Below are 920036 nucleotides of genomic sequence, written 5' to 3'. Positions count from 1 at the left end.
TCTGCAGAGCTACTTCGCGAACTTTATCAAAACCGGCAACCCCAACGGCAAAGGCTTGCCCGCGTGGCCCGCCGCCCAGGGCTCGGGTCCCGTGCCCGTGCTGCGCGTGGACGTGACGACCAAAGCCGAAACCGAAGCCCACCGGGCCCGCTACCAGTTCCTGGACCAAGCCTTCAGTAAGTAGCACCGGCAAGTTGCGTCGGACCAAGAGTTGGAAATCACCCGGGTTGAACGTCGGCCAAGTGGCCCATGTAACCAGCCCTGGGGCAGGTCGGGCTGTTGAGCTTAACCAGGAAAATTTATACTGACCCCAGCCCGGGCTTCACCTGTGGATAATAAGCTCTGGCCGTTCAGATGGAATAAAGTCCGATTCATCTAGAATTTGCTGCTACTCAGCGACAACGCCTGCCTGGGAAAAGGCAAAATGCTGAACTTGCCCCCGATAGTTTTTTTAATGGTGAGTGAGGGTTTCTCCGGGTGCTGCCTCTGCAAGGGCAGCACCTAGGCCCACCAACTGCCCGCGGCCAAGCCGCCACTACCCCGCCCAACCTTCTTTTCTGCTGAACTTTACCGGCTACAACAGCCAGTAGAGCAGAGCTGCCGTTAGGGCGCCCACCGCCGTATTGAGAGTATTCACGGCGTTGTTGCTCAGGTACGCCCGCCGCTCCACCGTGGCCCCCAGCAGCGAATCGGCCAGGTTGCCCGCGGTACCAGCCACCAGCAGCCAGACAAAATCCCGGCTCCAGCCCACGCCTAGGCAGTAGAGTACCGCAATCAGCCCGCTGCCGGCCAGGCCCAGCAGCGTGCCTTCCAGGCTTACCACGCCGTTCAGGCCGCGGGTGTCGGGCCGCCAGGTCCAGGCGTTGTAGTAGCGGCGCCCGTACACGTTGCCCAGCTCCGAGGACAGGGTATCGGCCGTGGCGGCGGCAAAGCTGCCGGCCAGCATCAGCTGGAAAACAGCCTGGTGCGCGGGCCACCACCACGCCAGCAGGCCCGTCAGGGCCGCTACGCCCCCGTTAGCCAGGGCCTGGCCGGTGGTGCGCCGGCCCTTGTTTTCTTCGGCCAGCCCCAGGCGGCGCTTCTCGGCCACTTTCCAGGCCGACGCGCCCGTGCCCAGCGCGAAAAACAACGCCAGTTCGCCCACGCCCCAGAAGCCGGCGCCCAGAAAAATCAAAATGCCGAGTACTCCACCGGTCAGGCCCGCGGCTACCGTAAGCTTGCCCGCCCGCACGCTCCAGGCCATACCGGGCAGCAGGATGGCCAGCAATACAGTCCATTGAAACACTGGAGTCATGGGTGGGGTGGAAAGCACGGTGAAAGGGGAGGAGCGGCTGCCGCTAAGACGCCGGCCCGGTGAAAATACGGCGCCGTTTGGTCTTGCCCCAGCGGCTACCGCATTTCGGGGCGGGGCCCGGCTGGTAGCTGGTTGGTACTGACAACGTTGCCGGGAACGTTTGCGGAGATAAAAACGGCGGTTTGCTTCAAACTCCGCCGGAATCCTGCCAGCTTAAGCAGGGTAACGCCGCCCGGTTGTAGCAGCCCGCTGCGGGCCGGACTGCGGCGCCCCATCCGTTCCTTCTAAGCTGCCAATTCCCATGCATCGCCGAAATTTTCTCCAAACCACCGGCACGGCCCTGGCCGGTACTTTATTGACCGACAACGTGCTGGCCGCCGCCCTGGCCGGCTCCCGCAAGCGCGTAGCCATGGTAGGCACCGGCCACCGCGGCCTGAGCATGTGGGGCACCGCGGTGCTCAAGGAGTTTGGCGACCAAATCGAGTTCGTGGGCCTCTGCGACAGCAACCCCGGCCGGGTGGAAACCGGCAAGAAAATGCTGGGCGTCAGCTGCCCCACCTTCACCAACTTCGACCAGATGATGAAGCAGACCAAGCCTGAGCTGCTCATCGTGACCACCGTGGATGCCACCCACAACGAGTTTATCATCAAGGGCATGGAGTACGGGGCCAACATCATTACCGAAAAGCCCATGACCACCGACGAGCAGAAGTGCGAAGCTATTCTGCAGGCCGAAAAGCGCACGGGCAAAACGGTGATGGTGACCTTCAACTACCGCTACTCGCCCCACCGGCAGAAGCTCTACGAGCTGCTGCGTAGCGGCGTCATCGGCACCGTCACCTCGGCCGACTTTCACTGGTACCTCGACGTGTACCACGGGGCCGACTATTTCCGGCGCTGGCACCGCCGCCGCGAAAACAGCGGCTCGTTGCTCGTGCACAAGGCTTCCCACCACTTCGACCTGCTCAACTGGTGGCTCGACTCCGACCCGGAATCGGTGTACGGCAACGGGCAGCTGAACTTCTACGGCAAGAACAACAGCTTCCGCCACTCTCACTGCCGGCCCTGCCCCCACAAGGACAAGTGCCAGTTCTACTGGGACATCACCAAGGATGAGCGCCTGACCAAGCTCTACGTCGACAACGAGAAGTACGATGGCTACCACCGCGACGGCTGCGTGTGGCGCGAGGACATCGACATCTTTGACAAAATGGCCGTCCAGATCAAGTACGCCAACAACGTGCAGGTCAGCTACTCGCTCACCACCTACTCGCCCTACGAGGGCTACCGGATTTCCTTTAATGGCACCAAGGGCAAAATTGACGCCTGGATCAAGGAAAAGCAGCCCTGGGAAGCCGAGAAGTTCGACGAGATTCAGGTCACGACCAACTTCGGCAAGCGGGAGCTGATCCAGATTCCCAATACCGAAGAAGGCCACGGTGGCGGCGACGTGCGCCTGCGCAAGCAAATCTTTAACCCCGGCGGGCAGGACCCTTTCCGGCAGGCCGCCCGCAGCCGCGACGGGGCCCTGGCCGTGCTCATCGGTATTGCCGCCCGCAAAAGCATCGACAGCGGGCAGCCCGTCCGCATTGCCGACCTGACCTCGCTCAAACCCCAGGCCCAGCGCGCCTAACGGGCCCGAAGCAAAACCGGCCGCAGCTCCGAAAGAGCTGCGGCCGGTTTTGCTTCGGGGATGCTAAATAGCGTTTCGGCTTCGGCCGTCCAAGTCCGGTGAGGGGGCGTGACGCCTGTGCCGGCACACTTACCCCCGCCTACTCGCCGGGCTGCAGGGTGCTGATGGTGTGGCGGATAACGGCATCCATTTCTCTTTTGCGAGTTGCCGGGTACTGCCAGACGAACGTAGTCAGGGTGCCGGCTTGCAGCACTGCTTTTTCGTAGAAGATATCCGGGCCCAGCGTCCCGGACAAAACGAAGCCCGTAGCCAGTTTTTGGTCCAGGACCAGCGTCGCCTTTTTCCCTTGCCAGTGCCGCCGCGACAGTTGCTGGTACTGGGCCAGGCCCCCGTCCAGCACATCGTAGCCCGCGTAGGCCGTCAGGCTGGTTTGCCCGTCGGCGGAGACGAAGCGGCGGCCGTCGGCATTATCGGCTTCGGGCTGGGGCCGCAACGTAGTCGGGTAATCGATACTGAAGCCGAAACGGGCGTTGTGGTAGGTCTTGTAAGTCGGTGGGGAGCCCAGTAGGCTGCCGAGCACTACGAACAGTTGCAGGAAAAGCTGAACCATGAGCCAAAGCGCTACTGCAGTACCTGCGCCTGCAGAATCAGATTCGGGTCGGGGCAGAGCTGGGCCCACTGCTCCCGTTCGGTGGGCAGGGCTACGCCGGGAAAGTCGCCTTCCCAGCCCAGCATATTGGCCATAACCTGGAAGTGGAGGTGGGGCGGCCAGTCGCCGTTTTCGGGGTGGGGGCCCACCTCGGCAAACTTCTCACCTTTTTCCAGGGTCATGCCGGCGCGCAGCAGGGCCACTTCGGCCCGGCCCAAATGGCCGTAGAGGGTGTAAAACGTAGTGTCTTCCAGCTCGTGCTGCAGAATCACGGTGGGGCCGTAGTCGCCGAAATGGTCGTTGTCGGCCACGCTGTGCACTATGGCGTCCAGCGGGGCCAGCACCGGCGTACCGGCCCGCAGCCACACGTCCACGCCCAGGTGCAGGGAGCGGGCCTGCACGGTGGGGTCGCCAAACTGCCCGGGGCTGCGGCGGTAGATAACCCGGTTTTCGAGGTAGCCGCCCACGCCAATCAGCGCGTTTTGCTCTTCCAGCAGCCGGGCCACCAGCGTTTCAAAAGCCTCCGTGTCGCGCAGGTCGGCCGTGGCCAGGATGGGGTTGGCGGCCGTGAAGTCGAGGCGGGCCACTTCGGGGGCATTCAGGTCGACGGGCAGCACGGGGCCGAACTCGTGCTGGTGGCGTTCGAGCAGGGCCGCAAGGTCAAAACCAGACATAGCTAAAATCGTTATTTCAACAGAAGAAGGTAGGAGGGGCGCAAGCTAAACCCAATGCGCATGCCGACCAAGCCGCCCCATTTGCCGTACTTTGCACGCCCGGCGCCGAAACGCTGCCGTAAACCCTGATTTTTCCTCTCCAATCCCCGAAGCAGTACCCCCGATGAGCAGCCCGTACCTGATGCTTAACGTTGTGGAAATCACCCACGAAACCGCCGACGCCGCTACCATTCACCTCGAACGGCCCGACCGCCAGCCCGTGGCGTGTGAACCCGGCCAGTTCCTGACTTTGATTCTGCCCTGCGGCCCCGGCGGTAAAAAAGAGCGCCGGGCGTACTCCCTCAGCAGCACCCCTTCGGAGGCCCCGCGCCTGTCGGTTACGGTGAAGCGGGTCGTTGGTGGCTTGGTCAGCAACTACCTGCTCGATACGGTAAAAGTGGGCCAGCAGCTGGAAGTAATGGCCCCGCTGGGCAACTTTACCCTCAAAACCAGCCCCAAAGCGGCCCGCTCCATCGTGCTCGTCGGCGCCGGCAGCGGCATCACCCCGCTCATGTCGATTCTCAAGGCCGTCGTGCGCGACGAGCCCCAGAGCCACGTGCTGCTCGTGTACGGCAACCGCAACGAGGAATCGGTGATTTTCCGCCAGCAGCTGCAGCAACTGGAGGCCCAGGCCGGCGGCCGGCTGCAGGTCGAGCACGTGTTTAGCCAGCCCACCAGCCCCACCTCGGGCCACCGCCACACCGGCCGCCTCAACCGGACCACGCTGCTGCGCATTCTCGAGCAGCGCCACCAGTTTCCGGCCCAGCAGGCCGAATACTACCTCTGCGGCCCCGAGGGCCTGATGACCGAAGCCCGCGCCGCACTGGATTTGCTCGGCGTGCCGGCCGCCCGGATTCAGCGCGAGAGTTTCGTGGCCGCCGCCGAAACCATTGAGGCCGCCGCCGGCCAGGCCAACGGCCACGGCGACGTATCGGACGCGGCCGACGATAAAATCACGGCCCGCACCGTCACCATTCACTACGAGGGCGCCGAGTACGAAATCGAGGTGAAGCCCAGCCAGACTATTCTGGAAGCGGCTCTCGACCAGGACATCGACCTGCCCTACAGCTGCCAGGCTGGCTTGTGCACCGCCTGCCGCGGCAAGTGCCTCTCGGGCAAAGTCCACCTGGATGAGCGCGAAGGCCTGTCTGACTCAGAAATGAAGCAGGGCTACGTGCTCATCTGCGTGGGCCACCCCGTCACCGACGACGTGGTTATCGAAGTCGACTAGCCGGCCAATTCTGGACCGTATCCTAGGTTAGAACGTCATGCTGCGCTGGTCGAAGCATCTCTCCCGTCAAAGTAACTTGGTTACTACTGCGGTAAAGATGCTTCGGCAGGCGCAGCATGACGTTCTGTCTTTACGCCGAATAACGTCACAACATTTCCCGCCCGACTGAGTTAAACTTTGCCGCATTTTCTCATCCAAACAGGTCAACGACTTTTCCTTGCCTGCCGTAGAAACAAGGTTGCGCACCGGCCCGGGCACACAAACCCTGATTTTGCGGCCGGCTGCTTCTGGCTAAAGCTGTTTAAAGTTTAGCTTACATTCGTTTCGTCTACCGACGTATCTTGCTATTGATGATGAATACCGCCCCCGAACCTGCCCTCGCTTCGGCCACTGATACGCAGCGCCCGCCGCGTCAGTATTTGCCCGAGTCATTCTCCGTAACCGACTGGGAATCACTTGAGCCCTATTTCATTGAGCTCCGCGACCGGCCCCTGGGCTCGGCCCAGGAGCTGGAGCGCTGGCTGCTCGACCGCTCGGAGCTGGAAAGCGTGCTGAGCGAAGACCTGGCCTGGCGCTACATCCGCATGACCTGTGACACCCAGGACCAGGAGCGGGCCGACTCGTTTCAGTATTTCGTGAGCGAGATTGAGCCCAACGTGGCGCCCTACGACCACGCCCTGAATGAGAAAATGATGGGTTCGGAGTTCCTGGAAGGCCTCGACCCGCAGCGCTACCGCATTTTCGTGCGCTCGGTACGGCAGGCCCTGGAAATCTACCGGCCCGAGAACATTCCGCTCAAAACCGAAATCAGCACCAAGCAGCAGCAGTACGCCGCCACCGTGGGGGCCATGACCGTGACTCTCGACGGGGAGGAAATGACCCTGCCCCGGGCCGCCGACCGTCTCAAAAGCCCCGACCGGGCCGTGCGTGAGGAAGCCTACCGGGCCGTGCAGCAGCGCCGCCTCCAGGATTCCAAGCCCCTCGACCAGCTCTTTACCGACCTAGTGAAGCTGCGCCACCAGATGGCCCAGAATGCGGAGTTCGCCAACTTTCGCGACTATATGTTTGCCGCCCTGGGCCGGTTCGACTATACGCCCGAGGACTGCTTTGCCTTCCACCGCGCCATTCGGGAAACCGTGGTGCCCCTGATTGATGACATCGACCTGGAGCGCCGCCAGGACCTGGAACTGGCCGAGCTGCGCCCCTGGGACCTCGACGTGGACGTGACCGGCAAAGCCCCACTGCGGCCCTTCGAAACCGGCGCCGAGCTGCTCGACAAGACCATTACCGTTTTCGAGCGCCTCGACCCGTACTTGGGCGACTGCCTGAAAACGATGCGGCAGATGGGCCACCTCGATTTGGAGTCGCGCAAGGGCAAGGCCCCGGGTGGCTACAACTACCCGCTCGACGAAACCGGGGTGCCGTTCATCTTCATGAACGCCACTTCCTCCCTGCGCGATGTCATTACGATGCTGCACGAAGGCGGCCACGCGGTGCATTCCTTCCTGACCCGCTCCCTGCCGCTGTCGGCCGACAAGCACCCGCCGTCCGAGGTGGCCGAGCTGGCCTCGATGAGCATGGAGCTGATTTCGATGGACCAGTGGGACTTGTTCTTTCCCGATGCCGACGAGCTGCGCCGGGCCAAGAAAACCCACCTGGAAAGCGTGCTGGAAACCTTCCCCTGGGTAGCCACCATCGACAAATTCCAGCACTGGGTGTACGAAAACCCCGAGCACACCGAAGCCGAGCGTCACGCCCAGTGGACCCGCACCTTCGACGAGTTCAACCAGCGCACCGTGAGCTGGCAAGGCCTGGAAAACTACAAGCCTTACCTGTGGCAGAAGCAGCTGCACCTCTACGAAGTGCCCTTCTACTACATCGAATATGCCATGGCCCAGCTCGGCGCCATTGCCGTGTGGCGCAACTTCCGCCAGAACCCGCAGGAGGGGCTTGAAGCCTACAAGCGCGCCCTGGCCCTGGGTTACACCGCGCCCATCGGCGAAATCTACGCCGCGGCCGGCATCCGCTTCGACTTCAGCACCGAGTACCTGCGCACCCTGGCTGATTTCGTGCGCGAGGAAATGGCCAAGCTGTAGCAGCACAAGTTGTCCTCCCCGTGTCTGTCAGCCTGAGTAGAGCGAAGGACCTTTCTCACCTCGGTGACAAAGCTTATGAACTGCAAAAAAGCCCTTTACCACGCGTGGTAAAGGGCTTTTTGCGTTGGCAGAAGCCGCAGTGGGGTAGGTGAGGAAGGCCCTTCGGCTCCGCCTCAGGCTGACAGAAGATGAATTCGCTACTCTTTTAACTCAAACAGGGGCAGGGGCTGGAGCTTGCTGTACTTGCCGCCGAGCTTGCCCAGGGCTTCCTGGTGAAGCTGCAGGTAGTTGTTGAACTGCTTGGCCGCCCGGTCGTAGTTCACGCGGTAACCCACGACCTGCCCGTCGGCGGTTTGAATGTCGGTGGTGAGCTGCTGCACGGTGGCGTCGGGCTGGCCGGCGGCGGGCTGGGCGAAGTTGTAGACGGCGCGCAGCACCGAGTCCTGAGCCGAGTCGTAGGCGTCAATCTGCTCCGAAACGCTCATGCTCTGCTGGTCGTAGCGGCGGCTTTTAAGCTTGCCGTTGGCCCGGGCCAGGGCTTTAAGCTGGGCTTTGTCGGCGCCGGGCTGCTTTTCCAGGGCTTGCAATACCTGGCCGGTGGCCTGCATCTTGGCGTCGTCGCTGGCTGTCATACGGCTCCAGCGGGCGTCCACGGAGTCGCGCAGCACGTCGAGCTGGGCCTTGGCGGCGGCGGGAGAAGTGGGGTCAACGGTTTTGGGTGAACGGTCGGTTTTGCAGGAGTTCAGATTGCTCAGCAAAACGAGCAAGGCGAGCGGCAGGAAGAGTTTCATAGCGGCAAAAACGTCAATAATCCCTAAAATATTCCGTGGCCAGGAAAGTTGTGCGGAATTTATGGATGACGAGTCGTGGCCCTACGTCCAAAGCCGGCGCCGGGACTGGGGCCACTGTTTATTTGCCAGCAACCCCAGTCCTGAACTATGTTTCGTTAGCCAGCGGCCGGCTGCAGAAAGCCCAGCACGGCGGCCAGCACCTGCGCGGGTTGTTCCTCAAACATATAGTGGCCGCTGTCCAGAATGCCGATGACCTCGACATTCTCAGCTACGTAGGGCAGGCTCATTTGCAGGTAGCTGTACGACACGTGGCTGCCAATGCCCAGCACCGGCATCGGCAGGCGGCCGTAGGTGTTGGCGTCGGCAATATCCTGCTCCAGGGCCTGGTACCAGGCGTTGGCCGCCCGAATGTTTTCGGGCTGGTTGTATACGGCCGCGTACACGGCCCGGTCGAAGGCCGACATCCGGCTCTCGTCCAGCATCACGTAGCGGAATAGGTAGTCGAGCAGAAACTCAAACCGCCCGGCCAGCAGCTGCTCGGGCAGCTCCTTCACCTGGTTGAAAGCCATCCACCAGACGTAGGGCTGCTGCCCGTCCATTTTGCCCGTAAAGGCGCCGGGCGCCGGCAGCAGGGGCATCTGCCGCAGGCCTTCACTGGGGTGGGCTCCGTCGGCCAGAATCAGCTTCTCGGTGGCCTGCGGGTAGTTGAACCCGAAGCTGCTGGCCACCATGCCGCCGATGTCGTGGCCCAGCAGGGAGGCTTTTTCCAGGCCCAGGTGGCGCAGCAGTTCATAAATATCCTGGGCCATGGTCTTCTTGTCGTAGCCAGTGGCGGGCTTCTCGGAGCTGCCCATGCCCCGGATATCCACGAGGATAACCCGGTAGTACCGGGCCAGCTCGGCGGCAATGGGGTGGTAGGAAAACCAGGTCTGGGGCCAGCCGGGCAGGCACACCAGGGCCGGGCCCTGGCCGCCTTCCACGTAGTGCAGGCGCACCCCGTTGACGGTGGCGTAGTGGTTGGTAAAGCCGGGCAGGCGCTGGATGAGCTCCTCGTCGGAGTAGGCCCCCAGGGAAGGGGCAGGAGTGGTTTGCACGGCGTTACGCAGTTAAAAAAGTGACGGGATTGGTCCAGGTCAGGTCCGGGTAGCGGCCATTGTCGAGCGGGTTGTTCTGCACGCTGAACATGCTCAGCATGTATTGCATCTGCTGCCAGTCGGCGTACAGCTGCTGCTCGCCGGCGGGGTTGGCGGCCCGCGCGTGCTGAATGGCCGCGGCCAGATCCTGGCGGGCGCCCAGGCGCCCCAGTGCAAACTGCCCCCGGCCGGCCTGCTCGGCAACAGTTACCAACTCACGGGGGCTGGGCTGGAAGCTAGCAATGCGCAGGAAGCGGGGCGTGGCCGGGTCCAGGGCCGCCGCCGCGGTAAAGGCGGCCGTGTCGTTCATGGTCGTGAAGTCGATCTGCCAGTCGGCATCTTCCCAGTACCCCACCTGCTGCTGCCGGAAGTCGAGCAGGGGAATGTTGTAGGTCAGCACTTCGGCAAAGGCCCCGTTGAGAATGGAGGTGGCCGCAATGGGCGCCTGGTCGAGGCGGGCCTGGAACTCGCGCCGCAGGTCGAAGTTGCGGTTCAGGCCCGGGGCCTGCTGGGTGTAGTCGCTGGCAAAGTCGGAGGGAATAAAGCGGGGCACGCCGGCGGCCACGGCCGCGCTGAGCAGCTGGGTTTGAGTATCGACGATAACCTCACGCAGGCCCGCCAGCACCGATACCACGCAGCTGGCCCCGGCGCAGGCCCGGGTGAGGGCCGCCTGGTCGGAAAAATCCACGTGCTGCACCTCGACGCCGAGCTGGGTCAGGTAGTCAACTTTGGTCGGGTCGGCTTCGGACCGTACCACGGCCCGCACGGTGGCCCCGCGCTGCCGCAGGGCGCGGGTGATACGGCCGCCCAGGTCGCCGGTAGCGCCGGCTACTAAGATGAAAGAGTCCATGTAAGGAGAAAATAAGGGTGAGGCCGCCACCGGTTGGCCGCGGCTTTAACTACCCCAAAGGTCCCCCAACGCTTGCCGGCGCAACGCCTGATTCCTGCGCATTACTTACCTATTCTTGCGCTTTTGGCGGGCCGCCTAGCTTTGCTGAAATGCCCGCGGACTCTGACCCACGGCCCGCTTGAAGGCGGCCGCAAAGTGCGCCGGCGAGGCAAAGCCCAGGGCGTCGCCGATGGCGGCCACCGGCAGCTCGCCGGCCCGCAGCAGGGCCCGCGCCCGCCGGATTTTCCAGTCCAGCACGTACTGGTAGGGCGAGCGGCCGGTGGTGTGCTTGAAGCGGCGGGCAAAGTGAAACACGCTCAGGTTCGCCAGACCGGCCAGTACTTCCAGCGTAATGGGAGCTTCCGAGTGAGCTTCCAGGTAGGCATCTACCCGGCCCAGCACCACCGCCGGCAGTCGGCCCCCGGCGCCAGCGGCTAGGCGGCGCTCGAAGGTGGCGTGGTGCTCGATGAGGTGGTAGCAGAGCGTCGTGACCAGCGACTCGGCGTAGAGCTGGCCCAGCGTATGGGCCCGGCCGGCGGCGGCCAGGAGCTGCTGGCTTAGCTGGGCCAACAGTCCGTCCTCGCAGCGAAACCGCTCGTGCAAGGTGAAGTAGCGCAGGTCCAGGTCGCGGCGGGCCCGGGTTTCCAGCATTGGCGCATCCAGGTGCACCTGAATGATGTCCACGGGGCCATCCCAGCCAAACGGACCGTATTCTCCGCCCGGATACAGGCCTACATCCCCGCTCCGGAACTGGTCGGCTTCCACGCGGGAGCCGGTGCGGCGGCTGGCCACCACGGGCTGGCTGCCCTGGTGCACGAGCAACAGGTGCTGCTCGTGGGCATGGGCGGGCAGGGTGGTAGCGGGCAACTGGTAGCGTTCCAAGCGCGCGCCCGGCCAGTTGAGGGCGCTACTGCTGGCCAGGGCCGGCTGCTCGTAGAGCTCCGAGGTGTAGGTACACGTGGTATAATCCGGCATAAGTGGCAAGTAACAGTTTGGGGCGGCGAATAGTTAACCCCCAGCGCACAATGGGGCTGGTAGGCCGCCGCTAGTTGCTCTGCCTTTTTTCGACTTACTAAGAAGGTAGAGCAAAGCCACTGGTACCCGGCTGCTTAAACCGGCCTGGCCGGCCTTGGCCGTAAATCCGTACCAGTTGCACTATCCTATGCTTCGAACGCCGTACTTTTGCCCGCTATGAGTGACATCACCCCCCTGGAAAACCTTGGAGAGTTTGGCCTGATTCGCCGGATTCAGGAAACCGTGACCCTGCGCCAGCCCAGCACCAGCCTCGGCATCGGCGACGACGCGGCCATCCTAGCTCCCGAAGCCGGCCACGACCTGGTCGTCAGCACCGATATGCTGGTCGAAGGCGTCCATTTTGACTTAACCTTCTGCCCGCTCAAGCACGTGGGCTATAAGGCCGTGGCCGTCAACGTGTCGGACATTGCCGCCATGAACGCCACGCCCACTCAGATTGTGGTTGGTCTGGCCATCGGCAGCCGCTACTCGGTGGAGGCCATTGACGAGCTCTACGAAGGCATGCGCCTGGCCTGCGAGGCCTACAACGTGGACTTGGTGGGCGGCGACACTACCGCCAGCCGCGGCGGCCTCACCATCAGTATCACGGCTATGGGCCAGGTAGCCCACGGGCAGGCCGTGCGCCGCAGCGGCGCCAAGCCCAACGACCTGCTCTGCGTCACCGGTGACCTGGGCGGGGCGTTTCTGGGCTTGCAGGTGCTGGAGCGCGAAAAAGCCGCCTGGACCGCCGACCCCGACATGCAGCCCGAACTGAGCAAATATCCCTACGTATTGCAGCGGCAGCTGCGCCCCGAGGCCCGCATGGACGTGGTGCACGAGCTGCGTGACCTGGGCGTAGTGCCCACCAGCATGATTGACGTGTCGGACGGACTGGCCTCGGAAGTGCTGCACCTGTGCAAGGCCTCGGGCACCGGGGCCAGGGTGTTTTCCGAGAACCTGCCCGCCGCCAACCCCATGCTGGAAGTAGCCGACGAGTTCCAGCTCGACCCCATTATGTGCATGCTCAACGGCGGCGAAGATTACGAGCTGCTCTTCACCATCTCGCTCAAGGACCACGACAAAATCAAGAACCACCCCGACATCACCGTCCTGGGCCACATGACCGAAGCCAGCGACGGGGTAAACCTGGTCACCAAGCAGGGCCAGCCTATTCCGCTGCGCGCCCAGGGCTGGCAGCACTTTTAAGCCCGGAGCGTGAAGACGTTCGTGCTTATACTAGGGCTGCTGTTCTCTTTGGCCTTCGGTGTATTTGGCTCGGAAGATGCTGCATACATTGAGCAGCTGCTGAAAAACGGTCAGACAGTTCAGGTCCCCGTTGCGAAGATGGAAGTCGACCGTAGTCGACACTCGGTTTGGTTCTTGCTGAACGGCAACCTGAAGCACCTGCCGGTGTCCAGAACCGAATACAATTTAATTACGCTGGGCGACTCTATGTCGGTAGTGTATGACCCCAGCACGGGGCATCTGATGTGGCCGGAGGATGTTACCAGTAGTGCGCTACGCAAGAAGCGCCAGCAGAAATCAGCCTCCTTCTTGCTAATGGCTGTCTGCGGTGGGTGGCTGTTGTGGCGGATAAAGCCCCGGCCCGTTGCTCAACCTGAATGGTGATATAGCAAAAAGGCCACCGGTTGCGGTGGCCTTTTGGGTTTTAGCGGCTGAGGCTGAGCGAGTCGCGCCAGCGCAGGTCGGCGTTGCCGTGGGTGCGCCAGTAGTCGAGCAGGATGGTTTTGCGGCGGGTAGCGCGGGTGGTCAGGCGCACGGGCTGGGCGGTGCCGGCCCGGTCGGGGTAGGTTTCTTCCCAGCCCAGAATGGTGTGGGGAAAGGCCTGCGTGAAGTAAATAACCAGTGTCCGGTCCAGCGGGGCGGGGTAGCGGACGGTGTACGCCCGGGCCGGCGCCGGGCCCAACTTACCGGCCGGCGCGTCGGTCAGCGTAAGGGTGGCCGGGGTAGGCCGCAGGGGCTGGTGCTGCAGGCGGCAGTAGATGGTGCTGGGTATCAGCTGCTGGGGGCCTTGGGGCAGGGCTTCTGGGTGCAGGCGAATCTGGTTCCAGAGGCCATCTTCCAGCACGGCCGGGCCCAGCTTGTTTTCCACGTCGCCCTCGGATTCGAAGTAGGATTTCTGCGACAGGGCGTAGCCCGCGCCGCGCTGGTTGAGCTGGGTAAAAGCGTTGCCGCACCATTCCTGCACCGACGTGCTGACCTTAACTGTGCTCAGCTTGGGGTTGAGGGGGGTGAAGACTGAGGTGAGGATGGAGTAGGGGTAGATGCCGGTCAAAAACTTCTTGCTCAGATTCAGTTTGAGCACCGGCAGGGCGTCTTTGGGCGTAGCACTGGGGTTGTCCAGCTTTACCTGCCTGGTCCGCGACAAATCCTCCGTCACGAACACCAGCACCGCCTCGCCCGGGCGCATTTCACCGTAGCGGGCCTGCTCCAGGGTGTAGCTCGTTAGCTCGGCCTTGCCCTGCTGCCAGTACTGGCTAAACTCGGGCGTGGGCGAGAAGCCGCTGGTTTCTTCGGCCGTAGATGGGGCCGAGGAGCAGCTGAGCAGCAGCAACGGGAGCAGGGCGGGTAGGCAGGTGAGGCGCATAAGCGGAAGGCGGTAGTTGCGAAGCAACAACATAACAAAAGAACGTCATGTCGAGCCCTTGCGAGACATCTCGCGTGCAGTAGTAATCTAGTTACCATTGCAGGCGAGATGTCTCCCGCTGGTCGACAGGACGTTCTGTTAATCCGGAGTAGAATGCCGGTTAATCCTCGGGGTAGGGGATGAAGACGAAGTTGGTGAAGTCTTCGTCGAGCACGAAGAGGCAGCAGTACTCGTTGGGGTCCTTGTAGGTTTGCTCAAAGGCTTCGATGCCCTCCTGGCCCACGATGCCCTGCTGCACGAACAGCTCCAGGTAGGAGGCAAATACGTGCCACTCCAGGTTGGCCTCGTCGGCATTGACGAGCAGGCTGCCCAGGGGAATTTCGCGCTTGGCGAAGATGAAAATCGGGTATTTCGAAATGTCCATCTTCCGCACCTGGGAAGAGGCCTCCATGATGGTGTCGGAAACCATGGCGAAGTCCTTGGAGATGGTACCGAGGTATTTGCCGTTCAGTTCGGGGTCGTTGGCGTAGTCCATTGGTGGGTGTGCGGGTGTTGTTTAGCGTGTCATCCTGAGCTTGCGAAGGACCTTATCACGTAGGCGCATCTGGCTGATTACGCCTGCAGAAATGCCCATTCAGCATTATTAGTAGCAATGAGGGCTTCCTTTTTGGCCCGCGTCCAACCTTTCAGCTCTTTCTCGCGGGCAATGGCGGCTTTGCTGTCGGTATACTCCTCGAAGTACACGAGGTTATAGCAAAAGTAACGGCCGGCAAAGGTTTGGTCGGTGCTGCGGTTGGCGTAGTGCTGTGCCATGCGCTCCGGTAAATTATTGGTGATACCGATGTAGAGGACGGTCTTGGCGGGGTTGGTCGTGAGATAGACGTAGTAGGGCATAGCTATAGTGATGAAGGACTACACAATATAGTGTCATCCTGAGCTTGCGAAGGACCTTACCACGTCTAAGCTAGCCTAACAACGACTCGTGCCGACGTGATAAGGTCCTTCGCTTTGCTCAGGATGACAGATGCCTCCTGCTCCTACCAACTGCCGCTACTTCAGTTCCAGCAGTACCACATTTTCCACGTGGTGGGTGTGGGGGAACATGTCCACCGGCCGCACGCGCACGACCGAATACGCCTCGTCGAGCATCTCCAAATCCCGGGCCTGGGTGGCGGGGTTGCAGCTGACGTAGACGATGCGGGGGGCGCGCATTTCGAGCAGGCGGGCCACTACGTCGGGGTGCATGCCGGCCCGGGGCGGGTCGGTGATGACGACATCGGGGCGGCCGTGCTTCTGGATAAACTCGGCGTTGAGCACGTCCTTCATGTCGCCGGCGTAGAACTCGGTGTTGGTCACGCCGTTGATTTCGGAGTTGATGTAGGCGTCTTTCACCGCCGACTCCACGTACTCCACGCCGACTACGTGCCGGGCCTGCCGGGCCACGAAGTTGGCAATGGTGCCAGCCCCGGTGTAGAGGTCGTACACCAGCTCGGAGCCGGTGAGCTGGGCAAACTCGCGGGTGAGCTTATACAGGTTGTAGGCGCCCTCGGAGTTGGTTTGGTAGAACGACTTGGGTCCCACGCGGAAGCGCAAATCCTCCATCTGCTCGTGAATGTGGGGCTCACCCTTGTAGCAGACCACGTCCAGGTCGTGGAAGGTTTCGTTGCCCTTGTTGTTGAGCACGTAGTTGAGCGAGGTGATTTCGGGGAACTTCTCCTGCACGAAATCCAGCAGCGGAAACAGGGCCTCGTGGGCGTAGTAGCACTGCAGAATCACCATCAGGTCGCCGGTATTGGCCGTGCGGATGATGAGGTTGCGCAGGAAGCCTTCCTGGGTCACCAGGTTGTTGAAGGGCAAGTCGTGCTCGAGGGCGTAGTTGCGGATGGCCAGCCGGATCTGGTTGCTGGGGTTGGGCTGGAGCCAGCAGTGCTGCACGTCGATGATCTTGTCGAAGCGGGCGGGGGTGTGGAAGCCCAGCACCCGCCGCTCGATTTGCTCGCCGGCCTGAATCTGCTCGTTGGTCAGCCAGCCGTTGTGGCTGAAGGTGTATTCGAGCTTGTTGCGGTAGTATTGCAGGGCCGGGGAGTGCTGAATGGGCTCCAGCTCGGGCAACGCCACCTTGCCGATGCGCTGCAGATTGTCCTGCACCTGCTGCTGCTTGAACTTGAGCTGGGTGTCGTAGCCCAGGTGCTGCCACTTGCAGCCCCCGCAGGTGCCGAAGTGCTGGCAGAAGGGCTCCACGCGCAGGTCGGAGTACTTGTGGAAGTGGGTGGGCACGGCTTCCAGGAAGCTTTTCTTGGCGCGGGTAATGCGCAAGTCCACCACGTCGCCGGGGGCCACGCCCGTTACGAAGATGACCAGGTTGTTGTGCCGTACCAGGCATTTGCCCTCGGCCACCATGTCGGTGATTTCAATTTCGCGGAGCGTTTCCGCCGGGTATTTTTTCGATTTCCTCACGAGGGCAAAGGTAACCACGGATTAGAACGGATGTTGAGGAGCGGGCGGATTTTGTGGCCGGCCCCGGGCGAGCCGCCAACTCTTGCTCAGCACTTGGACAACTCTTGCTCAGAAGTGGCCCAACTGTTGGGCAAGAGTTTTAATCCCACCGAACAAGACATGCACCCTTACCGCTAAGCTTGACGCGTGACATAACTATGTCACGTCAGTGACATCAGGATAATGGCGAGTGGTGTAGTAAGCAGTAGCGCGAGTTGTAGCGCGAACTTTGTAGTTCGTGTGCCCCGCGCCATACGGGTCGTTCTGGCACGCGAACTACAAAGTTCGCGCTACTAAGTGGCGGGCCGGGATAAAATGAGAAAAGGCGGCCTACGACGGGCCGCCTTTTCAGGAACGAGTAATAGAGGCGGTGCTGGGTAGCCGACCAGGCCCGCCGTGCTATTCCGTGGTCCTACTTCACGACTTCAAACCAGCCCTTGTAGGACTTGCCGTTGGAGAGCTTGAGCAGGTAGTAATACACGCCGGCGGGCTGACTTTCGGCCTGCCAGTCGTTGTTATAGCGCGAAGTCTGGTACACTTCCTTGCCCCAGCGGTTGAAGAAACTCATTGAGTAGCCCGAGTAGAGGTCGATGTTGCGGATGGTAAAGGCGTCGTTGATGTGGTCGTTGTTGGGGGTAATGATGTTGTAGAACACCAGGTCGTTGGTGAAGTTGACGCAGGCATCGTTCGACGAGGCCGTAATGGCCGGGTTTTGGGCACTGACGGCCACCACGCGGAAACACTGGTCGAAGCCGGCCGAGCTGCTGGGGAATTCCCGGTCGAGGGTGGTGCCGGGCAAGGTGGTGAGGAGTTGGGTGCTCCCATTATCGGCCGCCCGGAAGAGCTGGTACTCCTTGACTTCAAAGCCCTTGTAGGCATTCCAGCTCACCTTCACGCTGCCTTCCCGGCGGCCGTCCTGGCTGCCTTCGGTGGCCAGGGCCTGGGTCCGGATGGTGGTGTGCTCCTGGCTGGCCAGGGTGGTACCGCAGTTGTTGAGCAGCTCCAGGCGGTAGTCGTAGGCCCTGGCGTCGGGGTCTACGGTGGTATCGGTGTAGCTCCCGGCCGAGTTGGCTACGCTGCCCACCGTTGCAAAGGCCGCCGTGGTGCCCGCCTCGCGCCGCAGTACCCGCACCTGGTTGGTGTTGCTGGTCGGATTGACGACCACAAAGCCAATCGAAATGCTTCGGTCGTCGGTAGTCACGGAGGCCGTCCGCAGCCCCACGCCCACATTGTCGGGCCGCACGGTAAGAGCCGCCACCGGCCCCGCGCAGCCGAAACGGGAGCTTTCCGTCACGGCTACGGTCCGGTCCTCGGCGCCCGCCGTGAAGTTTACGGTAATGGCGTTGGTACCATTGCCGCTGGCAATAGTGCCGCCCGTGACCGTCCAGGCGTAGGTTGAGCCCGCCGTATTGAGCACCGCATACTGTTGGGGTGCGAAGCCAGCGCCGTTGGGCCCGGGGCAGATGCTGGCCGGACCGGCAATGGTAACGGCCGCGGGCCGCGGATCGACGGTAAACTGCTTGGTAAATACCGGGCCGGCGCAGGCGCTGGCGTTGGTTTCCTGGGCCGTGAGCTTGTAGGTGCCGGCCGTGGGCGTGGCCAAGGTCACGGTATTGCCCGAGCTGGCTACCGGGGCTCCTTCCAGGGTAAAGGCATAGCTGGAGCTCACCGCGCCGGGCAGCGAGAAGCTGACCGTGCCCCCGGCGCACACCCGGTCGGGACCGGCAAGGGTCAGGTTGGCGGCCGGTGAGGGCAGAATAGTCACCGCCAGGGGTTTGCTCTGGCCGAAGCAAGTGACGGCGCCGCCCTGGGGGGTGCTGGTTTCGGTCACGAGGATGGTACCGGTGCCGGGGCCGTTCCACTGCACCTGCACCGTGCCGGGGCCGGTGCCGACTTGGGTGCCGCCCGTAATCTGCCAGGCGTAGATGGAGCCCGTCGTGGGGGCCACCGAGTAAGTGTTGGGGCCATTGGCCAAGCACACGCTGGTCGGGCCCTTGGGGGTTTCGGTGTCGAGGCGCTGGTTGATGGCGACTGGGAAGCTCGTCGGATCGGCGTCGCACTGGAACTGGTTGCGGGCCACGGCCTGCACGCTGGCGTTGGCATTAGCCCCACCCCAGTTCACGGTAATGCTGGCCGTGCCGTCGCCGCCGGTAATGGTGCCGCCCACCACCGTCCAGCGGTACTCGGTGCTGCGCGGGTTCAGGATGCTGTACACCACGCCCTGGATGGTGGGGCAGACGGAGGCCGCGCCCTGAATGTTGTCGACCCGGGGGCGGGGGGTAATGGTCACCACCACCTGGTCGGTCTGGGAGCAGCCCTCGGCGGTAGTAGCCGTGACGGTGTAGGTGCGGGTAACGGGGCTCTGAGTAGTGTTTACGGCCGTCAACTCGGGCCGGGTGGCAGTGGCGCTGCTCAGGCCCGTGGCCGGGCTCCACTGATAGGTATAGCCCGTCAGCGCCGCCGTGCCCAGGGTTACTTTGCGCCCGTCGCACAGGGCGGCATCCGGACCGGCATTGGCCACGGCCGCCGGGTTCAGGGTCACTACGACGACGTCGGTAGCCGTGCAGCCTTCGGCGGTAGTAGCCGTCAGGGTGTAGGTGAACTGCTGGGCTGCCGTGCCGGTGTTCGTGAGCAAAAACGTCGGCTGGGCCGCCGAGGTGCTGCTCAGGCCCGTGGCCGGGCTCCACTGGTAGGTGTAGCCCGTCAGCGCCGCCGTGCCCAGCGTCGTGCTTTCCCCCGAGCAGGCCGCCACATCCGCGCCAGCGTTGGCCACAGCCGCCGGATTCACAGTTACCGCCACCGTTTTGGCATCGGTGCAGCCTTTATCAGTCGTAACGCGCAGGGTGTAGGTTGTGGTAATAGGGGCCGAAGTCGTGTTGGTCAGCGTCACGGTCGGGGCCAGGACCGTGGTGCTGCTCAGGCCCGTGGCCGGGCTCCACTGGTACGTGCTGCCGGCCACGGCGCTGGCCGGATTACCGAGCTGGGCTGAGCCGCCCGAACAAAATGCCTTACTGGTACCGGCATCGGCCACGGCCGCCGGGTTGAGGGTTACTACGATGACGTCGGTAGCCGTGCAGCCTTCGGCGGTAGTAGCCGTCAGGGTGTAGGTGAACTGCTGGGCTGTCGTGCCGGTGTTCGTGAGCAAAAACGTCGGCTGGGCCGCCGAGGTGCTGCTCAGGCCCGTGGCCGGGCTCCACTGGTAGGTGTAGCCCGTCAGCGCCGCCGTGCCCAGCGTCGTGCTTTCCCCCGAGCAGGCCGTCACGTCCGCGCCAGCGTTGGCCACGGCGGCCGGATTCACGGTTACGGTCACTTGGCGGGAAGTCGTGCAGATGCCATCCGTGCTGGTCACGGTGTAGGTTGTGGTCTGGGTGGGCGCCACGGTAAGCGTCGGGCCGGTAATGGGTTGGCTGCCGCCGGTCCAGGTGTAGGACACGCCGCCGCTGGCCGTCAGGGTGGTGGAAGCACCCCGGCAAATGGCGGCACTGGTGGGCGTTACGGCCAAGCCGCTGCCCGGCCGGATGTCCACGTCCCGCGTAACCGAGTCGGAGGGGCAACCCAGGGCCGAGATGCCCTGCAGGGTGAGGTGGCCAGTGCCCGTAGCGTTCCAGCGCACCTGCACCGAGCGGCCGGCGTTAGAACCCTGAATTAAGCCGCCGCGCACTTTCCACTGGTAGGACGCCGGGGTGGGGCCCGTTGCGGAGTAGGTGCTGGCCTGGCTTTGGTCGCAGATGATGTTGTCGCCGTCGATGCCGGTGGGGCCGGCGGCGCGGTTTACCCGGATCTGAAAGACCTCCGCTACGCTCTTGGCCCCGCAGGCCTGGTCGGTAGCCGTTACCACCACGTCGTACAGGGTGCTGCGTCCGTTGCCGCAGCGCGAGTTGAAGCTAAACTGGCCACTGACGCTCCCGCCCGCGCCCGTTATGGTGACGCTGCCGGTGGGGTTGCCCAACTGCACGACGCCCTGGCTGCCGCCGAAGCTGGCATCGTAGGCGCCGGGACCATCGAGCAGCACGCTGTTTACTTTCAGACTAACGGCGTTACCGTCGGGGTCGGTGGCGGCCAAATTGAAGTTCAGCGCTTCCCCCTCCTCAATGGTAAAGACCTTGTTGGCCAGCGTGGCGGCCGTAAACTGCGGGGAGCGGTTGGGCTGGCAGGTGCGGGAAACCAACTGAATTTCGCGCCTGGTTGAGCCAATGAGCACCTCGTTGCCATTGATTCGGCGGAACTCCTTGACTTCGACGGCCACCACGAAGCGGCCCTGCTGGGTGGTGGCGTAGCGGCTCAGGCCCGTGCTGGCGTTCAGAAAAGCGTAGTTGCCCACTCCGTTGCCAAACGGGGCCGTGGCCGAATAGCCGGCAATGTAGGTAACGCTGGGCGGGGGGGGCGTAAAAGTGGTAATGGAGACGTTATTGCTAATGTTGTAAGGCGTGCTGAAGCTGTAAATCAGCCGGTCCCCGTCCAGGTCCACCGCGTTGTTGACCACGATGCTGGTATCGCCCTGGCAGATGACCACCACGGCCGTATCCGAGAAGGTGGGCGAGCTGTTGGGCAGCAGCGGGGGCGCCATGTCCATGTAGATAGTTTGGTTCTGGTTGTCGGGCTGCTGCAGGTTGTTGATGGAGCGGTTGCGGGTGCCATCCGTATACACCACGTAGTACCCATCGAACGAGACGGGCAGTTCCACGATGGTCTCGTAGCGGCACAGGCGCACCGGGGGCGGTGGGCCGCCGGGCAGGGTGCAGCCCCCGGGCAGGGGCGGAGTAATCGAAGGGTTAGAAACCCGGGGCAGCCGGTACGAACCCTGGGGCTGTACCTCCGCCTGCGACGGTCGGCCGGTACAGGTTACCTGGTTGCAGGTGAAGTTCTGCGCCACTTGCCCACTGTTGAGGCGGGCGCCGTTCTGCTTGTTGTAAATATTGACAAAGATGTTGCAGCGCCCATCGGGCACGTTCGAAGCGTCCGTCGAGGCGGTGTTGCACTCCCAGTTGATGTAAAGCAGCACCGTAATCCGGTACCGAAAGGGCGTGCCGGGCGCGCCGTTGGCGTCCAGGTACTTGTAGCTCATCTCCCCGCCTACCAAGTGGGAGGCGGCAGCCGGCGCCGCACCCAGGCCAAGCACAAAAAGCAGGAGCAGCAAGCCGCGTAGTAAAAGTGTTTGCATGTCAATGGGTGGGTAAAAGCGCGTAGCCCGCTACCGGGTAGCGGGCTAGTGCAGGGTAGGACGGGCAGAAAAAACGTTACTGGCGCTCCACGCGGCGCACCGCCGAGTGGCCCGCCGCATCGGTCAGGCGAATCAGGTACAGGCCCCGGGGCAGGGTCGTCAGGTCCAGGTCAGCATCGGCGGCCGGGTGCAGGCGCCGCGTGGTCGTCAGCAACTGGGCGCCTAGCACGTTGTGCACTGAGATGGTGTAGAAGCCTGCCGCCGCGGCATCGGCCAGCCGCAGGTGGAGCTGCCCGCTGGGCGTGGGGTTAGGAAAAATACTTAGCGCCGGCAGCTGCTGGGCCTCAGCCGTGCTGCTTATCACCTCGAGGCGCACCGAATAGTCCTCGGTTTCGGAGTTGGGCTGGTTGAGCACGCAGGCCTGGGGCTGGTTGCCGTTAGCCCGCATCTGCACCCGCATGCGGGTGAAGCCCAGCACGCTGGCGTTGTTCGGAATTGTAAACGCGCTGGCTGAAACCTGGGCCGAAGTGGCATTGATCAGCAGCTCACTGGTTTCAAATATGCCATTACGGTTCAAATCCAGCCACATGGAGGTCGTCCGCTGAAAGTTCTGGTTGGTGGTAGTCGCCAGCGTGTAGCTCTGACCCAGGCGCAACCCAATCGTTTGGCTGATATAGTTGCCGTAGCCCGAGGCATCAGCCCCCGACGGGTTGCTGAAGCCCACGGCCGGCCCCGTTACCGACACGTTGGTCAGCCACACGTTAGCATTCTGGCCGGTTGAGGCGCAGTAAGCCACGCAAGGCACCGATACGGTCAGGTAGCTGGCTCGCGTCAGCGTGTGCTGGCCGAAGACATTGGTGGCCGTTAGCGTCACGGAGTAGGTTCCCGAGGCCAGGTACTGGTGCGAAGGGTTTTGGGCCGTGCTGGTGGTGTTGTCGCCGAAGTCCCAGCGCCAGGCCGTCGGCGAGTTCTGGCTCTGGTCGGTAAACTGCACCGGATTTACGCAGGTAGTCGGCACGTAGCTGGAAGTGAAGGCGGCTACCGGCGGTTTGGTGTTGGCCAGCACCGTCACGGTGTAGTCTTCGGCCTGGCCCAACTGGGGGTCGGCGCAGGGGCTGGCCGGCGCGCCCACAAAATCGGATAGTATGCGCAGGCGCAGCGGCTGACCCTTCACGGCGGAAGTAGGAATGGTTATCGTACCGCTGGGGTTGGTGCGGTTCAGGGCCTGGTACAGCAGCTCGCCCGAGGCAAAGCTGCCGTCGTTGTTCAAGTCGAGCCATATCCGCGTGTCCTGGGGGTTGCTGGGGCCCGTTGTTACGTTCAGGGTGTACGTATTGCCCTCGGTGAGCTGCACCCGGCTAGTGCAGGTAAAGTCCTCGTAGCCGGCTTGGCCGTTGGCGGAAGCATTGCTCAGGGAGCCCAGCGTAAACTGGGTGATGCCGTAGCCGCAGCAGTAGGCCGAGGTGTTGGGAGTGCAGCTGGCCGCTACCGGCACGGCCGCATCGTAGACAATATAGTTGCTCCGGGTCCGCCCATTGGTCCCGGCCGCGTTGGTCGCAGTCAGCGTCACACTGTAGGTGCCCGGGCTGGCGTAGCAGTGCCGCGGACTCTGGGCCGTGCTAGTGGTGTTGTCGCCGAAGTCCCAGCGCCAGGCCGTCGGCGAATTCTGGCTCTGGTCGGTAAACTGCACGCAGCCCGAGCACGTCAGGGTTTGGTCGGCCACGAACTCCGCTACCGGCGGGGTAGTATTGGCGCTGGCTACCACCGTATAGTCCTCCGTTTGGGAGTACAGTGGCGTCGAGCAGGGCATGGGGTAGGGCGAGTTGGCGTAGTCGGCCGCCACCCGCAGGCGCAGGCGGGTATTCAGGGTGGTGCCCACGGGCAGGCGCACGGTGCCGGTATGGACTTTCTTGGCGTTTGAGCTGAAGACTAGCTCCGTAGTACTATTTAGCGTGCCGTCGTTGTTGAGGTCAATCCAGACCCGCACGTTCTCGTCGGTGTTGGTATTGGTCCGGATGCTGAGGGCGTAGTCGGTGCCCTCGGTTAGGGCGGTGGCCAGGGTGCAGGAGTAGTCCCGGTAGCCGTCCTGCACCCCGTTGGTGGTGTTGTTGATGCTGCCCAGCGTCACGTTCAGAATGCCCATTCCAAAGGCGTAACTGCTGCTCGGGGCCGAGCCCGGCGTGCAGGCCGAAGCTGCCGCCGGGCACTGAGCCCGGGCGGGGGGCGCCAGTAGCAGTCCCCCGGCCAACAGCAAATACCCGTTCAAAATTGGCGTCCAGCGCCACGCGCGTAGAGTTCTTATCATACAATCGACCGGAAATGAAAGCTAATCCCCGCTCCTAAATATAACGAGTAAATCCTATTTCTGAAATACTGGTGCCGGGGTCTGGCAGCCAAAAACAGTCGGCGAAAAAGTGGCGTAAAGCCTGTAAAAAGCCGTAGTTTTGGCCCGTGCCGGCTCCTGTTTTGGCCGGCAATCATCCAATTTATAGCAACATGAAAGGAAAAGTGGTGCTCATCACGGGTGCTACCTCGGGCATCGGCCGGGCCTGCGCCCTGGTATTTGGCCAGGCCGGCGCCCAGGTCGTAATCACCGGGCGCGACGAAGCCCGCCTGGCTGCCACCCGTCAGGAACTCGAGCAGCAGCATATCGCCTGCCACGCCGTGCGCGCCGATGTGGGCGTAGAAGCCGATTCCGAGCGGGCCGTAGCCGAAACCATCACCGCCTTTGGCCGCCTCGATGTGCTGATCAACAACGCTGGTATTTCCATGCGGGCGATGTTTCAGGATGCCGACCTGGGCGTAATCCAGCGGCTGATGCAAACCAATTTCTTCGGTACGGTCTACACCACCAAGTTTGCCCTGCCCCACCTCTTAGCTTCCAAAGGCTCCATTGTGGGTATTTCCAGCATTGCCGGCTACCGCGGCCTGCCGGGCCGCACGGGGTATTCGGCCTCCAAGTTTGCCATGCAGGGGTTTCTGGAAGCGTTACGCACCGAGTTGCTGCCCCAGGGAGTGCACGTGCTGGTAGCCTGCCCGGGCTTTACCGCTTCCAATATCCGGCAGACGGCCCTGGCCGCCGACGGTTCCGCCCAGGGCGAGTCGCCGCGCGACGAAGGCCAGATGATGACCAGCGAGGAAGTCGCCCACCACTTGCTGCGGGCTGTGCAGCAGCGCCGCCGCGACCTGGTGCTCACGGCTCAGGGCAAGCTGACCGTGTTCCTGAATAAGTGGCTGCCCGGTTTGGCCGACCGCCTGGTGCTTAATCATTTCCGCAAGGAAGAAGGCTCGCCGGTGAAGTAACGGTGGCCACTGTGAGCAGGCCCAAAAAAGCCCCGTCGCTACGAGCGACGGGGCTTTTTTGAGGTGACTAGCCAGTCCATTAATCAACCAGTAATACGTCGTTGCGGCGAATAAATGCGTCGCGGTTCCGCCACTCTACCCGGTACCAAATGTCCTGTTGGTCGCGCACTAGTAGCCGGTCGCCGGCCCGGGCGGTGGTTAGCCAGGCGGCGCCGGCACTGGGTCCGCCCATCAGGGCCGCATGCGGCCGGGCCACCAGCCCAATCGTGCTGGGGCGCAAAAAATTCAGGTAAAACCCTACCCCCAGCAAATACAGGCCGTAGCTCAGCCACAAAAACCGGCTGGCGCGGTGGCGCACCAGCAGAAATACCCCCGCCAGCACCGCCCCGAGCAGCAGCCCCTGCAGGCCAGTATAGTAATAGCGGCGGAACGTTATCAGCAACTTGGTTTTCCAGGTATCCGGGTAGCCTGCCAGACGGTAGCTCTGGGCTAGTTCCGTCATTTTGCGCCAAGTTGCGTACGTCGGATGCCGGCGGTGGGCCAGGCTCAGGTAGTACAAGGCCGCCGGATAATGCCCCAGGCCTTCCTGAATATAGGCCATGCGCAGCAACACGCGCGGGGAGGTGAGCCCCCGCCGCAGCTCCTGGCGGTACAGCGGATAAGCTGCCTCGTACTGATTCCGGAAAAACAGGGAGTCGGCCCGGCTAATTGCGGGACTAATATTCTGACTGCAAACCGGTTGAAGTCCTGACAAGACAAACAGTAAAAAAAATAGAGCGTTTTTAAGCAAGGCGTTTGGAAGTTTAAGGGGATGCTTCTACTTTTGCATCCGCAATCAGGGAAGAGAGTTCCCGAGTGCAAATAAACGATTCTGTAGCTCAGCTGGTAGAGCAGTACACTTTTAATGTACGGGTCCTGGGTTCGAATCCCAGCGGGATCACCAAAACCCTTCTTGCAATTTGCAGGGAGGGTTTTTTGTTGTGTGGCAACAGTAGGAGCATAGGTGTAGTGGCCATACTTTGGGGCCGGTCGGCGGGCAAAAGCCGATTTTGGCTAATACGGAAATAAGGCTGCTGAGCGGGTAATCGGTTTCCCTATTCCGGGTAACGACAGCCGTTACGCCGCTGTTCGATCTGCGTACCCAACTCACCTACGTCATACTGGTCCCAATGGTGCCACCCGCGCCGTAGGCAGTAGCTAGGCACAGAATTTTACTATTGGCCGCGGCCCAAACCGGCCCGCCGACTATAAAATATCGTAGAGCTAGCGGGACAATGTGCTGTTTCCCGTTGTTATCTACTTTCTATGCCGACAACCGACTCCTTTCGCCGCCCCGATCTGCTGCGCCTGCCCTACGACGATTACCGCGCCCTGCCCGCCATTGCTAACTCCGACCTCTCGCGGCTGCGCGACGCGCTGAACGGCCGCTACCAGAAACCCTCGTCCATGAACGGGGCTCTGGGCCTGGGCACAGCCTTTCACACGGCCCTGCTGGAGCCCGAACTCTACCAGGCCGGACAGCCCGGCATCAACGACTCACTGATTTGGTGGATGGTGGAAGGCGTGAAGCTCGACCCTTACCTGCACGATTTGCTGGTGCGCGGCACGCCCGAGCCCAGTTGCATCTTTACCGAGCCCACCACCGATACCGTCTGCAAGCTGCGCGCCGACCTGGTGGCCCCCGACACTGACCGGGGCTATACCATCATCGACTTCAAAACCACCATGGCCCGCGACTACAGCCACTTTCTGGCCCAGTGCAGCGGCTACGACTACGACCGGCAGGCCGCCTTCTACCTCGATGCCCTGCGCGCCGACCGGTTTCTGCTCGTGGGGGTGCAAAAGGCTGAGCCCTTCAGCTTGTTTACGGTGGAAGTACCGGCTTATATGCTGGAAGAAGGGCGGGCCAAGTACCTGCGGCTGCTGCAGTTTCTGCAGCCCGGCGCCGAGGTGCCCAGCTACCTCACCGAAGCCGTGCGCGATGTGCGCGAAGGCCGCACGAGCGACTCAGAATAGCTGTTTTTACGGGCTAACGCACGTTCGTAAGTAATTAAGCGGCGAAAAAATAACACGTTGTTTTTTCAGGCAATGTTTGGAAGTGTAAATTATTGTTTCCTATTTGGCAACGCAAAGACAATAGCGCAAGCCATGCAATTCTTCAATAACGTGCGTTTCAATAATAACTCGAACAATAATTTGTTCCGGGATTGGAAGGCCGTTGTTCACATATAGGAAAAAGAACAACTTGTTTAAAAAGCCTTCCGAATGACGGGAGGCTTTTTTTTTGCCTTTACCACCCGCTAGGAAATTTCCCGGAACTCAAAAAACTGCCTTCGGGGCGGACGGCTTCTTATTGCCTTTTTCGTCCCAATTCACGCTGCCAAACCTTCACTTCATAACCCTTCTACCCGTATGGAAACCGTTCTGCAAACCCCAACCCGCGCCCTGACGCCCGCCGCGCTACTCAAAACCGAAGAGGCCATCGGCTTCGTCAAAGATGCCTTCGTCCGGGAACTGAGCCGCGAGTTGCACCTAGTGAAAGTGTCCGCGCCCATTGCCGTGCTCGACGGTACTGGCATCAACGACGATTTGAACGGCATTGAGCGGCCCGTGCACTTCCCCATCAAGGCCCTGGATGAGCGCCGCGCCGTGGTGGTGCACTCCCTGGCCAAGTGGAAGCGCCTGCGCTTGCAGGAGCTGGGCATCGAAGCCGGTAAGGGCCTGCTGACCGACATGCGCGCCCTGCGCCCCGACGAAGACTATTCGCCCATTCACTCAATTTACGTGGATCAGTGGGACTGGGAAAAGCACATTACGGCCGAGCAGCGCACGATTTCCTACCTCAAAGCCACCGTGGAGAAAATCTACGGGGCCCTGCAAGCCGTGGAGCAGCAGGTCAGTGCGCAGTACCCCGAAATTGAGCCGGTGCTGCCCCCGGCCATTACTTTCCTCTACGCCGAGGAGCTGCTGCAGCGCTACCCCGATCTGACGCCCAAGCAGCGCGAGCACGAGGCCGCCAAGGAGTACGGCGCCATCTTCCTGATCGGCATCGGTGGGGAACTGAGCCACGGCGAAATCCACGACGGCCGCGCCCCCGACTACGACGACTGGAGCACCCCCAACGAAGCCGGCTACTACGGACTCAACGGCGACATCGTGCTTTGGCACCCGATCCTGGAAACGGCCTTCGAGGTGTCGTCAATGGGCATTCGGGTGGATAAGGCGGCCCTCACGCGCCAACTCGAGCTGCGCGGCTGCCCCGAGCGCCAGGACCTGCACTTCCACAGCCTGCTGCTCCAGGACGCGCTGCCGCAGAGCATCGGCGGCGGCATCGGCCAGTCGCGGGTGTGCATGTTTATGCTGCGCAAAGCCCATATCGGCGAAGTGCAAGTCAGTATCTGGCCCGAGGCTGTGCGCCAGGAGTTAGCCGCCAGTGGAATTGAGTTGCTGTAAGTAGCTGACTAAATAAAAAAGGAATAGCCGTGTAAATTATTTACACGGCTATTCCTGTTGCTGATTACTTCGTGTTTCTATTTAAGGGAATCGAATAAATTTAATTAACACTTAAGTTAATAGTTAATTAAGAAATGCCGCAGCTATTTATTGCACAATAAGCTTTTTCGAGGACACCGTTTGCCCGCTGATTAGCTGCACCACGTACAGGCCAGGCCGTACATTGAGTTGCATCTGCACCGCGGGTTGGTTCCGGAGCGTCACTTCCTGCACCAGCTGCCCGCGCACGTCGAGCACGCGCACGGTGTTCAGATGGGCGGTGCCACGTAGCGTAAACTGCCCGTTAGCCGCCGGGTTGGGAGCGAGGCTCACAACTGCGTCGTCGGTTTTGGTCGTGCCCAGCACGGTGGTCTTCACGTAGCTTTTGAGCCACACCATGGCCGAGCGTTCCGAGTTGTCGTCGTTGACCAAAAAGGCGCCTTGGGTCGTGCGCCAGTGCCCGGGACGGTAGCCCCACATGGTCACGCCCTTCACGGCCGGGTGCAGCCAGAATACGGGGAACACACGCTGGTATTCGGCCAGCTGCACGGCGTCGTCCAGCTGGTTTTGGGCATTCACGCCGTCAATATCGAGCTCGGTGATGTAGAGCGGCAGGCCCGCCGAAGCCAGTGTGTTCAGGTTGGTAGTCAAGTCGGCGGCGGGCAGGCCCCGGGTCGAAAAGGCGTGGCCCTGAATGCCGACCACGTCAATCAGGTTGCGGGCCTTGAGCAGGTTGATAATGCCGAGGTAGCGCTGGGCGCTGGCGGCCGAATTTTCCACGCTGTAGTCGTTCATCATCAGCTTGGTGGTCGGGAAATACTGGCGCGCGAGCTGGAAGGAGGTAATCACCCAGTCCCAGCCGGTAGTGCCGCTGCCGCCGAGCGCTTCGAGGTAGTTGCCGCCGCCGCTGCTCGGGCCCGGGGGCTGGTGGGTGGGCTCGTTCACTACTTCCAGAAAGTCGATGGCGGGGTAGCGCTGGGCCACGGCGGCGTACCACTGCTTGATTTCGGCCAGCTGCTCGGCGGCGGGCAACGTCGCAATCCAGGTGGGCTGCTGACTGCCCCAGGTCAGCACATGCATGCGGAAGGGGTAGCCGTTATCCTTCGCCAGCTTGTAGGCCGCGTCCAGCTCGGTCCAGTTCATCACGTCCCGGGTGGCTTCGACCGAGCCCCACTTGCCGGCATTTTCGGGAACCACCTGGTTCCAGTAGGCCGAGAAGTTGGGCAGCTGCGGGGTGCTGTACACGCCGCCCAGAAACTTGGGCTTGCCCGTGGCCATAGGTGGCCCCACCGGCGTGAAGGGTGGGGGTGGCGGATTCACCGAGCCTTGCTGCCCGTTGTCGAGGTTGTTGACGGTGAAATACAGGCCCGTTTGCCCAAATATTACTTTATCGATATCAAAACCATCCTCCCGGGCTCCGAGCTGGAAGGTTTGAGTGAGGCTACCGGCGGCCACGGTAAAGGAAATCGGGGTTTCGGCGCCGCCAATCTTGGACATGTTCACCCACTTCCAGACGTTGTTCTGGGCCGAGCCAGCCCCGTCCACAACCTGGGTGCCGGTGGTGTAGCCCACGCCGGCCACCTGGTTGATGGTAATCCAGTCGTTGTCGTCAGTGGGCGACTTTGTGCCGAAGCCGTTGCCGTAGTAGAAGCTGTCGTCGTTGGCCGTGGCCGCGCCCACCCGCACCCGGGCGTAGAGGTCGTAGGTGCCCGGGCCGGGGAAGGTGACGCTGTAGGTAATGACCCGGGCGGCCGTGCCGGGGTTCTGGCTGGCAATGGTAGCCGTGGGCACTACCGTGACGTAGGTGACGCCGGCGGCGGTAGGCGTGGTCCAGTCGGCGCCCAGAGTGCCGGCTTCGGCTTGCAGCGGCACGGGCGCGTTTTGGGCGGAAGTGCCCGTGAGGCCGGCCAGGAATAAGGCCGCCGAAAGCAGACAGGGTCGGGGTGTAATCATGAAAAAGGGATGGGAAATTGGTGAGAAGGAATCAGGTCGGGAGAATCGTAAAAATGCTATTTAACCGCTCTCCGGTGCTAAAAATAGGCTAGGGTAGGGCTCAGGCAATCAGCTGAAAAGCACGAGATTGGCAGAAAAACTATGCAACCGTTTGTGATAGGGCATCGGGAACGGTTGTGATAGTTGAAGCCGCTGAAAATATTTTACTGCACCAGTAGTAAGCACACACTCACCTAAGGCGCGTTGCGGAATATTCGATAATAAGCGGAGCAATTTCTGCGTGCTAAGGGCCGCGTTTGACTCCACGTAAAAGCCCTTTGTCAGCAACTTTTAAAGCGCTTTGTCATGTTGGCATGAGCCGTAGTGGGGCAGGAGAGGAAGATCCTTCAGCTTTGCCTCCGCGGGACAAGAAAAGCGGGAGTGGCCCCGGCTTCTCTGGACCACGTTGCGGATTTTGCCGGACGCAAAAAAGCCTGTCCCGGCCGGCGTACTGCGGCAGAAACAGGCTTGTAGAAGCGGAAACCTCTGGGGCTTAGAACTCCATGAAGGAAGAGAAATCGACCAGCTTGCCCGACTGGAGCAGCTTGAGCTCGTCCTTCAGGTTGCTTTGGCTGCTCTTGGTCGTGTACTCGGTGTCGAGCTTGGTCAGGTCGGGCTTGCCGGCGTTTACCCAGGCCGTGTACCAGAAGTTGGCGGCGGCCTGCGCGGCCGTGCGCAGCTGCCGCTCTTCCATGTGCCGGAGCGAGTTGTGGAAGCTTTCGGTGTAGGCGGCCGTGCGCACGTTGCTGTTGAACACGTTCTTTTTGGGCTGCCCCTGGGCGTTCATCTCGTACATGTTGGTGGGGCCCACCTCGGTCTGCAGCTTTTTCTCGATGGTCAGCAGCGTGTCGGCCGCGGCGTGGCTCTGGGCAATCAGGCGCCAGGCTTCGGCCACCGGGTCCTGAATCAGCTGGGGCTCCTTGAGCTTGAAGTTGTAGGTTTTACCAAACTTCTCCACCATTTGCGACTCGTAGAAGGCGTGGACACCCTTTTGGCCGGTGAGCTGGCCGTCGTGGTTAGAGGAGGTGTGCAGGGGCTGGGTGGCGTCGCCGAGGTAGTGGGCCAGGTCGGCGGCAATGAAGAGGATGTCTTCCTTGCGGCCGTTTTTCATGGCCTGGGTTAGTTTGCCCTGCATGTCCTGAATAAACCAGGGCAGGCGGCCATTTTTGTCGAGAAAAGCCGGCTCATACTTGGCGTAAGCTTCCTGCGAGGCCTGGGGAATCTGGCTCATCTCCCCGTAGTTTTCCAAGTCGATAAAGTGGCGCGGACCCTCGGCTTTGTCGCTGAGCGTGTACTTGCGCAAGTCGGGCACTACCGACTCCTGCACCATAAAGTCGACGTGGTTGTAGAAGAAGGTGCGCAGGGCCGGCGGCAAGGCCAGCACGGCGGCGCGGTTGATGCGCTCATGCCCCCAGGTGCCCCAGGCGAAGAGGATGGAGGGCGTAATCAGAAACAGGGCCGTGACGGAAAGCCAGCGGCGGGCACGACGATAAAAGTGCTGCATTGCGGTGGAAAATGACTAGAGACAAGACGGCAAATGTGGGGGCTTTGGCGCCAAGAAAAAAGTCCGGCCCCCGGAAAAGTCCCGGCCCGGCCGAAGACGTTTTAAATGTTCAATTGCGGCTGGCCTGACTACCATTACGGTTTCGGAGCCCGTCCCCCGCTGCTTAGCCGGTACGCCGGTCCGTCACAAAAACTGCCGCCGCGCCAAAAGTTGTGACAGCCTAGGCTGCTGACCCAGCGGGGACGGCCCCGGACTAGGCTAACGCCTGGAGCAGCTGCCGCGCTACCTGCTGCCCGCTGTGCAGGGCCGCTTCCACCGTGCCCATGGCCGGCCCGGCGTACAGGCCTTCCCCGGCAAAAAACAAGGTGTCTTCCACCGGTGCGGCCAGTAGCTGCCGGGCCGCGGCCGAACCTACCGTGGCGTAGGCGTAAGCGCCGCGGGCAAACGGGTCGGCGCCCCAGTTAACCACCCGCTGGGCCACGAGTTGGGTGCGAAGAAAGTCGGGGGAAGTGCCCAGCAGGTAAGCCAGGGCCGTCAGGCTTAGCGCCAGCACCTGCTCGTCGGGCGCGGCGCGGAGCTGGTCGGCGGCGGGGCCGGCCAGCCAGCCGGTGAGCAGGGGCCGGGAGCTGGGCTGCTGGCTCCACCAGGTGGGCACGGCGGCGTCGGAAAACAGAAAGCCCAGCCCCGGCAGGGCGTGGCGCACTTCGCCCGATTCCTGCTCCCAGAAAGCAGTTTGGAATTCGAGCATAACCTTGATGACCGGCCCAAAGCCCAGCTCGGCCACGGCCTGGCGCTGAGCCGGTAGTTCGGGGGCAAAAGCTACGTGGCCCGGCTCTTCGGAGGCGGCCTGCAGCACGCCCAGAGGCAGCGTAATAAGCACCCGCGGCGCCTCGTAGCGGCGGTTGCCGTTGCAGCCGATACTCACGCGGCTCCGTTGCCAGCGGATGTGCTCTACCACGGTGTTAAGCTGAATAACGGCGCCGGCAGCCTGCGCTTCGCCGGCCAGGTGGTCGAGCAGGGGGCCGTAGCCGCCCTCGGGCCGGGGCGAGTCTTCGGCCCCGCCGCCGGCCCACTCCTCGCGCAGGGCAAACGAGCTGGCCCGGCGGGCGTCGGCGGCATCGTAGCCCTCAGCAAAGCCGGTGATGGTGGCGCGCAGCGCCCGGTACTCGTCGCCGGAGAAGTATTGAGTCAGGAAGTCGGCCAGGGGCAGGTCGTGGGGCAGGGCGTCGAGCTTTTCCAGCAGCTGGGGCATGTCTTCCAGGAAGCTTTCGGCCACCGAGACCCGGCCCTGGTGCACTTCGTAGGTGGTGCCTTCGGTGTCGTGGCAGGCCGTGCCGGTGGCGGCGAGCAGCTCCCGGGTCAGGGGCACCGGGCCGTGCAGAAACTCAGCCCCGGCCTCGGTGAGGCCGCTGAAGCCGCCCCCAGTGAAGGTGTGAATACGGCCGCCAAGGCGGCTGCGGGCTTCCAGCACCAGCACGCGGCGGCCGGCCTGGGCTAGCTCCCGGGCGGCCAGCAGGCCCGCGGCCCCCGCGCCGATAATGATGATGTCGGGTTCAATCATGGATTAATAGATAAGGATCAGGACTTCAGCGGACCATATTGACGGTGCTGTCGAGGCCCTGGGTGATGAGCAGCTGGCGGAACTGCTGGCGCAGAATGGCCTGCTGCTGGCGTTGTTCGTTGCCTTTAAACAAGCGCACGGAGTAGCGGCTGGCCGGGGTGAGGCGCTGCAAATTCACGTAGGTGAGGCGGTGGTTGGGGCGGCGCAGGGGCTCACTCTGCTGAATTCGCTCGATGCGCTTCTCGTTGTCGCCAAACAGGGCCTGCATGGGGTTGAGGCCGATGTAGAGGTTGGCCCGGCCGTTGAGGAAGTAGCTGCCGCTGATTTGCATGTTGCTCAGGTTGCTGTTCAGGTTCAGGTCCGGAATCAGCACCTGCCCGCGGTTGAGGCCAAACTCGCTGCTGAAGGGTTCAAAAAACAGGTGGCCGGTGCGCTCCTCGCGCATAAATTTCAGCGCCTGGCTCAGGGCCTCCACGTTGAGCAGCTCCAGGTCGCGCATGGCGGCCCGCACGTAGCCCACGGTTTGGTCGAGGCGGGGCAGAAAGGTCGAGTCCAGGTCGGTGCGCAGGTCGGCCGCGCAGCGCATACTGCCCCGCACGTTGTCCTGGTCGGGCAGGGTGAGGCCAATGGCTAAGCCGGCGGCAAACAGGTCGGGCAGCTCCACGTCCTGCAGCCGCATCTGCACCTGCAGCGGGTGGTGCTGGCGGTTGACGTTGAGCAGCATGTGGCCCTGCAGGTCAACCAAGCCCCGAAACGCGCGCAACGAGCATTTGTCGACCCGGGCCACCCCGTCGCGCAGGTGCGACACCAGCTCGAAGCTCCGGCCCCGCACGGCGCTGTAGTTGACCCGGTCGGCCTGCACGTGCACCACAGCCTGCAGTACGCCGTTGGTAAGAATGGAACCGGCCGCCTGCTGCTGCCGGCGCGCCCGGCGCTCGGCCCGGCGGGCCAGGCGCAGCACCGGCACGGGCACCGACTTATCCTCGGGGTTGAGGCTGGCCAGCAGCTGCAGCAGGCGCTGCACGTCCAGATCCTGGTAGTGTAGGTTCAGGTCGACGTCGGCGGCGGTGAGGTGAATGCCCTTGATCTGGACCACGGCCGAGGCGTGGCCCGACCCCCCGCGGGTGGTGGAAAAATCCAGAGCCGGCAGGCGCAGTTCCGAGCCGGTCTTGACGAGCTGCAAGTGCAGGTTTTGCAGGTTTTCCTTGGCGTCGAGCTGCACTGTGGTCATGTCGCAGCTCAGCGTGCCGTTGGCGGCCAGCAGCAGCTCGCGCAGGGCCGGGCTGGCCGGGGCCTGGGCCGAGCGGCGCGGGGGCCGGGCCAGGCGGGCCATCAGGCGGCGGTAGTTTACCGTGTCGTAATGCATATCGAGGGCAAACTGAATGGGCGCTACCTGCTGCAGCGTGTCGGTGGGCCATGACACTTGGCCCCGCATTTGGGCGCCCCACACCCGGGCCGTCAGGTGTTGCAGCTCTACCCGCTGGCCATCGTGCAGCACCGTCACGCCCACCTGCTCCACGGTGTCGGCCGGCAGCACCAGGCGGGCGCAGCGCAAGCCCACGTGCAGGCGCACGCCAGGCGGAATCAGGCTGCCGCCCAGGGTGGCTATTTTCGTGGAGGCGGCCTGGGCCCGCTGCCGGGCCAGCAGGCGAGTAGCCGCCGCCGAAGGCCGCAGCAGCTCCCGCAGGCGCTGTACGCGCAGCTCATCCACGGCAAAGTTGCCGGTTACCTGCATCGTAAGCTGCTGCCCGGTCAGGTAGTCAAACAAGTGAGTAGTGGTGGCGCTGGCCTCAAACCGCATGTGGTCCAGCACCCCCGAGGCCCGGGACAGAGTCCAGATACTGTCCCGCAAGCCCAGGCGCACGTTCAGTTCCGAAAAGTCGGCGCGGCGGTCCAGCACCACGAACGAGGCGTTTTGCAGCGTTACCTGGCCCTGCACCGACAGGCTGGGCTGACTGACCACGACGGTGCCGCTGCCGTCATCGGTGGGGGGCAGCAGACCGTGCAGGCGCACGTCCATTTCGGCCGTGCCGTGGCGGGCCCGCCACTGGCCCGGGGCCACCACCACGGCCAGCTGGGGCAGCTCGGTGCGGCCCCGGAACCGCCCGCTCACGAAGGGCCGGGTGAAGTCGCGCAGGGTCAGGGCCACGTTGAGCTGCCCGGCCGACGAATACAGGCGGCAGTGCTGCACGGTGAGGGCCGTGGTTTTGAGGGTATGGGCTGCGCCGTTGTCGTAGGTGGCCTGCAAATCCCAGTGGTCGATGCGGCGCTTGGGGTCGGGCCAGCGCAGCTGGGCGCGGCGCAGGGCGAAGGTCAGCACGTTGCGGGGCCGCACGGTGGGGCCGGTCAGCCCCGAAATCGTGTAGCGGATGTGGGCTTTACTCGGGCTGCGGGCCCCGGCAATGTAGGGCTCCAGGTTGGCGGGCAGGGCCGCGTGCAGCACTTCCATCAGCGGCTGCTCGCCCTCAAACTGGAAGTGCAGGCGGGTGCCGGGCTGATTGGCCACCGTTTGGTGGGTGCCCCGGATGCGGATGGTGTCGCCGTTGAGCGTGGCCCGGGTGTTGCGCAGCGTGCCCTGGCGCTTTTTGAATTCGAGCCGGTAATTTACGGTGGCCCACACCGGCTTGTGCTGAAACAACAGGCCGCGGCTGTTGCGCAGGTAGCTCAGCTCGCCGTGCAGCGTGCCCCGGGCCCGTAGCAAGCCCCGGTGGATGGAGGCCGCCAAGTGGGCCTGGCGTACTTCGGCCCCGAAGGCGCTGTGGGCAAAGTCGTTGCGGGTTTGGATGCGGAAGTTGTAGACCAGCAGCGAATCCAGGGTTAGGTCCAGGGGCGGACCGGTTCCGGTGCTGGTGTGGCGGCGCTTGCCGTGCAGGCCCCAGGTGCGCCCCAGCGAATCGACCTGCTCCCGAAACAGGACGTCGTGCACCGTGAGGCGGGTTACGCGGAACTGCTTGTACCAGAGGCGCCGCAAATCCAGGCGCAAATTGGCCCGGCCCACGCGTAGTACCTCGTGCTGCTGCCGAAACGACGTATCGGTCAGGCTGACGTGGTGAATAGAGGCCGTTAGGTGGGGAAAGTCGTGCCAGAGGGAAAAGGTAATTGTAAACGGGGCCAACACCAGCTCCGAGCGGTGGGTTACCTGCTCCCGTACCCAGGTTTCGAGGCGGCGCCGGCCGTAGTCGGTGCCCAGCAGCCACGCCAGCAGGCCCAGGGCCGCGAGTACCAGCAAGAAGACGGCCAGCAGCACGCGCCGGACAAGCAACAATTTCATAGAGACGAGCTGCTACTTCCGCATACACCGCATAATAGCATGGCTTCCTGAAAACCAAATTTACTTCCTATACGCAAACCTAGGGGATTAGCTGCCTCGGGGCGGGAGCCCCGTAGCAGCCCGGAATATAGGCTATAAGTGGCTTACCGAAAACTGGGGCAGTGCCCGCCCAAGCTGGCAGCTTGCCTGTAACCACCTGGGACTTCTGAGTTAGGTGAATGCCGGAATAACACGCTACAGATGGAGTTTGCAAAAAATAAATTATTTTTTGCAAACTCTTGCTATTGTGATTGTCGTCTCCTATGTTTGGATCAGATAACGCTACCACTACCGAATACTACTAGTTTATTTTATCTTTACTTAACCCATCTATCAATTTATCTCTCAAATTATATCTGCTATAAAATCTGCTGCTGGAGTTAATCCATGCCGGCCCCAGCCTGATTAGAAGGCTCTCCTTTTTCTACCGTACATTATCCGCCAAGTAGTCAAACTTGTGCGTGAATGATAGTGACTTGCTTTGTGAGTCATTGAAATCTTGGCTAGTAATCGGGTGCAGAGCTGAGTGTGCCGGCAAATTGACTGTTGTTCTACCGCGGGCCGGTACTCGTCAAGAAGTCGGGAACTGCTCGCTTGAGAAGAAGGTCTTATCTGTAAGCGCTACAGCAATCGGGTTGCAAACCCCGATGAGTTTAACTCTGGATTTTAGAGGATCGGTTACTAATCGCCGCCTTTAAAGCTGATAAACTACCGCGTCTTTTTATACTTAAAATATCTACCGCAAAGACTCCCCCGGGTCTTAAAGTAGAGTGTGTGTTTATTACTTTTTACTTTTTTTCTTTTTAACATTTTTAACTCATTTATCATGGTTCACTATTTCCGTAATGCCGTTTTTACCAAAGGACTGAGCGCGCTGCTGGCCACTTCTTTCCTAACTGTTAGCTGCTCGAAAGACGAGGTGGCTGCTCCCAAAAGTGAATTAAACCAAGTAGCTACCAAAGGCTATACTGGTGAGCAATTGTTCAGAGGGGTTTTGTTGCTCGAAGGCGAGGTAGCTGCCAAACTGCCCACCCTGCAGGCCTTCCGGCTGGCCCTGGAAAAAGAGCAGGCTCAAAATCCCGCGTTTGCCCAGGCCCGGGCCGAGCATAATGCTGCGGTGGTAACGGCTGTGAGTAAGCTGGATCCAGGTTATTTTGCCGAACTGCAGAAAGCCGTAGAATCCAAAAACTTCGACGCCATCAATACGGCCCTGCGCAAGGGCGGCTCGCTGATTCAGGCAGTTAAAATGACCGGCACGGGCAACAACGAAAAGGTAGCCAAGCTGCAGGAGGGCCTCAAGTCGATCAACCTGAAAAAGTATGACTTCTCCAAACAGGAGGAAGTAGCCCGCTTCATGCAGGATGCTAAAACCAAGGTTGGTATCCAAGATTCGGGTTCTGAGCAGGGCCTGCAAGACCAGGTCAGTATAGCCTGGGCCTTTGACATTGCTGTAGCCATCGAAATTGCCGCAATTGTAGTTGTTGTAATCGTGGCCGTACTCGGTGCCGACCAGGATACTTCTGCTCCTTCTTCGTTTGAGCATGAGAACCTGGTGAAGGATATTGCCTTCAACCTGGGCTAAACAATGGTATAATTCCGGGGGATAGTAAAAAGGTCTTGGTGTTCTTTCGTTAGAGTGCCAAGACCTTTTTTTAAGTTTTATAATTAGAATTATACAATTATGAAAGCGAGATATATTATTCTTTATAATAGTGTGCTGATGATCTTTGGCTTCCTATTGCTGAAGGTTGTATTCGCGGCTGCCGGACCCAATGTCACCGAGTCGTCCTTTAAGGAGAATTATAACGTAGCGACTTTCTTTCCGGAAGGCTGGGGCTTTTTCACCCGTAGTCCGCGCGGGGATAAATACGCTCTTTACAAGGTAGAGCAGTCCAACAAGTTAACGCCGGTGCATTTTAAAAATGCCGATGCCAAGAGCCTCTACGGCTTTTCGCGCAAGAGTCGCCGGATAAATATGGAAATAAGTCGGGTAGCAGCTTTGGTCAAAAAAGACAGCAGCTGGGTACGGGTAGAAGATAAGGACGAGGTAATTAGCCGAACCCAGTTTACGGAAGTCGAAATCACCCGGGCCAAAGCCGACCCCGAAAGGCTACGGTTTATTACGCCCGGCACCTATATTCTGAAGAAGTATAAGATAGCGCCCTGGTCCTGGGCCAAGTATCCGGACAATTTCAAGAAATCAGCCTACGTAACTAGCATTATACTGCAATGAAAAACGGCCTTATTCACTCGTACGTAGGCTTTCTGGATGGTCTGGCCACCCGGAAGCCCTTGTTTTTATTCGTGGCGCTGAGCCGCACTTTTCTCGCTATCGGCACGCTGATTACGCTGGTGCTGAGTGGGCCGAGCATTCTTTTTGATGAGCCTACGTTCGGGAAGCTCAGCTTTAACCCAACCCTGGAATACTTCAATATTTTTACCTACTTCGGGTTTGCGCACATCACGGTCTACTACGCCGTGTGCATTGCCGTGCTACTGGCGGTGGTTTCGGGCTTCTACCCCCGGCTGACGGGGGTGCTGCACTGGTTGGTGTCCTTCAGCCTGTTTCGCTCGGCCCAGATTCTGGAAGGTGGCGACCAGATTACGGTAATCATTACCCTGCTGCTGATTCCGGTAACGCTCGTCGACGCGAGGCCCAACCATTGGCAATTAGGTCGGGAGTACGCACTGGGCCGGGCTAATTATTTTGTTGCCAATGTATCCTGGGCCGTGATTCAGCTGCAGATGGGTGTCCTGTATTTGCAGGCCAGCGTCGAGAAAGTCTACAAGCTGGAGGAGTGGAAGAATGGTACCGCTATTTACTATTTTCTGAATGACCCCATATTTGGGTATCCGGCGTGGATGGAGCGGCTGCTGGCCTCGGCTTTGACCAATGCCTACGTCGTATCGGGCCTGACGTGGGGCACCATTCTCTTCGAAATAATTCTGGCCGGCGCCATTTTTATGCGCCCCAAAAACCGGGCGAAGCTCTTGCTGCCCGCCGTGGGCTTTCACCTGTTCATTGCGCTGGCCTTTGGCTTGGTAAGCTTCTTTTTCGCCATGGCCGGGGGCTTACTCGTGTTTTTGGCTACCAAAAAGACCGAGGCCAAACTGGCGCAGACCCTGCGTCGCCTTGTTCAGCGTTCCGGCTCGACGCCGGCCGCCGTTAGCCCCCATATGGTGGCTGCCTAGCCGATTCCGGCGGGGAGAGTTGGCGCGGGCTGCAGAAGTCAACCCAGCGGCGGTTTGTACGTTGAGAAGCTGAACAGCGCATGTTTCACCGCTTGTAACCGTAACCGCTATGGCAATTTCAACCTCCGCGCCAGCCCCAACCGCCGCCGCTCCGGATCCTAAGCAGCAAAAGCCGCAGCCGACAGCCGCCGAAGCGGCCCAGAATGACTCTGATGCCGCGGCAGCGTCGGGCAGCGCGGCCGAGCAGGAAGGCAGCGGCTTAGCAGATTCTGCGCCGGATACCGGTCAGGATTCTTCCCTGGAACTCACCGACCCGGGAGCCAGCCGCAACGACGACGCCCACCCGCTGTAAGCCGGCCGCGGGTGGTAGCGCCTCATTTTGTCCGAACTTAATCTACCGTGCGCCCCGCAAAAAGCCGCCTCCGGGATACGGCCTTTTTGCGGGGCGCACGGCTGCTTGCTGTTGGACCAGTGGCAAATAGGTACGCTAGGGGCAAAGGAGGCAAAACCAAAAAATGCAACTTTGCCCGCGGCAAGTAGGTGCAGGAGCGGGCAATAATGCGTAATCTTACCCGGTCAACACGAATTTTCCGTTTTCTGCCTAGTTCTTCCCATGACGAAATTCTCCTACCTGCCGCTGGCCGCGGTCCTGCTTTTGCTGGCCGGCTGCAACCAAACGCCGCCCGCCACCGAGCAGTCGGCTCCCGCGGAAACTGCCGCTACGCCCACTACGCCGGAGGCTGCACCGGCCGCCGATACGGCCACCGCTCCCGCGGCAGCTCCGGCTACGCCCGCCGCCGCGCCGGCTGCCAGCACCACCCAGAACCTGACCATCAGCTTTGCCTTTAAGCCCGGCGCGGCCGGCCCCGACCGTAAAACGGCCGCCCACCTCGTGGTGAAAGGCGCCAAAAACCAGGATATCGACCTGGGCCAGTTCAGCGGCAAGCCCGACGTCGTCGACAAGGAAAAAGCCAAGCTGGCCGGCTTCCCCGGCGACATGCTCATGGGCTTCCGCAGCTACGACCCCGGCTCGGGCACCAGCTATGACCTGGCCGTGATGAACGTGGGCGGCAACACGCTGCGCATCGTGCAGCGCAAGGTGGAAGAGCAGGCCGACAAAGCCCCCGAGTTCCAGACCTCGCGCGAAGTGCCGCTGCCCGCCAACTCGGTGGTGCAGGTGGCGCCGGCTAAGAAATAGCGGGCGTTACGCCCCACGCAAAAAGCCCTGACCACGGCCGTGGTCAGGGCTTTTTGCGTGGGGCTGGGTGGTGCATTGGATACGGCCGGTAAGCTGAGCAGTAAGGAGTTAGCCGGAAAAAATCCGGCTGGGGATGGAAACGCGCCGGGCCAATGGGCGTAAGCAAACGTATTGTCTGCTACCAACCTAACCTAAAAAACACTATGGCTAACGAACAGAAATTTGCCCTCGTCACGGGGGCCACGAGCGGTATTGGCTACGAGCTGGCCAAGCTCCTGGCGCAGGATAAGTACAACCTAGTTATTGTGGCCCGCAATCAGCCGGAACTGGCCAGCACAGCGGCCGAGCTGACCCAGCAATACGGCGTGCGGGTGGTGCCCCTGGCCAAGGACTTGTTTCAGCGCCAGGCTCCGTTTGAGGTCTACGAGGAAGTGAAGGCCCAAGGCATCGAGGTGGAAGTGCTGGTCAACGACGCCGGCCAGGGCCAGTACGGCGAGTTTATCGAAACCGACATCAACCGGGAATTGGACATCATCCAGCTCAACATCGGGGCCTACGTGGTGCTCACCAAGTGCTTTTTGAAGGAAATGGTGGCCCGGGGCTCGGGCAAGATTCTGCAGGTGTCGTCCATCGGCGGGGAATTGCCCGGGCCGCTGCAGTCGGTGTACCACGGCACCAAGGCCTTCGTGACGTCCTTTACCGAGGCCATCCGGGAAGAAACCAAGGATTCGGGCGTGACCATTACGGCCCTGCTGCCGGGCGTGACGGACACCGACTTCTTCCGCAAGGCCGACATGGAGCAGTCCAAGCTGGTGGCCGAGGGCAGCAAGGCCGACCCGGCCAAAGTGGCCAAGGATGGCTACGAAGCCCTGCTGGCCGGCAAGGACAAGATTGTCTCGGGCCTGAAAAACAAGGTGCAGGTGGCCATCAGCAACGTCATTCCCGATGACCTGGTGGCGGCCAACATGCACCAACAAGGCAAACCCGTGGACGACGAGAGCAAGTAGCCCCGCCGCCGTTAGATGAGCAAAGCCGGCCCTGCCCAGGGCCGGCTTTTTTCGTGGACTAGTACCCGACCTTCCCGCCTGGAGCCGGCAGTTGGCCGGGCTCAAGCGCGACTATAATTCGGACCTGGGGCTTGCGCTTTAGCTGAAAAGTCCTATATTACCCTTGCTTTTAGGCGGTTAAGGCCAGGGTTTTAATCTGTCAGTTCTATTTGTTCTACCTGTAATCCTACGCGTATGCCTACCCCAGAATCACTGCTTGGTCCGATGAAAGGTGCTACCCGCCGCGAAGTAGGCGGGGTGCAGGTGGATGTGGTTCAGACCGGGGCAGCCCGGGTGAAGCGCATCGTGTACCCGGTCGGGTTTCGGTGGTCCCGGAACCTGAAGGAAATTGTGGGCACCCCGCTGTGCATGCACGCCCACGTAGGTTTTCTGGCTGCCGGCCAGATCAACATTCAGTACGCCGACGGGGTCGTCGAGGAGTTTGTGGCCCCCCAGGCCGTGGCCATCGAGCCCGGGCACGACGGCTGGGTAGTGGGCGAGGAGCCGGCCATCCTGATTGAGTTCGACTTCGAGGGCGAAACCGTGGACCGCCTGCAGCTGCCGCTGCTGCACAGCCCCAGCGCCATTTCGTAGCGCGCCGCCATTTGTAGTAAAGAGCCGTAAAATCAAAAGCCCGTCCTGCTGCGCGTAGTGCAGCAGGACGGGCTTTTTGCGCCGGGCTCGGGCTTACCCGGGGTTGGTGGCTTCGTCGGCGGAGGGGCCGTAGATGTAGGGCACGGGCACCTCGAGCAGGCGCAAATACACGCTCAGCTGCCCGCGGTGGTGAATCAGGTGGCTGAGCAGGTGACGCACGATGTCGGCCCGGGGCTGGCTGAGCAGCACCGTGGGGCCGTGGCGCAGGGTCCAGGGCTCGGCAAAGTCTTCGGTTGTAGCGTTGCTGATGGCCTCGGCGGCACTGGCCCCGCTGGCTTCCAGCCGGGTCAGCAGCTCGGCCAGGGTGGCGGCCGGCCCGTCGTTGACGGCGTCGTACTGCTCCAGATCCAGCTCGGTGCTTTGCATGGTCATGGCAATGCCGCCGAGCAGGTCGCTGATGTGGGTGGCCAGCACGGTGAGCGTCATCGACTTGGGGTGGGGCTGCCAGCCAAACTGGGCTTCGGGCAGGCGGCTGAGCACCCGGCGGGTGAGGGCCAGTTCGTGGTCGAGTTCGGGCAGCAGGGCCTGGGCAAGGGGGGTAAGGGTGGCAGTCAGCATGGCAGAGAAAAGGTTTGGGGTGAATGATGCCTCAAACCTAGCGGCGCCCAGTGACAGCCCTATGTCAGCAGGAAACGGGTGGGTGCAAAAATAATTTCCGGAGCTCCGCGCCTCAGCCAAAATGCTGAAAGGCCTGCTGGGCCAACTCCCGCACTTGCTCCCGCAGCTCCGGCGGCGAAACGATGGTGGCCTGGCCGGCAAAGAGCAGCAGCCAGCGGGCCAGGTAGCAGGGCTGCCCGGTCAGGAAGGTGATTTCCAGCTCCCCGCTGGCCGTGGTCAGCTCCTGGGCCGCCCCGAAGTGGTGCTTATTTTCCTGCACCCGGGCCACCGCGCAGGGCGCAAACCGCACCACCAGGGGCTGGGTCTGGCGCCGCTCGGCCAGCTGCTGCCAGTAGGTCTGGAGCGTGTCGGGGCGGGGCGCGAAGTGCTCCGGGCGCAGGTGCAGGCCCACGATTCGGTCGAGGCGGAAGTCGCGGAACTCCTGGCGCAGGCGGCAGAAGCCCACCACGTGCCAGTAGTGCCCGAAATACACCCCGATGGGCTCAATCTCGCGCTGGGAGGCCGTGGCCTGGTAGCCGGCCCGGTAGTCGAGGCCCACGACGCGCTTTTCGGCAACGGCCTGGAGCAGAGCCTGGTGAGTATTGGAAGCCGGCGGAATGACGGGCGTGCCGGGCCGGCCGGTTTTGAGAATGGTAATGCGCGGACTCAAATCTTCGAGAAAGTCCCGGTCGGTGCGGCGCAGCACGGCCCGCAGCTTGTCCATGGCCGAGCCGTTGAGCTGGGCCGTGTGGGCATCGGTGAGCTGGGAGGCCAGCTTTTCGGCCGTGAGCAGGGCCGTGGCTTCCTCGCGCGAGAACATGACCGGGGGCAAGCGGTAGCCCTCGGCCAGGCTGTAGCCCACGCCCGCCTCCCCGCAGAGCGGCACCCCGGCTTCTTCCAGGGTGCGTAGGTCGCGGTAAATGGTGCGCAAACTCACGCCGTAGCGCTGGGCCAGCTCGGGGCCCTTTACCACGCGCTTGGCCTGGAGCTGAATGAGGAGGGCGGTGATACGGTCGAAGCGGTTCATAGCGGCCGAAATGTACCGATTCTGCCCGAAGCCAGCCCAGAACCCGGGCCCGAATATCGGCCCACCCACGCAGGCCCGCCGCCCCCGCCGCTGTTGCTTAGGCTACCCGGGTGCCCAGCTTTGTGACTTGGGCCGCTGCCAAGGGTGCCCGGGTAGCCGGCTTTGCGACTCAGGTCGCCAAAAAGAATACTTGGGTCGCTAAAAAGAGTACTCGGGTTGCCGTTTTGGCCACTCCGGTCACCACATTTGCAGCTTGGGTCACCAGTTTGGCCACTCGGGCCGCTTCGGAAGCTGCTTGGGTACCCTTGGGGGGTACTCGGGTAGGGGGTGGGGATACCTGAGTACCCCAAACCAGCCCGGGCCATCCTCCTTTGCAAGTAAAGCGGCCCGCCGCCGGCCCGTTGGCGAACCTGCGGCCGCTGTTCCCGCGTTTAGGCCAGTACCCTAATTCCAATCCGCTGTTTTATTTCTCTGCGCTATGCCTACTTCCTTGCCAACGATAGATACCGCCCCGTTTCAGAACTCCTTCGTGGACGAAATGCGCGGCGAAGCTTCCTTCGACAACCGCCCGCGCCAGGTGCCGGGCTACCACTATTCCCGGGTGCAACCCACGCCCGTGCAGGACCCGCGCCTGCTGGCCTGGTCCGACGAGCTGGCCGCCTACCTGGGCCTGGCCCGGCCCGCCGAGCGGGGCCCGGCCGTGGATGCGTTGGCCGGCAACCTGGTGACGGATACCATGAAGCCCTTTGCCGCCCGCTACGGCGGCCACCAGTTCGGCTCCTGGGCCGGGCAGCTCGGCGACGGGCGCGCCATTTCCCTGGGCGAAGTCACGGCCACCGATGGCACGCCCTGGGAAATTCAGCTCAAGGGCGCCGGGCCCACGCCCTACTCGCGCCGGGCCGACGGGCGGGCCGTGCTGCGCTCCTCCCTGCGCGAATTCCTCTGCAGCGAGGCCATGCACTACCTGGGCGTGCCCACCACCCGGGCCCTGAGCCTGGTGCGCACCGGCGACCTGGTGGTGCGGGATATGTTCTACAACGGCAACCCCCAGGCCGAGCCCGGCGCCATCGTGGCCCGGGTGGCGCCTACCTTCGTGCGCTTCGGCAACTTCCAGATGATGGCCTCGGCCGGGGAGCTGGACAACCTGCGGGCCTTGGCCGACTACGTCATCCGGCGCTACTACCCCGAGCTGGGGGAGCCCACGGGGCCGGAGGTATACGTGCGCTGGTTTGAGGAAATCAGCCGCCGCACGGCCGTCATGCTAGCGCACTGGATGTCGGTGGGCTTCGTGCACGGGGTCATGAACACCGACAACATGAGCATCCTGGGCCTCACCATCGACTACGGCCCCTACGGCTGGCTGGAGCCCTACGACCCCGACTGGACGCCCAACACCACCGACTTCGGCTCCCGGCGCTACGCCTACGGGCAGCAGCCCAACGTGGGCCTCTGGAACCTGTGGCAGCTGGCCCGGGCCCTGGCGCACCTCGTGCCCGACCCCGAGCTGCTGCGCCCCGGCCTGGATTTGTACTCCTCTACTTTCGAGGCCACCCGCCACGCTATGATGCTGCGCAAGCTGGGCCTGACCAGTCGGAACGAGGCCGACGACAAGGCCCTGTTCGAAGCTTTGCACGAAGCCCTGGCCGAGTCGGAAGTAGACATGACCCTGTTTTTCCGCCACCTTTCGCACGCCGCCCCCGCCGTGCGGCAAGACCCGGCCGCGGCCGCGGCGGCGTGGCGGGAGCTGCTGGCGGCGGCCACCTACTCGGCCTCGCCCGAGGAAGAACAGAAGCTGCGGAGCTGGCTGAGCCACTACCAGCAGCGCCTGCAGCAGGAAACGGCCGCGCCCGAAGCCATCCGGGAAATGATGCTGGCCGCTAACCCCAAGTACGTGCTGCGCAACTACCTGGCCCAGCAGGCCATTGAGGCCGCCGAAGCCGGCGACCTGACGGTGCTGGAGCGGCTGATGACGGTGCTCAAAACGCCCTTCGCCGAGCAGCCCGAGCACGAGGAGCTGGCCGCCAAGCGCCCCGACTGGGCCCGCGAAAAGCCCGGCTGCGCCACGCTCTCCTGCAGCTCGTAGGGCGGGGTTTGACCGGGCGGGGCAAGGGCTGAGCCCAAGCCCCGGGCCTGGTCTGCGCCTTAAGCCAGTCCGGCTCTTATTCCCGCTGTAAAAAGCCCCGGCCACTCTGGCCGGGGCTTTTTTGCGGTAGTATTGACCTGCCGGGCAGCCGGCGGCCGGTTACCCGTTAAAGCCCCGGTTTGGTGCCGAGGGGCTAGGCGGCGGGCAGCAGGTGAAACACGTCGGTGAGCTTGAGCAGGGCCAGGCAGTGGTAGAGCACCGGGTTTACGTTGCGCAGCCACACGTGGGCCCCGGCCCGGTGCAAAACCAGCAGCTCGGAAATAACGTGGCTGACTCCGAGCGTGCGCAGGCACCGGAGGCTGCCGCAGTCGATGAGGAGGCGGGGCGGGGCCTGCCGGGTGCGCTGCAGGCGGCGCACCAGCTGCGTGGCCGGCGTGGTATCCAGGTTGACGAGGGTGGTGGGCAGCAGGGGCTGGACCGACGAAAAATTCTGAGGAGTAGGACGCATAGGAGTCAGGCCGGAATGGGTGGTGGAAAGAATAGCTGAAAAACAACCTGTATCCGCGGGACAGGGCCCGGAAAAGCAGGCACTACAAAGCTAGGCTTCCTGACTCCCAGAAAGATGCGTCTAAATCCTGATTTTGCGCTTACGTAGTTGCCGCCCGGCAGCCGGGTAGTTTTCCTGGGCGGCCCCGGTCTTTGCCGCCAGAGCGGGGCTATTGGTGACTTCCCGCCGGGGGCCGCGCCTACTGGCCCATGGCGTAGCGGATGCCGCCGAGCAGGTGCTGCAGAAACAGCGGGTCCTGGTAGCTTTCCGGGGTGTGGCCGCCGGCGGTGTAGAAGGCCCGGCCGCCGGCGTAGGCGTGGTACCAGGCGAAGGGGTGGGTGGGGCCGTTGGTACCGCCGGCGTAGGTTGTCTCATCGACGGAGGCCAGGATGGTGAGGTCGGGGGCGAGGTTGCGGAAGTTGTACCACTCGTCGGTGCGGGGCCAGGCGGCGGGCAGGTGGGCCGTGGCCGGGTGCTGCCGGTCGAGGACGCGCACGGTGGCGGGCTGCACCTTGGGATGATTCACGAAGTAGGCCCCGACCAGGCCGCCAAACCAGGGCCAGTCGAACTCGGTATCGGTGGCGGCGTGGATGCCCACGAAGCCGCGGCCGCGGCGGATGTAGGCTTCGAAGGCGGTTTGCTGGGGCGGGGTTAGTACGTCGGCGGTGGTGTTGAGGAAGACGACGGCGCGGTAGGGCTTGAGGCCGTGGGCGGTGAAGCGGGTATTGAGGGCGGTGGTATCGACGCGGAAGTGGTTTTCCTGGCCCAGTTGGAGCAGGGCGCGCAGGCCGTCGGGGATAGACTTGTGGTGGAAGCCGGCGGTGCGGTAGAAGACCAGGATGGCGGGCGGGCGGGTGGGCGGTGGCGCGGAAGCCGTAGGAGTGGTGGGCGGGCTGAGCAGAGTGGTTAGCAGGGAAAGCAGCAGCAGGCTTTTCATAGGGCTGGCGGGAATAGGGCGGTGCGTGGCAGATGAAGCGCCGACGAGGGAATCCCCTGGTGGGGGGCGTCGAAGTACGTGAAAAAGCGGGAAGATTTTGGCTGACTCAGCGGCTGCTACGGGCATGTTGTCGGGCCCCGAGGCTGGAGGGGAATACGGGGCCGCAGGGCGGGGGCGGCAACGCAAAAAGCCCCGGCCAGGGCCGGGGCTTGGGGTAGTGGCAGCGGTGACGGGACCGGACTTATTGGTAGTCCTTGTCAGCTAGGTGTTCCATTACGAAGCCGGGGAAGGCGTGGCTTTGGTCGTAATCGGCGAGGACGCGGTAGAGCTTCTCATTGCCGAAGCGGGCCAGCTTGCCGATGCCGATGCCCCCGAAGATACCCAGCAGCAGGCCGTAGCCCAGGGGCGTCACGGTGACGGTGCTGGTGCCCCCGGAGCCGTTGCTTTTGGTACCCGTTTGGCTGGCTACCAAGCCGATGACGCCCGCGCCGGTGGCGAGCCAGATAGCGCCGCCGGTCTTCTTGCGGCTGTAGAGGTGGATAACGGCCCGGGCCTCCTTGTCGTCGGCGTAGCGCTTAGTGAGGTAGTCCTTATACTTCTCGGTCGTGACCTGCAGGGGCGGAAGCAGGGGCGAGGTGAGCGGGGCCGGGGTCGTGGTTGGGGTCGGCGCGGGGGTAGTTTGGGCGAAGCTCGCCAGGGCCAGGCTACTTACCAGGGCAGCAGTAAGGGTGCTGCGGCGTATAAATGACATCAAATTAAAAAGATAAGCTGAAAATGAGGAGAAGACGAAAGGCGTAAACATACCCGGTTTTGGCTTCGGGTGGGGCGGCGCGGGCTATTCCCAGATGCCGAGCAGGCGGCGCAGCAGGATGAGCTGGCCGAGGTGGTAGCTGTTGTGGTCGGCGATGAGCATGGCTTCGCGCAGCAGGCTCTGGCCGGTACCGTGGGGGAAGGGGGCCAGTAGGTCGAGGGCGGGGTCTTGGAGGAGCTGGAGAAACTCTTCCCGGTCGTGGCTGATCTGCTGCACGGTGCGCTGGAAGGCGGCCTCGTCGGCGGGCTGGGCGGGGTCGGGCCAGTAGGCAGCGGGCCAGTCGAGGGTTTCGTAGGCGGGGTTGCGGCTGAAGTCGAGGATGTCGTACTGGGCAATGCGGATGTGCTCGACCAGCTCCCAGATGGTGTAGGGCACCTGGGGCAGGCGCTGGTTGAGCTTATCGGCGGGGATGCCCGCGCAGGCGTCTTCGAGGGCGCCGTGGGCAAAGCCTTTTTCGAGCAGGTGGCGCAGCTCAGTGACGAGGGTAAGGCGGGTCGCGTGGTCCATGATAGTTGTTGGTTGTTGGTTGTTGGTTGTTGGTTGTTAGTTGTTGGTTGTTAGTTGTTGGTTGTTAGTTGTTGGTTGTTGGTTGTTAGAACGTCATGTTGACCAGCGGGAGACATGACGGGTTTATGTAGGGGTGCGGCTTTATTGCTTTACCACTTCACTGCTTCATTACTTCATTACTTCACGGTTACCGGGTGTTGCTGGCTGGCTGGCTTAGTCGAGGTGCTCGACCAGGACTTTGGCGTCGTAGAAGGTGGTGTTTAGGAAGAAGGCTTCGATAGGAGTGTCGATGCTGAGGGTGATAAAGCCGCCGGCGGGATCTTTCAGGATTTTGAAGGGGTAAAAGCGGGTTTTGCGGGTGTGCAGCAGCGGGTGGGGCGCCTGGAGCCCGAAGGCGTAGATGCGGCGGTCGGTAGTGCCGGCGTACAGGGTTTGGGTGGCCGCGTCGGGGCCGTAGCAGGTGAAGGTGGTCGGGAGCCGGGGCAGGCCGGAGAGGTAGGCGGTGGTTTTGCTGTAGACGTCGCCGTAGGCCCCGCTGATGTAGCGCTGCCCGTCGGGGAAGAAGGCGAAGATGCGGCCGTCGGTCTGGTGGTTGCGCTGCGAAACGTTTTGTTGGGTGCCCAGGAAGGCGCCGCCGGCCGAGAAGCTGTAGTAGGTGTGAAACATGGGAAAGACGTACTGGGCCATGCCCACCAGCTCGGTGTCGCTGGTGCCGGGCACCGGGTAGAGGCGCTGGCTGTACCAGTCGAGGTTGTTCTGGTAGGGGAGCGGGGCCTTGGTAGCCCGGTCGTAGACGCGCAGGGTGGGGCCGTTGTAGGGGCCGGTACTGATGTAGAGCCGGTCGTGGCTGGCCAGCACCGAGGTCAGGCCGTGGGGCGCGGGCACGGGCTCCACCCGCAGCTCGTCGAGCGGGGTGAGGGTGGCCGCGTCGTAGATGAGCACGCGGCCGTTCTGGGTGGGCAGGTAGAGCTCCCGCCGCCCCCGGAAAGTGGCCAGGCTGCCGTAGTTGATGTTCTGGCCGACCTGGATGGTTTTGGTTATCTGCTGGAACGCCAGGCTGTACTGACTGATGGTGCCGGTGTTGCCGACGAAGTACAGGGTGCGGCTCGGCTCATCGAAGAGCACGTCGTAGATGGGGGCGCGGGCAATATGGACGCCGGGGCGGTGCAGGGTAACGGTGTTGCTCTCGATGGTCTGGCCCGAGGTCAGGACCCCGACCACCTGGTACTGGACGTCGTCGGCGTAGGGCAGGGTGGCGTCGGGGTAGGCAACGGTGGGGCTGCTGAGGCTGTTCGGGCGTACGGTAAAAGTGGCCGCGGTGGGGTCGTTGAGCACTTCCCAGCGCTTGAGGCGGTACTCCTGGAAGTTGGGGTTGTTCAGGGCCGACCAGCTGAGCTGGGCGGTGCTGTCGTTGAGCAGCACGGGTGCTTGCAGGGCAATGCTGGTCGTCAGGGGCGCGGGGTCGGCGCCTTTGTCATCGGCGGAGTTGCAGGCGGTAGCAAGGAGAAATAGCAGTAGCAGGTAGGGTAGCGTCTTGAGCATAGGGGGTAAATGTAGCGGTTGGTTGTTGGTTGTTGGTTGTTAGTTGTTGGTTGTTGGTTGTTAGTTGTTGGTTGTTGGTTGTTAGTTGTTGGTTGTTGATGTCTGGCAGGCAGTAGTTGTTATCTTACTAATGGTAGTTGCTAGGTGGCGAGTGGTAGTTGCTGTCTGGCATGTGGTAGTTGCTAGGTGGCGAGTGGTAGTTGCTGTCTGGCATGTGGTAGTTGATGGCTGGCATGTGGTAGTTGATGGCTGGCATGTGGTAGTTGATGGCTGGCATGTGGTAGTTGATGGCTGTCACTTGGTAGTTGCTATCTGTCAAGTGGTAGTTGGTATCTGTTACCTGGTAGTTGGTATCTGGCGGGTGGTAGTGGGTTGCTGCTGTCCAAAAATAAAGTGCGGGTAGCGGTTGAATATAGGGTTGGGCTTATGAATAATAATGGTAGCTTTTGTGGCCATCCCTGACCGGGTGGATGTAGTTCACTCTAACTTATTTACGCGTCCTTTTATGACTACCAAACAGCAGAATCAGGTAACGATGTACGGGGCGGTACTGCGCTTCTTCGAGGAGGCGGGCAAGCCGCTGGCCACTATCAAACGGATTGAGGCGGGCCGGGCCGCGCTGGCGGGCCTGGTGGCCCGCATTGGGCAAACGACGGCCGCCCAGGACCACGCCACCACGGAGGTAACGCGCGACCGGCAGGCGGTGAAAACCGAGGCGGGGCAGAAAGCCGAGATTCTGCGGCTGCTGGCGGTGGCCCTGACGCCCGACGCGGCCCTGCGCGGGGAATTGAAAACGCCGCTGAGCAAGAAGCGCCTCGGTAAGGATGCCGACCTGCTGACCTACCTGGCCAAGATTGACCAGGCCATCGGGACGCTGGCCCCGGCCGACCTGGCCGACGCCGGCTACGACCCCAAGGTGCGCCAGACTCTGCAGGCCGACTTGCGGGAGCTGACCGCCACCCAGGGCCTGGCCCGGCAGATTGAAACCGGCACCAGCACGGCCACGGCCACCCTGCCGGAGCTGCTGGCCCAGGCCAAGGACACGCTGGAAACCGCCCTGGACCCTTTCGTGCGGGCCCAGCAGCTGGCCCAGCCCGAGCTGGTGCGCCAGTACGAGGCCGTGCGCACGCCGGTAAGAACGGCGGCCCGGCGCGCGGCCGAGTACCGGGGCGTGGCGCAGTACGGCCGGCCCACGCTGGTTTTTGATAGGCGGGAGGCGGGGGTGCCGGCCCCTACGCTGGGCAACCGCAGCGGCAAGGGCCTGAGCTTGCGCTACTACACGGCTACTTCGGCCACGGCCGCCCCCGCGCCGGGACAGGGGCTGGTGGTGAAAAACAAGGCGGAAGTGCACTTGGCGGACTATGCCAAGCTGGGGGTGGAGGAAGCGCCGTACCTGCTGGTGCTGCTGGAGCAGGTAGATGGGGAGGGGCGGTGGGTGGTGCGGTAACCCCACCCCCCGGCCCCCTCCCCTCTGGGAGAGGGGGAGCCTGCCGATTGGGGTTTTTGGTAGAAATGGAAAGGCCCCGGCAACCGCCGGGGCCTTTTTTTGGTTTGGGGGGTTATCGCCAGCTCCATTTTATTCCTACTTTGGAATTGTTTAGTAGGCGGGGGACTTTTGCTGTGATTATTTTAAAATTTAGACAGCCGTTGTCGCGGCTTTCTACTAGTACGGGGTCTAGCGTAATTTCTTTGCCATCATCAGTGCTGAGGATTACGTCGTTTTTGGCGGGGGTATTTAGGTCCAAGCTTCTGCTTATTATCTGGAATTCCAGCTCGCCAATGACGTCGTCTTCGTTGTTGGGATAGTAAAAGATATCGGTGTTTGTGCCGGCTATTATTTTGTTGAAAAAGGTTCTTTGGGCCGGGAGTGTGTTGTAGATAAAGTCGGCTCTAGTTGTTATGGTTCTTCTTTCGTACTTCTTGAGAGTGGAGGTGAGCTGATAGGTTAGAATAGCGGGTTGGGGGTTGGCGTCCTTGCCTTCTATTTCGCTGCCTGGCTCCTGGAGCACGTCTATTGCGTCAATAGCGTTGTAGTATTCTTCAAATAATTTCTCGGAGTTGAAATCCTTGAGGGCAATGATTTCATAGTCGATAGAGACTAGTGTGCAGTAGTTTATTCCTTTTCCTTTGTAGATGTTATTAATTAGAGCGACGCCGTTTCGGGACTCAGAGTATATTTTAAATACTATTCTTGGAATGACATACTGCTTGTTCTTTTTAAGGCCTTCTCTTATTAGTTCTCTTTCGGTAGTTGGGAAATAGTTTTTATCGAAGTAAGTGGCCTTGGACAGGAAGAAAAATCCTGTGAATAGGAGGAGCTGAATTGCTACTGCGGTAGCGAAAAAGCGCAGCCATTTCTTGCGTTTGAGGGAAGTGTCGTCGTCGGGCAGCGGTTTTTCAGGGGTGGTGTTGCCGCTAATCTGCGCATAGAGCTTTTCGACTATTTGGGTGAGCAACGGTGCAAAAAGTCCGCCTACCAAAATGACGAGCAGGGGCTGTAGGATATCCTCCATGATGGTCGGGGTTACGTGTGGGGCTGTTGAGTAAGTATAGTCCTGCTTGGTAGAAGATACGTCAGTAGCAGCACTGAATATGCGCTTGGAAGCGAGGTGCTTAGACACGCAAAAAGCCCCTTGCTACCGCAGTAGCAAGGGGCTTTTCAGTGGAGGGTAGCTCAGCACATCTCAGGGCACGCATGGCTTCGCACTGCTCGCCATAACAGACGGGAGTTACGGGCGCACAAGCTGGCAGGGAGAGGTCAGACCTTGGGTGGTGCGGATGCGGGCGGAGTAGAGGCCGGCGGGGTATGGAGTGAGGCGCAGGGTGTAGGACTCGGTTTGGGGGGCGGGGGTGGCGCGCAGGATGAGGCGGCCCAGGGCGTCGTGCACTTCTACTACCCGGTGGGAGCCGGCGGGTAGCTGGAGGGTGAATTCGCCGGTGGGGCTGGGGTTGGGGTAGGCCGTGAGCTGGGGCAGGCGGGCGGGGGCAGCGGTGGGCAGGATGTTGCTGATGTTGGCCTGCCACATGTCGGCGAGGGTGGAGGCGTTGGAAGCGGCGGTGTTGCCACCCCAGACGTAGAGCTGGTTGTTGAGGATGGCGGCGGCGGCGTTGCGGCGGCCGGGCAGGTTGGAGGTGAAGGTGCGCAGCTGGCCGGTGCGGGTGTTGTAGGCGGTTAGGTAGGTTTGGGCGGTGAAGTCGCCAATCATCCAGAGCCACTCGCCCTGCACCACCAGGGCCTGGTTGGAGACGGTAGTGGGCAGCGGGGCCAGGGTTTGCCACTGGTTGGTGGCAATGTCGTAGGCGTCGATACGGTTGGAGTTGACGGCGCCGTCGAAGCCGCCGAGGACGTAGATTTTGCCGTTGACGGCCGCGCCCTGGGCCGATTTGGCTTCGGGCATGGGCGCCAGGCTGGTCCAGATGCGGGTGGCGGGGTCGAAGCGGCGCAGCTCGTTGGTGAAGGCGCCGTTGGCCAGCACGCCGCCGAACGAGTAGAGCAGGCCGTTCCAGGTGGCCGTGCCGCCGTTGGAGGCCACCGTGCCCCCGGTGGAGGTGGCAATGGCCTGGCCGGTGGTGGCATTCAGCACCGACATGCTGGTCATGGGCCCAGCGGAGGTGGCGCCTTGGAGCACGTAGAGGCGGATGGGGTTGGTGCCGTCGGGCAGGAGCACGGCTTTGCCGAGGCGGTGGTCGGGGACCTGGCCGGTGCTCAGGGGGCCGGTGCCCCAGCTGTTGGCGGCGGGGTCGTAGCGGTATACCTGGCTGGTAAAGGCCGTGGCGGGGCTGCCGCCGCCCACCATGTAGAAGTAAGACTGGTCCTGGCAGTAGCCCATGGCGTAGCGGCCCCCGTCGGGCAGCGGGGCGCGGGCGGTGAAGGTCAGCGCGGTTTGGGCCTGGCTGGGGGCGGCGCAGGCCAGGGCCAGGAGCAGGGAGGAGAGGTGCTTCATAGGGCTGGGGCTATAGTCAAGTAAAGCTATACTTTTTGCCGGGTTGGCGCGAAAGGGGGGGGTGAGGATAGGGCCGCGTGGACCTGACGGGTTGATTCCGTAGCTTGCCGGGGCCTACGCTGCCCGAGCAGCGGCGCGGGCGCTATTCGGGTTTCACCTTTCTCTATTCCGTTATGCTGCATTCTTACCGGGCCGCGGGGGCCTTGCTGGCCGTTCTGGCGTTGTTAAACAGTACCGGGGCGCAAGCCCAAACACCACAGTTCACGTCCTACGCCCAGTTCAACGACACACTGGTGGCCCGCTTCAACCGGGGCGACTTCAAGGGCATTGAGGCCTTCGGGAGCGAGGCGCTGAAGAAGCTGGAGCCGGCCGGCAGTATGGCCGCGCTGCTGGGCAAGCAGCAGGCCAAGACCGGGCGCATCGTGAGCAGCCGGGGGCTGCCCGGGCGCAACACCCAGCGCGAGTTTGCCTGGCAGGGCGAGCGGCAGAACCTGCGGGTAAGGCTGGTTTCGTCGGCTCCCGGCGTCATCGACGACTACTTCATTTCCGATTTCCTGGCCCAGCCCAACGCCCGCGCTACGCCCCTGGCTACCGACAACCGCCGGCGTACCCCGCTCGACCAGGCCGTAGACCGGGCCGCCACGCTGTATATGCAGCACCCCGACGCGGCGGGCCTGTCCATTGGGGTGTACTGGCAGGGGCAGAGCTACTTCTACAACTACGGGGAAGTCACGAAAGGCTCGGGCCGCCTGCCCACGCCGGCCACGTACTACGACCTGGGCTCGGTGGCCAAAACCTTCGTAACGACCCTGCTGGCCCAGGCCGTGGTGGATAAAAAGGTGCAGCTCACCGACGACATTCGGAAGTATTTGCCGGGGCAGTACCCTAATCTGGAGTTTGAGGGGCAGCCGGTGCGGCTGGTGGATCTGGCCACCCACACCTCGGGGCTGCCCAGTACGGCCCGGCAGTACAGCAAGGAGAAGAAGGCCCGGCTGGACAAGGAGTACGCCGACCTGGGGGTGCGCATTGCCCACTACAACCGCTACACGGCCGATAGTCTGCTCCAGGATATGCACGCCTTTCAGCTGAGCACCAAGCCCGGGGTAGTGTACCGCTACCAGAACCTGGACGTGCTGATTTTGCAGCTGGTGCTGGAGCGGGTTTACCAGCAGCCCTACGAGCAGCTCATCACCCAGTACGTGCAGAGCCGCTTCGGCATGAAGGACACCAAGCGGGTGCTGTCGGCCCCGGAGCTGCCGCGCTTCGCCACCGGCTACGACGAAACCCTGCGCGCCCAGACCCACGCCAACTACACCGGCTACTGGGGCGGGGCCACGATGAACTCTACGCCCGCCGACCTGCTGACCTACGTGCGGGCCAACCTGGCCGAGAAGGAGCCGGCCGTGAAGCTGGCCCACCAACCCGCCTGGGGCACCCGCATCGGGCTGGGCTGGATGCTGGACACCGACCCCGACGGGCAGCGGCGCATCTTCCACAACGGGCACTCCATCGGCTTCAACACCCGCTGCGTCCTGTATCCCGGGCAGCAAACCGGCATCGTGGTGCTGGTGAACGAGGCCATCAGCCAGGACCGGGTGACGGAAATGGAGGAGTACCTGAAGCAGCAGCTAGCCCAGCTTCCGGCCCCGGGCAGCAAGCCGGCTAAAGCCGTCGGCCGGCGGTAGCAATAGTTGTTAGTTGTCCGTTGTTAGTTGTTAGTTGTTAGGCCTGTCATCCTGAGGCGGAGCCGAAGGACCTTCCTCGCCTACCCCACTGCGGGTAGTGCCAACGCACAAACGCCCTTTACCATCGGCGCGGTAAAGGGCGTTTGTGCGTTTACTCAGGTTTGTCACTCAGGGGAGGAAGGTCCTTCCCTCCGCTGCGCTGCGCTCAGGATGACAGGCCTAACAACTGACAACTGACAACTGACAACTAACAACTAAGACCTGCTGCGGGGCCACACCAGCAGGCCCACTGCCAGGCCGGCGGCCAGGGCGGCGCCCAGCCACTGCCCGTTGCGGGGCGTGGTGGGCCGGCGCCAGCCCCCGGAAATGCCGGTGCCGTGGGGGGCGGGGCTGGGGGTGAACAGGCTGTTGTCGCTGACCGGCGCGGGCCGGGCCTGGGCAAAGTAGGTGTCGAAGAGGCGGCGGCTGAGGCGGCCTACCGGGCCCGGGGCCAGGGAGTACGACCAGCGCAGGAGCTGGGCCGGCCAGCCGACCAGCGTGGTGGGGCGGGGGCGGTGGGCCACGGCCAGGATGGTGTCGGCCACTTTTTGGGCGGGAAATACCGGCGGGGCGGGCTTGATGACCTTGCCCACGTAGTTGGCCCCGTGCTGGAAGCCGGGCGTGTCGATGTAGGACGGGTGCACGTCGCAGACGTGGATGCGGGGCGCGTTGCTGAGCTCGGCCCGCAGGGTGTCCATCAGGCCCCGGGCCCCGTACTTGCTGGCGCTGTAGGAGGCCGTGTAAGGCTCGGGCAGCCAGGCGCCCAACGATATGACGTTGATAAGCGTGCCGTGGCCCTGCTGCCGGAAGTAGGGCAGCACGGCGTGAGCCCCGTAGAGGTAGCCCAGCAGGTTGAGCTTGAGTACCTGCTCGTGGGCGTCCAGGGGGACGTCCTCGAAGCGGCCCACAGCCCCGCTGCCAGCGTTGTTGACCCAGATATCGATGCCGCCGAAGTGCTGGGCGGTCTGGGCCAGGCGGGCTACGGCCAAGGGGTCGGTAACGTCGGTGGGCACGGCCAGGGCGGGGGCGCCGAGCTGCTCGCACTCGGCCGCTACCTGGGCCAGCACGTCGGGGCGGCGGGCGGCCAGAATCAGCTTGGCCCCGTGCCGGGCGAAGGTCAGGGCCGTGGCGCGGCCAATGCCGCTGCTGGCGCCGGTGATGACCACGACGGCGCCCCGGAGGGAAGATTTTTTCATAGCTGCAGCAAACGTTAGCGGACAAGGTAAGCCTAGTCTAACGCTCGGTAGCGGCGGGAGTTAAGGTAAAATTAGGGGCAAGTAATCCTGGGGCTCCCGAATCCGGGCCCGCCGCTTGGGTATCGCGCCCACGCGCCGATGGCCCGGACGGGGCCGTGGGCGCGTGGGCGGGAGGGGGTGGTCCGACGGCTCGAAAAAAGCGAAAATTCTGCTTGACTCGCCCCTTACGTCATAGTCTACCTTTGACGGGTCAAGCACTTAAACCGGAGTCCGATGGCGGCAACTTTTCTTTCCTGTCAACAACTGGCGCAGCTGGCCGGGGTGAGTGTGCGCACGCTCCACCACTACGACCGGATTGGCTTGCTGCGGCCCTCGCAACGCACCGAAGCGCGGTACCGGCGCTACGGCCCTCCGGAGCTGCTGCGGCTCCAGCAGATTCTGTTTTACAAGGAGCTGGACTTCACGCTGGAGCAAATTCAGCAGCTGCTCGACGACCCGGCCTTCGACCTGACTACGGCGCTGCAGCGCCACCGCCAGGCCCTGCAGGCCCGCCACGCGCGGCTGGGCACCCTGCTCAGCACCCTCGACCAGACTATTTCCCACCTCAACGGCACCCGAACCATGCTTACCAACGAAGAACTCTACGCCGGCTTCCCCAACGACCAGGCCGAAGCTTACCGCCGCGAAGTAGTGGCCAAATACGGCCCGGCTACCATCGCAGCCGCCGAGCAGCACCTGCGCCAGCTCGGCAAGCCCGGCCTCGACCAGCTCATTGCCGAGCAGAAAGACATCAACCGCACCCTGCGCCACCTGCGCCACCTCGACCCGGCCAGCCCCGCAGTGCAGGCCCAGGTAGCCCGGCACTACGCCAATATCGTGGGTTTCTGGGGCCCGGCGGTGGCCGAAGCCGACCGGCCCGCCGCCTACCAGGGCCTGGCCCAGCTCTACCTCGACGACCCGCGCTACACCAAGCAGCACGACGGTGAGGACAGCCCCGCCTACGCGCAGTTTCTAAGTGCCGCCATCCGGTGCTTTGGGCAGTAGCAAATAGATTGCCCGCAGAGTCTCGCAGTGGATGGCGCAGAGTCTCGCAGGGTTGTTCTGCTGGGCTGCCGCGTAATACCCTGGTAGGCCCAGCGGAGCTTTGCCTGGCGCCCCGCTAAAAGGATATAGCAGAATCCGAATTCAGTTGTACCTTGACCGACAAGTGAATTTACGTCCTCTAAATCCTTAAGTCTGATGCTGCTACGCTACCCTCGTTTTGCCCTGCACAATGCCCTGCGCCGCCTGGGCTGGCTGTGGCTTGTGCTGCTGACCAGTGCCGGGCCCGCCCTGGCCCAGCTGGAGCCCGCCGCCCAGTACACCAAGCTCTCCGTGGCCCAGCTGCTGGCCTGGACGCCCACCGGGCCCACGGCCGTGCCCCAGAACGTGAGCCGGGTAACCCTGGCCGGGCGCCAGAACACGCTCAGCACCCAAATCAACCCGGCGCAGAGCTTCAGCCACAAAATCAACTACATTCCCGACGGCATGAGCGGCTTTGCCGGCTACCTCAACGAGCAGAACCGCTTCAACCTCTACAACTTCACCCACTGGCAGTACATCGACGTGCTGACCTGGTTTGATGGGCCCGTGGCCCTGCCGACCCGGCCCTGGGTGGAGGCCGCCCACCGCAACGGGGTGAAGGTCATTGGCTCGGTCTTCACCTCGGCCGCCGACGTAAACCTGCTGATTCAGAAAGACGGCAACGGGGAGTACGCCGCCGCCCAGAAGCTGGTGGACGTGGCCACCTACTACGGCTTCGACGGGTGGTTTTTCAACCAGGAGTCGTCGGTGCCCGCGGCTACGGCCATCGAGCTGCGCAACTTGCTCAAGCGCCTGCAGCAGCTGCGGCCCGCGGGCATGGAAATCCACTGGTACGACGCCATGCTGCCCGGCGGCAGTATTTCCTACCAGAACGCGCTGAACGCCAACAACCAGCTCCTGCTCCAGGACGGCCCGGCCCGGGTCAGCGACGCTATGTTTACCAACTACTTCTGGACCGGCGCCACCAACATCAACACCTCGGTAACCACGGCCACCAGCCTGGGCCGCAGCCCGTTCGACGTGTACATGGGCGCCGACCTCTGGCCCAACCGCAACCCCCAGGCCCTGTTTACCCGCACCAACTGGCTCGACAACTACTTCGCCGGCGGGGACCGGACCCAGCCGCTGCTGTCGGTGGGGTTGTTTGCCGCCAACCTGACTTTCAATGGCGGCTTCAACTCGTTCAACAGCTCGGCGGCCGACTACGCGGGCTTTTACCAGACCGAGCAGCGCCTCTTTGCCGGCAACGACCTGGACGTCACCACCGAGGATGCCACCGGCTGGAAGGGCTTCGGCAGCTACGTGCCGGTGCGCAGCGTCATCAACTCGCTGCCGTTTGATACTTACTTCTCAGTGGGCCAGGGCAAGATGTTCGCCAACAACGGGGAGCAGCTCGTGAAGGGCTGGACCGACATGGGCAAGCAAAGCCTGCTGCCCAGCTGGCAGTGGAACAAAACCGGCACGGCGCCCGTCACCGTGGATTACGACTTCAGCCGGGCCTACTACGCGGGTACGTCGGTGAAGCTGCAGGGCAGCCTGAGCGGCAGCAATAGCGCCACCGTGAAGCTGTTCCAAACCAAGCTCCCGCTGCCCGCCGCCACCATTACCAGCCTCGACGTGACCTTTAAAACCGGGGCGGTCGGGCCGGCCAACGCTAAGCTGCTGCTCTACTTCGCCGACGACCTGAGCAACCCCGCCGCCCTTGACCTGGGTACCACCACCGACACGCTCTGGACCACGCGCACTTTTGTGCTGGGCAACCACGCCGGGCGGGAGCTGGCCCTGATTGGGGTGCAGGCCACGGCGGCGGCGCCCGTGGCCAGCTACCGGCTCAACCTGGGCCGCCTCAAGCTCTACTCCGGCGCGGCCGTCACGACCAAGCCCACGGTGGACTTTGCGGCTAGTGCCACGGTGGTAATTCCCGGGCAGCCCGTCACGTTTTCCAACGCCTCCACCAACGCCAGCATTTACCGGTGGACGTTTGAGGGCGGCACGCCGGCCGCCAGCGCGGCCGTGTTTCCGGGGGTAAGCTACGCCGCGCCCGGCACCTACAGCGTGAAGCTCCGGGCCACCAACGCCGCTGGGCGCGACTCGCTCACCCGCACCGGCTACATCACCGTGGTAAATCCGAACAGCTCCGGCGGCAACTCCAGCCTGAGCTTCGACGGGGCCAGCAAGTACGTGGATGCGGGGCCCGTCAACCTGACCGGCGCGGCCCTGAGCATGGAGTGCTGGCTCAAGCCCACTGGGTTTAAAACCGGCTCCCCGTTCATTTCCAGCGTGATGGGCATGGAGGATGGCGCCAACACGGCCCTGGTCCGCCTCGGCGACGCCAACCAGGCTGCCAACCGCCTGCAGTTTGTGATGCTCGTCAATGGTATTACCCGCAAAGTCAACTCCCCGACCGACCTGACGGCCGGCACCTGGTACCACGTGGCCGCCACCTACGACGGCACGGCGCTGCGGCTTTACCTCAACGGACAGCTCAATGCCTCGCTTAATGCCACCGGCTCCTTCGTGGCCAACAGCAACTTCTTCCTGGGCCGCAACTTCGACAACAGCCGGGTCCTCAACGGCAGCCTCGACGAGGTGCGCACCTGGACCCGGGCCCTGACGGCGGCCGAAATTCAGGCCAATATGTGCGCCGTGCCCGCCACTACGGCGGGTTTGGAAGCCTACTGGTCCTTCAACGAGGGCAGCGGCCTGGTCACCCTCGACCAAACCGGCCACGGCCACCAGGGCACCCTGGTGAACATGGTGCCCACCGACTGGTCGAGTAACGTGCCGGCGGCCTGCGTGACGCTGGCCGTGCAAGCCGCCCGGGCTGCCGCGCCGCTAATCGTGGCGGCGGTGGTAAACCCGGTGCCTGGCCAACAGGCCGAAGTGGAAATCCGCGGGGCCCAGGGCCAACCCACGCAGGTGCAGCTACTGAATCTGCTGGGCGCGGTGGTGTGGCAGCAGCAGGTCCAGCCGGGCCGCGCCACCGAGCGGGTGGCCGTGCCGCTGCCGGCCGCGGCGGGCCTCTACGTGGTGCGGGTAAGCACCAGCACGAGCACGGCCACGGTGAAGCTGCTCAAGCAGTAGCAGAAATGGGCTAGTCGTTCCATACAACTGCTTCGGCTGTCATCCTGAGTGCAGCGCAGCGCAGGGAAGGACCTTCCTCCCCTGAGTGACAAACCTGAGTAAACGTAAAAAGCCCTTTACCACCGGCGTGGTAAAGGGCTTTTTACGTTGGTATCTAGTTGTAGTGAGCTAGGCGAGGCAGGTCCTTCGGCTCCGCCTCAGGATGACAGGTGACAGATAAAGGCGCAGGCAACAGCAATGGAAGATCAGGCAAAAAGCCAGATATACAGGCCCGAGCCCAGGAAGATAACGCCAAAAACGACCAGGCTCCAGACGTCCTCGTCGGGGCCGGTCGGGACGATGAAAAAATCCCGGGGATTTTCCGGATTGTAGAACAGCTCCACCTGCTGGCCGTGGGCAAACTCGGCCGGGTAGCGGCCGTGCTCGTAGCGCAGCGTCAGCGACTCCTGGGGCGTGGCGAAGCGCACCACGGGGTAGAGCTTAATGTCCTCCTTATCATCCAGGTTCTTGTCCAGCCGAATCACCGTGCCGCCAGTCAGGACGCCGGTTTCGCGCAGGTGGGCCCGGTGGCGGTAGAGTTGCCGGGCCGCCTTTAGGGAAATCAGCCCAGCGGCTGAGCAGGCCAGCCCCAGGACCAGCTTGGCCAGAATTTCCTCGGGTGGGCGCAGCGGCATAGGGCAGGATGCTTTTAATAGGCGGATACTATTGTTCCGGTTAGGGCCGCACCTGCACTAGTCCTATGGAGGTAGCGCCCCACAACGTGCCGTTGGCGTCGAAGGTCAGGTCACTAATCGTCGTGCTGGGAACGGCCGAATTAGCCGGGGTAAACAAGCTCCACCGGTTCCCGTCGAAGCGCACGAGGCCCACCTGATAAACGCTGAGCCAAATGACATTCGTTTGCGGCTCACAGGCCACGTCGGCAACCGTCTGGTTGGGCAGCCCCGAATTGGCCAGCGTGTACGAGCTCCACTCGCCGCGGGCCGAGTAGCAGGCCAGGCCCTTCGAGCCGGAGCCGCTGAGGGCAAACCAGATGTTGCCGTCCTTGTCTTCGGCGGCGTTGCTGAAGGCCAGCTTGCCCCAGGGGTATTTCGGGTCCGTGTGCGTGGTCGTCTGCGGACTGTCGAAGCACACGGTGCCCTCGTCGGCGCTGATCCAGGTGCGGTGGTGGCTATCGACAAATACGGTGCGGATAAAAAAAGAGGGCAGCGCGGAGTTCTGGCGGGTGAGCACCGTCCACTGCTGCCCGTCGAAGCGCGCCAGCCCATCCCGAATCACAAACCAGACGTTGCCCAGCGCATCCGCAAAGAGCCGGCGGCAGTAGTGCAGCGGACTATTGGTCAGATCAAACAGCGTCCACTGCCGGCCGTCGAAGCGGTAGACCTGGGTGTGAGTGGCCAGCCACACGTGGTTGTGGCTGTCGACGGCCAGGCTCAGTACCGAAACGTTGTTGCCAATGGGTGGGCGGATGGGGGTGTTGGCCGTCGTGAAAACCCAACGCTACCTGCCGGCCCCGGCATGCACCAGCCCGTTCATGGTCCCGGCCCACAGGGTGCGGTCGGCAGCGGCGGCCACGGCGAAGGTCTGGTCCCAGGGCAGGGCCGAGTTCTGCGTTGTAAACGCCTGCACCCGTATCCGGGCCGGGGCCGGCAGGTAGCGTTGGGTTTTGTTGGCAATATGCAGCGGCGAGGGTACGCCCGACGTGCGCGGATTCTCATCATGGTCGTCGCGGTCATTATAGTCGACGGCCAGGGCCTGGTTGCCGAAGGTAAAGCGCAGCGCCACGCCCATGTTGACGGGCTTGCCAGAAAGGCGGGCCGGGCTCCAGCGGGGCATGGCCCCAATGAGGGCGGGCAGGTTGAGCAGCGCGGGGTCCGAGCCAAAGGTATGGTCGGCCAAGCGCAGGGCGCAGGGCTGCCCCAGCGAATCGACGTGCACCTCGACCAGCACCAGGCCTTTAAAATTCCGGTACAGGCGGGTCGGAATCCGGTTGGTGAAGTAGGCCGTCAGGTCTTGGCCGAACTGGGCCCGGGGCTGGCCCCGGTCGAAGTGGTAGAAGGGCCCGACTCGGCAAGCCGACGGAAGCGGCTTGTAGGCATATTGGGCCCGGGCCAGCGGGGGCGCTAGCAGCAGCGCCAAGCAGCAGAGTAAGAGGCGGTGCATGCGGCAGATCAGCTGTTTACTTCCCGCGCTTTACCGGCGGCTTGCGCACCGGCTTCACCGGGGCGGGTGGGGGCGGGTTCAGGACCAGCTGGCGGCGGGCTTCCTCCTGCTGGTAGAAGGCCAGCTCATTCTGGTAGGGTGCATAGTCCCAGCTGGGGCGGGCGGCGGCAGCGGTGCGGGCCGCCGCCACGGTGGCCTCGTAGCGGGCCGCGGGCAGGAAGGACTGCGTGGAATCGGCCAGCAGGTCGGCGTGGGTTTCGTCGAGCAAGGCTTCCAGGGCCAGGATTTCAGCCTGCCCCTTGCCCTTGAGCTGGGCGGCCGGGGTGCGCTGGTGGGAAAAGCTCTGGCCCCGGTACGAAACGGGCGCTACCAGCTTGACGGGCGGTAGCACCACGGCGGGAGCTTCCTCGGCTTTTTCCTTAGCCTTGCCTTTGGCGGAGTTGGGCTTCCTCTTGAGGTGCGACAGATTGTAGGCGGCCTGGGCTCCGCGCATGCCCATCAGTACCCCCTGAATCTGGGCCTCGGCGGCGTGCATGGTCAGCAGCAAAATAGCGGCAAGCAAGTACTTCATAACAAGCAATAGGAGAACGGGAATTAGCTACAGGGTATAGCCCGAATCAAAGCTAGGCAATCGGCCTGGATATTAGGGCCGGGGCAAGGGGGCGGGAGCCGGCGGCGGTAGTCGCCTGGCCTTCCCCATGCCGGTACTCCCAGCTCCCCGTCGGGTTACTTTTGAATCAAGCCGGCAGAAGTTTAGCCCGCCGCCGGCCGGAGCACATACGGCACGGTGTAGCCTTTCAGGGCCTGCTGCACGGCCGGGGCCACGTCCGTGCCGGTGGGGCCGGTGGCGTCGATTTCGGCTACCAGACCCAACTGCTTGTCGTCGCGCACGAGGATGGGCTGCACCTGCAGGCCGGCCTGGGTGAGGCGCTGGGTGAAGACGCGGGCAATTTCCTGCTTGAGCAAGGCCGGCTTGAAGATCTTGCCGATGGCGGTCAGGGGCAGCTCGTCGGCCAGGTAAATGCGTTTGGGTACCGCGGCCCGCTCCGAAATGTGGGCCGCGGCAAAGGTCAGCAGCTCGGCTTCCGTGACGGCGTGGCCGGGCACCCGGGTGACGTAGGCCACCGGCAGCTCGCCCGCGTCGGGGTCGGGGCTGCCGATGGCGGCGGCCAGGGCCACGCCGGGGTGCTGCTGCAGGGCATCCTCAATCAGGCGCGGGTCGATGTTGTGCCCGCCCCGGATGATGAGCTCCTTCTGGCGGCCGGTGATGTAGAAATAGCCGTGCGCATCCTGCCGGCCCAGGTCGCCGGTGTTGAAGAAGGGAGCCTGCCCGTCGCCCACGTCCACGAACACGCCCTGGTTGTGCCCGGCCTGCAGATAGCCCCGGAACACGTTTTCCCCCCGAATCAGAATGGTGCCGCTTTCGTTGGGCTCGGCCGGGCGCTGGTAAAGGCCGGTTTGCGCGTCCAGCACCCCAATGCGCACGTCCTGGTAGGGCAGGCGCAGCCCGATGGAGCCCGCCGGACCGTCGCCCCCGAAGGGCGTGAGCGTGTTGATGCAGGAGCACTCGGTGGAGCCGTAACCCTCGGCAATGCGCAGGCCGGTGCGGCGCTCAAACTCCAGAATCAGCTCCCGCGACAGGGGCGCGGCCCCGCAGATGGCGTACTGCAACGAACTTAAGTCGCGGCCGGTGGTGGGCACTTCCAGCAGGCGGCTAAACACGGTGGGCACGCCGCTGAACAGCGTGATGCGGTAGTGCTCGACCAGCTCCCAGAAGTTGGCCACGATACCCGGACCGCGGTAGCCGGCCGGGCTGCCCAGCACCAGCGTGTGCCCCATGGACCAGGGCGCGCAAATCGTGACGACGGCCCCGTTGATGTGGAACATGGGCAGGCCGCAGAAGTACACCAGCGGCCCGGTTTCGGCGGCCGTACCGGTCATAAACTCCGTCAGGCCGGTGATGAACGTCAGATTGCGGTGGGTGAGGGGCGCAATCTTGGGCGTGCCGGTGGTGCCGCCGGTGTGGAAGTAGCAGGCCGCGTCGGTGCTGGCAATGGTGCGGCCCGAGGTGAGGCGGTCGGCGGGCTGGCGGCGCAGCTCCCGGCCAAAGTCGAGCACGCGGCGGCCGGGCAGCTGGGGCGTGGCCTGCGCGAGGCGCAGGGCCCCCACGGCCAGGCGCTGGGGCAGGGGCAGGTAGGGCCGCAGGTCCACGGTCAGCACGGTTTCCAGGGTGGGTACCAGGGCGGCCAGGGCTTCTACTTTCTGCCAGATGTCGGTTTTGGGAAAGGCCCGCAGCGTGACCAGCACCTTCGTGCCGCAGGCGTTGAGGATGTCGGCAATCTGGGCCGGCTCCAGCAGCGGGTTGATGGGGTTGACGATGCCCGCGGCCTGGGCGCCGATAAAGGTAAAGGCCGTTTCAGGCAGGTTGGGCAGCAGGTAGGATACCACGTCGGTGGCGCCCACGCCCAGCTCGTGAAGCAGGTTGGCGGTTTGGTGCAGGCGGTCCAGTACCTGGGCGTAGGTGAAGTCCGTCGACCGGGTGGGCTGCTCGCCATTCAGCACGAAGCGCAGGGCCAGAGCCCCGGGGTTGAGGGCCGCACCCTGCTCCACCATGGCAAAGGTGTTGGGCGCACTAGGCCGCTCCCGCAGCGGCGTTTGTTCAATAGCGGCAAGATCGGCCAGACTCTGGTAACCGGGCATAGATGGAGCTGAAAGGATAAAGCAAGCCGCAAAGCTAACCCGGAATGGCGGAGCAGCCGGAAATGCCGCCGCTTCGTCCGGCTTCTTTTTTCAGCTGGCGGCCCTTTGCCTAGCTGCTTGGTGCATTGGCCAGCCCCGCGCTGCCAATGACCACCCGGGAACAACGGCCGGGCAGGGCAACGACAGGCGGAAAAAGCTGCCCGCCGCGGCAGGTTTCCGGCCAAAAGAAGCCGCTAAACTGCCGGCGTGAAACGCGTAAAAAATGCTCCGTACGGTGGAGCTTATAGGCTACGCGCCCTAACTTTTCTCATCTGTGAAGCCTACTCGTTCCGTAAGTGCTTATTCGAACCCCATAACCAACCAGAAACACTATTCACTATGAAAGAGGAAAACAAGCTCAGCCGCCGCCAGATTATCAGCGGATTGGGTGCCAGCCTGGCCGTAGCGGCCGTAAGCCCCGTGTTTGGCGCCGAAATTGGCACTGAGGGTGGCGGCAGCGCCCCGGCCGAAACGGCCGCCGAACCCCTGCGCGACCCGACCACCGCCTACCCCAAGCCACCATTCAAAAGTCAGAGCCAACCCTGGCCGGGGCTGGCCTCGCAGATGGACCCCAAGCCCGACCACGGCGAGAAAAGCTACAAGGGCTCGGGCCGCCTTAAGGGCCGCAAAGCGCTGATTACGGGCGGCGACTCGGGCATGGGCCGGGCCGCGGCCATTGCCTACGCCCGCGAAGGCGCCGACGTGGCCATCAACTACCTGCCCGCCGAAGAAGCCGACGCTAAAGAGGTTATTGCCCTGATTAAGGCTGAGGGCCGCAAAGGCGTGGCCATTCCCGGGGACTTGCGCGACGAGGCCTTCTGCAAAAAGCTGGTGGACGAAGCTGTAAAGCAGCTCGGCGGCCTGGATATCGTGGTCAACAACGCGGCCCGGCAGCAGCAGCGCCAGTCGATTCTGGAGCTGACGACCGAGGACTTCGACGCGACGATGAAAACCAACATCTACGCCCCGTTCTGGATTATCAAGGCCGCGCTGCCCCACCTCAAGCCGGGCTCGGCCATCATCGGCACCACCTCCGAGCAGGCCACCGACCCCTCGGAAAACCTCTACGACTACGCCCAGACCAAGGCCGCTACCACCAACTACGTCCGTTCCCTGGCCAAGCAGCTGGCCCCGAAAGGCATTCGGGTGAACGGCGTGGCCCCGGGCCCCATCTGGACGCCCCTGCAGGTTAGCGGCGGTGCCACCCAGGAGAAGCTCGTCAAGTTCGGCGGCGACACGCCCATGAAGCGTCCCGGCCAACCGGCCGAGCTGGCTTCCATCTACGTGCAGCTCGCCGACCCCATGGCCAGCTACGCCACCGGCCAGGTGTACGGGGCCAGCGGCGGGGCCGGCATGCCGTAGCCAACTCTGCAACTCGATGACGCACAAAAATGCCCCGGCAGTTGCCGGGGCATTTTTGTGTGGAGATGGGCACGAAAAATCCGGACTTTAGCTCCCGCTGATGCAACCTTACCGGACCCCGGCGACTCTACCAAGTAGGGGCGGGCCGCTGGCGGCCCACCCATCGTGTCACATTTCATCGGTATCCATTTGAAACCAACCCCTACGCCATGAAATTACCCCAAGCATTACTCGGTGCCATCCTGCTGGGCGTGGTGGCCCAGGCCACAACCGGCTGCAAAAAAGATGCGCCCAGCCCCAAGCAGGAGGAAGGCAGCGGCAAAGGCAAGCCCGTACCTATCAACTGCCCCGCCTGCGGCATGGGTTAAGCCATGAGCACGCCCGCCGCCGCCGCCGAGCCCGGCATTCTGGCCACTCTGGCCTGCAACCTGGACGCTGACATGCTGTCGGCGTCCTTTCCGTTGTTGGAGCAGGGTCGGGTGGAAGCCCTGGAATGGTCGTTCGACGCGCTGTTCTGGGCCGAGCAGATTCCGGAGTGGTTTACCGAATTGCTCCGCGCCTTTGCCGCCCAGAACCGGCTGGTGGGCCATGGGGTGTACTTTTCTCTGCTCTCGGGCCGCTGGACGCCCGAGCAGCAGCAGTGGCTGAGCCAGCTGCGGAAGCTGGCCCAGCAGTTTCGGTTCGACCATATCACCGAGCACTTCGGCTTTTTCACGGGCCAGAACTTCCACGCCGGGGCCCCGCTGCCTATTCCCTACACCAGCACCGCCCTGCGCCTGGGGCAAGACCGCCTCTGCCGCATTCAGGAGGCTTGCGGGTGCCCGGTCGGACTGGAAAATCTGGCCTTTGCCTATTCGCTCGACGAGGTGCGGCGGCACGGCGAGTTTCTGGCCCAGCTCGTGGAGCCGGTCAATGGTTTCCTGATTCTGGATTTGCACAACCTGTTCTGCCAGCTCCACAACTTCGGCGTGTCTTACGAGGAGCTGATTCAGCTTTACCCCCTGGAGCGGGTGCGGGAAATCCATATTTCCGGTGGCAGCTGGGAAGAATCCGGGCAGGAACCGGGCCGGCAGGTGCGGCGCGACACCCACGACGGGGCCGTGCCCGACGAGGTGTTTGAATTGTTGAGCAGAACCCTGCCGCGCTGCCCCAACCTGAAGTTCGTGGTGCTGGAGCAGCTGGGCAACGCCCTGCAGACCGAACCTAGCCGGGCCCAGTTCCGCCGTGACTTCGGCCGCCTGGAAGCCATGGTCCATGAGCACCGCGCCCAGGCTCCAGCCGGGGGCAGCCCGCTGTTTCTGCCCCAGCGTCCTCTACCGACGGGCCCGGTGGCCGAGGATGCCCGCCTCCACGAGCAGCAGCAGCAGCTAACCCACATCCTGGAAACGGCCCCATCCTACGACGAGGCCCGGCAGCGGCTGGCGGGCTCTAGTCTGGCCCATTCCGACTGGCAGATTGAGCAGTGGGCGCCCCATATGCTGGAAACGGCCCTGCGCATTGCCCAGAAGTGGAAATAGAGGGAGTGGAGGCGGTAGGGGCAAATCCCACTCGTAGAGGCCTAGCCGGAGCAGGACGTTTGCCACCGGTTTAGCAGCGCGTAACCCTTTCGTGCTCAGATTCGAAGCCGAAGCTGCGTCGATGCGGGATTCCTGGATTATGTCTTTATATTAGATAAAATATATTCTTGCCGCCCGAGTGCGGGCGCCGCAATGAAGGGTGCCGACCGTAAAGACGGGCCGGTTCCGGCGGCCCGGGCAGTTGTACCTCAAGCTGTAGTCGTTACCCCATGAAAAGAACCCACTTCGTGCAGGCCTGCCTGGCTACCGGGGCGCTGCTGACCCTGCCCGTTTCTCTCGCCGTTGGGGCCATCCGGCGCTACCGGGCCGGCAAGGGCTTCCTGGTGAAAGCCGGGCAGGACCGGGCCAGCCAACCCATGGCCTTGTTTGATGGCGACACGTTTCTGACCAAGATTGCCGCCCAGGATACCGAGGGCGACATCTACGTCTTCGAGTCGAGCCGGGTGAAGGAGGGCGGCCCCGCCCACCACTACCATTTCGACCAGGATGAGTGGTGGTACGTGCTGTCCGGGGAGTTCCTGATTAAGGTCGGTGACACGGTGTACGAGGCTAAGGCCGGCGACAGTGTGTTCGGGCCCCGCATGGTGCCCCACAGCTTTGCCAAAGTAGGCGCGGGAGAAGGGCGGCTGCTGATGATTTTTCAGCCGGCGGGCAAGATGGAGGAGTGCTTCCGCAAAATCAGCCAGGGCCTGACCCGCAACATGTCCGAAGCCGAGCAGGATGCCTTTCGGGTGGCCCACGGCTTTAAGCGGGTGGGCCCGCCCCTGCGGCAGCCCAAACCCATGACGGACAAGTAAGACAGAGCCGAAAAGCTCGGCGCTCGGGCGCTCGGGCCCGGGTCCGCTTAGGTGGCCCCAGCGCCGAAGGAGTCCAGAAAGGCCCGGACGACGGTGGCAAACGGCGCGGGCTGGTCGAGGTGCAGGGCGTGACCGGCCTCCCGGATCCGCTCTACCCGCAGCCGGGGATTCAGCTCCTGCAGCTCCTGGGCCACCGCCCCCGACACGACGCCCTGCTCCCCGACGACGAGCAGGCCCGGCACGGAGAGCTGCCCGATTAGCTGCCGGTAATCGGGGTTGGGGGGCGTGAGTACCTCGAAGGCCCGCGGGCTGGTTTGCAGCCGGGCCCGGGCCATCAGCGCCAGGGTTTCGGCCGGCCGGTGCGGGTGCCGGCGCCGGGCATCGGCCAGTACTTCCTCCAAGGGCAGCTCCAGCACGCGGCGGTGCTGCTCGACCACGTCGCTCTCGTACACTTGCTGCTGCATGGCGGGGCTCAGGAAAGTGGGGTCGGCCAACACCAGGCCCCGCAGCAGGGCCGGAGCCTGACTGGCCACTACGGCCGCCGTCATGCCGCCCATGGAATGGCCCAGCAGAAACACCGGTGGCAGCTCCAGGGCCCGAATCAGCCCGGCAATATCGGCGGCGTGGTCGTCGTAGCGGTAGCCCGCGGCGGGCACTCCCGACTCGCCGTGGCCCCGGGCGTCGGGCATTATTACGTCGTAATCGGCGGCCAGGGCGCGGGCCAGTTCCGTCCAGCACCGGCCGCTGGTCATCAGGCCGTGGAGCAGCAGTACGGGCGGCTTGGGGCCCCCGGTGCGGGTATAATGCAGGCGAATGCCGTTGACGGGGCAAGTAGCGGTGGTCCAGGGCATCATGGTCTGTTTCGGGCGGGAATAACGTTTGGCGGGGCCCCGGCCCGGCGTTCTGTCGCGCCATAGCTAGCCGGCGGCAGCGGGCGGGGTTCCGGCAGTTTCAGGGCGTCAGGCACTAGCGGCCCAAGGTAGCAGTAAGCGTTGAGCAGTACGCCCGTGGCGGTGGCCGTGGGCAAAGCCTTGGGCGTTTTCGGGCTGAATCACGCCATCCGGGCAGGTGGGCGCCATGATTCTAATCTTTCTCAATAGGGTTTGCTTAGGAGCTTAGGGGGAGGACCGGCCCAAGATTACCACCGCGGCGCCACTCGCCGGCGGGGCCATCAGGACCAGTAGCGGGGCCGTTTGCGACTAACGGCCGCGGTTTTTCCACCGGGGCGGCCCACCTTTGCCCGGGCGACTCGGGTAGCAATGGCCCGATACGCGCGGGCCGGCTTATTTTGGCGGCTCAACCACCTTTTGCAAACCCGCGTGGTGCCGGGCTTGTTAGCCCACCAGTTCAATATCCTGTTCGAGAGCCATAGCCCCTCCGTTTTATGTCCATTACCTCGCAAGAAGAACTAGCCGGCCTGCAGCGCATCAGCCAGGCCGTGGGGATTACCCTGAAGCAGATGCGCGACTACGCCCGCCCGGGCATGACGACCAAGGAGCTCGACGAGTACGGGGGGCGCATTCTGGCGGAGCTGGGCGCCAAATCGGCCCCGCGGCTCACTTACGGCTTCCCGGGCTGGACCTGCATCAGCGTCAATAACGAGGTGGCCCACGGCATTCCCTCGGCCCGTAAGGTGCTGCAGGAAGGCGACCTGGTAAACGTGGACGTGTCGGCTGAGCTGGCTGGCTACTGGGCCGACAACGGCGGCTCCTTCGTGCTGGGCGCTGATCTGCACCAGCATCAGCCCCTGGTCGACGCCTCCCGCCACATCCTGCGCACGGCCCTGAGCCAGATTCGCGGCGGCGTGCGCATTGCCGATATCGGTGGGCTCATCGAGAGCGAGGCACGCAAGGCCGGCTACCGGGTCATTAAGAACCTGGTGGGCCACGGCGTGGGGCGCAGCCTGCACGAGGAACCTTCCGAAATTCCCTGCTACTACGACCGCCACAACCTGAAGCGCTTCAAGAAAAACTCGGTGGTGGCCGTCGAAACCTTTATTTCCACCCGCGCCTCCATTGCCCACCAGCTCGGCGACGGCTGGACGCTGGCCACCCGCGACGGCAGCTTCGTGGCCCAGCACGAGCACACCATCGTCATCACCGACGGCCAGCCGATTATTCTAACCGAGGCCAACGGCATCTGGGACTAAGCCGCCGCTTGAACCCCGGCGAAGTGGTAATGGCGTACCCCCGCGGGGGGCATTAACGCATCCTGCCACCCCTGCCAAGCGGGAACGTCGTTAACAGAGAACGTCATGCTGAGCTTGCCGAAGCATCTCTACCGCAGTGGGAAAACAGCAGGTCCGGCCCCGACTAGCAGCTGCTGGTCGGGGCCGGACCTGCTGTTTTCCGCGGCCCCGCACCTGCCTGGTTTGGGCCTGCCGTGCTATTTTCCTGTTGCTCTGGGGCCCGAATGCGGCTTGGGTTCACTGGTAATTAGAAGTCAGCTTATTGAGCAGCAGCAGCAGGCGCCGGAGTGGTGCAGGGTAGCAAGAGTGCTTCAGCGCCAGGGTAGGACTTAAGTTACTTATCCGGCGCATTATCAAGTAAGCAGAAGGCGGAGGGCCGCCGGAGCATCGAGGCGGGAAGTAGCGCCGGATTCCGGCTGCAGCCCGGCGTTGGCAGCAGAGGGCCAGGAGGCCTAGCGCTGGTTGGCATCGATAAACTCGGTAATGAACTTTACCGGTTGGTCCTGCTCATCCAGGCCCACGTAGGTGGCATAAAAACCGTCGCCGTAGCCCGACTGAAACACGGCCACGTTGTTTGCCTGGGCGGGGTAGGGCTGCAGGGTGCAGTATTGCTGGCTGCCGGATTCGGGGTAGAGCAAATCGTCCACGTAGTCGTCGTAGTAGCTTACGTACTCGTCGCCCAGCTCAGCTTGCAGGTCGGCGTCGTGCTGCTCGACCAGAGCCAGGGTGGCGTGGTCCATAAAGCAGCCTAGGCCGGCCGAGACGGGGTAGCCGAATATTTCCCCCGGGGCTAGCGAAGTCAGGTTCTGCTGGGCCGTGACGGCCATTTCCCAGCGGCTCACCGGGGCTTCGCGTAGCCGCACTTCGGCGTAGGCAATGCACGAGTCCTCGGGCAGCTGGTGAATGTAGACTGGGTAGCGGCCGGGTGCAAAAGTCTGGCGGAAGGGTTGCGGATGGGAGTAGGCTACCGGGTCGCAGGCCAGGAGCTGCCCGGTGGGCAGAAACAGCTCGGTAACCAGGTGCGGCGTTAGGGCAGTAAGGTGGGCAGAATCGGAAAACAGGCGGGCCAGAGTAGTCATGCGACGTGAATACGGAACTGGTAGTGGGGCCGCAATATAAACAGGCAGAAGCCCCGGGCAGGAAGGTGGCCGGCGGGGAGCCGACCACCTTCCTGCCCCTAGCGCAGGCCGTAGAAGGTAGCGGCGTTGTTGTAGAAAATGTCCTGCTTTTGCTTTTCACTCAGGAACGGGGCTTTTTCCACGCTTTCGATGGAAAGGCCGATGGCGTCGGGCCAGGCCATCTGGTCGGAGCCGTACAGCAGGCGCTGGCCGTAGCCGGCCGTGACCAGGGCTTGGAGGTAGCTGTAGAACTCGGCCCGGGGCAGGATCCAGTTGGTGACGGAAATATCGGCGTAGAGCTGGGGGTAGATGTAAAGCAGGGCCTTGGTTTCGGCCAGGTAGGGGTAGCCCATGTGCATAAGCTGGAGCTTGAGCCGGGGGTGGCGAATCAGCACTTCCTCCACCAGCTGCGGGTTGCCGAGGCGGGTGCGGAAGTTGCGGCAGCAGTCGTTGTAGGCAATGCCGGGAAAGCCCAGGCCGGTGTGCAAGGCCACCGGAATACCGCGCCGCTCACAGATGGCCAGGTAGGGTTCCAGGGCGGGGTCGGTGAGGGTTTTGCCTTCGTACTGCAAGCCCAGCTCCCCGAATACCCGAAACTGGCCTTCGGCGAAGAGGCGGCGGAAAGTGGCCGTATCGGGCAGCGGGGCGTGCTGGTTGTCGGGGTAGTCGAGGGCCCCGATGATGCGGGCCGGGTCGGCGGCGAGGTAGGCGGCTACCCGGGGCTGGCTGCCGGAGGTAACGGCCCGCACCACGTGGTGGCGCTTCAGCTCGGCCAGCGTTACGGCCACCACCTCGGCATCGGTGCGGTAGGCGGGCACCCGGCCGCTGACCGGGTTGGGTGGCGGGGTGGGGCCATAATCAGCGGCGGCGCGGGCGTGCAGGTGCACGTCGATGATGCGGCGCACGGGCGGGGCGGGTTGCTGCTGCGCCCAGCCCAGCCGGGCCGCCGACAAACAGACGAGCAGTGCGATACGAAGGTAGAGGTGGGGCATGCTAGAAAGGGGAAGTGAAGCTACAAGCATTAACTAGCGTAGGTATGGCGGCCGACACTGCGGAAAAGTAAATGAACTCGGCTATTTCCTTCGACTCTGTTCTTCCTGGTGCTGAGTGAAGCCCCGTGGCTGTTAGTTACCTGCGGCCTGGCTCAGATGCCGGTGGGCTTGCCGTCGAGGCTGCGGCCGTTGCGGTTGTGCCAGTACTGCTCCACCTGCTCGGGGCCGCGCTGTTCCATGTAGTCGTTTAGCTCGTCGCGCTCAGCCCGGTAGTCGAGGAAGGGCACGGCCATGCCGCAGGAAGTCTGCACCAGCTCCACGTCGACCACCAGAATCTGCCGGGCCCCGGGCAGGGCCGGGAACAGGGGCAGCAGGTCGGCCCATTCGGCGTCGCGGGGGTGGTAGAGGCTGGCCGTGCCGTAGAGGCGCAGGATGCTGGGCGGACCCTCGAAGGCGCACCACATCAGGGTAATGCGGTTTACTTCGAGCAGGTGGGCGGCGGTTTCGTTGCCGCTGCCAGTCAGGTTGAGCCAGGTCACGCGGTTGGGACCCAGCACGCGCAGGGTATCCTGGCCCTTGGGCGAGATGTTGACGCGCCCATCCGCGGCGGCCGTGCCCACGAAGAACACGTGCTGCCGCTCGATAAAAGCCTGGGTGTCGGCGCTGATGGCGGGGTATTGCTTGCCCATAGCGGAAGGGGAGGTTAGCGGGGGAGCAAGGTAGGACTGCCGGGCGCGGGGACCAAGCTTACCGGCGGCAAAACCAGTACGCCGGGCGCCTGCTACACCGACCACAACCCCAGACTCAGCCAGCCATAGGATGCCAGGGCGGCGGCCAGCCAGCCCAGGGCCCCGTAGGTAAGCAGCAGGTACCAGGCCACTATCCGGCTGCGGAACTGGCCGAAGCGGCGCAGCGTGAGTAGCAGCCCGGCGAGGCTGAACACGGCAAAGGCGAGCGGCCCCGCGCTGATGAGCACCGTACTCAGGCTGACGTGCCCGGCATCCCAGAGGTGGCTGGCCAGGCTGGCGAAGGCCCCGACAGCCGCCAACAGGGCCGTAATGGCCAGCAGGGGCAGCAGGCGGGGCAGCACCTGGGCGCGGGGCAGCCGCCGACGCAGGGCCAGAACGAGCCAGACCAACCCCGCCACGCTGGCCGTGAGCACCAGCAGCAGGCTCAAGCCCAGCAGGGCCGGCCGCAGCCACCACCAGCCCGCGCTGGCTTCGAGGAAGTAGCTCTTGGCCGTAACCAGGGTGCGGCGGCCGTCGTGGTCGTGGGTGAGAACGATGGAAGCCGCCTGCTCCCCGGGCCGGCGAAAAGTGAGCGGGCCGGTGGCCAGCAGGGTGTCGGGCTGGCCGATGAGGGGCTGCAACAGCAGCAGCTGCCCCTGCTGGGTGAGGTGCTGGTCGCCGAGCAGGTAGTCGGCCAGGCCGAAGATCTGGTTGCGGGGCGCCGCATTCTGGTAGTGGCCCAGGTAAGGCGCTACGGCGGCAGTATTGAGGGACACAGCCCGGGGCTCGGGCGGGGTGGGCGCCTGGCGCAGCAGAAATTCCCGCACCACCTTATCGATGCTGGTGGTGCGCTGGTCGCCGTTGTTGGATAGGGCATAGCCCACGCCCAGGGCCCGGTTGTAGGCAAAGGAGGAAAAGAACCCGTCAATGCTGCCGCCGTGACCCCGAAACACGGCTTTGCCGCGCCAGTTCATCGGCATGTTGGCCAGGCCGTAGCCGGTCGTCAGGCCGGCGCGGGCTTCAAGCGGCGTGTGGGCCGTTTCCATTTCCTGCCGGGCAGTGGCGGGAAGCAGCGCCGTGCCGTCGGGGGCCCGGAAGTCGTGGAGGAAGAACTGCACCCAGCGGGTCATATCGGCGGCGGAGGCGCTCAGGGAGCCGGCGGGCCCGGCGTAGATGGGCAGCGGCCGGATGCGCCGGTACTGGTCATCGGAGTAGCGGTAGCCGCGGGCCAGCAGGGGGTTGGCGGCGGGGCGCAGGTCGGCCGTCGCGTCGGGCATGCCCAGGGGGCGGAGCAGGTGCTGGCTCAGGTAGTGCTCGTAGGGCTGGCCGCTGCGCTTTTCGAGCAGGTAGCCGGCCAGCTGGTAGCCCGAATTGGAGTAGGACATCCGCTCGCCGGGCCGCCAGCGGCAGCGCAGCTCGCGCCGGAATACTTGCACGGCGGCCGCCCCGCGCGGGTCGGTAGCGGTGGTGTTATACATGTGGTTGAGACTGATGTCCTCAAAGCCGGCCGTGTGTTCCAGCAGGTGCACCACCCGCACCGGATCGGTGGCTTCCCAGGGGTTGTCGATACCAATTTCGGGGGCCAGCTGGCGTACTTCGTCGTGGAGGCTGAGCTGGCCCTGGGCCACGAGCTGCAGCAGGCCGGTGGCCACGAACATCTTGGTGATGGAGCCCAGCCGAAACAGCGTATGGGCCGTCACGGGCCGCTTGTTTTCCACGTCGGCCAGGCCCAGCCCGCCCTCGAACAGCACCGTGTCGTGAGCTACTATGGTAAGCATCAGCCCCGGCATGTGCTCCCGGCGCATGATGCCCTGGATGGAGTCGGTGAGCTGGGGCAGGGTCGTAACGGTTCGGGCCCCGCGTGTGGGTTGGGGGACCTGTCCTACGGCCGAGTTGAAGGCTCCAAGTAGGGCAAGCAGCAGAAGCTTTTTCAAGGCAGGTGCGCGTAGAGGTGGAATAGAAGGGCGGAAGATAAAGGTTTGGCAGAGAGTATAGCGGTTTGTGAATAAATGCGGGGCGACGGGTGCGGGGAGAGTAGCCGCAGAGGCGGGCCGGCACCCGAGTGAGGCGTTGGGGTAGGAGGTGCTGTAACAATGGTACGCACCGGTGCCAAAGCATTTACCGGCGCGGATTTAGGCGCAGCCGTGGTTCAGACCAACCTTGATAAGAGGCTGGGCGCCCCGCTAAAACGAGTACGCCGCCCGGGTTTCTCCAGGCGGCGTGGGTTCGGTTTGCCGCTGACGCGGCAGTGGAGGTACAACCTCCACGTTATGGCTGGTCACGAGTTACGCTGCGCTAAACTCGCACCAGCGGGAGGAGTCAGGAAGTGTACTAGATGGTAGAATCGAAAACCACGACGGAGTGATTCAGAGGCATGTTTCTCTGGCTTTTGTTCCTACCTTCGCCGCTGTAAATGGGTGTAGTTTCAATTTTAGATTGTATAATCCTGTGAAAGCTTTTCTTTGTTTTTGCGCACTTGTATTCACTCATTTCTGTGCTGTTGCGCAAGGGGATAATCCCTTGCTTATTGGGTTTGAAGAAACTATTTCTTCGAAAATATTAGGGCAAAAACGCACCGTGCTGATTCATATTCCTACAAGCAACGGAGGAAATAAGGTTAAAGACCGAGGGCGTTATCCCGTGGTTTATTTATTGGATGGAAGTGATAATTTCAACGCAGTAGTAAGTATCCTGGAACATATGGAGGAATCAAGCCTGTGCCCTCCCACGATTGTGATTGGGATTGTACATGCAGATAGGCTGAGTGAGCTCACAACCGGCACTGAAAAGGAGTTCCCTAACTTTGTTGGCAGCGGTGAGAAGTTCATGTCCTTTGTTGAAAAGGAATTGATTCCCTATGTCGACGCAACTTATCCAACTACAACGTACAGGACCCTTATTGGTCACTCAGTTGGAGGCCTGACAGTTGTGAATACGCTTCTTCACAATCCAAGCTTATTCAATTCGTATGTTTCTCTCGATGGGGCGTTGTGGTGGAATGATCAAAAGGTGGTGAAAGAAGCCAAGACGATTTTACCCGCTCACAACTACAAAGGGAAGAAGTTATTCCTGGCGATGGCCAACCGCTTGGAAAGGGGAGTTGATACGCTAAGTGTTCAAAAAGATACAAGCAGCACTACGGCTCTTATTCGCAGCAATCTTACGTTCATTCAAGAGCTTGCTAAGAATAGAAAGAATGAGTTACGCTTCAAATACAAGTATTACGAAGCTGATGATCATTCTTCCGTAAGGCTGATTGGCGAGTATGACGCCCTTCGATATGTCTACGATTTTTACAAGCTAAGAATTTACGATAGTGAATTAAAAAACCCTGACTTTGCTCTGGAGTCATTATTAGTTGCCCACTACAAGCGGGTGTCTGAACAGATGGGCTATACCGTCAAGCCAAGTGAAAGCCAGGTGAATAACCTCGGTTATCAAATGCTGCGAACTAAGCAGTTTAAAAAAGCCGAGTCTCTATTTAAACTTAACGTAGCCAACAATCCGAGCAGCGCCAACTGCTATGATTCCTTAGGTGATTTTTATCTTGAAACAGGGCTTAAAGCTAAAGCTGTTGAGTGCTTTAAAAAGGCGTTAACTCTGCAAGTAATTCCGGAAACAAAAGTTAAGCTAGAGGCACTATTGAACGATAAAAAAACCGGCAAATAATTGTTGTTCTGATCTGAATTAAGAGTAGGCTGAAAATAGAAAAGGATTTTACTCCCGCTTCAGTGCCTCCCGAATATTGCTCAGGCTCACTGTCAATATTCTCCAGCTTGTTGAGCAGCTGCTAGATCTGGCCGGCGCAGGAGTGGCGTAGGTAGAAGAAGCAAGGATGCAATTAGTCTATTTTGGAAAAGAACCCACCCAGAATAAAGACAATACCCAAGACCATGAAAAGCAGGGGAGTTGCCTTATGCTCCGTAGTGGCAAGCACGAACTCCCGCGGCTTTTCAGAATTGTAGTAGACGCCAATGGTGTCGCCGTCCCGATGGTAGCTACTTGAGGGACTAGCGGCAGATTGTCCGGATACCGGTTTTTGGTCCTGGGTATAGAACCGCACGATTGGGCCGTTGTCGTGGCCGATAACCGTGCCCGTCGTAAACTGCCCGTGGCGCACAAGCCGCTGCCGTTGCCGCCAGAGCCACAAGCCCCACACAAACAGGATGGCGCCGGAGAGAAGAAACACTGGATTATCTGTATTCAAGGCTTGCACGATGATGTCCGTTATTCTCGCTTTAGTGCTTTTCAACTTACCTTGCCGCAGTCATTTGGCGGGGCAGCAAGGTAAGGCCGGCGCAGGTTGGTGCCAAGATCATTTGCAGTAAAAGGTGCTCCTCATGGGCGACCGTCGCCGGAGGGCAGCCACAAAAAAACGACCCTAGTCCGCAAGGCTAGGGTCGTTCGGGAGGCTAGGCTGCCGGCTCGGGGCCGGAGCCGCTTAGGCGCTAAGCGTGGCCCGGTGGCCGGCAATACCGGCCAGCACGCCAGTCAGGACCGTAACCTGGGCTTGGGTCTGCACCCCATTGACGCTGCCCAGAAACCGGTTGGTGCCGGCGCTGACCCGGTTGTTTTTCAGAATCTTTTTGCGCTGCGCCTGGAGCAGTTCCAGGGCGTCGATGGCATCCTGGCGTTGCAGGTTCGTGAGGCCGGCCGCGTTGACCTCGCCCTGGGCCCGCAGAATTTCAGCATCCTTTTTCGCCAGGGCTGCCGCGCCGCTGGCCTTGCTGCGGTCGGCGCGGTCGTCGGCCAGGTCCAGGCCGGAATCAATGTGGGTAAAGGTCTTCAACTCGAAGGTGACCTCGGCGGTAGCATCGTCGCACTCGGCCTGGGTGGTGAGAAAACTGTAATCGGGTTCCATAGGTAACAAACAATAGAAAAGTGGAAAAAAGAGAAATAATACGATGTATGAATATTGAACGTAATCAGCAGATTTACAAGGGTTGTTTATAAAATAGTTGCCAGCGCCTCGGCCTCGGCCAGCAGCCCGGCGGCCTGGGCCCGCAACCGGTGCAGGCGGGTAGTTTCCGCCACGGTGAGGGGCCGGGCGCGGTGGTGCAGCCAGCTGCGCAGCCAGCGGGCATGGTCGAGGGCCCGCTGGGGGTCGGTGGGGTCGGCGGCCTGCTCCAGGGCCGCCGCCAGGGCCTGCGCCGCCGGGGTAACGGGCTCGGCCGGGTCAGCGGGCGGCGCACCGGGGTCGGGCGGGAGCAGGGCCGGCAGGGCCGCTTCCCAGCGGGCCGCCACATGAGCCCGCCCCGCCAGCACCTCGGCCTGAGCCAGCAGCCCCGCCGCCCGATGCAAACACTCCCGCCGTCGAAAGTCCAGATCAGCCGCATCAGGCGCGGGCGTAGCCGGGGGTAGCGGGGCATCGGTGGCCGGAGCAGCCGGCACCTCCGGCGGGGGCAGCCGAAGCAGCAGCGGCAGCAGGGCCACGCGTACGGGGTGGGTGAGGGGCCGCTGTCCGGCCTCAATGGCTTGCAGCAAGGATTGACTCACGCCCAGGTATAAGGCCAAATCGGTTTGGGTAAGTCCCAGCCAAGCCCGCACCCGAGCCGGTAAGGAAGTGGAAGCGCGGCGCGGCATAGAGGGTTGTGGTAATTTTCTTGAATTGTGCAGAAATTACCACAAATGGGAAAGGGATTTTGTGGTAATTTCTATCAAAATATAAAATTTTACCACAAATAGCCACACTGCCTGGCTACTTACTTTAACCCAGCTTGTCGCAACCCTTACTGATAAAATGAGCCACCGTTAAAACGAGTACGCCGCCTAGAGTTCTCTGGGCGGCGCGGTATCGGTTTGCCGCTGGCGCGGCAGTAGAGGTACAACCTCCACGTTATGGCTGGTCACGAGTTATACTGCGCTAAACTCGCGTCAGGGAGGGGTGTTAGGTCTTTTACTGCGGCTTCTATGTTGATTCAGCTTCTTTATATCGATTTAGCTGAAATTTTGTTGGTTACGAGCTGCAAGCTTGCGGCAATTGAGTTACAGTTGTTTAATTCTGTTTGTAAGAATAACGTTCGAATTCGGGGTCGTAAACTACGGGAAGTAGGTAAGTTTTATCATTGCCTTTATCACGCTTGTCTGTTACTAATACATCATGAACATTCTTGCTTTTATCCATTAATGCTTTGCTGTATTCACGAGCTCGGTTAAGAATGCCAATGAAGTTATCGTATATAATCATAGTAGTGTGAAACTTTTCTGTCCATTCTTGAAACGAAATAGCTCTTACTTGAGAGTGTGGGTCATCTTCTATGTAATTACCGAGCTGCATGTAATCTCCTTGAAATATAAAATTAGAATGAGCAATTGAATTTCTTAGTTGAGTGAAGTATGAAAGCTTTAGAGCGTCATAAATCTTAGGTGAGAATTTTTTTATTTTATCACGTATGTACTTGCGGATAATGTCATGGCGTACACCTGTTGCGCCAGAATCACGCGCACTCTCATAAATCCTAAAATTCCAATCATAAGGTTTTCCTTCCAACATTCTTGCAAATTCATACAAGGTTTTAATAAAGTAATCCGATTCCCATATTTTAAGATAAACTAGTGTCTCAATGTGTATGGTTGAGGCTTCAAAATCAACATGTTTGTCTCTCTCATTCCAGTTTTGAGCTTCAATTAGTTCTTGTATTTTTGCTGTCCATTCAACGTGAGTAACCTTAGCAGTCTGCGTTTGTCTATACTGATTAATGAATTGATAATGGGTATAATAAGACCATCCAATGCGGCCCGGTCCTATCACGTGAGGATTAAGGGTTACTCCTTCAAATCTTGTTACTGAGGGGTCATAGGTGCCATTCTGATGAAGTAATATTATGTCGCCCGGATGGTTCTGATTAACAATAGCTAGGTTGAATAGCTTTTCAAACTCGGGGTTTAATTCTTGCGCCTTGGATTTGGTTAAGTCTGAGAACAACATAAAGTGTTGGTAAGTGTGTGAAAAAGTTGAGAGTTTGTTGGAGAATTAATATGGCTCCCTATAACGCCACCATCAGCCCTAATTGCTGGCTCTAAAATTCCCAAGAGACTCTTAGTTGATAGATGGGCGTTTTATCGCCTCTCGAATCCCACTCAGGCCCCCAGCAATGCTTTCCAATTTATCTAGCATCTGCAGAAGCTGGCCGGCACCGGAGTTGCGTAGGTTGCTAAGCTATTCAAAAAGTCAGACTCGGCCGTAGCTTCGGCGGCCCTGCGCGGGATGCTCGCGGCGGAGCCGCTCCGGCGAAGGCGTCACTCGGCACAGCCGAGCAACTAGGAGAAAGTAGGGCTATTAGGTGTTGGGACCAAAGTCATACAAGGGTAATTACAGCTAGTTAAATCTAGATAGCAAGTAGTTAGCCTCAGATTCAAGAGCTTTAGTGTAAACAGCTGCTACTTTAATTTCAGGTTCTTCTTTGTGGTATATTCTTCTTGTAATAATAAGGATAGTGTCTCTACATACTTTGTTGTATACGTTCTTGAGCATGTCTACATCGAAAGAAGTTTCTGTTTGAAATATGTCCATATCTAAGCTTGGGAATATTTCTGTATCAATAAATATTATCTTGTTCTTGTAAATGGAATTTATATGCTGCTTTTTCTTCTCTTTAAGAATATTTTCCAGTTTTTTATATATCGCAGTCTGAGGAACTTGGAACATACTTTGCGTACCGCCAATCAAATGTATCATCTCACCCTTGTTTTCCTTCGGAGATAAATAGAATAGTACGTCGTAGTTTTTTATTTCTTTAGCTTCAATCAGAGATGCTTCATTGTAATTCGTTGCTGTAAAGGTTCCTGTTCTGTCTTCAACTGTGTAATCTATCTCATTAAATCCAGTATGCTTGTTGAAATTATCAAAATAAGTGCTGATTTTTTCTTCAAATGATTGACGATAATTTCCAGTAATAGGTCTAGTCATTTTAATGCCGCATATCATACCTATACCTTTGTTTATCTTTCTGGACTTGATGTAGAAAACCTCCATGAGTCTTTTCTTTATATCTAATTCTTCTATCTTAGGCATAAATACTTTTCTGCATTCAAATAAAAATATTTTGCCGTTAATGATGCATGTTCCCTCTATTTCTTGTAGCCCAACAGTGAATTTCTTTTTGTTTTCGATTTTGCCTTTGTCTAATATATTGAATATAAATAATTCATAAAAAAATGTCCTAAGGTTTCTGGGATTGTTTTTTATTCTGCGTATCTCATCATAAATGTTGCTTTCTAGCGTATGGGCGTATTGTATCAGTAATGCTATATGATACAGTGCTCCGATACTTCCCAAGTGGTTCATATTAGCTAAGAGCTGATGTATCCATATGGTTTTATCGAGTGGAATGTCAATACCTGTTTTTAGATAGAAAAATTTTTCTCCGAAACCAGCTTTCAGTTGTTCGTATATAAAAGTTATTTTTTCTCTAGAAACATTTGCTTTGATAAGATAAGGTGACGATATAAGAAGGGCATTCTTATGCCACTGTTCGAGTGTATTGATTAAAGTCATACCTATTACTTTTTCAGCGCCTCCCGAATCCCGCTCAACCCGCCGGCAATATTTTCCAGCTTATCGAGCATTTGCAGGAGCTGGCCGGCGCCGGAGTTGCGGAGGTTGTCGAGGTAGGTTTGCTTGATTTGCTGCCAGCGGGCGGCTTGCTCGGGGGTGAGCCAGCTCAGCAGCTCGCGCAGCTTGAGCAGGTTGGCTTCGGTGGCGCTGGTCAGGGTTTGGGCTTCGCTTTCGTAGTGGGCGGCCAGGAGCTGTTCGATTTCCTGGTCGTTCATCACGGGGCGCACTTTCTCGGCCAGCTTGTTCATGTTGCGGTAGGAGCCTTGCAGCTTGAACGGCGGCTCGGTGCGGTAGGCGTCGGCCTGGGCGGCGCTGGCAATGTAGGCCGCATTGACGCGGGCCACTACGTCGCGCAGGCGCAGCAGCTTTTGCAGCACGGCTACGTACTCGTTGAGCTCCTCGGGCGTGTGGTTGCCCTCGAAGCTGAGGCCGTCCTGCTGCCCGGTTTCGGCGAGGCGGATGAGGGCGGGCACGTCCTGGGGGCTTTGGGTGGCGAGGCGGGCCAGGGCGGCGTTGCTGGTGAGGGCGTTTTCGAGGTAGGAGAGGCGGAAGGCGTCTTCGGAGCCGGCCGTGAGAATGTCGCCCAGGTTGTAGATGTCGGCGCGGTTGGCCAGCATGTCGGGCAGCTGAAATACGTCGCCGCTTTCGGTGTAGGGGTTGCCGGCCATCACCACGCACACCTTGCGGCCGCGGAAGTCGTAGGTGCGGGGGCGGCCCTGGTACACGCCCTCAATCTTGCGCTGGGCGTCGCAGAGCGAGATGAACTTCTGCAAAAACTCGGGGTTGCAGTGCTGAATGTCGTCCACGTAGATCATCACGTTGTCGCCCATCTCGAAGGCCAGGTTCAGCTTTTCCAGCTCCTGCCGGGCCCCGGCGTTGGGGGCCTGGGCGGGGTCCACGCTGGTTACGGCGTGCCCGATGGCCGGCCCGTTAATCTTCATGAAAATGAGGCCCAGGCGGTTGGCCACGTACTCCATGAGGGTAGTTTTGCCGTAGCCGGGCGGCGAGATGAGCAGGAGCAGGCCCATGAGGTCGGTGCGCTTGCCTTCCCCCGCCGTCCCGATCTGCTTGGCCAGGTTGGCCCCGATGATGGGCAGATACACCTGGTCGATGAGGCGGTTGCGCACGAAGGACGTGAGTACGCGGGGCCGGAAATCTTCCAGGCGCATATCCTCGGCGGCCCGGGCCAGCAGCTGCTTCTTCACCTCCTGAAACTGCTCGTACTGGGCCACCGTGGCGCGGTCGTAGTGCAGCAGGCGGCGGCGAAAATCGGGGAAGTCTAGGGTATAGTTGTTGGTTGTTGGTTGTTGGTTGTTAGTGGTGATGATGCGCGGGTGGGTGCCCTGGAAGCCTTCGAGGGTTTCGCGCAGGGGCGTGTGCACTACGCGGGCGGGGTCGTAGGTAGCAGTCAGCAGCAGCACGGCGCACTCGTTGCAGAAATCGGAAAGGGTAGCGGCAGCCGGCGCCTGGCGCAGGTAGGCCTGTAGCCACTGCCGAATCAGGGGCAGCTGGGCGGCGGGCTGGTCCTGCAGGCCCGTCACCGACTGCTGGAACAAGTCGGTGGCCTGGCGCTCCTGCAGCTGCTTCTGGAACTGCTGGTACAGCTCGGCGGCTTCGGCGGCAATGATAAAGGTGCCGGTGTGGGTCAGCTCGTGGAAAAGGTAGTCGCCGGCTTCCGCTACCTGGGCAGGGGTGAAAAGGCCGGTTTGCTCCGCGAAGTGGTCCACGGCGGTTTGCAGCTCGGTTTTGAGCTCATCGAATTCCTGGGAATCGGGGAAGACCTGGAGCAGCACCCCGATGCCCTGCAGCTGCCGCTCCCAGTGGGCACGCTGGTCGGGGTTGGCGAAGCGCAGCCAGTAGAGAGCCGCGGCGGCGCGGGTGTCGGCCGGGTAGCGGAGTAAGTCGGCGGTGCGGGTGAGGCGCACCAGGGCCGTGAGCAGCAGGGCCGCGTCGTGGTCGTGCACGCCTTTGAGGTAACCTTCCTGGTAGCGCGCGGCCATAAACTGCTGCACGTAGGTGAGCAGCTCGGCGGCACTGAGGTGGCCTAGCTCCGTTACCGACAGCACCGCAACGCGGCCGGTTTCCGGGTCGGCGGGGGTAGGGTGCTGGGCGGCTTGCAGGATGCGCCAGGCCAGAAACTCGGCCCGGTACACGTCCTGGTTTTCCGACACCACGGTTTGCTCCCACACGGGCTTGGAGGCCAGCAGGGCGGGGTCGGTTATCTTCTGGAAAAAGTTGGTGCCGGTGAGGTGGTAGTGCAGGTCCCCGTCGCGCAGCACCACGGTCAGCTCCAGGGGCTGGGTGTTCACCGTGAAGGCGTGCGGGCCAAACTTGAGTGTCTGGCCGCCGTCGGCGAAGAGGTCGGCCCGGTCGCGGAGCTGGCGCACAGCATCCTCGCGCAGGGTTTTCAGCCGGCTCTGCACATCATCCGACTTCACCGAGTCGCCGAGGTTAAGCAGCTCCTGGGCGGTTTGGCGCACCTTTTCCACCATCACGTCGGCGGCAAAGTACCCGTTGATATCCGCCACCGATTCCAGACGGCTGAGGCGGCTTTGCACCGCTTTTAGCAGCCGCTCGGCGCTTTGCAGCAGGGCCGTGGCGTGTTGGTTGCGGGCCGCTACCAGGGCGGTTTTCTTGGACTCAAAGGCTTCGACTACCTGCTCGCGCCGGGTGGTGAGCTGCTCGATGAACTGGTCGAAGTCGGGAAACTTGCCTTCCAGTTCCTCCAGCTGCACCATGAGCTTGGTCAGGTACTCGTCGCACTTGGCGGGCGTGTCGGCCAAATCCAGGTAGTTGGTGAGGGCCTGTTCCAGCAGCTTGAGCTGGGCGGTAAACTCGGCTTGGGCCTCGGTGCCGGCCAGGGCCTGCCGCCGCCGCTTCAGGGCCGCCCGAATCTGGTTGAAGCGGGCGTACACTGTCGAGATGTTGTCGATGATGGCCGTGGTCTGGGTCGGGTCGGGGATGGGTAGGTTGCTCACCACCTCAATCAGCAGCTCCAGCTCCTGGGCCACGGCGGCGGTTTCCTGCTCGCGCTGGTCGGCCTCGATGGTTTTCTGCACCTGCTCCACGCCGTCGGCAATGGCCTGCACGCGCTGGGAGTAGGGGGCCAGGGCATCGGGCTTGAGCAGGAAGTCCACGGTTTGCAGGGCCACTTCCTTGCTCAGGGCTTCGAGGTCAGCGGCGTGCTTCTCTACCGCCGGCAGCTCCACGTAGCGCAGCTCCTTGAGGGAAATTACCTCGCCCCGCACCCCGCGCAACTCCCCCAGCAGCTGCACGAACTCCGTGACGGAATCGGGGGCCGAGCGGCGGATGCGGCCGGTCAGCTCCTCGGCTTTCTGGAACACGGCCGCGGTTTGCTGGGCGGTGTTCTTGCGGATGCTCTGCACCTTCTCGAACTCTTCCACAGCCGCCGTGGCCGTCTGCCGGATTTCACCCAGGGGCTCGGCCAACGCCTGGGCGGCCGGTTCGCGCAGCCAGTGGTAGCTGTCGGTGAGGGCGGTGGTTTGGCGGATCAGGTCGAGGTAGAGGCCGGCGTAGGAATCGTCCTTGCCGGTCAGCGTCAGCACTTCCTGCACCTCGCTCATGGCCCGCACAATCTCCTTGTTGCCCAGCTTGTAGAGGTAGGAATCGGAGGTGACGGGCAGCTGGAAGTCCGGGGCGGTGTAGGGCGTTTGCCAGATCTGCACGGCGTGGTGCTTCTTGGGCTCGTCATCGGCCCGGAAGTAGCACAGCTCCCCGTTCTCGAACAGGGCGTAGCCGTGGCACACAATCGGGTTATCGACGCGCTGGGCAATGCGGTTGTAGCTCAGCAGCAGGTAGGTGCCGTGGTCCTTGTTGAAGAACACGTACAGGAAATCCTCCCCGTTCGGCGACACCACCCGCTTCTCAAACAGCATGTCGCGCAGGCCATTATCGAACAGCTTATTGTCGCCGGTTTGCAGGTAGAAGCCGTGCGGGAAAATCAGGCCTTGCCCATCGGGCAGCAGCACGCAGGCGTCGGCCAGGGCGTCGAGGCGCTGGGCGGTTTCAAGCTTGTGGTTGAAGATGAAGTAGCGGTACTGCTGCTCCTGGTAAGGCCGGATTTTGAGCAGAATCAGGTTGCCGATGGCCGCGTAGTAGATTTCCGAATCGTCCAGCGTCTGGTCTTTGTTATCGACTGCCTCGCTCAGAATACCGTGGCCGGTGCTGGTGTTATCCTCGACTTTGATGGTCAGATCGCCGCCAATGGTTTCCACAAACACCTTGTCCTCGATGCTGATGTGCGGGTGCTTGCCGCCGCGCTGCATGTCACGGGTGGCGCGCTTCCACTGGAACTCGTGCTGGGGCGGGAAGGTGTACTCGTGGTCGGAGCGGTTGTCGATGTAGGTGAGTGTTTCGCCCTGCATCAGCCACTTAAACGTCTTCACGTCCGAGGCACTCTTGCCCACCCGAAACACCATGAACAAATGCACGCCAATGACGGCGAACTTGACGAACTGGGTGTTCTTGTAGTAGCGGTACAGGTTGCGGAACTCCTCCAGAAACTGCGGATTCTGCAGCAGCTCCAGCCCCAGCGGCCGGAAGTCGTGCGCGGCGTACTCGTACACCCCGAATACGTCGGCCAAATCCGGCTCCGCCTTCAGTCCCAGCACCACGTTGTAGCCGAAGATGAAGCGCTGGCCCACCGGCACCATGTCCCAAGGCACGCAGTTGTTTTCGGTGGTAATGCGGCCGGTGCCCAGCAGGCGGGTATCCACGGCCCCGAACACCTGCTTCCGCTCGGTATTGAGCAGGTCGAGGCGCTGGCGCAGGTCGGTGCTGCTTTTGAGCAGGCGGTTGCGCAGGATTTCGTAGGTGCCGGTTTCGAGTTGGGTGGGGGCTTGAGCTTCCATAGGAGGGCAAGGCACAGATCCTTGCAAGGAGAAAAAACGGCTGATTAGTTGGTCGAAGGCCGCAGCTTGGCCTTCAGAATAGCGCTGGATGGATCGGCTTTAGAATAGATGACGGCGGTGGTGTCGCCTTTTTGGTGGGTGCGCAGAAAGTTTCTGGTTACCCTGGCTCTGAGAGAATACTCTGCGCCGGCCACGGTGTACTGCACGGTTACACGCCTGCCCTTATAGGTTCTTCTGCGGGTGATGATGCCCGTAGCGTACCCCGGGTTTTTCAGAATCAACGCCCGCGTTTTGTCCCTGTCCGCTTTGATAAAGTAGACGACCCCCGCAAAGAAGGCAATACCGAGAACCAGCCCAAGGACGATGCTGATTACTTGCCGGGTTGTAGTGGGCTGGTTGGTAGAATCGGGTGTTTGCATGGATAGGTGGCTAGCGCTAAAAACTAGTTCCCCTCCTCAGATGACTCGGCGCATAAAGCCGACCGGGGCTAGGGGTGGTTGACTGATCGTTGAACAGGTTTTAGAATCTAGCTCTAGTAGTTGTTCTGGTGTTTCAACCACCCCAACCCCGGTCGGCTTTATGCGCCGAGTCATCTGAGGAGGGGAGCTAGTTTTTAGCGCTAGTTTAAGAGAGGTCTATTTTCCTTACTTCAGCTCCAGCATCTTGGCCGGCTTGTCGCCAATACCCAGGGCCACGGCCGTGCTGGCCAGCTCCGTGATGGTGTTGCGCGTGGCGTCGTCGCCGGCTTTGTTCATCATCTTCAGCAGCAGGGCCGACACGCTCAGGTTCTTTACTTCCTCGGCCGAGAAACCGAACTGGTCCACGAAGCGGCGCAGGTTGGTTTTGAAGTCGCCGCCGCCGTCCAGCGAGAAGAAGGCGTCTTTCACGGTGCCCAGCACTTCGCTGTTGTGCACGGTCCGGTCCACCATCTTGCCCTTGGTAATTGAGCCGATAATTTGGTCGAAGAACATGGTTTCGCCGCCCACAATGTCGATTTTGGCAGCTTTGAGGGCCTCGCCAATCACCTCGGCCTGGGAGGCGGCAATGTCCTTCTGAATGTTGATCTGGGCCAGCTCCACCGACTTGTCCTTGTCGAGGCGCAGCTTGAACTCCTCGTGGTCTTTGCCCACCCCGTCGAGCTTTTTCATGGCGTCGGCCTTGGCTTCGATGCCCTTGGCTTCCACCGCAAACTTCTGCTCCGATACGGCGGCTTCGGCCAGGCCCTTCTTCTGGTCGGCGTCGGCGCGGGCCTGGATGATGTCGGCGTCGGCCAGGCCTTTTTCGCGGTTGATTTTGGCCGCTACCAGGCCCAGCTTCTCGTCGGCTTCGGCCTGGGCCCCGGCTTTGGCCTGAATGGCCTGGGCTTCGGCCGTGGCGGTAAGCTGCAATACGGTAGCCTGGGTTTCGCCTTCCTTCTGGCGGGCGGTGGCCTTGGCCTGCATCACCTGGGCCTCGGCCAGGCCCACGGCCGTGGCCTTGCTGGCTTCGGCTTCGGCCAGAATCCGGATGGCCTGACCCTTGAACTCGGCGGCGGCTTTTTCGGCTTCGGCGTCAATCAGGGCCTGCTTGGCGCGGAATTCGGCCCCCTGCTTCTCCATTTCAGCGTTGCCCACGAAGTTGATGGTGGCCGTGTCGTTCTGCTGCTGGGCGGCGGTGAGGGCCACCAGCTTTTCGCGCTCGGCCTGGGCCTGGGCGCGGGTGTCCTTGATTTTCTCCTCCTCCTGCACCGTGGCTTTTTCCACCACGATTCGCTCCCGGATAATGGTCTGGATGTTCTTTTTCTCTTCTTCCAGGGCCTTTTCCTTCTCAATCTGGGCCAGGGCCACAATCCGCTCCCGCTCGTTGGCTTCCAGGGCTTTGGCCTGGGCTACCCGCTCGGTTTCCACCGCGTCGGTGCGCTGCTTGTTGCGCTCGGCTACCAGCACCTGCCGGTCGCGGTTTTGCTGGGCAATGCCAACTTCCTCTTCCGTCGCAATGCGGGCTTTTTCAGATTTGAGCTTCTCTTCCTGCTGCACCTTCTCGGTTTCGGCCAGCTCGCGGGCCTTGATGTTGGCAATTTCGCGCTTCTGCTTTTCCTGATTTTCCACCAGCTGCTTATCGAGCTGCAGAATGGTTTCCTGGGCTTCCACGTCCTGCTTCTTGATGGTTTTCTGCATCTCGCGGGCAATGGAGTTGGCCTGAATCTTCTGCTCCGAAGTCAGGGCCACAATCTTCTTGATACCTTCGGCATCCAGAATGTTGTCCTGGTTGAGGGCCGTCAGCGGGGTTTGCTCCAGGTAGTCGATGGCGCAGTCGTCGAGTACGTAGCCGTTCAAATCGGTGCCGATGATGCGCAGGATTTCCTGCTTAAACTGCTCCCGCGAGTTGTAGAGCTCAATAAAGTCGAACTGCTTGCCCACCGTTTTCAGGGCTTCCGAGAACTTGGCGTCGAACAGGTTTTCCAGAGCCGTGGGGTCGGAGGCGCGGCGGCAGCCAATGCTCTGGGCCACCTGCACCACGTCGTCGTGGGTTTTGTTGACGCGCACGAAGAAGTTGACTTTTACGTCGGCCCGCAGGTTGTCTTTGCAGACCAGGCCCTCGGAGCCAGCCCGGGCAATGACCATGTTTTTGAGGGTGATGTCCATCACCTCGAGTTTGTGCAGCACCGGAATCACGAAAATACCGCTGAACGAGACTTTCGTGTCGCCCAGACCGGTGCGCACCAGGGCCTCGCCCTGTACGGCCTTTTGGTACATGCGCACCACAATGGCGATGATGCCCAGCAGCAAAACCCCAAGCACTACCAGCACGGCGAAAGAGAGTTGACCAATCATAAAAAGGGGAATAGAAGTACGGGCAAATGAAGGAGTTGAAAAACGAAAGACGGGTTTGGGGTAGGCGGCGCAGCAACGTGGCCGGCGAAATTATTCCAGCACAATTGCCGGGTTGAGCTGTTGCAGGGCCGCTACGAAAGCAGCTTTGTCGCGGGGCGAAATCAGGAGCTTGTTAAAGGTATGATAACTGATTTCGAGTCGGTCGAGCGAGGGCGCCGGGGAGCTGAGCGGGTTGTGCGTGGGCCGGATTCGGGTAATGCTCTGCACCGGTACTCGCCAGGCAAACGGCCCTGCCGTCACGTGCAGCTCGGCGTCGGTGAGCGTGTAGCGCGTGCTCAGCAGCAGAAAGGCGACAAACGCCCCGGCACTCAACGGAATCAGGGCTTTCAGCCACTCGCCGGCCAGCACAGCGTAGGCCGCGTTGCCGAGCAGCAGCGCCAGGATGGGGCCGAAAAGCCACCAGCTAATTTTGGCGGGAAATACACGGGTAGTCATACTAGGGACGGTAGCGGTTAGGATAAGAATGCCGGGTTAATGGGAGTCGTAGGGTTCGATAAGGTAGCAGCGGCCGGTTGCGCTGTAGTCGATAACCAGGGCGGTGTCGCCCTTAAGCAGCTCGGCGTCGGAGGCCACTTTCACGTTGAGCATCAGCGTGTCGCCGTTGGTTCGGACCACGGCTTGGCCCAGGTGGTGTTGCGAGGCCGGCAGCAGCACCGTGCAAACCTTGCCAATGGGATTGGTAGCGCCGGCCTGGTCTTGTTCCAAGGTAGCAAAGAGCCGCACAAACGGCGTGGTTAGCACTTTGGCCACGAGCAGGCTGCCCACCAGCAGCGGCAGCAAAAACGCCAGGCCCAGCAGCCAGGAAGTGTTGTGGGCGTAATAGTTGAGCAGAATGCTGCCGGCCCAAAGGGGCAGAGCCACAAAACTCAGAAACACCATCAGCGGTACCCGGCCCAGGTTGAAAAACGCCAGGGCGTGATTGAGCCAGCTCACGCTCAGGGCGGCATCGTGGGGCACGTCGTGGCCGCCCTCAACGTGCAAATCCAGGGTTTTAAAGTCGAGCAGGCCCAGAATAACCGTGAGCCAGTAGAGCAGCACGAAAATCAGCAACCCCGTTGCCAGCAAATTTGGCGGTAAAACGGCGGCTTGGGCTAATTCGGTCATCGGCATAGGGAGGGCAGCTTAAAGGTAGGAAAAATGCTGCGCGGGTCAACCCGCCACCCCGAAGTCCCAGCGGGGGCCGGGCCAGCGGGCCGGGGTTACTGCGGCGGCGAATTGAGTCCCAGCTTGTCCTTGAGAGCCTGCAGGTCGGTGGCGACCTGCCCGGTGCTGCTCTGCTGCAGGGCCTTGTCGATTTCCTGGTCGACGGAGCGGTTTTGCTGGGCAATCTGTCCGTAGGATTCGGCCAGGGCTTCCTCGGCGGCCACGCGCTCCTTCATCCGCTCGAGCAAGCTCACCGTGCCCGAGGAGTCAATCTGGGCCAGCTGCTGGTTGATGGTCTTCGTGGCGGTGCTCACCGTGACGCGGGCCTTGAGCGTTTTGAGCTCGTTTTCCCACTGACTGATGGTTTGCTTGAGCTGCTGCACGTTCTGGTCGAGCTGGGTGGCCGAGGCGGCAAGCTTCTCCTGATCGGCGGCCGCGCGGGTGGCGTGGGCCTCGTTTTCGGCTTTTTTCAGCAGGGCTTCGCCGGCCAGCCGGTCGGCCTCGGCCGTGGGCAAATCACCCTTGTGGGCCCGCTGGAGCAGGAGCACGGCCTTGTTTTCGTAGTCCAGGGCCTTGGCGCGGAAATCGGCCCCCTCGTTGCGGGCCCGGATAACCATAGCCTTCACTTCGGCCAGGGCGTGCAGGCTTTTGTCGAGGTCCTGGCGCAGGTCGCGCAGGCCCTGCTCGGTCATTTTGATAGGATCTTCCAGTTGGTCGACGGCGGAATGGGCTTCCGACTGCCCGATTTTGAAGAGGCGGCTGAAAATGTTCATGGCGGGTTGGACTACGGGGTTTAGGCTTTCGAAAAGGCAATCAGCTCGTCGCTGAATTCGCTTAGCAGCAGGGCTAGGGAGTTGAATACCGCTTCCAGCTCGGGCAGGTCGAGGTATTCGAGCTGCAGCGTATCGCGGAAAATGACCTTGCGGCCCGAGTCGTCGAGCACGAAGGCGCCGTGAATGATGTCGCGGTTTTTCTGGAGCAGGCGCTGGTACACCTCGCAGCTCGGGCCAGGCAAATCCAGCAGGTGTTGCTCCAGAATCAGCAGGGGCTCACCGCAGCCCAGCACCAGGTGCTCAATGCCCAGTTCGGGCCGGCTCACGACCAGAATGTTGGTGGCCGGGTCCTGGTGGTGAACGGCGAAGCCGAGCTCCAGTAAGTAGCGGTGAATTTTGGTGAAGTAGGCGTCGGCCATATAAAGCAATGAAGTGGAAGAATAAGCAGAAAGTAGCAAAAGCTGGATAGAGTATGAGCAGGGGGGCGGATTTTAGCTAATGGCTCAAAAAAATAGCGGGCTTAGCAACCAGGTTCTGGGTTATGTGGTAGCTTTACGGTGCAAGAGTACTCAAAGTTTTAGATGTGCTCAAGCTTTGAGCGAAATATTTTTCCCCTGCTATGTCCTACGTTGGTAAGAACATTCGCAAGATCAGAACGGTTAAAAAGCTGAGTCAGGCGGCTTTTGCGGAATTATTTGGCCTGGCCCGGCCCAGTGTGGGTGCTTATGAAGAAGGCCGCTCCGAGCCCAAAATGGAGACGCTGATTCAGATTGCTCAGCATTTTGGCTTATCGGTAGACTTGCTACTTACGAAAGAACTGACCGTAAACGAGCTCTACCACTTCGATATTTACCAGAAGGAGGCTGCGCCGGTGCCGGCTGCCAAACCCGCCGCCCTGGCCGACCAGCAAGCCGCGGTAACGCCTTTCGTGCCCGCCCGCCGCCTGCTCGAATACATTGTGCAGCACCACAACGCGGCCTTTCTTGATGCGCTGCCCCCGCTCACGTTTCCGCACAGCCTGGGGCCGGCCACCCGCGCCTTTGAAATCGTCGGGGCCGAAATGCAGCACCAGCAGCAGGGCCTGCGCCACCAGGACGTAATCCTGTGCCGCCGCGTGGACCTGGCCGCGCCCAACCTGCGGGTGCAGCGCATTTACGCCTTCGTGACCCAGAGCAAGCTGCTGGTGCGCCGCCTGGCCGAGCGAATTTCCGATACCCACCTACGGTTGCGGGCCGACAATCCCGACTACGGCACCGAGGAGTTTGCCCTCGACCAAGCCCTGGAAATCTGGGAAGTGAAGGCCGTATTTACCACCCATTTGCGGCCCCCGTCCACGCTGGAGGAGCGCCTGACGCGGCTGGAGCGGCAAGTGGAAGAGCTGCTGGCCCGTCTCAGCGAGCAGGAAGACTAAGCTCGTCGGCCGGCCGCTGAGTCGGCGGGAAGTGCGGATATTTGCCGCCATGACTACTGCTACCACGTCCGCACCGCCCCCGGTACCCCCGGCTCTGAAGCTGCTGCGCCTGAAGTTTCGGCTGTTGGCGGCCGTATCCACGACGGCCGCGTTTCAATCAGCCTGGCGGCTGTTTACCACGCCACGCCGGCTGCCGGTGAAGGCCTGGGAAGCCGCCGCCCTGGCTGAAGCAAGCCGCTTCGAGGTGGCCTTTGGCCAGGGGCAGCTGGTGGCCTACGAGTGGAACCCGGCCGGGGCCTGCACCGTGCTGCTGGTGCACGGCTGGGAGCATCGGGCCAGTTTCTGGGGCGCCCTGGCGCAGGGACTAGCCGCCGCCGGCTACCGGGTCGTGGCATTCGACGGGCCCGCCCACGGGGCCTCTTCGGGGCGGCGCACCACGTTGCCCCTGTTTGGGGCCGCCATTCAGGCGGTGGCCGACGCGGTGGGGCCCATCTGGGGCGTGGTGGCTCACTCGTTTGGGGCGGCGGCCACGGCGGGGCTGCCGGTGTACTTCAATGGTGGGCAATTGCTGCCGCGGCTGGTGCTGCTCAGCGTGCCGGGCAGCACGCCGGCCGTGTTCGGGCGCTTTGCCGAGTTGCTACAGCTGCCGGCCAAGGTCGCCGCGCGCCTGGTGGAATTTGCCGAAGCCCGCCACGGCCGCACGGCCGAAAGCTACAGCCTTACCCAGGTCGGCCACCAGGTGCCGGCCGAGCGGGCCCTGCTGCTCCACGACCGGGCCGATGAAACCATTCCTTTCCAGGAGGCCGAGGCCATTGCCCGCAGCTGGCCCGGCCTCGACTTTCGGCCTACTCAGGGCCTGGGCCACAACCGCATCATGCGCGACCCGACGGTTTTGCAGCAGGTGGTGGAGTTCCTGGGTGAAGGGTAATGGGCTAATTTTTAATGTGGGGAATGTGTAGAATGTGGGGAATGGGTAGAATGTGGGGAATGGGTCATGGCGAGCGAGGTGCGGCCACCCATCCGCTACGCAGGTCGTCTCGCCCTTTTACCAGAAAGCTCTTTCCCGTAGCAACGAGAAAAAGCTTTTTACACTAGAAGGCGCCGCACATTTCAGCGGACGACGTGCTTCGGATTTCGGCCTCGCAAGGACACGGGTATTCATTCCGCACATTCTCCACATTCCACCACATTAACCATTCGCACATTAAATGCTGTTTCCTTCGGTGGCGAGCTGGCGGAGCAGGTCGCGCAGGTTTTCGGGGTCTTGGATGAGTTGCTCGACGCGCTGGAGGTACTCGGCTTCGGCTCGCAGGTGGCGCTTGACTTGGCGCAGCTCGGCTTCCTGTTTTTTGCCCGTGGCGGCAAAGGCGCTGCTGGTGCCGTACTTGAGCTCGTTCATGCGCTGCTTGAGCTCGTCTTGCTGCTGGCGCAGGGCCTGGGTGTAGCGGGCCAGCAGGTCTTCCGATTCGGCATCGGCCTGGCCCGGGGCGTGTTCCGAGAGCAGCTGCAGCAGCGTGTAGAGGTCGTTGGCCTCGTAGGCCCGGGTGATGCGCTGCATCCGCTCCGTCTTTTCCTGGGCCAGCAGCGGGTCCCGCTCCAGGTCGGGGTGGTTGGCGCGGGCCAGCTGGCGGTATAAGTTCTTGGTGTTGCCCAGCAGCTTCTGCTGCTCTTCCTGGGCGGCTTTTTCGGCTTCCCGGGCCTTCTTGCCCTTGGTTTTGCGCTTGGTCGGGCCGGCCTCTGCTCGGGCGTCGGTGGTGGGCCCCGCCTGCGGGCCGGTGGTGGGCTCTTCTGCGGCCGGAGGACTAGCCGTGGGGGCGTGGCGCTGAAAGACGTCGGTGACGTCCTCCCCAAACCGCTCGTGCAGGGATTGGGCGTTGTGCAAAATCAGCTCCTCCAACTGCCGCAACTCGGCCCGGCTGAAGTAGGGCAGGAGCAGAGCTTCTTCCAGAGGCGCAAACAGGCCGCGCCGGGCCGCTACCACCGTTTGGGCCAGCGGCCCGACCTGCTGCCAGTACCGCCGCCGGGCTTCCGATTGGCCTTCTTCCAGCTCCCGTAGCCGTTCCCGCAGGTTTTCCACATCCTGAATGGCTTGGCGAAAAGCCTGCTGGGCGGGCGTACCCGGGGCCGGCTCCGGGGCCCGGACGGGCAGGGAGTTGGCGGCAGGAAGGTCGGTGGCGGGGTTGTGCAGGTTCATAAGGCAAAGGTAAGCAGGAAGGCAGGCGCCGTACAGCTGCCCACTAGTCCATCAATTTCTCCATTCACCACTTCACTTATTCACCATAGAGCTCATACGCCACCCGAAAGGTATTGCAGTGCGCATCCACGATGTCGCCGATTCGCTCGGAGTAGCCGCCGCCCATGCTCACGGCCACCGGCAGGCCGCGCTGCCGGCAGAGGCCCAATACGAATTCGTCCCGGGCGCGGCAGCCGGCCTTGGTCAGGGCCAGCTTGCCGAGCTTGTCGGTGGCCAGCACATCCACGCCGGCCTGGAAAAAGATGAAGTCGGGCTGCACGCTGTCTACCAAGCTGGGCAGCACGCCGGTGAGCTGCCGCAGGTAGCCCGCGTCGTCGAGGCCCAGGGGCAGGGCCACGTCCAGGTCCGACTGCTCCTTGCGCAGCGGATAATTGGCCCCGGCGTGCATGCTGAAGGTAAACACCCGGGGCTCGTGGCGGAAAATGCTGGCCGTGCCGTCGCCCTGGTGCACGTCCAGGTCCACGACCAGCACCTGCCGCGCGAGGCCGTGATGGAGCAAATGGGCGGCGGCAATGGCAATGTCGTTGAGCACGCAAAATCCTTCGCCCCGGTCGGCAAAGGCGTGGTGGGTACCCCCGGCCAGGTTCAGGGCCACCCCATCCCGCAGGGCCCGCCGCGCCGACTGCACCGTGCCGGCCGAGCTACTCAACGACCGGAGCACCAGCCGCTCGCTCTGGGGCAAGCCCAGGCGACGCACCTCGGCGGCCGAAAGCTGCTGGTCGCGCACTTTGTGCCAGTATTCCATGGTGTGCACCCGTAGCACGTCTTCCTCGGCACACAGGCCCGGGTCGTAGAAATCGTGGGGTGGGGCAATGCCTTGCCAGAGCAGTTGCTCCCGAATCAGCTCGTACTTGGCAATGGGGAAGCGGTGGCCGACGGGTAAGTCCAGGGTGTAACGTTCGGAAGTGGCGAGGCAGGGCATGCGGGAGCAAAACGAAGCGGATGAGCAGACTCTACGAATATGAAGGCTAAAAGGGCCGCCGAAGGAGCTGGTACTCCGGCCCTAAAACTGCACGCATAGCCTTGCTTGCGCAGGAAACTAACCCGAAGCAGGCTCCGTGACCCCGCAAACCGGGACAAAATGGCGGCGGTGCCGCAGCTGCGCCGCAACCAAAGCCCGCCAGCTTAGTACACCGTTAGGAAGAATCCTCGCTACTGGATCCGAACTTCCCACCCATCTTACCTTCCAGGTCATGGCAACTTCCTTCTCCGACCCCTCCGCCAACAACACCCAGCTAGTCCGCTACAGCATTGAGGTGCCCGTCATGACCACCCCGGAAAGCCTAGTAACGGTGCGCGAAATCCTGCAAAACCACCACCTGCTGGTCGACCAGATAACCGATGGGCAGGTCCACGTGGCCTCCGCCACCGGTGCCGAGCCCGACTGGCCCGCCATCAAGCAGGCGCTGGAAGAAGCCGGCTACCCGGCCACCCACACCACGACCAGCGAGGACTAACCGCTCCACTTTTTGCGTTCTACTAGACTACGGGTAAAACAGAAAAGAGCCTTCCGCATCGTGCAGAAGGCTCTTGTTGCTGATTATAACCGGCTGGTTAGCGGGCAATGATTCCCTTGTAGGGATTGTCGATGTAGTTCAGGTCGAACGAGCCCAGGTTTTTGAAGTAGCTGTTCACGAGCTTAGCCGGGTCGGTGGCCAGCTCGCCGCGGCCGGGTACGTCGTTGCCGTCGTCCCAGGCCCAGGGGGCGTTGGCCCCGCCGTTGCCCTTGCTTTTCACGAAGCCGCCGTCGGGGCTGGTAAACAGGGCCGTGTTGAAGCGCTGCTCCCAGAGGCCGTTGGGCTCGAAGATGTCGACGAGCTTGTAGCGTACGTCCCGGTCGTCGGCCGAGGCCGGGGCTTCGGCCACCGTGGCCGAGGGGAAATACTTGATACCGTCGCCGTTGAGCTTGTAGTACGGGAAGGCCTTCAGACCGTGGCCCTTGGCCTCCTGGGCCGTCACGGGGTGCAGGCCGCCGTTGAACTGCTCCATCGTCAGGCTGCCGTCGAGGTCCTCCTGATTAGCTTGCAGCGGCGAGCCAGCGGGCACGAAGGAGTAGAAGTCGGAGTGGGCTACCGTGACGATGCCCTGCAGGTTGCCATAGGTGCTGCCGTCCTTTTTCACCACGGCCAGCAGGCCTTCCAGGTCATTCTCGTGCTCGTCAATGTTGTAGAGCAGCACGTTGTCGGTCCAGTCGCGGGGGTGGAAGAAGGCGTAGGTAATAAACCAGTGCGTGCTGGTTTCGACCACCGAGTAGTAGCCGTGCGCCGCCGCCGTGCGCGAGGCCAGGTTGTTCCAGTTGTTGGTGCCCACCCAGTCGCCGTCGAAGTTGATGGCCGTCAGGTAGTCGCCTTTACCGCTCAGACCATGGTCCCCGGTTACGTCGGTATCCTGGTAGTGCACCGGGGCCCAGCGCAGGGCCAGGCCGGCTTTGAAGGCGGCTGTAGCAGCTGCCGACTGCGCCGCGGCTTTGGGCGCTACGTCCGGCTGCTCGGCGGTTTTGTCGCAGCCCGTCAGGGCCGCGAGCGTGAGGCCCGTGGCAAGCAGGGCCGCCTTGGAAAAGAATGGTTTCATAGGGGTTGGTTGGGGTTGAGGGTGAAAGAAGGTTAGTAGTTGGGGTTCTGCTTGAGGCGGACGTTGAGCGTCAGCTCGGTGGTGGGGATGGGGAAGATGCGGCGGTAGGTTTCGGCGTTGGTTTTCAGACCCTGGCCCCACACGGCTTCCCACTTGCCGAAGCGGATCAAGTCGGTGCGGCGCCAGCCTTCCCAGGCCATTTCGCGGCTGCGCTCCTCGAAGAGGCTGGTCAAATCCACGGTCGTCAGGGCCGGCACCTGGGCCCGGCTGCGGACCTGGTTCACGAGGTCTTTGGCCGTGGCGCCGTCGGGGTCCTGGCCGCCGCGGAGCAGGGCTTCGGCCTTCATCAGCAGCACGTCGGCGTAGCGCAGCAGCACCAAATCGTTGCCCTGGTCGCGGGAAGTGGACGACTTGTCGGGGTAGTACTTGATGTTGCGCGTGCCCTGGGCCTTGCCCAGCTCGTCGTTGCCCACGTCGAACTTGGCCGCGTCGCGGAAGGTGAGCTGGTTGCTGAGCTCCAGGTGGTAGTTGATTTTGTCGTTGCCGTCGGCCCCGGTGTAGCGCGAGTCCAGGCCCTTCTTGGTGGTGGCAATGAGCACGGGCGTGCGGCCGTCGGCCAGGTACTGCTTGCCCGAGAGCCACTGCTGGTTGCGGGTGTCGGTGGGCTCCTTATACAAGGCAAAGAACTCGGGCCAGGTCAGGCTGGCGTTGCTGGGGGTGAAGAGCAAGCCGAACTTGTTCTTCATTTCCTGGTGCAGGGCAAAGCGCGACATCATGTTGCCCTGGGCCAGGTTGGCGTCGAAGGGCACGGCGAAGATGATTTCGTTGACCTGGGGCCCGTTTTCCACCGCAAACACGTCCAGGTAATTGGCCGCCAGACTGTACTTCTTGCCCTTGATAAGGGCGTTGCAGGCCGCAATGGCCTCGGTGTACCGCGCCTGCCCGGTGTAGACTTCGGCATTCAAATACAGCTTGGCCAGCAAGGCCTGGGCCGTGCCCTGGGTGGGCCGCCCGTAGGTCTGGGCCGACACCTCGGCCGACAGGTTGGGCAGGGCCTCCTTCAGTTCCCGCTCGATGTAGTCGAACACCTGCTGGCGACTGGCGTTGGTCGGCTGCTCGGTGGAGCCAAACTCGGGCACCAGCGGGATGTTGCCGTAGAGGTCCATCATCATGTAGTAGTACAGGGCCCGCATGGTGCGCAGCTCGGCCGTAAACTGGGTTTTAAAGGCCCCGTCGGCGGTATTCTGAAACAAGGCCAGGGTGCGGTTGCAGGTGCTGATGCCGCTGAAGCCCCATTCCCAGGCCACGCGCACGAATTCGTTCTGGGGGTTCCAGGTGTGCAAACTCAGCTGCTGGTAGCGGGCCCCGTCGTAGTAGTTGCCGTTGCGGGCCACAATCACGGCCTCGTCGGTGCTGAGCTCCTGCAGGTTCCAGTAGGCTTTGGCTACTTCCCCGCGCATCTGGCTATACACCGGCCCGGAGGCGGCAATGAACTGCTCGGGCGTGGTCAGGAAGTTGCTGGGCGTGTATTCCGATTCGATGGGCGCGTCCAGGTCGGTGCAGCCGGCGGCGGTGAGCAGCGCGGTCAGGGCCGTGGCCAGGGTCAGGAAGCGGGCAGTATGGTTGGTCGGCATGGAGAGGTTTGTAGAAAATCTAGGTAGGTTGTCATGCTGAGCGAAGGCGCAGCCGTAGCCGAAGCATCTCTACCGCTTCGTTGGGCAGGCGTTAAGAAGTAGCACTGCGGTAGAGATGCTTCGACAGGCTCAGCATGACGGTCTTTATGTGTGCGAATCCTGTCCGGCTCTAAAAGTCCAGGTTCACGCCCAGCACGTAGGAGCGGGTCTTGGGGTAGAAGTTGTTGTTGTCGAGGCCGGGGGTGAGGCCGCCCAGGTTCATTTCCGGGTCGATGCCGCGGTACTTGGTAATGGTCAGCAGGTTCTGGCTGCTCACGTAAACCCGGGCCCGCTTCACGTACTCGCTCTGCAGGGGCAGATTATAGCCCAGCGTCACGTTGTCGAGGCGCAGGTAGGCGCCGTTTTCGAGGTAACGGTTGGAGTAGTAGTTGGCCCGGTTGTCGGCGTAGGGCTCATCCAGGGAAAAGGCCGGCAAGTTGTTGGCCGTCGACTGGGCCGGGATGTTGAGGTTGGCCAGCGTGGCGTTCAGGATCTTGTTGCCCTGTACTCCGCGCAGGAAGAAGTTCAGATCCAGATTCTTCCAGCTCACCGTGTTGCTCAAACCATACAGCAGCTTGGGCTGGGCATTGCCCTGGTAGCGGTAGTCGGCCAGGGCCGGGGAGCCGGTGGTGGTGCCGTCGGCCTTGTAGAAGAGGGAGAGGCCGTTTTCGTCGCGCCCGGCGTATTCGGGCAGGAAAAACTGCCCAATCGGGTAGCCCGTTTTCACCACCTGGGTCGAAATGCCGCTCTGGCCCGAGCCGCCGGGGTAGGCCGTGTACACCTGGTCGAGGCGGAATTGCTCGTTGGCCAGCTTCTCCACCTTGTTCACGTTGTGGGCCAGCGTGCCGGTCAGGCTCCACTGGAAGCTGCGGGTTTGCACCGGCGTGGCGTTGAGCGTCAGCTCCAGACCTTTGTTGCTGATTTCCCCCACGTTGGCGTAGAGTGTGTTGACGAAGTACTGGGTCGTCGACACCGGGTAGTTCCAGATCAGGTCCGAGGTGCGCTTGTCGTAGTACTCCACCGTGCCGCTGAGGCGGTTGTTGAACAGGCCGAAGTCCAGGCCCAGGTTCAGCATGGCCGTCGATTCCCACTTCAGGTCGGGGTTGGGATTTTGGGTTGGCCCGATGGCCTTGATGAAGGAGCCGTTGTAGTAGAAGGTGCCCACGCTGCTGTAGCGCTGGGTGGCAATCAGCGGGTCGAAGCCCAGGGAGTTGCCGGTCACGCCGTAGCCCACGCGCAGTTTGAGCTCGGTGAGCTTGGGGTTGCCCGAGAGGAAGTTTTCCCCGGCCAGGTTCCAGGCCAAGGAAGCCGCCGGAAACGTGCCCCAGCGGTTATTCACGCCGAAAGCTGAGGACCCGTCGCGCCGCACCGACACTTGCAGAAAGTAGCGGTCTAGCAAGCCGTAACTGAGGCGGGCGTAGCCCGAAATCAGGCGCAGCGTGCTGATGCCCAGGCTGTAGCCGGCAATGGCCGCGTCGTAGGTGGGCGTCACGCCGCCGGGGTTGCCCAGGCTCAGGTTGTTGTAGCCCAGCTGGTCCGACACGAAGCCGCGGGTATCGGTCTGGAACCCGTCGCCGTTTTTGTCTTCCTGCCAGGAGTAGCCCACCAGCACCTTCAAATCGTGGGTTTCGGTGTTGAGCGGGTTGTAGGTCAGGTAGTTTTCCAGGATTTTGCGGGTGTTGTCCACGCTGTAGCGCCGGGCCAGGCCCTTGGCGGCCAGGCCCGTCACGTTGTTGCTGTTCGGCACCGGCGACTCCCGGCCCTGGTAGGCCCCGCCCTTCACCGTCTCGTTCTGCATCGAGAGGCTGAGCGTGTTCGTCAGGTTGGGCAGAATGGTGAGCTGGGCGCTGGCGTTGCCCAGCAACGTGTTGATTTTGCGCTCCTCCTGGTTTTGCTCCAGCAGGGCCACCGGGTTGTAGTACTGGGTGCGGGTCAGGTTTTCCTTGTAGCTGCCGTCGGGGTTTTGAATGTTGGTGGTGGGCAAATGCGTGAACATGTTGCGGTACACCAAGTCTGAAATCAGGTGCTGCTTGAGCAGGGAGTTGGTCAGCGTAAAACGCAGCTGGAGCTTGTCCTGGAGGGTTTTCTGGTCGAGGTTGATTTTGCCGATGAGCCGCTCACTGTCGGAAGTGTTCATCACGCCCTCCCGCTTGAAGTAGTTGACGCTGGCGTTGAAGGCCGACTTCTCCGAGCCCCCGCCGTAGCTGACGGTGTGGTTGTGGCTGATGCCGGTGCGCATCACCTCCTTTTGCCAGTCGGTGCTGGTGCCCTCGTCGTTGTCGGCCGGACTCAAACTCTTGCTGTTCTTCTCCAAATAGCGGCGCAGCTCGTCCCCGCTGAGCATGTCAATCGTGTTGGAAACCTGCTCCACGCCCACGTAACCGCTGTAACTCACGGCCGCGTTGGGCTTCTGCCGGCGGGTCGTAATGATAATAACCCCGTTGGCGGCCCGGGCCCCGTAGATGGCCGTAGCCGAGGCGTCCTTGAGCACGTCGATGCTCACGATGTCGTCGGGGGCCACCAGGTTGATGCTGGCCGCCGGCACCCCGTCGATGACGTAAAACGGCTCCTGGGCCGGGCCCGTGCGCAACGACGAAGCCCCGCGCAGCACCACCGAGGCCGTGGCGTTTGGGTCGCCGCTGCGGGTGATGTTCAGGCCGGCCACTTTGCCCTGCAGAATCTGGTCGGGGGTGGCTACCACACCGCGGTTGAACTCGCGCGGATTCACGGTGGTAATCGAGCTGGTCACCTCGCCCTTCTTGGCCGAGCCGTAGCCGATGACCACCACGTCATTCAGTACTTTGGTATCCACGGCCAGGGCCACGTCGAGGCTGGCCCGGTCGCCAAGGGCTACTTCCTGGGCCAGGTAGCCCACGAAGGAAAAGACCAGCGTGGTGGCGTCCCCGGGCACTTCCAGGGTGAAAAAGCCCTCGGCGTTGGTCACCGCGCCCACGGTGGTGCCTTTCACCAGCACCGTTACGCCGGGCAGGGCCGTGCCGCTGCCAGCATCAGTCACTTTGCCTTTAATTTCCCGGGCGGCCCGGCGGCTGGGCGCGGGGGCTGGAGTAGCAGCAGGGACGCTGGGCTGCAGAATAATCACGCCCTGCTTTTCCTCGAAGTTCAGGGGCTGGCCCCGCAGTAGCTGGCGCAGAATCTCGCTGACCGGGGTGCTGCGAAACTCGGTGGCTTCCACTTTGGCCTGCTGTAGGTCGGTGGCCTCATACACGATGTTGACGCCAGCCTCGCGCTGCAGGCGCTGCAGGGCGGTGCTCAGCGGGCCCGCTTGCACGGCGAAGTAGGCTACCTCGCGGCTGGCTTTCTGGGCCTGACTGAGGTGGGGTATACTGATGGAAGTCAGTAGCACGGTGCTGGCCAGCAATAGGTTGCGGCCGCGGGGGCGGGCGGCGTGTAGGGAGTGAAGGTGCATCATACGGGGGTAAGGTTCGGGCAAGGCGCGGCCCGGCAGGCCGGGAGCCTGTTTCAAAAAAGGAGGAAGGAAGAAGCCGAAGGCGGCGTTAGTGGATCTGGTAGGTAGTGGCCGTGCGCTTGGTAATATGCAAGTGGTGGCGCTGCAGCAGGGCGTTGAGCACGTCCGTCAGCTGGTCGGCCGACAGGCTCGGGTCCAGGCTGCCGGTCAGGGCCACGGTGGGGGCGTCGCGGCCTAGTTCGAAATGAATCGGGTAGGTATTCTCCAGCAAGAGCAGGATTTCGGGCAGGGAGGCCTGCTCAAAAGTCAGCAGCCGGCTGGTGGGCAAAAGGTCGGAATACTCGTTCTGGGTAATTGCAAGCTGCTGGGTAATGGTATTATAGAGAAGCTGGTCGTGGGGGCGGAGCACGCCCAGGATGCGCTGCTGCTGGGCCACCTGCACCCGGCCGGTGCGGACCAGCACGGTCGTGGTGGGCAGGGCGGCGTAGGCTTTCACCAGGAAGGAAGTGCCCAGAACCCTTACCGCCACCTTGCCCGTGTGCACCACAAAAGGATGCTTGGGGTCCTTGGTAACTTCGAAGAAGGCCTCGCCCCGCAACTGTACGGCGCGCACCTTCCCAAACGTAGCGGCGCAGGTCAGCTCCGAGCGGGGTCGGAGCCAGACGTGGCTGCTGTCGGGCAGCACCACTTCCCGATGCTCGCCCACGCCGGTGGCGTAGTGCAGCGGTTGGGGAGTCTGCAGCCGGGGCCAGAGCACCGCCGCGGCTACCAGCAACGGCAGCAGCACGGCGGCCACCCGCAGCCCCGGCCACAGCGGCAGCACCCGCGCCGAGGGCTGGGTGCGGGCCCGGATTTCCTCCAGAATCCGGGCCCGCCGCTCCGCCTCCCGCTCCCGCGTGATGAGCTCGTCATCGTCGGGGGTAGCCGCGGCCAGTTCGTCCAGCCACTGCTCCCGCCGCTGCTGCCGCGGCGAGGTAAGGCGGCTGCGGAGGTAGCGTTGCAGGCGGGCGGGCAAGTGGTAGAAGGGGGAATTGCGGGGCTTCATAACAGAGTTGCACAAACCGGGCGGAGTAACCATCCCCGGGGCCCGATGTAATGAAAGCGTAATATGAACGGGCCGAACTACTTGCGCCGCTTCTTCGAACTCGCTCCCGGGCTAAGCACTTCCACGATGGGCTGCCCAGTGCAGGCGCTGGGCAGCTTGCTTTCGACCAGCATGGCGGCCGTAGGGGCAATGTCGGTAATGGCGTGGTACTCGTAGCTAATGCCCGGGCTGATGCCGGCCCCAAACCAGAGCAGGGGCACGTGGCTGTCGTAGAGGTAGGCCGAGCCGTGGGTGGCGCCCACGCCCAGTTCCCAGGTCCAGCCGGGCTCCAGCTCGAAGCGTACGTCGCCGAAGCGCTGGTAGTAGAGGCCGTTCTGGAGCTTGGTTTCCAGGAAAGCCCCCGTGCTGCTGGTCAGCAGCTGGGCGGTGGTATTCACCTGGGCAATGCCGGGCTGGCCGCGCAGGAAGTCGGCCAGCAGATTTTGCACCCGGGCCAGCTCCAGCTTGCGGCTGGCAATGAGGGACCGGTTGAGGTAGTACATATTGTTGCGCTCCGTCTCCAGCCACGCCCCGGGCCCGAGCTGCTGCACGAGGAAGTCGGCCGCGCCCTTGTTGAGCGTGGCGTGGTTCTGGGCCCCGCTGGGCGCCTGGTGCTGGGCCAGGTACTTGGGTACTTCGCTGGCCCCGTGGTCGGCAGTCAGGAAGACGGTGTAGTTGCCCTTGCCCACGGTTTTGTCCAGGGCCTGCAGCAGGCGGGCAATTTCCAGGTCCAGGCGCAGGTACACGTCATTTTCTTCCTTCGACAGCGGTCCGAAAGTGTGGCCTACCGGGTCGGGGCTGGAGTAGCTGAGGGCCAGCAAGTCGGGCACCTCGTCGCGGCCCAGGTCGGTGCCAGCCAGGGCGGCCAGGGCCAGGTCGGTGAGCAGGTTGTTGCCGAAGGGCGAGATGTTGACCGCCTCGTAAGCCGGCGGGTTCAGCGGGGCCAGCTTGCTAAGCTCGTAGGGAAAGGTTGCGGCGGTTTTGCCCTTGAAAATCCGCTCAAACGCGTTGGAATCGGCCACGCTGTTCCGATACGCCTCAGGCCCGCGCAGCGGGGTCCAGGTTTGCTGGCGGTAGTAGTCGGCCTTTTTCTGGGCGTTGAAGTCGGCCACCCACTTCGGCAGCGTGGGCATGTAGTAGGTGCTCGAAATAAAGTCGCCGGTGTTGCTGTCGAACCAGAAAGCCCCGTCGGCCATGTGCCCGGCCGGCAACGCCGAGGCCCGGTCTTTCAGCGACAAAGCCAGCACCTTGCTGCGCCCGTTCGTCACCATCTTCATTTCGTCGCCCAGCGTGGTGCTCACCTGGTTGCGGGCCGACACGCCCATGCCCTTCGCCGTGCCCACGAGCTGCACCGTCGAATCGTCGGTGCAGTACACGTCGCGGCGCAGGCGCCGGTCGTACCAGGAGTTGCCCACCACGCCGTGGTAGCGGGGCGTGGTGCCGGTATACACCGAAGAGTGGCCCGGGCCCGTCACCGTCGGTACGTAGTTGTAGTGCGTGTTGCGGCACTGAAACCCCTCGCGCAGCAGCCGCTTGAAGCCGTCGTTGCCCATCTGGTCGTAGAAGCGGGGCAGGTAGTCGGCCCGCATCTGGTCGACCATAATGCCGACCAGCAGTTTAGGTTTGGCGGTGCCCTGGGCGTACGAAGAACTGGCGCTGCTCAAAAGCAGCGCGGAAAGCAGAATTTTTCGAATCATGGGGGAAAGGCGGCCCCGGCGCCGCCGGGGCAAAAGAAGAGGGGAGGACTAGGCCCCAGACTGCGGAGTACAGTCCGGGTGGAGAAGAAAAGCCCCCGGGCCGGGAGCTTGCCGGCCGGGCGGCCATCCGCAGCAGTAGTTGCAGAGGCCGGCCCTTCTAACTATGCTTCCTGGTTGATTTAACCCAGCCGTAACACGGGCGCTTAGCTCAGCAGCTTGGTCAGGAAGGGGGAGAGCTTGTGCAGGGCGCTGCTGAGCTGGTTGCGCACGGTCTGCTCGGAGGTGGCAAACCGCTCGGCTATTTCCTTGACCGAGAAATCATCGACCATGCCCAGCAAAAACACCTCTTTCTCCTTGGGCGGCAGCCCCTGGGCCTGGTGCTGAATGGCCTGCAGCGTATCCTGGCTGACCAGGCGCCGAAACGTCAGCTCGGCTCCTGGTTCCTGCGCGGCCCCAATGACCTTGTGGTGCCGGGCCCGGATGTCGGCGTCGCGGAAGCGGGTCAGGATTTTCTTGCGCAGGGCCCCCAGCAGGTAGCCCGCTGCGTTGGTGCGCACCCGGAGCTGGCCGCGGTTGGCCCACAGGTCACAAAACAGCTCCTGGGTGAGGTCTTCCGCGTCGGGGGCGTCGCGCAGCACCTTGTGGGCGTAGCGGTACAAATCCCGCCACTGGGCCTCAAACAGGAGCTCGAAGGCCTGGTAGTCGTCGTTGCGGATCCGCTCGAGCAGCTCGAGTAAGTTGTCAGTAGCCACGGCGCGTTGTTTGCGCCAAATGTAGACGGCACCGGCGGGGAAGTAAGGGCGTTGCGGCAGAGGTTATAGAATCTTCATCTACCGATAATACAGCCGTAACGCAGCGCCGGCCCTACCCTCCAGCCCCGGCGGTAAACCCGGACTGGCGTAGTGCCGTAGAGGGCTGCTAAATTCGCCCAGCAAAAGGCTGCGCATTTTAAAAGGGATTTTGCTCGGTTATTTACGGGAGCTAAAAAGGAATTGCGCAATAATAAAACCGGGGTTTCGGCTGCGTATTGTGAAGGCCAGAAAACCGTTGATTTATTCTAAATAGAAAAATATTTAAATTATTTTTCGAACTAATTTGGTGGATACAAAAAGTCCCTTCATATTTGCATCACTCAACCACAGAAAAACAACCAAAACCATGCTACGCCACTTTAACTACACCAGCAAGCAAGACGGGATGAAGCCAGAGGCTTCGGCCGCGGTTCGGTATAGCTAAGTAGCAGCAGGTTTTTCCTGATACTTTCGCCACCCGAACCCCAGAAGGTTCGGGTGGTTTGTTTTTCACCCCCTTTCCATTCTTCGGCCATGCACTTCGCGCAGAACTGCTTCTACTCCCAACCCCAGCCCAAACGGACATCGCGCCGGGACTGGAAGGATTGCGGCCGGGATTTTTCGTTGAACATTTCTCGTAGGTAAATACTACGTGACTGATTCGTGAAAAAGGCCCGGCTTCTCCCCAGAAACCGGGCCTTTTTCATACTATGTATTCGCCGAAAACTAATTTACGGCGACGTGGAATAGGTATGCCTTTTTGGTAAAGAATTAAATTAAATATCAGGTTGAATTTGCGGTAAACGTGAATTCATTTTCCTCACCCCTTAAAGCAAAGCATCATGTACGAAAGCGTCAGAATTCTGCTCAGTGTGCCCGCCTTCGGGCCCAATCCTCAGTCTGATTTTTCAATCGGTAACCACCCTCGCGCAGGGAATTCACCCCGATGTCCAACCGAAATAAAGCCGTATCCCGCCAAACCCGGGACGCCGAGCAAGCCCTAGTAGCCCTGGCCCGGCACGCCGACCGCCGCAAGTGGTCCGCCGGGCAGCAAATTGACTTTCTCTTTTCCTGCGCCACCATCCAGGAGCTGCACGCCCAGGTCCCCGCCGACTCGCCACTGGCCCTGCGCTACCAGCACTGGGTGATGAACCGCAACCACACCCAGCGGCTCCGCACCCGCCAGGCCCTGCTGGAACTGGCGGCCAAGCGTAGCGGCCTACTGGAGCGCCCCGAACTGGTGCCGATTCTGGGCGTACTCACGGCGCACTTGCTGTGCCGCAAGCGCGCCGTGGCCGACTGGCAGCCCCGCACCCGCAACGTGTACCGGCAGCTGGAAAGCCTGGTGCGCCACCTCTACGACGACTACGGCGACGTGCCCGGCTGGGTGCTCGAAGCCTGGGCCACCGGCGAGCTGCACTGCGCCGGCGTCAACCTGGCCGAGCTGACCATTCACCTGGGCTGCGGCCGGTCGTTGCGCAGCTTCCCGGGCTTGCCCCAGCCCCTGACCAAGAAGCTGGAGCACGCAATGCGGCAGGCCCCGGCCGGCTGCACCTACATCGAAGCCCTGCGCTACGGGCAGCTGGCCTGCCGCGGGGCCCTGGAGTGGATTGGCCCGGTGCTCCAAACCGAGTGGAGCCGCACCGTGGGGCCCGACGACGACTTCTGGCTCGGCGTGGTCGACTTTTTTGCCGCCGCGCCCATGGTCGACCCGCAGCAGTTTGGGCCGGTGTGCGACTGGATTCAGCAGAAGCGCACCGTGGGCATCAATGGCGAGCCGCCCCAGCCGGGTTTTTCGCTCAAGGGCCGCACCATGGAAAGTGTGCTGGCCCGCACCGAGCAGTGGCACCGGGGCCTGGCTCACATGCGGCGCCACGCCGGCGAGCTGCTTTCCACTACCTGGAACCCGCTGCCCGTGAACGACTTCACGAGCGGCGACGACCAGCGCATCCGCATCACCCAGCTCCGCACCTACGAGGAGCTCGTCGACGAGGGCCGGGCCCTGCGGCACTGCGTGGCTTCCTACCTGTACTCCTGCCAGCAGGGGCGCTGCGGCATCTTCGGCTTCAAGCTGGACGGGGCCCGCACCCTCACGCTTGAAGTACTCCGCAACCGCACCATCGTGCAGGTGCGGGGCCGTTACAACCGGGTGATGACCGAGGCGGAGCGGTTCTGGCTGACCCGCTGGGCCACCGAAGCCCAGCTGAGTTTGTCCAAGCACATCTGAGAATTCTGAATGATACATTCTGAATTCTGAATAGCACCGACTTTTTCCAATTCATAATTCACCCTTCAGAATTCAAAATTCCCCGAGATATGCGCTTCAATCTACCCTTCCGCAAAGCCACTAACACCGTCCTGAACCACGCCGGCGCGGTAGCGTACACCCTCACGCCCCAGCTGGAGCTCTACGCCGCCGTTGCCACGGCCGCCCTGAGCGACCAGTTCTACGAAAAGGCCGACACTCGTTTGCAGCGCCTGCGCGAGTTGGTGGCCCGCAACGACCCCGAGTTTGTGGCCCGCCTGGCCGTGTACGCCCGGGAGCAGCTCTACCTGCGCACCGTGCCCTTGGTGTTGACCGTGGAGCTGGCCCGCCAGCATAGCGGCAGCAGCCTGGTGAGCCGCCTGGTAGCCCGGGTGGTGCAGCGCGCCGACGAAATAACGGAGCTGCTGGCCTACTACGCCCAAGCCAACGAGCGGGCCGGGGTAAAAACCCTCAACCGCCTCTCCAAGCAGGTGCAGAAAGGTCTGGCCCTGAGCTTCAACCGGTTCGACGGCTACCAGCTGGCCAAGTACGACCGGGCCGGGCAGGTACGCCTGCGCGACGCCCTGTTCCTGGTGCACCCCACGGCCCGGGACGCCGAGCAGCAAGCCTTGTTCGACCAGCTCGTGCAAGGCACCCTGCCCACGCCCTACACCTGGGAAACCGAGCTGTCGGCGTTGGGTCAGCAGGCCTTTGCTTCGGCGGAGGAGCGCACGGCGGCTTTTCGCACCGCCTGGGAAACCCTGATTACCAGCGGCAAGCTGGGCTACATGGCCTTGCTGCGCAACCTGCGCAACATCCTCGAAGCCGACGTGTCGGCCGGGGCGGTGGAGCGGGTGTGTGCCACGCTCAGCAATGAGCAGGCCGTGAGTCGCGCCAAGCAGCTGCCCTTCCGCTTCCTGGCCGCCTACCGCGAGGTACTGGTGGTGCAGTCGGGCTACGTACCACTGGTGCTGGAAGCCCTGGAAACGGCCATTGCGCACAGCACGGCCAACCTGCGCGGCTTCGATACCAGCACCCGCGTGGTGGTAGCCTGCGACGTGTCGGGCTCGATGCAGCAGCCCGTGTCCCCGCGCAGCAAAGTGCTGTTCTACGACGTGGGCCTGGTGCTCGGCATGCTCTTGCAGGGCCGTTGCGGCCACGTAGTCACCGGCATGTTCGGCGACTCGTGGAAGCGCATCAGCCTGCCCCGGGGCCGGACTTTGCAAAACGTGCAGGAGTTCTACCGCCGCGAAGGCGAAGTAGGCTACAGCACCAACGGCCACCTGGTAATCAAGGACCTGTTGCAGCGCCGGGAGGTGGTAGATAAAGTGATGCTCTTCACCGACTGCCAGCTCTGGAACAGCACCGGCGACGGCGGCAGCCTGGCCCAGGCCTGGCTGGACTACCGCCGCACCGTGGCGCCCCAGGCCCGGCTTTACCTCTTCGACTTGGCCGGCCACGGCGCGGCCCCGCTCGAAGTGCGCGAAGGCCACGGCGTAGCGCTCATTGCCGGCTGGTCGGATAAAGTATTCGACGTGCTGCAGGCCCTGGAAAACGGGGGCTCGGCCGTAACTGAAATTGACAAAATAGACCTGTAGGAGGGAAGCCGGCTAATCGTCAGACCTCCCAACTCACTTCACCCTCTGCGACCCTTAAAGCGGTACGGAGCGGCGGCAATCCGGCCGCTGCTCCCCGCCTTCAAGGAAGTTCGATTAATTCCTGCCCCGTTTATGAACCGTGAACATCGTCAACAACTGGCCCGCCTCACCCTCGAAGCCCTCGACACCGGCCGCTACCACACCAGTAGCGGGACCGAAGTCAGCATCGAGGCCTGGCAACACGCTGCCGTCTCTGGCAGCCTGCTCTACCGGCCGGCGGACGCCGAAGCGGTGGGGCAGGAACCCGGACTCAGCAGCAATACTCCGGCCGAAGTGCGGGTCTACCAGGCTACTACCCTCGAAGCTGCCACCCGGCTGAGCCGGGAATTCAACCGCGTCGGGGTGCTCAACTTCGCCTCGGCCCGCAACCCCGGCGGGGGCTTTCTGGGCGGCAGTCAGGCCCAGGAAGAAAGCCTGGCCCGCTCCTCGGGCCTGTACCCGTGCCAGCTGCAGTTTCCGGAGATGTACCAGCACAACGCCCACCTCAATGGCCTCTACAGCGACTACGCCATCTACTCGCCCGGCGTGCCGGTGCTGCTCGACGATGCCGGCCATTGGCTCCCGGAGCCCTACCGCGTCGACATCATCACCTCCCCGGCCGTGAATGCCGGGGCCCTGCGGCGCAATTCCCCCGAGCTGCTGCCCGAGCTGGAACCCACCATGCGCCGGCGCATCCGGCAGGTGTTGGGCCTGGCCCTGCGCCACGGCTGCGAGGCTCTGGTACTGGGGGCGTGGGGCTGTGGCGTCTTCGGCAACGACCCGGCGCAAGTTGCCCGGCTGTTTGCCGAAGTATTGCTGGAACCGAGCTGGCGCAATAGTTTCCGGCGTATCGACTTTGCCATCTTCGACCCTAAGCCCCCGCACGAAGTGCTCCGGGCCTTCGAAGCGGAGCTGGCTGGCCGGTAAGGCACTCGCTGAACAATGTAGAGACGCAACCTTGCGTCTCAGCGTTGAACGACAATCGTCAGGGTGGCGCGGCCGACGAGACGCAAGTATGCGTCTCTACAGTACCTCTTCACGCTTAAAACCAACCTTGTCGGGGGCCTAAACGCCCGGCCAAACGGGCCGGGCCCGCCTCCGACTACTCGATGACCAACTCTTGGGCCAGGTGCCGTCGCCGGGCGATACTTCGCTTGGTGAAGCCGGCTGTCTTCGGACGGCTCGGCCTGGGTTCGACTCCCGCTGCGCTGTTTTCACGAGCAGCGCCGACAACGTCTGGCGCCCGTAGCCCTGGCCCGGGGCTTGGTTTATCGAGTACAATATCCCGCCGGGTGTCGTCGGGAAGCATTTCTTCGGGTCGCGGGTTCGAGTCCCGCCTGTCGGTGCCGGGTTTTCCCGGCGGCGGCAGTAGCTCAGCTTGGTAGAGCAGAATGGCTTCGGCCGTGCTTCCCCTTTATTACCCCGGTTGGTCTGTTCTTACCCATTCTTTTTTTCGGGTGCCGTAGGGGCGCAATCCTTCGTCGTTACCTGGTGCCCGCAAGGGCGTGCGGGTTCGACTCCCGCCTGCTTGCCGCGCGGTGAGCAGTGGCGAAACGTAGACGCGCCAGTAGTTAGGGCGCCCCGTTTGTTGCCCCGAAATCAGAATGGAATAGGCTCTCGTTGGGTGCCGTAGCCTAGCCTTACTTCGCACTGTTAATGCCCGGGTCGGGGGTTCGAATCCTCCTCGTCGTTCTGCGGAGCGGCGGTAGCTCAGCTGGTTAGAGCAGGATAACGGGCTGGGCACCCAGTTGCCCCAACGAGTTTTGTATAGGGTTGATTGTTGGTTGTTGATTGTTGTTGGGACCACACGCCAGAACGGACAACAACCAACAATCAACCAACATCCCGCAGTGGTGCCGTAGGGCAGCCTTACTTCGCTAGGGGCACTGGGGTCGAAGGTTCAAGTCCTTCCTGCCGCCAGGCAGTAGCTCAGTTGGTTAGAGCACAGTTTTAGGGGCTGCCCGCCCCGTTGCCCACTGCAGGAGCCGGGCCGGAAACGGTGTCGTCGGGTAGTATTCCTTCGTTTGAAAATACGCTCCCGGACTACCCACCTTGTTACCCGTTTCCGTCGCCTGGCAGCTCTTTTCCGCCGGCTCACGTCTGCTCGCACCTTGCGTCCGCGCCGCCCGGCTCCCCTCTCCCGGAGGGGAGGGGTCGGGGGTGGGGTCCTGCGGATCAGCTTTTCTACACGCGGCCCGGCGGCGGCACCGAATTGTGGGTGCCGCCGCCTTACTGCCGGCCGTTTTTCCTTCAACTTCACGTCTGCGGACACTCTTTTTTATGGCCCAACAACTACGCGGCAACGACCTTCGGCAGCTTGGCTTCCCCGAAGGCCGCGCCATCGGGCTTGCGCTGGCCCAATTGCAGCGCAAGCACCTCAAGAAAATTTCCCTCACCGACCAGCTGGCCCTGCTCCAGCACATCCTGGCCGCGCCCCACGACTTTGCCACCCACCTCGACTGGAGCCACGTGGCCGCCGCATTAGTGCCGCCCCCGTCCCGCCACATCGAGCTGGTGGCCCGCAAGCCCTACGCCCTGTATGGCGCTGAGCACATCGAGCCCGGCGCCCTGCACCAGATGGACACGGCCATGAAGCTGCCCGTCACCGTGGCCGGGGCCCTCATGCCCGATGCCCACCACGGCTACGGCCTGCCCATCGGCGGCGTGCTGGCCACCGACAACGCGGTGATTCCCTACGCGGTGGGCGTTGATATCGGGTGCCGCATGGCGCTGTCGGTGTTTGCCCTGCCGCCCAAGTTTATCAGCCAGCGGGTGCAGGAGCTGCAAAAGCTGCTGCTCGACCACACCCGCTTCGGCAACCGTACCGGCTTCGACCGGGGCAAGAAACTCGGCCACGAGGTGCTCGACAGCGACACGTTCCGGGCCGTGCCCTTCCTGCGCAACAAGCAGGCCACCGCCGCCGAGCAAATCGGCACCTCGGGCTCGGGCAACCACTTCGTCGAGTTCGGCGTGGTCGACATCACCGACCCCTCCAACGACATGAACCTGCCCGTGGGCCAGTACGTGGGACTATTGTCGCACTCCGGCTCCCGCGGCCTGGGTGCCAGCGTCGCCAACCACTACACCAAGCTGGCCATGGAAAACTGCCAGCTGCCCAACGAGGCCAAGCACCTGGCCTGGCTGGGCCTCGATGGCGAATTGGGCCAGGAGTACTGGGCGGCCATGACCCTGGCCGGCGACTTTGCCTCGGCCTGCCACCACCAGATTCACCACCGCTTGGCCAAAGCCCTGGGCGAGCGGCCCCTGGCCAACGTGGAAAACCACCACAACTTCGCCTGGAAAGAGCGGCTGGCCGATGGGCGCGAGGTAATCGTGCACCGCAAGGGCGCTACCCCGGCCGGCCAGGGCGTGCTGGGCATCATCCCCGGCTCGATGACCGCCCCCGGCTTTATCGTGCGCGGCCGGGGCGTGGCCGAGTCCCTGGCCTCGGCTTCCCACGGCGCGGGCCGGCTCATGTCGCGCACCCGGGCCAAGCAGGAGCTCGGCGAAGCCCAGGTGCGCCAGTACCTGAAAGACCACGACGTGGTGCTGCAGGGTGGGGGAGTAGACGAAGCCCCGATGGCCTACAAGGACATCCACGCCGTGATGCAAAGCCAGCAGGAGCTGGTGGACGTGCTGGGCTCGTTCACGCCCAAAATCGTGCGCATGGACGGCGCGTAAGACCGTAAGTAAGAAAAAGAGGCCCCGGGCGGGGCCTCTTTTTCTTACTTAAAAGGCAAAGCCTGGCCCCAACCGTCCAAAGCCTGGCCCCAACCGTCCAAAGCCTAGCCCCAACCATCCAAAGCCTGGTCTCAAGTCTCCAAAGCCCGGTCCCGACTGTCCAAAGCCCGGCCTCAATCGTCCAAAGCCCGGTCCCGACTGTCCAAAGCTTAGCCTCAACTGTCCAAAGCCTGGCTCCGACTGTCCAAACACTTGCTTCAGTGCTCCAAAGCCTGGCCGCAGTCGTCCAAAGCCTGGCCGCAGTTTCTCAACCCCCGGATTCACTCTTTCTGGGGCCTAATTCAGCGGTAATGGCTCTTTTTCTACCTCTTAATTCCATTCTATTTCCGTGAAATACACCGCCCTCACCAACTCCATCTTCCTGATTGAAGACTTTCTTACCCGCCAGGAATGCCTGGAATACATTGCCCTGAGCGAAACCCTGGGCTACGAGCTGGCGGCCGTCAATACCGCCGCCGGGGCCCGTGTCAAACCCCACATCCGCAACAACAGCCGCGCCTTTTACCAGAGTGAAGACCTGGCCACCCGGCTCTGGGACCAAGTCCGGCCCTTCGTGCCCGCCCAGCTGGGCCCTGGCCACGCCTGCGGCCTCAACGAGCTGTTCCGGTTCTACCGCTACCAGCGCGGCCACCAGTTCCGCGGCCACTTCGACGGCAGCTACCAGCGCTCCGCCACCGAGGCCAGCTGCTTCACCTTTATGGTGTACCTCAACGACAACTTCCAGGGCGGCGACACCACCTTTCGCGACCTGCGGGTGCAGCCCCGGCAGGGCATGGCCCTCGTATTTTTGCACAGCCTCTACCACGCCGGCAGCGAAGTAACCCAGGGCGTCAAATACGTCCTCCGCTCCGATATTATGTACCGCTGGCCGGCGGGTAGCTAAGCTGGCCGGCGGCAAAAAGAAACGTGCAGAAGCTTGCGTAGTCACATAGCTACGCGTATACTTGTAGTCACATAGCTACACGATGAATCTACGCCGCGACGCCTTCCAGGCCATTGCCGACCCCACCCGCCGGGCCATTCTGCTGCTGCTGGCCTCCCAGTCGCTCACGGCCGGGGCCATTGCCGCCAGCTTCGACTCGGCCCGGCCCACCGTGTCCAAGCACCTGCAAATCCTGACCGAGTGCGAGCTGCTGACCCAGGAGCAGAAGGGCCGGGAAATGTACTACCACCTCAACCCGGTCGGCATCAAAGCCATAGCCGACTTCGTTGAGCCCTTCCGCCAGATGTGGGATGAGCGGTTCAACCAGCTGGAAGCCCTGCTCAAAGCGCGCCACCCCCAAAACCCCGCATAAGATGGAGCCCAAAACCCGAGTCAAGGCCGAAGATGGGCAGCAGGATTTGCTCATCACCCGCACCTTCGAGTTGCCGCTGCCCCTGCTCTTCACGGCCTACACCGACCCCGCCATCATCGAGCAGTGGATGGGCACCAAGGTGCTCAAGCTGGACAACCACAAGCACGGCGGCTGGCAGTTCGAAACCACCAATGCCCAGGGCCAGGTGGTGTTCCGGGCCGGGGGCGTCATCCACGAGTTTGTTCCCGACCAGAAAATCACCCGCACCTTCGAAATCGAGAATGCGCCCTTCGGCCCCCAGCTGGAATTCCTGGAGTTCGAAAGCCTTCCGAACGGGGCCGGCCAGTTGCGCATGCACATCGTCTACCGCTCGGTGGCCCAGCGCAACCAGCAGCTGCAATTGCCCTTTGCCAAGGGCCTCAACCTGGCCCACAACCGCCTGCAGGATATCGTCGGCCAGCTGCTCACCCGCTAACCCCTCCCCACAATGGCTCCCTCCGTTGACTTGTATTTTGCCGATGGCTGCGGCCGTTGCGCCCTGGTTGCTACCCCCGCCTGCAGCGTCCGAAAATGGCAGCCGGCCCTGCATGCCCTGCGCGCCCTGGCGCTTGGGAGCGGCCTCACGGAAGAGCTGAAGTGGGGCGTGCCCTGCTACACGCTCGGCACCAAGAACGTCGTGCTCATCCACGCCTTCAAGGACTACTGCGCCCTCAACTTCTTCAACGGCGCCCTGCTCAGCGACCCAAACAGCCTGCTCGTGCAGCAAACCCCGAACGTGCAGGCCGCCCGCCAGATCCGGTTTACCGACGCCCAGGAAATACTCCGGCTGGAGTCCGTGCTGCACACCTATATCCGGGAGGCAATTGCCGTTGAGGAGGCCGGCCTGAAAGTGGCGCGTAAGCCAACCTCCGACTTCCCCCTGCCCGAAGAGCTGCACGATGCCCTGGCCGCTAATGCCGCGCTGAAAGCCGCGTTCCACACCCTGACGCCCGGCCGGCAGCGCGGCTACCTGCTGTTTTTTGCCGCCCCCAAGCAAGCCAAAACCCGGGCGGCGAGAATTGAAAAGTACACCCCGCACATTCTCAGCGGCAAGGGACTGCATGACTAAGCCCCCCCGAACCATACTCACCCGTACTCCTGCTTGCGCCAGGGCGGGCTACCGTTTGAGGCTCCTCCAAACCGCGTATCTTAGAGCTGCCGCCTAGCCCGCCGAGCCGGAAAGCTCCGCGGGCTTTTTAGTTTTGCGCTGCCAACCCCGCCCCATGCCCCACCCCGCCCCGCCTGCTTCCTCGCCCCGCCCGCCCGCTTTGCTGCGGTATGGGACGCTACTGCTGGGCCTGGTGCTGGCGGTGCTTACCGGTTGCACCCCCCAGGCCCCGCCGCCAACGTACCGCATCGGCTTTTCGCAGTGCACCAACGGCGACGCCTGGCGGCAGGCCATGCTGGCGGGCATGAAAAAGGAGCTCAGCTTCTACCCCGAAGTCAGCTTCACCATCAAGGACGCCCGCTACAACAGCGCCCTGCAGGAGCAGCAGATCAAGGAGCTGCTCCGCGAGGGTATCGACCTGCTGATTGTATCGGCCAACGAGGCCGAGCCCGTCACGCCCATCGTGGAGGAAGTGTACAACCGCGGCATTCCGGTCGTGATTCTGGACCGCCGCACCACTTCCAAGCTCTACACCGCCTACGTGGGCGGCAACAACGTGGAAGTGGGCCACACGGCCGGCAACTACGTGGCCTCCCTGCTCAAGCAGCGCGGGCAGGTGCTGGAAGTGCTGGGCGCCCCCGGCTCGTCGCCGGCCGTCGACCGGCACCGAGGCTTCGTGCAGGCCCTGGCCGCCTACCCCGGGATGCAGCTCGTGGCCCAGGTCAACAGCAACTGGGAGCGGCCCTCGGTGCTGGAGCGCCTGCCGGCCGTGCTCCAAGCCCACCCCGAAGTCGACCTGATTTTTGCCCACAACGACCGGGTGGCGCTGGGCGCGTACCAGGTGTGCAAGCAGCTGGGCCGCCAGAATCAGGTCAAAATCGTGGGCGTGGATGGCCTGCCCGGTATGCGGGGCGGGATTCAGCTGGTCCAGGATGGCATTCTTACCGCCACGCTGCTCTACTCGCCCGGCGGGGAGGATGCCATCCGCACGGCCCTGAAGATTCTGCGCCAGCAGCCCTACGACAAGGAAAACATCCTCGGCACCATGGTCATCGACTCGACCAACGCGCTGACCATGAAGCTGCAAACCGAGAAGCTGGGCAGCCAGCAGCAGGACATTCAGCGCCAGCAGCAACTCCTGCAGCAGCAGCGCGACACCTACGCCAGCCAGCAAACCGTGCTCTACGTGCTGGCCGCGGCCCTGCTCGGGGCCGCCGTGCTGGGGGCCGTGGCCTTCCGGGCCTTCCGCGTGAATCGCCGCATCAATGAGCAGCTGGAAGGTCAGAACGAGGAAATCCGCCAGCAGCGCAACCAGATTCAGGACTTTGCCGAGCGGGCCAAAGTCGAAACCGAGGCCAAGCTGCGCTTCTTCACCAACTTCAGCCACGAGCTGCGCACTCCGCTGACGCTGATCCTGGGTCCGGTGGAGGAAATGCTGACCAGTGCCCCCGACCTGCCCGCACCCCACCGCCACGACCTGAGCCTGGTGCGCCGCAACGCCCAGCGCCTGCTGCAGCTGGTGAACCAGCTCATGGACTTCCGCAAAATCGACGTGGGCAAAATGCCGGTGCGGGCCACCGAGGGCAACCTGGTCGGCTTCGTGCGCGAAATCATGGACGTGTTCGAGAAGCCCGCCCGGCAGCGCGGCATCAGCCTGCGCTTCCTGCCCGCCGAGCCCGTGGTCCGCCTCTGGTTCGACGTCAACATCCTCGACAAGGTCTTTTTCAACCTGCTCTCCAATGCCCTCAAGTTTACCCCCGAGCGGGGCCAGATCAGCGTCAGTATCCAGCCCGTGCCCGCCGATAACGTCGTGCGCATCAGCGTGGAAGACTCCGGCCGGGGCATCTCGGAACAGGACCGGGCCCACATCTTCGAGTGGTTTTACCAGGGCAACCAGTCGGCCGCCAAAGGCTCCGGCATGGGCCTGGCCCTGGCCCTGGGCCTGACCCGCCTGCACCTGGGCCAGCTCACCTTTACCAGCCAGCCCGGGCAGGGCAGCACCTTCGTCGTGACCCTGCCCCTGGAGCTGCCCGCCGAGCTGAAGTCGACCGAAGCGGCCTTGCCCGTGCCCGCGCTGGCCATCGACGAAGGGCTGAGCGCGCCCCCGACGGAAGAGGCCCCGCTGGCGGCCGGGGCCCACCGCGAAGCCCTGGTGCTGGTCATCGAGGACAACGCCGACGTCAACGCCTTTGTAACCCAGAAGCTGCAGCCCCACTTCCAGGTCGACACCGCCCCCGACGGGGAAAACGGGCTGCGCCTGGCCGCCGAAACCATTCCCGACCTGATTGTGTGCGACGTGATGCTGCCCGGCATCAGTGGCCTCGACGTGGTGGCCCAGCTCAAGGGCGACTGGCGCACCAGCCACATTCCCATCGTGCTGCTCACGGCCCGCAACGCCCCCGAGCAGCAGGTGGAAGGCGTGCAGGCCGGCGCCGATCTGTACCTGATCAAGCCCTTCAACCCCACGTTTCTGCTCGAAAGCCTGCGCACCCTGTTGGCCAACCGGGACCGGCAGCGGGAGCATTTCCGCCGTGAGCTGAGCACCGACACCGTTACGGTGGCCCCCCAGCGCGTCGACCAGAAATTCCTGGCCGACCTCACCGCCATTGTCGAAGCCAACGTGTCGCGCTCCGACCTCTCGGTGGAAGACGTGGCCCGCAGTCTGGGTATTTCCCGGGTACAGCTCTACCGCAAAGTCAAGGCCGTGCTCGGCACCGGCGTCACCGACTTCATCCAGGGCGTGCGCCTGACCAAGGCCCGGCAGCTGCTGCTCACCGACGACCTGACCATTGCCGAGGTAGCCTACCAGCTGGGCTTTTCCTCGCCCTCGTATTTCTCCACCAGCTTCAAGGCCCGCTACCAGGTTTCGCCCTCGGAGTTCCGCGCCCTGCACACCACCGCCGGCTAGAAGGGAAGCCCACATTGTTTTAAAAGCTACTGCTAGTTCCCCTCCTTTGCTGAGAAGGGGTTAGGGGTGGTTGATGACCGTCAGAACAATTTTTAGAACTACATCTAAAAGTCGTTCAAGCAAAAGTCAACTACCCCTAACCTCTCCTCAGCTAAGGAGGGGAACTAGCTTTTTAGTTTTTAGACCCGCAGCTACCTGAAGGCCGCTCCAAAGCATGTATCAATTTTTGAAAACAGGTATCAATTCTGATAGTTGGGCTTTTGATGGCGGAGTTTGTTTATTGTTAAGTTGTTGATTGTTAGGTGATTTATGGGAATGGTGGGGATGAACCAATTCTGCAATTCTTTGAACGAATAGAGGAAGCTTCCGCAACCGTTTGCACCCACCTTTGAGTCGAAGCCCGGTGGCAATGGCGCCGCCCAGGGCCGGGTGGCTCCGGCCGCTTAGCCCGCCGCCCGCAACCGTTTGCGGCCCGCTGCCGGGCCCGGGTCCGCCGCCCGCTACGGCTTCTCTACTCGCCTCTTCCCAATCCCAATTCCCATGAGACAATCCGTACGTACCCTGCGTCAGGCCGTGGCCGCGACGCTGCTCACGGCCCTGCCGCTGGCCGCCGTGGAGCCTGCGCAAGCCGCGGAATCCGGCGCCGAAACCCGCGCCGCCCAGCCCGCCGATACCAAGATTAGTGGCCGCGTCGTCGACGATAAAGGCGAGGGCATGCCCGGCGTAACGGTCGTGGTGAAGGGCACCACCAACGGCGTCTCGACCGACCCCGACGGCCGCTTCACCCTCACCGTACCCGATAATGCCACCCTGGTCGTGTCCTCGGTGGGCTTCCTGACCCAGGAAGTAGCCGTGGGCCCGAGCACCGAGCTGACCATCCGGCTGGCCCCCGATACCAAGGCCCTGGACGAAGTAGTGGTGACCGGCTACCAGACCCAGCGCAAGGCCGACCTGACCGGGGCCGTGGCCGTCGTCAAGACCGACGAAATCAAGGATATGGCTTCCAACGACGTGACCCGCAACCTGCAGGGCCGGGTGCCGGGCGTGCAAATCACGACCGACGGGGCACCGGGCAGCGCGGCCACCGTGCGCATCCGCGGCATCGGCACGCTCGGCAACAACGACCCGCTCTACGTCATCGACGGCATCCCGACCAAGGAAGGCATCAACCAGATCAACCAGAACGACATCGAGAGCATCCAGGTGCTCAAAGACGCGTCGGCGGCCAGCATCTACGGTTCCCGGGCCGGCAACGGGGTGATTATCATCACCACCAAAAAGGCCAAGAAAGGTGCCACCCGGGTTAATTTCTCGACCTTCTTCACCGCCCAGACGCCCGGCCCCCACCTCGAGCTGCTCAATACCCTGGACTACGGCCGGGTGTACTGGCAGGCCAAAACCAACGACGGCGGCACGCCCAACTTGCCCTACTACACCTTCCAGACCCACCAGGGCCCCAACGGCCAGCCGGTGCTCGACGGGGTGGGTACCACCGAGTTTATCGACGCCGACAAAACCATGCGGGCCGCCGATACCGACTGGTTCAAGGAAACCCAGCAGAACGCCCTGATTCAGAGCTATAACCTGGACGTGAGCAGCGGTGGGGAGCGGGGCGGGGCCTTGTTTTCGGTGAACTACTACCAGAACTCGGGCACGCTCAAGTACTCGGGCTTCGATAGGATGACGGCCCGCCTCAACTCGGACTACAACTTCCTGGACGGGCGGCTTAAAGTCGGCGAAAACCTGACCTTGGTCAAGTCCCAGCGGGCCGAGTTTGACCTGAATCTGGTGCGCGACCGGACCACCCAGCTGCCCAGCATTGTGCCGGTGCATACCGTGGATGGCGTGGGCTGGGGCGGGCCGGTGTCGGGCATGAGCGACCGGGACAACCCGCTGCGCCTGCTGGCCGACAACGAGCAGAACCGCTCCACCACCGGCCGGGCCTTTGGCAACTTTTTCGCCGACGCCGAAATTATCAAGGGGCTGCACCTGCGCAGCAGCTTCGGCATCGACTACAGCATCTACAAGTTCCGGCAGATCTACAAGACCTACAAGGCCGGCTTTTTGTCGGAGCAGAACAACCGGGTAACCAACAACGAGCGGTTCTGGGGCAACTGGGTGTGGCAGAACACGCTGAACTACACCGTGCTGCTGGGCGCCAAGCACCAGCTCGACTTCCTGGCCGGGGCCGAGCGCATCAGCTACTACGACGAGAGCAGCTACGCCTCGCGCACCAACTTCGCCAGTGAGGACCCCGACTACGCCTACCTCGACGCCGGGGCCGCCAACAAGGACAACGGCGGCGGGGCCACGGCCTACCGCCTGGCGTCGAGCTTCGGCAAAATCAACTACTCCTTTGCCGATAAGTACCTGCTCTCGGCCACCTTGCGGCGCGACGGATCCTCCCGCTTCGGGCAGGACAAGCGGTTCGGGGTGTTTCCGGCCGTGTCGGCGGGCTGGCGCCTGAGCGAAGAAACCTTCGTAAAAAACCAGGCCGCCTTCTTCTCCGACTTGAAGCTGCGGGCCGGCTGGGGCCAGACCGGCAACCAGGATATTGCCAACTTCGCCTCCCGGGGCCTGTACCAGAGCCTGCTGGGCACCTTCGACCCCAACTTCGACTACGACCACGGCACGGCCTACGATATCTACGGCAACGACACCAACCTGCCCTCGGGCTACCGCCGCTTCCAGCGCGCCAACCCCGGCCTGAAGTGGGAAACCACGACCCAAACCAACGTCGGCGTGGACTTCGGCCTGCTCGAAAACCGCCTGAGCGGCACCGTGGATTACTTCGTCAAGAACAGCAAGGACATTCTGGTAAACCTGCCGTTTCTGGCGGTAGTGGGGGAGGGCGGCGACCAGTTCGTCAACGGGGCCTCCATCCAGAACCGGGGCTGGGAATTCCTGCTCGGCTACCAGAATGAGCTTACTAACGGGCTGACCTACAGCGTCACCGGCAACCTGTCGACCTACCGCAACGAGCTGACCTTCCTGCCCACCGAGGTTATCAACGCCTACGGGGGCAACGGCCAGGACGTCACCCGCCTGGGCCACTCCATCAGCGCCGTGTACGGCTACGTGGCCGACGGGCTCTACCAGAACACGGCTGATGTAGCCAACGGCCCGACCCAGGTGGGCGCCGCGCCCGGCCGCATCCGCTACAAGGACCTGAACAACGACGGCAAAGTCGACAACTTCGACCAGACCTGGCTAACCGAACGGGTGCCCGACTTCAGCTACGGCCTCAACCTGGGCACCGGCTTCCGGGGCTTCGATCTGCAGATTTTCCTGCAGGGCGTGCAGGGATTGTACGCCTACAACGACGCCAAATTCCGCACCGACTTCGCCTCCATTGCCTCCAACGAAAACTGGGGTGCCCGCCTGCTCGACGCCTGGACGCCGGCCAATTCCGGCTCCACGATTCCGGCCGCCACGCTGATCAACAACAACAACGAAGGCCGGTCTTCGACTTACTTCATCGAAAACGCCTCCTACCTCAAGCTGCGCAACATTCAGCTGGGCTACTCCCTGCCCGCCGTGCTGACCAGCAAGATTAAGCTGCAAGGTGTGCGGGTGTACGTGCAGGGCCAGAACCTCTTCACCCTCAAGAGCCAGGAGTTTACCGGCGCCGACCCCGAGGTAACCAATTACCAGTATCCACTGCCCCGGGTGTTTACCACCGGCCTGAACGTTTCTTTCTAACCACGCCCTAGCTCCTTAATTCCCATGAAACTCTTCAAAACCAGTCTATTGGCGCTTTCCCTGCTTGGGCTTACGGTTAGCTGCAACGACAAGGAATTTCTCGACGTGCAGCCCATCGGCGCCCTGAGCGACGAGCAGCTGAACACGCCGGCCAATATTGAGAAGCAGGTCATTGCGGCCTATTCCCAGCTCGGCAACGACGTGTACCGGGCCCCCTACACCAGCATGTGGCCCTACGGCAACGTGCGCGCCGGCGACGCCTACAAGGGCGGCAACGGCACGGCCGACGTGGACGCGTTTCACTTCTATGAAACCTTCTCCTTCAACCGCGTCGACGTGGGCAACACCGACGAGCTGTGGTTCCTGCTCTACATCGGCGTCTCGCGCTGCAACGACGCGCTGCGCCGCCTCAACGCGGTGGATGCCGCGGCCATGCCCACCAAGGCCGTGCGCCAGGGCGAGGTGCGCTTCCTGCGCGGGCACTACTACTTCCTGCTCAAGGAGCTCTTTAAGCGGGTGCCCTACCTCGACGAAACCGTGCCCACCGACCAGTACGCCACCGTGTCGAACGTGGCCCTGAGCAACGACGAGCTCTGGACCAAAATTGCCGGCGACTTCCGCTTTGCCGTCGCCAATTTGCCCGACAATCAGCCCGAAATCGGGCGGGCGAATAAGTCGGCGGCCCAGGCCTACCTGGCCAAAACCCTGCTTTACCAGGCCTACGTGCAGAACGACGCCAACGCGGTGAGCAGCATCGACCAGACCAAGCTCCAGGAAGTCGTGGCGCTCTGCGACCAGGCGGGTGCGAAATACTCCCTGCACCCCGACTTCGCCACCAACTTCCTCACCGCCGGCGACAACGGGGTGGAGTCGGTGTTTGCCATCCAGTTTTCGCGCAACGACGGCACGCCCAAGGGCCGCACTCAGCGCGGCAACGAGCTGAGCTACCCCATGAACCCCGACTACGGCTGCTGCGGCTTCCACCAGCCCAGCCAGAACCTGGTCAACGCCTTCAAGACTGACGCCCAGGGCCTGCCCTTGTTCACGACCTTCAACAACCAGGACCTGAGCAAGCCCGAGGACTTCCAGACCAACGCCGTGGACCCGCGCCTGGACCATACCGTGGCCATTCCGACCCACCCCTACAAGTACTCGCCGGGCTTCATCTTCGAAACCAGCTGGCTGCGCGACCAGAACACCTACGGGGTGTACATGTCGATGAAGGAAACCGTGCTGCCTTCCGACCCGAGCTTCCAGAAAACGCCGCCCTTCATGAGCACCTCGAAAAACTGGACCATCATCCGCTACGCCGACGTGCTGCTCTGGAAGGCGGAAGCCCTGATTGAGCTGGGCCGCGCCGCCGAGGCCCGACCCCTCATCAACCGCCTGCGGGAGCGGGCCCAGAATAGCACGGCCCGCCTCAAAACCACCGCCGGCCAGTCCATTTCCAACTACCGCATCGGGCAGTACCCGGCCGCGGGCTGGAGCCAGGACTACGCCCGCCAGGCCCTGCGCTACGAGCGGCGGCTGGAGTTTGCCATGGAAGGCTACCGCTTCTTCGACCTGGTCCGCTGGGGCATTGCCGGCGACTACCTCAACACCTACTTCGAGACCGAGAAAACCAAGCGGCAGTACCTCAAAGACGCCCGCTTCACCAAGGGCCGCGACGAGTACCTGCCCATCCCGCTCAACCAGATCAACTTCAGCAAGGGCCTCTACAAGCAGAATCCGGGCTGGTAGTAAGGTTTTGAATGTGAGAAATAGGGGAAATGTGCAGAATGTGTCATTGCGAGCAAAGCGAAGCAATCCGTCCTCTGCGAAGGTAGTCACTGCCTTTCCCCGGAAAGCCCTTTCCAACAGCACAATAGACTAACTAACGACTGAGCGCGTGCAAGGCGCCCCTGCGACGCAAACGTCAGCGCTTTTCACTTCAGGGGACGCAGCACATTTCGGAGGACGAATAGCCACGGCTGCGCCTCGCAAGGACAGCTGATTAGCACATCAGCACATTCCAACACATCAGCACATTAACTTTTTCCTGTCGTGAAAAACAGCAACGTCTTTTTCTGGTCTTTGGTCGTGGCCCTGGGAGGTTTCCTCTTCGGCTTCGATACGGCCGTTATATCCGGGGCCGAAAAGGCCATTCAGCAGCTTTGGCACCTGAGCGCCGTCGAGCACGGCTTCACCATTGCCGTGGCCCTGATCGGCACCGTATTCGGGGCTATTTTCGGCGGTATTCCCTCCGATAAGTTTGGCCGCCGCCACACGCTCATCGGCATTGCGGTGCTGTATCTGGTGTCGGCGGTGGGCGCGGCCGTAACCGCCAACTGGGTGCTGTTCATGGTCTTCCGCTTCCTGGGCGGGCTGGGCGTGGGTGCCTCCTCGGTGACGGCCCCGCTCTACATTTCGGAAGTGTCGCCGGCCGCCAAGCGGGGGCGCATGGTGGCCATGTTCCAGTTCAACATCGTGTTCGGCATTCTGACGGCCTATTTGTCGAACTACCTGCTCACCGGGCTGGGCGACAACGACTGGCGCTGGATGCTGGGCGTGCAGGCCGTGCCGGCCCTGGCGTTTTTCCTGCTCCTGTTCCGGGTGCCCGAGAGTCCGCGCTGGCTGCTGGGCCAGGGCCGGGTCGAGGAGGGGCGCGCCATCATGCACCGCATCAGCCCCGCTACCGCCGACGCGGAAGTAACGACCATCCTAACCACCAACGCGGCCGACGAAGCCGCCGGCGGCGAGTCGCTCTTTGCCCGCCAATACCGCGGCCCGGTGCTGCTGGCCGTGCTGTTTGCCGTCTTCAACCAGGTGTCGGGCATCAACGCCATTATCTACTACGCCCCGCGCATCTTCGAGATGACCGGCCTGGGCAAGGGCTCGGCGCTGCTCTCCTCGGCCGGTATCGGGCTGGTCAATTTCCTTTTTACCTTGCTGGCCATGAACTTCATCGACCGATTTGGCCGCCGCAAGCTCATGCTCATCGGCTCCTTCGGCCTGATTGCCACCCTGGGCCTGGTGGCGCGCTCCTTCTACAGCCAGGATTTCAGCGAGCTAAACGGCCTGCTGGTGCCGGTGCTGCTCTTCGTCTACATTGCCTTTTTTGCCTTTTCACAGGGCGCCGTTATCTGGGTGTTCATCTCCGAAATCTTCCCCAACACGGTGCGGGCCAAGGGCCAGGCTCTGGGCTCGAGCACCCACTGGATTCTGGCCGCCGTCATTGCCTTTGCCTTTCCCTACTTCGCTGAGAAGCTGGGCGGTGGCCACACCTTCCTCTTCTTCTGCTCGATGATGGTCTTGCAGCTCATCTTCGTGTGGCGCTTCATGCCCGAAACCAAGGGCACCAGCCTCGAGCAACTGGAAAAAACACTGGTTATTCATTAAAAGGCGGTAGAAACGCCTGAATCACACCAGAACGTCATGTCGAACATTCTGCGCATGAAGCAGAGAGTGAGACATCTCGCGTGCTTACGCTTGATTACTAACTCAACTAAACACGCGAGATGCCTCGGCTCCGCTCGGAATGACGTTCTTCTAAGCTCTAAGTTCTCATGGCTAAAAACATAGTCTGCTTCGGAGAAATCCTGTGGGACGTGCTGCCGACCGGTAAGCAGCCCGGCGGGGCACCCTTCAACGTGGCCGTGCACCTGCATCAGCTCGGCGTGCCGGCCCGGCTCATCAGCCGCGTCGGCGACGACGAGCTGGGTACCGAGCTGCTCGATTTCGTGACCAGCAAGGGCCTGGGTACGGAGCTGGTGCAGCGCGGCAAAACCCACCTGACCGGCGTGGTCAAGGCCAACGTGGACGACGCCAACGAGGTGACCTACAAGATTGTGCACCCCGTGGCCTGGGACTACGTGCAGCACGAGGCCGCCCTCGATACGCTGGTCGCCGATGCGGATATGTTCGTGTTTGGCAGCTTGGCGGCCCGCAGCCCCGCCACCCGCGAAACCCTGTACCGGCTGCTGGAACACGCCCAGTTCCGGGTGTTCGACGTGAATATGCGCCCCCCGCACTACACCCGGGAAGTGGTGAAATACCTGCTGGGCAAGGCCGAGCTGGTAAAAATGAACCACCACGAGCTGGCCGAAATCATGAGCTGGTTTGGGCTGGAAACCGACCAGCCCGCCGCCATGCAGTGGCTGGCCGGGCGGTTTCACCTGCAGGCCGTGTGCGTAACCTGCGGGGCCGACGGCGCCCTGCTCTGGACCAACCAGCAGCTCTACCGCGCCCCCGGCGTGCGGGTGCAGGTCAAAGACACCATCGGCAGCGGCGACTCCTTTCTGGCGGCCCTGCTCAAGGGCTGGCTGCAGGGGCAGGAGCCGGGCGAGTGCCTGCGCTTCGCCTGCGCCACCGGGGCGCTGGTAGCCACCCACCTGGGCGCCACGCCCGCCGTGAGCGAAGCGGAGGTGCGCGAGCTGCTGACCGGCCAGCACGTTGCGTGACCAGGTAAGCTCAGAACGTCATGTATCCCAGTGGTAGACAGGACGATACAGGCTTCGCTATACGCGGCATGACAGTCATTATACACAACCGACCTTCCGTATTCCACCCATGAAAAACTCCTTGCTGCTGGCCTTGTCCTTGGCGCTTACTACCCCGCTGGCCCAGGCCCAAACCGCCGCGCCCCTGCCGCCGGCCACGCCCCAGTACCGCCCGGCCTACCACTTCTCGCCGGCCCAGATGTGGATGAACGACCCCAACGGCATGGTCTACTCCAAGGGCGTATACCACTTGTTTTTCCAGCACTACCCCGACGCCATGGTCTGGGGCCCGATGCACTGGGGCCACGCCACCAGCAAGGACTTGGTGCACTGGCAGGAGCAGCCCATTGCCCTCTACCCCGATAAGCTGGGCTGGATTTTCTCGGGCAGCGCCGTCATCGACGAAAACAACACGGCCGGCTTCGGCAAGAATGCCATGGTGGCCATTTTTACCCACCACAACGACCCCGAGGAAAAGAAAAAAACCAACAAGCACCAGTACCAAAGCCTGGCCTACAGCCTCGATGAGGGCCGGACCTGGACCAAGTACGCCGGCAACCCGGTGCTGCAAAACCCGGGCATCCCCGACTTCCGCGACCCGAAAGTGAGCTGGAACACCGTCGCCAACAAGTGGATTATGACCCTGGCTACCAAGGACCGGATTACGTTCTTCTCCTCGCCCAACCTCAAGGACTGGACCAAGGAAAGCGAGTTTGGCGAGCAGCTCGGGGCCCACGGCGGGGTGTGGGAGTGCCCCGATTTGTTTCCCTTGATGCTGGATGGTCAGCAGCAGTGGGTTTTGCTGGTCAGCATCAATCCCGGCGGCCCCAACGGCGGCTCGGCCACCCAGTACTTCATGGGCCAGTTCGACGGCAAGAAGTTTACGCCCGCCAGCACGGCCACCCGCTGGGTCGACTACGGCAGGGACAACTACGCCGGCGTGACGTACGCGGGCACCGGCACCCGGCGCATTTTTCAGGGCTGGATGAGCAATTGGGACTATGCCAACCAGGTGCCCACCTCGCCCTGGCGCAACGCCATGACCGTGCCCCGGGAACTGGCCCTGCGCAAAGTGGGCGCCGAGGTATTTCTGACCTCGCAGCCGGTCCGGGAAATCGGCCAGAGCCTGTCGGCCGGCGCCGTGAAGCTCCCGCCCCTGACCGTGGGCAAGGAGCTGGATCTGAGCGGTAAGCTGCCCAACCTGGGCGACAAGTTCCAGCTGAAAATGAGCACCACCCAACTGGCCGATTTTGCCCTGGTCCTTTCCAACACCCGCGGGGAGGAGCTGGTCATCGGCTACGATAAAAAGGCCAACGAATATTACGTGGACCGCAGCAAAGCCGGGCCGGCAGCCTTCAGCGCCAAGTTTGCGGGCCGCCACGCCGGCCCGCGCCGCGCGACTACCGCCGCCGCCGACCTGACCTTGCTCGTCGACGCTACGTCGGTGGAGCTCTTTGCCGACGGCGGCCTGACGGCCCTGACGGAGCTCTATTTTCCCAGCGCCGTGCTCAGCACCCTGCGGCTCAGGTCGGCGCCCGGGCTGACGCTCACGGAGCTGAGCTACGCCCGGCTGGCCGCCGAGGTGAAGTGACGCCTGAGTTGCGGAGCTGGTCAGGATTGATTACAAGCGCCTTGCCGCCGGGTTTGCTAAAGAAAGCAGCCCCGGTGACAAGGCGCTTTGGCGTGGCAGGCCTCCGGTTAGCCGCGCAGTTCTTGTGGGCTTGACAGCTACGGGCAGAATGCGGCGGGCAATAGTAGCCTATCAATATATCCGCTACTTTTAAGGCCCAAACCACACCTCCCCAACTCGCTATGAGCAACCTGATTCAGTTTGTCGCCAACCACGACGACCTGTCCACCGACAAAGGCTTCCAGTTCAAATTCTACTGCGACAAATGCCGCAACGGCCATATGTCGCGCTTCAGCCCCAACAGCATCGGTATTGCCGGGGAGCTGATGCGGGCCGCCGGTAGCCTCTTCGGGGGCCACTTCTCCGACGCCGGCAACGCGGCCTACCACGTGCAGCGCGCCATCGGGGGCAAGGCCCACGACGCGGCCCTGGAAAAAGCCGTGCAGGAAGGCAAGCAGTACTTCAAGCAGTGCACCCGCTGCGGCCACTGGGTGTGCCCCGACGTGTGCTGGAACCACAAAGCCGGCCTCTGCGAAGACTGCGCCCCCGACGAGCACGAGGAACTGGCCTCCCAGCAGCGCCAGGCCGCCAAAGAGCAGATCTACACCAAAACCCGGGAACAGGACTACACCAACAACCTCGACTTCCTCAACAAGGGCGCCGTCGTGCAGTGTAACAGCTGCCAGGCCACCCTCGACGCCAACAAGAAGTTCTGCCCCGAGTGCGGCACGCCCAACGTAGCGGCCCAAACCAAGGAAAAGTTCTGCGCCGACTGCGGGGCCAGCGTCAAGCCCGGCCAGCGCTTCTGCGCCGAGTGCGGCAAGCCCCAGTAGCCCTGGTATATACGACAAATAAGCCCCTCCGGACTAGTGCTCGTCCTTACCCAAACGTTAAAAGCGTTTCAGCCCTAAGCTGAGACGCTTTTTTCATTATTGTTGGCTCCCTCTCTAAATGGAAGTCATAGCACGGTGAGCGACATATACTGCTCTTGTAGTGAAAACCACCGTTTCGCTGTACGCGGTTAGACTACATGCCTAAGTCCCTGCTGCCCAAACACCACTCGACCAAAATCACAGTGCGTTTCTTCGCGGTATTCGTTTTCGCCACTGCTATAGCTGCACATAGAGTAGATTCTTTCTCCTGACTTTATAGAGCAGCCAGTTACGCTACTTCGGAGAATAGCGGTAGGTGCGCACCGTGTAGGTTTTTCACAATTACCTTCCCACCTTGCGACCGAAAAGGTCTGTCCTTTAATCTCCACGCCGTTGAACAGGCAACCGTTTCCCAGACAATCAATGTCCTTCCTGGTGGCTAACGGCCACCAGCCGCACCACGGCCAGCCGGCCCTCGTAGACACTATGCGGACGTCCGCGGTACACGTTCTGATGACTACGGCAGATCACCAGTTCGTCAGTAGGGCTTCCCGGTTGGAGACGGGGACTTTGAGGTCGTGGGAGGCGGTGTAGATGGTCTTCGAATCATTATCGATTAAGAGCATGCTGTTGAGGGGCAGCATAGCTACCGTCTTACGCACGGCCCAACCTACAGCCGGGTATAGCAACTGGATTACGAAGGAAAGTGTATCCGAAAAGTAGAGCCTTGGTCGAGCACACTGTCCACCTCTATACGGCCGCCCGCGTTTTCGATTATTTTCTTGACCATGTACAGGCCCACACCGGTGCCTTCCACGTGGCTGTGCAGGCGTTTGAACATGCCAAAGAGCTTCTCCTGGTCTTGTGCCAGGTCCAGGCCCAGGCCATTGTCGCGTACTTCCAGCACCTGCCCTGCCGCCCGTCGGGCATAGGTGACTCTCACTTCCGGAGCCCGATCGGGGTGGCGATACTTCAGGGCGTTGCTCATCAGGTTGTACACGACCGAGCGCAGGTTCTTCTCAGAAAAGTTGATGCGCACGTCCACCGGCACGTCCACGGTTACGCGGGCCTGGCTCTGCGTAATCAGCGGGGCCAAATCCAGCTCCACCTCCTGCACGACCCGGGCCAGCGAAACCGGGGATGGGGCCTGGTCGTGCTCCTGCTGCAGGCGCGAAATGTCGGTTAGGTGCGCGATAGTGCGGCCGAATCGCTCCACGGCCTGCTGCATCAGGTGCAGCATGGTCGGCACTTGGCCCACGCGGCCGGCGGCCGGCAGTTCGTGTTCGACTGCGCTGAGCAAGCCCTCAATATTGGCGATGGGCGCTTTCAGGTCGTGGGAGGCCGTATAAATGAAGTTGTCCAGGTCCACGTTGGTGCGCCGGAGCTGCTCGTTGGCCTGCTTGAGCTCGGTGATGTCGATGGCCGAGCCCACGTAGCCGTAGAGCTCACCGCCGGCCAGGTAGCTTGGAGCCCCTTGGCTGAGCAGCCAGCGGTACTGCCCGTCGTGGCGCCGCAGGCGGTGTTCCATGCGAAAAAGCGTGCCGGCCGCAATAGCCGTCACGAAGGCCTGTTGGGTGGCCTCTACGTCGTCCGGGTGCAGATAGGGCACCCAATTCTCGGCCACAAACTGCGGCAGCGAAATGCCCAGGAACTGAAGAAACGTGTGGTTGACGTAGCGTACGGACGTATCCGGATTCAGGGCCCACACGAGGTTGGGTGCGGCATCGGCCATGGTGCGGAAGCGCGCTTCACTTTCCTGCAGCTCGGCGGCGTAGGATTCGATGCGCTGGCGAGCCTGGACCAGGTCAGTCACGTCGACGGCCGTGTTCAGGAGGCCGTACACCTGGCCCTGGGCATCCCGAAGCGGAATGAAGCTGTAGTTGTAGTAGAACGTCTGCGGGGTACCATGCATCAGCACCTCCAGGCGTTGGTCACGCAGGTGTAGGGGCTGTCCCGTGGCCAGCACCTGGTGCATTTGCTCAATCACGACCGAGTTCTTCAGTTCGGGCAACACGTCGGCGTAGCGCTTGCCCAGCACATCGGGTCCCTTGCCCAAGCCGTTCAGCATGGCTTGGTTGGCCAGCTGAAAACGCAGCTCCGGCCCCACGTACACGCCCATGAGAAAGGGCGCGTTTTCCACCAGGGCCCGCACCTGCTGCTCGTTTTCCTCCACCAGGCGGCGGGCCCGGACCTGCTCGGTAATGTCGTAGACAAATACGAGCATGCCGTCCACGGCGCCCTGGGTGTTGCGGCGGGCCTGGTAGGTGAAGGTGCAGAAGAGCTCCACTAATGCCTCCCCCTCGGAGCGGGCCATCATCAATTGCATTTCCTGGGCCACGTAGGTTTCACCCGTTTCGTACACTGCTTGCAAGAGGGCAGGAACCGGGGAGTTGACCAGTTCGGGCAGCGCTTCCAAGACCGGCTTGCCCAGCAGTTCGCGGCCAGGGAAGATGCGCTGATAGGCCGGGTTGACCAGCTGGTAGACTAAGTCGGGGCCGTCTAGGATGCAGATGGGTGCCGGGGCCTGCATGAACAGCCCGTGCAGCTGTTGCCGCTCGGCCTCGCGCTGCTGGCGGGCGAGTACCTGCTCGGCCACGTTATAGGCAAAGGTGGAAATGCCCACAATCTGGTCGTTTTCCCGCAGCGCTTGGTAAGTAAAGGTGAAGTACATCTGCTGCGGCGGACCCTCGGGCTGGGCGATGAGCAGGGGAAGCTCCTCGCCGTAGTAAGTCTCGCCCGTTTGGTAGACGCGGTCGAGCAGGGCAACCACGCCGCTGTCCACGGTTTCGGGCAACGCTTCTGCCACAGTCTGGCCCAGCAGCTGCCGGCCGGGGAAGAAGGCCTGGTAGGCCGCGTTGGCGTACTCGTAGCGGTGTTCAGGCCCGCGCTGAATGCAAATGGCGGCCGGGGTTTGCTCAAATATTCGGTAGAACATTTCGCGCTCCTGCACCTGCCGCTGAGCCGTGGCCAGCACCTGCGCTTGCAGGGCTTCGGCCTGCCGGCGGGCCTGTACCTGCTCGGTCACGTCGACCGCGACGTGAATTGTGCCGGTCACCTGCCCCTGCTCGATAAACGGCGTATAGGAGACGTTAAAAAAGTGAACTTGTAATTCATCGTTACGGCGTAACGTGACCGGAATTTCACTTCCCCGGAAAACCTGTCCGGTTTCGATTACCTCCTGGGCCCGGCGCAGAATGGTTTGAGACTCAATCTCGGGCAACACCTCGACCATCCGCCGGCCCAACACGGCTGCAGCCGTAGGTTGGTGCATCATGCGCAGCATGGGCTCGTTGATGGCTTCGATGACGACCTCCGGGCCGCGGGTGAGGCACATGGCCACCGGAGCCTGTTCGACCAAGGTGCGGAAGCGTGCCTCGCTTTCGGCTGCCTGCTGCATGGCGCGCCGCTCGTTGGCGGCCCGTTGCTGGGCCGTCCTGTCCACACTGGTGAACAGCAGGTACAGCACCGCGCCCTGGGCATCCAGCACCGCTTGGCTGCGGCCTGACCAGTAGCGCTCCTCAAACGTACCATCGGCAGCCGGTACGTCGTAGCGCACCAACGGCAGCTCGTGCACCTGCTGGTCACGTAAGGAGGCATCCAGGGCCGTACGCATCTGCGTCGGGCCGGTATTAGCGACTTCTTCAGGGTTTTCGGGATACGCCACAAAGACACTGTGGCCGACGACCTGCGCCGGCTCACGGCCGGTCTGGCGCAGTAGGTCTGCGCTCATGGCCACGATGGTATAGGTCGGCGCGTCTGGCTGCAGCAGGATAAAGTTGCCGGGCAGCGCCGCGAGGATGGCATGAAGAACATGAGCCGGATCTTCGGGCAAGGTAGACAAGGGCATAGGTAAGGAGAAAAACCTCACGAAAACGGCCCCTGTAAGTCAGGGGCAGGTGTACGAAGTTAAGTAGAACACCTGAGGGCAGCACGAAGAAGATGCCCCACCGAACGGTGGGAATAAATCCATGTTACATTCTGTTAGTTCAAACCCATGGGAAAAAGAAGTGATATGGCGGGCTAGGAAGTGCCAGGGTAAGGCCGGGAGGCAGAAGAGGTACAGTAGGCTAACTGGGCTAGCGAGGAGCTATTAACAAGGGCGATTTGGCCCAGCGAGATGGGTTCTAGAGGGTATAGCTGAGGGTTTTCGAGCTGCTACCAGATCAGGCAGTTGGTCAGGCGGGTTCAACCGGCGGATTGAACGGCGAGTACTCCTCGAACACCCACCGCAGCGGCAGGGCGTGGAGCAGGGTGCGGACCTCGGTCAGCTGAAACCGGACTAGCCGCTCGGCCCCGGGAAAGGCCCCGGCGTGGTCCGCGTCCCAGTCGACGTGGGCCTGGCCGGTGAGCTGGAGCACGTGCCCGGTGCCGAAATCGGGGAACAGCAGCCCGGCCCGCGGGTCCAGGGCCAGGTTGCCCAGGGTCTGAAACATGCCGTTGCCGGCGTAGTCGGGCCACTGCAGGGTGTGGGCATCCAGCACCCGCACGAAGCCCGGCTGCCCGCCCCGGTGCGACACATCGAGGCCGGCCCGGGCGTGGGCCGAAGCCAGGAAAAACGTGTCGGCGGCCGTAATCCAGGTTTGAAGCGCCGGGGTTAGGGCGGTGGCCCCGGGGCCGGCCAGCGGGGTTTCGGCGCCGGGAAGCAGCTGCCACTCCCGGGCCTGGATGTACTTGGGGCAGTTGAAAAACACCTCGTCCAGCGCCACTGTCACGCCTTCGGTACTTAACCGGGCCCGGCCGTTGAGGCGGATGCGCCGCCGCTTCGCAAAGTCGACCACCGTGGCCCCGATGGGAGCTTCAGCCGCCAGGTTGGCTTGCAGCACGTCGCCGGTTACCGGCTGGGCGGCAATGCGCAGAGTGTAGGCGTCAGGAGTTTGCAGAAACCCCGGCGTGCCGGCCAGCGCCGAGGCCCACAGCCGGCCCTGGCCGTCGGCGCTGGCCACGACCACCAGGGGCTGGGCGGCCAGAAAATTCCGGGCCGGGGTGGGCAGCTCGGTTTGCAGAATCGGGGCCAGCTGGGCGGCCTGGGCCCGGGTGCCGGCCTGTTCCTGCACGGCTACCTCGCCGCGGTGGTAAGAAATGGATTTCATGGGCTGACGAACGGTGAAGTACGCACAAGATAAAGTTAGGGCTGGCGGCCTGCTGCGTGCTCGGCGGGCCGCCCGGCCAAGAATTTGTAGCGCACCCAGCTGCGGACGCCAAGGAGCACCGGCACCAGCAAGAGCCCGGCCACGAGGCCCAGAAAAGCCAGGGTCGGGAGGTGAGGGGCCAGGGCCGGAACCAGCAGCAGGGCCGCGCCGGTGCCCAGCAGCAGGCGCGCCACCGGCCGGATGTAGGCCCGGTCTTCCTCCTCTTCCTGCATAATCCGGGTCAGGCCCACTATCATCCAGACGATAACCGCCAGGGCCGCGCAGAACATCCACTGCAGGTTCGGCGGGGGCATAGTTTCGGCCAGGGCCAGCAGGTCCTTGAGGCAGGCGCCCACCACGCTCAGGGCGGCCAGCAGGGGCAGATGCAGAAGCAGAAAAATCAGCCCCTGTAAGTAGCCGTAGCCGGTCTTGGTTTCCTGCTCACTGGTCATGTCGAAATACAGGCACCAGAGCAGAAAGGCAATCAGGATGGCCAGGGTAAACGCGCCCCAGGCCGCCGGGCTCTGGTGCGGCCCGCCCGCCAGACCCGTAACGGCCCCCAGAATACTTTCGGCCAGCACGATGATGGTAAACAGCCCAAACCGCTCCACGATGGCCGCCGACGCGGTAAACACCTGCCCGCGCCCGGCCAGGATGCGCACCAGGCGCCGGGCTCCCACCAGGGGCGGGGCCAGGTTGAGCAGCAAGGCGCCCACCCACAGCCCGGAAGCCGTGGCCGCCGGCGTGAAAATCGACCAGGTGAGCAGGCCAAAGGCCAGGCTGAAGCAGACGGTGTAGGGCAGGTTCAGGGTCCGGTGCGAGGGGTCGTAGAGGCCCACGCTCCACCAGAGGTAGGTTATCAGGCTTTGCAGGCAGAGAAAGGCCAGGGCGAAAGGGGCGGGGTGGCCGGCAAAGGCGTCGGGAATGGTAATGGCCACGGCCGCCACGGCCAGCATCTGCCAGAAGGTGAGCAGCCGGGTCCGGATACTGTCGTTGCCGTGCAGGTCGTAGTACTGGCTGCCGTTGATCCACGACCAGAACACCAGGCAGAACAGCAGCAGGGCCCGGCAGGCCACCGGCCACGACGGATGGGTGGCCAGCTGGTGGGTGAGCTGGCCAATGGCGGCAGCGTACACCAGGTCGTAAAACAGCTCCAGCCAGCTGATTTTTCGCTCGTAGCGCCGGTCGTCAAAGTGGGTGGGCGGGCCCCACCAGAGGTTGGAAGGCTTGTTGTGCATAGGCGGCCTGCTTGGGGCCGTCAAGGTACTGAATCCGGGGAAACGACCCGAAGCTGGGCCGTAACCCCGCGCCCGGAATCCGCGCTACAACCTAGCTCCACCCAACTTCTCCCGGCTATGTCCAAGCAAACGGTGCGCGGCAACGACCTGCGCAAGATTGGTTTTCCCGAAGGCCCCGCCATTGGCCGCGCCCTCGACGTGCTCGAAGGCCGCCAGTTTAAAAAGCTCGACAAAGGCAGCGCCCTGGCTTTGCTCCAGCAAATCCAGGCCGACCCCTACAAGTTTCTGCGTGACGAAACCTGGCGCGATGTGGCCCAGGAGCTCGTGCCCCAGCCCGATAAAAGCGTGGGCCTCAACCCCGAAATCAAGGATTACCGGCGCTACGGCGAGGAGTTTATCGAGGATGGGGCCCGCAAGCAGATGGACACGGCCATGCAGCTGCCCGTCACCATTGATGGCGCGTTGATGCCCGACGCCCACCAGGGCTACGGCCTGCCCATCGGCGGGGTGCTGGCCGTCGATAATGCCGTCATTCCCTACGGCGTGGGCATGGATATTGGCTGCCGCATGGCCCTGTCGGTGTTTCCGCTGCCCGAGCACGAGCTCTATCAGCGGGCCAAGGAATTACGCAACATTATCCTGGCCAATACCCGCTTCGGGAGCAAGTTCAGCGCCTTCGATAAGAAGCTGGACGACGCCATTTTCGAGCGGCCCGAGTTCAAGGAAATAGCCGTGCTGCGGGGCAAGCGCCAAACCGCCGTCGAGCAGATTGGCACCTCCGGCTCGGGCAACCACTTCGTCGAGTTCGGCGTGGTCGACATCACCGACCCGGATAATGAGCTCGACGTGCCCGTGGGCAAATACCTGGGGTTGCTCAGCCACTCCGGCTCCCGCGGCATCGGGGCGGCCGTGGCCCAGCACTACACCAAGCTGGCCATGAATGCCTGCCCGCTGCCGCCCGAAGCCCGCCACCTGGCCTGGCTCAGCCTCGACTCCCAGGCCGGGCAGGAATACTGGGCCGCCATGAACCTAGCCGGCGACTACGCCTCCGCCTGCCACGACCAGATTCACCGCCGCATCAGCCGGGCCCTGGGCGAAAAGCCGCTGGCCAAGGTCGAAAACCACCACAACTTCGCCTGGCGCGAAACCCTGGCCGACGGGCGCGAGGCCATTGTGCACCGCAAGGGCGCCACCCCGGCCGGCAAGGGCGTGCTGGGCGTGATTCCCGGTTCGATGACCGCGCCGGGCTTTATCGTGCGCGGCCGGGGCGAGCGGGACTCCCTGCAGTCGGCCTCCCACGGGGCCGGGCGGCGCATGTCGCGGGGGCAGGCCCTGAAGACGCTGAAGGAAGGCGACGTGCGCCGGGAGCTCAAAGACCACGGCATCGAGCTCATGGGCGGCGGCCTCGACGAAGCGCCGATGGCCTACAAGGATATTCACCAGGTAATGGCCCACCAGCGCGACCTGGTAGATGTGCTGGGCTCGTTTACACCCAAAATCGTGCGTATGGATGCCGGCGGCAAAGGCGGCAAAGGCGGCGAATAAAGGTCAACCAGCCACGCAAAAGCCCGCCCGGAGCAACTCTAGGCGGGCCTTTGTGTGTTTGCGAAGCCAGTCAAAAGCAGCCGGTAACGGGTTTACTTGCTGCGACGCATGCCAAACCCGGCCCGCAACCGTCGGAAACGGCTATTCTTCCTCGCCGGCGTTTTTGAGCTTGCTCAGCAGCGAATAAGCGCCTTCCGTGACGTACTGCGCCTTGGAATCGGCCACGCTTGCTCCCGGAATGAATACTTCGCTGTAGCCGTCGGCCTGCTCGCCCCGGCGCACTTCCAGCATCCGGAATACCTGTTTGCCGCCCGCGCCGGGCTCCTGGCGGAACACGTACTGCTTGCCTTCGTAGTCGACCACGGCCTTGTCGGGCAGGGCGGCTACGCGCCGGTTGGTGGTTTCGACCACGGCCCGCACGAACATGCCGGGCAGCAAAGCGGGGTCGTTTTCCCGGTCGAGGTGGCCGTGCACGCGCACGGTGCGCTGCTGCTCGTCTACGGCCCGGCTGATGAGGTAGACCGAGGCAGTGCGCTCCGAGCTGCTGTCGTTGGGCAGGGTGAAGCGGATGCGCTGGCCTTGCTTGAGCAGGGGCACGTCCCGCTCAAATACCGTCAGCTCCACGTGCAGGTGCTCGGGGTCGACGAGCTCGAACAGGGCATCAGTCGGCGTCACGCTTTGCCCCACGGTCACGTTGACGGTTTTGACGAAGGCATCCTTCGGGGCGCGCAGCGTGGCCGTGCTCACGAAGGGCCGGCGGCCCACCGGCAGGCCCGCCAGCCGCAGCCGGGCCAGCTGGCCGGCCGCCTGGGCTTGCAGCGCACCGTACTCGGCCTGGGCGCGCTGCAGGTTCTTGGCCGGGGCCACTTCCTCGCGCACTAGCTCCCGCTGGCGCTCCAGCTCCGCCCGGGCAAAGGTTAGCTGGCTCTGGGTTTCGAGGTAGCTCTGCTGAAGCTGAATAAACTCGGGGTTGCGGATGGTAGCCAGCACCTGGCCCTTGCGCACCCGCGTGCCCTGCAGCAGCGAGGTACTTTCCACAATACCGCCGAGCGGGGCGCTGATGGACACCAGCTGGTCCGGGGGCACGTCGAGCACCCCGTTGACTTTGAGGCCGGCACCCAGTACGCGCTGGGTCAGCGGACCGGTGCGCACGGCGGCCAGCTGCTGCTCATCGGCGGTAAGCGTCACTTGGTCGGCGGGGGCAGCCGTGCTGTCCGCCGAGGCGGTGGCCGGGGCGTCGGCCGTTTCGGGGGCGGATTCTTTGCTGGTGCAGCCGGCGCTCAAGAGCAGGATGAGCACGGCGAGCTTATAAAGCGTGATTTTCATATTTAGGAACGGATTCGGAAAGGCAAGGAAGGTTCGGCTAGTCGCCGGTGCTAAGCAGGTAGTCCAGCTCGATGACGGTTTGGTTGTGCTGGAGCAGGGCGTCGAGGTAGTCGGTGCGCAGGCGCTGGGCGCGGTCCAGATTGAGCAGGTACTCGGTGTAGCCGTTTTCCCCGGCCTTGAAGGCCTTGGTGGCCACGCGGGTAATGACGGCGGCCTGGGGCAAGCCGGTCTGCTCGTAAAACTGCAGGCGCTGCTGCTGTTCGGCGCGCTGGGCCAACAGCTCATCCACGCGGCCCGCCAACTCGGCCTGGTAGCGGCTCAGCCCGGTTTGGGCCACTTTCTCCTGGAGTCGGGCCGCCTCTACCCGCGCTTTCTGCGGGCCCTGAATCAGCGGCACGGCCACGGTGGCCTGCACGCCCTGAAACCGGTCGCCGGCCCCGTAAGTGCGCGTGGTGCCATCTACCACCTGGGGACCAATGATGGACTGGTTGAAATAGCCCACGCTCAGCCCGGGCTTGTTCTGAGCCTGGGTGAGGCGGGTTTCGGCTCGGGCTACGGCTACCTGCTGGCGGAGCACTTGCGCCAGCAGACTGCGGGTCAGAAACGTCGTGTCGCCGGGGACGGCGGTTATTGTTGGAGCCAGCGCTGTGAGCGTGCTGTCGGCTACCGTAATGGGCTGGGGGCGCTGCAACAGGGCCTGGAGCTGGCGCACGGCCACCTGGTACTCGGTGCGGGCCCGCGCCAGCAGCGCCCGGGTTTCGCCCTGCTGAGTCAGGGCCGTGGCTACTTCCAGGCGGGCCGTTTCGCCAGAGCGGAAGCGCAGCTGGGCCGCGCGCGCAAACGCCGTGTACAGGCTGTCCTGAGCCCGCAGGGTGCGCAGGCGGTGGCGGGCGTGCACGGCGGCTTCATACTGCAAGCGTACCTGCCGCCGCACCTCGGCCCGGGCTAAGCCTAGCTGCTGCTCTTTGGTAGCTACCTGCGCTTTAGCCAGGGCCGAGAGGGTGCGGTAGTAACCCGGCCAGGCCAGGGGCTGGGTGATGGTAAACAGGTTGTCGTTTTTAACGGAGTTGTACTGCCCGTAGCTGGCCTGCACGGTGGTGCGGCCAATGTCGCGGGCGGCCCGCCCGCTGGCCTGCTGGGCGGCGAGCTGCTGCTGGGCCCCCAGCACCGTGCCGCTCTGGCTCAAGGCGGCGTCCACGGCCTGGGTGGCATTCAGCGCGCCATCGGCCGGCGTGCCGGGCTGCTGGGCTTTCATCGTGCCGGGCAGCAGCGCCAGCCCCAGCAGCAGCACACTGGCTACTCCTAGTTGGGGAGCCGATGGCCCCGCTTTGCGCTGGGCCCGCCGGGCCGTCCAGGTTTCTTCCAGGTAGTAGAGCACGGGCAGCACCAGCAGCGTGAGCAGTGTGGCCGTCACCAGCCCGCCAATAACCACCGTGGCCAGGGGTTTCTGCACCTCGCCGCCGGCGGAGCTGGACAAGGCCATGGGCAAAAAGCCCAACGAAGCCACGGCGGCCGTCATCAGCACCGGGCGCAAACGTACGTGGGTACCGGTCAGAATACGGGCCCGCAGGTCGGTCAGGCCTTCTTCCTTGAGCTGATTGAAGTAGCCGATAAGCACGATGCCGTTGAGCACGGCCACCCCGAAGAGGGCAATGAAGCCCACACCGGCCGAGATGCTGAACGGCATGCCCCGCAGCCACAGGGCCAGCACCCCACCGATGGCCGAGAGGGGAATGGCCGTGAAAATCATCACCGACTGACTAATAGAATTAAACGTGGCGTAGAGCAGCAGGAAAATGAGCAGCAGCGCGACCGGTACGGCAATCAGCAGCCGGTCGCGGGCCGACTGCAGGTTTTCGAACTGCCCGCCGTAGGTGGCGTAGTAGCCGGGCGCAAACTTGACGCGCTGCTCCAGGCGCTGCTGCACTTCATTGACCAGGCTTTCCACGTCGCGGCCTCGCACGTTGAAGCCGACGATGATGCGGCGCTTGGCGTCGTCGCGCTGAATCTGGCTGGGCCCGGAAATCAGCTCCACCTTGGCCATCTGCTCCAGCGGAATCTGGCGGCCGTCGGGGGTGGCCACGAACAGCTGGCGCAGGTTGCGGATGTCCTGGCGGTAGCTTTCCTGCAGGCGCACGACGAGGTCGAAGCGGCGTTCCTTTTCGAAGACCTGCCCGGCCACTTGCCCGGCAAAGGCGGTTTGAATCGTGCGGTTCACGTCCTTGACCGAGAGGCCGTACTGGGCCAGCTTGTCGCGGTCGAGCTGGGCCACAATCTGGGCCTGGCCGGTGGCGCGCTCCACGTAGAGGTCGGTGGCGCCGGGCAGCCCCTTGATGAGCTCCCCAACCTGGGTGGCGTAGTCGTCGAGCTGCTGCAGGTCTTCGCCGAAAATCTTGATGACCACGTCCTGCTTGGCCCCGGAAATCAGCTCGTTGAAGCGCATCTGAATGGGCTGCTGGAAGCCGAAGGTGACGCCGGGAATGCGGGTAAGCTGGGCCGACATCTTCTCGACCAGCTCCTCGCGGGAGTCGGCCGAAGTCCACTCGTCCTTGTCCTTGAGCACGATAATCAGGTCGCAGGCCTCGGTGGGCATGGGGTCGGTCGGAATCTGGGAGGAGCCGACCTTGGCCACCACTTCCTTGACTTCGGGGAAATTCTTGAGCAGAATGCCGGCCGCCTGCTGGGCCTTCTCGGCGGTGTAGGTGATGGAGGAACCGGGTAGCACGCGGGTTTCCACGGCGAAGTCGCCTTCTTCCAGGGTCGGAATAAACTCGCCGCCCAGGGTGCGGAACAGCAGCCCGGCGCCCACCAGCAACGCCAGGGCCGCGGCCAGAATCAGGGTTTTGGCCCCCAGGGCCCAGGCCACCACATTCTGATAGCGCAAAGCCAGCCGGCCCAAAATCTTGTCGGAGAAGCCGTGGCGGTCGGTGCGCCGGCTCAGGGCCAGGGCCGACATCATGGGCACGTAGGTCAAAGACAGAATAAAGGCGCCCAGGATGGCAAAGGCCACGGTCTGGGCCATGGGGCGGAACATCTTGCCCTCGATGCCGCCCAGGGCCAGCAGCGGCAGGTACACAATCAGGATGATAATTTCACCAAAGGCGGCCGAGGAGCGGATTTTGCTCGACGCGTGGTAGACCTCGTCGTCCATTTCGGGGCGGGTCAGCTCCTTGATTTCGGCCGGGCGCCCGAGCGTGGCCACGCGGTGCACAATGGCTTCGACGATAATCACGGCCCCGTCGACAATCAGGCCGAAGTCGATGGCGCCCAGGCTGAGCAGGTTGCCCGACACGCCAAAGAGCCGCATCAGGCCGATAGCGAAGAACATGGCCAGCGGAATAACCGAAGCCACCACGAGGCCGGCCCGCCAGTTGCCCAGAAACAGGACCAACACGAAAATCACAATCAGGGCGCCCTCGGCCAAGTTCTTGGTTACGGTGCTGATGGCCTGATCCACGAGCTTGGTACGGTCCAGAAACGGCTCGATGACCACGCCTTCGGGCAGGGTTTTCTGGATGGTGGCCATGCGCGCCTTCACGGCCTTGATGACGGCCGAGGAGTTGGCGCCCTTGAGCATGAGCACCAGGGCGCCCACCACTTCGCCTTCCTGGTTGCGGGTCATCATGCCGTAGCGCACCGAGTGGCCGAAGCGCACCTGGGCCACGTCGCGCACCAGCACCGGCACGCCGCCGGCCGGGGTGCGCACCACCATGCGCCCCACGTCTTCGAGGGAGCCGGCCAGGCCTTCGGAGCGGATAAAATAGGCCGCCGGGTTTTTGTCGATGTAGGCCCCGCCGGTGTTTTCGTTGTTCTGCTCCAGAGCGTTGTAGACGTCGGCCACCGTGACGCCCATGGAGCGCAGCCGCTCGGGGTCGAGGGCCACTTCGTACTCTTTCACGTAGCCGCCGAAGCTGCTCACGTCGGCCACGCCGGGCGTGCCCAGCAGCTGCCGGCGCACCAGCCAGTCCTGCATCGTGCGCAGTTCGGTGGCCGGGTATTTCTGCTCGTAGCCCGGCTTGGCGTGCAGCACATACTGGTAAATCTCGCCCAGGCCGGTGGTGACCGGGGCCAGCTCGGGCGTGCCGGTGCCGGGCGGAATCTGCCGCTCGGCGTCCTTGAGGCGCTCGGTTACCTGGTTGCGGGCCCAGTACACGTCCACATCGTCGGGAAAGACGATGGTGACGACCGAGAGGCCGAAGCGCGAAAAGGAGCGCACTTCCTGCACCTCGGGGATGGTAGCAATGACCTGCTCGATGGGAAAGGTAACAAGCCGCTCCACGTCGGGTGCGCCCAGGGAAGGCGTCTGGGTGATGACCTGGACCTGGTTGTTAGTGATGTCGGGCACGGCGTCGATGGGCAGGTGGGCCACCGAGTAGCCGCCCCAGGCAATCAAGGCCAGCGTGAGCAGGCCGATGAGCAGCTTGTGGGTGATGGAAAAATGGATGATTCGGTCGAGCATGGGGTGCTAAACGAAAAGAAAACCAGAAAAAGAGGGGAAGCGGCCGGCGCTAGGCACGCAAAAAGGTCCGCGCCGGAACGGGCATAGCCATTCCAGCGCGGACCTGAGCAGGTGCGCAATATCAGATTACCAGGGAGCCGAGAAAGATTCGGAGGTCGGGAATTTTGGGCTTCAGGTGGGCCGGTGGCACCAGCACCACGGCCTGCTGCCGGTCCCAGACCCCGGCCGCTCCGAAAAGAAAGCTCACCGCCGCTGGGAAAGTCAGCACGGATGGAGCAGTCAGAAGTTTGACTACTAGCGGTGTTAGGCTGGTTAGCTGCTGCTCGTCGGCGCCGGCGTAGGCCCGGTGGGGGTGGGCGGGCTTGGTCGTGCGGTGGTGGCCCACCCGCGCCGCCGATTCGGGCCGGTGCTCATCCTCGTGGTGGTGGTGGGCCTGGGGCATGCCCGGCAGGTGGACATGCTCCCGCGGGGCGGCCCCGGCCAGCGCCACCACGGGGCCCAGCAGCGCACTCACAAACACGACCAGCAGGGTCGAGGCGGCAAGGCGAATGGTGGAGCGGCTAAAGCGAAACATGGCGGACGGGCAGCGCGCAAAGGTAAGGCAGTTTGCTTACTTTGGCGCCTAACTCGTCCGCGGGCTGGCGCCCGGCTTCCTGAGAAAAGGCGGGCAGTAGGTGATTATTGGGCCGATTGGGCGCCCGTGAATCCTGCTGCGCCGATGCCCCGCGCCGCGCCCTTTTCTACTCGTACCCCGTATGCTGCACGCCGCCACCTTTACCTTTCTTACCGACTTACGCGCCAACAACAACAAGGCCTGGCTCGACGCCAACCGGCCCGCCTACGAAGCGGCCAAAGCCGACTTTCTGGAACTCGTTACCCAGGTGCTGGGCCAGCTCGAAGCCAGTGACCCGGCCATTGCCGAGTCGCACCTGCAGCCCAAGAAGTGCGTGTTTCGTCTCAACCGGGACATTCGCTTTTCCACTGACAAGACGCCCTACAAAACCAACTTCGGGGCCTGGTTCAACGCCGGCGGCAAAGCCTTGGCCTCGGCCGGCTACTACTTGAACCTGGAGCCGGGCGGCTCCTTCGTGGCGGGCGGCATGTACATGCCCGAAGCCAAAACCCTAGCCACCCTGCGCCAGGAAATCGACTACAATCTGCCCGCCTTCGAAGCCCTGCTCACGGCCCCCGAGTTTCGGCGCCACTTTGCGGGCCTGAGTCAGGAGCACCGGCTGCAACGCCCGCCCAAGGGCTACGACGCGGCCAACCCGGCTCTAAATTACCTGCGGCTTAAAAGCTTTACGGCCTCGCATGCCCTGCCCGATGCGGCCCTGCAGAAGCCCGGGGCCAGTCAACAGATTACGGCGGCCTTTGCGGCCCTGCAGCCGCTGGTGGGTTTTCTGAACCAGGGCCTGGACTAAGGCCGGACCTACGCCCGAAAATGAGTCGGCGCCGCTGTTTCCAGGGTTTGGAACCGCGGCGCCGACTCGTTTTCAGTCAGTATTCAGCTTAGCCGGGCAGGTGCAGCTCGCCTTCGTCCTCATCCTGCCAGTACTTGAGGCGGTTGGCCTGCACCCGAATCAGCACAATACCGGGCGTGTCGATGCCGTCCTTGAACCACCGCTCCACGTCGGGCACCCAGTGCTGCTGCAGGGTGGGCTTGTGGCGAATAAGAGTGGCCCGGCCGGTAATGGAAATGTAAAGCCGCTTCGGCCCTTCGAAGGTGAGACCCACGTGCGGGTTCTGTTCGATATCCCGCACCGTGCGCGACTCCGCATAGGTGAAAAAGTAGGAGTTGCCGTCGTATTCCACGTCGCCGTTGTTGCTCATGGGGCGGCTGGCAAACTGCCCGCGGCTGGTTTCGGTGGTGAGCATGGCAATATCAAGCTTGCGCATTTTCTCGGCAATGTCGGCGAGGGTTTTGGTGGCCATGGCTGGGGAGTTAGGTAGGAATACCTGAAGTACGCAGCCTTAGTGCCGAGGTTGGAAAGAGCCAGCAAGTTGGCCGGCGCCCGAGCCCGGCCTCAGCGCACGGCGTACACGCGCTGCACCCGCCGGCTTTGGCCCAGCTGCTGAGCCAGGGCACCCATCGTTTGGGCGGCGGCTTCGGGGGTGCGCAGCACCTGGGCCAGGGCCCCGTTCAGCTGCCGGGCCGTGCGCTGGCACAGGCCGTTACCGCGACTCAGATCCAGGCACAAACCGGTGAGGCGCTCCTCGTAGAGCAGTTCCTGCCGGTCGTTGTAAAAGCGCACGATGGTGTAGTCGCGGGTAACAAGGTTGGTTTCCAGGTTCCAATAGCCCGGCAGGGCAGGCAGGGCGGCACGGGTTTGGGCCGGGGCTGGCACGGCCAGTAGCAAGAAGAACAGGTTGAAGGTGAACAGGGCAAGCAGGGAAGTTTTCATAGAGAGAATAAGTTGAGGAAGGAGGGTGGACAGTGCTGGTAGTCAGGTGGAAATGCGGCTGGGGTTATTGGCCCACGTAGCGGGTCTGGACGTAGGTACCCTGGCCGGAAATGGCGCGCCAGCCGGCGCCCTGGTGCTCAAAGACCGTGGTGCGGCGCACGTAAATGAACTGCTCGCCGGCCGGGGTGCGGATTTTGATGCGCTTGGTGAGCGTGAGCGAAGCCAGGTTGCCGGCGAAGGCAAACACGTCGAACTGCGGGGCCATGCGCTGCACCGTTAGCCAGGGCCCGTGGATCAGGGTCTGGATTTCGGCCGCCTTGTCGTTGAGCTCGTTGTTGGGCGTGCAGTTGAAGTAGCCGGGAGCGAAGTGCCCGGCGAAAAAGGCCGAGTCGTGGCCCGCCATGGCGCGGTTGTGCTGGTCGTCGAGGGCGTAGAAAAAGGTGCGGGCCTCTTCCGGGGAGCTGAACTCGGTGGTCGTGGTCGGAGTGGCCGGGGCCTGGTCGTTGCAGGCGGCCAGGGGCAGCAGCCAGAGCAGGTAGAAGAGCTTTTTCATCGGCGTAAGGGGTTAGTTGTGAGCAAGGTGCGGCGAAGCGTCGGGCCGTTGACGTCCGTAAAGATGGCCGGCTCCAATGTCCGCTGCCCGGCTATTCGCCCGGCGGTGAAAACGCGGCGCAATACGACAAATCAGCATCGACCAACGGCCCGGCCGGTCGTTGGTCGATGGAAAACCGCTGTTAGTCTACAAGTCAGATAGCGAGGCTATTACCTGGGTTTGAATGGGTATATTCACCCTGGGTAATGAAAAAAACGATGCTACCGACGCAAACAGGAGGGCTGAGCTGGGCGCTGCGGGCCGTGGACCAGCACCGCGGGCTGCGGCACGGGCTATTCTGGCTGGCCGATACTGGGTTTCTGCTCTGGCTGTTTCTGGGCGTGCATACCCTTACCATCAACCCCGCCCTGGCCCTGCGCGACGCGCTGCTGCACGTGGTGGGCATGCACCTGCCGGCCACCTACGCCTTGCTCTACGGCGTGCTGCCGGTGCTGTGGGCCGAGCCGCCGCGGCGGGGCCGCTTCGGGTTGCTACTGGCCCTGTGGTTTTGGCTGGCCCTGGTCCTGACCTACGCCTTCCGCTTTTTCGTGCTGGTGCCCTTACGTACCGGGGCCACCTCGGCTTTTCCCGATTTTCACGTGGTCATGGCCACCGGCAGCCACATGCCCCTGCTGCTCATTGCCGGGGTGGCGGCCTGCCTGCGGGTGTACCGGCAGTGGCGGCAACGAGAGCAGGCCAACGCTGAGCTTACCCGGCAAAACTACCAGGCCGAGCTCCAGCTGCTGCAGGCCCAGATTCACCCGCACTTTCTCTTCAACACGCTCAACAACCTCTACGCCCTGACGCTGAAGCAGTCGGACCAGGCTCCGGCGGTGGTAGAGCGGCTCACCGGGCTGCTGCACTTCGTGGTCGAGCAGGGCAGCGCACCCACGGTAGCCCTGGCCGAGGAAGTGACGCTGCTGCGCAACTACGTGGCCCTGGAGCAGCTGCGCTACGGCCCCCGGCTCACCCTCCGCTTCGAGGCGGCCGACATGCCGGCGGCGGGCCGCATTGCCCCGCTGCTGCTGCTGCCCCTGGTCGAAAATGCCTTCAAGCACGGCCCCGCCGAGCAGGTGGGTAGTGCCCGCATTAGTTTGATTATGAGCGTGCAAGGTGCCTGGTTTAGCTGCCTGGTCATGAACTCGAAGAATGCCGAGTCCCCGCCCCGGAGCGGGGCGGCGGGCATCGGGCTGCGCAACGTGCGGCAGCGCCTGCAGCTGCTGTATCCGCAGCGCCATCAGCTCACTATTGAGGCCCACGACGACACCTTCACCGTGCGGCTGCGGCTGGAGCTGCCCGAGCTGCTGGCCGCTCCGGCCGAAGAGCCGGCAAGGAAGCCGGCCGCCGGGCGGATAGCCGCGCCATTGTCCGGCCGGCCGGCTCCCATCGTAAGCTCCTGGCTCCAATGATGGCCTGGCTACAACACCGGGTAGTCCGGCACGGGGTATTTTGGGTGGGGGTGATGCTCACCTGCCTGCTGATTCAGCTGCCTGCTTACTGGCTGGCGGGGGCCCGGCTCTACGGGTGGGGGCTGGTGTTCAATCAGCTGCCGGCCGCGCTGCTGGTTACCTACCCGCTGCTGTACTGGGTGCTGCCCCGCCTGCTGCGGCAGCGGCAGCTCAGCCTGTTTCTGCTGCTGCTCGCGGGCTGGGTGGTGGCCAGTGCCCTAGTCAGCATCGGCACCGACCTGTTCTTCAACCAAGTGGTGCTGCCCGGCCTGTTTCACGCTCCGCCCGCCCTATCCGCGCACCGGACCAGCTACTGGAGCCTGAACTACACCTTCTTCATGAATCTGGTGACGGCCGGCGGGGCCGTGGCCATCAAGGTCGTAAACAACTGGTACGAGCAGCGCCGGCTCAGTCAGCAGCTGGAGCAGCAGCGCCTGCGCACCGAGCTGGAGCTGCTCAAGGCCCAGCTGCAGCCCGCCTTCCTCTTCGTCACCCTGGGCACCCTGAGTACCCTCACCCGGCGCAAGGCGCCCGAGTCGGCGGGGGCGGTGCTGAGCCTGGCCGGGCTGCTGCGCTACATGCTCTACGCAGGCCCCCAGGACACCGTGCTCCTGGCCGACGAAGTGGCCATGCTGCGCGACTACGTAGCCCTGGAGCAGTTGCGGCTGGGAGGCCGCGTGGAGGTTTCGCTCAGCGTCAGTGGTCCGCAGCAAGCCTACGCCCTGGCCCCACTGCTGCTTTTGCCCTTGCTGGAAAATGCCTTCAAACACGGGGTGGCCGAGCCGGTAGAGTGCCCCTGGATCAGCATCGACCTGGTCGTCAAAAACAACCGGCTGGCGGTCAAAATCATTAACAGCCACGAGCCCCCGCCCGGCGGCTGGCAGCCCGGCCCGGGTCTGACGGCCCTGCGCCAGCGCCTGGAGCGCCTCTACCCGGGCCGGCACGAGCTAAAGCTGCTGGCCGACCCGGACACGTTCTTCGTTGTGCTGCACCTGCCCCTGACGCCGGTGTCAGACCGGGCAAACGTGCCGGCGCCGCCCCTCGTTTCGGCCGCGCCCCGCCCTGCTTTCTTTCCCGCCTAGCTAAGCTAACCCCGCCTATGAAACTGCGCTGCCTGGTAGTCGACGACGAGCCCCCGGCCCTGGAGGTGCTCGAATCCTACATTCGGGAAGTAAGCCACCTGGAGCTGGTGGGCAGCTGTGCCAATGCCCTGCAGGCCTTCGACGTGCTGCAGCAACACCCTGTGGATCTGCTCTTTCTCGACATTAAGATGCCCAAGATGCTGGGTACCGACTTTCTGCGCAGCCTGCGCCATCCGCCCCAGGTTATCTTCACCACGGCCTACCGCGAGTATGCCTATGAGGGCTTCGAACTGGATGCGGTAGATTACCTGCTCAAGCCCGTTTCCCTCGACCGGTTTCTCAAGGCTGTGGCCAAGGCTGGTAAAACGGAGGCGGGGCCGGCCCCCGCGGAGCCGGTGGCCCCAACTAACCCCGAGGCCTTTCTCTACTTTCGCATCGACCGGAAGATGGTGAAAGTAGTGCTCCACGACGTGCTCTACGTGGAGGGCCTGAAAGATTACGTCAAGATTCACACCGTGCTGGGGCCGCCGCTGGTGGTTAAGCAAACCGTCAGCGGCATGGAGGAGAAGCTCTCGGAAAGCAACTTCCTGCGCATTCACCGCTCGTTTATCGTGGCCCTGGACAAGGTCCGGACCTACAGCGCCCGCCACATTGAGGTAGCGGGGGAGGAGCTGCCCATCGGCCGCCTGTTTCGCGCCCGGGTGGAGGAGGCCCTGCGCTAGGCCGCTGCTGGCCCCGGAGACGAAATCGGCGGTAACGGACGCCACCAAACGGCGGGTGTTGCGTAAGGTATAGGTACCAGCCCGACCATTGCGCTGCCCTACCTCTATGCTGTATCGTACCCGTTTCCGTGCCGCCGCCGCGCTGCCCCTGCTGCTTGCCCTGGGCGCCTGCAGCCTCGACCTCAACGAGCGGCCCAACGCTACCAACGACGCCACTGCTACCACCGTGCCGGCCGCCACCCTGCAGGAAGTGCGCTGGGAGCTGGTGGAACTCAATGGGCAGCCCGCCACGGCTGCCGCCCAAACGCCCTACCTCGTGCTGCAGGGCGGCCGGGCCCGGGCCGAGGGGCGGGCCGGCTGCAACAAGTTTTCGGGCCCCTACACCCTGGCCGAGGACGGCCGCCTGCGCCTGGGGCCGCTGCTGACCACCCGGAGTACCTGCCCCGACATCCAAACCGAAATCAGCTTTCTGCAGGCTCTCAACCAGGCCCAGCGCTACCGCATCAGCGGCAGTACCCTGCGCCTCTATGCCGCCGATACCCTGGGCGCCCCGCTGGCCCGGCTCAAGGCGGTGAGTGAGTGAGTTTGATCAACTGGTGAAGTTGTGAAATGGGGAAGTAGCAGGAGTAGCTTGGGTTGCGCCGGCGCTTCGGTGGCTTTGGGCTGGCTTTTTTGATGCGTACTGCTGCCCGCTTTTCCTTTGTCTTGGGCCCGGTCCGGCTGATATTTTTGTTGGTTCTGGCCTCGTGGGGCGGCTCTTCGGAAAACGGTGGGCCGGCGCCCACTGGCCATTCCCTCGGCGAAGCCCCGGCGGCTTTTTTTGCCATGAGTACGCCCTCCGTGTGGCGCTCCCGGCGCATTAGTAGTCACCTGGGCCTGGAAGCGCTGGTGGACGGGGTATTTCTGCACGAGCTGATGCATACCCGGCAGTTCTATTTCGTAACGCCCCGGTTGGCGGTGCTCACCCGTTCAGGCAAACGGCCCGAAAAGCAGCCACCCCTGGCTTAGTGGTCCAGCCAGTGCTTAAAGGCCGGCGCGCGGCCGGCGCTGACGACCAGGGCCTCCCCGGCGACGGGCGGGGCTACCTGCAGCACCAGGCGGCCCTTGAAATACGGCCGGATTTCCTGCACTGCCCCGATACTCAGGATAAACTGGCGGTTGATGCGAAAGAAGCTTCTCGCCTCTAATTGGCCTTCCAGCTGGTCGAGCGTATCGGTAATGATGAACCGCTTGCCGGGGTGGGTAACGAGGAACACCACGCCCTCCTCGGCCAGAAAGTACGCCACGTCGTCCACCGGTACGGCTTTCAGCGCCGACCCAGCTTTTACCAGGAAGCGCGAGCGGGGCGTGGCCTGTACCAGGCGCTGCACGTTCTCGACGGCAGCCGGCAGCGTGGCGGGGTGTAAATTTTCGTACTTCTGCAGGGCGCGTTCCACCTCGGCGGCCTGCAAGGGCTTGAGCAGGTAATCCACGCTGTTCACCTGGAAAGCCTGAATGGCGTAGGCATCGTAAGCAGTGGTAAAAATGACGGGCGCCTGCACGGCCACCTGCCGGAAAATGTCGAAGCTGTTGCCATCCGACAAGTGGATGTCGCAGAAGAGCACGTCGGGGGCCGGCTGGGCGCGCAGCCATTCCACAGCTTCTTCCACCGAGCCCAGCGCCGCCAGGATGCGCGTGGCGGGCCGCAGGCGGGTAAGCACGGCGGCCAGCGCCTGCGCGGCCAGGGGCTCGTCTTCAATAAGCAGGACGTTCATACGGCAGAGGCGGTAAGGAGCGGGAGGCGGACGACGAAGGATTCCGGCGTGGGCACAATTTCCACGGGGCGGTCCGTGAGGTGGTGGTAGCGGCGCTGGATGTTCTGCAAGCCCGTATGGGTAGAGGCCACCGCGTCGGTGCGGGGCTGCCGGTTATTTTCGACCACCAGCATTCCGTCGGCGGCAGACACTTTTATAATCAGGGGCTTGCGCGGAGTGGAGCCGTTGTGCTTGATGGCGTTTTCGAGCAGCATTTGCACGGCGGTGGGAGGCACCAGGGCCTGTTCCCACACCGGGGCCACGTCCCATTCCACGCGCAGGGCCGCGCCAAAGCGGGTTTCCATCAGGTGGGCGTAGGCGCGCACCAGGTCCATTTCGCGGCGCAGCGGCACCAGCGTCTGCGCCCCGGTGTCGAGCAAGGCCCGGTAGACATCCGACAATTGCCCCAGGAACTGCCCGGCCCGGTCGGCGTCGAGGTGAATCAGCGAGCCGAGCACGTTGAGGCTGTTGAAGAGGAAGTGGGGGTCCACCTGGTTTTTCAGGGCCTCCAGCTGCGCCTGGAAGGTTTCTTTTTGCAGCTGCGCCACCCGAACTACCTCCTGCTGCAGGTGCTGGCGGCTGTGCTCGCGCTCCACGAAGTAGTAGAAGAACAAGGACAGCACCGCGCTGATGGCCAATGAAAGGCGCAAAACTTTGGGCGTAATCTCCGCCGTGGGCACCAGGTAGTGCTGCGGGAAGGTGAAGAACAGCAGCCAGAAAGCCACGCTGACGAGCACCACGCACTGCCCTTCCAGCAGAGCTTTGGCCGTGGCGGGCAGCGTCGTCAGCCGGTCGGCCCCGAAGAGGCGGGCAATGTAGGCGTGGGCCCAGAAGGTGGGCAGCAGAAAGGCAAACACCAGGAGCAGCTCCTTATAGCCGGCCAGGGTACCAACCCACAAGGTGCCAAACTCGATGAACACCGCCACGTGGAACACCGCTACGGCAGCCAGGGCCGCCAACGCAATTTTTCGAATCATGAGGCCGGGTTGAGGTGGCGCATTGCGCCCGGGCAACGGCCGCAGAAACAGGAAAGTGGGGGCAACTGCCCCCTTCGTCGGGCCGGAAGCCTGGTTACCGTGCCGGAGCCCTAGGGCAAAAGTACCAGCTGCCGGATGAAAAGCCGCACGGGGCCCGCCACTTCACCCGGCTTCTATCCCGATTCATTGCCCCGAAATCCTGCTTCAGCAGATTCTACTTCCGGACAACTGAAAAGCGCGGCAGTTTTAGCCCATCCTTCCAGCAGCCGGATGCTGCATTTCCTTTTTTCACGCTGACCCCTATTTCCTATGCAGCTTCCTTCGTTTGCCAAACCAGTGCGTATTTCCCGCTCCCAGGTTATGTGGAAAATGGCCAAGGCCGCCCTCGATAAGGACCGGCCGGTGCTGGTACAAATCGTGGTGACCCGCCGCTGCAACCTGGCCTGCGGCTACTGCTACGAGTACGACAAAGTGTCTAAGCCCGTGCCGCTGGCCGAGCTCAAAGCCCGGGTAGATGCCCTGCGCAAGCTCAAAGCCGTGTTTGTGACCCTTAACGGCGGCGAGCCCCTGCTGCACCCGCACATTGCCGAGCTGGTCCGCTATATCGCCGACTCGGGCATGGTGCCGATGATCAATACCAACGGCCACGTGCTCAAGGCCCCGCTAATCAAGCGTCTGAACGAGGCCGGCCTGTTTGGCATGCAGCTGAGCTGCGACAGTTTGGAGGACAATGAGGTAACTGAGAAGAGCATGCGCCGGCTGCGGCCCAAGCTGGAGCTGCTGCGCGAACACGCCCGGTTTATGGTGCGCGTCAACGGGGTGCTGGGCTCCGGCAACCCGGCCGAGATGGAGGAAGTGGCCAACATTGTGGTCGGCTTCGGGTTCGGGTTCCAGTGCTCGCTGATGCGCGACAGCCAGGGGCAGGCCCTGCCCTTGAGCGAAGAAGCCCTGCAGGCCTACCTGCGGATCAGGGCCATGAAAGGTCGTTTGCCGCACGTGCTCCACGACAACTTCCAGCTGCCCCTGGCCCGGGGCGAAAGCAAAAACTGGAAGTGTCGGGCCGGGGCCCGGCATTTTGAGGTCGATGGGGCGGGCCTGGTGCACCTGTGCCAGCCCAAGACCGGCTCACCGGCTAAGGCGCTGCTGGACTATTCCGTCGAGGATATCCGCGCCCAGTTCGACTGCGGCAAATCGTGCTCGGCCCGCTGCCCCATTGCCTACGCCCACCTGGGCAGCCGCCTCGACGGGTTCCGGAGCCAGCAAAGCGCCCGGGCCTGATGCTGGAGCTGAGTTTGATTATTCCGGCCTTCAATGAGGCGCAGCGCATCGGGCCCACGCTGCGGCGCGCGCACCGGTTTCTGGCCGCCCGCCCGGCCAGCTTCGAAATCCTGGTGGTCGACGACGGCTCGACGGACGACACGGTGGCCCTGGTTACGGCCCTGGCCGGCGAGTTGCCCGGCCTGCGCGTGCTCCGCTCGCCGGCCAACCGGGGCAAGGGCCACGCCGTGCGCCGGGGCATGCTGGCCGCCACGGGCCGGATTCGGGTATTTTCCGACGCCGACGGCTCCACGCCCATTACGGAGCTGGACCAGCTGCTGCAAGCCCTGGCGGCCGGTGCGGATATTGCCCTTGGCTCCCGCTACCTGGCGGCTTCCCAAGTTACGCGGCCCCAGCCCTGGCAGCGCCGGGTCTGGAGCCGGCTCGTCAACCGGGTGGTGCAGCGCGTGCTGCTGCCCGGCGTAGCCGACACCCATTGCGGCTTCAAGGCCTTTACGGCCGCCGCAGCCGAGCAAAGCTTCGGGGCCTGCACCGTGGATGGCTGGTCGTTCGACCTGGAAGTGCTGGCCCGGGCCCGGGCTCAGGGTCTGAGCCTGCGGGAAGTGCCCGTGCGCTGGGAAAACGATGAGCGCAGCAAGGCCCGCCTCCGGCAGCTCCCCCGGGAGTTTGGGCACGTGTACCGCCTCCGCCAGCAGCTGCGGCACGCCGAAAAGAAGGCCGCCGCCCGCCCGTGGCGCTGGCTCGGAATACTGAATTCGTACTTCGGTTTTGCCCGGGGAGCAGAACCCGGTTCAGCAAGTGCCACCGAATAAGAAAACCAGCTTTTAGAGAATTGTAAATGGAAACACCCCTGGAAACACCGCCGGTCAAGTCCGCTTATACCCAACCCCTGCTAGTCAACACGGTTGCGTTGGTACTGGTGGGCTTGATGCTGCTCCCCATCGTAGCCGGCCACGGTCTTGAGGCCATCTGCAATTTCATTGTTGCGGCCTTCTTACTCCCCGTCGTTAATTGCTGCTTTTTCTTGTCTGCGCTGGTTTCCCGCAACTGGAAAAGAGCCTTCGTGTATGGCCTGTTGACCGTCGGATTTCTGGTGCTGGCCTGGGAAGTAGGTTCGCTGATGGCCGGGGCCTTTCACAAGATTGGCGGGTGAGGGCTTGGTTCAGCTAAACGGGCATGTATAGCTGGAAGGAGTGGGGCGCCGCACAACGAGTTATACCTGCCCTGTTTGGGGCAAGAGCCCCAATAGGGCTAAGTTAAAAGCGTTTCAGCCGGTAGCTGAAACGCTTTTAACAAGTGGGGTCAGAAGAGCCGCCGCAAGAGCTTTTAGGTAATCTGCCGGTGCCGCTGCCGACCCGACCGAAAAGTTAGCGGCTGCTGGGCTCCTCCATGTTGAGGTCTTTGTCGAAGGGGCTTTTGGTGAAGGGGTGCTTGAGCTGCTTGAGGTAGCCCTTGGGGTAGGAGCCTTCCCGCACCCCGGTAGCTTCCGGCCACTCGTTGCCGGGCAGGTAGTAAGTGCCGAAAATCCGGTCAATCAGGGGGAAGTGGATGGCGAAGTTCTTGCCGTAGTGGGCCGGGTCTTCACAGTGGTGCCAGTGGTGAAACTGGGGCGTGACGAGCAGGTACTTCAGCCAGCCGAAATTGAGGCTGGTGTTGGCGTGAATCAGCACCGCGTGAATGGACACGAACAGGATGTAGGCGTTAAAGGTCAGCTCCGAAAACCCCAGCACGTAGAGCGGAATAAAAGAAATGGAGCGGGTCACGAAGATGTCGATGAAGTGGGTGCGGGAGCCGGCCAGCCAGTCCATGGCCTGGGTGGAGTGGTGCACCGAGTGAAACCGCCACAGGTACACGTGGGAGTGAAACAGGCGGTGGGCCGCGTACTGAAACAAATCGGTGACCAGCAAGGCCAGCAGAAAGCCCGCCACGAAGGGCAGCTGCTGCACCCAGTGCTGCAGCGGGGCCAGGCCCATCCAGCCGAAGAGCAGCTTGGCCGGGGCCTGGGTAATGACGCCGAAAAACTGCACGAACAAGTGGCTGATGGCAAAGTACACCAGGTCGGTGCGCCACTCGGCGTGGAAGCGGGCCTGCTTCTCGTGCCGGGGCCAGGCCATTTCAATGGGCACGAAGATGACGGCCATCAGCAGCAAGTCGAGCAGGAGCCAGTCGAGCCCGATGTGCCAGAAGGTTTTCTCCACCGCCCGGGGCTGCACCGAAAAGCCCCCGATAACCACGGCCATGGCCGACAGCACGATGCCCATCACGGCGTGCTGCTTGCGCTGGCTGAGCAGAAAGCTCAGGGTGGCAAAGAAGAAGGATGCCACGATGACGGCCACCAGTAGGGTTTTCATCAGCTCCCCGGTGTAGATTTCCCGGAACTCGGGCGTGGTCAGGTACTCGGGGTAGTGAAAGCACAGCACCGCGCACAGGGCCAGCATCGAGAGGAAAATCGAGATGTAGCCACTCACGTAGCCCTGGCCAAAGTAAAAGCGTTGCTTAAGGGAAGTAGTGCGGGTCGGCATGCGGGAATAGGGGATTAGACGGGCAAGATGCAAAAAGTGCCGCGGCAAGTATAGGAGAATCTGCATAAACCTGCGCCAGCCGGCCCGGCGTGCTTGGCTCATGCCCGGGTAAGCTGGAAAAGGCCAACCCGGCAAATAGCAACGGCCACCCCAGAACCCGGGTGGCCGTTGGAGAAGTCTGAGGCTTCCGTAAAGCCCCTGCTGCCGAAGCTTTACTCCACCAGCACCCGGTCCGCTACTGGCCGGCCTTGTCCATCGGTGGCGCGCAGCAGATATACACCGGGGGCCAGGTAGCTTTCGTAGCGGGTCGGGCCCGCCACGGTAGCCGCCCCAAACGAGCACGCGCCCCGGGTGAAGCCGTACACGTAGCCCGCGCCAACCTCGTACGGTGGCAGCAGGGTAAGCCCGGGCTTGCTTCCCGGCCCGAATTGTCGACTTTCGCGCCGTATATCCGGTTCCGGCCCCTGCTTTATCTGCCCCTGATGAAATCCTGCCTGTTTCTGTTGCTGTTACTATTCCCCGCCGCCCTGTTTGGGAAAGACCTCAAAACCATCGAGCGGGAGCTCGTGCGCGACGCCCGCCGCATCAGCTACTGGGCCAACCACAACGACACGGCGGCCTCCGTCAGCGGCATCGACTCGTTGGCCCGGGCCAATGAGCGGTTCACGGCCCGCCTGCTGCGCTACACCGCCACCGAGCCCGCCACGCTGAGCTACGCCTTTACGGCCCTGCAGCAGGAGCACGTTACCATCACGACCGCCCCCGACGGGCGCCTGCGCCTGTATTCCTGGGACACCGAGGAGGGCGGCACCATGCACTACTTCGAAAACGTGGTGCAGTACCGGGCTGCTACCAAGGTGGCTTCCCGGCGCCTGATTATTCCGAAGCCCGACGACAACCCGGACGCCGGCCACCTCTACTTCGCCATCTTTCCGGTGCAGCGCGGCGCCCAGACCTACTACCTGGCCTGCGGGCAGGGTATTTACTCCAGCTCCGACTGCTACCAGCACGTGAAGGCCCTGACCATCGAGAACGGCCAGCTCAACCCCGACGCCCAGCTGATCCGGACTTCGTCGGGCCTGAAAAACACCCTGGGGTTTGCATACGACTTCTTCTCGGTTGTCGACCGGCCCGAGCGGCCCGTGCGCCTGATTACCTACGACGCCAAGACCCGGGTGCTGGAAATTCCGGTGGTCTGGGCCGGGGGCAAGGTGACTCCCAAGCGAATTCGCTACCAGTTCAACGGGACGGTTTTCGAGAAGGTGAAGTAAGCGGTTCGACCCGGCCCATTCAACTGCTCCGGCCCCGGCCTGATCGAAGCTGTCGGTTTGCCGGTTTGATTCGTACACTTGCCCTATGCAACCACATTCCCTTGCCGCCTTCTACGAGGCCTGCGCCCCGGCCCCCGAGTCCGCCGCGGGCGTCTTGCCGCCGCCGGAGTTGGGGCCGGGCCGGGGGCATTTCAACGTGTTTCCGCTGGCCGACATCCCCGTCGGGCCCCCGATGGCGTTTACCCGGCGGGCCTACCACAAAATCACGCTCTGCCGGGGGCGCAGCCAGGTGGAGTACGCCGACCAGCCCCCGCACGTGGGAGCTAACACCCTGTTTCTGGTGACCCCGCGCGTGCCTTACCGCTGGCTGCCGCTCACCGACTCGCCCGCGGGCTACTGCTGCCTCTTCGACGACGCCTTTCTGCTGCCCGCCCGGACTGGGGTGGTACTATCGGAGCTGCCGATTTTTCGGCCCGGGGCCTACCCGGTGTGGGAAGTGCCCGAGGCCGACTGCGCCGCGTTGGAAGCTATTTTCCGGAAGATGGCCCAGGAGCTGCCGTCCGGCTACGCCTACAAGCACGATTTGCTGCGCACCTACCTCTGGGAGCTGATTCACCTGGTGCAGAAGCTGCAACCGGCCCCGGCCCGGCTGGCCGCCCACAGCGCCGCCGAGCGGGTAGCGGCCCAATTCACGGAGTTGCTGGAGCAGCAGTTTCCCCGCCCCAGCCCGCAGCCCCCGCTGCGCCTGCGCACCGCCACCGACTACGCCGACCAGCTCGCCGTGCACGTCAACCACCTCAACCGCGTGCTCAAGGAGACGACCGGCCGCACTACGACCGCCCTCATCAGCGGCCGTCTGCTGCAGGAAGCCCGGCTCTTGCTCAGGCAAACCACCTGGAGCATCTCCGAAATTGCCGACAGCCTGGGCTTTGCCGACGTGGCCCACTTCTGCACCTTCTTCAAGCGCCACGCCGCCCAAACCCCGGGCGACTTCCGGCGGTTAGCCGGGCTCGGAAGCTAATCAGGCCAGGCTGCAGAATGGCTGCCCGAGCCCCGGCGGGGCAACATATCGGTAGCCTAATGGTCCGGCTGTTCTTGCCAAAGCCCCAGCGGGGCGACACTTGTCGAGCGAGCATCGCCCCGCTGGGGCTTTGGGCATTTTCTTCCTGTACTACCGATAGGTCGCCCCGCTGGGGCTTAGCTGGCTACTATGAAGTCTGAGCTGAGCAATTGTTTGAAATCTAAAACAGACGGGTTGATTGGCGAAGTTTAGCGCCCGTCTGCCCGCCGGACCTTTGGGGCGGATCAACTCTCTACCCACGGGCAATATGGCAAATACGAAAATAGCGCTGGTCACCGGCGGCAACAAAGGCATTGGTTTCGAAATTGTGCGGGGGCTGCTGCAGGCGGGCTGCCGGGTGTACCTGGGCGCCCGCGAGGAAGCCAAAGGCCAGCAAGCCGCCGCCGCGCTGGCCGCCGAGGGCGACGTCCGCTTCCTCGCACTAGACCTAACCAGCCCGGCCACGCTCGATGCGGCAGCAGCCCACCTGCAGCACGCGGAAGGTCGTCTCGACATCCTGGTCAACAATGCGGGCATCAACGCGGCCGGCGACGGCACCGCCAGCACCGCCGCCGTGGGCAGCGTGGAGCAGGCATTGCAGACCAATTTCCTGGGCGCGTTGGCCGTCACCCAAGCGTTGCTGCCGCTGGTACGGCAGGCCGCAGCGGGGCGCATCGTCAACGTATCCAGTCCGTTGGGCTCCCTGACCCTGAGTGGGCAGAACGACTGGGGCTTGCTCGGATATTCGGCCTCGAAGGCTGCCCTGAACATGCTCACCGTGCAGCTGGCTTACGAGCTACGCGACACGGCCATCAAGGTCAACTCGGCCGCGCCCGGCTACACCGCCACCGACCTGAACGGCTTCGCGGGCACCGATACCCCCGCCCAGGGCGCGGCCGAGGCCATCCGCCTGGCCCTGCTGCCGGCGGATGGCCCGACCGGCACCGCTTCCTCGTCGGCGGCGGGGGTTCTGCCCTGGTAGTAGCTTAGAAGCGGAGCCCGGCCTGGGCGCCCACCCAGGCCCGGGTGTTGGTGCGGCCGTGGGTTTCGTTGAACAGCTCCAGGTGCTGGCCGCCCAGGCGGGAGCCGTAGCCCGGCTGTTCTGCGTCGCGGTAGCGGGAAACCATGACGTTGAGCGTAGGGCCCAGCAGCAGGGTGGTCCGGCCGCCCGGCGTCAGGCGCCAGCCCAGCAGGGGGCGCAGCTGGTTGAGCAGGTTCAGCTCGTCGGTCCAGCCTTTCCTTTCATTGACCTGAGTGGCCAGCGCATCCACGCTCAGCGTCAGGCGCCGGGAGAGTTCCACTTCGCTGCCCACGCCGTAGCCCAGGCCCCAGCGGAAGGAGCTGCCGGGCTGCACGCCCACGGCCAGGATGTTGTAGAACTTGCGGGAGCCGCCCAGCTTGAGGGCCGCATTGGCCGGCAGCGCGTCGCTGGCCCACACCTCGGCGCGGTGGTAGCCGTGGCGCACCAGGCTCAGAATTCCGATGCTGGCCCCTGCTACCGAATCGGCAATGTTGAACGGGGCCAGCTGCAGCCCCCGCACGCTGCGGGCCACGTTGAGCAGGCCCGCGACCTGCACTCCCCGCACGTTGCCGGGCGTCACGTTGGCCAGGCCGGCTACCTGGGCGGTGCGGGTTTCGGCGGCCCCACCCTGGTAGTTCACCATCCCGGCTAGCTGGGCACCTTCCACGGGACCCACGGCCACGTTGAGCAGGCCCGCCGCCTGCAGGCCGTGGGCGTCGGCGGTTATCAGGTTGCCGAGGCCCGCCAGCTGGGTGCCCCGCACCGGCCCACCCACCAGATTAACCATGCCCGCGGCCTGCACGCCCTGCACGGCGTCGCGGTCCACGTTGAGCAGGGTGCCCAGCTCCAGGCCCTGGACGCCGGCGGCGTAGCCCGCCAGCAGGTTCAGCGACACGGTATTAACGGTGCGGCCACTAGCCAAACCATTGGTGCCCAGGGGCGAAACCACGCTGAACTGAAACGGCTGCCGCTGCCGGTCGGCGGCTGGGGTGGCCGGGGCCCCGTGGGCGGCCGAAGCGGCCGGGGAGTCGGGGGCGGCACCGGGCGCCGCGGGCGTCTGGGCGCGGAGCAGGGCGTGCGACCCCAGGTAGCAGAGGCCGGTAGTGAAGAGTAGGAATGCAAGTTTCATTAGAAGAAGGCTAGTGGTGGAGGCCCGCGGGCGGGCTGTTAGGGGAAGGGGGCTGTGCCAACCTACCGGGAACCCCCGGGGGCCAGTAGGGCCGGGAGGGTTCTGGGTGGTGGGCAAGCCGGCCCGGCTGATAGGGCAGCTGCCGCGTACAGCCGCCCGGTTTGAAACGTTTCCCCTACAGGACTCCCAACCCGGCCCGGACCCCTACGCCGAAAAGAAAAAAATATCCTGGCCGCCAGTGGGGCGCCCTGCCCAAGGCCCGATATACAGCGGCGTAGAGGCTTGCCGGGCCGGCTTGCCGATTTGCGCAGCGTGCTGACCGGTGCGGCCCTACTGCCCGCCGCCTCAGAAGGGCAACGGCTGCGTCTTTGCGCAGGTAAAGCAAGCCGGCTGCCGGCCCGTGGGTGGGCAGCTGAGCCCGTTTGCCCGGGCAAGCCCGCCAGTGGGCAAAAAGGGCTCAGCTGGCATTGCTAAAAAACTTGTCGCAAACGACCCGCAGGTTGTCGCATTCAGCCGCCGTGCGGAGCCGCTTTGGCCGGTATTTTTGCTCTGTACCCACTTAACCATCACGCACATGGCAACTAATATTTTTATCAACCTGCCCGTCAAGGACCTGAACGCTTCGGTGGCATTCTTTACCCAGCTGGGGTTTGAATTCAATCCGCAGTTTACCGACGAAAAGGCCACCTGTATGATCATCAGCGACACCATCAACGTGATGCTGCTGGTCGAGTCGTTTTTCTCGTCGTTCACGACCAAGCCCCTGGTCAATGCCCACCAGGCCAACGAATTCATCCTCTGTCTGTCGGCCGATAGCCGCGCCGAGGTCGACCGCCTCGCCGACGCGGCCCTGGCCGCCGGGGGGCAATCCGTGCCCCAGGAGCCGCAAAACGAAATGGAATTCATGTACGACCGCAACTTCCAGGACCTCGACGGCCACCTCTGGAATATCATGTACATGGACCCCACCTTCGCCCAGCAGCCCGCCACCCCCGAAGTGGCCGCGCAGTAGTCAAGGTCCTGCCTCCCCTAAAGTGGCAACGGCCACTCCGGATTCCGGGGTGGCCGTTTTGGTGAGTGAGTGAGTGAGTGAGTGAGTTGTGGTGACGTCTTTAACTCTCGGCTGTCATCCTGAGTGGAGCGAAGCGGAATGAAGGACCTTCCTCACCTCAGTGACCAGACTTGTTAAATGTAAGAAGCCCTTTACCGCATAGGTGGTAAAGGGCTTTGTCACGTTAGCAAGTAGCGGCGGTGGGGTAGACCTTCGCTCTGCGTACGCCAGACGAAGGATGACAGAACGACACTTACTCACTCACTCACTCACCACCAGCTTACCGCTGCAGGGGCGACCCTGGGCCGTGGTGGCGTGCAGGGTGTAGAGGCCCGGCCGCAACCCTTGCACCGATACCTGGCCCGTGCCCGACACCTGGGTTTCCCGGGCCAGGCGGCCCAGCGGGTCGAGCAGCTGCACGCGGGTGCCGGCGGCCAGGCCCGGCAGATGCACCTGCGTGGTGGCCGGGTTGGGATAGAGCCCCGACAGCGCCCGGGGCTCTACCCCAACCCGAGTGCCCAGGACCGAGTTTTGCAGCACGCCCACAAACAGCTCCCCCGCCGCCGCGCTGCTGCCGAGCACCACCGGGCCGAAGACGCTGCCGTCGGCGAAGCTGCCTAGGACGTGCACGTCGGTGCGGGCGTCCAGGCCCAGGAAGTAGCCCCCGTCATTGCCGGGCCCGCCCGCCCGCTGCACCCAGCGCAGCTGCCCCTGGGGCGAGTAGGAAGCCACGGCCACGTCGGTGCCCCCGGCCGAGGTCAGGGCGGTGGTACCGACGGAGGCCGTCTGGGCAAAGCTGCCCGTCACGTACACGTTGCCCTGGGCGTCCAGGTCCAGGTTGGCCCACCGGTCGGGGCCGGGGCCGCCGTCGGTGTGCAGCCATTCGACCTGGCCCTGGGGTGAGTATTTGAGCAGGAAGGCGTCGTAGTCGCCGCGGCTGGCTACCGTGGCGCGGCCGTTCTGAATCTGGCCATCAAAGCTGCCGGCCAGGTAGAGGTTGCCCGTGGCATCGGCCCGGCTCTGGTGGTCGTAAAAGCGGTAGGGGCTGGCCCCCAGGTCGGTGCGCTGCACCCAGGCCACGGCGCCCGCGGCACCGAGGCGGACCGCTACCAGGTTGCTGCTCCCAGTGCTGGGTAGTGAAGTGGAGCCCAGCTGCAGGTCCTGGTCGTAGCTTTGCTGCAGCACAAGGTAGTAGTCACCGTTGGGAGCCAGGGACAGTGTCGGCAACTCCATCCCGGCCTGACCGGTGCGGCTGTACCAGTAGGCGGGCGTCAGGGTCAGCAGCTCGCCGGTGGCCCCGTTGAAGCGGGCCAGAAAGGAGCCGTGCTTAGCGGGGTTGGGCAGCGTGGCCGTCGTTGGGCCAACGCCGATGCGGCCGTGGCACAGGCCCGCGACGGCCACCGTGCCGCTGGCATCCACCACCAGCCCCGAGCTACCCACCAGATTGTCGGGGTCGACGGTGCTTTGGCGGGCCCACTGGGCCACGCCCTGGGGCGAGAAGCGGGCCACGAAGAGCTGGGTGATGTTGCGCTGGTCGATGTTGCCCTCATTGCCGGCCAGGGTTACATGATTGCCCAGGTCCAGGCTGCTGGTGAAGGAGCCGGTGAGGTAAACGTTGCCGGCCGCATCCAGGGCCACGTTGGTGGCTGCATCCTGGCCCGCCGACCCGAGCTGACGCACCCAGGCCAGGGCGCCGCTGGGGGCGTACTTGGCCAGATAGGCGTCGTAGCCGCCCGCGGAGGTCAGCGTGGTGGAGCCCACCACCCGGGTCCCGGCGAAAATACCCACGCGGTAGAGGTTCCCGGCCGCGTCCACGGCCCCCGTAACCGTCTCATCCTGGTTCGACCAGCGGCTGCCCGCCCGCGTAGCCGTGGACCAGGACGGGGTGGTTTGGGCCTGGGATTGGGCACCGCTGGCGGCAACCAGCAGCGAAAAAAGCAGGGCGGCCCGACGGGGCAAGAAGTGCAGCATCAGCAGGATAGGAAAAAGGGGACAGAAAGCACGGACAGGGCCAGCCGGCGGCGCCCGGGCCCATGACCTGACGGCCGGCCCAGGCGTTGCACAAGGGCCAAAATAAAACCGCCGGCCCGGTCGCGAGGACCGGGCCGGCGGGCTAGTACGTGCACCGAAGCCTTTAGCGCCGGCGGCGCAGGGCGGCCCCGATACCGCCGGCGGCCAGCAGCACGGCCGCGGCCAGGGGCAGGCCGGCCGTGGCTGGGCCCTGGGGAGCGGCGGCCGTGGCGGCCAGGGCCCGGCGCTCCAGCTCGTCGAGGCGGGTGCGCAGCTCCTGGTTTTCGGTTTGCAGGGCCCGGAGCTGGGTGGCCTGGGCGGTGGTGCGGGCGTCGAGGGCCTGGACCCCGGCCAGGGCTACCCCGTCGGCGTCGATGGTGCTGATGCTGATGCTGTCGGGGCCCAGGCCGAAGGCCTTGCGGAAGTCCTGGGCCATGGGGCCGAGGTGGCGCACACTGGCCGCGTCGTCCTTGTAGCTCCAGCGGGTGAGGGGCACCCGGCGCAGGCGGGCCAGCACGTCTTCACCCGCCACGGGCTCGAAACGGTGCTTACGGTTGCGGTCGGAGGAGTTGGTCCAGGTACCGCCGGTGCTCAGGTAGGCCCCGGTGGAGGTCGACATGGCCGCGTCGGTGCGGTACCAGCTGGGCGTGTTGTCGCTGAGGGGGGCCGTGTTGCCGTAGCGGAAAATCACGCCGGTGCTGCGGTCCGAAGAGGTGTAGATGCGGAAGCCGCCCGTCACGCGCCAGTTGGCCGAGTGGTTGGCCCCGGCCTTGAAGGATTCGTCGGTTACAAAGTTGCCGTCATCTGTCACCGACCGGTCGGCGAAGACGAAGGAGCCCTGGCGGGTGTTGGTGTGGGCGTAGTAGCCCAGGGCTACCGAGGCCGCGCCCGAGGCCGTGCAGAACTCGCCCAGGGCGGTGCTGCTGACGTTGGCCGCCACGTTGTCCTTGCCGAAGGCGGTGGCGTAGTCGCCGGAGGCGCGGGCATTATAGCCGGCCGCAATGGAGTAGAGGCCGATGTTGGCATCGTCCCACTGGGTGCCGTTGATGTAGCCGGCCCGGAAGGAGGCTTTGCCCGGATACCACATCAGGCGGGTGCCCGAGCCCTCGGCCGGAATATTGGGGTAGGTGAAGCCGCCGTCGTAGTCGCCCCCGGCCAGCAGGGCCCCGTTGGTAAAGATACTGAAGCGGGTGACGGGCAGGGAGTTGCTCACCCGCTTGCGCACGGCCATCAGGGTGTCGGTGCCCTGGGCCTGGGCGGCCAGGGGCAGCAGGGTAAGGGCCAGCAAGCCGGCCCGCCGGGTAATGGGAGAGAAGAAGTTGTCCATGAAAAAAGGTAGGGAGTGAGCAGGGCGAATTCTGGCAAAGGTAGTAGGAATCATATAGCGGAAGTAAGATAAATGACCGGTTGCCGGCCGTCATTTTGGCGGGCCGTAACGGGTGGCGGCTCTTGCCTCAGGGCTGAAACCACGACTGGAAGCGGAAAACCCGGGGGCCCTCTGGCATCCGCCGGCCGGGGGCGGCAGCCAGGGCGCGAAGCGGCTCGGGGGAGGCTGCTTATATACCACTACCCGCGCAGCGGCTTGCTACAACCCGAAAGCACGTTTCTGCCGGGCCTAGGTCAGGTCGATGAAAAAAGTGGTACCCCGGTTCTCATAGCTTTCCAGCCAGATCTGACCCTGGTGCAGCTCCACAATCTGCTTGGTAATGAATAGGCCCAGGCCGGTGGTGGTGTCGCCGTAGAGGCCGGGACGCTTGGCTGAGCTGAACTTATCGAAGACGTGGGGCTGCAGGGCTTCGGGAATGCCCAGGCCCGTGTCGTGCACTACCAGGCGAATGTGGCCCGGGTGCTTTTCCAGCCGCACCGACACCCGCCCGCCGGCCGGGGTAAACTTCAGCGCATTGCTGAGCAGATTGTCTAGGATGCGGCCAAACTTGTCGGGGTGGATATTGGCGTGCTGGGCTTGGGGCGGCAGGGTCAGCACCAGCTCGATGCCCCGCTCCCGGGCGGCCAGGCGGAAGGCGGCCAGCCGCTCGTCGAGAAAAGCGTTGAGGTCGGTGTGGTGCTCTTCCAGGCGGGATGCTTCAAGCTGCCCCAGGTAGAGCACGTCGTTGAGCAGGGCGTGGGCCTGGTCGCAGGAGTGGTCTACCAGATTCAGAAACTTCAGCACGCCCTCGGGGTTGCTGGCCGAGTGCAGGGCCAGCACGGCCTCGTCGCGGCGGAGCAGCTCCACCACCATCTGAATATGGGCTATGGGGTTGCGCAGGTCGTGGGCCACCAGGTGCAGAATCGTTTCCTGGGCGTCGTAGAGCCGCTGGTGGGAGAGGGCCAGCTTTTTCCGGTCACTGATATCCTCCAGGGTGGTGTAGCCCAGCTCGCCCCCATCGTCCTGGAAGAGCACGGCCGTAACCTGGCACCAGAAGGAGGTGCCGTCGGGCCGGCGCAGGCAGGTTTCCAGGGTGAAGTTGGGCAGCTTGTGGGCCCAGAGCCGGGTCTGGAGCTCGTGCCAGCCGGCGTTATGGTCGGGGTCGGCAAACTCCAGAATCCGCCGGCCCACCAGCTCCTCGGGGCCGGCCAGGCCCAGCATGGCCGCCAGGGCCGGGTTGGCCTGCAGAATGGTCAGGTCCGGAGCAATGATTTTGTGGCCCAGCGGCGAGTTTTCGAATACCGTACGAAAGCGGGCCTGGCTCAGCTGGTACTGCGCGTCGAGAGCCTGCTGCCGGGTGGCGGCCGTCCGGAGCCGGGCGTTTTCCGCGCGCAGGGCCTGGAGTTCGGCCTCCAGGGCGGAAGAAGCGGGCTGGGAGGGAGTAGCTGAGGACATAGAAAAAAACGCGCGGCACCAGAGCCGGGCGGTAAGGTACAGCAAAGCCGCTGGCAATTGCCGAATCCGGCAAAAGAAGCCGCCGGACCCGCCCGGCCGGCAAGCTGGCCCAACGAAGCCTCGTGGCCCGCTGAGCAAAGCAACTTCGGCCTTGTAAGCAAAGCGCCCCGAGTGCCGGCCGCCTACCTTTGTAGCGTCGGGCAGCCCTTCCCGCCGGGGGCCGGGGCCGGCCAAAACTGCTTCACCACTCACCACGCACCGCATCCTCCTATGCCAACCAAGCAGCTCAACCGCTACGCGGAAATGGTCGTCGTCTGTAGCGGCGACCAGCGCTACGGGGGCGAAATAGCCGCCGAGGATGCCGTGCTGGTGGGGGTGCTGGCCGGCGAGCTGCGCGTGGTGCAGGCCGAGCGCACCCTGCGCTGCGGCCCCGGCGACACGGTGCTGTTGCCCCGCCGGCAACCCGCGACCCTGCTCAAGTATCCCAAGGACGGTGTTGCCTACCAGGCCGTGGTCATGAAGCTGCCCACAGCCCTGGTGCGGGCGTATTACGCCGAAAACACTCCGGTACCCGCCGGCCGGCCGGCCGCTTCCGGCATGCGGCTGTTTGCCAAAAGCCCGCTGCTGCAAAGCCTTTTTGCTTCCCTGCTGCCCTACCTGGCGCTGGAGCACCGCCTGCCGGAAAAGCTGCTGGCCGTCAAGATTACCGAGGTAATTGAGATACTGCGCAGCCTCGACCCGGGCAGCGACGCGGTGCTGGCCGACTTCACCGCGCCCGGCAAGCTCAACCTGGTCGAGTTCATGGAGGCCAACTACATGTTCAACCTGCCCCTGACCAAGTTCAGCTACCTGACCGGCCGCAGCCTGACCACCTTCAAGCGGGACTTCAAGAAGGCCTTTCAGCTGAGTCCTCAGCGCTGGCTCACCCAGAAGCGCCTGGCCCTGGCCCACTACCAGCTCCTGGAAAAAAGAAGGAAGCCCGTGGAGCTCTACCTGGAAGTGGGCTTCGAGAACCTGGCCCACTTCTCCTACGCCTTTAAAAAGCACTTCGGCTACTCCCCAACCGCCCTGACCGGGCCCGGTCAGGGCCCGCGGCCGGCCCCCGGATAAGCCCGCGGCCTACCCCGGGCCGCGGCGTAACCCGCCCCGCCAGAGCCGGGCCCCAGTAGGCGGGGCGGCCGGGCTCCTCCTGTTCTTCTGTCAGCGCTTTACGGGTCCCATAAGGGCCTTACCGCTACGGGTATGCCCCGTGGCCCCGTTGGCCGGGCGGAATGGTTCCGCCGGTTTCTTTCCTTACCCACACCGTTAGAGTACCTCCCCCCATGAAGTCAGCATTGGTAACCGGCGCAAACAAGGGCATCGGCCTGGAAGTCGCCAAACTACTCGCCCAGCAGGGCTTTTTCGTTTACCTCGGTAGCCGCAGCCTGGCCGCCGGTCAGGCCGCGGTTGCCCAGCTCCGCGCCCTGGGGCTCACCCACCTGGCCGCCGTGCAGTTGGATGTTACCAGCCCCGAATCCATCCGGGCGGCCCGGGCCACGATTGGGGCTGCCACGCCGGGGCTGGACGTGCTCATCAACAACGCCGGCATCAGCGGCGGCATGGAGCAGGCCGCCCGGCAGGCCAGGCTGGAACAGTTCCGGAGCGTGTTCGAAACCAACGTCTTCGGGGTGGCCGGCGTCACCCAGGCCTTCCTGGACCTGCTGGCGCAGTCGGCCCAGCCGCGCATCGTCAACGTGAGCACCGCCATGGCCTCCCTGACGCTCTACGCCGACTTCGCCAACGAGAACTTCGCCTACCGCTTTCCCGTGTACCAGGCCTCCAAAACGGCGCTGAATATGTACACCGTGCAGCTGGCCTACGAGCTGCGCGACACGCCCTTCAAGGTCAACGCCGTGTGCCCGGGCTACACCCGCACCGACTTCACCGGCCACCAGGGCAGCAGCACGGTGGAGGAGGCCGGGCAGCGCCTGGTGAAGTACGCCCTGCTGGGTCCGGACGGCCCCACGGGGCAGTATTTCAGCGAGGAATACTTCCCCGCCCCGGCCACCTGCCCGTGGTAAGCGGCCGAAGGATCTTGGCCGTCACATACTGGCGCTGAGGGTCCTTGGGCCCTTTGCTGCCGGGCCAGCTGGGCTCCGGCCGGAAAAAATAAAGCCTCTTCCCGGCGCGGGAAGAGGCTTGTTGCGATAGGCGTATAATGCTAGGGCAGGGCAGGGCTACAGGGCCGCTTTGCGGGCCGTCACCTCCGCCACAAAAGTGTTGATTTCGGCAATCTGCACCTGTACCTGGCGCAAGTCCAGGGCCCGGGTCAGGGCCGCCACGGGGCCGCGGAGCTGCTGGTTGGCCGTCAGGTTTTGGTGGCGCTGAGTAGCGTGGCGCAAATCGGCCTCCGTATTGATCCGGGCTTTGCTGCCCGCGGGCAAGTTGGGGACTATCGGCGCCAGCGCGGCGATGATGGCGGCCTGGGCCGCCAGATCAGCCGTGGTGTCGGTAGCGCTTTCACTGGTGCGCTCCCCTTGCGCAGCCAGCACCGTTTCGCGCACCCTCAGGTCGCGCAGCTCCTGCTGGGCCGCTTCCAGCAGCGCGTCGCACTCGGGAGCGGAAGTCAACAAATTAATAGGATAAGCCATTGTAGTAGAAGGTAAGAAAGTGAGATGAAAAAACGGCCTGGCCCCCGCGCCGCGGCCAAGCTGGTCTATAGTTACTACTATATTCGTGAAACGCTATAAAACTGAGGGTGAATATTTTTCGGGGTCGTATCCCCCTCTTTTCGCCCCGGTTTCAGGCGGCTTTGGTGAGCAGTTGCGCCAGGGTAGCGGCTTCGGCCTCGGCGGCCGCCAGCCGCACCAGCAGCAGGGCCAGGGCCGTGGCCGGATCAGGCCGCAGGGCGGGAGCCGGGGGCAGGGCGGCGGCCAGCTCGGCCAGCCAGCGGGCCAGGTGCTCCTGCTCGGCGGGCGGGGCCAGGTCGGTAGCGGAGAAAGTGAGGGCCGTGGGAAGCACGGCCAGGGCCCACCGGCGGCGCTCCTGCGCCTCGGACCGCCCGCCGAGCACGTGCAAATCACGGCGCAGCAGCACAATGCGGCGGGCGCACTGCCGCTGCCGTTTCAGCAGCGCCGCGGCCGCCAGCGGGCCGGGCAGAGCCTGCTCCGGGCCAAACAACGCCGCCGGCACCGCCGGTGGTGAGTAGGCCGCCTTCGGGGCCGCCGACCCAAAGCCCTCGGGTGGGGGCAGCAGCCGGGCCAGCCGCGCCAGGCGCAGCGTGGCCAGGGGCGTGGCCGAGCGGCGGCCGGCCTCGATATTGCCGATCTGTTGAGCATTCACGCCCAGGTAGCGCCCCAGCTCAGCCTGGGTAAGCCCAAAATGAGTCCGAATGGCCATTGCCAGGCTATTAGACGGGATGGAGTTGCTAAGAGCGCGGGCCATCGTCGGCAGCTGTGGGGAATATAAAAAAATATGTTGCTTTCCCTTCAACGTTGTGGGGAATGCAATGTTTTATTACAGATTCCCCACAAGATGACGGTGGTTGTTGTGCCACCCTGACCGAACGGTGGTTAGGAAGTTGCTTGTTGCACGTTATCAAATAGGATTAGCTGTCTGGCTATTTCCTCGCGCAATGGAGAGGGATGAGGTGGCTGGCCATGCACATTCCGGTATTCGTCTGCTTCGTTGGCAAGCTGTTCGAAATTGGCATGGGTCAGGCGGCGCAGAGGCATAAAATAGACGGCTCGGAACATACCGAGAATGGCGCGGCGCTGCTCAGAAGGCAGAGGCGACGCGTTACTCTGAAAAGCCTCAAAAAAGCTAAGGGTGGCGCGCAGGTCCTGGAGAGCGAACCAGCGTTCCTGCGTATCGTCCGTTTCTTCCATGTAATCAAAGGCATCCGGATCAAGCAGGCTGAGCTGGTCTTCTTCCTGCAATAGACGTTCGAGATTCTGGCGGTTGTCTTTCCAGGAAGACCGAGTTTCATCGACCAGACGCAGGGCTATGGTATAGGAGGCTTCCTCTTGCTGCCCACGGCGCTGGTCGCGGGTGGCTACGAACTGCTCGCGTAGAGAGTAATAGAGCACCAGTAAACCAGTCAGATTGAGGGCTGGGCCCAGAATGCCGCCAATGGTGTCACCGACGTGAGCGGTGTTCTCATCAAACACGATGGGACCGCCCGTACGAGTGACCACGAAGAGGATAATGATGGCCCACACGCTGCCCGCCCATAATACCTGAGCGGCTTTCTTTTTATTGTTCATTGCCCCAACACGGAGATTATTTGAGTAGTCTTTTTTGACAGTTGGCTTCCCGGCAAAGCCAAGGCAGTGCCGCTGCCTGGCCGCAACGCGAATATGCATCTCTACACGGCGTAGCCTTCCTCGGTGTGGCGAATCAGGCTCAGCGCGGCCAGGGTGGCGAGCAGGGGCTCGACTTTCTCGGGCTTGAGGCGCTTGAAGCGGGCGGCGAGCTGGGCGGCGGTTTGGGGCTGGCCGGCTTGCTGGAGGGCGTCGCGCAGGGTTTGCATCTGCTGGGCCAGCTCGGTGGGGAAGGTTTCACCGGCGCGGGTGGGCGCCTCACCCCCGGCCCCTCGCCGAGGGAGAGGGGAGCCAGCCGACTTGGGTTTCTTCGTCTTGGTTCCTTGCTCTTGCTCTTGCTCTTGCTCGGGGAGCCAGACGACAAGTGGAGCTGGCCGGCGCCGGCCACTTCGAACCCGACCAAGCCGAATACGACCAGGGCCGCTCCGGAATTCTGGCCGAGCTAGGCTACCGCGTCCTGCGCTTCTCCAACGAGCAGGCCCTCCACGAAACCGAACAGGTCCTGCAAGCCATCAAAGCCCAGCTATAACCCAGCCCCGTCGCTATCAATCCCTAAGTGCAAGCCGCTTGGTTCCCCTCTCCTTGTCGGAGACTCTGCGCATAAAGCAGATGCGGCCGGGGGTGAGCCGCCCGCCAAACCACAACGGCCGCCCCGGATTCCGGGGCGGCCGTTGGTCTGATGGGAAAGGCGGCGCTTACACCGCTACGCTGTCGATGCCCTTTTGCAGGGCGGTAGCCTGGAAGTCGGGCAGCTTGACGCCTTCGACCCGGGCCAGGGTGACGTCGGTGAGCCCCAGGAACCGTAGCACGAGGCGCAGGTAGGGCGTGGCAAAATCATAGGCCTGCATGGGGCCGTCGGAGTAGATACCGCCGCTGGCCACGGCCAGGTACACCTTCTTGCCCGTAATCAGCCCCTCGGGGCCGGTGGGGGTATAGCGGAAGGTGATGCCCGCCCGGGTAAGGTGGTCGAGCCACGATTTGAGCGAGGAGGGAATGCTGAAATTGTAGAACGGCACCCCGATGACGAGCACGTCGGCGGCCATTACCTGGGCAATGGCTTCATCGGAGTGCTGCACGGCTTGCTGCTGCTCGGGCGAGCGGCCTTCGGTGGGCGTGAGGTAGGCCTGCAGGTGGGCTTCTTCGAGGTGGGGAAACGGCTGGGCGGCCACGTCGCGCACTACGACGCGGCTGCCGGGCTCGGCGGCCAGGAGCTTGTCGATGATGCCCTGGCTGAGGCGGGTGCTGAAGGAGTTGGCGCCCTGGGCGCTGGAAATGATTTGCAGAATCTGCATACAAAGGGGGGTAAGAAAGGTGATGAACTGCGGGCTAGCTTCCGTGGGCCTACCGGCCCGGGAAAGCTGCCCGCCCACGGAGGAGCCCGGCCGGTGGCCGGGTACTCTGGTTACCTCAAGTAATCAGCTAGCCATTTGTTCGTACCTTGCTACCACTTCAGATTACGTGGCGGTAGCCTGATTACCCGCTGGTAATCAGGGCTGCCACCGGCCGCTTACAGTGCTTTTTCGCTGCTCTCATGACCAACTACGACCACTCCCAATGCGCCCTGACGATGCAGGGCCTGCGCCACGCCCTGCTGGTTGTCAACGGAAAGTGGAAGCTCCAGATAATCGTGGCGCTGAGCTCGGGGACCCGGCATTTTCGCGCGTTGGAGCGCAGCGTGCCGGGTATCTCCACCAAAGTGCTGGCCAAGGAGCTAAAGGACCTGGAAGCCCATCAGTTCATTACCCGCACGGTGCACCCGGGCCCACCCGTACTCGTGGAGTACCACGTCTTGCCCTACGCCCGCACCCTGGACCCGGTGATTGAGGTCTTAAAGGTGTGGGGCATGCAGCACCAGCAGCGCTTAGACGCGGGGGCTGGGGAAGCAAAGTAAGGCCCGTGCCAAAACGACCCGGATGGCTGCTTCCCGGTACCGAACTGGCAGAGGGGTGTTGTAATGGAATGATTTGAATAAATTATATTGATATACCGCTTAAAGCTCTACCTTTATTAAGGTTGGGCGGCGCTATAGCGGTTGCCTGCTGGGCTCCTGGTAGCCGGGCCTTCGGGCCGACAGCCGCGGCGGGCCTGTTTTCTTACTCGTGTTTCTGGAGTTGGTGCGCCTTGCTTGGGCGGGCACCTTCCCGCCATCCTTCTTACCGGGTGGCCACTGGCTGACTATGCCTGAACATTTCCCTTTTTTCTTCTATTCATGTGGTATAATCATTACTCCCGCTTAGTTTCCCGCACTGCCGGCGCCTGGTGCCTGCTGTGCTGCTTATGCGTCGCCTTGCCACTGCGGGCCCAGCAGGTTACCGAGCAGTGGGCGGCTCCCTACGAGGGTCCCGGAAACACGAATTCCAGGGTTGTGGTGGCGGTAGACAATGCCGGCAACAGCTACGTGGCCGGCACAGTGGAGGGTGCTACCCCAAACTCATTTAAGGTGGTGACAATAAAGTACTCGCCGGCCGGCCAGCAGCTGTGGCTAAGGGAGTACAACCAGGGCGCGGCCGCCGACATTGCCGTTGACAACACCGGCGGCGTCTACGTCGTGGGTACCAACTATACTACCGGCCTGCGTAGCTTCCTGACGGTGCGCTACGATGCCGCCACGGGTGCCCAGAGCTGGGTCCGCCTGTACCACGGCCTACCCGGCGAAAGCAGCGGCGGCGATTATGCTACTGCTCTCGCCGTGGATAAGAGCGGGGGCGTGTACGTCACGGGCACCAGCATCCGGGGGCGGACAACCGACTACGCGACGGTGCGCTATGAGGCCGCCACCGGGGTCGAAACCTGGGGCGGTGGCCGGACCGGCGGCTTTCGGGCCTCAGCCGTGGATATTGCCGTGGACAACGCCGGCAGCGTCTACGTGACGGGTACTACCAACGAAATTGCCGGTTCCAGCATCAGCATCGGGAGTCATCCCAGTACGGTTTGTTACGACGCGGCCACGGGCGCTCAGCGTTGGTCCCGCGGATTCGGTGCATCCCGCACCTTTTCCTCCGCCGCCGCCCTGGCGGTGGACAATACCGGCGGCGTCTACATGACGGGTATCCTCTACGAGGGCGCCCTGGGAGGAGGCTATAATACGGTGCGCTACGAGGCCGCAACCGGCGTCCAAAGCTGGGTCAGCAGATACGACAGCCCCGGGGGCGGCGATACCGACCGGCCCGTGGGCATTGCCGTGGACAATGCCGGCGGCGTCTACGTGACCGGCAGCAGCCACTGGACGACGGCTAGCGACTGCGCGACGGTGCGCTACGATGCCGCAACGGGGGCGCAAAGCTGGGTCAGTACGTATAACAGCCCCGATAACGGCCCCGACTATGGTGCGGATCTCGGGGTAGATGCTGCCGGTGGAGTGTACGTGGTCTGCCTCAGCAGCAAAATCACGTCGGGGGCGGGCAGCCTGGTCACCCTGCGCTACAAGGCAGCCGATGGCGCGGTGGTGTGGACCACCCAAAAGGATGGCTTATTCGGGAACGGGAGGCTGGCCGTGGACCGGAACGGCAACGTCCTGGTGGCGGGCGTTAGCAATGAGGTCGTGGCCAGCCCCAGAATCCTGACCATTAAATATAGCCAGGGCCAGTGCCCGGTCCTGGCGGACAAGGCCATTCTGGGTGCCCTGACCGTGCCGGTGGGCACTTCCGACTCGGCCCTGGCCCTGGACAGCAACAGCGGGGCCACTTCCTTTCAGTGGAGCATCGAGGGGGAGCAGCCCGTGCCCTTCACCGGGCAGGGCACCGCCTGGGTTGTGCCCGCCTGGCCGGCCACGGCGGGGGTGTATAAAGTCAGCGTGGTGTACGGCGGCGGGGCCGGCTGCCCCCAGAAAACCAGCGTGCAGTACGTAGCGGTCTACGACCTCAACGCGGGCTTTATAACGGGTGGCGGCTGGGTGAATTCCCCGCAAGTAGCCGGCTACCAGTATATGAGCCAGGCCACCAAAGCCAGCGTTGAGCTGCAGGCCAGGTATGCCAAAAACGCCACTGCGGTGACGGGCAGCACCCGGCTGACCCTCGACGGCGTGTTGGTCTTCACCAGTGCCGCCAATACGGCAGCCCGGCTGGTTATTTCCGGCGACAAAGCCAGCTACACCGGCGTGGGCACCCTGGCTACGTACAGCGGCTCCCGGCTGACCCCCGACCCCCGGCAGTTTGGCTTCCTGGTAGCCGCTACCGACGGCCAAGCCAAGCGCCGCACCAGCCCCGACAAGATTCGCCTGAAGCTGTGGGTCCTCAACGCGGATGGTAGCGCGGGGGCTACGGTGTACGATAACCAGGCCGGCTGCGGCAGTGCCCAGCTGGATGAAAACAGCGAAGCCTGCACCCCACTGGGCGGCGGCTCCATCGTCATTCACTCGGGTGGCAAAGGTGAGGCGCCTGCAACTACCACTGCCGTGGCGGCGGTGGTCCGGCTGTCGGCCTACCCCACGGTGGTGTCCGACCAGGCCACCGTGGCATTTGTGGCCGAGCAGGAGGGCCAGTACGAACTGGCCTGCTACGACGTACGCGGGGTGCTGGTGCGCACCTTAGCCGCCGGTACGGCCCACGTCGGCTGGCTTCAGCAGGCCACCTTTGATGCCGCCGGTTTGCCGGCCGGCCTCTACACCATCCGGCTGCAGGCGGGGACTCACTCCCAGCACGTGCGGGTGCTGGTGCAACGCTAAGGCCCAAGAGCCCGGCGCGGCTGGTAAGCCACTCCGGTCACCCCGTCGCCCTGCCTGCGTACGCGCAAAAACCAAGCGGCTACCCGGAACAGGGTAGCCGCTTGGTTTTTGCCCCGGCGTGGCTTGGCTGGAGAAATAAGCCGCCGCCTCTTTTGGGTTAGAAGCCTAGTGCTACTGAAGGCAGGGCCGGCCCCTACAGCCGCTGCCGCACCTGGCCCAGGATGCGCTGCATCTCGTTGCGGGTGGGCTGGTCGTCGCCGGGGATGCCGTTGTTAAGGAACGTGACGGCCAGCAGGCGGCCGCTGCGGGTGCGCACGTAGCCGGCCAGATTGCAGGTGTGGGTCAGCGTGCCGGTCTTGCCCCAGAACCAGGGGCCCTGGGCGTCCTTGTAGCGGTAGTGCAGGGTGCCCTGGCCGCCGCCCCCGGCCAGCAGGTTCAGCAGGCGGGGCTCGGGTACCTGCTGGTGCAGCAAGACCAGCAGGGCACTCAGGGAGCGGGGCGTGACCAGGTTGAGGCGGGACAGGCCCGAGCCATCCACCCAGGGCAGCTTGTCGGGCAGGGTCTGGAAGTAGGTGCGCCGGGCGTGGCGAATCACGCGCCAGCTGCTGAGCGAGTCCCGGGGCGGCCCCAGCTGGGTGGCGCACATGAGCAGCAGCTGCTCGGCCAGGAAATTGTCGCTCACCCGCAGCATGCGGCGGTAGAGCGAGTCCACGGGCAGGCCCGGCAGGGTCCGGATGGAGTCCTGGGGGCGGGGGTGCCAGGCAGTGTGCACCACGGCCCGGCGCAGGGTGTCGCCGAGCAGGCGCAGCAGCAGGGTGCGGCTGGTGCGGTAGGGCACCTCATCCACCCACTTTTTGGGGGCCGGGAAGTAGGTAAAGCGGTTATCGAGCTGGGCCCGGCCCACGTGCTGGTCGGGGTTGTGACCCGCCCACTCGTCGGCGGTGGCGGGGCCGGTGAGCGGGGCAAAGGGGCGGGGCAGCACCCGCACCCGTTGGGGCCGGGCGGGTACTTTGCCGCGGGCCGGCGCCGGGGCACTGGCGTAGAAGCGCACGGTGTTGCCGTACAACGGAAAGGCCGTGCGCTCGGGCTGAAAGTAGTAGTTGAAGTCGTCCCAGGCCCAGCTGGGGCCGTAGGGCGGCGGGGTGGCAATGTCGCAGTAGGCCAACATATGCTCGGGCCGGCGGGCCAGAAAGGCGTAGGCCCGGCGCGAGGGCACGTCGCCGTGCAGGAAGGTCGGGTCGCCGGTGCCCTGGAAAAACAGCGTATCGTGGCGGCTGAAGTAGCGCAGGCTGGGCAGGGAGTCGCCGAGCAATTGCAGGCCGGTGTAGAAGCTAAAGAGCTTCATCACGCTGGCCGGGGTAAAGTAGCGGGCCTCGTTGAGGCCGTACACTACTTCCCCCGTGGTGGCGTCGGTGATGCTCAGGCCCACCTGGTGCTGGCGCAGGGCCGGGGCGGTGGTCAGCAGGGAATCGAGCCAGGGCAGCGGGGCCGCGCCGGGCTTGAGGCTGTCGGGCGCGGCGGCGGGCTTGGAGCTCTGGGCGCAGGCCAGGGGCTGAGCCGAGCTCCAGAGCAGCAGAAGCAGGAAGTAGACGGGTCGTAGTAGCAGCACAGCCCGCAAGTTAGGCAGGGAAGCCGGCTAATTCCGCGTCCGGCGGCGGGAAGTGCGTCCCGGGCCAGCTCAGATACTCTCGGCCAGCTCCAGCACGTTGCCGTGCAAATCGGCCACAAACCCGCAGCGCTTGCCGATGGCCGGCACGCTGAACGGCTCCCGGATGACGCGCACTGCCCGGGCCCGCAGCTCGGCCAGGGTTTCATCCAGGTGGTCAACTTCGAAGCAAAGATGCTGAAAGCCCGCTACCAGGGGCGGGCCGGAGCCGGGGCCAGCCGCGGGGTCGTGAATGATTTCGAGCCAGAACCGGTCGTCGTTAGCCGGGGCCAGAAAGGCCAGCTGCAGCGCCCCCACGGTCCACTCCTTGAGAATTCGAAAGCCCAGCTTCTGGGTGTACCAGCGCAGGGTGGCCGCGTAGTCGGGGGTGCGCAGGCCGACGTGGGCCGCACGGAGCCGGCCGGTGCCGCCGGCCGGGTTTTTTGGCGGGAGTTGGATGTTGTTCATTGCTTGGGTTACGGAGGAAGGGTGTACAAGCAGAAATGCCCGGCCGGCCCGGGCATTTCCTTAGTCACATGCACTGGGCGGTTTTACCAGGGGCTGATGCCGGTTTCGGGGGCGTTGTCGTCGCTGAAAAACTGGCTGGTGGGGCCGTCGGGACCCAGCAGGGCGGCCTTTACCACGCGGGCGGCAGCATCCGGCACCGAGCCCGGGCCGCTGTGGTGGTTGAAGTCGGTGGCGGTGTAGCCCGGGTCCACGGCGTTGACCTTGAAGCTGGTGTCGCGCAGCTCGTAGGCCAGCATGATGGTGTAGGCGTTCAGGGCCGCTTTTGAAGGCATGTAGGCCGCGCCCTTTACCGGGTAATACTTCCAGGTCGGGTCGGTGTGCAGGGTCAGGGAGCCCAGGCCCGAGGTGACGTTGACGATGCGGGGCGCGGCCGACTCGCGCAGCAAGTCCAGAAAGGCCTGGGTGACTTCCATAACCCCAAACACGTTGGTTTCGAACACCTCCTTCACCACGCTGACGGCGGTGGTCAGGGTCGGCTGGGGCATGCCCCCACTGATGCCGGCGTTGTTGATGAGTACGTCCAGGACGCGGGTGTGCTGGCCCAGCTCGGTGCGGGCAGCGGCAATGGAGGCGGGGTCGGTGACGTCAATTTGCAGGGCCGTCACCGCGGCGTGGCCTTCGGCTTGCAGTTGGTCGGCGGCCTGCTGGCCTTTTTGCAGGTCGCGGCTGCCCAGGTACACGTGGTAGCCGAGCTGGAGCAGCTGGCGGGCGGTTTCGAAGCCGATGCTTTTGTTGGCGCCGGTAATCAGAGCGGTTTTCATGGGGCTGGTAAATAGAGTACTGAATGAACAGCACAAAACTACCGGGCCGCCGGGGCGCGGCTGGCACCCATTCCGCGGTATTACTGGTACATTTCGCGGATGCTGCTGCGGTACTCGGCCGGGGTCACGCCCACTTCGCGCTTGAAGAAGCGGTTGAAGTAGGAAGCGTCGGAAAAGCCCAGGTCGAAGGCAATTTCCTTGAGCGAGAGGGACGTGTAAAACAGCAGGCGGCGGGCCTCGAGCACCAGCCGCTCGTGAATGTGCTTGCTGGCCGGCCGCCCGCTCTGGGCCTTGACGACCTCGCTCAGGTGCCCGGCCGAAATGTGGAGCCGCTCGGCGTAGGCGCTGACCTCGTGCAATTCGCGGAAGCTTTCCTCAATCCGGGCCCGGTAGGTGCGCAGCAGCAGCTGGTCGGCCGTCAGCTCGCCGCCGGTAAACTGCTCGGTGTAGAGCCGGCTCAGGTAGGTGAGCAGCACCGTCAGGTAGGCCGTGAGCATGCGGTGCTGCCACTCGCCGGGGCGCTGGTACTCGGCGGCCAGCTTGGCCAGCAGGTCTTCGGCGAAGGCCCAGTCGGCGTCGGAGAGCAGCAGTTCGTGGCCGTGGTGGGGGTTCTGAATCAGGGGCAGCTCCCGCAGGGCCGCGTGCTGCTGCAAGCTCAGAAACTCGGGGGTGAAAGTCAGGTAGGTGCCCCAGAACGGCGTGGGCGCTTCTTTCACCAGAATCTGGTGGGGAGCCGTGAAGTAGAGCGTGCGGTTTTTGCGCTCGTAGGAAGTCATGTCCACCCAGTGCCGGCCCTGGTTCTGCTGCACAAACACGAGCAGGTAATAGGCCTTGCGGTGGGGAATCAGCAAATCCTCCTCGTACACCAGCGCCCCTTCCGACTGCACGATGGTGAAGGGCTGGCTGCCTTTGCCGCCGGTAAGGCCGTTGTGCTCGGACGTATAAACCGGAATAAGGGGCTTGCTGGAAAACGAATACATGCTCTGGGGAAGGCTAACTCAGGGGCAAAGTACGAAAGCCCGACTAGCCCCAAACCACGCCCGGCCCGAATGGTTGGCGTGGTACGAAGTTTACCCGTCCCCGGCACTGGCGTCAGCCCGAATCGGCGGGACGCAACAAAGCCGGCTCCCGCTTCCCACCCGTACGCAACGGGCCGGAGGGCCGGGAGCCGGCTTTGTTGGCAAGCTGCGAGCTTACAGACTGGCTATGTCGATGACGAAGCGGTAGCGCACGTCGCCTTTCACCATCCGCTCGTAGGCCTGGTTGATGTCCTTAATGTCAATCAGCTCGATGTCGGACACGATGTTATGCTCGGCGCAGAAGTCCAGCATTTCCTGGGTTTCGGCAATGCCGCCGATGGTGGAGCCCGACACGCTCTTGCGGCCCGGAATCAGGGCGAAGGCCGGAATTTCCAGGGGCTTGGGCGGGGCGCCCACCAGAATGTGGGTGCCGCTGGTCTTGAGCAACGACAGGTACATGGGCACGTCGTGGTCGGCGGCCACGGTGTCGAGGATATAGTCGAACGAGCCCTGCACGGCCTTGAGCTGCTCCGCGTCGGAAGTCACCACGAAGTGGTGGGCGCCGAGGGCTTTGGCGTCGGCCTCCTTGGAAGGCGAGGTGCTGAGCACGGTCACATCGGCCCCGAAGGCCACGCCGAACTTGACGCCCATGTGACCCAGGCCGCCCAGGCCGACCACGGCCAGCTTATGGCCCTTGCCCACGTTCCAGTACTTCAGGGGCGAGTAGGTGGTAATACCGGCGCAGAGCAGCGGGGCCACGGCGGCCAGGTCGAGCTTGTCGGACACGCTGACCACGAACTCCTCGCGCACCACGATGGTGTTGGAGTAGCCACCGTAGGTCGGCACCCCGTCCCGGCCGAGGTTGTTGTAAGTCTGGGTGTTGCCTTCCACGCAGTACTGCTCCAGGCCGTCCTTGCAGTTGTAGCACACCTGGCAGGAGTCGACCATGCAGCCCACGCCGGCGAGCTGACCGGCGGCGAATTTCTTGACATGCTCGCCGACTTTGGTGATGCGGCCCACGATTTCGTGACCAGGCACCATGGGGAAGATGCCGGGAAACCATTCGTTGCGGATCTGGTGCAAATCGGAGTGGCACACGCCGCAGAAGGCAATTTCGATCTGCACGTCGTGCGGCCCGACGTCGCGGCGCTCGAAGGTCCAGGGGGCGAGGTCGGTGTCGGGCGTTTGGGCCGCGTAGGCTTTCGTTTCGATCATGAGGAGGTTTGGTTGAGCAGAATGAGGAATTGATGGCAAAAGTAGAACTCCCCGCCGCACTGGCTTATAGCCCTTGCGAAGGCAGTAGTACACATTTCACAGAATCCGCCGGCGGAAGACGGCGGGCAGTAGGCAAAAAATCGTCTGTCATGCTGAGCCTGTCGAAGCATCTCTACTGTTTCGTTGCAAGGGTAAAATTTGATTACCAATGCGGGAGAGATGCTTCGACAGGCTCAGCATGACGGCCTACTGTTCGCAGGTAATTTATACCCCGAAGCAACGTACTTAATGGTCGAAGCGGTACTTGAGCCACACCACGTCGTTGTCGAGCGGCTGTACCTGGGTGAGGCGCAGGCGGGTGGCGGGGCCCTTGGTCAGGTACTCGCTGACTTCAAAGGTGGTGGGCGACTTGGGCGTGCCGTCGGCCAGGGGCAGCACGAGCAGGCTGAGCTCGTCGATGAGGCCGGCGTTGAGCAAGGAGCCGTTGAGGTGGCCGCCGCCTTCGAGCATCAGCGTCTCGATGGGAAACAGGGCGGCCAGCTGCTCCAGCACGGCGGCAAAATCGACTTCCGTTTTTCCGGCAAACAGGTAGGAAATCTGCTTTTGCTGCAGGTAGTAGAGGTAGTCGTCGCTTACCTGCTCGGTCAGCACCTCGATGATATGGTCGCCGCCGGTTTCGTTCGAGTCCCAGCCCAGCTTGCCGCGGGCATCCACGGCCACGGCAAAGGAGGTAGCGTCTTTATTGCCGATAAACGGCTCCCGGGCCAGGGGCTGGGGTGGAGCCTGCGGGGCGGGCTGCACGCCGCCCGTAAAATCCCGCTCCATGGTAATGCGCCCGCACATCCAGGCCTGGCTGGTAAACGTGGCGTGGTACTGCTCGAAGTAGCCGGCAAAGGTGTCGTAGATATCGTCGTCCTGCCAGTTGCTCGACAGGATTTTGCCGTCCACCGACGACATCATGTGGCAAATTACGTGGGGTCTTTTCATAGCGGGCTTATACGGCCACGACGGCCGTGCGGCGGAAGGTCAGCGGGGTGGCGGCAGTATGCTTTTTAAAGAAGCTGTTGAAGTAGGTCGGGTACTCGAAGCCCAGGCTATAGGCAATGTCACTCACGCTCCAGGCGGTGTGGGCCAGCAGCAGCTTGGCCTCGGTTACGAGCCGCTCGTTGATGTGGGCCGAGGTCGGTTTGCCGGTTACTTCCCGCACCATGGCGTTGAGGTGGTTGACGTGCACGGCCAGGCGGTCGGCGTAGTCGCCGGGGCTTTTGAGCACCGGCTCCCGCCCCTGGGCCGTCACGGGAAACTGCACTTCCAGCAGGTTCATAAACAGGGAGGTAATCCGCTCGGCGGCATTGGCCGGGGCGTGCTGGGCCGAGGCCGGCTGCAGGCGGGCCGCTTCGTGGATAATAATGGAGAGCTGGTTGCGCAGCAAATCATCCCGGTGGGCGTAGTCCGAGGCCAGGTCGCGGCGCATGCGGGTGAAGGCGTCGGTGAAGTAGCGCAGCTGCTCGGCGTCGAGAAAGTACACTGGGTTGCCGTCGGCTTTGTAGAGCACCGTGTCTTTGAGGCTCACGCCCCGCATGGCCGAGTGCAGGAAGGCCTCGGAAAAGCAGCAGATGTGGCCCTGCTGCTCGGCCTGCCCGATGGTTTCCCAGGCGTAGGGAATCAGGCGGTTGGTAAACACCAGCGCGGGCCGGTCAATAACGAAGCTGCGGGTGGCGTAGTGCAGCTCGTTGGCGCCTTCCATCACCAGCACCACCTTGAACAGGTCGTGGCGGTTGAAGTTGCCCATGCCGCAGCGGGCTTCCCGCATGGTTACCAGGTCTACGTCGTGGACGGCCGGATACGTTGCGGTGGAAGGGGCAATTCGGGCGTCAGGCATCGGGTAGCGTGGCGCCTGGGTCAGCCGGCGCCGTTGGTGAGAGCCTATAACAGCTGCCGGGAGCTGGGGTTTCATTTTCGTCGGGAAGAAAATGGCGCCCCGCCCAGTGCGGGTTGTTGCCGCCGCGCCACTTATAGCTGTTGTATTCCTGCTCGGTGACGGCCCGGCCCCAGCTCACCACGCCCTTTTCGGTGTTGACGTTGAGGGCAATATGAGTTAGGCTCTGCTGGGGCGAGGCGCCGTGCCAATGGTCTACGCCGGGCTGGGCCTTCACCACGTCGCCCTGCCGCAGGAGCCGGATGGGCTGGCCTTTTTCCTGGTAGTAGCCCACCCCGGCCGTGACCATCAGAATCTGGCCGGCCGGGTGGGTATGCCAGTGGGAGCGGGCTCCGGGCTCGAACGTGACGCTACTGCTCACGCAGTTAAAGGCCGGCTCGTCTCGGACCAGGGGGTAGACGTACACCGTGCCGGTAAAAGTCTGGGCCGGGCCCCGCTCCCCCTTCGGAAAGATGGAGCCGGCCGCCGGGGCGGCCTGGGGTGGAGCCGACGATTGGGACGTAGGCTGGGCAAAATTGGCCAGGCCCAAGCCCACGGCCAGGGTGGCCGCAGCCAGTGCAATACGCTTCATGGCGAAAGGATAAAAAGTGAAAAGAAGCCGCCGGGATGCCGACAATCATAAGTGCTTGACCACCCGGGCCGGGACGCCGGCCACAATGGTATTGGCCGCCACGTCTTTGGTGACAACGGCCCCGGCCCCCACAATGGCGTTTTCGCCGATGGTCACGCCCGGCATCACCGTCACGTTGGCCCCGAGCCAAGCCCCTTGCTTGAGCACGATGGGCAAAGAAATAGTGCTGCGCCGCTGCCCGGGCTCGGTGGGGTGGTTGGTGGTAATCAGGTTCACCTTGGGGCCTACCAGCACATTGTCTTCCAGCGTGATGCCGCCCCGGTCCATGAAGGTGCAGGCGTGGTTGACGAAGACGTGGCGGCCAATGCGGATGTTGTGGCCGAAGTCGGTGTAAAAGGGCGGAATAAAGAAGAAGGTCTCGTCCACGGGCTTGTTGATCAGCTCGCTGAACACGCGGTTGACTTGCTCGTTGCTTTCCACCGTCAGGGCATTTAGCTCGGAGGTAAGCCGGATGGCCTTGCGGATGATGGCGTAAATCAGCGGGTATTCCGGGTCGTCGAGGGAAATGACCTCGCCGGCCAGCTCCCGCTCGAAAATGCTTCGGGGTTGGGTTTTCATATGCTGTAGGGCGTACTACTGGGCAAAAGCGGGGTAGGAAAATCGGGGGCTCCGGCGGAGAGCGAATGTTGCTACTGCTTCACCTGCACGGCAGGCACTAAAGGGTCGGTTTCGACCAGCTCCAGGGACTTCACCATTGCCTGGGTCCCGTTCTTGTACTTCCGAAAATGCGGGGTCAGCAGATGCGCTTGGTAGGCCTCGTGGCTGGCGTATATTTCCAGAATGGTAATTCGGGTTGGGTTAGCCTTTTCTGCTACGGCGTAGAGCGTCAGCACCCCGGGCTCCAGCCGTAGAGAATTCTCGATTTCCTCTTTCAGGGCAGCTCGGTAGCGTTCCAATTCGGCCGGATGAATTTCGAGCTTGGCTAGCCGCACCAGCTGACCGCTCGACGGGACTTGCGCCGCGGCGCGGCCGTTGGCCAGCAACGTCAGCAGGCCGGCCGCCAGCATGAGAATGAGGAGGGGAAGTACTTTGGTTTGCATGAGAAGAAGTTTAGTAGTGGCTGTAAACCCAGTAATTAAGCCACCAGGGCCGCTTATGCGTGAGCGGCCTGGTATTCGGCCTCGGTAACCGGGGCGCCCCAGGTGGCCACGCCCTGACTAATGCCGGGGTTGATGGCCAGGTGGGTAAAGCGGCTGCTGGCCGTGGCCCCGTGCCAGTGCACCACGCCGGGGGCAATGCTCACTGCCTCGCCGGGGTGGAGCAGGCGGGCCGGCTGGCCCTGCTCCTGGTAGTAGCCCGCCCCGGCCGTCACGACCAGAATCTGGCCGCTGGGGTGGGAGTGCCAGTTGTTGCGGGCCCCGGCCTCGAAGGTTACTTCGCCCACGGTGCAGTCGGTCGGGTTGCCGGCCCCGACCAGCATTTTAACCCAGGCAAGGCCGGTGAAATTGGCGGCCGGGGCTTGCGTAGCGCCCTGCGGCGCGGGCAGCGGTTGTTCTTGGTAGCTCATAGCGTTGTGTTATTGCTCAATGGTACAAGGGCTTACGGAGTATCATATTGCTTGGGTAAAGGTCAGGCCGGCCGGGGTGGAATAAAAAAACGATTCAAACGGGTTGCTATACAATCCAAAGAACCAGGTGGCCACCGCCGGTGCTGACTGGCAGCGCGGCTGGCGAGTTAGGCGCCGGAAAGCTCGGTGCGCTGTTACCTTTGCGCTTCCGCCAGCCGGTTAATTGCCCCTGCTTTCACTTCTTCCCGCCTGATGATTATCTACGGTACCAATGGCTCCCTCGTGCGCACGGTGGGAGCTGAGCCCGAGTTGGCTTGTCCGGCCTGCACCACGCCCCGGGCTATGCGGCTGAGCGTGTTTAGCCGCTACCTGCACGTGTACTGGATACCGCTGCTGCCCTACACCAAGCCCGCCGTGGCCCAGTGCACGCGCTGCGGCGGCGCCTGGGAAGCCAGTGAGCTGCCCCCCGGGGCCGGGGAAGTACAGCAGGCGCTGCGCCGCCTGAAAAAGGAAACCCGGGCCCCGTGGTGGCAGTGGTCGGGGCTGGCGGTGCTGGGGGCCGGCCTCGGATGGGGCCTGCTGGCCAACAACCAGGATGAGCGCGACACTGCTGCCTACGTGGCCGCACCCCAGGTGGGCGACGTCTACACCATCCGTAGCGCCGACAGCACCGGCCACGCCCAGTATTCCCTGCTGAAAGTGGTGGGCGCCCAGGGCAACGGGGTGGAGCTGGTGGCCAATGAGTACGTCACCGACGACGCCCACCCGCTCCAGCAGCTCAACTTCCCGGAGCGCTACGCCCAGGAGTCCTTCCCGCTGACCAACCTCGACCTGCGCATCATGCTCAACAAAGGCGAGCTGACCGACGTGGACCGGCTCGGGCAGTAGGGCGAGGCAATCTGGGTAATCCGGGGCGCGGTATGCGGGTTTCCGGGTTCGGGGCTTACCTTCGCGGCTTAACCACCTCCTGCCCGATGAACAAAGCCCTGTGCGTAGTAGCGGCCCTCGGGGGCCTAGTCAGCCACCACACCGCCCGTGCCCAAACGCCCGGTACCTGGGGCAACTGGTACATCGGCACGCTCGTGCTGCCGGGCAGCGTGGAGAAAAAGTGGGGGGGCTACGTGGAAGTGCAGGCCCGTTCCAATGGTTTGTTTCGGCAGTACTTCTACAACGAGCTCAAGGGCGGCCTGAGCTACGATCTGGACAAGAACTTCACCGTGCTGCTGGGTGGGGGGCGCTACGGCACCTTTGCCGCGCCGGGGCCCATCAACGTGGAAAAGCGCCTGTGGCAGCAGCTGGTCATCAACCAGTTTCTGAGTCGCCTCAAGCTGGAGCACCGCTACCGGATAGAGCAACGCTGGCTGACCTACAAGGCCGAGGACAGCACCGCGTTTCGGCAGCGCCTGCGCTATCGGCTCAACGCCTTTCTGCCCCTGAACAAGCGCACCATCACCGACCACACCGCCTTCCTATCGGTCTACGACGAGATTTTCCTGAATCCTAAGGGGCCCGTATTTGAGCGGAACCGCGTGTACGCCGGCCTGGGCTACCAGTTTAGCGCCCACCTGAACCTGCAGCTGGGCTGGCTCCGGCAGGCCAACTACAGCCAGCCCCGCCTGCAACAGGGCCAGCTGACGCCCCTGAGCACGTCGGCCAAAAATAACCTGGTGCTGAGCGTGATGTACAAGCTGGCCCACCGCGCCTCCACGCCCCGGCCCGAGTCGGTGCCGTCCCAGCCCGACTAAGCCCGCGCTTAGCCCCGTGGCCGGTTTGGTCCGCCGGCGGGTGGTAGGCCGGGAAAAAGGCCGAGCGAGGCGCAGTGTAGAATTGCCGGCAACATCTATCTTGTGCCCCGGCCCGCGGCCGTGCTCCGCGGCTACTGCTCTTCCCACTCTCGTTTTCCCCGCATGCAGCCCCTGATTTCTGCCCCCGAACTCCGCCAGCGCCAGGCTTCCGAAACTCTTGTTCTGCTCGATGCCCGCTCGGGGCCCGAGGCCCGGGCCCGCTACCAGGCGGCCCACCTGCCCGGTGCCCTGTTCGTGGATCTGGAGCAGGACCTGGCCCGGCCCACCGCCGATGCGGCCCAGGGCGGCCGGCATCCGCTGCCCCCGGTCAAGGACTTTGCCCACCTGCTGGGCTGCCTGGGCATTACGCCCGAGACGCCCGTGGTGGTGTACGACGATAAAAGCGGGGCCAACGCCGCGGCCCGCACCTGGTGGATGCTGCGCAGCGCCGGCCACGCGGCCGTGCAGGTGCTGGATGGGGGCCTGCCCGCCGCCCTGGCCGCCGGCTTCGAACCTACCGCTGCTGCCGAGCAGGCCAACCCCGTGGCGCCCTACCCGGTCACGGGTTGGCAGCTGCCGCTGGCGCCCACCGATAAAGTCCGGGAAGCTTCCGAAACCGGCTCGGCCCTGATTATCGACGTGCGCGAGGCCCCGCGCTACCGCGGCGAAACCGAGCCCATCGACTTGGTGGCCGGCCACATTCCCGGGGCCGTCAACGTGCCTTTCGCCGGCAACCTTGACGAAGCGGGGCGGTACTTGCCCGCGGCCGAGCTGCGCCAGAAATACGAACAGGTACTGAGTGCCCGCACCCCGGAGCAGGTCATTGTGCACTGCGGCTCGGGCGTCACGGCCTGCCACACTCTGCTGGCCTTCGACCAGGCCGGCCTGCCCATTCCCCGCCTCTACGTGGGCTCCTGGAGCGAATGGTCCCGCAACGACTTCCCCCAAGCCACCGGAGAGGAGTAGGGAGTTGTCAGTTGTCAGTTGTTCGTTGTCAGTTGTTCGTTGTCAGTTGTCAGTTGTCAGTTGTTTGTTTTCTGTCCTAACAACTGACAACGAACAACTACCATCTACTTCCGCAGGCCGTTGAGCAGCAGCGTCAGGGTGTAGGTCATTTTCTCCTGCACCGGGCCGTAGTCTACCTCGTGGGCAAAGCGGGTGCGGGAGCGTTGCACGGCCTCGTGCTTCAGGCCGTCGGCCACGGCCAGCAGGGCGTCGGCGGCGCGCTCGGGCTGTAGCTTCAGAAACTCCCGGTCGGCGACGCCCTCCCGCAGCAGCTCGCCGAGAAAGGCCAGCTCCTGCTCGCGCACGGCCTGGTACACGTCGTCGAACATGGGCTCCAGGCGCTGCAGGCTCTCGATGCTGAGCTGGTGCAGATTCAGCACCAGCCGGTAATAGTCGAGGCGGCCGGTGAGGTAGGCTAGGATTTTGTCGGTGGCCCGGGTCAGGGGCTGCACCTGCTCTTGCAAGGCGCTCAGGTAGCGCTCCGCCTCGCGCAGCACCACCTGAATGAAGAGGTCTTCCTTGTTTTTGTAGTAGTAATACAGCGAAGCCTTGTTGAGCCGGGCCGCGTCGCCGATGTCCTGCAGGGTGGTTTTGTCGTAGCCGAACCGGCTGAAGCATTGGGCCGCCGCCTGCAGAATCTGATTACGCTTGTCGTCCCGTTTTTCTGTCATGATGCGACAAAAGTAAGCTGACTATTTATTGTTTCAAACAAAAAGTAAAAACGTTTGAAAATTCGAAAAGTTGGTTTGCCGTTGCTTAGGGCCAGCTTTTATTCAGTTAGCCGTAAATCGTTTGCTTACTGGTCGGCGGCCGGCGCTTCGGCGGGCAGCACCAGCACGGCGTCGCCCACGCGTAGTAGGCCGCCCCGGATGATGCGGGCCGTGAGGCCGCCGTGGCCCCGCATGGCGTTATAGCCGCCGGGTCCCAGCTCTTCCTCCATGCGGGAGCAGGGGTGGCACTCGCCGGTGATTTCGAGGATAACTTCCTCCCCGAACTGCACCCGCCGGTTTTTCAGGGCCAGCAAATTCAGGCCGCTGACGACCAGATTGCGGCGTAGGCGGCCGGGGTCTACGGGCGTCGGCTGACCCAAAAAGCCCGCCACGGCCATCAGGTGCTCGTGCTGCACCAGCGTCACTTGCCGCTTGCCGCCGGTTTTCACCCGGGCATGGTCGCCCTGCAGGCGGGCATCGGTGAGCACCTCCACTTCGGGCACACTCACCAGCGGCTCGCGGCGCACCGGCCGGATACCAATCCATTCCACCCGGCCCTGCTGGGGCAGGGTGGCCAGCATTTGCGCAATTTTCGATTTATCGTCGCCGAAGAAAGGGAAGGCCATGGCAGGGAAGGTTAGGGACCGAAATGAATAGTGCTACGGCTAGCCGCCGGCCGCCGGCGAAAAAACGGCCCCGGCCGTACTAAAATTCTGCCGGCCGAGGGCGGAAAGCTAATTTACTCACTAAACTGCCGGGCCACGAAAAAAGCCGCCCCGGCGGCCAATGCTCCGATGCCGGCCATCTTCAGGGCCCCGGTGAGGGGCGGCTGCCCGGTGAGCCGGCTTTTCAGGTAGCCAAACAGCAGCAAACAGACCAGGGTAATAACGGCCGACCACAGCAGGCCCTCGGTGGGCGTCGCCGTAAAAAAGTAGGCACTCAGCGGGATGAGGCCCCCGGCGGCGTAGGCCAGGCTGATGGTGGCGGCGCTTTTGGGCGCCTGCCGCGGGTCGGGCTTCTCCAGGCCCAGCTCGTACTTCATCATGAACTTTACCCACTGCTCGGGGTCGGCGGTGAGTTCCCGCACGGCCAGCTCCCGGGTGGTTTCCGACAAGCCGATTTCGGCCAGCAGGTCGCGCACTTCGGCCCGCTCCACCTCGGGCACTTCCCGCACTTCCCGGTACTCGCGGGCCAGCTCGGCCGCGTAGTGGTCTACCTCGGTGCGGCCGGCCAGGTAGCCGCCCAGGCCCATGGCAATGGAGCCGGCCACGATTTCGGCCAGCCCGGCCGTAATCACCAGCGCCGACGACTGCACGGCCCCGCTCAGGCCCGCGGCCAGGGCAAAGGGCACGGTCAGCCCGTCGGAGAGGCCAATGACGATGTCCTGCAGCATGGCCGAGCTGGTCAGGTGGTCTTCGGGGTGGGGGTGGGGGTGAACGTGCGACGCCATAGAAATAAAGAGCTGTAGTAACCGGATACCGGGCTGAAGGTAAGCCTGGATTTGGGTCCGCAGCTACGGTTGAGCCTGGAAGCGGCAACAAAACCCCGAACCTAGCGCGGCAGCACTCGTAAAGCCTTGCAGCGGCTGCCTCGGCGGCCAATCATTTTTCCGCTACTCTACCTACTAATGGCTACTACCAACACCACCAAGAAGCCCGCTGCCACCAAGGCCGCGGCCCCCAAGAAATCTGCCGCCTCCGCCGATGGCGTTGCTGCTGGCAAAGCCGCTGGCAACGGCCAAGCCGGCCCCAGCGTGCAGCCTATTCTCAACCAGCAGTTTCATGCCCCGGCGCCCCTGCAAAAGTACGGTACCGTGTCGCAGCGCCTGCCGATTGGGCTCGATGAAAAAACCCGCGAGCAAAGCGTAGCCAACCTCAACCAGATGTTGGCTGATACTATTACCCTGCGCGACCTCTACAAGAAACACCATTGGCAGGTGGTAGGCCCCACGTTCTACCAGCTGCACCTGCTCTACGATAAGCACTACGAGGAGCAGAGCGTGCTGGTGGATACCATTGCCGAGCGTATCCAGATTCTGGGTGGCGTGGCCGTGGCTATGGCCCACGACGTAGCCGAGCTAGCCAGCATCCCGCGCCCGCCCCGTGACCGGGAAGAGGCTCCCATTCAGGTCTCGCGCCTGCTGGAAGCCCACCAGATTATCCTCAAAAACTGTCACGATTTTGCCCAGCAGGCGGATGAGAGCGGCGACGACGGCACCAATGATTTGTTGATCAGCGAAGTGTTGCGCGCCAACGAAATGCAGGTCTGGTTCGTGTCCGAGCACGTGGTGGATACGCCCCTGGCCCGCGCCGAATAATACGAGGCTCCGCCTTCAGCAAAAAGCCCCGGTACCGTTGCGGTACCGGGGCTTTTTCGTGCCCTAGCCGTGGTGGGCCACGGCCTTCTTGCTGTGGTGGGCCTCCACCTTTTCCTGGTGGTTTTCCTCGGCTTCTTCCACCGTGTGGGTTCGGCCCAGGTCGTTTTCCTTCTGGGCCTTTTCGGCCAGCAGGCAGTAGTACTGGTGCAGAATGTTGATTTCGTCCTCCGTAAAGTCCTGGGAGTTGATCAGGCGGTTGCTGGCGCCCTTGGTGGCGGCAATCAGCTCGTTGAGTTTCAGGTGCAGCACCAGGGAATCCTTGTTCTGGGCCCGCTGAATGAGAAATACCATCAGGAAGGTAATGATGGTGGTACCCGTGTTGATGACCAGCTGCCAGGTCTCGGAGTACTGGAACAGCGGCCCGGTGAGGGCCCAGAGCAGCACCAGCCCCAGGGCCAGGCAAAAGGCCAGGGTGGTGCCCGAAAACTTGGTGATGCGCTCGGCGAGGTGAGCAAAGAAAGCAGCCGTGTTACTCGTTGGCTTTACCAACGCTTCCCGGGTCTGATCCATAAAGTAGTGCGCGTGAGGAGGTGAGGAAAAAGGGCCGCAGAATCTGATCTGTGGCGGCCCGCCCGGTTGCCCGGGCTAAAGTTCAGCTGTCGGGCATGAACCGCAAATGAACCGCGGCTACGAAGCTCAGCCGTTCGGGGCCGCTTTGCAAAGAGCGTGCAAATTTTTTTTGACTCCTTGTATCCTGATTACTAGTTCGTCAGCGGCTGTGAGGGCCGCTTGACACGCCTTTTTCGCAGAAAAAACCTGTTTCCACTTGCGCCGTTTGGGTCAACCAACTACTTTTGTCCCCACTTCGCCGCCTCAGCGAAGTCAGCCGCTTCCGAGTTGCTGCTGCGAGTACCGCTTTTTTTACCCTCTGCGCACGTGGTGAAACTGGTAGACACGCCATCTTGAGGGGGTGGTGCCTTCGGGTGTGGGAGTTCGAATCTCCCCGCGCGCACAACGCCAACCGGCCGGTTCCTTTTCCAGGAGCCGGCCGGTTTTGTTTTGGGAGCTATTCTGGAGCAGGCAGTGAGTTTGGAGCTGCAGCTAAGATGGGAGGTAGCTGTTTTCGGTGCAAATCCAGTCGTTCCGGGCTTTTTCTGCCAGCGTCAGTCTGGAAACTGACCTCGTGCGCGAGGCTGGAAGTCCGCCGCCTGCAGCGGCTGAAGACTTCCGCCAGATGGGCGACCTACGCCCGGTACGTTAGCCGTTGCGCTCAAACGGGTTGGCGGGCACCACCAGCACCACCCGTTCCCGCTCCACCACTACCTGTCCGGCCACGGCACCCTTGCGCTTGCGCACAAATTTCTTGGGCGTCACCGTCACGGGACAGAGGGAGTCGTTTTTGCGGCGCGAATACCAGGCCGCCAGCTGTGCCGCCCGCTCGATTACCGGCTCGGGTGTGGGCTGCCCGGGTTTCTGCTTTATCACCACGTGGGAACCCGTCACATCCTTGGCGTGCAGCCACAGGTCGTCCTTGTGGGCGTAGCGCTGGGTGAGCAGGTCGTTGTTCTGGGCGTTGCGGCCCACCAGAATGGTATAGCCACCGTCGGAAAACACCTTGAAGGGCAGCTCCGCCGCTTCCTGGGCCTTGGTGGCGGGCAGCAACTCGTGGGTTTTGCGCCAGGTGCGCAACGTGCGCAGGTCGGCAATGGCGGCCAGCTCCTCGAGACGCTCCAGGCACCAGAGGGCCTCCGTTTCGCGCCGCTCGATGCGTTCCTGCAGCTGCTCGGTTTCAATCTTCTGATTTTTGGCTTTGCGGTACAGGTTCTGGGCTGTGCGCTGGGGCGTTTCCGTCGATTTAAGCTTGATGGTGCGCAGCTGGTTATCCTGGTAAAAATCCTCGACTTCCACCTGCGCCGCCCCGGCCGGAATGTTGGTCAAATTGGCCATAATCAGGTCGGCCGTTTGCCGGTAGCCGGCCGTGTGCTCCAGGGCGTAGAGCCGGGTGCGGGCCTGGCTGGCGCTGACGGTAGCTTCCTCGGCCCGCTTCTCCAGCTCCTGCCGCACCTGGCGCAGCTCGGTTTCGTAGGCCCGGCGGCCCAGGATGAGCGGCACAAACAGGCGCAGGGCTGCTACCGGGTCGGGCGGTAGGGTTTGCTCTACGTCGCCCACCGGCAGCAGCGTCAACCGGGTTTTACCCTCCACGGCCGTCAGGTAGAAGTGCGGCGGGTTTTCGAGCAGGGCCACCACGTCCTGCACCATGCGGAGCCGGGTGGGCAGGTCGGCCGCGTCGTAGCCGTGGGCACGCAGGTAGCGGGGCGGCACGTCGCCCAGGCCCGGGTAGCTGCGCAGCGGATTGAGCAGGTCGGGGAGGGGCTCGGGCGCGGGCGTCAGGTCGGCATCGGCCAGGTAGCGCTGGTGAAACAACTCGGCCGGAGCTTGCGGGTTCGGACGGAACACGGCGTTGGGCCGGGGGCCAAACAGCTTGAATAGCAGCGTGGCCCCGCCTCGGAAGTGCAGGCGCAGCACCCGGTCGTGGGAAAACACGCTCACCGCCTCCACCACCTGCCCCAGCAAGCCGGGCAGTAGGTCCACGGAATTGGCCCGGGCCCGGTGAAAGGTTTCGGGTAGGGCCAGGGCCGGAAACGTCGCCGACAGCTGGGCCTTGAGCCAGAACTCGGCTTCGCCCTTGGTCAGGCCAATGACCAGCTCGTCTTTTTCCTGGGAAAAGCAGCTGGCTACCGCAAAGCCGGCCAGCTGCTGGGCCAGGGCGGGAGCCAGCTGGCGCAGGAAATAATAATTGTTGTGCATGGGAAAAATAAAAGCGGCCCCGGTGCCGCTATGCAAGGTAAAGCCAAATACTACGAAGGCCGCATGCAACCATTGGCCCGGGGATTCGCTCACCCTCCCGAGCCTGCGTGCGGGCTGCTCCTACTCATTACCCCTCCCTGTTGCTATTGCTTGCCTGATGAAATCTACTGTACTCGTATTGGCCCTGGCACTGGGCTTGGGCGCCTGCCAGAAATCCACCGTCGACCCGCAGCTGCCAGCGCCGGACTTCGCCGTCGACTTTGACAAGGACTTTGCCCTGCACTATCGGCAGCAGGCTTTTCTGCCCGGCACCGGCAGCCGGGAGCTTACCATTCAGCTTGAGGACCTAAATACGACGTACTGCCCCGAGGGCTTGCAGTGCGCCGTGGGGCCTTCGGCCTGGCCCGTGCTGGCCATTACCGATGCGCAGGGCCAAAGCCAGCAGCTGCGCCTGCCCGACGGCCCGCAGCGCTCCGCCCTCGGCGCCTGGCTCGACACGACCAGCATTCGGGCCAACGGCCGCCGCTACCTGCTGACCTATACCGTGTGGGACATCGACAAACAGCCGGAAAAAGGCAAAATGCCCGCTCTACAGGATTGGGCGCTGTGGTTCAACGTAACCAAAACGCCCCGGTAAGGTCAACCGCCGCGGCCTAAAGCCACTTACTAAAAGTCCAGGCGTATCGGGACTGGCCCGCGGCCGGCTAGGGCGGCGGGGGAGGGGTGGCGTGTTGCTCCAGCAATGTTATTGCTCGTCCTGCAGTTCCACCTGCAGTCCGTCGTAGGCCAGGCGGATAAAGCTGGGTAGCGTGGCTTCTACCTCGCGGTGCTTGCCCAGTTGGTGCCCGATGTGGGTGATGTAGCCCACGCGTGGGGCCAGATCGGTGAGAATGTCTACCGCCTCGGGCAGAGAGTAGTGCGAAATGTGCTCCTCGTGGCGCAGGGCGTTGAGCACGATGATTTCCGAGCCCCGCACCCGCTCCAAGGATTCCGGTGAGAGGTAGTTGGCGTCGGTGATGTAGGTGAAGTTGCCGATGCGGAAGCCCAGCACGGGCAGCTTGTAGTGCAGGGCCCGGATGGGGTGCACTTCCACGCCTTCCACCCGGAAGCTTTCCGTGTCGCTCAGAATCGGGATGGTCTGCACCTTGGGCACGCCGGGGTACTTGTGCTCGGCAAAAATGTAGGCGTACTCGCGCCGCAGCTGGTCCAGTACCCGGGGCTCGGCGTACACGGGCATGTCCTGCTGCTGCTTAAAGTTGTAGGCCCGGATGTCGTCCATGCCGGCCGTGTGGTCCTTGTGCTCGTGGGTAAATACCAGCGCGTCCAGATGGTCGATGCGGGCCCGCAGCACCTGCTGGCGAAAGTCGGGCCCCGAGTCGATAATCAGGCTCTTGCCCTGGGTTTGCACGTGCACCGACACGCGCAGGCGCTTGTCGCGGTAGTCTACCGAGGTGCACACCGGGCAGTGGCACCCAATCATGGGCACCCCCTGCGACGTCCCCGTGCCGAGAAAAGTAACTTGCACTTTGGTTGAATGATGAATGGTGAATGCTGAATTATGAAGTAACCGTTAGCCGGAAGCGGAGTAGCGTTTTCAATTCATAATTCAGCATTCACCATTCAAAATTACGCCTTACCCAACGTACTGCTTTACCACGCGCACCAGGGCGTCGAAGTCGAGGGGCTTGGGCAGGTAGTCCGTCACGCCGGCCTCGCGGAACTGCTCCATGGAGTAGTTGTTGGCGTTGCCGGTGATGGCAATAATCGGAATCTGGGCGATGCGCGGGTCGGCGTTGCGCCGGATTTCGCGGGTGCACTCCATGCCGTCCTTCACCGGAATGTTGATGTCCATCAGCACGCAGTCGATGGGCTGGGACTCAACTTGCTTGATAACTTCCCCGCCGTTCTTGGCCGATACAATTTTATATTTCTGGAGCTCCAGAATTTTTTTGGTCAGGTTCAAAATAACAGAGCTGTCCTCTGCTATCAGGATGGTTTTAGAATCAGCCATGGAGAAGAATGTTTAGGGTCGGAGGAGAAAGGAAGGTCAGTCAGAAGGTTCTACGGGAACTACGGGCCCTGGGTAACAGCCGGATACGAATGCACAAAGGCCGTAAAGTGCCGCATAATAGTGCGAAAATCTTGTTCTACGTGGTCAAGATGCCCTTTTTTTAGGTCATGTTCCAAGCTTTTCACGCATTCGGCCAGCTCATTGATGCCCAAGGTGAAGCCCGTGCCCTTGAGTTGGTGCAAATGGGGCAGGATCTGCGCGTACTGGTGCTGATCCACTAACTGCTGAGCTTCACTGAGCAGCTGCCCGGCTTCCTGCTCGAAGTCGCTGTAGAGCTGGGCGGCAAACTCGGCCCCGCCCAGCTCCCGCAGCTGCTTGACTACTTCGGGGTCAATGAAGGTGGTTTGGGCCGGTTCGGCCAGGGCCTCGCCCACCGGGGTGTAGGGCGCGACGGGCTCCGTCACGTCGGGCGTGGGCGGTGTTTCGGGGGCCGCGCTCAGGTGCAGGGCCGCCATCCGCTCGGCCGCCCCGGTCCAGCGCAGCAGCACGGTGTAGAGGTCCTGCGACTTGACGGGCTTGGAGATGTAGTCGTCCATGCCCTGCTGCACAAACCGCTCGGCGTCTTCCTTCATCGAGTAGGCCGTCATGGCCACGATGGGCGGGCAGCTGCGGCCCAGGCGCTGCCGGATTTCGTGCATGGCCGTGATGCCGTCCATTTCGGGCATCTGAATGTCCATGAAAATCAGCTCGTACTCGCCGGTGGGCGCGGTAGCTTTGCTGATGGCCTCAAACCCGTCGTTGGCCACGTCGATCTGGCAGCCCAGCTTGTCGAGCAGGCGCACGGCCACTTTCTGGTTGATGGGGTTATCGTCGACCAAGAGTACCCGCGGAGCCGTTTCCAGGCGCATGATTTCGTGGCTCCGGTCGCGGGAGGCCACGCGCTCCTGCACGATTTCCTCCTCGTTGTAGGCCACCCGGCAGCGCATCGTAAACCAGAAGGTCGAGCCGTCGTCGGTGTTGGAAATCATGCCGATTTCGCCGCCCAGCAGCTCGGCCAGTTGCTTGCTGATGGCCAGGCCCAGCCCCGTGCCCCCGAAGGCCTTGGTGGGCGTGGTGTCGAGCTGGGTGAAGTTGGTGAAGAGCAGCTTGGCGTTCGAGGGCGAAATACCGATGCCCGAGTCCTGCACGGCAAAGCGCAGCGTGTGCTCCACCCCATCGGTGCTTACCGACGAGACGATGATGCTCACCGTACCGGCCGAGGTGAACTTGATGGCGTTGGACGTCAGGTTCGACAGAATCTGCAGCACCCGGGTTTCGTCGGTGATGATGAAGCGCGGGGTATGGGGCGTGATGTGGTAGGTGAACTTGAGCTTTTTCTGGTTGGCGCGGTTGGCAAACAGTGAGTGAATCTTGTCCAGGGTGTAGTACAAATCGATGCCCGACTCGTTGAGCTGCAGCTTGCCGGCCTGAATCTTGGACAGGTCCAGAATGTCGTTCAGAATGGCCAGCAGCGCATCCGACGACTTCCGCAACGTGTCCACGTACTCTTCCTGCTCCTCGGAGGCCACCGTCTGGTGCAGCAAATCAATCATGCCGATGATGCCGTTCATGGGCGTGCGCAGCTCGTGGCTCATGTTGGCCAAGAACTGGGTTTTGGCTTCCAGGGCCGTTTCGGCTTCCTCTTTGGCCCGGCGCAAGTCGTCCTGCATCTGCTTGAACTCGGTGATGTCGCGCCCGATGCCTTCGGTGCCGGCCGGCCCGTCGTTCACTTGCCGCGCATTCACTAGCACGCTCACCGAGTGGCCATCCTTGTGGCGCATGTCAATCTCGATGTTGCGGGCCTCGCCGTAGTTCTGAATGCTGTTCAGCAGCTCGTCGCGCTGCTCGGGCCGCACGTAGTAGTCCATGATGGGCGTGCCGATGACCTCCTCGGGCTTGTAGCCCAGCATGTCGTACACCGAGGGGCTGAGCAGGGTGAGCACGCCCTTGCCGTCGGTGCGGTAGTACACGTCCTGGAACGACTCGAAGATGGCCCGGAACTTCTCTTCCTGGGCGGCCAGCTCCAGCTGGGAGCGTTTCTTGTCGGTAATGTCGTGGGCCATGCCCGAAATTTCCTCGAACGTACCATCGTCGAGGTAAATCGGGTTGAGGTAGATTTCGCGCCAGGTATCCTGCCCGCGGGAGTCGCGCAGGCGCACCTCGAAGCGCTGGGGCTGGCCCTGAAACGCGCGCCGGTAGTTCTCAATAAAAGCCTCGCGGGCGTCTTCCTCCATCATACCCAGGTCGGCCTGCCAGAGGTTCACGTTCAGCGACGGATACACCCCGTTGCGGCGCAGGAAGTAGGCCGAGTAATTGCGGTTGAACGAGGTCAGGCGGGAGTGCATGTCCACGGACCACATCAAATGGGAGCCGCTCTCGAAAATGGCGTTCAGGCGGGCGTTCTGCTTGTTGATCTGAACCTCGTTGCGCTTGCGCTCAATGGCCAGGGCCACCTGGTTGGAAATGAAGTGCAGAATCTCGATGTCGGCCGCGGCGTAGGCGTCGGCCTTGTGGTAGTCCTGCACGGCAATGACGCCGATAATCCGCTCGCCGATGCTCAGCGGCGAGCAGAGCATCACTTCCGGCATCAGCCCGTAGGCCGTAATCGTGCCGTTGGCAATGAGCTCCTGCAGCTCGGCCTTGAGCATAAACATGGGCCGCCCGGTGCGGATGATGTATTCCGACACGCCCGACGAAAACGGCCGCGACACCAGCCCCTGCTCGCCCTGAATGTTCTGGTCGACGAAGTAGCTGAACTGCAGCTGGGTGCGGGCGTCGTCGCAGAGGGCAATGTAGAAGTTATTGGTTTCGATGATCTTGCTCAGCTCCCGGTGAATGGCCCCGTAGAGTGACTGTAAGTCCTTGGAGCTGATGGCCAGGTTGGCAATGCTGTAGTAGACCTTCTGCAGGCGCTCGGCCTTGATACGGTCCGTAATATCGTGCAGAATGGCGCGGGTGCTCACCGGCTCGTCGTCCTGCCAGGAGCAGCTGATGGAGCCAATCAGGTGAATCGGCTTGCCGGTCTTGGTCAGGAATACCGTTTCGAGCTTGTTGACTTTCTCGCCCTTATACAGGTTACGCAGCTGGTAGAGCAGCTTGGCCTTGTAGTAGGGGTGCACCACGTCGCCGAGCGTCATCTGCGACAGGTCTTCGTCGCTGAAGCCAAGCTTTTCCTTCCAGGCCTTGTTCACGAACAAAAACCGGTTGTCGATGCTCAGGTTCTGAATCAGGTCGTGGGCGTTGTCGAGAAAGTCCTGCAGGCGGTGACGGTTGTCGGTAAGGGCCCGGGCCGCCACGTGCCGGTCGGTGTAGTCGCGGCCCACCACGAAGATGCCGGTCACCTGGCCCTGCAGGTCGCGCGAAAACTCGGCGTGCCAGTACACCATGCGCGTCTGCCCCGATTTGGTCACAATGACCCGCTCGTAGAATTCCTGGAGCTGCTCGGTGGCAATGCAGGTCAGAAAGTTCTGGCGCATCCGCTCCTGGTCGGCGGCCGGGCAGAAGGTTTCGTGAAAACTCCGGCCAATAACTTCGGACCGGGAGTATTCGGTGTAGTGCAGAAAATGGTCGTTCACGTCGACCACGGCGGCCTGCCGGTCCACGGCTACGTAGCTCAGATTGGTGCGGCTAAGCAGGTCGCGCAGCTGAGCCTGCGACAGATCCAGGGCCTGCTGCCGGGTGATGAGGTCGGCTGCAGAAAGGGCTGGGGCGGGTGTTTCCACCGCCTCGCGCAGGGTCAGCTGCACGCGCACGCCGCCCTCGGGCGAGCTTACCCGGTGCAGGGTCGCTAGGGCTTCTACGGTTGTCGCATCGGGCCGCTGGCCAGTCCAGCGCCGGGCGCCGCGGCTGCCCGTGTGCGCTACTTCCCGCACGGCGGCTCGCAGCTCGGCCGCCGACTGCCAGGCCTCGGCCCCGGCTGCCGCGTGGGGGGCGGCAAAGGCCATCAGGCCCGTGGTCAGCAGCTCGGGCCGGGTGGTGCCGAGCAGGCGCAGGGCCGTCTGGTTGCAATCGACCAGCCCGCCCTGCTCGTCGTAGAGCAGGATGGCGTCGTAGGCTTCCTCAAACAGGACGCGGTAAAAATCAGCCGCCGGGGCCGGAGGCGTCCCCAGGGCTGCAGCGTCAGCCGGTGATACAGGAGTAGTCGACATCGGGTAGAATAGGTGGTCGGCGGGGAGCTTGGTCTACGTCCTTTGACCAGTACGCGAGTTTTAACTTCTTAAATTTGTCAAAAATATCCCAGATAGCGCGTTTCGGCGGCAGATTCCTCCGCGCCACCCGCCGCCACCCGCCCGTATGCGCACTCTTATCTTCACCGTTACCACCGATTTAAACTACGACCAGCGCATGCAACGAATTTGCGGCAGCCTGGTTTGCCGCGGCTACGACGTGCTGCTGGTGGGGCGGCAGTGGCCCACTTCCCGGCCCCTGACGGAGCAGCCCTACCGGCAGCACCGGCTGCGGTGCTGGCTGAATAAAGGCAAGCTGTTCTACCTCGAATTCAACCTGCGCCTGCTGGTCTACCTGCTCGGGCAGCAAGCAGCGGCTTGGTGCGCCATTGATTTAGACACCGCCCTGCCCGTGTGGCTGCGGGCCCGGCTCGGCGGGCAGCCCTTCGTGTACGACGCCCACGAGTTGTTTACGGAGGTGCCCGAAGTGGTGGCCCGGCCGGCCGTGCAGCGCCTGTGGCGGGCCGTGGAGCGCTTCATCGTGCCCCGCGCCACGCTGGCCTACACCGTGGGCCCGGCCCTGGCCCGGGTATTCGAGCAACGCTACCACCGGCCCTTCGAAGTGGTGCGCAACATCAGCCGCCTGACTCCGGCGGAGCTGCCGCCGGCTCCCGCGGCCGCGCCCACTGATGGCTACATTCTCTACCAGGGCGCTCTGAATGCCGGCCGGGGCCTGGAAGCCCTGCTCGACGCCATGCCCCAGGTGGCGGGCCGGCTGGTGCTGTGCGGGGAAGGCGACTTATCCGCGGCCCTGCGGGAGCGGGCCGCCACCCTGGGCCTGCTCGATTCCGGGAAGGTTGACTTCCGCGGCTTCGTGCTGCCGGCCGAGCTGCACGAAATTACCAGCCAAGCCACGGTAGGCATTATGCTGCTCGAAAACCAGGGCCTGAGCTATTACTATTCCCTGGCCAATAAATTCTTCGACTACCTGCACGCCGGTATTCCGCAGCTGATTGTGGATTTTCCCGAGTACCGCCACCTCAACGAGCAGTACGAAGTGGCCGAAGTCGTGGAACTCACGCCCGCCTCCATTGCCGGGGCCCTCAACCAGCTGCTGCACCACAATCCCGGCCGCTACCACGCCCTGGCCCAGAACTGCCGCCGCGCCCGCCAGCAGTTCAACTGGCAGCGTGAGGAAGAGCACCTCGGGGCGCTGTATCAGGCCCTGTGGGCCGCCCAACCTGTTTCTGTATGAATCTACTACCCGGCCTGGCGCCACTTCATCCTACTTTGCTGGTCATTTCGGGCCCCACGGCCGTGGGCAAAACGGCGCTGTGCGTGGAGCTGGCCCGGCACTACCACACCGACATTATTTCGGCCGACTCGCGGCAGTTTTTCCGGGAGCTGAGCATCGGGACGGCTAAGCCCACGGCGGCCGAAATGCAGGGTGTAACGCACCACTTTATCGACTCCCACAGTATTACCGAGGACTACAACGCCGGCCGCTTCGAGGCCGACTGCCTGGCTCTGCTCGACGAGCTGTTTCAGAAGCATAAAGTGGTAATTCTGACCGGCGGCTCGGGGCTGTATCTGCAGGCCGTAACCGAAGGGTTGGACGAAATGCCCCGGGCTGACCTCGCCGTGCGGGCCGCCCTGCAGCAGGAGCTGGCCGAGCACGGGTTGGAGCCTTTGGTGGCCGAGCTTCAGCGCCTCGACCCGGTAACCTACGCCCGCATCGACCGGCAAAACCACCAGCGGGTGGTGCGGGCTCTGGAAGTGACGCGCAGCACGGGCCAGCCGTTTTCCAGCTTCCACACCCCGAAAGTAACCAAAGAGCGGCCATTTCAGACCGTCAAAATTGCCCTCAACCGGGACCGGGAGGAGCTCTACCAGCGCATCGACCAGCGGGTAGACCAGATGCTGGCCCAGGGCCTGCTGGCCGAGGCCACGGCGCTGCTCCCGTACCGCCACCACAACGCCCTGCAAACGGTGGGCTACCAGGAAATCTTCGGCTACCTCGACGGCCTCTACGACTGGCCCGAAGCCGTGCGCCTGCTCAAGCGCAACACCCGCCACTACGCCAAACGCCAGCTCACCTGGCTCCGCCGCGACCCGCAGTATCAGTGGCTGCACCCGGAGGCAGTGAAGTGGTGAGATGGTGAACTAGTGAGTTTTTGTTCTGACAGCGCGAGAGGTCGTTTTTCCTCCTGAGGCGTAACCGGAGGACCTTCCTCAGCTGAGTGAGTAGCTTGATTCAACACAAAAAAGCCCTTTGCCGATTGCGCGGTAAAGGGCCTTTTCGTGTTGAGGCAAGCGGTACTGGGATAGGGGAGGAAGGTCCTTCGCTCTGCTATGCGCCGCGCAGGATGACAGCCGTTAAAAAACGTTAGAACGACAACTCACCAGTTCACTATTTCACCGCTACACCGAGAGAATCTCGACCATGCGCATGAAGGTTTGGTTGATGAGCTTCTTTTTGTGAATTGTGTCGGAGAAGGGAGTGTAAACCAGCTTGCGGTCCACGATGCCGGCCATGACGTTGCGCATGCCGTTCATGAGGCCCTCCACGGCGGCAATACCGATTTGGGAGCCCAGCAGGCGGTCGGCGGCGGTGGGGGAGCCCCCGCGCTGCACGTGCCCGATGATGGTCACGCGGGTGTCGAGCTCGGGAATGGCGGCCTTCACCTGCTTGGCTACCGAGTGGGAGTTGCCTTCCTCGTCGCCCTCGGCCACTACCACGATAAACGAGGTTTTGGAGCGTTTCCAGCCCGCCTGCAGCGTTTCAATCACGGCTTCGGTCGACATCTGGGTTTCGGGAATCATCACGATTTCGGCCCCGCCCCCGATGGCGCAGGGAATGGCAATGTAACCCGAGTCGCGGCCCATTACCTCGATAAAGAAGCAGCGGTCGTGGGAGTCGGCCGTATCCCGGATTTTGTCAATGGCTTCGAGGGCCGTGTTCACGGCCGTGTCGTAGCCGATGGTGTAATCGGTGCCGTAAAGGTCGTTGTCGATGGTGCCCGGGGCGCCCACGGTCGGGATGCCGAACTCCTGCTCGAAGATGGTGGCGCCGGTAAACGTGCCGTTGCCGCCGATGGCCACCAGGCCGTCGATGCCGTTGTTGACGAGCTGGTCGAAGGCCTGCTGCCGGCCTTCCTTGGTCATGAATTTCTGGCTGCGGGCCGACTTAAGAATCGTGCCGCCCTTCTGCACGGTGTTGGCCACGGAGGCCGAGTCGAGCTTGACGAATTCGCCTTTAATCATGCCGCTGTAGCCGCGCATGATGCCATAGACCTCAATGCCGTGGTACACGGCCGTGCGCACCACGGCCCGGATGCAGGCGTTCATACCCGGCGAGTCGCCGCCGCTGGTGAAAACTGCAATACGTTTCATCATAATTCAGGTAATCGGAACTGCCCAGTGCGGGCGGGGCAAAGGTGATAAATCCAAATTGAAAACAAAGCCTTTGCCGGCAGGAAAGGCAAAAAAACAACGCAGATTACGGCTGTGGTCTGGCTGTTTTTTTTGCAGTTGCGTATTGCAACAAAGCCCCTTGCCGACTATCTTAACAGCCCCGTTGCCGGTTTTGGGCAGCGCCGCCGGCCCAGTTCTTTTCCTTCACCGTTACTTAAGCAACGCCCCTATGTTTGGCCTTTTCGAAAACGAGCAAACCAAGAAAGTGAAGAGTCACCTCATGAATCTGGCGGCCCTGGCCAAAGCCGACGGCCACATTGACGAGCGGGAAATGAACTTCATCGTGGCGGTGGGCAAAAAGAACGGCATGCGGGCGGATGACGTGCGTTCCATCGTAGCCAACTCGGGCGCGGTAAACCTGGTGCTACCCGACAACGACTCGGAGCGGTTCGACCAGATTTTCGACCTGGTGGACATGATGCTGGCCGACGGCATCGTGGATGACCACGAAATGGACTTCTGCATCGGGATGGCCGAAAAGCTGGGCTTCCGCAAGGCCATTGTGGGCGTGCTGGTGCGCAAAATCTCCATCGGCGTCAAGGATGGCCTGCCCCGGGAGCAAATCAAAACCGAGTCGGAATCCTTCCTCAACTACAACGGCACTCATCCCAAAGGCAGCGGCTTGTAGGAGGTTAGTTGTCAGTTGTTAGTTGTCTGTTGTTAGGCCGGAAGGCCAACAATGCGAGCAATAGAACGACCTGATAACTAACAACCAGCAACTAATTACGGACAACTATTGCTTCAATAGCCCGCAGCAGGGCCGCGCAGCCTTCCTCGATTTCAGTTTCGGAAATGGTTAGGGGCGGGGCAATGCGCAGGGAATTGTCGCAGAACAGGAACCAGTCGGTCAGGATGCCTTCGTGCGCCAGAGCATGGTCGATAATGGGTTTGAGCACGGCGAAAGAGTCAAATTCCACGGCCATCAGCAGGCCGTGGCCCCGCACCTGCCGGATGGCCGGGTGCTGCAGAAGCCGCCGAAACAGGGCGGCTTTTTCGTGGACGCCCGCCAGCAGATGTTCTTCCTGAATAACCCGCAGCGTAGCCAGTGAAGCCGCGCACGACACCGGGTGGCCCCCAAACGTGGTGCAGTGCCCCAGAATCGGGTTGGTCTTGAAACCGGCCATAATTTCCTGCGACGAAATAAAGGCCCCGATGGGCATGCCGCCGCCCATGCCCTTGGCACAGACCAGAATATCGGGCTCCACCCCAAACTGCTCGAAGGCCCAGAACGAGCCAGTACGCCCGAAGCCGCACTGAATTTCGTCGAGAATGAGCAGGGCCCCGACCTGCTGGCAGCGCTGCCGCAGCGCGGGCAAATAGCCCGGCGCCGGCACTCGCACCCCAGCCTCGCCCTGCACCGTCTCAACGACTACGGCGGCGGTGTGCTCAGTAATCAGCGCCAGGTCGGCCAGGTCGTTGAAATGGATGTGGCGCACGTCGGGCAGCAGGGGGCGGTAGCTGTTCTTGAAGCCCTCGGAGCCGGTGATGGACAACGCGCCGTGCGTGGAGCCGTGGTAGGCATTGTGGCAGGAAATCAGCTCGGTGCGGCCGGTGTGGCGCTTGGCCAGCTTCAGGGCGCCCTCAATGGCCTCGGCCCCGGAATTGGTGAAGTACACGCTGTCGAGGTGCGCGGGCAGGGTTTGGTGCAGGGCGTAGGCTAGCTCGGCCGGCGGAGCCTGCACCAGTTCGCCGTACACCATCAGGTGCAGGTATTTATCGAGCTGGTTTTGAATGGCCTGCAGCACGCGCGGGTGGCGGTGGCCCACGTTGCTGACCCCGATGCCCGAAATCAAATCCAGGATGCGGCGGCCGGCCGTGTCGTACATGTACACGCCCTCGGCCCGCTCAATTTCGAGCAGGAGCGGAAAGTCGGACGTTTGGGCCTGGTGGCGCAGAAACAGCTGGCGCGGAGTAAGCATGGTAAGTCAGATTGAGCCCGCAAAGATAGCAGGGGCGCGTGGCAAGCGCCCGCCGGAATCATCCTCGTCCGGCCTCTTACAACCACCGAAAACCAAAACAGGCTGCACTAGGCAGCCTGTTTGATGCAATAGAGAGTGCGGAAAAAAAGCTAGTTGTCCTCGGGTGGACTGGCAAACTGCCCCGCGCCCCCGGCCGCGCCGCCGCGCCGGTCGGCCACGCGCTTGAGTACTTCCTTGGTGAAGTCGCGCTCGGCAATGAAGAGCTTGCCCACCTGGCGGATGGTCAGCACCTTCTGGAATTTATCGAAGTATTCCTTTTCCAGGTTTACCTCACTCTGGCGCAACGCCAGGGCCTGGGTCAGGTTGTCCTTGATTTGCTGGTCGGAGAGGCCATCGGGGTTTTCGGTGCGTAGCTGCCGCATGCGGCGGGCCACGTCGCGGCGCTTGTCCGAAAACTCGTTGTAGAGCGGCCAGAAGCGCTGGGCCTGGTCCTGGGTCAGGGAAATCTTGTCGGTCAGGTAGGCAATTTTGGCGTTTTCCAGCTGACTCAGGCGGCCACCCGGGCCCTGACGACGGCCACCCTGGGCCAGGCTCGGCGCGTGCAAAACCAGGAGCAGAAGCACGGCCAGGGCGCCGCGGAGAAGATATTTCATGGGAGAGAAGGACAAAGCAGCGGCAAAAATAAGGATTACAGGTAGGTATCGTCGGCGGGCTGGGCGTCCAGGGCATCTTGCAGCTCATCGGGGGAGGCTTGCAGGAAGCTGTCGGTCAGGCTCCGGTCGGTGGCGGGCAGCTCGGCCAGGTCGGTGAGGGTGAGGCGGGAGTCGGCGGCCAGCAGGTACTGCACCATCTCGGTTTGGGGCACTGCTTCCAAGGCTGCTACCGGCGCCGAAGTAGCAGGTCCGGCGGCGGGCTGGCTCAGGAAAAAGCTGGTGGCAAAGCCCCCCAGCACCACGGCCGAAGCCAGGGCCGTACGCACGGGCCCGGAAAGGGCCGCCAGCCAGCCCAGCAGGGCCGACTCGCGCGGGGCTTCGGGCTGCACCCGGGCCATAATCCGGCGGGGCAGCCGCTCGAAGTAGTCGGCTGGCGGCGGAGCCAGGGGCTGGGCGCGCCGCTGATGGTCATCCAGACGAAAGGGAGTGTTCATATAGCTTAGATGCGGCCCGGGCCGCGGGGTTTAATCGTGGTGGGACTCTTCGTTGACGTATTGTTCAATTTTCTTGACGGCGTGGTGGTACGAAGCCTTTAGCGCCCCTACGCTGGTACCGGTTATGTCGGCCATCTGCTCGTAGGTTATTTCGTCGTAGTACTTCATGTTGAACACCAGCCGCTGCTTGTCGGGCAGGCGCAGAATGGCTTTTTGCAGGCGCAGCTCGATTTCGTCGCCGGCCAGGCCGGGGTCGGCCTCTACTTTTTGGGTCAGCTCGGCCGCCACATCGTTGAGGGGCAGAAAAAACTTGCGCCGTTTCGACGACAGGAAGTTCAGGCACTCGTTGGTGGCAATGCGGTAAATCCAGGTGTAGAGCGAGGCATCCTGGCGGAAGTTGCCCAGGTGGTTCCACACCTTCACAAACACGTCCTGGGTCAGGTCGTCGGCATCGGCGTGGTCGATAACCATTTTGCGCACGTGCCAATAAATCTTCGACTGGTACTTGCGCACCAGCTGATTAAAGGCCACGTTACGGGCAGCGGGGTCGGCGAACTTGGCGAGGATTTCCTGGTCTTCCAAGCAGGGGAGCGGGTTAGGAGCGGCGGGGCTGTGGTGGGTTAGAAGAGCAACAACGGAAATAGTTTAATAGCCGCGCCAAAATTATGGCGCGGCTTAGGCAGTATTGTCCCGGGAAGCTCCGTTCTACCGAGCCAGTTCCCGGCGGAAAGCACTGCTATGCTTCTCATTTATACTATATTCCAGGCCTAATATCTATGCTGGCCTTCCCCGCTGGCTTCTTCTATTCTCCGGTTATGCCCACGCCCGCCTTTAAAGCTGCAACTCCCGGCCCGGCCGCCGCTGCTGATTTACTTCCACCGTCGGCTCTTGCCGCTCCCGCGACGACGGGCCTTGGGGCCCGGCCCGCGCCCGTGGCCCAGCGCAAACTGCCCACTAGCGGGCCGGTCGGAGTGCCGGGGCCGCAGGTGGGCGGGCTGCAGGAAATGGCCAACGCTAGCCCGAAGGTAAGGCAGCTGCGGGCTTTGCAGGCCCAGGCCGATACCTACGCCACCCAGACGCGGCCCCTTCCCGGTACCGCGGCGCCCATACAGCAGAAGGCCAACCGCACGGGCCTGCCCGACGAGCTCAAGGCGGGGGTGGAAAGCCTGTCGGGTCACTCCCTGGACGAGGTGCGGGTGCATTATAATTCCAGCCAGCCCGCCCAGCTGCAGGCCCACGCCTACGCCCAGGGCACCGACATTCACCTCGCCCCCGGCCAGGAGCAGCACCTGCCCCACGAAGCCTGGCACGTGGTCCAGCAACAGCAGGGCCGCGTGCAGCCCACCAGGCAGCTCCCAAACGAAGTGGCAGTGAACGATGATGCTGGGCTGGAGCACGAGGCCGACGTGATGGGCCAGCAGGCCCTGCAACTGAGCAGCTCCTGGACGCCGGAAGTTGCGCCGCTACGTCCTCAGCCCGCCGTGCGGCAGTTATATTCAGCCGTAGTGCAGCGCCGCACCACCGGGCTAACCACCATCAAAACCACTCCCGAGCACACGGGTACCCGCCAGCGGGAGCAAGCAAGGCCCGGCGGAGACTCCGAAACGGTGGTGCAGCGCCTAGCCACCCAGATTCGGACCCAAGCCGGGGAAAAAGGGGCGCCGGTTATCCGCCAGGTGGTGGTGCGGGGCCGGCCCTCGGCGGTATATGGTAACTCGATGGGCGACCATACCACGGCCTTTATTGTGCACGTGGAAGGACTCAACGTCAACCTGGTGGGCCAGACTATTGCCCAGGGTATTGTTTTCATGAACGGCATGGCGGACCACCTGCGCGCCTTACCCGGCTACCAAAGCCTGGTCCTCCACGACGATAACCAGCCCATTCGCCAGCGTTATACCGAAGCCGAAAACAGTTTGCGGGCCAACCTGGCCAGTGCTTCCGTTACCCCGGATGCCCAGGTGCAGATGCACCTGCTGCAGGAGGCAATTGGGGCCTACCTGGAAGCCCGGGAGCTGATTCCCTTCAGCACGATAAACGTGGGGGAGAAAAGCAAGGGCAAATCGGGGAAGGGCCACGGCGAATCGGGGCCGGCCGGGGTGCTCAGTGCCGCCGAACAGCTGGTCCGGGCCAAAAAAGGGGGGTGGGATAAAGCCAACGTGGTGGCGGCCATCTACGGGCTGTTCGACTTTCAGTCGGCCGGCATGGCCGCCTCGGAAGTTAACGATGGGCAGCTGGCCCGCATGACCGGCGGCATCGACTTCCGGACCCGCAGAGAAGGAGCCCCGGTTCGGGTGGAGAAACCCCTGGAGCGGCTGACCATGATGTGGCGGCAACACCAGCTGAGTATCGGGCAGCTGTATCCGGAGGTGTTTGCGCTGGTCAAGGACGGCCTGAGCGAGGATCATCTGATAAAGGCTATGGATAGTTCCATTAATCTGGACTTTGAGTACCTCATGGCCGATGCCACCCGCTTTATCAAACAGCTTAACGCCGAATTTCACAACCTGAGCCAGTACTTTAACTACGGGGCCAAAGGCCTGAGCTCGGGCGAAAATATCGTCATTGCCCGGGCCAAGAAGCTCAATGCCGTGTACGCCAACCAGTCGGGGCTAATGCGGATAATTGCGGAAATGCACACGCTGAACAAGCTGGCCGGCGGCCGGTTCACCAACCATATCTTCGGCTTTGAAGCCCAGGTCAAGCAGTACCGGAATTTAGACGAAACCCTGCCCCACTTCAGTTTTGACAAAGAGGGGGAAGCCATGTCGAATACCATCCAGGACCAGATCAAGAATGCGGAAGCTGGCCGGGCCAAGGCCGAGGGCTATGCCGGCCCCGGGCCCGTGAAGAATCTGGGCGAGCTGGGCTCCGCTATTACGGGCCGGCCCATTGAGAATTTCCTGGGGCAGATTAGCGCGCCGGTTAAGTCCGAAGACAAAGACGAGGAGACGGAAGACACGGAGAGTTTTGCCGTCAACAGTTCCAAAACTTCCACCCTGAGCAGCGCCATGCACTCCATGTCGATTCAGGTCATGCTCAACGGCGCGGGCCGCATCAGTGGGATGCTGTCGGCCGGCCGGCCCGACTCACCCTTCAAGGGCACCATGGGGGCGCACTCCACGGCCTGGGCCGCGCACCTGGACCGGGTCCGGGCTGCCATTCGGAACCATACGATTCCCGACGCCTACGCCGCCTTGCAGGGGCTGAGCGACCGGGTAATGGAGTTGTACAACGCGCAAAAAGGCAAGCCCCTGGGCAACAATGCCCAGGGGCTGATAAAAGATACCTGGCAACGAATGAACCAGTTGGGGGGCCTGAAGCCCACTACGGCCGACTTGTCAAGCTTGCAGCAGTTTATTGAAGCTATTCTCTCCTTCTACAACCTGATTCCCGGCGTTTCCCGGGACCGAATCGATACCACCGGCAAAGGCGAGGGTACCTACCGGGCCCGCCTGCTGGCCTTCGAAACCAGCGGAACCGGCACCAAAGAGAGCATTGATGAGGCCATAAAGGGAATGTTTGACGGCAAGGGCCGCACCGGGGTGCTGTGGGAAAACCACATGCGGGTTATTGCCGAAGCCTACCCCAATTCGTTTAACCTGATCAGGAGCAACACCCCGCACCCCAACCCCAACACCGCGTCAGCATCGGCCCCGGCCCGGCAGGAGCAGGAGGAAGACGCCGACGAAATCCAAACCCTGAGTCATGAGCAGGTCGGCGAAATGGAGCAGGCGCTGAAAGTAGACAACAGCTGGTTGCTCCACCAGAATAACTGCCTGATAAACGCCGTGGCCAGCGCCAATGGCACGCCGCTGCCGCTGCCAGTGCAGACCATTGTCGCTATCCGGGCCGAAATTGGCGCCAATCTGGGGACGATGCTGTTTGCCTCCCCGCGGGTGCTGGATATTATTGCCCGCCACCTGGGCCTGCCCAACGGCGTCGTGGTGGTATACCACCGCAGTGGCTACACGGACGAAACCACCGAGGTGCGCAACGGCGGCGGCAACCCGGTATACATCTTCCACGACGGGGTGAACCATTTCACGCCCCTGCGGTAGGCCGGGCCGGGGCGGCCCACCGCGGGGTAGCAGGCCGTTTGTCCGTAAGTTGCGGCCCCAATCCGGGCGTAGCCAGCCGTTGGCCGGCCCTTTTTTAGCTGTATCTAATTCGTTCCGCGTGTCTCTTTTTTTGCGCCCGTTCGCCGTTTACGGCTCTATTTGCGGCCTCACCCTGCTAGCGGCCTGTTCGACCAAGCAAGCCGACAACTCCGCCGCCCAACCGGCCCCGCCACCCGTGGCCGCCGCTGATTCGGCGGGCCCGGCGCCCGGCCCGGCCGCTCCGGCTACCAAGCCGCAGGTGGCCGACTCAGCTAACCTTTCCCCCAAGTTCTTGCAGGGCCTGCGCGGGCTGGGCGGGGCGGGCACTTACTCCGTGCGCGGGCAGTGGCTGCGCATGGGCCAGGACGACTCCGTGCGGTTTCCCCTGGACTTACCCGCCGGCAAACCCGTCGTGTACACCGGCCGGCAGGGCGCCCAAACCATTACCCTCACCCTGACCCGCTTGAATTATACCAGCCTGCGCTTTGCGGCCGACGCGGTGGGTGGCAGCACCGGCCCGCAGCACGAGGAAGGCGTGGCCGACCTGAACCCCGGGTTTCTGCTGGCCGCCGAAGTGCCCGAAGACACCGAAAGCCAGGTTTCCTACGGGGCCAACGAGTACCTGGGTGAAACCCCGACCCGCAACTTTTCCATCCTGGTGGGCATTGGCCCCGACGCCGACAAGGCCGAGCTGAGCATCGTTGATGCCACGGGCAAGCCCCTGGCCCAGTGGCAGAGCGTGCCCACCCTGCGGCGGCCCACGCTCTAGGTTGGCCGCGGCCCGCCCCGCTTACTTCGTGCTAAAGGCCACGCCCACCGTCACGTTGGTGTTGTCGGTGGGCTTGCCTTCCAGCACCCGGCTTTCGAAGGTGTAGGTATAGGTACCGGTCAGGGCGAAGCGGGGGCTGAAGCGCAACGCCAGGGTGGTGAGCTGGGTGGCGCGGTAGTCGGCCGCGTTGCGCAGGTTGGGCTGGTAGAGGGTGGTCGAGTTGAGCGAGAAAACCCGGTAGGAGTACACCAGCTTGAGGCGGGTGGAGCTGCGCGAAACGAGCCGCTCGGTGCCATTCTGAAAGTAAGTGGCTTCGCGCAGAAACAGGTTGCTGACGGCCACTTCCCGGCCCAGGGAGTCGGCGTAAAAGGCCCAGCCCGGCCCCAGGCCCAGTTGATACCGGTTGGTGATGCCCCGCAAGTTGCTGCGCTCGTAGCCCCCGATGCCGTAGAAGCGGAACCGGCCCTTCCAATAGTAGGGCGTTGCGTTGAAGGTCCATTCGCGCTCCTTGAGCAGCTTGTCCTGCTTGCCAAACAGGAAGCTGCCGGTTAGGGGAGCCCCGAAGTGCAGGCCCCGCAGAATGGTGGCCGAGTGGGAGGTCGAGAACAGGGTGCGGCTGACGCCCCCGGCCGAGTACTGCCCGGCCAGCTGCCCGCTGTAGCGGATTAGGGTCGTATCGGCCTGCTGGGCGCGGGCCGGCCGGAACGCCCCGAGCAATACGGCGGGCAGAAGCAGGTAGCGAAACGTCATGCCGAGTGCGGTAGGGCAGCTATGGTGAGCGGCAAAGGTAAACAGGCCCGCCGAAGCCGCTACTTCTAGCCAATTTCTATATCTTCCGCCGCGCCGGCTGCCCGGCGCCATAAGCAGCTTACAAATAGCTTAGTTATACCCCGCTAGATGAATCCGTTACTACTTGCTTTGGGCCTGCTGCTCGGCGGCGGCCTGCTGGGCCAGCCCGCGGCGGCCCCCGCCACTCCGGCCCCGGCCCCGCCGCTAGCCCAGGACGCGGATTGCGTGCGGGGGGCCGCCGAGCCCATCGTGAAAAAGGCCGTCTTTCCCCGCTCCACCTTCCGCCTGCTGCCCGACAAGATCAACGGCATCGAAACCATAGCCTGCCCCAACGGTGACCAGGTCGTCATCTACAACGAGGGCTGCGAGTATTACATGCTGCGGTTTCTCATTACCACGGCCCGGTTTGGGCCGCCCACCACCAACCCGGCGCCCTGGTTTCGCCACGCCGCCACGCTCATGAGCGGCCTGCTGCCCGGCCTGCAGGCGCCCATCGACCTGCCCCAGGGCATCCGGCTGCTGACGGCCCGCCTCAACCAGGACCAGAAAAAGCCGGGCCGCCCCCTGGCCCTGGGCGAAGATATTTTCTACGGTTCCAAAACCATGCGCAGCTCCGTGTCCATTGACAGCCTGGCCCGGGGCGCCGGCAACCAGACGGTGGTGGCAGTGACGTTTGCCATTGGCCCCTTGTAGCGGGGCGTAAGCCCGGCCCGGCTGCCGGAGCCGGCCCAATACCGCCAACCTACTATATTGCCGCCGGCTCCCCGCGCCGCCAAGAAACTCCCAGGATATTCCCCCGCTATGTTGCCGCGCTATTTACCGTATTGCCTCTTGCTGCCCGCCACCGTACTAGTTGCCGCCTGCCAGTCGGCGCCGGCCGCTGCGCCGCCCCAGCCCGTACCCGCGCCGGCCTTGGCCGCCAGCCCGGTCCCGCCGAGGGCGGCGCCGGTAGCGGCGGCCAAGGCCGCCGAAGCAACTGCCGTAGCCGAAGACGCCCCGGCCGACAGCACCAGTGCCGACTACGCCACCTTCTTCGTGGTCGTGGCCGACACCAGCCGCTCGTACCCGGCCCTGCGCCGCCATATGCTGGGCCTGAGCCAGCAGTACGCCCTGCCCATTGATACGCTGGGCCGCTACTTCGACGCCCGCAAAAACCAGATTATCCTGCCCGCCGATGACGAGGACGAACTGTACGCCGGCGAGTATTACCCCCGCCGCTTCCCGGGCCACACCCTGAGCCTGGAGTACCTGAACGAGTATAAAGACCAGGCCGGCGCCAAAACCATGGCCCTGGTCACGGGCATCTACCAGCAGGAAGCCAGTGCCGACAGCGCCCTGGCCGTGCTGCGGCGGGCCGACCAGAACGCCTTCAAGCTTACCTCCCGCATCTACGTGGGCTGCATGCACTAGCCCGCCGCCAACGGCCATACGGCTAGTTATGGGCTGTTTGGAGTTCCCGCCCTTTTCCCCCTTTATCCGCTCACTTTACCCGTATCCGTATGCGCTACCTTCTCGCCCTGGCCCTGTGCAGCTTCACCGTGCTGCCCTCCGAACCGCTGCTCAACCCCAGTAAGTCCCTGGTCAACGCCAAGCTGCCGTCTTATACCACCAAGCAAGAGCTGCTGCGGGCGCTGGGCCCGCCGGCCCGCATTGCGGCGGTGGGCGAGGAGTGCCACACGAGCCGGGAGGAGGCCGCCGCCAAGGTGCGCCAGCGCTACTACTTCGCCGGCAAGACGAGCTTTTTTCTCGACCACGACCAGGCCGAGCTCGAATTGCTGGATTTTCGCTCCGGTAAATACACCTACCAAACCCCCACTATCACCCTGACCGGCAAAACTACCCTGGCCGATTTGCAGAAAGTGTATCCGGCCGCCGTGCGGGCCGCTTCCATCTCCAAGCGCGGCACGGAGGTGAGCCTGATGACCTGCGCCAACTGCGACGACCGGGTTCACCTCTTCTTCGAACAGGGCCGGCTGGTAGAACTGGAGCTCTGGGAGCCGTGCTAACCCTTGCCGCGCTTTGGTCGCCGGTAGGTCGGGGCCACTTACTCCGCCTCGGGGCTTTGCTGCTGCTGTTGCCCGGCTGCGGGGTGCTGCCCCAGGGGCGCCAGGCAGCCTGCGGGTGCTGTGCCCCGGTCTACCAATCCATAGAAAGTGCCCAGCGCTGTTTGGAGCCGCCGCCGGGCCCCGGCCGCGCCGCCGATTCGCGCCTGCTGCTGCTGGCCTTCCTGGGGCCCGACCAGCCCGCCACCCCGCCGGCCGACTGGCGCATTCTGGGCTCGCCCGCCCTGGTTGCCTACGCCCAAAAGCGGTACTTATTGGTAACCCTGCCCGCCAACGCCCGCCTCCGCTACCCGGGGGCGCCGGTGCCGGAGCTGGAAGAGGTGCGCCAGCGCTACCCCGGGCAAACGTTCTTTGTGCTGGTCAACCAGGCCTTGTACCCCTTTGCCGACTGGCCCGCCACGGCCGACGAGTCCTTTATCCGGAGTCGGCTCAGCAACGGCAACGGACCCTAACCCCGCCAAACGGCCCCGGCTGCATCACGCAGCCGGGGCCGTTTCGGTTTATTCGGATTGTCTGGTGGGGCTACGCGGTGGGCTGGGCCGGAGCCTGCTTGCCCGCGCCGGGCTGGTGCTGGTTGAAGTACCTTTTATCGAAGTAGGAGACGGCCTCCCGGGGCTGCTCGTCGAACACCAGGCCCAGGGTGCGGGCGTTGCGCGAGAGCTGCCGGGTGAGCAGGGCCCGCTCGGCGGCGCTGCCCACGCTGGCGTCGGCCTGCTGCTTTTTCACCCCGCTCTGGGTGGCCAGGGCTAAGAGCAGGGCGTCGCGGTGGCGTTTGTAAGCGGCCTTCACCTCGGCCTCGAAGGGGCCACCCAGGTCCTCGAAAGCCGTATCGAGGCGCTCCAGCAGGCCGGGCCACTCGCCGTGACGGGCCTGGTGGTACTCGGAGTTGCCGCGCGGAAAAAAGCGCAGGCGGTCAGCTTCCTTTTTAAGCTTGTAATAAATGGCTTCCTGGCCCTCGCCCACCAGCCAATCGGTCATGGCCTCCATGGCCTCATGCAGCGTGAGAGTAGTACCCTTGCCCGTGCTGCTGGCCGTCGCCGACTGACTACGCCGCCCAAAATACGCGGTGTAGCACGCCTCGGTAGCCTTTATCAGGTCCGCGAACCGGTCCTTTTCGTTGCCCTTGCGCAGGCGCTCCAGGTGGTCCCGGGTCCCGGCTTCGAGGTCGTCGAAGCTCAGCTCAATATCAGCGAACCAATTGCTAAAGATCTTTTCAAACGAAAGCATAATGGGAAGTAGATAAAAGGATTGAAGATGGGTCTAGGTAGAGATAATAGTTGAGTTAACCTAACTGAAAAACAGCGCACTACCCGCCACACGCGTGATAGGCGCTGCGAAGTTTTCCGGAGCACCCATCACAGCTGTGATAGGTAGGGCGAAGTTTTCCGGAGTGCCTATCACAGTCGTGATGGACGGTGCGAAGTTTTCCGGGGCATCCATCACAGTCGTGATGGGTGGGGTGAAGTTTTCCGGAGTACCTATCACGGCTGTGATGAGTGAGGCGGAGTTTTCCGGAGAGGCTGTCACGGGTGTGGTGGGGGAGGTGGAGATTTTCCGGAGGGATGGGGAAGGGTTTGGTGGGGGTGGGGTTAATACTGGCTGAAATATGTATTCAATAAAATAAAAACAAAGCATGTCATACACTAAACTTATATTGCCTAACCATAGTATTTACTGTTGCTTCTTGCAGTGCAAATAATAACTGAAAGCCTTATGAAACCTCAAGTAATTAACAGGAGAAAAGATGTTTCAGATGATGATTTAGAAATCGTTCTCCAAGATTTAGGAAAGCTTGAGAAGCTATTTATTGAAGAGGCTAGGTTGTTCCTGCAGATCGGTGGAAATAAAGGGCATCTTCATACGATGGATTTATTTGTTTCTGCTATTATAAATAGGGCTATTTCTTTAATGAATGGTTTTAAAACATTGGCATATGTAAATAATTATATATCTGCTGTTCCTCTGATTAGGATTCAGGTTGATAATTGCCTTAGATTTTACGCATCAACATTGGTAAAAGATTACAATGACTTTTTTATTGAATACTTGAAAGGGGGTCATATTAGAAATATGAAGTCTGCCTCTGGTGAAAAAATGACAGACACTTATCTAGTTACCAAGTTAGATAAAGAGTTGTTTCCTGGTATTCATAATCTCTATGTGAATACATCTGGACATATTCATCTGAGCAATGAGCATTCTTTTTTACAAACAAAAATAGTTTCAAATGAAGGAAGAACTATATCGACAAGAATAGGAAATTTTGATTTCTTTGCTATTGATGAAAAAGTTGATTTTGCATTTAATATGTTTAAGGCGAGCCAAATGCTTCTACAGCTAACGCAAAGCTGGAAGTTTCAAAAGGCCAAAGTTGAAGCTAAGATGTAAAATAAATCATATCTAATCAATGAATCTAGTGCCAACGTCAGGTATAAGTTTTCTGAATAGTGATAATAAAAACGGCTCCGGTTGCGCGATGCAATCGGGGCTATTTTTATTACCACTAACTTGAAGAACCTATTTGGCCTTGCGGGCTAGTGCTTTCTCCACGGCCGCCAAGATGTTGTTTCCAATCAGGCCGTATGGAAGTGCCAACCTCGCCACCTGAGCCATGCCCGGCCACCATGTCCAAGGGCAGGAGTAATCAGCAACCCGTTCCCGCGGGTGATTTTATCCCAGACCATCTTTATTACATTCCTACTATATTGACTTGCCATCAGGTCAATAGCGTGCTGCCCGGGCAGCAGCAGTGGCCCGGAGTGATTCACTTGGTTCACCACGTATCTCAGTATGAAAAAGCTCCTTGCCATCCAGCTGCTTACCATCCTCTTCGCGCTGCTGTGGCACCCGGTAGCCGCCCAGCAGGCGGACCAATCGAAGGACGAGGCGGCCCTCCGGCAGGTGGTAGCCGACTACGAAAGCGCCTGGAACCGCCACGACGCCAAGGGCCTCGCCGCCCAGTACCACCCCGATGCCACCTGGGTGAATTGGTTTGGGGCGTATTCCAAAGGCCAGCCGGCAATTCAGGAGCACTACCAGACGGTGCACGGCACGTACTTCAAAACCTCGCACTACTACACCCGCGCCATTGAGGACGTGACGTTCGTCAAACCCGACGTGGCCATCCTGCACGTGCGCACCGGCCTGAGCGGCGACGAGCGGTACCCCGGGCAAACCTTTGAGTTTCGCCGCACCCTGGTGCTTACCAAGCGCGCCGGGGCCTGGCGCATTTTGGCGGGCCAAAACGCCAAGCTGAACGAAGGCATTAAGTAAAGCGCCACGTTAAACCCGAAGCGCCATCCTAACGACGAAGTTTACTCCTCGCCTTATGACTGAAACGCGTTTTTCCAGGCTTAGCCGGTATTGCACCCTGCTCGTGACGGTGGCTATTTGGGCGCTGCTGGCCTGGAGCCATTTCCACGGCGGTGTGCCGAGTCATCATTTCCTGGCTCAGCAGGAGCTGCCCGCCGTTTCCAACGGGTGGGGTGGGCTCTTGCTGCCGGTGCTTACGTGGTTGCTGCTGTCCCGCATCCGGCAGCGGGTTTTCGGCCCCACCCGGGCGGACTCCGACCCAACCCCGGCTTTGCGGCGGGCGCTGTACGGGTTTGCGGGCGCTTTGCTGTTCGGCGTTTTAATCTCGGGGCTGTTTACGGCCGGCGAGCCGGATATGGCGGGCAATGTAATGCTGGGCTTGTTTGCCCTGGCCTTCTTCGTCCCGATTTACCGGCCCGAGTGCCTGCTGGGCTTTGTGCTGGCCATGACCTATACTTTTGGGGCCGTGCTGCCCACCATTATCGGTACCGTATTGGGGCTTATTGGCTGGGTAGTATACGGCGTTATCCGGCGCGGCCTGGTGTACGTGGGGGCAAAGATTTTGCAGCGGCTACCGGCTACACAATAATACCCTCGCTCTGGAATATGGTGGGGTAATAGGAAGCAATGTTTCCCGGATACATAACGCTTGTAGCTTTCATTCCTACAGAAACGGCCCCGGCTGCATGGCGCAACCGGGGCCGTTTTGATATAAAATAGCAAGTAAGAGTGACTTGCTAAAAACGTCTGTCATGCTGAGCGAAGTCGAAGCATCTCTACCGCAGTAGTAATTAAATTACTGTGACAACGAAGCAGTAGCGATGCTTCGGCTGCGCTCAGCATGACGTTCTGGTCATTGGTGAAGAACTACTTGGCCTTGTGGGCCAGTACTTTCTCCACGGCGGCTACGATGTCGTTTTCCATCAGGCCATATTTCTCCAGGAGCTGGTTGGGGGTGCCGGACTCGCCGAAGCCTGCTGCCGCCACCGCTCTAGAGTTTGCTGATGCGGAAGCTCGTCTTCAGCCCGGGGCCGGTTTGCACCACGTACAGACCTTCCGGCAGCGCGGCCACCGATACGGCGGCACCTTCGCCTTGCAGCAGCACCCGGCCCATCAGGTCGCAGATGCGGAACTTGGAGGCACCCGGCAGATGCAGTAGGTCCGTGACGGGGTTAGGATACGCGGTGGCCGGCTGCGCCGCGTCGGGTTGCGGCGTGCCCAGTACCTGGCAGGCCTGCTGCACGGCCGCGTTGGTGTTGCACCCGGTGGCGTTCTGGGTGAAGTAAGCCAGCCCATTGCGGTTCAGGTAGCTGCAAATCCAGGGTACGGCGCAGATGGCCAGGGCCGTATTGTATTCTATGCGCAGGGTGGAAAGCGGAGTGTAGCTGGAATAAGCAAAGGCGTCGATAATGGAAGTCAGCCGCGGGTTAAATGATACCTGAATCAAACTCGGCGCCGCGGTGCCGCTAAAGCCACTGATTCGCTGCAGCTTGGCATTGTCGGTAACTTGTACCGTATTGGTGAAATTCGCGTTTTTAAAGCCCGTTACCGCTTCCAGGGCCGGGTTGCCGCTAATACTGGCCGTCACGCCTCTGCTACCGGCAAAGCCGGGAATTTCCTTCAGGGCGTTATTGGTATGAATAGAAAGGGACTGGGTATTCAGGCCGCTGAAGCCCGTGATGCTCGTGAGCTGCTCATTGGTGTTGATATTAACGATGCCAGTTTCGCTGACCACCAGGCCGCCGTTAAACCCCGAAAGGGTGGTCATGGCCGTGTTAGCACCGATGTACAGATTCGTCAGGGATTTTAGGTTGTTGAAGCCCGTAAGTTCCTTGAGCGCCGGGTTCATGAAAATCATCATACTGCCCGAGGTAGCCAGCGCGCCCAGGCCGGTAATTTCCTCCAGCAAGGGGTTATCGGTTATCGACACGACGGGCTCGGGCAGTTGGGTCGGGGGATTCGTGGGAATTGGCTGGACGGTCGTCAGAGCATTTAGGCCGCTAATGGAACGCAGGGATGCACACTGGCTAATGCTGAGCGCGCCCGTCTTGGAAAGTGAAGTGAAGCCGGTTATGGCGCCCAGGGCGGCATTATTACTGATTGTTACCGTTCGGGATTTGCTCAGCAGCGGGAAGCCGGCTATGAGCGTCAGGGAGGGATTGTTCATGATAATCACATCCCCCCCAACCGTTGCCAGGCTTTGGAAGCCGTTGACCGGTATAAAGTTGAGCGCAGTGCCACCGGTAATGTACAAGCCACCGCCAATCTGCGTGATATTGCTCAGGGGCCCGATATCGGTCAGGTCATGCAGGCTGATGGACACCGAACCCGTAACGGACGTAATACCGGCCAAGGGGCTCAGGTCGAAGATGCCGTCGGTGGGTTGTCCCACTACTCCGCCGGTTATGGATAGGTTGTCGATGCCAGTGCAGGTCATGTTCCTGAAAGCGTCTACCTCGGTCTGGGTTCTTAATTCGAGGTTGCAGGTATGAGCCTGGGCCTGGGCTTGCTGGGCAAAAATCAGCAGGCTGACAATGAGTAGGAGTTGCTTCACCAGGAGGGTAGAAAAAGGTAGAATAGGAGCCTGGCCTTTAGGCAGGCAGTAGAAGTGGCTTTGGCAATGGAGCTATTACAGCGGTACAGCCGCCGAGTAGCCGGAGCTGCACCACTGGCCCGACGCTACAAATGCCAGCCTAAAAGTACTGCCTTCCAGGTGGCGTTTTTATACCCACTTCTAGGTATTTTGGCCGTATACAGCCAGTATTGGCACTTGTCAGCTTTCTGATACAGGTACTTTAGCAAACAAACCGGCCCCGGCTGCATGGCGCAACCGGGGCCGGTTTGTGTTTTTAGCAAGGCAACAACCGTCTTGCTAAAAACGTCTGTCATGCTGAACGAAGTTGAAGCATCTCTACCGCTTCGTTGCAACGGCATTTGATTACCACTGCACGCGAGATTCCCCGGCTTCGCTCGGAATGACGTTCGGGAGTTACTTCGCCTTGCGGGCCAGTACTTTCTCCACGGCTTTCACGATGTCGTTTTCCATCAGGCCGTATTTCTCCATGAGCTGGTCGGGAGTGCCGGACTCGCCGAAGGAGTCATTCACGGCCACCATTTCCAGGGGCAGGGGCTCCTCGCGGGCCAGCAGCTGGGCGATGCTGTCGCCGAGGCCGCCGTTCATCTGGTGCTCTTCGGCCGACACCACGCAGCGCGTCTTGCGCACCGAGGCCAGGATGGCCTGGGCGTCGAGGGGCTTGATGGTGTGGATGTTGATGATTTCGGCGTCGATGCCTTTCTCGGCCAGGATGTGGCCGGCCAGGATGGCCTTCCACACCAGGTGGCCGGTGGCGAAGATGCTCACGTCGGCGCCTTCGTTGAGCATCACGGCTTTACCGATTTCAAACTTCTGGTCGGCGGGGGTGAAGTTGGGCACCACGGGGCGGCCGAAGCGCAGGTACACGGGGCCTTCGTGCTCGGCAATGGCGATGGTAGCGGCCTTGGTCTGGTTGAAGTCGCAGGGGTTGATGACCGTCATGTGGGGCAGCATCTTCATCATGCCCAGGTCTTCCAGAATCTGGTGGGTGGCGCCGTCCTCGCCCAGCGTGACACCAGCGTGCGAGGCGCAGATCTTCACGTTCTTATCCGAGTAGGCAATGCTCTGGCGGATCTGGTCGTAGACGCGGCCGGTGCTGAAGTTGGCAAACGTGCCGGTGAAGGGAATCTTGCCGCCGATGGTGAGGCCGGCCGCAATGCCCATCATGTTGGCTTCGGCAATACCCACCTGGAAAAACCGCTCGGGGAAGTCCTTTTTGAAGGCATCCATCTTGAGCGAGCCGGTGAGGTCAGCCGTGAGGGCCACCACGTTCGGGTTGCTCTTGCCCAGCTCGTGTAAACCCACGCCAAAGCCGGAGCGGGTGTCTTTTGATTCGGTGTAGGGGAAATCTTTCATGCGGTATGGGAAGGTTTTGAGTTCTATGTTTCGTGTGTTGTCGTTTTCGTCTGTCTTCCTTGGACTCAATGGGCGGTGATACTGTCAGCAACATCTACTTCAGATGGATACTGAGGTGAAAATTTTATCAGGATTGAATCACCCTCCGCGTATCTGGTTCCGCTGTGTCCTTGGGCATCATATAAGCTGTCTTTGTACCGGTAACGGACGTCTACGGTCCAGACGGAACCATCTACGAATGTGCTGGTAACAACTGCTTTTCGATAAATACCAGCTGTTTTTATCGCCGCCCTCACGGTTTCGACGTGCTGATAAAACAGAAGTCCACCAATAATCAGAACTGGCCAAATAATAAGGCCAGAGTAATGCCGAAGCCAGTCATCAAGTTGCTTCCAACTCATCACTTACTAAACATACTCACCGAGCTAGTTTGGCCGCTGCGGATGGTGAAGTTGCGCACGTCGGTGAACTTGCTGCCGGTGGCCGTGGCGGTGCGAAACACCAGGCGGTAGGCCCCCGGCTGCATCGGCAGGTTGACTTTGCTGCTGCCTTCGGGCAGGTTGTACACCCAGGTCTGCGACTCGTCGTTGTTGAGGCGGTAGATGCTGCCGTAACCTTTCAAATCCGTCACGATGTTGAGCGTGCCGGGCGCGTCGTAGGTTACGGCCGTTTCCTGGCCCTGCCGGATGCTGATGCGGCGCACGATGCGGGGCAGGGTGAGCAGCTCCACTTCGTAGTTGCCGGCCAGCAGCTTTTGCTTGGTACCCACGTTCAGACTGACCACCGTGGCCGGGTTGCCCTGGGCCCGCACCACCGCCTGCACCTTGCCGTAGGGATTCGGCGAAATGTTCGGCGACTGTAAGGCCAAGGTTCCCTGGGGCGTTTTGTAGGTCAGCACGTTGGCCTTGCCGGGCCGGATGGGCAGGTTGGCCTGCCGCACCGGGGGCACCGTGTTGATGACCAAATCGTAGCTCTGCAGCGCGTCGATGTCGAGCACGTCGGGTTTGCCTTGCGCGTCGCGGTAGTGCACGTAGTTGTACTCCGGCGTTTCCGTGACGTTGTTGACGAAGGTCATATTCACGTTGCTTTCCACGGGCTTACCCGCCTCGTCAGTCAGGTTGATGCTGACCGTGGTTTTGGTCAGCGTCTGGGAAATGACGTTGTCGAGGATGGTGCGAAAGGTGCTTACGTCGGCCGCGTTGTAGTACTGGCCCAGGCATTCGAGCTGCTTGCCAAAGTCCCGCTCGGCCCCGAGCCCAATAATAAACGGGCGCAGGAATACGTGCTTGCGCTGCAACGCCACCGAGGTAGCGCACGGGTCGCCCTTGCACGATTCCAGGCCGTCGGTTATCAGAATCAGCACGTTACGGGAGCTTTTGTCGGTCGGGAAGTCCCCGGCCGACTGCAGGATGGAGTAGGTAATCGGGGTGTTGCCCTGGGCTTTCAGCGTGGCGAGGCGGGCCTTGATGGCCTTGGCGTTTTTGGGCGCGAAGGGCACTTCCAGCTTCGAGTCCTCGCAGTTGTTTTCCGAGTTGGGGTGCTGGTGCCCGTAGGCGCGCAGGGCCAGCTCCAGGTTGGGGTAGGCGTTGAGCGAGTCCACCATCTTCGAGAGCAGACTGCGGGCCACGTCCCAGCGGGGCTTGCCTTCCCAGGGCGCCATCATCGAGCCCGAGGCATCGAGTACGAACAGGATGCGGGTGACCTTGGGCTTTTCCGGCGGCACGTTTTGGGCAACTACAGGAGCCGCTAGCCACAGCGTGACCAGCAGCAACCAGTACTTTTTCCAAAACGCACCTTTCATGGCTACTCAGCTTGAATTGTTTGTGCGGATGTGCTGGCTGGCTCGACCGGCGTTACGACAAGTGCCATAAAGCCAATAATGGCGACGCCAGAGCCAATCAGTGTCAACAGCCGGGTTGGCTTAGGTTTATTGACAGTGACCGTAAGCAACAGCAAGGCTACACCAGCTGCTAGTACAGCGGCGCACAAGCTTGGTACGAAGCCGTACTCGCCCTTAATGGCCATTGGTACTGAAACTACCCAAATTGTGTAAAGAATGGGAGAGTAGTATTCCCCGACTAGCTTGTCCATGACAGCCCCTAGTAGTCGCCGGCTTCTTCTACCAGCAGCTGCTGCAGGGCTTTTTCGAGCTGCTCGTCGTTCGGAGCGGTGCCGTGCCACTTGTGGGTGCCCATCATGTAGTCCACGCCGAAGCCCATCTGGGTGTCCATTAGGATCATCGTGGGCTGGCCCTGGCCGCTGAGCTTACCGGCTTCTTCCAGAGTCGGAATCAGCTTTTCGAGGTCGTTGCCGTTGGTTTCCAATACGCGCCAGCCAAAGGCTTCGAACTTGGCGCGCAGGTTGCCCAGGTCCATGATTTCCTTGGTCGAGCCGTCAATCTGCTGACCGTTGCGGTCCACGATGGCAATCAGGTTATCGACTTTGTGGTGGGGGGCATACATGGCCGCTTCCCACACCTGGCCTTCTTCCAGCTCGCCGTCGCCCATGAGCACGTACACGAGGCGGTTGTCGCCGTTGAGCTTTTTGGCCTGGGCCGCACCGATGGCCACGCTCATGCCCTGGCCCAGGGAGCCCGAAGCAATGCGGATACCGGGCAGGTGCTCGTGGGTGGCGGGGTGCCCCTGCAGGCGCGAATTCAGCTTGCGGAAAGTCGCCAGCTCACTGACGGGGAAGTAGCCCGAGCGGGCCAGCACCGAGTAGAAAACGGGCGAAATGTGGCCGTTCGACAGGAAAAACAGGTCTTCGCCTTCGCCTTTCATGCTGAAGCTGGGGTTGTGCTTCATGATGCGGAAGTAGAGGGCAACCAGCAAATCGGTGCAGCCAAGGGAGCCGCCGGGGTGGCCGGAGTTAACGGCGTGCACCATGCGCACGATGTCGCGGCGCACCTGGGCCGCAATCTGCTTGAGCTCTGCCGTGCTTTTCGGTGCGGCAGTGGTAAGGGTGTTTTCCTGGGACATGGAATTAGGAAGAGGGTTTAGATGGGCAAAGGTAACGGTCTTGGCGAAGGCGCCCAGCCCGAAAAGCAAGGCTTCTTACCACAACCGATAACGATAGGCGGGGTTAATGTGCTCAAGTGCTAATGTGAGTGAATGTGCTAAGGCTGAATGTGGGAAATGTGGTTGAATGTGGAAAATGTGTCCTTGCGAGCTTACGAAGCAATCCGTCCTCTGAAGTGTGCGGAGCCTTCTAGCGTAAAAAGCCCTTTCCCACGCAGGTAGGAAAGGGCTTTTTGGTAAAAAAACGGTTCGTACTGCGTAGCGGACGGATGGCTTCAGCCTTTGGCTTCGCAAGGACAGAACCTCATTCGCACATCAGCACATTCTCCACATTCGCACCTTAAGAAAGCAGCTGGGCGGCGTGGTTCTTGGTGTCGACTTTCTCGATGACCTTTTCGATGATACCCTGCTCGTCAATCAGGAACGTGTGGCGCATGGTGCCCATGTACTTGCGGCCGTACATCGATTTTTCCTGCCACACGCCGTAGGCTTCCACAATTTTCTTGTCGGTATCGACCAGCAGCGGGAAGGGCAGCTCGTACTTCAGTACGAACTTCTGGTGGGACTTGGCGCTGTCGACGCTCACGCCGATGACCTGCACGTTTTTGGCCGTGAGTTCGTCCTGGTGGTCGCGCAGGTTGCAGGCCTGGGCCGTGCAGCCGGGCGTGTCGTCTTTGGGGTAGAAGTAGAGGGCGACTTTCTTGCCGCGCAAGTCTTGCAGGCGGATGAGGTTGCCATCCTGGTCAAGGGCTTCAAAATCGGGGGCGGGGGTGCCGGGGGTAAGGGCCATGAGGCGAAGGGGTAAGGGCGGTTACGGTTTGCCAGCCATGGGCTGGGGCGTAAAAATCAGGTTTTCCGTCGGAAAACCCAGCGAATGGGCCAGGCCCACGAGCCGGTCCCGGATGGGGCGCTCCAGGTGGGGCGTGCGGCTCAGCAGCCACAGGTTCTGGCGGCTGGGCTCCCCTACCAGGGCGTAGCGGTACTCGGGGTCGTGGTCCAGGATCCAGTAGTCGCCCTCGAAGGGCCAGAAAAAGCTGACCCGCAGCTTGGCGTTGGTGGTGGCGTCCACGATGCGGGCGGTGCCTTGGGCCGTTTCCACCGGGCCGTTCAGGTCATTTTTGTGGCAGGTGTTGAGCACCGATACTTTGCCATCGGGCCGCAGCTTATACTCGGCCGTGACATGGGCGCAGCCTTTCTCGAAGCGGGTGGGCAGGCGGGCAATTTCGTACCACAGGCCCATGTAGCGGTGCACGTCCACGTGGGGCGACACGGGCAGCGGGGCGTGAAGCTGGCGGCGGAAATACGCGTAGGCCGCCACGCCGGTGGCGACGGTAGCTACGGCGGCCCCGAGCAAAACGGGCTGGCGGCGTTTGGGAAATTTGGCCATGATAGTGAGTGGGTTGTAGCGCGAACTTTACAGTTCGCGTGGCAGAACGAAAATCGTTGTAGAGGCACGAGCCGTAGCGCGAACTACCAAGTTCGCGCTACAACTCTACGGGCAGAACTGTTGAGAAGATGCCCACGAAAAAAGGCGGACCACGCGGCCCGCCTTTTCTTATGATTTCTACAAATTAAAGCTCAGTACTTTTTCATTACCGGCCTGGTCGGTGATGCGCAGCGTGGCCGGGCCGCGCAGGGGCGGGCCCACCGTGTCGTTGGGCTCGGTGAAAAGGGTGGAGTTCTTGTACTCGTAGCGCAGCAGCCGGAACCGGCCGCCCACCAGCAGGGTGTAGCTATTCAGGCCCGAGAGGTTGTCGCCGACCTGAAAAGTAAGGCCGCCGGCACCCTTGCGCACCAGCCGCGCCGAGGGCGGAATGGTGTCGGAGAAGATGCGGAACTGCCCGAACACCTTGGCCGGAAACGTTACCTGGTTGCCTTCCCACTTGCCGCCCACGTAGCTACGCCCCCCGCGGGCATTGACCAGATACACGGCCGAATGCTCCTTGTCGGCCACCTCGGTTGGGGGCTTGAGCGTGATGCGCAGCGGCAGATACAACGACTGCCGCGGGCTTTGCACGGTCCAGGCCCCGTCCTTGTAGCTGGTTTGCAAATACAGCGTGTCGAACAGGGTCTGGGGCGCGAAGCTCAGATTCAGAAAGTTGTCGGCGAAGCCCTGCTCGGTGCCGGCCGGAATCAGGGCCTGCCGGTCGAAGCGCTTGGTGATGCCCCCGAAGCGGATGGAGTCGGGCAGGCCGGCGCGCAGGTCGTAGAGGTACACGTTCTGGCTCTGGGTGGTGTAGCTGGGCTTGAGCTCCAGGCGGCGGGAGCCGCGCAGCAGCACGGCGTTGGCGCCCTGACTGGCCGTGTCGGGGTCGGCGGCAATAACCTTGAGAATATTGCGGGTTATTTCCCAGCGCAACGCCGGCTTTTTCACCGCTGCGCTGCGGGTTTTGGTGTACTCCGGCTTCTGCCCGCGCAGCACGAACGACAAGGGCGTGGTGTTGCCGTAGGAGTCGCTCATCAGCACTTCCACGCTGTAGAGCTTCCCGTCTTCCACCCGCAGCTTGCCCTTGCCGGGGCCGGTGGTGTACATACTCAGGTCGTTGCCGTCGTCCACGAAGAGCTTCTGCAAGGTGCGGCCCTGGGTCATCATCCACTCGTAGTCCACGTGCTGGTTCACGGTGCGGGTGCCGCTGGGAAAGGGCACGTTGTCAACCGTGTGGGCGTAGTGGGGCTGGCCGTTCACCTTCACCTCGACTTTCTGCAGGCCGTTCTTGTTCCAGGCATTATCGTACCGGTCGAAGGCCTGGAGCAGGATGCCCACCGTGCCGTAGGCGTTGATGGTATCGGGCCAGGCGGTGGCTACGCCGGCCGCGGGGGCCACTTTGGGCACCAGCACGGCTTTGTCGAAGCGGCCCTGCACCCGGGCGTCAATCGTGAGCGGCTCCACGGCAAAGGCCTGCAGCGTCGGAGCAATGTGGTCCTGAATTTCACTGAACCCGCCCCACTGCAGGGGGTTGAGCTGGTTGTCCTGGGCGTCGCGCACTTCCCAGTGCAGGTGGGGACCGGCCGAGCCGCCGGTGTTACCCGACAAGGCCACGACTTCGCCCCGCTTCACCGGAAACTGGTCCTTGGTAAAGAACATTTCCTGCTCGTAGCTCTGCTTTTCGTACTGCTTCTCCCGCAACGCCGCCGCCACCGGACCCATAAAGCGGTTCAGGTGCCCGTACACCGTCGTCAGCCCGTTGGGGTGGGTGATGTAGAGCACGTTGCCGTAGCCGAAGGCCGACTGCTTCATGCGCGAGACGTAGCCGTCGGCCGAGGCGTAGACGGGTAAATCCGTGCGGCCGTCGGTTTTAATGTCGAGGCCGCCGTGGAAGTGGTTGGGGCGCAACTCGCCCATACTGGCAGCCAGAAAGTTGGGCTTGCCCGGCTTAATCGGGAACAGAAAATAGCCCGGCGCCACCGCGGAGCGGGGCGAGGAGCCTTGCTTGGCTGCGGGCTTGGTCAGCGAATCGGGTTCCTGGCCGGCCATGGGGGCGGGGCGCAGACCCATCGTGGTGAGCAGCGTAAGCAGTAAAATGGGGGCCTTCCCCCGGAAAGGTGTGTGCAGCACTCGACTCTACTTTACCGACAATTCCAACAACTTCTCATCCTCCAAGTAGCCCGTCAGCTGGTCGCCAATCTTGACGGGGCCCACGCCGCTGGGCGTGCCAGTAAATATCAAATCCCCCATTTTTAGGGTGATAAAGCGCGAAATATAGGCAATCTGGGCCGCGAAGTTGTGCAGCATCATGCCCGAGTTGCCCTGCTGCTTCACCTCGCCGTTCACCTCCAGACGGAAGTTGATGTTGGCCAGGTCAGCAAAGTCCGCCACGGGCTTAAACGTAGCCGACAGGGGCGCCGAGCCGTCGAAGCCCTTGGCCAAATCCCAGGGCAGGCCCTTGCTTTTGGCCTTGCTCTGCAGGTCGCGGGCCGTGAAGTCGATGCCCAGGCCGATGGCGTCGAAGTAGGTGTGGGCAAATTTCGGGTCGATGTTCTTGCCGTTTTTGCTTACCCGCAGCACCAACTCGATTTCGTGGTGAATGTCGGTCGAGAAATCGGGGTAGAAGAAGGGCATGCCGCGCTGCAGCAGGGCCGTTTCGGGCTTGGTGAAAATGACGGGCTCGTCGGGCGTTTCGTTGTTGAGTTCGGCAATATGTTCGGCGTAGTTGCGGCCTATGCAGAGTATTTTCATGGAGGGGGAAGTCGGAAGAAAAGGTGTTTGGCCAAAAATAGCGCTTATTCGCGGCCCGGAAAATCAAAATGCCGCCTACGTAACGCGGCGGCGTCCCGTTGGCCTGCCCGGGCCTAAACATTTTACCCGCCGCTATTCGTATAGCAGCACACCCGGCCGCGGCGGCTGCTACGGTTCTGCTGCCGCGCCATTGTCCTTTCCAATTCCGACGCTACCATGATAAAAAAAGTCATGCTGGCCGGCTGCCTGTTTATGGCCGCGGCCTGCTCTACCGTCCCGATTACCGGCCGCCGGCAGCTCAGCCTGGTTTCCGACGCCGAAATCAACGCCCTGGCCGTGCAGCAGTACCAGGAAGTGCTGCGCACCAGCAAGCTTTCCACCGATGCCAACGCCACGGCCATGGTGCGCCGCGTGGGCCAGCGCATCGAGCAGGCCGTCGAAACCTACTTCCGCAGCCAGAATCAGCAAGACCAGCTGGCCGGCTACGCCTGGGAGTTCAACGTACTTGAGGACAAGCAGGAAAACGCCTGGTGCATGCCCGGCGGCAAGGTGGCCGTGTATACCGGGATTCTGCCCATCACCCAGGACGAAAACGGCCTGGCCGTGGTCATGTCCCACGAAATTGCCCACGCCGTGGCCAAGCACGGCTCGGAGCGTATGAGCCAGGGCCTGCTGCAAAGTTACGGCGGGCAGGCCTTGTCGGCAGCCTTGGCCACCAAACCTGAGGGTACCCAGCAACTGGCCCTGCAGGCCTTTGGCGTAGGTTCTTCCGTCGGGCTGCTCAAGTACGGCCGCAACCAGGAGTCGGAGGCCGACCACCTGGGCTTGATCTTCATGGCCATGGCCGGTTACAACCCCGACGGCGCTATTACGTTCTGGCAGCGCATGGACGCCCGCGAAAACCAGGCCGCCCCGCCCGAATTCCTCTCGACTCACCCCTCCAACGGTACGCGCATCGCCGATATTCAGCGGGAGCTGCCCGAGGCGCGTAAGTATTACAAAGCCCGCTAATTTCGGGGCTTCGGCCCTTGCTCAATGAAAGTATTCTCCCGTTCTGCGCTGTATCTGGCCCTGCTCACGTTGCCCTTGCTGGGGATTGTGGCGGGCTGCGAAACTACCAAGCGCGGTTTTCCCGAAGTAAGTTCTCCCGGCAAAGACCCCGAGGAAGAAGCCAACCGCCGTAAGCGCGAGGGCGTCAGCACCCAGCTGGCCCGTCTCAATGAGGGCAAAATCGAGTACATCATGCCCCGGGCCCAGCTGGCCACGGCCTTTATCCGGGAGTTCAACGATGGCACGGTGGTCGACAAAACCATGATCCGTAAGGTGCAGGAAAGCCCCAAGGACAAGCCTATTTACTACTTGGTGGGTATGGGCCTGCGCGACGGAATGTTCCGCTCCATGGCCCTGCCCCTCATCACTTCCACCGACCAGAGCCTGTACCTGAGCTCCCACGCCGAGCGCTACACCATTACCAGCGTGGGCTGCTCGTTCTGCTACTTCTCCTTCGAGAAAAACCAGATTACCGGTACCACCTGCGGCGACAACAGCGGCGGCAGTCGCTGCGACCTGGTCGTGGAAAACAGCAACAACCTGTTTCGTAAGTAATGAACCGCAAATGGCTGCTGCGTCTCGGGCTCACGGCCCTGGCCCTGCTGGTCACCACCGACCGGCGCCGTTCCCAACCCATTCGGCCTCAACCACCGGAGCCCCCGCGCCCCGATGATGCAAACGAGGCAAAAGAAAAAGGCCCGCTTACTTCGTAGCGGGCCTTTTTTTGGTAGTTTAAAGCCTTTCAAACCAGAAGTTCGATGAAGTACCGACGGCTAATCCTGAGTGCGGTATACGGCGTGATGCTGCAAGCCATCCTGGCCCTGCTGACTGCGCCTTTTCTGCTGTTGTGGGGCGCCCAGCCCGCTTGGTGGCAGCAGGTTCTGCTGTTTGTCCTAACGTATCCGGTGCCGGTCAGGCTGCTCCCCGAGAGCTGGACGCTGCCGGTGATTCTGCTCAACGGAGCCTACTGGGGCATGCTCGGGTACTCCGTGGTCCGCGTGCTGCGTACCCTGTGGCGGGAGCTTAAGCCGCGCCTGCACTAAAGCGGCGGATGCGCTGCCCCAGCTCATCAGGGTTGACGCGCTCCAGCGGGTGGGGGGTATTCATCAGGATTTCAAACGTGGCCTGGGGCAAATAGGAAGCGTAGAGTGAGGAAGCATCTACGCCGGCGGTTTTGTCGAGCTCTCCCACCAGAATCTGCACCGGAACGGTGATTTTGGTGAGCCGGGCGGGCGTCAGGGGCGGCTGCTCACTCAGGGCCGTCAGCAGCTGGCGCGTGGCCTGCACCACGGCCTTCCAGTCGGTAGGAGCGTGGGTTTGGGCGAGTTGCTCGGCAAACTGGGGGACTTTCTCCTGCATCGTGGCCGCGTCTAGCATCCGGGTTTCGGCCGCCAGCGTCTCGGCCGACCAGTCGAACTTGGTGCCCAGCGTCGTCACGGTCTTGATCAGGCCGGGGGCTTCCGCGGCGGCCAGCAGGGCCACGTAGCCGCCCATGCTGTAGCCAAAGACGTGGACGGCCTCCAGGTTTTGCTCCCGGAGGTAGCCGATAACCTCCTGGGCAAACGCCGGTACATTGAACTGCGCCGGCTCAATTTCCCGCCCCCCGTGCCCACTAAACGAAAACGTGTGCACCTGAAAGTACTGCGACAAGTCGCGGGCCAGGCCGCGCAGTTGCTTATCCGAGCCCAAAGCGCCGTGCAGGAGCAGAAGGTTTTCTTTCATGGGGAGAGGGGTGGGGTAGAGTTAGGGTTAAAAAAGCCTGTCATGTCGAGCCTTAGCGAGGTATCGCGCATGCCAAAGTAATCAGATTACCATGGCACGCGAGATGTCTCCCGGTGGTCGACAGGACGTTCTGCGGTTAGACGAAAACCTACTTTGTCACCTCCGTCGCCAATTGCGTCAAATCGAGCCCGTCGAATGTGCCGGAGCTCATCATCAGCAGGTTAGCATCCTGCCAGCGCTGCTGGTGCAGAAATTCAGCCAGGGCTTTGCTGTCGGTGAACACCTGCAGGTCGGGGCGCTGGAAGGCTTGCTGCACGGCCTCGGCGGGCAGGGCGGGCAGGCGCTTGTGTTCCAGCACGTGGGGGTTGAAGTAGACCACGGCCACGTCGGGCGCGTCGAAGGTGTGGGCGTACTGGGGCAAAAACGCGGGGTTAAGCGAGCTGAAGGTGTGCAGCTCCAGGCAGGCCACCAGGCGGCGCTTGGGGAATTGCTTCTTAAACGCCGTAGCCGTGGCCTTGAGCTTGGACGGGGCGTGGGCAAAGTCCTTGTAAACCACCGACGAGCTGCCTTCGCGCACCAGCTCCAGGCGGCGGGCCGCACCTTTGAAGGTCGCCAGGGCCTCGTAGAAGTCTTTGCCCTTGATGCCCAGCTGCTTGCAGACTTCCTTGGCGGCCGAGATGTTGCGCAGGTTGTGCTCCCCAAACACCTGAATCGGCACTTCCTCGTCTTTCTTGGTGATGAGCACCGTCTTGCCCTGGCGCACCTTGTTTTCGTGCGGCCCGTAGCCGATGTAGGTCACGTCGGAGGTGGTGGGCACGGTTACGAGCTGCACCTGCTCGTCGTCGCGGTCATAAATCAGCACCCCGGCCTTGGGCGTCATCTCGGCGAAGATGCGGAACTGCTCCCGGTAGTCTTCCTCGGTCGGAAACACGTTGATATGGTCCCAGCTGATGCCCGAAATAACGCCGATGTGGTGCTGGTACAAGTGAAACTTGGGTCGCCGGTCGATGGGTGAGGACAGATATTCGTCGCCCTCGATGATGATGATGGGCGCGTCCTCGGAGAGCTGCACCATGAGGTCGAAGCCTTCGAGCTGGGCGCCCACGGCGTAGTCGAACTTGCGGTGGTGGTAGCGCAGCACGTGCAGAATCAGCGAGGTAATGCTGGTCTTGCCGTGGGAGCCGCCGATGACGACGCGCTGCTTGTCCTTGGACGCCTCGTAGATAAACTCGGGGAAGGAGTAGATGCGCAAGCCCAGCTCCTGGGCCCGGAGCAGCTCGGGGTTGTCGGCCCGGGCGTGCATACCCACAATGACGGCGTCGAGCTCGGGCGTTATTTTCTCCGGAAACCAACCTTCCTGGGCCGGCAGCAGACCGGCGGCGGCCAGGCGGCTTTTGGCGGGCTCAAAGATTTCGTCGTCGGAGCCAGTGACCTGAGCGCCACGGCGGTGCAGGGCCAGAGCCAGGTTGTGCATGATGCTGCCACCGGTGGCAATCAGGTGTAGGCGCTGGAGAGAAGTGGGCGTTGGAGCCATTTAAGAAAACTAAATCAGAGCGGATGGGCTTTAAGAGCCGGGCGGCAAAGGTAATAAACCGGGGCCGTTGTACCGGGTCCTGATTGTGGAGCATCGTGAGAGGGGCCGGGGAATATACCGAAAAGAAAGGATGGAGCCCATCAGATAATGTGCGTTTCAGCCGTTAGCTTTGTGCCCCTTTTGCGTTAGATTTGCTGAGTACCGATGAATGACCGGATGGATGACCGCCTAAAACAATCTGCCTCGCGGGCCAAAGCCGCCTGGAACAGCCGCCCCCCGCAGCTGTCCATGGGCACGCCCTCGGGTAAGCTCCCGCCCCAGGCGCGGGAGCTGGAAGCCGCTGTTTTGGGTGCCCTCATGCTGGAAAAGGATGCCCTGACCACCGTCATCGACATCCTCAAGCCCGAGAGCTTCTACGACGAGAAGCACCGGCGCATCTTCAAGGCCATCCTCAATCTGTTCGACAAGTCCGAGCCGATTGACATCCTGACCGTGACCCACGAGTTGCGGGAAATGGGCGAACTAGAAGCCGGCGGCGGGGCCCACTTCGTGGCCAACCTGACCTTCAAGGTCAACTCGGCGGCCAACATCGAGTACCACGCCCGTATCATCACCGAAAACGCCATTAAGCGGGAGCTGATCAACATTGCCAGCACCATTCACCGCGACGCTTTCGAGGATACCACCGACGTTTTTAACCTGCTCGACAGCACCGAACAGGCTTTGTTCGAAGTTTCGGAATCCAACATCCGCAAGAACTTCGACGACATGCGCAGCCTGATGGGCAAGGCCATCAAGGAGCTGGAAGAAAAGAAAAATCAGAAGGATGGCCTCACTGGCGTACCCTCGGGCTTCTCGGCCCTGGACCGGGTTACTTCGGGCTGGCAACCATCTGACCTGGTGATTATTGCGGCTCGCCCGGGCATGGGCAAGTGCTTGGGCAAAGGCACCAAGGTGCTGATGTACGACGGCACGCTGCGCAACGTGGAAGACGTGCGCGAAGGCGAACTGCTGATGGGCGACGACTCCACGCCGCGCCGGGTGCTCAATATTGCCCGCGGACGGGAGCGGATGTACTGGGTGCGTCAGAACAAGGCCGAAGCCTACCGCGTCAACGAAAGCCACATTCTCTCGCTCAAGCGCAGCCGCACTGAGGGCCCGCACCGCCACGGCGACGTGCTCAACATCACCGTCAAGGACTGGCTGAGCAAGTCGGAGAAGTTCCGCTCGAACTACAAGGGCTACAAAGTGCCCGTGGAGTTTGCTGCTCAGGAAGTAACGGTTGACCCGTATTTCCTCGGCGTGTGGCTTGGTGATGGTTCGTCCGACAACTGCCGCATTACCGGGCAGGATCAGGAAATCATCGACTATCTGCACGAGTACGCCAACGCGTTGGATATGCAGGTAACGGTGGGCGTAGTCGAAGGGCGCTGCAACAGCTACGGCATCACGCGGGGCCGGCAGGGCGGCAGCATCGCGCAGTATTCGTTGCAAGATGAGCTGCGGCAGCTCGGGGTGCTCGGCAACAAGCACATTCCCCAGCAGTATTTGAGCAACTCGACCGAGAACCGCTTGCGGCTGCTGGCAGGCCTTATTGACTCCGACGGCCACCTGGACCCGGTGAGCAACGGCTACGAAATCACCCAGAAAAACCACCGTCTGGCCCGGCAAATTAAGTTTCTGGCCGACTCGCTGGGCTTCCGCACCTCGTTAAAGAAAAAGCGGGCCGCCATTAGCAGCATCGGCTACGAGAGTGAGGTGTTCCGGGTACGGATTTATGGCGACATCAACCGCGTGCCGGTGCGTATCGAGCGGAAAAAGGCGCAGCCCTGGGCCAGCAAGGTCGATTGGCGCATGACCGGCGTTTCGGTCGAGCTCGATAAGGAAGACGACTACTACGGCTTTGCTATTGATGGCAACCGCCTGTTCCTGCTCCAGGACATGACGGTGACCCACAACACGGCTTTCGTAGTATCGGCGATGCGTAATGCGGCGGTGGACCACAAGAAGGCAGTGGCGATTTTCTCGCTGGAAATGTCCTCGATTCAGCTCGTGAATCGTCTGATTTCGGCCGAGGCGGAGCTGGACTCCGAAAAGATTAAGAAGGGCAACCTGGCCGACTACGAGTGGGCCCAGCTCAACCACAAGATTGCCGGCTTGTCGTCGGCCCCGATTTACATCGACGACACGCCGGGCCTGAGTATCCGGGAATTGCGCACGAAGTGCCGCCGCCTCAAGGCCCACCACGACATCCAGATGATCATCATCGACTACCTGCAGCTGATGACGGGTAACTCGGATGGGGGCAAGGGCGCCGGCAACCGCGAACAGGAAATTGCCTCGATTTCGCGGGCTCTGAAGGGTATTGCCAAGGAACTCAACGTGCCGGTGCTGGCCCTGTCCCAGCTTTCGCGCTCGGTGGAAACCCGGGGCGGCGACAAAAAGCCCCAGCTCAGTGACCTTCGCGAATCGGGTTCTATCGAGCAGGACGCCGACATGGTAGTGTTCCTCTACCGCCCGGAGTACTACAAGATTACGGAGGACGAAATGGGCAACCCGACCCAGGGCACGGGCGAGGTAATCATTGCCAAGCACCGGAACGGCTCCCTGGAAACGGTGCAGCTCAAGTTTATTGGTAAGTTCACCAAGTTTGCCGACCTCGACGGGGGCGGTTTTGGGATGGACGCCGAGTACAACACCGGGGCCTTCCCGGCCAGCACCTTCGACGACGAGCCCGGTTTTGCGCCGAATACCATCCGGCTGGGCAGCAAGATCAACGAGGGGGGGCCGGGGCCCGTGCCGTTCCCGAAAAGCAACTTCGGCAACGACGACCCGCCGTTCTAAGCCCGGATTCAGGTATGAAAAAAGCCTCCTGCTACAATGCGGAGGCTTTTTTGTTGGCAGTGGTCGTGCTGGTTACCTCGTACGGGTGAAGTACGGTGTCGAACGGGTGAAGTGCGGTGTCGAACGCCTGAAGTGCGGTGTCGTACGGGTGAAGTGCGGCGTCGTACGGGTGAAGTGCGGCGTCGAACGCCTAAAGTGTGGTGTCGAACGCCTGAAGTAGGGCTTCGAACGCCCTCGAAGCGGCGTGGTACGGGTGAAGTACGGCGTCGAACGGACCTTAGGCGTTGTCGAGGAGGCTCTTTATGGCTTCGTCCCGGAAGTCGGGGGCGAAGTGCAGGATGTTGGGCAGGTGGGCAAACTCGCTCGGCTCGTGGGTGGTGGTGAGGATGACGGCCTTCATGCCGGCATTGCGGGCGGCTTCGGCGCCTTTGGGCACGTCTTCGAAGACGAGGCAGTCGGAGGGAAGAACGCCGAGCTGCCCGGCGGCTTTGAGGAAGGTTTCGGGATGGGGCTTGCTGCGCGTCACGTCGTCGGCGCTGACGATGGCCCGGAAGTAGGGCCGGATGCCGAGCGTGTCGAGCACGAAGTCGATGTTGAAGGGAATGGCGGCCGAGCCGATGGCCATTGGAATTCCTTGCTGGTGGGCCCGCGCCAGAAACTCGGGCAGGCCGGGCAGCAGGGCCAGGTGGGGCCGGAATTCCTGCTGGTAGCGCTGTTCTTTGCGAAAGGCCAGCTCGTCCATTTCGGCGGCCGTAAACCGGTCGGGGCCGAACATCCGCACCAGGACTTCCTGGTTTTTGCCGTACATCTGGGGCTTCACCTCTTCGCGGGTAAAGTGGCCACCCAGCTCGTGGTTGAACATGTGGTGCCAAGCATCGGTATGATAATCCATGTCGTGAATCATCGTACCGTTCAAATCAAACAGAAAGGCTTTCATAGGTAAGAGCTACACAAAAAGTTGGGGCAAACCTTGCGGCCTGCCCCAACTCGTGTTTGGTACATAGTATTTTCAAAGACGCGCATCTGCGGCGGTAGGAGCGTCGTCACACGACTATTGGTCAAGGACCAGACGCAACTATGCGTCTCTACTGCAGCACGTCCAGGGCTTCCTTGAGGCGGGGCAGGGCGGCTTCCATGCTTTCCAGGGAGGCCCCACCGACCGACATGCGGAACCAGGTCGAGGTTTCGTCGGTGCCGAAGGCGCCGAAGGGCACCACGGCCAGGCGGGCCCGGGAAATGAGGTAGAAAGTAATATCCTTGTTGGTGGCCAGCAGCTTGCCTTCGGGCGTGGTTTTGCCTAGGGCGTTGATCTGGGCCGTGAGGTAGATGGCGCCCTGGGGCACGACGGCATCAACGGGGTAGCCCTGCTGTTTGAGGTCCTGCAGGCCGTTGTAGAGCGCGTCGAGGCTGCGCTGCACCTTCTGCTTGAAACCGGCCAGGAACTCATCTACGGCGGGGCCTTGCTTGAGGTATTTGGCCGTGGCCACCTGCTCGGCCTTAGGGGCCCAGGCGCCCACGTGGCCCAGGATGGACTTCATCTTGTCAATCACGTTGCTGGGGCCGAAGGCGTAGCCCACCCGCACGCCGGTGGCGGCAAAGCACTTGGAAATACCGTCGATGTAGATGACGTAGTCGCGCAGCTCGGGGCGCAGGTTTACCGGGTCGTAGTGCTTCGTCTCGCCAAAGGTCAGCATCCAGTAGATCTGGTCGTACATGATGTACAAGGGCTTTTCGCCGGCGCTGCGGGTCTTGTTTTCGGCAATGACCAGGTCGCAGATGGCCTCCAGGTCTTCCCGGGAAAACACGGTGCCCGTGGGGTTCAGCGGGGAGCAGAGGGCCAGCAGGGTGGCACCCTTCAGGTGGGGCGCTACTTCGGCCGCGGTGGGCATAAAGTTGTTTTCCACCGAGGTTTCGACCATGATGGGCTCGGCGCCGGAGAGGTGGCAGTAGTGGTTGTTGTTCCAGGAGGGCACCGGAAATACCACTTTGTCGCCGGCGTCAATCAGGGCCAGGTAGGTGGCGTAGATGAGGGGGCGGGAGCCGCCGGCCACCAGGATGTCGTTGACGGAATAGGTGAGGCCCAGCCGCTCGGTCGTGAATTCGGCCACGGCCGTGCGCAGGTCGGCCATGCCGTTGGCGGGTGGGTAGTTGGTTTGGCCGGCGGCGTAGGCGGCGGCAATTTCCGTTTGCAGGCCGTCGGGGATGGGGTAAATCGAAGGGTCGAAGTCGCCGATAGTGAGGTTGCAGATTTCCTCGCCCTTGCGAATCATGTCGTTGACCTCGTTCCCAATCTTGATAATCTCGGAGCCAATCAGGCTGCCGGCCATTTTAGAAACCATCATTACGTCGTTTTTTGCCAAATATAGGGGCGGCGCATTTTGTGCGGCCGAATTAATTGCGGCCGTTATGATTTCTAACGGCCGGGGAAGGTACGGGGCGCTGCTTAATGGGTTGGGGCGGGGCCGGCCGGAAAGCAAACAGGCCCGGACAAACAGCGTTGCCCGGGCCTGGTCGTGAAATTCTTCACGCTAAAAGACTTAGGCGGCCACGGCGGCTTGTTTCTGCTGCTTTTTCTTGGCCTTGCGCAGGCGGTTAAGCCACATAATTACGCCCGTCACGGGGAAGGTAACGCCCAGCAAGCACACCACCACGGCTACGATTTTCGAGGGGGTGCCGAAGATGGCGCCGGTGTGGACCGGCTTGAAAGTGCGGCGCACGCGCTGGCCCAGGTTGCGGTCGGCGAAGTTCAGTTTGCCCAGGGGCTGGCCGGAGTACTGGTCGAGGTACAATTCGTCGGTGGCGCCTTCGTAGGCCGCGTTGGCGGAAGTCGTATTAACCCGCACGGCCTCGGTGGAGTCCTTGGGCAGGGAAATGGCGTACGACAGCGCGCCGGGCACCTGCTGCCGGGCCACGGTGTAGGCCTGGTCGAACGTGAGCTTGCCGCCGTTGAGGACCAGCGTGGATTTGGGCGCCTCGGGGCCTTTGGGGTCGGAATTGGTCACGGCGAAGATGCCGTTGTTGAACCACTCAAACGACCAGGCCAGGCCAGTGAAGGCGAATACGAACAAGAACAGGGCGCTGTAGAAGCCCAGCACGATGTGCAAATCGTGGTTGAGGCGCTTGAAGCTGGCGTCCCACTTGATGGTCAGGCGCTGCTTCACGATGTTGCGCGTGGCGGGCCACCACAGCACGATGCCGGTAGCAATGATAAAGAGGAAGAGCAGGGTGCTGACGCCCACCACGAGCTTGCCCACCGGGCCGCCCACCATGCCGCGGTGCAGGGCCATCATGGTGAAGAAAAACGTGTCGCGGTAGTTGACCTTGTCAATAATGGCGCCGGTGTAGGGATTTACGTACAGCACCGGGCCGCGGCCCCCTTCGCCACCACCGCCTTTGCCCTTCTCGCCCTTGCCTTTTTCGCCCCGGGGGCCGTGCTCAGCACCGCTACCTTGCTCAGCGCGGGCCTTGCCACCTTCGGCTTTGCCTTCCCGGCCGCCTTCGGGCTTGCCGCCCGGGCCGCCGGGCCCACCGGCCAGGCTAATCTCCACGGTGCGGGCGGGGTCGGCGTACACTTTCACCCCGCCGATTTTGGCCTTGGGGTCGGTGGCCTTCACGCCGTCGAGCAGCTGGGCCAGGGGCAGGCGCGGCTGGCGGGCGGGCGGCGTCACGAAGAACCGCTCGGGGTGCCAGGCCTGGTCGAGCTCCTTTTCAAAAACCAGCACGCCGCCGGTGAAGCAGACAATGGCGATGATCAGGCCCGAGGCCAGGCTCAGGTAGAGGTGAATGTTGCGAAACAGGATTTTCATAAAACGGTCGGTCGAGTCGGAAAGACAAAGATCGGGGCAAGGGGTTTATCGGCAACAAACCCGGAAGGCAACCAGTTGCAGCTGGCACCTTCCGGGCTTGGTTCACCTATTCACTCAAGTTAATTCACCTTACAAACGGTAGCTGGCCGTGGCCGAAAAGTTGCGGGGGGCAATGGGGTTCACGCTGTTGTCGTCGTGCAGGTTGTAGCTCAGCTCGTTGAGGATGTTGGCCAGCTTCACCCGCAGCGAAAACCGGTCGTAGCTGTAGCCCAGGGAGGCGTCGAACTGCACGTAGTCGGGGATGGAAATCAGGCGGAAGGCGTCGTTGGCCACCGTGGTGCGGGTGTTGCGGCCGGCCAGCTTGTCGCCCACGTAGTAGGTCGTGAAGCCGGCGCTCAGGCCGCGCAGCATTTTATTTTCGCCGAACGAGGTGTTGAAGTTGTAGAACACGCTCAGGTTGGCCGTGTGGGCGGGGTTGTAGCGCAGGCGGCTGCCGTTTTCGTAGATGTTGCTCTTGGTGTAGGCCGTGTTGTTGTAGCTGTAGCCGCTGATGAAGGTCCAGCCCAGGTAAGGCTTGCTCTGAATGTCGACTTCCACGCCTTTGCTGGTTACTTCGCCGGCCAGCTCCTGGGCGCTGGGCCAGGCCGAGTTGTAAGCCGGGTTCGGCTGGCGCACGTCGTTGTTGAGGTACTGCTGAATCACCTGGGCCTGGTTGCTGTTCACGATGCGGTAGGCCGTGACGTTGGCCGAGAGGGCGCCTTTGAACAGGTCATTCTTGATGCCAACTTCCACCTGGTCGATGACGGAGGGCGGCAGGCCGTTGCCCTGGTTGTCGGTTACGGTGTTGGCCTGGGGCGTGAAGGAGTTGGAGTAGGAGGCAAACAGGGCCGTGGTTTTGATGGGCTGGTAGACCAGGCCCACGCGGGGCGAGAAGGCGCTGTCGAAGCGGCGGTTTTCGCGCACGGTTACCGTTTGCACGGCGGCCGTCGGGGGCGTGTAGGTATACACGTCGCTGGGCGTTTCCTGGTAGCTCCAGCGCAGGCCGGCCAGCACTTTCACTTTCTCCGAGAGGCTCAGCAAATCCTGCACGTAGAAACCGGCGCGGCGGGTGTTGCCCAGCGTGCGGGTCACCAGCGGGAGCTGGCTGTAGTCGCGCACGGCATTGCGGGGCTGGGTCACCACTTTGGTGCGGTCCAGGATGTTGATGGAGTCGTAGGGCTGGGCGGTATAAGCCAGCAGGCGGGTGTTGTACTGGTCGGCGTCGGCGCCCAGCAGCAGGGTGTGGCCCAGGAAGCCGGTGCGGAAGCTGCCCGTTACGTCGAACTGGGCCAGGTAGTAGTTTTCGGCGGTGTTGCTGCGCTGCAGGCTGCGCAGCTGGTTGCCGTAGAATTTGCCGGGCTTAAACACCGAGCCGGCGGGGCGGGAGCTACTGAACTGCTCGTTGGCGTAGCGCTGGAAGCCGGCAATGGCCCGCACCTGCCACTTGTCGCTCAGGCGGCTGGTCAGCGTGGCGGTGGTGCTGGTTTGCTGGGTGGCGTTTTTGGCGCCGGGCGTGTTCAAAAAGCGGCTGCGCGAAGGCTGGATTTCGTAGTTGATGGCGCCCACGCCGAAGTCGGGGGTGCGGTTGTCGCGCAGGTAGTCGCCTTCCAGCACCAGGGTCGTTTTGGGGCTCAGCTCAAACAGCAGGGAGGGGTTCACGTACACCCGGTCCGACTTCACCTCGTCGCGGAAGCTGTTGGCTTTCTCGAAGGTACCGTTCAGGCGGAAGGCCACTTTGTCGCTCTTGCCCACGGCGCCGTACACGTCGAAGATGGGCTTCCACAGGCCGAAGGAGCCCACGCGCAGGCCTACCGAGCCGCCCCGTTCAAATTGAGGCTTTTTGGTTACCAGGTTGAGCACGCCGCCGGCCGCCACGTTGCCGTAGAGAATGGCCGCACTGCCCTTGAGCACTTCCATGCGCTCCAGGGAGCTGGCTTCGGGCATGATGCCGTTGTTGAACCGGACGCCGTTCTTAAAGGTGTTGCTGCTGCCGTAGGCAAAGCCCCGGCTGCCAAGCTCTTCCTGCACGCCGCCCGTGGTGCTGGTCACGTACAGGCCGCTCACGTTTACCAGGGCGTCGCTCAGGTGCAATACTTGCTGTTGCTCAAGAACTTGCCGGTCGATGGTAACAGCGGCCTGGGGCAAATCCAGCGGGGCAATGGGCATCTTGCTGACGCTGGCCGGCCGCTGGTTGAGGCCGCGCTGCTCGGTGATTTTTACTTCCGACAGCTCGTGCTGGTTGATTTGCAGCGTAATGGTCGGCAGCGTAATGGTTTTGCCAGCCACTACTTCCACCGCCGTTTCCTGGGTTACGTAGCCCAGGCCGCTGATGTGCAGCAGTTGGGTACCGGCTTCGGCCTTGAGCTTGAAGCTACCGTTGGCTTCGGTGTTGACGCCGGTGCCGGTTTTTTTCAGGCTCACCGAAATGTTTTCCAGCGGGGCCCCGTCGGCACCCACCAGCTTCCCGACAATCAAGCCACCCAACGCCTGGGCCCAGCTGGTAGCTGGCAAAAGAAGGGTGAGCAGCAGAATCGACAGGAGTAGGGGGCGACGCATAACGCTATTTAGAATGATTAAACTTAAGGCAAAGATGGGGGTTGTTTAGAATCCATCCAAATAAAATATCGATTTTTTAGAATGATTCTACCCGGTGGGCTACGCCAATCCGGCGCCCTACCCGGGAACAAATCAGGAAAAAGCAGTTAGCTGCTTGAGAACAGCGGAGTTAGCGGCGGGCTGCGTAGGGCCGGGCCGCCGACGTAAACTTGCGCTGTCATTTGTCGTTCCACTCCTTACAAGTATGCTCGACCACCTGCGCACCTATCTGCAAGCCAAGCTACCCCTGCTGACCGACGAGCAGTTTGCCGTCCTGGCCGCCCAGCTGCAGCCCCGGGAGCTGGGCCGGCAGCAAGTGCTGGTGCGGCAGGGCGAAATAGGCCGCCACGGTGCTTTCGTCGTGCAGGGCTGCCTGCGCAGCTTCGTGGTCGACAAAAAGGGCAAGGAGCACGTGCTGCAGTTTGCGCCCGAAAACTGGTGGGTGGCCGACCAGCACGGCCTGCTTCACCACGAGCCGGCCCTGTTCAGCATCGACGCCCTGGAAGATTCCCGGGTGCTGCTCTTCGGCCCCGGGTTTTACCAGCAGCTCACTCAGCTGGGCCCCGCATTTCAGGGCTTTTTCTACGACCTGCAGCAGAACAGCGTGCGGGCCATGCAGAAGCGCCTGATTGCCACGCTCAGCGCCCCGGCCGAGGAGCGGTACCTGGACTTTCTGCGCACCTACCCGTCCCTGGCCCAGCGCCTGCCCCTGCGCCTGATTGCAGCTTACCTCGGGGTCACGCCCGAGTCGTTGAGCCGCATCCGTAAGGAGCTGGCTGGGCATAGGTAGGGGGGTAATGTGCTACTGGTTAATGTGCTAATGTGGAGAATGTGCTGATGTGCTAAGGCAGAAACTCGTGTCATTGCGAGCAGCGCGAAGCCATCCGTCCTCTGCTAGTGACCAACGTTCTTTTACCAGACAGTTCCTTGCTACGCGTGGTAGCAAGAGGCTTTTCACATATAAGCACTTGGTATATTTCAGAGGACGGATGGCTTCGTCGTTCCTTTTCGCAAGGACACAAGGCATCAGCACATCAGCACATTCATTTCTTATCCTACATCAAGGCGGCTGGGTGGTGGGAGCGGTACTTTTGGGAGGTACTTATACAAGCGCCGGATGCACCGCTTATCCTTTCTGAAAGCCCTGGCCATCCTTCCTTTTGCCTCCGCTATGAACTTGCACGACATTCATAAAACCGCCACTTCCTTCCCCAAATCGGAGAAAATGCCCGTGCTCTTTATTGGGCACGGCTCTCCGATGAACGCCCTGGAGGACAACCCTTTTACCCGCCGCCTCAAGCAGCTGGGCCGGGAAATCCGGCAGCGGCAGATGCCCCACGCCATTCTGGTGGTGTCGGCCCACTGGCTCACCCGCGGTACGTTTGCCGGCATCAACGCCCGGCCCGAAACCATCCACGACTTCGGCGGCTTTCCGCAGGAGCTGTTTGCCATGCAGTACCCGGCCCCCGGGGCGCCCTCGTTTGCCCAGTCCATTATTGAGCACGTGCACGACGTGCACGGTTCCGACGAGTGGGGCCTCGACCACGGCACCTGGACCGTGCTGCACCACCTGTTTCCCGAGGCCAACGTGCCCGTGTTTCAGCTCAGCCTCGACGTGACCAAGTCCATGCAGCAGCACTTCGACCTGGCCCGGCAGCTGCAGTTTCTGCGGGAGCGGGGCGTGCTTATCGTCGGCAGCGGCAACATCGTGCACAACCTGCGCCAGAGCATGCCCAAGCTGATGATGGGCGACGCGACGCCCTACGACTGGGCCACCGAGTTTGACGAATGGGTGAAGGCCAAAATCGACCAGCGCGACTTTGCCAGCCTGGTCAACTACCAACAGCTGGCCGGGGGCAGCGGGCAGCTCGCGGTGCCCACCACCGACCATTACCTGCCCGTGCTCTACAGCCTGGGCCTGGCCGACAAGGACGAGAACATCACCCACACCTTCGAGGAAGTCAGCTACGGTGGCCTGAGCATGCGCACGTTTATGGCCGGCTAGTCCCCGAATCCCGGGCTTCCCAACCCCGCGGCCCCGCTTGACCGACGGTCGGGCGGGGCCCCTGTTTTTAGGCTAAATTCCGCAGATTGCGGCCATGAAAGAGCTGCTGCACCCGGAATTGATGTTTCGCCTGAACGGCCGCCTGTGGCTGGAAGGGCCCACCGACCGGATGATGGGCATCGGGCGGCTGGAGCTGCTGGAAAAGATTCACCGCCTGGGCTCCATTTCCAAGGCGGCCCAGGAAATGCAGATGTCCTACAAGCGGGCCTGGGACCTGGTGGCCTCCATGAACCAGCAGGCCCGGGAGCCGCTGGTGAGCACCCAGGCCGGCGGCAAGCGCGGCGGCGGGGCCGTGGTAACCGAGGCCGGGCAGCAGATGATGCGGGAGTTTGCGGCCCTGCAGGACCGGTTTCAGGCGTTTCTGGCCACCGAAACGGCCCGGATGCTGTAGTAGCGCCCGGCGGCCGAAAACCATTCGGTGGATTAGGCGTTATGTTTGGGAAAATATAACGCCTGGTTTCATCCTTTACTGCTCTTTATGCGGCTTTTTACCCTGTGGCGCCCTGAGGGGCGGGCCGGCTACCTCGGCCTGTTGGCAATTTCGGGCGTGAGCAACCTGGCCTGGGGGCAAACCGCGCCGCCCGCCAGCCGCCCGGCGGCCGACACCCTGCGGCGGGTGCAGCTGAGTGAAGTGGTGGTGGCCGCTTCCCGGGTGGAGGAAAGCTTGCTGCAGTCGCCGGTGACGGTGGAGAAGCTCAGCGGCCGGGCCCTGCGCCTGACGCCGGCGCCCACGTTTTTCGACGCCCTGGAAGGCGTGAAGGGCGTGCAGGTTATTACGCCCAGTCTGGGTTTTAAAGTGCTCAATGCCCGGGGTTTTGCTAATACGACCAACGTGCGCTTCGTGCAGCTCGTGGATGGCATCGACAACCAGGCGCCCCACATCGGCGGCCCCATCGGCAATGCTTTGGGGCCGAGTGATTTGGATATTGGCAGCGTGGAAATCGTGCCGGGTTCGGCGGCGGCGCTCTACGGGCTCAACGCCATCAACGGGCTGGCCAACTTCAGCACCCGCAGCCCCTTTACCTCCGAAGGGCTGAGCGCGCAGCAAAGAACCGGGCTCAACCACGTTAATGACCCGCTGGTAGGCGCTAAGCTCTACTCCGAAACCAGCGTGCGCTACGCCAAAGTGCTGCGGCCCCGGCTGGCCCTGAAGCTCAACGGCACTTACAGCCGGGGCTACGACTGGATTGCCAACGACCAGACCGAGCTTAATGCCGCCGGCAACGCCACCACCGGCCTACTGGGCGCCGACAACCCCGCCCGGGACCCGGTCAATAGCTACGGCAACGAGTCGTCGGACCGGATTACGTTCCGGCGGGGGGGCAAAACCTACTCGGTGGCCCGCACCGGCTACGACGAGCGGGAGGTGGTGGATTACGGCCTGCAAACCATCAAGGCCGACGCGGCCCTGCACTATAAGCTGGGCCGTAGTGCGGAGCTGGCCTACACCTACCGCCTGGCCGTGCTCGACAACGTGTACCAGCGCTCCAACCGGTTTCGGCTCCAGGACTACCGTTTGCAGCAGCACGCCCTGCAGCTGACAGGCCCCGTGGTGCAGGCCCGGGCCTACGTGACGGGCGAAAACACCGGCCGTAGCTACAACCTGCGCTCCGCCGCCGAAAATCTGGACCGCACCTACAAGCCCGACAACGTCTGGATTGACGACTACGGGCGGGGCTACGACCAGGCCCTGGCTGGAGGCCAAACCGTGGCCCAGGCCCACGCCGCCGGCCGCACCCAGGCCGATGCGGGCCGCTACCAGCCCGGCACGGCACTTTTTCGCCAGAAGCTCAGCGAGCTACAGGACATCAACAACTGGGACCAGGGCGCGGCCCTGCGGGTGCAAGCCAGCCTGGTGCACGCCGAGGCCCAGGTGAATGTGGCCGAGGCCCTGCGCCGCGGCGGACAGGACTGGCTGCCCGCCGCCGTGGACGTGCTGGCCGGCCTGGACCACCGCACCTACGTCATCGTGCCCGACGGCAACTACTTCATCAACCCCGAACCGGGCCGGGACCCCCTGCGCGACAAGCTGACCTACGGCAAAACCGGCGGCTTCGGGCAGGCCGGTGTGCGGCTCTGGCAGCAGAAGGTGCGGCTCACGGCCACGCTGCGCGCCGACAAGAACGACTACTTCGACGTGCGTTTCAACCCGCGCTTTACGGCCGGGTACTCGCCCACCCAGCGCCACAACTTCCGGGTGAGCTACCAGAGCGGCTACCGATTTCCGAGCTTGTTCGAGGCTTTTTCCAACGTCAACAGCGGGCAGGTCAAGCGCATCGGCGGGCTGCGGGTCATGTCCGACGGGGTGTTTGAGAACAGCTATTTGCGCAGCAGCATCGATGCCTTTAATGCTGCCGTAACGGCCAGCGTAAATGCCAATACTTCCCCTACGCTCACCCCGGCCCAGAAGCAAAGTTTGGCCATTGAGCAGAACCAAGCCCGCTTGCAGCGCAACCCCTACACCTACCTGCGGCCCGAGCAAATCCGGTCCTTGGAGCTGGGCTACAAGGCGGCCCTGCTGCCCGGGGGCCGCCTGCTGCTCGACGTGGATGCCTACTACAATGCCTACCGCGACTTTATTGCCCAGGTCGAAGCCTACGTGCCCAAAACCCTGAACCCCGACTCGGCCGCCATTTACCTCAGCATCCGGGCCACCCAGAACCGCTACCGCCTCTGGACCAACGCCCAAACCCGGGTGTACAACTACGGCGGCTCGGTGGGGCTGCGCTACGAGCGACCCGGCGGCCTATTGCTGGGCGCCAATGCCACCTACGCCCGGTTGGCCCGCACCGAGTCGGGCGACGGGCTGGAGGACGGCTTCAACACCCCGCGCTGGATGGCCAACCTGAGCCTGGGCCACGAACACCTGAACCACAGCAATATTGGCTTTGGAGTAAGCTACCACTGGCAGCAGCACTACTATTCCCAGACGTTCCTGGTGAGCGGGGAAGTGCCGGCCTACGGCAGCCTCGATGCCCAGCTAACCTACGTGGTGCCCGCCCCGCAGCTGCGCCTCAAGCTGGGCGCTACCAACGTGCTGAACCAGTACTACGCTTCCTTTCTGGGTGGCCCCGGCGTGGGCGGGCTGTACTACCTGGCCCTGACCTATACCGTGGAGTAGGCCCGGACCCGCGGCTGACCGGGGCGGCCCGTGCAACTGCGGCGGGCTTTAGGTGTTATTGACAGCCTGGGCGGCCGATTTACACATGTTTATGTGAGGCGGCGGCCGGTGCAGTTCTGGCTTTCGTGCTACTTTTGTGGTTTCGGGGCCGGCCCGTTTCTTCCTCCCAGACCTTGTCGTCTTTCTCTTTTCCTGATTATATGCTGAAAAAGTGCGTTGCCCTGTTTTGCCTGAGCCTGTTGCCCGTGAGCCTGATGGCCTGGGGCGTGCAGGGCCACCGGGTAGTGGGTAAGATTGCCGAAAACCATTTGTCCAAAAAGGCCAAGGACCAGGTAGCCCTGCTGCTGGGCGCCGAGCGGCTGCCGCTGGTAACCACTTGGGCCGACGAAGTGCGCTACTCGCCCGAGTACTCGGCCACGGCGCCCTGGCACTTTATCAATACGGCCCTGGGCCTGCCCTTCGCCGAGTACACCGGCGTAGTAACGGCCATGCAGGAGCCCAACGCTTACCTGGCCCTGAATCAGAACCTGGCCGTCCTGAAAGACGCCAAAGCTACGAAGGAGCAGAAAGTCGTGGCCCTGAAGTTCGTCATTCACATCGTGGGCGACGTGCACCAGCCCATGCACGTAAGCCGGGCCGAAGACAAGGGCGGCAACGCCATAACCGTGAAGTACCAGGGCAAGGACACCAACCTGCACAGCCTCTGGGACAGTGGCCTGCTCGACTACGAAGGCATGACCTACTCCGAACTGGCCACCCTGCTCGACAAGCCCACGCCGGTGCAGGTGCAACAGTGGCAGAAGGACGGCATCACGCAGTGGCTCTGGGAATCGTACTCCATCAGTCAGCAACTCTACGCCGAAACCGAGAAAAGCGCCACTTTCGACTATAAATACGTGCCCGCCCACCTGCCCACCGTGGAAGACCGCCTGCTACAGGCCGGAGTCCGCCTGGCCGGGCTGCTCAACGGCGTATTGGGGTAAGCCTCCGCCCAATAGAGCCACTGTAAAAGCCGCAGCAATTTGCTGCGGCTTTCTGGTTTTGGGGCCAGTTTAGGCTGGAATACAGGGTAGTAAGCCTACTCAGGCAGCTACTACCAGGGCCTGGGGCGCGGCTTGCTTGATGCGCCCCAGCAGCCAATCCAGCTGCCGCTTGGTTTCGGCCTCGCAGGCGGTGCAGGTGGCTTCCAGCTCCTTGTCGCGCAGGGCCAGGGCGGCGTTGCCGATGATGTCCCAGCAGAGCTTCACCTCGTTGGTCAGCAGCCACAAGTCGTGCAGGTCGCGCAGCAGGGCCAGACTGCCCGACCGGGGCTGGCCGAAAAGCACCTTTTCCATGGCCGCCGGCTCGGGACTGCGGCTGTCGGCGTAGCGCACCAGAAACGGCTGCAGCTGCCCGCCGTGCCGCACCGACCAGGCCGAGAGCTTCTGGCACATCTGCTCGATGTCGGGCTCGTCCTGGTGGTGGCGGCTTACTTTGTCGAAGGCCCGGGCCAGTTGCTTTTCGCTGTTTTCGAGCAAGCCCAGATAGTTTCCTAAGTGCATGGGGGCGGGGTTAGACTTTGCGAATCCGGACGGCGGCATACTTAAAGTGGGGCTGCTTACTGACCGGGTCCCACTCAGTGAGAGTCAGTTCGTTGGCCGCCCGGGGCGGGTCCTGGTCCTGGTCCCAGTAGCCGTAGTGGAAGGGCATGAACACCAGCCCCGGCTCGATGCCCCCGATGCGGGCCGGCTCGGTGGCCTGGCCCCGGCGCGAGGTTACTTCCACCAGGTCGCCCTCCCGAATCCCGTAGCAGGCCGCATCTTCCGCGGAGAGCTGCACGAAGCCCTCGGGCGCGGCCTCGTGCAGGGCCTTGGCGCGGCCGGTTTTGGTGCGGGTGTGGAAGTGGTAGACCACCCGGCCGGTGGTAAACCAGAGCGGATACTGCTCGTCGGGCTCCTCGTGGGGCGGCTCGTAGTCGGCGGCCTTGAGAAAGGCTTTGCCTTTGGGGTCTTGGGCTTTGTATTCTTCGGGTTGCTTTTCGGTGCCCGTCACCAGGTCGTAGCCGTAGGTTTCGCAGTAGTCGGCGTGGGTGTTGAACTCGTGGTCGGTGTAGAGGTGGGTGGCCCCGTCGGGGTACTGCTCGTTGCAGGGCCACTGAATGCCCGAGCCGCCGGTCAGTTTGGCGTAGCTCAGACCCGAATAGTCGCAGGGGCGGCCCTTGCTGCAGGCTTTCCAGGCCTCGAAGGCTTCTTCCGGAGTGCTCCACTTGATGAGGGGCTGCCCGTCCTTGTCCCGGAAATCCATGCGGCGGGCGTAGTCCAGGAAGATGTCGAGGTCGGCACGGGCCTCGCCGGGCGGGTCGATGGCCTTGTAGGAAAGGTGCACCGTCCGGTCGGTGTTGGTAAAGGTGCCGGTTTTCTCGCCCCACAGCGCGGCGGGCAGCACCACGTCGGCCAGCTGGGCGGTTTCGGTCAGAAAGGCGTCCTGCACGACGACCAGCAGGTCTTTCTGCCGCAGAATCCGGCGGATGCGGGCCAGCTCGGGCATGCTTACCGCCGGGTTGGTGGCCTGAATCCAGAGCAGCTTGATGGAGCCCGTTTCGCAGTAGCGCCAGATCTGCATGGCGTGGGTCGGCGGGGCCCAGTGCGGAATCTTGTCGGGGTCCACGTTCCAGAGCGTAGCCAGCTCCTGAATGTGGGCCGGGTTGCCCCAGTTGCGGAAGCCGGGCAGGTCGCCGTCGGCTCCGCACTCCCGGGTGTTCTGGGAGGTGGGCTGCCCGTTCATCTGCAGAATGGCGTTGCCCGGGGAACCAATCAGGCCCCGCAGCAGGTGGATGTTGTTGATTTGCACGGCCGCCGCCGTGGCCTGCATCGACTGGTACACGCCCTGCAGAGCCGTCGAAACCAGGGTTTTGCTCGTGCCGATAATCAGGGCCGCGGCCAGCAGCTGCTCGGCCGGCACCCCGCTGAGGGCTTCCACCCGCTCGGGCGTCCACTTCTCCACCGTCTGGCGCAGCTCGGCATAGCCCACGGTATGGGCCTTAATAAACTCGTGGTGGAGGTAGTCATGCTCAATCAGCAGGTGTAGCAGCCCGTTGAGCACGGCCAGGTTGGTGCCCACCCGCGGGGCCAAGTGCACGGTAGCCTTTTCGGCGGTGTAGGTGCGGCGCGGATCAATGACGACCAGCTGGGGCGGGTTGGGGCCGGCGAGGCGGTCCAGGATGCGGGCCCAGAGCACGGTTTGCTGGGAAGCCATGTTGTGGCCCACCAGCAGCACGGCCTCGGTCGTGTTCAGGTCGGTGTAGGAGCCGGGCTGCCCGTCGGTGCCGAAGGAAATCTTCAGGGCCGCCGCCGCCGTGGCCGTGCACAGGCGGGTGTTGCCGTCCATGTGGGGCGTGCCCAGGCCGGCTTTGCCCAGCACGCCCAGGGTGTAGTAGTCCTCGATAAAGAGCTGCCCGGAGGTGTAAAAGCCGAGGGCCCCGGCCGTGTGCTCCCGAATCAGCTGCTTGGATGTATCGACAATCAAACTCATGGCCTCGTCCCAGGTGGCGGGCTGCAGCTGGCCGTGGCGCCGGATCAGGGGCGTCGTCAGCCGGTCGGGACTGTGGTTGGCCTGCCAGCCGTGCAGGCCCTTGGGGCCCAGCCGCCCGTGGTTGACGCGGTCCTGCGCCCGGCCCCGCACTCCCACGATGCGCCCGTCCTTCACCCCGATATCGAGGCCGCAGCCGTTGGAGCACAGCACGCAGGCCGACTGCACCCAATTCTCGGCCGGCTCGGTGAGCTGCTCGTCGACGCGGATGGGCCACGGGCCTTCGTAGCCCGTGCGCGGGCCCCAGATATCGGTAATGCTGTTGCGGGTTTCTTCCATCGTCGGGCTAGGCTGGGTAAAAACAGCGGCTGAGTTCCGGGCCCCGGACCGCCGCAATGCAGCGGCCCGGGCGGGACCAGCGTGAGCCTACTACGGAGGAAAATTGCCGGATGGTTGCTTCCCGGCCGAGGTATTTTAATCTTATTTTAATTCATGAAAGGGTCCTAGCGGCCTGCTAGGGGTATGTATAGCCGAGCTGGGCGCCGGGGTAGCCGTCCGCGGGCGGTCCCCGCAACCGGCCTGGTACTCCGCCGCTACTCGGGCAGCGGGTGGCCGAAATGGGTGTGCAGCACTTCGTAGATCTTATCCTTAGTCAGGGGCTTGGTCAGGAAGCCGGTAATGGGCAAGTCCTGCATGCGCACCACGTCCTGGGGGTTGAGCGAGGTGGTGAGCATAATCAGGACCGACTCGCGCTGCGCGGCCGGCAGCTGCACGTAGGCTTCCAGAAACTCGAAGCCGTCCATGACGGGCATTTTCATATCGAGCAGAATCAGGCTGGGGAAGGGCGGGCCCTGGGGCGTGTCGCAAACCTGCAACTGGTTGAGGGCGTCCTGGCCGTTGAGGGCCACGAGCAGGGTCTCGGCGACGCCGAGGCGGTTGAAGAGCAGCTGGTTGAGGTAGTTGGTTGTATCGTCGTCGTCCACGAGCAGGACGCAGGGTAGTTTGAACATGGGGGCAGGGTAGAGGCGGCCAATAAGGAGCTAGGCCGAGGGGATGGAATAGAGTTTGAAGTAAACGGAGAAGGTGGTGCCCAGGCCCGGCTGGCTGCGAACCTCGATGCGGCCCCCGGCGTTTTCCACCATCTTCTTGACCATGTAGAGCCCGATGCCGGAACCCTCCACATGGTCGTGGAAACGCTGGAACATGGCGAAGAGCCGGGGCAGCTGGGCCGCCTCGATGCCCAGCCCGTTGTCGCGCACTTCCATGACCATGTACTGCTCGTCGGAGTGGCAGCGCAGCTCCACCCGGGGCGGCCGGTCGGGGGCGTGGTACTTGAGGGCATTGCTGAGCAGGTTGTAGACCACCGAGCGCAGGTTCTTCTCCGGGAACAGGATGGACGGGCAGCCGGCCACGTCGAGCACGAGCTCGGCGTGGGTTTCGCGCAGCAGGGGCTCCAGGTCTAGGCGCACGTCGTCGATGACCAGGGCCAGGTCGACGGGCTCGGTGGCCGGGGCGTGCTCTTTCTGGAGCTTGGACACCTCCGTGAGGTGGCTGATGGTGCGCTTGAAGCGGTTCACCGAGTCCAGCATTCGGCTCAGGATGGGGCTCACGTTGCCGGTGCGGCTGACTTCGGCCGGCAGCTCCTCGCCCAGGGCGTAGAGCAGGCCCTCGATGTTGGAAATGGGCGCCTTCAGGTCGTGGGAGGCGGTGTAGATGAAGTTGTCCAGGTCCACGTTGCTGCGGGTGAGCTGCTGGTTGGTTTCGAGCAGTTCCTCGTTGGAAGCCTGCAGCTCCTCGTTGATGGCGGCCAGCTCCTCGTTGAGGTCCTGCACCTGCTCGCGGGCCCGCACCTGGTCGGTGATGTCGGTAACCAGGCTGTAGAAGCCCAGCACCTGCCCGTCCTGCACGTCGGGCACGTAGCTGGTGTGGATGTGGCGCACGAAGTCGGCGCGGTAGGGCATGCGGGCGTCGAAGTCGACCTGCTCCCCGGCCAGGGCCCGCTGGATGTAGGGCCGCACGCCAGCGTAGGCCGTGGGGCCCACGACGTCTTCCACGGGCCGGTCGAGCAGGGCGGCCGGGTCCTGGTTAAACCAGGCCTGGTAGGCCTGGTTGGCAAACTGGTAGCGCTGCTGCTGATCCACGTAGCCGATGAGCACGGGCAGAGCGTCGGTGAGCAGGCGCAGGCGGCGGCGGCCGGCCTCGCTGGCCTGGCGGGCCAGCACCTGCTCGGTGACTTCGAAGGCGAAGACCAAGACCCCGTCGATGCGGCCGTGCTCGTCGAAGCGGGCCTGGTAGATGTAGTTGAAGTAGCGGTCTTCCAGCGGCCCGTCGGGGGTGCGGGCAATGGGCACCAGCAGGGAGTCTTCCTGGTGGGTGATGCCGGTGTGGTATACCTGCCGCAGGGTGCGGAAGACGTGGTGGCCGGCCAGCTCGGGCAGGCTCTGGAGCAGGGGCCGGCCCAGCAGGGGCCGGCCCGGGAACAGGGCCTGGTAGGCGGGGTTGACGAGCTCAAAGACCAGCTCGGGGCCGTCGAGGACGCAGATGGCGGCCGGGGCCTGCATAAAGAACCGCTCCAGGCGGGTCCGCTGGCGCTGCTCTTCGAGCTGGGCCAGGCGCAGCTCGGCGGTGCGGGCGGCCACGCGGGTTTCCAGGTCGGCGTTGAGCAGGCGCAGCTCCTGCTGGGCCAGCACCAGCTCCTCGTTGTTGGCCAGCACTTCCTCGTTGGAGGCGTAGAGCTCCTCGTTGGTGGCGGCCAGCTCCTCGTTGAGCACATTGGTCTGCTGCTCCTGCTCCTCGACGCGGCGGCGGCTGAGGACCTGCTCGGTTACGTCGTAGGCGAAGATGAAGACGCCGGTGATGGTACCGGCCGCGTCGCGGGCGGCCTGGTAGATGAAGTTGAAGTAGATGGCCTCGGGCCGGCCGGTGTTCTGGCGGTCGATGTAGGCCACCTGCTCGTTGCCGAAGTAGGTTTCGCCGGTGCGGTACACGCCTTCGAGCAGCTCCAGAAAGCCCTGGCCCTCGAGCTCGGGCCAGGCCTGGCGCAGGGGCTTGCCCAGCAGCTGCCGGCTGCCGACGAGCTGCTGGTAGAGGGGGTTGACCAGGGTAAAGACCAGCTCGGGGCCTTCCATGCTGGCAATGCTGGCGGGGGCCTGCATGAGCAGGTGGTGGAGCTGCTGGCGCTGGGCCTCGGCGTCGGCGCGGGCGGCCTGCTCGCGGGCCTGGCTTTCGCGCAGGGCTACTTCGACGGGGGAGCGGGGCTGGTCGGCGGTGTCGGTGAAGCTGACCAGCAGGCCCGGGCCGGCGCGGCGGGCCACGAGGTGGTAGAAGTTGTCGTAGCCGTCGGCCTGGTAGTTGACTTTATACTCGCGGGGCTCGTCGGTGCGGTAGGCCTCAACGTGGAAGTCGAAGGTGCCGTGCTCCTTGCTGTGGGGCCACTGCTGGTTGTGGGTGAGGGTGGGGCGCTCGGGCATGCGCATCATGCGCTGGGCGGCGGCATTGAGCAGCTCGAAGCGGAAGTCGACGATGGTAGTGCCGTCGGCCGGGTCGTAGATGGGCGTATAGAAAATCAGGCCGGTGACGGACATATCCACCACGAGGCGCAGCAGTTCATCGGGGGGCAGCCAGGCGGGTAAAGCTGGGGAAGGCGTAGCGGATGCGGACATTACGAGCGGATAGAAGCGGGGCGGCACTAGCCCGCCCGGCAAGGTAGCATCTGGGGAATACGAATTTCGGGCGCCCGGGATTTGCCGTGGAGCCTAAAGCGCAGCTACCGGCCGGAATAAGCAGGACGGCAAACCGGCGGGAAGGCTGCAATAGGGGCCGCAAAAAAGCCCTTGCCCCCGGGCAGGGGCAAGGGCTGAAGCGTAAAGTGAAATAGTATTTTGCCGGGGCCTCGGCCGGGGAAGATGGCGGGGAGATGGCTAGAAGGTCCCAACAAGAGCGCAGGGTCCCAAAAAATAAAATAGGATCTTACCGCGAGGCCGGGGTTAGAGTTTGGCTTCCTGCACCGTCCGGTTGCCGGGGCGGTCGGCAACGATGACCGTAATTTTGTCGCCGTCGAGGGCCGTGTTATTTACCTTGGCCGTAAACCGGAAAGTATAGCCATCGGGCTCGGGCTGGGCGGGGCCTTCTTCGACCAGGGAGCCGTCGGGATTCTGGATGCGGACCCGCACCTCGGTGACGGCGAAGTTGTCGGTGGCCTGCACCAGGATAACGTCGCCGGCCTTGCCGTAGTAGGCGGTGAAGTCGACGTGGCGGATGCTGGGGGCGCTGAGGTAGTCGGCCACGGCTACTACGTAGCTGCTGGTGGTGGTGCCGTCGACGCCGGTTTCGTAGGCCGCTTTTAGGGCGGGGTCCTGCTGCATGGCCCGGCCGTAGAAGGCGGCCTGCTGGAAGCGCTGGCGCTGGGCGGTGGCTTCTTCGGTGGGCACTTTGGAGGAGGGGCGGGGGGCGTCGCCGACGCTGACGGTGCCGTTGGCGTTGCGGCGGAATACGAGGCCCGATACTTTACCGGACAGACCCTGGGTGAGGGCATTGGTGGCTTTAGCCATGAGTAGAGAAGATAAAAGGGTAAAAATGAAGGGAAGAAACCGGGGCTTTTGACGGAAAAAAGGCCGGGGACTATAGCAATAGGAAGGGGTAGGATAGGCAGGCGCAGCGACGGGCAGTAAGGTAGGGCAAACGGCGGAGCTTACCAACTGATAGGGAGACGAATACGGAGTGGGGCCGCGGGGCCGCGCAAGGGCTTTTGCGTGTTTGTGGCGGGGCAAATTCCGTAGTTGGGCGGAGGCGGGCCGGGGCGGAAGTTCGGACCTTTGTTGAAACCCTTGTAACGGCCTTAGGGCCCTATCCCAGACTATGGCATCCGGTTATGATTCGAAGTATGGGCCCTGCGCCCAGACCCCCGCGCAGCGGGCCTACGTACTCCGGCAGATGCAGGCCACGAACCCGACGCTCTACAAGCGGGCCTCGGGCTACGTGCAGCGGCTCTACGCGCGCTACGTGGCCGGGGAACTGAGCTGGCCCGACGTGTGCGCCCTGCGCGAGGCGCCGATGTACCTGCCTTAGGCAGGGCCCGTTAGGTTGGTTGCGGGGCCGTTGAGCTTGTCGTGGCGCGGGCAATTGTTTACCTTCATTGCGTAAGGGCTATATTTTGTCCCCATATTCCAGGACCAAGCTTGCTGGTTTTGGGAGGGTGATGCTCTCACCCGGCCCTGCTCTGCTGCGGAGTCGTTACTCCGCGCCGATGCTGAATGACCGTGCTGCTGCTGCCCCCCCGCCGGGCTTTTCCTATTCCCCGACCTGGGCCGGGCCGGTGCTGGACTCGATGCCCTGGGCCGTGCTGGGCCTCGACGGGGCGGGGCGGCTGCAGCTCGTCAACCCGGAGGCGGCCCAGCTGCTGGCCAGCACGGTAGCGGAGCTGCGGGGGCGGCCCCTGGAGCAGGTGCTGCCGGCGGGCTTTCCGGCCGAGCTGGGCGAGGCCCTGGGCGAGGCCCAGCGGGCACCCCACCCCGTGCGGGGCACGTTCTGGCTGCCCTACTGCCAGCGCTGGATTGAGATGAGCACGGCCCCCGGGGCGGGGCAGGTGCTCGTGTTCTGGCAGGACGTGACCCAGGCCGTAACCCAGCGCCGGCAGTACCAGGCGGTGGCCGACCACCTGCCCGACCTGATTCTGCGCTGGGATGCCGACCTGCGCCTGCTCTGGGCCAATGCCGCCCTGGAGCAGCGGCTGGGCCGGCCCGTGGCCGAGCTTCTGGGCCAGACCTGGGCCGAAATGGGCCTGCCCGCCGGCCTGCAAGGGCCCTACGCCGAGCACCTGCGCCAGGCGTTGCACGCGGGCCGGCCGGTGGACTACTATTACCACCTGCCCACGCCCCGGGGCGAGCGGCACTACCACTCCCGGATGGCGCTCGAGCAGCCGGAAGGCGAGGGGCTGCGGGTGCTGGAAATTGCCCGCGACATTACCTCGGTGGTGGAAGCCCAGGCCCGGCAGGCGGCCAGCGAAACCCTGCTGCGCGAGGCCGAGCAGGCGGCCGGGGCGGGCAGCTACCACGTGGAAGTGGCCACGGGCCGGATGCAGGCCTCGGACGGGCTCTACCGGCTGTTTGGGGAAAAGCCCCAGTCGTTCACCTTTACTCTGGACTTCATCAACACCCGCTCGGTGCCGGAGGATGTGGACGTGGTGCAGCAGGCCCTGAACCGGGCCGTGGCCGGGTGCGCGCCCTACCACTACCGGCGCCGCATCTACCGGGCCGACGGGCAGCTGCGCACCCTGGAGGCCCACGGGCAGGTAGTGTGCGACGAGGCCGGCACGGCCGTGAAGCTGCTGGGCCTGGTGCAGGACGTGACCGAGCGGGAGGCGGCCGAAACCCGGCTCCGGCGCGCTACCCGCACCATTCAGCGGATGCTGGACGGCTCCCCGGCGGCCATTTGCCTGCTGGAAGCCCAGCGCGCGGCGCCGGCCGGGCCCATCACCGACTTTATCTTGCGCGGGGCTAACCACGCGGCCGAGGTGCTGAACCAGAAAACCGAGGCCGAGCTGCTCAGCCACGGGCTGCTGGAGCTGTTCCCGGGGGTGCGCCACACCTTCTTCGACGACTACGTGCGGGTAATGGAAACCGGGCACCCCTGGCGCGGCGTGCGCCGCTATTCCGGCGAGCATTACCAGGACCGGTGGTTCGACGTGTCGGCGGTGAAAAACGGGGGCGGGCTCATCCTGACCTTCCTCGATATAACGGCCCAGAAGCAGGCCGAGGAGCGGCTAGAGCAGGCCAATGCCTGGCTTACGGCCCTGCTCAAGGGCGGGCAAACCCTGATCTGGTACTTTCAGGCGGTACGGGACGAAGCCGGCCGGCCGGTCGACTACCTCGTCGACACGATGCAGACGGGCCCCCTGACGGGCCCCGGGGCGCTGGATGAGCCGGCGCCCCGGCTCACTCAGGCCCTGCCCGGCATCGAGGAGCACCCGGCCTGGGAGCATATCCGGCAGGTGATGGAAACCGGGGAGCCGCAGCGCCACGAGGTGCAGTTTGACTTTCCCAACCTGCGGGGCTGGTTCGACGTGGCCTACACCCGGCTCGGCGACGGGTTCTTCATTCAGGCCTTCGAAATTACCAGCCGCAAGGAAGTAGAGCAGGAGCTGAGCAAAAACCTGACCCTGTTGCAGCAGTCGGAGGCCGTGGCCCAGCTCGGCAGCTGGGAGTACGAGCTCACGACGGGCGTGTTCCGGTGGTCGGCGGGCATGTACGGGCTGTTTGGGCTGCCCCAGGGCACGGCCGTGAAGCCCCACATCTACCGGGAAATGGCCGTGGCCGAGGATGTGGCGGTGGCCGAGCGGCTGGTGGGCCAGATGCTGCGGGGGGCGCCCAAGCTGGAAGAAACCCTGCGCATTCGGGTGGGCGGGCAGCAGAAAACCCTGCGCATCAAGGCCCGGACCATGCTCGACGCGCAGGGGGAGCCCCTGCGGGTGCTGGGCGTGGACCTGGACATCAGCGAGGTGCAGCGCCTGGAGGCCGACAACCTGCGCATGCGCCTGGAGCAGCAGCAGCGCCTCTTCGATGCCGTGCTGGACGCCCAGGAGGCCGAGCGGCGGCGCATGGCCGAAACCCTGCACAACGGCGTGGGGCAGGTGCTCTACGCCACCAAGCTGCGCCTCGACCAGCTCAGCGGCCTAGCCCTGCCGCCCCCGGGCCCGAAGGCCCGGCAGGAAGCTGAGTACCTGTTGGTCGAAGCCATCAAGCAAACCCGGGCCCTGTCGCACGAGCTGGTGCCCTCGGTGCTCCGGGAGTTTGGGCTGGAGGTGGCCCTGCAGGACATCTGCCGGCAGCTCAGCAGCCCCCAGCTGCGGATGCAGTGCCACATCGTGCTCGACGAGGAAGTGCCGCCCCTGGCCACCTCCCTGCAGCTGGCCCTGTACCGCATGGCTCAGGAGCTGGGGCAAAACATTGTGAAGCACGCCCAGGGTGCCACCGAGGCCAGTCTGGAGCTCGAAACCATGCCGGGCTTCGTGGTGCTGCGGGCCGAAGACAACGGGGCCGGGTTTGTAACGGACCCGGTGGCCAAGCCCGGCCTGGGTTTGCGCGGCATCCACGACCGGGTGCGGCTGCTGGGCGGCAGCGTGGACGTGGGCTCGTCGGCCAAGTTCGGCACCTACGTCCGGATTCGGGTGCCGCTGCCGGCGCCCCCGGCCGCGGACTGAGGCCGGCGGGGCTTCAGCGGCGCACTGCCCGGGCCGTCGGCAGCAAAGCCAGGCGAATAAGGCCACCCACGGCGAAAATAGCCCCCGCCATTCGGCCCAGCTTGGGGTAGGGCCCGCAGGAAGCTCGGCCCGCGTGGAAAGGGAAGTGCCTGTACAGATGATACGATACTGTTACTCTGCGGCGGAGGCGTAGGAATTGCGATGCCCATTCTTCACCTTGCACCCACTAATCCTTATACACGCCGGGGATACTGTTGTATCTCCTTCTGCAACTACTGCTGACGATGTCCCGCCGGACTTGCCGCTGCACCACGGCATCGTAGCAACTGCCCTGATCTTACGTGTTGCGCAACGCCACAAAGGCGCTGCTTTTCTCACTTTTATTTTTTTATCTATGAAGCATTTCTTCAGGAAATGTCTGCCCTTGGCTATTATGCTGGGCGGAATCAGTACCGTGGGGGCCGAAGCCCAGTGCCGGCTAAGTTTTGACAATAATGTGTGGAAAGTGGTAGCGGAAGACCAATTCAATGCGTCAACGCTCAACACCGCTTTCTGGCAAACCACTAACACCAGCGGTGACATGTATGATGGCTGGGGCAGTGAGTGGTACGACGGTACGGACCCTTCCCTGGTGACGCTGCCCGGCGACGGGGTAGTGCACCTCAAATCCAAGCGGTGGCGCTATCCGGATGGTAGCCTAAGAGAGCTGCAACACGGTTCTCGCCTACTCCGCTACCGGTCGGGCATGCTGCGCAGCCGACACGGACAAGGGGGCTTGATGCAACAGGACGCGTACGGAGCCTGGGAGGCCAGTATCAAACTACCGACTCAAAATGCTTGGCCAACTTTCTGGCTCAACTCCTGCCCAACCGACATTCTAATGCTCGATGGGCTGAACACGGACAATGCCGGCCCGCACCCGGGGATGCTTTGCGGGGTGATGGACAACCGGGTCGAACACCAGGACATGGGGGCTTGCAATACGGATTTGACGGAATATCCTGGTTTGCGGCCCCACGGGGGGGGGCGGGTGAAAATTTGGTCCCCGTACCAGTACTCCACGCTGCTCAGCGACGGTTTCCACAAATACACGGTGGTATGGACGCCAAACGAAGTCACCTTTTTCCTCGACGGCCGGGAAATCCGCACGGTGCCCAAGTCCGTGGTGACCACCGTCGGGCATGATAAAACCGGTAATAACTTCTTCAACGACATCATCATTGCCTTGCAAATGTGGGCGTGGAGCGGGGAGGACGATGCCGAAATGCAGGTGGATTACGTGCGAGTTCTCAAGCCCAAAAACGCTAGCGGCGTAATTGACTACTCGTTAGCTACAATTGGCTCCTATAAGACAGCCAATGAGTTTATAAACCATGACGTGAGCGTGACTGGTATCGAACCTAACACGCAGGCTCGGCCAGGTATTGCCAACCTGAACTCGGCCCCGGCTTCGATTGCAGTCAATCCGGGCAATGCCAATCAGGTCTTCTACCGCGGCACCGATAATAAGCTCTACGTGTCCGCTCGTACCGGCAACACGTGGAACGTAAGTCAGCTGCCCAGCGTGACCAACGGCGACGTGCTAGGGGATGTAACGTACCTGCCGGGTCTGAACTACGTGGTCTATAAGGGCAGCAACAACACGGTGCAGGCCTATTATTACGACGGAAGCTGGCAGCATATCTGGATTACGACCACCTCGGCCCCGGCCGTTTCTACTACTGCCGGCTCCATTGGCGTGCGGACGTCAGACAACTGCATTGTGTACGTCGGAGCCGATAACCAGCTGCATTACTGCTACGCCAATGGGGCGGTCAGCAACCCCTGGCAGGTTAGCACGATTACCAATACGGAGGGTGGCTTTGCTTACGTAAACGGTAACCTGACGATTGAGCAAGGCTCTGGCTCCATCTTTTACCGGGGCGCCGACAACCGGATTCAGTACTACTACCGCTGGAACGGAACGTACTACCACGCCTTCGTGGACGCGAACTGGTCGACGACGGCGTATACCATTTCCGGGGAGCCGAAATCAATGGCTATTAACGGTAGTACGGTGTACTACATTGGCCAGGAGGATAATGCAGTCCACCAGTTTGCTTACAACAATGCTACCAGTGGCTGGGACCACAGCTTCTTTCCCGCCAGCACCGGCAATGTGCAGGCCCAAAAAGCCCACGGTGGACTCGACGTAAGTTCGGACGGCTTGCGCGTGACTTATCTGGGCTACGATGGCCGCATTCAGGGCTTCTATCAGGATGCCAACGGTTGGAATCATACCTGGCTCGATGGCTACTGGAACACGGGTGAGTTTCTGTCTTTCGACAATACCATGGCCGGACATTCTTCGCTAATCAGCACGGGCAACCTGACGGCCTACTACTGCGGGCGCGACAACCATCTGCGCTACTTTACCTGGGAGCCGTGCCAGCGGCTGGATTCGTATGATGACTGGGATATAGAAGGTAACGACATCACCCTGCACCGCAACGCAAAAGCTCCGCTGGCTACCGAATCGGCCACGGGGCCGGCCCAGCAGCTGACCGTAGCGCCCAACCCCACGACGGGCCGGGTAGAAGTGAGCGTACCGACTGCGCTGGGTGCCGCCCCCGTGCCCTACACGCTGACCAACCTGCTGGGGGCCACCGTGCAGCAGGGCACGCTCTCGGCCGAGCACGCCACTATCGACCTAACAGCGTGTAAGGCGGGGGTCTACCTACTCCAGACCCAGAGTGGCAAGCAAACGTACCGCACCAAAATCGTGAAGTACTAGCGCCGCTACTATCACGCTTAGTTCTGCTCGACTGCCCAGCCATATACGGCTGGGCAGTCTTGTTTTAGGCACGTTGTTACGCCTGGATTCCACTGTTGTAGTTGCGTAGTGCAAGAGGCCCCCAACCTGCGCCGTAGCAACCCGGGCCCGGAAAATGGAGTACGGCAGAACTTCATTCGACCGGCTTTCCCGCCGGATGGCCCGGGGCCTGGCCCACCACGGCGGCGCCAGTACGGCGGCCGGGTGTATATTGAGGAGGCCCCCACACGAGAGTATGACGCAGGAACAACTACGCTTAGCTGAACATAACGCGCGCACCGCCGCCTGGAAGAAGTTTGGACCCTACCTGACCGAGCGCCAGTGGGGTACGGTGCGCGAAGACTACAGTGCCGACGGCAACGCCTGGGACTACATCAGCCACGAAATGGCCCGCAGCAAGGCCTACCGCTGGGGCGAGGAGGGCATCGGGGGCATTTCCGACGACCAGCAGCTGCTGTGCTTTGCGGTGGGCCTCTGGAACGGGCAGGACCGGATTCTGAAGGAGCGCCTCTACGGGCTGACCAACGGGCAGGGCAACCATGGCGAGGACGTGAAGGAGCTCTATTACTACCTCGACAGCACGCCGACGCACTCCTACATGAAGATGCTGTATAAGTATCCGCAGCAGAAGTTTCCGTACGTGAAGCTGGTCAAGGAAAATGCCAAGCGCAGCCGGCAGCAGCCCGAATACGAGCTGCTCGACACCGGCATCTTCCAGAAAAACCGCTACTTCGACGTGTTTATTGAGTACGCCAAGGCCGGGCCCGACGACGTGCTGGTGCAGCTCACGGTGCACAACCGCGGCCCCAAGCCGGCCCCGCTGACGGTGCTGCCCCAGCTCTGGTTTCGCAATACCTGGAGCTGGGGCTATGACCCGGCCCGGCCCGTGCTGCGCGAAACTGCGCCCGGTACCGTGGAAGCCGAGCACCCGCTGCTGGGCCGCTACCACCTCTACTGCGACCAGGCCCCGGCGCTGCTCTTCTGCGAAAACGAAACCAACGGGGCCCGCCTCTACGACTTGCCCGCCGAGGGCCGCCACTTCAAGGATGGCATCAACGACTACGTGGTGGACGGCGACGCGGCGGCCATCAACACCGAGCAGCAAGGCACCAAGGTGGCGGCCCGCTACGAGCTGCTGGTGGAGCCGGGCCAGTCGGCCACGGTGCGGCTGCGCCTGAGCCAGGCAGTGCACGCGGCCCCGTTTGCCGACTTCGCGGCGCTTTTTGCCGCCCGGCAGCGGGAGGCCGACGAGTTCTACGACTGTATCCAGGAAGCTCTGCCGCCCGACCCGGACGTGCGCAACGTGCAGCGCCAGGCCTTTGCCGGCATGCTCTGGAGCAAGCAGTTCTACTACTACGACGTGACCCAGTGGCTCGACGGTGACCCGGCCGTGCTGACTCCGCCCGTGGAGCGCGACAAAGGCCGCAACCACCGCTGGCGCCATTTGCACAACGCCGACATCATCTCCATGCCCGACAAGTGGGAGTACCCCTGGTACGCGGCCTGGGATTTGGCTTTCCACTGCATCCCCTTGGCCATGGTTGATGCCGGCTTTGCCAAGGACCAGCTGCGCCTGCTCACCAAGGACTGGTACATGCACCCCAACGGGCAGCTGCCGGCCTACGAGTGGAACCTCTCCGACGTGAACCCGCCAGTGCACGCCTGGGCCACCTGGCGGGTGTACAAGATGGACAAAAAGCTGCAGGGCGGCCACGGCGACCGGGCCTTTCTGGAAGCCGTGTTTCATAAGCTGGCCCTGAACTTTACCTGGTGGGTAAACCGCAAGGACAAGAGTGAGCGGAACATCTTCGAGGGCGGCTTCCTGGGCCTGGACAACATCGGCGTGTTCGATAGAAGCGCCCCGCTGCCCACCGGCGGCTTTATCGAGCAGAGCGACGGCACGAGCTGGATGGCCATGTTTGCCCTGAACATGATGCGCATGGCCCTGGAGCTGGCCGAAACCAACCCCGTGTACCAGGAACTGGCCGGCAAGTTCTTCGAGCACTTCCTCTACATTGCCGACGCCATGACCCGGGGCGGCGACGGACTTTTTAACCTCTGGGACGACGAGGATGGCTTCTACTACGACGTGCTCCACACCCCGGACGAGGAGCGCACCAAGCTCAAGGTACGCTCCATCGTGGGCCTGATTCCGCTGTTTGCCGTGGAAGTCATTGACGAGGCGCTGCTGCGTAAAATGCCCGAATTCACGGCTCGGGCCACCTGGCTGCTCGAAAACCGGCCCCACCTGGCCAAGCTGGTCAGCCGCTGGGAAGAGCCCGGCAAGGGGGCCCGCCACCTGCTGGGCCTGTTGCGCCGCTCCCGCCTCAAGCAGCTACTGGGCCGCATGCTCGACGAGACGGAGTTCCTCTCCGAATTCGGCATCCGGGCCATGTCGCGCCACCACCTGGAGCACCCCTACGTGTTCAGCACCGAGGAAGCCGACTTCTCGGTGGGGTACGTGCCGGGCGAGGCCGAAACGAGCATGTTCGGGGGCAACTCCAACTGGCGCGGCCCCATCTGGTTCCCGATTAACTACCTGATAATTGAGTCCCTGCAGCGGTTTCACTTCTACTACGACAGCAAGTTCAAGGTAGAATACCCCACGGGCTCGGGCCGGTTTCTGGACCTGCAGCAGGTGGCCGCCGCCCTGGCCGGCCGCCTCACCCGCCTGCTGCTGCGCGACGAGCAGGGCCGCCGCCCCGCCTTCGGCCCCGACGAGAAGCTGCAAACCGACCCCCACTTCCGGGACTACCTGCTCTTTCACGAGTACTTCCACGGCGACAATGGCCGGGGCATGGGCGCCAACCACCAAACCGGCTGGACCGGCCTGATTGTACGGCTGCTACACATGCGGGAGCAGTGAAACCAGCGGGAAGCGGGCCGGGTAGGGGGTTACTGCTTCAGCTTGGCCTCAATGAGGGCAATGACTTCGGGGTTTTTGCTTTGCTGGGCCGCCACCAGCACCGTGTTGCCCTGCCCGTCGTCGGCCCGCACATTGGCGCCGTGAGCCAGCAGCAGCTCCACCATTTCCCGGTTGCCCTTGCCAGCCGCGTACATCAGGGCCGTCGACTTAAACCAATCTTTCCATTCCAACTGGGCCTTGTGCTCCACTAGTAGCTTCACGATGGGAAACGTGCTGGTATTAATGGCCATGGTCAGGGCGCTGAACTGGGCGCCCGGGCCGATTTGCATAACGGCGCTGGCGTCGGCTCCGGCGTCGAGGAGCTTCTCTACCTTTTGGGCGTTATTGTCGTGAATTGCCGCAAACAGCTCTTTGGCTTTGGTTTGGGCCAGACACGTAACGCAAATACTGAGGATAAACAGGAAAGTGAGTAGACTTCGGAGCATGCTGCTGCAGAAAAGAGGGGCCGGGAAATACCTCCTAAAGGTACGGCCGCCCCGACAAGAACCCAGCAGCGGGCTGTCCAGGAGGACGTCCAGCCGAAAAACAAACTACCTGACCATCCGCTTTAGCACCTCAGCTACCTACCCCACAACCAACCACACTCCCGACCCCCATGAGCTACCCCAACGCCGTTACCCTGACTGCCGCCAACGACAACACCCAGTTCAACGCCTACACGGCCGTGCCCAGCATCGAAGGCCCGCATCCGGGCATCCTGCTGCTCCAGGAAGCCTTCGGCGTCAACGGCCATATCCGCAACGTAGCCGACCGGCTGGCCCAGGCTGGCTACGTGGTTATTGCCCCCGAGCTGTTTCACCGCAGCGCCCCCGCCGGCCTCGAAATTCCCTATTCCGACTTTCCCAGCGCCGCGCCCCACTTCCAGGCTATTACCGCCGAGGGCCTCACCGCCGACCTGCAGGCCGCCTACGCCTGGCTGCGCGACCAAGCCGGCGTGACTAGCAAAATCGGCAGTATTGGGTTTTGCCTGGGCGGACGGGTGTCATTTTTAGCCAATGCCGTGCTGCCGCTCTCGGCGGGCGTGTCGTACTACGGCGGGGGCACCCACCATCTGGCCGGCCGGGCCGGGGAGCTGCACGCGCCCCACCTGTTTTTCTGGGGCGGCCTGGACACCCACATTCCCAAGGCTCAGATTGACACCGTCACCGCCGCCCTCGACGCAGCCGGCAAGCCCTACATCAACACCGTCATTTCCTACGCCGAGCACGGCTTCCACTGCGACGAGCGGCCCAGCTACAACGCCGCTGCCGCCCAGGAGGCCTGGGCCCTGACGCTGGCCTTCTTCCAGGAAAAGCTGGGCTAGATTCTCGCGGTCGACGGCCACAAAAAAGCTCCTGACGTTGCTGTCAGGAGCTTTTTTGTGAGTTGAGTAGTAGCGGCCGCGGCTAGTTGCTGCGGTTGCCGAGCAGGGCCAGCTGGGCGGCGGTTTCGGCCGGCCCCTGGTACACCAGCCGGCCATCTTTCAACGCGCCGGCATATACTTCCACCTCCGACGAGTCGCGGGGCAGAAATACCCGCACCGATTCCCGGGCGCCGGGCCGGATAAACGTGGTGCCTTCAATAACTTGAGTAGGCCAGGAAATTTCGTAGAATCCAGCATTCGCCAACTGCACGGTAAGCATAGGAAAGTTGTTATGTTTTCAGGGGCACAATCATATTTTCCATTTGATAGTTCATACTAATGGAAAATATATTCGGATTGGAAGATAAATCTGGCTTCTATACGGCGTAAAGGCAGTTTTTGCTGTGTTAAATAATTAAAAAGTCCCAGCCCCGGGGATAAGTGCAAGACTGCTAAGGGGCTGACAATTACTATAGTTTAGCTTGGTGCCGGGCCTGCGGTTGAGCTTGCCGGCTGAGTAGCTACGGCTGTGTCGGGGGCCATTGCCCCGGCTGCCGCCGTAAGTCGCCGGGCATGAGTCGTAGCAGCTTGGTGGCTGCTAAAAAATGGTTTGCTGAAAAGGGCCGGTTTTGCTGGGCTACAAGGCAATTCGGACCTGCCTGACTGTTTAGGGGCCGGCCTGCTGGGTATTAGCGTGGCACGGCCACTGGGGCGGCCGGCTCCTGGGCTTTCATGCGCCGCCCCGTGGCCTGGGCAATGACGCTGGCCAGGATGATTTGCAGGGCGTGGTAGAGCATCAGCGGGAGCAGCAGGGTGCCCAGGGCAATGGAGTGGGCAAAGAGCACCTTGGCCAGCACCGTGCCGTGCACCAACGACTTTTTGGAGCCGCAGAACACGGCCGTAATTCGGTCCTCGTCGGAGAAACCGAGCAGGCGGCTGACGCCCGTAATCAGGCCGAAAATAAGCAGGAACAGGGCCACCATGCCGGCGGCCAAGGCCAGAATATCGGTGGCGCGGTAGTCGCGGAACAGGTTTTCGGCAAACGACTCGCAAAACGACGTGTAGACCAGCACCAGGATGATGAGCTGGTCGAAAACGCGCAGCTGCTGCTTGTGTGCCTCGGCCCAGGCCCCGAACCGGGCGTTGAGCAGTATCCCCAGCGCTACCGGGGCCACCACCTGCCCGCCCAGGCTGGCCACCATACCGCCCAGCCCTACCTGAGCCGCCCCGGTGTGCAGCACCATATTTACCCACACCGGCGTGAGCAGAATACCGAGCAGGCTGGAAATGCTGGCGTTAAAAATGGCGGCCGGCAGATTGCCCTGGGCAATGGAAACCATAACAACCGACGTGGACACGGTGGAGGGTAGCGTGGTCAGAAAGAAGATGCTGGCCCAGAGCGCCTCGCCCTTGGGCCCCGTAAACAAGGGCCGCACGGCCAGTGCCAGCAGCGGAAACAGCACGAAAGTGGCGCTTTGCGTAACCAGGTGCAGGCGCCAGTTGCGCATACCGGCCTTGAGCTTGTCGGCACTCAGCCGCAGGCCGTAGAAGAAGAAAATGACGGCCACACCCCCGGTCGTCAGCGCCGACCAAGGCACGGGGCTGCTTTTACTGCCGATGCCCGGCGCCAGGTAAGCGGCCCCCACGGCCAGGAGCAGGGCGCCCAAAAACCAGTCGAGGCCGAGGCGGGCAAGCAGGCCGGGGGCCGGAGGAGCCGCCGCAGAGGGAGTCGAGGTGGTGGAGTTACTGGATGACATAGGCGCTTGTACGCAACGCTAGGGCGTTGGGGTCGGCAAAGAAAGGCCCGCAAAACGACTTTGCCCCGCACCAGCTCCTGCGTAGCAGAGGCCAGTGCGGGGCAAAAAAAGGTAGCCGATGAGCCGGGCCGCAGCCGGGGCTTACATCATTTTCTGCTCAATCAGGGCAATAACTTCCTTGTTGCCGCTTTCCTTGGCGTGGGCCAGGGCATCTTTACCGTCGTCGTCCTTGGCTTTGGCGTCGGCACCGCTGGCCAGCAGGAATTCTACAATGTCCTTTTTGCCTTTGCCGGCGGCGGCCATCAGGGCCGTACCCTTAAAGGCGTCGGCCTTATTCACCTGGGCCTTGTACTTTACCAGCGCCTTTACCAGGTCCAGATCACCATGGCCGGCGGCCGTAATCAGAAACGTGGTGGGAAATCCGGGGACCAGCTCGATGGACGCATTGGCGTCGGCGCCGGCCTTGAGCAGGGCTTCGGCGTCCGCGGGTTTATTCTTGACGACAGCCGTGTATAGCTCTTTGCTAGCGGTTTGGGCAACGGCGGCTGAGGCCAGGCTCACCAGCAGGGCGAGCAGGAAAAAACTCTTTTTCATCGAGTTAGGGCAAAACAGAGTACAATAGGGTCGGCAAAAATACAAAAAAGCACCGGATGTGTACACCCGGTGCCGTATATAATTTTGCGGGGAATCGGGGCGAGCCGCTACACACTAGCCGCCACGAACTCAGCCGGGGTAAGTGCAAATGCCTCGGCCAGCAGCTGGTAGGAGCGGAGCCGGTCGGCAAAGTCGTAGGTGATGGTCACGGCCACAACTTCCCCCACGCCATACTGCCGAGCCAGGTCGGTTAGCTGATCCTTAAGCCGGGCGGGCGTGCCGCTGATGATGCGCTGCCGGTGGTAGGCCATGCGTTCCAGTTCGGCGGCCGAATATTGGTAATCTTTAATTTCTTCGTAGGGCCCCATCGGCTGCCGCTCCCCGCGCTCCAGTCGCAGCATCTGCAGGGCCAGCGACTCGTGCAGCTGCCGGGCTTTTTCCTCGGTATCGGCGCAGAGTACAAAAACGGCCACGTTGGCCAACGGTTGCTGCAGATGCACGGAGGGTTTGAACCGGTCCTGGTACATTTTCACCATCTGCGGGCCGCCGGTGGGGTTAATGAAATGGGCGAAGGAAAACGCCATGCCCAGGTAAGCAGCAAACAGCCCACTCTGCCCGCTGGAGCTCAGAATCCAGGGCTCGGGCACGGTTTCGGCGCGGGGCGAGGCTTTCACCTTCTCCTGAATGGAGCCGGGCTCGTCGGCGTCGGTCAGGTAGCGGCTCAAATCCATGAGCTGCTCGATGAAGTCGTTTTCGGCGAAGTTATTCGCCGGGTTCAGCACCGAGGCCGTGAGCCGGTCGGAGCCCGGGGCCCGGCCCACGCCCAGGTCGATGCGGCCGGGAAACAGGGTTTCGAGCATCCGGAAGTTTTCGGCCACCTTCAGGGCACTGTAGTGGGGCAGCATCACGCCGCCCGAGCCCAGGCGGATGCGCCGCGTGACGCCGCCTAGGTGGGCCAGCAGCACTTCGGGCGTGGAGCCGGCCAGGGTGGCCGTGTTATGGTGCTCCGAAACCCAGTAGCGGGTGTAGCCCAGACGGTCGGCCAGCTGGGCCAGCTCCACGGTTTCGAGGATGGCTTGCCGGGCCGTGCCGCCCTGCCGCACCGGCGACTGGTCCAGCACACTGAGGCGAAGAGGTTGGTGGTTCATAGTCAGAAGGAAAAAGCCGCCGGCCCCAAAGTCAGAGCCAGCCGGCAATTCAGCAGCCTATAAAACCAGATTCGAGGTCAGTAGTTTCCGCAGACTTGGCCTCCCAGGCTACTTGGCCCCCACCAGCACCGGCGCGGCGGCGGGCTTGCAGGCGTTGGACGTGCGCAACGGCAGCTCCGGAATGAAGAACGTGGCCAGCCAGCCGCAGAGCACCAGGCAGAGCGTGCAGAAATACACCCGGGAAATGCCGTGGGCAAAGGCGGCGCGCACTTCCGGCGTGGGCGGGGCCGGGGCCGCGTGAGCCACCACCGGGGCAGTTTCCACGCTGGCCGCCAGCGGAGCCGCGGCAGTCGGGGCAGTAGTTGGGGGCAGGGTTTGGGCCAGACTCAGGGTCAGGATGGTGCCGAGCAGGGCCGCGGCCGTGGCCCCGCCAATCTGCCGGAAAAACTGGCAGGCCGAGGTGGCTTGGCCGGTAAAGCCGGGCTCAATGGCGTTCTGAATGGCCAGGGTATACAGCGGCATGCTCGGCCCCAGGCCCACCCCGCAAATCAGCACGTAGAGCAGCACCTGACCGTAGGAAGCCGAGGCCGGCATCGTGGCCAGCAGGGCTTGTCCGGTAATCAGAATCAGGCCGCCGCCCAGCATCCAGCGCTTGTAGTGGCCGAAGCGCGCCACCATCTGCCCGGCCAGCATCGAGCCGCTCACCACGCCCATCGACAGCGGAATCAGGCTCACCCCGGCCTGGGTGGCCGAGGCTCCCACTACGTTGACCATAAACAGGGGCTCGAAAATGACGATGCTCAGAAACGCGCCGCCGAGCAGAAACAGGGCAATGTTGGCGGAGCGAAACACCGGGTTGCGAAACAGGGTGAAGTCCAGAATCGGGTTGGCCGAGTGCAACGACCGGTACACGAACAGCAGCAGGCCCAGCGCGGCCCCGCCCAGCAGGCCCAGCGTGAGCGGCGACGTCCAGGCGTATATAGCTTTGTTGAGCTGCAAACCCAGCACCAGCGGCACTAGGCTGCTGATGAGTAGCAGGGCCGAGAGGTAATCCAGCGGCTTTTTCTCGCCCCGGGGCTTGAGCCGCGGCATGCGGGAAAGAATAAACCAGAGCGCCACCAGGCCCAGCGGCAGATTCACGTAAAACACCAGGCGCCAGCCCGCAATGCCCGGCAGCAGGCCCGAGCCGTGGTCGGTGAGCAGGCCGCCCAGAAACGGGCCCAGCACCGAGGCCGTCCCGAAGGTGGCCCCCACGAAGCCCTGGTACTTGCCCCGCTCGGCGGGCGGAAATAAATCGGCAATGATGATAAAGGCCATGGCCAAGAGCCCGGCCCCGCCCAGGCCCTGCAACGCCCGGAAGATGATGAGCTGACTCATTCCGTCGCCGAGCAGGGGCAGGGTTCCAAACTCGCCGGCCAGCCCGCAGAGGGCCGAGCCAGTCAAAAAAATCAGGATGGCGGTGACCTCGATGTTGCGGCGCGAGTACATGTCGGCCAGCTTGCCATACACCGGCACCAGGGCCGTGCTGGCCACCAGGTAGGCCGTGGCCACCCAGGCAAACCGGTCGAAGCCGTGCAAGTCGGCCACGATGCGGGGCAGGGCCGTCGAGACGATGGTTTGGTCGAGGGAGCTCAAAAACAGGGCGAGCAGCACCCCAGCCAGCGTAAGCATCTTGCTGCGCTGGGTCAGATTTTCGGTCATGGCCCGAAGGTACGGTAGAAACGGCCGCGCGGTCCGAACTTTCCGTGGTTGAGGTTGCCCAAAACCCCGAAAATCGGGCCTTGTTGCCCTGAAAATACCCCTGTACGCAGGCCCGCAAGAAAAGTGCGCCCGTATCTTTGCCCCCGCTTATGGACTTTCTCGACGCGACGCTGGCGCTGCTCTGCGCCTTTGCTTTTCTGGCCGGTTTTATTGATTCCATCGTGGGTGGCGGCGGCCTGATTCAGCTGCCCGCCATGCTGCTGCTGCTGCAGGGCGTGCCGGTGCCCACCATCCTGGGCACGGGCAAGGTGTCGTCCATTGCCGGCACGGCCGCCGCCCTGCGCCGCTACATGGGGCAGGTGCCCATCCGCTGGCGGGCCGTGGGCGCGGCCGCCGTCACGGCCGGCGTCTTCTCGTTTCTGGGGGCCCGCCTGGTGAGTCTCTTGCCCAGTGAGCTGCTGCGCCCGTTGGTGCTGGGCCTGCTGGTCGTCATTGCCATCTACACCTTCTGGCGCAAAGATTTCGGCGCCATTCACGCCCCCCGCCTGCCCGAGCGCAAGGAGCCGCTCTACGGCGTAGCCATTGGCCTGGTCATCGGCTTCTACGACGGGTTTTTCGGGCCCGGCACCGGCAGCTTCCTGCTCTTCGCCTTCGTAGGCCTGTTCGGCTACGACTTCCTGAGCGCCTCGGCTTCCTCCAAGATGGTCAACGTGGCCACCAACCTGACCAGCCTGGCCTACTTCGCCTACACCGGCCACATCATTTGGCACATTGCCCTACCCATGGCCGCCTGCAACATGCTGGGCTCCACGCTCGGGGCCCGCATGGCCCTCAAGCAGGGCGTGGGCTTCGTGCGGGTGCTGTTCCTGGTCGTCGTCTGCGGCATCATCCTCAAGCTGGGCTGGGAAACCTTCAAGCCCGTCTAGCGGCTACCTCTGTATCGGCACACCTGCATTCGAGCAACCCGAAACACCATTCGAGGGAAGCAAAACACCCTTCGAGCTAGGCAAAACCCTCGTGGAGCCAGGCAAAACACCCTTCGAGGGAAGCAAAACACCAGTGGAGCCGAGCGAAACTCGATTCGAGAGACCCGAACCACCAGTGGAGCCAGGCAAACCCCGATTCGAGGAATCGAAAACGGCATTCGAGCAAAACGAAACCCGATTCGCCCGCCGCGAACCTCCTTTGCCCCAATCCACGGCCCGCTACAGTAGCTGCCGTAAGTCGCCAAAGGTGTCGAGTCGGGCCTCGTAGTCGGGGGCCGTGCCGAAACCGTAGGCGGCAAAGAGGAAGGGCAGCCCGTTGGCCCGGCAGGCGCTGTGGTCACCCTCGGTGTCGCCCACGTAGGCCGGCTGTTGCAGGCCAAACTGCTCCACAATTTCCCGGATATTATCGGCCTTGGGCAGGTTTTTGGTCCCGAAGCACTGGTGCCCTTCAAACAACTCGCCCGTCTGGGTGTGGTCCAGAAACGCTTCAATGTACCCCGTCTGGCAGTTGCTGACGATAAAGAGCCGGTACTTGCCCCGCAGATACTCCAGCGTCTCGCGCAGCACCGGATACGGCACGCCGCCCCGCTCCCGGGCACTGCGCAGCTCCTCCACGGCGCAGATATGGCGGAATTCCTCCCGCTGCGCCGGGCTCAGCTCCGGAAACAGCCGCTCGTACACCACCGGGTAGGGCTGCCCGGTCACGGCCCGCACCTGGTCCAGGGTCACGTCGTGCGTCACGTACTCGACCCGCTGCCGGGCCCGGTGGAAGCCCTCGGCGACGGTGGCGGTGGCGTCCCAGAGGGTGCCGTCCAAATCGAAAATCAGGCTGTCTAGGTGAAGCTGCATGTAAGCTCTCTTGTTGGTAAAATCGGAGCCTCGCCCCCGACGCTCAAAGCCCCTACAACTTCCGCCAGGCCGGTTTTGTTGGCCTGCTGCTGCGTTTAGCGCACAAAAAAAAGCGGGGCCACCCTCAAAGGCGGCCCCGCTTTTTTCAAATTTCGGGAGGCTTACTCGTCGCGGCTGGGCAGGCCGGGGGCGGCGTTGCCCTGGGCGCCGGTGGCGTTGGGCACACCCATTTTCTCCTCCCGCTTGCGCTGGTACTTGGCAAACTGGTCCGGAGCCAGCACGTCCTTCAGCATCGCCAGCCGCGACTGCCCGATGTCGTCCACTACGGCGTTGAGCTTGCGCACGTCGGCGCGGTACTGAAGGCGGGCCGTTTCCACGTTGCGCACGCTGGTCAGGTTGATCTGGCGCACTTTCTCGGTCTGGGCCGGGGTCAGGTTCAGGCCCTGGCGCATGTTGTCGGTCAGGGCATTGGCCTTGGCTTCCACCTTCTCGGCCGACGGCGCGGGGGCGGGTTTGGGAGCCGCGGCCGGGGCAGTGGTTTTGGCCTTGGTTTTCACCGTCGTACCGGCTACTTCGGTCTTGGTTTTGGTTTTAACGGGGGCCGTCTGGGCCTGGGCTACGGCCGCCGAAAGCAGGAGGGAGGCCAGCAAAGAGGGTTTCATGATCATCCGTAAAGTCAGGGCAACAAGGCCAGTTAGGTCGTGGGGGTAGAACCTTGCCCACGTAAAGATGGTGCCAAAAATGACACCGGCCGCGGCAATAACGCGGCACTTGAATATTTCTTGCCCCGTCGGCGGCCGGCGGCCGTGTAACCTTTCCGGCCGGGTTTGCTTACAAGAGGGTATGAAGCGACAAACCCGAAACAACTGGCTGGCTGCCGCGGGCGCCGGCGTTCTGATGGCCGCCGCCACGCTGTTCGTCAACCGCCGCGGCTCCTACGACCTCAACGGCCGCGTGGTGCTCATCACCGGCGGCTCCCGCGGCCTGGGCCTGGTGCTGGCCCGGCAGGCCGTGGTGGAAGGCGCCCGGGTGGCCATCTGCGCCCGCGACGCCGACGAGCTGGAGCGCGCCCGCCAGGACCTGCGGGCCTGCGGGGCCGCCGAAGCCGACGTGCTGACCCTCTCCCACGATATTACCAACGAGGCCGAAGTGCGGGCCCTGGTGGCCGAAGTCGAAACCCGCCTGGGCCCCATCGACGTGCTCATCAACAACGCCGGCATCATCCTCGGCGGCCCGCTCGAAAACATGGACGTGCGCGACTACGAGGAATCCATGAACCTGCATTTCTGGGCCCCGCTGCACGCCATGTACGCCGTGCTGCCCAGCATGCGCCGCCGCGGGGCGGGCCGCATCGTCAATATCTCGTCCCTGGGCGGCAAAGTAGCTTTGCCCCACCTGATGCCCTACAGCGCCAGCAAGTTTGCCCTGGTGGGCCTCTCGGAAGGCTTCCGGGCCGAGCTCAAGCAGTACGACATCAGCGTCACAACCGTGTGCCCCGGCCTGATGCGCACCGGCAGCCCCGGCCACGCCATGGTCAAGGGCCAGCAGCAGCAGGAGTACGCCTGGTTTAGCGTCGCCGATTCCCTGCCCGGCCTCACGATGAGCGCCGACCAGGCCGCCCGCCAGATCTGGAACGCCTGCCGCCGCGGCGACGGCGAAGTTATCCTCTCGTTGCCAGCCAAGCTGCTGGCTGCCTTCCACGGGCTGCTGCCCGGCACCACCACCGATATTCTGAGCTGGCTCAACCGCGCCCTGCCCGCCACCGGCGACAGTCCGGCCGCCAACCTGCGCCGCACCGGCTACGAAAGCGAATCGGCCGTCAGCCGCTCCCCGCTGACGATTCTCACCCGCAAGGCCGCTGCGGAAAACAACGAGTAGTTTAGTTGCTCGTTGTTAGTTGTCAGTTGTCAGTTGTCAGTTGTCAGTTGTTAGGTCGTTATACGTCGGCTCCCGCCGCTCCGCATTGTAACCCATCGGGGCTGCCAACGGCTGCCGAGAAAAGCCCCTTGTCATTCACGGCAAGGGGCTTTGGCTTTCTAAAACTTCCGTACTTGCCGTCCCACTGGTCAACGGCTGGCCTAACAACCAACAACCAACAACCAACAACCAACAACCAACAACCAACAACTAACCTTGACTTACCCCGTCCAACTCGCCCTGGGGCCGCTGGTGCTGCCGGTGCACCTGCTCTTCGAGGTGCTGGCCTACTCCCTGGGTTACCGGTTCTACCAGCGCCTGCGCGCCCGCACCCACGACTTGATTTCGGACGACCACCGGCTCTGGATTTTCGTGGGCTGCGCGGCCGGGGCGCTGCTGGGCTCCCGGGTGCTGGGCCTGCTCGAGCACCCGGAGTTGCTCTGGCACCCGCCCGGCGGCTGGCTGTACTACTTCACCAATAAAACTATCGTGGGCGGCCTGCTCGGGGGCTTGATCGGGGTGGAGCTGACCAAAAAGCACCTCGGCGTCACCAGCTCCAGCGGTGACTTGATGGTGTTTCCCATTATCGTGGGCATGAGCCTGGGCCGGGTGGGCTGCCACCTGGCCGGCCTCACCGACGGCACCTTCGGCACGCCGGCGGCCCTGCCCTGGGGCATCAACTTCGGCGACGGAATCCCGCGCCACCCCACCAACCTCTACGAAATCGGCTGGCTGCTCCTACTGGGTGCCGGGCTCTGGCTGCTGGAGCGCCGCCGGCCGCTGCCTGACGGCTGGCGGTTCCGGTTTTTTATGGTAGGTTACTTGCTGTTCCGCTTGCTGGTCGAGTTCATCAAGCCCACACCGGCCCCGAGTGGCTGGGGCCTCACGGCTATTCAGTGGGCCTGCGTGGCGGGGCTGGGGTATTACGGGTGGCTGTTTGGGCGGGACGTTGGTTTAAGCAAAAAGCCACATCTGCCCGAGCCAGAAACCTACAGCTAGACTGGTTATCTGCTACTTATTAAGTATAAGTCCTCGTTTCGGCAACTACTGACGTTTGGGGCTGCTTTTGGGTAGTTTGCTTATTAGGATGCCAGGTGTTTGGGACGACTTGAAGCCCAGGAATACGCCGTATTCTGCCCGTACTTTTTGCTTGGTTAAGGCAGAATCCAGCACCAAGCCGGTAGGGCGAACCTCATAATACAGCGTGGGGTCGTACGTAATACGCGCTTTTCCCTGCGGGTCATCCCAGGTTTCGCTGTAGCCCATTGCTCCGGCCAATTCCCGTTTGCCGTCTTGGTCCCAATCTTTTGCCGCAGCATCAAAAACGGGCAGCGTATCAATTTTTACTACCTGGCTTTTGACGATAACAAAACGCCGGGCCAGCTCTTTGGACGGCCGGTTGTCGAACGCTACGAGTAGCTCGCCGCTGCCCTGCCCGGTTGGCATCCACAGGGGATATAGCGCTTGCGTGGCTGATTCCTCCGAAAAATCATACGTCATGGCATCTGCCGTATCCTGATAGATAATCTGCTTATTCTGAATGATGGCGAAGGTTACCTTGATATCGAATGGATCTTTAACAATGGCATTAACCGCTGCCGGAATAGATTTTATCTTGATTGACAAACCCGGCGCTACCAGCTTATTCTCTTCAAACGGCTCGTGCAACGCCGCTACGTCGCCCGAAGCTGAATCCGGTGCATCTTCTCTGGCCGTTGCCAAGGCCGGTTTGGCCGGGATACTAACGGATGACGGCGGCGGGGTAGGAGCTGCCGCGGTAGTTTCAGCGGTGGTAACTGGCTTGCGGTTTTCGCAGCCCGTGAGTACTGCTGCCATTGCAAGGGCTGCTCCTACCAGTATTCGACGGTACCCGACACGCATCAGTAAAGCGTTATCCATAAGCATAAATTGGGTTCGAGAGCAAGCCTTGCTTACTGCAATGCGGTGTGCATAATAGAAGTAGCTATTCAAAGATTGGCTTTTTTATCTCATGAGTTGGTCTTCCGCTAGGCCAGCTTTTACCCTGGCTCGCCAAAAAAGACCAAACTTGCCTTCAAGGCTAACGCTTCCGGTTTTTTATGGTAGGTTACCGGCTGTTCCGCTTGCTGGTCGAGTTCATCAAACCCACACCGGCCCCGAGTGGCTGGGGCCTCACGGCTATTCAGTGGGCCTGCGTGGCGGGACTGGGATATTACGGGTGGCTGTTTGGGCGGGATTCGGCAGCAGTTGAGGCTGGTCAAACTACATAAGGCAATGCAAAACCTCTTAATCTTGCTCGGCTTTATGCTGATGGGTAGTGTAAAAGCCCAAAGTCAGGTTTTGCTGCCTGAGGCAAACTTGGCGTTGACGCTTCCCGCCACTTATTCAACCTTCGACAGACAGGTGCAGGGTGAGCGGCTGCTGTACCTCTCAAAGCGCAGTCCTATCCAGGATAAGACCGGCCGGTCAGTTATTCCTAATGTGGCCTTTCAGCTGGAGGAAATACCAGCTTCCGTCAGCCTGAAAGAGTTTAGCGCTGAGTTGTTGGATGGACTCACTACCGGAGAATCACCGGATGTCCGTACGCCTCGTGTGGTAGATTCTTATCGGCCCGGCGAGAAAGATGGACTTATTCCGGACAAACGAATGCAGGGCTACAAGCTCCAGTATTTTGATGCCGGGTCAGTAGAGCATACCGCTTACGTCGTGTATCTGGTGCACAACAATGTGGGTGTTCAGGCCATCTTTGACTCGACCACCGACGTGTTTGCGCAATGTGAACCTGAGTTCCGGGCAATAATTAAGTCCATCACCATTATTCCGTAGGTCGAATCCTGCTCCTCCTCCATGCCCGAACGCCCTTATACTTACTACGACTTCACCTTGAGCCTGTGCCCGCACTGCCTGCGCCGTATCGAGGCCAAAATTGTCTTCGAGGACGGGCAGGTGTTCATGCTCAAGCGCTGCCCCACCCACGGCCGCCAAAAGGTGCGCATTGCCACCGACGTAGAGTACTACAAGAGCATCCGCAACTACGTGAAGCCCAGCGAAACGCCCCGCCGCTTCAACACCGCCACCCACTACGGCTGTCCCTACGACTGCGGCCTCTGCACCGACCACGAGCAGCACTCGTGCCTCACGGTCATTGAAATAACGGACCGCTGCAACCTGACCTGCCCCACCTGCTACGCCGAAAGCAGCCCCCACCACGGCCGGCACCGCACCCTGGAGGAAGTCGAGGCCATGATTGACGTGCTGGTGCTCAACGAAGGGGAGCCCGACGTGGTGCAGATTTCGGGTGGGGAGCCCACGCTGCACCCGCAGTTCTGGGAAATTCTGGACATGTGCAAGCGCAAGCCCATCAAGCACCTGATGGTGAATACCAACGGCGTGCGCCTGGCCAAGGACGAGGAATTCGTGGCCCGGCTGGCTACTTACGCCGGGGCTTTCGAGGTGTATTTGCAGTTCGACTCCTTCCGGGAAAATGTGCTGCTGCAGATGCGGGGCCGCGACCTGCGCGAAGTCCGCATGAAGGCCCTGGAGCACCTGAACAAGTACAACCTGAGCACCACCCTGGTCGTGACCCTGCAAAAGGGCCTCAACGACGACGAAATGGGCGAAATCATTGATTTTGCCCTCAAGCAGCGCTGCGTGCGGGGCGTCACGTTTCAGCCCACCCAGGCCGCAGGCCGCCTCGACAACTTCAACCCCGAAACCGATTCGTTTTCGCTCACCGAAGTGCGTCAGGGCATCATTGCCCAGAGCCCGGTCTTCACGGCTGCCGATTTGCTGCCCGTGCCCTGCAACCCCGACGCGCTGGCCATGGCCTACGCCCTCAAGCTGGAAGGCGAGGTCTACCCCCTGACCCGCTACATCGACCCGGCCGAGCTGCTCACCAATAGCAGCAACACCATCGTCTACGAGCGGGACCCGCGCCTGCGCCAGCACATGCTCAAGCTCTTCAGCACCGCCAATACCGTCGATACCGTGGTGCCCGACCTCAACCAGCTGCTTTGCTGCCTGCCCCAAGTGTCGGCGCCCAACCTGAGCTACGAAAACCTGTTCCGGGTCATTATTCTCCAGTTTATGGACGCCTGGAACTTCGACGTGCGGGCCGTGAAGAAGTCCTGCGTCCACATCGTGAGCAAGGATTTGAAGATTGTTCCCTTCGAGACGATGAACATCTTTTACCGCGACCCGGAAAAACTGGCCCGGTTGGAGGAATTGCGGGCTGAGCGGCCCGGCGTTATCTGATGGGGCATGGCGGCTGATCAATCGAATAAAGGCCAGCATCGGTACGCCTGGCCGCTCGGTATTAACTTGGTGATTCTATTGCTGCTGGTAAGACCTGTCTGGCCCCATGTGTATGGTCTCGGCCTGGCATTTGTACTGCTGGCTACTTTAAATGCGCTAATTGGTTTTGTATTTCTGTTATTTGAGCGGCGGCGTGCTACGGGCTTTGCCGGGGGCTTCTGCTTATCGTTTCTGCTATTGCTGCTCATTGGATCAGGCATGTGCGCCGAAGAGTCAAAACCCCGTGAACCGGTAGAAGTAGAAGAAATTACGGTGCCAGCTAACGACTCTGCAAACGTACACTCGCGTATGGAAAAGCCCGCTTTCGAGAGCATAGCCAGTAATATGATACCAAGCGTAGTGGCCCCGGCCGAGCTGCGCGAACCCCCCGGGCTGTAGCTATGGAAACACCTCCTTCCCCGCCGAAGAAAAGCCGCATCGGCCTGATTCTGCTCGTCAACCTGGGTATCATGCTGGTGCTGCACGTGGGCCGGCAGTTGCTCGACAGCAGCGAGGGAATCTTCCTGCTCTTGTTTTTTATGTCGTTTATAAATGGGCTGCTGTTTCTGGTGGCGTTGCTCGACGGCCACAAGAGAAACAGCCTGGGTTTTTTGCTGGCGGCTATGCTGATTTTCATCATCGGCTTCGGCGACTGCGCCACCCACCTCAAGCTGGGCAACATGCACTAACGAACTCTGCCATGAGCGAAAATCCGGTTGCTTCCGACCATATTCTGCGCAACAACCTGCTGGGCGTGCTGGCCGGGGCCGTCGTGCTGGGAGCCTTGACCAAGGTCACGGACGGGGGCGCGGCCCTGCTTTTTGCCCTGGGCTACGGCCTTCAGGTAGTTGTAAACATGATTCTGGGCGCGGTGCGGCTGGTAAAAGACGAGCCCGGCCGCAGTGCGGCCCCCTATTTTCTGAGCGCCCTGCTGGTGCTCATCATCGGCTTTGGGGCCTGTAGCCTCATGCTGGTGACCAGCTTTGGTAATATGCATTAAGCCCTGGGGTACAAACCCAGAGTCCATGCCAGACAGAAACGCAAAGGGCCTCACCGGTGTGGTGAGGCCCTTTGGGCTTGATACTGAACGGTGGTAGAATGCCGGAATTAGTGGGAGTACACCGTGGTGTAGGTCGTCACTGGGTTGGTGCCTTCCGAGTAATTGAGCCGCAGGGTAGAGGCCGTCAGCTCGGCAATGGAGTAGCGGCGCACGCTGCTTTTGTCCTGACGCACGGTCAGCGAGTCGCCTTTGGCGTTGAGCTGCCAGGCGCCGGTGAGCAGGGCCGGGGCGTCGGGCGAGGCTTTCAGGGTGCCTTCGTTGACGCTGTAGGCGCCGCCGGTTTTGTATTCGATGGTATTATCGCGCAGCCAGGGCTTGAGGCGGCCCAGCAGGCTCACGGTGGGTACTTCCGTGGAGCCCGTCGTGACGGTGCGCGACGTAAGATCTGTGAGGTGCCAGCCGCCGGCCGAGAGCAGGTCGGTGGCCGATTCAGATTTCACGGCTGCTGCTTCCTGAACGGGGGCGCTTACTTCTTCCAATTCTTTTTCACAGGCTGCCAACGATAGGGTAGCAGCCGCCAGGCTCAGGAAAATGGGCAGTTTCTTCATGAAAACGACAATAAGGTGAATGAAACATCACGCAAAAACGCGTAGTAGCCGTGGGGCATAGGCACTGATTTTCTTCTTCCAACTTCACAATAACCTCGCTGCATCTGCCTCGATGTTGGTGACCTAACTCAAAGGTAAAACACTTGGTTCAGACTTTCGCGGAAAAAGACAATTATTCAAATATTTTGCCGAGAAAGTTCAACTCGACAAATCAAACATAAGATTTTGTGCTGCAGCAGGTTTGATTAAGCAAAAAGGCCTTCTATTACGCAATAGAAGGCCTTTTTGAGAAGCTGAATAGTATTATTCTGAAACCACCGGAGCGGGCTGGCAGCGCGGGCAAATGTATGTAGCCCGGCCCCCAACGTAGCTTTTTTCTATCTCCACTTTGGGGTGGCGCGGGCAGAAGCGGTGCTGCTCGGTGCCGGGCGTGGCGGAGTCGTCCCACTCCCGGGCGTGAATCAGGAACGACGCGGGGAAATGCCGGTAGGTGGCCTCGTGCCCGATGGCCGTGCGCAAGACCAGCTGAATAGCGCTGTGCAGGGCTTTGAATTCCTTGGTGGTAAGGGTATTGGCCCGGCGCTCGGGATGAATCCGGGCCTGAAACAGCACCTCGTCCACAATCCAGTTGCCGAGCCCGGCCGTGATGCTCTGGTCGAGCAGCAGGGGCTTAATCATCATCTTTTTCGGCCCCAGCTTCTGCTGCAAATGCACCGCCGTAACTTCCAGCGCGTCGGGTCCCAGCTTCTTGGCTTTCTGGTAGTGGTCCACGCTTTCGGCGTGGCGGATGCGACCAAACTTGCGCGGGTCGATAAAGGCCACCCGCATTCCATCCGCCAGGTGCAGGGCCACCCGGGTAAAGCGCGGGGCGTCGTGGTCGTGGCGGTAGGCATTCACGTCGCCGGTCATGCCAAAGTGCAGGGCCAGGGCCGACCCGTCGCTGAGCTCCAGAAAGCAGTTTTTGCCGATGCGGCGCGTGCCGGTGACGTGCTGGCCCACCAGGCGCTGGCGCAGAGTGTCCTCGTCGGTGCCCAGCACGTGGGCGTCGCGCACCTCGAAGGCCGTAATGGGTTGGTGCAAAATGACTTCGTCGAGGAAGCGGCGGTAGGTTTCAACTTCGGGTAGTTCGGGCACGGGCAGTAAGTAAAGGGCGGAAAGACAAATCAAAGCCAGGAGGCCCGCAGGCCCACGGCGGCTTTGGATAACACCCCAAGCCCGGCCGGAGTTGCACTACGGCTCAGCTATTTGCCTTCCCCTACAGCTTCAACTGACCTTCCACCACGACCACGCCCGGTCCGCCTATCGTTACCGACGAAATAGCCTCCCGGGGGCCTTGCACCGTGACTTGCACCTGGCCGGGCCGGCCCATCCAGTGGCCCTGCTCGGCCACGAATTCTGGGGTGGCAAGGTAGCCGTAATGCCACAGAAAGGCCGCCATGCCGCCCGTGGCCGAGCCGGTAACGGGGTCTTCGGCAATATCGGGCGGGGTGCCGAAGTGCCGGGCGAAGGTATGGCCCGCGGCCGTGGCCCCGCCCAGGCAAAACAGGTGGGGGCTGAAAAAGTCGCTGCTCTGGCGGTAGCGGGCAAAGGCTGCCGCATCCGGAATGTGGGAGCGGCGCAGGGCTTCCTGGTCGCGCACAAGCACCATGAGCTGGGGCGTACCGGTGCTGACGGTCTGGATAACCGAGCCGGGCAGCACGTCATCCGGCGTGAGGCCGAACAGGGGCAGTACTACGGCCGGGTCGTGGAGCTGACCAAACACGGGCTTGCGCTGGGTCATTAGCACCTGGGCCGGGCCACTGGTCGAAGTTTCTACCGCAATATGAATCGGGCCGTGGAGCAGCTCGAGCTGCAGCTCGGTGCGGGGCTGCGGGAGCGGCAGGCGGCCGGTGTGCACCAGGGCCGTAACGGTGGCAATGGTAGGGTGGCCGGCCAGCGGAATTTCCTCGGCCGGCGTGAAGTAGCGCACCCCAAACTCGGCCACCGCCGAGCGGCGCACGAAGGCCGTTTCCGACTGGTTAAACTCCCGGGCCAGGCGCTGCATGTCATCGGCCGACAGGTCGTCGGCGTCGAGCACGACGGCGCAGGGGTTGCCGCCCAGGGCGGAAGTGGTGAAGGCATCGACCAGCAGAAACGGGTAGGAAGGCATCGGCAGCGGAAAAAAGAGGTGAAGTGCGCAAAGCTAGCACGGCGCGGCCGATGCGCGAGGGGCTCATCCGGAAAAGAGAAAAGGCCTGCTCCGGAGGAAGCAGGCCTTTTCTAACGCAAAGTAACAGCGGGCTTACGAAGGGTCGGAAAGGGTGCCGACCTGCTGGCCCTGGTTGTTGAAGACCCCGCCCTGGGCGCTGATGTAGAGGCGGCGGTCCTGGGCGTCGACCAGAATATAGGGAAAGCTGGCGCTGTTGGAGCGGGCGACGCGGCCCACCACCTGGCCCACCGAGTTGTTCTGCATCCGCACCACGTTGAGCTTGCTGGTCAGGTAGTAGCGCTGCTCGGGATTGTCGCGGAACACAATCTGGCCCACTACGTTCATGGGCACCGCCGAATTAGCCACGGGCCGCACCGGCGTGGGCTGGCTGGCAATGGCTACCGGGGCAGCCGAAGGCGCGGCCGTGCGGGTACTGGCCACAATCTGGGTGTTGGCCTGTTGCCAGCCCTTGCCAATGGCCGACAAACGGGTGGAGCGGCCGGGGTGGGTGGGCGAAGCTTCCTCGTCCGAGACGACGGCCATGGCGGCCTGGGCCTCAGCCAGGCTGGCGCCCATCTTACGCAGCACAAAGCCCGAAAACTCGTCGGCTTCCAGCTCATCGGCGGGCTGGGAGCCGCCGGGGCGCAGGGTGTGGCCGTTGAGGTGGTGGCCCATTTCGTGGGCCAGAATGCTGATGCCGGCCCAGTCGGTGCGGCCGGCCCGGTTCACGGAAGCCACAAACTGGGGATTGTAAAGCAGGAATCGTTTGCCGTTATAGACCACGGCCGCCGCGTTTTGGACCTGCGTGGTGGCCTGCAGCTCGAAGCGGGGCTTGAGGCCCACCACGTCGGTGATTTCGCGCAGGACGTCGCGGCTGCCGCTCTGGGCTACGGCGGAGTTTATAATCAGAAGCCACCCGGCAAGCATCAAACCTGCGAAGCGGCGGAACGTGCGATAGTGGGTCATGGAAAAATCTTTTGTAGACAGCGGGACGTAATTCAATAATTCGGCCAAAAATCCTGCCTAATCAGGACGATAGGCTAGCTGATTACTCAACGCTGCAACGGCGTTTTTCGTGCTCGGTGCGCTAGGTTTTGCTAGTGACAAAACGCCAGGAATACCTGGCCGCAGATGGTGTTGACTTGTTTGAAAAAGACTTTTTGACCCTGCCCCCGTGAAGAAAACGTTTCTCCTCCAGTGGCTGCTTGCTAAGAATTTATGGTTTTGCCCGCTCGCCCTGGGCCTGCTGCTCGGGGCCGGGGGCGCCCGGGCCCAGGGTGTGTGCCTGCTGCAGCCCGTGGGGCTCGACGTGCGGGCCCGGGCCGCCCCGCTGGTGGTGGAGGCCAGCCTGGGTCCGCAGCGGGTGGCGCAGACCGGCGGCCACCTCTACACGTTTAGCCAGGTGACGGTGCACAAGGTATTTGCCGGGCCGCTGCCGGCTGGCCCAGTGGAAATAGCCGAGCCGGGCGGCACGCTGGGCCTGCAGCAGGAGCGGGTCAGCGCTACGGCCATGCTGCAGCCGGGCGAGCAGGGCGTCTTTTTTCTGGAGCCCGACCCGGCCAACCCCGGGCTTTCCGTCTTTCGGCTGTACGCCGGGCCCCAGGGCTTTATTCGCTACCAGCTGCCGGCCCGCTCGGCCACCGAGCCGTTTGGGCGCTACCCCTCCATTGCCGCCGACCTGTACCCGGCTTTAACCCGCCTCACGGGGCAGGCCTTCCGCCGGGTGCAGGCCAACCCGGCGGTGGACAGCCCGGCCCCGGCGCGGCAGCCGCAGGCCGCGCCGGTTGTCAGCGGGTTTGGGCCCCAAGGCTTGGTGGCCGGCAATGAAAGCGTGCTGACCATTACCGGGGCCAATTTCGGCGCCACCCGGGGCGCGGGCCGGGTCGAGTTTCCCAACGCCGACACCGGCGGCTCGACCTACGTGGCGGCCAACCCGAGCGACTACCTGCTCTGGTCGGATACCCGAATTCAGGTGCGGGTACCGTCGCAGATTGCCGCGGGCGGGGGCACGGCCGGCACGGGAACTTTCCGGGTGTATAACGACGGGGGCGAAGTGGGGAGCAGTCCGGCGGCGCTGGTCGTGGTGTATGCCCTGAGCACGGTGGTGCCCACCGGTGGCAGCACGCCGGGAAGGCCCCGGTTGCTCAACGACGACGGCCAGGGCGGCTATACCCTGCGCTACAGCCCCGGCTTTACGGCCCGCCCCAACGCGGCTCAGTCGTTTGAGCGGGCCCTGGCCGCCTGGACCTGCGCCACCCGCCTGCGCCGGGTGGTGAGCGGCACGGCCGCCCCCGAGGCCACGGCCCAGGACAACATAAACGCCGTGCGGTTTGGGACGGCCGTGGAAGTGCCCAACGGCGTGCTGGCCCGCACCAACTCCTACTACTCGGGCTGCAGCAGCAACGGCATCGTGTCTTTCTCCGTCATCGAAACCGATTACACCTTCAACACCGGCACCAACTGGCAGTTTGGCGGGCCCACCCGCGACCCGGCCACCGGCAGCCAGTACGACTTCGAAAGCGTGGCCTTGCACGAGCTTGGGCACGGGCAGCAGCTGAGCCACGTCATCGACCCGCCGGCGGTGATGCACTTCGCCATTGCCAACGGCCAGAACAAGCGCAGCCTGAACCCGGCTACCGACGTGGTGGGCGGGCAGGACGTGCTCAGCTTCAGCACCACGAACCCCTGTCCCAGCTTTGCCGTGCCGGTGCTGCTGCCGGTAGCTACCAGCTGCACCGCCCCGCTGGCCCTGGCTCCGGCCACCCCCGTAGCAGGCTTAGCGCTTTACCCGTCGCCGGTCGAAAACCGGCTGCGCGTGACCGGGCCCTCGCCGGCCGCGGCTCAGCTCACCTTTTTCGACTTGGCCGGGCGCCGGGTGCTGAGCCGGACACTGGCGGCCGGGCAGGCTGAGGTAGCAGTGGGGGAGCTGCGGCCGGGCTGGTACCTGGTGGAGTGGAATGATGGGCAGCAGCCGCGGCGGGGCCGGATGCTGAAGCGGTAAACGCCGGGTTGGGGCTAAGCCTTAGCCAGCTGTTTGGCCGCGGCGGCCGGGGCGGGCCGCTCCCCGATTTGCTGCCGCCACATGGCGTAGTACAGGCCCTTGAGGGCCAGCAGCTCGTCGTGGCGACCCTGCTCGGCAATGTGGCCCCGCTCGAGCACGAAGATTTTGTCGGCGTGCAGGATGGTGCTCAGGCGGTGAGCAATGAGAATGGTAATGTGCTGGCGGGAGCCCGACAACTCGCGCACCGTGGTGCTGATTTCCTCCTCGGTGAGGGAATCCAGGGAGGAGGTGGCTTCGTCGAAGACCAGCAGGGTGGGGTGGCGCAGCAGGGCCCGGGCAATGCTTAGGCGCTGCTTTTCACCGCCCGACACCTTCACGCCACCTTCGCCGATAACCGTGTCGAGGCCGAGGGGGGCGCGGGCCAGCAGGCCGTCGGCGGCGGCCTGGTGCAGGGCGCGCAAGCACTCTTCGTCGGTGGCGTGGGGGGCCACGAAGAGCAGGTTTTCGCGAATGGTGCCGGCAAAGAGCTGGGTGTCCTGGGTCACGAAGCCGATTTGCTCGCGCAGCTGGTCGAGGTCCAGCTCGGTGCCGGGAATGCCGTTGTAGCGAATCTGGCCGCTGGCCGGCGGGTAGAGGCCCACCAGGAGCTTAACCAGCGTGGTTTTGCCCGAGCCCGAGGGCCCCACGAAGGCAATGGTTTCGCCGAGCTGGGTGTCGAAGGAAATACCGTCCAGGGCCGAGTTGGAAGCCGACAAATGCTTGAAGCGCACGTCGGCGAAGGCCAGGGTCTGGATTTGGTCGATAACCTTCGGGTGGCTGGGCTTCACTTCCCGGGGCGTGTCCAGAATAAGCTGGTAGTTGGCCAACGAGGCCTCGGTTTCGCGGTAGATGTTGATGATGCTGCCCATTTCCTGCAGCGGCCCGAAGATGGCGAAGGAGTAGATGAAGAACGAGAAAAACTCGCCCGGCGTGATGAGCTTCTGCACCACCAGGAACACGAGCATGAGCAGAATCACGTTGCGCATCAGGTTCACGAACGTGCCCTGCACGAAGGACAAGGACCGCAGGTAGCGCACCTTCTTGAGCTCCAGCTTGAGGATTTTCTCGGTCGTGGTGTTCAGGCGGGTAGTTTCCTGCTGGGCCAGGCCCAGGCTTTTGATGAGCTCAATGTTGCGCAGGCTCTCGGTGGTGGAGCCGGCCAGGGCCGTGGTTTCGGCCACGATGGTTTTCTGAATCACCTTGATGCGCCGGCTCAGAAAGAAGCTCAGCGTGCCCAGCAGCGGAATGGTCAGGAAGTATACCACCGCAATGGGCCAGTACACGCTGATGGCGTACCAGGTCACGAACAGAATGGCCACCAGGGAAATAAAGAGCACGTTGACGAAGCTCTGAATCAGGCGCTCCACGTCGGTACGCACCTTCTGGAGCTTGCCCAGGGTTTCGCCCGAGCGTTGGTCCTCAAACACCTGGTAGGGCAAATCCAGGGAGTGGCGCAGGCCGTCGGAGTAGAGCTGGGCCCCCAGGCGCTGGGTAATGACGTTGGTGTAGTAGTCCTGGAAGTTTTTGGCAATGCGCGAGACCATGGCCACGCCCAGGGCCTTGAGCACCAGCAGGCCCGCGCCGCTGAGCACGAAGGTCCAGAACGTGGGCGTTTGGGAGCTGCGCAGGGCCGGCGACACGTACCGGTCGATGATCTGGCGCAGGATATAGGGGTCGAGCAGGGAGAAAATCTGGTTGATGGCGGCCAGCAGCAAGGCCAGGGCCAGCAGGCCCCAGTAGTTGCGCAGGTAGCTGTAGAGAAGTTTCATGTGTGGCGAGAGAGTGAGAGAAGCTCGGGTAGAAAGCCGAAAGCCGGGTAAGAAGTTTAAAATCCCCGCCCTGACTGGAGTAGCGCCCTATTTCGGCCGGGCCGCAGGATGCCCGAAAGATACCACTGCCACCAGTGGAGGGGGCATTTTTCCGACCTAAGCCCACCTTCCAAACCTTTGGAAGGCCATCCTACGGGCGTAGACTCGTTGCCCAACGTTTGTGAGGCTATCTTACGGGCGAAAAGTAGACTTCCAAACATTTGGGATGCCATCCTACGCGTGTAGAGTCGTTGCCAAACGTTTGGAAAGCCATCCTACGCGTGTAGAGTCGTTGCCAAACGTTTGGAAAGCCATCCTACGCGTGAAAACCTTCGTTCAGAAAGTTGGAAGGGTACTCTACACACGTAGGATGCTGTTCCAAATAGGAGGAGGGGCAGGCGGCCTGCCCAACGGGGGGCTACCCTTTGGGCGGGGCCACGGGCGGCTCGGTCATGCGGATTTTCCCCATAACCTGTCCCCGGCCCTCGATGGACTCCAGCGTAATCAGCAGCTCAATGGGCGGGCCGGCGGCGGGGATATTTACCGGTACTACCTGGGGTTTAAACGTGAAGTGACCCGCTTGCACCCGCAGCGTGAGCTGGCTCGCGCGCACGGGCTTCCAGCCACGAGCCAGCACCAGTTCGAAGCGGCCGTTTTCGTCGGTCACGGTGCCGTATTCGGTGTCGTTGATAAACAGCTGGGCTCCGCCCACGCCCGGTCCGTTGGGGCCGTCGAGCACCTGCCCGCGAATCACAACGGGCTGCTGCTGGGGCTGGGCAGCGGCCGGCGCGGCGGCCGTGGTAGGCGGCTGCTGGGGTGGCTGCGTAGCGCACGAGGATACCGACTGCCAGCCCAGCAAGGCCAGGCCCGCCAGCGCCCAGCGTCGCCACCGACTCACCGGCGGGGGAGGGGCCAGCTGGGTGGCGTAGGCATTAGCGCACACCGGCCGGCCGCTATGCCGCGCCAGAAACGCCAGAATCTCGGCCTCGCTGAGGCGGGTGAAGTCGACTACCTCGGTGGCGCAGGCGGCGCAGTGCCGGCCCGCCGCCGTCGGCGACATCAAGGCCCAGGGCTGGGCGCAGGGCTGCGGAATGGAAACCATGGGGGTAATGTGTCGGAATGTGAAGAATGTGGGTAATGTGCTAAATAATTCGTCATTGCGAGGCGCAACCGCGCAAGGACACATTCAACCACATTCCTCACATTCAACCACATTCCTCACATTCCTCACATTCAACTACATTACCCACTTTACGCCGTGGCTTCGCCGGCGGTGCTGGCTACCAGGCGGGTGCTGCCGGGCACCATGGGCGGCTCGGGGGGCAGGGGCAGGGCGTGCTGGGCCAGCAGGTGGGCAATAACGGGCGGCTCGGAACCCACGTGAAACTGCCGGGCCCGGAGCTTGAGCTCGGCTTCCTCCCGACTCACGCCCCGCTCGTGCTGCTGCTCGTGCTCCTCCCAGGTCTCGACCATAAAGTACTCCACTAGGCGGGTCGGGTCGGCCAGGTCGGCGTAGGTACCGACGCGGATGGCGCCCTCGCGGCGGCGGATGTCGGCCAGCTGGTCCATGATAAACACGAAGGCCTGCCGGTGCTCGGGCGCCACCTGGTAGGTGGTCGTCACGATAACCGGGCCTTCGGTGGGCACGGGCTCTTCGGCCAGCACCGGCTCCAGGCGGGGACGGGCGGGGGTAAAGTCGATGGTTTCGCCGCTGCGCAGGGCAAAGCGCAGCACCAGCAGCGTACTCAGCAGCAGCCAGGTGGCGGCCCCGGCCAGGGCCCAGGAAATAGCCACCCGCTCGGCCACCGCGCCCCACACGATGCTGCCCAAAGCCATGCCGCCCTGAATGGTGAGCAGGTACAGGCTGATGGTGCGGGCCTGCACCCAGCGCGGCACCACCGTTTGTACGCCCACGCTAAAGGAGTTGAGCACCAGCATCCAGGCCAGGCCAACCAGCGTGAGCAAGCCGTAGAGCAGCCAGTGACTGTTGGCAAAGGCTAAACCCAGCAGGCCCGCCGCAAAGGCCACTGTGGCCGCCGTCACCCGCCAGTTGATGCTCAGATACTTATTCAGCCGGGGCAGAATCACGGCCCCCAGCACGGCCCCCAGGCCCATGCAGGACAGCAGCAGGGAGTAGAACGAGGTGGGCTCGTGCAGGCGGCGGGCTACCACGGCCGGCATCAGGGCAAACAGGGCGCTGGCCCCGAAGGTGAAGCTCACGCCCCGCACCAGGATGTTCTGCACCGGCGGCGCAAACCGGGCGTAGCGAATCCCGCCCCGGATGGCGGCAATAATTCGTTCCCCGGCCAGGGGTGAGGTGGCCTGGGGCTCCCGCTTCCAGCTCCAGACCATGTACATCGTGGCCAGAAACGAAATGCCGTTAATCAGGAATGCCGCCCCGGCCGAGAAGTAGCCAATAACCAGGCCGCCCAGGGCCGGCCCGAAAGCCCGGGCCAGGTTAAAGCTCACGCTGTTGAGGGCAATGGCCTGGGGCAGCTCGGGCCGGGGCACCAGCTCGGGCGTCACGGTCTGCCACACGGGGTTGTTCAGGGCCCCGCCCAGGCCCAGCAGAAAGGTAAGCAGCAGCAGCAGCCAGGGCGTGGTAAAGCCCAGCAGCGTGACGGTAGCCAGCACCAGGGCCGTGGCCGCCATCCAGGTTTGGGTAAGCAGCAGCATCTTGCGCCGGTCCACGAGGTCGGCCAGGGCCCCGGCGGGCAGGCTGAGCAGGAACACCGGCAGGGCCGAGGCCGTCTGCAACAGCGACACCAGGATGGGCGAGGGCGTGAGCTGGGTCATTAGCCCCACGGCGCCCACGTTCTGCATCCAGGTGCCGATGTTCGACACGAAGGAGGCAATCCAGAGCATGCGGAAAAACGGAATCCGCAGGGGCGCAAAGGCGGAAGTAGAGGCCGGAACGGCGGCAGCGGCAGGAGCGGAAGCAGGCATACCCGGGAAATACTCCGGATGGCGGCCCCGAGTTGCCCCCGCCGCCTGCCGCCGCGCCTAGTGGTGCCGCAGGGCGGCCTGGGCGTCGGGCACGATGCCGAGCTGCCGCACCTCGCCTTTTTCCCAGGCGTTGGCGCCGGGCGCCACGGGCGGGGCCACAATGTCGGCCCGCTGCCGGCGCTTCTGCCGCGAGGAAATGCCCAGGCGCTGGTCGCGCCGGGCCACCATGGCAGTGTCAATCTGCCCGTCCCGGGTAAAGCCCATCATGAGCAAAGGCGTGCCCAGGGGCAGGGTTTTGTCCCGGTCGGTGTGCCAGGTGTGGAAGGTCTTGCCGTAAGTCGACACCAGCTCCTCCATCAGCTCGTGCTCGGCCACGTCGGGCAGGCCCGGCGCCACCAGCGTCCCCGATTTTACCTCGTGCACGTGGCTGTGCCAGAGCTTTTTTTCCTCGGTGGGCAGCTGCTCAAAGAGCTTTTTCGAGACGATGTACTCGATGCCCATAATCTTGGCGTCGGGGCCGTTGCCGTCGTAAATCACGCACTGGGTTACGTCCTCGTTGAGCTTGGCGCAGAAGTGGTGGGCTTCCATCTGCTGGCCCAGGGCCCCGTTGTAGAAGTGAAACCCGTCGAGGTACATATTCAGCTTCTGCAGCGGGGCCTTGCCCTGGAGCACGTCGGCCCCGGCTTCGAGCACCTTCGTCTTGGCCGACTTCTCCGCGCCGGGGGCCTGCACCGGGGAGCGGGTATTGTTGTCGCCGCAGGCGGTAGTCAGCAGGGCCGCCGCCAGCAGGGCCGGCAGGGCAGAAAGGGGGCAGCGCGTCATCGAAAGCAGGGTTTGGAGGTGGAACAGAGAGGCGGAAAACGAACAAGCCCCCGGGGAAAAATTCCCGGAGGCTTGTAACCGATAATCAGGCTACGTGCCAAAGTATCGGGCGCTCAACTTGCCGGAAACAGCCGAGCTGGCTCCGTGCAGTAGGTGGTAATGGTGGTGGTGAGTTGCGGAACGGAAAGCAGTACGGAAAGGACTATCTGGAAGCCGAAGTGCCCAAGGAAAGCAGCTCGCTGAGTTGGCCGGCGGGGTGGCCACTGGGGGCGCCTTCGTCCGAGTCAATCTGAAAAACTTTGTCGAGGTGGAGCACCCGCAGGGTGCGCAGCAGCAGCGGATCCACGTTGCGCAGCAGCACCTTGGCCCCGGAGGCCTGCAGGGTGAGCAGCTGGGAGGCAAAATAGGCCACCCCGCGGGTGCGCAGGCAGCGCAGGCTCTGGCAGTCGATGAGCAGACGGGGCCGGCGCAGCTTGTTGTAGCGCAGCAGCAGGCGGGCCAGCTCCATGGGCTTGATTTCGTCGAAATTTACCCGGATCAGGTACGGGGTAAAATCGTGGGTGGGAGGAGGTGTTAAGTTGTTCATAGCTCAGAAGTTAGGACGAGTGGAAAGGCCGGCCCCCAGCGGAGCTTCCAACCGCCGGGCGCCCCCGTGAAGGGCGGGTACGGCGGGGCTGGAATTGTCGGAAAGTAAAAATAATCAAAGCGTTACGGGTGCGCCAGCGTATTTGCACGCATTTTGCGGCGCGGTTTCTACGCAGTTGGGCATTCGAACCCGGCCGCGGCGGGCCGCTACGCCAGGGCCCGGGCCGAACGGGGCGGCAGGGGGCGCACCCGGCCCAGCTCCCAGGTTTGACTGCCGGGGTGCAGGCGCTCCAGGCAAAAGGAGCCGCGCAGGGTGCGCCCCGCGAAGGTGAGCTGCAGGCTGCCGGCGCGCAGGTCCTGTTCGAGGTAGGTGCCCTGGTCGGCCGCGCAGTGACGCAGCAAACAGGTGCCTTCGTCGATAACCCGGGCCGGTTGGGGCAGGGTGCTGGCCGTTTCCACCAGGTAGGCCGGGGGCGTCAGGTCGGGCTGGGGCAGCGAGGAAGCCGGCAGAATCCAGTGGGCCAGCTGCCGCTCCCGGCAAAACAGGGCCAGGTGCAAGAAAGAAGCCCCGTTAGCCGCCTGGCGCAGCACAAACCGGAGCGTATTGGCGCCCGGCCCGCAGGTTTCGACCACATCGGCGCGGTCGAAGAAGGGGGCCGCCCGCCGGTCGGCCGCGGGCTGCCGGCGCCGGGCGGCCGGGTTCAAATCGAGAAAGGACACGTGGCCTACGCAGCTGGGCAGCGCAGCGGTAGTAAATTGAAAGTTCATAGCTCAGACAAGTGATGTGGTCAAAAGATAGAGCGGCAGGTTGCCGGGGGCGGCATAAACGGCCCCCGTGCTACCCTGAGAAGAAATTGGAGTATGGACAGGAATTATACAAAGTAAACGAGAAGAGCCCGTTTTTTGCTCAGAGGCTACTACGGAAAAGCTGCGCCGTAAACACTGATTTTCACCTGCGTAGAAGGCGCACTCCCGCCCGGGGCTATAAAAAAAGTCCCGGACCCAAGTCCGGGACTTTTCCTTTAGGAATAAGCCCGTAGGCTTTCGTTAACGGTTGCCGCCGCCGCTGGCCTTGCCACCTTTCTTGCCGGCTTCCCGGGCTTCTTCCGACGTAAACTCGTGGCCGCGGCCACTCTCGTGCGAGGCCTTCCCGCCTTCGGAGGCGATGCGGCGCTGCTCTTCGGGGTCCATGGCGGCAAAGCCGCGTTCAGAGCTGCCCTGCATGTTGCCGCCTTGGTTGCCGCCCATGTTGCTGCCCTGGTTGTTGCGGGCTTCGGCGCCTTTCTTACCCGCTTCCGAATGCTGCTCGGAGCTGCCGCCCCGCTGGTTTTTCTCGTTGTTAGCCATGGCTGAAAAAGTTAAGAGGTAGAGGAGTAAAAGAAAAAACTACCCTGCTCTTAACGCTACCTTACCCACGGCCGGCTGCTAGTGCCGAGCACTAAAATCAGCCTCCCGGCTTTAATTACCAACTTTTACGGAGACGGTGCCGCGACTACTTACGCATTAACTCTGAGGCGACAACGGGTTGCCGGAATCGGCGGCCGGGTCTGGGGCATCCGCTTCGGGGGTGGTGCCATTTTGCGAGGTTCCGTTCAGTAAAAACTCCCGCAGGCGGTTGATGTGCAGCTTGATTTCCTCGATGCGCTCCTCCTGCTGCACGCTGTAGGTGCCCTCGCCGCGGCTGGCCATGTTGGTGAGCAGGTTTTTGCGCTCCTCCATCATGCGCAGGGCCACCCACAGGCTTTCTTCCAGGCCGTGCTGGGTGCGCTGCAGCAGCCCGTCGGCCGTGAAGGCGTGGCCCGTGTGGCAGCGGTAGCGCAGCAGCTGGCCGTGCTTGAGCTCCCAGAGCGAGCCGCCGCAGTCGGGACAGGTCATGGGCACGGGCCGGCCCAGGCGCGTTACTTCGTCGGTTGTTCCCACCACTCTTTCCGCAATTGCGGCCTCCAGTTTAATGTCTTCCGGAATATTTTTCACGCTGGCCAGGGGCATGCGCGCCAGGCGGGTCAGCAAAAAGCCCATTTCGCTCAGGGGCACCACGTAGTCGACGGCCACGTTGCTGAGCGCACTCTCGGGCATGCTTGGAAACTCGGCTTCTTGCGGGTCCTGCACCACCGTGAGGCCGCCGCTGCGCTTGATGAACTCCAGGCCGGCCGTGCCATCGTGCAGCATGCCGGTGAGCACCACGCCGATGACGTTGGGACCGTAGTAGGCCGCCGCCGAGCGAAACAGGGCGTCGGCCGCCGGGCGGTAGTGGTTCTCGTGCGGGCCCTTGGTCACGAGTACGTAGCCGTCTTTTACCAGCAGGTGCCGGTCGGGCGGGGCCAGATACAGCGTGTTGGGCTCCACCAGCTCGCCGCCCTGGGGCAGTTTGCAGCGCAGGTCGGTGTGGCGGGCCAGGCGCTCCACCAGGTGCTGGCCCGAGGAATCGGGGGCAAAGTGCTGCACAACGAGCACGGCGGCGGGCAAATCGGCCGGGAGCTGGGCCACGAGCTGGCACAGCGCCGGCATGCCGCCGGCGGAAGCACCAATTACAATGACATGGGTAGGATGATCCACGAAGCGGGAATAGAAGGACGAAGCGGCGGAAAAACCGCGAAGAATCGGGGGCGTGTAAGCCAATGTACGCAACTTCTGGTTTTCCAGATATAGTGGAGCTTGGCCTTTTTTAGGGCCTGGGGCAGGAATTGGGAGCCTGCGGAAGACCTTTTTTGTGCGTACTTTTGAAGAACCGTCGTAAGCCCCTCGCGCGTTGAGGACCCCGTGCGGAAGCTTTTCTCCGCCGCCCCAGCTACGACCCCGCGCCCCGATGAAGATACCCCCCCAAGCACACCCCGACGAGGAAGAAGTAATTCTGCCCGTCGCCCCCGAAGACCTGCCCCTGGAGCCCCAACCATCCCTGCAGCAGCTGCGCGAGGTGCAGCGCCAGGACGAGCCCCAGGAAAAATTCACCATTGTGGGCCTGGGCGGCTCGGCGGGCTCGGTCGGAGCCCTGGAAAAGTTTTTCCGCAACATGCCTGCCAACAGTGGTATGGCCTTCGTGGTGGTGGTCCACCTCGCGCCCGACCAGCCCAGCAACATGCCCCAGGTGCTGCAGCCCGTGACGCTCATGCCGGTGCTGGAAGCCCACGACGGGCTAAAAGTGCGGCCCAACCACGTCTACGTCATTCCGCCCGACCGCGACATGAGCATTCTGCACGGCACGCTGCTGCTCTTTGCCGCCACCCAGCCCCGGGGCAAGCGCCTGCCCATCGACTTCTTCTTCCAGAGTCTGGCCAAGGACGCCCGGGAGCGGGCCGTGTGCATCATCTTCTCGGGCCTGGGCTCCGACGGCACCATCGGGCTGAAGATGGTCATGGAAAACTTCGGGATGGTGATGGTGCAGGCCCCCGAGACGGCCGACTACGACAGCATGCCCCGCTCGGCCATTGCCACCGAATTCGTGGATTACGTGCTGCCCGCCGAGCAGCTGCCGGCCAAGCTGCGCGAATACGTGAACAAGCCCCTGATGGAGCGGCCCCGGCGCGAAGTGGCCGAGTCGGCCTCCAAGCCGGCCCACGCCCTGCAGAAAATCTTCATCCTGATCCGGGCCCAGACCGGGCACGACTTCAGCTTCTACAAGCGCAATACCGTGTTCCGGCGCATCGAGCGGCGCATGAACTCCCATCAAATCAAGGAGTTTACGCACTACGTGCGCTTCTTGCAGGAAAACCCCCAGGAAGTGGAAGCCCTGTTTAAGGAGCTGCTGATCGGGGTTACCAAGTTTTTCCGCGACAAGGAAGCCTTCGATCTGCTCAAGGTGCGCCTCATGCCCATTCTGCGGGCCAAGCCCGCCGACAGCACCATTCGGGTGTGGGCCCCGGGCTGCTCCACGGGGGAGGAGGCCTATTCCCTGGCCATGACCCTGCTCGAAGCCCTGGACGGCATCGACCCGCAGCGGCACCTCAAAATCCAGATTTTTGCCACCGATATCAACTCCGACGGCATCGACTTTGCCCGGGCCGGCCTGTACCCGGCCAACATTGAGGCCGACGTGAGTCCGGCCCGGCTGGAGCGGTTTTTTCAGAAAATCGACGGCCACTACCAGATTCGGAAGGAAGTGCGGGACCTGGTCATCTTTGCCCTGCACAACCTCAACAAGGACGCGCCCTTCACCAAGCTCGACCTGGTGTGCTGCCGCAACCTGCTGATCTACCTCTCGGCCGAGCTGCAGAAAAACATCATTCCCATCTTCCACTACGCCCTCAACCCCAACGGTCTGCTGTTTCTGGGGCCGTCGGAAAACCTGACCGGCTTTCAGGAGCTGTTTCAGCCCCTGGACGTAAAGTGGAAGATTTCGCGCCGTTCCGAAACCTCGGCCTCCCTCACGCGCATCGTCAATTTCCCCTTTTCCCTGGCGCGTCAAACGGCCGCTAACTCCACTGCCAACAGTCCCATGCACCCCAATACTCCCCGTAAAGACGGACCTTTTGCCTCTCTGGTGCAGAAAGTGCTGCTGCGCACCTACACGCCGCCGGCCGTGGTGATTAATACCCGGGGAGAAATCCTGTACGTGAACGGGCGCACCGGCCGCTATCTGGAGCCCGCCCCGGGCCTGGGTACCATGAACCTGTTTGAAATGGCCCGCGAAGACCTCAACTACGAGCTCAGCAGCCTGGTGCACAAGGCCAACACCACCCACGAAGACGCCGTGGCCGACAACGTGCGCGTCAAAACCGACGGCGGCTACCAGCTGCTGCGCATCACGGTGAAGTATCTGGAGGAGCTCGATACGCTGGCCGGCCTGCTGCTGGTCGTGTTCGAAGACCAGCCCACGCCCCGCAAGGTGCGCCTGAGCAAGGCCAACCTCAGCGACGGGCTGAGCAAGGACTCGGTGGTGGCTTCCCTGGAAAAGGAGCTGCAGTATACCAAGCGCCGCCTCCAAACCACCATCGAGGAAATGGAAAGCAGCGTGGAGGAACTCAAGAGCACCAACGAGGAGCTGCAAAGCGCCAACGAGGAGCTGCAGAGCACCAACGAGGAAGCCATGACCAACAAGGAGGAAATGCAGAGCCTCAACGAGGAGCTCATGACCCTGAACATGCAGTATCTGAGCAAGACGGAGGAACTCTCGCTGGCCGCCAACGACATGAAAAACCTGCTCGACGCCACCGAAATTGCCACCATCTTCCTCGACAACGACATGGTCATCAAGCGCTTTACGCCCTCGGTGAACCGCATCATGAAGCTGCTGCCTTCCGACGCCGGCCGGCCCATTACCCACTTTGCCAGCAACCTGCGCCACGAAAACCTGGCCGCCGACATCAGGCAGGTGCTCGACCGGCTGGTCAGCATCGACTCTAACATCCAGACTACCACGGGCGAGTGGTACGCCATGCGCATTCTGCCCTACCGCACCCTCGACAACTACATCAGCGGCACGGTCATTACCTTCACCGATATTTCGGGCCTCAAGCACCTGGAAGCGCAGCTGCAGGAAACCTCGCGCTTTGCCAACAGCATCATCGAAACCGTGCGCGAGCCCCTGCTCGTGCTCGACCAGCAGCTGCATATTCTCACCGTCAGCCGCGCTTTTGCCCAGGTATTTGGGGTGGAGAGCGAAGCCGTGCAGCACTGGCCCCTGGCCCAGCTGCAGGCCGGCGCCTGGAACCAGCCCGAGCTGCGCCGCGCCCTGCAAACCCTGCTCGACCAGCAGCAGGAGGAGTTCAGCAACCTGCGCCTCTCGCTGCCGCTGCCCAATGCCGAGCCGCGGGAAGTGGTGGTCTACGGCCGCCGCATCATGAGCGACGGGCACGAAACCGGCCGCCTGCTGCTCGGCGTCGAGCTAATCGGCAATGCAGAATCAGTGAATTAGGGGGGCGTATCCTCATCTTCGTAAATAGCTCAGCTTCGCTATTGCAGCTGTTTTTCCTAGCTTGCCTGCATGGATACGCCCCACTCTCCGTCGGCTGCTACCCTGCACGCGGCCCTGCAAGAGCTGCGGGCCCGGGCTGAAAAGCGCAAGAGCCTGGTCACCCAGAGCCTGCACGAGAAGCTGCCCGACGACGTGCAGCGCCTCGTGCAGGACTTGCAGGTGCACCAGATTGAGCTCGAAATGCAGTACGAGGAGCTGCTGGTGGCCCAGGCCGAGCTCGAAGCCCTGCGCGCCCAGTACGTGGACCTCTACGACTTTGCGCCCATCGGCTATTTCAGCCTCGACCCGCTGGGCGTTATCACCCAGCTCAATCTGAAGGGCAGCCAGCAGCTGGGCACGGTGCGCCAGCGCCTGCTGGGGCGGCGCTTTGCCTGGTTTGTGGCCCCGGAGGACCGCCTGGCGTTCCAGCAGTTTCTGAACCGGATTCAGGCCAGTGAGGCGCGCCAGATACTGGAGCTGATGCTGCAGCGCGAGGACGGCACCGTGTTTTACGCTCTGCTCGAGGGCTTGGCCGTGGTGCGGGAGCCCGAGCAGCCGCCCACCCACTGCCGCGTGGTGGTCATCGATATTACCCGGCAGCAGGAAGCCAAAAAGGCCCTGGAAGCCAGTGAGGCCCGGTTTCGGCGGCTCTTTGAGCACAGCTCCGACGCGGTGGTGCTGCTGCAGGACAACTACTACCTGGACTGCAACGACGCGGCCCTGCACCTGCTCGCGGCCCTGTACCGCACTGAAGTAGTGGGGCACCACATGGCCGATTTCTTCCCCGAATGGCAGCCCGACGGCACGTCTTCCCTGGAGCTCATTGCCCGGGTGGTGCGGGAGGCCCTGGACCGGGGCTCGGCCAAGGCGGAGCTGCTCATGCGCCGCCTCACCGGGGAGGACGTGTGGGTGGAGGCCGTCATTACGCCCTTTGCCGTGGAGCACAAGGCGCCGCTGCTGCACGTGGCCTGGCGCGACGTGACGGCCGCCCGCGCGGCCCGGGTGGAGCTGCTGCGCCAGAAGGAATTCTCGGAAAGCCTGCTCGACAACAGCGTGGACGGCATTCTGGCCTTCGACCAGGAGCTGCGCATCACGGCCTGGAACCGGGTGCAGGAAGAGTTTTCGGGCCGCTCCGAGGCCCAGGTGCTGGGCCAGCACGTGCTGGAGCTGTTCCCCGAATACGCCGGCGGCGAGCAGGAGCAGGGCCTGCGCCAGGTGCTGCTGGGCCAGCGCATGATGCGCCAGGATATGCCGTTTCACTCCAGTCAGGGCCATTTCGAGTCGTACTTTGTGCCCCTGGCCTCGCCCGAGGGCGTCATCAGCGGGGCCCTGGTCCACATCCGCGACGTGACCGAGCGGGTGCGGCTGGCCGAGGAAGCCACGGCCCTGAAGCTGCGCCAGCAGCAGGAAGTGCTGGCCGCCATCCTTACCACCCAGGAAGAGGAGCGCAAGCGCATTGCCGAGGCCCTGCACAACGGCGTGGGCCAGCTGCTGTACGCGGCCAAGCTCAACCTGGAAAACCGCGCGGGCACCATCCAGAACCGCGAGGCCGCCCTGAGTTTGATTGACGAGGGCATCAAGGCCACGCGCACCATCTCGCACGAGCTGACGCCGGGCATTCTGGAAGACTTCGGCCTGAAAATAGCCCTCGAGGAGCTCACCAAGCGGATTCCCAAGCAGCAGCTGCACGTGCACCTGCACCTGCACGGCCTGGAGCAGGTTCGCCCCCGCCTCTACGACGTGGCCACCTACCGCATCGTGCAGGAGCTGCTCACCAACATCATCAAGCACGCCAAAGCCCACGAAGCCTACGTGTACGTGGTGCACGAAGACGGCCACCTGCACATTTCGGCCGAAGACGACGGTATCGGCTTCACGAGTACGGCCGGCACCGGCAAGCAGGCCAAGGGCATCGGCCTGGCCGGCATCCGCAACCGCCTCGACCTGCTCGGCGGCACGCTCACCGTCGATTCCCGCCCCGGCAAAGGCTCCATCATCACCATCGAAATCGAAGTGAAGAATTAAGGAGATGGTGCTTGCTGTAGGTTAATGTAAAAAATGCGGGGTGAAGGTGTCCTTGCGAGGCGTGAGCCGAAGCCATCCGGCCGCTGCGCAGGTAGTCTCGTCTTTTACCCACTATGCCCCAGGCTACTAGTTCCGAACCCCAACGCCGGGGTTCGGAAGCCCACCCGACCACTTCCAGAGGTCAACAAACCACTTCCGAACCCCAACGCCGGGGTTCGGAAGCCCACCCGACCACTTCGGAACCCCGGCGTTGGGGTTCGGAACATCAACGGACCACTTCCGAACCTCTCTGGTGAGCTTCGGAACCTCAACGGACCACTTCCGAAGCCCTCCGGTGAGGTTCGGAACTGGTCGGGAGGAGTTCAGAGGGCTTCCTTGCCTGAAAAAGCGTTGCCGTCGGAGCCGGGGAATGCGACGTGGAACTTCGCGTTACAAACAAAGCCCTTTCCCACGCATGTCGGAAAGGGCTTTCTGGTGAAAGAGCGGGTCGTACTGCGCAGCGGCCGGATGGCTTCGGCTCACGCCTCGCAAGGGCACCTTCCCCCCGCATTTTCTACATTAAGCAGTAGCCCATTAAAAATTACAGCCGCACGCCGATGCCGGGGCCGAGCAGGAAGAAGGGTTTGCCGGCCGAGAGCAGGTAGCCGCCGCCCAGGTAGAGGGGAAAGGTGAGCTTGGCGTCGCGGCGGGTGGGGTAGATGGAGCCCAGAATGACGACGCCCAGGTCCCGGTTGCCGCCGTTTTTGCTCAGGTCGAAGGCGTTGAGGGCCACGAAGCCGGCCCCGACCTTATACGGGCGCAGGCGGTTGATTTTTTCGGGGTGGTAGAAGCTCAGCTGGCCCAGCATGGCCAGGGAAATACCGCCGAAGGACGTGTAGCTCGACTCGCCTTTGTACTTGGTCAGCAGGCCGCCGGGGAAGCTCACGTCGATGTCGAACTTGATGCGGCGCTTGAGCACCAGCTCCAGCTTCTGGGTGAAGCCCGGCTCCTGGTACTGGCTCTGGTTGTGCCGGATGGTGATGATAATCGTGCTCCAGTCGTCCAGGTCGTAGGTTTTGCGGGAGCTGAGCAGGTTGTTGAGGCTGATGTTGCCCACCTGGCACTGCTTGTCCTGGTAGAAGGCGGCCCGCACCGAGTTGTCGCCGGGGCAGACCACCACATTCTCGATGGTGCGCATCTCAATCAGCTCGCCCTTGGCGTTCTGGGTCCGGATGTCGAAGGTCAGGTACTGCTTGCCGTAGAGCTGGGTTTCGGTGTCGATGCCGTTGGGGTTGAAGCTGAAGACCACGTCGGAAATGGTCCGGTCGTAGAGCACCGGCCCGTTGAGCCGATTGATAACCCGCGGACTTTCCCCGAAGTTGACGGCCACGAAATCGAGGGGGTGGGGCCGCTGAAACTCCTTCACCGCCAAGGCATAGCCCGTGGGCTGCCCAGCGTTGAAGATGGTAACCCGGCGCTTATCAATGGTTTGGGGTACCTGCACCCGGTACACCACCGCCGCATCCGAGCGGATGGAGGAGTCGGAAGGGATGATGGCCACGTCCTCGAAGTGGAAGCGGGCTTTCTGCAAGGATTCGCCCTCCAGGCGCACGTCCACCGTCTCGCCGGGGTTGACGTTGAGGCTCGGGCCCCAGTCGCCGCCGCGGTGGCGCACCTGCACGCTGCTGATGGCCGTTTTGGGCGAGATGTTGAAGTTGGTAATGTACTTGGCCTGGTCGTTTTCCTTGATGTAAAGGTAGCTCTCGGTCTGGCGGTGGGTGTTGTAGACGCGCAGCCAGCACAGCACCCGGTCGTTGGTCAGATACTGGCGGGTAAACAGCTCGGCCATCAGGGCCCCGCCGGCTTCTTCCTGGTCCTCGATGCGGTAAGTGCGCTTCAAATCGAAGGTGCGGCCGTTGTCGAGAATGATTTCCACGCCCTTGCGCCGGGCCAGCTCATCCATCGTTATTTCCTTCTTATCGACGCTCAGAAACCGCAGCCGCGAGGCCTTCACCGTGAATTCCTGGCGCAGCGGGGGCAGGCCGTAGCTTAGGCGGCGGTTGTTGTCGGTCAGGAAGGGCCGCTCGGTTTGGGGGCGCACCGTGAGCAGGCGGGTGCCCAGCGCATTGGGCACCACGCGCAGGCGCAGCTGCCCTTTCTCCTGCACGATGCGCCAGTCGATGTCCTGGCCCTTGGTCCACTCCGAGGACACGCGGATGTTTTTGGGGTTGTTGCTACTCAGGTCGAACACTTTTTCCTCGCCCACGAACAGCTCCGTGTCGTTGGGCTTGAACTCCAGGGTGGTGCGGGTGATGGGTAGCAGGTTTACCGTCTGAGTCAGGGCCGGGCGGCCGGCGCTGTCGTTGGCCTGGGTGAAGGTAAGCTGCAGAAAGCGGGCCGCGGGCAGGTCCTTAAACCGGATTTTGGTGCGGTAGAATTGGCCCGGCACGGCCGTCACCGAGTCGAGCAGCACGAAGTCGGCCGAGCGGCGCAGGCGCACGGGGGCCTTGCTTTGCCAGCTCAGGGGGTAAAGCTGCAACTCGGCCGTTTCGTCGTCCTGCCGGTAGTAGAAATACAGGTGGGGCTCGCCCTGCACGGCAATGGTGTTGCGACTCAGCGCGTAGCGCGTCGTGTCGGTGCGCAGGGTCAGCTCGCGCAGCAGCGGGGGGGAAGGGGGCGCCGTTTGGGCTTCAGCGGAGAGAGAAAGGCACAGGAGGGCGGCCAAGCCGGCAAGCCAGCTAAAACCCGGAAGGAAACGCACGGGGCACTGCATCAGAAGTCAGGGGAGCGGGGAAAGCGGCAACACGCCTTCCGGTGAAGCGCGCAAAGGTAGTAGCTCCCCCGTGCTAGTGCGGTGGTTTTCGTCTAGTTTCTTAGTTTTTCTCGGCCAACGCCGCCTCGGGCGGGGCGGATTTCGTCCGGCGCTTGTCCCACCACACGTAGCCGATGAAGAGCACCACGCTGACAATGGACACCCAGAGCAGCCCGGTTTTGAGCCGCTCACTGTTTTCGCCCAGCCAGGCCAGCAGGGCAATGAGCGGCAGCACGCCGGCCACGGTGGCCAGCAGAAAGCGCCCGTAGCCCAGGCGCGCCACCCCGGCCACGAAGCTCACCGCGTCGTCGGACAGGGCCGGGGAGAGGCGGGCAATAACCACGGCCCAGGTCCCGTAGCGCTGCACTTCCTCCACCATTTTCTTTTCGCTCTTCTCCCCAATGAGCCGGCCGATAAAGGCTTCTCCGGCCGAGCGGCCCAGCCAGTAGCCCACCGACGAGGCCACCACGCAGCCCACTAGGGCCAGCAAGGAGCCCCACCACGGCCCGTAGGCCAGAATAGCCACCAGAATCAGCAGCACCACGTTGACGACCACCAGAAACATCTGCACCACCATGGCCGCCACGATGACCACCGGGCCCCAGTAGCCAAACTGCCGGATCCAGGCCGATACCCGGGCCTGCTCCCCGCTTTTGAGCACGGCGAAGGCTTCCTGGGCGGTAGTTTGAAAGGCGGGCCAGAGGAAGTAGCAGGCAACTAAAGTCAGGAGCAGGCCGCCGGCCAGGTAAAGCGGCAGGCGGCTGGTTTTTTGGGACGGGGCGGAAGACGGGGACTTGACCAAGCGAAAGGGGGCAAAAGGTGGGCAAATAGCCCGGAAAAGGCCGTTGGTCCGGCCGGCCCGGGCGCCGGATTTGGTCTTTACGCAGACCTGCGGGGGCGGTTGGCGGCAACCCGACCGGCATCATTGGGGTACTAGGAAGCTCGAAACTCCGCCACAAGCGCCCCGCGTGGGCCTTCACCCGACTCCTTGGCCATGAGCAAACATACCTACGACATGGGCCTGGTGGGCAACTGCGCCTACCTCGCCCTGATACACAAAGACACCGCCGTGTCCTGGCTCTGCTGGCCCCGCTTCGACAGCAGCTTCGTCTTCGGCTCCCTGCTCGACACCCGCAAGGGCGGCGAGTTCAGCATCCGGCCCGCCGACGGGGCCGACTTCAGCACCCGGCAGTACTACCTGGAGAATACCAACGTACTCTGCACCGAAGTCGACAGCGCCGAGGGGCGCTACCGCGTCACCGACTTTGCCCCGCGCTTCGCCCAGTACGACCGGAACTATAAGCCGCTGATGTTTATCCGCAAGCTGGAGCCCCTGGAAGGCGTGCCCCGGGTGAAGGTGGTGTGCGAGCCGGTGGCCGAGTATGGGCAGCAGCAGCTCACCCGCCGCCGCAGCTCCAACCACATTGCCTTCCTGGGCATGGAGGAGGAAATGCGCCTGACCACCGACATTCCCCTGACCTACATCCTCGATGGGGAAGGTTTCGTGCTCACCGAAACCCGCTACCTGGTGCTCACCTACGGGGCCCCGCTGGAAGCTTCCCTGCACAGTACGGTCGAGGAATTTCTGCGCAAAACCGTGCAGTACTGGCGCCACTGGGTGAAAAGCACCAGCATCAGCAACTTCTACCAGACCCAGGTTATCCGCTCGGCCCTGGCCCTGAAGCTGCACCAGTACGAGGACACCGGCGCCATCATTGCCGCCACCACCACGAGCTTGCCCGAGGCGCCCGGCAGCACCCGCAACTGGGACTACCGCTTCTGCTGGATGCGCGACACCTACTACATCCTGACGGCCTTCAACAACATCGGCCACTTCGAGGAGATGGAGCGCTACTTCCACTACATCGCCAATATCTCGACCAAAGTGCGCGACAAGTACCAGCCGCTCTACAGCATCAGCGGGGCGGCTAAGCTGGTGGAGCAGGAGCTGGATTTGGAGGGCTACCTGGGCAATAAGCCCGTGCGCATCGGCAACGATGCCTACACCCACATTCAGAACGACGTGTACGGGCAGGTGCTGGTGGCTTTGCTGCCGCTCTACGTGGACCGCCGCTTCGTGGGCGCCGAGCGGGCCGACTCGGAAAAGATGATGTACGAGGCCCTGCGGCTCATTAAGGAAACCATGAACATGCCCGATGCCGGCCTCTGGGAGTTCCGCCACATTGCCCAGTACCACTGCTACACCTACCTCTTTCACTGGGCCGGGGCCCACGCCGCCCGTAAGGTGGCCCGCTTCCTGGGCAACACCGAAATCGAGGCGCTGGCCACGGAGCTGGCCCGCACCGCGGCCGAGAAAATCGAGGAGTGCTACGACGCCGAGCGGGGCGTATACACCAACGCCATTGGCTCGCCCCACCTCGATGCCAGCGGCCTGCAGCTGATTCTGATGGGCTATCTCGACCCCAACTCCGAGCGGGCCCGCACCCACCTGCGGGAGCTGGAAAAGGAGCTCAAGACGCCCGAGGGCCTGTTTTACCGCTACCGCCACCCCGACGACTTCGGCACGCCCGAAACCACCTTCCTCATCTGCTCCTTCTGGTACGTGGAGGCCCTGGCCTGCGTGGGCCGCCTCGACGATGCCGCCCGGGAGTTTGCAAAGCTGCTCGGCTACACCAACCACCTGGGCCTGCTTTCGGAAGACGTGGACGCCCGCACCGGCTCGCAGTGGGGCAACTTCCCTCAGGCCTACAGCCACGTGGGTCTGGTCAACGCCGCTTACCGGATTTCCAAAAAGCTCGACCGGCCCAATTTCGTGTAGGCCCCAGGCTCCGCGGCGGCCCGGCCCGGCATCCTGGTATTGGGTGCCGGCCTGATTGTCTGCTTTTATACTTCTTTTCTATTTGCTATGGCCCGTTTTACCGAGGCTGATGCCGTGGCCCAGGCCCTGCGCAGCCCCCTGATTCCGGTGTTTTATCACGCCGAAGAACCCTACGCCCGGCGCGTGCTTCAAGCCTGCTACGAAGGCGGGGTGCGCCTGTTTGAGTTTACCAACCGGGGCCCCAATGCCTTCGAGATTTTCACCGACTTGCAGCAGTTCGTGGAGGCCGAATATCCCGATTTGCTGCTGGGTGCGGGTACCATCTACACCGTGGAGGAGGCCGAGCGGTTTATCAGCGCCGGCGCCGACTACATCGTGCAGCCCGTCATCGGGGCCGAGGTGGCCGCCGTGTGTCACCGGCACGACTTGGCCTGGCTGCCCGGCGTCTCGACGCTCAACGAGGTGTATCAGGCCGCCCAGCTCGGGGCCACGTTTGCCAAGCTGTTTCCGGCCGCCATGCTGGGTCCCAAATACCTGAAAACCGTGCACGCGCCCCTGCCCAACGTGCGCTTTATGGCCACCGGCGGCATTCATCCCGATGCCGAAACCGTGGCCGCCTGGATGCAGGCCGGCGCCACTTGCGTCGGCGTCGACTCGCGCCTGTTGAAAACCGACGACCCGGCGGCCCTCACGGCCCAGGTGCGGGAGCTGCTGGCCGCCATGCAGCCCCCGGCGGCGGCGGAATAAGTGTGGCGGAAAAGTGGTATTCTGGCCCCGTTATCAACCCTAGAAACCAACCCCCGATGAGTACCGCCGACCCACAGCAGGTATTGCAAAAGCAGCTGGCGGCCGCCACGGCTCTACGCTGGGTGCGCAGCGGTATGCGGCTGGGCCTGGGCACGGGCAGCACGGCCGCCGCCTTTATTACCCTGCTGGGTCAGGCCGTGCGTGCTGGCGAGCTGCGGGTAGAAGCCGTGGCTACTTCCCTGGCCAGTGAAACCCTGGCCCGCGAAGTCGGCATTCCCCTGCTGCCGCCCCGGCGCGGTCTGCGCCTTGACCTGACCATCGACGGGGCCGATGAGCTGGATGACCGGCTGCAACTCATCAAAGGAGGGGGCGGGGCCCTGCTGCGGGAGAAAGTGGTAGCCGCCGCCTCCGACTACCTGCTCATCATTGCCGACTCCAGTAAGCACGTGGCGCAGCTGGGCCGCTTCCCGCTACCCCTCGAAGTCGTGCCGTTTGCCCTGCCCTGGGTGCTCGACGCCGTAGCCAAGCTGGGCGGCGCGCCCGAGCTGCGCCTGGCTACAGCCAACCCCGCCGAGCCGGCCCGCTCCGACCAGGGCAACCTGCTCGTCGATTGCCACTTCGGCGAGCTGCCTAACCCGCCGGAGCTAGCCCGGCAGCTGGAGCAGATTCCCGGTATCGTGGAGCACGGCCTGTTTCTGGACCTGGCCCGGGCGGCCGTCGTGGCCCAGGCCGACACCGCCCGAGTGCTCCGCCCCGGCGTCGCTCCGGCTCCCGCCACCGATTTTACCGACCTGCCCTAAACCAGCGGCCGGTAAGCATCAGGAGGCGGCTGGTGGCAGGGCCGCCGCGGCGGCCATATCCAAAAACCAGTGCAGCTCCCCGGCCGGGGCAATCAGCTGGGCCGGAAACTCCTCGACGTTGCGCGCCCCCTGCATTACCTGCTGCACGGCCGCGGCTTTATCGGCGCCATACACCAGGAAAGCTACGGCCCGGGCCTGGTTGAGCAGCGGGGCCGTCAGCGTTATGCGGTAGGCCTGCTTCTCTTCCACAAACACCTCCCGGGCCCCCACGCTGGTATCGTGCAGCACGGGGGTATGGGGAAACAGCGAAGCCGTGTGCGAATTATCCCCCAGGCCCAGCAGCACGAGGTCGAATACCGCGTCTTCGGGAGCAAAAAATGCCTGAATCGTGCGGGTGTAGGCCTCAGCCGCTGCGGCTGGTGGCAATGAGGTATCGACGGGGAAAACCTGCGCGTCGGCAATATCAAGCGGGTCGAGCAGGGCTTCCCGGGCCATGCGGTAGTTGCTCTCCGGGTCGGTCGGTGGCACGTTCCGCTCGTCGCCGAAGAAAAAATACACCTTGTCCCAGGCTACCTGCGCGCGGTAGGGCGCCGCGGCCAGCAGCTCGTAGAGCTTCTTGGGGGAGTTGCCGCCCGAAAGCGCCACCGAAAACCGGCCGCGGCCGGCAATGGCGGCCCGGGCCTGAGCGACGAAATACTCGGCCAGGCCGTGCAGAACGGCGTCGGGCGCAGCGTGAACGTGAAGCGGCATAAGACTATTTTTTGCCGTTGAGCGGCAGCGTGAACCAATGGAATCCGTCGCGGGCAATCAGGGCTTCGGCCAGCTCGGGGCCCCAGGAATCGGCCGAGTAGTTGGGGAAGCTCTGGCTGGCCCGGCCTTCCCAGGAGTGCAGAATGGGCATAATCAGGTCCCAGGCCGCCTCCACCTGGTCACCGCGCATAAACAGGGTCTGGTCGCCGAGCATGGTGTCGAGCAGCAGGGTTTCGTAGGCTTCCGGCGCGGCATTGGTGTAGGTGCCCTTGTAGTCGAAGACCATGTCCACGGTGTTGAGCATCATATCCAGGCCGGGGCGCTTGGCCTGCACCTGCAGGCGGATGCTCATTTCGGGCTGAATGCTGATGATGAGGCGGTTTTGCTGCCAGCTTTCGGCCGTTTCGGGCGGGAAGATATAGTGCGGCGCGTCCTTGAACTGAATGGTGATGATGGAGGCCGAGCGGTGCATTCGCTTGCCGGTGCGCAGGTAAAACGGTACGCCCTGCCAGCGCCAGTTGTCCACGAAAAACTTCACGGCGGCAAAGGTTTCGGTGTTGGACGGCACTTCCGAGCCCACTTCTTCGCGGTAGCCGGGCACTTTCTCGCCTTCCATCCAGCCCTCGCCGTACTGCCCCCGCACCGCCGACTCGCGCACCTCCTCGGGCCCGAAGCGCCGCATGGCCCGCAGCACGTCCACCTTGCGGTTGCGCACCTCGTCGGCCGTGAAGTTGATGGGCGGCTCCATGGCCACCAGGCACAGCAGCTGCAGCAGGTGGTTCTGAATCATGTCGCGCAGGGCCCCGGCCCCGTCGTAGTAGCCGCTCCGCTCGCCCACGCCCAGCTGCTCGGTCACCGAAATCTGCACGTGCTCGATGTAGTTGCGGTTCCAGAGTGGCTCGAGCAGGGCATTGGCAAAGCGGAAGGCCATGATGTTCTGCACCGTTTCCTTGCCCAGGTAGTGGTCGATGCGGTAAATCTGGCGCTCCTGGAATGTCTGGTCCAGCAGCTGGTTCAGTTCCCGGGCCGAGTCCAGGTCGTGGCCAAAGGGCTTTTCGATGACGATGCGCGTGCGGTCAGCGTCGGTGGCCAGGTCGGCTTTGGCAATATTGGTGGCAATGACGGGGAAGAACTCGGGCGCTACGGCCAGGTAGTAAATCACGTTGACCGGGCCCTGCCACTCTTTCTCGTAGGCCTTGATGCGCTTGCCAAACTGCTGGTACGTGGCAGCGTCATTCACATCGGCCGCCTGGTACACCACGTGCTGGCTGAACTCGCCCCACTGGGCTTTGGCCGCCTTGCCGTTGCGCGAAAACTCGTTGATGCCCTCCAGCAGCCGGCCCCGGAATTCCTCGTCCGAGAGCGGCGTGCGGCCCGTGCCGATGATGGCAAACTCGGCCGGCAGCCAGCCGTCCAGAAACAGGTTGTAGAGGGCCGGAGCCAGCTTACGGGCATTCAAATCACCGGTGCCCCCGAATATGACGAAGACGGTAGGTTGCACTTGTTGGTTGGAGCTCATGCGAAGGGGTCTGGCAGGAAGTAGGAGGGAAGTGGTCCGCTTACTTGTTGGGAATAACCGGCTGCTCGTTCTGGTTGGCCGGGCCCGTAAAGGTGTCCTGCTTGTTGGCGGCGTCCTCGTGGGCGGGCGTCCACTGGGTGTGAAACACGCCCTCGTGCCCGATCAGCTCGTAGGTGTGGGCCCCGAAAAAGTCGCGCTGGGCCTGAATCAGGTTGGAGGGCATGCGGGCACTGCGGAACGTGTCGAAGTAGCTCAGCGAGGCGGCGTAGGCCGGGGCGGCAATACCGGCCGTTACGGCCGCCGCTACCACCGTCCGGGCGCCGGGCACGGCCGCGCTGACCAGCGCCCGGACCGGCTCGTCGAGCAGCAGGTGCGCTAGGTCGGGGGCGTGCTGGAAAGCGTTGAAGATGTCGCTCAAAAAGCGGGAGCGGATGATGCAGCCACCCCGCCAGATCTTGGCAATTTCAGCCAGCTGCAGCCCGTAGCCGTAGTCTTTCGACGCCTTAGCCAGCAAGTGCATGCCCTGGGCGTAGGTAATAACCATGTTGAAGTAAAACGCCTGCTCCAGGCTTTCGAGGAAAGCTTCCCGGTCAACATCGAGGGCGGCCGGCTCAGGACCATACAGCGTGGCCAGCTTTTCACGCAGGGCTTTGTACTTCGACAGGTCGCGCATGGCCACGGCCGTATCGATGGTGGGAATGGCCATTTCCAGCTCCTGGGCCACTTGCGAAGTCCACTTGCCGGTACCTTTCGAGCGGGCCTCGTCCTTGATGTCGTCGAGCAGCAGGTGGTCGGTGCCCGGGGCCTGGAAGGTGAAAATGTCCTTGGTGATGTCAAGCAGAAAGGACTGCAGCCGGCCGCTGTTCCACTGGGCAAATACTTCCCCGATGGCCGCGTTATCCAGGCCCAGGCCGCGCTTGAGCAGCTCGTAGGTTTCGGCAATGAGCTGCATCAGACCGTACTCAATGCCGTTGTGCACCATTTTCACGAAGTGGCCCGCGGCGCCGGGGCCGATGTAAGTCACGCAGGGCTCATCGTCGACGCGGGCGGCAATGGCCTCAAACATGAGCTGCACCACCTGATAAGCCTGCCGGTCGCCGCCGGGCATCATACTGGGCCCGAAACGGGCGCCTTCTTCCCCGCCCGAAATGCCCATGCCGAAAAAGTGGAAGCCGGCCGCCGCCAGGGCCGCGTCGCGGCGGTTGGTATCGGTAAAGTGGGAGTTGCCGCCGTCGATAATAATGTCGCCGGGTTGCAGCAGGGGCCGCAGCTCCTCAATCACGCTGTCGACGATGGGGCCGGCCGGAACCAGCATCATAATGGCCCGTGGCGTGCCCAGGCTGCTGATGAACTCGGGCAAGCTGGAAAATCCCCGAACCGGCAGGCCGGCTCCTTCCTCGGCCAGCAGGCTCACTTTGCTGGCGTCTTTGTCGTAGCCCGCCACGGCGAAGTCGTGGTCGGCTAAGTTTAGCAGCAGGTTGCGGCCCATCGTGCCCAGGCCAATCATGCCAAAGGAAAAGGAGGTCGGCGTTTCGTTCATCGGAAGTGCGTTTCGGAAGTGTATCGGGAAAAAACCGGTTAGGGAGGTCGGCATCCTGCCGCAAGCACGGCGGCCCGGCGCAAGTATAGCAGGATTCGGGCGGGCCGGCCATGAAGAATATATGAACAACCCGCGGCCGGCGGGCAGCGCGGCCGGCCTCAGCCGTAGGATGCAGTGTAGTAAGCAAAAAAGGGCCAAAGGGTTTTCCGCTGGCCCGCCCCGCTGCCGGAGCGTTTGCGCTACATCGTCAGAATCTGCTTTAGGCTTAATAAGTTAAAAGTTAAAGCCTGAAGTGCGGGCCGCGTAGTTGACAAGCGGCCCGCACTTCAGGCTTTGCGGATGACCACACCCGGCTAGAGCAACGCCCGCAGCGTGCGGCGCACGTCCTGGGGCGAGGCAATGTGGAAGCGGGCAAAGGAGCGGCCGGTGTCGCCGACTTTCACCGTGTAGGCCTCGTCGGGCAGGGCCTGGAAGGTGTCCTCGTCGGTCCGGTCGTCGCCGATGGCCAGGATGAAGTCGGCGGGGTAGGTGGCCAGCCAGCGGGCCGCGGCCGCGCCTTTGTTGACCCCGGCATTCTTGATTTCAACTACTTTGTTGCCTTCCAGTACCTGCAAATCGGTGTTGGAAGCCAGGAAGTTGAGGTGGCTGGTCAGCTCCCGGGCCCGCACGGCACCCAACTCGGCATCGGCGCGGCGGTAGTGCCACACCAGGGAGTATTCCTTCTCCTCAATAAAGGACCCGGCCGTGCGGCTCACCAGCAAGTCCATTATCGGCCGGATTTCGTGCTTCCAGGTGTTGGTCATGGGTTGCAGCATGTTCCAGTCCTCACCCTCGCCGCTGGCCCGCAACCACACGCCGTGCTCGGTGATGAAGTCCACGGGCAGGTCGCCGAGCCAGGTAAAGAGCGTGTCCCGGTCCCGTCCGCTGATGATGACTACCCGGTTGCGCGGGTCGTTGCTCAAAGCCCGCAGCAGGTGGCGCAGCTCGTCGTCGGGCCGGGCGTGCTGGGGGTTTTTGGTGAAGGGCACCAGCGTGCCGTCGTAGTCCAGGAACAGCAGGCGCCGCTGAGCCTGGTCGAAGTCGGTGCGCATCTGCTGCAGCTCGGCTGCGCCCAGGGTTTCGGTGGCCAGGGTCTGCTGCTTGATTTTGATGTAAGTCAGCCGATCCATAAACAGCCGCACCCAGTGATACACGGTATAATGGCTTACCAGGGCCTGCATGTTGCCCATGCGCAGGCGTTGCTCGTCTTCGGGCATTACCAGGGCCTCGTGCATGGCTTCGGCCAGCTGCCGGGTGTCGGTGGGATTTATAATCAGGGCATCCGACAACTCCCGGGCCGCCCCGGCTCTTTCGCTCAGGATCAGTACGCCCGGCAGCTCGCCCTTGCTGGCTACAAACTCTTTGGCTACCAGATTCATACCGTCGCGCATGGGCGTCACCAGGGCCACTTCCGCCAGGCGGTATAGCCCCGAGAGGTGCTCCAGCGGAAACGAGCGGTAGAAGTACTGAATGGGCGTCCAGCCCACGGTGCGGTACTCGGCGTTGATGCGGCCCACCAGCTCGTCGACTTCCACCTTGAGCTCCTTGTATTTTTCCACCTGGTCGCGCGAGGGCACCACCAGCATGAGCAGCGTTACCCGTTCCCTCCACTCCGGATACTGTTGCAGCATCAGCTCGTAGGCCCGCAGGCGCTCGGCAATGCCCTTGGTGTAGTCGAGCCGGTCGATGGACAGAATTACCCGGGCGTCGCCGGTGGCTTCGCGGTAGAGCTCCTCACTGGCCCGGGCCTCGGCCGACTCGGCCACCTGGGCGTACTTGTCGTAGTCGATGCCCATTGGGAAGGCGTCGACCAGCACGCTGCGCTGCCCGGCCTCGATGAGGCCGTTCTGGCTGGGGTAGCCCAGAATCTGGGCCACTGAGCTCAGGAAATGGCGCATGTAGCCGTAGGTGTGAAAGCCGATTAAGTCGGCGCCCAGCATGCCTTCCAGCAGGGGCTTGGCCCAGGGCAGCACCCGAATCAGCTCGTGCGAGGGAAACGGAATGTGCAGGAAAAACCCGATGCTGCACTCGGGCCGGGCCTGGCGCAGCAGCTGGGGTAGCAGCAGCAGCTGGTAGTCGTGCACCCAGATGGTATCCTCGGGGCCAGCCAGCTCGAGTACGGCTTGGCAGAATTTCTCGTTCACGGCCACGTACGCCTCCCAATATGTCTGGTCGTAGACGGCATACTGACTGAAGTAATGAAAAGTCGGCCACAGGGTTTCATTGCTGAAGCCCTCGTAAAAGTCCCGGATTTCGTCCTGGGTCAGAAACACCGGGGCCATACTGTCGTTGCGCAGCTCCTCGGTGACGTAGCGCTGCTCCTCGGGGTCGTCAATTTCGACGCCGGGCCAGCCTACCCATACGTTGCCGTCGGCCCGGTAAATGGAGCCCAGGCCGGTGGCCAAGCCTCCTTCGCTGGGCGAAAAATGCAGTCCTTCTTCGGTGCGTTGTGCCTTCGTGGGAAGGCGGTTGGAAACAATAATAGTGCGGGGCATAGGTGTTCAACTTCGGATTCCTTGAGCCTGTGCTTACGGAAGAATCCGGGTTTATGCCCAAAAAATAACGCCCCAGCCTAGGCGCGCTTAGTTCGGTTAATCTGTTTTTTTAGAATGCAAGTAGTTGAATTATAATGAATTAATACAAGATATTTCAGGCTTTAAAAATTAGAAAAACCCTATGCATAGCTCAGCTTCATTGGGTGGCCCCACCGGCCAGAATCAGCTCGGCTTCCAGCAGCAGGTTGGCACTCATCAGCAGGTCGTGGAGCAGGAAAACTTCCTCCAGCGTAAACACGAAAGCCTGGCAGCTTACCGGGCTCGGAATGGTAATGCAACGCGCGGCCGGGTCCATCAGCCGGGGCGCGTGCTGCTGGTAGAGGCGGGCCGTCATGCGGCGCCACTCGGTTAGCTCATCGGCTTTCAGGCACAGGGCCACGTTGCCAAAGTACAGGTGCAGGCAGCAGCCGCTGGGGCAGCGGGAGATGCAGCCGAAATCGTTGTGGTGCAGGTATTGGCGCATAGCGGGTTGGTTAGCGGGGGTAGAATATATTTTTATTTAGACAAGTTCTAAATATACCCAAAAGTAGCAAGGAAAATGAAGTTGTCAAGTATTATTTAGAATTTGTATAAATAAATTACCGGGCTCGTTTCATCTACCCGGCTGACCCCTGAAAAGCCAATTACCACCCGGCGCCGCTCTGGTTAAATCAGTCGGGGAGGCCGGCAAACCAGGCGGAGGTAGCTCCAACCCGGGAGCAAAGTGCAAGCTCCAGCCGGTTGTTGAGAACGTTCCCGGTAACGTTTGCATAGAAAATACTGGCCTTTCTGCGAAGAATCCTGATTTTCCTTCAATCTTAACGGTAGGATAGGAAGAAGCCGAATCTGGCCTTGTTCTTGGAATAGTGTAACCCGCTCACTGCTCCCCCGGCCAGTCTTACCTCTTCCTGCCGCGCTTCGCCATGTCTGCTTGCCCCCACTTCCGGCTGCCGACGTAACCCACCCCGTATGAAATTCCCCCTCGCTTCCACGGCCGCCCTCGGCCTGCTCTTTACCGGCTTCGGCGCCACGGCCGCCGACCAACCCAAGCCCAATCTGCCGACCGTCAAAACGCCCTCCTTCCGGACCGATACGCTGTCCATCCTCAAGTTCGGAGCCGTGTCCGACGGGCTGACCAAGACCAACGCCATTCAGCAGGCCATCGACGCCAGCAGCAAGGCCGGCGGCGGGGTGGTGCTGGTGCCCCGCGGCCACTGGCTGACGGCCCCCATTGAAATGCGCAGCAACGTGAACCTGCACCTGGCCGCCGGGGCCTACGTGCAGTTCAGCAGCCAGCGCGCCGACTACCACCTGATTAAAACCAGCTGGGAAGGCGTGGAGGCCGTGCGCAACCAGGCCCAGATTTACGGCCGGGACCTCGAAAACTTCGCCATTACCGGCAAGGGCGTCTTTGACGGCGACGGGGGCACCTGGCGCATCGTGAAAAAGAGCAAGCTGACCGAAACCCAGTGGAAGCGCCTGGTGGAAAGCGGCGGGGTGACCAACGAGAAAAAGGACACCTGGTACCCGTCGGCGCAGTCGCTGAAGGGCTCCACCATTCCCGAGGCGTTTTACCTCAAGCCGGGCAAAGACGTGAAGGACTACGAGGAAATCAAGGATTTCCTGCGGCCCGACATGCTGGTGCTCGACCACTGCAAGCGGCTGATGCTCGAAGGCGTGACGTTCCAGAACTCGCCGGCCTGGTCCCTGCACCCGCTGATGAGCGAGGATATTACGGTGCGCAACGTGACGGTGCTCAACCCCGAGTACGGGCAGAATACCGACGCCATCGACCTGGAATCCTGCAAGAACGGCATTGTGGAAGGCTGCACCTTCGACGTGGGCGACGACGGAATCTGCATCAAATCGGGCCGGGACGAGCAGGGCCGCAAGCGCGGCATGCCCACCGAGAACTTCATTATCCGCGACACGAAGGTGTACCACGCCCACGGCGGCTTCGTGATTGGGTCGGAAATGTCGGGCGGGGCCCGCAACATCTACGCCTACAACCTGACCTTTATGGGTACCGACGTGGGGCTGCGCTTCAAGGCCGCCCGCGGCCGGGGTGGGGTAGTAGAAAACATCTACATCAACAACGTGAACATGAAGAACATCGTGGCCCAGGCCGTGATTTTCGACCTGTACTACATGGCCAAAGACCCGGTGGCGCTGGTGGGCGAGTCGTCGGCGCCGCCCGTTATCAAGGCTGAGCCGCTGAACGAGGGCACGCCCCAGTTCCGCCACATCGACATCCGCAACATCACCTGCGACGGGGCCGACGTGGGCATCATGATGCGCGGGCTGCCCGAAATGCCCCTGCGCGACATCACCATCGAAAACGCCGTGCTGCAGAGCGACAAAGGCCTGGTGTGCATCGAGGCCGAGGATATTCGCCTGAAAAATGTGACGCTGCTGAGCAAGAATACCATGCCGGTGATGGAAGTGCAGAACAGCAAGGACATCAGCCTCGACGGTATCAAGTACACGCCCGGCGCCACGCTGCTCATGCGCGTAACCGGCGACCGGGCCAAGAACGTGAAGCTGGCCAACACCGATACCAAAGCCGCCAAGAAGGACGTGGAGTTCGGCGACAAGGTGTCGAAGAAAACGGTAACCATTTCCCAGCGCTAGAACGAAACTCCCCTCCTTGAAGAAAGAAGGGGAACTGACGCTCTAAACATTCCCACCTGCATGAAAGCTTCCTTTTCTCTGGCCCTGCTGGGCCTGACGTTGCTCAGCGCCGCGGCTGAGGCCCAAACCGCCGCCCCGGCCGCCGCCAAGCCGATGTCGCAGCGCATGGCCGACTCCTTTATTGGCTGGCACCCCGACTCCATTCTGATTGGCACCCGTAAAACGGCCCGCTGGGACTACGAGCAGGGCCTGATGCTCAAAGCCCTGGAACGGGTCTGGAACCGCACCGGCGACGCGAAGTACTTCACCTACATGCAGAAGGACCTCGACCAGTTTGTGCGCGAAGACGGCACGATTCGCACCTACAAGCTCGACGACTACAATCTCGACAACCTGACTACCGGCCACGCCCTGCTCACGATGAGCCAGACCTCGGTGCCCAAGCAGGAAAAGTACATCAAGGCCGCTCAGCTGCTGCGCAAGCAGCTCGATGGGCAGCCCCGCACCAAGGAAGGCGGCTTCTGGCACAAGAAGGTGTACCAGAACCAGATGTGGCTCGACGGCCTCTACATGGCCGAGCCCTTCTACGCCGAGTACAGCGCCGTATTCAACCAGCCCCAGGGCTTCGACGACGTGGCCAAGCAGTTTGCCCTCATTGAAAAGCACCTCGTGGACCCCAAAACGGGCCTGATGTACCACGGCTACGACGAAAGCAAAGAGCAGAAGTGGGCCAACAAAACCACCGGCCAGAGCCCCAACTTCTGGGACCGGGGCATGGGCTGGTACGCCATGGCCTTGGTCGACGTGCTCGACTACTTCCCCCAGAACCATCCCCAGCGCCAGCAGCTCATCAAGGACGTGCAGCGCCTGGCCCCGGTACTGGCCAAGTATCAGGACCCGAAAACCGGCACCTGGGCCTTGGTCGTCGACCAGGCTTCCCGCAAGGGCAACTATGCTGAAGCTTCGGGCAGCAGCATGTTTGTGTACTTCCTGCAAAAGGGCGTGCGCATGGGCTACCTCGATAAAAAGTACGCCAACACGGCCAAGAAGGGCTACGACGGCCTGCTGAAAACCTTCGTGGCCGAGGAAAACGGCGCCCTGGCCTTCAACGGTACGGTGAGCGTGGGCGGCCTGGGCGGCAACCCCTACCGCGACGGGAGCTTTGAGTACTATCTGAGTGAGCCCCTGCGCAAAAACGACTTGAAAGGGGTGGGGCCATTCATTATGGCGGCCCTGGAAATGGAAATTGCCGCCACCCAGAACGTGGGCCAGAACAAGACCATCGGCCTGGACTACTACTTCAACAACGAGTACCGCAAAAGCGCCATTACGGGCCAGCAGGAGCGGTTTCACTACACTTGGGAAGACCGGATGCACTCGGGCTTCTGGCTCTGGGGCAACACCTTCCGCGACTTAGGCGCCAAGACCGTTTCCGTCCCCACGGCGCCCACCAAGGCCTCGCTCAAGGGCGTGGACGTCTACATCATCGTGGACCCGGACACCAAGAAGGAAACGGCCAAGCCCAACTTCGTGACGGCCGCCGATACCAAGGTGCTGACCGACTGGGTAAAGGACGGCGGCGTGCTGGTGCTGATGGCCAACGACACGGCCAACTGCGAAATCAAGCACTTCAACGAGCTGGCCAAATCCTTCGGCATTCAGTTCACCGACAAGAGCGTGAACATGGTCAAGGGCACCCAGTTTGAGCAGGGCAAAGTGGCCCTGACGCCCGGCAACCCGGTCTTTACCAAGGCCCGCACCGCCTACATCAAGGAACTCTCGCCCCTGAGCCTGCAGGCCCCGGCCAAGCCCGTCATTACCCAGGGCCAGGACCAGATTGTGGCCGTGGCCAAGCTCGGCAAAGGCACCGTACTGGCCGTGGGTGACCCGTGGCTTTACAACGAATACGTCGACGGCCGCAAGATTCCGGCTGAGTTCGAGAATTTCCAGGCGGGCAAAGACCTGGCAACCTGGCTGCTGCAACAGTCGAAACGCTAGGAATACAGCGCAAATCCAACGTCGGCCTTGTGGTGAGGAACGCCCGACCCGGACCAGGAAGTGGGTACCGGGCCGGGCTGCCGGCGAAGGATTTGCGCTTTCCCGTGTATAGTCCCGAGCGGCTGGCCCGCTTGTTCCGCTCTTTTTTCCTAAAGCACACCGTTTGTGAAGCATTATCCCTCGAATCTGCCCCTGGTAGATTTTTTTCGGTTTCCTCAAGTCGGCCCGGCCCTCGTACTGGCGGTGCTGCTTGGGGCGGCCGCTTGCGCCAAGAAACCCCTCGAATCGGCGGCTGTGCCGCAGCCGGCCGGAGCTACGGTGGCCGCTGCTCCCGCCAGCACTGCGCCCTCGTTCGGGCTGGTGGGCTTTGCCGGTGAAAACGGTGGCACTACGGGCGGGGCCGGGGGGCGCACGGTAGCGGCTACCACGCTGGCCGAGCTGACCGAATACGCCAAAAGCAAGGAGCCGCTCATCATCACCATTGCCGGCACGATTTCGGGCGGGACGGAAGGCGCCTCGGTGCGGGTGGCTTCCAACAAAACCCTGCTGGGCGTGGGCAAAACCGGTTTTCTGGAGGGCGTGGGCCTCACCATCAGTGACCAGCGCAACATCATCGTGCAGAACCTGCGCTTCACGATGTCGACCGTTACCAACACCAAAATCAACGACGAAAAGCGCCCCCAGGTGGCCGTCAACGACGGGGACTGCATCACCATTCAGGGCGCGAGCCAGAACCTGTGGTTCGACCACTGCGAGTTCTTCAACCTGGACCCCGTGGCCCAGCCCAACCAGGACCTCTACGACGGCCTGATTGATGCCAAAGGGGCCAGCGCCTACATCACCATCTCCTGGTGCTACTTCCACGACCACCACAAGTGCCACCTAATCGGCAACTCCGACAAGGACGCCGGCGACCGGAAAGTGACCTTTCACCACAACTACTACTCCAACATCACCGAGCGGGTGCCGGTGTACCGCTTCGGCACGGGCCACGTGTTCAATAACTACTACAAGCACGTGTACGGCACCGGCGTTAACTCCCGGATGGGAGCCTGCCTGCGGGTGGAGCAGAACTACTTCGAGGACACCAAAAACCCCATCACGACCAAGAACAGCAGCGTGCCCGGCAACTGGGACGCGGCCGGCAACCTCTACGTGGGCTGCACCGGCGCCCAGCCCACTACCAGCACCTGCTCTTTTCAGCCACCTTATCAATATGCGGCGGTGCTGAATGAGACAGCCAAGGTGAAAGAAATCGTGGTGCAGGGTGCGGGTGTGGGCAAACTCTAGGCCGGCGGGCCTGGCAAGACCGAAACCGGTATTTCGTTACGCTGGCAGGCCTTTTACGCAAACGTTCCCGGAAAACGGCTAGCTGGCAACGTTCCCGGTAACGTTTGCGCAAATTAAAATCCGCATCTGTTTCCCATTTCGCCTTGAATAATGCTTCTTGGAGAAGCATTAGTCGCCTTTTCGCGCTCAAGAAGCCCAGGAAGGTTCATCTATCATCGAATTCCCACAAAAAAGTTCTCCTTCGTTATGAAGAAAAATCTACTCGCTGGCCTTACTCTTTCGGCTGCTTTGTTTGTATCCGGGCAGGCTATGGCCCAAACGCCCGGTTTCGTACGCTGGAACCTGGAGGCCAACAACCAGGACAACGCCGCCGTGCGCTCCGGCCTCACCGGCGCTCCTTCGACCTTCAAGCGCCTGGTAATTTCCGACGGCCTGGTGCCCACCAACGCCACGGCCTACGCACCTTACACGGCCGGTCTGGGCCAGGCGTTTGCCGTATTGTCGAATGGCGGCGGCTGGAGCTCTAACGCTACGCCTCCCGGCCCCGGCAGCGCACCCCGCCGCACGTTCTACACGCAGTTTCAGGCCACCGCTACCGCTGCCACCCGCCTCGACTCGCTGATTCTGGACGCCTCGGTAGCCAGCTCGGCCGCTGGTAAAATTGCGGTGATGTACTCGCTGAGCAACTTTGTGTCCGACTCGGCCAGCATCACGGCGGCCAAGGGCCCGGCTATTTCCAACTCCACCGTAACCCAGCCCGGCGGTTTGCTGCCGGCTACTGCCAATGGCACCTTCGGCACGGGCACGGGCACTTCCAATGCCGGCGCGGTACTGCCCCAGTACGCCACGGGCGGCGTGCCCAGCACCTTCCGCTTCGCCCTGACCAACGGGGCCGGCCTGGCCCTGGCGTCGGGTCAGACCCTGACCGTGCGCCTGTACTTCGGCGTGGGCAGCAGCAGCGTGGGCCGCTACGTATTCCTGCGCAACGTAACGCTGAAGAGCACCCAGCCCGCCCTGGCCAGCAAGCAGGCCGTGGCTAAGCAAAGCCTGAACGTATATCCCAACCCCGCCCAGGATTTCTTGGCCGTAGCGCACCCCGCCGCCGCCAAAGGTGCTACGGTAGCCGTGTATTCCTCGAACGGTCAGAAAGTAGCTTCCTTGGCTGCCCAGCCCAACTCGACGGCCACCGAAGTGCGCCTCTCGACGCTGACGGCCGGTATCTACCTGGTTGAGTACAACGACGGTCAGCAGCGCATCACGTCTAAAGTGGTAAAGCAGTAACTGCCCGCGGTGTTAACCGTTTAATGAGCGACGCCCGGTGTACACCGGGCGTCGTTTTGTTTGTTGGAGCCCTGGAAGTAGGCCCGGCGGTGCACCGGGGCTGGCAGCAGGCCGTGGGCAGAATTTTTGAGTATGAGTGTTTCCCAAAAAATGGCGCCGTCCGCCGGAGCTGCGGCAGCGGCCTCAAGCCCAGCTTCGGCCCGCCTGGCCATTGCCGTATTTTTCCTGGTTTCGGGCTTTGGCTACGCCACTTGGGCCTCGCGCATTCCCACCATTCAGCAGCACCTGAGCCTGGATGAAGCCGAACTGGGTGGGGTGCTGCTGGCCCTGCCCACCGGCTTGCTCCTGACCCTGCCCGTGACGGGCTACCTGCTGCAGCGCTTCAGCAGCCGACAGATTATGCTGGTCGGGGCGGTGCTCTACAACGTGGCCCTGGGCCTGCTGGGCTTTGCCCAGTACACCTGGCAGCTGGTCGGGCTGCTGTTTTGCTTTGGCTGCTCCCGCAACCTGCTCAACATTTCCATGAATGCCCAGTCGGTGGGCGTGCAGGCCCTGTACGGCCGCTCCATTATTGCCACATTTCACGGCGTGTGGAGCGTGGCGGGCTTCGCCGCCGCCGCGGTAGGCGCTGGCCTGATTAGCCTCCACATTGCTCCCAGCTACCATTTCGTGGCCGTAGGAATGGTGCTGACGGGCCTGGCCCTGGCTTTCTTTCCGCGCAGCCTCGACCTGGTCCCGCCACCATCCGCGGCCGACCAGCCCGCCCGGCCCCGGTTTGCCCTGCCCGGCAAGCACCTGCTCAAATTCGGCCTGATCTGCTTTGCCTCCATGGCCTGCGAGGGCACCATGTACGACTGGAGCGGGGTGTATTTCAACAAGGCCGTGCACGCGCCCCCAAACTGGGTGGCTGCCGGCTTTGCTACCTACATGGTGGCCATGACCACCGGCCGCTTCCTCGGCGACTGGCTCGTGAACCGCTACGGCGTGCGGCCCCTGCTGCGCGGCAGCGGTGTGCTCATGACCCTAGGCCTGGCCTTGGCGGCCCTGCTACCGCAGCCGCTGCCGGCCGCACTGGGCTTTGCGCTGGTGGGTCTGGGCGTCTCGTGCGTGGTGCCAATGGTGTTCAGCATGGTGGGCCGCTCCAGCCACTTAAGCTCGGGCGCGGCCATTGCGGGCGTGTCCACGGTGGGCTATATCGGCTTTCTGCTGGTGCCGCCGGTGGTGGGTTTTGTTGCTTCGGCGGCCAATCTGCGCTGGTCGTTTGCCCTGATGGCCCTGCTGGGAATCGTGGTCGTGCTGTTGGTATCGACCCTAAAAGACAGCGAGTAAATCGACTTGCCTGTAACGAAAAAGGCCCTGAATCAGATTCAGGGCCTTTTTTGTCAGATAAGGTTCGGTCGGAAGCTAGCTTACCACCGTGCGGGTCGATTCGCGGGCAATGAGCGTCGTCGGGATTTTAATCACGCTCGGCGGGGCGGCTTTCTGCTTGCGCTCAATGAGCTCGATGAGGCGCTCGACGGCCACCTGCCCGATTTCCTGGGCCGGCTGCACCACCGTGCTCATGGCGGGCGAGAGCAGTTCGGCCACGGTCATGTTGGTAAAGCCAATCAGGGCCACGTCCTCGGGAATGCGCAGGTTGCGCTTCTGCAACGCGCCCAGGCAGCCGGCGGCCAGTCGGTCGCTGGCGGTGAAGAAGGCGTCGGGCCTGGGGTCCAGGGCCAGCAGCTCGTCCACCATCGGGCCTACTTCATCGGGGCCGAAGGTGCCGTAGCGAATCAGGTTTTCGTCGTACGGAATGCCGTGCTTTTCCAAAGCGGCGCGGTAGCCGGCCAGGCGCTCCTGGGTGATGGACAAAAACGGCGGAATGGTCAGGTGGGCAATGCGCCGCCGGCCCGACCAAATCAGGTGCTCAGTGGCCTCAAAAGCGCCCTTAAAGTTGTCGGCCACCACCTGGGTAGCGTTGAGCTCGGAGGAAACCCGGTCGAAAAGGACCACCGGCATGCCCTGATCCTGGAGCTCCCGCAGGTGGGTCACGTCGGAAGTTTCGCTGGAAAGTGAAATTAGCAGCCCGTCTACCCTTCGTGACACGGCCTGCTGCATGTTCACCACTTCCCGCTCGTACGACTCGTGGGTCTGGAAAATAATGACGTGGTAGCCGCGGTTGTAGGCAATGGCCTCGATGCCGTTGATGGCTTGGGAAAAGAAGTAGTTGGCAATCTGCGGAACGATGACGCCGATGGCGCGGCTGCGGTTTTCCTTCAGGCTAAGCGCAATCGGGTTGGGCCGGTAGTTGAGCCGCTCGGCGTATTCCATGACCAGCCGTTTGGTCTCAGCGTTAATCTCATAGCTCCCGCGCAGGGCCCGCGACACCGTGGAGGTGGACAGGTTCAGGGCCTTGGCAATATCCTTTATGGTAACGTTATCCAAGAGGTGGGCTTGTTAAAGTGCAATTGTAGAAAAGGCCGGGAAGGAAGCCGTTTCGGGGCCTAAAGTAGAGTTCTATTCCGAATTTCTCCTCATCCCGGTTTTGGTACCCGGCAAAAAGGCGTATCGGCAACGTTCCCGATAACGTTTGCACAAATAAACATTGTGCTATTCTTCCTTTTGCCTGGGCCATGGTGTAAACTTATCAAACCGGTTTTTGGGCAGATAGTGCCCGAATCCAGTTCCCATTCTCTAAAAAGTTACGAAACCCGCCCCACCCATGCCCACCTCTTCCAGCTTTAGCCTCGCCGGTAAACTCGCCCTCGTTACGGGCTGCAACCGCGGCATCGGGCAAGCCATGGCCCTGGGCCTGGCCGAAGCCGGCGCCGATATCATCGGCGTTTCGGCCACGCTGGCTCTGAGCGGCTCCGAGACCGAGCAGCAGGTGCGGGCCCTGGGCCGCGAGTTTCACGCCTACCAGGCCGACTTCAGCAACCGCGGCGCCGTGGATGCCTTTATCGAGCAGGTGCAGCAGGACTTCCCCCGCATCGACATTCTGATCAACAACGCCGGCACCATCAAGCGCGCTCCGGCCGCCGAGCACTCCGATGAGCTCTGGGACGAGGTGCTCCATATTAATCTGGATGCACCCTTCCGCCTGGCCCGTGCCATTGGGGGGCGCATGCTGGAGCAGGGGAGTGGCAAAATCATCTTCACGGCCTCGCTGCTCACGTTTCAGGGCGGCATCAACGTGCCGGGCTACGCGGCCAGCAAGGGCGCCATCGGCAGCCTGGTAAAGGCCCTGGCCAACGAGTGGGCGGGCCGCGGCGTCAACGTCAACGCCATTGCCCCCGGCTACGTTGCTACCGACAACACCGAAGCCCTGCGCAACGACCCGGACCGCAGCCAGAGCATTCTGGCCCGCATCCCGGCCGGCCGCTGGGGCACCCCGGCCGACTTCAAAGGCCCCACCGTCTTCCTGGCCTCCCAAGCCGCCGACTACATCCACGGCACCATCCTCACCGTCGACGGCGGCTGGATGGGCCGATAAAGGTGAAATTGTGAAGTGGTGAAATTGTGAGTTTTTTGTTCTCGCAGCACCACTTCAATCAACTTACAATTTCACCATCTCACAATTTCACCATTCCTCCCGATGACCCAACGATATGCTGTCAGCCCCCGCGAAACTGCGGGCATGAACACGACCGAACTGCGCGAGCATTTTTTGATCGAACGCCTGTTTGTGGCTGATGATATTACCCTGGTATACACCCATTACGACCGGATGATTGTGGGCGGCGCCGTGCCGACTGACAAGCCGCTCGTGCTGCCCTGCCCGCCCAATTTGAAGGCCGACTACTTCCTAGAGCGTCGGGAACTGGGTATTCTCAACGTGGGCGGGGCCGGCCAGGTCTTGGTCGATGGCACGACCTACGAGCTGGGCAACCAGGATTGCCTCTACGTGGGCAAAGGCGCCCAGGACGTGCAGTTTTTGAGCACTTCGGCCGATACCCCGGCCCGGTACTACCTACTCTCGGCCCCGGCCCACGCCCAGCACCCGACCACGCTCAAAACCCAGGCCGACGCGACGCCGGTGGAAATGGGCGCCGTGGAAACGGCCAATCAGCGCACGATTTACAAGTACATCTACTCCGAAGGCATTCAGAGCTGCCAGCTGGTAATGGGCCTGACCCAGCTCAAAACCGGCTCGGTGTGGAACACGATGCCCTCGCACACCCACGACCGGCGCATGGAGGCGTATCTGTACTTCAATATGCCCGCCGGGCAGCGGGTGCTGCACATGATGGGGGAGCCCAACGAAACCCGCCCGCTGTGGGTGAGCAACGAGCAGGCCATTCTCTCGCCGCCGTGGTCGATTCACACCGGCTGCGGCTCCAGCAACTACGCTTTCATCTGGGGTATGGCCGGCGAAAACCGCGAGTACACCGACATGGACGCCGTGGCCCTGGACCAGCTCCGCTAACTCGTTTTAACCGCCAATTTTCCCCGCCCATGAGCACTGCCACCAAGGATATTCCGGCCAGCTTTATTAGTGAGCAGGACGCCGTCTGGACCGACGTTGGGCCCGGCATGCGCCGCCGCATCATCAGCTACGACGCGCAGATGATGCTGGTGAAGGTAACCTTCGAAACCGGCGGGGTAGGGGCCCTGCACCACCACGTGCACGTGCAGCAGAGCTACATCCAGAGCGGGGTGTTCGAAGTGACCCTGGGCGAGAACAAGCAGGTGCTGCGGGCCGGTGACGCGTTTTACGTGCCCTCCGACGTGTGGCACGGCGTGGTGTGCCTCGAAGCCGGCGTGCTGATTGACGCGTTTTCGCCGATGCGGGAAGATTTTGTGTAGACCTGCAAAGGCAAATTGAAAGAAGAAAAGATGAAAGGGTATTTGAAGGCAATGCTTGTGCTGGCAGGGGCAATTTTGGGAGAGGTTTCCTCGGCCTACGCACAGCATTTGACGGTGGCTTTGGATGGCTCGGGCGACTTCCCGACCATTCAGGCCGCCGTCAACAGCCTGCCCGCCAGCGCCACTCAGCAACGGGTGATTCGCATCAAAAAAGGTACGTATAAAGAAAAGGTCTTTATCGACGGTAAGGACCACATTACCCTGCAGGGCGAATCGGAAAAGGGCGTTATTTTGACCTTTTCCCAGGCCAACGCCATCTTCCGCTGCGACCCGGCCACCGCTAACGACTGGACCATTGCCACGCTCAGCCTGCGCAACAGTCCGGACGTCACGCTCGAAAAGCTGACGGTGATGAATACCTACGGGGCCGAAGCTACCGGCCCGGTTACCATCGACTGCCCCTCGGACCCCACGGGCAAGAAGGTTATCAAGAAGTCGGACCACCAGATGGCACTCTACACCGGCAAGGGCACAACCCGGCTGACGGTGAAAAACTGCACCTTCCGCACCCTCGGCAACGACACGGTGAGCCCCTGGGACGCCGAGGCCGGCGTGTACTACTTCAAGGACTGCACGATGGAAGGCAGCGTGGATTTTTACTGTCCGCGCGGCTGGGCCTACGCCGAGAATTGCCGCTTTATCTGCCACAATATGAATGCCGCCATCTGGCACGACGGCTCGGGCAGCAAAGACGCCAAAACGGTGCTCAAGAACTGCACCTTCGAGGGCGACGACAACTTCAAGCTGGGCCGCTACCACACCGAGTCGCAGTTCTACCTCATCGACTGCCAGTTCCCCAGGAACATGGCCGACGCGGATATCTACGCCGCGCAGTCGGGCAAGGGCGCGCCGCAGTGGGGCCGCCGGGTGTACTACGCCGGCTGCCACCGCCAGGGCGGCGACTACGCCTGGCACCGCGACAACCTGAATACGGCCGAAAACGCGCCCAAAGCCAAGCAGATCAACGCTGCCTGGACGTTTGGCGAGCGGTGGAAGCAGTTTGGTACGGCCTCGGTTTCGGCTTCGCACAACCTGAAAATGGGTGGGCTGATGGCCGAAGTCATTGACACCACGGCCGAGAAAATGCTGGTTTACCAGCGCAGCATCGGCGGCTGGCCCAAGGCGGTAAAGGAGAAAAAGGTGGACTACAAGCTGCCGCTGACGGCCGCCGTGAAGGCCGCTACCCTGGCCGACGCGGGCCGCCCGGACGCCACCATCGACAACAACGCCACGACCCGGGAAATCGAGTATTTGGCCAAAGCCTACAAAGCTACCGGCAACGCGGCCTACCGCGCCGGGGCCGAAAAAGGCATCCGCTACTTGCTGAAAATGCAGCACAAAAACGGCGGCTTCCCCCAGTTTTACCCCGACAGCAGCAGCTACCGGGCCCAGATTACCTACAACGACAACGCCATGGTACGGGTCCTGAACCTGCTCAAGGCCGTGGCCGAAAAGCAGGCCGACTACGCCGCGCTGGACCCGAGCCTAGTGCCGGCCGCCAAGCTGGCCGTGGACAAAGGCGTGAGTTGCATTCTGAAAACCCAGTACGTGCAGCGCGGCAAGCTTACGGCCTGGTGCGCCCAGCACGACCGCAAAACCCTGCTGCCCTGCAAGGCCCGGGCCTTCGAGCTGGCCTCGCTCAGCGGTATGGAAAGCGTGGGCATCGTCGAGTTCTTGCTGACGCTGGACAACCCCTCGCCGGAAGTGAGAAAGTCGATTGCGGCGGCTATTGTCTGGTTTCAGGAAGTGAAGCTCGAAGGCTTTGCCGCCAAGGATATCACCGACGCCACCCAGCCCTCGGGGCGCGACCGGGTGATTGTGCCCGAAGCCGGCAGCGTCATCTGGGCCCGGTTCTACGACCTGGAAACCAACAAGCCGATTTACGTGGGCCGCGACGGAGTGAAACGCGCTGCTTTAAGTGAGATTGAGAATGAGCGCCGGGCGGGCTACGTGTACGCCAGCACCTGGCCGCAAAAATTGCTGACCAAGGACTATCCGAAGTGGCAGCAGAAGTGGGAGAAGAAAGAAGGAAGCAAAATTTAAGGCTCTGATTATGGCCAATTTATCCAAGCAAGCGGCAGTAGCCCTCTCGTCATCGGTCGTCGCAATGCCCGAGGCGGCCCACTTCGAGCTGCCCGAAAAAGTGCTGCAGTTCGGTACCGGCGTGCTGCTGCGCGGCCTGCCCGACTACCTCATCGACAAAGCCAACCGCCAGGGCCTCTTCAACGGCCGCATCGTGGTGGTCAAGTCCACCGACGGCGGCGACGCCACGGCTTTCGACCGGCAGGACGGGCTCTACACGCTCAGCATCCGCGGGGTGGAAGATGGCCGCACCATTGAGGAAAACGTGGTGTGCTCGGCCATCAGCCGGGTATTGTCGGCCAAAAGCCAGTGGGAGCAGGTGCTGGAAGTAGCTAAAAGCCCCGAGCTGACGGTTGTTATTTCCAACACCACCGAGGTCGGCATTCAGCTGGTGTCGGAGTCTATCAAGCAAAGTCCGCCCCAGTCGTTTCCCGGCAAGCTGCTGGCCGTGCTCTATGCCCGCTACCAGGCGTTTGAGGGTGCTGCTGATAAAGGCCTGGTCATTGTGCCCACTGAGCTGATTCCCAACAACGGCTCGAAGCTGGAAAGCATTGTGCTGGAGCTGGCCCACCTCAACGGCCTCGACGCGGAGTTCATCGAGTGGCTCGAATCGGCCAACTCCTTCTGCAACTCCCTCGTGGACCGTATCGTGCCCGGCCGCCCCGACGCCGCCACCCAGGCCGCCCTGGAAGCCGAGCTGGGCTACTCCGACGACTTGCTTACAATGTCGGAAGCCTACCTACTGTGGGCCATTGAGGGCGACGCGCACGTGAAATCGGTGCTGACTTTCGAGCAGGCCGACGCCGGTGTTATCGTGCAGCCCAACATCGACTTGTTCCGCGAATTGAAGCTGCGCCTGCTCAACGGCACCCATACGCTCAGCTGCGGGCTGGCCCATTTGGCGGGTTTCGATACCGTACGGGGCGCCATGGACGACGCGGCTATGGCCGGCTTTATTCAGAACCTGATGCTGGCTGATTTGCTGCCCGGTATTCCCTACAACGTAGACGAGAAAGTGGGACAGCGCTTCGGCATGCAGGTTTTGGACCGGTTCCGTAACCCCTACATCGAGCACCGCTGGCTGGGCATCACGCTCAACTACACCATGAAAATCCAGATGCGCAACGTGCCCACGCTGCTGCATTACTACAAGAAGCTGGCCGTGGTGCCCGACTACATGGCCCTGGGTTTTGCCGCCTACCTGCTCTTTATGCGCGGCACCCGGCAGCACGACGAGGTATGGTACGGCGAAGCCAACGGCCAGACCTACCCGATTCAGGACGAGAAGGCCGGCTACTTCGCCGACCTCTGGCAGCGCCAGCAGCCGGCGGAATTAATCGGAACCGTACTGCGTAATAAAACCCTCTGGGGTCATGATCTGGCCCAACTACCTGGCTTCGCGGCCCGCGTCGAAAAGTACCTGCACAAGCTGCTGCAGGACGGCGCGGCGGCCACGCTGGCCAGCTATTTCACCCAAAAGGTTTCCCTTGCCTCATGAAGCATTTAGTAGCCCAGATTCACCCGCACGACAACGTCCTGGTAGCCCTCACGGATCTGCCCATCGGTACGCCCGTGCCGTGGAAGGACGGCATGATTACGACCACCCAGGCCATTCCGGCCAAACACAAAGTAGCGCCCCAGGCCTTCGAGCCCGGTGATTTGGTGCACATGTACGGCGTGCTGGTAGGTAAAGTCCGGGAGCGTATTCCGCTCGGCGGCCTGCTTACGACGTCCAACATTCAGCACGCCACCGATTCGTTTGACCAGACCTCCGGTATGCACCGCCTCAACTGGCCCGTGCCCGACGTGTCGAAGTGGCAGGAGCGCACCTTCATGGGCTTCCACCGCGCCGACGGCCGCGTGGGCACGGCCAACTACTGGCTGGTGATTCCGCTGGTATTCTGCGAAAACCGCAACATCCAGGTGCTCGAAGCGGCTTTGGTAGACGACCTGGGCTACGGCCGCAAGAAGTCGTACCAGCCCCAGACCCAGGAGCTGATTTCGTTGATGCAGGCCGGTAAAACGGTGGAGGAAATCCTGGCTACCGACCTGCACTCGGCCGAAAACAGCCGCCAGAAGCCCCGCCTGTTCCCCAACGTGGACGGCGTGCGGTTTTTGCAGCACGAAGGCGGCTGCGGCGGTATCCGCCAGGATGCCCAGACGCTCTGCGGCCTGCTGGCCGGCTATATCACCCACCCCAACGTGGCCGGCGCCACGGTGCTGAGCCTGGGTTGCCAGAACGCCCAGGTGAGCATGCTCCAGGACGAAATCAACAAGCGCAGCCCCCAGTTCTACAAGCCGCTCTACATTCTGGAGCAGCAGAAAATCGGCACGGAAGAGGCGCTGATCAGCACCGCGCTGCGCCAGACCTTTGCCGGCCTGATGCAGGCCAACGCCCAGCACCGCCAGCCCGCGCCGTTGAGCAAGCTGACCATCGGTCTGGAGTGCGGCGGCTCGGACGGCTTCTCCGGCATTTCGGCTAACCCCGCCGTGGGCCACGTGTCGGATATGCTCGTCGCCCTCGGTGGCTCGGTTATTCTGGCCGAATTCCCCGAGCTCTGCGGGGTAGAGCAGGAACTCGTGGACCGCTCGGTAGACCAGCCGACGGCCGAGCGGTTCAGCTCCCTGATGAAGGCCTACGGCGAATCGGCGGTGGCCGTGGGCTCGGGCTTCGACATGAACCCTTCGCCGGGCAACATTCGCGACGGTCTGATTACCGACGCCATGAAATCGGCCGGTGCCGCGCGCAAAGGCGGGTCTTCGCCGGTAGTAGCCGTGCTGGATTACCCCGAGCTGGTGACCAAGCCCGGCCTGAATCTGCTCTGCACGCCCGGCAACGACGTGGAATCGACGACGGCCGAAGTCGGGTCGGGGGCCAACATCGTGCTCTTCACTACCGGTCTGGGCACGCCCACCGGCAACCCGATTGCGCCCGTGGTGAAGATTTCGAGCAACACGGCCCTGGCCAAGCGCATGCCCGACATCATCGACATCAACACCGGCACTGTTATCGACGGCGAAGAAACCATCGAGCAGGCCGGGGAGCGGATTCTAGACTACGTCATCCGCGTCGCCAGCGGGGAGGAAGTAGCCGCCGTCCGCCACGGTCAAACCGACTTCATTCCCTGGAAACGGGGTGTTTCGCTGTAATTGGTTGATTGTTGAGAGTTGATTGTTAGTCGTTCAACAATAACAATCAATTCTCAACAATCAACCAAAACCCAAACTCAGGAGAGTTCAGGACGCACCTCTTACGCCAGAGCTTTACCTTGCCTTTGTAACCCGACCACACTCTTATGGCCGACTTCCCACCCGGCCTTCCGATTATGAAAAAGCCTTTCCTCGACGCGGATTTCCTGCTGCAGACCGAAACGGCCCGCACGCTGTACCACCAGCACGCGGCCCCGCAGCCCATCATCGACTACCACAACCACCTGCTGCCCGACCAGATTGCCGAGGATAAGCAGTTTGAAAACCTGGCTCAGCTCTGGCTCTACGGCGACCATTATAAGTGGCGGGCCATGCGCACCAACGGCATCGATGAGCGCTACATCACCGGCGACGCGTCGGACTGGGAGAAGTTTGAGAAGTGGGCCGAAACCGTGCCCTACACCCTGCGCAACCCGCTCTACCACTGGACTCACCTGGAGTTGCAGCGCTACTTCGGCGTGACTGAAGTGCTCAACAAGGAGTCGGCCCGCCGCATCTGGGAGCACTGCAACGCCCTGCTCCAAACGCCCGAGTACTCGGTGCGCGGCCTGCTGCGCAAGATGAACGTGCGCACGCTCTGCACCACCGACGACCCGGCCGACTCGCTGGAACACCACCGCGCTCTGGCCGACAGTGACTTCGAGGTGCAGGTGCTGCCCACCTTCCGGGCCGACAAAGCCATGACGCCCGAGGACGCGGCCGGCTACAACGCCTACCTCGACAAGCTGGGCGCTTCAGCCGCCGTCGACATCGTGAGCTACCACGATTTGCAGACCGCCCTGCGCGTGCGCCACGACTACTTCGCCGCCCTGGGCTGCCGCTTGTCGGACCACGGCCTGGAGCAGATCTACGCCGCCGACTATACCGACGCCGAAGTCAGTGCCATCTTCGCCAAAGTGCGCGGCGGCGAGACGCTGGAGCGCAGCGAAATCCTGCAGTTTAAGTCGGCCATGCTGGTGTTCCTGGCCGAGCTCGACTGGGAAAAGGGCTGGACCCAGCAGTATCACGTGGGCGCCCTGCGCAACAACAACGCCCGGCAACTGCGGCAGCTCGGCCCCGATACGGGCTGGGACTCCATCGGCGACTTCGCCCAGGGCCAGGCCATGAGCAAGTTCCTGGACCGCCTCGACACCCAGGACAAGCTGGCCAAGACGATTCTCTACAACCTGAACCCGGCTGATAACGAGCTGTTTGCCACCATGATTGGCAACTTCCAGGACGGCACCATTCCCGGCAAGCTGCAGTTCGGCTCGGGCTGGTGGTTCCTCGACCAGAAAGACGGCATGGAGCGCCAGATCAACGCCCTGTCGAACCTGGGCCTCTTGAGCCGCTTCGTGGGCATGCTCACCGACTCGCGCAGCTTCCTCTCGTACCCGCGGCACGAGTACTTCCGCCGGATTCTGTGCAATATCCTCGGCAACGACGTGGAAAACGGTGAGCTGCCCGACGATATGCAACTGATTGGCACCATGGTAGAAAACATCTGCTACCACAACGCCAAGGGCTATTTCGGCTTCGAAAAGCAGGCTGCCGCCGTGGAAACCGCCGGTGTAGCCGAGAAAGCCTAGCTTGCGGCGGGCCGGCTAACCAGCGGGCCCGCTCTTTCCCATTCCTTTACTCACAACGACCCTTAGATGAAGCAGGTAGTAACGTTCGGCGAAATCATGTTGCGGCTCTCGCCGCCGCTGAACTACCGCTTAACCCAAACCGCCACCTTCGAAGCCACCTACGGCGGCGGCGAAGCCAACGTAGCCGCGTCTTTGACCCAGCTGGGCATGCCCGCGGCCCACGTCACCTGCTTTCCGGCCAACGAGCTAGGCCAGGCCGCTACCCAGCATTTTCAGCGCTACGGCGTGAATATGGCGCACACCGTGTTTCGCGGGGAGCGGCTGGGCTTGTACTTCCTCGAAGTTGGGGCTTCGATGCGGCCCAGCAAAGTGGTCTACGACCGGTTCGACTCGGCCTTTGCCAACCTGCGGCCCGAAGACTTCAACTGGGAAGAAATTCTCAAAGATGCCAGCTGGTTTCACTGGACGGGTATCACGCCGGCTATTTCGGCGGCGGCGGCCCAGGCCTGTAAAGACGCCATTGCCACGGCCCGCCGTTTGGGCATCACCGTGTCGGGCGACGTGAACTACCGCCGCAACCTGTGGCAGTACGGCCAAAAAGCCCAGGATGTAATGCCCGGGCTGGTCGAAGGCTGCGACGTCATCGTTGCTTCCGAAAACGATTCCGAAGATTTATTCGGCATTGTACCGCAAGAAGGTGCCGCGCATAGCTTTACTTCGATGGCCGAACAGCTGATTGCCCGCTTCCCGAACGTGAAGCAGGTCATTACTACCCGGCGCGAAACCCTGAGTGCGTCCCACAACCAGCTCAAAGGTATCCTCTACGACGGCCAGAACTTCGTGGAAAGCCCCAGCTACGACATCGTGCCCATCGTGGACCGTATCGGGGGCGGCGACGCCTTCATTGCGGGCTTCATCTACGGCTCGCTCACGACCAACGACCAGCAGCAGGCCCTGACCTTCGGGGTAGCTTCTTCCGCCCTTAAGCACACCATTCACGGCGACTTCAACCTGGCCACCAAAGCCGAAGTCGATGAAGTCGTGAAAGGCAACACCTCGGGGCGCCTGCTCCGATAGAGTTGATTGCTGATTGCTGGGAGTTGATTGTTGCCGTTCAACGATAACAATCAACTCCCAGCAATCAGCAACAAACAATCAACTCCCAACAATCAACAACCAAGAAAATGTCCCAATACTCTTCCGCCGAAGTTCTGGAGCGCGTGCTTGCGGCGCCGCTGGTGCCGGTCTTCTTTCACGCTGATGCGGCCTACGCCCGGCGCGTGGTGCAGGCTTGCTACGAGGGTGGTATCCGCGTATTTGAATTCACGAACCGCGGCGCCAACGCTTTCGAGGTCTTTGGCCAGCTGCAGCGCTACGTGCGGGAGCACCTGCCCGAAATGCTCCTGGGCATCGGCACCATCTACACCGCCGCCCAGGCCGAACAGTTCATTAGTGCCGGCGCCGACTTCGTGGTGCAGCCCATCATGACCACCGACGTGGCCGAGGCCTGCCACCGCCACGACGTGGCCTGGGTGCCCGGCGCCATGACCCTCACCGAAGTCTACAACGCCCAGCAGCTGGGCGCGGGCCTGGTGAAAATCTTCCCCGGCAACGTGCTGGGGCCCGATTTTATTAAGAGTCTGCGCGGGCCGATGCCTACGGTGAAGCTGATGGTAACCGGCGGCGTAGAGCCCACCGAAGCCAGCCTCACCGAGTGGTTTGGGGCCGGCGTGAACGTGGTTGGGATTGGCTCCCAACTCTTTAAAGGTGCCGATGACGTGGCCGTCATCGCGCCGCGTATTGCGCCGCTCATGCAATTTCTCACCTCTCGCGCCTCGTGATGCAAACAGCCCCGGTTATCCCCCCAGCCGCGCCCAACTCACCCTTGCTGGAAAACTCCCCCATGGGTAAATACCGCTGGACCATCTGCTCGCTGGTCTTTTTTGCCACCACGGTCAACTACCTCGACCGGGCGGTAATTTCCCTGCTCAAGCCCTATTTGGAAGTTGAGTTTCACTGGAACTCGGGCGACTACGCTAACATCGAAATTGCCTTTAAGCTGGCCTACTCGCTCGGGATGCTGGGCGTGGGCCGGGTTATCGACAAGCTCGGGACCAAGATGGGCTACGCGCTGTCGACCTTCCTGTGGAGCCTGGCCGCCATTGGCCACGCCTTCGTGAGCAGCACCTTCGGTTTTTCGGTGGCCCGGGCATTTCTGGGCGTAACCGAGGCCGGCAACTTCCCGGCTGCCATCAAAACCACGGCCGAGTGGTTTCCGCAGAAGGAGCGGGCCCTGGCCACCGGTATTTTCAATTCCGGCTCCAACGTGGGCGCCATTATTGCCCCGATAACCGTACCGCTCATTGCCGAAACCATCGGTTGGAAGTGGGCCTTTATCATCACCGGCGCCTTTGGCTTCGTCTGGCTGGTGCTGTGGTTTGCGCTCTATGAAGTGCCTGCCCGCCATGCTAAGCTGACCAAAGCCGAGTTCGACTACATCCACTCCGACGTAGACGATATGGCCGCCGCTTCCATCGAGACCGAGCCCAAAGTATCCTGGTTTAAGCTGCTCACCTTCCGCCAGACCTGGGCCTTCGTGCTGGGCAAGTTCCTGACCGACCCCATCTGGTGGTTCTACCTGTTCTGGTTGCCCGACTTCCTCAATAAGCAGTACGGCCTGAAAGGCACGGCCGTATCGTTGCCCGTGGCGGTGGTGTATATCCTCTCGAGCGTGGGCAGCATCGGCGGCGGCTGGATTCCGCTCAACTTCATCAAGAGCGGCTGGGCTCCCTTCAAGGCCCGCAAAACCTCGATGCTGCTCATTGCCCTCTGCGTGTTCCCAATTGTGTTTGCCCAACGCCTGGGGCAAGTGGACATGTGGCTGGCCGTATTGGTAATCGGTATTGCCGCCGCGGCTCACCAGGCCTGGAGCGCGAATATCTTCACCACCGTGTCGGACATGTTCCCCAAGCGGGCCGTGGCTTCGGTAACCGGCATTGGCGGCATGGCCGGCGGCCTGGGCGGCATTGCCCTCACGGCCCTGGTGCAGAAGCGCATGTTCGTGTACTACGAAAGCATCGGTCAGCTCGACAAGGCCTACTTCATCATGTTCTGGATTTGCGGCGCGGCCTACCTGCTGGCCTGGGTGCTGATGCACTTTTTGGCGCCCCGCATGAAGAAAATTGACCTCGAAGCCTAATCCGTTAGCAACTCCCACCACCTCTATGAAACGACTCCTCGCGTTTGCCCTGCTGCTCGTGCTCGGCCTGGCCGCTGTGGCCCAAACCTCAACCAACAAGAAAGATATGGCCGCTGCCAAAGAAGTAGAAGCCCTGGAGCGGCAGCGCTTCGAGGCTCAGGTCAAAAAAGACTACGCCTTCCTGGAAAAAGTCTTTGCCGACGACCTGGTGTACACCCACTCCAACGGCAAGCAGAACGGCAAAGCGGATTACATCCAGTCGATTCGGGAGGGCAAGAGCGTCTACGACAAGATTGACGTGGAAGCCCTGAACGTGCGGGCCTACAACGACGGCAAGGCGGCCGTCGTCAACGGGACCATCACCATTTACCAGCCCAACAAGCCCGACGGCACGCCCAACGTGGCCCACCTCAAGTACGTGGTGGTGCAGGTGAAGGACGCCAAAAAAGGTTGGCAGGTGGTGCTCTGGCAAAGCCAGAAACAGCCCGAAGCCAAAAGCTAAGGCCACCGAATGCCCCGGGCTTGTTGCTGTAGTGGTGGCAAACCCGGGGTTGGCCGCACCTCTTAACTTAAGTACCTGCGCAGTGCGCCGCTCTGGGCCCGGTAACACCGGGTCTGCGCAAACGTTTCCACAGCAAGCCGCTTCCATTGTCTAGCTTTGGCCGGGCTTCGTGTCCGGGATTCGCGGCCTGCTCTCCAATTCTGCCTTCGAATTCTCCTCAAATACCGCCGGAAACCGGGCGGTACGCTAGCCTATTGCCCCAATCTTACCCGCCACTTTCTGACCTCACCCATGAGTGCTCCTAACGAAAACACCCTTGCCAGCCCCGTCGGGACTACGCTGGACCGCTATATCATGCGCAAGCAGTCTGAGTTTCCCTTCGCTACCGGGGAGCTGAGTCAGTTGCTGCGCGACATTGCTTTGGCCGCCAAAATCGTGAACCGGGAAATCAACCGGGCCGGCCTGATGGACATTACCGGCAACTACGGCGCCCAGAACGTGCAGGGCGAGCAGCAGCAGAAGCTCGACGTAGTGGCCAACATTCGCTTTATCCGGGCCCTGAAGAATGGTGGCGAGGCCTGCGCCATCCTGTCGGAGGAAGACGACGAAATTATCCACACCGGCAACGACCAGGGCCGCTACGTAGTGGCCATGGACCCCCTGGACGGTTCCTCCAACATCGACGTCAACGTCAGCATCGGTACCATTTTCAGCATCTACCGCCGGGTGTCGCCGATGGGGACCAAGGCCACCCGCGAAGACTTTTTGCAGGGCGGGCGCAAGCAGGTGGCCGCCGGCTATATCCTGTACGGCTCCAGCACCATGCTCGTGTATAGCACCGGGCACGGGGTAGCCTGCTTCACGTATGAGCACTCCCTGGGCGAGTTTTTCTTGTCCCACGACGGGGTAAAAATCCCGGAGCAGGGCACCACCTTTTCCTGCAACGAGGGCAACTGGCTCGACTATCCCGAGTGGGTGCGCTGCTACCTGACCGAGTGCAAGCAGCGGCGCTACAGTGGCCGCTACATCGGGTCCTTGGTGGCCGACTACCACCGCAACCTGTTCAAAGGCGGCATTTATTTGTACCCGCCCACGGCCAAAAACCTCAACGGCAAGCTGCGTCTGCTCTACGAAGGCTACCCACTGGCTTTCCTTATCGAGCAGGCCGGCGGCAAAGCCCTGGCCGGGGCCGAGGCCGTGCTCGACATTGTGCCCACCGACTACCACCAGCGCGCCCCGCTCTTCATCGGCTCCTCCGACATGGTCGACGACTTGGTGGCCTGCATGACCCAGGAAGGGGCCGCTACGGCCAAGGTTGCCTAAGTTAGCGCAAACACCTTTCTTCGTCCGCGGCTTTTACCCGGCCCCGCCCGCTCTATCTGCTCCCACCCGCCCGGTTTCATCCAACACCCTCACACTTTCCTTCATGCCCAAAATCATTTCGCCCGCGGTAGAATTCGGCTCGTTGCTGAATCAGGTTAAGCAGATTACGCCCGAAATTTTCACCCCGGACGGTAAGTTTCAAAACCTGATGGAAGGCCGGTGGCAGGAGCCCGGCACGCCCCGCGAATTCACCTCGCCCATCGACGGCACCCAGCTGGGCTGGATGCCCATGCTCAACCGCGAAACGGCCCTGAAAGCCGTGCAGTTTGCCAAAGGCGAAGCCGCCGCCTGGGCGGGCACCGACCTGGATGAGCGCCGCAGCAAAGTGCAGGAATGCCTCAACCAGCTGCGGCCCCACGTAGAACTGGTGGGCAAGCTGCTGATGTGGGAAATTGGCAAAACCTACAAGCTGGGCTTCACCGACATTGACCGCGCCATCGAGGGCGTGCAGTGGTACGTCGACAACATCGAGGAAATGCTGGGCTCCCGCAAGCCGCTGGGTTTGGTTTCCAACATTGCTTCCTGGAACTACCCGCACTCGGTGCTCTTGCACGCGGTGCTGGTGCAGGCTTTGTGCGGCAACTCGGTTATTGCCAAAACCCCCACCGACGGCGGCTTTATTTCCCTGAGCTTCGCCTTCGCCATTGCCCGCCGCTGCGGTTTGCCCGTGACGCTGGTGAGCGGTGGTGGCGGCGAGCTGAGCGAGGTGCTGGTCAAAAACGAAGCCGTGGATTGTCTCAGCTTCGTGGGTGGCCGCTACAACGGCCGCAACATTGCCGACGCCCTGAGCCAGGAGCACAAGCGCTACATGCTGGAAATGGAAGGCGTGAACACCTACGGCATCTGGGATTATTCCGACTGGAACTCCCTGGCCGACCAGCTCAAGAAGGGCTACGACTACGGCAAGCAGCGCTGCACGGCCTACGTGCGCTTCGTGGTGCAGCGCAGCCTGTTTCCGCAGTTCCTGGAAACCTACTGGGAGGCCGTCAAGAGCCTGAAAGTAGGCAACCCCACGCTCGTCGACAACCCCGGCGACAAACTGCCCGAGCTGGCCTTTGGTCCGGTAATCAACAAAGCCCAGGCCGAAGACCTCGACCGGCTCTACGACAACGCCCTCAAAACCGGCGCCACGCCCATTTTCCAGGGCAAGCTCGACGAAAGCCTATTTCTGCCCGGCCAGGATATGAGCGCCTACCGCGCCCCGCGGGCCTTGGTCAACCTGCCCCGGCAGAGCGAGCTGTACTTCAAGGAACCCTTCGGCCCGATTGACTCCATCGTGCTCGTCGACCGGGTGGAGGAACTCGTGGGCGAGATGAACATCAGCAACGGCGCCCTGGTCGGGGCCCTGGCTTCGGACGACGAGAAGTGGGCCCAGCGCACGGCCAAGGAAGTGCGGGCCTTTAAGATGGGCGTCAACAAGCTCCGCTCCCGCGGTGACCGGGAAGAGGTATTTGGCGGCCTGGGCGAGTCCTGGAAAGGGGCTTTCGTGGGGGGTAAGCTGCTGGTGGAAGCCGTGACGGAAGGCGCCCCGGCCCAGCCCGTGCTCGGCAACTACCCCGAGGCGACGCTGCTGCCCGAGAAAATTTAAGTTCGGGTTTTATCCTGTTCTCAAAAGCGTGGTTTACCTGGGCAGCTGCCCAGGTAAACCACGCTTTTCGGCTTTCCGGGGCAGCTGTATTGCGCCGCGCCGTTATTCAGCGTAAGTTTAACCACGAGGGCGAAGCGGCTGATTATAACTGTGTAGTATTGAGCGTTAGCGCATAGCCGGCCCCCGGGCGAACCAATAGCTTTATCAGCATTATGAAAGACTTTCTAGCCGGCTTGAAGCAGTCCTTTCTGCGCGAGTTCCTGTGGCTCTTTGGGGCCCTTATCGTAGCCTTGCTGCTCTCCATGGGCCTGCACCAGTTGCTGGAAGTATCCACGGCTCACTACGAAATGGTGGTGCAGGAGCTGCACCACAACGAAACGACCCTCGAAGTGCTGCTCTTCGTGCTCTGCCTGGTGGGCATCTACCTGACCCGGCTGGTGGTGGCAGCCGTGAGCATGCTGGCCGATACGGCCCCGGTGGAATAAAGCCGCAGGCGTTACGGCAGCACCTGCTGGCGCCAGTAGCGGCTGTACACGAAGCCAATAAACCCCAGCAGCCACAGGCCGGCCAAGGCCAGAATCCAGGGGAGCTGGGTGGAGGAAAAGTCCAGCTCGTCGATAAACCACAGGTACAGCCCCAGAATGGCCACGCAGAGCACGATGAGCACGCAGATGGTGGCAAACAGCGGCGGGTTGGGGACAATGGCGTAGGCCCGCAAGGCCAGGGCCAGGGCCAGGCCAAACAGGAAAAACGCCACCAGCACCGCCACTGAGAGCAGCAGCACGTGCAGGATCTGGTCGAGCAGGGGCTCGGCAATGGGCACGCCAAACCGCTCCCGCAGCAGGTTCCAGGTTTGGTCGTCGCTATTGTCGTAGCCCAGGGCCCAGATGCCCACGCCGGCCAGGTGCTGCTTGGCAACCCAGTAATATTTGGGCCCCAGCGTAGCCGAGTCTTCCACCCAGGCCTGCATTTTGCGCAAATCCGTCAGGGTGACGAGCGTGGTGCTGTCGGACTGGGCCAGCAGGGTTTTCTGGGGCCAGAACACGCTGTTGGTTAGGTAGCGGAACGGGGCGGGGTCGGGCTTTTCGGCGGCCAACCCGCGGGGCGGCAGCTGGTTGGCCTGGGGCCAGAGCTTGTTGAGGTGGGCAAACGTAACCAGCAGCTGGCCGGGCGGCACGCCCTGGGTAAGGTAGTATTTCACGGAGGTACTCACCGCCTGCCCCCCCGACTGCGCCGTGGGCTTGAGCGGCATGATGGGCCCGGGCGGCAGCTGACCGGCGGTATAGTCGTAGGGCTTGATGACGAATAGGTCGACGACTTTGGTCAATACCTGCAGGTGGGAATAGGTTTCGGTGGGGTCCACGGCGGGCACGCTCAAGGTCAGCACAAACGAGGAGTCTTCCTGACGCAGGTTCATGGCCAGATCGGCTACGAAGGAGCGCAGCCGCCCGGCCCGGGCCTGCTGGTTTTGCAGGCGCTGGGGTAGCTGCTGGGCGTAGAGGGCCGAGTCAGCCGCGGCCTGGGCCAGCAGCTGCCCCAGCGCCACCTGGTCCTGGGCTACCACGGCAGAGTCGGCCTTGTAGGCGGCTTTGCGCTGGGCGAAGCCGGCGGCCAACTGCTCGACCTGCTGCTCTTTGAAAGCCGAGTCGAGCGAGGCCCGGTTGAGGGCGGCTTCGGCCGCCTGGCGCTGCCCGGCCAGGGTGCGGCGGTCGGCCAGGCTTTGCTTGTAGACGGCGGCTTGCTGGCGGTAGGCGGCCACGTCCCGGCGGTGCTGCTGCAGCTGCAGGCCGTATTGTACCAGCAGGGTCGAATCCTGGCGGTATTTGAGTAGCTTTTTCTGGTAGTTGAGCCGCACCGGGGCCGGCCATTTTTTGCGGCGTTCCAGCAGCTTCTTCTGGGCGGGCAACTGCTGGTTCTTAGCCGCCAGGGGCTGTTTGCGCAGGCCCAGCTCCACGTACTGCTGGGCCTGCTGGCTTAGCTCGGCCGACAGCCGCTGCATTTCCTGCTGCAGGTCCCGGGTTTGGGCGGTGAGCTGCTCGGTGCGCTGATTGAGATATTTGCGGGCCACGTCCAACGAACCCTGGGCCAGCAGCACCATCACCTGGGCGTGGTTCAGGGCGGCCAGGGCCGGGGCCAGGGAGTCGCGCTTCTGCTGCCAGGCCTGCTGGCGCTTGGCTAGCTGCTGGCTTTCCGCTACCAGCTGCTGGCGGGTTTGGGGCGTCCAGGTGGGAGTGGGCAGCCCGAAGTCCAGGTTCAGATTTACGCCGTCGGCATTCTGGGCCAGCACCTCGTCCACCACGTTTTCCACGAGCTGGTTGCGGGCCGCCGTGGCCACGCTGTCGGCGCTGAAGAGCAGCGTATCGGCCTCGGTTTCGCGGTAGGCCACGCTCAGCAGCACCTTGCAGTGTGGGTTGGTGCGGTGGGCGGCCTGTAGCAGTCCGTCGAAGTCGCTGCGCGAAGGCTCGGTCAGTTCACCGGTCCGGGTGGCCTCGTAGCCGTGAAACGCCACGTAGGAAAGCAGGTTAAAATCGTAGTTGACGTAGGCATTATCCATCCAGTAGGGGTGCCAGCCAAACACGGTGGCGCCCCTGCGCAGCTGGTAGCGCACCGGGCTGTGGGGCCGGGGCCGGGCCTGGTACGTCGTGTCGCGACTCAGGCGCTGCCGGTCGAGCGGGTCGTACTGCTGAAAGTCGAACACGCTGCCCGGGGCTGTGGCGGTGAAGGCTGCCGACTGCGGGACCGGGGCCGCGGCGGGCTGCTGGGCCCGGGCCGGCCGCAGACTGAGATACAGCGCCAGGCCGTTGAGCCCAACGATAACAGCCAGCAGCAGGGCCACAAACCGGGCGCTGAAGTAGGAATTGACTTTTGAATAAAACTTCTTCACCAGGTTAAGCCGCTAAAGGTAACCGGGCCGCGCTACGGGCCCGTTGGGAATAGAATAGCTCAGGCATCAGGGGCATCGTCACAGGGTTTTGCCGTCTTTGGCCACTTCGCGCTGCACGCCCTTCACAATGTCGGCCCGGGTGATGGGGCGGGGCGGCTGCAGGGTGTGGAGCACGCAGTAGCGCAGCACGTTGATAATGGCCCCGCCGGTCAGGCTATACTCTTCGGCCAGGTCGCCAAAGTCCACGTCGTCGGCCAGTACGAGCGGGGCGGCAAAGGCCTGGCGCCAGAGTAGTTCCCGCTCGGGGGGCTTGGGGGCCAGAAAGTGAATCATGGCCTGAAAGCGGCGGGCAAAGGCCTCGTCCAGGTTGGCCTTCAGGTTCGACGACAAGACGATAACGCCGGGAAAATCCTCGATGCGCTGCAGTAGGTAGGCCACTTCCTGGTTGGCGTACCGGTCGTTAGACGAGGCCGTGGCCGTGCGCTTGCCAAACAGGGCGTCGGCTTCGTCGAAGAACAGAATCCAGCGGCGGTGCTCGGCCAAATCAAACACCCGGCCCAGGTTTTTCTCGGTTTCGCCGATAAACTTGGACACCACCATCGACAAATCGATGCGGTACACTTCGTGGCCGGTGATGTTGCCCAAAAGGCAGGCCGTGAGGGTTTTGCCCGTGCCGGGCGGACCGTAAAACAGGGCCCGGTAGCCCGGCTTGAGGTGGCGGCGCAGGTGGGGCTGGCCCAGCAGCGCGTCCTGATTTTCGAGCCAGACCCGCATTTCCAGCAGCTGTTCCTGCACGTGATGGTCCAGCACCAGGTCGGCCCACTCCAGGGTGGTGCTCACGCGTTTGGCCGGAAAGTCGGGGCTGTAGTCGGGCCGGGGCGGCTGGCCGGTGGTGAGCAGGGCCAGCGTATCGGCCGGCACCGTGAGGGCCCCGCTCAGGGCGGGCTCCCCGGCTTCGGTGGCCCCCAGCTGCACCAGCTGGGCCCGGCCCAGCGGCGAGTGGTGCCACAGGGTGCTGTGGTAGGTCAGGCGCTGGGCCAGGTTGGGGCCGGCCAGCAGAAACAGGGCCGTTTCGCCGGTGGGCAAGAAGCCGCTGTGGTTTTTGCCCTTCAGGCCCCCAAATTCGGTAAAGCCCCGGTCGTAGGCGCTGTTGCGGATAAACAGCGCATCCAGGGCCTGGGGCCGCAGGTGGGGCGCCAGGGCCAGGGCCAGCACCAGCCGGCTCGCCCAATCCAGCTCGTGCCGCCGCACCAGTTGGGCGTAGAAATCGTCGGGCGGGTCCAGTTCCGGGGCCTGGAGCTCGGGCAGCGGGTCCGGGTTGTTCTCAAAGAAGTGCTGCAGGCGTGCTTCGAGCACGCGCACGAGCCAGTCGAGCTCCCGGGCCAGGGCGGCCCCGGTGGCGGCCACGGCGGCCGGCGGGGAAAGAGTAGAAAGGGTAGGAGTTAGCGCCATGTTACGTAAAGGGGAAGCAGCATCCAGGGCAGGCGGATAACGGCAATGGACCAGGGTCGCTGGTCGAGCAGCATGTCAAAGGCCTTGGTTTCCACGGTGAGTAGTATTTTGTCGTCCTGCCAGTCGAGGCGGCCGTTGCGGTTCAGAAAAGTCTCCTGCAAACCCGCCACGCTGGTTTTCTTCAGAATTTCCCAGCGGCTGATGACGGCCTGCAGCAAACCCAGGCCGGTTTCTTTTTCCTCGGCAGTCAGGGCCAGCTCCCGCACCACGGGCGAGGTTTGCTGCACGCCGCAGAGCAGCTTGTTGAGTACCAGCACGTACTCGGGAAAACCTTCGGCGCCGGTGGCCAGAAACTGCAGCAGGTGCACGGCCCGGTACGCCTCCGTCGCCGATTTGAATTGGCGGTTTTCGAGGTAGCCTAGACGGTCGAAGAGCATGGTCAGAAACGGCCAGAGCAGCACCAGTCCGGCGTTGGTAATGTAAGCCGTGGCCAGAGCCGGCACCTCAGCTGCCACTTCGGCCGGCGCCGCTGCCGCCGCTGCACTGGCCTGTTGCCGGGCCGCCAGGCGGGTCGTGGTGTCCAGGTGCTGAAGCAGGGCGGGCAGCCGGCTCTGAAAGCTGAGGCCCGCCCGGCCCGCCTGGCGTAGCAGTACGCCGGCTATTGAGGCACCCCGGGCCAAGGCCGCCGCGTGGCGTGAGCTCAGCTTGGCTTCAGCCGTCAGCAGGCGGCTGAGCAGCTGCGCGGTCTGGAAACTAGCTGCCGCCGTGGCTTCTATGGCTGTTAATACCAGCTCCCATAGGGCCGTCGGCGAATTCCCCAGCTCGACAAGGCCGCGGGCGGCCAGCTGTTGCCAGTCGCGCAGCACGGGCGCCAGGAGGCGGGCATGCACGGGATAAAGGCGGCCCAGCAAAGTGAAAAACTGCTCCGCACTCACGCTGCTGGCTATTCGACTACGGCTCACAGCCAGGCCCAGGTAGGGCCGCACCCGCGCCAGCAAGACCCGATTGGTGGGTTGGAGCAGTTCCGTCCAGATGGCCGGCAAGCTTAGCGCCGCTCCCGGCCCTGTTCCCGCCGCTGGCAGCTTGCCGGTTTGCAGGTAGTGCTCCAGGGCCTCGTACAGCGGGGAATAGGGAGTTGGCCGGGTTGGCGCGCTGGCTGGCCGAGCGGCCGTAACTCGGCGGTTGGGGAGCCGCGGGCGGCGGTTGTGGCGGCGCTGCTCCTCGGCTTCGTGGGCCCCGAGCAGCCAGGCAAAGAAGGGCTCCGTGGCCAGGGTCGGCTGGTGCTGACTTAGAGCATTGACCTGGCGCAGCAGGCTTTGCCAGGGCAGGCCGTAGCTGGTAGCCAACTGCCGCACCGCGCCCAGCGCCGGCGTAGCCGCCGACTGGGCCAGGGAGAAGTGAAATAGTAGGTAGGCTTCCTTCAGAAAAAGTCGGAACTGCCCGGCCGCGTACTGCGAGGGGTGGGGTGTGGCCCGCTCCAGAGCCAGCAATGCCCGCCGGATACCCGCCCCGCGGCCCGCACTAGCCGCGGTGGCCGTCGTGAGCTGAGTGAGCGAGGCAAAGTCGGCTACCTGGACCAGGCGCTGCCGCACGGCCGCCTCGGCCGCGTGACTGGTCAGGAAACTGCGTACCTGGGCTCCCTGGCGCCGCAGGAGCTGGGCCAGGTGCTGACGCAGCTCCTGCAACGTGACGGGCGAAGTTTGCCACCACGGCAGCTGGCCATGCCGCAAAAAATGCAGCACCAGATCCTGCACGGCATTGGGCAGCCGCGGGGCCGCCGTAGTAGCGGCGGCCCGCGGCTCATAGCTCGCACCCGAGCTGAGGGCCGCCGCTGAGGTAGACCCCACGGCCGCCGGTGCTACTACCCGAGGCCGGCTGGCGCCCGTTCCCGACCCGGGCCGGGAGTCCTTAAATACGGAGCGGTAACCTGTTCGGCGGGCCACCCCAACTGGTTCGGTAACAGGGGCGGCGGGTAGGAAAAGTTGGGCGAAAAGTGGCTCCCGGTGCAAACCAGAGTGGGGGCCGGCCAGCTGCCGCATGGTGCGCAGCACAGTGGGCCAGGCAAGGTTGAGGGCGGCCGCCATCTGCCGAACCTCCCGCTGCTGACCCCGAACTGATAGCCGGTGGTTGGTGAACGTAAAGCGGTAGTACGCGGCCAGCACCAGCTGCCGCAGTCGGGGCGTCACCGGGCCCGCCGTGTTTGGGTTGCGCGTCCCGAAAACCTTAGCCACGGACTCCCACTGCTGCCGCGGCTGGCTGGTTGGGGCGGGCAAGGCGTGGTGCAGGCGGCGGAGCAGGTCAAAGTCGAGCAGGGCCGACAGGCGGCGCTGCCTCAAGGCTTGGGTGGGGTAAGTCTGTAGCAGCCGCAAGGTTTCGGCGTCGCGCTGCGCAATTAACTGCGCTAACAGCTGCTGGACCTGCGGTACGGAAAGCCGGGCGGCCGTCAGCGCCGGGCTGCCCACCCGCAGGTAGTGCCGCACCATTTCGCGGCCCGCCGGAGCCGGCCACTCACGTAGCGGCGGCTGGGCGGGGGCGTGGTGGGCCGAGGCGTTAAGCCAAGCCGCCAGGTTGGGTAGCGCCGCATCTGGGCACGAGCCGGGTGCGGTTGCCAAGCTGCGGGGCATGCTGCCCAATGTGGCCCGGCCGGCCGCCACCGAAACGGCAGATACCGGTGCTGCTGAAGCTGTTTCGGCGGCTGGAGCGGCGTTTGGGACGGTAGATAAGCCAGCAGCGGCGCTTGATGATACAGCCGCCGTAACTGGGTCCGGGCGGACAGTAGTTGTGGTCGGGAGAGTGGTTGCAGTTGCTGGCCAAGAAATAGCAGTGCGTAAGTCGACTTCAGCTCCCGCTGCCAACTGTTGCCCCCGCGGTAAGTCGGCGGCAGAATTTCCCGGCGCAGTTACGGCCGCCGGGGCGCTGCCGCTGCTCAGCGGCTCGCTCGAATGCGTAGCAGGCTGCTCGGCTTCGGCGGCGGCGGCCGAGTGGTCAACGCTGGATTGGGCCGCCGCGGATTGAGGCTGCGCGGTGAAGGGCACGGCCGCTGAGGACTGGTTTTCGGCGGTAGCTGCCAGCGGCGCGGGTAGCTGATTGTAATGCTCTTGGTTGCCGGATAATTTGCTGGCAGAAAACGGTTTGCTGGCAAGCTGGTCGGCGGCCAACACCAACTGAGCGGGAGCCGGCAACCGGGGCTCAGTTGCCCGCTGGTGCGGCCGGGTATCGCCTGGTCCAGCGGCAACGCCCGCGCGTGGGCTTGCGGCCCGCCCAGGCGCAGAAGCTCCTGCCGATACCCTGCCCACTGATTCTAGTGATTCTGAGGAAACCCCATTTACCCCAAACGTGGCGGACTGCTCATCCGCCCCGAATTCATTTGCAAATCCGTCTCCCGCTAACTGCTGGGTTAGCCAGCGGCTGAAATGCTGGCTGTTGAATGGTACTGGCCGGCGCGGGAGCAGGTAGGGCAACGACTTCTCCCACAGCAACTCGTGCCGGGCCCGGGCCGGCCACTGCCACGTAATTGGGGTGGTCCGGTGCTCGGCCAGCACGGCCAGAAATGGGCGCACCTGCCCCGGCACCGCTTGGCGCACCAGCTGTTCCAGTAAGCTGGCCGGAAAGCGGCGGGCCAACGTGGCAGCGGCCGGCTGAATTCCAGCCTGCTGCACCACGTTTACTACGGCCGCCCAGCCCTGCTGCAGCACGGCCCTGAAGCTGGCCTGCAAGTCGGTGGCCGAGTAGTGGGCCCCCGCCGAGTAGGGCAGCGACTGGTGCCGCAGAAAATACACCAGCAGCTCCAGCGGCGAAGCTGTTGCCGGGGGCTCCGCTGCTGGTTCTTGTATTGGTGGCCCGGGCGTCGGCCCCGTGGGTAGCTCCTGGCGCGGTGGGGTGGCGCCACGGCGCGTTTTGGCCGCAACGTCCTGGTAAATGCCGCGCAGAATGCCGGGCAAGGACGATTGGGCCGAAAAGGGCAGCGGCTTCTGCGACAAAACCACCAAACGGTGCAGCAGCGCCTCGAAGCTCAGGTTGAAATGGGCCGCCAGGCGCCGCACCTGACTTTCGATAAACGTGCGGCGGTTGAACTGGGTGCTGCGGCTGATGAGCAAGTCGGTTAGTACCAGCTCGTAGACTATCTGCTGCAGGTCGGCGTCGCGCACCGGGGCCAGGCGCTGCTGCTGCTGGGCCCGGGTGGTTTCCTGGATGTAGGCCTCAATCAGTAGGGCGTGGGTGGGCTCGAGCAGGCCGATAATGCGCTGCAGCAGGGCGGGACTCAGCTGCCGCACCAGCCGCTGCCGCACGGCCTGCTGTTGCCCCAGCCGGCGGAGCAGGCCGCGAAACTCGACCGGAGTCTGGTTCAGGGCCAGCAAAACGGCGTCGGTCAGGGAAAAAGCGCTGGCGTCGGTTTGCCAGGGCAGGTAGCCGTGGGCCAGAAAGAAGGCTACCACGCTCAGCGGTCCGGCGGCCTGTTCGCCACCAGCGGCAGTGGGTGAGGCCTGGCGTTGCAGCTCGGTGCCCAGAGCCGCATACAGGGCCTGCCGCAGCCGCCGGGGCAGCTCGGCTTCCAGTTGGCTGTCGGCAATGGCGCCCAGGTCCAGTTTCAGCTCGGGCAGGGTCAGCAGCACATCCGGCGGGCAGTGGCGGCCCAGCTCCTCGGCCAGCAGGTTTTCCAGCTCGTGCCGGTAGAGGCTGCTGACGCGGTCCTGCAGCCGGGGCGCCAGCGCGGCGCTGTCCGAGGCAAGCTCGAAGCGCAGTTGCTGAATAGCGTGGGGCTGCCGGGAGGACATACTGGGAAAGGGCTAGTAGGTCTGGGCGGCCAGGTGGCGCCGTAAAAAGGCCGTCAGCTGCTGCCGGGGCTGCTCCAGGTCCGCCGGGTTGAGCCGCCGCCGGGCCGCCCGAAACGCCAGGTAGAGCGTCTCCCAGGCTTGTAGCTCCTCGTAGCTAAGCCACAGCACGTTTACCAGCAAATGAGCCGGGGCGTTCTGCTCCACCAAATACTGGAAATATTCCCGGTAGGAGTACGTCGAGCGGTGGTCCTTGGCTTCGGTCCGCAGGCTGAAGCGCCGGGTAAAGGAGGGCAGCACCAGCGTGGCCTGGTACTGGAAAAAGCTGGCCTCGGGCCCGCCCGGTCCGGCGGAGCCATCGGTGGGCCATAGCAGCACGTGGTCCAGCAGGTAGAAGCGCTCCAGCTGCTCGTCCAGGGTTTGGAAATAGCGCTGCACCCACTGGACCACGCCCACCTGTGCCACCCGGGGCAGCTTGCGGCGCAGCTCCAGCTCCACGGGTTTGCCGCCCACCGTTAGCTGCACGGCCGTGGGCGTGAGCCGGCGGGGCGGGGTCGTGCGGGCCTGTTGCATCAGGCGCAGAAAGGCCGCAAAATCGGGTACGTCACCCCGCACCAGCAGCTGGGCCTGGGGCTCGGGCTCGGTGCCACGCCCGGCCAGGTGCACGCGGGCTGCCAGCTCGGCCAGGGTTTGGTGGCGGGCCGCTTTGAGCTCGAAATACTCGATGCCGGTGAGCAGGTAGAGGAAAAACTCCAGCCCCGAGGTTTCGTGGGCTTCCGGCAGGTCGGGCAGCTGCACCTCGAAGCGGGCCGCGCCGCGGTGGTAGGTGGCCGCCGAGAGGTAGCACAGCAGCCGCTCCCGCGTGTCGATGGCGTGCCGGCTGATGGCCCGCGACTGGCTCAGTAACGGCTGGTAGGGGTTGACGCTGTAGCCAAACCGGGCCAATAGGTGCATCAGAAACGTGTTGCGGCGCTCCAAGAATTCGTCGGGCTGCTCGCGCAGGGTACGCTGCAGGGTGCGTTGGTAGCGGGTGTCGGCCGTGGGGGCGCGGTGCTGGGCCCGGCGGCGCTGGTAGCTGGTGTGGTCGTGCAGAATTTCGTGGGACGAGGCCGGCACGTCGCCCAGCAGCAGGTCCCAGCGCGGCACTGTGTGCAGGGGCTGGCTGAAGTAGGTGGCGCGCTGGGTACCGGCCGACAGCAAATCCTTGGCGTGGTCGACCTGGGCGCAGAAATTGGCCATAATCTGCTCGAACAGCAGCAAATAGCCCTTGAGCTGCAGGGTTTGGGCCTGGGCCAGCAAGGAAGCGTTGCTGGGCAGGCCTTCTTCGCCCAGTCCGTAAATGGCCGGAAAAGCGGTTTGGATGGATTCGTACCGGCTCAGGTTCAGATAATTGCCCGCCTCCGGGGCGAAGTGGAGCTGCTCCTTGGGCAGGCGGCTGCGCAGGCGGTTGTCGGCCAGCCGTTCCCGCTCCTTGAAAAGGCGGAACACCCGGTCCAGGTCAAATTCCAGCCCGATGCCCTGAATGTTTACCACCAGGTCGCGGAGGCTGGCGCGGGCGTCGAGCACCGGAAACTCATCCGGGGCCAGCAGCACCATGGGCGAGGGCGGGCCCTGTTCCAGGCGCAGCGTCAGGCCGCTGGTACCCCGTACGCCGGGCAGCTGCAGCAGGCGCTTGAGAATACTGGCCAGGTGCACCTGCGTATGCCGGTCCCGAAAGGCGGTTTCCTGCAGCAGGTAGCTGTGCAGCATCGGCCCGGCAAAAATATTCTCCACCGCCTGCCCGGCTTTGAGCTGGTCCTGCAGGTGCTGCGGCGACACGTAGGGGTCCAGGTACCGGTCAATCAGCCACAGAATTTCGGCCAGCACTTCCTCCTGGGCGTAGCCCTTCTCAATCTCGATAGTGCCGCTGATGCTGACCTGCCGGGGCTGCAGCACCACTACCTGGGCGAAGGTCTCGCCCAGGTTGCGGTGCAGGTTCAGAAAGTCCCGGATGTCGTCGGCCAGCACGGTTTCCCGCAGCTGGGCCGCGGCCCGCAGCTCCCGGTGCTGGCCCAGGGTCAGCGCGTCCACCGGCGGCTTGGTCAGGATAACTTCCACTTGGTACCGGCCCAGCGCTTCCGGCCCGGCGGTTTCGGGCCGGAGCGGCTCAATCCAGACGTTTTTCAGCTGGGTCCGGAAGTTGTCGAGCAGCAAGGCCTTGTAGTCGGCCAGCGTCACGGGGTGATTGGCAAAGGCCTCGTGGGGCGGAATAAAGGTGCTGCCGGCCGCCGCGGCGGGTTGGTGCGGGTCGGGGGCCAGCAGGTCCGGAATAGCTTGGTTGGCCCGGTTCGTGAGGTCGGTCAGGGCGTAGCACAGGGCCTCCAGCATCGTAATACCGGGGTCGTGGGTGTTGTAGTCGGTCCAGGTTTCCCCGCTCAGCTGCTGCAGGATTTCCAGCCCGCGCCGGCGCAAAAAGGCAAAGTCCTCGCCCTTTTCCAGGGGCCAGTCCTTGAAGATGGCCGGGTTCTTCTCAAACAAAGCGCTGCTCATGGCACGAGGGGCCGACGGTCGTCGAACAGATGAGTAATGGAATACACGATTTGCCCCTGCGGGCCGTAGTTGCTGGCCGAGCGCATTTCCAGGCTGTAGTTGTGCAGCTCGCCGGTCCAGCGGAACTGAATCTTTTGAAACCAGCCCCGGAACCAGGCATTCTGGCGGTAAATGCGGCTGCGCGACTTGCCAAACGCACTCAGGGCCGTGGCGTGGGTCAGGGCGTAGCGGCCCTTGCCCAGCGGGCCGTAGGCGGCGGCCACAATCTCAAACGCGTGCAGCCCGTCGAGGCCACTGATGATGGGGTACCACTGGCGGTCGGCCGGAATGGCCGCGTTGCCGGGCTGGGCGCCGGGGTACGTGCCAATGCGGCCCCGGCTGGCCACGAAGCCGTTCACGTCGAGGCGCTCGGTGGGCCGGGTGGTGCCAATGCCCACGTTGCCGCCGGGCTGCAGCACCAGCCGGCTCACGGTTTTGGGCCCGGTAGCGGTGCCCGGTCCCACCTCGTCGTCACAGCCGCAGTCGTAGGCGGCCGGGTCTTCCAGCGCGGCGGTGCCGGTCTGCAATTCGGAGAAGCTCAGGCCCGCCGCCTGGCCCTCACTCTCGTTCTGCAGCAGCTCCAGCAGCCAGGCCGGGGCGTCTTCCTGGAGCTTGCGCATGTCCTTATAGAAGGCCAGCAGCCGCCGGAACTCGTCGGTGGCGGCCAGCATCAGCCCCGCTTCCGGCGACTTCTCGAAGCCGTCGTCGCGCCGGTTCACCACCGATTCAATCAGGTTGGCGAAGCTCTCCTCGGTGGGCATGGCGCCCCGTTTGAAGTAGTCCTTTAGCTCCTTGCGGTTTTTGAGCCCGTCGGTATTTCTCATAACGCTGCTGCCGCCCCGGGGCCCGGTTCGTGGTCGAAGTGCAGGCCAATGGTGAAGCCTTCCTCAATGCGCAAGTCGCCGATGCCGGTGGTCTGCGGGGCGGCCCATTCCTTCTGGGTCTTGATTTCCAGGTAATGCCGCTGGGCGGGCACAAACACCGTCCAGGGCCAGTCGGCGCGGATTTCCACGTCGTCCTGCTCCTGAAAAGTAGCCGAGTCGTAGTAACGGTACCGCTCGTCTACCAGGCCCGTCTTGATTAGCGAAAAGCCCCAGATGCGGTCCACGTAGGGGCGTTGGTTAATGAAGGAGGAAATCAGGGAAGTGTGGAAATGGTCGTGGAAGCCCCCGCGCAGGGCCTCGTTCAGCCCCCAGGGCGAAAGAAACTCGGCCAGGTCGCGGTGCAGCTGCAGCGACTGGTCGAACTGCTGCCGGACGGATTTGTAGAGAATCTGGCAGCGTACGGTCAGGACCTCGTACTGCGGGTTGCGCACTTCCACTTCCAGGTGGGGTGAGGCCAGGGCCTGCACCCAGTTGCGGATGCGCAGCAGCTGGGCCGCGCTGAAAAAAGGCCAGGTGGTGGCCGGCTCCCCGCTTTCGGACAGCGCGTGCTGGTGGGGCAGCACGGCCAGTACCACGCGGCCCGGGGCGTAGCCCAGGCGGCGCACCTGTTGGGCCGTCAGGCACTTCACGCTGTGTACTTCCGGAAACTGGGCCAGCACGATACGCTCGTAGTCCCAGGGCGTGAGGGCGCGGTTGCGGTGGCGCAGCCGCTCACTCACGCGGGTGTAGTAGGCGGCTTCATCTTCCGCGTCGCGGCCCCCGAGCCAGGGCAGGGGCAGGCGGACGGTGGCCACGCCCAGCAGGGACTTGGGCGGCAAGGGCAGCGGGTCGGGCAGCTCCTGCACCACCCGCACCAGCTGCGGGTGTACCGCCTGCACGTGGCTGAACAGCTTGGTATTGCCGGGCACCTGGGCCCGCACCCAAAACAGCCCGCTGGGCATCACGGCGTGGTTGGTGTCCAGGATTTCGGGCAGCGTCAGGTACGTCTGGCCCAGGTGGGTGAAGCCCTGGCTGGTGTCGCGCAGGGTGTGGCCCGGGACAAACGAAATCCACTGGTTATCGGCTAAATACGACCAGCTGACGGGCGGAAAATCCTGGGCCGAGGTAATCGTGCGGCTTTGGGGGTGGAGCACAAACAGCAGGTTGATGGTGGCGCCCGGCGTGAGGTTGCTCAATCCCAGGTAGAGGCAGCCTTCGCCGGCAAACTCGGGCAGCAGGGGCACCAGGTGGTTGTCGGCCGACGACTGGCCCAGCAGGCGCACCGGCTCGTATTCGGCCAGGGGGTGGAGGTGAAAAAAGTGCTGGTGCCCACCGCTCTGGCTCCGGGCCAGCAGGGCCATATCCAGCTCATCCTCGGCCTGGTAGGAAAGTTTCAGGGTTTTGACCAGGGGCGCAAACGGGGCCCGGGGCAGGGGGCGCTTCGGGGAGTTGCGCACGTTGTGCTGCAGCGTATCGGCCAGCAGCAGCGGATACTGGTCGTCGCCGAAGCCCATGGCCGGCTCCCGCAGCTCCAGGCGTACGTAGCCCGGGTCGTGAAGCGGGCCGGCGTCGGTAGCGGCCCCGTGCCCGGCGCCTACCGGCGTAAGCTCGAGCTGGGTGCAGTTGCGCAGCTGCCGGGTGGCGGTAGGTTCGGGCTGAAACAGCGCGTAACGCTTGCGCTGCGGCAACGAGGGCACCCACTGCCAGCCCGAGCGGAAGCTGGCTTCGACTTTGAACGAGTCGTTGGCCACGGGCGGGGTGTAGCCGCGGTAATACTCGGCGAAGCCGCCGGGCTCCGTGGGCAGCTGCAGCCAGTCGATGAGCAGGGTCAGCTTGGTCACGCGCTTGGCGTAAAGCTCGGGCAGGCCCACTTGCAAATAGGAGCCCTGGCGCACGGAGGTGCCAAACGGGTAGAAGGGCTTGCTTGCGTCGAGGCGGCCCAGCTGGTTGCCCAGCAGCAGGCCCTGCACGTGGCGGGCCGCTACCAGCAGCTGAATCTTACGGGGCCGCAAGGCCGCAAAAAACGAGTAGCCGTACTCCGACACACCGGGGTTGAGCACCAGTTTCAGCACGGGCTGAGTGGTGGCGTACCGGCCGGTGTGCAGCTCGGGCTGGTAGCCCACCACGGCCGGTCGGCCCGCGTCCAGGGTGAAAAGCCAGGTCACGGTGTTCTGAGCCTGATCCAGCGTCAGGGTCTTGATAGTCAGGGCTTGCCAGCCGGTGGCCCCGGTGATGGAAGCCTGAAAAGCGGCCACGCCCAGCCGCTCGAAGGCCGCCACCCAGTGCCCGGCCCGTTGCGCATTGGTCGTGGCCCAGTGGGCATTGGCGACAAAGAGCAACAGCCCCAGGGTCTTGATGTCGGCGGCGGAGCAGTGCAGGCGCAGCTGAATGCTGCGGTGCCCTTCCTGGAGCAGCAGCACGGGCGAGGCCACCGCAAAGCCCAGCTCGGCATCGGGCATGGTGCGGTACTGCCGGCTTTTCAGGGCCTGGTCTTCCCCAAACAGCGGCCAGCCCACCTGGCTTTTCACCGGCTGCAGGCCCAGGCCATCGGCCGAGTTGGCCACCGGAGCCAGGTAAATCCCCGTTACCGGGGCCCCGGGCGCGGCCGAAGCCCGGGCCACGTGCAGGGTCGACAACGTTTCGAGCCGCCAGGGCGTGAGGGTCTGCTCTTCGGCCGTCCGGAAAAAGGTGCGCTGCCCGGCCGCGTCCTTGGCGCCTTCCACCAGCAGTCCGGCGGGCACGCGCACCGCCCGGCTGCCCTTGATGAGCTCAAAGCTGGCGTAGGAGTGGGGCACCACGGCGCCCCGCGGCTCCGTGCGCAGCACCTGGCGATAGTAGTAGTCCAGGTGCCGGGCCGGAATGTGGTTCAGGGCCCGCTGGGCGTAGGTATACAGGCGGGTGAAGGTAAGCAGCAAGCCGATTTCGGGCAGGTAGTCGCCCTTGCTTTCGGAGCCGTGGCGCAGGGTTTTGCGGGCCAGATTGGCCAGGTGAATCTGGGTGTTCTGGAATTTGCGCAGCAAGTCCAGCAGCTCATCCACCACCGTGGCGGGCTGCAGCGCGTGGCGCAGCAACTGCTGGTGCAAAGCCTCTACTTCCGCCGGATCCAGCCAGGTCAGGGCCGCCTGGGCGTGGTGCCAGCTGCGCAGGTTGAAGTCCTGCAAAAACTCCTCGGTCAGGGTCGTGCGGCGCACCACTTTCAGCCGGGCCAGCACCGCCTCGTACAGGGCCGCGCTGCGCAGTACGGGCGCGAGCTTGTCAATGGCCTCCTCCAGCTCACCCTGAAACACGAGGTGCAGGCCGGCCATGCGGTGGTACTCGTACCACTTATTGAGAGTAGTGGCCATGCTGCCAATGGCGGCAAACAGGCGCTGCAGGGCCCGGCGCTGCCGGTCGGTGTCGCTGCTTTTGTCGCGGAGCTGCCGGATCAGGGCCGCGTAGTTTTCGGCCTGGGTTTTTACCGGCTGGACCGCAATAACGGCCAGGATCAGGGTGCTGCGGTGGTGCTCCAGGCTCCAGAAACCGTCGGCAATGAGTTGGTCCTCGGCCACGCGGTAGTAGCGCACCACGTCCGAAAACCGGGTGATGTAGGCCAGCAGATCTTCCGGCTGCCGGGCGTCGAGCTCCAGGTGGCCGGGCAGCAGGTCGGGCAGCAGGCGGGCGTGCTGCGAAACGCCGCCGCTCTGTAAGTGCGAGTGATGCTTGGAAGAAGGAAAATCAGGTGCCGGGGTGGACATTAAGCGAAGCGTAAGCAGAAGTTAAATTTTGCCGCCCAGCAAGGTGGCCTCGCGCAGGAAGGGGAACACCACGTTGTGCCGGCTGTTGACGGTCCGAATCGTGTAGTCGACGTGAATAAAGAGCAGCGCGTCGTTGAGCTGCTGGGTATCCACGAGCACGGCCTCTACCACGATGCGGGGCTCAAACCGCAGAATGGCCTTGGCAATGACGTCCTGCATGTGGGTGATGGTCGAGAGCGAAGGGTGCTCAAAAAGAAATTGCCGCAGGGCGCAGCCGTACTCGGGCTGCATGATTCGCTCCCCGGGCTCGGTGTGAAACAGAATGTGCAGGCTCTGGCGAATGTCGTCTTCATCGGCGGCCGTCACCAGCAGCTTGGTGCGCTCATCAAAATGGGGCGGAAAGCTCCAGCCCCGGCCCAGAAAAGAAGCAATGCCGTGTTCCATAGCAGTGAGGAGTAGAGCTTAGCCGCCAATCAGAACCGTGGGCAAGCCCAGCACGATGCTGCCGCCGTGGGCCGTAGGGTCGCCCATGCGGGCGGCGGGTTTGCCCCCAATCATGACCGTGGTGGAGCCCATGACGATGGAGTCGGGCGGACCGACGCACACGGCCGAGTCGCCGAGGACGGCCGCGGGTAGCCCGCCGATGAGCACCGTGGGCACGCCCGGCCCCACGATGGGGCCGCCCACGTGCGGAATGGGTGGCACGGCCGGGGTTTGCATGGGGCAGGTATGCATGTCGGTAAGGCGGGCGGCGAAGGGCATGGCAGGAGAATTCGGAGGGAAAGGGAGGTGGATAAGGAAAAAAGCTTAGTTGATCATGACCATGGCCCCGCGCACGGTGGTCTGGCCGCTGGCGGAAAGCTCGGCGCTGGCGGCCCCGCTCATCTTGAGCTGGGTCTGGGCCGTGCCTTCCACTTCCAGGCCCTGCAACGACAGTTTCTGGGTGGCTTTGAGCGCCACGTTGCCGGTGCTGGCCTCGGCCTGCACGTCGGTTTGGGCCTTGAGCTGAATGCTGCCCGCGCTTTGGAGCAGAATGCCCGACGAGGACAGCTCAATCTTGTTGTTGTTCTGGTCGGAGAGGGTAATGCCCTTGGCGTCGTCGCTGATAATGAGCTGGTTGTTGCCCGGCGTCTTTATGGTAATCACCTTTTTTTCGTCGTCGAACTCGATGGTGAGCTTGTTGGGTGTGGTCCAGGCCTTGGTGGCGTTTTTCTCGTCGGGGGTGTAGCCCGGGGCCCGGCCGCTGCTGTAGAGGCTGCCCAGAATCACGGGAAACTGCGGGTCGTTGTTGAAAAAGCCCAGTATCACCTCGTCGCTCACCTCGGGGAAGGTGTAGAGCCCGTTGCCGGAGGAGGCGTAGGGCAGCCCGAGCCGGGCCCAGAGGGTTTTGTTCTGCATAATCGGCACCGTGACCTGCACCCGGAACTGGTTGTCGGGGTCGGAGTCAATCTTGGTGACAATGGCGTTGTAGAGGCCCTGCACCCCGGGTACAATGCCGGCCGGGGTGTTGTTCAAATCCGGGTTGCGCTCCGTAAACCACTGCTCATCCAGGCCCAGGCCCACTTCGGTGGTCCAGTTGCCGTCGGCAATGAGGTGGGTGACTTCCGACACGTAGGCGGCCCCGTTGAAGCGGGCCCCCAGGCCCTTGAGCTCCACCACGCTGCCCGGCTTCACCAGGGCCGTGCCCGGAAACTTGACCGTGCCCCGCACCTTGGCCAGCACCGATTTGAGCTGCAACGCGTTGGCCCAGCTTTGCAGGCTGGGCTGGTCCAGGGCGGCGCTGGTTTGCAGCGTGTAAGCATCCGGCGACACCACCGCGGCCAGCGTGGCACTGGTCACGTTGCCGGGGCCCGTGGCGCTGGGCGTGGCCGCCGTGGCTTCCAGCATCTGCTGATTTTTGTAGTCCCAGCCCTGGCTGGTCACCGACTTATACTGGCTGCTGGCGTCCAGCTGCAGGGCAAAGCTGAACAGCGCGTCGCCGTAGGTCAGGGTCAGGGCGGCCGTGGCCGAGGGGTCGGGCTTGGTCACGGTCAGCTTGCCCTGCTCACTGAGTACCACCAAACCGTTGGTTTCGGCCCGGGCCACGATAAAGTCCCAGTCGGAGCAGTAGTACTGCACCAGGCTGGCGTGGGTGGTGCTGGTCGAGTCCACGGCGGTGCTCAGGCCGTAGGTGCCGATAATCTGGCTGATGGCGGCGCTGTCGGTGCTGTCGGCAAAAACCTGGCTTTTGCGGCCCACGGTCATTTTCACGGCCGTGTCCCGGCATTCGAGCACGAGCATGGGCGCCTGCCCTTCCCGCACCTCAATGCCGTGCTTGACGATGATGCCCTGGAAAATGGTGGTGTCCTCGGTGTGGTAGCCGGCCTGCAGCGTGATGGCCGTGCCGGGCAGAAACGTGGCCGAGTCGCTGATGGGGAAATCCTCGTCGGAAGGGCTGCCGTCGTGAATGTGGATGAAGGCCGTGCTGATGCGGTTCACGCCCTTGTACACTTCCAGCGACTCCACGACGAAGGCGTCGCTGATTTCCGTGCCGTCGGCCAGGATGCGGTAGGTAACTAAGTCGGTAGAGGTATCAGGCATCGGCGCGGCTAATCAGGCGGGGGAAAACCAGGTGGGTACCCGGCTCAAGCTGGCGGAAATGCACCAGCTTGTTGAAGCGGGCCACTTGCAGGTAATATTCCGGGGAGCCGTACACCTGGTGGCAGAGCAAGGGCAGCGTGTCGCCGCTCTTGACCAGGTACTGGTGCGACAAATCCGCCGACTGCTTGTCGGCTTGCTGGGCCAGGGTTTTGGGGTCGGTGAAGCTGATAAAGGTCATCGAGACCTTGGCCCGCAGCGGGGAGCCGTCGGGCCGGAACAGGGTGTAGTCGACCTTGAACTTGGTCAGGCGGCACTTGAAGATAAAGCTGCCCCAGAGCAGCTGTAGGTAGTAGGGGCCGTGGAGCTTGCCGTGGTAGTCGAACACGACGTCCCGCAGCTTCTTAATCTCGTTCTTGACTTCCCGGGGCTTGGTCACCTTGTTGGGGCTGGTGCCGGGCCCGGTGGGCCGGATGGCGCCGGTGCTGTCCAGAAACAAGTCGAAGCTGACCTCGCCGTTGTCCAGGTTCCGGAACTTGGGCGAGGGGCCCAGGCCGCCCGGGCCCTGGTTGTTGGTGTAGGCAATGGACTGGGAGTGCGACAGCGCCTCGGGGTTAATCAGGGCGTCGTAGCTGCCGGCCTCCATGCTGAACAGCGGGTCCTTGTAGGCCTGAATCTTGAGCTTAACGAGGGTCATAACGAACTGGAATTCTAGTTTCTACCGCTGCCGGCGTTTGCTGAGCTCGGTCAGGACTTGCTGCACGCAGCTCTCGGTCAGCTCTTTGCGCAGACGCCGCAGGGCGTCGGCACCCAGTCCGGCCGCGGCCGGTTCGGGCAGCGGCCGGGCATCGTCGTGCACGGTTACTTTGATGACTAACTCCCGGATTTCGATGGGCATGGTCGTTACTTCTTCTTGAGTTTTTTCTCGGCTTCTTCCGCGTCGTAATCCCGCGCGGCCACCACGGTCTGCACTTTCTCAAACCGGGTGTAGCTGAGCTCCAGCGTTTCGATGGCCAGCTCGGCTTCCTTCATGGCCCGGAAGTCGGAAATGCTGCACTTCACGGGCCAGGCGTCGATAAACGTCCACTTTTGCAGGGGCTGGTTTTTTTCGCCGAGCAGCGTCAGCAGCACGTTGTGCAGCACGATGGGCGCGGAAAGATCCGCGCCCACGGTACTCATGCACCACTCCGTCAGGGGCGAGTCGGCATTCATCAACCCGCGTTTCAGGACCAGATTCGGGTATTTGGCCACGGTCGGTACCCGGTACTTGTACTGGTTCTGGCCGCCCTCCCGGATTTCCATGGTTTCCATTTCGGCCGTCAGCCCCGACACCTCCTGAAAGGCATTGTCGACGCTGGCCCTGGTCAGGCCCACGATGTCGAGGGTGAAGTAGAAACTGAGCAGCGGGTAGCCGTCGTCTGGCATAGCGTGAGGGTTAGACCGTTAAGCGTTGGCCACGGTCAGGGTTTCGCAGGCAATTTCCAGGGTTTCGACGGCCACCTCGTTGCCTTCCGACTTGAGGTCGGTGCCCTGAATCTTGACCGGCCAGGCGTTGTTCAGCGTCCAGACCATCGTTGGGTTGCCGCCTTCGTCGAGGAGCTTGATGACCACCGTCGAGCGTTTGATGGTGTTGAGCTTGATGGTCGAGTACCAGTCCCAGAACTTGTTGTCCTTGGCGAAAATGCCCTTTTTCAGGGTCACGTTGCCCACTTTGGCAATGCCGGGCATCTTGATGACCGAAAACACCGGGCTGTTGCCGGCGCGGTATTCCACCACCTGGGTTTCAACTTCCAGGCCGCTTACTTCCTGGAAGGGCACATCGGTTTGGTCGCCCAGGTCTACTTTGAAGTAAAATTTAGGTAGGGGCCAATTATTATCTTGAGCTTCGCCAGCCATCAGTGAAAAGAGTTAAAAGGTAAAAGCTTGATTGAGTGAGAGTTTTAAGCGAATAGCGCGGACTAGGATTTCTGCATCTGCTGCTGGAAGGTCAGCACGATGAATTCGGCGGGCCGCACGATGGCCAGCAGCACCGTCACGTTCATATAGCCGTTGAGAATGTCGTCGGCCGTCATCGTGGAGCCCAGCCCGATCTGCACGCTGTAGGCGTCGTCGGGGGAGCCGCCGGCCAGGGCGCCCTGCTTCCAGAGGTTGAAGAGGAAGTTGTTGATCATGCTGCGCACCGTGGTCCAGGTGTTGGCGTCGTTAGGCTCAAACACGTAGGCCCGGGCGGCCAGCTTGATGGACTGCTCAATCATAATCATGGTGCGGCGCACGTTGATGTAGCGCCAGTCCTGGCTGTTGCCGTCCAGGGTGCGGGCGCCCCATACCAGGGTGCCCAGGCCGGGGAAGGGCCGGATGGCGTTGATGGACTTGCCCGACACGGCGTCGATGTTCAGGCGGCCCTGGTCTTTGTCGCTCAAGGACACGGTGGGGGCCACCACGCCGTTCAGGCTCACGTTGGCCGGGGCTTTCCACACGCCGCGGTTGGTATCCACGGCCGTGTACACGCCAGCCATGGCCGCGGCCGGGGGCAGGGTGTTGAGGTAGGTCATAATGGCCTTTACCAGCACCATGTAGTCCTTGCTCAGGGTTTTCATGGCGTTGTGCACCACCGTGTTGTCCAGGGCTTCCCGCTGCGGGTTGGCCGACACGGGCAGGTTCATGTCCTTGGCCAGGTCGAAGATGTTGGTCTGGGTAACCTTGGTGAGCAGGTTGCTCTTGTCGGTCACGTCCCGGTAGGCTGTCAGGGAGTTGTATTCAGCATCCTTGAGGGGCTCTTTCTTCAGGTTCAGCAGCTCCCCGGTGGTGTTGGTTTCGGCCTCAATCACCGAAATATCCAGCTGCTTGCCGGGCTCTACCCGGGCCCGCTGAAACTGGCTCAGGGTCTTGGTCCGGATGGTGTCCATGAGCGAATCGGAGAAGTTGGCAAACGACACGTTGGCTTCCGAGAGCACCGCCGACTTCACCCACGGAAAGTAGGCCGCTCCGTAGTTGAGGTAGTTCTGGCCCACACCTTCGCGGAAGTCCTTGATAACCGGGTCAATAATGGGTGACTGGGGCATGGTCACGGCGCCGTTGTACACATCCAGCAGGGCCACCCGGTTCTGGTTGTCCTTGCAGTGCATCAGCATGTACTGGGCCACGGTATAGTAGTCCTGCTTGGAGAGCAGCAGCGCGTCGGGGCACACCAGCATGGTCGGGTCCTGCTCGTACTCCAGGGAGTCAATGGCGGTCAGGAAGTCCTCTTTTTTCACCGTCACCCGCTCGTAGGTCACCGTCGGGGCCAGGGCTGGCGCCGCGCCGCCGGCCGGGGCGCCCAGGTCATCAACCAGCTGCTGGGCCTTGTCTACCTTGGCCGTTACCAGGGCCAGCCGCTGGCGGGCGTCCAGCAGGGTCTGGGCGTGCTCCTGCACTTGCAGGTTGAACTCCAGCACGGCGTTGGCCGCTTCCTTATAGTCCTGCTGAGCTTTCTGCAGGGCCTTAAGCAGCGGCTCGCGCTGGGCGGCGTCGGCTTCTTGGTCCAGCGCGTCCTGGGCCGTGTCAATATCTGTTTCCAGTTGAGCATCGATGGCGGGCGCAGTGGCAGCCGCGTCGGCGTCGACGGCCGTCTTGGCATCATCCACCTCCTTCTGCACTGCCTTCAGTTCGTCTTGCACCGTAGCCAGGGCGGCTTTAGCGGCGGCTTGCTTTTGCTTGCGCTCTACCGTGGCCACGGCCGCGGCGGCCGTGCCCTGGGCCAGCATCAGCGCCTGCCCCGACTGCTGAACCGACAGTTCTGCCTGCGCCGTGTCTACGTCGGCCTGGGCGGCTACCACGGTCGGGTCGTCGGGTTTCAGGGCCGGGTCCAGGGCTTTTTGCCGATCCTGAGCCGCTTTCAGGCGGTCCTGGGCCTTGTCCAGCGCCGCCTGGTTGCCGCCGCCGGGGGCTGCTGCGCTGCTGACGGGCGTTTGGTAGAGCCCAATGGACGTGACGTAGCAGGTGGCTCCTCCGTTCAGGTAAAAAAGGCGGACGCTATTGTAGAGGTAAAATGGGTCGGAGTCGGGCACCAGCAAAAAGGTGCTGCCGTCGCTGAGCTGCACGTCGGGGGTGGCCACGTGCCGGGTTTCCCGCACCTCGGGCACGGCTCCGCCGGCTTTGTCGAGCAGGCTGAACTTGACGGTGGCGCCCTGCCCGAAATAGTCCTCAAACTCTTTCAGCGAATTGACCCGCACGGGCTTGTTGCTCATGTTCAGGCCATTGAAGTCGGCCTTGGCCGTGTAGCCAATAAAGGCCGGAATGGCCGTGGCCACCTCCACCACGGAATTGGGAAAGGCGTTTTTCTCGACGGTGTAGACACCCGGGGTTTGGTATTCCATGTTCGCTGATTAGGTAAAGGGTTGGGGATATGAGAATTAGAGTTGGATGAAAACGTCGGAAAACCCCGCGGCCTGCCCGGCGTGCTGCTCCACCCGGAACGAGGCCGTGTCGGCCTGGGGCAGGTCGGGCAGGAGTACCTGGGGAATATTGGGCACGGCCGGCAGCGTGCTCAGCAGCTGGTAGGCCACCGTGGGGCGCTCCGTCAGCGCAATAGCTTCCACCGACACGAAGCCCGCGCTGACGCCCGCCGGGAGTGTCTGCGAGGTTGGGATGAAGGCTACTAGTTTCGGGGGCAGCACCTCGGCCTTGGCCGCCGCAGGCTTTTCCGTCCGGGGCTTTTTGCGGGGTATGGCCTCAATGCGCAGGGCCGGCGGCAGGGGCGGGGTTTTGCTGCTCAGCCAATACTGCCAGAACGTGGCCCGCGGCCCGCACTCCAGCGTAAAGGTGGGCGCCGCGGTGGCGGGCAAGGCCAGAATTTCGAGCACGCCCCAGCCCGGAAAAATGTCCCGGGAATCGGCGGCGTAGAAGTCCAGCAGAGTAGCGGTGGGAGTACGGAGCTGGTAGCGCCCACTGCCGCGGCGGCGCAGGTCCACGGCCCAGGCAGTGGCATCGGCGGCCAGCTCGGTCTGGTCTACCACCTCGTTGCCAGCCACGTCGAGCAGCTCCAGAATCAGCTTCTGCCCCGGCGGCTTTGCTGGGACAAAGTCGAAGGTGAGCGGGCGGAAGACCACCCGGTCCGCGGCGCCCAGCTGGGCCTGGGCCGTCAGGCGCAGCGGGTCAGCGCCGGCGCGCGGGGCACTCAGGTAGTACACGTGGCCGGCGCCGTTGGTCAGGGGCAAATCGGTGAAGTTGTGGAAGTAGGGGCTGTCGGGCTGCACCCGAAACGTGAGCGGGAAAAAGCCCGCCGGCCACTTGTGCTCCGCCAGCGGCCGGGGCGAGAGCACCACGAAGTCGGAGCCCACGTAGCGGGTCAGCAGCCCGGCCCGCCGCAGCCGGTCGGCCGTGGCGGCCGTGGGCCCGATGGTGAGGCATTTGGTAGCCGGGTCCTGGAAGTAGCCGTGCTGCACCCGGATGGTCAGCAGCACGGAGTAGGTGGTCTGCCTCATGCCTCGGAACCGGCCTGGCCGATAGTGGAAATAACGGGCAGGGGCGCACCGGGCCGCTCATTCTGCACGGGCACCATCCGGAGCTTGTAGACCACCCCGGGCAGGTATTTGCCGCCCAGCATGCCCCAGACCTTGCTCCACTCGTCGTAGCCGGTGCGTTCCAGCTCCACAATCAGCTTGTCGAAGCCCGCATCGAGCCGGGGCGAGTTCTGGGGCGTGAAAACGTTCTTGCCCTGGAAAAAAGCCAGGGTGTAGGACAAAAATTTCAGCGCTTCCAGGTAGTCCGTGAAGTTGGCCGCACACAGCACGTACAGGTTGAGCTTAATGGTCGGATTCAGCCTGCCCGGCGTTCCAACGGCGTTTTTGCCGGCCGGGGCATTGCGCGTAGTTGTTTCCTGCTCCAGGTTAACCAGCGTCACGCAGAGCTTGTCCTGGTTGGTGGTGACAACCGACCCTTCGTGGTTTACGTAGGTGGAAAGCACGGCCTTATTCTCCGGGCTGCGGATGATGCTCTGGAGGTAGGCGTTGAGCTCCTCAACGAAAAAGGATAAAGCGGTATGAATCATGGCGCTGGCGGCCCTAGGCCGGTAGCATGCTGCGTAATACCAGCCGTTTCAATCCAGCGTCAGCCGTTTTTGGGGCACCCCAGCCAGTCCCGGCAAACCAGGTTCGAAAGAACGTAGCTTACCCGTTAAGCCAAAAATCGGCTCACGACGAACACCGCGGCTGCGCAGAAAAGCAGCCGGGCAACAGCAGGAAAAGCGAGGGGAGGGTAAAAGTCGGCGCTAGAAGAAAACGGTTAGGTTGGGATAAGGAAAGAACAATAGAAAACCTGCCTACGGGGCGAAAAGGCCCGTTGGGAAGACAGGGCGGAAGCCGAAGCTCCCGTAGTACAATAGGAAGGGTAAGGACAGTAGTAGCGGTATAGTGAACACCTCCTTACTGGTATTCACTGACAAGTATAGCGGATTTCAGGGTAATTGTATACTGCCCGGTCGAGTTTGATTAAGAAATTATTCGGGGAAAAAGTAGTACCGACACTAGAAGTCGGGTTAGTAAGCTGGTAGCTCGACTATAACGCGGATTTCACCTGCAGAAAAATCCGGTGGCTACCGGCCAGGCCGTTGGCCGCCATACCCTGGACTACCACCACGTAGCGGCCCGGCAGGTCGGCGGTATAGAAGGTGAGGTCCGTGGCCGCCGCGGAGGTTGTCACCTGCGGGTTCCAGTAAAGCAGGTTGCGGAAGTCGGGCAGCCGGCTTTGCTGAGCCTGGGGCGTGTCGTAGCGCGGGGCGTAGAATTCGCGCTGCAGCTGCAGGCCTTCGTACTCCTGCAGCAGGGCGTGGGCGTCGAGCTTATAGCTGCCCAGGTCGCCCTTGTAAGTAGAGTAGCTTACCAGGCCCTGATGAATCTGGCGCCCGTGAAAGTAGCGGCTGGTAATAACGTCCAGCTTCTGAATTTTCAGTGGGTCGAGGGCTATTACCTTGTTGGTGTTAAAAATGGGCACTCCATCCAGCACCACCAATGGGTCATCGGTCATGGGCACATTGTTCAGGTGGTCAATTACCTGGAAGTGAAACTGGCCTTTGCGGATACGGACCAGCACGCCGGGTACATATTCGCGCATTACCTCCTCCATCACCTTGAACCGGGTGTAGGCGTCGAGCAGATACCGCTCGTCGGGCTTGCCGTAGAAGGGCAGGCTGTCGGTTTGGGGTAGCGTATATTGGTTGGTAAACTTCTTGAAGTAGGCGGTTTGAACCTGGGCCTGCAGGTGACGCTGCGCCAGCTCGGGCCGCAACGACTCGGGCAGCTGTAAAGCGGTGTGCCGGGTGGGCGCAAAGGCCGTGGAAAATGGTGAGTAAATCTCAACCTGATAGGTACTGTCGACCTGCGTGTTGGTCTGCACCACTATTTCCTTGGGACCGTAATAGTCGCGCAGGTCGAACTGCAGGCGGCCATCGGGCTGACTAATGCTGCTGTAGAGACGGGGCTGCCGGCTCGGGCTGGCCAGATATACCGGAATGCCCGGCGCGGCCTGCCCGGTGCCGCGGTGGGTTAATTTGCCCTGAATCCAATGGCCGCTGGTTTCGGGGTAGAAAGTCGGGGCCGGGCGGGGGGCCGTCTGCACTTCATCCCAGCGGAAGCGGCTCCAACCCTGGGTTAGCATCAGGTTGTCGGCCGCCTGCGCTACTTCCGGGGAATTGGCCGAGAAGTAGTAATCGGGGTTTTCAAGGTGGCCTTTCAGGTCGGAAGCCAGCCACAAGTAGCTGTTGATGGAAGCCCCGGAAGCCGTGGATAGGGAATCGAGGCGGTACACGGCTACCGAGGCGCTGGCGGCCAGAGGCTGAGCGCCCGGGCCGGCCGTGGCCAGCTGCAAACTCACTTTTTCCCGGGGCGCGTACTCTTGTTTATTAATTGAGGCCTGGATAGCCAGCTGCTGAGCGGGTGGGGTAAAGTAGAGCCGTTCGCAGAGCGGCTTGCGGGCCGCGTTGAAGACGGTGAAGTGAGCAATGCCCTCGGGTAAGTCCTTTTTATTGATGGTAAAAACGGCCTTGTTGTCCCGGAACCGCCCCATCACGGCCACGAAAGGCTGTTGGCGGGCGTGGCCCAGGAGCAGAATATCGTCGGCTGCCTCGGCCGGCGTCGGGGTCTGGACGGTGATGGTCAGCCCATCGGCAGTGGGAGCCAGGTGCAGCACGTAGCCTTGTTCCTGCACGGCTGGCAGCTTGCGGGTGAGCGTCTGGCGGTTGGGCAACTGAATAATGGCGCTGTAGGTAGCCCCAGCCTCGGTGGGCGTAAAGGAAAAGGAGCCCAAGCCGAATTTGAGGGTGCTGAACTGGGCCACATTCTGGCCGCGCTGGTCTACGATAATGCCGGACGCGGCTACGCCCTGGTTATGCTGGTCGTTTATTTTGAAAGCCACGGTGCTGGTCAGACCCTTCACCAAATGCCCGCCTTCGGGAAAAAACTGCGCATCAATACCGGTAGCGGTTTGGTCCGGCGTGGCTTTGGTGACGCTGCCAAAGGTGTTAACCACGGTAATAGTGCTGTGGAAGTAGTACTCGGGCGGGAAGTTCTTCATCCAGTTGGTGTAGGCCCGCACCGTGTAGGTGCCCGAGGCCAGAGATTTGGGCAGCACGAACGTGCCCTGACCCGCGGCATTCTGCAGCGCTATCTTGCCCTGCAACACCGGCTTTTGCTCCTTATCCAGCAACTCTACGTACGCCACTTTGCTGGTCGTTAGGGGCTTGTGCAACACGCCATCCACGGCGTAGACCTTAAACCACATGATTTCCCCGCTGACGTAAAACGGTCGGTCCACGTGCAGAAACAGTTTTTCCGGCAGGCGCTGCTGGCTGTAGCGACTTAGCTGCCGGTCCAGGGTCCGGAGTGAGTCGGATTGGGCATAAGCGGAACCCAGGCTCATGGACCAGAGCAGCCCGCCCGTAAGCAGGCCCGCTCCGAGGCGGGCAACGTGGCGAGACTCGAAAGGACAAGCAGGCAAATTAGGTATAGCTAGGTGCAGCACGGACAGAGAGACTAAGAGCAAGGGTTATTTCCAAAAAGAGGGCTGGATATTGGTGCCCCGGAGGCGGCAGTCGACGCACTTAGCATACTGGGCCGTCACGCCTTTGTCCACATCTTCCAAAGGCAGATAATCAGGCGTCAGGAAAGAAACATGTACATAAGCCTTCGGTATGGTATCCGGCTTGGCACAGGTTTCGTAGCCGGTGTCGGACTTCCAGCTGGCGGGCAGCTGGTCGCGGCTGATGAAGAGGCGCTGTTCCTGCACCGAGTAGGCCCCGATGTAGCCCAGCACCTGCTCGCTGGGGTCGGTCAGGCAGTGCACGTTGCCCGTGAGCTGACTGGGCAAGGGGTCGAAGAGGGTGCCGATGTTTTCCGTGTTCTTGCGCAGGGCTTCCCAGTAGGCAAACTCCTCCACGGTCTGGGCGTACTGCTTGACCAGCACGCTGTACTTATAGCGCAGCTTCACCGAGCTCGAGGCCAAGGTCAGCAGCGGAAAATCAGCTACCACGTCCTGGCTCAGCTTGGTGGTAGTGAACGTCTTGATTAGGCCGCCGGGCTGGGTGCCCCAGCAGCGGTAGATACTTACTTCACGGGGTATTAGTCCACCCCCAGGTAGAGCCTCCAGCTTGCTGCGGTAGGCAGAGGTAAACTCCCAGGTTTCTTCCGCATCCCAGCGGTAGTACTGGGTCTGGTTGGTCTCGTCGTGGGCGCTGACTTGCACCACTACCCGGTCACCTTCCACGAGCCAATGCACCTCGTCGACAGCCGGGGTGATTTTAGCCCGGGTGTAATCCGTTGCATACGCGCGGTTGTTGGCCGTGGTAAAGTGCAGCCGGTAGCGCTTAGCCGGGTTCAGGCTCAGGCGGGCCGAATTGTAAGTGCCGGCCGTGGTTTCGAATAGGGTGTAGCGCAGGCCGTTTTCTTCCTCCACAAACAGTTTGGCCTTGGCTTCCGCTGCTGGGGCCGTTTTGGCTTTTAGTCCCAGGCTGCGCGTGAGCTTGATAGTCGTCACCCCCTGGCTGTTCAGAAACCCATCCACTACCAGGAGGCTCGGGGGAGTAGTTGAGCCTTCTTTAGGCTCAAAACTCTCGATGCAGCCGCTCATGCTCAGCAGCGCACAACACAGGAGGCTCGCTCCAACGTTGGTACTAGCTGCCCGCAGATTCAAACTAGAATGGGAATAGATAGAGCGCATAACGGGATTCTTTAGGTGATACGGGCTGACCTAGTGAACTCTATTTCCAGAAGGCGGGCGGCACGTTGGTACCCCGGCGGCGGCAGTCGGCGCAGTCAGCATACTGGGCCGTGTAGCCCCGGGCTTCCAGCGAATCGAGCGGAATGTAATTAGTCGTGCGGAAGGAGACGGCCGCGTTGCGGTATTCCACCGTGTCGGGTTTCCCACAGGTTTCGTAGCCGGTGTCGGATTTCCAGCTGGCGGGCAGCTGGTCGCGGCTGATGAAGAGGCGCTGTTCCTGCACCGAGTAGGCCCCGATGTAGCCCAGCACCTGCTCGCTGGGGTCGGTCAGGCAGTGCACGTTGCCCGTGAGCTGACTGGGCAAGGGGTCGAAGAGGGTGCCGATGTTTTCCGTGTTCTTGCGCAGGGCTTCCCAGTAGGCAAACTCCTCCACGGTCTGGGCGTACTGCTTGACCAGCACGCTGTACTTGTAGCGCAGCTTCACCGAGCTCGAGGCCAAGGTCAGCAGCGGAAAATCAGCTACCACGTCCTGGCTCAGCTTGGTGGTAGTGTTAAGCTTAATCACGCCGCTGGGCTGCGTCGTCCAACACCGATAAATGTCTTGGGTGCGGCGCTTCATCTTGCTGCCCACCCATTCATAATAGCTACGGTAGGCAGAGGTGAATTCCCAGGTTTCTTCCGCGTCCCAGCGGTAGTACTGGGTCTGGTTGGCGTCGTCGTGGGCGCTGACCTGCACCCGCACTACGTCGCCTTCCACGAGCCAAGAAACCTTATCAATAGGGGGCGTGAGTTTGGCCCGGGTGTAATCCGTTGCGTACGCGCGGTTGTTGGCCGTGGTGAAGAACAGCCGGTAGCGCTTGGTCGGGTTCAGGCTTAGGCGCGCGGAAACGTAGGTGCCGGCCGTGGTTTCGGGCAGGGCGTAGCGCAGGCCGTTTTCTTCCTCCACAAACAGTTTGGCCTTGGCTTCCGCTGCTGGGGCCGTTTTGGCTTTTAGTCCCAGGCTGCGCGTGAGCTTGATGGTTGTCACCCCGTCGCTGTTCAGAAACCCATCTACTACCAGAAAATTCGGGGTCACGGTACCGCCGCTGGGCTCAAAGCTCTCGATGCAACCGGACAAACTCAGCAGCAGCGCGCAGCACAGCAGGAGCAGGCCGGCCCGCAGGTTCAGGGGGGAATTCATCTAGAATTTGAAGTTGTAGGTGATGGTCGGGATGGGCCGGCCGAAGATGGACAGCTGGTAGCCGTTGATTTGCCCGTTTTCGGCCTTGTAGTACACCGAATAGGGGTTTTTGCGGCCCGTCAGGTTGTATACCGCCAGGGTCCAGGAGCCGTGGGCCAGCTTCTTGATCTTGTGATTCCCCTCGATGTTGAGGGCAAAGTCGGCCCGGTAGTAGTCGGGCACGCGGTAGGCGTTGCGCTCCGAGTAATACACCCGCATCGAGTTGCCCACGTAAAACTTAGCCAGCGGCAGGGTGATGGGCCGGCCGGTGTTGTAGGTGAAGTTGAGCGAGGTGCTAAACCGCCGGCTAAACCGGTAGTTGCCAATCAGGGTCACGTCGTGGGGCTTGTCGAAATTGCTGGGGTAGAACTTGCCGCCGTTAATAACGTCGCCGTTGGGGCCTGTATCGACCCGCACCAGGGAGCGGGAGTAGGTGTAGCTGACCCAACCGTTGAGCTTGCCAGTGAGCTTTTTCACCATCACCTCCACGCCGTAGGCCTTGCCCTCGGCATTTACCACGTCGGTTTCGATGTGGTGGTTGAGCAGCAGCGTGGCCCCGCTCTTGTAGTCCACAAAGTCGTGCATGGACTTGTAGTAAGTCTCCACCGACGTCTCAATCGTGTTGTTCTTGAAATTGCGGTAGAAGCCGATAGAGTACTGGTCGCCCACCTGGGGCCGGATATAGTCGTCGCTGAGCTTCCAGATATCGGTCGGCGACATCGAGGCCGTGTTCGAGAGCATGTGAATGTACTGGCGCATGCGGTTATAGCTGGCCTTTACCGACGCGTTGTCCGACACCGAGTACTTAGCCGAAAGCCGGTACTCCGGCCCGTGGTAGGTGGCAATGCTCGACCCGGCTTTGTGCGAAACGGTGTCGGTTATCGTATTTTCCGACTTCGACAAGCCCGGTAGGTAACGGTACGTGTCGCGCGGGCCCAGGGCATTAAACAGGGAATAGCGCAGCCCCAGCGACACGGCAAAACGGGGCGTCAGGTCAATTTTGTCGGACACGTACAAGGCCTGCTCCAGGGCCTGCTCCTGGGGTAGCACATCCCGCTTAATCAACGACTCGGTGCCCAGCGGCACCAGGCTGCCGGCGGCCACCGAGTAGTAGATGTTGTTTAGCCCGAAGTCAATGGTGTGCTTGTTGTTGTGAAAATAGCTGAAGTCGGCCTGCAGGTTGCTCTGCTTGATGCCGAAGGCCAGCTCCGACGCGTTAACCGGGTTTTTCTGGTTGGTAATGCTGTACTGGTACTTGCTGTAGGAGCCCGTGAGCACGCCGTAGAGCTTGTTGTTAAAGTTATGCTGCCACTTCACGCTGGCCGTCTGGTTCAGGTATTTGTAGAGCGTGTCGGTAGCCAGCTTAAACTGGTCCCGGCTGAGGTAGCCGGTGGCGTAAATCGTGTTCTTGTCGTTGATCTGGTGACTGATATGAGCGTTCAGGTCATAAAAGGAGGCCGAGCTTTCCTGGTAGGTTTTGTTTGGAATCTGGTGCAGAATCCAATCGGAATAGCTGGTGCGGCCGGCCACGATGAACGACGTGCGGTCCTTGATAATCGGGCCTTCCAGCGTGAGGCGGCTGGTCATCAGGCCAATGCCGCCCGAGCCGCTGAACTTCTTCTTATTCCCGTCGCGGGTAGCAATTTCCAGCACCGACGACAAGCGGCCACCATACTTAGCCGGCACGGCGCTCTTATACAATTCCACGCTCTTGAGCACGTCGGGGTTGAAGGCCGAAAAGAAGCCGAATAAGTGGGCCGGGTTATAGATCGTTGCGTCGTTGAACAGAATCAGATTCTGGTCGGTAGCCCCGCCCCGCACGTTCATGCCCGTGCTGCCTTCCCCCACCGACTTCACGCCGGGCAGCGTCAGCACTACCCGCAGAATGTCGGTTTCGCCGAAGGCCGTGGGTACCTGCCGCATCGTCTTGATGTCGAGCTTTTCGACGCCCATCTGCATGCCGGCCACGTTGCGGTCCTTTTCGGCTTCGATAATTACCTCCTTCAGCGGCGTAATATCCTCTTCCGCCTCGATTTCGAGCTTGCCGTCGGCGTTGAGCAGCACCTGACGCTTGGTATTCTTGATGCCGATGGCGCGCACCCGCACCTCGTAGCGGCCGGGGGGCAGCGTCAGGGCGAAATAACCAAACTGGTCGGTGGAAGCGCCGGTATTCGTGGGTGCTTCCACAAACACGGCTGCCCCAATGACGGGCTCCCCGGTGGTTTTGTCGCGCACGTGGCCCGCCAGCGTCACGCGGCTGGGCGCCGGGCCCGCCGCCTTCCGGCCGATTTCGTACAGCCGCAATTCCGAGCTACCCGTCGTCGGTGCTTCCTGAGCGGCCACCGGCTCATCGGCCACTACCACTGCCTCCGTCGAGCCTGACAGGAAAAATGGGTCGGGCAGATTGGGCTGAATGGCGCTACCGGGCGTAATAAACACGCGGCGCTCCTGGTCGATGGCGAAGCGGAAGCGCGTTTTGGCCAGCACGGCCCGCAATACGCTGTCCACGGGTTGATTTTGGGCCCGCAGCGTCACGCTGAGCGTATCCAGGGCTTCGGCCTGGTAATACAAGCGGTAGGGCGTCTGGGCTTCCAGCTGCTTTACTAACTCGGGAAAACGACCTTTCGTAACCTCTCCAGTGAATAACAGGGAGGTGGGCCGTTGCTGAGCCAGCGCGATGCTGCTGGGGCCACAGCTCAGCAATACGAAAATCAAACGGTAAAAATGCCTCATACGAGCAGGTGTGCAGCAATAAAAGGGAAAGGGAGCGGATAGGGGGCAGGGTGCCGCTTAGCGCAGCGTATCGTAATACTGGGCCATTTTCACTAGCGAGGCCTCCTGCTTGCCTTTGCTAAATTTTAACTTTTGGGCACTCACGTACTGGCGCAGTTCCTTCTTTTTGTCGGCCAGGGCAGCTAGCAGATCCCCTTTGCCGCTAACAGGGAAGGTCTTGCCGTCTTTTTCCAAGAAATACCGGTTCGACTCCAGGAATGCCAACTCAATGCCACCACTGGACAGAGTTTCCTGCGTCTTTTTTACACGCTTAGCCAGCAGTCGCAGCCGGCCTTCGTACAGCACGTCGTAAAAACCCGGCACCAACACCCCGGGTGCGGGAGTAGTAGCGGCAACGCGTACAAACCGGTGCTGGTTGACGGTAAAGTAGCCGACCTTCTCATTATGCAGCCTAAGCTGGTAGGGGCTTTGGGGAAACCGCAAAACCAGCTGGTCGTAGCGGATATCATACTGCAGGGGAATATTTTTGTACAAAGCCCCGTCGTAGAATATATCACCAGTTTGCTCTTCCGCCGCCTGAAAGAACTGATGCCCTTTCACGGAACGAAACGTTTTTTCGTAGTGAATGTATTCGGGCCCACTATACAGATTCGAATTGCTTTCCGCCGGTACCATTTGTAGGCTGGCCAGCCGGGTAGTCGCGGCCGCTACTAGGCTCGAATCACGCGGCTGGCCCTGCCCGGCGGCCGATTGAAGCCTGAGTCCGCTGGCGAGGGCCAAGCAGCAGAGGGAGTAGATAATCTTCATAAAAGCAACCAGGTGTGATAAGCGGACGGTAGGCGGAGTACGATAACAGCTTAAAAGGTACTGAATGTATAGGTTGCCTTGAATGTTTTGCAGGATAAGTTATATTTTTTGCAGCAATAAACGCAACGAGCCTCTAGCTGAGCTTACCGGAGCCTCCGGCCGCAAAAGCCCGCCTGTACACAGGACCAGGAACTCGGCCTGAACGTTGCATCAGGCAATGCCAGCTGAGTAGATTTCAGGAGCGCAGTACCAGAGTAGATTGGCGCATACCGAAAAGCAAAAAAGCCTTCTGGGGTGAACCAGAAGGCTTTTGAGTCTCAAAACGAGGGGTAGTAGTCCGTAGGGGAATCGAACCCCTGTTGGTAGAATGAAAATCTACTGTCCTAACCCCTAGACGAACGGACCAGATAACATCCCGACCCCGTTTTGATGCTGCAAAGGTAGCGAAGTGATTCGTTAGGATGCAAAAGAAAATGTAGAATTTTCCGAATTGCAATTGATTATTATCCGCTTTAGTACGGTAATTAATGGATTATCAGCTCTTTCAATAAAGAATAGCTTATCAGAAAAGTTGCTCGTATACCTGGGAAGGTCGTAAGCTGGCCGCAATTACCACTTCCTCGTGCGTAGCTCATGCGGGCATGTGCGAGGAAGCTGCCACTGGTCGTTGATTATAGTGGTCAGCGTTGCATCACCATATCGATGGTATAGTTGAATGATTTAGGGTCTATGTCATCCTGATGCCAGGAAAAACGGTTGCCTGAGAGTTCCTTCACGGTCATCGTAAAGGTATGTCCTCCGGCAGTGGTGCAGGTTAGCTTTTGGCCATCCACTTTGTACTTGTAGGTAAAGGGGTTGTCATTGGGCGTTTTGCCACGATCATACCGGGTCATTTCCGTTTTGGTCACCTTCATATCGAACTCGATGTGGCCGCTATGCGTGTAGCCACCCCCAGCTGGCTGGATAATGTTGGTGAAACTACGGAGCTATATTTCCAGTCGCCGGCCAGGTCCTTGGGCTTTACATCGTTGGAGTTGCAGGCCGACAGCAGAAGGGCCGCCGCCAGTGCGGGTAATAGTATACGCATACGATACTTTTAATTCTTAACGCTCTCAAAGCTAATAGAATAGCTTTCGGCAAAAAAGCGAGCTGCCGGCGATTCTTGCCCGGCGCTCTTTGGGAAATGATTGATGAAAAAGCAAAAAGCCCTGATGCAGGGCGCATCAGGGCTTTTTGAGTCTCAAAACGAGGGGTAGTAGTCCGTAGGGGAATCGAACCCCTGTTGGTAGAATGAAAATCTACTGTCCTAACCCCTAGACGAACGGACCAGATAACATCCCGACCCCGTTTTGATGCTGCAAAGATAGATAAGAGAACCTGCGCCGCAATACCTGTTTGAAAAAAAAGTGCCCCAGTGAGCTAAAACGGCTGATTTTCAGGATAAAAAAATATTACCGGATTGTTACCACTGACGCGGCCGTCCCGCGGTTTTGCGGACCCGACCGTTCACCGAACGCCACCCCGCAAAACCAGAAAAAGGCCGGGGCCGACTGGCTTTTACCTGGTTTGATATTGATTTGGCGAAGTTAGTAGGACCCGGTACCTTCGCTCCGCGTTTTCACTCGGCCTCTTGTGGGCCGTTAAACCTCATCTCCCTTTATTATGGCTAAAATTAAAGTCGCCATTAACGGCTTCGGCCGCATTGGCCGCCTGACGTTCAAGTCTCTTCTTGGCCGCGACAACGTGGAAGTTGTAGCAATCAACGACCTGACCGATAACAAGACGCTGGCTCACCTGCTGAAGTACGACTCGGTACACGGCCGCTTCAACGGCACCGTGTCGTACGACGAGGAAAGCCTGACGGTAAACGGGCAGCGCATTGCCGCCCTGGCCGAGCGCGACCCCAAGCTGTTGCCCTGGGGCAGCATGGGCGTTGACGTAGTGCTCGAATCGACCGGCCGCTTCGTGGACGAAGCTGGCGCTGGTCAGCACATCACCGCTGGCGCCAAGAAAGTTGTGATTTCGGCTCCCGCTACGGGCAACATTCCGACCGTAGTACTGGGCGTCAACGAAGATATCCTGACCGGCGACGAGACCATCATCTCCAACGCCAGCTGCACCACCAACTGCCTGGCCCCGATGGCTAAGGTCCTGGACGAGGTGTTCGGTATCGAGAAGGGTTACATCACCACGGTGCACGCCTACACTTCCGACCAGAACCTGCAGGATGCGCCTCACAAGGATCTGCGTCGTGCCCGCGCCGCGGCGTACAGCATCATCCCCACCAGCACCGGCGCCGCCAAGGCCGTGGGTCTGGTGCTGCCCACGCTGAAGGGTAAGCTCGACGGCTTGGCCATGCGCGTCCCCGTGCCGGATGGCTCGATGACCGACTTGACCGTAATTCTGAAGAAAGAAGCAACCAAGGAGCAGATCAACGAGGCGCTGAAGTCGGCCTCGGAAGGTGCCATGAAGGGCATCATCGAGTACGCCACCGACCCGCTGGTGAGCATTGACATCGTGGGCAACCCCCACAGCTGTATCTTCGACTCGGAGCTGACGGCCGCCAGCGGCACGCTGGCCAAGGTAATCGGCTGGTACGACAACGAAACCGGCTACAGCACCCGCACTGCCGACCTGATCCAGAAGCTGGGTGAGGCCATGAGCAAGTAAGCAGGAGCTTTTTTGCGGCCTACCAAAAAAGCCTGCCCGGTTGGGCGGGCTTTTTTGTTGGCGGCCCCGGCCCTTCAACCTTTCACTTCTTCCTGCGTTGTTGCCGTCTATGTCTGACCAGCTGCGAATTTGCTTTCTTATCAACCCCAACTCCGGTACCAACCGGCGGCAGGACGTGCCCGCCCTAATAGCCCGGCACTTGCAGGGCACGGGTGCGGCTTACGAGGTGCGCCTGACCCAGTACGCCGGGCACGCCGTGGAGCTGGCCCGGCAGGCAGCCACTGAGGGCTTCCGCATTGTGGTGGCCGTGGGCGGGGATGGAACGGTAAACGAAGTGGGCCGCGGACTGCTCGGTACCCGGGCGGCGCTGGGAATTTTGCCCCGGGGCTCGGGCAACGGCCTGGCCCGGCACCTGCGCGTGCCCCTGGATTTGGCGGCCGCCATCCGGCAGCTGGCCCAGCCCAGCTTTCAGCGCATCGACGTGGGCTACATCAATGAGCGGGCCTTTTTCTGCACGGCTGGACTGGGCTTTGATGCCCACGTGAGCAAGTGCTTTGCCGTGGCCGGCACCCGCGGCCTGGGAACTTACGTGCAGGTGGCCCTGCGCGAGTACCGCCGCTACCAGCCCACCCCGATTACGGTAACCATGAACGGGCAGACCACGGACACCGACTGTTACGTGCTGGCCTTCGCCAACGCGGCCCAATACGGCAACAACGCCTACATTGCGCCCCTGGCCGATATTGCCGACGGCCTGCTGGACCTCTGCCTGATTGATGCTCTGCCGCTGCGGCGGGCCGTGCGGGTAGGACTAGGCCTGGCCCTGGGCAACCTGCCCGCTTCGGGCGCGGCCGTGTACCACACCTGCCGCGACGTGCAGGTGCAAGCCGCCCGGGACCTGGGTTTCCACGTGGACGGCGACTACGTGGGCGACGCCCGCGCCTTCGACGTGAAGCTGCTACCCCTGGCATTGGAAGTAGCCGTGGGAGTGGTGAAGAAGTGAATGAAGTTGGGTCATTACGAGGCGGAGTCGAAGCCCGCTGCGCAGTACGGCCCAGCCTTTTACCACAAAATCCTTTCCTACAAGCCGTAGAAGAGGCTTGTTGATGAGCCTTCTACATCTCGGAGGGCGCATGGGTGCCGCTTGATGCGCAGAATTTCGGGCCTGCTGGCAATGACAGAACTACCTTAGCACCTCAGCACATTCAGCCACATTCGCACATTAACTATGAAAGCCGATAAAAACCGCCGGAGTCGGGAAGGCGTGGTGTACTCCACCAGCTCCGATTTTGAATACCAGCACAGCCAGGAGGAAGAAGCCGAAACCCTGCCACCCCAGCAGCAGAACCTGCGGGTGCAGCTCGATAAAAAGTCGCGCGGGGGTAAGATGGTGACGCTTGTGACCGGCTTCGTGGGCCGGAATGCCGATTTGCAGAGCCTGGGCAAGCTGCTCAAAACCAAGTGCGGAGTGGGCGGCAACGCCAAGGACGGCGAAATCCTGATTCAGGGCGACTTCCGCGACAAAGTGCTGGCCGTGCTGCTCGAGCAGAAATACAAAGCCAAGAAGGCCGGTGGGTAAGGTTCTGCCGGAACGCCGGGCCGGGGTGCTGGGTCTGTGGGTGGCGGCCCTGCTGCTGGGCAGCTGCGGCTCGAAGCAGCTACCGCTGACGCCTGCCGAGGACGAAGTGGAGCAGAAACTGAATGCCTACGTGCAACAGCTGGCGGGTTGCCGCCAAACGTGGTGGCAGCAGCACTTGCCCTGGCTGTTCAGGGCGCGCTGCTCAGCCAGCCTGAGCTGTTACACGGGTTTGTCGGAAGAAGATATGCAGGCCCAGCCCGCGCGGTCTGAGGCGTCTTTTTACGTTAGCGTGGCCGATAACAACCGGGCCTTCTGCGAGCAGGACAGCAGTCAGTTAAAGCAACAGGCCCGCTACTTTGCCCGTCAGATGCGTCCGGCCCTTCCGCCCGCCGGCCGCTACACCTGGATTAACGTGAAGTATTCTTCCTGTATTCCAATTGGTAAAGAAGGTAGTGGGTGCTCCCAGGAATGCTGGCGCACCATTCGGTTCAGCGTAGCCGATACATCCACCTGGGCTGCGGCGGTAGTGCACCAGTGGGGCGGGTAAAACGGCCTGCGCAAAATGGGCCCGATATGAGCAGGCCACTGGTTTAGGTCCGCAAATAGGCCAAGGCCCGCTCCACGTCCTCCGGCGTGTCGATGCCCAGGGTGGCCACGGTGGTTTCGGCCGTCAGGATCTGGTAGCCGCTTTCGAGCCAGCGCAGCTGCTCCAGGGACTCAGCCAGCTCCAGGGGCGAAGGCGGCAGGCGGGTAATTTCGGCCAGAATATCGGCCCGGTAGGCGTAGAGGCCGATGTGGCGCAGGTAGCGGTGTTGCCCCAGCCACTGCTCCGGCGGGTGCTGGCGCTGGTAGGGCAGGGGGTGGCGGCTAAAATACAGGGCCTGGCCCCGATTGCCGACTACCACCTTGGGCATATGCGGACTAAACAGCTCCTCGGCCGTTTCTACCGGCTTTACCAGCGTGGCCAGCTGGGTGCTGGGATCCTGCTCAAACAAGTCAATCAGGGCGTTGATCTGCCCGGGTTGAATAAATGGCTCGTCGCCCTGGATGTTAATGATGCAGTCGGCGGGCGTATCGAGCTGGCAGTAAGCGTCGAATACTCGGTCGGTGCCGCTGGGGTGGTCGGGGGAAGTCAGCACCGCCTCGCCGCCGAAGCCGTGCACGTGGCGCAGGATACGCTCGTCGTCGGTGGCTACCACTACCCGGCTCAGGCGGGCCTGCCGGGCCTGCTCCACCACCCGCTGAATCATGGATTTGCCGCCCAGGTCAACCAGTGGCTTGCCGGGCAGGCGGGTGGAAGCGTAGCGGGCGGGAATAATACCGAGGGCATTGACCATAACAGCAGGCGGGAGGAAAGACGGGAAAAGAAGCCCGAAAGTAAGCGGAATCTGGGCTCGGGCCCAATATGGCGCTAAATTGGCTTAGGCTGCCCTTGGGCCGCTGCCGCCAGCCCCGAACGCCACCGGACGGCGGGTTTTCCGCGTCTTATCCAGTCTGCTCAAGGATTATTTATTTATCTTTCGGCTGCGTTTATTCTGCTGGCAGCGTGCCACCCGTCTCGATTTTCGCCCGTTGCCTGTTTTTCGCGCCCTGTCCGTATGACTCGTTTTTCCTTGCTGCTTGCCACGCTCGTTTTCAGTGGTTTTTCCGCCTCGGCGGCTGTTGGTCCCCTTGTGTTGCCCGATTCCATCGGCGTTGAGTACCGCAACAACAAAGTATTAATCAAGCACCGCGTGGCCCCCGGCGAAACGCTCTACGGCCTGAGCCGCCGCTACAAAGTGCCCGTCGATCAGATTGTGGAGGAAAATCCCAAGCTCGAAGCATTGGTCACGGGTCAGATTGTGCTTGTGCCCCGCAGCCGGGTGGTGATGAACCCGGCCGGTGCGCCCAAAAAACCAGCCCCCGTGGCCAGCGTCCCCGCCGCTGCGGCCGGCCTGACCACCGACGGCCGCGGCAACAAGGTCTACAAAGTGGAAAAAGGCCAGACCCTGTTTTCCATTGCCCGCCGCTTTAACACCACGCCCGACGCCATTGCCCGCCTCAATAAGCTGCCCGACAACGCTGGCGTGCGCATCGGCCAGACGCTGATTATTGTGCCCGCCGGCGGCGCGGCCGAGCCGGCACCGGTAGCCGCGGCGCCTGCCCCAAAGCCTGCGCCGGCCGCGCCCACCAACCGTCCCGAGCGGGCCGAGGATACCGACCGGGACAAGGATAAGGACAAAGAGAAGGATAAGGACAAAGAGAAGGAAACGGCGGCCCCGGTTCCGGCACCCAAGGAAGAGGAGCGGGTACCCGAGCGGGCCAGCGAGATTGTGCGCAAAGTCACGGAGGGTGGCCTGGCGGCTGTTATTGAAGGCGGCGGCACTGATAAATATTTGGCCTTGCACAAAACGGCCCCGGTGGGCACCATCATGCAGGTGCGCAATATCATGAACGGGCAGTCGGTGTACGTGCGCGTGATTGGGCAGCTGCCCGACACGGGTGAAAACAGCAACATCCTGGTGCGCCTCTCCAAGCGGGCCGTGCAGAAACTGGCCACGCCCGATTCGCGCTTCCGCGTGGAAACTTCCTACGTGCCGTAGGCGCTTTTTTACTTTCTGGAAATGAAGGGGAAAGGCTGTCGGCAGGATGGCCTTTTCTTTTTTATAGTCGCTTCACCGCCGTGCAACAAGACCAACTCCACAACATCCGGGCCGTGCTGGAAGAGCGTCATCAGCGCTACAACCAGCCCGACTTCATTGCTAATGACCCGATTAGCATACCCCACCGCTTCAGCCAGCGCCAGGACGTGGAAATCAGCGGGCTGTTTGCGGCCCTGCTGGCCTGGGGGCGGCGGCCCACCATCATCAGCAAGGTAACCGAGCTGCTGCGCCGCATGGACGACGCACCCTACCAGTTCATCACCCAGCACCACGATGAGGACCTGAAAAAGCTGCTGGGCTTTTGCCACCGCACTTTCTGCGACACCGACCTGCTGTACTTCGTGCACTGGCTGCGCTGGTTTTACCAGCGCCACGCTACGCTGGAAGACGCGTTTTTGCATGGCAATACGCAGCGGGAGCGGCTCGAGAACTTCCACGACCTGTTTTTTAGCCTCGAAGATGCTCCCCAGCGCACCCGCAAGCACGTGGCTACCCCGGCCCGGGGCTCGGCCTGCAAGCGGGTGAATATGTACCTGCGCTGGCTGGTGCGCCAGGATGCGCGGGGGGTGGACTTCGGCCTCTGGACCCGCCTGCCCATGGCCGAGCTGGTGTGCCCCATCGACGTGCACGTGGAACGCAAGGCCCGGCAGCTGGGCCTGCTTCAGCGTCCGGTCGTGGATTGGCGCGCCGCCGAGGAGCTGACGGCCAACCTGCGCCTGCTCGACCCCCACGACCCGGTCAAGTACGACTTTGCCCTGTTCGGGCTGGGCGTGGAGGAGAAGCGCTAAGGCCCTGAAAAGCAAAGGCCCCATCGTCCGGCGCTGCTGAGCTGCGGACGATGGGGCCGGAAACGCAAGCCGGGTAGCTTTGCTTATTGCTTATTGCTTAATCGTGTAGACGTTGATTACCCCGTGGTTCTGCTTGGTGTAGTCGATGAGCACCGGTGCTGAGCGGCGGGTGGCCTGGCCAACGTAGTAGCGGATGTGTTCCTTCTCGGGTACTTTCAGCAGGTTGTCGTACAGCGTCAGGTAGAGCGGTGAGCTTTCGATGAAATAGTAGATGGGTAGGGTTTCGCCCACTTTGGGCGTGGTGCTGCCGTAGGCGTTGTACGAGAAGTTCTTCGGGTTCGAGGCCAGCCGGTACTGCAGCCAAATATGCTCGGATAACTTGTCGTGCTCCTTATCGGTGATGAAAACCGACCGTTCGAATTTGAGGTTGGGGTCGAAGTACATCGTCACGTACCCGTCGGCAATCTTCACCTCCGCCGCAACCTTGCGGGTCAGGTTGTCGGGAATGATGGTTACCTCGTCGGTTTCCGCGAGCTGCTTGGCCAAGCCCTTGTGCTTCTCCGACAAGGCGTTGGCGTACACTACCTGCTTGTGGGAAAGCAGGCGGCCGGTCAGGTCGTACCGCTCAAAGTAGAATCCTTCGGTGGTAGGGTTGGGGGCCTGTTTATTTTTGGAGATTTTCTGGTACGCCCCACTGAAGACGATGCTTTCGTTGGCCTCATCAATGTAAAAGGCAGGCTCGTGCAGCTTCTTGCCCACCGTCCGGTAAGCGCCCAGCTGCAGCTCGGGCTGGATGGATGCCACTTGCTGCCCCTTATTGTCGAAGCCCAGCAGCTCAAACCGTTGCTCGACAAAATGCTCGGCCGTGGAGCCCTTGTCCGATTTGTAGCGCCGGGCCAAATACGTGACGCCCTTGTAGCGGGTAACCAAGTGCCAGTCTTCCTTGAAGTTGGGAGCCCACTTGGCATTAGCCGGTTTGGCCAGCGGCAGCCGGATATGCTGCGTTTCTTTGCCCGTTAGGCTAAAGGAGTTCAGGTAAAACTCGTCGGTGTCCTTGCGGTAGTTAACCTCCCGGCTGATCTGGTAGAAGGTGTTGTTTTCGACGTAGCTTAAGTAGCTGGAAACCGTAGTGGAAGGCGAAATAGGAGCGTAGGTCAGGATCTGTTCCTGCTTGGCCCCCGTGGAATCTAAGCGCTGTAGCAGTATGTCATGGGCGTTGATATTGTCTTTTTTAACGTTGCGGGTTAAGTTTTTGTCAACCACCTCGGCCGCATAAATGGTATTGCCGTCGGCAAATACTTCCAGCGGGTCGAGCGTGGGGTATAGGCTTTCAATCGGGGTACCGTTGGGCTGAGTAGCGGCCCCGGCGCCCGGAACCTTGCGAAATACGTTCTGCACCTTGGTAAGTGACTTCTCCCAGCGCAGCTTGCCGTCCGCATTCAGCAGCAGCACCCGCACGTTGCTTTCCTCGGGCTTGGATACGAAAAGCGCAACGTTGCCATTCTGCAACTGTAGGGCCGCCCCCAGCAGTTCCTTCTTGTTGAGCTTGACGGCAGTTGCCAATTGGGTTTGCCCGGCCGCCGGCAGGGAAAAAACGCAGGTCACCAGGGCGGCCGTGAGCAAGCCGTACCAGACAGTAGAGGACTTTGGGAAGTTGGAAAACATGGGCGAGTGAGAGTGAAGCAAGTAGTATTGGAATGGGCCTGCCAAAAGCGGCCGGTACAGTTGAGTTTGCAGGGTGAATGGATAGATAGTCCTCCAGTACTATTTTTTCTTGGTCACAACCAAATAATCCAAAAAAGGAAAAGATGCTTCGCCGTAGTAGGCTGCTTTTCCCAAATCAGAGGCTGGGCCAGTCCAAAAATAAGCGTAGCTCCGCAGAATCGGAAGCAATAAAACGCGAGGCCAAAATTTTCTTCCTTCCCAACCGATTTTGGTTACCGTCCCCGAATATTTTTCTCTGCCCAAGGTGTTTGCCTTGGCATCCAGTCTCCGTTCCGCCGTGCCCACTACCCCTGTTCGCGTTTGATTCTTCCCCACAACTCCGAGCAGAAAAATCGGCTTTGCACAGTTGCGCGAGATGCTGGCAAGCTTGTAGCCCGCGCTGCGCCTGCTGGCAGCTCAGCACAATGTCGCTAACGACGAAAGCTAACTGCGCCACTGACCGGCTGTACCTCGCACACTGGCTGCACTATGTGTCACTAAGCTTTTGCTGCTTAGTGACACATGAGCGTATTTACCTGACAGTGTAAATGTTAATTACTCCGTCATTTTGATTGGTATAGTCAAGCAGAAGTGAAGTTCCGTTACTGGTTGGTCGGCCAACATAATATCGAATATGGTTGTTCTCGTGCTCTTTTGAGAGATTGGCAGCCAGGGTTGAATAAAGCGGTGAGCTGCCTTTAAAATAATAGATTGGCAGCGTTTCACCCATCATAGGGTCTTTTTGCGTGAGACCATAATAGGAGAGGCCTTGAAAGTATGGTACTCGCTGATTGTAGGAAAGATTCTTAAAAGTTGGTGCTAGTTTATATTGATTCCAAGTATACTTAGGTAATTTCTTATGGTCCTTGGTAGTAATAAAGGTTGATTTTTCAAATTTCAGATTCTGATCGAAGTACATGGTAATATAGCCTTCTGAGGTTTTTACTTCGGCTGCTATATTTTTGGTGATGTTGTCTGGAATAATCGTCACATTATCGCTTCCCAGAAGCTGCTTGGCAAATGTCTTATACTTATCAGACAGAGCTTCCTCATAAGTCACCTGTTTATGTGAAATCAGAGTGCCACGCAAGTCATATTTCTCCAGATAGAAGCCTTCGGTAGTTGGATTGGTAAGTAGTTTGTTTTTAGTTGTTTTTTGATAAACCCCGCAGAATACGATATTGTCATTTGCCTGATCTATATAAAATGCAGGCTCTTGGGCATTTTTGTCAACAATACGGTAAGGGCCCAAGTCTAGCTCTGGCTGAATGCGAGCAGCAACTTGTCCCTGGTTATCGATGCCCAGTAGTTCGAATCGCTGTTCTACAAAACGCTCAGCAGTAGCGCCCTGGGTTGATTTATAACGACGATAGAAATAGCTAATTCCTTTATAGCGGGCCAAGGTGTGCCAATCCTCAATAAACTCAGGGGTCCACTTGCTGTTGTTAAGTGGTCGGGCCAAGGGAAGACGGACATGCAGGATGTTTTTGCCGCTCGAATTGAAAGAGTTGAGGAAGAAGTCATCGGTGTCCTTTCTCGTATTCCTCTCCCGACTTATTTGATAGAAAGCATTGTTCTCGAAATAGCTTAAATAAGAAGATACGGCCGTTGCTTGCGGAATATCGGCGTAGGTCAGAACCTGGCGCTGGATTTTGCCAGTGGAATCTAAGCGTTGAAGAAGAATATTGTGCAGGTCAACTTTGTCCTTTTTGTCGTTCTGATATAAATCTTTGTCGACAACCTCTGCCGCGTAAAGCGTATTGCCGCTGGCAAATACTTCCAATGGATCAAGCGTAGGATAATAGTCTTCGACGGGCGTGCCATTTAGTAAATTCCCTAATCCTGCCGAGTTGTTGTCTTTAAAAAAGATATTCTGCATTTTGGTGATGGACTTCTCCCACCGTAGCTTGCCATCGGCATTCAGTACTAACACTCGCACAGTGTTTTCCTTGGGTTTGGAGATATATAATGCAACGTCGCCATTCTCCAGTTGCAGCGCTGCCCCAAGCAACTCTCTTTTGTTTAGCTTAATAGTGTTTACCAGCCTTTTTTGCCCGGTCACCGGCAACGATATGGCAAACGACAACAAGCTTACGGACAGCAGGCCGATCCAGGTGCTGCGGAAATTAGGGTTGAACATGATCAGAAGTAAAGTAGAAAAAGTTGCAAAAGGGAGTCCTGCCGGAGGGGCGGGTTAGAAGAAAAGAGAGGAAGAAATAGTACTTGGCGCTGAGGCCACCGAGCAGCTTGGGTCTCAGAACGACATTCCCAGTATCACGTGCAGCTGCTGCTGAATGGAGAGCGACTCAACCAAACCCTCACTGGAGTAGTCGGAGTAGAGGCGGTTTGGTACCAAATCGGAAGAGAGCCGAAGGTAGATGTCGCTTTTGCCATAGCTGTGCACGCCTTCCACCATCACGCTTGGGGAGCTGAAGGGAATGGCATAACGGGCATAGCGGTAGCCCGCGCCCAAACCAATTCCCCACGATTTATCAGAGTCGCGGGTGGCCTTGCAGCCGTAGCGCCAGGTGGCATACTCCGGAAAATCAAGCATCGTAGACCGGTTAAACCCCTCGATTTCCTGGGGCGCACCCACCAGCCCGCCACTGATGTTGAGGGACAGTCCCAGGGACTGGTCTTCGCTGATTTTCCAGAGTGGGGCATCGAAGGCCAATCCCAGCGAAATCAGCAGCGCCCGGGCCCGAACATCCCGCAGCACGTACTCGCCCTGGTCTTGGGTTACCGTCGGCTGCTCCAGCAATTCGACGTAGTGCGCCTTCACGGGCAAGGTGCCCAGGCCGAAGTTCATGGAGAAATGACTGACCTGGGCGTGCGCCACGGAAATAGTCAAAGTAGCCGCTACCGTAATAGCTAGCCGGGTAAACGTTTTACGCATAAGGGATTACCGGTAATCAAAGCGGGAAACAATACCTTCTTCTCCTACCGCGTAGAGCGTAGCCGCATCCCCAAAATCAGCGGAGCGGTACGCGTGCTGAATCGTGGTGCCGTCCTGATCCAAGAGGCTTACCCAGGGCGTTTGCTCCGGTTCGGAGGCGTAGGCAGGGTAGTTGCGCAGTACGGTTTTCCGGCCCACGGCTACGACTTCCCCTTGGTACTGTGCAAAGTCGTACACGGGCACATTCAGCAGATCCTGGGCCGAGACCTGCCGATACTCTTTCGTGGAGGGTTGGTACGTCATCGACCAGAACGAATTATTGCGGTTGATGTCGTCGGTACCGGTTATCAGGTAATCCGTGCCATTAGGATAGGCAAACAGGTCAAAAACCTGGCGGGGCTTTTCTAGCACGGTTGATTCCCAGGTGGTACCCCCATTGAGCGTTTTAAAACTCTGGATTTCTCCTAAAACAAAGCCTGCCTGCGGACTGGCAAAAGCCACCGCCTGCAGCGTGGTCGTAACCGGGGGCCATACCAGGAAAACGTAATCTTTCCACGTCCGGCCCCCATCGGTCGTTTTGCTGAGCAGCCCCGCGTTGCCCACCAGGAAGCCCGTGGTGGCATCCAGCATCTGCAGGTCGGTAAGGGCGTTATAAGACGCTTGCTTGACTAAGACCCAGCTCCGGCCGCTGGTCGTGGTACGATATAAGCCGGTGGTAGTAAGAGCCAAACCAGTGGTAGCGGAGGCAAAGTGCAGCTGCTTGATGTCGCCCAATGAGGGGGTACTCAGGTTCTGCCAGCTAGTGCCACCCGTTTCGGTACCCAGCAGGGCCCCTTTTTCGCCACCTACATACCCCGTAAGCGCAGTTACGAAATCAACGCTTAACCAAGTGGTTTTGGGTAAAGTGGCCGGTACGGCCAGATCCACGTGGCGAATAGTAGCGTGCTTCTCCAGCACTATCTTATCTTGCTCGCAACCAAAAAATGCAAAAACACTACAACACAGTAAGGTTCTATTCATAGATTTACCTAAAGGAATTTCAAATGTAGCCCAGTAGAAGCGGAATTGGAAAAAAGGGCGGGCCACCAGTGAAATTTACTGTCGAGCAAGGGAGCTGCCTGGGCCTGGCTCGGTTTAATGTGCCCCGCCAGCTTGCTTTTCCTGGTCTGCGGCACTGGGTTGGCCTACCGAGGCGCCGGGCCAAATGTCGGGCGCAAACGAGCGGCCGCAGGGTGAAAACCTAACCCTCACACTTTATTAACCCGCTTGAATCTTTCCCCTCGCCGCAGATGTTTACTTTTACATTCTTGTTTGATTACGACCTAACTACCCCTTTTCGCGTTTGATTCTTCCCCATAACTTCGAGCAGAAAATCGGCTTTGCGCAGTTGCGCGAGATGCTGGAAAGCTTGTGCCTGAGTGCCCTGGGCCGCCAATTTGTGGCCAAGATGCAGTTCCAGACCAAGCACGACCAGCTGGAAAAGCTGCTGCTGCAAACCGACGAGTTCCGCGTCCTGCTCCAGTCGGGCGCCGACTTCCCCAGCCAGCACTACCACGACGTGCACCCCCACCTGGTGCGGGCCAGCCTGCCCGGCGCCTACCTCGACGTACCCGCGTTTTTCGCCGTGAAAATGTCGTTGCGCACCATCCGCCAGGCCCTGAGTTTCTTCACCCAGGCCGAGGAAACGCTCTACCCCACGCTGCGCCTGCTGGGCATCGGCGTGCAGGTCGACCGTAACCTGCTGGCGGCTATGGACAAGGTCATTGACGACGAAGGCCAGGTGCGCGACAATGCCTCCCCGCTGCTTTCCCAGCTGCGCCAGGAGCTGATAAACCGCCAGGGCATGCTGCGCAAGCAGATTGCCGGCATCCTGCGCCACGCCAAAACCGAGGGCTGGATTCCCGGCGACGCCGAGCCTACCATCCGCGGCGGCCGCCTGGTGCTGCCCGTCATTGCCGAGCACAAGCGCCGCGTCAAGGGCCTGATTCACGACGAGTCGGCCTCGGGCCAGACCGTGTTTATCGAGCCCGAAGCCGTGTTCGAGCTCAACAACGACATCAAGGACCTCGAAAATGCCTACCAGCGCGAGCTGATCCGCATTCTGACGGCCCTGACCAGCCAGCTGCGCCCCCACATTCCGGACCTGCGCAAGGCCTACCAGTACCTGGGCTTGCTCGACTTCATCCGGGCCAAAGCCCTGCTGGCTGGTCGTCTGGAAGCCACTATGCCCACGCTGCATCCCCGCCCGCTGCTGCTCTGGAAAAAGGTGCGTCACCCGCTGCTGTACCTGACCTTTAAGGAGCACTTCAAGGACAACCCGCGCGAGGTGGTGCCCCTGGATATGGACCTCAACCCCGACCAGCGCATCCTGCTGATTTCAGGGCCCAACGCCGGCGGTAAGTCGGTGGCTATGAAGACCGTGGGCCTGGTGCAGTACATGCTGCAGTGCGGCCTGCTGATTCCGGCCGGCGACGGTTCGGAGGCCGGGGTATTCGACGATATTTTCCTCGACATCGGCGACGAGCAGAGCCTGGAAAACGACCTGAGTACGTATTCGTCGCACCTGCTGAGCATGAAGCAGTTTGTGACCCTGGCCGGCAAGCGCAGTCTGGTGCTCATCGACGAATTTGGCACCGGCACCGAGCCCGCCCTGGGCGGCGCCATTGCCGAGGCCGTGCTGGATCAGCTCAACCGGGCCCGCAGCTTCGGCGTCATCACCACCCACTATACCAACCTGAAAAACTTTGCCGAGCGCAACGCCGGCATCGTCAACGGGGCCATGCGCTACGACCCCGAGCAGCTGCAGCCGCTCTACCGCCTCGAAATCGGTAAGCCGGGTTCGAGTTTCGCCATCGAAATTGCCCGCAAAATCGGCTTGCCCAAGCAGATTGTGGAACGGGCCACCCAACTCGTGGGCAAGGACAAAATCCGCTACGACCGGCTGCTGGAAGGCCTGGAGAAGGAAAAAGCCGACCTGGAACAGCGCACCGCCGAAGCCGCCAAGGCTGAGAAGCGCATGAAAAAGGCCGCCCAGGAATACCAGGACCTCAAAAAGCACCTCGACGAAACCACCCTCGAAGTGCTGCGCAACGCCAAGGCCCAGGCCAAGCTCCTGCTCAAGGACACCAACCAGCAGATTGAGGCTACCATTGCCGAAATCCGCTCGAACCAGGCCGACAAGGAGAAAACCAAGGACGCCCGGCAGAAGCTCGACACCTTTGTGCGCGAAAAGCTCCAGATTGAGCCCCCCAAGCCCAAGGCCACCCGGGAAACGGCCGACCCCAAAACCCTCAAGCCCGGCGACAAAGTGGCCCTCATCGGCCAGGATGGCTACGGGGAGCTGATCAGCATCAAAGGCAAAACGGCCGAGGTGCTCTTCGGCGGCATGAAAACCATCGTGAAGGCCAGTCAGCTGGAAAAAGTGGGCCGGGCCGAAATCCGGGAGCGGGAGAAAAAGGCCGAAAGAGCCAGCTTCAGCTCCTCGGCCAGCCTGGGCATGGACCTGACCGGCCGCATGGCCAACTTCAGCCCCGTGCTCGACCTGCGCGGGGAGCGGGCCGAAGACGCCCTGCACAAGGTCATGGCCTTCGTCGATGATGCCGTGATGCTGGGCATTCCGGAAATCAAGTTCCTGCACGGCCGCGGCAACGGTGTGCTGCGCCAGGTCGTGCGCGACTACCTGCACCGCGTCCGGGCCGCCGCCAGCGTGGCCGATGAGCACGCCGACCGGGGTGGGGACGGGGCCACCGTAGCCGTACTGAAGTAAACAGCGCACCTTGCGAACTAGCGGTTAAGCCCCAGCGGGGCGGCATATCGGTAGCTGGGTGCGCTGCCAGTTAATTTCCAAAGCCCCAGCGGGGCGACACCCAGACCTGGGTGTCGCCCCGCTGGGGCTTTGTCGTTCTTCGGTGTCCGTTTTGCTACCGATATGCCGCCCCGCTGGGGCTACCATCCATCTTTAGTCCTGGTTAAAAACAAAGAAAGGGCGCTGTCAGCGCCCTTTCTCTCTGATAACAATGCCAGCGGCCAGCCGGCTACGCCCCGGTGGCCGGCTGCTCCATCTCCGGCGCGTTGGCTTGCAGCGCAGCGGCAGCTCGAAACTGCTCTAGTATGGATGTGGGCCTCCGCGCGGTGGTTATTTCCCTAGCCCGCCGGCATAGCTGCTCAGAAGGCGGGGCTTGGTACGCCCCTAAACTACTTGGCTGATCTTAACAAAAAGCCCCACCAGCAGCTGCCGGCGGGGCTTTTTGTTCTTCCGAAGGGCGGCCTTCGTGCGGCTTTTGCCTTACGCGGTCCGCGTGGCGCGGTGGGCTTCCAGCTGGGTCACGAAGGCCGTGACCATCTCCAGCTCGGCTTCGGTGCGGGCCTCGGCCAGCTCGGCCAGGGCCTGGGCGGCACCCGAGGCCCCGCGCAGCGCCAGTTCCTTTTGCTGGGCCACGAGGCGGGCCTGCTCGGCCTCCAATTCCAGGCGGCGGCGCGAGGTGCCGGCGGGCAGGTCGGCCAGTTGGTCGCTCACCCCATCGAGGCGGCTCTGCACGCCGATAAGGGTATTTTTGGCGTTGCCGGCCCGGGTCTCGGCCTTGTCGCCGCGGTAGTCGAGGTTAATGTCGCGGTTGGTTAGGTCCTTGAGCAGGGCGCGGGCCGGGACCAGGGCTTCGTCGCAGGCTGCCTTGGTGTCGAGGCCGGTAAAATCGAACGTGGGAACAGTCATAACAGATAGAAGGGGGAAAGTGAATAACCGGTGCCGCCACCCGGCCGCACCCGGCCCGCCGCCAACGGGGGGCCGCCTCCCTAACGCACCCGGGCGGCGGCATTGTATAGCTGTTGCAAAATATTTAGTAACGGCTATACAATGCCGCCCGCGCTACTGCTGGGCGGCTGTGTGGTCGGCCATTACGCCGTGCACCATAGTGCTCCACCGGCTGCTCAGCCACCCAGCACGGCCAGCTCGGCGCGCAGACCGGCGCAGCTGGCTTGCAGCAGGCGGCGGTCGGCCTGGGTTAGCGGGCCGGTCCAGTGGTCGGCCTCCAGGGCAAAGCGCGGGTCGGCGGCCAGGGTAGCGGGGGCCTCGGGGCTGGCCAGCAGCGCCAGCCGGGCCTGACCGGCGGCCACCCGGGCCTCAATGGCAGCCAAAGCCGCCTCGGCGCGGCGCAGGGCCTGGGTGGCCTCGTGGCGGCGGGCGGCCAGGGCCGGGAGGTGGGGCGCGGGCAGCGGGGCGCCGGCCGGGGCGGGCGGTGGGGCGGCATGGCCGGGGTCGATGGTCAGGGCCCGGCGGGTAGGGGCGGGCAGGGCCGCCAGCAGGGCCGTGAGGGCCGCCTCGGCGGCGGCCGGCAGCGGGCGGGTGCCGGCCTCAGCCTGGGCCAGGCGGGAGCGGGTGGTGCCGAGCAGGGCGGCGGCACTGGCCTGGGTGAGGGCCAGGTAGCGGCGCAGGGCAGGCAAGGGGCCGGGACGAGGTAGGCGCATAGGGGAGGGGCGCAAGTTGGAGAGGCGCAAATATACTTGCGCCCGCTGAAATTGCGCCCCTTGCCACCTATTATGCCTAGCCACTAAGGCTAAAGGAGCCGTTTTCGAAAAACAGCCCCCAAAGCTGCCTGGAAAGCATCGAAGCAGCTTAGTAGCAGGAAAACTTCCGCCGCTGGCAAAAGCGTAGCGGGGTCGACGCTGATGCAGACGGCCAACAAGCCGAAGAAAAGCGGTGAACAATCGTTGTCGTGTAATCAAAAAAGCCTCTGTCATAGCGACCTTGTCCTTACCCAAATTTTCCGAAGGGGTAGCAGTTCAGGAAACTCATCGCGGATCTGAGTTTCTTGAACTTTGCAAAGTGAACCAGTTTTTTGAACTCAATCTGGGCCGTAGGGCTATTTTCCATGCCAGCAGATGTGCATGGGCAGCCGTTCAGGAAAAGGAGGGTTTAAGTCTTCGATTCGCGTCGTAACATTGTCGTTTGGTTTTAATGCTCTCTTTGCCATTACCCACCTCAAGCCCTCCTTCGCATGGATTACACAGTCTCCCCAGAAAGAGCTGCTCTGTTGACAGAAAAATTCTTTGAATTTAGCTTCGACAACCGCAAGCCCGACCGGTCTTTCTTCGACACTATTACTAATCCGGTGGAACTGCACCTGATTGCTGGGAACTACAACTGGGACGACGGGGCCGAGGTCTTAACGTGGATTGTGGATAGCCCCCACTGCGACAAGGCCACCGCCGTCATGCTGTTTTGGCACGCGCAGCCGAGTTATTACACGCAGTTTTCCAGCCAGAAAGAAGCGCAGTGGGAAAAGAATGTGTTCCGGCTGCTGCGTCGCATTATGAAAAACGTGGCGTCCGATTTCTACCACACCGCCTTAATTGCCTACGACCCACGGACGGACCCCAAAGCCGAGCGGATGGACGCCATTGAGCCGAAGGCTAAGTGGAGCATTCCGGACGTGCTTAAGCAGCCGCTGACGGGGCCGCTGGTAGTCGAGTTGGAGTAAGAACCTCGTCACCGGTCTAGCAACTTTTCAGCGAGGTATGTTCAATAAAACGGTCATTAAAGCGAAAGGAGTATAATAATGTACTTTGGCCCCTAACTGCTTGAGCTGCTCAAAAAAACTGAAACTGACATGACTACCCAAGTGTGCGAGTTCGTTGCCTACGGTGAATCCTTAGAACTCTTAAGTTGTTCCAGTTTGGCTTTCGCCTGCTCTGAAGTGTACTGTTTCCGGTCTAGACGTTGCAGTGCATTATACTTTCCGAAGTGTATTCGGCCTACCCCATCGGGTACTTCTATTAGGTTTAATTCAGTGCATGCCTGACACTGGGCAACGATAAAGCAAGCGCTGGGAATGGCCTCCCGCTTTTCGAGAAGGAACGTTTCAAGTACCGCCTTGCATTTCGTGCACCCTTGCGTAAGGGCGGGAGCCGCCTTTTCCGGCTCCGAACGCATAAATGTCTTCATCAGCGCATAGACAACACTCCCGTAATGCCACTTATTTAATTCGTCCTTCATATCCACTTCCACGAGTTGCGCCAACTCATAGAAGGTATCAACGACGAATTCTTTTTCTTCGGTATCATAGTCCCCGCTATCAAAAGTATTGAGCCCCGTCAACAGTGTCTGCTTGAGTTGACGCTTGGTGGTTCCCTGTTGAACCTGGGTGATTAGCTCACCAGTGCAGTCATTAAACAAGCTGTTCATGTGGGCCGACAACTCACTGTTGGACGGATTCAAACCCCGTGCTTCCCATGCAGCATCAGAAAATTTATTTTTAGCCTGAAAGGCCTGCAGGGTAAGTAGAACTTGAGGTTTCATAACAATTCGCTGGTCGGCTGGCTGGGAACACGAAATAAGAATAAGGCTGGCTAGCATCCCGAACGCCCAAGAAAGCAGACGCACATCTTTTATCAATTTTTGGGGTAACATCAATGAGGGATTTTAGACGGTGCTCACCGGCAAAGAACCATGATTTGAGGGTAAGAGCAGTAGGGAAGGACCTACCAAAGGTAAGCCAGATGGAAATAACTAGAGTTCCCTCAAACGGTGGTTATGCCGAACTTGCTGAAGCATAATTGCCAGCAAGTACAAAGTACTTCCTCCGACTTATTTACAATAATCCGTCACTTGCCCATTTTTCATTCTCAACCCGTGTTCAGCTTATCAGCCAGCTTCACTTGCTGCTTCTGGTAGCTGGCGCCGTGCATCAGAGCAGCTACAACGTTCGCGCCTTGACTAAGCACATCCTAGCTCCTCTGTGCTTGATGCGCGGAATAGTTGGCATGACGTTCTTTCCCGCTTCCTAAAACAGCTTCAACACAAAACCGGCGGCCTCCCAGGTGGGGGCCGCCGGTTTGGCGTTCATACTATCCGGTGGGTAGGATTACTCCACCACCACGCGGCTGGTCTGGGTCGACTCGGGCGTTACAATCTGCACCATGTAAAGGCCGGCTTTCAGGCTCGAGGCGTCTACTTTTACTTCCTCACCCGCGCCAATCGTCTGGGTCTGGGTCAGGGCTACGCGGCCGGTTACGTCGCGCAGGGTGATGGTGGCGGTGCGGGCTTTGCTGGCTTCCACGCGCAGCTGGAACCGGCCGTGGGTGGGGTTGGGGTAGGCCTGCACGCTCGACTGCTGCACGGTGGCCGTCTTGTTGGCCAGAATCAGGTTGCAGAGCACGATGCCGGTGTTGTAGTCGGCGATGCGCTGGCTGAACTCCTGGTAGTACTGGTTCACGATGCGGGCGTCGTGCACGATGAGCGTGTTTTCGTCATTCTCGGTGTTGGCCGCGGCGCTCCAGTTGTGCGAGCCCACGAACACCTGCGGGTCGGAGAGCGAGGCGCCGGCGTCCACGATGACGTATTTGTGGTGCATGATGCCGGGCTTCAGGCTGCCGTTTACCACCATGCGGTTGCCGATGGCCGACTTCATGGTGCGGTAGATGCCGCCCGAGGCCGAGCTGCTGGTCGTGTCGTCGAGCAGCACTTCGGTGCAGCTGGCAATGTTCTTCAGCGAAACCTGGTCGCGCACGGCCCGCCCGATTTCGGTCTGGGTGATGAGCATGGTGGCAATGTGCAGGTCGTTGTCGGCCGTCTGGATGGTTTCAATCAGGCGGTTGTTGACGTTGTCGGTCGGCGAGAACCACGACTCCACCAGCTTGCCGCCGATGTTGAGGTAGTGGGGGGTGTTGTCGGTTTTGCGCGAGCCGAACAGGGCCGTAGCCGTGGTGCCGCCGCCCCACATTTCGTTCATCTCCATCGTGTAGACGCGGGCCAGGGCCTGGTCCTGAATGGCAATGGCATTGTTACGGTCGGTGCTGAGCTGAGCCGGCGTCCAGTTCGTGGAGCCCGTCCACACCCACGGCACGTTGGGGTTGGTGCTTTCGGCGTCGATAATCACGAACTTATTATGCATGATGTTCTGGGTCGTGCTGCGGCCCACGCGCGGAATGCTGGCCGACAGGCCCTGAATGCTGACGTTGGTGTTGTCGTTTTCGAAGAGTACCCGCACGGCCACGCCCCGGGCCTGGGCCGCATTCACGGCGTTCAGAATCGTGGCGCTGTTCCAGTTGTAGATGGCAATGTCCAGGGTCTGGGTAGCCTTGTTGATGTAGCGGGCAATGGTATCGGCAATGGCCCCGTTGGGCAGGTACACGGCGTTGTTGCCGGGCAGGGCCCGGGCCGTGTTTACCGGGTTGGTGAAGTAGGCCCGCATCTTACCCGACGACTGGGAAGCCGTAATCATCGGCGTCACGCGCGACTCGGAGCGGCCCACCGAGTTGGTCGACACGGCCTGCACGTAGTACACTTTGGCGGGCAGCAAACCCGTGACGGCCAGCGTGTGCTGGGTCGACTGGGTGCCGGTGGCGCTGCCCAGGCTGGTAAACGGCCCCGCGGGCGATTCACTGTACGAGAGTTGGGTGGAGCCGGCGTTGGCCGTCGTAAACTTCACCGTGAAGCCCGAGGTGGTAATGCTCGTGGGCATGGGGGCCGAGAGAATGTTGGGCGTACCGCCTTGAATCACGTCGGCATACACGCGGGGCAGCAGCTGATAGCCGCCGGTGCTGGTCGACGAAAACTGGCTCATGATACCAACCAGGTCGAACGGGCCGGTGGGCGTGGGCTTGCCCACGAGGCCCGTCGGACCAGTGGAGGCCGTGTTGGGACGAATTACGAGCAGGCTGGAGCCGTTGAGCAGGTAGTTGGTGTTGCCGGCGAAGGTGCTGACGGCCGAGCCCGTGGCCGAGGTAATGCTGGTGCTGCCGTTAATGCGCACCAAACGGCTCTCAAATGACTCGGCGTACACTGAGCTGCCAGCGCTAACCGGTACTTCCGTAATGGTCAGGGGCCGGTTGGAAGCCAGCACCGTCACCGACGTTACGGGGTCCATTTCCAGCAGACCGTTGTAATTTTTGAGCGTGCCCTGAATTTCAACACTGTCGCCCGGCACCAGGTTGCTGAAGGCCGTGGTGGTCGAATACGCGGCCAGGCCAGCCTGCTTGTCCTGCACGTAGCGGATGACGCCCAACTCGGCCCCATTGGATACGGTGCCGCGCACGGTGACGGTGCTGCCGGCGCCTTTGGCCCGGGCCGAGGCAATGGATTCGACCGTCTGCGCCAGTGCGGGCTGCAGGCCGGCCCCCAGCGTGAGCAGGGCCAGGAGAGTAGATTTTTTCATGAAATAGGGTTAGGGCAACAAGTGGGAATGAAAAAGCAGGGACAATCAGCCTCCTGATTACCAAGCGGTAAAGAGAAGGCGCTCATCATGAAAGTACCATGAAAGCAGGGCTGGTGCGGATAAGTTCCGGGCGGGGCTACTCGGCTCCGTCGGTGCGGGTGCGGGTCGTAGCGCGCTTCTTGGTGTCGGTAATCATGGGCACGGCCGGCGACTCCGACTTGCCCACCGCGTTGGTCGACGTCACCTTCACGTAGTACACCGTGCCGGGTTGCAGGTCGGTCAGGGCAATGTTGTGCTTGGTGGTTTGGGTGGCGTTGGCTACCACCGTGCCCAGGGCCGAAGTTTTGCCGTATTCCACGCGGGTGTCGCCGGGGTTCTGGGTCGTGAAGCTCACCGTGAAGCCGGTGCGGCTCATTTCCGTGGGCACGGGCTCCCCGGTAATATTGGGCAGGCCGCCGCCGAGCACGAAGTCGGTGTAGAGGCGGGGCAGCACCTGGTAGCCGCCGGTACCGGAGGGCGCAAACTGGCTTACTACGCCCACTAGGTCGAAGTCGCCGGTGGGAACGGGTTTGCCCACCAGGCCGGCGTCGCCGTTGGAGGCGCTGTTGATGCGGATCTGGGCGCCTTTTTGCCCGTTGATGAGGTAGTTGCTGTTGGCGTTCATAGCCGCCAGCGGGGAGCCGTTTAGGGTCGTAATGGTGTTCACGCCCTTGAGCTTCACCAGGCGACCTTCGTAGGCTTCGGCAAAGACTTTGGTCAGGTCCGCGGCGGGCACTTCGGCCACAATCAGGCGGCGGTTTTTGGCCAGTACTTTCACCGAGCTAATCGGGTCCATTTCCAGCAGGCCATTGTAATTTTTCAAGGTGCCGCGCAGCTCTACACTGTCGCCCAGCACCAGGGAGGAGAAACCGGGAGCGTTGAGGGAGTACGCCGCCAGGCCGGCGTCTTTGTCTTGCACGTAGCGTAGGCCGCCGAGCTCGGGGCCATTGCTCACGGTGCCCCGAATCGTGACGGTAGCACCCGGACCGGCCGCGCGGGCCGCCAGCAGGGTTACGGGAGCTTGGGCGCACACGCAGGTGGCGCTACCGAGCAGCAGCGTGAGGAGACTAACAGTTTTCATCAAGCTAAAAAGCAATAAGTGGTTGGGAGGAAACCAGAACGAACAGTGTCGGAAATACAAATATGCTTATTTCCAGCCTAATTGTATTGTCGACTTGGCATAAAAGCGGGGTATTTCTTGCCAGCATTCGCTATAAAGCGCAAATACCGCCCGGCTTTACAGAATGTTAACTTCGGGGTGCAGCTCGATGCCAAATTTCTCCCGCACCGAGGCAATGATTTCGTGGGCCAGGTCCCGGATGGCGCTGCCCTGGGCCCCGCCGTGGTTGACGAGCACCAGGGCCTGCCGGTCGTGCACGCCGTGGGCCCCGAAGCGGCGCCCTTTCCAGCCGCACTGCTCGATAAGCCAGGCCGCGGGCACTTTCACGCCGCCGGGCACGGGGTAGCCGGGCAGGTCGGCGTACTGGCTTTTGAGCTCGTCGTACTTGGCCTGGGATATTTCCGGGTTCTTGAAAAAGCTGCCCGCGTTGCCAATCTGGGCCGGGTCGGGCAGCTTGCTGCGCCGGATCTGAATCACGGCCTCGCTCACGTCGTGGGGCGTGGGGTCGGCTTCGATGCCCATGTCGGCCAGCGTGGTGCTGATGGCCCCGTAGCTGACGTTGAGCTGGTGCCGGCGCCGCAGCTGCAGGACCACGCCCGTCACGATATACTGATTGCGCAGGGGCCCCTTGAACACACTTTCGCGGTAGCCGAAGCCGCACTGCTCGTGGGTGAAAGTGCGCAGCTGCCCGGTGCTGATTTCGACGGCTTCGAGGTGGTCGAAGGTGTCTTTGAGCTCGGCGCCGTAGGCCCCGATGTTCTGCAGGGGAGCCGCGCCCACCGTGCCCGGAATCAACGACAGGTTTTCGATACCGCTCAGGTTCTGGCTCAGGGCGTACTGCACCAGCCCGTGCCACGACTCGCCGGCCCCGGCCCGCACCAGGGCCGTATCCTGAGCTTCGTCCTGGGCAATGATGGCGAGGCCGGTTATTTCATTTTTGAGCACCACGCCGTCGAAATCCTGGGTGAAGAGCAGGTTGGAGCCGCCCCCGAGCACCAGCTTTTCACTTTGCTGCACCTCGGGCAGAGCCAGCAGGGCGCGCAGCTCGTCCACACTCTGGAAGCGGGCAAACAGGCGGGCCCGGGCGTCGATGCCGAAGGTGTTATAAGGAAGCAGGGAAACGTGGTGTTCTAAAACGGGAGCCGAAGCCATGGTAAAGCGGGAAAGGTAAGATTTCGGCAAAGGTAGATGTTTGCCCGTTCTGGGCGCAGCAAATGGCTTAATGCAGAAGCCGGCCCCGGGCCGTAAAAGCAAAAAAGCCCGGCGGCGGACCGTCGGGCTTTACCAGAAAAAGTCGGGCGGCCTACCGCACCCGGTAGCCGCGCAGGCTGTAGAACAGCAGGTAGGCGTAGCACAGCGCCGGCAGCACGAAGGCCACCCGCAGCCCACCGCCGTTGGTGGCTATCCAGCCCATGAGGGGCGGAATAATAGCCCCACCCACGATGGCCATAATCAGGTAGGACGAGCCCTGCTTGGTGAAGCGGCCCAGGCCGGTAATGGCCAGCGGAAACACCACGGGCCAGATAATGGAGTTGCACAGCCCGCAGAGCACCACCAGCCACAGGGCCGTTTCGCCGCGGCTCAGCAGGGAGGCTAGCACGAACAAGGTACCGGCCGCGCACACGCCCACCAGCAGTTTGCGGGCGTTGAAGCGGGTGAGCAGCGGAATGCCGATAATGCGGCCCACCATCAGGCCAAACCAGTACGAGGACACGAGCACTGCGCCCACGGCCTTGGTAAAGCCCGTATTGGTGTCGATGGGCTCGGGGGAGTGGCCAAAGAGGGCGGCGGCCCAGCCCGTGGCCACGCTCAGGCCCCGCACCAGCTGCTGGGTGAAGCCGCTGAGCTGGCTGATGCCCTGGCTTTCGCCGTAGCGAATGAGGAAGGAGCCGATGCCAACTTCCACGCCCACGTACATAAAAATGGCGCCGATACCCAGTACTAGGTGGCTGTAGTCGAGGGCGGAGCGGCGGCCGGTGGTGCCGGCTTCGGCCGCCAGGGCCGCTTCCTGCTCGGCCGGGATGCTTTCAATTTCGGGCAGGCGCACCAGGAAAAACAGGGTAGCCAGCACCGCCAGAAATACCGCCAGACCCAGGTACAGGGGCTTGACCAGGGTGGCCTCCTGGGTGAGGCGCTGCTCCAGGGGCAGGGCCGCCAGCTGGGCCTTGAGCACGGCCGAGCCGCCGAACAAAATCAGGCCGCCAATCAGGGGGGAAATGGTGCCACCCAGCCCGTTGGCCACGCCCACGATGCTGACCCGGCTAGCGGCCGTGCGGGCCGGCCCCAGCACGCTCACGTAGGGGTTGGCGGCCACCTGCAGCAGCGTAACGCCGGCGCCCAACAAGCTCAGGGCCAGCAAAAACAGGCCGAACGTGCGGGAGTTGGCGGCCGGCACAAATAGCAGCGCCCCGGCGGCCATGACCAGCAAGCCTAGCACGATACCCCGCTTAAAGCCGATTTTCTCCAGCACAATGCCGGCCGGCAACGACATCAGGAAGTAGGCCCCAAAGAAGGCAAACTGCACGGCCGTCGACTGGAAGTCGGTGAGCTGGCACACGTCCTTGAGGTAGGGCATGAGCACGTCGTTGAAGTTGGTGACGGCCCCGAAGAGGAAAAACAGGGTGGTCATCAGCAGCATAGGCCCGGCATAGGAGCGGGCGGGCGTGGTGCTGGCAGAAACGGGGGAGGAAGAAACGGGAGCGGCCATGCAGGCGGGATAGGGAGATAGTTGGGCCTTAAAGATAAGAATTCACGCGAAGCGCCTCGTCCGTACCTCCTCCCGAGCTTCTGAGCCTACTGCAATGCCGCAGAATCAGGGCCAACTCCTGGGCAAGGGTGGCGTTGCCCACGGCTGCGTGCCGGTAATGCGGCGGCGTATTCTTCACGGCATGCTAATCAGGGCGGGCGGCTACAAAACGGTAATTCGCCGGTCATGTAGCCGTAATGGCGGCGCGTTACTTTTGCGGCGGAAATCCGGGTGGGCGAAGGTGAGCGGCCGGTCGGATTTCGGTTCTGAGCTTCCCCCGGGGCTGCAACGCCGGGGGATTTTGGTTTTCCGGGGCTAAGGGACTAGAAGGGCTGGGGAAGGAGCGGTACGTGGTAGGCAGCCATAACCCACCCGCCAGCCCGGGGTAGAGGCCGGCCGGGCAAAAACTCCGACCTTTGCCGCTCTCCATTTTCCTTAGCCTCCCGCCTTATGTCCGAAAACCGCCGCGACGCCACTTTTTATATGACGGCCACCACCCAATTTGGCCTGGAAGAAATCCTGGCCCAGGAGCTGCGGGACCTGGGCGCCAAAATCGAGAAAGTGGGGCAGCGGGCCATTGAATTTACCGGCACCAAGCAGCTGCTCTACGAGGCCAACCTCTGGTGCCGCACCGCCGTGCGCATCCTCAAGCCCTTTGCCGGCTTCTACGCCCGCGACGAAAAAGCCCTCTACCGCGAAGTAAGCCGCATCGAGTGGCCGGAGTTTATTCGCCCCGACCAGACCTTCGCCATTACGGCCGTGGTCAACAAGTCCTCGTTTGAGCACTCCTTATATGTGGCCCAGCTTACCAAGGATGCCATTGTGGACCAGTTTCGCAACCGCACCGGCTCGAGGCCCAGCGTGGACGTCAAGAACCCCGACATCCGGCTGCACCTGCACATGATTGAAAACGACGTGGTGCTCAGCCTCGACGCCAGCGGCGACTCGCTGCACCGCCGCGGCTACCGCCAAAATACCAACGTGGCCCCGCTCAACGAGGCCCTGGCCGCCGGTATCATTTTGCTCACCGGCTGGGACGGCAAAAAGCCCTTCATCGACCCCATGTGCGGCTCGGGTACCCTGCTCACCGAGGCCGCCCTCATTGCCCAGCGCATTGCTCCCGGCTTGTATCACCAGGGCAAGTTCAGCTTCCAGAACTGGGCCGACTTCGACCAGCAACTCTGGGACTCGGTGGTGATGGACGCCCGCAGCGCCCGCATTGAGGAGCCCCAGGCCTACATTGCCGGCTCCGATTTGTCGCGCGAGTACATCGAGCTGGCCCGCGAAAACGTGGCCGCCGCTGATTTGGAAGACTACATCCGCCTCGGGGTGCGCGACGTGAAAGACGCCCAGGCCCCGAAAAACGAGCCAGCCGGTATCGTGGTGTCCAACCCGCCCTACGGGGAGCGAATCGGGGAGGAGGCCCAGATGGAAGCCCTGTACAAAACCATCGGTGACACGCTCAAAACCGGTTTTCAGGGCTACGACGCGTATTTGTTTACCGGCAACCTGGAAGCGGCCAAGCGGGTGGGGCTGAAGGCCTCCCGCCGCATTCCCTTGTTCAACGGCCCCATCGACTGCCGTTTGCTCAAGTACGAGCTTTACCAGGGCACGCGCAAGGTTTCGAAGCCGGAGTAGGGGGCTGCTTGTAACCTTGCCGGCGGTCATGCTTCCTCTGTCTTCCTGAACGCCGTGCAGGACCTTCCTTCAGGTTCTGATAAACGTTCTTCACTGCCCTAAGCCCTTTACCACGCCAGTGGTAAGGGGCTTCTTTGCGTGGGCCTAAGCTTCGGTGGAAGTAGGGGAGGGTGGTCCTGCACGGCGCTCAGGAGGACAGGGTGCATAACCAATCTGCCGCGGGCCGGTATAGGATAGCACACCTGTTTTATCATTTTCAGAACCTAGAGTACAATGAGTGCAGTAACCACTATTGGTTGGATTGGGCTAGGCAATATGGGCACGCCCATGTCGCGCCGCCTGCTGAGTGCGGGCTACCCGGTTGCCGTCTATAACCGCAGCCCGGAAAAAGCTGTTGCCCTGCGCGAGGCCGGGGCTACCGTGGCCGCTTCCCCGGCCGCTTTACTGACCGCAGCGGAAGTCGTCTTTTTGATGGTTTCCGACGACCAGGCGGTGCGGGAGCTATTTACCGGGCCCGAAGGGCTGCTACAGGGGGCAGGCCCCAAGAAGCTGCTCATCAACATGAGTACCGTCTCGCCGGGGGTGAGCCGGGAGCTGGCCGCCCTGAGTCAGGCCCAGGGTCATACCTACCTCGACGCCCCGGTGTCGGGCAGCGTCAGGCAGGCCGAGTCGGGCCAGCTGGTGATTATGGTGGGCGGGGAAGAAGCCGGCTTTGCGCGGGCCCAGCCCCTGTTCGAGCACCTGGGCAAGCTGGCGCAGCACCTGGGCCCCACCGGCCACGGCAACCTGGCCAAGCTGGCCATGAACACGCTGCTCGGCTTTCAGGCCCAGGGCTTGGCCGAAGCCCTGCTCTTTGCCCGCCAGCACCAGCTGCAAGCCGACGATTTGCTGACCCTGATTGCCAACAGCGCCCTGGGCAGCACCTTTATCAAGCTCAAAGGCGAAGCCGTGCTGGCCGATAACTACCAGGCGGCCTTTGCCCTGAAGCTGCTGGCCAAGGATTTGCGCCTGGCCCAGGCCGAAGGCTTAGCCACGCCCCTGGCCGAAACAGTGGTCCAGACCTTTCAGCAGGCGGAACCCGCCCTGGGCGAGGAGGATGTAATAGCCGTCCTTAAGCACCTGGAGCGGGCGTAAGCTGGTAGGGAATAGATATATTTCACGCAGGGTTTCGCAGTGGTAGGCGCAGGGCCTCGGGGTGGTCGTCCACTGCGAAACTCTGCAAAAACCACCGCGAGGCCCTGCGTGAAATGCTACTCCCCAACCCCACCTCTCCCGCATGAAACGACTTCTCCTGCTGGCCCTGCTGCTCGTCCCGCTGCTGGCGCCGGCCCAGTCCATCACCCGCGTCAACCCGACCAACTGGTGGACGGGCATGAAAAACGGCTCGGTGCAGCTGCTCATCTACGGTCCCCAGGCCGGCACGCTCACCTACTCCATTACCTATCCGGGGGTGAAGCTGCTGAAGGCTAGCACGGTAGAAAACCCCAACTACGCTTTTCTGGACCTGACTATCAGCGCCGCGGCCCAGCCCGGCACGGTGCGCATTATCGGCAAAAAAGGCGCCCAGACCGTGACGCAGAAGTGGGAGTTGCTGGCCCGCGACAACCGCCCCAAAGGCCAGGGCGTAACCCAGGCCGACCTGATTTACCTGGCCATGCCCGACCGGTTTGCCAACGGTGACCCCGGCAACGACAAGTTTGCCGACATGGCCGACCCGAACATGGACCGCGCCAACCCTTTCTTCCGCCACGGCGGCGACTTGCAGGGCGCCGCTCAGCGCATTGGCTACCTCAAGGAGTTGGGCGTGACGGCCGTCTGGTTTACGCCCGTCATCGAAAACAACCAGGGCCTGACCAACGAGGGCAATACCATGCGCGCGGCCTACCACGGCTACGGCTTCACCGACCACTACGCCGTGGACCGCCGCCTGGGCGGCAACGCGGCCTACAAAAGCTACGTGCAACAGGCCCACGCCGCCGGCCTCAAAGTGGTGCAGGACGCGGTATACAACCACGTGGGCAACAACCACTGGTTTATCCAGGACCTGCCCATGAAAAGCTGGGTGCACCAGTGGCCCACCTACACCAATACCAGCTACCGACAGCAGCCCATTACCGACCCCCACGCCGCCCAGATTGACCGCGCCGTGACGCTCAACGGCTGGTTTGTGCCCTTCCTGCCCGACCTCAACCAGCAGAATCCCTACGTGGCCAACTTCCTGATTCAGCACGCCATCTGGTCGGTGGAAACCTTCGGTGTGGATGCCTGGCGCATCGATACCTACATGTACAACGACCAGCCCTTCATGAACCGCTGCAACGCGGCCCTGCTGGCCGAATACCCCCGGATTCACATCTTCGGCGAGTCGTCGGTGACCAATGTGGTGGACCAGGCCTATTACGTGCGCAACAAGATTGACTTTCCCTTCAAGTCCAACCAGCCCGGTGGCCTCGATTTCGTGCTGGAAAACGCCATGCTGGCCGGCCTCAAGGAAGTGGGCACGCCCGCCGCCACCGGCTGGGACAATGCCGCCCAGCGCGTGTACCAGGCCCTGGCCCAGGACGCCGTGTACCAGGACCCGACCAAGCTGGTGACCTTCATCGACAACCACGACCACAACCGCTTTCTGTCGGAAGTGGGTGAGGATTTCGACCGGTATAAGCTGGGCCTGACCTGGCTGCTCACCACCCGCGGCATTCCGAGCATGTACTACGGCACCGAAATCCTGATGAAAAACTTTAAGGACCCCACCGACGCCGAGGTGCGCAAGGATTTTCCCGGCGGCTGGCCCGGCGACAAAGAAGACAAATTCACCGCCGCTGGCCGCTCAGCCAAGGAAAACGAGGCCTTCCAGTTTGTGAAGACCCTGGCCGCCTACCGCAAAACCCACCCGGCCCTGCACTCGGGCAAGCTGATGCAGTACCTGCCCGAAAATGGCCTCTACGTGTACTTCCGTTACGACGCCTCGGGCGCCGTGATGGTAGCCTCCAATACCACCGACAAGCCGGCCACGCTGCCCACGGCCCGGTTTTCGGAGCGGCTCAGCGGCTTCAGCAAGGCTCGCAACGTGCTCAGCGGCGAAACTCTGACCAGCCTGACGACCCTGCAGCTGCCGGCCAAAACCGCCCTGGTACTGGAACTTAGCAAGTAGCCCGGGCCGGACTGAGCTTCCGGCCGGCGCGCGAGCCAAACGGCCCGGCACCTACTACTACTGGAGTAGGTACCGGGCCGTTTTTGGTTGCTGGCAACCAGGTTTTGGGAAATTGATAACCCGCTACTCCACCCGCAGCGGCCGGGCAGTGCGCAGCGCCCCCTGCTGCACCCGCACGTAATACAGCCCGGTCGGTAGCCCGCTCAGCGACATTTCTGCGGTTCCGGGGGCGGCTGGTGTCAGGTGTTGGGTCCGCACGACGCGGCCGGTGGCGTCGAGCAGGGTGGCGGTAGCACGGGTGGCGCCGGCCGGCAGCTGCAGCGTCACGCGGTGGTGGGCCGGGTTGGGGTACATGCCCCAGCCCGGCTCCGGACCCGGGCCGCGCGTGGCCGTCACCACGGCCGGGTCGAGCAGCGTGGCCAGGAAAGCCGTGGTAGTACCCGTAAACCCGGAAAGCTGCTGGTTGCCAAAGCGGGCGGGCAGCGTGGCCCCGCCCACCACGTACACCTTGGCTCCCGACACGGCCAGTCCCGTGGGCATATCGTGCTGCGGGCTGCCGGCTTGCTGGGCCCAGGTGAAAGTATTGCTTGGGCCCAAGTCCTCAATTTTGGCCACCAGAATATCGAAAAAGCCCGCCTGGTAATTGGTTAAAACACTGGTGGTTCCAAAGCCAACCAGGGGGCTGTTGAACTGCCCGGCCACGTAGACGTTGTTGCCGTTTACAGCCAGGGCGGTGGCCCGCTCGAAGCCCGTGCCGCCGGCCCGCTGCGCCCAGCTGAACACCGGCGCCGTGGCGCTGATGTCGTTGAGCTTGGCCACGAATAAGTCCGCATTGCCGTTGTTGGCCAGGATAATACCGGTGAAATTGGCCGCAAAGCTGGCGAAGCTACCGGCTACGTACACCCCGGTGCCCCGGGCCACTACCAGACTGGTGACCAAATCGTCGTTGGCCCCGCCGGCCCGCTGCACCCAGGCAAAGCTGCTCGTGCTGCCCGCATCAGTCAGGCGGGCCACGTAGATATCCTGGTTGCCGGCGCTGAATACCTGACTAGGGCCGAAACTGCCGGTGCCGCTGAAGCTGCCGGCCACGTACACGTTGGCCCCGCTCAGGGCCAGGCCCGTGGCCGTATCAATGCCCATGCCGCCCGCGCTCTGGGTCCAGACAAACGAGCCGCTGCTGCCCGCAGTGGTAAGCTTGGTGATGAAGATATCGGGGTTGGTGCTGCCGTTGGTGGTCAGAAGCTGGTTGCCGAAGCGCGCGGAACCCCCAAACGACCCGGCCGCAAACACCTCAGTAGCCGTGGCGGCCACCGCCCCCAGCTCGTCGTTGCTGGCGCCCCCGGCCTGCTGGGCCCAGCTCAGGCCGGGAGTAGAACCCGCGTCAACATAGCGGGCCACGAAAATGTCGGTCGTCGCCTCCGGACCAGCATTGGTAAGCGTGGTGGCGCCAAAACCGGCCGTGGCCCCCGCAAAGGTTCCGCCAACGCACACGCTGCTGCCTTTCACGGCCACGGCCGTGGCTACGTCGTTGCCCGGCCCGCCCGCGCGCTCCGCCCACACGAAGCCCGAGGAATTCCACTTGGCCACGAAAATGTCCTGGCCGCCTACGCTCGTGAGCGTCAGATTGCCCAGGGTAAGCGTACCGGAAAAGGCCCCCACCAGATAGACGTTGCCGGTTTCGTCGGTAGTCGTAGCGCGCACGTCGGTGAAGGCGCTGGGTAGGTTGGTTACGGCTTGCCACACCCCCTGGGCGTAGCCGCGGGACCCCGCCAGGACCAGTGCCAATGCCAGAAGCCACCGCCGGCAGCTCGAAAAACGGAAGAGGAGAAATGGAGTCATACGTAAAGCACAAATGTGAAACCACCCGGCGCCGCCCCGGCACAGGGCTCTTTTGCTCGGCTGCGGGCTGTTACGCGGCCGTAAACGACCGTGTTGCGCACACAAAGCTAACGTAGGGCCCTGGGGGAGTGAAATTAATTAGAACTATGTTGTTAATGTATTGAATATTTTGAATTTATAAAATGGACTGCGCTACTGGTCCTCACCTGTAGCTTGGTCGAGGTAAACTCGTCGGGAGCTGCGGTATATCCGGTTGGTGGCGGGTAGTGGAATAGGACGGAGCCACGGCCAACGGCCACCCGCTTACTTTGGACAGTCAACCTTTGAACAGTCAATACCTTTTCCCCCGTGTAGACGCTATGCTGCTTTACTTTATCTGCCTCGTTGGGGGTGTTGCCACGCTCTTGCTGGCCGGACTGGTACTGGTATTTTCCCTGGGCCAGCGCTCCGTGGTATACGAGCTGAGCCTCACGGTGCTCGACGCGGCCGGCCAGCCTTTGCCGCCGCAGCCGCTGCTGCTCTGGGACCGTAGCAGCGGGCAGCACGAGTTTCACCTCGACGCGCACGGGCAGTTTGCCCGCGAGTTGTCGGAGTCGTTTGGCAGTAGCGCCCTGGGGCCGCGGCGGCCCGAGTCGTTTGGGGTGCGGCTGGCTTTCCCCGAAATTTCGCCCCTGTATTATTGGTTTCCCATCCGCGGCAGCGGGCCGGTTACTTCCTACGAGGTTTACAACGACTATTACAGCGCCGGCACCAGCCAGTGGGTCGGCGACTTCAACGCCCAAGGTTTCGTCCGCCGCCAGACCAAGCCCACGGCCAACGGCGTGGTGGCCACGGCCGTACCGCCCCGGGGCGGGCAGGTGCCGCGCTGGCACGCTACGGCTACGCTGCGGCGGGCGGGCCAAAAGCCCGACGGGCGCCGCCAGTATACGCTGGTGCTCACCTTGCAGCAAAGCGGAGTGGAAGTAGTAGAAGCCCACTGATTACCGAAGGCCGTTTGCCAAACCAGCCGTTCCGTAGACTCTACAATGAGCCGAGATACTTACCTCACCGCCAGTGCGCCGGGTCGGTGTATAGTTCTGGTGCTGAATACCAAAACGGCCGGCCCCGGAATGCCCGGAGCCGGCCGTAAAGCCTGAAAAAACGAATACCTATTGCATTAGGGGGCTTTCAACGCGGCAAGTGGGTGGGCAAGGCGCCGATAAATCGTAGATCAGGCCATCCGTCATGTCGTTGCCCTTCTCGTTTACGCCCACCAGCACGTAGCACTCACTCTTGTCTTCCTTGATGCCGTTGTAGAGGCGAATGCCCAGGCAGCCGGGCTGTTCCATCAGGTTGTTGTAGACGTAGGCGCTATAGTAGCCCGCCCACTGGCCATTGGGGTAGGTTTGCTGGTAGCGGTGGGTCATTTTGGCGGCCAGGTCCAGGGGAATAATGCTGCCGGCTGACTCTGGGAAGGGCTCTAGGTGTTCAGCCGGCCCCGAAATCAGCGGGCTGGCGTAGGGGCCCGGAGGCGATGGAGTCCCTATGTCAGCCACCTCCCCGTTGGCGGTCATATCCCCCGCCTCATCAACGCCGACCAGTACGAAGGCATTTTTGTCGTCGGCGTTGATGGCGTTATAAATGCGCAGGCCCTGGCAGCCCTTCTGGGCGAGGAGCTGCTTGTAAATCTTGTTTTCAAACAAGACGGCCCAGGTTTTCTGGGAATTCTCCTTCTGAAAGCGGTGCGTCCACTCCACCGCCTGGGCGACGGAAATTATTTCGCCGGCCTTCTCGGTTGCGTTGCTGGCCCCGGCAACCGTCAGGTCCGCCACGGACGATTGTTTTTCGGCGCAGCTAGTTACGCCCAGGGCCAGCAGCCCGGCGGTAGCCAGTTGAATAAAACGGTTTTTCATGTGTGGTTTGTTGGAAGTAGTGTAATAGGGAGAGCAAGCTACAGGATATATTTATATAAAAATCGAATAATATAATGCCCGGCTTTCACTAGTAGAAAGCCGGGCTCTGATAGCAGGGGAAAGATTCGACGACTCTTAGTACGCCTCGCAGGCCTCCACGCAGGCCCGGCAGGCGGCGGCGCACTGCTGGCAATGGTCGTGCTGGTGCTGGCCGCACTCCTCGCCGCACTTGCGGCAGATTTCGATGCACTCCCGGAGTACGTGGCGGGCGTGGTCGGAGCCGCGGGCAATGAAGGCGGCGGTGAGCCGGCAGATGTCGGCGCAGTCCCGGTCGAGGCGGATGCAGGGTACCATCATCTGCACGTCTTCTTCCTGCAAACAGGCTGTAGCGCATAGTTCGCAGGCGGCAATGCAGCGGCTTAGCGCGTCGAGCACGGCCTGGTTGTGTTGGTTGGCGGCAGGGGTGGGGGCGGAGGCGTGAGCATGGTCCATAAGGCAGGCGTTGGGTGAAAGAATGGTCTGCTACGCTCTACGGCGGGCTACGGCGTTGGGTGGTACAGGATTCTGCGGAACCCGTGCACTATTTCCCCACGGTCGTGGTTTATTTACGTCTGTCAAGTCCTGGTTTAGCCGTATTTTTACCGCATGTTATTTGCCCCCGAACCCCTCGCGCCCACGCTGGCTTCCGCCCGCAAGGTCCTGAAGCAGTATTATGGTTATGATACGTTCCGGCCCATGCAGGAGAGTATCATTTCCCACATCATGAGCGGCAAGGATACCGTGGTGCTCATGCCCACCGGTGGGGGCAAATCGGTGTGCTTCCAGGTGCCGGCCGTGGTGCAGGAAGGCGTCTGCGTGGTCGTCTCGCCCCTCATTGCCCTGATGAAGGACCAGGTGGAGGCCCTGAAGGCCAACGGTATTCCGGCCGAGTACATCAACAGCAGCGTGGGCCAGAGCGAGCAAACCAGCATTGCCAGTGACTGCCTCAACGGCTACCTCAAGCTGCTCTACGTGAGCCCCGAAAAGCTCGTTTCGCCGGGCTTTATCCAGTTTTTGCAGCGCCTGCGCATCAGCATGTTCGCCATCGACGAGGCCCACTGCATCTCGTCGTGGGGTCACGACTTCCGGCCCGAGTACACCCAGCTGCGGGTGCTGCGCGAGCAGTTTCCGCAGGTGCCCATCATTGCCCTCACCGCCACCGCCGACCGCCTCACCCAGCGCGACATCCAGCAGCAGCTGCGCATGCACGAGCCCCAGGTGTTTTTGTCGAGCTTCGACAGGCCCAACCTCAACCTCATCGTGCGTCCCGGCCAGAACCGGGTGGGCAGCATCGTGGACTTTGTTACGGCCCGGCCCTCGGAGGCGGGCATCGTGTACTGCCTCTCACGCAAGCAGTGCGAAACCCTGGCCCAGAAGCTCAAGGAAAAAGGCGTGCGCGCCGGCCACTACCACGCCGGCATGACCCCCAACCAGCGCGGGGCGGTTCAGGAAGCCTTTCTGCGCGACGATCTGCAAGTCATCGTGGCCACCATTGCCTTCGGCATGGGCATCGACAAGAGCAACGTGCGCTGGGTGATTCACTACAACCTGCCCAAGAACATCGAGGGCTACTACCAGGAAATCGGGCGGGCCGGACGCGACGGAGCCCCGGCCACGGCGGTGCTCTTCTATAGCTACGCCGACGTGATGAGCCTGCGCGACATGCTCACCAAGGACGCCGACCCGCGCCTCTCCCAGCTCAGCCTCACCAAGCTGGAGCGCATGCAGCAGTTTGCCGAAGCGGCCAGCTGCCGCCGCAAGATCCTGCTCAACTACTTCGGCGAAACCCTGCCCCAGGACTGCGGCAACTGCGATATCTGCCGCAACCCGCCCACTACCTTCGACGGCACCGAGCTGGCCCAAAAAGCCTTGTCGGCGGTGGTCCGCATGCGCGAGCGGGCCCCCATCGGCCTGCTTATCGACGTGCTGCGGGGCATGCGCAACCAGGCCATCATCCAGGGCGGCTACGAGCAAATCAAAACCTACGGCGCCGGCCGCGACCTGCCGTACCTAGACTGGTACAGCTACATCCACCAGATGCTCAACGACGGCCTGCTCTACATTGCCTACGAGGAAGGCTACGCGCTGAAAATCACGGAGTTGGGTAAGCAGGTGCTGCAGGGCCAGCGCCAGCTGCCGATGAAGAAATTCCAGCCCGCCGAGAAAGCCGAAAAGCAGCCCCGGGGCAAGAAAGCCGCCGGCACCGCCAGCGTGCCTACCGATGCCACGACCCAGCTGTTCGAGCGGCTGCGGCAGCTGCGCAAGCGCATTGCCGACGAGCAGAACGTGCCCCCGTACGTCATCTTCACCGATACCACGCTCCAGGAAATGGCAGCCGAGCGGCCCGTGTCGCGCACGGCCATGCTGGCCATCGGCGGGGTGGGCATGAAGAAGTTCGAGAACTACGGCGAGGTCTTTATCAAAGCCATTCTGGAGCACGGCGGCGCCCCCAACCCCTCGGATGCCGCCGAGTCCGATGAAGACGAGGACCTGCCCAGCGCCGCTTCCAAGCCCCGCCGCCCCCGCGAAGCCGGCGACACCCACGAAAATACTCTGCAGCTGCACCGCGCCGGCCTGAGCGTGGAGGCCATTGCCGAGCGCCGCTCCCTGAGCCCGAGCACCATCCGGGCCCACATCGAGACGCTCTACGCCAAGGGCCAGCCCATCCGCCTCGAAGAATTCCTGACCATGGACGAATTCGCCCAGATCCAGACCGCCATCGGCCAGCTCGGCGGCGACCCGCCCCTGCGCGACCTGTTCGACCACCTGCGCGAGCAGTACGACTACTTCAAGCTCCGCCTGGCCGTGATGTACCAAAAGCGCCTGCGGAGTAAGTAGTGAGATGGTGAATTAGCGAGTTTGACGTTCGACTTACACCAATAGCGCGACTAGCGCGGTTATTCCTGTCATTGCGAGGACGAAGGACGAAGCAATCCGTCTTCTGCGCAGGTAGTCCCGCTCTTTCGCCACAAAGCCCTTCATTCCAGCCGGAGTAAAGGGCTTTTTACTTTAAAAGACGCAGCACATTTCAGCGGGTGGATGGCCGCGCTTCGCTCGCAATGACACGAGAAGATTAGTCCAGTGCAAGTCACCTGAAAGGTCGTATTTTGCGGGGTGAGCGGTCTGGGAAAAATACTTTTCAGGCAGTATCATAAGAATATAACCACCGCGTTATATTACCCTAGCGCTTCGCCCGCCTGCCCATGCTTTCCTCCCTGTCTTTTCCGCGCCTGCTGCAGTGGCTGGCGGGCGCGGCCGTCGCCGCCTTTACCGTGCTTATGGCCACCAAAGTGTGGCCCTACCTGTCGTTTGAGCCGGGCATCAATTTCCTGACCACCAAGTCGGAGGCAACGAACCTGAACGGGCTGTTTCGGCTGGGCTTCTACGTGCACATCACCAGCAGCCTGTGGGTGCTAGTCGCCGGACTGGCCCAGTTTTTTCCGCGTCTATTTCGCGGGCGGGCCGCGTTGCACCGCAACTTCGGTAAGCTCTACGTGGCTTCCATTCTGGCCCTGGCCGCGCCCTCGGGCCTGATTCTGGCCGGCTTTGCCAACGGTGGCCTGGTGGCTAAAGTGGGTTTCAGCCTGCAGTGCGTGGTGTGGTGGCTAGCTACCTGGCTGGCCTACCGCCTGGCCCGGCAGCGCCGCTGGGAGCAACACACCGAGTGGATGATGCGCAGCTTCGCCGTGACGCTGGCGGCCATGAGTCTGCGCTCGGAAAGCTACCTGCTCTACTACGTCTTTGGCACCAAGCCCATCGAAACCTACCTCACCGTGACCTGGCTTTCCTGGACCGGCAACCTAGTGCTGGCCGAGGTGCTGATTCAGCTGGGCGCGGCCCGGCGCCTGCTCCGCGCCTTTCACGCCCCTGCCGCTACCAGCCAATGAGCCGCCGCCGGAAAATCCTGTTGGGGCTTGTGCTGACGCTGAGCCTGGCGGCCCTGGCCGTGGTGGGCTGGTCGTGGCGCCGGCAGGTAGTGCGGCAGCGGGCCGCAGCCAGCTACGACTCCATGCTGCTGCCCTCGCGCAGCCAGCAGCTCCTGCTCCTGGCTGATACCCTGGACCGCGAGGAGCAATGGGCCTTGTTCCGGCTTCGTAATTTTGCCGGGCTCTGGCTGCTGGGCGGGGAGTTTCCCGTCCAAAACGGCTTTGTGGGTCCGCACCACCAGCGGCTGGAAGTCGTGTTTCAACGGGTGCGCCAGGATGCCCGCCGCCCCGACCTGTTCGTGGTGCAGGGTCAAATGCGCCTCAAGGGCCAGATTACGCCCCTGCAAGGCCAGATCGAGCTGGGGCAGGTCCGGCAGTACGGCTCCCGGGAGTACCACAATCCCAACCAGCGGGTGTACACGGCCGTCGGAAACTTCACCTTCTGGACGGGCCAGCCCCGGCGCCGGGTACTACAGGGCGTCACAGCCATCGACTTCGAAACGTCGCCCAATCAGCCGGAGTGGAGCCTGTATTCCAATCAGGAATCCATTCACGATTCCCGCGGCTTCGCTTTCGAAGGCTACTATTACGACAACCAGCAGCGCCAGAAAGTACTCTGGGCCGCCGACTTTATGCGCCTGGCTAGCCACGTGCTCGATGATTTCAACGTGGGCGGCCGGGCGGTAGACATCAACCCCAAGTACGCCCGCTACGGCTGGGACGAATATTACCGCAACGACGAGTGGTGGACGGCCGCCCAGCCCTGAGTTCTTGCCACCACCTTTAGTGCTCTCACCTATGCACCTGTTCGTTTCCCTGCTGCTGACGCTACTTTTCGGCCTGGCCAGCCCGCCGCCCACACCGCCGGCCCGCACAGCGGCTGCTCCGGCGCCGGCCCATGCGGCTACGCTGTTTCGCCGGTTCAACCTGGCGTCGCTCTGGCTGGTATCGGCCCGGCCGGCTGAGGCCCAAACTATGCTGGGCTGCATGGGCCCGCAGTACCGGCCCTTCAACCTGGTGTTTGAGAAAGTGCGGCGCGACGCGAAAAACCCGGCCCTGTATCACGTGCAGGGCAAAAGCCGGGAGCGGGAACGGATCCTGCCCTTTAGCGGCACCATCACGCTGACCTCCCTGAAAAAGGTGAACATCCCGACCTATACCGGCAAGGAGCAGTTTAAGTCGTTGGGGCATTATCAGGCCAATGGGCACTTTCGGTTCGTGGAAAACGCGGCCGAGGAGGGCGCCGGCACCTTTACCGGCCAGCTTGCAATAAGCTTTTCCCGCACGGCAAACGGCCTGGCTTACAGGCCCAAGCAGTCGTATTGGTGGGACGAAGGTAGTGCCGGCGAGGGCAGCAAATTTACCAGTATCTGGACCAGCCCGGCCCACCCCGCGGCTATTAAGCTGGTATGGGCCAGCAACTTCATGGAAATTGCCGGCAGCGTCATGGAGCGTTTCAATATCGGTGAGCGGGGCCCCAACATCAACCGCAAGTATCGGCAGGTGGGCTGGAGTAGCTTCTGGGAAAATGAGGAGTGGTGGGCCCAAGATGAGGAGCCGGCCTTATAGCCTCGAGAGAGTATATTGGCATTCTAAGCCTAAGTAGTTTATCACCCTTTTTTCGCCCAGCCCGCATGAAAAAGCCGCTGATCCTTTCCTCGCTGGTCCTGCTCAGCGCCGCTTGCCAGCAGACGACGACGGCCACCCGCCCAGTAACTACCGCTCCCGTGGCGGCGGCAGCCCCCGCGGCGGTGGCCCCCCGGCAGCCCGCCGCGCCCACGCCCACCCTGCCCCTGAATGCAGAGGCCCAGGCCTTTTTGGCGAAGTACGACGTGGGTAAGCTGCTGCTGCGCGACGACGGGCCGTTTAACGGTTTTCTCGGCTCCGACCATTACCGGGTAGAAGTCATGTTCACCGAAGTTGTCAAAGATGAGCACGCCCCCAATGTGTACCGGGTGCGGGGCAAAAGCCGGTTCAAGAAAGTTGTAACGCCGCTGTCGGGCTCGTTCACCATTACCGAGCTGCGCGACCAGCCCAAGGCCACCGAAGAGGAGCAGCAGAGCGTGCGGGTATTCTACAGCAATGAGGAGAATGCCTATTCCGTGCTGGGTACGTTTGAACTGCGGGAAGATTCCTCGGCCCATGGGGCCGGAGTGTTTGCCGGCCGGGCTGTTATCGACTTCAGCGTGGGCCAGAGCGGTTTGTTAGCCGTTCATGATCAAAGCCCCCGAAGCCCCGCCCAGGACGCCGGGATTCTGCTCAAGGGGCAGTGGACGAGCTACGCGACTCACAAGTCGCAGCCAGTGGCGTTGGCTTACTACATCTGGGCGTACGGCGAGTCGGTGCTGAAGAATTTCAACGTGGGGGAGCGGGGGCCGGAAATAAACCCGAAATACGCCAAGTTGGGCTGGAATGAGTTCTGGGACCAGGAGGAATGGTGGGCCGAGCCCGGTACCGTGACAATCCACGCGACCCGGACTATACTTCTAAACCCGCCCGACCTAACGAAGGAATAATGCGGCGGAACTTTTTTTCTTAAAAATTAAAGCTAATTGAATTAGTAAAGCTGCGGGTTTGTTGCTAATTTCACGAGCCGATAACCCTTTGATGTCGAAGCCTTTCCCGGCTCCCTACCCGCGATGATAAATACCAACCTGAAATTCTGGCGGCGCGAACTGGCCCTGACTCAGGCTCAGATGGCCGAAAAACTAGGTATCAAACGCTCACTAGTAGGCGCTTACGAGGAGGGCCGCGCCGAGCCCAAGCTCAGCACCCTGGTGAACATGGCCCGCCTGTTTGGCATCAGCCTCGATGCCCTGGTGACGACCGACTTCACCAAGAAGAGCGCCCAAAAGGCCGCCCTGCGCCAACTCGAACCCGCTACTTCTTCGCCCGAGCCGCCCACGCCCCGCCCCGCCAACGGCCTGCGTATCCTGGCCCTGACCGTTGATAAAGAGCAGAACGAGAACATTGAGCTGGTGCCCCTGAAGGCCAGCGCCGGCTACCTCAACGGCTACGCAGACCCCGAATTCATTGAGGAGCTGCCCAAGTTCCGCCTGCCCATGCTCAGCACCGGCGGCACCTACCGGGCCTTCGAAATTGCCGGCGACTCGATGCTGCCCATTGCCTCGGGCACGGTCATCGTGGGCAAATACGTGGAAGACTGGCTGACCATCAAGGACGGCACGCCCTGCATCGTGGTCAGCAGCAAGGAAGGTATTGTCTTCAAGCGTATCTTCAACAAGCTCAAGGACGGCGCCACGCTTTCCCTGCACTCCGACAACCCGGTGTACTCGCCCTACGAAATCGGGGTGGAGGACGTGGTGGAAATCTGGGAGGCCCGCTCCTACATCAGCAGCACCTTCCCCATTGCCGATTTGTCGCTCTCGCGCCTGGCCAGCATCGTGCTGGACTTGCAGCAGCAGATGAGCACCCTGAAAAAAGCGTAGTCTGGCACCGGCCGCTCCGCGGCTGCTTTATCGTGAGGCCCACTCGTCCGTTGACGGGTGGGCCTTGCTGTTTGCAGATGGTGTCTAACTTAGCCCGGCCTTGGTGCGTATGCCTTAGGCAATTTGCCACCACACCAACACCCGAACCTGCCATGCTGAAGTATATCCCCGCCACCGACCGTCACCACGCCTCGCCCGTGAGCTGGCTGAGCAGCTACTTCCTGTTCTCCTTCGCCGACTACTACGACCCCAACAACATGCATTTCGGGCCGCTGCGGGTGTTCAACGACGACAGCATTGCGCCCAACTCGGGCTTTCCGCAGCACCCGCACTCGGAAATGGAAATCGTGACCATCGTGCTGGATGGGGAAGTGACGCACGAGGATACGATGGGCAACAAAACCACCATTCCCAAGGGCGAAGTGCAGCGCATGACGGCCGGCACCGGCCTGGCCCACTCCGAGTTTAACCGCACCGACAAGCCCCTGCACATCTACCAGCTCTGGTTTTTGCCCAACCAGAAGGGCCTGGCGCCCAGCTACGAGCAAAAGGACCTCGACCTGCTCGACACCAAGAACGAGCTGACCCCGATTGTATCGGGCCAGAAGGTGCTGGAAGACGTGGTGTATATGAACTCTAACAGCACCATTTACTGGTCGAACCTGAAGGAGGGCAAGGAAATCGAGTTCAAGACCTTCCCGATTCGCAACACGTTTATCTACGTCAAGGACGGCACGATTTACGTGAACGGCACCGAGCTGGGCCCCAACGACCAGGCCCGGATGACCGACGAGCACGTGGTGCAGATTCGGGCCTCGAAAGACGCGCAGTTTATCCTCATTGACCTGCCCGCGGCCGAAGCCAACTACTAACACTACCAGCGCTTTTACCCGAAACAGCCGGCCGCAAGGCCGGCTGTTTTGCTTTTCGCCAGGGCGTAGCTTGAAGCTTGTTACCAAGAAATACCGGGGAGATGATTCCGTATTTACAGCGGGAAAATGCGTATTCCGGGGCCTAGTTGCCGACCGTAAAACCTCTTATCCAGCTCCCATTACGAGGATGCGGCGCTGCTGGAAGGAGGCTCTATGGTTGCCATAAACAACATTGCCAAGTGGCTGACGGTCGGCTTGATGGCGGCGCACGCGCTGGCCTGCAATTTTCATAAGCAGCCCGCGGCCACAGCCGCCAAGGGCGGCGGACTGCCTGGCAATGAGCCGGGCAACGAGCCGGGCCCGAAGGAAAAGAAAGTGCAGATTCCCTATTACCCGCTGCAGTCAGCTCAGGACCTGGACTGGCTGTTAGCCCAGGTGGGGGATGCCCGGGTGGTACTGCTGGGCGAAGCTTCGCACGGCACGCGCGAGTACTACCTCTGGCGGGCGGCCCTGAGTAAGCGCCTGATTCAGGAAAAGGGCTTCAACTTCATGGCCGTGGAAGGGGAGTGGGCCGATTCGTACCGCGTCAACAACTTTGTCAAAGGGCCGCGGCAGGACAGCACGGCGGCCGTGCAACTGCTGCGCCACTACAACCGCTGGCCCACCTGGATGTGGGGCAACCACGAAGTAGCCTCGCTGGTAAAGTGGCTGAATACCCACAACCAGCAAGCGGCGAGCGGCCAGAAAGTCGGCTTCTTCGGGCTGGACGTGTACTGCGTCTGGGAGTCGTTGGCCGACATCGTGCCCCACCTTGAAGGCCGGGACGCCGGCGCGGCCCAAGCCGCCCGCCGGGCTCAGCAGTGCTTTAAGCCCTACAGCGCCGATGCCCAACAGTACGCCTTGGCCGTAGCGCGGGCCGACAAAACCTGCTGGACGGAAACCAACCGCCTCTGGAAGGCCGTGGAAAAGCTCACCGGCGGGGCCGTGCCCCGGGACGAAAACCTGTTTGTAACCCAGCAGCACGCCCTGGTGGCCGCCAACGGTGAGAAATACTACCGGGCCATGACCACCAGCAACGCCGAGTCGTGGAATATCCGGGACCGGCACATGATGGAAACCCTGCGCCGCCTGCTCGAGCTGCACGGGCCCCGGAGCAAGGCCATTGTGTGGGAGCACAACACCCACGTGGGCGACGCGCGCTACACCGACATGGCCAGCAGCGCCGAGGTGAACGTGGGGCAGCTGGCCCGGCAGCAGTTGGGCCGGGAAAACGTGTTTATCGTGGGCTTCGGCTCCTACCAGGGCTCGGTCATTGCCGCCGATGCCTGGGGCGCCCCCATCAAGCAGATGCCGGTGCCCGAGGCCAAAGCCGGGAGCTGGGAGGATATGCTGCACGCGCTGGGCCCCACCAACAAGCTAGTCCTCTCCAAAGACTTGCAAGCCGACCCGTTCTTCAAGCGCCGCATCGGCCAGCGCGCCATTGGGGTGGTGTATAACCCGCGGGCCGACCGGTTTGAGAACTACGTGCCCTCCGTCATTCCGCAGCGCTACGACGCCTTTATCTACCTCGACCAAACCACGGCCCTGCACCCGCTCGAAACCCCGGTCAAAGCCAACGAGCCCCCGGATTTGTATCCGTCGGGGACGTAGGAGCAGCCGGCAAGAATTAAGAATTATAGACTGTTATTTTCGGCTTCGCCCACCGTCTCTATTCAACAGCCATATGGTCAATCCATTGAATTCAGGTGGCCACTTTGGATTATAATTCATACTTGCTCCTAACGAAACAGTATCAGTAATTACTAAAGTTGTGTCGTGCTTAAACCGGCCGAATGTGCTTGAAACCCTGTGCTGGCCCGAGCAGAGCCTTATCTTCTTATAAAAGGTTTCGTCGCCACTTAGGGTAGTTTTCAGCTTCTTATTAAGGTAAACTGAATCATCAATTGATAAAGTGGCCAAGGATAAAGTGTCTGTCTGGCTTCTATTATCCACGTACAGGTATACATCTTGCTGATTAGTAGTACAATAAGATCTTTTATGTGGCTTGCTGGCGTAATCACAGCCACTAGCAAAAATGCCAGTTAGCATAGCTATTACCATTTGTGCTCGCCTCATAAAAGGTGTACTAGTCATCTTTAGCACTCTATAGTCAGCCAATGTAAAATAAGAAGGCGGAGCCGCTCGGGTTCTGCCTTCTGTTTATTCAATCCAGCTTTTAAAATAGTTAACTTTTACTTCGCCACGCCTTCCGTCGCCGGCTTAAACACGTACCGGAAACCCCGTAGCGCCGACGGATGGTAGATGGTGCCGTGCGTTTCGGTCGGCATAGGCTCGTAGTGCCAGCTGAGCGCGGGGGTGGGCGTATCCTGCATAATCTTGGCTAAACGCGCCGAAGCGGCGGCAATAACGGGCTCGTCGCTCGACGTCATATACAGCGTTTTCACCGGACCCTTATAGGCCTTGATGGTCGCGGCGGCCTGCTTTACCAGCTGCTCGTTGTTCCACCACAGGCTGGGGTCGAAGGCCAGGTAGTGGTCGAACAGGTCGGGTTCCAGCAGCAGGGTTTCGACCACGAACAGCCCGGCCAGGGACTCGCCCACGATGGCCGTTTCCTTGGTGGTGCGGTAGCGCTGCTGCACCTGGGGCATCAGCTCCTGGCGGATAAACTTGCGGAAGGCGGCCGACTCACCCACCTTGGGCGCAATCTTCTTGTCCTTCTCGTTGGTGGTCGGGCCGGTCAGGTCGCGGCGGCGCTGGGTGTTTTCGATGCCCACCACGATGAAAGGCCGCATCGTGTTGTTGCCCACCGACACCTGCACCAGGCCCGCCACGTGCAGGAAATCTTCGGCCATACCACCATCGGGCATGTAGAGCACCGGCAGCCGCAGGGTCGGGGTTTCGGCGTAGCCGGCGGGCAGGTACACGTTGATGCGCCGCGTCTCACCCATGATTTTGGAGTCGATGGTGAAGGTCTGGCCGATGACCAGGGGCTCGGCTTTGGTTTGGGCGGAGGCTCGGAAGCTGAAGGCTAGCAGCAAGAGTAGGAATCCGCAAAAGATATATTTGATGTTCATGCGTATGGCTGTTAGAGTTCTGCTATTTGAATTTCCTCATTCGAAGTAAGCATGAATTCACATAGTTGCTGGAAGATGAAAGCCGCGTCCATAGCAGCAGAAAGATTGTCGCAGAAGTAGAACCCGTTGGCTTCCACGTTTACGAATACTGGAGGCCACACTTTAGGGCTATTTGGTGAGGCCGAGGCTGCTTCTGGGTTCAGGATAGAAAGACCCATTAGGGAGGCTCCGTGTTGCTCCACACGAAAACGGCGCTGCACGAACTGCAGCGCCGCTTCGGGGTTAAAATTCGGGCCGCTAAGCCGAAGTTCTCGGCCCATTACATCGTGTACTTGCGGCCCTTGTTCTGCTCTTTGAGGTAGGCCATCAGGGGCTGGAAGTAGTCGACCATGGCGCGGGCCGAGAGGTCTTCGCCGGTTTTCTCCTTCAGCACGGCCCGCCAGTCTTTGCTGGCGCCGGGGCGCATGATGTCGGCCAGGAACGTGCCCACTTCCTTGCTGCCGTAGTAGTTGGTGGCGTGCGGGTCCTGCTTGAGGATTTTCTTGGCAATATGGTCGTGGAGCTGGAACAGGATGACGTACGACAGGGCGTAGTCGTAATACTGGGCCGGGTCGTCGTTGATGTGAGTCTTGGTGGCCGGGTCGAGGAAGTTTTCCCCCCGCGTGGTGGGGGGCACGATGCCCTGGTACTTTTTCACCAGCTCCCACCACTTGGCGTTGAGCTGGTCGGCGGGCAGATTGTCGGCGTAGAAGCTGTTTTCCCACTCGCTCATCACGCCCGAGGAGAAGGGAATGAAGGTCACGTAGTTCAGCGCTTCCTTGAGCAGGGTCTGGGTCTGGTCGGTCTTGGCTTTGGCGTCCTGCAAACCCAGGCCCACCAAAAACGGCTTCTGGGTGGCGGCCAGGCCCATCAGGCTGCCCATGGCCTCGTGGTAGGCACGGTTGGCCCCGGCCCGCAGCAGCACCGGCACCTCGGGGTTGGAGTAGGTGAGGTAGTAATAGATGTGGCCCAGCTCGTGGTGGGTGGTTTCGTACCACTCGGTGTTGGGCTCCACGCTCATCAGGCTCCGCACGTCGTTGTTGAGGTCCATGTGCCAGGCCGAGGCGTGGTTGTTCTTCTTATAGGTGGCGTTTTTGGGCAGCGGGTACAGGCTGCTTTTCTCCCAGAACACCGGCGGCAGCGCCTGAAAGCCCAGGCTCTGGTAAAACCGCTCAGCCTGCTTCACCTGCCACTCCGCGCCCTTTTTGGCCAGCGTGGCGTCCAGATTCACCCCTTTCACGTCAACCATGGCACTCCAGTCCTGGCCCCAGCGGTTGGGCAGCCAGGAGGCGGGCAGGTAGTCGGGCACCTGCTTCTGCCCATACTTTTTGGCCAGCTCGTAGCGGGCGTAGGTGTGCAATTCGCGGTATAAGGGCCGCAGCTCCTCGTTGATTTTGCGCACCAGCTGCATCATTTCCTCCCGGCTCATGCCGTAGTCGGAGGCCTGGTAAGTGAAGTAGTCGGGGTAGCCCAGGGCCTGCACGGTCTGGTTGCGCAGGCCGCGCAAATTCAGCAGGCCGTCCTTGAGCGTGGGGCCAATGGCCTTGCTGGCTTCCCAGATGGCCTGCCGCTTTTTGGGGTCCTTTTCCTGGCGCAGCAGCTCGTCCAGGTCGTTGGTCGTCACCGACTTGCCGTTGTACTTATACTCAAAGCCGTAGAGCTTTTCGGTCTGCTGGGTTTCGGCCTTGATGCGGCGCTTCACCACGTCGGCAATGGTCTGGGGCGAGTTGGCCGCGTTATAGAGCGCCGTTTGCAGCTGCTTGACCTGGATTTCGGTGAGCTGGTCCTTGTGCTCCAACAGCTGGCGCAAGTCGGCAATGTTCTGGCTGCCGCCGGTGAAGGCCGCCATGGCCTCGTTGGCCCGGGCCGTAGCGGCCGAGTTGGTGGTGTCGCCGGGCACAATGCGGGTGTTAGAGCGCCACTCGGCCTCCGAGGACTGGGAGTAGAGCTGCTGGTAGCGCTGGGAGTAGTTGACCAGGAACTCATCGGCCTGCCGGCCCCAGTCGACCGGGGCGGGTGGGGTAGAGGCTTGCGTGGGAGCCGCCTCGGCGGGCGGGGCAGTGGCAGTAGCCGTTTTGGCCGTGGGCGCACAGGCCCAGAGGGCCGAGCCCAGCGTAGCCAGGGCCAGGCCCGAAATCAGTGGTTTTTTCATGGGAAGGAGCGAAGGAGCCAAGCAGAAGTGCAAGCCGGGCCGGGCCCGAAAATAACGACTGTTAGCCGATTTCCCGCTGCTGGTCCGTGCAGGGGGAGGCCGTACCCGTCTTCCGGCTAAGAGCCGTACTCCATGGCCGAGGCCCGCCCGATACTTTGAAGTCTAAACGAGCCAGCGGCTACCAGTTTCCGAGCCGTTGATCGGCGCTTTGGTGGAGCCCTTAGGCCGTCCTTCTTCACCCGGAAGTCAGGGGCCGTCGAGCTTGGAGCAAAAAAAGACAAAAAAATTTGCCTGTTTTTAGACTTTTCCCAAAAAAGGAAGAGCCGAAAAGAACCGTTGAAGCGAAGGGTGGTAAAATGTGGACCAGGGCTTATTTATGATATAACATAGGATAATTCTCATTTTGGGAGACTCTTCTAAAAATGAGAAACATAGTTTTAATTGCCAATTATATGCTTAATAAGTTCAAATATCGTGCTATTAGGAATGGGCTTATGATTGTTGGCTTAATCATTTTAATTGTATTTTAATCATATGTTGATTTAAATTTGTAATGCGCTAAACCAGTGCGAAGCGCCGCATCTGAGTTGTTGACGAATACCACTTTTCTATGAAGAAAAATTTACGCTTATGGGTTGTGCTAGGCCTGCTACTGGCTCCCGGACTGGCTTCCGGAGTATGGGCGCAGTGCACCAGCACTACTACGCTGGCCTTCTCGGGGCAGCCGGGGGGAGACAACTGGAAAGCCCGGACTCCCATTGCTGTACCGGCTGGTACGACGCTGACCACGGTGGGCACGACCGGCTATTCGTCGGGGGCCACGGGGACCAATGCGGTACTCGATATCCAGACGCTCAACGGCAGCAACCGGACCCTGTACTGGTACAATGCCTACGCCGGCACCACTACCGCCAGTGAGCGAAGCTCCACCGTCACGTTCACCTTCAACCACGCCGTTACCAACCCAACTATCCAGCTGCAGGATGTTGACGCGGCGACGGGCTTCACGGACGAGGTAACGTTTACGGGTAGCAACAACGGCGTGCCGGTAACGCCCACGCTCACCCGGCCGGCCGGCAGCAGCGTGGTCATCAGCGGTAGCGTGGCCACTGGTTTCGGCAACGTAACTACCAACCCGGGCGGCACCGTAACGGCCAGCTACACCGGCAGCGTAACTTCCATCACGCTGGTCTATAAGAACGTGGCCGGCGGCACGCCCGGCGGGCAGGCCGTGGGCATCGACCAGCTTACCTGGTGCCGCAGCACGCCCGTCGCCGCCGACGTGGTAAACGCCGCCACCCTGGCCAGCACGGCCGGCCAGACCGATATTGACGGGCTCCAGGCCGCGGCCGAGGGCACTATCGACAGCTACACCATTACCCAGCTGCCCCCGGCCAACCAGGGCGTGCTGTACTACAACAGCGGGACGCTGTTTGCCAACTACGTGCCCGTAACCGCGGGCCAGAGCCTCTCGCCGGCCCGGGCCGCCAGCCTGCGCTTCGACCCGGCCGCCTCGTTTGCGGGCGGCAACGTGGTGTTTCGCTACTCGGCTACCGACAACGCCAGCCTGACCTCGGCCCCGGCCACGTTTACCATTCCCATTCAGGCAGTGGCCGCCCCGGTGGGCTGCGCCCCCTCTTACTTGGACGGCAACACCTACAGCGGCCTGACGGCGGAGTACTATAACGGGTATTTCAACGACGTGCTGACATTTTTTGACGGCCGCACGCCCAACCTGCGCCGCATCGATGCGCAGGTGGATTTCCCGACGACCAGCAGCTTTGGCAATCTGGTGGCGGCCGGCGCGGCCAGCGGCACCGCCGCCGACCCCAATGCCTTTAGCGCCCGGTACCGGGGCAGCATCTACATTCCTACCACCGGCAACTACACCTTTTACCTGAACTCCGACGACGCTTCCTACCTGTGGTTGGATGCCGCCGCCATAGCGGCCACGCCCACGGCCGCCTCGGCCACCATCAACCACGGCGGGCTGCACACCGAGTCGGAAAAAGCCAGCGCCACCGTTACGCTCTCGGCCGGCCTGCACCACGTGCTCCTGATGTACGGTGATAATTCCGTGGACAACATCCTGACGTTCTCCTACGCCGGCCCCGGCATCTCGAAGCGGGTGGTGCCCGGCACGGTGCTGTGCGCGGGCCCCGGCAACCTGCCGCCCGTGGCCAACAACGTTACTTCGCCGCTGACGACGGTGGGCTACAGCCTGGCCCCGCTCAGCGGTACCGATGCCGATGGCTCGGTTGTAAGCTTTCTGGTCAATCAGCTGCCGGCCAACGGGACGCTGAAAGTAAACGGCGTGGCCGTTTCGACCACCACCCGGATTCCGGCGGCCGATGCGGGCAAGCTCACCTTTGAGCCCAACGCGGGCTACATCGGCACCACGACCTTCACCTACTACGCCATCGACAACGCCGACCAGCTCTCGAATGCGGCGGCGACCTACACGGTGCAGGTGGTAAACCGGCCCCCGGTGGTGGCCAATGACTCGCGCGACGTGCCGCTGAACACGGCCGTGAACGGCAACGTGGCCCTGAACGACTACGACCAGGAACAGAACGTGTTTACGGTGGCCCTGCGCACGGCCGCCGCCCACGGCACCGTGGTGCTCAACGCCAACGGCACTTACACCTACACGCCCGCCACGGGCTACACCGGCCCCGACAGCTTCACCTACACCGCCTGCGACAACGCCTCACCCTCGCTCTGCTCCAGCAACGCTACCGTGAGCCTGCGGGTGTTCAGCACCAGCACGGCCTGCACCTCGGCCTCGGGCTCCAACCTGCTGACCAACCCCGCGTTTAGCGCCGGTAATACCGGTTTTTCGACCAACTACCGCTACGTGGCCTCGACTTTCGTGGCCAACGACTTCAACTCCGGCCTCTACCCGGAGGGCACCTACACCGTGGGCGCCAACGCCAACAGCTACCACCCCAACTTCCAGGGCACGGGCCACGGCGGCACCAACGACAACTACCTGCTCGTGAACGGCGCCTCGTCGATCCGGACGCTCTACTCGCAGACCGTGACGGTGCAGCCCAACCGCTACTACACCTTCTCGGCTTTCTTCAACAACCTGCTGCCCCCGAACAGCAACTCGGCTGTGCCGGAGCTGGGCTTCGTCATCAACGGCGAATCGGTGTCGGGCACCATTCAGCTGAATGAGTCGCCGGACCAGTGGGTGCAGTTTTCCGACGTGTGGTTTTCGGGTAGTAACACGACGGCCACCTTTGAAATCCGCAACGTGAGCACCGTGCAGGGCGGCAACGACCTGGGCGTAGACGACGTGTACTTCGGCTCGTGCAACGTGGCCCCGACGGCCATGGCCGATGCCGCCAGCATCATGACCGGCACCACGGCCACCATCAGCGTGCTGACCAACGACCTGGACCCGGAAAATTCCTTCAACCTGGCTTCCGTTGACCTGAACCCGGGCCTCGACGGCCGCCAGACTTCCGTGACGCTGTCCAGTGGCACGTTCTCGGTGGATGCCAGCGGGGTGGTAAGCTTCGTACCCGTAGCGGGTTTTGTGGGCACAGCTACGGCGCCCTACACCGTGCAGGACGCCGCCGGCGCGCCCACCAACCAGGCCAACATTGTGGTGACCGTGCAGCCGCTGACCGCCGACCTGGTGGTGCGCCTGACGGCCCCGGCCGACAACGCTACCGTAACGGCGGGCCAGCCCGTGACCTTTACCATGCAGGTGCTCAACAACGGCCCGGCCGCGGCCGGCTCGGTGGCTCCCACGGTGCAATTGCCCGCCGGCCTCACCGGCCCCGGCACCAACGGCACGCTGACGTTCAGCAACGGCGGCAGCTACAACAGCGCTACGGGCCTGGTTTCCTTCCCCATTACGACCAGCCAGGCCAGCGGCACGACTACTGCCTACAGCGTCACCTTCCTGGCGCCGGCGACGGGGCCGTTCATCGGCTCGGCCAGCGCCACGGCGGCTACGCCCGACCTGAACACTGCTACCAACGGGGCTACGGCCACGGTGCAGGTTGCCCCGGCATTTGACCTGACGACGACCCTAAGCGCCCCAACTACCGTGGGCACCGGTACGCCGCTTACCTATACCGTGGTAACGAAAAACGCCGGTCCGTCTTTGGCCACCGGCGTCATCCAAACCCTGAGCCTGCCCGGCGACCTGACCCAGCTTTTCGTTTCCAACAAAGGCACCTACGCCTACAACGCCGGCTCCAACACCACGGTCGTTACGTTCCCGCCCCTGGAGTACCTGCCCGCCGGCCACAGCGTGACCAACACCGTGCGCCTGGCGGCTCCCGCCACGGCGGGTAGCTTCGCGGCTACGGCCACCGTCGTCGGCAGCGGCGAAACCGTGCTGGGCAACAACTCGGCTTCGACTTCTACTACGGTTAGTGCCACTTCCGGTCTGGCAGCCAACGTGCACGCCGCCGTAGCCGCCACCAGCGGTGGTTTGCCCGTGACCCATGTGGCTCCCGGCGCCCCACTGCTGCTGACCGCGCAGGTAAGCAACGCCGGCGCCGGCACGGCTACGGCCGTAACCCCGCGGCTGAGTCTGCCCGCCGGCCTGACGCCTACCAGCCTGACTATCAACGCGGGTGGAGCCTACGACGCGGTGACGGGCGTAGTTAGCTGGCCCGCCACGAGCCTGACCAGCGGCGCGGCGCAAAGCTACACGGTGCAGCTGCCGACTCCGGCCTACGGTCCGCTGCGGGCCAGCGTCAGCGCCAGCACCCTCACCGCCGACCCCGTGCCGGCCGACAACGGCGCCACGACCCTGGTGACCATCAGCCCCGCGGCCGACGTGCTGACGACCATCGTGGGACCCGCCACGGTAACGGCCGGCCAGCGCGTGACTTATACTGTAACGACCGTCAACAACGGCGCGGTGGCGGCTTCGAACGTGCAGCAGTTTGTGCGCCTGCCCCCGGCCGTTGCCAACCTGACCTATACCAGCAACGTGCTGGCCGGCACGACCGGCAGCCCCGACGTGCAGCCCAACCAGACCCTGCTGGCTTACCCGACCATTCCGAGCCTGGCCCCGGGACAAATCCTGACGAATACCATTTCGTTTGATGCTCCGGCCACGGCTTCGTTCCCGGTCATGGGCTTTGTAACCAGCACCACGCCCGACCTGCAAACGGCCAACAACACGAATGCCGTGCTGGTAACCGGCAGCCGCGCGGCGGATGTCGTGGCAACCATAGCCGGGCCGGAGGTCGTCGTGAACGGTACGCCGGTGGTGCTGAGCGTGCGGACGCTCAACAACGGCCTGTCTCCCGCCGCCAGTGTCACGACCACCGTGCAGCTGCCCGTGGGTCTGAGCAACGTGGTAGCCCGCGACGCGGCCGGCAACATTGTGGCCAGTGCCTACAATGCTACCACGGGCCTCGTGACCTGGCCGGCCCAGGCTGAAGTAGCGGTAGGTGCGGCCGGTGCCGTTACCAACACCATTACTTTCAACGCCCCCGATGTAGCGGCCGTGACGGCCACGGCCGTGGCTTCCGTGACGGGCTCGACCAACGACCTGAGCCGGACCAACAACGCGGCCACGTTTACCACGAGCATTCTGCGGGCCACGGCCACGGCCGAGGACCTGGGCACGGCTATCAGCGCCAGCACCAGCACCCAAACGGCGGGGCAGACGGTGACCTTTACGGTAACTACTACCAACTACAGCTCGGCGGCGGCTACCAACGTGGTGCAGCGCGTGGCCCTGCCGGTGGGTTTGTCGGCGGCCAGCTTCTCGATTTCCAACGACGGCGTGTACGACCCCGCCACGGGCATCGTCACCTTCCCGGCGGTGGCCTCCCTGGCCAGCGGCGTGGCCAACCAGCAAAACAACACCATCACGGTCATCGTGCCCGGGGTGGGTCCGCTGACGGCGGTGGCCAGCGTAAGCTCGGTGAACAGCGACGGTGCGCCGGGCAACAACGTGGCCTCGACCAGCGTGGCCATTACTTCCCTGACCAACGTGCGGGCCATCGTGCGCGGCCCCAGCCCCACGACCTCGGTGCTGACGGGCTCGGTACTGCCCGGGCAGCCGGTAACTTACCTGGTGCGGGCCCTGAACGACGGTCCTTCCCCGGCCCAGGGTGTGACGATGACGGTGCAGATTCCCACGAATCTGGACCCGAGCAAGGTGGTTATTTCGGGTGGGGGCACGTATGCTCCCGGCTCGGGCCTGGTTACTTTCCCGGCCATTGGCACGCTGCTGGCGGGCCAGGAAGCCTCGGCCGCGGCAGCGTATACCATTACGTTCCCGGCCCCGGCGGGCAGCCCCTCGTTCTGGGTAACGGGCACCGCTACCACCAGCACCGCGCAAGTCACCACCAGCGACGATTCGCAGACCTACACCACGAACCTGGCCAACCAGGTGGTGGTTGCCAACGCCCTGGTGAATAGTCTGACGGCCCCCGACGGCAACACGGCCACCACGGCCCAAGCCATTTCGCCGCTCAGCGCTACCGATGCCGACGGCTCGGTAACCAGCTTCGTGCTGACTTCCCTGCCCAACACCACCACGGAAGGCACCCTGTTTTACGCCGCTGATGGTGTGAACTACGCCCCCGTAACGCTGACCAACGGCCGCTTTCCCCTGGCCGCCTCCACGGCCGGCAACCTGCGCTTCGACCCCGTGACCAGCTTCGTGGGCAATGCCTTCTTCACCTACGCCGCCATCGACAACAGTGGCGCCGAATCGGCAGCGGTGCTCTACACCCTGCCCGTGGGCCTCGACAACGCGGCGGTGTACACGGCCGGGCCGGTGCTGGGCGGTACCGTGGCGTATCAGAATGGCGACGTCATCACCAGCGGCTTCGATGCCAACGGCGGCAAGTACAGCTTCAGTGCCACCACCAACCTGACCACCGTGGCCGACGTCGGTATTCGCCTGGCAACTACGGACGCGGCCGGCACCCAGCAGCTCAACACGCTGGGCCTGGCCCTGAATGCTGCCACCGGCCAGATTACGGTGAGCAACCGGCAGCTGCTACGGAGCGGAACGTATTCCATTACCATCACGACCACCGATGAATTTGGTGGTACCAATACTCAGGCTGTACCCTTCACCATCGGCGGAGCCCCGCTGCCGGTAGAGCTGGTGGCCTTCACGGCCGAAACTGCCAAGGTGAATGCGGTGCTGACGTGGAAGACGGCTGCGGAGAAAAACAACGACTTCTTCCTGGTGGAGCGCAGCCTGAACGGCAGTGTTTTCGAAGCAATTGGCAAAGTACAGGGCCACGGCACCAGCACCCAGGGCTACACCTACAGCTTCACCGATGCCGGTATTGGCGCCAAGGTGAGCGGCACGGTGTACTACCGCCTGCGCCAGGTCGACCGGGACGGCACGGCCGACTACTCGCCGGTGCGCACCGTGCGCTTCCAGGGCAATATCGTTGCCAGCCTGAGCGTGTATCCTAACCCGGTGAAAGCCCAGGACCGCACTACCACCCTGGACCTGACCACCCTGCCCCAGGGCGCCTACCAGGCGACGGTGCTGGATGTTACCGGCCGGGTAGTGGCCCGCTATTCCGTGCTGGGCGGCTCGGCCTTGGCCATGCCGGTGGCGGAACTGCAGGCGGGTACCTACCTCGTGCTGGTACGCGGCAACGGCCAGCAGTTCTCGCAACGCCTAATCAAGGAATAAGCGGGCTGTTACCTGCGAAAAAGGGCTCTTCCGCGAGGAAGAGCCCTTTTTGCTTTTAGCAGCCGGAGTGGTTTCCGCCACCAGTGGGTAGGGCGTGGGCCTTAGCTGCCGTTGCGCCGACCGGCCCGGCTGGGCTAGGCGGCCTGGGCTTCCTGCTGCAACAAATGACAGTCCTTGTACTTCTTGCCGCTGCCGCAGGGGCAGGGGTCGTTGCGGCCGAACTTCCGCTTGGAGCGCAGGGTTTTGAGCCACTCGCGCGGGTCGACGGCGAAGCGCAGGAAGCGTTTCTTGGGGTTTTGGCGCAGGGCCCGGCTCAGCAGCTGGTAGAGTTCGGGGTGGTGTTCCTGCAGCTTTTCGGGCTTCTCGAAGAAGTACTCCGTCACGACGGCGAAAAACTCGGCTTCGTTGGTGCCGCCGTAGGAGTTGATTTCCGACTTACCCTCCCGGATGGCCTCGATTTCGCGCTCCATCACCTCGGCCCAGGGCTTGAGCAGCTCGGGCGGCAAGGCCAGCTTGGGCACCCCGTCGATGACGCCGTCGGCCTCGTCGAGCATGTGGGCAAACTCGTGGATGCCCACGTTCTGCTTGTCCAGGCCGTCCTTGAAGCCCTGTTCCAGCGAGGCTTTCGACAGGTGCATGTAGTGCTGGTTCTGGAAATTACGCACCGAGCCCAGCAGCTGCCCCTGCAGCGGAGCTACTTCCTGGTCCGGGTCACGGGCCTCGCGCCAGGAGTCGGGCACGATGAGCACCTCGCCCAGGTTGCCGTACTCCCAGTCGCGGAAGCCGAAGATGGGAATGATGGCCGAAGCCGCCACCAGCACCCGCGTCACGTCATCGACCTCGGTTTGCAGACCGGTAATGCGGGTTTGGGCTAGAAACACCTGCACTTCCCGCTCGAAGCGCTTCTTCTCATCAACGGTGAGCGAGAGGTAAAACGCCACGCGGGTAGCCAGAATCTGCCGCCACTCGTCGGGAAACTCGGCGGCCAGGGCGGCAGCTTTCACGCGGGCGTCGCGGGTAACGTAGCGGTAAAACAGGAAGACAATCCCGGCCAGCACGGCCAGGTACACAACGTAATTCATGGCCGGCTAAACGCGGGAAAAACCTTTTGGTTATAGCATCCCGCTACAGATGCGGCAGGTGTTCCCGCAGCCGCTCGCGCAGCAGCTCCACCAGCAGTGGGGCTAGGAACTGAAACTTGTCGGGAATGCGCAGGTTCACAACCGGTTTGCCGGCCAGCGCCGCCCCAAACTTGTCGCGCAGAATATCGGCGTGGCGACGCTCCATTACGAATACCACATCGGCCCAGCCCAGGTGCCCGACCTGCACCCGCACCCGGGCGCCCGGCTCAGTGCCGGCTGAGCGGGCCTCGTAGTGCGGGTGCGCGTCGAAGAGCCGCTCGGCCGTGAGGCTGCGCCAGCGGTTCTGGCTGCAAATGAAGAGCAGTTGGCGGGGTTCAGCCAGTTTAATGCTCTCTTTACTCAACGACCGAAACCCGAATCTTGCGGCCCTTAATCTTGGCACCCGTTACGCGGTTGGCGACTTCCTGGGCCTGGTCGCGGGGCACGGCCACGTAGCTGTAGTGGTCGAATACCTCGATGTGGCCGACGGCGTCACGCTCCAGGCCGCCGTGGGCTACGAAGGTACCCACCAAGTCGTGGGCACTGACTTTGTCGCGGCGGCCGGCCGAGACGTGCAGCGTGGTGCTGGTGGGGCGGGGGGCCTTGGGCGCGGCGGGCGGCAGCTTGGGCGCGTGCATATCCTGCCACTTGATGGTTTCGGCTACCGGCCACTTCTGCACGTGCTTCTGCTCGTGGGGCGTGGTCAGGATGTGGGCTACGCCCTCGGCGCCGGCGCGGGCCGTGCGGCCGGCCCGGTGCTGGAAAGAGTCGGCCTTGTCGGGCGCGTCGTACTGGATAACCGTGTCGAGGGCCGTCACGTCGAGGCCGCGGGCGGCTACGTCGGTGGCCACTACCACCTGGCTGGAGCCGTTGCGCAGCTTCATCAGGGCTTTGTCGCGCTCGGGCTGGGGCATTTTGCCGTGCAGCACTTCGGCCGCCACACCCCGGCCCTGCAGGAAGCGGGCCAGCTCGGTGCACTTCTCGCGGGTGTTGCAGAAGATCAGGGCGCGGCCGGTTTCGGGCTGGTGCAACAGGTGGAGCAACGCGGCGGGCTTCTTCTCAATCGGACCCACGTGGCCGCGCAGCGTCAGGTTTTCGGGCAGCGAGGCCTCATCTTCGCCGGCATTCACGACCCGGGGCCGGGTCAGGTTCTTGCGAATCAGATCCAGCACCTTGTCCGACATCGTGGCCGAGAACAGCAGCGTCTGGCGGCGGCGGGGCAGGCGCTTGATGATTTCGACCAGCTCATCCTGGAAGCCCAGCTCCAGAAGCTTGTCGGCCTCGTCCAAGATCAGAACTTTGAGCTGGTTGGGAATGATGGTGCGGCGCTCGAAGTGGTCGAGCAAACGGCCGGGCGTGGCCACCACAATGTGGGGGGCCTGCTTCAGGGAAGCCGTTTCGTCGCGGAAGGCGTGGCCGCCATAGAAGGCCGCCACCCGCAGGTTGGGCGTGTATTTGCCGAGTTTCTTGAGGGCGTCGCGCACCTGCAGGGCCAGTTCCCGGGCCGGTACCAGCACAATGATCTGCACCGCATCGAGCTTGATATCCACCTGATGCAGGATGGACAAGCCGTAGGCGGCCGTTTTGCCCGAGCCGGTAGGGGCCTGCCCCACCACGTCCTGCCCGGCCAGGGCCATCGGAATTACCTGCTCCTGAACGGGCGTAGGAACGGTGAAATTCAGCTCTTCCAGAGCTTGGATCAAAGACGGCGCGAGGCCAAGGTCGGCAAAAGAGGGCATGCGAAACGGTATAGTATAAAAGCAAAGGTACGGCGGATTTCGGCGGCAGCCACGGGGCAGGGTTTAGACAGCAAGCAAGCAGTCCGGGGAAGCAAGTCTGGCGACTTGCCCCGTGGGGCGGCGAGAAATCATGCCCGGCTGCGTCGCGCGTAAGACTTCCGCCAGCTTATTACTTCACCAACTCACTCATTCACTAAGTCACCGCCTCACCAGCTGCCGGAGGCGCCGCGGTGCCGGGGCTCATCGGGCAAATCGACGAGGCGGTAGCGCACGGCGTGCTTTTTGGGCCGGATGTCCATGCCCACGTAGTGCGCGTAAACTTTGGTGAAGCAGGCCCCGAAGTAGAAAATCATGGCCGAGTAAAACACGAACAGCAGCACGAGCACGATACTGGAGGCGTGGCCGTAAATCGGGCCCAGGTTGCGGGGCACCAGCAGGTGGCCCAGGGCAAACTCGCCCAGGTCGATGAGCACGGCCGTCAGCACGGCCCCGCGCAGCACGGCCTTCCAGGGCACTTTGGCGTTGCTCAGGTTGCGGAACGTGACACCAAACCAGACGGCCAGAATCAGCAAGGACACGAACTGGTTGAGCACCTGAATTAGATAGTAGCCGAAGGTAGCGTCGAAGCCGCGGATATAGTCGGCGAAAAAGGCCAGCAGCGCGTCGCTCAGAAAGGCCACCAACGAAAGCAGGCCCGTGGTCAGGAGCAAACCCAGGGAGCGGCTGCGCTCCTTGAGCATCTTGCGGAAGCGGCCCGTGGCGCGGTTGGGCCGCACCTGCCAGAGCTGGTTGAGCGAGTTCTGAATGACCACAAACAGCGTGGTCGAAATAAAGAGCAGAAAGCCGAAACCCAGCCAGGTGAGCAGGCGGCTGCGCTCCACGTTGGTCACGTTCAGCAGAATCTGTTCCACCAGCTCGGCCGCCGAGGTGCCCAGGGCCGCCGAGAGCTTGCGCAGCAGCAGCTGACGGATGCCCGTGGCGGAATACACCGAGCCCAGGAGCTGAATGAGGATAATCAGGATGGGCGGCAGGGCAAACGTGGTAAAAAAGGCGGTGGCCGCGCCCAGCCGCAGCGGGTCGTTGAGGGCAAATTCCTTGGCCGCCCGCTTCAATAGCAGAAAGAAATCTGTCCAGACTTTTCGGCGGGGCTGGCCCGGCTGGCGTACCTTTGTCATCGGCTTCACGTACGAACTTCGGGGTAAAGCCGTTTGGTGCGAACAACGAAGGTAAGGTGCCGGCGTCGTACTGTCCAGTCTCTTTTTTTACCGATGCCTGAGTTTTCTTCCGCTCCATCCGTGCTGCCGGCCACGCCGCCCCCGCGCCCCGACAGTTGGTGGCGCCGCCGGGTGGTAGAGCCGTTGCGCAACATTCTCAAGCAGGGCCTGACCCCGCCCCAGCTGGCCCTGACGGTGGCCCTGGCCGTGCCGCTGGGCCTGGTGCCAATCCTGGGCATCACTACCGTGGTAGCCACCTTCGCCGCCGTGCGCCTGCGCCTGAACGTGGCCGCCACCCTGATTGTAAGTCACCTGATGAGCCCTTTGCAGCTGCTGGTGCTGATTCCGCTGCTGCGCTTCGGGGCCCGGCTGCTCGGCAACGGCCAGGGCCCGGAGCTCAGCCTCGACCAGCTCCGCCACCTCTTCGCCACCGACTGGGGCAGCGCCTTGTCGTTGCTGTGGCGGGCCGGGGCGGGGGCAGTGCTGCTCTGGGCGGTGCTGTCGGTGCCGGTGGGCGTGCTGCTCTACTTTGGCCTGCGGCCGGTGTTCCGGCGGCTGCTGGCCCGGCAGGCCGCCCCGGCGGCGTAGCGTGGCGGCCGGCCCCAGCTAAGCGGCGGCCCTTGCTTTCGTGCAATTTCAAAGCCTGGCTAGCACTTATCAGTGCAGAAACTTTCCGAAAAGCTACAGCGCTACCCCGAACTGAGCGTAGGAGAAAAATACGAAAGGCCACCCCGGGAACCGGGGTGGCCTTTCGCTTGATTAAGCTGAGCAGGAATCGTTCGGCTGAACGACTACGCCCCAGCACGCTTGTACACGGGCACGGCCTGCAGGAAGTACTGGTTGAGCGGCTCCTCCGACGCTTTGTCGAGCACCATTACGTCGACCAGGTCGTCTGGCTTGAGGTTGCCCTGCACTACGGGACCCATTTCCTCCAGGAAGGCCGGGTCGTTGTCGTCGGTGTAGAAGGCCAGCAGCAGGCGGGGGGGAGTGGCTTCGTCCTGGAAGCGCACCAGGGCCACGTGGGCCGTTTCAATCTGGGGCTTACTCTGGGCAAAACCGCGCAGGGCCTCAATCAGGGGCGCGTGGTCTTCGGTTACGGGGCCCAGCGTCACTTGCATGTTGCCGGGGGCCGCCTGGGCCAGGTTGCTGTTGAGCAGCTCGGCAATTTCGTTGGCCGGCAGCATCTTGCCCACCGTCGAGAAGGGGTTCAGGGCGCAGTCGGCTCCTTGCACCATCTGGAAGAAGTCGAGGCCGCGCAGGCGCATGAAGGGCAGGGATTCTTCATCCGTGCCGCCTTCAAAAATGCGCTCCTTGGAGGTGAATACCGGAATTTTGCCGTCGTTGAGCACCTGCAGCTGAATTTCCATGCCTTCCACCGGCGTCACTTCGCCCATCGGCTCGCCTTCCTTGGGGATGGTCACCACGAAGACTTCCTCGTTGAGCAAGGCCTGGTAGAAGCCGGGGCGGAATTCGGGCATGGTAGCGGCGTTGAAGAGCAGTTGCTCCAGCACGTTGACGGGCTCGAAGTGGGGCATGCTGGGCAGCTCCGGAATCGGCATCTGCGGGGCAGGCATCGGGGGAATCGGGGCCGGCGCTGCGGGCGTGGGCGAGGTATAGCTGGCGCCTTTGTAGCGCGGACCCTCGGGAGCGGGGTTATCGGCGGGGGCGGACGAAGCGGCGCCGGGGGTGGCGGGAGCCGGGGAAGCGGGCGGCGTCTGGGGCGCCGGCTTGTTGGATTTCAGAAAGTCGAAGAGACCCATAGGACGTAGTGGATTGGATACGCAAGCTAAGGAGGTTTGCGGAAGAATGCCGCCAAAAATGCTCCTAGCTATGACTTTTATGGTAGCAATTTGGTTCCCAGCGGGTTCAGTCGGGGCCTAGCGCCCGTCGCTGGCCCCGCAGCCCCGCAGCTGCTCCGAAACCTCCCGAATCGTGAAAATCTCGCCCTTATTGCCCCAGGAAGTCTGCACGAAGTTCAGAATGTTGGTAATCTGGGAGTCGGTCAGGTGCGTATCGGCGGCGGGCATCACCTGGTTGAACTCCACCCCGTTGACCACGAGCGGCCCGTTCAGCCCCTTGCGTACGAGGCAAGCCAGGCCGCTACGGTTTTTGACCAGATAGTCGGCCCCGGCCAGGGGCGGAATCAGGCGCTTGAGGCCCTCGCCCTGGCTGCCGTGGCAGTTCGAGCAGTGGGTGGCGTAGAGCGTGGCACCTTCGTTTTGCCGGTTGGAAAAGCAGCTCATCACGCTGGCCCCACTGGCCAGGACAGCCAGGACGCGCACCATCAAAATGGGCTGCCGCACGCGCTTCATTACTGGGCTTTTTTCGTCTTGGCAGCCTCCTCTTGTAGCAGCACGGGCAAGTCCTTGATGAGCTGATCGACTTTCTCTTTCACCATGCCGTCGTAGACGCCCCGGATGTGGCGGTCGGAATCGACCAGGGCGAAGGCACCGCTGTGGGCGTAGCCGCCCGCCACAGTACTGTTTTTCTCAACTGCCGCGAAATAGCGCGGGGCCAGCCGAAAAATCGTGTCGTGGGGGGCGGTGGCGAAGTGCCAGCGGCTGGCGTCCTGAATGCCCAGGCGCTGGGCGTAGTCGCGCAGCACGGGGATGGAGTCGTGGGCCGGATCGATGGTGTGGGACAGAAACACTACCCGTGGATTGTCCTTAAACTGCTCGTACACGCGCAGCATCTCGCTCTGCATCTTGGGGCAGATGCTGGGGCAGGTGGCAAAGAAGAAGTCGGCCACGTAGACCTTGCCGGCAAAGGTCTGGTTGGTAATGGTCTTACCGTCCTGGTCGGTGAGTGTGAAGCTGGGAATGGAAGCGAAGATGGTATCGGCCGGGCCGCCGTCGGCGCGGGGGCGCACGTCCCGCTCCCCGTAGTAGGGCAGGGTTTGGGCCGTGTCAGGTTTATCGGAGCAGGAAGAAAGAGCCAGGGCGCCGCCTACGGTGAGCAAAGCAACCTGGCAAATGCGGCGAAACGAGAAGGAAATCATTGAGCGGAAGGATTAGCGGCGGGAGTAGCCAGCTGTAAAACCAGCTTGGCCGAGTCAAGGTTCTGGCGCATGAGCCGGCCCACGGAATCTATTTTGAGCTGCTGGGCGGCAAAGTAGCGCAGCTTGGCCGGGGCCGCTACGGTGTCGGCGGGCTTACGGTACTGGTGCATCCAGCCCATCATGGCCGCGTCGGCCCGCAGCAGGTTGCGGCGCTGCCGGCCGGCCAGCGTGGTGTCGGGCCCGGGAGCCTTTTGGAGCTGCTGGCGCAGGTCGTAGAGCTGGCCCATCTGGGCCATAAGGGTATCGTGGCTGGCCAGCACGGCTTTTTCGGCAGCCTCAACTTGCTGCTGCTCAGTGGGGCCGGTGCTGCAGGCAGCTACCAGGGCTGCGCAGCCCACGGCCAGCAGCAGGGAAGGACGGAAAGTAAGCACGCGGCAAAGGTAAGGCACGCGGCCCGGACTAGGATGGTGGGGGTTGGGCAGGGTTTTGGGCCGAGGTTGTTTACCCTGTCATTGTTCCATTTGTCATCCTGAGCGCAACGAAGTGTAGCGAAGGAGCTTCCTCGCCTCAGTGACAAACTTTGTACAACGTACGAAAGCCCTTTGCTACCGGTGAGTACGGGGGCGCCTTGGTATCAGGCTTGGTGGGGTAGGTGAGGAAGGTCCTTCGCCAAGGCTCAGGATCACAGGCGGAAGAAGATTACCATTGCCCGCGAGATGTCTCGCGGGGCTCGACATGACGTTCTTTTAAACCAGGACTATTTACCGCAGCGGGGCCGTCGTCAGCGGGGTGACGGGCGTTTCGCGCGGCACCCGGCCCTGGAAGTGGGGCATGGACACGTTGGGCAGGCGGGGCAGCACGTAGCGGGCAAAGTAGTCGGCCTCGCCGAGCAGGGGGTAGCCCGAGAAGATAAAGGCCCGGAAACCCATGTCCATGTAGCGGTTGAGTTTCTCCACAATCTGGTCGGGGTTGCCCACCAACGCCCCGCCGGCCCCGGAGCGGGCCTTGCCGATGTCGGTCCACAGCAACGGTTCCACGAAGCCTTCCATGTCGGCGTGCTCGCGCAGCTGGTTCTGGCGGTGCACGCCCAAGGACCACGAATCCTGGGCCCGGCTCTTGATTTCGGCCCCTTTCACGGGGTCAAACTTGGACATGAGCTTTTGGGCATAGGCCCGGGCCTCGTCCTCGGTTTCGCGCACGATGACGTGAATGCGCAGGCCGAAGTCGATTTGCCGGCCGTGGGCGGCGGCCCTCGCGCTGAGGTCCTGCATCGTGTCGTAGAGCATTTCCTCGGTTTCGGGCCACATCAAAAACATGTCGCAGTACTGGGCGCACACCGCCCGGGCGCCTTCCGATGTGCCGCCGAAGTACAGCAATGGGCCGCCGTTCTGCTGGTAGGGCTTGGCCGGGTCCGAGGGCATGTCGAACTGGTACAGCTCGCCCTTGTGCACGATGCGCTCCTGGGTCCAGGCCTGGCGCAGGATTTCGATAGTTTCGGCGCAGCGCTGGTAGCGCAGCTCGGGCACCTCGCGCAGGCCGGGCAAATCGGAGTTGATGATATTGATGGTCAGGCGGCCTTCCAGCATGTGGTCGAGCGAGGCCAGGGCCCGGGCCAGCATGGGCGGGTGAATTTCCCCGGTCCGGATGGCGGTGAGCAGGTTGATGCGCGAGGTCTGGGGCGCAATGCCGGCGGCAAAGGTCATGACGTCCTGGCCCACCGTGTAGGAAGTCGGCAGCAGGATGTTGGAGTAGCCCAGCTCCTCGGACCGCAGCACGATGTCGCGGCAGTGGGCCCAGGAGCTGCGGTAAGCCCCGTCGAGCACGCTCAAATACTGGGTGTCGCCGCCGCAGAGGTCGTCAAACCAGGAAATTTCGGCCACCCGCTGCGGGGTGCGGATGGCAACGGAGGAAATGGGAGTGGAAAGCATTGGCAGGAATCAGGCCCGGCAAAGCCGGATAAGGACAGGAGGAGAGTTAACCGCGTAGCGGGGCTACAAACGGCGGGGCGCGGCCGGGCGGCGCCAGCTATACAGCACGTACAAGACCAAGCCCGCCACGGCGACCAGGGCCACGTCGCGGGCCTCATTCGCCGCGCTGTTCGACAGCAGCCACAGGCACAAGGCCACGCACAAAGCCGCTACTACCGCGCCGCCCCACACCCGAAACGGCGCGGGCCGCTCGGGGTAGCGGCGCCGCAGCACCGGCAAGGCGGCGCAGGTCAAAGCAAAGTAAGACAGGCGAATAATCGTGCTCAGCGTCAGGGCGTAGATAAAGGTGCCGGAAATAGCCAGGGCCAGCTTCAGCACCGCCGACACCAGAATAGCCACGTAAGGCGTGCGGAAGCGTAGGTGCGTGGCGCCGAAAAAGGCCGGAATCTGACCCTGCTCGGCCAGGGCAAACAGCAGGCGGGGCCCCGTGAGCATCAGGGCGTTGAGCGTGCCCAGGGCCGTGAGCATGGCCGCCGCCGCCACGAAAGCGGCCCCGACGGGGCCCAGAAACTGCTGGGTGGCGCTGGCCAGGGGCCGCTCGGCCGAGGCCAAATCGGGCAGCGTGCCGATGCAGACCACCTGGACCAGCAGAAACAGCACGGCCACGGTGGCAATGGCCGTGAACAAGGCAAAAGGCACGTTGCGCTGGGGCTGCTGGATTTCGGCGGCCGGAATAGCGGCGACGTCGAAGCCCGAGAAGGTGAAAATCAGCAGCAGCACGGCGCTGGAAAAGCCGGTGTAGGAGGGGGCCACGGCAAAGGAAAATGCCCGCCAATCGACGAACAACAACCCGACCACCGTGAACAGCACCAGCAGCAGGACCTTGCTGACGGTAAACACGTTATTGGCCCGTGAAGCCCGCCGCACGCCCACTAGGTTCAGCAGGGTCAGGGCCGTAATTAAGGCGGCCATCAGCCCCGCCCGGCCCACACCCGCGCCCACGGCGGGCCAGAAGTAAGCGGCGTAGTCCACGAACAGGTTGCAGAGGGCCGCGAAGCTGGCCAGGCGCGACACCCACAGGAGCCAGCCCACCTCAAACCCAACCAGGGGCCCGAAGGCTTCCCGGGCGTAGAGGTAGGGCCCGCCGGCCCCGCTGAAGCGGCTGCTGACCTCGGCAAAGCAGAGAATAATCAGCGTCACAATGGCCGCGGCAGCTCCGTAAGCCACCAGGCTGTAGGCGCCGACCAGGGCGTAAATCTTGGCCGGCAAACCCAGGATACCGGCCCCGATGGTGATGTTAATGATGAGGGCCACGAAATCCCAGCGGCGGATGCCGCGCACCAGGTCGGGCCGTGGGGCGGCGACGGAAGCAGAAGTCATGCAAAAAGCGAAAAGCAATGGAAAACGGGCGGCGCACACGGCCCCCACGACGCGGAAGTCAGGTAGTTGCGGGGCAACAACAACAGCGGTTTTCGAATGGCTTTACGGGGTGCATGCGGGTAGAAAAGCAGGAATTCCGGTGGCCTGAGTACCCATTTTTTCGGGCAAGCCGCGAAGCCGGGCAGGGGCAAATATAGACTGCGCGGCCCGTAGTGCAAGTTTTTTGGTGGGCTAAGCTTCGCCGTAGCAACTCCGGATGTTACCCGGCTGAAAAATAATATTTGCGTTTCTGAATTTCGCCGCTTTACCTTTGGAGCACCAATTCTTGAGTCCATCAAAGGATTGTTTTTATACAGAGGCGTGGAGAGACAGGCTCTATGAAACGCCGACAACCCCCGGAACATCCGGAACGGTGCCAAGTCCTGACCATATAAAAACAACAACGCCGTGAAAGCCTTCACCAGCTCCCTCGCCTTCCTCGCACCCCGCGCCGCCCAGCTCACGGGCTGTTGTGGCATGCTGTGTTGCGCGGTCTGTATGCCCGCGCCGGGCTTGAGCTGCTAAGGATCAGGTACTTCCTTTCTTCCTTCTTGTTTGCTCCCGTAGTCGGCTGACCTAGCACGTTGGCTTGCTGCACCCTTTCCGCAAGGCTGCTTGTGCGCCTTGCGGGCCAGGTCCACGCCGTTTTCGAGCGGTTTCGGGGCCCGGCTGCCAGATTTATCCTTCTGGCCAATCCAATTTTTCTTCTCATCATCCTATTTCAGCGGCTGCAAGCACCTGAATTAGCCCGACTGTGCACGAGTTGGGACCGGGAGGGAAGAACCCTGTTTTTGCGACACTCACGCCCCCGTTCGGCTTCGCTTGCAGCGTTGCGCTGGGCAAATTCCGGCCTTTAGGGTCGTCGAGTTTGGCTGCGCAACCTACTGGTAGCTTGGTGCAAACGCGTCCGGAGTAGCTGAAAACAGGCAGGATTGGCCGAGAGCACTAGAGCATTTTGCTCTTCAAAACCGCCATTTTCCTATGAAATCCTTTACTCTTCTGGCGGTGCCAGCCGCTATTGTGTGCCTCCAGGCCAGCCCGAGCCTGGCGCAGTCGGCCGCGGCGCAAACCGTCACCGGCACCGTTACCGACGCCACCGACCGCAGCCCCTTGCCCGGCGTCACGGTCGTAGTGAAAGGCACCACCGTTGGCGCCTCCACCGACCCGAGCGGGCAGTTCACGCTGAGCTTGTCGGCGGGCAGCAGTACGCTGGTGGTCAGCGCGGTGGGCTACGAAACCCAGACCGTGAATGCCACGGGCGGGGCGGTGCGCATTGCCCTGAAAGCCGACGTCAAACAGCTATCCGAAGTGGTGGTGACGGGCTATAGCGAGCAGAACCGCAAAACCCTGACCAGCGCCATTAGCTCGGTGAAAGGCGACGCGCTGAAGGACATTCCCGCCGCCAGCCCCGACCAGCTGTTGCAGGGCAAAGCACCCGGCGTGCAGGTGTCGGCCAACTCCGGGGTGCCGGGCGGGGGCATTTTCATCCGCATCCGCGGGAGCAACTCGGTGAATGCCAGCAACGACCCGCTCTACGTCGTCGACGGCGTGTTTATCAACAACACCAACCTGATTGCCACCGGCTTGGGCAACCAGGTGTCGTCGAACCCGCTGGCCGATTTGAATCCCCAGGATATTGAGAGCATCGAAATCCTCAAGGACGCCAACGCCACGGCCATTTACGGCTCCCGCGGGGCCAACGGCGTGGTGCTCATTACGACCAAGCGCGGCAAGGCCGGTGACAAAACCCGCATCACCTTCAATACTTACCACGGCTGGTCGAAGGCCGCCAAGCAGTACGATTTGGTAACCGGCCCCGAGCTGGCCCAGCTGGAAAATGAGCGGTTTTTGAACGACGGCGGCAACCCGGCGCAATTACCCTACCGCTCGGTGGCGTCCGGCGGGCGAGGCTTGCCCGAGGAGCAGCCCACTTTCGACCGACTTTCCGACGTGTTTCGCACGGCCCAGACCCAGAGCTACGAGCTGTCGGCGGCCGGGGGCTCGGACAAAACCCAGTTCTACATCGGGGCGGGCTATTTTCAGCAGGAATCCATTGCCCGGCCTAGTGCTTTCGACCGGTTTTCGCTGCGCGTCAACCTGGACAACTCCGTCACGGACAAGCTGCGCATCGGGACCAGCACGGCCCTGGCCCGCACCCACCGCAACGTGAGCAGCAACGACAACAACCCGGTGGGCGTCATCAACTCGGCCCTGTTTCCGCGCACGAATTTGCCGGTGTATAATCCCGACGGCTCCTACGCCAAGTACGGCTCCTTCGACAACCACCAGGCCCTGATTGACCAGCTGAACAACGACGCAGTGGGCACGCGCGTCATTTCCAACGTGTATGGCGAGTACCATTTCCTCAAAAACCTGACGTTACGCAGCAGTTGGAGCATCGACTTCAACGACATGTACGAAAACAACTTCAACAACACGCTCATCCTGGCCGGTCAGCCCCGGGGCACGGCTTCGTCCTACCTCTCCCGCGACATAACGTTGCTCAACGAGCAGACCCTGAACTATAACGTCGAGCTGGGTGAAAACCACTCGTTGCAGGCTTTGGTGGGCAATACCCTGCAGCGCAACACCTTCCAGCGCACCAGCCTGCTGGGCCAGCAGTTTCCCGGCAACGATTTGACCACCATTGCCTCGGCCGCTACGCAGACGGGTTCTTCATCCCGCTCCCAGGCCGGGCTGGTGTCGTTTTTCGGTAAGGCCACCTACTCCTATAAGAGCCGCTACACCGCCGACGTGAGCGTGCGGGCCGACGCCTCGTCGCGCTTCGGGCGCGACAACCGCTGGGGCTATTTCCCGGCCGTAGGGCTGGGCTGGCGCCTGGGCGAGGAAAGCTTCATCCAGAGCCTCAACGTGTTTCAGGAGCTCAAGCTGCGGGCCAGCGTGGGCAAAACCGGCAACCAGGCCGGCATCAGCGACTTTGCCGCCCTGGGTTTGGTGCAGGGCGGGGCCAACTACCTCGACTTGCCCGGCACGGCCCCGCTGCAACTGGCTAACCCCAACCTGAGCTGGGAAAGCACCCGGCAGTGGAACGTGGGCCTCGACGCGGCCGTGCTCGACAACCGCCTGCAGCTGGAGCTGAATTACTACGACAAGTACACCTCGGGCCTGCTGCTGAACGTGCCGGTGCCGCGCAAAACCGGCTTTGCCTCGGTAGTCGAAAACTACGGGGCCGTCAGCAACAAGGGCTTTGAGGCCCAGGCCACGGTGAACTGGCTGGCTAAAGGCCCGCTGCAGTGGAGCACGACGGTAAACCTGGCCCGCAACGTGAACAAGATTCAGAAGCTGGCCGCGCCCATTACCACCGGCTCCCGCGACATTTTCCGCCTCGAGGAAGGCGCTCCGCTCTACTCGTTCTGGCTCTACCACCAAACCGGCGTCAACCCCGAAAGCGGCGACGCCCAGTACGAGGACGTGAACGGCGACGGCCAACTCACCGTGGCCGACCGGCAGCTGGTGGGCAATGCCTGGCCCAACTACTTCGGCGGCCTCACCAACTCGGTGACCTATAAAGGAGTGGACTTTGGCTTCTCGCTCAACTTCGAGCAGGGGGCCAAAATCATGAACATGAACCGCTTCTTCCTCGTGCACGGCGGCACCCAGAGCAACATCGGCTACCTGCGCGAGCAGCTCGACCGGTGGCAGCACCCCGGCGACCAGACCGACATTCCGCGCCTGACCACCAACGCAGCCAGCAACAACTACGGTGGGGTGGTGCAAAACCTGAGCGACCGGTACCTCGAAGACGGCTCCTTTCTGCGCCTGCGCACCCTCACCCTGGGCTACACCATCCCGAAGGAAACCCTGGCCAAAGCCCGCCTGAACTCGGTGCGCATCTACGTGCAGGCCGCTAACCTCTTCACCCTCACGCCCTACTCCGGCCTCGACCCCGAGGTCAACTCCCAGAGCGGGGTGAGCAATACCAAAAACTTCGACTGGGCCACCGTGCCCCAGCCCCGCACCTTCCAGGTGGGCGTCACGGTCGGGTTGTAGAAGAGCAAAAAGCCGTCATGCTTCATCTGGCGGCTGCCGGTCGAAACACTTCTACCGCTTCGACTGCACTCCCACTTCCTCTGTCATGCTTCATCTGGGCGGACGCCAGATGAAGCATGACAGACCAAACAACCTCAGCCCGCGAGTTGTCTCGCCTTGCTCGACATGACCGGCGGAATAAAATCAAAATAGACTTCCATGAAATCCACGATACACCACCTGTTTTTCGCGGCCCTGCTCGGTGCTACCACGCTCAGCATCACGGCCTGCGATGATTTGCTCGAGCCCACGCCGGTGCAGCAGCTCGCCGACGACAAGGCCATTACCGACGCCGGCAGTGCCCGCTCGGCCACCATTGGCGTCTACGACCGGGTGCAGGCGTACTACCAGCTCAACTGGCCCGTACTGGGCTTTCTGCCCGGCGACAATGTGCGCTTCAACGGCACGCTCAACCAGTTTCTGCAAATCGACCAAAACCAGCTCAGCGCCGACAACGTGCTGATTACCGAGGCCTGGACCCAGATGTACCAGGCCGTGAACGGGGCCAACAACGTGCTGGCCGCCCTGCCCGGCATCAACGACCCGCTGCTGCCGGCGGCCGAGAAAAACCAGCTGCTCGGCGAGGCCTACTTCCTGCGGGCCCTGGTGTACTTCGATTTGGGCCGGGGCTGGGGCGGAGTGCCATTGGTACTCACGCCGACGCGCAGCAAGGAAAACGGCGCCGGCCTGCGCCGCAGCACCCTGGCCCAGACCTACGACCAGGTATTGGCCGACCTGACCCAGGCCGAAAGCCTGCTACCCGAAACCGCCACCCGCAACCGGGCCGTGAAAGCCGCCGCCCGGGCTCTGCGGGCCCGCCTGCACCTCTACCGCCAGCAGTGGAGCGAGGCCGAAGCCTACGCCACCCAGGTTATCGGCAGCAGCAACTACCGCCTCGTGACGCCCTACCGCGCCATTTCCACCGCTCCGTTTCTAAGCCAGGAGTCCGTGTTTGAGTTGACCTTCAGCAACTCCGACGCCAACAGCATGTGGAACAACTGGTTCCCGAGTGCCCTGGGCGGGCAGTTCAACTTCCAGCCCGTGCCGGCCGCCATTACGTTGCTCAACGACCCGGCCACCGGCGGCAGCCGCTCGGCCCTGCTGGCTTCCACGACCATCAACGGCAGCAGCGTGACCTACGGCAACCTCTACAGCCGCTCGGCCCAGCGCGACGACCCGAGCTACGTGCTGCGCCTGGCCGAGCAGTACCTCATCCGGGCCGAAGCCCGTGCCAAGCAAAACAAGCTCACCGACGCCCTGGCCGACCTCAACGCCGTGCGCAACCGCGCCGGAGTAGAGCCCAGCAAAGCCGCCACCGCTGAAGCTCTGCTGTTGGCCATCGAAAACGAGCGGCGCGTCGAATTCGCCTTCGAAGCCGACCGGTGGTTTGACCTGGTGCGCACCGGCCGCGCCGGCACCGTGCTCGGCGTCACGGACCAGCGCCGCTGGCTGTTCCCCATTCCTTTCAACGACTTAGTGGCCGACCGTAGCCTGGAGCAGAATCCGGGGTATTAAGGTCCGAGCGGCTCCCTTTAGAACGTCCTGTCGAGCCCTAGCGAGACATCTCGCGTGCTGACGTTGCCAAGGTATATGTCATCCTGAGCTTGGCGAAGGACCTTATAGCAGTTGAACGACTTGTTCTAGCGTGGTAAGGTCCTTCGCCAAGCTCAGGATGACAGACGCCAAATCACATCTGCCCGCCAGATGTCGCGCTAGGGCTGCTTGACACGACCGTCGACTACGTATCGAAATACAACTCCTTTCGACTTCCTTTTCCATGTTAAAAACCTACGCTTCTGCCGCTTTACTGACTTTGGGCTTGGCACTCCACAACCCGGCCGCGGCCCAGAATAGCTACTTTTTTCCCGCCGCCCAAGCCAGCACCTTCGACCCCAACATCCCCACGCCGGAGAAATTTCTGGGCTACGCCATCGGTACGCACTACACCCGCACCGACCAGATTGTGGCCTACCTGCGGGAGCTGGACCGGGTGTCGGATCGGGTGAGCCTACGCACGATTGGGACGACGTTTGAGGAGCGGCCCCAGGTGGTGGCCACCATCACCGCGCCCCAGAATCAGCAGAGCCTGGCGGGTTTGCAGCAGGCCCGCCGCGCCCTGGTCGACCCCGCGCAGCCCACGCCGGATTACGGCAAGCTGCCCGTGGTGGTCAGCCTCAACTTCGGGGTGCACGGCAACGAAAGCTCTTCTTCCGAAGCGGCCCTGCTGCTGGCGTATTACCTGACGGCCTCAACCAGCCCCGAAACCCAGCAGTGGCTGGAGCAGTCCGTTATTACTCTCGACCCGCTGGAAAACCCCGACGGCCGCGACCGGGCTTCGCACTGGTTTGACCAGAATAAGTCGTGGCCCAACCCCACGGATCCGCTCGACCGGGAACATACCGAGGCCTGGCCGGGCGGGCGTACCAACCACTTCTACACCGATTTGAACCGCGACTGGCTGGCCCTAACCCAGCCCGAAAGCCGGGCCCGGATGGCGTTTTTCCACGAGTGGTACCCCAACGTGATGATCGACTTTCACGAAATGGGCACCAACGGGACGTATTACTTTGAGCCGTCCAAGCCCTTCAGCACCGAAAACGACCTGATACCCCGGGCTACCTACGAAGTGCTCAACGTGCACCTGGCCAAGTACTTTGCCAAGGCCCTCGACAACCTGGGCTCGTTGTACTGGACCAAGGAGCAGTTCGACAACCTTTCGCCCATCTACGGCTCGACCTACCCCGATTTTCAGGGCGGGGTGGGCATTACCTTCGAAGTGGGCAGCTCCCGGGGTTTGGCCCAGGAAGGCACCAACGGCGTGGTCACGTTTCCCTTCACGATTCGCAACCACGTGGCTACCGGCCTGGCCACGGTGCGCGGGGCAGTAGAGGAAAAAGAGCTGTATCTGAAGCATCAGCGCGAGTTTTTTGCCTCGGCGTTAAGCGACGCCCGCAAGTTTCCGACCAAAGCCTACGTTTTCGGCAACGCCCAGGACGAGACGCTGACCAACAAGTTCTTAAGCCTGCTGCTCCAGCACAAAATCGAGGTGCACGAGCTGGGCAAATCCGTCACGCTCGACAAGCAGCCGTTTGAGAAAGGCAAGGCCTACGTGGTGCCCACCGCCCAGCCCCAGTACCGCATCGTCAACTCCCTGTTTGAGGAGCTGACCGCCTTTCACGACAGTGTATTCTACGACGTAACCGGCTGGAGTCAGGCCCACGCCTACGGGCTGGCGGTAGCTAAGCAGAAGAATACCAGTCTGGTACAAGGCGCACCGGTGCAGGCCGTCAAACCCCTGAACGGCACCGTGCGCGGCGGCCAGAGCGCCTACGCCTACCTGTTGCCCTGGTCCGACTACAACGCCCCGCGCAGCCTGACGGCTTTGCAGCGGGCCGGCCTCGTGGCCAAGGTCAGCTTCAAGCCCTTCAGCGCCGGCACGGCCGAAAGCTCCACCGATTTTGGCTACGGCACGCTGGTCATTCCGGTAGCGGCCCAGAAGCTGCCGGCCGACTCCGTCTTCCAGATTGTGAGCCGCATTAGCCGCCAAAACCAGGTCACCTTTACCAGCGTCGGCACGGGCTTTAGCGCCAAGGGTATTGATTTGGGCTCCAACAACGTGCGTACGGCGCCCGAAACCAAGGCCGCTATTCTGGTGGGCCAGGGCACTAATGCCTCGGAAGTGGGCGAGGCCTGGTTTGTGGCCAGCCAGCAGCTAGGCGTGCCCCTGAGCCGGATTGAAGTCGGCAACTTCGGCCGGGCCCCGCTGGGCCGCTACACCAGCTTGGTGCTGGTAGGCGGCACCTACGCCAGCCTCGACAAAGCCGCCGTGGCCCGGCTGCGGCAGTGGGTGCAGGACGGCGGCACCCTCATCACCCTGAAAAACGCCTCGGAGTGGGCCATCAAGCAGGGCATCGTCAAGGAAAAGCTGCTGATTCCGGCTTCTGGCGGCTGGGCCGATACCACCGCCACGGCCGGAGTCAAAGACAAAGCTGCCCTGGCCCGCCGCGCCGACTTCGTGCAGCAGGAGCAGGAGGGAACCCGGGCTATTGCCGGCTCCATCTACTCGGCCGACATTGACATTACCAACCCCATCGGCTTCGGGCTGACCAGCCGCCGGCTCTACGTCTTCCGCAACGGCACCACCTTCCTCAAGCCCAGCCGCAACCCCTACGCTACCGTAGCCCAGTACACGGCCAAGCCGCTGGTAAGCGGCTACGTCTCGAAGGGCAACCTGCAGCAAATCAGCAGCTCGGCGGCCGTGGTGGTGAGCAAAGTCGGAGCCGGCCGGGTCGTGCTCTTCGCCGACGACCCCAATTTCCGCCACTACTGGCACGGCACGTCCCGCCTGTTTGCCAACGCCCTATTGCTGGGTCCGTTGCTGACTCTGCCCGAAGGCCCGGCCGCTATTTCAGCCGAAGAAGAGCAGGAGTAGACAGGTAGCGCACTGCACAAACAACTATGTATGCTTGCTGAACGATGTAGAGACGCATACTTGCGTCTTGTCGTTGAACGACAATAGTTGTAACATCAGCAACGATTGAGACGCAAGTATGCGTCTCTACATCGTTCACGCCGTCCTAGACCTCAACAAAAAATATCGGCCTGGTTTGGGCAGTACGCAGCTTCCACTGGAGCTTTACCACCAGTGCTGGCTGCCGTACTGCCAGAGCCAGGCCGACAGCGTCCAGAGGCCCCAGATGAGGGCGGCCAGGAAGATCAAAAAGCCGATGAGCACCACCGTGAGCAGGCCCCGGCCGCTGCCGCTGTGCTTGCCCTCGGCGTAGTGGGCCCGCAGCAGGGCCACGTTCCGGTCGTTGCTTTTATAGGCGAAGTCGAAGATGTTGCCCAGGATGGGAATGGCGCCCACGATGGTGTCAATCAGGATGTTGAGCACCATGCGCACTACCACGGCCCCGCTGGCCCCGTGCCGCATCATGGTCATCAGCAAGGCCCCCGACACGGCAAAGGTGGATAAGTCGCCGACGATGGGCAGCAGGCCTAGAATTGGGTCGAGGCCGAAGCGGAAGGAGGTGCCGGGCAGCACGAACTGGCTGTCCATGAGGCGGGCCACGCGTTCCACCCAGCGCAGCCGCTCGTCCTGGTCGAAGGTGGCAGCGGCAGTCGGAATATTGGTTTGTCGGGTCGGAGTAGCCATAATCGAATGAGTTTGTGCTTTTAACGCACGACCCGCCAAAACGATAAGGCGGATTTACTTTGCGCAGCCAATCAATCCGGCGACTCGTAGGTTATACCTGCTCGTTACTGTTTCACCACAACCAACCACACTACATGGAAACTCGCAATTTGGGCCAGCAAGGCCTGCGCGTCTCGGCCCTGGGCCTGGGCTGCATGGGCATGTCCGACTTCTACGGCCAGCGCGACGACGCCGAAAGCACCCTCACCCTGCACCGGGCCCAGGAGCTGGGCGTCACCTTTTTCGACACGGCCGACATGTACGGGCCTTACCTCAACGAAGAGCTGGTGGGCCGCGCCTTCCAGGGCCGGCGCCAGCAAATTGTGCTGGCCACCAAGTTCGGCATTCAGCGCGACCCGAATGACCCCACCAAGCGCGGCGTAAACGGCCGGCCCGAGTACGTGCGCCAGGCCTGCGAAGGCAGCCTCAAGCGCCTCGGCACCGACTACATTGACCTGTATTACCAGCACCGCGTCGACCCCAGCACGCCCATCGAGGAAACGGTGGGGGCCATGAGCCGCTTGGTGGAAGAAGGCAAAGTGCGCTTTCTGGGCCTCTCCGAAGCCGCCGCCGACACCGTACGCCGGGCCCATGCCGTGCACCCGATTTCGGCCCTGCAAACCGAATATTCGCTTTGGAGCCGCGACCCGGAAGACGAAATTTTGCCTACGGTGCACGACCTGGGAATCGGCTTTGTGCCCTACAGCCCCCTGGGCCGCGGCTTCCTCACCGGCCAGATTCAGACGTTCGACGACCTCGACCAGGACGACTACCGCCGCCACACACCCCGCTTTCAGGGTGAAAACTTCCAGAAAAACCTGGACCTGGTAGCCCGCATCAAGGATTTGGCCGGCCAGAAAGGCTGCTCGGCCAGCCAGCTGGCCCTGGCCTGGGTGCTGGCTCAGGGCCAGGACATCGTCCCGATTCCCGGCACCAAGCGCATTAGCTACCTGGAAGAAAACCTGGGCGCGCTGCAAGTACAGCTCAGCTCGGATGAGCTGAGCCAGCTCGACGAAATTGCTCCCAAAGGCATAGCCGCCGGCCCGCGCTACCCCGAGCAGATGATGCGCACCGTGAATGGCTAAAGGGTGAAATGGCGAACTTGTGAAATGGTGAGTTGATGTTCGGTTGGCGCCGGAGGCATATTCTTCCCTGTTCTTGCCAAGCCAAAGGCTGAAGCCGTCCGTCTGCCGAAATATGCTGCGCCCTCTACTATAAAAAGCCCTTTCCTACACGCGGTAGGAAAGGGCTTTCTGGTAAAAGGAAGAGTCTACCTGCGCAGTGGACGGTTTGCCACGGCCTTCGGCCTTACAATGACAGGGGTCGTTGAACGTCAATTCACAACTTCACAACTTCACCATTTCACCGTTTCAGCGGGGGCAGCAGGTCAATCAGGCCGTCTTCGCTGACGACGATGGCCAGGCAGGGGTAGCGGCTGCTTTCCACGTAGCGCACGGCCGAGTTGAAGCGGGAGCCGCGGGAGGAGTCGCCTTTCTCGGTGGCCAGGCCGTCGAGGATGGCCCCAATGGCGTAGCACACCCCGGTGGGGTCGATGAAGACGGCCCCGTCGATGTTGGTCACCAGGCGCAGCACCGAGGGCGTCATGATGCGGGGCGTCACGCGGAAGCACTGCCGGGTGAGGCGCACTGCTTCCTGGGCCGCGCCTTCGGAAATAACCAGAATGGTGCCGTTGGTTTGCTTGGTGGCGTTTTGGGTAAGCTCCCAGAGGTAGGCAATCCCGGGCTCATCGACCTGGGGAAAAATGCGCCCTACGGCCCGGGCAAAGTTTTCGGCATCGACGCGGCCCTGGGGCAGGCGGGGCGTATTCGACACCACTTTCATCATCACCTGGCCCGCGTGACTGAGCTCCCAGCTGTAGTGCTTGGTAAAATGCACCGTAAAGAGCGGCTCGTAGTGCGGGTCGCTGGGCTCTACCACGTGGCCCAGCCCAAACACGTCGGAGGCATCGGTAATGAGGGACGTGCGCCCTTCACTGAGCTCCAGTAGCTTACGGATCGAGCGGTGGTCGCGCAGCGGAATCGGGGTTTCCAGGGTTAGCACGGGCACTACGGCCGGGTGGTGACGGCGGGCCACCAGCATGGTGCCCACCCCTTCGTCGCCCTCGTGGCGCAGGGCGGCCACCCCGTTGCAGGCATCGTAGAGGCCGTGGCTGCCGGCGGCGGCGCGCAGCATAAACCGGCGGCCGGCGGCGCGCAACACCTCGTTGTAGTCCCGGTCGAGCACGGGCCGGTCCTCATCCGTATCCGACTCACGCAGGGCCCGGGAGCAATCCTGCAGAAACTCGTAGACGGCCGCATTCAGCAACGACGGCGAGCGGGTGCCGCGCTGCACTACCGGCAGGGAATAGTAGCTGTGATACGCCTCGCTCGACAATTGCAGCACCACGACTACCAGATACCCGTGCAAGCTTACCGGCAACGAGCAAAAGCTGATGCGGTCCTCGCCGCGGGCTTCGCTTAGGTCGGTGAGGATGTGCAGGGCCGAGCGGCGCATCAAATCGTACCAGCGCAGCTTTTCGTAGCGGTCCTGGTCGGTGGAGTACAGGTGGTAGACCATGTCGCGGGGCCCGTCGGGTTCGAGGGCGGCGGCCTGGGCTTTTACTTCGGCAAAGTCGGCGGGGGAGTAGCGGTGAGTAGCGGGCTCAATGACAACGGCCTGGGGCTCGTCGGTTTCGCGGGCGGAGGCGAGGCCAAGCAGGAAAACTTCGGGTTTGAGGTTGCGGTCGAGCAGGTTGAAAATGCCGTCGGCGAAGAGTTGGGCCGTGACACGGAATAGGCTTTGATGGTCCCACATGGGCATTCGGGGGGCGGGCAGACAAACGAGAGGAAGGGGGCGTACTGCGGAAGGTACGGGAAAACAGGGTATAAGGTGGTGTTTGCCCGGCCCAACATTCGGCGCGGGCCACCCAACATCCGGGCCGTGGGGCGGTTAAGCTCCTACAAAAAGGCGCGGTTTTCTTTGCCTATGGCCGGCCAGAACCGTACCTTAGGTAGCCGCCCGCCGCCGCCCGGCCCTTACCCTGTCAGCATCCAACGGCCCCGTTATGTTTATTGATATCCTGCTGGCTTTCTTCTGCGCCTTGTCCTTCCTGCCGCTTACCACGGGATATTGCGCCTACAGCTACGGCCGCTCGTTCTGGCTGTGGTTTGCGCTGGGGTGCGTGCTACCCATCGTGTCGTTTTTCATTCTCTTTGCCCTGCTCTACCGCAAGGAAATGGACCGGGGCGAGCAGCTGCTGGCCGAGGCCAAAGGCATTCTGGCCAAGGCGGAAGCCCGGGCCCGGGGTGTCGAAATTCCGGACGAGGAGTAGTGCCGCGCTACGCCGGTTGGGGCCGGAGCCAGTGCTGTATCCCGCGGGCCACCCAGGCCCCGGTACTCAGGCAGCCCTGTAGCAAATAACCGCCGGTGGGTGCCTCCCAGTCCAGCATTTCGCCGGCCACGAACACGCCCGGCAGTTTTTGTAGCATCAGGTTTTCGTCAACTTCCGGCCAGGCTACCCCGCCGGCCGTTGAAATAGCCTCGTCCAGGGGCCGCAGCCCCGTTACGGGAACGGGCAGGCGCTGCAGCAGGGCGGCCAACGATTCGGGGGAAGCCCCGGCTTCGGCCGGGGCCAACTCCCGCAGTAGCGTCGGGACGGGCGGGCCTAGCCGTAGAGTTTTCTCCAAGTAAACCGCCAAGGATTTGCCATTGCGCGGGGCTCGTAGCTTCTGCCAGAGCTGCTCGGCCGTCAGGTCGGGCTTCAGGTTGAGGTAGAGCAGGGCCGACTGGGGCGTCTGCAGGGCCGCGCGCAACGGCGGCGTCAGGGCGTACACTGGGGTGCCTTCTACGCCGTAGTCGGTCAGCAGCAGCTCGCCGCGCACGGTTTGCCCGCCGCATTCGAGGGCAATATTCTTGAGTGGGGCGCGGCCCACTTTAACCCGGAAAAACTCCGACCAGGCTACTTCCGCCCCGCAGTTGGACGGCGCAAACGGCTCCAGGGTCACGCCCCAGGCACTGAGCAGACTGGTCCACTGCCCGTCGGAGCCGGTTTTAACCCAACTGGCCCCGCCCAACGCCAGCACCGTGGCGGCGGGCTGCACGCTGAACTCCTGGCCGGTGGCTTCGTCGCGCAGGCGCAGGGCCCGCTCGGGCGTGAAGCCCAGCCAGCGGTGGCGCACCCGTAGCTGCACGCCCAGCGCCGCCAGCCGTTGCAGCCAGGCCCGCAGCACCTGGGCCGGCTTGTATTCGTCGGTAGGAAATACCCGGCCGCTGGTGCCCACGAAGGTTTCGATGCCCAGACTGTGGAGCCACTGGCGCAGGTCGGTGGGGGTGAAGTGGCTCAGGAAACGGTCGAAATCGGCTTGCCGGGCGCCGTAGCGGTGGCTGAAGTCGGGCAGGGGCTCGGCGTTGGTCAGGTTGAAGCCCCCGTGGCCGGCCACCAGAAACTTGCGGCCCACGGTGGGCTGGGCCTCAAAAACGGTGACCGGATAGCCGGCTTCGGCCAGGCGCTGGGCGGCCAGCAAGCCGGCCGGCCCACCACCGACTACGGCCACGGAAGGCGCTGATAAAATAGGTGCCATGCAGCAGCAAGGTACGAGGGATTAATGTGCTCCGGTGCGAATGTGGTGGAATGTGCGAATGGTTTAGTGTGGCGAATGAGCGAGATGTGAAAAATGTGCGAGATGAAAAAAGCGTGTCGTGGCGAGCAGCGCGAAGCCATCCATCCTCTGAAATGAGCGGAGTGTTCTACTGTGAAAAGCCCTTTACTCCGGCTGGAATAAAGGGCTTTTTGGTAAAAGGGCAGGTCGTACTGCGCAGAGGACGGATGGTCACGGCTACGCCTCGCAATGACAGACGAGCATCAGCACCTTCCTCCCCATTCGCACCTTAACGCCCTATTCCGTTTCCTTGAGCAATTGCCGGCGGTAGCTGGCCAGGATGGCGGATTTGAGGATGAAGCCCGCGTAGCGGCCGTTGCTGACCACGGGCAGGGCCCAGGCGTTGAGCTGGTCCATGCAGCGCAGAATGTCGAGCATGGTGTCGTCGGGGTTGACGAAGGCCGGTGGGGGCGTCATTAGGTCCTGCACCCGGGTGGTATTGTAGTGCTCGTCGTCGAAGAGAGCGTCGCGCACGGTGTCGAGCGAAACGATGCCCACGAGCCGCCCGCCGCCGTCGACCACCGGAAACAGGTTGCGCGTGGCGTGCCGAAACACGGTGACCAGCTCGCCGAGCGTGCTTTCGGGGCTCACGGGCAGAAAGTCGGTACTGATCAGCGACATTGGGTCGAGCTGGGCCAGCAGGCTCCGGTCGCGGTCGGCGTGCATGTACACCCCGCGGGTCACCAGCTTGCGGGTGTACACCGAGTAGGGCTCGAAGTAGCGGGTGATGAGGTAGGAGCTGGAGCACACCACCATCAGGGGCACAAACAGGGCGTAGCCGCCGGTAATTTCGGCAATGAGGAAGATGGCCGTCAGCGGGGCGTGAATCACGCCGGCCAGGGTGCCGGCCATGCCCAGCACCACGAAGTGCACTTCCGAAATGGGGTAGAGGCCGCTCAGATTAATCAGGCGGGCGGCAATGAAGCCGATAAGGGCGCCGGCAAACAGGGACGAGCCGAACATGCCCCCGTTGCCGCCCGAGCCCACCGTAATGCAGGTGGCAAACACTTTGAGCAGCATACTGGCCGCGGCCACGAGCAGCAGGGTCCACACGTTTTCGTCGCGGTACACCGAAAACAGCGACGCGTCGGTGAGCCGCTCGGGGTGGCCGCTGAGCAGCAGCTGCACCGTGTTGTAGCCTTCGCCGTAGAGCGGGGGGAAAATGAACACCATGATGCCCAGGGCCAGGCCGCCGAGCAGCACTTTAAGAAACACGCCTTTTTTGCGCTCAAAGTACTTGTCGGCCAGAAAGTAAATCCGGATCATGTACACCGACAGCAGGGCCGTGAGCAAGCCCAGCAGAATGTAGAACGGGATGCCCTGCACCGGCCAGGTGGTAGTTACGAGCACGAAGGGCTGGCCCGCGTACAACGATTTGGATACGACCGTAGCTGTGGCCGAGGAAATGAGCAGCGGAATGAAAAACGGGGCCGACAGCTCCGAGAGGATAACTTCGACGGCAAACAACACTCCGGCAATGGGGCTGTTGAAGATGGCCGCCACGCCCGCCGCCGCCCCGCAGCCCACCAGCAGCCGCCTTTCGCGCCGGCCCACCCGCAGAATCCGGCCCAGGTTGGAGCCCAGGGCCGAGCCCGTCACCGAAATCGGGGCCTCCAGACCCGCCGAGCCGCCGAAGGTGACGGTTAGGAAGGAGGTGACGAGCTGGGAGTAAAGCTTGCTGCGCGGCACGATGCTGCTTTGCCGGGCAATGTTGTAGATGATGGGTCCGATGCCCCGGCTCAGGGAGCCGGCCAGCACGTAGCGCGTAAAGAGCACCGTGAGGCCAATACCAATGATAGGGTAGAGAAACAGGGCAAACACCCGGTCCTGCTCGGGCACCCAGGAGTAGAGCAGCTCCTGAGCTTTCTGCACCGAAGTTTTGAGAATGACGGCCGCCAGACCCGCCAGGCCGCCCACCAGCACGCTCACCAGAATCAGGTACACCCGGTCGTTGACGTGGCGTAAGCGCCACAGCAGCAGGGGGCTAAGGGTTCGGTGGAGTAAGGTTTTGGGCATCGGCAGAAAGAGCGGAGAGCAAAAGACGCGCGCGGGCCGCAGCTCAACCAGTTTACCTCAACGCATGATAGCGAAAAACGGGTATTTCCGGGCCCGCCCACCCGATAAAACTATTGCACGACACTTTGCACCGCGTAGCCTTCTTCGACCAGGCCCGCCTTCACGTCGCGCATCAGCTCACTTTTCAGCTCCAGGGTACCGCGGCGGTAATCTTCGGAATACGCCCAGAAGTAGGCCCGCAGGTCGGCGGTGGTGGCGGTAGCCTTTTCCAGGATGACGTAGGGCGTGTGCGGCTCTTTTTCCTCCACGCCGCGGTTGGTCTGCACGTAGCGCAGCAGCAGGTCGGCGGCGTGCTGGGAGTTGCCCTGCTCGCCAAAGTCCACCGTTACCAGAAAATCCTGGCGGATGTAGCCGTCCCGGGTGAAGTTGATGAGCGGCTCGCGCAGCACCATGGCGTTGGGCAGGAAGATGTGCTTGCCGTCGAAGGTTTTAATCAGGGTTACGCGCAGGCTTAGGTCCTCCACTTTACCCACCAGGTCCTTGATTTGAACTGTGTCGTGGATGTGGAAGGGGCGGTTGAAGGCCAGCACCACGCCGGCCAGGAAGTTCTCGGCAATGTCCTTGAGGGCAAACCCCACGATGAAGGCCGACAAGCCCGCGCCGGCCACCACCCCGCCCACAATGGCGTAGAGGCCCACGACTTCCATGGCCAGCACCGCGCCGGCCAGAATCAGGGCCCACTTGCTGAAGCGGGTCAGGAAGTCGGCCATCAGCGGGTCGTGCGACTTTTTGCGCAGCTTGCCGCCGATGAGGCTGCTGAGGTGGTTGGCCACAAAAATGGCCAGGATCAGCACGATAAAGGCAATGAGGAGCTTGGGAGAAATATAGAGAAACTGCTGCCAGTAGGTGTTCAGCACGCGCTGCAAATCGGAAAACATAGGGCGGAATTAGGTCCATCACCAGAGCGGGTCCGCCCGCGGGGCGGCCGTTCTAAAGCCCGGTTCTACGAGCAAGGCCGAGGGGAAGGTTCCGGCCGACCTAAGCGGGCCGGTTCAAAAGCTGCCGGAACACCACCGTGCCCAACCCGTAGGCCACCACGTCGAGCCAGTCGCCGACGTGGCGGGCCGAGAGCAGGGGCAGCAGCAGCTCAAACCAGACCGACACGTAGAGCCAGGCTCCCAGCAGCCACGAATCGGGCAGGCAGAACGTGGCGCGGCGCTGCACCCAGCGCCGCTGCACCACCAGGGCCAGGGTCAGGATGACGGGCATGGCCAGCAAATCGGAAAGGTAGGCCGTGACCAATGTGGGCAGCGGGTAATGCCCAAGCCGGGCGTTGGCCTGGTAAAGCCCATACACCAGCAATGGCAGCCAGAAGGCCGGGCGGCGAAACTCGCGGGGCAGCGTCATTTAGCCGGCGGCCAACGTCAGAAACCACAGAATAAACGACACGGTGGCCGCAAAGGCCACCTGCCCGCCCCGGATAATCTGCTTGCCGAAGCGCACCAGCCCCTTGTCCTCGGGCGTTATTTCGATGCGCATAAACTGGGGTAGCGGCTCCTGGGCTTCCAGCTCCCGCTGTTGCTCACTGCGGTTACGGACCGGGTCGAGTAGCTGCCCGCAGCGCTGGCACACGTCGTCCGATTTCTGCTGCCACGGCGACCAAAAGCCGCAGTGGGGGCATTTCTTGGAGGCAGATAGGGGCGCAGCGTCGTTCATGCCGCAAAGGTAAGTTCCGGGCCGCGGATGTGACCTACACAATCATGTGGTTTGATCCAATCAGGGTCCGTTGCCGAATAAACCGGCTATTTTGCCGACAAACAGCTTTAGTATGAACTCTGATAAATGCCGCGGCGCCCTGCTGGGCCTGGCCGTTGCCGATGCCCTGGGCGTGCCCGTGGAGTTTGAAAGCCGGGCCCGCCGCCGCCTCGACCCCGTGGTGAGCCTGCGCGAATACGGCACCCACCAGCAGCCCGCCGGCACTTGGTCGGATGACTCGTCGCTGACCTTTTGCCTGGCCGCTTCCTTAACCTACATCGGTGCCTACGCCATTGACGTGCACGACCTGAGCCGCCGCTTCGTCAACTGGCTGGACGCGGGCTACTGGACGCCCCACGGCCGGGTGTTCGACGTGGGCATTGCCACCCGGGAGGCCATTGCGCGGCTGCGGGAAGGCGTAGCGCCCGAAAAAGCCGGCGGCACCCGGGAGTACGACAACGGCAACGGCGCCCTGATGCGCATCTTGCCCCTGGTGTTTCACCCGCTCTGGCAGCGCGCCGACGCGGCCGAGCGGCAGCGTATTACGCATAAAGTGGGCTGCCTTACCCACGGACACTACCGCTCCACGCTGGGCTGCTACCTGTATCTGGAAATGGCTTGGGGGCTGTTGCAGGGGCTACACCCGGCGCAGGCTCATCAGCGGCTGGGCCGGGAAGTGGCGCCCGGCCTGCTGCCCAAACTAGCCAAGGAAGTCGACCGGTACGCCCGGGTGCTGGACCAAGAGCTGGCCCTGATTCCCGAAGCCGATATTCAGTCGTCGGGCTACGTGGTGCACACCCTGGAAGCGGCCCTGTGGTGTTTGCTGCGCGGCGAGTTCTACGCCGATACCGTGCTGACGGCCGTCAACCTGGGCGACGATGCCGATACCACCGGCGCAGTTACGGGCGGCTTGGCCGGACTGTATTTCGGGGCCGAGCAGATTCCGGCCGAGTGGCGGCAGGGGCTGATGCAACGAGCGGAAATCGAAGCCCTGGCCGACCGGCTGCTCTTTTAGCCGGCCGCGAAAGTCGCCTAATCTTATAGTACAGGCCCCGCTGAGCAGCGTTTCAGCGGGGCTTTAGTGTGTTTTAGTAGGCCTCAAAAAGAACTCCGGCACAGCCAAAACTACAGCCCGAGTGGGATGCATCCTGGCTTTATAGACCTAGCTTCTGGCTTAGGAAAGCTGAAGAAACAAAAATGATTATTTATGAAATACACCCATTTACTAAGGGTATGTTTTGAATAATTATTCATAAAATATGGAAAAAGACCTTTTGTATTAGGGTGCATTTGTCTATACTTGTGAAAAGCACGGTGAAATCAGTGTGTTTTTTGAAGGGCGTGTATTTTGATGCCTTTCATCGAGTTACCGCTCCGCTCTACCCATCCCACCCACTCTTAAAACCCGTTTCCTTTCGTCGTCCTAAACCCTTAGGCATATGGTACTGCAGGCGCTTCCTACCGTCGTTGTCATCGGCAATGGCATGGTGGGCTACAAGTTTTGCGAGAAGCTGCTCGCCAAAACCTCGGCCTTCAATCTGGTGGTCTTCGGCGAAGAGCCCCGCGTGGCCTACGACCGGGTCCATTTGAGCGAATACTTCGGCGGCAAAACCGCTGACGACCTGCTGCTGGCGCCCCTGCAGTGGTACCACGACCATCATATTACTCTGCACCTGGGCGACGCGGTGCAGGAAATAGACCGGGCCAGCCAAACCGTGCACGCCCGCAGCGGCCTGGTGCAGCCCTACGACTACCTGGTGCTGGCCACCGGCTCCTCGGCCTTCGTGCCCGACATTCCCGGCGTGGAAAAAGCCGGCGTCATGGTCTACCGCACCATCGAGGATTTGGAGGAAATTAAAGCCTATGCCGCTACTGCTAAGCGTGGGGCCGTGCTGGGCGGCGGCTTGTTGGGCCTGGAAGCGGCCAAAGCCCTGCTCGATTTGGGCGTGCCCGAAACCCACGTCATTGAGTTTGCGCCCCGCCTCATGCCCCGGCAAATCGACGCGGCCGGCAGCCAGATGCTGCAAACCAAGCTCGAAGCCCTGGGCCTCAACATTCACCTCAACAAAGCCACCAGCAGCATCGGCGGCAACGGCCGCATCGAAGCCCTGTACTTCGGCGACGGCTCCCAGCTGGAAGTTGACATGCTGGTGATTTCGGCCGGCATCCGCCCGCGGGATGAGCTGGCCAAACTCGCCGGCCTGGAAGTAGGGTTGCGGGGCGGCATCGTGGTCAATAACGAAATGCAAACCAGCGACCCGCGCATCTTCGCCATCGGGGAGTGCGCCCTGCACGGCGGCATGATTTACGGCCTGGTCGCGCCCGGCTACGACATGGCCGAGGTCGTGGCCAGCCAGCTCACGCAAGGGGCCCGCGCCTTTACCGGCTACGATATGAGCAGCAAGCTCAAGCTCATCGGTGTGGACGTGGCCAGCTTCGGCGACCCGTTCATTGCCGAGCCCCACAGCCGCGCCATCGTGTTTGAAGACGCCCACAGCGGCGTCTATAAGCGCATTAACATCAGTCCCGACGGCAAGTACCTGCTCGGCGGCGTGCTCATCGGCGACGCGGAAGCCTACAACCTGCTGCTGCAGACGGTCAACAACAAAATCGTGCTGCCGCCCCACCCCGAAGACCTGATTCTGGGCGCCCGGGGCGGGGAGGCCGCCGAAGGCGCGGGCGTGCTGGGCTTGCCCGACGAGGCGCTCATCTGCTCCTGCGAGGCCGTCACCAAAGGCGCCATCTGCGGGGCCGTGACCGAGCTGGGCATCACGACGGTGGAGGGGCTGAAGAAATGCACCAAGGCCGGCACCGGCTGCGGGGGCTGCGTGCCCATGGTCAAGGACCTCATCAACGGTACGCTGCTGGCCCAGGGCGCTTACATCAAGAACGTGCTGTGCGAGCATTTTGACTACTCCCGGCAGGAGCTCTTCGATTTGCTCAAAATCAACGACATCCGCACCTACGACGCGGCCCTCGACCACTTTGGCAAGGGCGATGGCTGCGAAACCTGCAAGCCGGCCATCGGCAGCATTCTGTCGGGTTTGTGGAATGATTTGATTGTCAAGCAAAACACGATTCAGGATACCAACGACCGGTATTTGGCCAACATCCAGAAGGGTGGGAGCTACTCGGTGGTGCCCCGCATTGCGGCCGGCGAAGTCACGCCCGAGCAGCTGATGGTCATTGGGCGGGTGGCTCAGAAGTACGGGCTCTACACCAAGATTACCGGCGGGCAGCGCATCGATATGTTCGGGGCCCACGTGAGTGATTTGCCCGACATCTGGGAGGAGCTGATTAATGCCGGCTTCGAGAGCGGGCACGCCTACGGCAAGTCGTTGCGGACGGTGAAAAGCTGCGTGGGGAGCACCTGGTGCCGGTTTGGGCTGCACGACAGCGTGTCGTTGGCCATCGAAATCGAGAACCGCTACAAGGGAATCCGCTCCCCCCACAAGCTCAAAAGCGGGGTCAGCGGCTGCGTGCGGGAGTGCGCCGAGGCCCAGGCCAAGGACTTCGGCATCATTGCCACCGAGAAAGGCTGGAACCTGTACGTGTGCGGCAACGGCGGGGCCAAGCCCCAGCACGCCCAGCTCCTGGCTACCGACGTGGATAAGGAAACCCTGGTGCGCTACCTCGACCGGTTCCTGATGTTTTACATCAAAACCGCCGACCCGCTGATGCGCACCGCCACCTGGCTCAACAAGCTGGACGGCGGCCTGGCCTACCTCAAAAACGTGGTCATCAACGACAGCCTGGGTATCTGTGCCGAGCTGGAAGCCGAAATGGCTTTGCTGATTCAGAACTACCACTGCGAGTGGCGGGAGGTGGTCGAAAACCCCGAGCTGCGCCGGCAGTTCACCCACTTCGTGAATGCGCCCACGCTCAAAGACCCCTCGATTGAGTTCGAGCCGGTGCGGGGTCAGAAGATTGTAAAAGCCTGGTAACGGGCCTTCGAAGCACTTTTTCAGACGAAGTCCTTGCCGCTCCACCTCGGGGCGGCCCGGAATACCAACGAAGCAAAACGGGCGCGGTGGGTGGTGTTGCAGCGCCGCTCATTCGCCGCCCAAACCCTTTCAACTCAAGCTACAACCGATGGAAGCTGTCATTGACGTAACGTGGGTACCCGTGTGTGCGGCCGCGGATATTCCGGCCGACGGCGGGGCCTGCGCCCTGGTGGAAGGCGAGCAGATTGCCATTTTCAACTTCGCCCGCCGCGGCGAGTGGTACGCCACCCAGAACCTGTGCCCGCACAAGCAGCAGATGGCCCTGGCCCGCGGCATGATCGGTAGTACCGGCGAAGCCTGTGAGCCCAAAGTGGCCTGCCCGTTCCACAAGCGCACCTTTTCCCTGCTCACCGGCGAGTGCCTGAACGGGGACGAGTGCAGCATCCGGACCTACCCGATTAAGGTTGAAGATGGGCTGGTGTTCATCGGCCTGGAAGCCGGCTGAAGCTTCGCCATCTGCTCAATTCGTTTCCTGCTCATCCTTAACCACCTCCTATGCCCGAGAACTGTACTGCGAATAGACTTTCTTGGGTAGCGCTGGCGGTGGCGCTGCTGCCCGGCTCGGCGGCGGTGGGGCAGGTGGTAGTGTCGGCCGAAATCCGGCCGCGGACCGAGCTGCGCGACGGGTTCCGGACGGTGAACACGCCCCGCGAAAAGCCGGCTTTCTTCGTCGAGCAACGCTCCCGCCTCAACCTGGATTACGGCCGTGACAAGGTGAGCGTGCGGCTGTCGGTGCAGGACGTGCGCATCTGGGGCAGCACCAGCCAGGTGTATAAAACCGACCCCAACCTGTTCAACGTCTTTGAAGCCTACGGCCAATACCGCCTGACGCCCCGGCTTGCCGTGCGGGTGGGCCGGCAGGCCCTGGACTACGACAACGCCCGGTTTCTGGGCGGGCTCGACTGGGCCCAGCAGGGCCGCAGCCACGATGCGCTGAAGCTTCTGTACGCCGACAGCTCGGGCTTTGCCATGCACGGCGGGGCGGGGTTCAACCAGTCGTTTTCCCTGGAGCCCGCCAAGCTCGCCGACACCTACTACGGCGGGGTCGACAACTACAAGTCCATGGAGTACCTATGGCTGCACAAGGACTGGACCCGCGGCAAACTTTCGGCCCTGTTTTTCAACGACGGCCGGCAGCGGACCGACTCCACGACCTACTACCGGCAAACCTACGGCCTGACCGGCGAGGCCACCGCCGGCCGGGCAACCCTGGCGGCCGAAGCCTACTACCAGACCGGCTACGATGCCGCCGGCCGCACCGTGCGGGCCTATCTGGCGGCGGGCAGCGTGACGCTGGCCACCAAGCTCACCCCGCTCACGCTGGGCCTCGATTACCTGTCGGGCTCCGACGCTACCGACTCCCGCAACCACGCCTTCGTGCCGCTCTACGGCACCAACCACGCCTTTTACGGCCACATGGACTACTTCTACGTGGGCAACAACCACGGGCAGAACGGCCGCACCGCCGGCCTGGTGGACTTCTACCTGAAAACCAATTTCAAGCTGGCGCCCAAAACCAGCCTGCTGGCCCACCTGCACCACTTCGAGTCGGCGGCCCGGGTGTATGCGGCGGGCACCACCGAGCAGGCCCTGGGCAGCCGGCTGGGCGAGGAGCTGGATCTGCAGCTCAGTGCCAACGTGAGTCCGGAGTTCAACCTCAAGCTGGGCTATTCGCACTTTGTGGCCACGGCCTCGCTCGATGCGCTGAAAGGGCGCGCCGGGCAGCAGTATAACCAGTGGGCCTGGGCCATGCTCACGTTTAAGCCCGTCCTGTTCAAAAACTAAGCGCGGGTTTTGTGCTCCGCGCCACTGTTCCTCACTGCCAACTTCTCCTCTAACTCTCTGTCGACATGGACGATTCACTGAGTGCCCGGCCGCTGGATAAACTCGCCATTTTCTCCGGGAAAGGCGTGCAGATGCGCACCTTTCACCTGACCTGGCTCACGTTTTTCTTCTGCTTTTTCGGCTGGTTCGGCATTGCGCCCCTCATGCCCCTGGTGCGCGAGCAGCTCCACCTCGACAAAGGCCAGATCGGCAACATCGTCATTGCCTCGGTGTCGGCTACCATCCTGGCCCGCTTGGTTATCGGCAAGCTTTGCGACACGCTGGGTCCGCGCCTGACCTATACCCTGCTGCTGGTGGTGGGCGCCCTGCCGGTGATGCTTATCGGGCTGAGCAACAGCTACCAAAGCTTCCTGCTGTTTCGCCTAGCCATCGGCATTATCGGGGCCTCCTTCGTCATCACTCAGTTTCACACCTCCATGATGTTTGCCCCCAACGTGGTGGGCACGGCCAACGCCGTGGCCGGGGGCTGGGGCAACCTCGGCGGCGGTATTGCCAACATGGTGATGCCCCTGGTGGCCGCCGGTTTCGTCTCCTTGGGCTACGTGGATCAGGCCAATTCCTGGCGCCTGGCCATGGTCGTGCCCGGGGTTATTCTGCTCATCATGGCCTGGCTGTATTACAAGTACACCGTCGATACGCCCCGGGGCAACTACGCCGACATTCCGCGCGACGCGGCGCAAAAGCCCAAGGGCACGTTTCTGCTGGCTTTGCGCGACTACCGCACCTGGGTGCTGGCCCTGGCCTACGGGGCCTGCTTCGGCATCGAAATTACCATCGACAACGTGGCGGCCGTGTACTTCGTCGACCATTTCGGGGCCACGCTGGTCATGGCCGGCATGCTGGCCGGCATCTTCGGGTTCATGAACATCTTCGCCCGGGGCCTGGGCGGCTGGGTCAGTGACCTGGTGGGGCGCCACGCCGGGTTGCGGGGCAAGTGGCTGCTGCTGAGTGGGCTGCTGGTGCTCGAAGGCGGGGGTATTGCCCTGTTTGCCCTGGCCCCGAGCCTGCCGCTGGCCATTGCCGCCATGCTGGGGTTTGCGCTGTTTTTGAAAATGGCCAACGGCTGCACTTACTCCATTGTGCCTTTCGTGAACAAGCAGGCTCTGGGCAGCGTGAGCGGCGTGGTGGGGGCGGGCGGCAACCTGGGCGCCATGCTGGTCGGCTTCCTGTTCAAATCGGCCTCCATCAGCTACAGCACGGCTTTTCTCTACATCGGTATCGGCGTGGCGGCCGTGGGCGGCCTGGTGCTGCTGGTGCGCCTGGTGCGCAAGGAAATTGGGGAAGCCACGGCCGAAACTACCTCCGAAGCCCCGCTGACGCTGGCCGGCGCTTAGTACCTCACTCACTCACCCGTATCTATGGCCCTGACTGTTCCCGCTGCTGCTTCCACTTGTTGCTACTGCGGCGTCGGCTGCGGGGTGCTGGTCAAGCCCGACAAGCACGGCGACGTGACCGTGACGGGCAACCCCGACTACCCCGTCAACCGCGGGGCGCTGTGCAGCAAGGGCCTGAATTTGCAGTACACCGTCAACGACCGGACGGACCGGCTGCTGTTTCCGCAGATGCGCTACAGCAAAAGCCGCCCGTTGCAGCGGGTGAGCTGGGACGAAGCCCTGGAGCGCACCGCCGCCGTGTTCCGGACCTTCATTGCGCAGTACGGTCCCGACTCGGTGGCTTTCTACGCCTCGGGGCAGTGCCTGACGGAGGAATATTACGTGCTCAACAAGCTCATGAAGGGCTTTATCGGTTCGAACAACCTTGACACCAACTCCCGCCTGTGCATGAGCAGCGCGGTGGTGGGCTACAAAATGGCCCTGGGCGAGGACAGCGTGCCGGTCTGCTACGACGACATCGAGCTGGCCGACTGCCTGCTGGTAACCGGGGCCAACCCGGCCTGGTGCCACCCGATTCTGTGGCGGCGCGTGGAAGCCCACAAAGCGGCTAACCCTGCTACCAGAATCATCGTCGTGGACCCGCGGGTGACGGACACCTGCGCCCTGGCCGACGTGCACCTGCAGCTCATTCCCGGCACCGACGTGGTGCTGCACCAGGCCCTGGCCCGGGTGCTGCTGGAAAATGGGGACCTGGATATGGCTTTCATTGGGCAGCACGCCGAGGGCTTCGAGCAGTACCAGCAGCTGATTCTGGAGCGGACGGTGGCTGAATCGGCCGCGCTGTGCGGCGTGGCGGAGGCCGATATTCGGTTGGCGGCCGGCTACATCGGCTCGGCCCAGGCCTTTTTGTCGATGTGGACCATGGGCCTGAACCAGAGCGTGGTGGGCGTCGACAAAAACCTGAGTTTGCTGAACCTGCATTTGCTAACCGGCCAGATTGGCAAGCCCGGGGCGGGGCCGATGTCCCTCACGGGCCAGCCCAACGCCATGGGCGGGCGGGAGGTCGGGGGCCTCTCCAACCTGCTGCCCGCCCACCGCAACCTGGCCGACCCCGCCCACCGGGCCGAGGTGCAGCAGTTCTGGGGCAGCGGCCCGCTGGCCGATAAGCCCGGCTTCACGGCCACCGAAATGTTCGAGGCCCTGGAAGACGGCCGCCTCAAGGCCATCTGGATCCTGTGCACCAACCCGCTTACGAGTTTGCCCAACGTGCGGCAGGCGGAAGCGGCTTTGGCCAAGGCCAAATTCGTGGTCGTGCAGGATATCAGCAATAAGCCCGAAACCCTGGCCTACGCCGACGTGATTCTGCCCGCCGCCGCCTGGGCCGAAAAGGAGGGCACCATGACCAACTCCGAGCGGCGCATCAGCTATTTGCCCCGGGTAGTGGCCGCGCCCGGTGAGGCCCTGCCTGATGCCGAAATCATCTGCCGCTTTGCCCAGAAAATGGGGTTTGCCGGCTTCGACTTTCCCTCCACCGAGGCTATTTACCAGGAACACACCCGTCTGACGGCCGGCACCACCCTGGACATTGCGGGCCTGACCTACGAGGTGCTGCGCCGGCACGGCTCGGTGCAGTGGCCCTACCGCCCCGCGCAGGCCACGCCCGGCACGCCCCGCCTTTTCACCGACCATCAGTTCTACACGCCCTCCGGCCGGGCCCGGATTCACCCCGTGGCGGCCGGGTTCCGCAGCGAAGCGCCCGACGAGGATTTTCCCTTCATCCTGACCACCGGCCGCATCCGGGACCAGTGGCACACGATGACCAAGACGGGCAAAGTCAGCAAGCTCCGCCAGCACCTTCCCCAGGCCTTCGTCGAGCTGCACCCCGCAGATGCCGCCGCCCTCCAGGTGGCCGAAGGGGACCTGGTGACCGTCAGCTCCCGGCGGGGCAGCGTGCGGGTGGCGGCCCGGCTGAGTGCGGGCATCCGGCCGGGCGTGGTGTTTCTGCCCATGCACTGGGGCAAAATCCTGGGCTCCGACCTGCACCGGGCCAACAACCTGACCTCGGGCGCCGTGGACCCCATTTCCAAGGAGCCCGATTTCAAGTTCTGCGCCGTGCAGCTCGAAAAGTACCGCCCGCCCCGGCAGCGCATCGTGGTGGTAGGAGCGGGGGCGGGAGCCTTTGGCTTCGTGCAGGCCTACCGGCAGCTCAACCAGGACGACAGTATCACTATTTTCAGCAAGGAAGACTTCCCGTTCTACAACCGCGTGATGCTGCCCGACTACATCAGCGGGCACCAGCAGTGGGCGCAGTTGGTCAAAATGCGCGACGAAGAGGAGCCCGGCTATAATATCGAGCTGCGCCGGGGCGTGAGCGTGGAGGAAGTCAACCGGGCCGAAAAGTACGTGGTGGATTCCCGCGGGCAGCGCACCGACTACGACGTGCTGATCCTGGCGACCGGTAGCCGGGCGGCGGTGCCCCGCAACGTGCCCGCGCTGCCCGGCATCTTCACCATGCGCAGCCGCCTCGATGCCGATTCGTTTACCAGTCACTTGCCGGCCCAGAATGCCCACGTCGTCATCGTAGGGGGCGGGCTGCTGGGGCTGGAAATGGCGGCGTCGTTGCGCGAAACCGGGGTGCGGGTGTCCATCATCCAGCGAATTTCCCGGTTTCTGGACCGGCAGCTCGATGCCCTGGGTAGTCAGCTGCTGCAGGAAGAAATGGTGGACCAGGGCTGCGAGCTGTACTTCAACGACGAGGTGGAGCTGTTCTACGGCCGCTCCCGCCTCACCGGCGTGGGCCTGAAAAGCGGCCGGCGCCTCGACTGCGACGCGCTGATTCTGGCCATCGGCACGGTGCCCAACCTGGAGCTGGCCCGGGACAGTGGGCTGGAGTGCCGCCGCGGGGTGGTCGTCAACCAGCGGCTGCAAACCTCGGACCCCAGCGTGTTTGCCCTGGGCGAAATTGCCGAGTTTGAAGGCACGCTCTACGGCATTACGGCCGCCGCCGAGCAGCAGGCCGCCGTGGTGGCCCGCTACCTGAGCGGCGACGTGGGCAGCGTCTACCAGGGCAGCACATTCATGAACATCATCAAGATTCACGGCTTCGACTTGTGCAGCATCGGTCTGCCCGAGTGCCCGGCCGGCGTGCCGGGCTACGAGGAAATTACCTTTATCGACAAGGCCCGGCGCTACTACAAAAAGTGCATCGTGCACCAGGACCGGCTGGTGGGCGCCATCCTCATCGGTGACAAAACCGAGTTTCAGGAGTTTCGGGCGCTGATTGAGGGCAAAACCGAGCTCAGCGACAAACGCCTGCAGCTGCTGCGTAGCGGCCGCCCCGCCGCCCCGGTGCTGGGCAAGCTCGTGTGCAGCTGCAACAACGTGGGCGCCGACAACCTGCGCCAGGCCATAGCGGCCGGCTGCGACTCGCTCCAAGCCCTTTGCGCTACTACCGGGGCGGGCACCGGCTGCGGCTCCTGCCGGCCCGAGGTGCAGCAGATTCTGGCCGCCGAGCTAGCCACGCTGGTTCCCGCCACTCCCTAAACCACCCGCTAGCCGCGCATTCCACCCGATTTACACCATGACTTCCGCTGACTCTTCTAACTCCCTGATTGCCGTAAACCTGCCCGGCGGTATCGTGCCAGCCGGCGACCTGCTGGCCGTGCTCAGCGCGGCCGAAGCGGCCGGTATCGAGCAGGTGCAGCTTGGGCACCGGCAGCAGCTGCTGCTCACCGTGGAGCCGGCCCGGCGCCGCGCCCTGCTGCAGGCCTTGGCCGCGGCCGGGGTGCTGGCCGAGCCCGACCCGGAGGCCCACCCCAACATCGTCAGCTCCTACGTGGGCGAGGACGTGTTCTACAGCGCCGCCTGGCTGCGGGAAGGCGTTTACAAGGACATTCTGGATTTGTTCGATTACCGGCCCCGGCTGAAAATCAACCTGGTCGACAGCCGGCAGACGTTCGTGCCGTTTTTCACCGGCCACCTCAACTTTATTGCCGCCGAAACCAGCAACTACTGGCACCTGCACGTGCGCTGGCCCCGCACCGGCCACCTCTACGCCTGGCCCCACCTGGTGTATTCCGAGGACGTGCCGGTGCTGAGCGCCGCCCTGGAGCGGGTGCTGCTGGCCGACGCCGGGCAGTTTACCGCTGACTTAGCCACGGCCGGCGCCCGGCTCTACGCCCAGGTCAGCGCCACTCAGCCGCTGGGGCCGCGGGTGGTGGCCGGGGCCTTGGCGCTGCCGCCTTTTATGCTGCCGTATTACGAGGGGTTCAACCGCAGCGGGCAGCATTTGTGGCTGGGCATCTACCGGCGCAACGAGCAGTTTTCGGTGGCTTTCCTGCGCGACCTGGCGCGGGTGTGTTTGCACACGCGCGTGGGCCAGCTTTGTGCCACGCCCTGGAAGTCGTTGATTATAAAAGGTATTGCCCCCGCCGACCGGCCGCAGTGGGACGCCGTGCTCTGCCGCCACCGCATCAACGTGCGGCACGCAGCCAACGAGCTCAACTGGCAGGTCGAGGATAACTGCCCAGCGGGCCTGGCCCTCAAGCACGAGTTGGTGCGCTACCTCCACGAGGAGGACGTGCGCACCTACCAGCTCTGCTTTGCCATCAAAACCCGGCCCCAAACCGGGCTTTTCGGCTCCATCATCATCCGCACCCAGCCGGGGCGCAGCGGGGCCGAGCAGTACGAAATCCTGCACACCCGCGACTTTAACCCCAATTCCCGCGACTTCGTCTCCTTCCGCCAGCAAGTACGCCCCGACATGCTGGGCTGGTACCTGGCCGAGCTCTGCCACCAGTTCTACGCCCAAATCGGAGCCGAAACCCCGCCGGAAACCGAGACTGCCGCGCCTTCTTCAATCGAGAGCCTGCCGCCCGCCACAACGGCCCTGCCGCGCTGCCACCGCTGCCTGACCGTGTACGACCCGGAGTATGGTGACCCGAGCCAGCACGTAGCGCCGGGCACGCGCTGGGCCGCCCTGCCCAACTACCACTGCTCCACCTGCGAGGCTCCGGCCGCCGAGTTTGAGTTTTGGGAAGAGCCGGTAGCAGCGGGATTGAGTTCCGTTGGGGCCGCTCCGTAAGCAGCTTGTAGCACCTTACGCTTATCATCTTTTCTCAATCCTTGCTCATGCTTTCCCCACCCAGTGCCAATCCACTTTTTCCGGTCTTTCTCAAATTAGAGCAGCTGCGCGTGCTGCTCGTTGGCGGCGGCAACGTGGGACTGGAAAAGCTCACGGCCATCTTGCGCAGCAGCCCGGCCACGGCCGTAACGGTCGTCAGCCTCACTTTTCTGCCCGCCCTGCGGGAATTGGCCGCGCAGCATCCCAAAGTCCAGCTGCGCGAAGAAGCTTACACCGACGCCCTGCTGGAAGAAGCTGATATCGTGTTTGCCGCCACCGACGATCCGGCCCTGCACGCGCGCATCAAGCAGGCTGCCCGGAGCCACCGCCTGCTGGTAAACGTGGCCGATACGCCCCCGCTGTGCGACTTTTACCTCTCGTCGGTGGTGCAGAAGGGGGCGTTGAAAATTGCGGTTTCCACCAACGGCCAGTCGCCCACGGTGGCCAAGCGGGTGCGGGCCGTGCTGGAAGAAGCCCTGCCCGACGAGCTCGACGCGGTGCTGCAGAAGATGCCCGCCATCCGTCAGCAGCTCGCCGGCGACTTTGCCGCCAAGGTCCGCACCCTGAACCAGGTAACGGCCGGCTTGGCCGGCGGCCCCGGCTTCGAGGTGCCGGCCACCCGGCGGTGGCGCCGCCTGGCCCTGGGCGCTTTGCTGACGGCCGGGGCCCTGGCCGCCGTGCAGGTGCGGAGCCTGCTTTCTTCCCCCGCATCTAAAAAACTAAGTCCTTGAGTAGTCAGCAGGAAAACCCGGCCGGTGTGGTGCCGGAGCTCTACGTGGTGGGAGCGGGGCCCGGCGACCCGGAGCTGCTCACGCTCAAAGCCCACCGGGTGCTGCAAACCGCCGCCGTCATTCTCTACGACAACCTGGCCAACCAGGAGCTGCTAGCCCTGGCCCCGGCCGGCTGCGAGTGCGTGTACGTGGGCAAAAAGCCCTACGGCGACTACACGCCCCAGGAAACCATTCACGAGCTGATTCTGGAAAAAGCCCGGGCCCGGGGCCGCGTCATTCGCCTCAAGGGCGGCGACCCGTTCATCTTCGGGCGGGGCTTCGAGGAAATCCTGTTTGCCCGCGCCCACGGCATTGCCACGCACTACATTCCCGGGATTTCGAGCATGCAGGCCCTGGGCTTCGAAGACATTCCCCTGACCCACCGCATCATCAGTGAGGGCGTCTGGATGGTGACGGGCACCAAAAAGGACGGCTCCCTGTCGGTGGACCTGCGCCTGGCCATGCAAAGCAACTCCACCGTGGTGATTTACATGGGCCTGAAAAAAGCCGCCGAAATTGCCGCCGCCTACTGCGAAATGGGCAAGGGCGACACGCCAGCCGCCGTGGTCCAGCACCTCACCCTGCCTCAGCGGAAGTTGGCCGTGGGGCCGGTGCGCACCCTGCCGGCGCTGGTCGCCAGCCAGCAGATTACCTACCCGGCCCTTATCGTTATCGGAGCGGTGGTAGGCCTAGGTCATGAGATGCCGGCGAGGAAGCTAGGCCAGGGCTTTGGCTACCAGGGCCTGAGCCTCGGCGGGCAGCGGGAGCTGTAGGGCCAGGGCGTGGCCCTGCGGGGTCATTTTGCGCCAGGTTTTCTGCACGATGACGATGATTTTCTCCTCGGGGTGCTGGCGGGCAAAATCCAGGAAGTAGTGTTCCAGAAATACCAGGCAAATCACGTCCTCCAGCAGCTGCATGTCGGCGTCGCGGGTGAGCTGCTGCTTTTGCAGCAGGGCCTGCACCCGCCCGATGGTGGCTTCGTCGTAGCCTACTTCGGTCAGGAGTTGGCCGGCAACTTCGGCGTGGTATTTCTTGAGCGTGTTGCGCCACTGGTGGTAGCCGGGGCGGTCCAGGGGGAAATCAGCGCGCGGAATGGCCCAACGGCGGATGTGCTGGCAGCGGGCGGCCAGCTGCACGGGCTCCGGGGCCTCGGGTGCCACGCGGGCCAGGCAGGCACTCATGCGGTGGCCGTAGAGCAGCTCCTTGGGCCAGCTTTGACCCTCGGCATCAGTTTCCTGGTTGGGGTCTTCGGCGTTGGCGGCGTCGAATGTGGCAAGGGCGGCCGTGAAGCGGGCGGAGGGGAAGCTCATACAGGCGGAATACGTGGGGCGAGTAACGCTCTAAAAACGCACCTCGCGGTGGCTAAAGCAATAATGAGCCAATAAATAAACCGGCAGCATCGAATCCAACGGCCTTACCAGCACTTAAAAAAGCAGAACGTCATGTCTCCTGCTGGTCGACATGACGTTCTTGTAGGGTTGTTCCGACGAACGAAGCTAGGTTACAGCTCCATGATGTCCTCGTTCCAGAGCGTGGGCTCGGCCTCGACGAACTCGTTCATCATGTCCACGCACTCCTGCAGGTCCAGGTCCACGACTTCCACGCCGTGGCTTTCCAGGAAGGCCCGCGACTCGCCGAACGTGCGCGACTCGCCTACCATCACCTTGGGAATCTTGAACTGCACGATGGTGCCGGCGCACATGTAGCAGGGCATCAGTGTGGTGTAAATAACGGTGTCGCGGTAGCTGCGCTGGCGGCCGGCGTTGAAGAGGCAGTCCATTTCGCCGTGCTTGATGGGGTTGTCCTCCTGCACGCGCTTGTTGCGCCCCCGGGCCACGATTTTACCGTCGCGCACCAGCACCGAGCCGATGGGAATACCGCCCTGCTGGCGGCCCTGCCGCGCCTCGTCGATGGCGGCCTGCATGAATTCGTCCATGATATTTCTTTTTTGTGGGAAGTAGAGAGGTGAAGAAAGTAAAGGTAGGACTCCGGTTCATTTTTCCGGCTGTCATCCTGAGAGGAGCGAAGCGGAACGAAGGACCTACCTCACCTGATTGATAAGCGCTATTCAATGTAAAAAGTCCTTTGCTGTGCTGGTGCTAAAAGGCTTTTTGCGTTGGTAGAAATTTCAGTGGGGTAGGCGAGGAAGGTCCTTCGTTCCGCTTCGCTCATCTCAGGATGACAGTCCTAACAACTGACAACCAACAACGAACAACGAACAACCAATTACCGGGCGCAGATGCCGCGGTAGGGGCAGTACTGGCACCGTTCCAAATCGTCGGTTTTGCGGATAGGCTCCAGCGGGTCCATGATTTTGCGGGCAAACTCGGTGAGCAGCTGCTCGCCTTTTTCCACGAAGGAAGTGCCGTCTTCGGTCAGGAAGGCCATGTCGGCCGTCATGGGGCCGGCCGTGAGGTTGCGTAGGGAAATGATGGCGGCATCGGCGGCGGGGCGGCCGGCGCGCTCCAGCATGAAGCGGTAGAGCCAGAGCTGCCGCACCTTGTCGGCCGAGGAGGTGGCGTCGTGGAGCAGGCGCTGGGTGGCGGCCGCGGCATCGTCGCCGCGCTTCTGCAGCTTCAGGTCGTAGGGCTGCACCAGGCCGGTTTTGTAGTCGACGACGCGCAGGCGGCCGTCGGGCAGCTCGTCGAGCCGGTCAGTGTAGCCAAACACTATCATATCGAAAGTGTCACCATTTTCGAGCGTCACCGGCACCCGGGAGTCGAGGATTTTTTCCAACGCCACGATGCGCAGGGGCAGCGCGCCGGGCGTGTCCTGGAGGCCTTCCAGATAGCGGCGCACCAGCTGGGCCGCTACCTGGCCCAGTACGTGGTTGAGGCCTTCGTCGGGACGGGCGTGGCGCTCATCCTGCTCGTGGCGCAGGGCCCGCTCCAGATGCTGCGGAATCAGGCGCAGCAGGACCGGAACGTCTTCGGCCGTAATAGCTTTCTGGGCCTCCACAAAGGGCTGTAACAGGGTTTCCAGCGTTTCGTGGACCACCGTGCCGAAGCTGTCGGCCTCCAGCTTTTCCTCCACCTCGTCGTTTTCCTTGAACTTGGCCAGGCGGGCAAAGTAGAATTGCAACGAGCAGTTCAGGTATTGATTCAGGGCCGAGGGCGAAAGGCCTTTTTCCAGCAACGTGCGCAGGGCGGCCAGCATTTCGGGGTCTTTTTCCAGCACCAGGTCCCCGCCGTACTCGCGCCGGGCGGCCGAGTCGGGCGCGTCGTCCAGAACGCTGGCCGTTAGGTCGCGCAGGGTCAGGTTCGGGTTCTGGGGCAGCAGGTCGTTCTGAATCTGGAGCAGGAAGCGGCTTCGTTCCCCGGTGCGGGTACCCTCGGCGCCCGGCAGCACGTGCAGCAAATCCACGCGGCGGGCCCGCTGCAGCAGGCGCCAGAACTGGTGGGCCGTAGCCGCCTCGTGGTCGGCGTAGGTCGGCATCTTGAACTGGGTCAGCACGTCGTAAGGGAACAGCGAGGAGTTGTTTTTGGGCGCCGGCAGCACCCGCTCGTTGCAACTTAGAATAATGACGTGGTCGAAGTCCAGGGCCCGGGTTTCGAGCAGGCCCATCACCTGCACGTCGGCAATGGGCTCCCCGCTGAAGGGCAGGCGGGTGCGGGTCATCTGCTCGTACAAAAACCGCCGGAAGGAGCGCACCGACAGCCGCTGCTCCCGGCAGTCGAACACCGAATCCAGGCGCTTGACCAGCGTAAAGAACAGGAACAAGTATTCCGCTTCAATAGCCGAATGCTGATCCTGGTAGGCCTTTTTGAGCAGGTCAATGAGCGTGTAGCAGGCCCGGATAATATCGTCGCAGGTGTCCCAGGTGGCAAACAGGGCCGCCACCAGCGGGTGCTGCTGGCCCAGCTCCAGCAGCTCACTGGCCGGCAGCAACACGGCATTGCGCTTCACAATCTGGTTGCAGATCTTGTCGAGCAGGCCGTGGTATTGCTTCTGGGGCTGCTTGTCGAGCCACTGTTGGTAGCGCCTTAAAAACGGGTGGCCCAGCAGCTTCGATACGGCCAGATGGTGGTAGCGCGGCACCCCGTAGCCGGTTTCTGGGCTGCCCTCCCGGATGCCGGTCAGGTGCACTTCGAACAGCAGATCCACCAAGTTGAACAAGGGCGTGCTTTGGAAGCTCAGACCCATCGTCACGTTGTACTCGGGCACTTCCTGGGGCGGCAAACCGTGCAATACGGGCAGCAGCAGGGTTTCGTCGGGCAGCACCACGGCCACTTTAGCCCGCGGATTCTCCCGGCGCGAAGCCGCCAGCAGCTGCCCGGCCACTTTGCCCTGCATGCTGGCGTTGGCCACGCCCACAAACTGAATTTCCCGCTCCAACGTGCGCAGCAGATTGGGCAGGCCCGTACCGGTGTCGCCGAAGGCCTCGGCGGGCAAGTCCCAGTTTTTGCGGTACTGCCGCAGGTGCTGGCCGGCGCGGTTGGGCGAGTCGGTTTCCAGGTAAAACGCGTCGCCGTCGAAGCGCACCTCGGCCCGGCCTTCCTTGAGCAGCAGCTGAATCAGGCGCTGCTCGGCCCGGGACAACGAGCCCAGCCCCAAAAACACGTGCCGCGGCAGGGTGTCGCCGTGTTCCAGGCGGTTCTGCACCTTGTTCACCGCCAGCCGATACGCCAGCCCAGGGTAGGCCAAGTGGGTTTGCTCCATGCGCCGACGCAGGCGCCAGTACACCTTTTCCAAATCGTCCCAGAAGCGGAAGTAGGCGGCCGTGGTGCTGACTTCCGTGGGCGTATCGGCCAGCTCCCAGCGTTCCAAGGCCTTGGCCTGGGTCAGGTACTCAAACACTTTGGCCGGCGAGGCCAGGTTCTGGTCGAGGTGGGAGAAGTCCTGCACCAGCAGGCCCGACCAGCCCACGAACTGGTCGAAATCGAGCTTGGGGTCAATGTCGCGCAGGATGTCGAAGAGCAGCAGCTGCAGGGCAATGGGCTCCTCGACCTGCACGCCCGAAAGCTCCACCATGTAGTCTTCCATGGCCGCCACGCGCGGGCTCCACACCGCCGAGCCGGCTTCGGCGGCCAGACTCAGCTCGTTTTTCAGATACACCACCGCCCGCCGCGTGGGCACCACCACCACCAGGTCGCTCAGCTCGGCGCCGGGAAAGCGCGTGAGCAGGTCGCGGGCGGCCTGGCTCAGGAAGGAGTCGGTAGTGGTAATGGGGAGGGTGGAGGCAATGGTTTCCATAGAAAGTAAAGATACCTTGCGGGGGAGGATATCCCGCCGGTTTTTGAGCGCCAACCAGGCTGGCGGGGTTCTGCTTGCTGGGCTGTAACAACCAACCGTTTTGGCTAACTCGATGATTCCCGAATTCTTAGCTCCTTTCGCCGAGCAGATCCAGCAGCATGCCCTGCCCAGCATTAAAATCAAGGCCACCCCGCTCCCGGAGGCCGGGCCGGTGTCGGCGGCCAGTAAGTTTGGCGGCCTGCCGTATTTGCCATTGAGCGTTGCTTACCCGCGGGGCGAAAAAGGCGCGCCGCTCTTGCTGCTGGCCCAGATTAATCTGACTGAGCTGCCGGCCACCGACTGGCTGCCCGCGGCGGGGCTGCTGCAGTTCTACGCCTCGGCCCAGGAACTCTACAACGTGGACGAAGCGGCCGTGCTCCACATCAGACCCGAGCAGCTGGCCGAGGAAATTCAGCAGGATTTCAGCTTTCTGCCCGCCGACCATTATGACGACAGCCCGATCCGCTGCGAGCATACGCTGCAGTTTGCGCTGACTACCGAGTACGGGGGCATCGAGGATTCCCGCTTTACCGTCGACTTCAACGGCCGCACTGCTCACACCTACAACACGAGGCTGCCCCGGGCCCAGAAGCAGGAATTTAACCGGCTTTTTGGCGGCGAAGGGCACAAGCTGGGCGGCTACGCTCTGTTCACCCAGGGCGACCCGCGGGCCTACACTCCGGCAATAGCCAACGACGTGCAGCTGCTGCAAATCGATATGGACGAGCACATCATGTTCGGCGACTCCGGCGTGGCCCACTTCTTTATCAGTGCTCAGGCCCTGCAAAACGGCGAGTTCGACCAGGCCTACTTCTACTGGGACTGTTGCTAATTAGTGGCTGGCCACCGCTTCGGGCTCCTGCACTGCTGGTGCCACCGGCGCCACGTAGTGCCGCAACGACTTCATGGCCAGTAGCATGCTGATAACGGTGAGCACGGCCCCGGTCAGAAAAGCCGCTCCGGGAAAGTGCACGGGGGCTTTGGGTCCGGTGAAGAAGGAAAACAGGTTGGTCATCAGGGGAGGGCCGATGATGGATGTCAGGCTGATGAGGCTGGTCAAAGCGCCCTGCAACTCACCCTGCTCATTACGCGGCACCTGCCCCGACATGATGCCCTGCAAGGCCGGCCCGGCAATACCGCCCAGGCAGTAGGGAATCAGAAACACGAACATCATCCAGCCCTTGGGAGCAAAGGCAAACAGCGAAAAACCCAGGGCGTAGAAAGCCAGACCCAGAAACACCGAGCGTTTGGCGCCCAGCCAGGGGTTGAGCCGCCGAATCAGCAGGCCCTGCACCAGGGCCGTGAGCGTCCCGATAGCGCCGAGCGAGTAGCCCACCCAGGCCTCGTTCCACTTGAACTTGTACATGGTGTAGTACGACCAGGTGCTCTGCGTGGAGTGGGCCGCAATGTAGACCAGCACCAGCGAGCCTACCATGCCCAGAATTACGGGATATTTCTGCAGCTGCCGCAACGAGCCGATGGGGTTGGCCCGGCGCCAGTTGAAGGGGCGGCGGTGCTCTTTGTCCAGGGACTCGGGCAGGATAAAGAAGCCGTAGAGCCAGTTAATCATCGTCAGGCCCGCCGCTACCAGGAAGGGCACGCGGGGCCCGAACTGCCCTAGCACGCCCCCGATAACCGGCCCGATAATGAAGCCCAGGCCAAAGGCGGCGCCAATCATGCCGAAGTTCTGGGCCCGCTTCTCCGGGGTGCTGATGTCGGCAATGTAAGCCGAGGCCGTGGTGAAGCTCGCGCCCGTGATGCCGGCAATGATGCGGCCCACGAACAGCCAGGTGATGGTAGGGGCAAAGGCTACAAACAGATAATCGAGTCCGAAACCGAGCAGGGCAAAAAGCAGCACCGGCCGCCGCCCATACTGATCCGAAAGGTTGCCCAGCACCGGCGAAAACAGGAACTGCATGCTGGCAAAAGCAAACATGAGCCAGCCCCCGTAGCGCGAAGCGTCGCTGATGGTACCGCCCGTGAGGCTGCTGATGAGCTTGGGAATGACGGGGATAATGATGCCGAACCCAATTACGTCCAGCAGCAGCGTGATGAAGATGAAGCCGAGGGCGGCCTGGCGCTTGTCCGACATAGCGAATCTATTTTGCTAAATTTTTTGGCGGGGCAAAATACTAATTTTTTACGCAATTAGTACATTGAAGTACAAGATAGTTGTCCTAAAATGTATCAACTGTTGCGTTAATCCGTATCGGAAGCACGGCCGCAAACTGCCTACTGCGAGCTTGCGGCCGCTATTTCCTTCCATCCGTAGCTTTTATCGCCTATGCTGTTTTTCTTTGGACTGGGCCGAACCCGGATTACAACAACTCCTCTTACGGGGGTTACCTGCATGTACTGCGGCACCCCAAATTCGGTGGCGGCCACGGTGTTTTCGCGCTACTTTCATTTCTTCTGGATTCCGGTCATTCCGCTGGGCAAGTTCAGCGTGACCCAGTGTCAGCACTGCAAGCAGGTGCTGGAGAAAAAGGAAATGCCCGCCACCTACCAGGCGCCGGTGGCCGCGGTGCAGCACAGCGCCCGGCTTCCGGTGACTAATTATTTGGTGCTATTGCTGATGGGGGCACTGGTGTTATTCATGCTGGGCGTGGGGCTTTTTCGAAAAGACACCGAACCGGCCGCCGCGGTGGCGCCTGCCCCGGCCGCTCCGTTAGCCGAGGAAGCTCCGGCTGCTTTGCCTGCCGTCGGGGCGGTATTCCTGATGCCGATGGCCGCCGGCCGCTACTCGCTGATGCAAGTCACCAGGACTACTCCCGACAGCGCCTACTTCCGCATCACCGACCCGCTCACGGGTGGGCCCGGCGCGGCCAAGATAACCAGCGCCCTGCGCGACTCGGTGGCACCAGCCAATCAGGCCATGGCCTGGAGCCGACAGCAGTGGCAAACCGTGCGGCAGCACAACAAGGAATTTATCCGGCTTCGGTAACTGGCTGTTGGATAGTAAACTAGAGCGGGTGCTAAAACGCCGCTATTTCCTCCGAATCGAAGTAGTAAAGCACGCACTGTACATCGGAGTAACCTAGCTGCCGAAACAGGCCGGCGTACTGCTGGAGCTGCCGCCGGTGCTGGGGCTCGGGCGGGGGAATCTTGAAGTCGATGAGCGTGACGCGGCCCGGCGCAGGTTTTACGTCCGACTCAAACACAATACGGTCGGGCTTGTAGTCCTGGCGCCGGGTGCCGCCCACCAGGATTTCCCGCTCGGTTTCCACCGCCACGGCCAGGCTGAAGTAGTGGGCCATCTGCGGATTCTCCACCGTGCGCCGCAGCAAACTCACCAGCTGCCCTTTTTCCTTGGAGCTGACCAAACCCTCGGCCACGAGCTGGGCGGCCACCCGGTCTACGTCGGCGGCTACTTCGAGGCGGCGCAGGGCGTAGTGCAGCTTGCGGTTCCACTCGCGCTGCACCTGTTGGTCGTCGAAGTCGAAGATGGTGTTGGCGTGCCGGCGCAGGCGCAGGCGCTCCTCCCAGGGCGTGCTCGTCAGGTTAGCCAACGAATACGTTTCCGTAACCTCCCGGGTCTTGAGCCGGGGCACGAAATTGTGGCTGTCGGCCAGGGTATAGGCCGTGCGCTCGTCGTGCCAGGTGCCGGTAGCCACCAGGTAGCGGTGCAGCAGCTCGGCCACAGTTTTAGCCGGCTCAGCGGCCACCGGAGCTTCCAACTCCTTGGCGGCCTTCGTCGGTTTGGGCCTGCGGCTGATGGCGTAGAGGCGGTGCCGGGGCCGGGTAAAGGCCACATAAAGCATGTTCAGGCCTTCCAGAAACGTCTTTTCCAGCTCCTCGGTATACTGCTGGGCCAGCGGGGTGCGCAGCAGGGCCTGGGTTTGGCTGACCACCGCAATGGGCGGCATCTCGGGCACGGGCTTGGCATCGTCGGGTAGCTGGCCCCAGAGTAGCGTGCCGCGGTAGGGCGTCAGGCTCCAGTCGGCAAAGGGCACGATGACCACGCCGTAGGCCAGGCCCTTGGCTTTGTGCACCGTGGTAATGGTAATGGCGTCCCGGCCGGCCGGGGCGTTGATGCTCAGGGCGCTTTTCTTCTGCTCCCAGTAGGCCAGGAAATTATTCAGGTTGTTGCCAAAGCGCAGGCTGTATTCCAGGGTCAAATCCAGGAAGCGGAACAGGTACTCACTTTCCTCGTTGCGGCCCAAGAGCCCGAAGGTGCCCATCAGCCGCTCGGTCAGCTCATAGAGGCCCAGGTTGCCGGTTTCCCGCTCCCGCACGTCGTAGCCCAGGCTGCGCAGCTCGTCAAAGAACGCCTGGGCCTTTTCCGCGTTGGCCAGCGCGGCAATGTGGCGGGCCCGGGCCGGGGTGGGGGCCAGCTGCCGCACCACTTTATCCACAAGCAGCAGGGCTTCGGCCCGGGCCAGGGTGTCGGCGGGCCGGTTGAGCACCCGAAACAAGGCCACCAGCAGATTCACGACCTCGGCAAATTCCAACGACAGCGAATCAGCCGAAATAATCGGGTAGCCCCGCTCTTTCAGAAACTTAGCCACCCGGCGGCTACTGTCGCGGCGGCGGCAGAGTACGGCAATGTCCTGGAGCCGGAATCCGTCCTGCAGGGCCTGCTCCACCAGCTGCAGCGTCAAATACAGCGTGCTGGCCTCATAGTCGAATACTTCATCTGGGCCCACGCCGGGCAAGGTTTCGGCAGTATAGTCGCCCGTCACCGGGTCGTAGCGCCGGGCCGGGGCATCGTCTTCGGTGAAGAGCAGCTCCACGTGGCCAGCCTCACTGCCGCCGGGCGTCTCTTGGCCAAAGTGCTCATCGTAAATGCTCTGCACCAGCGGTAGCTGCGGGTGGGTCTGGCTGACTTGCCCGAAGAAGTCGTTGTTGAACTGGATAATCTCCGGGGCCGAGCGGTAGTTGGTGTTCAAATGCTCCGGTGTCAGGGCTTGGTCCAGGGTATAGTAGCGGTCCTGGAGCAGGCCGCGCAGCTCCTCGTCGGCCACGCGGCCGTAGAGGTAGTGCGTTTCATTCTTGTGCAAACGCAGAATCTGCTCCATTTCCCCGCCCCGCCAGCGGTAAATGGCCTGCTTGGCGTCGCCCACGGCCAACGACAAATTGCCAGTCGACACGGCGTTTTCCACCAGGGGCAGCAAGTTGTTCCACTGCAGCACGGACGTGTCCTGAAACTCGTCGATGAGCAGGTGCAGGTACCGTTCCCCCATCCGCTCGTAGAGGAACGGCACCGGCTCCCGCAGCACGATGCTGGCAATGCGGCGGTTAAACTCGGCAATGAGCACCACGCCCCGTTCCCGGCTGAGCTGGTCCACGGCCTTGCTCAGCTCACTCAGCAAGGACACGTGAAACAGGTAGGGCAGCATGCCGTTCACCAGAATATAGTCCGACAGCAGCGTGGCGCGTAGGTTTTCCAGCTCCAGGTAATAGCGTGTCACTTCCTCTTTCACGGCATCCACGCGCTGCTTGTCGGCCGCGGTTTTTACCTTGCCGCTGTACCACTTGTCCTGCTCAAAGGTGGCCCGCACGTAGCTGTTGGCCTCCTTGTCGGGCAGCAGCCGCTCTTCCCACTTGGTGAAGTAGCCGATGATGCCGTTTTTGCCCTGGTACAAGTCGGCCTCGGTCACCCCAGCCGTTTCCAGAGCCACAATAGCCTGCAGGGCCGCCAGCTGAAACTTGCCCTCAATAACTTCCTTGCGCTTGCGCAGCGTCTCGTGCAGCCGCCGGTAGTCCTGCAACGACATGCGCTGCAGCTGGGTCACGGCCTCGTGCACGGGCTCCGAGAGCAGAAAGCGCCCAAACTGCACCAACTCGTCCGAGAGGTTATTCCAGCTGCGGCCCTCGTCGGCTTTGCTCAGGGCGTAGTCGGCCAGGGAGCGGCTGAGCAACGCGGCGTTCGGGTCCCGATTCACGCGGTCCAGCAGCAAAGCCACGGCGCTTTGCAGCACCGCGTCGCCGTCGAGCTCCACCTCAAAGGTGGCCGGCAAGCCCAGCTCCCGGGTAAAGGCCTGCACAATGCGCTGCACGAAGGAGTCGATGGTGCTCACGCCAAAGTCGGCGTAGTGGTAGAGCACCAGCCGGAACGTGGCTGCCGCCCGCCGCCGCAGCTCTTGCCGTTGCTCCTCGGGCGTTTCGGCCCGCTTCGGTAGCAAGCCTTCCTCGGCCAGCTCCCGGGCAATGTCAGAGAGCAGCGCGTCCTGCTGCTGAGCGTCGTCGGGGTAGGCAAAGCTGCGCAAGGCGCTGATAATGCGCTCCTTCATCTCGCCCGCCGCGTCGTTGGTAAAGGTAATGGCCAGGATACTCTTGAAGTAAGCCGGGTCCTCAGAGCCCAGGGCCAGCTTCAGGTATTCCTTGGTCAGCTGGTAGGTTTTGCCGGAGCCGGCGGATGACGAGTAAATGCGGAACGTGGCGGGCATTGCGGGAGAGGAAAGCGGCTCGCAAGATACTCGATAAGCGCTGGGAAACCGGCCCGAATGGCTAGATTACTGCCGGCTGCCTACTATATAGCCAGCTCTTATAAATATCACGCTGCCCGCTTAAGTCACTCTGCTATGGGCTTGTTTATAACCAAGTTTGAATTTGCCGGTGCTCAGCCTGCGCTGGAGAATATTGTAACCAGGGCTTTTTGAGAAATACCCGCTTTGAGTGTTTCGGTTCGATTATATACACTGCAAAAACGAGTCGAGCTTACTACTATGGGTATACACAAAGTTGCATTTGCGTTTTCCGCGCAATTTCCTCCCAGAGAAGAAATCCTGGCAGAAGTATTTAGAAAGCACCACATAAAAATCAGGCTCACCGTCGGTATTGCATTGAACACTCTTGCTGATATGCCACCGGCCAATCCAGCCCCAGCGTTTAGCTACTTACTGACTCATCCCAAGGACCTAGGTGTGGGCTGGCTGAGAAGGTCACGCTACCGAGCCCTGGTATTGCTCAAGATGGAGTACGAGGGCCAAATGCTGCTGTGGCTCACTACCTCACCCGGCCAGTCCGACATGATGGACCTAGTATCTGAAGCCTTACAAGCCCTGGGTGGGGTAGAAACGGGTTAAACCTAATCGGCGAAAGGTGGCTTCTCACTTATACTGTATATCGAATAAGCTTAAATCTTCAGCATTTAGTGAATACAGCCGCAAAGCGCCTTGCTCTGTTTATAGTTGCAGCAATAGTCTTGATTACAGCCGCTGCCAAAATACATCGGAAATACCTGCTTATGCGGAAATTTGGCGAGTTACAGCTGCGGGACCTGGATATCACCTCTATCAAGGAAGTCGATATGAAGTCCGCTTGTAGCTTTGATTATGTAGAAGCCTCCGCAGAAAATCATGCGGCCTACAAGCTGGGGAAAGCCTACGCCGTTGGCATGCATTACTCGTATCTAACGGGGCAGTACGACCGGATAGTTTGCGTTACCGATATGGATGTAGCGACAAATTGCGAGCTACTTCAAAAAGCCTCCGACTATTATCAATCAGATTCCACTTACCTGAAATCCTTAAGTGGAATTGGAGTTGGTAAGGTTACGGCCTGGGTATACCGCAAAATTGACCCCACTAAAAACGCCTTTCCCAATAAAGCGGCGTTCGAATACCTGATGTGGAGGGAAGACGAGGTGGAGTTGCACAATGGAGCTCTGCAAGCCAGCACTAGGAAGGAAATGAACCAGCACCTGTTTTAGCTTCTCTCACCCTACACCGCCACCCGCAGCCGCTGCTCCACCTCCGGCGTCACCCGTTTCGGCCGCTGCGTCGCCGGGTCCAGCAGTACCCACTGGGTTTCGGCCTCGCAGAGCAACGCCCCGTCGGTGGCCCGCTCGATGCGCACGAAGCGCTGAGACTGGGCCCCGCGCACTTCGCCAATCCAGGTGGTGCAGCGCAGCTCCTCGCCCAGAAAAGCCGGCTTATGGTAGCGGACCCGGTGCTCCAGTACCACCCAGATATACTGCTCCCGCTCGCCCACGGGAAACGCCGCGTGCCAGTGCGCGGCAGCCGTGTCCTGCACAAACTGCACGTACTGCACGTTGTTGACGTGGTTGAGCTCGTCAATGTCGGCCTCGACCACGGTGAGCAGGCGGGAGAAGCGGAAGGAAGCGGCAGTATCGGACATATAGTAGGAGAAAGACTGGGCGAGGCGACTTCCGCACTTGGGGCATGAACTAAGCCCCGGGAAGGGCAGGAGAAGAGCGCCGTTCAAGCTGGGCTGTACGGCTGGGTTTGCTGAATCAGCGGGGCTTTTTACGGTGACTACCGCCTCGGTGTACAAAAAAATCTTTAAAAGTCATCGGTCAATAAGTGGCGTTTGCAGGCTTTCAAGGCCACTTTGTCGGAATGACCGACTCGGCAAACAGAGCCTTAATCTTGGATAACACGAACCGTTACATTCAGAATGCGTATCTTTGGTTCAAGTTTAAGATAATGTGCTTCATTATTCTGCTATTCGTTCTGCAAGGAGCTGCATCAGATAACAATGGCCACTTTGCTTGAATGACATCCATACAATATCCTCATGCAAACAGGAACAGTAAAATTCTTCAATGACACCAAGGGCTTTGGTTTCATTAAATCTGACGAAAACGGTCAGGACATCTTCGTACACGTAAGTGACCTGGTTGACGAGATTCGTGAGAACGACAAAGTGCAATTCGACGTTGCACAGGGTAAAAAAGGCCTGAATGCCGTAAAGGTATCGCTGGTTTAATTACTCTCACTTCTCGCAAGTGAAACAAGAAAGCCTGCTTCAAGCAGGCTTTCTTGCGTTTACAGCTAATCGGCAGGAAGTGTAGCAGTTGTGGCTTGCAGCCCTAAAAACTTATATAGGAATAGAACTTGTCGGTTTACGGTGCTGTTGCACCAAACCAAGCCGGAATAGCTGCCCAGCAGGGCAGTTGAGCGAAACTCCGGCGTATTACAAACTGAACTGTACTCAGGAATAAGAGTTAGCTAAAAACGCTGCTACGTATCTTTTCTCGCAGAAAATACGTACCTTTGCAGCCGCATTGAGAACGGCCATGTTCCGCGCAGCATAGGCTGCTGTAATCTAATAGGCTGGCCGCCTTCGTCTTCCGTCCGTTGCTTCCGTCGCTTGTCGTTGTTGTTGAGTGGGAGAGGAACGTCGCTGAATCCGCTGTTTTCAGAGCTAGTGTCTCTCATTCCATCTAACATAGACATGGAAAAAGTAAAATTTGAAGAGTTAAATCTCTCCGAGGAACTTCAGCGCGCCATTGCTGAGCTCGGCTACGAAGAAGCATCCCCCATCCAAACGGCCGCCATTCCGGTTCTGCTCGAAGGCAAGGACGTAATTGGCCAGGCCCAGACCGGCACCGGCAAAACCGCCGCGTTCGGCATTCCCGCCATCGAAGGCGTCGATACCAACAACCGCGCCGTGCAGGTGCTGATTCTGTGCCCCACCCGCGAGTTGGCCGTCCAGGTTTCGGGCGAAATCCAGAAGCTGGGTAAATACAAGCGTGGCCTGGCCGTAGTGCCGATTTACGGTGGCCAGAGCTACGACCGGCAGTTCCAGGCCCTGGAGCGCGGCGTGCAGATCGTCATTGGTACCCCCGGCCGCGTAATGGACCACCTGGAGCGTGGTACGTTGAAGCTGGACCAGGTAAAGAAAATCATCCTCGATGAGGCCGACGAAATGCTCGACATGGGCTTCCGCGACGACATCGAAGTGGTACTGAGCAAGATGCCCGAAGACCGCCAGACGGTGTTCTTCTCGGCTACGATGAGCAAGCCGATTATGGAGCTCACCAAAAAGTACCAGACCAACCCGCAGATCGTAAAAGTCAACCACCAGGAGCTGACCGTTACGAACATCGAGCAGATGTACTATGAGGTGCGCAACCCAATGAAAAAGGACGTTTTGTCCCGCATCATTGACATGTACAACCTCAAGTCGACCATCGTCTTCTGCAACACGAAGCGCATGGTAGACGAGTGCGTGGCTGAACTGCAGGCCCGCGGCTACTTCGCCGACGGTTTGCACGGCGACATGGGTCAGCAGCAGCGTCAGAACACACTCGACAAGTTCCGCAAAGGCACGCTCGAAATCCTGGTAGCTACCGACGTAGCCGCCCGCGGTATCGACGTGGAGAATGTGGAAGCCGTAGTCAACTACGACCTGCCCGCCGACGAGGAGTACTACGTGCACCGTATCGGCCGCACGGGCCGCGCCGGCAAGCTGGGCAAGGCCTTCACCTTCGTCAGCGGCCGCGACATCTACAAGCTGCGCGACATCATGCGCTACACCAAGGCCAACATCAAGCAGGAGCGTATTCCGTCGTTTGAGGATGTGTCGGAGGTGAAAACCACGCTCTTCCTGGCCCAGATCAAGGAAATCATTGAGAAAGGCAAGCTGGAGAAGTACGTAGCCCGCGTGCAGCGCCTGCTCGATCAGGAAGAAGAAATTACTTCCCTCGACGTGGCCGCCGCTCTGCTGCGCATGACGATGAAGGAAGACAAGCAGGCTGAAAAAAGCCTCGAAGTGGGTCGTCAGCAAGGCGCCGTGCGCCCGGGCTTCACCCGCCTCTTCGTCACGATGGGCAAGAAAGACCGGGTTCACCCCCGCGACATCGTAGATCTGATTGCCGAAAACACGGCCCTGACCGGCAGCAAAGTCGGTGACATTGCCCTCTACGACAAGTTCAGCTTCGTGGAAGTGCCTTCGGAGTTTGCCGAGGAAATCACGACCAAGCTGGGCCGCACCTCGATTCAGGGTCGTCCGGTGTCGTTCAACATTGCTACGCCCCGCCAAGAAGGTGATGCCCAGCAGGAGGGCAATACCCGTGGCCCCGGCGGCTTCGGTGGCGGAGAGGACCGTCCGCGCCGGACGGGTGGTTACGGCGAGCGTCGCGAAGGCGGCTTCGGTGGCAACCGCGGTGGTAGCTACGGTGAGCGTCGCGAAGGCGGCTTCAACCGTGGTGGTAGCTCATTCGGTGGCAACCGGGAAGGTGGTTACCGCGGCAACAGCGGCGGCAGCTCCTACGGCGGGGGCTACAAAGGCAACCGCGACGGGGGCAGCTCCTACGGTGGTGGCTACAAGGGCAAGCGCGACAACGACGGCGGCGGATTCCGCGGCGGCAACCGTAGTGAAGGTCCGGCTCCCCGCCCGCGTCAGGATTTCGACGAATAGCGTTGCGTAAGCCCGGGGTCGGGCTGCGGCCTTCCCCGGGCTTACCGGCGAATACAGTATAAAAAAGCCCCGCCGGGATTCCGGCGGGGCTTTTTTTATGCGTTTTGGTAAACTCGTTCTTACTTCGCGGCGGCAGCGTCGCGCAGGGAGCGAATCTCATTGTGGGCTTCCTGGATGCCCTGATACTGCTTTTCAATGATGGTCTTGAGTTGGCCGGGCAGACCTTCGGCTTTCAGGGCCGTCTGGTAGGCTTTTACGGCGTAGTCTTCGCCCCGCTCGCACTCGTTCAGAATGCTTTCCCGGCTTTTGCTGGTGATGGCCGCTTTCAGGTTGATGAAGGCGCGGTGCACGGTGCCCGTAATCGAGCTTTCCTCATCGGCTTTCAGGTTGAGCTGGTGCATCTGATCTTCGAGCTCGGTCAGGAAACCGTCGCGCTGTACGGCGTACTTCTTGAATACCTGCTTCAGGTCATGATCTTCGACGTCGGCGGTGGCGGTAGAATAACCTTTTTCGCCGTCTTTCAGCGTTTCGAGCAGTTCGTTGAGCAGGGCTTGGGTTGCTTTGGCTTCCATGAGTGGGTCAGTAAATTAGGTGTAGTAGAAACAAGGGTTGTGTCTCTCTTTACTGACGGGACGCTCGTAGGGTTGCAAGAAGCCCCGGCCCCGGCTTCAATTAAGTACTATTGAATGCTGAAAAAGTAGTATCGGGGTGGCTGAGCAACCGGCTAGGCAACGCAACGACGCCGCTTATCGGCTCATGGCTTGGCCGGCCAGATACCCCGTGGTCCAGGCGGCCTGGAAGTTGAAGCCCCCGGTGATGCCGTCGATATCGAGCACCTCCCCGGCGAAGTGCAGACCGGGCACCAGGCGGCTTTCCATGGTTTTCATATTCACTTCGCTTAGCACCACGCCCCCGCAGGTCACGAATTCTTCCTTGAAAGTGGTTTTTCCGCGCACGGCCAGGGGCATGCGCAGCAGCAACTCAATGAGGCGGTTCTGGGGCTTGGCCGGCAGTTCACTCCAGCGCACATCCGCCCCGATACCGGCCTGCTCCACCAGGGCCCGCCACAGGCGCTGGGGTAAGCCAAAGAGCGGGTTGACCAGTACCACTTTCTTGCCGTTCTCGTCGCGGAAGGTGTGCAGCCACTGGCGCAGGGTTTCCTCGTTGTAGGTCGGAATCCAGTTGACGAGGGCCGTGCCGGTGTAGCTCAGCTCGTGCAGGCGCCGGGCGCCCCAGGCCGAGAGCTTGAGCACGGCCGGCCCGCTCACGCCCCAGTGAGTAATGAGCAAGGGACCTTCATAATCGAGCTTTTCGCCGGCAATAACCACTCGGGCGTGGGGCACGCTCACGCCCATGAGCTCCTTGAGCGGCGACTCGGGCACGTTGAAAGTAAACAACGACGGCACCGGCTCGGCAATGGTATGGCCCAGCTGCCGCAGCCAGTTGTAGCCCTCAGTTTTGGGCACGCCGCCGGTGGCAACGAGCAGGCGCTGGGCCGTCAGCGTCTGGGCGTGAACCCCGGTGAGCTGCACCTGAAAGCCACCCTCGGGCAGGGGAATGAACTGCTCGGCAGTGGTATTGAGCAGGATGTGTACGCCGGCCTGTCGGGCCGCGTCGAGCAGGGCCTGGGCAATGGTTTCCGACGAGTCGGTGGTGGGAAACATGCGGCCGTCGGCTTCGGTTTTGAGCGCTACGCCGCGCTGCGCAAACCAGTGCACCGTGTCCTGGGCCCCGAACTGCTGGAAGGGCTCCTTGAGCTTTTTGCCGCCCCGCGGGTAGTGCTGCACCAGCTGGGCCGCCGAAAAGCAGGCGTGGGTCACGTTGCAGCGCCCCCCGCCCGACACCCGCACTTTGCTCAACAGCTTGCCGGTTTTCTCCACCAGCAGCACGCGGGCCGCGGGGTTGGCCTCAGCGCAGGCAATGGCCCCAAAAAAGCCTGCCGCCCCGCCGCCCAGCACCACGACCGTCCGTTTATCAGTATTCACGGCACAAAGATAATCCACGAATTCCGCCGGCCTTTAAATTGTCCCGTCCACTGCCTTAAAAGGTCCCGTCGATTTCCAAAATGGACGGGACCTTTTGGCCAGCTACCCGGCACCATCTATCCTATCCGGCTGATTGGATTGGAAGTCTAGCAGGAAGCCAGGGCCGCTAGAAGGTCGTCGTGCCGGAACTCGTAATCCAGGGTGCGGCGAATCAGGCTGCTGTCGATGGTTTTGCCCCCGGCCGAGTCGGGCTGGAAAACCGGGGCGGCCAGGCCCAGCTGCTGGGCGGCGGCCGGGTAAAACTCCCGTCGCCGCAGGTGCTGGGCCGCACTGGCGTTGAAGGTATAGCCCCAGGCGTTTTGCTGGATAATACTCGTTAGCAAGCCGATACAGTCGTGGAGGTGAATCAGGTTGACGGGGGCGTCGCCATTGGGCACATCTTGGCGGCCGGCCAGAAAGCGGCCCGGGGGGCGCTCGGGGCCAATCAGCCCGCTCAGGCGCACTACTGTGGTTTGCCACTGGCCCTGGGCCGACGTGAACTGTCCTTCGGCCCGCAGCAGGTCGGAGGCAGCTTCGGCCGAGGCCAGGGCGTCGGCTTCCCGCATGGGGCGGGGCTCATCGGGGTACACGCTCGTGGAGCTTACGAATAGCACGTATTTCACGCCGGCCGCCGCCACGGCGCTGCCCACCGGCCGCAGCAGGGCGGGGTAGCCGGCCGGGCCGGCCTTGCTGGGCGGCACGTTGAGCACCAGCACCTGCACCCCGGCCAGCATAGCCCGCAACGTGTCGGCGTCGGTCGCACTAAAATCGGGGCCCAGGCGCAGCAGGTAGGGCGTAATGCCCGCGTCGCGCAGGGTGAGCAGCTGCTTGGGCGTAGTGGTGGAGCCCACCACGGGGTAGCCGGCCGCTACCAGGCTTTGGGCCAGGGGCAGGCCCAGCCAGCCGCAGCCCAGCACGGCAACAGTAGGAAGAGCAGCAGGAGAGGAGGAAGGGGCAGTCATGAGGCCCAAAGGTGGGAAAAAATCCTTCTTTTCGTTTATATAGGGCTAAAGCCAACAATTGCCGTTCTTGCAGCTTTCCCATCCTTCCCCTTCTTACTCTCCTTTTCTATGTCAGCCTACTCTCAACCCATGCTCCGCGACAATGCCCTGCAGGGCAAAACCATCGTCGTGACGGGCGGCGGCACTGGCCTGGGCCGGGCCATGACCACCTACTTTCTGCAGCTGGGCGCCAACGTAACTATCAGTAGCCGCAAGCTCGACGTGCTGGAAAAAACGGCGGAGGAGCTCCGGCAGCAAACCGGCGGTAAGGTGCTGGCCGTGCAGTGCGACGTGCGCAAGTACGACGAGGTAGAGGCCATGCTGCAAAAGACCATCGACGAGTTTGGTGGCGTCGACGTGCTACTGAACAACGCCGCCGGCAACTTCATTTCGCCCACCGAGCGGCTCTCCCACAAAGCTTTCGACGTCATTGTCGACATTGTGCTGCGGGGTTCCTACAACTGCACCTTGGCCTTCGGTAAGCGCTGGATTGCCGATAAAAAGCCCGGTACCATTCTTAACATCGTCACGACCTACGCTTCCGTGGGCTCGGCCTACGTGGTGCCCTCGGCGGCCGCCAAAGCCGGCGTGCTGGCCATGACCCGCTCCCTGGCCGTGGAATGGGCCAAGTACGGTATTCGCTCCAACGCCATTGCCCCCGGCCCGTTCCCGACGGAAGGCGCCTGGAGCCGCCTGTTTCCGGCCCCGTTGGCGCAGAAGCTCGACCCGGCCGCCTCGGTGCCGCTCAAGCGCGTGGGCGAGTACCAGGAACTGGCCAACCTGGCCGCCTACCTCGTGTCCGATTTCTCGGCCTATGTCAACGGCGAAGTCGTGACCATCGACGGAGGCGAATGGCTCAACGGGGCCGGGGAGTTCAACAAGCTGGAGCTGATTCCGGCCCCCATGTGGGACGAAATCGAAAAAGCTATGCGCGGCAACCGCTAGACTCCGCGGTATAATTTGTAACCGCTTCGCAACTGAAATTGGGCCCGTCCGGGCGCTGGAAAGTCATCGGCTTTTCGGTGCCCGGACGGGCCTATTTTCATGTGGGCGGCACTGGCTTCGCCGAAATGCGTTGGTGGCAAGCCGGCTGATATCCGGCACCTACCCAAAACCGGGTATAAATACCTGGTTGCGAAAATCAGGTGCTTTTACCTGTTCTGGACCCAGGCGGAAGAGCTTCCTTTGTGGAGTCAAAAGCAGCTTCCCGGCCGGGAAAGCCCCGGCCTTACCAACTGAACGACTCTCGACATGATCCAGAATCTTCCGCCTGGCACCGGTAAGAATATCGGGGCTGGTGAAATAGAAGGCGCCGTGTATCTGTACCGTACGGAGCAGGGTGGGGCCGGGCCAGGATGGGTAAGCTGGCAGCCCCAGGGCGCGGCCCCGCAGGTGCGGGAAATCGTGGTGGGGCAAACCGTGGCTTTCCTGCTAAACGGGGGCGCGGGCTTGCTTACCAATGGGTGCCCGTCGGTGGTGCGGGTGCTGCACCAGAACCAGCTGATGGCCGAAGATGCAGATGCCCTCGCTCAGCCCAATCGGGGCGGCAAGCCTAGAGGGGGTGGCAGCAGCTTAGTGTTGTCGTTGTTGGGTATTTAATAAAGGTTTACTTAATAAATAGTTATGCGTGCCGAAGGACAGTTCGCAGCTGTATTTTACCTCCGGTTTATTCTTCCGAAAGGGGTGTATAGTTTATAAGAATGGTTACGTATGCAACGGCCTCCCCCGAGTAATCGGGGGAGGCCGTTGCGTAGCTGCCCAAGCCAGAGCCGTTAGAACTTGTAGTCCTTGTAGTCTTTTGAAAACTCGGCGGCTGGAATCGGCTGATTAGCTACCACCTCCGAAAATTCGAACTTCTCGAACAGGCCCTTGTCGTCGTTTACCTGCACCACGGTGGGCAAGTACGTTTTCTGGTCGACGCAGACGATGGTGCGGCGGCCGTAGCTGTTGGGCACCTGCAGAGCCTTGCCGGCCGGCACTACATCCTCCGCCGACAGGCCGTTGCGCTCCATAATGCGGTACTCGCCGCAGCCAAACCGGTCGGCAATGCGGGAAATGGACTCGGCCTTGGCCGGCTTGTAGGTCACGTAGCGAAACTGGGGGAAGTCGGAGCGCAGCACGTGGCAGGCCCGACCGGCCACCACCGAGTCGCCGGTGTAGCGGAAGCTCCGCTCGTAGGCGTGGTCCTGGCGCAGGTTGGAGCCCTTAATCAGGTCGGCAATGGTGCCGAAGCCCGCGTTGAGCACGGTGTGGTGCTGGTTGCGGCGCATCACCGAACCGTTGGGGTCCAGGTTGAGCGTCACGTAGGGAAAGGCGTTGGGGTTCACCCAGGCGTCGCCGTTGTTCTGGCCCGTCACCCAGAGTACTTCCACGCCTTTTTGGTTGCGCACGTACACTTTCAGCGGACTGAAGGCAATTTTCATCGTGGAGCGGGCCGCCTGGTACTTGTTGCCTTCGAGCCGCTCACGGGCTTGCACGGTGCAGCGCAGGGTTTTCAGGTTTTCGATGGAGCTTGACAGGCGGGTTAGCAGCTGCTCGGTGGTAATCTTATCGGCGGGCGCCGGGGCGGCAGCCAGGACGGCCAACACAAACGCCGCTGCGGCTGGGAGCCGGAACATAGAAGTCATGCAGAAACAGTAACGAGGAAGGCGGAAATCCTAAAAAACGGCGTCAGTACCAAAACCGCGCCGGAGCTGAAAACTACCGAATAAAGCTTAATTGAGGCTAATGCGCGGAAACCGCGAGGCGGTGCTGTCGAAGACGAACAACTCGTCGATTTCGACCTGCAGGAAAAAGCGGTAGAGCGGAAACTGCTCCACGGTGGTGCGAATGGCTTCCTCGCTGCTGCCGTTCATCGTAATCCAGCCCCGGGTGCGGTTGGCACTGATGGCGTAGGCCTCCACCACATTGGCCTCGATGAGCTCATTGATGAGGTGGCGGTGCTCGGGAATAAGCGCAATGAACTCTTCGTCAAAGAAATCCGGAAAGCGGACGGTGACAACAAACTTAGCCATGCGGAGAGAATATGGTACTACCATAACGCCGCCCGGTGGGGTAAAGTTGGGCTTAACGGGCGCCGCAGGCAACTTTTTGCCGGCAAAACCAGAATAGCGGGTATGCATTTCGCCCTGATTACCCCTAGCCACAACCGTCGGCAGTACTTGCCCGAAGCCATTGCCAGCGTGCAGGCCAGCGTCAGCGCCCCGCTGGATTTCTCCCGGGAGCACCTGATTTACGAGAATGGCTCGACCGACGGCAGCCGCGAGTGGCTGCAGCAACTCCAGCAGCCCGATCTGCGCTACTGGACCACCCCGGAAAAAGTGCGGGCCGGCCTGGCCCGCAACCGCCTGATCGAGCAAGCTCCGGCCGGGGCGTGGCTCGTGCCCCTCGACGACGACGATATCCTGCTGCAGCGCTGCCTCTACCACTACGCCGCCCTCATTGAGCAGCACCCGGAGCAGCCCTGGTTTGTGGCCGACTTCCTGCGCATGGACCAGGACCGGCGCTACCTGCCCAATGAGGATTACTACGCCTGGCGCTTCGACTCGCCCGTAGCCATGCTGCACGCCATTTTCAAGGCCGAGCACTTCATTCAGGGCAACGTGTGCTACAGCCGCGCCTTGTTCGACCAAGTGGGCGGCTACGACGCCGAGCTGGCTATGGCCGAGGATTTGGACCTGTACGTGCGGTTTCTGCTGGCCGGGCACCTGCCAGTGTTGTCGCCCCACATCAGCCACCTGCACCGTTTCCACAGCAGCAACGTCAGCATCGGCGTAGATGCGGGTAAGCACAACGAGGACCTGCGGGTGATTTACGACAAGTACGCCGCGCAGCTCAAAGCGCTAGGGGTGGAGCGGCCGGGCTAAGGTTATTCCTTGTACACCACGCCGCCTTTTACCACCAGCTTTACCTCGCGCAGGGCGGTAATCTGCTGGGTGGGGTCACCTGCTACCGCTACTAAGTCGGCGAGCAGGCCGGGCTGGATCCGGCCCCGGTCGAGCAGGTGGAAGATGCGGGCGTTGCCGCTCGTTTGGGCCTGCACTACTTCCAGGGGCGAAAAGCCGTATTCCTGCACCAGCAGCTCGGCTTCGCGGCTGTTGTCGCCGTGGCGGAACACGCCGACGTCGCCGCCCACGGCCAACGTGACGCCAGCCTTGCGGGCAGCCTGTACGCTCAGGCGCTTCTGCTGAATTCGCTCGGGCTCGGTTCCCTGGCCTTTTTTCCAGCCCTGGTACTGGGAAATAGCGTCGCCGGCGGCCACGGTAGGGCACAGGGCCACGCCGCGCTGCTTCATGAGCTTGAACACCTCCAGCGTGCCCCCGTCGCCGTGCTCGATGGTTTCGACGCCGGCCAGCGTGGCCCGGCGCATGCCCTCGGGCGTGGAGGCGTGGGCCACCACGGGCCGGCCGGCGCCCCGGGCGGTTTGCACAATCAGGGTTAGCTCTTCCTGGGAAAACGTGGGGCGGGACGGTTCGCCCTTGCCCCAGCGGTAGTCGGCGTACACCTTGATGATGTCGGCGCCTTTGCCGATCTGCTCCCGCACGGCTCGCACGATGCCATCGGTGCCGTCGGCTTCCTGGGCGCCCTGGGGCACTTCCACGTCCACGGAAAGCTTGGGGCCGTAGCTGCCGGTAGCCACCAGCGCCCGGGTAGCCACCAGCAGGCGCGGACCGGGAATAAAGCCCTGATCAATGGCTTGTTTGAGGCCCACGTCGGCGTAGTCGGCGCCTTCGGTGCCCAGGTCACGGGTGGTGGTGTAGCCGGCCAGCAGCGTGGCGCGGGCGTGGGCCGTGGCCCGGGCTACCCGCAGCGCCTGCGACTCGAGCAGGACTTGGTCGTTCCAGGTAGTTTCGTTGTAGGGGTGGAGCAAGAGGTGGGAATGACCCTCAATCAGGCCCGGCAGCAGGGTTTGGCCCGGCAATTCCACCGTGCGCGCCCCGGCCGGCGCGCTGATTTGGGCAGCCGGGCCGGCGGCCTTGATGGTGGCGCCTTCCACCAGTACCACCCAGCCCGGGTGCATGGTTTCGCCGTCGAAGACGGCGGCGGGGCGCAGCAGCAGAGCGGGGGCCGGCGGGGTTGTTTGGGCGGTAGCGGCGAAAGTCAGCAGGAGCAAGCTGCCGGCGAGCAGTTGGCGGAGCGAGGTATTTACAGCGGGCATAAACTAGGCGTGGAAGTATAAAGCTACGGCTGCTTCCGCAAATTATAAGAAATGCCCACCTGCCCATCCCAGACGAATTGACGCGAATCGTTGAAGCGGTAGTTGCTGTCTTCCGCTGGTCCGTTGCGCAAAAGCAGCTGCGGGTGCAGCCGGGCCTCCAGGCTAAAGCGGCTGTCATCCGCTAGGCGGTAGGTGAGGGCCGACCAGATGCCGGCGCCCCATTTGGCCCGGTCGCTCCGTTCCCGGGCCCCCAGCACATAGCGGCCCGCACCTAGGCCCAGCGTGGCCTGCAACCGGGCCCTGATGGGCAGACGATAAGCCAGAAAGGCTTCCAGCGAATACAGATAGTTATGGTATTCCGTAATCTGGCGCCCACCACCGCCCATGAAGCCCGTAACAAGCTCCTGATACGCTTGCCGTTGCCGGGCCGCCCCCAGTACCACGCCGCCGACCAATTTTGACGAGAGTAGAAACTCAGTGCTCAGGCTCAGCGCCGGGGCTCCGGTGAAGGATGGTTCGTCCAGGTGTTTGTAGCCGCCCTTTTGGCCGAAGGCAGACGGCAGGGCCCAGGGAAAGGTTAGCAGAAGAATACCGTAAAAGCGCCGCATAGGATAGGGAGTACTAGAAAGCAAAAGGGCGCTACTCCGAAGAGCAGCGCCCAGTGCGCGAAGGTAGCGGAGAAACTCAGACTAGGCCTTTTCCTTCTCCTTCCGCTTCACTTTCATCTTCTTCACCTCCTTGCCCGCTTCCGGCGTAGCCGCGCCATTGGGCCCGCCCACCAGGGTCATTTCTTTGACCAAGTGGCCGGCGCCGGCGTATTTGTCGACCACGAAGAGCATGTAGCGCACGTCGAGAGTGATGTTGCGCACCCGGTCGGGGTCGAACATAATGTCGCTCATGGTGCCTTCCCAGTTCCGGTCGAAGTTGATGCCGATCAGCTCGCCGCGGCCGTTGATGACGGGGGAGCCGGAGTTGCCGCCGGTGGTGTGGTTGGTGGCAATAAAGGCCACGGGCACGGTGCCGTTCTGGGCGTAGGGGCCGTAGTCCTTGTTTTTGTACAGCTCCGCCAGGCGGGCCGGCACTTCGAAGTCGGGGTTGGTGGGGTCGGCCTTTTCCATGATGCCGTCCAGGGTGGTGTAGTAGTCGTACTTCACGCCGTCGGCGGGCTCATAGGTAGCCACCTGCCCGTAGGCCACGCGCAGGGTGGAGTTGGCGTCGGGGTAGAACTTACGGTCGGTCTGCATCTGGCGCAGGCCGGCCACGTAGGTGCGCTGCAACAGGGTAATGTTGTCGGTGTAAGTGGTATAGTTGGGCAGAATATTCGCGCGGTAGTTGGCAATAATGGCGCGGATGAGCTGCACGGCGGGGTCGTCACTGAGGGCCTTAACGTTGCCTTGCCCTACCTCGTCGAGCACGGTCTGGGTGCTGGCCTCGGTGGTCAGGCGCGACTTGCCGTAGAGCGCAGTAACGTAGGTAGCCCAGCCGGTTTTGCCCGCATACTGCTTCTGCAGCGTCTTTACGTACTCGGGCAGCAATGCCGCGGGCGTGCCCTCGGCGTAGAGCGGGAGCAGGGCGGCGGCTACTTTCTGGTCGGTGGGTAGGGAATAGTTGCGGAAAAAGCCCACAATGCCCTTTTTAGCTTTGCCCACGGCGGTGGCCACGTCGGCGGCCGGGGCTTTTTTCTCGGCCAGGTCCAGTAGCGGGAGCAGGCTGTTGGCGTGGGCCAGCAGCTCCACGCCCAGGGCCGCTTCGGTTACATAGTCCCGGGCCAGGGTATAGTCGCGCACGGCGCGGTAGTTTTTCTCCAGCTCGGGCAGCAGGGGGCCGTAGGCGGCTTTCTGGGCCTCGGTACCGTTTTGGGCCCACTGCGTAAACTTGGCTTCCTGCTCTTTTTTGCGGGTTACGGCGTCGAGCTTCTTCAGGCCCCGGGTTTCACCAATCCACTTTTTCCAGTAGTTGGCAATGCTAGCATATTTGGCCGCGTACTGAATCCGAACCTTGTCGGAGGCCCGCATGTCCTGGTCGAGCAGGCGGAGCTTGGCGTCGCGCACCTTGATTTTGGCCGGGTTCGAGAGGGAATATACCTCATCCACGCCCCAGGAAGTAAGGTATTCGTTGGTGCGGCCGGGGAAGCCGAAGACCAAGGTAAAGTCGCCGGGCTTGATGCCGCTGAGCGAGATGGGCAGGTGGTGGCGGGGCTTGAAGGGCCGGTTGTCCTTGGAGTATGGGGCGGGCTTGTTGTCGGGCCCGGCGTAGATGCGGAACATCGAGAAGTCGCCGGTGTGGCGGGGCCAGGCCCAGTTGTCGGTGTCGCCGCCGAATTTGCCGATGCTGCTCGGCGGGGCGCCCACCAGGCGGATGTCCTCGAAAACTTCCGTGACGAACAGGTAGTACTCGTTGCCGTTGTAAAAGGGCCGGATAAACGCCTCGTAGTGGGTGCCCTGCACGGCGGCCTGGGCTACGCGGGCAATGTTGGCCTGCACCAGCTTTTCGCGGTCAGCTTCGGCAACAGAACTGGTCGGCACGCCGGCCAGCACTTGGCTGGTCACGTCTTCCATCCGGACGATAAAGGTGGCCGTGAGCCCCGGGTTGGGCAGTTCCTGGTCCCGGTTCATGGCCCAGTAGCCGTTGGTCAGGTAGTCTTTCTCGACGGAAGAGTGCTGCTGAATCTGGCTGTAGCCGCAGTGGTGGTTGGTGAGCAGCAGGCCCTGGTCGGAAACAATTTCGCCGGTGCAGCCCCCGCCGAACTGCACCACGGCATCCTTGAGGCTACCCTGGTTGACGCTGTAAATCTGCTCGGCGGTGAGCTTGAGGCCCTTGCTTTGCATATCGGCCTCGTTGAGCTGCTTGAGCAGCAGCGGCAGCCACATGCCTTCGTCGGCGCGGGCCGCGGGCCCGAAGGAAAGGAGGGTAAGGGCCAGTAGCGCTAGCCGGGTAGTAATGCGCATAGAGAAAGATTGGGGGTGCAGAAACGGGTGGGCCACCGGGGCAGCCGCCGCAAATTTCGCGGAATTTTGGTGACGCACGACTTTTGGCCGGCAGCCAAACAAGAAACCCCAACCAAGCTGGTCGGGGTTCAGGGCTAAGGGCAAAAGAACGGCAAGTTTAGGAATGACCCAGCTCGGCTACGGCGGGGGTGGCTTTGGTGGTATCCACGGCTACGGCAGCGGGCACCAGGTCCTTTTCGGCTTCCTGGGCCTCGCCGGCGTGGGTTTGCTCCCACTCCCGGAACCGGGTGATTTCGCCCTGGAAGGCGCCCACAAACCAGCTCATCAGGCTCAAATCGTCCAGAAAGCCGACCACGGGGATAAAGTCGGGCACCAGGTCGATGGGCGAGAGGGTGTAGAGCAGCACGCCCAGGCCGGAGAGAATGGTCTGGGGTTCAATCTGGCGGTAGGAGCCGCTCACGTAGCTTTTCACCAGGCGCACCACGGTCAGCATCACGTCCAGCAGCTGCTTGAATTTGTTGTCGCCGCTTTTTTTGTCGGCCAGCTTGTTGGCTACTTCGTTGAGCACCAGCACTACTTTAAACGGGCGGCCCAGCAGGCGGCCGGCACGGTTTATAAAAACGCTAAACAGGGCATTCTTGGAAATGGACAGACCTTTTTCGGCGAGTGACGACATACGGGAGAGAGGAAGGAGTTAGGAGCGAATATTTGCAGCGTGTACGCAGCCCCAGCCCGGGAAGTTGGTTACCTTCGCCCCGATACCAAGCTCCACCGTCTATGTCCACCACCGAGCGGCCCATCGAAGGCCAGTATTTGCCCTACTACGACACCTACATCCGCCACATTCCCGCGGGCGCCGCCCCGCTCTACATGCTGGAAAAGCTGCCCGACGCCCTGCACCAGGCCGTGGGCCAGCTCACCGACGAGCAGGCGCGCTTTGCCTACGCCCCCGGCAAGTGGACCATCAAGGAAGTGCTGGTCCACGTCATCGATACCGAGCGGATTTTTGCCTACCGCGCCCTGCGCATGGCCCGCAATGATAAAACCGATTTGCCCGGTTTCGAGCAGGACGACTACGTGCCCGCCTCCGAGGCCAACGAGCGGACGATGAGCAGCATCCTGGAGGAGTACGCCGCCGTGCGGGCCGCCACTATTGCGTTGTTTCGGTCGTTTTCGGAAACCCAGCTGGCGCGCACGGGCTCGGCCAACGGCGGCCCGGCCAGCGTGCGGGCCCTGCTCTTCATCATTCCCGGCCACGAGCTACACCACCTGAGCATCCTGCGCGAGCGGTATTTTCCGGCCATGAGCTAAGTGGCCGTTCACACAACACCTACGCGCTGCATTGCGTTAGGAACCTAGGAATTCAATTTCTACCCAAATCAACCTGCATCATGGCTAAAGCACAAGACGCCCGCAAAGAGAAGAAAAAGGAGCCCGCCAAAACCACCAAGGAGAAGAAGGCGGCCAAAGACGAGAAGAAACGCGCCAAGAACAGTAGCAGCGAATAGCCTGTCTTGGGCTTTGTTACAAAGCTGAAAATCCCCCGGTATCTGAAGTCAGATGCCGGGGGATTCTGCGTTTTGAGGGGCAGGGTGAAAATCCATGGCCAAGGTTTGAACAACTGCGGCGAGGCTTGGGAAGATCGAGGCGAAGCTTTGGACAATCGAGGCAGGCAACGGTTTGGAGCATTGCGGCCAAGCTTAGGACGGCTGCGACTTAGCTTTAGATGATTGAGGCGAGGCTTAGGACGACTGCTACTTGGCTTAGAGTATTTTGCCCAGCTGATATGGACTACTAAAATGGTCAGCGGCGAATTAGAGCGTGTAGTAGGGCTCTTTTTCCTTGTCGTGGTGACGGATGTAGCCGTGCAAGGTGAGCTTAATGAGGGTCTGATAGGCCCGGCGCCTGCCCAGGTTGCCCAGGCGCATGTACTGGGCTAGGGTGATGCGCGGATGCTTGCGCAGGTAGTCGAGCACGGCCAGCTCGTGGCGGTTGAGGGGCAGCTTTTCCAGCTGCTGCTGAGGCTGCTGCCGCTCCAACATTTTCTCGGTCAGGCCGCTGGTTTGCACGCTCTCGTCGCGCACCCGTACGTAGCCCCGCCAGTCGCCCTCGGCTACCTGGGCCCGGTGGGGCTTGTGGGTACTTTCGCGCACGGTCACAATCAGCACGGTGCGGCCTTCTTCCTCCACCTCCTTGAAATTGAGCGGAATAGGCGGGTCAATGTACTGCTCGGCGGCCAGGCGCAGCACGTACATTTCCTCTTCCGCGTCGCGCACGCCCACGATGCGCCCGTCGTCGTCGACGCCCACCAGCACCCGGCCGCCGTGGGTGTTGGCCAGGGAAGCCAGGGTGCGGGAAATGCGGGTCGGGTGGGTGGTTTTCTTCTTGAATTCCAGCCGTTCACCCTCCCCGTGCCGGATGAGTTCCTGTAGTTCTGACATAGCTTTGGTGGTGCCCGCCAAGTGCCGGAGCAACGTAATCCGGGCTGGCTGCGCCCCGCTTAGTGTACGTAACAATGGCCCACCCGGGAATTACTCCAGGCCCGCTTCTTCTTCCGAAATGCGCCACAGCCGGCTGGCTTCGGCCCGGTTCTGGGCCGTCGAGGAGGTGCGGGCGGGCTTGCTGTTCTTGAAATAGCGCCCACTGACGGAGGCTACTTTGGGGTCGGTAGCCAGGAAGATGCTGGTTTTGGCGCCCACTTCGGCCGTTACCATCAGGGGGCGGGCCAGCTTCCAGAGCAGCTTCAGGACCCGGGAGCTGCCCGGGTTTACGAGGCCCGTATCCACAATGCCGGGGTGCAGGCAGTTGGCCGTAATGCCGGTGAGCTCCAGGCGGTGGGCCAGCTCGCTGGTAAAGAGAATGTTAGCCAGCTTCGAGTCGCAGTAGGCCGTAAACGAGCTGTACTTGTCCGGGGCGTTGCGAAACGTCTGGGCCGGTTCGATTTCACCCAGCCAGTGCGCTTCGGAGGCCACGTTGATAATCCGGGCCTGCCCGGCCGCGTCCAGCAGGGGCAGCAGCAGGTTGGTCAGCAGAAACGGCGCCAGGTGGTTGGTAACCCAGCTCAGCTCGTGGCCTTCGTCAGTAATGGTCAGGGGCCCGGGCAGGATGCCGGCGTTGTTGATGAGCACGTCGAGCGTGGCATAGCGCTTGGCAATTTCCGCCGCCAAGGTCCGCACCTCGCTCAGCCGCGACAAGTCGCAGAGCAGCACGTCGGGTGCACTCGCGGGACTGACCTGCTGAATCAGGGCTTTGGTTTGCTCGGCCTTGTCGGGGTTGCGGCACACCAGGATGAGGTGGGCACCGCGCCGGGCCAGCTCCCGGGCCGTCACCTGACCGATACCACCCGAGGCGCCGGTAATGAGAATATTTTTTCCATTCAGGGAATGGGAATCAGCAAGCGCAGCCATGAGCGGGCAGAAGAGGGGAGCGGAAAAGCACTGGAAAATGGTCCGGCCGGGGCTGGACAATTCCTAAACGATAAAACGATACCCGGAAGTTTTCCTTTTTAACGAATGAGCGCCGGAGCGGGCAGCCCTGGGCCTACATGCAAAACGGAAGCCGGTGCTCCCAGGCAGGAGTTCCGGCTTCCGTTTGTACAGGTGCAGGGCTAGCGCCCGACAACCAGCTGGCTTTAGAAGGGCAGGTCGTTGTCGTCGTCGCCGGCGATGGGCGCGGCGGGAGCAGCGCGCAGGTTCGGGTTCTGATTCTGAGCGGGAGCAGCAGCGCGGGGAGCAGCCTGCTGGTTGTAACCACCGCCGGCGGGAGCCCCGCCACCCGTGCCGGCCTCAATGCGCCAGGCTTCCAGGTTGGTGAAATACAGCATCTGGCCGTTCTTGTTGAAGCCGCGGCCCCGCAGGTTGAAGGTAACTTTTACCTCGTCGCCAACTTTGAAGGAGTCGATGAGGGCCGTTTTATCTTGAACCAACTGGAACTTGATATGCTCAGGGTACTGGCCATCCTGAACTTCCAGCACAAATTCGCGCTTGCGGAATTTCTCACTCACCTGCTGTTCGTCAAAAATCTCGTGCAGGCGGCCGGTAGCGTCGTAAGCCATAAAAAAAATCGTTAAGTGGGTAAATCCTTGATTCAAACGTACGAAAAAAAACGCGTTATGGCTACCCGCGCCGCCCAAAATCCGGACCGCGCCGCTGCGTATCTTTGCCTTTCGATCTTGCCCTCAGCTCACTAAAATACGTCCCAGCCCATGGATTTTCCTTTTGCTTTGGCCTTGCACGGCGGTGCCGGAACCATCTCCCGCACCCTGATGTCGGCCGAAGCCGAGCACAACTACCGCCAGGCTCTGCAGGCCGCCCTGGAAACTGGCTATGACGTGCTGCGCCACGGCGGGGCGGCCCTCGATGCGGTAGAAGCCGCCGTCATCAGCCTCGAAGACTGCCCCTTGTTTAATGCCGGCCGTGGGGCGGTGTTTACCCACGAGGGCCACCACGAAATGGATGCTTCCCTGATGGACGGCCGCAACCGCGCCGCCGGCGCCGTGACCGGGGCCCGCCACATTCAGAACCCGATTCGGGCGGCCCGGTTGGTGATGGACAAAACCGAGCACGTGCTGCTGGCTTACCCCGGCAACGAGGAACTGGCCCGGGAGTTTGGCCTCGCAATGCAGCCCACCGAGTACTTTTTCACCCAGCACCGCTTCGACCAGCTCCAGGAAGCCCTGGCCGAAGGCCGCATGCGCCTCGACCACAGCCAAGCCGTGCAGGCCCCGCTGGAAGAGCCCGTGGCTTTCGTGGATGAAGACCCCAAGAAAAAGATGGGCACCGTGGGCGCCGTAGCCCGCGACCAGCACGGCAACCTGGCCGCCGCGACCAGCACCGGCGGCATGACCAACAAGCGCTACTCCCGCATCGGCGACTCGCCCATCATCGGCTCGGGCACGTTTGCCGACAACCGCACCTGCGCCATCAGCTGCACCGGGCACGGCGAGTTTTTCCTGCGCGCCGTGGTGGCCCACGATATTTCCTGCCTGATGGAATACCGCGGCCTGAGCTTGGCCGAAGCCTGCCGCGTCGTGGTGCACGACAAGCTGGCACCCGTGGGCGGTGAAGGGGGCCTGGTAGCTGTCGACAGCTTCGGCAATGTAGCGCTGCCCTTTAACTCCGACGGCATGTACCGCGCCAGCCTCAGTTCCACCGGCTCTCTGTACGTAGGCATTTACAAGGACTAGACCAGCCTTTGAGTCGTAAAAATTCCGCCCAACTTTTTCCCTGGTGCCGCCGCTGGAAGAGGAATAGTTGGGCGGGTTCTTTTAGGGCCTATTATATAAGGAGTAAAAAACGTCTTTTGCCGACTAGTAAAGTGTCAAATGCAGAACGCCGACTTTCGGGAAGAAAGTCGGCGTTCTGCATTTGATAACTAGGGCTGACCCGCTAGGCCGTGGCGGTCTGGGCGGCAGTAGCCGTTTCGGGCGTCGGTTCCGGCGACACGGTAAGGACCGGCGCGTAGGCCGTTTTGTCGGCGTAGAACTTCCGGTTCTCAATGTCGTAGGTATTGCCCTTGGCCAGCACGTGCAGGGTCATGTTTTCCATCGAGAGGGCCATGCCTTTTTTGGCGGCCGCCGCGTTGTTGTGCTGCAGGTTGTGGCCGTCCATGATAATAACCAGGTTGGAGCCGATGGTTTCAATCAGGTTGCCTTCGGTGATGAGCACCCCGGTGTCTTCGCCCAGGCCGATACCAATCAGCTTGGGGTGCAGGGCCACGGCTTCCATGAGGCGGCCGAAGCGGCCCCGCTTCACGAAGTGCGAGTCGATTACTACGCTGCGGTTCAGACTCAGGCCGGTTCCGATTTTTACGGCGCCCTTCATCAGCGCATCCGGTACGCTGCCGCCCATAATCATGATGTGGGACATGGCCATGGCCCCGGCGCTGGTACCGGCAATGACGAAGTTGGGTTCGTTGTAGTAGCGGGCCGTCATCCGGTCCAGAAACTCACTTTCCCCGAACATCATTTTCAGGCGCGACTGGTTGCCGCCGCTCATCATCACGATGTCGGCTTCGAGCAGGCGGGCCAGGTACTCGGGCTGCTGCGCGTCTTCCGGCGTCCGGATGTCGAGGATGCCCACGTTCATGCAGTTGAGCATGGCAAACGAGGACACGTAAATCTTGGCGACTTCCTCCGGAATCATGGAGGCCGTGGTGATGACCTCGATGCGCGGATTGGTTTTGCCCGACTCCGTCACGACGCGCTTCAAAATACCGAGCTCAAAGAAGTTGAGGTAGTATTTTTTCTTGGTGCGCGGGTTGGGGTAGGTGCCTTTATCTTCATTGCCTCCAATGGCAATTAACTTCCCGAGAGGTTTAGGTGCTTTCAACGCGACAAATCAACTTTTAATGGGTACCAAAGGAAAAGAACTCCGGACGGGCAAGCAAGGTTCAGGCCATACCCACCGAAGCTCAGCGGTAAGTTAAGCCGTTTGGCCCACCATTGTATCGAAAGTACTGGTGGCGACGGAATGATAATTGGCCCGGGCCTGGGCGTAAATACGCTGGGCCCGCGTCCGGCCGCCCGGGGCCGCCAGCAGGGCTTTATAAATTGGCACCAGGAATTTACGCCGGCCCACGGTGGTCAGAAATTTTTCCGTGGCTTCGCCGGCGGGGGCGTAGCCCGCGGCCAGGGCCAGCGGAAACCAGGCCGCCAGAATTTCCGCGTTACCCGACTGGGTAAAGCCGAAGGCCGCGTCCAGTTCAGCCAGCTGCTCCACCGACAAACTTTTGGGTAAGCCGTGCAGAAAGTGGACCCATTCGTGGGAGCTCCACTGATCCGTGGGCAGGGAGGCGGCCGGAGTTCCGTGCTGCCACGTCTGCAAAGCTGCTTCTACCGCCGCAAACCGTTCCGACGAAACTGGCGGGGCCCCGGCCGGAATACCCGGGCCGTTGATCCAGTCGTCGAGCTGCAGCTGCTCTTCCAGACCGGGCTGCTGGTCGAGCAGTTCCCGCCGCAGGTAGGTCACGAAGGAAACCGTATCCATCGACTGAAAGCTGAAGCGGGCGAAATATTCCTTAATAAAGGTGTCCAGCTTGGGGCGGCCCACCAGTTTTTCCAGGGTCAGCAGCAGGTAGTCGCCCTTTTCGTAGGCAATTTCATTGAGGCCCTCGTCGGGGTCCCGCCCGGCCAGGTCGAGGTGGAGGTGGGTGTCTTTGCTGGTCGCGCCGAGCTCTTCCACGGTGTGCAGCAGGCCGGTGTGGCCCAGCACCTGCAGCATGTCGGCGTAGGAGCTGCCGTAGAGGCGCTCCATAATGCGGCGCTCGAAGTACACGGTGAAGCCTTCGTTTAGCCAGAAGTCGTTCCAGGTAGCGTTGGTCACCAGGTTGCCCGACCAGGAGTGGGCCAGCTCGTGGGCCACCAGGCTGGTTAGGCTCCGGTCGCCGGCCAGAATCGTGGGAGTTACAAATGTTAAACGTGGGTTTTCCATGCCCCCAAATGGGAAGCTCGGCGGTAGTACCAGCAAATCGTACCGGTCCCAGCGGTAGGGGCCGTAGAGCTCCTCGGCGGCGGCCACCATTTTTTCCAGGTCCTCAAACTCGTGGGTGGCGCTGGGCAGGGTAGCGGGCTCGGCGTAAAGACCGGTGCGGGTACTCAGGGACTGAAACTCCACGTTGCCCACGGCCAGGGCCATGAGGTAGGAGGGAATGGGCTGCTCCATCCGGAAAGAGTACGTGCCGCGCGGGTCGAGCTGCTGGGGGTTCTCGGCGCTCATGAGAGCCAGCAGATGAGCCGGCACCTGCACCCGGGCCTCGTAGGTGAAGCGCACCCCGGGCGAGTCCTGGCACGGAATCCAGGTGCGGGCCAGAATTGCCTGCGACTGGGTAAAGAGAAACGGCTGTTCCCGGCCGGCCGTTTGCTCGGGCGTCAGCCACTGCAGGGCCGCCGCTTCGGGGGCGGTGCGGTACCGAATGCTGACTACGGTCGTGTTGGGCCGCACCGTGATGCGCAGGGGCTGACCCAGCACCGGGTCGTTGGCGCCCAGCTCAAAATCGGTAGCCGGTCCACTTGGGCCGTCTAGGTGCACGGCGTCAATGAGCAGGGTGCGGGCATCGAGCCAGAGCTCGGTGGCGCCGGTGTGGTTGGTGAGCTGCCAAGTAGCCTGGCCCCGCAGGGTGCGGGAGGAAAAGTCAACCTGCAGGTCGAGTTCCAGGTGACGCACCTGCACCTGGGCCGGGCGGGCGTAGCTATGCGGGTCGGGAGTAAGCATAAGAAGCAGAACAGTAGGAGCGCAACAATAGGTACTCTGTACGGGAAAGGCGGCAAATATAGCCTAATCCCCGACCGGAATTTGTGGGGTGGCGGCCGGGGTTTGGGTGACAAAACTAGTATCTTGCAGCGTGGTATAGTTCTGCTTCCCCGACAACCCCAGGGCCCGGAATGCAGTAGAACGCGCAGAGTGCTGCGCCGGCACGTTGGTCAGCTTGTTGATCTACTCGTAGCGGCAGCCGTCATTTTGCCTCTCTCACCACACCTACGTACATGAACCAAGTGAATCGTCCGGCTTTCCTTACCGTCCTGCTGTTCTGGCTTATTAGCCTGAGCATGCTAGGTTCGGCGTGCAGCCAGGACCAGAAAGATAAAATCCAGAACGCCGTAGCGGGCGGACCCACCGTGGCGGGCGGGGCTCAGCCCACGCTCGACAGCACCTACGTTATCCGCTATATGCGGGCCGAGCCGGCCTTCAAGGACCAGCTGGAGTGGGGTAAGAAATTCTACCGGGAGCGGGAATACCGCCTGGGCTGGTTCCGCAACCACGAACTCGTGCCCCAGGCCAAAACCCTGCTCAGCGTCATCAACAAGGCCGCCGATGAAGGCCTGGACCCGCGCGATTATAAGGTGAAAGACTTCGACAAGCTCTTTGCCGAGTTTGAGAAATCGAAGTCGGACTCTACCAAGCGCAACGCACTGGAAAAGGAGATAGACGTCGCGCTGTCAGGTACTTACTTCAACTGGGCTTCCGACTTTTACCGGGGTACGGTGAATCCGCGCGAGGTAAAAAGCATTGATTGGAACGTCAAGCGCAACAAAATCAAGTTGCACAAGGCCTTGATGACCATCCTCAAGGAGCGCGAAAGCACCTACCCGTACTACGAGTTCGAGCCCCTGCACCCCGAGTACGACCGCCTGAAAAAAGCCCTGGCCGAGTACCGCGCCGTCCAGCGCAATGGCGGCTGGCCAACGCTGCCCGCTACCACCAAGCTCAAGCCCGGCGACTCGTCGCCGGCCGTAGCTTTGCTGCGTAAGCGCCTGCTCGGCGGCGATGCTCCGGCGGCCACCCCGGCAACTCCGGCGGCCACGACGACGCCCGTTCAAAGCACGGGCAACGTGACACCCGCAGCAGCTCCCGCCGAAAAATATACCGGCGAATTGGTCAACGCAGTAAAGCAGTTTCAGGAGCTCAACGGCCTCAAGGCCGACGGCATTGTAAGCGGCGAAACGCTCAAGACTCTTAATATTCCCATCTCGGCCCGCATCGACCAGATCATCCTCAACATGGAGCGCTGGCGCTGGATTCCCAAAAAGTTTGAGCCCAGCTACCTGCTGGTCAACATCCCGGACTACAAGCTGCACGTCATCGAAAACAACAAGGAAGTTTTCGACATGCGCGTTATTGTGGGCAAGACCCTGAACGCAACTCCCGTATTCAGCGACAAGATGGAATATGTCGTGCTCTCGCCGTACTGGAATGTGCCGTGGAGCATCATTGAAAAAGAACTCAAGCCCAAGCTGATCAACGACCCCTCGTACCTCGACCGGCTGGACATGGAAGTGGTGAAGGGCTACGGCAAGAAAGCGGTGGCCGTTGACCCCGGCTCCATCGACTGGTCGAGCATCACGCAGGAAACGTTTAAGTACACGGTACGGCGGCGACCCGGTCCGAAGAATGACCTGGGGGAGGTGAAGTTTATCTTCCCTAACTCGAACGATATCTACCTCCACGATACCCCGCACGACGAGCTCTTCAGCCAGACCAAGCGCGGCTTTAGCCACGGCTGCGTCCGGGTGGCGGAGCCCCTGAAGCTGGCCGAGTACCTGCTGCGCGATAAGCCCGGCTGGGACCTGCAAACCATTCAGGACACGATTGCCAACCGCAAGGAAAAGTATGTGGCCCTGAAAGAAAAGCTGCCCGTGTACCTGGTATACTTTACGGCCTGGGTTGACGAAGCCGGGAGCCTGCACTTCCGGGAGGACATTTACAACCACGACAAGGCTCTGGCCCGGGAATATTTCGACTAAGCATTTCAGCTGATTGCTCTTTACTTAAACTGGCTACTGACGCATCCGTCGGTAGCCAGTTTTTTTATGGCTCTCCTCGAGAGTACTGATTGCTAGGGCACCGGACTAGCGAGAGTATGCAAAACCTCGACGCCGAGCATGTGAACCGGCTCCAAGTACTGTCAGCGTACCGGCGAGGCAGTAGATTACATTTGTTTTACTTTTGTAAACAAGCAGGGTAGGTGTAATTACGTATTTTACAAAAGTAACTATTGGTTTATCTTTGGTTACATATGTAATGAGTGAGGTAATGCCAGCTGGGTGACTAGTTGTTTCGTACATTTGTAAATCATTAGTCTGATTTCATGGTTGAGCGCATCCGAGCCATATTACAAGCCCGGCAACTGAGTCCAACTCAGTTTGCGGATGCTATTGGCGTAGCTCGCCCAATTGTGAGTCATATCCTGAGTGGGCGCAACAAGCCCAGCCTGGAGGTAGTGCAAAAGATAATTGGCGCCTTCCCGGAGCTGTCTATTGCTTGGCTTCTGACCGGCACTGAGCCAATGGTAGCCGCTACGGAGCCCGTGGCAGCCCCAACGCCTGTTACCCCAGTCGAAGTAGCCCAAAGCTCCGCTAGTGCGGTAGAGGCGGCGCAAAAGCGGCCGCGCGCTGTGACATCCCACCTGGCTGCGGCGGCTGAAGCTGGGCAGCCTCCTGTACGCACCGAAACGCCACCCCCAACGCCCGTTGAACCAACTCCGGTGGTGGTGCCTGCCCCTGACCTTACAGCCCCGGCGGTAGCACCTAATTTAATACCCGCGGCGCCCGTTGCTAGCGCTTCACTGCCTACCACCCCCGAGCAACCGAGTACGGCCCAACCAGCCGCAACTACTGCTCCTGCTTCGGTGTTGGCCCTGGCCGAGCCGGGTAAAAAGATCCGGCGTATCGTTATCTTCTACCAGGACGGCACCTTCGCTGACTACCAGCCCGAATAGCATCAGCTTTTAGCTGTAATCCCCTGATTCAGCGGATGGCTGGAATGCTTGATGTGCGCAGTGCAATTTGGCAGACTGGAAAGAAGCCTTCGGTTATTTCGTCTGCCACGCCCCGCTTATTCTCGACTTGAGACGCTTTTCTCGCAGCTGTGCTTGTAGTAATAATTTTATAAAATAGTATGAGGTGTATGTAGTGTCTGTGTCTTGTTTGTTGATTTTTATAAGTCTTTTGATCAGATGGTTACGTGGTATGTATAGGAGTAGAACTTGATTTAAAATTCATATTCAGGTAGTCTCTAGTATTACAGGGTTAGTTATATTTTTAGTGATTTTAGCTTCGGGTCTGAGAAAAAGCTGGAAGATGGGATACTTGCTAAGAAGCTTGACAAAGCAGAAGCGTGGAAAAAGGCAATATAAGGTAGCTGCTCTTTCGCTAATCTATTTAGTGCCGCCCGACGCTAGGGTTAACGAACGTCACGAGGGGAAGCGCCAGAGTGGAAGGCGGCGGAATAAGAGCAACAACGGGATATGATGCAGGGGTGGGTAGTTGTCAAATGTTATTATATGTAAGTGAAAGTTTGGTGATGACCAAGGCCTATCAATTGGTTTTACATTTCTGTGCTCGATAAATATTAGAGTTACTCTTCCCGAGCGTAGGATAGATGCGCCGGAATGCTTGGCTGTTTTGGAGCCGGTGCTTACCTTTGGGCCATGAAAAAGTCCCGTCTGTTCCTCCTGTTCGCCGCGTGCGGCTCTTTGTTCCTCGCTTCCTGCGAGCAAGCTCCCGACCCTGAGAAGGACCCCAGCGCTGATGCTGCCTATAAGCGTAACCACCGGGCCGAAATGTACCGGGATGCTCAGCGCAGCAACGTTACCCAGTAACTAGCCTACGTACCGACTCGGTGCGAACCAACATAAAAGCCCCGCCTGACGAAAGTCGGCGGGGCTTTGGCGTTTCGTAGTTTATCTGAACCCGACTTACTGGGCCACCGGAACCGGAGTCGGGGCGAGGGCACCAACCAGCTCGGCCGGCAACTCAATGTTGCCCAGCAGCTGGTTTTCCAACAGTTGGGCCCAGGTCTGCAGGTAGTACACCACGTCGTCGCGGTAGTTATGGCGTAAGGCGTTGCGGCGCTCAAAAGGCATGGCGGCCCGGATAGTCGGGTCCGACAGCCGCTCCAGGTGGGTCAAATCGGTGCGGGTAAAGCCCAGGGCCAGCATTTCGTCGATGGTCTGGTCGATGGGCAGGCCGCTGGTAGGGCAGTAATCAAGCAGCTGCCGCTCCCAGTCGCCGTAGCGCTGCATGGCCCGGGCGTGAATTTCGGCCTTGGTCAGTTGCGTAATGGTCTGGGCCAGGTGGCCGCAGTTGCAGCTACCCATGTGGCCCCACTGGTAGGGCGCTTGCGTGGCCAGGCGCTGGGCAGTGTCGCGCAGGGCCTGAATTACCGGAAATGTGCTCTGGGCCATACAAATACGAAGTTATGAGTGAAGCGGAAAGCGTGTAAGCCGCCGACTGCTTAATAAGCCGAGAACAACTTTTTTTGTTTCAAAACTGAGTCTAGCCCGGCCGGGAAAAGTGAAAGCTCCTGCTTGTCCAGCCAGCAAAACGGAACTGAGCCCAAAGCAAAAGCCCGAACCAAGGGCTGGTTCGGGCTTTTGCTAGTTATAAGGGCGCGTTGGCAGCCTTAGCGGCCCCCGCCGTTGCCGCGGAAACGCCGGCGCTGGCCGCCGTTGCCACTACCGCTGCCGGGCGTCCGCTCACCGGCCGGCCGGTTGGCATTGGCCGAAGAGGAGCGGCTCCCGCCACTGGAAGCGGCGGGGCGCGACTCACTACGGCCCGCCGAATTGCCACCGCCGGAGCGACCCGAACCCGGGCCCGCACCCGCCGCGCGGGGTGGCCGGGCTTCCCCGCCGCGACCGGGCCGGGGAGCCCGCCCCGCGGGGCCTTTAGGCCGTTGAATGGCCGGGCCGCCGGTCAGGGGCACAGGCACCACGAACACGCTGAAGAAGGGATGATCCGAAACCACCGGAATCTGGCGGCGAATCAGCTTCTGGATATCCTGCAGGTAGGCCCGCTCTTCCTCGTCGCAGAAGGACAGAGCCACGCCGTTGGCGCCGGCCCGGCCGGTGCGGCCGATGCGGTGCACGTAGGTCTCGGGCTCGTTGGGAATTTCGTAGTTGATTACGTGGGTCAGCTCGTCCACGTCGATGCCGCGGGCGGCAATGTCGGTGGCGACCAGCACGCGGGTGCTGCCGGCTTTGAAGTTGGACAAGGCCCGCTGCCGGTGGTTCTGGGACTTGTTGCCGTGAATGGCTTCGGCCGGAATGTTGGCCTTGGCCAGGGTCTTGACCACTTTATCGGCACCGTGCTTGGTGCGGGTGAAGACGAGCACGCGCTTGATGCCCTTATCCTTGAGGATATGCTCGAGCAGCTCGGGCTTGTCGTTTTTCTGCACCATGTACACCGATTGGGTAATGGTGTCGGCGGTGCTCGAAACGGGCGTTACGGCCACTTTCACCGGGTTCGGCTTCAGAATCGAGCCGGCCAGCTCCTGAATGGCGCCGGGCATGGTGGCCGAGAAGAACAGCGTCTGGCGCGAGGTCGGCAGTTTGGGCAGAATCCGCTTGATGTCGTTGATAAAGCCCATGTCGAGCATGCGGTCGGCCTCATCGAGCACGAATACTTCGATGTGGCGCAGATCCACGAAGCCCTGGTTCATCAAATCGAGCAGGCGGCCGGGGGTGGCAATGAGCACCTCCACGCCGCGCTTTAGCGCGTTGGTTTGGGGCAGCTGACCCACGCCGCCGAAAATTACGGTGTGGCGCAACGGCAAGTGGCGGCCGTAGGCGGCAAAGCTTTCCCCGATCTGAATGGCCAGCTCCCGGGTAGGGGTGAGCACCATGCAGCGGATCCGGGAGTGGGAATGATTTTCCAGCTTGGCCGTCTGGCTCAGAATCTGGAGGATGGGCACGGTGAAGGCCGCGGTTTTGCCGGTGCCGGTTTGGGCCACGCCCAGCAGGTCGCGCCCGTCGAGCACATGCGGAATGGCTTGCTGCTGAATGGGCGTGGGAGTGGTGTAGCCTTCCTCGTGCAGGGCACGCAGGATGGGCGGAATTAGATTGAGTTCGTCGAACGTCATCAGAAAGGAAATGGAAAAGAAAAAAGGCCGCGGCACTACTTGAAACGGCCGGTGCAGCCTTTTTCTACAAAAAGCGGGCTGCGGGTGAGCGTATTATTTGGCGGAAAAAGAAACCTTTGGCCCGGCCGAAGCTTGAGGGCCGCGCCCGGCGTATAAGCCAGGCAGCACGCCGGCGGTTGTACGCGCCGGGCGGCGAAAAGTCACTAACCTGAATTATCTATGAACATCACCGACCGTAAAATCCTTCACGACGGATTCTACAAACTTACGCAATTGCTGGTGCAGGACGGCCCCGAGCAGCTCAAGCGGGAGCGGTTCGAGCCCGGCTCGGCCGTAGCCGCCCTGGTTTTCGACACCCAAAAGCAGCGCTACGTCTTCGTGCGGCAGTTTCGGGTGGGTTCCGAATCGGAGCTACTAGAAATTCCGGCCGGCATGCTCGACAAGCAGGGAGAGGACCCCGAGCAGGCCATACGCCGCGAAATTCAGGAGGAGCTCGGCTACGAAGTCGATCAGCTAACCTTCATTCGCAACTTCTACTCCTCACCCGGCGGCAGCGCCGAGCAGCTCTGGCTCTACTACGCCGAGGTGAGCCGGCAAACCGGCGCCGGAGGGGGCGTAGCCGACGAACACGAGAACATCGACGTGGTGCTGCTCAGCTACGATGAGCTGGTGGCCGAGCCCTGGCAAGACGCCAAAACCCTGATTGCCGCCCAGTGGGTGCAGCTGCAGTAAGTTGCTCAACCCCAGATAATTCAAGAACGGCATTTACCATTTGTAAAAGCCGGATAAAGCAAAGCCGAGTGGGGGACACCTCACTCGGCTTTGTTCATAAACAACATATTGATTTACTGAGCGTTGATGACGTATTCGAAGTCCTGCTTCAGCTTGGCGTCGGTAATAATCAGGGTCAGGGGCTGGGGCGTCTCCATTTTCACAAATGGAATAACCCGCTCACTCTTGTACTGGTCCTGGTTCCAGAAGCGGCCGGTGCCGGCCGTCAGGGTCTGGTTGAGCACTTCCTTGCCGTCCTTGGTTGTGGCCTTCAGGGCCAGGGCCGAGGGGTCGGCATTCTGGGCGCCACGGCGGTACATGGTTACCTGCAGTTCCCCGCCCAGGGGCAGGTTCTTGAAGCGACGCTGGTAGGTGCTGTCGGCCCAGCGGTTCATTTCGCGCATGGCGTTCAGGGCCGTGACCAGCTCGGCGTAGGGGCGGTAGGCCACGCGGGTCACGGAGGCGTCCTTCTGGGAGTCCTCGTCGGTGTTTTTCGTCACGTTCAGTACCAGGGCGCACTCTTCATCCTTTTTAGGGCGCATATAGCGTTTGCGCTCCGGCGTCACCATTTGGGCGGAGGCGGCAAAGGAAGAAAGCAGGGCAACGAGCAGGAAAAGCTTTTTCATCAAGCAAGTAAAGGGAATAGCGTGGAGTGGGCAGACCACCATGCAACAAAGGTACGCAAGTGCGCGACACCACCCAGCGGCCCTTCGCTGAACTCCGGCCGCGAAACGACGCAGCCCAAAAATCAGGAGCCCAACCGCGCTGCCCCGGCCCAAAGCATGACCTAGCCATAACGCGGCCGTAACGCCTACTTCACACCCGGCGCCGAGCTTTGCACTGGGTCAAACGTCCTGATTCTATGCACGCTCCCGTCGTATTTCCGCTTGGGCACTGCCTGCTGCGGTGGCTGGCCTACCGGCTGTTTCAGCTGGCGCTGGTGTTGGCTTTTCTGCTGCACTCGGTGGCCGGCTTTGCCTCCGCCTTCCGGCGCAGGGCGGCCGATACGGCCGCGCCCCGGCCCACCGGCCACTTTAGCCTGCCCGGCCATGCGTGAGGCGGTCCGGCCCCGGCGGCGCAAGCTCGACGTCGTCGTTATTTCCGACGTGCACCTGGGCACTTACGGCTGCCACGCCACCGAGCTGCTGCGCTACCTGAAAAGCGTGCGGCCCAAGGTGCTGGTGCTCAACGGCGACATTGTCGATATCTGGCAGTTCAGCAAAAACTACTGGCCCGCGGCCCACATGCGGGTGGTGCGCCACCTGGCCGGCCTGGCCGCTAAGGGCACTCATATTCACTACCTGACCGGCAACCACGACGAGCTGCTGCGCAAATTTGCCGGCACCCGCCTGGGCAACCTGCGCATCGACAACAAGCTGGTGCTGGAGCTGGCCGACGGCAAAGCCTGGTTTTTCCACGGCGACGTGTTCGACGTGACCATGCAGCACTCCCGCTGGCTGGCCAAGCTGGGGGCCCACGGCTACGACTTGCTGATTGTGCTCAACCGGGTAGTGAATTTTCTGCTGCACAAGCTCGGGCGGCCCCGCGTGGCGTTGTCGAAGGCGGTGAAAGACCGGGTGAAGGGCGCCGTGAGCTTGATCGGCAACTTCGAGCAGACGGCCGCCGGCATTGCCGCTGAGGGTGGCTACCACTACGTGGTCTGCGGCCATATCCACCAGCCCGAAATAAAAAGCCTGACTACGCCCCACGGCGCGGTAACCTACCTGAACTCCGGCGACTGGGTCGAAAACCTGACGGCGCTGGAGTATTCGGGCGCCACCGGCTGGCAGCTCTACCGCTACGCCGCCGACGCGGCCATGCAGCAGCCCGCGGCCGCGGCCGATGCCGCTGACCAGGCCGCCGACGCGCCCGTGGCCGCGCTGCTGAGCGAGTTGCTGGCCGAGTTTCAGCTAAACCGCCGGGCCGAATGAGCCCGAAAACCTGCCTACCGATTACCCCAATTCCCGCCTGATGCCCCGAATTCTGTATGCCATTCAAGGTACCGGCAACGGCCACCTGAGCCGCGCCCTCGACATTGTGCCGCTGCTCCAGCAGCGGGCCAGCCGGGTCGATGTGCTGGTCAGTGGTCCGCCGGCCGATATTACGCTGCCTTTCCCGGTGCGCTTCCGCTGCCACGGCCTGGGCTTTATCTTCGGCAAAAAGGGCGGGGTCAACTTCGTCAAGACCTTCTGGCAGCTTAACTCGGCCGCTTTCCTGCGCGAAATCCGCCAGCTGCCGGTGGAGAGCTACGATTTGGTTATCAGCGACTTTGAGCCGGTATCGGCCTGGGCCTGCCAGCTGCGCAAAGTACCCTGCGTGGCCCTGAGCCACCAGAGCGCCGTGCTCAGCGACTATGCCCCGCGGCCCGCGCGGGAAGACCTGATTGGGCGGGCCGTGCTGCGCCACTACGCCCCCGTCACGGCCCACTACGGCTTCCACTTCGACCAGTACGAGCCCGGCATTCACACGCCCGTTATCCGGCGGCAGGTGCGCGAGCTAACGCCCACCAACGAGGGCCACTACACGGTGTATCTGCCCGCTTTCGACGAGGAAACGCTGGTCAAGCGCCTGCGCTATTTGAGCTCCTCCACCCGCTGGGACGTATTTTCCAAGCACAGCGTCCAGGAGTCGGAGCACGGCAACGTGCGGGTGCGGCCCGTGAGTGGGGCAGCTTTCCTCGCCAGCCTGGCGAGCAGCGCCGGGGTGCTGTGCGGGGCGGGCTTTGAAACGCCGGCCGAAGCCTTGTTTCTGGGCAAAAAGCTGCTGGTTGTGCCCATGAAGCATCAGTACGAGCAGGCCTGCAACGCTGCCGCCCTGGCCCGGCTTGGCGTGCCCGTCGTTAAGAGCCTGAAGGATAAACACCTGGACGTGCTGGACAGCTGGCTGCAAACCGGCCGCCCCGTGCCCGTGCAGTATCCCGACCAGACTGCGGCCGTGCTCGACAAGCTGCTGCTCGAGCAGTTGCCCGTGCTGGCTTAGCCAGGGGCGGCCCGCCGCTCATCCTTGGCCTTTGCTAATCCGTTACCGAGTACATGCCTGATTTTTCTGCGGCCCTGCCCGCCGCTTTCTTGCCCGCCTCCACGCCCGCTGCTTTTTCCCGCGCCGATTTCGGCCCCGACTTCCACTGGGGCGTGTCGGCGGCGGCCTACCAGACCGAAGGCGCCTGGAACCTGGATGGCAAAGGGCCCAGCATCTGGGACGAGTTTGTGCACCGCCCCGGCAACATCCGCCGCCGCGAAACGGCCGACCAGGCCTGTGACTTTTACCACCGCTGGCCCCAGGACCTGGACCTCTTGCAGCAGCTGGGTATTCCCGATTTCCGCTTTTCCGTGGCCTGGTCGCGGGTGCAGCCCCGGGGCACGGGGCCGGTAAATCCGGCTGGCCTCGACTTTTACGACCGGCTCGTGGACGGCTGCCTGCAGCGCGGTATCCGGCCCTGGCTCACGCTCTACCACTGGGACTTGCCGGCCGAGCTGCAGCGCCGCGGCGGCTGGGCCAACCGCGACGTGGTGGGCTGGTTTACCGACTACGCCCAGCACGTGGCGGCCCGCCTCGGCGACCGGGTGCCCAATTGGATGGTGCTCAACGAGCCGATGGTATTTGTGGGGGCGGGGCAGCTGCTGGGCCTGCACGCGCCGGGCCAGCGCCGCCTGGGTGGTTTTCTGGCCGCCGTGCACCACGCCGCCCTGGCCCAGGCCGAAGGTGGCCGGGCCCTGCGGGCCGGGCTGCCCGCCGAGGCCCGGATTGGCACGACCTTTTCCTGCTCCTACCTGACGCCCTGGCGGCCCGACTCCGGGCGTGACCAGCGGGCCACGCGCCGGGCCAATTCTCTGCTCAACCGGCTGTTTGTGGAGCCGGCCCTGGGCCTGGGCTACCCCGCCGCCGACCTGCCCGTGCTCCGCTGGCTGGACCGCTACATCCGTCCCGGCGACGAGGCCCGCCTGCCCTTTGCCTTCGACTTTTTGGGCGTGCAGAACTATACCCGGGAAGTGGTGCGCTTTTCTCCCTACGTGCCCCTGGCCTGGGCTACGCTGGTGGGAGCCAAACAGCGCGGCGTACCCTATACCCAAATGGGGTGGGAAGTGTACCCCGAAAGCCTTTACCACATGCTCCGGCAGTTTGCGGCTTACCCTAACGCCCCGCGGCTGATAGTGACCGAAAACGGGTCGGCTTTCCCGGATACAGTAGCGCCGCCGGGTCGCATCGTGGACCCCGAGCGGCGGGCGTTTCTGCAAGCCTGCATCGGGCAGGTGCTGCGGGCTAAGCGCGACGGAGTGCCCGTCGATGGGTATTTTGCCTGGTCTTTTACCGACAACTTCGAATGGGCCGAGGGTTATGAGCCCCGCTTCGGCCTGGTCGGCGTCGACTTTGAAACCCAGCAGCGTACGGTGAAAGACTCGGGCCGCTGGTACCAGCAGTTTCTGGCCGGGGAAGCTCCGGCTTGGGCAGGATAGAGTCTGTTTCTAGTATATACATTTGGGTAAAAAGTCTTTTTGAGTCTGATTCATAATTCGGTAACTGACTCATAAACATGCCGTAACAGGCCGCCGGTAGCTTTGGGTGTTCAACTCACCAAGCCCCTGTTTGATGCCCCAAAAACTACACGTCCTGGGCGCCGCCGCGCTGACTTTACTGGGAGGACTTACGGCTCACTCCGCCCGGGCCCAGACCCTGCGCCAGGGCTTCGAAGGCACCAGCGCCGAAACCTGGTCGTTCACAGTCACGCCGGCTACCTACAACTTTCCCAGCCTGACCGACATCTGGGCCGCCGTGCCCAGCATTGGTACCACCAGCGGCACCACCAGCGTGCAGGCCCTGCCCGCCGCCGGCACCACGCTCTGGGGCATGCAGGATTTGCAAAACCCCGCTACGACGGACCTGCTCATCTGGCACTTCCTGGATTTTGCGCCCGTAGCGCTGCAAAGCGGCACCACGGCCGCCAACACCGTCAGCTTTAAGTATTTCACCAACGGCTTCGAAGCTGCCGATTCTCTGGCCTACGTGGTGCAGTACGACAACGGCACGAGCTGGCCCGCCACCAAAACCTACGTGCAGCTGAGTAAGGACACGCGGGCTTACCAAACGGTAACCGTGGCTATTCCGGCCAGCAGCACCCACGTGCGCCTGCGCCTGGCCGCCAAGCAGAACGGCAACGACGACTGGGCCGCCTGGGACGAGGTGGAGCTGACCCGCTCGGCCGCGCCCGTGGTGCCCTCCATCCGCCTGGCTACCGGCTCGGCCGTGGTCAACGAAAACGCCGGCACCGTTACCATTCCCGTCAGCATTCAGAACCCCGGGGCCACGGCCAGCACCGTGGAAGTTGCCCTGACTCCTGGGCTGGGCACGGCCACCGCCGGCTCCGACTTCACCCTGGCCAGCCCCCGCACCCTTACGTTCCCCGCCAACGCCACGGCCGACCAGAGCCTGGTGATTCCCATTACGGATGACGGGCTGGCCGAAGGCGCGGAGTACTTTTCGCTCAAGCTCCAAAACCCCACCAACGCCACGCTGACCACCGGTGCCACCGAGTTTCTGGTGTATATCAAGGACAACGACGGCACGGCGCCGGTGCAGTCCCGCAGCTTCAACCTGAGCTTGCTGGGCAGCTACCAGAGCGGGGCCGCCGGCACTAACTCGGCCGAAATCGTGGCCCATGACCCTACCACCCAACACCTGTATGTGGCCAACTCGGTAGGGGGTAAGCTCGACATTCTGAGCTTGGCCGCCAACGGGACGCTCACGCCGGTGGGCGCAATCAACATTCTGCCCTACGGCAACATCAACTCCGTGGCCGTGCGCAATGGCATCGTGGCCTGCGCCATCGAGAATACCAACCCCCAGCTCAACGGCTCGGTGGTGCTTTTCGACCAGAACGGCACGTTTCTCAAGCAGGTAACCGTGGGCGCCCTGCCCGACATGGTGACCTTCTCGCCCGACGGCCGCCTGATTCTGACCGCCAACGAAGGAGAGCCCAAAACCGACTACAGCATTGACCCCGAAGGCTCGGTTTCCATCATCGACTTCTCCGCCGGCGTCGACGGCCTCACCCAGGCCAGCGTCACCACCGTGGGCTTTAATGGCTACAACGGCCAGGCCGCCCAGCTGCGCGCCGACGGCATCCGCATCTACGGCGGCACCGCCACCACGCCCAGCACCGTGGCCCAGGATCTGGAGCCCGAATACGTGGCCATTTCCGCCGATTCGCGCACGGCCTACATTACGCTCCAGGAAAACAACGCCCTGGCCACGCTCGACCTCAGCACCAAGCAGTTTACCAGCCTTCGGTCCCTGGGCTACCAGGACCACAGCCAGCCCGGCTTCAGCCTCGATGCTTCCGACCAGACCCCGGACGTGCTGCTGGCCAACTGGCCGATTCGCGGGATGCGCCAGCCCGACGCCCTGGCTACCTTTGAAGTGGCCGGCCAGCGTTACCTGCTGACGGCCAACGAGGGCGACGCCCGCGAGTACACCGCCCTGACCGAGGCCGTGCGCCTCGGCGACGCGACCTACCCGCTCGATGCCACGGCGTTTCCCCAGGTCGCCCTGCTCAAAAACACCCAGGTCCTGGGCCGCCTCAACGTGACCAACAAGCTCGGCGACACCGACGGCGACGGGGATTTTGACCAGATCTACGCTTTCGGGGGCCGCTCGTTTAGCATTCTGAACGCCACCACCGGCGCCCTGGTGCACGACAGCGGCGACTTGCTCGAGCGTCTCACCAGCACCGACGCCACCTTCGGCGCGATTTTCAACGCCAGCAACTCCACCGGTGTACCCGTCCGGAAAAACCGCTCCGACGACAAAGGCCCCGAGCCGGAAGGCGTCACGACGGCCGTGCTGCGCGACACGGTGTATGCTTTCGTATCCCTGGAGCGCATCGGGGGCGTGGCCGTGTTCAACGTGAATGACCCGGCCCAGCCGCGGCTGGTGCAGTACATCAACAACCGCAGCACCACCGCCGGCACCGGCGACCAGGGCCCCGAGGGCATCGTAGTCGTATCGGCGGCCAACAGCCCGACCCGGCAGCCCCTGGTTATTCTGGCCAATGAGGTCAGCAGCACGGTGGCCGTCTACGGTATTCAGCTGCGTGGTACCGTTGTTACGGGCACTGCTGCCGTCCAGGCCACGGCCGTTCCGCTGTTTGCCTACCCCAACCCGACGACTAGCGGCAAAGTCCGGCTCAGCCGCCCCGTGTCGGGCACCCTGGCCGACGTGCTGGGCCGCCCGGTGCGCACGCTGAGCCGCGCTACGGAGCTGGAAACGGCCGGTTTGGCGCCCGGCCTGTACGTAGTGCGCGCCGAGGATGGCGCGACTACCAAGCTGCTGGTGCGCTAGTAGTAGCCTGCTTTCCACAGAAAAGCCTGGTTCCGGCAATGCACCGCCGGAATCAGGCTTTTTCTATGCGCTTCTACATCGAGGGGCTGTAGCCCCGGGCAACTAGGGGAGGGCCAGAAAAGCAAAAGGCCCTTCAGACAAATCTGAAGGGCCTTTGCGGTCCGGACGGGACTCGAACCCGCGACCTCCGCCGTGACAGGGCGGCATTCTAACCAACTGAACTACCGAACCATTTGCTTCTGGAAAGCCAGTTGCTTTCCGTTGAAGTGATGCAAAAGTAGACGCTCAGTTTAGATTACACAAGCCAGGAGCTATGTTTTTGCCGAAAAAAAGCCGCGTGTGGAGGCTTTGTGACTGGTTTTAAGCGACATTAATTTTTTAGGCTCTGTAGACAATAAGCACCCAGCCCGTCATGTCGAGCCCTGCGAGACATCTCGCGTGTTGACGTTGCAATGCCATATAATTACTACTGCACGCGAGATGTCTCCTCTCTGCTTGAAGCGCAGAATGGTCGACATGACGGGCAAATAAGCTCAAAAGGCGCTATTCCACTTCATTGTCCACAAAGCCAAACAGGGCTCGGAGTCTAGGGCCGGGGTGGCTAACGCTGCCGTTCCAGCAATACAATAGGTTCGTCGTGGTACGTAGTGCGGGCAAATTCCCGGAAGCCAAACTTACCGGCCAGGCGCAGGGAGGCCGCGTTGCCCGGGTCGATGATGCAGGTGATTCGTGCGGCGGCCAGGTTGGCCTCGGCCCAGCCCAGAGCGGCTTGCAGCGCCTGGCTGGCGTAGCCCCGGCCATGCACGCGGGGCGAGAGCACCCAGCCGGCTTCCGGCGTGCCACTGATAGAAGGGGTAAGGTCGCGCTGAAAATCGAAGAAGCCCACGGTGCCGATGTAGCGGCCGGTGGCTTTCTCCTCAATGGCCCAGGAGCCGTAGCCCAGCATGGCCCAGTGGCCGAGCTGGCCCAACAGGCGGCGCCACACGTCTTCCTGGGACTGGGGCTTGTTGCCCAGGAAGCGGTAAAAGTCCGGGTCGGTGTGCATGGCCGCGGCGTCGGGCAGGTCGCTGAGCCGGGGGCCGCGCAGGAGCAGGTCGGGCGTTTCGAGCAGCGGGACGACGGCGGCCGGAGTCGCCAGCAGGCTTAGGGGAGGCTTCATGGCGGCAAAGTAGCAAATCCGGCGGGCATCGGCCAGGGCCTACAGTGCGTGCAAACGGGTGGGGTTAAAAACGAAAAAGGCTCCCAGCGTGATGCTAAGAGCCTTTTGCGGTCCGGACGGGACTCGAACCCGCGACCTCCGCCGTGACAGGGCGGCATTCTAACCAACTGAACTACCGAACCATTTGCTTCTGGAAAGCCAGTTGCTTTCCGTTGAAGTGGTGCAAAAGTAGAAGCTTGGTTTAGATTACACAACTGCGGCCGTACTTTTTATTGAAATAAATTGCCGCGGCCGAGCTTTCTGGCTGTTTTTCAGCGAGATTATTTTTTCAAAAAATCATTCCCCGCCCCAGGCGGCACGTATGGAGGCGTTTCGCTTACCTTTGCTAACCGCGGGGCTGCCTTGCCGGCCCCGCCGTATTCCCATTTCTGCCACCCCCTGACGCATTCACCCCCGGCGATGCTCCTCGATTTCGAACAACCCATTGCTGCCCTCGAAGGCAAGCTCCGCGAAATGCAACAACTGGCCCTGGAAAGCCAGGTAGATGTATCGGAAGCCGTAACGGCCCTGGAAGCTAAAATCAAGGCTCTCAAGAAGGAAACGTATACCAACCTCACCCGCTGGCAGCGCGTGCAGCTCTCCCGCCACCCCGACCGGCCCTACACCTTCGACTACATCGAGGGCATGGCCACCAAGTTTGTGGAGCTGCACGGCGACCGAACCGTGGGCGACGACAAGGCCATGGTGGGCGGCTTTGCCGACCTCGACGGCCGCTCGGTGATGTTTATCGGGCAGCAAAAGGGCCGCAATACCAAGGAGCGGCAGTACCGCAACTTCGGCATGGCCAACCCTGAGGGCTACCGCAAAGCCCTGCGCCTGATGAAGCTGGCCGAGAAGTTCAACAAGCCCATTGTAACCCTGATTGATACGATGGGTGCGTTTCCGGGCCAGGAAGCCGAGGAGCGGGGGCAGGGCGAGGCCATTGCCCGCAACCTGAAGGAAATGTTCATGCTCAAGGTGCCCGTTATCTGCGTCGTAATCGGCGAGGGTGCTTCGGGCGGAGCCCTCGGTATCGGCATTGGCGACCGGGTCCTGATGCTGGAAAATACTTGGTACTCGGTGATTTCGCCCGAATCGTGCTCCAGCATCCTGTGGCGCAGCTGGGACTACAAGGAGCAGGCGGCTCAGGCCCTCAAGCTTACCGCTACCGACATGCTGGCCGCCAAGCTCGTGGACGGCATCGTGAAGGAGCCCCTGGGCGGGGCCCACACCGCGCCCGCCAAGATGATTGACACCCTGAAGAAAACCCTGATTAAAACCCTGGACGAGCTTGACGCCCTGCCAGCCGAGGAGCGCATCAGCCAGCGCATCGACAAGTTTTCGGCCATGGGCGTGGTGGTAGAATAACGCCCTACCGCTGCAAGCCGTATCTACGGAAGAAAAGACGTCATGCTGAGTTCTGCGGAGCTGGGCATGACGTTTTTTATTCCTTGCTACCTTGCCCGCCCAATCGTATTCCACCCAACCTTTCTTTCCCGCAATGACTGTTCACACCCTCGATACCGGTTTGTTTAAGCTTGACGGCGGCGCCATGTTTGGCGTCGTGCCCAAATCCATGTGGCAGAAGCTCAACCCGCCCGATGCCAACAACATGTGTACCTGGGCCATGCGCTGCCTGCTCATCGAGGACGGCAACCGGCTGATTCTGGTCGACAACGGCATTGGCGACAAGCAGGACGAGAAATTTCGGGGCCACTTTTACCTGCACGGCGACGACACGCTGGAAAGGTCCCTGCGCAAGCTGGGCTTCACCTCGGCCGACATTACCGACGTCTTTCTGACCCACCTGCACTTCGACCACTGCGGCGGCTCGGTGGTGCGCGCCGCCGACGGTAAGCTGAACCTGGCCTTCCCGAATGCTACCTACTGGAGCAACGAGGCCCACTGGGACTGGGCCGTGCAGCCCAATCCGCGCGAAAAAGCCAGCTTTCTGAAGGAGAATATCCTGCCCATCCAGGAAAGTGGCCACCTGCGCTTCGTCAGCTCCGGCGGGGTGCCCGCCGAGCTGCCCCAGTTCCGGGAAATCATCTTTGCCGACGGCCACACCGAGAAGATGATGGTGCCGGTGCTCAACTACAAGGGCCGGAAGCTGGCTTTCATGGCCGATTTGCTGCCGTCGGTGGGCCACATTCCGCTGCCCTACGTGATGAGCTACGACATGCGCCCGTTGGTAACGATGAGCGAAAAGGAAGCCGTGCTGCGCCGGGCCGCCGACGAAAACTGGGTGCTGCTGCTCGAACACGACCCCACGGTGGCCTGCTGCACGGTACAGCACACCGAAAAGGGTGTGCGTCTGGCCGAAACCTTCCGCCTCGAAGACCTGTAGCCCAACTCAGTCTTTACTCCCTAACCCTGCCCTTATGCGCAAGCTCGGATTAGCGTTGTCGGGTGGCGCGGCGCGCGGAATTGCTCATTTGGGCGTGTTGCAGGCCCTGGATGATTTGGAGTTGCCCGTCGGCCACATTGCCGGCGTCAGCTCGGGGGCCATTGCCGGGGCCTTTTACGCGGCCGGCTTTCCGCCCCGGCAGATTTACCAGCTCCTGACCGATACCCGCTTCGTGCGCCTGCTGCGGCCCTCGTTTCGGCTGGGCCTGGTGCGCCTCGACCTGGTGGAAAAGCTCTACCAGCACTACCTGGGACCCGCGCCCACCTTTGCGGATTTGAAAATTCCGCTCACGCTGGTAGCTACCGATCTGGCGGCGGGCCAGACGGCGTATTTCCAGGACGGTCCGCTGCTGCCGCCCTTGCTGGGCGCGGCCGCCGTGCCCATCATCTGCCGACCGGTGGAGTGGCAGGGGCAGGTGCTCGTGGATGGGGGCGTGATGAACAACCTGCCCGTGGAGCCCCTGCTGCTACAGCGCAACCTGGTGGTGGTGGGCGTGCACTGCAACCCGATGAGCCCCGAAGCGCCCCTGACTACGTTGCGGGAAGTAGGGGAGCGGACGGCGTATTTGGCTATTTCCATGAACGTGCAGCCCCGGCTGGCCCAGTGCGACCTGGTGCTGGAGCCGCCGGATCTGCACCGGTACCGGGTCACGGATTTGCGGCGGGCCAGTGAAATATTCAACATCGGCTATGCCTACACCATGGCCCAGGCCGACGCCCTGCGCCGGCACCTGGCCGCGGATTTGGCCGAGGGGCAGGATTGAAATTTCTTTAGTTTTGGCTTCTGATTACCGCCAAGTTGGTGGTAGTCCTTACTACTTGCATGGAAAAAGCGCGAAAGACCTCTACGTTCTGGTATCAGTTTTCCCGGTTCTGGTTTTGGATAACCGGCTGGCATTTAGGTGCCCAGGTGCCGCCCGGCATTCCCAAGAGCATGATGATTGCCGCCCCGCACACCAGCAACTGGGACTTCATGTTTGCCCGCGCCGCCTTTTACCTGATGGACGTGGACGTGCGCTTCACGGTGAAAAAATCCTGGGTCGACATTCCCGTGCTGGGCAAGCTGATGCTGGCCCTGGGCGCGTTGCCCGTGGACCGGCAGAAAAACAACAGCCTCGTGGACGGCATGGTGCAGCTCTTCGAGGAGCGGGAGGAGCTCGTCATTCTCATCACGCCCGAAGGCACCCGCGCCTACCAGCCCCGCTGGAAAAAAGGCTTCTACTTCGCCGCCCTGGGCGCTAAGGTTCCAATTCTGCTCGGTTACCTCGACTACAAGAACAAGGAAGCCGGCGTGGGCCCCGCCTTCTGGCCCACCGGCAACTACGAAAAGGACCTGGAGGAAATCAAGGCCTTCTACCGCACCAAGGCCGGCCGCTTCCCCGAAAAGGGCGTGCGGTAGCCGTTGGTCGGGGTTTCTGGCATAAAGTGAAAAGGTGCGTCCCAAAAAGGCGTACCTTTTCTGCGTTACTGAGGCAGCCTTGGCTATGGAAAAAATAAAGACCCTGGTATTTATTCTGGGCGGAATCGTCTTCTTCGTGTGGCGCATGGTGCAGAAAATGCGCGAAACCACCCGGCGGGAGCAGCAGGAACGGCCCGCCGCCCGCCCCGTGCCACTGCCCAATACCTCCTTTGAGGACCTGCTCAAGCAGATGCAGCAGCAGAATCAGCGCGGCAACCCCGCGGTGCCCGCCCCCACAACGCCCGCGGGCCGGCGCCTGCCCCACGAAGAAGCCCAGAAGGCCCGCACCCTGGAGCAGCCGGCGCGCAAGGCCCAGTCGCAGGAGCGCCGCGCGACGAATACGTCCCTGGAAAAAAAAGTGGCCCCCGCCCGCCCCAACACCGGCATGGACCACTCAGCCCAGGACAACCCCCTGCGCCGCCCCCGGCCCACGGCTCCTGCTCCCGCGGCCCGCCGCGTCATCACCGACCGGCTCCGCACCCCGGCTGATTTGCGGGAAGCGTTTATTCTGAGCGAGATTTTGAAGCGGAAGTTTGAGTAGAGGCTGATGCTAACACCTTGGCGTCCGGCTCATTGAAACCTTATGGGACTACTTTTAACCCTGCTTTTGCCAACGCTGGTAGCCGCTTTTCCCCTGGTGGGCATAATTACTACCAATCGGCTGCGTCCGATCAGGCAGTCGGCTTTGCTGACGGGTTTGAACACTGTAGCCTGGGGAATCATTGGCTGCGTCAGTACCGCACTAGCTGTTATGCTTTGCGCTAATGGCCTGGCCCAGGGCATGCCGGCGGGTGAGGCCAAATGCGTGACCGGGGCCGCCGTGTTTTTGCCAGTTGGGGGCCTGTTCACCTTGCTGGCGCTGCTCACCGGTGTAGCTCTGACTATCAGCCGCGCTATTTTCCCGTCAAAAGTTGGGTAAGGGTATTTCTGCTTAACTCACTCTGTTTCAGGTCAAGGAGACAAGCTGTGCAGAAACCTAACCCGCAGTTGGAGCAGAATGCTCAGCGCCAGGTAGCCCAATAGCACAGCCGTGCCGGTGGGATAGGCAGGTAAAAGGTTGTGCCTTGTTTAGTAAGCCTGCTTTTCCTGTACAGGAGTAAATCTTAGTAGCTATAGAACAATATATGTCTTCGAGCCTACCGTCGCGGTTATGGGAATGTAGTAGGTGGTACTATCGCTCGAGAACTGAGTAGGGCTAATGGCACGGTGGACCGCCAGCCAGTGTGGATAAACCTTTTTTACGATGACAAAATGCCCGCGCTTTAGCTCCCATACGGCGGGCCGGCGGCTTGAATCGCTCAGGTGGCGGTAGAGGTAAGTTGGGGCAGCTAATTCCATGATGCGGACGTTAGCTGAACCAGTTAGGGCCGGTTCAACGGTAGGCCTCGGCGACAAGGTGCTTGATTTAGGTGGGACGCGGCGTACGGGGGCGGGTGCACTTTGGGCCCATGCTGTGAACGGCAGCAGCCACGTGAGCAGGAGGAGACTTGGGTAGATAGGGTAACCCATTGCTGAACACAAAAGAATAATTACCTAAACGAACACGCCTTCACTCTTTTATCAAACATCAGAAGTCAAAGTGCCAAAATATGATATACGGGGCAGTAGGAGTAAGCCCCGCATATATTCCAGGACTCCGCGTACAGAGTACGTTATTTAAAAGCGTGAAACCCGCAGGCAACTTATGCCGCTCAAGTATCTGGTTAATCCTGGGTTAGCGCGTAGGCCACCAGGTTGGCACCCATGCGCAGGGCGGCCTCGTGGACGGCGGGTGGGTCGTCGTAGGTGCCCACGTCTTCCCAGCCGTTGCCCAGGTCGCACTCGAAGCTGTAGAAGCACACCAGGCGGCCCTTGTAGAGCAGGCCGAAGCCCTGGGGCCGCTTGCCGTCGTGCTCGTGCACTTTGGGCAAGCCCTTGGGAAACTGGTATTTCTGGTGGTAAATCGGGTGGGAGTAGGGCAGCTCCACGAACTCCAGCTCGGGAAATACCTTCTTCATTTCGGGCCGGATGAACTTGTCGAGGCCGTAGTTGTCGTCGATGTGCAGGAAGCCGCCGCCGGTGAGGTAGCGGCGCAGGTTCTTGGCCTCGGCTTCGGTAAACGACACGTTGCCGTGGCCGGTCATGTGCACGAAGGGGTAAGTGAAGAGCTCCGGCGAATCGAGCTCCACGGTGGCCTCGTCGGGGGCAATGTTGGTGCGCAGGGCCTGGTTGCAGAAGCGGATCAGGTTGGGCAGGCTGGTTTTGTTGGCGTACCAGTCGCCCCCGCCGCCGTAGTGCAGCTTGGCAATGCGGAAGCTGGGCGCTACCGGCGCGGCGGCCGTGAGCGAAACAAGGAGCAGAAAGGAAAGCAGCAGATTTTTCAGCATAGCAAACGGGAGCAGGGAATGCCCAATAGACTACAAAGTAACACCAGGGTGGCAAAGTTCAGCGCCGGGGCCACATTGCGGCCGTTAGGGCCGGTCCAGGCCCATGTAGTTGGCGGACCGCTACTGATTCGCGAAGTTGCCGCAATTATCCACTGTGAAGCATGAAAATCCGCCGTCTGGTGTACTATACGCTGGCCCTATTGGCCACTTGGGGCCTTCTGCACACCGGGTTTGTAGTAACTGACGGCCTGACTGATACCGGAGAGCGGGCCGACGTGGCCGTGGTGCTGGGCAATACGGTCAACCCCGACGGCAGCCTCTCAGAGCGGCTGCGGCAACGGCTGGATTGTGGCCTGCGCCTCTACCAAACCGGACGGGTCCGTCGGCTGCTGGTCAGCGGCGGCCTGGGCAAGGAAGGCTTCTACGAGGGCAGCAAGATGCGGGAGTATCTGCGGCAGCAAGGAGTGCCCGATTCGCTCATTGTCGTGGATAATAAGGGTAACACCACCGAGTTGACCGTGCGCAATACCCTGCACCTGCAGGACAGCCTGGGCTTTCGGAGCCTGATTGCCGTGTCGCAATACTACCACCTGAGCCGGACCAAGATGCTGTTCCGCAAGGCCGGCTTCCCCCGTATCAGCAGCGTGAGCCCCCGCTACTTCGAGCTGCGGGACCTGTATTCGCTGGGCCGGGAATTCGTGGGTTATTATCAGCAGCGGTGGTTTTAATTCGTTGCCGAAGCTATTCGCGCGGCGCTTCGCCTCCTAAAAAGTCGTTTCTTGCCGGCTACCGCGGCCCTGGCCCAAGGCTCTATTCTTGTTAACTGACTACCTACATGATTACCGGCAAAGACTTATTAGACCTGGGCTTGAAGCCTGGGAAGTGGTTTAAAGACGCCCTGGAGCACATCAACGCCCACGGCCTGACCGGCGACGCCCTGCATGCCTACCTCGATACGGTGAAGCCCGCCCCGGAAATTCCGCTGCTGGCCCAGCCCGTGCCGTTTCACGAGAACATCAGCGCCGACTCGGCCGTGGAGCAGGCCAACATCGACTACGTGCGCCAGTCGATGCAGCTGCTCATGCGCACGCCCACGGTGGTAGCCGGCGCTATTATGCCCGATGCCTGCCCGGCCGGCCCGCTGGGTACGATTCCGGTGGGCGGCATCGTGGTGGCCCGCAATGCCATTCACCCCGGCATGCACAGCGCCGATATCTGCTGCTCAGTGATGCTGACCAACCTGGGCAAAACTGACCCCAAAACCGTGCTCGACGCGGCCCAGCAGATTACCCACTTCGGCCCCGGCGGCCGGCCCGAGGGTCAGCAGTTTACCCTGCCCGCCGATATTGAGGCCGAGTTTCAAGCCAATCCGTTTCTGAAATCGCCGCGCAGCCTCAAGTTTGCCCACGAGCATCTGGGTACCCAGGGCGACGGCAACCACTTCCTCTACGTGGGCATCTCGCGCAATACCGGCGACACGGTGCTCGTGACCCACCACGGCTCCCGGGGCCCCGGCGCGGCCCTCTACACCCAGGGCATGAAAGTGGCCGAGCGGTTCCGGCAGGCCCTTTCGCCCGCCACCGACCCGCCCAACGCCTGGATTCCCAGCGACTCGCCGGAAGGCGAGCAGTACTGGGCCGCCCTGCAAACCATCCGGAAGTGGACCAAGCAAAACCACCTGTGCTTGCACGACGCCCTGTCCGCCCGGCTGGGCGTGGCCGTGCAGCAGCGGTTCTGGAACGAGCACAACTTCGTGTTTCGCGACGCAGACCTGTACTACCACGCCAAGGGCGCCACGCCGCTCGACCCGAAATTCATGCCCGACATCACCGGCCCGCGCATCATTCCGCTCAATATGGCCCAGCCCATCCTGATTGTGGAAGGCACTACCACCGGCAATAACCTCGGCTTCGCGCCCCACGGTGCCGGCCGCAACCTGAGCCGCACCCGCCACAAGTACAGCAAGATCGGGCAAACCAAGGAGGAGCTGTTTGCCGCCGAAACCCAGGGCATCGACGCCCGCTTCTACTTCAACCAGATTGATATTTCTGAGCTGCCCAGCGCCTACAAGGACGCTGAGCAAGTACAGCGGCAGATTCAGGAGTTCAACCTGGCCACCACCATCGACGAAATCCGGCCCTACGGCTGCATCATGGCCGGCGACTGGGAGCAGGACGCGCCCTGGCGCAAGAAAAAGCTGGCCAAGAAAGCCGCCCAGCTGGCCGAGCAGCAGGATACCCAGGCCGACTGCTCGGCGCTGCAGGAAACAGCGGAAGAGTAAAGCGCGAGCGGGCTATTCCCGGGCCAGGTGGGCCGTAAACACGGCCGCCAGGGCCGCCGTTTCGGTGCGCAGCCGTGAAGCACCCAGCGTCACGGGCCGGATGCCGCGGGCCTGGGCCGCTTCGATTTCCTGGGGCGTAAAGTCGCCTTCGGGCCCGATGAGCACGCAGCAGCCGTGGCCCGCCGCGGCTACTTGGGATAGGGCCGTCCGCTCGCCTTCTTCGAGGTGGGCAATAAACGTAGTTTCGGGTGCTGCCGTGGGCAGAAAGGCGGCCAAGTCGGTCAGCTCATCAAGCTGGGGCAGCCAGGCCTGGCCCGACTGCTTGAGGGCACTGACGGCAATTTTCTCCAGCCGGTCCAGCTTTAGCTCCCGTCGCTCCGAACGGGCACAGCGCAGGAACGTCAGCCGGTCGATGCCCACTTCCACGGCTTTTTCCACCAGCCACTCCATCCGGTCCAGGTTTTTGGTGGGCGCCACGGCCACGTGCACGAAATACGCGCGGCGCGCCACCTGCTGCTCCCCGGTCACGCGCAGCTGGCAGCGCTTGGGGTTGGCGTCGGCTACGGCGGCCTGGTATATCCCGCCGCGCCCGTTCACCAACTCCACAGCGTCGCCGGGGCCCAGGCGCAGCACGCGCACGGCGTGCTTGCTTTCGTCTTCGGGCAGGGTGTAGGTCGGGCCGCTGAGGTCGGGGGCGTAGAAGGTGTGGGGCATGGCGCAAAAGTAGGATTTCCGGGGCTGAGGAAGAATGGCCGATGCAATAACGAGGTTGGGCCAACGAGCCAGCCGGATATTTTCGGCATCCAAGCTCGGTGCAGGTCGTACAAGTAAGCTGTACAACCCGATTTCCTACTTCTATGAAACACAAACCCAAAAAACTATCCGCTCAAACGATTGTCATTACCGGCGCTTCCTCCGGCATTGGTCTGGTTACGGCCCGCATGGCGGCCGAGAAAGGGGCTAAGCTGGTGCTGGCCGCCCGTAGTGAAAATGCCCTGCGCCAGCTCTGCGACGAAATCAATGACCAAGGCGGCCACGCTACCTACGTCGTGGCCGACGTGAGCAACCAGGACGACGTGCGCCGGGTGGCCCAGGTGGCCCAGGCCGAGTTCGGTGGCTTCGACACCTGGATCAACGACGCAGGTGTGTCCATCTACGGCAAGCTGGAGGATATTCCGGTGGAAGACATGCGTAAGCTGTTCGATACCAACGTCTGGGGCCTGATTTATGGCTCGTTGGAAGCTGTGAAGCACCTCAAACAGCGCGGCGGCACCATCATCAACCTGGGCAGCATTCTGTCGGAAAGCACGGCCATCCTGCAAACCATCTATTCGGCCAGCAAGCACGCCGTGAAAGGCTTTACCGACGGCCTGCGCATGGAGCTGGAACTGGACGAGGCCCCAATAACCGTAACCCTCATCAAGCCTGCCGCCATTGATACGCCCTATCCGCTGCACGCCAAAAACTACATGGAGCGCGAAGCCCAGCACGCCCCGCCCGCCTATGCTCCCGAAACCGTAGCCCGCGCCATTCTGCACTGCTGCGAGGTGCCCGAGCGGGAAATTACCGTCGGCGGCGGCGGCAAGATGATTACCAGCATGGCCACCTTCGCGCCCCGCCTACTCGACAAGTTCATGGAAAACGTGTTTGCCAAGCAGGAAAAAGCCGATTACGCCCCGCGCCCCCGTAACCAGAATGGCCTCGACCACGCTGCCGGCCGCCTCGAAGAGCGGGGCAACTACCCCGGCCACACCCGGGAGACGAGCCTCTATACCACCGCTTCTATGCATCCGCTCGTCACGGCGGCCGTAGCCGGGGCCGTGGGCCTGGGCGTAGCGGCCCTGGTCCGCAAATCCAGAAATGGTACCGACGGCAGCGCTGACGCGGCTAATCTACAGGAGTCGCACAGCGCCCAGTGGGTTGAATAAAGCCCAGCATTGCTTAGTGGACAACAAACGGAAAGCCCCGCCGGCAGCTGCCAGCGGGGCTTTTCGTTTGGGTTGTACGGCTGCTTAGGCCGCTACCTCGGCTACTTTGGGAGCGCCGGCCAGGATTTCCTCGTTAGCGAAGTCGGCGTACTTCTGGAAGTTGTTGACAAACTTATCGGCCAGGGCCGCGGCGGTTTTGTCGTAGGCTTCCTTGTCCGACCAGGTGTTGCGCGGATCCAGGATGTCGGCGGGCACGCCGGGCACGGCGGCGGGCACCTCTATGCCGAAGATGGGGTGCTTGGTGAACGTCACGTCGTGGAGCTCCCCGTTCAGGGCGGCCGTAATCATGGCCCGGGTGTAGCCCAGCTTCATGCGCGAGCCTACGCCGTAGGAGCCGCCGGTCCAGCCCGTGTTGATCAGCCACACATTCACGTCGGGGTTCTCGTCCATTTTCTGGCCCAGCATCTCGGCGTACTTAGTGGGGTGCAGGGGCAGGAATACGGCGCCGAAGCAGGCCGAGAAAGTCGTCTGGGGCTCGGTAACGCCCATTTCGGTGCCTGCCACCTTGGCCGTATAGCCGCTCATAAAGTGGTACATGGCATGGCTCTTGTCGAGCTTGCTGATGGGAGGCAGCACGCCGAAGGCATCGGCCGTCAGGAAGAAGATGTTCTTGGGCGCATCCGCTACCGAGGGCTCAATGGCGTTGTCGATGTAGCTGATGGGGTAGGCCGTGCGCGTATTCTCCGTCACGCTCTTGTTGGCATAGTCCACGGTGTGGGTGCCGGGGATAAAGCGCGTATTCTCCACGATAGAGCCAAACTTAATGGCGTCCCAGATCTGGGGCTCCTTTTCCCGGCTCAGGTCGATAACCTTGGCGTAGCAGCCGCCTTCGAAGTTGAAAATGCCCGCGTCGGGCGTCCAGCCATGCTCGTCGTCGCCGATCAAGCCGCGGTTCGGGTCGGCCGACAGCGTCGTTTTGCCCGTTCCCGAGAGGCCGAAGAATACGGCCGTGTCACCGTCCTTACCCACGTTGGCCGAGCAGTGCATGCTCAGCGTGTTTTGCTCGTGGGGCAGCAGGTAGTTCAGCACGCCGAAAATGCCTTTTTTCATCTCGCCGGCGTAGCCCGTGCCGCCAATCAGAATCATCTTCTTGGTGAAGTTCAGAATGGCGAAGTTAGCCTGACGGGTGCCATCCACGGCGGGGTCGGCCTCGAAGCCGGGGGCGCAGATGATGGTAAAGTCGGGCAGCCACGAGGTGTCCGCACCTTCTTCGGGGCGCAGGAACATGTTGTAGCAAAACAGGTTATGCCAGGCCAGCTCATTTACCACGCGAAGCTTGAGCTGGTAGTCGGGGTTGGCGCCGGCGTAGGCCTCCCGCACGTACAGCTCCTTATCGGCCAGGTAAGCCACCATCTTGGCGTGGAGCTGGTCAAACTTGTCGGCGTCGAAGGGAATGTTAATGTCGCCCCACCATACGGAATCAGCCGTGTTGGCGTCTTTCACGACGAAACGGTCCTTGGGCGAGCGGCCGGTGAATTTACCGGTGTCGGCCATCAGGGCCCCATTGTCGGTGAGCGTACCTTCGCCGCGGCGAAGCGCGTGCTCAACAAGCTCAGCAGGCGTCAGGTTGAGGTGCACTTCACCACTGGTTTGGGAGAACCCTAGTGGCTGCAAACGATTGCGGAGAGAGGTGGTAGCGGCAGTGTCCATCATGGGGCCGGAAACGGGATAAAAGTGGGTGGGAGATGGGGGAATTGCAGGACAAAAGTAGACAAAAAACTGATACAGAGACTTACGCCTGTTAGTTTTTGATAAAATTTAGCGAAAATTCGCTACAGTTCAGGGAAGTCAACGGAAAAAAGCCACTGCGGTTACCAATTGCGAAAGTTTTGTAGCTTTACAAACACCCGTTAGGTTACTGCCAGCGGTCCTTTCTCACTTTCTTCACCTTTATTTCCCCTTCATGCAAACAGCCTCCGCCGTACGCGAGCAACCTACCGTGCCCGCGTCGACTGGTCATCCCAAGGGCCTGTACGTGCTCTTCGCTACCGAAATGTGGGAGCGTTTTAGCTACTACGGCATGCGCGCCCTCTTGTCGTTGTACATGATCAAAGCTCTCCTAATGAACAAGGAGATGTCGTCGCTCATTTACGGCAACTATACCAGCCTTGTGTACCTCACGCCGCTGCTGGGCGGCTACGTCGCCGACCGGTACTGGGGCAACCGCCGCTCCATCCTCTTTGGGGGCTTGCTGATGGCCGCGGGTCAGTTCTGCCTGTTTTTCAGCGCTTCCATGTTCCAAGCCGGGCAAACGGCCGTGCCTTCTTCCCAACTGCTGCTGTTTTTCCTGGGCCTGGGCTGCCTGATTTTCGGTAACGGCTTCTTCAAGCCTAACATCTCCTCGATGGTCGGCTCGCTGTATCCCAAGGGCGACTCCCGCATTGACGCGGCCTACACCATTTTCTACATGGGTATCAACCTGGGCGCGTTTTTCTCGCCCCTGGTTTGCGGCACGCTCGGCGACACCGGCAACCCGGCCGACTTTAAGTGGGGCTTCCTGGCCGCCGGTTTCGGCATGCTGATCGGTAGCCTCACATTTGAGCTGCTGAAAAACAAGTATGTGGTAACAGCCGACGGTGCTGCACTGGGAGCCAAGCCCGAGCGGGCCGTGGCTGATTCTCCGGTGGTGCCCGTGCAAACCGATGCTCCCGTCCGGACCGAAACCATTGCCCAGCCCGCCAAGAGCTTTGCCAGCAAGCTGCCCATGCTCATCGGTCTGTTTGCGGTAGTGTACGCCGCCATTGCCTGGCTAATGGACCGCGACTGGATTGGTGCCCTGGTCTTTTCGGCCATGATTGTGGCTCCCGTTACCATCCTGACTGATCCTACGCTCACGGCCCGTGAAAAGCAGAAAATCTACGTGATTTTCATCCTGAGCTTCTTCGTAATCTTCTTCTGGGGTACGTTCGAGCAGGCTGGCGCCTCACTGACCTTCTTCGCCGACGAGCAAACCGACCGACAGCTAGGTACTTACACCGTACCGGCATCCTACTTCCAATCGGCCAATGCGTTGTTCATCATCATATTTGCCCCGATTTTCGCCGTCCTCTGGACCTGGATGGGCAAGCGCGGCACCGAGCCTTCATCGCCGCTGAAAATGGCCATCAGCCTGATGCTGATGGCCGTGGGCTACCTTATCATTGCCTTCGGGGTGCGCGGCGTTGATGCCAGCACCAAGGTGAGCATGTTCTGGCTGATTACGATGTACATGGTCCACACCTTCGCCGAGCTGTGCTTGTCGCCCATTGGTCTGGCCCTGGTCAACAAGCTGGCGCCGGCCCGCTTTGCCTCCCTGCTGATGGCCGTGTGGTTCCTGGCTACGGCGGCCGGTAACAAGTTAGCCGGCGTACTCTCGGGGCTATATCCTCCTGGCCCCGGCGAGTTTGCCAAAGCCTCTAAGGCCGGCATCAACCTGCCCAACATTCTAAACGGCACCTCCCAGGCTACGGCCGACGTAACGGCCAAGCTGGCCGAACTGGAGCTGACCTCGCACTGGCCCTCATTCCTGGGCATTCAAATCACCAGCCTCTACGACTTCTTCATGATTTTCGTGGGCTTGTCGGCGGTGGCTTCGGTTATTCTCTTCCTGCTCTACAAGCGTCTGAACACGATGATGGCCGAGCCCGTAGCCTCGTAGTTCAACCCGGTTTAAATCAAAACAAAAGCCCGCTGACAACTATCAGCGGGCTTTTTGCTGACCCACCTTACCTCCGAAGATGCCGCAACATCATTACCCATTACCTGCTACTTCTCCCGCCGCACCACCGCTCGCCCGGGCCCTGCTATTATTGCTGGCGGCAATTTTCCTGGAAAGCTTCTGCGTGCAGTCTATGCGCTCCATGCTGGGCATGCAGTTTCTGGCCCCGCTGAACATCAGCCGGACCGAAAGCATCACCTTGGTGAATTCGTTTCTCAGCCTTAGCAATCTACTGCTGGTGCCCGGCGCCTGGCTTGCAGACCGTTTGTGGGGCCTGCGTCGGACGCTGCTCATGGGGGCCGCGCTGGTATTGTTAGCCTACTTGCTGCTCGCCGTGTTTGCCGTTTTTCCCCAAGTGCTTCACCTGCTGGGGCTCAGCCCGGAAGTTGCCGTCAGCATTTTGCTGGTTTTAATGGGAGTAGGCAGCAGCTTACTGATGCCCGGCCTGTTTGTGGCGTTGGGCAAGTTATCGACGCACGCGGCCCGCACTATGGGGCATTTCTTACTGGTCCGCTTCGTCGGGGCCCTGACGGGAATGGTTTTTCCGATGCTGGGCGGCACCCTGTTCAACAGCTACGGCTTGGGTAGCATTGCCGTGCTGCTCTGCGCGGCGGCTGGGGCGCTGCTGGTTGTACTAAGGTACTGGCGCCAGGAAACGCAGCCAACCCAAACGCCAGTGGTGGGGGCTGGCCAAGTGTCGTTTGCTTTACAAGGAGCGTTTCTGGCGCTGTTTCTGCTGCTGGGCGCCGCTCTACTTTATCTGCAACAAACCACCATGCTGCTGCCGGTTCTGGGCCTCGTTGTCTTCGTGGTAGCGCTGGGGTATCTGAACTGGCGCAATTCCCGCTCGGCCGCGCCGTTAGCTAAGCCAAGCTACTACCTGCCGGGCCTGATTGCCGGGGCATTCCTCCTGAGCACGCTGTCGGAGGTAGCCCTGGGCGCCGGCTACGGAGCCGACACCCCGGCTCAGGTTGCCGTGGTCAGCGTGGCCTCGATTGTGGCTGTGGTGGGGCTTTTCTTTTGGGTGCGGCGCCGCGACTCCGCAGTGGCCGAGCGCCAGTTTTTGTTGGGTAGCCTGTACGTGGTGGGGCTGGGAATATGTATGGTGGCGGGGCCGGTGCTGCGGCAGGTCGGGCCGCTCTTTACCGGCAACCCCACCACGGTGCTGGGCTTTCCACCGGCTTTGCTGCTGCAAGTTGGCGTTGGGAGTTTGCTCTTCCTGCTGCCGGTCAGCGTCAGCCAGCATGCTCCGGTGGCGTATAAGACGCGGTTTATGGCTCTGGCGCTACTCATCAGCAGTGCCGCTTACAACCTGGCCGACCTAATCGTGGGTAAATGGCTTCACTAACCGCCGCGGGTAAAGCTGCCCAATAAAAAAGCCCGCTGGACATTGTCCAGCGGGCTTTTTTATTGATCCGAACGGGTAGCTCGGGCCGGCCTGATTACATCATGCCGCCCATGCCGCCCATACCGGCGGCACCGCCGCCGTGGCCGTGGTCTTTGTCGGCCTCGGGCTCGTCAGAAATTACGCACTCGGTGGTCAGCAGCAGGCCGGCAATCGAAGCGGCGTTTTCCAGGGCCAGACGCGTTACTTTGGTGGGGTCGAGGATACCGGCCGCCATCAGGTTTTCGTACCGGTCTTCGCGGGCGTTGTAGCCGTAGTCGGCTTTGCCTTCGCGCACTTTCTGCACCACTACCGAGCCTTCGCCGCCGGCGTTGGCCACGATAGTACGCAGGGGAGCCTCAATGGCCGTGCGGATGATGTTCACACCGGTCCGCTCGTCGCCATTAATGGTATCGACGCCTTCCAGCGCGTCCAGGGCGCGCACCAGGGCTACGCCGCCGCCGGGTACTACGCCTTCTTCCACGGCAGCGCGGGTAGCGTGCAGGGCATCGTCGACGCGGTCCTTCTTCTCCTTCATCTCCACTTCCGTGGAAGCGCCGATGTAGAGAATAGCCACGCCACCCGACAGCTTGGCCAGGCGCTCCTGCAGCTTCTCCTTGTCGTAATCCGACGTGGTAGTGCCAATCTGGGCTTTGATTTCGTTGATGCGACCGGTAATGGTCTCTTTCTCACCGCGGCCGTTGACAATCGTGGTGTTGTCTTTGTCGATGATGATTTTCTCGGCCTGGCCCAGGTACTCCAGCGTTGCGCTGTCGAGCTTGTAGCCACGCTCTTCCGAAATAACGGTACCACCGGTCAGCACGGCAATGTCTTCCAGCATGGCCTTACGACGGTCGCCGAAGCCGGGAGCCTTCACGGCGGCAATTTTCAGCGAGCCACGCAGCTTGTTGACTACCAGCGTGGCCAGGGCTTCACCGTCTACGTCCTCCGAGATGATAACCAGGGGCTTGCCGGTCTGCACAACCTGCTCCAATACGGGCAGCAGCTCCTTCATGGTGCTCACCTTCTTGTCGTAGATCAGCACGAAGGGGTTGTCGAACTCGGCCTCCATTTTCTCCGGGTTGGTCACGAAGTAGGGGGAGAGGTAACCACGGTCGAACTGCATGCCTTCCACCGTTTTTACTTCGGTTTCAGTGCCGCGGGCTTCTTCCACGGTGATAACGCCTTCCTTGCCCACTTTGTCCATGGCATCGGCAATCATCTGGCCGATTTCCATGTCGTTGTTGGCCGAAATAGCGCCTACCTGGGCAATTTCCGAGGAGTTCTCGATTTTCTTAGACTGCGCTTTCAGGTTCTCAACCACGGCCTTCACGGCCTTGTCGATACCGCGCTTCAGGTCCATCGGGTTGGCACCGGCGGCTACGTTCTTCGAGCCGGCGGCGTAGATAGCCTGGGCCAGTACGGTAGCGGTAGTGGTGCCATCACCGGCTTGGTCGGCGGTTTTGGAGGCTACTTCTTTCACCAACTGGGCACCCATGTTCTCGATTGGGTCGCTCAGCTCAATTTCTTTGGCAACGGTTACACCGTCCTTGGTAATGGTGGGCGCGCCGAATTTCTTGTCGATAACCACGTTGCGGCCTTTCGGGCCCAGGGTTACTTTCACGGCATTCGCCAGTTTGTCTACGCCGCGCTTCAGTTTGTCGCGCCCGTCGGTATCGAATTGGATGTTCTTAGCCATCGTATTTAATCAGAGAGGATGATTTCGGAAAGGAAAGGGTGGTTTACAGGACAGCGAAAATGTCCGACTCGCGCATGATCAGGTAATCCTGGCCATCGACGGTGATTTCCGTGCCGGCGTATTTGCCGTACAGTACCTGGTCACCCACTTTTACCTGGGGCTGAATTACGGTACCGCTGTCGGCCACTTTGCCTTCGCCTACAGCCACTACTTCGCCACGCTGGGGCTTCTCTTTTGCTGTATCGGGGATGATGATACCCGATTTGGTTTTCTCCTCAGCAGCAGCCGGTGCAATGATGACGCGGTCAGCCAGCGGTTTCATGCTTAGTGACATATTGTTCGTTTTGGTTGAAAGGGTTGGTTGAAATGAACCTGTGCGGCAGGCAACACTTCTTGTGCCAGCCTCCCCGAACCTGACAGAATGAACACGTTTTAGCCCTATTCCCAGTCAGGTTTTCACGGCGGCGTGCCCAGGTGTCAGGCCGTCGGGGGCAAACGGGCTAGCCTTGGCACTACTTCGTAAGCTTGCAGGGAAGAGGAATATGCCGCCGGCCGCCGGCAAAACCGTAAAAAACAAAGCCGCTGCCCCGGGAAGGAGCAGCGGCTGAAGAAGGAGCGTGGGCGCTGGCGTAGCTTACTGAGCCGGAGGCGCAGTTGGGGTAGCGGCAGGCTGCTCGGCGGGCGTAGCAGCTGGAGCAGTAGTGCCGGGGGCCGTGGCAGCGCCACCGGGCGCGGCCGGAGCAGGAACGGCCGGGGCCGCGGGCAGTTTCGTTTCGAGAGCCTTTTGCTGGTTGACGCTACGGGTCGGGCCGGCGGCTTCCGCCGTGCCGTTGAGCACGTGGGTGCCGAGCGAAAGAACCATCAGGCCGATGGCAAAGCCCCAGGTCAGGCGCTCCAGCAAATCACCGGTCCGCTTTACGCCCATCAGGTTGGCAGCACCGCCCGAGCCAAACTGGCTCGACAGTCCACCGCCTTTGGGGTTTTGGGCCAGCACTACCAGCGCCAGCAGCAAGCATACGAACAGAATCAGGCCAATGAGAGCGTAATACATTTACTCGGTGGATTTCAGTTGTTGAATTTGGTCGGCAAAATACGCCTTTTTTTCCGGCTGGCGCATCATTAGCCGTTCATATATTTCAATTGCCTTCTGAATCTTACCCTGGCGAACCATGATTCTGGCCAGGCTTTCGGAGGCCAGATCCGGCACGCCCTGGGTGCTGCGCACCGATAAATCGGCTTGCTCCTCGGCCGAAGCCGGCAGCACGGCCGGCGTCCGGAGCCGGGGCTGGTTGCGCAGGAACTTGTTGATCAAATCGAAGGGCGACGGAGCCGGGACGGGGGCGGGTCGGTACCGTGGAGTCTGCTCCTGCAGCAGGGCATCGGGAGCAAAAAACTCGGTGATAGGCAACGGATACGCCAGCTCGTCGGCCTGCTGCAGGCAGAAACCCAGGCGGCTGCCCCCGCCCAGGGCATAGCCCAGCAGCTCGTCGCCGCGGAACCCGGCGGCCACTTCCGGTGCTTCTGCCGGCTCTTCCTCCTCAATAGTTGGCAGCTCGTAGATAATCGGCTCGACCGGCTCGGGCAGGCTCAAGCCAAATTCGAAGCGGGAAGTACCCGCTTCCACCGGCGGACGAATGGGGGGAGCTACCGGAGGCAGAATATCCTCCTCAGGGCTTTCATCGACCGGGACGGGTGGCTCTGCGGGCAAATCTGCAGGAAGGATAAGCTCCTGGCTACTAGAAACTAGTTCCGTAGTGTCCTCAACTGACGGTTCAAGAGGATACTCCTCATTGATGACTGCTTCAGCCGGGGCCTCGAGTGGCTCCTCATCAGCAACTTCGGGCAGTTGCGGCACCGAGAAGTCATCAGGGGCCGGGGGCGCTACTTCCGGGGCGAGAGGTTCCGATTCCACTAGCAAAGCAGCTGGTTCCGCGGCCAAGTCAGGCGTAAGTTCCTGCTCTGCTTCGGCCGGCGCGGCCTCGGGGAAGAAATCCTCTGGGTTTACCGCCGCCTCTTCAGCACTTTCGGCACTTATAAAAGGCGCCGTATCCGCGGCTTCGGTTGGAACAGTTGGGACAGATAATGCCTCGGCCGTGGACAATTCAATCGGCAACACCGCCACGTCGGGGGCTTCCGGCGTGGGCTGGCTCACTTCCGATGCCAACTCCAACGCAGGTGTGGTTTCCGCGGCGTTAACTAACGTTGCCTCGACATCGGTTTCCCCGGTTTCGGTTTCGGCCCCGGCCGGTTCGGCTATCCATTGCGCCGGCTCGGTGGGGACAATGTCGACGGTAGGTTGTTGCGGCGTCGGTGGCTCGGCTGCCACCGCTATAGCCACGGGGGCCACCGATTCGGGCAGGAGGTGAGCTGCCGCGGGTTGCTCAATGAGCTGCCGTAGCAATTGCCGGTCGGTGGCGTAGGTAGCCGCGCGGCGCAGGCGCTGACTGGCCAGCATGCTGCCCTGGTCGTGGGCGGCTTTGGCCAGCAGGACGTGGGCCGTCTGACAGTAGGGAAAGGCGGCGGCCAGTTGCTCAAGCTCCCGAATTTCAGCCTCCGAAATGGTGCTGACGTGGTCCAGAATGTGCAACAGCGACGCGCGGGTCATAGAACGAGAAGTTAAAAAGCTGATCCACCAGCGCAGTAAGCCGGGCCGCGGGTAAACCGGAGCCGGAAAGCCGGCTGAATACGGGGCGGCAAAAGTGCATCAAATTCCGCAGGAAACCCACGCCTGCCGCAAATCGATGCAAATCCGGGCCTTTACCAGTTGGCTACCGATTTGTTAAAGGTGTCCTGAATAATGTTGTTAATCGGGACGCGCACTGAATTCGGATTGTTGGTGATGCTGCTCGGATCCTGGTCGGCGTTGAAAATGGCGTTGCTTTGGAATGTTTGCTCGAAATCCTGCTTGGGGTCTTTGGTATTGGTATAGCGCACCCGGACCTGAATGGTCAGGTTGTTCTGGCCGGCCTGCGTAACGCCGTTGGTGCTCTGAATGGCCGCGGGGGCGAAATCAAAGCCAATAATCTGCCCTTCGAACTGCAAATCCCCGTCGCGGGGCACCAGTTTGAGCGTGGTGTTGCGCTGGTAGAAGTCCTTGAATTCCTCCGTGAAGCGCTGGGAAATGTAGGACGGGCCGTTGTTGGCCGTGTTCTGAAACGTCTGCACGGAAAACGTCTTGACCGCCGGGTCAATGTTGGTACCCGCGAAGGAGTAGACCCCGCACCCGGCCAGCAGCGGGAGCAGAGCCAAAACTACGAGCCAGGTGGCCAGGTGCTTACAATTGTTCCAGGTCATATTGTTTGAGCTTGCGGTAGAGCGTACGCTCGGAAATTCCCAGGTCGTGAGCCGCGTACTTACGCTTGTTGTGGTGTTTTTTCAGGGCCTTCATAATCATTTCCTTTTCCTTGGCCTCCAGGGAAAGGGTTTCTTCCTCCGTCTCGTGCGGAATGTCTTCCACGCGCTGCGGCTCGTCTTCGTAAGTCGCGGCATCATCCACCGTTATTTCCGGGCGGGGCGTAATGAAGTACTCCGGCGTACCGCCGTCGGCAGGACCAGAACGGGCCAAGCGGTTGTTTTCGTACACCGGGGCCACGTTCAGGTTGTTGAATAAATGGCTGTTCTGGCGCAGTAGTTCCTGGGCTTCGGCCGGGCGTTGGCCGGCGGCCATGTCCAGGACCATCTTTTTGAGGTCCGTCATGTCGCGGCGCATGTCGAAGAGCACCTTGTAGAGCAGGTCCCGCTCGGAATAGGTGTTGGCCTCGGCCCCGGCCCCGGAGGCGCTCAGCAGCATGGGCAGGCGGCTGCTTTGCTCGGCGGGCAAATACTGGCGCAGGCGGTTGCCGTCCACGTCCCGCTCGGTTTCCAGCACCGACATTTGCTCGGCCACGTTCTTGAGCTGGCGGATGTTGCCGGGGAAACTGAAGCGTTGCAATTCCGTCACGGCATCCGGGCTCAGGGCAATGGGCTTGACGCGGTAGCGCTCGGCAAAGTCGGTGGCAAACTTTCTGAATAGTAGGTAAATATCGTCACCCCGTTCACGCAGCGGTGGAACCGTAATCGGGACGGTGTTGAGGCGGTAGTAGAGGTCTTCCCGGAACTTGCCCTCGCGCACGGCGTCGAGCAGGTTCACGTTGGTAGCGGCCACCACGCGCACGTCGGTCTTCTGCACTTTGCTCGAGCCCACGCGGATAAACTCGCCGTTTTCGAGCACGCGCAAGAGGCGGGCCTGGGTGCCGAGCGGCATTTCCCCAATTTCGTCGAGGAAGATAGTACCGCCGTTGGTGACTTCGAAGTAGCCTTTGCGGGCTTCCTGGGCGCCGGTAAACGAGCCTTTTTCGTGCCCAAATAGCTCGGAGTCAATCGTGCCCTCGGGAATGGCGCCGCAGTTGATGGCAATGAACTGCCCGTGCTTACGCGGCGAAAGGGCGTGGATAATCTTGGAAAAGGATTCCTTCCCCGAGCCGCTTTCCCCGGTGATGAGCACCGTCATATCGGTGGGCGCGACCTGGGCCGCCACCTGAATGGCGTAGTTCAAGGCCGGAGCATTACCAATAATGCCGAAGCGTTGTTTGATGGATTGTATTTCGGAAGGTGTCAAGGTCGGGAGTAGGTTTTCGGGAAGAAGACGAAATAGAGAATGAATTACTCTATATCTATAGGGATAATAGGACCAAGGAGCTAGCGGTTGGCAAAGAAGTTGTCAAACCTTTTTTGCTTGCTGAAACCACCATTGCTCTTCAAAAACAGAGTTTCCGGCTCGTATTCATCAACTATGCCCGTAATGGTCCAGTCTTTAAAAATGAGGCTTGGCTTCTTATAAAAGAGGTAGGTTTTAAAGGAAACCTGGTCTTCTTCAGCATTATTGAACAGCCGCTCAACCTCGCTTTGGTCGAAGACGATGCCCAAGAAGGATTGCAGTTCCTGAAAAGTTGTGCGCAGTTTCTCCTCATTAAGGAAGATCCGATAAGGCTCTAAAATTTGATAGGGCTTGCTGCGCATGAACCAACCAAAAACCAACTTAGACGATTTCTCCTAAGAGCGCCGCGCCGGTCGTGCTGGTCACCAGTACGTTTACGTAGTCGCCTTTTTGGGCGGTGCCTTTGGGAAAGATGACCACTTGGTTCTGGCTGTTGCGGCCGCTGAGTTGCTCCTCCGAACGTTTGGAGCGGCCTTCGACCAGCACGCGGTGCACGCGGCCCACCATGCGGGCGTAGCGGGCCCGGGCGTGGAGCTGCTGCCGGTCAATGACTTCCTGCAGGCGGCGCTTCTTGACTTCCAGCGGAATATCGTCGGCCAGCTTGCGGGCGGCCAGGGTGCCGGGGCGCTCGGAGTAGAAGAAGTTGTAGCCCATGTCGTACTGCACGAAGTCGATGAGGCTGAGCGTGTCCTGGTGCTCTTCCTCGGTTTCGGAGCAGAAGCCGGCAATCATGTCGGTGCTGATGGCGCAGTCCTCGCCCAGGATGCGGCGGATGGCCAGCACGCGCTCCTCGTACCAGGGCCGGTCGTAGGTACGGTTCATCAGCTTGAGCACCCGGGAGTTACCGCTCTGGGCGGGCAGGTGAATGTACTTGCAGATGTTCTCGTACTTGCCCATCGTGTAGAGCACCTCGTCGGTGATGTCTTTGGGGTGGGAAGTCGAGAAGCGCACCCGCAGCTCGGGGCTGATCAGGGCCACGCGCTCCAGCAGCTGAGCGAAGTTGACGAACTCCTGGCCGTCTTCGGAAGTCCACTTGTAGGAGTCCACGTTCTGGCCCAGCAGGGTCACTTCCTTGTAGCCCTGGGCCACCAGGTCGCGGCACTCCTGCACGATGCTGTGCGCGTCGCGGCTCCGCTCGCGGCCCCGGGTGAAGGGCACCACGCAGAAGGAGCACATATTGTCGCAGCCCCGCATGATACTCACAAAGGCGGTGATGCCGTTGGAGTTGAGGCGCACGGGCGTGATGTCGGCGTAGGTTTCGTCGCGGGAGAGCAGCACGTTCACCGCTTTCTGGCCACCGTCGACTTCCCGGATCAGGTTGGGCAGGTCGCGGTAGGCGTCGGGGCCCACGACGAGGTCGACGAGCTTTTCCTCTTCCAGAAACTTGCTTTTCAGGCGCTCAGCCATGCAGCCCAGCACGCCCACCAGCAGGCCGGGGTTACGCTTTTTATGGCTGTTGATCTGCGACAGGCGCATGCGCACGGTTTGCTCGGCCTTTTCGCGGATGGAGCAGGTGTTGAGCAGCACCAAATCGGCGTCACTGAGCTGCTCGGTGGTATCAAAGCCTTCCTCGAAGAGGATGGAGGAGACGATTTCGGAGTCGGAGAAATTCATCTGGCAGCCGTAGCTCTCGATGTAGAGCTTGCGCTGCCGGCCGGTGCGGGTCGCCGGGCTGACGCGCACATCCTGAGCCGGTTGGTGGTCGGCGGCAGCGGGGGCAGCGGGCGTATCCAGAAAGTCGAGGGTGAGCAGGGGCTGGGACATAGGTATTGTAAACACAGAAGGAGGGCAAAGGTAACGGTTTTTGCCCCAAAATGACAGAATGGCAGAGCTTGTTAATGTGCGAATGTGGTGGAATGTGGGTAATGTGCTAATGCAAAAGAGCGTGTCCTTGCGAGGAGGCACGACGAAGCCATTCGTCCTCTGAAATGTGCTGAGCCTTCTAAACTGCAAAGCCCTAACGCCTGAGTAGACGTTAGGGCTTTCTGGTAAAAGAACGTGTTGTATTGCGCAGAGGACGGATTGCTTCGTCGTGCCTCCTCGCAAGGACACTAGTTTAGCACATCAGCACATTCTCCACATTCGCACATTAAATAAGCTCCAGCACCTGGCGCAAATCGGTGACGGCGTGGAAGTCCAGGCCTTCGAGCTTTTCGGGGTCGACGTGCTCGAAGACCCAGGTAGCGTGGAAGGGCACGTGCACGGCCCGGAAGCCGAGCTGGGCCACGGGCAGGATGTCGGACTTGAGGGAATTGCCGATCATGAAAAACTCGCCGGGCAGGGCGTTGTAGCGGGCCAGCAGGCGGCGGTAGGTGGCCTCATCCTTTTCGCTGACGATTTCCACGTAGTCGAAAAAGTCGCCCAGGCCGGAGCGGGCCAGCTTGCTTTCCTGGTCGAACAGGTCGCCCTTGGTGAGTACCATCAGGCGGTGGCCGCGGCGGCGCAGCTCGGTGAGCACCTCCACCACGCCCGGCAGCGGCTCGATGGGGTAGCGCAGCAGCTCCTTGCCCATGTCCAGAATCTGCTGGATTTCAATGCCGGTTACCTGGCTGTCGGTGAGCTGGATGGCGGTTTCAATCATGGAGAGCATAAACGACTTGGCCCCGTAGCCGAAGAGCTTCATGTTCTGGCGCTGCACCGCGTTGAGCTGCTCGGTGATGCGGGCCGGCTCGCCAAAGGCGGCCATAATGTCGAGCAGGCGGGCCTCCACCTGGTCGAAGTGGGGCTGGTTGGACCAGAGCGTATCGTCGGCGTCGAAGGCAATGAGGTGGGGCGCGGTCATGGCGGGAAGGCGGGAAAATTGGCCGGAAAAGCCAGTGGAGGCGGTAAAGTTACCGAACTTGCCGCCCATGAAACAGCTGATTGACCTGCAGACCTGGAACCGGCGGGAGCATTTCGCCTTCTTCGGCGCCTTTGAAGAACCGTTTTTTGGCCTGGTGGCGCCCGTGGACTGCACCGGGGCCCAGGCCGAGGCCAAGCGCCTGGGCGTGTCGTTTTTCCTCTACTACCTCTACCACGCCGTGCAGGCCGCCAACGAGGTGCCCGAGCTGCGCACCCGCATCGAAGATGGGCAGGTGTACCTCTACGAGCGGGTGCACGCCTCGGCCACCCTGGGCCGCCCCGACCACACCTTCGCCTTCTCCTTTATCGAGCAAAACGACGACCTGGCGGGCTTTGTGGCGGCGGCCACGGCCGAAATCGAGGCCGTGCAGAACAGCTCCGGCCTGCGCCTGAGCGACACCACCGCCCGCGTCGACGTGCTGCACTGCTCGGCCATTCCCTGGGTGCGCTTCACCGGCCTAACCCACGCCCGCAGCTACAGCCACCCCGACAGCTGCCCCAAAATTTCCTTCAGCCAGGTCTACGAGGAAAACGGCCGCACTTATCTGAACGTGGCCGTGAACGTGCACCACGCCCTGGCCGACGGCTACCACGTGGGCCAGTTCCTGCAGGCCTTCGAGCGGCGGCTTAGTGGTGAAGCGGTGAAATTGTGAGGTGGTGAGTTGGCGTGCAGGCGGCGGGCACTGCGCGGGTGGTGCCATTGGCGTATCTGCTATAGCCTGCCGCTTCTCCTTGCGGGCCATTTTTTGAATATCTACAGGCTCCGCGAGTAGAAGCGGTGACCTTCCGCAGGTGTAAAAGTGCCTCCCGAGTAGAAGCAGCGCCAGGTGCGCGGATAGAGCCGCAACTCACCCTTTCACCACCTCACTAGTTCACCGCAGCTCCCAGTACCTCGAGCAGGGCGCGGGCTTTGAGCAGGCACTCGTCGTACTCCCGTTCGGGGTCGGAGTCGTAGGTGATGGCCGAGCCGACCTGGAAGCTGAGGTAGCCGGTGCCGGCGCGGTACTGCAGGCTGCGGATGACGACGTTAAAGTCGAAGTCGCCGGAGGGCAGCACGTAGCCCAGGGTGCCGCTGTAGAGGCCCCGTCGGGTGCGCTCATAGAGCTCAATGAGCTGCATGGCCCGGATTTTCGGGGCGCCGGTCATGGAGCCCATTGGGAAGGTGGCCCGCAGGATGTCGGCCAGCTTCACCCCGGGCCGCAGCTGGGCTTGCACGGTCGAAATCATCTGCCAGACGTGGCGGAAGGAGTAGAGCCCGAACAGCTCGGGCACCTGCACGGTGCCGGTTTCGGCCACGCGGGCCAAGTCGTTGCGGACCAAGTCCACAATCATCAGGTTTTCGGCCCGCTCTTTCTCGTCGTGCCGCAGCTGTTCGCGCAGCCGCTCATCCTCCGCGAGCGTAGCGCCCCGCCGGATGGTGCCTTTAATAGGCTGGGAAACCAGCTGGGGGCCGTTTTTCTGCAAAAACCGCTCGGGCGAGGCGCAGAGCAGGTACCGGTCGTGCCACTTGTAGAACCCGGCGAAGGGCGTGGGTGAGGCCGCCGTCAGGCGCAGAAACGTACCCACGGGCTCCAGGGCCACCGCCTCGGCGTAGAACTCCTGGCACAGGTTGAGTTCGTAGACCTCCCCATTGAGAATATCCTCCCGAATAGCCTCCACGGCGGCCAGATACTCGTTTTTCGGCAGCCGGGGCCGCAGGGTAGCAACGGGCAGCGGGGCTTCGACTGGCACCACAGTGGCCAGAATGGCTGCCAGTACGCCCACCGTAGCCCCGTGAATTTCCACGCCCTCGGGAGTCCAGTAGAGCCAGGTTTCGGGGGTAAAAAAGTGCAGGGCCGGCCACTGCAGCCCGTCGAAATGCCCGCTGCTCAGGGCTTCGATTTCGTTTTTGACGTCGTAAGTGACGAAGCCGCAGCGCGGCCCGGTGGCGGGCCGGTTCAGCCAGCTTTCCAGCTCGGCCAGGGCCGTCGGGGCCAAATCCGGCGTATTGGTTACGGCCAGCAGCTGCTCAAAAGGGCCGTGGGGGTATTCCGCGCCGTTGGGCTCGTAATAGGCGCAGCAGGCAAACTCGGCCGCCCAGTACAAGGCCCGCTCCCGAAACTCAGCCGCCGAGCAGGGCAGCGCCGCGTAAGGAACCAGGGGCGGCGGAGCCGGGGTAAAATGCGGATTAGTCACCACGTGCAATGCTTTTCCTCTTCTCTTTACGAACAACAAACAACTAACAACAAACAACCAATAACTGACCTCTACCGCGGCAGCCCGGCCAGGGCCACTTTGGCCTTGGCGTCGGTGCTGTTCTTGTACTCGTGCTTGGGCGAATCCAGGGCCTTCTGGAAGTAGAGCCGGGCCATGTTCAGCTGCCCGTCGGCCTGGCAGAGGTAGCCCATCTGCAGCGCCGACTGCGGCCCGAAGTAGTAGGGCGCCTTGCCGGCCAGGGCAATGGTGCGGGTGTAATACAGCCGGGCCGAGTCGAGGCGGCCCAGGCCGTGGTAGGCCCGGGCCCGGCGGTAGGGCTCTTCCAGCCGGTCGCGCAGGGGCCCCGTGGCGGCCGAAAAACCGCGCAGCGTAGCCAGGGCGGGGCGGTAGTAGCCCCCGTCAATCTGCAGGCGGGCCCGGGTCAGGGTGCGGTTCAGTGGTAGCTGGCCCTCGAAAAAGCGCTGAGCGTAGGCGTCTTCCTCCACCACCGTGCGGCCCCCCTGGTTTATTTGCTGGCGGTACCGCTCGGCCGTCTTGTCGTCGCCACTGAGCCAGGCGGCCAAATACAGCTTAAAGGCCGCGTCCTTGCGGTAGTGCACGCCCGGGTAGTCCTGCAGAAACTGCTGGTTGGCCCGCCCCGACGCCGCGTACTGGCCCTGGTAGAGCAGCAAGTCGGCGGCCATGTGGTGGAGGTAGGGAATGGGCAGGTAGCCCGCCCCGGTGGGGCGGCTGCGGTAGGCCGCCAGGGCCGCGTCGGTGCGGTGCAGGCGCTTGTTGAGGCTCAGCAGCAGGTAGGAGTAGAGCAGGTTGTCGGGCTGCTGGGTAGCCAGCTGCTGCACCAGCCGGGCCGACTCTTCACCCTGCTTAAAGTAGGTTTCCTGCACCAGGGCCAGGATAATGCGGGCCTCGGGCTGAAAGTCGTGGGGCTGCTGGGCGGCGCGGCGCAGGTTTTGCACCCCGGCCTCCACGCTGCCCGGCAGCCCGAGCAGCTTCAAAAACCACCGGTAGCCCTCGGGCACGGAGCCAATCATAAACTGGCACATGCCCAGCGTCTTGCGGGCCGGCAGAAAGTCCGGGTAGGCCTTCACCACGGCCTGCATCTGCTGATAGGCCTGGCGCAAGCTCCAGGCCCCCTGGATTTCGTGCTGGTAGGTCACCTGGGCGGCGGCCTGGTGCAGCCGGATTTCGGCCCGGGCATAGGCCGGCAGCGGCCCCGCCTCCCGCGACTTTTCCAGCTGGGCCAGGCGCCGGTCCTGGGCGGCCACCACGGCCTCGTAGCGGCTAGCATCCTGGCGGATCATGAGCTCGGTAAAGTCGATGCAGTCGGCCACGAGCAAGGTGCCGGCGCTGCCGGGGGCCCGTTTGGCTTCTTCCTGGAGCAACTGCCGGGCCGGCTCCACGCGCAGCTTGAGCAGCTCGGCATAGGCCCGGCGCAGTCCCGGCGTCAGGCTGCCGGCGGCCGCGCTGGTCGTTTCCGGAGCCTGGGCCGTGTCGTGCTGGGGCGGGCTAGCGGCGGCCGTCGTCAGGAGCACGAGCAGCAGCCCCAGCAGCAGCCGGAGTCCGGAAGGGGAATGCGCAGAAGCCAGAGGATGAGCCACGGGAAAAATCGGAGCAAGAAAAAAGGAACGACTACGGAGCCGTTCCTTTTTGGGGTGCGTTCGAAAAACGAAGCGCGGAGCTTAAGCCGGCTGCTTCACGTCCACGTCGGCCAGAACCCGGCCGCAGTGCTCGCACACGATGATTTTCTTGTGCGAGATGATGTCAGCCTGGCGCTGGGGCGGTACGGTGTTGAAGCAGCCGCCGCAGGCGTCCCGCTTCACCATTACCACGGCCAGCCCGTTGCGAACGTTGCCACGGATGCGGGTGTAGGCCGTCAGCAGGCGCTCCTCGATGGGCTTTACGGCCTCCTCGCGCTCGTCGAGCAGCTTTTTCTCGTCGGCTTCGCTTTCGCCCACGATGGTTTGCAGCTCGGTGTTCTTGTTGGTCAGGTCTTTCTTACGCTCTTCCAGACGCTGCTTGGTGCCGGCGATGTCGGCGTTTTTCTGCTCAATCTGGTACTGGGCCTCCTTGATTTTCTTTTCCGAAATCTGGATTTCCAGGCGCTGCAGCTCGATTTCCTTGGCAATGGCCTCGTACTCACGGTTGTTGCGCACGTTTTGCTGCTGGTCCTCATACTTCTTGATGAGGCCTTCGGCGTCTTTGGCGTTCTGCTTGCGCTGCTTGATCTGGTCGTTCAGGGCCTGAATTTCCTCGTCAAACTTGCTCACGCGCACCTCATAGCCAGCAATTTCGTCTTCCAGGTCGCGCACTTCTTCGGGCAGGTCGCCGCGGACGCGCCGGATTTCGTCGAGCTGCGAGTCGAGGCGCTGCAGATTCAGAAGGGCTTCCAGCTTACTGGCAACGGTGGTTTCCGTGGAAGGATTAGAAATCATAACGGACAGGGTTGGTGAGGGTCTCAGCAATTAAGACCGCAAAAGTACTTTTAAAGTTGGCCGTAAGCAAATCCCGGAAGATTTCCCCGGTAAATTGCTCACTTTCGAAGTGGCCCACGTCGCAGAGCAGCAGCTGGCCTTCGGCTCCGAAGTACTCGTGGTACTTCAAGTCGCCGGTGACGTAGGCGTCGGCCCCGGCCCGGCGGGCGTTGCCGATCAGAAAGCTGCCGGCCCCGCCGCAGAGTGCCACTTTCTTGATGGGCTTCTCGAACTCGGTGTGCTTAACGACGGGCACGCCCAGGGCCGTGCGCAGCCGCTGCCGGAACTCGGCCGGGCTCAGGGCTGCCGGCAGCTCGCCAATCATGCCCGAGCCCACATCCTGGTGCGCGTTTTCCAGCCTGACGAGCTCGTAGGCCACTTCTTCGTAGGGGTGAGCCGCCCGTAACGCCCGCAGCGCGGCGCCCTGCAAATGCAGCGGCAGCAGCACTTCTACCCGTTCTTCCTGCACCGATTCGGGCTGGCCTGCTCCGCCAATAAACGGGTTGGTGCCCGCGCCGGGCGTGAAGGTCCCCGTGCCTTCAACGCGGAAGCTGCACTCGGAATAGTTGCCGATCTGGCCCGCACCGGCCGCGTACAAAGCCTGCAAGACAGCCTCGGTGTGGGTCGTGGGCACGTAGGTGATGAGCTTGCCCAGGGTGCCGGTTTTGGGGTCCAGAATCCGTAGATTTTCCAGGCCCAATTTCTCGCCCAGCTTGCGGTTGACGCCCGGTAGCACGTTGTCGAGGTTGGTATGGGCCGCGTAAATGGCCACGTCGTTTTTGATGGCCTTAATCAGAGTTTGCTCCACCTCATTGGCTCCGGTCAGGCGCTTCAGAGGCCGGAATACGACCGGGTGGTGGGCCACTACCACGTTGCAACCCCGCCGCAGGGCCTCGTCGATAACGGCCGGGGTGCAGTCTAAGGCAATGAGCACGCCGCGGACTGCGGCCTGCGGGTCGCCGCACTGCAGGCCGGCGTTGTCGTAGGATTCCTGGTAAGCCAGGGGCGCCACGCGTTCCAGGGCGCGGGCAAGGTCAGCAACAGTTGGCATCGGCAGAAATGCGGAAAAGTTGGTTGATAACGGTAAAGAAAGGCCGGGCGGGGATGGTCCTGCCGGCGAAGGTACGCGGTTCGGTACCGGCAGCAGTGGGCCGCGGGTGATTTTCCCCACGGCCTAACCGCCGCCGCGGGAGGCCCGGCTTCGCTGACGGGCGGCGGTATTTTGCAGCAGAATTAGGGTGGCTGGGTATTGTACTATTCTGCGGTTGGTTATCTTTGCATAGACTTACTTATATCCTATGGTTGATTCTACTAAGTTGCTTGCAAAAATACTGTGTTTATACGTTGGTTTGGCCCTGTTACCCACGGTGGTACTAGCGCAAAGCCCTGATACCGCCTTAACCCGGCGGACTATTCAACTGCAAGACGTGGAGGTGGCTCCAACTGCCGTGAATACCAAAGGGTGGCTGCTGCTGAATCAGGATATTAAGACCGAGCTGGAAGGAGGGGTTAATAATTTGTATAATTTCAAGTTCGATAAGGCGGAAAAACAGTTTCGCTCCCTGCGCCGCCGTTACAGCCAGCACCCGTTGCCCTACTTCCTGATGGGCCTAAGCCAGTGGTGGAAAATTCTACCGACCAACATCACGGAGAAGAGCGTCGACAAACTCTTTTTTGCCTACATGGACACGGCCGCCACGAAGGCCGAAGCTTTGTACGAGCAGGATGAGCAGAACTACGAGGCCAGCTTTTTCCTGGCCGCTTCCTACGGCTTTTCCGCCCGGCTGCATTCGGAGCGCCACGACTGGGCCCAGGCCACGGTAGCCGCCAAACGCTCCCTAAAATACCTGGAGCTAAGCAAGCAGGCCAACGGCTTGAGCCCGGAATTTCTGTTTGGGCAGGCGCTGTTCAACTACTACGCCGTCTGGATTGCCGACGAGTTTCCCTGGCTGCGGCCCGTGCTGCTGTTATTTCCCAAGGGCAACACCGAGCTCGGGCTGCAGCAGCTGCGCAGCGTGGCGGCCAACGCCGTGTACACGGGTCCGGAGGCCAAATTCTTTCTGCTCAAGATTGTGTCGAGTGAGCGGGAAAACAAGCCGGCGGAGGCCCTGCAGCAAGCCCGGTACCTGGCTGCCACCTACCCCGACAACCCGTATTTCCAGCGGCAATACGCTATGCAGTGTTTTAATAGCGGCCATTTTGCGGACTGTGAGAAGCTGAGTACCAGTATTTTGGATAAGTATAATCGGGGCCTGACGGGCTACGACAGTTTCAGTGGACGCTACGCCAGCTATTATTTGGGCTATATCCAGCAGATGAAGTACAAGTCCTTGGCCACGGCTAAAGAGTATTACCAGCGCTGCCTCGTCTTTTCGGAGGTGACCAGCCAAACGGAGGGCTACTACTTGCACGCCACGCTAAACCTGGGCCGGATTGCTCTCAAGCAGAACGATCTGGCGGCTGCGCAGCGTCATTTCAAGGTTATCGTGGCCAAGGCCGACCGTAAATCAGATATGTATCAGGAGGCGCGGGACTACCTGAAAGCTCAAAGAAAAGGTGCTCGTCAGCCCAAAACAGCCGTTCTGGCGGCCGGCAAGCCAGCTTCGGCGCGCTCGTAAGTCTGGTCTGACGCGGGCTTATTTCCGGTCCCGACACTGGTTGAGTATTTCCACGTAGCGGTCCACGTGGGAGGGCAGTTCCCGGCGCTTATACTGCATTAGGTAGCGCGGGTGGTCGAGGATGTGAATCTGGTCGAATAGCCGCAGCTCCTGGTTGAGACGGAGCAGGTGCTGGCCGTTGCGCCGGCCCAGGCACACGGCCTGGCGGCGTACTAAGCCTACTTCCGTTACCTGCTGATTTAATGAGGTTCGAATAGCCGGGTCTAAAGCTTTGATTAAAGCCGGCGAATCGTAGTAGTTATAGTTGCGGCCTGCGCGTAGCAACACCAGCGGGTAAAGGGAGCCCAGAAAAAAATCCTGGTAAAAAGCCGTCGGGCCGCCCAGCGCCGCTACCACTTCATACACAAACTGGCTCGACAGTTCGCGGTGCCGGGGTAGCTCGTTGGCAATGCCGCAACTGTCGGCTAGGGCCACTGGGTCGGTGAAGGCCACGCCGGTGCGGCCGTTGCCGAGGCGGCCGGGGTTGATGCCCAGCAGGGCTATGCGGGGCTGGTTGTCAGCGTAATAGCGTTGGGCAAAGCGGGTAAACAGCGCCAGCGGCGTGCTTTCCTGGTAGGGGCTCAGGGCCACGGCCTCGTCGGGCAGGCTGGTGGGCACCGGAAACGTGGTCAGAAAATGCAGTAGGCGGTCGGCAAACGTGGACATAGGCAGATGGGGTAGAGCTCAGGCATACGCAACAGCGCGGCCCAGGGCCGGCCGTAGCCGGGTGGGCGGCCCGCCAAAGCGCCGCCAGCCCGGCTCTGGTTTCGTACCTTGCGGAAGTAGGCGTACTTTTGTGGCTCCCGCGTTGCTGTTGCCTGCTATGCCTCATCCCCTTGCCCTGTTGCTCTTGCCCTTTGCCTGGCTCTACGCCGCAGTGCTGGGCGTGCGCAATTGGCTCTACGATAAGGGAATAAAGAACTCAGCACGGTTTGCCCGACCCACTATCAGCGTGGGCAACCTGCGGGCCGGGGGTACGGGCAAAACGCCGCACGTGGCCTGGCTGGTGCGCCAGCTGCAGGCCGCCGGGCAGCAGCCGGCCATTCTGAGCCGGGGCTACGGGCGCCGCACCCGGGGTTACCTTGAGGCCGACGCTACGGCTACGGCCGCCACCATCGGCGACGAGCCCCTGCAGCACTACCAGGATTTTCAGGGGCAAGTGCCGGTTGTGGTGTGCGAAAACCGCCGTATGGGCCTGGAAACGCTGTTGCAGCGTGAACCAGCCCCGACAGCCGTGGTCCTCGATGATGCCTACCAGCACCGCCGGGTGCAGCCCACGTTGAATATTCTGCTGACCGAACAGCACCGCCCGTTCTACCAGGATTACGTGCTGCCGGCCGGCCGGCTGCGCGAAAGTCGGGGCGGGGCCCGCCGGGCCGACGCGGTGGTGGTAACCAAGTGTGATTCAGGCCTTACGGCCAGTCAGCAAGCCGCCATTACGGACCGGGTGCGGCGCTACAGCCGGCCCCGGGTGCCGGTGCTGTTCTCAACCTACTGCTACGGCGCCCCGGTGGCCGTGGGCGGGGCGGAGCGGGTCGAAAGCCCCGAAATCGTGTTGCTGACCGGCATTGCCCAGCCCGGGCCGCTGCTGGAGTACCTGACCGGCGCCGGCTACCACATTGTGCAGCACGCCGCCTTTGCCGACCACCACCCCTTTACCCTTCCCGATATTGCGGCTCTAGCCGGGCAATTACGGGCGGGGCAGAGCGTTTTTACCACTCAGAAAGATGCCGTCCGGCTGCTGGAGCCTGCTCTACAGGCGGCCGTGGCGGCACTACCTATCTTTTATATTCCCATCCAGGTCGAGTTTTTGGCCGATGGGGCTGCCCAGCTGCAGCAGTTGCTTTCTTCCTTATTTCAGCCCCACGCTGTTGTCTGATCTGCTTTTTCCGTTGTCCTGCTTCCGCTTGTTCGTCCGCGTTTCCATCGTCCTGCTGCTGGGGCTGCTCTGGCCTGCCCTGCTGCGGGCCCAGGTGCTCGACGACTCTACCAAGGTGGTCTACGGGGCCAAAACTACCCGGGTCCTGTACGAGGCCGACATCATGCGCGAGCAGTACGAGGGCCGCGTGATTGACACCACGCTCACCAACCAGGTGCGCGACCGGTACTGGTTTCACGACACCACCTTCCAGCAGGACCTGGGCAACGTCGGGACGGCCTCGCGCCGCCTGCTCTGGGACGCCAATAACGGCATCGGGGCCCGCTACGGCCGCACCGTGTTCGACAAGTTTGCCCGCAACTCGGCCACGATTCCCTACTACGACACCCGCTCGCCGTTCACGTTTTTTCGCTTTATTCAGAGTGCCGTCGGCGAGCAGGTGTTTGAGCTGTCATATTCGCGCAGCCTGGGCAAAAACCTGAACGTGGGACTAGCCTACGAGCGGTTTGCCTCGCGCAAGGTGTTGGCTACCAACGGCCGGGAAAACTTCACCGAGCACAGCAATGTGCTCTTCTTTGCCCGCTACCAAACCAAGGATGAACGGTACCACGCCCTGTTCAACATCAATACGGCCCGCCACCGCGTGCCCGAGCAGGGCGGCATCCGCTACGGCGCTACCGATAGTATTGAAGATGGTCCGGATAAAGGCAAGCCCCGCCCGGGCAGCCTGTTCAGCTACGGCTTCGAGAACGTCAACCTGACCCGGGCCCTGAATGCCGAAGACCGGGACGAAATTCGCCTGGTGCAGACCCTGCGCTTGCTGGGCCGGGGCCTGACGGCCTACCACATCTTCGACTGGCACCGGCAGTTCAACAACTACACCGACCGGCCCCTCAGCGGCCCGCTCCCCCTGGATGCCCCCGGCCGGCTGCGGTTTTACCCCGGAACCCGCCTCAGCGCCAACCTGACCAACGACCGGACCGAATATCGGCAGCTGGAAAACGAGGTGGGCGTGATGGGCCACACGCCCGCGGTAGGCTACCGCCTCTACGGCCGCTACCGCAACGCCAACCTGTTTGCCAAAAACTACCAGGACCGCTACTCGGGCTTAGGTGAGTATATCTACCCCTATAGCCAGCACTACGGCCAGCTGTTTCTGGGCGGCACCGCCGATTTTCGCTACCGCAACCTGGTGGCCGTGGAAACGGCCGGGGAGGTAATGGCCCAGCAACTTACGCCCGAGGGTAAGACGTTCAGCGAGTTTTGGTTCCGGGGCACGGCTCGCCTGGGGCCGTTGAGCGGTGAATTCTACAGCTCCTCGTATTCGCCCACGCTCACCCAGCAGCGCTTCGTGGGCAACCACTACGAATGGAACCATACCAAAGACGTACCCACTGGCACTCCCATTGCGGAGTTCAACAATACGCTGGTCAACCAGCTGACCGGCCGCCTAAACCAGAAGCTGGGCCGCCATTACCTGGAGGCTTCGGCCAGCGTCGTGACCATCAACGACCTGGTGTACTACAACCAGGCGGCCGTGCCCGCCCAGTTCAATAAACCCATCGGGCTGGTTATTGGCAGCGTGCGCCACCGTTTCAACCTGGGCAAGTTCTACTTCGACAACCAGGGCACCGGCACGCTGGGCGGGGAAGGTGAGGCGCTGCGCATTCCCAAGCTGGTGGCCAACGGCCGGGCCTACTACCAGGGCTACCTCTTCAAAAAGGCCATGTTTAGCCAGGTAGGGGCCGACGTGTACTACCAATCCCGCTTCCGGGGCTACGACTACAACCCCACAACCCAGCAGTTTTACGTGCAGGACCACTTCTCCATCCGCAACTACGCCGTGGCCGACGTGTTCTTTATTACCGATATCAAAACCGTATCCGTATTTTTGAAGATGGCCTACGTCAACCAGGGGTTGTACGATTTCGGCAATGGCTACTTTGCCACCCCGCTCTACACGGGGCTGCCGCGCCGGTTTCAGTTTGGTATTCGGTGGCAGTTTTTTGATTAAGTTAGACTAGTAATTAGTGCCTGTGTGGCGCTCCGAATCTGATGGAACCCTCCGAATTCAAGGAAAAAACCATTCTCAAGCTCAAGCTCAACACCGACCCACGGTGGGTGAATATTGCCAGCAAGAACATTGAGGATATTCTCGTTGACCACGCCTACTGCGAGCAGAAGGCCGCCAGCACTGGCATTTCCCTGATTGTGAAATACCCCGAGAAAACCCGCCTCGTCGATGAGCTTACCCTGCTCGTGGCCGAGGAGTGGGCCCACTTCGAGCGGGTGCTGCTGGAGCTGCGCAAACGGGGCTTCGAGCTGGGCCCGCAGCGGCGCGACGAGTACGTAGTGCAACTCATGACCCACGTGCGCCGCGGCGACCACCGCGACCGGCAGCTGATGGATATGCTGCTGGTGTCGGCCCTGATTGAGGCCCGCAGCTGCGAGCGGTTCAAGCTCCTGTGGAAACACATTCCCGACCCCGAGTTGAGCAAGTTCTACTACGAGCTGATGGTTTCCGAAGCGGCCCACTTCGTGAGCTACGTGGATCTGGCCAAGGAGTACCGCGACCCGAAGGAAGTGGATGCCCGCCTGCAGGAGCTGCTCAAGATTGAGGGTGAAATCATTACTAACCTGCCCGTGCGCGACGACCGGATGCACTAAGCGAAATTATGGCCGGAATATTGGTAGTGAGAAAAATAGCTTCACTTGCTGTTCTGCTTATCAACTAAAACGTTTTACTTTACCTTCCATGAAAGCACTATACGCCTTACTACTACTGTTACTTACTTCCGTCGCGGCCGTTGGGCAAGCTGCGCCGCCGGCCGTCAACTTCTGCGGGCAGGACTACCCCCTGCCGCCGGGGGCCACGCTCGTCTCGCCGTACGAGGTGAAGGCCGACAAGTTTGATTTGATGCTGATGTACCTCAACCCGGCTGACCTACGCAACGGTGCCCCGGCGGATTATACCAAGCAGCATATGAAGAAGCTCAAGGCCAAGGACTTGCAGGAAGTGGCCTGCTTTATTCAGGGTGTCCCGGCCAAGGCATTTAAGTACAGCTACCCAACCGAGGCGGGCTCGGCCTACGAGCTGCTGGCCTACGGCGTAACCAAGGGTCAGCCCGTGATGATTCAGCTGACCCTGGACGTGGACCCTTACAATAACATCGAAATACCGGAGTTTGCCCGGCAATTTGTTCACTTCGATAAGTAGAAGCCCCGCCCCGCGGGCGATACAAGCTGCCAATCTGGGATTTACACATAAAGAAAGCCCGGCTGCTCATTGTGAAGCAGCCGGGCTTTCTTGCTGAATAGGCTTAGGCCGTTGGCCGTTAGGGCGTGGGCTCGGTGGGCTGCCGGGAGTTGAGAATACCCGGTGGCACCGATAATTCCCCGGTGTGGGGGTCAACGACGCCGTTGCGCTCATCTTCGATGTTGGTGGCCTGGGTATACACGTCGCCGGCAATGGGGCGGGCCCGCAGCTCCTGCTTAAACTGCCGGATCCGCTCGGTGCGCTCCTCGCCGGCCTGGGGCCCGCCGTAGTCGGCAAAGCCGAAACCGCCCCACTCACTCACAATCAGGGGTTTCTGGCGCCGGTAGAAGAAAGCATCACCGATAACCAGCGGAAAAGCCGCCACCCCGATGAGCTCCCCGGCCACGAGCCGGTCGAGCAGGTCGCGCCAGCGGGGCAAGTCGGGGGTGTAGAGGTGGGCCGTAAGCAGGTCCGATTTCAGGCGGCCTTCCTGGGAAATATGCTGCCACCCGTCGTTGTCGACCACCAGAAACTGCGGATGCTCGATCTGCATGTAGTGGTAGGTGTCGGTGATGTAGCGCCGGGTTTCGGGGTTGGTGGCAATGTCCTGACAGCCCCAGTCCTCGTTGTAGAGGCTCCAGATGACCACCGACGGGTGGGACTCAATCAGGGCCAGCATGCGCAGCAGCTCTTCCTGGTGGTTTTGGCGGCTGCGCGGGCTGGAGGTGTGGGGGCTGGGCACTTCCACCCACAGCAGCAAACCCAGCTCGTCGGCCAGGTTGTAGATGCGCGGGTCGACGCCGGCAATGTGCACCCGTACCAGGTTGCAGCCCAGCTTCTGCATGGCGTGCATGTGGCGCTGCATTTCCTCGTAGGTGGCCGTGCCGGGCTGGTACAGGATTCCGTCGAGGTAGGTGGGCTCGTTGTTGAGGTACACGTGCTTGCCCCGGGACTCAATCTTGCGCAGGCCGAAGTGGGTTTCAATCTGGGCCGCGTAGCCTTCGCCGTCGATGAGCTGGGCCACGAGCTGGTAGAGGTTGGGCGCTTCCGGCGACCAAAGCTTGGCCCCGGGCATTTCCAGCACCACGCGCTGCTGCTTCTGGCCAGCTTCGAGGCGCAGCGGAAAGTCGGAGGTATAGAGCGGTGGAGCCCCGTTGCGGCGGCCCCGCTCAAACACCTGCAGACGCAGCGTATACAGGCCCGGGTCGTGGATGCGGGTGGTGATGTTGAAGCGCACGAGCTGGTCTTCCACCACGCTGTCGACGCCCACCCGGGAGCGGAGGCGGTTGCGCTCCACCATTTCGAGCCACACGCTGCGCACGGCCCCGGTGTAGGTCTGGTACCAGATACCGCCGCGCTTGTAGATGTGGGACTCCTGCTTGCCGCGGGTGGTTTCGGCGTCCATCGTGTCGGCGATGCGCACGGTCAGCCGGTTGACCAGGTGCAGATTTTCTTCCCGCAGCTCGTAGGAAAACGAGGTGTATTCGCCGTAGTGCACATCCTCGCCCTCGATGGTGCGCAGCTGCCGGCCGTTGAGCCATACCCGGGTTTCGTAGCCGCAGGCCCCGAAGGTGAGCTGAAACATGGACCGCAGCAGGGGCTCTTCAATTTCGGGCAGCGTAAATTCCCGCTCGTACCAGGCCACCACCCGGTCCTGCCACACCTGGGGCTGGCTCTGGCCCTTGGCCTGGGCCATATGGGTTTCAATGGAGCCCGGCCACTGGGCCTTGTACTCGTAGTGGTGGCCCAGGTACCAGCCGTCGCGCAGGCCGCTGTCGTCGGGGTCGAGGGCGAAGTTCCACTCCCCGTCGAGCAGGGCGTGGTTGTTCAGGCGCAGTACGGCCCGTGGCAGCGGGTTGGGCGTTTCCTCAATAGGCTTGGTTTCTTCCTGGCTGGCCGAGAGGCCATAGTTGATGTGCTCTAGGTTCATACGATGGACGTTGGGAAACAACTGCGACGTAGCTCGGGGCTACGCCGCTTAAGGTAGCTGTATACGCGCCGTCCGCCGCGAGTAGTAGTGCCGACCCAAGTTTTCTTTGCCCCGGTAGCGGAGTGGACTGGATAAAAACGCCAGAGCCTGCGAATCAGCTTGATTTGCAGGCTCTGGCAAGGCGTCGGCTCCAGTTTAGAAGCGCAGGGTAAACGTGCCGTTGGTAATGGCCGCCGTGCGGGTCGCGGTGCCGTTGTAGTCCACGCCGGAGAAGCCGAACGTACCGCTCATGGTGCCCGTGGCCGCGCTGTAGCTGGTTATTTTAAGCGTACCCGTGGCCGATCCGCCCGTCCGGTAAGTGGCCGTCGGGATGCCGCCGGTGGCCCGTTGCAGCGTGCCGCTTTCGTAGAGGCCGCCCAGGTAGTAGGTTTCCGGGCCCCGGAAGCTTTGGTACAAGGACAAGGAAAGCTGGTCGCGCACCCCGTTGGTTGTGGCTTCGCCCACGATGTAGAGCGTGTTTTGGGCCGCATCTACCTGGCCCGTGAGAACTGTCGTGGAATAAGCTACGCCGTCGGTGGTCCAGCTCATGGTGCCACTTTTTACCGAGCCGTCGGAGGGTACTACCACCGTGCCGGCCGCGGCCGTCTGGCCCGCCACTACCGTGATGCTGCGGCTGGAAGGGGGCAGGTAGCCGGTGGCCGGGCCAAAGCTCAGCGTGTAGGCGCCCGGGGCCAGGTTCGGAATGGAAAACGCACCCGTTGTAGCGTTGGGAGCGGCCAGAAACGTTAGGCCGCCGGGGGTAGTGGCCGTCACGTTTAGCACCGAACCACTGGGGCTGATGGTGCCTTCCACAGTGCCCGTAGTAACTACCGCCGCGGGGTCATCTTCTTTTTTGGAGCAGGCGCCCAGCGAAGTAGCCAGTGCGGTGAATAATAGCAGGCAAGGAGCCCAGGCGCGTAACGAAAATAGCATGTGGATAGAAAGAAGTAAAAGTGGCTTTGGCAGAGCGTAAGCTCCGCCAAAGCCGGCAAGTTACGGCATCGGCACTGACTTTCCCGCGCCGCTTACCGACTTAGGTTTTCTGCTTTTTCTTCTTGGCCGCCGGAAACAGGATGTTGTTCAGGATCAGGCGGTAACCGGGCGAGTTGGGGTGCAGGGCCAGGTCGGTGGGCTCTTCTTCCACCAGGTGCTGGTAGTCTTCCGGGTCGTGGCCGCCATAGAAGGTCCAGGTGCCCTTGCCCAGCGTGCCGTGCATGTAGCGCACTTCGCCCGAGGCCTTGTTGTCGCCCATCACCACCACGTCCGACTTGATGAGCTGCTTGCGGAAGGCCGTGGTCTGACCCATAAAGCCCTTGATGGTTTTCTCGTGGTTCTGGGTCAGCATCGTCGGCACCGGGTCGTACTTGGCCGAGAAAGTGAAGAGCTGGAAATAGTCGTTGTCTTCGTACACGCCCCGTTCCCCGGGCTGCATGTCGATGTTGGAGTATTCGTACTGGTAGGGGTCCCGCACGATCTGGAAGTCCTTGAAGGCCAGGGTGCGGTTGAAGTTGAGCTTGGATTGGGCCGTGGGGTCGGCCGGGTCACCGTCGTACATGCTTTCCACCATGTCCAGGCCCAGGCCGGCCAGGGCAATGTCGTAGGTGTCGGTGGCCGAGCACATGGCAAACTGGAACCCCCCGCCGGCAATAAACTCCTGCATCCGGGTCACCACCGCGCCCTTCATCTGGCTGACTTTGGCAAAGCCGTGGCGTTTGGCGGCGGCTTCCGCGTCGCGCTGCTGCTGCTGGTACCAGGGCCGGTTGCGGTAGGAAGCGTAGAACTTGCCGTACTCGCCGGTAAAGTCCTCGTGGTGCAGGTGGAGCCAGTCGTACTTGGGCAGCACCCCGTTGAGCACGTCGTCGTCGTAGATTTCGGTGTAGGGAATTTCGGCGTAGGTCAGCACCATCGTCACCGCGTCGTCCCAGGGCTGCTTGCCCTTGGGCGTATACACCGCAATTTTGGGCGCCTTCTCCAGCTTCATGATGTCCATGTTGGCGTTGGGGTCGGCTATTTCCTGCAGGATGCTGCTGTACTGGGCTTCGGAAATAACCTGGTAGGTAATGCCGCGCACGGCCAGCTCGTTTTCCAGGCCCTGGGCATTTTCGCAGGCAAAGCTGCCCCCGCGGTAGTTCAGCAGCCAGTCGACCTCCACCTGCCGGGCCAGCAGCCAGTAGGCAATGCCGTAGGCTTTCAGGTGCTCTTTCTGGCCCTGGTCCATGGGAATAAAGACGTGATTGGCCCAGGCCGCGGCCGGACCGCCGAGCCAGGCTGCGGCCAGCAGCAGCAAAGGCAGAATTCGCTTCAGCACCATCGGGGGTTCTGCTAAGTCGGGAGAGAAGGGGTAAAATAACCGTACAACAAACCGACGCAGAGAATTCCGTCGGGGTTGCCGGGCTGGGCCAAACGGGCCTAAACAAATGTAGCGAAACGGGGCGGAGTTTGCCGGAAACGGGTTACCTTGCGGCGCCCGCCCGTGGCTTAAAATCGGTGATTGGAGCCGATACAGCCTAATTTAGCGGTTTACGTCCGCCCGATTTTATCCTTAGCTGCTATGCACCTGCTCGAAAACATCAAGGAGGCTTTTCGCTCCATTCACAGCAACCTGCTGCGGACCGTGCTGACGGCCCTGATTGTGAGCATCGGCATTATGTCCCTGGTCGGCATCCTGACGGCCATCGACGCCATCAAGTACTCCCTGAACCAGACCTTCGCCAGCCTCGGAGCTAATTCGTTCGAGATTAAGGCCAAGGGCTACTCCAACCGCATGCGGCGGGGCGGGGTGCAGGGCAAAGTTTACCCCGCCATTACCTACCTGCAGGCCAAGCAGTACAAGGAGCAGGTCGGCGACGATGGGCAGGTGGGCATTTCGGCCTTCATTGCCGGGGCGGCCGAGGTCAAGGCCAACGGCAAGAAAACCAACCCCAACATGAACGTGGTGGCCGGCGACGAAAACTACCTCCAGATTCAGAACTATAACCTGGCCCGCGGCCGGGCCTTTTCCTCGATTGAGCTCGAAAACGGCACCAATGTGGCCATCGTGGGCAAGGAAATTACCGACAAGCTGTTTCCCAACCAAAGTCCGGTCGATAAGTACATCTACCTGCTCGGCCGCCGCTTTCAGGTGGTGGGCGAGCTGGAAAAAAGCGGCTCGACCATGGGCGGCGGGGGCGCCGACCGGATGGTGCTCATTCCGCTCGAAACCGGCAACCAGATGCCCCGGCAGCGGGCCCTGACCTACGACGTGAAAACGGCCACTCTGCAGCCCGAAAACCTGGCCTACCTCACCGGGCAGGCCACCGGTATTATGCGCGCCGTGCGCCACGATCAGCTGGGCCAGGAAGACAGCTTCGACGTGGAGCGCAGCGACTCGCTGGCCGGCAAACTCGACTCCTTGTCGGGCAACCTGCGCATGGGCGGCGGGCTGGTGGGCTTCATCACCCTGCTCGGGGCCAGCATCGCCCTGATGAACATCATGATGGTATCGGTGACGGAGCGCACCCGCGAAATCGGAATTCGCAAGGCCCTGGGCGCCACCTCCCGCCAGATTCGCCAGCAGTTCCTGATTGAGGCCATCGTTATCTGCGTGATGGGCGGGCTGCTGGGTATTTTGCTAGGCGTCACGATGGGCAATTCGATTTCCCTTTTCATCGGCGAGGGGGCCTTTTTAGTGCCCTGGTTCTGGATGAGCATGGGCCTGGCCATCTGCATTGCCGTGGGCCTGGCTTCGGGCTATTACCCCGCCAGCAAAGCCGCCGGCCTCGACCCAATTGAGTCTCTGCGCTACGAGTAAGCGGGGTGTATCCCCCGTCCTGTCGACCATTCTGCGCCTCAAGCAACGAGGCACCGATTAGCCAGTAGGTTGTGCTGTTTTACTTCGAGCAAATTTTTAAAGTCGCTTCATGAGCAAGCTGCCGAACGGTAGCAATTCCAGCCGATGAAACAATTAGTGCGTTGGCTGTTGGGGGTAGGAGTGGTGCTAAGCAGGGCGCCGCAGGCGGGCGCGCAGGGTGCGCCCGGCGCCCAGGCACAGGTCTACACCGTTACCGACCAAACAGCTAAAAACGAAGCGACTTACTACCAAGTACCCCAGGTTCGCCTGCCCGATGCGGCCGTAGCCCGGCGCATCAACCGGCAACTATGGCGCTTCTTCACCAGAAACTTCAGCACGTTAGACTCCACGGCCAGCCTGCACCGACAGCTACTCCAGGCGGTGCACGAATGCTGCTACGATGAAGAGTTTAAAGCCTGGCGAGCCGGGGGCGACGGCCTGACAGGGTTTGATTACACGGTGCTGCTCAATCAGAACTACCTGCTCTCATTCGAATTTTACCGTAACTGGCAGGGCTTCCAGGAGCCTGCTAGTTACCATCTCACATTTAACCTGCGCACCGGCCGGCTCGTAACGCTGGCCGAACTGGTAGCCGACTCGCCCACCCAGCTGAAGCGGCGGCTGGGGCTGGCTATCAGCCGCCGCCTGCACGACGAGCTGGCCGGCGTAGTGGCCAGCTACGGCAACGACTCCGCGCTGATTGCGCGCGTCGCGCAGCTCTACGGGATGGAAGAATGGGACACGACGCCTCAGGCGGCCCTTCGATTGTATGCGGGCAATGGAAGCGAAGTTAACCCAGACGAGTCCTTGTTCCCCCTGACCGAGTTCTCCCTGACCGAATTTGCCCTGCAGCCCAATGCGCTGTTGCTGTTTTATTCAGTCGACATGAGCCGATATGACTTTGAGTTCCTGCCCGACGAAACCTACGTGTTTCCCTACACCCATTTGCAGCCGCGGCCGTTGCTGCAGCCCGTAGCGCAGGCCGCGGCAAGGAAGAAAAAGTAAATCTTACGGTTCAAGTAACTGTATTATTACTACATTTGGGTTATAAAACATTTGGATATGGTTGCTACTGGAACAGTCGGGCAGCGCTTTACGCAGCTTATTGCTCATTTGGGGATATCGAAGAATGCGTTTGCTTCGTCACTCGACAAGACGGCGACCGTTATCCAGCACATTGTGGATGAGCGGAATAAGCCGGGGTTTGACCTTTTGTGTAAGGTTTTTGAGGTATATCCAAATGTGTCAAAAGACTGGTTGTTGCAGGGGATGGGTACTATGCTGACGACTAACTCGGCCTTGTCTGCTGAGCCTACGCCTACTGCGCCGCCCGTCCGCCGGACAGCCGAGGTGCGGCCGGAAGCTCCAGCCGCTAGTCCGCAACTCATTGCTGAGCCGGTGCCCGCTCGTGCTTCTGCCGGTTCCGCAGTTGCTGCGGAGCCGGCTCCCGCCATAACGCCGCAAATTCAACCCGTGGCTGCTGAGCCAGCGGTTATTGCTGCGGCCAGCGCGCCAGTCGACGCCCAGCAGGCCTTTGTTGCTGCTGTAGCTGCGCCGCCCGTTGCAGCACCCGCTGTAGCTCCTGCGGCCCTACCAGCACAACAAGATACCAGCTGGCAGACTGCCCTCTACACCCAGCAAATGGCGCATCAGCTAGCCATGGCCGAGCTGCGCAACCAGCACCTGCAGGAACAGCAGCGCATGATGCAACAAATGTTGGAGCTGATGAAGCAACAAATGAGTAAGTGATTTTTGTACATTTGTATAAATCAAAAAAAGGCCCGCCACATGATGTAACGGGCCTTTTTGATTACAGTTAGTGGCTGCCAACTAAAATGTTAGTGCTGAAAAACCTCTACGCCCAGCTCTTCCGCTTCCATCAGGTTCTGTGGATTCACGGCCGTCAGGCGCAGGCGCTTCATCTCGCCTACCAGCAGCGGGTCGTATTTGGCCACGACGCGAATGTAGTTGGGCGTAAAGCCTTCCATTTGGCCGTTGGTCACGTCGTCTTCGAAGAGCACGGCCGTTTCCTGGCCCACGTGCTGCCCGTAAAAATAGCGCTTCTTTTTCTCCGACAGGCCCCGTAGCTGCGTCGTCCGCTCGTGGCGGTGGCGGTCCTGCACCCGGCCGGGCAGGGTGGGCGCCAGCGTGTTTTCGCGCTCCGAGTACGGAAACACGTGCAGGTAGCTCACGTCCAGGTCGTTGAGAAACTGGTACGTTTCGAGGAAGTCAGCCTCGGTTTCGCCGGGGAAACCCACGATGACATCGACGCCGATGCAGGCGTGGGGCATTACCTCCTTAATTAGGGCCACGCGCTCCTGGTACAGCTCCCGGCGGTAGCGCCGGCGCATTAGCCCCAGAATCTTGTTGGAGCCCGACTGCAGCGGAATGTGGAAATGGGGCATAAAGCGCTTCGAGCGGGCCACGAAGCGGATAATCTCGTCGGTGAGCAGGTTAGGCTCGCAGCTGCTGATGCGGAACCGCTCAATACCGTCCACCTCGTCGAGGGCCTGCACCAAGTCGTAGAAGTCTTCCAGCCGCTGCCGGTCGGGACCCTGCAGGCCGAAGTCGCCCAGGTTGACGCCCGTCAGCACGATTTCCTTCACGCCGGTTGCGGCCAGCTGCTGTACCCGTTCCACCACGCTCTGCACGCTGCCCGAGCGACTTTTGCCCCGGGCCAGCGGAATAGTGCAGAATGAGCAGGAATAGTCGCAACCGTCCTGTACCTTGAGGAAGGTGCGGGTCCGGTCGCCGTAGGAGTGGGCGGCGTGAAACTCGGTGGCGGCGGCAATGGGTGAGGCGTGCACGTGGCCGGGCTGCCCGGCAGCGGGCTTTTCGAAGCCGGCCAGGATATCCACGAGCTGAAACTTTTCGGCGGCCCCGAGCACGGCATGAACCCCGGGAATCTCGGCAATTTCCTGGGGCTTGAGCTGGGCGTAGCAGCCCACGATGGTCACGAAGGCCTCCGGATTGTGCTTCAATGCTTCCTTAACGACCTTGCGGCACTTGCGGTCGGCGTGGTCGGTGACGGAGCAGGTATTGATGACGTAGATGTCGGCCGCATCCTCGAAGGCTACTTTGCGGAAGCCCCGCTCCTCAAACTGCCGGCCGATGGCCGACGTTTCGGAGAAGTTGAGCTTGCAGCCCAGCGTATAAAAGGCAACTTTTCTGGTTTCCATAAGCAAGACCACAAAGATACAGCTTCGGAAGTTCAGGCCTGGGCTACCCGCCGGAAATAATCCGCGGGCTTCGTTGTAGCCGGCTTCCGGAACGTGCCTAGCCCACCGTGGCCAGGCGCTGCTGAATGAGCTGCATCAAACCCGGCAGGTCGGCCTGGTTGAGCTCGGCCGCGGTAATAAAGGACGTTAGCCCGCCCGATTTATTCCGCACAAACACGGCCGGCAGCGCCGTAGCGGCCCGTTCCGGATACTGGACCAGAAACTCGTCGCGGTGCAGAAACGCCGACTCCAGCGGCAGGCTGGCTACAAATTCCTTCCATTCGGGCCGCATCCGGGTGCCGTGGGTTATGGCGCACAAGGAGCACGGGTACGTGGCCGGCGACACCAGCTTGTGGGCCAAATCCAGCAGGCCGTTGACCAGCCCCGTATCGGCATTATAAACGAACAGCAGTTGGGGCATCGGGCGGGTATAAAGGAGGAAACCTGGTTTGGCGGGCAGCTTAGGAACGGGCTTATTTTCGCAGAAAATCCTCGAACGAAGCCTGCTCAAACGCCTGCCCCTGGCGCAGCTGCTCCTTGGTCACCAACGTGTCGCTCTTAATCACCTTCCGCGGCACGTTGTCGAAGGTGACGACCCCGGTGGGGCTGACCATACCGAAGCCGTCGGAAAAGCAGTAGAAGGCAAACGGCCGGCGCAGGGGCTGCAGCAAATCGTGGCTCCACACGTAGCCGGTGGTGGGTAGCTGCAGCTGCCGAAGCAAGGTGGCAGCTATGTCGGTTTGGGAGGCAATTTGCCCGTAGACCCGGCCGCGGGCTTCGGGCCGCAGGGCGCCGCCGGCCAGCACCAGCGGAATCCGGAACTTGCGGTAACTCTCGTTCGGGTCGTTGCCGGGCAAGGTGTGGCCGTGGTCGGCCACGAGCACCAGCAGGGTATTGTCCCACCAGGGCTGCTGCCGGGCCGAGCGCAGAAAGCGGCCCAGGGCCCAGTCGGTATAATACACGGAGTTGCGGAACAGGGCCGTTTCGTCGGTGCCCTTGAATTTGCGCGGAATCGGAATTTCGAAGGGCTCGTGGCTGCTCAGGGTAAAGGCCGTAACAAAGAAGGGCGTCGGCTGGGCCTGCAAATCCCGTAGCACCCGGTCGAAGAGCACATGGTCGTGGGCGCCCCACTTGGAGTTTTGCTCACTGCGGGCAAAGTCGGCCCGTTCGGTAAACTGGTCGTAGCCGGCCGCCACCAGGTAGCTTTTCATGTTGGCAAACGCCAGCTCCCCGCCGTAATAATAGTGGGACTTATAGCCGACCTGCTCCAGGGAGCGGCAGAGGTGGGGCAAGTGCTCGGTTTTGCGCGGATACTTAATAATGCTGGTGGCGGGCTGGCTGGGGTAGCCGCTAAGCAAGGCCACCAAGCCCTTCTGGCTCCGGTCGCCGGCCGCGTAGATGTTGGTAAAGCACACCCCGGTGCGGGCCAGGCTGTCGAGGTTGGGCGTCACGTTGGTTTCGCCGCCGGTGCTGGCCACGAGCTTGCCGGTGAAGCTTTCCAGGATGATGAACAGCACGTTGGGCCGGCTAGTGCGCAACAGGCGGGTGGTATCGGGCAGGGCGCTGGCCGGGGCGTAGAGCTGCTGCACGGTGCGGGTGGCCACCGAGTCGGGCATAAACTGGTAGGGGTTCGGGCCGTTGTCACTCAGCAGCAGGGTCTGGGCCACGTTCCAGGGCACGTTCAGGGCAGCATGGTTGGCAAAAGGCAACGCGCTGAAGTAGACGTCGCTCTGATTGATGGGAATCTGCTGCAGCCCTCCGCGCAGAGGCACGACGAGCAAAGCCAGGTACAGCACGCTGGCCAGCACCGCCCGGGCCCGGCCAAAGTGCGGCGGCAGGTCGGGAATCGGGCCCACTATCTTCTTATAGAGCCACCAGCCCAGCCCGAGCAGCCCGGCCAGAATACCGGTTAGGAGGAGGAGGGGAGCGCTACCGGCCGAGGCAGCCATTTCGCCCGGCGAGTTCAGGTACTGCAGGGGCGTAGCGTCGAGCCGAAAGCCCCAGGTGCGGTAGAGCTCCAGGTCGGCCACGGTGAAAAAGGCCACGACCACACCCAGCACGGCCGAGTAGAATGAGAGCAGGCGGCGCGGAAACCAGCGGGCGGGCAGGGCACTGCCCACGGCAAAGACCAGAAAGGGCACCACGCTCAGGTAGGCCGTAGCCGAGGCATCGAGGCGCAGGCCGTAGCCGAAGATGCGCGCCACGCTGCCGGCGGGCAAGGCGGCCGTTTTGGCAGCGTGGTAAAGCAAAAAAGCAGCCTTCGTGACGACGAAGTACACCAGCCAGAACAAAAAGTAGCGCGGCTGGAACGCAAAGCGGTTTCTCACCCCGCAAAGGTAGGAGGAAAGCCCCGGGCTACCGAAACCCTACGGCACGAAACCCAACTGCGGGCTTTGGAAGGGTAGGTTGGTTTTTTTAAGGTGTTTTATGGTAAAAATAGGTGGTGATTTGCTGAATAGCCTTCGGTTAGGAAGGGTTCGGGTACGAAAATGAGTAGTTTGTCGAAAAATAACTCATATTTGAAGGGTGGTAGTTGCAAATGCCGAGTAAGTGCTCTTACATTTGCCTCAGTCAATTACCAATCGTTGCTTTCCGTCTTCACCGTACATGGCAATTCTCCGCTTTAAAGCTCTTGAGTTAGTCGACCAGCGCAAGCCGCAGGCCGTTGTTACTTCCGACGAGCGTCGCTCCGACAGCTTCGGCAAGAACGTGTTCAACCTGGACGCCATGCGCGCTACCATGCCGGGCGAATACTTCAAGAAGCTCCAAGCCGCTATTAAGCAAGGCTCGCCGGTAGAGCGCTCCGTGGCCGACGCCGTAGCTTCGGCCATGAAAACCTGGGCCATGGCCAAGGGCGCCACGCACTACACCCACTGGTTCCAGCCCCTGACCGGCTCGACGGCCGAAAAGCACGACTCTTTCTTTGATCTGAACTCCGACGGCCGCCCGGTTGAGAACTTTAAAGGTTCGGCCCTGGTGCAGCAGGAGCCCGATGCTTCGTCGTTCCCCAACGGCGGCATCCGCAATACCTTCGAAGCCCGCGGCTACACCGCCTGGGACCCGACTTCCCCCGCCTTCATCATCGAAACGGCCGGCGCCAAAACCCTGTGCATTCCCACGATTTTCGTGGCCTACACCGGTGAAGCCCTCGATTACAAAGCCCCGCTGCTCAAGTCGCTGGCCGCGTTGGAGCAGGCCGCCGTGGACGTGTGCCAGTACTTCGACAAGGACGTAAACCGCGTGAGCACCACGCTGGGTATCGAGCAGGAGTACTTCATTGTCGATAAGGCGCTGTTTGACGCCCGCCCCGACCTGGTGATGACCGGCCGCACGCTGTTTGGCCACGCTCCGGCCAAGGGCCAGCAGCTCGAAGACCACTACTTCGGCTCCATTCCAAGCCGGGTGCACGCCTTTATGCTGGAGTTTGAGGAAGAGTCCAACCGCCTGGGCATTCCGCTGCGCACCCGCCACAACGAGGTAGCGCCCAACCAGTACGAGTGCGCCCCCACCTTCGAGGACGCCAACCTGGCCGTCGACCACAACCAGCTGCTCATGGACATCATGGACCGCGTGGCCGAGAAGCACAACCTGAAAGTGCTGCTGCACGAGAAGCCTTTTGCGGGCGTCAACGGTTCGGGCAAGCATAACAACTGGGCCATGAGCACCGACACGGGTGTGAACCTGCTGGCTCCCGGCCGCCGCCCCAAGGAAAACCTGCAGTTCCTGGCTTTCTTCATCACGACCATCAAAGCCGTGCACCGTTACGGTGACTTGCTGCGCGCCAGCATTGCCTCGGCTTCCAACGACCACCGCCTCGGTGCTAACGAAGCCCCGCCGGCCATCATGTCGGTGTTCGTGGGTTCGCAGCTGAACTCGGTGCTGGATGAGCTGGAGCGCACGGCCAAGCTGCCGCTCGACAAAGGCGACAACATCTACCTCAAGCTCGGCATCGACAAGATTCCGGCTATTCTGCTCGACAACACCGACCGCAACCGCACCTCGCCCTTCGCCTTCACCGGCAACAAGTTCGAGTTCCGCGCCGTGGGCTCGTCGGCCAACTGCTCGTCGTCCATGACGGTGCTCAACACCATCGTGGCCGAGCAGCTCATCGAGTTCAAGGAGTCGGTTGACGCGCTGATTGAGCAGGGCAAAAAGAAGGAAGTGGCCATCGTGGAGGTGCTGCGCGAGTACGTTATCAGCTCCAAGAACATCCGCTTCGAAGGCAACGGCTACTCGGATGAGTGGAAGGAAGAAGCCGAGAAGCGCGGCCTCTCGAACATCCCCACCACGCCCCAGGCCCTCGACGCCCTGGTGCGCGAGGATGCCGCCGACCTGTTTGCCCGCCACAACATCTTCTCGCACGTGGAGTTGCACGCCCGCCACGACATCTTGCTGGAAGATTACATGAAGAAAATCCAGATTGAAAGCCGCGTAATGGGTGATTTGGCCGTGAACCACATCATTCCGACGGCCGTGGCCTACCAGACCAAGCTCATTACTAACGTGCGCGGTCTGCGCGAACTGGGCCTCGACGACGAACTCTCGCAGGTAACGGTAGACACGATTAAAGCTATTTCGCGCCACATTGCCATCATCAAAACCCAGGTGGACGAGATGGTGAATGCCCGCAAGGTGGCCAACAAGATTGAGGATACCCGGGAGCGTGCCATTGCGTACTGCGACACGGTTAAAACGCATTTCGACCCCATCCGCCGCTCCGTCGATAAGCTGGAGCTGATGGTGGCCGATGAGGACTGGCCTTTGGTAAAGTACCGCGAACTTTTGTTCCGGCACTAAGTCCAGAGGTTAGAATCGAGCCGGAGTTGGGTGGGAATTTTCTCCGGTTCTCGATTTCACTAAAGCCGTTCCGGGTGGGGCGGCTTTTTTGTGTTTTATATGGTAGTAGAAATCAGAAACTGACTCCGGCTCTACTAGAACAATAACCACAGGGAAACGCGGAGCTTACCGACCGCAGGTGGTGGTCGTAATGGAGTAGTACCCGCTGGGACCAACCAAACGGCGCTGAAAAACCAGCTTGGCGTCCGTCAGCTCGGCAATTGTCAGGTCGTATTTTTCCGTCTGGCGCAGATTCACGTTGTAGTGCGTCACGTGCAGCACCGACCCTTCGCGGGCGTAGCGGCTGCTCGAAAGCAGCACCTGATTCTCGAAGTACCGTATGGTGTCGGCCGAGAAGGTAAAGTACAGGCCTTGCCCGGCCAGCTGATCTTCGGTAGTCGCCACAACCTTACCGGCTGGGTCATAATCGGTATAGGCAAAGACGTTGCGGTTCCAGCGGCCTGCCAAGGCGGGCTCCGGTTCGGGCTGCACCGGTGCTTTCTTGCAGGCGGCCAGCAGCGTCAGGCACAGCAGGAATAGGGATGATAAGCGGGGCATAAAGACAGATGAAGAAGCTTAGGGGTAACTGTTCGGCGGTAGAGGCTCCGAAAAAAATTACTGGTATGCCTAAGCAGTTCAGTTAGTTACTCGGCGGCGGCGGAATCTGCCCGTGTGCCCAGTGTATCAGTAGCAACTGCTGAAGTTGTTTGTTCGGGCTGCGGAGTAGGGGGCGTCGAAGTCGTGGACTTACCGAAAAGGGCTATTATGATCAGGAGGACGACCAGGATGATGATGCCGTGTTTGCTGGAAACAGAAACCCCGGCTGCGGGGGGAGTGGGGGTAGGGTGTTGGGGCATAAGAAAAGCAAGGAAGGAAGATAACAGAGGAGTAGCTGGCCGGTAGTGGCGCCGGGTTCAATGGGCTGAAAGATAGCAAAACGCTTATGCTTACCCTTCGGCTTGCCCGTGGGCTCAACTTTCGCCTTCCGCCCGCTGCACTGCTTCCTGCAGCGACTCGAGCAGTTCGGCGGCGGTGGCCTGCACCTGCTGGCGCTGCTGATTCTGCCGGTAGCCCGGGCCGGTGGCCGGGTTGAACTCCCGCCCGGGCGGCAGAATTTTCTCCAAGGGAATCAGGCGGGGGTGGGGATTTCCGGGGCTGGGCTCGGCGGCGCGGCTGAAGCGGCTGATTTCGTAGCGCAGCCAGCCGTTGGTGAGCGTCAGGCGCAGCGTGTACCAGAGCTGGAAAGCCGTGGTGCGGCCCGAAGAGTTGAGCAAATCCATGGGAACCCAGGTGCGGCTGCTCATCACCAAGGTGTCGGGCCGGGGACTGTCGACCTTCACTGGGCCCAGCTGCTGCTCCAGCCAGGCGTAGCTGCGGGCGGCCAGTTCGTTGAGCTTCAGACTGTCGGCCCCGATGGTGGTGCTAAACGTAATCTGGCCGGTGCCCGCCGCGAGGGGCAACACGATGGGGTCGGGGTACCGAACCAGGCGCCGGGCCGCAACCAGCACCGTATTGTGGCCCCGCTGAATTCGGAGCCAGCCGGGCGCGGGCGCACTGATGGCTTTGATAGGGGCTTTCAGGACCAGGTACCGCGGCTGGCCAGTGGTGTCAGCTAGGGTGGTAAAAGTGGGGGTAAGCCGGTTGCGGGGGCTGTAATAAGCTACGCGGGGCCCCGCGCTGGTTTGCCCTAAAGCAGAGTGGGCACACAGCACGACGAAGACAGAGAATAATAATCTGGGCATTAGAGCTAAGCAATAACGGTCAGTAATTGGACCACCCGGCTTGACGCCCGAAGGAAGAGCTGAGGGGTGCAGCTCGGCCCAACTTACAGCTTTTGCGCCACCAGCCGCACCAGGCGCTGGGTTTCCCTAGAAAAATCGGCCACGGCTACCGGCTCCTCGTAGCGCAGAATCCGGAAGCCAGCCGCGCGGTAGAGGTTGGGCAGCGCATTGGTGCGAAAGCCTATTTCCTGGCCGGGTGGGCTTTGCCGGGCCTGATTAACGTCAAAATGAAAGTTTTCGAAGACCACCAGGCCGCCGGGCGTCAGGGCCTGGGCGGCTCGGCCGGCGTGGGCCTGTTCGTCGGCGTAGCACAGCACCAGCAGGTTCCAGCTACTTTGGCCCCAATCGAAAGAAGCCGCGTCGTGCTCGACGGTGGTCAGCGCTACGCCTAGCTCCCGGGCGCGTTGTTGGGCGTAGTGCAGGGCCTGCTCGGCAATATCCACGCCCGTGACCTGCCAGCCGAGGCGGGCCAGGTGCAGGGCGTTGCGGCCCTCGCCCATGTTCACGTCCAGGGCCCGGCCGGGTGGTAAGTCGCGCACGATTTCGGCTAGCAGAGCATTAGGGGCGGGGTTGAAGCGGGTGCGGCGCCAGGTTTCGTCCAGCAGCAAATGATTCCACAAACTCCGCTGGTAGGCGCGCTGCTGCTCCGGCGAGGCGTCGGCGGCCGGGGGGGTGGGGTGGTCGGGGAGGGTAGAATCAGGCATTGGTAGCGGCGTGGTTGGGGCCTGACGGCAACGGGTGACACGGTCAAGGTACGCGCTTCCCGGCGGATTTTCTGCGCCTCAGCCGCCGGCAAAAATGTCGATTACCACGTTCCAAACACCAGGCAAAATTGGAAATCCAGCGGCGGCGGTAGTACTTTTAGTACAGCACTAGATTCGTCATGGTATGGAGGCTGATAAAAACCGGGTAGCCGAGGAGCTGCCGACGCCCGCGGCGCCGCTGCACGGAGCCCTGACTGCCGTCCGGCCGCGGAAACGGGACCGGCTCCTGGACCCGCTCGTAACCACGGCCGCTACCACGGCCACCAAGCTGCGGCCCTTAGTGGAGCTTGTCGAGCGGGTGCGGCCCCACCTGGAAAACGACTCGGTTTTCACCTCCCGGCGCGACAAGCTTCGGGCCCAGCTGGCCGTGGTGCACCAGGAGCTGCACGCCGCCAAGCCCCGGCACGAGGCTATTGCCCAGTCCTTTAAGCTGCTGGCGGAGTTTGTGCGCGACGAGTCCCGGGAAGTCAGCAAGGACGAGGTGAAAGAGTCGGCCAAGCGCTTCGTGCTGGTGGCCCTCAAAACCGCCCCCGACCTGATTCGGGCCGCCCATACGGCGGGGCTATTTTCCTAGCTTAACGCACGTACACATCTTCCCCCGTCACGTAGTCGCCCGAAAGATAGGTCGACATTTTCTCGTAGCGAAGCGTGAGCTGGTGGTCGGTAAGCTCGGCAATAGTCGGGCTTTTCAGGGGGGCCTCCAGCCGTAGCAGGCTGCCCTCGCGCTTTAGGGTGCTGCGGCCCAGCGAACGGTCGTCCTTCGATGAAAAGAACTCCAGCGTTTCGCTGGTAATAACCATATAGTACGGGTCGTTCTGGTTGGCTTGCTTTGAGAGCAGCTGCCCGGTCGGGCTGTAGAAGTTGGCCGTCGTGCTCTGCATCGTCCAGCGGCCCTCCAGCGCGGGGGCCGCGCCGGTGCCGGTGCCGGTGCCACCGTGTCTTTCCGGCAGGCGGAAGACGTCAGCAGGAGCAGGGCGAAGAGAAAAAGCGGTAAGTGGCGTAGCATCAGGCAGGTAGAAAATAGGCTAATCAAATAAGCGGGTCGGGTAAGGCAAGTAAAGCTTGGAAAAGCAAAACCCTACTCTGCCACTAAGAGAAAGGCCGAATACTTACTGTTGGCTCCATTCCTGGCGCTCCCCCTGCGGACGGACCGGCGGCAGTTGGGCGGGCAACTGATGGTCGTCGGGCAAGACTTCGGCCCCGCTGCCGGCGTCGGGCACCATGGTTTTCCAGGCGGCGCGCCGGAGCTCGTCGAGGCGGCGCAGCGTGTCGGCCACGGTGGTGTGGGTGCGTACTTTCTCGAAAAAGCCGGTGCTGACGCCTACTTTTACCAGGCGTTCCAGCACGAAGGGCAGAATCCAGCCCACCACATTGGAGGCCAAAGCGCCCCGCAAACCAATACGCACCAGCAGGCGGGCCGTCATGCGCTCCAGCAGCAGGGCCTTGGCGGCGGGCAGGGCTTTATCGGCCAGAAAGTCGGCCACGAGCTGCACGTTGCCTTTCTGCACCTCGGCCCGCAAAACGTCCTGAATCGAGTCCAGGGCTTTTTTGGCCAGCTGCTGGAAGAGGCGGCCGGTTTGCCAAGCGGCCAGGCCGGCGGTGCGGGCGGCGGTAAACAGGGGCGGCAGAAATAAAGGCTTTTTCATGGGGTGAGGGGCGTAATAGCTGCTACGCGATGGCGCGAAGAAAGGCTAAAAAAAGCAATGACGCCGGCGAAACCACCATACCCGGCGGCCGGCCCGGGACGCTAAAAAGTGTCCGGCAAAGCAACAATCCGGCGGCGGAATGCTTCAGTTTGGGGGCTCTTGCGTATACTGCCCCGCCAGCAAGGAGCTTCTGCGGCCTGTTACGATTCTCTTATGCCTGCCCATCCCGACTATCAAGCTCTGTTTGCAGCCTTGCCCGGCATCCATTTGGCCCTCACCCCGGAGCTGACCATCGTAGCCGCTTCCGCCCGGGCGGCCGAAGTGGCCGGGCAGCCCCTGGATCAGCTGCTGGGCCAGGCCGCGGCAGCCGTCTTTGCCCCCGGGGCCGCGGCCGAGCAAGGCCTGGTCGGCGCCGAACTGCAAACCGGCGTCGCGGCCGTGGCCCGCTCCGGGGCCGCGCACGAGGCCCGGGCCGGAGGCTGGCAGCACCGCACCTGGCCGGTGTGGGGCCCCGAAAACGAGCTGCGCTACCTGCTGTACCGGGCTGAGCCCACGGTGGAAATTAAGTTGGAGCCCGCCGAAGTGTCCGCCGCCGACACCGACTACCGCCAGCTCTTCGACACGCTGCCCGTAATTGTGTGGACGACCCGCGCCGACGGCGGGGCCGACTACCACAGCGTGCGGTGGCTGGAATACACGGGCCTCAGCCTAGCCCAGGCCAATGCTGACGGGTGGCTGGCCGTGGTGCACCCCGACGACCGGGCCCGGGTGCTGGAAACCTGGCGCCAGGCCCGGGCCGCGGCCACCGACTACGCCGTGGAGTACCGCATGCGCCGCGCCGATGGGCAGTACCGCTGGCACCTGGTGCGCGGTATTCCGCGCCGGGATGCGGCCGGCGCCGTGACGGGCTGGACGGGCACCACGCTCGATATTCACGACCAGAAGCTAACCGAGCAGCGCCTGGCGGCCCAGGACCGCCACTTCCAGCAGATTCTGAGCCAGGTGCCCGCCCACATTGCCACCCTGCTCGGGCCCGACCACGTGTACGGCTTCCTCAACGAGCGGGGCAACCAGCTCTTCGGGGGCAAAGTGCGGGCGGGAATGCCCGCCGCCCTGGCCGTGCCCGAGCTGGTTACCAACGGCTACATCAAGCTCGTGGATGAAATCTACCGGACTGGGGAGCCGTTTGTCTTGACGGAAATGCCCATGGAGCAGCCGCCCGCCGCCGATGGCTCCGTGGCCACGCTCTACTTCGACGGCGTGCTCCAGCCCCTGACCGACGAGCAGGGCCAGACCCAGGGTATTCTGGTCTTTGGTATCGACGTCACGGAGCGGGTGGAGGCCAAGCAGCGCACGGCCGAGCTGATGGCCGAAATCCGGGAGCAGGACGCCCAGTTTCGGACCATGGTGGAGTCCCTGCCGCTCTTCATTTACATTGCCGACGACCAGGGACAGATTCTGTACATCAACCCCCAGCGCTACGAATTCACGGGCCAGCAGCCCGAGCCCGGGTTCCGCCACTGGACGGAACCCCTGCACCCCGAGGACCGGCGCCGCCTGCAGGCCGACTTTGCCCGGGGCCGCGCCCTGGGCCAGCCTTGGTCGGGGGAGTACCGCCTGCGCCGCCACGATGGGCTCTACCGCTGGCACCTGCTGCGGGCCGTGCCCCTGCGGCGGCCCGAAGACGGCTCCATTGCCCGCTGGTACGCCTCCAGCGTGGATATCGACGACCAGAAGCAGTTTCAGCGCCAGCTCGAAACCAAGGACGAATACCTGCGCCAGATCCTGACCCAGGCTCCGGCCATGATTGCCACGCTGGAAGGCCCCGAGCACCGCTACGCCTTTTTTAACGCCCGCTACGAGCAGCTCGTGGGGGGGCGCGCCGCGCTGGGCCGACCTGTGGCCACCGTGCTGCCCGAGCTGGCTGAGCAGGGCTTTCTGCCCATTCTGGACCAGGTATACCGCACTCAGCAGCCCTACGTGGGCCAGGAAATGCCCGTTTGGCTGACTGATCCGGCCACCGGGGAGCTGCGCCTGCACTACCTGAACTTTACCTACCAGGCCCTGCGCGACAATCAGGGCCAGCCCCAGGGTATTCTGGCGTTTCTGGTGGAAGTTACCGAGCAGGTGCTGGCCCGGCAGCGGGCTGAGGGCCTGGCCACCCAGCTGCAGCGCAGCGACGAGCGGCTGCGCCGCATGACCGAGGCCCTGCCCGTAATGACCTTTATCAACGATGCCGCGGGCCGCACCGAGTATACCAGCCCCCAGTGGCGGCAGTACGCGGGCTACCCCGAAAGTACCGACGTGAACGAGGTCTGGGACGCGCTGCTCCACCCCGACGACCGGGCCCGGGCCCGGGCCGAATACGCCGCTGCCCTGGCCGAAAAGCGGGGCTGGAACCTGGAAGTACGCCTGCGCCGCCACGATGGGCTCTACCGCTGGCACCTGAGCCACACCGTGCCCGCCCTTACCGATGAGGGCCTGAAATGGTACGGCTCCACGGTAGACATTCACGAGCAGAAACGCCTGAGCCAGGAGCTGGCCGCCAGCACGGCCCACTTCAGCCAGCTGCTCGAGGCCCTGCCCCAGCTCACCTGGACGGCCCGCCCCGACGACGGGCAGGTAAGCTACACCAACCGCAGCTTTCAGGCCTACACCGGCGCTACGGCCCAGGAGCTGCTGGGCACGGGCTGGGCCCGTTTCGTGCACCCGGATGATCAGACCACGACTTTTCAGGGCCTGCCCGCCGTCATCCGCACTGGCACCGGAGCTCAGACCGAGCACCGCCTGCGCGGGGCCGACGGGCGTTACCGCTGGTTTTTGGGCAACCTGCTGCCCCTGCGCAACTCGGCCGGCGAAATAACCCAGTGGCTGGGCACCAACACCGATATCGACGACCAGAAGCGGGTGCAGGAGCAGCTGCGCCGCCAGGACCAGCGCCTGAGCCAGATTCTGGGCCAGGCGCCGGCCATTATAGCCACCATGGACGGGCCCGAGCACCGCTACGCCTTCTTCAACGAGGCCCATAATGCGCTGATGAACAACCGCGCCGTACTGGGCCAGCCCCTGGCCGAGCTGCTTCCCGAGCTGGTCGAGCAGGGCTTTGTAGCCCGCCTCGACCAGGTGTTCCAGACCGGAGAAACCTTCGTGGGCCACGAGGTGCCGATTCAGCCCGTGGGCCGCCCAGCCGGCGCCCCGAGCCTCTATCTGGACCTGACGTTTCAGGCCCTGCGCGACGAGCAGGGGCAGATTTTTGGGGTGCTGGCGTTTGCCGTCGATACCACCGAGCGGGTGCGGGCCCGGCAGAGCGCCGGCGCGTTGGCCGCCGAAATCGGCCGCCGCGACCTGCGCCTGCGCCGCATGACCGAGGCCCTGCCCGCCGTGTCGTTTATCTGCGCCCCGGATGGCACGATGCAGTACCTGAGTCCGCAGTGGTACCACTACACGGGCCAAACCACCGAGCTGCAAACCGGCGACATCTTCACGGCCCTGGTGCACCCCGACGAGCAGCCCGAGGTGCGCCGCCGCCTGCGCCAGGCTCTCATGCGCGGGGAGCCCTGGGAACTGCACTACCGCCTGCGCCACCACGACGGGCACTACCGCTGGCAAATCAGCCGGGGCGTGCCCGAGTACGATGCCCAGGGGCAGGCCCTGCGCTGGTACGGCACTTTGGTGGACAATCACGAGCAGCGCGAGCTGCAAAACCAGCTGCAGCGAAGCGAAGAGCAGTTCCGCTTTATGGCCGAAAGCATCCCGCAGATTGTGTGGACTGCCCGCCCCGATGGACAGCTGGACTACATCAACCAGCGCTGGACGGAACTGACGGGCCGGTCGGTGGCCTATGCGCTGGAGTTTGGCTGGACCGAGCTGCTGCCGCCAGCGGAACGGGAAAATATTACGGCCAACTTCATGGCCGGCATGCACAGCGGTACCGATTATGAGCAGGAAAGTCAGCTGCTTTCGGCCCACGACGAGCGCTACCGCTGGTTTTTGCACCGGGCCACGCCCATGCGCGACGCGGCCGGCCAAGTGGTCAAGTGGTTTGGCACCAGTACTGATATCGACGACTTTAAGCAGGCCCGGCAGCAGCTAGAAGCCCGCAACCAGCAGCTGGCCCGCACCAACGCCGACCTGGACAGCTTCGTTTACACCGCCTCCCACGACTTAAAGCAGCCCATCAACAACATGGCCGGCATTTTCGAGGAGCTGACCCGCACGGCCTACTTCCGCGACCCGGAAGCCATTAAGCTCATCACCATGTTTGAGCGGGCCCTGCAGCAGATTCACCAAACCATTCACGACCTCTCCGACGTGGTGCAGCTGCAGCGCCGCCACGCCCTGGTGCCGGCCGAAAACGTGGACCTGGCCGCTCTAACCCGGGAAGTGCTGGCCAGCATGCAGGAGCAAAGCGCCGCGTTGCAGGCCGAGTTTAACCTCGATTTTGCGGCCCTGTCCACCGTGCGCTTCGTGCGGCCCAACCTGCAGAGCATCCTCTACAACTTGCTCAGCAACGCCCTGAAGTACGCCGAGCCCGGCCGGCCGCCCCGGGTGGAGGTGTCGGGCAGCCTGCAGGATGGCACCCCCGTGCTGACCGTGCGCGACAATGGGCAGGGCATCGATTTGGAGCGGCACGGCAGCCAGCTGTTTCAGCTGTTTCGGCGGTTTCATGAGCACGTTGAGGGCTCGGGCATGGGGCTGTACCTGGTCAACCGCATGGTGCAGCTCAACGGCGCCTGGCTCGAAGTCGACAGCGAGGTGGGCGTGGGCTCCACGTTCCGCATTTACTTTAAGGCCCAGGATTTCTGATTGTTCTCATGAAAGCCATTGTCATAACCCAGCCCGGGGCCGCCGCCGTGCTGCAGCTTCAGGAAAGAGAAAAACCCGTTCCCGCGCCCCATCAAGTCCTGATTCGGGTGGCCGCTGCCGGCGTCAACCGGCCCGACGTGCTGCTGCGCCAGGGCAAGTACGGCGGCGCCGCCGACGTGATGGGCCTGGTGCCCGGCCTGGAACTGGCCGGCACCGTGGAAGCCTGCGGCGCCGCCGTCACGCGCTGGCAGCCCGGCGACGAAGTCTGTGCCTTGCTCACGGCCGGGGCCTACGCCGAGTACGCCGTCGTCGAGGCCCGCCACTGCCTGCCCGTGCCCGCCGGCTGGACCCTGGCGCAGGCTGCGTCCTTGCCCGAAACCGTGTTTACGGTGTGGCACAACGTGTTTCAGCGCGGCGCCCTGCAGCCCGGCGAAATCCTGCTGGTCCACGGCGGCAGCAGCGGCATTGGCATCACCGCCATTCAGCTGGCCGCGGCCCTGGGTTCCCCGGTTTTGGCCACCGCCGGCAGCGCCGCCAAGTGCCGGGCCTGCGAGGAGCTGGGGGCCCAGCGCTGTATCAATTATAAGCAAGAAGATTTCGAAGCTGCCCTGCACGAAACCGGCGCCGACGTGATTCTGGACATGATTGGGGGCGACTACACGCCCAAAAACCTGAGCCTGCTCCGGGACGACGGCCGTCTGGTGTTCATCAACGCCACGCGCGGACCCCGGGCCGAGTTCAACGCCCTGGAAGTCATGCGCCGCCGCCTCACCATCACCGGCAGCACCCTGCGCCCCCGCTCCGCCGATTTCAAAGCCGCCCTGGCCGCTGAAGTCGAGCGGCACGTGTGGCCGCTGCTGGCCGCCGGCAAGTTCAAACCCGTTATCCACCGCACTTTCTCCCTGGCCGAAGCCGCCGCCGCCCACGAGCTGATGGAAAGCAGCGAGCATATCGGCAAAATCATGCTAATGTGCTAATTGGTAATGTGCTCAGGTGCTAATGTGGTTGAATGTGCTTGAATGTGAAGAATGTGAGAAATGAAAAGCGTGTGTCATTGCGAAGCCAAAGGCAGAAGTAATCCGTCCGCTGCTAGTGACTAGGGTCCTTTTACCAAAAAGCCCTTTCTCGTGAATACGGGAAAGGGCTTTTTTACTTAAAAGAGCTCAGTACATTTCAGAGGACGGATTGCTTTGGCTCACGCCTCGCAATGACACGGTTTTTCATTTCTCACATCCCCCACATTAGCACTTGAGCACATTAATCATTAGCTTTTTTTCCACTTAATCGTGCAGCCGATGGCTTTGGTGGAATTGGTGGCGGCGGGTTTGCCGGCCAGCAAGTCGGTCATGGCTTGCTCCACGTATTTGGTTTTGACCAGCTTGGCGTCTTCCGAGTTGTCGTCGATGGCGCCGATGTAGCTCACCACGAATTCGGAGCCCTGGCGGGTAACCACGTAGAGGTGGGGCGTGCGGGTGGCGCCGTAGGTGCGGGCTACCAGCTGGGTTTCATCCTGCAGGTAGGGGAAAGGATACTTTTTGCTGGCGGCCCGGGCCTTCATTTCGGCGTAGGAGTCGCCGGGCACGGTGGCCGCGTCGTTGGGGTTGATGGCCACCACGGGGTAGCCCTGGGGCGCGTATTTCTGGTGCAGGGCAATAATGCGGCTTTCGTAGGCCTGGGCGTAGGGGCAGGTGTTGCAGGTAAAGACGACGATGTAGCCCTTGACGGCCTTGTTATCGGCCAACGACACCGTTTTACCGTCCACGTTCCGAAGCTTGAAGTCCGCGACTTTGTCGCCGACCTGGTAGCCGGCCGGCCCCAGTACGAAGCCCGTGAGCAGCACCAGGGCCAGCAGGGCGGGGAAGAAGGAGAGGAGCTTTTTCATGGCAAGCAGGATGAGGTGAAGGATTTGACTACAAAAACTTATTGATTTCAGCCGTCAGCTCGGCCGGGGTAAACTCCTTTTCGAAGGTGGCCCGCCGGTTCTTTTTACCGTTCCAAATCAGCGTGAACGGAATGGCGCCCGACCATTTGGGGTCTACTTTTTCCAGGTAGGAGTTCGGGTCGGGCTCGTTGAGCAGCACCACTTCCGACTTCAGGCCGCGCTTGAGCACGAAGGGCTTGACTTTCTTATCGAGTTGGGAGGCGTAGTCGAGGCTGACCAGCAGCACTTTCACCTTTTTGCCGGCCTGGGTCGTGCTCAGCTGCTCAAACAGCGGCAACTCCTTGACGCAGGGCGCGCACCAGGTGGCCCAGAAGTTGACCACGTAGGTCGTGTCGTTTTGCCGGCTCAGGCGCCGCTGCAGGTCCGCGAATTTGATGACCGTAACCTGCTGGGCCCGGCCCGGAAGAGCCCACAGCAGCGCGGCGGCCAGCAGCAATAGAAAAGACTTCATGGAAGCATCGTTGATACAGAACTATAGACCGGCGGCCACGCGAAAAGTTGCCCCGCGGCGGCCGCGGTTCGCCTGTGGCCCGCCCCACGGCCTGCCGCCCCGGCCGGGCTGGTACCGCCCAACGCGGGCTTGATACCGGCCAAGCCCCGACGTGTCCCGCGCCCAAACCTTGCGTACCTTTGCCCGCCGCAACTTTACGCGACTATCCGTAGTTTTGACTACGCCTATCCAGTTTTTGAGCATGACCACTGCCTCCGCTTCCAAGATTTACTGCCCCAGCCTGACCGAATACAAGCGTCGCCTCTCGCGCGAGGTGAAAATCGGGGACCTGCCCATGGGCGGCCTCAACCCGATTCGGGTGCAGAGCATGACCACCGTAGACACCATGGACACCCTGGGCTCGGTGGAGCAGACTCTGCGCATGGTGGAAGCTGGCTGCGAGTACGTGCGCATCACGGCCCCCAGCGTGAAGGAGGCCCAGAACCTGCTCGAAATCAAGAAGGAGCTGCGCAAGCGGGGCTGCACGGTGCCGCTCATTGCCGACATTCACTTCACGCCCAACGCCGCCGAGCTGGCCGCCCGCATCGTGGAAAAAGTGCGCGTGAACCCCGGCAACTACGCTGACAAGAAGAAATTCGACGTCATTGAGTACACCGACAGCAGCTACGCGGCCGAGGTAGACCGGATCCGGGAACGGTTTCGGCCCCTGGTCCAGATCTGCAAGCAGTACGGCACGGCCATGCGCATCGGCACCAACCACGGCTCGTTGTCCGACCGGATTCTGAGCCGCTACGGCGACACTCCGCTGGGCATGGTGGAGTCGGCGTTGGAGTTTTTGCGCCTCTGCGAGGAGGAAAACTACTACGACGTGGTGCTCTCGATGAAGGCCTCCAATACCCAGGTAATGGTGCAGGCCTACCGCTTGCTGGTGCAGAAGCTCGATGCGGAAGGCCTGCAGCCCTACCCGCTGCACCTGGGCGTGACGGAAGCCGGCGAGGCCGAAGACGGCCGCATCAAGTCGGCCGTGGGCATCGGGACCCTGCTCGAAGACGGCCTCGGCGACACCGTGCGCGTATCACTCACCGAAGCTCCCGAAGCCGAAGCCCCCGTGGCCAAGGCCCTGATTGACCGCTACACCACCCGCGCCCTGGAGGCCAAGCCCATCCGGCCCTTAGTTGTTAGTTCTCAGTTGTCAGTTGTCAGTGAAAAGAACGACCTAACAACTAACAACCAACAACTGACAACTAACATCCCCATCGACCCCTTCCAGTACTTCCGCCGCTACACGCGGGAGGTGCAGAACCTGGGCGGGCAGAACGTGCCCCGGGTGATGGTAGATATTTCCCGGCTTTCATCGGTGGAATATGCCGATCTGCGGGCCGTGGGGCACTTGTACTCGGCCTTCCTCGACAAGTTTCAGATGAACGACCTGGGGGCCGACTACCTCTACAGCGGGCAGCGGCCGGTGCCGTTTATGCTGCCCAACGGCCTGAAGGAGGTTGTCGACTACAGCGCCTGGCTCGACGGCGGTGCCCGCCCCGACCACTACCCGGTGCTGACCCCAGCCGAGTACGCCGTGGCCGGCACCCGGCACGCCGAGCTCAACTTCGTGTTCCAGACCCTGGACTCGCTCACGCCGGCCGCCCTCGACCAGCTCCGCCAGGATACCACGGCCGTCGTGCTGCTGCGCACCGACAACGCCCACGCCATGCCCGAAATCCGCCGGGCGTTTTTTGAGCTGCTCAATAATGGCATTACCAACCCGGTGATTATCCAGCGCCAGTACCCCGCGCTGACGCCCGAGCAAACCCAGCTCTACGCCGCCACCGACGTGGGCGGCCTGCTGCTCGACGGCCTCGGCGACGGGGTAATTCTGAGCACCGAGCTGCTGCCCGAGCGCCCGAAAAGCGAGTGGCTTCAGACTCTGGACCAGCTCAACCAGCTCAGCTTCGGCATTCTGCAGGCGGCCCGCACCCGCATGTCTAAGACCGAGTACATCAGCTGCCCCAGCTGCGGCCGGACGCTGTTCGATTTGCAGGAAACCACGGCCATGATCCGCAAGCGCACCGACCATTTGAAGGGCGTCAAAATCGGCATCATGGGCTGCATCGTGAACGGGCCCGGCGAAATGGCCGACGCCGACTACGGCTACGTGGGCGTGGGTAAGGGCAAAATTGCCCTCTACCGCGGCCAGGAAGTCATCAAGAAGTCGGTGCCCGAGGAGCAAGCCGTGGACCAGCTCATCGAGCTCATGCGCGAGGATGGCAAGTGGCTGGAGCCCGTGGTGCTGGCCGAGCCGGTGGGGGTGTAGACCTCGCCTCTAGACGATGAGGTTATTGCTGTTTCTCATCTGTGGCTTTGCGGGCGCAATTCTGCTTGCCAAGTTGCTGAACCTGGATAAGCGGCCCAAATGGATATTGGGCGGCGCATTCGTAATTGCTTGTGGATTTGCCGTACTGGGCGCCTATGAGGGATGCGCAGATAAATGGAATTCTACGTCTATTGGTAGACACGGAAATTGTACGCACCGCCGAAGGGTAAAAACCCATCTGAACATCTATGGCTGGTGCGGCCTGGCCGGTAGTCTGCTGATCATACTGGCGACGCCCGCTGATTCTAGGAAAAAGTAAACGGGTGCAGCGCTAAAACATCCGCCCCGCTCACCCGTCTACCTTCCCATGAAGATCAAAGCAATTCTGACCGGGGCTACCGGGATGGTGGGCGAGGGGGTGCTGCACGAAGCCCTGAACAGCCCCGACGTGGAGCAGGTGCTTAGCATCAGCCGCCGGCCCTCGGGCGTGACGCACCCCAAGCTGCGCGAAATTATCCATGCGGACTTTCACGACCTGACCCCGATTCAGGACCAGCTCACGGGCTATAACGCCTGCTTCTTCTGTTTGGGCGTCTCGTCGGTGGGTCTGCAGCAGCCCGAGTACCAGCGCCTGACCTACGATTTGACCCTGCACTTCGCCCACACCCTGCTGCCCCGCAACCCCGAGCTGACGTTTTGCTACGTCTCGGGCGCGGGCACCGACAGCTCGGCCCACGGCCGCAGCATGTGGGCCCGGGTGAAGGGCCGCACCGAAAATGACCTGTTGGCGCTCGGCTTCAAACAGGCCTATATGTTCCGGCCCGGTTTCATGCAGGCCACGCCCGGCCTGCGCCACACGCTGCCCTACTACAAGTACTTCGGCTGGCTGTACCCGGCGCTGCGGCGCTTTTTGCCCCGCTACGTGTCCACGCTGGCCGAGCTGGGGCAGGCCATGCTCAACGTGGTGCGCCGGGGCTACCCCAAGCCCGTGCTGGAAGTGCCCGACATCGTGGTGCTGGCCCGGTAAAGCACTCTGCGCTCCTCGGCGGGAACTGTCGCCTTGGTGAAAGAGGAGGAGTGCTACCTTTACCGCATGATTCGCACCGTCATTTTTGATATGGACGGCGTGCTCGTCGACACCGAGCCGCTCCACCACGACGCCTTTTTTCGCCACTTCGCCGAGCTGGGCATTCCGATGACAGCCGCCGAGTACGCCACCTTCCTGGGCGCCTCCACCCGCAACGTGTACCAGGAGCTCAAGGCCCAGTTCGGACTAAGGGAGGAAGTAGAAACCCTGATTCAGCGCAAGCGGGAGCTGTTCGGCAAATCCTTCGACGAGTCGACGACGCTAGAGCTGCTGCCCGGGGCGCGGCCCCTGATTGAGGATTTGCACCGGGCCGGGGTGCCCCTGCAGCTGGCTTCGTCGGCTTCGAAGGAAACCATTGCCCGGGTCTTTACCCGCTTCGGGCTCTACCCGTACTTCGACAACCTGATCAGCGGGGAGGATTTTCCCCGGTCCAAGCCCGACCCGGCCATTTTTCTGCACGCGGCCCAATTGGCCGGGGTTCCGCCCCACGAGTGCCTGGTTATCGAGGATTCGGCCAACGGCGTAACGGCCGCCAAGGCCGCGGGCATGGCCTGCGTCGGCTACAAGAGTGAGCATTCCGAGGGCCAGAACCTCGACCACGCCGACCGGGTGGTGGCCCACCTGGGTCAGCTCAGCGCCACCGCTATTCAGGCCTGGCCGGCGTAAGGGCCGCCGCGTACTAAGCGTTGCAAGGCGGAGCAGAAGCGGGTTGTGCTTCGGTTGGGGGCTGCCTTTTCCGGCGCGTTATCGTATGTAACAGCAGCACTAGAAACCGGACTTCGTCTGATGGCCACTCGTCTGCTCAAACTGCCCGAGCTGGGTTTGCTCCTCTTCCTGCTGCGTGGTCTGCCCCAGGCTGAGCACCTGCTAAGTTTGCTTTACCGCATCGAAGTCGTGGAGCTGGATGAGGCGCTGACCGGCAGCCTGCGCTTCGTGAGCCCGCAGGCCGAGCGCCGCCTGGGCGAGAAAATTGCCAGTACCCGCTTCCTGGACGAAGACGGCGTGCCGGTTTTCGTCTCGCTCTACCTCGACCAGCGCGGGGAGCTTTACGAGCTGGACTGCTGGAAAGTAGACGACACGCCGCTGCGCCGAATCCCCGCATTCTAAGTTGATTTGCAGCTACTTGCCGTTGTCTACTTGCAGCCGTCCTTGCGGCGAGTGTCGATGATGTGCACGATTTTCCAGCCTGCGGCGAATTTCACCAGCTGAAAGGAATTGTAGCCGCAGTGGCTGAACTTGGGCCCCACGTAAAACTGGTAGGGCGTCCAGACACTGGCCAGGTTGGCATCCACGAGCACCTGCTCGAAGCTGATTCGCTCATCGTACACCTCCGGATGCGGGGTGCCGACGAGCTGGAGAAACTCCGCCGCTTTTTCCGTGCCCGTTTGCACCGTGCCGCTGCGGCTGCTGATGGTGTGCAGCACCACGCCCGGGGCCAGCGTGCTGCGCACCAGGGCACTGTCGCCCCGGCGCATACCGTCGAAAAAGGTGGTAATGGTTTTTTTTACGGCGGCCGTTTCGGCGGCGGAAGTCTGGGCAAAGGCCGCGGGAGCCAGGGCCCACAGGCCGGCGGCGAGCAGAAGTTTTTTCATCAGCTGAAAAAGTAGGTGGGGAGAATATGCCAAGGAAACGGGTTCGGCCGGGCAGTTGCACGCGGGCCGGGCGGGCTAGTCCTTAGCGAAGCGCTGCCCCACGGCCTGCCCGGGCGCCTGTAGGCGGAGTAGGTAGAGGCCCGTGGGTAAGTCGGCCACCGGTATAGCCTGGTTGGGAATGAGCGTACCGCTGCGGACGGCACTGCCCCGGGCATCATTCCAAGCGGGTGCCGGGAGAATAATTGGCTTTTATAGGTACAGCTGAATGAGCTGCCGGCCGGTAAGAGTCTGGTTCCGCCGGCTCTTACCGGCCGGCGACTAAGCGCCGCATCGGGTAATCTGACGTAGCTTGCCGGCTCATCCTTTCATAGTCTTCCTGCGCAGTATGAGCTTTCCTTTGCCCGAGCTGACGGATTCATTGCACGCGGCGGGCTTTGTGCTGCTGCCCAACCTGCTGAGCCCGGCCGAAACGGCTGCGCTGCTGCACGCCATTGCCGGGGCTCCCGCTGCGGGGCCCGGTTTCCGCCGTCACCAAGACCTGTTTGCCATTCGCAACGTGCTGGGCGAAATTCCGGCGTTGCAGTCGATTCTGGTTGCCACTCAACTACCGCAGCTGCTGGCGGTCCTGTTTCCGTCGGGCTGCCACCTGGTCAAGTCCATCTACTTCGACAAGCCTGCCCATTCCAACTGGCTCGTGGCGTGGCACCAGGATCTGATGATTAGCGTGGACGGCCATACCGAGCTGCCCGGCTACGGGCCCTGGACGCGCAAGCCCGAGGGGGTGGCCGTGCAGCCGCCCCGAGCAGTATTAGAGAACATCTGCACCATCCGCCTCCACCTTGATGCCTGCGACGCCGACAACGGGGCCCTGAAGGTAGTGCCGGGCTCCCACCGGGCTGGGCCGCTGCTCGGCCCCGAGCTGGCCGCCCGCACCACCGGGGCCGTCGTCTGTGCCGTACCGGCCGGCGGGGCCATGCTCATGAAGCCTCTGCTGCTGCACGCCTCGGACCGCAGCCGCAGTGCCCGTAGCCGGCGCGTGCTCCACCTCGAGTTTGCCTCCGCGCCGCTGCCGCCGGGCCTGCAGTGGCGGGAAAAGCGGCAATTGACGTAGCGTCTAAATCGGCCGCGCCAGATGGCTACCCTTGTGGTTTGGGTGGCCGGGCGGCCGCGAATATTTCGGAATCTATTTACCTTGCCGGCAAATCTTTCCGCCCGTCTGGGTGTTCTGTTTCTGTACCAAATCCTCCCCGCTATGGACGGCCGTAACCTGTTTAACTTTGGTCCTGCACTCGGATATTTCTTCCGCAAGAACGACCCCAACCGCAAAACCAACTTCAACCTGCGCACGATGCACTTCATCAATAAGCTCAGCATGGCCATGTTCCTGGTCGGCCTGTGCGTGGTGCTGTATCGGTTATTTACGCGCTAGAGAAGCCAGTAACTCCATATATCGGCCTTCGGGCGGCTGTCGGGCCGTTCGAAGGCTGCTGTTTTTAAGCTCTTTCCAGCGGCTGCTCCCGTATGAACATCGAAGAATTCCGCGACTATTGCCTGCTCAAAGCCGGCGTCAGTGAAGAAACCCCGTTCGGCCCCGAAACCTTGGTCTTCAAGGTCGGCGGCAAAGTCTTCGCCCTCACCGATATCGACACCTTCGGTAGCATCAACCTGAAGTGTGACCCGGAGCGGGCCGTGGACCTGCGCGAGCAGCACGACTACGTGCGGCCGGGCTACCACATGAACAAAAAGCACTGGAACACGGTGCTGGTCGGCACCGGCGTACCCGCCGGGCAGCTGCGGGAGCTGATTGACCATTCCTACGACCTGGTGCGGGCTTCGTTGCCCAAAAAGCAGCGCGAGGAGCTGGCTGCTCAGGAGCAGGAGCAAGCCTAGCCGCGCGGGCCGGCTGGGGGCCTTGGTCCGCGGCTGGGCAAGCGTAATTAATTACGCAACTTACTTGCGGAAATAGGCAGCAAAAACGCCGGGCCGACAGGTTTTGGGTTGTATCTTCGGGGCTACCTTTTTCCTGCCCATGAAACACCTTTTCGCAGTTTTTTGCTGCCTGCTGGTCGGCTCCCTGGCCCAGGCCAACCAGCTTACTTTTCGAGTGGATATGAGCCGGCAAACGGTGCCGGCCGCCGGCGTCCACGTGGCGGGCAGCTTCCAGGCCGCCGCCGGCTTTGGCGCCAACTGGAACCCGGCCACCACGGCCCTCACCGACGCCGACCACGACAACGTCTGGGAAGCAACGGTCAACGTGCCGGCCGGCGTCTACCTCTACAAGTTTGTGAACGGCAACGGCTGGCCCGGGGCCGAGCTGCCGCCCGCCAGCTGCGGCCTGGACGACGGCGGGGGCAACGTGAACCGGCAGGTGGTGGTGGGGGGCTCCAGTGTGCGCCTGCCCATCGTGGCTTTCGGGGAGTGCGCTACCCAGCTGCGCTTCGCCGTGGACATGACCGGGCAAACCGTGGCCAGCGGCGGCGTGCACGTAGTTGGCAACTTCCAGGCCTTGGCCGGCTACGGCACCAATGACGATGCCACGGCTATTCCTTTGCTCGACGACAACGGCGACGGGGTGTACGAGGTGCAGCTGTCCTTGCCCGCGCCGGGCCGTTTTCAGTACCGCTTCGTGAATGGCAGCACCCTGGCCGGCGCCGAAACCGTGCCGGCCGGCTGCGGCAGCCCGGATAACTCCGGCACCCTGACCCGGGTGGTAGACGCCACGGCGGCCGTCAATACCCCGCCTGCCCTGTGTTTTGGCCAGTGCACCGCCTGCAGCGGGGTGCCGCCCACCGGCTACACCACCCACTGGTGGAACGACGCGGTGTTCTACGAAGTATTCGTGCGCAGCTTCTACGACAGCAACGGCGACGGGCAGGGCGACTTCGCCGGCCTGATTCAGAAGCTTGACTACCTCAACGACGGCAACGCCGCCACCACTACCGACCTGGGCATTACGGGCCTGTGGCTGATGCCCATGATGGAGTCGCCGAGCTACCACGGCTACGACGTGACCAACTACAAGGCTACCGAGCCCGACTACGGCTCCATGGCCCAGTTTGAAGCCTTTCTGGCCGCCGCCCACCAGCGCGGCATTAAGGTCATTATTGATTTGGTGCTCAACCACTCCTCCAGCCAGCACCCCTGGTTTCAGCAGTCGGCCAGCAGTCCCACCAACGCGTACCGTAACTGGTACCTATGGTCGCCGACTGATTTGGGATTCGGCCCGTTTGGGGGCAGCGGCTGGCACCTGCGCAACGGGCAGTACTTCTACGGCGCTTTTTGGGATGGTATGCCCGACCTCAACTGGCGCAACCCCGACCTGAAAGCCGCTATGTGGGACGCCAGCCGCTTCTGGCTGCAAAAAGGCGTGGATGGTTACCGCCTCGACGCGGTGCGCTACTTCGTGGAAACCGGCTCCACCACGGGCGACACGCCCGAAACGTTGGCCGTGCTGGAGGAATTTCACGACGTCATTAAAGCTGAAAACCCGGCGACCCTCTCCGTGGGCGAGGCCTGGACCAGCACCCGCGCCGTGGTGCCCTACGTGCAGAACGACCGGCTCGACCTGTGCTTCGAGTTTGACTTGGCCACGGCCATGATTACGGCCCTCAAACAGGGCAGCGCGGCCGGCCTGACCAGTCAGCTGAATCTGGTTAACAACCTGTACCCGCGACTGCAGTACGCCACCTTCCTGACCAACCACGACCAGAACCGCGTCTTCGACGAGCTGGGCAGCAACGTAGCCCGCATGAAGCAGGCCGCGGCCCTGTACCTGACCATGCCCGGCGTGCCCTTCCTGTACTACGGCGAGGAAATCGGGATGGCCGGCAGCGGCGCCGACGAGGACAAGCGCCGCCCCATGCAGTGGACGGCCGGCGCCCAGGCGGGTTTTACCACCGGTACGCCCTGGCGCGCCCCGAATGCCAACTACCCCCAGGTCAACGTGGCCGCCCAGCAGGCCGACCCGGCTTCTCTGCTCAATCATTACAAGAAGCTCATCGGCCTGCGCAACGCCCACGAGCCCCTGCGCAAGGGCTATTATTTGCCGGTCAGCACCGCCTCGGCGGCTACCGTAGCCTACGCCCGGGTGTACGGCCCCGAAGCCGTGGTAGTGGCCGCCAACCTGGGCAACAGCCCGGTAAGCAGCCTGGCCCTGTCCCTGCCCGTATCGACGCTGGCGGCGGGAGCCTACCGCGTCGTGGACCTCTACAGCGGGCAGGCTGCCGGGACCGTCACGCTCGATTCCCAAGGCGGCTTCAATAGCTGGACGGCCACGCTGCCGGCTCTGGCGGCCAACCAGACCTGGGTGCTGCGCCTGCAGCCCAGCGCCACGCTGGCCACAACCCGTCCTGCCGGGGCGGCGCTGACCCTGGCGCTGTATCCGAACCCCGGCAGCGGGGCCGTCCGCCTCACGCTGGACACGCCCGCTGCCGCTCCGGCCCAGGTGCAGGCCTTCGACCTGACCGGCCGCCTGGTGCATTCGGCCCGCTTCGAGGGCAAAAGCTACGCCCTGAACGTGAGCAACTGGACGCCGGGCACCTACTTCGTGCGGGTGCAGGCAGGCTCGGCCGTGGCCGTGCAGCGCCTGGTAGTGGGCCGCTAAACCCACCCCGGTTAAGTTAAAAGCAGTACCGCTCCAAACGCAAAAATCCCCTGGCAGCCCAAGGCGTCAGGGGATTTTTGCGGGTAGGCCGCGACGCTCACGCCCGGGGCCGCCGGCCCGGCCGCTGCTTGCGTTTCAGGGCTACCCGCTGACTTTGGTATTTGGCGTACTGGTCGGCCGACAAAATGGCCTTGAGCTCCGTTTCGGTGTCGTCTGGCAATTGGCGCTGCATGATTTCGGGAGTTGGGTGAGTGTTGCTTGGGGCTGACTGTCAGCTACTAACCGGCTGGCTTACTTCAAAACTACCGGCTCTCCCAGGCTATGCAGCCGGTAATCGGCCAGCGGCGCAATTGCCTCGACCGGGGCCGGGTTTTGTCCGCCACCGCCGGGGTTGCGCCTCCTGCTTGGCCCACGAACCGGAAGCTGAACCGCTTGGGCCCGGCCCGGATTGCCGTACCTTGCCCAACATGCGGCAGGGCGGGAAACGAGCGGGGCACGGTGGCACGAGCACGCTGGCCGTCCCAGAGTTTTTGGGGCTTGGTCGGGAAGCCGGCAAACGGGCCGCCCGAAAAATCCCTTCCCAACCGCCCAATTCTAGCTTCTACCGCTGATTTGATGCGCAATAGTACTGCCGGGCCTACCAGTCTGATCCTGCTGCTGGGTTTGCTCACTGCCTTCGGGCCCATGAGCATTGATATGTACCTGCCCGCTTTTCCGGCTATTGCCCGCGAATTTGGCGTGTCGATATCGGCGGTGCAGTTTACCCTGGCTTCCTATAATATCGGCATTGCCCTGGGCCAGCTGCTCTACGGCCCGCTGGCCGACCAGCTGGGGCGCAAGCCCAACCTGCTGGCGGGTATGCTGCTCTACGGCCTGGCCGCCGTAGGCTGCGCCTTTGCCACGTCCGTCGATAACCTGATTGTGGTGCGCTTCCTGCAGGCCGTGGGCGGCTGCGCCGGCATGGTGCTGGCCCGTGCCATCGTGCGCGACCGGTTTGGCGGCAACGAGTCGGCCAAGGTTTTTTCGACCCTGATGCTCATCATGGGCGTGGCCCCGATTCTGGCGCCCACCGTGGGCGGCCTCCTCATTGCCCACTTCGACTGGCGCTATATTTTCGGACTGCTGGCCGTGCTGGCTGCCTTTACCCTGGTCTGCATTGTGGCGGTGCTGCCCGAAACCCTGCCCGCCGAGCGGCGCAATCCCCTGGCTGTGCGCAACTCCTTTCGGACCTACGCCGCCCTGCTGCGCGACCGGGAATTCGTGGGCTACGCCCTGACGGCGGGCATGGTACAGGGTGGCATGTTCACCTACATTACCGGCTCGTCATTCGTATTTATGAAGCTCTTCGGGCTCAGCGAGCAGCAGTTCGGCATTCTGTTCGGCATGAATGCAGCTGGCATCATCACTGCCTCCCAGGTCAACAACCTGCTGCTCAAGCGCTACACGTTCCAGCAGATTCTGCGGGCCGTGACGGTGTTTTACCTCGGCGCGGCTCTGGTCTTGCTCCTGATGGCGGCCACGGGCTGGCTGGGCATCTACGGCATTGCCGTGCCGCTGTTCTGCACCGTGGGGTGCGTGGGCTTGGCCGTGCCCAACGCCACGGCGGGGGCCATGATGCACCACGGCCAGCAGGCCGGCAGCGCCTCGGCCCTGATGGGTACGCTCATGTACAGCTGCGGAGCCCTGGCCGCCATCAGCGTCAGCGCCCTGGCCAACAACACGGCCCTGCCCATGGCCGCCACTATTGCGGCCTGCGCCATAGCCAGTCTGTTGATTTTCAAAACGATGGTGGGAAACGTTAAGGTGGAAAAGCAGGAAGTAGCAGCGTAGCCTGTGCCCTTTCCTGATTTTTCGTCTGTCATCCTGGGCCTGCTCAGGACCTTCCTCGCCTATGTGAGGAGGCCCATTAAACGCAAAAAGCCCTTTGCCACCGGTGTGGTAAAGGGCTTTTGCACGTTGTCAGAGGCTATAGTGGGGTAGGCGAGGAAGGTCCTTCACTGCGTTCAGGATGACAGGTGACGAACATGCAAAAAAGGCCCGCCGGAGCAAACCGGCGGGCCTTTTACTTGCCAAGCAGTAGCACGTTTACACCACCACGTTGACCATGCGGCCGGGCACGACGATGAACTTCTTGGGCTCCTTGCCCTCGGCAAAGCGCGCCAGGAAACCGGACTCGCGCACGGCGGCTTCGATTTCGGCGGGGGTAGCGGCGGCGGCAAACTGCTGGGTTTCGCGCACCTTGCCGTTGATGGCCACCGGGTAGTTCACGGTGTCTTCCACCAGGTACTCCTCCTTGAACTCCGGATACGCGGCCGAGCTGATGCTGCCGGCGGCGTGGCCCAGCTTTACCCAGAGCTCCTCGGCCAGGTGGGGGGCGTAGGGCGAAATCAGGATGGTGAGGGGCTCCAGGATGGCACGCTTGTGCGAATCGAGGGCCGTCAGCTCGTTTACCGTAATCATCAGGGCGCTGACGGTGGTGTTGAACGAGAACTTCTCGATGTCCTCTTCCACCTTCTTGATGGCCTTGTGCAGGGCCTTGAGCTCGGCGGGCGTGGCTGCTTCGTCGGTTACGGCGAAGTCGCCGTCCTGGGGATGATAGAGGCGCCAGAGCTTCTTGAGAAAGCCCGCCACGCCGCTCATGCCATTGGTGTTCCAGGGCTTGAACTGCTCCAACGGGCCCAGGAACATTTCGTAGAGGCGCAGCGCGTCGGCCCCGTACCGGTCAATCAGCACGTCGGGGCTCACCACGTTGTACTTCGACTTCGACATCTTCTCGACCTCCACGCCGCACACGTACGTGCCGTTGTCCTCGAGAATGAACTCAGCCGTAGCATACTCGTCACGCCACTTCTTGTAGGCTTCGACGTCGAGTACGTCATTCTCCACGATGTTCACATCCACGTGCAAGGCGGTAGTTTCGTGCTGGTCTTTCTTGCCCAGCGTCACAAACGTATTGGTGCCGTTGATGCGGTACACGAAGTTGGAGCGGCCCAGAATCATGCCCTGGTTGATGAGCTTCTGGAAGGGCTCGGCGGCGGTTACCAGGCCCAGGTCCTTCAAGAACAAGTGCCAGAAGCGGGAGTAGAGCAAGTGACCCGTAGCATGTTCTGCACCACCGAGGTATAAGTCTACGTTCTGCCAGTACTGCTCGGCTTCCTGGCCCACGAAACGCTCGTTGTTGGTGGGATCCATATAGCGCAGGAAGTACCACGAGGAGCCGGCCCAGCCGGGCATGGTGCTCAGCTCATACTCGTACTGACCCTTGTACTTCCAGTCCTTGGCCCGACCCAGGGGCGGCTCGCCGGTTTCGGTGGGCTTGTACTCGTCAATTTCGGGCAGTACCAGCGGCAAATCCTCTTCGGCCACGCCGTAGGCCACGCCGTCCTTGTAGTAAATCGGGATAGGCTCACCCCAGTAGCGCTGCCGGCCAAAGATGGCGTCGCGGATGCGGAAGTTGGTTTTGCCTTTGCCGATGCCGCGCTCCTCGAGCTGCTGAATCAGCGTCTGGGTAGCCTGCTTGTAATTCTGGCCCTGGATGAGGCCGTGCAGGTAGGTGCCTTCCTTGGTGGGGTCGGCCTGCTCCTCAATCTGCTGCTGATCCACGACCTGCACGATGGGCAGGTTGAAGTGCTTGGCAAAGACGTAGTCGCGCTGGTCGCCCGAGGGCACGGCCATGACGGCGCCGGTGCCGTAGCCGGCCAGCACGTAGTCGGCAATCCAGATCTGGATGGGCTCGTTGCTGAAAGGATTGATGCCGTAGGAACCGGTGAAGGCACCCGACACGGTTTTGGTGTCGGCCATCCGGTCGCGCTCCGAGCGGCGCTTGGTGGCGTCGATGTAGTCCTGGATTTCGGCCTGCTGCCCGGGCGTGGTCAGCTCCTTGACCAGCTCGTGCTCGGGGGCCAGCACCAGGAAAGTCGCGCCGTAGATCGTATCGACGCGGGTGGTATACACCTTGATCTGGGCCTGCTCGTGGCCTTGGACCTGGAAGGTCACCTCGGCACCAATGGACTTACCAATCCAGTTGCGCTGCATTTCCTTCACGGCCTCGGGCCAGTCGATGTGGTCGAGGCCTTGCAGCAGGCGGTCGGCGTAGGCGGTGATGCGCAGGTTCCACTGGGGCATCAGCCGACGTTCCACGGGGAACCCGCCCCGCTCCGAGAGGCCGTCCTTGACCTCGTCGTTGCTGAGCACCGTACCCAGGCCGGCGCACCAGTTCACGTACGTGTCTGACTGATAAGCCAACCGGTAGGGGTGAACGGCCTGGAGCTTTTGCTTTTCGCTCCACATCTGCCACTGGCCGGCCGTGAAGTCGTGGCGCTCCTCTTCGTCGCCGGCGGCCCGCACGCCCTGGCTGCCGTTTTCGGCAAACTTGGTGAGCAGAGTTTTCAGCGGCTCGGCGCGGTCGGTTTCAAGGTTGTACCAGCTATTGAACAGCTTGAGGAAAATCCACTGCGTCCACTTGTAGTAGCTAGGGTCGGAGGTGCGGACTTCGCGGCTCCAGTCGTAGCTGAAGCCCAGGCTGCTGAGCTGCTCGATGTAGCGGGCAATATTCTCGCGGGTGGTTTTTTCGGGGTGCTGGCCGGTCTGGATGGCGTACTGCTCGGCGGGCAGGCCGAAGGAGTCGAAACCCATAGGGTGCAGCACGTTATAGCCCTGCAGGCGCTTGTAGCGCGTCACAATATCGGAGGCAATGTAGCCCAGCGGATGACCCACGTGCAGGCCCGCCCCCGAGGGGTAGGGGAACATGTCGAGCACGTAGTACTTGGGCTTGGTCGAGTGGTTATCGGCCTTGAAAGTGCTGTTCTCTTTCCAGTGGGCTTGCCACTTCTTCTCGATATCTTGGGGATGGTAGCCGGGCATGGGCAGTTGTAATGCTGTGGTTCGGAACGGGCGAAATTACGGGCAATTGCTGGGAATGGCTAATTCCCGCGGCCCCGACCCCAAATCGGCCTTGCTTTGCTTGCTACCCCTCTACTGCGCCGGGTCGGTTGCCGATTACAGCACCAGGCTCAGCTTAACGGCCGCTTCGGGTACCAGCGTGGGAGGGTAGCGCTCGTAGCGCAGGGCGCTGCCCGTATCGTGCCGGTCCCGCAGCTCATCGGTCAGGCCAAGGCCCAGGTAGGCATCCAGCAGGCCGTGGCCGCCCAGGCGGCGCTGCAGGCCCCAGACCAAAGCCACCGAGGTGCGCTTATACTGCCAAGTAGGTGTCAGATAAGTGGTTTTTACCCAATGAGTAGTCGATTGCAGGGCCACGTAATTGCCGCTGAACGGTCCGGGTTTGCGGCCTTTCTGCTGGCGTTTCGCCAGGTTATAGTACCGCCGGATTCCGGCATCGAAACCCAGCCGGTTGGGCCCCACGGACCGGGAGTTGCCGCCGCCGAAGAGGTAGATGCCGCCGAAGCCATTGGCGGACAGGTTCCAGCCCGGCCGCAGCGCAACTTCCGCCCCGAGCGCCACCGGCAGGGAAAGGCCGGAAAAGCCCCCAAGCTCGTAGCCGCGCGTAAGGCCGGTACCCAGCTTGAGGAGTAGCTTTTGGGGGCGGGCCGCCCGAGCAGCCTGGGTTGAGTCGGGGAGGAGCCGCGTTTGGGCCGGGGCCGCCGGAGCCCCGGGTAATAAAGCCAGTAGTACGAGCAGCTGAGTAGAGGCAAGCAGCATAGAATCAGAAAATAACGGCGGTTTATTCGTGGTTTTTGCCCGCACGGCATAAAGCCAAATGTAGGCGCTGCTAGCTAGATTAAAGTCATACTGGCCGAGCTGCCGCCGGAAAAAAGCTAGTAAATCCGCTTGAACCCAAGCTTTGCTTCCCGGCGTGCCCCATGCCCTTTTTATTGTAGCTAAGCAATAACTATTCCCTCCGGTAGAGGCTGGTTTGGAGGCATAGCATGTCAAGGGACGGAGATTATTCAGGTTGTAGAAAATAAGTTAAATTAGTTATTTACATTGTTATATAATTAGTGGGGTATTCAGTCCATCTGCTTCTGGCCGTTGGGGCGAAAGGCGGGTGAAGGTCAGGTATCAGCCGCTAGTGAAATATAAGACCGGACAATACGATTTTATCGATGTGCCGCAGTTGCGTCGGCTTGGCTGTCTTTTTTCACTTAACCCCCTGATGTATGCATGTGCTGGTAGTAAACTCAAGTGGCCGGACCGCGCTGTCGGTTAGCCGTCAGCTGGTGGCCGAATTGGTGACCGAACTCGTGGCTCAACAGCCCGCTTCGCGCATTACCTACCGGGATGTGGCGGCCGGGCTGCCGTTCGTCGATGAAGTGATGATCAGTGGGCTCTACATCGCGCCGGACGAGCAAACGGCCGAGCAACGCCAGGCCCTGCGGTTGTCAGACCAGCTGGTTGCGGAGGTGCAGGCTGCGGATGTATTGGTCATTGGGGTGCCGATTTACAATTTCAGCATTCCGGCGGCCCTCAAAGCCTGGATCGACCAGATCGTGCGGGCGGGCCTCACGTTTGCTTTTCTGGAAAGTGGCTACGCGGGGCTGCTGCACGGCAAAAAGGTTTACCTCGTCGTGGCCTCGGGGGCCGTTGAAGTCGGTAGCTCCCTGGACTTTGCCACGCCTTACCTGCAAGGGCTGCTGGCCTTTATTGGCCTGACCGACGTGGAAGTTATCAGCGCGGCCCAGCTTAGCCTACTGGGTGAGCAGCCCATTGGCGCGGCCCGGGAGGCCATCCGGCAGGTGCACTCCGTGGCCTGACGTTGCCGGCGGTTGCAGCCGGGCCAACTGGACTGCCAAGGGAGAAATAAAAGACTGAAAATTGCACTGGCTGGCCTATATTGCCGGCTTATGACCTTCTGTGCTACTTTTAATTTGTCTTTAATGAAGCTTCTTTCGATTCTGCTTGGTCTGCTGACCCTTACCACCGCGCCGGTGCTGGCCCAGCAGGCCCCGGCCAGCCTCCAGGCCCTGGACGAAACCTACGGCTACCGCGGCGCCCGTTTCGAGAGTGACACCAGCGCCTTCCGGGACCTGGCCCTGGCCGAAACGGCGGGCCAGACGCGCTACTACCGCCGCAAGAGTGAGCCCAAAACCCTGGGTGAGGGCGAAGTGGCCGACGTGACCTACGGCTTTTACCAGGGCAAGCTTAGCGTGATTTTGCTTAAAACCCGCGGCGTGACTAACAGCCGGGCCGTGCTGGCAGCTCTGCAGCAAAAAGCCGGCACGGGTACCCGCAGCAGCGCCTTTGCCCAGCGCTACGCCTGGAACGGTCGGAAAGTGCACATGAGCTACGACGAAAATGCCCTGAGCAACGACGCCGTGGTGGTGCTGACCTGTAAAAAGCTCAAGGAAAAGGAAATGAAACAGGCCCTGAAAACCCAGCCCACGACCAAGGCGGCTCCCATTGGGAGCTAGTTTTTGCGTTGCTCGTCAATCTGCAAAGCCCGGTTCGTCGCCGGGCTTTTTGCGTGTTGCGGTGGCTGGTTGCGCCCGCCGCAGCTTGATTTATACCAGGCCCTCCAGCGGGTTGTTGCCGTCGAGGGTGCCCTGGCTGCTGAGCACCCCGAAGCGGGCAAACAGCTCCTCGCCGTACCATTTTTCCTGGCGGGTACGCTGAATTACGCCCTTGTGGGCGGCCCCGCGGTAAGCATACTGCTGCATGGCCTGGGCCGACTCCCAGACGCTGAACGTGGCCTGCCGTACAATCGGAATTTCGCCCAGGCCAATGGCGGCCCGCACGCCCTCGGCCTGGGCAAAGGCGGCGCTGGTAGCCGGCACGGCCCGCCAGAACTGCGGCGCCTTCCAGAGCTTGATAGATGCGCGGGTCAGGACGGCAACCGGTCCATCGGCCGGTGGGGCGGCAGCGGCAGTCTGGTAGTCAAACGGGTTTTGGCCGTCCCAGAGGCCGTGGGCCTTGAGCGGGGCTAGGTGCAGGGTCCAGATTTCGGCGCTTTGCTGCTCATAGGCTTGCCACAGCGGGTGGGCCGCCCGGAAAGCGTCGGCCGCCGCCTCGGTTTCCCACACGGCCAGCAGGGCGTAGCGGCGAAAATTGGGTTTCAGGCCAAAATCAAAGCCGCTGCCCAGCATCTTGAAAAAGCGCAGGCCCGCCACCTGCTGTAGCTGCCGGGGCGCGGTGCCCATGCGGGCCAGGCCCCAGCGCGTGGTACCGGGCTGCAGGGTGAAGATGGTCAGGGTAGTAAACAAGGGCAGAGGCAGAGTAGGGGCGGAAGGAAGTTCGGCCATGGGTGGGCTGACAAAACAACAAAAAAGGGCCGGAATTGCTTCCGGCCCTTGCTCCTGGTTTGGGTTGTGGCCTAGGAGGGGTTCACCTTGGCGTGCTCGTCGCCGGTGGGCTGGTACCGCTCCCCGGTCGTGACGGCCTTTACGTAGCCAAAGGCCCGCACCAGCACGTTGCTGGGCTGGTCCCAGTACTCACCACGGCTGATATCGACGCGGAGCAGGGAAATATTCGGGTCGTCGGAGCCCTTGGGAAACCAGGCGCGCAGGCCTTCGCTCCACAGGTCCTTGATTTTCTGCCGGTCGTTGACCACCGTGGCTGTGCCCGAGATGGAGACGTACAGGTTCTGGTCGGGCTTGGAGTAACCCAGATTGACGTGCTGCTCCTGCTGAACTTCATCAATCTTGGCGGAGTCGCGCTCGGTGAAAAACCACAACGTGCCGTCGGCTTCGGGCTCGTGGGTGTACATCGGGCGGCTGTGCAGCTCCCCACTGGGCTCCACGGTGGTCATCATGGCAATTTTGATGTCTTTGATGCGCTCCACGAGCTTCGTGACATCGTGGCTAACGGCTACTTGCTCGGCCATAGTATCTAGGGTTTTGGTAGTGTAAGGGTGTGTAAGGACGTACGGTCGGGGCGGGGGAAGGTTCTACGGCCGGGCTTGACGGACGCCGTTGCCGCAGTTTTCCAGTACTTTGCCCTCCATGAATTTTCTGGCCCACCTGCTGCTCTCCGGCGCCCCCGCCACCACGCCCGACTACGACGACATCGTCCTCGGCAACTTCGCGGCCGAAGCTGTGCGCGGCCGGGCCCAGGTGCAGGCCTACCCCGATACGGTCCAGCGCGGCATCCGGCTCCACCGCTTCATCGACTCGTTTACCGACGCCCACCCCGTGGTGCGCCGCAGTACCGCCCGCCTGCGCGGGGCTGGCCTGGGCAAGTGGGCGGGCGTGGTGGCCGACGTGGGCTACGACCACCTGCTGGCCCGCTACTTCACCGAGTTTCACCCCGCCGAGCCCCTGCCCGAGTTTAGTCAGCGCCACTACGCCCTGCTGCACGCCCGCCGCGCGGAGCTGCCCGAGCGCCTGCAGCACATGCTGCACTACATGCGCCGCGACGATTGGCTGACGGGCTACGCGAAGCCGGCGGGTTTGGAGCGGGCCTTGCTCGGGCTGAGCCGCCGGGTACCTAGCGCGGGCGTATTAGCTTCTGGCGGCTCCGCATTTCTCAGAGAATTGCCGGCGTACGAAGCTGATTTTCGGGAGTTCTGGCCGCAGCTGCGGGCGGGGGTAGGGACTGAGTTTGCTAGCCTCATATTCTGATTCCGGCCGCCGTGGATGCGCCCGGCCCGCGGCGGCAGTCTGTTCTATTCACCTCGTTAACTTGGCAGCAGTGATACAGTATATTCGATTCGACCAGCAATTTGACGCGGCCCGGCTCCAGCAGGAAGTAGCCCGGCTAACTACCGCGCTGTGGCAGGATCATTACAACCGCGGTGGCTACGAAGGCAGCTGGCGAACCTTGCAGCTGCGTGCCCTGCACGGGCAGTTAACTAACAACGTCGCCAGTCATGCCGGGACGCTGCCCGATGCTGCGGCGTTTCGGGACACGCCCCTGCTGGCCCAGTGCCCCTACACGAAAGAAGTGCTCGACTTTTTTCAAATCGAGAAAACGGCCGTCCGGTTTATGCAGCTCGACGCCGGCGCGGTCATTAAGCCCCACTGCGACCCGGACCTTAATTTCGAGCAGGGCGAGGTTCGCCTCCATATTCCGGTGCTGACCAACCCGCAACTGCATTTCTACCTGGAAGAGGAGCGCCTGGTGCTGGACGAGGGCAGCTGCTGGTACCTCAACCTCTCCCGGCCCCACCAAGTGAAAAATGAGGGCGCCACCGCCCGGGTCCATCTGGTCCTCGACGGCATCGTCAACGACTGGCTCCGGCAGTACTTCCAGCATTCCGGGCATCGGGTAGTACGGCGGCCCGAGCCCCTGCCAAATGAGCAGTACAGCCGGGAAGACCAGCACACCATCATTGCCCAGCTGCGCCTGCTGCGAGCGGCTACCGCCGACAAGCTGGCCGACGAAATGGAGGCGGCGCTAGCCAGCCGGGAGGAATAAAAACTAAAAACGGGGCCGACAGGCCCCGTTTTTACTATCAGCAAAATGGCTCCGGCCTAGTGGTGGTGGCCACCTTCGCCGTGCACGTGGCCGTGGGCCAGCTCCTCCTGAGTGGCTTCGCGCACATCGGCTACTTTGCCGTCGAAGTGCATGACCATACCAGCCAGGGGGTGGTTGAAGTCCATCTTCACGGTGTCGGCGCCGATTTCGACGATTTTGCCCTGCATGTGGTTGCCCTGGTTGTCGGACATGGGCAGGAAATTGCCTTCCTGCAGCATTTCCTCATCAATCTTGCCGTCGATTTCGAAGACGTTTTTCGGAATGTCGACTACGGCCTGCTGGTCGTAGTCGCCGTAGGCCTGCTCGGGGGTGAGGCTGAAGTTGAAGGCGTCGCCGGCACTTTTGCCGCTAAGCTGGCTTTCAAATTCCTCGGGCAGGCCGCTCTGGCCAAAGAGGAACACCATCGGGGCGTCGGCTTCGGCCGATTCGACCAGTACTTTTTCTTGATTTTCGTCGGTTACGCTCAAGTCGTAGGTGATGGTGACGACTTTGTTGGGGCTGATCTGGGCCATAATCGGGGTGGATTAGGTATCCGGGTTGGGTGAAAAATGGGTTTAGGGCGGCTAGTTACGGAAAAGGCCCGAAATCGGGCGGGTAATACGTCGGCCCGCCGCTAGTCCATACCGCAAGCTGCCGGGCAAGGTTGTGGCCCCGGCCATTTGGCGCCGCCAACCCACCGTAGCAGCGGAAAATAGACTACTTTGGCTGTACTATCCTCGTTAACCTATTTCACTACTTCTATGCGCATCCACCTGCTAGTGGGATTGGGCTTTCTGGCGGCCGGGCTGCTAAGCCAGTGTACCACCGCACCCGAGACCCGGACAATGCCCGCGGCCACCGCTCCAACCGCTGCCCTGCTGCTTTCCGCCAAAACAGATACTATTGTGACTACCAGGTTCGTGGAGTCTCTGGACCCCGACCCAAACAAGCCATATCGGGAAATGCCGATAGAACCGATGGGAGCGGAGCCAACGAACTACTCCGCCTCCGTCGTCTGCAAGCGGGATTCGCTGGGCGCCATGATTCTGGAAATGAAACTGAATCCGTCACGGCATTCCATCGAGAAGGTTTCTCTGGCCTTTGGCATGGCCCGCCCCAAGCAGAAGGCCCAGCAGATCGGGGGTGGAGTAGGGCACTACGATGCGGAGAAGCAGCGGTATTATTTCTCGGTTTACTACCAGGTTGTTACCCAGCTAGCCAACAATCAAATCCTCTACAGTGACTTGTATCCGGTGCACGGCTGGGTTTCCACCCGCACCAATACTCTCGGGCTGCAATTGTAGCGCTGCGCACTGTTCTTCTTGTGAAGGTGAGGACCCGGACTATTCCGCGAGGCTGCCCAACCTCACTGCAAGTCCCGCGGCGCCCGGGCCAGGTGCCGCGGGACTTGTGGCGGACTCAGCTACAGGTAGTACTCCAGGTTTTCCCGGGTAATAATGTCGAGTGGCAGGTACTTGAGCCGCAGCACCTCTTTTTTGAAGATCAGCTGGTCGGCCAGCGCGTAGATGCCCCGGTAGCCCTGCTTCTTGGGGTTCTGATTAATCAGAAAGTCAATAACGCCCTCGTTAAGGAAGTGGATGTTTTTCTCCAGCAGATCATAGCCCACCAGGCGGATGTCTTCGCGGCGGTAGGCCTGCAGGTAGGGCGCAATTTCGTAGGCCTTCGAAGTACTCACGAAAATTCCCTTAAGCTGGGTTTGCTCTTCGTCCAGGAGCCGATTGAGCAGGCGGGCAAACGTCGGATCGGCGGGGTGGGGCAGATCCACGCTAATAACGGTGTGTAGAGGCTTAGGCTGCGCTGGACTGGCCGGGTCAGTGGCAGCGGCCAGCTGGGCGAAGTAGTCGCGGAAGCCGCGCTCCTTTTGGGTGATGTGGGCGGAGTTGGCAATATCCTCGGCAATGTGCGCAATGAGGAAGGTGCCGGGCTGAGTTTGGCCGATCTGCACCAGCTTGCCGGCCAAAAAGCCGCTCTGGTACGAATCCTGCCCCACGTAGCTCAGGGGCTGCAGCTCGGCGATATACGTGTTAAATAACACGTAGGGAATGCCCTGCTGCTGCCACTGCTCAAAGTACGCCAGCGACTCGCGGTAAAACAGCGGGGCAATAAGAATCCCGTCGGGGCGGGCCTGGGTGGCTGCTTCGGCCTGGTCCCGAAACGAGTCTACCTGAGTCAAATTATACGGGTAGAGCACAATGTTCAAGCCGTATTGCTTGAGCTCCCGGGCCGCCTTTTCGATGCCGTTCCAGGGCGCCTGCCAGTAGGGGTCCAGGGTATGATCGGGCTGTAGAACAGCTAGTTGGTAGGTGCGGTTGGAGCCCAGCGTGCGCGCAATCATGTTGGGCTCATACTCCATTTCCTTCATCATCAGCAGCACTTTCTGCCGCACGTCCTCCGCCACCCGGCCCCGGTTATGTAACACCCGGTCTACCGTGCCTACCGAGACGTTGGCCTTGGCCGCTATATCCTTGATGCGCACCGCGTTTTTCTTCATGGGGTACTTTGCGCTTACTGGTAAAACATGCCAAAGATATCACGAAGGTAACACGCGGGCGACAAGCAGTCGAGCAGCTCGATGCTACCAGTTAAGAGAAGAGGGAGGTAAAGAGCAATAACCTTGGCCGGTCCCTTACCAAAGGCGCCTTCCTGGCGCGCTAGCAGTGCCCGGAGCGGGTGGCCGGTGGGGCGGAGTACGGATGGTTGGACTAAGATTTTTACTACTTGTTCGTTTGACGTCAATAAATATATCAGGAATTCTATAAGTAACTGCGTGTGCGCCCACTCAAGCGAAATTATTTTTGCGTGTGCGCACACATTTATTTGTTAGTTCACTTGCATTAGTAATTCAGCTTCGTTACGTTTGACTTAGATACTCTAGTAAGTGTCAGGAAAGTACTATTCTTTCTCTGCCTCGCAGCCTATATAGGCTATGCCCTCAGCCGGGAGCTACTTGCCCGGCTTCCTGACCTGCCGCCTGATACAGGATGGTCTTCCCACGGGAGGAGCCACCCGGAATGGCCACCTCTTGCTTCGTTCTTAAAATTTCCCACTTTTAAATACGAAAGGTCACAATGGAAGTCCTCAATTATCCTGAAACTACCTTTGAAAAGCTCCCCGTCACCATTTTCGATAATGCCCAGGAAGGAGCCGTTACCCTAGCCTACGAAATTGCCGAGCTGATTCGCAGCAAGCAGCGCAAGGGCGAAATGGTCGTGCTGGGGTTGGCTACCGGCTCGTCGCCCATCAGCGTGTACCGGGAGCTGATTCGTCTGCACCGCGAGGAGGGGCTAAGCTTCCGCAACGTCATTACCTTTAACCTCGACGAATACTACCCCATGCAGCCCGACGAGCTTCAGAGCTACGTCTACTTCATGCACGAGCACCTGTTTAACCATATTGATATTCTGCCCGAGAACATTCATATTCCGGATGGCACCCTGCCCATCGACAAGGTCAAGGAGTACTGCCAGGCCTACGAAAAGCTGATTGAGGACTGTGGCGGGCTTGATTTACAGCTGCTGGGCATTGGGCGGACCGGCCACATCGGCTTCAATGAGCCCGGCTCGGCCATCACCTCCACGACCCGTCTGGTAAAGCTCGACCCACTGACTATTACCGACGCCGCCAAGGACTTCATCAAGGAAGAATACGTGCCGCTCCGGGCCCTGACGATGGGGGTGGGCACGATCATGAAGGCCCGCAAAATCATGCTCATGGCCTGGGGCGAGGGCAAGGCCAAAATCTTGCATAAAACCGTGGAAGGAAGGGTTTCGGACGAGGTGCCGGCGTCCTTTCTGCAGCTGCACCCCCGCGTGGCGGTGGTCGTCGACCAGTGGGCTGCCGCCGAGCTGACCCGGGTCAAAACGCCCTGGCTGGTGGGCATGTGCAGCTGGGACGACCAGCTGATTCGGCGGGCGGTTATCTGGCTGAGTTTGAAAACCCAGAAACCCATTCTCAAGCTGACCGACGAAGACTACAAAGATGGCAGCCTAAGCGACTTGCTGGTAGAGGCCGGCAATGCCTATAATCTTAATCTGAAGGTGTTTAACGCCATTCAGCGCACCATTACGGGCTGGCCCGGGGGCAAGCCAAACTCCAACGACACCCACCGCCCCGAGCGGGCCGAGCCGGCCATTAAACGGTCGTTGATTTTCAGTCCCCACCCCGACGACGACGTCATTTCGATGGGCGGCACGCTGCTGCGCCTCGTCGACCAGGGCCACGACGTGCACGTGGCGTACCAAACCAGCGGCAACATTGCCGTGTTTGACGACGACGCCCGCCGCTATGCCGATTTTGCCCTTGATTTTGCCCAGAAAATGAACGTGGGCGTGGCCGACATGCAGCGGCAGCACGACGAAGTAGTTGAGTTTCTGCGGCATAAGAAGCTGGGCGAAGAAGACAGTACCTTAGTGCAGGACATCAAGGCGCTGATTCGCAAGGGTGAAGCCGCCGCGGCCTGCCGCTTTTGCGGGGTTAAGGAGCCGAACGTGCACTTCATGAACATGCCGTTCTACGAAACCGGGCAGGTCAAGAAAAAGCCCCTGGGCGAGGCCGATATTCAGGCCGTAGTCGATATTCTGCAGGACATCCAGCCCCACCAGATCTTTGCCGCCGGGGACCTGCGCGACCCGCACGGCACGCACCGGGTGTGCCTGGATGCCATTTTTGCGGCCTTGGCCCGCCTGAAAGGGAAGGAGGCCTGGGTGGAAGACTGCAACCTGTGGCTGTACCGGGGCGCCTGGCAGGAGTGGGACGTGGAAGAAATCGAAATGGCCGTGCCCATCAGTCCGGAAGAGCTGCTGCGCAAGCGCAAAGCCATTTTTAAGCACCAGTCGCAGAAAGACAGCGCCGTGTTTCCCGGCAACGACAAGCGTGAGTTCTGGCAGCGTTCCGAAGACCGGAACCACACCACGGCCAAGCTCTACGACAAGCTGGGCCTGGCCGAATACGAAGCCATGGAGGCTTTCGTCCGCCACCGGTTTTAGCGCGCTGGGTTGGAGAAGCCCTGAAAAATCCCACCAATGGCCGGAAACCAGCTGTTTTTGAGCCGCCGCTACCCTAAAAAAAGCGGCTGTTCCTGCCACTCCTGTGGCCTTGCTGGTCGCCGGCCCCAAGCCCTTTCTGACCTATGAAACAAGCTTCCCGAAGCGTCGTGCCCCCGCTGGCTATTATCGGCGCCCTATTTTTCATCTTTGGCTTTATCACCTGGCTCAACGGAACCCTGATACCGTTTCTGAAGCTGGCCTGCGAACTAAGCTACTCCCAGGCCCTGCTGGTGACGTTTGCCTTCTACATTGCCTACGTTTTTCTGGCTGTTCCCTCGTCGCTTATTCTGCAGAAAACCGGTTTCAAGAATGGCATGGCGCTGGGACTAGTAGTTATGGCGGCTGGGGCGCTGCTATTTGTGCCCGCCGCCCAGGCCCGCTCATTCGGACTGTTCCTGCTGGGGCTGTTTGTGCAGGGTGCGGGGCTGGCTTTGCTACAAACCGCTTCCAACCCTTACGCCACGATTCTGGGGCCGTTGGAAAGCGCCGCTCAGCGCATCAGCATCATGGGTATCTGCAGCAAAATAGCCGGGGCCTTGAGCCCGGTAATCATTGGGGCCGTGGTGCTACAAGGGGCCACGGCGCTGGAAACCGAGCTGGCCGCCGCTGGCTCGGCCGGCGCCAAGGCCGCCCTGCTTCAGCAGTTGGCCGACCGGGTTATTGGGCCCTACGTGACCATGGCGGTAGCCCTAGTGGGGCTGGCCGCGCTGATCCGGCTGTCGAGCCTACCCGAAATTGACCCGCGCCCGGAGAATCTGGAAGAGGCCGGCGAGGAAGCAGTCCGCAGCGTTTTCCAGTTTCCCCACCTGCTGCTGGGCGTACTGGCTATTTTCTGCTGCGTAGGAGTAGAGGTCATTGCCGGCGACACGATAACCCAATACGGTAGGGCCCAAGGCATCAGCCTCGACGTGGCCCGCAACTTTACGTCTCTGACGCTGGTAGCCATGCTGGTAGGTTACGTTATTGGCGTAGTCACGATTCCCCGGTACGTGGACCAGCAGACGGCCCTGAGCATCTGCGCGCTGGTCGGCGTGGGCTGCACCGTTGGCATTGTGTGCACCCACGGTTACGTGTCGGTGCTGCTGGTGGCCCTGCTGGGACTGGCCAACTCGCTGATGTGGCCGGCCATATTTCCGCTCAGCATTCAGCGGCTGGGCGCTTTTACCGAGCGAGGCTCAGCTTTGCTGATCACCGGCATCGGGGGCGGGGCCATTCTGCCCTACGTCTATGGCTGGCTGGGGGAGGGTATAGGCTTACAGAAAGCATACCTGCTGCTGATACCCTGCTACCTCTACATTCTGTTTTTTGGCGTGAAGGGCCACGCATACCAGGCGAAAAGCCGAGTGAAGTACGCCGTGCCAGCAGTGTAAGTAAGCCCGCTGCTTGGTTCTTGGTCAGTCAGCGCAGGAACGCTTACGTTGGCGGGCGGAAGAAAAAATTATATCAATGATAATTGAATGGTTGAATACTTGACGAGAGGGCGGGCGCTGTGCTGCTAGCCTACACCATTGAATTATTCTGAAAAAATATTTATGCGTGTGCGGGCACTCAATCAACAGATTTTTGCGTGTGCGCACACATATTTTCCCCAGACTACTTGTTTCGTCGCTCCAGGAAAATTATGTTTGATGCATAACTGTGAGTAACCGCTCTGCTCGTCTTGTTTCGTTCCCGGAATCAGACAATCAGCAGGGATGGTGAGAACAAGCAGCCTTGGCACAATCTAACTGCCAATTGCTTGCCCTGAGTAGAGTTTCGGTTGGTGCTACCTCTAGTAGGCAGCCAGCTTGCTACCAGTGGCCGCCCCTGAATACGCCCGAGTGCATTGCCTAACGCTTCATTACCAAACGCTACAGCCCATCTGGCCTCAGCAACCGGTAATACCTCAGTCCCAGCTGAATAATCCCTGATTATCCCAGCTGCTTCGCCCGTCAGAGCCTGCTCCCAGTACTGCCCGGCAGTACGTCCACCTAGTTGCGCATTCAATACGAATTCTTCTTTCCGGCCCGGCTTCCGGGTGGCGTCTGAGCGGGTATAGCTCCGGCTGCTGCTACGGTTGGGCTTGGGAAGCTGGTTTGCCGCGTTTTCTCTCACCAACCCCCACTGAAGGCTATGCGAAAATTTACTTGGCTTACTTTTCTGCTGCTTCTGAGCCTGCCCGGCTTGGGATTAGCGCAAACCCAGCCCGTGACCGGTAAGGTCACCGACGCGAAAGGCGGCTCCCTGCCGGGCGTCACCGTCATCGTCCGGGGTACCCAGCAGGGCACCAGCACCGATGCCAGCGGGGTGTACTCCATTGCCGCCGCCGATACGGCGACGCTGGTGTTTTCTTCGATTGGCTTTACCCCGCAAACCATTGCGGTGCGGTCCAGAAGGGTTATTGACGTGACTCTGAGCGAGAATGCCCAGCAGCTCGGCGAAGTAGTGGTGACGGCCCTGAACGTGGCGCGGGAGCGGAAAACCCTGGGCTACTCCGTCACGGAGGTGAAGGGCGAAACCCTGACCCAGGCCCGGGAAAACAACGTGGCCAACTCCCTGGTGGGCAAAGTAGCCGGTCTGAACGTCAACTCCACGTCGGGTGGGGCGGGCTCCTCGAGCAACGTCATCATCCGGGGCGTATCGAGTTTGAACCAAACCAACCAGCCGCTCTACGTCATCAACGGGGTGCCGGTGGAAAGCCAGCCCAGCATTGCCAACACCGGCGGGCAGTACGACAACTCCCCCGACCTGGGCGACGCCATTTCCAACATCAACCCCGACGACATTGAAAGCATTTCGGTGCTGAAGGGCGCCGCCGCTTCGGCCCTGTACGGCTACCGGGCCAAGGCTGGCGTGATTCTAATTACCACCAAAAGCGCCAAAAACAACGAGGGTATCGAGTTCAACAGCAACTACGTAGCCGAGCGGATCTACAACCTCACCGACTGGCAGTACGAGTACGGGCAGGGCGCCAACAACATCAAGCCCACTACGGCGGCCGGGGCGGCCCAGGTCGGCAACTCCAGCTGGGGTGGCCGGCTCGATGGTTCCAACGTCGTGCAGTTCGACGGCACCCTGCGGCCCTACGTAGCCCAGCGCGACAACCTGCAGAACTTCTACCGCACGGGCTCCAGCTGGACCAACACCCTGGCCTTCAGCAAGGCGTTTACCGGCGGCTCGGTGCGGCTGTCGGCCAGCAACCTGACTAATAAGGCTGTGGTGCCCAACTCGGGCCTGGGCCGGCAGACCTTCAACTTCGTGGGCACCTTCGACCCGTTCAAGCACCTGACCATCGACGCGCGGGCCAACTACATTCTGGAGCAGGCCGATAACCGCCCCATTCTGGCCGACGGCGCCGGCAATGCCAACTTCAACGTGACGTTTCTGCCCACCAGCCTGGACGTCCGCTCCCTGGAGCCGGCAGTAAATGCCGACCGTACCGAGCTGCAGTACAACACCGGCAACCCTTACAACACTAACCCGTACTTCGCGGCCTATAAGTTCGTCAACAACACCCGCCGGGAGCGGCTGCTCTCGTCGGTGAGTGCGCGCTACGCCTTCGAAAACGGCCTGTTTCTGCAGGGCCGGGTGGGGCGCGACGGCTACACCGACCGGTTTACGAGCGTGACGCCCTCGGGCACGGCCTACCTGCCCACGGGCAAAATCACGGAGCTGACTACCCAGTTTACGGACCTTAACGTGGACGGGCTGCTTGGGAAGACGTTTGAGGTGGGTGGCGACTTTGCCTTTACTCCCAACCTGGGCGCCAGCTACCGCCGGACCAAGTCGGAGGCCTTCCAGAACATCGGCTCCGATTTGGCCGTGTTTGGGGTAAACACCCTGGGCAATGCCAAAAACAAGTCGGCCCAGAGCTTTTTCAGCGACCAGGAAGTGCACTCGGCCTACGGCTCGCTGGAAATGGCCTACCGGGAGCTGCTGTTCGTGACGGCCACGGTGCGCCGCGACTGGTTTTCGACCCTGGCCACGCCGGGCAAAGACAACAAGCTCTACAACACGACGCCCGGCGTCAGCGCCTCGTTTGTTTTCTCGGAACTGGTGAAGCCCGAATTCCTGTCGTTTGGCAAGATTCGGGCGGGCTACTCGGAGGTAAGCCAGGCCACGCTGCCCTTCCAGACCCAGCTGAGCTACGCCTTCCTGCCCACTTCCCTCAACGGCCTGCCGCTGGGCACCATCAGCCCCGACAACGTGAACATTCCCAACACGGGGCTGCGGCCTTCCCGGGCCACGGAAATAGAAGTTGGCACCGAGCTGGCCTTTGTGCAGAACCGCGTGCGGCTGGACCTGACCTTCTACAAGAAGAACTCCAAGGACGAAATTGTCTTTGCCCCGGCCTCCATCAGCTCGGGTTACCAGGGCGCGGTGCTCAACTCGGGCGAAATGGAAAACAAGGGCGTGGAAATGCTGCTCACCGTGCAGCCCATCCGCACCACGGACTTCTCCTGGACCTCGTCGTTTAACGCGGCCTACAACAAGAACACGGTGTTGTCCTTGGCCGCCGGGCAGCAGCAGTCGGTGTACGCCACCTCCCGCTCGGGCGTGGGCTTCGTGGGTCAGATTGTGGGCCAACCCTACGGGCAGGTGCTGGCCTACGACTACAAGTACAACCCCGACGGCAGCATTGCCACCACGCCCAACGGCGTGCCGGCCCGCGGCGAGCTAAAGTCCTTCGGCACGGCCTTCCACCCCTGGACCGAAGGCTGGAGCAACGATTTTGTGTACAAGCGCCTGAGTCTGGGCGTGCTGATTGATGGCAAGTTCGGGGGCAAGATTTTCTCGGCTACCGATTACTACGGCACCCTTTTCGGGCTGCACAAACGCACCCTGGAAAATCGGGAAGGCACGTTCGGGTCCGACAAGATTGATGCCGCCACCTACTACAGCACCTTGGCCAACAACGTGTCGAAGGACTTTGTGCAGAATGCCGACTTCATCAAGCTGCGGCAAGTAACGCTGGGCTATTCTTTTCCCAGCGCCCTGTTCGGCAACCATATTCAACGCCTGACTTTGAGCTTGGTAGCCCGTAACCTGGCTTTCCTGAAGCGCAAGACCGACAACATCGACCCCGAGGGCAACTACAACGCCTTTGCCCAGGGCCTGGAGCTGGGTGGCGTGCCTCCCGTCCGCACCTTTGGCCTGAATCTGAGTGCCCGCTTCTAGGGTTTGCCTCACCAGTTCCTCTCAACGCACTTCCCCATGAAAAATAGTTTTCCCAAATACTCTGCGGCCCTGCTCGCCGCCCTACTGCTGGCCGGCGGCTGCACCGATGATTTCGACGACATCAACACCAACCCCTCGACCTACACCCAGTCGACGTTTGATGCCAATTACCTGCTCACGACCTCCCAGCTGGCTTACACCGGCAGCTCCGACTTTGCCTACGACACCTGGCGGGCCAACCTGATTTACAGCGCCACCATGATTCAGGGGCTTTCAACGGTGGTCAGCTACTGGGCCGGCGACAAGTACTTGCTCAATGAGGCCTACACGGCCGCCTACTGGGGTGGCAACACGGTGGGGGCCTACGCCGAGCAGGTGAAGCCCGTTACCGACATGGTCGAGTTTACGAAGGGCAAGGCGCAGTACAAAAACCTGCATCAAATTGGCCGCATCATGCGGGCCCTGGTCATGGCGCGCCTGACCGACCTCTACGGCGACGTGCCCTACAGCGAGGCGGGCAAAGGGTACTACACGGGCGTAATTCGGCCCAAATACGACAAGCAGCAGGATATCTACAACGACCTGCTCAAGGAGGTGGAGGAAGCTACGGCCGCCCTCGACCCCAGCGCCGACGTGCCGACCGGGGACGTATTCTACAAGGGCAACATCGCCCAGTGGCAGCGGCTGGGCAACACCCTGTTGCTACGCCTGGCCATGCGCCTGACCAAGATTGACCCGGCCAAGGCCCAGGCCTACGCTACCAAGGTGCAGGGTAAAACCCTGCTGAGCAACGCCGACAACGCCTACGTGGTGCACGACGTGGCCGGGGCCCGGGTAACCCAAAACCGCAACAGCCAAGTGCTGCTCGGCGACGGGGGCCAGGAAAACTACTACGTGAAATGGTCCCAGACCTTCATCGACTTTCTCAAAACCAACAACGACCCCCGGCTGTCGAAAATAGCCGTCACCCAGCTCTACCTCACCGACATCAGCAAGACCCAGAACCCGGGCGCTGTTTCGACGGCCGCGGCGCAGAAGGGTATGCCCAATGGCAAGGACCTGAGTGGCCGGCCAGCCTACGACATTTCGGGCGCGGCCAACTACACCACCTTTCCAGCCTATTCCTCGCCGAGCCCGGGAATGATTAAGCGCAACGGCCCCACGTTTGTGCTGACCTACGCCGAGTCGGAGCTGCTGCTGGCCGAGGCCGCCCAGCGCTGGGGCATCGGGGGCAGCGCCGCCCAGCACTACAACGCCGGCGTGACGGCCGCCATGACTTACCTGAGCCAGTACGACCCGGCCATGGCCGTGGCCGAGGCGGAAGCCAGTGCCTACCTGGCGGCCCACCCGTACAACGCCGGCTCGGGGCTGGAGCAAATCAACACCCAGTACTGGGCCCTGACCAACACCATGCTGGACTTCTACGAGTCGTGGACCAACTGGCGCCGCAGCGGCTTCCCGGTGCTCACGCCGGTGGTGTACCCCAACAATGCCACCAACGGCCAGATTCCGCGCCGTTTCCCGTATCCCACCACGGAAATCACCAGCAACCCGGACAACTACAAAACGGCCCACGATGCCGTACCGGGCGGTGACTTCCTGACGGGCCGGGTATGGTGGGATAAATAGATAGGAGTGGGCCGGCCCGGTGGCCGACGGGCAACTTACCCGCTGCAACGTGGTAGGTGCCGGTCAGCCGCCGGGCTACTCGCACTAGCCCACCAAGCAATATTGCCCGGCGTGCTTACTTTGGTGCCGCTTGCCGTTCCGCTGGCTTCTCGCTTTCCCGACCAACCCACCGTTTATGCCCCTTTCTTTCTCTTGTGCTACCCGACTGGGTGGAGTTCTGACGGTATGCCTGCTGGCCACTCAGCCGGCCCTGGCCCAGCTAACCGAAATGCCGGCCCAGCGCCTGGGGTTGGTGCCGCTGCCGCGCGAGGTGAAAGCCTATACCGCCACGTACGCCCTGCCCCAGAAGATAAGCATCTACGCCACGGGCAAAGATGGGAGCAACGTGGCCGGCCTGTTAAAGGAAATGCTGACCGGGTTGGGCAAAACCGTCACGCTGACCTCGACCCGGGCGGGGGCCAATATTGCCCTGCTCACGGCGGCCACGCCCAACCCCGAAGCCTATCAGCTCACGGTCGACCAGCAGGGAATCCGGATTACGGCGGCGGGCGGCCCGGGCCTGTTCTACGGCGCTCAGACGCTGCTGCAACTGCTGCCCGCCCGCTCGGCGGCTACGGCCCCGGTGCCCTACGTACGCATCAATGACCAGCCGGCCTTCCGCTGGCGGGGCGGCATGCTCGACGTGAGCCGGCACTTCTTCTCGGTCGAGTTCGTCAAGAAATACATCGACTTGCTGGCCGCCTACAAGCTCAATACCTTTCACTGGCACCTGACCGACGACCAGGGCTGGCGCATTGAAATCAAGAAATACCCCAAGCTCACCCAGGTCAGTGCCTTTCGCAAGGAAACCCTGATTGGCGCCCAGCAGCTGTTCAAAACCCCCGCCGAGTTTAAGTACGACGCCACGCCCTACGGCGGCTTCTACACCCAGGACCAGATCCGGGACGTGGTGGCTTACGCCCAGCGGCGCTACGTGACCATCGTGCCCGAAATCGAAATGCCGGGCCACTCGGTGGCCATTTTGGCCGCGTATCCGGAGCTGGCCTGCAAGCCCGGGACCTACGAAACCTGGACCATGTGGGGCGTGAATGAGGACATCGTGTGCCCCACCGAGCCCACGTTCCGCTTTTTTGAGGACGTGCTGAGTGAAGTAACCGCCCTGTTTCCCGGGCCCTACGTGCACATCGGCGGCGACGAAGCGCCCAAAACCCGCTGGAAAGAAAGCGCCGCCGTGCAGGAAATTATGAAAAAGGAAGGCTACACCGACGTGGAGAAGGTGCAGGGCTGGTTTAACCGCCGCATCGAGAAGTTCCTCGCAAGCAAGGGCAAAAAGCTCATCGGCTGGGATGAAATCCTGGAAGGCGGCATTGCGCCCAGCGCCACGGTAATGAGCTGGCGGGGCGAAAAAGGCGGCATCGAAGCCGCCAAAATGGGTCACGACGTGGTCATGTCGCCTACCACCCACATGTACGTCAACTACGGGCAGAGCCCCAAGCCCCACAGCCCCTACGAGCCGCTGATGATTGGGGGCTACATTCCGCTCGACGTCATCTACAACTACAACCCGCTGCCCGCCGAGCTGACCCCGGAGCAGCAAAAGCACGTGCTCGGGCCACAGGCCAACCTCTGGACCGAGTATATCACCACGCCCGCCGCGGCCGAGTACATGCTGTTTCCGCGGCTGCTGGCCGTGTCGGAAGTGGCCTGGCGGCCGGCGGCCGGTAAAAGCTACGCCGAGTTTCTGCCCCGCATGGGCCAGCAGTTTGCCCGCCTCGACGCCAAGAAAGTCTACTACCGGGTGCCCGAGCCCCTGGGCCTCGACAGCGCCAGTGTGGTCCGGCAGAATGGCAAGGCCGTTTTCACGCTTCGTTCCCTGGTGCCCGGCGCCCAGATCCGCTACACCCTCGACGGCCACTTGCCCGACGAAACCACGGGGCTCTACACCAAGCCTGTGGCTGTGCCCCTGAACAAGGGCCTCACCGTGCGGGCCGTTACGATTACTCCTGGCGGCCGCAAGAGTCCGCCCGCCGAGCTGCTGGTCAACTAACGTTACCGCTTTTTCCGTCCTTCTTGTTTTCGCAAGAGCACACCACGGCGGCTGCGCCGTTCTTGCCCACAATCTGAGTTCCCGGGGCCTTTGTCCCCGCGGCCTGCGTTTGCCTAAGCAACTCATTTGGTAGTGTTTCCGGTCCCGCTGTGGCGGGGCCCGGGCTGGCTACGGCCTTTCCGCAACCCGCTCTACCCGCCCCGCACCCTTTCGGGGCCGCAAGAACCTAGCGCAACTTCCGCGGCATTCATTGCTGCTGGATTTTTGGATTCCCCATCTAACCCCGTTCACAGCTATGAAAACTCTTCCATTGCTTCGGCTAGCCGAAGCCCGGCCCCGCCTTGCCCAAAAAGTCGGCCCCGGGAAACGCCTGCTCGGCCTGCTGGCCCTGCTACTTTGCTTGCTGCCCGGCCTGCTGCGCGCCCAGGTCAGCCCCACGGTGCCCAAGAAGCGCACCGACCACAATAAGCAGATTATCGGCTACCTGACGCAATGGGGGCCGTGGAAAGATATTCCGGGCCTTATCCCGAAGGGCAGCCTCAACCAGCTGAACGTGGACTACTCGCAGTACACGATTCTGAACTTCTCCTTTTTCGGGGTGGCCGTCGACGGCTCCATCCACAGCGGCGACTACCGCAACCCCAACATTGCCCAACCGGGCTCGGTGCAGCAGCCGGCCCCCCTCGTTAACTCCGACACCTACAGCAGCTGGGATTTGTACCTGCTGCAGGGTGAGCTGGACCTCATTCAGTACATTTCCGACGGCAGCTACGCCTACTCGCTGGGCTACCGCAATGCCGCGGGCGGCTGGTCGAACGTGAGTACTGGGGCCATGGGCGCGTTTCCGTTGGCCCTGCACAAGCAAAACGGCAAGCTCGGCCTCATCGACCTGGCTCATCAGCAAGGGGTGAAGGTCATGGCCTCGATTGGGGGCTGGAGCATGAGCAAGCACTTCGGCGACATGGCCGCCGACCCCACCAAACGGGCCCGCTTCGTGAGCGACTGCCAGAAGCTCATTGCCTTGGGCTTCGACGGCATCGATTTGGACTGGGAATACCCCGGGCAGGAAGGCATGAACTTCACCGGCCAGGCCCAGGACTACCCCAATTTTGCGGTGCTGGTGGAAGCCATCCGGACGGCCGTAGGTCCTAATAAGCTGATTACGGCCGCCTTCACCGCCGTGCCGTCCCGGTTCAGCCAGTTCGACTGGGTGCGGCTAAATCGGTCAATGGACTACTTCAACTTCATGACCTACGACTACAACGGGGGCTGGTCGAGCAAGGCCGGGCACAACTCGCCGCTGTACGACTACCCCGGCGCCGAGGCCGCCAATTTCTCCCTGGATGCTACTACCCGAGGTATTAAGGCGGCCGGTATTCCGCTGAGCAAGGTGAATCTGGGCGTGGCCTTCTACGGCCGGGGCGTGGTAACCAGCGGCCCGGCGGCCCTGAACGCGCCCACCGTGAAGCGGCCCGAAACCGTTACCCCCGACGGCCAGGTTTCGACCAGCGCCGACTTCACCAACTGGCCCAAGGACGTGTGGGATGGCACGCCCAACTACCAGGCAATTCTGGCCCAAACGGCCAGCTGGACCGAGTACTGGGACGACAACGCCAAGGTGCCCTACAAAACCAACGGCAGCTACTTCCTCAGCTACGACAACGAACGGTCGGTGGGCCTGAAGGCGCAGTACGTGAAAGACCAGCAGCTGGCGGGCGTCATCGTCTGGTCGGCCAGCGGCGACTGGCTGGATTTGGCCGTCAATACAACCACCTACGGCGGCAAGCTGGTGTCCAGCCCCAACACCAAGGCTCCGCTGGTCAACAAGCTCAACGAAGTATTCGGCGCGGGCACGGTGGCCAATACGCCGCCGACGGTGAGCTTGACGAGCCCGGCCAGCAACGCCACGTTTGCCGCTCCGGCTAGTATCACCATCACGGCCAATGCGGCCGATGCCAACGGCACGGTCAGCAAAGTCGAGTTCTACCAGGGCACGACCAAGCTCGGCGAGGACCTGACAGCTCCTTACAGCTTCAGCTGGAGTAGCGTAGCGGCGGGCACCTATTCCCTCACGGCCCGCGCTACCGATAACGCCGGCGCGGCCACGACTTCGGCCGCGGTAACCATCACCGTAACCGGCAGCACAACCCCGAATACGCCGCCCACAGTGAGCCTCACTGGCCCTACCAGTGGGTCCTCTTACACCGCTCCGGCCACCATCAACTTAACAGCCAACGCGGCGGATGCCAACGGGACGGTGAGCAAAGTCGAGTTCTATAATGGTGCTACGCTGCTGGGAACCGACACGTCGAGTCCTTACAGCTTCAGCTGGAGTAGCGTAGCAGCGGGCACGTATTCGCTGACTGCTAGAGCCACCGACAACGCCGGGGCCACGACGACCTCGGCGGCGGTGAGCGTCACGGTAACGAGTGGCAGTGGCGGCTGCACGGTGGCGGCGTGGTCAGCTACGGCCGTGTATACCAAAGACATGCAGGCCAGCCGCAACGGCAACCTATACGTGGCCAAGTGGTGGACCCAGAACGAGGACCCGCTCACGGCCAGCTGCCAGTACTGCCCCTGGCAGCTCGTGGGCCCCTGCGCCAGTGCCCGCACCGCCGCGTCGGCCAGCGTAGCAGCGGAGGCGCTGACGGTTTTCCCCAATCCGGTGCTGACTGGTAATAAACTCACCTTAGATCTGGGTCGGCGTTATGACCAAGTGGAGTTGGAGTTGACCGGCATCAGCGGGGGCAAGTCCTACCGGGTGGCGGCTAAGAACACGCGTACCGTCGAGCTGACGCTGCCGGCGCTACCCAAGGGCGTGGTGGTGCTTCAGGTGCGGGCCGACGGCCAGACCTTCACCAAGCGCCTGCTGAATCAATAGTTCTGTGGGGGAAGCTCCGCGCGGGCTTCCCCTTTTCTTTTCCCAACCAACTTTCCCAACCACTATGAAAACACCGCTCCTAGTACCATCCCCCCAGTCTACTTGGCTTAGCCGTAAAAAGCCGTTGCTCCGGCTGCTGGCCCTCTTTTTCGTACTGCTGACCGGCAGCTTCGACGCCGCTGCCCAGGCCCGGGTAATCGTGGGCTACTTCCACAACTGGAACAACGCCAGCGCCCCCTACATCCGCCTGCGCGACGTGGATTCGCGCTACAACGTCATCGATATTGCCTTTGCCACGCCCGTGGCCTACGGCGACATGACCATGACGTTTACCCCAACCCAGCAAACCAAAGCCGAGTTTATTGCCGATATGCGCACCCTGCAAAGCCAGGGCCGCAAGGTGCTGATTTCGATAGGCGGGGCCGACGCCCCCGTGGAGCTCAACACCACCGCCGACAAGGACAAGTTCGTCACGTCGATGAAGGCAATTATTACCGAGTACGGCTTCGACGGCTTCGACATTGACCTGGAAGGCACCTCGGTTATCCTCAACTCCGGCGACACCAACTTTAAAAGCTCCACCACGCCCAAGATCAACAACCTGGTGACGGCCGCCCGGGAGCTCACCACATTTTTCCGGGGGCAGGGCAAGGATTTCTGGCTGACCTCGGCCCCGGAAGTGCAGTACGTGCAGGGGGGCTACGGCAACTACGGCACGGCCTTCGGCGGCTACCTGCCCATTCTCTACGGCCTGCGCGACCTGCTCACCTTCGTGCACGTGCAGTACTACAACACCGGCTCCCAGAACGCGCTGGACGACAAAATCTACGGGCAGGGCACGGCCGACTTCATCGTAGCCATGACCGACATGCTGCTCAAAGGCTTCCCCGTAGCCCGCAACGCGGCCAATTTCTTCCCCGCCCTGCGCCAGGACCAGGTGGCCTTCGGGCTGCCCGCTACCGGCACCGGCGCCGCCCCCGCCGGCGGGTACGTCACGCCAGCCGACGTGACCAAGGCCCTGAATTACCTGGTCAAGGGCATAAGCTACGGCGGCCAGTACGTGCTCAATACGACGTACCCCAATCTGCGGGGCATCATGACCTGGTCGGTGAACTGGGACAAAACCCAGGGCTACCCGTTTGTAACCAATGCCTACAATTTCTTCAGCACCCTGGGCACCCCGAACACGCCGCCGACGGTGAGCCTGACGAGCCCGGCCAACAGCGCCACGTTTGCCGCTCCGGCTAGTATCACCATCACGGCCAATGCGGCCGACGCCAACGGCACGGTCAGCAAAGTCGAGTTCTACCAGGGCACGACCAAGCTCGGCGAGGACCTGACAGCTCCTTACAGCTTCAGCTGGAGTAGCGTAGCGGCGGGCACGTATTCCCTCACGGCCAAAGCCACCGATAACGCCGGCGCGGCTACGACTTCGGCCGCGGTAACCGTGACCGTCACCGGTGGCACCACCTCCAACACGCCGCCGACAGTCAGCCTGACGGGTCCGGCCAGCGGGGCAGCTTACACCGCTCCGGCCAGCATTACGATTACGGCTAATGCGGCGGATGCCAACGGAACGGTGAGCAAAGTCGAGTTCTATAATGGTGCTACGCTGCTGGGAACCGACACGTCGAGTCCTTACAGCTTCAGCTGGAGTAGCGTAGCAGCGGGCACGTATTCGCTGACTGCTAGAGCCACCGATAACGCCGGGGCCACGACGACCTCGGCGGCGGTGAGCGTCACGGTAACGAGTGGCAGTGGCGGCTGCACGGTGGCGGCGTGGTCAGCTACAGCCGTGTATACCAAAGACATGCAGGCCAGCCGCAACGGCAACCTATACGTGGCCAAGTGGTGGACCCAGAACGAGGACCCACTCACGGCCAGCTGCCAGTACTGCCCCTGGCAGCTCGTGGGGCCCTGCGCCAGTGCCCGCACCGCCGCGCCTAGCGCCGTAGTCGTAGAGGCCGCCGAGCTGTTGGTTTATCCGAACCCGGCCCAGGGCTCGGCGCTGACCGTAGAGCTGGGGCGTAGCTACGAGCAGGTGACGGTCGTCGTAGTCAATGACCGGGGCCACGAGGCCAGCCGGGCCACGTACCAGCACGTGACGAGCCTGCAGCTGCCGGTAACGAAGCTGCCCAAAGGCCTGCTCGTGCTCCGGATAACGGCCGACGGCAAGACGCTAACCAAGCGGGTAATGAATCAATAAGGCTTTTAGTCATTTGCTAACAAAAAGGGGCACCCGGTTTGGGTGCCCCTTTTTGTTGGGTATTAGTGAAATGGGTAGGAAGCACAATAACCTCGCAATGACACAAGGTATCTTTACTGCAACTCCCAGGCCGTGCGGTAGGCGCCGATGCTTTCCACGTAGTCCAGAAAGGCTTTGTAGAAGGGGTGGGAGCCCAGGGTGCTGGAGTCGCCGACGATGAGCAGCTTGCGGCGGGCCCGGGTCATGCCCACGTTCATGCGGCGAATGTCGGAGAGGAAGCCGATTTCACTCTGGGCATTGCTGCGCGTGAGGCTGATGGCAATAATGTCGCGCTCCTGGCCCTGAAACGAGTCCACGGTGCCGATGCTAAGCATGCGGTGCTCCATGAGGCCGACCAACTCGTCGTTGTCTTCCACCGCGTCCTTGAGGTAGTTGATTTGGGCGCGGTAGGGGGCAATGACGCCGATGGTCAGCAAGTCGTCGGTGTGGTCGGCCGGGTCATACACTTCCAGCAGCTGCGAGAGGCGCTTAAGCAGCAGGTCGGCCTCTTCGGGGTTGGCAATGGAGCGGCTTTCCTCGATGCCCAGCTCCTGGAAGCCGAAGCCGGCCGTGTCGAGGAACTCGACGGGCAGATCGGGGGCAAAGCGCAGGTCATAATCGGGCAAATCGGCGTGGGCCACGCTGGGCGCGGCTTTCAGGCGACCTTCGTAGAACTGCTCGGAGCTGAACTCCATGATTTGCTCGTGCATGCGGTACTGGGTTTCCAGCATCCGGGCCGAGTCGGGCTGGCGCTTAATGCACTTCTCGAACAGGGTTTCGCGCAAGCCTTCCCGGGCCGCCTGCTCACTTTTCACCGTGGGCGGCAGCTGCTGATGGTCGCCGGCCAGCACCACGCGGCTGCCCTTGGTTATCGGAATCCAGCAGCCGGGCTCCAGGGCCTGGGCCGCCTCGTCGATAAACACGGTTTCGTAGGTCAAATGGCGAATGGCGCGGTTACTGGCCCCCACCAGGGTACAGGTAATCACCTGCACTTTTTCCAGCAAGTCCTCGGTGATGTAGCGCTCCAGGTTGTCGGAGTCCTGCAGCATCTGGTGGGCCATTTCCTTGAGCAGGCGGCGCTGCTCGCGCTCCTCCCAGCCGAAGTGGCGCTTAAACTTGCCGGCCTGCTCGCGGTACTGCTCGGCCGTTTGGCGCATGCTTTTCAGCTCCCCGTAGCTCTTGTGCTCCATAATCTGGGCGTCGAGCGTGTGGTGCAGCAGCAAATCCGACACGCGCGAGGGGTTGCCCATGCGAATCACGTTGACGCCCCGCTCGGCCAGCTTCTCGGTCAAGAGGTCCACGGCCGTATTGGAGGGCGCGCACACCAGCACCCGCCGCTCCCGCCGGATGGTTTCCAGGATGGCCTGCACCAGCGTGGTGGTTTTGCCGGTGCCGGGCGGGCCGTGAATAATAGCCACGTCCTTGGCCGCCAGCACGTGGCGCACGGCCGCCAGCTGCGACTCATTCAACGGCGAAGGGTAGTACAAAGTGGCTTCCGCTTCGTCGCGGTAGCGGGCGGGCCTGGCGCCCAGCAGCACGTCGCGCAGCTCGGCCAGGCGACTTTCGTAGGCGCCCATCACCTTGCCCAGGGCGTGCTCCATCTCGCGGTAGCTCACCTCGTCGAAGGTCAGGTCCACGCCCAGCTTGCCGTCGTCGACCCAGTCGGGCAGGTCTTCCTTGTTGGTGGCCAGCAGGATTTTATTGCGCTTGACGCTGGTAATCACGCCCGAGAGGGTGGGACGGTCGGAGGCGGCGCGGCCGGGAATGTTGCCAAACAAAGCCGCGTTTTTGCCGACCTGAAACAGGTGCAGGCCGCCCTGGCCCGCCGGCCGCTCGATTTCGAGCACCAGCTTGCCGCCAAAGCCGATTTCTTCCTTGGTGATTTTGACCGGGTACCAGGTCAGGCCGCGCTTCTGCCGCTCGCCAATGGTGGCCTGGGCACTCTTGATTTTGAATTGTTCGAGGTCCTCTTTCTGCTCAAGCTTCATGAGGGCCTGCACCTTACGCAGCTCTTTCTCGATGGCGTAAGGGTCGGTATACGTGGGTTGTTCAGACAAAAGGGTAGTCGTTATGAAGTCCGCTATAACAACGGAAACGGCAAAATGGTGGCCGAAGGTCGGGGAGAAAATTAACTTTATGGGCTTGGATGGTATCCTGATTCTATGAAGTATTCTAATCCTCTTTTGCTGGCAATGGGACTTGCCTTGTCATCCTGTATGCATATTTCTACTGCGAAGCATAGTCAGCCAGTCTATTCTAAGTGCTATTTCATGGCCTCTGAAGAACCTATTGAGTTTGCATATTCTGAGTTCGTACAGCCGGTAGTATGTCATAAAGTAGCCGGGGTAAAGCCCAGTGGGTACCAGATGCCCCGCCAAGAAGGTGAGGCCATGTTTGGCAAGATATGAGTGGGGTCTAGCGTGCTAACATTAATATTTTCGACCCAGCAGGTTGGAGTGGGCATCTGATTATTTGTGAAAACCTGCCTTTGCAGAATGGCTAACGCGTCCTCAAGGGTATACGCCGTAACACCAAAACGATGGTCAGGTATGCTTCCTCCAGCAGGGCCAAATTCAATCCAGTATCGTTTCATAGTGTTAGTGTCTAAACCTGAATCCCGGCCGCAAGCAGCAGCTGCGCCAGCAACGCCGCCTCTCTCTGCTTCTGTTGCATCTCAGGCTGCCGCAGCTGCTGGTAAAAGGCAGCCAGCTCGGGCAGCGGCAGCGGCAAATATCGGCGTAGCGTTGCCAGGCTGAGCGGGGTGCGGGCCAGCTCCGCAGCCCGCTGCCTACTGTGCTGCCAGATAGCCGACTGTTGCGGCAGCTGGGGCAGCTCACCCCAGGAAACCACGCTGACTTCCCCAGTTTGCCGGTTTACTGCGAAGCCCGGCGCTCCGGCAAATATTTCCCACTGGCTTTCGGGCAGGCCAAACCGGTGGCACAGCTGGTAATCGAAGTAGTAGCAGTGCGCATACTCGACCGGCTCACTCAGCACGTACTCGTAGTCATCAGGAGTCAGTCCAGTACGATTTGCCTCTTGCAGGTGAGCCTGGGCCAACGCAGAAGCATCATGGAGCGTCATACTGAGTAATTGCTAACGTTTTCGGCTCCGTGGAAGCCATACCTTAATGCTGCTTATCCTCTCTAATTATAGTTTATCACCTTGGTGTAATACCGCTTCACCTTGCCGTCGGGGCTAAAAAGCAGCAGGTAGCGCAGGGTTTTATTGAAGGTGGAGAGAATATCCCGCACCCGGGGGCCGCCTTCCTCGTTGAGGCTGACCTCGGCCAGCAGCGTGTTCTTGCTCAGGCGGGAGAAGAGAATAACGGCGCAGCCTTTCTGGGCCCCGGAAGCGGGCGTCAGCTTGGCAGCTAAGGGAGAGTAGAACGGCCGATGGTCGGCCCGCTCATCCATCCGGAAAAGCGAGTCGAGGAGCTGCACCTGGGGCTGGTCTTTGGGGAAATTCCACTCCGTGCGCAGGGCCTCGCTGAAGGTGACGTAGTCCTGAAACACGAGACTGTCGAAGACGGCCACGCAGGGCTGGCGGTACTCCTCAAACTCCGGGCTGCGCAGAATATGCTGGTAGGCCGCCTGGTACACCAGGGCCGGGGCCGCGGCCGCTGGCGCCGGGGCATGGGTACTGGGGCGCGACCGGGCTCGTTTACGGGCTTGGGCTGCACTCTGAAAAGGCAGGGCCAGCAGCAGACTAGCTCCAAGGATCCAGGCAAAAATATTCATTGGCGTTCGGCGGGCAGGCGGTGCTGAGTTAAACTGCCCGGCGGCAAGATAGAGGCTTTCCCCGAGCACTGAACACCCGCGGGTATTCCGCTGCCTTAGGCAAGCAGTTTACCGTCCCCGGCCGCGGCTCGGGTGCTTGGCCAGGGCCTGGCGCACGGCCGCCACGGTGGGCAGGTTGTCGAGGTAGGGGCGCGGGACCGGGTCGAGGCGGTAGTGGGGGCGGCCGGCTTCACTGAGCCCGGCGTACTGGAAGACGACGGTTTGGTACTGAGTCACGCGGCCGTAGTACTGGGTGCCCTGCTTCTTGAAGGCCGGCTCGCGCAGGCTGCATTCGAGCAAAGTCAGCAGCTCCTTTTGCCCGTTCTGGTCCACGTCGGCAAAGAACAGGGCGGCCAGGCCGGTTTCGTCGCCCAACGACTCCAGGGTCAGCACCTGCACGGCGTAGGTATCGGCCTGGTAGGGGTCCAGCACGAATAAGTCGCGCCCGTACTCGTTGCCTTCCCCGCCGGGCACCGAAAAGAATAGCTGCTGGCCAAAGGTGCTGGGCCGGCACTGGTAGGCTACCAGGTCGGCGGAGTTGGGGAAGGACACCGGCAGCACGCGCCGCAGAAAAGTGGTATCAGCCTCGCCGGGCAGGCGCTGGGCCGTGCCCTGCTTGGTGGTTTGGTCTTCGCGGCGTTGGTCGTCGTCGGGGCCCTGGCTAATAAGCGCGGCGCCAACCTCGGCCGGTGCGGGCGGGGCTGATAGGCAAAAGCCGGGCAACCCCAGCAGGAGCAAGGCGGCCAACAGCACGGGCCGGAACGAAGAAGTGCGCATACGGACGAGGATCTGGCCCGCAAGTAAGGGGAAGTAAGCCGGCTTGCCAAGTTCCGGCCGGGCTTCCCGGGGCTAAGGCGTGGGGGCCGGGGGCTGTTGCCCGGCCAGCAGCCGCGCCAGCTCCTGGGCTTCTTCGCGCAGCAGCCGCTCCCGCAGAACCAGATGGGCGCGGGCCAGCGGGCCGGGGCGCTTCTCCGCATTGGTATCGGCTTCGAGGCCGGTAAGCCACTTTTCGGCTTCGGCCGGGTCAAACGTAGTATCCGGCACCGCTTGCGGAGTTGCCAAAGCCAGGCGCAGGGCCGCCAGGCCCTGGCGACGACGCAACCGGGCCGCATCCTGCAACGCCCACGTTTCGAGCTGGTAGCTAAGTCCGTCCGCCAGGTGCTCACAGCGGCGGATGCGACGGCGTAGCAACTGGGCCTCGCGGCTCTCTTTGGCCGTCTGGGCCAACCGAACCGGGGGCAGCGGCAAGGTTTCGGGCGCAGGCAGGGCGGGGCCAGTCGGGGGCATCAGGTCCCGGAGCTGGCTCAGGCGTCGGCGGGTGGCATCGGAAAACTGACGGCGGCCGGCTTCCACAGCCTGCACCTGCCGGGCCGTTACGCCGAGCCAGCGCCCCAGCTCGGTCTGGGTGAGGACAAAATGCTGGCGAATGTAGGCCGCAGTAGTTTCCGAGAACGAGGTGGGGGTGCGCATATCCGGAAGATACCGGGCGCAGGCGGAACGCAGTAGTACACTTGAAAAAAATAAATTGAGTGTACGACAGATCAGTAGTACACCCAATTTGTTTTTTTCAAGTGTACTACTCTACTAAGTGCCGGACCCGGGGGCGTTTTCCGAGCGCGCCGCCGCAAAGGGTACTGACAAGAAATTCGCGGGCAATGACGTAGCTGCGGCCGATGAGCAGGAGCTGGTAAGAAGCGGGGAAGTCAGGCCATTGGCGACAACCAGCAGGGTTTTCCTATTTGTTTACCAACACCCCGGTTACTGCCGCCCCCCTGCCTCCTGGCTGAAGGCGAGCAGGAGCGCGCTGAGCCGCGCCGGCTGCTCCTGTTGAATCCAGTGCCCGGCACCCTCGATGAGCTCGATGTCGCCCATCCGCGTCGTTGCCTTCGTCGTCATCAGCTCGAGCGCGCCCGGCGCCGCGTAGGTCGCCCAGTCGCGCTGCCCGCCGATGAAGAGCGAGGGGACATCGAGCGTGCGGCCCGAAAACAGGCGCAGCTCCGCATTCAGATCCGCATCGGCATAGACCCGATACGCCTGCAGGGCGCCCTGGAACCCCGTGCGGTCATACTCCTCCGTGTACACGGCCAGTTCCGGCTCGGTAAGCCAGGGGCTGGCCCCGACCTCAGCGGCGGACGGGTAAAAGGGCGCGACGGTCTGGGGCATCGTCTGGCCGCGCTCCATGACGTAATAGGTGGGCAGCTGGGCCAACTCCAGGGCGGTGCGCGCCTGCAACGGATGCGGCTTATTGCCCGGCCAGTCGGCGCTCTTGACGTAGAAAAAGGCCCGCAGAAACGCGTGCAAGCCTTGTGGGGGGTGCCACAAGTCCTCGTTTGCCTGCCGGGTGCTCAAATACTGTTGATACGATATTCTGGGCGGGGTGAGCGCCGCCAGCGCGGCCGCTAGCTGTTGATTTTCGGTGCTGGGTTGCACCGGTGAGGCCTCGCTGGCGGCGGTATTGAACGGCAGCGCGGGCGGACCGGGAAACGGGGCGCTCATCAGCACCACCGAGGGAAAGACGTCGGGTCGGGCCAGGGCGCAATAGGCCGCCACCGGCGAGCCGAAGTCGTGCCCGACCAGCATGGCCGTCTGCCGATACCCCAGGGCCGAAACCAGGCTGAGGGCGTCGCGCGTCATGTTCAACAGGCCGAAGGGCGCCAGCGGGGTGTCGTACTGGTTTGCCCACCCGGTGGTGCGGCCAAAACCCCGCTGGTCCGGCGCTACGACGTGGTACCCGGCATCGGCCAGCAGGGGCAGCAGGTGGCGCCAGCCGTAGGCCAAATCCGGAAAGCCGTGCAGCAGCAGCGCCAGCGGCCGGCCGGGGCTTTCGTAGCCGGCCTCGAGCAGATGAACATCGAGGCCGTTGACCCCATGCACCATGCGCGAGCGGACTCTCTTGGGCAGCGTGCCCCGGCCGTAAGGGGAGGTGGTCGAATCAGTTTCTGGATTACTCATGATAGGTTGGGTTAGATTGGGTTTGGGATTTGCGTGGCCGGGTGGAAATGAAGCCGCAACGAGACTCGCCGCGCTCTGCTCTACAAAGCCTGGTCGGGACGTCGAGGGGTTCAGACGAAGTGGATACCGCCCGATTCTTCAGCGTAGGCTTCGGCAGCGGAGCAGCGCCAGATTCGTTGTATGGCGTGCACGCAGGCCCTCGGCCACCTGGTAGCCGATAAATTCCCGGGCCGGTAATACCTGCCGTGCGGATTAAGCCAGTTGGCTCCAGAAGATAATCCGGCCGGCGTTGTGGTGCACCAGCTGCACGCCGCCGTCCTGGGAGACGGCTACGGCCAGGCACGCGGGGGCCGCTTCGCAGAGCCGGTAGGCGGCCCGGTGGCGGGTGCCGCCCTGGTCGGCGGGCTCGGCCTGCAGCTGCTCGCCTTCCAGGTCCAGGGCCCGATAAACCTGGTCCAACGCAATGTGCGGCGCCCGAATCTCGACGCCGAAGCCCACTATTTCCAGATTTTGGGTTAGTACCAGCGCCCCGTCGACGGCCATCAGGTCGGCCATCAGGTCGGCGAAGTGGTCGAGGGCTACCGCCAGGGCGCGGAGCTCGGGGTCGCGGGCTTGCTGGTAGCAGGTCCAGCTCACATCGCCTAATACCTGCTGCCGCGCAATAATGGCGTGGATGAGCTGGCTGCACCGCCCTTCCCCGCCCAGCTCCTGGGTGGGGTACTTGGGGCGCAACAAGCCGCCGGGCGCCAGTAGCTCGGCCACGGCACCCGGTGGCACAAACACCAGCAGTCCGCCGTGGCCCCCGGCCCGGACCCGCGCCACCGCCCGGCGCTGCACATGGTGTCCGAGCAAGGCAATAAGGTCGAATTCGGCGGGGCCCAGCTGGGGATTGGCGGCCACCATCTCCCCGAAGCGCCCCCGGCTCCAGGCCGTGGGGAACTGCAAAAAGCCGTGGCCGTCGATGCGGCCCGCCCGCAGTGTCAGCACGCGGGTGGCCCCGCAATAACAGGTCAGCAGGCCCGGGCCCTGCACGTGCACCACCAGCACCGGGGGCACTTCCTCGGCAGTGGGCCCGGGGCTGCCGGGGAGCCGGTCCCAGGGCGTGTCCGTCAGCAGCAGGCCCCACAGTGCCAACTCACCAGCCTCGGTCTGCCGAACGGCGAGCAGCGTGGCGGGGCGCGCCACCGCCGGACTGAGCCGCCGGATTTCCTGTTCGTTCCAGGGCCGGGGCGTGCCAAAAGCCACGACGTGAGGCCCGGTAGCGAGCGGCCCGTCAGCCGTCAGCTGCGCCGCGGTAGCAAGCACGACGTGGCATTCCACGGGCCGGGCTTCCTCCTGCAGCAGGCTGGCCTGGTAAATGATGGACAAGAATTGGGTCAGCACGGCGTACTCAGGCAGCGGACTGCCCTCGGTTTGGACCCAGCGCGCACGCAGCGCGTGGGCTATATCAGCAGGATAATACGCGGTGACCATGGGCGAGAGGGAGCTTGGATAAAAGAGTGTTGATTGCTTAGAAGCGGTCCGGGGAAGGTAACTTGTAATTTATAGCAATGCAGTCGGCTATTCAGGACCGCGCGCTTCCGGCACCCGCCATCAAGGTCTGGGTGGGTTGCGGGGCTGGGATAAGCGCCGGAGGGTACAAGGCCTGTAAGGCCTCGCGCAGCCCGGCAAACTCGAAGGTAAAGCCCTGGGCCAGTACTTTGGCTGCACTTACGCGTTTGCCGGTCAGCACCATTTCGCTCTGCTCGCCCAGGGCCAGCTGGAGGATGAAGGCGGGAATCCTGGGCAGTAGCAGAGGGCGGTGCAGCACCTCGGCCAGGGCCGTGGTGAAGGCGGTGTTGGTGGCCGGGTTGGGAGCCACCGCGTTGTAGGCGCCCTGCCAGGCCTCATCGATTAGCATGGCGAGCAACAGGCGACACAGGTCATTAATGTGAATCCAGGACAGCCACTGCTGCCCACTGCCCAGGGGCGCCCCAAAGCCGAGCTTTACCGGCCCGGCCATAGCCGGCAGGGCCCCGCCCGCCAAGCTCAGCACCACCCCGATGCGCGGCACGACCACCCGCAGGCCCAGGGCGGCGAGGGGCGTGGCGGCCTGCTCCCAGGCCTGGGTCAGGTCGGCCAGCAGGTCGTGGCCGACCGGCACTGTGTCTTCCGTTACCAGCGCGTCGCCGGTCGTGCCGTAGAGGCCAATGGCCGAGGCCGAAACGACGGTGCGGACGCGGTGCCCGGGTTTGGTCAGCTCGCGGTGCAGCAGGGCCAGGCCGTCGACGCGGCTGGCCAGCAGCTCCTGTTTGCGGGCGGCGGTCCATTTGCCCTCACCCACGTTGGCCCCGGCCAGGTTCACCACCGCCTCGGCGAAGGGCACGGCGGCCGGGTCGATGGTGCCGGCGGCGGGGTCCCACTGAAACGTGCGGTAGGGGCTGCCGGGCGCCAACGTGCGGCTCAGATGGGCCACGTGGTGGCCGGCTTCGGTGAGCACGGCGGAAAGGCGGGTGCCGACGAGGCCGGTGCCGCCGGTGATGAGGACGTTCATGGGCCGGAATTTTAGGTTCTGGCCGAAGAGCACCAGAACACTACAAAGGACCGGGCTGCCCCCGCGCCCAAACGATAACAAACGCTAAGAAATGCGGCGCCACTGGTATCTTCCCCGGTTCCTTCCTCCACTGTTGTCTCACTACCTGCTTTTTTATGCTGCCGTCCTTCCCCGAAGCTGCGCTGCGCCTGCGCCAGCACCTGACCCAGTTTGTTCCCCTGAGCGACGAGGATTGGAGCCTGCTGGTGCCGCACCTGCGCCTGGTGCCCCTGGCCCGGCACGCCGTGTTTACCGAGCAGGGCCGGGTTGCTACTGAGGTGGGGTTTGTGCTCGAAGGCATGTTCCGGCAGTATTATACCAAAGACGGCGAGGAGCGCACCAGCTACTTCTTCTTCGAAGACCAGCTGATAGGCGGGTACTTCAGCAGCCTGACTGGCCGGCCTTCCTTGGTCACCATTGAGGCCCTGAGTGCGGGCTGCTGCCTGACGTTTCCCTATGCGGTGCTGGTGGACTTGTTTGGTCAGCGCATGGCCTGGCAGGAGTTCGGCCGGCGGTTTGCCGAATACCTGGCCGTGGGCCTGGAGGAGCGCATGGTGAGCCTGCTGCTGCTCAGCCCCGCCGAGCGCTACGAGGCCCTGCTGGTCAGCGGCAATCCGAATATCCTCGCGCGGGTGCCGCAGCACTACATCGCCAACTTTCTGGGCGTGACGGCCGTGAGCTTGAGCCGCATTCGCAACCGCACCTCGCGCGGGCAGTAGGGGCCCCATTTCTTAGCGTTTGTTATCGTTTTAGGCCGGCGAAACGGCGGAGTTTTGTCCCGTTACATCTCCCCTAAAATCACATGAAGCTCCACACCATTCTGGGTGCCAATGGCACCATAACCACGCAGCTGCTGCCGGTGCTGCAACAGCACGGCGAAAACATCCGGTTGGTATCCCGTAACCCGAAGCCGGTAGCTGGGACCGAAACCCGGTCGGCCGATTTTCTGGACGCCGAACAGACCCGGCTGGCCGTGGACGGCTCCGCCATCGTGTACCTGCTCGTGGGCCTGGAATACAGCGCCAAGGTGTGGCGGCGCGACTGGCCCGTGATTATGCGCAACGTCATTGCCGCCTGCAAAGCCACGCAGGCCCAGCTGATTTTTGTCGACAGCCTCTACACCTACGGCCGGGTGGAGGGCCCGATTACGGAAGCCACGCCGGCGCGGCCAGTGAGTGAAAAAGGCCGGATTCTGGTCGAAATCGAAAGCCTGCTGCTGGCCGAGCGCCGCAGCGGCGGCGTGCCGGCCATCATCGCCAAAGCCTCCGATTTTTACGGGCCGGGCGTGGTTGAGAAAAGCTGGTCCGGCTCGCTGGTGTTCAGCCGGCTGAAAAACAAGCAAACCCCGCAGTGGCTCGTGAATGCCCGCGTGCCGCGTACCTACACCTATACGCCCGACATCGGCCGCGCTCTGTACGTGCTGGCCCAGCACCCCGAGGCCTTCCACCAAACCTGGATATTGCCCGTGGCCTCGCCGACGCTGACCGGCCAGGAGTTCAGCGCCCTGGCGGCGCAGTACATGCAGGGCACCGGCAAGGTGCAGGTGCTGCCTAAGTGGGTAATTGGCTTGCTGGGGCTCTTCGTTCCTTTTATGAAGGAGGCGCATGAAATGCTGTACCAGGACGAAAACGGCTACGTGCTGGACTCCACGCGCTTCAACCAAACGTTCGGCTTTACGCCGACCCCTTATGCGGAAGGCATCCGGGCCACGGCGGAGTGGTTCCTGCAAAACTGATCCTGGCGGCAGTTCCATGCGCTGTCAGCTTGATTCACCTAACTTGTCAGCAAACCCGCTGGAGCGGAGCTAAACCGTTGGGCGCGGCTTTTACCTCATATTCTTTAACCCTACTTCTATGTTTCTCGGACATTTCGGCGTCGCTTTCGGCGCTAAGAAGCAACAGCCGCTCGTGTCGCTAGGCACCTTTTTCCTGGCTGCCCAACTCGCCGATTTGGTGTGGCCCACGCTGCTACTGCTGGGCGTGGAGCGCGTGAACATCGTGCCGCACGCCACGGCCACCAACGCATTCGATTTCGTGTATTATCCCTTCACGCACAGCCTCGTGGCCGAGCTGGTGGCGGGCCTGTTGCTGGGGCTGGTGTATTGGCTGGTAACGCGCAACGCCAAAGGGGCGCTGCTGGTGGGCCTGCTGGTGCCCAGCCACTGGCTGCTCGATGTGGTGGTGCACACCCCCGATTTGCCGCTCTATCCCGGCCCGTCGCCGCTGTTCGGCTTTGGGCTCTGGAACCAGGTTGCCCTGACGCAGGTGGTCGAATTCGCGCTGCTGGGCGCGGGCCTGTGGCTGTACGTGCGGCAGACCACGGCCCGCAATGGCGTGGGCCGCTACGGCCTGCTGGGCTTAGTAGCGTTCCTGGTGCTGATACACGTGGGCGGCCTGTTCAGCCCGCCGCCCGCCTCGGTGGAGGCCCTGGGGTGGTCAGGGCAGCTGTTTTGGGTCATTGTGCTGCTGGCCTATTGGGTGGACCGTAACCGCGAAGTGAGCGGCCAGCCACAAGGTGAAACGCTCCGGGCGGTTGTGCCACCCATTTCGTAGCGTCCATCCGAATTTGACAAGCGCAGCAGGACCGTTCTACTTGGATAGACTCTTGGTGGATACTTCCTCCGCGGCCCGCAACCCACGCGTCAAGCCGTGCAGGCTGATGGCTTGCTGCCGGCCCCGCAAGTTCAGCGTAGAAACGAAGGTGGCTACTACGCCTGATAAAGGAGGCAACTGGGTCAGCAAGTCCTCGGAGATGAGCAGCTCTTGTCCCAACTCGTTGCACAGGCTCTGAATCCGGGCCGTGGTGTTGAGCACGTCGCCGTGGTACACGATTTCGCGTTTCACCTCGCCCACCCAGGTCGCCACCACGCGCCCACCGTGCAAACCGGCCTTGAAGCGTGGGTAATGGCCGTACTGCCGTAAGTAGCTGTCTTTGCGGGCCTCGATGCTGCGCTGCATGAGGAAAAAGCACCGTACGCACTGGGCTTTAGTCAAACCGACCGGCAAGGGCCACGTCAGTACGACCTCGTCGCCGACGTACTGGTAGACCTCGGCTTTGGTGAGCACAATGCCGTCGGTTAAATCCAGGAAGAAGTCTTGAATGAACTGGCTGTATTGCAGGTTGCCCAGCTCCTCGGCAATCGTGGTGGAGGACTTCACGTCGACGAACATAAAAATACGGTCTACTTCCTGCGGCCGGTGGTACTTGCCCCGCACCAGGTTGAATAGCTGTCCTGGGCCGTGCAAGGAGCTGATTTGCTGCAGCGCGATAATGAGCAGGCACACCAGCAGCGAGGCCCCGACATCCAGGATAAAGGTGCCGTGCAGCACGTACTGCTGGAACACCGCCTCAAAGCTTAGCTGTTGAAAGAACAGGCATTTTAAGCTCGCTGCCGACAACAGCCACAAGGCTGCTACCGTCGTGTAGAGCAGCGTACGAACCAGTAGCAGAAACAGGAACGACTTATGGCGAAAGTTGCTGCCGATGACAAACGCTTCACCCAAGCCGACGAACAATCCAACGCCCAGCCCGATGAAGGCATGACGCATCAGCAAGCCCACCTCTTGGTGTAACAGACCAAAACGCAGGAGCGCATATACCACGCCCCACACGACGCCTTGCAGCGCGTAGCGGCGGATGAGAGGAAAAAGCAACTGGCGGCGCGGCGCGGTGAGTAACATAGCTTGACGTATAGTAGAGTTACCTGTTGCCCCGGGAAACTGCAGCCGACGCGCCACGTGGGTACAGGCTGCCGTGGGGAGGTGAGGAAGGGCCTTCGGCTGCGCCGCCCTCAGGACGACAGACGCGAGGCGCCTCAGGCGAAAAAGTCGCTCGAATCGGTTTGGCTGAAGTACTTGTTCAGGCTGCCCAAGTCGGCGAAGATGGGCTGGATCAGGCGCATAAACTGGCGCACAGTGGCTTCCGAGTCGGCGTAGAGCAGCAGGCGGGCCTCGGTGGAGTAGCCGTCGACGTGCTCCAACAGCTCGGGGGCTTCCTCTTCGAGAATGGTCAGGATGTGCTCTTCCCAGGAGGTGCCCCCGCCGCCGAAGCCGTACTTCTCGAACAGGTAGAAGTGGCCTTCCAGGGCCGGATCGGCTTCTACGTCGGCCATAATGCCATATTGGGCATCGTCGACGCGCATTTCCGGGGGCAGGGCGAAAATCTTGAAGGGGAAAGTGGTTTCCATGAATAAGAGCTGGGTAAGGGGGGCCCAAAGCTACGCCCAATAGTTGGCGCACGGTGGGCAGTACCGCGCCGTTCCACTTCGCGCCGTGGCCGCGCCGGAGCAATGGCCGTCTTGCAACAACCCGGCGAAGCGGAGCTGCGCGTTACTGGCCGAGCAGGCCGGTTTCGTCCTTCAGGGCCACGCCCGAGAGCTGGCGGCGCAGGGCTTCCTGCACCAGCAAAAACAGCTTATCGGCGGCGGCCTCGTAGGGCAGGCCAGCGGGGCGGATATTGGACACGCAGTTGCGGGCTTCGTCGGTGCGGCCGGGGCGGGGGGCGTAAGTGAAGTAGGCCCCCAGGCTGTCGGGGGCACTCAGGCCGGGCCTTTCACCCAGCAGAATCAGGGCCAGGCGGGCGTGGAGCCGGCTACCGATTTCGTCGCTCAGCGCCACGCGGGCGTGTTCGGCCAGGGTCAGGGGCGCAATGCGGAAACCGGCTTCCCGCAGCTGGGGCAGCAGCAGGTTGAGCAGGGGCAGGGCATGCTGGTTCAGGGCCGTAGCCGACAGCCCGTCGGCCAGGATAATAGCTACGTCGGCGGCAGCGGGGGCTATTTCCTTGAGGGCCCGGCGGGAATCCTCGTGTAATACACGGCCCAAATCCGGGCGTTGGAGGTAGTGGGGGCGGTTTTCGGCCTGGCTGCGCACGGGCACTACGGGTAACTGGAAAGCTTCCAGCGCCGCCAAAAGCCGCCCGGTTTCCAGCTCCGAATACACTGCGTCGCGGGCGTGGGCGTGGGCCAGCCGAAAAGCCAGGGCCTCGCGCAGGGGTACGCTGCTGCCGGTGCGGCCCAGGGCAATGCGGGCCGCGGTGAAGGCGCGCAGCCCGTCCCAGGGGTCGGCGGGCGGGTCGGGAGGCGGCAGAATGGGGCGCAGGTCGGACATAGGGTGCAGGAATAGAGCCGCGCAGTGGCTAGGCGTTGAATAATCTGTTGCCCCAGCGCAGACGGTGAGCCACGAATAAGCGGCTTTCCCTCGGGCAAAGGTGCAGGCGTACTATCCCTGGTCAGGCCGCCTGGGTTAGCAGCAGCAGGGTTTTGGCGTCGGCCGCGCCCTGGAAAAACTTGTCCAGTACCTGCTTGAACACCGGGTCGGCACCCTTCAGGGTGGCAAACAGGGTCATGCAGGATTTGAGCTTCACATCGTCGGGGCTGCCGAAGACGTGGGTGGCGTCGGAGCTGTCCAGGCCGAGCAGGGTCCGGCTGATTTCCACCAGGCGCGGGCCCAGCACGGGGTGGTGGAGGTAGGCCTCGGCTTCCTGCTGGTCTTTAATAGCGTAGAACCGGGCGGTTTCGCTGAAGCCCAGGCCCTGCAGCTGGGGGAAGATGTACCACATCCAGTGGCTGCGCTTGCGTCCGTTCCGGATTTCGGTCAGGGCCGTGGCATAGTCGGTGGCCTGGGCGCTGAGGAAGCGTTGTAAGTCGTGGGCTAGGGCCATGCGAGAGGATGTTTTGGAGGAATAGTGCTAGGCTGATTACGGAAATGCCCGGGTTAAAGCCACCTGGTAGCAGCGCAAACTACCCTGCCTGCTCCCGTACAGCGGTTCAGCGCCGCCGACCCACTTCCAGCAGCCGGTGCCTAGGCGCGGCGGGCAGCAGCTGGCCCCGTTCGTTGAAGATTCCCTGCTGCTGGAGCCAGGCCTCGAACTCGGGGGCGGGCCGCAAACCCAGCACCTGCCGCAGATACAGCGCGTCGTGGAAGGAGGTCGACTGGTAGCCCAGCATGATGTCGTCGGCGCCGGGAATGCCCATAATGTAGCTGCAGCCCGCCACGCCCAGCAGGGTGAGCAGCGAGTCCATGTCGTCCTGGTCGGCCTCGGCGTGGTTGGTGTAGCACACGTCGACGCCCATGGGCAGGCCCAGGAGCTTGCCGCAACAGTGGTCTTCCAGCCCCGCCCGGATAATCTGCTTGCCGTCGTAGAGGTACTCGGGCCCGATAAAGCCCACGACGGTATTGACCAGCAGGGGCCGGAACCGCCGGGCCACGGCATAGGCCCGCACTTCGCAGGTCTGCTGGTCGAGGCCGTGGTGGGCGTTGGCCGACAAGGCGCTGCCCTGCCCGGTTTCGAAGTACATGACGTGCTGGCCCAGCGTGCCGCGGTTCAGGCTGAGCGTGGCCTCGTGGGCTTCCTGGAGCAGGCTCAGGCTTACCCCGAAGCTGGCGTTGGTAGCCTCCGTGCCCCCAATAGACTGAAACGTGAGGTCCACCGGGGCGCCCTGCTCAATCAGCTGCAAGGTGGTCGTGACGTGGCTCAGCACGCAGGTCTGGGTCGGAATCTGGTACTGCTCGCGCACGGCGTCGAGCATATCGAGCAGCTGGCGCACGGCGCGCGGGTTGTCGGTAGCCGGGTTGATGCCCAGCACCGCGTCGCCGCTGCCGTAGAGTAGGCCATCGACCAGGCTGGCCGCCACGCCCCGGGTATCGTCGGTGGGGTGGTTGGGCTGCAGACGGGTGGCCAGGTGGCCCCGCAGCCCCAGCGTGTTGCGAAACTGCGTAACAACCTCACACTTGCGGGCCACGGCAATCAGCTCCTGGTTGCGCAGGAGCTTGCTCACGGCCGCCACCATTTCCGGGGTCAGGCCCGGGGTCAGCTGCTGCAGCGCGCCGGTGTCGGCGGCCTCGGAAAGCAGCCAGTCGCGCAGCTGGCCCACGGTAAAGTGGCTGATGGGAGCAAAGGCCGCCGCGTCGTGGGAGTCCAGGATCAGGCGGGTTACCTCGTCCTGCTCGTAGGGCACCAGGGCCTCGTTCAGAAATTGCCGGAGCGGCACATCGGCCAGGGCAAGCTGGGCGGCCACCCGTTCCTCGTAGGTTTCGGCCGCCACCCCGGCCAGCACGTCGCCCGAGCGCGGGGGCGTGGCCCGGGCCAGCAGGGTTTTCAAATCCGGGAAGCCGTAGGTCCGCTGGCGGATGGTGTGCTGGTAGGGCATAGTGGTTGTTAGTTGCTAGTTGTCAGTTGTTAGGTCGTGCTGTTTGTTAGTTGGGAGGAGAAGAACGTCATGTCGAATGCAGTGAGACATCTCGCGGGCTGATGTTGTGGTAGTACTTTGCTTACTACTACTCATGAGATGCTTCGGCCGTGGCTTTTCGTGCCGTTCTATTCAGAGCGGAGCCAACAACTCTACAACGCCTCCACTGGGGCCAGCAGGGCGTCTTCGGCAAGCGGCTGCCGGTGGCGCCCCAGCAGCAGGTAAACGCCCAGCATGAGTCCTAGGCCACCAAAGAAAATCAGGCTCAGCAGCCAGTTGTAGTAGATAATGGCGCCGAGGCTGACCATGGTCAGGACCAGGGCCACCACCGGAAAATACGGGTAGAACGGGGCCGTGAAGGGCCGCTCCAGCCGGGGTTCCTTCCGCCGTAAGGCAAACAAGCTGAGCAAACTCATGGCGTACATCACCACCGCACCCAGCACCGACAAGATGATAACCTGGGCCGTGGTGCCGGTCAGCAATGCCGCCGCGCCCACCCCGCCACCCGCCACCAACGCCCAGTGCGGAGTGCGAAACCGCGGGTTGACCCGGGCCAGCACGCCAGGCAAATAGCCGCTGCGGGCCAGGGCAAAAATCTGCCGGGAGTAACCGATAATGGTGCCGTGAAACGAGGCTACCAGCCCAAAAAGGCCGATGCTGGCGAAAAACTGGGTCCACCGGCTCTGCCGGCCCAGCACGATGCCCAGGGCCTCGGGCAAGGGGTAGTCGATGCCGCTGAGCCGCCGCCAGTCGGTGATGCCGCCGGTGAGCACCATCACGCCCAGGGCCAGCAGCACCAGCGTGCCCAGACCGTAGATATAGCCCTTGGGAATGGTTTTACGCGGGTTTTCGACTTCCTCCGCTACCATGGCCACGCCCTCAATGGCCAGGTAAAACCAGATGGCAAAGGGCAGGGCCGCAAAAACACCCGCCGCGCCCAGCGGCACGGGGTGGGCCAGGAAGCTGCGGACCCGGAAGTGGGGCGCCACCAGGCCCATGTACAGCACCAGCTCGGCCACGGCCAGCAAGGTAACCAGCAGCGAGAAGCGCGCCGACTCCTTGATGCCGAGCAAATTAATGCTGATAAAGACCACGTAGCAGGCCAGGGCCGTGCCCAGCACCGGTAGCCCCGGGTACAGAAAGTGGCCGTAGCTGCCCAGGGCCGCGGCAATGGCGGGCGGGGCAAACAAGAACTCGACCAGCGTGGCGTAGCCGGCCACGAAGCCGCCCAGGGGCCCAAAGGCGCGGTAGGAGTAGGCAAACGGCCCGCCGGCGTGGGGAATGGCAGTGGTCAGCTCGGTGAAGCTGAAAATGAAGGTAACGTAGAGCACCGTTATCAGCAGGGTGGCCACCAAGAAGCCCACCGGGCCGGCCACCTGCCAGCCGTAGTTCCAGCCGAAATATTCGCCCGAAATAACCAGCCCTACGGCCAGGGCCCACAGGTGCAAAGGCCCGAGTACTTTTTTCAGCGTGGGCGAACCAGCAGCGGCAGTATGCTTCATCGGCGGTAGTAAAAGTCCTGCTGCCTAAAGTATTACATAAACCCGTAAGCGCCACCGGAAAATTACCCCAGGTTTGAGTAACGCCGGCTGCGAGCCGCCTGTCCTAACGCAAGCCGATTAGAAAAACAGCCCCTGGAGCGGGCGGCGGGCGCACGTTCCAGGGGCTGTTGAAGCGTCAGACGGGGTGCTGCCTAGCTGCCCAGGTTTTCCAGGGCGGCCAGGTCCTCGGCCGAGAGCTGAATTTCGGCGGCCTTCACGTTTTCTTCCAGGTGCTTCACCTTCGAGGTACCCGGAATGAGCAGGATGTTGGGCGAGCGGTGCAGCAGCCAGCTCAAAGCCACCTGCTGGGTGCTCACGCCGTGTTGCTGGCCAATCTGGGTGAGCTTGCTCAGGGCCTGCTCGTTGCCGCCGGCCAGCGGGTACCACGGAATGAAGGCCAGGCCGTTTTGCTCGCAGAAGTCCAGCTCGGCTTCCCACTTGCGGTTGTCCACGCTGTACATGTTCTGCACCGACACGACTTTCACGTACCGCTGGGCCTGCTGAATCTGCTCCACCGTTACTTCCGAGAGGCCAATGTGCTTGATTAGGCCGTCTTCCTGGGCTTTTTGCAGGAACTCCAGGGTCTGCTCAAACGGCACGTTCGGGTCCACGCGGTGGAGCTGGTATAAGTCGATTTTATCGAGCTTGAGGCGCTGCAGGCTGCCTTCCAGGGCTTCTGTGAGGTGCTTGGGGCTGGCGTCGATGGGCCACTGGTTGGGGCCGGTGCGCAGCAGGCCGCCCTTGGTGCCGATAACCAGGCCCGGGGCGTAGGGGTGCAGGGCCTCGGCAATGAGCTCCTCCGACACGTTGGGGCCGTAGCTGTCGGCCGTGTCGATGAAGTTGATGCCCAGCTCCACGGCGCGCTGCAGCACCCGGATGGATTCGGCGTGGTCCTGGGGCGGCCCCCAGATACCCTCGCCGGTGATGCGCATGGCGCCGTAGCCCATGCGGTTGACAGTCAGGTCGCCGCCGAGCGAAAAGGTTTTAGCGGGTGCGGTTGTGGTTTGATTCGCCATTGGTAAAAAAGGATAGGGAGAACGTGAGGCTGACCCGCACGGCCGAGTAGCCGCCGCGGGTTCAGCTGTTGAATAACAGGTAAAAGCCAGAAAAGTATAGGTCAAGTGCTAAACTAGGGACTGTTATCCGAGCTTTGCGCTGAGAATAAAGCGCTTACGCCGGGAAGTTGCGCCCGCAACTCCCGCACTGGTAGCGCGTGGTGCCGGCGTAGTACAGCCGCTGCCAGAGCGTGCGGCGCGCGGCTACGGCCGTATCCGCACTGCCGCAACGGGGGCAGCGCACCACGGTCACCGTCGCGCGCCCGGCCTCGAAGGCCTCGACCAGCTCCCGGGCCGCCGCGGCGTCGGTTTCCTCGATGAGCAGTTGGTACCAGATTCCGTCGCCAAACGGAAACGAGGGCGGCCCGCAGCTTTTGACCAGCGCGCTGATATCCGCCTCCCGCAGTTCGTTGTAGAGCTGCACCGCTTCGGCGTAAGTCAGGTAGTGAGCGGCGGGAATGAGCATGGAGATGGGAAGTAATACAACTACCTGTCATCCTGAGCAGAGCCAAGGACCTTCCTCATCTACCCCAACGCAGCTTATTCAACGCAAGAAGCTTTGTACTGTGCTGTATAGAAAGGGCTTTGTACGTTGAGGAAAGCTTATCACTCAGGCGAGAAAGGTCCTTCGCAAGCTCAGGATGACAGAGGAAGGATAACAGGAAGAATGCTACCGTCGGGCACTGCGGCGGGGGGCGGGGCGGGCCTGCCCGCGCAGCTTAAAGATATACCACAACAGCAGGATGCTAAGCCCGGCCAGGCCGGCGGCAATCAGCTCCCGGCTCTGGCGGGCACCTTCAGCCTCCGTGGCGGCGGCCTGAGCTTCCTGCAGTTTCTTTTCGCGCTGCTTGTCCCGGATTTGCAGGTTTTGAATCTGGTTTTCCAGGTCGTAGAACCGCTCCCGGGTCATCGACTGGTCGCCGCGGGCCACCACAATCTGCCGCTCGGCCTGGGTTTTCTCGGCTACGATGGTGGCCGTGCGCCGGATGGACGACTCCTTGAGGGCCTTCACAATCTCGGTGTCCTTGCGGATGATGCCCTTCAGCGCGTCCACGACTTCCTCCAGGTCCTTTTTGGAGGGCTTATTGGCCAGAAAGGCATTGCGCTGGGCACTGGCCTCCTCGTACTGGCGAATCAACATTTCCCGCTCCTTAATCAGGGGAGTCAGCGGGTCGGGCTGGGTGGGGGCGGTGGGCTCCGGGGTTTGGGCGTGGGAAGTCAGGTTAAGAAACAGCAGCAGAGCGAGCAGGCGAATCGTCATCGGGTAAAAAAAGGGGTTAGGCGCTATAATACGGAACTCCCGGGCGTTGGTAAGCAGTAACGCGGCCGGCCAAGACCACAAGAAGTGCAAGGTGGGAGAAAAAACCGGGCGGGACGTCTCATGTAGCATTGGCGCGGCCAACGCGGACCTGGTCCGCCGCCGGCTTAGGGGGCTTGCCGGCCAGTATCCGGGGCGCAGGTCCAGGTGGTGAGCTGAGTGCCGCGCCGCAGGGTTAGCAACGGGGAATTAGCCGCTTTTTGCAGTAGGTCGCCCTTTTTAATGTAGTAGGCCAGGGTGTTATAGTAGTAAATATTGTCCTTGTTCTGGGCCAGAATCCGGGCTTGCATCACCTGGGTAGCCGAGTCGCCGGCCGTGAAAGACCACAGGTCGTAGCGCACGGGCTCATCGTTGAGGTACCAGTAGTAGTGCTGCCGGTTCACGTCGCACTTGGTGACCCGGCCCGCCACGGCCGTAGCGGCGTCGACTTCAATCAACTCGTCGCCCATCATCCAGCGAAGCATTATGCCCATCAGCACAACGATCAGGCTGGTGTAGAGCAGATGGCCGCCGGTATACAGCATTCGGCGCTTGGCAAATGACTGCGGTAAGCTGATACGAGGCATAGCGGCCGAAAAGTGGATTCGCGGAAAGGCACAAAGAAACCCAATCCGGACCACCGCCAAGGACTTAATTGAAAAAGCCTTTGCGGCTGCCACGGCGCGGCGTGAGCCGAAATCATCTGTCCTTTAGAATAGGCCGAGCTTTCTTAAGCGAAGAGCCCTCTATCGGTAGTTCGATAATGGGCTTTCTGGGAAAAGAGATGTTAGTCACTAGCAGAGGACGGATTGCCACGGCTGCGCCTCGCAAGGACACACCTTGCGCCAGCCGAACAACAACTCACTCATTCACTCATTCACCATTTCACAGCTTCACCGCCAAAGGCTGACGAATTTCCTTGGGCTTGTGCTTGTAGAACCCCAGAATCAGGATGGGCAGCAGGGTGAGCTCGGCGACTACGCCGAAGAGCAGGGTCAGGCCGATGAGCAGGCCCACGTAGAAAGTGCCGTCGAAGGAAGAAAAGATGAGGGTGCTGAAGCCGCCAACCAGAATTAGGGATGTCACGATAACGGCTTTGCCGGCCATCAGGTAGGTTTTGCGCACGGCCCGGAACAAACTCCGCTCGTGCAGCAGGGTGAGCTTGAGCTTGCTGATAAAGTGAATCGTGTCGTCGACGGCAATACCGAAGGCAATGGTGAAGATGATGCTGGTGCTCACCTTCATGCTCACGCCGGCCAGGCCCATGACGCCGGCCACAATCAGAATCGGGACCAGGTTGGGAATGAGCACCACCAGGGTCATGCGCAGGCTGCGGAACAGGGCCAGCACGATGAGCGTGACCATCACAATGTCGATGCTCATGCCCGTAATCATGTTGAGCGTGAGGTTCTCGTTGTTTTTGTCAATCAGGTTGGCCGAGCCCGTCAGGCGGGTCTGGAGCACGTTGGGGTCGGTATGCTGCTTTAAAAATTGTTGCAACCCGGCATTCAGCGCGTCGGCCCGGATGCTGCCCACGTCGGGCATGCGGCCGGTGAGCCGGCCTTCGGTGGCGTCGGGCAGCACCAGGGCCCGGAACTCGGGCTTGTTGCGAAACAGCTTCACCTTACGCACCAGCCCGGCCAGCTCGGCCTCGGAGGCGGGCAGGCGGTACTCCTCCAGTAGCCCGCCGTTCAGGGCCTTGCGCACCGATTTGATGATGGTTACGGGCGAGGCCACGAAGTTGAGGCCGTAGGATTTCTGCAGGTAGTTCTCGATTTCCTCGGTTTCGCGCAGCACCTGCAGGTCGTAGATGCTGCGGCCGGGCGCGGGCTTCAAATCCAGCTCGAAGGGCCGCACCCCGGCGAAGTTCCGCTCGAAAAAGCCGAAATCCAGCTTCACCGGGTCGTTTTTCGACAAGTCATCCAGCAAAGCCGAGTTGATGCGGATGCGGGAGGCCGAGGCCACCGAGCCAATCAGAATCAGGGCGCTCAGGCCCACAATGAGCTGGCGCCGGGCCAGCACCGTGCGAAACAGACGGCCCAGCACTCCGTCCCAGCTGTGGCCTTCCTGGCGCGGGATGCGCAGCTGGGGCTTGCGCAAAAGCAGCAGCATGGCCGGCAGCAGCGTAAATGACAAGGCAAAGGTGAGCAGCACGGCAATGCCGGTAAAGAGGCCAAAGTTGTAAATCGGCCGGATGGTGCTGGTCATCAGCGTGAAAAAGCCGATGCTGGTCGTCAGGGCCGACAAGCCCGAGCCGAAGCCCGACTCCTTGAGGGCAATCAGCAACGAGTCCTTCTTGCTGGCCCCGTAGCCCAGCTCGGTGACGTAGCGGGTGATGATGTGAATCGTGTCGGACATGCCCACCACGAAGAGCATCACCGGCAGCAGGGCCGTCATCAAATCGATGCTGATGCCGCAGGCACTCATCAGCCCCAGGCCCCACAAAATGGCCCCCAGCACCACTACCAGCGGCAAAACCACGCCCCACCAGGTCCGGAACGTGAACCACAAGAGCACTGTGACCAGCACCACCGACAAGCTCATGAACACCATCAGCTCCCACTGCAGTCGATCGACGAACACCGACTGGGCCACCATCTTGCCGGCCATGTGGTACTCGTTTTCGGCAATGCCCTGGCGGGCCAGCTCGGTGCGCACGGCCGCCAGCAGGGAGTCGCCGGGGGGCTTGCTCAGGTTGGGCGCGGTCTGAAACAGGATGGTAACCGAGCGGGCGTCGCGCGCAATCAGGTTGCCGACCAGGCCCGGCGTGCGGTACACCAGCAACGAGTCCGGGGCCCGGCGGGCGGGGTCCCGCGGGTGCAGGTAGGGCACGTTGAACACACCAAAGCCTTCCACGACGGGGTTGGTGGCGTTGGTGGGGGAGGTGACGTGCACCACGTGCCGGCGCTGCTGGATAAAGCCCGTCAGCGAATCGACTTTGGTTAAAAAGCCCGGCTCAAACACGGAGTGGCCCGCCGGGGCTTCCAGGCCCAGCAGCACGTAGTCGTTGTCGTTGCCGAAGCGGGCCGAGTACTGCTGGTAGTAGTCCAGGTCCGGGTCGCCGGCGGGATAGAAGTCGTTGAAATTGTAGTTGAACCGCAGCTGGGCCACGAAGTAGATGCTCACGGCCGACACCAGGGCCAGCAGGAGCAGGGTAAGGTAACTGAGTTTGCGAAGCGGCATTCGGGAAGCTAAGGCCGCCGCCCGGGGGCCGCGGCAAATCCAATAAAAAGCAGCCTCCCGGCGCGTCGAACTATGCCGCCGCTTTTGTACTTTAGAGGCACCAGGGAGCCAACCACGCCCCGCCGGCTTTTGTTTCCTCACCTCTTAAGATATCCAATCATGAAAAACGTCCTGCTCGCCCTAACCTTGCTGGCCTTCGTCGGCACTGCTTCCGCCCACGATGGCAAAGACGAGAAGAAAGGCAAGAAAAGCTCGAAATCCTGCTCCATGGCCGAGAAAGGCGGTTCGAGCTGCTGCATGAAAAAAAGCGGCAAAACGGCCTCGGTAAAGCCCGCCGAAAGCACCCCGGCCGCTATGACGCCGGTGACTAAGTCGCTGTAAGCAATAGTGCTTTCTAGGAAAGGAGCCGCCCCTACGTAGAAGTGGCGGCTCCTTTTTTTGCTTGTACTAAAGCTTACTTTTCGCTCCGCAGCCAATGGCAGTCATCGAGGTTCAAACCAGCATTCAGGCTTCGCCTCTGATCTGCTACACGCTGGCCCTGAGCGTGGATCTGCACTCCATTTCGGCCCAAAAAACGCAGGAGACGATAATAGGCGGCGTCCGCAGCGGCATCCTGCAGCTTGGGGATTCCGTCACGTTTCGGGCCCGGCACTTTGGCCTCTGGCAAACCCTGACCAGCAAAATAACGCAGGCTAAGCCGCCGGTCTATTTCTGCGATGAAATGCAGCAAGGCGCCTTTAAGTCAATGCGCCACGAGCACCATTTTGAGGAACAGGAATTTGGTACCGTTATGCGGGACGTATTTGCATTTGAATCACCACTGGGGCTACTAGGCCGGGCAGTAGACTTTCTCTTGCTGGAAAAGTATCTGCGCACGTTTCTGGTTGAGCGAGGTAGAGTTATTAAGCACTACGCCGAAAGTAGCCCCTGGCAGGAAATCATCAAGCTGGAGAATGACCCTGTGGAAACCGGTGCAGGTAATTGAGAGCCGGTAGAGTAAGCCCAGAATAGAGTTGCCATAAAAAATTGTCAGTCAGCCCCATGAGCGCCCAAGCCATTATCGAGAAACTGCAGATGCTGCCGCACCCGGAAGGCGGCTACTACCAGGAAACCTACCGGGCGGCGCAGATTATTACCACCGAAAAAGGCGTCCGCAACCTCAGCACGGCCATTCACTACCTGCTCGAAGACGCCGATAAGTCCCACTTCCACCGGATTCAGTCGGATGAGCTATGGCTTTTTCACCAGGGCCAGGCCCTGGAAATCGTCCTGATTCAGCACGGGCAGCTGGTTACCATTGCGTTGGGTAATGACCTGGAGCGGGGGGAAGTACCCCAGGCCGTCGTTCCGGCCCATACCTGGTTTGGGGCCCGGATAAAAGGCGGGCAAGGCTTTGCCCTGGTCAGCTGCACGGTGGCCCCAGGCTTCGACTACCAGGACTTTGAGCTGGCCGAGCGGGAAACCTTGACCCGGGAATTCCCCCAGCTGCGGGCGGTGATTGAGCAGTTTACCCGCGGCAACTAAAAACGAACCTAGCTGGGCCGTGGCAGCAGTAATGAGTAGAGCAAGCCGCCCACCGGGGCGGCTTTTGCGTTAGTATCAACTCTGTCCTCCGGCGCTTTGCCCAACCCGATTCCTATGCGTCCCATCCTGGTCTTGCTGTGTAGTCTGTTCGTCTTTTCTGCCTTTGCCCAGCGCGGTGCGCCCCGGCCGCCCGAGCCTAAAGTGGCTCAGCAGGTGCTACAGTTGGAGCGGCGCTGGAATGAGGCCATCGTCAGCCGCGACACGGCCTTTATCAGCGGCCTGCTGGCTCCCGATTTCCTGCACGTGGCGGCCGACGGGAGCGTGAACGACAAGAAAACCGTGCTGCTGGCCGTCAGCAACCCCAATTCGGTTATCAACCCTTTCCAAAGCCAGGACGTGCGGGTGCGGCAGTACGGCAACAACACCGTAGTGCTGACCGGCTGGTATCTGCAGACCGGCACCTGGCTCAGCCAGCCCTTCGCCCTGCGCCTGCGCTACACCGACGTATTTGTGAAGCTGCGGGGCCGTTGGCATGCCGTTTCTACCCAGGTGGCCCTGCTACCGGCCGCGCGCAAATCCTGACGAGAATCCCGGCCCGGTTCGTACTTTCGCGCCATGCAGCAGTACCTCGACCTCGTCCGCCACATCCTCGACCACGGCACCCAGAAAACCGACCGCACCGGCACCGGTACGCTCAGTATTTTCGGCCCCCAGATGCGCTTCGACCTGCAACAGGGCTTCCCGCTGGTGACCACCAAGAAGGTCCACCTGAAAAGCATCATCCACGAGCTGCTGTGGTTTTTGCAGGGCGATACCAATATCAAGTATCTGACTGACAATGGGGTAAAAATCTGGGATGAGTGGGCCGACGAAAACGGCGACCTGGGCCCGGTGTACGGTAAGCAGTGGCGCAACTGGCCCCGGCCCGACGGCTCCCACATCGACCAGATTTCGGAAGTCGTGCGCCAGCTCACCACCTCACCCGACTCGCGCCGCATTCTGGTGTCGGCCTGGAACGTGGCCGAGCTGGACCAGATGCACCTGATGCCCTGCCACGCCCTGTTCCAGTTTTACGTAGCCGACGGCCGGCTTAGCTGCCAGCTCTACCAGCGCTCGGCCGACGTATTCCTGGGCGTGCCCTTCAATATTGCCAGCTACGCCCTGCTCACGCTCATGATGGCCCAAGTCACGGGACTACAGCCCGGCGAGTTCATCTGGACCGGCGGCGACACTCACCTGTATTCCAACCATTTGGAGCAGGCCCGCCTGCAGCTCACCCGGGAGCCGCGCCCCTTGCCCCACATGCGTCTTAACCCGGCGGTGCAAGATATCTTCAGTTTCCGCTACGACGACTTCACACTGGAAAACTACGACCCGCACCCCGCCATCAAGGCTCCCGTAGCCGTGTAGCCCCGGCCGGGCTCCCAGTGCGCCACCGCCCCGGTAATCGACGATTATCGGGGCGGTGGCGCACTAAGCTAGCACATAAGCTTCCCGCTCAACGTTATTACTGGGGAGGGGAAAGAAATATAGAAGTTAACCTATGATTTTGCACTTATTCAATTACGAGCTTAAGCTTCTGCGTTGCGGCTGAATTCAATTAATCGTTTTAAACGAAAAATTTACGCCAATTGTAACCTGCATGGGGCTAATGCGTTGAAGTCAGAACCAGCTCTTTTTTAGGAAATTTCTAATGCCACGGGAATTTTATGGCCGGGCTTAACCTTAAAGAGAGTTCAATTGTATTTATAAAGTCCAAAAGAGCGTAGCTTGCGTACGTATTCGCAATTCGGCTCACCCTTCTCAGTGCCCAGTATCACCGTGTCCCCCATCGAATCCCCTGCGCTTTCCCGTAAACACCGCGCCTGGATTGCTCTCTACGCCCTGGAAGGGTGTGATGAGCAGGACCGAACCGAAATCTTGCGCGTAAACAACGTCACGGAGGCCGACCTTACCGAGTTTGAGGAAGGCTGGCTGCGGCTACGCTGCGGTAACCTGTCGTCGAACCGCTAATTCCGCTCTTCGACCTGTTCCCAGCGCCGGAGCTGAGCCAGCAGGGCGTGAGCGGGCCGAAACGCCGTGGAGCCCACGTTGACCACCGACCGAATAGCGGCCACATTAGCCACGAATACGGCCTCCGCCGCCTCCACGTCCTGCCTGGTAAATAAGCCTTCGGTACAGGGCAGGGCGTGCTGCCGGGCCACCGCCAGCAGGTGGGCCCGGCGCACCCCGGCCACGCAGCCCGTCGTCACGGCCGGGGTAAACAACTGCCCGTTTCGCACCCAGAAAACCGCCGCAGCGCCGGCCTCGGCCACATGCCCGGCGGCATCACAAAGGATAATTTCCTCGAGGCCGCGCTGCTGCCGCTCCTGAGCTGCCCGCACGTAGAGCCAGGCCTGGGGACCCTTGCAAAAGCTCAGCGGAGAATATAGCGTCTGGGTTGCCTGGGCAAAATCGGCCTGCCGAATCGGGGAATCGTTCGGTACAAATTCTTCCGCCGTAGCCAACCACTCCGCATTATCGGTTGTGGGCGTGTAGCGCCCCCCCCCGGTCCGCCACAGCTGCAGCCGCAGCCGGGCCCTGGGCAGCTCACTGGCCACTGCCAGCCCGGCTAAGGTAGCTTCCAGGGCGGAGGCCGTAGCCAGTTCGGCGGGCAGGGTCAGGTAGAGGGCGGCGGCGGCCTGCTGCAGGCGGGCGGCGTGGTGGGCCGCGTAGCGCAGGTGGCCGTCGGCATACACCAGCGTCTCAAAAAAACCGTCGCCAAAAGCCAGGCCGCGGTTGGGCAAGGGGAGAGTAGCGGTAGGTAGCAGTTGGTTGTTGAGCAGCAGCACGAGCAGGAAAAGCAGTAAGGTCAGATAACAGGCAGGCCGTAAAGAAGCTTACACCAGCACAAACTTCTTGCCCGGCAAAGCCTTCACCACGCCCCGAAACTCGAGGCCTAGCAGCAGGGTAGCCACTTTATTCACGGGCAGCTGGGCTTTCCAGCTCAGGTTGTCCATCTGCTCTTCCTTGCTGGCCAGCAGCACTTCCAGCAGCTGAAACTCCTCGGCCGTGAAGTCGGCCGGGTCGTAGGTAGGCGTGGGCTTGAACTTGCCGCTCTGGTGCAGGGCCGCGTCCCAGTTGAGGAGCTGCTCCAAATCGGCCGGCTCCCCGTAGAGGGCGGCTTTGTTGGCTTTGATCAGGTCGTTGCAGCCCTCAGAGGCGGCACTGCCCAGGTTGCCGGGAATGGCCAGCACGTCCTTGTTATAGCTTAAGGCAATTTCGGCTGTTATCAGGGCCCCGCCTTTGCGGGCGGCTTCCACCACTACGGTGCCATCCGACAAGCCGGCAATAATCCGGTTACGAGCCGGGAAGTTGTAGCGGTCGGGTTGGGTGCCGAAGGCAAACTCAGTGAGCAAACCGCCCTGGGTCAGCATTTTCTCGGCCGTTTTGCGGTGGGCGGCGGGGTAGAGCACGTCCAGGCCGGTGGCCATGACGCCGACGGTTTCCAGGCCTTCCTGCAGGGCGGCGCGGTGGGCGGCAATGTCGATGCCGTAGGCCAGGCCGCTGATGACCAGCGGGCGGTGGGCTACCAGGCCCTGCACCAGCTTCTCGGTTTGCTCCCGGCCGTAGTCGGTGGCTTTGCGCGTGCCCACGATGCCGATAGTTTTGGGCTGATTCAGGTTCGCCGTGCCCTGGTAGTAGAGCAGCACGGGCGCGTCGGGAATGGTTTTGAGCCGGCTCGGGTACTGCCGGCTGGTGTAGAACAGCAGTTGCACCCCGTCTTTTTCGGCCTTGCGCAGCGTGTCTTCGGCCTTTTTCAAAGCGGTGGTTCGTTCCCCGCCGGTCAGCGTGGCCACGGTGGTCGGGCCCACGCCCGGAATCTTGCGCAGCTTGCCCGGGGGCAGCATCAGCACGTTTTTGGCCGAGCCCCCATAGCTCATCAGCTGCCGCGTAAGCTGCGGCCCGATACCGGGGAAGAGGGTGAGGGCAACTTCGTGAAAGAGTAATTCGTCGGTAGAAATAGGCATTAGGGGGGAAATAAAAAATACAGTGAGTAGAATACTGGATTGGGTAATTAAGAAATGCCGGTTCTGATGTTTATTTCCAAGATATGACTTGAAAATCGGTCAGCAAACGACAAGGATGATTTTGATAGTCGAAGCCTACATAGGTGGCGTAGGAACCGTCACCCCAGCCTGTTGTAAAAGCCGCCAATGTATCACTTTGCGCCGCGTACAAGAAACCTGTTGGATAGAATTTACCAGGGGATGACGGCTCAAAGCTTTTAATAAACAGCTGTTCATAAGTTGATTGGTTGTTTAATTGATTACCCAATCCCGTCATGAAGTCAGCATCAATAAAGAGCGCTGTGCCAGCGTCTACCGAGTAGCCATAGTAGGTAGAATCGTGAAGGAGTAGAGGCGTTTGGCCCGGAATGAGGGCCAATTCCCATCTTGCTACTGGCTTGGCCGAAAATACAATACGGGCAAAGGCCACTCGCTCAGCCCCCCTGAATCGAGCAACAGCCAGCTCTACCGGAAAGCGGCCGTGGGGGAACTCAGTTGTGAAAGCCGTAGTGCGCATGGCAACCGGGTCGGTGGCAATGATGCGGCCGGAAGGCACTGGTAGGTTGCCCAGGAAGTTGGGCATCAGATCGATTGTGACACTATCTTCTTGAACCTGAGCGTTCGGGAAAAAGCTGGTTTCAAATACGGCGGGCTCAGCCGTGACATGATAGGGTAGGAGGTGTACAGCTCTGTTGCCAGGGCCCGTTATTCCACTCGGTTTAGAAGTACAAAAGCTTGTAGCTAGGCTAGCTGCTGCCAACAACACATAAAAAACGCGCATAGAGCCAATACCTATAACCTTAATTGATAGTGAGAAAAGATAAAGCTACCCTTGCTGCGCCTTACCAATGGCGTCCAGCTCCTTTTTCATGGTCACCAGAAAGCCACGCACCTTTTCCAGGCTCTGAATTACGTCGATTTTCTCCTTGAGCTGGGGGCCTTTCTGCTTGAGCATGTCGCGGGCGCCGGGAATGGTGTAGCCGCGCTCCTTGACCAGGTGGTAAATCGTGCGGAAAATATCCACGTCCTGGGGCGTGTAGAGGCGGTTGCCCTTCTTGCTTTTGCGCGGGCGCAGTTCCTCAAACTCGGTTTCCCAGAAGCGAATCAGCGACGGGGCCACGTTGAACTGGGCCGCCACCTCGCCGATGGTGAAATACTGCTTCTCGATGTCGCGCTCTTTGTAGGGCATGGGCTGGGGGAATCAAACTAAGATAGAACGTCATGCTGAGCTTGCCGAAGCATCTCTACCGCTTCGTTGCACCAGCATTCGATTAGTAGCGCGGTAGAGATGCTTCGGCAAGCTCAGCATGACCCGGCAAAAAGCCATAAAGACATTCCAGTTTCGCTTTCCGGCTTAGTCGGCTAACTTTGCCGGAACGGCCTTTCCGCTGGAAAGGCGAAAAGTAACCAAATTCCCGGCTGCCGCCAATTCCAACGGTCCAGCCGTTTCGTTCACCGCATCCTACGACTCGCGAAGTCAAGCTTCGCGTTACCCGCTTATGTCACTTCCCACCGCCAGCCACGTCCGCCAGCAGTTCCTGGATTTCTTCGCTTCCAAAGGCCACCACATCGTGCCCTCGGCGCCCATCGTGGTGAAGGACGACCCCACGCTGCTGTTCATTAACTCGGGCATGGCCCCGTTCAAGGACTATTTCCTGGGCAACAAGCCTGCGCCCTACAAGCGCATTGCCGACACCCAAAAGTGCCTGCGCGTGAGTGGCAAGCACAACGATCTGGAAGAAGTAGGCTACGACACCTACCACCACACCATGTTCGAAATGCTGGGCAACTGGTCGTTTGGCGACTACTTCAAGAAGGACGCCATTGCCTGGGCCTGGGAGCTGCTCACCGAGGTGTACAAGCTGGAAAAGGACCGCCTCTACGTCACCTACTTTGAGGGCGACGAGAAGGACGGCACCGCCGCCGACTCCGAAACCCAGGATTTGTGGCGCCAGTACACCACCGACGACCGGATTCTGCCCGGCAACAAGAAGGATAACTTCTGGGAAATGGGTGATACTGGTCCATGTGGTCCGTGCACCGAAATCCACATTGATTTGCGCTCCGCAGAGGAGCGGGCCCAGAAGCCCGGCCGCGAATTGGTAAACGCCGACCACCCGCAGGTAGTCGAAATCTGGAACAACGTGTTCATGGAGTTCCAGCGCCTGGCCGACAAGTCCCTCATCAAGCTGCCCGAGCAGAGCGTCGACACCGGCATGGGCTTCGAGCGCCTGATGATGGCCGTGTCGGGGGTGAAGTCGAACTACGACACCGACGTATTCCAGCCCCTGATTCGCTTCATTGCCGCCGAGGCCGGCGTGCAGTACCACGGCACGGCCCCGGCTACCGTGAACGACCAGCCGGCCACCGAAAACGAGAAAACCGACATTGCCATCCGGGTGCTGGCCGACCACATCCGCACCATCAGCTTCGCCATTGCCGACGGGCAGCTGCCTTCCAACGTGAAGGCCGGCTACGTGATTCGCCGCATCCTGCGCCGGGCCGTGCGCTACGCCTTTTCGTCCTTGGGCCAGAAGCAGCCCTTCCTCTACAAGCTCGTGCCCGTGCTGGCCGAGCAGATGAAGGATATTTTCCCCGAGCTTCAGCAGCAAACCCAGTTTGTGCAGCGCGTGGTGGAAGAGGAGGAAGTGGCTTTCCTCAAAACCCTCGAAAACGGCCTGCGCCGCCTCGATGCCCTGGAAGAAACCGCCCGGCAGAACGGCAACCGCATCGACGGCAAAACGGCCTTTGAGCTTTCCGACACCTTCGGCTTCCCGCTCGACCTCACGGCCCTGATTGCCCGCGAAAAGGGCTTGTCGGTGGACGAGGAGGGCTTCCAGAAAGAACTGGCCCAGCAGAAAAACCGCAGCCGCAACGCCCAGGAAACCGAACAGTCGGACTGGACCGTGGTGCTGGAATCGGAGGAGCAGCCGGCTTTCGTGGGCTACGATCTGGAGGAGGCCCCGGCCAAAATCCTGCGCTACCGCAAAATCGACAAGAAGGGCAAAACCGAGTACCAGGTGGTGCTCGACCAGACCCCGTTCTACGCCGAGTCGGGTGGGCAGATTGGCGACACGGGCTATTTGACCAGCCCGCTGAGCAAGGTGCGGGTGATTGACACCAAAAAGGAAAATGACCTGATTGTGCACACCGTCCTGGATTTGCCCCAGGACCTGGACGCCGACTTCTCGGCTAAAATCGACCATGCCCGGCGCGAGCTGATCCGCAAAAACCACACGGCTACCCACCTGCTGCAGGCTGCGCTGCGCGAAATCATCGGCTCACACGTGCAGCAGAAAGGCTCGTTGGTAAATGACAAGCTGCTGCGCTTCGACTTTTCCCACTTCACCAAGGTCACCGACGAGCAGCTGCGCGAGATTGAGCGCATGGTCAACGAGCGGATTCGCCAGCAGATTCCGCTCGATGAGCGCCGCAACGTGCCCATTGCCGAGGCCAAAAACCTGGGCGCCATGGCCTTGTTCGGCGAGAAGTACGGCGAGTTCGTGCGCGTCATCACCTTCGACAAAAACTACTCCGTGGAGCTCTGCGGGGGGACCCACGTGCGTGGCACCGGCGAAATCGGCTTCTTCAAAATCACCTCCGAAAGCGCCGTGGGCGCCGGGGTGCGCCGCATCGAGGCCGTAACCGGCGAAACCGCCGAAGCCTACGTCGACCAGCAAATCGACTTGCTCAACCAGGTGCGCGAGGCCCTGGGCAACCCCCAGCACCTGCTGCCCAGCCTGCAGAAGCAGACCGAGGAAATTGCCGGCCTGCGCAAGCAGATCGAGCAGTTTGAGCAGCAGAGCATCAACCAGCAGAAAGACCAGCTGGCGGCCCAGGTGAAGCCCCTCGGCGGCGTCAACTTCCTGGCCGCTCAGGTGCAGGTCGGCTCGGCCGATGGCCTCAAGACCCTGGCCTACAACCTGCGCCAGACCGTGGACAACCTTGTGCTCGTACTCGGCGCCGACATCGAGGGCAAGCCTCAGCTGGCCGTGATGCTCGACGACGAAATTGCCAAAGCCGGCAAGCTCAATGCCTCGACTTTGGTGCGCGAGCTGGCCAAGGAAATCCAGGGTGGGGGCGGCGGACAGCCGTTCTTCGCCACGGCCGGTGGCAAGAACGTGGCCGGCCTGGGCGCGGCCATTGCCAAGGCCGAGGAGCTGGTGAGCCGCAGCAACGGTTAAGGTATGCGCAAGGTCCTCCGCATTGGAATCCCCGGCCTGCTGCTGGCAGCGGGTATACTGCTTAGCCTGCCCGAAGCAGCTTCCGGGCAGGCTCCGCGTAGTTATCCGTATCGTACCGTGACTTACCTGGCCCCCAACGGAGCCCAGCTGCCCGGCCCCGAGGGAGCCGGCTCCCGGATTGAACGAACATTTCGGGACAGTCTTTCCGGCTCGGCCCGGCACTACAACGCTGCGGGGAAGCTGGAGCGAATCACCCCTTACGCCGTGATGGACGTCCTTAAGCTCGGACCCGAAACGACATACTACGACACCGGGCAGCTGCACACCAAGGATGACTATGTCGGCTCAAAGCGCAACGGCGAGTTTGTGGTGTATTACCCGGATAGCAAGGTAAGGCGCCGCGAAATCTACGTGGACGACAAGCGCCAAAGCGGCGAATGCTACGCCCCGGACGGAAGCATGGTGCCCTTTTATGAGTACCGCACCATGCCGCTTTTTAAAGGAGCGAGTATGAGCGAAAAGGCAGGCATGAACAAAGTGCTTGCGGCAGTGGCAGCTACCCTGCAATATCCGGCCAGCGCGTTGAGAAATCAAACCCAGGGTCAGGTGTTTGTAACCTTGACCGTAGGGCCGGCAGGGGAAGTCACGGGCGTTTCTCTCGCCAAGAGCGTGTCCCCGGATCTGGATGCGGCTGCCATTGCTGCCGTGAAAAGATTGCCGGCCTTTACTCCAGGCCACGTGGACGGAGTGAATACGGGGTTTGCTTTTATCCTGCCGATTAACTTTGCCATAACGGGCGGCTCAACGCAATACCCATCACCGATGCGGCATCGGGGCGGGGTGTACCCGGTAGACCGGCCAACATTTAGAAACTAAGTGCCCGGCGCTGCCTTACGGGGGCGGAATTGGGGCTCTTTGCCGGTGGGCGAAGGGCCCCACCTTTTTGTGCCAAAGCCAGAACCCGGTACCGGCTGGCGGCCGGGTCATGGCTTTGGGTTGGCAAATACGAGCAGGCAGCCCGTGGCGGCTACGCTCGCGCCGCAATTCTGTGCTGGGGCCGTGCTGCGCTTTGCCATCCGGGCCGTCCGGTCCACCCCATCTATATTCGGATGGTTGGATGCCTGCCGTGTCGGTGCCTATCTTGCCGGCCCCCTACGCTACAGCACTATGATTGAAGTTGACCTCGTTGCCAAGCACGGTAAAAAAGCCCTGGGCCTGGAAGAGCACGGCCACCACAGCCCAACGTGGCGGCAGCGCCTGCCCGAAATTCTGCTCGAAATCGGCATTATCGTCTTTGCCATTACCCTTTCCATTCAGCTCCACAGCTGGCACGAACACTCCCTGGAGCGCCAAAAGGAGCGGAAGTTTCTGCTGGGGCTGCGCCAGGATTTAAGCCATGATATCAAGGAAATGCAGGAGGACTCCGCCTCGTACGTGGTTCAGCAGAAAGCATTCAGCTACTTTCGGGCCCTCACGCCCCAGACCCTGAGTGCCGACAGCCTGAAAAAGTATAGCTGGACGCTGCGCAACACCACGGTGCTCGTGCCCAACGCTTCCCGCTTCGAGGGGCTCAAATCGTCAGGCGACCTGGATATAATTGAAGATGAGGCCTTGCTCAACGGTATCCTCGACCACTACCAGGAGCTAATTCCGGGTCTGGTGAATGAAGCCGATAGTTTTTCCGACTATAAAGGACAAACCATTAGCCGCTACCTCGACGAACACCTGGCGCCCAATCAGCAGAATCTGGTGGCCGTGATGGGAGCCGGACCGATGCAGAATTACCTCAGTCACGCCAGTATAATTCCCGGCATTGTCAAAGAATACCACCACGTGATGCAGCATAGCCGCCACCTTATCCACCAGATTGATAGCCAGCTTGGCGGGCACTAAACAACGGCTATTCCCAGCCTGCTAGGCCATTTAATAGTTCCGCAAGCAGAAAGCCCTGCGACGGGCCTTGCCCCACCACAATTCTCCCTTCTACCTAATTGCCCTATGCGCATTTCTACCCTCTTACTGGCCGGAGCCTTATTTACCGGCCTTTCCTTCACCGCCCGCGCCCAGGCCTACACCGACCCGGGCACCTACAACAACGCCATTGTGGCCGAGCAGCTGATAATGCAGAAAAAGTGCCTGCGTTACATCAGCAAATCGGCCCACAGCGAGAATGAACGCAAAATCGAGGCCCGCCGTCAGGATGTGGTGGCCCAGAACAAGGCCTCACTGGCCAAAATATCCCACATGCCCGGCTACAAAGGCAACACCGAGTTTCGGGACCGGGCCAAGGCCGCCTTTCAGCAGATGCTGAATGTGTATTCGGTCGACTACCAGAAGGTCAATACCCTGGCCGTGGGCCGCAGCAAGAGCCTGGAAGCCATGCAGCGCTACTTCGACGCCCTGGAGGCGGCCGAAAACAAGCTGGAAGTGGCCGGCGACAGTGTGCAGGCCGCCCAGCAGCGCTTCGCCACCCGCTTCAACCTGACCATGACCGAGGACCGGGAAGCCCGCAAGATGAACGAGGTCATCCGGCAGGTGTCGGAGGTGAACACCTACCAGCACAAGATTTTCCTGGCCTACTTCCGCCTCGAGCGCGCCAATGCCCAGCTCACCGACGGCCTCAACGCCCAGGATGCCAAGCGCTTTGAAGCCGCCCGGCTGGCCCTGGAAGCCGAAACCGACAAGACCCTGGCCGAACTGGATGCCATTCCGGCCTTCCGCGGCAAAGACACCCAGTACCGCGACGCGGTGCGCGACTACGCCAAGTTCTACGTTATCTGGAGCGGCAACCAGTTCAAGAAGATGACCGAGCTGCTCGAGCAGAAGGACCGCCTGACCAAAACCGACGCCGACGCCTTCAACGGCTACATCAACGCCTATAACAAGCAGAACCACAAGCTGCTGGAAGCCTACAACAACGCCGGCAACGCCTTCCAGGCCGCCTACATCCCGGTTTTCAACGACTAACGAAACCCTGGCCCTACCTTGGTGGTTTGTCTGAACCGGGCCGGCAGCACTGCCGGCCCGGTTTTTTTGTCCGGTGGGGGCCGCGGATAGTTTTTATCTTGCGGCCGCATTGGGGTAAAAACTTGCCCCAACGGCTCAATTTGATTGATATGGACGACGCAATAAAAGCCAAATACCAGCCCGTCATCGGCCTGGAAGTACACGCCCAGCTGCTGACGCAGAGCAAGATGTACTCCGCGGACGAGAATGAGTACGGCGCCCTGCCCAACAACAACCTGTCGGTAATTACCCTGGGCCACCCCGGCACCCTGCCCAAGGTGAACCGCTCGGCCGTGGAGTACGCCATGAAGATGGGCCTGGCCACCAACTGCCAGATTACGCGCGACAACCTGTTTGCCCGCAAAAACTATTTCTACCCCGACCTGCCCAAGGGCTACCAGATTACCCAGGACAAAACCCCGATCTGCACCGCCGGTAACGTCCTGATTCGGCTGGCCGACGGCTCGACCAAGAACGTCGGCATCACCCGCATCCACATGGAGGAAGACGCGGGCAAGAGCATGCACCTGGCCGGGGAAGTCGAAACGCTGGTGGATTTGAACCGGGCCGGCGTGCCCCTGATTGAAATCGTGTCGGAGCCCGATATCCGCAACGCCGACGAAGCCTACGCCTACCTGAGCGAAATCAAGAAGCTGGTGGTGTATTTGGGCATCTGCGACGGTAACATGGAGGAAGGCTCTTTGCGCTGCGACGCCAACATTTCGGTGATGCTCAAGGGCGCCGATACGTTTGGCACCAAGGTGGAAGTCAAGAACATGAACTCCTTCCGCAACGTGCAGCGGGCCATTGAGTACGAAATTGAGCGGCAGATTGAGGTGCTCGAATCCGGCGGCACCCTCGACAGCGAAACCCGCGGCTTTGACGCCGCTACGGGCACTACCAACGGGCAGCGCTCCAAGGAAACCCTGAACGACTACCGCTACTTCCCCGAGCCCGACCTGCCCCCGCTCATCATCAGCGACCAGTGGCTGCACGAGGTGCAGGCCTCACTGCCCGCGCTGCCCCAGCAGCTCTACGCCCGCTTTACCGGCGAGCTGGGCCTGTCGGACTACGACGCGACGGTGCTCACCGACCAGAAGGAAGTGGCCCTGTTCTTCGACGAGGTTTCGCGCCTGACGTCGAACGCCAAGGCTGCTGCCAACTGGGTGCAGGGCCCGGTGAAGTCCTTCCTCAACGAGCGGGCGTTGACCATGCAGGACTTCCCGCTCACGCCCCAGCACCTGGCCGACATCATTCAACTCATTGATGAGAACAAGGTCAGTCACTCGGTAGCAGCCAAGCAGTTATTTCCCTACCTGCTCGACAACCCCACGCAAACTGCCGCCGCGGCGGCCGAGGCTCAGGGCCTGCTGCAGCAGTCGGATGCCGGGGCGCTGGAAGCCATGATTCAGCAGGTGCTGGACGCCAACCCGGCCAAGGTGGAAGAGTACCGCGGCGGCAAAAAGTCGTTGACCGGTATGTTTATGGGGGAACTTATGAAGCTCACCGGCGGTAAGGCCGACCCCAAGCTGGCCAACCAGCTGCTGCGCCAGAAGCTCGACGCCTAAATACGGCGCCGCCGCGCCCGGAAACCCGGCGGCGGCGGCGTTTTGCTCTGTAGCTGAACCAAATAGCCGGTTGGTTGCTTGTTTTCACAAAAGCGGAAAGCCTCCCGGCTTAGCCGCTGGTAGCGTAACTAAGAATGATTCAGAACATGAAAAGCTTACTTCTGGTAACCACCGTGCTGGGCATGGCCAACGCCTGCAGCAAATCGACGACGCCCACCACGGGCGCGGCCGGCGCCGGCTACCAGATCAACGGGCAGCTGACCAACGCCCCGGCCGGCACCAAGGTGTACCTGGCCGAGCTGGGCGAAACCCAGTTTGTGTCGCGCGACACGGCTTCGGTGGATGCGCAGGGCCGCTTTACGCTCAAGGGCTCGGTGCCCGAAGCCGGCTTGTACCAGGTGAAGGTCAACGATGCCAACCAAGTGCTGCTGGCCCTCGACAACCAAAGCAACATCCAGCTCTCGGGCGACGCCCAAAAGCTCACCGACGGCTACGTGGTGAAGGGCTCCCGCGACTCGGAGAGCCTGCAGCAGCTGGGCCGCACCATGCTTAAGTCGAAGCGCGACATGGCCATGCTGGAAATGCGCTACAACAACAGCGCCCAGGCCGGGCAGTCCGATTCGATGAAGCTTATTGAGGCCAAGTTCTACGCCGCCCAGGCTCAGAACACGGCCCTGCTCAAGCAGTTGATCCGCCAGAACCCCAACTCGGTGGTGTCGGCCTTTGCCGTGGGCAACCTGCTCAACCCCGAGGAGCAGTTCGGCTTCATCGACTCCATTGCCACCCAGCTCAAGAAGACGCTGCCCGACTCGCGCTACACCAAGGCCCTGGCCGCCAAGCTCGACCCGCTGCGGGCAACGGCCGTGGGCGCCGCCGCCCCGGAAATCAACCTACCTTCGCCCGACGGCAAAACGGTGGCTTTGTCGTCGTTGCGCGGCAAGTACGTGCTCATCGATTTCTGGGCCTCCTGGTGCGGACCTTGCCGCAAGGAAAACCCCAACGTGGTGAAGGCCTACAACAAGTTCAAGGGCAAGGGCTTCGAAATCTACAGCGTTTCCTTCGACCAGGACCGGGAGAAATGGCTCAAGGCCATCAAAACCGACGGCCTGGCCTGGACTCACGTCTCGGATTTGCGCGGCTGGGAAAGCGCCGCCGGCCAGACCTACGGCGTCAAAGCCATTCCGCAGTCGGTGCTGCTCGACCCCCAAGGCCGTATCGTAGCCAAAAACCTGCGCGGCGACGCCCTGGAAGCGAAGCTGGCCTCGGTGCTGAAGTAGGGGCTAGTTGTTAGTCGTTAGTTGTCCGTTGTTAGGGTCAACTGGTCAATAGAAAAGGCCCGCCAGATGGTGGGCCTTTTTCATTGAGGGAAGTTGAGTGTCAGCCGCCTTGCTTCGCACAATCCTACCAACTGACAACTAGCAACCAACAACTAACCTAACTTAGGAACATGCGCTGCATGGCTTGCCAGAGGAGTTTTTTGCGGCTGTTGTCTTCTTCAATCAGCTCAATTTCGGCGGCTGGCAGGTAGGCCGCGTCCCCGGCCAGCAGCACGGGCTCGTAGAGCTGGGTTGTGCGAATGGCTACGTCGAGCAGGTTTTTACCAAAGGCAATGATTTGCTTGGCGGCCAGCTTCTGCCGGATGGTTTTGAGCTCTACCGGCAGGGGCGACTCCACATTGATGAGTACCACGTCTTCCATCACCAGGCGAATAGCCTTGAGCAAGTTGTTGAGAAACACGTTGCGGGGCAGGCGCTGGAAGCGCACCGGGTCCATGCGCACCAGAATCACCAGGCCGTTGGGGTTGCTGCCCAGCGTGGAGTAGGGCGTTGCGCTCAGCGGCGGGGCCGTCCGCGGCGGTGGGCCGTCGGCGGGTGGCGTGGGCCGGGGCGGGGCGGGGGGAACCGCCGGCGCCGAGGCCGGAGCTACCGGGGCTCGTTCGGGGGCCGGTGTCGTCGGCAAATTCAGGGCCCCGAGGGAAGGTAGCTTGCCTGGCAAAGTCGCCGAAGCCGCGGCGGGCGCAACGGCTGGCAGCACCGGCCGTATTGGCGCGGCGGCCGGCGGCGGTGGGGGCAGCACGGGTGCCGCGGCCGGCCGAGCGGGCGTGGCTACCGGCGGCCCGGCAGCGGCCGCTGCTGGGGTTTCAGTTGCCGGGGCTGCTACTGCTGCCGTAGCCACGACTGGTGGGCTCAGGGGCTCGGCCACTACGGGGGCACCGGCCGCGTCGGGCTCGGGCACCACGTACAGCGCCACGTTGGTGTAGAAGCTCTGGAAGAATGCCAGGGAAGCCTGATCCATGGGCTGAGACTAGTTGTTGTTAGTTGTTGGTTGTCAGTTGTCAGGTGGTGCGGTCAGGAAGGTAATAAAACAGCCTAACAACTGACAACCAACAACTAACAACTAAAATTACTCCAGGTCAAACAAAGCCTTGAGCTCGGTGGCTTCGTGGGGCTTCATGCGGCCCCCGAGCACGAGGCGGAGCTGGCGGCGGCGCAGGGCCCCATCGTAGAGGCGGATTTCCTCCTCGGTTTCGGCCACGGCTTCGGGCACGTCGATGGGGCGCCCGGTCTGATCCACGGCCACGAAGGTGAAAAAGGCCTCGTTGGTTTTCATCTTCGTGCCGCTGGGAATGTCCTCGGCCCACACGTCGATGTGCACTTCCATCGAGGAGTTGAAGGAGCGCGTCACCTGGGCCTGCAGCGTCACCACGCTGCCCAGCGCGATACTGTCGCGAAATGAGACGTTGTCGACCGAGGCCGTCACGACGATGCGGTTGGAGTGCTTCTGCGCCGAAATGGCCGCGGCAATGTCCATCAGGTGCATCATGCGGCCGCCCATCAGGTTATTGAGCGTGTTGGTATCGTTAGGCAGCACCAGCTCAGTCATAATCACGAAGGAGTCTTTAACGGGCTTTTGTTTGCGCATCTGAAAGGGCATTGCTGAAAAGAAATGGGAGCCCAAAGATAGCGCCGCCCGGCCCGTATTGTCGAATCCGGACCGATAATACCTGCCGGGCTCCGGCGTTTCAGACCGCAAAAGCCCTAGTCGCTGCCGCAGTCAGGGCCCCCTGCTACGGGACCGGGGTGGCTGGCTCCGCTGGCGGACGAGGCGAGTTCAGGGCACTACTTCGGCCAGCCCGCCTGGCCCAGCAGGGGCACGAAGCGAAACTCCTCAAATTCCTCCCGCACAAACTCTTCCGCGCTTTCGCGCACCACCCGCATCATGCGCTGGCTGCTTTCGTCGCCCACGGGGATGACCAGGGAGCCCCCCACGCGCAACTGCCGCAGCAAGGTGCGCGGAATGGTGGGCGAGCCGGCCGTGACCAGAATCTTATCGAAAGGCGCGTGTTCGGGCAAACCTACCGAGCCGTCGCCGCAGAACAGGTGGGCCAGCAGGCCGAAGGCCCCGAGGCGGCGGCGGGTGCTTTCAAATAGCACCGCGTTGTACTCGATGCTGTACACCAAGGGCGTGAGCTGCAGCAGCACGGCGCACTGGTAGCCCGAGCCGGTCCCGATTTCCAGGACCCGGTCGGTGGGCTGCAGGCGCAGCAGCTCGGTTTGGTAGGCCACCGTGTAGGGCTGGGAAATCGTCTGACCCTGCCCGATGGGAAAGGCCTTGTCCTGGTAGGCGTGCTGCTGAAAAGCGGGGTCAAAAAACAAGTGGCGGGGCACCGTTGCCAGGGCCGTCAGTACCCGCTCGTCCCGAATTCCTTTACGGCGCAGTTCTTCAACCAGGGTACGGCGCAGGCCTCGGTGGCGGTACGTATCAGCGTGCATGCAATGTGGGTTAAGCCAATGTCGAGGGTATGGGTTAATGCCCTACCTTTGCGCGGCTCAGTTAGTGGATAAAGGCCCTTTTCGGGCCGTATCTGCGGCGAAATTACGGCATCGTGCCCACATAACCCATTTGTTTGCCAGCTCCAGCTGGTCTGCTTCCCTTATCCCCTTGACTCGCACCTTTCAAAAGCTGAAGCTTATTGCTGCCGACTTTCTGGCGGCCCTGCTGGCGTGGATGTGTTTTTTTCTGCTGCGCAAGTACCTGCTCAGCGAAATCAATGCCGGCTACCGCTTCACCGGCGGCGAGCTGTTCACCCTCACGGGCTCAGCCCTGATGATTGCCGCTTTCTGGACGGTGCTCTACAGCCTGATCGGCGAATACCGCGACATCTTCCGCAAGTCGCGCTTGTCGGAAATTATCCGCCTGGGGCGCATTTCGGTGCTGGGGGCGCTGGTTATCTTTTTTGCCCTGCTGCTCGATGACCAGGGTGTGAGCTCCTACCGGCTGTACTACAAGACGATTACGGCCTATTTTCTGCTGCACTTCTTTATTACGGCCGTGCTGCGGACCTGGGCTATTACCACGGTGCAGCACTTGGTGCGCAGCGGCGTTATTTCGTTTAATACCCTGCTGGTGGGTTCCAACCTGCTGGCCCGCGAAACCTACCACGAGCTGGCCCGCACCGGCAAGCACCTGGGGCTGAAGCTGGTCGGCTTCGCGCCCATGGGCGACACCGTGGACCCCGGCCTGGCCGCCGAGCTGCCCGCCCGCGGCTCCTACACCCGCCTGCCCGCCCTGATCCGGGCCTTGAAGATCGAGCAGATCATCATTGCCATCGAGCCCAGTGAGCACCGCATGATTCAGGAAATTCTGTCGTTGCTGGAAGGTACGCCGGCCCGGGTCAGCATCCTGCCCGACTTGTACCAGATGCTGCTGGGCTCAGTGAAGGTAAACCACCTGTTTGGGACCCCGCTCATTGAAATCAAGCACGACTTGCTGCCGCCCTGGCAGGAGTTTACCAAGCGCGGCCTCGATATCGTGGGCTCAGCTCTGTTTATGCTGCTGGCCTGGCCCGTGTACGCCTTCACAGCCGTGATGGTGCGCCTCTCCTCGCCGGGCCCGATTTTCTACGCCCAGGAGCGCATCGGCATCAACGCCCAGCCCTTCCGCATCTACAAGTTCCGCTCGATGTACGTGGACGCCGAGAAGATGGGCCCGGCCTTGTCGTCGGATCGGGACCCGCGCATTACGCCCTGGGGCCGGTTTATGCGCAAGGTCCGCCTCGATGAGCTGCCCCAATTCTGGAACGTGCTCAAAGGCGACATGAGCCTGGTGGGCCCGCGCCCCGAGCGCCGCTTCTACATCGATCAGATCGTGAAAGTAGCGCCCCATTACCGCCACCTGCACCGCGTGCGGCCCGGCATCACCAGTTTGGGCCAGGTAAAGTACGGCTACGCCGAAACCGTCGACCAGATGGTGGAGCGCCTCAAGTTCGACATTCTCTATATCGAGAACATGAGCCTGGCCATGGACTTCCGCGTGATGCTCTACACCCTGAAAATCATTGTCGAAGGCCGGGGGAAGTAGGTTTTAATGTGCTCAGGTGCTAATGTGGGGAAATATGAGGAATGGGCGAAATGTGCCAAGGTCGTTCTGGTCTTGCGCGCAACGCGAAGCAATCCGTCCGCTGCGAAGTACAGCCCGCTCTTTCACCACAAAGCCCTTTTCGTTGTTATACCTCAAGTCTCGTCGTTTAAGAAGGCTCGGCACAGTTTAGCGGACGGATTGCTTCGGCTGCGCCTCGCAAGAACACAACGACCTTCGCACATCAGCTCATTCAACCACCTTAGCACATTACCAATCTCATGTTTACTGGCATTGTAGAAGCTCTCGGCACGATTACGGACGTGAAAACGGAAGGCACGAACCGGCACTTTACCGTGGCCGCGCCCTTTGCCCACGAGCTGCAGATTGACCAGAGCGTGGCCCACGACGGAGTGTGCCTGACCGTGGTGGCCGTGGATGCCGCCGCCGGCACCCACGTCGTGACGGCCATCGACGAAACGCTGCAGAAAACCAACCTGGGAAGCTGGGCGCCGGGCCGGCAGGTAAATCTGGAGCGCTGCCTGGCCGCCAACGGCCGCTTCGACGGCCATATCGTGCAGGGCCACGTGGACCTGACGGCCGTCTGCGAGAGTGTTACCGACCAGAACGGCAGCTGGCTCTACCGCTTCCGTCACGAGCCCGGCCCGAGCCGCGTAACCGTGGAAAAAGGCTCGATCTGCATCAACGGCACCAGCCTGACCTGCTTCGACTCGACCGACGACAGCTTCGCGGTGGCCATCATTCCCTACACCTACGAGCACACCACTTTCCAGCACCTGCGCCCCGGCGATTTGGTCAACCTGGAGTTCGACATCGTGGGCAAGTACGTGGCCAAGCTGCTGGGCCGGTAGCGCCGAATGCCAATGACGGGGCACGCTAGTGGTACCCGCAAGGGCAGAAGCCGGTGGATAATCCTGCTGGCGCTGGGCGGACTGGGACTAAGCTTGATCTGCTGCTCCCCAACTGATTCGGGCTACGTGAGCTACCAGGTTGATCTGCGGCGGCAGGACTTGCGGCTGTACTGGAAAGACGAGCAAAACCAACGGCTGGGCAGTCTGGGCCGCCTTTCGGCCTGGCTCAGCGGGCAGGGGCGGCGGGTGGTGTTTGCCATGAATGCGGGCATGTTTCGCCCCGATTATTCCCCGCAGGGGCTGTTTGTTGAGGAAGGCCGGGTGCTGGTGCCCCTCGATACAGCGGCGGGCACCGGCAACTTCTACCTCCGGCCCAACGGCGTGTTTTACACGACCACCGACCAGCGGGCCGTGGTGTGCCCCACCGCAAACTTTCGCTATTCTAGCCGCGTCCGGTACGCTACGCAGTCGGGGCCGATGCTGGTGGTGCAAGGCCGGATTCACCCGGCCTTTACCCCCGGCTCTGCCAACCGGCAGATTCGCAACGGCGTGGGCATTTTGCCCGACGGCCGCGTGCTGCTGGCCATGTCGCAGCAGAAAGTGAGCCTCTACGAGTTTGCCGACTTTTTCCGCCGCCGGGGCTGCCGCAATGCCCTCTACCTCGACGGCTTCGTGTCCCGGGCCTATGCGCCCGGGCAGCGGTGGCGGCAGACCGACGGTAATTTTGGGGTGATGCTGGCAGTGAGTGAGTGTTTCGGCAGAAACGGGGCGTGGGTTGGGGAGTAGCCTTGCCCTGGTAGACGGCGTGCTTGCGTAGCAGAAGTTGCTTCCGAAAGGTGCTAACTGGGTTCATTCAAGGCTTGAACGGCAGGGAGTTAAGCTCAACAGCGGGCCGTGAATTGCTAACCAGGTTGGCCTCATCCGCGTATAGGAAGTGTCTCACCTTAGACTTTCCTCCGCCATGTCGAAACGCGAATTGATAGAACCCACCCCGGGCGACAAGCGCTACGTGCGCCGCAACGAGAAAGGCCAGTTTACCAGCGAAGTGGACCTGAACCGTTCTTTGTCCCAGGACGATAAGCACAACTCCCACCGCACCAGCCGGCCCGGCCAGGGCGACCGGGGCGACGGACACACCGGCAACCGCAAGCCGGGCAAGAAGTAATGAATAACTCAAAAAAAGCCCCGCCAGCAACGAGTTGGCGGGGCTTTTTGTATTAGCAGCCGAAGTAAAATAGAGTACTAGCCGGCCGTAAAAAACGTTTCTGCCGCCGTCAACGCGGCTTGGTCCTGCAGAATGTCGCCGGGGCGGGAGCCGTTGCCGAACAAAAGGCCACCCCAGGGCATGCGCATGTACTGCGCCGTTAGGAGCAAGGTATCGGCTAAGGGCTGGACCTCACTTCGCGCCCCGCTGCTGGCTACGACTGCCCAAAGCGTTTTACCAGCCATCCGGGTCCGAAAATCCAGGCCGGGGGCCCGCATCCAGGCGCTCCAGTAGTCGAGGTAGCGCTTGGTGGGCACAGGCATCGTGTACCAGTACAGGGGCATGACCAGCACCAGGTCGGTGGCCTGCAGGGTAGCGTCTGCCAGCGTCTGGGCATGGCCTTCGGGCGCGGCGTAGGCCCCGTCGTGGCGCAGGTCCACAAAATCGGGCAGGGGATAATCCAGCAGGTTCAGCCAGTGCTGCTCGGCCCCGGCGGGCAAGTGCTGAGCCGCTAGGCGGGCCAGCTGCTCGCTGTTGCCCATGTGGCGGGTACTGCCGGGCAGAAACAAAAACCGGCGGGCAGAATCAGTCATGACGGAGAGTAAAACGGGGCTCGGGCCACCAGCGGGCGGCCCCGAGCTGATACAACCGGAAGCAGGCCCAGGCGGCCAGGCTGCCCAGGGTGGCGCCGGCCAGCACGTCGGAAGGGTAGTGGGCGCCCAGGTACATGCGGCTGTAAGACACCAGGATGGCCCAGATCAGGACCAATACCTTGGCCAGCCGGTAGCGCCGGGGCAACGCCAGCCACAGAAACACGACCAGGGCAAAGGCATTGGCCGCGTGCGACGACATAAACCCGAACTGCCCCCCGCAGCCGCTGGCCAGGTTGAGCGTGGCCGAAAGCTGCGGGTCGTGGCAGGGGCGCAGGCGGGCAAAGTAGGGCTTGAAGAACCGGCTCGAAATCCCGTCGGCCAGGGCCACGCTCAAACCCAGCAGGGGCAGCAGGAGCAGGGCCCGCTGCCGGAACATGTAGCCCAGCACAAGCAGAATGACCAGATAAGCCGGAAACCACACGAAGCGCTCCGAAAAGAAAATCATCCAGGCGTCCAGCGCGTTGGAGTGGTGAGTATTGGCCGCCAGCAACAGCCAGCGGTCCAGGGCTTGCAGTTGTTCGATCAAAGCGTACTGGGATTTTCGGCGAGCCACTCCACGCCCTTGCGCAGCCACTGCTGGGTGGCCGCTTCGGGCGAGCCGGGTGCGGGGCGCTGGTCGTAGTGCCACTCGCAGCGCGGGGGCAGGCTCATCAGGATGCTTTCGGTGCGGCCCCCGGTTTCGAGGCCGAAGCGGGTGCCCCGGTCGAAGGCCAGGTTGAACTCGGCGTAGCGGGCCCGGCGCAGCATGTGCCACTGCACCTGCCGCTCGCCGAAGGGCAGGTCGCGGTTCTGGCGCAGCAGCTCGGTATAAGTGGGCCCAAAAACGTTGCCCACGGCCTGGATAAAGGCAAACAGCTCCTCGCGGCTGCCGTCTTTGCCCACGGTGAGCCGGTCGAAGAAGATGCCGCCCACACCCCGGGTTTCCTGGCGGTGGGGCAGGAAAAAGTAGTCGTCGGCCCACTGCTTGAAGCGGGCGTAATAGGCCGGGTTGTGAGCGTTGCAGACGGCCCGGAGCTGCTCGTGGAACCAGCGGGCCTGCTGTTCGTCCACGTAAATCGGGGTCAGGTCGATGCCGCCGCCAAACCAGGCTTCGCCGTTGCCGGCCTCGAAGTAGCGCACGTTCATGTGGGCAATGGGCACCATGGGGCTGCGCGGGTGCTGCACCACCGAGACGCCGGTGGCAAAGTAGTTGGGGTTGGGCATGAGCAGCACTTTGGCCGCCTGCTCGCTCATCTCGCCCCACACGGCCGAGAAGTTGACCCCGCCTTTTTCGAGCACCGCCCCGTGCTGAATGACCCGGGACAAGCCCCCGCCGCCGCTACCGTGCTGCCACTCGTCGGACTGGAACGTGGCCTGGCCGTCGGCGGCTTCGAGCTGGGCGCAGAGGCGCTGCTGGAAGTCGCGCAGCCAGGTGGCCACGGTGTCGCGGAAGGTGGAGGCCACCGGCGCAAGGGAAGAAGCAGAGGTCAGCATACGGGAAAAAACGGCCAGGCTGACGAGGCAGCCACGGGGCCGACTCGGACAGAAAAAGAAAACCGCCGCCGGGCGGAGTAATTGGCAAGCCGCAAAGGTAGGAGTTTGCGCGCGTTCCGGCGGGGTGTACGGCCCACAAAAGACCCCGCGCGCGGCAGGCTGGCGCGGGAAACGGGATTCGCGGATACCCCACCTGCCCAGCGGCGGTTAATTTGGGGGGTGGAGCCCCGTTAGAGAATCAGCCCGGGGTGGCGGGTAGGCAACTTGGGGCCAAGCAACGATGTTGCTGTCGTTTTGATGCTGTACTTTCGCCCCGTATTCCTAGCCACCCATGCCGAATTCAACTGCTCCCACCCTGGAAACCGACTTCACCGCCCAGCTTAACGCCACCCAGCCCGACCAGGCCACCCTGTTGCGCGCGTATTCGCTCATGCGCACCGGCGACGAGCTGGCCCGCCTCTACGAAGAAAATAAGGCCGTAACGGCCAAATACGTCCACGCCACGGCCCGGGGCCACGAGGCCATTCAGCTGGCCGCCGCCTGCTTTCTGGGCCCCCAGGACTACGTGACGCCCTACTACCGCGACGACGCCCTGCTGCTGGGCTTGGGCCTGGAGCCCTACGAGCTGATGCTGCAGCTCATGGCTAAGCGCGACGACCCTTTTTCGGGCGGCCGCACGTATTACTCGCACCCGTCCTTGCGCCGGGCCGGCTTCCCGACCATTCCGCACAACAGCTCGGCCACCGGCATGCAGGCCATTCCGGCCACGGGCATGGCCCACGGCATTAAGTACCTGGAAAGCCAGGGCCTGAACCCGGTGATGGCCGACCCGCGCGACTGGTACGAAAGCGGCAAAACCGGGCCCGGCCTGTATAGCCTGCTGCCCGCCGAAGCCCAGCAGGGCGGCTCCGTGGTGGTGTGCTCCATCGGCGACGGGGCCATGACCGAGGGGGAAGTCTCGGAGGCCCTGCAAATGGCCGTGCTGCACCAGTTGCCCATTATTTATCTGGTGCAGGACAACGACTGGGGCATTTCGGCCACCGGCCGGGAGATGCGCGCCATGGATGCCTACGAGTTTGCCGCCGGCTTTAAAGGGTTGCAGCGCCTGCGCGTAAACGGAGCCGACTTCCCCGATTCCTACGCCGGCCTGGCCACGGCCTTCGACTACGTGCGCCGCACCCGGGGCCCGATTCTGGTGCACGCCAAATGCCCGCTGCTGGGCCACCACACCAGCGGCGTGCGGCGCGAGTGGTACCGCGGCGACAACCTGGCCGAGCACACCACCAACGACCCGCTGCCCCGCCTGCACCAGCAGCTGCTGGATCTGGGCATCCCGGAAGCCGAGCTGGAAGAGCTGGGCCGGCAGGCCCGCGCCCTGGTGGAAGCCGACTACCAGCGCGCCCTGGCCGCCCCGAACCCCGACCCGGCCACCTTCGCCGACCACGAGTTTGCCGAGCCCGAAGTAACCGAGGAAGCCGGGGAGCGGAGTCCCGCCGGGGCCGACAAAGCCCTGATGGTGGATGCTGCCCTGCACACCGTGGACGACATTCTGCGCGAGTTTCCCGAGGCCCTGTTCTACGGACAGGACGTGGGCGGGGAGCTGGGCGGCGTGTTCCGGGAGGCGGCTCTGCTGGCCAAAAAGTACGGCGACACCCGCGTGTTCAACACCCCGATTCAGGAAGCCTACATTGTGGGCTCCACGGCGGGCATGAGTGCGGTGGGGGCCAAGGCCATTGTCGAAATCCAGTTTGCCGACTACATCTGGCCCAGCCTCAACCAGCTGGTGGAGGAGCTCAGCAAGTCGTGCTACCTCTCCAACGGTAAGTTTCCGGTCCAGAGCCTGATTCGGGTGCCCATCGGGGCCTACGGCGGGGGCGGGCCTTACCACTCGGGCTCCATCGAAAGCACGCTGCTTACCATTCGCGGCATCAAGGTGGTGTACCCCAGCAACGCGGCCGACATGAAGGGGCTGATGCGCGCCGCCTTCCTGGACCCCAACCCGGTGGTGATGCTGGAGCACAAGGGCCTGTACTGGAGCAAGGTGCCCGGCACCGACGAGGCCAAAACCGTGGAGCCGGCCACCGGCTACGTTATTCCGCTGGGCAAAGCTGCCGTGGCTCAGGAGGCTGATGCCGAGCAGCTGCGCCAAGGCACCACCTGCGTGGTCATCACCTACGGCATGGGCGTGCACTGGGCCAAAACGGCCAGCAAGCAGTTTGCCGGCCAGGTTGAAATTCTGGATTTGCGCACCCTCAACCCGCTCGACTTCGAGGCGGTGCAGGCTGCCGTGCGCCGCCACGGCAAAGCCCTGGTCCTGACCGAGGAGCCGCTGATGAACTCCTTTGCTGAGTCGTTGGCCGGCCGGATTCAGCGCACCTGCTTCGCGCAGCTCGACGCCCCGGTCTTTACCCTGGGCGCCGCCAACCTGCCCGCCATTGCCCTCAACGTGGAGCTGGAGCGCCAGATGCTGCCCAGCGCGGAGAAAGTTGCAGCGGCGCTGGCGGAGCTGCTGGAGTATTAGGTTAATGTGCTAATGTGTTTTCAATGTGCTGATGTGCTGATGTGCTGATGTGCTAATGTCGTTGTAATGTGCTAAATGTGAGGAAATGTGTCATTGCGAGGCCAAAGGCCGTGGCAATCCGTCCTCTGAAATGTGCTGAGTATTCTAAAGTGAAAAGCCCTTTTCTACCGCGTGTAGAAAAGGGCTTTCTGGTAAAAGGGTGTTTGTCACTAGCAGAGGACGGATTGCTTTGTCCTTCGTCCTCGCAATGACACGTTGGGCATTAGCACATCAGCACATTCCTCCACATCAGCACATTAAAAAGGATAGCCGATGCCGAGGTTGAAGGCGGTTTGGTTGGGGGATTTGGCCAGCCGGAAATTGGGCAGCACGAACTTGTTGCCCGGTGCGGTGGGGTCGTAGACTTTGGTGGCCACGTCGAGGCGCAGGATGAGGAAGGTGAAGTCGAAGCGGATGCCGATGCCCGAGCCCACGGCAAACTGCCGGTAAAACTGGTTGAGGTGGAATACCGCGTCCTGGCGCGTGCCCTCGGCCTGCAGGGTCCAGACGTTGCCAAAATCGGTGAATAGGGCCCCGTTGATGAAGCTGTAGAGTGGGAAGCGGTACTCCAGGTTGCCCTCAATGAGCACTTCGCCGGGCTGCTCCAGAGCGTAGTCGCGGATGGGCTGGCCGGTGGTTTCGTCGATTTGATTGGTGCCGTCGTTGTTGAGCTTGTAGGTAGTGTAGGTGCCCGTGCCCAGGCGGCGCGGGCGCCAGGCCCGCACGCTGGAGCTACCGCCGGCAAAGAAGTATTTGTCGTAGGGAATCGTGTACTGACCCTCGGTTTTAGTCAGGGCATGGGCCACGCCAGTGTTGAGGCGGTACACGAAAAACGATTTGGGCCCCAACTTGTGGTAGCGGCGGTAGTCGGCGCTGATTTTGGCAAAATCATACACGCTGAGCTTGATCTTGTCCTGGTAGAGGGAGCGGGTCAGGCCGCCGACTTCGGCAAACAGGCGCAGGTAGCGTGCGTCCCGGGTTTGAGTGAAGTCGTTGGAGTTGTAGAGCGAGGTAAAATTGAAGCTCGGAATGTAGAGCGAGGTAAAGCTGCGAAACAGCGGGGAGCCCTGCGTCACGCGCAGCTTTTCCAAGTCGGCCTGAAACCGATCCGAAATCGTCGGGGTGTAAATTACGCTCAGGTCCAGGGGCGTCAGCACGTACTGGTGAAAGGCCGAGCGCTGCCAGATGTAGTCGTAGGTGGCCTCCAGGTTGGTGCGGGTGTACTCGGGCCGGTTGACGTAGGTGTAGCTGGCGCTGATGCGGGTTTTGGGGTTGTAGCGGGTCAAAAACCGGTTCGTGTTCCAGGGCACCAGAAACTGCGGGATAATCAGGTTCACGTTGCCCCCGAGCTGGGTGGTCAGCACGCTTTTGTCTTCCGTACGGCTCAGCTGGCCTTCGAAGCCCGAGCGCAGCCCGATTTCCAGCACCTCGGCCCCGCCCAGAATGTTACGCACCTTCAGGCGGAAGTTGATAAACGGCCCGGGCAGGCCCGCCACGTAAGTGCCCCCGAATTCGGTAGTTTCCTGGTATTTCTTGGTGGGCGAGGCATTCACGGTGGCAATGAGCTGCCCCCGGGTGCTGATACTGTCGCCGTTGGTGGGCCGGATTTTGTTGTAGTTCACGGTGTTAAACCGGAACATGTCCAGGTCGCTGAGCTGGCGCTGGGTGAGCAGCGTGTTCTGCAGGCTGTACCGGTCGCCGGGGCGCACGGCCAGCTTGCGGTCCAGAATCTTAGTACTGAAGCGCTGCTTGAAGGCCAGGTAGTACACCGAGTCGCGCACGAGCGTGTCGCGCTTCACGCCGAAGCGCACCGTGCCGGCGTCGGTAATAAAGCGCACCCGGCGCACGGTGTATACCTGGTGCGGCTCGTCCGGCGCGGGGTTGGCAATGATGGTGCGCAGGCGCACGGTGGCCGGGGCAAAGCTGGTGTCGGCCTCCAGGGAGATGTACTGCTGGCGAAAATCGAAGTAGCCGGCATTTTTGAGCAGGGTTTCCAGCCGGGCCCGTTCCTGCCCGATGACGTTCTCGTTGTAACGGTCGTTGAGGTGGAGCAGCGAGGCCGACTGCCCGGCCATCACCACCCGGGCCACGGCCGAGTCGGCAATGTCGTAATCGAGCTGGGTGTAGTGAAACGGCTGGTTTTCGGTGACGCGGTAGGTGACCGTCACCCGGCGGTTGTGCACCGTGTCGGGCCCTTCGAAGAGGTGAACCAGGGAAAAGCGCCGGTCCACGACCGTGTCGGTGGCCGAAACTTGGCTGCGGAAAAAGCCTTCGGATTTGAGAAATGTCCCGATCTGCTGCACGGTCTTGGCCGTGAGCGAGGAGTCGTACACCACCGGCGGCTCGCCCAGGCGCATAATGGCGTTGCCCTTGTCGAGGGCCAGCTGCAGGCGGCGGGTGCGTTTCTCGCGGCGCACCAGCAGCTTACCCACTTTCACCGAGTCGGGGCGGGCGGCCTGCATGCGCTCATCAAACTCCTGGCGGATGCGCTGGAGCTTGGTTTGCAGCCGGGGCTTGTTGTAAAAGCGGTTTCCCAGCTGGTAGATTGTTAGCTTTGGCAGCGGAAAGCGGCTGTTGGGCTTCTGCTGGTAAAGCGCCTCAATGCGCTCGGCATCGGCTTCCTTGACGCCTTCCAGCCGGATGCGGCTCAGCAGCTTCTGCCGGGGCCCCAGCAGGCGCAGCGGCGAGCAGCCCGCCAGCACCAGCAGGGTGCCGACCAGCGCCACGCCAGTTATCCATCGTATAATAGGCCGCTCTGGGCGGTTAGCAAACAGCGAATATGGTTTCAAAAGCAGTAGCGAAATACGTGCACGCGCTGCACCTGAAGAAATACCGGCTCCGCCACCAAGCCTTCCTGGTGGAAGGCGGCAAAAGTGTGGTGGAGCTGTTACGTTCCGGGCTCTTAACGGAGCGGGTGCTGCTGACGGCTGAGTTTGCCGCAAAAATCCCGCCCATCCCCGCGAAGGTACCGGTTGAAATCGTGACGGAGGAAGAATTAACCAAACTTGGTACCCTGGCCAACAATACCACGGCCCTGGCCATTGCCCGCCTGCCCGAGGAAACGCCCCTGCAACCCTCGCCCAACCAGCTGCTGCTGGCCCTCGACGAAGTGCGCGACCCGGGCAACCTGGGCACCCTCATCCGCCTGGCCGACTGGTACGGGCTGCAGGGCGTGGTCTGCTCCGAGTCGTGCGCCGACCCGTGGGCGCCCAAAACCATTGCCGCCACCATGGGCTCGTTTGCCCGCGTGCCGGTGTGGCAGCGCGAATTGCCCGAGTGGCTCGATGAGCTGCCCGCCGACTTGCCCCGCTACGGCGCCCACCTCGAGGGCGACAATGTCCACCGGCTCAGCCTGCGCCCCGGCGGCGTGCTGATTATGGGCAGCGAGTCGCACGGGCCGCGGCCTGAGGTGCTGGCCCGCCTTACCCAGCGCCTGTTTATTCCCGGGGCCGGCGGGGCCGAAAGCCTGAACGTGGCCGTGTCGGCCGCTATTCTGCTCGACAACTTCCACCGGCAGCTGTAGGAGGTGGTGAACTGATGAGTTGTCGTTCTTGCTGCGGCTGTCATCCTTCATCTGACGTCCGCCGGGCAAAGGAGCTTCCTCATTTGGGGGACAAGCCCGATATCAATGCAAAAAGCCCTTTCCAACGGATGGAAAAGGCTTTTTGCATTTAATGAACCTTCGTGGGGCAGGAGAGGAAAGTCCTTCGTCTCTGCTTCATGTGCGCAATACTCAAGCTGACGGAACAGAGCACCTCAGCCCATTTCTCATTAGCACATTCGCTAGTCCAGAATCGAGACGCCGAAGCTGATGGTCTGGGCCTGGGGGCCGCGGTTGTTCTTGAACAGCTCGTTCATGTTGTACTTCACGAACAGGTCGATGCCCCGCACGCCGATTAGGCCCTGTACGCCATACTGAAAGTCTTCCAGGTTGAAGCTGCCCCGGTCTTTGTCTTTGCGGGTGTGGCCTTCATCCTCGTACTTGATTTTGGTGTGGCTGGCCAGGCGGTAGCCGCCAAAGCCCCCGGCTCCGAGGCGAAAGGCGTCGTTCCCGCTTTTATCCTTGAAATTGAGCTTGGCCAGCAGCGGCACATTCACGACGGTGGTGGCCAGCTTGCTTTTTTCCAGGTTCAGAAAGGGCTCCCGCAGAATGGTCGTGCGGGTGTCGGTGGCAAACAGGCGGCGGTTGTTGTCGAACATGTAGTTGTTGAAGGCCAGCTCGGGGCCCAGCACCAGAAACAGCGGACTGCGGCGGCCGCCCAGGCGGATGTCGTAGTGCCAGTTTAGGCTAACGTAGCGTGAGCCGGTGGGCTTGAGGTCGAACTGCTCCTCGCTCAGGCCCGAGCGGTTGGTCAGCGCGTTCAGGCCCAGGTCGAGGGAGAAGTTGCTGTGCACGGCGCGGCTGGCGTGCTCTTCGCGCTTGGTCCGGCGGTTGGCTTCGCGCAGCGAGTCCCCGCGGTGCGAGTCGTCGCGGCCGATGTTAATGGAAACTTCGTCGTCCCCGTCCTTACCGTTCTTTCCTTCCTTGACCGAGATGCTGAACACTTGCCCGAACTTGTAGCCCTTCACGGCCACTTTGGTGGTGGGTTCCTCGTTGCGCACCGTCACCCGGATTTGCTCGGGGGCCTGGCTGCCGGGGTGGTCCTTGGCCGGGTAAAACTCCATGGTGACGGGGCTGTTGCCGGCATTCTTGCTGGCCAGCTCGGCCTGGTGAATGTAACGGTCCAACAGGGCCATGAGCGTATCGAGGCGGTAGGTCCGCAGCTCGCGCAGCTGTTCCTTGTTCTTGGTATAGAGGGTCATGGTGGCCTGGTTGGGCAATTTCACCACGATGGTGTCGTCGTTGGCGGGCTTATCGGCGGCCTGGGAGCGGGTGGGGCCCGTCAAAACTGTCAGCAGCAGCAGGGCCAACAGCGCGGAAAAACGTTTCATGACGTAGGGAGTTGAAGATCTTAGAGTTGAATGACTTTGGTGGCCGAGTGATTGAACACGTTGACCTGCACGGTTACCGTTTCCGGTAGCTCGACTTTGGGCAGCTTCACCCGCCCGTCCTTGACGGCGGTTTTGGCTTTGTGAAACAAGTTTTTGAGGTGAGAATCCGACTCGTAGGACTGCCGCGCGTCCGCGGCCGCCAGCGCTACTACCGGAGCTTCGGTGCCGCGGTGCACTTCCACTTCGATAGGGCCCGCCGGAGCGGGGGAGGCGGGGGTAGGTTCCACCACGGCTACGGCCTCGTCGGGGCGGCGCTCCGGTTGCGGCGCGACGAGAGAGGAAGTAGCAGCCAGAGCCGGGGCGGGTACCGCCGCCCGGTGGCTGGCTTTCGTGGGTTGGGGACTGGTTTGGGCCAGCAAAGCGGGCTGCGAGGCGCCGGCTGCGGCCCGCCGCTGAGATGCCGCGGCCAGGGGCTTGGTTTTCGAAGCCGGAGCCTGTACAGCGGCAACTTCGGTGGCCGACCCTTCTACACCGCTAGATGGCAACTCATTAGGGGCGGTTGCCTGGGTAGTAGATTTTTCTTCGTTGTTGGAAGCGGCCGTTTTCGCCGGGGCAATAGCCGAAGAAGCGGTGGTAGTCGTCGTGGCCAGGGTGCCCGTAGTCAGACCCGGACCGGCGGGGCGCAGCAGCCAGGCGCCGCCGGCCACGATGAGCAGGGCAATCATGGCCGCGGCGGCGTAGAGCCACATAACCGGGCGCTTGCGGGCGGGCCGGATTTCTTCCTCCAACTGGTTCCAGAGGTAGGCCGGGGGCGTGGGGGCGTGGTGCTGGAGCTGGTCGCGAAACAGCTTATCAATATCTTCCGGTTGCATAGTATTCTTTCGGTGAGGAGGTGGAAGCGCTGCTGCTGGCGGCAGCCAGGCGGCGCTGGAGCATGGCGCGGGCCTTGCTCAGCTGCGATTTGGAAGTGCCCTCGGAAATGCCCAGCAGCTCGGCAATTTCGGGGTGGGTGTAGCCCTCCACGGCGTAGAGGTTGAACACCGTGCGGTAGCCGGCCGGCAAGTCGGCCAGCAGGGCCAGCAGGTCGGCCGCGTGCAGGTTGCTTTCGGCCTCGGCGGCCGTGGCCGGCACGTCGGTCACCATATCGTCGATGGCCAGGTGCAGGGGCTCCTTGCGGCGCAGCTGGCCCAGGGCCTCGTTCACCATGATGCGGCGGATCCAGCCCTCGAAGCTGCCCTCGTGCCGGTACTGGTCCAGGGCCCGGAACACTTTGGCAAACCCGCCCAGCATAGCTTCCTCGGCATCTTCGCGGCGGCGCAGATACCGGATGCACACGCCCAGCATCATGCCCGCAAACCGCTCGTAGAGCAGTTTCTGGGCACGGCCACTGCCTTGGCGGCACGCAGCAATAAGGTCGGCGTCAGTCACGGGAAAACGGGGTAGAATCGAACGATAGAAAGGTGTTTGGCGGGTTAGATACAAAACGCCCCGGGCCGGTTGCCTGCGGCCGAAAAAGTTTTATAAAATACCGCGAAAGGCGGCAAAAATCCTTTCTAATCCTGGTTCGTGGCGCTGTCGGGCACGAAAGCAAAAGCCGACAATCCCCTTACCTGGCCAGGTAAGGGGCTTGTCGGTGTTGAAGTGGCGGCTAAGCTTAGTGGCGGTAGCCGAGCGAGAAGCCCACCTCGGGCGCAAGCTGCAGCCGGGCACCATCACCCGGGGAGAAGTAGTAGGGGGTGGTGGCGGCCAAATACAGGTCCAGTGCGAGGCGGCGGCCTAGTGCCAACTGCGCGCCCAGCTGCAGGCGGGAATCCACGCTCCAGCCGCGGCTGGAGCGCTCTTCGAACGGGGCGAAGTTGTCGCGGTCCAGGCTAGCGCGGTGAATCGTGCCCACGCCCACGCCCAGATACCAGCCGCTCAGGGCCTGAGTGCGCGGGGCGCTGAGGTAATAGCGGGCTGCCACGTCAGCCGTCCAGAAGGTGGTCTGCAGGTCCCGATAATAGCCCACCGAGTACGCACGGCGCTGGTAGCCGGCCCCCAGCTGCACGCTCCACGCGGGCCGGAGCTGCCATTCGTACCGCAGCTGGGGCACCACGGTCCGGCTCGTGGCCGTACCGTAGCGGACGCCCAGCTTCACGAGGTGGGTGGGGGTAAACTTGGTGGTATCAACGGGCGCGGCGGCCGACGAGGCCAGGGGAGCTGCCAGCAGCGTAATGGCTAATACGTGCCGGCTGAAACGAGCCAGCGGGGGCTGCGGCCGGCCGCAATGTGGGTGAGTTAGCATACAGAGAGTAGCATAAGCAATACGAGCAATACGGTGCGCGGTAAGGTAGAATGAATTCTTGGTAGTCGACGTGGAAGCTGAGCCGAACTGCTTGTAAAGAAGCAGGGGCCAGCAGCAGCAGCAAACACCCCGCAGAAACGAAAAAGCCCCGACACCTAGTCGGGGCTTTCTGGGGCAGTACGGGTTAGGACCAGCTAGTAATTGCCCACCGACAGCATCACCAGGGTGCAGGCTTCTTCGGTGCGGATGCCGCGTTCCTGGGCCATACGTTCCAGCTCCTCGTTTTCGGTGCCGGGGTTGAAGATGATGCGCTTGGGCTTCAAATCCAGGATGTAGTCGTACCAAGCGGGCTGGTTTTGCGGGCCCACGTACAGCGTTACGGTGTCGATATCTTCGCCCGTGGGCCGGTCGGTGTGAATGTCGAGGCCAGCCACCTGGCCTTTGCGGATGCCCACGGGCACAACCTCGTGGCCGTGGCGCTGGAGCTGGTGCACGGCGCGGTAGGAGTATCGGGAGGGGTTGTCGCTGGCGCCGAGAACAAGGGTCTTTTTCATCTGGGGAGTTGATTGTCGGTTGTTGAGTGCTGTTCGTTAACCGGTCGGCCGGAGCTTGGTTAACGAATACCTGCGGCGGGTGAGGGAAAGCAGGTTAGTGACTTAAACGCATTTCAGCCGCGAAGAATCAAAAATCAACCGCGAAAAAGCCCCGCCGACTTTCAACAATCAACAATCAACAATTATCAATTATCAATCACCAATCACCTACCCACGAACCAGGGCCGCTACGGCTTCGGCGCACCGCTCCCCATCCATGGCCGCCGATACGATGCCGCCCGCGTAGCCGGCTCCTTCTCCGCAGGGAAACAGGCCCGTGGTTTCGGGGTGCTGCAGCGTGGCCGGGTCGCGGGGGATGCGCACCGGGGCCGAGGTGCGGCTTTCCACGCCCACGATTTGGGCCGCGTTGGTGGCGTAGCCCGGAATCTTGCGGCCAAAGTTCTCGAAGCCCTGCCGCAGCCGCGCCGTCAGGCCTTGGCCCAGCACCTGCTCCATATTGACCGAGACCAGGCCGGGCTGGTAGGAGGTGTCGAGCAGCTCGGCCGAGACTTTGCCCTTGAGAAAGTCGCCCAGGCGCTGGGCCGGGGCCAGCTGGGTGTTGCCGGCCAGCTGGCAGGCCCGCTGCTCGATTTGCTGCTGCAGCTGCAGGCCAGCCAGGGCGCCGTAGCGCTGCAGGTCCATGTCTTCGAGCTCAATGGCCGTCACGATGCCGGAGTTGGCGAAGCGGGAGTCGCGGCGGCTGGGGCTCATGCCGTTCACCACTACTTCGCCGGGCGCGGTGGCAGCGGGCACGATAAAGCCGCCGGGGCACATGCAAAACGAAAACACGCCCCGCTGCTGGCCCTGCCACTGAGTTTGGTGCACCAAGGAGTAGGATGCCGCTGGCAGCGGACCCCGGTCGGCGCGGCGGTACTGGGCCTGGTCGATAAGCTCCTGCTGGTGCTCCACACGCACGCCCAGCGCAAAGGGCTTGGCCTCGATGCGGACCCCGCGGCGGTGCAGCAGCTCGTAAATATCCCGGGCCGAGTGGCCGGTGGCCAGAATCACGGCGTCGGCTTCCAGGGCCTCGCCGGCGGCCGTCACTACGCCGCGCAGGTGAGTGCCGGCCAGAATCAGGTCCGTGACGCGGGTGTCGAAGCGCACTTCGCCGCCGGCCTGCCGGATGGATTCGCGCAGGGCCGCCACCACGCCGGGCAGCTTGTTGGTACCGATGTGGGGGTGGGCGTCGACCATGATTTCGGGCGTGGCCCCGTGCTGCACGAGCAGCTTGAGGATGCGCTGAATGTCGCCGCGCTTGGTAGAGCGGGTGTAGAGCTTGCCGTCGGAATACGTGCCGGCCCCGCCTTCGCCGAAGCAGTAGTTGGAGTCGGGATTCACGACGTGCTCCTTGTTGAGGGCCGCCAGGTCGCGGCGGCGGGTGCGCACGTCCTTGCCCCGCTCCAGTACGATGGGTCGGATACCCAGCTCAATGGCCCGCAGGGCGGCAAACAAGCCGGCCGGACCCGCGCCCACAATCAGCACCGAGCGGCGCGCCCGGCTGATATCGGGGTACTGAAACCAGGGGCCGAACAAGTCCGTGGGCGGAGCTGAGCGCCAGATGTCGGCCCGCAGGCGCACCAGGGGCTGCCGGCCGCGGGCGTCGATGCTGCGCTTGCGCAGGTGCACGAAGTCGGCCTGGCCGGGCTGCAGGCCGGCGGCGGCTAGCAGGGCGCGGTAGCGCGCGTACTCGTCGTAGGCCACTTCCGGGGGAAGCAGGGCCTCAATTTCTTGTTTTTCGGACATAAGGGGTGAAAGGTGTTTAGCCTTTAGACCTAAGCAAAAGGTGTTTTTGGACTGCAAAGATACCCAGGGAAAACAGATAAACCCGGCGTTTAATTCGGCTGTCCTCCTTCATCTGACGTCCGCAAAGCGCGGGACCTTCCTTCACGTCCTGCCCAACCCCGGTAAATGCAAAAATCCCTCTACCAGTGGATGGCAAAGGGATTTTGTCACGTTGGTACTGCCTGCCGTGGGGTAGGTGAGGAAGGTCCTGCGCAAAAGCTCAGGAGGACAGGCGGTGGGGTAGCCTACTCCGTCGTAGCGGCCTCGGACAGGATGCGGACCGGGCGCTTTTCGTTGTCGATGGCCACGAAGGTGAACGTGCCGGTTACGGCTTTGGTGCGCTCCTCGGAGTACATCTGCTCCACGAACAGGTCCACGCGCACCTGCAGGCTGGTGTTGCCCACGCGCACCACGTTGCCGATGAGCTCCACCAACGTGCCACCGGGAATGGGGTGGGTAAAGTCGACCTTGTCGGAGGACACGGTGACCATCTTGAGGCGGGAAAAGCGGGTGGCGCAGATAAAGGCCACTTCATCCATCATGTGCAGGGTGGCCCCGCCGAAGAGCGTATCGTAGTGGTTGGTGGTGTTGGGAAATACCGCTTTGAAAATACGCGTTTCGGCGCGGGCAATTTTCTCGTCGAGCGTGAGCATGGAACTGGGAAAAAGAGGGAAAGAAACGTCCTGCGGCTGGTTTCAAACCGCCCACCCGCCAACAAGCCCCGTCGAGAAAAAGCCGGAACCCGGCGCCGGCGGGCGCAGCAAAACGGCCCGGCCCACCGCCCGAATTCCTTCAGCACCCAACAAGAGCCCCATAGCGCGAGGGCCGTCTTATCCACGCGGCGCAAGGCAGGTCTCCTGACTTATACCAGTTTTCACGGCCCTTCTCAAGCGGGCCCGCAGGCCGGCTCAATGGGCGGGATTTGGGGGTGAAAACCAACTCGGTACTTACAGTAGCGCGTCTGTCCGGGATTCGCACCCGGTTCCCTATTAATTCCGGTATTACCCGGAAACCTTGCGGCCGTCTGATTGAAATCAAACCAAGAACAACGCCGGCAAAGGTAGGAGTTTGGACCGGGCCCGCTACCTTGGCGGCTGCCACCGGTCGTTTTTGCCCGGTTGGCCCGGCTGAATTTCCGCTTTCTATGTCTGCTTTCCTTCCCGGTGCGCCGCCCGCGCGTAGCATGGCTTCCCGCATCAAATCCATCGTCAGCGGCTCCATTGGCAATTTGGTGGAGTGGTACGATTGGTACGTGTACTCGGCTTTTTCCCTGTATTTCGCCCCGGCGTTTTTTCCCCAAGGCAACCTGACGGCCCAGTTGCTCAACTCGGCCGCCGTCTTTGCCGTGGGCTTTCTGATGCGGCCTTTGGGCGGCTGGCTCATGGGCACCTACGCCGACCGGCACGGCCGCAAAGCGGCCCTGGTGGTGTCGGTGCTGCTTATGTGCGGGGGCTCGTTGCTGATTGCCCTCACGCCGGGCTACGGGCAGATTGGGGTGGCCGCGCCGGTGCTGCTCGTGCTGGCCCGCCTGCTGCAGGGCCTGAGCGTGGGTGGCGAGTACGGCACCTCGGCCACCTACCTGAGCGAAATGGCCGACGCCCGGAACCGGGGCTTTTTCTCCAGCTTCCAGTACGTGACCTTGCTGGGCGGGCAGCTGCTGGCCTTATCGGTCCAGCTGGTGTTGCAGCGGAGCCTGAGCGAGGCGCAGATGTACACCTGGGGCTGGCGGGTGCCGTTCGTCATCGGGGCCGCGGCGGCGCTGGTAGCGTTGTATCTGCGGCGGCACATGGACGAAACCGACTCGTTCGTGAAGCAGGAGCAAACGGCCCCCACCCAGCAGGAGCCGGGTAAGCTGGCGCTGCTGCTGCGCTACCCCAAGGAAATCCTGACCGTGGTGGGCCTCACCCTGGGCGGTACCATCGTGTTTTACACCTTTACGACCTACGCCCAGAAATTTCTGGTCAATACGGCCGGTTTCAGCAAGGCCCAGGCTTCCTGGATTTCCTTCGTCACGCTGGCCATTGCCCTGGTGCTGCAGCCCTTGTTCGGGGCCTTGTCGGATCGGGTGGGGCGGCGGCCGGTGCTGCTGTTTTTCGGCGTCGGGGCCACGCTGGGTACCGTGCCGCTGCTCACCCTGCTGGGCCGGGCCCCCTCGGAGTGGGCCGCCCTGGGGCTGCTGGCCGTGGCCATGCTGATGATGAGCGGCTACACTTCGATTAATGCCGTGGTGAAGGCCGAGTTGTTCCCGACGGCCATCCGGGCCCTGGGCGTGGGCTTGCCCTACGCCCTGACGGTGGCCATCTTCGGCGGCTCGGCCGAGTACGTGGCCCTGCAGGCCAAGCAGTGGGGCGTCGAAACCTGGTTTTACTGGTACGTGACCTTCTGCGCCGCCCTGTCGTTGCTGGTGTACTGGCGCATGCCCGACACCCAGAAAGCGGGCCGCATGGAAGCCGGAGTGGGTTAGGGCGTAGTGACCGTCTGGCCCGTTTTCAGGTAGAGGCCGGGGCTTGTCGTCGTTTGAAACAAGGTTGGCACCATCCGCGGGTCAGGCTCGGCGCTGTATTGCACGTTAAACCCTAAGCAGGGCTCTTTTACCCAACCGGTGTTACCGGAAAAGCCGAGTACGTCGCCCTCGTTGACGCGCTGCCCGGCCTGCACGGCCGCACCGTTCTGCCGAAAGTGCGTGTAAACGGCGTAGGTCCCGTCGTCGTGAAATACCACTATCATATTGGCATCATACCGGCGGCCCCGGCCCCCAGATTTATCGGAATCCTGGCGCACATCGGTTACAACTCCGGCCCGGGCCGCGCACACGGGGGTATTTTCGGGCAGCCTGAATATAACCGCATGACTCCAAGGCTTACTGTAGGTGGAGTCGACGGTCCTGGCTTGCAGAATGGTGCTGGTCGTGCCCGTTGGTAAAGGCAACCGATAAATGAAGGTGGTGTCCGGCTTCTTGCCGTTGCAAATGCCCAACTGTGCCCCGTACCAGTAAGTATACGTGCGGGTCAGGTACTGCTCTTGCGGGGTGAAGTGCGCAATAACCTGCGGCTTGGGGGAAGGAAACACCACTATTTTAGCGGGCAGGGCTACGTCGCTGGTCATGTGCAGCAACTCGGCTTCCAGAAAGATAGTACAGGGCGCAAATCCCCGGTTTGTAGCTACTAGTACCGTGCTGCCATCCTTATATTTCACATCCTCCACTGAAACCAAAGGGCCGGGTTTGTTCTGGGCCATGCCCGCAAACCCCGACAGTAGCAGGAAGATATAGCTCAATAAACGGGGCATAGGTATCGGGGAGAAGGGCGTAATAATACCCCGAAGAAACGCCCCCCGGTCGAAATAACCTATTGCCTCAGGCGCCGGGCCCCACTAATTACGGCGTGCCACCCGGTAGCACCTACCCGAATCAGGTTGGGGAAGTAGTGCCTGAATCTGCCTGACCGTTCATGCCCAGCTGCCCCAGGCTGGCGTGGGCCTTGCTGGCGTTGTCAAATTTCTCGCTCAGAATGGCGCTGATGGCCTGGGCTACCTCGGGGCCGTAGCGGGCCATGCTGCCGCTGAGTACCTCGTAGTAAAAGGCGGCCAGAGTATCGGCGGGCCAGAGCGGGCTAATGTTCTGGTGCAGGGTGCGCAACTGCTCCAGGGAAGTATCAATGATTTTGCGGTCGGTGGCGTCCATAGTGCAGGCCGAGGGAAAGGCGGTTCCGGAAGGCATACGCTAGGCCGCCGGGCCGGGGTTGCGGAACTGCCCGCCACCGCTGGGCTTAGCGGCAGTGCTCCTTCAGGATACGCTTGAGCTCCTTTTCGCCCACGGCCGCGTCGCCCCAGCGCAGGGCCTGGCGCAGCGACTCGCAGGCGCTGGGGTCTTCCAGCTTGATCTGCACCACGCCCAGCATGCGGTAAAACTGGCCTTTATCCACGAATTCCGCCATTTCCAGGCACTTGCTGTAATCGGCCACGGCCTGGGGCAGCTGGCCCTGCTGCTCGTAGGCCAGGCCCCGGGCAGCGTAGGCATCGAGGTAGCGCGGGTTCAGGCGCAGCGCCTGGCTGTAGGTGGCCACGGCCCGGGCGTAGTCCTGACGGGCGTAGGCCAGCTGCCCCAGCCCGAAGTAGGTAGCCGAGTCGGCCGGGTTCAGACTCAAAGCTTTCCGCAAGTGCTGGCGTGCCCGGGCGCTGTCCTGCATGGCGGCGTAGGTGGTGCCCAGCACGCGGTAGGCCGTGGCGTTGCCCGGGTCCAGTTTGATAATTTCCTGGTAGGAGTCCAGCACGCCGGCCCGGTCGCCGAGCTTTTCCTGCAGGTCGGCCAGACGTACGTAGTAGGTGCGGGCCCCAAGGCGCTGCGGGTCGCGCTGCTGGGCCAGGGCAAAGTACCGCGCCGCGGCGGCCGGGGTGCCACGCTTGGTCAGGTAGGCGCTGAAGCCGTAAAAGACGTTGGCGCTGGCCGAGTCGAGCAGCCAGGCCCGGTTGTAGCTTTGCAGGGCCTGGGAGTATTTTTCCTGGTAAAATGCCGTCCAGCCCTCGTCCACGTAGGTTTCGGAGGCCGCCGCCCGGGTTTTGTACTGCTGCAGGGCCTGGGTTACAAACTCCTGGTCGGCCTGGCGCTGGGCCGCCGTTTGGGGCCGCCCGGCGTAGCGAGGCTGCTCGGCGTCGCGCTGGGCCCAGCTGAGGGGGCCGGCACCCAGGCACAGGAGCAGCAGCAAGAGTATCGTTTTGGGCATAACAAGCGCGTCAGCAGAAGGAGAATATCCGCCTACTACGTTTTCCGGCTCTACAAGATGCTTGCGGGCAGCCCAAGCTCGTTCCGGCCGGTAGCTACAAAGCGCCACCTGCGCCCGGAACCAAGGAATCAGCCGCTTCGGCTGGCTTATTGGCAAGGCAAACAAGCTCCGGGAGTGTAAGAAAACTTCCGTGAATTGAACTTCTGAAGCTCAAGCGGCCAGTAGCGGATGCTTACTGCTCAAGCTAGGAAATCCAGGTCATTTCGGCCTGCCTGATGCGCCAGCGGCCCTTGGTTTTTTCAACCCAGAGCACTTCCCCAAACCCGCACCGCGGTCCACACGTCCACCCATACGCCAGGAGCGCCTGGTCGCGGCGGGCGTTGAATACGACCTTGGATAAGCTCAACGTGCCTCTGCCCGGTGAGTGCCCAAAAGCTGGAGCTGGTTCCGCCGCCCGCAGGGTCGCCGTGCAGAGTTGAAAGTCCGCGGCCTGCAGACGGCGTTGTAAGTGCCGCAAACTATCGGCCACGGCTTGTTGGGACAGAGCCGCAAAAGAGCGCAGCAACCCGGCCACCCTGGAACTAGGCGGTAGGGTGGAGAGCTGAGCCGGCAGATCGGCCAGCACGGGTCCCTTTTCGTAGGTCGTATTCAGGTAAAAGGTCTGAAAGTGGGCCGTGTCCTGGAAAAGCTGGTTCTGGAAGCGGGCTTCCTGCTCCTGATGCCAGGCCGTATCGGTGGCCGTCGGCACCGGGTGGTCTACCGTCGCCAAGTGCTGCCAGAGCACCTGTTGCTGCTGCTCCGGTAAATACGCGTGGTCTAAGCCGTGTTCAATCAGCTCGGTCACAACGTCCTGATACAGCTGCTTGGTCGGGTCCGTCTGCAGGTTCGGGCAGGCGCGAAACTCCGTCGGCTGACAGGCGCTGCTTAGCCCAAGCAATACATAAAGCGTCCAGCGCATCGGTAAGTTGCCGTTAACCAAGCCGCGCGACTAGCCCGCCGGGCAATTGCGTGCAGCACCAAAAAAAAGCCCCCGACCGTAGAAGCCGGGGGCTAGATTAGTGAGTCAAATTACGAGCGGGCTTCTTCCAGAATGCTTTCCACCCAGTTTTTGCCCCAGTCTTCCAGCTCCTGACTGGTCCAGAGCTGGGGGTAGAAGATGCGCTTCTGGAACTTGGGAGGCAGGTACTTCTTCCAGTTGGTGCCCCCCGTGGCGGCCAGGGCCGTGGGGTCGCGCTCCAGGTAGCGCACCGCCGACTTAAAGTGCATCAGGGGCCAGTTGACGTTGACGTTCGTGTCGAGCAGCTTGAGCTGGCGTAGCAGGCGCGGGTGCTGCTGGTCTTCCGGGCTCAGGCGCTGCACCACGGTCCACACGTTGCGGTCCTGGTAGTGGGCCGCGTGCTGGCTGAGCTGCTGGGTGTATTTTTCTTCGAACTGAATAAGTGTCAGGGCTTTGGCGCCGGTTTCTTCGATGGTGGCCCCGGCTTTCCAGTAGATGCAGCCCATTAGCTCGTCGTGGGCGGCGGCCTCGCCCAGCAGGCGACGCTTCTCTTTGTTTAAAAGGTTGTCGAGCGAGGTGGAGGCAATTTCAATCATGCGGTACTGCACGCTCTGAAAGCCCGAGGCGGGCATCAGGGCCATGCGAAACTGCAAAAACTGGTTTTTGTCCATGCCGTCGACCATCACGTCGAAGGAGTCAATCAGGTTCTCGAAGTAGCGGTTGATGCGGCCCAGGCGCAAGACCAGCTCGCCCACGGTGGGCTGCTGCAGGAGCCCGATCTGCTCGTACTCGCAGAGGCAGAGCTTGAAGTAGAGCTCCGTAATCTGGTGGTACATAATAAAGATTCGCTCGTCGGGAATCTGGGTCAGGGGCCGCTGCAGCGAAAGCAGCGTATCGAGCTCGATATAGTCCCAGTAGTTGACGTAGTCGGCGTAGTACAGGCCCTCGAGGTAGCCTGCCAGATCCTGACCGTCGGCGGCGTACTTCTGCTGCAAACGGCGCAGCTGCTCGAGCACGGCGGGCGAGAATTCGTCCTGTGGCAAAGACATTGATTTAGGGTGGTTGGAGGCGGGAGAAGAAAGCCGTCTGGGTGGGAACGGCGGCACAAGGAACAAAAAAGCCGCCGAATCTGCCAGCCGCGGGCAACCCTTGGGCCCCGATGCCCATCTACTCGGGCGGGACCGTTTGGCGCGGGGCGCACCCCCTACGCAAACCCGACGATTTTGGTTGGTTTCCCGGCCAAATCACCTACTTTTAGCCCACTTATGGCCGAAAAGAGCAGCATTTTTGATATGATCGGACCCGTGATGATCGGGCCCAGCAGTTCGCACACGGCCGGCGTGGTCCGCATTGCCGGCGCCGCCATCCGCATCCTGGGCTCCTTGCCCACGCATGCCACCATTACGTTTTACAATTCCTTTGCCCGCACCTACGAGGGCCACGGCTCCGACCGCGCCATCGTGGCCGGCCTGCTGGGCATGGCCACCGACGACAAGCGCATCCGCGAGGCCTTCGAGCACGCCCGGGAAGCCGGCCTGCAGTACACCTTTCAGAGCGTGGGCAACGCCTCCACGATGCACCCCAACACCATCCGGCTGCAGCTGCGCGACGAGCGCACGGGCCACAGCGTGGAAGTTATCGGCCAGAGCCGGGGTGGGGGCGTCATCCGCATCGTGGAAGTCGACGGCTTCCCGTCCGACTTCTCGGCGTCCCTGCACACGCTCATCGTGGATGCCGACGACCGGCCGGGCTCCATTGCCTTTATTGCCTCGGTTATTGCCCATGACGACTGCAACATTGCCACCATGTTCGTGAGCCGCAAGGGCAAGAACGACGCGGCCCGGCAGTTCATCGAAATGGACTCGGGCATCAAGGAAATAACTCTGGAGTACCTGCGCCAGCTCAGCTGGGTCCACCGCGTAACGTATATTCCTAATATTGAATAATTACCTTTGCCACGCCGGTTCTTGCCAGCCCTTTGCCCTATGAAAACACTTCGTACTCCGTTTCTGCACCAGTTAGCCACGGCGGGCGTCGGGGCGCTGCTGCTGAGCGCCGTGGGCCTGCCCGCCGCGGCCCAAACCACGGCTCCCGTTCAGCCCCCGGCCGGCACTGTGCCCGCGGCAACCCCCAGCGGCCCTTACTCGCTGCAGCGGGCCGTGGACGTGGCCCTGCAAAACAACCTCACGGTGCGCCAGCAGCAGCTGACCACCGAGAATACCAACGTGGTGCTGCGCCAGAGCCGGGCCGCCCTGCTGCCCACGGCCAACGCCGCGGCCTCCCAGAGCTGGAACTACGGCACCAACGTCGACCCGCTGACTTTCCAGTTTCAGAACCAGACCACCCGGGCCAATAACTTCTCGCTCAGTTCCCAGGTTACGCTGTTTTCGGGCTTTCAGCTGCGCAACACCATCAAGCGCAACGAGCTCGACTACCAGGCCGGCCTGAGCGACATCGAGAAGTCGCGCAACGACATTGCCCTGAACGTGGCCTCCTCGTTTCTGCAGCTGGTGCTGGCCCAGGAAATTGTGCGGGCCAATGAGGCGCGCGTCAACACCAGCCAGCAGCAGGTAAGCCGGGCCCAGAAGCTGCTCAAGGCCGGCAGCGTGGCCGAAAGCAACGTACTCGACAGCCAGGCCCAGCTGGCCTCCGATGAACTCAACGTTATTACGGCCCAAAACCAGGTGGCTTTTTACCGCCTGCAGCTGGCCCAGCTGCTGAACCTGCCCTCGGCCACCGGCTTCGAGATTGAGGTGCCCAACCTGCCCGACCCCGACGACGTGGTGATGCTCACGGCCGACCCCGATGGCACCTACCAGACGGCCCAGGGTATCATGCCCGAAGTAAAGGCCGCCGACCTGCGGGTGCAAAGCGCCCTGCGCACGGTGGAGCTGGCCCGCGGTGCCTATTATCCCCGCCTCACCTTCGGGGGCAGCATCTTCTCGGGCTACTCCTCGGCCCGCATCGGGCGCAAGCTCACCGGCGACTCCACCGTCGTGCCCTCGGGCTTTATCTACCAGCTCACGCCCACCGGGGCCCAGGTAGTGCCGGGCCTATTTTCCGGTATCAAGCAGCCCCGCTTCGAAACCTTGTCCGAGGGCTTTACTTCCCAGGTCAAGAACAACCTGGGCAAGCAGCTGAGCTTTAACCTGTCCATTCCCATCCTCAACGGCCTGCAGGCGCGCACCAACGTGCAGCGCTCCGAAATCGGGGTGAAGCAGAACGAGCTGCGCGCCGAGCAAACCCGACTGCAGCTGCGGCAAACCATTCAGCAGGCCTACGCCGACGCCATTGCCGCCCAGCGCCGCTACGCGGCCGCCAAGCGCCAGACGGAAGCCCTGACGACGGCCTACCGCAACGCCGAAATCCGCTTCAACAACGGCCTGCTCAACGGCACGGACTTCAACATCGCCAAAAACAACCTCTACGGGGCCGAGTCGAGCATGATTCAGGCCAAGTACGAGTTCATCTTCCGCCGCAAGGTGCTGGATTTCTACGAAGGCCGTGGCATCAGACTCTAAGCTACTTTTCCACTAAAAGAAGCCAGTCGCCGGGATATTTAGTCCGGGCTACTGGCTTCTTCCTTTTTTTGCCCCAACTTTCCGCCATTTCGCACAACGTACCCCCGATTCGCCATACTATCGAACATGAAAAACAACCGCTTACTGTACATTTTACTGGCTGTCATCCTGGTGATGATTGTTGGCTTTGTGGTCGCGAAAAAGAAGGGCTGGGTGGGGCAGCCGGCCGGCACCGAGGTGATGACGGCCAAGGCCGCGCCCCAGACCATCGTGGAAAAAGTCAGTGCCTCGGGCAAGATTCAGCCCGAAACCGAAGTGAAAATCTCGCCCGACGTGTCCGGTGAAATCATTGAGTTGTATGTGGCCGAGGGCGACTCGGTCAAGAAAGGCCAGCTCTTACTGCGCATCCGCCCCGATAACTACCAGGCCAACGTGAACATGCAGTCGGCCACGGTGAACACCCAGCGTGCCAACGTGGGCCAGACCCAGGCCCGCCTGCAGCAGCTCATTGCCTCGGCCAAGCAAACCGAGCTGACCTACCGCCGCAACGCCTCCCTCTACAAGCAAAAGGTGATTTCGCAGGCCGATTACGAGGCCAGCAAAGCCGCCTACGACGCCTCGCAGGAGGAAATCAATTCGGCCCGCCAGAGCATCCGGGCGGCCCAGAGCAACGTGGCCAGCGCCCAGGCCGGCCTGGAAGAAGCCCGCAAGAACCTGAACAAAACCACGATTTACGCCCCGGTGAGCGGCACGGTGAGCAAGCTCAACGTGGAAAAAGGCGAGCGGGTAGTGGGCACGACCCAGATGGCCGGTACCGAAATCATGCGCATTGCCAACCTCAACTCGATGGAGGTGCGGGTGAACGTGAATGAAAACGACATCATCAACGTGCACCTCGGCGACTCGGCCGACGTGGAAGTGGATAGCTACGCCAGCAAGGACGAGAAGTTCCGCGGCATCGTGACCAGCATTGCCAACACGGCCAAGGACGCGCTGACGGCCGAAGCCGTCACCGAGTTTGAGGTGCGCATCCGCCTCTTGCCCGAGTCGTATCGCCACCTGGTGCGCACCGTGCAGGGCCGCACCGTGGTACCGTTCCGCCCCGGCATGACGGCCTCCGTGGATGTAATTACCGACCGTAAGAGCAACGTGCTGAGCGTGCCGCTGGCCGCCGTCACGACCCGCTCCGACAGTACGTTGACCACCGCGGCTAAGCCCGAGGAGAATGGTGCGGCCGTTGCGGTGAGTACCAAGACGGCGCCTAAAACCGAAATTCAGGAGGTCGTCTTCGTGGTGCGCAACGGTAAGTCGGTGCTGACGCCCGTCAAGACCGGCATCAGCGACTTTGCCAACATCGAAATCCGCAGCGGTCTGCAGGCCGGCGACGAGGTGGTGAGCGGGCCGTTCCGGGCCGTAGCCAAAACCCTCAAGGATGGGGGACCGGTGGTCGTGAAAGACGCCAAGACCATCAACAAGGCCGCCCTGAAGGAAGAGCCCGAGGGCGACAAGTAAGCCGCAGCCGGCGCCAAACACTAACAGGCGCGTGCCAAACGCTAACAGTCGCGTGCCAAACGCTAACAGTCGCGTTTTCGGCTAGTTGGGAGGTCGGGAGCAGCAAGTGCTTCCGGCCTCTCATTTTTTTTGCCTAAACTCGGCACTCTGACCCCTAAAATTCCCAATCCCCGGTGGATAAAATAGCCATGATTGGCGGCGGCTCCTGGGCCACCGCGCTTACCAAAATCCTGTCGGAAAACGGGGCCCGCGTGGGCTGGTGGATGCGCAGTAAGGACGACGTGCAGCACCTGCTGCGCACCCGGCACAACCCGCGCTACCTCTCGTCGGTGGCCTTCGATTTGAGCCGCATATTTCCCTCCACCGAGCTCAAGGAAACCGTGGAAGAGGCCGACTGGCTGGTGCTGGCCGTGCCGGCGGCCTTCGTGCAAAGCTCCCTGGATAAGCTCGACCGGGATATGCTCAAAAACAAGCGCGTTATTTCGGCCATCAAGGGCATGGTGCCCAGCAAAAACGTGCTGGTAACCGACTACGTGGCCGAGCGGTTTCGGCTGCCCCACGACCGAATCGGGGTGGTGGCCGGTCCGTGCCACGCCGAGGAGGTGGCCCTGGAAAAGCAGAGCTACCTGACCATCGGCTCGCCCAGCCTGGCCCTGGCCGAGGACTTCTGCCACCTGCTGCGCAACCGCTACGTGAAGGCCCACCCCATGGAAGACCTCGACGGCATTGAGTACTTCGCCGTCATGAAAAACATCATTGCCCTGACCTGCGGCATTGCCCACGGGCTGGGCTACGGCGACAATTTTCAGGCGGTGCTGGTCAGCAACGCGGTGCAGGAAATGCGCCGCTTCGTGCACGCCATGAACCCCCAGCCCCGGGACCTGTCGGCCTCGGCTTACCTCGGGGACTTGCTGGTGACGGCCTACTCGCAGTTTTCGCGCAACCGCACCTTCGGCAACATGATTGGCAGAGGCTACTCGGTGAAGTCGGCGCAGATGGAGATGAATATGGTGGCCGAGGGCTACTACGCCGTCAAGAGCATTCATGAGCTCAACAAGAAGCTCGGCGTGCACATGCCCATTACCTCGGCGGCCTACCACGTGCTCTACGAGAAGATTTCGCCGGCCGTGGAGCTGGAGATTCTCAAGGAGAAATTCAAATAGATGCGCCGGCCCCAAACCCTGCTGCTGCTGGCTACCGGCGCGGCCCTTGTATCGGTCGTTTGTATTGCTCTCAGCCACGGCGTGCTGCCCCGGCCGCCGTGGACCTATAGTCAGCCTATTGGCGGCTGGACGATTTACCCGCCGCTCAGTGCCTTGCCCCAGGCCAGGCCGGAGCAAATGGGCCCTACCATGGAGGAGTTTTTTGCCTACGCCGCGCTGTGGGTCGGGGCCTGCCTGGCCGCCGTCGTGACGCTGCTGCTGTGGCTGCCCGGGCTGGTGCTAGTGCGGGCGTACGCCAGTACGACGGTACAACGCGTAAGTCCCTGGCTGAAAGCTCTACCCGCGTTGCTGCTCATTCCCTGCGCCGTCCATGTGGTCGGGATGATACATCTGTTGCAGAAGTCCGAGCAGGAAACCGAAATGGTGCAGCAATACCTGCAGCTGAGCAGCACTACCTCCCCCGATTCCTTGCGCGTATCGGCCCCGGCTGATTCGTTGGATGACGCTGCGGAGTAGACACAAGGGCTCTGAAGCCGGGCTAGTCGAAACCTCGCGGCCAGTCGTAGTGCAGGTAGGCGTACATTTCCTGGTCGTGGTACAGCTCGATGCGGTGTCTGATACGATGGTCGGCTAGGGCTGCGGAGGCACTTTGGCAACTGTCAAGTAGGGCTCTTGGCGTGCCCGCATTACCGCTGATCAGGGTATCAACGGCGGTTTTTTCACAGATGAGGCGTGAAGCAGCATTGTTGGTGAGCAGCAGATACTCTCCGTTCTGGTAAAGACTGGATTCCCGGATTTGACTGCCGGAAAGACCGACTGCAACTCCAGCAGGCGCACAGGCGGCTCAATTTGACCGTAGGCTACATCCGTTTCCTGGTCATCGGCTGGCATCCTGCGCTGTAGTAGTGTAATAAGGTAGCCGGGCAAATTACGTAACACCGGATGCCTCTTTTGCTTTTTTCACGTATCAACACTCCTAAAAACCAACACCACCTTATGGGCACCTGGGGCTACTACAACTTCGACAACGACGCGGCGGCCGACTTCGCCGAGGATTTCCGCGACAACCACACCGAGGCCGTGCTTTACGAGGCCTTGGCCACCGCCGCCGAGGAAGAAGGCGCCCTGGAGGCCGCGGAGGCCAGTGAAGCCCTGGCCGCGGCCGAAATTGTGGCCGCCATTCTGGGCAAGCCGGCCCAGGAGTTTCCCGTCGACCTGATTCCGGTTATCGTCAAGCTGGATGCTTCGGAAAGTGAGGACCTGCGCGAGCTGGCCATTGAGGCCGTGGAAGCCGTGGTGCGCAAGTCGGAGCTGCAGGAGCAGTGGGCCGCCAAAGACGATTACCCGAACTGGCAGCAGCTGCAGCAGGGGCTGTTGGAGCGCCTCAAGTAGGATGCCCTGGCTGCTGCTGGCGCTGCTGACGGCTTTCTGCCTGGCGCTCTACAACTTTTTTATCAAGCTGGCTTCCGACCAGCTGCCTGCGGCCGTGGGGGCCGTAGTGCTGCAACTCGTGGCGGCTGGCTTGGGGGCCGTGTGGCTACTCAAGCTCAAGCTGCAGGGCCAGCCGCTGCCCATTACCACCAAAGGTTTGCTGCTGGCCGCCCTGGCCGGGCTGGGCGTGGGTCTGGCCGAGATTCTGACCTTCGTCGTGTTTAGCCGGGGCGTGTCGTCTTCGGTCGGGACGCCGGTCATCGTGGGCGGCTCGGTGCTGCTCACGGCCCTGCTGGGGCTGGTGGTACTGCGCGAGGCTTTGTCCTGGTCCCAGGCCCTGGGGCTGGTCAGCATCGTGGTGGGCATTGCCCTGCTGGCCCGGGGCCATTAGCCGGGCTTATTACGGCTGAAGCTGCTTGGCCTGGGCGCTCTTCTGGCTAAGTACCTGCAGGCTGCGGTGCAACGCCGCGCACAAATGCCCGTGGTGACAGGCCAGATAGGTAACGAGCTGCGCGTAGTGATACACAAAAATCTTCGTGTCGGGGTACCAGGCCTGAGCGTCGTGGGGCGGGCAGAAAACGGTTATCAGCAGCCGGTAGCCACCGGCAAAGCGCAGGCTGAGCGCCGCGCCGTGGTGCTCTTGATCCTGCCAACCCTCTATTGCGCGGGGACTGAAAGTCAGCAGTAGCGGCAGGCACTCGGTAAGCTGGGCCATGGTCAGCTGCTGGCAGGCCGTCGACAACGAGCCCACCAACGCTAACTGCTCGGCCAGCGTGGTCTTGATTTTGTGGTTGAGCCGCTCGTGGTTTTTCGACTTATTAAGCAGTAACAATCTTTTCATACACACGGCTACTTTCAGCTTTGGGCTTACTACTGCCAACGGCAGGTGGCCGTACAAAGCCCGTCCGTGGGGAATTCGTTCCGTCCGGGTAAACTATTTAGCGCGGTTGTTGTGGGCCCGCGCCGCGGTAGTTTTTACCGGCTCGTTGGCGCGGGGGGAGTTGTGGCGGCAAAGCCGCCGGGTAGCTGACGCAGGTAGTGGGGTAAGACTGTAAGTGGGTGCGAGTAGTAAATTTAAAATCAGGGCGTTATGCTTTCATTGCTTTCTAAGAATACAGTTTCGGCTACCGCCCACCGCGTGGCCGTCAGCACGCTGTTTTTTCTGCAGGGCCTGTGTTTTGCCAGCTGGGCCTCCCGCATTCCGAGCATTCAGCAGAAGATGAGTTTGTCGGAAGCAGAGCTGGGCCTGGTGCTGATTACTTTGCCCGTGGGCCTGATGCTATCCTTGCCGCTGTCGGGCTGGCTGGTAGCCACTCAGGGCAGCCGCCGCATGGCCCTGGTCGGGGCCGTGCTCTACAGCTCCACCCTGGTTAGCATCGGCTGGGCCCAGAACCTGTATCAGCTCGTGGGCTGTTTGTTCCTGTACGGGGTTACCAGCAACCTGATGAATATTTCGGTCAACACCCAGGCCGTGGGCGTGGAGGCCTTGTACCAGCGCCCGATTATGGCCGCTTTCCACGGGCTGTGGAGCCTGGCCGGCTTTACCGGCGCCGCCATTGGTAACTTTATGAATGCCCGCGGCATCGAGCCGTTGGGGCACTTTGCCCTGATCTGGGGCGGTATTCTGGTGGGCCTGCTGGCCTGCTGGCCCTACACGCTGCGCCACGACCGGGCCGCGGCGGCCAATCAGCCCATCTTTGCCCGGCCCGACCAGGCCCTGCTCGGCCTGGGCCTGATTGCCTTCTGCTCCATGATCTGCGAGGGCGCCATGTTCGACTGGAGCGGTATATACTTTCGCAAAGTGGTGCTGGCCGAAAAAGCCTGGGTGGGCGTGGGCTACACGGCCTTTATGAGCACCATGGCCGGGGGCCGCTTCGTGGCCGACTGGTTTGCCCACCGTTACGGGGTGCGGGCCGTGTTGCAGGCCAGTGGGCTGCTCACGGCGGCGGGCCTGCTGCTGGCCGTGCTGCTGCCGGCCCTGCCCACGGCCATTGCGGGCTTTTTGCTGGTGGGCTTCGGGGTGTCGTCGGTGGTGCCGCTGGTCTACAGCGCGGCGGGCAAGGCCTCCACGATGTCGCCGGGCGTGGCCCTGGCCGCCGTATCCACGGTGGGCTTTCTAGGCTTTCTGATCGGGCCGCCGCTGATTGGGTTGGTAGCCGGGGCCGCCAACCTGCAGATTTCGTTCTCCATTATTGCCGTCATGGGCTTGTGCATCACCCTGGTAGCGAGTCGGGCCAAAGTGTAAGATTTGGTTCTGCCGCGGTCGGGGCCGCGCCAGGCGGGAAGCGGCACCCCGGCGGGTAACCTGGCTCTATCCTGCTTGTTTTCAACGCCATTGACGGCCCGCAGTAGTACGCCCGCCTTACGGGCTGGCTCTAAACGGCCGTAAAAAGGCTGGGTGAAACCCACGCCAGTCTTTGGAATGAGCTATTGGTCCTGAGTATGTTATAAAACATTCTCCCGGTTTTTTGGTATTTTACTACTTCCAATCTACCCCACAAGACCAATGACACAGAACGAAGAACAGAACCAGAACGGCGCGGCTGGCTCCAACGGCCATGATGTGTCGGGCAACGGTACGGGCACGGCCGTAACCGGGGCCGGCACTTCCCACGACTCGCGCACGGCCGAGGGGGAAAACGCCCAGACCCTGACCACCCGGCAGGGCCACCCGCTGACTAACAACCAGAACATCCGCACCGTGGGCAACCGGGGCGCGGCCACGCTGGAAAACTACGCCTTCATCGAAAAAATCAGCCATTTCGACCGGGAGCGGATTCCCGAGCGGGTGGTGCACGCCCGCGGCGCCGGCGCCCACGGCGTGTTTGAAGCCTACGGCCGGGTCGGCGACGAGCCCATTGCCAAGTACACCCGGGCCAAGCTGTTCCAGGAAAAAGGCAAACAGACGCCCGTTTTCGTGCGCTTCAGCACCGTGGGCCACGGCGGCCACTCGCCCGAAACCCTGCGCGACCCCCGCGGCTTCGCCGTGAAGTTCTACACCGAGGACGGCAACTGGGATTTGGTGGGCAACAACCTGAAGGTGTTCTTCATCCGCGACGCCATGAAGTTCCCGGATTTGATTCACTCCCAGAAGCCCGACCCGGTAACCAACCGGCAGAGCGGGGAGCGGATTTTCGACTTTATCTGCAACACTCCCGAGGCCATGCACATGGTGTCGTTCCTGTTCTCGCCCTGGGGCATTCCGGCCAACTACCGGCAGATGCAGGGCTCGGGCGTGAACACCTATAAGTGGGTGAATGCCCAGGGCGACGCCGTGCTGGTCAAATACCACTGGGAGCCGCTGCAGGGCATCAAAAACCTGACGGCCCACGAAGCCGAGGCCATTCAGGCCAAAAACTTCAACCACGCCACCCAGGACCTGTTCGAGCACATTGCCAAGGGAGAATTCCCGGAGTGGGAGCTGCGCGTGCAGATTATGAGCGACGACGAGCACCCCGAGCTGGACTTCGACCCGCTCGACGACACCAAGATCTGGCCCGAAGACCAGTTTCCGCATTTGCCCGTGGGCAAGATGACGCTCAACCGCAACCCCGAAAACTACTTCGCCGAGGTCGAGCAGTCGGCTTTCGGGACCGGCGTGCTCGTGGATGGGCTGGACTTCTCGGACGACAAGATGCTGCAGGGCCGCACGTTTTCGTATTCGGATACGCAGCGCTACCGGGTGGGCACCAACTACCTGCAGCTGCCCATCAACGCGCCCAAAAAACACGTGGCCACCAACCAGCGCGACGGCCAGATGACCTACCACGTCGACTCGGCCCCGAATCAGAACCTGCACATCAACTACGAGCCCAGCTCCCTGAATGGCCTCAAAGAGGCGCCCCGTAGCGCCCCCGACCACATGCCCGAGTACAAGGGCCGCTTGATGAAGCAGACCATCGACCGGCAAAACAACTTCAAGCAGGCCGGGGAGCGGTACCGCCTGCATGAAGACTGGGAGCGGGACGATTTGATCAACAACATGGTCGGGGCCCTAGCCGATGCCGACCGCCGCGTGAGCGACAAAATGGTGGAGCTTTGCACCAACTGCGACCCAGACTGGGGCCGGCGCCTAGCTGAAGGCCTGGAGCAGGCCCGCGGCGGCAAAACGGCCGAGGGCGGCAACCAGTACAACGAAGCCCGCGGCTCGGAAGCCGTGGCCGAAGCCGAAGCTACGGCCCACGACGCCAAGCCATACTAGTTGAGGTCAACACCGCTAAGAAAAAAGGGTCCCCGGAGCAATTCGGGGGCCCTTTTTGGCTGTATACCAGGCTCGTTATTACCAGGCTAACTAGTCGCCCGCCGGGCTTGTATCATCCAAATTCGGCTCAGCTACTTCGGGCATCACCTCGGAGGAATCGGCGGCTGGCGTGGGAGTGGCCGCCGAGTCAATAATGACCGGCTCCTCAGCTCGGGCATCTTCGGTAGAATCTGCGAAGACCGGGGTTTCGGCGGCGGTGGGCTGGTCTTGCGTGGCCGGCAGCTGGGCGCGGCGGCCGGCAGTGGCTTCGGACTTGGGAGCGGAGGTCAGCTTGCCGGCCAAGTGAATAGCGCCCCACACGCCCCAGCCCAAACCGCCCGCTACGGCGGCCACCACGGCCACCCGGTGCCAGCGCAGCTGCCAGATCGGCGCTGGTGTTGGAGGGGCTGCTACCCGGCGCACCTGGGCAGCCGGGGCGGAGCGGACCGCTCCGGCTAGTGGGGCCGGGGGCTGTGAAGTTGGCGGTGGGAGCGGGGAGGCTGGGCTCGGCGCCGGGCGGGCTTGCAGTTGCTCCAATGCCTGGCCCAGTTGCTCAATGCGGGCATCGAGTTGACGGTTACGGGCGGCAAGCTCGGCCTGGGCCTGGCGTACGGCTTCGGCCAGCGCGGCTTTTTCCCGGGTTTCAGCGGCCAGGCGGGCTTGCAGGTCGGCCGTTTCGGGGGCCACCGCCGAGGCCTGCCGCAGCTGGGCTTGGAGCTGGGCAATGGTCTGCTCCCGGGCGGCTTCCCGGGCCGCGGCGGCATGGTTTTGCGCCTGCAGCTCGGCCCGCACCTGCTGGCGAATTTGCTCCAGGCGCGCTTTTTCGTCCTGGCGGGCGGCCACGGCTTCCGGGGCCGAATAGCCCCCGTAGGGCTGGTCGTGGGGCACATCTTCGGCCCCGAGCCAGCGCCAGAGCTGCCGGGCCTGGTGCTCCCAGAAGCCCATCGGTGCCACCAGCTCCGACATTTCTTCCACCACGTCGTCGGCCTCGGCTGCCGCCTCGCCGGCCAGCGCCGTAAACCAGCTTGCCAGCGCCGCTTCCGGCAGTTCGACACCTGTACGGGTCAGGCTCCAGAGGCGGCGGGGCAGGTGGGCCGGCTGCCGCAGCAAGCCCAGACTATCGGCCGTGGGCAGCTGGCGCAGGTGCGTTTCCAGGGCCGGGGCCAGCTCTCCGGCGTCTTCGGATACGACCAAACCTGTCACGTCGGAAGTGGAAATAGGAGCGGGGCCCAGGTCGGCGCTGAGCCAGGCGGCCAGCACCTGCTGCTGCCGCTGGAAGGTCGCGGCCAGATTCTCCAGCTCCGACCCGCTCAGCTTGCCCGGCCCGGGCACCAGCAGCGTGGTAATGCTGCGGGGCCGGATAACGACGGCGTCGAAGCTTTCCTCGCCCAGGGTAAAGTTGCCCAGCAGCAGGGTGGTGGTGGGCGGGGCTTCGGCGGCTAGCGCGGCCTGCAGGGCGTCGTAGTGCGCCTGGCGGGCGGCATCGGCAAAGGGCGCGAATAACAGGCTGTGGAGCATCGGGCAAAGAAAGACAATTACTTCGGGCCGGCGGTTATGCCGCGCTACGGCCCGGCTGCTGGCCCTTACGCAGCCGCGCGGGGCCCAGTTTGGTTTCGGGTCAAGCCACTCCTGCCAGCTGCTCCTGCTGAAACGCTTGAGGCCTGCCAGCTGCTTTTGACCGGCCCGGATACGCAAGTATGCCCAGACTATCCTTACTTGCGCCCACTCTCCCCGAGGTCTTCCTGTTTTTCAACTACTAGCCCGTGAAACGTTCCGCAGTATTCGTACCCGCCCTGGCGGCGCTTTTAACCCTGTTTACTACCTTATCAGCCGCGGCGCAAAAGCGGAAAATCAACGTGCCCCAGGAGTTTGCCCGGGCCGGGGAGCAGCTCACCCAGTTGCTCAAAACTCACCCCGACCGGACGCAATTTCCCTATTCTACCCGGCCCGACGGCTCGCTGAAAGATACCAAGTCGGAGTGGTGGACCAGCGGCTTTTTTGGCGGCACGCTCTGGTACATGTACGAGTACACCAAGCAGCCCCAGTGGCAGCAGGCCGCCGACCAGTGGACCCAGGCCATGCAGCAGGAGCAGCACAACACCGGCACCCACGATTTGGGCTTTATGCTGTACTGCCCCTTCGGCAACGGCTACCGCCTCACCCAGAACCCCGCTTACAAGCCCGTGCTGCTCACCGGCGCCCAGTCGCTGGCTACGCGCTTCAACCCGCAGGTGGGCCTGATTAAGTCCTGGAATAGCTTTGCTGGTTACCAGTACCCGGTCATTATCGACAACATGATGAACCTGGAGTTGCTCTGCTGGGCCGCCCGCACCAGCGCCGACTCCACGCTGCGTCACCTGAGCATCGTGCACGCCGACAACACGCTCAAGAACCACTTCCGGCCCGATGGCAGCACGTTTCACGTGGTCTGCTACGACGATAAAGGCCAGGTGCTGGCCCGCAAGACGGCCCAGGGCGCGGCCGACAACTCGGCCTGGGCCCGGGGGCAGGCCTGGGCCATTTACGGCTACACCATGCTCTACCGCGAAACCAAGCTGGACCGCTACCGCCAGCAGGCCCGCAAAACGGCCGACTTCTTCCTGAATCACCCCAACCTGCCTAAGGACAAGATTCCCTACTGGGACTTCAACGCCCCAAATATCCCCACCGAGGAGCGCGACGCCTCGGCGGCGGCCATCGTGGCCTCGGCCCTGCTGGAGTTGCAGCAGTACAGCCCCGCCGCCGATGCCAAGCGCTACCGCCAGGCCGCCGAGCAGATGCTGGTGAGCCTGAGCAGCCCCGCCTACCGCGCCGCCCTGGGCGACAACCAGAACTTCCTGATCAAGCACTGCGTGGCCCATAAGCCCGCTAAAACCGAAGTCGATGCTCCCTTGGTGTACGCTGATTACTATTACCTGGAGGCTCTGCTGCGCTACGACCGGCTGAAGCTGAAGTAGCGGCCACTACTGCGGCCTGGACTGGCCGGACCAGCGGCTGCATTTTTCATTAGGATCAAACCAAGTCTGACCAGAAACCGGGCTGCTTGCTGCAGCCCGATTGGCGGAGCCACATTATCATGTGATTTTATATAGAATATTAATTATATAATTTTGAATCATTCCTTGTTGGGTGGGTGCGCCGGAAGAAGTTGAGCAGTTGGTAGCCGAATGGCTCGGCTGGACAAAATAGCTTGCCCGTCGGCGGCCCGCAGGTGTTGCTTTCATTTTTAATTCGTGGGGTTATGAAAAAGATTGGACTGGCTTTGGTGGGAATTCTATGCGTTATTCAGTCGGCTCTGGGGCAGGCGTCCTGGCAATGGACCCGGAGCTTGCAGCAGGTGGCCGTGGCCAGCGTGGCCGCCGACGGCTCGGGGGGGATGTACGTAGTCGGCAGCTTTAGCAGCCCGGTGAGCTTCACTTCTCCCAACTTCAACGGTGTGCTTACCCTGGCGCCGGTGGGGGCATCCGACGTGTTTCTGGCCCGCCTCGATGCCAACGGCAACCTCAGCTGGGCCCGGCAGGTGGGCGGCAGCGGAGCCTCCGCCTCCGGGGCCGGCATCACGCCCGACGGGCAGGGCGGGCTCTACGTGGTTGGCCGGTTTACGGGTACGCTGACTGCTAATACCGGTACGGGCAGCCTGGCCGGCTCCTTGGGTTACTCCTCCGTGCTGGTCATGCGCTGCTCGGCCAGCACCGGCAGCGCCTACTGGAGTCGGCGCGTGGGCACTAATGAGTCGGCATCGGGGGCGCTGGCCGTGGCAGTCGGACCCGGGGCCGTGGGCTACGTAACGGGCTTTGTGAGCGGCAACGTCACGTTTGGCTCGTATGCGGTGTTTGGCGGCCGGGCCGCCGCTTTTGTGGCTGCGTACAGCGCGGCGGGTGCCGTCAACTGGGTTACGGCCGGAGCTATTGATCCGCTCAACGGGGGCATTTCCTCCGCTTCGGGTTCCTGGGCCAGCAAAGTGGCCGTCGATGGGGCGGGCAACTGCTACGTCACAGGCCGCTTCACGACAGGGCTGAAGCTGGGAGGCCTGCAGCTGGCCGACAACGGCCTGTTCAATCCGCACTCGTTCGTGGCCCGGCTGAATCCGGGTACGGGAACTGCTGTCTGGCTGAAAGGCACGACCGGCACCGTGTCCGCCGACCGGGCCGATGGCACCGGCCTGGCTCTGTACGACGGCTTTTGCTACGTGGGCGGCACCTTTGGCGGCACCGTTAGCTTCGGGGGAATCTACACGCTCACCACCGGCAACCCCACCACCGGCTACCTGGGCCGCCTCGACGCGGCCACCGGCACCACGGCCTGGGTGCGCCCCCTCGGGGCCGCGGCTACCAATGTACACGTAGCGGCCGGCGCTGCCAACGTGCTGGCTACCGTCGGTATTGATGCCGTTTCCGACTATTCCCGCCTAGTAAGCTACGCGCCTAGCGGTGTGTATCAGTGGGCACTAACGGCTACTGGTCCGGGCAGCAGCAAGGCGACCGACGTGGCCCAGTATGGCCCGGGCGTAGCCTTCTGGACCGGCAGCTGGCAGGGCACCTGCAGCTTTGGCCCCACCACGCTAACCGCGCCGGCGGGTACCAGCTATGGGTACGTGTCGCGCATCCACTTCACCAGTCCCGCCGCCCGCACCGCCCCCGACCAGCTCAGCAGTGCCCCGGAGCTGTATCCCAACCCGGGTTCGGGTCAAATTCAGCTGCACACCGCCTCGGCGGCGCCCCGAACCATGCGCGTGTATTCGTCCTCGGGCCAGCTCATGCTGCAGCAGCAGGTGCAGGCCGCCGACGTGACCCTGGACGTGAGAAATTGGCCCCAGGGCACGTACTGGGTCCATCTGCAGGGTCGCGGCGCCCCGGAGCGGCAGCAGATCTGGGTGCGCTAAATTCGAATCGTTATCCGGGCTACCAAACAGAGTAAAGCGAATGCCCCGCTCGTGTACGCCGACTACTACTGCCCGGAAGCCTTACTGCGTTCCGACCGGCTGAAGTAGCTTCCGGAGCCGTACGGCCGGCTTCACGCAGTTAAAATGAGAGCCCACCCGTGCCGGCACGGGTGGGCTCTCATTTTAACTGCTGGCTGTCATCGGCACCAAGCTACCCGCGGGCGGGGATAAGAAAAGTGTGGATGGGCATGGGCCGATGGGGCAGGTAGAAACACTCGATTTAGCAACTGGGGTGTTTCTACGCTGAAAAAATGAGAGGGGAAGCGGGAAGTTTGTCTCAGCATCTCGCGAATCTGCTACCCGTCGATTATTCCACTCCTCACTTTTGATTACCCATGGAAGACCAGTTAATTACCCAATCGGAACAGCTGACCGAAGAAACCGAGCTGCTCACGGCCGTAACCGAGCGCAACGCGCAGCCCATGCCTGCCGCCGGCAAAACCAGGGCCGCCGGACCTGTCAAACCAGCGGCCACGCCCAACGAGCCGCAAGGCCATGAGCTGGAGCTGGAGGCGTTAGCCGATGCTCCTCCGGCCCAGATGTCCATTGTAGACCAGCTCTACGCAAAATTTGTGGACGTTTTTGGTAACTCCAACGCTAAGCAGCTGTTTTCCCTGGTCTGGCCCGGCACTACGCTTGATGCCAACAGCTACGCCGGGGCCCTGGCCTACGGTCCGCTGCCGCCCAGCCTCGAAATTGCCCAATCCACGCTGTTCGACCAGTATTACCCCGTGGCCACCATCACCCAGCCCGATGGTACCCGGGTTTCGGACCGCTACCAGCAAACCATTGAGCACTACGGCCCTGTGCCCAACGGCGACTTACTCACGCTGCAGGAGATGATCCGGCAGCGGCTGGAGCAGTCAACCACGGCCACCATCGACGGCAAGACGGTGACCATGAGCCTGCTCGATAAGTTCGAGCTGCTGCACGGCACCTGGACGGCCAAGCGCGAAGCCTGGAGCAAGCTCAAAACCATTGAACTCAGCCGCCTCAAAGCTGGCGGCGACGCCACTTGGTGGGACGACTACATCACGTGGTACGAAAACAACGCGGCGGCCTACATCGACGACATCAACGCCAGCTACAACCGCATGATTGCCGAGTTTCCGCTGAACGCCTTCGAAGATGCCATTGCCATCCTGGACACCCACGATGCGGCGGCGTTGCTGCGGGCCAAGGAAGACATCCGCAACGCCCCGCTGCCCGTGCCGGCCCAAATCGGCAGCCAGTTTTTGCCCGCCGCGGCCATTCCCAAGGACTGGGGCAACACGCTGGTGCCCTCTACCAAGTTTACGGACCTGCTCTCGGCCCCCGACGCCCAGCAGCGTTACCTGGATATGTGCACCCAGCAGCTGCACAACCAAATAGCGGCCTGGAATGCCGTTCTGGCCCAGATGCCCAACGTCAGCAAGCAGGAAATGGCCGATGCCCTGGCCGAATTCGACCAGGCTTCGGAAGTCTATCGGGCCAGCAGCAGCAAACTGATTACTAACTACACGGCGGCGTCCTTGCTGGCCGTGAAAATCTTTCTGCAGAACAAGAAGGGCAGCAAGGACGCCGTGAAGCCGGAGGTGGTAGCCGAAACCAATGCCCTGGCGAAGGACATGAACCCGAATGCCAAACAACTAACGGATGTCGAGTGGAAGGCAGCGGCCAAAGACATCAAGGATAACATGGACCAGCTTAATGCCGATACCGGCAGCATGGTAGCCGCCGGCAGCACCCTGGGCGCCAAAGCCACGGCATTCCTGCAAACCAAAGTGGCGGAGGGCCTGCGCGAAATCATTGCTCCCGTGCTGGCTCAGCTCAACTCCCAGCTGACGATTCTGCAGCAGCAGATTGCCAACCTGGAATCGTCGGCGTACCGGGCCTATCAGCTCCGCACCGCGCCGCCCGTAAATCCGAACGACAAGAACCCGACGTCGCCGGACTTCCCGAGCACCACTGATTCGGAGCTGAACCGCCGCTGGACGGAAATAACCATGCAGGTCGATACGTCGGCCATGGCTACCGCCTCGACAACCAGCACCTCGTTTTCGCAGTCCAACTGGCAGGTCGACCTGTTCTTTGGTAGTGCCGGAGGCTCCAGCCGCAGCGCGTCGGAAAGCTTTGCCAGCGACTATCTGGCCCAGTCATCCAGTATTCAGATCGGAATGCTGGCCACCAAGGTGCTGATTGAGCGGCCCTGGATGCACCCGGAAATATTCAACCTGTCGAAGAAATACTTCCGGGTAATTGATACGCCGCTGACCACGCCGGCCGCCCCGCCGCAGGAAGGCTGGGTCCGCTCGGCTCTGGTAGCGGATAACCTCGGGGGCGGAGTACCCCCCGGCCAGGCTGCCAAAAACTGCGCTAAAATCAATGATGGCCTGTTTCCGGCCTACCCGGTGGCCCTGCTGCTGGTAAAGGACGTGACCATCAAAATCAAGTGCGCCACCGACAAAACCCAGGCCCTGCAAAGCCACTCGGAAAGCAACTCCAGTCAGGGCGGCGGCTTCCTGTGCTTCAGCACCTCCCGGGAGCAGTCCTCGAGTGCCACTTCCAAGTCGGCCAGCAGCTACTCCATGGCCGGCGACTACGTGTTCCGCATTCCGGCGCCCCAGGTGGCCGGGGTATGGCTGCAAATTACGCCCGACGATAAGTCGAGCGTCCTTAAGCCCGATGAGGCCGCGCGCATCGCTAAGATGTTGGGCTTTGCTAGCAAGCTGAAGGGCGCCATCGCCGCGGGCATACTGACGGAGCCTTACCCGAAACCGCAGGTTTAGCGGCAGATGTGCCGGGCCGAATACAGACTTGGCTCTAAGCTGCTAATCGCCCCAACTTCCACAGCTACCCAGTATTTGTCGCAGCGTCGCGGCAGGTACTGGGTAGCTGCATAAACCGGCTGGGCATCTAGCTCAGGTAGGTAAAGCAGGGAATAAAATAAGTCGCTCTAACTCAACCGGGCCAGCCCCAGCTTTTCCAGCTCCGTCCATACCCGGTGCACGGGCAGGCCCATCACGTTGAAGTAGGAGCCTTCGAGCTTGGTGACGGCCACCATGCCAATCCAGTCCTGGGCGCCGTAGGCCCCGGCTTTGTCCAGAGGCTGGTACTGACGCACGTAGAACTCGATTTCGGCCGGCGTCAAGCTCCGGAAATACACGCGGGTCTGGTCCGAAAACACGACGCGGTGGCCGGTGCCGGTGAGCAAGCACACGCCGGTGTACACGTCGTGGGTGCGGCCCTGCAGGCGGGTGAGCATGGCTATGGCCTCGGCTTCGTCGGCGGGCTTGTTGAGCACGTCGTCGTCGAGGCACACGATGGTGTCGGCGGTGAGCACTACTTCGTCGGGGGCCAGGCCGGCGCGGTAGGCCTCGGCTTTGTGGGCGGCCAGATACTCGGCCACTTCGGCCCGGCGCAGCGTAGGCGGGAAGCTTTCATCGACTTCCTGCAACCGGACTTCGTAGTGCAGGCCCAGGTCGGTAAGCAGCTGGCGGCGGCGCGGGGAGTTAGAGGCCAGAATCAGGCGCAAAGTGGGGAGCGTAGAAGCCATTGTCGTGTTCGTCGTCGCGAATAGAAGTAAAGAGGAAGCCGCCGATGGTTTTGGGGTAGAAAAACGTGGATTTGGGCGGCATCACGGCCCCCGAGTGACACACCCGCTCGACTTCTTCCATCGTCACCTCATTCACGATGAGGGCGGCGCGGGCCTCCTGCCGGTCCACGCGGCTCAGGCACTCGGAAAAGGTGCGCACGTAGGCCACGCCGGGCCAGCTGCGCTGGGCGTCGGGCCCGATGATGCCGAGGGCTTTTTCGAGTACGAAGTAGTGCAGCACCGTCAAGTCCAGGTTTTTGACTTCGGGCGTAGTGTCCCAGTCCAGCTGGGCGTGCACCTCAGGGCGCAGGCGCAGCTTGAAGGATTGCCCACCCAGGTAGAGCCCAAAGGCCCAGGGCTTGCCGGCAATCCGCTCGGGCAAATCGTAGGCGTCGTCCAGGGGCAGTTGGGTGAAGTAGGGCTCCAGGCGGGCCAGGAACTCGGCGTCGGAAAGGCCCCCGGGCAGCTCCAGCAGCAGGCGGTGGGTGGGCAGGATGCGCAGGTCGTCGGCCGCCGCGTTGGTGAGGTACATCAAATGGTAGTTCCAGGGCTCCCGGCCGGTGTGCCCGGGCTCGGCCAGCAGGCGGGCCTGGCGGTAGGCCAACGAGCCCTCGTAGCGGTGGTGCCCGTCGGCCAGAATCACTTCGCGCCGACTGAGTACCTGCTGAAACCGCCGAATCACCTGCGCGTCCTGAATGACGGCCAGCACGTCGCGGGCGCCCTGGTAGTCCTCCTCGGTCTGGTAGAGCGGGTCCTGCATGGCCTCGTCGAGGTAGCGCTCCAGCTCGAAGTCGTCGTCGCGGTAGAGGCCGTGGGTGGCGCTGGTCTGAAACTGGGTGCGGGCCAGCAGCTCGGCCCGGTCGTTGACGGCGGCGGGCAGGGTGTTTTCGTGGCGCAGCACCACGTTTTCACTCCAGTCGTAGGCCCGGATGTGGCACATAAAGCCCTTGCGGCAGTACTCGCGCGAGGAGCCCGGCAGCCGGAAATATTGGTAGTACACGTAGATGCCCGGCAGCTCGTCCTGGCGCAGCACGCCCGCGTTTTGCCACTCCGTCAGCCGCGCCAGGGCCGCCCCGGCCGGGTCCTCGCCCCGGGGCACCGATAAGTGGATACTGTTGAGCTCGTTGCGGTACAGCGCCTCGCGCTGCTTCTGCGACACCACATCGAACAGCGGTGAAACGTAGTCGTCGATGTGCGCACTCAGCTCAGCGTTATAGCGCCAGCCGCGCACGGGTTGAATTTCAGCCAAACTGTGAATGGGTGAAGTTGTGGATGGGTGAAGTTGTGAAATGGTGAACTAGTGAACGGGTGAGTTTGACGTTCTGACCGCGCACATGGCGCATCTGGAATGGCAAACTCACTAGTTCCCCAGTTCAGCATTTCACCATCAAGGAGCCAGGCGGGTGCGGGTCCAGGCTGCGCCTTGGCGCTCGTACACGATTCGGTCGTGGAGGCGGGAGGGGCGGCCCTGCCAGAACTCAATGCGGTGGGGCCGCACGATGTAGCCGCCCCAGTGCGGGGGGCGGGGCAGCGGGTCCTGGCCCGCGAAGCGCTCCTCAACCTGCTTTTCCTGGGCTTCCAGCGCTTCCCGACTGCCAATCTGCTGGCTTTGGGGCGAGGCCCAGGCCCCGATCTGGCTGCCGCGGGGCCGGCTCTGGAAGTAAGTGTCCGACATACTATCGGGCGCTTTTTCCACCCGGCCTTCCACCCGCACCTGCCGCTCCAGGCCGGGCCAGAAGAAGGTCAGCGCGGCCAGGGGCTGCCCGGCCAGATCGTGGCCCTTGCGGCTGTCGTAGTTAGTATAAAACAGAAAGCCCGCGTCATCGGGCAGGCCCTTGAGCAACACCACCCGGGCCGAGGGCTGACCCTGGCCGTTCACGGTGGAGACGGTCATGGCCGTGGGCTCGTCGAGGTGGGCGCTTAGGGCTTCGTCGAGCCACTGCCGGAACTGCCGCACGGCATCGGGCTGCACATCGGCTTCCGAGAGGGTGCGCTGGGCGTAGGTCTGGCGCAGGTCGGCAAGTTGTTGGTCGGTCATAGAAGAAGGGTTGGCGGCCGGTCCGGGAAGGCCCCGGCGCCGGCCGGGCGAAGGTCGGAAGTTCAACGCAAAAAAGAACGGTTGGCTGGGCGGGAGCCAGATCAAGCGGTTTGCTGTGCCTCGCGGTAACGGGTTTCGGCGGAACTACTCCGTTGCGGACTAGCTTTTTACCGGAAAAAAGTTTCCTTTACACCGGTTCATCCGCCGAAAACCTGCCGGCTTCCCAAACCCGCAGCCGCCCGGAAAGTTACTAGTGGGGGCGGCCAGCCCCGGCCAAGCGTGGTCCGGGTTTGTCGTACTTCAGGCTTGCCTCTTGGAACTTGCGCCGGAGCAGAAGCCTTTCTCAAAAGCGGCTGCGCCCGCGCCAACTTCGTATTGTACGTCTCGTTCCATCCCAAGCACTTCTTCCGATGCCTCGTCCCCGTCCCGGCAGTATGCTCATTTCCCAGCCTTTCCTAGGTGATCCTAACTTCGAGCGGACGGTGGTGCTGATGTGCCACTACTCGGAGGAAGAAGGCTCCTACGGCCTGGTGCTCAACCGGCCCTCCAACCTGCTGCTCGGCGACGTGCTTGAGCTGCCCGGCGGCGACGCCTCGCCCGCGGCCAAGCTGCCGCTGGGGCTGGGCGGCCCCGTGTACCCCGACACGCTCCACTACCTGCACCGTCGCCCCGACGTGCCCAACGCCATCAGCCTGGGGCAGGACGTGTACTGGGGCGGCGACTTTCAGGTGGTGCTCGGCCTGCTGCTGAGCGGGGAGCTAGCCGCCGACGATATCCGCCTCTACGCGGGTTATTCGGGCTGGACGGCCGGCCAACTGGAGGAGGAAGTGAAGGAAAATGTTTGGATTGTCCACCCCAATGCTGCCGGGAAAGTATTTACTTTGGACAATGATGCCTTCTGGCAAGCCATTTTGCGGGAAAAAGGCGGCCGCTACCGGGTGCTGTCCAACTACCCCCTCGACCCCCGCCTAAACTAGCTTTTGCTTTCTTCGCTGCCGGGCCACCCACTCTTTCCTACGCCGGGCCATTTTCCTCTGACCTATGTTACCTGAAAACGAAAACACCGCCCCCAACCACTCCGACGACAATTCGGAGTCGCCGATGAGCATCCTGGAGCGCCGTCTGGCCGAAATCCAGGCCAAGCAGAACCCGGCCGATGAAGCTGCTACGCCGCCTGCTCAGGCTGCTGCTGCCCCCAACGAGCCGGCTCCCGCCGCCCCGGCGCCCGTAGCCTCCACCACGACCAACGAAATTACCGAGCGCCCCGCCCAGGGTACCCCGCCCGTAGCCGAAGCGCCCGGCGCCGGCACGGCCGAGCCCGCCGCGGCCGTTACTGAAGCCTCCGCCGACTCGGCTGCCACCCTGCGTGCCGGTGAGGCATCTGAGTCGCTGACCCGCGCCGAAAGCCACTACGGCCAGGAAAACCCCGGTGTGCAGTCGGCCGAAGCGGCAACTCAGGCTCCCTCGGCCGCTGGCGCCTCGCCCGAGGCAACCACCGCCGAAGCCACTACCCTGACCGACACGGCACTCGTAACTGCGGAGGCCCCGGCCAGTGCCGACGCTAGCCCCGCCCAGCCCGACGCCGTGCACGAGCCCATTGTAGCCCTGCACACGGCCGCCGACATCGAAACGGCCGACGCGCCCGTTGCCGCCCTGCCAACTTCTAACAACGAATCGGCCGCCGACGCGGCGCAGGCCGCCGAAGCCGCCGATGCAACTCAAGGCGCGGGCACGGAGGAAGAGGAAGAGTACGTACCCGAAATTCCGGTACCCGACTTCTCCACCCTGGATCTGCCGGCCCAGGCCGCCCACCTGCTCACGCTGCTGCGCCGCCCCGACGCCCGCCAGAACCGCAAGCAGATCTTCGACCTCTACCGCCAGTACGAAACCAGCATCAACGCCGACCGCACCGCGGCCCGGCAGCGCTTCACTGAAGGCGGGGGCGAGGCCGACGACTTTGCCTATCCCGGCCCCGAAGGCCACGCCGAGCTGACCCGCGCCCTGCAGGAGTTCCGCGACAGCCGCGCCAAGGACGCCCGCGCCGAGGATGAGCAGCGCGCTAAAAATCTGGCTCACAAGCAGTATCTGCTCTCCCAACTGCGGCAGCTGGTGGAGTCGGCCGAAACCAAGGACAGCTCGGTGCGCATCAAAGCCTTGCAGAACGACTGGAAAGCCACTGGTGCCGTGCCCCAGAAGGATGCCCAGGAAATCTGGAACAGCTACCACGCCCTGCTCGATATTTATTACAACAACCGCGGTCTGTTCTTCGAAATGAAGGAGCTGGACCGCCGCCGCAACCTCGAAGCCAAGGAAGCACTGATTCAGCGCGCCGAGGCCCTGGCCCAGCAGCCCAGCATCAATAAGGCCCTGCAGGAGCTGCGCCAGCTGCACGAGGAGTGGAAGCACGTGGGCCCCGTGGCCAACGAGCAGCGCGACGCCATCTGGAACCGCTTCCTGCAGGCTTCGGAGAAAGTGCACGACCGCAAGAAGGAGTTCCTGAACGTGCGCTCGACCCAGGAAAATGCCAACCTGACCCGTAAAACGGCCTTGCTGGAGCAGATCAAGCCCTTCGCCGAGTTCCAGACCGAGCGGGTAAACGAGTGGCGGGCCAAAACCGATGAGCTGCAGAAGCTCAAGGAAGAATGGGATGCCGCCGGCCTCGTGCCCCGCGACAAAGCCGAGCAGCTCAACAAGCAGTTCTGGTCGGCCTACAAAGGCTTCTTCCAGCGCAAAAATCAATTCTTCAAGTCGCTCGACGAGGAAAAGAACGCCAACCTGCAGCGCAAGCTCGACCTGTGCAACCAGGCCGAAGCCGCTCTGCAAAACCCGAATTGGGAGGAAGGCCGCGAAATCGTGATTCGCCTGCAGAAGGAGTGGAAGCTCATCGGCCGGGTGCCGGAAAAGCAGTCGGATAAAGTCTGGAACCGCTTCCGCACCGCCTGTGATGCCTTCTTCGAGCGCAAAAACGAGGAAGCCAAACAGCGTGTGCAGCAAGCCCAGCAGGTGTCGCAGGAGCAGGCCACCCACCTCGACCGGGTGGCGGAAGCCGTAACGGCACTGTCGGTGGATGCGCCGGGCACGCTGGAAGGTTTCCGCCAGCACGTGGAAGAGTGGCGCAACTTTGATGGCGCCTCGGGCGGCCCCCGCGGCTCAGCCGAACGCGCTGAGGAAAAATTCCAGTCGTTGATGGGCAAATATCTGGACCATGTGCCGGGCCTGTCCTACGCTGAGCGCGCCGATCTGCTGTTTCAGCTGCAAGTGGAACGCCTCAAGTCTAGCCCCGATTCCCAGCAGGCCCTCTACCGCAAGGAGCAGGCTTTGCGCCGCGAGATCAACGAGCTGGAAAACGACATTGCGACGTTACAAACTAACCTTGAGTTCTTTGCGCGTTCCAAAAATGCTAGCCAGCTGCGCGAAGAGTACCAGGGCCGGATTGATGAAGCCAAAGGCCGGATCGACGGCCTGAAAAAACAATTGAAAATTATTCGCTCCTAGTTTGGGAATTTGGTGCGAAGCGCTAGTTTTGCACCACAATTCGCCTCCATAGCTCAGCTGGTAGAGCAACTGACTTGTAATCAGTAGGTCGCTGGTTCGATCCCGGCTGGGGGCTCATTGCCCTGGAAACCCCTTGTAAACCGAGTGTTTGCAAGGGGTTTTTTGTTGGTGTGCTCCTTTGTCCCGGCGCCAGGCATCTGTGAATCCCAGCCCGGACAAATGTTGTCAATGTAATATAATACGCAGGAGCCTTGGACAGCAACACAGGCCTGGAGGGGTCTATAGCATGTCACAATTCGAGCAAGAGTGACCTTGTTGCCTGGGTGGAAAGCAGATAGGTTTGCCACATCCAATCACCATTCTTTTTTCCTATCAACGCTATGAAAATCTTGTTCCGTACCCTGTCCCTGACGTTGCTGCTGGCTTTCGGCAGCGCCGCTTCCGCCCCTGTATCCCGGGCTGCCTCCGTGCTGGTCTTACGTTCGGGCGTCATCGATACCCAAGTAAAAATCGCCGTTCGTAAGTACGCCTCCGTCAACAGCCTGGGTACATTGACCTACGTGTATGACAGCGAAACCGACTTCCGCGTGTACAGCGGCTCGACGCTGATCGAATACGGCTACGCCGATTTTGATGGTTTTGAGTACACCGTCTACATCGGCGGGGTCGATTACACGCACTACCCCAACTAACCCTTTCTCTTTCCACAACCATTCGTCAAAGCCCTGATTCACCAGATCGGGGCTTTTTCGTGCCTAGTCTGCTCTGCTTTTTGCTGCCTTGGTTGTCCAACCACGTTACTCAAGCTCGCCGGCCTCAAATTCGACTGGGTTGAGGACGATTTCAATGAAGGCATTGAGAGTGAGATTACTACCTGCGTCGAGGTCATGCGGATCTACCGTCATGAGCCGCTGGGGCTCAAGGAGGGCAGCATCGAGTACGTGCAGCGCAAGATCCGCCGGCAACTGCGCAATGTCCACGTGCAGAAAATGAGCAAATAGCGGAAGCAAACGGCAAAGCCCATCTTGCGGTTGGGGGCTCATTACCCTGAAACCCCTTGTAAACCGAGTGCTTGCAAGGGGGGGTGGTGTGCCCCTTTGTTACTACTACTGCGTCTGTTTGTGTCCGGGGCGCTATTACCTTTCGACGAAAGGTGCTCAATTTTTTTGTAGTCGTTTTGGCAGTAGCGGCCCGTAGCGGCATGCTAGCGACTTGCTGGCGGCCGAGGCTTCTGCTATATCGGTAAGTCATCTAGCCTGACGTACACCGCGTAGCCTTCTAGCCATTCCGAGTTCGTGCAGGTTCGGATGCTCAGTCTCTTGTGTTTGGTTAGGTCGCAGTAGACCTCCGTGAAAAAGGAGCCAACATGGTAAAGGTATACGCGGTCCTGCTCTTGCCAGCGGGCGGCAAGGAAAGTGCCCTCAGCCCAGAGCACTTTGAGCTGTTCTTCAATTGGGAGGGCGCGGAAAGTATAGTGCGAGAAAGGCATGACGGGGGCACGGGTAGAATAGCTGCTAAAAAAGTCGCTTCTGTGGCGTACTTGAGCGAGCTATATAGACTCACTGCGTGATGTGAACATGATAAGAGGCCCATCTGAATTCTTTAGCGGCCCGTAGGCATGGCCGCTTCCAGAGGTTGTCGCAACTTCCTTCTCCCACTTGGCCCGGTGCCTGCTTCTGATATTCTCGTAGTCGGAGCACGACCCTCTTGAAGCAGAGTTACTGCGGAGTCTGTTTCAACGACGTCTATACACCAGCTGAAGAGCGTTCATCGAATAGGTATGGAGGCTGCTTTGCTCTATTGTATTGCAGCAGAAAATTTACAGCAAGCATAAAGCACTAGCACCAGCGCCTATGATCAAGGCTAATGGTATACTTTACCAGGCTACGCAAACCCTGCCAGAAAGGAGTATTGTAGAATCCAACGTGGCTGCCAAAGTCACGTTTGTGCAAGCAGTTGATAGTTAGTATTCAAGAGCGCAGAAATTCGCCCCAACTCAACTAAGTCAAACAAGTCACTATCAGATAGCACTCGTGTTTCTCGTCAAAAAGAGTATGAAAATCTTAAATAAGTGGTTGGCTATTTTTGTCTTGTGTACCGCTTTTTGTGTATTATTTATAGCAGTCCTGATTAGAAAAAAAGAATCCTTACAGGTAGAAAAAGCCCAAAAGTCAGTTCTGGTAGCCGTGCTACGTGCGAAAGAGTCACAAATTGGCAGAAGACGTTCTTATTATCTGTACTTTTCTTATCAAGGAAAAGAGAATTCGGCAACGATTGACAAAGAGTTTTTTACAAAGGCAAAGTCACTTCAGTCAGTAAAATTGCTTCATGACCCGGAATACCCTGACTTATTTCTTCAGCCTGGGCGCAGCGAGAAAGGGCAAATATTGTCATCATACATACTAATTACCTCGAGCGTATTTGGTATGATTTACAGTATCATAAAGCTCATAAAAGAAGGTTGAAAGCTGCTCGGTAAGAATACTGAAATTGATTTTGAACTGAATGAGCGGCAATAAGTTACGGTTCTAAACTGATGATGAGTAAATCCTGGTTGGCCCTTGTAAGTGCAGGTGTAGTGGGGAGTTGTCGTGGCTCAGCCGGTGGCTGATCTGCTCAACCATGTTGCCCAACGCCAGCAAGCCTGGGGTCAGGTCAGCGTATCTATCGGTCCCTCGTGCAGACCTAATACAGGCTGGTAAACATGCAAAAAGCCCCTTGGCCGGGGCTTTTGTTTTCTCAGGTCAAATGGTCGGTGACGTTATTTACTCCGCGGCTCGTTTTTCTGGGGACAATGGGCAAAACCCAAAGCCCTCTCATGGACGGGATTTTTATTAGGAAACGGATACTGCCTCTGCTGAGGTGTATTCTGGTAGTGTAGTAGTGGACTTGTCGCGGCGCTCGTACTGGCGCCACAGCGCGTGCAGGCCGAGCAGGGCCACCAGCATCACCACGGGCGGCAGCACCATCCCAACGCCGCCACCGCTCAGGGCCCAGGACAACGCAGCTCCGATGAAGCTAATAGCAAACCCGGCGTAGGCCCATTCCTTGACCGTGCGAAAGAAGGGCTGTAGCAGGGCTACGCTCCCCAGGATCTTGGCCGTGCCCAAAATGGTCATCAGGTACACGGGGTAGCCCAGCTGATGCATGGCCGCTTGACCGTCCGCTACCTGCAGAATGCCGGCTACGCCGTCCATGAGCATCAGCATGGTGAACAGGCCGGTCAGGGCCCAGTACAGGCGGGTAAGAGTGCGTGGTTTCATGGTCGAATGGGGTAGTGGTTACGTGACGGAGTAAAGGTATCCACCACCCGTTCGAAACACGGGGTGTACCTGCGCCCTTTTTAGGGGCAATTGCGACAGATGCTTACCCGGTCAGACCGTTGACGTATAGAAATTCTGTATATTCCTACGGGTCAAGTCATTAACCTTCTCGTCATGCCAGTACTGCTGCGCTCCGCCTTGGTTGTGCTCGTCTTTCTAGCAGGAGGCAGCGAGAGGTGCTATGAGAAAGTCCCGGCGGCCGACGTGGCGAAACTCACCGGCACCTTAGCCATCGGGGCTTCCTGTGGTAAGGCCGACCAGCCGGACTTTATGCTGCGCCGGGCGCAGTAGGGGTATGGTGTAGATATAAGTATTTATAAATTAAGGCTTCACATTTTGACAGGAGTGGTTTTGGGCTACCTGCTTATTACCCTGAAAATACCTTGCATGCATTCAGTTAAGAAAGACGACTCTTTTTTAACCGAAGCCGACAGCGCCGGTCTGATTCCTAAGTAGAAGTTAAACTCTCTTGCCATAAACAGCACGAACAGCAGAACCCCAGCGTTCCGGCAAACTTTGGATTTGCTGCCGCTGATTTTTGGAGTTGTAGCCCTTGGGCGGCCTTGCTGTGGCTGCGGCCCTGACTTGCCACCAATAGGCAGTTGTGTAGTCGGTTTAGGCCGCATAAGACGGCAATCATCCGGGGCAGGGGTACTGATTACGTGAGTGCTGCGCAACGGTAACAGCAATACTTAAGCAATAAAAAGCGACTCGAAAATGGCTCGTTTGCAACAGGCTACAAATAGGCTTCGCTTAACTAATCGCCGTAGGGCCTAATTACGAAATCAGTACTTGGCCGTGCAATTTCCAAGGCAGGAAAGCAGATAAGGCTGTTGCTCGTTCACAGCTGGTAGGGCCGAAGGTCGACAGGGGTACCTAAAATCATACGGAGCTGAAGAGAAAAAATATGCCGCGTTAAAAATATTTATTTAAATAAGTGAAAACGAAAATGAATATGTTACGTTTGCGGCAGAGTCAAGCATGCATTGGCTTTTCCCTTCCATCCACTTAAATAAACTTCAGCATGGCCCTAGATTTCAGCCAATTCGAAGAGGTGCTCAAAGTTGCGAAAAGCAGCGAGGTCGTAAAAAAGGATTTGCGCAAGGCGCTCCGCGGTGTTTCGGCCGCTATTAATGCGCTAAATCAGGCCGTAGCCGACATGGAAACCGTACTAGCCGACGATTATCAGCCCGCTCCTAAGGTGCGCAAGCCCCGTACCACCAACCCGAATGGAGCCAAGCGCGGCCGTAAGCCCAAAGCTGCTTCTGCTGAGTAGTAATTTCCCGGAAATTTTATTTTCCGATTAAATACAAAAAAAAGGAGCCTGCTTGTAGGCTCCTTTTTTTGTGTGGTAGCCGGGCGTCATCTACCGGTACTACAGGTAATAAGCCAGGTTGTAAATGAACTATTGCCCGGGCTGCCGGCCTAAATTAGAAAACTGAAGAAATAGGAGGGGCAAGCGGGGGAGTTACAAATCGACGCTTTTATTCTGGCAGAATTTACGCGCAATTATTCCGCCTGTATGCAAGGAGTTAACGCCCGCGTCGCTGGTATCTGAATTATCTGCCTCCGTACGTAGAGGAATTTGCAGTGGGGCAGCGAAGGTGCCCGCAGCTGGCCGGGGCGCAGGGCTGTCCAGCGTGGTGGTTTGCGCCCGAACCGCTATTTTGCCGGCGCAGTGCAGTTATACGAAGAAAAACGAATACACGAGAAGTAAGTGGTCTGGACGGAAGAGCAGGTGCGGGCCTTGGTACCCGATGCCGGGACGCTGAAACGGGGACTGGAATTGGCCCGCCCGGCTCCCTGGCAGAACCTGGGCACTACCAGCCGGGCCGTTTGGGGGGAATGCGCCGGCAGCGGGGCCCGGCCCTATCAAACGGCCGTCGACCTGGGGGAGCCGGCCTTTAAGTGCTCCTGCCCGAGCCGGGTGTTTCCCTGCAAGCACGGCGTGGGTCTGTTGCTGCTGCTGGCCCGGGAGCCCCAGCGGTTTGGCCCCCTGCCCGAGCCCGAGTGGCTAACCGAATGGCTGAGTAAGCGCCAAACCCGGCAAACCCCCGCTAAGGCCGAAAACGTGGCTCCACCGGTCGACGAAACCGACAATGCGGCCCGGCAGAAGCGGGAAAGCCAGCGGCTGGAGCGGATGCAGCTCGGAGCGCAGGAGCTGGAGCGGTGGCTTACTGATATAGTTAGCCAGGGCCTGGCCCAGCTTGACCGCGCCCCAGCCAGTTTCTGGGAGCAGCAGGCTGCCCGCCTCGTGGATGCCCAACTGCCCGGCCTGGCGGCCACGGTGCGGGAGGTGGCCGGCCTGCGCTACACGGGGCCGCAGTGGCCCGAGCGGCTACTCGGGCGCCTCGGGGAGCTGTATCTGCTAACCCAGGCTTTCGGGCGCCTTGACCAGCTGCCGGCTTCGCGCCGCGCCGACGTGCTGCAGCTCGTTGGGGTAAACGTGAAAAAAGAAGACGTGCTTGGCCGCCAGCCCGCCGTGGCCGATACCTGGCTGGTGGTGGGCCTGGTGACCACCGAGGAGGAACGTCTGCTCGTGCGCCGCGCCTGGCTCTGGGGCATAAGCACCGGGCGCTACGCCCTCGTGCTGGAATACTCCTTCGGTGGACAGGCTTTCGCCACCCCGCTGCTGCCCTTTGGCACGTACCGTGGCGGGCTGGCCTTTTACCCCGGCACGCTGCCGCTGCGCGCAGCGGCAGCGGCCGATTGGGAATACTGCGGCCTGCGCGGCGACATCCTGCCGCCCGGCCTTGCGCCCGCAGAGCTGCTCGACGGCTACGCCCGCGCGCTGGGGCAGCAGCCCTGGCTGCGCCAATGGCCCGCCACGGTGGCCGGCGTGGTGCCCGTGCTGCTGCCCAACGGCGACCTGCAGCTGCTGCACCCGGCCAGCGGACAAGCCCTGCCCCTGCACCCGGACAGCCAACTGGGCTGGGGGCTGCTGGCGGCCAGCGGCGGGTATCCCATTACCGTGTTTGGTGAGTGGGACGGCCAGGTCCTACTTCCCATTAGTTTTACCAGCGCTGCGGCGCCCGTATCGGCCGGCATATGAATATTTCCTCCGACTGGCAACAGCTGCTGCGCGTAGCCCTGCTGGGTACCCACCAAAGCGGGGAAGCAGTGCCCATGCCGCCGGGTGAGTTCCCGGCAGCGGCCTCGCGCGAGGCGCAGGTGCTGCTGAGCGCCGGCGCGCTGGCCCTCGTGCGCAAGGCGGGCTTGGTGCCGGCGGCGGCCACGCAGGCGCCAGCCCCAGCCGGCCCCGAAGCCTGGCCACCGCTGGGCCCGACCGGCGCACAGTGCCTGCAGCAGATGCTCGATAACCGGCGTTTCAGCTTTTTTGGCGGCAGCTACCTGCCGCGGGTGGTGGCCCGGCAGCGGCGCATTCCACACTATCTGCTGCCAGCGGTGTTTGAGCACGACATGCTGCGCATCGACCTGACGGAGGCTGGGGCGGCGGCCGGAGCTCGGGGACAGTGGCTGGCCGCCCTCAACCCGGCCTGGCAAGGCATGCTGGCTCCCGAATTTTCCGACCCCTCTGATTGGGAAACGGCCAACCTGCATCGGCGGCGGCACTTGGTGCGCTGGCTGCACCGCACCCAGCCCGCGCAGCTACGCCAGCTCCTGGCCACGGCCTTGCCCACCGAAGCCGCCGCCGACCAGGCGACCCTGCTGCACGAGCTGCGCCAGTCGGTGACGGCCGCCGACGTGCCACTGCTAGAGCCCTACCTCCGCTCGGGCAGTAAAGAAGTGCGGCAGACCGCCGCTGCCCTGCTGGCTCGGGTGCCCGACTCACCCTTACTCACCCGCCTCTGGGCCCTGGCCGCCCCGCTGCTCCTACTGGCTCCCGCTGCCGCAGGTGGGCTGCAGGTGTACCTGCCCGAGGCCTGGCACAAGGACTGGCAGCTGGCTGGCATCGAGGCCAAAGACAAGCGCTTCGAGGGCGGTGAACGGGCGGGCTGGCTGGGGCAGATGCTGGCGTTGCTGCCACCCGGCCGCTGGTCGGCGCACTGGCAGCTGGCCCCGGCCGAGCTGCTGCGCCGGACTGCCGACAGTGAATGGGCCCAGCTGCTGCGCACGGCCTGGGCGCAGGCGGCACACCTGCATCGGGATGCGGAATGGGCGCAGGCCCTGCTGACGGAGCACGCCGGGCAGGCTTTTCTGGCGCCCAAGCAGGCCAAGGAACTGCTGAACGTGCTGCCGCTCGCCCAGAAAAACGACTTTCTGCGGGAGCTGCTGCCGCCCCGGAGCGCCATCACGCCGGCGGCCCTGCAAACCCTGCAGCTGGCTGCGTGGGAGTACTGGCCGCGGGAGCTAACGGAGTCCGTGCTGGAATTGGCTGCCGCCGCGCACACTACCCCCGGCTTGCCGGGCCAAGTACCCTGGCCCCAGCTGCAGCAAATGCTCTACAACCTGCAGGCCTACGCCGACGAGGCCGACTTCGCCCGCTGCGCCGCGCTGCTCACCCCGCTTACGGAAGTGCCCGGCCCGCTCAGCGGCGAAATTCAGGAAACCCTGGCGGCGCTGGACTTTCGCCGGCAGCTGACCCTGTCGCTGGACGAGCCACCCGGCTCCGACGAACCGTAGCCACCTTTCTTTACTTCCGCCTTCAACTTTCCCGTCTATGTCTGCTACCCCCGCCCCCGATATTCTGCGCCCTCACGCCGAGGTGCAATACGCCGAAGAGCTAGCCGCCCTGGTGGCCGCCGACGACCGGCCCAAGCCGCCCAACTGGTGCCTTTCGCCCTGGGCCGTGGTAACCTACCTGCTGGGCGGCACCCTGGACAACGGCTTCGAGATTGAGCCCAAGTACATCGGGCAGCGGCGGCTGATGGAAATTGCCGTAGCCACCCTGGCCACCGACCGGGCCCTGCTGCTGCTGGGCGTGCCGGGCACGGCCAAAAGCTGGGTGAGTGAGCACCTGACGGCCGCCATTAGCGGGCATTCCAACCTGCTGATTCAGGGCACGGCCGGTACCTCGGAAGACGCCATCCGCTACTCCTGGAACTACGCCCGCCTCATTGCCGAAGGGCCCTCGGCCGCCGCCCTGGTGCCCTCGCCGCTGCTCAAGGGAATGCAGGAAGGCAGCCTGGTGCGCATTGAGGAGCTGACCCGCATTCCGGCCGACGTGCAGGACACGCTTATCACGGTGCTGTCGGAAAAGGTGCTGCCGGTGCCCGAGCTGGCCACCGAGGTGCAGGCCACGCGCGGCTTCAACGTCATTGCCACCGCCAACGACCGGGACAAGGGCGTGAACGAGCTCAGCAGCGCCCTGCGCCGCCGCTTCAACACCGTGGTGCTGCCCTTACCGACCTCCGTGGCCGAGGAAGTGCAGATTGTGCAGAGCCGGGTCGAGAAAACCGGCCGGGCCCTGCAGCTGCCGCCCACCACGGCCGGCCTCGAGCAGATCAGCCGCCTGGTGACCATCTTCCGGGAGCTGCGCTCGGGCGTGACCGAGAACGGCAAAACCAAGCTCAAAAGCCCCAGTGGCACGCTCAGCACCGGCGAGGCTATTTCGGTGCTCAACAGCGGCCTGGCCCTGGCCGCCTACTTCGGCGACGGTACCCTGCAGACCGCCGACCTGGCCGCTGGCCTTACCGGCGCCGTGGTTAAAGACTCGGTGCAGGACCGCGTGGTGTGGCTCGAATACCTGGAAACCGTGGTCAAGGAGCGGGACGGGTGGAAGGATTTGTACCGCGCCTGCCGGGAAGTGGTGGAGTAATGAGAGTAGCAATGGAGTTGCTGAAAGCCCGTAAGACCCTATTACCGCTACTGGTGCTAGCCGGGGTTTGTTGGTACACGGTAATTGTGACGCTGTTCACTCAGGTGCTCTACGAAGGCACCTATTACGATAGGGCATTCACCTTCAGACATTATCTGGCCTTTACCGCCGTTGCCCTGAATGTAGTGCTCTACTTTTATTACCGGCCGCTGTACAAGTTTACAGTGGCTGGCATGCTGCTGCTGGGGATATGGAATGTCATCTGTTTTACTCCCGATCAGCTTACCGCAGGAATAGGAATGGACGACTCATGTAAACTAAGCCTACAGCCGTTTTCGCTACTGTTCGCCATTGCTTTTTATGTCCCCAACCGGAAAACCGTACATGGATTTCTAAGAAAATACCTGTTCCCCGCGCCCAGTCTGCAGCGATTAGCAGAGTACCAGCGGGAAAGTATTGACAAGTTTAAAGCAACGTTTGTCCGGAAATCCACTGAAAGCCTAAGTCTGATGATACAGGAGAAGAAAATGGTGCCCGCCGCCGTGCAGGCGGCGCAAGAATTGCTGCTGGAGCGCAAAACGGCAAAGGCAAGTAGCCTTGGACAACAGTAACCTTCGGCTTGCATATTCCATCCGCCATGACCTTCCCCACGCTACTCACTCGCCTCGACGCCCTGCTGCAGCAGCGCCGGCCGGCGTATTATGCCACGCTCAACCCGCCCGCTACAGCTGCCGAGCTAGCCGCTTTCGAGGCCGAATTTGGGCTGATGCTGCCCGCCGAGCTGCGCCTGTGGTTTGGCTGGCACGACGGGCAGCGGGGCTTCGAGAGCTTCGTGCAGAACAACTGCCTGCAGTCGTTGAGTAGCGCCGCCGACACCATGCGCGTCAACCGGGAGCTGCTGGAGGACGGGGATTTTGTGGCCAACTGGTGGCAGCCGGGCTGGGTGCCCTTCCTGGAAAACGGCGGGGGCGACCATGTCTGCGTAGACCTGAGCGGCACCTTCACCGGCCACGCCGGGCAGGTGCTGGAGCACTGGCACGACTGGGAAGCCCGCCCGGTGCTCTTTCCCGATCTGACGGCCTGGTTAACGGCCGTAGTGCAGGCCTACGAAATGGCCGGGGAAGGCGGGGAGGAGCTACCCGATGAGTCCGTTGAGGAAATGGAGCTGGAGCATCCGGCGGGTTTTCCCCAGGAGTTCGAGGCTGGTTGATACGGCCAGCCGGGCCCAACGGCGTAATTTTCTGGTCGTTTAATTCTCTCTTCTACGATGCCGCTGCACTATCTGACCGATTCCATCCTCGAAATTCCGGACTTTCTCTCGCCGGCCGAATGCACCCAACTCATTGCCCGCAGTGAGCAGCAGGGCTTCGCCGAAGCCGGCGTGGGGCTGGCCACCGGAGCCCAGGTGATTAAATCCATCCGCAACAACTACCGGCTCGAATATCCCGATGCCGCGCTGGCCGAAACTTTCTGGCAGCGCCTGCGGCCCGACCTGTCCGGACTGCCCGCCGAAGCCGATGGGGCCGCACCGGTCGGGCTCTACGAGCAGTTCCGCTTCTACCGCTACGACGTGGGGGAACGGTTCAACCGGCACAAGGACGGCAGCATCCGCATCAGTGCGGAGGTAGCCAGCCGCTGGACGTTTCTGCTGTATTTGAACGATGATTTCGAGGGTGGGGCCACCGAGTTTGAAACCCTGACCGTGGCCCCCCGGCGCGGTTCGGCATTGTGCTTCCGTCATGAGCTGCGCCACAAGGGCTGCCCCGTGACCCAGGGCCGCAAGTACGTGCTGCGCTCCGACATCCTGTACCGCGGCTAGCGGCTAAGCCACTTTCTGCCATGTAATTAACTACCAATACCGATGATGATGATAACGCACCCATTCTGGGGAACAGTGACGGAAAGCTGGGCGGGCCTGACCGCCCAGGAACCCGTAGCCCTGCCGGGCTTCGCGCAGCCAGTCGAGGTTTTTCTGGGGGAAGAACTGTTCGAGGAAGATGAGGAATACCAGCTCACTGCAGCGCAGCTCGATGAATATGCCGCCACTTTTCAGGCCTTTTTGGCCCGGGCCCCGCGGCTGCTGCTGGCGCTGAAAGCACAAGCCTTTGCCCGCTACCAGCAGTTCTACGCCGCCCACTATGCAGACCCCGCCCAGTCGGGCGCCCCGGCTCTGCTGCTGACCACGCCCGAGGAACACGTTGCTTACATGCAGGATTTGGGCTACGTGCGCATCACCGACGAGCAAACCCTGCGCCTGTCCATTCGCTACAAGCTGGATGCGGAACACGGGTTGGAAGCTAAGTTTGTGGCCAATAGCTTGGTGGAGCTGGCGGGCATTGCCGAAACCTGATCAGGAACTAGTGCCGCCCTGTTTTCCTACCGATTTCCCCTTTGCATGCCCACCGACCTTCGCCTTTTCGGTATTCGCCACCACGGCCCCGGTAGCGCGGCCAGTCTGCTCAAAGCCCTGGACGAGTTCCGGCCCGACATCGTGCTGCTGGAGTGCCCCGCCGATGCGGAAAAAGTGCTGGAGCTGGCCGCCACGCCCGATTTGCTGCCGCCCGTGGCCCTGCTCGTGTACAACCCCAAGCAGCACCAGCAGGCCTCGTTTCTGCCCTTCGCCGAGTTTTCGCCCGAGTGGCAGGCCGTGCGCTGGTGCCGGCAGCAGGGCGCCCACCTGCGCTGCTTCGACCTGCCCCAGGCTCTGCGCTTTGCCCTGCCCGATTCGGTGGAGCAAGAGCTCAGCCCGGCTCCGGAGGAAAGCGCGGCCGGTGGGGAGCAGGTTTCGGGCCCGGAAGAAACCACCGCCGAACGGCCCCTGGAAGATACCCCGCTCCGCCTAGACCCCATTGCCCACCTGGCCCGCCTCGACGGTTACCTCGACGGGGAACGGTGGTGGGAGGCGCGCATTGAGCACAGCGCCGGCCGGGCCGATGCCTTCGAGGTGGTGCTGCAGATGATGACGGCCCTGCGCGAGGAATTGGCCCAGCCCGAGTCGGGGGAAACTCTGCTGCGCGAGGCCTACATGCGCGAAACTCTGCGCGCCACGCTCAAGCAGGGCTACGCCCGGGTGGCCGTGGTGTGCGGGGCCTGGCACGCGCCGGTACTCAGCGCCGAAACCCTGGCCGTCTATGCCAAAGCCGACAAAGCCCAACTCAAGGGGCTGAAAAAAGTGCCCACCCAGGCCACCTGGGTACCCTGGACCTACGAGCGGCTGGCCCGGCAGTCGGGCTACGGGGCCGGCGTTTTGTCGCCGGCCTGGTACGAGTTGCTCTTTACCCAGCCCCACGAGCAGGTCGTGACCCACTGGATGGTGCGGGCGGCTCACTTGCTGCGGGAGCAGCAAATCGACGCCTCCTCGGCCCACGCCATTGAGGGCGTGCGGCTGGCCGAAGCCCTGGCCGCCGTGCGCGGGTTGGCTTTGCCCGGCATCGAGGAGTTGGAGGAGGCGGCCATCAGTATTTTCGGGGGCGGCTACGCCGAGGCGCTAAGTTTGGTGCACGAGCAGCTGGTAATCGGGCAGAAGCTGGGGGAGGTGCCGGAGGCGCTGCCCGCCTCGCCCTTGCAGCAGGACCTGGTTTTGCAGCAGAAAACCTGGCGCCTCAAGCCCGAAGCCGCCCGCAAGCCCCTGGCCCTGGATTTGCGCAAAGACCTGGACCTGGGCCGCAGCCACCTGCTGCACCGCCTGGCGCTGCTGGGCATCCGGTGGGGAAAACCCCAGCGGGTGAGCGGCAAAAGCGGCACGTTTCACGAGGTGTGGGAGCTGCGGTGGAAGCCCGACATGGTGCTGCAGCTGCTCGAAGCCGGCCGCTGGGGCAACACCGTGCTGGCAGCCGCCAGCGGCGCTACCCGGCACCGTGCCGCCCAGGCCAGCCACCTGGGTCAAATCGGGGAGCTGCTGGAAGAAGCCCTGCGCGCCGACGTCGGCCCGGCCTTGCCGGCCCTGGTGGCCCGCCTCGAAACGCTCAGCGCCGACACCCGCGACGTAGTGCACCTGCTCACGGCCCTGCCGCCGCTGGTAAATGTGCTGCGCTACGGCAACGTGCGGCGCACCGAAACGGCTCAGGTGGCCCAGGTGGTGCAGCATCTGGTGCCCCGCCTGTGTATTTCCCTGCCCCGGGCCACCACCGGCCTCGACGCGGAGGCCGCCGCCCAGCTGCTGGAGCAGGTGGAAGCCGCCCACCAGGCCGTGCGCCTCTTGCCCGATGCCGCCGCCCAGGCCGACTGGTACGCGGCCCTGCGGGTTATTAGTCGGCAGCCGAGCAGCAGCGGCCTGCTGGCCGGGGCCGCCACCCGGTTGCTCTTCGACGGGCAGCAGCTCGGGGCCGAAGCCACGGCTACGGCGCTGGGGCTGGCCCTGGCCCCGGCCCAGGCCACGGAGTACGCCACGGCCTGGATTGAAGGCTTTGTGCGCGGCAGCGGCCTGCTGCTGATTCACCACCGCCCGTTGTTCGACCTGCTCGACGCCTGGCTCTCGGGCCTCGACGAAGCCGTGTTTCAGGAAACCGTGCCGCTGCTGCGCCGCTCCTTTGCCGATTTTACCCAGCCCGAGCGTCAGCAGGTGCTGGCCCTGGCCGGTGGCCCCACCAGTCGCCCGGCCGCGCCGGTGGCCGATATTGACCTGGCGCGGGGTCTGCAAAGTTTGGCCGGACTGCGGGAGTTGCTGGGCCTGGAAGCTTAAGGAAAAGGCTGGGGCAGCAGTGAGCCGGCACCCCGGAAAAGGCGGCGGGCAGTACCAACCGGACTGTTTATCGGCTACCTTCCGGCTTCGCTCTCGCTTTGCTGCCGCATGAACTTTCGCCTCTTCTGCCTGACCAGCGCCCTGGTTGGGGTTTTTGCCGGCTGCGCCAATCCCCCGGTGCAGCGCTACGACCTCATTATTGCCCACGCCAACGTGGTGGACGTGGAAACCGGCCAGGTGCGCGCCGACCAAACCCTGGGCATCCGGGACGGCCGCATTGCCTACGTGGGCAAACCGGCGCCCATGGCGGCCCCCCAAACCGTGGATGCCCGGGGCCGCTACCTGATTCCGGGCCTCTGGGACATGCACGTGCACTTTCGGGGCGGCGACTCCCTGGCCGCGGCCAACCGCAACCTGCTGCCGCTCTACCTTGCCCACGGCGTCACGACTGTGCGCGACGCGGGCGGCGACCTGACCCCGCACATTTTCCGCTGGCGTGCCCAAATGGCGGCCGGGCAGCTGGCCGGGCCCCGCATCTTTACCTCCGGCCCCAAGCTCGACGGACCCAAGGCGTTCTGGGCCGGCTCCCTGGAAATTGAAACGCCCGAGCAGATAAACCGCGCCCTGGACTCCTTGCAAAAGCTGCGGGTCGACTACGTGAAGCTCTACGAAAGCACCATCTCGCGCGAGGCTTTCCTCGGGGCCATTGCCGAAGCCGAAAAGCGGGGCCTGACCACCACCGGCCACATGCCCTACACCGTGACCCTGCGCGAAGCCGCCGAACGGGGCCTTGATGCCACCGAGCATCTGTACTACCTGCTCAAGGCCTGCTCCAATCGGGAAGACAGCCTCACGGCCGCCGTGCAGGCCAGTCTGCGCACCAGCAAGCCCCTGGGCTTGTTTGCCGTGCTGCCCGCCGTCTACCGCACCTACGACCCGGCCGTGGCCGCCCAAACCTTCCGGATGCTCAAGCAGCACCGCACCGCCGTGGTGCCCACGCTTTTCATCCAGAAGCTGCTGACCGAGCTGCCCACCACCGACCACGCCCCGGACACGCTGCTGGCCTATATTGCCCCCGGTATTCAGCGCACCTACGCCCGCCGCCTGGCCGGGGCCCGGGCCCAAAGCCCCGCCACCCGGGCCTTCAACCAGCAGCTCGGCGCCCGGTTTACCACCTTGATACCCCAGCTGCAGGCCGCCGGCGTGACGCTGCTGGCCGGCTCCGACAGCGGGCCTTCCAATTCCTACGTGTACCCGGGCGTCTCCCTGCTGGGCGAGCTGGAGCTCCTGGTAGCGGCCGGCCTTACGCCCGCCCAGGCTCTGCAGGCGGCTACCATCAATGGGGCCCTCTTCCTGAAAGCCGACCAGCGCTCCGGCACCATTGCCGTGGGCAAGGAGGCCGACCTGGTGCTGCTCGACCGGAATCCGCTGGAAAATATCAGCCACCTGCGCCGGGTGCAATGCGTCGTTTCCCGGGGCCGGCTCTACTCGGCCCGGGACCTGCGCCGCTTGGTGCTGGCCGTCAAAAATCCGTAACTATTCCGCATGCCCATCCGTGAGATTCTCCAGCTTGGTCACCCGGTCCTGCGCGAGGTGGCCGCCCCCGTGGCCGACCCCACCGCGCCCGACGTGGCGGCCCTGGTCACCGACCTGACCGACACTGTGGCCCACTGGCGCGAAACCACCGGCTACGGCCGCGCCATTGCCGCCCCGCAAATCGGGGTGCTGCAGCGCGTGATTCTGCTGCGCCTGCCGGGCCATCCGGTTTGGGCCCTGATTAACCCCAGTATCGTCGAGCACAGCCCCGACACGATAGAGGTTTGGGACGCCTGCCTTTCGTTTCTGTCCATCTTCATGCGCGTCACCCGCTACCCCTGGATTCGGGTGCGCTACCAGGATTTGCGGGGCGCTTGGCACGAAACCCACGCCGGGGCGGAAGACGATCTGGCCGAGCTGCTGCAGCACGAAATTGACCACCTCGACGGCATCCTGGCCCTGGACCGCCTCACCGACGTGAAAAGCATTTGCTCCCGCCAGGAGTTCGAGCGGCAGTTTAAATCAAGTAGCCCATACGGGCGGTAAATGAGCGGCTTACAGTTCCGGTAGCGCCGTGCCAGAGTTGGGCGGGTACACCCCGTTTTCCAGCAGGTAGCAGTAGCGGCGCAAATTCAGTTCGGCTGGGCCGCGCAGATACGCCAGGTACAGCTGGTCCTAGCCGTGGTTCATGCACCCGAGTTCCGGGTCGAGCAGGGCGCTGACGAGTTGGTCCCGGTTGCGCCACCAGGTCTTACAGGCCTCGTAAGTCCAGAAGTCGTTGCCGCTGGCTGAGTAGCTGTCGTTTACTTCTACGGCCGCCGCGCCCAGCACGGCGGCCAGTTCTGCATAGCTGGCAGGCTTTCAGGGTTTGAATGAGGCTCATTCCTGGGCGGCCGCAAATGGCTTTTTAATAATAAGTTTCACACTTTAAGGCGTTTGCAGCAGCTTCTCGGCCCGGAACACATCATCGGCGGCCTGCAGAATCTTGGCTCGCAGCTTAGGATTATAACTCGGATGAGCGGCCAGAAACTCGCGCACGGTGCGGGCCGCCGTGGGCGTCTGGTAGCTGCTGAGCGTGGCCTGCAGCCAGGAATAGGGAAAGAAAATGTCGCCGGTCTGCTGAATTTCTTCCAGCAAAGCCAGGCTTGCGGGCAAATACTGCTCCGACTCGGCCACCCGCAGCGGGTGGTGCAGGTAGGCCAGCGCCGCCACGACCCAGGCCTCTTTTTCGCGGTTTTTCTCCTCGCGCAGGCCGGCAAAAAAGGCGTCCCGGGTGGCTTTGTCCGCCGCCAGAGCGGGCCGCATAAACTCCAGGCGCTGCCGCCGGTCGGGGTTTTTGATGCGCTGCAGCTGCTGGGTGAGCAGGGGCGTGGGCGCCGGATAGTCGCGCACGGCCAGGGCCAAGGCCAGACTGGTGTAGTCGTCCTCGGTGAGCTTCACGCCCGTAGGAGCCTGCTGCACCTGCCAGATCTGGTAGAGGCGGGTTTGGGCCTCCTGGGTCAGGGCCACGGACTGGTAGGCTTTGAACAGGAGTTTCTTGGCATTGGGAGCCGGATTTTGCTGCATGGCCTGCCACAGCTCCTGCTCCAGAACCGGTGCCAGGGCCAGGCGGCGGGCGGGCTTGAGCAGCTTCCAGTAGATATCCGTCAACTGGCCGGTGAGCAGCTTGATATTCAGCTCCTCCTTTTCCTGGGGCAAGGCCCGGCGGTACACGTCCAGCAGCTGTCGGGGCGTGATGCTGCGGCCATTCAGCATGTTCTCGTAGAGATTGATGTAGGCAGCGGCCCGCGCCACGGGGCTCTGTAACCGACTCAGGCCCGTTGTGAGCTGCTTATCAAGTGGGAAAATCCCGTAGCCCAGGCCCGTCGAGTTGAACAGGATAAATGCCGGGGCCACGTTGCCAGCCGGCTGGGGCACCACCACCTGGCGCTGGCTCATGTTAACGGTTACTTCCTTGGTGCGGCCATCTGGATACACGAAAAGAACCTCGAAGAGCTGGGGCCAGAGCCGGTCCGATGTATCCTCGGCCCGCTGGGTGATTACGAGGTCGAGGCCTCGGCCTTCTTTGGGTTGCAGCTGGTAGTCGAATACGGGGCGGCCAGGCTGATTTACCCACACCTGGTTCCAAGCCTGCAAATCGGCGGGCGTGCGGGCGTCCAGGATGCGGATCAAGTCGGGCCAGGTAGCATTGCCGAAAGCGTAGGTTTTCAGGTATTCGCGCAGCCCGTCCCGGAAGGCGGTTTCACCCATGAGCCGCTCCAGCTGCCGCATCATGATGGGCGCCTTGTGGTAGATAATGTTGCCGTAGAGCGAGCCGGCATCCTTAAGGTTGGCCAGCTCCTGGCGAATGGGGTTGGCCCCCGCAGTGCGGTCCACGCCGTAGGCGGCCGGGTAGTGGTCCACCACGAATTTGAGGTCGTAGCTGGAGCCGGGCACGGCCACCTGGGTGATTTTGTCGGCCATGAAGTTGGCGAATACCTCCTTCATCCACACGTCGTTAAACCACTGCATCGTCACCAAATCCCCGAACCACATGTGGGCCGTTTCGTGGGCAATGAGGTTGGAGCGGGCCAGCAGCTGGTCCTGGGTGGCGCCTTCGTCCAGAAACAGCGTGCTGGCCTTATAGTCGATGGCGCCCACGTGCTCCATGCCCCCGTACTGGAAATCGGGCAGGGCCACGAAGTCGAACTTGCGGAAAGGATACGGAATGCCAGTGTAGTCCTGCAGAAACGTTAGCGCATCGGCATGAATCTGGAAGATGGGCCCCAGGCTCAGGCGCAGCTTGCTGGGGTCGGTTTCGCGGTGCAGCAGCTGCATGGTGCGGCCGTTCAGGGTTTGCTTCACCGGTGTGAACTTGCCCGCGGCAAACGAAAACAAATAGGTGCTGATGGTGTCGGAAGGGGCGAAGAAGTACAGGTTGGACCCCGGAAGAACGCCGCTGAGTTCATAATTGATAGAGTCTTGCGGCGCATTCGCTAAAGCAACCCATTCATTCGGTATGTTCAGGGTGAGCTTGAACGAGGCTTTCAGATCGGGCTGGTCGAAGACCGGAAACACCGTCCGGGCCCGGTCGGGCACGAGCAGGGTGTAGAGAAAATCGTCGTTGCGGTTCAGGCTCTGGTTGCCGGCCGTAAACTCGATTTGAACCTCGTTCAGCCCCGCTTTCAGGCTGGTGGCCGGTACTACCAGGTGCTCCGCCCGAAAGTCAATTGCCGTCGGCTTACCATTCACCCTCAGGCTTTTCAGGTGGTCGGCCTGCTCTTTGAAGTCGAGCTGTAGGTGTTGGTTCTCATCGGTGAGGTGGAAGCGAATAGTTTCGGTTGCTCTGATAGGATCCGCTTTTTTCCACGGTATATCCAGAAAAAGGTCGTAGGCCAAGCGGGAAATACGCTTGGACCGGTCCTGGGCCAGCTCCTGGCTCACGCCCGGTACCACCGCTACGGCCCCGGTCGTGGCCTGCGGAATTACCTGCGGGAGTGGAGCGGCCAGCTTGGCAGTGCAGCCCAGCAGACCCACGAGCAGCCCCAGACTGGTCCGGCGCGCAGTAATGCTATATTTCATGCGTAATTCTAAAATGCAGTCAGCGGCGAAAAGCCGAAAATACCGCAAACCCGCCAAAGCCGACTCTTATCCTCTCCTCTATGAGCAACCCCGCCCGCTGGAAGCTCGTGCTCGGCTCCTCCGCCGACGCCGACAACGACATCCCGCTTTCCCCCGACTACGGCCGCATGGACCAGGTGCTCACGGCCCTCTACGACGACAGTGAGCCGGCTGAGCGCAAGGCCGGCCTGTGCGGCTCGGCCCCGAAAGTGAGCCGCTGGCTGGGCGACATCCGCCGCTACTTTCCCTCGTCGGTGGTGGCCGTGATGCAGAAAGACGCCATGGAGCGCCTGGGTTTGCAGCAAATGCTGCTGGAGCCCGAAGTGCTGCGCACCGTGCAGGCCGACGTGCACCTGGTGGGTTTGCTCATGTCGCTCGGCCGGGTGATGCCGGCCAAGGTCAAGCACACGGCCCGCGAAGTCGTGCAGCGCGTGGTCCAGGATTTGGAGCAGCGCCTGGCCAACCCGCTGCGCCAAGCCGTGCAGGGCGCCCTGAGCCGGGCCGTGCGCAACCCGCGCCCCCGCTACGCCGAAATTAACTGGGCGGCCACCATCCGGGCCAACCTCAAGCACTACCAGCCGGCCTACAAAACCGTGATTCCCGAGAAGCTGGTGGGCTTTGGCCGCCGCGGGCAGGCCCTGAAGGAAATCGTGCTCTGCGTGGACCAAAGTGGCTCGATGGCCCCCTCGGTGGTGTACGCGGGGGTGTTTGGGGCGGTGCTGGCCTCCTTGAAAGCCGTCAAAACCCACATGGTCGTCTTCGATACCAGCGTGGCCGACCTCACCCAGGATTTGCAGGACCCGGTGGATTTGCTCTTTGGCATTCAGCTCGGCGGCGGCACCGACATCAACCGCGCCCTGACTTACTGCCAGCAGCTCATCACCCGTCCCACCGACACGATACTGGTGCTCATCAGCGACTTGTACGAGGGCGGCAACGAGGCCCAAATGCTCAAACGGGCCGCTGCTCTCAAGGCCGCGGGCGTCACGCTGGTCGCCCTGCTGGCCCTCAGCGACGAAGGCTCTCCCGGCTTCGACCGCCGCATGGCCGAACAACTGGCCGCCCTCGGGGTTCCTGCCTTTGCCTGCACCCCCGACCAGTTTCCGGCCCTGATGGCCGCCGCTATCCAGGGCCGCGACCTGGGCCAGTTTGCCCGGTAAGTCGCGCGGGCTACTTCTAATCCCGGGCCGGTTTTCCGCCGTATGCTCAGCAACTCATTCAAACCGCTACTACTCTTTCGATTCGATGGAATTCTCCTCTTCCCGCCCCGAAGACCTACTCTTTGATGCCGCCCGCCGCGGCGACGTGGCCCAGCTGCCGCAGCTGCTTGCCCAGGTGGATGTCAACACCCAGAACGGCAAGGGCTTCACGGCGCTGATTGTGGCCGCCTACGACGAGCACCTGGATGCCACCCGCCTGCTGCTCGAAGCCGGGGCCGACCCCAACGTGCAGGACGTGAGCGGCAACACGGCCCTGATGGGCGTCAGCTTCAAAGGCTACCCCGACATTGCCCGTCTGCTGCTAGAGCACGGCGCCAACCTGGATTTGCAAAACGGCAACGGTGGCACGGCCCTGATGTTTGCCACCCTGTTTGGCCGCAACCAGCTGGTGCAGCTCCTGCTCGAAGCCGGCGCCGATACCAGCATCCGCGACGTACGCGGCCTGACGGCCCTGGATTTGGCCGTGCAGCAGGGCAACCAGGAAGCCTACGACCTGCTGCAGGCCCAGCAGGCTTAAAACCGTATTTATTCCCGCCTACAAAAAAAGCCCGACCATCTGGTCGGGCTTTTTGCTGGTCGTCTTATGCCGCGCTGCTAAGTCGCTCGCGGGTGAGAATGGCCTGAATGGCCGGGGACTTCTGGACTTCCGGGGAGTAGGGAAGCTGGGCAATCTGCTGGATTGTCAGCTCCCCGTCGATGTAGCGCTGCAGCTCGTGCAGGAGCTCCGGCTTGGGGCCGGTACCGCCCATGGAGGCCACCGCAATGCCCCATTCGGCGTGGCGCTGGCGCTTGAGGCGGGCAGCGGCTTCCGCTTCGGGCAAGTCGGCAGGGATAGGTTTAAAATGAGGTGATTCCATCAGCTTACGCGGTTGGTGTTAGCTGGCTATACGGTTCAGGCAAAGAAGGGGTAATGGAAAAGATAATTTTACGCGCCGCCGTCCTCTTTTTTGCTAAACCGGTAATGGGTAGCAGGTTGTGCCTGCCCCAGCCGGGCGGCACCGGAATTTTCATTATTCCTTTATCTTTGCATCCTGACTATCTTTAAATAGATTTAGAGCAAACAACCTCCGCCGTCGGCTGCCCCGGCCGGTTTATTCCGCTTTTATCCCGCACTATGTCTACTTCCTGTCCTGCTTCGCCTCGCCTGCTGACCTGTGCCATTCTGGACGACGAAGAAATCAACCGCCTGACCCTGGAGCACTACGTGGCCCTGAGCGGGCAGCTGCAGTTGGAGGCTTCCTTGGCGGGCAGCGTGGAAGGCCTCAACTTCTTCAGCACCGGCCGCCGCGTCGACGTGCTGTTTCTGGACGTGGAAATGCCCGACCTCAACGGCCTGGACATGCTGCGCCTGCTGCCCGAGCCCCCGCAGGTGGTGCTCACCACCGCCCACGAATCCTTTGCCTGGGAAGCCTTTGAGCTGCGCGTGGCCGACTACCTGGTCAAGCCCTTCGACTACGAGCGGTTTTTGCTGGCCGTCGAACGGGTGCGGGCCCAGGTGCTGGCCAACCCCAAATCGGCCCTGGACGCGTCGTTCGGCTCCCTGGTCTAACGATTTGGCCTTAAAACAGCGGTGGCCCGCTCCTGACACTGCAGGAGCGGGCCACTGTCTTTGTACGCCTTCCCCGGCGCTAGGCCGGGCTGGGGTGGGAGTTGGAAACGTAGTGCTGCAGCTGCCACAGCAGCCGCGGCAGCAGGTCGAGCAGCTGCTGGGCGGCGTGGGCCCGGGCCGCGGGCGGGGCGCCGGCGTCTTCGAGCGTGGCAATGAAGGGCTGCAGTTCCTGGGCCATGAGCAGCTTCAGGGAAGGCTTGATACGGTGGGCCAAAGCCGCCGCCCGGGCCCAGTCGGCGGCGGCGGCGGCTTCCTGCAGCTGGCTGACAACGGCCGGCGTATGGGTCAGAAACGACTCCAGGATGCGCAGCACGAAGGCCGGGTTGCCGCGGGCCGTGCGCTCCAGGTCGGCCAGGGCAAACAGCGGGTGGGACGGTCGGGCGTCGGCGCGGTGCAGGGCCAGAATCTTGCGCACCAGCTCGGCCGCGTCGAAGGGCTTGGCCAGGCAGTCGTTCATGCCCGCGGCCAAATACTTTTCGTTGTCGGCCAGAAAGGCGTTGGCCGTCAGGGCAATGATGGGCGTCTGGGCCCGGGCCACGTCGGGGTGCTGGCGGATGCGGGCCGTAGCCTCCAGGCCGTTCATGCCCGGCATCTGGATGTCCATCAGAATCACGTCGTACCTGTTGCGCTCAAATAGGGCCAGGGCCGAGGCCCCGTCGGCCGCCGTTTCAACCACTACCGCGTAGCTTTCCAGCACCAGCTGGGCCAGCTGCCGGTTCACGTCGTGGTCTTCCACCAGCAGCACCCGCAGCCCGCGGATACCATCGGTGGCCGCCGGGTCTTCTTCCTGGGTGGCCTGGCGCTGGGCCCGAATTTCCTCGGCCGAGGCTTTGGCGAAGGTCAGCGTGAAGCCAAAGCTGGTGCCCTGGCCCGGCTCACTGCACATGAGCAGGTGGCCGCCGAGCTGCTCCACTAAACTACTGCTGATGCTCAGGCCCAGGCCCGAGCCCCCGAAGCGGCGGCTGGTATCGGCGTAGGCCTGGGTGAAGGTCGAGAAGATGCTTTCCTGCTTGTCGCGCGCCACGCCCAGGCCGGTATCGGTCACCAGGAAATTCACCGTCAGCAACTCGGGCGTGTCGGCCAGCACCTTGCCGGTGAGCGTGATGCCGCCCTGCTCGGTAAACTTGAGGCTGTTGCTGAGCAGGTTGAGCAGGACCTGGCTCAGGCGTTGCGGGTCGCTGAGCACCACCGGGGCGGCGGGCGTGGCCACGGCCTCGATGGTGAAACTCAAGCCCTTGCCGGCCGCCTGGAAGCTGATGGTCTGGCCCACGGCCTGCAGGGTCTGGTTCAGATCAAACGGAATCTGTTCCAGCTCGAGCTTGCCCGAGGTGATTTTGGCCACGTCCAGAATGTCGTTGAGCAAGCCCAGCAAATGGGTGCCCGAGTGGCGGATGATGTTCACGTACTCGAGCTGCTGCTCGCTGAGCGGGGTCCGGGTCAGCAGGCCCGCCATGCCCAGCACCCCGTTCATGGGCGTGCGAATCTCGTGGCTCATGTTGGCCAAAAAGTTTTCCCGGGCCGTAGCCGCCGCCTCGGCCTCGCGCTTGGCCCGCTTGAGCTCGGTAATGTCGGTGCACACGGTCAGGACCTCGACCACGCCGTGGGGCCGCTGCAGGGGGCGTTTCACCACTTGCAGCTGCAGCACCACGCCGCTGGCCAGGGTAAAGGGCATTTCCCCCGAAATTTCGTCGCCCGTGGCCAGCACGACGCGGTTCCACTCCGTAAGCTGACGCAGCTCCTCGGCCTCGGGCGAGTCGTCGGTTTCGCTGACTTGCTGGTGGTTGCTGCGGGTCAGGATGTCGGTAAAGCTGACGTTGCTAAACACCGGGTGGCCGTGCTCATCGGTGACGTAGAGCAGGTTGGGGGAGGTATCGACCACCTGGCGGATAAACTCCTGCTGCTCCTGCAGGCGTAGCTCGGCCTGATAGCGCTGGGTAATATCGAGGCCGTAGGCCACAATCATCCGGACGGCCCCGTCGGGCCCAAACACGGGCTGCATCAGGCGCACCATGCGGCGCGGCCCCTGGGGCGTTTCTATCGTTTCCTCGTGCGTAACGCGCTGGCGCTGCTCAATCACCTGGTCAAACAGCCGCTTGCGCTGCTCGGCCAGCTCGATGGGCCGCTGGCGGTAGGCGCAGTATTCGAAGTGGTCCTTGCCGATAATCCAGGCCCGCACCTCGGGGTTTTTGATGCCCACCGGGTTGACGTACAGGTAGCGGTGCTGGGGGTCGAAGACGCCGATGTCGGCGGGCAGCTCGTTGAGGATGGTTTCGTAGAACTCCCGCTGCCGGGCCAGCTGCTGCTCGGCCTGGCGCCGGGCCGTAATATCGAGACCGTAGGCCACCATCATGCGCAGCGTGCCGTCGGGGTTGAAGACGGGGTGGAACCGGCGCAGCACGTAGCTCGTGCCGTGCTGCTCGACCACGGTTTCCTCCCAGTGCACGTCGCCGCCGGAAGCCAGGGCCAGCTCAAACTGGCGCTGCCGCTCCTCGGCCAGGGCCCGGGGCCGCTGCCGGTGGGCCGTGACCGTAAAGTTGTCCTTGCCGATCAGCCACTGGCGCAGCTCCTCGTTCTGGGTCACGTTGGGGTTGGCAAACAAATAGCGGTGCTGGGCATCGAAGACGGAAACGCCCACGGGCAGCTCCTTGAGAATGGCCTCGTAAAAGGCGCGCTGCTCGGCCAGCTGCTGCTCGGCCTGGCGCCGGCCCGTAATATCGACCAGGTAGAGCGTGGCGTACTGCTCCCGGGGCACGGGCGCCACCTGCAGCAGGTAGTGCCGGCGGCCCACCGTTATTTCCTGCTGCTGGGTGCCGGCCGTGGCCAGGGCCGCCGTCACCAGGCTCAGCAGCTGGGTCCGCAGCGCCAGTTCCGTGGCCAGGGCCGTGGCCAGGCTGGCCGCGGCCGGGTTGGCGTAAATCATTTCGCCGGCGGCACTGAGGCGCAGCACGGGGTTGGGATTCTGCTCGGCAATCAACGAGACGGTGCGCAGCTGGGCCTCGCGCTGGTAGCGCTCGGTCACGTCGCGGTAGCACACCAGGCGCCCGGCCATCACGTTGTCGAGCACCAGGTAGTCGCGCTCCAGCACCCGGCCATCGGCCAGCACCAGCTCCTCGTTGAGCACCGACTCACCCCGCTCCCGGATGGCGCCGGCCTGGGCCAGGTAGCGCTCCGGGTCCTGAAAATTGTGCTGAATAAGGGCCGCTACGGTCATGCCCGTGGTCTGGTGCAGGTCGCCGGGCACTTCGCTCAGGCCAAACAGCTCGCAGTAGCGCTGGTTGACGAGCTCCACCCGCCCGCCGTCGTCGACGAGCATAAAGCCCAGGCGCATATTCTGCACCAGGGCGGCCAGCCGGGTCTGGGAGCGGTGGGCCGTGGTCTGGCTTTCGGCCAGCTGCCGCTCCAATTCGGCCACGCGGGCTTCGGCCCGCTGGCGGCGGACTCGTTCCTGGTCTAATTCAGCGGCAAGCGGATCGGGTGGGGCAGAAAAGGCGGACATGGGCGGCGGAGCGGAAGGAAGAAAGGAGCAAGAAAAGGTAAATATACAAGGCAACAAATGTGGGGGCCAACTTCCGGCGCTTTACCCCGGCCGGACAATATTTTGCCGGCAAAAGCAGTTTAGCTTTTACACCAACCTTTTCTGTGATGAATAAAGTGCTGCTGCTGATTGGCGTTGTGTTATTTCTGCTCACGGGCGGGCCCGCCGAGGCCGCCCGACCCAGTGCCTACGCCCGGGCCAAAGCCCGGGGCCGGGTGTTTGTACACCGGCCCAACTACAAGCTCTACCGCGGGGCCAAGCGCCACCGCAGCAAGAAAGTATTCCACCTGCCCGGCCTGAGCCGCAAGGCCGGCGGGAGCCGGAGCCGCTTCTAGCGGCCCCCAGCCAGGCAAGGCGGCGTCTGTGCGCCGGGCGGCTACATTTGGCGGAAATTATATTCTGCTCACTTCAGCTGCCGCGCCGTCTTGCCTCGCTTTCCTTTGTTTTCTCGCTTTTTGTCCGGTAGTAGCCTGCTGCTTGGGCTGCTGGCCGCGTCCTGTTCACAGTCGGCCGAGCCGGCTACCGTGCCCGCCCCGCCCGCAGTAGTGCGGCCCGCGGCCCCGTCCCGCCCCGTCCCGCCCCCCGATTCCCTGGCTACCTACGTCTGGGAAGATGACGTGTGCCGGTTTACGGGGCAGTATAGCCCGCGCCGCTACTCGGCCGGCCAGCTGCGGGGCACCTGGGAGCTGCTCAATCACGACGCCCTGCTTACGTACTACGCTACCGTTTTCCGGCCCGCCGGCCTGGACCGGCTGCGCCTGGACTCGCTGGACGCCAACTATGCCAAGCTGCACCGCCACTACCTCGGGCTGGCAGTAGTGCCACAGCCGGGGTGGGAAAAGCTGAAAAAGGCCCGCCTGCGCGAGCTGGAAGCCGACTACCGCAAAACCCGCCTCTACATCCTGGGCTTTACCGAGCCCGAGCGCCTGCTGCGCGCCCCGTACTCGCCGGCCTGCGCTCAGTACGTGCGGGGCCTGGCTACGCACAACGACAGCCTGATCCGGCAGGACTGGCACCGGCTGGTCGACGAGCATAGCCGGCGCAACGGCGACCCGGAAGAAATGAAAGCTACCTACCTCGACCAGGCCGCCTCCGCCGACTGGCGCACCTACGCCACGATTGACCTGTTGACCTTCGGCTGGTCGAACTGCGCCAACGAGGCCGTGCCCCGGGTCGAAATTACCGAGCGGCAGCGGCGGGAGTTCGAGCAGCTTTTCGTGCGCATCAGCTCCGAGTGCGACGACACGGAGTAGCCTGGTTCCTGGGCCCGGCCCGGGTACGGAGCCGGGCTTCTTTGTTTTGGTTTTTCCCAACTCCCGCATGCATAAAGGACGACTCGAAGCTTTCAGTGATGGAGTACTGGCCATCATTCTGACCATTATGGTGCTGGAAATCAAGGTGCCGCACGGGGCCGGGTTTGCTGCCCTGCGGCCTCTGCTGCCGGTATTCCTGAGCTACGTGCTTAGCTTTATCTACATCGGCATCTACTGGAACAACCACCACCACATGCTCAGCAGCGCCACCCGCATCAGCGGGGCGGTGCTCTGGGCCAACCTGCACCTGCTGTTCTGGCTTTCCCTGGTACCCTTCGCCACGGGCTGGATGGGCGAGAATCACTTTGCCCCCGAAACCCTGGCCCTCTACGGCCTGATCCTGCTCATGGCCGGGGTGGCCTACTGGGTATTGCAGCGCTGCCTGATTCGCCAGGACGGGCCCGACTCGGTGCTGGCCTACGCCATTGGCCGCGACCTGAAGGGCAAATCCTCTCCCGGGCTCTACTGCCTGGGTATTGCCAGCAGCTTCTGGAACCCGTGGGTGGCGGGCGGCATCTACGTCTTCGTGGCCCTGATGTGGCTCGTGCCCGACCGCCGCATTGAGCGCACCCTGCGCAAGCAGGCCGGCCCGGGGGCCACGAAGTAGGTAACCAGCCGGGGCGAGCAAGCCCGGCCTGGGGTTCGGGCCGAACCCCAGGCCGGGCTTCGCGTTTTCATTGTGGGTTCGATGTCGTAAGTTGCCCGCCGGCCGCGCCGGTGCGCGGGTCCTGATTGTTTCTTAGCTGCTGTTCTATGCCCATTTCCGCTTTCCTGTCCTTCCGGCCGCTGCTGCCGGCCGCCCTGCTGGCCTGGACCCTGGCCGGCTGCCAGACCCGCCCAGCCGCCACGTCCATGCTGCCGGCCTCCACGGCCGGCGCCCAGCTGCCCGCCGAGGCCGGCGCTACGCCCGGTACCGCGGCCCCAAGCATTTCGGCCGCCACCCTCGGTCAGTACCTGCAGGCCGTGTCCTCCGATGAGATGCAGGGGCGCAAGCCGTTTACGGTCGGGGAGGAGCGCATTACCAGCTACCTGGCCCAGGAGTTCAAGAAGCTCGGCCTGCAGCCCGGCCCCGACGGCAGCTACTTCCAGGCCGTGCCCATGGTCGAAGTCACGGGCACGCCTTCGAGCACGATGAGCGTCAAGGGCAAAGGCCAGAGCCTGAGCTTGCAGTACAAGACCGATTTCGTGGCCTTCACCCAGCAGGAGAAGGAAAAAGTCACCGTCACGAACTCCCCGCTGGTCTTTGCCGGCTACGGCGTGGTGGCCCCCGAGTACGGCTGGAACGACTACGCCGGCCTCGACGTGAAAGGCAAAACCGTGGTTATCCTCGTCAACGACCCCGGCAACGCGGGCAACGACACGACCATGTTTAAGGGCAAGGCCATGACCTACTACGGGCGCTGGACCTACAAATACGAGGAAGCCGCCCGCCACGGGGCCGCCGGGGTCCTCATTGTGCACGATACCAAGCCCGCTGCCTACCCCTGGAGCGTGGTATTGAGCGGGGCCACCAGCCCCAAGCTGCGCGCCCAGACTGCCAACAAAGGCGCCGACAAGTGCGCCCTGGAAGGCTGGCTGACGATGGACGCGGCCCAGAAGCTCTTCGCCGCCGCCGGCCAGAACTACGACCAGCTCTACGCCGCCGCCAACCAGAAGGGCTTTAAACCCCGGGCCCTGGGCGGCTTGACCCTCTCGGTCAGCATCCAGAACAAGCTGCGCCGCCAGACCAGCAAGAACGTGCTGGCCCTGCTGCCCGGCACCACCCGGGCTTCGGAGTACATCATCTACTCGGCCCACTGGGACCATTTCGGAGTGGGCAAAGCCATTGCCGGCGACTCCATCTACAACGGGGCCGTGGACGACGGCACGGGCCTGGCCGCCTTGCTCAGCATTGCCCAGGCTTTCCGGCAGGCGCCCGCCAAGCCCGCCCGCAGCATCGTGTTTCTGGCCGTGACCGGGGAGGAGCAGGGCCTGCTGGGCTCGGCCTACTACGCCCAGCACCCGCCTTACCCGCTCAACAAAACCGTGGCCGACCTGAACATGGACATGCTCTGGCCCTATGGCCCGATGAAGGATTTGACCGTCATCGGCTACGGGCAGTCGGAGCTGGAGGACTACGCCCGGGCCGCGGCCAAGGAGCAGGACCGCTACGTATTGCCCGACCAGACGCCCGAAACCGGCATGTTCTACCGCTCCGACCACTTCAACTTTGCCCACGTGGGCGTGCCCTCCCTCTACGCCAGCGGCGGCTTCGAGAGCCGCAGTGGCGGCAAGGAGGCCATTGCCCGGCAGCGCCAGAACTACACCACCAACATGTACCACAAGCCCGCCGACCAGTACGACCCCAGCTGGGACCTGACCGGCATTGCCCAGGACGCGGAGCTCTACCTGCGCGTGGGCCAGCGCCTGGCCGCCGAAACGACCTTCCCGCAGTGGCGCAAGGATTCCGAGTTCAAGGCCGCTAGGGATAAGAGCCTGGGCCAGTAGAGTTTTAACGCAGACCTTTCTAGTAGTATCTCCTTTCTTACCCCATCATGACCGACGAAGAGCCCGAAGAAGACTACCTCGACGAAGAAGAGCTTGATGCCCTGGAGCTGAAGCTGCTCATCGAGTGGCTCGAAACCGTGCCGCCCACCGAGTGGCACGTGCTGGCCCAGGAGTGGAGCTACGACAACTCCAAGGACATCCTGCGCTGGCTGTTGGCCAACCCCCGCACCGAAAAAGCCACGGCCCTGATGATCTACTGGATGGCCGGGGCCCGCTTCTACAAGCAGTACGGCTCCTTGGAAGAAGCCCGCGCCCGGGCCAATTCCGAGGGCGTCTGGTGGGAGTTCATCCACGATATTGAAGCCCGCTACCTGGCCGGCTTCTACACCGCGGCCACCGTCGGCTTCGACCCCCGCCGCGACACCTACGCCAGCCCCAGCGGCCACGACTGGACCCAGGGCTACCAGGAATACCCGCTCAAGGCCCCGCTGCCGGCCGTGATGGAGCAGGCCGTGCCCGGCATTCAGCCCAGCAGCGAGGTCGTCTACATCGAGGGCATTCCCGAGCACATCTACGAGCAGCTGGAGAAGTACTTCTAGCGGTCTGGCCGCGGCCCAACCCACCCAAACCCACCTGACCCCTGCGGCCGGGTGGGTTTGGCGCGTTACAGGGGCCGGTGAGCTTTCCGGAGCCCGGGCCGGCGGCTGCGAAGGCTGCCACAAGCAGGCCGAAGCCACTACCTCACGCGCGGAAGTCACTTCCGCTGCCATCTTAGTCACTTGGGGTAGCCGGAAAGTGACTTCCGCTTGCGCTAAAGTCCATTTGCCTTGCGCGTTAGGGACTTTGCCTTGCGCCTTGGGCACTTTGCCTACCGCGGCAGGGACTTTGCCTGACGCGGTAGAAAACTTTCAGCGTGTCACAATTGCAAGCGTAGTGTCCTGAAATTCAGGGGCTGGGAGCTGGGCCGTTCCCGGAAAGTAGTATAGCTTGGGACGGCTTCCACGCTGCGGGTGGGAGGTTCGTTCTTCCACTATTTTTCCTGGTATTATGTCTTACAAACAGCGTGAATCCAATTCGATTACCAAGGCTACGCAGCGCCTGAACGGCCTGCGGGCTATTGACCCCACCGGCAAGCTCGATCTGGGCAACGGCTTCGGCATTGAAACCTTTCAGGCCGAAATTCTCACCGCTACCCAGCACCTGACGGTATATAATGAGGCCCTGAAAGCCGTGGTCGGCCTCAAAAACGAGGTGGATGCCGCCGAGAAGCGCCTGAATAAGTTTTCCTCGGGCGTGCTGACGGCCGTCGGGCAGAAGTTTACCAAGAACAGCACCCAGTATGAGCAGGCCGGGGGCGTGCGTGAAAGTGAGCGGCTCAAGCGCATGACCAAGCCCCGCACGACGCCCAAGCCCGCGGCTTCCTAAGCGCCTTCCGCGCCACGGCCCGGCCCCAAGCCGGGCCGGCCTATTCCTGACCAAACCGCCGGGTCCTTCCGCAGAGGGGGCCCGGCGGTTTGCGTTTGCCCGGGCCCACCGCCCCGGCCCGCCTCCCAAACGATTGTGACGGGCGGTACCCGGCTCGGCCTCTGGAAGTTGGCGCTGGCAACGTTGCCGGGAACGTTTGCAATGATTTATATAGGATTATGACGGTTTGGTATGGCAGGAATGGCGTACGTTGACGACAGATTTCACGGCCAACGGGCTCTGCGCCTGCGGCTACCGCTCTGGTTTCCGGCCGGACGGAACGGTGCCGCCGCCCCCGCGGGCTCCCGCCGTGAACTACCTATTGCCCCGCCCTGAGTACCCGCCACGACTGTGCCGGGCTTCCACCATCCACCAAAATTCCCCATGAAAACGAACCCATTCCTGGCGTCCGCGCTATTCTCGTTGGCGGGCCTGCTGGCCGGCTGCGACACGAGCAGCCCCACGCCCGCCGCCCCCGCGGCCTCCGCTGCCACCTCCACTGCCGACGTAGAAGCCACCTGCACCGCGCAGGGCTGGGCCTCCCAGAACGGCGGCACCAACGGCGGGGGCACGGCCACGCCCACCATCGTAACAACTTACGACCAGCTCAAGGCCGCCATTACCAACTCGGCCGTGAAAGTGGTGCAGGTCAACGGCGTTATTACCATCCCCTCGGGCGGGCGGATTTCCTTCCAGGACCAGAGCGGCAAAACCCTCTTCGGCTCGGCCGGGGCCCGGCTGGTGTCCACGGACCAGACCCAGGCCGGCTCGGGCATCATGTACGTGAAGCGCTGCTCCAACCTGGTGATTCGCAACCTGATCTTCGACGGGCCCGGCGCCTACGACGTGGACGGGCAGGACAACTGCACAATTGACGCCTGCACCAACGTGTGGGTCGACCATTGCGAGTTTCGCGACGGCCTCGACGGCAACCTCGACGTCAAGAACACGTCGAACTACATTACCGTGTCCTGGACCAAGTTTGCCTACCTCAAAGCACCCCGCGCCGGTGGGTCCGGCGGCTCCAACGACCACCGCTTCAGCAACCTGATCGGCTCTTCCGACACCTCCACCGGCGACCGGGGCAAGCTCAATATCACCTTTGCCCGCTGCTGGTGGGCGCCCGGCTGCGTGGCCCGCATGCCCCGGGTCCGCTTCGGCAAGGTGCAGGTGGTCAACAGCCTGTTTAACAGCTCGAACAGCACCTCCGCCGTCATGGCGGGCTTTGAGGCCAACCTGCTGGTGCAGAACAACGTGTTTGAAGGCGTAAACCGCCCCATCGACTTGATGGCCAACAACTCGACGGCGGTGCAGGTCACCGGCAACCTCTTCACCAGCACGACCGGCAACACCGCCGGCAACGGCAAAACGGCCTTCACTCCGCCCTACACCCTGTCGGTGCTGGCGGCCTCGAGCGTGAAGGCTACCGTCACGGCTTCCAACGGGGCCGGGGCCACCGTGGGCGGCAATACCTGCGTGAATAGCGGCATCTAACGGCTGGCCGGGAAGGCTCTGGCGGCCTCCCGGCATCTGTTGGGTTACATGGTGAGTGTAAAAGCCCTCGGGCCGCCCGCGAAGTACTTCGCGGGCGGCCCGAGTTGTTTTTGGCCGCTAGCAGAAGCAGGCCGAGCGAGGGGGCCGCAACAGTAGGATGGTACTTTTCTGCACCTTGCTGCCGCGCAGGTTCCTCCGGTCTGCTATTCTACTCCCCGCTATCCTAGCCGAATGTATTTTTCCGTCCTGCTGCGCCTGAGTCTGCTCGTGCTGCCCTTGCCCGGGCTGGCGGCCTTGCCCCCCGACTACCTGGCAAAGTGCTGGCAGCACCAAGGGGCCGGGATAGGGCCGGGGTACGCCGCGTTTTCCTACCGCGAAACAACCCGGGAGCTGGAGCACAGCCAGTACCCCTGGCAAGCCACGACTTACGATAAGAAGGGCACGGCCTGGCTGAGCGGCCAACGCTTTCTGCGCCAGGACACCCTCACCCAGGGTGCCAAAACCTACTACTCCCAGACTCAGCTGGGGCCCGGGGAAGTGCTGTTTCAGGATTACGGAGAAAAGGCCGTGGCTGCGGCCACGCCCGAGCGGCTGGCGGCCCAGCTCGTCGGCTCGGCCCGCTACTCGCCGGTGCTGCTGCTGGGCTATTTGCGCGAGCACCACGTTCGGCCCGCCGCTACGGCCCCCGCCGGCCTGGTGGCCTACGGCGCGGAGTTGCCCAACGCTAGGGTCACGGTCCTTATCCGCAAGGCCGACCAGCTGGTGGAGCGCGTCACGGTTCTGAGCCACGATGAGCTTTTTGGCGACGTGCAAACCACCTTTACCTACCAGGATTATGTCCGGCAGGGCCCGTTGCGCTTTGCCCGCACCGTGGCCGTGGCCAAAATCAACGGCCGGGTGCTCGATACGGTGACGGTGGGCGCGGTGGCGGCCGTAGCCACGGCCCCGGCGCTGCTGGCGCGGCCGGCCGGTTACCAGCTGGCCGCCGCCAAGCCGGAGGTACCCGCTAGCAGCGTGGAGCATTTCCGGCCCAATCTGCACCTGCTCAACCTCCCGCACACCGACGACCGGGTGCTAGTCGTGGAGTTCCGGGACTTTCTGGTGGTGGCCGAAGCGCCCCTGAGCAGCGAAAATGGAGAGTACATCATCCGGGAGGCCCGCAAAATTGCGCCTAACAAGCCCATCAAGTACTTCGTCTTCGGACACTACCACCCGCACTACCTCGGCGGGCTGCGCGCCTTCGTAGCCGCGGGTGCCACCATCCTGGGCGGCCCGGGCACGGCCGACTACGTCCGTTACCTGGCCCAGGCCCCGCACACCCTGCAGCCCGACAGCCTGCAGCGCCACCCCCGGTCCCTGGCTTTCGAGGAGGTTGCGCAGATCAAAACCATTACCGACGGCACCTTTACGATGCAGATTCACTGCATCGGGGCGCAGTCGGCCCATACCAACGACTATTTGATCTACTATTTTCCCACGGAAAAGCTGCTCTTCGAGGACGACCTGGTGTGGATCAAGCGGGAAGGCGGGCCTAGAAAAGCCAGTGCCCGGCAGGCCGGCCTCACCCAGGCGGTGCAAGCCCTGAAGCTGCCCATCGACACGGTAGTGCAGTCCTGGCCCGTCGCCGATTACGGGGTCAAGACCATCATTCCCTACGCCGAGCTCGAACAGGCCCTGCAGGTGAAGTAGGGCCCCGCTGTCGGCTTAAGAGTGTGGGGGCGCAAGGGCGGGGCGCCGGGTCAGGAGAAGGAATGCAGGGCCTTGCGCAGGGAAGTTGCCATCAGCTCCCAGGCCCGCCGGGCCGGCTCCCGGGGGCCCAGCAGGGTAAAGCCGTGGTCGACACCGGCAAACTCCTCGTGCATAACCGCTACGCCCTGCTCTTGCAGGCGCCGGGCGTAGGCGAGGCCGTCGTCGCGGAGCAGGTCGTACTCGGCCGTGATAATCAGGGCCGGGGCCAGGCCGCGCAGGTCGGGGGCCAGCAGGGGCGAGGCCAGCGGATTGAGCCGGTCGGCGGGGCAGGGCACGTACAGGTGCTTGAAGAACGAGGCCAGCTCGACCGACAAAACCTGCTTGCGGCGGGGCCTCACGTGCTTGTGGTCGGTGCGGTCGGCCAGGTTCAGCGACGGGTAATCCAGCACTTGCAACGCCAGGGTAAACTCCTGCCGCTCCCGGGCCAGCAGCGCCACGGCCGCCGCCAGGCTGCCGCCCGCGCTGCGCCCACCGATGGCCAGACGGCCGGCATCGTAGCCGAGGGTCGCGGCCTGCTCGTGCACCCACCGTACCACCTCGTAGCTTTGCTGCACCGGGGCCGGAAACGGGTATTCCGGAGCCAGGGCGTAGTCCACGTTGACGACCAGACACCGGGCCTGCTGGGCAATATAGCGGCACAGCCGGTCGTCCTGCAGCGGGTGGCCCAGCACGAAGCCGCCCCCGTGCAGGTTCACGTACACCGGCAGCGGCCCCTGGGGCGGGAGGTCGGGCCAGTACAGCGTGACGGGCGTGGGCCCCTGGCTGGTCGGCACCACGTACTGCTCGACGAGACGCACGGGCAGCTTCGGCAAACCCAGCCGCCGGGCCGTTTGGCCCCCGAAGCGCTGGAGCAGCTGGCGCAGCACGGCCAGGCGAATTCGACCGGCGAAGGTGATGGTAGCGCAGCCGTCGGCCTGAATGGAGTAGGGTTTGCTGCGCCAGGCCCAGGTAAGCAGGCCAGCGGCTAGAAGTGGGCTCAGCAGAAGGGCAGCAGTTGTCTTTTGCATCAGAATAAGATGAATAAGATGAGTAGAAGGCTGGGGCCCGGCCCAGATAAACAGGAAGAGCCGGCGCCGGCCGGAGCTACCCCAGGCCACTTCGGGCAGCTCCGGCCACTTTCTTACGCAAAGTCGCGGAAAACAGAAGTCGGTAGTAAGCGTACCGACGAGCGAATGGCGCGGCCCGGGGCCTGCCCCACCGCCCGGGTGTGCGTGGGCTTCAGTATCTTTCAGGAATGAAACTACTCTACACCGCCCTGCTACTGCTAGTTGCCAGTGTTACTTTCGGACAAAACACTGACCAAGATAACCTTATCGCCTTGGGTAAAACCTACCGGAGCTATATGTTCCGGACCGACCCGCCCAAGGAGTTTGTGCAAAAAATGACGGCTGCCGCTCCCGGGACGCTCCAGGCTACAACGCGGTTTGTGGGGCAGACGATTACGAAGAACAACCAGCTGCTAACCAAGGAATACCTGACGATTCCCGATGATCAAACCCTGCGCAACGTGTACGCAGTCCGTCAGATCAACTATAACCTGCGCAAGGAAAATGCGCCCGACCACCACACGCTCCTGGATAGTCTGCGCACGGCTCCTACTTCCCGCTACGAGCTGATTGACTGCTACTACGAAATGCTGTTTGCTGGAGTAGGCAACAAGAACCAGCCCTTCAACTGGTCAAAAACTGACCTGACTCTGAACGAGTACGGCCTGCAGGACGACACCGAAAAGGGTATTCTTTTCCTGCAGTGTATGCAAGCCTGCGGAACCCATATCTGGGGCTACATGAATATTGTGAAGCCCGCCAACACCAAGGAAGCCTATTCCTATATCAAGCGGTATCCGAAGGTTAACGGCAACAAGTATTATCAGTATACCGACTTGTACTTCCCAGACTTTCAGATGGTAATTATCAAGGACAAAGGCCTGCAAAGCTACAAGTCGTATTATCTGAACAAATACTACGAGTTGCTGCTGTCCCACCTCGTCTGCCTGCACCAAGAAGGTGCCAAGGAGGCCGAGCGGCAGGAATTGCTGTTGTCTTCGGTGTTGAAGGAGCGGGCTTTGTATAAGTATTCCGTGTACCAGCCTACGTTGGAGAAGCTGTTTCAAGTGAAGCAACCATAAACGACTAGCTGAATGAGTCGGTCCCGCGCGTGCTACGGGCGTGCTGTCGCAGTACGCCTGAAGCACGGCTGCCCGTCTCGGTAAGTTTCGCTCAGGCGGGGCTGGAGCTTGCCCCAATAGGTGAGCAACTTAGCTTTGGGAGCCTGGTGCAGGCGGAAGAGCACGTCGCCGGGCTGGAGCTGCTGGTAGCCATTGCCCTCGAGGCCGCGCACAAACACCACCTGGGCATCCTGGGGCGTGCCGACGGCCCGCACCTGCAGCTTCATAAAGGTCTGCTGGCCTTCCACGCTCAGCGTGCCGCCCGGGCTGCCCGCCGGCTGCGCCTGCAGCTGCAGCTGCCAGCTCATGCCCATGCTGTAGCCGGCCAGGGCTTTCACCGGGGCTTCTTCGTAGCGGTAAGTGCCGGCCCAGCCCGTCAGTCCGCCGGCAGTAGGAGGTAACATCGGGAAGGGAAGCCAGATAACCAGGCGCAGCAGCAAGGGTAGCATAAGCGGAGCAGGTAAGGTGGAGCTCCCTCAAACGGGAAAACCGCCCAATTGGTCGGCGGCAGTCCTCTCAACCCCGCAGAAAAGCCGGGCAGCCCTTGATTCTGGTTGGTTTCCGGGGGCCTAACGCCAAGGGGCGGGGCTTAGCGCGTGCCTCCCGTCACGCGCACTTCCACGCGGCGGTTGAGGCGGCGGGTGGCTTCGCGGGCATTGCTGGCCCGGGGCTGGGCCCCGCCCAGCCCGATACCCGTGATGCGCGGGGCCCCCACGCCGTGCTCTACCAGGTAGGCCTTCACGGCCGCTACCCGCTCCTGGCTGAGCACCACGTTTTTTTGCGGGTCGCCCTGGTTGTCGGTGTGGCCGCGCAGCTCGATGGTCATCGTCGGATTCTTGGTCAGCATGCCCACCAATTGGTCGAGGGTGGGAAAGGAGGACGGCAGCAGCACGGCCTGGCCCTGGGTAAACTGCACGTTGTCGAGCGGCAGGGTGGAGCCCACGGCCAGCGGATAGAGCAGCAAATCCTGCACGTAGGGGCCGGCCGGGGGCGTGTAGGTGCTGTCGAGGGCCAGGTAGCCGGGCAGCTGAATGGTGGTGGCGTAGGCCAGGCCGGGCTCGGCCGTAATGGTAAACGTGCCCTGGGGCGTGAGCGGTACCTTGATTTCCCCGCCGTCGGGGCGGCGCAGGCGCAGCTGGGCCTGGGGCAGGGGCTGAAACGTGACGCCGTTGAGCACCCGCCCCCGCCAGATGGCTAGCGTTGGGGCGGCGGCCGGAGCCACCGCGGCGGCCGGGGCCGACTTGGCCGGCACGGGCCCAAACAGGTTGCAGCCGGCCAGGTCGGTGTAGGTGCCGCGGCGCACCAGGCGCACCCGGCGGCGGACCATATCTACCTCGTACAAGGCTTTGGGGCCGGCCAGGTAAAGACGGCGGTTGCCCTGCTCGTCTTTCTGCAGCAGCAGGTCACTGTAGCCGCCGCGCTTGGGCAGGCCCTGCAGGGCAATGGGCTCGGGGCCGGGCTGCCGGGTTTTCAGGTCCACGTTGAGCAGGCTGCCGTCGGTGCTGTAGACCTGAAACAGGGTGCCCGTATCGTCGAGGCAGAAGTTGCCGTGGGAGCCGGCGCCGGCAAACCCGATGCGGGGAAAGTAGGCGGCCTTACGCAGCGGGTCCGAGTCCCAGAGTTCGGTCACGGTGCCGTCGGCGGGGTCTATCTTCACCAGCTTATTGGCGTCGGCGGTGCTGAAGTAGAGGTTGCCCTGCTCGTCGGTAGCCCCCGAAATCCAGACTGTTTCGGGGCCCTGGGCCGGCAGTTGCCAGCTGGTATACTCGCCCTGGTGGGTGGCCGGGTTGTAGCGGTACACGTACTCGGGCGCGTCGGTGGGGGCCTTGGTAACGGAGTAGAGGCAGTTGTCGAAACCCTTGGCCAGGGCGTAGGATTGAAACGGCAGGGCGTTGCGGTGAATCCGGGGCGGGGCGCTCAGGTCGTCGGCGGCAAACTCGTGAATCGTGCGGCAGTCGTCCTCCCACAAGTCGTTGCGCAGGCGCAGGGCCGCAATGCCGTACATCTTATTGTCGCACCGGGCCGCGGTGGGCAAGGGGGGCGCGGGCGTGGCGGGCTCCGCAAAGTCGAAGGACTCCACCAGCTGCTCGGCCTCACTCAGGTAGCGCCCGTCTTCGTCGGCGGCCCGGTACTCGAGGTCAAACTCGGTGCCATTGCGCCAGAGCCGGCGGCCTAGTACCCGGGTGCGGTCGGCCGAGGCCAGGTCGGGGGCGAAGGTGTAGTGGTAGCTAACCTCGGCGTAGCCCGTGGCCTCGTGCTGCTCGAGGCGCAGAATCTGGGCCCGGGAAAGCTGCTGAATCCGGCGCCAGAGGGAGTCCTGGCGGCCCAGCAGGGAAGCTGCGCCCGGGCCGGCGGGCCGGACGGTTAGCGTCACGACGGGGTGCTGCCGGGCGCTGCCGGCAAAAAAAGCCACTTGGCTGCGGTCCTCGCTGCGCTGCCGCTGCCAGGCCTGGGGGTAGCTGACCCGGAAGCGGGCCTTCGAATCGGTGTACACCTGGCGGGGCGCCAGGGCTTCCTGCGCGGAAAGCTTCAGCCAGCATACGGTCAGTACCAGCGTCAGCAAAAACTTCATAGGCGAGGCGGCGGGAGAATCCAGAAAACCGATGGAAATCAAGGGAAACCCCAAAAGTACGCAAGCTTACCGGATGTTGACCGCTGCCCTCCGGCTATAATCCTCTTTCAGGGTCGTTATTGTTGTTTTTATACGATGCTAGTCCTGAATTATTGCAATCCAAAACCCGGGTTTGAGCCCGTTCGCTACGAGAAAACCGGTTCGGGCCGGGCCGTGGGAGTGGGCTCCGCAACTGTCTCGGCCTGCCCGGGATGCATAATGTGGCGGCGGTGCAGCTGGCCCCAGTTGTGCAGGGCCCCGATGACGGGAAAGAGCGTTTCGCCGTAGGGCGCCAGGGTGTAGATAACGGCCACGGGCGCGGCGTCGGCCTGCACCTGGCGGGTGAGCAGGTTGTTCATTTCGAGCTCTTTGAGTTCTTTGCTGAGCATCTTGGCGGTGATGCCCAGCACCTCGCGCTGCAACTGCTTAAAGCGCCGGGGCCCGTTGCTCAGGGCAACGATAATGGGCAGTTTCCACTTCCCCCCGATTAAGTCGAGGGCGTCGCGGACGGAGCGCATGGCCGTGGAGCATTCCTGGGGCGAGGGTTGGTGGGGAGCAAGACTAGACATGGTGTAAAGGTCGTTATAAATCAGGCGAGTAGCTTTCAGGATACCGGTATCCTTTGGGAAACCACTATCCGGATTATACCGGTTGGGGCTCATCTTTACGGCCCCGGCCAGCAAGGGTCGGAACGTTTTTTACCAACTTTTGCCATGGCACTCCACAAGAAACCCCTCCTTACCGGCCTGGTTACGGCCGTACCCGCCCTGATGATTACGGCCAGCGGCATCATGAAGCTGCTCGGCGCCGAGGAAGTGCGTAAAGCCCTCACTGCTGCCCACATGGTCGAGTACATGCCGGCGCTGGGGATGATGGAGCTCGTCTTCACGGCCCTGTTTGTCTACCCCAAAACCATGAAGCTGGGCCTGCTGCTGCTGACCAGCTACTTCGCCGGGGCCATTGCCGTCGACCTCTCGCACGCCCACACCGCTGTGCCGGCCGCCTTTATCCTGGCCCTGGTCTGGGTGGCCGCCTTCGTGCGCGACCGGTCGGCGTTTCTGCCGGTGGCCCCGGTGGCCGCCTAGCCCAGGCCGGGCGGCACTCTGGGGTAAGCGCGGCGGATATTGCCGGCCAGTACCGGGCGGGGGCATCTTTTGCTAAGTTTGCGGCCTTGTCAGCCCCTATGCGCCCACTCCGAGTTCTTGTTGTCCTGGCCGCTGTTGCTGGTTTGACCAGCTGCGAGTCTGGTAACCGCCGAGCGGCGGCCAGCGCGCCATCGTCGGCGCCCGGGACTCCCGCCAGGGGCAGGGCCAGCGGCGCTCAGCCACGGCCCGCCACTACCGGAAGTAGGGGCCGGGAAGCCAAGGTGCGGGAACTGCCCCTGGCGGACGGCTTTCGGCTGCAGCTGAAGAATGGGCGAGACTTCGAGGATTTTATCCTGTTCTCCTCCCTGCAGCTCCTTCAGGATGGCCAGGTAGTGCTCCGGGATACCAAGACTAGCTACGAGTTGAACGAGCCGCTCTACCCGCTGCTGCTGCGCAACCCGGCCGGGGGCCACGACCTGGTGCTGGAAGTAACCGGCCGACCGGGCATGAACCACGGCCGGGTGTTCCGCATCCGCCAGGGCCGGGTGGCGGGCCGGGAAAACGTGCCCGTGTTTGTGGCCCCGGCCGCCAACCTCGACCAGGACCCGGCCCTGGAATACGCCGGCTACTGGCGCTTTTTCGAAACCTGGGACGAGCAGCCCGACGGGCCGCCCCTGACCAGCTACAACCCGCTGGTGTTTTACGAGCACACCCGCCAGGGCCTGCGCCTGGATTCCAGCCTGACGAGGGAAGTCAACCAGCGCATCTACGGCGGGTTTCACGGCGTGGCCTTTCGCGAAGACCTGCCCCAGCCGGTGAGCATCATTGGCCGGCTCGATGACGAAGTGGCCCAGGTAAAGCGCCGGGCCGCCCCGCCGAAAAGTCCTCACTCTACAGATTAATAGTGCGCTCCACGCGGATATCCGCCAGAAAGGCCGCGTCGTGGCTGACGACCAGCACGGTGCCGGCGTACTCGCGCAGGGCGGCGGTGAGAATGGCCAGGTTCTGCAGGTCGAGGTTGTTGGTGGGCTCGTCGAGGACCAGCAAATCGGGGGCCGGCCGGCCCAGCGTGAGGCCGCACAGGGCCAGGCGCAATTTCTCGCCCCCGCTCAGGCTGGGCGCGGGCTGGTCCCAGGTGTCGGGCCCGAACAGGAAGCGGGCCAGGCGAATCTTGACTTCGTGCTCGGGCCGGGCGGCTTCCCGGTTGAAGTGCTGGGCCAGCTCGTAGACCGTACCGTGGGCGGGCAGCAGGGAATAGTCCTGGTCGATGTACACGGCCCGGCCGGCCGCCCGGCGCACGGTGCCGCGGGTGGGCGCTTGCAGGCCCAGCAGCAGCCGGATCAGGGTGGTTTTGCCCGTGCCGTTGGAGCCGCGCAGCGCTAGTCGCTCCCCGCTGCGAATCTGCAGGCTCAGGGGCTGGGGCCACAGCAGCGGGCCGCCCCCAAAGCCGACGTTGACCTGCTCGGCCGTGAGCACTACCTTGCCCGGGGGCCGGGCCGAGTGCTCGAAGCCGAACTTCATCTGGTCGGCGGCGGGCAGCTCCCGGCGCAGGTCGGTGAGCTCCTGGGCCAGGTTGCCGGTTTTCTCGGCGTGCTGGCCCTGCAGGCGGGCCGCGCTGTTTTCCGCGTTGTGGCGCATAGTGTTGAGCACAATAGTCGGCAGGCCGGCTTTGTCCTGGTTTTTGCGCCCTCGCGCGTCCTGCTTCTGCTTGCGCTCCAGCGCCTGGCGGGCCACTTCCCGGGCCTTGCGCAGCTGCTTTTCCTTGCTGTGCACTTCCTGGGTCAGGGCGGCGTGCGCCAGCTGCTTTTGCGCGGCGTAAAAGTCGTAGTTGCCCCCGTAGTGCGTCAGGCCGCGCGGACCGAGCTCATAGACCGAGCCGAGCAGGTTGAGCAGCTGCCGGTCGTGGCTGACCACGAGCAGGGTGCTGGTCGTGGTTTGGAGGTAGTCGTAGAGCCCCTGGCGGCCGGCGGCGTCGAGGTGGTTGCTGGGCTCATCGAGCAAGACCAGGCCGGGACGGTGCAGCAGCAGGCCGGCCAGAAAGACCTTGGTTTTCTGGCCGCCGCTGAGCTCGGCCAAAGGCTGGCTGAGCGGCAGGGGCCCGAGTTGCCAGTGAGCCAGGGCCTCGTGGCAGCGCTCCTCCAGGGTCCAGTCGTCGTCGAGCACCGCCATATTGGCCTCGGTGGCCTCCCCGGCCAGAATCTGGTGCAGGGCCGTGAGCTTGTCGGCCACGCCCAGGGCCTGGGCCAGGGTCAGGTGGTTGTACTGCCCGAAGTGCTGGGGGACGTAATACGACGTGCTACTGGTGCTGATGCGCCCGGCCGCGGGTGGCCGCAAACCAGCAATAAGCTGAAGCAGGGTCGATTTGCCAGCGCCGTTATGGCCGACCAAGGCACTTTTCTGGTGGAGTTCGAGGGCCAGCTGCAGGCCGTCGAAGAGCACATCCTGATTGGGATGGCAGTAGCTGAGATTCTGAATGACTAGCACGGTTTTCTTCGGAAGAGTACACGGATATGGCCTCGCCGCGGGGCGGGGACTACTCGGGAATGCTGCGGAAGAAAAGGGCTATTACAAGTGCGAATCGGAAGCGGTGAGCGGGGCAAAGGTAGCTTTTTCCCGAAAACCACGCGGGGCCCGGGACAAGTCCCGGGAAGCTTCCGCAACCAAAGAAACGCCTCGGGACTTGTGCCGACCGGTTTTTAGAGTTGCAAAACCCGTCCGGGACAAGTCCCGATGGGCTTCCGCAACTGCAAAAATGCCCCGGGACAAGTCCCGGCTGGTTTCTGGAGTTATTGAATAGGTCCGGGACTTGTCCCGGTGGGTTTTTAGAATCCCGAAACACGTCCGGGACTTGTCCCGACTAGGTTTTGGGGCATGAAAAGGCCTTCATGCCACGTCCCGGCGGGCTTTCGGAAATGGGAGAAGCCAGAAGCAGCCGAGGCAGCTGGGCCTTATCCAGGGCCACAAAGCCGGGCGGCCTTGACAAGAAGGGCTTTTGCAACTGCGGAAGGCCCTGTCGCCTTGACAAGACGAGCTTTTGCAACTACGGAAGGCCCTGTCGTCTCGCCCAGAGTGGCTTTTGCAGATGCAGTAGCGGGTGTGGCCTTGCCCGGAGGGCCTACGGGAGTTGCAAAAGGGACTGTTGCCTTGCCCAGAGGCATTTTTGCAATTTCGAGAGGGCGAGCAGCCGGTACGGGGCCGTACCGCCAAACTCTACTTCGCGTCCCCGGAAGCTTTAGCCGCAGGGCTTCAGGTGCACCGAGCGCAGGGCCTGCTTGGCGGCGCGCCAGTCGGGCATAAACTGGTCCATCAGCCCCCAGAAGCGGGCGTTGTGGAGCCGCTCGTGCAGGTGGACCAGCTCGTGGACCACCACGTACTCCAGGCAATGTACCGGCTGCTTGATGAGCTCCAGGTTCAGCCAGATGCGCCGGGCCCGAATGCTGCAGGTGCCCCAGCGGGTGCGCATCAGCTTGATGCCCCACTCGTGGGCCCGCTGGCCCACCACCGGCTCCCAGCGGGCCGCCAGGGCCGGCAGCTGCTCTTTCAGGCGGGCCCGGTACCAGGCATTCAGGGCCTTTTCGCGCTGCTCCGGCAGGCTGCCGGCCGGGGCAAACAAGTCTAGAAAGCCTTCTTCCAGTAGCTGCACCCGCGGCGTGCCGGCGGCCTCGTGCACCCGCAATTCGTGCGGCCGGCCCTGGTAGAAGTGGGTTTCTCCCGCCACGTATTCCAGGGCCACGGGCTGCTCACGGGCGGCAAACTGCTCCTGGTGCTTGCGAATCCAGGCGCGGCGGGTGGTGACGAAGGCGTGAATGGCGGCATCAGCCGTGCGCAGGGGGGCGGCCACCCGCACCCGCCCGTCGGGGGCGTACACGGTCAGGCGCAGACTGCGGATATTTTTGCGGACGACGTCAATCCGGAGGTCGTCGATGAGCAACTGGGGCATGCGGAAAAAGCGGGCTACGGAACTGATTCGGGCCACTGCACCTGCGTGGCCGCGTAACCCCAACGGTAAAAGTACGACGGCCAACCGAGCCCGCGAAACGGCCGGGTGTGGTTGGCCGCCGTACCGGTTATGCGCTATTTTCTATGTTTAGCGGCATTTTGCCCTGCCCGGCCAGCCTACTGCACCCGCACCTGCTTGCTGGCGCTGCGGCCGAAGCGGGTGGGAAAGTACATGAGCTCGGCTTTGGCCGGATTCAGGGTGTAGCGGCCCCGGTAGCGGGGCTGCAGGGCAATGCGAAAGGTGTGCACCCCCACGGGCAGCCGGTCGATGAAAATACCGGTCTGGTGGCGCAGATATTCGCGGTGCACCTCGAAGTAGTTGCCCGCCTTGTTGTCGCCGTAGGAGCAGCCGGCCGGAATGGGCACTTCCAGCAGCACGTAGCGGGCCTCGGCCGTCACATTTACCGTCACAACCAGCTCGGCGGGCTGCCCGGCGCGCAAACTCACTTGCTGCCCGGTTTGGCCGGCCAACTCGGTTTTCACCGTGAAGGGGGCGGCCGTGGCCTCGGGCGTGGGGTTCCAGCGCGTCTGGTAGGCCGTGGCGTACACCGGCAGCAGGCCGGTCTTGCGCAGGGTCAGCGGGGCGGCGGTGGCGGGCAAGGTGAGCTGCTGGGGAAAGGTGCTGACTTGCTGAGTGGTGGTCCCACTGAGCTGCACCTTCGCTGCAATAGTCGGTTGGCCGGCGGCCAGCAGGTCGGGCCCGATGGTTTCCAGAATCTGGGCCGCCTCGTAGGTGCTGGTCCAGTAGTCGGTGCGGCGCAGGTTGAGCAGGTAAAAGCGGATGCGGGTCAGCTCCGGCTCGTGGCCGCCCTGGGCGCGCAGCAGGCGGTAGGCCAGCAGCGTAGAGCCCACGCTGCCGCGCAGCAAATAGCGGTAGTAGGAGCCCGGGCGCAGGGTATCGGCGTAGAACACCCCGCCCAGCTGGGTGCTCAGGCGGTAGCGCCGCAGCGAGTCGAGCTGGTAGGGCAGGCCCAGCTGCTGGCGCAACTCGGTCAGGGCCAGGTAGCGGTCCAAGGGCTGGCGGCCCTTGTAGGAGCGTTCCAGGCGCGCCACGTAGGTGCGGTAATCGGTGGCCGTGCCCAGCTGGTGCAGTACCCGCAGCAGCCGGATCAGGTCGTCGTCCGACTGGTAGTACCAGGTGCGCCGCAGCTGAAGCTGGGCGGGGTTGGGCTTGGCGGCCAGGTGGTAATCCAGCTCCTGCAAGAGGTAGGGCTGGAGCTTGTCCCGGTCGAGGCGCACCTTGTAGCCGGCTTTTTCGGCGGCCAGCAACGCTTCCAGCACGTGGGTGGTGGCCCAGGGACTAACCTCGGAGGCGGCCCAGGTGCCCCAGAGCAGGTTTTCGGGCTGGTGGCGGCCGGCCAGCAGCTTACGAATGAGAAAGTTGATGCTCCGGTCACCGTTGAAGGGCTCCTGGCGCACGGCCCGGATCTGCTTTTCGAGCAGCAGGGCCTTGAGCTTGGAGGCGGCCTGCTCGTTGCAGAGGTAGGCGTACTGCTGCAGGTGCTGAATTTCGGACAGCAGCACCGGCAGCGCGTCACTTTCCAGGCGCACCGTCACGGGCCCCAGTTGCGGGTCGAAGGGCAGGGTCAGGGTCGTGTCGGGGGCCGCGAGAATGGCGAAGGTGCCGATATTCTCCCGGGTGCCGGCCCGCAGCACCGGAATCGGGCGCTGCTCCCCGTCGGCGTAGCCGCTGGCCTGGCGCAGGTCGTAGCTCACCAGCACCGAATCCTGGCCGGTGGGGGCCGTGAGGCTGAGCGTGTCCAGCACCGAGCTGCGCACCGTGCGGCTGTGGCGCGGGCCGGCCACTCCGGCCACCGCGAAGCCCGTGCTGACCTGGGCCGAGTCGGGCGTGTAGTTCAGGGTTTTGCCCAGCACCTGAGTCTGGTCGCCCTCGATGAGGAAGCGGGGCACGGCCAGCTCGGCCAGCAAGGCTTTAAAGGAGCGCAGCAGTTGGGTGGCTGAGCCCACGCGGCCGTGGTCGTCGGAGCCCAGCACGAAGGTGTCCCAGCCGGTCACGTCGTCGGGCAGGGTTACGTCGGTGCTGGCCCGGCCCTGGGCGTCGGTAATGAGCGTGGGCCGCCACCAGGCGTAGTCGCGGAAGTTGCGGCGCAGGGCCAGGCGCGGGTCCCGGCCGGCGGGGTCGTTGCTGGTGCCGCTGGCTTTGGTGGTAATAAAAAGCACCCCATTGGCCGCCCGGGCCCCGTAGGTGGCCGTGGCCGCCGCATCTTTCAGCAGCTTGACGGAGGCAATATCACTGGGGCTCACGTCTTCCAGCCGGCCGTTGAAGGGCAGGCCGTCGAGGATAATCAGGGGTTGGGCCGCGGCGGGCAGAGAGGCCACGCCCCGGATGAAGATGTTGGTGGCCCCGCCCGGCACGCCCGAACCCAGCGTCGCCGCCCCGCGAATCTGCACCCCGGCTACTTTGCCCGCCAGTTGGTTTGATACCGTGGCCGTGGCGTAGCTCACGCTTCGGCGGCTGGTTTCGGTGCCGTATGCTACCACTACCACTTCCGAAAGCTGCTTGGTATCTACTTTCAAGGCCACGTTTATTTCGTACTGGTCGGCGGGCCTTTGCTCCTGCACGTAGCCAATGGAGCTAAAAGTCAGCGTCACGTTTTCGTTGGGAACCTGCAGCGCGTAGGTGCCGTCGGCGTTGGTAGCAGCCCCAATCGTGGTGCCCTCCACCAGCACCGTCACCCCGGGCAGGCCTTCCCCCGATTGGCGGTCGGTGACCTGCCCGCGGATGGTGCGCCAGCCCGGCTGCGGCTGGCCGTACTGGGTAATGTTAATGGTGCGCTGGGCCCTTTTGAGCTCCTCGGCCGGCGTCACCAAACTCAGGTCTTTGGCCTCGTAGCCGGGCAGCAGCTGGCCGATGCGCCGCCGCAGGGCCGCGCCGGGCTGCCGGTCGGGGAGGCGCAGCTGGAAATAGGTCACCCCATCGGGAGCCACCACCACTTCCTCGGTGGGGAGCAGACTGGTGCTGTCCGCAAGCAGCACGGCCACCCGGTAGCGGCCCGCGGGCAGGGCGTGCACCAGGTTCAGGTGAGGCTGCAGACGGTGAAATTTAGCGTTGCCGGGCTGGGTGAGCAGCAGGTATGCTACGTTCGGAAATCGGTAGCCGGGCCCGGCGTCGGCCGGGCGCGGGGGCAGGCGCACTTCCAGGCGGCCCTGCCCGGCGGGCGTCTGCAGCGGGGTTTTAAAGTTGTAGCCGGGCCGGGGCGGGGCGGGCGCCCAGGTGGCGTTACCGGGCAGGTAGCGGGCTTGGAAGGCGGCTTCGGTCAGGGCAAAGTCGCCCAGGGGCAGGGCGCCGGGAAAACCGGCGCGGTGCAGGCTCCCAAACAATTGGGCGTGGGTCGTCGGGTCCAGGCTGGTCAGTTTCACCAGGCCGGGCGCGAAATAGTAGCGGTACAGGGGCTCAAACAGGAAGCTGCGCCGCAGCCCGTCGGAGCGCCGCAGCAGCACCGAGTCGGGCCGGAACGGGCCCGCGAGGCTGTAGGAATCCACGCCGTGGTAGCCCAGGCGACTGACGGGCCGCAGCACGTTGCCCTGGCGCAGGCTGCTGTAGGTGTAGTCGGTTTCCGTTACCAGCAACGAGCGGGTCAGGGTCAGCTTTTCCTCGGGCGTCAGCAGCGGGCGGCGCTTTTCCACGGTCAGCTCGGCGCAGGGCTGGTTAACGTCGATGCTGAGCGTGAGCTTGTGCAGGTGGCGCAGATACACGTCGTGCAGGGTCACGAGGCGGGTGGCGGTCCGGATGCTGAGCGTGTGCCGGCCCGGCTCGGCCACCAGGGCGTAGGGCTCGTGCTGGTTGACTTCGTACACGTACACCGGCACGCCGTCCAGGTACACGGCCACGGGCGGCTCCACCCGGCCCGAATCCACCACGAATGGCGCCAGCTGAGTCAGGCCGCCGGGCGCGGGCTCGTACTGGTAAAACGCGCCCGACTCGGGATAGAGAAACTGGTAAAACCGCAGCGAGTCGAGGCCCAGCTGGTGGCGCCACTGGGCCCAGGGCAAGAGCTGCCGGCCGGCGTCGGCGGGGGAGTTGTCGAAGCCCTCTTTCAGGGCAAACCGGCGCTTGGACCGGCGGCCCACTACCCGGGGCTCAAAGCTGGGCAAGTTCTGCTCCAGCTTGGCCTGCCCAAACTTGCTGGTGTAGGCGTAGGAAGTCAAGTCGACGCCGGGCACGGGCCGCCCGCCGCCGTCGGTGACGGTGTACTGCAGCCGGATTTTCTGGCCCGGATAAGCCACCTCGGGCTGCTCGGCGCGCACGATGAGCTGGCGCTGGGGCAGGGGAATACTATACTCCGCCTTGCGCAGCTCCTCGCCCCAGAGGTAGTGCACCGACACCGACCAGGTTTCCGGGCCGGGCGCCGTGGTTTGCAGCTGCAACTCTGAGCCGTAGCCGCGCTGCACCAGGGTGTTGGCGCGGTACACGAAATACCAGAACGGCAGCCGCCGCGGGTTGTCGACGCTGATAAAAATCGAGTCGTGGGTCCGGTCGGAGCGCACACTCAGGCCGGCGTTGGCCTCGGTCAATTCCAACTCCACCGAGCGGTGGTCGGCATCACTCAGCTCGTAGGAAGCCGCCCGCGGGTCGACGGGCAGGGTGAGCGGCAGCTGCACGGGGCCGGCTTGCAAGGTGCCGGAACCCAGCTCCCGGCCATTGCTGACTTCCAGCCGGGCCGCATGGGGCACCGACTGGCCCTGCACCAGGTAGCGCAGGCGCACCGAGTCGCCGGCCAGCTCCACTTGCAGCTTGCCCGGATCCAGGCCGTAGGGCACGGTCGTCGTTTCAGTGCGCCGCTCATTATCGGCATTCAGGAACACGGCTCCGACGGCGTAGGAGAATTCGGCTTCGGGGAAAATGCCGGCCGGCAGGTTCAGGCGGGTTTCCCCGGTGGGGTCCAGGGCCTGGCTGCGGGTCCAGAGCGTGTCGGGCAGAAACAGCTGGCGCTGGCTGAAAGGGCCGAGCGGGGAGCGGGGCGTCACGCTCAGCCGCACCCGGGCATCGAGCAGGTTGAGGTCGTTGGAGTCGGTGCCGCGCAGAAACACGGCCTGGGGCTGGCCCCGGCGGTGCTCTTTCTCGGCCACGCGCAGGGTGTAGCGGGTACTTTTAAGCTCGTAGTCTTCCAGTTGAAAATTGCCCCGGACTAAGGGCTGCCCCCGGCGGTTTTCCAGCCGGAAGCCCACCCGCGTATCGGCCCGCAAACCCAGCGTATCGGTCAGGGGCAGGGTGTACTCGTAGGAGCCGGGCCGCACGGGCCGCAGCACCGCCAGTTTCTTTTCCGGCTGGCCGTAGCCCCCGCCCAGCCACAGGGTCAGCGGCTGGCGGCCGGGCCGACCGGAGGGGCGACGCAGCAGGCGCACCTTCAGGTGCAGCGTGTCGCCGGCGGGGCGGTATTTGGGCTTGCTCAGGGCCACGTAGCTTGTCCATTGCTGCCCTTCCTGGTAGGCGCGCCGGTTGCGGCGCTCCGCGCGCACGTCTTCGCTAAAGGCCGAGCGCAGCAAGCCCACGGGTCCCGTCGACACGTAGGAAACGTGTTTCAGGTCGTGGCCCAGGTTCCAGACGGGCTTGGTGAGGTAGCCCAGCGGAAAGCCGAACACGAGGCGGCGCCCAACCCACAGAATCTTGCGGCCCAAAGGCTGCTGCTGCCAGTAGGTGCTCGGGTCTGCCTGCTTTTCCACCACGTGAAAGGTGGTGCGCCCGGCCTGGGTGACGGCCAGCAGCCCACTCCGGCCGCGGTTGGGCAGCCGGTAGGCCCGCGTGGCCGCGTCAAACGGCACCGGGCGGCGGGCCAGGGCCACGCGGGCATCTTCCAGCGGGCGGCCCAGGGAGTCGCGCACCACCAGGGTCAGGTCCACCTGGTTGTCGACGACCACCACTTCCCGGTCGGTTACGCAGCGCAGCCAGTACACCAGCTGCGGGCCTTCGGTGTGGGCCACCAGGTAATAGCCCGGGGGCAGGGGGCGCATCTGCCGGGCCGAGTCGGAGGGAAAGGAGTCGACGGGCTGGGTGAAAAACTCGGGCCGGGCCGCCCCTAGGTCGTGCTCATAGAGGTGGCGGGTTTGCTCCTCACTCAGCCGGAATACCTTGGTCAGGTAGCTGCGCTGCCGGGCGGTGGCCAGGCGCTGCTGGGCCGGGGCAGCAATAGGGAGCAGCAACAGATAAAGCGTGAACAGTAGCAAACGAGGCATAAGCAGCTGGAATAAGAGGCGCAGTATACTAGCTGGATGCTACCGGGCAGCTGATTCCACACGGACTTCTGCAAAATTCCGGGCTGCTTGGACAGAATGGGGGAGTTGCGCACTCTTCGGGGCCCAGAGCCCCGGCCTTGCGGCGCCCCTGGCAAGCCGGAACCGTTTACCTTCGCGCCTCGGCTTACTTCCCGGCCTACAGTGGAGTTGAGCAATTCTTAATTCTTAATTGAATCCATGCCGACCGGTACCCTGCTGCTCATCGACGACGAAGGCCCGCTGCGCCAGGCTATTGCCCGCATGCTGGAGCTGGAAGGCTACACGGTTTTGCAGGCCCCGGACGCCCGCCGCGGCCTGGAAACGTTGCAGCAGCACGCCGACGAAGTCCTGGTCATTCTCTCCGACGTGAAGCTGCCCGACGGCTTCGGCCTCGATTTGCTGCCCCGCTACCAGGCCAAAGCTCCGCTGGCCGAAGTCATCCTGCTTACCGCCTTTGGCACCATCACCGACGGGGTGCAGGCCATGAAGCAGGGCGCTTTCGACTACCTGACCAAGGGCGACTCCGACGACCAGCTGGTCGTCGTCGTGGACCGGGCCGTGGAAAAAGCCCAGCTGCAGCGCCGGGTGGCCGAGCTGGAAAAGAAAGTCGGAACCCAGTACAGCTTCGAGAGCATGATTGGCCACGCCCCGGCCCTGGAGCAGGCCAAGCGCACGGCCCGGCAGGTTGCCCAAACCGATGCCACGGTGCTGCTCGAAGGCCCCACAGGGGCCGGTAAGGAGCTCTTTGCCCAGGCCATTCACTACGGCAGCCCCCGCCGCAGCAAGCCCTTCGTGGCCCTGAACTGCTCGGCCTTTCCCAAGGATTTGCTCGAATCCGAGCTGTTTGGCTACAAGAAAGGCGCCTTCACCGGAGCCCAGGCCGACAAGAAAGGCCTGCTCGAAGAAGCCTCGGGCGGCACGCTGTTTCTGGACGAAATCGGGGAGCTCGACGTGATGCTGCAGGCCAAGCTGCTGCGGGTGCTCGAAACCCAGGAGTTCACCAAAATCGGGGATACCCGGCCTACCCGGGTCAACGTGCGGGTGGTGGCGGCCACCAACCGCAACCTGCGCCAGGAAGCCGAGCAGGGCCATTTCCGGGCCGACTTGTACTACCGTCTCTCGGTGGTGGTCGTGGCCGTGCCCCCGCTCAGTGCCCGCCGCAGTGACGTGCCCCTGCTGACCCGGTTTTTCCTGCTGCACTTTGCCGCCAAGCTGCGCCGCCGGCCCCTGGAGCTCACGCCCGAAGCCCTGCAGGCCCTGGAAAACTACCCCTGGCCCGGCAACGTGCGCGAGCTGAAGAACGTGCTGGAGCGGGCCTCCATCCTGACCCCGCCCGACCAGCCCCTGACCGTCGACGACCTGCCCGTGGAGCTGCAGCTGGCCGCCCTGAACAATCCGCGGCCCGACGCGCCCCCGCCGGATGAGCGCAACCTACGCAGCGCCGAAAAGCAGCACATTCAGCGCGTCTTGCTCGAAGAGCACGGCAACAAAACCGAAACCGCCCGGGTGCTCGGCATTGCCCTGACCACGCTCTACCGCAAAATCCAGGACTACGGCCTCTAGCCGGCCCCCAACTCTTGGCTTTCTACCCGACGACCCCGCCCTTCCGGCGGGGTCGTCGGCGTTTCTGGGCCCTAGTGTTTTGCGAAACACCCTAGCGTTTCGCTAGGGTTGGTTCCTGGGTTCTGGCGGCCGGAAGCGGGAGGCTGAAAATTATTGCCTTTGATAATTAGCGGGTTGTGTGAAAGAACGGTCGGGGAGGGGCGCTTGGGGCCCAGGCTTGTAACAGCGGCGGCACACGAGTTTACCACTTCACCTTGCTGCGTATGCCTGCTGCCCTTCTGATTCCTGTGCTCACCGCCGCCGGCCTGGCCGGTTTCTGGCTTTTTTACAAGTCCGTGGACTTCTTCGACCACCTCTAACCCGGCCCCCGTGATGATGCCCGCCCTGTTTCTGCTGTCTTTGGCCACGTTTGGCTACCTGAGCTACGTGCTGCTGCGCCCGGAAAAATTCTAATCATGAACCACGAACTTCTCAGCATCCTCGTCATTTTCGGCGCCACGGTGCTGCTGGCTATTCCCCTGGGCCGCTACCTGGCCACCATCTACCGCGGCGACCCTAGCTGGAGCGACTTTCTGGCCCCGCTCGAGCGCCTGATCTTCCGCCTCGGCGGCGTCGACCCGAACCGGGAAATGCGCTGGCAGCAGCACCTGGTGGCGTTGCTCACCATCAACCTGGCCTGGTTTGTCTGGGCCATGCTGATTCTCTGCACCCAGGGCAGCCTGCCGCTCAACCCCGACCACAACCCCTCCATGACGCCCGACCAGGCCTTTAACACGGCCATTTCCTTTCTGGTCAACTGCAACCTGCAGCACTACTCCGGCGAGTCGGGCGTGACGTACTTCTCCCAGGTTTTCTGCCTGATGTTCCTGCAGTTCGTCACGGCCGCTACCGGCCTGGCCGCCTGCGTGGTCGTGTTCAACGCCCTGCGCGCGGGCACCGCCGACAAGCTGGGCAACTTCTACCACTACTTCGTGCGCAGCCTGACCCGGGTGCTGCTGCCCTTGTCGCTGGTACTGGCCCTGGCCCTGGTATTTCAGGGCACGCCCATGACCTGGCAGGGTAAAATGCCGCTCGTAACCGTGCAGGGCGACTCGGTGAGCGTGAGCCGCGGCCCGGCCGCAGCCATGATTGGCATTAAGCAGCTGGGTACCAACGGCGGCGGCTTCTTCGGCGTCAACTCGGCCCACCCGCTCGAAAACCCGACGTATCTGACCAACGCCCTCGAAAACGGCGCCATCGTGCTCATTCCCATGGCTATGGCCCTGGCCTTCGGCTTCTACCTGCGCCGGCCCCGCCTGGGCTGGATGGTGTTCGGGGTAATGACGGCCGGCTACCTGCTGCTGCAAGTGCCCACCGTGTACTTCGAGCTGCGCGGCAACCCGGCCCTGACCAGTATGGGCGTCGACCAGCACCTGGGCTCTTTGGAGGGCAAGGAAATGCGGGTGGGGGCGGCGGCTTCGGCGCTCTGGGTAATTCAAACCACCGTGACCAGCAACGGCTCGGTCAATGCCATGCACGACTCGCTCACGCCTATTTCGGGCATGAACGCGCTGCTGGGCATGATGACCAACGCCTTTTACGGGGGCGTAGGCGTGGGTTTTCTCAACTTCTTCGTCTTCATCATCGTGGCCGTCTTCATCTCGGGCCTGATGGTGGGCCGCACCCCGGAGCTGCTGGGCCGAAAAATTGAGGCCCGGGAAATGAAAATTGCCATCCTCGTGGCCCTGCTCCACCCGCTGCTAATCCTGGCCGGTACCGCCCTTTCGGCCCACCTCTACACCAACAACCCCACCGAGTATGCCGCCTGGCTGGCTAATCCCGGCTACCACGGCTTCTCGGAAATGCTCTACGAATTCACCTCCTCGGCCGCCAACAACGGCTCGGGCTTCGAGGGCCTGGGCGACAATACCCCGTTCTGGAACATCAGCACCGGCCTCGTCATGCTGCTGGCCCGCTACCTGCCCATCATCGGCCCCGTGGCCATTGCCGGCATCCTGGCCCGCAAAAAGTTCATTCCCGAATCGGCCGGCACCCTGCGCGTCGACACGGCCACCTTCGGCATCATGGTCTTCTTCGTGATTTGGATTATTGCCGCCCTGGCCTTCTTCCCGGCCCTGGCCCTGGGCCCCCTCGCCGAGCATTTCACCCTGTACTAGAGAGAACGTCAATTCCCCTCCTTCCTTCAAGGAGGGGTGCCCGAAGGGCGGGGTGGTTCAATCGTTGAACGACGGCCGCTGAAAGTTGGGAATTGGCTCGAAACAGCAGTTTCCTAACGCCTCGAATTACCCCTAACGGCGCGGCCGACAAACCACCCCGGCCTTCGGCCACCCCTCCTTGAAAAAAGGAGGGGACTTCGACCAATCAACTTAAAAAGATGCCTTCTCCATCCCAATCCTTGTTTCAACCCGCGCTGGTCGCGGAGGCCGTTAAGCAGGCCTTCGTCAAACTCGACCCGCGCATCATGTTCCGCAACCCGGTGATGTTTACCGTGGAAGTCGGGACGGCGGTCATGTTCTGCGTCACGCTGGGCCTGCTCTTCCGGCCCGACGCGGCCCAGGGCAGCTTCGGCTACAACTGCACCGTGTTCGTGGTGCTGCTGCTGACCCTGCTCTTCGCCAATTTTGCCGAGGCCATTGCCGAGGCCCGCGGCAAGGCCCAGGCCGACTCGCTGCGCAAAACCCGCCAGGACACACCCGCCCGCCGCCGCCGCGCCGACGGCAGCTTCGAGGAAATCAGCTCGGCCCAGCTCGGCAAAGGCGACGTATTCGTGGTCGAAGCCGGCGAAATCATTGCCACCGACGGCGAAATCATCGAGGGCCTGGCCACCATCGACGAGTCGGCCATTACGGGCGAGTCGGCCCCGGTTATCCGCGAAGCCGGCGGCGATAAATCCAGCGTCACGGGCGGCACCAAGGTCTTGTCGGACCGCATCGTGGTGCAGGTCACCACGGCCCCCGGCGAGTCGTTTCTCGACAAGATGATAGCCCTGGTGGAAGGCGCTTCGCGGCAGAAAACGCCCAACGAAATTGCCCTCACCATCCTGCTGGCGGGCTTTACGCTGGTCTTCGTGATTGTGTGCGTCACGCTGGCGCCTTTTGCTGCTTACGCCCACACGCCCATTGCCATTGCCGCCTTCATTGCCCTCTTCGTGTGTTTGATTCCGACCACCATCGGCGGCTTGCTCTCGGCCATCGGCATTGCCGGCATGGACCGGGCCCTGCGCGCCAACGTCATCACCAAGAGCGGCAAGGCCGTGGAAACCGCCGGCGACATCGACGTGCTGCTGCTCGACAAAACGGGCACTATCACCATCGGCAACCGCAAGGCCACCCACTTCTGGCCCGCCCCGGGCGTGGCCATCGGGCAGTTTATCGAGGCCGCCACGCTCAGCTCGCTCACCGACGAAACGCCCGAGGGCAAGAGCATCGTGGAGCTGGCCCGGGATAATAAAGTCAGCCCCGAGCAGCTCCAGACCCAGTTGCAGGGCGCCGAGCTCATCAAGTTCACCGCCGAAACCCGCAGCAGCGGCGTGACCCTGGCCGACGGCACCCGCTTACGCAAGGGCGCGGCCGACGCCATCCGGCAGCTGGCCGAAAAAACCGGCAATGCCTACCCCGCGGAAGTCGCTGAGCGGGTGAAAACCGTGGCCAGCAACGGCGGCACGCCCTTGGTGCTCAGTCATAACGACCGGGTGCTGGGCGTCGTGGAGTTGCAGGACATCATCAAGCCCGGCATTCAGGAACGGTTTGCCCGCCTGCGCAACATGGGCATCAAAACGGTGATGGTAACCGGCGACAACCCGCTCACGGCCAAATTCATTGCCGAAAAAGCCGGGGTCGACGACTTCATTGCCGAGGCCAAGCCCGAGGACAAGATGCTCTACATCCGCCGCGAGCAGGAGCAGGGCAAGCTCGTGGCCATGATGGGCGACGGCACCAACGACGCCCCGGCCCTGGCCCAGGCCGACGTGGGGGTGGCCATGAACTCGGGCACCCAGGCCGCCAAGGAAGCCGGCAACATGGTCGACCTCGACAACGACCCGACCAAGCTCATCGAGGTGGTCGAAATCGGCAAGCAGCTACTCATGACCCGCGGCACGCTCACCACCTTCAGCATTGCCAACGACGTGGCCAAGTACTTTGCCATCGTGCCGGCGCTGTTTATGGTGGGCATCCCGGCCCTGGGTGCGCTGAACATCATGGGGCTCAAGTCGCCGCAGTCGGCCATTCTCTCGGCCGTCATCTTCAACGCCCTGATCATTCCGGCCCTGGTGCCGCTGGCCCTCAAGGGCGTGGCCTACCAGCCCTTGGGTGCCTCGGCCCTGCTGCGCCGCAACCTGCTCATCTACGGCCTGGGCGGGGTAGTCGTGCCCTTCGTCGGCATCAAGGTCATTGATCTGGTGGTCGGGCTCTTTTTGTAAGGCTAAAGCGGCACGAAACGGAAGTCCTCCGCAATGACGTAGCCGTCACCAACTAGCAGCAAGTGAAACGCAGGAGTGGCTTCGGTCTCAAGCTCCAGAGGGTCAGCAACCCAGGTTGCTACGCCATGCGCAGTGCAGGCTGCAATAACGGCTTTGGCTACCGGGACAGGTGCATCCAGAAGCAGCCCAGTGCCCTCCGCCAGGTTTCGCAGAAGTTGCTTTGCGCTGTACTCCTCCCGCCAATCCCGCCAGCTTTGCAATAAAGCTTGGATTCGCGCTTGAATCTCGCCAAACAGGCTTTGTGGGTCTTGTGGAAGCGAATTAATGTAGACCGACACCGAGCCGCTGTTGTAGCGCAGCAGCAGCGGATGCTCTGAGCAACTGAAGAATTTTCCCCGCATTCCCGGCTTGAGAAGCGCTTCCGCTTTTTCTACAAAGTCAACCCGATACTTCTTGCCCGGCATGGTCAGAACCGCGAAAGTGGTTTCGGCCACCATCACTGTGACCATCTGATTGTCGGGAATCGGGCTGCCGGGCATACCTCAAATGTACCAATTGATACAATCAACCATGAAAACTCAACTCATTCCCGCTCTACGCCTCACGCTGGTCATGCTCGTGCTGTGCTGCGGACTGTATCCGGCCCTGGTGTGGGCCGCCGCCCAGGTGGCACCCGGCCGCGGGGAAGGCGTGCAAGTCAACCATAAAGGTCGGGTCGTGGGCTTTGCCAACGTGGGCCAGAAGTTCGACCGGCCCGAGTACTTCACCTCCCGCCCCTCGGCGGCCGACTACCACGCCGATGCCTCCAGCGGCTCCAACAAGGGCCCATCGAACCCGGTGTACCTGGCCGAAGTCCACACCCGGGTGGAGGCCTTTTTGCAGCAGAATCCCACGGTGAAGGCCGGGGAAGTGCCCGCCGAGCTGGTCACGGCCAGCGGCTCGGGCCTCGACCCGCACCTGTCGCCGGAGGGTGCCTACGCTCAGGTGGCGCGGGTGGCCCGCCTGCGCCGCTTGCCCGAGGCCCGCGTCCGGGAGCTGGTAGCGGCCCACGTGGAGGAGCCCATCTTCGCCTTTTTCGGCCCGGCCAAGGTCAACGTGCTGGCGTTGAACCTGGCCCTCGACGAGCTGGCCCCGCTGCGCTAATAGCACCTTTCTTTTTCCTCTTCACCAGGGCTGGCCTGAACCTTAAACAGCCCGGAACCTCTCCTTCGCCCCGCTGGCGACTCTGTATGAAACACTTCCTAACCCTGGGCCTGCTGCTCACCGCTACCGGCGCCGCGCTGGCCCAGGCTCCCGCAGTAGCCGATACGGTTACTGCCACACCGGCCGCCCCGGTCAATCCGCTCACCTACTACGGCTTCGTGGACGCCTATTACGGCTTCGATTTCAAGCACCCGGCCACCAACACCCGCCCGGGCTTCCTGTATTCCCACAACCGCCAAAACGAGTTTACCGTCAACCAGGGCCTGGTGGGCCTGCGCTACGACGACGGGCGGGTGCGCGGGGCTGTGGGCCTGCACGCCGGCTCCTACGTGGCGGCCAACTACGCCGCCGAAGACCCGGTATTCAAGCACATCTACGAGGCCTACGCCGGTTTCCGGCCCTTCCAGAAAGCCTGGCTCGACGTGGGCATTTTCGGCTCCCACATTGGCTTCGAATCGGCCATCAGCAAGGACAACTGGACGCTGACCCGCTCGTTGATGGCCGAAAACTCGCCCTACTACGAGGCCGGGGCCCGCTTTAGCTACGAAGTCAGTCCCCAATTCACGGCCACGGCCCTGGTGCTCAACGGCTGGCAGAATATCCGGGAAACCAACCAGGCCAAGGCCCTCGGCACCCAGCTGCAGTGGAAGCCCACGGCCCAGCTGCTGCTCAACTCCAGCACCTTTCTGGGCAACGAGCAGCCCCAGGATTCGCTGCGCCGCCGCCGCTTCTTCCACGACTTCTACCTGACCTACGCCGCCACCGACCGGCTGAGCCTGGCCGCCGTGTTTGATATCGGTACCCAGCAAAGCGCCGGCCGCCAGGGCTCCGACACTTGGCACACGGCCGCGGCTTTTGCCCGGCTCAAGCTGGCCGACAAGCTCTCCGGCACGCTGCGCGGCGAATACTACTATGCCCAGCGCGGGGTAGTTATCAGCAGCCTGCAGCCGGCCGCTACCGATGCGGATTTTCGGGCCCGCGGCGGCTCCTTCAACCTGGATTACGCGCCCACCGACCACGTGCTGGTGCGCGTAGAGGGCCGTTACCTCAATGCTGAAAACGCCATTTTTCAGCAGCATGACGGCCGCGCCACTAACCAGTACGGCAACCTGACGACCAGCGTGGCCTTGTCGTTCTAACCCGCTTCTTTCCCGTGTCCGCCATCAATCCATCCACTTCCCCCGAGCAAGACCAGCGCGACCAGTCGGCCGAGCGGTTTCTGCGCCTGGTGCAGGGCAAGCGGCGCGGTACGCTCAAGGTGTATCTGGGCCTGGCCGCCGGCGTGGGCAAAACCTACCGCCTGCTCCAGGAAGCCCGGGAGTTGCACTAGCACGGCGTGGACGTGCTGCTGGGCTACGTCGAAACCCACGGTCGGGCCGGCACCGTGGCCCAGCTGCCGGGCCTGCCGCTGCTGCCCCGCAAGCAGCTCTTCTACAAGGGCCGGGCCCTGGAGGAAATGGACCTGGAAAGCATCGTGCAGCGCCGCCCCCAGGTAGTTGTTGTCGACGAGCTGGCCCACTCCAACGTGCCCGGCTCCCGCCACGAAAAGCGCTGGCAGGACGTGGAGTTTCTGGTGAAAAGCGGCATTTCGGTTATTACGGCCGTCAATGTGCAGCATCTGGAAAGCCTGCACGACCAGGTTTTCAAAATCACCGGCACCGACGTCACCGAGCGGGTTCCGGACCAGCTCCTCAAGCAGGCTGATGAAGTCGTAAATGTGGATTTGACGGTGGGGGAGCTGCGTACCCGCCTGGAGGAAGGCAAAATCTACGACCCGGCCAAGGTGCCCACGGCCCTAATGAACTTCTTTCAGGCCGAAAACCTGCTCCAGCTGCGCCGCCTGGCCGTGCGCGAAGTGGCCCAGCTGCTCAGCCACCAGGTCGAAACCGACGCCGGCGGGGCCCTGGCCGTGGCTCCCCAGCGCCGCAACGACGACCGGCTGCTGGCTTGCATCAACGCCAACGACCGGGCGGCCCGGGAAATCATCCGCAAAACTTCCCGCCTCGCCGACCGGTTTTCGGCCGCCGCCTGGTACGTGCTCTACGTGCAGACCAGCCGTGAAGCCGCCGACCGGATCAACCTGGCCACCCAGCGCCGCCTGCTCAGCAACCTGCAGCTGGCCATCGAGCTGGGCGCCCAGATTTTGCGCGTCAAGTCCGACGACATCGTGGGGACTATCGGCCGGGTGGCCGCCGAGAAAAACGCCACGCTGCTCGTCTGCGGTATTACCCGGGAGAAAAGCTGGTGGGAGCAAGTCCGCCGCGGCGTGACCCAGGACCTGCTGCGTGCCGTGGCCCGCACCGGTCAGGACCTGGACGTGTACCTGGTAACGTACTAGCCGACAACTCCGGGCGCTGAAATAGAACGTCCTGTCCAGCGGCGCGAGGCATTTCGCGTGCCGTCGTAGTGCTTGACCTAGCGTTGCGCGCAGCCGGAGCTTCTCTACGGCTGTAACGCCATGCCCATTCATTATCAACGGCAGGAATGCTTCCGTTCGGCCGGCCGCCAGATCAAGCAGCTCGGCCACTTCTTTGCCACGATCATTGAGTACCATTGCAGGCGAGATGTCTCCCGCTGCTCGACAGGACGGCGCTGCGCCCACTCACCTTCTGCTTTCCCGCTTCGAATGAATCTGAAAACCAAAATCAACCTGGGGTTTCTGGCCATGCTGCTGCTGCTGCTTAGCATCGGCGGCTACGGCTACTACTCCCTGCGGCAGCTCGACCGCAGCTCCCGCGACGTACTGGTGGCCAACCTCTACTCCGTCACGCTGGGCCAGCAGATGCTGCGCGGCCTGGATGAGCTGGCCCGGCAGCCCCTGACCGATACGGCGGCCACGGCCCGCTTTGCCGCCGCCCTGCGCAAGGAAAGCCGCAACATCACCGAGGCCGGGGAGCAGGAGGTGGTCGAGGAACTCGGGCAGCGCCTGGGGCTGCTCCAGCAGCTGCAGCGCACCGCGCCAACCACCGCGGCCCTGGCGGCCGGCGGGCCGGCCGTGGCCGAGCTGCGCCGCCTGACCTACCAGATGGTGGAAGTGAATACGGCGGCCCTGACCCGCAAAACCGAGCAGGCCAACCGCCGCGCCGACGCGGCCAACCGCAACCTGCTCGTCTTCCTGACCCTGGCCACGCTATTAGCCCTGGGCCTGGTGGGCAGCGTGCCCGAGGCCGCCGTGCAGCCCCTGCGCAAGCTCACCGCGGCCCTGAACCACGCCACCGAGCGCGACTTTTCGGGCAGCATCCCCCAGGAAAGCACCGACGAGTTTGGGCAGGTGGCCCGGGCCTTCAACCGCATGCTGAGCCAGCTGCGTGAGTACCGCACCTCCACCGCTGCCGAGCTGATAACCGAGCGCAACCGGGCCGCCAGCATCGTCAATACCCTGGATGAGGGCCTGCTGCTGCTCGATGAGCACCGCCGCATTCTGCTGGCCAACCCCGTGATGTGCGAGCTGCTGGGCCTGCCCCCGGAGCAAGTGGTGGGCCAGTCGGCGCCGGTTTTGCGCTTGCACAACGACCTGCTGCAAACCATGCTCCGCCCGCTCGACGCGCCCAACCGGGCCGCCGCCGTGGCCGAAGCCCCGCTGCTGCACATCAGTCAGCGCGGGGAGGAAGCCTTTTACCGCTTGGCCGTGCAGGAGCTGGTGTCCTTCAACGCGGCTACCGAGAAGACCGAGTTTGTGGGTCAGATCCTGACTTTGCGCAACGTGTCGGATTTCAAGAAGCTGGATCAGGTCAAGTCCAACTTCCTGGCCACCGTCTCGCACGAGCTCAAAACCCCGCTTTCCAGCATGAACATCAACCTGCGCCTGCTGCTCGACGAGCGTCTGCCGGCCGAGGAGCGTCTGCGTATCACCGGCGACGTGCGCCAGGAAACCCAGCGCCTGCAGCGCATGGTGGCCGAGCTGCTCGACGTGTCCCGCCTCGACGCCGGGGCCGGCATCCAGCTTGACGTGCGCCCCACCAGTCTGGCCGATATCGTGGGCTATGCCACCGCTACCGTGCAGGCCCAGCTTCGCGACAAGCAGCTGCGCCTGGAAGTGCAGTTGCCGGAGAATCTACCCGCCGTGCGTGCCGACGTGGAAAAAACCACCTGGGTGCTTATCAATCTGCTGGCCAACGCTACCCGCTATTCCCCGGTCGGGGAGGCCCTAACCGTGCGGGCCGCGCCGGCCGGCAGCTTGGTGCAGGTCAGCGTGCAGGACCACGGCCCGGGCATTGCCGCCGACCACCACGAGCGGATCTTCCAGCGCTTCGCCCAGATTCCCGACAAAACCGGCTACCGCGGCGGCTCTGGCCTGGGCCTGAGCATTGCCCGGGAATTCATCACCTCCCAGGGCGGGCGGCTGTGGGTGGAAAGTGAGCTGGGCGCGGGCAGCACGTTTCATTTCACGCTGCCCGCCGTCGGCTAACGTCAACCGCTAGCCGCTGTTGCGTTAAAGCAGACAGCACAACGGCCACCAGAGTATTCCGATGGCCGTTGTGCTGTTTATACAAAAGGATATACCCAAAAGTTGAAACAACTTCAACTCACTGCGTTGGCCCGCTGTCCACCTTGGCTTCCAGCGTCGCCTGAATTGCCGTGGGCACCCGCGCCATGATATCGTAGCCGGTAGCCGTTTCGATGGCGTCGACGGTAGTACGGTAGGTGCCCCAGGTGGTGCTGAGGGAGTTGTCGTTAGGCGTATCCACGGCAATAACCCGGGTGCTGCTGCTGACCCGGCTCACATCGTCGTTGCCCTGGGGGAGCACCACAATAACTTTCCAGATGCGCTGGGGCACCGTCACGCGGCCGTTGTCGAGGGTTTCCTTGTAGCCGCTGGAGCCGGTGCCGCCTTTGCCGTAGTTACCCATTACGATATACAACTCGTTGCCCTGATCCACCAGCGTACGGCAGTAGCCTTCCAGGTTGGCCCAGGTTTGCTGGTTGTTGCGCGGGGCCTGGGGCACCATGTTGGTCATCAGGAACGTCGCTGAGTTGTCGGCCACCGTTGTGGTGCGGTCGGCGGAAGGGCAGTTGTGGCCCCGGTCGAAGCCCGAGACAGTATAGCTGCCGGTTTGGACCTGGTACCAGCCGGCGGGCAAAGTAGCATCGGCGCGGAAGTCGTCCTGGCGGGCGGCGGTGCCCAGCCACTCTGGGCTCAGGTGCCAGCTTACCCAATTGGGAATGCCCCGGTCACGGTGGTAAGACAGGGCGTACTGGGTTTTCAGCAGCAGGTAATTGGAGGGCTGGGCGGCGTCCGTAACGGCGCCGCTGGGGTTGCCCAGGGTAATGTGCTCGGGCAGCGGGGGCAGTGGTACTTCCGGGACGACGGGCTTTACTTCTTCGGTTTCCTTGGAGCAGGCGCCCGCAAGCAGGCCCAGCGCCAGCAGGGCGGTGGCAGAGAATTTACTGGTATTCATGAAAGCAACAGGAGGTGAGAGTAGGAGCAGGCAGAAAGACAAATAACGGGAGTTAGTCGCAAAGCTGCGCGCGGGCCCGAGCCGGACTATTGACCACCCTGGACCGGTTAACCGCCCTTCGCCTTTTACGCGGCCGGCGGGGCTTCCCGGTAGGCGCTACTCCAATAGCAGCGGCGTGGACTGCCGTAATCGGGTAGGCCTGCACGGGGAGCTGCCGCTTCCCGGCCCGTAAGCAGCCCCGCAGCTGCTCAGCATACTCCCCGAATTTGGTCAGCTCGGCAAACACCGTGTAGCCCCGTACCCGTTACTGCTGCCCCATAAGCTACCGGACGGTACTTGCCATTTGGCAAAAATGAGAGCCGCCATTGGCGGCCCCGGCGACTTCTGCTCACGGCCGGGCTTGCTGCTGCGGGGCCGGTGCAGCGTGCTGTTTTGGCAAATGATCCTACCAAAATGGAAGGGGTGGCCGCGCGGCTGGTGGGTAAAGTTAGCCTGATAATATTTTTATAGTTTGATAATCAATTAATTGTGAATATGACTTGGAATTAAATCCGGCGGCGGCACTGGTCTTGGCAAAGAGGCCATATCACCAAGCATCTAACCTGCCGCTCCCATGGACCTTTTCGACAACCTCGCCAAAGCCGCCAAAGACTTCTTCGTCGAAGGCGACGACCCCAGTGCCCCGGCTAAGGCTAGTAAAGGCCCCGCCCAGCCCCTGCAGCCGCTGCCAGCCCAGGCCCCGCAGCAACTCCCCGTGGCGCCCGGTCCCGGCACTTTCGCCCTGAACCAGCCCGCGGCGGTAACCCAGCCCGAGCAGCGCCACCTCGACCACATTGCCACCCTGCTGGCCGGCGACGGCAAGGATTTCGTGGCCTACACCAAAATGGTGAAGAGCATGGCCGCCAGCGGCCTGGCCGGTCCGGTGCTCTATCAGACGGCCTTTCACGCCTTTGCCGCCGTCACCGGCCTCGACGCGGCCACGCTGCTAACCACGGGCGAGCAGCTGGAGCAAAAGCTGGTGGCCGACCGCAACAAGGTGCTGGAGCGCCACCAGGAAAAGATGGGGGAGCTCAAGATTGCCAATGCCCAGCCCAGCACCATCGTGCAGCTCACGGGCCAGGAGCAGCGCCTGCAGGCCGAACTGGCCGAGCTCACCAAGCAGCTCGAAGCCAAAAGCCAGCAGCTCCAGGCCACTCAGCAGCAGCTGGTGGCCGAGCGCCAGAAAGCCCAGGCTTCCCTGGCTTCCTACGAGCTGGCCAACGCCAGCGCCGCCGCCGACCTGAAAGCCCACCGCCAGGCCGCCCAGTCCTTTTTGCTAGGGGTGAAATAGTGAATGAGTAAGTGAGTGAATGAGCGAAGTCAGGCTTTGCAACTCACCCATCTTATTCCTCACTACTCTGCTACGCACCTCAACAACTCACTCATTCACTCCCTTACTCATTCACTTTACATATGAACACATTGCTTCCCGGTGGTACTTCCACTGATTTACCCAAATGGCAAAAGCCCGAAAAGGCCGCGGGCTGGGTTTTTCTGGCCGCCGCGGCCGGGGCCGGCATCTACTTCTGGGGCCAGATCGTGCCCTACCTGGTCGACATCGTCTTCGACACGGTCAAGCTCGGCTTCGGGCTCGGGGCGCTGTTCGTGCTCTTCCTGATTGTGACCAGCAAGCGGATCAAGGCGGGGCTCTGGTACGCCGGGCAGCGCATCTTCCGCACCGCGGCCGGCATCTTCGTCGAGACGGACCCCATCGGGATTATGCAGGACTACATCCGCAATACCGAGAAGGAAGCCCAGAACATGGAGTCGGAGGTAGGCCACATCGAAGGGGCCCACGAGCTGGTGAAGCGCAAGATGGACGCCAACAAGCAGCAGCTCCAGGAGTACCTGCGCCTGGCCGACTCGGCCGCCCGCAAGGGCGAGAAGGACTTCGCCGAGTCGTACGCTTCCCGGGCCGCTCAGCTCGAAGACTACAACTCCCGCCTGCAGCCCATGCTGACCACCACGGCCAACGTGACGCTGGTGATGCGCCAGATTCTGAAGGCCGCCCTGCGCCAGATCGACAATTCCAAGTTCAAGGTCAACCTGCTCAAGGACGAGTACGAGCTGGTGAAGCGCACTTCCTCGGGCATGCGGGCCGCCATGAACATCCTGCGCGGCGACCCCGACAAGAAGTACTTCTTCGATATGGCCACCGACCGGGTAGCCCAGGACATGGCCCAGCAGCTGGGTCAGATCAAGCAGGCCATGCGCTACAGCCAGGAATTCGTGAAGGAAATGGACATCCAGAACGGGGTGATGAGCGAGAAGGGCCAGCGTCTGCTGGAAAAATACCAGAAGGGCGACTTCAACACCCTGCTCAACGAGCAGCCCAGCACCCTGAGTAGCCCCGCCACCACGGCCAAAGCCACCAACGACGCCTATTCCAACCTGCTGGACTAGAACGTCAATAGCACGGCAATTCAGAACGAAAATTCCCCTCCTCAGATGAGGAGGGGTGCCCAAAGGGCGGGGTGGTTGAAACGTCAGGACGATGGTTGCTGACGGCTGCAATATGCCTGCTACCTGGAAGTACCTGCTCTACCGGCGCGGCCGACCAACCACCCCAGCCTTCGGCCACCCACGCCGCTTGATGCGCGGAATTTGAAAAAAGGAGGGGAACTCGCCCACCCCAACAACTGACAACTAACAACTGACAACTACCATGACAACGCGCGGTAAAATCGTGATTGGCGCCCTGCTAGTGGCGCTGCTCTACTTCGGCATCAACAAGCTTATTGGCAGCGGGATGCTGTTTAAAAAGGCGGCTACCGAGTCGGTGCTGCTCAACTCCATTGAGCTGCCGACCCAGACGGCCGGCAGCCGCACCAACATTGCCGTGCCGCTGGCCCCGCTGCCGGGCAGCACGCCCACTGAAAAAGGCGCGGCCGTGACCTGGGAAGTAATGGCCTGGAACTCGCAGATGGCCGGCATGCTGGCCAACGGCGGCCCCCGCACCACGGAAAACTCCAGCATGGCCGCCAACGGCATCAATCTGCAGATCGTACGCCAGGACGACGTGGCCAAAATGCAGGCCGACCTGGTCAAAAATGCCCTGGACATGCAGCAGAACCCCGCAACGCCGGGCCTCATCGTGAGCATCATGGGCGACGGGCTGCCGGCCTTCTCGGCGGTGCAGAGTCAGCTGGAAAAAGCCGGCACGGGTTTGCAGATTCTGCCCTACAGCTGCGGTAAGTCGTACGGCGAGGACAAGCTCATGGGCCCCAAGGAGTGGCTCGACAACCCCAAGGCGGCCCTGGGCAAGACCATTGCCTGCTACCTGCGCGACGGCGACCAGAACATTGCCCTGAAGTGGTGCGCCGACAACAGCCTGAAGGTGAACCCCGACGAAACCACCTACGACCCCGAAGCCGTGAACTTCATGGCCGCCCCCGACTTCCTGGCCGCCGCCGAAAAGTACATTACCGGCAAGCCCGAGCAGCGCACCAAGGTGGTCAAAGGCAAGGATACCGGCGTCAAAGTGGACGTGCCCGCCGACGCCGTAGCCACCTGGACGCCCGGCGACGTGAACATTGCCAAGCAGAAAGGCGGCCTGGTCAACATCGTCTCGACCAAGGAATACTCGAACCAGATGCCCAATATCATGGTGACCACCAAGCTCTGGTACGACGCCCACCCCAAGGAAGTGGAAGGCATTATGACGGCCCTGGCCGTGGCCGGTGACCAGGTGAAAACCCACCCCGAGGCCCTGAGCCGCGCCGCCGATATTTCGGCCGAAGTGTACGGCGACAAGGACAAGAACGGCGGCTACTGGCTGCGCTACTATAAAGGAGTAAGTGAAGCCGACCGCACCGGGGAAGTGGTAGAACTCGGTGGGAGCAAGGCCTTCAACTTCGCCGATAACCTGGCGCTGTTTGGTCTGGAGGAAGGCGGCACCAACGTCTACGCCTCGGTCTACAAGACTTTCGGCGACGTGCAGCGCAAGCTTTACCCCAAGGAATTGCCCAGCTACGTGCCCCTCGACCAGATGCTGGACCTGACCCTGCTCAAGAAATTGCAAGCTCAGTACAAGGGCAAAGCCATTGCCCCGGCCGACAAGCAGCAGTTTGCCGCCGACGATGAAATCCGCCGCAGCGTGAGCAAGCGGGCCTGGAACATCGAATTCGAAACCGGCAAGAGCACCTTCACGCCGGCCGCCGAGCGGGATTTGAACCAGCTCTTCGACGACCTGGTGGTAGCTGGCCGCCTCAAAGTAGCCGTCCACGGCCACACCGATAACCAGGGCGACCCCCAGAAAAACCAGCAGCTCAGTGAAGACCGGGCCCTGGCCGTGCAGCAGTGGCTGAGCCGCAAAAGCTCCAGCGCCTTCCCCGAGGGCCGGGTCCAGATCTACGCCCACGGCGCCACCGAGCCCCTGGCCCCCAACACCGCCCCCGACGGCCGCGCCAAAAACCGCCGCGTGGAAATCGTGCTGGGGAATTAGGTGAAGTTGTGAAATGGTGAAGTTGTGAAATGGTGAGTTTGACGTTCGATCTGCGCGAATGGCGCAAGCTGCCCCTCCAAATCAACAACTCACCACTTCACCATTTCCGCCCTATTGCTTGTGCTTTATCCTAGCTTTTTTATTCCTCGTGTCCTATTTCTCATCCATAGCAAAGAAGAAGTCCCGCCCGGAGCCGGGGCTTCTTCGGGCTGTGAGTCAATGCTTGGACCACCACTCCTCCTCGCAAGCCAAGTGAGTGCCGCGCCTGGCGCTTCATCAATGCCTAGTGCGCCGCCAGAACAACTCACAAATTCACTCTTCACAATTTCACCTCCATGAAAGAGCTATTTGCCCCCAATGCCCGGCCCAGCCGGCCGGTGTTTGCCACCATGGTGGGCGCCCAGCTGCTGGTGCTGGTGCTGCTTTGGGCGTTTTACCCCCTGCAAATCTTCCCCAGTCTGGGCCAGGTGCTGCGGGCGTTGGGCGACTTAATCACGACCCAGGGGCTGTTGCAGGAGCTGTGGGCCAGCATGACGACGGCCTTGCAGGCCCTGGCCATCGGCACGGTGCTGGCCCTGGTTATTTCGTACTTGACGGCCCTGCCGTTTTTCCGGCCCATTGCCTACGCCGCCACCAAAATGCGCTACCTCACTCTCACCGGCCTCACGTTTTTCATGGCCCTGATGCTGAGCTCGGGCCACGAGGTCAAGCTCTCGGTGCTGGTTTTTGCCACCACCGTGTACCTCGTAACGGGCATGACGAGCGTGATTCTGACCACCACCCAGGAGGAAATGGACCACGCCCGGACCCTGGGGTTGGGCGAGTGGCGCAGCTTTCTGGAAGTCGTGGTGCTGGGTAAGCTGGATCTGATGCTGGAAGTCGTGCGCCAGAACTTCGCCATCATCTGGACCATGATTACGCTGGTCGAAACCCTCTACCAGTCGGAAGGCGGCATCGGCCTGCTGCTCTACAAGCAAAACCGCTACCTGCACCTCGACGGGGTGCTGGCCATTCAGCTGGTCATTCTGGCCACCGGCGCCCTGCAGGACTACGTCTTCGTGCTCCTGCGCCGGGTATTCTTTCCCCACTCGGCGTTGGCTGCGGCGCAGGGCTAAACAGCAGGAGGGAAGCAAGGGACCCATGCGGTGTTTTTGCGCCGAAAAGCCAAAGCCTGGCTCCAGCCATCCAAAGCTTGGTCACAGTCACCCAAAGCCTGGTCACAGTCATTCAAAGCCTAGTCACAGTCACCCAAAGCCCGGACACAGTGGTCCAAAGCCCAGCCCCAAGCCTCCAAAGCCCGGATGCAGTCGTCCAAAGCCCAGCCCCAACGACCCAAAGCGTGGTCCACGGCTTCCAAAGCGTAGCTCCAAGCCTCCAAAGCCTGGCCCCAGCCGTCCAAAGCTCGTCTCCGGCGACCCGCCCCAACTTTCTAAACGATTACGCTTCTACACCCATATCCCAGATGACTCCTTACTTTCACCAGGAACCCGTACTGACCCTCGACAACGTGTCGATGAGCTACCAGGGCGAAGTCGTGCTGCGCGACATCAGTGCCCAGGTCTTGAACGTGGTGCGGCCCAACATGACCCAGGGCCAGGTCGTGGGCTTCTACGGCCGCTCGGGCATCGGTAAGTCGGTGCTCTGCCGCATCATTGCCGGGCTCACCCCGCCAGCCGCCGGCTCGGTGCGGGTCGGGGAGGAGCAGCACCCCGTGCAGGCCGGCGACGTGGGCCTGGTGCAGCAGCGCTACCCGCTCTTCAACCACCGCACCCTCTCCGACAACCTGCTGCTGGCCGCCGCCCGCAAGCACGAGCCCGAAGCCGCCAAGCGGGAAGTAGCCGCCTACCTGGAGCGGTTCCGGCTCGACCAGCACGGCAAGAAGTTTCCCGCCCAGCTCTCGGGCGGGCAGCGCCAGCGGGCCGCCATTGCCCAGCAGCTGCTCTGCTCCGACCACCTGATTCTGCTCGACGAGCCCTTCTCTGGCCTCGACGTGGCCATGATTGACGAAGTGAAGAAAATCATCCTCGAAGTCACCACCATGGATGAGCTCAACACGGTCGTCATCGTCTCCCACGACATTGCCACCACCACGGCCCTGTCGGACACGCTCTGGCTCATGGGCTACGAGCGGGACGCCGCCGGCCAGCTCCTGCCCGGGGCCACCATCAGCCAAGACCACCAGTACGATTTGGCCGGCATGGGCCTGGCCTGGCACCCCAACGTGGAAGCCGAGCCGGAGTTTAACCGGTTTGTGGAGCAATTGAAGGATGAAATCCGGGCGGCCTGATTATTCTACCGGCTTCGTTTATAATTCTATCAGGTCCCCTTTTGAAATCCGGCCAATTACCGTCCGTGCAAAACCACTTTCAAAGATTGTGTCTTGCAGTTTTTCAAATCGGTCAAAGTAGGATGATGGGCTTCCGGTTTCCAGGATGAGCAACCAGACTTCATCGCAGCCAGTTAGGTAGCCACTTATATTATTGCTCTTCCGGGTAATTATCTCTTGAATCTTAGCAACTGGAGCGTCAGGGACCCAAAAGGAAGTTATTGGTGACCAGCAAGGAGTTGTAAGTCGATCCAAATAGAATATTCCGACACTGTGAATATGCGAGTGTATAAAGGATTCAATTCGTATATCGAATTGAGCCTGATTCTGGGGCAGATCTTTTACTGCTAAGACACTGCTTTCTATTATGCCCGCTAAAAATGCTGCGATTGGCTTTCGATTTAAAGCGCTCCAATCTACTGCTTCTGAAAAACCTACTGTTACTTGGAGCGGCAGGTGGCTCCTCGCTTCAAATAGCCTTTGGGCTTCATCTAAAATAGCGTCTTGTTTTGCTTCTCTTTCTCTAGATTCCTCATTCAAAATAAGAGCAGTCATTTCAATCCCAATCTTCTTCCCCTCTACCTGAATTATAAAATCTGGTAGCGGTGGTTTTGGTTGAGACAAGGAGAAAGGTGTTTCTGCGAACAGAGTAGGAAGGAATTTTTCTAGCAGAAACAATTCGCGACTCTGTTTATCAGGCATAGTGGCAAGGTAAACGTGATTCAACAATGATACTTCTTTTGCAAGCCGATACTTTTAGGCGTTGAACAGCTAGTTCGCCCAATTCAACACTTAAAATTTAACATTCCCAATTCCCCTCCATGCCCACCGGTACCCTGCTCATCATCGACGACGAAACCCGCCTGCGCCAGCTGCTAAGCCGGGTCCTGGAGCTGGAAGGCTACACCGTGCTGCAGGCCGCCGATGCCCGCCGCGGCCTGGAAACCCTGCAGCAGCACGCCGAGGAAGTGCTGGTCATCCTCTCCGACGTGAAGCTGCCCGATGCCCACGGCGTGGAGCTGATTCCCAAGCTGCGGGCCCGCTGCCCCGAGGCCGAAATCGTGCTCATGACGGCCTTCGGTACGATTCCCGACGGGGTGCAGGCCATGAAGCAGGGCGCTTTCGACTACCTGACCAAGGGCGACTCCGACGACCAGCTGGTCGTCATCGTGGACCGGGCCGCCGACAAGGCCCGACTGCAGCGCCGGGTGGCCGAGCTGGAAAAGAAAGTCGGGGCCCAGCACAGCTTCGAGACGATGATAGGGGAGTCGGCGGCGCTGCGGGCGGCCCAGAATTTGGCCCGGCAGGTAGCCGTGACGGACAGCACCGTGCTGCTCGAAGGGCCCACGGGCGCCGGCAAGGAGCTTTTTGCCCAGGCCATTCATCAGGCCAGTCCGCGCCGGCTCAAGCCCTTCGTGGCCGTCAACTGCTCGGCCTTCCCCAAAGATTTGCTCGAATCGGAGCTGTTTGGCTACAAGAAAGGCGCCTTCACCGGGGCCCTGACCGACAAGAAAGGACTGCTCGAAGAAGCCAACGGCGGCACGCTGTTCCTGGACGAAATAGGCGAGCTGGAGCTGAATGTGCAGGCCAAATTCCTGCGGGTGCTCGAAACCCAGACCTTTACTAAGCTGGGCGCCACTACGCCCACGGCCGTGCAGGTGCGCATCGTGGCCGCCACCAACCGCAACCTCAAGCTCGAAGCCCAGGAAAGCCGCTTCCGCCCCGATTTGTACTACCGCCTCTCGGTCTTCACCATCGACGTGCCCCCGCTCAAAGCCCGGGCCACCGACGTGCCGGTGCTGGCCGAATACTTCCTGCAGCACTTCGCCGCCCGCCTCAAAAAGCGCCTGCCGGGCCTGGAACCCGAATGTTTGCGCCTGCTGCAGGCCTACGACTGGCCGGGCAACGTGCGGGAGCTCAAGAACGTGCTGGAGCGGGCCGCCATCCTCACGCCCGACAACGAGCGGGTGGCCCCCGGCCTGCTGCCCACCGAGTTTTACACCCTGCCCGACGCCATCCGGGCCACCGACGACCCCCACGACCGGAGCCTGCGGGCCGTGGAAGCCCGCCACATCCGGGAAGTGCTGGCCGACGTGGACGGCAACAAAACCGAGGCCGCCCGCCAGCTCGGCATCGGTCTGACCACGCTCTACCGCAAGCTGCAGGAGTACGGCCTGACGGCCTGATTTCCTTTTTCTCTACCTTCTCAACGCCCTGCCCGCAGCCTTTCGCGCGGCGCAGCCGGCACCCTACACCCATGAAATTCGCCCTTGTTTTCGTTGCCGCTTTGTTGCTAACCGGTTCCGCCAGTGCCCAGCAGCCCGCTTTGCCCGACTCGGCCGCGCCGGCTACGGTCTTACCGGCGGGGCTGACCGTCTACGGCTTTGCCGACGCCTACTACGGCTACGACTTTACCGGCAAGGCTCCGCAGCGGCCCGGCTTTCTGTACGCGCACAACCGGGCCAATGAGTTTGCCCTCAACAATGCCGTGCTGGGAGTGCGCTACGAAGAAGCCCGGGTGCGCGGGGCCCTGGCCCTGCATACCGGCACTTACGTGGAGGCCAATTACGCCAACGAGCCGACGGTCTTGCGCAACATCTACGAGGCCTACGCCGGCTTCCGGCCCACGGCCAAAAGCTGGCTCGACGTGGGCATTTTCACTTCCCACATCGGGTTTGAGTCGGCCCTGAGCAAGGACAACTGGACGCTGACCCGCTCCTTAATGGCCGAAAACTCGCCTTATTACGAAGCCGGGGCCCGCTTTACCTACGAGGTGTCGCCCACGCTTACGGCCACGTTCCTGGTGCTCAACGGCTGGCAGCAGATTCGGGACGTAAACCGGGCCAAGAGCCTGGGCACCCAGCTGCAGTGGAAGCCCACGGCCAAATGGCTGCTCAACTCCAGCACCTACTACGGCAACGACCAGACCCCGGGCAACTCCCGGCGTCGCCGCTTCTTCCACGATTTTTACCTGACCTACACTGCTACCGACAAGCTTTCCGTGGCCGGAGTGCTCGACATCGGCACCCAGCAGGGTGAAAACCGCAGCAACCAGGACGTGTGGCACGCCGCCTCGGCCTTCGTGCGCTACCAGGCCACGCCGCAGTGGGCCGTAGCGGGGCGGGCCGAGTACTACTCGGCCGAGCACGGCGTGCAGATTAGCGCCGGCCGGCCGGCCGGCACCGACCCCAACACCGAGCTGCAGGGCGCTTCGCTCAACCTGGACTACGCGCCCAGTCGCCACCTCACGGCCCGGGTGGAAGGGCGGGTGCTGCGCAGCAACACGGGTTTGTTTCCTGATTCCGATAATTTGCCGGCCAAAACCTACGGCAACGTGACGACCAGTATTGCCCTGAGCTTTTAACGCTCACCCGCTATGACCTTGAAAAACCGAATCCGGCTGAGCGTGCTCACCATGCTGCTCTTGCTACTGCTGGTGGGCGTGTACAGCTACAGCGTGCTCCACGGCCTGGACCGCCGGGCCCAGCACGTGCAGCGGGCCAACCTGCACTCGGTGGAGCTGGGCCGGCAGATGCTCTGGGCCCTGAGCGGCCTGACCCAGCAGCCTTCCCGCCCCACGGCCCTCCAGGAGTTTCGCCGGGCCCTGACCCGGGAAGGCGCCAACATCACCGAGCCCGGCGAGGCTGAGCTGGTCGACAGCCTGACCCAGAACCTGGCCGACTACCAGCGCCTGCTCGATAACCAGGCCCCGCTGGCGCAGCGCCAGGCCGAGCTGCTCCAGCTCCAGGCCCAAACCAACCGCCTGCTGACGATGAACCTGGCCGCCTCGGGCCGGCAGGGCGAGGAAGCCGCCCGCACCGTGCGGGCCGCCAAAACCACCCTGCTCGTGATTCTGGTGCTTAGCACGGTGCTCGGGGCCAGCCTGGTGCTGCGCCTGCCCCGCATCGTGGTGCGCCCGTTGCGCCGCCTCAGCGCCGACATCGAGCTGGCCACCGATCCGGCCACGGGAGTAGCCCTGCCCATCGAGCGGCACGACGAAGTCGGCAACGTGGCTCAGGCCTTTAACCGGGTGCTGGGCCAGATGCAGGACCTGCGCACGGCCAGCCGGGCCGAGCTGCTGATGCAGCGCAACCGCATGGAAAGCATCGTGCAGGGCCTCGACGAAGGCCTGCTGCTTATCGACCAGAACCGCCGCATTATTCTGGTCAACCCCGTGGCCAGTGAGTTGCTGGGCCAGCCCGCCGAGGCCCTTATCGGCCAGCTGGCCGCCGACGTGGCCCGCCACAACGAGTTTCTGCAAACCCTACTCACTGCCGAGGCCCAGGCCGCTCCGCACGAACCGGCCCAGCCCCCCGAGTACACCGTCATGCGCCACGGCCAGGAAGCGTACTACCGGCTGGCGGTGCAGCCAATTCTGTCCTACAACGAGCTGACGGCCCAGACTGAGTTTGTGGGTCACATTCTGTCCCTGCGCAACATCACCGATTTTAAGAAGCTGGATCAGGTCAAGTCCAACTTCCTGGCCACCGTCTCGCACGAGCTCAAAACCCCGCTGGCCAGCATCAACCTCAGCCTGAAGCTGCTCCAGGATGAGCGCACCGACACGGCCGAGCGCCAGCGCATTGCCGGCGGCATCCGCCTCGAAACCCAGCGCCTGCTGCGCATGGTGGGGGAGCTCATCGACGTGAGCCGCCTCGACGCGGGCGTGGGCATCAAGCTCAACCCCGAGCCCGTGGCCCTGGCCCTGGTCATGGACTACGCCGACGACACCATCATGGCCCAGCTCGAAGACAAGCAGCTCGAGCTCCGTTATGCCCTGCCCGAGGACCTGCCCGCCGTGCGCGCCGACCTGGAAAAAACCACCTGGGTCGTCATCAACCTCATGGCCAACGCCATCCGCTACTCCCCGCCGGGTGAGCAAATCCACATCAGCGCCGAGCAGCGCGGCGAGCTGGTGCAGGTGAGCGTACGGGACTGCGGCCCCGGCATCCCGGCCGAGTACCACGACCGGATTTTCCAGCGTTTCGCCCACATTCCCAATAAGGCCGGCGTCAAGGGCGGCTCGGGCCTGGGGTTGAGCATCAGCCGGGAGTTCATCACCTCCCAGGGCGGCGAGCTGTGGGTGGAAAGCCAGCCCGGCTGCGGCAGCGTATTTCACTTCACCCTGCCGGTGATGGGGTAGTAGTTGTTAGTTGATTGTTGTCAGTTGATTGTTAAAAAAAAGCCCCGTAACTGTACGCTACGGGGCTTTTTGACAATCAACTAACAACAATCAACAACTAGCAATCAGCAATCAGCCTAAAACGACACCTGATACTGGGCTACTACGGCGCTGCGGCGGCGGTCCACCACGTTTTGTCCGCTGCTGTTGGTGAGGTAGAAGGGGCGGTTCTGGTAGCTCAGCGTGAGCTTGGAAGTGTGGCCGGCCAGCAGCCAGTTCACGCCCGCGTCGTAGTAGTGGATATCGTCGGCCAGGCGCTTGTAGTGCGAGTACTGGTAGCTCACGTAGGGCATGAAGGTGGTTTCGCCCACCAGGTTGTCGCGCAGCTTGTAGCCCAGCTGGGTGTAGAGCACGTTACCGGTGCCGTACTGCGGAAACTGGTTGCCGAATTCGCCCAGCAACGCGTTGTTGGGATTGGTGCTCGTGCCGGGCCGGGTGTTGGTAGCCGGGTTCATCGGGCCGTTGGTGCGCAGATAGCCCGGGCCGTAGTCCAGGTGCATGCCCACGGCGTAGAAGTGCACGCTGGGTGCGCCCTTGGCCGTATCCAGCGGGGCGTCGTAGTACACGTCCACGGCCACCTGCTTCATGGCCTGGGTGAGCGTGTCGCGGCCGTTGTCGGCCAAATACCACATGGCCTTGGGCTGTACGATGGCGCCGGCCCCTACGTTGAACACGCTCTTTTTGCCCAAATACGTGCCCGTGTTGTAGGCCGTCAGGTTGCTTTCCTGGTCTTTGAACTGCCACATCAGGTAGGCCTGGTACTGGGGCTGACCGGGCCGGCGGGAGAAGTTGGCGTTGCGCGTGAGCGGGGCCGCGCCGGCCGAGCCCTTGGTGATGTCCAGCGGGTCGGAGAGGGCCACGCGGTAGTCGAGCTTGCCGAGCTTGCCCTTGGCGTAGAGGCTGAGCTTGCGGCCGAACTGGTCGTTGACGTCGTTGGTGGTTTCGGCTACCAGCGGCAAATCAATGCCCATGATGCTGCCCGTGGCCGAGGCCGTGAAGCGCGACAACCCGTTCCAGGCCCCCAAACCGGTACCCAAAGAAAGCTTGTCCTTGACCACGGCGTACTCGCCCACCGCGTCGTGTAGGAAAAACAGGGCTTTGCGGTCGGAGAGGTAGCTGAAGTTGTTGATACCAATCTGGGAGTAGATAAAGACCCGGTCGGTGAGCTGGCCCATAAACTGCATGCGGAAGCGCCGGATGCCGATATCGTAGGTTTCGGGCTTGTTGAAGCCGTTGACCTGGGTGCCGGGGTTGCTTTGGTTGTAGCGGATCCAGACCTGGTTGAGCAGCGTAAACTTGATGTAGCGGCTGCCGTCGGGGTTAAGCGTCAATTTGCCATCCTTGAAGGATTGGGCCTGCGTGTGCAGGGCGCCGGCCAGCAGGAAGGCTGGCAGCAGCAGCCCGCTGCGCCACCGTAATGGATTCATGCGTACTGGTTGAGTGAATAAAAGAGGAGCAAAGGTAGTAGCCAACGGTTGCCCACCGGGCCGTAAAGCCTGCGCTGAGCCGGTAAACAGGTGCTGCGCAGCCCGCTGGGGCCACTGCTTTTACCAATCCCCTGCCTGGAAGGCAACAAAAAAGGGCGCGTCCGGTCCGGAGGCGCCCTTTGTAAGCTGCTGGATGAAAAAAGGTTTGAAATAAGCCCGAAAATGGCCGCGGCTGGCTAGTTCAGCCACACGGTGTGCAGCAGCTCGAAGCGGTGCGGGGCATAGGCGTTGTAGTAGGGGGCTTCGGCCTGAAAGCCGAGCACGTGCACCAGAGGCATGCCTTCCAGGTGCGACTCCACCACGCGCACGGGGTAGAGCTGGCCTTCCTCGGGCCAGTCGCCCACGTGGTTGAAGGGCCGGTTGCCGGCGTCGATGCAGCGGGCGTAGTCCACGAACGGGGCGTGGGTGGTAGCTTCGGCCAGGGTCAGGTTAGCAACTTCGTGCGACATAAGACAAAGAGTAGGAACCGGGCAGGGTTCGATGGAAAAAACGGCCGGGCGCCGCGGAAAAACCAACTACGTACAAAACCGGGCCGGCCGCGTTAAATAACGCTTTTGCGAGGGTTCGGATTCCGAAGTTAGAAAAATACTTGACTTTACCACCGCCGCGTCCCTAGAAGAAGTGAGCTTCCTAGGGGGGCCGTACCAGCCGGTTTCCGCCCCAAGCCCCGGCGTTAGGGCTCGGTTACTACCTTTGGTTATGGACAAAGCCCAGCTTACCCGCCTCAGCAAATTCTTGAGCCTGCACCTGCGCCACCAGCCCCAGGCCCTGGGCCTCACCCTGGCCGAGGGCGGCTGGGTGAGCGTGGCCGAGCTGCTGGCCGGCTGCGCCCGCCACGGCCAGCCTATTACCCGCGCCCAGCTGGAGGAAGTGGTAACCAGCAACGACAAGCAGCGCTTTGCCTTCGACGAGTCCGGTACCCGCATCCGGGCCCAGCAGGGCCACAGCGTCGAAGTCGACCTGCAGCTGCTGCCGGCCACGCCGCCCGCGGTGCTCTTTCACGGTACGGTGCCCGCCGCGCTGCCCGCCATTCGCCAAGAAGGGCTGCAAAAACGGCAGCGCCACCACGTGCACCTCTCGCCCGACGAGGCCACGGCCCGCCGCGTGGGCCAGCGCCGGGGGCAGCCCCTGATTCTGGCTATTGAGGCCGGGGCCATGCAGCAGGCCGGCTTCGTGTTCTACGAGTCCGGCAACGGGGTCTGGCTCACCGACCATGTGCCGCCCCAGTACCTGCGGGAGCTGTAAGCCGGCCTAGTTGCCGCCGGGCTCCGACTTGAGGCGGGCGTCGAAGGGGTGGGGCTCCACTGACACGACGCGCAGCTGCCGATGGTCGGGGTGCAGGGGGTTGAGCAGGTAGTTCCACTCCGTGGGCGCGTGGGCCGAGGGCACCCGCAGGATCCAGAACTTGCCTTCCTCCAGCCAGGTGCGGGCCAGCTGGGCCAGCTCCAGCGGGTAGGGCATTTCCTGCCAGTTGGCCGGCAGCTCGTCCACGGCTACTTTCTGGAACGGCGTGTCGTCAGGAATTTCCAGGGTCAGGGCAAAGTAGTTGCGCGGCAACGAGGGCGAATTGGCCAGCACTTCCAGCTTGGCTAACGACAAATGCTCGGAGGTATACAGAATCTGGACGCCCTTTTCGTGCCAGCGCCCCGAGTAATACAGGCCGCCCTGGCCGGTGGTATCTTGAATATAGGGAAACTTGCCCAGCCGGTACAGGCGCATGCGGGAGGTGTCGTTGATAGTTGATAGTTGTTCGTAGGTGCTGATTGCTGATTGCTGATTGCTGATTGTTAATTGTTCGATGAAACAACGTTAACAATCAGCAATCAGCAACTACGAATAAATACCGTGCTCAATGCGGCCCAGGATTTCGCGCACCTGTTCCCGCCCGATGGCCGAGGAGAGCAGCTCCTTGGGCCGCACCTGACCCAGAGCCGGGTTGGGCGTGTCCAGCCAGTGGTGAAAGTCGTCCTGGTCCTCGAATACGTCGAGGCCCTTGGCCAGCACGGCCGAGAGCTGAATGGTTTTCTCAGCTTCGTCCAGGGTCAGGGCGCGCTTGGCCTGCTCGCGTCGGGCCAGGGTGCTTTCCGAGACGCCCAGCACCACGCTGATTTCCTTATTGGAAAAGCCCAGCCGCTGCTGCAACGCCCGCAGCGCCTGCACCGACAAGCCTTTCAGGGCCACGGCCAGTAGGTCCAGCTCGTTGTGTACCAGCTGCGGGATGACGGCGCCACCACCCATCAAATCAACCATGGTGGCCACCGGAGTTTTACGCATGACAGTCATTTGCTTATTCTTTAGTCGTCATTTGACGGCAATATACGCAATAACTTCCCAAGCGGCCCAAAAATTCAATTTCTCCGCCGGCCCGGCCGCCAAGCTGGGCTGAACTTGCTAATTTGCCGCCTTCATTCCTGCCAAAACCCACCCGTCGCGCATGAATCAGCCCCCGGCTTTTCCCGTCAGCACTGCCACTGCCGAGCACTACCGCTGGGGAGAGGGCTGCGACGGCTGGCACCTGGTCAAAACGGCCGCGTTGAGTATCATTCAGGAGCGCATGCCCGCCGGGGCCCGGGAAGTAAGCCACTACCACGAGCGGGCCTACCAGTTCTTTTTCGTGCTGGCCGGGGAGGCTACCTTGGAAATAAATGGCGTACCCCACCGTTTGCAGGCCCAGCAGGGCCTGGCCGTCCCGCCGCTCGTGGTGCACCAGCTGCGCAACGAGTCGGGCCAGGAACTGCACTTCACCGTCACGTCCCAGCCGCCCAGCCACGGCGACCGAATCTTAGTTTAAGCGCTTTCAATGTCTACTACCGTCCTTAGCGCCGCCCAGGCCGAACAAATCATTGCTCATACCGCCGACTTCGTGCGCGACAAATTCCTGGGCGAAGGCTCGGGCCACGACTGGGAGCACATCCGCCGGGTGTGGCACACCAGCCGGGCCCTGGCCGCCACCGTGCCCACCGCCGACCAGCTCGTCACGGAGCTGGGCGCCCTGCTGCACGACGTGGCCGACTGGAAATTCCACGACGGCGACGAAGAGGCCGGCCCCCGCGCGGCCCGGGCCTGGCTCAGCGGGTTGCAGGTCGAGGAAGCCGTCATTCAGCGCGTGGAGACCATTATCCGCGAGATTTCCTTCAAGGGCCTGGGCGTACCCACGCCCATGAGCACGCCGGAAGGGGAGGTGGTCCAGGATGCCGACCGCCTCGACGCCATCGGCGCCATCGGCGTGGCCCGGGCCTTTGCCTACGGCGGCCACAAGGGCCGCCCCCTGCACGACCCGGCCGTGGCGCCCATCAGCCACGACTCTTTCGAGAGTTATAAAAAGAACACGGCGCCCACGCTGAATCACTTTTACGAGAAGCTGCTCCACTTGCGCGAGCGGCTGCACACGCCCGCCGCCCGCCGGGTGGCCCAGGAGCGCCACCAGTTTCTGGAAACCTTCCTGCAGCAGTTTCTGCGCGAATGGGAAGGGCAGGACCTGCCCGCTGCTCCCAATACCCCGGCCTAGCATTACCTTTACTTGCATGAACTTTCGCCTGCTTACCCTGCGGTTTCTCGGGCCGCTTTTGCTTCTGCTCAGCGCCGCCTCCTGCCGTACCTGCCCCATGGCCTCCTGCCACACGCGCAAGGTGCATTTCCATAATGGCAACAAATACCGGGGCCAGCCGCTGTGGAAAAAACAGAACCCGGCCGTGGGGGAAAAAATCAAGACTTACACGCCCAAGGCCGGCACCCACAAGGCCGATAAGAGCAAGACGAAAGAATAGGCTGGATTAGGCAAAACGGGCCTTTTTTCGTATCTTGCGGGCTTCTCGCAGTACTCATTCACTGGTGCCGACAGCCCCGCTTTCGAGGGGGCCTAGGCCGACTTAGATTTCCCTATGGCGGAAGGCGAAAAGATCATTCCGATTAACATTGAAGACGAGATGCGTGGCGCCTACATCGATTACTCGATGTCGGTCATCATCTCCCGGGCCCTGCCCGACGTGCGCGACGGCCTGAAGCCCGTGCACCGCCGCGTGCTCTACGGTATGTCGGAGCTGGGCGTATCCTACAACAAAGCCTATAAAAAGAGTGCCCGTATCGTGGGCGAAGTGCTGGGTAAGTACCACCCGCACGGCGACTCCTCGGTCTACGACACGATGGTGCGCATGGCCCAGGACTGGAGCCTGCGCTACCCGCTCGTCGACGGCCAGGGTAACTTCGGCTCCATCGACGGCGACTCGCCGGCGGCCATGCGTTACACGGAAGCCCGCCTCAAGCGCCTTTCCGACGAAATGCTGGGCGACCTGGACAAGGACACCGTCGATTTCCAGCCCAACTTCGACGACTCGCTGGAAGAGCCCAGCGTCATGCCCTCGAAGTTTCCCAACCTGCTGGTCAACGGCACGACGGGTATTGCCGTGGGTATGGCCACCAACATGCCGCCCCACAACCTGACCGAAACCGTCAGCGGCATCATTGCCTACCTCGATAACCCCGAGATTACCATTCCCGAGCTGATGGAGCACGTTATTGCTCCCGACTTCCCGACGGGTGGTACCATCTACGGCTACGAAGGGGTGAAGCAGGCTTTCGAAACCGGCCGGGGCCGCATCGTGATGCGCGCCAAAGCCCAATTCGAAACCCTGCCCAGCGGCAAGGAGCAGATCATCATCACCGAAATTCCCTACATGGTGAATAAGGCCTCGATGATCGAGAAAACGGCGGCCCTCATCAACGAGAAGAAGATCGAAGGTATTTCGGACTTGCGCGACGAGTCCGACCGCGACGGTATGCGCATCGTCTATGATCTGAAGCGCGACGCCATGCCCAACGTGGTGCTCAACCAGCTCTACCGCTACACCCAGCTGCAGTCCTCGTTCGGCGTCAACAACGTGTGCCTGGTCAAAGGCCGCCCGATGACGCTCAACCTCAAGGAGCTGATTCACTACTTCGTCGAGCACCGCGCCGACGTGGTCGTGCGCCGCACCCGCTACGAGCTGGCCGAAGCCCAGAAGCGGGCCCACATCCTGGAAGGCCTGCTCATTGCCCTCGACCATCTCGATGAGGTTATTGCCCTGATCCGCGCCTCCCGCGACGGCGACGTGGCCCGGGCCCAGCTCATCGAGCGTTTCGCGCTGAGCGAAATTCAGGCCCGCGCCATTCTGGACATGCGTCTGCAGCGCCTCACCGGCCTGGAGCGCGACAAGATCGTGGCCGAGTATGAGGAGCTGATGCGCCTGATCGACCACCTTAAGGCTGTTTTGGCCTCTGATGTGTTGCAGCGCCAGATCATCAAAGACGAGCTGATCGATATTCGGGAGCGCTACGGCGACAAGCGTCGCACGGCCATCGAATACGCCGGCGGCGACTTCTCGATGGAGGACATGATTGCCGACGAGAGCATGGTTATTACCATTTCCCGCGAAGGCTACATCAAGCGCACCGCCCTCGACGAATACCGGACTCAGGGCCGGGGCGGCGTAGGAGCCCGGGGCGCGGCTTCCAAGCAGGACGACTTCACCGAGCATCTGTTTGTGGCCACCACCCACGAGTACCTGCTCTTCTTCACCGAGCTGGGCCGGGTGTTCTGGCTCAAGGTGTACGAAGTGCCGGAAGGAGGGAAGAACGCCAAAGGCCGGCCGATTCAGAACCTTATCGAGATTCCCCGCGAAGACTCGGTACGCTCCGTGCTGAACGTGCGCGGTCTGCGCGATCCGGACTACCTGGAAAATACTTTCCTGATGTTCTGCACCGAGCAGGGCACCGTGAAGAAGACTCCGCTGGAGGCCTACTCGCGGCCCCGCACGGCCGGTATCAACGCCATTACCATCAACGAGGGCGACCGGCTGCTCGACGTGCAACTCACCACCGGCAGCAGCGAGATTGTCGTGGCCCTGCGTTCGGGTCGGGCGGTGCGTTTCCCCGAGGAGAAAGTTCGCTCCATGGGCCGCAACGCCGCCGGGGTGCGCGGTATCAGCCTGGCCGACGAAAACGACCGGGTAGTGGGCATGGTCTGCATCACGGACCCCACCTCGCAGGAACTGCTCGTGGTTTCGGAAAACGGCTATGGCAAGCGCAGCTCCCTGGATGAGTACCGCGTCACCAACCGCGGGGGCAAGGGCGTCCGGGCCATGAAGATTACCGACAAAACCGGGGCGCTGGTGGCCATCAAGGACGTGCAGGACTCGGATGATCTGATGATTATCAACAAGTCCGGCATTACCATTCGTCTGCGGATGAGCGACTTGCGCACCATCGGTCGGGCTACCCAGGGCGTGCGGCTGCTGAAAATCAGCGCCGGCGACGAAATTTCCTCGGTGGCCAAAGTGGCTTCCGACGACAAGGAAACCGAGGTGCTGGAGGGCGAAGCCGGGGAAAACGGTACGCCGGAAGGGGCGGGGGATGTAGTCCTGGACTCGACCCTGGCCACCGACGACGTGGCGCCCGACACGCTGAGCGCCAGCTAAGATTCTCCAAGGCTTGAGTACTTTCGGGCACGGTATTCGTTTTGAGCGGAGCCGACCTGGGAGTATTCAGGCCTTTTTTCTTTCCTGCCGGCTAGCTGAACCAAGTGTTCCGGCCGGTGGTTTCTTTCCTAATTCCTTCCACTCATCCACCATTATTCTTCGGCAAAAACCATGAAGAAGATTTTTCTGACGCTTGTAGCGGCGGCGGCGCTGCACACGGCCTCGGCCCAAAACTCGGCCGTGACCAATGCTATTCTGAACCAGCGCAGCGGCTTGCTTGATAAGGCTCAGGCCGATATTGACAAGGCCATTGTAAATGAGAAAACTTCCGGCAAAGCCAAAACGTGGTACACCCGGGGCGAAATCTACGAGCAACTCACGGCCAGCCCAATTTTCGGTAAAAACCTGAAACCCGGCGAGGGCACCAAGGTAGCTTTCGAATCGTACAGCAAGGCTGTGGAGCTGGACGGCAAAACCGGCGAATTCGGTAAGCTGGCCGTGGCCAAACTCGACAACCTCTACGGAGTGGCTCTGAACGCCGGCGTGGAGGGCTACAATGCCAAAAACTACGATGCCGCCCTGGAGTCGTACCGCATGGCCCAGCAAATCCGGCCCCAGGACACGACGGCTTTCCTGTATGCGGCTTACGCGGCCGAAGCCAAGCAGGATTTTGCCACGGCAAAAGACACGTACGGCAAGCTGCTGGCTATGAACTACAAGTCGCCGGCCGTGTACGGCCGCATGCTGCAGATTGCCCGGCAGGAGAAAAACGAAGCTGAAGCGCAGAAAGTAATTCAGCAGGCGCTGGCCGCGTACCCCAACAATAAGGCCTTCATGCTCGAAGAGCTGAATATGTACCTGAGCTCGGGGCGGGGCGCTGAGGCTATCGGTAAAGTAGAAAAGGCCATTGCCGCAGATCCTACCAATGGCAACCTGTACGCCGTACTCGGCTCGCTCTACGATCAAAGCAAGCAGCCGGAAAAAGCGTCGGCGGCCTACAAGAAAGCCGTTGAAGTAGATCCGAACAATTTTGACGCGCAGTTCAACCTGGGCGTCTACAACTACAACAAGGCCGCGGACCTGTTTACCAAGGCCAGCAAGATGGACTTGGCCACGTACCAGAAATCGGGGAAGAAGTTTGAAGCTGACGGCAAGAAATACTTCCAGGATTCGCTGCCGTACTTCGAGAAGGCCCTGCAGTTGCAGCCCAACGACCGGGCTGTGATTTCGTCGCTGCAGAAAGTATACGTGCGTTTGGGTCGCACGGCGGATGCCGAGAAAATGAACACCCGTCTGGAATCGCTCAAGTAAGCGAAGCAGGGGATAGAAAATACGCCCGGATTCATCCCGGGCGTATTTTGAAATACATTACTTAACATAATATAAATTATAAGACAATATATGTTTTTGTTTTAGGCAGCTCATATATCCATTAGTTGAGTTACTTACAACTTACACTTATATACTTGGGTAATCTGCCTGGTGGATGATTGTGCAATGCAAGCCGCGTCGGATATTTCAGTGGGTTGCGTTCGGCGAGTGTGCGGTTGAGTCGGTAAGCTATCCGGTTGTCTCGAGTCCATGCCAAATCCAGTGGTTACCACGTTCCCCATTTAGGCCAGCGGCCTTTTCTATGCTGCTATGCTGCTATGCTGCTATGCTGCTATGCTGCTATGCTGCTATGCTGCTGCTAAGGTCACGTGCTCCATTCATAGGTTATAGCCTGTCCATCAGTAATCAGTCTAGAAGAAATCTGTAAGCCGCTTTTGATGTTTGAGTTGGCTGCCATCGTTGTGAGCAAGTTGAGCCTTAGGCATCTTGGTTGCCCCAGCTTCAAGCCTTGTAATATATATGAGAAACTACTGAGGCGTAAAATCTGACGCTGCCCTTAATAATCGGGTCTTGCTGTTTTTGGCACGGCCGGGCGCCACGCTGTTTAGGCTGCAGTTTGAGGTCCTGACGCTGGAGTCAGTATAGCCAATGGGTCCAACTAGTTCGCATCCCACTAACAAGAGCAATTCGCGCGAAGCCTCTCTCCTGCTGGTTTTCCGGCTTTACAGCTGCCTTTACACATCAGACTGTCGGGAGTTCTTTTTTCTTTTGAAGTCACTATGCCCTTTAAAAAAGCAAGCACACTAGGCTTTAGCCCCCCCTATCGCCCGTGGCCGCCCTTAGGTATGAGTGGTATTTTTATACTGTTATGCTGAGTAGATTCGTGAAAATAGATAATATACAGCTAAAGTAGTATTTGTGAGTACAAAAAAGTATAAAAAAGTAATATAATTGTGTACTTTTTTATACTTTATACTACCTTTATATACTGTTTGTTGTTATACTTGTTTATTCACTGCACATAACGCTCACCCTCTTTTATGCCTAAGACTATAGACTACCCCCGTACTAGTTACCTCAGTGCCTGGGAAATTGCTGAAGTAGTAGATGACACTGGCGGTAAATGTGCCATTGAAACATGTGCTCGTAAGCTCAATAGAAAGGTTAGTGGCTCTTTCAAAGCCATTATTGGCTCGGCCGTTAAGTTTGGGCTAGTTACCAGTAAACGGGAGCTACTGACTACTACGAATCTGTTTCGACGCATTAAGCACGCTTACGATAAGCAGGAAGAGAAAGTATTCCATCGGGAAGCCTTTCTGCACCCTCCTTTATTCACGCAGATATGCCGCAAGTTCCGCAACCGGGAACTACCAGTACACATGTTCGACGTGATGCTGATCCGTGAGTTTGGCGTGGAGGAAATCAATGCTCAGGTGGTGGCCAAAGCCTTTGTGGACGGGGCCCGCATGGTGGGCGTGATGGATGAACGCAACGTAGTGGCCGATATAGACCAACTGGCCGCGCAGCAAACACCCCGGCGAGAACTAGCCAGCACGGAGCTTCCCCAAAACTTATTCCGGGCTCCAACGACCGCAACGACGGCGTCCGCGGCTACGTCTTCTATTACTACTGGTTCTGCTGCTGGTATTAAACCCAACACGGGCTTTGTACCACCCGCTGCGCCGGCCCGAACACAAGACGCCGTATCAAGTCTGTTTGGGCTCGATACAGACGACTTAGAGAGTGAACACCATTCTCCGGATACATCGTATCCAGCCGAAGCGTACGCGGGGCCCCAAACCGTGTTTCCGGCCAGTGCAGCTTCGTCTGCCGCCATAGCTCCACTTCCGGAGGTGCCCGCCGGTGGGGAATCGGTACACCACCCAGGGCGTGGTACTGAACTCACGACGCAAGCCGCCGCAACGGGGGCGGCAGCGGGCGGGGCTGAAGGGTACTTTATTCACATCAGCGGGCCGGGAATTGATACGCAGTTGAACATCCAGGACGTGGATGACCTGCAAATCGTGAGCATTCTGCTAGAGAAGGTGCGAAAACAGCTAAGCCGCTGACACTTTGGCGGGCTCCACTCCTACTTGCTTACCACCGGTGTTTCCAAGCTGTTTATATTTTATGTTAACCTAAAACATTGGCTAAACACCTTCCCAGCGCAGGATTCAAGCTTTTCTTAGGGAATGCTGATGGGATATAACCTTTGACGGCTGCACGCAAACCCACTAATCCAACCGGCGCGCCCGGCCCGGCTGGATTAGTGGGTTTGGTTAGGTACCACCGGGAAAATCCCCGGCGGCTTAGGCGGCCTGCTGCTGCTCCCGGCGCAACAGCAGAATATTACGGGCGTACACCACGGTGCCGAAGACATTGCCCAGCAGCAGAACGTAATCGAGGCGCAGCACGGCGTAGAACAGAATAAGCAGGGACCCGGCTAAGCTCACCACCCAGAAGCCCAGAGGCAGTACGGAGGTCCCCCGGCGCTCGGAGTACAGCCATTGATAAACGAAGCGGAGCAAAAACACGGCCTGCCCTACCGCCCCCAGCAGCAGCCAGCCACCGGGAATGGCCGGGTGCAGCAGACGCCCTAGATTCACGTGGGACGTGCCGCTGGCAAACCAGCTGAGCAGCGCGAGCGGAAACCCGTAGGCCGCCCCCCGAAACCAGCGGCTCAGCTTCCGCCACTCACCCAGCAGCTGCAGGTTGCGGATGTAGATACCGTAGCTCAGCAGCTGGGCTCCCAAGATTACCGGGTCGTGGCGCAGCATGCCGTAGAGAATCATCAGAAACGAGGACAGCAGGCTGACTTTCCAAAATAGTACGGGCACCAGCACCCGCCGGGCCCGCTCACTCTGCACCCACTGCAGCACGATGCGGCTGGAAAAGAGCAGCTGCGACACCAGCCCAATAACCAGCGCCAGGGTTTGCGTACTCATCCCGCCTCCCACTACCGCCCCCCGCCGTCGGCCGGGCGGGATTCGGCGCGCAGCACCTCCCCGATTTCGTAGTTTTTCCAGCGGCTGCGGATCCAGCGGAACCCAAAGGTATCGACCAGCGGCTTCCAGGCCCGGTTCCAGAGCGTGTACTTGGCCGTGCCGGCAAAGCGCGGGAAATGCTGCACCGGCAGCTGCTTGACTTGGCCGCCCTGCAGCTGCACCAATGCGCCCAGGAAACGGTGCATACCGTGAAAAAGCGGCAGCCGGCGGGCGTATTCTATCTTGATAATCTTCAGCGGGCAGCCCGTATCCTGAATTCCGTCGTTGATTAAGGTGCGGCGCACGGTGTTGGCCAGCTTCGAGGACAGCTTCTTGACCAGCGTATCCTGGCGCTTGGCCCGAATGCCGTTGACCATATCGTAGGCGGGGAAAAACTCCAGAAAGCGCAGGAAATCCAGCGGGGTGGTCTGGATGTCGGAGTCGATGTAGCCCACCAGGGTACTGCGGCAGTGGTCGATGCCGGCCTTGATGGCCGTGCTCAGCCCCTGATTGCGCGAAAGGGAAATCAACTCGTAGCGCGTATCCTGGCCGCAGATGCTGCGCAATAAGGCCAGGGACCCATCAGTACTGCCGTCGTTGACGAAGAGCACGGTGGTGGGCAGCGGCGTTTGGGCGAGAAACTGGTTCATCTCGACCACGAACTGCGTCAGGCTTTCCTCCTCGTTATAGACGGGAACCAGCACGGTCAGCGTTTGGGTGGCCAGATACGGCGTAGAGGGCACGGACATACAACAGCAAAGAGAAGTTGTAAAGTAGCAACAAAAAAACCGCCCTGGGACTTTCCCACGGCGGTTGTCTTTAAAACGAGGCGGCCACAACCCCCCTTACCGACGAAAGTGCTACTCCCGGCGGGTGCCGGCCGAAATAGTACTGTGGCGCTGGCGCAGCACGGCTACCACGTCTTCCAACGTCAGGCCCGAGGCCGTGAGCAACACCAGCAGGTGGTAGAGCAAATCGGCGGCTTCGCCGCTCAAGCCGGCGCGGTTGCCAGCCACGGCATCAATGACGGTTTCGACGGCCTCCTCTCCCACTTTCTGGGCTATTTTGGGCATGCCCTTGGCAAAGAGCGAAGCCGTGTACGACTTGGGGTCTTCCTCGGGGTGCTGGTAGCGGCGCTGCACCAGCCGCTCGAGCTCGGCCAGGAACCCCACCGGGGCCGTTTGCTCGGGCTGCTCGAAGCAGCTGACGGTACCCCGGTGGCAGGTAGGCCCGTCGGGAATGGCGCGGATGAGCAGTGCGTCGTTGTCGCAGTCGGGGTGCAGGCTCACCACCCGCAGGAAGTTGCCGGAGGTTTCGCCCTTGGTCCAGAGCCGGTTTTTGGAGCGGGAGAAAAACGTCACCCGGCCTTCGACCTGCGTTTTAACCCAGGCTTCCTGGTTGACGTAGCCCAGCATGAGCACCTGCCCGGTGGCCGAGTCCTGCACCACGGCGGGGATGAGCCCGTCGGGCATTTTATTAAAGTCGAGTTCCATGTTGTTGATGCTTGGTGCTTGATGCTTGGTAACAGGACAACTCCCATCAATCCTAAGCACCAAGCACTACCTACGATACTTACAGGCGCATGGGAATACCCTCGGCCTGCAGGTGCTCCTTGAGCTCCCGGATGCCAATTTCCCCGAAATGAAAAATGCTGGCCGCTAAGCCGGCGTGGGCCTGGGCCTGCTGGAATACCTGGGTGAAGTGTTCCAGCTTACCGGCGCCTCCCGAGGCCACTACCGGAATCGATACGGCCCGGGCCACGGCCCCGGTAACATCCAGGGCAAAGCCGTCCTTGGTACCGTCGTTGCTCATGGATGTGAGCAGCAACTCCCCGGCGCCCCGGTCGGCGGCCTCCCGGCACCAGGCCACGGCATCCCGCTCGGTGTTCTGCGTCCCGGCCCGGGTGTAGATCTGCCAGCCGGCCTCGGCGGTATAGCGGGCATCGGCGGCCACCACGATGCACTGGCTGCCGAAGCGGCGGGCCAGCTCGTCAATCAGCTCGGGCCGGTGCAGGGCCGCCGAGTTGATGCTGACCTTGTCGGCGCCATTTAGTAGCAAAGCCTCCACGTCGGCCACCGTGCCGATGCCCCCACCCACGGTGAAGGGAATATCCAGCTCCCGGGCCACGTCGCGCACCAAATGGATAAGCGTCGTGCGCTTCTGGTTGGTGGCCGTAATATCGAGGAACACCAGCTCGTCGGCCCCTTCCAGGGCATAGCGGGCGGCCAGGGCCACCGGGTCGCCGGCGTCGCGCAGGCCCTCGAAGCGCACCCCCTTCACGGTGCGCCCATCCTTGACGTCGAGGCAGGGAATAATTCGTTTGGTCAGCATATGCGTGAATGAGTCAGACTAGAGAAACTTCTGCAGCTGCTGCAGGGTAATGGTGCCTTCGTAAATGGCCTTGCCGATAATGGCCCCGTGCATGCCGACCTCAGCCAGCACTTCCACATCAGCCAGCGTCGTGACGCCCCCACTGGCCACCAGCCGGGCGGCGGGCAGCTGCTGGCGTAGTTCCCGGTAAGTAGCCACCGAGGGTCCCTGCAGCTTGCCGTCCTTACTGACATCGGTACACACGAAGGTCGTGGCCCCGGCGTTCAGGTAGTCCTGGATAAACTCGGCCACCGTCCGCTCCGACTGCTCGGCCCAGGCATTGATGGAAATGTGATTGTCGCGAAAGTCGGCCCCGAGCAGAATCCGCTCGGCTCCGAACTCCTGCAGCCACTGCTGCACCGTAGCCGGCTCGCGCACGGCAATGCTGCCGGCCGTAATCTGGGCGGCCCCGGCGGCGAAGGCCGAGCGCACCGCCTCTTCGCTTTGCAAGCCGCCCCCAAAGTCAATGACCAGGCTCGTGTGCCGGGCAATGCGCTCCAGCACGGGCAGGTTGACGGGCTGCCGGGCCCGGGCCCCGTCTAGGTCGACCAGGTGCAGGCGCTTGACCCCGGCGGCTTCGAAGCGCTGGGCCACGGCCAGCGGGTCGGCATCGTAGGTGGTTTGCTGGGCAAAGTCGCCCTCGGTCAGGCGCACGCACTGGCCGCCGATGAGGTCAATTGCGGGTATTATTTCCATGGGTGGTTAGAGCTTGAGGAAGTTTTCGAGGATGCGCGTGCCCACCGGGCCGCTCTTCTCGGTATGGAACTGCACGGCGTAGAAGTTCTGGTGCTGCACGGCGGCGCTGAAGGGCGCGGGGTATTCGGCCTCGGCAATGGTGTAGTCTCCCACCGGCGCATAGTAGCTGTGCACAAAGTAGACGAAGTCCTGTTCCCGCAGCCCATCAAACAGCGGGGAGCGGAGCCGCAGCAGGTTGTTCCAGCCCATGTGGGGCACCTTGACCTCGGCCGAAGCCGGGAAGCGCTTTACTTCAAAAGGCAGAATGCCCAGCATCGTAGCGTCATTCTCCTCGCTGTGGGTACCGAGCAGCTGCATGCCCAGGCAGATTCCCAAAAAGGGCTGCCTCAGCGTGGGCAGCACCTGGTCGAGGCCCTGGGCCCGCAGCTCCTGCATGGCCGAAGCGGCTTCGCCTTCGCCGGGAAACAGAATCTTGTCGGCCCGCCGGATCTGCTCGGGGTCGGCCGTCAGAGTGGCCTGCACGCCCAGGCGCTCCAGGGCAAACAGGACCGACTGCACGTTACCCCCTTTGTAATCTATTACCGCTATTTCCATTTGAGTATATCCATTTGTTTAAATCTTGACACCCTGCTGCTTCCTGGGTTAGAGCCTCAATCAATGCTTTATCCGGCTGGTTTACTGCCGTTGAAAAGCCCATTCCTAGCTTTACCCAAATGTTAAAACATTTGGGTAAAGCCTCCAAAGCCTACAATACACCCTTGGTGCTGGGAATTTCCATTTTGCCCGCGTCCCGCACCAGGGCCATCTTGATGGACTTGGCTACGGCCTTGAAAATGGCTTCGATCTTATGGTGTTCGTTTTGACCCTCGCACTTGATGTTGAGGTTGCAGCGGGCGGCATCCGAGAAGCTCTTGAAGAAATGGTAAAACATTTCGCAGGGCATATCCCCCACCCGCTCCCGCTTGAACTCGGCCTCCCAAACTATCCAGGGCCGGCCCGAGAAGTCGATGGCAGCCTGGGCCAACACGTCGTCCATGGGTAGCAGGAAACCGTAGCGGGCCAGGCCGCGCTTGTCGCCCAGGGCTTGGTGGAAGGCTTCGCCCAGGGCAATGGCCGTATCCTCAATGGTGTGGTGCTCGTCGATGTGCAAGTCGCCCTGGACCTCGATTTTCATATCCACGCCCGAGTGCTTGCTGAGCTGGTCGAGCATGTGGTCGAAAAAGCCCAGGCCCGTGTGCATACTGGGGCGGCCGGCGCCGTCGAGGTTGAGCTCGATGCGGATCTTGGTTTCATTCGTGTCGCGCTGCACCACGGCCGTGCGGGCGGGCAGGCGCAGAAACTGATAGATGGCCTCCCAGCTGGTGGTGCTCAGGGCGGCCCGCTCGTCGGCTTCCGCCCGAATCAGAATGGCCTGGCAGCCCAGGTTCTGGGCCAGCTCCACATCGGTGAGCCGGTCGCCGATGACGAAGGAGTTCTTCAGGTCGTAGGCGCCGGGCTCCAGGTAGTGCTGCAGCATGCCGATGCCGGGCTTGCGGGTGGGCAGGTTGTCGTGGGGAAAGCTGCGGTCGATGTGCTCGGCCGCGAACTCCACTCCTTCCGCGCGCAGCACGTCGAGCATCATCGTGTGGGCCGGCCAGAAGGTTTCCTCGGGGAAGCTGGCCGTGCCCAGCCCATCCTGGTTGCTGACCAGCACCAGCTCGTAATCCAGCTCCCGGGCAATGCGCGCGAGGCCGGTAATGGCGCCGGGTACAAACTGGAATTTCTCCCGAGTCAGGGCATCCACCTGAAAATCCGTCGGCGGCTCAATCAGGATGGTCCCGTCGCGGTCAATGAAAAGAACTTTCTTCATGGTGTAAAAGTCAGAAGCCGGAGCTTCGGGCGGTAGAGCGTGAAAAAAAGGTGGCGGGTTGGGAAGGAGTTATTCGGGGTGCAGGAAAGAGCGGAGCAACGCCGCGTAGTCGTTTCCCAGCGGCAGCTCGGTATCCAGGGTTACTTGCTGACGGGTTGTTTCGACCGGCTGCTGGCTCAAGGGGTTAAAGCCCGTCTTTTTATACTGCTGCCAGTACAAGCCGACGCCCCGTTTCTGCCAGCTCGGCAGCTCATTGAAGTTGATACCGGCCCCGAACAGTAAATCGTGCTTGGCCGCCAGGCGCAGGCCCTTGACCTGACTGGTAGCCTCGGCCACCGAGCGGCCCTGCTTCCGCAGCAGCCAGTAGCAGTGGGCATTCAACGAATTACGGGCGGCGTCTTCCTGCCGCCAGCGGAAATAATCCAGCACGTCGGCCGGGCGGGGCAGCTGGGAAATCCGGCAGTCGAAAATACCCGGGCTGCCCAACGCCAGGGAAAACGTGGCCGAGGCCTCCCCGGCCAGCAGCGAGGTGTACTTGCGCAGCTTGCGGCCAAAGGAATTTTCCTCCGGGTGCAGCAGCAGAGAAATTTCGTCGCTCTGGGTGTAGCCGTACACCATCCGAAAGCCTGTGGTCAGCAGCTGCCGGGTGGTATGCACCATCAAATCCCGCATCCGCTCGTCAAAGGGCGCTTCGAAGGAATGGGTTTCCTTGGTCAGGCGGGTAAAACCGCGGCCGTCCAGGCGGGCTACCAGGTAGAGGCCGGGCAGGGCGCAATGGTCGTGGGCCGTTTCGAAAATGCGCAGGCGGGCGTCGAGGTCGTCAAATTTCATCCTGCCAGGGGCTGAGGTCAAAGGTATGATGGGGTCCTACCCGGACGAAGTACAGCTCGTCGAAGCCCTCGGAACGCTGGGGCAGCTCGAGGCGGTTGCGGGTGGCCCGCAACCCCACGGCCGGCACCTGCCGCTCCACCGGACGCTGCTGGTTGCGCCGCAATGCCTCGGTTATCGGGGCCTGGAAGAAGTAGCCGGTGATGGTAAACCCCGCCTGCCGGGCCGGTTCGATGTAGCGGGCCCGCTCAGCCCGGGTGGGGTTCGTGTTGTCGATTACGCAGCGCATCTGGGTTTCCAGGCACAACTGCAACAGGCGCTGCTCCCGGTTCCGGGTCCGCAGCAAATCGAGGCTGATGCGGACGTGGGAATGGAAGAAGTGCTGCTGGTAGAAGGTGGACTTCCCCGTAGCCTGAATTCCGCAGAAGACGATGAGCTGCATAGCCGGAAAGCTTAGGCCGAATACTCCCGCAGGGCCGCTACCAGCTGCTCGTTCTCGGCCGGCGTGCCCACCGTCAGGCGCAGCGTACCGGCGCACCCGGGCTGGGTGGTTCGGTTGCGCACCACGATTCCCCGGCTCAGCAGATACTTATACACGGCCGTAGCATCGGGGCGGAAGCGGGCCAGCAGGAAGTTGGCGTCGGAAGGAAACAAGTGTTCCACAATGTCGAGCCCGGCCAACTCCTGCTGCAGCCACGTGCGGCCGACGAGCAACTCCCGGCGCATCTGCTCGAAGTGCGGGGCATCAGCCAGGGCGGCCAGGGCGTGCTGCTGGGTGGCTTCCGACACGTTATAGGGCGGCTTGATCTTGTTGAGGTAGCCGATGATGTCGGGCGAGGCGAAGGCCATACCCAGGCGCAGGCCGGCCAGACCCCAGGCTTTAGAGAAGGTTTGGAGCACCACCAGGTTGGGAAACTCCGCCAGCCGGGTGGTCCAGCTCGGGGCGGCGGCAAAGTCGGCGTAGGCTTCATCCACGACCACCAGGCCCCGGAAGCCGCGCAGCACTTGCTCCACGGCCGCGGCGTGCAGCAGGTTGCCGGTCGGATTGTTCGGGGAGCAGACAAAGACCAGCTTGGCGTCGGAGGCAAGGATGCCGGCTACGGCTTCGTCGGAAATCTGAAAGTCGGCCGTGAGCGGCAGGCGCTCCAGGGCCACGTCGTTCAGGTTGGCCGCTACTTCATACATCCCGTAAGTGGGCGGCAAGATCATAATCCGGTCCTGCCCGGGGCGGCAGGTCAGGCGCACCAGCAGGTCAATGGCCTCGTCGGAGCCGTTGCCGAGGAAAATCTGGGCGGGCTCCACTCCTTTCAGCTTGGCCAGCTCGGCTTTGACGGCCCGCTGCTGGGGGTCGGGGTAGCGGTTGAACAACTCGGGGCCGGCGCTGCCCAGGCTGTTTTCGTTGGCGTCGAGCATGACGCGGGCTTCGCCCTGGAATTCGTCGCGGGCCGAAGAGTACGGTTGCATGGCCCGGATGTTGGGGCGGATAAGGGTTTCGAGCTCAAACATACGCTAAAGACTATGGACCCGGGCGCTTCAAGAGCGGCCCGGGGCCGAATGACAGAAAAACTCAGGCGCCGGTGCCCACCAGGCTTTCCAGGCGCAGGGTCACGGCCCGGGCGTGGGCCCGCAGCCCCTCGGCCTCGGCCATGGTTTCGACCACCGGCCCCACGTTGAGCAGGCCTTCGGCGGTGATGCGCTGGAAGGTAATTTTCTTCACGAACGAATCCAGGGACACCCCACTGTAGTTGCGGGCGTAGCCGCCGGTGGGCAACGTGTGGTTGGTGCCCGAGGCGTAGTCGCCGGCGGCTTCGGGCGTGAGGTGGCCCAGAAACACCGAGCCGGCGCTGGTCACGCCCTCGGCGTATTCATCGGCGTTGCGCACGGCCAGAATCAGGTGCTCGGGGGCGTACTGGTTCGAGAAGAACAACATTTCCTCCGGCGTGCGCAGCAGCACGGCCCGGCTTTCGCGCAAGGCCAGCGTGGCCACTTCCCGGCGGGGCAGTTCGGCCAGCTGCCGCTCCACTTCGGCCGTCACCAGGGGCAAAAGCTCGGCCGAGTCGGTCAGCAGCACTACCTGGGAGTCGGGGCCGTGCTCGGCCTGGCTGAGCAGGTCGGCGGCCACGAAAGCGGGGTTGGCGGTTTTGTCGGCAATGACCAGCACCTCCGAGGGGCCGGCCGGCAAGTCGATGGCCACCCCGCGCTGGGCCGCCAGCTGCTTGGCGGCCGTAACGTAGCGGTTGCCGGGCCCGAAAATCTTATCCACGGCCGGTACGCTGGCCGTGCCCCCGGCCAAGGCGGCCACGCCCTGGGCGCCCCCGGCCTTGATGATGGTGGTAATGCCCAGCAACTGGGCCGTAAAGAGAATAACGGGATTCACCGAGCCGTCTTTCTGGGGCGGGGTACTCAGCACCACTTCCGGGCAACCGGCCAGCCGGGCCGGGACGCCCAGCATGAGCAGGGTGCTGAACAGCGGGGCCGTGCCCCCGGGAATGTAGAGGCCCACGCGCTGCACCGGCACCGATTTGCGCCAGCAGGTCACGCCGGGCATGGTTTCCACCTTGGTGATTTCCTCGCGCTGGGTCAGGTGAAACTTCCACAGGTTGGCATGGGCCTGGCGGATGGCGGTTTGCAGCGCGGCCGGCACCAGGGCCACGGCGGCCGTTATTTCCTCGGGGCTCACGCGCAGCTCGGTCAGGGCGGCACCGTCCAGCTCCTGGGCGTAGTGGCGCAGGGCTTCATCCCCGCGCTGGCGCACGTCGTCGAAAATCTGGCGGACCCGCTCTTCCACCTGCCGGGCTTCCCCGGCGGCGGGCCGCTGCTGCAGCGCCGCCCATTCCGCCTGACCAGGATATTGAACTACTTGCATGCTCTTACTTAATATGAGAAATGTGGAGAATGTGGGGGAATGTGAAAAATGCTAATCGGGAAGGTGCTGCGGCGTTTTGAAAGTCCTCATTCGCACATTCAACCGCATTTCTCACATTCCCCCACATTAAAACTAGGCTATCATCTTCTCGATGGGCAGCACCAGGATGCCTTCGGCGCCGACGGCTTTGAGCTGGCCGGTGATGTGCCAGAAGTCGTCCTCATTCACCACCGACTGCACCGAGACCCAGCCTTCCTCGGCCAGGGGCGTCACGGTGGGCGACTTAATGCCGGGCAGCAGGGCCTTTACCGCGTCCAAGGAGGCGACCGGGGCGTTGAGCAGGATGTACTTGTTGCGGCGGGCCCGGCGCACGGACTGCATCCGGAACTGCAGCTGCTCCAATAGCTCTTGCTTTTCAGTTGAGAGCTGCTGGTTGGCAATGAGCACGGCTTCGGAGCGGAACACGGTTTCGACTTCGCGCAGGCCGTTGCCCAGCAGCGTGGAGCCCGAGGAGACGATGTCGCAGATGGCGTCGGCCAGGCCGATGCTGGGGGCAATTTCTACCGAGCCGCTAATCGTGTGCAGGTTGGCCTGCACGCCTTCCCCGGCCAGGTAGCGGCCCAGAATCTGCGGGTACGAGGTAGCAATGTTCTTACCCTGCAAGTCGGCTACCGAGCTGTAGCCCTCCGAGCGCAGGATGGCCAGCGAGAGGCGGCACTTGCTGAAGCCCAGCTTTTCGACCTCCAGATCGGGGAAACCAGCTTCGACCAGCACGTTCTGGCCCACGATACCCAGGTCGGCCACGCCATCCTGGACGTAGCCGGGAATGTCATCGTCGCGCAGAAATAGGATTTCCAGGGGAAAGTTAGTGGCTTCGGTCTTGAGCTTGTAGGAGCTGCTTACAAAGGAAATACCGCACTCACGAATGAGGTTGAGCGAATCCTCGCTCAGGCGGCCCGACTTCTGAATGGCCAGACGAATCATAGGGAATTGAATTGGGAAGAACACCTGGGAGCAAACCCGGTCGGGTACTCACGCGTGGCATTCGGAACAGATACGAAGAGAAGGGAAAAACGCCGGCTAAGCGGGCCGCAAGGGCAATAGCGGGCGGGGCGGCCTTTTCGGGGCGGCCAGGCACTTGTAAATACAGAGTGCCCCACGGGGTCAATATGCTTGTGTCGTTCCTCTCTTAAGAGGAATGATGCCCGTGCAGATGATGGTGCGCCGCGCGCAGCCAGCCAGTAGCCTGGCCCGAATGGGCGGCCTGGGAGCTGAGGGTGCACAGGAAAAGCGCGGCGAAGGGCATAAGGGCGAATTGCTGGGCAAAAGTACGCGCGGCAAGCTCGAAACAAAATTATTCAAGCAAAAAATATTTGGAAACCGCACCTTTGTGGTTTCCTATGGTTTCCTCAGGCTTTTAGTTGAGCTAACCCGTTTTTGGCATCATTGTTTCGGACCCCACCCCGGCGCTGCTGCCCCTCCGCTCCCGCTGCTACCCTATTGCTGCTTATGCGTACACGCTGTTCGTTCTCATCCTTTTCCCGGCGCCTGAGCCTGCTGCTGGTTCTGACCGGCTCTACCGGGGCCGCCCAGGCCCAGCTGGCCCCCGACTCGACGGTGCTCACCGTGCCGGCCCCGGAAAAGCTGCCCAAAGTGCCCGAACTGCCCCTGCCCCAGGCCAGCCCCCGGGCCCTGGTGATGCAAACCATTGGCCTGAGCGACGTAACTGTGGACTACCACACGCCCTCGGTGCGGGGCCGGGCCATCTGGGGGCAGCTGGTGCCCTACGGCCAGGTGTGGCGGGCCGGGGCCAACGAAAACACGGTCCTGACCTTCTCCGACCCGGTTATCCTCAACGGGCAGGCTGTGCCGGCGGGCAAGTACTCGTTCTACGTGCTGCCCAAGGCCGACCAGGACTGGGAACTGATTCTAAACCGCGTCATCAACCACTGGGGCACCGAGGGTTACGACCCGCGCGCCGACCAGATCCGGCTGCCGGCCGTGCCCGAGTCGGGGCCCATGCACGAAAACCTGGTCTACTGGTTTTCGGAAGTGAAGCCCAACAGCGGCCGGCTGAATTTGTCCTGGGAAAAGCGCACGGTGAGTTTGCTCATCGAAACCGACGTGCACGCCAAGGCCCTGGCCGGCATTCAGAAGGTATTGGCCGCGAATCCCGAAAACTGGCAGCTGCTGGCCCAGGCCGCCGACTACCTGGTGCAGAACAACATTCAGGCCGAGCTGGCCCTGCAGTACATCAACGAGTCGTTGCGGCTCAAGGAAGCCTATACCAATACCTGGATTAAGGCTCGGCTGATGGCCTCCAAGCAGGACTACGGCACGGCCATCGTCTACGGCCGCCGGGCCCTGAAGCTGGGCGAAAAGGAAGACGCCACCTTCAAGCAGCAGCAGCCCAACATGCGCATCACCCTCACCGAGTGGCAGAGCAAGGCGTATTAAGGCAACCTGTTTTTTAGCAATTTCCATCGTAGCTGCGTGCCACAACTACCCTCTGAGCATCGGCTATGGATGCGCTACTTTCTTCTCTTCCCGCTCGCCGGCCTGTTAACTGGCAACCTGCCCGCACTCGGACAAACCCACCCGGTGCCCCGGGCTCCTGACAACCCGGCCTGGATGGACAGCGTGCGACACCTGGCGCTGCCCCAGCAAGTTGCCGCCGTACGGGCCCGGCGCGACACGCTGCTGGCTCCCTTGCAGCCCGCCGTGTGTTGGATGCCGGCAGCTGCTACCGGCCAGCGGCCAGCGGCTTCGCCCGCACTGCCCGCTCACGCTACTCCACTAGGTATTCCGCTGCTGTATGTCGTAAACGGGAAGCCTTTCGTCAACAATGACCCGGCTACCATGGGCGAACTGCAACGCGTGCTGGGAAGCCGGCCCATCCGGCAGGTGGCCTTCCTGCACGATGCAGCGGCCACGGCCATCTACGGCACCCGCGGGGCAACCGGGGTCGTGGTACTGTCGAGTGAAAAGCCGAAACGCCACTAGTGCCGGCATAGCAACAACGTCTAAAACGCCGGATTCCGAGTACCCTCCACCATACAAAAGGGCTGCGGTAGTACCGCAGCCCTTTTGTGTGGTGGCAGAAGCCCGCTAGTCTACTTGCGCCTCGTGCTGTCTATACTGGCTAAAACCGGGCAATAACGCGCAGGTTCACGATGCGCTGGGACAGGTAGTTGGGCACGGCGTAGGTACGGGCATTCACGTCCTGCACGTAGCTGTAACCGGCCACGTTGTTGGCGGCCAGCACGTTTAGAATTTCCAGACCCAGCCACAGGCTTTCGAGGTGGCCGGGGCGGCGGGTTTCGCCGGTGTTATTCAGGGACAGTACTTTGGAAAAGCCCAAGTCGACGCGCTTGTAGGACCGGGTGAGCTTGGTGGTGCCCCGCTCCTCGGGCAGGCCGGGTGGGCTAAAGGGCAGGCCGGTACCGAAGACGAAGTTGACGTAGCCCTTGACCGAGGGGTTACCCGGTAGCTGGTCCTGGAAGAAGATGCCAAAGTTCAGGCGCTGGTCGGAGGGCCGGCGGATGTAGCCCTGGGCGGTGCGCCCGATGGTGTCGCCCTGGGCGTTGAATTGCGTCAGCGAATCGCCCACGATGTTTTCCCGGGTCGTCAGGATGCCCAGGCTAAACCAGGACTCCACCCCTTTCACGAACTCCCCGCTCACGCGCGTATCGAGGCCGGCGGCGTAGGCCGTGGCGTTGTTCTTGGCGAAGTAGCGCAGCCGCACGTTGTCGATGTCGTAGGGAATTACGTCGGTCAGATACTTAAAGTACAGTTCCCCGGTGAAGACGAAGGGCCGGTCCCAGCGGCGGAAGCGCACCTCGTTGCCGGCAATAAAGTGCAGGGAGCGTTGGGCCCGCAGCTCCGGGTTCAGGGCCGCCGTCTGCACCGTCACCGACTGGGGCGTGGCCTGGGTGCCCCGGGTCTGGTCGCGCAGCTCGCGGTAGAACGGAGGCTGGTAATACAGGCCGGTGGCAAACTTAAACGAGCGGTTGGGGTGGCGGCGGCTGATAACCGAGTACTGCACCCGCGGGCTCACCGTCAGCTGCTGGTTGACGCTCCAGTAGTTGGCCCGCACCCCGTAGGTGAGCGTGCGCAGGGTATCGAACTCCACCGTGTGCTGCACGTAGCCCTGGGTGCGGATGCTGCTCAAATCCAGATTCGACACGAGGCGGGTGCGGCGGGAGTCGGGCACGAAATCGGCCGAGTCCACGAAGCTGTACTCGTTGAGCTGGTCCTCGATGTTCTCCCGGCCCACCTTCACGCCCCAGCGCAGGGTGTGCTGGGTGCCGGGCGTCCACCGGCCCCGGGCTTCGAGGGTGGCCACGCGGGCCAGCAGGTTGTTGCGGGAGTGGTCGAAGCGGGAGCCCACGTTGCGCTGCCGCACCGGCTTGTTATAGTCGGGCGAGTTGGGGTCCCGGTTTATTTCGGCGAAGCTGTAGGCCGCTTCCACGTCGCGGTACTCAAACTCGCGGGACAGCAGAGCCCCGGCCAGCAGCTCGCCCTGCAGGTTGCTACTGAAGTTGTGGCGCAGGTTGAGGCCACCCTGGTAGGTATCGTACTGCATCCGCTCCCGCCCCGTGTAGTCGATAAAGAGGCGGGTTATCTGGTTGGTAGCCGTGCTGAACGAGGCCTGGCCCGACTCGGGGTTGAAGCGAAAGTCGTTGTGGGCAAACGTGGTCAGCAAACCCAGGCTGGTGCGGTCGGGGTTGTCCTGGGGGCCCAGGGCGGCGTTGATGTAGGCCTGCCCGTCGTAAAACGTCGGGTTGTAGCCGCCCTGCTGCTGCTTTAAGGAGCGGAGCACGTAGGTGGCATTCTTGTAGCGAATCCCGGCCAAGTAGCTGATGCGCTTGTTGGGCGAAGTGGCTTCCACGTGCATCGTGCCGCCTACCAGGCTGGCCGTGGCCGAGCCGGCAAACTTCTGAGGCTTTTTGTACTCGATGCTCAGCACCGAAGACAGCCGGTCGCCGTACTTAGGCTGCCAGCCACCCGACGAAAACTCGATACGGTCTACCAGGTCGGGGTTCACGAAGCTCAGGCCTTCCTGCTGGGCCGAGGTCACCAGAAACGGCCGGTACACCTCGATGCCGTTGACGTAAACCAGGTTTTCGTCGTAGTTACCGCCGCGCACGGTGTAGGTACTGGTCAGCTCGTTGTTGGCCACCACCCCGGGCAGGGTTTTGAGAATGGCGTTAAAGTCGCCGAAAGGCGAAGGCAGTTCCTTCACCGAGCGGGGGTCGATGCGAATCACGCTGACCTGCTCACTGGTGTTGGCCTCGTCGTTGCGGGCCCGGACGGTCACGTTTTTCAGGGCCCGGGGGTCGAGCACCAGCGTGATGGTCAGGTCCCGGGTGTCGGAGAGGTTGAGCACCAAGCGCTGGGCCTGGTAGCCCAGGCGGCGGGCCACCAGCGTGGGGGCCTTGCCGCTCAGGGGGCGCACCACGTTCAGGGCAAAGCGGCCTTTATCGTCGGTATTGGTGCCCCCGGGCTGGCCTTCCACCCCGATGCTGACCTGCTCCAGGACCGCGCCGCCGGCGTCGCGCACGGTGCCCGTAATCAGCACCCGCGCCCCAGACTGCGCCCAGGCCGGGGCCGTCAGCAGGAGCAGCAGTGCACAACTCAGCCAGAAAACCCGAAACGAAAAGCGGGAAGTGTACGGGTGCAGCATTAGCGGGACGACTGCGCTTCTTGTTCCTGGGCCACCTGGGCGTTGAGCTGCCGGCGCATGTCGGCCAGCGTAGCCACCGGGTCGGGCGAGTTGAACACGAAGCTGCCGGCCACCAGCACGTCGGCCCCGGCCTCCACCAGGGCGGCGGCGTTGTCGAGGCTCACGCCCCCGTCAATTTCAATCAGGGCGCTGGAATTATAGTCCACAATGAGCTCCTTGAGGGCGGCCACTTTGCGCAGGGTATTGGGAATAAAGGACTGCCCGCCGAAGCCCGGATTCACGGACATGATGCACACCAGGTCCAGGTCAGCAATGATGTCCTCGAGCAGGCTCACGGGCGTATGGGGGTTCAGGGCCACGCCGGCCCGGCAGCCCAGGGCCTTGATCTGCTGCACCACCCGGTGCAAATGCGGGCAGGCTTCGTAGTGCACGGTGATGTTGGCGGCCCCGGCGTCGCGGCAGGCGGCCAGGTAGTGCTGGGGCTCCTCTATCATCAGGTGCACGTCCAGGGGCTGCTGGGCGTGGCGGTGAATGGCCTGCAGCACCGGAATACCGAAGGAAATATTGGGCACGAAGCGGCCATCCATAATGTCGCAGTGCAGCCAGTCGGCGGCGCTGCCGGCCAGGCGCTCGGTTTCGGATTGAAGATTGGCAAAGTCAGCCGCCAGCAGTGAAGGAGCCAGCAACGGGGCGATACGGCGAGTAGGATTCATAGTGCGAAGGTAACGCTTTGAGGAGCAGGTTTTGGTATACTGGCGGGGCCGAAAACGGCTACTTTTCCGTGGGCTAAGGCCTTGTACCCGTCTATTTGCCCGGAATGCAACGAACCGCGGCCCGGCTGCCAAGCAGCCCAACCGCGGTTCGAAAAGTGATTCACAGGTGTTAGAAAAGCCCGTAAGCAGGGCCAGAACGGCTATTTCTCCGCTTTCTTCCAGGCCTGCCAATCCAGGTTGCCATCCTCGCGCTTGCGCAAGAACACGGTCTGGTCGTCCTTTTGGGTTTTGCCGAAGGTCACGTCGCCGCGGCAGTCGAGGCACTTGACGGAGGTGTACTTAAACTTATCCTGGGCCACGCGCGACGACAAATCCAGGTTGTCGGAACCGCACAGGCCGCAGGCCAGCACGTCGGGAAAGCTCAGCCGGTCGTATTCGGATACCACCTCGTGGAAGTTGGTACCCTGCACGGTGAAGTGAAACTGCCGGCGCCCAATGCGCTTGGTAATCATTAGCTGTAGCATGCGAGAAAAATGTTAGAGTCGGAATGCAGGTAGAAAGATACTAATTTTTTTAACATTCACCAAATTTAGACTAGGCCTGTTAGCTTACTAGCAACAATGAAAAAGGGCTCCTGATATTCACCAGAAGCCTTTTATACTCAAACTAATCATATTAGCAAATCACAACTGCACGAAGCGCACGGTTCGTTGGCCGTTGCTGCCAATCAGGGTGCATTGGTAGATACCCTTGCGCAGCGGCCCGGGCTTGAGGGCCACCTGGGTGGCGGCCGTGGCCGGCAGCTTCTGCTCCGCGACCAGTGCCCCGCGGGCATCGGTGATACGCACGGTCAGGGGGCGGTTCTGGAAGGTGGGGCTCAGCTGCAGATAGAGCTCGTCGGAGTGAGCCGGGTTGGGGTACACCAGCAGCTTGTCCTGCTCCGAGGCGGCTTCGGCAGTGGCCAGCGGGTCGTTGGGGTGGGCCAGGTTGTAGGCCAGCACGAAGTTGGGAACCCCGTAGCCCAGCTGGGCATCGGGCGTCGTGGCCCGGGAGCCGGAGCGCTGCAGGAAGCTAATCACCTGCTGGGCCGTCAGATTGCGGTTAGCCTGCCAGAAGCCCGCGACCATACCGGCCGTAATCGGGCAGGCGAAGGAAGTGCCATTGCCGCGGGTAGCGGCCCCCGAGGGAGTCAGAATAGCGGCCTGCACGCCCAGCGCCGCCACGTTGGGCTTCACCCGGCCGTCGGCCGTCGGCCCGAAGGAGCTAAAACCGGCCGGCTGCCGGGCGACATCCACGGCGCCCACGGTCAGGATGGAGTCGGCATCGGCGGGGGCCGTCAGGTAGTGCCAGCCATTGGCGCCCTCGTTGCCGGCGCTGTTGACGACCAGCATGCCCACGCGGGCGGCGGCGGCGGCGGCCCGGGTCGAAATGGCCGTGCGCCCGTTCAGGTCGGCGTAGGTGTAGTCTTTCGACGGATAGTCGAAGGTGTTATAGCCCAGCGAGGAGCTGATAACGTCCACCCCCACCGAGTCGGCGTATTCGGCCGCAATGAGCCAGTTCATTTCCTCCACCGGGTGCTCGGAGTAAATATCCTCGGTGAGGTACAAATGGAACGTGGCTTTGGGGGCCGTGCCGATGAAAAACCCGGTTTGGTTGCCCGCAATGGTCGACAGGCAGTTGGTGCCGTGGTCGTTGCGCTCAAATACGCTCCCGGTCTTATCCACGAAATTGAATGTACTGGCCAGGCGCCCTTCCTGAAACAGCGGCGCGAAAGCCGGAATCTTATCTACGCCGGGAAAGCCCGCGTCGAAAACGGCAATCTGGATGCCTTCCCCGCGGAAGTTGGCATTGTGCATGGCCACGGCCCCAATCATCTCGGCCTGACTGTAGGCCGGGCCGTAGTCGGCGGGGCTGGCCGTGGCCCGCTGCGCCGGCTCAGCCGGCACTGGGGTCCGGAGCTTGCTCGCCGGGCGCGCCCCGCTCTGGCTGCGGTTGAGCGTAACCACGCTGCGCACGAAGGGCAAAGCCTGCAGCGTGGCCAAGGTAGTAGAGTCGCAGGCCACCACGGCGGCGTTGAACCAGCGCGAGGTGTACCAGAGCTGGGCCCCGGGCACGGCTTTGACCTGGCTCACGTAAGTGGGACTAACCGGCAGGTCGCGGGCCTGCACGCTGATGTTTTGCCGGGTGCGCCGCTCAAGGGCCCGGGCCGAGAGAAAAGCCTGGGGCTGACTGGGGCTAAAGGGCGTGTTGGCTTTGTCGCGGAAGTAAATCAGGTGCTTGCGCACGGTGCCAGGGGCTTTGGCGGGCGGGGTACCGGGCCGGGAGCCAACGGAACCGGCCCAGGTGGGGAGCGTGCCCAGGCTCAGGCCCGCAAGCAGCAGAGTAGATAAGCGCATGGAAAAGAAAATAAAGCGTGCCGGAAGATACGTAAATACCGCAAGTGGAATGGCCGCCGCCCCGCAACCGGCCCAAACAAAAAGGCGACAGGTGAAATACACCTGTCGCCGGAATTGCGTTGCAGCCCGCGCCGCTTTTTCGCGGCATTACGGCCTGGCTTAGAGCTTGCCCTGCTCAATAAGCACTTCGACCCGGGCCTGGCCCCGGTAGATGCGGGTATTGGAGCGCCCGCAGATGGAAGTACCTACGTCCTGATCGGCGCAGTAAATATAGCGCCGGCGCGCCCGGTACACTGGCCCCACGCCCTGGGCATAGACCTGGTCGTAGGTCGAGCGGTAAACCGCATTGTTCTGGCCATTACGGTTATCCTCGGTCAGGGCCGTAGTTAGGGTTTGGTTATAGCTATAGGTTTTGCCACCGAACTGGCTCTGAAAGGTTTCGCCGACATTCTGGTAGTAGCGGTTTTCCGCCGCCACGGTGTCAAGGGAATTGAAGGCGTTCATATTCCAGACCCGGTCTTTGCGCACGGGAAACACGAGCTCCACGGTGCGCCGGTTGTTGCGCGTGAGCAGCAGGGCGTGGTCGGTGGCGGCCACGAACATCACGCTGTCGTCGCGCCAGGCGTCGGTGGGCAGCACGCGCCGAGCCCGCACGATGCGGTAGCCGGGCTGGCCGGTGGCGTCGTTGATCTGGTCGGTAATCGTTTCCCGAAACTGGTAGCTGCTGGGCGTACGCTGGTAGTTGGCCCAGAGCGTGTCGGCCACGGCATAGATGCGGTAGCGACCTACTTCCAGGGGAAAATAATCGGCGCCCGACTGCAGGCCGGGCACCGAATCATTCTGGCAGCCGGCCAGGATCAGCGTTCCGGCCACGGGCAGCAGGCCCGGCAGCAGCTTGGCAAACGAATAGCGACGGATCATAGGGTAGCGGTAGAGAAGGTGCGTTCGGGCACTTCGGCAATGGTGTGGCGCTCAATCCAGCCCCCGCCGAGCACGTCGTTGCCGTCGTAGAAAACGGCCGCCTGCCCGGGGGTAATGGCGTGAACGGCTTCCTCGAAATATACGCGGATTTTGTCGCCGACCTGCTCCAGCAACGCCGGGGAGCCGTTGTGATTGTAGCGCACCTTGGTCGTGGCCGGCACCAGCCCGCGGCCTTCCAGCGAGGCCAGCTTGCCCATGTTGAGCTTGCCCACGTAGGTGGTAGTGCTGGCCAGCTCGTCGAAGTTGCCGAGCACGACCTGGTTGGTATCGGGTCGGATTTCGGTGACGTAGGCCGGGAAGCCCAGGGCGATGCCCAGGCCCTTGCGCTGCCCGATGGTGTAGAACGGATAGCCCTCGTGGTGGCCCAGCACGGTGCCGTCGCGCAGCACAAACTCGCCGCCGGCCACGCGCGCCTCCAGCCCTTCCACCCGGCGCCGCAGAAAGCCGCGGTAGTCGTTGTCGGGGATAAAGCAGATTTCGTAGCTCTCGGGCTTGTTGACCAGCTCGGTGAAGCCCCGGCGGCGGGCCTCGTCGTAGATTTCGGTTTTGCGCATGCCGCCCAGCGGGAACAGCGTGCGGGCCAAACTCTCCTGCGACACCCCCCAGAGGGCGTACGACTGGTCCTTGTTTTCATCCAGGCCCTTGCTGACCACGTAGCGGCCGTTTTCGTGGCGCACGTTGGCGTAGTGGCCGGTGGCAATAAACTGGCAGCCGAGCTGGTCGGCGCGGCGCAGCAATGCATCCCACTTGATGTGGGTGTTGCAGAGCACGCAGGGGTTGGGCGTGCGGCCGGCCAGGTATTCCTCGGTGAAGTTGTCGATGACGAAGTCGCCGAACTCGTCGCGGATGTCGATGATGTAGTGCGGAAAGCCGAGCTCCACGGCAATCTGGCGGGCGTCGTTGATGCTGTCGAGCGAGCAGCAGCCGGTTTCCTTCTTGGAGCCGCCGGCCGAGGCGTAGTCCCAGGTTTTCATGGTCATGCCGACCACTTCGTAGCCTTGCTCGTGCAGCAGCACTGCGGCAACCGAGCTGTCAATCCCGCCGCTCATGGCGACCAGGACGCGTCCTTTCGATTCGGAGGTATTCGTATTCATATTGGTTGAAAGCCAAGAGTGCGGCCGAAAGTTTCCGGCGCCCATTCTGCAAAGGTAACAAGTAAGGGCCGGCTGGCCGCAGCCCACCCGCCAAACCCGGCCCCGGGGCCGTTCCGACCGGGCCGGCTCTTCCCGAACGGCTGGATTTCACGGCCCAGTTTGCCTACCAATTTCGGGGGGGCGTTACTGAACTGTTGCGGCGCTATGAGTTTTTATGCCGAATATTACCGCGGCATCTTTCTTTTTTACTGTTTACTCCTGCCTCATGCCTTTGCTTACCTCCGTGCTGGTGCGCGGTATCAATAACTTGTCGGACGCCCGCTACTGCGCCGGCATGGGCGCCGATTACCTCACCTTCCGCCTCGACCCGGCCTTGCCCGGCTACCTGGAGCCGGCCCTGGTGCAGGAGCTCAGCGGCTGGGTGGCCGGCGTGCAGCTCGTCGGCGAATTCGATAACCTCTCCATTCCGGAAATCAACGAGCTGGCCAGCCGCTGCGGCCTGCACTACGTGCTGATGCACCGCCGCCGCACCCCCGAGGAGCTGGCCCAGCTGGCCGTACCCGCCCTGAAGCTCATCAAGTGGATTCCCGACATGCTGGCCGAGGACGTGGAAAAGCGCTTCCGCGACCAGCAGGCCCACGTAGCCGGCTTCGTGCTGGCCCAGGCGCCGCCCGAGCCGCTGACGGCCATGCAGCGGGCCCAGCTCACCCAGCAGGCCCGCATGTACAAGCTCTGGCTGGGCACCAGCTTTGCCGACGCGAACCAGACCGTGCGCCAGCTGGTGGAAGAAGTGCAGCCCACCGGCATTGTGCTCGAAGGCGGCCAGGAAATTAAGCCCGGCCTGCGCGACTTCACCGAGCTGGAAGCCGTATTTGAGCAGTTGGAAGAAGAGTAACCTTGCGCTGACTTGCGGCCACCGGATTTGGCGGCCTGCGTCCTATTCATCCTGCTGAGCCCTGGCTCGGCAGGATGTTCTTTTTTTAAAGCAGGCTAGGCCATAACGGTCAGCAGGTCGAACACCGGCTCGCCCAGCCGCGGCTCGCCTTCCAGCTGCATGTAAGCCTGGGCCACTTCCCGGGGCAGGCTCTTGGTAAACAAACGCCAGGCCACGGCGCCGTCGATGGTAACAGAGGCCGATAACGGGCCCGAATACTGCTGCTCCAGTTCCCAAGCATTCACGGCGCGCCGCAGATACCACGTTTTCTGCGCCTCGCCGGTGATGGTAAAGGCCACGACCTGCCCGGGCGCGGCCGGCACGCTGCGGTAGTGGTAAGGCAAGGCCCGCAGGCAGGTGGCCAGAAACGGCTGGTACAGCTCCCGGCTTAGCAGGGGCTGCTCCTGCCCAACCGCCTGGCGGATCTGCTGCTGGTGGTGCCACTTTTCGGTGTAGTCGCGGGCAATGTGAAACCAGTTGGGCGACTCGGCTTCCCCGGCCCAGGCCACGGCAAAGGCCGCCGGCGCCCACGGGTCGAGGCCGGCCAGGTAGCGGCAGTACTCCGGCCCCGACACTGCCAGCAGCCACCGAATCACGCCCGGACTCAGCCTCTGTCCGGCCCGTACCCAGTCGGCGTTGAGCTGGTTGAGAAAGGCCACGATTTCGCCGTAGGAAAACCCGCCGGGCTGCTGGCCAAAGTAGCCGTCGCGCAGCATGGACAAGGTGCGCAAATTGCCGTCGAGCAAGTGCAGGGCCACGTCGCGCACCCGCCACTGCGGGGCCAGCGTGGGCAGTTCCCACTGCGCCGGACTCAGCGAGGCCAGCAGCTCGAGCAGATGCTGGTCCAGCACCGGAAACAAGTGGATAGTTGGAATCGGCGGCAGCGGCGGGTGCGACATGGGGGCGCAGGTTAGCTCAGCCGAAATTGCAGGTATTTAATGGGAATACCCTCGGCCCGGAAGCGCTTTTCGTAGTGGGTCTGGATGTCCTCGGCGTGGGGCAGCAGCTCGGCCGAGGCGTACAAATCCTTGGTGTGGGCCAGCACGGTGGCCCCGGGGCGCTGCTGCACCGTTTCCAGCGAGTAGTCGAACAGGGCTTCGTCGTCGGTTTTGAGGTGAACCAGGCCGCCGGGCTGCAGAATCTGCTGGTAGCGGTCCAAAAAGCGCGGGGCCGTGAGGCGGCGCTTGGCATCGCCGAGGCGGGGCCGCGGGTCGGGAAACGTAATCCAGATTTCGCTGAGCTCCCCGGGTCCGAAATGGTCGAGCAAGTCCAGGGCCCGCATGCGCACGAAGCCCACGTTGGTCAGCCCCAGGGCCTCGGCCTTAGTGCTGCCAATCCAGATCCGGTCCCCTTTGATGTCGAGCCCCAGAAAGTTACGCTCGGGGTAGCGGGCGGCCAGGCCCACGGTGTAGTCGCCCTTGCCGCAACCCACTTCGAGCGTAATGGGGTTGTCGTTTTTGAAAAACTCCGATTTCCAGCGGCCCACCAGCTGCTGGTAGGTGGCTTTGCCCGGTTCCACAATATCCGGCCGCTCGGCATTGTCCGAGAAGCGCTTTAGTTTAATTCGACCCATGCTGGTTGGTTACTCTTCAATACAGTTCTTCAATTTCGGCCACCACGAACGTGCTGCCCCCGATAAACACCACGTCGTCGGGAGCGGCGGCGGCGCGGGCGGCGGCCACGGCCGCGGGGACCGGGCCGTACACGGCACCGTGCAGCCCCAGGGCCGCGGCCCGCTCGGCCAGCTCGGTGGCGGGCAGGGCCCGCGGGATGTTGGCCTGGCAAAAGTAATAGGTTGCCGCCGTTGGCAGCAGGGCCAGCATCTTGGTCACGTCCTTGTCGTTGACGGTGCCGAGCACGAAGTGGAGCTGCCGGTAGGGCAAGCGGGCCAGCTGGGCGGTAATGAAGCGGATGCCGGCCTCGTTGTGACCCGTGTCGCAAATCAGCAGCGGCTGGCGGCCCAGAATCGTCCAGCGGCCCCGGAAGCCGGTGAGGCGGCGCACGTCGCGCAGGCCTTGCTGCACGGCCGTTTCGGGAATGGTAAAGCCCTGCCGGCGCAGCTCGTCGAGCACGGCCAGCACCCCGGGCACGTTCAGGCGCTGGTAGTCGCCCACCAGCCCCACTTCAAGCGTTTGGACTTCGGCCGTGCGGGAGTTGGTAACGGTCAATAGTTGGGTTTCGGCATCCGGAGCCGGTGGTTGGGCCAGGGCCGTTTGGTAGCGCGCGTCGGCAAATTGCAGCGGGGCGCCCACTTCCCGGGCTTTGTGCTCGAATACAGCCTGCACCTCAGCCTGGGTCTGGCTGACGATGGCGGGCACGCCGGGCTTGATGATGCCGGCTTTTTCGGCCGCAATCAGCGGCAGCGTGTCACCCAGCAGGTTCTGATGGTCAAAGCTGATGTTGGTAATCAACGACACCAGCGGGGTAATGATGTTGGTCGAGTCCAGGCGGCCGCCCAGCCCCACTTCCACCACGGCAATATCGACCTGCTGCTCGGCAAAGTACGAGTAGGCCAGGGCCACGCACATTTCGAAGAACGACGGCTGGATCTGCTCGAACAAGGGCCGCCACTTCGCCACCCACTGCACCAGGTAGTCGGGGTCCAGGTCCTGGCCGTTGAGCTTGATTCGCTCGGTAAATTCGCGCAGGTGGGGCGAGGTGTAGAGCCCGACCTTGTAGCCGGCCGCCTGCAGGGCGGCGGCCAGCAGATTGGAGGAACTGCCCTTGCCGTTGGTACCGGCCACGTGCACGGCTTTGAACTGCCGCTCGGGGTGGCCCAGGGCCTCGGCCAAGGCTAGCGTGTTGCCCAGTCCCGCCTTGAAACCGGCCGCGCCCACGCGCTGGAACATCGGGAGCTGGTCGTAGAGGTAGGCAAGGGTTTCGGGGTAAGTCATGCGGGGCGCAAAAGTAAAAACGAGGCCACGGTGGCCTACCAGACTACAAAAGAAACCCGCCGGCCGGAATAATCCGACCGGCGGGCCCGAACTCTGCGCCTGACCGGCTGGTTAGCGCACCGTAATCTTGAAGGTATAATAGCCCGTGGCCCCGCCCGCAGCCGAGCTGGTCCGGCGGAAGTCGGCGTTTTCCAGAGCGTCGCGGCAGACTTTCTCTTGGGCCGGCGTCACGTTGCCCGATACTTTGGTCACCGACTCCACCTCGCCGTCGGAGTTGATTTTGATTTTGAAGCGCACAAAGCCCGAGGTGTTGTCCAGGGCCGGGGCATCGGGTTTGGAGACGAAGGCCCAACCGGACATCTCCAGGCCGCCCGAGCCGGGGCTCAGGCCGCTGCCCCCACTACCGGGCTGCCCGTAGAGGGCCTTGGCGTCGAGGGAGCCGTTGGGGTTGCCCTGGTCACCGACCGAGCCGGGCTTGTCGCCGTTGTTGTTGCCGGTGGGCGCGTTGCTGGTGCCGTTTTCGCCGTTACCGCCACCGTTGGCGCTGCCCTTGGGCGTGTAGAGCGTGCGGGGCTTTTCCGCCGGCTTGGGCACTTCTTTCACCTCTTCCTTGCGGGGCGCGGGCTTTTCGACCGGGGGCAGCTTCACCGGGCTTTCCTCGGCTTCACTGGTCACGATTTTATCTTCGGTAGCTTCCTGGGGCACGGGCTCGGCGGCCTGCTGCACCGGCCGGGGCTCGGGGTCGGGGGAAGACGCCGGCGGGCGGCTGTCCTCCCGGTTCGGCGACTCATTGGCCAGGGCCTTGCTTTGCACGTCGCCGGAGCCAGCCTCGTCGATGCCGTAGTTGAGCTCCACCCCGTCGCCACCCAACCCCAGCAGCGGTGGGTCGGGGCCTTTGAAGACGGTGAAGACGAACAGGGCTATCAGCAGCGCGTGGATAACCACCGTGCCGATAATAGCCTCGCGGCGGTGCTGTTCGCGGTATTCGATGGGCATGATCTTCGTTTTTGGGGGTTCGTTTGAGGTCTTTGGCCGCTGGCTAACTCAGTATTGAGTACGGTGCTGGCGGCGGCCCAAAACCACGAACAAATTACCTTTCACAAGGTGCTAACGCAAACGATGTGGGGAATGTGCGAATGGCTATTGCGGATAGCTCATTTCGCACATTCCCCACATTCGCACAATCAAAATTACTTACCGCCCGACTGCTGAGCCTGGGTGGCCATCACCATCTTCACTTTCAGCCGGTTGCCGATTTCGAGGATGTCGACCAGCTTCTGCACGTTCAGCGAGGAGTCGACGCGCAGCACCACGGTGGGGGCTTCGAGGCCGGCAATGCGCTGCTGCAGGGCCGTTTCCAGGGTGGCGGCCGTCACCGGCTGCCGGTCCAGAAAGTACTGCCCGGCCGCATCCACCGAGATGTTGATGGTTTCCTTCATGACGGCCTTGCCCGAGCGGGCATTAGGCAGCATGAGCTTGATTACGTTGGGGTTGACCATGGTGCTCACGATCAGAAAGAACAGCATCAGAAAGAACATGATGTCGTTCATCGAGCTGGTCTCGACGTGCGAGGAGAGCTTACGGCGCCGGCTGAGGTCCATGCGGTGAAATGGTGAACTTGTGAAATGGTGAAATGGTGAGTTAGCTGTTCTGGTGGCGCAAACTGCGCAGAGTTGCGCAAATCGAACGCCAACTCACCATTTCACAAACTCACAATTTCACCTCTAGTTGTCCTGAAGGATGTCCATGAATTCGATGGCCGAGTTTTCCATGCGGAAAATCAGACGCTCGACCATGATGCTGAGCCAGTGGTAGCCTACGTGGGCGATGATGCCGACGATGAGGCCGGCGGCCGAGGTGACCATCTTGGTGTACAAACCGCCCGAAATCTGGGCGATGCCGAAGTCGCCGGTGGTGGAAATAGCGTAGAAAATCTTGATTACGCCGATAATGGTGCCGACGAAACCGAGCATGGGCGCAATACCGGCGATAATGCCCAGAATGCTGATGTTCTTCTCGAGGCGGGCCACTTCGATCTTGCCCACGTTCTCGACGCTGCTTTCAATCTCCTTCAGGGGCAGCCCGATGCGGCGGATGCCTTTTTCTACCATCCGGGCCAGCGGCGAAGGATTTTGGGCGCAGAGCATTTTGGCGCCCTGCAGGTCACCTTTCACCATCAGCCCGCGGATGCCGGCCATAAACGAGTCGGGATTGACGGCGGCCCGGCGGATGGTCAGGTAACGCTCAATGATGATGTAAATCGAAACGAACGAGAGCAGAAAGAGCGGGACCATGATCCAGCCCCCCTTCAAAATCAAATCAATCAGGGAGAGCCCACCGGCGGCCGCGGCCGCTTCAGAGGCCTGGTTGGCCGCGGTGGCGGCGGTATCGGTGGCGGTAGTAGCGGCGGTGGTTACCTGCAGCAGGAATGAGGTCATGCTAGTAATTGAGAACCCAGAGTGAAGAGCCTAAGTGCTTGCGCAGCATCGGCAGTTGTTTTTGCGCCTCGGCCTTGTTGGCGTAGTCGATGGCCGAGAGGCGGAACTTGCGGCTGCCCGGGGCCGGCATTACGATGCGGGCATTGCGGTGGCCGTGGTTGACCAGCGCCATGCGGCCCTTTTCGGCGTGGGCCAGGGTGTTGTACGCCCCCACAATAACGTAGGAACGGCCCGTACGGCTTTTAATTGTCGTGCCGGCGCTGGCAGCGGCCACGGCGGGCTTAACGGCAGCCGGCTTGGCTACGGACACGGCCACGGCGGGCTTGGTTGCAGCCGGCGTTTTCACCACGGGCTTGGTCGCTACGGCCTTGGGCTTGCTGACGGCCGGCTTGGCCACCGCCGGAGCCGCCGGGGCTGCCGGCTCAGCGGCGCGGGTTGTCGGCGTCTCATCGTCCCAGTCGTGAGCGGCCAGGGCGGCCTGCTGCCGGGCTACGGGGGCCGCTTGCTCTTCCTCCACGACGGCGGGCTGGGCGGCCGTTTGCTCCTCGCTGGAGGTTATTTTCCAGCTTTCGGGCAGGTAGCCCAGTTGAGAAGCAAACTGGTAGTTGGCCGACAGAATCAGGCCGGTGATAACCAGGGTAGCGGCAATTCGGAAGGTTTTCATCGCGCGGCGGGAACGGCTGACGGCTAAGATGGGCGCGGACTGCTGCCGGTCGCGGGCCAGCAGGGCGTCGGTGGCCCGGATGGGGCGCGATACGAGCTCGGGCAGGCCGTAGCTGGCCGTGAGCAGGTTCTGGGAGCCGGTGTACTCAAACTCCAGGCCCCGGCCGGCCGACTGGCGGAAGATACCCACGCCGGGCAGCTCGGTGCGCTGGCTCTGGTCGAGCTCGGCTTGCAGGCGGGCTACGGCGTCGCGCACCTGCAGGCGGGCCTGGGCCGTGGTCAGGTTCAGCGAGCGGCTCAGGGCATCTACCAGCAGCCCGTCGTTGCGGGTCAAAGACTGGTTGAAGGCCACGCGCTTGGCCGGGGGGGCCAGGGTGTGGCGCACGGGGTGCACCTGGGCCGGGGCGTAATCGGCAATCAGACCGCCGAAATCGGGGATGATAACGCAGTCGTGGTCCCGGAGCAGGGTGCGGATGTGGTCGGAGAGCTGCATTGGGCAAAGGTTAGGTGACGTGCGCCAGAGAACCGGCAGGGCCAAGTATGCAAAAGACCTCCAGGCCGTTTGCCGCGGGGGATACCCAACGGAACGAACGACCTGGAGGCCTTGGGGCAGGACTAGCTGATCTGCGGCTGGGGCATCAACTCAATTATGTTCAAAAATCATACGTTACGCCCGCCAATACGTTGAATCCTTTCACCGGATAGTTCAGAAAACGCTCGTACTTACGGCCCAGCAAGTTATTGCCTAGAGCAAATATGGACAGATTTTCCATAATACGGTAATCACCCCGCAAGTTCAGGTCCACCACCGTGTCGGTGGGGCGCACGACTTCGCCCACCGGGCGGCCACTGGAGAGGCGGCGCACGTAGCCCGAACCGTAGCTGGAGCTATAGGTGTATAACTCGGCACCCAGCAGCAGCTTATCGTACATGTTGTAGGTACCAAACAGGGTTGTCTGGAGGGCCGGGCGGTGGAAGGCTTCGGCCAGGGAGTGGGTCTTGTAGCCGTTGTAATCAGCCTTGAAACCAATGCGCACTTGCTCGGCGGCATTGTAGAGCAATTCGCCGTGGACGTTGATAAGCTGGGTCGATTTTTTGTCGTAGACCAAGTCGAACTTAGTCGAGTCGCGGCGGCTGTTGTTGTAGAAGTACAGGTTCCGGTCGTTGGCCAACGTCACCTTGGCATTCACCGACAGAGCCCGGGCCGGCGTCGAGTTGAAGCCGAAGTAAACCGTGGGCCCGCGGTGGGTGTCGGCCACCCGCTGATTGGGGGCCAGCCAGGGATTTTCGGTGGTCAGGTCGTACATCGTCACGCGCTGCAAGGCCCCACCCAGGCCGGCAAAGACCACGAACTTATCTTCCGTAACGGTGTAGCCCAAACGGATGGCCGGGTACACGTTGAACTGCGAGGCCCGCCGGATGGTGTCGCCGGTGTAGCCCAGCGTGGCCCCGATGGACAAGGCCAGCCGGTCCAGGGTCAGCTCGTAGGCCGGCGTTATCTGCAGGAAGGGCCGGCTGGTTTTAAGCGAGTCCTTGTAGGAAATCAGGGAGATGTCGCCGTTGACGGCCACCCGGCTTTTCTCGCTCAGGGCGTAGCCCGAGCGCAACGAGACGTTGAAGTTGCTTTCCGAGGCCTTGAAGTTGTCGGCCCAGTAGTTGAAGCCCAGGCCAAAGTCGTACTGGAAGGGCGCATCGGCGCTTTGGTTGCGCATGTAAACCTTGGCCGCGGCCCGCTTAAATACCTGCTTGAGGCTGTCGGTGGGCGGGGGCAGGCGGCGGCGCTCCTGGTTGTAGCCGTAGAAGTTGTACCGCTCCCGGCCCAAATCCAGCTTGGCACCCAGGGTCACGGGGCCGTTGTAGGTTTCGCCGCTCAACCCCAGGCGGGTCTGGCTGGAGCCCGAGTTCTTCTTATCGACCGGACCCGAGGACGAGGAAATATGACTGAAGTCGAGGCCGTAGGAAGCCGTTTCGCTGCGGGTATTGTGCAAGTAGGCCTTGGCGTAGAGCGTGCCGTAGTTGCCGATGGCGCCCTTGAGGTAGTTGCCGGTTTGCGGGGCCAGCTCCTCCTGCTGAATCGACAACACGCGCACCGCCGGGTTAAGTCGGTCGGCGGGCAGGCGGAAATCGGGGTAGGTATAGGTAACGGGCGCGGCCTGCTTGGCCGGCGGGTCAATCTTGATTTTCTCGAAGTTGCGGGTGGCTTCGGGCAGCTGGTTGACCCGCTCCTTTACAATCTCGATTTCGGCGTCTTCAATCTTGCCGCCTGTCTTGCCGGTCTTCTGGGCCTGCGCCAGCACGGGCGCGGCGGCCAACAGAACCGCCAAGGGCAGCATTTTAGGGGAACGAAGGGTCATATAGTGGGGTCTGGAAGAAAGCGGCCGGGGCCGGGCATCCTCCGGGTTGACGGTCAGATTGAGTTACGGGCGGCGGGCTTACTCCTTGCTGCCGGCTTCGGGCATGGCGGTGGAGTCGGCCGGGGCGGTTTCGGTGGGCTGCAGCGTGCTGCGCACCGGCGTTTTGCCCTTGGTAGTCGGGGTTTTGGGCGTGGCCGCGCCGGTTTTGCCAGCCGGCGTTTTCGGGGTAGTCGGGGTCTTGGCCGGCGGGGTTTTGCCCCCGCCCGTGGTACCCGTGCCGCCCGCCTCCGTCGACAAGGCTGCCAAACGCTGCTTGGCGCCTTCGATGACTTCGGCCACCGGGAATTTATTCTCGATGATGGAGTTCAGCGTGGCCTTGGCCTGGAAGGTTTCCCCCTGGGCGGTGTAGATGTCGGCAATCAGCAGAAAGCCCCGGCCCTGCCACAGCTCGTAGTTCGAGGAGTTGGTCTTGTAGGCCGCGTCCAGGGCTTCGGGGTACTTTTTCTGCTGATACAGCACGTCGGCCAGCAGGTACTGGGCTTCGGCCCCGGTTTCGTCGGTGGCGGCGGCAGCCGTGGTCAGCTCGGGCAGGGCCAGCTCGAAATTGCCGGCCTTGTAGCTGGCTTTACCCAAGTACAGGTTGGCCGCGTTGGTGGCGTTGAGCGAAGCGCCGGCCACGCTGCGCAGCTCCTCGGCCACGCGCCGGGTGCTGGGGTAGTCAGCCGTTTCGTAGTAGCTTTTCATCAGCCCAATGCCGGCGTTGGCCACCTCGCGCTTGTTCTGCGACACTTCCCGCAGGCGGCTGTAGTACTTAATGGCCTCGGGGTAGTTCTTGGCTTCAAACTCCAAATCGGCCACCCGGCCCACGGCCCGGTTCACGAATTCGCTCTTGCCCTCGGTTACCACGGCCCGCATCCGGGTCAGGCCCTCGGCTTTCTTGCCGGTTTTGATGTAGGAATCAGCCAGGAAGTAACGGCCGTCGGCAGCCAGGGCGTTGCTGGGGTACTGCTTCAGGTAGGATTCCAGGCGGGTAATGGCCTGGGGGTACTTTTCGGCCAGGTACAAGGATTTAGCGGCCTCAAACTCGACGCTTTCCGTGGCCTTGCTTTCCGGGTTCTGGGCCTTGAACTGGGCCAGGTACTGGTCGAAATCCTCGGTTTTACCCGTGGCCGACAAGCTTTCCTGCATGCTGTAGAGGGCCGTACTGGCGGCCTTGGTGCGCGGGTACTGGTCGAGCACCTGCTTGAAGTCGGCAATGGCCTTGTCGTGCTGGCCCAGGTTGGCGTAGGCCACCCCGCGCTTCTGCAGGGCCTGCGGAATCAGCTGGCTGTTGGGCCGGTTCACGATCAGCTTGGTGAAGCCGTCGACGGCGGGCTGGAAGTCGCCGGCCTCGAAGTCGAACTGAGCCTGCTGGTACACCGCGTCGTCGGCGTAGCGCGAGGTGGGCGCCGTTTTGAGCAGGGTGCTCAGGGTCTTGGTGGCCTCGTCGCGCCGGCCCATTAGGCCCAGGGTCACGCTTTTCTGGTAGTAGGCGTAGTCCTTGTCAGCGGCGTTGGCGGCAATGACCTTGTCGTAGAGCTCCAGGGCCTGGGCGTAGTTTTTCCCCACGTAGTAGGTGTCGGCCACGCGCAGGGTTACGTCGTAGTAGTTGGGGTCGGTGGGCTTGGCCACCGGGTCGTTGAGGTAGGCCTGAAACTGGGTGCGGGCCGGGGCGTACTGCTGGGTGTTGTAGTAGGCGTAGCCCAGGCCGTAGCGGGCTTTCTGGTCGAAGTCGGTTTGGGCGGCGGCCCCGTCGCGGGCCGTGCGGGCCGCGGCGGTGTAGGCCTGAATGGCTTCGGGGTACTTCTGCCCTACCGAGTAGATTTCGCCCTTGAGCACCTGGGCCGCGGCCCGCAGCGCGTCGTCCTGCGGATACTTCAAGGACTTGTCGACCAGCGGCAAAGCCTGCGAATACTGGTTGTTGTTGTAGAGCGTGGCGGCCTGCAGGTAGGTTACGCGCTGGTAGGTGGCGTTGAGCTTGGTGCTGCGGTCGTCGAGGCCTTCGAGGTAGCTGATGGCCTGGGTAAAGTCGCTCGAATTAAGGAAACTCTCGCTCAGGATGTCGTCGGCCGCGGCGGCGTTCTTGGAGCGCGGAAACCGCTTGTTGAAGTCCTTCAGGGCCGTAATCACCTCCTGGGTGTTGCCCAGCTCGTAGTTGATCTGGGCGTACTTGATGGTGGCGTTTTCGGTGATGGTCTTGTCGAAGGCCGTTTTGCGGGCCGCGTCGAACGAGTTCAGGGCCTGCTGCTTCTGGTTGGTTTTGAGGTAGCTCAGTCCCAGGTGGTAGGCGGCATTCTGGCCCAGGGAGTCGCGCTGGGCAGCCACGCCCTTCAAGCTACCGATGGCGCCCTTGTAGTCGCCCATCTTGTAGTTCGAGTAGCCGATTTTGTACTGCACCTTGGGCTCGATCTTCTTGCGGCCGGCGGCGTACTTGTCGAAGTACTCGGCGGCCTGCTTGAAGTCCTGCTTCTGGTAGAAGGCGTCGCCCACGAGCAGCTGAATTTCGTCGGCGCTCTGCGGGGGCGGCGTCTGGGCCAGGGCCTTGGTGCCGTAGGCAATCAGCCCGTCGAAGTTGCCTTCCTTGTAGTAGATCTGGCTCATGATGGCCGGGACCACGAGGCGGTAGGCGTCGTTCTGCTCGGCCACGCCCAGATCCTGGCGGGCGGCGGCGTAGTCGCCCCCGCGGAAAGCCAGGTAGCCCGCGTAGTAGGAGCTGGCGTAGCGGTACTCGTGGTTGCCCTGCTTGTTGCGGTCAAACAGGAGCTTGGCCTTGTCGAACTCCTTTTGGGAGAAGTAGCTGTAGGCCAGCTTAAACTCGGCTTCGGCCCGCTGCTCGGCGCTCAGGTTGTCGGCCCCCACGCGCTGCAGGTAGTCGATGGCCTTGGCGTAGTCCTTCTTGTCGAAGTAGAGCTTGCCGAGCTCAAAGAAGGCCTGGGCGGCTTTGGGGTGGGCCGGGTTGTTGGCGGCAAAAGCCAGCACCTGCCCCTCGGCGTCGGGGTGAAACAGGTAGAGGCCCGAAATGGCGCGGTAGTACTCGGCGTCGGTGGTTCGGTCGCGCAGCTCGCCGGTGCGGCGCTGGGTTTGGTCTAAGTAGCGCTGGAAGGCCTGCTGGGCGGCGCCGTACTTGCCGCGGTCAAAGAGTTCGAGGCCTTCCTGAAAGTGTCGTTCGTCGGAGGCAAAAACCTGCGTTTGCTGGGCCGAAGCGGCCACGGGAGCCGCGGCGCTGAGGGAAGCGGCCAGCGCAATCCGGGGAAATATCTTCATTAACGGGGCGTTACGGGAAAAAGGGCGCTGCCGGCCCGGTACTGGCCAAAAGTAGCGAAAAAAGGCAATGGGTTGCGCAGCTGGCTGCCTTTTAGCCCCTGAGTAACGCACCCACGGGCCGGTTTGGTGTAGACTGTGGCAAAGGCTACCTTCCCGGCTACTTGTTCTTCTGCTACCAGCCATGCCGCACCTACGACTTCTTCCCCTGGCTTTGGGGCTGCTCCTGCTGGCGGCCGGCTGCTCCGCCCCGGGGCCTTACCCCCATAATCCGGCGGTTTCCGACGCGCGGGGCACGCCGCGGGACTCGACTACTTTCTACTTTGCGAATTCGGATACACTGCCGCCCGACTATATTCCGCGGGATAAACGTCCCCCTGTGTATCTGGTGGACGGACGTGTCATGGATTGCAAGTATTCATTGGTTTCTGCCTCCAACCACCTGGTTTATTTCCGGGCCCCCATACTTTCCAACTACTATCTGGGACAGGACCTGTACCGCTTCCTGTGGATGCGCTCTTTTCACCGGCCGGTGCTACTCACGCTGCGCCGCAGCTCCAATGGCGTAACCTTGCGCACCCAACTGCTCTCCAGGCCCCCCGATAGGCACGGCGACGTTCAACCAGACGTAACGGTGGACTCAGTTCGGGTTCGGGAAGAAGCTAAACACAAGATTATCCGGCAGCACTCGACTCCGGCTGAGTGGCGGGCTTACCTGGCCCAAGAAGCCCTGTACCGACGCCCGGCTACGCACATAAGGGCCGAAGAAACTACCCGAACCCTTGGGTTTGCGCAGTGGCAACAGTTTGAAAAATTACTCGCTACTGCTTCCTTCCAGAAAATGCCTGCCTGTAAACCCATTACGATGCTCGACGGGGCCGAATGGCTGTTGGAAGCCCACCGGGCCAGCGGCTACCACGCTGTGCTGCGCCAAAGCCCTGATTCGACGGATGCCTTCCGCGCCGCCTGCGAGTATCTGCTCGACCTGAGCTCGGCGAAAAACGAGGAACGGTATTAAGTCAGGCTTACCGCCTAAAATACACGCTGAACGTGGAGCCCACGCCTACCTGGCTTTCCACCTCAATGCGCCCCCCGGCGTTTTCCACGATTTTCTTGACCATGTAGAGCCCGATGCCGGAGCCTTCCACGTGGTCGTGCAGGCGCTGAAACATGGCGAAGAGCTTCTTGCCGTCGTGGTCCAGGTCTAGGCCCAGGCCATTGTCCTGCACTTGCAGCACGACGAAGCTGCCCTCGGACCGGCAGCTGATCCGTACCTCGGGCCGCCGCTGCGGGGAACGGTATTTCAGGGCATTGCTGAGCAGGTTGTAGATAACGCTGCGCAGGTTCTTCTCCGAAAAAGAGAGTGTCGGGCACTGGCCCACGCTCACGGTCACCATTGCGCCGGTTGCCTCAATCAGGGGCTGCAGGTCCAGGGTTACTTCGTTGCTCAGGCGCTCCAGCTCCACGGTAGCCGCCGAGCTGCCGTGCTCCTTCTGCAGCTTGGTCACCTCGGTCAGGTGCTCGATGGTGCGCTTGAAGCGGTCCACCGAGTCCTGCATCATCCTTAGAATCGGGGCTACCTGCGGGGCCGCGGTGGCCGTGTGCTCGGGCAGCTCCAGCAGCAGGGCCTGCAGCAGGCCTTCGATGTTGCTGATGGGCGCCTTCAGGTCGTGGGAGGCGGTGTAGATGAAGTTGTCCAGGTCCACGTTGGCCCGGGTCAGCTGCTCGTTATTATCTTGCAGCTCGCGCTGGGCCTGGTCGATGCGCTCCAGGGCCAGCTTGTGCTCGTGGATGTCGGTAAAGGTGCCAATCCACTGCACAATCTCGCCCCGCTCGTTGCGCGAGGGCAACGCCCGGCCCAGCATCCAGCGGTAGTCGCCGGCCTGGTTGCGGAAGCGGTACTCCATTTCGAAGGCCGCCCCGGTGCGCAGGCACTCGGCCCAGTGGGCGTCGCTGGCTTCCACATCGGCCGGAAACAGGTGCTCCTGCCACTGGCTGTGCACGGCCCGCCCGGTGTCGGGTCCGGTGAAGTCAAACCAGCGGTGGTTGAGGTAAGTCGTTACGCCGTGGGCGTCGGTGGTCCAGGCAATCTGCGGAATGCCTTCCAGCATGCGGCTGGCTTCGGCCGCGGCCTGCTCAATGGCCCGACGGGCGGCCTGCTGCCGGCTCAGCTCCTCGTGGGTGCGGGCAATAACAACGTTCTGCTCCGTTACCCGGGCCTGAATGGCTTTGATGGCCTGCTGGGCCGATAAGTCGGTGGCAATAACGGCCAGCACCGGCGTTTCGTGAAATGTCAGCACGTTCATCGACAGCGACAGGGGCCGCAAGGAGCCGTCTTGGCTGCGCAGCGGCAATTCGCCTTTGCCCTTGCCCTCGGCCCAGCTCTTGCCCAGCAGCTCTTGCCAGTAGCCGTGAAAGTCCAGCGGGATAAAGGTATCGAGCTGGCCGCCGATGACTTCTTCCAGGGCCCGCCCCAGCCAGCCGGCCAGGCAGGCGTTGCCGTAGAGAATGGTGCCGTCGTCGCTGAGCAGCAGGGCGCCCTCGTTCATCTGCTCAATCAGGGTGCGGTAGCCGTGGTCGGCGCCTTCCAGGGTGAAGATGCGCGGCCCCTCCGGACTCTGAATGGCCAGGGCATCGACGGCCCCGGTGCGCACGGCCTCAATGAGCTCCTCGGCTTCTTCGAGGCGGCAGCGCAGTTCCTCATTTTCGCGGGCCAGCTCGGCCGCACTTTTTTCTACCGGCTCCCTCATTAGCTCCTCGTTTCGTCGGCCGCCGCAGGCGGCGTGATTCCCAACGCCCGCAGCACCCGCTCCCGGTCCGAGAGGTCGCCCACGAGGCGGCGTACCAGACCCGGACTGCGCTTGATAAGCGTGGGCGCGCCGATGAGCTGCTCGCGCTGGGCCAGCTCGGGCTGCTGGTAAATGTCCACGATGAGCAACTCGTAGCGGCCTTTCAGGTGCTGCTCGCAAATATCCTTGATGTTGCGCACGGCCCGCGTCGAGTTCGGGGTGGCCCCAGTAATGTAGAGGTGCAGCACGTACTCGGCCCCGGCTGTTGGTTCCGCCCCTTCTTCCGCTTCCATCTAGAGCTGGGGTTTACCGCCCAGGGGGCGGATGTCCAGCCCGACCAGCACGCGCTCCTCGTTCGACAGGTCGCCGATAATCTTGCGGATGGGCTCGGGCACTTTGCGTACCAGGGTCGGAATGGCCAGGATCTGGTCGCCCTCGGCCAGCTGCGGATTTTTGAGCAAGTCGATGACCTCGATGGAATAGCGGCCCTTCAGGTACTGCTCGCAGTACTTTTTCAGGTTGGCCAGGGCCGTTACCGACTTCGGCGTTTGACCGGCGACGTACAGGCGCAAAGCCCAGGATTCCTCGTCCATAAGTGAAGCCGTGTTGGCCAGTGTATTTTCCATTACGGACGTACGAATTAGGAAGTGTGTGATGGAGCCGCCCCGGGCGTCTGCAGGGGTTGGGGCTGGCTAAAGTGGGCCTTGCCTTCCTCCAGAACCTGCTGCCGGGCCTGCTCCTCGTGGTTGATCTGGCGCAGCTCCTCCTCCACCGACTCAAACTCGGTGCGCATGTTGCCGATGGTGGCTTCGAGCACCCGGCGGCGGCGCTCCAGCTCCCGGTCCTTGCGTTCCAATTCCTGCTGGGCGGCCAGCAGCTGGGCCCGCTCCTGCAGCTGCTGGGTCAGGCGGCCGGCCCCGGTGACGATGCCCGCCGGGCCAATCACGACGTCGAGCAGCTGAATGCCCTGCTCGGTAACCAGAAACTCGCGCACCTTGTTGGAGTGGCTCATCCCGCGCGACTTCAGAATGCTGATGCCGCGGTTACGCTCCCCGATGCCTTCCAGGTCGCGCACGCTGATCCAGGTGTCGACCAAGGACGAAACGCCTTCCTCGGTCATTTCCTGCTGAATGCTGCGCCCGCTGATCAGGGACGTAAACAGGGCCGTGATGTTGTTGACTTTGAGAAAGTCGATCAGGCGGATGAGCATGCTCTTGACCTCGCTCAGGTTGCCCACCGAAATCAGGTTGCTGATTGGGTCAATAACGACGGCGGCGGGCTTAAACTCCTTGATGAGCTTGTGGATGCTGACCAAGTGGCGCTCCAGGCCGTTGAGCGTGGGGCGGGTAGCCTCAATTTTGAGCAGACCACTGGCCACGAACGGGGCTAGGTCGATGCTGACCGACTGCATGTTGCGCACCAGCTGCTGGGGCGACTCCTCGAAGGCCAGAAACACGCAGCGGCCTTCGTGGCGGCAGATTTCGCGGGCAAACGTGGCCGCCAGCGTGGTTTTGGCCGTGCCCGCCGTGCCCGTCACCAGTACGCTGCTGCCCTGGTAAAAGCCGCGCCGGCCGAACATCTCGTCCAGGGCCGGCACGCCCGAGGAGACAATCTTGTCCGACACCTCGTGGTTGAGCTGCAACGACGTGACGGGCAGCACCGAAATGCCGGATTCCATAATCAGATACGGGTACTCGTTGGTGCCGTGGGTGCTGCCGCGGTACTTCACGATGCGCAGGCGCCGGGTGGTTATCTGGTCAATCACGCGGTTGTCGAGCAGAATCACGCAGTCCGACACGTACTCTTCCAGGCCCTGGCGCGTGAGGGTGCCTTCGCCCCGCTCGGCGGTAATGATGGTGGTAACGCCCTTGTCCTTGAGCCAGCGAAACAGCCGCCGGATTTCGGAGCGCAGCACGCCCTCGTTAGGAAAGCCCGAAAACAGGGCCTCAATCGTGTCGAGCACCACGCGCTTGGCCCCGATGGAGTCGATGGCGTGGCCCAGGCGGATAAAGAGCCCTTCCAGGTCGTACTCGCCGGTTTCCTCGATTTCGGACCGGTCGACGTGCACCTGGTCGATGCGCAGCTTTTTCTCGGCCTGCAGCTTGACCAGGTCGAAACCCAGGGAGGTGACGTTGGCCGCCAGCTCGGCCGCCGACTCCTCGAAGGTCATCAGCACGCCGGGCTCGTTGTAGTCCTCAATGCCGCGCACCAAAAATTCGATGCCCATCAGGGTTTTGCCGCAGCCGGCGCTGCCGCACACCAGGGTCGGGCGGCCCAGCGGCAGGCCTCCTTCCGTTATTTCGTCCAGGCCATCAATGCCGGAAGGCACTTTGGGCAGCTTGGGCAGGGCCGCAGACTGGTGGGAGGAAGCAGAAGCAGGGGTATCTAACATGCAGCTAAATTTTCAGCACGGGAAATGCTTGGCACAAGGTACGGCTTTCCGGCTGCTGGTATGGTCGAGCTTGGACGAAAATCCGCTTTCCGGCCCGTAAAACGGGTATTTCTGGCCATGCTCTACCCTAAACGAGAAAACCTACCGTCGAGGTTTTCCGGCCCCGCAAATCATAAGCTCCTAGTGGCAAGCCCGTAACCTCCGGCTAGCTGCCCGTTACGGCGCTCAGCGGCACGGGGTGCAGAATCAAAAATACCAGCTCGCGCAAAATTTCCCCGTCGCTCATCGAGCCGCTTTCCACGCCCTTGCTTTGCAAATCGGCCCGGCGCAGCAGGTGAATAATGTCGCGGGTGCGGCCGAAGTCGTACACCCGCAGGGCCTGGCTGTACTCCTTCTGGGCGAAGGAGTTCATGATGCCCAGCTTTTTAAAGTCGGCGTCCGAGGGGTTGCCGCGCTGGTGGAGCACGAGCAGCTTGGTAAAGAAGCCAAAGAGCAGGGTCAGGTTCGGAATCAGCGGGTTGGCCTTGGGGTTGGCCTCGAAGTACGAGAGGATGCGGTTGGCTTTGAGCACGTCGCGCTGCACCAGGGCCTTCTGCAGCTCAAAGATGTTGTAGTCCTTGCTGATGCCCACCATGCGCTGCACCAGCTCCTCGTCGATGGCCTGCCCGGCGGGCACGTTGAGCAGCAGCTTGTCGATTTCGTTGGTCAGGCGGCCCAGCTCGGTGCCGATGTACTCGGCCAGCATGGCCGTGGCCTGCCCGGTTATCTGCTGCTTTTTGCCGCGCACGTAGCTCGTAATCCAGGCCGGCACCTGGTTGTCGTAGAGCTTCTTGCTGGTCATCACCACCGCCTTTTCGGCCAGCAGCTTGCCCAGCTTTTTGCGCGCGTCCAGGGTCTTGTGCTTGTAGCAGAACACGAGCACCGTCGTCGTGAGCGGGTTTTTGAGGTAGGCTTCCAAAAAGGGAAACGTCTTTTCCGTCTCCAAATCGGCCACGGCCTGGGCTTCCTTGACAATGACGACCGAGCGTTCGGCCATCATCGGGAAGCGCCGGGCCTGGCCCAGAATGGTGGCCACGTCGGTATCCTTGCCGTAGAGCACCACCTGGTTGAAGCCCCGGTCGTGCTCGGGCAGCACGTGCTTTTCCAGGATGTCGGCAATATAGTCCACGTAGTAGGGCTCCTCCCCTTGCAGGAAGTACACGGGCGCGTAGTGCCGCTGGCGCAGCTGCTGCAGAATTTCGTCGGGAGTGGACAGCAAGGGTGAAGTTGTGAAGTTGTGAAATTGTGAAGTGGGCCGGGCACGTGCAGCCAGCCGTCCACCATTCGTACCGCAAATGTACCACCGCTCTTTTACCTTTGCACCTTCCCGGGAGCCAATCGGGCCGTATCCCCCGCGCTTGGCCTTCACAACTTCACAACTTCACAACTTCACCTCTTGGACTTACTAGAAGAGCTCCGCTGGCGCGGGATGTTTCACGACATGATGCCCGGCACCGACGAGCATCTGCGCCAGAACGCGCCCATCACCGGCTACATCGGCTTCGACCCCACGGCTTCCTCGCTGCACATCGGCAACCTGGCCACCATCATGCTGCTGGTGCACCTGCAGCGCGCCGGCCACCGCCCCTTGGCCCTGGTGGGCGGGGCCACGGGCATGATTGGCGACCCCAGCGGCAAGTCGGCCGAGCGGAATTTGCTCGACGAAGCCGCCCTGCGCCGCAACCAGGCCGGGATTCAGGCCCAGCTGGAGAAGTTTCTCGACTTCAACGACGGCCCCACCGGCGCCCGGGTGGTCAACAACTACGACTGGTTCAAGGAGTTTGGCTTCCTGCAGTTTCTGCGCGAAGTAGGCAAGCACCTGACGGTGAACTACATGATGGCCAAGGACTCGGTGAAGCGCCGCATCGGCGGCAACGAGGATTCGGGCGCCGAGGGCATCAGCTACACCGAGTTCAGCTACCAGCTGCTGCAGGGCTACGACTTCTTTCACCTCTACAAGGAGCTGGGCTGCACCCTGCAAATGGGCGCTAGTGACCAGTGGGGCAACATTACCACCGGCACCGAGCTGATCCGGCGCATGTCGGGCGGCGAGGGCAAAGCCTATGCCCTCACCGGCCAGCTCATCACCAAGGCCGACGGCACCAAGTACGGCAAGAGCGAAACCGGCACCGTCTGGCTCGACCCTACCCTGACCTCGCCCTACCAGTTCTACCAGTTCTTCCTCAACAGCAAGGACGAGGACGCCCCGCGCCTGATCCGCGTGTTTACCCTGCTCACCCAGGCCGAAATCGAAGCCCTGGAAGCCGAGCACGCCCAGGCCCCCCACCTGCGCACCCTGCAGAAGGCCCTGGCCAAGGACGTCACCATCCGGGTGCACTCCGAGCAGGCCTTTGAGGCGGCCCTGGCCGCTTCCCAGGTACTCTTCGGCGGCGGCGACCTGGCCACGCTCGACGAGGCCACCCTGCTCGACGTGTTTGCCGGTGTGCCCCACGTCGAAATCAGCCGCAGCGCAGTAGCCGACCTCGACGCCCTGACCCTGCTGAGCACGGCCACCAACGGCGTAATCTTCGCCAGCAAAGGCGAGGCCCGCAAAATGGTGCAGAACAACGGCGTGAAGCTGAACCGCCAGAAAGTAACCCTCGACCAGTCGGCCACGGCCGTGCCCGCCCTGCTGGACAAGTACCTGGTAGCCCAGAAAGGCAAGAGCTACTTCCTGATTACGCTGGTTTAGACCACGGCTTGGCTATGCCGAAATCCGTTTCGACGGATTACCCGGATTGGTCGGATTTTGTGGACGGCCCTGCGTTAAAAAGAAAAGTGGCCCCGCCCTAAAAGCAAAAAGGCCCCGCCAGACTGGCGGGGCCTTTTTGTTTGACCGATTAACCGGCAACCAAAGCCGGCTTTTCCGTCAAAAGCAGAAACTACTTCTTCTTAGCAGGAGCAGCTTTCTTGGCAGCGGCCGGAGCAGCGGCTTTCTTGGCGGGAGCCGCTTTGGTAGCAGCAGCACCAGCATCACCAGCGGCGCTGTTCTTGGTGTTCTGTACTTCCGTGCGGATGGTCTGGGCCAGGTTTTTCAGCTCCTGCATGCCTTTCCGCACGCGGGTACCAGCGGCCGAGTTCTGCTTGTCGTAGAACTTCTCGAAGTCCGATTCCAGGGAGAGAACGAGGTCTTTCAGTTGGCTATAATTGCTCATGAGAAAAAGGTTGATTGGTGTGGGTTTATGTTTTTGAACGGGCCTAATATACAGGGATTTCAAATACAAGCAATAGTTGCAATTTTTTTTCAAAATGGCCCTAGCAGCTAATGAAGCTAGGTTTTACCAAAATCAAACCCCATTTCCAGAATATAATACTTTTTTAATATACTAGGAATAATACCAAAACAAGGGGGCGCTTTCCTTGCGAAAAGCGCCCCGGGCAGTTAGCATTCGAAAACCGGCCTAGCTGGCTGGCACGGCCTCCGTTTTGGAATAAAGGCCCTTATCGAGCTTCTCGGCCACTACTTCAAAGGCCTTGATGGTCTGGTCCACGTCGCTGAGCGAATGGGCGGCCGTGGGAATCAGGCGAAGCATGATGACGCCCTTGGGCACCACCGGATAAACCACGATAGAGCAGAAAATACCGTGATTTTCGCGCAAATCGAAGGTTATTTGGGTAGCGTCGGGAATTTGACCGTTCAAAAACACCGGCGTCACGGGCGAAGTCGTGGTGCCGATGTTGAAGCCTTTTTCGCGCAAACCGCTCTGCAGGGCCCGCACTACGGTCCACAGGTTGTCTTTCAGCTCGGGCTTGGTGCGCAGCAGCTCCAGGCGCTTCAAAGCGCCCACCACGAGCGGCATGGGCAGGGATTTGGCGAAAATCTGGCTGCGCATGTTGTAGCGCAAATATTCAATTACGCTTTCGGGTCCGGCGACGAAGGCACCGATGCTGGCCATGCTCTTGGCGAAGGTCGAAAAATAAAGGTCAATACCGTCCTGTACACCCTGTTCTTCACCCGTTCCGGCGCCCGTCGTGCCCATCGTGCCGAAGCCGTGGGCATCGTCGACGAAGAGGCGGAACTCGTATTTTTCCTTCATGGCTACCACGCCGCGCAGGTTGCCCTGGTTGCCCGACATGCCGAATACACCCTCGGTAATGACGAGTACGCCGCCGCCGGTTTCGTCGGTGATGCGCTTGGCCCGCTGGAGTTGCTTCTCCAGGCTCTCCATGTCGTTGTGGGTATACACGAAGCGCTTGCCCGCGTGCAGGCGCACCCCGTCGATGATGCAGGCGTGCGACTCGGCGTCGTACACAATCACGTCGTGGCGGCCTACCATGGCGTCGATAATGGATACCACGCCCTGGTAGCCGAAGTTGAGCAGCATGCAGTCGGGCTTCTGCACGAAGTCGGCCAGCTCACTTTCCAGCTGCTCGTGCAGGTTCGAGTTGCCCGACATCATGCGCGCGCCCATGGGCAGGGCCATGCCGTACTGGGCCGCGGCGTCGGCGTCGGCCTTGCGCACTTCGGGGTGGTTGGCCAGACCCAGGTAATTATTCAGACTCCAGGTAAGCACCTCTTTGCCGCGAAAAATCATACGGGGCTCGATTTCGCCTTCCAGCTTAGGGAAGGTGAAGTAGCCGTGGGCGTAGTGCGAATGGCTGCCCAGTGGGCCGCGGTTCGCGGCAATCTTTTCGAAAAGATCCACGAGGGAATGGGTTAAATGTGAAAAGGAAACAGATGGGTGGCTGGGGGTTCAACCATCCGATAAAGTACAAAGTTATGGCAATCTGCAAAAGTAGCCCCTGCACGCGAGGCTTCCAACTCCGCCAAATTTTACCCGGCCAGTTTTATGGAGTAGCTAGAATGGCGTTTCTTTGGGCTGGAATTGCTTTTTGACAGTCCTTTCAGAACGTCAAAAAGCAGAACGTCATGTCGAACAAAGTGAGACATCTCGCGCGCTGAGGTTGCAATGCCAACTGATTACTATTGCACACAAGATTCCTCGGCAAGCTCGGAATGACGTGCTTTTACACCTTACGCCTCCCCACTCTCCCACCCGATGAAAGAAATCAAGAAGCTGCTGGTCGCCAACCGCGGCGAAATTGCCCTGCGCGTACTGCGCTCGGCCAAGGAAATGGGCCTGCAGACCGTGGCCATCTATAGTGAGGCCGACCGCAACGCCCTGCACGTGCGCTACGCCGACGAGGCCGTGTGCGTGGGCGGGCCGCAGTCGTCGGAAAGCTACCTGCGCGGCGACGCCATCCTGGAAGTGTGCCGCCGCCTGCATGTGGACGCCATTCACCCCGGCTACGGCTTCTTGTCGGAAAACGCGGAGTTTGCCCGCATGGTCACCGAGGCCGGGCTGATTTTCGTGGGGCCCTCGCCCGAGGCCATGAACGTGATGGGCGACAAGCTCTCGGCCAAGCAGGCCGTGAAGGCCTATAACATCCCACTGGTGCCCGGCACCGACGAGGCTATTTCGGACGTGGAGGAAGCCAAGCGCATTGCCTCCGAAGTCGGTTTCCCCATCCTGATCAAAGCCTCGGCCGGGGGCGGCGGCAAGGGCATGCGCATCGTGAATAAATCGGAGGAGTTTGAGGAGCAGATGCAGCTGGCTATCAACGAGGCTACCTCGGCCTTTGGCGACGGCTCGGTGTTCATCGAGAAGTTCGTGACCGGCCCGCGCCACATCGAGATTCAGGTCCTGGGCGACGAGCACGGCAACATCGTGCACTTGTTTGAGCGGGAATGCTCGATTCAGCGCCGCCACCAGAAAGTCATTGAAGAAGCGCCTTCCTCGGTGCTGATGCCCGAGCTGCGGGCCGAAATGGGCCGCTGCGCCGTGGACGTGGCCCGGGCCTGCAACTACACCGGGGCCGGCACCGTGGAGTTTCTGCTGGATGACCAGCGCAACTTCTACTTCCTGGAGATGAACACCCGCCTGCAGGTGGAGCACCCCGTCACGGAGCAGATTACCGGCCTCGACCTGGTGAAAGAGCAGATCCGGGTGGCCCAGGGCCTGCCCCTACCCTTCACCCAGCAGGATTTGACCATCACCGGCCACGCCCTGGAGCTGCGCGTGTACGCCGAAGACCCGCAGAACAACTTCCTGCCCGACATCGGGACGCTGACCACCTACGTGCGCCCCCAGGGCCCGGGCGTGCGCGTCGACGACGGCTTCGAGCAGGGCATGGACATCCCGATTTATTATGACCCGATGATTGCCAAGCTCGTCACCTTCGGCAAGGACCGCACCGAGGCCATCGAGCGGATGCTACGCGCCATCGACGAGTACCAGATTACCGGCATCCAGACGACCCTGCCCTTCGGGAGCTACGTGCTCCGGCACCCGGCCTTCGTCAGCGGCAACTTCGACACGAACTTCGTGCGGGACCATTTCACGCCCGCCGACCTCGACTCGAAGCCCGACGCCACCACCGCTAAGCTCGCCGCCGTACTCACGGCCATGCTGATGAGCGAAAAGAAAGCCCCGGTAGCGACTTCCGATGCGCCGGCTACGGCCACCGGCTCCAACTGGAAGCGGAACCGGCTGGGCGTGCGGTAGGAAGTTTGAATTGTTTAAGATTTGAAAAGCCCGGCTGCTTGGTCGGGCTTTTCTAGAGCGTTCCGGCCATAAGCCGGAACGCTTTTTTTAATGAAAACCACCGTTTGCGTGAATCATCATAAAGCACGAGGGCCACAACCTGGCTTAGTGCGACGGAAAAGGTGGCGCGGCTTATTCGGGGTAGTGGTAGCGAAATCGAGCCAGCAATGCGGCCAACAAGCCCAGTGGCGCGGCCACCACCGCTGCCACGCCGGAATCGCCTCGGTGGGGCAACCACGCTAACCACTTCGGCAGCAAGGAGGGCTCAAGCTGCATTCCCAACCAAACGGCGGCACCGGTCAACAGCCAGACCGTAAGGCTGGCGCGCCACACGGGTGACTCCTTCGTGAACTCTCGAATTACATACCACGCGGCTACTAAGAGCGCTAACCAGACCAGTAGGAAGAGTAGACCCCAGACGAGCATGTTTTTGGTAAAAACAGGCCGCAATTTGCAGCGTGTAAAGGAACGCGCGTTGCGCTATTTGGACCGTTTTTCAAGACTGATATTCCGCCGTTTTACTATGCTCACCATGACCCAGCTTCTTTTCTTGTCCAGCCGCTATCTATTTCCGCTGCTGGCAAACGCGTTGTTGATCCTATGGGCGTGGTTAGGCTTTAACCAAGGCAAGGGCATTGCTTTTTTTGCCAACGATGTTGTGGGCCTCATGTTAACACTCCCGTTACTCGTGTTCGTTAACCTCCTCTGCTGGACCGTCACCTTATGCTTAAAGAGGGAAGAATGGGCCAAAGGGTTCGGCATACTAGGCTTGCTCTCACTGGTGATAACCCTGATAGTCTGGATTGACGGGTTTCTCAGCGGTGCGACATCCTAAGGTGTCTTCTGCTAATCAAACCCTCCTTTGAACTACTGCCCATGCCCATCTACTGGTATGGAAAAGTAGCCCTACAGAGCAGATTGAGTTAAATAAACTGGTTCACCTTACCAAGTTCAGAAAATATAGAGTTGCGATGAGTTTTGTGTACTCCCCCTCGCACTAGCCCAGCGACTGCCGCTCCGCAGCTTTCCTACCGGCGCGAGTGTAGGCGCAGCCCTAGCTTGGGACCAGCCATACCGGGGAGGTTGTACTCCACTACCGAGCCAGCGGCAACCGAAACCGCGCCGCCTGGAGAAATCTGGGCGGCGTGCTCATTCTAGTGGGCCAGGCACGGCCTCCCGGTATGATTCGGCATAGCTGACGGCGGCGTCTACACGCGCGGCTGCACCTGCTTGGTATGTCATCTATTTTGAGCTTTTTTAAAATAGATGACAAACGTCACTGGGCATGTTGTCATCTATTTTTAGATTTCACAAAATAGATGACAACATTACTTTATGGCACGGCGCGCGCGAAATAGGACTACGCTGGTTTTTCGGGTAAGAACCTGGTTTGGACTGCAACAGGACGAGCTGGCCCTGTACCTGGGCGTGAGCAAGGCCACGGTGCAGAGCATGGAGAGTCAGCGCGTCGGCATCGGCCCGGCGGTGAGCGGGCCCCTATTGCTACTGCTGGCCCAGCTGCCTCCACCGGTTCCGGCCACGGCCGAAACGGCGGCGATGCCGCTCCCGCCGCCACCTACCGAACTAGTTCCCAATTCCGCTGAGCCCCCCGAGGCCGCCGAGCTTGATTTTCGCCGCCGCGTGTGCCTGTATCAGGCCGCCGGCCTGAAAGACCAGGCCGATAAGCTCGCCCTACAAGCTGCAACCCGGGCGCGGTGGGCCCAGGCCCTACCCGCGTTGTTGGCGGCCTATCCTGCTCCCACCACCGAGGAAGTAGCGGCCGATGATGACGCGCTACGGCACCACGCCTGGCTACTCAGCTGGCTGCACTTCCGCGCCCGGCCCCTACCCGCCGCCGACGTCACCCGCTGGCACCTGCTGCAGGCCCGCATTGCCGCCCTGGAAACCGAAGCCGCTGCTTTGGCGGCCACCCTGGCTACCCTGCAAAGCACTTCACCCAGCCGCCCGCAGAGTAGCGAGGTAACTGGGTGAAATGCTTTACGGAGGGCCTATACGCTGGTGGTTTACCGCTGTGCTTTACATACAGTCAGTTTCCCGGGAGCGGTACTGCTGGAGGGCCAGCAGCTCGCGCTGCACCCGCAGCTGCCACTGCTGCTGGGGCTCGGGGAGCAGGCCGTGGGTGGTTTCGGCATCGTAGAGGTCATCCAGGGCGCGCCGATCCTCCAGCAGGCACTGGATGTCTTCCCGAAGCTGGGCCTGGCGCAGGGCGGCTTGCAGAGGGTCGGCGGGCTGCGTGGTCCGGGTGGCCTGGTAGGTGGCGTGCCGCTGCCGGATGCGGCGGGCGGTGAGTTCGGCAATGTCGAAGTGCAGCTGCTCGTGGGCCAGCAGCCGGTCCGGATTGCGGACTACGCTGGTGGAGTTGCCCACGGTCTGCCCGCCGGGGTCAAACCAGGATTTGTCCTTGAGAAAGCGCACGGTAACGGTGAAGACCACCCGCTGCTCGGCCGTGGTAAAGGACCAGACCCGGACCTCGGCGTGCGTGGCGGCCAGCAGCGGCTCGGGCCCGGCTTCCGGGGAGGCGGTGAAGTCGCGCTGCCTGAGGCGCACGTTTTCCTGCCAGCACACACTGTTGCCAGGCGTTTGCCCCCAGCCGGCATGCGCTGCGCCGATGCCGAAAACCACCAGGCATTTTCCTATTAGACCGCGCAAAGGGCGCAGATACTGACTGAAGGGCAGCGGAATTATCATACCGGCTTACGGGGAGGCACATATCTGATGATGCAGCTCCAACACCCCAACGCTGGCCTTTCGTTCGGCAATTGGCACCAGAAAATAACACCACTCCGGCCAGAAGCCAAACAGCCGCCCCGACACGCTCGGGGCGGCTGTTTGGCTGCCGGTCCTGGGTAGAAGTCCGGTGTACTTACTTGTCCCATTGTAAAAAGCCCGGACGCTTTACCGGCGCGATGTCCCTGGGTTTCACAATTCGTTGCATCAGGCGCCGGTTCTGCTCATAATCAAACAGGCCTTTGCGGCAGGTAATGACTCTATTCTGGCTCGTCAGCCGGACCAGCAGCATCCGCTTGAGGGTGTCATCTATAAACGTAACGTCGTACTCCCCGGCAAAGAGCGGACTTTGCTTGGCGTGAATCGTCAGCTTTTTGGTCTCCTCATCCACCGTCCAGCCCCCGCTGCCGGCACTGGAGAGCCCGGCACACGGCCCTCCGTTAGGATCCTTAGGAAACGTACAGCCTGCGTTAGACTTCAGATGGATAAGACTGGTCCACAAACAGTCCGTAACGTCCTGCTTCCCGACTCTAAAGGAATCGATGCTCCATAGTCCCTCCAGAGCTTCGCGTTGGTCATGGCTGGTGCAGGCCGAAATACAGCTGCCCAGCAGCAAAAGCAAGTAGCCCCAGAGCGTACGATGCAACGTATTGCGCATGACTGCTAATGACTTCATTCGTCGAAATTCAGCTCGGTCAGTTGCCCAACAAGCTAATACGGCTTACAGATCAGCTGCTTTAAATCAGGGTCGTAATGTCGCGCACGCCCACGGGCCGCTGCCGGGTGAAACCCTCCCCGAACTCGACGCCGATGATGTGGCCAAACTCCCGGGCCCGGGCTTCCATAAACTGGCTGAACACCGGCGTGGAAAGGTAAGTGGTGGGCTCCTGGCTGTTGGGGTCGAAAAACTGGGTTTTATAGGCCTGAATGGACGCCCACTTACCGGGCCAGAACTCAGAGATGTCGACCACGAAGTCGGGGGCAATCTGGCGGTCCTGGATGTAGTGGTACACGGTGCGGGGGCGCCAGGGCTGCTGGGGCTGCCCGTCGGCGTCGAAGGTTTCAATCATGCGCAGGCCGCTCAGAAAGCAGGCTTCGGAGGCCAGCTGGGCCCCGCGGCCGTGGTCGGGGTGCCGGTCGTGGATGGCGTTGCAGAGCACCACGTCGGGCTGGTAGCGGCGCAGGGCCGCAATGAGCGGCAGCTGGTGCTCCCGGTCGTTGCGGAAGAAGCCGTCGGGCAAGCCCAGGTTTTCGCGCGCGCTCAGCCCCAGAATCCGGCTGGCGGCCTCGGCTTCGGCGGCCCGGGTAGCCGGCGTGCCGCGCGTGCCCAGCTCCCCGCGGGTGAAGTCCACGATGCCGATTTTCTTGCCCATCGCCGCGGCCGCCAGCAAGGTACCGGCGGCCGACATTTCAACATCATCAGGATGGGAGCCCAAGGCCAGAATATCGAGTTTCATTGGGAAATGGTGAGATGGTGAGTTGTTGTTCTGTACTGCAATCCGGCTGTCATTCTTGATCTGGCATACGCTTGTGAAGGCCCTTGCTCGCCTATCCCACTGCAGCCTACTAAATGCACAAAGCCCTTTACCAGTAGAGCGGTAAAGGGCTTTATACGTTGAAGAAGGCTTTTCACTTAGTTGAGGAAGGTCCTTCGCAGGGCTCAGGATGACAGATAAGAGGCAGCTTCTGCCCTACTTAATCCGCAGGGTTTTGCCGGGGCGCAGGGTTTTCACGTTGCCGTTCAGACGCCGGATTTGGGCCTGGGAAACGCCGTACTTCTGGGCTACTTCCGAAATGGTGTCGCCGCTGCGGATACGGTGGGTAACTATCCGGCGGGCCGCGGAAGCACTGCTACGCTGCTTGGCGGCGGCTTTGGCCCGCAGAGCCTTGCTGTAATAGTCAAACAGGGCCGAGGTAATCTGGAAGTTGTCCTTGAGCAGCTTGTAGTCGGGAAAGTCGTACATGCGCTCCGGGTCGATGGGGTTGCCCTCGTAGCGCACCTCGAAGTGCAGGTGGGAGCCCGTGCTGCGCCCCGTGCTGCCCCCGCGCCCAATGAGCTGCCCGGCCTTGACGAAGGTACCGGGGGCTACTAGGGCCTTGCTCAAATGGCCGTAGAGGGTTTCCACGCCGTTGTAGTGGCGCACGAGCAGATAGTTGCCGTAGCCGCCGCCGTCCCACTTCGAAATGCGCACCACGCCATCAAACGCGGCCCGCACCGAGTCGCCCGTTTCCAGGTCCAGATCCACGCCGTAGTGCCAGCGGTAGCCACGGAAGCCGAAGTCGGACGTGAGCGGGGTCGTGCGCAGGGGCATCTTGGCGAAGCGCTGCTTGCTGGGGTCGGTGAGCCGCAGGTTTAGGGTATCCCGGATGCGGCGGCCATCCACCCGGTAGGGGTTGATGTTGCGCGTATCCCAGATAGCATAATAGCCGGCCACCTTAATCCAGGAGCTGTCGATGAGGACCTCCTCCGACATTTCCACAATCTGCTGCTCGCCCTCGTTGAGCGTAGTTGTGTCCTCGCTGACGATGGAAAGCTTCTTGGCCGGATTGAAGAAAATCGACTTGGCCTCGTCCGAGTTGTCGTCGGGCAAATCCTTGGTTTCAATCAGAATCGTGGTATCGGGCCGCACGTAGCGGATTTTGGGCGACTTAATCCGGAAGAAGTCCTTCCGCTTACCCGCCGGGCCGGCCTTGGCCTTGGGTTCCGGTACTTTCCGGCGCTGAGCCAGCACCCGCTCCGGCGCCACCACCAGCAGCACGAGCAGCAGCAACGGCCCCAGCCAGTATTTCACAAATTTCAACAAGAGCAAAAGATAGAAGGTGAAATTGTGAAGTTGTGAAGTTGTGAAATTGAGAGTTAATGTTCCTCCACGCTACACGGCGCCAGAAGTACCAGAACTCACAATTTCACAACTTCACAATTTCACCACTAATGTACTCCCAGCGCGGCCAGGTAGCGTTCGGCGTCCAGGGCGGCCATGCAGCCCGAGCCGGCGGCCGTCACGGCCTGGCGGTAGGTGAAGTCCTGCACGTCGCCGCAGGCAAAGACGCCGTCGACGTTGGTTTTGGCCGAGCCGGGAATCGTTTTGAGGTAGCCCTGCTCGTCGTGGTGCAGGTAGGGCTGGAAAATCTTGGAGTTGGGCTCGTGGCCGATTGCCACGAAGAAGCCTTCAACGGTCAACTCCCGCGTTTCGTGCGTGAGCAGGTTTTTCACCCGCACGCCTTCCACGGCAAACTGCCCCAGAATCTCGTCGGTAGCCGTATCGAAGAGCACCTCAATCTTGGGGTTGTCGAGCACGCGCTTCTGCATGATCTTCGAAGCCCGCATCTCCCCTTTCCGCACCAGCATGTACACCTTATTGCAGAGGTTGGCCAGGTAGGTCGCTTCCTCGGCAGCCGTGTCGCCGGCCCCCACAATAGCCACGTCCTTGCCGCGGTAGAAGAACCCGTCGCACACGGCGCAGGCCGACACGCCCGACCCGTTCAGCCGTGCCTCCGACTCCAGACCCAGCCACTTGGCCGAGGCTCCGGTGGCAATGATGACGGCATCGGCCGTAATCTGCTTGTTTTCGTCGATGGTTACCCGGTGCGGGTGGCCCGAGAAGTCAACGGCCGTGGCCAGCCCATAGCGGATATCGGTACCGAAGCGGGCGGCCTGCTTCTTGAGGTCTTCCATCATTTCCGGACCCATCACGCCGTCGGGGTAGCCGGGGAAGTTTTCAACGTCGTTGGTAATCGTCAGCTGGCCGCCGGGCTGCAAGCCCTGGTACATAACGGGCGCCATATTGGCTCGGGCGGCATATATAGCGGCCGTGTAGCCCGCGGGCCCCGAACCGATAATGAGACACTTAACGTGCTCCGTGGTATTGTCCATGAGAGTAGGAATGGCAATTTGAACTGCAAAAGTAAGCTTCCCGCGGCTTTTCAACCGCCGGGGGCCAACATTGGTTGGTATAGCCTAAACTGAGCCATAACCCCGGGTATGCCGAAACGGCAGAGCTGGGGTTGGCAAGACCAACCAGAACGTCAGGAGCCGGGACGAGCGGCATCATCATAGCGGGACCGGACTGTACTTTTCCGGCGTAGTTGACTTACCCCCAAAGAAAAACCCCAACGTTGGGTTGGGGTTTTTCTGGGCGGATAAGTAAAAAACTTATCCCAGGTAGGGCTTCAGGGCCTTGCTGCGCGAGGTGTGGCGCAGGCGGCGAATGGCTTTTTCCTTGATCTGGCGCACCCGCTCGCGGGTCAGGTTGAACTTCTCGCCAATCTCTTCCAGGGTCAGGGAATGCTCGCCGTTGAGGCCGAAATACAGGGTAATCACGTCGGCTTCGCGCTTGGTGAGCGTGCTCAGGGCGCGCTGCACTTCCTTGCGGAGCGAGTCGTTCATCAGGCCGGTATCGGGCGACTCCTCGTCTTCGTTTTCCAGCACGTCGAGCAGGCGGTTCTCCTCACCTTGCACGAAGGGAGCATCTACCGACACGTGACGGCCCGAAATCTTGAGCGTATCCACAACTTCAGAGGTCGTGAGCTCCAGGACTTCGGCAATTTCTTCGGGCGAGGGCTCGCGCTCGAATTTCTGCTCCAGCTCGGAAAACGACTTGGAAATCTTATTCAGCGAACCTACGCGGTTCAGGGGCAAGCGCACGATGCGGGACTGCTCGGCCAGGGCCTGCAGAATCGACTGGCGAATCCACCATACGGCGTAGGAAATGAATTTAAAGCCCCGGGTTTCGTCGAAGCGCTTGGCCGCTTTGATCAAGCCCAGGTTGCCCTCGTTGATCAAGTCGCCCAAGGACAAGCCCTGGTTCTGGTATTGTTTGGCCACCGACACCACGAAGCGCAGGTTGGCTTTGGTCAGCTTTTCCAGCGCTTGCTGGTCGCCTTCTCGTATGCGTTGCGCCAGCGTTACCTCCTCGTCGGGGGTTAGCAAATCCACCTTACCAATCTCCTGGAGGTATTTGTCCAGCGACTGGCTTTCGCGGTTGGTGATTTGCTTGCTGATCTTTAGCTGTCTCATTGCGGGCGCGGAAGTAGAGTATTTCTGAAAATGTTAAACATCGTTGTACCCTTTCTACGGGTACCGGCTGATTGTGACCAACATGCCGGTACCCGCGAAAGTTCTACAGCAGGAAAATGGTTAGGCTTGCGCTTCGCCGTTGCTGCTGGCAGCACGCTCGGGCTTAGGTAGTAACACCTTGCGCGAGAGACGGTATTTACCCGTTTTCTTGTCGATGTCCAACAGCTTCACGTCGATTTCCTGGCCTACTTCCAGCACGCCTTCCAGCGTGGCCAGCCGCTCGTGCGACACCTCGGAAATGTGCAACAGGCCATCTTTGCCCGGCATGATTTCCACGAAGGCGCCGTAGGGCTGAATGCTGCGCACCTTGCCCTTGTAGGTTTCGCCCACCTCGGGCGTCGCGGCAATGGCGCGGATGCGGCCGATGGCGGCTTCCATGTCTTCCTGGTTGGAAGCGTAGATGCTCACGTGGCCTTTCTCGTCCTTCTCCTCGATGATAACCGTGGCGTTGGTGTCCTTCTGGATCTGCTGGATGACTTTGCCACCGGGCCCGATTACGGCGCCGATGTACTCTTTGTCAATCAGCATCTTGTGCGAGCGGGGCGTGTGGGGCTTCAGCTCGGCGGCAGGCTGGCTGATGGTCTTGGCCATCTCACCCAGGATGTGCAGGCGGCCTTCGCGGGCCTGGTGCAGGGCGGCCGTCATGATTTCGTTGCTCAGGCCCTGGATTTTGATGTCCATCTGGCAAGCCACGATACCTTTCTCGGTGCCGGTTACTTTGAAGTCCATGTCGCCGAGGTGGTCCTCGTCACCCAGGATGTCGGACAGCACGGCGTATTCGCCGGTTTCCTTGTCCTGCACGAGGCCCATGGCAATACCCGAAACGGCGGCGCGCACGGGAATACCAGCGTCCATCAGCGCCATCGAGCCGGCGCAAACCGTGGCCATCGAGCTAGAGCCATTCGACTCCAGGATGTCCGACACGATGCGTACGGTGTAGGGGTTCTCGTCGTCGGAAGGCATTACCTTCTTCAAGGAGCGCAGGGCCAGGTTGCCGTGGCCGATTTCGCGGCGGCCGGGGCCGCGGTTGGGCTTCACCTCACCGGTCGAGAAGGCCGGGAAGTTATAGTGCAGCATGAATTTGCTGTAGCCCGAGGTCATGGCCGTGTCGATGATCTGCTCATCGAGCTTGGTGCCCAGGGCTACCGTGGTCAGCGACTGGGTTTCACCGCGGGTAAACAGGGCCGAGCCGTGAGCACCGGGCAGGTAGTTCACCTCGCTCCAGATGGGGCGAATCTGGGTCAGGGCGCGGCCGTCGAGGCGGGTGCGCTCCTTAATCATCATGTCGCGGATGGCTTTCTTTTCAGCCGAGGCGTAGTAGCGGCCGAACATTTTCATGTCCAGCTCGGGCTGCTCTTCCAGCAGCTTTTCGGTCAGCGACTTTTTGATAGCGCCAAAGCCTTCCTTGCGGCCGGCTTTGCTGGTGTTGCCCGACTTGGCTACTTCGTAGGCCTGCTGGTACACCTCCTGGATGATGCGCTGCTTCAGCTCGTCGTTTTCCTCGTACTTGGGATACTCACGCTTCACGTGGGATTTGGCAACTTCAGCGGCCAATTCCTGCTGCACGCGCACCTGCTCCTTGATGGCTTCGTGGGCGTAGGCAATGGCTTCCACCATTTCTTCCTCGCTCACTTCGTTCATCTCACCTTCCACCATGGCTACCGAATCGGCGGTGGCACCTACAATCAGGTCGATGTCGGCGCGGGCAATGTCGGCCGTCAAAGGGTTGATCTGCAGCTTGCCGTCGATGCGGGCCACGCGAACCTCCGAAATGGGGCCGGCGAAGGGAATATCCGAAATCGAGAGGGCAGCCGAGGCGGCCAGGGCGGCCAGCGCGTCGGGCTGCACGGTCTTATCGGCCGAAATCAGGGTAATCATTACCTGCACCTCGTAGTGATAGTCCTTGGGGAACATCGGGCGCAGGATGCGGTCCACGATGCGGCAGACCAGAATCTCGTAGTCCGACAGGCGGCCTTCGCGGCGCTGGAACGAGCCGGGAATGTTGCCGGCGCCGCCGAACTTTTCTTGGTAATCAACCGACAACGGCAGAAAATCCACGTCGCCACGGGCGCTGGGCTGCGACACGACGGTAGCCAGCAGCATCGCGTCGCCGAGGCGCACGACTACGGCACCATCCGCGAATTTGGCCAGCTTGCCGGTTTCGATGGAAATCTGCCGACCATCGGGCAGGGTAATGCTTTTGGTAATAGCGGTGTAATTGGGCATCTTCTCAGTTTGCTTGAAAAAGCGACAGCGGGCGAGCAGCCTGGAAAAACAAAGTCCGGCATCGGACCTGGTTTTGCTCTGGGGTAAGCGCGAATCGTAAGGGCAACAACCCGCTGGCACCGATTCGTTACCAGCTAGGCCAAAAAAAGAGCAGGGAACCTTCGTAAAAAGGCTCCCTGCTCCAGGCGGGCGAGGTTACTTGCGGATACCCAGCTCTTTAATGATTGCGCGGTAGCGGTTGATTTCGCGGTGCTGCAGGTAGTCCAGCAGGCGGCGACGCTTACCCACGAGCTTCAGCAGGCCCAGACGGGTCGAGAAGTCCTTCTTGTTCACCTTCAGGTGCTCGGTCAGGTGAATGATGCGGTGCGTAAACAGGGCAATTTGCGATTCAGCCGAACCCGTGTCGGTTGCAGTCTTGGTCAGGCTGTTCTTCGCGAAGATTTCCTGCTTAATTTCGGTAGTGAGTTTCATCGGCAGATAGGTTTTCCCCGTCTTGGATTAAATATGAAAAGAAAAGTCACCCCGCACCTCGGGGTGGCCGCAAAGGTAGGGGTTTTATGTTGAATGTGCTAATGGAGAATGTGAGGAATGTACTAAATGTGGGGAATGTGCCATGGCGAGCAGCGCGAAGCCATCCGTCCGCTGAAATGCGCCCAATCTTCTAAAGTGAAAAGCCCTTTCCTACGCACGTAGGAAAGGGCTTTTTGGGGAAAAGGCTATGCCTGCGCAGAGGGCAGATGGCCACGGCTGCGCCTCGCAAGGACAGCTGATTAGCACATCAGCACATTCCAACACATCAGCACATTAACATTACTAAGAAGCCGCTTTCTTGTAGCCGCGCAGGGGCAGCTTGATTTTGCGGAAGAGGCGGCCGAAGATGTCGGTTTCGAGTAGACCGGAGTCGCGGCGGGCCTGGTTGAGGAAGAACAGGCCCACGGGCAGCAGCAGCACGGTAGCCATCCAGACGCCCGAGGCCACGGGCATCACACCTTCGCGGGCGTACTTCTCGCCGATGATGGACAAGACGTAATAGACGATGAAAAAGACAATGGAAATCAGCACTGGCACGCCCAAACCGCCTTTTTTGATGATGGCCCCGAGCGGCGCCCCTATCAAAAACATGAGCAGCACGGCCACCGACTGGGTATACTTTTTGTAGATTTCGATGCGGAAGTTACCGGCTTCCTTGGCCAGATTACTCATGTGCTCGGAGGAGCTGCCCACGTAGGTACGCAGGTTGCGCACCCGGTTTTCGGCCTGATCCAGCAGGTTGGTATTGACTACAGGCAACTTCGTAGTGGGCACCTGCCAGTTTTCGACCCGCTGGCGCAAAGCCTGCCCAGTCGTATCCAGGCGCAGGTACACGTAATACGGGTTGAGTTGCCGCGGAAACTGCTGCCGCTCAACTACCAGCTTGTTATGCAGCGAGTCGGTGAATTGCTGCAGCTGGGGAATATTCTTCATCATCTTGTTTTCCGCGAACAGCTTCTTGTCCGTCAGGCTCAGATTAAACGAAGACAGGGAAAACGTAATCAGGTTACGGTCGAAAGCCTGACGGTAGAAAGATGCCCCGGCCCGGTCGCGGGCGTCGGGTTGCTCAATGTAGGTGCGGCCGTGAAACAACTCCAGGCTTAGGTAGCCACCGTTGAAGCGGGTAAACATGCGGCCGGAGTCGGCTAGAATAACGGTGGCGTTACCTTGGCCGTTGCGGTGGTCGTAGATCATAACGCCTTTGAGCCGGTCGCCGTTCTCGCCTTCCTTTTTATTGACTTTAATCGTGATGCCGGGTAAACCGTTGTAAAATACCCCTTCGCGGATATCGAGGGCCAGTTTTTGCTGGCGCACGTCCCAGAGTAGGCTGAAAGTTTCCAGGTTGGCGCTGGGCACAATGCGGTTGTTGAACCAGAAAGCCAAGCCGGCCAGGACCACGCTCAAAATCATGACTGGCCGCAGAATGCGCAGCAGCGAAATACCCGAGCTCTTAATGGCCGTCAGCTCGTGGTGCTCGCCCAAATTACCGTAGGTCATCAAGGACGACAAGAGCACGGCCAGCGGCAGGGCCGTGGGAATGGTAATCACGCTGAACATCATGATCAGCTTGGTAATTACCTGCCAGCCCAGGTCTTTCCCGATCAAGTCGTCCATGTACTTGAGCAGGGTCACCATGAGCAGGATGAACTGCACCACGGCGAAAGTGAGCAGAAAGGGCCCGGCAAAGGCCCGGAGAATCAGTTTATCGAGTTTTTTCATGACAGGCTCTCCCCTGCCCGCCCACTCTGTGCGGGCGCCGCGGGGGAGCAAAAGACAAACGAAGATACGGCCCGTTTTGCTCTTGCTCCCCCAAGTTTATTTTTCGGGTTTCAGCCCCCTACCAGTTCGCGCAGCTTCAGAATCAGGCTTTCCCACATTTCCTGCAGCTCCACGTCGTCGGTTTCTTCCGAGTAGTCAATCACGCGCAGGTACACTTCCTGGGTTAGCTGCGACTCTTCCAGGCTAAAATCCAGATAGTTGGCGTCGGGGGTGTGGCGCTTGTTGTGGTCGAGGAAAACGTAGCGCACCGAGCGGTTGGTGCGGTGGGAATTCATCTCGGCAAAATGCGACTGGTTGTCCCAGATAAAATTGTAGCGGTGATCTTCATCAATGCGCACATCCTGGCAAAACCATTGCGACAAACCCGAGGCCGAAGCCAGGTACGGGTAAAGGATTTTGGGCGAAGCGTTTACGGGTAATTCGACCGTAAAACGGTGTTTGGAACGAGTAGCGGAAAGCGGCATAAGCAAAACAAAACGGGAGAAAAAGGAGAGAACCCGCGGTGGAGGCACCATGGGCTGAGCCAATATACACGGCTTTTTTTTTACACAGGACTTGCGCCTATCGAAATCTTGTCATTACCTTTGCACCACCAAAACAGGGCGGGGTAGCTCAGTTGGTTAGAGCACAGGATTCATAACCCTGAGGTCACGAGTTCAACTCTCGTCCCCGCTACATAAAGGCCTTCCTCTTGCAGGGAGGCCTTTTCTTTTTTAGGCCCACGGCCTGCTACTGCACCCGCCGGAACTCCACCACCCAGACCCACTCATTCCGGACCCAGACCAAGGGGTAAATTGACGTGATAAGCGCGCAAAACGCTTGCCTGGCCGATTCTCCCCTTTCCGCAATAACTCCCTCCGCCTGGGCGCCGGCTTCGGTAATCTGCTGCACCTGCTCGGCCCGCACGCTCAGCACTTCCAGCATAATTTCGGGGTCTTCCAGTACCTGCAGCCGGGTGCCGGGGTGGCCAAAGGGACAAACCACCGGCTCTACGGCCCGGGGGTGAGTACCGGGGCTAGTAGGCTCAAACAGAGCCCGGTCGTGGTGCAGGCCCAGAAACCGGAAGTGCTCGGGATGCTCGTTTAGGTCCGAAAAAGCCACAATGCGCCGCCGCGTAACGGTTTTGCGGGTGGCACGAACTGCCGCCAGCATTGCGGCATTAAAGGAGATTGGGCGAATGGCAGAACTATTAGCGGGCATACTCTGAGAAAAGCGAAGCTAGTAGCTTATAACCAATGCAGACCTAATAGGCCTAGCTGTCAACCGCAAAGTATCGGCTATAAGAAAGGACCGTAGCGCTTGCCACAGGCCTTCCTTGTCAATTGGTGCCGGCTTAGCTGAATAAAGCCAGGATGCCCCGGTTGGGGTTACCCGGACCCTTGTAGCGCTTGTAGTTGGGCCGGTGAATGTAGCGGCCCGAACGGGTCTTGTCCTTGGGTGCCCGCTTAAAAAGCGGCTGTACCCAGGAGCGGTCCGCCGGAGTTGCCGAAGTCAGGACGGCCGCTGAAGCCCATGGAAGAGTGCCGAGTATCAGCCAAAAAACGAGAAGTAGAGTTTTGTACATAATAAGTTTGTTTACTGATTAGATCATATACAAAATTAGGCTTCAATCAGCAAATATTCAAGCATTTACGGAATATAATAGCATTATTTAAAGTTTGAATGATTTAAGTGCAATTGGCGAATATATAATTATCCCAAGCACAAACTAAATCAATCTTTTCTAACTCAAGAAGCGCTTTTTCTGGACGGGCACTTAGTTACTTTTGCCCTGAAACCCTGTATTTCTTCCCCCATGCTCAGTTCATACCCTCTGGCAGCTCCTATTCCCGTATTATCTACCTCACGCTTAGTACTGCGCGAACACCGCTTTACGGATCTGCCAGCGTTTACCTCTATATTCCAGAAGCCTGAGTTTTACGCCTTTCTCGGCGGGCAGCCCCAGCCAGAAGAAGATGTCTGGATCAAGATACTGCGCTACAACGGGCACTGGTCCTTGCTTGGATTTGGTTACTGGGCCGTAGAGGAAACCGCCACCGCTCGCTATATCGGGGCGGTGGGCTTCGGCGACTGGCACCGGGCTCTGGAGCCTTCTTTGAAGGGAGAACCCGAAATCGGCTGGGTGCTGGATCCGGCCGTTCACGGGCGCGGCTATGCTACCGAAGCCGTTGCGGCCGCGCTGGCCTGGGGTGAGGAGCATTTCACCTGCTCCCGTACCGTGTGCATTATCGACCCGGACAACGCGCCTTCCCTGCGGGTGGCGGCCAAGCACGGCTACCAGCCCATTGCTGAAACCACTTACAAAGGCAAGCCCATCATCGTACTGTCCCGCCCGCAGTAGTCAGCCTTCAAACCTCGCGCTGGGCCAATAAAAAGCCCTCAACCATTGCTAGTTGAGGGCTTTTTTAGTGAATAACCATTCTGGCGAACCAGGCGGGGTTATTTACTTGATCTTGTCCACAATGCCTTTGAAAGCAGCGGGGTGGTTGAGGGCGAGGTCGGCCAGAACCTTGCGGTTCAGCTCGATGCCAGCCTTCTTCAGGCCGCCCATCAACTGCGAATACGACAGACCATGCTCGCGGGCGCCAGCGTTGATACGCTGAATCCAGAGGGCGCGGAACTCGCGCTTCTTGGTTTTCCGGTCGCGGTAGGCGTAGAGAAGACCTTTCTCAACGGCGTTCTTGGCTACGGTCCATACGTTCTTGCGACGGCCGAAATAGCCTTTCGCCAGACGCATTACTTTCTTACGGCGGTGGCGCGAGGCCACGTGGTTTACACTTCTTGGCATAACCTACTTTGTTTTTGGCGGCCGGTGACTATACAAGTGAAGTCTTCGAGACCGGACGCCGGGTTTGAAAATTGGGTGATTGTTGTTGGTTAATTGTTGATTGTTAATGGATAAGCCACTGACAATCAACAATCAGCTTTCAACAAATCAGATAACCAGCATGTCCTTCACGCGGTTCATGTCCGCGGAGCTAACCAGCGTTACGTGCGTCAGATTACGCTTCTGCTTGGTCGACTTCTTGGTCAGGATGTGGCTTTTGAAGGCGTGCTTCCGCTTCACCTTGCCCGAGCCGGTGAGCGTAAAACGCTTCTTAGCACCGGATTTCGTCTTTACTTTCGGCATTGTGGTATGAATTGAGAAAAAAGAAAATGCGGATTGAGGCCAGAGCTTACTCCTGTTCCTTGGGCTGCGCTTCTTTGGGAGCCGGAGCTCCTTCTTTCGCGGCTGGAGCCGCGGGCTTGGCCTTGGCGGGCGTCGGCGCTACTTTGGGAGCCAGGTACAGGAACATGCGCTTGCCTTCGAGCTTGGGCAGCTGCTCGACCTTGGCCAGGTCTTCCAGAGCCTGGGCAAATTTGAGCAGCAGGATTTCGCCCCGCTCCTTGAAGACGATAGAACGACCCACGAAGTGAACGTACGCCTTAATTTTGGCGCCTTCCTTGAGGAATTCCTGGGCGTGCTTGAGCTTGAAAGCAAAGTCGTGGTCGTCGGTGTTGGGTCCGAAACGAATTTCCTTCAGGACTACTTTCGTAGCCTTGGCCTTCATTTCGCGGGTGCGCTTCTTCTGCTCGTACTTAAATTTCGAGTAGTCGATAACGCGGCACACCGGGGGCACGGCCGTGGGCGAAATCTCGACCAGGTCGAGGTTCTGCTCCTGGGCCATGCGACGGGCCTGCTCAATAGAATAAATGCCTTGCTCGACGTTTTCGCCGACCAGGCGTACTTCCCGAGCCGTAATCTTCTGGTTGATTTTGAACGGCTCCTCGACCTGAGCGCGGGGAATGTAGCGGCGGTTTGGGGTTGCTATGGGTTGGTCCTCCTTCTGAAAGGTGAGCTAATTAACTTTTAGACTGGTTGAACTCAACCATTGCCGGAGCATTGTGGGTTCAATCAGCGGGCGAATATCCGCCTTTTTTTCCAAACGCTCAATATTTTAATGTGCTAATGTGTGGTTAATGTGCTTATGTGCTAAGGTGGAAAATGTAAAAAACAGAGCAAAGAAGACCGTAACAGCAACATCCAAGAAGACTTCATTGCTTTGACAACCAACTATATAATTTACCTTATAGCTAAAAAAAAGCCCTGCCGCCAATAGGTAGCAGGGCTTTTCTTAAATCTATTAGCCAACTGGTGTGCTACTATTCGAATGGGTGATTTCTCCCATTCAGCCGCATTAGCACATTAAACAGCCGTCATTTCGGCAACCTGCTCCTGGAAGCTGCGGATGAAGGAGTCGAGGGGCACGCTGCCGATGTCGCCTTCGCCGTGCTTGCGCACCGAAACAATACCATTTTCCTGCTCCTTCTCCCCTACAATCAGCATGTAGGGAACCTTGGAAATTTCCGCATCCCGGATTTTGCGGCCGATTTTCTCGTCGCGGTTGTCCAGGGAGCCGCGCAATTCGGCCTGCACCAGCTTGTCGTACACCTGTTGGGCGTAGTCCTGGTACTTTTCCGAAATGGGCAGCACGGCAAACTGCTCGGGCGAGAGCCAGAGCGGGAAGTTGCCGGCACAGTGCTCGATGAGCACGGCCACGAAACGCTCCAGCGAGCCGAACGGGGCGCGGTGCAGCATCACGGGGCGCTGGCGGGAGTTATCGGGGGCCACGTACTCCAGTTCGAACCGCTCGGGCAGGTTGTAGTCGACCTGAATGGTGCCGAGCTGCCACTTACGGCCCAGCGCGTCGCGCACCATAAAGTCGAGCTTCGGGCCATAGAACGCGGCTTCGCCGTACTCCGTTACCGTGGGCAGGCCTTTCTCGGCGGCGGCTTCCTGAATGGCGGTTTCGGCCAAGTGCCAGTTTTCATCGGAGCCGATATACTTAGCCTTATTTTCCGGGTCGCGCAGGGAAATCTGAGCCGTATAATCTTCGAAGCCCAACGAACGGAAAACATAGAGTACCAAGTCAATAACCTTGATAAACTCTTCCTTTACTTGATCCGGGCGGCAGAAGATGTGGGCGTCGTCCTGGGTGAAGCCGCGCACCCGCGTCAGGCCGTGCAGCTCGCCGCTTTGCTCGTAGCGGTACACCGTGCCGAACTCGGCGAGGCGAATCGGCAGGTCGCGGTATGAGCGGGGCTTGGTCTTGTAGATTTCGCAGTGGTGGGGGCAGTTCATCGGCTTGAGGAAGAACTCCTCCCCCGGGTTCGGGGTCTTGATGGGCTGGAACGAGTCGGCGCCGTACTTCTCATAGTGGCCCGAGGTTACGTACAGCTCCTTGGAGCCGATGTGGGGCGTTACCACGGGCAGGTAGCCCGACTTGATCTGGGCCTTGCGCATAAACTGCTCGAGCCGCTCGCGCAGGGCAGTGCCTTTGGGCAGCCACAGCGGCAGACCGGCACCAACTTTTTCGGAGAAGGCAAACAGCTCCAGCTCCTTGCCCAACTTGCGGTGGTCCCGGCGCTTGGCTTCCTCCAGCTTCTCAAGGTACTCGGTGAGCTCCTTGGCCTTCGGGAAAGTGATGCCGTAGATGCGGGTGAGCTGCTTGTTCTTCTCGTCGCCGCGCCAGTAGGCTCCGGCCACGTTGAGCAGCTTCACGGCCTTGATGGGCGAAGTATCGGGAATGTGCGGGCCGCGGCAGAGGTCGGTGAAGTCGCCCTGCTGGTAGAAGGTGATGCTGCCGTCGTCGAGGCGCTCCAGCAAGTCGAGCTTGTAGGGGTCGGCCTTTTCGGTGAAGTAGGCAATGGCGTCCGCCTTGCTCACTTCGCGGCGCTCGTAGCGGCTCTTGTTTTTGGCCAGCTCCAGCATCTTCTTCTCGATTTCGGGGAAGTTGTCCGTCGAAATCGTGCGGCCTTCGCCCAGGTCGATGTCGTAGTAGAAGCCGTTTTCGATGCTGGGCCCGATGCCAAGCTTAACGCCGGGGTACAGGGCCTCGAGGGCTTCGGCCAGCAAGTGAGCCGAGGAATGCCAGAACGTGGACTTGCCGTCGGTGTCGTTCCAGGTCAGGATTTCGAGCTTGGCACTGTGGTCGATGGGGCGGTTCAGGTCGCGAACCTCCCCGTTTACGCGGACGGCCAAGGCGTTGCGGGCCAGACCTTCGCTGATGCTGGCGGCCACGTCGTAGCCAGTTGCGCCGGCCTCAAACTGGCGGACCGAGCCGTCGGGAAGCGTGATGTCAATCATGAGTGGGAAATAAAGTAGCTATACAAACAGCGTTAGCCCGCAAGTTAGCAGCTTAAGGCGGTTTTCAGCGGACAAGGATAGAATTGGCCCGATTCGGACCAGCAAGGTTGATGGCTATTCGTCCCAACAATAAGGAGTTCCCGGAACGCTAAGATCTGTGACACCGAGCTTTGCGCCCACCCGCACTTGGTTGACGCCAGCGGCCGGTTTCCCTAGCCTGAGCGCCGCCAAGCGCAGGACAGTGGGTGCTAAATCCAGGTAGGCCAGGCCTTCACCCTAGACTAAGTCCGCAAGATTCGGGTTGAAATGGGCTGGGTTACGGCAGAAGTTTGTGACCGCAAAGTCCCTTTTCAATTCTCACAAGCCTTCTTTTACCCATGCACCAGCGCTGTGAACCCGCTATTCTGTATTTCGGCACGCCCGTCGTGCTTATCAGCACCACCAACGAAGACGGCACCGTTAACCTAGCTCCGATGTCCTCCATATTCTGGCTGGGGTGGCGGGCCGTAATCGGCCTGTCGGCCACTTCCCAAACTACCCAGAATCTGCTCCGCATGGGCCAGTGCGTGCTCAATTTACCCTCGGTAGACTTGGTCGGAGCCGTCAACCGCCTGGCCCTTACCACGGGCTCGGACCCGGTGCCGGTGGGCAAGCAGCAGAAAGGCTACCGCACCGAGCGCGAGAAGTTCGAGCTGGCCGGTCTGACGCCGATGGCCTCCGAAACCGTGGCGCCACCGCGGGTGCTGGAATGCCCGGTGCAGTTGGAAGCCGTAGTGGCAGCCACGCACGGCATCGGAGAAGAAGACCCAACCGTTCGGGGTCGGCTCCTGAGTCTCGAGCTGCGCATTCAGCGGGTTCACGTGGAGGAGTCTATCCTACTAGTGGGCCACTCCAACCGGGTAGACCCGGACAAGTGGCGGCCTTTGCTGATGAGCTTTCAGCACTTTTATGGCTTGGGGCCGCGGGTCCACGAGTCGACGCTGGCGCAAATTCCGGAGGCCCTTTACCGCAGCCCCGACGTGGACCGGGCCCGGCAGTCCACCGACCCTCAAAAGCCGGGGCTGTGGCAGCAAGCCGGAGCCCGGTAATGCGGGCCGTACTAGCAACTGGGCTACTGCTGACAGGAAGCATTATTTTGCTAACTGGCTGCCGCCCCGCCGAAAAGGCGACCGGGGCGCTAAAGCAACCGGACCCGGCTACGCAAATCGACAGCCTACCCGCTTCTCATGCCGTAGTAGACCACTGCCCAATTCCGCTGGAGCACTAAAAAAGCCCGGCGTTGGCTGCTGACGGGCTTGGCCGGCCGCAAAGGTTTAAAGCAAGAGCCGCCTCGGTTAGTTGGCGCCGCTGATAGTCAGCCCCTGCGCCTAATTGGTCAGGGAAGGCGTGAAGCGCTGGGGCATGGGCGCAATGGGCTCCACGGCCCGGCGGCGGTAAAAGGTATCGGCGCGCAGCTGCCGGGCTTTTTCGCCGGCTTTCCACACTTTAAAAGTCCAGTGGCGGTTACCGGGATTTTCTACCACGAGCTGCCGGTACTGAGCCAGGGCATCGGCGTTGCGGCCCAGGCTTTCGAAGCTCTCAGCCAGCATCTGGCGGGCATCCGGCAGGCGCGGGGCCCGGCGCACGGCCCGCTGCAGGTGCGGAATGGCCGTGGCGTACTGCCGTTGCTTAAAGGCCGCCAGGGCCAGACGGTAGTCGGCGCGGTAGAGAGTAGTGTCGAGCTGAATAGCCCGCGCGTAACAGCGTAGGGCGCTATCGGGCTGACTTTGCAGTTCAAACTGCCGGCCGTGGTCGTACCAGAGCAAGCCGTAGGCGGGTGCCAGCTTCAGGCCCCTCCGGGTATAGACCACGGCCTCGGCCGGCAGGCGGTAGGCATTCGACAGAAACGCCAGCTGGTGCAGGGTTTCGGGCTGACGCGGGTCGCGGGCAATGCTGGCGCGCAGAAATTGCAGGGCCTGCACGGTATCGGCGAGAGCCAGATAAGCCACGCCCTTGTAGAACAGGGCCCCGGCGTGGTCGGGCTCCTGCTGCAGGGTACGGTCGAGCTGGTCGATGGCGTCCTGGTAGTGGCGGGAGGCCAGCTGGGTTTCGCCCACGAGCAGGTTGAGCTCGGGCGAGGAAAAGCCGCGGCGGGAAGCTTCCTGGGCCGCGGCCAACGTGGCGGTCAGCCGGTTTTGGGCCCGCAGGCCCCGGGCTTTGGTAAAGTAGAATTCGCCGGGCGCGTCGTCGAGGTCAATGGCCTGGTCGATATCCTGCAGGGCGGCGTCTACCTGGCCCGCGTCGAGGCGGAAGGCCGCGCGGCGGGCGTAGAGAGAGGCATTGCGGGGCTGGCGGGCAATGGCCCCCTCGAGCTCCTGGGCCTGAATCTGGGGGCCGCTCTGCACCGTAGCCAGGTTGACCATGGTTTCGGAACGGCTGGCCGGGGCACTCTCGCAGGCGCCCAACAGCACCGCGCTGGCAGCTACACCCAGAAAGAGACGAAGAACACGCACGGCGGGGACAAAGAAATTCGGCACTGGGGCAAAGATACGCGGTGACGGCTAGTGGCCGGCGCCTAGAGCGTCTTTTTGACCTTTTGGTGGAGCTGCTTAAGCATTTTCTTGTTGAGCTGAATCAGCATCACCCGGCAACGGCGGCTCATTTCGAGCTCCTCACTGGTGATGGGCGTAAGCTGGGCCGCCTCCTGCAGCACGTTGCTGGCCCGGGTGCGCTGGCCCTGGTTGATGTGCACGCGGGCTAAGTCGTAGCAGAACTGAATCTTCTTGGGCTCCAGCTCGTGGGCTTTGCCCAGGGCCTCAATGGCCTTGGGCGTGCTGGCGCTGCCGGGCATACCGCCCAGGAAAAACTGGCTGTAGAACTTTTCCAGCGGGTTGTAATGGTCGACGCGGTAGTGCCAACGGCCCAGCAGCTGCCAGGCATCGGCCCAGTTGGGCGCCTTTTCCACGGCTTTGAATACGTAGGGCTTCATTTCCTTGTACGCCACCAGTCGCCCCCGGGCGTTGAGCAGGGTAGCCTGGTTGACTAGGGCCAGGGCTTCGGCGTAGTTCGACTCCGCGCCCTCCGGCTTGACTACCAACGAGCGGGTGGAATACAGGCGGGCGGCGGCAAAGTAGGCAGCCTTCCGGGTTTCGTCGGTGTAGCGGGTCCCGATGTGCACGCTCAGTACGGCGGCCTGCCAAAGGGCCTCGTAGTTGCCGGGCGCCTGCTTGAGCACCTGCTCGTACTTGGCCAGGGCTTCCGACTCCTTATACTGCTTCTGCAGCTCCCGGGCCTCCGCCAGCAGGCGGCTGAGGGTGGCCGCGCTGGGCTGGGCCACGGCCCGGCGGCCCGGCAGCAGCACGCCGGCCGTCAGGAGCAGCAAAAGCAGCAGCCACTTGGGAACGTAACAAACCGGGTGCGCGGGCATTGCAAAAAGGGGAAACGAACAACGGCAGCCCGGGCTTGGGCTGCCGAATTTGGGTTGATTTGACCAGAACACAAAAAAGTGCCCCGACTTCGCAACCGGGGCACTTTTGCTTTAGAACAAGCCCAGCTGGGCTTTGGGCCGCCGCAGAATGGCCTGGGCCCGCTCCACGTCTTCACTGGTCACGTCCACCGGCCCCGACATTTCGGGCAGCGGACCACTCTCCTCCCCGCTTCCGCCGGAAGCCGGGCGCGGAATCGTGGCCGGGCCCTTCTTCTTGGCTACCTGCCGACGCTCGGGCTCGGGGCCTTCGTCGGTGACGAGCGTCACGGCGTGAATCTTGAAGTAGTTGAGCTTGTTGCCCATAGCTTTCCAGCCTTTCACGTCGATAAACTCGTGCAGGTGCAGCTTTTCGGTTTCCTTGTCGGCTTTTTTGTCGCGCTGCAGCTTGATTTCCACCTGGGGCTCGCCGAAGCAGGTGGCGCAGAGCAGCTTGGAGCCTTTGGTTTCGGAAATAAAGGTAAAGCGCTTCTCCAGGGTGCTGGTTTCAATCTTGAAGCGCTTGATATAGTGCGTCTTGGTTTCGCCTTCGGCGTACACGGCGCTGAGCACGGTGTTGGGCTCGAGCTTGCGCAGCAGCACGATGTTGGGTACATCGAAGTGGTAGGCCGGGTCGGGCGACTTGAGCTCGTACGTTCCGTCCTTGTAGACCACCAGCACCGTGTTATCGGTGTCGAAGGTGCCCAGGTAGCGGCCGTGGCCGGCGGTGTTGAGGCGGCCCACCACCGAATCGAAGAAGACCTCCCGGCCACCCAGCGTGGAGTCGCCGAGGCTTTTCTGCGTGATTTTCTTGATGGGCTGCTTGGTCACGATGTTGCCCATGGAGCCCTTGCCCTTGATGGCCAGCTCGGCAAAGTCGAAGTCGAACTGCTTGACCCGGGCCGGGGCTTTATCGGAGAGCTGAATGCTCACGATTTCCGACTCCGAGTTGGGGTTGGCCGTCAGGTACAGCGTCTTGGAGCCTTTCGTGGCTTTGGTCAGGTCGTAGGTTTTGTCGCGGGTGATGCCCGTAACCAGGAAGCGCTTAGCGAAGCTGATGCCCGAGGCGCCGTCCAGGTAAATCATGTTGTAGACCAGCCGGTCGTCGTTCTTGTTGTAGACGCCCACGTGCAGAATGTCCTTGCCCACGAAGGTCTTCTCGGCAATCTTGACGACCATGAACGTGCCGTCGCGCTTGATGGCAATGATGTCGTCCAAGTCGGAGCAGTCGCACACGAATTCGTCCTTCTTGAGGCCGTAGCCCACGAAACCATCCTGGCGGTTGACGTAGAGCTTCTGGTTGGCCACGGCTACTTTCTGGGCCGTTACCACGTCGAAGGTGCGCAGCTGGGTTTTCCGCTCCCGGCCCGCGCCGTACTTCTTGAGCAGGCCCTCGAAGTAGGCAATGGCGTAGCGGGTAAGGTGGGCCAGGTTGTCGGCCACCTCGGCCAGCTCGGTTTCCAGCTTCTGAATGTACTCGTCGGCCTTGAAGCCGTCGAACTTGGAAATGCGCTTGATGCGGATTTCGGTCAGGCGGGTCAGGTCGTCCTCGGTGATGGGGCGGCGCAGCACGATGCGCTGGTCGTCGGCCTTGGCCTTGGAGCCTTCCACGCGTACAAACTTGCTCAGGCCCTTCTCAATCGTGTCGAGAATGTCCTGCCAGGTTTCGCACTCCTCGATTTTGCGATAGATGCGGTTTTCGATGAAAATCTTCTCCAGCGACGCCGAATGCCACTTTTCCTGGAGCTCATCCTGGCGAATTTCCAGCTCCCGCTCCAGCAGGCGCACCGTTTTACCAGTGCTCAGGCGCAGCATATCTTCCACGCCCACAAACCGCGGCTTATCCTCGATAATCACGCAGGTGTTGGGCGAGATGGAGATTTCGCAGTCGGTAAAGGCGTACAGGGCGTCCATCGTGAGGTCGGGACTCACGCCGGTGGGCAGGTGGACCTGGATTTCCACCTCGGCGGCCGTGTTGTCGACCACCTTCTTGATCTTGATTTTGTTGGCTTCCGAGGCCTTCACGATGCTTTCCATCAGCGCCGTGGTGGTGGTGCCGTAGGGAATGTCGCGGATGACGAGCATGGTCTTGTCGACCTTCTCGATGGTGGCGCGCAAGCGGATTTTGGCCCCGCGCAAGCCCCCGTTGTAGTTGGTTACGTCGCAGAGGCCGCCGGTCGGGAAGTCGGGGAACAGCTGAATGTCCCGGCCCCGGAGCACGTCGATAGAGGCCTTGCACAACTCGCGGAAGTTGTGGGGCATAATCTTGGTGCTCAAGCCCACGGCAATGCCTTCCACGCCCTGGGCCAGCAGCAGCGGAAACTTCACGGGCAGTGTAGTCGGCTCGCGCTTGCGGCCGTCGTAGCTCATCTGCCACTCGGTGATGTCGGGGTTGAAGACGACGTCGAGGGCAAACTTGCTCAGGCGGGCTTCGATGTAACGCGGGGCCGCTGCGCCGTCGCCGGTGCGGATGTCGCCCCAGTTGCCCTGGGTTTCAATCAGCAGATCCTTCTGACCCAGGTTCACCATGGCATCCCCAATGCTGGCGTCACCGTGGGGGTGGTACTGCATGGTCTGGCCGATGACGTTGGCCACTTTGTTGAAGCGGCCGTCGTCCATTTCCTTCATGGCGTGCAGAATGCGGCGCTGCACGGGCTTGAGGCCGTCCTCAATGGCGGGCACGGCCCGCTCCAGAATCACGTAGGAGGCATAGTCCAGAAACCAGTTCTGGTACATGCCGGCCACGGTGGCCACGTCGTGAATGGTTTCGCCGGGGGCAAACTTGGGCTCCTCCTCGGTTTCCTCGGTCACGGGCGTGGGCTCGATTATGGCCTGCACGTCGTCGGAAGACTCGGCCAGCAGCAGCTCGCCGGTTTCACTGACGACGAATTCGGGCGCCTCGGGCTCGGCGGCGTCCCCGGGCTGGCCCGGGGCGGACCCAAACTCAAAGGAGTCGCCGGCGCCAAACAGGTTGGGCTGCTCTTCGGAATTGGGGTCTTGGGGGTTCTTCTCTTCTGACACGGTGGGGTGTGGCGCTTGCCACGGTTAATGTTCTTGTACCTCTCTTCCGGCCGCAAAACCGGAAGGCTTTTCGCTTAACAAACCCGGCCTCCGAAAAGGTGCGGGCAACACTGGGAAGGGCCCCCGCGGGCCGGCAGGAGAAACGCTACGAAGAAAAGCAGCAGCGCCCCGAGCGGCCCCGGCGGAAACCCGGAATATCAAAAGTACCGTTAGCTGCGCAGAACGCAATATTTCTAATGCCGAGCAGCGCCATAAAGTTCCTAATTATATTAGCCAAGCGCAAGTCTGGCAGCAACTTTTTACTGGTCAAGAGCAAAGCTATTCGGGCGCCTACGCTGAAGAAAGGCTAGTTTCCGCGCCAATCATTTTAGCATCAACAAAAACCTATTTTCCTAACCCGGCACCTTTTCCTGGTCGGGTCAGGACTGCTAAGTGCAAAGACTAGTTACTGCCCGTGGCCCCAAAACCAGCGTGGCGTAGGCGGCGGGAGTTGGGCAACGTTATTTTTTGACTTTTAACGGAGTAAACTGAACTATACCCGCGTCAATATCTACCTTTAGCTATCCTTGCACTCCTATCTATCTAGTCATGCATAAACGTTTATTCATTCTGGCCATCAACTCCTTACCGAACTGGGGCCGCAGGCTGGCCATTTTGTTGCTGCTGAGCCTGAGCCAGCTCCCGGAAGCACACGCCCAGCTGCTGCCGGCCCGGGCCTACACCTTCATGGCCAGCTCGGGCACCTACGCCGACCTGACCAACGTCAGCGGGTTTGCCCAGGACATTATGCAGGACAATAATGCTTCCCGCCCCTACCCAATCGGCTTTCCCTTCGTTTTTGAAGGCAACACCTACACCGAGTTCGTCGTTTCGTCCGACGGCTGGCTCAGCCTGAGCAACTTTGCCCGCAACCCCAACAACCCCGACGACAACAGTCTGATGGGCAACGTAGTAACGCCGCCGCTGCTGGCGCCTTTCTGGGACGATCTGGACGTAGTCCCGGGCAGCTCGGCGATTTACGCCACGCTGGGCACGGCACCCAACCGGGAGCTGGTCATGGAGTGGCGCAACTGGGGCTGGCCCGGCAACAGTCCCAATTCCCCCACTTCCATCATCTCGTTTCAAATCCACCTGTTTGAAGCCACGGGCGTCATTCAGTACCGCTACCGGCCGGGCTCGGGGGTGCCGGGCCCGGCCAGCCGGCTCTCGGCCACCATCGGGCTGGCGGGCAGCAGCAGCACGTTTTTGTCGCTAAGCGACGCCTCGGCCGCGCCCACCATTAGCAGCACGGTATCGACCAATACGATAAACCAGCGGCCCGCCACCGGCCAATTCTACACCTTCACGCCGCCCACGCCCTGCCCCCCACCCACGGGCCTGGCCGCTACTCCCACTTCGCCCACCACGGCCAGCGTGAGCTTTGTGCCGGCGGCGGGTAACAGCAATTACCAGGTAACCTATTCCAACCGGGCAGCGGGTCCCATTCTGACGACTACTGGCACCGCATCCCCCATCCTGCTGACCGGCCTGGACCCGGGGGCCACCTACGAGGTAACGATTTACAGCAACTGCACCAACGGGGCGCTGTCGACCACGCCGAACCCAGTATACCTGAACACGCCGCCCCTGCCCAACACCACGGTCACCTGGACCGGGGCCGTGAGCACGGCCTGGAATGCGGCCGGCAACTGGAGCAGCGGCACGTTGCCTTCGCCGACCACCGACGTTACCATCCCAGCCGGCACCCGGCAGCCCGTGGTAACCGGCACCCAGGTGGCCGGCGCCCTCACCCTGCAAGCGGGTGCCACGCTGACCCTGGACCCGGCGGCCCGCCTCACCCTCAAGGGCACGGTGCTGCTGCCGGCTACCAGTACCGTGGTGCAGGGCGCCGGCTCCACTCTTTCAGTGGGCGGCGATTTGACCAACAACGGAGCCACGCTCACGCTGGCGCCGAGCAGTACCCTGGCCTTTGGCGAGGGCCTGCACGCAGTGAATGGCACGGCCCCTACCACCCTGCAAAACCTGACCATAGGCGAGCTAAGCGTGGCCGACGAGCTGGTCATTGATGCCCCGGTCAGCGTGCGGCGCCTGCTCAAAGCCACCCAGAACAGCCTGGTGCTGGTAGGAAACACCGGGACCTTGCGGGTGCTGGCCGGGGGCCAGGTGGTGCGCGACCCCGACAGCTTCATCAATGGCCCGGTGACGGTGGAGCAGCAACTCAGCGGCCCGGGCCGCTCCTACTACGCCGCCCCGGTGCGCTCGGCTACCCTGGCCCAGCTGGCGGCCCCGGGCTTCGTGCCGGTGGTGAATGCCGACTACAACACCAGCGCCACGCCGGGCACCGTCACGCCCTTTCCCACGGTGTTTGGCTACGACCAGAGCCGCATCAGTACCAACGCGGACGGCTTTGCTGACTTCGAGCGGGGGTTTGCCTCGCCCACGGCCCTGACCGAAACCTTCGTACCGGGCCTGGGCTACCGCCTCAATGCTCCGGGAGTGGCCACGGTGGCCGTCACCGGGCCGCTGAACTTCTCTACCATCGTCCGCGGCAGCCTGACCCGGGCCACGCTGCCGCAGTCGGGCTACCATTTACTGGGCAACCCGTATGCCGCCGCCCTGGACTGGAGCGTGGTGGCCACGGCCGCTACAACAACCGGGCTCGACGCGGCCGTGTACGTGTACCAGCCGGCCAGCGCCACCACGGGCACCTACCAGAGCTACGTCAATGGCGTGGGCGGGCCGCGCTACCTGCTGCCGGGCCAGGCCTTTTTCGTGCGGGTCAGTGCGGCCAGCACCCCGGGCAGCGTGGCCTTCACCCAGGCCGCCCGCCTGCTCGACTACTACGACCCGGCCAACCCGCCCGCGGCCACGCCCGAAACCCGGCCCCTGGTGCAGCTCACCCTGGCCGGCAGCACCGGCCCGGCCGACGTGGCCACGGCCTACTTTCAGACGGGCGCCACCGAGAGCTTCGACCGGAGGTTTGATGCCTACAAGCTGCCCACCAGCGGCGTGCCTTTCCTGGCCTTCAGCGGCGCGCAGCCCTTGTCCATCAGCGGCCTGCCCGCCCTGGGCGCGGCCGACGTTACGCTGCCGCTCGACGTGCAGGGCCCCGGCCCGGGCACCTACACGCTCACGGCTTCGCAGCGCCTGAACCTGCCCGCCGGCACCTACCTGTACCTGCGCGACGCGCTGACGGGCACTACCCAGGACCTGAGCCGGCAGCCAACCTACCCGTTCACGCTGAGCACGGCGGCCGTGCAGCGCTTCTCCCTGCTGTTTACCCGCACCGAAATACTGGCCGCCGCCCCGGCCGCCCTGAGCCGCCAGGTAGCCCTGTACCCCAACCCGGCCCACGGCACGGCCCTGCTGGCTTTGCCCGCCGAGCTGCACCGCGCCCCACTGACGGCCACCCTGCTAAACCCGCTGGGCCAAACGGTGCGCCGCCTGGAGCTGGCCCCCACCGCCGGTCCGCGCCCTGTGGACCTGCGCACGGTAGCCCCGGGCCTGTATAGTCTGCAGCTCGCCACGCCCCAGGGAGTGGTTACCAAGCGCCTGCGGGTGGAATAGCCCCGGCGCCGCCGGCCGGCCCAACGACCCGGCCCCGTTGGTCCTTGCCAGGATCAGCGGGGCCGGGTCGTTTGCGTTTCAAACAAGAAACCCATCTTGCGGCTTCTCCTCTCGCTCTACACTGCTTTTCCTATGCTCGACTTAGTAATCAACGCCCGCCAGGCGTCCATCAGCGCCGGCTTCGACGTGAAGCGCATTTTACCCTTCCGGGAGCGGCGCATGGTGGGGCCCTTCATCTTTATGGACCACGCCGGCCCGGTGCGCGTGCCGGCCACCCAGCTCCAGAGCCTCGACGTGCTGCCCCACCCCCACATCGGGCTGAGTACGGTGAGCTACCTGTTTGGCGGCCAGGTGATGCACCGCGACAGTCTGGGCGTGGAGCAGATTATCCGGCCCGGGGAGGTGAACTGGATGACGGCCGGCAGCGGCATTGCCCACTCCGAGCGGTTTGAGGACCCGGCCACCCTGGCCGGCGGGCAGCTGGAAATGATTCAAACCTGGGTGGCGTTGCCCGAGGCCGACGAGGAAACGGCCCCCACGTTTACCAACTACCAGCCCCACGAGCTGCCCATCTTCACCGAGCCGGGCGTGTGGATGCGCCTCATTGCCGGCGACGCCTACGGCCTGCGCAACGGCGTGCAAACCCACTCCCCCCTGTTCTACCTGCACGTGGTGCTGCAGCCCGGCACCCGCTTTGGCCTGCCCCAGGGCCACCCGGAGCGCGGGGCCTACGTAGCCAAGGGCCAGATTGAGGTAGCCGGCCACTTCTACTCGGCCGGGCAGCTGCTGGTCTTTACCCCCGGGCAAGACCCCGTGATTATTGCCCGTGAAACCACCACGCTCATGCTGCTGGGCGGCGAGCAGCTGGGCCCCCGCTTTATCTGGTGGAACTTCGTGTCCTCGCGCAAGGAGCGCATCGAGCAGGCCAAGGCCGACTGGGCCGCCGGCCGCATTGCCCTGCCGCCCACCGACAACCACGAATTCATTCCCCTGCCCCAGGATAAGTCGCGGCCGGCCTCTTCGGCGTCGGCCGCACCCGAGCCCTTGTCGTAGTCAGCCGGGCCGAACAGTAAACGAGCCGCCTTCAGCATGCTGAAGGCGGCTCGTTTACTGTTCGGCCTCCGGGGCTATTTGCCCCAACCCAAGGAAAAGGCTGACCGGCTTTCCGGCGAGTTCCCGGCTTTGAGGTGGCGGCTGGTTACCAGCAGGCCCAGCAGCACCAGGAGCAGGAGCCAGCCCATGGCCCGCTGGCGCCAGGGGGAGGCAGTGGAAGTGTCGGAGTGGCGGGACGAGGCCGCGCCGTAAGAAGGTAGGGTTGAAGCCATAGGTGTGAGGTAGGAAAGAGCAAGGCCCCGCACCGCGCGGGACGTACTACAAAGAACGAAGCTGCAGGTATACGGCGGTATCGCATAAAGATGTTGCGGGTTTGGACGAACCCCGGAAAATTGGCGTTGAAACCTCCCCTGCCGGTCGATGAAATCTGGCCGGCCGCCGGGGCCGCAACGGCTGGCCAGTATGCTGTCCATTCGCTATATTCCGGCTATAGTACCCGCCCCCATTCTAGTCCCGCTTATCCGTAACGCTATGTCCGCCGACTCCAATCAGCCCCCTGCTACCCCCCGCTCCGAAGACGAAGTCCTGGCCGACCCGCGCCTGCACGAATGGCTCCAGCGCTACCATCCGCTGTTTCACGAGTCCTGCCTGAAAAGCTACGCCCAGCTGCTCCACGAGCTGCACCACCACGGCAAGAACTACGAGGCCAGCCTGGAATACCTGCTCCACCAACACGACAAAGCCGCCGCCGAGGCCCTCTGGCTGCTTCAGCACCAGAAGCTCTTCGACCTCGAATGCCAGTGGCGGGCCGGGCTGGTAGCCGTCCCCGGGGCCCAGCTCTCCAGTAATTTCGAGGATTGGCACGACGATATTCAGGCCTGCCCGGTGCTCTCGCCCATCAGCGACGACGAAGTAGCCGTGCTCGATGCCTTCCTGGCCGAGAGCGATGAGCCCGACGCGCTGGACCTGGGCAATCCGACCCACGACTTCTGGCTGCACCGCCGCTACCCCCACATGCGCGACGCCGACTGGGACGAGCAGCAGGACCTGACGGAGTTTACCCAGTTCTGGGACCAGCACCGGGGTACCGGCTACCTGCGCCAGCTCCCCGACCCGCGCGGCGAGCAGGAAGCGCACTACGAAATGGCGGCCCGCGCCGAGCAACGCCGCCGCAACCCGCCCCCGCCCGCCGCTGCCGCCGACCCGCGGCCCCACGTGCCCACCTACGGCGCGGAATTCGACGACCTGGCCCGCGAGTGGCTGCGCCGCTTCGAGCCGGCCGTCAACCTGCGGCAGTTCGAAGCCAAGCTGCAAATGGCTGAGCGCCTGGAGGGCAACGACGACACTGACCTGGAGGTGGCCCTGGAACGGCTCAAGGATGCCGGCCCCGGTCTGGTCCCGATTCAGGCCCACGCCGACTGGCGCCAGGGCATCATCGAGGCCTCCAACCGCTACTACCTGGACCAGGTGCGCGCCGCCCTGCCCCACGTCTACGACGCGTACTGCCAGCGGGAGCAGCTCGGGATTCGCCAGGCCCCGGTGGCGGAGCGCCGCCGCCGCAAGCGGGCCGCCACCCACTTCGACTGGCAGCAGGAAATCATCCGGGAAGGCCGCCGCGCCCTGGGCGAGCCCGACGACCTGGATTTCTAAGCTGGCTACCGACGTACCGCCCCCCACTTTAGTACCGCCGCCACGTAGCCGACCTGGCCCTGGGGTTGCAGCCGCATTGCGGGGTCGGCCCGTGCGGTGGCGGGTAGTAGCAGCGGCATTCGTGCCGTGGCTGTCCGCTACTGAGCCACTTCCTTCCTTTTTCGTTCAAAACCCTTTCTACGCCCTACCAAGGCGCTTTTTAGCTTGAATAAATGCACGCGCTGACGTTTCATACGCTCGCGCCGAGGTTTCATAGGTACTTGGAAAGACTTCGAAAGCCGCCGCCGAAGCTGCGGAGGCAGGGGCAGCGGCTTCGAAGGGGCACGCGTGGGTTTGGGAGGCTGCAGCCGAGGTTCCGGAGCCTCGCGGCTAGGTTGCGGGCGGGCACGGCGGCAGGAAATCGGGTAGTTGCAAAGCTCTGGTTTATTGTGCAGCTTAAGGGGCCGCTGGCGGAGCGCACCGGGCTGGCAGCTATGGTTTTATCCTCTTTTACTTATCCATGAAAAAGAAAGCAGAAATTGCCCATTACAATATGTCCCAGCCCGATTTGGTGAGTACCGCCAACGAGAAGCTGGGCTACCTGCGCCGCGACGTGGCGGCCCTGGCCCGCTACGCCGTGACGCCGGCCCGCCTCGACGCGCTACAGGCCCTGACGGCGGCCTTCGTGGCCCTGCCCACCGAAACTGAGGGCGTGCAGCGGGCCGCAACCGCTACCCTGGCCAAGGAGGCCGCCCGCACCGCCGCCCTGGGCACCATGCAGCGCATTATGGGCATGGTGAACCTGGTGCACAACGACCGGACGCCGCAGTACAAGGCTTTCGGCAGCAGCGGGCTGAACTCGGCCTCCGACGGCGACCTGTACCTGGGCCTGGTGCGGGTGGTGCGCGTGGGCCGGGCCACCCTGGGCACCTACGCCGCCAAGGGCCTCACCGCCACCGACCTGAGCCAGCTCGAAGCCGAAAATGCCGCCCTGCTCACGACCGTGGGCGAGCAGCACGACGCCGAATCGGGGGCCGGCGGGGCTACCCAGCAGCGCCTCTCGGCCGGCAACACCCTCTACGACGAGCTGGTGGCCCTTTGCGAAGCGGGCAAAGCCGCCTTCGTGCAAACCGACGTGAGCAAGCACCAGGACTACGTGATTTACGACGCCCCGGCCACGGAAGCCAGAGTGCCCGCCAAACCCGCCGCCTAAGGCCCTGCCGACGACCGGTGCGCCTGTTACCACGCGGCCCCGCCCGAAGCTTCGGGCGGGGCCGCGTGCTTGAGGAGTGAGAGGTGTCCGTTGGTCGTTGGTAGACCTGTCCTCCTGAGGCGCAGCCGAAGGACCTTCCTCACCTACCCCACTGCAGGCAGTCCCAACGCGCAAAAGCCCTTTACCACGAGTGCGGTAAAGGGCTTTTTACAATTAATTAAGCGTGTCACTCAGGTGAGGAAGGTCCTTCGCAAGCTCAGGATGATAGGTCTGACAACTGACAACTACCACCTGACAACTAACCACTACCACCTAATCCACCACGATCCAGCGGAGGGTGAAGGTGGCCTGGCCGCTGCCCTGGGCGTTGCGGACCCAGATGTCGGTGGAGTTGTTGTCGATGTTGTCGTAGCTGACGGAGATGAACTCGCCCCCGCCCCCGCCGGACTGGTCCACCGAAATCATCAGCGTGGGCTTGTAGCCCATATTGTGAAACCAGGTGAAGTGGCCGTTGACGCCGGCGTTCAGGGTCAGGGGGTTGGAAAAGACGCTTTGGCGGACGGTGCCGTTCACGTCGAGCTTGCGCAGGGGCGTGGCCGTGCCGATGCCAACGTTGCCGTTGTTGGCGATGCGCACCCCCTCGTTACCGCCGTCGTTGCTGAGCCAGTTGTTGTTGAGCCGCACGGTGGTGGTGGCGGTGTGGTTGCCCAGGTTGTCGGCCCCGGCGGGCAGGGTCACGCTGTTGCTGCCGCTGAGGCTGAGCGTTTGGCCGCTCACACTCAGGGTGGGCACGGAGGATGCGGTGGGCAGCTCGTAGTAGGGCCCGCCGATACGGCGCAGGATGAAGGTGCCGTCCTCGGCCACGTACACCGTGCCCCGGGCATCGACGGCCACGCTGAAGGGTAGGTAAAAGGTAATTTGGGGCCCGGTGCCGTTCGTGGCCCCGGCCCCCCCGGAGCCCGCAAACGTGGACACCTGCCCGTCGGGGCTGATCAGGCGGATTTTTTGGTTGAGCATGTCGGCCACGTACACGTTGCCCCGGGCATCGACGGCTACGCCCGTGGGGCTTCTAAAGCGGGCCGAGCCGGCCGGGCCATCCAGGTCGCCGTTCAGGCCGGAGCCGGCCAGCGTGGCTACCTGCCCACCGCGAAGGATGCGGACGGTAAAGGAGCCCTGGTCGGCGATATAGAGGGTGCCGCCGCCGTCGAGGGCAATGCCGGTGGGCTGGTTGAACTGGGCCGTGCCTGGGGCGCCATCCACGCGGCCCGCGGTGCCCGTCCCGGCCAGGGTCGTGACCTGCCCGTTGCGGATCTGGCGGATTTTGTGGTTGCCCTTGTCGGCCACGTACACCGTGCCGTCGGGCGCCACCGCCACGCCCGACGGGCTGCTGAACTGGGCGCTGGCGGCCGGGCCGTCGGCGGCCCCGGCCGTGCCCGTGCCGGCCAGGGTACTTACCACCCCGCCGGGGGTTATCATCCTGATTTTATGGTTGTTCTGGTCGGCCACGTACACCGTGCCCTGGGCATCGACGGCAATGCCCACGGGCGAGCTAAAGCGGGCGGCCGCGCCGGTGGCGTCCACGTTGCCGGCGCTGCCGTTGCCGGCCAGGGTGCTGACGATACCGGCGGGGCTGATCAGGCGAATGGCGTGGTTGTCGGTGTCGGACACGTAGACCACCCCGCGGGCGTCCACGGTAATGCCGGTGGGGTTGTCAAACTTGGCCGTGGCCACGGGACCATCGACGAAGCCCTGGCTGCTCCCGGCCAGGGTGGTCGAGGTGGCGTAGGTCAGCGGCAGGGGCAGGTTGCCGGCCGCGTCGGGGGCCGCGTTGGTGGTCAGGTTGACCCAGTTGCTGCCGCTGAAGTAGTAGTAGCCGGGCGTGCCGTCGGTCTGGTACACGAGCAGGCCCTTGGCCGGGTTGCTGATGGCCCCGCGCTGGGCCGCCGTGAGGCGGGGCGTGAGCAGGCCCTGGCTGCTGGACTTCACGTCGAGGGCCGCCGAGGGGTCTGGCGTGTTGGTACCCACGCCCACCGACTGGGCCAGGGCGGCCGGGGCGGCCAATAACAAGAGGAAAAGCGCGGTAAACGTGTGTTTCATAGCGGACGGGAAAACGGGTAGAGTCCTGCGCGCTGCACCGCGCAGTATAGCCGCAAAACTATTTTCTTTCCGGGCATTATTCAACCCTAGTACAGAGTTCAGGGCTTTACACAAAACCGCCCCCGCGCCGGAGGGCACGGGGGCGGTTGGAATACCAGCATAAGGCGGCGGTTAGGCGAAGGCCAGGTCTTCCTCGGCTACTTCGCTCACGGGCAGCACGTCGGAGGTTACCAGGTCTTTCTCCAGGCGCAGGTTGTCGATGATGAATTCCTGGCGGGCGGGGGTGTTCTTGCCCATGTAGTAGGTGAGCACCTGCTGAATCGAGCGGTCGGACTGCAGAATGACGGGCTCCAGCTTGATGTTGTCGCCGATGAACTTGCCGAACTCGTCGGGGCTGATTTCGCCCAGGCCCTTAAAGCGGGTGATTTCGGGGTTGCGGCCCAGCTTGCGCATGGCCTCCTGCTTTTCCTGCTCGTTGTAGCAGTAGATGGTGGTCTTCTTGTTGCGCACCCGGAAGAGCGGGGTTTCCAGGATAAAGACGTGGCCGTTGCGCACGAGGTCGGGGAAGAACTGCAAAAAGAAGGTCAGCAGCAGCAGGCGGATGTGCATGCCGTCCACGTCGGCGTCGGTGGCAATAACGACGCGGTTGTAGCGCAGCCCCTCGATGCCTTCCTCGATGTTGAGGGCGTGCTGGAGCAGGTTGAGCTCCTCGTTTTCGTAGACGATTTTCTTCTTGAGCCCGAAGCAGTTCAGGGGCTTGCCGCGCAGGCTGAAGACGGCTTCGGTTTCCACGTTGCGGCTTTTGGTAATGGAGCCCGAGGCCGAGTCGCCCTCGGTGATGAAGAGCGTGGTCAGGGCTTCGGCTTCCTGCTTGCCCTCGCCGAGGTGGAAGCGGCAGTCGCGCAGCTTGCGGTTGTGGAGGTTAGCTTTCTTGGCGCGCTGGTTGGCCAGCTTTTTCACCCCGGCCATGTCCTTGCGCTCCCGCTCGCTCTGCTCGATGCGCTTCTTGAGGGCCTCGGCCACGGCCGGGTTCTTGTGCAGGTAGTTGTCGAGGTGCTCCTTGAGGAAGTCCAGGATGTAGCCCCGCACGGTGGGCCCGTCCTCGCCCATGTTAATGGAACCCAGCTTGGTTTTGGTCTGGGATTCGAACACGGGCTCCTGCACCCGCACCGAAATGGCGGCCACGATGCTGGCCCGGATGTCGGCCGCGTCGTACTCCTTCTTGTAGTGTTCCCGCACGGTCTTGACCACGGCCTCCCGGAAGGCGGCCAGGTGGGTACCGCCCTGGGTGGTATACTGCCCGTTGACGAAGGAGTAGTATTCCTCGCCGTAGTCGTTGCCGTGGGTCATGGCCACCTCAATGTCGGGGCCCTTGAGGTGGATGATGGGGTAGCGGACCGTCTCGGCGTCGGCTTTGCGGGAAAGCAGGTCGAGCAGGCCGTTTTCGGAGTAGTACTTCTGGCCGTTGAAGTTGATGGTCAGCCCCGCGTTGAGGTAGACGTAGTTCCAGATCTGGTTTTCGAGGTACTCCGGGATGAAGCGGTAGTTCTTGAAAATGGAGTCGTCGGGCTGGAACACCATCAGCGTGCCGTTGCGCTGGCTGGTTTTGACCGGCTTGGGGTCCTGCTTGAGGATGCCGCGCTCAAATTCGGCCGACTTCATCTGGCCCTCGCGCACGCTCTGCACCAGGAAGTAGTTGCTCAGGGCGTTAACCGCTTTGGTACCGACCCCGTTTAAGCCTACAGACTTCTGGAAGACTTTCGAGTCATATTTGCCGCCCGTATTAATCTTACTGACCACATCCACTACTTTGCCCAGCGGAATGCCGCGGCCGTAGTCGCGCACCTGCACCCGGCTATCGGAAATCTTGATGTCGATGGTGCGGCCGTGGCCCATCACGTGCTCGTCGATGGAGTTGTCGATAACTTCTTTTACCAACACGTAGATGCCATCGTCGTAAGCGGAACCGTCGCCGAGCTTACCGATGTACATGCCGGGCCGCAGCCGGATATGCTCGCGCCAGTCCAGAGAGCGGATGCTGTCCTCGGTGTAGCCGTGGTCGGGAATTGCGGCGATGGGTAGTTCTTCGTCAGCCATTGTACTTTTCGCAAATCAAATTTGAGGTAAAATAACGCAGAAAATCGAGGTTTTCCGCGTCTTGTTTTCGCTACTAAAGTTAGCAAAAACGTTCTTCACAACCTAAAACCGCCGGGTAAGGTTCACCCAAAAACTGAACAAACGCCCTGCAAGCCCGTCTTTACCCCTCTCTCGCCCTTCCAATTTAATTAGCAACATGCTCCCTCCCGCTACCCAACATCATTTGCCGCCTTCCGGTCATAAGCCCCAGCCCGAGGTACAGCAGCGCCCGATTGTTCAGTTTACCTTCATCCTGCTGGCCGGGGTGCTGCTGGTGTATGCCCTCAGAGTGCTGGACGACGTGCTGCTGCCCCTGGCCTTTGCCGGGGTCTTTACCCTGCTGCTGCTGCCCATCTGCCGCTGGCTCGAAGCCAAGGGCCTGGGGCGCATCTGGGCCATTATTCTGTGCCTGCTGCTGCTCATCGTCATTTTTGCCGGCATCGTGCTGGCCTTTGGCTCCCAGCTCACCCAGTTCAAGGACGAGATTCCCAAGCTGCAGACCAAGACCATGGAGTTCTTCAACCAGGCCCAGGAGTGGGCCCACCAGCGGTTTGGCTACAAGCCGATGAGCATTGAGGAAGTCAAGGAGTCGACGGTGAAGGCCCTCAAAAAGTCGGGCGGCACCTACCTGGGCACCACGCTGAACACGACGACTTCGGCGTTGAGCAACCTGGCCCAGGTGCTGATTTACATCTTCTGCTTGCTGCTCTACCGGGACCATCTGCGGCAGTTCATGTTCCGCTTCGTGGCCCCCGACAAGCGCACCGTGGTGCTGCACACCGTGGACAACATCCAGACCGTGGTGCAGGCCTACATTTCGGGTTTGCTCAAGGTTATTGTCATCGTGGCCGTGCTCAACGGCATCGGGCTGCTGGCCCTGGGCGTGAAGTTTGCCATCTTCTTCGCCATTTTCGCCTCGGTGCTGGCCGTCATTCCCTACATCGGCATTATGATTGGGGCCACTATTCCGGCCATTATTACCCTGGTCGAAACCGGCTCCCCATTGCACGCGGCCGGCGTTATTGGCGTGTTTGTCTTCGTGCAGTTTCTGGAAGGCAACTTCATTACGCCCATGATTACCGGCTCCCAGGTGAGCATCAACCCGCTGGCCGCCATCCTTGCCCTGATTCTGGGCAACGAGCTGTGGGGCACGCCGGGCATGATTCTGAGCATCCCGATTATGGCCGTTATCAAGGTGGTGCTCGACGCCAACAAAGCCACCGAGCCCTGGGGCTTTTTGCTCGGCGACACGGCCGAGGGTGAAGACTCCACCAAGCCCGACAAAGACAAAAACAAGGAGCTCAGCTGGTGGGACCGGCTGCTGGGCCGCAAGCCCAATACGGCCAACTAACCCACGCTTTTTTGGCGCTATTGCCTACCCCGCTGGCCTTGGTCGGCGGGGTATTTTTTGGCCTATGGGTCTTGGTATCAATCAACCCCACCTAAATTTTATAACATCTTTTTGGCAACCCTACTGTCCGGCTCAGGGTATAAAAGTGCAGTCGGCCCCCCGGGGCTGGCCTTCTGAACTCTTATTTCCACCTAAACTTTTCTTGTCTTATGGCAACTATCACCGGAGAAACCGCCCGCGCGTATAACGACCTCGTAGAAATCAACAAAACGGCCGCCAAAGGCTACCAGGAAGCCGCCGAAGGCGTGAGCAGCCCCGATTTGAAGTCGAAGCTGAGCGAGCTGAGCCAGCAGCGGGCCCAGTTCGTGTCGCAGCTCACCCAGCAGGCCCAGCAGATTGGCATCAACCCCCAGGATGGCAACACCATCGAGGGCGTGGTAGCCGATGCCGCCGCCGCCGTGCACCGCGGCTGGATTAACATCAAGTCGGCCATTACGGGCCAGGACGACTCGGCCATTCTGGGCGAGTGCGAAACCGGCGACGCCACGGCGCTCTCGGCCTACGAAACGGCCCTGAAGTCGCAGGAAATTCCGGTTCAGGCCCGTACCGTCATCGAGCAGCAGCACAGCGAAATCCTGTCGGCCAAAAACTGGATTACCCAGCAGAAAGGCAGCCGCTAGACTTATCGCCAAGTCAGAGCACTTAGAAAAGCCCGCCCATCCGGCGGGCTTTTTTGGTTTCTACAGCCTGGGGTAGCATTTTAGTTTCCGCGGCCAATCTGCCCGCCTGCCCCCTCTCGTACCTAGCCCAACTTTCCTGCCGGCTCCCGCTGGTTCGGCGCAAACTTCCCGGCTTGCAACCTTCGCGGGTGTTATCTTTGTTACCAATCGTATTAGCATCTTCGTTTACCTGAATCCGCGCCGCTTTTGTACGCCATCATTGACCTTGAAACTACCGGAGGGCAGCCTACCCAGGACCGCATCACGGAAGTAGCCATTTTTATTCACGACGGCGACAAAGTCGTTGACCAATACAGCACGCTCGTCAATCCGGGCCGGCCGATTCCCTTTTTCATCACCCAGCTCACCGGCATTACCGACGACATGGTGCGCGACGCGCCTAAGTTTCACGAGGTGGCCCGCAAGATTGTGGAGCTGACCGAGGGCTGCGTGTTCGTGGCCCACAACGTGCGCTTCGACTACTCCTTTATGAAGAAGGAGTTTGCCGACCTGGGCTACAACTACTCGCGCAAAACCCTGTGCACCGTGCGCCTGAGCCGCTCCCTGATTCCGGGGCAGCCGAGCTACAGCCTGGGCAAGCTCTGCCAGAATATCGGTATTCCGCTGGAGGGCCGGCACCGCGCCGCCGGCGACGCCGCCGCCACGGCCATTCTATTTGACCGGCTGCTCAAAATCAGCCAGCAGGACGAGGCCCTGCGCAACCCGACCGTATCGGCGGCCGACACGCTGGCTTCCGTGGACGCGCTGGCGCCGGCGGGCCGCCCCAAGCGGGCGGCTTCGGCCACCGCCGCGCCGGCCGGCGCGGCAACGACCAAGCAGCCCAGCCCCCGACGGGTAGCGGCCGTGCAGGAAGCCATTCGCACGGCGTTGCTGCCCCCCAATATCACGCCCGAGAAAGTAGCCTCCCTGCCCCAGGAAGCCGGGGTTTACTACTTCCACAACGAGCAGGGCGAGGTTATCTACGTCGGCAAGAGCATCAACATCTACAAGCGGATTCAGCAGCACTTCGCCGTCGACTATAAGTCGCGCAAGTCGCTGGAGTTCAAGAACAGTATTTCCGATATTACCTGGGAGCTGACGGGCTCGGAGCTGGTGGCGTTGCTCTACGAGTCGGCCGAAATCAAGCGGATGAAGCCGCTCTACAACCGGGCCCAGCGCCGCTCGGTGTTTCCGGCCGGCATCTTCCTGCGCACCGATGAAAACGGCTACAAGCGCCTCTATTACGGCCGGGCCGACGACCACGCCGAGTCCCACCCGCTGATTGCGCTGGGCAACCAGTACAAGGCCAAGGGCTTCCTGTTTCACAAGGTGGCCAAGTTCAACCTGTGTCAGAAGCTTTGTGACCTGTACAAAACCAACGGCTCCTGCTTCGACTACCAGGTGCACCGCTGCAAGGGCGCCTGCCTGGGCCTGGAAGCCCCGGAGGAGTACAACAAGCGCGTGGAGGAAGCCATTGAGAGCTTTACCTACGAGCACGGCTCCTTTGTTATCATCGGCAAGGGCCGGCGTGAAGATGAAAAGACGATTGTGGTGGTCGAGCACGGCCGCTACCTGGGGTTTGGCTACGTAGATGGGGACTTCTCGGCCCGCAAGCTGAATGACTTCAAGGAGGCCATTACCCGGTATAACGACAACAAGGATGTGCAACAGATCATCCGGCAGTATCTGCGCACCAAGCACAAGGACAAAGTCAAGGTTTTTAAGTAAGCCTAACGTTTTAGCACGCCTCAGGCCCGCTTCTATCCGGAGTGGGCCTGGTCGTTTAAGGAGGTTGGATCTTTCACTGTTGAGCTTAAAGTTCTGATACGGGTTTCTCTATATTCAACGCCCCGCGCGCTGCTTTTCCTCTCTCCCGTACTCTGTTGCCACTCCATGCAAACCTTGTTTAACGCCCCTTTCCTGCAGATTCACTACGATGGATTTGCCCACGCCATTGAGCTCGAATGGCTGGACTTTGCCAACAGCTCGGAGCTGCGCCAGGGCCTGAATGCCGGCCTCACCCTGGCCCAGCAGTACCACGTGCGGGCCTGGATTGGCAACCTTAAGCAGATGCGCGTGATTCGGCCCCAGGATCAGGATTGGATCAACAACGACTGGTTTCCGCGCTTTGCCCGGCTCGATATTCTGCACATGGCCGTCGTCGAGTCGGACGACGTGCTGAACCGGCAGGGTGTAACCCACGTGATGCAGCGGGCCAACGGACTGGCTCCGCTGAGCACGGCCTACTTTATCAATACCGAGGCGGCCCGGCGCTGGATCCGGACGGCGGCCTTTGCCTTTCAACCCTGAGTGGCCCAGCCCGGCCCCGGGAACCGTAATAATTGACGCAAAATTAAAGTGTGGCTTGCGGCTGAAACTTAACTATTAGCCGTATTATAGTGCTCCGATCTGCTTTCCCGCCCACTGCTCCCAGCTAGTGCAACTATCCGTTTCCCTATCCTGCTTTAGCTGCCCCACCCATGGCTGATTTGCGCTATCCCGCCGACGCGTCCTTATACTACCACAACGACTTGGCCACCATTATGGAACACGCCCACGGCTACGCCCGCATCGACTGGCACCCCGTGCCGATTACCAGCGCCGCCTTGCGCACCGTCTACGAGCAGGTTTTGACCTTACTCAGCAGCCGGGGCCTCTGCAAAATTCTGACCGACCACCAGCTGATGCCGCCGGTGCTGGCCGCCGAGCGGGAGTGGTTAACCCAAAATTGGGCCCCGCGGGCCATGCGCGAGGCCGGTTACCGCTACTGCGCCATCGTGCAGGCCTACGACGTGCTCAGCCAGCAAAGTACCCAGCACATGGTGCAGCAGCTGGCCGAAACGCCCCTGACCATCCGCTACTTCGAAGACGCGCAGGCGGCGGAAGACTGGTTGCGCAGCGCCGGCGGCCCCGACCGGCAGATCGGGCAGGTAGCATAGACGGTGGCCTAAAACAGCCGGTGCCGGAGCAGCCAGCCGGCCGCGTCGAACTCGGTAGCGGCGGGCACGTAGGCTTCCACCTTCACGGGCTTGGCTACTGTAATCGTATTGCCGTCGCCGCTGTCGTAGACCATCACGGAAGTCGGGGTTTTGCCCGTGTCCGCCGTGGTTTTTAGCTCTACTACATCCTGGCCGGCCCCGTCGTAGATGCCGATGGCGAAGCGGTGGTCAGGCAGGCCCCGCAGCTCAAACACGTCATTGCCGCCCAAGCCAAATACCTTGATGGAGTGGGTCTGGCGGTAATCGAAGGTGCGCTGGCCCACCAGGCTGTCGGGGCGGCCGGCGCGCAGGCTGTACTGGCTCACGCGCAGCAAGCCGGGGCCCGTCGGCTCGAGTACAAACCGCTCGGGCGCGTCGGTGCCGGGAATTTCCACGTCTCGGGCCAGCAGCTCGTAGAAGCGGCCGGCCACGGCCTTAAGCTGGTCGCGCCGCCCCTGCAGGTTCTCGGTAAACTCGGCCCCGGCCTCGGCATACACGGCTTTGGGCCAGAGCGCCAGCGCGTCGTGAATCACTTCGTTAGAGAGGCTGCGCTGCATTGAATCGGCGACCTGCTGAAAGTCCTGGGCCGTGAGGTAGACCAGCAGCGACTTATCCATGGGGCGGGCGGCCCGGTTGAGGCCTTCCACGTCGGCGAGGCGGATTTTCTGGTGGAAGCTCTGGTAGTTGGACTTCACCCAGCCGATGATGTGGGTAAACAGGCCGTCGTCGAACTTGAAGAAGGCATGGTCCCGGTCGCGCGGAATGGGCCGGTACACGGTGGCGCCGCCGGCCGCCGGAAAGCTGGCCCAGCGCCACTGGTCTTCGCGCCGGCTCCAGTCGCCGAGCCACATGTCGAAGAGGCGGGCCCGCAGGTACCAGCGCGCATCCACGCGGTGCTGGTTGTTGGTGACCAGGCTGGTAAACACCTTGCGGGAGCTTTCCACCTTGGCCGAGCGGCCGAAGCTGGTTACGGCCCGCTGGTCGCCCTCGGGGCGCTCCTCAAACAGATAGAGGGCATTGGCGAAGCTCTTCCGAAATTCACCCAGGGCCGGGTCGTCGGCCACGTACACCAGGCGCGGGTTGGTGTGGTAGACGCCGGCCGCCGCCGCCAGCGGGGCCACGATGTAGGCTCCGTAGGGGTTAATGACGCTGGTCTGGTCCTTCATCAGCTTGCCGATGGGCCCGTCGCGCAGGCCCTCGGGCAGGGCTTTGGTAGCGTCTTTGTCGACGGAGCGCAACACGTACTGAATCCCGTTTTTATCCACCAGGCGCAGGTTTTTGGTTTGGAAACTGCCACCTTCCTGCACCGGCGTCAGGCCACCGGGTACGGCCGTGCGCAGGTTAAACACGGGCGCTTCCACCGGCGTGGCCCAGAGCTTACGGTAGTGCTTGCCCCAGAAAAACCGGTGCACCGGTCCGCGCATATACTGGGTCCCGGCGGCCACCTGCACCGTAGAGTCGGGCCCGATAACGGGGGGCGGGCCAGCCGGGGCGGCCGGGGCCGAACAGGAATGCAGGAGCAGCACACTCAGCAGGGCGCTGCCCCACAGGGTCGGGCTGCACACATTTGGGGGAAAGGACACGGGCGCGGGTAAAAGGGAGAAAAAATGACCGGCCGCAGCCAGTCCCGCCCTTATAGCGCAAAGCGGCCGGTAGCGGTTGTGCTTACTTACTGTCCACTTTTGCACCGAACCTGCGTTGAAGGACTCAAGCTTCGCTTTTTCTTCGCCTCAATGACCTATCGTTACCTTTGGCTGCTGCCCGTTTTGTGCTGCGTTTCCTGCGTCCGGCAACAGTTCTTTCAACCAGATGCCCGCCTGCCGGCCACCACTGGCCCAGTCGTGGCCGACACGGTGCGCGCCACGGTGGGGCGGCATTACCAGCGCGGAGGCCTGCACAATTTTTTCTGGGGCAAGCACTACCGCCACATCTGGGCCACGCCCGTCACCCTGCCCGTGTTTGACATGCGCCACACGGTGGCCGGTGGGCTGACGGCGGGTAAAATGGGCGGCGGCTTCCAAAGCATTAGCATCACCCTTAACGGCGCCCAGGGCCGGCAGTACGCCCTGCGCACCCTCGACAAGGACCCGTACAAAACCCTGCCCAAGGTGATGCGCAAGTCATTTGTGCTCAACATCGTGCGGGATGCCACGTCGGCCGCCAACCCGTACGGGGCCTTTGTGGTGCCACCCCTGGCCGAAGCCGCCGGCGTGCTGCACACCAACCCGCGCCCGTTCTACGTGCGGCCCGACGAAACCGGCCTGGGCCCGTCGTCAAACCTGTTTCAGGGCAAAGTGGTAATGCTGGAAGAAAAGTACGAGGGGCCCTCGAACCTGACTTCCGCCTTTGGCGCCGCCCGTAACCTGGCCGACAGCGACGAAATGCTGGAGCAGCGCTACGCCGACCCCACCCACCAGATTGACCAATTGGCTTTTGCCCGGGCCCGGCTGCTGGACCTGTGGCTGGGCGACTGGGACCGGCACGAGGGCCAGTGGCAGTGGGCCGTGTACGAGCGCGCCGGCCGGACCCTGTACCGGGCTGTGCCCAAAGACCGGGACCAGGTATTCTACCGGTTTAGCGACGGACTAGTGCCCTGGCTGGCCAGTCGGCGCTGGGCCGTGCGCAAGTTTCGCACCTTCAAGCCCAAGTACGAGGACATCGGCGGGCTGGTCAAAAATGCCCGCTTCATCGACGAGCGGGCTTTATCGGAAGTCAGCCGGGCCCAGTTCCAGACCCTGGCCCGCGACTTGCAGCAGCGCCTGACCGACTCGGTGGTGGCCCGGGCGCTGCGGCGGTTTCCGGCGCCGGTGTACGCCCAGGAGGGGCTCCGCACGGCCGCCGCCCTCCGGGCCCGCCGCCAGGACCTGCCCAAGGCCGCCGACACGTTTTACCGGCTGCTGGCGCGCCGCGTGACGGTGGCTGGCACTGACCAGGCCGAGCACTTCGTGGTGGACCGGCAGTCGGATACGGCCACGGTGGTGAGCGTGTACCGCATTCCCGGCAAGGACGAAAAAGCGCCCGGCGACACGCTGCTGTACCGGCGCAGCTTCCGCCCCAACGAAACCAAGCGCATTGTGCTGCACGGGCTGCGGGGCAAGGACTTGTTTGAGGTCCGGGGAGAGGTGAAGCGCAGCATCCGGGTGGACGTGTACGGTGGGCCCAACGAGGACGCCATTATCAATACCTCCCGGGTGCAGCGCGGGGGTAAAATGACCTATTTCTACGACACCAAACGGGGCAACACCATCGTGCGGGGCCACGACTTCAAGGACAAAACCGCCGCCGGCGTACTGATGCACGCCTACGACCGGGAAGGGTATTAACCTAGACTTGCCAGACATTAAAAAAGGCCGCTGAACTATTCAGCGGCCTTTTTCGGGCTTTATTCAAATTAATCAACCGGCTTTATCGACTTCCTGCAGCATGTCGAGCACCATGTGCTCGGTGGGCGTGAGCAGGTCGTTTTCGGTAGGGTCGGCGTCGTGGCGGCGCAGGTAGTCGATGAGCTTATCGGAGTTGAAGAGCTCCACCACCTGGGGGTGAATGTAGTACTTGCTGCACACGGTGGGCGTGTTGCCCAGGCCGGCGGCCACGTCTTTCACGGCGCGTTTGAGCACTTTTTCCTTGGGCAGCTCCGGCTCCTGCTGCAGCACCGACTCCAGGCACTCCACCATTTTCACGGTGCCGCCCCAGGTCCGGAAGTCCTTGGCCGACAGGGCCAGACCCGTGACCTGCTGCAAGTACTCGTTTACGTCGCCCGACTCCAGCTCGGCGCGGTGTCCGTCGGGGGCGTAGTACTGAAACAAGTGCTGCCCGGGGATTTCCTTGCATTTCTGCACCAGGCGGGCCAGTTTCCGGTCGTGCAGGCTCACGTCGTGGGGCACGCCTTTCTTGCCCACAAAGGTAAAATGCACTTCGTCGCCGGCCACCTGCACGTGCCGGTCGCGCAGGGTGGTCAGGCCGTAGCTCTTGTTTTTCTTGGCGTACTCCTTGTTGCCGACCCGGATAAAGGATTGATCCATGAGCGTGAGCACCAGGGCAATAACTTTTTCGCGGTCCAGCTTGGGGCGCTTCAGGTCCTGCTGAATCCGCTGGCGCAGCTCGGGCAGCTTGTCGCCAAAGGCCCGCAGACGGCTAAACTTGGTCAGGCTGCGGGCTTGGTCCCAGGCCGGGTGGTAGATGTACTGCTTGCGGCCTTTGGCGTCGCGGCCGGTTACCTGCAGGTGGGCATTGGCCGAGGGCGCAATCCAGACGTCGGTCCAGGCCGGCGGAATCACGAAGCTGCTGATGCGGCCGAGGGTTTTCTCGTCGGTGATTTTCTCGCCCTTGGCGTTCAGGTACGAAAAGGTGCCGTCTTTATCGGCCTGCCGGGTCAGGCCGGCTTTGGTATCGGGCAGGTAGCGCAGGCCGGCCAGCTCGGCCTGCCGGGCGGGGTCCTTATACAGCTCGTGGGCTTCCTGCAGGGGCGGCAGGTGCTTCTTCTTGACTTTGGGGCGGGCAGGGGCAGCGGTGGGCATGGTAGCGCGGGGAAACCGGCGGCCGAAGTTGGCCGGGCGGGTTCTTCTCTACGCAGAAACTGCCGGAAGGTAAGCCCAACGCTAGCCAAGGACCGCCCGACCGGCCAAGCTGGCACCCGGCAATGCCGGCAGCACCACCCCGCATGACGGTAGTGGAAGTTTTTTGCGGACTGCAGCCAACCTGCGGCAGCATAAGTCCGGGGGCGGATAAGGCGCCCAAAATCAGCGCCCAACCCGGTGCGGGAACGGACTGTCCCGGTTAAAAATGCGGCTTAAAGCAACGGAAGCGGGTTTTGGAGCGTATCGGGCGGAAGACTTTTGGCATCGTTTTTTCTTTTGCCCCAAGTATTCCAGCTTCCCTTACCACATACTTCCTTTCTCATGCATCGTTTATTCCTCAAGCCTTGGCTCCTGGTTGGCTTGGTTGCCGCTTCCCTGGGTGCCGCTTCCTGCTCGAAAGATGGCGACGGCGTCGTGCTGTTCTCGGTTCAGGACGACATTACCCTCGGCGACAAAGTGGCCCGCCAAACCGACTCCCTGATGCGCGTCGCCCCTAACCAATACGGCCGCCTGCTGGACCGCAGCTCCAACGCCCAGGCCTACGACGCCCTCGACAAGGTGGTCAATACCGTGCTCAACAACGGCAAGCTGACCTACCGCAACGAGTTTGCCTGGGATGTGAAGATTGTGCAGAAAGACGAGAAAAACGCCTTTGCTACGCCCGGCGGCCATATCTACGTCTACACCGGCCTGATTAAGTACCTCGACCATGAGTCGCAGCTGGCTGGGGTGCTGGGCCACGAAATTGCCCACGCCGACCGGCGCCACACCTCCAAGCAGCTCCAGACCCAGTACGGCATTGATATTCTGCTGAGTTTGGTACTGGGCAACAACCCCAACCAGCTGGCGCAGATTGCCGCCGGTCTGGGCCAGCTCAAGTTTAGCCGCGACGCGGAAAGCGAGGCCGACCAGTACTCGGTTATCTACCTGCAAAGCACGCCCTATACCTGCGACGGCGCCGCCGGGTTCTTCATCAAGGCCCAGAGCGAGGGCGCTACCAACCCGCCCGCCTTTTTGAGCACCCACCCCGACCCCGACAACCGCATTGCCGCCATCCAGAATAAGGCGAAGGAGTTGAGCTGCCAGAAGTCCACCGAGTCGGATGCCAACCTGGCGACGCTGAAGCGGGTGCTGCCCTAACCGGCTCTTCTGCTGTCTGTTTAAGGCCCGCTGCGTACGTAGCGGGCCTTTTTATTGGGTGCTACCCAGGGCCATTGGCAACTTCGGCCCGGCCTCCCTGCGTAAGCCGTTTGCAAATAGCTTGCTTTCTTTGCCCGTACCTATGGCTCCACTACTTGACAAACTCGGCGACTGGGCCGAAAAAGCCGACGACCTGATTCTGCGGGCCCGCACCCGCCTGGGCCTGCTCGACCCGCTTCAGATTGTACCCTACCGCAGCTACGGCACGCCCACCCGGCTCTACGTGAAAGGCCGCCTGCTCACCGATAAAGGCATCGGGGAACCCAACCCGACCGACTCGCGCTGGCACAACCTGCTGGATATGTACCGGCGCTTTGAAAGCAACGAAATTGCCGGCGCCCAGCTGCTGGTGCGCCCGGCCGATAAGTCGGAGCACCTGGTCGTGACCGACGATGAGGGCTATTTTTCCCTGAACCTGGAACCCCGGGTGTTGCCCGAGCCCATCAACTACATGTGGTACCCGGTGGAAGTGCTGCTGCAGGCCGTGCCCCAGCCGCTCACGTTGCCGGCCGGGCTCCGGGCCCAGGCCCCGGTGCTGATTCCGCCCGCCGACGCCGAGTACGGCATCATTAGCGACCTGGACGACACCGTGATTCAGACCTCGGCCACCGATTTGCTGCGCATGGCCCGCACCGTGCTGCTGCGCAATGCCCGCTCCCGCCTGCCCTTCAAGGGCGTGGCCGAGTTTTACCGGGCCTTGCAGCTGGGCCGCAACGGCAAGCGCAACAACCCGTTTTTCTACGTTAGCAGCAGCCCCTGGAACCTCTACGACCTGCTGGAGGACTTCCTGAACCTGAACCAGATTCCGCCCGGGCCGCTGCTACTGCGCGACTTTGCCGTGGTGCGCAAGTCGGCCAAGGACCCTTCGGAGCACCACGGGCACAAGCTCCAGGAAATCGACAACATCCTGCTCACCTACCCCACCCTGCCCTTCGTGCTCATCGGCGACAGTGGGCAGGAAGATGCTAATATCTACCGCGAAGTAGTGCGCCGCCATCCGGGCCGCATCCTGGCCATCTACATCCGCGACGTGCTCCGCCCCGACCGCGCCACGCTGGTCGAAAAGGTATCCGAGGAGCTGCGCGGCGACAAAGTGGAGATGCTGCTAGTGCAGGACACGGTGCAGGCCGCCGAGCACGCCGCCCGCAACGGCCTGATCTTCACCGAAGCCATTCCTGCCGTCGTCGAGGAAAAGCAAAAAGACGAGAGTTAAGGTGCTAATGATTAATGTGCGGAATGTGGAGAATGTGTCCTTGCGAGCAGAGCGAAACAATCCGTCCTTCTGCTACTGACCAACGCTCTTTCACCAGAAAGCCCTTTTCTATCACTTGTAGGAAAGGGCTTTTCACGTTAGAAGGCTCGGCCCGTTTCAGCGGACGGATTGCCACGGCTGCGCCTCGCCATGACATGTCTTGTCATTTCTCACATTCACCCACATTAGCACCTTAACTAGAGTGGTCGGCGACGATAACCCACTGGTTGTTGAGGCGGCGGAAGATGAGCAGGAAATGGCCGCTTAGGTCGCCGGCGGTGGGGCGGGCTAGGTGCCAGCGGCCTACTACTTGGGCCACTTCGGTGCCCAGCGGGGTGATGCCCAGGTTGGAGAAGGTGAGTTGGCCCATGCCGGCCGCGCCGGGGTAGCTGCGGCGGTAGTTGTCGAGCGTGGGCTGCCAGCCGTACGTCAGGCCGCTCTTGCCGATGAACACCAGGGAATCGGACTGCCAGTAGCCCTGCATGAAGCTCGTCAGGTCGCCGCGGTTCCAGGCGGCCGACTGCGTGGCCAGCACCTGCCGGATGGCGCGGCGCACCTGCTCGGGGCGCGGTACCTGGGCCTGCTCCGGCTGGGCTGTTTGCTCGGGTTGGTCCGGCGCGTGGTTGCAGGCGGTGAGCGAAGTGCCGAGGGCAACGAGGAGGAGCAGCTTTTTCATGGGTTGGGCAGGGTATGAGGGCCGGAACGGTTTAGTCTTCGATTAGCTCGCGCACGTAGGTAGTGCCGCCCAGACGGCGCATGTTGCGCATCACCCGGCGCTGCTTGGCCCGGGCGGCGGGGCCGGGGTTGCTGGCCCGAAACCGCAGCGGGTTGGGCAGCACGCCGGCCAGCAAAGCCGCTTCGGCCGGCGTTACCCGGCTGGCGGGCTTGTGAAAATAGCGCTGGGAAGCTGCTTCTACCCCGAAGGTACAGTCGCCCATTTCGGCCACGCTCAAATACATTTCCATGATGCGGCGCTTGTTCCAGAGCAGCTCGATAAGCATGGTGAAATAGGCCTCGGCGGCCTTGCGCACGTAGCTGCGGCCGTGCCACAAGAACACATTTTTGGCCACCTGCTGCGAAATCGTGCTGCCGCCCACCAGCTTGTGACCGTCTTGCATGTTGGTTTTCACGGCGCGTTGCAGGGCGTTGAAATCGAAGCCGTGGTGCTTGAGGAACAGCTGGTCTTCGGCCGCAATCAGGGCCAGGGGCACGTGGGGCGACACTTCATCCAGGCCCTTGAAGTCGTAGCTGATGCGGCGGCCGTCTTCCCGGATGCCGTAGTAGCCCTTGCCCACCGGGGCGTGGGCCCGGCGCTCCAGCATAAGCCAGGTAGCCGGCGGCGACACCCAGCGGTACACCAGCACCCAGGCAATGGAAGTCAGGAACAGGGCGGCTACCACCTGCAGGCCAATGCGCCAGGCCTGGCGCCAATACCGGGAATAATTCGCCACTCGTTGCGGGTTGTGCTGATTCGTGTTTGGAAGGCCCAGGACGGGCCCGGCGGGCAAAAATAGCGGAATTGTGCCCGCGCCGCCGTACCCGCCGGGCATTTCGCCGTACTTTTTGTTGATTTCCCTGTTCTGTCTGTATGCCCCGTCTGTTAGCCCTGTTTCCGCTGAACCTGGTCGTTTTTCCCGGCGAAAAACTCAACCTGCACATCTTCGAGCCCCGCTACCGCCAGCTCGTCCACGACTGCGTGGAATCGGGCGGCACGTTTGGCATTCCGCCCTACCTCAACGACGGGGTCAGTGAGCTGGGCACCGAAATGCGGCTCGTGGGCATCGACAAGCAGTACGAAAACGGCGAGATGGATATTCGGACCAAGGCTCTGGGCGTGTTCCGCATCCGGGATTTTCACCGCCAGGCCCCCGGCAAGCTCTACGCCGCCGGCACCGTCGAGGAAATCACCGACGACCCCGGCTACGACGAAATCCTGAAAGGGCGCATCACCGAGTACGTGCAGCAGCTGTACACGGCCCTGGGCCTGCGCAAGCTCTTCGTGGACTTGCCACCCGCCTACCGCATCTACGACGTGGCCCACAACCTGGGCCTGACCACCGAGCAGGAATACCAGCTGCTGGCCACTACCAGTGAGCAGGAAAGGCAGGAAATCGTATTGGAGCACCTGGAAAATATTCTGCCGGTCATTATGGAAACCGAGCGGCTCAAAGACCGCGCCCGGCTCAACGGCCACTTCAAGAACCTGACGCCGCCGAATTTCTAAGCTGGCCCCCACCTTGCCCGCGGCTCATTCATCACCGTTTCTGACCTCCTTCCCCGCTTGGTTACCCTTCCTACTCTTGTGTATGTAGCCCTGGGGCTGGTAGCCGGGCTGGCCCTGTGGCTGTTTTACCGCTTCGTGCTGGAGCGGCGCTCCCGGCGGCAGCCCTACGTGGCGCCCGCCGAAGCCGACTGGGCCCGCCACGAGCCCACGCCCGGCCCTTTGCGCCACCGCCTGGCCCTGGTCGGCGACCTGGGCGCGGTGGCCACCGACGGGCAGGACCCGGTGCTGAATCTATTGCAGCACTGGCTCGGGGAGGCCGGCCCGGCCAGCAGCGTGGTTATCCTGGGCGACAATGTGTACCCGACCGGTATTCCGGCCCTCGCCCACCCGGGCCGGGCGGCCGCCGAGAAGCGGCTCGATGTGCAGCTCGACGCGTTTCGGCAGTATGCCGGCCGGGTAATTTTCCTCAGCGGCAACCACGACTGGAACAAGGGCCGCCCCGACGGCTACCAATATCTGCTGCGGCAGGAAGCCTACGTCCACGAACACCTGCCCGCCGCGCACTACCTGCCCGCCCAGGGCTGCCCCGGCCCCGTGACGCTGCAGCTGGCCGAGGGCGTGCTGCTGGTCGTGCTCAACACCCAGTGGTGGGTACAAAACGGGCCCCGCCCCCTGGGGCCGGAGTTCGGCTGCACGGTCAGCAACTCGAAAGAGCCGTTTGCCCAGCTGCAACACATTCTGGCGCAGAACCGTCACCAGCAAATCGTGGTGGCCGGGCATCATCCGCTCTACTCCAATGCCATGCACGGGGGCAAATTCACGACCAAGCAGCACCTGTTTCCGCTAACGGCAGCCCACAAGAAGGCCTACGTGCCCCTGCCCGTCATTGGCTCCCTGTTTCCGGCCTACCGCAAGCTAATCGGGGCGGCCGAGGACATGGCCCACCCCCGTTACCGCAAGATGCGCCGCCGCCTGCTGCGGGTACTGCACCAGTTTCCCAACATCATCTACGCCGCCGGCCACGACCACAACCTGCAGTACTTCCACTACCGGCAGGGGCACTACCTGGTCAGCGGCTCGGGCAGCAAAACGGCTTTCGTGCAGCCCGGCGGCAAGGCCACCTTCACCCACGAGCACAAGGGGTTTTTCACCCTGGAATTTTACCAGAGCGGCGAAGTGTGGCTCCGCACCTACGAGCCCGGCCCCGGCGCCGACACGCCCCGGGCCGCCGAGGTATTCCGCAAAAAACTGCTGCCCGTGGCCGCTACGGCCGCTACCCTAGCGGCAGCAGCACCCGCAGGCTCCGGGGCTGCATCGTGATGCGCAGGGGCAGCGCGGCCTGCTCCGGCTCCCCGTCCACCTGCACCAGCACCCGCTCCTGCCCCGGCACTTCGATGGTGGCCTGGCGGCAGCGCAGCCGCCGGGTGTATACCGATTCGTCGAAGGCATCGGTGTAGAGCTGGTAGAGAATACCCAGCGCGGCCGTGCCCGGAAAGGGCTCAATCAGGCAGATTTCGAATTCGCCGTCGTCGAGCCGGCTGTCGGGGTTGATAACCACGTTGCTGCCGAAGGTATTGGCATTGGCCACGGTGACCATAAACGCCGCTCCTTCGTAGGTTTCCTGGTCGGTAATGATGCGGTACACGGCCGGTTCGTAGCCCAGGTATTCCTGCATGGCAATGCGCACGTAGGCCCCGGGGCCGCGGGTGTCGCCGCTGCAAAACCGCTCTACCACCAGCGCGTTGAAGCCCAGATCGGCCAGGTGGGCACAAAACGTGCTGCCCACCCGCAGCGTGTCGATGGCCCGCACCTGGTGGTCCCAGATCAGGCGCAGGGCTTCCTGCTGGTCCTGCGGAATGCCTAAGTCTTTAGACAAGCCGTTGCCCGAGCCCAGCGGAATAATGCCCAGCGGCAGCTCGGTTTCACTCACGGCCTCAGCCACCAGGCTCACGGTACCGTCGCCGCCGGCGGCAAACACGGCATCGTAGGAATGTTCCCGCAAGTGGCGCTGCAGCCGGCGCAGGTCGTCCTTACCGGTAGTGTGAAAAAAAGCTGCCGTGCGCCCACGCTCCGCGCAAAACGCCGTGATGGTGTCTTCCAGCGAAGATTTGTCGATGTCGCCCGAAATAGGATTCAGAACGAACAGCAGCCGGTACAAAATGGGTGGGGCAGACATAGCAGAATAGGTTTCCGGGCAAAGGTAGCTGCTGGCTAATACGGCTAGAAACACACTGTGGCCGAGCTTGCGCCCGGCCACAGTTCAAATTTCAGCCATTGAAGCCCGGCGGATTACGGCTTAAGCCCGGCGGGCAGGCCCTGGGGGAAGTCGGCCGCAATGTCCTTCTGCAGCTCCCCGACGCGGTTGCCGGGGTTGGGGTGGGTGCTCATAAACTCGGGCGTGCTGCCGCCCCCGCCCTGCTGCTCCAGAATTTCCATCACCTGAATCATGGCCCGGGGGTCATAGCCGGCGGCGGGCGTAAAGTCGACGGCCAGCTTATCGGCTTCCAGCTCGTCCTGCCGCCCGAAGCGCAGCGTTATCAGCTTCGAAACCAGGGCCGTAGCGGCGGCCGCGGCGGCCGTACTGGGCCGGTCGGGGTCGTAGGCGGCAATGGCGGCGGCCCCGCTCAGGCCCTGGGTCAGGCTCGACTTAGCCACTTGCTCGGCCGAGTGCCGGGCCACCACGTGGCCGATTTCGTGGGCCAGCACGCCGGCTACCTGCCCTTCGGTCTTCAGGTTCTTGAGCAGGCCGGCGGTAATGAAAATCTGCCCGCCGGGTAAGGCAAAGGCGTTTATCGTGTTTTCGTCGGCCAGCAAGTGAAACTGGAATTTGTAGGGCGTCTGGCCGGCTTTGGTGCTGCGCACAATCTGCTGGCCGATTTCCTCAACCCGGGCCCCGGCCTGCCGGTCGGGGTGGATGCCGCCGTACTGCTGGGCCATTTCGGGGGCGGCCTGCAGGCCCAGGGCAATTTCCTGGTCGGCCGTCATGTCCACGTGCTGCACTTCGCCGGTGACTTCGTTGGTGGAGCGTTTGCAGTAGTAGGTTATCAGGGAAAACCCGGCCAGGACCAGGGCAATCAGATATCGAAGGTTTCCTCTCATGGTGGTGTGGATGTGGAAGTGGGCGGATGGTAAAATCAGCCCATGCTGAGCTGTTCCGCTTGTAACGCGAAGCGGAAAGCAGGGTTGTGTCCGCCCTTGACACCCAAAATGCAGGTATCTGCGTATCAGGCCAAGATTCCCTTCCTCCCGAATCAAAATTCTTTTTCCGACCCCTAACTTCTCCTTGAATATGAACCAAAAACGCACATTCGGCGCCATTCTGACCATTCTGGGCATCCTCGGTATTATTGCCGGCGCCCTGGGCTTTCTGCAAATTGGCGGCCTGGGCCTGAGCAAGATGAACTCCCTGGTGCCGTTTGCCGTGGGTTTGATCTTCTTCTTTGCCGGCATCAATCTGGTAAAAGCCACCGGCGACCGGGCCTAGCACGGCACGCCTGCTGGCCATGCCACCAAAAGAAAAACCCAGCCATCCGGCTGGGTTTTTCTATGAACAAACAACGAACAACAAACAGAAACAACTTACAATTTGGCCAGGCCCTGGGTGCGGGCAAAGGCGGTAAGAGCAGGATCCAGCTGCAAAAAGGAGGATGTGTAGTTAACGGCAGCCGGGGCGTGGGCGTAAATCACCGACCCGCCCTTAATGGTCCGGATAATGTCGCCGGCCAGGGCCGGGGGCAGCGCCGGGCAGCCCTGGCTACGGCCCAGGCGGCCGTGCTGGCGCACAAAATCCTCGCAGACGTACTCAGCTCCGTGCACCACCACGGCCCGGCTGGCAGCGTTGCTGTTGTAGCGGGGCTCAAGGCCCTGCAGCTTCAGCGAGAGGCCGTGCTTGCCGGTGTAGGTGTTGCCGGTCAGGTAAAAGCCAATGCTGCTCTGCTCCGACCCGTTCACGTTGGAAAAAGCCTTGGCAAACTCCTCGCCCGTGTTTTTGCCGTGGGCGACCAGCGTGTTAAACAACACCCGCTGCTTTTTCAGATCAATCACCCACAGGCGCTTCAGGCGGCTGGAGCGGCTAAAGTCGATGACGGTGAGCAAGGGCTTGGTGGCCGAAGCCAGGCCGCGCTGCTGCAGGTTGTAGTAGCCTACCAGCGCCTCCCGAAATACGCTCAGCGAGAGGCCGCTCTGCGTCAGCCCACTCTGGGTGTACGTCAGCAGCATGTGCTGCTCGAAGGCGGCGGTGTAGAAGGCTTTGCGGGCCGCGGCATTGGCCGTAGCCGTTATTTTCTGGGTGCTACGCGGGTTATCGGTAGCCGAAACCGGCGCGGCCGTTGTCAAAAGCGAAAGTGCGGTCAGCAGTAAGCCCGCAAAGGCAGTCCGTGGGGTGGGCATGGGCTGAAATAGGCCTAAAATGACGGTATTAAGACAGAGCCGGAAGCGTGGCTATACAAATCTAGTACTTTAGCGCTTCCGTAGCATCTTATTCGGCGGGCTAACGTCCCTTTTTGGCCGGCAGTTCCCGGCTCTTTCCCGGTTATGAAAATTCGTTTGATACTGCTTTCCGTGCTTGGAATGGTGCTATTCGGCGGCTGCGGCCACGCCCTGCCCGAGCTGCCCGGCTTCGACGCCGCTGCCTGGCGCCACGACCCCTACGCCTGCCGCAACCAGCGCCAGGCTCAGCTGCCCGCCCTGCAGCAGCACCGGGAGTTGCTCTACGGCACCCGCGCCGACGATATCGACGCCCTGTTTGGCCGCCCCGACGAGGAAGAGCTCAGCGAGCAGACCGAGAAGCTCTACTTCTACTACCTCGAACCCGGCACTCAGTGTGAACCCGCCCACCAGCGCTCCTCAGCTAACAAGCTGGTGCTGCGCTTCGGGCCCCTGGGCACCGTCACGGAGGTGCTCTACGAGCGGGCCCCGGTCCGGCATTAATTCAATTGCCCATAAAAAAGGCGGCTTTCCCGATGGGGAAAGCCGCCTTTTTCTGCTAGGACCACTACCCCAGCTTAACCAATGCCCCCTTCGTTGCCTACGGGCTGCTCCGGGGCAGTATCGTGCTGCTGCTGAGTGCGGAATAAACTGAGCTGCGAGGGCGTCAGGATGCGGCTGCACTCGGCCTCGTACTGGGCTTCGAGCTCGGCCATCTTGGCGTGCTGCTGGGTGGGGTCGGCCTTGTACTGCCACTGAATCTCGTCGAGGCGAGCCAGCTTGATGCGGTTAGCCTCCCGCAGGCGGATGTATTGGGCCTCGTTGAGGTGAAGCTGGTTGCACATTTGCCGGGTCAGGTCGGCTACCCGGGCTTCGGAGATTTGCTCCGAGCCGGGCATCTCGGCGTATTTATCTTTCTTCTGGGCGCTGGCTACCGTAGCCAGGCCCAAAAACAGGGTCAAAGTGAGCAATAGGGATTTCATAGGAGCGGTGGTAAAAAGGTATACGATGCGAGCTTGACTAAACGAAATACCAAGCCGGTAACGAGCGTCTTAACTGGCTTGGCTTGCTATATATTGTCCAAATATATATTCATTAAGTCAAAATCCACATCTCATTACCAACATATTTTTTTATTGTCTAGGTTCCGTACAGTACCCCTTTTACCAACAAAAAGGCCGGTTTCAGATTCTGAAACCGGCCCTTCGCAAAAGTTTAGAACGCTACTCTACTCAATGCCTTCAATTGGCTTGTGGTCGGGGCTCTTGAAATACTGCATGGCCACCAGGGAGATAATCACGCCCGACATCACGCTTTGCAGCAGAATAGCCAGAAAGGCGATGGTTACTGACAGGTCGAAACCGAACAGGTCGCGGGCCCGCAGCTGGTCCATGATAGAAGGATTGATGACGGTGTAGATGACGAAAAACAGGCCAAACACGACCGAGGCCACAATCGAGGTGATGATACCCGTGCCAAAGCCGTGCAGGTAGGGCATCCGGTCGTGGCGCACCCGCTTGTAGTGCGAAATAGCCATGCAGATACCGATGGCCAGCACTACGCCGTTGAGGAAGCTGAATTCTACCCGCTCGGTCAGGTGGAGCAGGGAGGCAAGGATAAAATAGAGAATCATTCCGCCAGCCGTAAGCAGGCCGTAGCGGAAACCGTTTCGTTCGGGGGTGAGAGGTGCACTATTCATACTGTAGAAGGGAAAAAGTGTATGAGGAAGACTCCGCACGCTTCGGAACTGCAACTTCGCGGGCACTGTTGAAGAAGCCCGCGTACTGCACGCACCAAGGCAGCTGGGTTTCATATACTTGGTTTCAAGTCAGGATGTTGTGCCCGGAATTTATTTTTTGCCCGGCAGTAGTCCCCGCAAGCCGCTATTTCCGGGCTTGACTTCTTTCCTGCGGCCTTCCGCTGGGTGCGCTCCGCCGCTTTGCGTACCGGCCCTGGTTGCCGAAATATTATGCCCCACGCATTTTGTCTATTTTTGCCCTTTGTTTGACTTATTCACCGGCTTTTGCGGTCGGCTCATTCCTGGTTTTCTCGCTTTTTTCCGCATATGATCAGCACCTCCAACGTTAGCCTGCGCTACGGCAAGCGCATCCTGTTCGAAGACGTCACCATCAAATTCCTGCCCGGCAACGTGTACGGCCTTATCGGGGCCAACGGGGCCGGCAAGTCAACCTTCCTGAAGATTCTCTCGGGCGAGATTGAGCCCAACACCGGCTCGGTGGATATGCCCGCCGGGGCTCGCCTCTCGGTGCTGCGCCAGGATCAGTTTGCCTACGACCAGTACCCCGTACTTCAGACCGTGATTATGGGTCACACCAAGCTCTGGAAGGTGATGGAGGAAAAAGACGCCCTCTACGCCAAGGCCGACTTCTCGGACGCCGACGGTGAGCGGGCTGCCCAGCTCGAGGGTGAATTTGCCGACCTTGAAGGCTGGAATGCCGACTACGAAGCCGCTGAGCTGCTTTCCGGCCTGGGCATCGGCGAAGACAAGCACTTCACGCTGATGGGGGACCTGGGCGGCTCCGACAAAGTGCGGGTGCTGCTGGCTCAGGCCCTATTCGGCAACCCCGACGTGCTGCTGCTCGACGAACCGACCAACGGCCTCGACGCCGAAACCGTGCTGTGGCTGGAAAACTTCCTGGACTCGTTCCAGAACACGGTAATCGTGGTTAGCCACGACCGGCACTTCCTCGACGCAGTGTGTAACTACATGGCCGACCTGGACTTCTCGAAGATTACCATGTACCCCGGCAACTACTCGTTCTGGTACGAATCGAGCCAGCTGGCCCTCAAGCAGCGCCAGGAGGTAAATAAGAAGACCGAGGACAAGCGCAAGGAACTGGAAGAGTTCGTGCGCCGCTTCTCGGCCAACGCCTCCAAGTCCAAGCAGGCTACTTCGCGCCAGAAGCTGCTCCAGAAGCTCACCCTGGAGGAAATCAAGCCCTCGTCCCGCAAGTATCCCTACATTGCCTTCAAGCCCGAGCGCGAAGCCGGCAACCAGCTGCTCACCGTGGAGAACCTGAGCAAGTCGGTGGATGGGCAGGTGGTGTTCCGCAACGTGTCTTTCTCGCTCGATAAGAAAGACAAAGTGGCCATCATCAGCCGCGACGACCGGGCTGCTTCCCTCCTCTTCGACATCCTGTTTGAGCAGATCAAGGCCGACTCCGGTGACTGCAAGTGGGGCACCACGATTACGCCCTCCTACTTCCCGCGCGAAAACGCCGAGTTCTTCGATACCGACCTGAACCTGGTGGATTGGCTGCGCCAGTACTCCACTGAAAAGGACGAATCATTTATCCGGGGCTTTCTGGGCCGCATGCTGTTCTCGGGCGAGGAGTCGCAAAAGAAGAGCAATGTGCTGAGCGGGGGCGAGAAAGTACGCTGCATGCTCTCCAAGATGATGATGGAATCGGGCAACGTGCTGGTGCTCGACGACCCGACGAACCACCTCGACCTGGAAAGCATTACGGCCCTGAACAACTCCCTGCGCGACTTCCAGGGCACGCTGCTCTTCTCCTCCCACGACTTGCAGTTCGTCGAAACGGTGGCCAACCGCATCATCGAACTCACCCCCGACGGCATCATCGACCGCCGGATGACGTACGAGGAGTATCTGGCCGATGACCAGATCAAAGCTCTGCGCCAGCGCAAATACCAACTCGTCTCTTAATTTCGTTAGCCTGCCGCCATGAAACGAATTCTGATTACGCTGGCCCTTGCGGGGGCCGCGCTGGCTGCGGCTCCGGCCGCCCAGGCCCAAACCGACACGACCCGTACCTCGACGCAGAAGCCCCAGCTGAACACGGCTCCTCCCGGCACCAGTGCACCCCGCCCGGCGCAGCCCGCGCCGCGGCAGGCCGTGCCGGTTCCGGCGCCCCCGCCCGTAGACGAGCCCTTGCCGGCTCAGCGTAATCCGAATTCGCCCTCGGGCCTGGAGTTTCCCAAGGGCAGCCGGGCCTCGGAGCAGCCCAAGCCGCTGAAGAAGTACTTCCTCTACACCAACCTGGGCCTGGGCTACAGCAGCTACGCCGGCCAGGGCCAGTTCAACGTGAGCCTGGCCCCGGCCATCGGCTACCGCGTGAATGAGAAGTTTTCCATCGGGCCGGGCGTGAGCTACTCCTATAATAGCCTGAGCTACTCCGAAGACTTCCGCAAGCAGCAACTGTTTTACAACAAAGTGGAGTACCCCAAGCGGGTGTTGTCCAACAACGTGGGGATAAAGGTTTTTGCCCAGTACATGGTCATCGACCAGTTCTTTGCCCACCTCGAGTACGAAGTGACACGCACCATGCTTAAGGCCGAGTACGACGGTTCTACCGGTCGGCTCAACCGCACGCTGAACACCCCGCTGGCTGGCGCCGGCTACCGCAGCCAGCTCGGCGACCGGATGGCGGCCGACATTGTGGTGCTCTACAACTTCAACGACGGTATCGACTCCCAGGGGTTCCGCACCTCACCCTACGGGCAGCCCGAGATTCGCTTCAACTTTCTCTACAACCTGAGCAAGTAGCGCCGCACCAGCCCCCGGCTAAACGCAAAAAGAGCGGGCTCCCACTAGTGGGAGCCCGCTCTTTGTTTTTTCAGACTAAAGTGGCAGTGGCCGTAGTTACACTACGCGGCCACCACGAATCACACGCAGCAGAATGGCGATGATGGCAATTACCAGCAGGATGTGAATCAGACCGTTACCTGCGATACCGGCGCCGAGTACGCCGAAGAAGCCCAGGGCCCAGATGATGATCAGAATGACGGCGATGATATACAGCAGATTTCCCATGGTGGTTGGTGGTTGGAATGGAAGGTGAAAGAAGAAAACAAATCCTCTTCTCAGCAGTTGTCAAAGGTTGGAAGTTGCTAGGAAGGTGATTTGCGGATTTGTACGCGGGCCTTTGCAAAAGGATATATCGGGATTCAAAAATTTAATTAATTGTAGTCCGGTTGAGCTTAAAAAGTGCTTTCCTGCGCAGGAAACTCACTTTTACCCCTTGCCATATTTTTTTAACCCGACCCGGGGTTTCCTATTTTTTGCATTGGGCTGCCCGCTATTTCAGGTTAGCTTTGCGCCACCTTTCCTGGTCTGCGGGCCGGATACAGTCCGCATTTTCTCTCCCACCCTCCTTTTCTGCTCTACATGATGAATGTTGCCGTTATTGGCTCGGGTACGATGGGCAATGGTATTGCCCACGTATTTGCCCAGCATGGTTTTTCGGTTGCCCTGATTGACATTAACCAGCCCGCCCTGGACAAGGCCCTGGGCACGATTGGCAAGAACCTGGACCGGCAGGTGGCCAAAGGCGGCCTGACCGAGGACGACAAATCGGCCACCCTGGGCCGCATCACCACCTTTACCAGCCTGGCCGAGGGCGTCCGGAACGTGGAGCTGGTGGTGGAAGCCGCCACCGAAAACGTGGACCTCAAGCTGCAGATCTTCCGCGACCTGGACCAGCACGCCCCCGAAGGCACCATTCTGGCCTCGAATACGTCCTCGATTTCCATTACCAAGATTGCGGCCGTCACCAAGCGCGCCGACAAGGTCATCGGCATGCACTTCATGAACCCGGTGCCGGTGATGAAGCTGGTGGAGGTAATCCGGGGCTACGCTACTTCCGACGAGGTAACCACGCGCATCATGGACATTTCGCGGCAGCTGGGCAAGACGCCGACGGAGGTCAACGACTACCCCGGCTTCGTGGCCAACCGCATCCTGATGCCGATGATTAACGAGGCCATCATCACCCTGTTTGAGGGCGTGGCCGGCGTGGAGGAAATCGATACGGTGATGAAGCTGGGTATGGCCCACCCCATGGGTCCGCTGCAGCTGGCCGATTTTATCGGCCTCGACGTGTGCCTGGCCATTCTGCGGGTGCTGCACGAGGGCCTGGGCAACCCCAAGTACGCCCCCTGCCCGCTGCTGGTAAACATGGTGATGGCCGGCCGCCTGGGCGTGAAGTCGGGCGAAGGGTTCTACAGCTGGGGCCACGGCACCAAGGACCTCGTTGTGGCCGACCGGTTCAAGAAGTAAGCTTTGCACGCATTCGTAGCGCAAACGTTGTAATTCGCGCTGCCGTCTTTCCAAAGCCCCTCTCGTCAACTCGGGAGGGGCTTTTGCATGTATGTTTGGGCCTCTAGTCAAGGCGACAGGCACGTCCTGGTATGGTGAAGCCCGTGTCGCCTTGACCAGCGGCACTTTTACACATCTATAAATGCCTCTGGTCAAGGCGACACCGGCTTTTGGAATGTGTGCAGCCCCTCTGGGCAAGGCGACAGGCATTTTTGCAACTCTAGCAACGCCTCTGGACGAGACGACACGGCCTTTCGCACTTAGCAAAGCGCCCCTACGCAAGGCGGCACGCGCTTAGCCAAGAACGACCCTGTGGGTTCTACTAAAGACTACTAGTGCCCAGCTTGAAACCTTCGGCGGGGAAATTTGCTTATAGAGTATTGCAATATTTACGTTGAACTTTTGACCGAACGATAATGGAACAGGCCACATTTGGCGGCGGGTGCTTCTGGTGCACCGAAGCCGTTTTTCAGAACTTGAACGGGGTGCAGAAAGTGGTATCGGGCTACACCGGGGGGCGCATTGCCAACCCTACCTACAAGGAGGTGTGCAGCGGCCTGACCGGCCACAACGAAGTCATTCAGGTAACTTTCGACCCAGCCGTTATCAGCTACGAGGAGCTGCTGGAGGTGTTCTGGAAAACCCACGACCCGACGACCCTCAACCAGCAGGGCAACGACGTGGGCACCCAGTACCGCTCGGGAATTTATACCCACAACGCCCAGCAGCAGCAGCTGGCCGAGGCCTACAAGCAGAAGCTCAGCGCGGCCAACGCTTTTGACCGGCCCATCACCACCGAAATCGTGCCGCTCAAGGAGTTCTATCCCGCGGAGGACTACCACCAAAACTACTACAACCTGAACGGCTCGCAGCCCTACTGCCAGTTCGTGGTCAAGAGCAAGGTCGACAAGGTGAAAGCCGTGTTTGGCGACAAGCTCAAGAAATCGGTAGCGTAGCGCTTTTCGGCAAGCTCGACATAACAAAAGCACGGCCCGCGCCGTGCTTTTGTTGTTTCTACCCATTTTTTACGTCCGAGCTGTATGGCCAAGTCTAAGTCTGAATCGAAACCCAAGTACGTGATGCTCATCCACGGCGGGGCCGTGAACACCGACCCCTCCACGATTCCGCCCGAGAAGGAAGCGGCCCTGAAAGAGGGGCTGGAAGCGGCCTTGCAGGCCGGCTGGGAAATCCTGAACCGGGGCGGCACGGCCTTGGATGCCGTGGAGGCGGCCGTGATGACAATGGAAGACAACGAGCTGTTCAACGCCGGCCGTGGGGGCATGTTCAACATCAACGGCGAAGTGGAAACCGAGTCGTCGATTATGGACGGGGCCACGCTGCGGGGCGGGGCCGTGAGCGGGCTGAAGCTGGTGAAAAACCCGGTGCGCCTGGCCCGCCTGGTGATGGAGAAGTGCAAGCACTCCTTCCTGACGGCCGAGGGCGCCCACGAGTTTGCCCTCTCCCAGGGTCTAATGCTGCAGGACCCGAGCTACTTCAAAACCGACGAGCAGCGGGATGAGTGGCTCGAAATTATTCAGCAGGCCCAGGCCGAGCACGCCAACAAGCACGACACGGTGGGCGCCGTGGCCCTCGACCAGCACGGCAACGTGGCCGTGGCCACCTCCACCGGCGGCATCGAGGGCAAGCTGCGGGGCCGCGTCGGCGACAGTTGCATCTTCGGGGGCGGCTCCTACGCCAACAACGAGGTGTGCGCCGTGAGCAGCACCGGCGACGGGGAAATCATCATGCTGGCTGCCGTGGCCCACGAGGTCTACGCCCTGCGCAAGTACAAGAAGCTCTCCATCGACGAAGCCGCCCGCCAGGCCGTGGACATGTACGCCGACAAGCTGCAGGGCGACCGGGGCATCATCGCCGTGGCCCCCGACGGCAACATTGCTATGGAGTCGAATACCAACGTGTTCCGGCGCGCCTACCGCATTGAGGAAGAGGAGCCGTTTATCGACATCTGGATGGATAAGGAGTAGCGTGGTCAAGCCTTCGACTAGCTTCCTCCGTCCCAGCCTCCTCTTAGTTAGGAGTTGAATAAGATGCCCGACCAGCCCCAGCGGGGCGGCATATCGGTAGCTCTTAGGCATTGACGCAAACAAAAGCCCCAGCGGGGCGGCACGCACGGTTTCCCGGTTGTGCCGCCCCGCTGGGGCTTTGCTACGCTTTAGGCGCGTTATCTACCAATATGCCGCCCCGCTGGGGCTAACGCTCGGCAGTTCGCCACTTAGACTAGTTACTTACCTACACGCTCACGCCGAAGTCGCGCAGGGCGTCGTTCAACGAGGTTTTGAGGTCGGTGCTGGGCTTGCGCTGGCCGATGATCAGGGCGCAGGGCACCTGGTACTCGCCGGCGGGGAATTTCTTGGTGATGGAGCCCGGAATGACCACCGAGCGGGCCGGCACGAAGCCTTTGTACTCGACGGGCTCAGCCCCCGTCACGTCGATAATCTTGGTGCTGCCGGTGATGGTTACGCCCGCGCCAATAACGGCTTCCTTGCCCACGTGGCAGCCTTCCACCAGGATGCTGCGCGAGCCAATGAAGGCGCCGTCCTCGATGATAACCGGGGCAGCCTGCACGGGCTCCAGCACCCCGCCGATGCCCACGCCGCCACTCAAATGCACGCCGGCGCCAATCTGGGCGCAGGAGCCCACCGTAGCCCAGGTATCAACCATGGTACCCTCACCCACCCAGGCGCCGATGTTGACGTAGCTGGGCATCAGGATAACGCCCGGAGCCAGAAACGCGCCGTAGCGGGCCGTAGCCGGGGGCACCACGCGCACCCCCTGGCTGGCGTAGTCGGTCTTGAGGCGCATTTTGTCGCGGTACTCGAAGGGCTTCAGCTCGATGGTTTCCATCTGCTGAATGGGGAAATACAGGATAACGGCCTTTTTCACCCAGTCATTCACCTGCCACTGCCCGTCGGCAGTTGGCTCGGCCACGCGCAGGCGGCCCTTGTCGAGCTCCTCAATGACGGCGTGAATAGCCTCGGTGGTGGCGGGTTGCTGAAGGAGGCTGCGGTCGGCCCAGGCAGCTTCTATGGTTGCTTGCAGGTTGGTCATGCGAAAGAGTGCAAAAAATGTAGTGTGCAAAACTAGCAGCAAATAGGCCGAAACTGCTGCGGTACGACGGGAAAATCCGAATCCGGTAGTAATGGCCTCTTCCCAAACCTGGATTTAGCTCTCTGACGTCTATTCCCAAACTCCAACTTTGTTTCCGGGTTTTGGCATCTTTGCGGGCAGCAATGCAGCCGACCACCTTTCTTCTGGCCTCCGTCCTGAAACCCCTGGACGACACGCGCATGTACGGCAAGTTTGCCCGTACCCTCGTAGCCCGGGCCGGCGAGCAGCATACGGTGCACGTGGCCGGCCGCTGGGCCGCTGCTCCGGTAGATGCGCCAGGGGGTGTCCGGTTTCACTGCCTGCTGCAGGGCGGCCGCCTGAGCTGGCAGCGCCTCGGGGCCCAGGGCCGCTACTGGCGCCTGCTCCGGCAGGTGCAGCCCGATGTAGTACTGGTCCACGCCCCCGAGCTGCTGCCCCTGACCCTGCTCTGGCACGGGCTGAGCCCACGCAAACGGCAGTTTCTCTACGACGTGCGGGAAAACTACGCCCTCAACATTCGCAGCCAGCAGGTGTACCCGGCCTGGCTGCGGGGCCTGCTGGCCCGTTTGGTGCGCGGGCTGGAAACGGTGGCCGCCCGGCGGGCGGCGGGCCTTATGCTGGCCGAGCGCAGCTACACCGAGGAACTGCCCTTTGCCGAGCCGCAGCGCACGGTGGTGCTGGAAAACAAATTTGCGCCCGGGCCCGGCCAGACCAGCTACAGCTCTATCCGGCCGCTGCCCCCATTCGGCCAGGAGCTGCGGCTGCTGTACTCGGGCACTATTTCGGAGTTGAATGGGGTGTTCGAAGCCGTTGATTTCACCCTGCGCCTGCGTCAGCTCTGGCCCGCGGCCCACCTGACCATTATCGGATTTTGCCAGCGCCCCGAGCAACTCCAGCGCCTGCGCGCCGTCATTGCCGCCAACCCCGGCGCCGTCACCCTAATCGGGGGTGACGCGCTGGTGCCCCACGCCCGGGTGGTGGCCGAAATCGAGCAAAGCCACCTGGGCCTGCTGCCCTACCGGCCCCACCCCAGCACCTGGCGCTGCGTGCCCACCAAGCTGTTCGAATATTTGGCCAACGGCCTGCCGGTGCTGGTGCCCAACAATCCTCTGTGGGCCGATATTGTGCAGCGGCACCAGGCCGGCCTCGTCGTGAGCTTCGACGAAACGAAACTACCCACCGGCGTTGTTGAGGCCCTTGCCACCAGCTCTTTTTACCCGCAAGGCGTCCCGACAGAAGCTTTTTGGCCGGCCGAAGCCACAAAATTGTGGGCCCTGCTGGATACTATCCGGTAACTGTCGACCTTTGCCGGCCGTTAGCGCACATGAGGGCGGGTTTTTATTATCTTCGCCTCCTTTTTTCTCGCTCCGTTTTCCTCGAATATTCCCACTTCCCTGATATGAGCACCCTGCGTCATTCCGAAATTGCCGGCGTCGGCCACTACGTTCCCGCCCGCGTCGTCACCAATGCCGACATCACCGAACTCATGGAAACCACCGACGAGTGGATTCAGGAGCGCACTGGCATCAAGGAGCGGCGCTGGTTTGAGGAAGGCAAGGACACCACGGCCAACATGGGCGCCAACGCGGCCCGCAAGGCCCTGGAAATGGCCGGCCTGCAGCCCGACGACGTGCAGATGATTGTCTTTGCCACCTTGTCGCCCGACTACTTCTTCCCCGGCTCGGGCGTGCTGCTGCAGCGCGAACTGGGTATCAAGGACCCGATTCCGGCCTTCGACGTGCGCAACCAGTGCTCGGGCTTCGTGTACGCGCTGAGCATGGCCGACCAGTTCGTCAAAACCGGCATGTACGACACGGTGCTGGTCGTGGGCTCCGAAATCCACTCCTCGGGCCTCGATATCAGCACCCGCGGCCGGGCCGTCTCGGTTATCTTCGGCGACGGCGCCGGGGCGGTAGTGCTGCGCCCCAGCACCCGCGAGGGCCACGGCATTCTGAGCACCCACCTGCACTCCCAGGGCGAGCACGCCGAGGAGCTGATTGTGAAGGAACCCGGCTCGAACCGCAACAACCGCGTGCAGTACGTGGTGGACAATGAGCTGGACATGTATCCCTACATGAACGGCCAGAACGTGTTCAAGCACGCCGTGGTGCGCTTCCCCCAGGTTATCAAGGAGGCCCTCGACCAGAACGGCTACGAGTCCAAGGACATCGACATGCTGATTCCCCACCAGGCCAACCTGCGCATCACCCAGTTTGTGCAGCAGAAAATGGGCCTGACCGACGACAAGATCTACAGCAACATCCAGCGCTACGGCAACACCACCGCCGCCTCCGTCCCGATTGCGCTGAGCGAGGCCGTAGCCGAGGGCAAAATCAAGCGCGGCGACCTGGTCTGCCTGGCCGCCTTCGGCTCGGGCTTCACCTGGGCCTCGGCTTTGATTAAATGGTAAGCTGAACTCGGTAGCCTGCGGTTGGCAGTATTTCCAGTAGGCTCTTAAGCCAAGAAGAGGTGGCAGTCCACATTAGGCGGCCACCTCTTTTTTATTGGACATACTTCCCGGCCTGCTTGGGCCAACTTGCGTTCAGAATTCCTAGTTTTGGAGCTTAATACTCTCTTCTCTTGCCCAGCTACACCGAGGAAAACTACTTAAAGGCTATTTTCAAGCTGGCCGAAGCCGAGCCGGGTTCGGAAGTTAGCACCAACCGCATTGCCGAGGTGCTGCAGACCCGGGCCGCCTCCGTGACCGATATGCTGCGCCGCCTGGGTGAGAAAGGCCTGCTCAACTACACCCGCTACCGGGGCGTGTCGCTCACGCCGGAAGGGCGACGCCTGGCCCTGCTCACCATCCGCAAGCACCGGCTCTGGGAAGTATTTCTGGTGCAGAAGCTGGGCTTCAACTGGGACGAGGTGCACGAGGTGGCCGAGGAAATGGAGCATATCCAGTCCCCGCTGCTGGTGCGCCGCCTCGACGAGTTTCTGGGCTTCCCGCAAACCGACCCCCACGGCGACCCTATTCCCACCGAGGAAGGCGCCATTCTGCGCCCCCAAAACCGCCTCGTGGCCGACCTCTCCCCGGGCGACTCCGGTACTGTAGTGGCCGTCAAAAATACCTCGGCCTCCTTTCTGCAGTACCTGGACAAAGTGGGCCTGTGCCTGGGCGCCCAGCTTGAAGTGCTGGACAAAGTCAGCTTTGACAATTCTCTGGAAATCAAAGTCAACGACCAAAAGACAACCCTGATTTCCGCCGAGGTCAGCCGTAACCTGTTCGTGACCGGCTAAGCGCCAGCAGCGCGAAACGGGAGCTTCGCGTATCGTTGCCCACTGTTGCCGGGAGTCATCCTCCCACGGCCCGGATGCCGCCCGCGCTTCGCCCTACCTACCGGGTTGCGTACCTTTGCAGCTTCACTTCTTTGCTTGCCCGTGGCTCTTCCGCTTCCTCCCGCGCTTTCCGATACCATCGTTGCTCTCTCCACGCCGCCCGGTGCCGGCGCTATTGCTATGCTCCGCCTTTCCGGGCCCGAGGCCATTGCTATGGCCGATGCCGTGTTTGCCGGCAAGAAACTGCAGGACCAGCCCAGCCATACCCTGCACTTCGGCACCATTCGCGACGGGGCCCGCATCCTGGATGAAGTTGTGGTGTCGCTCTTCAAGGGGCCGCACTCCTACACCCGCGAGGATGTAGTCGAAATCAGCTGCCACGGCTCCGACTATATCGTGGAGCAAATCCTGACTTTGCTCACCCGCCGCGGGGCCCGCCTGGCCGAAGCCGGGGAGTTTACCAAGCGCGCCTTCCTGCACGGCGCCTTCGACTTGGCCCAGGCCGAAGCCGTAGCCGACCTGATTGCCGCCGACTCGGCCCTGTCCCACCAGGTAGCCCTGCAGCAAATGCGCGGCGGCTTTTCCCAGGAGCTGCGCGACCTGCGGGGCCGACTGGTGCAGTTTGCCGCGTTGCTGGAGTTGGAGCTCGACTTCGGCGAGGAAGACGTGGAGTTTGCCGACCGTACCGGCCTGGTCAAGTTGCTCACCGAAGTACAAACGCTGGTGCGCCGTCTGCTGCGCTCCTTTGAGTTGGGCAACGTTATCAAAAATGGCGTTACCACCGTCATTGCCGGCCGGCCCAACGCGGGCAAGTCGACGCTGCTTAATGCTCTGCTCAACGAGGAGCGGGCCATTGTCTCGGCCGTAGCCGGCACCACCCGCGACCTGATTGAGGACGAGGTCAGCATCGAGGGCATCCGCTTCCGCTTCGTGGACACGGCCGGCCTGCGCGACACCGCCGACGTAGTTGAGTCCATCGGCGTAGAGCGCACTAAGAAGCGCGTTACCCAGGCTGCTTTGCTGATATATCTGTTTGATATTACCAGCACTACCCCCACTGAGCTTGAAGCCGAGATTGAAGCCCTGAACCCCGGCCGCAGCATCCCGGTACTGGCCGTGGGCAACAAGCTCGACGTAGCCTCCGACCCCGAAATCGAGGCTTTCCGGCACCAGCCCGACGTGCTGCTCATTGCCGCCGCCCGCGGCGACGGCCTCGACGAGCTGCGCGAAGCCCTGCTGCTAAGAGTGCGCGGCGAAGGACTGGACCGGACCGGGCAGAGCACTATCGTGACCAACCTGCGCCACGCCCGCAGCCTGGAGCTCACCAACCAGGCCCTCGACGCCGTGCTGCTCGGCATAGAGGCCGGCACCGGCACCGAGCTGCTGGCCGCCGACTTGCGCCAAGCCCTAGCGGCCCTGGGCGAAATCACCGGTGAAATTTCCTCCGACGACCTGCTGACCAGCATCTTCACCCAGTTCTGCATCGGCAAATAAACCGGCGGCCTAGCGGTGTTGCTCGTACTGGTTGGGCGGCAGCGCGTGCCGCAGCGTTTGGAGCTGTTCGGTAGCCAAGGCCCCTGCTTCTGCCGCCTGTAGGGCCGCCCGGAGCTGTTCCTCGGTACGGATGCCCAGCACGGCAGAGGCCACAACCGGTTTGGCCAGCACGAAGCCCACGGCCACTTCGGCGGCGGAGCCGGCTTGTTCGGCTACTTGCCGCACGGCCTCAGCCGCCCGCTGTACCTCTGCCGCCGGGTAGTTCAGATACGGCTTGGCCGGTTTGCCCGCCAGCAGGCCTTGGGCGTAGCTGCCGCGGGCCAGCACGCTGATCTGGTGCTCGTGCAGCAGGGCCAGGCTGCTTTCCTCCGGCCGCCGGTCCAGCAGGCTGTACTGCATCATCACGCTGGCAATGCCAGATTTGCGCACGTACTCGCGAATCACGTTGGGCCGGATGGAGGAAATACCGTACGCGCGGATTTTGCCCTGCTCTTTCAGCAGCTCAAAGGCTTCAATAGTCTCGTCTATCGGGTCTTCCACAGTGCCGCCGTGGAGTTGGTACAGGTCGAGGTAGTCGGTTTGCAGGCGGCGCAGGCTGCGCTCCACGGCCTGCAAGATGTAGGCTTTGCGCGGGTTCCAGTCCCAGCCGCTGTCGTCGGGCCGCCACTGGTTACCAACTTTGGTGGCTAGTATCACCTCCTGCCGCCGGCCCCGCAATGCCTTGCCGACACTGACCTCATTCTCACCTTTGTCATAAAGGTCGGCAGTGTCAAGTAAGGTGATGCCCGCGTCCAGGGCGCGGTGCAGCAGCGTGGCGTTGGCCGCGTGGTCGGGGCCCAAGGACATGCAGCCGAAGCCGATGGCGCTGACCTGAATCCGGGATTTTCCCAACTGATTGTATTTCATACCGTATAGTTTGCTGCCCACTCGCCGGGACCGTTTTTCACTTCTATCCTACCGTTTCGGGGTGTTTGGGGTTTATTTTCCGGACTTTTCGGCTTAAAAATCAGCCGGCAACGCCGCTTCACAAGTAACTTTTCCTGAATAGTAGAAACTAACTCATCTTGAGCGTAATTTGCGCAGCGGCCCGCACTGAGCCGTCTTGTATCCAAACAACACCCTGGGGCAAGCTGTAGTATAGTGTTCCTCTCCCGCACTTTCTTAATCTTTAGTTTCGCCCCGCAACCACCTCTCTAACCCAGTCCTATGGCAGAGTCTGCTGAACTGATCCTCGACGGGAAGTCCTACTCCTTCCCCGTCACCGAGGGCACCGAACACGAAAAGGCAATTGATATTGCCAAGCTGCGTGACCAGACCGGTTACATCACTATCGATTCGGGCTACAAAAACACGGGAGCTACCAAAAGCGCCATTACGTTCCTCGACGGTGAGGAAGGCATTCTGCGCTACCGCGGCTATCCGATTGAGCAGCTGGCCGAGCAGTCCAGCTTCCTGGAAGTTGCCTACCTGCTGATCTACGGCACGCTGCCCACCCAGGCCGAGCTCGACAACTTCAGCCACCAGATTACCAAGCATACCCTCGTGCACGAGGACGTGCGCAAGATTTTTGACGGCTTCCCCTCGGCGGCCCACCCCATGGCCATCCTGAGCAGCCTGATCTGCGCGCTGACCGCCTTCTACCCCGAAAGCGTGTCGCCGGATCTGAGCAAGGAAGAAATTGACCTGAACGTGATTCGTCTCATGGCCAAGATTTCGACCATCGCCGCCTGGACCTACAAGAACAACATGGGTCACCCGCTGAACTATCCGCGCAACGACCTCGACTACTGCTCGAATTTCCTGTACATGATGTTCAGCTTCCCTACGGAGAAGTATGAAATCGACTCGCGCATCGTCTCGGCCCTCAACAAGCTGCTCATCCTGCACGCCGACCACGAGCAGAACTGCTCCACCTCGACCGTGCGCCTGGTAGGCTCGGCCAACGCTAGCCTGTACGGCTCGGTTTCGGCCGGTATCAACGCCCTGTGGGGTCCGCTGCACGGCGGCGCCAACCAGGAAGTACTGGAAATGCTGCAGGCCATTCAGAAGGACGGCGGCGACACGAGCAAGTTCATTGCCAAAGCCAAGGACAAGAACGACCCGTTCCGTCTGATGGGCTTCGGGCACCGCGTCTACAAGAACTTCGACCCCCGCGCCAAAATCATCAAGAAGGCCGCCGACGACGTGCTGTCGGCCCTCGGCATCAACGACCCCCTGCTCAAGATTGCGCAGGAGCTGGAGCAGGCTGCCCTCACCGATGAATACTTCATTGAGCGCAAGCTGTATCCGAACGTGGACTTCTACTCCGGCATTATCTACCGCGCCATCGGCATCCCGACCGAGATGTTCACGGTAATGTTTGCCCTGGGCCGCCTGCCCGGCTGGATTGCCCAGTGGAAAGAGATGCGCGAAAACAAGGAGCCCATCGGCCGGCCCCGGCAGGTGTACACCGGCGAGCTGGAGCGCGACTACGTCGGCATCGAGCAACGCTCGTAGTACTGCCTGCGTTTTGCTTACCAACAAAAAGACCCGCCTTGAGCGGGTCTTTTTTATGCGCGGCCTGGTCAGAGCCAAGCCCCAGATACATGCTATTTAGCGGCCATTAAAGGCCGTTACGTTCAGCTTAGACTGCGTATAAGCCGCCATCTGCCGGGGCCACAGGATAGCGGCCAAATCCCACTCGTAGCGCATCTGGACCTGGGACAGTTGCTCGTCCAAGGCGGGGGTGCCGTTGTAGCGGGCTTTAATGTCGGCTACTTCGCCGAGCATGCGCAGATTCAGCTGTTTTACTTTTAGATACTGCCCCTCGTCCAGCTTCGTGGTTTCGGACATGCGCCGGGTCAGCACGGCAGCCCGGCTTTTCAGCGACTCATCTCCATTACCGGCCTGAGCAGCCGAAGGAGCCATAAAACCGGCCAGCAGCAGGGCTGCTACGTAAATCTTTTTCATCACGGTGAGAATTGGTTGGGTTGGTGGAAAGGCAGGATAACGCATCAACCTAATCTACTGGCAGCCAGCCAATCAGGTTGATTTGATTATATAGTGAATGTACAAGTATTATCGGATAAAAACAATAAAATATAAATATTTTCTATGTCAGGTTATCCGCTTAGGAAGGGAGCTACTCGTTCTGCGTCCTAGTGTCGGGTGAGGCAGCCAGCATGCCAAAGCCTGCGGGCCGCAGGCTTTGGCATGAGAGATGATGCTATTTAGTGGCTCCTAAGGCCGTCATGCCCGAGCGGGCCTGCTGGTAGACGGCATACTGGGTAGGGCGCAGCAGGGAGGCTAGCTCGGCCTCGTAGCGCGTTTGGGCACCGGCCAGTTGCTGGTCCAGAATGGCAGGGTCAGCGGCGAAGCGGGTTTTAAGGTCATCAAGCTCGGTGAGCATACGCAGGTTGAGCTGCTTGACTTTCAAATACTGTCCCTCGTCCAGCTTGGTTTGCTGGGCCATA

757 protein-coding genes, 8 tRNA genes, 5 pseudogenes and 2 riboswitches (2 of these 772 cut by a window edge) are annotated in these 920036 nt (G+C 62.1%); of the genes and pseudogenes, 356 read left to right on the top strand and 414 right to left on the bottom strand.

All coding sequences use genetic code 11. The features are described 5' to 3' along the window. Window positions 1-184: the final stretch of a carboxylesterase/lipase family protein gene (locus tag CLV45_RS12530; protein ID WP_394338484.1), read on the top strand. 1529 nt of this gene lie to the left of the window's left edge; 184 of the gene's 1713 nt are visible here — the last part of the coding sequence; its start codon lies off the left edge, out of view; the stop codon is at window positions 182-184. A gap of 390 nt (window positions 185-574) precedes the next feature. Here CLV45_RS12530 and CLV45_RS12525 read toward each other — a convergent pair whose 3' ends face one another. Next, window positions 575-1294: a DUF92 domain-containing protein gene (locus CLV45_RS12525; RefSeq protein ID WP_100336688.1), complete on the bottom strand. Its 720-nt coding sequence runs from the start codon at window positions 1292-1294 to the stop codon at window positions 575-577. 301 nt (window positions 1295-1595) lie between these two features. Here CLV45_RS12525 and CLV45_RS12520 point away from each other — a divergent pair, with 301 nt between their 5' ends. Further along, window positions 1596-2927 carry a Gfo/Idh/MocA family protein gene (locus CLV45_RS12520; RefSeq protein ID WP_100336687.1) on the top strand — a complete coding sequence of 444 codons (1332 nt, stop codon included), beginning with the start codon at window positions 1596-1598 and terminating at the stop codon, window positions 2925-2927. Window positions 2928-3066: 139 nt separating this feature from the next. On the opposite strand, the gene CLV45_RS12515 is transcribed toward CLV45_RS12520, so the two are convergent. Together CLV45_RS12515 and CLV45_RS12510 are read right to left on the bottom strand one after the other, a co-directional pair. Then, window positions 3067-3537 (bottom strand): hypothetical protein, encoded by a 471-nt coding sequence (locus CLV45_RS12515; protein WP_100336686.1) that lies wholly within the window; start codon window positions 3535-3537, stop codon window positions 3067-3069. Window positions 3538-3548: 11 nt separating this feature from the next. Next, on the bottom strand, window positions 3549-4250 hold the full coding sequence (locus CLV45_RS12510) for a peptidoglycan DD-metalloendopeptidase family protein (RefSeq protein WP_100336685.1): 702 nt from the start codon (window positions 4248-4250) through the stop codon (window positions 3549-3551). A gap of 181 nt (window positions 4251-4431) precedes the next feature. Here CLV45_RS12510 and CLV45_RS12505 point away from each other — a divergent pair, with 181 nt between their 5' ends. Beyond that, entirely contained in the window at window positions 4432-5520 is a 1089-nt protein-coding gene (locus CLV45_RS12505; protein ID WP_394338483.1) for a 2Fe-2S iron-sulfur cluster-binding protein, read from the top strand. Between the two features lie 353 nt (window positions 5521-5873). Beyond that, window positions 5874-7616: a M3 family oligoendopeptidase gene (locus CLV45_RS12500; RefSeq protein WP_100337026.1), complete on the top strand. Its 1743-nt coding sequence runs from the start codon at window positions 5874-5876 to the stop codon at window positions 7614-7616. A 197-nt stretch (window positions 7617-7813) separates the two neighbouring features. Here CLV45_RS12500 and CLV45_RS12495 read toward each other — a convergent pair whose 3' ends face one another. The 4 genes from CLV45_RS12495 to CLV45_RS12480 all read right to left on the bottom strand — a co-directional run bounded on the left by CLV45_RS12495 (window position 7814) and on the right by CLV45_RS12480 (window position 11404). Then, window positions 7814-8407, bottom strand: a complete 594-nt coding sequence (locus CLV45_RS12495) for a hypothetical protein (protein ID WP_100336683.1) — start codon at window positions 8405-8407, stop codon at window positions 7814-7816. A 155-nt stretch (window positions 8408-8562) separates the two neighbouring features. After that, on the bottom strand, window positions 8563-9501 hold the full coding sequence (locus CLV45_RS12490; protein ID WP_100336682.1) for an alpha/beta fold hydrolase: 939 nt from the start codon (window positions 9499-9501) through the stop codon (window positions 8563-8565). Between the two features lie 4 nt (window positions 9502-9505). Further along, window positions 9506-10390 (bottom strand): NmrA family NAD(P)-binding protein, encoded by an 885-nt coding sequence (locus CLV45_RS12485; protein ID WP_100336681.1) that lies wholly within the window; start codon window positions 10388-10390, stop codon window positions 9506-9508. Window positions 10391-10525: 135 nt separating this feature from the next. Next, window positions 10526-11404: a helix-turn-helix transcriptional regulator gene (locus CLV45_RS12480; protein WP_100336680.1), complete on the bottom strand. Its 879-nt coding sequence runs from the start codon at window positions 11402-11404 to the stop codon at window positions 10526-10528. Between the two features lie 216 nt (window positions 11405-11620). Between CLV45_RS12480 and thiL the strand changes: the two genes are divergently transcribed. Together thiL and CLV45_RS12470 are read left to right on the top strand one after the other, a co-directional pair. After that, window positions 11621-12649, top strand: coding sequence for a thiamine-phosphate kinase (gene thiL / locus CLV45_RS12475; protein WP_100336679.1), 1029 nt, complete (start codon window positions 11621-11623; stop codon window positions 12647-12649). Between the two features lie 9 nt (window positions 12650-12658). Beyond that, on the top strand, window positions 12659-13072 hold the full coding sequence (locus CLV45_RS12470; protein WP_100336678.1) for a hypothetical protein: 414 nt from the start codon (window positions 12659-12661) through the stop codon (window positions 13070-13072). Window positions 13073-13112: 40 nt separating this feature from the next. Here the strand turns inward: CLV45_RS12470 and CLV45_RS12465 are convergent, their stop codons facing one another. The 6 genes from CLV45_RS12465 to CLV45_RS12440 form a co-directional block, all read right to left on the bottom strand. After that, complete coding sequence (locus CLV45_RS12465; protein ID WP_100336677.1) at window positions 13113-14051, bottom strand: septum formation inhibitor Maf; 939 nt, start codon at window positions 14049-14051, stop codon at window positions 13113-13115. 160 nt (window positions 14052-14211) lie between these two features. Further along, on the bottom strand, window positions 14212-14586 hold the full coding sequence (locus tag CLV45_RS12460; RefSeq protein WP_100336676.1) for a hypothetical protein: 375 nt from the start codon (window positions 14584-14586) through the stop codon (window positions 14212-14214). A 77-nt stretch (window positions 14587-14663) separates the two neighbouring features. Next, entirely contained in the window at window positions 14664-14945 is a 282-nt protein-coding gene (locus CLV45_RS12455; protein WP_100336675.1) for a GIY-YIG nuclease family protein, read from the bottom strand. Between the two features lie 156 nt (window positions 14946-15101). Further along, window positions 15102-16508 (bottom strand): 23S rRNA (uracil(1939)-C(5))-methyltransferase RlmD, encoded by a 1407-nt coding sequence (gene rlmD, locus CLV45_RS12450; RefSeq protein WP_262496872.1) that lies wholly within the window; start codon window positions 16506-16508, stop codon window positions 15102-15104. 451 nt (window positions 16509-16959) lie between these two features. Next, entirely contained in the window at window positions 16960-21708 is a 4749-nt protein-coding gene (locus CLV45_RS12445) for a T9SS type B sorting domain-containing protein (RefSeq protein ID WP_157807453.1), read from the bottom strand. A gap of 76 nt (window positions 21709-21784) precedes the next feature. Then, the gene (locus CLV45_RS12440; RefSeq protein WP_100336673.1) at window positions 21785-24013 is read right to left on the bottom strand and encodes a GEVED domain-containing protein; all 2229 of its coding nucleotides are present in this window, start codon (window positions 24011-24013) and stop codon (window positions 21785-21787) included. A 191-nt stretch (window positions 24014-24204) separates the two neighbouring features. Here CLV45_RS12440 and CLV45_RS12435 point away from each other — a divergent pair, with 191 nt between their 5' ends. Beyond that, window positions 24205-25011, top strand: a complete 807-nt coding sequence (locus CLV45_RS12435) for an SDR family oxidoreductase (RefSeq protein WP_100336672.1) — start codon at window positions 24205-24207, stop codon at window positions 25009-25011. 79 nt (window positions 25012-25090) lie between these two features. On the opposite strand, the gene CLV45_RS12430 is transcribed toward CLV45_RS12435, so the two are convergent. Next, window positions 25091-25765 carry a tetratricopeptide repeat protein gene (locus CLV45_RS12430; RefSeq protein WP_157807452.1) on the bottom strand — a complete coding sequence of 225 codons (675 nt, stop codon included), beginning with the start codon at window positions 25763-25765 and terminating at the stop codon, window positions 25091-25093. 113 nt (window positions 25766-25878) lie between these two features. Here CLV45_RS12430 and CLV45_RS12425 point away from each other — a divergent pair. The 3 genes from CLV45_RS12425 to asnA all read left to right on the top strand — a co-directional run bounded on the left by CLV45_RS12425 (window position 25879) and on the right by asnA (window position 28464). Next, a tRNA-Lys gene (locus CLV45_RS12425) sits at window positions 25879-25954 on the top strand. Window positions 25955-26316: 362 nt separating this feature from the next. Beyond that, entirely contained in the window at window positions 26317-27027 is a 711-nt protein-coding gene (locus CLV45_RS12420; protein WP_100336670.1) for a PD-(D/E)XK nuclease-like domain-containing protein, read from the top strand. A 396-nt stretch (window positions 27028-27423) separates the two neighbouring features. Then, the gene (gene asnA / locus CLV45_RS12415; RefSeq protein ID WP_100336669.1) at window positions 27424-28464 is read left to right on the top strand and encodes an aspartate--ammonia ligase; all 1041 of its coding nucleotides are present in this window, start codon (window positions 27424-27426) and stop codon (window positions 28462-28464) included. A 147-nt stretch (window positions 28465-28611) separates the two neighbouring features. Here the strand turns inward: asnA and CLV45_RS24960 are convergent, their stop codons facing one another. The 4 genes from CLV45_RS24960 to CLV45_RS12395 form a co-directional block, all read right to left on the bottom strand. After that, window positions 28612-30456, bottom strand: coding sequence for an endo-1,4-beta-xylanase (locus CLV45_RS24960; protein ID WP_157807451.1), 1845 nt, complete (start codon window positions 30454-30456; stop codon window positions 28612-28614). A 532-nt stretch (window positions 30457-30988) separates the two neighbouring features. After that, window positions 30989-31999, bottom strand: coding sequence for a zinc dependent phospholipase C family protein (locus CLV45_RS12405; RefSeq protein ID WP_100336668.1), 1011 nt, complete (start codon window positions 31997-31999; stop codon window positions 30989-30991). Between the two features lie 253 nt (window positions 32000-32252). Then, window positions 32253-33560 (bottom strand): flavin monoamine oxidase family protein, encoded by a 1308-nt coding sequence (locus CLV45_RS12400; RefSeq protein WP_100336667.1) that lies wholly within the window; start codon window positions 33558-33560, stop codon window positions 32253-32255. A gap of 25 nt (window positions 33561-33585) precedes the next feature. After that, window positions 33586-36831 carry an AsmA-like C-terminal region-containing protein gene (locus CLV45_RS12395; RefSeq protein ID WP_157807450.1) on the bottom strand — a complete coding sequence of 1082 codons (3246 nt, stop codon included), beginning with the start codon at window positions 36829-36831 and terminating at the stop codon, window positions 33586-33588. 865 nt (window positions 36832-37696) lie between these two features. Here CLV45_RS12395 and CLV45_RS12390 point away from each other — a divergent pair. The 7 genes from CLV45_RS12390 (at window position 37697) to CLV45_RS12360 (ending at window position 42900) form a co-directional block, all read left to right on the top strand. Then, window positions 37697-38452, top strand: a complete 756-nt coding sequence (locus tag CLV45_RS12390; RefSeq protein WP_100336665.1) for a hypothetical protein — start codon at window positions 37697-37699, stop codon at window positions 38450-38452. A gap of 99 nt (window positions 38453-38551) precedes the next feature. After that, window positions 38552-39103, top strand: coding sequence for an SdpA family antimicrobial peptide system protein (locus CLV45_RS12385; protein ID WP_100336664.1), 552 nt, complete (start codon window positions 38552-38554; stop codon window positions 39101-39103). After that, window positions 39100-40062: a sporulation-delaying protein SdpB family protein gene (locus tag CLV45_RS12380; protein ID WP_100336663.1), complete on the top strand. Its 963-nt coding sequence runs from the start codon at window positions 39100-39102 to the stop codon at window positions 40060-40062. The genes CLV45_RS12385 and CLV45_RS12380 overlap by 4 nt, the downstream gene beginning before the upstream one ends. A 109-nt stretch (window positions 40063-40171) precedes the next feature. Beyond that, window positions 40172-40414 (top strand): hypothetical protein, encoded by a 243-nt coding sequence (locus CLV45_RS12375; protein WP_100336662.1) that lies wholly within the window; start codon window positions 40172-40174, stop codon window positions 40412-40414. Between the two features lie 261 nt (window positions 40415-40675). Beyond that, window positions 40676-41260 carry a hypothetical protein gene (locus CLV45_RS12370; protein ID WP_100336661.1) on the top strand — a complete coding sequence of 195 codons (585 nt, stop codon included), beginning with the start codon at window positions 40676-40678 and terminating at the stop codon, window positions 41258-41260. Between the two features lie 203 nt (window positions 41261-41463). Then, window positions 41464-42267 (top strand): SDR family NAD(P)-dependent oxidoreductase, encoded by an 804-nt coding sequence (locus tag CLV45_RS12365; protein WP_100336660.1) that lies wholly within the window; start codon window positions 41464-41466, stop codon window positions 42265-42267. 234 nt (window positions 42268-42501) lie between these two features. After that, window positions 42502-42900 carry a cupin domain-containing protein gene (locus CLV45_RS12360; protein ID WP_170061849.1) on the top strand — a complete coding sequence of 133 codons (399 nt, stop codon included), beginning with the start codon at window positions 42502-42504 and terminating at the stop codon, window positions 42898-42900. Window positions 42901-42993: 93 nt separating this feature from the next. On the opposite strand, the gene CLV45_RS12355 is transcribed toward CLV45_RS12360, so the two are convergent. Both CLV45_RS12355 and CLV45_RS12350 read right to left on the bottom strand, forming a co-directional pair. Then, window positions 42994-43518 carry a DinB family protein gene (locus CLV45_RS12355; RefSeq protein WP_100336658.1) on the bottom strand — a complete coding sequence of 175 codons (525 nt, stop codon included), beginning with the start codon at window positions 43516-43518 and terminating at the stop codon, window positions 42994-42996. A gap of 112 nt (window positions 43519-43630) precedes the next feature. Continuing rightward, window positions 43631-44584: a helix-turn-helix transcriptional regulator gene (locus tag CLV45_RS12350; protein ID WP_100336657.1), complete on the bottom strand. Its 954-nt coding sequence runs from the start codon at window positions 44582-44584 to the stop codon at window positions 43631-43633. 478 nt (window positions 44585-45062) lie between these two features. Between CLV45_RS12350 and CLV45_RS12345 the strand changes: the two genes are divergently transcribed. Then, window positions 45063-46667 (top strand): protein adenylyltransferase SelO, encoded by a 1605-nt coding sequence (locus tag CLV45_RS12345; protein WP_100336656.1) that lies wholly within the window; start codon window positions 45063-45065, stop codon window positions 46665-46667. 193 nt (window positions 46668-46860) lie between these two features. Here the strand turns inward: CLV45_RS12345 and CLV45_RS12340 are convergent, their stop codons facing one another. From CLV45_RS12340 to CLV45_RS12320, 5 genes are all read right to left on the bottom strand, one after another. After that, window positions 46861-47175, bottom strand: a complete 315-nt coding sequence (locus CLV45_RS12340; RefSeq protein WP_100336655.1) for an STAS domain-containing protein — start codon at window positions 47173-47175, stop codon at window positions 46861-46863. Between the two features lie 238 nt (window positions 47176-47413). After that, on the bottom strand, window positions 47414-48151 hold the full coding sequence (locus CLV45_RS12335; protein ID WP_100336654.1) for a ThuA domain-containing protein: 738 nt from the start codon (window positions 48149-48151) through the stop codon (window positions 47414-47416). A gap of 241 nt (window positions 48152-48392) precedes the next feature. Further along, complete coding sequence (locus CLV45_RS12330; RefSeq protein WP_100336653.1) at window positions 48393-48902, bottom strand: hypothetical protein; 510 nt, start codon at window positions 48900-48902, stop codon at window positions 48393-48395. Between the two features lie 84 nt (window positions 48903-48986). Next, a complete protein-coding gene (locus CLV45_RS12325) occupies window positions 48987-49469 on the bottom strand; it encodes a DinB family protein (RefSeq protein ID WP_100336652.1) in 483 nt (160 codons plus the stop codon). 213 nt (window positions 49470-49682) lie between these two features. Next, window positions 49683-51011 carry a YncE family protein gene (locus CLV45_RS12320; protein ID WP_100336651.1) on the bottom strand — a complete coding sequence of 443 codons (1329 nt, stop codon included), beginning with the start codon at window positions 51009-51011 and terminating at the stop codon, window positions 49683-49685. Between the two features lie 505 nt (window positions 51012-51516). Here CLV45_RS12320 and CLV45_RS12310 point away from each other — a divergent pair. Continuing rightward, the gene (locus CLV45_RS12310) at window positions 51517-52458 is read left to right on the top strand and encodes a hypothetical protein (RefSeq protein WP_100336649.1); all 942 of its coding nucleotides are present in this window, start codon (window positions 51517-51519) and stop codon (window positions 52456-52458) included. Window positions 52459-52570: 112 nt separating this feature from the next. Here CLV45_RS12310 and CLV45_RS12305 read toward each other — a convergent pair whose 3' ends face one another. Then, window positions 52571-53632: a hypothetical protein gene (locus tag CLV45_RS12305; protein WP_157807449.1), complete on the bottom strand. Its 1062-nt coding sequence runs from the start codon at window positions 53630-53632 to the stop codon at window positions 52571-52573. A 108-nt stretch (window positions 53633-53740) separates the two neighbouring features. Continuing rightward, window positions 53741-54955, bottom strand: a complete 1215-nt coding sequence (locus tag CLV45_RS12300; protein WP_100336647.1) for a T9SS C-terminal target domain-containing protein — start codon at window positions 54953-54955, stop codon at window positions 53741-53743. Window positions 54956-55128: 173 nt separating this feature from the next. On the opposite strand from CLV45_RS12300, the gene CLV45_RS12295 reads away from it, so the two are divergent. After that, a complete protein-coding gene (locus CLV45_RS12295) occupies window positions 55129-56640 on the top strand; it encodes a serine hydrolase domain-containing protein (protein ID WP_157807448.1) in 1512 nt (503 codons plus the stop codon). A 254-nt stretch (window positions 56641-56894) separates the two neighbouring features. Here the strand turns inward: CLV45_RS12295 and CLV45_RS12290 are convergent, their stop codons facing one another. After that, a complete protein-coding gene (locus CLV45_RS12290) occupies window positions 56895-57875 on the bottom strand; it encodes an SDR family oxidoreductase (protein ID WP_100336645.1) in 981 nt (326 codons plus the stop codon). Between the two features lie 273 nt (window positions 57876-58148). Here CLV45_RS12290 and CLV45_RS12285 point away from each other — a divergent pair, with 273 nt between their 5' ends. Both CLV45_RS12285 and CLV45_RS12280 read left to right on the top strand, forming a co-directional pair. After that, the gene (locus CLV45_RS12285; RefSeq protein ID WP_100336644.1) at window positions 58149-58919 is read left to right on the top strand and encodes a MerR family transcriptional regulator; all 771 of its coding nucleotides are present in this window, start codon (window positions 58149-58151) and stop codon (window positions 58917-58919) included. 195 nt (window positions 58920-59114) lie between these two features. Continuing rightward, window positions 59115-62042: an endo-beta-N-acetylglucosaminidase gene (locus CLV45_RS12280; RefSeq protein ID WP_100336643.1), complete on the top strand. Its 2928-nt coding sequence runs from the start codon at window positions 59115-59117 to the stop codon at window positions 62040-62042. Between the two features lie 245 nt (window positions 62043-62287). Here the strand turns inward: CLV45_RS12280 and CLV45_RS12275 are convergent, their stop codons facing one another. From CLV45_RS12275 to CLV45_RS12255, 5 genes are all read right to left on the bottom strand, one after another. Then, on the bottom strand, window positions 62288-62716 hold the full coding sequence (locus CLV45_RS12275; protein ID WP_100336642.1) for a DUF3592 domain-containing protein: 429 nt from the start codon (window positions 62714-62716) through the stop codon (window positions 62288-62290). Between the two features lie 40 nt (window positions 62717-62756). After that, a complete protein-coding gene (locus CLV45_RS12270) occupies window positions 62757-63446 on the bottom strand; it encodes a ligand-binding sensor domain-containing protein (RefSeq protein ID WP_100336641.1) in 690 nt (229 codons plus the stop codon). Between the two features lie 93 nt (window positions 63447-63539). Beyond that, window positions 63540-64202, bottom strand: coding sequence for a hypothetical protein (locus tag CLV45_RS12265; protein ID WP_157807447.1), 663 nt, complete (start codon window positions 64200-64202; stop codon window positions 63540-63542). A 16-nt stretch (window positions 64203-64218) separates the two neighbouring features. Next, complete coding sequence (locus CLV45_RS12260; RefSeq protein WP_100336639.1) at window positions 64219-64773, bottom strand: hypothetical protein; 555 nt, start codon at window positions 64771-64773, stop codon at window positions 64219-64221. Between the two features lie 182 nt (window positions 64774-64955). Continuing rightward, entirely contained in the window at window positions 64956-66902 is a 1947-nt protein-coding gene (locus tag CLV45_RS12255; protein WP_100336638.1) for an acyl-CoA synthetase, read from the bottom strand. Window positions 66903-67280: 378 nt separating this feature from the next. On the opposite strand from CLV45_RS12255, the gene CLV45_RS12250 reads away from it, so the two are divergent. The 4 genes from CLV45_RS12250 (at window position 67281) to CLV45_RS12240 (ending at window position 70677) form a co-directional block, all read left to right on the top strand. Then, a complete protein-coding gene (locus CLV45_RS12250) occupies window positions 67281-68303 on the top strand; it encodes an SDR family oxidoreductase (protein ID WP_100336637.1) in 1023 nt (340 codons plus the stop codon). A gap of 209 nt (window positions 68304-68512) precedes the next feature. After that, window positions 68513-68671 (top strand): chryseobasin-related MNIO class RiPP peptide, encoded by a 159-nt coding sequence (locus CLV45_RS24950; RefSeq protein WP_157807446.1) that lies wholly within the window; start codon window positions 68513-68515, stop codon window positions 68669-68671. Between the two features lie 3 nt (window positions 68672-68674). Beyond that, window positions 68675-69820: a multinuclear nonheme iron-dependent oxidase gene (locus CLV45_RS12245; protein WP_170061848.1), complete on the top strand. Its 1146-nt coding sequence runs from the start codon at window positions 68675-68677 to the stop codon at window positions 69818-69820. A 269-nt stretch (window positions 69821-70089) separates the two neighbouring features. Further along, a complete protein-coding gene (locus CLV45_RS12240; protein ID WP_100336636.1) occupies window positions 70090-70677 on the top strand; it encodes a cupin domain-containing protein in 588 nt (195 codons plus the stop codon). A 47-nt stretch (window positions 70678-70724) separates the two neighbouring features. On the opposite strand, the gene CLV45_RS12235 is transcribed toward CLV45_RS12240, so the two are convergent. Next, window positions 70725-71531 (bottom strand): alpha/beta fold hydrolase, encoded by an 807-nt coding sequence (locus CLV45_RS12235; protein WP_100336635.1) that lies wholly within the window; start codon window positions 71529-71531, stop codon window positions 70725-70727. Between the two features lie 530 nt (window positions 71532-72061). Here CLV45_RS12235 and map point away from each other — a divergent pair. Next, window positions 72062-72826, top strand: coding sequence for a type I methionyl aminopeptidase (gene map, locus CLV45_RS12230; protein ID WP_100336634.1), 765 nt, complete (start codon window positions 72062-72064; stop codon window positions 72824-72826). A 491-nt stretch (window positions 72827-73317) separates the two neighbouring features. Here the strand turns inward: map and CLV45_RS12225 are convergent, their stop codons facing one another. The 4 genes from CLV45_RS12225 to CLV45_RS12210 form a co-directional block, all read right to left on the bottom strand. Then, the gene (locus CLV45_RS12225; protein ID WP_100336633.1) at window positions 73318-73944 is read right to left on the bottom strand and encodes a DUF4241 domain-containing protein; all 627 of its coding nucleotides are present in this window, start codon (window positions 73942-73944) and stop codon (window positions 73318-73320) included. Window positions 73945-74042: 98 nt separating this feature from the next. Beyond that, the gene (locus CLV45_RS12220) at window positions 74043-74975 is read right to left on the bottom strand and encodes an amidohydrolase family protein (protein ID WP_157807445.1); all 933 of its coding nucleotides are present in this window, start codon (window positions 74973-74975) and stop codon (window positions 74043-74045) included. Between the two features lie 152 nt (window positions 74976-75127). After that, window positions 75128-75664, bottom strand: a complete 537-nt coding sequence (locus tag CLV45_RS12215; RefSeq protein ID WP_100336631.1) for a pyridoxamine 5'-phosphate oxidase family protein — start codon at window positions 75662-75664, stop codon at window positions 75128-75130. Window positions 75665-75756: 92 nt separating this feature from the next. After that, the gene (locus CLV45_RS12210) at window positions 75757-77637 is read right to left on the bottom strand and encodes a serine hydrolase domain-containing protein (RefSeq protein ID WP_100336630.1); all 1881 of its coding nucleotides are present in this window, start codon (window positions 77635-77637) and stop codon (window positions 75757-75759) included. A gap of 514 nt (window positions 77638-78151) precedes the next feature. Here CLV45_RS12210 and CLV45_RS12205 point away from each other — a divergent pair. Then, entirely contained in the window at window positions 78152-79372 is a 1221-nt protein-coding gene (locus tag CLV45_RS12205) for an alpha/beta hydrolase-fold protein (protein ID WP_157807444.1), read from the top strand. Between the two features lie 172 nt (window positions 79373-79544). Here the strand turns inward: CLV45_RS12205 and CLV45_RS12200 are convergent, their stop codons facing one another. The 12 genes from CLV45_RS12200 to CLV45_RS12145 all read right to left on the bottom strand — a co-directional run bounded on the left by CLV45_RS12200 (window position 79545) and on the right by CLV45_RS12145 (window position 94339). Further along, window positions 79545-79955: a DUF3592 domain-containing protein gene (locus CLV45_RS12200; protein WP_157807443.1), complete on the bottom strand. Its 411-nt coding sequence runs from the start codon at window positions 79953-79955 to the stop codon at window positions 79545-79547. Window positions 79956-80144: 189 nt separating this feature from the next. Continuing rightward, the gene (locus CLV45_RS12195; RefSeq protein WP_100336627.1) at window positions 80145-80564 is read right to left on the bottom strand and encodes a hypothetical protein; all 420 of its coding nucleotides are present in this window, start codon (window positions 80562-80564) and stop codon (window positions 80145-80147) included. 86 nt (window positions 80565-80650) lie between these two features. Then, window positions 80651-81286, bottom strand: a complete 636-nt coding sequence (locus CLV45_RS12190) for a helix-turn-helix domain-containing protein (protein WP_100336626.1) — start codon at window positions 81284-81286, stop codon at window positions 80651-80653. A gap of 412 nt (window positions 81287-81698) precedes the next feature. Continuing rightward, window positions 81699-82631 carry a hypothetical protein gene (locus CLV45_RS12185; RefSeq protein WP_100336625.1) on the bottom strand — a complete coding sequence of 311 codons (933 nt, stop codon included), beginning with the start codon at window positions 82629-82631 and terminating at the stop codon, window positions 81699-81701. A gap of 390 nt (window positions 82632-83021) precedes the next feature. Further along, the gene (locus CLV45_RS12180; RefSeq protein ID WP_100336624.1) at window positions 83022-84200 is read right to left on the bottom strand and encodes a hypothetical protein; all 1179 of its coding nucleotides are present in this window, start codon (window positions 84198-84200) and stop codon (window positions 83022-83024) included. Window positions 84201-84205: 5 nt separating this feature from the next. Next, window positions 84206-89131: a DNA repair ATPase gene (locus CLV45_RS12175; protein ID WP_100336623.1), complete on the bottom strand. Its 4926-nt coding sequence runs from the start codon at window positions 89129-89131 to the stop codon at window positions 84206-84208. Window positions 89132-89175: 44 nt separating this feature from the next. Beyond that, entirely contained in the window at window positions 89176-89550 is a 375-nt protein-coding gene (locus CLV45_RS12170) for a DUF3592 domain-containing protein (protein ID WP_100336622.1), read from the bottom strand. A gap of 225 nt (window positions 89551-89775) precedes the next feature. Then, a complete protein-coding gene (locus tag CLV45_RS12165; RefSeq protein WP_100336621.1) occupies window positions 89776-91944 on the bottom strand; it encodes a flotillin family protein in 2169 nt (722 codons plus the stop codon). A gap of 90 nt (window positions 91945-92034) precedes the next feature. Next, window positions 92035-92439, bottom strand: coding sequence for a PH domain-containing protein (locus CLV45_RS12160; RefSeq protein WP_100336620.1), 405 nt, complete (start codon window positions 92437-92439; stop codon window positions 92035-92037). A 36-nt stretch (window positions 92440-92475) separates the two neighbouring features. Continuing rightward, the gene (locus tag CLV45_RS12155; protein WP_170061847.1) at window positions 92476-93069 is read right to left on the bottom strand and encodes a hypothetical protein; all 594 of its coding nucleotides are present in this window, start codon (window positions 93067-93069) and stop codon (window positions 92476-92478) included. A gap of 134 nt (window positions 93070-93203) precedes the next feature. After that, window positions 93204-93920, bottom strand: coding sequence for a PspA/IM30 family protein (locus CLV45_RS12150; protein ID WP_100336618.1), 717 nt, complete (start codon window positions 93918-93920; stop codon window positions 93204-93206). 20 nt (window positions 93921-93940) lie between these two features. After that, a complete protein-coding gene (locus tag CLV45_RS12145; RefSeq protein ID WP_100336617.1) occupies window positions 93941-94339 on the bottom strand; it encodes a type III secretion system chaperone family protein in 399 nt (132 codons plus the stop codon). A gap of 200 nt (window positions 94340-94539) precedes the next feature. Between CLV45_RS12145 and CLV45_RS12140 the strand changes: the two genes are divergently transcribed. Together CLV45_RS12140 and CLV45_RS12135 are read left to right on the top strand one after the other, a co-directional pair. Continuing rightward, window positions 94540-95331: an XRE family transcriptional regulator gene (locus CLV45_RS12140; RefSeq protein WP_100336616.1), complete on the top strand. Its 792-nt coding sequence runs from the start codon at window positions 94540-94542 to the stop codon at window positions 95329-95331. Window positions 95332-95380: 49 nt separating this feature from the next. Continuing rightward, window positions 95381-96259, top strand: coding sequence for an alpha/beta fold hydrolase (locus CLV45_RS12135; protein ID WP_100336615.1), 879 nt, complete (start codon window positions 95381-95383; stop codon window positions 96257-96259). Between the two features lie 276 nt (window positions 96260-96535). Here CLV45_RS12135 and CLV45_RS12130 read toward each other — a convergent pair whose 3' ends face one another. Further along, window positions 96536-97525 (bottom strand): hypothetical protein, encoded by a 990-nt coding sequence (locus tag CLV45_RS12130; RefSeq protein ID WP_100336614.1) that lies wholly within the window; start codon window positions 97523-97525, stop codon window positions 96536-96538. Window positions 97526-97601: 76 nt separating this feature from the next. Further along, on the bottom strand, window positions 97602-98507 hold the full coding sequence (locus CLV45_RS12125; RefSeq protein ID WP_100336613.1) for a histone deacetylase family protein: 906 nt from the start codon (window positions 98505-98507) through the stop codon (window positions 97602-97604). 271 nt (window positions 98508-98778) lie between these two features. On the opposite strand from CLV45_RS12125, the gene CLV45_RS12120 reads away from it, so the two are divergent. Then, window positions 98779-99042, top strand: a complete 264-nt coding sequence (locus tag CLV45_RS12120) for a hypothetical protein (protein ID WP_100336612.1) — start codon at window positions 98779-98781, stop codon at window positions 99040-99042. Window positions 99043-99139: 97 nt separating this feature from the next. On the opposite strand, the gene CLV45_RS12115 is transcribed toward CLV45_RS12120, so the two are convergent. The 6 genes from CLV45_RS12115 to CLV45_RS12090 all read right to left on the bottom strand — a co-directional run bounded on the left by CLV45_RS12115 (window position 99140) and on the right by CLV45_RS12090 (window position 108789). Further along, on the bottom strand, window positions 99140-100156 hold the full coding sequence (locus CLV45_RS12115; protein ID WP_100336611.1) for a hypothetical protein: 1017 nt from the start codon (window positions 100154-100156) through the stop codon (window positions 99140-99142). A 32-nt stretch (window positions 100157-100188) separates the two neighbouring features. Continuing rightward, window positions 100189-101790, bottom strand: coding sequence for a RagB/SusD family nutrient uptake outer membrane protein (locus CLV45_RS12110; RefSeq protein WP_100336610.1), 1602 nt, complete (start codon window positions 101788-101790; stop codon window positions 100189-100191). A gap of 169 nt (window positions 101791-101959) precedes the next feature. Further along, a complete protein-coding gene (locus tag CLV45_RS12105) occupies window positions 101960-105259 on the bottom strand; it encodes a SusC/RagA family TonB-linked outer membrane protein (protein WP_157807441.1) in 3300 nt (1099 codons plus the stop codon). Between the two features lie 85 nt (window positions 105260-105344). Further along, window positions 105345-106301, bottom strand: a complete 957-nt coding sequence (locus tag CLV45_RS12100) for a FecR family protein (protein ID WP_157807440.1) — start codon at window positions 106299-106301, stop codon at window positions 105345-105347. A gap of 77 nt (window positions 106302-106378) precedes the next feature. Then, a complete protein-coding gene (gene pafA, locus CLV45_RS12095) occupies window positions 106379-108037 on the bottom strand; it encodes an alkaline phosphatase PafA (protein ID WP_100336607.1) in 1659 nt (552 codons plus the stop codon). A 203-nt stretch (window positions 108038-108240) separates the two neighbouring features. Further along, window positions 108241-108789 (bottom strand): RNA polymerase sigma factor, encoded by a 549-nt coding sequence (locus CLV45_RS12090; protein WP_157807439.1) that lies wholly within the window; start codon window positions 108787-108789, stop codon window positions 108241-108243. Window positions 108790-109774: 985 nt separating this feature from the next. On the opposite strand from CLV45_RS12090, the gene CLV45_RS12085 reads away from it, so the two are divergent. The 15 genes from CLV45_RS12085 (at window position 109775) to CLV45_RS12010 (ending at window position 132444) form a co-directional block, all read left to right on the top strand. Further along, window positions 109775-111055, top strand: coding sequence for a PcfJ domain-containing protein (locus tag CLV45_RS12085; RefSeq protein ID WP_100336605.1), 1281 nt, complete (start codon window positions 109775-109777; stop codon window positions 111053-111055). 89 nt (window positions 111056-111144) lie between these two features. Then, window positions 111145-112671, top strand: coding sequence for a TROVE domain-containing protein (locus CLV45_RS12080; protein WP_100336604.1), 1527 nt, complete (start codon window positions 111145-111147; stop codon window positions 112669-112671). A gap of 132 nt (window positions 112672-112803) precedes the next feature. Then, on the top strand, window positions 112804-113637 hold the full coding sequence (locus CLV45_RS12075) for a TIGR02452 family protein (RefSeq protein WP_100336603.1): 834 nt from the start codon (window positions 112804-112806) through the stop codon (window positions 113635-113637). Window positions 113638-114990: 1353 nt separating this feature from the next. Then, a complete protein-coding gene (locus tag CLV45_RS12070; RefSeq protein ID WP_100336602.1) occupies window positions 114991-116391 on the top strand; it encodes an RtcB family protein in 1401 nt (466 codons plus the stop codon). Window positions 116392-116779: 388 nt separating this feature from the next. Next, window positions 116780-117334 (top strand): prolyl hydroxylase family protein, encoded by a 555-nt coding sequence (locus CLV45_RS12060; protein ID WP_157807438.1) that lies wholly within the window; start codon window positions 116780-116782, stop codon window positions 117332-117334. Window positions 117335-117416: 82 nt separating this feature from the next. Beyond that, window positions 117417-117746 (top strand): metalloregulator ArsR/SmtB family transcription factor, encoded by a 330-nt coding sequence (locus tag CLV45_RS12055; RefSeq protein ID WP_100336600.1) that lies wholly within the window; start codon window positions 117417-117419, stop codon window positions 117744-117746. A 1-nt stretch (window position 117747) separates the two neighbouring features. Further along, the gene (locus CLV45_RS12050) at window positions 117748-118221 is read left to right on the top strand and encodes an SRPBCC family protein (RefSeq protein WP_100336599.1); all 474 of its coding nucleotides are present in this window, start codon (window positions 117748-117750) and stop codon (window positions 118219-118221) included. A 12-nt stretch (window positions 118222-118233) separates the two neighbouring features. After that, window positions 118234-118854, top strand: coding sequence for a YdeI/OmpD-associated family protein (locus tag CLV45_RS12045; protein WP_100336598.1), 621 nt, complete (start codon window positions 118234-118236; stop codon window positions 118852-118854). 154 nt (window positions 118855-119008) lie between these two features. After that, entirely contained in the window at window positions 119009-121801 is a 2793-nt protein-coding gene (locus CLV45_RS12040) for a substrate-binding domain-containing protein (RefSeq protein WP_100336597.1), read from the top strand. A gap of 540 nt (window positions 121802-122341) precedes the next feature. Then, complete coding sequence (locus tag CLV45_RS12035) at window positions 122342-125503, top strand: SusC/RagA family TonB-linked outer membrane protein (protein WP_100336596.1); 3162 nt, start codon at window positions 122342-122344, stop codon at window positions 125501-125503. A 24-nt stretch (window positions 125504-125527) separates the two neighbouring features. Then, complete coding sequence (locus CLV45_RS12030) at window positions 125528-127243, top strand: RagB/SusD family nutrient uptake outer membrane protein (protein WP_100336595.1); 1716 nt, start codon at window positions 125528-125530, stop codon at window positions 127241-127243. A 303-nt stretch (window positions 127244-127546) separates the two neighbouring features. Beyond that, window positions 127547-128881 (top strand): sugar porter family MFS transporter, encoded by a 1335-nt coding sequence (locus CLV45_RS12025; protein ID WP_100336594.1) that lies wholly within the window; start codon window positions 127547-127549, stop codon window positions 128879-128881. A 167-nt stretch (window positions 128882-129048) separates the two neighbouring features. Next, on the top strand, window positions 129049-129942 hold the full coding sequence (locus CLV45_RS12020; RefSeq protein WP_170061846.1) for a carbohydrate kinase family protein: 894 nt from the start codon (window positions 129049-129051) through the stop codon (window positions 129940-129942). A gap of 109 nt (window positions 129943-130051) precedes the next feature. Further along, complete coding sequence (locus tag CLV45_RS12015) at window positions 130052-131572, top strand: glycoside hydrolase family 32 protein (RefSeq protein WP_100336593.1); 1521 nt, start codon at window positions 130052-130054, stop codon at window positions 131570-131572. Window positions 131573-131793: 221 nt separating this feature from the next. Continuing rightward, window positions 131794-132444: a zinc ribbon domain-containing protein gene (locus CLV45_RS12010; protein ID WP_100336592.1), complete on the top strand. Its 651-nt coding sequence runs from the start codon at window positions 131794-131796 to the stop codon at window positions 132442-132444. A 733-nt stretch (window positions 132445-133177) separates the two neighbouring features. Here CLV45_RS12010 and CLV45_RS12005 read toward each other — a convergent pair. The 3 genes from CLV45_RS12005 to CLV45_RS11995 form a co-directional block, all read right to left on the bottom strand. Beyond that, window positions 133178-136330: a PAS domain-containing protein gene (locus CLV45_RS12005; protein ID WP_100336591.1), complete on the bottom strand. Its 3153-nt coding sequence runs from the start codon at window positions 136328-136330 to the stop codon at window positions 133178-133180. 328 nt (window positions 136331-136658) lie between these two features. Next, a complete protein-coding gene (locus CLV45_RS12000; RefSeq protein WP_100336590.1) occupies window positions 136659-137573 on the bottom strand; it encodes a pyridoxamine 5'-phosphate oxidase family protein in 915 nt (304 codons plus the stop codon). Between the two features lie 35 nt (window positions 137574-137608). Then, complete coding sequence (locus CLV45_RS11995) at window positions 137609-138850, bottom strand: low temperature requirement protein A (protein WP_100336589.1); 1242 nt, start codon at window positions 138848-138850, stop codon at window positions 137609-137611. A 117-nt stretch (window positions 138851-138967) separates the two neighbouring features. Here CLV45_RS11995 and CLV45_RS11990 point away from each other — a divergent pair, with 117 nt between their 5' ends. Continuing rightward, window positions 138968-140395, top strand: a complete 1428-nt coding sequence (locus CLV45_RS11990) for an RtcB family protein (protein WP_100336588.1) — start codon at window positions 138968-138970, stop codon at window positions 140393-140395. 141 nt (window positions 140396-140536) lie between these two features. On the opposite strand, the gene CLV45_RS11985 is transcribed toward CLV45_RS11990, so the two are convergent. The 3 genes from CLV45_RS11985 to CLV45_RS11975 all read right to left on the bottom strand — a co-directional run bounded on the left by CLV45_RS11985 (window position 140537) and on the right by CLV45_RS11975 (window position 146754). Beyond that, window positions 140537-141721 carry an efflux RND transporter periplasmic adaptor subunit gene (locus CLV45_RS11985; protein WP_100336587.1) on the bottom strand — a complete coding sequence of 395 codons (1185 nt, stop codon included), beginning with the start codon at window positions 141719-141721 and terminating at the stop codon, window positions 140537-140539. A 37-nt stretch (window positions 141722-141758) separates the two neighbouring features. Continuing rightward, the gene (locus CLV45_RS11980; protein ID WP_100336586.1) at window positions 141759-146180 is read right to left on the bottom strand and encodes a CusA/CzcA family heavy metal efflux RND transporter; all 4422 of its coding nucleotides are present in this window, start codon (window positions 146178-146180) and stop codon (window positions 141759-141761) included. 121 nt (window positions 146181-146301) lie between these two features. Further along, complete coding sequence (locus CLV45_RS11975; protein WP_100336585.1) at window positions 146302-146754, bottom strand: hypothetical protein; 453 nt, start codon at window positions 146752-146754, stop codon at window positions 146302-146304. A 181-nt stretch (window positions 146755-146935) separates the two neighbouring features. Here CLV45_RS11975 and CLV45_RS11970 point away from each other — a divergent pair, with 181 nt between their 5' ends. After that, on the top strand, window positions 146936-147601 hold the full coding sequence (locus CLV45_RS11970) for a DUF2461 domain-containing protein (RefSeq protein WP_100336584.1): 666 nt from the start codon (window positions 146936-146938) through the stop codon (window positions 147599-147601). Between the two features lie 88 nt (window positions 147602-147689). On the opposite strand, the gene CLV45_RS11965 is transcribed toward CLV45_RS11970, so the two are convergent. The 3 genes from CLV45_RS11965 to CLV45_RS11955 all read right to left on the bottom strand — a co-directional run bounded on the left by CLV45_RS11965 (window position 147690) and on the right by CLV45_RS11955 (window position 149135). Continuing rightward, the gene (locus CLV45_RS11965) at window positions 147690-148112 is read right to left on the bottom strand and encodes a pyridoxamine 5'-phosphate oxidase family protein (protein WP_100336583.1); all 423 of its coding nucleotides are present in this window, start codon (window positions 148110-148112) and stop codon (window positions 147690-147692) included. A 92-nt stretch (window positions 148113-148204) separates the two neighbouring features. After that, a complete protein-coding gene (locus tag CLV45_RS11960; RefSeq protein ID WP_100336582.1) occupies window positions 148205-148582 on the bottom strand; it encodes a hypothetical protein in 378 nt (125 codons plus the stop codon). Window positions 148583-148646: 64 nt separating this feature from the next. Beyond that, on the bottom strand, window positions 148647-149135 hold the full coding sequence (locus CLV45_RS11955) for a nuclear transport factor 2 family protein (protein ID WP_100336581.1): 489 nt from the start codon (window positions 149133-149135) through the stop codon (window positions 148647-148649). A gap of 245 nt (window positions 149136-149380) precedes the next feature. Here CLV45_RS11955 and CLV45_RS11950 point away from each other — a divergent pair, with 245 nt between their 5' ends. The 5 genes from CLV45_RS11950 (at window position 149381) to CLV45_RS24945 (ending at window position 153434) form a co-directional block, all read left to right on the top strand. Next, window positions 149381-150583: a sensor histidine kinase gene (locus CLV45_RS11950; protein ID WP_100336580.1), complete on the top strand. Its 1203-nt coding sequence runs from the start codon at window positions 149381-149383 to the stop codon at window positions 150581-150583. Then, complete coding sequence (locus CLV45_RS11945) at window positions 150580-151704, top strand: sensor histidine kinase (RefSeq protein ID WP_100336579.1); 1125 nt, start codon at window positions 150580-150582, stop codon at window positions 151702-151704. The genes CLV45_RS11950 and CLV45_RS11945 overlap by 4 nt, the downstream gene beginning before the upstream one ends. 17 nt (window positions 151705-151721) lie before the next feature. Continuing rightward, complete coding sequence (locus CLV45_RS11940; RefSeq protein ID WP_100336578.1) at window positions 151722-152426, top strand: LytR/AlgR family response regulator transcription factor; 705 nt, start codon at window positions 151722-151724, stop codon at window positions 152424-152426. A gap of 106 nt (window positions 152427-152532) precedes the next feature. Next, on the top strand, window positions 152533-153009 hold the full coding sequence (locus tag CLV45_RS11935; RefSeq protein WP_100336577.1) for an META domain-containing protein: 477 nt from the start codon (window positions 152533-152535) through the stop codon (window positions 153007-153009). A 242-nt stretch (window positions 153010-153251) separates the two neighbouring features. After that, window positions 153252-153434 (top strand): hypothetical protein, encoded by a 183-nt coding sequence (locus tag CLV45_RS24945; RefSeq protein ID WP_157807437.1) that lies wholly within the window; start codon window positions 153252-153254, stop codon window positions 153432-153434. Here the strand turns inward: CLV45_RS24945 and CLV45_RS11925 are convergent. Both CLV45_RS11925 and CLV45_RS11920 read right to left on the bottom strand, forming a co-directional pair. After that, entirely contained in the window at window positions 153431-154180 is a 750-nt protein-coding gene (locus tag CLV45_RS11925) for a LytR/AlgR family response regulator transcription factor (RefSeq protein WP_100336575.1), read from the bottom strand. The two genes, CLV45_RS24945 and CLV45_RS11925, sit on opposite strands and share 4 nt — an antisense overlap. Further along, window positions 154177-155196, bottom strand: a complete 1020-nt coding sequence (locus CLV45_RS11920) for a sensor histidine kinase (protein ID WP_100336574.1) — start codon at window positions 155194-155196, stop codon at window positions 154177-154179. The genes CLV45_RS11925 and CLV45_RS11920 overlap by 4 nt, the downstream gene beginning before the upstream one ends. 309 nt (window positions 155197-155505) lie before the next feature. Here CLV45_RS11920 and CLV45_RS11915 point away from each other — a divergent pair, with 309 nt between their 5' ends. Genes CLV45_RS11915 through CLV45_RS11905 form a run of 3 tightly spaced genes read left to right on the top strand, consistent with a single transcriptional unit; the run spans window position 155506 to window position 157627 of the window. Further along, window positions 155506-156474, top strand: coding sequence for a radical SAM protein (locus CLV45_RS11915; RefSeq protein WP_100336573.1), 969 nt, complete (start codon window positions 155506-155508; stop codon window positions 156472-156474). Then, window positions 156474-157286, top strand: a complete 813-nt coding sequence (locus CLV45_RS11910) for a dolichyl-phosphate beta-glucosyltransferase (protein ID WP_100336572.1) — start codon at window positions 156474-156476, stop codon at window positions 157284-157286. Before CLV45_RS11915 ends, CLV45_RS11910 begins: the two co-directional genes overlap by 1 nt. Before the next feature lie 26 nt (window positions 157287-157312). Next, the gene (locus tag CLV45_RS11905) at window positions 157313-157627 is read left to right on the top strand and encodes a hypothetical protein (RefSeq protein ID WP_100336571.1); all 315 of its coding nucleotides are present in this window, start codon (window positions 157313-157315) and stop codon (window positions 157625-157627) included. Between the two features lie 214 nt (window positions 157628-157841). On the opposite strand, the gene CLV45_RS11900 is transcribed toward CLV45_RS11905, so the two are convergent. Both CLV45_RS11900 and CLV45_RS24940 read right to left on the bottom strand, forming a co-directional pair. Next, window positions 157842-158996: a sterol desaturase family protein gene (locus tag CLV45_RS11900; RefSeq protein ID WP_100336570.1), complete on the bottom strand. Its 1155-nt coding sequence runs from the start codon at window positions 158994-158996 to the stop codon at window positions 157842-157844. Window positions 158997-159208: 212 nt separating this feature from the next. After that, the gene (locus CLV45_RS24940; protein WP_157807436.1) at window positions 159209-159361 is read right to left on the bottom strand and encodes a hypothetical protein; all 153 of its coding nucleotides are present in this window, start codon (window positions 159359-159361) and stop codon (window positions 159209-159211) included. A gap of 117 nt (window positions 159362-159478) precedes the next feature. On the opposite strand from CLV45_RS24940, the gene CLV45_RS11895 reads away from it, so the two are divergent. The 3 genes from CLV45_RS11895 to CLV45_RS11885 all read left to right on the top strand — a co-directional run bounded on the left by CLV45_RS11895 (window position 159479) and on the right by CLV45_RS11885 (window position 162309). Next, window positions 159479-160267 (top strand): hypothetical protein, encoded by a 789-nt coding sequence (locus CLV45_RS11895; RefSeq protein ID WP_100336569.1) that lies wholly within the window; start codon window positions 159479-159481, stop codon window positions 160265-160267. 85 nt (window positions 160268-160352) lie between these two features. Beyond that, complete coding sequence (locus tag CLV45_RS11890) at window positions 160353-161288, top strand: helix-turn-helix domain-containing protein (protein WP_100336568.1); 936 nt, start codon at window positions 160353-160355, stop codon at window positions 161286-161288. Window positions 161289-161595: 307 nt separating this feature from the next. Next, complete coding sequence (locus tag CLV45_RS11885; RefSeq protein WP_100336567.1) at window positions 161596-162309, top strand: SDR family oxidoreductase; 714 nt, start codon at window positions 161596-161598, stop codon at window positions 162307-162309. 4 nt (window positions 162310-162313) lie between these two features. Here the strand turns inward: CLV45_RS11885 and CLV45_RS11880 are convergent, their stop codons facing one another. After that, on the bottom strand, window positions 162314-163477 hold the full coding sequence (locus CLV45_RS11880) for a hypothetical protein (RefSeq protein ID WP_100336566.1): 1164 nt from the start codon (window positions 163475-163477) through the stop codon (window positions 162314-162316). Between the two features lie 574 nt (window positions 163478-164051). Here CLV45_RS11880 and CLV45_RS11875 point away from each other — a divergent pair. Further along, window positions 164052-164489 carry a VOC family protein gene (locus CLV45_RS11875; RefSeq protein ID WP_100336565.1) on the top strand — a complete coding sequence of 146 codons (438 nt, stop codon included), beginning with the start codon at window positions 164052-164054 and terminating at the stop codon, window positions 164487-164489. 300 nt (window positions 164490-164789) lie between these two features. Here CLV45_RS11875 and CLV45_RS11870 read toward each other — a convergent pair whose 3' ends face one another. The 3 genes from CLV45_RS11870 to CLV45_RS11860 all read right to left on the bottom strand — a co-directional run bounded on the left by CLV45_RS11870 (window position 164790) and on the right by CLV45_RS11860 (window position 169359). After that, window positions 164790-166499 carry a T9SS type A sorting domain-containing protein gene (locus CLV45_RS11870; protein WP_100336564.1) on the bottom strand — a complete coding sequence of 570 codons (1710 nt, stop codon included), beginning with the start codon at window positions 166497-166499 and terminating at the stop codon, window positions 164790-164792. Window positions 166500-166662: 163 nt separating this feature from the next. Continuing rightward, window positions 166663-167865, bottom strand: a complete 1203-nt coding sequence (locus tag CLV45_RS11865) for a tail fiber domain-containing protein (protein ID WP_170061845.1) — start codon at window positions 167863-167865, stop codon at window positions 166663-166665. A gap of 288 nt (window positions 167866-168153) precedes the next feature. Then, entirely contained in the window at window positions 168154-169359 is a 1206-nt protein-coding gene (locus CLV45_RS11860) for a PAS domain-containing sensor histidine kinase (RefSeq protein WP_170061844.1), read from the bottom strand. Between the two features lie 270 nt (window positions 169360-169629). Here CLV45_RS11860 and CLV45_RS11855 point away from each other — a divergent pair, with 270 nt between their 5' ends. Next, entirely contained in the window at window positions 169630-170469 is an 840-nt protein-coding gene (locus tag CLV45_RS11855; protein ID WP_100336561.1) for an AraC family transcriptional regulator, read from the top strand. A 212-nt stretch (window positions 170470-170681) separates the two neighbouring features. Further along, complete coding sequence (locus CLV45_RS11850; protein WP_100336560.1) at window positions 170682-171419, top strand: SDR family oxidoreductase; 738 nt, start codon at window positions 170682-170684, stop codon at window positions 171417-171419. A gap of 156 nt (window positions 171420-171575) precedes the next feature. Here CLV45_RS11850 and CLV45_RS11845 read toward each other — a convergent pair whose 3' ends face one another. The 4 genes from CLV45_RS11845 to CLV45_RS24935 form a co-directional block, all read right to left on the bottom strand. Beyond that, window positions 171576-171989 (bottom strand): hypothetical protein, encoded by a 414-nt coding sequence (locus tag CLV45_RS11845; protein ID WP_100336559.1) that lies wholly within the window; start codon window positions 171987-171989, stop codon window positions 171576-171578. A gap of 151 nt (window positions 171990-172140) precedes the next feature. Next, entirely contained in the window at window positions 172141-172782 is a 642-nt protein-coding gene (locus CLV45_RS11840; protein ID WP_100336558.1) for a helix-turn-helix transcriptional regulator, read from the bottom strand. A 128-nt stretch (window positions 172783-172910) separates the two neighbouring features. After that, complete coding sequence (locus tag CLV45_RS11835) at window positions 172911-173702, bottom strand: hypothetical protein (RefSeq protein ID WP_157807435.1); 792 nt, start codon at window positions 173700-173702, stop codon at window positions 172911-172913. A gap of 2 nt (window positions 173703-173704) precedes the next feature. Next, a complete protein-coding gene (locus CLV45_RS24935; RefSeq protein ID WP_157807434.1) occupies window positions 173705-173869 on the bottom strand; it encodes a methyltransferase family protein in 165 nt (54 codons plus the stop codon). A 155-nt stretch (window positions 173870-174024) separates the two neighbouring features. Here CLV45_RS24935 and CLV45_RS11830 point away from each other — a divergent pair, with 155 nt between their 5' ends. Beyond that, the gene (locus CLV45_RS11830) at window positions 174025-174189 is read left to right on the top strand and encodes an endonuclease domain-containing protein (protein ID WP_100336556.1); all 165 of its coding nucleotides are present in this window, start codon (window positions 174025-174027) and stop codon (window positions 174187-174189) included. 166 nt (window positions 174190-174355) lie between these two features. Here the strand turns inward: CLV45_RS11830 and CLV45_RS11825 are convergent, their stop codons facing one another. Next, window positions 174356-174952, bottom strand: coding sequence for an FMN-dependent NADH-azoreductase (locus tag CLV45_RS11825; protein ID WP_100336555.1), 597 nt, complete (start codon window positions 174950-174952; stop codon window positions 174356-174358). Between the two features lie 239 nt (window positions 174953-175191). Here CLV45_RS11825 and CLV45_RS11820 point away from each other — a divergent pair, with 239 nt between their 5' ends. Further along, window positions 175192-175551 (top strand): winged helix-turn-helix transcriptional regulator, encoded by a 360-nt coding sequence (locus CLV45_RS11820; RefSeq protein WP_100336554.1) that lies wholly within the window; start codon window positions 175192-175194, stop codon window positions 175549-175551. Between the two features lie 318 nt (window positions 175552-175869). Further along, on the top strand, window positions 175870-178323 hold the full coding sequence (locus CLV45_RS11815; protein WP_157807433.1) for an SBBP repeat-containing protein: 2454 nt from the start codon (window positions 175870-175872) through the stop codon (window positions 178321-178323). A 193-nt stretch (window positions 178324-178516) separates the two neighbouring features. On the opposite strand, the gene CLV45_RS11810 is transcribed toward CLV45_RS11815, so the two are convergent. The 11 genes from CLV45_RS11810 to CLV45_RS11760 all read right to left on the bottom strand — a co-directional run bounded on the left by CLV45_RS11810 (window position 178517) and on the right by CLV45_RS11760 (window position 187568). Then, window positions 178517-179932: a D-alanyl-D-alanine carboxypeptidase gene (locus tag CLV45_RS11810; RefSeq protein ID WP_157807432.1), complete on the bottom strand. Its 1416-nt coding sequence runs from the start codon at window positions 179930-179932 to the stop codon at window positions 178517-178519. Between the two features lie 69 nt (window positions 179933-180001). Next, window positions 180002-180436, bottom strand: coding sequence for a VOC family protein (locus tag CLV45_RS11805; protein ID WP_100336551.1), 435 nt, complete (start codon window positions 180434-180436; stop codon window positions 180002-180004). An 83-nt stretch (window positions 180437-180519) separates the two neighbouring features. Further along, window positions 180520-181257, bottom strand: a complete 738-nt coding sequence (locus CLV45_RS11800; RefSeq protein WP_100336550.1) for an SDR family oxidoreductase — start codon at window positions 181255-181257, stop codon at window positions 180520-180522. Window positions 181258-181337: 80 nt separating this feature from the next. Further along, complete coding sequence (locus tag CLV45_RS11795; RefSeq protein ID WP_100336549.1) at window positions 181338-182237, bottom strand: helix-turn-helix domain-containing protein; 900 nt, start codon at window positions 182235-182237, stop codon at window positions 181338-181340. Between the two features lie 213 nt (window positions 182238-182450). Continuing rightward, window positions 182451-183491 (bottom strand): NAD(P)-dependent alcohol dehydrogenase, encoded by a 1041-nt coding sequence (locus tag CLV45_RS11790; protein WP_100336548.1) that lies wholly within the window; start codon window positions 183489-183491, stop codon window positions 182451-182453. Between the two features lie 285 nt (window positions 183492-183776). Beyond that, a complete protein-coding gene (locus CLV45_RS11785; protein WP_100336547.1) occupies window positions 183777-184478 on the bottom strand; it encodes a RibD family protein in 702 nt (233 codons plus the stop codon). Window positions 184479-184485: 7 nt separating this feature from the next. Then, a complete protein-coding gene (locus tag CLV45_RS11780) occupies window positions 184486-185373 on the bottom strand; it encodes a helix-turn-helix domain-containing protein (protein ID WP_157807431.1) in 888 nt (295 codons plus the stop codon). Then, window positions 185366-186001: a (R)-mandelonitrile lyase gene (locus tag CLV45_RS11775; protein ID WP_100336545.1), complete on the bottom strand. Its 636-nt coding sequence runs from the start codon at window positions 185999-186001 to the stop codon at window positions 185366-185368. The genes CLV45_RS11780 and CLV45_RS11775 overlap by 8 nt, the downstream gene beginning before the upstream one ends. Before the next feature lie 45 nt (window positions 186002-186046). Beyond that, a complete protein-coding gene (locus CLV45_RS11770) occupies window positions 186047-186619 on the bottom strand; it encodes a sugar O-acetyltransferase (RefSeq protein ID WP_100336544.1) in 573 nt (190 codons plus the stop codon). Between the two features lie 71 nt (window positions 186620-186690). Continuing rightward, window positions 186691-187101 (bottom strand): putative quinol monooxygenase, encoded by a 411-nt coding sequence (locus CLV45_RS11765; protein ID WP_100336543.1) that lies wholly within the window; start codon window positions 187099-187101, stop codon window positions 186691-186693. 53 nt (window positions 187102-187154) lie between these two features. Then, window positions 187155-187568, bottom strand: coding sequence for a cupin domain-containing protein (locus tag CLV45_RS11760; RefSeq protein ID WP_100336542.1), 414 nt, complete (start codon window positions 187566-187568; stop codon window positions 187155-187157). A 252-nt stretch (window positions 187569-187820) separates the two neighbouring features. Here CLV45_RS11760 and CLV45_RS11755 point away from each other — a divergent pair, with 252 nt between their 5' ends. The 3 genes from CLV45_RS11755 (at window position 187821) to CLV45_RS11745 (ending at window position 190318) form a co-directional block, all read left to right on the top strand. Continuing rightward, window positions 187821-188456, top strand: coding sequence for a hypothetical protein (locus CLV45_RS11755; protein WP_100336541.1), 636 nt, complete (start codon window positions 187821-187823; stop codon window positions 188454-188456). Between the two features lie 86 nt (window positions 188457-188542). After that, complete coding sequence (locus CLV45_RS11750; RefSeq protein ID WP_100336540.1) at window positions 188543-189313, top strand: DUF2490 domain-containing protein; 771 nt, start codon at window positions 188543-188545, stop codon at window positions 189311-189313. Between the two features lie 162 nt (window positions 189314-189475). Then, a complete protein-coding gene (locus tag CLV45_RS11745) occupies window positions 189476-190318 on the top strand; it encodes a sulfurtransferase (protein WP_100336539.1) in 843 nt (280 codons plus the stop codon). A 104-nt stretch (window positions 190319-190422) separates the two neighbouring features. On the opposite strand, the gene CLV45_RS11740 is transcribed toward CLV45_RS11745, so the two are convergent. The 3 genes from CLV45_RS11740 to CLV45_RS11730 form a co-directional block, all read right to left on the bottom strand. Next, a complete protein-coding gene (locus CLV45_RS11740; protein WP_100336538.1) occupies window positions 190423-191028 on the bottom strand; it encodes a TetR/AcrR family transcriptional regulator in 606 nt (201 codons plus the stop codon). Between the two features lie 125 nt (window positions 191029-191153). Beyond that, the gene (locus CLV45_RS11735; RefSeq protein WP_100336537.1) at window positions 191154-191693 is read right to left on the bottom strand and encodes an MOSC domain-containing protein; all 540 of its coding nucleotides are present in this window, start codon (window positions 191691-191693) and stop codon (window positions 191154-191156) included. Between the two features lie 113 nt (window positions 191694-191806). After that, complete coding sequence (locus tag CLV45_RS11730; RefSeq protein ID WP_100336536.1) at window positions 191807-192517, bottom strand: VIT1/CCC1 transporter family protein; 711 nt, start codon at window positions 192515-192517, stop codon at window positions 191807-191809. Window positions 192518-192694: 177 nt separating this feature from the next. On the opposite strand from CLV45_RS11730, the gene CLV45_RS11725 reads away from it, so the two are divergent. Continuing rightward, window positions 192695-193384 (top strand): Dps family protein, encoded by a 690-nt coding sequence (locus CLV45_RS11725; RefSeq protein WP_100336535.1) that lies wholly within the window; start codon window positions 192695-192697, stop codon window positions 193382-193384. Between the two features lie 63 nt (window positions 193385-193447). Here the strand turns inward: CLV45_RS11725 and CLV45_RS11720 are convergent, their stop codons facing one another. Beyond that, window positions 193448-193954 carry a low affinity iron permease family protein gene (locus CLV45_RS11720; protein ID WP_100336534.1) on the bottom strand — a complete coding sequence of 169 codons (507 nt, stop codon included), beginning with the start codon at window positions 193952-193954 and terminating at the stop codon, window positions 193448-193450. A gap of 360 nt (window positions 193955-194314) precedes the next feature. Here CLV45_RS11720 and CLV45_RS11715 point away from each other — a divergent pair. Then, window positions 194315-194396 (top strand) — tRNA-Leu (locus CLV45_RS11715). A 245-nt stretch (window positions 194397-194641) separates the two neighbouring features. Here the strand turns inward: CLV45_RS11715 and CLV45_RS11710 are convergent. Next, entirely contained in the window at window positions 194642-196192 is a 1551-nt protein-coding gene (locus tag CLV45_RS11710; protein ID WP_157807430.1) for an NFACT RNA binding domain-containing protein, read from the bottom strand. 157 nt (window positions 196193-196349) lie between these two features. Between CLV45_RS11710 and CLV45_RS11705 the strand changes: the two genes are divergently transcribed. After that, on the top strand, window positions 196350-196829 hold the full coding sequence (locus CLV45_RS11705; RefSeq protein ID WP_157807429.1) for a hypothetical protein: 480 nt from the start codon (window positions 196350-196352) through the stop codon (window positions 196827-196829). 108 nt (window positions 196830-196937) lie between these two features. Here the strand turns inward: CLV45_RS11705 and CLV45_RS11700 are convergent, their stop codons facing one another. From CLV45_RS11700 to CLV45_RS11690, 3 genes are all read right to left on the bottom strand, one after another. Beyond that, window positions 196938-197717 carry an MBL fold metallo-hydrolase gene (locus tag CLV45_RS11700; RefSeq protein WP_170061843.1) on the bottom strand — a complete coding sequence of 260 codons (780 nt, stop codon included), beginning with the start codon at window positions 197715-197717 and terminating at the stop codon, window positions 196938-196940. A gap of 108 nt (window positions 197718-197825) precedes the next feature. Next, window positions 197826-198203, bottom strand: a complete 378-nt coding sequence (locus CLV45_RS11695) for a response regulator (protein WP_100336530.1) — start codon at window positions 198201-198203, stop codon at window positions 197826-197828. Window positions 198204-198262: 59 nt separating this feature from the next. Further along, window positions 198263-202390 (bottom strand): PAS domain S-box protein, encoded by a 4128-nt coding sequence (locus tag CLV45_RS11690; protein WP_100336529.1) that lies wholly within the window; start codon window positions 202388-202390, stop codon window positions 198263-198265. A 145-nt stretch (window positions 202391-202535) separates the two neighbouring features. Between CLV45_RS11690 and CLV45_RS11685 the strand changes: the two genes are divergently transcribed. Both CLV45_RS11685 and miaA read left to right on the top strand, forming a co-directional pair. After that, window positions 202536-203663: a glycosyltransferase gene (locus CLV45_RS11685; RefSeq protein WP_100336528.1), complete on the top strand. Its 1128-nt coding sequence runs from the start codon at window positions 202536-202538 to the stop codon at window positions 203661-203663. Continuing rightward, a complete protein-coding gene (gene miaA, locus CLV45_RS11680) occupies window positions 203660-204562 on the top strand; it encodes a tRNA (adenosine(37)-N6)-dimethylallyltransferase MiaA (RefSeq protein WP_100336527.1) in 903 nt (300 codons plus the stop codon). The genes CLV45_RS11685 and miaA overlap by 4 nt, the downstream gene beginning before the upstream one ends. Before the next feature lie 267 nt (window positions 204563-204829). On the opposite strand, the gene pfkA is transcribed toward miaA, so the two are convergent. Then, on the bottom strand, window positions 204830-205801 hold the full coding sequence (pfkA, locus tag CLV45_RS11675; protein ID WP_100337022.1) for a 6-phosphofructokinase: 972 nt from the start codon (window positions 205799-205801) through the stop codon (window positions 204830-204832). A 250-nt stretch (window positions 205802-206051) separates the two neighbouring features. Here pfkA and CLV45_RS11670 point away from each other — a divergent pair, with 250 nt between their 5' ends. Continuing rightward, complete coding sequence (locus tag CLV45_RS11670) at window positions 206052-206510, top strand: tellurite resistance TerB family protein (protein WP_100336526.1); 459 nt, start codon at window positions 206052-206054, stop codon at window positions 206508-206510. A 91-nt stretch (window positions 206511-206601) separates the two neighbouring features. Here CLV45_RS11670 and CLV45_RS11665 read toward each other — a convergent pair whose 3' ends face one another. The 4 genes from CLV45_RS11665 to CLV45_RS11650 all read right to left on the bottom strand — a co-directional run bounded on the left by CLV45_RS11665 (window position 206602) and on the right by CLV45_RS11650 (window position 209530). Further along, a complete protein-coding gene (locus CLV45_RS11665) occupies window positions 206602-207801 on the bottom strand; it encodes an aspartate aminotransferase family protein (RefSeq protein ID WP_100336525.1) in 1200 nt (399 codons plus the stop codon). 149 nt (window positions 207802-207950) lie between these two features. Further along, entirely contained in the window at window positions 207951-208454 is a 504-nt protein-coding gene (locus tag CLV45_RS11660; RefSeq protein ID WP_100336524.1) for a periplasmic heavy metal sensor, read from the bottom strand. A 35-nt stretch (window positions 208455-208489) separates the two neighbouring features. Beyond that, window positions 208490-208948, bottom strand: coding sequence for a hypothetical protein (locus CLV45_RS11655; RefSeq protein ID WP_100336523.1), 459 nt, complete (start codon window positions 208946-208948; stop codon window positions 208490-208492). A gap of 30 nt (window positions 208949-208978) precedes the next feature. After that, window positions 208979-209530, bottom strand: coding sequence for an RNA polymerase sigma factor (locus CLV45_RS11650; protein ID WP_100336522.1), 552 nt, complete (start codon window positions 209528-209530; stop codon window positions 208979-208981). A 233-nt stretch (window positions 209531-209763) separates the two neighbouring features. Between CLV45_RS11650 and CLV45_RS11645 the strand changes: the two genes are divergently transcribed. Then, window positions 209764-213009, top strand: a complete 3246-nt coding sequence (locus CLV45_RS11645) for an eCIS core domain-containing protein (RefSeq protein ID WP_211289927.1) — start codon at window positions 209764-209766, stop codon at window positions 213007-213009. Window positions 213010-213139: 130 nt separating this feature from the next. After that, window positions 213140-213817, top strand: coding sequence for a hypothetical protein (locus CLV45_RS11640; protein ID WP_100336521.1), 678 nt, complete (start codon window positions 213140-213142; stop codon window positions 213815-213817). A gap of 21 nt (window positions 213818-213838) precedes the next feature. Here CLV45_RS11640 and CLV45_RS11635 read toward each other — a convergent pair whose 3' ends face one another. Further along, on the bottom strand, window positions 213839-214567 hold the full coding sequence (locus CLV45_RS11635) for a DUF481 domain-containing protein (RefSeq protein ID WP_157807428.1): 729 nt from the start codon (window positions 214565-214567) through the stop codon (window positions 213839-213841). Window positions 214568-214714: 147 nt separating this feature from the next. On the opposite strand from CLV45_RS11635, the gene CLV45_RS11630 reads away from it, so the two are divergent. The 4 genes from CLV45_RS11630 (at window position 214715) to CLV45_RS11615 (ending at window position 217121) form a co-directional block, all read left to right on the top strand. Continuing rightward, entirely contained in the window at window positions 214715-215299 is a 585-nt protein-coding gene (locus tag CLV45_RS11630; RefSeq protein WP_157807427.1) for a hypothetical protein, read from the top strand. A 138-nt stretch (window positions 215300-215437) separates the two neighbouring features. Then, on the top strand, window positions 215438-216016 hold the full coding sequence (locus tag CLV45_RS11625) for a hypothetical protein (RefSeq protein ID WP_100336518.1): 579 nt from the start codon (window positions 215438-215440) through the stop codon (window positions 216014-216016). Window positions 216017-216105: 89 nt separating this feature from the next. Next, window positions 216106-216612, top strand: coding sequence for a hypothetical protein (locus CLV45_RS11620; protein ID WP_100336517.1), 507 nt, complete (start codon window positions 216106-216108; stop codon window positions 216610-216612). Between the two features lie 56 nt (window positions 216613-216668). Further along, the gene (locus CLV45_RS11615) at window positions 216669-217121 is read left to right on the top strand and encodes a hypothetical protein (RefSeq protein WP_100336516.1); all 453 of its coding nucleotides are present in this window, start codon (window positions 216669-216671) and stop codon (window positions 217119-217121) included. A 70-nt stretch (window positions 217122-217191) separates the two neighbouring features. Here CLV45_RS11615 and CLV45_RS11610 read toward each other — a convergent pair whose 3' ends face one another. After that, a complete protein-coding gene (locus CLV45_RS11610) occupies window positions 217192-217896 on the bottom strand; it encodes a hypothetical protein (RefSeq protein ID WP_100336515.1) in 705 nt (234 codons plus the stop codon). Window positions 217897-218382: 486 nt separating this feature from the next. Between CLV45_RS11610 and CLV45_RS11600 the strand changes: the two genes are divergently transcribed. The 3 genes from CLV45_RS11600 (at window position 218383) to CLV45_RS11590 (ending at window position 220570) form a co-directional block, all read left to right on the top strand. Next, window positions 218383-219057 (top strand): hypothetical protein, encoded by a 675-nt coding sequence (locus tag CLV45_RS11600; RefSeq protein WP_157807426.1) that lies wholly within the window; start codon window positions 218383-218385, stop codon window positions 219055-219057. A gap of 402 nt (window positions 219058-219459) precedes the next feature. Beyond that, complete coding sequence (locus CLV45_RS11595; protein WP_100336512.1) at window positions 219460-219942, top strand: YybH family protein; 483 nt, start codon at window positions 219460-219462, stop codon at window positions 219940-219942. Window positions 219943-219997: 55 nt separating this feature from the next. Next, window positions 219998-220570: a hypothetical protein gene (locus tag CLV45_RS11590; RefSeq protein WP_157807425.1), complete on the top strand. Its 573-nt coding sequence runs from the start codon at window positions 219998-220000 to the stop codon at window positions 220568-220570. A gap of 278 nt (window positions 220571-220848) precedes the next feature. On the opposite strand, the pseudogene CLV45_RS25345 reads toward CLV45_RS11590, so the two are convergent. From CLV45_RS25345 to CLV45_RS11540, 10 genes and pseudogenes are all read right to left on the bottom strand, one after another. Beyond that, window positions 220849-220953: pseudogene (locus CLV45_RS25345) on the bottom strand (transketolase family protein); the annotation flags it as partial. 19 nt (window positions 220954-220972) lie between these two features. Continuing rightward, window positions 220973-222535 (bottom strand): hypothetical protein, encoded by a 1563-nt coding sequence (locus tag CLV45_RS11580; RefSeq protein WP_100336510.1) that lies wholly within the window; start codon window positions 222533-222535, stop codon window positions 220973-220975. Between the two features lie 435 nt (window positions 222536-222970). Continuing rightward, window positions 222971-223930 (bottom strand): transketolase family protein, encoded by a 960-nt coding sequence (locus CLV45_RS11575; protein WP_100336509.1) that lies wholly within the window; start codon window positions 223928-223930, stop codon window positions 222971-222973. 400 nt (window positions 223931-224330) lie between these two features. Further along, entirely contained in the window at window positions 224331-225731 is a 1401-nt protein-coding gene (locus CLV45_RS11570; protein ID WP_100336508.1) for a vWA domain-containing protein, read from the bottom strand. Window positions 225732-225733: 2 nt separating this feature from the next. After that, window positions 225734-226021, bottom strand: coding sequence for a hypothetical protein (locus CLV45_RS11565; RefSeq protein WP_100336507.1), 288 nt, complete (start codon window positions 226019-226021; stop codon window positions 225734-225736). Window positions 226022-226029: 8 nt separating this feature from the next. Then, window positions 226030-226908 carry a transketolase gene (locus CLV45_RS11560; protein WP_100336506.1) on the bottom strand — a complete coding sequence of 293 codons (879 nt, stop codon included), beginning with the start codon at window positions 226906-226908 and terminating at the stop codon, window positions 226030-226032. A gap of 379 nt (window positions 226909-227287) precedes the next feature. Then, a complete protein-coding gene (bcp, locus tag CLV45_RS11555) occupies window positions 227288-227737 on the bottom strand; it encodes a thioredoxin-dependent thiol peroxidase (protein WP_100336505.1) in 450 nt (149 codons plus the stop codon). A gap of 21 nt (window positions 227738-227758) precedes the next feature. Continuing rightward, window positions 227759-228334: a lipocalin family protein gene (locus tag CLV45_RS11550; protein WP_100336504.1), complete on the bottom strand. Its 576-nt coding sequence runs from the start codon at window positions 228332-228334 to the stop codon at window positions 227759-227761. Window positions 228335-228511: 177 nt separating this feature from the next. Continuing rightward, window positions 228512-230503, bottom strand: coding sequence for a M23 family metallopeptidase (locus tag CLV45_RS11545; protein ID WP_157807424.1), 1992 nt, complete (start codon window positions 230501-230503; stop codon window positions 228512-228514). A gap of 6 nt (window positions 230504-230509) precedes the next feature. Further along, window positions 230510-231124 (bottom strand): fumarylacetoacetate hydrolase family protein, encoded by a 615-nt coding sequence (locus CLV45_RS11540; protein ID WP_100336502.1) that lies wholly within the window; start codon window positions 231122-231124, stop codon window positions 230510-230512. 216 nt (window positions 231125-231340) lie between these two features. Between CLV45_RS11540 and CLV45_RS11535 the strand changes: the two genes are divergently transcribed. Genes CLV45_RS11535 through CLV45_RS11525 form a run of 4 tightly spaced genes read left to right on the top strand, consistent with a single transcriptional unit; the run spans window position 231341 to window position 233217 of the window. Next, a complete protein-coding gene (locus tag CLV45_RS11535) occupies window positions 231341-232135 on the top strand; it encodes a M48 family metallopeptidase (protein WP_100336501.1) in 795 nt (264 codons plus the stop codon). A gap of 24 nt (window positions 232136-232159) precedes the next feature. After that, a complete protein-coding gene (locus tag CLV45_RS11530; RefSeq protein ID WP_100336500.1) occupies window positions 232160-232729 on the top strand; it encodes a hypothetical protein in 570 nt (189 codons plus the stop codon). Further along, on the top strand, window positions 232729-232887 hold the full coding sequence (locus tag CLV45_RS24930) for a hypothetical protein (protein WP_157807423.1): 159 nt from the start codon (window positions 232729-232731) through the stop codon (window positions 232885-232887). Before CLV45_RS11530 ends, CLV45_RS24930 begins: the two co-directional genes overlap by 1 nt. Before the next feature lie 45 nt (window positions 232888-232932). Then, on the top strand, window positions 232933-233217 hold the full coding sequence (locus CLV45_RS11525; RefSeq protein WP_100336499.1) for a hypothetical protein: 285 nt from the start codon (window positions 232933-232935) through the stop codon (window positions 233215-233217). Here the strand turns inward: CLV45_RS11525 and CLV45_RS11520 are convergent. Both CLV45_RS11520 and CLV45_RS11515 read right to left on the bottom strand, forming a co-directional pair. Further along, on the bottom strand, window positions 233198-233896 hold the full coding sequence (locus tag CLV45_RS11520; protein ID WP_100336498.1) for an alpha/beta fold hydrolase: 699 nt from the start codon (window positions 233894-233896) through the stop codon (window positions 233198-233200). The two genes, CLV45_RS11525 and CLV45_RS11520, sit on opposite strands and share 20 nt — an antisense overlap. A gap of 148 nt (window positions 233897-234044) precedes the next feature. Then, window positions 234045-235430, bottom strand: a complete 1386-nt coding sequence (locus CLV45_RS11515; RefSeq protein ID WP_100336497.1) for a UDP-N-acetylmuramate--L-alanine ligase — start codon at window positions 235428-235430, stop codon at window positions 234045-234047. 288 nt (window positions 235431-235718) lie between these two features. Here CLV45_RS11515 and dnaB point away from each other — a divergent pair, with 288 nt between their 5' ends. After that, entirely contained in the window at window positions 235719-238274 is a 2556-nt protein-coding gene (gene dnaB, locus CLV45_RS11510) for a replicative DNA helicase (RefSeq protein WP_245882866.1), read from the top strand. Window positions 238275-238551: 277 nt separating this feature from the next. Here the strand turns inward: dnaB and CLV45_RS11500 are convergent, their stop codons facing one another. From CLV45_RS11500 to CLV45_RS11485, 4 genes are all read right to left on the bottom strand, one after another. Then, entirely contained in the window at window positions 238552-239211 is a 660-nt protein-coding gene (locus CLV45_RS11500; protein ID WP_100336495.1) for an HAD family hydrolase, read from the bottom strand. A gap of 148 nt (window positions 239212-239359) precedes the next feature. After that, on the bottom strand, window positions 239360-240616 hold the full coding sequence (locus CLV45_RS11495; protein ID WP_100336494.1) for a pyridoxal phosphate-dependent aminotransferase: 1257 nt from the start codon (window positions 240614-240616) through the stop codon (window positions 239360-239362). A gap of 195 nt (window positions 240617-240811) precedes the next feature. Then, a complete protein-coding gene (locus CLV45_RS11490; protein ID WP_100336493.1) occupies window positions 240812-242080 on the bottom strand; it encodes a PepSY-associated TM helix domain-containing protein in 1269 nt (422 codons plus the stop codon). Window positions 242081-242209: 129 nt separating this feature from the next. Next, complete coding sequence (locus CLV45_RS11485; RefSeq protein ID WP_100336492.1) at window positions 242210-244675, bottom strand: TonB-dependent receptor; 2466 nt, start codon at window positions 244673-244675, stop codon at window positions 242210-242212. Window positions 244676-244919: 244 nt separating this feature from the next. On the opposite strand from CLV45_RS11485, the gene CLV45_RS11480 reads away from it, so the two are divergent. The 5 genes from CLV45_RS11480 to CLV45_RS11460 all read left to right on the top strand — a co-directional run bounded on the left by CLV45_RS11480 (window position 244920) and on the right by CLV45_RS11460 (window position 250883). Further along, entirely contained in the window at window positions 244920-245504 is a 585-nt protein-coding gene (locus tag CLV45_RS11480; RefSeq protein WP_100336491.1) for a Crp/Fnr family transcriptional regulator, read from the top strand. A gap of 381 nt (window positions 245505-245885) precedes the next feature. Then, on the top strand, window positions 245886-246719 hold the full coding sequence (gene ygiD / locus CLV45_RS11475; protein ID WP_211289926.1) for a 4,5-DOPA-extradiol-dioxygenase: 834 nt from the start codon (window positions 245886-245888) through the stop codon (window positions 246717-246719). A gap of 94 nt (window positions 246720-246813) precedes the next feature. Further along, complete coding sequence (locus tag CLV45_RS11470) at window positions 246814-247170, top strand: winged helix-turn-helix domain-containing protein (protein WP_245882837.1); 357 nt, start codon at window positions 246814-246816, stop codon at window positions 247168-247170. An 87-nt stretch (window positions 247171-247257) separates the two neighbouring features. Then, a complete protein-coding gene (locus tag CLV45_RS11465) occupies window positions 247258-249900 on the top strand; it encodes a TonB-dependent receptor (protein WP_100336489.1) in 2643 nt (880 codons plus the stop codon). A 200-nt stretch (window positions 249901-250100) separates the two neighbouring features. Next, window positions 250101-250883 (top strand): S1/P1 nuclease, encoded by a 783-nt coding sequence (locus tag CLV45_RS11460; protein WP_100336488.1) that lies wholly within the window; start codon window positions 250101-250103, stop codon window positions 250881-250883. Window positions 250884-250982: 99 nt separating this feature from the next. Here the strand turns inward: CLV45_RS11460 and CLV45_RS11455 are convergent, their stop codons facing one another. From CLV45_RS11455 to CLV45_RS11435, 5 genes are all read right to left on the bottom strand, one after another. Then, window positions 250983-251441, bottom strand: a complete 459-nt coding sequence (locus CLV45_RS11455) for a molybdopterin oxidoreductase (RefSeq protein ID WP_100336487.1) — start codon at window positions 251439-251441, stop codon at window positions 250983-250985. A gap of 10 nt (window positions 251442-251451) precedes the next feature. Next, window positions 251452-253746 carry a molybdopterin oxidoreductase family protein gene (locus tag CLV45_RS11450; protein ID WP_100336486.1) on the bottom strand — a complete coding sequence of 765 codons (2295 nt, stop codon included), beginning with the start codon at window positions 253744-253746 and terminating at the stop codon, window positions 251452-251454. Window positions 253747-254000: 254 nt separating this feature from the next. Continuing rightward, on the bottom strand, window positions 254001-254417 hold the full coding sequence (locus CLV45_RS11445) for a response regulator (RefSeq protein ID WP_100336485.1): 417 nt from the start codon (window positions 254415-254417) through the stop codon (window positions 254001-254003). Window positions 254418-254447: 30 nt separating this feature from the next. Further along, complete coding sequence (locus tag CLV45_RS11440; RefSeq protein WP_100336484.1) at window positions 254448-257069, bottom strand: PAS domain-containing protein; 2622 nt, start codon at window positions 257067-257069, stop codon at window positions 254448-254450. 324 nt (window positions 257070-257393) lie between these two features. Further along, window positions 257394-257957, bottom strand: coding sequence for a hypothetical protein (locus CLV45_RS11435; RefSeq protein WP_100336483.1), 564 nt, complete (start codon window positions 257955-257957; stop codon window positions 257394-257396). Window positions 257958-258264: 307 nt separating this feature from the next. Here CLV45_RS11435 and CLV45_RS11430 point away from each other — a divergent pair, with 307 nt between their 5' ends. The 4 genes from CLV45_RS11430 to CLV45_RS11415 all read left to right on the top strand — a co-directional run bounded on the left by CLV45_RS11430 (window position 258265) and on the right by CLV45_RS11415 (window position 267282). Beyond that, on the top strand, window positions 258265-258474 hold the full coding sequence (locus CLV45_RS11430; protein ID WP_100336482.1) for a hypothetical protein: 210 nt from the start codon (window positions 258265-258267) through the stop codon (window positions 258472-258474). A 178-nt stretch (window positions 258475-258652) separates the two neighbouring features. Continuing rightward, window positions 258653-261604 (top strand): PAS domain-containing sensor histidine kinase, encoded by a 2952-nt coding sequence (locus tag CLV45_RS11425; protein WP_170061842.1) that lies wholly within the window; start codon window positions 258653-258655, stop codon window positions 261602-261604. A 394-nt stretch (window positions 261605-261998) separates the two neighbouring features. Then, window positions 261999-264377, top strand: a complete 2379-nt coding sequence (locus tag CLV45_RS11420) for a T9SS type A sorting domain-containing protein (protein WP_100336480.1) — start codon at window positions 261999-262001, stop codon at window positions 264375-264377. Between the two features lie 274 nt (window positions 264378-264651). After that, a complete protein-coding gene (locus CLV45_RS11415) occupies window positions 264652-267282 on the top strand; it encodes an MGH1-like glycoside hydrolase domain-containing protein (protein WP_100336479.1) in 2631 nt (876 codons plus the stop codon). A 29-nt stretch (window positions 267283-267311) separates the two neighbouring features. Here the strand turns inward: CLV45_RS11415 and CLV45_RS11410 are convergent, their stop codons facing one another. Continuing rightward, entirely contained in the window at window positions 267312-267767 is a 456-nt protein-coding gene (locus tag CLV45_RS11410; protein WP_100336478.1) for an ankyrin repeat domain-containing protein, read from the bottom strand. Between the two features lie 170 nt (window positions 267768-267937). On the opposite strand from CLV45_RS11410, the gene CLV45_RS11405 reads away from it, so the two are divergent. After that, a complete protein-coding gene (locus tag CLV45_RS11405) occupies window positions 267938-268645 on the top strand; it encodes a dienelactone hydrolase family protein (RefSeq protein WP_100336477.1) in 708 nt (235 codons plus the stop codon). Window positions 268646-268727: 82 nt separating this feature from the next. Here the strand turns inward: CLV45_RS11405 and CLV45_RS11400 are convergent, their stop codons facing one another. From CLV45_RS11400 to CLV45_RS11380, 5 genes are all read right to left on the bottom strand, one after another. Further along, window positions 268728-268964, bottom strand: a complete 237-nt coding sequence (locus CLV45_RS11400) for a hypothetical protein (RefSeq protein ID WP_100336476.1) — start codon at window positions 268962-268964, stop codon at window positions 268728-268730. Window positions 268965-269373: 409 nt separating this feature from the next. Further along, window positions 269374-270441, bottom strand: a complete 1068-nt coding sequence (locus tag CLV45_RS11395) for a bile acid:sodium symporter family protein (protein ID WP_100336475.1) — start codon at window positions 270439-270441, stop codon at window positions 269374-269376. Between the two features lie 141 nt (window positions 270442-270582). Then, entirely contained in the window at window positions 270583-271035 is a 453-nt protein-coding gene (locus tag CLV45_RS11390; RefSeq protein ID WP_100336474.1) for an ankyrin repeat domain-containing protein, read from the bottom strand. Between the two features lie 107 nt (window positions 271036-271142). Next, complete coding sequence (locus tag CLV45_RS11385) at window positions 271143-272183, bottom strand: LLM class flavin-dependent oxidoreductase (RefSeq protein ID WP_100336473.1); 1041 nt, start codon at window positions 272181-272183, stop codon at window positions 271143-271145. Window positions 272184-272291: 108 nt separating this feature from the next. Continuing rightward, window positions 272292-273884: an MDR family MFS transporter gene (locus CLV45_RS11380; protein WP_245882835.1), complete on the bottom strand. Its 1593-nt coding sequence runs from the start codon at window positions 273882-273884 to the stop codon at window positions 272292-272294. Between the two features lie 149 nt (window positions 273885-274033). Between CLV45_RS11380 and CLV45_RS11375 the strand changes: the two genes are divergently transcribed. After that, window positions 274034-274810, top strand: coding sequence for a sulfite exporter TauE/SafE family protein (locus CLV45_RS11375; RefSeq protein ID WP_100336472.1), 777 nt, complete (start codon window positions 274034-274036; stop codon window positions 274808-274810). 279 nt (window positions 274811-275089) lie between these two features. On the opposite strand, the gene CLV45_RS11370 is transcribed toward CLV45_RS11375, so the two are convergent. Further along, complete coding sequence (locus CLV45_RS11370) at window positions 275090-275719, bottom strand: HAD family hydrolase (protein ID WP_100336471.1); 630 nt, start codon at window positions 275717-275719, stop codon at window positions 275090-275092. Between the two features lie 161 nt (window positions 275720-275880). Further along, window positions 275881-276381: a hypothetical protein gene (locus CLV45_RS24925; protein WP_157807421.1), complete on the bottom strand. Its 501-nt coding sequence runs from the start codon at window positions 276379-276381 to the stop codon at window positions 275881-275883. 181 nt (window positions 276382-276562) lie between these two features. Here CLV45_RS24925 and CLV45_RS11360 point away from each other — a divergent pair, with 181 nt between their 5' ends. Next, the gene (locus CLV45_RS11360; RefSeq protein WP_100336470.1) at window positions 276563-277597 is read left to right on the top strand and encodes an SDR family NAD(P)-dependent oxidoreductase; all 1035 of its coding nucleotides are present in this window, start codon (window positions 276563-276565) and stop codon (window positions 277595-277597) included. A gap of 255 nt (window positions 277598-277852) precedes the next feature. Next, window positions 277853-278635 (top strand): prolipoprotein diacylglyceryl transferase, encoded by a 783-nt coding sequence (locus tag CLV45_RS11355; protein WP_100336469.1) that lies wholly within the window; start codon window positions 277853-277855, stop codon window positions 278633-278635. Window positions 278636-278680: 45 nt separating this feature from the next. On the opposite strand, the gene CLV45_RS11350 is transcribed toward CLV45_RS11355, so the two are convergent. Then, window positions 278681-279535, bottom strand: coding sequence for a hypothetical protein (locus CLV45_RS11350; protein ID WP_157807420.1), 855 nt, complete (start codon window positions 279533-279535; stop codon window positions 278681-278683). Between the two features lie 354 nt (window positions 279536-279889). On the opposite strand from CLV45_RS11350, the gene CLV45_RS11345 reads away from it, so the two are divergent. The 5 genes from CLV45_RS11345 to CLV45_RS11325 are packed head-to-tail and all read left to right on the top strand — an operon-like array spanning window position 279890 to window position 282908. Continuing rightward, on the top strand, window positions 279890-280441 hold the full coding sequence (locus CLV45_RS11345; RefSeq protein ID WP_157807419.1) for a hypothetical protein: 552 nt from the start codon (window positions 279890-279892) through the stop codon (window positions 280439-280441). Window positions 280442-280462: 21 nt separating this feature from the next. Beyond that, window positions 280463-281869 carry a radical SAM protein gene (locus CLV45_RS11340; RefSeq protein WP_100336466.1) on the top strand — a complete coding sequence of 469 codons (1407 nt, stop codon included), beginning with the start codon at window positions 280463-280465 and terminating at the stop codon, window positions 281867-281869. 6 nt (window positions 281870-281875) lie between these two features. Beyond that, window positions 281876-282307 carry a hypothetical protein gene (locus tag CLV45_RS11335; RefSeq protein ID WP_100336465.1) on the top strand — a complete coding sequence of 144 codons (432 nt, stop codon included), beginning with the start codon at window positions 281876-281878 and terminating at the stop codon, window positions 282305-282307. 2 nt (window positions 282308-282309) lie between these two features. Beyond that, the gene (locus CLV45_RS11330; protein WP_100336464.1) at window positions 282310-282597 is read left to right on the top strand and encodes a hypothetical protein; all 288 of its coding nucleotides are present in this window, start codon (window positions 282310-282312) and stop codon (window positions 282595-282597) included. Between the two features lie 11 nt (window positions 282598-282608). Further along, the gene (locus CLV45_RS11325) at window positions 282609-282908 is read left to right on the top strand and encodes a hypothetical protein (RefSeq protein WP_100336463.1); all 300 of its coding nucleotides are present in this window, start codon (window positions 282609-282611) and stop codon (window positions 282906-282908) included. 107 nt (window positions 282909-283015) lie between these two features. On the opposite strand, the gene CLV45_RS11320 is transcribed toward CLV45_RS11325, so the two are convergent. From CLV45_RS11320 to CLV45_RS11305, 4 genes are all read right to left on the bottom strand, one after another. Then, complete coding sequence (locus CLV45_RS11320; protein ID WP_100336462.1) at window positions 283016-283516, bottom strand: hypothetical protein; 501 nt, start codon at window positions 283514-283516, stop codon at window positions 283016-283018. A gap of 303 nt (window positions 283517-283819) precedes the next feature. Next, complete coding sequence (gene mutM / locus CLV45_RS11315) at window positions 283820-284650, bottom strand: DNA-formamidopyrimidine glycosylase (protein WP_100336461.1); 831 nt, start codon at window positions 284648-284650, stop codon at window positions 283820-283822. Window positions 284651-284771: 121 nt separating this feature from the next. Continuing rightward, complete coding sequence (locus tag CLV45_RS11310) at window positions 284772-285665, bottom strand: PhzF family phenazine biosynthesis protein (RefSeq protein WP_100336460.1); 894 nt, start codon at window positions 285663-285665, stop codon at window positions 284772-284774. 132 nt (window positions 285666-285797) lie between these two features. Next, complete coding sequence (locus tag CLV45_RS11305; RefSeq protein ID WP_100336459.1) at window positions 285798-286670, bottom strand: M48 family metalloprotease; 873 nt, start codon at window positions 286668-286670, stop codon at window positions 285798-285800. A gap of 208 nt (window positions 286671-286878) precedes the next feature. Here CLV45_RS11305 and CLV45_RS11300 point away from each other — a divergent pair, with 208 nt between their 5' ends. Continuing rightward, on the top strand, window positions 286879-288705 hold the full coding sequence (locus tag CLV45_RS11300; RefSeq protein WP_100336458.1) for a matrixin family metalloprotease: 1827 nt from the start codon (window positions 286879-286881) through the stop codon (window positions 288703-288705). A gap of 14 nt (window positions 288706-288719) precedes the next feature. Here CLV45_RS11300 and CLV45_RS11295 read toward each other — a convergent pair whose 3' ends face one another. The 8 genes from CLV45_RS11295 to CLV45_RS11260 all read right to left on the bottom strand — a co-directional run bounded on the left by CLV45_RS11295 (window position 288720) and on the right by CLV45_RS11260 (window position 297533). Next, on the bottom strand, window positions 288720-290513 hold the full coding sequence (locus tag CLV45_RS11295) for an ABC transporter ATP-binding protein (protein ID WP_100336457.1): 1794 nt from the start codon (window positions 290511-290513) through the stop codon (window positions 288720-288722). Between the two features lie 457 nt (window positions 290514-290970). After that, entirely contained in the window at window positions 290971-291654 is a 684-nt protein-coding gene (locus tag CLV45_RS11290) for a peptidase associated/transthyretin-like domain-containing protein (RefSeq protein ID WP_100336456.1), read from the bottom strand. Between the two features lie 149 nt (window positions 291655-291803). Beyond that, window positions 291804-293498 carry an MFS transporter gene (locus tag CLV45_RS11285; protein ID WP_100336455.1) on the bottom strand — a complete coding sequence of 565 codons (1695 nt, stop codon included), beginning with the start codon at window positions 293496-293498 and terminating at the stop codon, window positions 291804-291806. A gap of 57 nt (window positions 293499-293555) precedes the next feature. Continuing rightward, window positions 293556-294320 carry an OBAP family protein gene (locus CLV45_RS11280; protein WP_100336454.1) on the bottom strand — a complete coding sequence of 255 codons (765 nt, stop codon included), beginning with the start codon at window positions 294318-294320 and terminating at the stop codon, window positions 293556-293558. A 202-nt stretch (window positions 294321-294522) separates the two neighbouring features. Next, the gene (locus CLV45_RS11275) at window positions 294523-294906 is read right to left on the bottom strand and encodes an STAS domain-containing protein (RefSeq protein WP_100336453.1); all 384 of its coding nucleotides are present in this window, start codon (window positions 294904-294906) and stop codon (window positions 294523-294525) included. A gap of 206 nt (window positions 294907-295112) precedes the next feature. After that, window positions 295113-295673 (bottom strand): hypothetical protein, encoded by a 561-nt coding sequence (locus CLV45_RS11270; protein ID WP_100336452.1) that lies wholly within the window; start codon window positions 295671-295673, stop codon window positions 295113-295115. A 279-nt stretch (window positions 295674-295952) separates the two neighbouring features. Then, window positions 295953-296252, bottom strand: a complete 300-nt coding sequence (locus tag CLV45_RS11265) for a KGG domain-containing protein (protein WP_100336451.1) — start codon at window positions 296250-296252, stop codon at window positions 295953-295955. Window positions 296253-296408: 156 nt separating this feature from the next. Then, window positions 296409-297533 (bottom strand): chemotaxis protein CheB, encoded by a 1125-nt coding sequence (locus tag CLV45_RS11260; RefSeq protein WP_170061787.1) that lies wholly within the window; start codon window positions 297531-297533, stop codon window positions 296409-296411. 178 nt (window positions 297534-297711) lie between these two features. On the opposite strand from CLV45_RS11260, the gene CLV45_RS11255 reads away from it, so the two are divergent. Continuing rightward, window positions 297712-300756, top strand: coding sequence for a CheR family methyltransferase (locus tag CLV45_RS11255; protein ID WP_100336449.1), 3045 nt, complete (start codon window positions 297712-297714; stop codon window positions 300754-300756). 69 nt (window positions 300757-300825) lie between these two features. Next, window positions 300826-302820: a PAS domain S-box protein gene (locus CLV45_RS11250; RefSeq protein ID WP_100336448.1), complete on the top strand. Its 1995-nt coding sequence runs from the start codon at window positions 300826-300828 to the stop codon at window positions 302818-302820. Between the two features lie 580 nt (window positions 302821-303400). Here CLV45_RS11250 and CLV45_RS11245 read toward each other — a convergent pair. Both CLV45_RS11245 and CLV45_RS11240 read right to left on the bottom strand, forming a co-directional pair. Then, window positions 303401-305524, bottom strand: a complete 2124-nt coding sequence (locus CLV45_RS11245) for a hypothetical protein (protein WP_157807418.1) — start codon at window positions 305522-305524, stop codon at window positions 303401-303403. Window positions 305525-305672: 148 nt separating this feature from the next. Next, window positions 305673-306413, bottom strand: coding sequence for a TVP38/TMEM64 family protein (locus CLV45_RS11240; RefSeq protein ID WP_100336446.1), 741 nt, complete (start codon window positions 306411-306413; stop codon window positions 305673-305675). A gap of 192 nt (window positions 306414-306605) precedes the next feature. Here CLV45_RS11240 and CLV45_RS11235 point away from each other — a divergent pair, with 192 nt between their 5' ends. The 3 genes from CLV45_RS11235 to rpiA all read left to right on the top strand — a co-directional run bounded on the left by CLV45_RS11235 (window position 306606) and on the right by rpiA (window position 309937). Next, complete coding sequence (locus CLV45_RS11235; protein ID WP_100336445.1) at window positions 306606-308390, top strand: glycoside hydrolase family 15 protein; 1785 nt, start codon at window positions 306606-306608, stop codon at window positions 308388-308390. A gap of 87 nt (window positions 308391-308477) precedes the next feature. Next, window positions 308478-309137, top strand: a complete 660-nt coding sequence (locus CLV45_RS11230) for a beta/alpha barrel domain-containing protein (RefSeq protein ID WP_100336444.1) — start codon at window positions 308478-308480, stop codon at window positions 309135-309137. Window positions 309138-309193: 56 nt separating this feature from the next. Further along, on the top strand, window positions 309194-309937 hold the full coding sequence (gene rpiA, locus CLV45_RS11225; protein ID WP_100336443.1) for a ribose-5-phosphate isomerase RpiA: 744 nt from the start codon (window positions 309194-309196) through the stop codon (window positions 309935-309937). A gap of 18 nt (window positions 309938-309955) precedes the next feature. Here rpiA and pgl read toward each other — a convergent pair whose 3' ends face one another. From pgl to CLV45_RS11200, 5 genes are all read right to left on the bottom strand, one after another. Further along, window positions 309956-310687 carry a 6-phosphogluconolactonase gene (gene pgl, locus CLV45_RS11220; RefSeq protein ID WP_100336442.1) on the bottom strand — a complete coding sequence of 244 codons (732 nt, stop codon included), beginning with the start codon at window positions 310685-310687 and terminating at the stop codon, window positions 309956-309958. Between the two features lie 4 nt (window positions 310688-310691). Continuing rightward, window positions 310692-312206: a glucose-6-phosphate dehydrogenase gene (gene zwf / locus CLV45_RS11215; RefSeq protein ID WP_100336441.1), complete on the bottom strand. Its 1515-nt coding sequence runs from the start codon at window positions 312204-312206 to the stop codon at window positions 310692-310694. A gap of 40 nt (window positions 312207-312246) precedes the next feature. Beyond that, complete coding sequence (gndA, locus tag CLV45_RS11210) at window positions 312247-313746, bottom strand: NADP-dependent phosphogluconate dehydrogenase (RefSeq protein WP_100336440.1); 1500 nt, start codon at window positions 313744-313746, stop codon at window positions 312247-312249. A gap of 353 nt (window positions 313747-314099) precedes the next feature. Next, the gene (locus tag CLV45_RS11205; RefSeq protein ID WP_100336439.1) at window positions 314100-316280 is read right to left on the bottom strand and encodes a bifunctional alpha,alpha-trehalose-phosphate synthase (UDP-forming)/trehalose-phosphatase; all 2181 of its coding nucleotides are present in this window, start codon (window positions 316278-316280) and stop codon (window positions 314100-314102) included. 196 nt (window positions 316281-316476) lie between these two features. Then, on the bottom strand, window positions 316477-316803 hold the full coding sequence (locus tag CLV45_RS11200) for a DUF6686 family protein (protein WP_100336438.1): 327 nt from the start codon (window positions 316801-316803) through the stop codon (window positions 316477-316479). Window positions 316804-317288: 485 nt separating this feature from the next. Between CLV45_RS11200 and CLV45_RS11195 the strand changes: the two genes are divergently transcribed. The 5 genes from CLV45_RS11195 (at window position 317289) to CLV45_RS11175 (ending at window position 324848) form a co-directional block, all read left to right on the top strand. Further along, window positions 317289-318950, top strand: coding sequence for a glycoside hydrolase family 28 protein (locus CLV45_RS11195; protein WP_100336437.1), 1662 nt, complete (start codon window positions 317289-317291; stop codon window positions 318948-318950). 60 nt (window positions 318951-319010) lie between these two features. Beyond that, window positions 319011-320948: a glycoside hydrolase family 88/105 protein gene (locus CLV45_RS11190; protein WP_100336436.1), complete on the top strand. Its 1938-nt coding sequence runs from the start codon at window positions 319011-319013 to the stop codon at window positions 320946-320948. A gap of 165 nt (window positions 320949-321113) precedes the next feature. Next, window positions 321114-322238 carry a pectate lyase family protein gene (locus CLV45_RS11185; RefSeq protein WP_100336435.1) on the top strand — a complete coding sequence of 375 codons (1125 nt, stop codon included), beginning with the start codon at window positions 321114-321116 and terminating at the stop codon, window positions 322236-322238. Window positions 322239-322547: 309 nt separating this feature from the next. Next, entirely contained in the window at window positions 322548-323519 is a 972-nt protein-coding gene (locus tag CLV45_RS11180; RefSeq protein ID WP_157807417.1) for a T9SS type A sorting domain-containing protein, read from the top strand. Between the two features lie 150 nt (window positions 323520-323669). Beyond that, entirely contained in the window at window positions 323670-324848 is a 1179-nt protein-coding gene (locus CLV45_RS11175; protein WP_100336433.1) for an MFS transporter, read from the top strand. A gap of 75 nt (window positions 324849-324923) precedes the next feature. Here CLV45_RS11175 and CLV45_RS11170 read toward each other — a convergent pair whose 3' ends face one another. Next, entirely contained in the window at window positions 324924-325946 is a 1023-nt protein-coding gene (locus tag CLV45_RS11170; protein WP_100336432.1) for a LacI family DNA-binding transcriptional regulator, read from the bottom strand. A gap of 277 nt (window positions 325947-326223) precedes the next feature. Here CLV45_RS11170 and kduD point away from each other — a divergent pair, with 277 nt between their 5' ends. The 14 genes from kduD (at window position 326224) to CLV45_RS11100 (ending at window position 342384) form a co-directional block, all read left to right on the top strand. Next, entirely contained in the window at window positions 326224-326994 is a 771-nt protein-coding gene (gene kduD / locus CLV45_RS11165) for a 2-dehydro-3-deoxy-D-gluconate 5-dehydrogenase KduD (RefSeq protein ID WP_100336431.1), read from the top strand. 102 nt (window positions 326995-327096) lie between these two features. Beyond that, on the top strand, window positions 327097-327927 hold the full coding sequence (gene kduI, locus CLV45_RS11160; protein ID WP_100336430.1) for a 5-dehydro-4-deoxy-D-glucuronate isomerase: 831 nt from the start codon (window positions 327097-327099) through the stop codon (window positions 327925-327927). A gap of 29 nt (window positions 327928-327956) precedes the next feature. After that, window positions 327957-328307 carry a cupin domain-containing protein gene (locus CLV45_RS11155; protein WP_100336429.1) on the top strand — a complete coding sequence of 117 codons (351 nt, stop codon included), beginning with the start codon at window positions 327957-327959 and terminating at the stop codon, window positions 328305-328307. A gap of 114 nt (window positions 328308-328421) precedes the next feature. Beyond that, window positions 328422-330410 carry a pectate lyase gene (gene pelA, locus CLV45_RS11150; protein WP_245882865.1) on the top strand — a complete coding sequence of 663 codons (1989 nt, stop codon included), beginning with the start codon at window positions 328422-328424 and terminating at the stop codon, window positions 330408-330410. A 10-nt stretch (window positions 330411-330420) separates the two neighbouring features. Continuing rightward, complete coding sequence (locus tag CLV45_RS11145) at window positions 330421-331947, top strand: tagaturonate reductase (protein WP_100336427.1); 1527 nt, start codon at window positions 330421-330423, stop codon at window positions 331945-331947. Then, on the top strand, window positions 331944-333599 hold the full coding sequence (locus CLV45_RS11140; RefSeq protein ID WP_100336426.1) for a UxaA family hydrolase: 1656 nt from the start codon (window positions 331944-331946) through the stop codon (window positions 333597-333599). Before CLV45_RS11145 ends, CLV45_RS11140 begins: the two co-directional genes overlap by 4 nt. 176 nt (window positions 333600-333775) lie before the next feature. Beyond that, window positions 333776-335227 (top strand): glucuronate isomerase, encoded by a 1452-nt coding sequence (gene uxaC, locus CLV45_RS11135; protein WP_100337017.1) that lies wholly within the window; start codon window positions 333776-333778, stop codon window positions 335225-335227. Window positions 335228-335293: 66 nt separating this feature from the next. Then, window positions 335294-336304 carry a sugar kinase gene (locus tag CLV45_RS11130; RefSeq protein ID WP_100336425.1) on the top strand — a complete coding sequence of 337 codons (1011 nt, stop codon included), beginning with the start codon at window positions 335294-335296 and terminating at the stop codon, window positions 336302-336304. A 107-nt stretch (window positions 336305-336411) separates the two neighbouring features. Then, window positions 336412-337068 (top strand): beta/alpha barrel domain-containing protein, encoded by a 657-nt coding sequence (locus tag CLV45_RS11125; protein WP_100336424.1) that lies wholly within the window; start codon window positions 336412-336414, stop codon window positions 337066-337068. A gap of 62 nt (window positions 337069-337130) precedes the next feature. Continuing rightward, complete coding sequence (locus CLV45_RS11120; RefSeq protein WP_211289925.1) at window positions 337131-338426, top strand: MFS transporter; 1296 nt, start codon at window positions 337131-337133, stop codon at window positions 338424-338426. A 25-nt stretch (window positions 338427-338451) separates the two neighbouring features. Further along, window positions 338452-338928 carry a nuclear transport factor 2 family protein gene (locus CLV45_RS11115; RefSeq protein WP_100336422.1) on the top strand — a complete coding sequence of 159 codons (477 nt, stop codon included), beginning with the start codon at window positions 338452-338454 and terminating at the stop codon, window positions 338926-338928. A gap of 291 nt (window positions 338929-339219) precedes the next feature. Beyond that, complete coding sequence (gene fbp / locus CLV45_RS11110; RefSeq protein ID WP_100336421.1) at window positions 339220-340251, top strand: class 1 fructose-bisphosphatase; 1032 nt, start codon at window positions 339220-339222, stop codon at window positions 340249-340251. Between the two features lie 103 nt (window positions 340252-340354). Further along, window positions 340355-341899 carry an aldehyde dehydrogenase family protein gene (locus tag CLV45_RS11105; protein WP_100336420.1) on the top strand — a complete coding sequence of 515 codons (1545 nt, stop codon included), beginning with the start codon at window positions 340355-340357 and terminating at the stop codon, window positions 341897-341899. 212 nt (window positions 341900-342111) lie between these two features. After that, complete coding sequence (locus CLV45_RS11100) at window positions 342112-342384, top strand: hypothetical protein (RefSeq protein WP_100336419.1); 273 nt, start codon at window positions 342112-342114, stop codon at window positions 342382-342384. An 11-nt stretch (window positions 342385-342395) separates the two neighbouring features. Here CLV45_RS11100 and CLV45_RS11095 read toward each other — a convergent pair whose 3' ends face one another. From CLV45_RS11095 to CLV45_RS10980, 24 genes are all read right to left on the bottom strand, one after another. After that, window positions 342396-344783, bottom strand: coding sequence for a glycosyl hydrolase family 18 protein (locus CLV45_RS11095; RefSeq protein WP_100336418.1), 2388 nt, complete (start codon window positions 344781-344783; stop codon window positions 342396-342398). Window positions 344784-344861: 78 nt separating this feature from the next. Further along, window positions 344862-346235, bottom strand: a complete 1374-nt coding sequence (locus tag CLV45_RS11090) for an ATP-binding protein (protein ID WP_100336417.1) — start codon at window positions 346233-346235, stop codon at window positions 344862-344864. Beyond that, window positions 346226-351010 carry a contractile injection system tape measure protein gene (locus CLV45_RS11085; protein ID WP_100336416.1) on the bottom strand — a complete coding sequence of 1595 codons (4785 nt, stop codon included), beginning with the start codon at window positions 351008-351010 and terminating at the stop codon, window positions 346226-346228. The genes CLV45_RS11090 and CLV45_RS11085 overlap by 10 nt, the downstream gene beginning before the upstream one ends. A gap of 12 nt (window positions 351011-351022) precedes the next feature. Next, window positions 351023-353536, bottom strand: coding sequence for a hypothetical protein (locus CLV45_RS11080; protein ID WP_100336415.1), 2514 nt, complete (start codon window positions 353534-353536; stop codon window positions 351023-351025). Then, window positions 353533-354399 (bottom strand): hypothetical protein, encoded by an 867-nt coding sequence (locus CLV45_RS11075; protein WP_100336414.1) that lies wholly within the window; start codon window positions 354397-354399, stop codon window positions 353533-353535. Before CLV45_RS11075 ends, CLV45_RS11080 begins: the two co-directional genes overlap by 4 nt. Beyond that, entirely contained in the window at window positions 354396-358172 is a 3777-nt protein-coding gene (locus CLV45_RS11070; RefSeq protein WP_100336413.1) for a baseplate J/gp47 family protein, read from the bottom strand. The genes CLV45_RS11075 and CLV45_RS11070 overlap by 4 nt, the downstream gene beginning before the upstream one ends. A gap of 21 nt (window positions 358173-358193) precedes the next feature. Further along, entirely contained in the window at window positions 358194-358616 is a 423-nt protein-coding gene (locus CLV45_RS11065; RefSeq protein ID WP_100336412.1) for a GPW/gp25 family protein, read from the bottom strand. An 18-nt stretch (window positions 358617-358634) separates the two neighbouring features. Beyond that, the gene (locus CLV45_RS11060) at window positions 358635-358934 is read right to left on the bottom strand and encodes a PAAR domain-containing protein (RefSeq protein WP_100336411.1); all 300 of its coding nucleotides are present in this window, start codon (window positions 358932-358934) and stop codon (window positions 358635-358637) included. A 45-nt stretch (window positions 358935-358979) separates the two neighbouring features. Further along, window positions 358980-360752, bottom strand: a complete 1773-nt coding sequence (gene vgrG / locus CLV45_RS11055) for a type VI secretion system tip protein VgrG (RefSeq protein ID WP_100336410.1) — start codon at window positions 360750-360752, stop codon at window positions 358980-358982. Continuing rightward, the gene (locus CLV45_RS11050) at window positions 360745-361446 is read right to left on the bottom strand and encodes a CIS tube protein (protein WP_100336409.1); all 702 of its coding nucleotides are present in this window, start codon (window positions 361444-361446) and stop codon (window positions 360745-360747) included. Before CLV45_RS11050 ends, vgrG begins: the two co-directional genes overlap by 8 nt. Before the next feature lie 21 nt (window positions 361447-361467). Continuing rightward, window positions 361468-361647, bottom strand: a complete 180-nt coding sequence (locus CLV45_RS11045; RefSeq protein ID WP_100336408.1) for a DUF5908 family protein — start codon at window positions 361645-361647, stop codon at window positions 361468-361470. A gap of 5 nt (window positions 361648-361652) precedes the next feature. Then, a complete protein-coding gene (locus CLV45_RS11040; RefSeq protein WP_100336407.1) occupies window positions 361653-362174 on the bottom strand; it encodes a phage tail protein in 522 nt (173 codons plus the stop codon). Window positions 362175-362192: 18 nt separating this feature from the next. After that, window positions 362193-362645 carry a phage tail protein gene (locus CLV45_RS11035; RefSeq protein WP_100336406.1) on the bottom strand — a complete coding sequence of 151 codons (453 nt, stop codon included), beginning with the start codon at window positions 362643-362645 and terminating at the stop codon, window positions 362193-362195. Between the two features lie 62 nt (window positions 362646-362707). Continuing rightward, a complete protein-coding gene (locus CLV45_RS25340; RefSeq protein ID WP_245882832.1) occupies window positions 362708-365104 on the bottom strand; it encodes a phage tail sheath family protein in 2397 nt (798 codons plus the stop codon). A gap of 36 nt (window positions 365105-365140) precedes the next feature. Beyond that, the gene (locus CLV45_RS11025) at window positions 365141-366211 is read right to left on the bottom strand and encodes a hypothetical protein (RefSeq protein WP_100336405.1); all 1071 of its coding nucleotides are present in this window, start codon (window positions 366209-366211) and stop codon (window positions 365141-365143) included. After that, on the bottom strand, window positions 366208-366777 hold the full coding sequence (locus tag CLV45_RS11020; protein ID WP_100336404.1) for a DUF4255 domain-containing protein: 570 nt from the start codon (window positions 366775-366777) through the stop codon (window positions 366208-366210). Before CLV45_RS11020 ends, CLV45_RS11025 begins: the two co-directional genes overlap by 4 nt. Window positions 366778-367283: 506 nt before the next feature. Next, window positions 367284-369719 carry a hypothetical protein gene (locus CLV45_RS11015; RefSeq protein WP_157807415.1) on the bottom strand — a complete coding sequence of 812 codons (2436 nt, stop codon included), beginning with the start codon at window positions 369717-369719 and terminating at the stop codon, window positions 367284-367286. Window positions 369720-369767: 48 nt separating this feature from the next. Further along, a complete protein-coding gene (locus tag CLV45_RS11010) occupies window positions 369768-370847 on the bottom strand; it encodes a DUF4249 domain-containing protein (protein WP_157807414.1) in 1080 nt (359 codons plus the stop codon). Window positions 370848-370977: 130 nt separating this feature from the next. Beyond that, complete coding sequence (locus CLV45_RS11005) at window positions 370978-372117, bottom strand: DUF4249 domain-containing protein (RefSeq protein ID WP_100336401.1); 1140 nt, start codon at window positions 372115-372117, stop codon at window positions 370978-370980. Then, window positions 372118-374889, bottom strand: coding sequence for a TonB-dependent receptor (locus CLV45_RS11000; protein WP_100336400.1), 2772 nt, complete (start codon window positions 374887-374889; stop codon window positions 372118-372120). 57 nt (window positions 374890-374946) lie between these two features. Then, a complete protein-coding gene (locus CLV45_RS24920; RefSeq protein WP_157807413.1) occupies window positions 374947-375423 on the bottom strand; it encodes a hypothetical protein in 477 nt (158 codons plus the stop codon). A 606-nt stretch (window positions 375424-376029) separates the two neighbouring features. Continuing rightward, a tRNA-Glu gene (locus CLV45_RS10990) sits at window positions 376030-376101 on the bottom strand. A gap of 275 nt (window positions 376102-376376) precedes the next feature. After that, the gene (locus tag CLV45_RS10985) at window positions 376377-376622 is read right to left on the bottom strand and encodes a lipocalin-like domain-containing protein (RefSeq protein WP_262496878.1); all 246 of its coding nucleotides are present in this window, start codon (window positions 376620-376622) and stop codon (window positions 376377-376379) included. Between the two features lie 330 nt (window positions 376623-376952). Next, a tRNA-Glu gene (locus CLV45_RS10980) sits at window positions 376953-377024 on the bottom strand. Window positions 377025-377358: 334 nt separating this feature from the next. Between CLV45_RS10980 and gap the strand changes: the two genes are divergently transcribed. The 4 genes from gap to CLV45_RS10960 all read left to right on the top strand — a co-directional run bounded on the left by gap (window position 377359) and on the right by CLV45_RS10960 (window position 380492). Continuing rightward, complete coding sequence (gene gap / locus CLV45_RS10975; RefSeq protein ID WP_100336397.1) at window positions 377359-378366, top strand: type I glyceraldehyde-3-phosphate dehydrogenase; 1008 nt, start codon at window positions 377359-377361, stop codon at window positions 378364-378366. A gap of 109 nt (window positions 378367-378475) precedes the next feature. Further along, on the top strand, window positions 378476-379369 hold the full coding sequence (locus tag CLV45_RS10970; protein ID WP_100336396.1) for a diacylglycerol/lipid kinase family protein: 894 nt from the start codon (window positions 378476-378478) through the stop codon (window positions 379367-379369). Window positions 379370-379594: 225 nt separating this feature from the next. Beyond that, window positions 379595-379945, top strand: a complete 351-nt coding sequence (locus tag CLV45_RS10965; protein ID WP_100336395.1) for a translation initiation factor — start codon at window positions 379595-379597, stop codon at window positions 379943-379945. After that, entirely contained in the window at window positions 379938-380492 is a 555-nt protein-coding gene (locus CLV45_RS10960; RefSeq protein WP_100336394.1) for a hypothetical protein, read from the top strand. Before CLV45_RS10965 ends, CLV45_RS10960 begins: the two co-directional genes overlap by 8 nt. Before the next feature lie 43 nt (window positions 380493-380535). Here CLV45_RS10960 and kdsB read toward each other — a convergent pair whose 3' ends face one another. Beyond that, window positions 380536-381282 carry a 3-deoxy-manno-octulosonate cytidylyltransferase gene (gene kdsB, locus CLV45_RS10955; protein WP_100336393.1) on the bottom strand — a complete coding sequence of 249 codons (747 nt, stop codon included), beginning with the start codon at window positions 381280-381282 and terminating at the stop codon, window positions 380536-380538. A gap of 261 nt (window positions 381283-381543) precedes the next feature. Between kdsB and CLV45_RS10950 the strand changes: the two genes are divergently transcribed. Together CLV45_RS10950 and CLV45_RS10945 are read left to right on the top strand one after the other, a co-directional pair. Next, the gene (locus CLV45_RS10950; RefSeq protein ID WP_100336392.1) at window positions 381544-382527 is read left to right on the top strand and encodes a LysM peptidoglycan-binding domain-containing protein; all 984 of its coding nucleotides are present in this window, start codon (window positions 381544-381546) and stop codon (window positions 382525-382527) included. Window positions 382528-382607: 80 nt separating this feature from the next. Then, entirely contained in the window at window positions 382608-383375 is a 768-nt protein-coding gene (locus CLV45_RS10945; protein WP_100336391.1) for a TIGR02757 family protein, read from the top strand. A 90-nt stretch (window positions 383376-383465) separates the two neighbouring features. Here CLV45_RS10945 and CLV45_RS10940 read toward each other — a convergent pair whose 3' ends face one another. The 4 genes from CLV45_RS10940 to CLV45_RS10925 form a co-directional block, all read right to left on the bottom strand. Beyond that, complete coding sequence (locus tag CLV45_RS10940) at window positions 383466-385061, bottom strand: hypothetical protein (RefSeq protein ID WP_157807412.1); 1596 nt, start codon at window positions 385059-385061, stop codon at window positions 383466-383468. 550 nt (window positions 385062-385611) lie between these two features. Continuing rightward, entirely contained in the window at window positions 385612-387219 is a 1608-nt protein-coding gene (locus tag CLV45_RS10935) for a hypothetical protein (RefSeq protein ID WP_100336389.1), read from the bottom strand. Between the two features lie 114 nt (window positions 387220-387333). Then, window positions 387334-387975 (bottom strand): hypothetical protein, encoded by a 642-nt coding sequence (locus CLV45_RS10930; protein ID WP_100336388.1) that lies wholly within the window; start codon window positions 387973-387975, stop codon window positions 387334-387336. A 6-nt stretch (window positions 387976-387981) separates the two neighbouring features. Then, window positions 387982-388932: a WD40/YVTN/BNR-like repeat-containing protein gene (locus tag CLV45_RS10925; protein WP_157807411.1), complete on the bottom strand. Its 951-nt coding sequence runs from the start codon at window positions 388930-388932 to the stop codon at window positions 387982-387984. 385 nt (window positions 388933-389317) lie between these two features. Here CLV45_RS10925 and CLV45_RS10920 point away from each other — a divergent pair, with 385 nt between their 5' ends. Beyond that, complete coding sequence (locus CLV45_RS10920) at window positions 389318-391741, top strand: endonuclease MutS2 (RefSeq protein ID WP_100336386.1); 2424 nt, start codon at window positions 389318-389320, stop codon at window positions 391739-391741. A 519-nt stretch (window positions 391742-392260) separates the two neighbouring features. Here CLV45_RS10920 and CLV45_RS10915 read toward each other — a convergent pair. Together CLV45_RS10915 and CLV45_RS10910 are read right to left on the bottom strand one after the other, a co-directional pair. Beyond that, a complete protein-coding gene (locus tag CLV45_RS10915) occupies window positions 392261-392686 on the bottom strand; it encodes a hypothetical protein (protein ID WP_100336385.1) in 426 nt (141 codons plus the stop codon). 215 nt (window positions 392687-392901) lie between these two features. Continuing rightward, a complete protein-coding gene (locus CLV45_RS10910) occupies window positions 392902-393438 on the bottom strand; it encodes a hypothetical protein (protein ID WP_157807410.1) in 537 nt (178 codons plus the stop codon). Window positions 393439-393968: 530 nt separating this feature from the next. Here CLV45_RS10910 and CLV45_RS10905 point away from each other — a divergent pair. Continuing rightward, window positions 393969-394451, top strand: a complete 483-nt coding sequence (locus CLV45_RS10905; protein ID WP_100336383.1) for a DUF4274 domain-containing protein — start codon at window positions 393969-393971, stop codon at window positions 394449-394451. A gap of 158 nt (window positions 394452-394609) precedes the next feature. Here CLV45_RS10905 and CLV45_RS10900 read toward each other — a convergent pair whose 3' ends face one another. From CLV45_RS10900 to CLV45_RS10880, 5 genes are all read right to left on the bottom strand, one after another. Then, window positions 394610-395380, bottom strand: a complete 771-nt coding sequence (locus tag CLV45_RS10900) for a DUF4844 domain-containing protein (protein WP_100336382.1) — start codon at window positions 395378-395380, stop codon at window positions 394610-394612. A gap of 454 nt (window positions 395381-395834) precedes the next feature. Continuing rightward, window positions 395835-398126: a phospholipase D-like domain-containing protein gene (locus CLV45_RS10895; RefSeq protein ID WP_100336381.1), complete on the bottom strand. Its 2292-nt coding sequence runs from the start codon at window positions 398124-398126 to the stop codon at window positions 395835-395837. A 136-nt stretch (window positions 398127-398262) separates the two neighbouring features. Then, on the bottom strand, window positions 398263-399246 hold the full coding sequence (locus tag CLV45_RS10890) for a fibronectin type III domain-containing protein (RefSeq protein ID WP_100336380.1): 984 nt from the start codon (window positions 399244-399246) through the stop codon (window positions 398263-398265). 156 nt (window positions 399247-399402) lie between these two features. After that, window positions 399403-400437: a UDP-N-acetylmuramate dehydrogenase gene (murB, locus tag CLV45_RS10885; protein ID WP_100336379.1), complete on the bottom strand. Its 1035-nt coding sequence runs from the start codon at window positions 400435-400437 to the stop codon at window positions 399403-399405. A 151-nt stretch (window positions 400438-400588) separates the two neighbouring features. Further along, the gene (locus CLV45_RS10880) at window positions 400589-401992 is read right to left on the bottom strand and encodes a sugar MFS transporter (RefSeq protein ID WP_100336378.1); all 1404 of its coding nucleotides are present in this window, start codon (window positions 401990-401992) and stop codon (window positions 400589-400591) included. Window positions 401993-402481: 489 nt separating this feature from the next. On the opposite strand from CLV45_RS10880, the gene CLV45_RS10875 reads away from it, so the two are divergent. From CLV45_RS10875 to CLV45_RS10865, 3 genes are all read left to right on the top strand, one after another. Beyond that, a complete protein-coding gene (locus tag CLV45_RS10875) occupies window positions 402482-403669 on the top strand; it encodes a THUMP domain-containing class I SAM-dependent RNA methyltransferase (protein ID WP_100336377.1) in 1188 nt (395 codons plus the stop codon). 273 nt (window positions 403670-403942) lie between these two features. Next, window positions 403943-404803: an NAD(P)-dependent oxidoreductase gene (locus tag CLV45_RS10870; RefSeq protein ID WP_100336376.1), complete on the top strand. Its 861-nt coding sequence runs from the start codon at window positions 403943-403945 to the stop codon at window positions 404801-404803. 142 nt (window positions 404804-404945) lie between these two features. Then, window positions 404946-406820, top strand: coding sequence for a glycoside hydrolase family 13 protein (locus CLV45_RS10865; RefSeq protein ID WP_100336375.1), 1875 nt, complete (start codon window positions 404946-404948; stop codon window positions 406818-406820). A 123-nt stretch (window positions 406821-406943) separates the two neighbouring features. On the opposite strand, the gene CLV45_RS10860 is transcribed toward CLV45_RS10865, so the two are convergent. Next, window positions 406944-408659 (bottom strand): T9SS type A sorting domain-containing protein, encoded by a 1716-nt coding sequence (locus tag CLV45_RS10860; protein WP_100336374.1) that lies wholly within the window; start codon window positions 408657-408659, stop codon window positions 406944-406946. Between the two features lie 359 nt (window positions 408660-409018). Here CLV45_RS10860 and CLV45_RS10855 point away from each other — a divergent pair, with 359 nt between their 5' ends. Continuing rightward, window positions 409019-409639 (top strand): hypothetical protein, encoded by a 621-nt coding sequence (locus tag CLV45_RS10855; RefSeq protein ID WP_100336373.1) that lies wholly within the window; start codon window positions 409019-409021, stop codon window positions 409637-409639. 168 nt (window positions 409640-409807) lie between these two features. Here the strand turns inward: CLV45_RS10855 and CLV45_RS10850 are convergent, their stop codons facing one another. Both CLV45_RS10850 and CLV45_RS10845 read right to left on the bottom strand, forming a co-directional pair. Next, window positions 409808-410551 (bottom strand): hypothetical protein, encoded by a 744-nt coding sequence (locus CLV45_RS10850; RefSeq protein ID WP_100336372.1) that lies wholly within the window; start codon window positions 410549-410551, stop codon window positions 409808-409810. A 135-nt stretch (window positions 410552-410686) separates the two neighbouring features. Further along, complete coding sequence (locus tag CLV45_RS10845; RefSeq protein WP_100336371.1) at window positions 410687-411043, bottom strand: four-helix bundle copper-binding protein; 357 nt, start codon at window positions 411041-411043, stop codon at window positions 410687-410689. Between the two features lie 153 nt (window positions 411044-411196). Between CLV45_RS10845 and recQ the strand changes: the two genes are divergently transcribed. The 8 genes from recQ (at window position 411197) to CLV45_RS10805 (ending at window position 420487) form a co-directional block, all read left to right on the top strand. Further along, window positions 411197-413428 (top strand): DNA helicase RecQ, encoded by a 2232-nt coding sequence (gene recQ, locus CLV45_RS10840; RefSeq protein WP_100336370.1) that lies wholly within the window; start codon window positions 411197-411199, stop codon window positions 413426-413428. Window positions 413429-413793: 365 nt separating this feature from the next. Further along, a complete protein-coding gene (locus CLV45_RS10835) occupies window positions 413794-414477 on the top strand; it encodes a DUF2306 domain-containing protein (protein WP_100336369.1) in 684 nt (227 codons plus the stop codon). Beyond that, window positions 414474-415283: a hypothetical protein gene (locus CLV45_RS10830; protein WP_100336368.1), complete on the top strand. Its 810-nt coding sequence runs from the start codon at window positions 414474-414476 to the stop codon at window positions 415281-415283. Before CLV45_RS10835 ends, CLV45_RS10830 begins: the two co-directional genes overlap by 4 nt. Before the next feature lie 31 nt (window positions 415284-415314). Continuing rightward, window positions 415315-416085 carry a hypothetical protein gene (locus CLV45_RS10825; protein ID WP_100336367.1) on the top strand — a complete coding sequence of 257 codons (771 nt, stop codon included), beginning with the start codon at window positions 415315-415317 and terminating at the stop codon, window positions 416083-416085. 65 nt (window positions 416086-416150) lie between these two features. Next, a complete protein-coding gene (locus CLV45_RS10820) occupies window positions 416151-417032 on the top strand; it encodes a hypothetical protein (protein ID WP_100336366.1) in 882 nt (293 codons plus the stop codon). Between the two features lie 123 nt (window positions 417033-417155). Then, window positions 417156-417965 (top strand): LexA family transcriptional regulator, encoded by an 810-nt coding sequence (locus tag CLV45_RS10815; protein ID WP_100336365.1) that lies wholly within the window; start codon window positions 417156-417158, stop codon window positions 417963-417965. Between the two features lie 152 nt (window positions 417966-418117). Continuing rightward, complete coding sequence (locus tag CLV45_RS10810; protein WP_100336364.1) at window positions 418118-418837, top strand: pirin family protein; 720 nt, start codon at window positions 418118-418120, stop codon at window positions 418835-418837. Between the two features lie 213 nt (window positions 418838-419050). Then, window positions 419051-420487 (top strand): erythromycin esterase family protein, encoded by a 1437-nt coding sequence (locus CLV45_RS10805; protein ID WP_245882830.1) that lies wholly within the window; start codon window positions 419051-419053, stop codon window positions 420485-420487. A gap of 581 nt (window positions 420488-421068) precedes the next feature. Here CLV45_RS10805 and CLV45_RS10800 read toward each other — a convergent pair. Beyond that, window positions 421069-421911, bottom strand: coding sequence for an alpha/beta hydrolase (locus tag CLV45_RS10800; protein WP_100336363.1), 843 nt, complete (start codon window positions 421909-421911; stop codon window positions 421069-421071). A gap of 319 nt (window positions 421912-422230) precedes the next feature. Continuing rightward, on the bottom strand, window positions 422231-424102 hold the full coding sequence (locus tag CLV45_RS10795) for a M2 family metallopeptidase (protein ID WP_100336362.1): 1872 nt from the start codon (window positions 424100-424102) through the stop codon (window positions 422231-422233). Window positions 424103-424712: 610 nt separating this feature from the next. Here CLV45_RS10795 and CLV45_RS10790 point away from each other — a divergent pair. Further along, window positions 424713-431750, top strand: a complete 7038-nt coding sequence (locus tag CLV45_RS10790; protein WP_100336361.1) for an Ig-like domain-containing protein — start codon at window positions 424713-424715, stop codon at window positions 431748-431750. Window positions 431751-431884: 134 nt separating this feature from the next. Here CLV45_RS10790 and CLV45_RS10785 read toward each other — a convergent pair whose 3' ends face one another. The 4 genes from CLV45_RS10785 to CLV45_RS10770 form a co-directional block, all read right to left on the bottom strand. Beyond that, window positions 431885-432832, bottom strand: coding sequence for a M90 family metallopeptidase (locus CLV45_RS10785; RefSeq protein ID WP_100336360.1), 948 nt, complete (start codon window positions 432830-432832; stop codon window positions 431885-431887). 43 nt (window positions 432833-432875) lie between these two features. Next, window positions 432876-433235 carry a low molecular weight protein tyrosine phosphatase family protein gene (locus tag CLV45_RS10780; protein ID WP_100336359.1) on the bottom strand — a complete coding sequence of 120 codons (360 nt, stop codon included), beginning with the start codon at window positions 433233-433235 and terminating at the stop codon, window positions 432876-432878. Next, window positions 433228-434610 (bottom strand): DEAD/DEAH box helicase, encoded by a 1383-nt coding sequence (locus CLV45_RS10775; protein WP_100336358.1) that lies wholly within the window; start codon window positions 434608-434610, stop codon window positions 433228-433230. The genes CLV45_RS10780 and CLV45_RS10775 overlap by 8 nt, the downstream gene beginning before the upstream one ends. A gap of 206 nt (window positions 434611-434816) precedes the next feature. Beyond that, on the bottom strand, window positions 434817-435785 hold the full coding sequence (locus CLV45_RS10770) for a YihY/virulence factor BrkB family protein (protein WP_100336357.1): 969 nt from the start codon (window positions 435783-435785) through the stop codon (window positions 434817-434819). Between the two features lie 93 nt (window positions 435786-435878). On the opposite strand from CLV45_RS10770, the gene CLV45_RS10765 reads away from it, so the two are divergent. Continuing rightward, a complete protein-coding gene (locus CLV45_RS10765; protein ID WP_100336356.1) occupies window positions 435879-436412 on the top strand; it encodes a DUF2062 domain-containing protein in 534 nt (177 codons plus the stop codon). Window positions 436413-436615: 203 nt separating this feature from the next. Here CLV45_RS10765 and CLV45_RS10760 read toward each other — a convergent pair whose 3' ends face one another. The 6 genes from CLV45_RS10760 to CLV45_RS10735 all read right to left on the bottom strand — a co-directional run bounded on the left by CLV45_RS10760 (window position 436616) and on the right by CLV45_RS10735 (window position 442130). Continuing rightward, the gene (locus CLV45_RS10760) at window positions 436616-437584 is read right to left on the bottom strand and encodes an enhanced serine sensitivity protein SseB C-terminal domain-containing protein (RefSeq protein WP_100336355.1); all 969 of its coding nucleotides are present in this window, start codon (window positions 437582-437584) and stop codon (window positions 436616-436618) included. 117 nt (window positions 437585-437701) lie between these two features. After that, window positions 437702-438136 (bottom strand): c-type cytochrome, encoded by a 435-nt coding sequence (locus tag CLV45_RS10755; protein WP_245882829.1) that lies wholly within the window; start codon window positions 438134-438136, stop codon window positions 437702-437704. Next, window positions 438136-438822 carry an SCO family protein gene (locus CLV45_RS10750; RefSeq protein ID WP_100336354.1) on the bottom strand — a complete coding sequence of 229 codons (687 nt, stop codon included), beginning with the start codon at window positions 438820-438822 and terminating at the stop codon, window positions 438136-438138. Before CLV45_RS10750 ends, CLV45_RS10755 begins: the two co-directional genes overlap by 1 nt. Next, window positions 438819-439253 (bottom strand): hypothetical protein, encoded by a 435-nt coding sequence (locus CLV45_RS10745; RefSeq protein WP_100336353.1) that lies wholly within the window; start codon window positions 439251-439253, stop codon window positions 438819-438821. The genes CLV45_RS10750 and CLV45_RS10745 overlap by 4 nt, the downstream gene beginning before the upstream one ends. Window positions 439254-439583: 330 nt before the next feature. Beyond that, window positions 439584-440750, bottom strand: coding sequence for an LLM class flavin-dependent oxidoreductase (locus tag CLV45_RS10740; RefSeq protein ID WP_100336352.1), 1167 nt, complete (start codon window positions 440748-440750; stop codon window positions 439584-439586). A 63-nt stretch (window positions 440751-440813) separates the two neighbouring features. Continuing rightward, a complete protein-coding gene (locus CLV45_RS10735) occupies window positions 440814-442130 on the bottom strand; it encodes an APC family permease (RefSeq protein WP_100336351.1) in 1317 nt (438 codons plus the stop codon). A gap of 345 nt (window positions 442131-442475) precedes the next feature. Beyond that, a riboswitch (SAM riboswitch) is annotated at window positions 442476-442567 on the top strand. A 583-nt stretch (window positions 442568-443150) separates the two neighbouring features. On the opposite strand from CLV45_RS10735, the gene CLV45_RS10730 reads away from it, so the two are divergent. The 3 genes from CLV45_RS10730 (at window position 443151) to CLV45_RS10720 (ending at window position 450651) form a co-directional block, all read left to right on the top strand. Continuing rightward, a complete protein-coding gene (locus CLV45_RS10730) occupies window positions 443151-446180 on the top strand; it encodes a SusC/RagA family TonB-linked outer membrane protein (RefSeq protein WP_100336350.1) in 3030 nt (1009 codons plus the stop codon). Between the two features lie 198 nt (window positions 446181-446378). Beyond that, window positions 446379-447734: a RagB/SusD family nutrient uptake outer membrane protein gene (locus tag CLV45_RS10725; protein ID WP_100336349.1), complete on the top strand. Its 1356-nt coding sequence runs from the start codon at window positions 446379-446381 to the stop codon at window positions 447732-447734. Between the two features lie 304 nt (window positions 447735-448038). Continuing rightward, window positions 448039-450651: a M14 family zinc carboxypeptidase gene (locus CLV45_RS10720; RefSeq protein WP_211289924.1), complete on the top strand. Its 2613-nt coding sequence runs from the start codon at window positions 448039-448041 to the stop codon at window positions 450649-450651. Between the two features lie 204 nt (window positions 450652-450855). On the opposite strand, the gene CLV45_RS10715 is transcribed toward CLV45_RS10720, so the two are convergent. Continuing rightward, a complete protein-coding gene (locus tag CLV45_RS10715; RefSeq protein ID WP_100336347.1) occupies window positions 450856-451374 on the bottom strand; it encodes a DUF4112 domain-containing protein in 519 nt (172 codons plus the stop codon). Window positions 451375-451508: 134 nt separating this feature from the next. Here CLV45_RS10715 and CLV45_RS10710 point away from each other — a divergent pair, with 134 nt between their 5' ends. After that, window positions 451509-452498: an aldo/keto reductase gene (locus CLV45_RS10710; protein WP_100336346.1), complete on the top strand. Its 990-nt coding sequence runs from the start codon at window positions 451509-451511 to the stop codon at window positions 452496-452498. A 277-nt stretch (window positions 452499-452775) separates the two neighbouring features. Here the strand turns inward: CLV45_RS10710 and CLV45_RS10705 are convergent, their stop codons facing one another. Continuing rightward, the gene (locus CLV45_RS10705; RefSeq protein WP_170061839.1) at window positions 452776-454227 is read right to left on the bottom strand and encodes a diadenylate cyclase; all 1452 of its coding nucleotides are present in this window, start codon (window positions 454225-454227) and stop codon (window positions 452776-452778) included. A gap of 250 nt (window positions 454228-454477) precedes the next feature. Between CLV45_RS10705 and CLV45_RS10700 the strand changes: the two genes are divergently transcribed. Then, window positions 454478-454744: a hypothetical protein gene (locus CLV45_RS10700; RefSeq protein ID WP_100336344.1), complete on the top strand. Its 267-nt coding sequence runs from the start codon at window positions 454478-454480 to the stop codon at window positions 454742-454744. Between the two features lie 7 nt (window positions 454745-454751). Here the strand turns inward: CLV45_RS10700 and CLV45_RS10695 are convergent, their stop codons facing one another. The 5 genes from CLV45_RS10695 to CLV45_RS10675 form a co-directional block, all read right to left on the bottom strand. Further along, window positions 454752-455993, bottom strand: a complete 1242-nt coding sequence (locus CLV45_RS10695) for a BaiN/RdsA family NAD(P)/FAD-dependent oxidoreductase (protein ID WP_100336343.1) — start codon at window positions 455991-455993, stop codon at window positions 454752-454754. Between the two features lie 315 nt (window positions 455994-456308). After that, window positions 456309-458087, bottom strand: coding sequence for a chloride channel protein (locus tag CLV45_RS10690; RefSeq protein ID WP_100336342.1), 1779 nt, complete (start codon window positions 458085-458087; stop codon window positions 456309-456311). A 110-nt stretch (window positions 458088-458197) separates the two neighbouring features. Next, window positions 458198-459025: a mechanosensitive ion channel family protein gene (locus CLV45_RS10685; RefSeq protein ID WP_100336341.1), complete on the bottom strand. Its 828-nt coding sequence runs from the start codon at window positions 459023-459025 to the stop codon at window positions 458198-458200. Between the two features lie 100 nt (window positions 459026-459125). Continuing rightward, the gene (locus CLV45_RS10680; RefSeq protein ID WP_100336340.1) at window positions 459126-459494 is read right to left on the bottom strand and encodes a magnesium citrate secondary transporter; all 369 of its coding nucleotides are present in this window, start codon (window positions 459492-459494) and stop codon (window positions 459126-459128) included. Beyond that, window positions 459495-459803 (bottom strand): hypothetical protein, encoded by a 309-nt coding sequence (locus CLV45_RS10675; RefSeq protein ID WP_100336339.1) that lies wholly within the window; start codon window positions 459801-459803, stop codon window positions 459495-459497. It lies immediately after the preceding gene. A 112-nt stretch (window positions 459804-459915) separates the two neighbouring features. Here CLV45_RS10675 and CLV45_RS10670 point away from each other — a divergent pair, with 112 nt between their 5' ends. The 9 genes from CLV45_RS10670 to cobA all read left to right on the top strand — a co-directional run bounded on the left by CLV45_RS10670 (window position 459916) and on the right by cobA (window position 473690). Further along, window positions 459916-460857, top strand: a complete 942-nt coding sequence (locus tag CLV45_RS10670) for an ADP-ribosylglycohydrolase family protein (RefSeq protein WP_100336338.1) — start codon at window positions 459916-459918, stop codon at window positions 460855-460857. 424 nt (window positions 460858-461281) lie between these two features. Next, entirely contained in the window at window positions 461282-463786 is a 2505-nt protein-coding gene (gene nirB / locus CLV45_RS10665) for a nitrite reductase large subunit NirB (RefSeq protein ID WP_100336337.1), read from the top strand. Window positions 463787-463934: 148 nt separating this feature from the next. Further along, a complete protein-coding gene (gene nirD / locus CLV45_RS10660) occupies window positions 463935-464291 on the top strand; it encodes a nitrite reductase small subunit NirD (RefSeq protein ID WP_100336336.1) in 357 nt (118 codons plus the stop codon). Window positions 464292-464341: 50 nt separating this feature from the next. Continuing rightward, window positions 464342-465631 (top strand): alginate export family protein, encoded by a 1290-nt coding sequence (locus CLV45_RS10655; protein ID WP_100336335.1) that lies wholly within the window; start codon window positions 464342-464344, stop codon window positions 465629-465631. Window positions 465632-465696: 65 nt separating this feature from the next. Continuing rightward, the gene (locus tag CLV45_RS10650) at window positions 465697-467025 is read left to right on the top strand and encodes an MFS transporter (RefSeq protein WP_100336334.1); all 1329 of its coding nucleotides are present in this window, start codon (window positions 465697-465699) and stop codon (window positions 467023-467025) included. A gap of 24 nt (window positions 467026-467049) precedes the next feature. Continuing rightward, window positions 467050-470568, top strand: a complete 3519-nt coding sequence (locus CLV45_RS10645; RefSeq protein ID WP_100336333.1) for a nitrate reductase — start codon at window positions 467050-467052, stop codon at window positions 470566-470568. A 37-nt stretch (window positions 470569-470605) separates the two neighbouring features. Further along, window positions 470606-472108, top strand: a complete 1503-nt coding sequence (locus CLV45_RS10640; protein WP_100336332.1) for a rubredoxin — start codon at window positions 470606-470608, stop codon at window positions 472106-472108. A 47-nt stretch (window positions 472109-472155) separates the two neighbouring features. Next, the gene (locus CLV45_RS10635) at window positions 472156-472878 is read left to right on the top strand and encodes a precorrin-2 dehydrogenase/sirohydrochlorin ferrochelatase family protein (RefSeq protein WP_100336331.1); all 723 of its coding nucleotides are present in this window, start codon (window positions 472156-472158) and stop codon (window positions 472876-472878) included. After that, a complete protein-coding gene (gene cobA, locus CLV45_RS10630; RefSeq protein WP_100336330.1) occupies window positions 472875-473690 on the top strand; it encodes a uroporphyrinogen-III C-methyltransferase in 816 nt (271 codons plus the stop codon). Before CLV45_RS10635 ends, cobA begins: the two co-directional genes overlap by 4 nt. On the opposite strand, the gene CLV45_RS10625 is transcribed toward cobA, so the two are convergent. From CLV45_RS10625 to CLV45_RS10615, 3 genes are all read right to left on the bottom strand, one after another. Further along, window positions 473634-474227, bottom strand: coding sequence for a DUF4202 domain-containing protein (locus CLV45_RS10625; RefSeq protein WP_100336329.1), 594 nt, complete (start codon window positions 474225-474227; stop codon window positions 473634-473636). The two genes, cobA and CLV45_RS10625, sit on opposite strands and share 57 nt — an antisense overlap. 191 nt (window positions 474228-474418) lie before the next feature. Further along, the gene (locus CLV45_RS10620) at window positions 474419-474853 is read right to left on the bottom strand and encodes a nucleoside deaminase (RefSeq protein ID WP_100336328.1); all 435 of its coding nucleotides are present in this window, start codon (window positions 474851-474853) and stop codon (window positions 474419-474421) included. A gap of 290 nt (window positions 474854-475143) precedes the next feature. Then, window positions 475144-478110: a PD-(D/E)XK nuclease family protein gene (locus tag CLV45_RS10615; protein WP_100336327.1), complete on the bottom strand. Its 2967-nt coding sequence runs from the start codon at window positions 478108-478110 to the stop codon at window positions 475144-475146. A gap of 112 nt (window positions 478111-478222) precedes the next feature. On the opposite strand from CLV45_RS10615, the gene CLV45_RS10610 reads away from it, so the two are divergent. After that, complete coding sequence (locus CLV45_RS10610) at window positions 478223-478981, top strand: YwqG family protein (protein ID WP_100336326.1); 759 nt, start codon at window positions 478223-478225, stop codon at window positions 478979-478981. On the opposite strand, the gene CLV45_RS10605 is transcribed toward CLV45_RS10610, so the two are convergent. Further along, window positions 478982-480241 (bottom strand): TCR/Tet family MFS transporter, encoded by a 1260-nt coding sequence (locus tag CLV45_RS10605; protein ID WP_100336325.1) that lies wholly within the window; start codon window positions 480239-480241, stop codon window positions 478982-478984. 258 nt (window positions 480242-480499) lie between these two features. Here CLV45_RS10605 and CLV45_RS10600 point away from each other — a divergent pair, with 258 nt between their 5' ends. Next, entirely contained in the window at window positions 480500-481093 is a 594-nt protein-coding gene (locus tag CLV45_RS10600; protein WP_100336324.1) for a zinc ribbon domain-containing protein, read from the top strand. 31 nt (window positions 481094-481124) lie between these two features. Here CLV45_RS10600 and CLV45_RS10595 read toward each other — a convergent pair whose 3' ends face one another. Beyond that, window positions 481125-484538: a UvrD-helicase domain-containing protein gene (locus tag CLV45_RS10595; protein WP_100336323.1), complete on the bottom strand. Its 3414-nt coding sequence runs from the start codon at window positions 484536-484538 to the stop codon at window positions 481125-481127. A 279-nt stretch (window positions 484539-484817) separates the two neighbouring features. Between CLV45_RS10595 and CLV45_RS10590 the strand changes: the two genes are divergently transcribed. Both CLV45_RS10590 and CLV45_RS10585 read left to right on the top strand, forming a co-directional pair. Further along, window positions 484818-485177 (top strand): hypothetical protein, encoded by a 360-nt coding sequence (locus CLV45_RS10590; RefSeq protein ID WP_100336322.1) that lies wholly within the window; start codon window positions 484818-484820, stop codon window positions 485175-485177. 68 nt (window positions 485178-485245) lie between these two features. After that, complete coding sequence (locus tag CLV45_RS10585; RefSeq protein ID WP_157807409.1) at window positions 485246-485803, top strand: hypothetical protein; 558 nt, start codon at window positions 485246-485248, stop codon at window positions 485801-485803. A gap of 11 nt (window positions 485804-485814) precedes the next feature. Here the strand turns inward: CLV45_RS10585 and CLV45_RS10580 are convergent, their stop codons facing one another. Continuing rightward, on the bottom strand, window positions 485815-486231 hold the full coding sequence (locus CLV45_RS10580) for an acyl-CoA thioesterase (protein ID WP_100336320.1): 417 nt from the start codon (window positions 486229-486231) through the stop codon (window positions 485815-485817). 399 nt (window positions 486232-486630) lie between these two features. Here CLV45_RS10580 and CLV45_RS10575 point away from each other — a divergent pair, with 399 nt between their 5' ends. Further along, complete coding sequence (locus CLV45_RS10575) at window positions 486631-486822, top strand: cold-shock protein (protein ID WP_100336319.1); 192 nt, start codon at window positions 486631-486633, stop codon at window positions 486820-486822. 468 nt (window positions 486823-487290) lie between these two features. Next, window positions 487291-489258: a DEAD/DEAH box helicase gene (locus CLV45_RS10570; RefSeq protein ID WP_100336318.1), complete on the top strand. Its 1968-nt coding sequence runs from the start codon at window positions 487291-487293 to the stop codon at window positions 489256-489258. A gap of 119 nt (window positions 489259-489377) precedes the next feature. Here CLV45_RS10570 and CLV45_RS10565 read toward each other — a convergent pair whose 3' ends face one another. From CLV45_RS10565 to CLV45_RS10555, 3 genes are all read right to left on the bottom strand, one after another. Then, the gene (locus CLV45_RS10565; RefSeq protein WP_100336317.1) at window positions 489378-489830 is read right to left on the bottom strand and encodes a ferritin-like domain-containing protein; all 453 of its coding nucleotides are present in this window, start codon (window positions 489828-489830) and stop codon (window positions 489378-489380) included. Window positions 489831-490004: 174 nt separating this feature from the next. Beyond that, a complete protein-coding gene (locus CLV45_RS10560) occupies window positions 490005-491243 on the bottom strand; it encodes a BaiN/RdsA family NAD(P)/FAD-dependent oxidoreductase (RefSeq protein ID WP_245882827.1) in 1239 nt (412 codons plus the stop codon). Between the two features lie 146 nt (window positions 491244-491389). After that, window positions 491390-492244 carry a Rossmann-fold NAD(P)-binding domain-containing protein gene (locus tag CLV45_RS10555; RefSeq protein ID WP_100336316.1) on the bottom strand — a complete coding sequence of 285 codons (855 nt, stop codon included), beginning with the start codon at window positions 492242-492244 and terminating at the stop codon, window positions 491390-491392. 108 nt (window positions 492245-492352) lie between these two features. On the opposite strand from CLV45_RS10555, the gene CLV45_RS10550 reads away from it, so the two are divergent. Continuing rightward, complete coding sequence (locus CLV45_RS10550) at window positions 492353-493228, top strand: SDR family oxidoreductase (protein ID WP_100336315.1); 876 nt, start codon at window positions 492353-492355, stop codon at window positions 493226-493228. Between the two features lie 306 nt (window positions 493229-493534). Further along, on the top strand, window positions 493535-493882 hold the full coding sequence (locus tag CLV45_RS10540) for a hypothetical protein (protein ID WP_100336313.1): 348 nt from the start codon (window positions 493535-493537) through the stop codon (window positions 493880-493882). A gap of 173 nt (window positions 493883-494055) precedes the next feature. On the opposite strand, the gene CLV45_RS10535 is transcribed toward CLV45_RS10540, so the two are convergent. After that, window positions 494056-494910, bottom strand: coding sequence for a LysM peptidoglycan-binding domain-containing protein (locus CLV45_RS10535; RefSeq protein WP_100336312.1), 855 nt, complete (start codon window positions 494908-494910; stop codon window positions 494056-494058). An 87-nt stretch (window positions 494911-494997) separates the two neighbouring features. Next, a complete protein-coding gene (locus CLV45_RS10530; protein WP_100336311.1) occupies window positions 494998-495297 on the bottom strand; it encodes a hypothetical protein in 300 nt (99 codons plus the stop codon). Window positions 495298-495399: 102 nt separating this feature from the next. Between CLV45_RS10530 and CLV45_RS10525 the strand changes: the two genes are divergently transcribed. Then, on the top strand, window positions 495400-496149 hold the full coding sequence (locus CLV45_RS10525; RefSeq protein ID WP_100336310.1) for a glycosyltransferase family 2 protein: 750 nt from the start codon (window positions 495400-495402) through the stop codon (window positions 496147-496149). Between the two features lie 2 nt (window positions 496150-496151). On the opposite strand, the gene CLV45_RS10520 is transcribed toward CLV45_RS10525, so the two are convergent. The 4 genes from CLV45_RS10520 to CLV45_RS25600 all read right to left on the bottom strand — a co-directional run bounded on the left by CLV45_RS10520 (window position 496152) and on the right by CLV45_RS25600 (window position 501065). Continuing rightward, window positions 496152-497441 (bottom strand): metal-dependent hydrolase family protein, encoded by a 1290-nt coding sequence (locus CLV45_RS10520; protein WP_100336309.1) that lies wholly within the window; start codon window positions 497439-497441, stop codon window positions 496152-496154. A 23-nt stretch (window positions 497442-497464) separates the two neighbouring features. Continuing rightward, on the bottom strand, window positions 497465-498049 hold the full coding sequence (locus CLV45_RS10515) for a hypothetical protein (protein WP_100336308.1): 585 nt from the start codon (window positions 498047-498049) through the stop codon (window positions 497465-497467). A gap of 81 nt (window positions 498050-498130) precedes the next feature. Beyond that, window positions 498131-500389, bottom strand: coding sequence for a S46 family peptidase (locus tag CLV45_RS10510; RefSeq protein ID WP_100336307.1), 2259 nt, complete (start codon window positions 500387-500389; stop codon window positions 498131-498133). A 157-nt stretch (window positions 500390-500546) separates the two neighbouring features. After that, window positions 500547-501065 (bottom strand): YkvA family protein, encoded by a 519-nt coding sequence (locus CLV45_RS25600; protein WP_100336306.1) that lies wholly within the window; start codon window positions 501063-501065, stop codon window positions 500547-500549. Between the two features lie 101 nt (window positions 501066-501166). Here CLV45_RS25600 and CLV45_RS10500 point away from each other — a divergent pair, with 101 nt between their 5' ends. Then, window positions 501167-501700 (top strand): DinB family protein, encoded by a 534-nt coding sequence (locus tag CLV45_RS10500; protein ID WP_100336305.1) that lies wholly within the window; start codon window positions 501167-501169, stop codon window positions 501698-501700. Window positions 501701-502203: 503 nt separating this feature from the next. Here CLV45_RS10500 and CLV45_RS10495 read toward each other — a convergent pair. The 3 genes from CLV45_RS10495 to CLV45_RS10485 form a co-directional block, all read right to left on the bottom strand. Continuing rightward, the gene (locus CLV45_RS10495; protein WP_100337012.1) at window positions 502204-502830 is read right to left on the bottom strand and encodes an AlbA family DNA-binding domain-containing protein; all 627 of its coding nucleotides are present in this window, start codon (window positions 502828-502830) and stop codon (window positions 502204-502206) included. A gap of 90 nt (window positions 502831-502920) precedes the next feature. Beyond that, complete coding sequence (locus tag CLV45_RS10490; protein WP_100336304.1) at window positions 502921-503796, bottom strand: SDR family oxidoreductase; 876 nt, start codon at window positions 503794-503796, stop codon at window positions 502921-502923. A gap of 224 nt (window positions 503797-504020) precedes the next feature. Next, complete coding sequence (locus tag CLV45_RS10485) at window positions 504021-504443, bottom strand: DUF3127 domain-containing protein (RefSeq protein WP_100336303.1); 423 nt, start codon at window positions 504441-504443, stop codon at window positions 504021-504023. Window positions 504444-504593: 150 nt separating this feature from the next. Between CLV45_RS10485 and CLV45_RS10480 the strand changes: the two genes are divergently transcribed. After that, entirely contained in the window at window positions 504594-505574 is a 981-nt protein-coding gene (locus CLV45_RS10480; protein ID WP_100336302.1) for an isoaspartyl peptidase/L-asparaginase family protein, read from the top strand. A 202-nt stretch (window positions 505575-505776) separates the two neighbouring features. Here the strand turns inward: CLV45_RS10480 and CLV45_RS10475 are convergent, their stop codons facing one another. Beyond that, complete coding sequence (locus CLV45_RS10475; RefSeq protein WP_100336301.1) at window positions 505777-506718, bottom strand: cyanophycinase; 942 nt, start codon at window positions 506716-506718, stop codon at window positions 505777-505779. Between the two features lie 93 nt (window positions 506719-506811). Next, the gene (locus CLV45_RS10470) at window positions 506812-508599 is read right to left on the bottom strand and encodes a M1 family metallopeptidase (RefSeq protein WP_100336300.1); all 1788 of its coding nucleotides are present in this window, start codon (window positions 508597-508599) and stop codon (window positions 506812-506814) included. A 272-nt stretch (window positions 508600-508871) separates the two neighbouring features. On the opposite strand from CLV45_RS10470, the gene CLV45_RS10465 reads away from it, so the two are divergent. From CLV45_RS10465 to CLV45_RS10455, 3 genes are all read left to right on the top strand, one after another. Further along, on the top strand, window positions 508872-510629 hold the full coding sequence (locus CLV45_RS10465) for a L,D-transpeptidase family protein (protein WP_100336299.1): 1758 nt from the start codon (window positions 508872-508874) through the stop codon (window positions 510627-510629). Window positions 510630-510973: 344 nt separating this feature from the next. Next, the gene (locus tag CLV45_RS25595) at window positions 510974-511603 is read left to right on the top strand and encodes a helix-turn-helix domain-containing protein (protein ID WP_100336298.1); all 630 of its coding nucleotides are present in this window, start codon (window positions 510974-510976) and stop codon (window positions 511601-511603) included. 711 nt (window positions 511604-512314) lie between these two features. Then, window positions 512315-512485 carry a hypothetical protein gene (locus CLV45_RS10455; protein ID WP_157807408.1) on the top strand — a complete coding sequence of 57 codons (171 nt, stop codon included), beginning with the start codon at window positions 512315-512317 and terminating at the stop codon, window positions 512483-512485. 96 nt (window positions 512486-512581) lie between these two features. On the opposite strand, the gene CLV45_RS10450 is transcribed toward CLV45_RS10455, so the two are convergent. Further along, window positions 512582-513070, bottom strand: a complete 489-nt coding sequence (locus CLV45_RS10450; RefSeq protein WP_100336296.1) for a hypothetical protein — start codon at window positions 513068-513070, stop codon at window positions 512582-512584. Window positions 513071-513288: 218 nt separating this feature from the next. Continuing rightward, window positions 513289-514743 (bottom strand): DEAD/DEAH box helicase, encoded by a 1455-nt coding sequence (locus tag CLV45_RS10445; RefSeq protein WP_100337011.1) that lies wholly within the window; start codon window positions 514741-514743, stop codon window positions 513289-513291. A 219-nt stretch (window positions 514744-514962) separates the two neighbouring features. Here CLV45_RS10445 and CLV45_RS10440 point away from each other — a divergent pair, with 219 nt between their 5' ends. Next, on the top strand, window positions 514963-515475 hold the full coding sequence (locus tag CLV45_RS10440) for an NUDIX domain-containing protein (RefSeq protein ID WP_100336295.1): 513 nt from the start codon (window positions 514963-514965) through the stop codon (window positions 515473-515475). A gap of 113 nt (window positions 515476-515588) precedes the next feature. On the opposite strand, the gene CLV45_RS10435 is transcribed toward CLV45_RS10440, so the two are convergent. Beyond that, complete coding sequence (locus CLV45_RS10435; protein WP_100336294.1) at window positions 515589-516140, bottom strand: hypothetical protein; 552 nt, start codon at window positions 516138-516140, stop codon at window positions 515589-515591. A 236-nt stretch (window positions 516141-516376) separates the two neighbouring features. On the opposite strand from CLV45_RS10435, the gene CLV45_RS10430 reads away from it, so the two are divergent. The 5 genes from CLV45_RS10430 to CLV45_RS10410 all read left to right on the top strand — a co-directional run bounded on the left by CLV45_RS10430 (window position 516377) and on the right by CLV45_RS10410 (window position 522849). Further along, window positions 516377-516571 (top strand): hypothetical protein, encoded by a 195-nt coding sequence (locus tag CLV45_RS10430; protein ID WP_100336293.1) that lies wholly within the window; start codon window positions 516377-516379, stop codon window positions 516569-516571. Beyond that, the gene (locus CLV45_RS10425) at window positions 516564-517445 is read left to right on the top strand and encodes a UDP-2,3-diacylglucosamine diphosphatase (protein ID WP_100336292.1); all 882 of its coding nucleotides are present in this window, start codon (window positions 516564-516566) and stop codon (window positions 517443-517445) included. The genes CLV45_RS10430 and CLV45_RS10425 overlap by 8 nt, the downstream gene beginning before the upstream one ends. 40 nt (window positions 517446-517485) lie before the next feature. After that, the gene (locus CLV45_RS10420; protein ID WP_100336291.1) at window positions 517486-518493 is read left to right on the top strand and encodes a glycosyltransferase family protein; all 1008 of its coding nucleotides are present in this window, start codon (window positions 517486-517488) and stop codon (window positions 518491-518493) included. Between the two features lie 53 nt (window positions 518494-518546). Next, a complete protein-coding gene (locus CLV45_RS10415; RefSeq protein ID WP_100336290.1) occupies window positions 518547-519968 on the top strand; it encodes a GH1 family beta-glucosidase in 1422 nt (473 codons plus the stop codon). A gap of 133 nt (window positions 519969-520101) precedes the next feature. Further along, window positions 520102-522849 (top strand): choice-of-anchor I family protein, encoded by a 2748-nt coding sequence (locus tag CLV45_RS10410; protein ID WP_100336289.1) that lies wholly within the window; start codon window positions 520102-520104, stop codon window positions 522847-522849. Between the two features lie 157 nt (window positions 522850-523006). Here CLV45_RS10410 and CLV45_RS10405 read toward each other — a convergent pair. From CLV45_RS10405 to CLV45_RS10395, 3 genes are all read right to left on the bottom strand, one after another. After that, a tRNA-Asp gene (locus tag CLV45_RS10405) sits at window positions 523007-523080 on the bottom strand. A 370-nt stretch (window positions 523081-523450) separates the two neighbouring features. Further along, window positions 523451-524008, bottom strand: coding sequence for a GNAT family N-acetyltransferase (locus tag CLV45_RS10400; protein ID WP_100336288.1), 558 nt, complete (start codon window positions 524006-524008; stop codon window positions 523451-523453). Between the two features lie 108 nt (window positions 524009-524116). Next, window positions 524117-524190 (bottom strand) — tRNA-Asp (locus CLV45_RS10395). Between the two features lie 277 nt (window positions 524191-524467). On the opposite strand from CLV45_RS10395, the gene CLV45_RS10390 reads away from it, so the two are divergent. From CLV45_RS10390 to CLV45_RS24915, 6 genes are all read left to right on the top strand, one after another. Further along, window positions 524468-525415 carry an acetyl-CoA carboxylase carboxyltransferase subunit alpha gene (locus CLV45_RS10390; protein ID WP_100336287.1) on the top strand — a complete coding sequence of 316 codons (948 nt, stop codon included), beginning with the start codon at window positions 524468-524470 and terminating at the stop codon, window positions 525413-525415. A 133-nt stretch (window positions 525416-525548) separates the two neighbouring features. Then, entirely contained in the window at window positions 525549-526394 is an 846-nt protein-coding gene (locus CLV45_RS10385; protein ID WP_100336286.1) for an MBL fold metallo-hydrolase, read from the top strand. 34 nt (window positions 526395-526428) lie between these two features. Further along, window positions 526429-527217, top strand: a complete 789-nt coding sequence (locus tag CLV45_RS10380) for a patatin-like phospholipase family protein (RefSeq protein WP_100336285.1) — start codon at window positions 526429-526431, stop codon at window positions 527215-527217. A 59-nt stretch (window positions 527218-527276) separates the two neighbouring features. Next, window positions 527277-527852, top strand: coding sequence for a 1-acyl-sn-glycerol-3-phosphate acyltransferase (locus CLV45_RS10375; protein ID WP_100336284.1), 576 nt, complete (start codon window positions 527277-527279; stop codon window positions 527850-527852). Window positions 527853-527937: 85 nt separating this feature from the next. Further along, a complete protein-coding gene (locus CLV45_RS10370; RefSeq protein WP_100336283.1) occupies window positions 527938-528453 on the top strand; it encodes a hypothetical protein in 516 nt (171 codons plus the stop codon). Window positions 528454-528663: 210 nt separating this feature from the next. Next, window positions 528664-528831, top strand: coding sequence for a hypothetical protein (locus CLV45_RS24915; RefSeq protein ID WP_157807407.1), 168 nt, complete (start codon window positions 528664-528666; stop codon window positions 528829-528831). A 784-nt stretch (window positions 528832-529615) separates the two neighbouring features. On the opposite strand, the gene CLV45_RS10360 is transcribed toward CLV45_RS24915, so the two are convergent. Then, window positions 529616-530278, bottom strand: coding sequence for a DUF4159 domain-containing protein (locus CLV45_RS10360; protein ID WP_100336281.1), 663 nt, complete (start codon window positions 530276-530278; stop codon window positions 529616-529618). Window positions 530279-530439: 161 nt separating this feature from the next. On the opposite strand from CLV45_RS10360, the gene CLV45_RS10355 reads away from it, so the two are divergent. Together CLV45_RS10355 and CLV45_RS10350 are read left to right on the top strand one after the other, a co-directional pair. Then, entirely contained in the window at window positions 530440-531006 is a 567-nt protein-coding gene (locus CLV45_RS10355) for a YdcF family protein (RefSeq protein ID WP_100336280.1), read from the top strand. A gap of 107 nt (window positions 531007-531113) precedes the next feature. Beyond that, window positions 531114-532559 carry an RtcB family protein gene (locus CLV45_RS10350; protein WP_100336279.1) on the top strand — a complete coding sequence of 482 codons (1446 nt, stop codon included), beginning with the start codon at window positions 531114-531116 and terminating at the stop codon, window positions 532557-532559. A 12-nt stretch (window positions 532560-532571) separates the two neighbouring features. Here the strand turns inward: CLV45_RS10350 and CLV45_RS10345 are convergent, their stop codons facing one another. Continuing rightward, window positions 532572-533273: a 16S rRNA (uracil(1498)-N(3))-methyltransferase gene (locus CLV45_RS10345; protein WP_100336278.1), complete on the bottom strand. Its 702-nt coding sequence runs from the start codon at window positions 533271-533273 to the stop codon at window positions 532572-532574. 143 nt (window positions 533274-533416) lie between these two features. Here CLV45_RS10345 and CLV45_RS10340 point away from each other — a divergent pair, with 143 nt between their 5' ends. Further along, window positions 533417-534487, top strand: a complete 1071-nt coding sequence (locus tag CLV45_RS10340; RefSeq protein ID WP_100336277.1) for an SDR family oxidoreductase — start codon at window positions 533417-533419, stop codon at window positions 534485-534487. Between the two features lie 84 nt (window positions 534488-534571). Here CLV45_RS10340 and pckA read toward each other — a convergent pair whose 3' ends face one another. Beyond that, window positions 534572-536197, bottom strand: coding sequence for a phosphoenolpyruvate carboxykinase (ATP) (gene pckA / locus CLV45_RS10335; RefSeq protein ID WP_394338486.1), 1626 nt, complete (start codon window positions 536195-536197; stop codon window positions 534572-534574). A gap of 253 nt (window positions 536198-536450) precedes the next feature. On the opposite strand from pckA, the gene CLV45_RS10330 reads away from it, so the two are divergent. Further along, window positions 536451-538184: a peptide MFS transporter gene (locus CLV45_RS10330; protein ID WP_100336275.1), complete on the top strand. Its 1734-nt coding sequence runs from the start codon at window positions 536451-536453 to the stop codon at window positions 538182-538184. A gap of 79 nt (window positions 538185-538263) precedes the next feature. Continuing rightward, window positions 538264-539592, top strand: coding sequence for an MFS transporter (locus CLV45_RS10325; RefSeq protein ID WP_157807406.1), 1329 nt, complete (start codon window positions 538264-538266; stop codon window positions 539590-539592). A gap of 94 nt (window positions 539593-539686) precedes the next feature. Here CLV45_RS10325 and groL read toward each other — a convergent pair whose 3' ends face one another. The 9 genes from groL to CLV45_RS10280 form a co-directional block, all read right to left on the bottom strand. Then, the gene (groL, locus tag CLV45_RS10320) at window positions 539687-541327 is read right to left on the bottom strand and encodes a chaperonin GroEL (RefSeq protein ID WP_100336273.1); all 1641 of its coding nucleotides are present in this window, start codon (window positions 541325-541327) and stop codon (window positions 539687-539689) included. 43 nt (window positions 541328-541370) lie between these two features. Further along, a complete protein-coding gene (gene groES / locus CLV45_RS10315; RefSeq protein ID WP_100336272.1) occupies window positions 541371-541661 on the bottom strand; it encodes a co-chaperone GroES in 291 nt (96 codons plus the stop codon). A 300-nt stretch (window positions 541662-541961) separates the two neighbouring features. Then, a complete protein-coding gene (secG, locus tag CLV45_RS10310) occupies window positions 541962-542378 on the bottom strand; it encodes a preprotein translocase subunit SecG (RefSeq protein ID WP_100336271.1) in 417 nt (138 codons plus the stop codon). Then, window positions 542379-543932: a hypothetical protein gene (locus tag CLV45_RS10305; RefSeq protein WP_100336270.1), complete on the bottom strand. Its 1554-nt coding sequence runs from the start codon at window positions 543930-543932 to the stop codon at window positions 542379-542381. 152 nt (window positions 543933-544084) lie between these two features. Beyond that, window positions 544085-544621 (bottom strand): LptE family protein, encoded by a 537-nt coding sequence (locus CLV45_RS10300; RefSeq protein WP_100336269.1) that lies wholly within the window; start codon window positions 544619-544621, stop codon window positions 544085-544087. Then, the gene (locus CLV45_RS10295) at window positions 544602-545924 is read right to left on the bottom strand and encodes a sigma-54 interaction domain-containing protein (RefSeq protein ID WP_100336268.1); all 1323 of its coding nucleotides are present in this window, start codon (window positions 545922-545924) and stop codon (window positions 544602-544604) included. The genes CLV45_RS10300 and CLV45_RS10295 overlap by 20 nt, the downstream gene beginning before the upstream one ends. Before the next feature lie 80 nt (window positions 545925-546004). Beyond that, the gene (locus CLV45_RS10290; protein WP_100336267.1) at window positions 546005-546325 is read right to left on the bottom strand and encodes a hypothetical protein; all 321 of its coding nucleotides are present in this window, start codon (window positions 546323-546325) and stop codon (window positions 546005-546007) included. A gap of 19 nt (window positions 546326-546344) precedes the next feature. Beyond that, a complete protein-coding gene (gene miaB, locus CLV45_RS10285) occupies window positions 546345-547787 on the bottom strand; it encodes a tRNA (N6-isopentenyl adenosine(37)-C2)-methylthiotransferase MiaB (RefSeq protein ID WP_100336266.1) in 1443 nt (480 codons plus the stop codon). Between the two features lie 325 nt (window positions 547788-548112). Continuing rightward, entirely contained in the window at window positions 548113-548805 is a 693-nt protein-coding gene (locus CLV45_RS10280; RefSeq protein WP_100337010.1) for an HAD family hydrolase, read from the bottom strand. A 67-nt stretch (window positions 548806-548872) separates the two neighbouring features. Between CLV45_RS10280 and CLV45_RS10275 the strand changes: the two genes are divergently transcribed. After that, entirely contained in the window at window positions 548873-549517 is a 645-nt protein-coding gene (locus tag CLV45_RS10275) for a chloramphenicol acetyltransferase (protein ID WP_100336265.1), read from the top strand. 214 nt (window positions 549518-549731) lie between these two features. Here CLV45_RS10275 and CLV45_RS10270 read toward each other — a convergent pair whose 3' ends face one another. From CLV45_RS10270 to CLV45_RS10255, 4 genes are all read right to left on the bottom strand, one after another. Beyond that, window positions 549732-551039 carry an anthranilate synthase component I family protein gene (locus CLV45_RS10270; RefSeq protein WP_245882820.1) on the bottom strand — a complete coding sequence of 436 codons (1308 nt, stop codon included), beginning with the start codon at window positions 551037-551039 and terminating at the stop codon, window positions 549732-549734. Between the two features lie 71 nt (window positions 551040-551110). Then, entirely contained in the window at window positions 551111-552658 is a 1548-nt protein-coding gene (locus tag CLV45_RS10265) for a tetratricopeptide repeat protein (protein WP_100336264.1), read from the bottom strand. A gap of 81 nt (window positions 552659-552739) precedes the next feature. After that, window positions 552740-553492 (bottom strand): zinc ribbon domain-containing protein, encoded by a 753-nt coding sequence (locus CLV45_RS10260; RefSeq protein WP_100336263.1) that lies wholly within the window; start codon window positions 553490-553492, stop codon window positions 552740-552742. Continuing rightward, window positions 553482-554582, bottom strand: coding sequence for a Nif3-like dinuclear metal center hexameric protein (locus CLV45_RS10255; protein ID WP_100336262.1), 1101 nt, complete (start codon window positions 554580-554582; stop codon window positions 553482-553484). The genes CLV45_RS10260 and CLV45_RS10255 overlap by 11 nt, the downstream gene beginning before the upstream one ends. A gap of 397 nt (window positions 554583-554979) precedes the next feature. On the opposite strand from CLV45_RS10255, the gene CLV45_RS10250 reads away from it, so the two are divergent. After that, on the top strand, window positions 554980-556149 hold the full coding sequence (locus tag CLV45_RS10250; protein WP_211289923.1) for a tetratricopeptide repeat protein: 1170 nt from the start codon (window positions 554980-554982) through the stop codon (window positions 556147-556149). Between the two features lie 18 nt (window positions 556150-556167). Here CLV45_RS10250 and CLV45_RS10245 read toward each other — a convergent pair whose 3' ends face one another. After that, window positions 556168-556854, bottom strand: a complete 687-nt coding sequence (locus CLV45_RS10245; RefSeq protein WP_100336261.1) for a uracil-DNA glycosylase family protein — start codon at window positions 556852-556854, stop codon at window positions 556168-556170. Between the two features lie 157 nt (window positions 556855-557011). Here CLV45_RS10245 and lpxK point away from each other — a divergent pair, with 157 nt between their 5' ends. From lpxK to CLV45_RS10225, 4 genes are all read left to right on the top strand, one after another. Then, window positions 557012-558067, top strand: a complete 1056-nt coding sequence (lpxK, locus tag CLV45_RS10240) for a tetraacyldisaccharide 4'-kinase (RefSeq protein WP_100336260.1) — start codon at window positions 557012-557014, stop codon at window positions 558065-558067. Then, on the top strand, window positions 558060-560081 hold the full coding sequence (locus CLV45_RS10235) for a putative porin (protein ID WP_157807405.1): 2022 nt from the start codon (window positions 558060-558062) through the stop codon (window positions 560079-560081). Before lpxK ends, CLV45_RS10235 begins: the two co-directional genes overlap by 8 nt. A gap of 41 nt (window positions 560082-560122) precedes the next feature. Beyond that, a complete protein-coding gene (gene miaE, locus CLV45_RS10230; protein WP_100336258.1) occupies window positions 560123-560734 on the top strand; it encodes a tRNA-(ms[2]io[6]A)-hydroxylase in 612 nt (203 codons plus the stop codon). Window positions 560735-560822: 88 nt separating this feature from the next. Then, on the top strand, window positions 560823-561284 hold the full coding sequence (locus tag CLV45_RS10225; protein WP_100336257.1) for a hypothetical protein: 462 nt from the start codon (window positions 560823-560825) through the stop codon (window positions 561282-561284). A 118-nt stretch (window positions 561285-561402) separates the two neighbouring features. On the opposite strand, the gene CLV45_RS10220 is transcribed toward CLV45_RS10225, so the two are convergent. From CLV45_RS10220 to CLV45_RS10210, 3 genes are all read right to left on the bottom strand, one after another. Next, window positions 561403-563253, bottom strand: coding sequence for a glycoside hydrolase family 2 protein (locus CLV45_RS10220; protein WP_100336256.1), 1851 nt, complete (start codon window positions 563251-563253; stop codon window positions 561403-561405). Window positions 563254-563448: 195 nt separating this feature from the next. Beyond that, window positions 563449-564225 carry a carboxypeptidase-like regulatory domain-containing protein gene (locus tag CLV45_RS10215; protein WP_100336255.1) on the bottom strand — a complete coding sequence of 259 codons (777 nt, stop codon included), beginning with the start codon at window positions 564223-564225 and terminating at the stop codon, window positions 563449-563451. A 100-nt stretch (window positions 564226-564325) separates the two neighbouring features. Beyond that, window positions 564326-565597: an asparagine synthetase B gene (locus tag CLV45_RS10210; protein ID WP_394338485.1), complete on the bottom strand. Its 1272-nt coding sequence runs from the start codon at window positions 565595-565597 to the stop codon at window positions 564326-564328. 246 nt (window positions 565598-565843) lie between these two features. On the opposite strand from CLV45_RS10210, the gene CLV45_RS10205 reads away from it, so the two are divergent. The 3 genes from CLV45_RS10205 (at window position 565844) to CLV45_RS10195 (ending at window position 568870) form a co-directional block, all read left to right on the top strand. Continuing rightward, the gene (locus CLV45_RS10205) at window positions 565844-567082 is read left to right on the top strand and encodes an ABC transporter permease (protein WP_100336253.1); all 1239 of its coding nucleotides are present in this window, start codon (window positions 565844-565846) and stop codon (window positions 567080-567082) included. A gap of 144 nt (window positions 567083-567226) precedes the next feature. After that, on the top strand, window positions 567227-568126 hold the full coding sequence (locus CLV45_RS10200) for a hypothetical protein (protein ID WP_157807404.1): 900 nt from the start codon (window positions 567227-567229) through the stop codon (window positions 568124-568126). A gap of 57 nt (window positions 568127-568183) precedes the next feature. Next, a complete protein-coding gene (locus CLV45_RS10195) occupies window positions 568184-568870 on the top strand; it encodes a hypothetical protein (protein ID WP_100336251.1) in 687 nt (228 codons plus the stop codon). A gap of 89 nt (window positions 568871-568959) precedes the next feature. On the opposite strand, the gene mtaB is transcribed toward CLV45_RS10195, so the two are convergent. From mtaB to CLV45_RS10180, 3 genes are all read right to left on the bottom strand, one after another. Beyond that, window positions 568960-570300 (bottom strand): tRNA (N(6)-L-threonylcarbamoyladenosine(37)-C(2))-methylthiotransferase MtaB, encoded by a 1341-nt coding sequence (gene mtaB / locus CLV45_RS10190; RefSeq protein WP_100336250.1) that lies wholly within the window; start codon window positions 570298-570300, stop codon window positions 568960-568962. A 97-nt stretch (window positions 570301-570397) separates the two neighbouring features. Then, window positions 570398-570760 (bottom strand): hypothetical protein, encoded by a 363-nt coding sequence (locus tag CLV45_RS10185; RefSeq protein WP_100336249.1) that lies wholly within the window; start codon window positions 570758-570760, stop codon window positions 570398-570400. Window positions 570761-570812: 52 nt separating this feature from the next. After that, window positions 570813-572666 (bottom strand): LTA synthase family protein, encoded by a 1854-nt coding sequence (locus tag CLV45_RS10180; RefSeq protein ID WP_100336248.1) that lies wholly within the window; start codon window positions 572664-572666, stop codon window positions 570813-570815. A 280-nt stretch (window positions 572667-572946) separates the two neighbouring features. On the opposite strand from CLV45_RS10180, the gene CLV45_RS10175 reads away from it, so the two are divergent. Beyond that, window positions 572947-575136 (top strand): glutamine synthetase III family protein, encoded by a 2190-nt coding sequence (locus tag CLV45_RS10175; protein WP_100336247.1) that lies wholly within the window; start codon window positions 572947-572949, stop codon window positions 575134-575136. A 165-nt stretch (window positions 575137-575301) separates the two neighbouring features. On the opposite strand, the gene CLV45_RS10170 is transcribed toward CLV45_RS10175, so the two are convergent. From CLV45_RS10170 to CLV45_RS10160, 3 genes are all read right to left on the bottom strand, one after another. After that, entirely contained in the window at window positions 575302-575733 is a 432-nt protein-coding gene (locus CLV45_RS10170) for a hypothetical protein (RefSeq protein WP_100336246.1), read from the bottom strand. 413 nt (window positions 575734-576146) lie between these two features. Then, entirely contained in the window at window positions 576147-576917 is a 771-nt protein-coding gene (locus tag CLV45_RS10165; RefSeq protein WP_157807403.1) for a DUF4468 domain-containing protein, read from the bottom strand. Between the two features lie 83 nt (window positions 576918-577000). Continuing rightward, entirely contained in the window at window positions 577001-577660 is a 660-nt protein-coding gene (locus tag CLV45_RS10160) for a class I SAM-dependent methyltransferase (protein ID WP_100336244.1), read from the bottom strand. 184 nt (window positions 577661-577844) lie between these two features. Here CLV45_RS10160 and CLV45_RS10155 point away from each other — a divergent pair, with 184 nt between their 5' ends. Next, window positions 577845-578294 carry a hypothetical protein gene (locus CLV45_RS10155; protein ID WP_100336243.1) on the top strand — a complete coding sequence of 150 codons (450 nt, stop codon included), beginning with the start codon at window positions 577845-577847 and terminating at the stop codon, window positions 578292-578294. 1 nt (window position 578295) lies between these two features. Here the strand turns inward: CLV45_RS10155 and CLV45_RS10150 are convergent, their stop codons facing one another. Together CLV45_RS10150 and CLV45_RS10145 are read right to left on the bottom strand one after the other, a co-directional pair. Further along, window positions 578296-578601, bottom strand: coding sequence for a hypothetical protein (locus CLV45_RS10150; RefSeq protein WP_100336242.1), 306 nt, complete (start codon window positions 578599-578601; stop codon window positions 578296-578298). A 228-nt stretch (window positions 578602-578829) separates the two neighbouring features. Then, on the bottom strand, window positions 578830-579366 hold the full coding sequence (locus CLV45_RS10145) for a hypothetical protein (RefSeq protein WP_100336241.1): 537 nt from the start codon (window positions 579364-579366) through the stop codon (window positions 578830-578832). Window positions 579367-579579: 213 nt separating this feature from the next. Between CLV45_RS10145 and CLV45_RS10140 the strand changes: the two genes are divergently transcribed. Together CLV45_RS10140 and CLV45_RS10135 are read left to right on the top strand one after the other, a co-directional pair. Beyond that, window positions 579580-584172 (top strand): PAS domain S-box protein, encoded by a 4593-nt coding sequence (locus CLV45_RS10140; RefSeq protein WP_100336240.1) that lies wholly within the window; start codon window positions 579580-579582, stop codon window positions 584170-584172. 8 nt (window positions 584173-584180) lie between these two features. Next, entirely contained in the window at window positions 584181-585149 is a 969-nt protein-coding gene (locus CLV45_RS10135; protein ID WP_100336239.1) for an NAD(P)H-quinone oxidoreductase, read from the top strand. Between the two features lie 287 nt (window positions 585150-585436). On the opposite strand, the gene CLV45_RS10130 is transcribed toward CLV45_RS10135, so the two are convergent. Further along, entirely contained in the window at window positions 585437-586054 is a 618-nt protein-coding gene (locus tag CLV45_RS10130; protein ID WP_100336238.1) for a thioredoxin family protein, read from the bottom strand. A 28-nt stretch (window positions 586055-586082) separates the two neighbouring features. Next, entirely contained in the window at window positions 586083-586565 is a 483-nt protein-coding gene (locus tag CLV45_RS10125) for a TlpA family protein disulfide reductase (RefSeq protein ID WP_100336237.1), read from the bottom strand. 241 nt (window positions 586566-586806) lie between these two features. On the opposite strand from CLV45_RS10125, the gene ispG reads away from it, so the two are divergent. The 4 genes from ispG (at window position 586807) to CLV45_RS10105 (ending at window position 591070) form a co-directional block, all read left to right on the top strand. Next, on the top strand, window positions 586807-588876 hold the full coding sequence (gene ispG, locus CLV45_RS10120; protein WP_100336236.1) for a (E)-4-hydroxy-3-methylbut-2-enyl-diphosphate synthase: 2070 nt from the start codon (window positions 586807-586809) through the stop codon (window positions 588874-588876). Window positions 588877-589243: 367 nt separating this feature from the next. After that, window positions 589244-589903, top strand: coding sequence for an NAD-dependent epimerase/dehydratase family protein (locus CLV45_RS10115; RefSeq protein WP_100336235.1), 660 nt, complete (start codon window positions 589244-589246; stop codon window positions 589901-589903). 66 nt (window positions 589904-589969) lie between these two features. Then, entirely contained in the window at window positions 589970-590629 is a 660-nt protein-coding gene (locus CLV45_RS10110; RefSeq protein WP_100336234.1) for an HAD family hydrolase, read from the top strand. A gap of 120 nt (window positions 590630-590749) precedes the next feature. Further along, window positions 590750-591070, top strand: a complete 321-nt coding sequence (locus CLV45_RS10105; RefSeq protein ID WP_100336233.1) for a DUF6984 family protein — start codon at window positions 590750-590752, stop codon at window positions 591068-591070. A 26-nt stretch (window positions 591071-591096) separates the two neighbouring features. Here the strand turns inward: CLV45_RS10105 and CLV45_RS10100 are convergent, their stop codons facing one another. After that, the gene (locus CLV45_RS10100; RefSeq protein ID WP_100336232.1) at window positions 591097-591555 is read right to left on the bottom strand and encodes a nuclear transport factor 2 family protein; all 459 of its coding nucleotides are present in this window, start codon (window positions 591553-591555) and stop codon (window positions 591097-591099) included. Window positions 591556-591940: 385 nt separating this feature from the next. Here CLV45_RS10100 and CLV45_RS10095 point away from each other — a divergent pair, with 385 nt between their 5' ends. From CLV45_RS10095 to CLV45_RS10085, 4 genes are all read left to right on the top strand, one after another. Then, the gene (locus CLV45_RS10095; protein ID WP_100336231.1) at window positions 591941-592666 is read left to right on the top strand and encodes a phytanoyl-CoA dioxygenase family protein; all 726 of its coding nucleotides are present in this window, start codon (window positions 591941-591943) and stop codon (window positions 592664-592666) included. A 141-nt stretch (window positions 592667-592807) separates the two neighbouring features. Further along, window positions 592808-592984 (top strand): DUF6728 family protein, encoded by a 177-nt coding sequence (locus tag CLV45_RS25150; protein ID WP_170061838.1) that lies wholly within the window; start codon window positions 592808-592810, stop codon window positions 592982-592984. Between the two features lie 92 nt (window positions 592985-593076). After that, entirely contained in the window at window positions 593077-593445 is a 369-nt protein-coding gene (locus CLV45_RS10090) for an MmcQ/YjbR family DNA-binding protein (RefSeq protein ID WP_100336230.1), read from the top strand. Window positions 593446-593584: 139 nt separating this feature from the next. Continuing rightward, window positions 593585-596158 (top strand): alpha-amylase family glycosyl hydrolase, encoded by a 2574-nt coding sequence (locus CLV45_RS10085; RefSeq protein WP_100336229.1) that lies wholly within the window; start codon window positions 593585-593587, stop codon window positions 596156-596158. 97 nt (window positions 596159-596255) lie between these two features. Here CLV45_RS10085 and CLV45_RS25465 read toward each other — a convergent pair whose 3' ends face one another. Continuing rightward, window positions 596256-596390 (bottom strand): hypothetical protein, encoded by a 135-nt coding sequence (locus tag CLV45_RS25465; RefSeq protein WP_262496871.1) that lies wholly within the window; start codon window positions 596388-596390, stop codon window positions 596256-596258. 383 nt (window positions 596391-596773) lie between these two features. Between CLV45_RS25465 and CLV45_RS10080 the strand changes: the two genes are divergently transcribed. After that, the gene (locus CLV45_RS10080) at window positions 596774-597988 is read left to right on the top strand and encodes a Bcr/CflA family multidrug efflux MFS transporter (RefSeq protein ID WP_100336228.1); all 1215 of its coding nucleotides are present in this window, start codon (window positions 596774-596776) and stop codon (window positions 597986-597988) included. Between the two features lie 255 nt (window positions 597989-598243). On the opposite strand, the gene leuS is transcribed toward CLV45_RS10080, so the two are convergent. Together leuS and CLV45_RS10070 are read right to left on the bottom strand one after the other, a co-directional pair. Continuing rightward, window positions 598244-601021, bottom strand: coding sequence for a leucine--tRNA ligase (gene leuS / locus CLV45_RS10075; RefSeq protein WP_100336227.1), 2778 nt, complete (start codon window positions 601019-601021; stop codon window positions 598244-598246). A 135-nt stretch (window positions 601022-601156) separates the two neighbouring features. Continuing rightward, a complete protein-coding gene (locus tag CLV45_RS10070) occupies window positions 601157-601816 on the bottom strand; it encodes a hypothetical protein (protein ID WP_100336226.1) in 660 nt (219 codons plus the stop codon). Window positions 601817-602274: 458 nt separating this feature from the next. On the opposite strand from CLV45_RS10070, the gene CLV45_RS10065 reads away from it, so the two are divergent. Both CLV45_RS10065 and CLV45_RS10060 read left to right on the top strand, forming a co-directional pair. Continuing rightward, window positions 602275-602868: an FMN-dependent NADH-azoreductase gene (locus CLV45_RS10065; protein WP_100336225.1), complete on the top strand. Its 594-nt coding sequence runs from the start codon at window positions 602275-602277 to the stop codon at window positions 602866-602868. A gap of 123 nt (window positions 602869-602991) precedes the next feature. Continuing rightward, window positions 602992-603525, top strand: coding sequence for a hypothetical protein (locus tag CLV45_RS10060; protein ID WP_100336224.1), 534 nt, complete (start codon window positions 602992-602994; stop codon window positions 603523-603525). Between the two features lie 90 nt (window positions 603526-603615). Here CLV45_RS10060 and CLV45_RS10055 read toward each other — a convergent pair whose 3' ends face one another. Continuing rightward, window positions 603616-604353 carry a spheroidene monooxygenase gene (locus tag CLV45_RS10055; RefSeq protein ID WP_245882818.1) on the bottom strand — a complete coding sequence of 246 codons (738 nt, stop codon included), beginning with the start codon at window positions 604351-604353 and terminating at the stop codon, window positions 603616-603618. Window positions 604354-604424: 71 nt separating this feature from the next. Then, on the bottom strand, window positions 604425-604934 hold the full coding sequence (locus CLV45_RS10050; RefSeq protein ID WP_100336223.1) for a pyridoxamine 5'-phosphate oxidase family protein: 510 nt from the start codon (window positions 604932-604934) through the stop codon (window positions 604425-604427). 118 nt (window positions 604935-605052) lie between these two features. On the opposite strand from CLV45_RS10050, the gene CLV45_RS10045 reads away from it, so the two are divergent. Both CLV45_RS10045 and CLV45_RS10040 read left to right on the top strand, forming a co-directional pair. After that, window positions 605053-605670, top strand: a complete 618-nt coding sequence (locus CLV45_RS10045; protein WP_100336222.1) for an acyl carrier protein phosphodiesterase — start codon at window positions 605053-605055, stop codon at window positions 605668-605670. A 70-nt stretch (window positions 605671-605740) separates the two neighbouring features. Continuing rightward, window positions 605741-606466 (top strand): aspartyl/asparaginyl beta-hydroxylase domain-containing protein, encoded by a 726-nt coding sequence (locus tag CLV45_RS10040; protein WP_157807402.1) that lies wholly within the window; start codon window positions 605741-605743, stop codon window positions 606464-606466. A gap of 56 nt (window positions 606467-606522) precedes the next feature. On the opposite strand, the gene CLV45_RS10035 is transcribed toward CLV45_RS10040, so the two are convergent. Continuing rightward, on the bottom strand, window positions 606523-607038 hold the full coding sequence (locus CLV45_RS10035) for an FKBP-type peptidyl-prolyl cis-trans isomerase (protein WP_100336220.1): 516 nt from the start codon (window positions 607036-607038) through the stop codon (window positions 606523-606525). A 429-nt stretch (window positions 607039-607467) separates the two neighbouring features. Here CLV45_RS10035 and CLV45_RS24910 point away from each other — a divergent pair, with 429 nt between their 5' ends. Then, the gene (locus CLV45_RS24910; protein ID WP_157807401.1) at window positions 607468-607809 is read left to right on the top strand and encodes a hypothetical protein; all 342 of its coding nucleotides are present in this window, start codon (window positions 607468-607470) and stop codon (window positions 607807-607809) included. Window positions 607810-607928: 119 nt separating this feature from the next. Here CLV45_RS24910 and CLV45_RS10025 read toward each other — a convergent pair whose 3' ends face one another. Next, window positions 607929-609017, bottom strand: a complete 1089-nt coding sequence (locus tag CLV45_RS10025; protein WP_100336218.1) for a LacI family DNA-binding transcriptional regulator — start codon at window positions 609015-609017, stop codon at window positions 607929-607931. Window positions 609018-609594: 577 nt separating this feature from the next. Here CLV45_RS10025 and nagB point away from each other — a divergent pair. From nagB to CLV45_RS09985, 7 genes are all read left to right on the top strand, one after another. After that, entirely contained in the window at window positions 609595-611511 is a 1917-nt protein-coding gene (nagB, locus tag CLV45_RS10015; protein ID WP_100336216.1) for a glucosamine-6-phosphate deaminase, read from the top strand. A 143-nt stretch (window positions 611512-611654) separates the two neighbouring features. Next, window positions 611655-612941, top strand: a complete 1287-nt coding sequence (locus CLV45_RS10010) for a sugar MFS transporter (protein ID WP_100336215.1) — start codon at window positions 611655-611657, stop codon at window positions 612939-612941. A 742-nt stretch (window positions 612942-613683) separates the two neighbouring features. After that, on the top strand, window positions 613684-616728 hold the full coding sequence (locus CLV45_RS10005) for a SusC/RagA family TonB-linked outer membrane protein (protein ID WP_100336214.1): 3045 nt from the start codon (window positions 613684-613686) through the stop codon (window positions 616726-616728). A 36-nt stretch (window positions 616729-616764) separates the two neighbouring features. Next, the gene (locus CLV45_RS10000; RefSeq protein WP_100336213.1) at window positions 616765-618357 is read left to right on the top strand and encodes a SusD/RagB family nutrient-binding outer membrane lipoprotein; all 1593 of its coding nucleotides are present in this window, start codon (window positions 616765-616767) and stop codon (window positions 618355-618357) included. A gap of 175 nt (window positions 618358-618532) precedes the next feature. Continuing rightward, window positions 618533-620404, top strand: a complete 1872-nt coding sequence (locus CLV45_RS09995; protein WP_100336212.1) for a beta-N-acetylhexosaminidase — start codon at window positions 618533-618535, stop codon at window positions 620402-620404. A 295-nt stretch (window positions 620405-620699) separates the two neighbouring features. Then, window positions 620700-623285 carry a glycosyl hydrolase family 18 protein gene (locus CLV45_RS09990; protein WP_100336211.1) on the top strand — a complete coding sequence of 862 codons (2586 nt, stop codon included), beginning with the start codon at window positions 620700-620702 and terminating at the stop codon, window positions 623283-623285. A 64-nt stretch (window positions 623286-623349) separates the two neighbouring features. Beyond that, entirely contained in the window at window positions 623350-625491 is a 2142-nt protein-coding gene (locus tag CLV45_RS09985) for an Ig-like domain-containing protein (protein WP_100336210.1), read from the top strand. A 113-nt stretch (window positions 625492-625604) separates the two neighbouring features. Here CLV45_RS09985 and CLV45_RS09980 read toward each other — a convergent pair whose 3' ends face one another. The 8 genes from CLV45_RS09980 to CLV45_RS09945 form a co-directional block, all read right to left on the bottom strand. Beyond that, on the bottom strand, window positions 625605-627587 hold the full coding sequence (locus CLV45_RS09980) for an AAA domain-containing protein (protein ID WP_100336209.1): 1983 nt from the start codon (window positions 627585-627587) through the stop codon (window positions 625605-625607). Window positions 627588-628134: 547 nt separating this feature from the next. Continuing rightward, complete coding sequence (locus CLV45_RS09975) at window positions 628135-628611, bottom strand: hypothetical protein (protein WP_100336208.1); 477 nt, start codon at window positions 628609-628611, stop codon at window positions 628135-628137. A gap of 62 nt (window positions 628612-628673) precedes the next feature. Then, window positions 628674-629267 (bottom strand): hypothetical protein, encoded by a 594-nt coding sequence (locus tag CLV45_RS09970; RefSeq protein ID WP_100336207.1) that lies wholly within the window; start codon window positions 629265-629267, stop codon window positions 628674-628676. A gap of 108 nt (window positions 629268-629375) precedes the next feature. After that, window positions 629376-630083, bottom strand: coding sequence for a hypothetical protein (locus tag CLV45_RS09965; RefSeq protein WP_100336206.1), 708 nt, complete (start codon window positions 630081-630083; stop codon window positions 629376-629378). Window positions 630084-630155: 72 nt separating this feature from the next. After that, a complete protein-coding gene (locus CLV45_RS09960) occupies window positions 630156-630776 on the bottom strand; it encodes a helix-turn-helix domain-containing protein (RefSeq protein WP_100336205.1) in 621 nt (206 codons plus the stop codon). Between the two features lie 288 nt (window positions 630777-631064). Further along, window positions 631065-632258: an alpha/beta fold hydrolase gene (locus CLV45_RS09955; RefSeq protein ID WP_211289922.1), complete on the bottom strand. Its 1194-nt coding sequence runs from the start codon at window positions 632256-632258 to the stop codon at window positions 631065-631067. 252 nt (window positions 632259-632510) lie between these two features. Next, window positions 632511-633731 (bottom strand): putative sensor domain DACNV-containing protein, encoded by a 1221-nt coding sequence (locus CLV45_RS09950; RefSeq protein ID WP_100336203.1) that lies wholly within the window; start codon window positions 633729-633731, stop codon window positions 632511-632513. A gap of 91 nt (window positions 633732-633822) precedes the next feature. Then, entirely contained in the window at window positions 633823-634791 is a 969-nt protein-coding gene (locus CLV45_RS09945; RefSeq protein WP_100337007.1) for a TIGR01777 family oxidoreductase, read from the bottom strand. 155 nt (window positions 634792-634946) lie between these two features. Here CLV45_RS09945 and CLV45_RS09940 point away from each other — a divergent pair, with 155 nt between their 5' ends. The 3 genes from CLV45_RS09940 to CLV45_RS09930 all read left to right on the top strand — a co-directional run bounded on the left by CLV45_RS09940 (window position 634947) and on the right by CLV45_RS09930 (window position 637382). Then, the gene (locus tag CLV45_RS09940) at window positions 634947-635549 is read left to right on the top strand and encodes a Crp/Fnr family transcriptional regulator (protein WP_100336202.1); all 603 of its coding nucleotides are present in this window, start codon (window positions 634947-634949) and stop codon (window positions 635547-635549) included. Window positions 635550-635632: 83 nt separating this feature from the next. Beyond that, the gene (locus CLV45_RS09935; RefSeq protein WP_100336201.1) at window positions 635633-636565 is read left to right on the top strand and encodes an NAD-dependent epimerase/dehydratase family protein; all 933 of its coding nucleotides are present in this window, start codon (window positions 635633-635635) and stop codon (window positions 636563-636565) included. Window positions 636566-636683: 118 nt separating this feature from the next. Next, on the top strand, window positions 636684-637382 hold the full coding sequence (locus CLV45_RS09930) for a hypothetical protein (protein ID WP_100336200.1): 699 nt from the start codon (window positions 636684-636686) through the stop codon (window positions 637380-637382). Window positions 637383-637418: 36 nt separating this feature from the next. Here the strand turns inward: CLV45_RS09930 and CLV45_RS09925 are convergent, their stop codons facing one another. The 11 genes from CLV45_RS09925 to CLV45_RS09875 all read right to left on the bottom strand — a co-directional run bounded on the left by CLV45_RS09925 (window position 637419) and on the right by CLV45_RS09875 (window position 649092). Continuing rightward, the gene (locus tag CLV45_RS09925; RefSeq protein WP_100336199.1) at window positions 637419-638510 is read right to left on the bottom strand and encodes an adenylate/guanylate cyclase domain-containing protein; all 1092 of its coding nucleotides are present in this window, start codon (window positions 638508-638510) and stop codon (window positions 637419-637421) included. A gap of 134 nt (window positions 638511-638644) precedes the next feature. Then, window positions 638645-639016 carry a hypothetical protein gene (locus tag CLV45_RS09920; RefSeq protein ID WP_100336198.1) on the bottom strand — a complete coding sequence of 124 codons (372 nt, stop codon included), beginning with the start codon at window positions 639014-639016 and terminating at the stop codon, window positions 638645-638647. Window positions 639017-639158: 142 nt separating this feature from the next. After that, entirely contained in the window at window positions 639159-639935 is a 777-nt protein-coding gene (gene eutC, locus CLV45_RS09915) for an ethanolamine ammonia-lyase subunit EutC (RefSeq protein ID WP_100336197.1), read from the bottom strand. 121 nt (window positions 639936-640056) lie between these two features. After that, window positions 640057-640488: a DUF1810 domain-containing protein gene (locus tag CLV45_RS09910; protein ID WP_100336196.1), complete on the bottom strand. Its 432-nt coding sequence runs from the start codon at window positions 640486-640488 to the stop codon at window positions 640057-640059. Window positions 640489-640594: 106 nt separating this feature from the next. Further along, a complete protein-coding gene (locus tag CLV45_RS09905) occupies window positions 640595-641977 on the bottom strand; it encodes an ethanolamine ammonia-lyase subunit EutB (RefSeq protein WP_100336195.1) in 1383 nt (460 codons plus the stop codon). Between the two features lie 191 nt (window positions 641978-642168). Continuing rightward, a complete protein-coding gene (gene eat / locus CLV45_RS09900; RefSeq protein WP_100336194.1) occupies window positions 642169-643518 on the bottom strand; it encodes an ethanolamine permease in 1350 nt (449 codons plus the stop codon). Between the two features lie 191 nt (window positions 643519-643709). Continuing rightward, on the bottom strand, window positions 643710-644573 hold the full coding sequence (locus CLV45_RS09895; protein WP_100336193.1) for an aldo/keto reductase: 864 nt from the start codon (window positions 644571-644573) through the stop codon (window positions 643710-643712). A 154-nt stretch (window positions 644574-644727) separates the two neighbouring features. Beyond that, on the bottom strand, window positions 644728-645078 hold the full coding sequence (locus CLV45_RS09890; protein ID WP_100336192.1) for a hypothetical protein: 351 nt from the start codon (window positions 645076-645078) through the stop codon (window positions 644728-644730). 204 nt (window positions 645079-645282) lie between these two features. After that, the gene (locus CLV45_RS09885) at window positions 645283-645873 is read right to left on the bottom strand and encodes a hypothetical protein (RefSeq protein ID WP_100336191.1); all 591 of its coding nucleotides are present in this window, start codon (window positions 645871-645873) and stop codon (window positions 645283-645285) included. Between the two features lie 164 nt (window positions 645874-646037). Further along, a complete protein-coding gene (locus tag CLV45_RS09880; protein WP_100336190.1) occupies window positions 646038-646454 on the bottom strand; it encodes a hypothetical protein in 417 nt (138 codons plus the stop codon). A 340-nt stretch (window positions 646455-646794) separates the two neighbouring features. Further along, window positions 646795-649092 carry an efflux RND transporter permease subunit gene (locus tag CLV45_RS09875; protein WP_100336189.1) on the bottom strand — a complete coding sequence of 766 codons (2298 nt, stop codon included), beginning with the start codon at window positions 649090-649092 and terminating at the stop codon, window positions 646795-646797. 159 nt (window positions 649093-649251) lie between these two features. On the opposite strand from CLV45_RS09875, the gene CLV45_RS09870 reads away from it, so the two are divergent. The 6 genes from CLV45_RS09870 (at window position 649252) to CLV45_RS09845 (ending at window position 652629) form a co-directional block, all read left to right on the top strand. Further along, entirely contained in the window at window positions 649252-649473 is a 222-nt protein-coding gene (locus tag CLV45_RS09870) for a hypothetical protein (RefSeq protein ID WP_100336188.1), read from the top strand. Between the two features lie 94 nt (window positions 649474-649567). Then, window positions 649568-650077: an SRPBCC family protein gene (locus CLV45_RS09865; RefSeq protein ID WP_100336187.1), complete on the top strand. Its 510-nt coding sequence runs from the start codon at window positions 649568-649570 to the stop codon at window positions 650075-650077. 56 nt (window positions 650078-650133) lie between these two features. Then, window positions 650134-650616 (top strand): cupin domain-containing protein, encoded by a 483-nt coding sequence (locus tag CLV45_RS09860; protein WP_100336186.1) that lies wholly within the window; start codon window positions 650134-650136, stop codon window positions 650614-650616. Window positions 650617-650730: 114 nt separating this feature from the next. Then, a complete protein-coding gene (locus CLV45_RS09855; protein WP_100336185.1) occupies window positions 650731-651198 on the top strand; it encodes a nuclear transport factor 2 family protein in 468 nt (155 codons plus the stop codon). A gap of 33 nt (window positions 651199-651231) precedes the next feature. Then, the gene (locus CLV45_RS09850) at window positions 651232-652026 is read left to right on the top strand and encodes a thymidylate synthase (protein WP_100336184.1); all 795 of its coding nucleotides are present in this window, start codon (window positions 651232-651234) and stop codon (window positions 652024-652026) included. A gap of 396 nt (window positions 652027-652422) precedes the next feature. After that, entirely contained in the window at window positions 652423-652629 is a 207-nt protein-coding gene (locus CLV45_RS09845) for a hypothetical protein (RefSeq protein ID WP_100336183.1), read from the top strand. Here the strand turns inward: CLV45_RS09845 and CLV45_RS09840 are convergent. From CLV45_RS09840 to CLV45_RS09825, 4 genes are all read right to left on the bottom strand, one after another. Next, on the bottom strand, window positions 652626-653447 hold the full coding sequence (locus CLV45_RS09840; RefSeq protein WP_157807400.1) for an aminotransferase class IV: 822 nt from the start codon (window positions 653445-653447) through the stop codon (window positions 652626-652628). The genes CLV45_RS09845 and CLV45_RS09840 overlap by 4 nt on opposite strands. 48 nt (window positions 653448-653495) lie before the next feature. Next, entirely contained in the window at window positions 653496-654626 is a 1131-nt protein-coding gene (gene dprA, locus CLV45_RS09835) for a DNA-processing protein DprA (RefSeq protein ID WP_211289921.1), read from the bottom strand. 70 nt (window positions 654627-654696) lie between these two features. After that, window positions 654697-655446 (bottom strand): DUF4241 domain-containing protein, encoded by a 750-nt coding sequence (locus tag CLV45_RS09830; RefSeq protein WP_100336181.1) that lies wholly within the window; start codon window positions 655444-655446, stop codon window positions 654697-654699. Between the two features lie 45 nt (window positions 655447-655491). After that, on the bottom strand, window positions 655492-655854 hold the full coding sequence (locus CLV45_RS09825; RefSeq protein WP_100336180.1) for a MerR family transcriptional regulator: 363 nt from the start codon (window positions 655852-655854) through the stop codon (window positions 655492-655494). Window positions 655855-656164: 310 nt separating this feature from the next. Here CLV45_RS09825 and alaS point away from each other — a divergent pair, with 310 nt between their 5' ends. The 6 genes from alaS to CLV45_RS09795 all read left to right on the top strand — a co-directional run bounded on the left by alaS (window position 656165) and on the right by CLV45_RS09795 (window position 664700). Then, window positions 656165-658849: an alanine--tRNA ligase gene (alaS, locus tag CLV45_RS09820; RefSeq protein WP_100336179.1), complete on the top strand. Its 2685-nt coding sequence runs from the start codon at window positions 656165-656167 to the stop codon at window positions 658847-658849. A 3-nt stretch (window positions 658850-658852) separates the two neighbouring features. Continuing rightward, on the top strand, window positions 658853-659725 hold the full coding sequence (locus tag CLV45_RS09815; RefSeq protein ID WP_100336178.1) for an energy transducer TonB: 873 nt from the start codon (window positions 658853-658855) through the stop codon (window positions 659723-659725). A 291-nt stretch (window positions 659726-660016) separates the two neighbouring features. Then, window positions 660017-660742 (top strand): hypothetical protein, encoded by a 726-nt coding sequence (locus CLV45_RS09810; protein WP_100336177.1) that lies wholly within the window; start codon window positions 660017-660019, stop codon window positions 660740-660742. Between the two features lie 105 nt (window positions 660743-660847). Next, complete coding sequence (locus tag CLV45_RS09805; RefSeq protein WP_100336176.1) at window positions 660848-661816, top strand: LIC11966 family surface protein; 969 nt, start codon at window positions 660848-660850, stop codon at window positions 661814-661816. A gap of 149 nt (window positions 661817-661965) precedes the next feature. Next, entirely contained in the window at window positions 661966-663423 is a 1458-nt protein-coding gene (gene gatB, locus CLV45_RS09800) for an Asp-tRNA(Asn)/Glu-tRNA(Gln) amidotransferase subunit GatB (protein WP_100336175.1), read from the top strand. Window positions 663424-663569: 146 nt separating this feature from the next. Beyond that, window positions 663570-664700, top strand: a complete 1131-nt coding sequence (locus CLV45_RS09795) for a TlpA disulfide reductase family protein (RefSeq protein WP_170061836.1) — start codon at window positions 663570-663572, stop codon at window positions 664698-664700. Between the two features lie 157 nt (window positions 664701-664857). Here the strand turns inward: CLV45_RS09795 and CLV45_RS25215 are convergent, their stop codons facing one another. The 3 genes from CLV45_RS25215 to CLV45_RS09780 all read right to left on the bottom strand — a co-directional run bounded on the left by CLV45_RS25215 (window position 664858) and on the right by CLV45_RS09780 (window position 667196). Continuing rightward, on the bottom strand, window positions 664858-665718 hold the full coding sequence (locus CLV45_RS25215) for a hypothetical protein (RefSeq protein ID WP_100336173.1): 861 nt from the start codon (window positions 665716-665718) through the stop codon (window positions 664858-664860). Between the two features lie 108 nt (window positions 665719-665826). Continuing rightward, window positions 665827-666345 carry an acyl-CoA thioesterase gene (locus CLV45_RS09785; RefSeq protein ID WP_100337005.1) on the bottom strand — a complete coding sequence of 173 codons (519 nt, stop codon included), beginning with the start codon at window positions 666343-666345 and terminating at the stop codon, window positions 665827-665829. 197 nt (window positions 666346-666542) lie between these two features. Further along, complete coding sequence (locus CLV45_RS09780; RefSeq protein WP_100336172.1) at window positions 666543-667196, bottom strand: protein-L-isoaspartate(D-aspartate) O-methyltransferase; 654 nt, start codon at window positions 667194-667196, stop codon at window positions 666543-666545. A 169-nt stretch (window positions 667197-667365) separates the two neighbouring features. On the opposite strand from CLV45_RS09780, the gene CLV45_RS09775 reads away from it, so the two are divergent. The 4 genes from CLV45_RS09775 (at window position 667366) to CLV45_RS09760 (ending at window position 670818) form a co-directional block, all read left to right on the top strand. Beyond that, entirely contained in the window at window positions 667366-668784 is a 1419-nt protein-coding gene (locus CLV45_RS09775) for a sugar transferase (protein WP_245882815.1), read from the top strand. A 278-nt stretch (window positions 668785-669062) separates the two neighbouring features. Next, window positions 669063-669653 carry a riboflavin synthase gene (locus CLV45_RS09770; RefSeq protein WP_100336170.1) on the top strand — a complete coding sequence of 197 codons (591 nt, stop codon included), beginning with the start codon at window positions 669063-669065 and terminating at the stop codon, window positions 669651-669653. A 12-nt stretch (window positions 669654-669665) separates the two neighbouring features. Further along, the gene (locus tag CLV45_RS09765; RefSeq protein WP_100336169.1) at window positions 669666-670439 is read left to right on the top strand and encodes a phosphodiester glycosidase family protein; all 774 of its coding nucleotides are present in this window, start codon (window positions 669666-669668) and stop codon (window positions 670437-670439) included. 175 nt (window positions 670440-670614) lie between these two features. After that, window positions 670615-670818, top strand: coding sequence for a hypothetical protein (locus tag CLV45_RS09760; RefSeq protein ID WP_100336168.1), 204 nt, complete (start codon window positions 670615-670617; stop codon window positions 670816-670818). Window positions 670819-670895: 77 nt separating this feature from the next. Here CLV45_RS09760 and CLV45_RS09755 read toward each other — a convergent pair whose 3' ends face one another. Genes CLV45_RS09755 through hemF form a run of 3 tightly spaced genes read right to left on the bottom strand, consistent with a single transcriptional unit; the run spans window position 670896 to window position 672983 of the window. Beyond that, on the bottom strand, window positions 670896-671450 hold the full coding sequence (locus tag CLV45_RS09755) for a flavodoxin family protein (protein WP_100336167.1): 555 nt from the start codon (window positions 671448-671450) through the stop codon (window positions 670896-670898). Continuing rightward, window positions 671443-672036, bottom strand: coding sequence for a phosphatase PAP2 family protein (locus tag CLV45_RS09750; protein WP_100336166.1), 594 nt, complete (start codon window positions 672034-672036; stop codon window positions 671443-671445). Before CLV45_RS09750 ends, CLV45_RS09755 begins: the two co-directional genes overlap by 8 nt. Next, on the bottom strand, window positions 672033-672983 hold the full coding sequence (hemF, locus tag CLV45_RS09745) for an oxygen-dependent coproporphyrinogen oxidase (protein ID WP_100336165.1): 951 nt from the start codon (window positions 672981-672983) through the stop codon (window positions 672033-672035). The genes CLV45_RS09750 and hemF overlap by 4 nt, the downstream gene beginning before the upstream one ends. Window positions 672984-673314: 331 nt before the next feature. Here hemF and CLV45_RS09740 point away from each other — a divergent pair, with 331 nt between their 5' ends. Then, on the top strand, window positions 673315-675504 hold the full coding sequence (locus tag CLV45_RS09740) for an alpha-ketoacid dehydrogenase subunit alpha/beta (protein WP_100336164.1): 2190 nt from the start codon (window positions 673315-673317) through the stop codon (window positions 675502-675504). 296 nt (window positions 675505-675800) lie between these two features. Here the strand turns inward: CLV45_RS09740 and tamL are convergent, their stop codons facing one another. Beyond that, on the bottom strand, window positions 675801-678269 hold the full coding sequence (tamL, locus tag CLV45_RS09735; protein ID WP_100336163.1) for a translocation and assembly module lipoprotein TamL: 2469 nt from the start codon (window positions 678267-678269) through the stop codon (window positions 675801-675803). A gap of 53 nt (window positions 678270-678322) precedes the next feature. Between tamL and CLV45_RS09730 the strand changes: the two genes are divergently transcribed. Continuing rightward, window positions 678323-679066 carry a TrmH family RNA methyltransferase gene (locus CLV45_RS09730; RefSeq protein WP_100336162.1) on the top strand — a complete coding sequence of 248 codons (744 nt, stop codon included), beginning with the start codon at window positions 678323-678325 and terminating at the stop codon, window positions 679064-679066. Between the two features lie 260 nt (window positions 679067-679326). Here the strand turns inward: CLV45_RS09730 and CLV45_RS09725 are convergent, their stop codons facing one another. The 7 genes from CLV45_RS09725 to CLV45_RS09695 form a co-directional block, all read right to left on the bottom strand. Then, window positions 679327-680475 carry an outer membrane beta-barrel protein gene (locus CLV45_RS09725; RefSeq protein ID WP_100336161.1) on the bottom strand — a complete coding sequence of 383 codons (1149 nt, stop codon included), beginning with the start codon at window positions 680473-680475 and terminating at the stop codon, window positions 679327-679329. Window positions 680476-680495: 20 nt separating this feature from the next. Then, window positions 680496-681347 carry a hypothetical protein gene (locus CLV45_RS09720; protein WP_100336160.1) on the bottom strand — a complete coding sequence of 284 codons (852 nt, stop codon included), beginning with the start codon at window positions 681345-681347 and terminating at the stop codon, window positions 680496-680498. Beyond that, window positions 681328-681903, bottom strand: a complete 576-nt coding sequence (locus CLV45_RS09715) for an RNA polymerase sigma factor (RefSeq protein WP_100336159.1) — start codon at window positions 681901-681903, stop codon at window positions 681328-681330. Before CLV45_RS09715 ends, CLV45_RS09720 begins: the two co-directional genes overlap by 20 nt. Before the next feature lie 226 nt (window positions 681904-682129). Next, the gene (locus CLV45_RS09710; protein WP_100336158.1) at window positions 682130-682759 is read right to left on the bottom strand and encodes a DUF3575 domain-containing protein; all 630 of its coding nucleotides are present in this window, start codon (window positions 682757-682759) and stop codon (window positions 682130-682132) included. A gap of 194 nt (window positions 682760-682953) precedes the next feature. Continuing rightward, the gene (locus tag CLV45_RS09705) at window positions 682954-683313 is read right to left on the bottom strand and encodes a CoA-binding protein (protein ID WP_100336157.1); all 360 of its coding nucleotides are present in this window, start codon (window positions 683311-683313) and stop codon (window positions 682954-682956) included. Between the two features lie 207 nt (window positions 683314-683520). Then, window positions 683521-685095 carry an NAD(P)/FAD-dependent oxidoreductase gene (locus tag CLV45_RS09700; RefSeq protein WP_100336156.1) on the bottom strand — a complete coding sequence of 525 codons (1575 nt, stop codon included), beginning with the start codon at window positions 685093-685095 and terminating at the stop codon, window positions 683521-683523. Between the two features lie 284 nt (window positions 685096-685379). Continuing rightward, the gene (locus CLV45_RS09695; protein ID WP_100336155.1) at window positions 685380-685787 is read right to left on the bottom strand and encodes an acyl-CoA thioesterase; all 408 of its coding nucleotides are present in this window, start codon (window positions 685785-685787) and stop codon (window positions 685380-685382) included. A 177-nt stretch (window positions 685788-685964) separates the two neighbouring features. Then, window positions 685965-686166: riboswitch (cobalamin riboswitch) on the bottom strand. Window positions 686167-686278: 112 nt separating this feature from the next. Between CLV45_RS09695 and CLV45_RS09690 the strand changes: the two genes are divergently transcribed. Beyond that, entirely contained in the window at window positions 686279-687598 is a 1320-nt protein-coding gene (locus CLV45_RS09690; protein WP_100336154.1) for an MFS transporter, read from the top strand. Here CLV45_RS09690 and CLV45_RS09685 read toward each other — a convergent pair. The 5 genes from CLV45_RS09685 to CLV45_RS09665 all read right to left on the bottom strand — a co-directional run bounded on the left by CLV45_RS09685 (window position 687595) and on the right by CLV45_RS09665 (window position 691901). Continuing rightward, entirely contained in the window at window positions 687595-688422 is an 828-nt protein-coding gene (locus tag CLV45_RS09685) for a M23 family metallopeptidase (RefSeq protein ID WP_100336153.1), read from the bottom strand. The two genes, CLV45_RS09690 and CLV45_RS09685, sit on opposite strands and share 4 nt — an antisense overlap. A 121-nt stretch (window positions 688423-688543) precedes the next feature. Then, window positions 688544-688852, bottom strand: a complete 309-nt coding sequence (locus CLV45_RS09680; RefSeq protein ID WP_157807399.1) for a hypothetical protein — start codon at window positions 688850-688852, stop codon at window positions 688544-688546. A 49-nt stretch (window positions 688853-688901) separates the two neighbouring features. After that, window positions 688902-689855 (bottom strand): tetratricopeptide repeat protein, encoded by a 954-nt coding sequence (locus tag CLV45_RS09675; protein WP_100336151.1) that lies wholly within the window; start codon window positions 689853-689855, stop codon window positions 688902-688904. A gap of 244 nt (window positions 689856-690099) precedes the next feature. Beyond that, window positions 690100-690813 (bottom strand): hypothetical protein, encoded by a 714-nt coding sequence (locus tag CLV45_RS09670; protein WP_100336150.1) that lies wholly within the window; start codon window positions 690811-690813, stop codon window positions 690100-690102. 110 nt (window positions 690814-690923) lie between these two features. Then, window positions 690924-691901: a tryptophan 2,3-dioxygenase family protein gene (locus tag CLV45_RS09665; RefSeq protein ID WP_100336149.1), complete on the bottom strand. Its 978-nt coding sequence runs from the start codon at window positions 691899-691901 to the stop codon at window positions 690924-690926. Window positions 691902-692117: 216 nt separating this feature from the next. Between CLV45_RS09665 and sdaAB the strand changes: the two genes are divergently transcribed. From sdaAB to CLV45_RS09630, 7 genes are all read left to right on the top strand, one after another. Further along, entirely contained in the window at window positions 692118-692798 is a 681-nt protein-coding gene (gene sdaAB, locus CLV45_RS09660; RefSeq protein ID WP_100336148.1) for an L-serine ammonia-lyase, iron-sulfur-dependent subunit beta, read from the top strand. A gap of 39 nt (window positions 692799-692837) precedes the next feature. Continuing rightward, entirely contained in the window at window positions 692838-694373 is a 1536-nt protein-coding gene (locus CLV45_RS09655) for a TolC family protein (RefSeq protein ID WP_100336147.1), read from the top strand. A gap of 126 nt (window positions 694374-694499) precedes the next feature. Then, entirely contained in the window at window positions 694500-695885 is a 1386-nt protein-coding gene (locus tag CLV45_RS09650) for an efflux RND transporter periplasmic adaptor subunit (protein ID WP_100336146.1), read from the top strand. Window positions 695886-696058: 173 nt separating this feature from the next. After that, complete coding sequence (locus CLV45_RS09645; protein WP_245882813.1) at window positions 696059-697048, top strand: NAD(P)H-dependent glycerol-3-phosphate dehydrogenase; 990 nt, start codon at window positions 696059-696061, stop codon at window positions 697046-697048. Continuing rightward, window positions 697049-697564, top strand: a complete 516-nt coding sequence (locus tag CLV45_RS09640; RefSeq protein WP_100336144.1) for a hypothetical protein — start codon at window positions 697049-697051, stop codon at window positions 697562-697564. It abuts the gene before it with no gap. 435 nt (window positions 697565-697999) lie between these two features. Continuing rightward, window positions 698000-698440, top strand: a complete 441-nt coding sequence (locus tag CLV45_RS09635; RefSeq protein WP_157807398.1) for a DUF4259 domain-containing protein — start codon at window positions 698000-698002, stop codon at window positions 698438-698440. Window position 698441: 1 nt separating this feature from the next. Then, window positions 698442-698870: an EamA family transporter gene (locus tag CLV45_RS09630; protein WP_100336142.1), complete on the top strand. Its 429-nt coding sequence runs from the start codon at window positions 698442-698444 to the stop codon at window positions 698868-698870. Between the two features lie 9 nt (window positions 698871-698879). On the opposite strand, the gene CLV45_RS09625 is transcribed toward CLV45_RS09630, so the two are convergent. After that, entirely contained in the window at window positions 698880-699320 is a 441-nt protein-coding gene (locus tag CLV45_RS09625; RefSeq protein ID WP_157807397.1) for a hypothetical protein, read from the bottom strand. A gap of 249 nt (window positions 699321-699569) precedes the next feature. Here CLV45_RS09625 and CLV45_RS09620 point away from each other — a divergent pair, with 249 nt between their 5' ends. Next, a complete protein-coding gene (locus CLV45_RS09620) occupies window positions 699570-700724 on the top strand; it encodes an MFS transporter (RefSeq protein ID WP_100336140.1) in 1155 nt (384 codons plus the stop codon). Window positions 700725-700985: 261 nt separating this feature from the next. After that, window positions 700986-702680: a catalase gene (locus tag CLV45_RS09615; RefSeq protein WP_100336139.1), complete on the top strand. Its 1695-nt coding sequence runs from the start codon at window positions 700986-700988 to the stop codon at window positions 702678-702680. A gap of 90 nt (window positions 702681-702770) precedes the next feature. On the opposite strand, the gene CLV45_RS09610 is transcribed toward CLV45_RS09615, so the two are convergent. Next, window positions 702771-704237, bottom strand: a complete 1467-nt coding sequence (locus CLV45_RS09610) for a hypothetical protein (RefSeq protein WP_100336138.1) — start codon at window positions 704235-704237, stop codon at window positions 702771-702773. Window positions 704238-704482: 245 nt separating this feature from the next. On the opposite strand from CLV45_RS09610, the gene CLV45_RS09605 reads away from it, so the two are divergent. From CLV45_RS09605 to CLV45_RS09595, 3 genes are all read left to right on the top strand, one after another. Next, a complete protein-coding gene (locus CLV45_RS09605) occupies window positions 704483-705676 on the top strand; it encodes a glycoside hydrolase family 88 protein (protein ID WP_317045100.1) in 1194 nt (397 codons plus the stop codon). Window positions 705677-705960: 284 nt separating this feature from the next. Beyond that, on the top strand, window positions 705961-707601 hold the full coding sequence (locus tag CLV45_RS09600) for a T9SS type A sorting domain-containing protein (protein WP_100336137.1): 1641 nt from the start codon (window positions 705961-705963) through the stop codon (window positions 707599-707601). 395 nt (window positions 707602-707996) lie between these two features. Then, complete coding sequence (locus CLV45_RS09595; RefSeq protein WP_100336136.1) at window positions 707997-710429, top strand: hypothetical protein; 2433 nt, start codon at window positions 707997-707999, stop codon at window positions 710427-710429. 167 nt (window positions 710430-710596) lie between these two features. Here the strand turns inward: CLV45_RS09595 and CLV45_RS09590 are convergent, their stop codons facing one another. From CLV45_RS09590 to pdxH, 3 genes are all read right to left on the bottom strand, one after another. Next, window positions 710597-711196: a Maf family nucleotide pyrophosphatase gene (locus CLV45_RS09590; RefSeq protein ID WP_100337003.1), complete on the bottom strand. Its 600-nt coding sequence runs from the start codon at window positions 711194-711196 to the stop codon at window positions 710597-710599. Beyond that, a complete protein-coding gene (locus tag CLV45_RS09585; RefSeq protein ID WP_100336135.1) occupies window positions 711153-712484 on the bottom strand; it encodes a DUF1015 domain-containing protein in 1332 nt (443 codons plus the stop codon). Before CLV45_RS09585 ends, CLV45_RS09590 begins: the two co-directional genes overlap by 44 nt. Before the next feature lie 138 nt (window positions 712485-712622). Next, window positions 712623-713273: a pyridoxamine 5'-phosphate oxidase gene (pdxH, locus tag CLV45_RS09580; protein ID WP_100336134.1), complete on the bottom strand. Its 651-nt coding sequence runs from the start codon at window positions 713271-713273 to the stop codon at window positions 712623-712625. Window positions 713274-713683: 410 nt separating this feature from the next. Between pdxH and CLV45_RS09575 the strand changes: the two genes are divergently transcribed. The 5 genes from CLV45_RS09575 (at window position 713684) to CLV45_RS09545 (ending at window position 719233) form a co-directional block, all read left to right on the top strand. Next, window positions 713684-714250: a YqgE/AlgH family protein gene (locus CLV45_RS09575; protein WP_100336133.1), complete on the top strand. Its 567-nt coding sequence runs from the start codon at window positions 713684-713686 to the stop codon at window positions 714248-714250. 64 nt (window positions 714251-714314) lie between these two features. Beyond that, a complete protein-coding gene (locus CLV45_RS09570; protein ID WP_100336132.1) occupies window positions 714315-716768 on the top strand; it encodes a DUF349 domain-containing protein in 2454 nt (817 codons plus the stop codon). Window positions 716769-716810: 42 nt separating this feature from the next. After that, a tRNA-Thr gene (locus CLV45_RS09565) sits at window positions 716811-716883 on the top strand. Between the two features lie 265 nt (window positions 716884-717148). Continuing rightward, window positions 717149-717460: a hypothetical protein gene (locus CLV45_RS09560; protein ID WP_100336131.1), complete on the top strand. Its 312-nt coding sequence runs from the start codon at window positions 717149-717151 to the stop codon at window positions 717458-717460. A 1362-nt stretch (window positions 717461-718822) separates the two neighbouring features. Beyond that, on the top strand, window positions 718823-719233 hold the full coding sequence (locus CLV45_RS09545) for a hypothetical protein (RefSeq protein WP_100336128.1): 411 nt from the start codon (window positions 718823-718825) through the stop codon (window positions 719231-719233). Between the two features lie 369 nt (window positions 719234-719602). Here CLV45_RS09545 and CLV45_RS09540 read toward each other — a convergent pair whose 3' ends face one another. Next, window positions 719603-720031, bottom strand: a complete 429-nt coding sequence (locus tag CLV45_RS09540; RefSeq protein WP_100336127.1) for a DoxX family protein — start codon at window positions 720029-720031, stop codon at window positions 719603-719605. Window positions 720032-721115: 1084 nt separating this feature from the next. Here CLV45_RS09540 and CLV45_RS09535 point away from each other — a divergent pair. The 11 genes from CLV45_RS09535 (at window position 721116) to CLV45_RS09485 (ending at window position 732573) form a co-directional block, all read left to right on the top strand. Beyond that, a complete protein-coding gene (locus CLV45_RS09535; protein ID WP_100336126.1) occupies window positions 721116-721367 on the top strand; it encodes a hypothetical protein in 252 nt (83 codons plus the stop codon). Between the two features lie 441 nt (window positions 721368-721808). Continuing rightward, the gene (locus CLV45_RS09530; RefSeq protein WP_100336125.1) at window positions 721809-723143 is read left to right on the top strand and encodes an SWIM zinc finger family protein; all 1335 of its coding nucleotides are present in this window, start codon (window positions 721809-721811) and stop codon (window positions 723141-723143) included. Continuing rightward, window positions 723140-724675, top strand: a complete 1536-nt coding sequence (locus CLV45_RS09525) for a DUF5691 domain-containing protein (protein WP_100336124.1) — start codon at window positions 723140-723142, stop codon at window positions 724673-724675. Before CLV45_RS09530 ends, CLV45_RS09525 begins: the two co-directional genes overlap by 4 nt. 37 nt (window positions 724676-724712) lie before the next feature. Further along, window positions 724713-725810 (top strand): ATP-binding protein, encoded by a 1098-nt coding sequence (locus CLV45_RS09520; RefSeq protein WP_100336123.1) that lies wholly within the window; start codon window positions 724713-724715, stop codon window positions 725808-725810. Window positions 725811-725821: 11 nt separating this feature from the next. Then, on the top strand, window positions 725822-726421 hold the full coding sequence (locus tag CLV45_RS09515) for a hypothetical protein (protein WP_170061835.1): 600 nt from the start codon (window positions 725822-725824) through the stop codon (window positions 726419-726421). An 8-nt stretch (window positions 726422-726429) separates the two neighbouring features. Further along, window positions 726430-727020: an SMI1/KNR4 family protein gene (locus CLV45_RS09510; RefSeq protein WP_157807395.1), complete on the top strand. Its 591-nt coding sequence runs from the start codon at window positions 726430-726432 to the stop codon at window positions 727018-727020. A gap of 57 nt (window positions 727021-727077) precedes the next feature. After that, window positions 727078-727629, top strand: a complete 552-nt coding sequence (locus CLV45_RS09505) for a prolyl hydroxylase family protein (RefSeq protein ID WP_100336120.1) — start codon at window positions 727078-727080, stop codon at window positions 727627-727629. Window positions 727630-727677: 48 nt separating this feature from the next. Continuing rightward, window positions 727678-728160 carry a hypothetical protein gene (locus tag CLV45_RS09500; protein ID WP_170061834.1) on the top strand — a complete coding sequence of 161 codons (483 nt, stop codon included), beginning with the start codon at window positions 727678-727680 and terminating at the stop codon, window positions 728158-728160. Between the two features lie 45 nt (window positions 728161-728205). Continuing rightward, entirely contained in the window at window positions 728206-730491 is a 2286-nt protein-coding gene (locus CLV45_RS09495) for a DUF5682 family protein (protein WP_100336118.1), read from the top strand. A gap of 108 nt (window positions 730492-730599) precedes the next feature. Continuing rightward, window positions 730600-732027, top strand: a complete 1428-nt coding sequence (locus CLV45_RS09490) for an amidohydrolase family protein (protein ID WP_100336117.1) — start codon at window positions 730600-730602, stop codon at window positions 732025-732027. A gap of 9 nt (window positions 732028-732036) precedes the next feature. Further along, window positions 732037-732573, top strand: a complete 537-nt coding sequence (locus tag CLV45_RS09485) for a peptide deformylase (RefSeq protein ID WP_100336116.1) — start codon at window positions 732037-732039, stop codon at window positions 732571-732573. Window positions 732574-732702: 129 nt separating this feature from the next. Here the strand turns inward: CLV45_RS09485 and CLV45_RS24900 are convergent, their stop codons facing one another. Further along, window positions 732703-732858: a hypothetical protein gene (locus CLV45_RS24900; RefSeq protein ID WP_157807393.1), complete on the bottom strand. Its 156-nt coding sequence runs from the start codon at window positions 732856-732858 to the stop codon at window positions 732703-732705. A 96-nt stretch (window positions 732859-732954) separates the two neighbouring features. Continuing rightward, a complete protein-coding gene (locus tag CLV45_RS09480) occupies window positions 732955-735588 on the bottom strand; it encodes a M1 family metallopeptidase (RefSeq protein ID WP_100336115.1) in 2634 nt (877 codons plus the stop codon). Window positions 735589-735668: 80 nt separating this feature from the next. On the opposite strand from CLV45_RS09480, the gene CLV45_RS09475 reads away from it, so the two are divergent. Both CLV45_RS09475 and CLV45_RS09470 read left to right on the top strand, forming a co-directional pair. Further along, the gene (locus CLV45_RS09475; protein WP_100336114.1) at window positions 735669-736787 is read left to right on the top strand and encodes a VWA domain-containing protein; all 1119 of its coding nucleotides are present in this window, start codon (window positions 735669-735671) and stop codon (window positions 736785-736787) included. Window positions 736788-736872: 85 nt separating this feature from the next. Beyond that, window positions 736873-737364: an ankyrin repeat domain-containing protein gene (locus CLV45_RS09470; protein WP_100336113.1), complete on the top strand. Its 492-nt coding sequence runs from the start codon at window positions 736873-736875 to the stop codon at window positions 737362-737364. A gap of 64 nt (window positions 737365-737428) precedes the next feature. On the opposite strand, the gene CLV45_RS09465 is transcribed toward CLV45_RS09470, so the two are convergent. Then, window positions 737429-737704, bottom strand: coding sequence for a hypothetical protein (locus tag CLV45_RS09465; protein WP_157807392.1), 276 nt, complete (start codon window positions 737702-737704; stop codon window positions 737429-737431). 257 nt (window positions 737705-737961) lie between these two features. Here CLV45_RS09465 and CLV45_RS09460 point away from each other — a divergent pair, with 257 nt between their 5' ends. Next, complete coding sequence (locus CLV45_RS09460) at window positions 737962-738396, top strand: LytR/AlgR family response regulator transcription factor (protein ID WP_100336111.1); 435 nt, start codon at window positions 737962-737964, stop codon at window positions 738394-738396. 79 nt (window positions 738397-738475) lie between these two features. Here CLV45_RS09460 and CLV45_RS09455 read toward each other — a convergent pair whose 3' ends face one another. Beyond that, window positions 738476-741952 (bottom strand): response regulator, encoded by a 3477-nt coding sequence (locus CLV45_RS09455; RefSeq protein WP_100336110.1) that lies wholly within the window; start codon window positions 741950-741952, stop codon window positions 738476-738478. 146 nt (window positions 741953-742098) lie between these two features. Here CLV45_RS09455 and CLV45_RS09450 point away from each other — a divergent pair, with 146 nt between their 5' ends. The 8 genes from CLV45_RS09450 (at window position 742099) to CLV45_RS09415 (ending at window position 750438) form a co-directional block, all read left to right on the top strand. Continuing rightward, on the top strand, window positions 742099-742326 hold the full coding sequence (locus CLV45_RS09450) for a hypothetical protein (RefSeq protein ID WP_100336109.1): 228 nt from the start codon (window positions 742099-742101) through the stop codon (window positions 742324-742326). 120 nt (window positions 742327-742446) lie between these two features. Continuing rightward, window positions 742447-743244, top strand: a complete 798-nt coding sequence (locus CLV45_RS09445; RefSeq protein WP_100336108.1) for a hypothetical protein — start codon at window positions 742447-742449, stop codon at window positions 743242-743244. Window positions 743245-743311: 67 nt separating this feature from the next. Further along, window positions 743312-743911: a TMEM175 family protein gene (locus tag CLV45_RS09440; RefSeq protein ID WP_100336107.1), complete on the top strand. Its 600-nt coding sequence runs from the start codon at window positions 743312-743314 to the stop codon at window positions 743909-743911. Between the two features lie 146 nt (window positions 743912-744057). Further along, window positions 744058-745791: a M28 family metallopeptidase gene (locus CLV45_RS09435; RefSeq protein WP_100336106.1), complete on the top strand. Its 1734-nt coding sequence runs from the start codon at window positions 744058-744060 to the stop codon at window positions 745789-745791. Window positions 745792-745838: 47 nt separating this feature from the next. After that, window positions 745839-746390 carry a DUF4274 domain-containing protein gene (locus tag CLV45_RS09430; RefSeq protein ID WP_100336105.1) on the top strand — a complete coding sequence of 184 codons (552 nt, stop codon included), beginning with the start codon at window positions 745839-745841 and terminating at the stop codon, window positions 746388-746390. Between the two features lie 448 nt (window positions 746391-746838). Beyond that, a complete protein-coding gene (locus CLV45_RS09425; RefSeq protein ID WP_100336104.1) occupies window positions 746839-747216 on the top strand; it encodes a hypothetical protein in 378 nt (125 codons plus the stop codon). Between the two features lie 423 nt (window positions 747217-747639). Beyond that, window positions 747640-748749 carry a pectate lyase family protein gene (locus CLV45_RS09420; protein WP_100336103.1) on the top strand — a complete coding sequence of 370 codons (1110 nt, stop codon included), beginning with the start codon at window positions 747640-747642 and terminating at the stop codon, window positions 748747-748749. A gap of 231 nt (window positions 748750-748980) precedes the next feature. After that, window positions 748981-750438, top strand: a complete 1458-nt coding sequence (locus CLV45_RS09415; protein WP_100336102.1) for an MBL fold metallo-hydrolase — start codon at window positions 748981-748983, stop codon at window positions 750436-750438. Window positions 750439-750488: 50 nt separating this feature from the next. Here the strand turns inward: CLV45_RS09415 and CLV45_RS09410 are convergent, their stop codons facing one another. Further along, window positions 750489-751505, bottom strand: coding sequence for an alpha/beta hydrolase (locus CLV45_RS09410; protein ID WP_100336101.1), 1017 nt, complete (start codon window positions 751503-751505; stop codon window positions 750489-750491). 227 nt (window positions 751506-751732) lie between these two features. On the opposite strand from CLV45_RS09410, the gene CLV45_RS09405 reads away from it, so the two are divergent. Then, a complete protein-coding gene (locus tag CLV45_RS09405; protein ID WP_100336100.1) occupies window positions 751733-752626 on the top strand; it encodes a hypothetical protein in 894 nt (297 codons plus the stop codon). A 32-nt stretch (window positions 752627-752658) separates the two neighbouring features. Here the strand turns inward: CLV45_RS09405 and CLV45_RS09400 are convergent, their stop codons facing one another. From CLV45_RS09400 to CLV45_RS09390, 3 genes are all read right to left on the bottom strand, one after another. Next, complete coding sequence (locus CLV45_RS09400; RefSeq protein ID WP_100336099.1) at window positions 752659-753114, bottom strand: DUF5991 domain-containing protein; 456 nt, start codon at window positions 753112-753114, stop codon at window positions 752659-752661. 140 nt (window positions 753115-753254) lie between these two features. Continuing rightward, the gene (locus tag CLV45_RS25460) at window positions 753255-755237 is read right to left on the bottom strand and encodes an OmpA family protein (RefSeq protein WP_100336098.1); all 1983 of its coding nucleotides are present in this window, start codon (window positions 755235-755237) and stop codon (window positions 753255-753257) included. Window positions 755238-755422: 185 nt separating this feature from the next. Beyond that, a complete protein-coding gene (locus CLV45_RS09390) occupies window positions 755423-755845 on the bottom strand; it encodes a winged helix-turn-helix transcriptional regulator (RefSeq protein WP_100337002.1) in 423 nt (140 codons plus the stop codon). A gap of 144 nt (window positions 755846-755989) precedes the next feature. On the opposite strand from CLV45_RS09390, the gene CLV45_RS09385 reads away from it, so the two are divergent. Beyond that, the gene (locus CLV45_RS09385) at window positions 755990-756361 is read left to right on the top strand and encodes a hypothetical protein (protein WP_100336097.1); all 372 of its coding nucleotides are present in this window, start codon (window positions 755990-755992) and stop codon (window positions 756359-756361) included. A gap of 281 nt (window positions 756362-756642) precedes the next feature. Beyond that, window positions 756643-757263: a hypothetical protein gene (locus CLV45_RS09380; protein ID WP_100336096.1), complete on the top strand. Its 621-nt coding sequence runs from the start codon at window positions 756643-756645 to the stop codon at window positions 757261-757263. Here CLV45_RS09380 and CLV45_RS25645 read toward each other — a convergent pair. The 4 genes and pseudogenes from CLV45_RS25645 to CLV45_RS25455 all read right to left on the bottom strand — a co-directional run bounded on the left by CLV45_RS25645 (window position 757253) and on the right by CLV45_RS25455 (window position 766555). Next, window positions 757253-757882, bottom strand: coding sequence for an ATP-binding cassette domain-containing protein (locus CLV45_RS25645; protein WP_449404670.1), 630 nt, complete (start codon window positions 757880-757882; stop codon window positions 757253-757255). The genes CLV45_RS09380 and CLV45_RS25645 overlap by 11 nt on opposite strands. Before the next feature lie 471 nt (window positions 757883-758353). Further along, window positions 758354-758845: pseudogene (locus CLV45_RS25640) on the bottom strand (ATP-binding cassette domain-containing protein); the annotation flags it as partial. Window positions 758846-759593: 748 nt separating this feature from the next. Further along, window positions 759594-760301, bottom strand: a complete 708-nt coding sequence (locus CLV45_RS09370; RefSeq protein WP_100336094.1) for a M48 family metallopeptidase — start codon at window positions 760299-760301, stop codon at window positions 759594-759596. A gap of 176 nt (window positions 760302-760477) precedes the next feature. Beyond that, window positions 760478-766555 (bottom strand): carboxypeptidase-like regulatory domain-containing protein, encoded by a 6078-nt coding sequence (locus tag CLV45_RS25455; RefSeq protein WP_157807391.1) that lies wholly within the window; start codon window positions 766553-766555, stop codon window positions 760478-760480. Window positions 766556-766792: 237 nt separating this feature from the next. Between CLV45_RS25455 and CLV45_RS09360 the strand changes: the two genes are divergently transcribed. The 4 genes from CLV45_RS09360 to kdpB all read left to right on the top strand — a co-directional run bounded on the left by CLV45_RS09360 (window position 766793) and on the right by kdpB (window position 772577). Further along, window positions 766793-768157, top strand: coding sequence for a sigma-54-dependent transcriptional regulator (locus tag CLV45_RS09360; RefSeq protein WP_100336092.1), 1365 nt, complete (start codon window positions 766793-766795; stop codon window positions 768155-768157). A gap of 372 nt (window positions 768158-768529) precedes the next feature. Beyond that, a complete protein-coding gene (locus CLV45_RS25590) occupies window positions 768530-768610 on the top strand; it encodes a potassium-transporting ATPase subunit F (protein WP_170061863.1) in 81 nt (26 codons plus the stop codon). 2 nt (window positions 768611-768612) lie between these two features. Further along, complete coding sequence (gene kdpA, locus CLV45_RS09350) at window positions 768613-770313, top strand: potassium-transporting ATPase subunit KdpA (protein WP_100336091.1); 1701 nt, start codon at window positions 768613-768615, stop codon at window positions 770311-770313. A gap of 218 nt (window positions 770314-770531) precedes the next feature. Further along, on the top strand, window positions 770532-772577 hold the full coding sequence (gene kdpB, locus CLV45_RS09345; protein ID WP_100336090.1) for a potassium-transporting ATPase subunit KdpB: 2046 nt from the start codon (window positions 770532-770534) through the stop codon (window positions 772575-772577). Between the two features lie 2 nt (window positions 772578-772579). On the opposite strand, the gene CLV45_RS09340 is transcribed toward kdpB, so the two are convergent. Further along, complete coding sequence (locus CLV45_RS09340) at window positions 772580-773116, bottom strand: hypothetical protein (protein WP_100336089.1); 537 nt, start codon at window positions 773114-773116, stop codon at window positions 772580-772582. 31 nt (window positions 773117-773147) lie between these two features. On the opposite strand from CLV45_RS09340, the gene kdpC reads away from it, so the two are divergent. The 4 genes and pseudogenes from kdpC to CLV45_RS09320 all read left to right on the top strand — a co-directional run bounded on the left by kdpC (window position 773148) and on the right by CLV45_RS09320 (window position 778188). Continuing rightward, window positions 773148-773720, top strand: coding sequence for a potassium-transporting ATPase subunit KdpC (gene kdpC / locus CLV45_RS09335; RefSeq protein ID WP_100336088.1), 573 nt, complete (start codon window positions 773148-773150; stop codon window positions 773718-773720). Window positions 773721-773806: 86 nt separating this feature from the next. Next, window positions 773807-774919 (top strand): porin, encoded by a 1113-nt coding sequence (locus tag CLV45_RS09330; protein ID WP_100336087.1) that lies wholly within the window; start codon window positions 773807-773809, stop codon window positions 774917-774919. A 14-nt stretch (window positions 774920-774933) separates the two neighbouring features. Beyond that, window positions 774934-776118: pseudogene (locus tag CLV45_RS09325) on the top strand (sensor protein KdpD). 288 nt (window positions 776119-776406) lie between these two features. Then, window positions 776407-778188 (top strand): HAMP domain-containing sensor histidine kinase, encoded by a 1782-nt coding sequence (locus CLV45_RS09320; RefSeq protein ID WP_170061833.1) that lies wholly within the window; start codon window positions 776407-776409, stop codon window positions 778186-778188. A 118-nt stretch (window positions 778189-778306) separates the two neighbouring features. Here the strand turns inward: CLV45_RS09320 and CLV45_RS09315 are convergent, their stop codons facing one another. Continuing rightward, window positions 778307-779179 carry a DNA/RNA non-specific endonuclease gene (locus tag CLV45_RS09315; protein ID WP_100336085.1) on the bottom strand — a complete coding sequence of 291 codons (873 nt, stop codon included), beginning with the start codon at window positions 779177-779179 and terminating at the stop codon, window positions 778307-778309. Between the two features lie 613 nt (window positions 779180-779792). On the opposite strand from CLV45_RS09315, the gene CLV45_RS09310 reads away from it, so the two are divergent. The 5 genes from CLV45_RS09310 (at window position 779793) to CLV45_RS09285 (ending at window position 785949) form a co-directional block, all read left to right on the top strand. Continuing rightward, window positions 779793-780509: a hypothetical protein gene (locus tag CLV45_RS09310; protein WP_100336084.1), complete on the top strand. Its 717-nt coding sequence runs from the start codon at window positions 779793-779795 to the stop codon at window positions 780507-780509. 122 nt (window positions 780510-780631) lie between these two features. Continuing rightward, a complete protein-coding gene (locus tag CLV45_RS09305; RefSeq protein ID WP_100336083.1) occupies window positions 780632-781621 on the top strand; it encodes a PspA/IM30 family protein in 990 nt (329 codons plus the stop codon). Window positions 781622-781883: 262 nt separating this feature from the next. Further along, entirely contained in the window at window positions 781884-783662 is a 1779-nt protein-coding gene (locus CLV45_RS09300; RefSeq protein WP_100336082.1) for an OmpA family protein, read from the top strand. A 335-nt stretch (window positions 783663-783997) separates the two neighbouring features. Then, window positions 783998-784777, top strand: coding sequence for an ABC transporter permease (locus CLV45_RS09295; RefSeq protein WP_100336081.1), 780 nt, complete (start codon window positions 783998-784000; stop codon window positions 784775-784777). A 347-nt stretch (window positions 784778-785124) separates the two neighbouring features. Further along, window positions 785125-785949: an ATP-binding cassette domain-containing protein gene (locus CLV45_RS09285; protein ID WP_100336079.1), complete on the top strand. Its 825-nt coding sequence runs from the start codon at window positions 785125-785127 to the stop codon at window positions 785947-785949. 18 nt (window positions 785950-785967) lie between these two features. Here the strand turns inward: CLV45_RS09285 and CLV45_RS24895 are convergent, their stop codons facing one another. Beyond that, entirely contained in the window at window positions 785968-786690 is a 723-nt protein-coding gene (locus tag CLV45_RS24895) for a hypothetical protein (RefSeq protein ID WP_157807390.1), read from the bottom strand. Between the two features lie 119 nt (window positions 786691-786809). Between CLV45_RS24895 and CLV45_RS09280 the strand changes: the two genes are divergently transcribed. The 3 genes from CLV45_RS09280 to CLV45_RS09270 all read left to right on the top strand — a co-directional run bounded on the left by CLV45_RS09280 (window position 786810) and on the right by CLV45_RS09270 (window position 791131). After that, window positions 786810-788174: a sigma-54-dependent transcriptional regulator gene (locus CLV45_RS09280; protein ID WP_100336078.1), complete on the top strand. Its 1365-nt coding sequence runs from the start codon at window positions 786810-786812 to the stop codon at window positions 788172-788174. A 71-nt stretch (window positions 788175-788245) separates the two neighbouring features. Further along, window positions 788246-789352 carry a porin gene (locus CLV45_RS09275; RefSeq protein ID WP_100336077.1) on the top strand — a complete coding sequence of 369 codons (1107 nt, stop codon included), beginning with the start codon at window positions 788246-788248 and terminating at the stop codon, window positions 789350-789352. A 12-nt stretch (window positions 789353-789364) separates the two neighbouring features. Next, complete coding sequence (locus CLV45_RS09270; protein WP_100336076.1) at window positions 789365-791131, top strand: sensor histidine kinase; 1767 nt, start codon at window positions 789365-789367, stop codon at window positions 791129-791131. Between the two features lie 116 nt (window positions 791132-791247). On the opposite strand, the gene CLV45_RS09265 is transcribed toward CLV45_RS09270, so the two are convergent. Together CLV45_RS09265 and CLV45_RS09260 are read right to left on the bottom strand one after the other, a co-directional pair. After that, window positions 791248-792597 (bottom strand): hypothetical protein, encoded by a 1350-nt coding sequence (locus tag CLV45_RS09265; RefSeq protein ID WP_100336075.1) that lies wholly within the window; start codon window positions 792595-792597, stop codon window positions 791248-791250. A 236-nt stretch (window positions 792598-792833) separates the two neighbouring features. Beyond that, complete coding sequence (locus CLV45_RS09260) at window positions 792834-793106, bottom strand: hypothetical protein (protein ID WP_100336074.1); 273 nt, start codon at window positions 793104-793106, stop codon at window positions 792834-792836. Between the two features lie 250 nt (window positions 793107-793356). Here CLV45_RS09260 and CLV45_RS09255 point away from each other — a divergent pair, with 250 nt between their 5' ends. After that, window positions 793357-793902: an RNA 2'-phosphotransferase gene (locus tag CLV45_RS09255; protein WP_100336073.1), complete on the top strand. Its 546-nt coding sequence runs from the start codon at window positions 793357-793359 to the stop codon at window positions 793900-793902. Between the two features lie 6 nt (window positions 793903-793908). Here the strand turns inward: CLV45_RS09255 and CLV45_RS09250 are convergent, their stop codons facing one another. Continuing rightward, window positions 793909-794376, bottom strand: coding sequence for an RES family NAD+ phosphorylase (locus CLV45_RS09250; RefSeq protein ID WP_100336072.1), 468 nt, complete (start codon window positions 794374-794376; stop codon window positions 793909-793911). A 111-nt stretch (window positions 794377-794487) separates the two neighbouring features. Further along, window positions 794488-794931, bottom strand: coding sequence for a type II RES/Xre toxin-antitoxin system antitoxin (gene parS / locus CLV45_RS09245; RefSeq protein ID WP_245882812.1), 444 nt, complete (start codon window positions 794929-794931; stop codon window positions 794488-794490). A 160-nt stretch (window positions 794932-795091) separates the two neighbouring features. Here parS and CLV45_RS09240 point away from each other — a divergent pair, with 160 nt between their 5' ends. The 6 genes from CLV45_RS09240 (at window position 795092) to CLV45_RS09215 (ending at window position 802510) form a co-directional block, all read left to right on the top strand. Further along, window positions 795092-795448, top strand: a complete 357-nt coding sequence (locus CLV45_RS09240) for a cupin domain-containing protein (protein WP_100336070.1) — start codon at window positions 795092-795094, stop codon at window positions 795446-795448. 9 nt (window positions 795449-795457) lie between these two features. Continuing rightward, complete coding sequence (locus CLV45_RS09235; RefSeq protein WP_100336069.1) at window positions 795458-796165, top strand: HD domain-containing protein; 708 nt, start codon at window positions 795458-795460, stop codon at window positions 796163-796165. Window positions 796166-796181: 16 nt separating this feature from the next. Beyond that, window positions 796182-796424, top strand: a complete 243-nt coding sequence (locus CLV45_RS09230) for a hypothetical protein (RefSeq protein WP_100336068.1) — start codon at window positions 796182-796184, stop codon at window positions 796422-796424. Between the two features lie 114 nt (window positions 796425-796538). Next, on the top strand, window positions 796539-799109 hold the full coding sequence (gyrA, locus tag CLV45_RS09225; protein WP_100336067.1) for a DNA gyrase subunit A: 2571 nt from the start codon (window positions 796539-796541) through the stop codon (window positions 799107-799109). Window positions 799110-799280: 171 nt separating this feature from the next. Continuing rightward, window positions 799281-800420 carry a tetratricopeptide repeat protein gene (locus CLV45_RS09220; protein ID WP_100336066.1) on the top strand — a complete coding sequence of 380 codons (1140 nt, stop codon included), beginning with the start codon at window positions 799281-799283 and terminating at the stop codon, window positions 800418-800420. Window positions 800421-801481: 1061 nt separating this feature from the next. Further along, window positions 801482-802510: a hypothetical protein gene (locus CLV45_RS09215; RefSeq protein ID WP_100336065.1), complete on the top strand. Its 1029-nt coding sequence runs from the start codon at window positions 801482-801484 to the stop codon at window positions 802508-802510. A 240-nt stretch (window positions 802511-802750) separates the two neighbouring features. Here the strand turns inward: CLV45_RS09215 and CLV45_RS09210 are convergent, their stop codons facing one another. The 12 genes from CLV45_RS09210 to hisG all read right to left on the bottom strand — a co-directional run bounded on the left by CLV45_RS09210 (window position 802751) and on the right by hisG (window position 813018). After that, window positions 802751-803386, bottom strand: coding sequence for a lipid-A-disaccharide synthase N-terminal domain-containing protein (locus tag CLV45_RS09210; protein WP_100336064.1), 636 nt, complete (start codon window positions 803384-803386; stop codon window positions 802751-802753). Between the two features lie 11 nt (window positions 803387-803397). After that, window positions 803398-804174: a glycosyltransferase gene (locus tag CLV45_RS09205; RefSeq protein ID WP_100336063.1), complete on the bottom strand. Its 777-nt coding sequence runs from the start codon at window positions 804172-804174 to the stop codon at window positions 803398-803400. A gap of 111 nt (window positions 804175-804285) precedes the next feature. Next, on the bottom strand, window positions 804286-804918 hold the full coding sequence (gene hisIE, locus CLV45_RS09200) for a bifunctional phosphoribosyl-AMP cyclohydrolase/phosphoribosyl-ATP diphosphatase HisIE (protein ID WP_100336062.1): 633 nt from the start codon (window positions 804916-804918) through the stop codon (window positions 804286-804288). A 79-nt stretch (window positions 804919-804997) separates the two neighbouring features. After that, on the bottom strand, window positions 804998-805756 hold the full coding sequence (gene hisF, locus CLV45_RS09195) for an imidazole glycerol phosphate synthase subunit HisF (RefSeq protein WP_100336061.1): 759 nt from the start codon (window positions 805754-805756) through the stop codon (window positions 804998-805000). 18 nt (window positions 805757-805774) lie between these two features. Continuing rightward, window positions 805775-806491: a 1-(5-phosphoribosyl)-5-[(5-phosphoribosylamino)methylideneamino]imidazole-4-carboxamide isomerase gene (gene hisA, locus CLV45_RS09190; RefSeq protein WP_100336060.1), complete on the bottom strand. Its 717-nt coding sequence runs from the start codon at window positions 806489-806491 to the stop codon at window positions 805775-805777. A gap of 6 nt (window positions 806492-806497) precedes the next feature. After that, window positions 806498-807085 (bottom strand): imidazole glycerol phosphate synthase subunit HisH, encoded by a 588-nt coding sequence (hisH, locus tag CLV45_RS09185; RefSeq protein ID WP_100336059.1) that lies wholly within the window; start codon window positions 807083-807085, stop codon window positions 806498-806500. Window positions 807086-807236: 151 nt separating this feature from the next. After that, window positions 807237-808340, bottom strand: coding sequence for a bifunctional histidinol-phosphatase/imidazoleglycerol-phosphate dehydratase HisB (gene hisB / locus CLV45_RS09180; protein ID WP_100336058.1), 1104 nt, complete (start codon window positions 808338-808340; stop codon window positions 807237-807239). Window positions 808341-808409: 69 nt separating this feature from the next. Further along, complete coding sequence (locus tag CLV45_RS09175; RefSeq protein ID WP_100336057.1) at window positions 808410-809171, bottom strand: tRNA(His) guanylyltransferase Thg1 family protein; 762 nt, start codon at window positions 809169-809171, stop codon at window positions 808410-808412. Next, window positions 809161-809610, bottom strand: coding sequence for an ATP-binding protein (locus CLV45_RS09170; protein ID WP_100336056.1), 450 nt, complete (start codon window positions 809608-809610; stop codon window positions 809161-809163). The genes CLV45_RS09175 and CLV45_RS09170 overlap by 11 nt, the downstream gene beginning before the upstream one ends. 11 nt (window positions 809611-809621) lie before the next feature. Then, window positions 809622-810674 carry a histidinol-phosphate transaminase gene (hisC, locus tag CLV45_RS09165; RefSeq protein WP_100336055.1) on the bottom strand — a complete coding sequence of 351 codons (1053 nt, stop codon included), beginning with the start codon at window positions 810672-810674 and terminating at the stop codon, window positions 809622-809624. A gap of 61 nt (window positions 810675-810735) precedes the next feature. Next, on the bottom strand, window positions 810736-812034 hold the full coding sequence (gene hisD / locus CLV45_RS09160; protein ID WP_100336054.1) for a histidinol dehydrogenase: 1299 nt from the start codon (window positions 812032-812034) through the stop codon (window positions 810736-810738). A 132-nt stretch (window positions 812035-812166) separates the two neighbouring features. After that, window positions 812167-813018, bottom strand: a complete 852-nt coding sequence (gene hisG, locus CLV45_RS09155) for an ATP phosphoribosyltransferase (protein WP_100336053.1) — start codon at window positions 813016-813018, stop codon at window positions 812167-812169. A 525-nt stretch (window positions 813019-813543) separates the two neighbouring features. Here hisG and CLV45_RS09150 point away from each other — a divergent pair. Next, window positions 813544-814491, top strand: coding sequence for a DUF2911 domain-containing protein (locus CLV45_RS09150; RefSeq protein WP_100336052.1), 948 nt, complete (start codon window positions 813544-813546; stop codon window positions 814489-814491). Between the two features lie 69 nt (window positions 814492-814560). Beyond that, window positions 814561-815037, top strand: coding sequence for a hypothetical protein (locus tag CLV45_RS09145; RefSeq protein ID WP_100336051.1), 477 nt, complete (start codon window positions 814561-814563; stop codon window positions 815035-815037). Window positions 815038-815176: 139 nt separating this feature from the next. Here the strand turns inward: CLV45_RS09145 and CLV45_RS09140 are convergent, their stop codons facing one another. The 6 genes from CLV45_RS09140 to mnmA form a co-directional block, all read right to left on the bottom strand. Next, entirely contained in the window at window positions 815177-817720 is a 2544-nt protein-coding gene (locus CLV45_RS09140; protein ID WP_100336050.1) for a TonB-dependent receptor, read from the bottom strand. Continuing rightward, window positions 817720-818433 carry a ribulose-phosphate 3-epimerase gene (rpe, locus tag CLV45_RS09135; RefSeq protein ID WP_100336049.1) on the bottom strand — a complete coding sequence of 238 codons (714 nt, stop codon included), beginning with the start codon at window positions 818431-818433 and terminating at the stop codon, window positions 817720-817722. The genes CLV45_RS09140 and rpe overlap by 1 nt, the downstream gene beginning before the upstream one ends. 200 nt (window positions 818434-818633) lie before the next feature. After that, a complete protein-coding gene (locus CLV45_RS09130; RefSeq protein ID WP_157807389.1) occupies window positions 818634-818957 on the bottom strand; it encodes a hypothetical protein in 324 nt (107 codons plus the stop codon). A 159-nt stretch (window positions 818958-819116) separates the two neighbouring features. Beyond that, window positions 819117-820829, bottom strand: a complete 1713-nt coding sequence (locus tag CLV45_RS09125) for a S8 family serine peptidase (RefSeq protein WP_100336047.1) — start codon at window positions 820827-820829, stop codon at window positions 819117-819119. 159 nt (window positions 820830-820988) lie between these two features. Further along, window positions 820989-821750, bottom strand: coding sequence for a hypothetical protein (locus CLV45_RS09120; RefSeq protein WP_100336046.1), 762 nt, complete (start codon window positions 821748-821750; stop codon window positions 820989-820991). Continuing rightward, on the bottom strand, window positions 821747-822904 hold the full coding sequence (mnmA, locus tag CLV45_RS09115; protein WP_100336045.1) for a tRNA 2-thiouridine(34) synthase MnmA: 1158 nt from the start codon (window positions 822902-822904) through the stop codon (window positions 821747-821749). Before mnmA ends, CLV45_RS09120 begins: the two co-directional genes overlap by 4 nt. A 265-nt stretch (window positions 822905-823169) precedes the next feature. Between mnmA and CLV45_RS09110 the strand changes: the two genes are divergently transcribed. Beyond that, window positions 823170-823799 carry a beta/alpha barrel domain-containing protein gene (locus CLV45_RS09110; RefSeq protein WP_100336044.1) on the top strand — a complete coding sequence of 210 codons (630 nt, stop codon included), beginning with the start codon at window positions 823170-823172 and terminating at the stop codon, window positions 823797-823799. A gap of 95 nt (window positions 823800-823894) precedes the next feature. On the opposite strand, the gene CLV45_RS09105 is transcribed toward CLV45_RS09110, so the two are convergent. The 9 genes from CLV45_RS09105 to CLV45_RS09065 all read right to left on the bottom strand — a co-directional run bounded on the left by CLV45_RS09105 (window position 823895) and on the right by CLV45_RS09065 (window position 835490). Beyond that, the gene (locus CLV45_RS09105; protein WP_100336043.1) at window positions 823895-824737 is read right to left on the bottom strand and encodes a maleylpyruvate isomerase family mycothiol-dependent enzyme; all 843 of its coding nucleotides are present in this window, start codon (window positions 824735-824737) and stop codon (window positions 823895-823897) included. 11 nt (window positions 824738-824748) lie between these two features. After that, complete coding sequence (gene trmB, locus CLV45_RS09100; RefSeq protein ID WP_100336042.1) at window positions 824749-825411, bottom strand: tRNA (guanosine(46)-N7)-methyltransferase TrmB; 663 nt, start codon at window positions 825409-825411, stop codon at window positions 824749-824751. A gap of 16 nt (window positions 825412-825427) precedes the next feature. Next, on the bottom strand, window positions 825428-826732 hold the full coding sequence (locus tag CLV45_RS09095; RefSeq protein ID WP_100336041.1) for a bifunctional folylpolyglutamate synthase/dihydrofolate synthase: 1305 nt from the start codon (window positions 826730-826732) through the stop codon (window positions 825428-825430). Between the two features lie 111 nt (window positions 826733-826843). Beyond that, entirely contained in the window at window positions 826844-827728 is an 885-nt protein-coding gene (locus CLV45_RS09090; RefSeq protein WP_100336040.1) for a hypothetical protein, read from the bottom strand. Window positions 827729-827922: 194 nt separating this feature from the next. Continuing rightward, the gene (locus CLV45_RS09085) at window positions 827923-828333 is read right to left on the bottom strand and encodes an ExbD/TolR family protein (protein ID WP_100336039.1); all 411 of its coding nucleotides are present in this window, start codon (window positions 828331-828333) and stop codon (window positions 827923-827925) included. 123 nt (window positions 828334-828456) lie between these two features. Then, window positions 828457-829170: a MotA/TolQ/ExbB proton channel family protein gene (locus tag CLV45_RS09080; RefSeq protein WP_100336038.1), complete on the bottom strand. Its 714-nt coding sequence runs from the start codon at window positions 829168-829170 to the stop codon at window positions 828457-828459. Between the two features lies 1 nt (window position 829171). Further along, window positions 829172-830326 carry an HU domain-containing protein gene (locus tag CLV45_RS09075; RefSeq protein WP_100336037.1) on the bottom strand — a complete coding sequence of 385 codons (1155 nt, stop codon included), beginning with the start codon at window positions 830324-830326 and terminating at the stop codon, window positions 829172-829174. A gap of 160 nt (window positions 830327-830486) precedes the next feature. Further along, window positions 830487-832187 carry a TonB-dependent receptor gene (locus CLV45_RS09070; protein WP_157807388.1) on the bottom strand — a complete coding sequence of 567 codons (1701 nt, stop codon included), beginning with the start codon at window positions 832185-832187 and terminating at the stop codon, window positions 830487-830489. A gap of 78 nt (window positions 832188-832265) precedes the next feature. Further along, complete coding sequence (locus tag CLV45_RS09065; RefSeq protein WP_100336035.1) at window positions 832266-835490, bottom strand: tetratricopeptide repeat protein; 3225 nt, start codon at window positions 835488-835490, stop codon at window positions 832266-832268. Window positions 835491-836328: 838 nt separating this feature from the next. On the opposite strand from CLV45_RS09065, the gene CLV45_RS24890 reads away from it, so the two are divergent. Then, window positions 836329-836505: a hypothetical protein gene (locus CLV45_RS24890; RefSeq protein WP_157807387.1), complete on the top strand. Its 177-nt coding sequence runs from the start codon at window positions 836329-836331 to the stop codon at window positions 836503-836505. Window positions 836506-836512: 7 nt separating this feature from the next. Here CLV45_RS24890 and CLV45_RS09055 read toward each other — a convergent pair whose 3' ends face one another. The 5 genes from CLV45_RS09055 to holA form a co-directional block, all read right to left on the bottom strand. Then, the gene (locus CLV45_RS09055) at window positions 836513-838237 is read right to left on the bottom strand and encodes an ATP-binding protein (RefSeq protein ID WP_100336033.1); all 1725 of its coding nucleotides are present in this window, start codon (window positions 838235-838237) and stop codon (window positions 836513-836515) included. Beyond that, entirely contained in the window at window positions 838237-838569 is a 333-nt protein-coding gene (locus CLV45_RS09050; protein ID WP_100336032.1) for a circadian clock KaiB family protein, read from the bottom strand. The genes CLV45_RS09055 and CLV45_RS09050 overlap by 1 nt, the downstream gene beginning before the upstream one ends. Beyond that, window positions 838570-838902, bottom strand: coding sequence for a circadian clock protein KaiB (kaiB, locus tag CLV45_RS09045; RefSeq protein ID WP_245882810.1), 333 nt, complete (start codon window positions 838900-838902; stop codon window positions 838570-838572). It lies immediately after the preceding gene. A 14-nt stretch (window positions 838903-838916) separates the two neighbouring features. After that, window positions 838917-840668 (bottom strand): circadian clock protein KaiC, encoded by a 1752-nt coding sequence (gene kaiC, locus CLV45_RS09040; protein ID WP_100336031.1) that lies wholly within the window; start codon window positions 840666-840668, stop codon window positions 838917-838919. A gap of 205 nt (window positions 840669-840873) precedes the next feature. After that, window positions 840874-841926, bottom strand: coding sequence for a DNA polymerase III subunit delta (gene holA, locus CLV45_RS09035; RefSeq protein ID WP_100336030.1), 1053 nt, complete (start codon window positions 841924-841926; stop codon window positions 840874-840876). 177 nt (window positions 841927-842103) lie between these two features. Between holA and tyrS the strand changes: the two genes are divergently transcribed. Further along, window positions 842104-843399 carry a tyrosine--tRNA ligase gene (gene tyrS / locus CLV45_RS09030; protein ID WP_100336029.1) on the top strand — a complete coding sequence of 432 codons (1296 nt, stop codon included), beginning with the start codon at window positions 842104-842106 and terminating at the stop codon, window positions 843397-843399. Between the two features lie 292 nt (window positions 843400-843691). Here the strand turns inward: tyrS and CLV45_RS25545 are convergent. Together CLV45_RS25545 and CLV45_RS09020 are read right to left on the bottom strand one after the other, a co-directional pair. Continuing rightward, window positions 843692-843862, bottom strand: a pseudogene (locus CLV45_RS25545) (histone H1); the annotation flags it as partial. Between the two features lie 246 nt (window positions 843863-844108). Further along, window positions 844109-845353 (bottom strand): aminotransferase class I/II-fold pyridoxal phosphate-dependent enzyme, encoded by a 1245-nt coding sequence (locus CLV45_RS09020; protein ID WP_100336027.1) that lies wholly within the window; start codon window positions 845351-845353, stop codon window positions 844109-844111. A gap of 354 nt (window positions 845354-845707) precedes the next feature. Here CLV45_RS09020 and accC point away from each other — a divergent pair, with 354 nt between their 5' ends. The 3 genes from accC (at window position 845708) to CLV45_RS09000 (ending at window position 849244) form a co-directional block, all read left to right on the top strand. Further along, on the top strand, window positions 845708-847213 hold the full coding sequence (accC, locus tag CLV45_RS09015; protein ID WP_100336026.1) for an acetyl-CoA carboxylase biotin carboxylase subunit: 1506 nt from the start codon (window positions 845708-845710) through the stop codon (window positions 847211-847213). Between the two features lie 571 nt (window positions 847214-847784). Then, window positions 847785-848087 (top strand): hypothetical protein, encoded by a 303-nt coding sequence (locus CLV45_RS09005; protein ID WP_170061832.1) that lies wholly within the window; start codon window positions 847785-847787, stop codon window positions 848085-848087. Between the two features lie 500 nt (window positions 848088-848587). Then, window positions 848588-849244 carry a helix-turn-helix domain-containing protein gene (locus CLV45_RS09000; protein WP_100336023.1) on the top strand — a complete coding sequence of 219 codons (657 nt, stop codon included), beginning with the start codon at window positions 848588-848590 and terminating at the stop codon, window positions 849242-849244. Window positions 849245-849289: 45 nt separating this feature from the next. On the opposite strand, the gene CLV45_RS08995 is transcribed toward CLV45_RS09000, so the two are convergent. The 10 genes from CLV45_RS08995 to CLV45_RS08950 all read right to left on the bottom strand — a co-directional run bounded on the left by CLV45_RS08995 (window position 849290) and on the right by CLV45_RS08950 (window position 860077). Continuing rightward, complete coding sequence (locus CLV45_RS08995; protein WP_157807385.1) at window positions 849290-849961, bottom strand: hypothetical protein; 672 nt, start codon at window positions 849959-849961, stop codon at window positions 849290-849292. A 175-nt stretch (window positions 849962-850136) separates the two neighbouring features. Beyond that, on the bottom strand, window positions 850137-850658 hold the full coding sequence (locus CLV45_RS08990; RefSeq protein ID WP_157807384.1) for a hypothetical protein: 522 nt from the start codon (window positions 850656-850658) through the stop codon (window positions 850137-850139). Between the two features lie 79 nt (window positions 850659-850737). Next, a complete protein-coding gene (gene bshB1, locus CLV45_RS08985) occupies window positions 850738-851457 on the bottom strand; it encodes a bacillithiol biosynthesis deacetylase BshB1 (RefSeq protein WP_100336020.1) in 720 nt (239 codons plus the stop codon). 234 nt (window positions 851458-851691) lie between these two features. Continuing rightward, entirely contained in the window at window positions 851692-852792 is a 1101-nt protein-coding gene (locus tag CLV45_RS25540; RefSeq protein ID WP_317045097.1) for a M23 family metallopeptidase, read from the bottom strand. Between the two features lie 137 nt (window positions 852793-852929). Next, entirely contained in the window at window positions 852930-853874 is a 945-nt protein-coding gene (gene trxB, locus CLV45_RS08975) for a thioredoxin-disulfide reductase (RefSeq protein WP_100336019.1), read from the bottom strand. A 279-nt stretch (window positions 853875-854153) separates the two neighbouring features. Next, window positions 854154-855017, bottom strand: a complete 864-nt coding sequence (locus CLV45_RS08970; protein WP_073111364.1) for a sigma-70 family RNA polymerase sigma factor — start codon at window positions 855015-855017, stop codon at window positions 854154-854156. A gap of 120 nt (window positions 855018-855137) precedes the next feature. Then, complete coding sequence (gene pnp, locus CLV45_RS08965; protein ID WP_100336018.1) at window positions 855138-857303, bottom strand: polyribonucleotide nucleotidyltransferase; 2166 nt, start codon at window positions 857301-857303, stop codon at window positions 855138-855140. A 195-nt stretch (window positions 857304-857498) separates the two neighbouring features. Next, the gene (gene rpsO, locus CLV45_RS08960; RefSeq protein WP_100336017.1) at window positions 857499-857774 is read right to left on the bottom strand and encodes a 30S ribosomal protein S15; all 276 of its coding nucleotides are present in this window, start codon (window positions 857772-857774) and stop codon (window positions 857499-857501) included. A gap of 342 nt (window positions 857775-858116) precedes the next feature. After that, a complete protein-coding gene (locus tag CLV45_RS08955) occupies window positions 858117-859553 on the bottom strand; it encodes an LptF/LptG family permease (RefSeq protein ID WP_100336016.1) in 1437 nt (478 codons plus the stop codon). Window positions 859554-859663: 110 nt separating this feature from the next. After that, window positions 859664-860077, bottom strand: coding sequence for an START-like domain-containing protein (locus CLV45_RS08950; protein WP_100336015.1), 414 nt, complete (start codon window positions 860075-860077; stop codon window positions 859664-859666). Between the two features lie 137 nt (window positions 860078-860214). On the opposite strand from CLV45_RS08950, the gene CLV45_RS08945 reads away from it, so the two are divergent. Beyond that, window positions 860215-860288, top strand: a tRNA-Met gene (locus CLV45_RS08945). Between the two features lie 54 nt (window positions 860289-860342). Here CLV45_RS08945 and CLV45_RS08940 read toward each other — a convergent pair. Beyond that, on the bottom strand, window positions 860343-860765 hold the full coding sequence (locus CLV45_RS08940; protein ID WP_100336014.1) for an ASCH domain-containing protein: 423 nt from the start codon (window positions 860763-860765) through the stop codon (window positions 860343-860345). A 643-nt stretch (window positions 860766-861408) separates the two neighbouring features. Here CLV45_RS08940 and CLV45_RS08930 point away from each other — a divergent pair. Next, window positions 861409-861954, top strand: coding sequence for a GNAT family N-acetyltransferase (locus CLV45_RS08930; RefSeq protein ID WP_100336012.1), 546 nt, complete (start codon window positions 861409-861411; stop codon window positions 861952-861954). A 102-nt stretch (window positions 861955-862056) separates the two neighbouring features. On the opposite strand, the gene rplT is transcribed toward CLV45_RS08930, so the two are convergent. The 4 genes and pseudogenes from rplT to thrS all read right to left on the bottom strand — a co-directional run bounded on the left by rplT (window position 862057) and on the right by thrS (window position 865740). Beyond that, complete coding sequence (rplT, locus tag CLV45_RS08925; protein ID WP_100336011.1) at window positions 862057-862401, bottom strand: 50S ribosomal protein L20; 345 nt, start codon at window positions 862399-862401, stop codon at window positions 862057-862059. A 147-nt stretch (window positions 862402-862548) separates the two neighbouring features. Continuing rightward, window positions 862549-862743: a 50S ribosomal protein L35 gene (gene rpmI, locus CLV45_RS08920; RefSeq protein ID WP_100336010.1), complete on the bottom strand. Its 195-nt coding sequence runs from the start codon at window positions 862741-862743 to the stop codon at window positions 862549-862551. A 124-nt stretch (window positions 862744-862867) separates the two neighbouring features. Next, window positions 862868-863425 (bottom strand): annotated as a pseudogene (infC, locus tag CLV45_RS08915) (translation initiation factor IF-3); the annotation flags it as partial. Window positions 863426-863799: 374 nt separating this feature from the next. Then, entirely contained in the window at window positions 863800-865740 is a 1941-nt protein-coding gene (gene thrS / locus CLV45_RS08910) for a threonine--tRNA ligase (RefSeq protein ID WP_100336008.1), read from the bottom strand. Between the two features lie 377 nt (window positions 865741-866117). On the opposite strand from thrS, the gene CLV45_RS08905 reads away from it, so the two are divergent. Then, complete coding sequence (locus tag CLV45_RS08905) at window positions 866118-866828, top strand: flavin reductase family protein (RefSeq protein ID WP_100336007.1); 711 nt, start codon at window positions 866118-866120, stop codon at window positions 866826-866828. A 279-nt stretch (window positions 866829-867107) separates the two neighbouring features. Here CLV45_RS08905 and CLV45_RS08900 read toward each other — a convergent pair whose 3' ends face one another. The 3 genes from CLV45_RS08900 to CLV45_RS08890 all read right to left on the bottom strand — a co-directional run bounded on the left by CLV45_RS08900 (window position 867108) and on the right by CLV45_RS08890 (window position 871993). Further along, window positions 867108-868232, bottom strand: a complete 1125-nt coding sequence (locus CLV45_RS08900; RefSeq protein WP_157807383.1) for a tetratricopeptide repeat protein — start codon at window positions 868230-868232, stop codon at window positions 867108-867110. 62 nt (window positions 868233-868294) lie between these two features. Further along, the gene (locus CLV45_RS08895; RefSeq protein ID WP_100336005.1) at window positions 868295-869146 is read right to left on the bottom strand and encodes a tetratricopeptide repeat protein; all 852 of its coding nucleotides are present in this window, start codon (window positions 869144-869146) and stop codon (window positions 868295-868297) included. Between the two features lie 111 nt (window positions 869147-869257). Beyond that, a complete protein-coding gene (locus CLV45_RS08890) occupies window positions 869258-871993 on the bottom strand; it encodes a DNA gyrase/topoisomerase IV subunit A (RefSeq protein ID WP_262496877.1) in 2736 nt (911 codons plus the stop codon). A gap of 798 nt (window positions 871994-872791) precedes the next feature. On the opposite strand from CLV45_RS08890, the gene CLV45_RS08885 reads away from it, so the two are divergent. Then, entirely contained in the window at window positions 872792-875770 is a 2979-nt protein-coding gene (locus CLV45_RS08885; protein WP_100336004.1) for a fibronectin type III domain-containing protein, read from the top strand. 132 nt (window positions 875771-875902) lie between these two features. Further along, entirely contained in the window at window positions 875903-876823 is a 921-nt protein-coding gene (locus CLV45_RS08880) for a pirin family protein (RefSeq protein WP_100336003.1), read from the top strand. A 74-nt stretch (window positions 876824-876897) separates the two neighbouring features. On the opposite strand, the gene CLV45_RS08875 is transcribed toward CLV45_RS08880, so the two are convergent. Further along, a complete protein-coding gene (locus CLV45_RS08875) occupies window positions 876898-877095 on the bottom strand; it encodes a hypothetical protein (RefSeq protein ID WP_100336002.1) in 198 nt (65 codons plus the stop codon). 259 nt (window positions 877096-877354) lie between these two features. Here CLV45_RS08875 and CLV45_RS08870 point away from each other — a divergent pair, with 259 nt between their 5' ends. Both CLV45_RS08870 and CLV45_RS08860 read left to right on the top strand, forming a co-directional pair. Next, on the top strand, window positions 877355-878473 hold the full coding sequence (locus tag CLV45_RS08870) for a hypothetical protein (RefSeq protein WP_100336001.1): 1119 nt from the start codon (window positions 877355-877357) through the stop codon (window positions 878471-878473). 499 nt (window positions 878474-878972) lie between these two features. Next, window positions 878973-879665, top strand: a complete 693-nt coding sequence (locus tag CLV45_RS08860) for a hypothetical protein (RefSeq protein ID WP_100335999.1) — start codon at window positions 878973-878975, stop codon at window positions 879663-879665. Between the two features lie 312 nt (window positions 879666-879977). Here the strand turns inward: CLV45_RS08860 and CLV45_RS08855 are convergent, their stop codons facing one another. Next, window positions 879978-881762, bottom strand: a complete 1785-nt coding sequence (locus tag CLV45_RS08855; protein ID WP_100335998.1) for an NHL repeat-containing protein — start codon at window positions 881760-881762, stop codon at window positions 879978-879980. A gap of 171 nt (window positions 881763-881933) precedes the next feature. Continuing rightward, window positions 881934-883859: a DNA topoisomerase IV subunit B gene (locus CLV45_RS08850; protein ID WP_100335997.1), complete on the bottom strand. Its 1926-nt coding sequence runs from the start codon at window positions 883857-883859 to the stop codon at window positions 881934-881936. 196 nt (window positions 883860-884055) lie between these two features. Here CLV45_RS08850 and CLV45_RS08845 point away from each other — a divergent pair, with 196 nt between their 5' ends. The 5 genes from CLV45_RS08845 (at window position 884056) to CLV45_RS08825 (ending at window position 888907) form a co-directional block, all read left to right on the top strand. Further along, window positions 884056-885249: an AI-2E family transporter gene (locus CLV45_RS08845; protein ID WP_100335996.1), complete on the top strand. Its 1194-nt coding sequence runs from the start codon at window positions 884056-884058 to the stop codon at window positions 885247-885249. Window positions 885250-885458: 209 nt separating this feature from the next. Continuing rightward, window positions 885459-885929 carry a ferritin-like domain-containing protein gene (locus tag CLV45_RS08840; RefSeq protein ID WP_100335995.1) on the top strand — a complete coding sequence of 157 codons (471 nt, stop codon included), beginning with the start codon at window positions 885459-885461 and terminating at the stop codon, window positions 885927-885929. A 246-nt stretch (window positions 885930-886175) separates the two neighbouring features. Further along, window positions 886176-887696, top strand: coding sequence for an exonuclease domain-containing protein (locus tag CLV45_RS08835; protein ID WP_100335994.1), 1521 nt, complete (start codon window positions 886176-886178; stop codon window positions 887694-887696). 165 nt (window positions 887697-887861) lie between these two features. Then, window positions 887862-888278, top strand: a complete 417-nt coding sequence (locus CLV45_RS08830; RefSeq protein WP_100335993.1) for a hypothetical protein — start codon at window positions 887862-887864, stop codon at window positions 888276-888278. A gap of 170 nt (window positions 888279-888448) precedes the next feature. Beyond that, window positions 888449-888907 carry a hypothetical protein gene (locus tag CLV45_RS08825; RefSeq protein ID WP_100335992.1) on the top strand — a complete coding sequence of 153 codons (459 nt, stop codon included), beginning with the start codon at window positions 888449-888451 and terminating at the stop codon, window positions 888905-888907. Window positions 888908-888915: 8 nt separating this feature from the next. On the opposite strand, the gene CLV45_RS08820 is transcribed toward CLV45_RS08825, so the two are convergent. After that, window positions 888916-890529 carry a hypothetical protein gene (locus tag CLV45_RS08820; RefSeq protein ID WP_157807382.1) on the bottom strand — a complete coding sequence of 538 codons (1614 nt, stop codon included), beginning with the start codon at window positions 890527-890529 and terminating at the stop codon, window positions 888916-888918. 150 nt (window positions 890530-890679) lie between these two features. Here CLV45_RS08820 and CLV45_RS08815 point away from each other — a divergent pair, with 150 nt between their 5' ends. Then, complete coding sequence (locus CLV45_RS08815; protein ID WP_100335990.1) at window positions 890680-892269, top strand: hypothetical protein; 1590 nt, start codon at window positions 890680-890682, stop codon at window positions 892267-892269. A gap of 72 nt (window positions 892270-892341) precedes the next feature. On the opposite strand, the gene CLV45_RS08810 is transcribed toward CLV45_RS08815, so the two are convergent. Next, window positions 892342-893463, bottom strand: coding sequence for a DNA topoisomerase IB (locus tag CLV45_RS08810; RefSeq protein ID WP_100335989.1), 1122 nt, complete (start codon window positions 893461-893463; stop codon window positions 892342-892344). A gap of 381 nt (window positions 893464-893844) precedes the next feature. On the opposite strand from CLV45_RS08810, the gene CLV45_RS08805 reads away from it, so the two are divergent. Together CLV45_RS08805 and CLV45_RS08800 are read left to right on the top strand one after the other, a co-directional pair. Continuing rightward, window positions 893845-894663 (top strand): M48 family metalloprotease, encoded by an 819-nt coding sequence (locus tag CLV45_RS08805; protein ID WP_100335988.1) that lies wholly within the window; start codon window positions 893845-893847, stop codon window positions 894661-894663. A gap of 142 nt (window positions 894664-894805) precedes the next feature. Next, the gene (locus tag CLV45_RS08800) at window positions 894806-895936 is read left to right on the top strand and encodes an App1 family protein (RefSeq protein WP_100335987.1); all 1131 of its coding nucleotides are present in this window, start codon (window positions 894806-894808) and stop codon (window positions 895934-895936) included. 232 nt (window positions 895937-896168) lie between these two features. On the opposite strand, the gene CLV45_RS08795 is transcribed toward CLV45_RS08800, so the two are convergent. After that, window positions 896169-896651, bottom strand: coding sequence for a YybH family protein (locus CLV45_RS08795; protein WP_100335986.1), 483 nt, complete (start codon window positions 896649-896651; stop codon window positions 896169-896171). Window positions 896652-896682: 31 nt separating this feature from the next. Beyond that, window positions 896683-897426 carry a monofunctional biosynthetic peptidoglycan transglycosylase gene (gene mtgA / locus CLV45_RS08790; RefSeq protein WP_245882808.1) on the bottom strand — a complete coding sequence of 248 codons (744 nt, stop codon included), beginning with the start codon at window positions 897424-897426 and terminating at the stop codon, window positions 896683-896685. Window positions 897427-897563: 137 nt separating this feature from the next. Here mtgA and CLV45_RS08785 point away from each other — a divergent pair, with 137 nt between their 5' ends. Both CLV45_RS08785 and CLV45_RS08780 read left to right on the top strand, forming a co-directional pair. Next, window positions 897564-898199, top strand: a complete 636-nt coding sequence (locus CLV45_RS08785) for an LON peptidase substrate-binding domain-containing protein (RefSeq protein WP_100335984.1) — start codon at window positions 897564-897566, stop codon at window positions 898197-898199. Between the two features lie 78 nt (window positions 898200-898277). Then, entirely contained in the window at window positions 898278-899519 is a 1242-nt protein-coding gene (locus CLV45_RS08780) for a metallophosphoesterase (protein ID WP_100335983.1), read from the top strand. Here the strand turns inward: CLV45_RS08780 and CLV45_RS08775 are convergent. Both CLV45_RS08775 and CLV45_RS08770 read right to left on the bottom strand, forming a co-directional pair. Then, window positions 899473-900375 (bottom strand): diacylglycerol/lipid kinase family protein, encoded by a 903-nt coding sequence (locus tag CLV45_RS08775; RefSeq protein ID WP_170061831.1) that lies wholly within the window; start codon window positions 900373-900375, stop codon window positions 899473-899475. The genes CLV45_RS08780 and CLV45_RS08775 overlap by 47 nt on opposite strands. A 113-nt stretch (window positions 900376-900488) precedes the next feature. Continuing rightward, on the bottom strand, window positions 900489-901298 hold the full coding sequence (locus CLV45_RS08770; protein ID WP_100335981.1) for a M48 family metallopeptidase: 810 nt from the start codon (window positions 901296-901298) through the stop codon (window positions 900489-900491). Window positions 901299-901488: 190 nt separating this feature from the next. Between CLV45_RS08770 and CLV45_RS08765 the strand changes: the two genes are divergently transcribed. Beyond that, on the top strand, window positions 901489-901683 hold the full coding sequence (locus tag CLV45_RS08765; RefSeq protein ID WP_100335980.1) for a hypothetical protein: 195 nt from the start codon (window positions 901489-901491) through the stop codon (window positions 901681-901683). Between the two features lie 95 nt (window positions 901684-901778). Here CLV45_RS08765 and CLV45_RS08760 read toward each other — a convergent pair whose 3' ends face one another. Then, a complete protein-coding gene (locus CLV45_RS08760) occupies window positions 901779-902588 on the bottom strand; it encodes a murein L,D-transpeptidase catalytic domain family protein (RefSeq protein ID WP_100335979.1) in 810 nt (269 codons plus the stop codon). A 144-nt stretch (window positions 902589-902732) separates the two neighbouring features. On the opposite strand from CLV45_RS08760, the gene CLV45_RS08755 reads away from it, so the two are divergent. Beyond that, on the top strand, window positions 902733-903128 hold the full coding sequence (locus CLV45_RS08755) for a hypothetical protein (RefSeq protein ID WP_157807381.1): 396 nt from the start codon (window positions 902733-902735) through the stop codon (window positions 903126-903128). A gap of 74 nt (window positions 903129-903202) precedes the next feature. Here the strand turns inward: CLV45_RS08755 and CLV45_RS08750 are convergent, their stop codons facing one another. Continuing rightward, a complete protein-coding gene (locus CLV45_RS08750) occupies window positions 903203-903607 on the bottom strand; it encodes a hypothetical protein (RefSeq protein WP_100335977.1) in 405 nt (134 codons plus the stop codon). A 245-nt stretch (window positions 903608-903852) separates the two neighbouring features. Beyond that, a complete protein-coding gene (locus CLV45_RS08745) occupies window positions 903853-904323 on the bottom strand; it encodes a DUF4199 domain-containing protein (protein ID WP_157807380.1) in 471 nt (156 codons plus the stop codon). 366 nt (window positions 904324-904689) lie between these two features. Between CLV45_RS08745 and CLV45_RS08740 the strand changes: the two genes are divergently transcribed. Then, on the top strand, window positions 904690-906312 hold the full coding sequence (locus tag CLV45_RS08740; RefSeq protein ID WP_100335975.1) for an ABC-F family ATP-binding cassette domain-containing protein: 1623 nt from the start codon (window positions 904690-904692) through the stop codon (window positions 906310-906312). Between the two features lie 18 nt (window positions 906313-906330). Beyond that, entirely contained in the window at window positions 906331-907152 is an 822-nt protein-coding gene (locus tag CLV45_RS08735; protein ID WP_100335974.1) for a hypothetical protein, read from the top strand. A 96-nt stretch (window positions 907153-907248) separates the two neighbouring features. Here CLV45_RS08735 and CLV45_RS24885 read toward each other — a convergent pair whose 3' ends face one another. Continuing rightward, window positions 907249-907419, bottom strand: coding sequence for a lmo0937 family membrane protein (locus CLV45_RS24885; protein WP_157807379.1), 171 nt, complete (start codon window positions 907417-907419; stop codon window positions 907249-907251). A 354-nt stretch (window positions 907420-907773) separates the two neighbouring features. On the opposite strand from CLV45_RS24885, the gene CLV45_RS08730 reads away from it, so the two are divergent. The 3 genes from CLV45_RS08730 to CLV45_RS08720 all read left to right on the top strand — a co-directional run bounded on the left by CLV45_RS08730 (window position 907774) and on the right by CLV45_RS08720 (window position 910688). Further along, on the top strand, window positions 907774-908664 hold the full coding sequence (locus CLV45_RS08730; RefSeq protein WP_100335973.1) for a 3-hydroxyacyl-CoA dehydrogenase family protein: 891 nt from the start codon (window positions 907774-907776) through the stop codon (window positions 908662-908664). Window positions 908665-909119: 455 nt separating this feature from the next. Continuing rightward, the gene (gene msrA, locus CLV45_RS08725) at window positions 909120-909659 is read left to right on the top strand and encodes a peptide-methionine (S)-S-oxide reductase MsrA (protein ID WP_100335972.1); all 540 of its coding nucleotides are present in this window, start codon (window positions 909120-909122) and stop codon (window positions 909657-909659) included. An 84-nt stretch (window positions 909660-909743) separates the two neighbouring features. Beyond that, the gene (locus CLV45_RS08720) at window positions 909744-910688 is read left to right on the top strand and encodes an isoaspartyl peptidase/L-asparaginase family protein (protein ID WP_100335971.1); all 945 of its coding nucleotides are present in this window, start codon (window positions 909744-909746) and stop codon (window positions 910686-910688) included. A 265-nt stretch (window positions 910689-910953) separates the two neighbouring features. Here the strand turns inward: CLV45_RS08720 and CLV45_RS08715 are convergent, their stop codons facing one another. Continuing rightward, window positions 910954-911772 (bottom strand): 2,3,4,5-tetrahydropyridine-2,6-dicarboxylate N-succinyltransferase, encoded by an 819-nt coding sequence (locus CLV45_RS08715; RefSeq protein WP_100335970.1) that lies wholly within the window; start codon window positions 911770-911772, stop codon window positions 910954-910956. 182 nt (window positions 911773-911954) lie between these two features. Here CLV45_RS08715 and CLV45_RS08710 point away from each other — a divergent pair, with 182 nt between their 5' ends. From CLV45_RS08710 to mnmE, 4 genes are all read left to right on the top strand, one after another. After that, window positions 911955-913106 (top strand): glycosyltransferase, encoded by a 1152-nt coding sequence (locus CLV45_RS08710; RefSeq protein WP_100335969.1) that lies wholly within the window; start codon window positions 911955-911957, stop codon window positions 913104-913106. A gap of 104 nt (window positions 913107-913210) precedes the next feature. After that, window positions 913211-914221: a 3-oxoacyl-ACP synthase III family protein gene (locus tag CLV45_RS08705; protein WP_211289918.1), complete on the top strand. Its 1011-nt coding sequence runs from the start codon at window positions 913211-913213 to the stop codon at window positions 914219-914221. A gap of 170 nt (window positions 914222-914391) precedes the next feature. Further along, a complete protein-coding gene (locus tag CLV45_RS08700; protein ID WP_100335968.1) occupies window positions 914392-915051 on the top strand; it encodes a metal-dependent transcriptional regulator in 660 nt (219 codons plus the stop codon). 141 nt (window positions 915052-915192) lie between these two features. Continuing rightward, window positions 915193-916584 carry a tRNA uridine-5-carboxymethylaminomethyl(34) synthesis GTPase MnmE gene (mnmE, locus tag CLV45_RS08695; RefSeq protein ID WP_100336996.1) on the top strand — a complete coding sequence of 464 codons (1392 nt, stop codon included), beginning with the start codon at window positions 915193-915195 and terminating at the stop codon, window positions 916582-916584. Between the two features lie 9 nt (window positions 916585-916593). On the opposite strand, the gene CLV45_RS08690 is transcribed toward mnmE, so the two are convergent. Beyond that, complete coding sequence (locus CLV45_RS08690) at window positions 916594-917490, bottom strand: aldo/keto reductase (protein WP_100335967.1); 897 nt, start codon at window positions 917488-917490, stop codon at window positions 916594-916596. A 300-nt stretch (window positions 917491-917790) separates the two neighbouring features. Here CLV45_RS08690 and CLV45_RS08685 point away from each other — a divergent pair, with 300 nt between their 5' ends. Continuing rightward, a complete protein-coding gene (locus CLV45_RS08685; protein WP_100335966.1) occupies window positions 917791-919080 on the top strand; it encodes a citrate synthase in 1290 nt (429 codons plus the stop codon). A gap of 96 nt (window positions 919081-919176) precedes the next feature. Here CLV45_RS08685 and CLV45_RS08680 read toward each other — a convergent pair whose 3' ends face one another. Together CLV45_RS08680 and CLV45_RS08675 are read right to left on the bottom strand one after the other, a co-directional pair. After that, entirely contained in the window at window positions 919177-919533 is a 357-nt protein-coding gene (locus tag CLV45_RS08680; protein ID WP_100335965.1) for a hypothetical protein, read from the bottom strand. A 256-nt stretch (window positions 919534-919789) separates the two neighbouring features. After that, a protein-coding gene (locus CLV45_RS08675) for a hypothetical protein (RefSeq protein ID WP_100335964.1) crosses the window boundary here: on the bottom strand, window positions 919790-920036 show its 3' portion. Its footprint extends 119 nt past the window's final position; the window shows 247 of its 366 coding nt (coding positions 120-366); the start codon falls outside the window, past its right edge; it ends in the stop codon at window positions 919790-919792.

The sequence above is a fragment of the Hymenobacter chitinivorans DSM 11115 genome (assembly GCF_002797555.1).
Lineage (GTDB): Bacteria > Bacteroidota > Bacteroidia > Cytophagales > Hymenobacteraceae > Hymenobacter > Hymenobacter chitinivorans.
This window is presented reverse-complemented; position numbering and strand designations above follow the sequence as displayed.

What these genes read in the sequence shown, in the direction of transcription:
- CLV45_RS12525 (WP_100336688.1), bottom strand. Translation starts at nt 1,294, where the DNA reads ATGACTCCAGTGTTTCAATGGACTGTATTGCTGGCCATCCTGCTGCCC.
- CLV45_RS12520 (WP_100336687.1), top strand. Translation starts at nt 1,596, where the DNA reads ATGCATCGCCGAAATTTTCTCCAAACCACCGGCACGGCCCTGGCCGGT.
- CLV45_RS12515 (WP_100336686.1), bottom strand. Translation starts at nt 3,537, where the DNA reads ATGGTTCAGCTTTTCCTGCAACTGTTCGTAGTGCTCGGCAGCCTACTG.
- CLV45_RS12510 (WP_100336685.1), bottom strand. Translation starts at nt 4,250, where the DNA reads ATGTCTGGTTTTGACCTTGCGGCCCTGCTCGAACGCCACCAGCACGAG.
- CLV45_RS12505 (WP_394338483.1), top strand. Translation starts at nt 4,432, where the DNA reads ATGCTTAACGTTGTGGAAATCACCCACGAAACCGCCGACGCCGCTACC.
- CLV45_RS12500 (WP_100337026.1), top strand. Translation starts at nt 5,874, where the DNA reads ATGAATACCGCCCCCGAACCTGCCCTCGCTTCGGCCACTGATACGCAG.
- CLV45_RS12495 (WP_100336683.1), bottom strand. Translation starts at nt 8,407, where the DNA reads ATGAAACTCTTCCTGCCGCTCGCCTTGCTCGTTTTGCTGAGCAATCTG.
- CLV45_RS12485 (WP_100336681.1), bottom strand. Translation starts at nt 10,390, where the DNA reads ATGGACTCTTTCATCTTAGTAGCCGGCGCTACCGGCGACCTGGGCGGC.
- CLV45_RS12480 (WP_100336680.1), bottom strand. Translation starts at nt 11,404, where the DNA reads ATGCCGGATTATACCACGTGTACCTACACCTCGGAGCTCTACGAGCAG.
- thiL (WP_100336679.1), top strand. Translation starts at nt 11,621, where the DNA reads ATGAGTGACATCACCCCCCTGGAAAACCTTGGAGAGTTTGGCCTGATT.
- CLV45_RS12465 (WP_100336677.1), bottom strand. Translation starts at nt 14,051, where the DNA reads ATGCGCCTCACCTGCCTACCCGCCCTGCTCCCGTTGCTGCTGCTCAGC.
- CLV45_RS12460 (WP_100336676.1), bottom strand. Translation starts at nt 14,586, where the DNA reads ATGGACTACGCCAACGACCCCGAACTGAACGGCAAATACCTCGGTACC.
- CLV45_RS12455 (WP_100336675.1), bottom strand. Translation starts at nt 14,945, where the DNA reads ATGCCCTACTACGTCTATCTCACGACCAACCCCGCCAAGACCGTCCTC.
- CLV45_RS12445 (WP_157807453.1), bottom strand. Translation starts at nt 21,708, where the DNA reads ATGCAAACACTTTTACTACGCGGCTTGCTGCTCCTGCTTTTTGTGCTT.
- CLV45_RS12440 (WP_100336673.1), bottom strand. Translation starts at nt 24,013, where the DNA reads ATGATAAGAACTCTACGCGCGTGGCGCTGGACGCCAATTTTGAACGGG.
- CLV45_RS12435 (WP_100336672.1), top strand. Translation starts at nt 24,205, where the DNA reads ATGAAAGGAAAAGTGGTGCTCATCACGGGTGCTACCTCGGGCATCGGC.
- CLV45_RS12420 (WP_100336670.1), top strand. Translation starts at nt 26,317, where the DNA reads ATGCCGACAACCGACTCCTTTCGCCGCCCCGATCTGCTGCGCCTGCCC.
- asnA (WP_100336669.1), top strand. Translation starts at nt 27,424, where the DNA reads ATGGAAACCGTTCTGCAAACCCCAACCCGCGCCCTGACGCCCGCCGCG.
- CLV45_RS24960 (WP_157807451.1), bottom strand. Translation starts at nt 30,456, where the DNA reads ATGATTACACCCCGACCCTGTCTGCTTTCGGCGGCCTTATTCCTGGCC.
- CLV45_RS12405 (WP_100336668.1), bottom strand. Translation starts at nt 31,999, where the DNA reads ATGCAGCACTTTTATCGTCGTGCCCGCCGCTGGCTTTCCGTCACGGCC.
- CLV45_RS12400 (WP_100336667.1), bottom strand. Translation starts at nt 33,560, where the DNA reads ATGATTGAACCCGACATCATCATTATCGGCGCGGGGGCCGCGGGCCTG.
- CLV45_RS12395 (WP_157807450.1), bottom strand. Translation starts at nt 36,831, where the DNA reads ATGAAATTGTTGCTTGTCCGGCGCGTGCTGCTGGCCGTCTTCTTGCTG.
- CLV45_RS12390 (WP_100336665.1), top strand. Translation starts at nt 37,697, where the DNA reads ATGGTTCACTATTTCCGTAATGCCGTTTTTACCAAAGGACTGAGCGCG.
- CLV45_RS12385 (WP_100336664.1), top strand. Translation starts at nt 38,552, where the DNA reads ATGAAAGCGAGATATATTATTCTTTATAATAGTGTGCTGATGATCTTT.
- CLV45_RS12380 (WP_100336663.1), top strand. Translation starts at nt 39,100, where the DNA reads ATGAAAAACGGCCTTATTCACTCGTACGTAGGCTTTCTGGATGGTCTG.
- CLV45_RS12375 (WP_100336662.1), top strand. Translation starts at nt 40,172, where the DNA reads ATGGCAATTTCAACCTCCGCGCCAGCCCCAACCGCCGCCGCTCCGGAT.
- CLV45_RS12370 (WP_100336661.1), top strand. Translation starts at nt 40,676, where the DNA reads ATGACGAAATTCTCCTACCTGCCGCTGGCCGCGGTCCTGCTTTTGCTG.
- CLV45_RS12365 (WP_100336660.1), top strand. Translation starts at nt 41,464, where the DNA reads ATGGCTAACGAACAGAAATTTGCCCTCGTCACGGGGGCCACGAGCGGT.
- CLV45_RS12360 (WP_170061849.1), top strand. Translation starts at nt 42,502, where the DNA reads ATGCCTACCCCAGAATCACTGCTTGGTCCGATGAAAGGTGCTACCCGC.
- CLV45_RS12355 (WP_100336658.1), bottom strand. Translation starts at nt 43,518, where the DNA reads ATGCTGACTGCCACCCTTACCCCCCTTGCCCAGGCCCTGCTGCCCGAA.
- CLV45_RS12350 (WP_100336657.1), bottom strand. Translation starts at nt 44,584, where the DNA reads ATGAACCGCTTCGACCGTATCACCGCCCTCCTCATTCAGCTCCAGGCC.
- CLV45_RS12345 (WP_100336656.1), top strand. Translation starts at nt 45,063, where the DNA reads ATGCCTACTTCCTTGCCAACGATAGATACCGCCCCGTTTCAGAACTCC.
- CLV45_RS12340 (WP_100336655.1), bottom strand. Translation starts at nt 47,175, where the DNA reads ATGCGTCCTACTCCTCAGAATTTTTCGTCGGTCCAGCCCCTGCTGCCC.
- CLV45_RS12335 (WP_100336654.1), bottom strand. Translation starts at nt 48,151, where the DNA reads ATGAAAAGCCTGCTGCTGCTTTCCCTGCTAACCACTCTGCTCAGCCCG.
- CLV45_RS12330 (WP_100336653.1), bottom strand. Translation starts at nt 48,902, where the DNA reads ATGTCATTTATACGCCGCAGCACCCTTACTGCTGCCCTGGTAAGTAGC.
- CLV45_RS12325 (WP_100336652.1), bottom strand. Translation starts at nt 49,469, where the DNA reads ATGGACCACGCGACCCGCCTTACCCTCGTCACTGAGCTGCGCCACCTG.
- CLV45_RS12320 (WP_100336651.1), bottom strand. Translation starts at nt 51,011, where the DNA reads ATGCTCAAGACGCTACCCTACCTGCTACTGCTATTTCTCCTTGCTACC.
- CLV45_RS12310 (WP_100336649.1), top strand. Translation starts at nt 51,517, where the DNA reads ATGACTACCAAACAGCAGAATCAGGTAACGATGTACGGGGCGGTACTG.
- CLV45_RS12300 (WP_100336647.1), bottom strand. Translation starts at nt 54,955, where the DNA reads ATGAAGCACCTCTCCTCCCTGCTCCTGGCCCTGGCCTGCGCCGCCCCC.
- CLV45_RS12295 (WP_157807448.1), top strand. Translation starts at nt 55,129, where the DNA reads ATGCTGCATTCTTACCGGGCCGCGGGGGCCTTGCTGGCCGTTCTGGCG.
- CLV45_RS12290 (WP_100336645.1), bottom strand. Translation starts at nt 57,875, where the DNA reads ATGAAAAAATCTTCCCTCCGGGGCGCCGTCGTGGTCATCACCGGCGCC.
- CLV45_RS12285 (WP_100336644.1), top strand. Translation starts at nt 58,149, where the DNA reads ATGGCGGCAACTTTTCTTTCCTGTCAACAACTGGCGCAGCTGGCCGGG.
- CLV45_RS12280 (WP_100336643.1), top strand. Translation starts at nt 59,115, where the DNA reads ATGCTGCTACGCTACCCTCGTTTTGCCCTGCACAATGCCCTGCGCCGC.
- CLV45_RS12275 (WP_100336642.1), bottom strand. Translation starts at nt 62,716, where the DNA reads ATGCCGCTGCGCCCACCCGAGGAAATTCTGGCCAAGCTGGTCCTGGGG.
- CLV45_RS12265 (WP_157807447.1), bottom strand. Translation starts at nt 64,202, where the DNA reads ATGCACCGCCTCTTACTCTGCTGCTTGGCGCTGCTGCTAGCGCCCCCG.
- CLV45_RS12260 (WP_100336639.1), bottom strand. Translation starts at nt 64,773, where the DNA reads ATGAAGTACTTGCTTGCCGCTATTTTGCTGCTGACCATGCACGCCGCC.
- CLV45_RS12255 (WP_100336638.1), bottom strand. Translation starts at nt 66,902, where the DNA reads ATGCCCGGTTACCAGAGTCTGGCCGATCTTGCCGCTATTGAACAAACG.
- CLV45_RS12250 (WP_100336637.1), top strand. Translation starts at nt 67,281, where the DNA reads ATGAAAGAGGAAAACAAGCTCAGCCGCCGCCAGATTATCAGCGGATTG.
- CLV45_RS24950 (WP_157807446.1), top strand. Translation starts at nt 68,513, where the DNA reads ATGAAATTACCCCAAGCATTACTCGGTGCCATCCTGCTGGGCGTGGTG.
- CLV45_RS12245 (WP_170061848.1), top strand. Translation starts at nt 68,675, where the DNA reads ATGAGCACGCCCGCCGCCGCCGCCGAGCCCGGCATTCTGGCCACTCTG.
- CLV45_RS12240 (WP_100336636.1), top strand. Translation starts at nt 70,090, where the DNA reads ATGAAAAGAACCCACTTCGTGCAGGCCTGCCTGGCTACCGGGGCGCTG.
- CLV45_RS12235 (WP_100336635.1), bottom strand. Translation starts at nt 71,531, where the DNA reads ATGATGCCCTGGACCACCGCTACTTGCCCCGTCAACGGCATTCGCCTG.
- map (WP_100336634.1), top strand. Translation starts at nt 72,062, where the DNA reads ATGTCCATTACCTCGCAAGAAGAACTAGCCGGCCTGCAGCGCATCAGC.
- CLV45_RS12225 (WP_100336633.1), bottom strand. Translation starts at nt 73,944, where the DNA reads ATGACTACTCTGGCCCGCCTGTTTTCCGATTCTGCCCACCTTACTGCC.
- CLV45_RS12220 (WP_157807445.1), bottom strand. Translation starts at nt 74,975, where the DNA reads ATGCCCCACCTCTACCTTCGTATCGCACTGCTCGTCTGTTTGTCGGCG.
- CLV45_RS12215 (WP_100336631.1), bottom strand. Translation starts at nt 75,664, where the DNA reads ATGGGCAAGCAATACCCCGCCATCAGCGCCGACACCCAGGCTTTTATC.
- CLV45_RS12195 (WP_100336627.1), bottom strand. Translation starts at nt 80,564, where the DNA reads ATGGAACCCGATTACAGTTTTCTCACCACCCAGGCCGAGTGCGACGAT.
- CLV45_RS12190 (WP_100336626.1), bottom strand. Translation starts at nt 81,286, where the DNA reads ATGCCGCGCCGCGCTTCCACTTCCTTACCGGCTCGGGTGCGGGCTTGG.
- CLV45_RS12185 (WP_100336625.1), bottom strand. Translation starts at nt 82,631, where the DNA reads ATGTTGTTCTCAGACTTAACCAAATCCAAGGCGCAAGAATTAAACCCC.
- CLV45_RS12180 (WP_100336624.1), bottom strand. Translation starts at nt 84,200, where the DNA reads ATGACTTTAATCAATACACTCGAACAGTGGCATAAGAATGCCCTTCTT.
- CLV45_RS12175 (WP_100336623.1), bottom strand. Translation starts at nt 89,131, where the DNA reads ATGGAAGCTCAAGCCCCCACCCAACTCGAAACCGGCACCTACGAAATC.
- CLV45_RS12170 (WP_100336622.1), bottom strand. Translation starts at nt 89,550, where the DNA reads ATGCAAACACCCGATTCTACCAACCAGCCCACTACAACCCGGCAAGTA.
- CLV45_RS12165 (WP_100336621.1), bottom strand. Translation starts at nt 91,944, where the DNA reads ATGATTGGTCAACTCTCTTTCGCCGTGCTGGTAGTGCTTGGGGTTTTG.
- CLV45_RS12160 (WP_100336620.1), bottom strand. Translation starts at nt 92,439, where the DNA reads ATGACTACCCGTGTATTTCCCGCCAAAATTAGCTGGTGGCTTTTCGGC.
- CLV45_RS12150 (WP_100336618.1), bottom strand. Translation starts at nt 93,920, where the DNA reads ATGAACATTTTCAGCCGCCTCTTCAAAATCGGGCAGTCGGAAGCCCAT.
- CLV45_RS12145 (WP_100336617.1), bottom strand. Translation starts at nt 94,339, where the DNA reads ATGGCCGACGCCTACTTCACCAAAATTCACCGCTACTTACTGGAGCTC.
- CLV45_RS12140 (WP_100336616.1), top strand. Translation starts at nt 94,540, where the DNA reads ATGTCCTACGTTGGTAAGAACATTCGCAAGATCAGAACGGTTAAAAAG.
- CLV45_RS12135 (WP_100336615.1), top strand. Translation starts at nt 95,381, where the DNA reads ATGACTACTGCTACCACGTCCGCACCGCCCCCGGTACCCCCGGCTCTG.
- CLV45_RS12130 (WP_100336614.1), bottom strand. Translation starts at nt 97,525, where the DNA reads ATGAACCTGCACAACCCCGCCACCGACCTTCCTGCCGCCAACTCCCTG.
- CLV45_RS12125 (WP_100336613.1), bottom strand. Translation starts at nt 98,507, where the DNA reads ATGCCCTGCCTCGCCACTTCCGAACGTTACACCCTGGACTTACCCGTC.
- CLV45_RS12120 (WP_100336612.1), top strand. Translation starts at nt 98,779, where the DNA reads ATGGCAACTTCCTTCTCCGACCCCTCCGCCAACAACACCCAGCTAGTC.
- CLV45_RS12115 (WP_100336611.1), bottom strand. Translation starts at nt 100,156, where the DNA reads ATGAAACCATTCTTTTCCAAGGCGGCCCTGCTTGCCACGGGCCTCACG.
- CLV45_RS12110 (WP_100336610.1), bottom strand. Translation starts at nt 101,790, where the DNA reads ATGCCGACCAACCATACTGCCCGCTTCCTGACCCTGGCCACGGCCCTG.
- CLV45_RS12105 (WP_157807441.1), bottom strand. Translation starts at nt 105,259, where the DNA reads ATGATGCACCTTCACTCCCTACACGCCGCCCGCCCCCGCGGCCGCAAC.
- CLV45_RS12100 (WP_157807440.1), bottom strand. Translation starts at nt 106,301, where the DNA reads ATGAAGCCCCGCAATTCCCCCTTCTACCACTTGCCCGCCCGCCTGCAA.
- pafA (WP_100336607.1), bottom strand. Translation starts at nt 108,037, where the DNA reads ATGATTCGAAAAATTCTGCTTTCCGCGCTGCTTTTGAGCAGCGCCAGT.
- CLV45_RS12085 (WP_100336605.1), top strand. Translation starts at nt 109,775, where the DNA reads ATGTCCAACCGAAATAAAGCCGTATCCCGCCAAACCCGGGACGCCGAG.
- CLV45_RS12080 (WP_100336604.1), top strand. Translation starts at nt 111,145, where the DNA reads ATGCGCTTCAATCTACCCTTCCGCAAAGCCACTAACACCGTCCTGAAC.
- CLV45_RS12075 (WP_100336603.1), top strand. Translation starts at nt 112,804, where the DNA reads ATGAACCGTGAACATCGTCAACAACTGGCCCGCCTCACCCTCGAAGCC.
- CLV45_RS12070 (WP_100336602.1), top strand. Translation starts at nt 114,991, where the DNA reads ATGGCCCAACAACTACGCGGCAACGACCTTCGGCAGCTTGGCTTCCCC.
- CLV45_RS12055 (WP_100336600.1), top strand. Translation starts at nt 117,417, where the DNA reads ATGAATCTACGCCGCGACGCCTTCCAGGCCATTGCCGACCCCACCCGC.
- CLV45_RS12050 (WP_100336599.1), top strand. Translation starts at nt 117,748, where the DNA reads ATGGAGCCCAAAACCCGAGTCAAGGCCGAAGATGGGCAGCAGGATTTG.
- CLV45_RS12045 (WP_100336598.1), top strand. Translation starts at nt 118,234, where the DNA reads ATGGCTCCCTCCGTTGACTTGTATTTTGCCGATGGCTGCGGCCGTTGC.
- CLV45_RS12040 (WP_100336597.1), top strand. Translation starts at nt 119,009, where the DNA reads ATGCCCCACCCCGCCCCGCCTGCTTCCTCGCCCCGCCCGCCCGCTTTG.
- CLV45_RS12035 (WP_100336596.1), top strand. Translation starts at nt 122,342, where the DNA reads ATGAGACAATCCGTACGTACCCTGCGTCAGGCCGTGGCCGCGACGCTG.
- CLV45_RS12030 (WP_100336595.1), top strand. Translation starts at nt 125,528, where the DNA reads ATGAAACTCTTCAAAACCAGTCTATTGGCGCTTTCCCTGCTTGGGCTT.
- CLV45_RS12020 (WP_170061846.1), top strand. Translation starts at nt 129,049, where the DNA reads ATGGCTAAAAACATAGTCTGCTTCGGAGAAATCCTGTGGGACGTGCTG.
- CLV45_RS12015 (WP_100336593.1), top strand. Translation starts at nt 130,052, where the DNA reads ATGAAAAACTCCTTGCTGCTGGCCTTGTCCTTGGCGCTTACTACCCCG.
- CLV45_RS12010 (WP_100336592.1), top strand. Translation starts at nt 131,794, where the DNA reads ATGAGCAACCTGATTCAGTTTGTCGCCAACCACGACGACCTGTCCACC.
- CLV45_RS12005 (WP_100336591.1), bottom strand. Translation starts at nt 136,330, where the DNA reads ATGCCCTTGTCTACCTTGCCCGAAGATCCGGCTCATGTTCTTCATGCC.
- CLV45_RS12000 (WP_100336590.1), bottom strand. Translation starts at nt 137,573, where the DNA reads ATGAAATCCATTTCTTACCACCGCGGCGAGGTAGCCGTGCAGGAACAG.
- CLV45_RS11995 (WP_100336589.1), bottom strand. Translation starts at nt 138,850, where the DNA reads ATGCACAACAAGCCTTCCAACCTCTGGTGGGGCCCGCCCACCCACTTT.
- CLV45_RS11990 (WP_100336588.1), top strand. Translation starts at nt 138,968, where the DNA reads ATGTCCAAGCAAACGGTGCGCGGCAACGACCTGCGCAAGATTGGTTTT.
- CLV45_RS11985 (WP_100336587.1), bottom strand. Translation starts at nt 141,721, where the DNA reads ATGAAAATCACGCTTTATAAGCTCGCCGTGCTCATCCTGCTCTTGAGC.
- CLV45_RS11980 (WP_100336586.1), bottom strand. Translation starts at nt 146,180, where the DNA reads ATGCTCGACCGAATCATCCATTTTTCCATCACCCACAAGCTGCTCATC.
- CLV45_RS11975 (WP_100336585.1), bottom strand. Translation starts at nt 146,754, where the DNA reads ATGTTTCGCTTTAGCCGCTCCACCATTCGCCTTGCCGCCTCGACCCTG.
- CLV45_RS11970 (WP_100336584.1), top strand. Translation starts at nt 146,936, where the DNA reads ATGCTGCACGCCGCCACCTTTACCTTTCTTACCGACTTACGCGCCAAC.
- CLV45_RS11965 (WP_100336583.1), bottom strand. Translation starts at nt 148,112, where the DNA reads ATGGCCACCAAAACCCTCGCCGACATTGCCGAGAAAATGCGCAAGCTT.
- CLV45_RS11960 (WP_100336582.1), bottom strand. Translation starts at nt 148,582, where the DNA reads ATGAAAACTTCCCTGCTTGCCCTGTTCACCTTCAACCTGTTCTTCTTG.
- CLV45_RS11955 (WP_100336581.1), bottom strand. Translation starts at nt 149,135, where the DNA reads ATGAAAAAGCTCTTCTACCTGCTCTGGCTGCTGCCCCTGGCCGCCTGC.
- CLV45_RS11950 (WP_100336580.1), top strand. Translation starts at nt 149,381, where the DNA reads ATGAAAAAAACGATGCTACCGACGCAAACAGGAGGGCTGAGCTGGGCG.
- CLV45_RS11945 (WP_100336579.1), top strand. Translation starts at nt 150,580, where the DNA reads ATGATGGCCTGGCTACAACACCGGGTAGTCCGGCACGGGGTATTTTGG.
- CLV45_RS11940 (WP_100336578.1), top strand. Translation starts at nt 151,722, where the DNA reads ATGAAACTGCGCTGCCTGGTAGTCGACGACGAGCCCCCGGCCCTGGAG.
- CLV45_RS11935 (WP_100336577.1), top strand. Translation starts at nt 152,533, where the DNA reads ATGCTGTATCGTACCCGTTTCCGTGCCGCCGCCGCGCTGCCCCTGCTG.
- CLV45_RS24945 (WP_157807437.1), top strand. Translation starts at nt 153,252, where the DNA reads ATGAGTACGCCCTCCGTGTGGCGCTCCCGGCGCATTAGTAGTCACCTG.
- CLV45_RS11925 (WP_100336575.1), bottom strand. Translation starts at nt 154,180, where the DNA reads ATGAACGTCCTGCTTATTGAAGACGAGCCCCTGGCCGCGCAGGCGCTG.
- CLV45_RS11920 (WP_100336574.1), bottom strand. Translation starts at nt 155,196, where the DNA reads ATGATTCGAAAAATTGCGTTGGCGGCCCTGGCTGCCGTAGCGGTGTTC.
- CLV45_RS11915 (WP_100336573.1), top strand. Translation starts at nt 155,506, where the DNA reads ATGCAGCTTCCTTCGTTTGCCAAACCAGTGCGTATTTCCCGCTCCCAG.
- CLV45_RS11910 (WP_100336572.1), top strand. Translation starts at nt 156,474, where the DNA reads ATGCTGGAGCTGAGTTTGATTATTCCGGCCTTCAATGAGGCGCAGCGC.
- CLV45_RS11905 (WP_100336571.1), top strand. Translation starts at nt 157,313, where the DNA reads ATGGAAACACCCCTGGAAACACCGCCGGTCAAGTCCGCTTATACCCAA.
- CLV45_RS11900 (WP_100336570.1), bottom strand. Translation starts at nt 158,996, where the DNA reads ATGCCGACCCGCACTACTTCCCTTAAGCAACGCTTTTACTTTGGCCAG.
- CLV45_RS11895 (WP_100336569.1), top strand. Translation starts at nt 159,479, where the DNA reads ATGAAATCCTGCCTGTTTCTGTTGCTGTTACTATTCCCCGCCGCCCTG.
- CLV45_RS11890 (WP_100336568.1), top strand. Translation starts at nt 160,353, where the DNA reads ATGCAACCACATTCCCTTGCCGCCTTCTACGAGGCCTGCGCCCCGGCC.
- CLV45_RS11885 (WP_100336567.1), top strand. Translation starts at nt 161,596, where the DNA reads ATGGCAAATACGAAAATAGCGCTGGTCACCGGCGGCAACAAAGGCATT.
- CLV45_RS11880 (WP_100336566.1), bottom strand. Translation starts at nt 163,477, where the DNA reads ATGAAACTTGCATTCCTACTCTTCACTACCGGCCTCTGCTACCTGGGG.
- CLV45_RS11875 (WP_100336565.1), top strand. Translation starts at nt 164,052, where the DNA reads ATGGCAACTAATATTTTTATCAACCTGCCCGTCAAGGACCTGAACGCT.
- CLV45_RS11870 (WP_100336564.1), bottom strand. Translation starts at nt 166,499, where the DNA reads ATGCTGCACTTCTTGCCCCGTCGGGCCGCCCTGCTTTTTTCGCTGCTG.
- CLV45_RS11865 (WP_170061845.1), bottom strand. Translation starts at nt 167,865, where the DNA reads ATGGACAACTTCTTCTCTCCCATTACCCGGCGGGCCGGCTTGCTGGCC.
- CLV45_RS11860 (WP_170061844.1), bottom strand. Translation starts at nt 169,359, where the DNA reads ATGTCCTCAGCTACTCCCTCCCAGCCCGCTTCTTCCGCCCTGGAGGCC.
- CLV45_RS11855 (WP_100336561.1), top strand. Translation starts at nt 169,630, where the DNA reads ATGCCAACCAAGCAGCTCAACCGCTACGCGGAAATGGTCGTCGTCTGT.
- CLV45_RS11850 (WP_100336560.1), top strand. Translation starts at nt 170,682, where the DNA reads ATGAAGTCAGCATTGGTAACCGGCGCAAACAAGGGCATCGGCCTGGAA.
- CLV45_RS11845 (WP_100336559.1), bottom strand. Translation starts at nt 171,989, where the DNA reads ATGGCTTATCCTATTAATTTGTTGACTTCCGCTCCCGAGTGCGACGCG.
- CLV45_RS11840 (WP_100336558.1), bottom strand. Translation starts at nt 172,782, where the DNA reads ATGGCCCGCGCTCTTAGCAACTCCATCCCGTCTAATAGCCTGGCAATG.
- CLV45_RS11835 (WP_157807435.1), bottom strand. Translation starts at nt 173,702, where the DNA reads ATGCATATTCGCGTTGCGGCCAGGCAGCGGCACTGCCTTGGCTTTGCC.
- CLV45_RS24935 (WP_157807434.1), bottom strand. Translation starts at nt 173,869, where the DNA reads ATGCAAACCCTGCGCGACGCCCTCCAGCAAGCCGGCCAGCCCCAAACC.
- CLV45_RS11825 (WP_100336555.1), bottom strand. Translation starts at nt 174,952, where the DNA reads ATGCAGATTCTGCAAATCATTTCCAGCGCCCAGGGCGCCAACTCCTTC.
- CLV45_RS11820 (WP_100336554.1), top strand. Translation starts at nt 175,192, where the DNA reads ATGACCAACTACGACCACTCCCAATGCGCCCTGACGATGCAGGGCCTG.
- CLV45_RS11815 (WP_157807433.1), top strand. Translation starts at nt 175,870, where the DNA reads ATGTGGTATAATCATTACTCCCGCTTAGTTTCCCGCACTGCCGGCGCC.
- CLV45_RS11805 (WP_100336551.1), bottom strand. Translation starts at nt 180,436, where the DNA reads ATGAACAACATCCAACTCCCGCCAAAAAACCCGGCCGGCGGCACCGGC.
- CLV45_RS11800 (WP_100336550.1), bottom strand. Translation starts at nt 181,257, where the DNA reads ATGAAAACCGCTCTGATTACCGGCGCCAACAAAAGCATCGGCTTCGAA.
- CLV45_RS11795 (WP_100336549.1), bottom strand. Translation starts at nt 182,237, where the DNA reads ATGTATTCGTTTTCCAGCAAGCCCCTTATTCCGGTTTATACGTCCGAG.
- CLV45_RS11790 (WP_100336548.1), bottom strand. Translation starts at nt 183,491, where the DNA reads ATGATCGAAACGAAAGCCTACGCGGCCCAAACGCCCGACACCGACCTC.
- CLV45_RS11785 (WP_100336547.1), bottom strand. Translation starts at nt 184,478, where the DNA reads ATGAAAAGACCCCACGTAATTTGCCACATGATGTCGTCGGTGGACGGC.
- CLV45_RS11780 (WP_157807431.1), bottom strand. Translation starts at nt 185,373, where the DNA reads ATGCCTGACGCCCGAATTGCCCCTTCCACCGCAACGTATCCGGCCGTC.
- CLV45_RS11775 (WP_100336545.1), bottom strand. Translation starts at nt 186,001, where the DNA reads ATGAAGCGTATTGCACTGGCTGCGGCCACCCTGGCCGTGGGCTTGGGC.
- CLV45_RS11770 (WP_100336544.1), bottom strand. Translation starts at nt 186,619, where the DNA reads ATGAAAACCCAACCCCGAAGCATTTTCGAGCGGGAGCTGGCCGGCGAG.
- CLV45_RS11765 (WP_100336543.1), bottom strand. Translation starts at nt 187,101, where the DNA reads ATGCAAACCAAAGTACTTCCCCTCCTCATTCTCATGCTGGCGGCCGGC.
- CLV45_RS11760 (WP_100336542.1), bottom strand. Translation starts at nt 187,568, where the DNA reads ATGAGCTACCAAGAACAACCGCTGCCCGCGCCGCAGGGCGCTACGCAA.
- CLV45_RS11755 (WP_100336541.1), top strand. Translation starts at nt 187,821, where the DNA reads ATGATTATCTACGGTACCAATGGCTCCCTCGTGCGCACGGTGGGAGCT.
- CLV45_RS11750 (WP_100336540.1), top strand. Translation starts at nt 188,543, where the DNA reads ATGAACAAAGCCCTGTGCGTAGTAGCGGCCCTCGGGGGCCTAGTCAGC.
- CLV45_RS11745 (WP_100336539.1), top strand. Translation starts at nt 189,476, where the DNA reads ATGCAGCCCCTGATTTCTGCCCCCGAACTCCGCCAGCGCCAGGCTTCC.
- CLV45_RS11740 (WP_100336538.1), bottom strand. Translation starts at nt 191,028, where the DNA reads ATGACAGAAAAACGGGACGACAAGCGTAATCAGATTCTGCAGGCGGCG.
- CLV45_RS11735 (WP_100336537.1), bottom strand. Translation starts at nt 191,693, where the DNA reads ATGGCCTTCCCTTTCTTCGGCGACGATAAATCGAAAATTGCGCAAATG.
- CLV45_RS11730 (WP_100336536.1), bottom strand. Translation starts at nt 192,517, where the DNA reads ATGGCGTCGCACGTTCACCCCCACCCCCACCCCGAAGACCACCTGACC.
- CLV45_RS11725 (WP_100336535.1), top strand. Translation starts at nt 192,695, where the DNA reads ATGGCTACTACCAACACCACCAAGAAGCCCGCTGCCACCAAGGCCGCG.
- CLV45_RS11720 (WP_100336534.1), bottom strand. Translation starts at nt 193,954, where the DNA reads ATGGATCAGACCCGGGAAGCGTTGGTAAAGCCAACGAGTAACACGGCT.
- CLV45_RS11710 (WP_157807430.1), bottom strand. Translation starts at nt 196,192, where the DNA reads ATGCACAACAATTATTATTTCCTGCGCCAGCTGGCTCCCGCCCTGGCC.
- CLV45_RS11705 (WP_157807429.1), top strand. Translation starts at nt 196,350, where the DNA reads ATGAAATCTACTGTACTCGTATTGGCCCTGGCACTGGGCTTGGGCGCC.
- CLV45_RS11695 (WP_100336530.1), bottom strand. Translation starts at nt 198,203, where the DNA reads ATGGCTGATTCTAAAACCATCCTGATAGCAGAGGACAGCTCTGTTATT.
- CLV45_RS11690 (WP_100336529.1), bottom strand. Translation starts at nt 202,390, where the DNA reads ATGTCGACTACTCCTGTATCACCGGCTGACGCTGCAGCCCTGGGGACG.
- CLV45_RS11685 (WP_100336528.1), top strand. Translation starts at nt 202,536, where the DNA reads ATGCGCACTCTTATCTTCACCGTTACCACCGATTTAAACTACGACCAG.
- miaA (WP_100336527.1), top strand. Translation starts at nt 203,660, where the DNA reads ATGAATCTACTACCCGGCCTGGCGCCACTTCATCCTACTTTGCTGGTC.
- pfkA (WP_100337022.1), bottom strand. Translation starts at nt 205,801, where the DNA reads ATGAAACGTATTGCAGTTTTCACCAGCGGCGGCGACTCGCCGGGTATG.
- CLV45_RS11670 (WP_100336526.1), top strand. Translation starts at nt 206,052, where the DNA reads ATGTTTGGCCTTTTCGAAAACGAGCAAACCAAGAAAGTGAAGAGTCAC.
- CLV45_RS11665 (WP_100336525.1), bottom strand. Translation starts at nt 207,801, where the DNA reads ATGCTTACTCCGCGCCAGCTGTTTCTGCGCCACCAGGCCCAAACGTCC.
- CLV45_RS11660 (WP_100336524.1), bottom strand. Translation starts at nt 208,454, where the DNA reads ATGAAATATCTTCTCCGCGGCGCCCTGGCCGTGCTTCTGCTCCTGGTT.
- CLV45_RS11655 (WP_100336523.1), bottom strand. Translation starts at nt 208,948, where the DNA reads ATGAACACTCCCTTTCGTCTGGATGACCATCAGCGGCGCGCCCAGCCC.
- CLV45_RS11645 (WP_211289927.1), top strand. Translation starts at nt 209,764, where the DNA reads ATGCCCACGCCCGCCTTTAAAGCTGCAACTCCCGGCCCGGCCGCCGCT.
- CLV45_RS11635 (WP_157807428.1), bottom strand. Translation starts at nt 214,567, where the DNA reads ATGACGTTTCGCTACCTGCTTCTGCCCGCCGTATTGCTCGGGGCGTTC.
- CLV45_RS11630 (WP_157807427.1), top strand. Translation starts at nt 214,715, where the DNA reads ATGAATCCGTTACTACTTGCTTTGGGCCTGCTGCTCGGCGGCGGCCTG.
- CLV45_RS11620 (WP_100336517.1), top strand. Translation starts at nt 216,106, where the DNA reads ATGCGCTACCTTCTCGCCCTGGCCCTGTGCAGCTTCACCGTGCTGCCC.
- CLV45_RS11610 (WP_100336515.1), bottom strand. Translation starts at nt 217,896, where the DNA reads ATGCTTTCGTTTGAAAAGATCTTTAGCAATTGGTTCGCTGATATTGAG.
- CLV45_RS11600 (WP_157807426.1), top strand. Translation starts at nt 218,383, where the DNA reads ATGAAACCTCAAGTAATTAACAGGAGAAAAGATGTTTCAGATGATGAT.
- CLV45_RS11595 (WP_100336512.1), top strand. Translation starts at nt 219,460, where the DNA reads ATGAAAAAGCTCCTTGCCATCCAGCTGCTTACCATCCTCTTCGCGCTG.
- CLV45_RS11590 (WP_157807425.1), top strand. Translation starts at nt 219,998, where the DNA reads ATGACTGAAACGCGTTTTTCCAGGCTTAGCCGGTATTGCACCCTGCTC.
- CLV45_RS11575 (WP_100336509.1), bottom strand. Translation starts at nt 223,930, where the DNA reads ATGAAAGATTTCCCCTACACCGAATCAAAAGACACCCGCTCCGGCTTT.
- CLV45_RS11570 (WP_100336508.1), bottom strand. Translation starts at nt 225,731, where the DNA reads ATGAAAGGTGCGTTTTGGAAAAAGTACTGGTTGCTGCTGGTCACGCTG.
- CLV45_RS11565 (WP_100336507.1), bottom strand. Translation starts at nt 226,021, where the DNA reads ATGGACAAGCTAGTCGGGGAATACTACTCTCCCATTCTTTACACAATT.
- CLV45_RS11560 (WP_100336506.1), bottom strand. Translation starts at nt 226,908, where the DNA reads ATGTCCCAGGAAAACACCCTTACCACTGCCGCACCGAAAAGCACGGCA.
- bcp (WP_100336505.1), bottom strand. Translation starts at nt 227,737, where the DNA reads ATGGCCCTTACCCCCGGCACCCCCGCCCCCGATTTTGAAGCCCTTGAC.
- CLV45_RS11550 (WP_100336504.1), bottom strand. Translation starts at nt 228,334, where the DNA reads ATGGCCAAATTTCCCAAACGCCGCCAGCCCGTTTTGCTCGGGGCCGCC.
- CLV45_RS11540 (WP_100336502.1), bottom strand. Translation starts at nt 231,124, where the DNA reads ATGAAAATACTCTGCATAGGCCGCAACTACGCCGAACATATTGCCGAA.
- CLV45_RS11535 (WP_100336501.1), top strand. Translation starts at nt 231,341, where the DNA reads ATGATAAAAAAAGTCATGCTGGCCGGCTGCCTGTTTATGGCCGCGGCC.
- CLV45_RS11530 (WP_100336500.1), top strand. Translation starts at nt 232,160, where the DNA reads ATGAAAGTATTCTCCCGTTCTGCGCTGTATCTGGCCCTGCTCACGTTG.
- CLV45_RS24930 (WP_157807423.1), top strand. Translation starts at nt 232,729, where the DNA reads ATGAACCGCAAATGGCTGCTGCGTCTCGGGCTCACGGCCCTGGCCCTG.
- CLV45_RS11525 (WP_100336499.1), top strand. Translation starts at nt 232,933, where the DNA reads ATGAAGTACCGACGGCTAATCCTGAGTGCGGTATACGGCGTGATGCTG.
- CLV45_RS11520 (WP_100336498.1), bottom strand. Translation starts at nt 233,896, where the DNA reads ATGAAAGAAAACCTTCTGCTCCTGCACGGCGCTTTGGGCTCGGATAAG.
- CLV45_RS11515 (WP_100336497.1), bottom strand. Translation starts at nt 235,430, where the DNA reads ATGGCTCCAACGCCCACTTCTCTCCAGCGCCTACACCTGATTGCCACC.
- dnaB (WP_245882866.1), top strand. Translation starts at nt 235,719, where the DNA reads ATGGGCACGCCCTCGGGTAAGCTCCCGCCCCAGGCGCGGGAGCTGGAA.
- CLV45_RS11500 (WP_100336495.1), bottom strand. Translation starts at nt 239,211, where the DNA reads ATGAAAGCCTTTCTGTTTGATTTGAACGGTACGATGATTCACGACATG.
- CLV45_RS11495 (WP_100336494.1), bottom strand. Translation starts at nt 240,616, where the DNA reads ATGATGGTTTCTAAAATGGCCGGCAGCCTGATTGGCTCCGAGATTATC.
- CLV45_RS11490 (WP_100336493.1), bottom strand. Translation starts at nt 242,080, where the DNA reads ATGAAAATCCTGTTTCGCAACATTCACCTCTACCTGAGCCTGGCCTCG.
- CLV45_RS11485 (WP_100336492.1), bottom strand. Translation starts at nt 244,675, where the DNA reads ATGCGTCGCCCCCTACTCCTGTCGATTCTGCTGCTCACCCTTCTTTTG.
- CLV45_RS11480 (WP_100336491.1), top strand. Translation starts at nt 244,920, where the DNA reads ATGCTCGACCACCTGCGCACCTATCTGCAAGCCAAGCTACCCCTGCTG.
- ygiD (WP_211289926.1), top strand. Translation starts at nt 245,886, where the DNA reads ATGAACTTGCACGACATTCATAAAACCGCCACTTCCTTCCCCAAATCG.
- CLV45_RS11470 (WP_245882837.1), top strand. Translation starts at nt 246,814, where the DNA reads ATGAAAGAGCTGCTGCACCCGGAATTGATGTTTCGCCTGAACGGCCGC.
- CLV45_RS11465 (WP_100336489.1), top strand. Translation starts at nt 247,258, where the DNA reads ATGCGGCTTTTTACCCTGTGGCGCCCTGAGGGGCGGGCCGGCTACCTC.
- CLV45_RS11460 (WP_100336488.1), top strand. Translation starts at nt 250,101, where the DNA reads ATGCTGAAAAAGTGCGTTGCCCTGTTTTGCCTGAGCCTGTTGCCCGTG.
- CLV45_RS11455 (WP_100336487.1), bottom strand. Translation starts at nt 251,441, where the DNA reads ATGCACTTAGGAAACTATCTGGGCTTGCTCGAAAACAGCGAAAAGCAA.
- CLV45_RS11450 (WP_100336486.1), bottom strand. Translation starts at nt 253,746, where the DNA reads ATGGAAGAAACCCGCAACAGCATTACCGATATCTGGGGCCCGCGCACG.
- CLV45_RS11445 (WP_100336485.1), bottom strand. Translation starts at nt 254,417, where the DNA reads ATGTTCAAACTACCCTGCGTCCTGCTCGTGGACGACGACGATACAACC.
- CLV45_RS11440 (WP_100336484.1), bottom strand. Translation starts at nt 257,069, where the DNA reads ATGTCCGCATCCGCTACGCCTTCCCCAGCTTTACCCGCCTGGCTGCCC.
- CLV45_RS11435 (WP_100336483.1), bottom strand. Translation starts at nt 257,957, where the DNA reads ATGGCTAAAGCCACCAATGCCCTCACCCAGGGTCTGTCCGGTAAAGTA.
- CLV45_RS11430 (WP_100336482.1), top strand. Translation starts at nt 258,265, where the DNA reads ATGGCATCCGGTTATGATTCGAAGTATGGGCCCTGCGCCCAGACCCCC.
- CLV45_RS11425 (WP_170061842.1), top strand. Translation starts at nt 258,653, where the DNA reads ATGCTGAATGACCGTGCTGCTGCTGCCCCCCCGCCGGGCTTTTCCTAT.
- CLV45_RS11420 (WP_100336480.1), top strand. Translation starts at nt 261,999, where the DNA reads ATGAAGCATTTCTTCAGGAAATGTCTGCCCTTGGCTATTATGCTGGGC.
- CLV45_RS11415 (WP_100336479.1), top strand. Translation starts at nt 264,652, where the DNA reads ATGACGCAGGAACAACTACGCTTAGCTGAACATAACGCGCGCACCGCC.
- CLV45_RS11410 (WP_100336478.1), bottom strand. Translation starts at nt 267,767, where the DNA reads ATGCTCCGAAGTCTACTCACTTTCCTGTTTATCCTCAGTATTTGCGTT.
- CLV45_RS11405 (WP_100336477.1), top strand. Translation starts at nt 267,938, where the DNA reads ATGAGCTACCCCAACGCCGTTACCCTGACTGCCGCCAACGACAACACC.
- CLV45_RS11400 (WP_100336476.1), bottom strand. Translation starts at nt 268,964, where the DNA reads ATGCTTACCGTGCAGTTGGCGAATGCTGGATTCTACGAAATTTCCTGG.
- CLV45_RS11395 (WP_100336475.1), bottom strand. Translation starts at nt 270,441, where the DNA reads ATGTCATCCAGTAACTCCACCACCTCGACTCCCTCTGCGGCGGCTCCT.
- CLV45_RS11390 (WP_100336474.1), bottom strand. Translation starts at nt 271,035, where the DNA reads ATGAAAAAGAGTTTTTTCCTGCTCGCCCTGCTGGTGAGCCTGGCCTCA.
- CLV45_RS11385 (WP_100336473.1), bottom strand. Translation starts at nt 272,183, where the DNA reads ATGAACCACCAACCTCTTCGCCTCAGTGTGCTGGACCAGTCGCCGGTG.
- CLV45_RS11380 (WP_245882835.1), bottom strand. Translation starts at nt 273,884, where the DNA reads ATGACCGAAAATCTGACCCAGCGCAGCAAGATGCTTACGCTGGCTGGG.
- CLV45_RS11375 (WP_100336472.1), top strand. Translation starts at nt 274,034, where the DNA reads ATGGACTTTCTCGACGCGACGCTGGCGCTGCTCTGCGCCTTTGCTTTT.
- CLV45_RS11370 (WP_100336471.1), bottom strand. Translation starts at nt 275,719, where the DNA reads ATGCAGCTTCACCTAGACAGCCTGATTTTCGATTTGGACGGCACCCTC.
- CLV45_RS24925 (WP_157807421.1), bottom strand. Translation starts at nt 276,381, where the DNA reads ATGAAACCCTCTTTGCTGGCCTCCCTCCTGCTTTCGGCGGCCGTAGCC.
- CLV45_RS11360 (WP_100336470.1), top strand. Translation starts at nt 276,563, where the DNA reads ATGAAGCGACAAACCCGAAACAACTGGCTGGCTGCCGCGGGCGCCGGC.
- CLV45_RS11350 (WP_157807420.1), bottom strand. Translation starts at nt 279,535, where the DNA reads ATGGATAACGCTTTACTGATGCGTGTCGGGTACCGTCGAATACTGGTA.
- CLV45_RS11345 (WP_157807419.1), top strand. Translation starts at nt 279,890, where the DNA reads ATGCAAAACCTCTTAATCTTGCTCGGCTTTATGCTGATGGGTAGTGTA.
- CLV45_RS11340 (WP_100336466.1), top strand. Translation starts at nt 280,463, where the DNA reads ATGCCCGAACGCCCTTATACTTACTACGACTTCACCTTGAGCCTGTGC.
- CLV45_RS11335 (WP_100336465.1), top strand. Translation starts at nt 281,876, where the DNA reads ATGGCGGCTGATCAATCGAATAAAGGCCAGCATCGGTACGCCTGGCCG.
- CLV45_RS11330 (WP_100336464.1), top strand. Translation starts at nt 282,310, where the DNA reads ATGGAAACACCTCCTTCCCCGCCGAAGAAAAGCCGCATCGGCCTGATT.
- CLV45_RS11325 (WP_100336463.1), top strand. Translation starts at nt 282,609, where the DNA reads ATGAGCGAAAATCCGGTTGCTTCCGACCATATTCTGCGCAACAACCTG.
- CLV45_RS11320 (WP_100336462.1), bottom strand. Translation starts at nt 283,516, where the DNA reads ATGAAGAAACTGCCCATTTTCCTGAGCCTGGCGGCTGCTACCCTATCG.
- CLV45_RS11310 (WP_100336460.1), bottom strand. Translation starts at nt 285,665, where the DNA reads ATGCCTTCCTACCCGTTTCTGCTGGTCGATGCCTTCACCACTTCCGCC.
- CLV45_RS11305 (WP_100336459.1), bottom strand. Translation starts at nt 286,670, where the DNA reads ATGACCCACTATCGCACGTTCCGCCGCTTCGCAGGTTTGATGCTTGCC.
- CLV45_RS11295 (WP_100336457.1), bottom strand. Translation starts at nt 290,513, where the DNA reads ATGAAACTTCTCTACAGCTACCTGCGCAACTACTGGGGCCTGCTGGCC.
- CLV45_RS11290 (WP_100336456.1), bottom strand. Translation starts at nt 291,654, where the DNA reads ATGGTTTCCATTCCGCAGCCCTGCGCCCAGCCCTGGGCCTTGATGTCG.
- CLV45_RS11285 (WP_100336455.1), bottom strand. Translation starts at nt 293,498, where the DNA reads ATGCCTGCTTCCGCTCCTGCCGCTGCCGCCGTTCCGGCCTCTACTTCC.
- CLV45_RS11280 (WP_100336454.1), bottom strand. Translation starts at nt 294,320, where the DNA reads ATGACGCGCTGCCCCCTTTCTGCCCTGCCGGCCCTGCTGGCGGCGGCC.
- CLV45_RS11275 (WP_100336453.1), bottom strand. Translation starts at nt 294,906, where the DNA reads ATGAACAACTTAACACCTCCTCCCACCCACGATTTTACCCCGTACCTG.
- CLV45_RS11270 (WP_100336452.1), bottom strand. Translation starts at nt 295,673, where the DNA reads ATGAACTTTCAATTTACTACCGCTGCGCTGCCCAGCTGCGTAGGCCAC.
- CLV45_RS11265 (WP_100336451.1), bottom strand. Translation starts at nt 296,252, where the DNA reads ATGGCTAACAACGAGAAAAACCAGCGGGGCGGCAGCTCCGAGCAGCAT.
- CLV45_RS11255 (WP_100336449.1), top strand. Translation starts at nt 297,712, where the DNA reads ATGAAGATACCCCCCCAAGCACACCCCGACGAGGAAGAAGTAATTCTG.
- CLV45_RS11250 (WP_100336448.1), top strand. Translation starts at nt 300,826, where the DNA reads ATGGATACGCCCCACTCTCCGTCGGCTGCTACCCTGCACGCGGCCCTG.
- CLV45_RS11235 (WP_100336445.1), top strand. Translation starts at nt 306,606, where the DNA reads ATGAGCAAACATACCTACGACATGGGCCTGGTGGGCAACTGCGCCTAC.
- CLV45_RS11230 (WP_100336444.1), top strand. Translation starts at nt 308,478, where the DNA reads ATGGCCCGTTTTACCGAGGCTGATGCCGTGGCCCAGGCCCTGCGCAGC.
- rpiA (WP_100336443.1), top strand. Translation starts at nt 309,194, where the DNA reads ATGAGTACCGCCGACCCACAGCAGGTATTGCAAAAGCAGCTGGCGGCC.
- pgl (WP_100336442.1), bottom strand. Translation starts at nt 310,687, where the DNA reads ATGCCGCTTCACGTTCACGCTGCGCCCGACGCCGTTCTGCACGGCCTG.
- zwf (WP_100336441.1), bottom strand. Translation starts at nt 312,206, where the DNA reads ATGAGCTCCAACCAACAAGTGCAACCTACCGTCTTCGTCATATTCGGG.
- gndA (WP_100336440.1), bottom strand. Translation starts at nt 313,746, where the DNA reads ATGAACGAAACGCCGACCTCCTTTTCCTTTGGCATGATTGGCCTGGGC.
- CLV45_RS11205 (WP_100336439.1), bottom strand. Translation starts at nt 316,280, where the DNA reads ATGCCCCGCACTATTATTGTTTCCAACCGCCTTCCCACGAAGGCACAA.
- CLV45_RS11200 (WP_100336438.1), bottom strand. Translation starts at nt 316,803, where the DNA reads ATGCGCCAATACCTGCACCACAACGATTTCGGCTGCATCTCCCGCTGC.
- CLV45_RS11195 (WP_100336437.1), top strand. Translation starts at nt 317,289, where the DNA reads ATGAAATTCCCCCTCGCTTCCACGGCCGCCCTCGGCCTGCTCTTTACC.
- CLV45_RS11190 (WP_100336436.1), top strand. Translation starts at nt 319,011, where the DNA reads ATGAAAGCTTCCTTTTCTCTGGCCCTGCTGGGCCTGACGTTGCTCAGC.
- CLV45_RS11180 (WP_157807417.1), top strand. Translation starts at nt 322,548, where the DNA reads ATGGCCCAAACGCCCGGTTTCGTACGCTGGAACCTGGAGGCCAACAAC.
- CLV45_RS11175 (WP_100336433.1), top strand. Translation starts at nt 323,670, where the DNA reads ATGGCGCCGTCCGCCGGAGCTGCGGCAGCGGCCTCAAGCCCAGCTTCG.
- kduD (WP_100336431.1), top strand. Translation starts at nt 326,224, where the DNA reads ATGCCCACCTCTTCCAGCTTTAGCCTCGCCGGTAAACTCGCCCTCGTT.
- kduI (WP_100336430.1), top strand. Translation starts at nt 327,097, where the DNA reads ATGACCCAACGATATGCTGTCAGCCCCCGCGAAACTGCGGGCATGAAC.
- CLV45_RS11155 (WP_100336429.1), top strand. Translation starts at nt 327,957, where the DNA reads ATGAGCACTGCCACCAAGGATATTCCGGCCAGCTTTATTAGTGAGCAG.
- CLV45_RS11145 (WP_100336427.1), top strand. Translation starts at nt 330,421, where the DNA reads ATGGCCAATTTATCCAAGCAAGCGGCAGTAGCCCTCTCGTCATCGGTC.
- CLV45_RS11140 (WP_100336426.1), top strand. Translation starts at nt 331,944, where the DNA reads ATGAAGCATTTAGTAGCCCAGATTCACCCGCACGACAACGTCCTGGTA.
- uxaC (WP_100337017.1), top strand. Translation starts at nt 333,776, where the DNA reads ATGAAAAAGCCTTTCCTCGACGCGGATTTCCTGCTGCAGACCGAAACG.
- CLV45_RS11130 (WP_100336425.1), top strand. Translation starts at nt 335,294, where the DNA reads ATGAAGCAGGTAGTAACGTTCGGCGAAATCATGTTGCGGCTCTCGCCG.
- CLV45_RS11125 (WP_100336424.1), top strand. Translation starts at nt 336,412, where the DNA reads ATGTCCCAATACTCTTCCGCCGAAGTTCTGGAGCGCGTGCTTGCGGCG.
- CLV45_RS11120 (WP_211289925.1), top strand. Translation starts at nt 337,131, where the DNA reads ATGGGTAAATACCGCTGGACCATCTGCTCGCTGGTCTTTTTTGCCACC.
- CLV45_RS11115 (WP_100336422.1), top strand. Translation starts at nt 338,452, where the DNA reads ATGAAACGACTCCTCGCGTTTGCCCTGCTGCTCGTGCTCGGCCTGGCC.
- fbp (WP_100336421.1), top strand. Translation starts at nt 339,220, where the DNA reads ATGAGTGCTCCTAACGAAAACACCCTTGCCAGCCCCGTCGGGACTACG.
- CLV45_RS11105 (WP_100336420.1), top strand. Translation starts at nt 340,355, where the DNA reads ATGCCCAAAATCATTTCGCCCGCGGTAGAATTCGGCTCGTTGCTGAAT.
- CLV45_RS11100 (WP_100336419.1), top strand. Translation starts at nt 342,112, where the DNA reads ATGAAAGACTTTCTAGCCGGCTTGAAGCAGTCCTTTCTGCGCGAGTTC.
- CLV45_RS11090 (WP_100336417.1), bottom strand. Translation starts at nt 346,235, where the DNA reads ATGGCGCTAACTCCTACCCTTTCTACTCTTTCCCCGCCGGCCGCCGTG.
- CLV45_RS11085 (WP_100336416.1), bottom strand. Translation starts at nt 351,010, where the DNA reads ATGTCCTCCCGGCAGCCCCACGCTATTCAGCAACTGCGCTTCGAGCTT.
- CLV45_RS11080 (WP_100336415.1), bottom strand. Translation starts at nt 353,536, where the DNA reads ATGAGCAGCGCTTTGTTTGAGAAGAACCCGGCCATCTTCAAGGACTGG.
- CLV45_RS11075 (WP_100336414.1), bottom strand. Translation starts at nt 354,399, where the DNA reads ATGAGAAATACCGACGGGCTCAAAAACCGCAAGGAGCTAAAGGACTAC.
- CLV45_RS11070 (WP_100336413.1), bottom strand. Translation starts at nt 358,172, where the DNA reads ATGTCCACCCCGGCACCTGATTTTCCTTCTTCCAAGCATCACTCGCAC.
- CLV45_RS11065 (WP_100336412.1), bottom strand. Translation starts at nt 358,616, where the DNA reads ATGGAACACGGCATTGCTTCTTTTCTGGGCCGGGGCTGGAGCTTTCCG.
- CLV45_RS11060 (WP_100336411.1), bottom strand. Translation starts at nt 358,934, where the DNA reads ATGCCCTTCGCCGCCCGCCTTACCGACATGCATACCTGCCCCATGCAA.
- vgrG (WP_100336410.1), bottom strand. Translation starts at nt 360,752, where the DNA reads ATGCCTGATACCTCTACCGACTTAGTTACCTACCGCATCCTGGCCGAC.
- CLV45_RS11050 (WP_100336409.1), bottom strand. Translation starts at nt 361,446, where the DNA reads ATGACCCTCGTTAAGCTCAAGATTCAGGCCTACAAGGACCCGCTGTTC.
- CLV45_RS11045 (WP_100336408.1), bottom strand. Translation starts at nt 361,647, where the DNA reads ATGCCCATCGAAATCCGGGAGTTAGTCATCAAAGTAACCGTGCACGAC.
- CLV45_RS11040 (WP_100336407.1), bottom strand. Translation starts at nt 362,174, where the DNA reads ATGCCAGACGACGGCTACCCGCTGCTCAGTTTCTACTTCACCCTCGAC.
- CLV45_RS11035 (WP_100336406.1), bottom strand. Translation starts at nt 362,645, where the DNA reads ATGGCTGGCGAAGCTCAAGATAATAATTGGCCCCTACCTAAATTTTAC.
- CLV45_RS25340 (WP_245882832.1), bottom strand. Translation starts at nt 365,104, where the DNA reads ATGGAATACCAAACCCCGGGTGTCTACACCGTCGAGAAAAACGCCTTT.
- CLV45_RS11025 (WP_100336405.1), bottom strand. Translation starts at nt 366,211, where the DNA reads ATGAGGCAGACCACCTACTCCGTGCTGCTGACCATCCGGGTGCAGCAC.
- CLV45_RS11020 (WP_100336404.1), bottom strand. Translation starts at nt 366,777, where the DNA reads ATGATTCATACCGCTTTATCCTTTTTCGTTGAGGAGCTCAACGCCTAC.
- CLV45_RS11010 (WP_157807414.1), bottom strand. Translation starts at nt 370,847, where the DNA reads ATGAGCGGCTGCATCGAGAGTTTTGAGCCTAAAGAAGGCTCAACTACT.
- CLV45_RS11005 (WP_100336401.1), bottom strand. Translation starts at nt 372,117, where the DNA reads ATGAATTCCCCCCTGAACCTGCGGGCCGGCCTGCTCCTGCTGTGCTGC.
- CLV45_RS11000 (WP_100336400.1), bottom strand. Translation starts at nt 374,889, where the DNA reads ATGAGGCATTTTTACCGTTTGATTTTCGTATTGCTGAGCTGTGGCCCC.
- gap (WP_100336397.1), top strand. Translation starts at nt 377,359, where the DNA reads ATGGCTAAAATTAAAGTCGCCATTAACGGCTTCGGCCGCATTGGCCGC.
- CLV45_RS10970 (WP_100336396.1), top strand. Translation starts at nt 378,476, where the DNA reads ATGTCTGACCAGCTGCGAATTTGCTTTCTTATCAACCCCAACTCCGGT.
- CLV45_RS10965 (WP_100336395.1), top strand. Translation starts at nt 379,595, where the DNA reads ATGAAAGCCGATAAAAACCGCCGGAGTCGGGAAGGCGTGGTGTACTCC.
- kdsB (WP_100336393.1), bottom strand. Translation starts at nt 381,282, where the DNA reads ATGGTCAATGCCCTCGGTATTATTCCCGCCCGCTACGCTTCCACCCGC.
- CLV45_RS10950 (WP_100336392.1), top strand. Translation starts at nt 381,544, where the DNA reads ATGACTCGTTTTTCCTTGCTGCTTGCCACGCTCGTTTTCAGTGGTTTT.
- CLV45_RS10935 (WP_100336389.1), bottom strand. Translation starts at nt 387,219, where the DNA reads ATGTTCAACCCTAATTTCCGCAGCACCTGGATCGGCCTGCTGTCCGTA.
- CLV45_RS10930 (WP_100336388.1), bottom strand. Translation starts at nt 387,975, where the DNA reads ATGCGTAAAACGTTTACCCGGCTAGCTATTACGGTAGCGGCTACTTTG.
- CLV45_RS10915 (WP_100336385.1), bottom strand. Translation starts at nt 392,686, where the DNA reads ATGACTGTTCCCACGTTCGATTTTACCGGCCTCGACACCAAGGCAGCC.
- CLV45_RS10910 (WP_157807410.1), bottom strand. Translation starts at nt 393,438, where the DNA reads ATGCGCCTACCTCGTCCCGGCCCCTTGCCTGCCCTGCGCCGCTACCTG.
- CLV45_RS10905 (WP_100336383.1), top strand. Translation starts at nt 393,969, where the DNA reads ATGGATTACACAGTCTCCCCAGAAAGAGCTGCTCTGTTGACAGAAAAA.
- CLV45_RS10900 (WP_100336382.1), bottom strand. Translation starts at nt 395,380, where the DNA reads ATGTTACCCCAAAAATTGATAAAAGATGTGCGTCTGCTTTCTTGGGCG.
- CLV45_RS10895 (WP_100336381.1), bottom strand. Translation starts at nt 398,126, where the DNA reads ATGAAAAAATCTACTCTCCTGGCCCTGCTCACGCTGGGGGCCGGCCTG.
- CLV45_RS10890 (WP_100336380.1), bottom strand. Translation starts at nt 399,246, where the DNA reads ATGAAAACTGTTAGTCTCCTCACGCTGCTGCTCGGTAGCGCCACCTGC.
- murB (WP_100336379.1), bottom strand. Translation starts at nt 400,437, where the DNA reads ATGGCTTCGGCTCCCGTTTTAGAACACCACGTTTCCCTGCTTCCTTAT.
- CLV45_RS10880 (WP_100336378.1), bottom strand. Translation starts at nt 401,992, where the DNA reads ATGGCCGCTCCCGTTTCTTCCTCCCCCGTTTCTGCCAGCACCACGCCC.
- CLV45_RS10875 (WP_100336377.1), top strand. Translation starts at nt 402,482, where the DNA reads ATGTCCGAAAACCGCCGCGACGCCACTTTTTATATGACGGCCACCACC.
- CLV45_RS10870 (WP_100336376.1), top strand. Translation starts at nt 403,943, where the DNA reads ATGAGTGCAGTAACCACTATTGGTTGGATTGGGCTAGGCAATATGGGC.
- CLV45_RS10865 (WP_100336375.1), top strand. Translation starts at nt 404,946, where the DNA reads ATGAAACGACTTCTCCTGCTGGCCCTGCTGCTCGTCCCGCTGCTGGCG.
- CLV45_RS10860 (WP_100336374.1), bottom strand. Translation starts at nt 408,659, where the DNA reads ATGACTCCATTTCTCCTCTTCCGTTTTTCGAGCTGCCGGCGGTGGCTT.
- CLV45_RS10855 (WP_100336373.1), top strand. Translation starts at nt 409,019, where the DNA reads ATGCTGCTTTACTTTATCTGCCTCGTTGGGGGTGTTGCCACGCTCTTG.
- CLV45_RS10850 (WP_100336372.1), bottom strand. Translation starts at nt 410,551, where the DNA reads ATGAAAAACCGTTTTATTCAACTGGCTACCGCCGGGCTGCTGGCCCTG.
- CLV45_RS10845 (WP_100336371.1), bottom strand. Translation starts at nt 411,043, where the DNA reads ATGGACCATGCTCACGCCTCCGCCCCCACCCCTGCCGCCAACCAACAC.
- recQ (WP_100336370.1), top strand. Translation starts at nt 411,197, where the DNA reads ATGTTATTTGCCCCCGAACCCCTCGCGCCCACGCTGGCTTCCGCCCGC.
- CLV45_RS10835 (WP_100336369.1), top strand. Translation starts at nt 413,794, where the DNA reads ATGCTTTCCTCCCTGTCTTTTCCGCGCCTGCTGCAGTGGCTGGCGGGC.
- CLV45_RS10830 (WP_100336368.1), top strand. Translation starts at nt 414,474, where the DNA reads ATGAGCCGCCGCCGGAAAATCCTGTTGGGGCTTGTGCTGACGCTGAGC.
- CLV45_RS10825 (WP_100336367.1), top strand. Translation starts at nt 415,315, where the DNA reads ATGCACCTGTTCGTTTCCCTGCTGCTGACGCTACTTTTCGGCCTGGCC.
- CLV45_RS10820 (WP_100336366.1), top strand. Translation starts at nt 416,151, where the DNA reads ATGAAAAAGCCGCTGATCCTTTCCTCGCTGGTCCTGCTCAGCGCCGCT.
- CLV45_RS10815 (WP_100336365.1), top strand. Translation starts at nt 417,156, where the DNA reads ATGATAAATACCAACCTGAAATTCTGGCGGCGCGAACTGGCCCTGACT.
- CLV45_RS10810 (WP_100336364.1), top strand. Translation starts at nt 418,118, where the DNA reads ATGCTGAAGTATATCCCCGCCACCGACCGTCACCACGCCTCGCCCGTG.
- CLV45_RS10805 (WP_245882830.1), top strand. Translation starts at nt 419,051, where the DNA reads ATGGTTGCCATAAACAACATTGCCAAGTGGCTGACGGTCGGCTTGATG.
- CLV45_RS10800 (WP_100336363.1), bottom strand. Translation starts at nt 421,911, where the DNA reads ATGAACATCAAATATATCTTTTGCGGATTCCTACTCTTGCTGCTAGCC.
- CLV45_RS10795 (WP_100336362.1), bottom strand. Translation starts at nt 424,102, where the DNA reads ATGAAAAAACCACTGATTTCGGGCCTGGCCCTGGCTACGCTGGGCTCG.
- CLV45_RS10790 (WP_100336361.1), top strand. Translation starts at nt 424,713, where the DNA reads ATGAAGAAAAATTTACGCTTATGGGTTGTGCTAGGCCTGCTACTGGCT.
- CLV45_RS10785 (WP_100336360.1), bottom strand. Translation starts at nt 432,832, where the DNA reads ATGAATTACGTTGTGTACCTGGCCGTGCTGGCCGGGATTGTCTTCCTG.
- CLV45_RS10775 (WP_100336358.1), bottom strand. Translation starts at nt 434,610, where the DNA reads ATGCCCTCTTTTGCCGACCTTGGCCTCGCGCCGTCTTTGATCCAAGCT.
- CLV45_RS10770 (WP_100336357.1), bottom strand. Translation starts at nt 435,785, where the DNA reads ATGACAAAGGTACGCCAGCCGGGCCAGCCCCGCCGAAAAGTCTGGACA.
- CLV45_RS10765 (WP_100336356.1), top strand. Translation starts at nt 435,879, where the DNA reads ATGCCTGAGTTTTCTTCCGCTCCATCCGTGCTGCCGGCCACGCCGCCC.
- CLV45_RS10760 (WP_100336355.1), bottom strand. Translation starts at nt 437,584, where the DNA reads ATGGGTCTCTTCGACTTTCTGAAATCCAACAAGCCGGCGCCCCAGACG.
- CLV45_RS10755 (WP_245882829.1), bottom strand. Translation starts at nt 438,136, where the DNA reads ATGAAGCGCGTGCGGCAGCCCATTTTGATGGTGCGCGTCCTGGCTGTC.
- CLV45_RS10750 (WP_100336354.1), bottom strand. Translation starts at nt 438,822, where the DNA reads ATGATTTCCTTCTCGTTTCGCCGCATTTGCCAGGTTGCTTTGCTCACC.
- CLV45_RS10740 (WP_100336352.1), bottom strand. Translation starts at nt 440,750, where the DNA reads ATGCTTTCCACTCCCATTTCCTCCGTTGCCATCCGCACCCCGCAGCGG.
- CLV45_RS10735 (WP_100336351.1), bottom strand. Translation starts at nt 442,130, where the DNA reads ATGACTTCTGCTTCCGTCGCCGCCCCACGGCCCGACCTGGTGCGCGGC.
- CLV45_RS10730 (WP_100336350.1), top strand. Translation starts at nt 443,151, where the DNA reads ATGAAATCCTTTACTCTTCTGGCGGTGCCAGCCGCTATTGTGTGCCTC.
- CLV45_RS10725 (WP_100336349.1), top strand. Translation starts at nt 446,379, where the DNA reads ATGAAATCCACGATACACCACCTGTTTTTCGCGGCCCTGCTCGGTGCT.
- CLV45_RS10715 (WP_100336347.1), bottom strand. Translation starts at nt 451,374, where the DNA reads ATGGCTACTCCGACCCGACAAACCAATATTCCGACTGCCGCTGCCACC.
- CLV45_RS10710 (WP_100336346.1), top strand. Translation starts at nt 451,509, where the DNA reads ATGGAAACTCGCAATTTGGGCCAGCAAGGCCTGCGCGTCTCGGCCCTG.
- CLV45_RS10705 (WP_170061839.1), bottom strand. Translation starts at nt 454,227, where the DNA reads ATGTGGGACCATCAAAGCCTATTCCGTGTCACGGCCCAACTCTTCGCC.
- CLV45_RS10700 (WP_100336344.1), top strand. Translation starts at nt 454,478, where the DNA reads ATGTTTATTGATATCCTGCTGGCTTTCTTCTGCGCCTTGTCCTTCCTG.
- CLV45_RS10695 (WP_100336343.1), bottom strand. Translation starts at nt 455,993, where the DNA reads ATGGCACCTATTTTATCAGCGCCTTCCGTGGCCGTAGTCGGTGGTGGG.
- CLV45_RS10690 (WP_100336342.1), bottom strand. Translation starts at nt 458,087, where the DNA reads ATGCCCAAAACCTTACTCCACCGAACCCTTAGCCCCCTGCTGCTGTGG.
- CLV45_RS10685 (WP_100336341.1), bottom strand. Translation starts at nt 459,025, where the DNA reads ATGTTTTCCGATTTGCAGCGCGTGCTGAACACCTACTGGCAGCAGTTT.
- CLV45_RS10680 (WP_100336340.1), bottom strand. Translation starts at nt 459,494, where the DNA reads ATGACGCTGCCCCGCGAGTTTCGCCGCCCGGCCTTCTGGCTGCCATTG.
- CLV45_RS10675 (WP_100336339.1), bottom strand. Translation starts at nt 459,803, where the DNA reads ATGAACGACGCTGCGCCCCTATCTGCCTCCAAGAAATGCCCCCACTGC.
- CLV45_RS10670 (WP_100336338.1), top strand. Translation starts at nt 459,916, where the DNA reads ATGAACTCTGATAAATGCCGCGGCGCCCTGCTGGGCCTGGCCGTTGCC.
- nirB (WP_100336337.1), top strand. Translation starts at nt 461,282, where the DNA reads ATGGTACTGCAGGCGCTTCCTACCGTCGTTGTCATCGGCAATGGCATG.
- nirD (WP_100336336.1), top strand. Translation starts at nt 463,935, where the DNA reads ATGGAAGCTGTCATTGACGTAACGTGGGTACCCGTGTGTGCGGCCGCG.
- CLV45_RS10655 (WP_100336335.1), top strand. Translation starts at nt 464,342, where the DNA reads ATGCCCGAGAACTGTACTGCGAATAGACTTTCTTGGGTAGCGCTGGCG.
- CLV45_RS10650 (WP_100336334.1), top strand. Translation starts at nt 465,697, where the DNA reads ATGGACGATTCACTGAGTGCCCGGCCGCTGGATAAACTCGCCATTTTC.
- CLV45_RS10645 (WP_100336333.1), top strand. Translation starts at nt 467,050, where the DNA reads ATGGCCCTGACTGTTCCCGCTGCTGCTTCCACTTGTTGCTACTGCGGC.
- CLV45_RS10640 (WP_100336332.1), top strand. Translation starts at nt 470,606, where the DNA reads ATGACTTCCGCTGACTCTTCTAACTCCCTGATTGCCGTAAACCTGCCC.
- CLV45_RS10635 (WP_100336331.1), top strand. Translation starts at nt 472,156, where the DNA reads ATGCTTTCCCCACCCAGTGCCAATCCACTTTTTCCGGTCTTTCTCAAA.
- CLV45_RS10625 (WP_100336329.1), bottom strand. Translation starts at nt 474,227, where the DNA reads ATGAGCTTCCCCTCCGCCCGCTTCACGGCCGCCCTTGCCACATTCGAC.
- CLV45_RS10620 (WP_100336328.1), bottom strand. Translation starts at nt 474,853, where the DNA reads ATGGACGAATTCATGCAGGCCGCCATCGACGAGGCGCGGCAGGGCCGC.
- CLV45_RS10615 (WP_100336327.1), bottom strand. Translation starts at nt 478,110, where the DNA reads ATGGAAACCATTGCCTCCACCCTCCCCATTACCACTACCGACTCCTTC.
- CLV45_RS10610 (WP_100336326.1), top strand. Translation starts at nt 478,223, where the DNA reads ATGATTCCCGAATTCTTAGCTCCTTTCGCCGAGCAGATCCAGCAGCAT.
- CLV45_RS10605 (WP_100336325.1), bottom strand. Translation starts at nt 480,241, where the DNA reads ATGTCGGACAAGCGCCAGGCCGCCCTCGGCTTCATCTTCATCACGCTG.
- CLV45_RS10600 (WP_100336324.1), top strand. Translation starts at nt 480,500, where the DNA reads ATGTACTGCGGCACCCCAAATTCGGTGGCGGCCACGGTGTTTTCGCGC.
- CLV45_RS10595 (WP_100336323.1), bottom strand. Translation starts at nt 484,538, where the DNA reads ATGCCCGCCACGTTCCGCATTTACTCGTCATCCGCCGGCTCCGGCAAA.
- CLV45_RS10590 (WP_100336322.1), top strand. Translation starts at nt 484,818, where the DNA reads ATGGGTATACACAAAGTTGCATTTGCGTTTTCCGCGCAATTTCCTCCC.
- CLV45_RS10580 (WP_100336320.1), bottom strand. Translation starts at nt 486,231, where the DNA reads ATGTCCGATACTGCCGCTTCCTTCCGCTTCTCCCGCCTGCTCACCGTG.
- CLV45_RS10575 (WP_100336319.1), top strand. Translation starts at nt 486,631, where the DNA reads ATGCAAACAGGAACAGTAAAATTCTTCAATGACACCAAGGGCTTTGGT.
- CLV45_RS10570 (WP_100336318.1), top strand. Translation starts at nt 487,291, where the DNA reads ATGGAAAAAGTAAAATTTGAAGAGTTAAATCTCTCCGAGGAACTTCAG.
- CLV45_RS10565 (WP_100336317.1), bottom strand. Translation starts at nt 489,830, where the DNA reads ATGGAAGCCAAAGCAACCCAAGCCCTGCTCAACGAACTGCTCGAAACG.
- CLV45_RS10555 (WP_100336316.1), bottom strand. Translation starts at nt 492,244, where the DNA reads ATGACTGCCCCTTCCTCCTCTCCTGCTGCTCTTCCTACTGTTGCCGTG.
- CLV45_RS10550 (WP_100336315.1), top strand. Translation starts at nt 492,353, where the DNA reads ATGTCAGCCTACTCTCAACCCATGCTCCGCGACAATGCCCTGCAGGGC.
- CLV45_RS10540 (WP_100336313.1), top strand. Translation starts at nt 493,535, where the DNA reads ATGATCCAGAATCTTCCGCCTGGCACCGGTAAGAATATCGGGGCTGGT.
- CLV45_RS10535 (WP_100336312.1), bottom strand. Translation starts at nt 494,910, where the DNA reads ATGACTTCTATGTTCCGGCTCCCAGCCGCAGCGGCGTTTGTGTTGGCC.
- CLV45_RS10530 (WP_100336311.1), bottom strand. Translation starts at nt 495,297, where the DNA reads ATGGCTAAGTTTGTTGTCACCGTCCGCTTTCCGGATTTCTTTGACGAA.
- CLV45_RS10525 (WP_100336310.1), top strand. Translation starts at nt 495,400, where the DNA reads ATGCATTTCGCCCTGATTACCCCTAGCCACAACCGTCGGCAGTACTTG.
- CLV45_RS10520 (WP_100336309.1), bottom strand. Translation starts at nt 497,441, where the DNA reads ATGCCCGCTGTAAATACCTCGCTCCGCCAACTGCTCGCCGGCAGCTTG.
- CLV45_RS10515 (WP_100336308.1), bottom strand. Translation starts at nt 498,049, where the DNA reads ATGCGGCGCTTTTACGGTATTCTTCTGCTAACCTTTCCCTGGGCCCTG.
- CLV45_RS10510 (WP_100336307.1), bottom strand. Translation starts at nt 500,389, where the DNA reads ATGCGCATTACTACCCGGCTAGCGCTACTGGCCCTTACCCTCCTTTCC.
- CLV45_RS25600 (WP_100336306.1), bottom strand. Translation starts at nt 501,065, where the DNA reads ATGTCGTCACTCGCCGAAAAAGGTCTGTCCATTTCCAAGAATGCCCTG.
- CLV45_RS10500 (WP_100336305.1), top strand. Translation starts at nt 501,167, where the DNA reads ATGTCCACCACCGAGCGGCCCATCGAAGGCCAGTATTTGCCCTACTAC.
- CLV45_RS10495 (WP_100337012.1), bottom strand. Translation starts at nt 502,830, where the DNA reads ATGTCAGAACTACAGGAACTCATCCGGCACGGGGAGGGTGAACGGCTG.
- CLV45_RS10490 (WP_100336304.1), bottom strand. Translation starts at nt 503,796, where the DNA reads ATGGCTGCGCTTGCTGATTCCCATTCCCTGAATGGAAAAAATATTCTC.
- CLV45_RS10485 (WP_100336303.1), bottom strand. Translation starts at nt 504,443, where the DNA reads ATGGCTTACGACGCTACCGGCCGCCTGCACGAGATTTTTGACGAACAG.
- CLV45_RS10480 (WP_100336302.1), top strand. Translation starts at nt 504,594, where the DNA reads ATGGATTTTCCTTTTGCTTTGGCCTTGCACGGCGGTGCCGGAACCATC.
- CLV45_RS10470 (WP_100336300.1), bottom strand. Translation starts at nt 508,599, where the DNA reads ATGCTTACTCCCGACCCGCATAGCTACGCCCGCCCGGCCCAGGTGCAG.
- CLV45_RS10465 (WP_100336299.1), top strand. Translation starts at nt 508,872, where the DNA reads ATGAACCAAGTGAATCGTCCGGCTTTCCTTACCGTCCTGCTGTTCTGG.
- CLV45_RS25595 (WP_100336298.1), top strand. Translation starts at nt 510,974, where the DNA reads ATGGTTGAGCGCATCCGAGCCATATTACAAGCCCGGCAACTGAGTCCA.
- CLV45_RS10455 (WP_157807408.1), top strand. Translation starts at nt 512,315, where the DNA reads ATGAAAAAGTCCCGTCTGTTCCTCCTGTTCGCCGCGTGCGGCTCTTTG.
- CLV45_RS10450 (WP_100336296.1), bottom strand. Translation starts at nt 513,070, where the DNA reads ATGGCCCAGAGCACATTTCCGGTAATTCAGGCCCTGCGCGACACTGCC.
- CLV45_RS10445 (WP_100337011.1), bottom strand. Translation starts at nt 514,743, where the DNA reads ATGACGTTCGACGAACTCAATCTAATTCCGCCCATCCTGCGTGCCCTG.
- CLV45_RS10440 (WP_100336295.1), top strand. Translation starts at nt 514,963, where the DNA reads ATGAACATCACCGACCGTAAAATCCTTCACGACGGATTCTACAAACTT.
- CLV45_RS10435 (WP_100336294.1), bottom strand. Translation starts at nt 516,140, where the DNA reads ATGAAAAAGCTTTTCCTGCTCGTTGCCCTGCTTTCTTCCTTTGCCGCC.
- CLV45_RS10430 (WP_100336293.1), top strand. Translation starts at nt 516,377, where the DNA reads ATGCACGCTCCCGTCGTATTTCCGCTTGGGCACTGCCTGCTGCGGTGG.
- CLV45_RS10425 (WP_100336292.1), top strand. Translation starts at nt 516,564, where the DNA reads ATGCGTGAGGCGGTCCGGCCCCGGCGGCGCAAGCTCGACGTCGTCGTT.
- CLV45_RS10420 (WP_100336291.1), top strand. Translation starts at nt 517,486, where the DNA reads ATGCCCCGAATTCTGTATGCCATTCAAGGTACCGGCAACGGCCACCTG.
- CLV45_RS10415 (WP_100336290.1), top strand. Translation starts at nt 518,547, where the DNA reads ATGCCTGATTTTTCTGCGGCCCTGCCCGCCGCTTTCTTGCCCGCCTCC.
- CLV45_RS10410 (WP_100336289.1), top strand. Translation starts at nt 520,102, where the DNA reads ATGCCCCAAAAACTACACGTCCTGGGCGCCGCCGCGCTGACTTTACTG.
- CLV45_RS10400 (WP_100336288.1), bottom strand. Translation starts at nt 524,008, where the DNA reads ATGAAGCCTCCCCTAAGCCTGCTGGCGACTCCGGCCGCCGTCGTCCCG.
- CLV45_RS10390 (WP_100336287.1), top strand. Translation starts at nt 524,468, where the DNA reads ATGCTCCTCGATTTCGAACAACCCATTGCTGCCCTCGAAGGCAAGCTC.
- CLV45_RS10385 (WP_100336286.1), top strand. Translation starts at nt 525,549, where the DNA reads ATGACTGTTCACACCCTCGATACCGGTTTGTTTAAGCTTGACGGCGGC.
- CLV45_RS10380 (WP_100336285.1), top strand. Translation starts at nt 526,429, where the DNA reads ATGCGCAAGCTCGGATTAGCGTTGTCGGGTGGCGCGGCGCGCGGAATT.
- CLV45_RS10375 (WP_100336284.1), top strand. Translation starts at nt 527,277, where the DNA reads ATGGAAAAAGCGCGAAAGACCTCTACGTTCTGGTATCAGTTTTCCCGG.
- CLV45_RS10370 (WP_100336283.1), top strand. Translation starts at nt 527,938, where the DNA reads ATGGAAAAAATAAAGACCCTGGTATTTATTCTGGGCGGAATCGTCTTC.
- CLV45_RS24915 (WP_157807407.1), top strand. Translation starts at nt 528,664, where the DNA reads ATGCTTTGCGCTAATGGCCTGGCCCAGGGCATGCCGGCGGGTGAGGCC.
- CLV45_RS10360 (WP_100336281.1), bottom strand. Translation starts at nt 530,278, where the DNA reads ATGCTGAAAAATCTGCTGCTTTCCTTTCTGCTCCTTGTTTCGCTCACG.
- CLV45_RS10355 (WP_100336280.1), top strand. Translation starts at nt 530,440, where the DNA reads ATGAAAATCCGCCGTCTGGTGTACTATACGCTGGCCCTATTGGCCACT.
- CLV45_RS10350 (WP_100336279.1), top strand. Translation starts at nt 531,114, where the DNA reads ATGATTACCGGCAAAGACTTATTAGACCTGGGCTTGAAGCCTGGGAAG.
- CLV45_RS10345 (WP_100336278.1), bottom strand. Translation starts at nt 533,273, where the DNA reads ATGCCCCACACCTTCTACGCCCCCGACCTCAGCGGCCCGACCTACACC.
- CLV45_RS10340 (WP_100336277.1), top strand. Translation starts at nt 533,417, where the DNA reads ATGAAACACAAACCCAAAAAACTATCCGCTCAAACGATTGTCATTACC.
- pckA (WP_394338486.1), bottom strand. Translation starts at nt 536,197, where the DNA reads ATGGACACTGCCGCTACCACCTCTCTCCGCAATCGTTTGCAGCCACTA.
- CLV45_RS10330 (WP_100336275.1), top strand. Translation starts at nt 536,451, where the DNA reads ATGCAAACAGCCTCCGCCGTACGCGAGCAACCTACCGTGCCCGCGTCG.
- CLV45_RS10325 (WP_157807406.1), top strand. Translation starts at nt 538,264, where the DNA reads ATGCCGCAACATCATTACCCATTACCTGCTACTTCTCCCGCCGCACCA.
- groL (WP_100336273.1), bottom strand. Translation starts at nt 541,327, where the DNA reads ATGGCTAAGAACATCCAATTCGATACCGACGGGCGCGACAAACTGAAG.
- groES (WP_100336272.1), bottom strand. Translation starts at nt 541,661, where the DNA reads ATGTCACTAAGCATGAAACCGCTGGCTGACCGCGTCATCATTGCACCG.
- secG (WP_100336271.1), bottom strand. Translation starts at nt 542,378, where the DNA reads ATGTATTACGCTCTCATTGGCCTGATTCTGTTCGTATGCTTGCTGCTG.
- CLV45_RS10305 (WP_100336270.1), bottom strand. Translation starts at nt 543,932, where the DNA reads ATGACCCGCGCGTCGCTGTTGCACATTCTGGACCACGTCAGCACCATT.
- CLV45_RS10300 (WP_100336269.1), bottom strand. Translation starts at nt 544,621, where the DNA reads ATGACCTGGAACAATTGTAAGCACCTGGCCACCTGGCTCGTAGTTTTG.
- CLV45_RS10290 (WP_100336267.1), bottom strand. Translation starts at nt 546,325, where the DNA reads ATGCGCAGCAAGCCCTATCAAATTTTAGAGCCTTATCGGATCTTCCTT.
- miaB (WP_100336266.1), bottom strand. Translation starts at nt 547,787, where the DNA reads ATGTCCCAGCCCCTGCTCACCCTCGACTTTCTGGATACGCCCGCTGCC.
- CLV45_RS10280 (WP_100337010.1), bottom strand. Translation starts at nt 548,805, where the DNA reads ATGACCGCGCCCCACCTCATTGCCTTCGACGCCGACGATACGCTCTGG.
- CLV45_RS10275 (WP_100336265.1), top strand. Translation starts at nt 548,873, where the DNA reads ATGAAACAGCTGATTGACCTGCAGACCTGGAACCGGCGGGAGCATTTC.
- CLV45_RS10260 (WP_100336263.1), bottom strand. Translation starts at nt 553,492, where the DNA reads ATGATTTCTAATCCTTCCACGGAAACCACCGTTGCCAGTAAGCTGGAA.
- CLV45_RS10255 (WP_100336262.1), bottom strand. Translation starts at nt 554,582, where the DNA reads ATGCCAACTGTTGCTGACCTTGCCCGCGCCCTGGAACGCGTGGCGCCC.
- CLV45_RS10245 (WP_100336261.1), bottom strand. Translation starts at nt 556,854, where the DNA reads ATGTCCACGTTTGCCGACCGCCTACTGCATTTTCTGACCACGTTTCCG.
- lpxK (WP_100336260.1), top strand. Translation starts at nt 557,012, where the DNA reads ATGCCTCATCCCCTTGCCCTGTTGCTCTTGCCCTTTGCCTGGCTCTAC.
- miaE (WP_100336258.1), top strand. Translation starts at nt 560,123, where the DNA reads ATGGAACCCTCCGAATTCAAGGAAAAAACCATTCTCAAGCTCAAGCTC.
- CLV45_RS10225 (WP_100336257.1), top strand. Translation starts at nt 560,823, where the DNA reads ATGAAAGCACTATACGCCTTACTACTACTGTTACTTACTTCCGTCGCG.
- CLV45_RS10220 (WP_100336256.1), bottom strand. Translation starts at nt 563,253, where the DNA reads ATGAACCTAGAGCACATCAACTATGGCCTCTCGGCCAGCCAGGAAGAA.
- CLV45_RS10215 (WP_100336255.1), bottom strand. Translation starts at nt 564,225, where the DNA reads ATGCTATTTTCGTTACGCGCCTGGGCTCCTTGCCTGCTATTATTCACC.
- CLV45_RS10205 (WP_100336253.1), top strand. Translation starts at nt 565,844, where the DNA reads ATGCACCTGCTCGAAAACATCAAGGAGGCTTTTCGCTCCATTCACAGC.
- CLV45_RS10200 (WP_157807404.1), top strand. Translation starts at nt 567,227, where the DNA reads ATGAAACAATTAGTGCGTTGGCTGTTGGGGGTAGGAGTGGTGCTAAGC.
- CLV45_RS10195 (WP_100336251.1), top strand. Translation starts at nt 568,184, where the DNA reads ATGGTTGCTACTGGAACAGTCGGGCAGCGCTTTACGCAGCTTATTGCT.
- mtaB (WP_100336250.1), bottom strand. Translation starts at nt 570,300, where the DNA reads ATGGAAACCAGAAAAGTTGCCTTTTATACGCTGGGCTGCAAGCTCAAC.
- CLV45_RS10185 (WP_100336249.1), bottom strand. Translation starts at nt 570,760, where the DNA reads ATGCCCCAACTGCTGTTCGTTTATAATGCCGATACGGGGCTGGTCAAC.
- CLV45_RS10175 (WP_100336247.1), top strand. Translation starts at nt 572,947, where the DNA reads ATGGCAATTCTCCGCTTTAAAGCTCTTGAGTTAGTCGACCAGCGCAAG.
- CLV45_RS10170 (WP_100336246.1), bottom strand. Translation starts at nt 575,733, where the DNA reads ATGCCCCGCTTATCATCCCTATTCCTGCTGTGCCTGACGCTGCTGGCC.
- CLV45_RS10165 (WP_157807403.1), bottom strand. Translation starts at nt 576,917, where the DNA reads ATGCCCAGATTATTATTCTCTGTCTTCGTCGTGCTGTGTGCCCACTCT.
- CLV45_RS10160 (WP_100336244.1), bottom strand. Translation starts at nt 577,660, where the DNA reads ATGCCTGATTCTACCCTCCCCGACCACCCCACCCCCCCGGCCGCCGAC.
- CLV45_RS10155 (WP_100336243.1), top strand. Translation starts at nt 577,845, where the DNA reads ATGGAGGCTGATAAAAACCGGGTAGCCGAGGAGCTGCCGACGCCCGCG.
- CLV45_RS10150 (WP_100336242.1), bottom strand. Translation starts at nt 578,601, where the DNA reads ATGCAGAGCACGACGGCCAACTTCTACAGCCCGACCGGGCAGCTGCTC.
- CLV45_RS10145 (WP_100336241.1), bottom strand. Translation starts at nt 579,366, where the DNA reads ATGAAAAAGCCTTTATTTCTGCCGCCCCTGTTTACCGCCGCCCGCACC.
- CLV45_RS10140 (WP_100336240.1), top strand. Translation starts at nt 579,580, where the DNA reads ATGCCTGCCCATCCCGACTATCAAGCTCTGTTTGCAGCCTTGCCCGGC.
- CLV45_RS10135 (WP_100336239.1), top strand. Translation starts at nt 584,181, where the DNA reads ATGAAAGCCATTGTCATAACCCAGCCCGGGGCCGCCGCCGTGCTGCAG.
- CLV45_RS10130 (WP_100336238.1), bottom strand. Translation starts at nt 586,054, where the DNA reads ATGAAAAAGCTCCTCTCCTTCTTCCCCGCCCTGCTGGCCCTGGTGCTG.
- CLV45_RS10125 (WP_100336237.1), bottom strand. Translation starts at nt 586,565, where the DNA reads ATGAAGTCTTTTCTATTGCTGCTGGCCGCCGCGCTGCTGTGGGCTCTT.
- ispG (WP_100336236.1), top strand. Translation starts at nt 586,807, where the DNA reads ATGACCACTGCCTCCGCTTCCAAGATTTACTGCCCCAGCCTGACCGAA.
- CLV45_RS10115 (WP_100336235.1), top strand. Translation starts at nt 589,244, where the DNA reads ATGAAGATCAAAGCAATTCTGACCGGGGCTACCGGGATGGTGGGCGAG.
- CLV45_RS10110 (WP_100336234.1), top strand. Translation starts at nt 589,970, where the DNA reads ATGATTCGCACCGTCATTTTTGATATGGACGGCGTGCTCGTCGACACC.
- CLV45_RS10105 (WP_100336233.1), top strand. Translation starts at nt 590,750, where the DNA reads ATGGCCACTCGTCTGCTCAAACTGCCCGAGCTGGGTTTGCTCCTCTTC.
- CLV45_RS10100 (WP_100336232.1), bottom strand. Translation starts at nt 591,555, where the DNA reads ATGAAAAAACTTCTGCTCGCCGCCGGCCTGTGGGCCCTGGCTCCCGCG.
- CLV45_RS10095 (WP_100336231.1), top strand. Translation starts at nt 591,941, where the DNA reads ATGAGCTTTCCTTTGCCCGAGCTGACGGATTCATTGCACGCGGCGGGC.
- CLV45_RS25150 (WP_170061838.1), top strand. Translation starts at nt 592,808, where the DNA reads ATGGACGGCCGTAACCTGTTTAACTTTGGTCCTGCACTCGGATATTTC.
- CLV45_RS10090 (WP_100336230.1), top strand. Translation starts at nt 593,077, where the DNA reads ATGAACATCGAAGAATTCCGCGACTATTGCCTGCTCAAAGCCGGCGTC.
- CLV45_RS10085 (WP_100336229.1), top strand. Translation starts at nt 593,585, where the DNA reads ATGAAACACCTTTTCGCAGTTTTTTGCTGCCTGCTGGTCGGCTCCCTG.
- CLV45_RS25465 (WP_262496871.1), bottom strand. Translation starts at nt 596,390, where the DNA reads ATGCAGCGCCAATTGCCAGACGACACCGAAACGGAGCTCAAGGCCATT.
- CLV45_RS10080 (WP_100336228.1), top strand. Translation starts at nt 596,774, where the DNA reads ATGCGCAATAGTACTGCCGGGCCTACCAGTCTGATCCTGCTGCTGGGT.
- leuS (WP_100336227.1), bottom strand. Translation starts at nt 601,021, where the DNA reads ATGCCCGGCTACCATCCCCAAGATATCGAGAAGAAGTGGCAAGCCCAC.
- CLV45_RS10070 (WP_100336226.1), bottom strand. Translation starts at nt 601,816, where the DNA reads ATGCTGCTTGCCTCTACTCAGCTGCTCGTACTACTGGCTTTATTACCC.
- CLV45_RS10065 (WP_100336225.1), top strand. Translation starts at nt 602,275, where the DNA reads ATGCATGTGCTGGTAGTAAACTCAAGTGGCCGGACCGCGCTGTCGGTT.
- CLV45_RS10060 (WP_100336224.1), top strand. Translation starts at nt 602,992, where the DNA reads ATGAAGCTTCTTTCGATTCTGCTTGGTCTGCTGACCCTTACCACCGCG.
- CLV45_RS10055 (WP_245882818.1), bottom strand. Translation starts at nt 604,353, where the DNA reads ATGGCCGAACTTCCTTCCGCCCCTACTCTGCCTCTGCCCTTGTTTACT.
- CLV45_RS10050 (WP_100336223.1), bottom strand. Translation starts at nt 604,934, where the DNA reads ATGGCCGAGCAAGTAGCCGTTAGCCACGATGTCACGAAGCTCGTGGAG.
- CLV45_RS10045 (WP_100336222.1), top strand. Translation starts at nt 605,053, where the DNA reads ATGAATTTTCTGGCCCACCTGCTGCTCTCCGGCGCCCCCGCCACCACG.
- CLV45_RS10035 (WP_100336220.1), bottom strand. Translation starts at nt 607,038, where the DNA reads ATGGCCCAGATCAGCCCCAACAAAGTCGTCACCATCACCTACGACTTG.
- CLV45_RS24910 (WP_157807401.1), top strand. Translation starts at nt 607,468, where the DNA reads ATGCCGATAGAACCGATGGGAGCGGAGCCAACGAACTACTCCGCCTCC.
- CLV45_RS10025 (WP_100336218.1), bottom strand. Translation starts at nt 609,017, where the DNA reads ATGAAGAAAAACGCGGTGCGCATCAAGGATATAGCGGCCAAGGCCAAC.
- nagB (WP_100336216.1), top strand. Translation starts at nt 609,595, where the DNA reads ATGGAAGTCCTCAATTATCCTGAAACTACCTTTGAAAAGCTCCCCGTC.
- CLV45_RS10010 (WP_100336215.1), top strand. Translation starts at nt 611,655, where the DNA reads ATGAAACAAGCTTCCCGAAGCGTCGTGCCCCCGCTGGCTATTATCGGC.
- CLV45_RS10005 (WP_100336214.1), top strand. Translation starts at nt 613,684, where the DNA reads ATGCGAAAATTTACTTGGCTTACTTTTCTGCTGCTTCTGAGCCTGCCC.
- CLV45_RS10000 (WP_100336213.1), top strand. Translation starts at nt 616,765, where the DNA reads ATGAAAAATAGTTTTCCCAAATACTCTGCGGCCCTGCTCGCCGCCCTA.
- CLV45_RS09995 (WP_100336212.1), top strand. Translation starts at nt 618,533, where the DNA reads ATGCCCCTTTCTTTCTCTTGTGCTACCCGACTGGGTGGAGTTCTGACG.
- CLV45_RS09990 (WP_100336211.1), top strand. Translation starts at nt 620,700, where the DNA reads ATGAAAACTCTTCCATTGCTTCGGCTAGCCGAAGCCCGGCCCCGCCTT.
- CLV45_RS09985 (WP_100336210.1), top strand. Translation starts at nt 623,350, where the DNA reads ATGAAAACACCGCTCCTAGTACCATCCCCCCAGTCTACTTGGCTTAGC.
- CLV45_RS09975 (WP_100336208.1), bottom strand. Translation starts at nt 628,611, where the DNA reads ATGACGCTCCATGATGCTTCTGCGTTGGCCCAGGCTCACCTGCAAGAG.
- CLV45_RS09970 (WP_100336207.1), bottom strand. Translation starts at nt 629,267, where the DNA reads ATGAATATTTTTGCCTGGATCCTTGGAGCTAGTCTGCTGCTGGCCCTG.
- CLV45_RS09965 (WP_100336206.1), bottom strand. Translation starts at nt 630,083, where the DNA reads ATGCGCACTTCTTCGTTCCGGCCCGTGCTGTTGGCCGCCTTGCTCCTG.
- CLV45_RS09960 (WP_100336205.1), bottom strand. Translation starts at nt 630,776, where the DNA reads ATGCGCACCCCCACCTCGTTCTCGGAAACTACTGCGGCCTACATTCGC.
- CLV45_RS09955 (WP_211289922.1), bottom strand. Translation starts at nt 632,258, where the DNA reads ATGAGTAATCCAGAAACTGATTCGACCACCTCCCCTTACGGCCGGGGC.
- CLV45_RS09950 (WP_100336203.1), bottom strand. Translation starts at nt 633,731, where the DNA reads ATGGTCACCGCGTATTATCCTGCTGATATAGCCCACGCGCTGCGTGCG.
- CLV45_RS09945 (WP_100337007.1), bottom strand. Translation starts at nt 634,791, where the DNA reads ATGAACGTCCTCATCACCGGCGGCACCGGCCTCGTCGGCACCCGCCTT.
- CLV45_RS09940 (WP_100336202.1), top strand. Translation starts at nt 634,947, where the DNA reads ATGCTGCCGTCCTTCCCCGAAGCTGCGCTGCGCCTGCGCCAGCACCTG.
- CLV45_RS09935 (WP_100336201.1), top strand. Translation starts at nt 635,633, where the DNA reads ATGAAGCTCCACACCATTCTGGGTGCCAATGGCACCATAACCACGCAG.
- CLV45_RS09930 (WP_100336200.1), top strand. Translation starts at nt 636,684, where the DNA reads ATGTTTCTCGGACATTTCGGCGTCGCTTTCGGCGCTAAGAAGCAACAG.
- CLV45_RS09925 (WP_100336199.1), bottom strand. Translation starts at nt 638,510, where the DNA reads ATGTTACTCACCGCGCCGCGCCGCCAGTTGCTTTTTCCTCTCATCCGC.
- CLV45_RS09920 (WP_100336198.1), bottom strand. Translation starts at nt 639,016, where the DNA reads ATGGAAACCACTTTCCCCTTCAAGATTTTCGCCCTGCCCCCGGAAATG.
- eutC (WP_100336197.1), bottom strand. Translation starts at nt 639,935, where the DNA reads ATGTCCGACCTGCGCCCCATTCTGCCGCCTCCCGACCCGCCCGCCGAC.
- CLV45_RS09910 (WP_100336196.1), bottom strand. Translation starts at nt 640,488, where the DNA reads ATGGCCCTAGCCCACGACTTACAACGCTTCCTCAGCGCCCAGGCCACC.
- CLV45_RS09905 (WP_100336195.1), bottom strand. Translation starts at nt 641,977, where the DNA reads ATGCCCTACCAGCACACCATCCGCCAGCGGACCTACGGCTTCCCGGAT.
- eat (WP_100336194.1), bottom strand. Translation starts at nt 643,518, where the DNA reads ATGAAGCATACTGCCGCTGCTGGTTCGCCCACGCTGAAAAAAGTACTC.
- CLV45_RS09895 (WP_100336193.1), bottom strand. Translation starts at nt 644,573, where the DNA reads ATGGCGAATCAAACCACAACCGCACCCGCTAAAACCTTTTCGCTCGGC.
- CLV45_RS09890 (WP_100336192.1), bottom strand. Translation starts at nt 645,078, where the DNA reads ATGCTCATTCCCGCCGCTCACTACCTGACTTACGCCGAAGCGGTGCAG.
- CLV45_RS09885 (WP_100336191.1), bottom strand. Translation starts at nt 645,873, where the DNA reads ATGACGATTCGCCTGCTCGCTCTGCTGCTGTTTCTTAACCTGACTTCC.
- CLV45_RS09880 (WP_100336190.1), bottom strand. Translation starts at nt 646,454, where the DNA reads ATGCTGTATACCGGCGGCCATCTGCTCTACACCAGCCTGATCGTTGTG.
- CLV45_RS09875 (WP_100336189.1), bottom strand. Translation starts at nt 649,092, where the DNA reads ATGCCGCTTCGCAAACTCAGTTACCTTACCCTGCTCCTGCTGGCCCTG.
- CLV45_RS09870 (WP_100336188.1), top strand. Translation starts at nt 649,252, where the DNA reads ATGAAAAACGTCCTGCTCGCCCTAACCTTGCTGGCCTTCGTCGGCACT.
- CLV45_RS09865 (WP_100336187.1), top strand. Translation starts at nt 649,568, where the DNA reads ATGGCAGTCATCGAGGTTCAAACCAGCATTCAGGCTTCGCCTCTGATC.
- CLV45_RS09860 (WP_100336186.1), top strand. Translation starts at nt 650,134, where the DNA reads ATGAGCGCCCAAGCCATTATCGAGAAACTGCAGATGCTGCCGCACCCG.
- CLV45_RS09855 (WP_100336185.1), top strand. Translation starts at nt 650,731, where the DNA reads ATGCGTCCCATCCTGGTCTTGCTGTGTAGTCTGTTCGTCTTTTCTGCC.
- CLV45_RS09850 (WP_100336184.1), top strand. Translation starts at nt 651,232, where the DNA reads ATGCAGCAGTACCTCGACCTCGTCCGCCACATCCTCGACCACGGCACC.
- dprA (WP_211289921.1), bottom strand. Translation starts at nt 654,626, where the DNA reads ATGCCTATTTCTACCGACGAATTACTCTTTCACGAAGTTGCCCTCACC.
- CLV45_RS09830 (WP_100336181.1), bottom strand. Translation starts at nt 655,446, where the DNA reads ATGCGCGTTTTTTATGTGTTGTTGGCAGCAGCTAGCCTAGCTACAAGC.
- CLV45_RS09825 (WP_100336180.1), bottom strand. Translation starts at nt 655,854, where the DNA reads ATGCCCTACAAAGAGCGCGACATCGAGAAGCAGTATTTCACCATCGGC.
- alaS (WP_100336179.1), top strand. Translation starts at nt 656,165, where the DNA reads ATGTCACTTCCCACCGCCAGCCACGTCCGCCAGCAGTTCCTGGATTTC.
- CLV45_RS09815 (WP_100336178.1), top strand. Translation starts at nt 658,853, where the DNA reads ATGCGCAAGGTCCTCCGCATTGGAATCCCCGGCCTGCTGCTGGCAGCG.
- CLV45_RS09810 (WP_100336177.1), top strand. Translation starts at nt 660,017, where the DNA reads ATGATTGAAGTTGACCTCGTTGCCAAGCACGGTAAAAAAGCCCTGGGC.
- CLV45_RS09805 (WP_100336176.1), top strand. Translation starts at nt 660,848, where the DNA reads ATGCGCATTTCTACCCTCTTACTGGCCGGAGCCTTATTTACCGGCCTT.
- gatB (WP_100336175.1), top strand. Translation starts at nt 661,966, where the DNA reads ATGGACGACGCAATAAAAGCCAAATACCAGCCCGTCATCGGCCTGGAA.
- CLV45_RS09795 (WP_170061836.1), top strand. Translation starts at nt 663,570, where the DNA reads ATGAAAAGCTTACTTCTGGTAACCACCGTGCTGGGCATGGCCAACGCC.
- CLV45_RS25215 (WP_100336173.1), bottom strand. Translation starts at nt 665,718, where the DNA reads ATGGATCAGGCTTCCCTGGCATTCTTCCAGAGCTTCTACACCAACGTG.
- CLV45_RS09785 (WP_100337005.1), bottom strand. Translation starts at nt 666,345, where the DNA reads ATGCGCAAACAAAAGCCCGTTAAAGACTCCTTCGTGATTATGACTGAG.
- CLV45_RS09780 (WP_100336172.1), bottom strand. Translation starts at nt 667,196, where the DNA reads ATGCACGCTGATACGTACCGCCACCGAGGCCTGCGCCGTACCCTGGTT.
- CLV45_RS09770 (WP_100336170.1), top strand. Translation starts at nt 669,063, where the DNA reads ATGTTTACTGGCATTGTAGAAGCTCTCGGCACGATTACGGACGTGAAA.
- CLV45_RS09765 (WP_100336169.1), top strand. Translation starts at nt 669,666, where the DNA reads ATGACGGGGCACGCTAGTGGTACCCGCAAGGGCAGAAGCCGGTGGATA.
- CLV45_RS09760 (WP_100336168.1), top strand. Translation starts at nt 670,615, where the DNA reads ATGTCGAAACGCGAATTGATAGAACCCACCCCGGGCGACAAGCGCTAC.
- CLV45_RS09755 (WP_100336167.1), bottom strand. Translation starts at nt 671,450, where the DNA reads ATGACTGATTCTGCCCGCCGGTTTTTGTTTCTGCCCGGCAGTACCCGC.
- hemF (WP_100336165.1), bottom strand. Translation starts at nt 672,983, where the DNA reads ATGCTGACCTCTGCTTCTTCCCTTGCGCCGGTGGCCTCCACCTTCCGC.
- CLV45_RS09740 (WP_100336164.1), top strand. Translation starts at nt 673,315, where the DNA reads ATGCCGAATTCAACTGCTCCCACCCTGGAAACCGACTTCACCGCCCAG.
- CLV45_RS09730 (WP_100336162.1), top strand. Translation starts at nt 678,323, where the DNA reads ATGGTTTCAAAAGCAGTAGCGAAATACGTGCACGCGCTGCACCTGAAG.
- CLV45_RS09725 (WP_100336161.1), bottom strand. Translation starts at nt 680,475, where the DNA reads ATGAAACGTTTTTCCGCGCTGTTGGCCCTGCTGCTGCTGACAGTTTTG.
- CLV45_RS09720 (WP_100336160.1), bottom strand. Translation starts at nt 681,347, where the DNA reads ATGCAACCGGAAGATATTGATAAGCTGTTTCGCGACCAGCTCCAGCAC.
- CLV45_RS09710 (WP_100336158.1), bottom strand. Translation starts at nt 682,759, where the DNA reads ATGCTAACTCACCCACATTGCGGCCGGCCGCAGCCCCCGCTGGCTCGT.
- CLV45_RS09705 (WP_100336157.1), bottom strand. Translation starts at nt 683,313, where the DNA reads ATGAAAAAGACCCTTGTTCTCGGCGCCAGCGACAACCCCTCCCGATAC.
- CLV45_RS09700 (WP_100336156.1), bottom strand. Translation starts at nt 685,095, where the DNA reads ATGTCCGAAAAACAAGAAATTGAGGCCCTGCTTCCCCCGGAAGTGGCC.
- CLV45_RS09695 (WP_100336155.1), bottom strand. Translation starts at nt 685,787, where the DNA reads ATGCTCACGCTCGACGAGAAAATTGCCCGCGCCGAAACGCGTATTTTC.
- CLV45_RS09690 (WP_100336154.1), top strand. Translation starts at nt 686,279, where the DNA reads ATGTCTGCTTTCCTTCCCGGTGCGCCGCCCGCGCGTAGCATGGCTTCC.
- CLV45_RS09685 (WP_100336153.1), bottom strand. Translation starts at nt 688,422, where the DNA reads ATGCCCCGTTTATTGAGCTATATCTTCCTGCTACTGTCGGGGTTTGCG.
- CLV45_RS09680 (WP_157807399.1), bottom strand. Translation starts at nt 688,852, where the DNA reads ATGCCTTCCGGAACCGCCTTTCCCTCGGCCTGCACTATGGACGCCACC.
- CLV45_RS09675 (WP_100336151.1), bottom strand. Translation starts at nt 689,855, where the DNA reads ATGCCCAAAACGATACTCTTGCTGCTGCTCCTGTGCCTGGGTGCCGGC.
- CLV45_RS09670 (WP_100336150.1), bottom strand. Translation starts at nt 690,813, where the DNA reads ATGCGCTGGACGCTTTATGTATTGCTTGGGCTAAGCAGCGCCTGTCAG.
- CLV45_RS09665 (WP_100336149.1), bottom strand. Translation starts at nt 691,901, where the DNA reads ATGTCTTTGCCACAGGACGAATTCTCGCCCGCCGTGCTCGAGCAGCTG.
- sdaAB (WP_100336148.1), top strand. Translation starts at nt 692,118, where the DNA reads ATGGCCGAAAAGAGCAGCATTTTTGATATGATCGGACCCGTGATGATC.
- CLV45_RS09655 (WP_100336147.1), top strand. Translation starts at nt 692,838, where the DNA reads ATGAAAACACTTCGTACTCCGTTTCTGCACCAGTTAGCCACGGCGGGC.
- CLV45_RS09650 (WP_100336146.1), top strand. Translation starts at nt 694,500, where the DNA reads ATGAAAAACAACCGCTTACTGTACATTTTACTGGCTGTCATCCTGGTG.
- CLV45_RS09640 (WP_100336144.1), top strand. Translation starts at nt 697,049, where the DNA reads ATGCGCCGGCCCCAAACCCTGCTGCTGCTGGCTACCGGCGCGGCCCTT.
- CLV45_RS09630 (WP_100336142.1), top strand. Translation starts at nt 698,442, where the DNA reads ATGCCCTGGCTGCTGCTGGCGCTGCTGACGGCTTTCTGCCTGGCGCTC.
- CLV45_RS09625 (WP_157807397.1), bottom strand. Translation starts at nt 699,320, where the DNA reads ATGAAAAGATTGTTACTGCTTAATAAGTCGAAAAACCACGAGCGGCTC.
- CLV45_RS09620 (WP_100336140.1), top strand. Translation starts at nt 699,570, where the DNA reads ATGCTTTCATTGCTTTCTAAGAATACAGTTTCGGCTACCGCCCACCGC.
- CLV45_RS09615 (WP_100336139.1), top strand. Translation starts at nt 700,986, where the DNA reads ATGACACAGAACGAAGAACAGAACCAGAACGGCGCGGCTGGCTCCAAC.
- CLV45_RS09610 (WP_100336138.1), bottom strand. Translation starts at nt 704,237, where the DNA reads ATGCTCCACAGCCTGTTATTCGCGCCCTTTGCCGATGCCGCCCGCCAG.
- CLV45_RS09600 (WP_100336137.1), top strand. Translation starts at nt 705,961, where the DNA reads ATGAAAAAGATTGGACTGGCTTTGGTGGGAATTCTATGCGTTATTCAG.
- CLV45_RS09595 (WP_100336136.1), top strand. Translation starts at nt 707,997, where the DNA reads ATGGAAGACCAGTTAATTACCCAATCGGAACAGCTGACCGAAGAAACC.
- CLV45_RS09590 (WP_100337003.1), bottom strand. Translation starts at nt 711,196, where the DNA reads ATGGCTTCTACGCTCCCCACTTTGCGCCTGATTCTGGCCTCTAACTCC.
- pdxH (WP_100336134.1), bottom strand. Translation starts at nt 713,273, where the DNA reads ATGACCGACCAACAACTTGCCGACCTGCGCCAGACCTACGCCCAGCGC.
- CLV45_RS09575 (WP_100336133.1), top strand. Translation starts at nt 713,684, where the DNA reads ATGCCTCGTCCCCGTCCCGGCAGTATGCTCATTTCCCAGCCTTTCCTA.
- CLV45_RS09570 (WP_100336132.1), top strand. Translation starts at nt 714,315, where the DNA reads ATGTTACCTGAAAACGAAAACACCGCCCCCAACCACTCCGACGACAAT.
- CLV45_RS09560 (WP_100336131.1), top strand. Translation starts at nt 717,149, where the DNA reads ATGAAAATCTTGTTCCGTACCCTGTCCCTGACGTTGCTGCTGGCTTTC.
- CLV45_RS09545 (WP_100336128.1), top strand. Translation starts at nt 718,823, where the DNA reads ATGAAAATCTTAAATAAGTGGTTGGCTATTTTTGTCTTGTGTACCGCT.
- CLV45_RS09540 (WP_100336127.1), bottom strand. Translation starts at nt 720,031, where the DNA reads ATGAAACCACGCACTCTTACCCGCCTGTACTGGGCCCTGACCGGCCTG.
- CLV45_RS09535 (WP_100336126.1), top strand. Translation starts at nt 721,116, where the DNA reads ATGGCCCTAGATTTCAGCCAATTCGAAGAGGTGCTCAAAGTTGCGAAA.
- CLV45_RS09525 (WP_100336124.1), top strand. Translation starts at nt 723,140, where the DNA reads ATGAATATTTCCTCCGACTGGCAACAGCTGCTGCGCGTAGCCCTGCTG.
- CLV45_RS09520 (WP_100336123.1), top strand. Translation starts at nt 724,713, where the DNA reads ATGTCTGCTACCCCCGCCCCCGATATTCTGCGCCCTCACGCCGAGGTG.
- CLV45_RS09515 (WP_170061835.1), top strand. Translation starts at nt 725,822, where the DNA reads ATGGAGTTGCTGAAAGCCCGTAAGACCCTATTACCGCTACTGGTGCTA.
- CLV45_RS09505 (WP_100336120.1), top strand. Translation starts at nt 727,078, where the DNA reads ATGCCGCTGCACTATCTGACCGATTCCATCCTCGAAATTCCGGACTTT.
- CLV45_RS09500 (WP_170061834.1), top strand. Translation starts at nt 727,678, where the DNA reads ATGATAACGCACCCATTCTGGGGAACAGTGACGGAAAGCTGGGCGGGC.
- CLV45_RS09495 (WP_100336118.1), top strand. Translation starts at nt 728,206, where the DNA reads ATGCCCACCGACCTTCGCCTTTTCGGTATTCGCCACCACGGCCCCGGT.
- CLV45_RS09490 (WP_100336117.1), top strand. Translation starts at nt 730,600, where the DNA reads ATGAACTTTCGCCTCTTCTGCCTGACCAGCGCCCTGGTTGGGGTTTTT.
- CLV45_RS09485 (WP_100336116.1), top strand. Translation starts at nt 732,037, where the DNA reads ATGCCCATCCGTGAGATTCTCCAGCTTGGTCACCCGGTCCTGCGCGAG.
- CLV45_RS09480 (WP_100336115.1), bottom strand. Translation starts at nt 735,588, where the DNA reads ATGAAATATAGCATTACTGCGCGCCGGACCAGTCTGGGGCTGCTCGTG.
- CLV45_RS09475 (WP_100336114.1), top strand. Translation starts at nt 735,669, where the DNA reads ATGAGCAACCCCGCCCGCTGGAAGCTCGTGCTCGGCTCCTCCGCCGAC.
- CLV45_RS09470 (WP_100336113.1), top strand. Translation starts at nt 736,873, where the DNA reads ATGGAATTCTCCTCTTCCCGCCCCGAAGACCTACTCTTTGATGCCGCC.
- CLV45_RS09465 (WP_157807392.1), bottom strand. Translation starts at nt 737,704, where the DNA reads ATGGAATCACCTCATTTTAAACCTATCCCTGCCGACTTGCCCGAAGCG.
- CLV45_RS09460 (WP_100336111.1), top strand. Translation starts at nt 737,962, where the DNA reads ATGTCTACTTCCTGTCCTGCTTCGCCTCGCCTGCTGACCTGTGCCATT.
- CLV45_RS09455 (WP_100336110.1), bottom strand. Translation starts at nt 741,952, where the DNA reads ATGTCCGCCTTTTCTGCCCCACCCGATCCGCTTGCCGCTGAATTAGAC.
- CLV45_RS09450 (WP_100336109.1), top strand. Translation starts at nt 742,099, where the DNA reads ATGAATAAAGTGCTGCTGCTGATTGGCGTTGTGTTATTTCTGCTCACG.
- CLV45_RS09440 (WP_100336107.1), top strand. Translation starts at nt 743,312, where the DNA reads ATGCATAAAGGACGACTCGAAGCTTTCAGTGATGGAGTACTGGCCATC.
- CLV45_RS09435 (WP_100336106.1), top strand. Translation starts at nt 744,058, where the DNA reads ATGCCCATTTCCGCTTTCCTGTCCTTCCGGCCGCTGCTGCCGGCCGCC.
- CLV45_RS09430 (WP_100336105.1), top strand. Translation starts at nt 745,839, where the DNA reads ATGACCGACGAAGAGCCCGAAGAAGACTACCTCGACGAAGAAGAGCTT.
- CLV45_RS09425 (WP_100336104.1), top strand. Translation starts at nt 746,839, where the DNA reads ATGTCTTACAAACAGCGTGAATCCAATTCGATTACCAAGGCTACGCAG.
- CLV45_RS09420 (WP_100336103.1), top strand. Translation starts at nt 747,640, where the DNA reads ATGAAAACGAACCCATTCCTGGCGTCCGCGCTATTCTCGTTGGCGGGC.
- CLV45_RS09415 (WP_100336102.1), top strand. Translation starts at nt 748,981, where the DNA reads ATGTATTTTTCCGTCCTGCTGCGCCTGAGTCTGCTCGTGCTGCCCTTG.
- CLV45_RS09410 (WP_100336101.1), bottom strand. Translation starts at nt 751,505, where the DNA reads ATGCAAAAGACAACTGCTGCCCTTCTGCTGAGCCCACTTCTAGCCGCT.
- CLV45_RS09405 (WP_100336100.1), top strand. Translation starts at nt 751,733, where the DNA reads ATGAAACTACTCTACACCGCCCTGCTACTGCTAGTTGCCAGTGTTACT.
- CLV45_RS09400 (WP_100336099.1), bottom strand. Translation starts at nt 753,114, where the DNA reads ATGCTACCCTTGCTGCTGCGCCTGGTTATCTGGCTTCCCTTCCCGATG.
- CLV45_RS25460 (WP_100336098.1), bottom strand. Translation starts at nt 755,237, where the DNA reads ATGAAGTTTTTGCTGACGCTGGTACTGACCGTATGCTGGCTGAAGCTT.
- CLV45_RS09390 (WP_100337002.1), bottom strand. Translation starts at nt 755,845, where the DNA reads ATGTCTAGTCTTGCTCCCCACCAACCCTCGCCCCAGGAATGCTCCACG.
- CLV45_RS09385 (WP_100336097.1), top strand. Translation starts at nt 755,990, where the DNA reads ATGGCACTCCACAAGAAACCCCTCCTTACCGGCCTGGTTACGGCCGTA.
- CLV45_RS25645 (WP_449404670.1), bottom strand. Translation starts at nt 757,882, where the DNA reads ATGAAGTTCGGCTTCGAGCACTCGGCCCGGCCCCCGGGCAAGGTAGTG.
- CLV45_RS09370 (WP_100336094.1), bottom strand. Translation starts at nt 760,301, where the DNA reads ATGCCCCAGTTGCTCATCGACGACCTCCGGATTGACGTCGTCCGCAAA.
- CLV45_RS25455 (WP_157807391.1), bottom strand. Translation starts at nt 766,555, where the DNA reads ATGCCTCGTTTGCTACTGTTCACGCTTTATCTGTTGCTGCTCCCTATT.
- CLV45_RS09360 (WP_100336092.1), top strand. Translation starts at nt 766,793, where the DNA reads ATGCCGACCGGTACCCTGCTGCTCATCGACGACGAAGGCCCGCTGCGC.
- CLV45_RS25590 (WP_170061863.1), top strand. Translation starts at nt 768,530, where the DNA reads ATGATGCCCGCCCTGTTTCTGCTGTCTTTGGCCACGTTTGGCTACCTG.
- kdpA (WP_100336091.1), top strand. Translation starts at nt 768,613, where the DNA reads ATGAACCACGAACTTCTCAGCATCCTCGTCATTTTCGGCGCCACGGTG.
- kdpB (WP_100336090.1), top strand. Translation starts at nt 770,532, where the DNA reads ATGCCTTCTCCATCCCAATCCTTGTTTCAACCCGCGCTGGTCGCGGAG.
- CLV45_RS09340 (WP_100336089.1), bottom strand. Translation starts at nt 773,116, where the DNA reads ATGCCCGGCAGCCCGATTCCCGACAATCAGATGGTCACAGTGATGGTG.
- kdpC (WP_100336088.1), top strand. Translation starts at nt 773,148, where the DNA reads ATGAAAACTCAACTCATTCCCGCTCTACGCCTCACGCTGGTCATGCTC.
- CLV45_RS09330 (WP_100336087.1), top strand. Translation starts at nt 773,807, where the DNA reads ATGAAACACTTCCTAACCCTGGGCCTGCTGCTCACCGCTACCGGCGCC.
- CLV45_RS09320 (WP_170061833.1), top strand. Translation starts at nt 776,407, where the DNA reads ATGAATCTGAAAACCAAAATCAACCTGGGGTTTCTGGCCATGCTGCTG.
- CLV45_RS09315 (WP_100336085.1), bottom strand. Translation starts at nt 779,179, where the DNA reads ATGAATACCAGTAAATTCTCTGCCACCGCCCTGCTGGCGCTGGGCCTG.
- CLV45_RS09310 (WP_100336084.1), top strand. Translation starts at nt 779,793, where the DNA reads ATGGACCTTTTCGACAACCTCGCCAAAGCCGCCAAAGACTTCTTCGTC.
- CLV45_RS09305 (WP_100336083.1), top strand. Translation starts at nt 780,632, where the DNA reads ATGAACACATTGCTTCCCGGTGGTACTTCCACTGATTTACCCAAATGG.
- CLV45_RS09300 (WP_100336082.1), top strand. Translation starts at nt 781,884, where the DNA reads ATGACAACGCGCGGTAAAATCGTGATTGGCGCCCTGCTAGTGGCGCTG.
- CLV45_RS09295 (WP_100336081.1), top strand. Translation starts at nt 783,998, where the DNA reads ATGAAAGAGCTATTTGCCCCCAATGCCCGGCCCAGCCGGCCGGTGTTT.
- CLV45_RS09285 (WP_100336079.1), top strand. Translation starts at nt 785,125, where the DNA reads ATGACTCCTTACTTTCACCAGGAACCCGTACTGACCCTCGACAACGTG.
- CLV45_RS24895 (WP_157807390.1), bottom strand. Translation starts at nt 786,690, where the DNA reads ATGCCTGATAAACAGAGTCGCGAATTGTTTCTGCTAGAAAAATTCCTT.
- CLV45_RS09280 (WP_100336078.1), top strand. Translation starts at nt 786,810, where the DNA reads ATGCCCACCGGTACCCTGCTCATCATCGACGACGAAACCCGCCTGCGC.
- CLV45_RS09275 (WP_100336077.1), top strand. Translation starts at nt 788,246, where the DNA reads ATGAAATTCGCCCTTGTTTTCGTTGCCGCTTTGTTGCTAACCGGTTCC.
- CLV45_RS09270 (WP_100336076.1), top strand. Translation starts at nt 789,365, where the DNA reads ATGACCTTGAAAAACCGAATCCGGCTGAGCGTGCTCACCATGCTGCTC.
- CLV45_RS09265 (WP_100336075.1), bottom strand. Translation starts at nt 792,597, where the DNA reads ATGAATCCATTACGGTGGCGCAGCGGGCTGCTGCTGCCAGCCTTCCTG.
- CLV45_RS09260 (WP_100336074.1), bottom strand. Translation starts at nt 793,106, where the DNA reads ATGTCGCACGAAGTTGCTAACCTGACCCTGGCCGAAGCTACCACCCAC.
- CLV45_RS09255 (WP_100336073.1), top strand. Translation starts at nt 793,357, where the DNA reads ATGGACAAAGCCCAGCTTACCCGCCTCAGCAAATTCTTGAGCCTGCAC.
- CLV45_RS09250 (WP_100336072.1), bottom strand. Translation starts at nt 794,376, where the DNA reads ATGCGCCTGTACCGGCTGGGCAAGTTTCCCTATATTCAAGATACCACC.
- parS (WP_245882812.1), bottom strand. Translation starts at nt 794,931, where the DNA reads ATGCGTAAAACTCCGGTGGCCACCATGGTTGATTTGATGGGTGGTGGC.
- CLV45_RS09240 (WP_100336070.1), top strand. Translation starts at nt 795,092, where the DNA reads ATGAATCAGCCCCCGGCTTTTCCCGTCAGCACTGCCACTGCCGAGCAC.
- CLV45_RS09235 (WP_100336069.1), top strand. Translation starts at nt 795,458, where the DNA reads ATGTCTACTACCGTCCTTAGCGCCGCCCAGGCCGAACAAATCATTGCT.
- CLV45_RS09230 (WP_100336068.1), top strand. Translation starts at nt 796,182, where the DNA reads ATGAACTTTCGCCTGCTTACCCTGCGGTTTCTCGGGCCGCTTTTGCTT.
- gyrA (WP_100336067.1), top strand. Translation starts at nt 796,539, where the DNA reads ATGGCGGAAGGCGAAAAGATCATTCCGATTAACATTGAAGACGAGATG.
- CLV45_RS09220 (WP_100336066.1), top strand. Translation starts at nt 799,281, where the DNA reads ATGAAGAAGATTTTTCTGACGCTTGTAGCGGCGGCGGCGCTGCACACG.
- CLV45_RS09215 (WP_100336065.1), top strand. Translation starts at nt 801,482, where the DNA reads ATGCCTAAGACTATAGACTACCCCCGTACTAGTTACCTCAGTGCCTGG.
- CLV45_RS09210 (WP_100336064.1), bottom strand. Translation starts at nt 803,386, where the DNA reads ATGAGTACGCAAACCCTGGCGCTGGTTATTGGGCTGGTGTCGCAGCTG.
- CLV45_RS09205 (WP_100336063.1), bottom strand. Translation starts at nt 804,174, where the DNA reads ATGTCCGTGCCCTCTACGCCGTATCTGGCCACCCAAACGCTGACCGTG.
- hisIE (WP_100336062.1), bottom strand. Translation starts at nt 804,918, where the DNA reads ATGGAACTCGACTTTAATAAAATGCCCGACGGGCTCATCCCCGCCGTG.
- hisF (WP_100336061.1), bottom strand. Translation starts at nt 805,756, where the DNA reads ATGCTGACCAAACGAATTATTCCCTGCCTCGACGTCAAGGATGGGCGC.
- hisA (WP_100336060.1), bottom strand. Translation starts at nt 806,491, where the DNA reads ATGGAAATAATACCCGCAATTGACCTCATCGGCGGCCAGTGCGTGCGC.
- hisH (WP_100336059.1), bottom strand. Translation starts at nt 807,085, where the DNA reads ATGGAAATAGCGGTAATAGATTACAAAGGGGGTAACGTGCAGTCGGTC.
- hisB (WP_100336058.1), bottom strand. Translation starts at nt 808,340, where the DNA reads ATGAAGAAAGTTCTTTTCATTGACCGCGACGGGACCATCCTGATTGAG.
- CLV45_RS09175 (WP_100336057.1), bottom strand. Translation starts at nt 809,171, where the DNA reads ATGAAATTTGACGACCTCGACGCCCGCCTGCGCATTTTCGAAACGGCC.
- CLV45_RS09170 (WP_100336056.1), bottom strand. Translation starts at nt 809,610, where the DNA reads ATGCAGCTCATCGTCTTCTGCGGAATTCAGGCTACGGGGAAGTCCACC.
- hisC (WP_100336055.1), bottom strand. Translation starts at nt 810,674, where the DNA reads ATGTTTGAGCTCGAAACCCTTATCCGCCCCAACATCCGGGCCATGCAA.
- hisD (WP_100336054.1), bottom strand. Translation starts at nt 812,034, where the DNA reads ATGCAAGTAGTTCAATATCCTGGTCAGGCGGAATGGGCGGCGCTGCAG.
- hisG (WP_100336053.1), bottom strand. Translation starts at nt 813,018, where the DNA reads ATGATTCGTCTGGCCATTCAGAAGTCGGGCCGCCTGAGCGAGGATTCG.
- CLV45_RS09150 (WP_100336052.1), top strand. Translation starts at nt 813,544, where the DNA reads ATGCGTACACGCTGTTCGTTCTCATCCTTTTCCCGGCGCCTGAGCCTG.
- CLV45_RS09145 (WP_100336051.1), top strand. Translation starts at nt 814,561, where the DNA reads ATGCGCTACTTTCTTCTCTTCCCGCTCGCCGGCCTGTTAACTGGCAAC.
- CLV45_RS09140 (WP_100336050.1), bottom strand. Translation starts at nt 817,720, where the DNA reads ATGCTGCACCCGTACACTTCCCGCTTTTCGTTTCGGGTTTTCTGGCTG.
- rpe (WP_100336049.1), bottom strand. Translation starts at nt 818,433, where the DNA reads ATGAATCCTACTCGCCGTATCGCCCCGTTGCTGGCTCCTTCACTGCTG.
- CLV45_RS09130 (WP_157807389.1), bottom strand. Translation starts at nt 818,957, where the DNA reads ATGCTACAGCTAATGATTACCAAGCGCATTGGGCGCCGGCAGTTTCAC.
- CLV45_RS09125 (WP_100336047.1), bottom strand. Translation starts at nt 820,829, where the DNA reads ATGCGCTTATCTACTCTGCTGCTTGCGGGCCTGAGCCTGGGCACGCTC.
- CLV45_RS09120 (WP_100336046.1), bottom strand. Translation starts at nt 821,750, where the DNA reads ATGATCCGTCGCTATTCGTTTGCCAAGCTGCTGCCGGGCCTGCTGCCC.
- mnmA (WP_100336045.1), bottom strand. Translation starts at nt 822,904, where the DNA reads ATGAATACGAATACCTCCGAATCGAAAGGACGCGTCCTGGTCGCCATG.
- CLV45_RS09110 (WP_100336044.1), top strand. Translation starts at nt 823,170, where the DNA reads ATGCCTTTGCTTACCTCCGTGCTGGTGCGCGGTATCAATAACTTGTCG.
- CLV45_RS09105 (WP_100336043.1), bottom strand. Translation starts at nt 824,737, where the DNA reads ATGTCGCACCCGCCGCTGCCGCCGATTCCAACTATCCACTTGTTTCCG.
- trmB (WP_100336042.1), bottom strand. Translation starts at nt 825,411, where the DNA reads ATGGGTCGAATTAAACTAAAGCGCTTCTCGGACAATGCCGAGCGGCCG.
- CLV45_RS09095 (WP_100336041.1), bottom strand. Translation starts at nt 826,732, where the DNA reads ATGACTTACCCCGAAACCCTTGCCTACCTCTACGACCAGCTCCCGATG.
- CLV45_RS09090 (WP_100336040.1), bottom strand. Translation starts at nt 827,728, where the DNA reads ATGCCCATCGAATACCGCGAACAGCACCGCCGCGAGGCTATTATCGGC.
- CLV45_RS09085 (WP_100336039.1), bottom strand. Translation starts at nt 828,333, where the DNA reads ATGGACCTCAGCCGGCGCCGTAAGCTCTCCTCGCACGTCGAGACCAGC.
- CLV45_RS09080 (WP_100336038.1), bottom strand. Translation starts at nt 829,170, where the DNA reads ATGACCTCATTCCTGCTGCAGGTAACCACCGCCGCTACTACCGCCACC.
- CLV45_RS09075 (WP_100336037.1), bottom strand. Translation starts at nt 830,326, where the DNA reads ATGCAGCTCTCCGACCACATCCGCACCCTGCTCCGGGACCACGACTGC.
- CLV45_RS09070 (WP_157807388.1), bottom strand. Translation starts at nt 832,187, where the DNA reads ATGACCCTTCGTTCCCCTAAAATGCTGCCCTTGGCGGTTCTGTTGGCC.
- CLV45_RS09065 (WP_100336035.1), bottom strand. Translation starts at nt 835,490, where the DNA reads ATGAAGATATTTCCCCGGATTGCGCTGGCCGCTTCCCTCAGCGCCGCG.
- CLV45_RS24890 (WP_157807387.1), top strand. Translation starts at nt 836,329, where the DNA reads ATGCCTGCCTGTAAACCCATTACGATGCTCGACGGGGCCGAATGGCTG.
- CLV45_RS09055 (WP_100336033.1), bottom strand. Translation starts at nt 838,237, where the DNA reads ATGAGGGAGCCGGTAGAAAAAAGTGCGGCCGAGCTGGCCCGCGAAAAT.
- CLV45_RS09050 (WP_100336032.1), bottom strand. Translation starts at nt 838,569, where the DNA reads ATGGAAGCGGAAGAAGGGGCGGAACCAACAGCCGGGGCCGAGTACGTG.
- kaiB (WP_245882810.1), bottom strand. Translation starts at nt 838,902, where the DNA reads ATGGAAAATACACTGGCCAACACGGCTTCACTTATGGACGAGGAATCC.
- kaiC (WP_100336031.1), bottom strand. Translation starts at nt 840,668, where the DNA reads ATGTTAGATACCCCTGCTTCTGCTTCCTCCCACCAGTCTGCGGCCCTG.
- accC (WP_100336026.1), top strand. Translation starts at nt 845,708, where the DNA reads ATGAAAGAAATCAAGAAGCTGCTGGTCGCCAACCGCGGCGAAATTGCC.
- CLV45_RS09005 (WP_170061832.1), top strand. Translation starts at nt 847,785, where the DNA reads ATGACCCAGCTTCTTTTCTTGTCCAGCCGCTATCTATTTCCGCTGCTG.
- CLV45_RS09000 (WP_100336023.1), top strand. Translation starts at nt 848,588, where the DNA reads ATGGCACGGCGCGCGCGAAATAGGACTACGCTGGTTTTTCGGGTAAGA.
- CLV45_RS08995 (WP_157807385.1), bottom strand. Translation starts at nt 849,961, where the DNA reads ATGATAATTCCGCTGCCCTTCAGTCAGTATCTGCGCCCTTTGCGCGGT.
- CLV45_RS08990 (WP_157807384.1), bottom strand. Translation starts at nt 850,658, where the DNA reads ATGCGCAATACGTTGCATCGTACGCTCTGGGGCTACTTGCTTTTGCTG.
- bshB1 (WP_100336020.1), bottom strand. Translation starts at nt 851,457, where the DNA reads ATGAAACTCGATATTCTGGCCTTGGGCTCCCATCCTGATGATGTTGAA.
- trxB (WP_100336019.1), bottom strand. Translation starts at nt 853,874, where the DNA reads ATGGACAATACCACGGAGCACGTTAAGTGTCTCATTATCGGTTCGGGG.
- CLV45_RS08970 (WP_073111364.1), bottom strand. Translation starts at nt 855,017, where the DNA reads ATGAGACAGCTAAAGATCAGCAAGCAAATCACCAACCGCGAAAGCCAG.
- pnp (WP_100336018.1), bottom strand. Translation starts at nt 857,303, where the DNA reads ATGCCCAATTACACCGCTATTACCAAAAGCATTACCCTGCCCGATGGT.
- rpsO (WP_100336017.1), bottom strand. Translation starts at nt 857,774, where the DNA reads ATGAAACTCACTACCGAAATTAAGCAGGAAATCTTCGCGAAGAACAGC.
- CLV45_RS08955 (WP_100336016.1), bottom strand. Translation starts at nt 859,553, where the DNA reads ATGAAAAAACTCGATAAACTGATTCTCCGGGCCTTTGCCGGGCCCTTT.
- CLV45_RS08950 (WP_100336015.1), bottom strand. Translation starts at nt 860,077, where the DNA reads ATGCCGCTTTCCGCTACTCGTTCCAAACACCGTTTTACGGTCGAATTA.
- CLV45_RS08940 (WP_100336014.1), bottom strand. Translation starts at nt 860,765, where the DNA reads ATGCTGGCGGCAGTTCGTGCCACCCGCAAAACCGTTACGCGGCGGCGC.
- CLV45_RS08930 (WP_100336012.1), top strand. Translation starts at nt 861,409, where the DNA reads ATGCTCAGTTCATACCCTCTGGCAGCTCCTATTCCCGTATTATCTACC.
- rplT (WP_100336011.1), bottom strand. Translation starts at nt 862,401, where the DNA reads ATGCCAAGAAGTGTAAACCACGTGGCCTCGCGCCACCGCCGTAAGAAA.
- rpmI (WP_100336010.1), bottom strand. Translation starts at nt 862,743, where the DNA reads ATGCCGAAAGTAAAGACGAAATCCGGTGCTAAGAAGCGTTTTACGCTC.
- thrS (WP_100336008.1), bottom strand. Translation starts at nt 865,740, where the DNA reads ATGATTGACATCACGCTTCCCGACGGCTCGGTCCGCCAGTTTGAGGCC.
- CLV45_RS08905 (WP_100336007.1), top strand. Translation starts at nt 866,118, where the DNA reads ATGCACCAGCGCTGTGAACCCGCTATTCTGTATTTCGGCACGCCCGTC.
- CLV45_RS08895 (WP_100336005.1), bottom strand. Translation starts at nt 869,146, where the DNA reads ATGCCCGCGCACCCGGTTTGTTACGTTCCCAAGTGGCTGCTGCTTTTG.
- CLV45_RS08885 (WP_100336004.1), top strand. Translation starts at nt 872,792, where the DNA reads ATGCATAAACGTTTATTCATTCTGGCCATCAACTCCTTACCGAACTGG.
- CLV45_RS08880 (WP_100336003.1), top strand. Translation starts at nt 875,903, where the DNA reads ATGCTCGACTTAGTAATCAACGCCCGCCAGGCGTCCATCAGCGCCGGC.
- CLV45_RS08875 (WP_100336002.1), bottom strand. Translation starts at nt 877,095, where the DNA reads ATGGCTTCAACCCTACCTTCTTACGGCGCGGCCTCGTCCCGCCACTCC.
- CLV45_RS08870 (WP_100336001.1), top strand. Translation starts at nt 877,355, where the DNA reads ATGTCCGCCGACTCCAATCAGCCCCCTGCTACCCCCCGCTCCGAAGAC.
- CLV45_RS08860 (WP_100335999.1), top strand. Translation starts at nt 878,973, where the DNA reads ATGAAAAAGAAAGCAGAAATTGCCCATTACAATATGTCCCAGCCCGAT.
- CLV45_RS08855 (WP_100335998.1), bottom strand. Translation starts at nt 881,762, where the DNA reads ATGAAACACACGTTTACCGCGCTTTTCCTCTTGTTATTGGCCGCCCCG.
- CLV45_RS08850 (WP_100335997.1), bottom strand. Translation starts at nt 883,859, where the DNA reads ATGGCTGACGAAGAACTACCCATCGCCGCAATTCCCGACCACGGCTAC.
- CLV45_RS08845 (WP_100335996.1), top strand. Translation starts at nt 884,056, where the DNA reads ATGCTCCCTCCCGCTACCCAACATCATTTGCCGCCTTCCGGTCATAAG.
- CLV45_RS08840 (WP_100335995.1), top strand. Translation starts at nt 885,459, where the DNA reads ATGGCAACTATCACCGGAGAAACCGCCCGCGCGTATAACGACCTCGTA.
- CLV45_RS08830 (WP_100335993.1), top strand. Translation starts at nt 887,862, where the DNA reads ATGCAAACCTTGTTTAACGCCCCTTTCCTGCAGATTCACTACGATGGA.
- CLV45_RS08825 (WP_100335992.1), top strand. Translation starts at nt 888,449, where the DNA reads ATGGCTGATTTGCGCTATCCCGCCGACGCGTCCTTATACTACCACAAC.
- CLV45_RS08815 (WP_100335990.1), top strand. Translation starts at nt 890,680, where the DNA reads ATGACCTATCGTTACCTTTGGCTGCTGCCCGTTTTGTGCTGCGTTTCC.
- CLV45_RS08810 (WP_100335989.1), bottom strand. Translation starts at nt 893,463, where the DNA reads ATGCCCACCGCTGCCCCTGCCCGCCCCAAAGTCAAGAAGAAGCACCTG.
- CLV45_RS08805 (WP_100335988.1), top strand. Translation starts at nt 893,845, where the DNA reads ATGCATCGTTTATTCCTCAAGCCTTGGCTCCTGGTTGGCTTGGTTGCC.
- CLV45_RS08800 (WP_100335987.1), top strand. Translation starts at nt 894,806, where the DNA reads ATGGCTCCACTACTTGACAAACTCGGCGACTGGGCCGAAAAAGCCGAC.
- CLV45_RS08795 (WP_100335986.1), bottom strand. Translation starts at nt 896,651, where the DNA reads ATGAAAAAGCTGCTCCTCCTCGTTGCCCTCGGCACTTCGCTCACCGCC.
- CLV45_RS08785 (WP_100335984.1), top strand. Translation starts at nt 897,564, where the DNA reads ATGCCCCGTCTGTTAGCCCTGTTTCCGCTGAACCTGGTCGTTTTTCCC.
- CLV45_RS08775 (WP_170061831.1), bottom strand. Translation starts at nt 900,375, where the DNA reads ATGTCTGCCCCACCCATTTTGTACCGGCTGCTGTTCGTTCTGAATCCT.
- CLV45_RS08770 (WP_100335981.1), bottom strand. Translation starts at nt 901,298, where the DNA reads ATGAGAGGAAACCTTCGATATCTGATTGCCCTGGTCCTGGCCGGGTTT.
- CLV45_RS08765 (WP_100335980.1), top strand. Translation starts at nt 901,489, where the DNA reads ATGAACCAAAAACGCACATTCGGCGCCATTCTGACCATTCTGGGCATC.
- CLV45_RS08760 (WP_100335979.1), bottom strand. Translation starts at nt 902,588, where the DNA reads ATGCCCACCCCACGGACTGCCTTTGCGGGCTTACTGCTGACCGCACTT.
- CLV45_RS08755 (WP_157807381.1), top strand. Translation starts at nt 902,733, where the DNA reads ATGAAAATTCGTTTGATACTGCTTTCCGTGCTTGGAATGGTGCTATTC.
- CLV45_RS08750 (WP_100335977.1), bottom strand. Translation starts at nt 903,607, where the DNA reads ATGAAATCCCTATTGCTCACTTTGACCCTGTTTTTGGGCCTGGCTACG.
- CLV45_RS08745 (WP_157807380.1), bottom strand. Translation starts at nt 904,323, where the DNA reads ATGAATAGTGCACCTCTCACCCCCGAACGAAACGGTTTCCGCTACGGC.
- CLV45_RS08740 (WP_100335975.1), top strand. Translation starts at nt 904,690, where the DNA reads ATGATCAGCACCTCCAACGTTAGCCTGCGCTACGGCAAGCGCATCCTG.
- CLV45_RS08735 (WP_100335974.1), top strand. Translation starts at nt 906,331, where the DNA reads ATGAAACGAATTCTGATTACGCTGGCCCTTGCGGGGGCCGCGCTGGCT.
- CLV45_RS24885 (WP_157807379.1), bottom strand. Translation starts at nt 907,419, where the DNA reads ATGGGAAATCTGCTGTATATCATCGCCGTCATTCTGATCATCATCTGG.
- CLV45_RS08730 (WP_100335973.1), top strand. Translation starts at nt 907,774, where the DNA reads ATGATGAATGTTGCCGTTATTGGCTCGGGTACGATGGGCAATGGTATT.
- msrA (WP_100335972.1), top strand. Translation starts at nt 909,120, where the DNA reads ATGGAACAGGCCACATTTGGCGGCGGGTGCTTCTGGTGCACCGAAGCC.
- CLV45_RS08720 (WP_100335971.1), top strand. Translation starts at nt 909,744, where the DNA reads ATGGCCAAGTCTAAGTCTGAATCGAAACCCAAGTACGTGATGCTCATC.
- CLV45_RS08715 (WP_100335970.1), bottom strand. Translation starts at nt 911,772, where the DNA reads ATGACCAACCTGCAAGCAACCATAGAAGCTGCCTGGGCCGACCGCAGC.
- CLV45_RS08710 (WP_100335969.1), top strand. Translation starts at nt 911,955, where the DNA reads ATGCAGCCGACCACCTTTCTTCTGGCCTCCGTCCTGAAACCCCTGGAC.
- CLV45_RS08705 (WP_211289918.1), top strand. Translation starts at nt 913,211, where the DNA reads ATGAGCACCCTGCGTCATTCCGAAATTGCCGGCGTCGGCCACTACGTT.
- CLV45_RS08690 (WP_100335967.1), bottom strand. Translation starts at nt 917,490, where the DNA reads ATGAAATACAATCAGTTGGGAAAATCCCGGATTCAGGTCAGCGCCATC.
- CLV45_RS08685 (WP_100335966.1), top strand. Translation starts at nt 917,791, where the DNA reads ATGGCAGAGTCTGCTGAACTGATCCTCGACGGGAAGTCCTACTCCTTC.
- CLV45_RS08680 (WP_100335965.1), bottom strand. Translation starts at nt 919,533, where the DNA reads ATGAAAAAGATTTACGTAGCAGCCCTGCTGCTGGCCGGTTTTATGGCT.